General features: G+C 69.0%; 831 protein-coding genes, 8 tRNA genes, 6 rRNA genes, 12 pseudogenes, 3 riboswitches and 1 other annotated feature (2 of these 861 running past the window's edge). Of the genes and pseudogenes, 429 read left to right on the top strand and 428 right to left on the bottom strand.

All coding sequences use genetic code 11. The annotated features are described in order from the left end of the window. Positions 1-447 carry the end of a GuaB1 family IMP dehydrogenase-related protein gene (locus FNH13_RS12055; protein WP_143783642.1) on the top strand. Its footprint begins 1011 nt before the window's first position, so the window shows 447 of its 1458 coding nt (coding positions 1012-1458); the start codon falls outside the window, past its left edge; its stop codon occupies positions 445-447. Between the two features lie 146 nt (positions 448-593). Here FNH13_RS12055 and ppgK read toward each other — a convergent pair whose 3' ends face one another. Both ppgK and map read right to left on the bottom strand, forming a co-directional pair. Continuing rightward, positions 594-1364 carry a polyphosphate--glucose phosphotransferase gene (gene ppgK, locus FNH13_RS12050; RefSeq protein ID WP_143783641.1) on the bottom strand — a complete coding sequence of 257 codons (771 nt, stop codon included), beginning with the start codon at positions 1362-1364 and terminating at the stop codon, positions 594-596. A 51-nt stretch (positions 1365-1415) separates the two neighbouring features. Further along, positions 1416-2279 (bottom strand): type I methionyl aminopeptidase, encoded by an 864-nt coding sequence (map, locus tag FNH13_RS12045; RefSeq protein WP_143783640.1) that lies wholly within the window; start codon positions 2277-2279, stop codon positions 1416-1418. Between the two features lie 45 nt (positions 2280-2324). On the opposite strand from map, the gene FNH13_RS12040 reads away from it, so the two are divergent. From FNH13_RS12040 to FNH13_RS12015, 6 genes and pseudogenes are all read left to right on the top strand, one after another. Continuing rightward, positions 2325-2558, top strand: a complete 234-nt coding sequence (locus FNH13_RS12040; protein WP_143783639.1) for a methionine aminopeptidase — start codon at positions 2325-2327, stop codon at positions 2556-2558. 13 nt (positions 2559-2571) lie between these two features. Then, positions 2572-2859: a DUF1905 domain-containing protein gene (locus FNH13_RS12035; RefSeq protein WP_143783638.1), complete on the top strand. Its 288-nt coding sequence runs from the start codon at positions 2572-2574 to the stop codon at positions 2857-2859. A gap of 40 nt (positions 2860-2899) precedes the next feature. Then, positions 2900-3052: pseudogene (locus FNH13_RS19585) on the top strand (F420-dependent glucose-6-phosphate dehydrogenase); the annotation flags it as partial. A gap of 230 nt (positions 3053-3282) precedes the next feature. Then, positions 3283-3834 (top strand): hypothetical protein, encoded by a 552-nt coding sequence (locus FNH13_RS12025; protein ID WP_143783636.1) that lies wholly within the window; start codon positions 3283-3285, stop codon positions 3832-3834. A gap of 104 nt (positions 3835-3938) precedes the next feature. Beyond that, on the top strand, positions 3939-5276 hold the full coding sequence (locus FNH13_RS12020; RefSeq protein ID WP_143783635.1) for a glutamine synthetase family protein: 1338 nt from the start codon (positions 3939-3941) through the stop codon (positions 5274-5276). Next, complete coding sequence (locus FNH13_RS12015) at positions 5273-8350, top strand: bifunctional [glutamine synthetase] adenylyltransferase/[glutamine synthetase]-adenylyl-L-tyrosine phosphorylase (protein ID WP_143783634.1); 3078 nt, start codon at positions 5273-5275, stop codon at positions 8348-8350. The genes FNH13_RS12020 and FNH13_RS12015 overlap by 4 nt, the downstream gene beginning before the upstream one ends. 22 nt (positions 8351-8372) lie before the next feature. On the opposite strand, the gene FNH13_RS12010 is transcribed toward FNH13_RS12015, so the two are convergent. Then, on the bottom strand, positions 8373-8939 hold the full coding sequence (locus FNH13_RS12010) for a hypothetical protein (RefSeq protein ID WP_143783633.1): 567 nt from the start codon (positions 8937-8939) through the stop codon (positions 8373-8375). A gap of 968 nt (positions 8940-9907) precedes the next feature. On the opposite strand from FNH13_RS12010, the gene FNH13_RS12005 reads away from it, so the two are divergent. The 8 genes from FNH13_RS12005 to FNH13_RS11970 all read left to right on the top strand — a co-directional run bounded on the left by FNH13_RS12005 (position 9908) and on the right by FNH13_RS11970 (position 16238). After that, the gene (locus FNH13_RS12005) at positions 9908-10537 is read left to right on the top strand and encodes a hypothetical protein (protein WP_143783632.1); all 630 of its coding nucleotides are present in this window, start codon (positions 9908-9910) and stop codon (positions 10535-10537) included. Then, a complete protein-coding gene (locus FNH13_RS12000; protein WP_143783631.1) occupies positions 10534-11259 on the top strand; it encodes a HisA/HisF-related TIM barrel protein in 726 nt (241 codons plus the stop codon). Before FNH13_RS12005 ends, FNH13_RS12000 begins: the two co-directional genes overlap by 4 nt. Positions 11260-11319: 60 nt before the next feature. After that, positions 11320-12162, top strand: coding sequence for an SseB family protein (locus FNH13_RS11995; RefSeq protein ID WP_143783630.1), 843 nt, complete (start codon positions 11320-11322; stop codon positions 12160-12162). Positions 12163-12442: 280 nt separating this feature from the next. Further along, complete coding sequence (gene infC, locus FNH13_RS11990; RefSeq protein ID WP_143783629.1) at positions 12443-13105, top strand: translation initiation factor IF-3; 663 nt, start codon at positions 12443-12445, stop codon at positions 13103-13105. Between the two features lie 82 nt (positions 13106-13187). Further along, the gene (gene rpmI, locus FNH13_RS11985; RefSeq protein ID WP_143783628.1) at positions 13188-13382 is read left to right on the top strand and encodes a 50S ribosomal protein L35; all 195 of its coding nucleotides are present in this window, start codon (positions 13188-13190) and stop codon (positions 13380-13382) included. 32 nt (positions 13383-13414) lie between these two features. Continuing rightward, positions 13415-13810 (top strand): 50S ribosomal protein L20, encoded by a 396-nt coding sequence (rplT, locus tag FNH13_RS11980; protein WP_143783627.1) that lies wholly within the window; start codon positions 13415-13417, stop codon positions 13808-13810. 46 nt (positions 13811-13856) lie between these two features. Next, positions 13857-14726, top strand: coding sequence for a TrmH family RNA methyltransferase (locus FNH13_RS11975; RefSeq protein ID WP_228266376.1), 870 nt, complete (start codon positions 13857-13859; stop codon positions 14724-14726). A gap of 528 nt (positions 14727-15254) precedes the next feature. Beyond that, the gene (locus tag FNH13_RS11970; RefSeq protein ID WP_143783626.1) at positions 15255-16238 is read left to right on the top strand and encodes a hypothetical protein; all 984 of its coding nucleotides are present in this window, start codon (positions 15255-15257) and stop codon (positions 16236-16238) included. A gap of 220 nt (positions 16239-16458) precedes the next feature. Here the strand turns inward: FNH13_RS11970 and FNH13_RS11965 are convergent, their stop codons facing one another. Next, on the bottom strand, positions 16459-17055 hold the full coding sequence (locus tag FNH13_RS11965) for a hypothetical protein (protein ID WP_143783625.1): 597 nt from the start codon (positions 17053-17055) through the stop codon (positions 16459-16461). 191 nt (positions 17056-17246) lie between these two features. On the opposite strand from FNH13_RS11965, the gene pheS reads away from it, so the two are divergent. From pheS to FNH13_RS11830, 27 genes are all read left to right on the top strand, one after another. After that, positions 17247-18341, top strand: coding sequence for a phenylalanine--tRNA ligase subunit alpha (gene pheS / locus FNH13_RS11960; RefSeq protein WP_143783624.1), 1095 nt, complete (start codon positions 17247-17249; stop codon positions 18339-18341). After that, positions 18341-20890 (top strand): phenylalanine--tRNA ligase subunit beta, encoded by a 2550-nt coding sequence (pheT, locus tag FNH13_RS11955; RefSeq protein WP_143783623.1) that lies wholly within the window; start codon positions 18341-18343, stop codon positions 20888-20890. The genes pheS and pheT overlap by 1 nt, the downstream gene beginning before the upstream one ends. Beyond that, positions 20887-21660 carry an SDR family NAD(P)-dependent oxidoreductase gene (locus FNH13_RS11950; RefSeq protein ID WP_143783622.1) on the top strand — a complete coding sequence of 258 codons (774 nt, stop codon included), beginning with the start codon at positions 20887-20889 and terminating at the stop codon, positions 21658-21660. Before pheT ends, FNH13_RS11950 begins: the two co-directional genes overlap by 4 nt. Positions 21661-21703: 43 nt before the next feature. Beyond that, positions 21704-22228 (top strand): arginine repressor, encoded by a 525-nt coding sequence (locus FNH13_RS11945; RefSeq protein ID WP_228266375.1) that lies wholly within the window; start codon positions 21704-21706, stop codon positions 22226-22228. A gap of 79 nt (positions 22229-22307) precedes the next feature. After that, entirely contained in the window at positions 22308-23729 is a 1422-nt protein-coding gene (gene argH, locus FNH13_RS11940; RefSeq protein ID WP_143783621.1) for an argininosuccinate lyase, read from the top strand. Next, entirely contained in the window at positions 23722-24375 is a 654-nt protein-coding gene (locus FNH13_RS11935) for a DNA-3-methyladenine glycosylase (protein ID WP_143783620.1), read from the top strand. The genes argH and FNH13_RS11935 overlap by 8 nt, the downstream gene beginning before the upstream one ends. Before the next feature lie 81 nt (positions 24376-24456). Beyond that, a complete protein-coding gene (gene tyrS / locus FNH13_RS11930; protein ID WP_143783619.1) occupies positions 24457-25719 on the top strand; it encodes a tyrosine--tRNA ligase in 1263 nt (420 codons plus the stop codon). A 542-nt stretch (positions 25720-26261) separates the two neighbouring features. Continuing rightward, positions 26262-27782: ribosomal RNA gene (locus FNH13_RS11925) — 16S ribosomal RNA — on the top strand. A gap of 392 nt (positions 27783-28174) precedes the next feature. Continuing rightward, positions 28175-31309: ribosomal RNA gene (locus tag FNH13_RS11920) — 23S ribosomal RNA — on the top strand. A gap of 150 nt (positions 31310-31459) precedes the next feature. Then, positions 31460-31576: ribosomal RNA gene (rrf, locus tag FNH13_RS11915) — 5S ribosomal RNA — on the top strand. 220 nt (positions 31577-31796) lie between these two features. Beyond that, positions 31797-32312, top strand: coding sequence for a hypothetical protein (locus FNH13_RS19090; protein WP_165700097.1), 516 nt, complete (start codon positions 31797-31799; stop codon positions 32310-32312). Then, the gene (locus FNH13_RS11905) at positions 32216-33046 is read left to right on the top strand and encodes a tetratricopeptide repeat protein (RefSeq protein ID WP_143783617.1); all 831 of its coding nucleotides are present in this window, start codon (positions 32216-32218) and stop codon (positions 33044-33046) included. The genes FNH13_RS19090 and FNH13_RS11905 overlap by 97 nt, the downstream gene beginning before the upstream one ends. Then, positions 33043-33861, top strand: coding sequence for an HAD-IIA family hydrolase (locus FNH13_RS11900; RefSeq protein WP_143783616.1), 819 nt, complete (start codon positions 33043-33045; stop codon positions 33859-33861). Before FNH13_RS11905 ends, FNH13_RS11900 begins: the two co-directional genes overlap by 4 nt. A 100-nt stretch (positions 33862-33961) precedes the next feature. Beyond that, complete coding sequence (locus tag FNH13_RS11895) at positions 33962-34171, top strand: hypothetical protein (protein ID WP_143783615.1); 210 nt, start codon at positions 33962-33964, stop codon at positions 34169-34171. A gap of 7 nt (positions 34172-34178) precedes the next feature. After that, positions 34179-35000 (top strand): TlyA family RNA methyltransferase, encoded by an 822-nt coding sequence (locus tag FNH13_RS11890; protein ID WP_228266374.1) that lies wholly within the window; start codon positions 34179-34181, stop codon positions 34998-35000. After that, positions 35001-35888: an NAD kinase gene (locus tag FNH13_RS11885; RefSeq protein ID WP_143783614.1), complete on the top strand. Its 888-nt coding sequence runs from the start codon at positions 35001-35003 to the stop codon at positions 35886-35888. Between the two features lie 10 nt (positions 35889-35898). Continuing rightward, positions 35899-37638, top strand: coding sequence for a DNA repair protein RecN (gene recN / locus FNH13_RS11880; RefSeq protein WP_202878771.1), 1740 nt, complete (start codon positions 35899-35901; stop codon positions 37636-37638). An 8-nt stretch (positions 37639-37646) separates the two neighbouring features. Next, on the top strand, positions 37647-38267 hold the full coding sequence (locus tag FNH13_RS11875) for a phosphatase PAP2 family protein (protein WP_143783613.1): 621 nt from the start codon (positions 37647-37649) through the stop codon (positions 38265-38267). Continuing rightward, a complete protein-coding gene (gene steA, locus FNH13_RS11870) occupies positions 38264-39451 on the top strand; it encodes a putative cytokinetic ring protein SteA (RefSeq protein ID WP_143783612.1) in 1188 nt (395 codons plus the stop codon). The genes FNH13_RS11875 and steA overlap by 4 nt, the downstream gene beginning before the upstream one ends. Beyond that, positions 39448-40620: a copper transporter gene (locus FNH13_RS11865; protein WP_143783611.1), complete on the top strand. Its 1173-nt coding sequence runs from the start codon at positions 39448-39450 to the stop codon at positions 40618-40620. The genes steA and FNH13_RS11865 overlap by 4 nt, the downstream gene beginning before the upstream one ends. Further along, on the top strand, positions 40617-41477 hold the full coding sequence (locus FNH13_RS11860) for a hypothetical protein (protein WP_202878770.1): 861 nt from the start codon (positions 40617-40619) through the stop codon (positions 41475-41477). The genes FNH13_RS11865 and FNH13_RS11860 overlap by 4 nt, the downstream gene beginning before the upstream one ends. Before the next feature lie 7 nt (positions 41478-41484). Then, complete coding sequence (gene murJ / locus FNH13_RS11855) at positions 41485-43125, top strand: murein biosynthesis integral membrane protein MurJ (RefSeq protein ID WP_165700096.1); 1641 nt, start codon at positions 41485-41487, stop codon at positions 43123-43125. 4 nt (positions 43126-43129) lie between these two features. Next, positions 43130-44236 (top strand): glycosyltransferase, encoded by a 1107-nt coding sequence (locus FNH13_RS11850; protein WP_202878769.1) that lies wholly within the window; start codon positions 43130-43132, stop codon positions 44234-44236. A gap of 6 nt (positions 44237-44242) precedes the next feature. Continuing rightward, entirely contained in the window at positions 44243-45925 is a 1683-nt protein-coding gene (locus FNH13_RS11845; RefSeq protein WP_143783609.1) for a CTP synthase, read from the top strand. Then, complete coding sequence (locus tag FNH13_RS11840; RefSeq protein ID WP_143783608.1) at positions 45925-46617, top strand: NUDIX domain-containing protein; 693 nt, start codon at positions 45925-45927, stop codon at positions 46615-46617. The genes FNH13_RS11845 and FNH13_RS11840 overlap by 1 nt, the downstream gene beginning before the upstream one ends. Before the next feature lie 208 nt (positions 46618-46825). Next, positions 46826-47902 (top strand): chymotrypsin family serine protease, encoded by a 1077-nt coding sequence (locus tag FNH13_RS11835; RefSeq protein ID WP_143783607.1) that lies wholly within the window; start codon positions 46826-46828, stop codon positions 47900-47902. 151 nt (positions 47903-48053) lie between these two features. After that, positions 48054-48476, top strand: a complete 423-nt coding sequence (locus tag FNH13_RS11830; RefSeq protein WP_143783606.1) for a hypothetical protein — start codon at positions 48054-48056, stop codon at positions 48474-48476. A 66-nt stretch (positions 48477-48542) separates the two neighbouring features. On the opposite strand, the gene FNH13_RS11825 is transcribed toward FNH13_RS11830, so the two are convergent. Continuing rightward, on the bottom strand, positions 48543-49463 hold the full coding sequence (locus FNH13_RS11825; protein WP_143783605.1) for a hypothetical protein: 921 nt from the start codon (positions 49461-49463) through the stop codon (positions 48543-48545). Next, complete coding sequence (locus FNH13_RS11820) at positions 49456-49956, bottom strand: SigE family RNA polymerase sigma factor (protein ID WP_143783604.1); 501 nt, start codon at positions 49954-49956, stop codon at positions 49456-49458. The genes FNH13_RS11825 and FNH13_RS11820 overlap by 8 nt, the downstream gene beginning before the upstream one ends. A 446-nt stretch (positions 49957-50402) precedes the next feature. On the opposite strand from FNH13_RS11820, the gene aspS reads away from it, so the two are divergent. From aspS to FNH13_RS11800, 4 genes are all read left to right on the top strand, one after another. Continuing rightward, positions 50403-52229 (top strand): aspartate--tRNA ligase, encoded by a 1827-nt coding sequence (gene aspS, locus FNH13_RS11815; RefSeq protein WP_143783603.1) that lies wholly within the window; start codon positions 50403-50405, stop codon positions 52227-52229. A gap of 28 nt (positions 52230-52257) precedes the next feature. Beyond that, a complete protein-coding gene (locus FNH13_RS11810) occupies positions 52258-53733 on the top strand; it encodes a phytoene desaturase family protein (RefSeq protein ID WP_143783602.1) in 1476 nt (491 codons plus the stop codon). An 805-nt stretch (positions 53734-54538) separates the two neighbouring features. Continuing rightward, positions 54539-56026 (top strand): chymotrypsin family serine protease, encoded by a 1488-nt coding sequence (locus FNH13_RS11805; RefSeq protein ID WP_143783601.1) that lies wholly within the window; start codon positions 54539-54541, stop codon positions 56024-56026. Positions 56027-56136: 110 nt separating this feature from the next. After that, positions 56137-56502: a hypothetical protein gene (locus FNH13_RS11800; protein WP_143783600.1), complete on the top strand. Its 366-nt coding sequence runs from the start codon at positions 56137-56139 to the stop codon at positions 56500-56502. Between the two features lie 379 nt (positions 56503-56881). Here FNH13_RS11800 and FNH13_RS11795 read toward each other — a convergent pair. The 3 genes and pseudogenes from FNH13_RS11795 to FNH13_RS11785 form a co-directional block, all read right to left on the bottom strand. After that, positions 56882-58248, bottom strand: a pseudogene (locus FNH13_RS11795) (IS1380 family transposase). Positions 58249-58449: 201 nt separating this feature from the next. Further along, positions 58450-59343, bottom strand: coding sequence for a hypothetical protein (locus FNH13_RS11790; protein WP_143783599.1), 894 nt, complete (start codon positions 59341-59343; stop codon positions 58450-58452). Then, a complete protein-coding gene (locus tag FNH13_RS11785) occupies positions 59340-59801 on the bottom strand; it encodes a hypothetical protein (RefSeq protein WP_143783598.1) in 462 nt (153 codons plus the stop codon). The genes FNH13_RS11790 and FNH13_RS11785 overlap by 4 nt, the downstream gene beginning before the upstream one ends. 554 nt (positions 59802-60355) lie before the next feature. Here FNH13_RS11785 and FNH13_RS11780 point away from each other — a divergent pair. Genes FNH13_RS11780 through pepN form a run of 4 tightly spaced genes read left to right on the top strand, consistent with a single transcriptional unit; the run spans position 60356 to position 65714 of the window. After that, on the top strand, positions 60356-61297 hold the full coding sequence (locus FNH13_RS11780) for a MetQ/NlpA family ABC transporter substrate-binding protein (protein WP_143783597.1): 942 nt from the start codon (positions 60356-60358) through the stop codon (positions 61295-61297). A gap of 2 nt (positions 61298-61299) precedes the next feature. Then, positions 61300-62319 carry a methionine ABC transporter ATP-binding protein gene (locus FNH13_RS11775; protein ID WP_143783596.1) on the top strand — a complete coding sequence of 340 codons (1020 nt, stop codon included), beginning with the start codon at positions 61300-61302 and terminating at the stop codon, positions 62317-62319. Beyond that, a complete protein-coding gene (locus tag FNH13_RS11770) occupies positions 62319-62990 on the top strand; it encodes a methionine ABC transporter permease (RefSeq protein ID WP_143783595.1) in 672 nt (223 codons plus the stop codon). The genes FNH13_RS11775 and FNH13_RS11770 overlap by 1 nt, the downstream gene beginning before the upstream one ends. A 30-nt stretch (positions 62991-63020) precedes the next feature. After that, on the top strand, positions 63021-65714 hold the full coding sequence (pepN, locus tag FNH13_RS11765; protein WP_143783594.1) for an aminopeptidase N: 2694 nt from the start codon (positions 63021-63023) through the stop codon (positions 65712-65714). Positions 65715-65819: 105 nt separating this feature from the next. On the opposite strand, the gene FNH13_RS11760 is transcribed toward pepN, so the two are convergent. The 5 genes from FNH13_RS11760 to FNH13_RS11735 form a co-directional block, all read right to left on the bottom strand. Further along, positions 65820-66155 carry a hypothetical protein gene (locus tag FNH13_RS11760; protein ID WP_202878768.1) on the bottom strand — a complete coding sequence of 112 codons (336 nt, stop codon included), beginning with the start codon at positions 66153-66155 and terminating at the stop codon, positions 65820-65822. Continuing rightward, positions 66152-67036 carry an SPFH domain-containing protein gene (locus tag FNH13_RS11755; protein ID WP_143783593.1) on the bottom strand — a complete coding sequence of 295 codons (885 nt, stop codon included), beginning with the start codon at positions 67034-67036 and terminating at the stop codon, positions 66152-66154. Before FNH13_RS11755 ends, FNH13_RS11760 begins: the two co-directional genes overlap by 4 nt. Beyond that, the gene (locus FNH13_RS11745) at positions 67033-67842 is read right to left on the bottom strand and encodes a hypothetical protein (protein ID WP_202878767.1); all 810 of its coding nucleotides are present in this window, start codon (positions 67840-67842) and stop codon (positions 67033-67035) included. Before FNH13_RS11745 ends, FNH13_RS11755 begins: the two co-directional genes overlap by 4 nt. Next, positions 67835-70204 (bottom strand): nitric-oxide reductase large subunit, encoded by a 2370-nt coding sequence (locus FNH13_RS11740; RefSeq protein WP_143783592.1) that lies wholly within the window; start codon positions 70202-70204, stop codon positions 67835-67837. The genes FNH13_RS11745 and FNH13_RS11740 overlap by 8 nt, the downstream gene beginning before the upstream one ends. A gap of 277 nt (positions 70205-70481) precedes the next feature. Further along, positions 70482-71312 (bottom strand): GNAT family N-acetyltransferase, encoded by an 831-nt coding sequence (locus FNH13_RS11735; RefSeq protein WP_143783591.1) that lies wholly within the window; start codon positions 71310-71312, stop codon positions 70482-70484. A gap of 83 nt (positions 71313-71395) precedes the next feature. On the opposite strand from FNH13_RS11735, the gene FNH13_RS11730 reads away from it, so the two are divergent. The 9 genes from FNH13_RS11730 (at position 71396) to aroB (ending at position 82164) form a co-directional block, all read left to right on the top strand. After that, positions 71396-72784: a replication-associated recombination protein A gene (locus FNH13_RS11730; protein ID WP_407669894.1), complete on the top strand. Its 1389-nt coding sequence runs from the start codon at positions 71396-71398 to the stop codon at positions 72782-72784. A 189-nt stretch (positions 72785-72973) separates the two neighbouring features. Further along, positions 72974-75667: an alanine--tRNA ligase gene (gene alaS, locus FNH13_RS11725; protein WP_143783590.1), complete on the top strand. Its 2694-nt coding sequence runs from the start codon at positions 72974-72976 to the stop codon at positions 75665-75667. An 82-nt stretch (positions 75668-75749) separates the two neighbouring features. Then, on the top strand, positions 75750-76262 hold the full coding sequence (gene ruvX, locus FNH13_RS11720) for a Holliday junction resolvase RuvX (RefSeq protein ID WP_143783589.1): 513 nt from the start codon (positions 75750-75752) through the stop codon (positions 76260-76262). Continuing rightward, on the top strand, positions 76259-77632 hold the full coding sequence (gene mltG, locus FNH13_RS11715; RefSeq protein WP_143783588.1) for an endolytic transglycosylase MltG: 1374 nt from the start codon (positions 76259-76261) through the stop codon (positions 77630-77632). The genes ruvX and mltG overlap by 4 nt, the downstream gene beginning before the upstream one ends. A 3-nt stretch (positions 77633-77635) precedes the next feature. Further along, positions 77636-78454, top strand: coding sequence for a shikimate dehydrogenase (locus FNH13_RS11710; protein WP_228266373.1), 819 nt, complete (start codon positions 77636-77638; stop codon positions 78452-78454). After that, on the top strand, positions 78451-79200 hold the full coding sequence (locus tag FNH13_RS11705) for a prepilin peptidase (protein ID WP_143783586.1): 750 nt from the start codon (positions 78451-78453) through the stop codon (positions 79198-79200). Before FNH13_RS11710 ends, FNH13_RS11705 begins: the two co-directional genes overlap by 4 nt. A gap of 20 nt (positions 79201-79220) precedes the next feature. Continuing rightward, positions 79221-80471 (top strand): chorismate synthase, encoded by a 1251-nt coding sequence (gene aroC, locus FNH13_RS11700; protein ID WP_143783585.1) that lies wholly within the window; start codon positions 79221-79223, stop codon positions 80469-80471. Then, complete coding sequence (locus FNH13_RS11695) at positions 80468-80983, top strand: shikimate kinase (protein WP_202878766.1); 516 nt, start codon at positions 80468-80470, stop codon at positions 80981-80983. Before aroC ends, FNH13_RS11695 begins: the two co-directional genes overlap by 4 nt. Continuing rightward, a complete protein-coding gene (gene aroB / locus FNH13_RS11690) occupies positions 80980-82164 on the top strand; it encodes a 3-dehydroquinate synthase (RefSeq protein WP_407669893.1) in 1185 nt (394 codons plus the stop codon). The genes FNH13_RS11695 and aroB overlap by 4 nt, the downstream gene beginning before the upstream one ends. A gap of 113 nt (positions 82165-82277) precedes the next feature. Here the strand turns inward: aroB and FNH13_RS11685 are convergent, their stop codons facing one another. Together FNH13_RS11685 and FNH13_RS11680 are read right to left on the bottom strand one after the other, a co-directional pair. Then, the gene (locus tag FNH13_RS11685; protein WP_143783583.1) at positions 82278-83531 is read right to left on the bottom strand and encodes a phosphotransferase; all 1254 of its coding nucleotides are present in this window, start codon (positions 83529-83531) and stop codon (positions 82278-82280) included. Then, a complete protein-coding gene (locus tag FNH13_RS11680; RefSeq protein WP_143783582.1) occupies positions 83528-85093 on the bottom strand; it encodes an FMN-binding glutamate synthase family protein in 1566 nt (521 codons plus the stop codon). The genes FNH13_RS11685 and FNH13_RS11680 overlap by 4 nt, the downstream gene beginning before the upstream one ends. An 83-nt stretch (positions 85094-85176) precedes the next feature. Between FNH13_RS11680 and FNH13_RS11675 the strand changes: the two genes are divergently transcribed. The 39 genes from FNH13_RS11675 (at position 85177) to FNH13_RS11480 (ending at position 128604) form a co-directional block, all read left to right on the top strand. Then, positions 85177-85623 (top strand): type II 3-dehydroquinate dehydratase, encoded by a 447-nt coding sequence (locus FNH13_RS11675; protein WP_143783581.1) that lies wholly within the window; start codon positions 85177-85179, stop codon positions 85621-85623. 131 nt (positions 85624-85754) lie between these two features. Further along, positions 85755-86315, top strand: coding sequence for an elongation factor P (gene efp, locus FNH13_RS11670; protein WP_143783580.1), 561 nt, complete (start codon positions 85755-85757; stop codon positions 86313-86315). Positions 86316-86321: 6 nt separating this feature from the next. Next, on the top strand, positions 86322-86735 hold the full coding sequence (gene nusB, locus FNH13_RS11665) for a transcription antitermination factor NusB (protein ID WP_143783579.1): 414 nt from the start codon (positions 86322-86324) through the stop codon (positions 86733-86735). Between the two features lie 391 nt (positions 86736-87126). Then, positions 87127-87852: a MerR family transcriptional regulator gene (locus FNH13_RS11660; RefSeq protein ID WP_143783578.1), complete on the top strand. Its 726-nt coding sequence runs from the start codon at positions 87127-87129 to the stop codon at positions 87850-87852. Between the two features lie 182 nt (positions 87853-88034). Continuing rightward, positions 88035-88667, top strand: coding sequence for a bifunctional pyr operon transcriptional regulator/uracil phosphoribosyltransferase PyrR (gene pyrR / locus FNH13_RS11655; RefSeq protein WP_143783577.1), 633 nt, complete (start codon positions 88035-88037; stop codon positions 88665-88667). Further along, positions 88664-89620: an aspartate carbamoyltransferase catalytic subunit gene (locus tag FNH13_RS11650; protein ID WP_143783576.1), complete on the top strand. Its 957-nt coding sequence runs from the start codon at positions 88664-88666 to the stop codon at positions 89618-89620. Before pyrR ends, FNH13_RS11650 begins: the two co-directional genes overlap by 4 nt. 71 nt (positions 89621-89691) lie before the next feature. Continuing rightward, the gene (locus tag FNH13_RS11645; RefSeq protein WP_143783575.1) at positions 89692-91035 is read left to right on the top strand and encodes a dihydroorotase; all 1344 of its coding nucleotides are present in this window, start codon (positions 89692-89694) and stop codon (positions 91033-91035) included. After that, complete coding sequence (carA, locus tag FNH13_RS11640; RefSeq protein ID WP_143783574.1) at positions 91032-92207, top strand: glutamine-hydrolyzing carbamoyl-phosphate synthase small subunit; 1176 nt, start codon at positions 91032-91034, stop codon at positions 92205-92207. The genes FNH13_RS11645 and carA overlap by 4 nt, the downstream gene beginning before the upstream one ends. After that, the gene (gene carB, locus FNH13_RS11635) at positions 92200-95541 is read left to right on the top strand and encodes a carbamoyl-phosphate synthase large subunit (protein ID WP_143783573.1); all 3342 of its coding nucleotides are present in this window, start codon (positions 92200-92202) and stop codon (positions 95539-95541) included. The genes carA and carB overlap by 8 nt, the downstream gene beginning before the upstream one ends. Then, a complete protein-coding gene (locus tag FNH13_RS11630; RefSeq protein ID WP_143783572.1) occupies positions 95538-96392 on the top strand; it encodes an iron-sulfur cluster-binding protein in 855 nt (284 codons plus the stop codon). The genes carB and FNH13_RS11630 overlap by 4 nt, the downstream gene beginning before the upstream one ends. Positions 96393-96409: 17 nt before the next feature. Next, positions 96410-97603, top strand: coding sequence for a beta/alpha barrel domain-containing protein (locus FNH13_RS11625; RefSeq protein ID WP_143783571.1), 1194 nt, complete (start codon positions 96410-96412; stop codon positions 97601-97603). Beyond that, a complete protein-coding gene (pyrF, locus tag FNH13_RS11620) occupies positions 97593-98465 on the top strand; it encodes an orotidine-5'-phosphate decarboxylase (protein ID WP_143783570.1) in 873 nt (290 codons plus the stop codon). The genes FNH13_RS11625 and pyrF overlap by 11 nt, the downstream gene beginning before the upstream one ends. 175 nt (positions 98466-98640) lie before the next feature. Then, positions 98641-98958, top strand: a complete 318-nt coding sequence (mihF, locus tag FNH13_RS11615; protein ID WP_143783569.1) for an integration host factor, actinobacterial type — start codon at positions 98641-98643, stop codon at positions 98956-98958. 50 nt (positions 98959-99008) lie between these two features. Next, positions 99009-99665: a guanylate kinase gene (gmk, locus tag FNH13_RS11610; RefSeq protein ID WP_143785104.1), complete on the top strand. Its 657-nt coding sequence runs from the start codon at positions 99009-99011 to the stop codon at positions 99663-99665. Continuing rightward, complete coding sequence (rpoZ, locus tag FNH13_RS11605) at positions 99662-99925, top strand: DNA-directed RNA polymerase subunit omega (RefSeq protein WP_143783568.1); 264 nt, start codon at positions 99662-99664, stop codon at positions 99923-99925. The genes gmk and rpoZ overlap by 4 nt, the downstream gene beginning before the upstream one ends. A gap of 73 nt (positions 99926-99998) precedes the next feature. Continuing rightward, entirely contained in the window at positions 99999-101276 is a 1278-nt protein-coding gene (coaBC, locus tag FNH13_RS11600) for a bifunctional phosphopantothenoylcysteine decarboxylase/phosphopantothenate--cysteine ligase CoaBC (protein WP_143783567.1), read from the top strand. A 50-nt stretch (positions 101277-101326) separates the two neighbouring features. Next, the gene (metK, locus tag FNH13_RS11595) at positions 101327-102541 is read left to right on the top strand and encodes a methionine adenosyltransferase (protein WP_143783566.1); all 1215 of its coding nucleotides are present in this window, start codon (positions 101327-101329) and stop codon (positions 102539-102541) included. Between the two features lie 11 nt (positions 102542-102552). Then, positions 102553-104946: a primosomal protein N' family DNA-binding protein gene (locus tag FNH13_RS19580; protein WP_228266372.1), complete on the top strand. Its 2394-nt coding sequence runs from the start codon at positions 102553-102555 to the stop codon at positions 104944-104946. 216 nt (positions 104947-105162) lie between these two features. Then, positions 105163-107061, top strand: a complete 1899-nt coding sequence (locus FNH13_RS11580; RefSeq protein ID WP_143783565.1) for an ABC transporter substrate-binding protein — start codon at positions 105163-105165, stop codon at positions 107059-107061. A 249-nt stretch (positions 107062-107310) separates the two neighbouring features. Beyond that, positions 107311-108828, top strand: coding sequence for an ABC transporter permease (locus FNH13_RS11575; protein WP_143783564.1), 1518 nt, complete (start codon positions 107311-107313; stop codon positions 108826-108828). A 54-nt stretch (positions 108829-108882) separates the two neighbouring features. After that, positions 108883-109923: an ABC transporter permease gene (locus FNH13_RS11570; RefSeq protein WP_143783563.1), complete on the top strand. Its 1041-nt coding sequence runs from the start codon at positions 108883-108885 to the stop codon at positions 109921-109923. Then, on the top strand, positions 109923-111656 hold the full coding sequence (locus FNH13_RS11565) for an ABC transporter ATP-binding protein (protein ID WP_143783562.1): 1734 nt from the start codon (positions 109923-109925) through the stop codon (positions 111654-111656). Before FNH13_RS11570 ends, FNH13_RS11565 begins: the two co-directional genes overlap by 1 nt. Positions 111657-111800: 144 nt before the next feature. Continuing rightward, positions 111801-112745, top strand: coding sequence for a methionyl-tRNA formyltransferase (gene fmt, locus FNH13_RS11560; RefSeq protein ID WP_143783561.1), 945 nt, complete (start codon positions 111801-111803; stop codon positions 112743-112745). After that, complete coding sequence (locus FNH13_RS11555) at positions 112738-114288, top strand: RsmB/NOP family class I SAM-dependent RNA methyltransferase (protein ID WP_143783560.1); 1551 nt, start codon at positions 112738-112740, stop codon at positions 114286-114288. The genes fmt and FNH13_RS11555 overlap by 8 nt, the downstream gene beginning before the upstream one ends. Before the next feature lie 21 nt (positions 114289-114309). Then, positions 114310-114972: a ribulose-phosphate 3-epimerase gene (gene rpe, locus FNH13_RS11550; RefSeq protein ID WP_143783559.1), complete on the top strand. Its 663-nt coding sequence runs from the start codon at positions 114310-114312 to the stop codon at positions 114970-114972. Positions 114973-115035: 63 nt separating this feature from the next. Continuing rightward, positions 115036-115164: riboswitch (FMN riboswitch) on the top strand. A gap of 160 nt (positions 115165-115324) precedes the next feature. Next, the gene (pnuC, locus tag FNH13_RS11545; protein WP_407669891.1) at positions 115325-116029 is read left to right on the top strand and encodes a nicotinamide riboside transporter PnuC; all 705 of its coding nucleotides are present in this window, start codon (positions 115325-115327) and stop codon (positions 116027-116029) included. Positions 116030-116077: 48 nt separating this feature from the next. Beyond that, positions 116078-116509, top strand: coding sequence for a PH domain-containing protein (locus tag FNH13_RS11540; RefSeq protein WP_143783557.1), 432 nt, complete (start codon positions 116078-116080; stop codon positions 116507-116509). 173 nt (positions 116510-116682) lie between these two features. Continuing rightward, entirely contained in the window at positions 116683-118575 is a 1893-nt protein-coding gene (locus FNH13_RS11535) for an ABC transporter ATP-binding protein (protein WP_228266371.1), read from the top strand. Beyond that, positions 118575-120407, top strand: coding sequence for an ABC transporter ATP-binding protein (locus FNH13_RS11530; RefSeq protein ID WP_143783556.1), 1833 nt, complete (start codon positions 118575-118577; stop codon positions 120405-120407). Before FNH13_RS11535 ends, FNH13_RS11530 begins: the two co-directional genes overlap by 1 nt. Positions 120408-120564: 157 nt before the next feature. Continuing rightward, complete coding sequence (locus FNH13_RS11525; protein WP_165700095.1) at positions 120565-121155, top strand: Trp biosynthesis-associated membrane protein; 591 nt, start codon at positions 120565-120567, stop codon at positions 121153-121155. Between the two features lie 125 nt (positions 121156-121280). Continuing rightward, the gene (locus FNH13_RS11520) at positions 121281-121493 is read left to right on the top strand and encodes an HGxxPAAW family protein (protein ID WP_143783554.1); all 213 of its coding nucleotides are present in this window, start codon (positions 121281-121283) and stop codon (positions 121491-121493) included. Positions 121494-121709: 216 nt separating this feature from the next. Then, positions 121710-122525, top strand: a complete 816-nt coding sequence (trpC, locus tag FNH13_RS11515) for an indole-3-glycerol phosphate synthase TrpC (RefSeq protein WP_143783553.1) — start codon at positions 121710-121712, stop codon at positions 122523-122525. Continuing rightward, positions 122522-123772 (top strand): tryptophan synthase subunit beta, encoded by a 1251-nt coding sequence (gene trpB, locus FNH13_RS11510; protein ID WP_143783552.1) that lies wholly within the window; start codon positions 122522-122524, stop codon positions 123770-123772. The genes trpC and trpB overlap by 4 nt, the downstream gene beginning before the upstream one ends. Further along, positions 123769-124575 carry a tryptophan synthase subunit alpha gene (gene trpA, locus FNH13_RS11505; protein ID WP_143783551.1) on the top strand — a complete coding sequence of 269 codons (807 nt, stop codon included), beginning with the start codon at positions 123769-123771 and terminating at the stop codon, positions 124573-124575. Before trpB ends, trpA begins: the two co-directional genes overlap by 4 nt. 40 nt (positions 124576-124615) lie before the next feature. Next, the gene (locus tag FNH13_RS11500) at positions 124616-125182 is read left to right on the top strand and encodes a MauE/DoxX family redox-associated membrane protein (RefSeq protein ID WP_143783550.1); all 567 of its coding nucleotides are present in this window, start codon (positions 124616-124618) and stop codon (positions 125180-125182) included. Then, a complete protein-coding gene (locus FNH13_RS11495; protein ID WP_143783549.1) occupies positions 125182-125931 on the top strand; it encodes a DsbA family protein in 750 nt (249 codons plus the stop codon). Before FNH13_RS11500 ends, FNH13_RS11495 begins: the two co-directional genes overlap by 1 nt. Positions 125932-126108: 177 nt before the next feature. After that, entirely contained in the window at positions 126109-127566 is a 1458-nt protein-coding gene (gene pyk, locus FNH13_RS11490) for a pyruvate kinase (protein ID WP_143783548.1), read from the top strand. 173 nt (positions 127567-127739) lie between these two features. After that, positions 127740-127825 (top strand) — tRNA-Leu (locus tag FNH13_RS11485). Positions 127826-127926: 101 nt separating this feature from the next. Next, positions 127927-128604: an ANTAR domain-containing response regulator gene (locus tag FNH13_RS11480; RefSeq protein WP_143783547.1), complete on the top strand. Its 678-nt coding sequence runs from the start codon at positions 127927-127929 to the stop codon at positions 128602-128604. Positions 128605-128660: 56 nt separating this feature from the next. Here FNH13_RS11480 and FNH13_RS11475 read toward each other — a convergent pair whose 3' ends face one another. Continuing rightward, the gene (locus FNH13_RS11475) at positions 128661-129485 is read right to left on the bottom strand and encodes a DUF554 domain-containing protein (RefSeq protein WP_143783546.1); all 825 of its coding nucleotides are present in this window, start codon (positions 129483-129485) and stop codon (positions 128661-128663) included. 28 nt (positions 129486-129513) lie between these two features. Then, positions 129514-129933: a PaaI family thioesterase gene (locus FNH13_RS11470; protein WP_143783545.1), complete on the bottom strand. Its 420-nt coding sequence runs from the start codon at positions 129931-129933 to the stop codon at positions 129514-129516. A 19-nt stretch (positions 129934-129952) separates the two neighbouring features. Here FNH13_RS11470 and polA point away from each other — a divergent pair, with 19 nt between their 5' ends. The 3 genes from polA to FNH13_RS11455 all read left to right on the top strand — a co-directional run bounded on the left by polA (position 129953) and on the right by FNH13_RS11455 (position 137522). Beyond that, complete coding sequence (gene polA / locus FNH13_RS11465) at positions 129953-132625, top strand: DNA polymerase I (RefSeq protein WP_143783544.1); 2673 nt, start codon at positions 129953-129955, stop codon at positions 132623-132625. 211 nt (positions 132626-132836) lie between these two features. Then, positions 132837-134198, top strand: a complete 1362-nt coding sequence (locus FNH13_RS11460; RefSeq protein WP_143783543.1) for an ABC transporter substrate-binding protein — start codon at positions 132837-132839, stop codon at positions 134196-134198. Positions 134199-134780: 582 nt separating this feature from the next. Further along, entirely contained in the window at positions 134781-137522 is a 2742-nt protein-coding gene (locus tag FNH13_RS11455) for an HNH endonuclease signature motif containing protein (protein ID WP_143783542.1), read from the top strand. On the opposite strand, the gene FNH13_RS11450 is transcribed toward FNH13_RS11455, so the two are convergent. From FNH13_RS11450 to FNH13_RS11430, 5 genes are all read right to left on the bottom strand, one after another. After that, complete coding sequence (locus tag FNH13_RS11450) at positions 137519-138322, bottom strand: ABC transporter ATP-binding protein (RefSeq protein WP_143783541.1); 804 nt, start codon at positions 138320-138322, stop codon at positions 137519-137521. The genes FNH13_RS11455 and FNH13_RS11450 overlap by 4 nt on opposite strands. After that, positions 138319-139224, bottom strand: a complete 906-nt coding sequence (locus FNH13_RS11445; protein WP_143785102.1) for an ABC transporter ATP-binding protein — start codon at positions 139222-139224, stop codon at positions 138319-138321. The genes FNH13_RS11450 and FNH13_RS11445 overlap by 4 nt, the downstream gene beginning before the upstream one ends. Before the next feature lie 109 nt (positions 139225-139333). Further along, the gene (locus FNH13_RS11440; RefSeq protein WP_143783540.1) at positions 139334-140311 is read right to left on the bottom strand and encodes a branched-chain amino acid ABC transporter permease; all 978 of its coding nucleotides are present in this window, start codon (positions 140309-140311) and stop codon (positions 139334-139336) included. Between the two features lie 12 nt (positions 140312-140323). Further along, entirely contained in the window at positions 140324-141613 is a 1290-nt protein-coding gene (locus FNH13_RS11435; RefSeq protein WP_228266370.1) for a branched-chain amino acid ABC transporter permease, read from the bottom strand. Between the two features lie 187 nt (positions 141614-141800). Continuing rightward, complete coding sequence (locus FNH13_RS11430; protein WP_143783539.1) at positions 141801-142694, bottom strand: class I SAM-dependent methyltransferase; 894 nt, start codon at positions 142692-142694, stop codon at positions 141801-141803. Between the two features lie 167 nt (positions 142695-142861). On the opposite strand from FNH13_RS11430, the gene rpsA reads away from it, so the two are divergent. Then, on the top strand, positions 142862-144352 hold the full coding sequence (gene rpsA / locus FNH13_RS11425) for a 30S ribosomal protein S1 (protein WP_143783538.1): 1491 nt from the start codon (positions 142862-142864) through the stop codon (positions 144350-144352). Between the two features lie 300 nt (positions 144353-144652). On the opposite strand, the gene FNH13_RS11420 is transcribed toward rpsA, so the two are convergent. Beyond that, entirely contained in the window at positions 144653-144940 is a 288-nt protein-coding gene (locus FNH13_RS11420) for a hypothetical protein (protein ID WP_143783537.1), read from the bottom strand. Positions 144941-144977: 37 nt separating this feature from the next. After that, the gene (locus FNH13_RS11415; protein WP_143783536.1) at positions 144978-145733 is read right to left on the bottom strand and encodes an SDR family NAD(P)-dependent oxidoreductase; all 756 of its coding nucleotides are present in this window, start codon (positions 145731-145733) and stop codon (positions 144978-144980) included. Positions 145734-145769: 36 nt separating this feature from the next. On the opposite strand from FNH13_RS11415, the gene coaE reads away from it, so the two are divergent. The 3 genes from coaE (at position 145770) to FNH13_RS11400 (ending at position 150126) form a co-directional block, all read left to right on the top strand. Beyond that, positions 145770-146693, top strand: coding sequence for a dephospho-CoA kinase (gene coaE / locus FNH13_RS11410; RefSeq protein ID WP_143783535.1), 924 nt, complete (start codon positions 145770-145772; stop codon positions 146691-146693). Positions 146694-146702: 9 nt separating this feature from the next. Then, positions 146703-148811 carry an excinuclease ABC subunit UvrB gene (gene uvrB / locus FNH13_RS11405; protein WP_143783534.1) on the top strand — a complete coding sequence of 703 codons (2109 nt, stop codon included), beginning with the start codon at positions 146703-146705 and terminating at the stop codon, positions 148809-148811. Positions 148812-149010: 199 nt separating this feature from the next. Next, positions 149011-150126, top strand: a complete 1116-nt coding sequence (locus FNH13_RS11400; protein WP_228266369.1) for a TerC family protein — start codon at positions 149011-149013, stop codon at positions 150124-150126. A gap of 89 nt (positions 150127-150215) precedes the next feature. Here FNH13_RS11400 and FNH13_RS11395 read toward each other — a convergent pair whose 3' ends face one another. The 5 genes from FNH13_RS11395 to gltB all read right to left on the bottom strand — a co-directional run bounded on the left by FNH13_RS11395 (position 150216) and on the right by gltB (position 159729). Then, entirely contained in the window at positions 150216-151103 is an 888-nt protein-coding gene (locus tag FNH13_RS11395) for an EamA family transporter (protein WP_407669890.1), read from the bottom strand. Next, entirely contained in the window at positions 151097-151858 is a 762-nt protein-coding gene (locus FNH13_RS11390) for an MBL fold metallo-hydrolase (RefSeq protein ID WP_143783531.1), read from the bottom strand. Before FNH13_RS11390 ends, FNH13_RS11395 begins: the two co-directional genes overlap by 7 nt. Continuing rightward, on the bottom strand, positions 151851-153461 hold the full coding sequence (locus tag FNH13_RS11385) for a long-chain-fatty-acid--CoA ligase (protein WP_143783530.1): 1611 nt from the start codon (positions 153459-153461) through the stop codon (positions 151851-151853). Before FNH13_RS11385 ends, FNH13_RS11390 begins: the two co-directional genes overlap by 8 nt. A gap of 195 nt (positions 153462-153656) precedes the next feature. Next, positions 153657-155114 (bottom strand): glutamate synthase subunit beta, encoded by a 1458-nt coding sequence (locus FNH13_RS11380; protein WP_143783529.1) that lies wholly within the window; start codon positions 155112-155114, stop codon positions 153657-153659. Beyond that, complete coding sequence (gene gltB, locus FNH13_RS11375) at positions 155107-159729, bottom strand: glutamate synthase large subunit (RefSeq protein WP_143783528.1); 4623 nt, start codon at positions 159727-159729, stop codon at positions 155107-155109. Before gltB ends, FNH13_RS11380 begins: the two co-directional genes overlap by 8 nt. A gap of 289 nt (positions 159730-160018) precedes the next feature. Between gltB and uvrA the strand changes: the two genes are divergently transcribed. The 11 genes from uvrA to FNH13_RS11320 all read left to right on the top strand — a co-directional run bounded on the left by uvrA (position 160019) and on the right by FNH13_RS11320 (position 171942). Then, positions 160019-162958, top strand: coding sequence for an excinuclease ABC subunit UvrA (gene uvrA / locus FNH13_RS11370; RefSeq protein ID WP_143783527.1), 2940 nt, complete (start codon positions 160019-160021; stop codon positions 162956-162958). A 5-nt stretch (positions 162959-162963) separates the two neighbouring features. Continuing rightward, positions 162964-164895, top strand: coding sequence for an excinuclease ABC subunit UvrC (gene uvrC, locus FNH13_RS11365; RefSeq protein ID WP_143783526.1), 1932 nt, complete (start codon positions 162964-162966; stop codon positions 164893-164895). Positions 164896-164906: 11 nt separating this feature from the next. Continuing rightward, a complete protein-coding gene (gene rapZ / locus FNH13_RS11360) occupies positions 164907-165860 on the top strand; it encodes an RNase adapter RapZ (protein WP_143783525.1) in 954 nt (317 codons plus the stop codon). Between the two features lie 14 nt (positions 165861-165874). After that, positions 165875-166804: a gluconeogenesis factor YvcK family protein gene (locus FNH13_RS11355; RefSeq protein ID WP_229576515.1), complete on the top strand. Its 930-nt coding sequence runs from the start codon at positions 165875-165877 to the stop codon at positions 166802-166804. A 40-nt stretch (positions 166805-166844) separates the two neighbouring features. Next, the gene (gene whiA / locus FNH13_RS11350) at positions 166845-167825 is read left to right on the top strand and encodes a DNA-binding protein WhiA (RefSeq protein WP_143783523.1); all 981 of its coding nucleotides are present in this window, start codon (positions 166845-166847) and stop codon (positions 167823-167825) included. Between the two features lie 11 nt (positions 167826-167836). Then, positions 167837-168049 (top strand): alpha/beta hydrolase family protein, encoded by a 213-nt coding sequence (locus FNH13_RS11345; RefSeq protein ID WP_143783522.1) that lies wholly within the window; start codon positions 167837-167839, stop codon positions 168047-168049. Positions 168050-168160: 111 nt separating this feature from the next. Beyond that, on the top strand, positions 168161-169165 hold the full coding sequence (gap, locus tag FNH13_RS11340) for a type I glyceraldehyde-3-phosphate dehydrogenase (RefSeq protein ID WP_143783521.1): 1005 nt from the start codon (positions 168161-168163) through the stop codon (positions 169163-169165). Between the two features lie 8 nt (positions 169166-169173). Beyond that, the gene (locus FNH13_RS11335) at positions 169174-170382 is read left to right on the top strand and encodes a phosphoglycerate kinase (RefSeq protein ID WP_143783520.1); all 1209 of its coding nucleotides are present in this window, start codon (positions 169174-169176) and stop codon (positions 170380-170382) included. Beyond that, positions 170379-171170, top strand: a complete 792-nt coding sequence (gene tpiA / locus FNH13_RS11330) for a triose-phosphate isomerase (RefSeq protein WP_143783519.1) — start codon at positions 170379-170381, stop codon at positions 171168-171170. Before FNH13_RS11335 ends, tpiA begins: the two co-directional genes overlap by 4 nt. Positions 171171-171253: 83 nt before the next feature. Further along, positions 171254-171496 (top strand): preprotein translocase subunit SecG, encoded by a 243-nt coding sequence (secG, locus tag FNH13_RS11325; protein ID WP_143783518.1) that lies wholly within the window; start codon positions 171254-171256, stop codon positions 171494-171496. An 86-nt stretch (positions 171497-171582) separates the two neighbouring features. After that, entirely contained in the window at positions 171583-171942 is a 360-nt protein-coding gene (locus FNH13_RS11320; protein ID WP_143783517.1) for an RNA polymerase-binding protein RbpA, read from the top strand. A gap of 52 nt (positions 171943-171994) precedes the next feature. Here the strand turns inward: FNH13_RS11320 and pgl are convergent. The 6 genes and pseudogenes from pgl to tkt form a co-directional block, all read right to left on the bottom strand. After that, positions 171995-172666 (bottom strand): annotated as a pseudogene (gene pgl, locus FNH13_RS11315) (6-phosphogluconolactonase); the annotation flags it as partial. A gap of 15 nt (positions 172667-172681) precedes the next feature. Beyond that, complete coding sequence (locus FNH13_RS11310) at positions 172682-173827, bottom strand: glucose-6-phosphate dehydrogenase assembly protein OpcA (protein ID WP_143785100.1); 1146 nt, start codon at positions 173825-173827, stop codon at positions 172682-172684. Then, entirely contained in the window at positions 173824-175353 is a 1530-nt protein-coding gene (zwf, locus tag FNH13_RS11305; protein WP_407669889.1) for a glucose-6-phosphate dehydrogenase, read from the bottom strand. The genes FNH13_RS11310 and zwf overlap by 4 nt, the downstream gene beginning before the upstream one ends. An 11-nt stretch (positions 175354-175364) precedes the next feature. Further along, a complete protein-coding gene (locus FNH13_RS11300; RefSeq protein WP_143783514.1) occupies positions 175365-176996 on the bottom strand; it encodes a glucose-6-phosphate isomerase in 1632 nt (543 codons plus the stop codon). Next, the gene (tal, locus tag FNH13_RS11295) at positions 176993-178132 is read right to left on the bottom strand and encodes a transaldolase (RefSeq protein WP_143783513.1); all 1140 of its coding nucleotides are present in this window, start codon (positions 178130-178132) and stop codon (positions 176993-176995) included. Before tal ends, FNH13_RS11300 begins: the two co-directional genes overlap by 4 nt. Positions 178133-178138: 6 nt before the next feature. Then, positions 178139-180361, bottom strand: a complete 2223-nt coding sequence (gene tkt, locus FNH13_RS11290) for a transketolase (RefSeq protein ID WP_143783512.1) — start codon at positions 180359-180361, stop codon at positions 178139-178141. A 242-nt stretch (positions 180362-180603) separates the two neighbouring features. On the opposite strand from tkt, the gene FNH13_RS11285 reads away from it, so the two are divergent. Continuing rightward, positions 180604-181554, top strand: a complete 951-nt coding sequence (locus FNH13_RS11285) for a heme o synthase (protein ID WP_143783511.1) — start codon at positions 180604-180606, stop codon at positions 181552-181554. Between the two features lie 160 nt (positions 181555-181714). Here FNH13_RS11285 and FNH13_RS11280 read toward each other — a convergent pair whose 3' ends face one another. The 3 genes from FNH13_RS11280 to FNH13_RS11270 all read right to left on the bottom strand — a co-directional run bounded on the left by FNH13_RS11280 (position 181715) and on the right by FNH13_RS11270 (position 184211). Next, on the bottom strand, positions 181715-182656 hold the full coding sequence (locus FNH13_RS11280) for a COX15/CtaA family protein (protein WP_143783510.1): 942 nt from the start codon (positions 182654-182656) through the stop codon (positions 181715-181717). Positions 182657-182724: 68 nt separating this feature from the next. Then, positions 182725-183510 carry an ABC transporter permease gene (locus tag FNH13_RS11275; protein ID WP_143783509.1) on the bottom strand — a complete coding sequence of 262 codons (786 nt, stop codon included), beginning with the start codon at positions 183508-183510 and terminating at the stop codon, positions 182725-182727. Next, positions 183507-184211 carry an ABC transporter ATP-binding protein gene (locus FNH13_RS11270; RefSeq protein ID WP_407669888.1) on the bottom strand — a complete coding sequence of 235 codons (705 nt, stop codon included), beginning with the start codon at positions 184209-184211 and terminating at the stop codon, positions 183507-183509. Before FNH13_RS11270 ends, FNH13_RS11275 begins: the two co-directional genes overlap by 4 nt. A 262-nt stretch (positions 184212-184473) precedes the next feature. Here FNH13_RS11270 and FNH13_RS11265 point away from each other — a divergent pair, with 262 nt between their 5' ends. Genes FNH13_RS11265 through FNH13_RS11225 form a run of 9 tightly spaced genes read left to right on the top strand, consistent with a single transcriptional unit; the run spans position 184474 to position 191714 of the window. Next, entirely contained in the window at positions 184474-185187 is a 714-nt protein-coding gene (locus tag FNH13_RS11265; RefSeq protein WP_228266368.1) for a helix-turn-helix transcriptional regulator, read from the top strand. Further along, the gene (gene sufB, locus FNH13_RS11260) at positions 185184-186605 is read left to right on the top strand and encodes a Fe-S cluster assembly protein SufB (RefSeq protein WP_143783506.1); all 1422 of its coding nucleotides are present in this window, start codon (positions 185184-185186) and stop codon (positions 186603-186605) included. The genes FNH13_RS11265 and sufB overlap by 4 nt, the downstream gene beginning before the upstream one ends. Continuing rightward, a complete protein-coding gene (sufD, locus tag FNH13_RS11255) occupies positions 186605-187807 on the top strand; it encodes a Fe-S cluster assembly protein SufD (RefSeq protein ID WP_143783505.1) in 1203 nt (400 codons plus the stop codon). The genes sufB and sufD overlap by 1 nt, the downstream gene beginning before the upstream one ends. Then, the gene (locus tag FNH13_RS11250; RefSeq protein WP_228266367.1) at positions 187804-188154 is read left to right on the top strand and encodes a non-heme iron oxygenase ferredoxin subunit; all 351 of its coding nucleotides are present in this window, start codon (positions 187804-187806) and stop codon (positions 188152-188154) included. The genes sufD and FNH13_RS11250 overlap by 4 nt, the downstream gene beginning before the upstream one ends. A gap of 30 nt (positions 188155-188184) precedes the next feature. Continuing rightward, entirely contained in the window at positions 188185-188946 is a 762-nt protein-coding gene (sufC, locus tag FNH13_RS11245; RefSeq protein ID WP_143783504.1) for a Fe-S cluster assembly ATPase SufC, read from the top strand. Continuing rightward, complete coding sequence (locus FNH13_RS11240) at positions 188946-190259, top strand: aminotransferase class V-fold PLP-dependent enzyme (protein ID WP_143783503.1); 1314 nt, start codon at positions 188946-188948, stop codon at positions 190257-190259. Before sufC ends, FNH13_RS11240 begins: the two co-directional genes overlap by 1 nt. A gap of 8 nt (positions 190260-190267) precedes the next feature. Further along, positions 190268-190732 carry a Fe-S cluster assembly sulfur transfer protein SufU gene (sufU, locus tag FNH13_RS11235; RefSeq protein ID WP_143783502.1) on the top strand — a complete coding sequence of 155 codons (465 nt, stop codon included), beginning with the start codon at positions 190268-190270 and terminating at the stop codon, positions 190730-190732. A gap of 30 nt (positions 190733-190762) precedes the next feature. After that, on the top strand, positions 190763-191089 hold the full coding sequence (locus tag FNH13_RS11230; protein ID WP_143783501.1) for a metal-sulfur cluster assembly factor: 327 nt from the start codon (positions 190763-190765) through the stop codon (positions 191087-191089). Between the two features lie 28 nt (positions 191090-191117). After that, positions 191118-191714 carry an acVLRF1 family peptidyl-tRNA hydrolase gene (locus FNH13_RS11225; protein ID WP_228266366.1) on the top strand — a complete coding sequence of 199 codons (597 nt, stop codon included), beginning with the start codon at positions 191118-191120 and terminating at the stop codon, positions 191712-191714. A gap of 37 nt (positions 191715-191751) precedes the next feature. Here FNH13_RS11225 and ypfJ read toward each other — a convergent pair whose 3' ends face one another. Then, on the bottom strand, positions 191752-192675 hold the full coding sequence (gene ypfJ, locus FNH13_RS11220) for a KPN_02809 family neutral zinc metallopeptidase (protein ID WP_143783499.1): 924 nt from the start codon (positions 192673-192675) through the stop codon (positions 191752-191754). A 158-nt stretch (positions 192676-192833) separates the two neighbouring features. On the opposite strand from ypfJ, the gene FNH13_RS11215 reads away from it, so the two are divergent. Together FNH13_RS11215 and FNH13_RS11210 are read left to right on the top strand one after the other, a co-directional pair. Continuing rightward, positions 192834-194384, top strand: coding sequence for an ABC-F family ATP-binding cassette domain-containing protein (locus FNH13_RS11215; RefSeq protein WP_407669978.1), 1551 nt, complete (start codon positions 192834-192836; stop codon positions 194382-194384). Between the two features lie 57 nt (positions 194385-194441). After that, entirely contained in the window at positions 194442-196313 is a 1872-nt protein-coding gene (locus FNH13_RS11210) for an ABC transporter ATP-binding protein (RefSeq protein ID WP_143783498.1), read from the top strand. 107 nt (positions 196314-196420) lie between these two features. Here the strand turns inward: FNH13_RS11210 and FNH13_RS11205 are convergent, their stop codons facing one another. The 6 genes from FNH13_RS11205 to FNH13_RS11180 all read right to left on the bottom strand — a co-directional run bounded on the left by FNH13_RS11205 (position 196421) and on the right by FNH13_RS11180 (position 199670). Next, the gene (locus tag FNH13_RS11205) at positions 196421-196840 is read right to left on the bottom strand and encodes a universal stress protein (protein WP_143783497.1); all 420 of its coding nucleotides are present in this window, start codon (positions 196838-196840) and stop codon (positions 196421-196423) included. Positions 196841-196916: 76 nt separating this feature from the next. Further along, complete coding sequence (locus FNH13_RS11200) at positions 196917-197684, bottom strand: SDR family oxidoreductase (protein ID WP_143783496.1); 768 nt, start codon at positions 197682-197684, stop codon at positions 196917-196919. A gap of 60 nt (positions 197685-197744) precedes the next feature. Next, positions 197745-198557 (bottom strand): SURF1 family cytochrome oxidase biogenesis protein, encoded by an 813-nt coding sequence (locus FNH13_RS11195; RefSeq protein WP_143783495.1) that lies wholly within the window; start codon positions 198555-198557, stop codon positions 197745-197747. 1 nt (position 198558) lies between these two features. After that, positions 198559-198762 carry a hypothetical protein gene (locus FNH13_RS11190; RefSeq protein WP_143783494.1) on the bottom strand — a complete coding sequence of 68 codons (204 nt, stop codon included), beginning with the start codon at positions 198760-198762 and terminating at the stop codon, positions 198559-198561. Further along, positions 198749-199204, bottom strand: a complete 456-nt coding sequence (locus FNH13_RS11185; protein ID WP_143783493.1) for a DUF3099 domain-containing protein — start codon at positions 199202-199204, stop codon at positions 198749-198751. Before FNH13_RS11185 ends, FNH13_RS11190 begins: the two co-directional genes overlap by 14 nt. Before the next feature lie 49 nt (positions 199205-199253). After that, the gene (locus tag FNH13_RS11180) at positions 199254-199670 is read right to left on the bottom strand and encodes a universal stress protein (RefSeq protein ID WP_143783492.1); all 417 of its coding nucleotides are present in this window, start codon (positions 199668-199670) and stop codon (positions 199254-199256) included. Between the two features lie 216 nt (positions 199671-199886). Between FNH13_RS11180 and FNH13_RS11175 the strand changes: the two genes are divergently transcribed. The 6 genes from FNH13_RS11175 (at position 199887) to FNH13_RS11150 (ending at position 206827) form a co-directional block, all read left to right on the top strand. Further along, positions 199887-200888 (top strand): Bug family tripartite tricarboxylate transporter substrate binding protein, encoded by a 1002-nt coding sequence (locus FNH13_RS11175; RefSeq protein WP_143783491.1) that lies wholly within the window; start codon positions 199887-199889, stop codon positions 200886-200888. Continuing rightward, a complete protein-coding gene (locus FNH13_RS11170; RefSeq protein ID WP_202878763.1) occupies positions 200885-201436 on the top strand; it encodes a tripartite tricarboxylate transporter TctB family protein in 552 nt (183 codons plus the stop codon). Before FNH13_RS11175 ends, FNH13_RS11170 begins: the two co-directional genes overlap by 4 nt. Position 201437: 1 nt before the next feature. Next, positions 201438-202943 carry a tripartite tricarboxylate transporter permease gene (locus tag FNH13_RS11165; RefSeq protein ID WP_143783490.1) on the top strand — a complete coding sequence of 502 codons (1506 nt, stop codon included), beginning with the start codon at positions 201438-201440 and terminating at the stop codon, positions 202941-202943. A 136-nt stretch (positions 202944-203079) separates the two neighbouring features. Then, positions 203080-203823 (top strand): beta-ketoacyl-ACP reductase, encoded by a 744-nt coding sequence (gene fabG / locus FNH13_RS11160; RefSeq protein WP_165700094.1) that lies wholly within the window; start codon positions 203080-203082, stop codon positions 203821-203823. Between the two features lie 41 nt (positions 203824-203864). Further along, entirely contained in the window at positions 203865-204620 is a 756-nt protein-coding gene (gene fabI / locus FNH13_RS11155) for an enoyl-ACP reductase FabI (protein WP_143783489.1), read from the top strand. Positions 204621-204625: 5 nt separating this feature from the next. Next, the gene (locus FNH13_RS11150; RefSeq protein ID WP_143783488.1) at positions 204626-206827 is read left to right on the top strand and encodes a tetratricopeptide repeat protein; all 2202 of its coding nucleotides are present in this window, start codon (positions 204626-204628) and stop codon (positions 206825-206827) included. A gap of 108 nt (positions 206828-206935) precedes the next feature. Here the strand turns inward: FNH13_RS11150 and cphA are convergent, their stop codons facing one another. The 3 genes from cphA to glgC all read right to left on the bottom strand — a co-directional run bounded on the left by cphA (position 206936) and on the right by glgC (position 212092). After that, the gene (gene cphA / locus FNH13_RS11145) at positions 206936-209824 is read right to left on the bottom strand and encodes a cyanophycin synthetase (protein WP_143783487.1); all 2889 of its coding nucleotides are present in this window, start codon (positions 209822-209824) and stop codon (positions 206936-206938) included. Between the two features lie 20 nt (positions 209825-209844). Then, on the bottom strand, positions 209845-210777 hold the full coding sequence (locus tag FNH13_RS11140; protein WP_228266365.1) for a cyanophycinase: 933 nt from the start codon (positions 210775-210777) through the stop codon (positions 209845-209847). A 61-nt stretch (positions 210778-210838) separates the two neighbouring features. Then, the gene (gene glgC / locus FNH13_RS11135; RefSeq protein ID WP_143783486.1) at positions 210839-212092 is read right to left on the bottom strand and encodes a glucose-1-phosphate adenylyltransferase; all 1254 of its coding nucleotides are present in this window, start codon (positions 212090-212092) and stop codon (positions 210839-210841) included. 55 nt (positions 212093-212147) lie between these two features. On the opposite strand from glgC, the gene glgA reads away from it, so the two are divergent. Beyond that, the gene (glgA, locus tag FNH13_RS11130) at positions 212148-213365 is read left to right on the top strand and encodes a glycogen synthase (RefSeq protein ID WP_143783485.1); all 1218 of its coding nucleotides are present in this window, start codon (positions 212148-212150) and stop codon (positions 213363-213365) included. Positions 213366-213661: 296 nt separating this feature from the next. On the opposite strand, the gene FNH13_RS11125 is transcribed toward glgA, so the two are convergent. Together FNH13_RS11125 and FNH13_RS19080 are read right to left on the bottom strand one after the other, a co-directional pair. Continuing rightward, complete coding sequence (locus tag FNH13_RS11125) at positions 213662-214594, bottom strand: type IV toxin-antitoxin system AbiEi family antitoxin domain-containing protein (RefSeq protein ID WP_143783484.1); 933 nt, start codon at positions 214592-214594, stop codon at positions 213662-213664. A 386-nt stretch (positions 214595-214980) separates the two neighbouring features. Next, positions 214981-215730, bottom strand: a complete 750-nt coding sequence (locus FNH13_RS19080; RefSeq protein WP_165700093.1) for a hypothetical protein — start codon at positions 215728-215730, stop codon at positions 214981-214983. Between the two features lie 43 nt (positions 215731-215773). Between FNH13_RS19080 and FNH13_RS11115 the strand changes: the two genes are divergently transcribed. Genes FNH13_RS11115 through FNH13_RS11105 form a run of 3 tightly spaced genes read left to right on the top strand, consistent with a single transcriptional unit; the run spans position 215774 to position 218147 of the window. Continuing rightward, positions 215774-216556, top strand: a complete 783-nt coding sequence (locus FNH13_RS11115; RefSeq protein WP_143783482.1) for an ABC transporter ATP-binding protein — start codon at positions 215774-215776, stop codon at positions 216554-216556. Further along, positions 216553-217314, top strand: a complete 762-nt coding sequence (locus FNH13_RS11110; protein WP_143783481.1) for a sulfite exporter TauE/SafE family protein — start codon at positions 216553-216555, stop codon at positions 217312-217314. The genes FNH13_RS11115 and FNH13_RS11110 overlap by 4 nt, the downstream gene beginning before the upstream one ends. Next, complete coding sequence (locus tag FNH13_RS11105; protein WP_143783480.1) at positions 217311-218147, top strand: TrmH family RNA methyltransferase; 837 nt, start codon at positions 217311-217313, stop codon at positions 218145-218147. The genes FNH13_RS11110 and FNH13_RS11105 overlap by 4 nt, the downstream gene beginning before the upstream one ends. Before the next feature lie 61 nt (positions 218148-218208). Here the strand turns inward: FNH13_RS11105 and FNH13_RS11100 are convergent, their stop codons facing one another. Then, complete coding sequence (locus FNH13_RS11100; protein ID WP_143783479.1) at positions 218209-218526, bottom strand: hypothetical protein; 318 nt, start codon at positions 218524-218526, stop codon at positions 218209-218211. 9 nt (positions 218527-218535) lie between these two features. Then, positions 218536-218907 carry a hypothetical protein gene (locus tag FNH13_RS11095; protein ID WP_143783478.1) on the bottom strand — a complete coding sequence of 124 codons (372 nt, stop codon included), beginning with the start codon at positions 218905-218907 and terminating at the stop codon, positions 218536-218538. Between the two features lie 156 nt (positions 218908-219063). Between FNH13_RS11095 and FNH13_RS11090 the strand changes: the two genes are divergently transcribed. Further along, positions 219064-219768 carry a response regulator gene (locus FNH13_RS11090; RefSeq protein WP_143783477.1) on the top strand — a complete coding sequence of 235 codons (705 nt, stop codon included), beginning with the start codon at positions 219064-219066 and terminating at the stop codon, positions 219766-219768. A gap of 365 nt (positions 219769-220133) precedes the next feature. Continuing rightward, a pseudogene (locus FNH13_RS19830) lies at positions 220134-221111 on the top strand (histidine kinase); the annotation flags it as partial. Positions 221112-221525: 414 nt separating this feature from the next. Here FNH13_RS19830 and FNH13_RS11080 read toward each other — a convergent pair. From FNH13_RS11080 to FNH13_RS11070, 3 genes are read right to left on the bottom strand one after another with little or no spacing between them, the layout of a single operon-like run. After that, entirely contained in the window at positions 221526-222056 is a 531-nt protein-coding gene (locus FNH13_RS11080) for a YbaK/EbsC family protein (protein WP_143783475.1), read from the bottom strand. Continuing rightward, complete coding sequence (locus tag FNH13_RS11075) at positions 222053-222433, bottom strand: DUF3037 domain-containing protein (RefSeq protein ID WP_143783474.1); 381 nt, start codon at positions 222431-222433, stop codon at positions 222053-222055. Before FNH13_RS11075 ends, FNH13_RS11080 begins: the two co-directional genes overlap by 4 nt. After that, entirely contained in the window at positions 222430-223197 is a 768-nt protein-coding gene (locus tag FNH13_RS11070) for a HipA family kinase (protein WP_143783473.1), read from the bottom strand. Before FNH13_RS11070 ends, FNH13_RS11075 begins: the two co-directional genes overlap by 4 nt. Before the next feature lie 38 nt (positions 223198-223235). On the opposite strand from FNH13_RS11070, the gene FNH13_RS11065 reads away from it, so the two are divergent. Together FNH13_RS11065 and FNH13_RS11060 are read left to right on the top strand one after the other, a co-directional pair. After that, positions 223236-224621, top strand: coding sequence for a DNA polymerase IV (locus FNH13_RS11065; RefSeq protein ID WP_143783472.1), 1386 nt, complete (start codon positions 223236-223238; stop codon positions 224619-224621). Between the two features lie 96 nt (positions 224622-224717). Then, positions 224718-224804: transfer RNA gene (locus FNH13_RS11060), tRNA-Leu, on the top strand. 178 nt (positions 224805-224982) lie between these two features. Here FNH13_RS11060 and FNH13_RS19985 read toward each other — a convergent pair. From FNH13_RS19985 to FNH13_RS11035, 5 genes are all read right to left on the bottom strand, one after another. Next, complete coding sequence (locus FNH13_RS19985; RefSeq protein ID WP_143783471.1) at positions 224983-225366, bottom strand: SRPBCC family protein; 384 nt, start codon at positions 225364-225366, stop codon at positions 224983-224985. Between the two features lie 83 nt (positions 225367-225449). Then, on the bottom strand, positions 225450-225815 hold the full coding sequence (locus FNH13_RS11050; RefSeq protein ID WP_202878762.1) for a hypothetical protein: 366 nt from the start codon (positions 225813-225815) through the stop codon (positions 225450-225452). Between the two features lie 143 nt (positions 225816-225958). Continuing rightward, positions 225959-226903, bottom strand: a complete 945-nt coding sequence (locus tag FNH13_RS11045) for a CPBP family intramembrane glutamic endopeptidase (protein ID WP_165700092.1) — start codon at positions 226901-226903, stop codon at positions 225959-225961. A gap of 31 nt (positions 226904-226934) precedes the next feature. Further along, complete coding sequence (locus FNH13_RS11040; RefSeq protein ID WP_143783468.1) at positions 226935-227903, bottom strand: NAD-dependent epimerase/dehydratase family protein; 969 nt, start codon at positions 227901-227903, stop codon at positions 226935-226937. A gap of 57 nt (positions 227904-227960) precedes the next feature. Next, the gene (locus tag FNH13_RS11035) at positions 227961-228560 is read right to left on the bottom strand and encodes a TetR/AcrR family transcriptional regulator (RefSeq protein ID WP_143783467.1); all 600 of its coding nucleotides are present in this window, start codon (positions 228558-228560) and stop codon (positions 227961-227963) included. 504 nt (positions 228561-229064) lie between these two features. Here FNH13_RS11035 and FNH13_RS11030 point away from each other — a divergent pair. Then, complete coding sequence (locus tag FNH13_RS11030) at positions 229065-229427, top strand: DsrE family protein (protein ID WP_143783466.1); 363 nt, start codon at positions 229065-229067, stop codon at positions 229425-229427. Between the two features lie 17 nt (positions 229428-229444). On the opposite strand, the gene FNH13_RS11025 is transcribed toward FNH13_RS11030, so the two are convergent. The 3 genes from FNH13_RS11025 to FNH13_RS11015 all read right to left on the bottom strand — a co-directional run bounded on the left by FNH13_RS11025 (position 229445) and on the right by FNH13_RS11015 (position 233839). Further along, positions 229445-231544, bottom strand: coding sequence for a glycoside hydrolase family 3 protein (locus FNH13_RS11025; protein ID WP_143783465.1), 2100 nt, complete (start codon positions 231542-231544; stop codon positions 229445-229447). 118 nt (positions 231545-231662) lie between these two features. Beyond that, positions 231663-233243 (bottom strand): MDR family MFS transporter, encoded by a 1581-nt coding sequence (locus FNH13_RS11020; protein WP_143783464.1) that lies wholly within the window; start codon positions 233241-233243, stop codon positions 231663-231665. Then, on the bottom strand, positions 233240-233839 hold the full coding sequence (locus FNH13_RS11015; protein WP_143783463.1) for a TetR/AcrR family transcriptional regulator: 600 nt from the start codon (positions 233837-233839) through the stop codon (positions 233240-233242). Before FNH13_RS11015 ends, FNH13_RS11020 begins: the two co-directional genes overlap by 4 nt. Positions 233840-234021: 182 nt before the next feature. Here FNH13_RS11015 and FNH13_RS11010 point away from each other — a divergent pair, with 182 nt between their 5' ends. Continuing rightward, entirely contained in the window at positions 234022-235359 is a 1338-nt protein-coding gene (locus FNH13_RS11010; protein ID WP_143783462.1) for a M20/M25/M40 family metallo-hydrolase, read from the top strand. A gap of 58 nt (positions 235360-235417) precedes the next feature. Here the strand turns inward: FNH13_RS11010 and FNH13_RS11005 are convergent, their stop codons facing one another. Next, positions 235418-235603 carry a DUF5703 family protein gene (locus tag FNH13_RS11005; protein ID WP_143783461.1) on the bottom strand — a complete coding sequence of 62 codons (186 nt, stop codon included), beginning with the start codon at positions 235601-235603 and terminating at the stop codon, positions 235418-235420. 110 nt (positions 235604-235713) lie between these two features. Here FNH13_RS11005 and FNH13_RS11000 point away from each other — a divergent pair, with 110 nt between their 5' ends. From FNH13_RS11000 to FNH13_RS10965, 8 genes are all read left to right on the top strand, one after another. After that, positions 235714-236187, top strand: a complete 474-nt coding sequence (locus FNH13_RS11000) for a hypothetical protein (RefSeq protein WP_202878761.1) — start codon at positions 235714-235716, stop codon at positions 236185-236187. Positions 236188-236191: 4 nt separating this feature from the next. Continuing rightward, entirely contained in the window at positions 236192-237241 is a 1050-nt protein-coding gene (locus FNH13_RS10995; RefSeq protein WP_143783460.1) for an LLM class F420-dependent oxidoreductase, read from the top strand. Then, complete coding sequence (locus tag FNH13_RS10990) at positions 237241-237975, top strand: MSMEG_4193 family putative phosphomutase (protein ID WP_143783459.1); 735 nt, start codon at positions 237241-237243, stop codon at positions 237973-237975. The genes FNH13_RS10995 and FNH13_RS10990 overlap by 1 nt, the downstream gene beginning before the upstream one ends. Before the next feature lie 10 nt (positions 237976-237985). Beyond that, positions 237986-238528 carry a DUF3090 family protein gene (locus tag FNH13_RS10985; RefSeq protein ID WP_143783458.1) on the top strand — a complete coding sequence of 181 codons (543 nt, stop codon included), beginning with the start codon at positions 237986-237988 and terminating at the stop codon, positions 238526-238528. Further along, the gene (locus FNH13_RS10980; protein WP_202878760.1) at positions 238525-239319 is read left to right on the top strand and encodes an SCO1664 family protein; all 795 of its coding nucleotides are present in this window, start codon (positions 238525-238527) and stop codon (positions 239317-239319) included. The genes FNH13_RS10985 and FNH13_RS10980 overlap by 4 nt, the downstream gene beginning before the upstream one ends. A gap of 33 nt (positions 239320-239352) precedes the next feature. Beyond that, positions 239353-240594: a cysteine--1-D-myo-inosityl 2-amino-2-deoxy-alpha-D-glucopyranoside ligase gene (mshC, locus tag FNH13_RS10975; protein ID WP_143783457.1), complete on the top strand. Its 1242-nt coding sequence runs from the start codon at positions 239353-239355 to the stop codon at positions 240592-240594. A 3-nt stretch (positions 240595-240597) separates the two neighbouring features. Then, on the top strand, positions 240598-241731 hold the full coding sequence (locus FNH13_RS10970) for a glycosyltransferase family 4 protein (RefSeq protein WP_143783456.1): 1134 nt from the start codon (positions 240598-240600) through the stop codon (positions 241729-241731). A gap of 570 nt (positions 241732-242301) precedes the next feature. After that, positions 242302-244659, top strand: a complete 2358-nt coding sequence (locus tag FNH13_RS10965) for an HNH endonuclease signature motif containing protein (protein WP_143783455.1) — start codon at positions 242302-242304, stop codon at positions 244657-244659. Positions 244660-244691: 32 nt separating this feature from the next. On the opposite strand, the gene FNH13_RS10960 is transcribed toward FNH13_RS10965, so the two are convergent. Then, positions 244692-245543, bottom strand: a complete 852-nt coding sequence (locus FNH13_RS10960; protein ID WP_143783454.1) for a PAC2 family protein — start codon at positions 245541-245543, stop codon at positions 244692-244694. A 185-nt stretch (positions 245544-245728) separates the two neighbouring features. On the opposite strand from FNH13_RS10960, the gene FNH13_RS10955 reads away from it, so the two are divergent. Beyond that, positions 245729-246412: an HAD family hydrolase gene (locus tag FNH13_RS10955; protein ID WP_228266363.1), complete on the top strand. Its 684-nt coding sequence runs from the start codon at positions 245729-245731 to the stop codon at positions 246410-246412. A 64-nt stretch (positions 246413-246476) separates the two neighbouring features. Here the strand turns inward: FNH13_RS10955 and FNH13_RS10950 are convergent, their stop codons facing one another. Then, positions 246477-247415 carry a RecB family exonuclease gene (locus tag FNH13_RS10950; RefSeq protein WP_143783453.1) on the bottom strand — a complete coding sequence of 313 codons (939 nt, stop codon included), beginning with the start codon at positions 247413-247415 and terminating at the stop codon, positions 246477-246479. A 69-nt stretch (positions 247416-247484) separates the two neighbouring features. On the opposite strand from FNH13_RS10950, the gene FNH13_RS10945 reads away from it, so the two are divergent. From FNH13_RS10945 to arc, 3 genes are all read left to right on the top strand, one after another. Continuing rightward, positions 247485-248576, top strand: coding sequence for a site-2 protease family protein (locus FNH13_RS10945; RefSeq protein WP_143783452.1), 1092 nt, complete (start codon positions 247485-247487; stop codon positions 248574-248576). 81 nt (positions 248577-248657) lie between these two features. Then, positions 248658-249722 carry a tRNA (adenine-N1)-methyltransferase gene (locus tag FNH13_RS10940; RefSeq protein WP_228266362.1) on the top strand — a complete coding sequence of 355 codons (1065 nt, stop codon included), beginning with the start codon at positions 248658-248660 and terminating at the stop codon, positions 249720-249722. A 55-nt stretch (positions 249723-249777) separates the two neighbouring features. After that, positions 249778-251472: a proteasome ATPase gene (gene arc, locus FNH13_RS10935; RefSeq protein WP_165700091.1), complete on the top strand. Its 1695-nt coding sequence runs from the start codon at positions 249778-249780 to the stop codon at positions 251470-251472. A gap of 153 nt (positions 251473-251625) precedes the next feature. Here arc and FNH13_RS10930 read toward each other — a convergent pair whose 3' ends face one another. The 8 genes from FNH13_RS10930 to FNH13_RS10895 all read right to left on the bottom strand — a co-directional run bounded on the left by FNH13_RS10930 (position 251626) and on the right by FNH13_RS10895 (position 258839). Further along, positions 251626-252051, bottom strand: coding sequence for a hypothetical protein (locus FNH13_RS10930; protein WP_202878759.1), 426 nt, complete (start codon positions 252049-252051; stop codon positions 251626-251628). Beyond that, positions 252048-253787: a sodium:solute symporter family protein gene (locus FNH13_RS10925; protein ID WP_143783451.1), complete on the bottom strand. Its 1740-nt coding sequence runs from the start codon at positions 253785-253787 to the stop codon at positions 252048-252050. Before FNH13_RS10925 ends, FNH13_RS10930 begins: the two co-directional genes overlap by 4 nt. Next, the gene (locus FNH13_RS10920; protein ID WP_202878758.1) at positions 253784-254062 is read right to left on the bottom strand and encodes a DUF4212 domain-containing protein; all 279 of its coding nucleotides are present in this window, start codon (positions 254060-254062) and stop codon (positions 253784-253786) included. Before FNH13_RS10920 ends, FNH13_RS10925 begins: the two co-directional genes overlap by 4 nt. A 287-nt stretch (positions 254063-254349) precedes the next feature. Next, a complete protein-coding gene (locus FNH13_RS10915; RefSeq protein WP_143783449.1) occupies positions 254350-256107 on the bottom strand; it encodes a sodium/solute symporter in 1758 nt (585 codons plus the stop codon). Next, a complete protein-coding gene (locus FNH13_RS10910; RefSeq protein ID WP_143783448.1) occupies positions 256104-256466 on the bottom strand; it encodes a DUF485 domain-containing protein in 363 nt (120 codons plus the stop codon). Before FNH13_RS10910 ends, FNH13_RS10915 begins: the two co-directional genes overlap by 4 nt. Positions 256467-256482: 16 nt before the next feature. Further along, positions 256483-257208, bottom strand: coding sequence for a LytR/AlgR family response regulator transcription factor (locus FNH13_RS10905; protein WP_143783447.1), 726 nt, complete (start codon positions 257206-257208; stop codon positions 256483-256485). Between the two features lie 65 nt (positions 257209-257273). Further along, entirely contained in the window at positions 257274-258455 is a 1182-nt protein-coding gene (locus FNH13_RS10900) for a sensor histidine kinase (protein ID WP_143783446.1), read from the bottom strand. 6 nt (positions 258456-258461) lie between these two features. Further along, complete coding sequence (locus tag FNH13_RS10895; protein WP_143783445.1) at positions 258462-258839, bottom strand: DUF3054 domain-containing protein; 378 nt, start codon at positions 258837-258839, stop codon at positions 258462-258464. Between the two features lie 189 nt (positions 258840-259028). On the opposite strand from FNH13_RS10895, the gene FNH13_RS10890 reads away from it, so the two are divergent. The 18 genes from FNH13_RS10890 (at position 259029) to FNH13_RS10805 (ending at position 279148) form a co-directional block, all read left to right on the top strand. Then, positions 259029-261074, top strand: coding sequence for an MFS transporter (locus FNH13_RS10890; protein ID WP_143783444.1), 2046 nt, complete (start codon positions 259029-259031; stop codon positions 261072-261074). Continuing rightward, entirely contained in the window at positions 261071-261646 is a 576-nt protein-coding gene (locus FNH13_RS10885; protein ID WP_143783443.1) for a TetR/AcrR family transcriptional regulator, read from the top strand. The genes FNH13_RS10890 and FNH13_RS10885 overlap by 4 nt, the downstream gene beginning before the upstream one ends. 9 nt (positions 261647-261655) lie before the next feature. Then, entirely contained in the window at positions 261656-263170 is a 1515-nt protein-coding gene (dop, locus tag FNH13_RS10880) for a depupylase/deamidase Dop (RefSeq protein WP_143783442.1), read from the top strand. Positions 263171-263209: 39 nt separating this feature from the next. Beyond that, complete coding sequence (locus FNH13_RS10875; RefSeq protein WP_143783441.1) at positions 263210-263404, top strand: ubiquitin-like protein Pup; 195 nt, start codon at positions 263210-263212, stop codon at positions 263402-263404. After that, positions 263401-264228 (top strand): proteasome subunit beta, encoded by an 828-nt coding sequence (gene prcB / locus FNH13_RS10870; protein WP_143783440.1) that lies wholly within the window; start codon positions 263401-263403, stop codon positions 264226-264228. The genes FNH13_RS10875 and prcB overlap by 4 nt, the downstream gene beginning before the upstream one ends. A gap of 46 nt (positions 264229-264274) precedes the next feature. Then, entirely contained in the window at positions 264275-265108 is an 834-nt protein-coding gene (prcA, locus tag FNH13_RS10865) for a proteasome subunit alpha (protein ID WP_143783439.1), read from the top strand. Positions 265109-265117: 9 nt separating this feature from the next. Further along, positions 265118-266494 (top strand): Pup--protein ligase, encoded by a 1377-nt coding sequence (gene pafA, locus FNH13_RS10860; RefSeq protein ID WP_143783438.1) that lies wholly within the window; start codon positions 265118-265120, stop codon positions 266492-266494. 126 nt (positions 266495-266620) lie between these two features. After that, a complete protein-coding gene (locus tag FNH13_RS10855; RefSeq protein ID WP_143783437.1) occupies positions 266621-267637 on the top strand; it encodes an FKBP-type peptidyl-prolyl cis-trans isomerase in 1017 nt (338 codons plus the stop codon). Between the two features lie 74 nt (positions 267638-267711). Further along, the gene (locus tag FNH13_RS10850; protein WP_143783436.1) at positions 267712-268089 is read left to right on the top strand and encodes an FKBP-type peptidyl-prolyl cis-trans isomerase; all 378 of its coding nucleotides are present in this window, start codon (positions 267712-267714) and stop codon (positions 268087-268089) included. A gap of 218 nt (positions 268090-268307) precedes the next feature. Continuing rightward, positions 268308-269483, top strand: a complete 1176-nt coding sequence (locus FNH13_RS10845; protein WP_228266361.1) for a DUF3866 family protein — start codon at positions 268308-268310, stop codon at positions 269481-269483. Between the two features lie 11 nt (positions 269484-269494). Continuing rightward, complete coding sequence (locus FNH13_RS10840; RefSeq protein ID WP_143783435.1) at positions 269495-270544, top strand: helix-turn-helix transcriptional regulator; 1050 nt, start codon at positions 269495-269497, stop codon at positions 270542-270544. After that, entirely contained in the window at positions 270544-271512 is a 969-nt protein-coding gene (locus tag FNH13_RS10835; RefSeq protein ID WP_143783434.1) for a helix-turn-helix transcriptional regulator, read from the top strand. The genes FNH13_RS10840 and FNH13_RS10835 overlap by 1 nt, the downstream gene beginning before the upstream one ends. A gap of 57 nt (positions 271513-271569) precedes the next feature. Further along, entirely contained in the window at positions 271570-271953 is a 384-nt protein-coding gene (gene tatA, locus FNH13_RS10830; protein ID WP_143783433.1) for a Sec-independent protein translocase subunit TatA, read from the top strand. A 59-nt stretch (positions 271954-272012) separates the two neighbouring features. After that, entirely contained in the window at positions 272013-272795 is a 783-nt protein-coding gene (gene tatC / locus FNH13_RS10825; protein WP_143783432.1) for a twin-arginine translocase subunit TatC, read from the top strand. Between the two features lie 28 nt (positions 272796-272823). Beyond that, positions 272824-273705: a diacylglycerol/lipid kinase family protein gene (locus tag FNH13_RS10820; RefSeq protein WP_143783431.1), complete on the top strand. Its 882-nt coding sequence runs from the start codon at positions 272824-272826 to the stop codon at positions 273703-273705. 17 nt (positions 273706-273722) lie between these two features. Beyond that, positions 273723-276668 carry a DEAD/DEAH box helicase gene (locus FNH13_RS10815; RefSeq protein ID WP_143783430.1) on the top strand — a complete coding sequence of 982 codons (2946 nt, stop codon included), beginning with the start codon at positions 273723-273725 and terminating at the stop codon, positions 276666-276668. A 517-nt stretch (positions 276669-277185) separates the two neighbouring features. Next, positions 277186-278523, top strand: a complete 1338-nt coding sequence (locus FNH13_RS10810; RefSeq protein ID WP_143783429.1) for a multidrug effflux MFS transporter — start codon at positions 277186-277188, stop codon at positions 278521-278523. Between the two features lie 76 nt (positions 278524-278599). Next, positions 278600-279148 (top strand): PH domain-containing protein, encoded by a 549-nt coding sequence (locus tag FNH13_RS10805; RefSeq protein WP_143783428.1) that lies wholly within the window; start codon positions 278600-278602, stop codon positions 279146-279148. Between the two features lie 31 nt (positions 279149-279179). On the opposite strand, the gene FNH13_RS10800 is transcribed toward FNH13_RS10805, so the two are convergent. Beyond that, a complete protein-coding gene (locus FNH13_RS10800) occupies positions 279180-280127 on the bottom strand; it encodes a 5'-3' exonuclease (protein WP_143783427.1) in 948 nt (315 codons plus the stop codon). Between the two features lie 20 nt (positions 280128-280147). Here FNH13_RS10800 and FNH13_RS10795 point away from each other — a divergent pair, with 20 nt between their 5' ends. Beyond that, positions 280148-280600: an Lrp/AsnC family transcriptional regulator gene (locus FNH13_RS10795; RefSeq protein WP_143783426.1), complete on the top strand. Its 453-nt coding sequence runs from the start codon at positions 280148-280150 to the stop codon at positions 280598-280600. A 4-nt stretch (positions 280601-280604) separates the two neighbouring features. Next, positions 280605-281492: a hypothetical protein gene (locus FNH13_RS10790; RefSeq protein WP_143783425.1), complete on the top strand. Its 888-nt coding sequence runs from the start codon at positions 280605-280607 to the stop codon at positions 281490-281492. 42 nt (positions 281493-281534) lie between these two features. Here FNH13_RS10790 and ybaK read toward each other — a convergent pair whose 3' ends face one another. Together ybaK and FNH13_RS10780 are read right to left on the bottom strand one after the other, a co-directional pair. Continuing rightward, on the bottom strand, positions 281535-282023 hold the full coding sequence (gene ybaK, locus FNH13_RS10785; RefSeq protein WP_143783424.1) for a Cys-tRNA(Pro) deacylase: 489 nt from the start codon (positions 282021-282023) through the stop codon (positions 281535-281537). A gap of 212 nt (positions 282024-282235) precedes the next feature. Then, positions 282236-283690 carry a KamA family radical SAM protein gene (locus tag FNH13_RS10780; protein WP_143783423.1) on the bottom strand — a complete coding sequence of 485 codons (1455 nt, stop codon included), beginning with the start codon at positions 283688-283690 and terminating at the stop codon, positions 282236-282238. Between the two features lie 152 nt (positions 283691-283842). On the opposite strand from FNH13_RS10780, the gene FNH13_RS10775 reads away from it, so the two are divergent. The 5 genes from FNH13_RS10775 (at position 283843) to FNH13_RS10755 (ending at position 290179) form a co-directional block, all read left to right on the top strand. Next, the gene (locus FNH13_RS10775; RefSeq protein WP_165700090.1) at positions 283843-285441 is read left to right on the top strand and encodes an amidohydrolase; all 1599 of its coding nucleotides are present in this window, start codon (positions 283843-283845) and stop codon (positions 285439-285441) included. 674 nt (positions 285442-286115) lie between these two features. After that, a complete protein-coding gene (locus FNH13_RS10770) occupies positions 286116-287186 on the top strand; it encodes a 3-deoxy-7-phosphoheptulonate synthase (RefSeq protein WP_143783421.1) in 1071 nt (356 codons plus the stop codon). Positions 287187-287201: 15 nt separating this feature from the next. Continuing rightward, positions 287202-288713, top strand: coding sequence for an apolipoprotein N-acyltransferase (lnt, locus tag FNH13_RS10765; RefSeq protein WP_165700089.1), 1512 nt, complete (start codon positions 287202-287204; stop codon positions 288711-288713). A gap of 54 nt (positions 288714-288767) precedes the next feature. Further along, entirely contained in the window at positions 288768-289556 is a 789-nt protein-coding gene (locus FNH13_RS10760; protein ID WP_143783420.1) for a polyprenol monophosphomannose synthase, read from the top strand. Then, complete coding sequence (locus tag FNH13_RS10755; RefSeq protein ID WP_143783419.1) at positions 289535-290179, top strand: FxsA family protein; 645 nt, start codon at positions 289535-289537, stop codon at positions 290177-290179. The genes FNH13_RS10760 and FNH13_RS10755 overlap by 22 nt, the downstream gene beginning before the upstream one ends. Before the next feature lie 138 nt (positions 290180-290317). Here FNH13_RS10755 and FNH13_RS10750 read toward each other — a convergent pair whose 3' ends face one another. Next, on the bottom strand, positions 290318-290677 hold the full coding sequence (locus tag FNH13_RS10750) for an RNA polymerase-binding protein RbpA (RefSeq protein WP_143783418.1): 360 nt from the start codon (positions 290675-290677) through the stop codon (positions 290318-290320). Between the two features lie 378 nt (positions 290678-291055). Here FNH13_RS10750 and FNH13_RS10745 point away from each other — a divergent pair, with 378 nt between their 5' ends. Further along, a complete protein-coding gene (locus FNH13_RS10745; protein WP_143783417.1) occupies positions 291056-291241 on the top strand; it encodes a CsbD family protein in 186 nt (61 codons plus the stop codon). Between the two features lie 194 nt (positions 291242-291435). On the opposite strand, the gene FNH13_RS10740 is transcribed toward FNH13_RS10745, so the two are convergent. The 8 genes from FNH13_RS10740 to FNH13_RS10705 all read right to left on the bottom strand — a co-directional run bounded on the left by FNH13_RS10740 (position 291436) and on the right by FNH13_RS10705 (position 298925). Then, positions 291436-292782: an AI-2E family transporter gene (locus FNH13_RS10740; RefSeq protein ID WP_228266360.1), complete on the bottom strand. Its 1347-nt coding sequence runs from the start codon at positions 292780-292782 to the stop codon at positions 291436-291438. Positions 292783-292818: 36 nt separating this feature from the next. Continuing rightward, positions 292819-293658: a D-hexose-6-phosphate mutarotase gene (locus FNH13_RS10735; RefSeq protein ID WP_143783416.1), complete on the bottom strand. Its 840-nt coding sequence runs from the start codon at positions 293656-293658 to the stop codon at positions 292819-292821. Further along, positions 293655-294170 (bottom strand): hypothetical protein, encoded by a 516-nt coding sequence (locus FNH13_RS10730; RefSeq protein ID WP_143783415.1) that lies wholly within the window; start codon positions 294168-294170, stop codon positions 293655-293657. The genes FNH13_RS10735 and FNH13_RS10730 overlap by 4 nt, the downstream gene beginning before the upstream one ends. Next, positions 294167-294430: a hypothetical protein gene (locus tag FNH13_RS10725; RefSeq protein WP_143783414.1), complete on the bottom strand. Its 264-nt coding sequence runs from the start codon at positions 294428-294430 to the stop codon at positions 294167-294169. Before FNH13_RS10725 ends, FNH13_RS10730 begins: the two co-directional genes overlap by 4 nt. A 134-nt stretch (positions 294431-294564) precedes the next feature. Continuing rightward, a complete protein-coding gene (locus FNH13_RS10720) occupies positions 294565-296160 on the bottom strand; it encodes a radical SAM protein (protein WP_228266359.1) in 1596 nt (531 codons plus the stop codon). Further along, complete coding sequence (locus FNH13_RS10715; RefSeq protein WP_143783412.1) at positions 296157-296972, bottom strand: prolipoprotein diacylglyceryl transferase; 816 nt, start codon at positions 296970-296972, stop codon at positions 296157-296159. The genes FNH13_RS10720 and FNH13_RS10715 overlap by 4 nt, the downstream gene beginning before the upstream one ends. Positions 296973-296998: 26 nt before the next feature. Continuing rightward, the gene (locus tag FNH13_RS10710; protein WP_228266358.1) at positions 296999-297139 is read right to left on the bottom strand and encodes a hypothetical protein; all 141 of its coding nucleotides are present in this window, start codon (positions 297137-297139) and stop codon (positions 296999-297001) included. 220 nt (positions 297140-297359) lie between these two features. Next, the gene (locus FNH13_RS10705; protein WP_143783411.1) at positions 297360-298925 is read right to left on the bottom strand and encodes an aspartate:alanine exchanger family transporter; all 1566 of its coding nucleotides are present in this window, start codon (positions 298923-298925) and stop codon (positions 297360-297362) included. A gap of 89 nt (positions 298926-299014) precedes the next feature. Between FNH13_RS10705 and FNH13_RS10700 the strand changes: the two genes are divergently transcribed. Together FNH13_RS10700 and FNH13_RS10695 are read left to right on the top strand one after the other, a co-directional pair. Next, positions 299015-299764: a hypothetical protein gene (locus tag FNH13_RS10700; RefSeq protein ID WP_143783410.1), complete on the top strand. Its 750-nt coding sequence runs from the start codon at positions 299015-299017 to the stop codon at positions 299762-299764. 3 nt (positions 299765-299767) lie between these two features. Continuing rightward, complete coding sequence (locus FNH13_RS10695; protein ID WP_143783409.1) at positions 299768-300211, top strand: hypothetical protein; 444 nt, start codon at positions 299768-299770, stop codon at positions 300209-300211. Here FNH13_RS10695 and FNH13_RS19075 read toward each other — a convergent pair. From FNH13_RS19075 to FNH13_RS10675, 5 genes are all read right to left on the bottom strand, one after another. Next, on the bottom strand, positions 300174-300347 hold the full coding sequence (locus FNH13_RS19075) for a hypothetical protein (RefSeq protein ID WP_165700088.1): 174 nt from the start codon (positions 300345-300347) through the stop codon (positions 300174-300176). The two genes, FNH13_RS10695 and FNH13_RS19075, sit on opposite strands and share 38 nt — an antisense overlap. Then, entirely contained in the window at positions 300344-301570 is a 1227-nt protein-coding gene (locus tag FNH13_RS10690; RefSeq protein WP_228266357.1) for a multidrug effflux MFS transporter, read from the bottom strand. The genes FNH13_RS19075 and FNH13_RS10690 overlap by 4 nt, the downstream gene beginning before the upstream one ends. Before the next feature lie 58 nt (positions 301571-301628). Next, entirely contained in the window at positions 301629-302519 is an 891-nt protein-coding gene (locus tag FNH13_RS10685) for a patatin-like phospholipase family protein (RefSeq protein WP_143783408.1), read from the bottom strand. A 9-nt stretch (positions 302520-302528) separates the two neighbouring features. Further along, positions 302529-304052, bottom strand: a complete 1524-nt coding sequence (locus FNH13_RS10680; RefSeq protein ID WP_228266356.1) for a DHA2 family efflux MFS transporter permease subunit — start codon at positions 304050-304052, stop codon at positions 302529-302531. A gap of 80 nt (positions 304053-304132) precedes the next feature. Continuing rightward, positions 304133-304726 carry a DUF5701 family protein gene (locus FNH13_RS10675; protein ID WP_143783407.1) on the bottom strand — a complete coding sequence of 198 codons (594 nt, stop codon included), beginning with the start codon at positions 304724-304726 and terminating at the stop codon, positions 304133-304135. An 88-nt stretch (positions 304727-304814) separates the two neighbouring features. Between FNH13_RS10675 and FNH13_RS10670 the strand changes: the two genes are divergently transcribed. Together FNH13_RS10670 and FNH13_RS10665 are read left to right on the top strand one after the other, a co-directional pair. Next, positions 304815-305219, top strand: coding sequence for an MmcQ/YjbR family DNA-binding protein (locus tag FNH13_RS10670; RefSeq protein WP_143783406.1), 405 nt, complete (start codon positions 304815-304817; stop codon positions 305217-305219). After that, on the top strand, positions 305216-305731 hold the full coding sequence (locus tag FNH13_RS10665) for a putative immunity protein (RefSeq protein WP_143783405.1): 516 nt from the start codon (positions 305216-305218) through the stop codon (positions 305729-305731). Before FNH13_RS10670 ends, FNH13_RS10665 begins: the two co-directional genes overlap by 4 nt. A gap of 62 nt (positions 305732-305793) precedes the next feature. On the opposite strand, the gene FNH13_RS10660 is transcribed toward FNH13_RS10665, so the two are convergent. Further along, positions 305794-306441, bottom strand: a complete 648-nt coding sequence (locus FNH13_RS10660) for a hemerythrin domain-containing protein (RefSeq protein ID WP_143783404.1) — start codon at positions 306439-306441, stop codon at positions 305794-305796. A 195-nt stretch (positions 306442-306636) separates the two neighbouring features. Here FNH13_RS10660 and FNH13_RS19070 point away from each other — a divergent pair, with 195 nt between their 5' ends. After that, positions 306637-307107 (top strand): barstar family protein, encoded by a 471-nt coding sequence (locus FNH13_RS19070; RefSeq protein WP_165700087.1) that lies wholly within the window; start codon positions 306637-306639, stop codon positions 307105-307107. Positions 307108-307332: 225 nt separating this feature from the next. On the opposite strand, the gene FNH13_RS10650 is transcribed toward FNH13_RS19070, so the two are convergent. Both FNH13_RS10650 and FNH13_RS10645 read right to left on the bottom strand, forming a co-directional pair. Beyond that, positions 307333-307644, bottom strand: coding sequence for a ribbon-helix-helix domain-containing protein (locus FNH13_RS10650; RefSeq protein ID WP_143783402.1), 312 nt, complete (start codon positions 307642-307644; stop codon positions 307333-307335). A 61-nt stretch (positions 307645-307705) separates the two neighbouring features. Continuing rightward, the gene (locus FNH13_RS10645; protein ID WP_202878757.1) at positions 307706-307921 is read right to left on the bottom strand and encodes a hypothetical protein; all 216 of its coding nucleotides are present in this window, start codon (positions 307919-307921) and stop codon (positions 307706-307708) included. Positions 307922-308384: 463 nt separating this feature from the next. Here FNH13_RS10645 and FNH13_RS10640 point away from each other — a divergent pair, with 463 nt between their 5' ends. Together FNH13_RS10640 and FNH13_RS19825 are read left to right on the top strand one after the other, a co-directional pair. Beyond that, positions 308385-309020 (top strand): aldo/keto reductase, encoded by a 636-nt coding sequence (locus tag FNH13_RS10640; RefSeq protein ID WP_321169192.1) that lies wholly within the window; start codon positions 308385-308387, stop codon positions 309018-309020. Further along, positions 308915-309208, top strand: coding sequence for an aldo/keto reductase (locus tag FNH13_RS19825; RefSeq protein WP_321169191.1), 294 nt, complete (start codon positions 308915-308917; stop codon positions 309206-309208). Before FNH13_RS10640 ends, FNH13_RS19825 begins: the two co-directional genes overlap by 106 nt. Before the next feature lie 51 nt (positions 309209-309259). Here FNH13_RS19825 and FNH13_RS10635 read toward each other — a convergent pair whose 3' ends face one another. Beyond that, positions 309260-309586 (bottom strand): MerR family transcriptional regulator, encoded by a 327-nt coding sequence (locus FNH13_RS10635; protein WP_143783401.1) that lies wholly within the window; start codon positions 309584-309586, stop codon positions 309260-309262. A 138-nt stretch (positions 309587-309724) separates the two neighbouring features. Here FNH13_RS10635 and FNH13_RS10630 point away from each other — a divergent pair, with 138 nt between their 5' ends. The 3 genes from FNH13_RS10630 to FNH13_RS19060 all read left to right on the top strand — a co-directional run bounded on the left by FNH13_RS10630 (position 309725) and on the right by FNH13_RS19060 (position 311637). After that, complete coding sequence (locus tag FNH13_RS10630; RefSeq protein ID WP_143785084.1) at positions 309725-310168, top strand: Hsp20/alpha crystallin family protein; 444 nt, start codon at positions 309725-309727, stop codon at positions 310166-310168. Between the two features lie 22 nt (positions 310169-310190). Further along, on the top strand, positions 310191-310613 hold the full coding sequence (locus tag FNH13_RS19065; RefSeq protein WP_165700086.1) for a hypothetical protein: 423 nt from the start codon (positions 310191-310193) through the stop codon (positions 310611-310613). A 127-nt stretch (positions 310614-310740) separates the two neighbouring features. Continuing rightward, on the top strand, positions 310741-311637 hold the full coding sequence (locus FNH13_RS19060) for an alpha/beta hydrolase (protein WP_165700085.1): 897 nt from the start codon (positions 310741-310743) through the stop codon (positions 311635-311637). A gap of 10 nt (positions 311638-311647) precedes the next feature. Here the strand turns inward: FNH13_RS19060 and FNH13_RS10620 are convergent, their stop codons facing one another. From FNH13_RS10620 to glsA, 3 genes are read right to left on the bottom strand one after another with little or no spacing between them, the layout of a single operon-like run. Continuing rightward, the gene (locus FNH13_RS10620; protein WP_228266354.1) at positions 311648-312382 is read right to left on the bottom strand and encodes an NUDIX hydrolase; all 735 of its coding nucleotides are present in this window, start codon (positions 312380-312382) and stop codon (positions 311648-311650) included. Positions 312383-312387: 5 nt separating this feature from the next. Next, on the bottom strand, positions 312388-312864 hold the full coding sequence (locus FNH13_RS10615; RefSeq protein ID WP_165700084.1) for a nitroreductase family deazaflavin-dependent oxidoreductase: 477 nt from the start codon (positions 312862-312864) through the stop codon (positions 312388-312390). Beyond that, positions 312861-313856, bottom strand: coding sequence for a glutaminase A (gene glsA / locus FNH13_RS10610; RefSeq protein ID WP_143783399.1), 996 nt, complete (start codon positions 313854-313856; stop codon positions 312861-312863). Before glsA ends, FNH13_RS10615 begins: the two co-directional genes overlap by 4 nt. 47 nt (positions 313857-313903) lie before the next feature. On the opposite strand from glsA, the gene FNH13_RS10605 reads away from it, so the two are divergent. The 4 genes from FNH13_RS10605 to FNH13_RS10590 all read left to right on the top strand — a co-directional run bounded on the left by FNH13_RS10605 (position 313904) and on the right by FNH13_RS10590 (position 318160). Beyond that, positions 313904-314809 carry an alpha/beta hydrolase gene (locus FNH13_RS10605; RefSeq protein ID WP_143783398.1) on the top strand — a complete coding sequence of 302 codons (906 nt, stop codon included), beginning with the start codon at positions 313904-313906 and terminating at the stop codon, positions 314807-314809. Beyond that, positions 314806-315804 carry a class I SAM-dependent methyltransferase gene (locus tag FNH13_RS10600; protein WP_143783397.1) on the top strand — a complete coding sequence of 333 codons (999 nt, stop codon included), beginning with the start codon at positions 314806-314808 and terminating at the stop codon, positions 315802-315804. Before FNH13_RS10605 ends, FNH13_RS10600 begins: the two co-directional genes overlap by 4 nt. 29 nt (positions 315805-315833) lie before the next feature. After that, a complete protein-coding gene (locus tag FNH13_RS10595) occupies positions 315834-317651 on the top strand; it encodes an alpha/beta hydrolase (RefSeq protein WP_143783396.1) in 1818 nt (605 codons plus the stop codon). Positions 317652-317758: 107 nt separating this feature from the next. Beyond that, a complete protein-coding gene (locus tag FNH13_RS10590) occupies positions 317759-318160 on the top strand; it encodes a single-stranded DNA-binding protein (protein WP_143783395.1) in 402 nt (133 codons plus the stop codon). Here the strand turns inward: FNH13_RS10590 and FNH13_RS10585 are convergent. Further along, complete coding sequence (locus FNH13_RS10585; RefSeq protein WP_143783394.1) at positions 318128-318943, bottom strand: alpha/beta fold hydrolase; 816 nt, start codon at positions 318941-318943, stop codon at positions 318128-318130. The genes FNH13_RS10590 and FNH13_RS10585 overlap by 33 nt on opposite strands. A 34-nt stretch (positions 318944-318977) precedes the next feature. Here FNH13_RS10585 and FNH13_RS10580 point away from each other — a divergent pair, with 34 nt between their 5' ends. Beyond that, entirely contained in the window at positions 318978-320138 is a 1161-nt protein-coding gene (locus FNH13_RS10580; protein WP_321169190.1) for a methyltransferase domain-containing protein, read from the top strand. A gap of 34 nt (positions 320139-320172) precedes the next feature. Here the strand turns inward: FNH13_RS10580 and FNH13_RS10575 are convergent, their stop codons facing one another. Further along, the gene (locus FNH13_RS10575) at positions 320173-320958 is read right to left on the bottom strand and encodes a DUF5995 family protein (RefSeq protein ID WP_228266353.1); all 786 of its coding nucleotides are present in this window, start codon (positions 320956-320958) and stop codon (positions 320173-320175) included. Between the two features lie 114 nt (positions 320959-321072). On the opposite strand from FNH13_RS10575, the gene FNH13_RS10570 reads away from it, so the two are divergent. Further along, positions 321073-321579: a hypothetical protein gene (locus FNH13_RS10570; RefSeq protein ID WP_143783393.1), complete on the top strand. Its 507-nt coding sequence runs from the start codon at positions 321073-321075 to the stop codon at positions 321577-321579. A gap of 37 nt (positions 321580-321616) precedes the next feature. On the opposite strand, the gene FNH13_RS10565 is transcribed toward FNH13_RS10570, so the two are convergent. The 10 genes from FNH13_RS10565 to FNH13_RS10520 all read right to left on the bottom strand — a co-directional run bounded on the left by FNH13_RS10565 (position 321617) and on the right by FNH13_RS10520 (position 333721). Then, positions 321617-322180 (bottom strand): GNAT family N-acetyltransferase, encoded by a 564-nt coding sequence (locus FNH13_RS10565; RefSeq protein ID WP_165700083.1) that lies wholly within the window; start codon positions 322178-322180, stop codon positions 321617-321619. A 23-nt stretch (positions 322181-322203) separates the two neighbouring features. Beyond that, positions 322204-322443 carry a MoaD/ThiS family protein gene (locus FNH13_RS10560; protein ID WP_143783392.1) on the bottom strand — a complete coding sequence of 80 codons (240 nt, stop codon included), beginning with the start codon at positions 322441-322443 and terminating at the stop codon, positions 322204-322206. Positions 322444-322518: 75 nt separating this feature from the next. After that, entirely contained in the window at positions 322519-323163 is a 645-nt protein-coding gene (gene mobA / locus FNH13_RS10555) for a molybdenum cofactor guanylyltransferase (protein WP_143783391.1), read from the bottom strand. Continuing rightward, entirely contained in the window at positions 323163-324308 is a 1146-nt protein-coding gene (moeB, locus tag FNH13_RS10550) for a molybdopterin-synthase adenylyltransferase MoeB (protein ID WP_228266352.1), read from the bottom strand. Before moeB ends, mobA begins: the two co-directional genes overlap by 1 nt. 85 nt (positions 324309-324393) lie before the next feature. After that, positions 324394-325167 (bottom strand): respiratory nitrate reductase subunit gamma, encoded by a 774-nt coding sequence (gene narI, locus FNH13_RS10545; RefSeq protein WP_143783390.1) that lies wholly within the window; start codon positions 325165-325167, stop codon positions 324394-324396. Next, complete coding sequence (narJ, locus tag FNH13_RS10540; RefSeq protein ID WP_143783389.1) at positions 325164-325952, bottom strand: nitrate reductase molybdenum cofactor assembly chaperone; 789 nt, start codon at positions 325950-325952, stop codon at positions 325164-325166. Before narJ ends, narI begins: the two co-directional genes overlap by 4 nt. Continuing rightward, the gene (narH, locus tag FNH13_RS10535) at positions 325952-327703 is read right to left on the bottom strand and encodes a nitrate reductase subunit beta (RefSeq protein ID WP_143783388.1); all 1752 of its coding nucleotides are present in this window, start codon (positions 327701-327703) and stop codon (positions 325952-325954) included. The genes narJ and narH overlap by 1 nt, the downstream gene beginning before the upstream one ends. A gap of 33 nt (positions 327704-327736) precedes the next feature. Then, the gene (locus tag FNH13_RS10530) at positions 327737-331453 is read right to left on the bottom strand and encodes a nitrate reductase subunit alpha (RefSeq protein ID WP_143783387.1); all 3717 of its coding nucleotides are present in this window, start codon (positions 331451-331453) and stop codon (positions 327737-327739) included. Further along, complete coding sequence (locus FNH13_RS10525; protein ID WP_143783386.1) at positions 331453-332241, bottom strand: helix-turn-helix transcriptional regulator; 789 nt, start codon at positions 332239-332241, stop codon at positions 331453-331455. Before FNH13_RS10525 ends, FNH13_RS10530 begins: the two co-directional genes overlap by 1 nt. A gap of 208 nt (positions 332242-332449) precedes the next feature. Then, positions 332450-333721, bottom strand: coding sequence for an MFS transporter (locus tag FNH13_RS10520; protein WP_143783385.1), 1272 nt, complete (start codon positions 333719-333721; stop codon positions 332450-332452). 74 nt (positions 333722-333795) lie between these two features. On the opposite strand from FNH13_RS10520, the gene FNH13_RS19565 reads away from it, so the two are divergent. After that, the gene (locus FNH13_RS19565; RefSeq protein WP_228266351.1) at positions 333796-335385 is read left to right on the top strand and encodes a helix-turn-helix domain-containing protein; all 1590 of its coding nucleotides are present in this window, start codon (positions 333796-333798) and stop codon (positions 335383-335385) included. Positions 335386-335516: 131 nt separating this feature from the next. Beyond that, positions 335517-336578 carry a class I SAM-dependent methyltransferase gene (locus tag FNH13_RS10510; RefSeq protein WP_143783384.1) on the top strand — a complete coding sequence of 354 codons (1062 nt, stop codon included), beginning with the start codon at positions 335517-335519 and terminating at the stop codon, positions 336576-336578. Positions 336579-336602: 24 nt separating this feature from the next. Here FNH13_RS10510 and FNH13_RS10505 read toward each other — a convergent pair whose 3' ends face one another. Together FNH13_RS10505 and FNH13_RS10500 are read right to left on the bottom strand one after the other, a co-directional pair. After that, positions 336603-337835 carry an MFS transporter gene (locus tag FNH13_RS10505; RefSeq protein WP_228266350.1) on the bottom strand — a complete coding sequence of 411 codons (1233 nt, stop codon included), beginning with the start codon at positions 337833-337835 and terminating at the stop codon, positions 336603-336605. A 129-nt stretch (positions 337836-337964) separates the two neighbouring features. Beyond that, entirely contained in the window at positions 337965-338672 is a 708-nt protein-coding gene (locus tag FNH13_RS10500) for a helix-turn-helix transcriptional regulator (RefSeq protein WP_202878756.1), read from the bottom strand. 53 nt (positions 338673-338725) lie between these two features. Between FNH13_RS10500 and FNH13_RS10495 the strand changes: the two genes are divergently transcribed. From FNH13_RS10495 to FNH13_RS10480, 4 genes are all read left to right on the top strand, one after another. Continuing rightward, a complete protein-coding gene (locus tag FNH13_RS10495) occupies positions 338726-339013 on the top strand; it encodes a DUF2249 domain-containing protein (RefSeq protein WP_143783382.1) in 288 nt (95 codons plus the stop codon). Positions 339014-339162: 149 nt separating this feature from the next. Then, positions 339163-339750 (top strand): hemerythrin domain-containing protein, encoded by a 588-nt coding sequence (locus FNH13_RS10490; RefSeq protein ID WP_143783381.1) that lies wholly within the window; start codon positions 339163-339165, stop codon positions 339748-339750. Continuing rightward, positions 339747-340829 carry a hypothetical protein gene (locus FNH13_RS10485; RefSeq protein WP_228266349.1) on the top strand — a complete coding sequence of 361 codons (1083 nt, stop codon included), beginning with the start codon at positions 339747-339749 and terminating at the stop codon, positions 340827-340829. Before FNH13_RS10490 ends, FNH13_RS10485 begins: the two co-directional genes overlap by 4 nt. Further along, a complete protein-coding gene (locus FNH13_RS10480) occupies positions 340826-343585 on the top strand; it encodes a multicopper oxidase domain-containing protein (protein ID WP_143783380.1) in 2760 nt (919 codons plus the stop codon). Before FNH13_RS10485 ends, FNH13_RS10480 begins: the two co-directional genes overlap by 4 nt. A 33-nt stretch (positions 343586-343618) precedes the next feature. Here the strand turns inward: FNH13_RS10480 and FNH13_RS10475 are convergent, their stop codons facing one another. The 4 genes from FNH13_RS10475 to FNH13_RS10460 are packed head-to-tail and all read right to left on the bottom strand — an operon-like array spanning position 343619 to position 349359. Beyond that, the gene (locus FNH13_RS10475) at positions 343619-345076 is read right to left on the bottom strand and encodes a hypothetical protein (RefSeq protein ID WP_143783379.1); all 1458 of its coding nucleotides are present in this window, start codon (positions 345074-345076) and stop codon (positions 343619-343621) included. Continuing rightward, positions 345073-346689, bottom strand: a complete 1617-nt coding sequence (locus FNH13_RS10470) for a CHAT domain-containing protein (RefSeq protein WP_143783378.1) — start codon at positions 346687-346689, stop codon at positions 345073-345075. The genes FNH13_RS10475 and FNH13_RS10470 overlap by 4 nt, the downstream gene beginning before the upstream one ends. Further along, complete coding sequence (locus FNH13_RS10465) at positions 346686-348035, bottom strand: hypothetical protein (RefSeq protein WP_143783377.1); 1350 nt, start codon at positions 348033-348035, stop codon at positions 346686-346688. Before FNH13_RS10465 ends, FNH13_RS10470 begins: the two co-directional genes overlap by 4 nt. 4 nt (positions 348036-348039) lie before the next feature. Continuing rightward, on the bottom strand, positions 348040-349359 hold the full coding sequence (locus FNH13_RS10460) for an alpha/beta fold hydrolase (RefSeq protein ID WP_143783376.1): 1320 nt from the start codon (positions 349357-349359) through the stop codon (positions 348040-348042). Positions 349360-349559: 200 nt separating this feature from the next. Between FNH13_RS10460 and FNH13_RS10455 the strand changes: the two genes are divergently transcribed. After that, a complete protein-coding gene (locus FNH13_RS10455; RefSeq protein WP_143783375.1) occupies positions 349560-350180 on the top strand; it encodes an L-threonylcarbamoyladenylate synthase in 621 nt (206 codons plus the stop codon). 117 nt (positions 350181-350297) lie between these two features. Here FNH13_RS10455 and FNH13_RS10450 read toward each other — a convergent pair whose 3' ends face one another. From FNH13_RS10450 to FNH13_RS10440, 3 genes are all read right to left on the bottom strand, one after another. Further along, the gene (locus FNH13_RS10450; RefSeq protein ID WP_143783374.1) at positions 350298-351233 is read right to left on the bottom strand and encodes a GNAT family N-acetyltransferase; all 936 of its coding nucleotides are present in this window, start codon (positions 351231-351233) and stop codon (positions 350298-350300) included. A 63-nt stretch (positions 351234-351296) separates the two neighbouring features. Then, the gene (locus FNH13_RS10445) at positions 351297-352547 is read right to left on the bottom strand and encodes an APC family permease (RefSeq protein ID WP_202878755.1); all 1251 of its coding nucleotides are present in this window, start codon (positions 352545-352547) and stop codon (positions 351297-351299) included. 61 nt (positions 352548-352608) lie between these two features. Continuing rightward, a complete protein-coding gene (locus tag FNH13_RS10440; protein ID WP_143783373.1) occupies positions 352609-353031 on the bottom strand; it encodes an OsmC family protein in 423 nt (140 codons plus the stop codon). A gap of 18 nt (positions 353032-353049) precedes the next feature. On the opposite strand from FNH13_RS10440, the gene FNH13_RS10435 reads away from it, so the two are divergent. Next, positions 353050-353631, top strand: a complete 582-nt coding sequence (locus FNH13_RS10435) for a histidine phosphatase family protein (RefSeq protein WP_228266348.1) — start codon at positions 353050-353052, stop codon at positions 353629-353631. 19 nt (positions 353632-353650) lie between these two features. On the opposite strand, the gene FNH13_RS10430 is transcribed toward FNH13_RS10435, so the two are convergent. The 11 genes from FNH13_RS10430 to FNH13_RS10380 all read right to left on the bottom strand — a co-directional run bounded on the left by FNH13_RS10430 (position 353651) and on the right by FNH13_RS10380 (position 364320). After that, positions 353651-355162, bottom strand: a complete 1512-nt coding sequence (locus FNH13_RS10430; protein WP_143783372.1) for a glutamate--cysteine ligase family protein — start codon at positions 355160-355162, stop codon at positions 353651-353653. Between the two features lie 132 nt (positions 355163-355294). Further along, positions 355295-358186, bottom strand: a complete 2892-nt coding sequence (gene gcvP / locus FNH13_RS10425; protein WP_143783371.1) for an aminomethyl-transferring glycine dehydrogenase — start codon at positions 358184-358186, stop codon at positions 355295-355297. Between the two features lie 51 nt (positions 358187-358237). Further along, positions 358238-358327: riboswitch (glycine riboswitch) on the bottom strand. Between the two features lie 119 nt (positions 358328-358446). Beyond that, positions 358447-359019 (bottom strand): MerR family transcriptional regulator, encoded by a 573-nt coding sequence (locus FNH13_RS10420; protein WP_143783370.1) that lies wholly within the window; start codon positions 359017-359019, stop codon positions 358447-358449. 143 nt (positions 359020-359162) lie between these two features. Continuing rightward, positions 359163-359675 (bottom strand): bifunctional nuclease family protein, encoded by a 513-nt coding sequence (locus FNH13_RS10415; RefSeq protein WP_143783369.1) that lies wholly within the window; start codon positions 359673-359675, stop codon positions 359163-359165. 121 nt (positions 359676-359796) lie between these two features. After that, complete coding sequence (gene ftsR / locus FNH13_RS19560; RefSeq protein WP_143783368.1) at positions 359797-360651, bottom strand: transcriptional regulator FtsR; 855 nt, start codon at positions 360649-360651, stop codon at positions 359797-359799. Then, positions 360648-361100, bottom strand: coding sequence for an FHA domain-containing protein (locus tag FNH13_RS10405; RefSeq protein ID WP_165700082.1), 453 nt, complete (start codon positions 361098-361100; stop codon positions 360648-360650). Before FNH13_RS10405 ends, ftsR begins: the two co-directional genes overlap by 4 nt. Positions 361101-361126: 26 nt before the next feature. Beyond that, the gene (gcvH, locus tag FNH13_RS10400; protein ID WP_143783367.1) at positions 361127-361516 is read right to left on the bottom strand and encodes a glycine cleavage system protein GcvH; all 390 of its coding nucleotides are present in this window, start codon (positions 361514-361516) and stop codon (positions 361127-361129) included. A 46-nt stretch (positions 361517-361562) separates the two neighbouring features. Next, positions 361563-362519: a DUF881 domain-containing protein gene (locus tag FNH13_RS10395; RefSeq protein WP_143783366.1), complete on the bottom strand. Its 957-nt coding sequence runs from the start codon at positions 362517-362519 to the stop codon at positions 361563-361565. 3 nt (positions 362520-362522) lie between these two features. Continuing rightward, positions 362523-362855, bottom strand: a complete 333-nt coding sequence (locus FNH13_RS10390; RefSeq protein ID WP_143783365.1) for a small basic family protein — start codon at positions 362853-362855, stop codon at positions 362523-362525. Then, the gene (locus FNH13_RS10385; protein WP_143783364.1) at positions 362852-363715 is read right to left on the bottom strand and encodes a DUF881 domain-containing protein; all 864 of its coding nucleotides are present in this window, start codon (positions 363713-363715) and stop codon (positions 362852-362854) included. The genes FNH13_RS10390 and FNH13_RS10385 overlap by 4 nt, the downstream gene beginning before the upstream one ends. After that, positions 363712-364320, bottom strand: coding sequence for a CDP-alcohol phosphatidyltransferase family protein (locus FNH13_RS10380; RefSeq protein WP_143783363.1), 609 nt, complete (start codon positions 364318-364320; stop codon positions 363712-363714). The genes FNH13_RS10385 and FNH13_RS10380 overlap by 4 nt, the downstream gene beginning before the upstream one ends. A 125-nt stretch (positions 364321-364445) precedes the next feature. Between FNH13_RS10380 and FNH13_RS10375 the strand changes: the two genes are divergently transcribed. Both FNH13_RS10375 and FNH13_RS10370 read left to right on the top strand, forming a co-directional pair. Next, positions 364446-364934 carry a VOC family protein gene (locus FNH13_RS10375; RefSeq protein ID WP_143783362.1) on the top strand — a complete coding sequence of 163 codons (489 nt, stop codon included), beginning with the start codon at positions 364446-364448 and terminating at the stop codon, positions 364932-364934. Positions 364935-365062: 128 nt separating this feature from the next. Then, positions 365063-365139, top strand: a tRNA-Pro gene (locus FNH13_RS10370). Between the two features lie 76 nt (positions 365140-365215). Here the strand turns inward: FNH13_RS10370 and FNH13_RS10365 are convergent. After that, a complete protein-coding gene (locus tag FNH13_RS10365; protein WP_143783361.1) occupies positions 365216-365554 on the bottom strand; it encodes a nuclear transport factor 2 family protein in 339 nt (112 codons plus the stop codon). A 174-nt stretch (positions 365555-365728) separates the two neighbouring features. On the opposite strand from FNH13_RS10365, the gene FNH13_RS10360 reads away from it, so the two are divergent. The 5 genes and pseudogenes from FNH13_RS10360 (at position 365729) to FNH13_RS10340 (ending at position 368013) form a co-directional block, all read left to right on the top strand. After that, on the top strand, positions 365729-365974 hold the full coding sequence (locus tag FNH13_RS10360; RefSeq protein ID WP_143783360.1) for an AbrB/MazE/SpoVT family DNA-binding domain-containing protein: 246 nt from the start codon (positions 365729-365731) through the stop codon (positions 365972-365974). Further along, positions 365971-366351: a type II toxin-antitoxin system VapC family toxin gene (locus FNH13_RS10355; RefSeq protein ID WP_143783359.1), complete on the top strand. Its 381-nt coding sequence runs from the start codon at positions 365971-365973 to the stop codon at positions 366349-366351. Before FNH13_RS10360 ends, FNH13_RS10355 begins: the two co-directional genes overlap by 4 nt. A 139-nt stretch (positions 366352-366490) precedes the next feature. Then, the gene (locus tag FNH13_RS10350; protein WP_143783358.1) at positions 366491-366718 is read left to right on the top strand and encodes a FitA-like ribbon-helix-helix domain-containing protein; all 228 of its coding nucleotides are present in this window, start codon (positions 366491-366493) and stop codon (positions 366716-366718) included. An 8-nt stretch (positions 366719-366726) separates the two neighbouring features. After that, a complete protein-coding gene (locus FNH13_RS10345) occupies positions 366727-367143 on the top strand; it encodes a type II toxin-antitoxin system VapC family toxin (protein WP_229576510.1) in 417 nt (138 codons plus the stop codon). A gap of 185 nt (positions 367144-367328) precedes the next feature. Next, a pseudogene (locus tag FNH13_RS10340) lies at positions 367329-368013 on the top strand (recombinase family protein). A gap of 556 nt (positions 368014-368569) precedes the next feature. On the opposite strand, the gene der reads toward FNH13_RS10340, so the two are convergent. The 9 genes from der to xerD all read right to left on the bottom strand — a co-directional run bounded on the left by der (position 368570) and on the right by xerD (position 377076). Then, positions 368570-369994, bottom strand: a complete 1425-nt coding sequence (der, locus tag FNH13_RS10335) for a ribosome biogenesis GTPase Der (RefSeq protein WP_407669977.1) — start codon at positions 369992-369994, stop codon at positions 368570-368572. A 62-nt stretch (positions 369995-370056) separates the two neighbouring features. Continuing rightward, complete coding sequence (locus tag FNH13_RS10330) at positions 370057-370539, bottom strand: SufE family protein (protein ID WP_143783355.1); 483 nt, start codon at positions 370537-370539, stop codon at positions 370057-370059. Next, positions 370539-371456 (bottom strand): sulfurtransferase, encoded by a 918-nt coding sequence (locus tag FNH13_RS10325; RefSeq protein WP_143783354.1) that lies wholly within the window; start codon positions 371454-371456, stop codon positions 370539-370541. Before FNH13_RS10325 ends, FNH13_RS10330 begins: the two co-directional genes overlap by 1 nt. Continuing rightward, positions 371453-372184, bottom strand: coding sequence for a (d)CMP kinase (cmk, locus tag FNH13_RS10320; protein ID WP_143783353.1), 732 nt, complete (start codon positions 372182-372184; stop codon positions 371453-371455). Before cmk ends, FNH13_RS10325 begins: the two co-directional genes overlap by 4 nt. 182 nt (positions 372185-372366) lie before the next feature. Then, on the bottom strand, positions 372367-373431 hold the full coding sequence (locus FNH13_RS10315; protein ID WP_143783352.1) for a pseudouridine synthase: 1065 nt from the start codon (positions 373429-373431) through the stop codon (positions 372367-372369). Beyond that, positions 373428-374105, bottom strand: coding sequence for an SMC-Scp complex subunit ScpB (gene scpB, locus FNH13_RS10310; protein WP_202878754.1), 678 nt, complete (start codon positions 374103-374105; stop codon positions 373428-373430). The genes FNH13_RS10315 and scpB overlap by 4 nt, the downstream gene beginning before the upstream one ends. Continuing rightward, the gene (locus FNH13_RS10305; protein ID WP_228266347.1) at positions 374098-374982 is read right to left on the bottom strand and encodes a segregation and condensation protein A; all 885 of its coding nucleotides are present in this window, start codon (positions 374980-374982) and stop codon (positions 374098-374100) included. The genes scpB and FNH13_RS10305 overlap by 8 nt, the downstream gene beginning before the upstream one ends. Positions 374983-374999: 17 nt before the next feature. Next, the gene (locus tag FNH13_RS10300; RefSeq protein WP_407669885.1) at positions 375000-375929 is read right to left on the bottom strand and encodes a ParA family protein; all 930 of its coding nucleotides are present in this window, start codon (positions 375927-375929) and stop codon (positions 375000-375002) included. Positions 375930-376050: 121 nt separating this feature from the next. Continuing rightward, on the bottom strand, positions 376051-377076 hold the full coding sequence (gene xerD, locus FNH13_RS10295; RefSeq protein ID WP_143783350.1) for a site-specific tyrosine recombinase XerD: 1026 nt from the start codon (positions 377074-377076) through the stop codon (positions 376051-376053). 12 nt (positions 377077-377088) lie between these two features. Between xerD and FNH13_RS10290 the strand changes: the two genes are divergently transcribed. Continuing rightward, the gene (locus FNH13_RS10290) at positions 377089-377706 is read left to right on the top strand and encodes a hypothetical protein (protein WP_143783349.1); all 618 of its coding nucleotides are present in this window, start codon (positions 377089-377091) and stop codon (positions 377704-377706) included. Between the two features lie 4 nt (positions 377707-377710). Here the strand turns inward: FNH13_RS10290 and lgt are convergent, their stop codons facing one another. Continuing rightward, positions 377711-378664, bottom strand: coding sequence for a prolipoprotein diacylglyceryl transferase (lgt, locus tag FNH13_RS10285; protein ID WP_202878753.1), 954 nt, complete (start codon positions 378662-378664; stop codon positions 377711-377713). Between the two features lie 133 nt (positions 378665-378797). Here lgt and FNH13_RS10280 point away from each other — a divergent pair, with 133 nt between their 5' ends. Further along, a complete protein-coding gene (locus FNH13_RS10280) occupies positions 378798-379178 on the top strand; it encodes a DUF2784 domain-containing protein (protein ID WP_143783347.1) in 381 nt (126 codons plus the stop codon). On the opposite strand, the gene FNH13_RS10275 is transcribed toward FNH13_RS10280, so the two are convergent. From FNH13_RS10275 to FNH13_RS10220, 12 genes are all read right to left on the bottom strand, one after another. After that, positions 379179-379751: a HutD/Ves family protein gene (locus FNH13_RS10275; protein WP_143783346.1), complete on the bottom strand. Its 573-nt coding sequence runs from the start codon at positions 379749-379751 to the stop codon at positions 379179-379181. It lies immediately after the preceding gene. Positions 379752-379756: 5 nt separating this feature from the next. Further along, entirely contained in the window at positions 379757-380530 is a 774-nt protein-coding gene (hisIE, locus tag FNH13_RS10270; protein ID WP_143783345.1) for a bifunctional phosphoribosyl-AMP cyclohydrolase/phosphoribosyl-ATP diphosphatase HisIE, read from the bottom strand. Continuing rightward, entirely contained in the window at positions 380527-381387 is an 861-nt protein-coding gene (hisF, locus tag FNH13_RS10265; protein ID WP_143783344.1) for an imidazole glycerol phosphate synthase subunit HisF, read from the bottom strand. The genes hisIE and hisF overlap by 4 nt, the downstream gene beginning before the upstream one ends. Continuing rightward, positions 381384-382130: a 1-(5-phosphoribosyl)-5-[(5-phosphoribosylamino)methylideneamino]imidazole-4-carboxamide isomerase gene (gene hisA / locus FNH13_RS10260; RefSeq protein WP_143783343.1), complete on the bottom strand. Its 747-nt coding sequence runs from the start codon at positions 382128-382130 to the stop codon at positions 381384-381386. Before hisA ends, hisF begins: the two co-directional genes overlap by 4 nt. Beyond that, positions 382127-382738, bottom strand: coding sequence for an imidazole glycerol phosphate synthase subunit HisH (gene hisH / locus FNH13_RS10255; RefSeq protein WP_143783342.1), 612 nt, complete (start codon positions 382736-382738; stop codon positions 382127-382129). Before hisH ends, hisA begins: the two co-directional genes overlap by 4 nt. Positions 382739-382741: 3 nt before the next feature. Then, positions 382742-383836 carry a bifunctional histidinol-phosphatase/imidazoleglycerol-phosphate dehydratase HisB gene (gene hisB, locus FNH13_RS10250; protein WP_202878752.1) on the bottom strand — a complete coding sequence of 365 codons (1095 nt, stop codon included), beginning with the start codon at positions 383834-383836 and terminating at the stop codon, positions 382742-382744. After that, on the bottom strand, positions 383833-385047 hold the full coding sequence (gene hisC / locus FNH13_RS10245) for a histidinol-phosphate transaminase (protein ID WP_228266346.1): 1215 nt from the start codon (positions 385045-385047) through the stop codon (positions 383833-383835). Before hisC ends, hisB begins: the two co-directional genes overlap by 4 nt. Before the next feature lie 53 nt (positions 385048-385100). After that, positions 385101-386417 carry a histidinol dehydrogenase gene (hisD, locus tag FNH13_RS10240; RefSeq protein ID WP_202878751.1) on the bottom strand — a complete coding sequence of 439 codons (1317 nt, stop codon included), beginning with the start codon at positions 386415-386417 and terminating at the stop codon, positions 385101-385103. Beyond that, positions 386414-387322, bottom strand: a complete 909-nt coding sequence (gene hisG, locus FNH13_RS10235; RefSeq protein WP_143783340.1) for an ATP phosphoribosyltransferase — start codon at positions 387320-387322, stop codon at positions 386414-386416. The genes hisD and hisG overlap by 4 nt, the downstream gene beginning before the upstream one ends. An 82-nt stretch (positions 387323-387404) precedes the next feature. After that, on the bottom strand, positions 387405-387842 hold the full coding sequence (locus FNH13_RS10230) for a YerC/YecD family TrpR-related protein (RefSeq protein WP_143783339.1): 438 nt from the start codon (positions 387840-387842) through the stop codon (positions 387405-387407). A 197-nt stretch (positions 387843-388039) separates the two neighbouring features. Then, positions 388040-389455: a histidine--tRNA ligase gene (hisS, locus tag FNH13_RS10225; RefSeq protein WP_143783338.1), complete on the bottom strand. Its 1416-nt coding sequence runs from the start codon at positions 389453-389455 to the stop codon at positions 388040-388042. Positions 389456-389516: 61 nt separating this feature from the next. Beyond that, positions 389517-390209: an MBL fold metallo-hydrolase gene (locus tag FNH13_RS10220; protein ID WP_143783337.1), complete on the bottom strand. Its 693-nt coding sequence runs from the start codon at positions 390207-390209 to the stop codon at positions 389517-389519. Positions 390210-390326: 117 nt separating this feature from the next. On the opposite strand from FNH13_RS10220, the gene FNH13_RS10215 reads away from it, so the two are divergent. Genes FNH13_RS10215 through FNH13_RS10205 form a run of 3 tightly spaced genes read left to right on the top strand, consistent with a single transcriptional unit; the run spans position 390327 to position 394173 of the window. Continuing rightward, positions 390327-391073 (top strand): peptidylprolyl isomerase, encoded by a 747-nt coding sequence (locus tag FNH13_RS10215; protein ID WP_143783336.1) that lies wholly within the window; start codon positions 390327-390329, stop codon positions 391071-391073. Further along, positions 391070-392875: a DUF349 domain-containing protein gene (locus FNH13_RS10210; RefSeq protein ID WP_228266345.1), complete on the top strand. Its 1806-nt coding sequence runs from the start codon at positions 391070-391072 to the stop codon at positions 392873-392875. The genes FNH13_RS10215 and FNH13_RS10210 overlap by 4 nt, the downstream gene beginning before the upstream one ends. A 2-nt stretch (positions 392876-392877) precedes the next feature. Continuing rightward, a complete protein-coding gene (locus FNH13_RS10205; protein ID WP_202878750.1) occupies positions 392878-394173 on the top strand; it encodes a M18 family aminopeptidase in 1296 nt (431 codons plus the stop codon). Positions 394174-394301: 128 nt separating this feature from the next. Here FNH13_RS10205 and FNH13_RS10200 read toward each other — a convergent pair whose 3' ends face one another. From FNH13_RS10200 to FNH13_RS10120, 17 genes are all read right to left on the bottom strand, one after another. Then, positions 394302-396608 carry a RelA/SpoT family protein gene (locus FNH13_RS10200; protein WP_143783334.1) on the bottom strand — a complete coding sequence of 769 codons (2307 nt, stop codon included), beginning with the start codon at positions 396606-396608 and terminating at the stop codon, positions 394302-394304. A 27-nt stretch (positions 396609-396635) separates the two neighbouring features. Next, positions 396636-397205, bottom strand: coding sequence for an adenine phosphoribosyltransferase (locus FNH13_RS10195; RefSeq protein WP_143783333.1), 570 nt, complete (start codon positions 397203-397205; stop codon positions 396636-396638). Positions 397206-397230: 25 nt separating this feature from the next. After that, the gene (secF, locus tag FNH13_RS10190; protein ID WP_143783332.1) at positions 397231-398499 is read right to left on the bottom strand and encodes a protein translocase subunit SecF; all 1269 of its coding nucleotides are present in this window, start codon (positions 398497-398499) and stop codon (positions 397231-397233) included. Then, on the bottom strand, positions 398499-400469 hold the full coding sequence (gene secD / locus FNH13_RS10185; protein ID WP_143783331.1) for a protein translocase subunit SecD: 1971 nt from the start codon (positions 400467-400469) through the stop codon (positions 398499-398501). Before secD ends, secF begins: the two co-directional genes overlap by 1 nt. Next, positions 400469-400813 (bottom strand): preprotein translocase subunit YajC, encoded by a 345-nt coding sequence (yajC, locus tag FNH13_RS10180; protein ID WP_202878749.1) that lies wholly within the window; start codon positions 400811-400813, stop codon positions 400469-400471. Before yajC ends, secD begins: the two co-directional genes overlap by 1 nt. Positions 400814-401049: 236 nt before the next feature. After that, entirely contained in the window at positions 401050-402135 is a 1086-nt protein-coding gene (gene ruvB, locus FNH13_RS10175; protein ID WP_143783330.1) for a Holliday junction branch migration DNA helicase RuvB, read from the bottom strand. Continuing rightward, positions 402132-402740 carry a Holliday junction branch migration protein RuvA gene (gene ruvA / locus FNH13_RS10170; RefSeq protein ID WP_143783329.1) on the bottom strand — a complete coding sequence of 203 codons (609 nt, stop codon included), beginning with the start codon at positions 402738-402740 and terminating at the stop codon, positions 402132-402134. The genes ruvB and ruvA overlap by 4 nt, the downstream gene beginning before the upstream one ends. Next, positions 402737-403378, bottom strand: a complete 642-nt coding sequence (gene ruvC / locus FNH13_RS10165) for a crossover junction endodeoxyribonuclease RuvC (protein ID WP_143783328.1) — start codon at positions 403376-403378, stop codon at positions 402737-402739. The genes ruvA and ruvC overlap by 4 nt, the downstream gene beginning before the upstream one ends. Positions 403379-403610: 232 nt before the next feature. Beyond that, entirely contained in the window at positions 403611-404381 is a 771-nt protein-coding gene (locus FNH13_RS10160; protein ID WP_143783327.1) for a YebC/PmpR family DNA-binding transcriptional regulator, read from the bottom strand. Then, positions 404381-405085, bottom strand: a complete 705-nt coding sequence (gene pdxT, locus FNH13_RS10155; RefSeq protein WP_321169189.1) for a pyridoxal 5'-phosphate synthase glutaminase subunit PdxT — start codon at positions 405083-405085, stop codon at positions 404381-404383. Before pdxT ends, FNH13_RS10160 begins: the two co-directional genes overlap by 1 nt. Next, positions 405082-406002, bottom strand: coding sequence for a pyridoxal 5'-phosphate synthase lyase subunit PdxS (gene pdxS, locus FNH13_RS10150; RefSeq protein ID WP_143783326.1), 921 nt, complete (start codon positions 406000-406002; stop codon positions 405082-405084). Before pdxS ends, pdxT begins: the two co-directional genes overlap by 4 nt. Before the next feature lie 164 nt (positions 406003-406166). Then, positions 406167-406730, bottom strand: a complete 564-nt coding sequence (locus FNH13_RS10145) for a hypothetical protein (protein ID WP_143783325.1) — start codon at positions 406728-406730, stop codon at positions 406167-406169. Continuing rightward, a complete protein-coding gene (locus tag FNH13_RS10140; RefSeq protein ID WP_143783324.1) occupies positions 406727-408196 on the bottom strand; it encodes a glycosyltransferase family 4 protein in 1470 nt (489 codons plus the stop codon). Before FNH13_RS10140 ends, FNH13_RS10145 begins: the two co-directional genes overlap by 4 nt. Continuing rightward, positions 408196-409164, bottom strand: coding sequence for a phosphatidylinositol mannoside acyltransferase (locus tag FNH13_RS10135; RefSeq protein ID WP_228266344.1), 969 nt, complete (start codon positions 409162-409164; stop codon positions 408196-408198). The genes FNH13_RS10140 and FNH13_RS10135 overlap by 1 nt, the downstream gene beginning before the upstream one ends. Positions 409165-409166: 2 nt before the next feature. After that, entirely contained in the window at positions 409167-409787 is a 621-nt protein-coding gene (gene pgsA, locus FNH13_RS10130) for a phosphatidylinositol phosphate synthase (RefSeq protein ID WP_143783323.1), read from the bottom strand. Between the two features lie 103 nt (positions 409788-409890). After that, positions 409891-410472, bottom strand: a complete 582-nt coding sequence (locus FNH13_RS10125; RefSeq protein WP_143783322.1) for an HIT family protein — start codon at positions 410470-410472, stop codon at positions 409891-409893. A 27-nt stretch (positions 410473-410499) separates the two neighbouring features. Then, complete coding sequence (locus FNH13_RS10120) at positions 410500-412080, bottom strand: HNH endonuclease (protein ID WP_143783321.1); 1581 nt, start codon at positions 412078-412080, stop codon at positions 410500-410502. 150 nt (positions 412081-412230) lie between these two features. Between FNH13_RS10120 and FNH13_RS10115 the strand changes: the two genes are divergently transcribed. Next, positions 412231-412683, top strand: a complete 453-nt coding sequence (locus FNH13_RS10115; RefSeq protein WP_143783320.1) for a nitroreductase family deazaflavin-dependent oxidoreductase — start codon at positions 412231-412233, stop codon at positions 412681-412683. A 75-nt stretch (positions 412684-412758) separates the two neighbouring features. Here FNH13_RS10115 and thrS read toward each other — a convergent pair whose 3' ends face one another. Continuing rightward, on the bottom strand, positions 412759-414744 hold the full coding sequence (thrS, locus tag FNH13_RS10110; RefSeq protein WP_143783319.1) for a threonine--tRNA ligase: 1986 nt from the start codon (positions 414742-414744) through the stop codon (positions 412759-412761). A gap of 77 nt (positions 414745-414821) precedes the next feature. Between thrS and FNH13_RS10105 the strand changes: the two genes are divergently transcribed. The 6 genes from FNH13_RS10105 (at position 414822) to FNH13_RS10080 (ending at position 420759) form a co-directional block, all read left to right on the top strand. Beyond that, the gene (locus FNH13_RS10105) at positions 414822-415637 is read left to right on the top strand and encodes a siderophore-interacting protein (protein WP_143783318.1); all 816 of its coding nucleotides are present in this window, start codon (positions 414822-414824) and stop codon (positions 415635-415637) included. Between the two features lie 78 nt (positions 415638-415715). Continuing rightward, positions 415716-416294 (top strand): thymidine kinase, encoded by a 579-nt coding sequence (locus tag FNH13_RS10100; RefSeq protein ID WP_143783317.1) that lies wholly within the window; start codon positions 415716-415718, stop codon positions 416292-416294. 210 nt (positions 416295-416504) lie between these two features. Then, the gene (helR, locus tag FNH13_RS10095) at positions 416505-418724 is read left to right on the top strand and encodes an RNA polymerase recycling motor ATPase HelR (protein ID WP_143783316.1); all 2220 of its coding nucleotides are present in this window, start codon (positions 416505-416507) and stop codon (positions 418722-418724) included. 166 nt (positions 418725-418890) lie between these two features. Then, complete coding sequence (locus tag FNH13_RS10090; protein ID WP_143783315.1) at positions 418891-419094, top strand: cold-shock protein; 204 nt, start codon at positions 418891-418893, stop codon at positions 419092-419094. Positions 419095-419269: 175 nt separating this feature from the next. Continuing rightward, positions 419270-419674: a CopG family transcriptional regulator gene (locus tag FNH13_RS10085; protein ID WP_143783314.1), complete on the top strand. Its 405-nt coding sequence runs from the start codon at positions 419270-419272 to the stop codon at positions 419672-419674. Between the two features lie 26 nt (positions 419675-419700). Beyond that, a complete protein-coding gene (locus tag FNH13_RS10080) occupies positions 419701-420759 on the top strand; it encodes an extracellular catalytic domain type 1 short-chain-length polyhydroxyalkanoate depolymerase (RefSeq protein WP_202878748.1) in 1059 nt (352 codons plus the stop codon). 266 nt (positions 420760-421025) lie between these two features. On the opposite strand, the gene FNH13_RS10075 is transcribed toward FNH13_RS10080, so the two are convergent. Beyond that, positions 421026-421277, bottom strand: a complete 252-nt coding sequence (locus FNH13_RS10075; protein WP_143783313.1) for an addiction module protein — start codon at positions 421275-421277, stop codon at positions 421026-421028. 276 nt (positions 421278-421553) lie between these two features. On the opposite strand from FNH13_RS10075, the gene FNH13_RS10070 reads away from it, so the two are divergent. The 3 genes from FNH13_RS10070 (at position 421554) to FNH13_RS10060 (ending at position 422947) form a co-directional block, all read left to right on the top strand. Beyond that, positions 421554-421916, top strand: coding sequence for a nucleotidyltransferase family protein (locus FNH13_RS10070; RefSeq protein WP_228266343.1), 363 nt, complete (start codon positions 421554-421556; stop codon positions 421914-421916). After that, entirely contained in the window at positions 421916-422263 is a 348-nt protein-coding gene (locus FNH13_RS10065; RefSeq protein WP_143783311.1) for a HepT-like ribonuclease domain-containing protein, read from the top strand. The genes FNH13_RS10070 and FNH13_RS10065 overlap by 1 nt, the downstream gene beginning before the upstream one ends. A gap of 363 nt (positions 422264-422626) precedes the next feature. Then, positions 422627-422947: a relaxase domain-containing protein gene (locus FNH13_RS10060; RefSeq protein WP_143783310.1), complete on the top strand. Its 321-nt coding sequence runs from the start codon at positions 422627-422629 to the stop codon at positions 422945-422947. 183 nt (positions 422948-423130) lie between these two features. Here FNH13_RS10060 and FNH13_RS10055 read toward each other — a convergent pair whose 3' ends face one another. The 3 genes from FNH13_RS10055 to FNH13_RS10045 all read right to left on the bottom strand — a co-directional run bounded on the left by FNH13_RS10055 (position 423131) and on the right by FNH13_RS10045 (position 426255). Further along, positions 423131-423658 carry a DinB family protein gene (locus FNH13_RS10055; protein ID WP_228266711.1) on the bottom strand — a complete coding sequence of 176 codons (528 nt, stop codon included), beginning with the start codon at positions 423656-423658 and terminating at the stop codon, positions 423131-423133. A gap of 66 nt (positions 423659-423724) precedes the next feature. After that, positions 423725-424816, bottom strand: coding sequence for an IS630 family transposase (locus tag FNH13_RS10050; RefSeq protein ID WP_143781828.1), 1092 nt, complete (start codon positions 424814-424816; stop codon positions 423725-423727). A gap of 152 nt (positions 424817-424968) precedes the next feature. Next, positions 424969-426255 carry an MFS transporter gene (locus tag FNH13_RS10045; RefSeq protein ID WP_143783308.1) on the bottom strand — a complete coding sequence of 429 codons (1287 nt, stop codon included), beginning with the start codon at positions 426253-426255 and terminating at the stop codon, positions 424969-424971. Positions 426256-426619: 364 nt separating this feature from the next. On the opposite strand from FNH13_RS10045, the gene FNH13_RS10040 reads away from it, so the two are divergent. The 3 genes from FNH13_RS10040 to FNH13_RS19980 are packed head-to-tail and all read left to right on the top strand — an operon-like array spanning position 426620 to position 427584. Continuing rightward, a complete protein-coding gene (locus tag FNH13_RS10040; RefSeq protein ID WP_143783307.1) occupies positions 426620-427126 on the top strand; it encodes a hypothetical protein in 507 nt (168 codons plus the stop codon). Next, entirely contained in the window at positions 427123-427332 is a 210-nt protein-coding gene (locus tag FNH13_RS10035) for a hypothetical protein (RefSeq protein ID WP_143783306.1), read from the top strand. Before FNH13_RS10040 ends, FNH13_RS10035 begins: the two co-directional genes overlap by 4 nt. Before the next feature lie 60 nt (positions 427333-427392). Beyond that, positions 427393-427584: a helix-turn-helix domain-containing protein gene (locus FNH13_RS19980; protein ID WP_407669884.1), complete on the top strand. Its 192-nt coding sequence runs from the start codon at positions 427393-427395 to the stop codon at positions 427582-427584. Positions 427585-427754: 170 nt separating this feature from the next. Here the strand turns inward: FNH13_RS19980 and FNH13_RS10025 are convergent, their stop codons facing one another. The 3 genes from FNH13_RS10025 to FNH13_RS10015 form a co-directional block, all read right to left on the bottom strand. Further along, positions 427755-428975, bottom strand: coding sequence for a hypothetical protein (locus FNH13_RS10025; protein ID WP_143783304.1), 1221 nt, complete (start codon positions 428973-428975; stop codon positions 427755-427757). A 553-nt stretch (positions 428976-429528) separates the two neighbouring features. Then, positions 429529-429605 (bottom strand) — tRNA-Val (locus FNH13_RS10020). Between the two features lie 105 nt (positions 429606-429710). Next, the gene (locus FNH13_RS10015) at positions 429711-430613 is read right to left on the bottom strand and encodes an aminotransferase class IV (protein ID WP_143783303.1); all 903 of its coding nucleotides are present in this window, start codon (positions 430611-430613) and stop codon (positions 429711-429713) included. A 60-nt stretch (positions 430614-430673) separates the two neighbouring features. Between FNH13_RS10015 and pta the strand changes: the two genes are divergently transcribed. The 4 genes from pta (at position 430674) to FNH13_RS09995 (ending at position 435793) form a co-directional block, all read left to right on the top strand. After that, complete coding sequence (gene pta / locus FNH13_RS10010; RefSeq protein ID WP_143783302.1) at positions 430674-432740, top strand: phosphate acetyltransferase; 2067 nt, start codon at positions 430674-430676, stop codon at positions 432738-432740. Then, positions 432737-433987, top strand: a complete 1251-nt coding sequence (locus tag FNH13_RS10005; RefSeq protein WP_228266342.1) for an acetate/propionate family kinase — start codon at positions 432737-432739, stop codon at positions 433985-433987. The genes pta and FNH13_RS10005 overlap by 4 nt, the downstream gene beginning before the upstream one ends. 106 nt (positions 433988-434093) lie before the next feature. Beyond that, positions 434094-434915 carry a hypothetical protein gene (locus FNH13_RS19055; RefSeq protein WP_165700080.1) on the top strand — a complete coding sequence of 274 codons (822 nt, stop codon included), beginning with the start codon at positions 434094-434096 and terminating at the stop codon, positions 434913-434915. Continuing rightward, positions 434912-435793 (top strand): hypothetical protein, encoded by an 882-nt coding sequence (locus FNH13_RS09995; protein ID WP_143783301.1) that lies wholly within the window; start codon positions 434912-434914, stop codon positions 435791-435793. The genes FNH13_RS19055 and FNH13_RS09995 overlap by 4 nt, the downstream gene beginning before the upstream one ends. A 349-nt stretch (positions 435794-436142) precedes the next feature. On the opposite strand, the gene FNH13_RS09990 is transcribed toward FNH13_RS09995, so the two are convergent. From FNH13_RS09990 to FNH13_RS09950, 9 genes are all read right to left on the bottom strand, one after another. After that, positions 436143-437198 (bottom strand): tellurite resistance/C4-dicarboxylate transporter family protein, encoded by a 1056-nt coding sequence (locus FNH13_RS09990; protein WP_228266341.1) that lies wholly within the window; start codon positions 437196-437198, stop codon positions 436143-436145. Between the two features lie 55 nt (positions 437199-437253). Further along, positions 437254-439839, bottom strand: a complete 2586-nt coding sequence (locus tag FNH13_RS09985) for an MMPL family transporter (RefSeq protein ID WP_143783300.1) — start codon at positions 439837-439839, stop codon at positions 437254-437256. Between the two features lie 100 nt (positions 439840-439939). Then, positions 439940-440602 carry a TetR/AcrR family transcriptional regulator gene (locus FNH13_RS09980; protein WP_165700079.1) on the bottom strand — a complete coding sequence of 221 codons (663 nt, stop codon included), beginning with the start codon at positions 440600-440602 and terminating at the stop codon, positions 439940-439942. A 109-nt stretch (positions 440603-440711) separates the two neighbouring features. Next, positions 440712-441854: a hypothetical protein gene (locus FNH13_RS09975; protein ID WP_143783298.1), complete on the bottom strand. Its 1143-nt coding sequence runs from the start codon at positions 441852-441854 to the stop codon at positions 440712-440714. Between the two features lie 90 nt (positions 441855-441944). After that, a complete protein-coding gene (locus FNH13_RS09970) occupies positions 441945-443339 on the bottom strand; it encodes a phosphotransferase (protein WP_143783297.1) in 1395 nt (464 codons plus the stop codon). Continuing rightward, a complete protein-coding gene (locus tag FNH13_RS09965) occupies positions 443336-445189 on the bottom strand; it encodes an ABC transporter ATP-binding protein (RefSeq protein WP_143783296.1) in 1854 nt (617 codons plus the stop codon). Before FNH13_RS09965 ends, FNH13_RS09970 begins: the two co-directional genes overlap by 4 nt. Next, positions 445186-446376 carry a glycosyltransferase family 4 protein gene (locus tag FNH13_RS09960; RefSeq protein ID WP_143783295.1) on the bottom strand — a complete coding sequence of 397 codons (1191 nt, stop codon included), beginning with the start codon at positions 446374-446376 and terminating at the stop codon, positions 445186-445188. The genes FNH13_RS09965 and FNH13_RS09960 overlap by 4 nt, the downstream gene beginning before the upstream one ends. 2 nt (positions 446377-446378) lie before the next feature. After that, entirely contained in the window at positions 446379-447668 is a 1290-nt protein-coding gene (locus tag FNH13_RS09955) for a glycosyltransferase family 4 protein (protein ID WP_228266340.1), read from the bottom strand. Then, positions 447655-448854 (bottom strand): glycosyltransferase family protein, encoded by a 1200-nt coding sequence (locus FNH13_RS09950; RefSeq protein WP_143783294.1) that lies wholly within the window; start codon positions 448852-448854, stop codon positions 447655-447657. The genes FNH13_RS09955 and FNH13_RS09950 overlap by 14 nt, the downstream gene beginning before the upstream one ends. A 166-nt stretch (positions 448855-449020) precedes the next feature. Here FNH13_RS09950 and FNH13_RS09945 point away from each other — a divergent pair, with 166 nt between their 5' ends. Then, the gene (locus tag FNH13_RS09945; RefSeq protein WP_202878747.1) at positions 449021-450106 is read left to right on the top strand and encodes a DNA polymerase IV; all 1086 of its coding nucleotides are present in this window, start codon (positions 449021-449023) and stop codon (positions 450104-450106) included. A 96-nt stretch (positions 450107-450202) separates the two neighbouring features. Here the strand turns inward: FNH13_RS09945 and FNH13_RS09940 are convergent, their stop codons facing one another. The 5 genes from FNH13_RS09940 to FNH13_RS09920 form a co-directional block, all read right to left on the bottom strand. Then, positions 450203-451819 (bottom strand): AMP-binding protein, encoded by a 1617-nt coding sequence (locus tag FNH13_RS09940; RefSeq protein ID WP_143785058.1) that lies wholly within the window; start codon positions 451817-451819, stop codon positions 450203-450205. A gap of 193 nt (positions 451820-452012) precedes the next feature. Further along, positions 452013-452654, bottom strand: coding sequence for a 4a-hydroxytetrahydrobiopterin dehydratase (locus tag FNH13_RS09935; protein WP_143783293.1), 642 nt, complete (start codon positions 452652-452654; stop codon positions 452013-452015). A gap of 64 nt (positions 452655-452718) precedes the next feature. Then, positions 452719-453612 (bottom strand): ABC transporter permease, encoded by an 894-nt coding sequence (locus FNH13_RS09930; RefSeq protein WP_143783292.1) that lies wholly within the window; start codon positions 453610-453612, stop codon positions 452719-452721. Further along, positions 453612-454475, bottom strand: a complete 864-nt coding sequence (locus FNH13_RS09925; RefSeq protein ID WP_228266339.1) for an ABC transporter permease — start codon at positions 454473-454475, stop codon at positions 453612-453614. Before FNH13_RS09925 ends, FNH13_RS09930 begins: the two co-directional genes overlap by 1 nt. Further along, the gene (locus tag FNH13_RS09920; RefSeq protein ID WP_407669881.1) at positions 454468-455409 is read right to left on the bottom strand and encodes an ABC transporter ATP-binding protein; all 942 of its coding nucleotides are present in this window, start codon (positions 455407-455409) and stop codon (positions 454468-454470) included. The genes FNH13_RS09925 and FNH13_RS09920 overlap by 8 nt, the downstream gene beginning before the upstream one ends. Before the next feature lie 117 nt (positions 455410-455526). On the opposite strand from FNH13_RS09920, the gene FNH13_RS09915 reads away from it, so the two are divergent. Continuing rightward, positions 455527-456117, top strand: a complete 591-nt coding sequence (locus tag FNH13_RS09915; protein ID WP_143783290.1) for a hypothetical protein — start codon at positions 455527-455529, stop codon at positions 456115-456117. Here FNH13_RS09915 and FNH13_RS09910 read toward each other — a convergent pair. Then, positions 456114-456947: an aminoglycoside phosphotransferase gene (locus FNH13_RS09910; protein WP_143783289.1), complete on the bottom strand. Its 834-nt coding sequence runs from the start codon at positions 456945-456947 to the stop codon at positions 456114-456116. The genes FNH13_RS09915 and FNH13_RS09910 overlap by 4 nt on opposite strands. Positions 456948-457038: 91 nt before the next feature. Beyond that, on the bottom strand, positions 457039-458064 hold the full coding sequence (locus tag FNH13_RS09905) for a C40 family peptidase (protein WP_143783288.1): 1026 nt from the start codon (positions 458062-458064) through the stop codon (positions 457039-457041). Then, positions 458065-458228: riboswitch (cyclic di-AMP (ydaO/yuaA leader) on the bottom strand. A 188-nt stretch (positions 458229-458416) separates the two neighbouring features. Between FNH13_RS09905 and FNH13_RS09900 the strand changes: the two genes are divergently transcribed. Together FNH13_RS09900 and FNH13_RS09895 are read left to right on the top strand one after the other, a co-directional pair. Next, positions 458417-459757, top strand: coding sequence for an MFS transporter (locus tag FNH13_RS09900; protein ID WP_228266338.1), 1341 nt, complete (start codon positions 458417-458419; stop codon positions 459755-459757). A 120-nt stretch (positions 459758-459877) separates the two neighbouring features. Further along, positions 459878-461554, top strand: coding sequence for an LLM class flavin-dependent oxidoreductase (locus tag FNH13_RS09895; protein ID WP_143783286.1), 1677 nt, complete (start codon positions 459878-459880; stop codon positions 461552-461554). 56 nt (positions 461555-461610) lie between these two features. Here FNH13_RS09895 and FNH13_RS09890 read toward each other — a convergent pair whose 3' ends face one another. From FNH13_RS09890 to FNH13_RS09855, 9 genes are all read right to left on the bottom strand, one after another. Beyond that, entirely contained in the window at positions 461611-461970 is a 360-nt protein-coding gene (locus FNH13_RS09890) for a hypothetical protein (protein ID WP_143783285.1), read from the bottom strand. 63 nt (positions 461971-462033) lie between these two features. Then, on the bottom strand, positions 462034-463329 hold the full coding sequence (locus FNH13_RS09885) for a M1 family metallopeptidase (protein WP_228266337.1): 1296 nt from the start codon (positions 463327-463329) through the stop codon (positions 462034-462036). Then, a complete protein-coding gene (locus FNH13_RS09880) occupies positions 463326-467198 on the bottom strand; it encodes a Pls/PosA family non-ribosomal peptide synthetase (RefSeq protein ID WP_228266336.1) in 3873 nt (1290 codons plus the stop codon). The genes FNH13_RS09885 and FNH13_RS09880 overlap by 4 nt, the downstream gene beginning before the upstream one ends. Before the next feature lie 112 nt (positions 467199-467310). Further along, complete coding sequence (gene pntB, locus FNH13_RS09875) at positions 467311-468702, bottom strand: Re/Si-specific NAD(P)(+) transhydrogenase subunit beta (RefSeq protein WP_143783283.1); 1392 nt, start codon at positions 468700-468702, stop codon at positions 467311-467313. After that, complete coding sequence (locus tag FNH13_RS09870) at positions 468699-470249, bottom strand: Re/Si-specific NAD(P)(+) transhydrogenase subunit alpha (RefSeq protein WP_143783282.1); 1551 nt, start codon at positions 470247-470249, stop codon at positions 468699-468701. The genes pntB and FNH13_RS09870 overlap by 4 nt, the downstream gene beginning before the upstream one ends. 71 nt (positions 470250-470320) lie before the next feature. Beyond that, complete coding sequence (locus FNH13_RS09865) at positions 470321-470974, bottom strand: HAD-IA family hydrolase (protein ID WP_143783281.1); 654 nt, start codon at positions 470972-470974, stop codon at positions 470321-470323. A 12-nt stretch (positions 470975-470986) separates the two neighbouring features. Then, positions 470987-472180, bottom strand: a complete 1194-nt coding sequence (locus FNH13_RS09860; protein ID WP_143783280.1) for an AI-2E family transporter — start codon at positions 472178-472180, stop codon at positions 470987-470989. Between the two features lie 69 nt (positions 472181-472249). Next, positions 472250-472402, bottom strand: coding sequence for a hypothetical protein (locus FNH13_RS19050; protein ID WP_165700078.1), 153 nt, complete (start codon positions 472400-472402; stop codon positions 472250-472252). Between the two features lie 172 nt (positions 472403-472574). Further along, positions 472575-473855, bottom strand: a complete 1281-nt coding sequence (locus FNH13_RS09855; RefSeq protein ID WP_143783279.1) for a saccharopine dehydrogenase family protein — start codon at positions 473853-473855, stop codon at positions 472575-472577. A gap of 96 nt (positions 473856-473951) precedes the next feature. On the opposite strand from FNH13_RS09855, the gene FNH13_RS09850 reads away from it, so the two are divergent. Genes FNH13_RS09850 through arsC form a run of 3 tightly spaced genes read left to right on the top strand, consistent with a single transcriptional unit; the run spans position 473952 to position 475816 of the window. Beyond that, entirely contained in the window at positions 473952-474926 is a 975-nt protein-coding gene (locus FNH13_RS09850; RefSeq protein WP_143783278.1) for an SDR family NAD(P)-dependent oxidoreductase, read from the top strand. Continuing rightward, entirely contained in the window at positions 474926-475429 is a 504-nt protein-coding gene (locus FNH13_RS09845) for a hypothetical protein (protein WP_143783277.1), read from the top strand. The genes FNH13_RS09850 and FNH13_RS09845 overlap by 1 nt, the downstream gene beginning before the upstream one ends. A 30-nt stretch (positions 475430-475459) precedes the next feature. Next, on the top strand, positions 475460-475816 hold the full coding sequence (gene arsC, locus FNH13_RS09840; protein WP_143783276.1) for an arsenate reductase (glutaredoxin): 357 nt from the start codon (positions 475460-475462) through the stop codon (positions 475814-475816). A 5-nt stretch (positions 475817-475821) separates the two neighbouring features. Here the strand turns inward: arsC and FNH13_RS09835 are convergent, their stop codons facing one another. Then, positions 475822-476025 carry a hypothetical protein gene (locus FNH13_RS09835; RefSeq protein WP_143783275.1) on the bottom strand — a complete coding sequence of 68 codons (204 nt, stop codon included), beginning with the start codon at positions 476023-476025 and terminating at the stop codon, positions 475822-475824. A 64-nt stretch (positions 476026-476089) separates the two neighbouring features. Between FNH13_RS09835 and FNH13_RS09830 the strand changes: the two genes are divergently transcribed. Genes FNH13_RS09830 through FNH13_RS09820 form a run of 3 tightly spaced genes read left to right on the top strand, consistent with a single transcriptional unit; the run spans position 476090 to position 478372 of the window. Beyond that, positions 476090-476599: a MarR family winged helix-turn-helix transcriptional regulator gene (locus FNH13_RS09830; RefSeq protein ID WP_202878746.1), complete on the top strand. Its 510-nt coding sequence runs from the start codon at positions 476090-476092 to the stop codon at positions 476597-476599. Then, positions 476596-477561, top strand: a complete 966-nt coding sequence (locus tag FNH13_RS09825; RefSeq protein WP_143783274.1) for a carbon-nitrogen hydrolase family protein — start codon at positions 476596-476598, stop codon at positions 477559-477561. Before FNH13_RS09830 ends, FNH13_RS09825 begins: the two co-directional genes overlap by 4 nt. Before the next feature lie 55 nt (positions 477562-477616). After that, the gene (locus FNH13_RS09820; protein ID WP_143783273.1) at positions 477617-478372 is read left to right on the top strand and encodes a thioredoxin domain-containing protein; all 756 of its coding nucleotides are present in this window, start codon (positions 477617-477619) and stop codon (positions 478370-478372) included. A gap of 69 nt (positions 478373-478441) precedes the next feature. On the opposite strand, the gene FNH13_RS09815 is transcribed toward FNH13_RS09820, so the two are convergent. Further along, complete coding sequence (locus FNH13_RS09815; RefSeq protein WP_143783272.1) at positions 478442-479230, bottom strand: ATP-grasp domain-containing protein; 789 nt, start codon at positions 479228-479230, stop codon at positions 478442-478444. Between the two features lie 32 nt (positions 479231-479262). After that, the gene (locus tag FNH13_RS09810) at positions 479263-480120 is read right to left on the bottom strand and encodes an alpha/beta fold hydrolase (RefSeq protein WP_143783271.1); all 858 of its coding nucleotides are present in this window, start codon (positions 480118-480120) and stop codon (positions 479263-479265) included. 144 nt (positions 480121-480264) lie between these two features. Here FNH13_RS09810 and FNH13_RS09805 point away from each other — a divergent pair, with 144 nt between their 5' ends. The 5 genes from FNH13_RS09805 (at position 480265) to FNH13_RS09785 (ending at position 485048) form a co-directional block, all read left to right on the top strand. After that, positions 480265-480903: an RraA family protein gene (locus tag FNH13_RS09805; protein ID WP_143783270.1), complete on the top strand. Its 639-nt coding sequence runs from the start codon at positions 480265-480267 to the stop codon at positions 480901-480903. 140 nt (positions 480904-481043) lie between these two features. Continuing rightward, a complete protein-coding gene (locus FNH13_RS09800; RefSeq protein ID WP_202878745.1) occupies positions 481044-482117 on the top strand; it encodes a glycosyltransferase family protein in 1074 nt (357 codons plus the stop codon). Continuing rightward, entirely contained in the window at positions 482105-483169 is a 1065-nt protein-coding gene (locus FNH13_RS09795) for a glycosyltransferase (RefSeq protein ID WP_143783269.1), read from the top strand. Before FNH13_RS09800 ends, FNH13_RS09795 begins: the two co-directional genes overlap by 13 nt. Then, positions 483166-484179, top strand: coding sequence for a glycosyltransferase (locus FNH13_RS09790; RefSeq protein ID WP_143783268.1), 1014 nt, complete (start codon positions 483166-483168; stop codon positions 484177-484179). Before FNH13_RS09795 ends, FNH13_RS09790 begins: the two co-directional genes overlap by 4 nt. Further along, complete coding sequence (locus FNH13_RS09785; RefSeq protein WP_143783267.1) at positions 484176-485048, top strand: glycosyltransferase family 2 protein; 873 nt, start codon at positions 484176-484178, stop codon at positions 485046-485048. The genes FNH13_RS09790 and FNH13_RS09785 overlap by 4 nt, the downstream gene beginning before the upstream one ends. A 1-nt stretch (position 485049) precedes the next feature. Here the strand turns inward: FNH13_RS09785 and FNH13_RS09780 are convergent, their stop codons facing one another. Both FNH13_RS09780 and FNH13_RS09775 read right to left on the bottom strand, forming a co-directional pair. Beyond that, positions 485050-486084, bottom strand: coding sequence for a lactonase family protein (locus FNH13_RS09780; RefSeq protein ID WP_143783266.1), 1035 nt, complete (start codon positions 486082-486084; stop codon positions 485050-485052). A 383-nt stretch (positions 486085-486467) separates the two neighbouring features. Then, positions 486468-487556 carry a class I SAM-dependent methyltransferase gene (locus tag FNH13_RS09775; RefSeq protein WP_143783265.1) on the bottom strand — a complete coding sequence of 363 codons (1089 nt, stop codon included), beginning with the start codon at positions 487554-487556 and terminating at the stop codon, positions 486468-486470. A 202-nt stretch (positions 487557-487758) separates the two neighbouring features. On the opposite strand from FNH13_RS09775, the gene FNH13_RS09770 reads away from it, so the two are divergent. Together FNH13_RS09770 and FNH13_RS09765 are read left to right on the top strand one after the other, a co-directional pair. Beyond that, positions 487759-488448, top strand: a complete 690-nt coding sequence (locus FNH13_RS09770) for a winged helix-turn-helix transcriptional regulator (RefSeq protein ID WP_143783264.1) — start codon at positions 487759-487761, stop codon at positions 488446-488448. 73 nt (positions 488449-488521) lie between these two features. Beyond that, the gene (locus FNH13_RS09765; RefSeq protein WP_143783263.1) at positions 488522-488785 is read left to right on the top strand and encodes a GlsB/YeaQ/YmgE family stress response membrane protein; all 264 of its coding nucleotides are present in this window, start codon (positions 488522-488524) and stop codon (positions 488783-488785) included. A gap of 1008 nt (positions 488786-489793) precedes the next feature. On the opposite strand, the gene trhA is transcribed toward FNH13_RS09765, so the two are convergent. Beyond that, positions 489794-490435: a PAQR family membrane homeostasis protein TrhA gene (gene trhA, locus FNH13_RS09760; protein WP_228266335.1), complete on the bottom strand. Its 642-nt coding sequence runs from the start codon at positions 490433-490435 to the stop codon at positions 489794-489796. Between the two features lie 162 nt (positions 490436-490597). Here trhA and FNH13_RS19555 point away from each other — a divergent pair, with 162 nt between their 5' ends. Next, on the top strand, positions 490598-491716 hold the full coding sequence (locus FNH13_RS19555) for a helix-turn-helix transcriptional regulator (RefSeq protein WP_143783261.1): 1119 nt from the start codon (positions 490598-490600) through the stop codon (positions 491714-491716). 136 nt (positions 491717-491852) lie between these two features. Here the strand turns inward: FNH13_RS19555 and FNH13_RS09750 are convergent. After that, a pseudogene (locus FNH13_RS09750) lies at positions 491853-492773 on the bottom strand (flavin-containing monooxygenase); the annotation flags it as partial. Positions 492774-493312: 539 nt separating this feature from the next. Between FNH13_RS09750 and FNH13_RS09745 the strand changes: the two are divergent. Together FNH13_RS09745 and FNH13_RS19285 are read left to right on the top strand one after the other, a co-directional pair. Further along, positions 493313-494440, top strand: a complete 1128-nt coding sequence (locus tag FNH13_RS09745) for a tyrosine-type recombinase/integrase (protein WP_228266334.1) — start codon at positions 493313-493315, stop codon at positions 494438-494440. 288 nt (positions 494441-494728) lie between these two features. Further along, positions 494729-494926, top strand: a complete 198-nt coding sequence (locus FNH13_RS19285) for a hypothetical protein (RefSeq protein WP_202878744.1) — start codon at positions 494729-494731, stop codon at positions 494924-494926. Positions 494927-494933: 7 nt separating this feature from the next. On the opposite strand, the gene FNH13_RS09735 is transcribed toward FNH13_RS19285, so the two are convergent. Continuing rightward, positions 494934-495347, bottom strand: coding sequence for a helix-turn-helix domain-containing transcriptional regulator (locus tag FNH13_RS09735; protein ID WP_143783258.1), 414 nt, complete (start codon positions 495345-495347; stop codon positions 494934-494936). Positions 495348-495772: 425 nt separating this feature from the next. On the opposite strand from FNH13_RS09735, the gene FNH13_RS09730 reads away from it, so the two are divergent. Continuing rightward, positions 495773-496543 carry a hypothetical protein gene (locus FNH13_RS09730; RefSeq protein WP_143783257.1) on the top strand — a complete coding sequence of 257 codons (771 nt, stop codon included), beginning with the start codon at positions 495773-495775 and terminating at the stop codon, positions 496541-496543. A gap of 503 nt (positions 496544-497046) precedes the next feature. Here the strand turns inward: FNH13_RS09730 and FNH13_RS09725 are convergent. Beyond that, entirely contained in the window at positions 497047-497586 is a 540-nt protein-coding gene (locus FNH13_RS09725) for a transposase (protein ID WP_143783256.1), read from the bottom strand. 292 nt (positions 497587-497878) lie between these two features. On the opposite strand from FNH13_RS09725, the pseudogene istA reads away from it, so the two are divergent. Both istA and FNH13_RS09715 read left to right on the top strand, forming a co-directional pair. After that, a pseudogene (gene istA / locus FNH13_RS09720) lies at positions 497879-499443 on the top strand (IS21 family transposase). Beyond that, complete coding sequence (locus tag FNH13_RS09715) at positions 499440-499943, top strand: ATP-binding protein (RefSeq protein WP_228266333.1); 504 nt, start codon at positions 499440-499442, stop codon at positions 499941-499943. The pseudogene istA and the gene FNH13_RS09715 overlap by 4 nt, the downstream one beginning before the upstream one ends. On the opposite strand, the gene FNH13_RS09710 is transcribed toward FNH13_RS09715, so the two are convergent. After that, a complete protein-coding gene (locus FNH13_RS09710; RefSeq protein WP_143785053.1) occupies positions 499901-500920 on the bottom strand; it encodes an IS30 family transposase in 1020 nt (339 codons plus the stop codon). The two genes, FNH13_RS09715 and FNH13_RS09710, sit on opposite strands and share 43 nt — an antisense overlap. A gap of 86 nt (positions 500921-501006) precedes the next feature. Between FNH13_RS09710 and FNH13_RS09705 the strand changes: the two genes are divergently transcribed. Then, positions 501007-501360: an ATP-binding protein gene (locus tag FNH13_RS09705; RefSeq protein ID WP_321169233.1), complete on the top strand. Its 354-nt coding sequence runs from the start codon at positions 501007-501009 to the stop codon at positions 501358-501360. A 646-nt stretch (positions 501361-502006) separates the two neighbouring features. On the opposite strand, the gene FNH13_RS09695 is transcribed toward FNH13_RS09705, so the two are convergent. Further along, positions 502007-503320 (bottom strand): hypothetical protein, encoded by a 1314-nt coding sequence (locus FNH13_RS09695; protein WP_143783255.1) that lies wholly within the window; start codon positions 503318-503320, stop codon positions 502007-502009. Positions 503321-503609: 289 nt separating this feature from the next. Between FNH13_RS09695 and FNH13_RS09690 the strand changes: the two genes are divergently transcribed. The 3 genes from FNH13_RS09690 (at position 503610) to FNH13_RS09680 (ending at position 504858) form a co-directional block, all read left to right on the top strand. Next, on the top strand, positions 503610-504071 hold the full coding sequence (locus tag FNH13_RS09690) for a tyrosine-type recombinase/integrase (protein WP_143783254.1): 462 nt from the start codon (positions 503610-503612) through the stop codon (positions 504069-504071). Positions 504072-504091: 20 nt separating this feature from the next. Beyond that, entirely contained in the window at positions 504092-504418 is a 327-nt protein-coding gene (locus FNH13_RS09685) for a transposase (RefSeq protein ID WP_143783253.1), read from the top strand. Continuing rightward, positions 504373-504504 (top strand) — a sequence feature (AL1L pseudoknot). It overlaps the preceding gene by 46 nt. After that, positions 504415-504858: an IS3 family transposase gene (locus tag FNH13_RS09680; protein ID WP_165700077.1), complete on the top strand. Its 444-nt coding sequence runs from the start codon at positions 504415-504417 to the stop codon at positions 504856-504858. (Overlaps the previous feature by 90 nt.) Before FNH13_RS09685 ends, FNH13_RS09680 begins: the two co-directional genes overlap by 4 nt. Positions 504859-505970: 1112 nt before the next feature. On the opposite strand, the gene mobF is transcribed toward FNH13_RS09680, so the two are convergent. Further along, entirely contained in the window at positions 505971-509789 is a 3819-nt protein-coding gene (gene mobF / locus FNH13_RS09675; protein ID WP_165700076.1) for a MobF family relaxase, read from the bottom strand. A 940-nt stretch (positions 509790-510729) separates the two neighbouring features. Continuing rightward, positions 510730-511674 carry a phosphotransferase family protein gene (locus FNH13_RS09670; RefSeq protein ID WP_143783250.1) on the bottom strand — a complete coding sequence of 315 codons (945 nt, stop codon included), beginning with the start codon at positions 511672-511674 and terminating at the stop codon, positions 510730-510732. 429 nt (positions 511675-512103) lie between these two features. Here FNH13_RS09670 and FNH13_RS09660 point away from each other — a divergent pair, with 429 nt between their 5' ends. From FNH13_RS09660 to FNH13_RS09645, 4 genes are all read left to right on the top strand, one after another. Next, entirely contained in the window at positions 512104-512454 is a 351-nt protein-coding gene (locus FNH13_RS09660) for a hypothetical protein (protein ID WP_143783249.1), read from the top strand. 648 nt (positions 512455-513102) lie between these two features. Next, a complete protein-coding gene (locus FNH13_RS09655; RefSeq protein ID WP_143783248.1) occupies positions 513103-513651 on the top strand; it encodes a hypothetical protein in 549 nt (182 codons plus the stop codon). Positions 513652-513714: 63 nt separating this feature from the next. Continuing rightward, complete coding sequence (locus tag FNH13_RS09650) at positions 513715-514422, top strand: hypothetical protein (RefSeq protein WP_143783247.1); 708 nt, start codon at positions 513715-513717, stop codon at positions 514420-514422. A 90-nt stretch (positions 514423-514512) separates the two neighbouring features. After that, a complete protein-coding gene (locus FNH13_RS09645) occupies positions 514513-515124 on the top strand; it encodes a hypothetical protein (protein ID WP_202878741.1) in 612 nt (203 codons plus the stop codon). Between the two features lie 124 nt (positions 515125-515248). Here the strand turns inward: FNH13_RS09645 and FNH13_RS09640 are convergent, their stop codons facing one another. Beyond that, on the bottom strand, positions 515249-515593 hold the full coding sequence (locus FNH13_RS09640) for an SH3 domain-containing protein (RefSeq protein WP_143783246.1): 345 nt from the start codon (positions 515591-515593) through the stop codon (positions 515249-515251). Between the two features lie 598 nt (positions 515594-516191). On the opposite strand from FNH13_RS09640, the gene FNH13_RS09635 reads away from it, so the two are divergent. Together FNH13_RS09635 and FNH13_RS09630 are read left to right on the top strand one after the other, a co-directional pair. Continuing rightward, positions 516192-516878 (top strand): nucleotidyltransferase family protein, encoded by a 687-nt coding sequence (locus tag FNH13_RS09635; protein ID WP_143783245.1) that lies wholly within the window; start codon positions 516192-516194, stop codon positions 516876-516878. Beyond that, positions 516875-517474, top strand: coding sequence for a metallophosphoesterase (locus FNH13_RS09630; protein ID WP_143783244.1), 600 nt, complete (start codon positions 516875-516877; stop codon positions 517472-517474). The genes FNH13_RS09635 and FNH13_RS09630 overlap by 4 nt, the downstream gene beginning before the upstream one ends. On the opposite strand, the gene FNH13_RS09625 is transcribed toward FNH13_RS09630, so the two are convergent. Then, the gene (locus tag FNH13_RS09625) at positions 517462-519066 is read right to left on the bottom strand and encodes a DUF4062 domain-containing protein (RefSeq protein WP_143783243.1); all 1605 of its coding nucleotides are present in this window, start codon (positions 519064-519066) and stop codon (positions 517462-517464) included. The two genes, FNH13_RS09630 and FNH13_RS09625, sit on opposite strands and share 13 nt — an antisense overlap. Positions 519067-519217: 151 nt before the next feature. On the opposite strand from FNH13_RS09625, the gene FNH13_RS09620 reads away from it, so the two are divergent. The 5 genes and pseudogenes from FNH13_RS09620 to FNH13_RS09605 all read left to right on the top strand — a co-directional run bounded on the left by FNH13_RS09620 (position 519218) and on the right by FNH13_RS09605 (position 523636). Continuing rightward, a protein-coding gene (locus FNH13_RS09620; protein WP_143783242.1) for an IS3 family transposase occupies positions 519218-520407 on the top strand; the annotation gives its coding sequence in 2 pieces (ribosomal slippage) (positions 519218-519470 and positions 519470-520407; 1191 coding nt in all). 817 nt (positions 520408-521224) lie between these two features. Then, positions 521225-521716: a hypothetical protein gene (locus tag FNH13_RS09615; protein ID WP_143783241.1), complete on the top strand. Its 492-nt coding sequence runs from the start codon at positions 521225-521227 to the stop codon at positions 521714-521716. Beyond that, positions 521713-522822, top strand: a complete 1110-nt coding sequence (locus FNH13_RS09610; RefSeq protein WP_143783240.1) for a DUF4238 domain-containing protein — start codon at positions 521713-521715, stop codon at positions 522820-522822. The genes FNH13_RS09615 and FNH13_RS09610 overlap by 4 nt, the downstream gene beginning before the upstream one ends. Next, positions 522810-522952: pseudogene (locus tag FNH13_RS19975) on the top strand (IS3 family transposase); the annotation flags it as partial. The gene FNH13_RS09610 and the pseudogene FNH13_RS19975, both read left to right, overlap by 13 nt. Before the next feature lie 474 nt (positions 522953-523426). Next, positions 523427-523636, top strand: a complete 210-nt coding sequence (locus FNH13_RS09605) for a helix-turn-helix domain-containing protein (protein ID WP_143783239.1) — start codon at positions 523427-523429, stop codon at positions 523634-523636. Positions 523637-523734: 98 nt separating this feature from the next. On the opposite strand, the gene FNH13_RS09600 is transcribed toward FNH13_RS09605, so the two are convergent. From FNH13_RS09600 to FNH13_RS09580, 5 genes are all read right to left on the bottom strand, one after another. Continuing rightward, positions 523735-523809 (bottom strand) — tRNA-Val (locus FNH13_RS09600). Positions 523810-523832: 23 nt separating this feature from the next. Next, positions 523833-523903 (bottom strand) — tRNA-Cys (locus FNH13_RS09595). 28 nt (positions 523904-523931) lie between these two features. Continuing rightward, positions 523932-524004 (bottom strand) — tRNA-Gly (locus tag FNH13_RS09590). Between the two features lie 117 nt (positions 524005-524121). Beyond that, on the bottom strand, positions 524122-525120 hold the full coding sequence (locus tag FNH13_RS09585) for a YihY/virulence factor BrkB family protein (RefSeq protein ID WP_143783238.1): 999 nt from the start codon (positions 525118-525120) through the stop codon (positions 524122-524124). A 116-nt stretch (positions 525121-525236) separates the two neighbouring features. Continuing rightward, the gene (locus tag FNH13_RS09580) at positions 525237-526001 is read right to left on the bottom strand and encodes an SDR family oxidoreductase (protein WP_143783237.1); all 765 of its coding nucleotides are present in this window, start codon (positions 525999-526001) and stop codon (positions 525237-525239) included. Positions 526002-526174: 173 nt separating this feature from the next. Here FNH13_RS09580 and glgX point away from each other — a divergent pair, with 173 nt between their 5' ends. After that, positions 526175-528295, top strand: coding sequence for a glycogen debranching protein GlgX (gene glgX / locus FNH13_RS09575; RefSeq protein ID WP_143783236.1), 2121 nt, complete (start codon positions 526175-526177; stop codon positions 528293-528295). Between the two features lie 103 nt (positions 528296-528398). Here the strand turns inward: glgX and FNH13_RS09570 are convergent, their stop codons facing one another. Further along, entirely contained in the window at positions 528399-529268 is an 870-nt protein-coding gene (locus FNH13_RS09570; protein WP_143783235.1) for a polyphosphate kinase 2 family protein, read from the bottom strand. Positions 529269-529306: 38 nt separating this feature from the next. Between FNH13_RS09570 and FNH13_RS09565 the strand changes: the two genes are divergently transcribed. Continuing rightward, entirely contained in the window at positions 529307-530044 is a 738-nt protein-coding gene (locus FNH13_RS09565) for a dihydrofolate reductase family protein (protein WP_165700074.1), read from the top strand. A gap of 114 nt (positions 530045-530158) precedes the next feature. On the opposite strand, the gene FNH13_RS09560 is transcribed toward FNH13_RS09565, so the two are convergent. The 6 genes from FNH13_RS09560 to FNH13_RS09535 form a co-directional block, all read right to left on the bottom strand. Then, entirely contained in the window at positions 530159-530587 is a 429-nt protein-coding gene (locus FNH13_RS09560; protein WP_143783233.1) for a hypothetical protein, read from the bottom strand. Continuing rightward, positions 530574-530768 (bottom strand): helix-turn-helix transcriptional regulator, encoded by a 195-nt coding sequence (locus FNH13_RS09555; protein ID WP_143783232.1) that lies wholly within the window; start codon positions 530766-530768, stop codon positions 530574-530576. The genes FNH13_RS09560 and FNH13_RS09555 overlap by 14 nt, the downstream gene beginning before the upstream one ends. Before the next feature lie 699 nt (positions 530769-531467). Then, positions 531468-532667: an alpha/beta hydrolase family protein gene (locus FNH13_RS09550; RefSeq protein WP_228266331.1), complete on the bottom strand. Its 1200-nt coding sequence runs from the start codon at positions 532665-532667 to the stop codon at positions 531468-531470. Next, positions 532660-533718, bottom strand: a complete 1059-nt coding sequence (locus FNH13_RS09545; RefSeq protein ID WP_143783230.1) for an ATP-dependent DNA ligase — start codon at positions 533716-533718, stop codon at positions 532660-532662. The genes FNH13_RS09550 and FNH13_RS09545 overlap by 8 nt, the downstream gene beginning before the upstream one ends. 46 nt (positions 533719-533764) lie before the next feature. Further along, entirely contained in the window at positions 533765-534826 is a 1062-nt protein-coding gene (gene ligD, locus FNH13_RS09540) for a non-homologous end-joining DNA ligase (RefSeq protein ID WP_143783229.1), read from the bottom strand. Positions 534827-534842: 16 nt separating this feature from the next. Continuing rightward, on the bottom strand, positions 534843-535913 hold the full coding sequence (locus tag FNH13_RS09535; RefSeq protein WP_143783228.1) for a class I SAM-dependent methyltransferase: 1071 nt from the start codon (positions 535911-535913) through the stop codon (positions 534843-534845). 132 nt (positions 535914-536045) lie between these two features. Between FNH13_RS09535 and FNH13_RS09530 the strand changes: the two genes are divergently transcribed. The 3 genes from FNH13_RS09530 (at position 536046) to msrB (ending at position 538738) form a co-directional block, all read left to right on the top strand. Next, positions 536046-537677 carry an alpha/beta fold hydrolase gene (locus FNH13_RS09530; protein WP_143783227.1) on the top strand — a complete coding sequence of 544 codons (1632 nt, stop codon included), beginning with the start codon at positions 536046-536048 and terminating at the stop codon, positions 537675-537677. Between the two features lie 157 nt (positions 537678-537834). Next, entirely contained in the window at positions 537835-538212 is a 378-nt protein-coding gene (locus FNH13_RS09525; RefSeq protein ID WP_143783226.1) for a DUF2500 domain-containing protein, read from the top strand. A 46-nt stretch (positions 538213-538258) separates the two neighbouring features. Continuing rightward, on the top strand, positions 538259-538738 hold the full coding sequence (gene msrB, locus FNH13_RS09520) for a peptide-methionine (R)-S-oxide reductase MsrB (RefSeq protein WP_143783225.1): 480 nt from the start codon (positions 538259-538261) through the stop codon (positions 538736-538738). A 2-nt stretch (positions 538739-538740) separates the two neighbouring features. On the opposite strand, the gene hemQ is transcribed toward msrB, so the two are convergent. Continuing rightward, on the bottom strand, positions 538741-539475 hold the full coding sequence (hemQ, locus tag FNH13_RS09515) for a hydrogen peroxide-dependent heme synthase (RefSeq protein ID WP_143783224.1): 735 nt from the start codon (positions 539473-539475) through the stop codon (positions 538741-538743). Between the two features lie 146 nt (positions 539476-539621). Continuing rightward, positions 539622-541028 (bottom strand): protoporphyrinogen oxidase, encoded by a 1407-nt coding sequence (hemG, locus tag FNH13_RS09510; protein WP_228266330.1) that lies wholly within the window; start codon positions 541026-541028, stop codon positions 539622-539624. 156 nt (positions 541029-541184) lie between these two features. Here hemG and FNH13_RS09505 point away from each other — a divergent pair, with 156 nt between their 5' ends. The 3 genes from FNH13_RS09505 to FNH13_RS09495 all read left to right on the top strand — a co-directional run bounded on the left by FNH13_RS09505 (position 541185) and on the right by FNH13_RS09495 (position 544332). Then, positions 541185-542174: a DUF4349 domain-containing protein gene (locus FNH13_RS09505; RefSeq protein WP_143783222.1), complete on the top strand. Its 990-nt coding sequence runs from the start codon at positions 541185-541187 to the stop codon at positions 542172-542174. Between the two features lie 159 nt (positions 542175-542333). Further along, positions 542334-543650 (top strand): TrkH family potassium uptake protein, encoded by a 1317-nt coding sequence (locus FNH13_RS09500; protein ID WP_143783221.1) that lies wholly within the window; start codon positions 542334-542336, stop codon positions 543648-543650. Continuing rightward, complete coding sequence (locus FNH13_RS09495; RefSeq protein ID WP_143783220.1) at positions 543643-544332, top strand: potassium channel family protein; 690 nt, start codon at positions 543643-543645, stop codon at positions 544330-544332. Before FNH13_RS09500 ends, FNH13_RS09495 begins: the two co-directional genes overlap by 8 nt. Positions 544333-544361: 29 nt before the next feature. Here FNH13_RS09495 and FNH13_RS09490 read toward each other — a convergent pair whose 3' ends face one another. Next, entirely contained in the window at positions 544362-545159 is a 798-nt protein-coding gene (locus tag FNH13_RS09490; RefSeq protein WP_143783219.1) for a deoxyribonuclease IV, read from the bottom strand. A 60-nt stretch (positions 545160-545219) separates the two neighbouring features. Between FNH13_RS09490 and yczE the strand changes: the two genes are divergently transcribed. After that, complete coding sequence (gene yczE / locus FNH13_RS19045; RefSeq protein WP_165700073.1) at positions 545220-545900, top strand: membrane protein YczE; 681 nt, start codon at positions 545220-545222, stop codon at positions 545898-545900. Positions 545901-545908: 8 nt separating this feature from the next. Here the strand turns inward: yczE and hemE are convergent, their stop codons facing one another. Next, entirely contained in the window at positions 545909-547051 is a 1143-nt protein-coding gene (hemE, locus tag FNH13_RS09480) for a uroporphyrinogen decarboxylase (RefSeq protein WP_143783218.1), read from the bottom strand. A gap of 66 nt (positions 547052-547117) precedes the next feature. Here hemE and FNH13_RS09475 point away from each other — a divergent pair, with 66 nt between their 5' ends. From FNH13_RS09475 to FNH13_RS09455, 5 genes are all read left to right on the top strand, one after another. Further along, positions 547118-547729: a DUF3000 domain-containing protein gene (locus FNH13_RS09475; RefSeq protein WP_321169188.1), complete on the top strand. Its 612-nt coding sequence runs from the start codon at positions 547118-547120 to the stop codon at positions 547727-547729. A 12-nt stretch (positions 547730-547741) separates the two neighbouring features. Beyond that, the gene (locus tag FNH13_RS09470; RefSeq protein WP_143783216.1) at positions 547742-549073 is read left to right on the top strand and encodes an HRDC domain-containing protein; all 1332 of its coding nucleotides are present in this window, start codon (positions 547742-547744) and stop codon (positions 549071-549073) included. An 88-nt stretch (positions 549074-549161) separates the two neighbouring features. Then, the gene (locus FNH13_RS09465; RefSeq protein ID WP_143783215.1) at positions 549162-550691 is read left to right on the top strand and encodes a helix-turn-helix domain-containing protein; all 1530 of its coding nucleotides are present in this window, start codon (positions 549162-549164) and stop codon (positions 550689-550691) included. 137 nt (positions 550692-550828) lie between these two features. After that, on the top strand, positions 550829-551026 hold the full coding sequence (locus tag FNH13_RS09460) for a hypothetical protein (RefSeq protein ID WP_143783214.1): 198 nt from the start codon (positions 550829-550831) through the stop codon (positions 551024-551026). Beyond that, a complete protein-coding gene (locus tag FNH13_RS09455) occupies positions 551010-551348 on the top strand; it encodes a type II toxin-antitoxin system PemK/MazF family toxin (RefSeq protein WP_143783213.1) in 339 nt (112 codons plus the stop codon). The genes FNH13_RS09460 and FNH13_RS09455 overlap by 17 nt, the downstream gene beginning before the upstream one ends. A 36-nt stretch (positions 551349-551384) precedes the next feature. Here the strand turns inward: FNH13_RS09455 and FNH13_RS09450 are convergent, their stop codons facing one another. Next, a complete protein-coding gene (locus tag FNH13_RS09450) occupies positions 551385-551516 on the bottom strand; it encodes a type II toxin-antitoxin system PemK/MazF family toxin (protein ID WP_228266328.1) in 132 nt (43 codons plus the stop codon). Beyond that, positions 551513-551743, bottom strand: coding sequence for a ribbon-helix-helix domain-containing protein (locus FNH13_RS09445; protein ID WP_143783212.1), 231 nt, complete (start codon positions 551741-551743; stop codon positions 551513-551515). Before FNH13_RS09445 ends, FNH13_RS09450 begins: the two co-directional genes overlap by 4 nt. 231 nt (positions 551744-551974) lie before the next feature. On the opposite strand from FNH13_RS09445, the pseudogene FNH13_RS09440 reads away from it, so the two are divergent. After that, positions 551975-552367 (top strand): annotated as a pseudogene (locus FNH13_RS09440) (UDP-N-acetylglucosamine 1-carboxyvinyltransferase); the annotation flags it as partial. 54 nt (positions 552368-552421) lie between these two features. On the opposite strand, the gene FNH13_RS09435 reads toward FNH13_RS09440, so the two are convergent. From FNH13_RS09435 to FNH13_RS09425, 3 genes are read right to left on the bottom strand one after another with little or no spacing between them, the layout of a single operon-like run. Continuing rightward, positions 552422-553354, bottom strand: a complete 933-nt coding sequence (locus FNH13_RS09435; protein WP_143783211.1) for a carbohydrate ABC transporter permease — start codon at positions 553352-553354, stop codon at positions 552422-552424. Then, a complete protein-coding gene (locus tag FNH13_RS09430) occupies positions 553351-554703 on the bottom strand; it encodes an ABC transporter permease subunit (RefSeq protein WP_202878739.1) in 1353 nt (450 codons plus the stop codon). Before FNH13_RS09430 ends, FNH13_RS09435 begins: the two co-directional genes overlap by 4 nt. Before the next feature lie 28 nt (positions 554704-554731). After that, positions 554732-556102, bottom strand: coding sequence for an ABC transporter substrate-binding protein (locus tag FNH13_RS09425; protein ID WP_143783210.1), 1371 nt, complete (start codon positions 556100-556102; stop codon positions 554732-554734). Positions 556103-556256: 154 nt separating this feature from the next. On the opposite strand from FNH13_RS09425, the gene FNH13_RS09420 reads away from it, so the two are divergent. Beyond that, complete coding sequence (locus FNH13_RS09420) at positions 556257-557033, top strand: glycerophosphodiester phosphodiesterase (protein ID WP_228266327.1); 777 nt, start codon at positions 556257-556259, stop codon at positions 557031-557033. A gap of 100 nt (positions 557034-557133) precedes the next feature. Here FNH13_RS09420 and FNH13_RS09415 read toward each other — a convergent pair whose 3' ends face one another. Beyond that, positions 557134-559185 (bottom strand): cation:proton antiporter, encoded by a 2052-nt coding sequence (locus FNH13_RS09415; RefSeq protein ID WP_228266326.1) that lies wholly within the window; start codon positions 559183-559185, stop codon positions 557134-557136. A 103-nt stretch (positions 559186-559288) separates the two neighbouring features. Between FNH13_RS09415 and FNH13_RS09410 the strand changes: the two genes are divergently transcribed. Further along, positions 559289-560431, top strand: a complete 1143-nt coding sequence (locus FNH13_RS09410; RefSeq protein ID WP_143783209.1) for a hypothetical protein — start codon at positions 559289-559291, stop codon at positions 560429-560431. On the opposite strand, the gene FNH13_RS09405 is transcribed toward FNH13_RS09410, so the two are convergent. From FNH13_RS09405 to FNH13_RS09390, 4 genes are all read right to left on the bottom strand, one after another. After that, on the bottom strand, positions 560428-562401 hold the full coding sequence (locus tag FNH13_RS09405) for a DUF6541 family protein (RefSeq protein WP_143783208.1): 1974 nt from the start codon (positions 562399-562401) through the stop codon (positions 560428-560430). The genes FNH13_RS09410 and FNH13_RS09405 overlap by 4 nt on opposite strands. Beyond that, entirely contained in the window at positions 562398-563729 is a 1332-nt protein-coding gene (locus FNH13_RS09400; protein WP_143783207.1) for a nucleotide sugar dehydrogenase, read from the bottom strand. The genes FNH13_RS09405 and FNH13_RS09400 overlap by 4 nt, the downstream gene beginning before the upstream one ends. 189 nt (positions 563730-563918) lie before the next feature. Then, entirely contained in the window at positions 563919-565001 is a 1083-nt protein-coding gene (locus FNH13_RS09395; protein WP_143783206.1) for a glycosyltransferase family A protein, read from the bottom strand. Further along, entirely contained in the window at positions 564998-566128 is a 1131-nt protein-coding gene (locus FNH13_RS09390; RefSeq protein WP_143783205.1) for a glycosyltransferase, read from the bottom strand. The genes FNH13_RS09395 and FNH13_RS09390 overlap by 4 nt, the downstream gene beginning before the upstream one ends. Positions 566129-566251: 123 nt before the next feature. Here FNH13_RS09390 and wecB point away from each other — a divergent pair, with 123 nt between their 5' ends. Then, the gene (wecB, locus tag FNH13_RS09385) at positions 566252-567304 is read left to right on the top strand and encodes a non-hydrolyzing UDP-N-acetylglucosamine 2-epimerase (RefSeq protein ID WP_143783204.1); all 1053 of its coding nucleotides are present in this window, start codon (positions 566252-566254) and stop codon (positions 567302-567304) included. A gap of 97 nt (positions 567305-567401) precedes the next feature. On the opposite strand, the gene FNH13_RS09380 is transcribed toward wecB, so the two are convergent. The 4 genes from FNH13_RS09380 to FNH13_RS09365 are packed head-to-tail and all read right to left on the bottom strand — an operon-like array spanning position 567402 to position 573041. Next, positions 567402-568550, bottom strand: coding sequence for a glycosyltransferase family 4 protein (locus FNH13_RS09380; RefSeq protein WP_143783203.1), 1149 nt, complete (start codon positions 568548-568550; stop codon positions 567402-567404). Continuing rightward, positions 568540-570048 carry a glycosyltransferase gene (locus FNH13_RS09375; protein WP_143783202.1) on the bottom strand — a complete coding sequence of 503 codons (1509 nt, stop codon included), beginning with the start codon at positions 570046-570048 and terminating at the stop codon, positions 568540-568542. Before FNH13_RS09375 ends, FNH13_RS09380 begins: the two co-directional genes overlap by 11 nt. Continuing rightward, on the bottom strand, positions 570045-571862 hold the full coding sequence (locus tag FNH13_RS09370) for an ABC transporter ATP-binding protein (RefSeq protein ID WP_143783201.1): 1818 nt from the start codon (positions 571860-571862) through the stop codon (positions 570045-570047). Before FNH13_RS09370 ends, FNH13_RS09375 begins: the two co-directional genes overlap by 4 nt. Positions 571863-571865: 3 nt before the next feature. Next, positions 571866-573041: a glycosyltransferase family 4 protein gene (locus FNH13_RS09365; RefSeq protein WP_143783200.1), complete on the bottom strand. Its 1176-nt coding sequence runs from the start codon at positions 573039-573041 to the stop codon at positions 571866-571868. Positions 573042-573077: 36 nt separating this feature from the next. Between FNH13_RS09365 and FNH13_RS09360 the strand changes: the two genes are divergently transcribed. Further along, entirely contained in the window at positions 573078-574286 is a 1209-nt protein-coding gene (locus tag FNH13_RS09360) for a hypothetical protein (RefSeq protein ID WP_143783199.1), read from the top strand. Between the two features lie 102 nt (positions 574287-574388). On the opposite strand, the gene FNH13_RS09355 is transcribed toward FNH13_RS09360, so the two are convergent. The 11 genes from FNH13_RS09355 to FNH13_RS09305 form a co-directional block, all read right to left on the bottom strand. Further along, positions 574389-574697: a hypothetical protein gene (locus tag FNH13_RS09355; protein ID WP_143783198.1), complete on the bottom strand. Its 309-nt coding sequence runs from the start codon at positions 574695-574697 to the stop codon at positions 574389-574391. A 3-nt stretch (positions 574698-574700) separates the two neighbouring features. Next, entirely contained in the window at positions 574701-575405 is a 705-nt protein-coding gene (locus FNH13_RS09350; RefSeq protein ID WP_143783197.1) for a hypothetical protein, read from the bottom strand. 74 nt (positions 575406-575479) lie between these two features. Beyond that, positions 575480-575920, bottom strand: a complete 441-nt coding sequence (locus FNH13_RS09345; protein WP_165700071.1) for a TA system VapC family ribonuclease toxin — start codon at positions 575918-575920, stop codon at positions 575480-575482. Further along, positions 575913-576143, bottom strand: coding sequence for a hypothetical protein (locus FNH13_RS09340; RefSeq protein WP_143783195.1), 231 nt, complete (start codon positions 576141-576143; stop codon positions 575913-575915). Before FNH13_RS09340 ends, FNH13_RS09345 begins: the two co-directional genes overlap by 8 nt. A gap of 47 nt (positions 576144-576190) precedes the next feature. Further along, entirely contained in the window at positions 576191-576880 is a 690-nt protein-coding gene (locus FNH13_RS09335; protein ID WP_202878738.1) for a DnaJ family domain-containing protein, read from the bottom strand. Between the two features lie 33 nt (positions 576881-576913). Beyond that, complete coding sequence (locus FNH13_RS09330) at positions 576914-577693, bottom strand: methyltransferase domain-containing protein (protein WP_143783194.1); 780 nt, start codon at positions 577691-577693, stop codon at positions 576914-576916. Next, positions 577690-578532 (bottom strand): zinc metalloprotease, encoded by an 843-nt coding sequence (locus FNH13_RS09325; protein WP_143783193.1) that lies wholly within the window; start codon positions 578530-578532, stop codon positions 577690-577692. Before FNH13_RS09325 ends, FNH13_RS09330 begins: the two co-directional genes overlap by 4 nt. 42 nt (positions 578533-578574) lie before the next feature. Next, positions 578575-579765 (bottom strand): glycosyltransferase, encoded by a 1191-nt coding sequence (locus FNH13_RS09320; RefSeq protein WP_143783192.1) that lies wholly within the window; start codon positions 579763-579765, stop codon positions 578575-578577. Continuing rightward, positions 579762-580793, bottom strand: coding sequence for a Gfo/Idh/MocA family protein (locus FNH13_RS09315; RefSeq protein ID WP_202878960.1), 1032 nt, complete (start codon positions 580791-580793; stop codon positions 579762-579764). The genes FNH13_RS09320 and FNH13_RS09315 overlap by 4 nt, the downstream gene beginning before the upstream one ends. Before the next feature lie 20 nt (positions 580794-580813). Then, positions 580814-581929, bottom strand: a complete 1116-nt coding sequence (locus tag FNH13_RS09310; protein WP_143783190.1) for a DegT/DnrJ/EryC1/StrS family aminotransferase — start codon at positions 581927-581929, stop codon at positions 580814-580816. Continuing rightward, positions 581926-582522 carry an acyltransferase gene (locus tag FNH13_RS09305; RefSeq protein ID WP_143783189.1) on the bottom strand — a complete coding sequence of 199 codons (597 nt, stop codon included), beginning with the start codon at positions 582520-582522 and terminating at the stop codon, positions 581926-581928. Before FNH13_RS09305 ends, FNH13_RS09310 begins: the two co-directional genes overlap by 4 nt. Before the next feature lie 115 nt (positions 582523-582637). Here FNH13_RS09305 and FNH13_RS09300 point away from each other — a divergent pair, with 115 nt between their 5' ends. From FNH13_RS09300 to FNH13_RS09290, 3 genes are read left to right on the top strand one after another with little or no spacing between them, the layout of a single operon-like run. Then, positions 582638-583318 carry a glycosyltransferase family 2 protein gene (locus FNH13_RS09300; protein ID WP_228266325.1) on the top strand — a complete coding sequence of 227 codons (681 nt, stop codon included), beginning with the start codon at positions 582638-582640 and terminating at the stop codon, positions 583316-583318. Positions 583319-583328: 10 nt separating this feature from the next. Beyond that, positions 583329-583724, top strand: a complete 396-nt coding sequence (locus FNH13_RS09295) for a DUF2304 domain-containing protein (protein WP_143783187.1) — start codon at positions 583329-583331, stop codon at positions 583722-583724. Further along, complete coding sequence (locus FNH13_RS09290) at positions 583717-584211, top strand: ASCH domain-containing protein (RefSeq protein ID WP_143783186.1); 495 nt, start codon at positions 583717-583719, stop codon at positions 584209-584211. The genes FNH13_RS09295 and FNH13_RS09290 overlap by 8 nt, the downstream gene beginning before the upstream one ends. Before the next feature lie 103 nt (positions 584212-584314). Here the strand turns inward: FNH13_RS09290 and FNH13_RS09285 are convergent, their stop codons facing one another. The 13 genes from FNH13_RS09285 to FNH13_RS09225 all read right to left on the bottom strand — a co-directional run bounded on the left by FNH13_RS09285 (position 584315) and on the right by FNH13_RS09225 (position 598065). Continuing rightward, entirely contained in the window at positions 584315-585976 is a 1662-nt protein-coding gene (locus tag FNH13_RS09285) for a glycoside hydrolase family 15 protein (protein ID WP_143783185.1), read from the bottom strand. A gap of 87 nt (positions 585977-586063) precedes the next feature. After that, on the bottom strand, positions 586064-586996 hold the full coding sequence (locus FNH13_RS09280; protein ID WP_228266683.1) for an alpha/beta hydrolase: 933 nt from the start codon (positions 586994-586996) through the stop codon (positions 586064-586066). Then, on the bottom strand, positions 586993-587727 hold the full coding sequence (locus FNH13_RS09275; protein ID WP_143783184.1) for a 3-hydroxybutyrate dehydrogenase: 735 nt from the start codon (positions 587725-587727) through the stop codon (positions 586993-586995). Before FNH13_RS09275 ends, FNH13_RS09280 begins: the two co-directional genes overlap by 4 nt. Continuing rightward, positions 587724-588509 (bottom strand): TetR/AcrR family transcriptional regulator, encoded by a 786-nt coding sequence (locus FNH13_RS09270; RefSeq protein ID WP_202878912.1) that lies wholly within the window; start codon positions 588507-588509, stop codon positions 587724-587726. Before FNH13_RS09270 ends, FNH13_RS09275 begins: the two co-directional genes overlap by 4 nt. Then, positions 588506-590170 (bottom strand): class I adenylate-forming enzyme family protein, encoded by a 1665-nt coding sequence (locus tag FNH13_RS09265; protein WP_228266682.1) that lies wholly within the window; start codon positions 590168-590170, stop codon positions 588506-588508. The genes FNH13_RS09270 and FNH13_RS09265 overlap by 4 nt, the downstream gene beginning before the upstream one ends. A gap of 8 nt (positions 590171-590178) precedes the next feature. After that, positions 590179-591426 carry a branched-chain amino acid ABC transporter permease gene (locus FNH13_RS09260; protein WP_228266681.1) on the bottom strand — a complete coding sequence of 416 codons (1248 nt, stop codon included), beginning with the start codon at positions 591424-591426 and terminating at the stop codon, positions 590179-590181. Continuing rightward, entirely contained in the window at positions 591423-592298 is an 876-nt protein-coding gene (locus FNH13_RS09255) for a branched-chain amino acid ABC transporter permease (protein ID WP_143783182.1), read from the bottom strand. Before FNH13_RS09255 ends, FNH13_RS09260 begins: the two co-directional genes overlap by 4 nt. Continuing rightward, entirely contained in the window at positions 592295-593062 is a 768-nt protein-coding gene (locus FNH13_RS09250) for an ABC transporter ATP-binding protein (RefSeq protein WP_143783181.1), read from the bottom strand. The genes FNH13_RS09255 and FNH13_RS09250 overlap by 4 nt, the downstream gene beginning before the upstream one ends. Then, positions 593059-593814, bottom strand: a complete 756-nt coding sequence (locus FNH13_RS09245; protein ID WP_143783180.1) for an ABC transporter ATP-binding protein — start codon at positions 593812-593814, stop codon at positions 593059-593061. Before FNH13_RS09245 ends, FNH13_RS09250 begins: the two co-directional genes overlap by 4 nt. Further along, a complete protein-coding gene (locus FNH13_RS09240) occupies positions 593811-595058 on the bottom strand; it encodes a substrate-binding domain-containing protein (protein ID WP_202878911.1) in 1248 nt (415 codons plus the stop codon). The genes FNH13_RS09245 and FNH13_RS09240 overlap by 4 nt, the downstream gene beginning before the upstream one ends. 286 nt (positions 595059-595344) lie before the next feature. Beyond that, positions 595345-596118 carry an inositol monophosphatase family protein gene (locus FNH13_RS09235; RefSeq protein ID WP_143783179.1) on the bottom strand — a complete coding sequence of 258 codons (774 nt, stop codon included), beginning with the start codon at positions 596116-596118 and terminating at the stop codon, positions 595345-595347. A gap of 130 nt (positions 596119-596248) precedes the next feature. Further along, positions 596249-596887, bottom strand: a complete 639-nt coding sequence (locus FNH13_RS09230) for a gamma carbonic anhydrase family protein (protein WP_143783178.1) — start codon at positions 596885-596887, stop codon at positions 596249-596251. Next, a complete protein-coding gene (locus FNH13_RS09225; RefSeq protein WP_143783177.1) occupies positions 596884-598065 on the bottom strand; it encodes an acetyl-CoA acetyltransferase in 1182 nt (393 codons plus the stop codon). The genes FNH13_RS09230 and FNH13_RS09225 overlap by 4 nt, the downstream gene beginning before the upstream one ends. Positions 598066-598202: 137 nt before the next feature. Here FNH13_RS09225 and FNH13_RS09220 point away from each other — a divergent pair, with 137 nt between their 5' ends. Then, complete coding sequence (locus FNH13_RS09220) at positions 598203-598673, top strand: DinB family protein (protein WP_143783176.1); 471 nt, start codon at positions 598203-598205, stop codon at positions 598671-598673. Between the two features lie 45 nt (positions 598674-598718). On the opposite strand, the gene FNH13_RS09215 is transcribed toward FNH13_RS09220, so the two are convergent. Further along, positions 598719-600086 (bottom strand): uracil-xanthine permease family protein, encoded by a 1368-nt coding sequence (locus FNH13_RS09215; RefSeq protein ID WP_165699939.1) that lies wholly within the window; start codon positions 600084-600086, stop codon positions 598719-598721. 70 nt (positions 600087-600156) lie between these two features. Between FNH13_RS09215 and FNH13_RS09210 the strand changes: the two genes are divergently transcribed. The 5 genes from FNH13_RS09210 to FNH13_RS09185 all read left to right on the top strand — a co-directional run bounded on the left by FNH13_RS09210 (position 600157) and on the right by FNH13_RS09185 (position 608430). Further along, on the top strand, positions 600157-601185 hold the full coding sequence (locus FNH13_RS09210; RefSeq protein WP_321169232.1) for a Gfo/Idh/MocA family protein: 1029 nt from the start codon (positions 600157-600159) through the stop codon (positions 601183-601185). Positions 601186-601263: 78 nt separating this feature from the next. Next, positions 601264-604677 carry a formate dehydrogenase gene (gene fdh, locus FNH13_RS09200; protein WP_202878910.1) on the top strand — a complete coding sequence of 1138 codons (3414 nt, stop codon included), beginning with the start codon at positions 601264-601266 and terminating at the stop codon, positions 604675-604677. After that, positions 604677-605870, top strand: coding sequence for a 4Fe-4S dicluster domain-containing protein (locus tag FNH13_RS09195; protein WP_143783171.1), 1194 nt, complete (start codon positions 604677-604679; stop codon positions 605868-605870). The genes fdh and FNH13_RS09195 overlap by 1 nt, the downstream gene beginning before the upstream one ends. Continuing rightward, positions 605867-607042 (top strand): NrfD/PsrC family molybdoenzyme membrane anchor subunit, encoded by a 1176-nt coding sequence (gene nrfD / locus FNH13_RS09190; RefSeq protein ID WP_143783170.1) that lies wholly within the window; start codon positions 605867-605869, stop codon positions 607040-607042. The genes FNH13_RS09195 and nrfD overlap by 4 nt, the downstream gene beginning before the upstream one ends. Before the next feature lie 8 nt (positions 607043-607050). Further along, a complete protein-coding gene (locus tag FNH13_RS09185; protein WP_143783169.1) occupies positions 607051-608430 on the top strand; it encodes an OFA family MFS transporter in 1380 nt (459 codons plus the stop codon). 32 nt (positions 608431-608462) lie between these two features. Here FNH13_RS09185 and selD read toward each other — a convergent pair whose 3' ends face one another. Continuing rightward, positions 608463-609470 (bottom strand): selenide, water dikinase SelD, encoded by a 1008-nt coding sequence (selD, locus tag FNH13_RS09180; RefSeq protein ID WP_143783168.1) that lies wholly within the window; start codon positions 609468-609470, stop codon positions 608463-608465. 60 nt (positions 609471-609530) lie between these two features. Here selD and FNH13_RS09175 point away from each other — a divergent pair. From FNH13_RS09175 to FNH13_RS09155, 5 genes are all read left to right on the top strand, one after another. Further along, positions 609531-609626: transfer RNA gene (locus tag FNH13_RS09175), tRNA-Sec, on the top strand. A gap of 40 nt (positions 609627-609666) precedes the next feature. Continuing rightward, a complete protein-coding gene (locus FNH13_RS09170; RefSeq protein WP_165700070.1) occupies positions 609667-611628 on the top strand; it encodes a SelB domain-containing protein in 1962 nt (653 codons plus the stop codon). Positions 611629-611897: 269 nt separating this feature from the next. Next, positions 611898-612845 (top strand): serine protein kinase RIO, encoded by a 948-nt coding sequence (locus FNH13_RS09165; RefSeq protein WP_228266680.1) that lies wholly within the window; start codon positions 611898-611900, stop codon positions 612843-612845. Positions 612846-612987: 142 nt separating this feature from the next. Further along, the gene (locus FNH13_RS09160; protein ID WP_143783167.1) at positions 612988-614229 is read left to right on the top strand and encodes an MFS transporter; all 1242 of its coding nucleotides are present in this window, start codon (positions 612988-612990) and stop codon (positions 614227-614229) included. Between the two features lie 134 nt (positions 614230-614363). Next, the gene (locus FNH13_RS09155; protein ID WP_143783166.1) at positions 614364-616313 is read left to right on the top strand and encodes a CocE/NonD family hydrolase; all 1950 of its coding nucleotides are present in this window, start codon (positions 614364-614366) and stop codon (positions 616311-616313) included. Between the two features lie 36 nt (positions 616314-616349). Here the strand turns inward: FNH13_RS09155 and FNH13_RS09150 are convergent, their stop codons facing one another. From FNH13_RS09150 to FNH13_RS09140, 3 genes are all read right to left on the bottom strand, one after another. After that, positions 616350-618359 (bottom strand): diacylglycerol kinase family protein, encoded by a 2010-nt coding sequence (locus FNH13_RS09150; protein ID WP_143783165.1) that lies wholly within the window; start codon positions 618357-618359, stop codon positions 616350-616352. A gap of 6 nt (positions 618360-618365) precedes the next feature. After that, positions 618366-620231, bottom strand: a complete 1866-nt coding sequence (dxs, locus tag FNH13_RS09145; RefSeq protein ID WP_143783164.1) for a 1-deoxy-D-xylulose-5-phosphate synthase — start codon at positions 620229-620231, stop codon at positions 618366-618368. Positions 620232-620572: 341 nt separating this feature from the next. After that, on the bottom strand, positions 620573-620932 hold the full coding sequence (locus tag FNH13_RS09140) for a hypothetical protein (RefSeq protein WP_143783163.1): 360 nt from the start codon (positions 620930-620932) through the stop codon (positions 620573-620575). Between the two features lie 334 nt (positions 620933-621266). Here FNH13_RS09140 and FNH13_RS09135 point away from each other — a divergent pair, with 334 nt between their 5' ends. From FNH13_RS09135 to FNH13_RS09120, 4 genes are read left to right on the top strand one after another with little or no spacing between them, the layout of a single operon-like run. Then, positions 621267-622256: a siderophore ABC transporter substrate-binding protein gene (locus FNH13_RS09135; protein WP_143783162.1), complete on the top strand. Its 990-nt coding sequence runs from the start codon at positions 621267-621269 to the stop codon at positions 622254-622256. A 2-nt stretch (positions 622257-622258) separates the two neighbouring features. Beyond that, positions 622259-623281: an ABC transporter permease gene (locus FNH13_RS09130; RefSeq protein WP_143783161.1), complete on the top strand. Its 1023-nt coding sequence runs from the start codon at positions 622259-622261 to the stop codon at positions 623279-623281. Next, positions 623278-624321, top strand: a complete 1044-nt coding sequence (locus FNH13_RS09125) for an iron chelate uptake ABC transporter family permease subunit (protein WP_202878909.1) — start codon at positions 623278-623280, stop codon at positions 624319-624321. Before FNH13_RS09130 ends, FNH13_RS09125 begins: the two co-directional genes overlap by 4 nt. Further along, positions 624318-625271, top strand: a complete 954-nt coding sequence (locus FNH13_RS09120; RefSeq protein WP_143783160.1) for an iron ABC transporter ATP-binding protein — start codon at positions 624318-624320, stop codon at positions 625269-625271. Before FNH13_RS09125 ends, FNH13_RS09120 begins: the two co-directional genes overlap by 4 nt. Before the next feature lie 9 nt (positions 625272-625280). On the opposite strand, the gene FNH13_RS09115 is transcribed toward FNH13_RS09120, so the two are convergent. Continuing rightward, the gene (locus tag FNH13_RS09115; protein WP_143783159.1) at positions 625281-626000 is read right to left on the bottom strand and encodes a helix-turn-helix transcriptional regulator; all 720 of its coding nucleotides are present in this window, start codon (positions 625998-626000) and stop codon (positions 625281-625283) included. Between the two features lie 92 nt (positions 626001-626092). On the opposite strand from FNH13_RS09115, the gene folE reads away from it, so the two are divergent. Both folE and FNH13_RS09105 read left to right on the top strand, forming a co-directional pair. After that, positions 626093-626680 (top strand): GTP cyclohydrolase I FolE, encoded by a 588-nt coding sequence (gene folE, locus FNH13_RS09110; RefSeq protein ID WP_143783158.1) that lies wholly within the window; start codon positions 626093-626095, stop codon positions 626678-626680. Between the two features lie 20 nt (positions 626681-626700). Continuing rightward, entirely contained in the window at positions 626701-627945 is a 1245-nt protein-coding gene (locus tag FNH13_RS09105) for an NAD(P)/FAD-dependent oxidoreductase (protein WP_143783157.1), read from the top strand. Between the two features lie 102 nt (positions 627946-628047). Here FNH13_RS09105 and FNH13_RS09100 read toward each other — a convergent pair whose 3' ends face one another. Then, on the bottom strand, positions 628048-628755 hold the full coding sequence (locus tag FNH13_RS09100; RefSeq protein ID WP_143783156.1) for a hypothetical protein: 708 nt from the start codon (positions 628753-628755) through the stop codon (positions 628048-628050). A gap of 164 nt (positions 628756-628919) precedes the next feature. Between FNH13_RS09100 and FNH13_RS09095 the strand changes: the two genes are divergently transcribed. Further along, positions 628920-629354 carry an arsenate-mycothiol transferase ArsC gene (locus FNH13_RS09095; protein ID WP_143783155.1) on the top strand — a complete coding sequence of 145 codons (435 nt, stop codon included), beginning with the start codon at positions 628920-628922 and terminating at the stop codon, positions 629352-629354. Between the two features lie 23 nt (positions 629355-629377). Here the strand turns inward: FNH13_RS09095 and FNH13_RS09090 are convergent, their stop codons facing one another. The 4 genes from FNH13_RS09090 to FNH13_RS09075 form a co-directional block, all read right to left on the bottom strand. After that, positions 629378-630268 (bottom strand): VOC family protein, encoded by an 891-nt coding sequence (locus FNH13_RS09090; RefSeq protein WP_228266679.1) that lies wholly within the window; start codon positions 630266-630268, stop codon positions 629378-629380. A 132-nt stretch (positions 630269-630400) separates the two neighbouring features. Then, positions 630401-633223, bottom strand: a complete 2823-nt coding sequence (locus tag FNH13_RS09085; RefSeq protein ID WP_143783154.1) for an aconitate hydratase — start codon at positions 633221-633223, stop codon at positions 630401-630403. Between the two features lie 198 nt (positions 633224-633421). After that, positions 633422-634111 (bottom strand): potassium channel family protein, encoded by a 690-nt coding sequence (locus FNH13_RS09080; RefSeq protein ID WP_143783153.1) that lies wholly within the window; start codon positions 634109-634111, stop codon positions 633422-633424. A gap of 13 nt (positions 634112-634124) precedes the next feature. Next, positions 634125-634787: a potassium channel family protein gene (locus FNH13_RS09075; protein WP_143783152.1), complete on the bottom strand. Its 663-nt coding sequence runs from the start codon at positions 634785-634787 to the stop codon at positions 634125-634127. A 94-nt stretch (positions 634788-634881) separates the two neighbouring features. On the opposite strand from FNH13_RS09075, the gene FNH13_RS09070 reads away from it, so the two are divergent. Both FNH13_RS09070 and FNH13_RS09065 read left to right on the top strand, forming a co-directional pair. Continuing rightward, entirely contained in the window at positions 634882-636867 is a 1986-nt protein-coding gene (locus tag FNH13_RS09070) for an APC family permease (RefSeq protein WP_143783151.1), read from the top strand. Then, a complete protein-coding gene (locus FNH13_RS09065; protein ID WP_143783150.1) occupies positions 636864-638114 on the top strand; it encodes a class I SAM-dependent RNA methyltransferase in 1251 nt (416 codons plus the stop codon). Before FNH13_RS09070 ends, FNH13_RS09065 begins: the two co-directional genes overlap by 4 nt. A gap of 69 nt (positions 638115-638183) precedes the next feature. Here FNH13_RS09065 and FNH13_RS09060 read toward each other — a convergent pair whose 3' ends face one another. The 7 genes from FNH13_RS09060 to FNH13_RS09030 form a co-directional block, all read right to left on the bottom strand. Continuing rightward, the gene (locus FNH13_RS09060; RefSeq protein ID WP_143783149.1) at positions 638184-638909 is read right to left on the bottom strand and encodes a DUF3159 domain-containing protein; all 726 of its coding nucleotides are present in this window, start codon (positions 638907-638909) and stop codon (positions 638184-638186) included. After that, positions 638902-639264 (bottom strand): OB-fold nucleic acid binding domain-containing protein, encoded by a 363-nt coding sequence (locus FNH13_RS09055; protein ID WP_143783148.1) that lies wholly within the window; start codon positions 639262-639264, stop codon positions 638902-638904. Before FNH13_RS09055 ends, FNH13_RS09060 begins: the two co-directional genes overlap by 8 nt. Continuing rightward, positions 639264-640136, bottom strand: a complete 873-nt coding sequence (locus FNH13_RS09050; protein ID WP_143783147.1) for a DUF3710 domain-containing protein — start codon at positions 640134-640136, stop codon at positions 639264-639266. Before FNH13_RS09050 ends, FNH13_RS09055 begins: the two co-directional genes overlap by 1 nt. A gap of 6 nt (positions 640137-640142) precedes the next feature. Beyond that, positions 640143-640670, bottom strand: coding sequence for a dUTP diphosphatase (dut, locus tag FNH13_RS09045; RefSeq protein WP_228266678.1), 528 nt, complete (start codon positions 640668-640670; stop codon positions 640143-640145). Positions 640671-640716: 46 nt separating this feature from the next. Next, a complete protein-coding gene (locus tag FNH13_RS09040; RefSeq protein ID WP_143783145.1) occupies positions 640717-641016 on the bottom strand; it encodes a DUF4193 domain-containing protein in 300 nt (99 codons plus the stop codon). 269 nt (positions 641017-641285) lie between these two features. Continuing rightward, positions 641286-642545, bottom strand: coding sequence for a ferrochelatase (locus FNH13_RS09035; RefSeq protein ID WP_143783144.1), 1260 nt, complete (start codon positions 642543-642545; stop codon positions 641286-641288). Next, a complete protein-coding gene (locus FNH13_RS09030; protein WP_143783143.1) occupies positions 642542-643219 on the bottom strand; it encodes a trimeric intracellular cation channel family protein in 678 nt (225 codons plus the stop codon). The genes FNH13_RS09035 and FNH13_RS09030 overlap by 4 nt, the downstream gene beginning before the upstream one ends. Before the next feature lie 96 nt (positions 643220-643315). On the opposite strand from FNH13_RS09030, the gene sepH reads away from it, so the two are divergent. Continuing rightward, positions 643316-644911 (top strand): septation protein SepH, encoded by a 1596-nt coding sequence (sepH, locus tag FNH13_RS09025; RefSeq protein WP_143783142.1) that lies wholly within the window; start codon positions 643316-643318, stop codon positions 644909-644911. Positions 644912-645019: 108 nt separating this feature from the next. Here the strand turns inward: sepH and FNH13_RS09020 are convergent, their stop codons facing one another. After that, complete coding sequence (locus FNH13_RS09020; RefSeq protein ID WP_143783141.1) at positions 645020-646330, bottom strand: IS110 family RNA-guided transposase; 1311 nt, start codon at positions 646328-646330, stop codon at positions 645020-645022. 365 nt (positions 646331-646695) lie between these two features. Between FNH13_RS09020 and FNH13_RS19820 the strand changes: the two are divergent. After that, positions 646696-647028 (top strand): annotated as a pseudogene (locus FNH13_RS19820) (FAD-dependent oxidoreductase); the annotation flags it as partial. Positions 647029-647099: 71 nt separating this feature from the next. Further along, a complete protein-coding gene (locus tag FNH13_RS09015) occupies positions 647100-648059 on the top strand; it encodes an FAD-dependent oxidoreductase (RefSeq protein ID WP_321169231.1) in 960 nt (319 codons plus the stop codon). Positions 648060-648243: 184 nt separating this feature from the next. On the opposite strand, the gene FNH13_RS09010 is transcribed toward FNH13_RS09015, so the two are convergent. Further along, positions 648244-648588, bottom strand: coding sequence for a hypothetical protein (locus FNH13_RS09010; RefSeq protein ID WP_143783140.1), 345 nt, complete (start codon positions 648586-648588; stop codon positions 648244-648246). 352 nt (positions 648589-648940) lie between these two features. On the opposite strand from FNH13_RS09010, the gene FNH13_RS09005 reads away from it, so the two are divergent. The 4 genes and pseudogenes from FNH13_RS09005 to FNH13_RS08990 all read left to right on the top strand — a co-directional run bounded on the left by FNH13_RS09005 (position 648941) and on the right by FNH13_RS08990 (position 651128). After that, positions 648941-649171 (top strand): DUF433 domain-containing protein, encoded by a 231-nt coding sequence (locus FNH13_RS09005; protein WP_143783139.1) that lies wholly within the window; start codon positions 648941-648943, stop codon positions 649169-649171. Then, positions 649168-649545 carry a DUF5615 family PIN-like protein gene (locus FNH13_RS09000; RefSeq protein ID WP_143783138.1) on the top strand — a complete coding sequence of 126 codons (378 nt, stop codon included), beginning with the start codon at positions 649168-649170 and terminating at the stop codon, positions 649543-649545. Before FNH13_RS09005 ends, FNH13_RS09000 begins: the two co-directional genes overlap by 4 nt. A gap of 425 nt (positions 649546-649970) precedes the next feature. Beyond that, a pseudogene (locus tag FNH13_RS20055) lies at positions 649971-650075 on the top strand (IS982 family transposase); the annotation flags it as partial. Positions 650076-650288: 213 nt separating this feature from the next. After that, positions 650289-651128: a CHAP domain-containing protein gene (locus tag FNH13_RS08990; protein ID WP_165700068.1), complete on the top strand. Its 840-nt coding sequence runs from the start codon at positions 650289-650291 to the stop codon at positions 651126-651128. Positions 651129-651364: 236 nt separating this feature from the next. Here the strand turns inward: FNH13_RS08990 and FNH13_RS08985 are convergent, their stop codons facing one another. Further along, positions 651365-651700 carry an AAA family ATPase gene (locus tag FNH13_RS08985; RefSeq protein WP_143783136.1) on the bottom strand — a complete coding sequence of 112 codons (336 nt, stop codon included), beginning with the start codon at positions 651698-651700 and terminating at the stop codon, positions 651365-651367. Between the two features lie 120 nt (positions 651701-651820). On the opposite strand from FNH13_RS08985, the gene FNH13_RS08980 reads away from it, so the two are divergent. Both FNH13_RS08980 and FNH13_RS08975 read left to right on the top strand, forming a co-directional pair. Beyond that, on the top strand, positions 651821-652675 hold the full coding sequence (locus FNH13_RS08980; protein WP_143783135.1) for an MBL fold metallo-hydrolase: 855 nt from the start codon (positions 651821-651823) through the stop codon (positions 652673-652675). A 114-nt stretch (positions 652676-652789) separates the two neighbouring features. Further along, on the top strand, positions 652790-653719 hold the full coding sequence (locus tag FNH13_RS08975; protein WP_202878908.1) for a YihY/virulence factor BrkB family protein: 930 nt from the start codon (positions 652790-652792) through the stop codon (positions 653717-653719). Between the two features lie 79 nt (positions 653720-653798). Here FNH13_RS08975 and FNH13_RS08970 read toward each other — a convergent pair whose 3' ends face one another. Genes FNH13_RS08970 through FNH13_RS08955 form a run of 4 tightly spaced genes read right to left on the bottom strand, consistent with a single transcriptional unit; the run spans position 653799 to position 657781 of the window. Continuing rightward, complete coding sequence (locus FNH13_RS08970; RefSeq protein ID WP_143783133.1) at positions 653799-655340, bottom strand: MFS transporter; 1542 nt, start codon at positions 655338-655340, stop codon at positions 653799-653801. After that, positions 655337-656020 carry a thymidine kinase gene (locus tag FNH13_RS08965; RefSeq protein ID WP_143783132.1) on the bottom strand — a complete coding sequence of 228 codons (684 nt, stop codon included), beginning with the start codon at positions 656018-656020 and terminating at the stop codon, positions 655337-655339. The genes FNH13_RS08970 and FNH13_RS08965 overlap by 4 nt, the downstream gene beginning before the upstream one ends. A 10-nt stretch (positions 656021-656030) precedes the next feature. After that, positions 656031-657191, bottom strand: coding sequence for an alkaline phosphatase family protein (locus FNH13_RS08960; RefSeq protein ID WP_228266677.1), 1161 nt, complete (start codon positions 657189-657191; stop codon positions 656031-656033). 8 nt (positions 657192-657199) lie between these two features. Continuing rightward, entirely contained in the window at positions 657200-657781 is a 582-nt protein-coding gene (locus FNH13_RS08955; protein ID WP_143783131.1) for a DUF5998 family protein, read from the bottom strand. Positions 657782-657876: 95 nt separating this feature from the next. Here FNH13_RS08955 and FNH13_RS08950 point away from each other — a divergent pair, with 95 nt between their 5' ends. Next, on the top strand, positions 657877-658761 hold the full coding sequence (locus FNH13_RS08950) for a hypothetical protein (RefSeq protein WP_143783130.1): 885 nt from the start codon (positions 657877-657879) through the stop codon (positions 658759-658761). Positions 658762-658763: 2 nt separating this feature from the next. Here the strand turns inward: FNH13_RS08950 and FNH13_RS08945 are convergent, their stop codons facing one another. From FNH13_RS08945 to FNH13_RS08935, 3 genes are all read right to left on the bottom strand, one after another. Beyond that, positions 658764-661400, bottom strand: a complete 2637-nt coding sequence (locus FNH13_RS08945; RefSeq protein ID WP_143783129.1) for a bifunctional acetate--CoA ligase family protein/GNAT family N-acetyltransferase — start codon at positions 661398-661400, stop codon at positions 658764-658766. Between the two features lie 146 nt (positions 661401-661546). Then, positions 661547-662938 (bottom strand): beta propeller repeat protein, encoded by a 1392-nt coding sequence (locus FNH13_RS08940; RefSeq protein WP_143783128.1) that lies wholly within the window; start codon positions 662936-662938, stop codon positions 661547-661549. After that, positions 662935-663480 carry an RNA polymerase sigma factor gene (locus FNH13_RS08935; RefSeq protein WP_143783127.1) on the bottom strand — a complete coding sequence of 182 codons (546 nt, stop codon included), beginning with the start codon at positions 663478-663480 and terminating at the stop codon, positions 662935-662937. The genes FNH13_RS08940 and FNH13_RS08935 overlap by 4 nt, the downstream gene beginning before the upstream one ends. A gap of 151 nt (positions 663481-663631) precedes the next feature. On the opposite strand from FNH13_RS08935, the gene FNH13_RS08930 reads away from it, so the two are divergent. Further along, entirely contained in the window at positions 663632-664261 is a 630-nt protein-coding gene (locus FNH13_RS08930) for a nitroreductase family protein (protein WP_143783126.1), read from the top strand. Positions 664262-664316: 55 nt separating this feature from the next. On the opposite strand, the gene FNH13_RS08925 is transcribed toward FNH13_RS08930, so the two are convergent. Continuing rightward, positions 664317-666098, bottom strand: a complete 1782-nt coding sequence (locus FNH13_RS08925; RefSeq protein WP_143783125.1) for a cell wall-binding repeat-containing protein — start codon at positions 666096-666098, stop codon at positions 664317-664319. A gap of 297 nt (positions 666099-666395) precedes the next feature. Here FNH13_RS08925 and FNH13_RS08920 point away from each other — a divergent pair, with 297 nt between their 5' ends. Then, positions 666396-667430 (top strand): RDD family protein, encoded by a 1035-nt coding sequence (locus FNH13_RS08920; protein WP_165700067.1) that lies wholly within the window; start codon positions 666396-666398, stop codon positions 667428-667430. A 6-nt stretch (positions 667431-667436) separates the two neighbouring features. On the opposite strand, the gene FNH13_RS08915 is transcribed toward FNH13_RS08920, so the two are convergent. After that, positions 667437-668348, bottom strand: coding sequence for a PfkB family carbohydrate kinase (locus FNH13_RS08915; RefSeq protein ID WP_228266676.1), 912 nt, complete (start codon positions 668346-668348; stop codon positions 667437-667439). 49 nt (positions 668349-668397) lie between these two features. On the opposite strand from FNH13_RS08915, the gene FNH13_RS08910 reads away from it, so the two are divergent. The 3 genes from FNH13_RS08910 (at position 668398) to FNH13_RS08905 (ending at position 672749) form a co-directional block, all read left to right on the top strand. Next, positions 668398-669771 carry a cation:proton antiporter gene (locus FNH13_RS08910; protein ID WP_228266675.1) on the top strand — a complete coding sequence of 458 codons (1374 nt, stop codon included), beginning with the start codon at positions 668398-668400 and terminating at the stop codon, positions 669769-669771. Beyond that, the gene (locus FNH13_RS19550; protein WP_228266674.1) at positions 669753-670109 is read left to right on the top strand and encodes a hypothetical protein; all 357 of its coding nucleotides are present in this window, start codon (positions 669753-669755) and stop codon (positions 670107-670109) included. Before FNH13_RS08910 ends, FNH13_RS19550 begins: the two co-directional genes overlap by 19 nt. Positions 670110-670295: 186 nt before the next feature. Then, positions 670296-672749, top strand: coding sequence for a DNA gyrase/topoisomerase IV subunit A (locus FNH13_RS08905; protein ID WP_143783122.1), 2454 nt, complete (start codon positions 670296-670298; stop codon positions 672747-672749). On the opposite strand, the gene FNH13_RS08900 is transcribed toward FNH13_RS08905, so the two are convergent. Continuing rightward, complete coding sequence (locus tag FNH13_RS08900) at positions 672746-672982, bottom strand: hypothetical protein (protein ID WP_143783121.1); 237 nt, start codon at positions 672980-672982, stop codon at positions 672746-672748. The genes FNH13_RS08905 and FNH13_RS08900 overlap by 4 nt on opposite strands. Positions 672983-673067: 85 nt before the next feature. Between FNH13_RS08900 and FNH13_RS08895 the strand changes: the two genes are divergently transcribed. Then, positions 673068-673562 carry an SRPBCC domain-containing protein gene (locus FNH13_RS08895; RefSeq protein ID WP_143783120.1) on the top strand — a complete coding sequence of 165 codons (495 nt, stop codon included), beginning with the start codon at positions 673068-673070 and terminating at the stop codon, positions 673560-673562. Between the two features lie 89 nt (positions 673563-673651). Here the strand turns inward: FNH13_RS08895 and FNH13_RS08890 are convergent, their stop codons facing one another. Beyond that, positions 673652-674659 carry a DNA topoisomerase IB gene (locus FNH13_RS08890; RefSeq protein ID WP_143783119.1) on the bottom strand — a complete coding sequence of 336 codons (1008 nt, stop codon included), beginning with the start codon at positions 674657-674659 and terminating at the stop codon, positions 673652-673654. 60 nt (positions 674660-674719) lie between these two features. After that, a complete protein-coding gene (locus FNH13_RS08885; RefSeq protein ID WP_143783118.1) occupies positions 674720-676912 on the bottom strand; it encodes an acyl-CoA dehydrogenase family protein in 2193 nt (730 codons plus the stop codon). A 196-nt stretch (positions 676913-677108) separates the two neighbouring features. Between FNH13_RS08885 and FNH13_RS08880 the strand changes: the two genes are divergently transcribed. The 6 genes from FNH13_RS08880 to FNH13_RS08855 all read left to right on the top strand — a co-directional run bounded on the left by FNH13_RS08880 (position 677109) and on the right by FNH13_RS08855 (position 683072). Next, on the top strand, positions 677109-678086 hold the full coding sequence (locus tag FNH13_RS08880) for an ABC transporter ATP-binding protein (protein ID WP_143783117.1): 978 nt from the start codon (positions 677109-677111) through the stop codon (positions 678084-678086). A gap of 1 nt (position 678087) precedes the next feature. Continuing rightward, a complete protein-coding gene (locus FNH13_RS08875) occupies positions 678088-679251 on the top strand; it encodes an ABC transporter permease (protein ID WP_228266673.1) in 1164 nt (387 codons plus the stop codon). Beyond that, positions 679248-680411, top strand: coding sequence for an ABC transporter permease (locus tag FNH13_RS08870; RefSeq protein ID WP_143783116.1), 1164 nt, complete (start codon positions 679248-679250; stop codon positions 680409-680411). Before FNH13_RS08875 ends, FNH13_RS08870 begins: the two co-directional genes overlap by 4 nt. 95 nt (positions 680412-680506) lie before the next feature. Then, positions 680507-681268: a GTP pyrophosphokinase gene (locus FNH13_RS08865; RefSeq protein ID WP_407669967.1), complete on the top strand. Its 762-nt coding sequence runs from the start codon at positions 680507-680509 to the stop codon at positions 681266-681268. Between the two features lie 251 nt (positions 681269-681519). Next, positions 681520-682164 carry a DUF6318 family protein gene (locus FNH13_RS08860; RefSeq protein ID WP_143783115.1) on the top strand — a complete coding sequence of 215 codons (645 nt, stop codon included), beginning with the start codon at positions 681520-681522 and terminating at the stop codon, positions 682162-682164. 161 nt (positions 682165-682325) lie between these two features. Next, complete coding sequence (locus tag FNH13_RS08855; protein WP_143783114.1) at positions 682326-683072, top strand: hypothetical protein; 747 nt, start codon at positions 682326-682328, stop codon at positions 683070-683072. Between the two features lie 91 nt (positions 683073-683163). Here FNH13_RS08855 and FNH13_RS08850 read toward each other — a convergent pair whose 3' ends face one another. Beyond that, on the bottom strand, positions 683164-685359 hold the full coding sequence (locus FNH13_RS08850) for a DEAD/DEAH box helicase (protein ID WP_143783113.1): 2196 nt from the start codon (positions 685357-685359) through the stop codon (positions 683164-683166). A 265-nt stretch (positions 685360-685624) separates the two neighbouring features. Between FNH13_RS08850 and FNH13_RS08845 the strand changes: the two genes are divergently transcribed. Next, on the top strand, positions 685625-686482 hold the full coding sequence (locus FNH13_RS08845) for an alpha/beta fold hydrolase (RefSeq protein ID WP_228266672.1): 858 nt from the start codon (positions 685625-685627) through the stop codon (positions 686480-686482). Between the two features lie 10 nt (positions 686483-686492). Here FNH13_RS08845 and FNH13_RS08840 read toward each other — a convergent pair whose 3' ends face one another. Next, positions 686493-687944, bottom strand: a complete 1452-nt coding sequence (locus FNH13_RS08840; protein WP_143783111.1) for an APC family permease — start codon at positions 687942-687944, stop codon at positions 686493-686495. A 215-nt stretch (positions 687945-688159) separates the two neighbouring features. On the opposite strand from FNH13_RS08840, the gene FNH13_RS08835 reads away from it, so the two are divergent. Next, the gene (locus tag FNH13_RS08835; protein ID WP_143783110.1) at positions 688160-688771 is read left to right on the top strand and encodes a DedA family protein; all 612 of its coding nucleotides are present in this window, start codon (positions 688160-688162) and stop codon (positions 688769-688771) included. A 7-nt stretch (positions 688772-688778) separates the two neighbouring features. Here the strand turns inward: FNH13_RS08835 and gdhA are convergent, their stop codons facing one another. The 3 genes from gdhA to FNH13_RS08820 form a co-directional block, all read right to left on the bottom strand. Then, positions 688779-690122, bottom strand: a complete 1344-nt coding sequence (gene gdhA / locus FNH13_RS08830) for an NADP-specific glutamate dehydrogenase (protein WP_143783109.1) — start codon at positions 690120-690122, stop codon at positions 688779-688781. Positions 690123-690324: 202 nt separating this feature from the next. Then, positions 690325-691110 (bottom strand): response regulator, encoded by a 786-nt coding sequence (locus FNH13_RS08825; protein ID WP_228266671.1) that lies wholly within the window; start codon positions 691108-691110, stop codon positions 690325-690327. Then, a complete protein-coding gene (locus FNH13_RS08820; protein WP_165700066.1) occupies positions 691107-692462 on the bottom strand; it encodes a sensor histidine kinase in 1356 nt (451 codons plus the stop codon). The genes FNH13_RS08825 and FNH13_RS08820 overlap by 4 nt, the downstream gene beginning before the upstream one ends. A gap of 367 nt (positions 692463-692829) precedes the next feature. Between FNH13_RS08820 and FNH13_RS08815 the strand changes: the two genes are divergently transcribed. Then, positions 692830-693363, top strand: a complete 534-nt coding sequence (locus tag FNH13_RS08815) for an Ltp family lipoprotein (RefSeq protein WP_143783107.1) — start codon at positions 692830-692832, stop codon at positions 693361-693363. 16 nt (positions 693364-693379) lie between these two features. Here the strand turns inward: FNH13_RS08815 and FNH13_RS08810 are convergent, their stop codons facing one another. The 5 genes from FNH13_RS08810 to FNH13_RS08790 form a co-directional block, all read right to left on the bottom strand. Beyond that, positions 693380-694387, bottom strand: a complete 1008-nt coding sequence (locus FNH13_RS08810; protein WP_143783106.1) for a LacI family DNA-binding transcriptional regulator — start codon at positions 694385-694387, stop codon at positions 693380-693382. Positions 694388-694400: 13 nt separating this feature from the next. Continuing rightward, positions 694401-695813: a GH1 family beta-glucosidase gene (locus FNH13_RS08805; protein WP_143783105.1), complete on the bottom strand. Its 1413-nt coding sequence runs from the start codon at positions 695811-695813 to the stop codon at positions 694401-694403. After that, positions 695810-696709 carry a carbohydrate ABC transporter permease gene (locus FNH13_RS08800; protein WP_143783104.1) on the bottom strand — a complete coding sequence of 300 codons (900 nt, stop codon included), beginning with the start codon at positions 696707-696709 and terminating at the stop codon, positions 695810-695812. Before FNH13_RS08800 ends, FNH13_RS08805 begins: the two co-directional genes overlap by 4 nt. Then, positions 696706-697617: a carbohydrate ABC transporter permease gene (locus FNH13_RS08795; RefSeq protein WP_407669975.1), complete on the bottom strand. Its 912-nt coding sequence runs from the start codon at positions 697615-697617 to the stop codon at positions 696706-696708. Before FNH13_RS08795 ends, FNH13_RS08800 begins: the two co-directional genes overlap by 4 nt. A gap of 63 nt (positions 697618-697680) precedes the next feature. Then, positions 697681-698988 (bottom strand): ABC transporter substrate-binding protein, encoded by a 1308-nt coding sequence (locus tag FNH13_RS08790; RefSeq protein WP_228266670.1) that lies wholly within the window; start codon positions 698986-698988, stop codon positions 697681-697683. A gap of 157 nt (positions 698989-699145) precedes the next feature. Here FNH13_RS08790 and FNH13_RS08785 point away from each other — a divergent pair, with 157 nt between their 5' ends. Together FNH13_RS08785 and FNH13_RS08780 are read left to right on the top strand one after the other, a co-directional pair. Further along, a complete protein-coding gene (locus tag FNH13_RS08785) occupies positions 699146-700312 on the top strand; it encodes an MFS transporter (RefSeq protein ID WP_228266669.1) in 1167 nt (388 codons plus the stop codon). Beyond that, entirely contained in the window at positions 700309-700746 is a 438-nt protein-coding gene (locus FNH13_RS08780) for a carboxymuconolactone decarboxylase family protein (protein ID WP_143783102.1), read from the top strand. The genes FNH13_RS08785 and FNH13_RS08780 overlap by 4 nt, the downstream gene beginning before the upstream one ends. A 42-nt stretch (positions 700747-700788) precedes the next feature. Here FNH13_RS08780 and FNH13_RS08775 read toward each other — a convergent pair whose 3' ends face one another. Next, positions 700789-702867, bottom strand: a complete 2079-nt coding sequence (locus tag FNH13_RS08775; RefSeq protein ID WP_143783101.1) for a DNA gyrase/topoisomerase IV subunit B — start codon at positions 702865-702867, stop codon at positions 700789-700791. 224 nt (positions 702868-703091) lie between these two features. On the opposite strand from FNH13_RS08775, the gene FNH13_RS08770 reads away from it, so the two are divergent. Next, positions 703092-703322: a DUF7455 domain-containing protein gene (locus FNH13_RS08770; RefSeq protein ID WP_143783100.1), complete on the top strand. Its 231-nt coding sequence runs from the start codon at positions 703092-703094 to the stop codon at positions 703320-703322. 121 nt (positions 703323-703443) lie between these two features. Next, on the top strand, positions 703444-703926 hold the full coding sequence (locus FNH13_RS08765) for a DUF456 domain-containing protein (RefSeq protein ID WP_143783099.1): 483 nt from the start codon (positions 703444-703446) through the stop codon (positions 703924-703926). A 39-nt stretch (positions 703927-703965) separates the two neighbouring features. On the opposite strand, the gene FNH13_RS08760 is transcribed toward FNH13_RS08765, so the two are convergent. From FNH13_RS08760 to FNH13_RS08730, 7 genes are all read right to left on the bottom strand, one after another. After that, the gene (locus tag FNH13_RS08760) at positions 703966-705408 is read right to left on the bottom strand and encodes an MFS transporter (RefSeq protein ID WP_143783098.1); all 1443 of its coding nucleotides are present in this window, start codon (positions 705406-705408) and stop codon (positions 703966-703968) included. A 114-nt stretch (positions 705409-705522) separates the two neighbouring features. Then, positions 705523-707553, bottom strand: coding sequence for a CocE/NonD family hydrolase (locus FNH13_RS08755; protein ID WP_228266668.1), 2031 nt, complete (start codon positions 707551-707553; stop codon positions 705523-705525). 106 nt (positions 707554-707659) lie between these two features. Further along, positions 707660-708112, bottom strand: a complete 453-nt coding sequence (locus FNH13_RS08750; RefSeq protein WP_143783097.1) for a DUF3040 domain-containing protein — start codon at positions 708110-708112, stop codon at positions 707660-707662. 182 nt (positions 708113-708294) lie between these two features. Beyond that, a complete protein-coding gene (dinB, locus tag FNH13_RS08745) occupies positions 708295-709635 on the bottom strand; it encodes a DNA polymerase IV (protein WP_228266667.1) in 1341 nt (446 codons plus the stop codon). After that, positions 709602-713627, bottom strand: a complete 4026-nt coding sequence (locus FNH13_RS08740; RefSeq protein ID WP_143783096.1) for a DNA polymerase III subunit alpha — start codon at positions 713625-713627, stop codon at positions 709602-709604. Before FNH13_RS08740 ends, dinB begins: the two co-directional genes overlap by 34 nt. 5 nt (positions 713628-713632) lie before the next feature. Next, positions 713633-714055 carry an SAV_6107 family HEPN domain-containing protein gene (locus tag FNH13_RS08735; protein ID WP_143783095.1) on the bottom strand — a complete coding sequence of 141 codons (423 nt, stop codon included), beginning with the start codon at positions 714053-714055 and terminating at the stop codon, positions 713633-713635. 147 nt (positions 714056-714202) lie between these two features. Then, on the bottom strand, positions 714203-714595 hold the full coding sequence (locus FNH13_RS08730) for a DUF6504 family protein (protein WP_143783094.1): 393 nt from the start codon (positions 714593-714595) through the stop codon (positions 714203-714205). A gap of 194 nt (positions 714596-714789) precedes the next feature. Between FNH13_RS08730 and FNH13_RS08725 the strand changes: the two genes are divergently transcribed. Both FNH13_RS08725 and FNH13_RS08720 read left to right on the top strand, forming a co-directional pair. Beyond that, positions 714790-715881 (top strand): polyprenyl synthetase family protein, encoded by a 1092-nt coding sequence (locus FNH13_RS08725; protein ID WP_143783093.1) that lies wholly within the window; start codon positions 714790-714792, stop codon positions 715879-715881. Positions 715882-716009: 128 nt separating this feature from the next. Beyond that, entirely contained in the window at positions 716010-716411 is a 402-nt protein-coding gene (locus tag FNH13_RS08720; RefSeq protein ID WP_143783092.1) for a Rid family detoxifying hydrolase, read from the top strand. Between the two features lie 42 nt (positions 716412-716453). Here FNH13_RS08720 and FNH13_RS08715 read toward each other — a convergent pair whose 3' ends face one another. Then, positions 716454-716846 carry an Rv2175c family DNA-binding protein gene (locus tag FNH13_RS08715; RefSeq protein ID WP_228266666.1) on the bottom strand — a complete coding sequence of 131 codons (393 nt, stop codon included), beginning with the start codon at positions 716844-716846 and terminating at the stop codon, positions 716454-716456. A gap of 107 nt (positions 716847-716953) precedes the next feature. Between FNH13_RS08715 and pknB the strand changes: the two genes are divergently transcribed. Then, positions 716954-718903: a Stk1 family PASTA domain-containing Ser/Thr kinase gene (pknB, locus tag FNH13_RS08710; RefSeq protein WP_165700064.1), complete on the top strand. Its 1950-nt coding sequence runs from the start codon at positions 716954-716956 to the stop codon at positions 718901-718903. Here the strand turns inward: pknB and FNH13_RS08705 are convergent, their stop codons facing one another. Genes FNH13_RS08705 through FNH13_RS19970 form a run of 3 tightly spaced genes read right to left on the bottom strand, consistent with a single transcriptional unit; the run spans position 718904 to position 722560 of the window. Continuing rightward, the gene (locus FNH13_RS08705) at positions 718904-719986 is read right to left on the bottom strand and encodes a threonine aldolase family protein (protein WP_228266665.1); all 1083 of its coding nucleotides are present in this window, start codon (positions 719984-719986) and stop codon (positions 718904-718906) included. 8 nt (positions 719987-719994) lie between these two features. Continuing rightward, positions 719995-721356: a class II 3-deoxy-7-phosphoheptulonate synthase gene (locus tag FNH13_RS08700; RefSeq protein ID WP_143783090.1), complete on the bottom strand. Its 1362-nt coding sequence runs from the start codon at positions 721354-721356 to the stop codon at positions 719995-719997. A 34-nt stretch (positions 721357-721390) separates the two neighbouring features. Next, positions 721391-722560 carry a 1-acyl-sn-glycerol-3-phosphate acyltransferase gene (locus tag FNH13_RS19970; RefSeq protein ID WP_407669966.1) on the bottom strand — a complete coding sequence of 390 codons (1170 nt, stop codon included), beginning with the start codon at positions 722558-722560 and terminating at the stop codon, positions 721391-721393. 73 nt (positions 722561-722633) lie between these two features. Here FNH13_RS19970 and FNH13_RS08690 point away from each other — a divergent pair, with 73 nt between their 5' ends. Both FNH13_RS08690 and FNH13_RS08685 read left to right on the top strand, forming a co-directional pair. After that, the gene (locus FNH13_RS08690) at positions 722634-723401 is read left to right on the top strand and encodes an alpha/beta hydrolase (RefSeq protein ID WP_143783089.1); all 768 of its coding nucleotides are present in this window, start codon (positions 722634-722636) and stop codon (positions 723399-723401) included. Continuing rightward, entirely contained in the window at positions 723394-724107 is a 714-nt protein-coding gene (locus FNH13_RS08685) for a hypothetical protein (protein WP_143783088.1), read from the top strand. The genes FNH13_RS08690 and FNH13_RS08685 overlap by 8 nt, the downstream gene beginning before the upstream one ends. 270 nt (positions 724108-724377) lie before the next feature. On the opposite strand, the gene FNH13_RS08680 is transcribed toward FNH13_RS08685, so the two are convergent. From FNH13_RS08680 to FNH13_RS08660, 5 genes are read right to left on the bottom strand one after another with little or no spacing between them, the layout of a single operon-like run. Beyond that, positions 724378-725289: an endonuclease/exonuclease/phosphatase family protein gene (locus FNH13_RS08680; RefSeq protein WP_143783087.1), complete on the bottom strand. Its 912-nt coding sequence runs from the start codon at positions 725287-725289 to the stop codon at positions 724378-724380. Further along, positions 725286-726287 (bottom strand): ROK family glucokinase, encoded by a 1002-nt coding sequence (locus FNH13_RS08675; protein WP_143783086.1) that lies wholly within the window; start codon positions 726285-726287, stop codon positions 725286-725288. Before FNH13_RS08675 ends, FNH13_RS08680 begins: the two co-directional genes overlap by 4 nt. A gap of 18 nt (positions 726288-726305) precedes the next feature. Continuing rightward, a complete protein-coding gene (locus FNH13_RS08670) occupies positions 726306-727382 on the bottom strand; it encodes an ROK family glucokinase (protein ID WP_321169230.1) in 1077 nt (358 codons plus the stop codon). Further along, entirely contained in the window at positions 727300-727821 is a 522-nt protein-coding gene (locus FNH13_RS08665) for a hypothetical protein (protein ID WP_143783085.1), read from the bottom strand. The genes FNH13_RS08670 and FNH13_RS08665 overlap by 83 nt, the downstream gene beginning before the upstream one ends. Beyond that, positions 727814-728281: an SRPBCC family protein gene (locus tag FNH13_RS08660; RefSeq protein ID WP_143783084.1), complete on the bottom strand. Its 468-nt coding sequence runs from the start codon at positions 728279-728281 to the stop codon at positions 727814-727816. The genes FNH13_RS08665 and FNH13_RS08660 overlap by 8 nt, the downstream gene beginning before the upstream one ends. 65 nt (positions 728282-728346) lie before the next feature. On the opposite strand from FNH13_RS08660, the gene FNH13_RS08655 reads away from it, so the two are divergent. Then, complete coding sequence (locus tag FNH13_RS08655) at positions 728347-730137, top strand: AMP-dependent synthetase/ligase (protein WP_143783083.1); 1791 nt, start codon at positions 728347-728349, stop codon at positions 730135-730137. Between the two features lie 39 nt (positions 730138-730176). Here FNH13_RS08655 and FNH13_RS08650 read toward each other — a convergent pair whose 3' ends face one another. The 3 genes from FNH13_RS08650 to FNH13_RS08640 form a co-directional block, all read right to left on the bottom strand. Then, entirely contained in the window at positions 730177-731352 is a 1176-nt protein-coding gene (locus tag FNH13_RS08650; RefSeq protein WP_143783082.1) for an RtcB family protein, read from the bottom strand. 159 nt (positions 731353-731511) lie between these two features. After that, on the bottom strand, positions 731512-732354 hold the full coding sequence (locus FNH13_RS08645; protein WP_143783081.1) for a hypothetical protein: 843 nt from the start codon (positions 732352-732354) through the stop codon (positions 731512-731514). A 60-nt stretch (positions 732355-732414) separates the two neighbouring features. Further along, on the bottom strand, positions 732415-732678 hold the full coding sequence (locus FNH13_RS08640) for a hypothetical protein (RefSeq protein WP_143783080.1): 264 nt from the start codon (positions 732676-732678) through the stop codon (positions 732415-732417). 244 nt (positions 732679-732922) lie between these two features. On the opposite strand from FNH13_RS08640, the gene FNH13_RS08635 reads away from it, so the two are divergent. Beyond that, positions 732923-734689, top strand: a complete 1767-nt coding sequence (locus tag FNH13_RS08635; RefSeq protein WP_143783079.1) for a DEDD exonuclease domain-containing protein — start codon at positions 732923-732925, stop codon at positions 734687-734689. 9 nt (positions 734690-734698) lie between these two features. Then, a complete protein-coding gene (locus FNH13_RS08630; RefSeq protein ID WP_143783078.1) occupies positions 734699-734980 on the top strand; it encodes an Lrp/AsnC family transcriptional regulator in 282 nt (93 codons plus the stop codon). Between the two features lie 58 nt (positions 734981-735038). Here the strand turns inward: FNH13_RS08630 and FNH13_RS08625 are convergent, their stop codons facing one another. From FNH13_RS08625 to FNH13_RS08615, 3 genes are all read right to left on the bottom strand, one after another. Next, the gene (locus tag FNH13_RS08625) at positions 735039-738767 is read right to left on the bottom strand and encodes a cell wall-binding repeat-containing protein (RefSeq protein ID WP_143783077.1); all 3729 of its coding nucleotides are present in this window, start codon (positions 738765-738767) and stop codon (positions 735039-735041) included. 294 nt (positions 738768-739061) lie between these two features. Beyond that, positions 739062-740105 (bottom strand): anthranilate phosphoribosyltransferase, encoded by a 1044-nt coding sequence (gene trpD / locus FNH13_RS08620; protein ID WP_143783076.1) that lies wholly within the window; start codon positions 740103-740105, stop codon positions 739062-739064. Then, a complete protein-coding gene (locus FNH13_RS08615; protein ID WP_143783075.1) occupies positions 740102-740512 on the bottom strand; it encodes a response regulator transcription factor in 411 nt (136 codons plus the stop codon). Before FNH13_RS08615 ends, trpD begins: the two co-directional genes overlap by 4 nt. A gap of 189 nt (positions 740513-740701) precedes the next feature. Here FNH13_RS08615 and ctaE point away from each other — a divergent pair, with 189 nt between their 5' ends. From ctaE to FNH13_RS08590, 5 genes are all read left to right on the top strand, one after another. Continuing rightward, positions 740702-741355 (top strand): aa3-type cytochrome oxidase subunit III, encoded by a 654-nt coding sequence (gene ctaE, locus FNH13_RS08610; RefSeq protein WP_456093888.1) that lies wholly within the window; start codon positions 740702-740704, stop codon positions 741353-741355. 49 nt (positions 741356-741404) lie between these two features. After that, positions 741405-742217: a cytochrome bc1 complex diheme cytochrome c subunit gene (qcrC, locus tag FNH13_RS08605; RefSeq protein ID WP_143783073.1), complete on the top strand. Its 813-nt coding sequence runs from the start codon at positions 741405-741407 to the stop codon at positions 742215-742217. A gap of 2 nt (positions 742218-742219) precedes the next feature. After that, positions 742220-743293 (top strand): cytochrome bc1 complex Rieske iron-sulfur subunit, encoded by a 1074-nt coding sequence (qcrA, locus tag FNH13_RS08600; protein WP_143783072.1) that lies wholly within the window; start codon positions 742220-742222, stop codon positions 743291-743293. Then, positions 743293-745071 (top strand): cytochrome bc1 complex cytochrome b subunit, encoded by a 1779-nt coding sequence (qcrB, locus tag FNH13_RS08595; protein WP_143783071.1) that lies wholly within the window; start codon positions 743293-743295, stop codon positions 745069-745071. The genes qcrA and qcrB overlap by 1 nt, the downstream gene beginning before the upstream one ends. Before the next feature lie 210 nt (positions 745072-745281). Beyond that, positions 745282-745620, top strand: coding sequence for a metallopeptidase family protein (locus tag FNH13_RS08590; protein ID WP_143785027.1), 339 nt, complete (start codon positions 745282-745284; stop codon positions 745618-745620). Positions 745621-745878: 258 nt separating this feature from the next. On the opposite strand, the gene FNH13_RS08585 is transcribed toward FNH13_RS08590, so the two are convergent. The 8 genes from FNH13_RS08585 to trpS form a co-directional block, all read right to left on the bottom strand. Beyond that, positions 745879-746289 (bottom strand): cytochrome c oxidase subunit 4, encoded by a 411-nt coding sequence (locus FNH13_RS08585; protein ID WP_143783070.1) that lies wholly within the window; start codon positions 746287-746289, stop codon positions 745879-745881. Continuing rightward, complete coding sequence (ctaD, locus tag FNH13_RS08580; protein WP_228266705.1) at positions 746286-748064, bottom strand: aa3-type cytochrome oxidase subunit I; 1779 nt, start codon at positions 748062-748064, stop codon at positions 746286-746288. The genes FNH13_RS08585 and ctaD overlap by 4 nt, the downstream gene beginning before the upstream one ends. 32 nt (positions 748065-748096) lie before the next feature. Then, positions 748097-748951: an aa3-type cytochrome oxidase subunit II gene (gene ctaC, locus FNH13_RS08575; RefSeq protein WP_143783068.1), complete on the bottom strand. Its 855-nt coding sequence runs from the start codon at positions 748949-748951 to the stop codon at positions 748097-748099. A gap of 207 nt (positions 748952-749158) precedes the next feature. Beyond that, positions 749159-749830, bottom strand: coding sequence for a leucyl/phenylalanyl-tRNA--protein transferase (aat, locus tag FNH13_RS08570; RefSeq protein ID WP_143783067.1), 672 nt, complete (start codon positions 749828-749830; stop codon positions 749159-749161). 14 nt (positions 749831-749844) lie between these two features. Further along, positions 749845-750819 (bottom strand): carbohydrate kinase family protein, encoded by a 975-nt coding sequence (locus tag FNH13_RS08565; RefSeq protein ID WP_143783066.1) that lies wholly within the window; start codon positions 750817-750819, stop codon positions 749845-749847. 290 nt (positions 750820-751109) lie between these two features. Beyond that, the gene (locus FNH13_RS08560) at positions 751110-751484 is read right to left on the bottom strand and encodes a HesB/IscA family protein (RefSeq protein ID WP_143783065.1); all 375 of its coding nucleotides are present in this window, start codon (positions 751482-751484) and stop codon (positions 751110-751112) included. Positions 751485-751633: 149 nt separating this feature from the next. Beyond that, a complete protein-coding gene (locus tag FNH13_RS08555) occupies positions 751634-752740 on the bottom strand; it encodes a glycerate kinase (protein WP_143783064.1) in 1107 nt (368 codons plus the stop codon). Between the two features lies 1 nt (position 752741). Continuing rightward, on the bottom strand, positions 752742-753884 hold the full coding sequence (gene trpS / locus FNH13_RS08550; RefSeq protein WP_143783063.1) for a tryptophan--tRNA ligase: 1143 nt from the start codon (positions 753882-753884) through the stop codon (positions 752742-752744). A gap of 365 nt (positions 753885-754249) precedes the next feature. Between trpS and FNH13_RS08545 the strand changes: the two genes are divergently transcribed. Beyond that, entirely contained in the window at positions 754250-754951 is a 702-nt protein-coding gene (locus FNH13_RS08545) for a hypothetical protein (RefSeq protein WP_143783062.1), read from the top strand. A 133-nt stretch (positions 754952-755084) separates the two neighbouring features. Continuing rightward, on the top strand, positions 755085-755873 hold the full coding sequence (locus FNH13_RS08540) for a hypothetical protein (RefSeq protein WP_143783061.1): 789 nt from the start codon (positions 755085-755087) through the stop codon (positions 755871-755873). Positions 755874-755961: 88 nt separating this feature from the next. Here FNH13_RS08540 and FNH13_RS08535 read toward each other — a convergent pair whose 3' ends face one another. Continuing rightward, entirely contained in the window at positions 755962-756753 is a 792-nt protein-coding gene (locus FNH13_RS08535) for a hypothetical protein (protein WP_143783060.1), read from the bottom strand. Between the two features lie 234 nt (positions 756754-756987). Here FNH13_RS08535 and FNH13_RS08530 point away from each other — a divergent pair, with 234 nt between their 5' ends. Next, positions 756988-758322 carry a hypothetical protein gene (locus FNH13_RS08530; protein ID WP_143783059.1) on the top strand — a complete coding sequence of 445 codons (1335 nt, stop codon included), beginning with the start codon at positions 756988-756990 and terminating at the stop codon, positions 758320-758322. Positions 758323-758331: 9 nt separating this feature from the next. On the opposite strand, the gene FNH13_RS08525 is transcribed toward FNH13_RS08530, so the two are convergent. From FNH13_RS08525 to FNH13_RS08515, 3 genes are read right to left on the bottom strand one after another with little or no spacing between them, the layout of a single operon-like run. Continuing rightward, positions 758332-759270, bottom strand: a complete 939-nt coding sequence (locus tag FNH13_RS08525; RefSeq protein WP_228266664.1) for a DMT family transporter — start codon at positions 759268-759270, stop codon at positions 758332-758334. Further along, positions 759263-760276, bottom strand: a complete 1014-nt coding sequence (locus tag FNH13_RS08520; RefSeq protein ID WP_143783058.1) for a glutathione S-transferase family protein — start codon at positions 760274-760276, stop codon at positions 759263-759265. The genes FNH13_RS08525 and FNH13_RS08520 overlap by 8 nt, the downstream gene beginning before the upstream one ends. 2 nt (positions 760277-760278) lie before the next feature. Further along, the gene (locus tag FNH13_RS08515; RefSeq protein ID WP_228266663.1) at positions 760279-761709 is read right to left on the bottom strand and encodes a dipeptidase; all 1431 of its coding nucleotides are present in this window, start codon (positions 761707-761709) and stop codon (positions 760279-760281) included. 39 nt (positions 761710-761748) lie between these two features. Here FNH13_RS08515 and FNH13_RS08510 point away from each other — a divergent pair, with 39 nt between their 5' ends. Beyond that, on the top strand, positions 761749-762336 hold the full coding sequence (locus tag FNH13_RS08510; RefSeq protein ID WP_228266662.1) for a DUF3043 domain-containing protein: 588 nt from the start codon (positions 761749-761751) through the stop codon (positions 762334-762336). Between the two features lie 3 nt (positions 762337-762339). Here the strand turns inward: FNH13_RS08510 and FNH13_RS08505 are convergent, their stop codons facing one another. Beyond that, positions 762340-762561, bottom strand: coding sequence for a hypothetical protein (locus FNH13_RS08505; RefSeq protein WP_143783057.1), 222 nt, complete (start codon positions 762559-762561; stop codon positions 762340-762342). A gap of 91 nt (positions 762562-762652) precedes the next feature. Between FNH13_RS08505 and FNH13_RS08500 the strand changes: the two genes are divergently transcribed. The 6 genes from FNH13_RS08500 (at position 762653) to FNH13_RS08475 (ending at position 768183) form a co-directional block, all read left to right on the top strand. Continuing rightward, the gene (locus FNH13_RS08500) at positions 762653-763276 is read left to right on the top strand and encodes a DUF937 domain-containing protein (RefSeq protein ID WP_143783056.1); all 624 of its coding nucleotides are present in this window, start codon (positions 762653-762655) and stop codon (positions 763274-763276) included. Positions 763277-763353: 77 nt separating this feature from the next. Then, on the top strand, positions 763354-764535 hold the full coding sequence (locus tag FNH13_RS08495) for an SCO2322 family protein (RefSeq protein WP_143783055.1): 1182 nt from the start codon (positions 763354-763356) through the stop codon (positions 764533-764535). A 115-nt stretch (positions 764536-764650) separates the two neighbouring features. Beyond that, positions 764651-765232, top strand: coding sequence for a bifunctional adenosylcobinamide kinase/adenosylcobinamide-phosphate guanylyltransferase (locus FNH13_RS08490; RefSeq protein WP_143783054.1), 582 nt, complete (start codon positions 764651-764653; stop codon positions 765230-765232). A gap of 87 nt (positions 765233-765319) precedes the next feature. Continuing rightward, positions 765320-765934, top strand: a complete 615-nt coding sequence (locus FNH13_RS08485; RefSeq protein WP_202878907.1) for a carboxymuconolactone decarboxylase family protein — start codon at positions 765320-765322, stop codon at positions 765932-765934. Next, entirely contained in the window at positions 765931-766800 is an 870-nt protein-coding gene (locus FNH13_RS08480) for an RNA polymerase sigma-70 factor (RefSeq protein ID WP_228266661.1), read from the top strand. The genes FNH13_RS08485 and FNH13_RS08480 overlap by 4 nt, the downstream gene beginning before the upstream one ends. 39 nt (positions 766801-766839) lie before the next feature. After that, positions 766840-768183 (top strand): glycerate kinase, encoded by a 1344-nt coding sequence (locus FNH13_RS08475; protein ID WP_202878906.1) that lies wholly within the window; start codon positions 766840-766842, stop codon positions 768181-768183. Between the two features lie 71 nt (positions 768184-768254). Here FNH13_RS08475 and gcvT read toward each other — a convergent pair whose 3' ends face one another. Next, positions 768255-769355, bottom strand: coding sequence for a glycine cleavage system aminomethyltransferase GcvT (gene gcvT, locus FNH13_RS08470; protein ID WP_143783052.1), 1101 nt, complete (start codon positions 769353-769355; stop codon positions 768255-768257). A gap of 77 nt (positions 769356-769432) precedes the next feature. Between gcvT and FNH13_RS08465 the strand changes: the two genes are divergently transcribed. Continuing rightward, the gene (locus tag FNH13_RS08465) at positions 769433-770929 is read left to right on the top strand and encodes a leucyl aminopeptidase (protein ID WP_143783051.1); all 1497 of its coding nucleotides are present in this window, start codon (positions 769433-769435) and stop codon (positions 770927-770929) included. Between the two features lie 83 nt (positions 770930-771012). Here the strand turns inward: FNH13_RS08465 and FNH13_RS08460 are convergent, their stop codons facing one another. Together FNH13_RS08460 and FNH13_RS08455 are read right to left on the bottom strand one after the other, a co-directional pair. Then, positions 771013-771222: a DUF5302 domain-containing protein gene (locus FNH13_RS08460; protein ID WP_143783050.1), complete on the bottom strand. Its 210-nt coding sequence runs from the start codon at positions 771220-771222 to the stop codon at positions 771013-771015. Positions 771223-771303: 81 nt separating this feature from the next. Further along, positions 771304-771657, bottom strand: a complete 354-nt coding sequence (locus FNH13_RS08455) for a hypothetical protein (RefSeq protein WP_228266660.1) — start codon at positions 771655-771657, stop codon at positions 771304-771306. 55 nt (positions 771658-771712) lie between these two features. On the opposite strand from FNH13_RS08455, the gene lpdA reads away from it, so the two are divergent. The 4 genes from lpdA (at position 771713) to FNH13_RS08435 (ending at position 777319) form a co-directional block, all read left to right on the top strand. Then, the gene (gene lpdA / locus FNH13_RS08450) at positions 771713-773101 is read left to right on the top strand and encodes a dihydrolipoyl dehydrogenase (protein WP_143783049.1); all 1389 of its coding nucleotides are present in this window, start codon (positions 771713-771715) and stop codon (positions 773099-773101) included. A gap of 83 nt (positions 773102-773184) precedes the next feature. Further along, on the top strand, positions 773185-775068 hold the full coding sequence (sucB, locus tag FNH13_RS08445; RefSeq protein ID WP_143783048.1) for a 2-oxoglutarate dehydrogenase, E2 component, dihydrolipoamide succinyltransferase: 1884 nt from the start codon (positions 773185-773187) through the stop codon (positions 775066-775068). A gap of 15 nt (positions 775069-775083) precedes the next feature. After that, positions 775084-776022 carry a TIGR01777 family oxidoreductase gene (locus FNH13_RS08440; protein WP_143783047.1) on the top strand — a complete coding sequence of 313 codons (939 nt, stop codon included), beginning with the start codon at positions 775084-775086 and terminating at the stop codon, positions 776020-776022. Between the two features lie 259 nt (positions 776023-776281). After that, positions 776282-777319, top strand: coding sequence for a hypothetical protein (locus tag FNH13_RS08435; protein ID WP_143783046.1), 1038 nt, complete (start codon positions 776282-776284; stop codon positions 777317-777319). A gap of 10 nt (positions 777320-777329) precedes the next feature. Here the strand turns inward: FNH13_RS08435 and FNH13_RS08430 are convergent, their stop codons facing one another. Continuing rightward, positions 777330-779102: a serine/threonine-protein kinase gene (locus FNH13_RS08430; protein ID WP_143783045.1), complete on the bottom strand. Its 1773-nt coding sequence runs from the start codon at positions 779100-779102 to the stop codon at positions 777330-777332. A gap of 95 nt (positions 779103-779197) precedes the next feature. Here FNH13_RS08430 and lipB point away from each other — a divergent pair, with 95 nt between their 5' ends. The 3 genes from lipB to FNH13_RS08415 are packed head-to-tail and all read left to right on the top strand — an operon-like array spanning position 779198 to position 781992. After that, positions 779198-779881, top strand: coding sequence for a lipoyl(octanoyl) transferase LipB (gene lipB, locus FNH13_RS08425; protein WP_407669964.1), 684 nt, complete (start codon positions 779198-779200; stop codon positions 779879-779881). A 42-nt stretch (positions 779882-779923) separates the two neighbouring features. Beyond that, a complete protein-coding gene (locus tag FNH13_RS08420) occupies positions 779924-780991 on the top strand; it encodes an ABC transporter ATP-binding protein (RefSeq protein ID WP_143783043.1) in 1068 nt (355 codons plus the stop codon). Then, a complete protein-coding gene (locus tag FNH13_RS08415; protein ID WP_143783042.1) occupies positions 780988-781992 on the top strand; it encodes an ABC transporter permease in 1005 nt (334 codons plus the stop codon). Before FNH13_RS08420 ends, FNH13_RS08415 begins: the two co-directional genes overlap by 4 nt. A gap of 53 nt (positions 781993-782045) precedes the next feature. On the opposite strand, the gene FNH13_RS08410 is transcribed toward FNH13_RS08415, so the two are convergent. From FNH13_RS08410 to FNH13_RS08400, 3 genes are all read right to left on the bottom strand, one after another. After that, positions 782046-782705, bottom strand: a complete 660-nt coding sequence (locus tag FNH13_RS08410; protein WP_143783041.1) for an SDR family oxidoreductase — start codon at positions 782703-782705, stop codon at positions 782046-782048. A 78-nt stretch (positions 782706-782783) separates the two neighbouring features. Next, positions 782784-783767 carry an SdpI family protein gene (locus FNH13_RS08405; RefSeq protein ID WP_143783040.1) on the bottom strand — a complete coding sequence of 328 codons (984 nt, stop codon included), beginning with the start codon at positions 783765-783767 and terminating at the stop codon, positions 782784-782786. Further along, positions 783764-784117, bottom strand: a complete 354-nt coding sequence (locus tag FNH13_RS08400) for a GntR family transcriptional regulator (protein ID WP_143783039.1) — start codon at positions 784115-784117, stop codon at positions 783764-783766. Before FNH13_RS08400 ends, FNH13_RS08405 begins: the two co-directional genes overlap by 4 nt. A gap of 181 nt (positions 784118-784298) precedes the next feature. Between FNH13_RS08400 and lipA the strand changes: the two genes are divergently transcribed. Continuing rightward, a complete protein-coding gene (gene lipA, locus FNH13_RS08395) occupies positions 784299-785351 on the top strand; it encodes a lipoyl synthase (protein ID WP_407669974.1) in 1053 nt (350 codons plus the stop codon). Positions 785352-785356: 5 nt separating this feature from the next. Then, entirely contained in the window at positions 785357-786136 is a 780-nt protein-coding gene (locus FNH13_RS08390; RefSeq protein ID WP_143783037.1) for a DUF4191 family protein, read from the top strand. 72 nt (positions 786137-786208) lie between these two features. Here FNH13_RS08390 and FNH13_RS08385 read toward each other — a convergent pair whose 3' ends face one another. After that, entirely contained in the window at positions 786209-786643 is a 435-nt protein-coding gene (locus FNH13_RS08385; RefSeq protein WP_143783036.1) for an RDD family protein, read from the bottom strand. 120 nt (positions 786644-786763) lie between these two features. On the opposite strand from FNH13_RS08385, the gene glnA reads away from it, so the two are divergent. Then, a complete protein-coding gene (gene glnA, locus FNH13_RS08380) occupies positions 786764-788188 on the top strand; it encodes a type I glutamate--ammonia ligase (RefSeq protein WP_143783035.1) in 1425 nt (474 codons plus the stop codon). A 24-nt stretch (positions 788189-788212) separates the two neighbouring features. On the opposite strand, the gene FNH13_RS08375 is transcribed toward glnA, so the two are convergent. Both FNH13_RS08375 and FNH13_RS19535 read right to left on the bottom strand, forming a co-directional pair. Then, on the bottom strand, positions 788213-789280 hold the full coding sequence (locus FNH13_RS08375; protein WP_228266659.1) for a tyrosine-type recombinase/integrase: 1068 nt from the start codon (positions 789278-789280) through the stop codon (positions 788213-788215). Next, the gene (locus tag FNH13_RS19535; RefSeq protein WP_228266658.1) at positions 789255-789911 is read right to left on the bottom strand and encodes a hypothetical protein; all 657 of its coding nucleotides are present in this window, start codon (positions 789909-789911) and stop codon (positions 789255-789257) included. The genes FNH13_RS08375 and FNH13_RS19535 overlap by 26 nt, the downstream gene beginning before the upstream one ends. Positions 789912-790007: 96 nt before the next feature. On the opposite strand from FNH13_RS19535, the gene FNH13_RS08370 reads away from it, so the two are divergent. The 15 genes from FNH13_RS08370 to FNH13_RS08305 all read left to right on the top strand — a co-directional run bounded on the left by FNH13_RS08370 (position 790008) and on the right by FNH13_RS08305 (position 800036). Beyond that, entirely contained in the window at positions 790008-790199 is a 192-nt protein-coding gene (locus FNH13_RS08370; RefSeq protein ID WP_143783033.1) for a helix-turn-helix transcriptional regulator, read from the top strand. Then, positions 790199-790477 carry a hypothetical protein gene (locus FNH13_RS08365; RefSeq protein WP_143783032.1) on the top strand — a complete coding sequence of 93 codons (279 nt, stop codon included), beginning with the start codon at positions 790199-790201 and terminating at the stop codon, positions 790475-790477. The genes FNH13_RS08370 and FNH13_RS08365 overlap by 1 nt, the downstream gene beginning before the upstream one ends. Further along, positions 790477-791178, top strand: coding sequence for a hypothetical protein (locus tag FNH13_RS08360; RefSeq protein WP_143783031.1), 702 nt, complete (start codon positions 790477-790479; stop codon positions 791176-791178). Before FNH13_RS08365 ends, FNH13_RS08360 begins: the two co-directional genes overlap by 1 nt. 67 nt (positions 791179-791245) lie before the next feature. Beyond that, the gene (locus tag FNH13_RS08355; RefSeq protein ID WP_143783030.1) at positions 791246-791497 is read left to right on the top strand and encodes a hypothetical protein; all 252 of its coding nucleotides are present in this window, start codon (positions 791246-791248) and stop codon (positions 791495-791497) included. Beyond that, positions 791494-791802 (top strand): hypothetical protein, encoded by a 309-nt coding sequence (locus FNH13_RS08350; RefSeq protein WP_143783029.1) that lies wholly within the window; start codon positions 791494-791496, stop codon positions 791800-791802. Before FNH13_RS08355 ends, FNH13_RS08350 begins: the two co-directional genes overlap by 4 nt. Positions 791803-791947: 145 nt before the next feature. Beyond that, positions 791948-793438 (top strand): terminase large subunit domain-containing protein, encoded by a 1491-nt coding sequence (locus tag FNH13_RS08345; RefSeq protein ID WP_202878905.1) that lies wholly within the window; start codon positions 791948-791950, stop codon positions 793436-793438. A 9-nt stretch (positions 793439-793447) separates the two neighbouring features. After that, the gene (locus FNH13_RS08340) at positions 793448-794725 is read left to right on the top strand and encodes a phage portal protein (RefSeq protein ID WP_143783028.1); all 1278 of its coding nucleotides are present in this window, start codon (positions 793448-793450) and stop codon (positions 794723-794725) included. After that, positions 794725-795282 (top strand): hypothetical protein, encoded by a 558-nt coding sequence (locus FNH13_RS08335; protein WP_143783026.1) that lies wholly within the window; start codon positions 794725-794727, stop codon positions 795280-795282. Before FNH13_RS08340 ends, FNH13_RS08335 begins: the two co-directional genes overlap by 1 nt. Before the next feature lie 15 nt (positions 795283-795297). After that, complete coding sequence (locus tag FNH13_RS08330) at positions 795298-795756, top strand: hypothetical protein (RefSeq protein ID WP_143783024.1); 459 nt, start codon at positions 795298-795300, stop codon at positions 795754-795756. Between the two features lie 10 nt (positions 795757-795766). Next, the gene (locus tag FNH13_RS19040) at positions 795767-795943 is read left to right on the top strand and encodes a hypothetical protein (RefSeq protein WP_165700063.1); all 177 of its coding nucleotides are present in this window, start codon (positions 795767-795769) and stop codon (positions 795941-795943) included. Positions 795944-796046: 103 nt separating this feature from the next. Further along, complete coding sequence (locus tag FNH13_RS08325; RefSeq protein ID WP_143783022.1) at positions 796047-796925, top strand: phage major capsid protein; 879 nt, start codon at positions 796047-796049, stop codon at positions 796923-796925. A 2-nt stretch (positions 796926-796927) separates the two neighbouring features. After that, positions 796928-797257, top strand: a complete 330-nt coding sequence (locus FNH13_RS08320; protein WP_143783021.1) for a hypothetical protein — start codon at positions 796928-796930, stop codon at positions 797255-797257. Then, positions 797254-797631, top strand: a complete 378-nt coding sequence (locus FNH13_RS08315) for a DUF6093 family protein (RefSeq protein ID WP_143783020.1) — start codon at positions 797254-797256, stop codon at positions 797629-797631. The genes FNH13_RS08320 and FNH13_RS08315 overlap by 4 nt, the downstream gene beginning before the upstream one ends. Positions 797632-798364: 733 nt before the next feature. Then, on the top strand, positions 798365-798943 hold the full coding sequence (locus tag FNH13_RS08310) for a hypothetical protein (protein ID WP_143783019.1): 579 nt from the start codon (positions 798365-798367) through the stop codon (positions 798941-798943). Positions 798944-799085: 142 nt separating this feature from the next. Next, on the top strand, positions 799086-800036 hold the full coding sequence (locus FNH13_RS08305; protein ID WP_228266657.1) for a 5,10-methylenetetrahydrofolate reductase: 951 nt from the start codon (positions 799086-799088) through the stop codon (positions 800034-800036). 3 nt (positions 800037-800039) lie between these two features. Here FNH13_RS08305 and FNH13_RS08300 read toward each other — a convergent pair whose 3' ends face one another. Both FNH13_RS08300 and FNH13_RS08295 read right to left on the bottom strand, forming a co-directional pair. After that, on the bottom strand, positions 800040-800300 hold the full coding sequence (locus FNH13_RS08300) for a hypothetical protein (RefSeq protein WP_143783018.1): 261 nt from the start codon (positions 800298-800300) through the stop codon (positions 800040-800042). After that, a complete protein-coding gene (locus FNH13_RS08295) occupies positions 800297-800563 on the bottom strand; it encodes a hypothetical protein (protein ID WP_143783017.1) in 267 nt (88 codons plus the stop codon). The genes FNH13_RS08300 and FNH13_RS08295 overlap by 4 nt, the downstream gene beginning before the upstream one ends. Positions 800564-800631: 68 nt before the next feature. On the opposite strand from FNH13_RS08295, the gene FNH13_RS08290 reads away from it, so the two are divergent. Beyond that, positions 800632-802092: a DUF1731 domain-containing protein gene (locus tag FNH13_RS08290; RefSeq protein WP_143783016.1), complete on the top strand. Its 1461-nt coding sequence runs from the start codon at positions 800632-800634 to the stop codon at positions 802090-802092. A gap of 22 nt (positions 802093-802114) precedes the next feature. On the opposite strand, the gene FNH13_RS08285 is transcribed toward FNH13_RS08290, so the two are convergent. Continuing rightward, the gene (locus FNH13_RS08285) at positions 802115-802639 is read right to left on the bottom strand and encodes a YbhB/YbcL family Raf kinase inhibitor-like protein (RefSeq protein WP_143783015.1); all 525 of its coding nucleotides are present in this window, start codon (positions 802637-802639) and stop codon (positions 802115-802117) included. 62 nt (positions 802640-802701) lie between these two features. On the opposite strand from FNH13_RS08285, the gene FNH13_RS08280 reads away from it, so the two are divergent. After that, on the top strand, positions 802702-803436 hold the full coding sequence (locus tag FNH13_RS08280; protein ID WP_143783014.1) for a GNAT family N-acetyltransferase: 735 nt from the start codon (positions 802702-802704) through the stop codon (positions 803434-803436). Between the two features lie 90 nt (positions 803437-803526). Here the strand turns inward: FNH13_RS08280 and FNH13_RS08275 are convergent, their stop codons facing one another. Beyond that, the gene (locus FNH13_RS08275; RefSeq protein WP_228266656.1) at positions 803527-804501 is read right to left on the bottom strand and encodes an endonuclease/exonuclease/phosphatase family protein; all 975 of its coding nucleotides are present in this window, start codon (positions 804499-804501) and stop codon (positions 803527-803529) included. Continuing rightward, complete coding sequence (locus tag FNH13_RS08270) at positions 804494-804955, bottom strand: HIT family protein (RefSeq protein ID WP_143783012.1); 462 nt, start codon at positions 804953-804955, stop codon at positions 804494-804496. Before FNH13_RS08270 ends, FNH13_RS08275 begins: the two co-directional genes overlap by 8 nt. 89 nt (positions 804956-805044) lie before the next feature. Between FNH13_RS08270 and FNH13_RS08265 the strand changes: the two genes are divergently transcribed. Next, a complete protein-coding gene (locus FNH13_RS08265) occupies positions 805045-805377 on the top strand; it encodes a cupin domain-containing protein (RefSeq protein WP_143783011.1) in 333 nt (110 codons plus the stop codon). 19 nt (positions 805378-805396) lie between these two features. Here the strand turns inward: FNH13_RS08265 and FNH13_RS08260 are convergent, their stop codons facing one another. After that, positions 805397-807028: a DUF7937 domain-containing protein gene (locus FNH13_RS08260; protein WP_143783010.1), complete on the bottom strand. Its 1632-nt coding sequence runs from the start codon at positions 807026-807028 to the stop codon at positions 805397-805399. Between the two features lie 192 nt (positions 807029-807220). On the opposite strand from FNH13_RS08260, the gene FNH13_RS08255 reads away from it, so the two are divergent. After that, entirely contained in the window at positions 807221-808927 is a 1707-nt protein-coding gene (locus tag FNH13_RS08255; RefSeq protein WP_143783009.1) for a serine/threonine-protein kinase, read from the top strand. 79 nt (positions 808928-809006) lie between these two features. Here the strand turns inward: FNH13_RS08255 and FNH13_RS08250 are convergent, their stop codons facing one another. Both FNH13_RS08250 and FNH13_RS08245 read right to left on the bottom strand, forming a co-directional pair. After that, entirely contained in the window at positions 809007-811127 is a 2121-nt protein-coding gene (locus FNH13_RS08250) for a S9 family peptidase (protein WP_143783008.1), read from the bottom strand. Between the two features lie 68 nt (positions 811128-811195). Next, complete coding sequence (locus FNH13_RS08245) at positions 811196-812143, bottom strand: DUF808 domain-containing protein (protein ID WP_143783007.1); 948 nt, start codon at positions 812141-812143, stop codon at positions 811196-811198. A gap of 140 nt (positions 812144-812283) precedes the next feature. Here FNH13_RS08245 and FNH13_RS08240 point away from each other — a divergent pair, with 140 nt between their 5' ends. After that, complete coding sequence (locus FNH13_RS08240; protein ID WP_228266655.1) at positions 812284-813036, top strand: alpha/beta fold hydrolase; 753 nt, start codon at positions 812284-812286, stop codon at positions 813034-813036. Positions 813037-813084: 48 nt separating this feature from the next. On the opposite strand, the gene FNH13_RS08235 is transcribed toward FNH13_RS08240, so the two are convergent. From FNH13_RS08235 to FNH13_RS08160, 16 genes are all read right to left on the bottom strand, one after another. Beyond that, positions 813085-813570: a hypothetical protein gene (locus FNH13_RS08235; RefSeq protein WP_143783006.1), complete on the bottom strand. Its 486-nt coding sequence runs from the start codon at positions 813568-813570 to the stop codon at positions 813085-813087. A gap of 102 nt (positions 813571-813672) precedes the next feature. Further along, a complete protein-coding gene (dnaE, locus tag FNH13_RS08230) occupies positions 813673-817242 on the bottom strand; it encodes a DNA polymerase III subunit alpha (RefSeq protein WP_143783005.1) in 3570 nt (1189 codons plus the stop codon). A gap of 304 nt (positions 817243-817546) precedes the next feature. Beyond that, a 5S ribosomal RNA gene (gene rrf, locus FNH13_RS08225) occupies positions 817547-817663 on the bottom strand. Positions 817664-817813: 150 nt separating this feature from the next. After that, positions 817814-820948 (bottom strand): 23S ribosomal RNA (locus tag FNH13_RS08220). Positions 820949-821340: 392 nt separating this feature from the next. Next, positions 821341-822861, bottom strand: a 16S ribosomal RNA gene (locus tag FNH13_RS08215). Positions 822862-823536: 675 nt separating this feature from the next. Beyond that, positions 823537-824442: an META domain-containing protein gene (locus FNH13_RS08210; protein ID WP_143783004.1), complete on the bottom strand. Its 906-nt coding sequence runs from the start codon at positions 824440-824442 to the stop codon at positions 823537-823539. A gap of 15 nt (positions 824443-824457) precedes the next feature. Further along, on the bottom strand, positions 824458-825387 hold the full coding sequence (locus FNH13_RS08205; protein ID WP_143783003.1) for an RluA family pseudouridine synthase: 930 nt from the start codon (positions 825385-825387) through the stop codon (positions 824458-824460). After that, the gene (gene lspA, locus FNH13_RS08200) at positions 825384-826091 is read right to left on the bottom strand and encodes a signal peptidase II (RefSeq protein ID WP_228266654.1); all 708 of its coding nucleotides are present in this window, start codon (positions 826089-826091) and stop codon (positions 825384-825386) included. Before lspA ends, FNH13_RS08205 begins: the two co-directional genes overlap by 4 nt. After that, positions 826064-826639 (bottom strand): TraR/DksA family transcriptional regulator, encoded by a 576-nt coding sequence (locus tag FNH13_RS08195; protein ID WP_143783002.1) that lies wholly within the window; start codon positions 826637-826639, stop codon positions 826064-826066. The genes lspA and FNH13_RS08195 overlap by 28 nt, the downstream gene beginning before the upstream one ends. A 214-nt stretch (positions 826640-826853) precedes the next feature. Then, positions 826854-828023 (bottom strand): DivIVA domain-containing protein, encoded by a 1170-nt coding sequence (locus FNH13_RS08190; protein ID WP_143783001.1) that lies wholly within the window; start codon positions 828021-828023, stop codon positions 826854-826856. Between the two features lie 147 nt (positions 828024-828170). Continuing rightward, positions 828171-828455 carry a YggT family protein gene (locus FNH13_RS08185; protein ID WP_143783000.1) on the bottom strand — a complete coding sequence of 95 codons (285 nt, stop codon included), beginning with the start codon at positions 828453-828455 and terminating at the stop codon, positions 828171-828173. Between the two features lie 153 nt (positions 828456-828608). After that, on the bottom strand, positions 828609-829121 hold the full coding sequence (locus FNH13_RS08180) for a cell division protein SepF (RefSeq protein WP_143782999.1): 513 nt from the start codon (positions 829119-829121) through the stop codon (positions 828609-828611). A 43-nt stretch (positions 829122-829164) separates the two neighbouring features. Continuing rightward, positions 829165-829923 (bottom strand): YggS family pyridoxal phosphate-dependent enzyme, encoded by a 759-nt coding sequence (locus FNH13_RS08175; RefSeq protein ID WP_143782998.1) that lies wholly within the window; start codon positions 829921-829923, stop codon positions 829165-829167. 30 nt (positions 829924-829953) lie between these two features. Further along, a complete protein-coding gene (locus FNH13_RS08170; RefSeq protein ID WP_228266653.1) occupies positions 829954-830616 on the bottom strand; it encodes an isochorismatase family protein in 663 nt (220 codons plus the stop codon). Continuing rightward, positions 830613-832484: a hydantoinase B/oxoprolinase family protein gene (locus FNH13_RS08165; RefSeq protein ID WP_143782997.1), complete on the bottom strand. Its 1872-nt coding sequence runs from the start codon at positions 832482-832484 to the stop codon at positions 830613-830615. Before FNH13_RS08165 ends, FNH13_RS08170 begins: the two co-directional genes overlap by 4 nt. 3 nt (positions 832485-832487) lie before the next feature. Then, a complete protein-coding gene (locus tag FNH13_RS08160) occupies positions 832488-834581 on the bottom strand; it encodes a hydantoinase/oxoprolinase family protein (protein ID WP_143782996.1) in 2094 nt (697 codons plus the stop codon). A gap of 224 nt (positions 834582-834805) precedes the next feature. On the opposite strand from FNH13_RS08160, the gene FNH13_RS08155 reads away from it, so the two are divergent. The 4 genes from FNH13_RS08155 to FNH13_RS08140 all read left to right on the top strand — a co-directional run bounded on the left by FNH13_RS08155 (position 834806) and on the right by FNH13_RS08140 (position 840931). After that, a complete protein-coding gene (locus FNH13_RS08155; protein WP_143782995.1) occupies positions 834806-836107 on the top strand; it encodes a CaiB/BaiF CoA transferase family protein in 1302 nt (433 codons plus the stop codon). A gap of 7 nt (positions 836108-836114) precedes the next feature. Beyond that, positions 836115-837158, top strand: coding sequence for a beta/alpha barrel domain-containing protein (locus FNH13_RS08150; protein ID WP_143782994.1), 1044 nt, complete (start codon positions 836115-836117; stop codon positions 837156-837158). Positions 837159-837190: 32 nt separating this feature from the next. Next, positions 837191-837856 carry a GntR family transcriptional regulator gene (locus tag FNH13_RS08145; protein ID WP_143782993.1) on the top strand — a complete coding sequence of 222 codons (666 nt, stop codon included), beginning with the start codon at positions 837191-837193 and terminating at the stop codon, positions 837854-837856. Positions 837857-838498: 642 nt separating this feature from the next. After that, positions 838499-840931 carry a M14 family metallopeptidase gene (locus tag FNH13_RS08140; protein WP_143782992.1) on the top strand — a complete coding sequence of 811 codons (2433 nt, stop codon included), beginning with the start codon at positions 838499-838501 and terminating at the stop codon, positions 840929-840931. 124 nt (positions 840932-841055) lie between these two features. Here the strand turns inward: FNH13_RS08140 and FNH13_RS08135 are convergent, their stop codons facing one another. From FNH13_RS08135 to mraZ, 17 genes are all read right to left on the bottom strand, one after another. Next, a complete protein-coding gene (locus FNH13_RS08135; protein WP_143782991.1) occupies positions 841056-842360 on the bottom strand; it encodes an ROK family transcriptional regulator in 1305 nt (434 codons plus the stop codon). A 312-nt stretch (positions 842361-842672) separates the two neighbouring features. Continuing rightward, the gene (locus FNH13_RS08130; RefSeq protein ID WP_165700062.1) at positions 842673-844055 is read right to left on the bottom strand and encodes a VOC family protein; all 1383 of its coding nucleotides are present in this window, start codon (positions 844053-844055) and stop codon (positions 842673-842675) included. Positions 844056-844113: 58 nt separating this feature from the next. Then, positions 844114-846621, bottom strand: a complete 2508-nt coding sequence (locus FNH13_RS08125; protein ID WP_143782990.1) for an HNH endonuclease signature motif containing protein — start codon at positions 846619-846621, stop codon at positions 844114-844116. A gap of 152 nt (positions 846622-846773) precedes the next feature. After that, positions 846774-847793 carry a hypothetical protein gene (locus tag FNH13_RS08120; protein ID WP_143782989.1) on the bottom strand — a complete coding sequence of 340 codons (1020 nt, stop codon included), beginning with the start codon at positions 847791-847793 and terminating at the stop codon, positions 846774-846776. A 530-nt stretch (positions 847794-848323) separates the two neighbouring features. Next, positions 848324-849076 (bottom strand): peptidoglycan editing factor PgeF, encoded by a 753-nt coding sequence (pgeF, locus tag FNH13_RS08115; RefSeq protein WP_143782988.1) that lies wholly within the window; start codon positions 849074-849076, stop codon positions 848324-848326. A gap of 180 nt (positions 849077-849256) precedes the next feature. After that, entirely contained in the window at positions 849257-850558 is a 1302-nt protein-coding gene (gene ftsZ, locus FNH13_RS08110) for a cell division protein FtsZ (RefSeq protein WP_143782987.1), read from the bottom strand. 122 nt (positions 850559-850680) lie between these two features. Further along, on the bottom strand, positions 850681-851604 hold the full coding sequence (locus FNH13_RS08105) for a cell division protein FtsQ/DivIB (protein WP_143782986.1): 924 nt from the start codon (positions 851602-851604) through the stop codon (positions 850681-850683). Then, positions 851601-853199 (bottom strand): UDP-N-acetylmuramate--L-alanine ligase, encoded by a 1599-nt coding sequence (locus FNH13_RS08100; protein ID WP_143782985.1) that lies wholly within the window; start codon positions 853197-853199, stop codon positions 851601-851603. Before FNH13_RS08100 ends, FNH13_RS08105 begins: the two co-directional genes overlap by 4 nt. Continuing rightward, a complete protein-coding gene (gene murG / locus FNH13_RS08095; protein ID WP_143782984.1) occupies positions 853196-854386 on the bottom strand; it encodes an undecaprenyldiphospho-muramoylpentapeptide beta-N-acetylglucosaminyltransferase in 1191 nt (396 codons plus the stop codon). The genes FNH13_RS08100 and murG overlap by 4 nt, the downstream gene beginning before the upstream one ends. Before the next feature lie 15 nt (positions 854387-854401). Beyond that, a complete protein-coding gene (gene ftsW, locus FNH13_RS08090; protein ID WP_143782983.1) occupies positions 854402-855655 on the bottom strand; it encodes a putative lipid II flippase FtsW in 1254 nt (417 codons plus the stop codon). Next, the gene (gene murD, locus FNH13_RS08085; protein ID WP_228266652.1) at positions 855652-857175 is read right to left on the bottom strand and encodes a UDP-N-acetylmuramoyl-L-alanine--D-glutamate ligase; all 1524 of its coding nucleotides are present in this window, start codon (positions 857173-857175) and stop codon (positions 855652-855654) included. The genes ftsW and murD overlap by 4 nt, the downstream gene beginning before the upstream one ends. Beyond that, positions 857172-858287 carry a phospho-N-acetylmuramoyl-pentapeptide-transferase gene (mraY, locus tag FNH13_RS08080; RefSeq protein ID WP_143782981.1) on the bottom strand — a complete coding sequence of 372 codons (1116 nt, stop codon included), beginning with the start codon at positions 858285-858287 and terminating at the stop codon, positions 857172-857174. Before mraY ends, murD begins: the two co-directional genes overlap by 4 nt. Then, positions 858287-859684, bottom strand: a complete 1398-nt coding sequence (locus FNH13_RS08075) for a UDP-N-acetylmuramoyl-tripeptide--D-alanyl-D-alanine ligase (RefSeq protein WP_143782980.1) — start codon at positions 859682-859684, stop codon at positions 858287-858289. The genes mraY and FNH13_RS08075 overlap by 1 nt, the downstream gene beginning before the upstream one ends. Beyond that, on the bottom strand, positions 859681-861585 hold the full coding sequence (locus FNH13_RS08070) for a peptidoglycan D,D-transpeptidase FtsI family protein (RefSeq protein ID WP_143782979.1): 1905 nt from the start codon (positions 861583-861585) through the stop codon (positions 859681-859683). The genes FNH13_RS08075 and FNH13_RS08070 overlap by 4 nt, the downstream gene beginning before the upstream one ends. Positions 861586-861590: 5 nt before the next feature. Beyond that, positions 861591-862076 (bottom strand): hypothetical protein, encoded by a 486-nt coding sequence (locus FNH13_RS08065; RefSeq protein WP_143782978.1) that lies wholly within the window; start codon positions 862074-862076, stop codon positions 861591-861593. Further along, on the bottom strand, positions 862073-863155 hold the full coding sequence (rsmH, locus tag FNH13_RS08060) for a 16S rRNA (cytosine(1402)-N(4))-methyltransferase RsmH (RefSeq protein WP_143785015.1): 1083 nt from the start codon (positions 863153-863155) through the stop codon (positions 862073-862075). Before rsmH ends, FNH13_RS08065 begins: the two co-directional genes overlap by 4 nt. Positions 863156-863606: 451 nt before the next feature. Further along, the gene (gene mraZ, locus FNH13_RS08055) at positions 863607-864035 is read right to left on the bottom strand and encodes a division/cell wall cluster transcriptional repressor MraZ (RefSeq protein WP_143785014.1); all 429 of its coding nucleotides are present in this window, start codon (positions 864033-864035) and stop codon (positions 863607-863609) included. 355 nt (positions 864036-864390) lie between these two features. Here mraZ and FNH13_RS08050 point away from each other — a divergent pair, with 355 nt between their 5' ends. From FNH13_RS08050 to FNH13_RS08040, 3 genes are read left to right on the top strand one after another with little or no spacing between them, the layout of a single operon-like run. Then, positions 864391-865365, top strand: coding sequence for an AAA family ATPase (locus FNH13_RS08050; protein WP_143782977.1), 975 nt, complete (start codon positions 864391-864393; stop codon positions 865363-865365). A gap of 23 nt (positions 865366-865388) precedes the next feature. Continuing rightward, positions 865389-866633 carry a DUF58 domain-containing protein gene (locus tag FNH13_RS08045; protein ID WP_143782976.1) on the top strand — a complete coding sequence of 415 codons (1245 nt, stop codon included), beginning with the start codon at positions 865389-865391 and terminating at the stop codon, positions 866631-866633. Continuing rightward, the gene (locus tag FNH13_RS08040) at positions 866630-868948 is read left to right on the top strand and encodes a transglutaminase family protein (RefSeq protein WP_143782975.1); all 2319 of its coding nucleotides are present in this window, start codon (positions 866630-866632) and stop codon (positions 868946-868948) included. The genes FNH13_RS08045 and FNH13_RS08040 overlap by 4 nt, the downstream gene beginning before the upstream one ends. A gap of 234 nt (positions 868949-869182) precedes the next feature. On the opposite strand, the gene FNH13_RS19275 is transcribed toward FNH13_RS08040, so the two are convergent. From FNH13_RS19275 to FNH13_RS08025, 4 genes are all read right to left on the bottom strand, one after another. Next, positions 869183-869974: a transposase gene (locus tag FNH13_RS19275; protein WP_202878904.1), complete on the bottom strand. Its 792-nt coding sequence runs from the start codon at positions 869972-869974 to the stop codon at positions 869183-869185. After that, positions 869880-870842: a transposase gene (locus FNH13_RS19270; protein ID WP_202878903.1), complete on the bottom strand. Its 963-nt coding sequence runs from the start codon at positions 870840-870842 to the stop codon at positions 869880-869882. The genes FNH13_RS19275 and FNH13_RS19270 overlap by 95 nt, the downstream gene beginning before the upstream one ends. A 220-nt stretch (positions 870843-871062) precedes the next feature. Further along, the gene (locus tag FNH13_RS08030) at positions 871063-872652 is read right to left on the bottom strand and encodes a M20/M25/M40 family metallo-hydrolase (RefSeq protein WP_143782974.1); all 1590 of its coding nucleotides are present in this window, start codon (positions 872650-872652) and stop codon (positions 871063-871065) included. A gap of 308 nt (positions 872653-872960) precedes the next feature. Continuing rightward, positions 872961-873311 (bottom strand): ArsR/SmtB family transcription factor, encoded by a 351-nt coding sequence (locus FNH13_RS08025; RefSeq protein ID WP_228266651.1) that lies wholly within the window; start codon positions 873309-873311, stop codon positions 872961-872963. 75 nt (positions 873312-873386) lie between these two features. Between FNH13_RS08025 and FNH13_RS08020 the strand changes: the two genes are divergently transcribed. The 5 genes and pseudogenes from FNH13_RS08020 to FNH13_RS19965 all read left to right on the top strand — a co-directional run. Next, the gene (locus tag FNH13_RS08020; RefSeq protein WP_143782973.1) at positions 873387-874712 is read left to right on the top strand and encodes an FAD-dependent oxidoreductase; all 1326 of its coding nucleotides are present in this window, start codon (positions 873387-873389) and stop codon (positions 874710-874712) included. Then, positions 874709-875809: an ACR3 family arsenite efflux transporter gene (arsB, locus tag FNH13_RS08015; RefSeq protein ID WP_143782972.1), complete on the top strand. Its 1101-nt coding sequence runs from the start codon at positions 874709-874711 to the stop codon at positions 875807-875809. Before FNH13_RS08020 ends, arsB begins: the two co-directional genes overlap by 4 nt. Then, positions 875784-876431: an arsenate reductase/protein-tyrosine-phosphatase family protein gene (locus tag FNH13_RS19035; protein ID WP_165700061.1), complete on the top strand. Its 648-nt coding sequence runs from the start codon at positions 875784-875786 to the stop codon at positions 876429-876431. The genes arsB and FNH13_RS19035 overlap by 26 nt, the downstream gene beginning before the upstream one ends. 33 nt (positions 876432-876464) lie before the next feature. Next, positions 876465-876872, top strand: coding sequence for an arsenate reductase ArsC (locus FNH13_RS19030; RefSeq protein WP_165700060.1), 408 nt, complete (start codon positions 876465-876467; stop codon positions 876870-876872). 26 nt (positions 876873-876898) lie between these two features. Next, a pseudogene (locus tag FNH13_RS19965) lies at positions 876899-877039 on the top strand (arsenate-mycothiol transferase ArsC); the annotation flags it as partial. A 138-nt stretch (positions 877040-877177) separates the two neighbouring features. Here the strand turns inward: FNH13_RS19965 and FNH13_RS19530 are convergent. Then, on the bottom strand, positions 877178-877789 hold the full coding sequence (locus FNH13_RS19530; RefSeq protein ID WP_165700059.1) for a hypothetical protein: 612 nt from the start codon (positions 877787-877789) through the stop codon (positions 877178-877180). Positions 877790-878100: 311 nt separating this feature from the next. Here FNH13_RS19530 and FNH13_RS19020 point away from each other — a divergent pair, with 311 nt between their 5' ends. Further along, on the top strand, positions 878101-878592 hold the full coding sequence (locus FNH13_RS19020) for a cell wall-binding repeat-containing protein (RefSeq protein WP_165700058.1): 492 nt from the start codon (positions 878101-878103) through the stop codon (positions 878590-878592). A gap of 416 nt (positions 878593-879008) precedes the next feature. Beyond that, the gene (locus tag FNH13_RS07995; RefSeq protein WP_143782970.1) at positions 879009-879524 is read left to right on the top strand and encodes a PaaI family thioesterase; all 516 of its coding nucleotides are present in this window, start codon (positions 879009-879011) and stop codon (positions 879522-879524) included. A gap of 21 nt (positions 879525-879545) precedes the next feature. On the opposite strand, the gene FNH13_RS07990 is transcribed toward FNH13_RS07995, so the two are convergent. Then, complete coding sequence (locus FNH13_RS07990) at positions 879546-880304, bottom strand: class I SAM-dependent methyltransferase (RefSeq protein ID WP_228266650.1); 759 nt, start codon at positions 880302-880304, stop codon at positions 879546-879548. Positions 880305-880464: 160 nt separating this feature from the next. Here FNH13_RS07990 and FNH13_RS07985 point away from each other — a divergent pair, with 160 nt between their 5' ends. Together FNH13_RS07985 and FNH13_RS07980 are read left to right on the top strand one after the other, a co-directional pair. Then, positions 880465-881568 (top strand): C1 family peptidase, encoded by a 1104-nt coding sequence (locus FNH13_RS07985; RefSeq protein WP_143782969.1) that lies wholly within the window; start codon positions 880465-880467, stop codon positions 881566-881568. Positions 881569-881579: 11 nt separating this feature from the next. After that, the gene (locus tag FNH13_RS07980) at positions 881580-882005 is read left to right on the top strand and encodes a hypothetical protein (protein ID WP_143782968.1); all 426 of its coding nucleotides are present in this window, start codon (positions 881580-881582) and stop codon (positions 882003-882005) included. 134 nt (positions 882006-882139) lie between these two features. Here the strand turns inward: FNH13_RS07980 and FNH13_RS07975 are convergent, their stop codons facing one another. Then, positions 882140-882472 (bottom strand): protease inhibitor I42 family protein, encoded by a 333-nt coding sequence (locus FNH13_RS07975; protein WP_143782967.1) that lies wholly within the window; start codon positions 882470-882472, stop codon positions 882140-882142. A gap of 155 nt (positions 882473-882627) precedes the next feature. On the opposite strand from FNH13_RS07975, the gene FNH13_RS07970 reads away from it, so the two are divergent. After that, on the top strand, positions 882628-883389 hold the full coding sequence (locus tag FNH13_RS07970) for an AfsR/SARP family transcriptional regulator (protein WP_143782966.1): 762 nt from the start codon (positions 882628-882630) through the stop codon (positions 883387-883389). A 118-nt stretch (positions 883390-883507) separates the two neighbouring features. Here the strand turns inward: FNH13_RS07970 and FNH13_RS07965 are convergent, their stop codons facing one another. Beyond that, positions 883508-885322 carry an RNA polymerase sigma factor gene (locus FNH13_RS07965; protein WP_407669963.1) on the bottom strand — a complete coding sequence of 605 codons (1815 nt, stop codon included), beginning with the start codon at positions 885320-885322 and terminating at the stop codon, positions 883508-883510. Positions 885323-885589: 267 nt separating this feature from the next. Here FNH13_RS07965 and FNH13_RS07960 point away from each other — a divergent pair, with 267 nt between their 5' ends. After that, on the top strand, positions 885590-886294 hold the full coding sequence (locus FNH13_RS07960) for a helix-turn-helix transcriptional regulator (protein ID WP_143782964.1): 705 nt from the start codon (positions 885590-885592) through the stop codon (positions 886292-886294). 12 nt (positions 886295-886306) lie between these two features. Here the strand turns inward: FNH13_RS07960 and fdxA are convergent, their stop codons facing one another. Beyond that, a complete protein-coding gene (gene fdxA / locus FNH13_RS07955; RefSeq protein WP_143782963.1) occupies positions 886307-886648 on the bottom strand; it encodes a ferredoxin in 342 nt (113 codons plus the stop codon). Positions 886649-886752: 104 nt separating this feature from the next. On the opposite strand from fdxA, the gene FNH13_RS07950 reads away from it, so the two are divergent. Beyond that, complete coding sequence (locus FNH13_RS07950) at positions 886753-887352, top strand: hemerythrin domain-containing protein (RefSeq protein ID WP_143782962.1); 600 nt, start codon at positions 886753-886755, stop codon at positions 887350-887352. Positions 887353-887396: 44 nt separating this feature from the next. On the opposite strand, the gene FNH13_RS07945 is transcribed toward FNH13_RS07950, so the two are convergent. The 5 genes from FNH13_RS07945 to FNH13_RS07925 form a co-directional block, all read right to left on the bottom strand. Then, the gene (locus FNH13_RS07945) at positions 887397-888788 is read right to left on the bottom strand and encodes a sensor histidine kinase (protein WP_143782961.1); all 1392 of its coding nucleotides are present in this window, start codon (positions 888786-888788) and stop codon (positions 887397-887399) included. 46 nt (positions 888789-888834) lie between these two features. Next, entirely contained in the window at positions 888835-890490 is a 1656-nt protein-coding gene (locus tag FNH13_RS07940; RefSeq protein ID WP_143782960.1) for an FAD-dependent oxidoreductase, read from the bottom strand. A 142-nt stretch (positions 890491-890632) separates the two neighbouring features. After that, a complete protein-coding gene (locus tag FNH13_RS07935) occupies positions 890633-891043 on the bottom strand; it encodes a universal stress protein (RefSeq protein WP_143782959.1) in 411 nt (136 codons plus the stop codon). An 82-nt stretch (positions 891044-891125) separates the two neighbouring features. Next, the gene (locus tag FNH13_RS07930; RefSeq protein WP_143782958.1) at positions 891126-892259 is read right to left on the bottom strand and encodes a DUF4192 domain-containing protein; all 1134 of its coding nucleotides are present in this window, start codon (positions 892257-892259) and stop codon (positions 891126-891128) included. Between the two features lie 96 nt (positions 892260-892355). Then, the gene (locus FNH13_RS07925) at positions 892356-893057 is read right to left on the bottom strand and encodes an EcsC family protein (protein ID WP_228266649.1); all 702 of its coding nucleotides are present in this window, start codon (positions 893055-893057) and stop codon (positions 892356-892358) included. A gap of 118 nt (positions 893058-893175) precedes the next feature. Between FNH13_RS07925 and FNH13_RS07920 the strand changes: the two genes are divergently transcribed. Next, complete coding sequence (locus FNH13_RS07920; protein WP_143782956.1) at positions 893176-894687, top strand: hypothetical protein; 1512 nt, start codon at positions 893176-893178, stop codon at positions 894685-894687. Positions 894688-894794: 107 nt separating this feature from the next. Here the strand turns inward: FNH13_RS07920 and FNH13_RS07915 are convergent, their stop codons facing one another. Next, positions 894795-895718 (bottom strand): PAC2 family protein, encoded by a 924-nt coding sequence (locus FNH13_RS07915; RefSeq protein ID WP_143782955.1) that lies wholly within the window; start codon positions 895716-895718, stop codon positions 894795-894797. A 164-nt stretch (positions 895719-895882) separates the two neighbouring features. Between FNH13_RS07915 and FNH13_RS07910 the strand changes: the two genes are divergently transcribed. Continuing rightward, entirely contained in the window at positions 895883-898039 is a 2157-nt protein-coding gene (locus FNH13_RS07910; protein WP_143782954.1) for a S9 family peptidase, read from the top strand. Positions 898040-898198: 159 nt separating this feature from the next. Here the strand turns inward: FNH13_RS07910 and FNH13_RS07905 are convergent, their stop codons facing one another. The 3 genes from FNH13_RS07905 to FNH13_RS07895 all read right to left on the bottom strand — a co-directional run bounded on the left by FNH13_RS07905 (position 898199) and on the right by FNH13_RS07895 (position 901373). Then, positions 898199-898969 (bottom strand): RDD family protein, encoded by a 771-nt coding sequence (locus FNH13_RS07905; protein ID WP_165700057.1) that lies wholly within the window; start codon positions 898967-898969, stop codon positions 898199-898201. Between the two features lie 140 nt (positions 898970-899109). Then, the gene (locus FNH13_RS07900) at positions 899110-900639 is read right to left on the bottom strand and encodes an MDR family MFS transporter (RefSeq protein ID WP_143782953.1); all 1530 of its coding nucleotides are present in this window, start codon (positions 900637-900639) and stop codon (positions 899110-899112) included. A gap of 335 nt (positions 900640-900974) precedes the next feature. After that, the gene (locus FNH13_RS07895) at positions 900975-901373 is read right to left on the bottom strand and encodes a YkvA family protein (protein ID WP_228266648.1); all 399 of its coding nucleotides are present in this window, start codon (positions 901371-901373) and stop codon (positions 900975-900977) included. Positions 901374-901498: 125 nt separating this feature from the next. Between FNH13_RS07895 and FNH13_RS07890 the strand changes: the two genes are divergently transcribed. The 4 genes from FNH13_RS07890 to FNH13_RS19015 all read left to right on the top strand — a co-directional run bounded on the left by FNH13_RS07890 (position 901499) and on the right by FNH13_RS19015 (position 904479). Beyond that, positions 901499-902071, top strand: coding sequence for a hypothetical protein (locus tag FNH13_RS07890; protein ID WP_143782952.1), 573 nt, complete (start codon positions 901499-901501; stop codon positions 902069-902071). Between the two features lie 29 nt (positions 902072-902100). Next, entirely contained in the window at positions 902101-902907 is an 807-nt protein-coding gene (locus FNH13_RS07885) for an SDR family NAD(P)-dependent oxidoreductase (RefSeq protein WP_143782951.1), read from the top strand. 125 nt (positions 902908-903032) lie between these two features. Beyond that, the gene (locus FNH13_RS07880) at positions 903033-903563 is read left to right on the top strand and encodes a SigE family RNA polymerase sigma factor (RefSeq protein WP_143782950.1); all 531 of its coding nucleotides are present in this window, start codon (positions 903033-903035) and stop codon (positions 903561-903563) included. Further along, positions 903556-904479, top strand: coding sequence for a hypothetical protein (locus FNH13_RS19015; RefSeq protein ID WP_165700056.1), 924 nt, complete (start codon positions 903556-903558; stop codon positions 904477-904479). The genes FNH13_RS07880 and FNH13_RS19015 overlap by 8 nt, the downstream gene beginning before the upstream one ends. A gap of 114 nt (positions 904480-904593) precedes the next feature. Here FNH13_RS19015 and FNH13_RS07870 read toward each other — a convergent pair whose 3' ends face one another. Together FNH13_RS07870 and FNH13_RS19815 are read right to left on the bottom strand one after the other, a co-directional pair. Then, positions 904594-905823: an acetyl-CoA hydrolase/transferase family protein gene (locus FNH13_RS07870; RefSeq protein ID WP_143782949.1), complete on the bottom strand. Its 1230-nt coding sequence runs from the start codon at positions 905821-905823 to the stop codon at positions 904594-904596. Between the two features lie 46 nt (positions 905824-905869). Next, positions 905870-906652, bottom strand: coding sequence for a VOC family protein (locus tag FNH13_RS19815; protein ID WP_143782948.1), 783 nt, complete (start codon positions 906650-906652; stop codon positions 905870-905872). A 133-nt stretch (positions 906653-906785) separates the two neighbouring features. On the opposite strand from FNH13_RS19815, the gene FNH13_RS07860 reads away from it, so the two are divergent. The 4 genes from FNH13_RS07860 to FNH13_RS07845 all read left to right on the top strand — a co-directional run bounded on the left by FNH13_RS07860 (position 906786) and on the right by FNH13_RS07845 (position 909657). After that, the gene (locus tag FNH13_RS07860) at positions 906786-907397 is read left to right on the top strand and encodes a hypothetical protein (RefSeq protein ID WP_143782947.1); all 612 of its coding nucleotides are present in this window, start codon (positions 906786-906788) and stop codon (positions 907395-907397) included. Positions 907398-907509: 112 nt separating this feature from the next. Then, positions 907510-908214 carry a copper resistance CopC family protein gene (locus tag FNH13_RS07855; RefSeq protein ID WP_143782946.1) on the top strand — a complete coding sequence of 235 codons (705 nt, stop codon included), beginning with the start codon at positions 907510-907512 and terminating at the stop codon, positions 908212-908214. Positions 908215-908251: 37 nt separating this feature from the next. Beyond that, on the top strand, positions 908252-908839 hold the full coding sequence (locus FNH13_RS07850) for a vitamin K epoxide reductase family protein (protein ID WP_143782945.1): 588 nt from the start codon (positions 908252-908254) through the stop codon (positions 908837-908839). 26 nt (positions 908840-908865) lie between these two features. Continuing rightward, positions 908866-909657: a DsbA family protein gene (locus FNH13_RS07845; RefSeq protein WP_228266703.1), complete on the top strand. Its 792-nt coding sequence runs from the start codon at positions 908866-908868 to the stop codon at positions 909655-909657. A 107-nt stretch (positions 909658-909764) separates the two neighbouring features. Here the strand turns inward: FNH13_RS07845 and hrpA are convergent, their stop codons facing one another. Next, entirely contained in the window at positions 909765-913739 is a 3975-nt protein-coding gene (gene hrpA / locus FNH13_RS07840) for an ATP-dependent RNA helicase HrpA (RefSeq protein ID WP_202878900.1), read from the bottom strand. 212 nt (positions 913740-913951) lie between these two features. Continuing rightward, on the bottom strand, positions 913952-916825 hold the full coding sequence (locus tag FNH13_RS07835; protein ID WP_143782942.1) for an AfsR/SARP family transcriptional regulator: 2874 nt from the start codon (positions 916823-916825) through the stop codon (positions 913952-913954). Between the two features lie 86 nt (positions 916826-916911). On the opposite strand from FNH13_RS07835, the gene FNH13_RS07830 reads away from it, so the two are divergent. Next, positions 916912-917991, top strand: a complete 1080-nt coding sequence (locus FNH13_RS07830; protein ID WP_143782941.1) for an SAM-dependent methyltransferase — start codon at positions 916912-916914, stop codon at positions 917989-917991. Here FNH13_RS07830 and FNH13_RS07825 read toward each other — a convergent pair. Beyond that, positions 917966-920038, bottom strand: a complete 2073-nt coding sequence (locus tag FNH13_RS07825) for a heavy metal translocating P-type ATPase (protein WP_143782940.1) — start codon at positions 920036-920038, stop codon at positions 917966-917968. The two genes, FNH13_RS07830 and FNH13_RS07825, sit on opposite strands and share 26 nt — an antisense overlap. A 169-nt stretch (positions 920039-920207) precedes the next feature. Between FNH13_RS07825 and poxB the strand changes: the two genes are divergently transcribed. Further along, positions 920208-921935, top strand: a complete 1728-nt coding sequence (gene poxB / locus FNH13_RS07820) for a ubiquinone-dependent pyruvate dehydrogenase (RefSeq protein WP_267873012.1) — start codon at positions 920208-920210, stop codon at positions 921933-921935. 10 nt (positions 921936-921945) lie between these two features. Here poxB and FNH13_RS07815 read toward each other — a convergent pair whose 3' ends face one another. Together FNH13_RS07815 and sfnG are read right to left on the bottom strand one after the other, a co-directional pair. Next, positions 921946-922473 carry an OsmC family protein gene (locus FNH13_RS07815; protein WP_228266647.1) on the bottom strand — a complete coding sequence of 176 codons (528 nt, stop codon included), beginning with the start codon at positions 922471-922473 and terminating at the stop codon, positions 921946-921948. 5 nt (positions 922474-922478) lie between these two features. Continuing rightward, positions 922479-922746, bottom strand: partial view of a dimethylsulfone monooxygenase SfnG gene (gene sfnG, locus FNH13_RS07810; RefSeq protein ID WP_143782938.1) — the end only. It continues 833 nt past the right edge of the window; only the last 268 of its 1101 coding nucleotides appear in the window; its start codon lies beyond the right edge, outside the window; the stop codon is at positions 922479-922481.

Raw genomic sequence — 922746 nt, 5'->3', positions numbered from 1 at the left:
CAGGTCTGGGCCGACGGCGGGGTGAAGTATCCCCGTGACGTCGCGCTCGCCCTCGCGGCCGGAGCGTCCAGCGTGATGATCGGCTCCTGGTTCGCCGGCACCTATGAGAGCCCGGGCGACCTGCAGCGGGACGGCACGGACCGGCTCTACAAGGAGAGCTTCGGGATGGCCTCGGCGCGTGCGGTCAGCAACCGGACCAAGGACCGCTCGGCCTTCGACCGGGCGCGGCTGGCGCTCTTCGAGGAGGGCATCTCCAGCTCGCGGATGTATCTGGACCCCGACCGTCCCGGCGTCGAGGACGTGCTCGACCAGATCATCTCCGGAGTCCGCTCGGCCTTCACCTATGCCGGTGCCGACACCATCGGGCAGTTCCACTCCCGCGCGGTGGTGGGCATCCAGGGCGCGGCGGGCTACGACGAGGGGCGCCCCCGGCATACGTCCTGGTAGAGCAATTTTGGTAGTGGTTTCGTCGGTGGTTCCCGCATTTTGGTAGTGGTTTCGACGCCGAACGGGCGTGCAGACGCCAGGAAAAATGCGGGCTGCGTGCGAGCTACGAAACCTCTCTCAAAATGCGGGGTCGGAGGACGAAACCACTATGAAAATTGGGAGGCCTGCCACGCCGCGCCGATGATGCCGGCGTCGTTGCGCAGTTGTGCGGGCACGATCTCGGTGCGCAGGTCCAGCAGCGGCAGGAACTTGTCGGCCTTCTTGGAGACACCGCCACCGACGATGATCAGATCGGGCCAGAACAGGTCCTCCACGTGGCGGTAGAAGTCCTGCAGCCGCTCGGCCCACTCCTCCCAGGACAGGTCCTTGTCCTCGCGGACGCTGGAGGCGGCGCGGTCCTCGGCCTCCTTGCCGTCCAGCTCGAGGTGGCCCAACTCGGTGTTCGGCACCAGTTGACCGTTGAGGAAGAGCGCCGAACCGATGCCGGTGCCGAGCGTGGTCATCAGCACGACACCGGCACGGTCCTGGCCGGCCCCGAAGTGCATCTCGGCCTGGCCGGCGGCGTCCGCATCGTTCATCACCAGCACCGGACGGCCCAGCACCTTGGTGAATAGCTTGTCGGCGTCGGTGTCGATCCACGAGTCGTCGATGTTGGCCGCGCTCTTGGTGACCCCGTGATGCACGACGGCCGGGACGGTGACACCGACGGGGGAGTCCTTGCCGAGCTCGTCCGCGAAATCGTCCGCGATCTGGGCGACGATCTCCGCGACGTCCTCGGGCTTGGCCTTCTTGGGGGTGTCGATGCGGACCCGTTCGGCCGCGAACTCACCCTTGGCCAGGTCGACCGGCGCGCCCTTGATGCCGCTGCCGCCGATGTCGATGCCCAGGATCAGACCCTTGCCGGTCGCTGTGCTCATGCGTGTCTCCTCATCGGTTGTGGACAGTGGCACGGTAGTCGCTTGACTGCCTCAGGGCAGGGTCAGGATCTCGTTGCCCGTCTCGGTGATCAGGATCATGTGCTCGAACTGCGCGGACCGGCGCAGGTCGGCGGTGACCACTGTCCAACCGTCCTCCCACTCGGTCCAGTCGGGCGTGCCCAGGTTGAGCATCGGCTCGATGGTGAAGGTCATGCCCGGCTCGATGAGCTGGGAGTACTCCGGGGCCGCGTCGTAGTGCGGGATGACCAGCCCGGAGTGGAAGCTCTCGCCGATCCCGTGACCGGTGTAGTCGCGCACCACGCCGTAGCCGAAGCGCTTGGCATAGGACTCGATGACCCGCCCGATGACGTTGATCGGCCGCCCCGGCAGGGCCGCCTTGATGGCCCGACGCAGCGACTCCTCGGTGCGCTCGACGAGCAGGCGGGACTCCTCGTCGACATCGCCGACCAGGAAGGTCGCGTTGTTGTCACCGTGCACCCCGTGGATGTATGCCGTCACGTCCACATTGACGATGTCACCTTCCTCGAGGGGTCGGGAGTCGGGGATGCCGTGGCAGATCACCTCATTGACCGAGGTGCACAGGGACTTGGGGAAGCCGCGGTAGCCCAGGGTTGAGGGGTAGGCCCCGTGGTCGAGCATGAACTCGTGACCGATCCGGTCGAGCTCGTCGGTGGTCACGCCGGGGGCGACCGCCCTGCCGACCTCCGCCAGGGTCTGGGCTCCGAGTCGGCCCGCCAGACGCATCCGCTCGATGGTCTCGGCGGTCTTGACCTCCGATCCGGTGAACTTCGCCGGGGCCGGGCGGTCGACATACTCCGGTCGGGTGATGGAGGCGGGGACGGCGCGGCGCGGGGAGACCCGTCCGGGGGCAACGGTTGCGGTAGTGCTCGGCATACGGTGGAGTCTAGGCAACAGGTCCCGACGGCAAGGAGTGCAGTGATGTCCTACTGGTTCAACGTCAAGACCGGCAAGGTCGAGGCCCACGACGACCCGGGTCGCGCCCGCGGCGGTGACCTGATGGGCCCCTACGAGACTGAGTCAGAGGCTGCGGGTGCCCTGGAGGCGGCCCGCAAGCGCACCGAGGAGTGGGACGAGGCTGAGCGCCGCGAGCGGGAGTGGGACACCGGCGACGCCGACGCCAACCACACCGACAACAACCCGCTCAACGGCTGACCTCGCGGGCGCCGTGGAGCTCGAGTTCAGCGGTGAGATCTGGTTCTGGCGCGGTCCTACGCCGCACCACTTCGTCACCGTCCCCGAGGACCAGGCGGCCGACCTGGCGGCGATCTCGCGGCAGGTGACCTATGGCTGGGGCATGATCCCCGTCACTGCACGGATCGGGGCGACCACCTGGACGACGTCGCTCTTTCCCAAGGACGGCGGCTACATCGTGCCTATCAAGGCGGTCGTGCAGCGTGCCGAGGAGCTGGACGTCGGCGACGTGGTGTCGATCCGACTCACGGTCGACACCTGACATGGCGCGTCGGCGGGCGCGGTGCGGGCGGACTCGGCCTTTTGTCAGTGACCACTTCCAGCCATGGCGCTACGACGGGGGTCACGCGCCGTTCGCGATCGCGTGGCTGTCGGCGGCGGACGCGCAGACCGAGCGTCTGGTGCTGGGCACGTCGGTGATGACCCCGACGTTCCGTGACAACCCGGCGGTGGTTACGCCATATGAAGCTTGGCAATCCTTCCAATCCCCCTGTGTTCAGCGTCCAGCGTGAAATCTTCCTTGAACGCTTCGTCCACAAAACGTCGGCACGGCCAGTCCGTGTCAGGAATGAGTGGGCTCGTGTGTACGGCCATAATCTTGACTGGATGTTCCCTGGGCCCATCTATTGAAGAGTCACGAACTGCTGGGAGTCCTGTAACTCCTGTCGACGGCCAGGAGACAACAATGGACGCCGTGCTGGAAGATGCGCTCAAGAGCGTGCAGCCATCCAGCGCGACAGGTTTGGAGCAGCGTAAGAGTGATTACTGGCAGACCTTGGGTACTGCGGGCGACCCTCCGGCCGTTAATACCGTGCGCACAGTGTCGATGGACGAAGTGGATCAGGTCACGCGCGAATGCATGGAGTCCAAGGGTTTCCCGTCGACGGTAGACAGATACGGGCAGGTGGCCATCCCGTTTCAGGCTGAGCAGGAAGAAGCGATGAACCTCGCCTCGTACGAGTGCTTCGCGATGTACCCGCTCGACGAGAAGTACTTTGAGCCGTTCACTCTTGAGCAGCTCCGCATGTTGTACGACTGGAACGTTAAAGAAGTCAGCGCATGTCTTCACGAGGAGGGCCTCACCCCGTCGCCCGCTCCGACGTTCGAGTCGTTCGTTGAACGATATGCGCGCACCGGCGTGGAGTACTGGACTGCCTACGAGGGTGTGGACGTGGGCCTCGTGAAGTGTGAATGGGAGCCACCTGACGAGGAACTGTATGGCGGCAACTCGCGATGACTCGCGTGGTCCGGCGTCGATGAGGCCAGACCCGCCGTGCGTGCGCTGAGTAGGGCAGGCGGGTTCCCGGCACCAAGCCCCTCGGCATACGGCAGGATGAGCGCATGGATCGTCAGCAGGAATATGTCCTCCGCACCATCGAGGAACGGGACATCCGGTTTGTCCGGCTCTGGTTCACCGACGTGCTCGGCGCGCTGAAGTCGGTGGCCGTCGCGCCCGCCGAGCTCGAGCAGGCCTTCGCCGAGGGCATCGGCTTCGACGGCAGCGCCATCGCCGGATTCACCCGCGTCTACGAGGCCGACATGATCGTGCAGCCGGACGCGAGCACGTTCACGGTGATCCCGTGGCGCGGCGACAATCCGGGCACGGCGCGGATGTTCTGTGACATCCGGATGCCGGACGGCACCCCGGCCCCCAGCGACTCCCGCAACGTGCTGCGCCGGGCGCTGGACTCGGCGGCCGAGGACGGCTTCACGTTCTACACCCACCCCGAGATCGAGTTCTATCTGTTCAAGGAGCCCTACGACGCCAAGGTCGGGCCGATCCCGATCGACCAGGCCGGCTACTTCGACCATGTCGCCCGCGGGGACGGCCACGACTTTCGCCGCGCCGCGATCACCATGCTGGAGAAGATGGGTATCTCGGTGGAGTACTCCCACCACGAGGGCGGCCCCGGGCAGAACGAGATCGACCTGCGCTATGCCGACGCGCTGTCGATGGCCGACAACATCATGACGATGCGCACCGTGGTCCGCGAGGTTGCGCTGCAGCACGGGGCGCTGGCCTCCTTCATGCCCAAACCCCTTGCGGGGCAGCCGGGCTCGGCGATGCACACCCACGTCTCGCTCTTCGAGGGCGACCGCAACGCCTTCTATGAGCCGACCGCCAACTACGAGCTCAGCCAGACCGGGCGCCGGTTCACCGCCGGGGTGCTCCGCCACGCCCGCGAGATCACCGCGGTCACCAACCAGTGGGTCAACTCCTACAAGCGCATCTGGGGCGGCGGGGAGGCTCCGGCGCACGTCTGCTGGGGCCACAACAACCGCAGCGCCCTGGTCCGCGTGCCGATGTATAGCTTCGGAAAGGGCCACAGCCGCCGCATCGAGATCCGCTCCCTGGACTCCGCCTGCAACCCCTATCTGTCCTTCGCGCTGATCCTGGCCGCGGGGCTCAAGGGCGTCCGGGAGGGCTATGAGCTGCCGCCGGAGGCCGAGGACGACGTGTGGGCGCTGACCGACGGTGAGCGCCGGGCGATGGGCATCGACGAGCTGCCGCAGTCACTGTCCGAGGCGATCCAGGTGATGGAGTCCAGCGAGCTGGTCGCAGAGACGCTCGGCGAGACGGTCTTCGACTTCTTCCTGCGCAACAAGCGCCAGGAGTGGTACGACTACCGCGCCCAGGTCACCCCCTTCGAGCTGGATCGCTATCTGGTCCGGCTGTGAGCACGCCCACCCCGCCGCCGGGGAACCTGGTCCGGGCCGGGTTCACCGACGCCCGTCGCGCTGACCGGCTGCTCACCGAGCTGCTGGAGAGTATGCCGGGCGAGGCGGACCGCGAGGACCTCACCTCAGCCCTGTCGGTCGTCGCAGACCCCGACCAGGCGGTGCTCGCCGCGGTCCGCCTCGTCGAGGCCGACCCGGCGAGGGGCGCGCTGCTGAGCGAGGCGGGCACGGCCCGCGACCGGCTGCTGGCGGTGCTGGGCGGCTCGACCGCCCTGGGTGACCACCTGGTGCGCCACCCAGAGCACGCCGCGGTCGTCGCCGACCCGGAGCCATTCGGTCGGGGTCGGCCCCTGCCGACCGCGGAGGAGCTGGACGCACGGCTGATCGCGGCGGTCGAGGGCCTCGAGGGTCGGGAGGGGATGGACGCACTCCGGGTCGCCTACCGTCGAGAGCTGGTCCAGATCGCCGCGACCGACCTGGTCGCCGAGGACCCGGTCGAGCTGCTGCCGCAGGTGGCGGCGGCGCTGGCGGACCTGGCGTGCGCCGCGCTCGAGGCGGCTGTGGTGCTGGCGCGCGCCGAGACGGAGGACGCCGACCAGGTGAGCTTTTCGGTCATCGGGATGGGCAAGACCGGCGGGCGCGAGCTCAACTACATCTCGGACGTCGACGTGGTCTTCCTCGCGGCGCCGCGCGGCACGGTCGGTGAGGGGGACGCCGCGGGCGAGCACGCGGCATACTCCACGGTCGATGAGGCCATGACGGTCGGGACCAAGCTCGCGACCGCGGTGGTGCGCATCTGCAGCCAGTCCACCTCCGAGGGCTCCCTGTGGCAGGTCGACGCGGCGCTGCGCCCGGAGGGCAAGAACGGCCCGCTGGTGCGCTCGATGGAGTCCCACCGGGAGTATTACCAGCGCTGGGCGAAGACCTGGGAGTTCCAGGCGCTGCTCAAGGCGCGGCACGCGGCCGGTGACGAGGAGCTGTCCCGGCAGTGGCTCGACCTGGTGCGGCCCCTGGTCTGGGAGGCCAGCGCGCGGGACGGCTTCGTCGAGAACGTGCAGGCGATGCGCCGCCGGGTCGAGGAGCACGTCCCTGCGGCGGAGGCCCCGTGGCAGCTCAAGCTCGGGCCGGGCGGCCTGCGGGACATCGAGTTCAGCGTGCAACTGCTCCAACTGGTCCACGGCAGGACCGACGAGGAGCTGCACTCGGGCACCACGCTGGAGGCTCTCGGTGCGCTGCGCGACGGCGGCTATGTCGCGCGCGATGACGCGGCCGCCCTCGATGAGGCCTATCGCTTCCTGCGGGTTCTGGAGCACCGGGTGCAGCTGCGCCGCCTGCGCCGCACCCACCTGATGCCCTCCACCGAGGCTGAGCAGCGGCACCTGGGACGGTCCCTGGGAGAGCGGCGAGATCCTGCCTCCGCGGTCGTGCAGCGCTGGAAGGGTCAGCAGCGCGAGGTCCGCCGACTCCATGAGCGACTTTTCTATCGGCCATTGCTGGCGGCCGTTGCCAAGCTGAGCCCGGACGAGGTGCGTCTGTCGCCCGAGGCCGCGCGGGAGCGACTCTCCGCTCTCGGTTTCCGCGATCCCGCTGGCGCGATGCGTCACCTGGAGTCCCTCACCGACGGCGTCTCCCGCCGGGCCACCATCCAGCGCCACCTCCTGCCGGTCATGCTCGGCTGGTTCGCCGACGGCGCCGACCCCGATGCCGGCCTGCTGGCCTTCCGTCGGATCAGCGACACCCTGGGCACCACCCACTGGTATCTCAAGATGCTCCGCGACGAGGGCAGTGCCGCAGAGCGTCTCGCGCACGTGCTCGCCACCAGCCGGTATGCCGTGGAGCTGCTGATCCGGTCCCCAGGCTCGGTCTCCCTGCTGGGGGACTCGACCGGGCTCCAGCCGCTGAGCCGGGAGACCCTGCGCGCCCGCATGACTGCGGCCGCCGAGCGACACGAGGACCCGGCCGACGGGTTTCAGGCCGTCCGCGCGGTCCGGGCCAAGGAGCTGCTGCGGCTGGTGCTGGCCGACCTGGTGGGCGTGGTGGATCAACCTGCGCTGCGCGCTGCCCTCACTGAGCTCACGGACGAGCTGTTGGCCGCTGCTCTGTCAGTGGCCACGCGTGCCGTGATCGGCGACGGGCAGCCGGCGGTGCGGATGCTCATCGTGGGGATGGGCCGGCTCGGGGGCCGGGAGCTGGGCTACGCGAGCGACGCCGACCTGATGTATGTCTATGAACCGGTCGAGGGTGCTGAGGGCAGCGGCGGGGGAGCGGGCGAGCAGGCGTCGGAGATCATCGCCGCCCTGCGCAAGGGCCTGTCCGGCAACGGGCCGGACCCGGTCCTCGAGCTCGACGCCAGCCTCCGTCCGGAGGGCAAGTCCGGCCCGTTGGTCCGCAGCTTTGAGTCCTACACCGTCTACTACGAGCGGTGGTCGGCCGGGTGGGAGTCCCAAGCACTTCTGCGTGCCCGCACGCTGGCCGGGGACGAGGACCTGGCGCAGCGGTTCGCCGAGCTGATCCAGCCGTTGCGCTGGCCCGACGCGGGAATCGACCAGGGTGCGGTGCGCGACATACGACGGCTCAAGGCGCGGATGGAGGGGGAGCGGCTGCCGCGCGGCGCCGACCCGCGCACGCACTTCAAGCTGGGCCTGGGCGGTCTCAGCGATGTGGAGTGGGTGGTGCAGCTGACTCAGCTGCAGCACGCCCACGAGCACGACGGTCTCCGCACGACAGGCACCCTCGCGGCGCTCAATGCCGCGGTCGAGGCCGGCTTGATCTCGGAGGAGGACGCCTCGGTGCTGCGCCGGTCGTGGACGCTGGCCTCACGCCTGCGCGATGCCGGTGTGCTCTGGCGTGGGCGTGCGGTCGATTCGGTGCCCAGTGACAGCCGCGAGGCCGAGGGGATCTCGCGAATCCTCGGGCGCCCACCCGGGCACGGCAATGAACTGGCAGAGGAGTGGCGGCGGACAGCCCGGCGGTGCCGGCAGGTCGTGGAGCAGTTGTTCTACGGCGGTCCGTTGGGGCACGAGCGTTCGCCTGGCAGCGCGGGTCCTGGCGGTCAGCGCTCACGCCACCGGTGACCCATCGCGGCTGCTGCCGCGCCTACTGTCCGAAGAGGACCTCGTCGGGTGGATACTGGGGGCAGATCTGTTCCATCTCGACGCGCTCGGTCTTGGGGAGCAGTGCGCTCCATTCATTGGGCCACCAGTGGATGCGTTGCGCGGTGTTGAAAGCGTTAACATAGGCCTCTCTGCTGGGTTTGTCGTCGTCCCTGACTTCGTGCCCGTGGGCACGCATGCACGGGATGTAGTACTCAACCCAATAGTCGTACACGACGCCAACATGCTCGTCGGTCCAGCCGTAGCCATAGATCGGGTGCATCATGTATTGGCCGTTGCACACGAATGACGCACGGTTGAGCGCGTCCTGCTGTGCCGCGGGTACGCCCGGCTCAAAATAATAGTCCCGGCCTTCGAGCACAGCCGGAAAACCTGCCTCTTGGAGACAGGTGGCCATGTTGGCGGCGTATTCATTGCTGCCCATGCTCCACCGGATGAGAGAGACCTCGGGGATGGGTGACTGGTTCCTCTCGTCAGCCGTTGCCACGAGGCGTTCTTCATAGTAAGAGGCCAGTTCCTCGTCCGAGTACGTCGGTGCCACAGTCTCCACGCGCGGCTTCCAGGAGTGCGGATCCCAGTATCCCGATGTGGCCTTGGCTGGCTGGTCTGAGGCCGCAGAGGGCGTCTCGGACGCGCCCGGCGCACTCACAGCGGAGTTGCTGGGAGATGTGCTCGATAGTGATCCGCTGCTGCTAGCACAACCGGCCAGAACGGCCACGCAGGCCAGACTCCCCAGTGTTGGCGCCGAAAGTCGACTACCAGTGGGACGTGCCGCCGTCACGATCCGGGAGGGAGGCACAGCCCGTAGGTGCCATCGTAATGAAGTGAGTTCGACGTCCCATACCAAGTCCGATTGCCAGTCAAGGTCGAACTTCGGACGACCGAATAGACATTGTGGTTGTCGTAGACTACTTGTGTGTTGACTTTGAGGACCAACCTGTTGCCGTACAACTGCTGCTGACCGCGCACGGCAGCAACGTTTGCGCCACAACTGACGGGTCCGGAGTCAGTCAGCGCCTGCGCTGCGATCGCTTGAGTCAGCGGATGCTGAAGATTATCGGCGATTCCCATGGGTAATCCTATTCTCATCGGCACCCCTCCCGAGTCATCATAGTGACGTACACCACACCCTATCGGAGCAGGCCCCGCGTGTCCACAGCCTGCGGTGTGGTTCAGCGCGCTGGTCCAGCCGTTGGGCTGGCACGACGAGGGGTTCGACCAGGGTGCGGTGGGCGACATCCGGCGGTTGAAGGCGCGGATGGAGGGGAGCGCCTGCCCTGCGGTGCCGACCCGCGCAGGCACTTCAAGCTCGGGCTGGGTGGGCTGAGTGACGTGAAGTTGCCGGGCTGATCTCGGAGGAGGACGCCTCGGTGCTGCGCGGACGTGGTCGCTGGCCTCACGTCTTCGCGATGCCGGGGTGCTCTGGCGGGGTCGTCCCGTTAACTCGGGGCCCGCTGACAGTCGCGAGGGTTCGGGCGCCTCGCGTCGGATGGCATCACCTGTTCGTAGGATGGTCCGGTGAGCACCAGTCCCCGCCCCGACACCGGGGACGATCCAGCCGGGTTGCTCCTCCTGCGCGGCTCCGTGCCTGAGGTGAGCGCCTGGATCCGCAAGGGTGTGGTCCCCGCGACCGTTGCCCCGATGGACGGTTGGACCGCGGTCTTCCCTGAGGGCGCATCCTTTGCCGATCCGCCGTATGCCGACGGGACGATGGTCACTGCCAGCCGCCCCATCCCGCGCAAACTCGGCCCGGCACTGGGCTTCTGGGTTGTTGACGGTCGGGCCATCATCACCCTGCAGACCAGGGGCCGCGGAGGCATCCGGTGGGTCGTGTGGGAGCCGGAGCGTGGCATCGTCGCGCCACCGGGGCTGCCGCAGGCCGGTCCGGTGAGCCTGCAGCGGGTGGCTGGCGGGGGGTCACGAAGCGAACTAGTCGAGATCCTGCACGAGCTGTATGTCCAGCCGGATCGACTCCTGGCCGCGGTGGTCGCCGTGCTGGAGCTGCCCGGCGCCCGGCTGATGGTGGATGCGAGCGGGGTGGCCGACCTGCCGGGGGCAGTCTCCGTCCTGCCCGCGCCCAAGGAGGTCGGCTACTTCAACGACGCCGTGCGGGACGCGGTGCGGCTGCGCCAGGAGTTGGAGGCGTGAGCAACGGTCTCACGCTGCTGCCCGCTGTCGACATCTCTGGCGGTCGCGCCAGTCAGGTCGTGGGTGACGGTGATGACGACCCTGCACGCGTCGCGGCGCGTTGGGTTGCCGAGGGGGCCCAGTGGCTGCACCTGGTCGACCTGGACCGTGCATTCGGGCGGGGTGAGAACGCGGCCCTGATCGCTGCGCTCACGGCGGCGCACGACGTCCCGGTGCAGGTGTCGGGAGGGATCTTCGATGAGGCATCACTCGCGGTCGCGCTGGGCACGAACGCGGCCCGGATCAACCTGGCCAGTTCTGCTCTGCGGGAACGGGAGTGGGTGCGAGAGGTGGTCCGCGAGCACACTGAGCGCATCGCGGTCGGCATCGACGTGCGTGGCCACGAGGTCGTCTCCCGCGGAAGCGACCTCCGGCTGGGCTCCCTGGATGACGTGCTGCTCGACCTCGATGGGATCGGCTGCCGGACGTATGTCGTGGCCGACGCGAGCCGGGACGGGAGCCTGCACGGGGCGGACGACAACCTGTTCCGTTATGTCGCCGAGCGCGTCGACGGTCAGGTCATCGCCTCCGGTGGGGTGGCCTCGCTCGACGACCTGGCGCGCCTGCGGACCCTGGCGGACGCCGGGGTCAGCGGTGTGGTGCTGGGCGCGGCGCTCTATCACGGGGCGTTCACGCTCGAGGAAGCCCTTGAGGTGGCTGCCGCTGATCGGGGTCGGCCCTGATGGCTTCCGGCGGTGGCCTTGAGGGTGACGTTGACTACGGTGGAGGGGATGGAACCCAGGATGAGTGACGGTGCAGCCGCCGAGGAGCGGATCCGGCGACGGTTCTCCGGGCACGACCCCGAGGCCGGGACCGACACGGGAGGCACCCCGTGGGCGGGCCGTCAGCTGACCAGCACCGGCTTCGACGGTGACACCGGCACGGCCGATGCCCAGCTGCTGGAGCTGCTCACTGCCCGACAGGGCGGACCACACGGGGGCCAGGGAGGACTGGGTGCCAACGACGACGTCGAGGCAGCGTTTGATGCCGACACGGCACTGGTCGAGCTGGTCGCCCGAGCGCGGTTGTTGGTCCCCGTCGTTGCCGTGGCGGGAGAGACCACCGAAGTCAACGGGCTGGTCAGCGACGCCAGCAGCGACATGGCTGCGGTGACGCTGCTGGCCCCGGACGGGCAGAAGGCTCTGCCCGCCTTCACCAGCCTGGCCACCCTCGCGGACTGGGACGCCTCCGCCCGCCCGGTGCCGGTGGCTGCGCAACGGGCTGCCCAGGCGGCGGTCCAGGAGGGCTGCCACGAGATCGTGCTCGACGTCGGTGCCCCCAGCTACGCCATCCTCCGCGGGTCGATGGTCTGGTCCCTGGCGATGGGCCAGGCCTGGGTCCCTCCGCACCGTGACCCACAGGTGCGTTCGGGCGTGGAAGCAGCGGTGGCGGACGAGCCTGACGTGCGCGCGGTGACTCTCGCCGGGGCGCCCGGAGGTGCACTCCGCCTCGATCTGATGCTGCGCCCCGGCCTGACACCTGAGGGCCTGCAGCAGTTGGCCCAGCGTGTGGGGGAGCGGATCGCGCTCGACGGTGAGATCCGTGCCCGCATTGACGCGCTTGCGTTCAACATCTCAGCCGGGTGATTCGGACTGCCGCACCCGATCCTGCTAGCATTGGGCCATCCAGATGTTCTGACGTGCGCTAGCACTCCGGGACATCGTGCAAGTGAGGCTCTGAGCTTCCACCCGCGTCGACCTTCCAGGGTTGCCGGGTCAACTGGACCGCCGCCCGCAAGGGCGAGGTGGCTGCCGAGGCAACTGATCGGCATACCTCCTGATGGCGGCACTCAGGCCTCTCGTGCACCGTGACGAGGGGCCTCTCTTCGTTCCGGGGTGTCCACTGGCATGAACGAAGGAGTAAGCAATCAGCGAGCCTCGAATCAACGACCGCATCCGGGTCCCGGAAGTGCGGTTGGTTGGCCCAAACGGTGAGCAGGTCGGGATCGTGCGCGTCGAAGACGCGCTGCGCCTGGCCGCCGAAGCCGATCTCGACCTGGTCGAGGTGGCTCCGATGGCGCGCCCACCGGTCGCCAAGCTCATGGACTTCGGCAAGTACAAGTACGAAGCCGCCGTGAAGGCCCGTGAGGCGCGGAAGAACCAGGTCAACACGATCATCAAGGAGATCAAGCTCCGCCCCAAGATCGACAGCCACGACTACGAGACCAAGAAGGGTCACGTCGTTCGCTTCCTCAAGGGTGGCGACAAGGTCAAGGTGACGATCATGTTCCGCGGTCGCGAGCAGTCGCGTCCGGAGTTGGGCTTCCGCCTGTTGCAGAAGTTGGCCGAGGACGTGGCCGAGCTCGGCTTTGTCGAGTCCTCGCCCAAGCAGGACGGTCGCAACATGGTCATGGTCCTCGGGCCGGCCAAGAAGAAGACCGCCGTGCGCAATGAGAAGCGTGCGGAGAAGGCCGCCCACGACGCTGAGGCGCAGCAGGACCAGACTCCGGGGGACGCGGCCAGCGAGGTTGAGAGCACCGAGGTTGAGAGCACCGAGGTCGAGAGCACCGAGACCAGCACGGCCAGCTGACTCAGCACACGTTCCACGCAGAGTTTTCAACGCAAGGGAAGCGGCCCGGTCGGGCCGCAACGAGCAACAAGGAGATCGGCACATGCCGAAGATGAAGACGCACAGCGGCGCCAAGAAGCGCTTCCGGGTGACCGGGACGGGCAAGATCATGCACCAGCGCGCCCGCCACGTCCACAAGTTCCAGGAGCGCACCGCCACCGCGGCCCGTCGCCTGGCCAACGACAAGGTCCTGTCCCCCCCGGATGCGAAGACCGCCAAGAAGCTGCTCGGCCGCTGAGCCAGCACCCCACCAACTAAAGGAGTACTCACGTGGCACGCGTGAAGCGGGCGGTCAACGCCCATAAGAAGCGCCGGGTTGTTCTCGAGCGCGCCAGCGGCTACCGGGGCCAGCGGTCGCGCCTCTACCGCAAGGCCAAGGAGCAGGTCACTCACTCGCTGGTCTACAGCTACCGTGACCGTCGCGCCCGCAAGGGTGACTTCCGTCGTCTCTGGATCCAGCGCATCAACGCTGCGGCCCGCGCCAACGGCATGACCTACAACCGCTTCATCCAGGGTCTGAAGATTGCCGAGATCGAGGTCGACCGTCGCATGCTGGCCGAGCTGGCCGTGCACGACGAGGCCGCGTTCACCGCGCTGGTCGAGATCGCTCGTGCCAACGTCCCGGCGCAGGCTGACGCCAAGGCCGACGACACGTCTGCCGCCTGAGCCACCGCATCATCCCGACGGCTCCATCACGACGGCTCAGGGCACTGTGACCACCGATCTGCCGTTGCTGAGCAACCCTCGCAGCGAGCGGGTCCGGTCGGTCCGGTCCCTGGGCCGTCGTGCTGTCCGTCAGCGGCAGGGCCTCTTTGTCGTGGAGGGCCCGCAGGCCGTGCGGGAACTGCTGTCGTATGCCGGGCACGCCGCCTCAGACCTGTACCTCACCTCCTCGTCGGCCGAGCGGCATACCGGCATCGTGGAGCTGGCTGAGGGCCTCAGCGCTCAGTCGGCCGAGACTGTCCGGCGCCCTGAGTCGGCCTCGCGCCAAGACCCCGGCCGACGGCGCCTGCGCATCCACCTCTGCAGCGACGAGGTGCTTGCGGCGATGACCGACACCGCGCACCCGCAGGGAATGATCGCGGTCGCCACTCCCATCGACGTGCCGCTCGCGGAGACGCTGTCCGCTGTTGGTGACGGTTTCGTCGTCGTGCTGACCAACGTGCGTGACCCCGGCAACGCCGGCACGGTCCTGCGTGCGGCCGACGCCTTCGGAGCCGCGGCCGTGCTCGTGAGCGACGCGAGCGTCGATATCTACAACCCCAAGGTGGTGCGTTCCACCGTCGGATCACTCTTCCACCTGCCGGTGAGCGTCGGCACGCCCATCCCAGAACTGCTGGCAGCCTGCCAGCAGGCCGGGCTCCGGGTGCTGGCTGCTGACGGCTCGGGCGAGACGTCCCTCCCGGACGTCGACCTGTCGGTCCCACACGCTTGGGTGATGGGCAACGAGGCTTGGGGCCTGGAGTCCGAAGTCCGTGACCTTTGCGACAACGTGGTGTCGATCCCCATCGTCCGCGCCGAGAGCCTCAACCTGGCGATGGCCGCCACGGTCTGCCTGCACGCTTCCGCTTCGGCGCGCTGACTGGCCTTCACCTGGCACGACTAGCCACCCGCCGTCACACGACCACAGCCACCCCGCCGTCACCGCCCCCGGTCCTTACGCCCCCGGTCCTCACCTGACTTCGTCCTGACCGCCCTCCGGTCTTCACCTGGCTCCGTCCTCAGCACCCCCCCCGGTCCTCACCTGGCTCCGTCCTGACCGCCCTCCAGTCTTCACCTGGCTCCCCGTCCTCAGCACCCCACCCGGTCCTCACCTGGCGTACGGTGCGCGTCGACGAGTGCTGGGGATATTCGCGGAATCGACGACATAACTGCGAACTTCCGCTGCACTCGTCGAGGACTTTGCCTGTTCGACGACGGCACGGATCCCGTTTTGGGCCTTGGGCTGTGGATAAGTGGCGTCGGCCACGCCTACACAGTGCAGGCTGGCCGGATGCCGGAAGCGAGAGGTGGCGCCACGAAGACCGGCCGGATGCCGGAAGCGAAAGGTGGCGCCACGAAGACCGGCCGGATGCCGGAAGCGAGAGGTGGCGCCACGAAGACCGGCCGGATGCCGGAAGCGAAAGGTGGCGCCACGCAGACCGGCACTCGACGCCGCGCAGCAGTTGGTGGCCCGTTCTTTGGATGGCCAGCACTGGTGACCCAGCCCTTCACCCACTCGCGTGGCCGTGAGGCTGGCATCACGACTCGCGCGCTGGAGTCACCCGAGTTCCGCAAACTCCTCCATGGGATCTACGTCCACGCCAAGGTAAATGTCGACGCGGTGATCGAGGCACGAGCGGCTGTTCTCGCGGGGGCACGTGGTGCCTTCGTGTCGCACCACACGGCGGCCCGGCTCTGGGGAGGCATCGTGCCGCACGAATCACGACTGCACGTCAGTGTGCCGAGAGGCGCGGCCCGTTCAACACGTCGGGACATGCTCGTGCACGCTTCGACACGCGATCCGGTCAGCTTCCGAGGCATGCCGGTCACCAGCGCGCTCGACACCTTTCTTGACCTTGCACGTGTCCTCGACCTCGTCGATCTCGTCATCTTGGGGGACAGCCTGGTCAAGAAGGACCGGAACACACCCGAGGACCTTGTCTCCGGCTGCGAGTCTGCCAAAGGTCGGGGGTGCCGACGTGCCAGGGAGGCGGCTGGTCTGGTGCGAAGCGGGGTCGATTCGCCGATGGAGACCCGAGGACGTCTGCTGCGGGTCTTCTCTGGTCTGCCCGAGTTGGAGACGGATATCAGGTTCTATGACGAGTACGGCAGGCTCGTGCGGAGGTTGGACGCCGGTGACCGGGCGAGTCGCACCGCTGTGGAGTATGACGGTCGTCACCACATCGAGCGGGAGAAGAACTGGGAGGCCGACATCGGCCGTCGTGAAGAGTTCGAGGACGCGGAGTGGCGGATTGTGAGCCTCGTCAGCAAGGACATCTATGCCACTCCGGGTGACACCGTCGAACGGCTGCGACGCATCTTTCGGGCCCGCGGCATCTCGGTCGGGCCCAGGGACGACACCTGGCGGCGCTACTTCCCGGGCCGCAACTAACCGTGCAACTCGACGACGAGTGCAGCGGATATTCGCCGCTTTCGACGAGATCCTGCGAATATCCGCTGCACTCGTCGAGGTGGCGACGATGTGGGCCGGGCGGACGGCACGAAGGAGCGCAGGGTGAACGGCACGAAGGGTCGCGGCAGGGTGAGCGGCACGAAGGCGCGGCAGGGTGGGTGGCACGGACGTGCAGGGTGAGCGGCACGAAGGCCCGGACTCAGAGCTCGCCGGGGCGGATCTCGTCGAGTGCAGCCTGCAAGTCGGCCCGCAGTGCATCGGTGAGCTCGATCGACCCGGCCGTCTCGATGTTGAGCAACGCGAACTCGCCATCGGCGCACGCCTGGGCCGACGCGACCTCCAGGCCACCGAGCGGGAAGGTCGTGATGACGACGGACCCGGCGTCGGGGTGGGTGGCCTCGGACAGCGCGGCGAAGAGGGTGCACGCCTCGTCGTCGGAGACACCGGCGCCGGACGCCTTCTCGACGAGGGCGGTAATTTCGGGGTCCGAGGTCGCAGGGTCGAGCAGATCCTGAAACGTCAGGGTCTGGCTCTGCGCCCACGACGAGGCAGGCAACCGCACCGCCGTGACGCGACTGCCGGCCTTGGTGATCAGCGCCTGGCAGGCATCGACGCCACCGACCTCGGTGAGCCGGAACGACCCCTGGGACCCCGTGAGCTCACCCATCGCTGGACCGGACAACAGGTCCTCGCAGCCCCCTTCGTCGAGGGCGTCGGTGTGCAGTTGAGCCCGCTCGTCGTCGCTGATCCCGCCGCACCCTGTCAGCACCAGCACAGATAGCAGGGCTGCGCCCACGCCCCAGTGTATGCCAGCGCCCACACCACCGCGCACGCGAGCGTCTCGACCGCGTCGCCGTGTCATTGCCTGTCCCACGCCCCACCTCCGGACTCATCATGACACGGGACATGCTTCACGATTGGCCTCGGCCGGCCCTTAGCAGGAAACCAACTTCGGGAACCTGGAGACCACTGCCTAGACTCGGGCGCGTGTCCGGACCCAACACCAACTATGACCCTGTCGAGGTGAGCGCCCTCGACCCCGAAGCGATCGAGAGCAACGTCACCGACGCGCTCGCTGCCATCACCGCCGCCAAGGGCCTCGACGAGCTCAAGGCCGCCCGCATCGCGCACGCGGGGGAGAAGAGCCCGCTCGCGCTGGCCAACCGGGAGATCGGGGCCCTGCCGCCGAGCGCGAAGGCCGAAGCCGGCAAGCGCGTGGGCCAGGCCCGCGGGCAGGTCAACAAGGCCCTCGCCAGCCGCCAGGCCGAGCTGGAGGCCGAGCGTGACGAGCGGATCCTAGTCGAAGAGGCGATGGACCTCACGGTGCGACCGGACCGTCGCCCGTTCGGGCACCGGCACCCGCTGACGCTGACCGCCGAGCGGATGGCTGACGTCATGGTCGGCATGGGCTGGGAGATCGCCGAGGGCCCTGGCGTGGAAGCCGAGTGGTTCAACTTCGACGCGCTCAACTTCGACAAGGACCATCCGGCCCGCCAGATGCAGGACACGTTCTTCGTCGACCCCGCGGACGCCGGCATCGTCCTACGCACCCACACCTCACCCGGCCAGGCCCGCTCCCTGCTCGAGCGCGGCGCACCGCTCTATGTCGCCGTGCCGGGCAAGACATTTCGCACCGACGAACTCGACGCCACGCACACCCCGGTCTTCCACCAGATGGAGGGCCTGGCGATCGACGAGGGCCTGACCATGGCCCACCTGAAGGGCACCCTGGACCGCCTGGCCAGCGCGCTGTTCGGTGACGGACTCAAGACCCGGCTGCGCCCGGCATACTTCCCGTTCACCGAGCCCAGCGCCGAGATGGACTTCCAGTGCTTCGTCTGTCGTGGCGAGGACCCCGACTGTCGGACGTGTGGCGGCACCGGCTGGATCGAGTGGGGCGGCTGCGGCATGGTCAACCACAACGTCCTGCGCGCCTGCGGGGTCGACCCGGAGCGCTATCAGGGCTTCGCCTTCGGCATGGGGATCGAGCGGTCGCTGATGTTCCGCAACCACCTGGCCGACATGCGGGAGATCATCGAGGGAGACGTGCGTTTCAACGCGCAGTTCGGGATGGAGATCTGATGCGGGTTCCCCTTGACTGGCTCAGGGAGTATGCCGAGGTGCCAGCAGGCACGAACGGCACCCAGGTGGCCGCTGACCTGGTGCGGGTCGGCCTGGAGGAGGAGGGCCTGCACGGCGGTGACGTGCGGGGGCCCCTCGTCGTCGGGCGCGTCCTGGAGATGACTCCGGAGGAGCAGAAGAACGGCAAGACCATCAACTGGTGCCTGGTCGACGTCGGTGACGCGAACGGCACGGGGGAGCCGCAGGGCATCGTCTGCGGTGCCCACAACTTCGCGGTCGGCGACCTGGTGCCGGTGATCCTGCCCGGCGGGGTGCTGCCCGGCAACTTCGAGATCTCCGCGCGCAAGACCTATGGCCACATCAGCGCGGGCATGATCTGCTCCTCCCTGGAGCTCGGTCTCGGTGACGACCACGACGGCATCATCGTGCTCACCGACTGGCTGGGCGCTGGAGTTGAGGGACTGGAGCCCGGCCAGGACGCCATCCCACTGCTGGGCCTGGACCGGGAGACCGTCGAGGTCAACGTCACGCCCGACCGCGGCTACTGCTTCTCACTGCGCGGCATCGCCAGGGAGTACTCCCACAGCACTGGTGTCGCCTATCGCGACCCCGCGCTGGTGCGGGTCGTCGACGGTCAGGAGCAGCCGCTGACGGCACCCGCTGCGACGGCTGACGGCTTCGGCGTCGAACTGCGCGACGAGTCGCCGCTCGACGGTGCGCCCGGCTGCGACCGGTTCGTCGCTCGCATCGTGCGCGGGCTGGACCCGCAGGCGCCGACACCGGCATGGATGGTCACCCGACTGACTGAGGCGGGGATGCGTCCGATCAGCCTTGCGGTCGACATCTCCAACTACGTCATGCTCGCGCTCGGCCAGCCGACGCACGCCTATGACCTGCACAAGGTCACCGGGCCGATCGTGGTGCGCCGCGCCCGCGCGGGGGAGAAGCTGACCACCCTCGACGATGTCGAGCGCACGCTGGATCCTGAGGACCTGCTGATCACGGACGGCGGGGAGATCGTGCTCGGCATCGCCGGCGTGATGGGTGGGGCCTCCAGCGAGGTCAGCGAGACCACCACCGACGTGCTTATCGAGGCGGCGCACTTCGACCCCAGGACGGTGGCCCGCACCGCGCGCCGGCACCGCCTCTCCAGCGAGGCGTCCAAGCGGTTCGAGCGCGGGGTCGACACCGAGCTCGCCCCACAGGCGGCCCAGCTGATGGTCGAGCTCATGGTCGAGTTCGGCGGAGGCACCGCCGACCCGGCCGTGACCGACGCTGGCCAGGTCGGTGTCCCCGAGTCGATCACCTTCGACGTCACGATGCCGACGCGCTATGTCGGGGTGGACTACACCCCCGAGCGGGTGCGCGAGATCCTCGAGACCATCGGGTGCACGGTCACGGAGGCGAGCGACGGCATACTCACCGTCACCCCGCCCTCGTGGCGTCCCGACCTGACCACCCCGCCCGACCTGGTCGAGGAGGTCGCGCGGATCGATGGCTATGACAAGATCCCGTCCGTCCTGCCGACCGCGCCGGGTGGACGTGGCCTCACGCACGCGCAGCGTGCGCGCCGCACCGTGGCCGCAGCCCTGGCCGGCCAGGGCCTGGACGAGGTGCTGACCTATCCGTTTGTCGGTGAGTCCCGCTTCGAGGACCTGGGTCTGGGCGAGGACGACCAGCGCCGGCACGCGGTGCGGCTGGCCAACCCGCTGTCCGACGAGGCGCCACTGATGCGCACGCAGCTGCTGCAGACACTGCCGGATGCAGTGCGCCGCAACCTGGGGCGCGGGGCCAAGGACGTCGCACTGTTCGAGATCGACACCGTCACTCTGCCGGACCTGGCTCGCAAGGCGCCGGTTCCTGGAGTCGGGGTCAAGCCGGACGACGCGGTGCTGGACGAGATCCGCGCCGCCGTCCCGCATCAGCCGTTGCACGTCGCGATGGTCGCCACCGGCCAGGCCGAGCGCGCCGGCTGGTGGGGCACAGGACGCACCACCGACGTCACCGATGTCGTGGGCTGGGCCCACGCGATCTGCGACGCCCTCGGGGTGAGTGTCGAGCGCCGACAGACCGAGCGCGAGCCCTTCCACCCCGGCCGATGCGTCGAGCTGGCGCTGCCCGACGGCACGACGGTCGGGTGGGCCGGTGAGCTGCATCCCAAGGTCGTCAAGGCGCTCGGCGTCCCCGAGCGCACCGTCGCCGCCGAGTTGGATCTGGACGTGCTGATCGCGGCCAGTGACCGCCGCGCCCAGGGCGCTCCGATGTCCAACCACCCACCCGCCGGCTCCGACATCGCGCTGACCGTCTCCCGCAGCGTCAGCTTCGGTGACCTGCTCGAGTCGGTGCGCGCCGGAGCAGGCGAGCTGCTGGAGTCGGTGCGTCTGTTTGACGTCTATCGCGGCGACCAGATCGGCAGCGACCAGCAGAGCCTGGCCTTCCACCTGACCTTTCGTGCCGATGACCGGACGCTGAAGACCGAGGAGGTCAACGCGGCGCGCGATGCGGCGGTGGCCCGAGCAGCCAAGGACCACCGCGCGGTGCAGCGATGAGTATGCCGAGGGTCGCCCTGGTCACCGGTGCCTCACGGGGCATCGGTGCGCACCTGGCCGGCGCCCTGCGCGGCGCCGGGTGGGAGGTCGTCGGCCTGTCCCGCAGCGGAGCCGACGACCCCACAGGAGCGCCGACCACGGCCTGTGACGTCACTGACGAGGCCGCGGTCGACGAGGTCGTGGCCGACGTGATCGCCCAGCACGGGCGCATCGACCTGCTGGTCAACAACGCCGGACTGGTCGAGCGCGAGGTCCCGCTCTGGGAGGCGGACCCCGAGCAGTGGTGGCAGGTGATGGAGACCAACGTGCGTGGCCCGTTCCTGGTGACCCGCGCCGTCGTGCCGCACATGATCGCCGCCGGTGGCGGACGGATCATCAACCTCAACAGCGGCTCGGGGACGCGGGAGAGCGCGGTCCTGACGGCATACCACGCCAGCAAGTCAGCCCTGGCCCGGCTGACCGGCGGGGTGGCGCTGGCGGGCGCCGAGCACCACGTCTTCGCCTTCGACCTGGCGCCGGGCGTCATCGAGACCGACATGACGCACAGCATGGAGATGCACCGGGACCGGAGCGAGTGGACGGACCCAGCGGATCTGACCGCGTTGGCGCTCGCGCTGGCCGACGGTGAACTCGACGGCTTCTCGGGGCGCATGGTGCGCGCCGGTGCCGACGACCTGGACGTGCTGCGCGCCAAGTCGGCCCGCGGTCTGGGCGACGGTGAGCGCATGCTGCGGTTGCGGCCCTGGGGCGAGGACGACCCCCTGGCCTGAGGGCGGCACGTATGACTATGCGGCAACTTGTATAGTTGTGCGGGTGAGCACAGCAGAGTTGCCGTCCGGGGGGATTCCGACGACCCGTGCCGCACGCCACCAACGAATTGTTGATGTGCTGGACCGGCACGCCGTCGCCTCGCAGTCCGACCTGCTGGACTTCCTGGCCCGCGACGGCATCTCGGTCACCCAGGCGACGCTCTCCCGGGACCTGCTCGAGCTCGGTGCCGTCAAGGTGCGCAAGGGCCGCGGCCAGGTGTATGCCGTGCCCGCCCAGGGCGGTGACCAGACCTTGCGTGCGGCCTCGGCCGAGGACGGCACCCGGCTGGCCCGCCTCTGCGAGGAGCTGCTCGTCTCCGCGCGAGCCACGGGCAACCAGGCCGTGCTGCGCACCCCGCCGGGCGCCGCGCAGTATCTCGCCTCGGCGATCGACCGGAGCGACAACCCCGACGTGCTGGGCTGCATCGCCGGTGACGACACGATCCTGGTCATCACCCTGGACCCGGACGGCGGGGAGCAGGTGGCCCGTCGCTTCCTCGCACTGGCCGGCCAGGACGCCGACCGCTGACCTCACCGGAGGTGCTGGCGCGTTCGCGCGCACCGGCCCCACGGCATACCGCGCACCTCTCACCAGACACAATGGAGCCATGACCCTGAGCCTCTGGGGCGGCCGCTTTGCCGGCGGCCCAGCCGATGCCCTGACCGAGTTGTCCCGCTCGACCCACTTCGACTGGCGTCTGGCGCCCTACGACATCGCCGGGTCACGAGCCCACGCACGGGTGCTGCACCAGGCCCGGCTACTCACCGAAGAGGACCTGGCGACGATGCTCGACGGGCTGCGGCGCCTGCTGGCCGACGTGCAGTCCGGTGACTTTGTGCCCGCTCCCGAGGACGAGGACGTGCACACCGCGCTCGAGCGGGGGCTGATCGAGCGAGTCGGCGCGGACGTCGGCGGTCGGCTGCGCGCCGGGCGCTCGCGCAACGACCAGGTGGCCACGCTCTTCCGGATGTATCTGCGCGAGCAGGCCCGCGTCCTCGGCGCCAAGGTGCTGGCGGTCGCCGAAGCGCTGGTGGCCCAGGCCGCCCGACACCCTGAGGTCGCGATGCCCGGGCGCACCCACCTGCAGCACGCCCAGCCCGTGCTGCTGGCGCACCACCTGCAGGCGCACGCCTGGCCGCTGTTGCGCGACGTGGACCGGCTGCGTGACTGGGACAAGCGCGCGGGGGTCTCGCCCTATGGCTCAGGGGCTCTCGCGGGCTCCTCGCTGGGGCTGGATCCCGAGGCGGTGGCGCACGACCTGGGCATGGCCACCTCGGTGGAGAACTCCATCGACGGCACGGCCAGCCGGGACTTCGCGGCCGAGTTCGCCTTCGTGATGGCGATGATCGCCGTCGACATCTCCCGGCTCTCCGAGGAGGTGATCCTCTGGGCGACCGCCGAGTTCGGGTTCGTGACCCTCGACGACGCCTACTCCACCGGCTCGAGCATCATGCCGCAGAAGAAGAACCCGGACGTGGCCGAGCTGGCACGCGGCAAGGCGGGGCGCTTGATCGGCGACCTCACCGGGCTGCTCGCGACGCTCAAGGGCCTGCCCCTGGCCTACAACCGTGACCTGCAGGAGGACAAGGAGCCGGTCTTCGACCAGATCGACACCCTGGAGGTCCTGCTCCCCGCTGTGAGCGGGATGGTCGAGACCCTCACCTTCCACCCCGAGCGTCTCGAGGAGCTCGCACCGCAGGGCTTCTCCCTGGCCACCGACATCGCCGAGTGGCTGGTCCGCGAGGGAGTGCCCTTCCGCATCGCGCACGAGGTGGCCGGTGAGTGCGTGCGGGTGTGCGAGAAGCGGGGCATAGGACTCGAGGATCTCAGCGATGAGGACCTGGCCGGGATCAGCGAGCACCTCACGCCCGGTGTCCGGTCCGTGCTGTCCGTTGCTGGGTCGATCGCCTCGCGCGATGCCCGGGGCGGCACGGCACCGGCGCGGGTCAGCGCGCAGCGGACCCATCTGATCAAGACGATCGCCCTGTCCCGTCACTGGGTCGAGGACCTGCCGCGCATCCATGACTGACCGGTCGGGCCGGCCGGACCTGGTCGCCGTCGAGTTCCTGGCCAGGCCTGCCCTCGAGGTGGCACCGGACCTGCTCGGTGCGGTGATCGAGCACGATGGCGTGACCGTCCGGCTCACCGAGGTGGAGGCGTATGCCGGGGAGCAGGACCCCGGATCACACTCCTTCCGTGGACCCACCGACCGCAACCGGGTGATGTTTGGCCCGCCTGGCTTCCTCTACGTCTACTTCACCTACGGCATGCACACCTGCGCCAACGTCGTCTGCGGCACCGACGGGGAGTCCCAGGCGGTCCTGCTGCGGGCGGGTGAGGTCCTCACGGGGCTGGATGAGGCACGCAGCCGCAGGACGTCCGCGCGCACCGGGCAGGTGCCCTCGGACCGGGACCTGGCCCGAGGACCCGCCCGGCTGGCCAAGGCGCTCGGGCTCACCATGAATGACTACGGGGCCGATCTCCTCGGCGGCAGTGCGGTCCGGCTGGTGGCGCCGGACGGCCCCCCTGACCCTGGTGCCATCGCGACCGGCCCCAGGGTCGGGGTGCGCGGAGTGGGCGGGGACGGCACGGCATACCCCTGGCGGTTCTGGTTGCGCGACGAGCCCACGGTGTCCCCGTATCGTCCCGCCGCCCCGCTGCGGCAGCGCCAGTGAGTGGGCCGTGTCGTCGCCCGCCTCCCTGACGCGCGACAATGGCCCAGTTCGAGCACAGACCGTACGAGACCCGAGGTAGCAGTGAGCGACATCTTTGACGAACTTCAGTGGCGCGGCCTGGTGGCGCAGACTACCGACGAGACCGCGCTGCGTGAGGCGCTGGCCGACGGACCGATCACCGTCTACTGCGGCTTCGATCCCACAGCTCCCTCACTGCACTTCGGCAACCTCGTGCAGCTGGTGATGCTCCGGCACCTGCAGCGGGCCGGCCACCGGGTCCTCGTGCTGGTCGGAGGATCGACCGGGCAGATCGGTGACCCCAAGCCGACCAGCGAGCGGGTCCTGAAGACGAAGGAGCAGACCGCGGCCAACGTCGCGCGCATCAAGGACCTGGTGCGACCCTTCGTGGACTTTGAAGGGGACAACCCCGCCACGCTGGTGGACAACCTCGACTGGACCGCCCCGATGTCCGCCCTGGACTTCCTGCGCGACATCGGCCAGCACTTCCGGGTCAACCAGATGATCCGCAAGGAGGCCGTTGCGGCCCGGTTGCAGAGCGAGGCGGGCATCAGCTACACCGAGTTCAGCTACCAGATCCTGCAGGCCCTGGACTACCTGCACCTGTTCCGCGAGCACGGGTGCACCCTGCAGACGGGTGGCCAGGACCAGTGGGGCAACCTCACCGCCGGCGTCGACCTGGTGCACCGCGTGGAGGGCGCCAGCGTGCACGCGATGACCACCCCGCTCCTCACGGATGAGAACGGGCAGAAGTACGGCAAGTCCGAGGGCAACGCCGTCTGGCTGTCCGCCGACATGACCAGCCCCTACGCCTTCTACCAGTACTGGATCAACGTCGCCGACTCCGAGGTGGTCAAGCTCCTGAAGGTCTTCACCGTCCGCACGCCGGAGGAGATCGAGGAGCTGGAACGCTCCACGCAGGAGCGGCCCCACCTGCGCGAGGCACACCGCGCCCTGGCCTCGGATGTTACCTCGCTGGTGCACGGGGTTGAGGCCACGACCCAGGTCCAGGCGGCCAGCCAGGTGCTCTTCGGCAAGGGTGAGCCGGCGCAGATCGACGCGCGCACCCTGTCGGATGCCACGGCCGAGCTGCCGGGCGGGCCGGTCTCGGTGGGCGCGACGATTATCGACGCCCTGGTGGCAACCGGTCTGGCGGACAGTCGAGGCGCTGCGCGTCGACTTGTCGGCGAGGGTGGGGTCAGTGTCAACAACGTCAAGGTCGCCGACCTTGAGCAGGTGCTGACCGAGGAGGACTTCCTGCACGGCAGCATCGCCTTGCTGCGTCGTGGCCGCAAGCACCTGGCTGCGGGACGACGCGAGTCCTGACCTGCCAGGGCTGGTCCGGAGTGCCGCCCGGACCAGCCGCAGGCCGCTGACCAGCGGATTTGTAATCACGGCAGACCTCACCTAGTGTTATCCCTCGCCAGCCCAGCAGGGAGGCACGGACACCCGAGTGATCGGTGTGGCCGGTCCCGCAGGAGCATGGCACCCACCAACGCCGACGTCGGCCGCAGTTTGACTGCGAATGCCGATTGCGAAAGCACGCCGGCAAGGTGGTACGGTAGTCAGGTTGCCCCAAACGCCTTGCAGACTGGTTGGTTTGTGTGGTGGGTGGTGTGTGTCCGATTCTTGAGAACTCAACAGCGTGTCAGTAATCGATGCCAATTTTAACCCTGTCCTGGGGCATGGTGTGCGCTCTTTTGTGGGTGTGTGTTGTGTTCTGGTGGCAAGGATTTCTTTGAATTGATGGATTGAGTCAGTTGACTCGTTTCTGTCTGCTAGTGATTGTGCCCTTCTTTGGGTCAAAGTTTGCCTGGCTGTGTTCCTTGTGCCTTTTGGGTGTGGGGGGTGTGGTTGGGTGTTTGATTTTAACGGAGAGTTTGATCCTGGCTCAGGACGAACGCTGGCGGCGTGCTTAACACATGCAAGTCGAACGATGAAGCCCAGCTTGCTGGGTGGATTAGTGGCGAACGGGTGAGTAACACGTGAGTAACCTGCCCTTCACTCTGGGATAACTCCGGGAAACCGGTGCTAATACTGGATATGACCTCCTTCCGCATGGTTGGGGGTGGAAAGTTTTTCGGTGGGGGATGGACTCGCGGCCTATCAGCTTGTTGGTGGGGTAATGGCCTACCAAGGCGACGACGGGTAGCCGGCCTGAGAGGGCGACCGGCCACACTGGGACTGAGACACGGCCCAGACTCCTACGGGAGGCAGCAGTGGGGAATATTGCACAATGGGCGAAAGCCTGATGCAGCGACGCCGCGTGAGGGATGACGGCCTTCGGGTTGTAAACCTCTTTCAGTAGGGACGAAGCTTTTGTGACGGTACCTACAGAAGAAGCACCGGCTAACTACGTGCCAGCAGCCGCGGTAATACGTAGGGTGCGAGCGTTGTCCGGAATTATTGGGCGTAAAGAGCTTGTAGGCGGTTTGTCGCGTCTGCTGTGAAAGCCCGGGGCTTAACTCCGGGTCTGCAGTGGGTACGGGCAGACTAGAGTATGGTAGGGGAGACTGGAATTCCTGGTGTAGCGGTGGAATGCGCAGATATCAGGAGGAACACCGATGGCGAAGGCAGGTCTCTGGGCCATAACTGACGCTGAGAAGCGAAAGCATGGGTAGCGAACAGGATTAGATACCCTGGTAGTCCATGCCGTAAACGTTGGGCGCTAGGTGTGGGGCTCATTCCACGAGTTCCGTGCCGCAGCTAACGCATTAAGCGCCCCGCCTGGGGAGTACGGCCGCAAGGCTAAAACTCAAAGGAATTGACGGGGGCCCGCACAAGCGGCGGAGCATGCGGATTAATTCGATGCAACGCGAAGAACCTTACCAAGGCTTGACATATACCGGAAACATTCAGAGATGGGTGCCCCGCAAGGTCGGTATACAGGTGGTGCATGGTTGTCGTCAGCTCGTGTCGTGAGATGTTGGGTTAAGTCCCGCAACGAGCGCAACCCTCGTTCTATGTTGCCAGCACGTGATGGTGGGGACTCATAGGAGACTGCCGGGGTCAACTCGGAGGAAGGTGGGGATGACGTCAAATCATCATGCCCCTTACGTCTTGGGCTTCACGCATGCTACAATGGCCGGTACAAAGGGCTGCGAAACCGCGAGGTGGAGCGAATCCCAAAAAACCGGTCTCAGTTCGGATTGGGGTCTGCAACTCGACCCCATGAAGTCGGAGTCGCTAGTAATCGCAGATCAGCAACGCTGCGGTGAATACGTTCCCGGGCCTTGTACACACCGCCCGTCAAGTCACGAAAGTCGGTAACACCCGAAGCCGGTGGCCCAACCCCTTGTGGGAGGGAGCCGTCGAAGGTGGGACTGGTGATTGGGACTAAGTCGTAACAAGGTAGCCGTACCGGAAGGTGCGGCTGGATCACCTCCTTTCTAAGGAGCACTTACCCGCTTCCACCTTTTGGGTGGGGTGGGTTGGTCTGGTCTTTGCACGAACGAGTGTTTCGTGGAGGCTAGCTTCGGGTGGAACATCGATTATGGGCCTGTTCGTGGGTTCCTGACTGTTTTTAGTACGACTCCCTTGTGGGGTGTGGAACAGAACTGGTTGGGGTTGCTTGCGGGTGGGTGTGACACGTTGTTGGGTCCTGAGGGATCGGGCCCCAACCCTTGCTGTGATGGTGGGGTTGGGTTCTGGTTGCTCTGGTTGTGCAGGGCCCTGGTCGTTCCCAGACCGCCGCAGGTGACTGTGGGCTGGTGGGGGCAGTGGCTGGGGTTGGCCTGTTTGTATGTTGAGAACTACACAGTGGACGCGAGCATCTTTGTGGCTTTAAGTTTTTAAGTGCACATGGTGGATGCCTTGGTACCAGGAACCGAAGAAGGACGTAGGAATCTGCGATAAGCCTCGGGGAGTCGATAACCAGACATTGATCCGAGGATTTCCGAATGGGGAAACCCGGCTGGCTTCATCGCCAGTCACTGCCACCTGAATATATAGGGTGGTTGGAGGGAACGTGGGGAAGTGAAACATCTCAGTACCCACAGGAAGAGAAAACAACATGTGATTCCGTGAGTAGTGGCGAGCGAAAGCGGATCAGGCTAAACCGGGCGTGTGTGATAGCTGGTAGGCGTTGCACGTTCGGGGTCGTGGGAGCGGCCGTTTCAGGGCTACCATCCTGGACTGGAGTAAGAAATTCTTGTTGTAGGCGAAAGGCTTGGAAGGGCCTGGCATAGTGGGTGAGACCCCCGTAGCCGAAACGATGAGGACTCCAGGTGTTGTTTCCCAAGTAGTACGGGGCCCGAGAAATCCCGTACGAATCTGGCAGGACCACCTGCTAAGCCTAAATATTCCCTGGTGACCGATAGCGGACAAGTACCGTGAGGGAAAGGTGAAAAGTACCCCGGGAGGGGAGTGAAATAGATCCTGAAACCGTGTGCATACAATCCGTCGGAGCCTCTTTGTGGGGTGACGGCGTGCCTTTTGAAGAATGAGCCTGCGAGTTAGTGCTCAGTGGCGAGGTTAACCCGTGTGGGGAAGCCGTAGCGAAAGCGAGTCCGAATAGGGCGATCATAGTCGCTGGGTCTAGACCCGAAGCGGAGTGATCTACCCATGGCCAGGTTGAAGCGCCGGTAAGACGGCGTGGAGGACCGAACCCACTTAGGTTGAAAACTGAGGGGATGAGCTGTGGGTAGGGGTGAAAGGCCAATCAAACTCCGTGATAGCTGGTTCTCCCCGAAATGCATTTAGGTGCAGCGTCACGTGTTTCTTACCGGAGGTAGAGCTACTGGATGGCTGATGGGCCTCACCAGGTTACTGACGTCAGCCAAACTCCGAATGCCGGTAAGTGAGAGCGTGGCAGTGAGACTGCGGGGGATAAGCTTCGTAGTCGAGAGGGAAACAGCCCAGATCACCAGCTAAGGTCCCAAAGCGTGTGCTAAGTGGGAAAGGATGTGGAGTTGCTGTGACAACCAGGAGGTTGGCTTAGAAGCAGCCACCCTTTAAAGAGTGCGTAATAGCTCACTGGTCAAGTGATTCCGCGCCGACAATGTAGCGGGGCTCAAGCACACCACCGAAGCTGTGGCATTAACATTTTGCTCGGCATCATCCCTTTGGGGGTGGTGTCCAGGCGTGTTGATGGGTAGGGGAGCGTCGTGTGGCGAGTGAAGCGGCGGAGTGATCCAGCCGTGGATGCCACACGAGTGAGAATGCAGGCATGAGTAGCGAAAGAGGAGTGAGAAACTCCTCCGCCGAATAACCAAGGGTTCCAGGGTCAAGCTAATCTGCCCTGGGTAAGTCGGGACCTAAGGCGAGGCCGACAGGCGTAGTCGATGGACATCCGGTTAATATTCCGGAACCGGCGAAGAACCGCCCAATACCGAATCAGTTGATGCTAACTGCCTGAAGCGCACCAATCGCTTTGATCACCTTCGGGTGTGATGAGTGGGTGTGTGGAACGCGGGACCCAAGACTGTAGTAGGTAAGCGATGGAAGGACGCAGGAAGGTAGCCTCCGCGTGGCGATGGTTGTCCACGTCTAAGAGTGTAAGGCGGGGTGTAGGTAAATCCGCACCCTGATGCCCCAGGCTTGATAGTGACCGCGTATGCGGGAAGAGGGTGATCCTATGCTGCCTAGAAAAGTTCCTAGCGAGGTTCGAGCCGCCCGTACCCCAAACCGACTCAGGTGGTTAGGTAGAGAATACCAAGGCGATCGAGTGAATCATGGTTAAGGAACTCGGCAAAATGCCCCCGTAACTTCGGGAGAAGGGGGGCCCGACCGGTCACACACCCTCGCGGTGTGGAAGCCGGGACGGCCGCAGAGACCAGCGAGAAGCGACTGTTTACTAAAAACACAGGTCCGTGCGAAGTCGCAAGACGATGTATACGGACTGACGCCTGCCCGGTGCTGGAAGGTTAAGGGGACGGGTTAGCCGTAAGGCGAAGCTCTGAACTTAAGCCCCAGTAAACGGCGGTGGTAACTATAACCATCCTAAGGTAGCGAAATTCCTTGTCGGGTAAGTTCCGACCTGCACGAATGGCGTAACGACTTCTCGACTGTCTCAACCATGAACTCGGCGAAATTGCATTACGAGTAAAGATGCTCGTTACGCGCAGCAGGACGGAAAGACCCCGGGACCTTTACTATAGCTTGGTATTGGTGTTCGGTACGGCTTGTGTAGGATAGGTGGGAGACTGTGAAGCGGGCACGCCAGTGTTCGTGGAGTCAACGTTGAAATACCACTCTGGTCGTTCTGGATATCTAACCTCGGTCCGTGATCCGGATCAGGGACATTGCCTGGTGGGTAGTTTAACTGGGGCGGTTGCCTCCTAAAGAGTAACGGAGGCGCCCAAAGGTTCCCTCAGCCTGGTTGGCAATCAGGTTTCGAGTGTAAGTGCACAAGGGAGCTTGACTGTGAGACAGACATGTCGAGCAGAGACGAAAGTCGGGACTAGTGACCCGACGGTGGCTTGTGGAAGCGCCGTCGCTCAACGGATAAAAGGTACCCCGGGGATAACAGGCTGATCCTGCCCAAGAGCTCATATCGACGGCATGGTTTGGCACCTCGATGTCGGCTCGTCGCATCCTGGGGCTGGAGTCGGTCCCAAGGGTTGGGCTGTTCGCCCATTAAAGCGGTACGCGAGCTGGGTTTAGAACGTCGTGAGACAGTTCGGTCCCTATCCGCTGCGCGCGTAGGAAACTTGAGGAGAGCTGTCCCTAGTACGAGAGGACCGGGATGGACGAACCACTGGTGTGTCAGTTGTCCTGCCAAGGGCACCGCTGATTAGCTACGTTCGGACGTGATAACCGCTGAAAGCATCTAAGCGGGAAGCACACTCCAAGATGAGGTTTCCACGCGACTTAGTCGCGAGAGGCTCCCAGCTAGACTACTGGGTTGATAGGCCGGACGTGGAAGCACAGCAATGTGCGGAGCTGACCGGTACTAATAAGCCGATAACTTAAACAACAAAGATGTTACGCGTCCACTGTGTAGCTCCCGAGATACAAACACCCCGGGACACCACCACACCACACACACCACGTGTGGAACGGCGAAGACCCCGAAGGGAAACCAACACGCACAACTACGTTGGGATAACTGATATCTCCATAGAGTTACGGCGGCCATAGCGAGAGGGAAACGCCCGGAAACATACCGAACCCGGAAGCTAAGCCTCTCAGCGCCGATGGTACTGCACTGGTGACGGTGTGGGAGAGTAGGACACCGCCGGACAAACATTCACCAGTAGCCCCCATCCGAGCCACCAGGCTCGGATGGGGGCTACTGGCATTTGTGGCTGATGTCCCTAGCCCCGACGGAGTTCCGTGATGGCCACGGGGCGTCAGGGCCTAGACTGCAGAAGAACTGAAACGAGGAGGCCGCATGGCTGAGGAGACGCCGGAGAACACTGGTTCTGAGGGCACGGGAGCCAGAGACCCCAGGAACTCATCACGTGACGGTCGAGAAGATCGTTCCGGCCAGGGGCAGCGCAAGGACAGCTGGCGCGACCGTGAGCAGGGCTACCGTGGCGGGGGCCGCGGCGCCGGCGGTGGGGACCGTCGTGAGGGCGGTAGTGAACGGCGCGGTGGTCGCAGCGAGTGGAAGCCTCGAGAAGATCGTGGACCGCGTCGTGATGATGACCGTCGTGGGGGTTACCGCGGTTCGGATGATCGTGGGCCGCGTCGTGATGATGACCGTCGTGGGGGTTACCGCGGTTCGGATGATCGTGGGCCGCGTCGTGATGATGACCGTCGTGGGGGTTACCGCGGTTCGGATGATCGTGGGCCGCGTCGTGATGATGACCGCGGTGGACCTCGCGCGCACGCCTCACGTGGTGGTGCAGGCCGTCCGTTCCGGGAGGATGAGAACCGCGTGTTCCGTCCCCGGCCCGACCGGAAGCCTGAGCCGGAGATTCCGGAGCACATCGAGGCCGGCCAGCTGGACAAGAGCGCCCGTCGTGAGCTGTTGACCCTCAGCAAGGAGAACGCCGACGGCGTGGCTCGACACCTCGTGGCCGCCACGGAGGCGTTGGCCGAGGGTGAGCTGGACGCCGCCCTGGCGCACGCCGAGAACGCGTCGCGACGTGCTGGCCGGGTCGCCGTCGTCCGTGAGGTCCTTGGCTTTGTCTACTATCGCCGCGGCGAGTGGGCAGAGGCACTGCGTGAGTTCCGCACCGCACGTCGACTCAGCGGCTCGCCCCACCTGCTGCCCCAGATCGCGGACGTCGAGCGGGGGCTCGGACGCCCGGGGCGGGCGATCGAGTTAGCTCAGGAGCCGGCCGCCGACTCGCTGGCCGCGGCGGACCGGGTGGAGCTGGCCATCGTGGTCAGCGGCGCGCGGCGCGACCTTGGCCAGGGAGACGCGGCGGTGCAGACCCTGCGCGAGATCGTCCAGGTCAGCCCGCCGCAGCGGTCCTGGTCGCCGCGCCTCTACTACGCCTACGCCGATGCGCTGCTGGGCACCGGCGCCCTGGAAGCGGCCCGGGAGTGGTTTGCCCGCGCCGTCGACGCTGATCGTGAGGGCGTCACTGACGCGGCGGACCGTCTGGCAGACCTCGACGGAGTCGACATCACTGACCTCAGCGATGGTGCTGACGACCAGGACGACACGCAGAGTGACCAGCGTGATGACCAGCGTGATGACCAGCAGGTCATGCCGGACCCACAGAGTGATCGTCAGTCGGAGGGTGAGCAGCCGTCATGACCTACCGGGCTCTGCTGTGTGACCTCGACGGCGTCGTCTACCGCGGCGCCACCGCCTGCGAGGGGGCCGTGGAAGGACTCGCGGCGGCCCGCCGCGCGGGGCTGCCCATCCTCTTCCTGACCAACAACGCCGCTCGGCTGCCTGGGGAGGTGGCTGAGCACCTCACCTCGCTCGGCGTGGAGGCGCACAGCGACGAGGTGCTCAATAGTTCGCAGATCGCCGCGAGCTATCTGCGTCAGCACCACACTGTCGCCGAGGGCACCTTCGTGCTGCCGGTCGGTGGACCGGGTGTCACTGCGGCCCTCGACGAGCAGGGGATCCCCGTCGTCGAGCCCAGCGAGGTGCTGCGTCACGGTGGCAGCAGCGTCATCAGCGCCGTGGTCCAGGGATACGGCGCAGCCGTCGGGTGGTCAGAACTGGCTGAGGCCGCATATGCCGTCGCAGGGGGCGCCTACTGGGTCGCGACCAACACGGACGCCACCCTGCCCACCGAGCGGGGACAGGCTCCCGGCAACGGCTCGCTCGTTGCTGCGGTGGCGCACGCGACCGGGCGCCAGCCAGACCTGGTCACCGGCAAGCCGCACGCACCCGCCTTTGAGATCGCGCTGCAGCGGCTCAACCTGCCCGCGCAGGACGTGCTCATGATTGGCGACCGCCTCGACACCGACATCGAGGGGGCCAACCGTGCCGGACTCGGCACGGCGCTGGTGCTCACTGGCGTCCACGGTCGCTCCGACGTCGAGGCGGGCACCCCGGACCAGCAGCCCGACCTCATTGCGGACACGATCCCGGACCTGCAGACGCATTGGGCCTGAGGCGCGCGAGCCAGACCCACGACCTCGGCGTCCAAGACACCAGCCCATCCACTGTGGACGGATCTGCCGTCGTGTCGGACCGCCGCGATAGCCTGATCGCATGACGCAGCCTCCTCAGACCGGTGACTCGCACGTGGACGAGACCCTCGCAGGTTTCCACGCCACGCGCGACCAGCCGCTCCAGGAGCGGGCCGAGGCTGCGCTCCAGGCGCAACGACGCCTGCAGGAGCGGTTGACCGAGTCCTCGCCGGGACAGGGACCGTCGGCCCCCATGGCGCGGGTGGCTGGCGCAGGGCGGCCCACCGCGTGACGGCCGCGTGAGCACCGAGCGTCTCGACCAGCACATGGTGCGGACGGGTCTCGCGCGCTCTCGCACTCTGGCTCAGCGCCTGATCAGGGCGGGCAGCGTGCATGTCGGGCAGGACACCGTCACCAAGGCGTCGTATGCCGTCGCTCCTGGTCAGCACGTCCGCCTCACCGTCGACGAGTCGCATCAGTGGGTCGGGCGAGGAGCCCTCAAGTTGCTCCACGCCCTGGCCGTCTGGGGGGAGGGGGCTGACCCGGGCCGGCTGCAGGTCACCGGACGTCGCTGTCTGGACGTCGGTGCCTCCACCGGCGGCTTCACCGAGGTCCTGCTGGAGCACGGTGCGGTGGCGGTGACGGCCCTGGACGTCGGACACGACCAGCTGGTCCCCGAGCTGGCCAACGACCCGAGGGTCACCGACCTGCCGGGCACCAACATCCGGGAGGTGACCCCCGAGCAGGTCGGCACCTTCGACCTGGTCGTCGGAGATGTCTCGTTCATCTCCCTGACCCTGGTGCTGCCGGCGGTGGCGCGGGTCGTCCGGCCCGGTGCTGATCTGATCTTTCTGGTCAAACCCCAGTTCGAGGTGGGACGCGAGCAGGTGGGGCGTGGTGGGATCGTCACGGCGCAGTCCGCCCGGGGTGGGGCGCTGGAGCGCGTGAGCGACGCCGCGCTGACCCTGGGCTGGCAGGTGCGCGGCATCGAGCGCTCGCCCGTGCGAGGCACCCACGGCAACACCGAGTACCTGCTGTGGCTGGCAACAGACAAGGCAGGCATGATGAGTGCGGACGGGATCACCGCCCGCATCCGTGAACTGCTCCGGGAGGACGACTAGATGACCCGTCGCATCCTGGTGGTCACGCACGCCAACCGCCCCGACCTGCCCGAGCTCGCGGCAGAGGTCTCGAGCAGGCTCCGCGAGCACGACATCGAGGTCCACCAGCTCGCTCAGGGCTGGGACAGCCTGGAGGACGACCCCGAGGTCAACGCGCTGGCTGCCGGGGCCGAGCTCGTCGTCATCCTCGGCGGCGACGGGACCATCCTGCGCGGCGCTGAGGTGTCCCGCAGGGCCGGGATCCCGCTGCTGGGCATCAACCACGGCCGGGTCGGCTTCCTCGCCGAGGCCGAGCGTGAGGAGACCTCAGAGGTCGTTCAGCGGATCGTGGCACGGGACTACACGGTCGAGCAGCGGATGACCCTGGAGGTCGCCGTCTTTCAGGCCGGCCGGCGGGTGGCCCACACCTGGGCACTCAACGAGGCGTCCGTGGAAAAATCCGCCCGCGAGCGGATGCTCGAGCTCACCGTCGAGGTCGACGGACGTCCACTGTCGACCTGGGGGTGTGACGGCGTGGTCATCGCCACACCCACGGGGTCCACCGCCTATGCCTTCTCCGGCGGCGGCCCGATCGTCTGGCCCGAGGTGCAGGCACTCCTGGTGGTCCCGATCTCCGCGCACGCGCTCTTTGCCCGGCCCATCGTGCTGGGACCGGACACGCGGGTGGCCGTGGAGGTCGTGGCGCACGCGACCACCCATGGCGTCATGTGGTGCGATGGGCGGCGCAGCGTCGACCTCCCACCCGGCGCCCGCATCGAGGTGCGCCGCAGCGAGACCCCCGTGCTGCTGGCCCGGCTGTCCTCCGACCCGTTCACCGACCGGCTCGTCGCCAAGTTCGAGCTGCCGGTCACCGGGTGGCGCGGCAAGCCGGACGGGACTTCCGCCTAGGGTGCAGGGCGTGCTGACACGCATGCGGATCCAACGACTCGGCGTCATCGATGACGCCGAGCTTGACCTGTCCCCGGGCCTGAACGTCATCACCGGTGAGACCGGTGCGGGCAAGACCATGGTCGTCTCGGGCCTGGGTCTGCTCTTTGGCGCACGGGCCGACTCCGCGATGGTGCGCAGCGGTGCCGCCTCGGCCGTGGTCGAGGGGGAGGTGGCGGTGCCGCCGGACCACCCGGCTGCCCGCCGGGTCGCGGCGGCCGGCGGTGAGACCGAAGAGGGGCTCATCCTGGTCCGCACCGTCAGCGCTGAGGGACGGTCCCGGGCCCACGTCGGCGGCCGGTCCGCCCCAGTGGGCGTGCTCAGCGAGGTGGGGGAGCACCTCGTCGCCGTGCACGGCCAGGCCGACCAGTGGCGCCTGCGTGCCCCCGAGCAGCACCGGGTCCTGCTGGATGCTTTCGGTGGACCTGAGATCGCCACGAGCCTGCAGCGGTATGCCGTGGCGCACCGCCAGTGGAATGCCACGCGGGAAGAGCTGGCGCGGCTGAGCACCGCCGGTGCCGAGCGGACGCTGCGGATGGAAATGCTCCGCGGTGCACTCGAGGAGATCGAGGCCGTGGATCCGCAGGAGGGGGAGGAGGACGACCTGCGCACCGAGGAGCTGCGGCTGGCGCACGCCGACGGTCTGCGCCAGGCCGCGGACACCGCCCACGCGGCCCTGTCCGGCGGCGACGACGCCGCCGAGGAGGTCCGTCCCGTCACGGAGCTGCTCGCCGGCGCCAGCCAGGCACTGGCCCCGGTCGCCGAGCACGACCCTGCCCTGCTCGAGCTGCGCAAGCGCCTGGACGAGCTGAGCTATCTGGCCGCTGACCTGGGCGGTGACCTCGCCTCCTATGGCACCGGCATCGACGTCGACCCCGCCCGCCTGGCCTGGGTGCAGCAGCGCCGCTCGGTGCTCTCCGCGCTGCTGCGCAAGTATGGCGAGAGCACGTCCGTGGTCTTGGCCTGGTCCGCCCAGGCCGCGCTCGAGGTCGCCGAGCTGGACGGGTCCGACGAACGGATCGCGGCCCTGAGCCAGGACGAGGCACGACAACGCGCCGAGGTGATCGCTGCCGGCGCCGCCCTCAGCAGCGCCCGGAGCGAGGCCGCCGCACGTCTGGGCACCCAGGTGGGCGCCGAGCTCGCGCACCTGGCGATGGCCGGGGCAGAGGTCGAGGTGACGGTGCGCCACCGCCCCGACGCAGACGGTCTCGACCTGGGCGACGGTGAGCGCGTGCGCGTCGCCGCGCACGGCCTGGACGAGGTGGAGATCCTGCTGGCCGCCAACGCCGGCACGGCCCCGCGCACCGTGACCAAGGCGGCCTCCGGCGGAGAGCTGTCGCGGGTGATGCTGGCGCTGGAGGTGGTCTCCGCCCAGGGCGACGTGCCGACCTATGTCTTCGACGAGGTGGACGCTGGTGTCGGCGGAGCCGCTGCCCTCGACCTCGGTGCACGCCTCGCCCAGCTGGCGCAGCACGCGCAGGTGATCGTCGTCACCCACCTCGGTCAGGTCGCGGCCTTCGCCGACAGCCACCATGTCGTGCACAAGAGCTCGGACGGCGCGATCACCGCCAGCGACGTGCGCTCCGTCGACGGACCCGAACGGGTGGCGGAGATCGCCCGGATGCTGGGCGGGGTCACCGACTCCCCGGCTGCGCTGGAGCACGCACGTGAGCTGCTGGAGGAGCACGCCCCCCGCCGGCTGAGCGGCTGAGGCGCGCCGTGTCCTCGGTCCAGCGTGCCCAGTGGCTCGCCGTGGGGCTGATGGCCTTCCTCACGCTGGTGTTCTTCTCCATCCTGTGGCGGCACACGTCGCTGGGGGGACGGTGGGACCCGTTGCTGGCCTCTCCGCTCATCCACGACCTGCCCTGGACGCTGCGCCGCCTGCTGAGCAGCCTGGGTCGCACGTGGCTCCCCCTGCTCCTCGCAGTGCTGGTCGCAGTCCTGTGGATCAGCGCCGTGGCGCAGCGACACCTCGGCGCGGCCCTGACGGCGCTGCTGGTGCCGAGCGCCAGCCTGCTCATGCTGGTGCAGATCCGGGACGGGTGGTTGGGTCTGGGCGTTGAGGACTTCCCCTCCGGGCACACGACCGCGGCCTGCTCGCTGCTCGTCTCGGTGGTGGTGCTGTGGCCGCGCCCGGCGTCGTGGGCGACGCTGCTGTGGACACTGACCCTCATCGTGGTCGCGGTGGGAAATGTCACCCTGCACGCGCACCTGCCGGGGGAGGTGATTGCGGCAGTACTGCTGGTGAGCAGCGTGACCGGCCTGCTCCTCGGCATACTTGCTCCTCGGCCGGTCACGGCCGTGTGGTCCCCGAACCGTGGCACGATGGGGCCACCATGAGCCTGTCCAACTCCCCGGTGCCTGCGGCAGCGTCCGAGGGTCCCTCCGTGAAGGGACCGGTCCGGGTCGACGCGCGCACCAAGAACCTCACCAAGCGACTCGCCCCCGGCGACATCGCGGTGATCAACCATGAGGATCTGGACCAGGTCAGCGCCTACGCCCTGGTGGCGTGCAAGCCGGCGGCCGTGATCAACGCAGCAGCCTCGATCAGCGGTGCCTATCCCAACCTGGGACCCAAGATCCTGGTCGACGCGGGAGTCCCGCTCATCGACCGGGCGGGTGAGGCACTGCTCACCCAGGTCACCGAGGGGGCCACCGGGCGGGTCACCGGCAGTCAGCTGTTCGTGGACGATGCCATGGTGGCCGAGGGGACCAAGCTGGACCTGGCGTTGATCGAGGCGGCGATGGAGGAGGCGCGGGGCAATATCTCCGAGCAGATCGAGGCCTTCTCGCGCAACACCATGCAATACGTGCGCGAGGAGCGCGACCTGCTCCTCGACGGCATCCCGCTCCCACCGATCCGCACCGACCTCGAGGGACGCTATGTCCTGGTCGTGGTGCGCGGTTACCACTACAAGGAGGACCTGCAGACCCTGCGGCCCTTCATCCGCGAGGCCCGGCCGGTGCTCATCGGCGTCGACGGGGGAGCGGACGCCCTGCTGGAGCTGGGTTATCGACCGGACATCATCGTCGGTGACATGGATTCGGTCGGCGACGCAGCTCTCAAGAGCGGCGCCGAGATCATCGTGCACGCCTACCGCGACGGGCGGGCCCCGGGGATGGAGCGCGTCACGGCACTGGGTGTCCAGGACGCCATCGTGCTGCCGGCGATCGGCACCAGCGAGGATGTGGCGATGCTGCTGGCCGACGGCAAGGGCGCTGAACTGATCGTCGCGGTCGGCACCCACGCCACCCTGATCGAGTTCCTGGACAAGGGACGTCAGGGCATGGCCTCCACCTTCCTGACCCGGCTGCGGGTGGGCAGCAAGTTGGTGGACGCCAAGGGCGTGAGCCTGCTCTATCGCAGCCGGATCTCCTCGGGAGCGCTGACCTGGCTGGTGCTGGCCGGCATGCTGGCGGTTCTGGCCGCACTCGCGGCGACACCGGGGGGCCGGACCGCCATGGGCGTCCTGGCGGTGCGCTGGGACGACCTCCTCGCCTGGATCGGAGGACTCTTCGGGTGATCGACTTTCGATACCACCTGGTCTCCCTGGTGGCCGTCTTCATGGCGCTCGCCGTCGGCATCGTGCTCGGCGCCGGACCCCTGGGACAGGAGATCTCCTCGACGCTGGAGGCCCAGGTCCGGGAGTTACGTGAGGAACGCAACGGACTGCGGGCCCAGCTCGACCAGGCCGAGGCGAGGGATGACCTGAAGAACCAGGTCGTCCAGATCCTCACGCCCACCGTCACGCAGGACCAGCTCAGCGGTCGCCGCGTGGCCGTGGTCACCCTGCCCGGGGCGGACCGCAATATCGTCGGTCAGCTGCAGGAACGGATCGGCACCGCCGGGGGACAGGTCGTGCTGACCGCACGGCTCGACGACTCCTGGGCGGACCCCGACACGGCGGCGACCCGCCACGAGGTAGCTGCGGAACTGGCCCCCACCGTGGCCGACCCGGAACCGCGTGAGGGTGGCGAGCCCACCGCTGAGACCGTCCTGGCCGCCGCGCTCAGCGGCCAGGACGAGGTGGCAGGCAGCAACGCCTGGCGCGCGGCCACCGACCGGCTGGAAGAGGTCGGCTTCCTGGACACGAACTGGGCCGACAACCAGGAGGAGGGAGCGCTGGCTCCGGACTCCTTCGTCATCGTCACCGGGACGCTGACGACCGAGCAGGTCGAGGAGGACACCGCCGGCGATCCGCAGCTGCAGCAGTCGCTGGACCTGATCACGGCGTTCGGTGTTCTCGGGACCCCGACCCTGGTCGCCGGCTACGGCACCGAGAGCTATTCCGACCCGGTGCAGTCCGCCGAGTCCCCGGTCGTGCGGGGGGTGCGAGCCGAGGCCGCGATGGCCGAGAACGTCAGCAGCGTGGACAACGTCGAGCGGGCGGCCGGCCAGCTGTCGGTGGTGCTCGGTCTGCGGTGGTCCATCGAGGGAGAGCCGGGTCACTGGGGACTGGGGACGGACGCTGTCGCTCCGGCGCCGCCTGTGCCTGAGCCACTGCCGCCGGAGAGCGAGCCCCTGGTGCCCGCCCCGACGCTGCCGCCCGATCCCACCGACGATGCGGACAGCACCGAGGAGCCGACCGGACCGTTGCCCCCGACCCCACCCCCGGGGGATGGGGCCGGTGATGGGGCCGGGGGCCAGCCGCCCACCGACACGGCACCCACGACCGGCACGCCGACCCCGTGAGGCCGCTGCGGGACGGGTTGCTCACCGCCGCCGGAGCGGCCGGCACTGCGCTGGTGTGGCACCACCTGCGCCAGCGCCGCGCAGAGCCCTGGTCGGCACGCTGGGAGCGGACCAATCACGCCGGATCGTCCGTGACCCTGCTCGAGGGCGTGGCCCTCGTCGCCGGCACGACCGGTACGGCGGTGCTCACTAGTGCGGGCTGGGGTGGCGGGGCGCTGCCCTATGCCGTGGCCTCCCTCGGTGCTGGCTCGCTCGGCGTCCTGGACGACCTGCGGCAGGACACGGACCGCAAGGGACTGGCCGGCCACCTCTCCGCGCTGGCCCACGGCCGGGTCACCACCGGCGCCGTCAAGGTGCTTGGCCTGGTCGCCACGGGGCTCGTGGCCGCCGCGGTGGAGAGTGGGCCTCCCCACACCATCGCCGGGCACGGGGTCGGCGCCCTGCGCGCTGCGGGCTCGGTGCTGGTCGGCGGCGCGGTCATCGCGGGCTCGGCAAACCTGGCCAACCTCTTTGACCTGCGGCCCGGGCGTGCCCTCAAGGTGGGCACCGTGGTGGCGGTGCCCCTGATGCTCTCCGGAGGTGGCTCGGCTCCCGCGGCGGTCACCCTGGGTGCCTGCCTCGCACTGCTCCCGCAGGACCTCGCGGGCACCAGCATGCTGGGAGACACCGGCGCCAACCCGCTGGGGGCGGTGCTGGGCGTCGCGCTCATCCAACGACAGTCCCTGGCCGCGCGGGTGGTCACCCTCGGCGTGATCACAAGCCTCACCCTGGCCTCGGAGAAGGTGAGCTTCACCCGGGTCATCGAGTCGACGCCGGTCCTGCGCGAGCTGGATGCGCTCGGCAGGCCACCTCGGTGAGGGTGGGATGAGCGGAGACAGTCCCACCGTCCGGACCGGTCCGAGCCCACGGCTGCTGGCCGGCAGCATCGCCGGTGCAGCCGGTCTCATTGCCGTCGTCACCCTGGTGGGACGGGCCGTGGGACTGGGCCGCTGGCTGGCGTTCAGCAACGGGGTCGGTGCCACCTGTGTCGGGGAGATCTACGCCACCGCCAACCAGGTCCCCAACGCCTTCTATGAGATCGCTGCCGGGGGAGCGCTCGCGGCGGTGGTGGTGCCCCTTGTCTCGGGGCACCTGCACCGCGGACGGGAAGACCTCGCCGACCGGACCGCCTCGGCCCTGCTGACCTGGTGCCTGACGGTCCTGCTGCCGCTCTCCATCCTGGTGGCCGTCCTGGCCCGACCCATTGCCCGCCTCCTGCTCGGCCCCGACGAGGGGTGCGGCACGGCAGCGATCGACACGGCCGTCACGATGCTCACCGTCTTTGCCCCGCAGGTGGTCCTCTATGGCATCGGCATCGTCCTGTCCGGCGTCCTGCAGGCCCACCAGCGCTTCCTGGCCGCCGCCGTGGCGCCACTGCTGTCCAGCCTCGTGGTGATCGGGGTCTACCTGGCCTACGGCGCCTGGGTGGCCCCGGACGCCGGGCTGGCCGGCGCCCCTCGCAATGCCCTGCTCCTGCTGGCCTGGGGCACCACGGCCGGGGTGGTCGCCCTGAGCCTGCCGCTGCTCGTGCCGACCTGGCGGGCCGGGGTGCGGTTGCGCCCGACCTGGACCTTTCCGGCCGGCACCGCCCGACGTGCCGGCACCCTGGCGACAGCGGGCATCCTCGCCGTGGCCGCCCAGCAGGCGTGCGTGCTCGTCACGGTCTGGTTGACCAACTCCGCAGAGGGCGTCGGCACCCTCAACGTCTACACCTACGCCCAGACCGCCTACCTCCTGCCGTATGCCGTGCTGGCCGTCCCGCTGGCCACCGCGGCCTTCCCCCGACTCACCGCCGAGGATGCCGAGCCGGTGCTGCGGCGCACCCTGCTGGCCGTCGTCGTGGCCGGCGTCGTCGGCGCCGTGGCACTGGTCGCGGTCCGCCGAGAGGTGGGTGCCCTGTTCGTCACAATCGACGCCGGCAGCGGCGGTTCCGGAGCGACGGCCCTGCAGGCGCTGCCCACCGCGTTGGCCTGGTATGCCCCGGGGCTCGTCGGCCTCGCCGTGGCCGCGCTGCTGTCCCGGGCGCTCTATGCCCGCGGAGCCGCCCTGCTCGCCGGTGGAGCGGTGGCGCTCGGCTGGATTGTCGCTGCCCTGGTGCCCGTGGTGCACCTGACGCAGACGCAGGCCACGCCGAGTCAGTCCCTGGTGACCCTCGGTCTGGGGAGCTCGATCGGGATGTCCCTGACCGGCATACTCCTCATCGTCCTGGTGCGTCGCTCCTGGGGCTCGGCTGTGACACACCGGATCTGGGCACCGGCGCTGGTGGCCCTCGGTGGTGCCTTGCTCGTGCTCCTCGGGCGCGAGCTCGCTGCCGCGGTGGATGTGTCGCACTGGGCCGTGGCCCTGGTGAGCGGACTGGTCACCGGGTGCGCGGTCCTCGCGACCGCGCTGCTCGCGCTGCGCGTCGGTGCGCCAGCTGCGTTCGGAGACATGGTGGGAGGAATCCGGCGCCGTGGGGTTAGATAACGGGGTGAGCAGGATCCTGATGGTGACCGGGGTGGTCGCCGGGGGCGTGGGCCGGCACGTGGAGCAGTTGACCCGCAGTCTCGTCGACCTCGGGCACACGGTGCTGGTGGCCTCGCCGCCGGTCGTGGCCGCGCGCTTCGCCCTGGCCGACGCGGGCGCCGAACTGGTGCCGATCGAGATCGGCTCCCGGCCTCTGCCACAACGGGATCGGCGCGCCGTGGCCGCCCTGCGCACCGCGATGCAGGGCGTGGACGTGGTGCACGCCCACGGGGTGCGCGCCGGGGCGCTGTGCGTCCTGGCCCGGACCGGGAACCACCCGCCGCTCGTCGTCACCACCCACAACGCGCCACCCGAGGGACGCCTGGCAGCCGTCGTCCACCGCAACCTGGAGCGGGTGGTCTGCCGGGGCGCCAACCTGGTCCTGGGGGTGTCCCAGGACCTGCTGCAGAGCGCGCGTGAGCGTGGCGCGGCTGAGGTGGGCGCGGCAGTCGTCCCTGCGGCGCGCGCCGAGGCGACCGTGGACCGTCAGGCGGTGCGGGCGGAGCTGGGCCTGGCTGACGGCACGCAACTGGTGGTCGGCGTGGGCCGGTTGGCCCCGCAGAAAGGCTTTGACCGGCTGCTCGACGCGCTCGAGGTGGCAGGGACCAGCTCCGCTGACGCGCTGGTGGCGATCGCGGGGGAGGGTCCGCAGGCCGAGGCCCTGCAGCGGCGCATCGACCGAGCGGACCTGCCGGTGCGGCTGCTGGGCCATCGCACCGACGTGCCGGACCTGCTGGCCGCGGCGGACATCGCCGTGTCGTCGGCCCGCTGGGAGGGCCAACCGGTCTGGCTGCAGGAGGCCCTCAGCGTGGGCGCACCGATCGTGGCCACGGACGTCGGCGGCACCGAGGAGGTGCTCGACGGTGCGGGACTGCTGGTCCCCGGCGACGATGCCGAGGCCCTCGGAGCCGCGCTGACCGCTCTGCTGAGTGACGACATACTGCGCGCTGACCTCAGCGTCCGCGCACTGGCCCGGGCAGCAGACCTGCCCACTGCCGAGGACGCCGCGCGGGCGGCGCTGGAGGCCTACCGGCGTGCCTCGTCAGCCGCCGCGACACGTGACGTAGACTGACAGCCCGTGGCGGAGCAGACGAAACATATCTTTGTGACCGGAGGAGTTGCCTCCTCACTCGGCAAGGGCCTGACCGCCTCGAGTCTGGGACTCCTGTTGAGGGCGCGCGGCCTGCGGGTGACTATGCAAAAGCTCGATCCCTACATCAACGTCGACCCGGGCACGATGAACCCGTTCCAGCACGGTGAGGTCTTCGTCACCGAGGACGGGGCCGAGACCGACCTCGACATCGGGCACTACGAGCGCTTCCTCGACATCAACCTGCGGGGACGCGGCAACGTGACCACCGGGCAGGTCTACAACGACGTCATCGCCAAGGAGCGGCGGGGTGAGTACCTCGGCGACACCGTCCAAGTCATCCCGCACATCACCAACGAGATCAAGGCGCGGATGCGCGCCGACGCGCACGAGCTGTCCCCGGAGGACACCCCGGACGTCATCATCACCGAGATCGGCGGCACCGTCGGCGACATCGAGTCGCTGCCCTTCCTGGAGGCCGCGCGCCAGGTCCGTCACGACCTGGGCCGGGCCAACTGCTTCTTCGTGCACGTCTCGCTCGTGCCCTACCTCGCACCCAGCGGCGAGCTGAAGACCAAGCCCACCCAGCACTCCGTGGCCCAGCTCCGTCAGGTCGGCATCAGCCCCGACGCCCTCGTGCTGCGGGCGGACCGCGAGATCCCGATGTCGATCAAGCGCAAGATCTCGATGATGTGCGACGTGGAGGTCGACGGGGTCGCCAACTGCGTGGACGCCCCCTCCATCTACGACATCCCCAAGGTGCTGCACGCGGAGGGCCTCGACGCCTACGTCGTGCGCACTCTCGGGCTCCCCTTCCGCGACGTGGACTGGACCGACTGGGACGCGCTGCTGCGCCGGGTGCACGAGCCCGAGCACGAGGTGGAAGTCGCCCTGGTCGGCAAGTACATCGACCTGCCGGACGCCTACCTGTCGATCACCGAGGCGCTGCGGGCCGGCGGCTTCGCCAACGACGCCCGGGTGTCGATCCGGTGGGTGGCCTCTGACGACTGCCGCACCGAGGCTGGCGCCACCAGGGAGCTGGCCGGCGCCGACGCGATCCTGGTGCCGGGCGGGTTCGGCATCCGTGGCATCGAGGGCAAGATTGGAGCCCTGCGCTGGGCGCGGGAGCGCCAGGTGCCGACCCTCGGCATCTGCCTGGGTCTGCAGGCCATGGTCATCGAGTACGCCCGCAACGTGGCCGGCATCGACGGTGCCAGCTCCACCGAGTTCGACCCGGACACGCCGGCTCCGGTGATCGCCACCATGGAGGAGCAGCGCGCATTCGTGGAGGGCGCCGGCGACCTCGGCGGCACCATGCGCCTGGGCTCCTACCCGGCGACGCTGTCCGAGGGCTCGGTCGCCGCCGGCGTCTACGGCACCACCTCCGTCGAGGAGCGCCACCGCCACCGCTACGAGGTCGGCAACGCCTACCGCGAGCAGCTCTCCGACGCCGGCCTGGTCATCTCGGGCACCTCGCCCGACGGGGAGCTGGTCGAGTTCGTCGAGCTGTCCGCTGACACGCACCCCTACTACATCGCGACCCAGGCCCACCCGGAGTTCAAGTCACGACCGCACCGGGCGCACCCGCTTTTTGCCGGCCTCGTGTCCGCCGCCCTCGACGTGCAGCGCAGCCAGCGCCTGGTCGAGGTCGAGCGCGCCCCCGCCGGCTGATGGCGCTCGACGCCCCCCGGCTGCCCGCGCACGACCTCGAGGACCAGATCGCCCCACGGCCGGTCAGCCACTCCGAGCTGGTCCTGCGCGGCCGGGTCTGGGACGTGCGCCGCGACACCGTCGACCTGGGGGAGGCCGGCACCGTCGTCCGGGAGTATGTCGACCACCCGGGCGCCGTCGCAGTCCTGGCCCTGCGCGAGGACAGGGGAGCGCCGGAGGTGCTGCTGATCAAGCAGTACCGTCACCCGGTCGGTGCGCTCGAGTGGGAGCTGCCGGCCGGCCTGCTCGACGTGGAGGGGGAGCCACCGTGGCGGGCCGCAGCGCGGGAGCTTGCCGAGGAGGCGGATCTGCGAGCGGAGCGATGGGATCTGCTTGCCGACTACGTCTCGTCGCCGGGTGGTCTCAGTGAGGCCTTGCGGGTCTACCTGGCGCGCGACCTGTCCGACGTGCCCGACCATGAGCTCTTCGAGCGCGAGCACGAGGAGCTGGGTATGCCGACCGCCTGGGTCGAGCTGGACGACGCGGTTGAGGCCGTGCTGACCGGCAGGATCCGCAACGCCACTGTGGCGATCGGGCTGTTGAGTGCCCAAGCGGGCCGGTCCCGCGACTGGGAATGTTTGCGCGCGGCCGACGCGCCCTGGCCTGCGCACCGATCACCCGGGATCGTGGCTTCGTCACCGGAGACCTGTTGACGCACATGCCGCCCACTGGTAGTACAGGTGGATGCGGAAAACTTGGGCTGCGGTCGTGGCCGTTCTGAGTGCGTGCCTGCTGATCACGCCCGCCATTGGTGCTGACGGCATGATCGCGACGCACGTGGACACGGCATCCTTGACGGACGTCGCACATTCGTCCACTGCGAGGGTTGGGCTAACGCGTGCTGCAGCGGATGGGCCCGTCATGGCGAACGATGGGCTATCCGACGCAGAACTGTCTGATATCACCAATTTGTCTCGCGTTCAGGATATTTCAGTCGACGAAGGCATAAGACGCTATGCTGGGTTCGACGCTTTCCGCACTCTTCGGGAAGACGTAGCGAGTCAGTTCCCCAATCTCTATGTCGCCGGGACGTGGGAAGAGGGAGAGGGAACGGTCAGTATCACGGGCGAAGAGATCCCTATAGAGTTGGAGCAACTGCTCGCGGACTCTCCTATCACTGTCACCTTGTCGCGGGGTCACGAGTTAACGCTGGTTGAATTAGAGTCGCTTGTTGCGTCTCTCAATGAGGGCTTTAAGGAGTTCGATTCGGGAGTGCAATATGAGATAGACGCACCAAGCCCGGCGGTCGATGTCTTGTTCACTGGAGGAGTGCCGACCGGGCTTGGGACAATAAGTGAGGTCGTTCCTGAAGCGGTGGAAGTAAACCTCATACCGTTTGGCGTGGGTCCTGTGACTCTAAAAGACACAAAATTACGCGGAGGCGCTTTGTTGAATGGAAGTGGTTGCCTCACGTCCTACACGCTCCGAAGTGCCACTGGTAACACTATTCGAATGGGAACTGCGGCGCATTGTGTGACCTTGGGTGGCACTGCACACTACGCACTGCACAGTGGTGATGGTTCGACGTCGGTGAATCTCAACGTCCTTTCTTCTGGTGGCACGACGACAGACATTGCCCTGTTGTCGCATGCTGGTTGGACACCACTCTCTACCTTCTACGCTACATGGAATGACAAGAGGACTGCGACCGCCCGCGCGGGAATCCCAGAGGTTGGAGATCCTGTCTGTCATTTCCGTAGAGTTGGGACGGATCGATGTAGCACAGTAAAAAGGATGCGACTTGCCAATGGCTACTACACCGCAATCATGTGGGATAATGTCAGTGGGGGCGGGGATAGTGGCGGACCCTGGTATTATAGCCATACTGCCGTAGGTGTTCACACAGGTACGATCTTAGAAGATGGCGTGAACCGCTCCTTTTTCACGCCGGTTCATAATTACGTGCAGAGATTTGGGTACTATGTCCGCATCGGGTGATCGAGGTGCGTCTGGCGCGTGGTTGCTTGGGATCGTCTGTCCTCTGTCCTTGTGGGTGAGCGCCGTGTCAGGTTGTTCAGATGAATCATCACCGCCCTCACCCACGGGTGATGCCGCTTCGCACAGTGGCTCTGTCGTTAGCGAGACAGGTTTGCGCACGGATGATATCGATGACGTCACGGACGAGATCCCAGTCGACTTCTTTGACGCCCCACTGATGGAGATTCAGGGCACCACTGGGCTCGTCCTCATCGTTCGGGAGCAGGAACCGCTTGCATGGCCGGAAGCTCTGGTCTCGGGGACGCTCGAACCGACAGACGACACGCGATGCCTGAGTCTGGTGACCGACGAGGCCGAACGTGCTGGTGTGGTGTGGCCCGTGGGCACCGTCGTGGAGGGGACAACGGTGGTGTTGGCGGATGGCACGGTCCTGGAGGCAGGAACCCACCTCACGGCTGTGGGTGGCCTTCTCCCAGATGGTGTGGAGGACAAGCTTGGTGAAGCGCCGACCTGCTCCGTGGAACTCTATATAACCGTGGCAGACATCGCCGTCGTGCCGGGCGGCCAGAAGTGACAAGCAGTCAAGAAGCCACCGCACCTCCGGCCGCCCAAGCGGTGCGGGGCAGGCAGTTCGCTTGGACTACTGGTCTACCACCAGGTCGGCCAAACGCTGCAGCTCGCTCGCGGCACCGGCATCCGTGACCTCGCCTGACCAGTCAGTCACCTGGATGGTCGAAACCGCCTCGGGGGTGCCCTGGTGCTGCACGACGTAGACGAACTCGACGATCGGGTCGTTGCCGTCCCCGAACTCCGTGGTGACCCGGTAGGCCCCCGACAGTTCCAGCGGCGTGACGTCCAGGCTGATGTTGTCGGCCTCGGCCGGTGCCTGGCAGGTGGCCAGGGCCGCGTCGAGGTCGTTGACATAGCTCGCGGCAGCGTCGGGGGAGTCGAGCACCCGCACCCGCTGGGTCCCAAAGGCCGAGCCGTCGGACCAGATGGTCATGATGCCGAAGGTTCCCTCGTCGGTGCTGCCCCACGTCACGTTGTCGGGGTCGCAGTCGAACAGCTGGGTCGACTCGAAGTCCCCGACCCCGGCGCTGGTGGTGGCGCCGCTGGTGAAGGTGTCGGAGGCCCACAGGGTCGGCGGGACGAACAGGCTCAGCTCCGGCCCGCCCGACTGGGCAAGCACGAGTTCGTCGGGGGTGACCAGCAGTGCTGTGTCAGAGCTCTCGGGATCCGTCGACGTGGAATCATCGGTCGTGTCCTGGGTGACCTCGTCCTGGTCCCGCTCCGTGGTCACGCTCGTCCCGTCCCCGGCGGGCGCGGTGCTGGGCGTGCTGTCCATCGCCTGGTAGCCGAACCACGACAGTCCGAGCACGGCCGCCGCCCCGGCTGCGACGCCCGCCACAGCGCGCTGACGCTGGCGTCCGGCCCGCCGCATGACGAAGCGCACGTCGGGCAGGCCCGCGGCGTCCACATCGTGGCGCAGCGCACCGAGTGAGGCGCGCAGGCGCTCGTCCTGCTCCGCGGTCCAGTCCTGGAAGTCCTGCTCCTCACGCATGGTCGTTCTCCTTGATCTCGAGGGCCTCGGCGAGCTGGCGCCGGCCCCGGTGAAGGTGGGACTTGACGGTGCCGACGGCGGCCCCGGTCTCCTGGGCGATCTGCTCGATCGACAGGTCGGCGATGTAGTAGAGCGCGACCGACTCACGGATCGGGTCGCTCAGCGTCTGGAGAGCCTCGAGGACGGCGACCCGGTCCACGCCCGGGCCGTCCACACTGGCTGCCGCACCGTGTCGGACATAGGCCCGGTCCTGCGCCCCCTTCTTGCGCCACGCAGAGATCGCGATGCGGCGGGCGACCGTGCGCACCCAGGCCAGCGGTTCGTCATACGTGCTGATCTGGGACCAGCGCTGCCAGGCGCGGGCGAAGGCCTCCTGGGCGCTGTCCTGGGCGATGGTCATGTCGCCGGTCGTGGCATAGACCAGGTGGACCACCCTGGGTGCCGTCGCGCGATAGAACTCCTCGAAGTCCTGCTCGCCGTGCTGTCGGCTCATCGGTCCCTCCTGCCTGTCATTGTCTCCCCTGCACTCCCTGGTCGGTGGATGTGGCAGCGTCCCCGGCTGGCCGGTTCGTCTGTTCACCTCTCCACACGCGCTGACCTGCCCAAAGGTTGCAGAGCAGGGTCAGTGGTGCGGCTCACCCCCGGTGTCGCGATTCTTGGTATGCCGCACGGCTCGCGGACCGTAGACTGGCACCCGTGCGCGGGGCGGAGTGACGCCCCGCCGACGTCGACCAGCAGGGCACTTCCCTGCCGATCGGCTTACCCGCGCACCGCGCGTCCGGCGGACCGACTCGGCGACTGCCGAGCCCGTCTCCGACGAGAGGCCGGGATCTCCTCGGCGAAGGTGTGGTGGCACCGCGATCTGGCCCCCGCCCACACCTCCAGGGCTGCCCTCCCGGAGGCAGCCGTCCTCCGGGAACTGACCCGAGAGGAGACCTCATGCTTCGCACCCACGAGGCCGGCACGCTGCGATCCGAGCACGTCGGCACCACCATCACCCTCACCGGCTGGGTGGCCCGACGCCGCGACCACGGCGGCGTGGCCTTCATCGACCTGCGCGACGCCAGCGGCATCGTCCAGGTCGTCGCCCGCGACGAGGTGCTGACCGGCACCGCCCACGACCTGCGCAGCGAGTACTGCGTCAAGGTCGTCGGGGACGTCACCGCCCGCGAGGGCAAGGACGTCAACCCCGACCTGCCCACCGGTGCCGTCGACGTGGTCGCCACCTCCATCGAGGTGCTGTCCGCCGCCGAGGCGCTGCCCTTCCAGATCGACGAGCGGGTGACCGTCGGCGAGGAGGCGCGTCTGCGCCACCGCTATCTCGACCTGCGCCGCCCGGGCGCCAACTCCGCAGGGCAGAACCTGCGCCTGCGCAGCAAGGTCAACGCTGCAGCCCGCACGGTGCTCAACGACCTGGACTTCGTCGAGATCGAGACCCCGACACTGACCCGGTCCACCCCCGAGGGCGCCCGTGACTTCCTGGTCCCGGCACGTCTGCAGCCCGGCAGTTGGTATGCCCTGCCCCAGTCCCCGCAGCTATTCAAGCAGCTGCTGATGGTGGCTGGCATGGAGCGTTACTACCAGATCGCCCGCTGCTACCGCGACGAGGACTTCCGCGCCGACCGGCAGCCGGAGTTCACCCAGCTCGACATCGAGATGAGCTTCGTCGAGCAGGACGACGTCATCGAGCTCGGCGAGGCGATCGCCAAGGCCGTCTGGGCCGTCAAGGGCATCGAGCTGACCACGCCGTTCCCGCGGATGACCTACGCCGAGGCGATGCGGCGCTACGGCAGCGACAAGCCTGACCTGCGCTTCGAGATCGAGCTGGTCGAATGCACCGACTTCTTCGCCGACACCCCCTTCCGGGTCTTCCAGTCGGAGTATGTCGGCGCGGTCGTCATGCCTGGTGGGGCCAGTCAGCCGCGGCGCCAGTTCGACGCCTGGCAGGAGTGGGCCAAGCAGCGCGGTGCCAAGGGTCTGGCCTATGTCACCGTGACCGAGGACGGCACCCTCGGCGGACCAGTGGCCAAGAACCTGTCCGACGCCGAGCGGGAGGGCCTGGCCGCCCACGTCGGTGCGAAGCCCGGTGACTGCGTGTTCTTCGCCGCCGGTGCGACCAAGGCGTCCCGCGCCCTGCTGGGCGCGGCACGTCTGGAGATCGCGCGGCGCGCTGAGCTGATCGACGAGTCCGCCTGGTCCTTCCTGTGGGTGGTCGACGCTCCGCTGTTCGAGCCGGCCAGCGACGCGGTCGCCTCCGGTGACGTGGCCGTTGGTGGTGGCGCCTGGACTGCGGTGCACCACGCCTTCACCTCGCCCCAGGAGCAGTTCGTGGACAGCCTGGAGTACGACCCGGGGTCCGTGCTGGCCTATGCCTATGACCTGGTCTGCAACGGCAACGAGATCGGCGGCGGGTCCATCCGTATCCACCGCCGCGACATCCAGGAGCGGGTCTTCGGCATCATGGGGCTGTCCGAGGAGGAGGCCCAGGAGAAGTTCGGCTTCCTGCTCGAGGCGTTCAAGTTCGGTGCCCCGCCGCACGGTGGGATCGCGTTCGGCTGGGACCGGATCGTGGCCCTGCTGGCTGGGACGGAGTCGATCCGCGACGTCATCGCCTTCCCGAAGTCCGGCGGCGGCTTCGACCCGCTGACCGAGGCGCCTGCGCCGATCACGGCCCAACAGCGCAAGGAGGCCGGCGTCGACGCCAAGCCCGAGCCGACGGCGCCCGCCCCGCAGGGTGCCGAGGAGGTCAACCCGCGCCAGAGCTAACCCAAAAAGTGGGCGGTAGGCTGCGCGGGTGAGTGATGTCGTGGTGGTCGGATCGGGGCCCAACGGTCTGGCCGCCGCCGTCACTCTGGCTCGGGCAGGTCTTTCGGTCACCGTCCTGGAGGGGCAGTCGACGGTCGGCGGGGGAGTGCGCACGCTGCCTCTGGTCAGCGACCGGGTCGCCGAGGCCGAGGGATTGCTGCGCGATGTGTGCGCGGCCGTGCCTGCCGCGGCGCCGACGTCGCCGTTCTTCGCGGAGTTTGACCTGGCAGCTCGCGGGGTGGAGCTCATCGTCCCGGAGATCTCCTACGCCCAACCGCTGGATGACGGTCGGGCCGGCCTTGCCTACCGCGACCTGGCGCGGACGGCTGAGCGTCTGGGCGTGGACGGGCAGCGGTGGCGCCGGCTGCTGGGGCCGCTGGCGGCCCACCCGCACGAGGTCGCGGCGATCGCCCTGTCGGACAAGCGATCCGTGCCGGCGGGCAACCCGCTGCAACTGGCTAGGGCCGGGGCTGCCTTTGGCGCGAGCACCGCGCTGATGGGCGGGTCGTGGGGCGACGGCTACTGGCGCACCGAGGAGGCGCGCAGCCTGATCGCCGGGGTGTCCGCGCACACCATCTCGGCACTGCCCTCGCTCGCCGCCGCGGGCACCGCCAGCTATCTCGGAGCCCTCGCGCACGGACCCTCGGGCTGGCCGCTCGTCCGGGGCGGCATCGGTGCCATCACTCGGGCGCTGGTGGCCGACCTGGAAGCACACGGCGGGCAGGTCATCACCGACCACCCGGTGCGCACCCCGAGCGACCTCCCGCCTGCCCGGGTCCACCTGCTCAACACCCACGCCCGCGTGGCTGCGGACCTGCTGGCCGAGCCCTACCGCTCCCGGCTCAGCGCGCTGCCCCTGGGGGGCGGGGTCTGCAAGCTCGACTACGTGCTCAGCGGCCCCGTGCCCTGGGCCGACCCGGAGGTCCGCCGGGCGGGCACCGTGCACGTCGGCGGCACGGTCGCGCAGATGCGCGCGGCTGAGAATGAGGTGGTGGCGGGACGTCACGCAGACAGACCGATGGTGCTGGTGAGCGATCCGGCGCAGTTCGACGACTCCCGTCTCGGGGCCAGCGGTTTGCGCCCGGTGTGGGCCTACGCCCACGTCCCGAACGGCTCGACCCGGGACGTGCGGCCGGCTGTTGACGCCCAGCTCGAGCGCTTCGCCCCAGGTTTCCGGGATCTGGTTGTCGACTGCGTGGTCACTCCCGCATCCGCGATGTCGGAGCACAATGCCGCCTATCCCGGTGGGGACATCGCCGGAGGACTGATCTCGATGTGGCGGATGGTCGCCCGTCCCGGACCGGCCATCGATCCGTATGCCGTGGCGCCGGGTGTGTATCTGTGCTCCCAGTCCGCCCCGCCTGGCCCGGGTGTGCATGGGATGGCCGGGCTGCACGCTGCCCGTCGGGTGCTGCGCCAGGAGTTCGGAATCAGGACGTTGCCCTCGCTGGCACCGCGGACCTGAGGCGGCGGCGCTCACCCAGCCAGGCGGCATACCGCTGCCGGCCGAACCTGAGGAGTGCTCCTTCTGATCTGAGGAGCGATGCAATTCGCGAGCAACCACATTTCCCCCGTCGGGGGCATCCTCACCTGTCACACGCAGCTCGGCACCACCCCCGGACGCTACCGTCCCCCTACTCGCCTTCCTGGAGTCCCTGTGATTATGCCGACCTGGCCAGTACCGACCTCCTGTTCGGCAAGGCCCACGGAGCGAGGTCTGCATAACTTGTAGGTAGGCGTTATCGAAATCGACGCCGCTGATCGGGAACGGGATAACCTTGGTGCCTGCTGACAGCGTGCTCAGGATGTGGGTGTGAGCGTTGTTACGCACCGCGGTGGTGAATGTCGACGACAGTGAACACCCATCGCTGTGCTCGTGCACCTGGTGCGACGTCATCTCCGGGCCGGTGTGCATGCAGGTTAGGTTCACGGTGCGCGCGAACTCGCCTTTCAGCGTCGGTCCGCGGTGCGCGAAGGTGTCGCCCTCAAAGAGCCCTGGTAATGCCCGCCCGAGGAAGCTCCAGACCCGTTGCAGGATCTTCCTCCGCAGCCTTCACATACGCCCTGGCGTACCTGGTTGTGACCTCGGCACGAGACCTCATCGACAGGCCACCGTCCAAGTCCCAGGACTCACCTCACCAGCCTCCGGTTCGCGGCCATTCCTACGTGAGGCACAAGGCGGCACGAGGCCTTCTTCGCCGGCGCTTTAGGAGAGTCTCGTCACGCCATTGACGTGATCAGTGGCTTGGGTTAAACTTTTGAATTGCTCAGTGGATCGGAGGCCAAGCAGTGCGATCAATGAGAACGTCGACGTCGGTTCCTCGCTCGTGATTACCTCGGTACTCCTGGCCGCAACGGAGATGAGTTACGCGCAGTTCGCCTCACTTGCCGATGAGAGTTTCCGATATGACATGGCTGTGAGCAAGGAAGCTCCACCCCGTCTACGGGCGACCGAGCCAGTGGTGTCGGCGGAAGTCTGGCTAGTTGGGGCTGTGACTGGTGAAGAACGCCAGAATCTACCCGATTGGGTTCCAAAGGGTCATGTTTCGGCGACCGAACTCAAGCACTTCAATGAAGAGCTAGCGTCAAGGGCACCAGCACACCAGGGGGAGGTGACGTACGATCCAGACATCACATTCGGAGGGTTAACCGCTGCCGAATTGGATGATCTAGTCTTTCTTGCGTACGATCTAAAGTTGACGGTTGAAGAAGCTGCCAACCGAGGAACATACGCAGGCAGCATCGCAAGGTTAGCTGCGGAGTGGGAGTTTAGGCCTGGTTATACTGGATGGGGATTCCAAGGGGAAACACCGTATCTTACATGGAAGAGTCCCATTCCTGACGACGTGTTGACTGATCTCGAGTATCTGCCGTATCCCGAGGTGCGCATCCATGAGTCAAACTTTGGCCTCACGCAACTTGAAGCGGCGTCTAATAAGCTACTCGCGGACCTTACTGGGGTCGTGCCACGTGGTACCACCATATTCACTGATATGGACCCGTCATCTGGCACTATAGCCGTAACGACAAGTAGCCCGTTCGTGAACGGGAAGGTGGCGCGTACCCATACGTCCCCTTCATTCGAAGTCACGTATAGCGTCAGTTCCGACATTAAATACGACGGTGCCGGGGTGGCACACGAGAGGCAGAAAAGTCTCGGATCCGATCCCAGTGCTTCAGTGGCCCTGCGCGGTGGTGCCAACTTCTCTGGTTGCACATCGGGGTTTATCCTCATCAGCACGACGACCAGTATGAAGCGAGTCGGGACCGCAGGGCACTGTGCGACTCACGGCACGTCACGCATCTACCGAAATCATCCAGCAGACGGAACGCAGGCAGCGACGCTGCCGTCGCCCATAACGTACTGGTGGGATGGGTGGGATTGGGGACACTTTGCTAGCGGGGGCAACGGTACACTGCAGACTTTCTACTACGACTACGAGGATAAGAGGTATGTCGAGGGGGTTGGGTCGCCAGGGTACGGGCAGCTCCTAAGTGTCTTTGGGTACACCACCAAGGCGAGGAAATCTGCCATCGTGTCTGTCTTCTCGCGTTCGTGCGCCCGCGATGGTGGACGGACACATGCCCTGACTGTGATGGACCGTCGAAAAACAACCGGCGGCGACAGTGGAGGCCCCTGGTTCTCGGGCAATGATGCGTACGGGGTTCATTCGGGAGTCTGCTTGGACACGAATACCAACAGTTTCACAAGGGTATCCATCTTTCCGGTACAGGGGTGGAAGGTGTGGATCCGGTGATGCGGGCTAGTCAACCTGCTCGCGATGAAAGCAGCGGTCAAGTGTGGGTCCTTGTCTGGGTTGGGTTGATGGTTCTGGCTGGTTGTTCTACGGAGTCATCCGATGACACGATGAGTGACATGACATCATTGCCAACACACTCCGGATCCAAGGCCGAAGGCGACGCCGAAATCGAACTCGTGATTGCGACTGCCAAGCAGGCACCTTCTGGGTTGGAAGGGGGGATCAGAGCTTCGGTGGAAGATGTCGACGGCTGCCTCGGAGTCGAGTCTAACGGTCAGCGCGGAGTGTTGTACCTACCGTTTGGGACGGAGTCCATAGCTGGTGGAGCGCGACTTTCTGATGGCACTGAGTTCGTTCTCGAAGCGACCGACGTGTTTGTCGGAGGCATGTGGGTCGGCGCCACAGATCCGGAGTTTCCGGATCTGGAACAGCCGTGCATCGGAGAGGCCGTGGTGTACGTGTTCACCCCTTGAGATTGCCGTGCCTCTCGTCGGCCAGGTCCGTGTGATGAGAGCCTCCATCAGACCCGGGGCGACAGTTCGGGTCATCGAAATCGGCGGAGATGTTGTGGGAGACTCGCACTATCGGGTGCTCTTGTATCTGGATGATCGGAACTGTTGCAAGTCCCATCATCCCAGGTCACAGGGGTATTCGTGTCTCACAACCCGCTAAACGCCCCCACTACTCCGGCGGATCCAGGCTCAGCCTGGATCCGCCGAGCGGTTTCGTGAGAGGCGTTGGGAGTCGCTGAGAGTGCTTGTAGAAGGGGGTCGGGGCTCGGGGCAGGGGGAATTCGCCGGTCAGCCCGGCTCTTCCACTTGGGGTCGTTCCTCGCAGGGTCAGGGAGCAGGGTCAGGCGGGTGCGTAGGCGGCGTCGAAGAGGCCTTCCCAGGCGTCCTGCCAGGGCCAGCTGGTGGGTAGGTGCAGGTGGAGTCGTCGGGCACGGTTGGCGATGCGGGCGGGGATGTTGATCAGCTGGTTCCGGATGGTGGCGGGTCGGGCGCGGGTGTGGACGACGGAGGCCAGGACGCCGGCGGCGCGGGTCAGGTTGAACGCGATCGCGGCCAGCACGGTCCACGCGCCGTTCGCCGAGAAGGACCCTGAGGGGGCGTGGGCGAGCGGACCGGACTTCAGGTCGGCGATGACCTGCTCGACGATGGCGTGTTCGCGGTGGCAGGCCTCGGCGGCCAGCATCGACAGGGCTGAGTCGGTGAACACGGCGTGGTGGCGCCAGGTGGTGAACAGTTCGTCCTGCCCGGTCTTGACCGCCGTGGGATTGAGGCGCTTGACGCGGCGCACGATGAGCCGGGCGGTAACGTGGTCGGCCTTCTTGCGGGAGGTGAACGCGGTGTAGGTGGTCTGCGCGATCTGGGCGTCGGAGACCCACCGTTGCTCCTGCTCGTCCCAGGTCGCCTCGGGGTACCTGATGCCTACCCAGGCTTCCTCGGGGATGCGGGAGATCGCCGCGGTCACGGCCGGGTCCATGCGGGCGGTCAGGGAGAACCGGGCCCCGGCCCGGCGGGTCGCGGCGACGACGTCGTGGTTGTAATACGCCGAGTCCGCCCGCACGGTCAGCGTGCCGCTCGCGCCGGCCCGTCGGGCGGTGGCCACGGCGTCACTGATGAGCCGGGGTGCGCCGTGGTGCGAGCGGCGTTGCCCTTGCGCAGCCGGGTGGCCGCGAGCACCGGTGCGGCGGTCGGGGTGGACAGGGTCGCGACCTGCACGTTCAGGCCCTTGACGCCGGTGTAGCCATACCCGGTGCCATGTTTGGCGTACCCGTGGGTGGCGCGGATCGTGTCGTCGACATCGAGGTAGGTGACCTGGGCGGCGCCACCCAGCAGGCCCGGGACGAGCCCGGCCAGGTTCACCAGCACCCGTGAGGCCTCGGCGTCGAGCTGGCGGACGTGCCCGAAGGTGTAGGCACGCAGGTGGGTGCCCAGCGTGGTCGGCGCGCGGTGCCCGGCGAAGACCCGGCCCATCCCGCCGTGGCGGACCAGGTCCATGGCCTCGATGCTGTCCGCGCCGGCGACCATGCCCGCGACCAAGGAGCCGATCTTCAGGTCGGCGTTGGCGCCGGCCGAGCCGGCCACGCTGACGTGCTCGGCGACCAGATCCGGCAGGCCGGCCTTCTCGGCCAGCGCCATCACCGGGACAAGACCCGCGGCACCGATCAGGTTCGGGTCATCGAAAACGGCCGAGATGTTGTGGCAGACTCGCACTATCGGGTGCTCCTGTTATCTGGTCGATCGGAACTGTCGCAAGTCCCATCGTCCCAGGTCACGGGAGCATTCGTGTGTTACGACCCGGCCAGATCACCAATCACCTCGGCGGATCGAGGCTCAGTCGCCCGACCGGCCCGGGGGTGCATGGGATGGCCGGGCTGCCCGCTGCCCGGCGGGTGCTGCGGAGGGAGTTCGGAATCAGGAAGCGGCCCTCGCTGGCACCGCGGACCTGAGGCGGCGGCGCTCGGCCAGCCAGGCGGCATACCGCTCCCAGGGCAGGAAGGCCGACCAGCAGGCGACGGTGGGCAGGAAGTGGATGCCGAGCAGGACGAGGGTGCTGGCGTGGAAGCCGAGGAAGAACAGCACCACGAGCCAGCGCCAGCGCTCGCGGACGAAGAAGACGAGGGGCGCGAGCAGCTCCATGGCCAGGGCGCCCCACTGGAAGATCCGCAGCAGGGTGGCCTGCTCGATGAGCAGCTCGTTGACTGGGCTGGGGCGGCGCAGGAAGGCCCAGACGAGCGTGCCGGAGTTGCCCCAGCGGGCCAGGTCCCAGTCGTTGAGGACGGCCTTGGCCAGCACCGAGCCGGTGTAGGTGGCCACGGTGAAGATCTGCACGACGCGCAGGGCCCACCCGGCGGCCTCGGTCGGGGTGCGGTCGCGGTAGCGGCAGATGCCGGCGGTGGGCAGCAGGAGGGTCGCCAGGACGATGGCCATGTGGTCGTGAGCGACATAGCCGAAGCTCATGCCATAGAGGCACCAGGTGGTGTAGCAGGCGCCGAGGAGCAGGCCCCCGGTGACCTGGACGCTGGCCGGTGGGCGATCGCGGGCGCCGAGGATGAGCAGGACCAGGCCGGTGGCGATGCCGACCAGCAGGCTCAGGGCGATGACGGTGGTGGGGGCGGGCAGGCCGAGGGCCGCAGCGACCGGGATCGGGTCGTAGAACTCCGGGGTGCTGCCACGGTCCCGCGGTGAGCGGAGCAGGAAGAGGGCGTCAATCAGGGCGACGGTGCCGATGATGACGCGCACCCAGGCCACCCTGGCACGGGGGACCGGCGCCACCAGCCACCCGATGACGGCTCGGAGCGCGTTCACTGCTCCCACCTCAGGACAGTCCGGTCGGCCGCGGGGCCGGAGCGGGCGCCGCCGCTGAGGGTGTGCACGTGCTGGCGGACCTCCAGGGCGACGATGTCGACGCCGGGATGTCCTGCCTCGTAGGTCTGCGCCACCACCTCGAGGCGCCCGGGGTCCTGCAGCATGTCCGGGAGGGCGATCTCCAGCTCGACGCGGGTGATGCCGGTGACCTCGGCGCGCAGCGTGAGTTCCTCGACGTGCCCGTCAGCGGTCTCCCCGAGCAGATAGGTGTCGATGACCTCGCCGTCCGGGCTGCGGGCCACGCCGTACTGGCCGAGCATGCCGAGCGGGAACCAGTTGTCGTGCCGGCCGAGCTGGCTGGTGACCAGGATGCCCAGCGCAGCCACGATCACCAGGGTGCGCAGGAGGCGGCCGACGGGGGAGAGCCGGATGGGCTCGGCCTGCAGATCCCCGGACACCACGTGATCATAATCTCGTCGCTGTCGGCGCGGGGGTACCTATCGCTGCGGGGCGTGTTGAGTGGACTAATCTGCGGTCAAAATCTGTATGAACGAGGATTCTACGGAGTGAGTGTCTCTAGCGTGGTTCTAGACGACGGATCTGCGATGTCGCGTCTTGACATGGGTGCCCTCCATCGTTTCTACTGGAGGTGCCGGTCAACCGACCGGCTCCTCTGTGAGTGATGTGGGAGTGTCATGCGCCGTCACGCAGTCCGCACGGTTCCGGTTCGTCCCCAGGGACGCCGCGACATGTGCCGCGTGATGCCCCGCTCACTGATGTGCCACTCGCTGATGTGCCGCTGCCGCTGAGCGCAGCACCTCACGTCGGCCCCAGGCCACCCACCGCCGGTCCTCACCGGCACCTCGCCGCCGGAGCTCTCCGGCCGCACCCCTCACCTCTGACTGACCCGCCCGACACCGTCGCCGGGCGGATGCTCCGCGGTGTCCAGCCGCGTCCGCACCACCTCCGCAGCGTGACGTCCGTCCGTCTGCCCTGCCCGAAAGGCCCTCCCATGTCTGAGAACACCACTACCCCCGGCCCGTCCCCGGTCCTGCCCGACAAGCCCCGCCGCAGCAGGACACCCCTCATCGCGGGAGGCGCTGTGCTGGTCGCGGCGCTGATCGCCGGCGGCTGGGCACTGCTGGACGGCGACGACGACGGCGACGTGATCCGGATTGGCACCACCGAGGGCTCCCAGCCGCACTGGCAGATCCTCAAGGAGAAGGCCGCCGAGGAGGGCATCGAGATCGAGATCGTCAACTTCAGCGAGTACACCCTGCCCAACCCGGCCCTCGCCGAGGGGGAGATCGACCTCAACTCCTTCCAGCACCTGCTCTACCTGGCCGACCACAACGTCAACACCGGCGATGACCTGCAGCCCATCGGCTCGACGATGATCGTGCCGTTGCCGCTGTACTCCGAGAAGTACGAGAGCGTCGAGGAGTTCGTCACGGGCGACCAGGTCGCCATCCCCAACGACTCCACCAACCAGGCCCGGGCACTGTTCGTGCTCGAGGGCGCCGGGCTGATCACCTTCACCGGTGACCCCGCGTCGCCGACACCGGACGACGTCGACGAGGACGCCTCCACGGTCGTGGTCCGTCCGGTCGAGGCCAGCCAGACCGCAGGCCTCATCCACGACGACGACGTCGCCGGGGTGATCACCAACAACAACTTCGCCACCGACGCCGGCTTCGACCTGCAGGGCTATGTCGTCGCCGACGACCCCGAGTCGCCGGGCGCCCAGCCCTACATCAACGTCTTCGCCGCCCGCCCCGGTGACCTGGAGAACGAGACCTACCTCACGATCGTGGAGCTCTATCACGACCCGGAGGTGCTCGAGTCGGTCGTCGAGTCCTCCGGTGGCACCGCGGTGATCGTCGAGGGCTATGACATCGCCCGCCTCCAGGAGGTCCTGCAGGACACCGAGGCCACCCTGCAGGCGAGCAACTGAGCGTGTCTCCGATCATCGAGTTCCGCGACGTCTCCAAGGTCTTCACCGGCCACGCCGCAGATGTCACCGCCGTCGACCACGTCGACCTGAGTGTCGAGCAGGGCGAGATCTTCGCCGTCATCGGCTACTCCGGAGCCGGCAAGAGCACCCTGGTCCGGCTCATCAACGGCCTGGAGCGGGTCACCTCCGGTGAACTGATCGTCGACGGTCAGGACGTGGTGACCATGACGGAGTCGCAGCTGGAGCGCAAGCGTCGCGACATCGGCATGATCTTTCAGCAGTTCAACCTCTTTGGCTCCCGCACCATCGCCGGCAACGTCGCCTTCCCGCTCAAGGTCGCCGGCTGGCCCAAGGACAAGCGCGACGCACGGGTCGCCGAGCTGCTCGACTTCGTCGGGCTGCTGGACCGGGCGCACTCCTATCCCGACCAGCTCTCCGGTGGGCAGAAGCAACGGGTCGGGATCGCCCGAGCACTGGCGGCCGGCCCGAAGATCCTGCTGGCCGACGAGTCGACCAGCGCCCTCGACCCCGAGACGACGCAGGACGTCCTGCGGCTGCTCAAGAAGGTCAACCGCGAGCTGGGGGTGACCGTCGTGGTCATCACCCACGAGCTGGAGATCGTCCGGGCCATCGCCGACCGGGTCGCGATCCTGGAGCGTGGACGGGTCGCCGAGGTCGGGACGGTCTTCGAGACGTTCACCGCACCCCGCTCCGAGGTTGGCCGCAGGTTTGTCTCGACCGTCATCCACGACCGGCCGCACGGAGACGACCTGGCCAGGATCCGGCAGGCCCACCCGGGTCGGATCGTGACCGCGACGATCCACGACGGTTCCCGGCTGGGCGCCGTCCTGGCCGGGGCAGGGGCCCTGGGTGTCACCTTCGAGATCGTCTACGGCGGCATCGGCACGCTGCAGGCCCGGTCCTTCGGGTCGCTCACCCTCGAACTCACCGGCCCCCAGGCGGCCGTGGACCAGGTGGTCGCCCAGCTCGGCGGCGTCACCGAGGTCGAGGAGGTGGCCTGATGAACGACGGATTCGAGTGGGACACGCACGGTGCCAACCTGATCGAGGCCACCGGCCAGACCCTCTACATGGTCTCGGCCACCCTGGTCATCGGCGGACTGCTCGGTCTCGCCCTGGGCATCGGCCTCTACACCACCCGCCGCGGAGGACTGCTGGCCAACCGGTGGGTCTTCGGCATCCTCAACCTGGTCGTCAACATCTTCCGGCCGATCCCGTTCCTGATCCTGCTCTTTGCCGTGGCACCGCTGACCGTGGGCATCGTCGGCACCCGCCTGGGCAGCACCGCGATGATCGTGCCGATGTCGGTCGCGGCCACCTTCGGGGTCTCCCGCATCGTGGAGCAGAACCTCGTGGCGATCAACCCCGGGGTCATCGAGGCGGCCCGGGCCACCGGCGCGACCCGCTGGCGGATCATCACCACCCTGCTCGTTCCCGAGGCGCTCGGACCGCTGATCCTGGGTTACACCTTCATCTGCATCGCGGTCGTCGACATGTCCGCCCTGGCCGGCACCCTGGACGGCGGCGGACTGGGAGCCTTCGCGCTCGACTACGGCTACAAGCGCTGGAACTTCGGCGTGGTCTGGGTGACGGTGATCGTGATCATCATCCTGGTCCAGCTGGCGCAGGCTCTGGGCAACCGACTCTCACGGAAGGCCCTGCACCACACCTGATCGCGGCGGCGTCTGCTTGACTAGGGCAGCGTGACAGCCACCACGAACCTCACCCATGCCGAGTGTGCCGAGCGCGCCCGGACCATCACCGTGCGCGACCAGCGGGTCGAGCTCGACCTGAGATCCGCCACTGATCCCGGAGCGGACACCTTCTCGGTGGTCAGCCAGATCCGGTTCGCCGCATCCGGCCCGGAGACCTGGGTTGACCTGATCGCCGAGCGGGTCGTCTCCGTCACCCTCAACGGGGAGCCGGTGCCGACGGGGGAGTATGACGGAGCGCGGGTCCTCCTGACCGGCCTGTCCGCGGACAACGAGGTGCGCATCGAGGCCGACTGCTCCTACAGCCGCTCGGGTGAGGGGCTCCACCGGTTCACCGACCCGCAGGACGGCAACACCTACCTCTACAGCCACTGTGAGCCGACGGACGCCCGCCGCTACTACCCGGTGTTTGAGCAGCCCGACCTCAAGGCGGAGACGACCTTCGTGGTCACCGCACCGCGGGACTGGGTAATCCTCTCCGGGCAGGCCGAGGTCGCCCGCACCGAGGATGATGGCCACGAGCGGGACGAGCAAAGTGCCTCTGCAACAGTGACCTTCGCTCCCACGCCGCCGCTATCGAGCTATCTCACGGCGATCGCCGCCGGGCCCTACCACCGGGTCGACGGCACCTGGTCGGTGCAGCGTGCGGACGGCTCCTCCCAGGAGGTTGCCCTGGGCGTGCTGTGCCGCGCCTCGATGGTGCCCCACCTGGACGCCGAGGAGGTGCTCACCCTGACCCGTCAGGGGCTGGACTTTTTCGACGCGCACTTCGACTACCCCTACCCCTGGGGCAAGTACGACCAGATCTTCGTGCCGGAGTACAACATCGGCGCGATGGAGAACCCCGGCCTGGTCACCTTCACCGAGCAGTACCTGCACCGCGGCCGCGCCACCCGTGGGCAGCGCCAGGCGCTCGCCAACACGCTGATGCACGAGATGGCCCACATGTGGTTCGGCGACCTGGTCACCATGCGCTGGTGGGACGGGCTGTGGCTCAAGGAGAGCTTCGCCGACCTGATGGGTTACCACGTGTCTGCTGCCGCAACGGAATACACCGACTCGTGGACCCGCTTCGCGATGGATCGCAAGCAGTTCGCCTACCGCCAGGACCAGCTGCCGACGACGCACCCGATCGTGGCCGTCATTGACGACATGGAGGCGGCCCGGCAGAACTTTGACGGCATCACCTATGCCAAGGGCGCCGCGGTGCTCAAGCAGTTGATGGCGTATGTCGGCGAGGAGGCCTTCTTTGCTGGGTCCCGTGACTACTTCGCCCGCCACGCCTTCGGCAACACCGAGGTCAGGGACCTGACGGACTGCCTGGAGGCAGCCTCGGGGCGGGACCTGACGTCGTGGTCGCGCGTCTGGCTGGAGATGGCCGGCATCTCGCTGCTGACGCCGGAGGTGGACCGGGCCGACGACGGCACGATCAGCCGTCTGGTGATCCGGCAGGACGCCCGGGACCCGCTCGCACCCCGCCTCCCGCAGGCTTCTGGGGTGCAGGGGCGGTCACCGGTGCCCGATCCTGCACCCCAATCCCGACCGGTCGCGGGTGGGGACGCCACCGTCGACCGCCCGCACCGTCTGGTGGTCGGGTGCTACCGGCTGGAGGGGGAGCGGCTGACCCGTGCTGCGGCATACGAGCTGGACGTGACGGGTGCCGAGACCGAGGTGAGCGAGGCGATCGGTCAGCCGGCCGACCTGGTCCTGGTCAACGACGACGACCTGACCTATGCCAGCGTCCGGCTGGATGAGAGGTCCACGCGGGTGGCACTGGCCCATGTCAGCTCGATCGTGGAACCCCTGAGCCGGGGGCTGGTGTGGTCCACCCTCTGGAACGCGCTGCGGGACGCAGTGTTGCCCGTCGGTGACTACGTGGCCGGCGCCCTCGGGCAGCTGCCGCTTGAGCCCGATGCGGCGCTGCTGGCCTCGGGGCTGACCAACCTGCACGCGGCGATCGAGACCTTTGCGCCGGTCGCGAGCCGCGCGACGTGGCAGGCGGAGCAGGTGAGGGTGCTGCGGACGGCCCTGGACGCGGCGGAGGCTGGGTCGGACCGGCAGATCGTCTGGGCCAGGGCCCTGGTGCAGGCCACGGCCAGCTGCGCCGACGGTGTCGAGCCGGTGCGTGACCTGTTGCGGGACTGCGGCCCGGAGGGGCTGGAGGTCCACCAGGACCTGCGCTGGGCTGCCCTGGCAGCACTGGCCGCCCAGGATGCCCTGGCCGACGAGGAGCTGGTCGATGAGCTGCGCCGCGATGACACTATGCGCGGCCGGACCGCAGGGCTGCGGGTGCGGGCAGCGCGTCCGAGCGCTGCTGCCAAGGCCGTGGCGTGGGAGGCGATGACGACCGACACCAGCCTGACCAACGACCACCTGCGTGCCCTGGTGGCCGGCTTTGTCGAGCCGTCCGGTGGTGCCGTGACCAGGGAGTATGCCGAGCGCTACTACGACTCGATCACCCGGTGGTGGTCGGACCGGACGATGGTCATGGCCAGCATCCTGGCCACCGGACTGTTCCCGCGGGGAGACCTGGCGGACGGTCAGGATGCCGCATCCCATCCCGCGCTCGCGGCCGCCCAGGGGTGGTTGGCCGACTACGAGGACGCTCCGCGGGCGCTGCGGCGCATCGTGATCGAGCAGGCCGACCACCTGGCGCGGGCGCTGCGGGTGCAGGCGGCCAGCTGACCGCAGTCCGCACGGACGATCGGGCGTCGACCCGGCTCGCTGACCGGAGTCCGCACGGACGGTCAGGGGTCGACCCCGCTCGCTGACCGGAGTCCGCACGGACGGTCAGGCGTCGACCCCGCTCGTCGCCTCCTGCGCGGCGTCGGCGTCAGCAGCGGAGGCAGCACGACGGTCGCGATAGATGCGCCGACCGCCGAGCAGTGCGATGACCACGCCGATCCCGCCGATGACCACCCCGATGAAGAGGGCGAGATAGATCGGGGAGAAGTTGGCGTCGGCGTCACCCGCGCCCATCGCTGAGCCCACCAGGAACCCGAACAACGGCGCGAGCACCGCGATCGAGAAGCCGAGGATCAGGGTCCACAGACCCGGCGGGGTCGGCTCCAGGACCACCCGGCGACCGGGTGCGGGGATGCTGTCCTCGTCGGTGTGAGACGTCATCCGGCTTCCTCCTTGTCATGCTCAGGGTCCTGACCGGACGGCCCGCGCCAGGTCAGTGTGCGGTGGGGGGTGTCCCCGGTGGCAGGCTCGTCGGACCGGCTCTCCGTGCCGCTGGCCGAGCCTCGGGCTCTCCCACCGGCAGCCTCCAGAAAGGGTGTGACGATGTCGAGGGGGATCGGGAAGACGACCGTCGAGTTCTGGTCGGCCCCCAGCTCGAGCAGGGTCTGCAGATAGCGCAGCTGCAGCGAGGCGGGACTCTCGCTCAGGGTGATGGCGGCGTCACGCAACTCGGTCGAGGCCTGCAGCTCACCCCGGGCGCTGATCACCTTGGCGCGCCGCTCGCGCTCAGCCTCGGCCTCCCGGGCCATCGCCCGCTGCATGATCTCGGGGATCTCGACGTCCTTGATCTCCACCACCTGAGCCTCCACGCCCCACGGCTCGGTCGCCTGGGCCAGCGTGTGGGTCAGGTCCTCGTTGAGGTCGGCGCGGTGGGCCAGCAGCGTGTCGAGTTCTGCGCGTCCGACCACCGACCGCAGGCTGGTCTGCGCGATCTGGGAGGTCGCTACGGCATGGTTCTCCACGGCCATCACGGACCGGACCGGGTCCACGACCCGGAACAGCACGACGGCGTTGACACGTGCGGTGACGTTGTCCTTGGTGATCACCTCCTGCGGGGGGATGGTCAGGGTCACTACGCGCAGGTCCACCCGGACCATCTTGTCCAGGAAGGGCAGGACGAACAGCACACCGGGACCCAGCGGACCGCGCAGGCGCCCGAGGCGGAAGACGATGGCACGCTCATACTCCCGGATGATGCGCAGACACAGCACCACCAACCCGAGCAGGAGCAGGATGCTGGCGATGACGAGGGCGGGGATCATCGGGACCTCTTTCCGGTGGGCTCGGCGTTCGCGGTGGTCCCGGTGTTGCCGGTGGTCCCGGTGGTCCCGGTGTTCCCGGCGTTCCCGGCTGACGCGCGGCTGTCGGACCAGTAGGTCGCGGGCAGCCGCACCGGTGCTGGCAGGTCGACCGGCCCCCGACTCCGCGCGGGCGGGCTCGTCCTGGTGTCGGACCAGTAGCTGCTGCGCCGTGCCTGGTCGCGGGCCGCGGCGGCGGTGCGTTCCTCGACATTGTCATCAGAGCTGCGGAACAGGACGCCCTCCGGGTCGACGGTGCTGCGCCGCAGGTGGGACCACAGGGGCCAGGAGGCGGCTGCGACGAGCGTGGCGCCGCCCACCAGGACCCAGGTCTCCGTTGCCGACGAGGCCATGAGTGCGGCAGCAGCAGGCCACAGCACGGCCAGAACCACGACGGTGCAGGCGAGTGCCCGGTGGAACCTGGCCGACTCCGAGGCCGGCCACGGGTCCACCATCCGTTGCACCTCGCGCCCACTCTTGGAGGTCGTGCACGTGTCGCGCACCGGGCAGGCGTTGCAGACGGCGGGACTACCGCGATAGCGCATGACCCGGTTGCCGGGGTCGAAGGACTGCGGCCAGAGCCATTGGTCCTTAGGGCAGACCCAGGCGTCGTGCTCCTCGTGATAGACGAAGCCGCTGGTGCGGTGCCCCTCCACGCTGCTGGCCGCCCGGTGGGACATCAGGTCGATCCCGTAGGCGACGAGCAGCAGAATCACCCCATAGCCCAGGGCGAACCAGGTGGCGGGTGCGAAGACCGCGAGGTCAGGCACGGGTCCCGTCCCGGGTCAGGCCGGTGCGGTCCTCGTGGGCGCGGCCGGTCTCCTCGACATACAGCGTCTCCGGCTCCAGGGTGTGGGTGGTCGCCTTGATGCCGTGGCGCACGCCGAGCCAGGTGATCCAGAGGAAGGGCAGGATGCCACCGATCAGGAAGACCACGTCCCCCGGCATGCGCATCCACTCCAGGATCGCGTTGCCCGGCTCGGTGATATAGCCCAGGGCGCGTGCCTCGTAATAGCCCTCGTTGACCGAGTGCCACAGCTGCAGCACGCCGAGGGGGAGGAGCGTGGCGAAGACCATCCAGGCCAGGCCGATGTTGAGCGACCAGAAGGACCACTTCGCCATCCGGTCGGGCCACCTCTCCGGCGGGATGATGTAGCGCAGTGCGAACAGGGCTAGGCCGACGGCGAGCATGCCGTAGACGCCCATCATCGCGCCGTGTGCATGGTTGGCCGTCAGCGCCGTGCCGATCTGGTAATAGGACACGATCGGCAGGTTGATCAGGAAACCGAAGATGCCCGCCCCGACGAAGTTCCAGAAGCCCACCGCGACCAGGAACATGACCGCCCAGCGGTGCGGGAAGGGGGCACTGCTGCGCGACTCCTGCCGGGCGCCGAGCTGCAGGAAGGTCCAGGCCTCGACGGTCAGGAATGTCAGCGGGATCACTTCGAGTGCCGAGAAGAACGCTCCCAGTGCCATGTGCTCGACCGGGGTACCGGAGAAGTACAGGTGGTGCATCGTGCCGAGCACACCACCGACGGAGTAGAGGATCACGTCCAGGAAGATGATCGTGATCGCGATCTTGCGGCGCACCACGCCCAGCATCACGAAGATATAGGCGACCATCACCGTGGTGAACAGCTCCAGGAAGTCCTCCACCCACAGGTGCACCACCCAGAACCGCCAGAACTCGGCGACCGTGATGTGGGTCTCGGTGCCCGCGAGCAGCCCCACGGCGTAGAACGCGGGGATGGCCAGTCCGGCGAAGAAGAACAGCCACGGCATGTTGAACTTGCTCTCGGTGCGCAGCCGTGAGCGGATCGCCCGATAGATGATCGCGATCCAGAGGAAGAGTCCGATCACCAGCAGGATCTGCCAGAACCGCGGCAGGTCGAGATACTCCCACTGCTGGTCGAAGAAGATCGACCCCTTGGCCCAGTCCGGTCCGAAGGTGCTGATCGCGGTGCCGGTGAGGGTGCCGGCGACCACGAGGGCCAGGGCGACGAGCAGACCGGTCGCCAGCCAGCTCTGTCGCCGGGGCTCGCGTCCGGAGATGATGGGCGCCAGGAAGATTCCGGCCGCTAGGAAGGACGCCGCGGTCCACAGCAGGGACAGCTGGACGTGCCAGGTGCGTGCGAGGTTGAACGGCAGCCACTGCGCCAGGTCGATGCCGAAGAAGGTGGACAGGTCGGCCCGGTAGTGCTCGATCGCGGCACCCAGGGTCGCTTGCAGCAGGAACAGGATCGCCACGACCAGGAAGAACCAGGCGGTCACCTTTTGGGACGGAGTGATCTTGACCTGGCCCGGTTGGAGGAAGGCCAGGGTCGGCACGTCGTTGCCGTGCCAGCCGATCGAGCGGCTCCACCGCCCGTAGAGCGCGAAGAGCGCCCCCAGGCCGGCCAGCAGCGCCACGAGCGACATGCCGGACCAGACCAGGATGTCGGCGGTGGGGCTGTTGGCAACCCGCTCCTCCGGCGGCCAGTTGTTGGTGTAGGAGTAGTCGTGCCCGGGTCGGTCGGCTGCGGCGGCCCAGGCCGTCCAGTTGAAGAAGGCCGTCAGCTCGTGGATCTCCTGCGGGTCGGTGATCACCTCGGGGATCAGGCCGTATTTGGTGGAGGCCTCACCGAAGATCGTGGCGTAGTGCTCCTTGAGGTGCTCGAAGGCAGCGACCTGCTCGGGGGTGAACACCAGGGTCCCGGTCTGCTCGTCATAGCGATTGGTGCGTTGGATCTCGATCACCGTGCTGGTCGGATCCTGCGCACCCTGCGCTCTCAGCGACTCGGTGATGTGCTCGGTGCCCAGGCGCAGGGACTCCGCGGTGTAGTCCGGGCCGAGGTAGGCGCCATGGCCCATCACCGAGCCGTACTGCTGGAGCCCGCGGCGCAGGAAGGTGGACTGACCGTTGGTGATGTCCTCACTGGTGTAGATGACCGTGCCGGACTGATCGACCACCTGGCGGGGCTGGGCCATGCCGTCGGTGTAGGTGCGGTAGGCCAGGATCCCCATGACCAGGAAGCCGAACACCATGACCAGGGCGACCCCCTGGACCCACCCCTTGGAGACGGTGATGTCGAGCTTGCTGGGCGCGTCCTGCTGGGCCGTGCCCGTGAGGGAGGAGTTGTCGCGCTCTGCCATGATCCGCCTGCCTTTGCTCGCACCCTGACCCGATGAACGCCACTACAGCACGCGGAAAGGCCGCGCTGCGTTCGTGATCCAGATGCTAGTGCGAGCGGCAGGAGATAAACAAGAGGCATTCTTGTTGAGGCGACTTTCCCTGTGTGCCAGGTCACGCCTGCGCATGATCCCAGACCGCTTGCCTGCGTAAACCCCATGTGTGCACAGAATTGGTAAGGAAAGAGTCAAGAGTCGGAAAGACATCCTCAATGAAAGGAGTATTGAGGAAATTGAGGAATTACTGTGACAAAGTTTCCTGTTCGGAACCGGTCAGGATCCTGCGGGAGTGCCAGGCATGGGCCGTGCGATAACCCAGCCCGGTGTAGACCGCCCGGGCCGATGGGTTGTCCGAATACATCCCGAGGGTGCAGACGCCGTGACTGGTGAGGGCTGACCGGGTGAGCCCGGCGGTGATAGCGCGGGCGAGTCCCCGACCACGGTGGCTGCCGTGCGTGACGATCCCGGCCAGGTGCGGGACGCCGGACTCCAGCGACTGCATGGCGCCCACCGCGACCAGCTCGCCGCTCGCTGCGAGCCGCCGGTCCGCGCCGGTGCCCGTCGAGCGCAGCCCGAGCCACAGGCGGGTGCGACCGGTGCCGGGGCCACCCTCCCCGGACGGGCTGTGCGCGGTGGACAGAGCGGCGATCTCGGCTGCGTCGTCGGTGTCGTCCAGGACGATGAGGTCCGACTCGCCCGGTATGCCGCGTGGCGGGGTCCGGGTGGTCCACATCCAGTCCCACTCCCCGCCGGTGCCGAGCGGGAAGGCCTCGGCCAGCTGCGCGGCATACTCCTGCGGGATGGAGATGGCGGCGGTCTGCAGCTCGGCCATCGGTCCGCCCAGCCCGCCCAGCAGCGCGCGGATCGCCTCGGTGCCCCCGCCGGAGTGCGGGAAGACCCACAGACCCCGGCCCCGACGACCGAAGCGCTCGACCGCGACGGCGCCATCGGTGGCCAGCACCACCCCGGGGAGCGGGTCCGGGATGCCCCAACGCACGAAGGGGTCGCCCTGGGTGAGTTCGAGCAGCTCGGCGTGCGAGGCGAGCGAGCGCAGGCGCGTGTCCGTTGGCACGGCGGCATGCTAGTCGCTTGGCTTCGGCCTCCGCAGGACCGCCGGGCAATGGTCGTGACGGTGGCGCCGGATAGCCTGCTGCGGTGACTGGATCCGCGGGTGATGACCTGTTTGCACAGCAGTCCCCCGACGAGTCCGTGACGGGGGAGTTGCAGCCACCCCTAGCGGTGCGGATGCGACCCCGCAGCATCGAGGAGGTCCGCGGTCAGGGCGACGTGCTGCGCCCCGGCAGCCCGCTGCGCCGCCTCATCGAGGGGCACGCAGGAGCGGCGGGGCCGCTGTCCGCGATCCTGTGGGGACCGCCGGGCACCGGCAAGACCACCCTGGCCCACCTGGTGGCCCAGGCCGCGGGGCGCAGCTTCGTCGAGCTGTCCGCCGTGACGGCGGGGGTCAAGGACGTGCGGGCGGTGATGGAGCAGGCGACCCGGGAGCGCAGCCTCTATGGCCGCCAGACGGTGCTCTTCCTGGACGAGATCCACCGGTTCAGCAAGGCGCAACAGGACGCGCTACTGCCCGCGGTGGAGAACCGCCTGGTCATCCTCGTCGCGGCCACCACGGAGAACCCCTCGTTCAGCGTCATCGCGCCGCTCCTGTCCCGCTCCATGCTGATCCGGCTCACCTCGCTGGACGACGCGCAGGTCGGTGAGGTGCTCGACCAGGCCCTCACCGACGAGCGGGGACTGGACGGCGTCTTCGTTCTGGAGTCGGAGGCCCGCGATCACGTCATCCGTCTCGCCGGCGGCGACGCCCGGCGCGCCCTGACCACCCTCGAGGCCGCGGCAGGGGTGGCCCTCGACGCGGTCCCGGCCGGACGTGAGGGGGAGCAGGTCACCATCACCCTGGCCGTGGCCGAGCAGGCGGTCGACCAGGCGGCGGTGCGCTACGACCGGGCGGGCGACCAGCACTACGACGTGGCTAGTGCCTTCATCAAGTCCATGCGCGGCAGTGACGTCGACGCCGCCCTGCACTACCTGGCCCGGCAGCTCGAGGCGGGGGAGGACCCGCGGTTCATCGCCCGCCGCATCGTGATCGCGGCCAGCGAGGACGTCGGGATGGGTGATCCGACAGCCCTGCAGACCGCCGTCGCCGCGCTGCACGCCGTCGCCCAGATCGGCATGCCGGAGGCCCGCATCATCCTGGCGCAGGCCGTCGTGCACAACGCGCTCGCGCCCAAGTCCAATGCCGCCTACAACGGCATCAACGCGGCGATCGCCGATGTCAGGGCCGGTCGCGGGGGAGCGGTGCCTCCGCATCTGCGCGGCTCGGGCTATGCCGGCGCGGAGCGTCTCGGCCACGGCAAGGGCTACCGCTACAGCCACGACGAGCCCAATGGTGTCGGCCCCCAGCAGTTCCTGCCCGACGACCTCGTGGACGCCGACTACTACCACCCGACCGGCCGCGGCTGGGAGGAACGGCTCGGACCCCGGTGGCGTGAGCTGCGGGCCATCATCCGCGGCGACAGCCCCCGATGACCGATTCCGCTCCGGGTGACCGATTGCGGTCCGGGTGACCGTTTGCGGTCCGGGTGACCGATTGCGGTCCGGTGACCGTTTCCGCTCCCGATGACCGTTTCCGGTCCGGGTGACAGATTGCGGTCCGGTGACCGTTTCCGGTCCGGGTGCCAGATAGAGTGAAACGTCCCCCGAGTCGACGAGGAGCCCATGCAGACCGCCGAGATCCGCCGCCGCTGGCTTGCCTATTTTGAAGGCACCGGCCACACCGTGGTGCCCAGTGCCCCCCTGGTGCACGACGACCCCAACCTGTTGTTCGTCAACGCCGGCATGGTCCCGTTCAAGCCCTACTTCCTGGGCCAGCAGACGCCACCGTGGGAGCGCGCGACGTCGGTCCAGAAGTGCGTGCGCACGCTGGACATCGAGGAGGTCGGCAAGACCACCCGGCACGGCACGTTCTTCCAGATGAACGGCAACTTCTCCTTCGGCGACTACTTCAAGGCGGGGGCGATCGAGCACGCCTGGAAGCTGGTCACCGGGTCCCAGTCCGAAGGCGGTCTGGGCTTCGACCCTGACAAGATCTGGGTCACGGTGCTCGGCCCGGGGCTGCTGCCCCACCTGCCGAACGGCGACGAGGAGGCCGCCGCGCTCTGGCGCGAGATCGCCGGCCTGCCCGACGAGCGCATCCAGCGACGGGGCGTGGAGGACAACTACTGGCACATGGGTGTGCCCGGCCCCGCCGGACCGTGCAGCGAGATCTATGTCGACCGCGGAGCCGAGTTCGGCCCGGAGGGCGGACCCCTGGTGGACGAGGAGCGGTTCCTGGAGATCTGGAACCTGGTCTTCATGCAGGAGGAGCTCGCTGCGGTCCGCGCCAAGGCTGACTTCGACGTGGTCCGTGAGCTGCCGAGCAAGAACATCGACACCGGGATGGGGCTGGAGCGAGCCGCCTACCTGCTCCAGGGGGTGGACAACCTCTACGAGATCGACGAGGTCTACCCGGTGATCGAGCGTGCCGAGGAGATGTCCGGACGCGGCTACGGCGCGGACCACGGGGACGATGTCCGCTTCCGGGTCGTGGCCGACCACGTCCGCTCCGGGCTGATGCTGATGTCCGACGGGGTCACCCCGGGCAACGAGGGCCGCGGTTATGTGCTGCGCCGGCTGTTGCGGCGTGCGGTGCGCTCGATGCGCCTGCTCGGGGTCCAGGACCCCGCCCTGCCGCACCTGCTGCCGGTCAGCAACGACGTGATGAAGGCGTCCTATCCCGAGCTGGAGGGGGACTTCGCCCGGATCAGTCAGATCGCGTATGCCGAGGAGGAGGCTTTCCGACGCACCCTCGCCTCCGGCACCACGATCCTGGACCTGGCGGTGACCCGCGCGAAGGAGAGCGGCAGCACCGTGCTGGCCGGCGACCAGGCGTTCGCCCTGCACGACACCTATGGCTTCCCCATCGACCTGACCCTGGAGATGGCGGCCGAGCAGGGCGTGGAGGTCGATCGCGACGGCTTCGTGCGGCTGATGACCGAGCAGCGTGAGCGTGCCAAGGCCGATGCCAAGGCCAAGAAGTCGGGGCACGCCTCGACCGAGGTCTGGCGCGAGCTGCGCGACCAGGGAGCGACCGAGTTCCTGGCCTACGAGACGCTGACGGCCGAGGGCTCGGTCCGGGGCCTGGTGGTGGATGGTGCGCGCGTGCCGTCGCTGAGCCAGGGCCAGCGGGGGATGGTCGTGCTCGACCGCACTCCCTTCTATGCCGAGTCTGGTGGTCAGATCGCCGACGAGGGCGTCATCGAGACCGCCTCCGGCGCGGTGCTGCGCGTCCGTGACGTGCAGCGTCCGGTCAAGGGGCTCATCGCGCACACCGTCGAGGTGGAGTCCGGCGAGCTCACCGAGGGCCTCGACGTCAACGCCACGGTGGATCAGGACTGGCGGGTGCAGGCCTGTCAGGCGCACTCCGGCACCCACGTCGTGCACGCGGCGCTGCGGCAGGTGCTCGGCCCGACCGCCCTGCAGAGCGGCTCCTACAACAAGCCCGGCTATCTGCGGCTCGACTTCGCGTGGGGCTCGGCGCTCTCGCCGGAGACCCGGTCTGAGATCGAAGAGGCCGCCAATCTTGCTCTGCGACAGGACCTTCCCGTATCAGCGGCCTACATGACCCTGCCAGAGGCGCGTGAGGCGGGAGCGCTGGCGCTGTTCGGTGAGACCTATGACGAGCAGGTCCGCGTCGTGGAGATCGGCGGCCGGTGGTCGCGGGAGTTGTGTGGTGGCACGCACGTGCGCCACTCCAGCCAGATCGGTGCACTGACGCTGACTGGTGAGTCCTCCGTCGGATCGGGATCCCGACGCCTCGAGGCGCTCGTCGGCCTGGACGCACTGCACTACCTGGGGCGTGAGCGCGCCCTGGTCAGTGAGCTCTCCGGCCTCGTCGGGGTGCGACCTGAGCACCTGGCCGACCGCGTCGGACAACTGCTGACCCGGCTCAAGGACGCGGAGAAGCAGATCGCCAGCATGCGTCAGGCTGCCGTGATGTCGGACGCCGGTGCCCTCGTGGCCTCGGCCCGGGACGTCAACGGTGTCACCTGGCTCGGGCACGACGCCGGGGCGGGCGTCGGCGGGGACGACCTGCGCCGCCTGGTGACGGATCTGCGGGCCCGACTGGGTGAGGACCGTCCGGCCGTGGTGGCGGGGGTCTCCGCGGTCGACGACCGACCCGTGGTCGTGGTGGCCACGAATGGCGCGGCACGAGACCGCGGGTTCAAGGCAGGTCAGCTGGTCAAGGTCGCGGCGCAGGCGCTCGGCGGCAATGGCGGTGGCAAGGATGACCTTGCCCAGGGTGGGGGAAAAGACGCTTCGCAGACCGCGGAGGCCCTCACCCAGATCGAGCAGGCCCTTGGGAGCGTCTGAGCCACGGGTGGGAGCGTCTGAGCCACGGGCTCCCGGGGATCGCGGTGCCACCGGACCCTCGGGTCCCGATGGCAACTCGGTCATGCGCCGCGGCGTGCGGCTGGGCATCGACGTCGGTGAGGCGCGCGTGGGGCTGGCGGCCTCCGACCCCTCGGGCGTGCTGGCGACGCCGGTCGCCACACTGCAGCGGGACCATCAGGGGCTGACCGACCTCGACGAGATCGTGACCCAGGCGCGTGAGCGCGCCGCGCTGGAGGTCATCGTCGGCCTGCCGCGCACGCTGTCAGGGGACGAGGGAGTGGCCGCCCGCGCCATCCGCGACTACGCTGCTGCGTTGCATCACCGTCTCGCTGGCACGCCGGTGCGACTGGTGGACGAACGCCTGTCGACGGTGGACGCGCACCGAGCCCTGCACTCCAGCGGGGTGCCCGGACGTCGCCACCGTGCGCGTGTCGACCAGGCGGCGGCGGTCGTCATACTGCAGGCTGCACTAGAGATGGAACGAAGCACCGGGCGCCCCCCCGGTGAAGCCCTTGGTGGCCGCAAGCCCAGGGCTCGCCGGCCCGCGACGAAGAGCGAAGGAACCCAACCATGAGCCGACCCCCGGCAGACGATTGGGCTGGACCTGGCCGTGACCCCGACCCCGCGCGTGGTCACGACGACCAGGTGGAGATGCACCGTGACGTGCACCCGGACGACCTGCGCCACGACGTGCACCCGGACGACCTGCGCCACGACGTCCACCCGGACGACCTGCATCCGGACGACCTGCACCACGACGTGCACCCGGACGACCTGCACCACTATCCCGCGGAGCACGACGACTCCCTGGCCGACGACGTGCTGGCCGAGGCCGTGCCCGAGGACGAGGCCATGTTCCGGCCGCGACGGCGCAAGAAGCGCAGTCCGGTGCTGCGCATCGGTGCCATCGTCGCGGCCCTGGCCATCGTGATCGTCGGCGGCTGGATGGGCTTCAACGCGGTCCGCGGGATGATCCCGGACGTGGAATTCGGCCAGGGCACCCCGGAGGACTTTGAGGGCGCCGGGAGCGGCGAGGTGACCATCGAGATCCCCCAGGGCGCCGGCGGCGGCCAGATCGGTGTCATCCTCTACGAGAACGGCGTCGTCGCCTCGGCCGAGGCCTTCTCCAACACCGCTGCCGCAGACCAGCGCTCCACCAGCATCCAGCCGGGCACCTACGTGATGGCCGAGCAGATGAGCGCGGCGGCCGCCCTCGACCGGCTGGTCGACCCTGACGCCCGACAGAGCACGGGAGTGACGGTGCGCGAGGGCCTCTGGACCTCCGAGGTGTTCGCGATCCTCGCCGACGCCACGGGCCACGAGGTCGCTGACTACGAGGCCGTCGACCCGGCCTCGCTCGACCTGCCCGAGGCCGCCAACGGTGAACTGGAGGGCTACCTGTTCCCCGACACCTACGAGTTCAGCCCGACCTCGACCCCCGAGGAGCAGTTGCAGGCGATGATCGACCTCGGAGCTCGCCGTTATGAGGACCTCGGCCTCGCGGACGCCGACATGCACGACGTCATCATCAAGGCCAGCATCATCCAGGGCGAGGGCATGTTTGCCGAGGACCTGCCCAAGATCGCCCGGGTCATGGAGAACCGCCTCGCCGGTGACTCCGAGACCAACGGTCGGCTCCAGATGGACTCCACCATCCACTTCATTGCCCAGGAGCGTGGGCGCGCGGGGACCACCGAGGCGCAGCGGGCCGTGGACGACCCCTACAACACCTACGTGCACCAAGGGCTGCCCCCCGGTCCGATCAACAGCCCTGGCGCCGTGGCCATCGACGCAGCGATGCACCCTGCCGAGGGCGATTGGCTCTACTTCGTGACCGTCAACCCCACCACCGGCGAGACGGTGTTCAGCAACACCTTGGACGACCACAACGTGGCGGTCCAGGAGTTCGAGCAGTGGTGCGCCGACAACCCGGACAGCTGCTGACTGGTGACGCGGCACGCAGGCGTGATCGGGTCTCCGATCGCGCACTCTCTCTCGCCGGTCCTGCACGAGGCGGCCTACCACGCGCTCGGGCTGCAGGGGTGGTCCTTCCACCGGGACCACGTCGCGGCTGGTGACCTCGCGGCATACGTCATGGGGTTGCCGGAGGACTGGGTGGGCCTGGCCGTCACGATGCCCCTGAAGGAGGAGGCTCTCGCGCTCGCGACGGAGGCGGACGAGGTGGCGACCCTGACCGGTGGCGCCAACACGCTGACCCGGATCGCGAGCGGCTGGCGCGCCGACAACACCGACGTCTACGGACTCCAGCAGGCGCTACGGGACGGCGGCCTGACCACGACGGACTCCGCGGTCGTCGTCGGATCGGGGGCCACCGCCCGCTCGGCCCTGGTCGCGCTGTCCCACCTGGGGGTTCACGAGGTGCGCCTCCTGGTGCGTGAGGAGGTGCGGCCTGCTGCCCTGGAGCTTGCCGCGCGTCTGGGCCTGCACGCCACCACCAGCCGGTATGCCGACGGACCCACCTCCTGGGGCCACCCGGGCGTAGTGGTCAACACCGTGCCCAGCGGGGCGACGCCCCCTGTGGACGGCTGGGAGCTGCCGGAGGGTGCGGTGGTGTTTGATGTCGTGTATGCCGGGTGGCCGACTCCGTGGGCGGCAGCCTGGGCGGCGCACGGTCAGACGGTGACGAGGGGAGACGGGATGCTGCTGCACCAGGCGGTGCGACAGGTGCGCCTGATGACGGGGCACGCGGCCCCCACGGACGCCATGGCCACCGCCCTGGCCGTGGCGCTGGAGGCTGGCCGGTGAGCCTGTCCCTGGTGCCCTGGCTGCTCGCCGTCGCCGGCGTGCTGGTCGGCGTGCCGGTCGCCCGGTGGCTGCGGTGGGTCACCTATCGCAAGCCGGATGAGGTCGATCTGCCGCTGCCGGGGACCCGGTGGTGGGTCGTCCCCGTGCTGGCCGTGAGCTGGCTGATCCTCGGAGCCCGCGTGCTTCTGGCTGACGACGCGCAGCCCGGGGGCAACGGCCCGGGCGCCGACTCGCCACACGTCTGGGCGGTGCGCACCATCGTCCTCGGGGTCATGCTGGTCATCGCCCTGTCGTGCGTCTGCCTGGCCGCCATGGACTTTGACGTGCACCGCCTGCCCGACCGGCTGATGTGGCCGTCCATGGGCGTGCTGCTGGGAGGCCTGCTGGTGGCCGGGATCGTGGCGGCCGCCTGGGGCGACATGGGGCGGGTGGTGCTGGCTGCGCTGGCCTGCAGCGGGGGCTATCTGGCGATGGCGCTGCTCTCCCTCGCCCGCGGCTCCCTGGCGGTCGGACTCGGCGACGTCAAGCTGGCGGGGCTGCTGGGCATGGGGCTGGGCTGGTTCGGGTGGTCGACGGTGCTCAATGGCATGCTCGGTGGGGTCCTGGTCGGTGGGGTCTTCGCCGCGTTCCTGCTGGTGACCCACAAGGTGCAGCGGGACGGACACCTCGCCTACGGTCCACCGATGATGGTCGGTGCGCTCCTGGCGCTGCTGTTGTCCCCGGGCACTGTGACCTCACTGTTCTGACGCGTGACAGGATGCGAGCCATGCTGCGCTGGTTGACTGCCGGTGAGTCGCACGGTCCCGCACTCACCGCACTGCTTGAGGGACTGCCCGCCGGGGTCCGGGTCGACAGGTCCGCCGTCGAGGGTGCCCTCGCGCGCCGCCGGCTCGGTTATGGCCGCGGCGCACGGATGAAGTTTGAGGCCGACCAGCTCGCCTTCCTCGGCGGGATGCGCCACGGCCTGACGCTGGGCAGCCCGATCGCCGTGCAGATCGCCAACTCCGAGTGGGCCAAGTGGACGGCCGTGATGAACCCCGAGCCGGTGGAGACCCAGGACCTGGAGCGCTCCGACGACATCGGTGCCCCACAGGAGATCGCCCGCAACAAGGCCCTCACCCGTCCGCGCCCCGGCCACGCCGACCTGGTCGGCATGCAGAAGTACGGCTTCGACGAGGCCCGTCCCGTGCTCGAGCGGGCCAGCGCCCGCGAGACCGCGGCACGGGTGGCGCTGGGAGCCGTTGCGGCCGCCTTCCTCGAGCAGGCCGCCGGCATCCGACTGGTGAGTCACACCGTGGCGATCGGGACGGTCCCCGGGGCGCACCTGGACCAGGACGCGCCGGACGAGGCGAGCCTGCCGCGCCCCGAGGACGTCGACCGGATCGACGCCGACCCGGTGCGCACCCTGGACGCCGACCTGTCCGCCGCGATGGTCGCCGAGATCGACGCGGCCAAGAAGGACGGCGACACCCTCGGCGGCGTGGTCGAGGTGCTGGCCTGGGGCCTGCCGCCCGGACTGGGATCACACACCCACTGGGACCGGCGCCTGGACTCCCGGCTCGCCGGTGCCCTGATGGGCATCCAGGCCATCAAGGGCGTTGAGCTCGGCGAGGGGTTCCGCACGGCCGCGCGACGCGGCAGCCAGGCGCACGACGAGATCGCGCGGGACGCGTCGGGCCGGATCCAGCGGCAGACCCTTCGCTCCGGCGGGACCGAGGGCGGCATGAGCACCGGGGAGGTGCTGCGGGTCCGGGCGGCGATGAAACCGATCAGCACGGTGCCACGTGCCCTGCAGACGGTCGACGTGGCCTCCGGTGAGCCCGCGACGGCCATCCACCAGCGGTCCGATGTCTGTGCCGTGCCCGCGGCCGGGGTGGTCGCCGAGGCGATGGTCGCCCTGGTGCTGGCCGACGCGGTCCTGGAGAAGTTTGGTGGCGACTCGGTCCCCGAGGTGCGCCGCAACCTCGAGAGCTATCTTGCCGCCATACCGGAGCTGATGGGCGGGTCCGGCGGATGAGCGCGCAGCGACCCCTGGCGGTTCTGATCGGTCCGCCCGGCGCCGGGAAGTCGACCGTCGGCGCGCTGCTCGCGCAGCGCTGGGACACCACTTTCCGCGACACCGATGCCCTGATCGAGGCGGCCCAGGGCCGCGCGATCCCGGAGATCTTCTTCGACGACGGGGAGGCGACCTTCAGGGTCATCGAGCGGGAGACGGTCCTGGCCGCCCTCGCCGACGGGGGCGGCGTGCTGGCCCTCGGCGGCGGAGCAGTCCTGGACCCTGCCGTGCAGGAGGCTCTGGTGGGGCACCGGGTGATCTTCCTCGACGTCGGGATCGCGCACGCGTCCAAACGGGTCGGGTTTGACGGGAACCGGCCGCTCCTGGCGGTCAACCCGCGGGCCTCGTGGAGCCGTCTGATGCAGGCGCGCCGCCCGACCTACGAGTCGGTCAGCACCGAGCGGGTCGACACGGCAGGACGGACCCCGGACGAGGTCGTCGACGCCCTGCTCACACCGGTGGGGGAGCCGTGACCGGGCCGGCAGCAGCGGATGACGCTGCGACGGCGGGCGAGGCTGCTGCGGCGGGCGACGCTCCTGCGGCGGGCGACGCTGCGACGGGCGACGCTGCGACGCAGCACAGCCCCCTGCAGCACATCTCCGTTGGAGGGCGCTATGACGTGCACATCGGACCAGGGGCACTGACCTGTCTGACCGGTCACCTCAGCCCCGGGCGACGCGTCATGGTCCTGCACCAACCGGGCCGCGCTGCCCTGGTCGGCGAGGTCGTGGACCTGGTCGCGTCCGCGGGCGGGCAGGGGCTCACCCACGAGATCCCGGACGCTGAGGCGGCCAAGGAGGTGACCGTCCTGGCCGGTGCCTGGGCCGCACTGGGCAGGGCCGGCTTCACCCGCGACGACCTGGTCGTGGGCGTCGGCGGGGGAGCCGCGACCGACCTGGCCGGTTTCGTCGCCGCCTCCTGGTTGCGTGGGGTGGACTTCATTAACCTGCCCACCTCGCTGCTGGGCATCGTCGACGCCGCGGTCGGGGGCAAGACCGGCATCAACACCGCCGAGGGCAAGAACCTCGTGGGAGCCTTCCACGAGCCGCGGGCGGTGCTGTGTGACCCGGCCTGGATGGCCTCGATGTCACGGCCCGACCTCGTCTCTGGGCTCGGTGAGGTGATCAAGTGCGGGTTCATCGCCGACCCGACGATCCTGGAGCTGATCGAGGCGGACCCGCAGGCGGTCTGTGACCCGGCGGCGCCCGTGATGACCGAGCTCATCGCCCGGTCCGTCCGGATCAAGGCGGAGGTCGTCGAGAACGATCTCACCGAGGCCGGGATCCGCGAGATCCTCAACTATGGCCACACCTTCGCGCACGCGATCGAGCAGGTGGAGCACTACAGCTGGCGGCACGGGGATGCTGTGGCCGTCGGCATGGTCTTTGCCGCTGAGCTGGCCGTCCGGGTCGGGGTGATGGACCCGGAGCTCCTGGCGCGGCACCGCTCGGTCCTGGACTCGGTGGGACTGCCGACGAGCTATGCCGGTGCGGACTGGGAGCAGCTGCGCGCGGCGATGGCCCGGGACAAGAAGGCCCGGGGTGCCACTCTGCGGTTCATCGTGGTCTCCGAGGCCGGCGTGACCCAGCGGCTCGTGGGACCGGACGAGGCGCTGCTGCGGGAGGCTTTCGACGCGGTCAGCGCGTCCCACTAGGTGCCGGTGCGCGCATCGTTCACGCCGAAGCCGGGCGGGGTCCGGATCCGGCGTGAAGGATGCGTGCAGGTGAACCGCGGGATGTGCCACTCACGGACGGGTGAGCGTCGGGTTCACGCGGACAGGGCCGACTCCACCCAGTGCTGGGCCAGCGTGAGACGCCGCGAGGCCTCCACGGGCCAACCGACCTGTTGGACCCGGAACGGGCCCGCGGCCAGGCCGAGGATCCGCGCTGCGGCGCGGCGGCGGATGTCCCGTGGGTCGATGTCGGTCTCCCAACGCTGCTGCAGCTCGGTGGCATAGGCGGCGACGCGATCCGGCTGGCTCGACATGGTGTGCCACACCGCCAAGTGCCCGAGCATCGTGCCCGGGTCGTCCCCGGGCCGGGCCACCCCGAGCGTGTCGACGTCCAGGATCCCGCTGACCCGGCCGTCCTCGACGAGCAGCTGCGCCTCGTGATAGTCCCCGTGGGCCGGCACCCGCTCGATGACGTCATCGGTGCCGATGTGCTCGACCAGCCAGTCGATGCGGTCCGCCACCATCGGCAGCAGCCGGCGCAGCAGGTCGGCGACCCGGGGCAGCGCCTCGATCGAGGAGTGGACGGTCGCCGACTGCTCCAGCGCGGGCAGGGTCCCGGGCAGTCCGGCGATCACCTCCGGGTGCGGAAGGCGACCGAAGGGATCCTCGAGGACCTCACGCAGGGTGAATCCCGACATACTGCGCATCGCCAGCAGCCCGAGATCGGAATTGATGCCGAGCGGCTCGGGGACGGGGAGCAGACCGTCCAGGTCGAGGTGCCTCTGGTGCAGGGCCTGCAGCCGGCGCGGCTTGACCAGCTTGAGATAGATCCGGTGGCCCTCGCCACTGACCTCGATGACCGCCCGCCGGGTCGGCCGGTAGGCCCGCAGCCGGGTGTGCGGCTCCGCGATCTGCCCGCCCAGGCTGGCGATGATCGAGGCGGCGGTCGTCGGCTCCAGCACGGTGGCCAGCGACGGCAGGAACGGGTCGTGCGGGACCCGCCACACGGCCACCTGCTCGCCCTCGGACCCCACCACGACCGCGCCCTCGGGCGCCTCCAGGGTGGTGCCGACGTAGGTCGCACGCCCAGCGAGCGGCCCACCCTCGACGATGGTGTCCCACGAGACCGTCGCGCTCCGCCCCGGCCACCAGGTCACCTGACTGACCGCGACAGCCGTCACGCTCCCGCCCTGCGAGGCGACAACCGCAGCCAGCGGGCCGGGCACCTGGTCGGTGAGCAGGTCGGGCAGCACCGGCAGCGCCTCATCGGTCAGCGAGGCGGTCCACTGACGATCCGTCAGCGGCACGGGGGTGGCGGCCAGCCCTCCGGAGACCTCCGGTGTGCTCATGCCGTGGTCTCCGACCTCGGTGCGCTGCCACCGCGCGAGGCCGTGGTCATCAACCGTTCGGCGTCGGCACGCTGATCTGCCGACGGCAGACCCCACCCCGGCTCATAGCCCGCCACCTCCCGCAAGGAGGTGGCCGACCGGTTGCCGAGCAGGATCTCGATGTCGTCTGGTCCGAGCAGGCCGGGGTGGGCCACCCCGCAGGCCTCGGCCAGCTTGAGCATCTCCCGGCGCCAGGCCCGCAGGTAGTTCGCTGACCGGTCCGCCTTCGAGGGCACGTCCAGGCCACGGGTCAGCCAGGGGTTCTGCGTGGCCACGCCGGTGGGGCACCGGTCGTCGTGGCAGCGCTGGGCCTGGATGCACCCGATGGCCATCATCGCCTCGCGGGCGACATAAACCATGTCGGCGCCGAGCGCGAAGGCGACCGCGGCGTTGTCCGGGAGGCCGAGCTTGCCCGCGCCGATGAAGACGACCTGATCAGTCAGCCCGCGCCGGGCGAACTCCCGATAGACCCGGGGAAAGCCGATCCGGAAGGGCAGCGCCACCGAGTCGGCAAAGCTCAACGGTGCCGCTCCGGTGCCTCCCTCGCCGCCGTCGATCGTGATGAAGTCGACGCCCCGGTCGGTGGTGGCCATCTGCTCGGCCAGCTCCTCCCAGAACTCCAGGTCTCCCACCGCCGACTTGATGCCGACCGGAAGCCCGGTCTCCGTGGCGATCATCTCGATCCAGTCGAGCATGGTGTCGACGCTGTCGAACTCCGCGTGCCGGGAGGGGCTGGCGCAGTCCTGGTCCGTGCGGATCCCACGGATCTCGGCGATCTCCTCGGTGATCTTGGCCTGGGGCAGCAGCCCGCCCAGACCCGGCTTGGCGCCCTGGCTCAACTTCACCTCCAGGGCCCGCACCGGTGCCGACTGCACCAGCGCCTTGAGCTTGTCCAGGCTGAAGGCCCCGTCCTCGTCGCGGCACCCGAAATAGGCTGTGCCGATCTGGAAGATCAGGTCCGCCCCGTGGCGGTGGTGGACCGAGATGCCACCCTCGCCGGTGTTCTGCAGGACCCCGGCGGCGGCGCAGCCCCGGTTGAGCGCCTCGACGGCCGGGCCGGACAGGGAGCCGAAGCTCATCGCGGAGACGTTGATCACGGACCTGGGGCGGAAGGCGTGGCGCCGACCCCGCGCTTGGCCCATCACCTTGGCGCACGGCATCAGGTCGTGCTCGCCGCTGTGCTGCAGGGTGCTGGGGGCGACCGGGGCGAAGGTGCGGTGCTTGACGACGGCGTAGCCCTCGTCGTGCTCCACGTCGTTGTCCGTGCCGAACCCGAAGTAGGGGTTCTCCAACTTGGCGCTGGCATAGATGAACCGGCGCTGGTCCCGGCTGAACGGCCGTTCCTCGTCGTTGTCGGTCACGATGTACTGCCGCAGCTCCGGGCCGACCTTCTCCAACAGGTAGCGGGCATGGCCCACCACCGGGAAGTTGCGCAGGATGGCGTGCTTGCGTTGCAGCAGATCGTGGGTGGCCAGGGCCGCAAGACCCGCGACGTGGATGCCGATCGCCTTCGTCCAACTCATGCCCGCCACCCTAGGTGGCACCACGGGCCCCTCGCAGGCCAGCGTCGACCCGTCTGCCACGCGCCGCCACGTAGCATGAGGCCGTGTCCACCACGGTCCTCGTCCTCAGCGGTCCCAACCTGGCAACCCTCGGCAGCCGTGAGCCGGAGATCTATGGCAGCACCACGCTGGCCGAGCTGCAGGGGCAGGTGATCGCCGAGGGGGAGCGCCTCGGCCTGGACGTCGAGTGCCGGCAGACCGACGATGAGGCCGAGCTGGTCCGGTGGGTGCACGAGGCGGCCGCCGCGGGCTGGGACGTCGTCCTCAACCCCGCCGCATTCACCCACTACTCGTATGCCGTGGGGGACGCCTGCGCACACCTGGTCGGGATGGGCTCGCGCCTGGTCGAGGTGCACCTGTCGAACCCGGCCGCCCGCGAGAGCTTCCGGCATACCTCTGTCGTCGGGCGGTCCGCGAGCGGCACGATCGCCGGTTTCGGGGTGGGTTCCTACCTGCTGGCGCTGCGCGCGCTGGCCAACCCGCAGGTCTAATTCGCCCCGTGAGTTACCGTCCCTGCGCCGCGTGACGTTAAACTGACTGACGCTTCCCAGACTTCCCGTAGTGCCCCTGTCTGGCTGGACCTGTGCGCCGGGGCGGCACACGACATACGAAAGAGACACCTGTGGCAACCACGAACGACCTCAAGAACGGCATGGTCCTGTCGATGGACCAGGGACTGTGGCAGGTGCTGGAGTTCCAGCACGTCAAGCCCGGCAAGGGCCCGGCCTTCGTGCGGACCAAGCTCAAGAACGTCACCTCGGGCAAGATCATCGACAAGACCTTCAACGCCGGCACCAAGGTCGAGACGGCCACCGTGGACCGCTCCGACATGGAGTACCTCTACAACGACGGCACCGACTTCATCTTCATGGACAGCAAGACCTATGAGCAGATCCCGGTCTCCGCGGAGATCATGGGCAGCGCCAAGGACTACCTGCTCGAGAACGGCCAGGCGATGATCGCCCAGCACGAGGGCTCTGTGCTGTATGTCGAGTTGCCGCCGAGCGTGGTCATGGAGATCACGCACACCGAGCCGGGCCTGCAGGGCGACCGCTCCACGGGCGGCACCAAGCCGGCCACGCTGGAGACCGGCGCGGAGATCCAGGTGCCGCTGTTCCTGGAGACCGGCACCAAGGTCAAGGTGGACACCCGTGACGGGTCCTACCTCGGCCGCGTGAACTGACCCTCGGTGGGAGCACGCACCAAGGCGCGCAAGCGGGCGCTGGAACTGCTCTACGAGGCCGAGGCCCGGGGTCTCAATGTTGGCCAGTTGCTGGCCGACCGGGTGGCGGCGCCGACGACGCAGCACCCGCTCCCGGACTACACCGTGACCCTCGTGGAGGGCGTCCTCGCCCACTGGGGCGAGATCAACGAGGTCCTGGAGACCTATAGCCAGGGCTGGCAGCTGGACCGGATGCCCTCGGTCGACCGCGCGGTCCTGCGCGTGGCGACCTGGGAGATCGTCTGGAACGACGAGGTCCCTGACCCCGTCGCGATCGCCGAGGCCGTCGAGCTGGTCCAGGGCATGTCCACCAACGAGTCGCCCACGTTCGTCAACGGGCTGCTGGCCCGCGTCTCGGACGTCAAGGCCACCCTGGCCTGAAGCCCCCACCACCTGCTCGGGGGGGCGCTGGATCTCGTGAGTAGTCCCTGCACCCCGACCAGGCCGAGGGACACGAGCCGCTGGTGCCGCTCCTCCTGCCGTGCCAGGAGTTGAGCGAGAAGCTACGGGTCGACGAGTGCTGCGGATATTCGCGGTTCGCGCTCCCAGAGCGCACAAAACAGCAGCACTCGGCGATCGTGGCTCTGAAGCGGCCGGCCTCTGCGCGCTGCGCGACGGCGTCGGCCCTTGCGCGCTGCGCGACGGCGTCGGATAACCCACGCTCGGCCTGAGCCGCTCCCTCGTGAGCCGTGATGATCCGGCTTGACATTGACGCATGCGTCAACCGCCACACTGGTCCCAGACGTCGTCGAGACCAAAGGAGGTGGGCGGCATGGAGTGGTCCATCCAGGAACTGTCGACGGCTGCCGGCACGACCAGCCGCACGTTGCGCTACTACGGCGAGCGTGGCCTGGTGATGCCGAGCCGACTGGGCAGCAACGGCATGCGGTTCTACGACGAGTCCGCGCTCGGCACGCTGCTGCGCATCCGCATCCTGCGGGACTACGGCGTCGGGCTGGAGGCCATCGAAGAGGTCCTCCGCCGGGACGTCGACACCGTGTCGGCGCTCAAGGAACATGCCGCGTCCATGCGGCATCACAGACGTGAGCTCTCTCGGCGCATCGCGTCGTTGGAGCGCACGATCAACAAGATGGAAGGAGGTGAACAACTCATGGCAGACGAAGTTTTTGACGAGTTCGACCACACCCAGCACCGCGAGGAGGTCGAGCAGCGCTGGGGCAAGCAGGCGTATGCCGACAGCGACCGCTGGTGGCGCTCGCTCTCCGACGAGGAGAAGCAGGGCTTTCAGCACGAGCAGAAGGCGATCGCCACGGCCTTCGGCGAGGTGGCTGCCTCCGGGGCTGACCCCAGCTCCGAGCAGGCACAGGCGGTCGTGGCGCGTCATGTCCAGTGGCTGTCAGGACCCACCACGGTGACGCCGGGGTACCTGAAGGGACTGGGCGAGATGTATGTCGCAGACCCGCGTTTCGGAGCGAACTACCCCGGCTACGCCGAGTTCGTCCGGGACGCGATGAGCGTCTACGCCGACCGGTTGTGAGGCATGCGGGGTGCCGGGGCTGCAGACCCGGCCCTCCGTCATACGCCACGCGTCCGGTCGAGGTCGAGGGGCGCCATACCGCGCGCTCGGTCGGGTGGGGGTAGGCGTAGAGTACGAGGCACCACACCAGATACAACGACGTCCTTTAACCACCGTCCTGTGAGGCGGGGAAGGAGTGGGCCATGAGCCCTGCCCGTGACCGAGGCCCCGAGGGGTCGACCGACGAGACCGGTGGACGGGTGGTGCTGGCCCAGGCGGAGATCGCCCGCGCGCTGCGCCGGATCGCCCACGAGATCCTCGAGGGCAACAAGGGGAGTCAGGATCTGGTCCTGATGGGCATCCCTACTCGCGGAGTCCCCCTCGCCCACAGGCTCGCCGAGGCCCTGCGTGACGTCGAGGGGGTGGACATTCCGGTCGGCACCCTCGACATCACGATGTATCGCGACGACCTGCGCTCCCAGCCCACCCGCGCTATGGAGCGCAGTCAGGTCCCCGCAGACGGCGTGGACGGCAAGGTGGTGGTGCTCGTCGACGACGTGCTCTACTCCGGCCGCACGGTGCGCGCGGCGCTGGACAGCCTGGCTGACCTCGGCCGACCCCGGGCAGTGCGCCTGGCCGTGCTGGTGGACCGCGGTCATCGGGAGCTGCCGATCCGCGCCGACTATGTGGGCAAGAACCTGCCCACCGCCCAGGCCGAGCGGGTCTCGGTGCGCCTGGCCGACACCGACGGCACCGACGAGGTCGTCATCTCTGGACCGGCGTCCCGATCGGCATCCGGACCGGCGTCCGCATCAGCAGGGGAGGGCGGCAAGTGAAGCACCTGCTCTCCATGGCCGATCTCTCGCGCGAGGAGATCCTGGAGATCCTCGACACCGCGGTCAGCATGCACGAGGTCCAGCACCGCGACGTCAAGAAGCTCCCGACGCTGCGCGGACGCACCATCATCAACTTCTTCTTCGAGGACTCCACCCGCACGCGCAGCTCGTTTGAGATCGCCGGCAAGTGGCTCTCGGCCGACACCATCAACCTCACCGGCAAGGGCACCTCGGTGTCCAAGGGCGAGTCGCTGCGGGACACGGTCAAGACCATCGACGCCATGGGCGTGGACATGATGATCGTGCGCCACATGGCCTCCGGTGCCCCCGCCCAGATCGCCCAGTGGACCAAGTGCTCGATCGTCAACGCCGGTGACGGGATGCACGAGCACCCCAGCCAGGCCCTTCTCGACGCCTACACCATGCGGCAGCGCCTCGGTGACCTCGAGGGCAAGCACATCGCGCTGGTCGGGGACCTCACCCACTCGCGCGTCTTCCGCTCCAACGTCCTGTGCCTGACCACGCTCGGCGCCAAGGTCACCCTGGTCGCCCCCGCAACCCTGATGCCCGCGGGCATGGGTGCCTGGGCCCAGGCGGACGGCATCGAGCTCTCCCACGACCTGGACGCCGTCCTGCCCACGGTCGATGCCGTGATGATGTTGCGGGTCCAGCGCGAGCGGATGTCCGGTGGCTTCTTCCCCACCGCCCGGGAGTATGCCGTCACGTACGGCCTCACCAAGGACCGCCTCCGACTCCTCCCGGACCACGCGGTGATCTGTCACCCCGGTCCGATGAACCGCGGCCTGGAGATCTCCGGCGACGCCGCCGACGCTGCCCAGTCCCTGGTCCTGGACCAGGTCTCCGCAGGTGTCGCGGTCCGCATGTCGATCCTCTATCACCTGCTCGCGGGCGAGACGTCCGGCGCGCAGTCCGGCGAAGGGAGCGCAGCGTGAGTGACAGGACCAGCGAGGACACGAGCTTGCGAGGCCCGGAGCGGTCCGCGGAACTCACGAATGGAGCACGCATGAGCGCCAGTCACGAAGACCGTCCCACCACCACCGCACCCCTCCTGATCACCGGGGCGGACCTGGCCGGCACGGGCGCCGGGGACCTGCTGGTGGTCGACGGTCGGATCGCCGCCGTGGGCGCCGACGCGGCCGACGAGGCCCCCAGTGGGGCCCAGCGCTACCACGCCGAGGGCCTGGTCGCCCTGCCCGGCCTGGTCGATCTGCACACCCACCTGCGCGAGCCGGGTCGGGAGGACGCCGAGACGATCGAGACCGGCTCCCAGGCGGCGGCCGCCGGTGGCTACACCGCGGTCCTGGCGATGGCCAACACCACCCCGGTCACCGACACCGCCGAGGCGGCCGAGCGGATCTGGGACCTGGGCCAGCGCGCCGGCTATGTCGACGTCCACCCGGTCGGGGCCGTGACCAAGGCGCTGGCCGGCGAGGAGTTGGCCGAGCTCGGGCTGATGGCCCGCTCCCGGGCCCGGGTCCGGGTCTTCTCCGACGACGGCAGGTGCGTCCACGACGCCCGGGTGATGCGTCGGGCGCTCGAATACATCACCTCCTTCGGTGGCGTCATCTCCCAGCACTCCCAGGACCCGACCCTGGCCGGGGCCACCGCCTGCTGCCACGAGGGCGAGCTGTCCGGCCGTCTCGGCCTGCCCGGCTGGCCGGGGGTCGCCGAGGAGTCGATCGTTGCCCGCGACGTGATGCTGGCGCGCCACACCCGCAGCCGGGTGCACGTCGCCCACGTCTCCACCGCAGGCAGCGTCGAGGTGCTGCGCTGGGCCAAGAGCCAGGGCATCGACGTCACCGCCGAGGTGACACCGCACCACCTGCTGCTGACCACGGACCTGCTCAGCACCTATGACCCGGTCTTCAAGGTCAACCCGCCGCTGCGACCCCAGGAGGACGTGGAGGCGCTGCGCGAGGCACTGGCCGACGGCACGATCGACATCGTCGCGACCGACCACGCTCCGCACGTGCGGCAGGACAAGGAACACGCCTTCATCGATGCCGCCTTCGGCATGCTGGGCCTAGAGACGGCGCTGTCCGTGGTCAGCACGGTGATGGTCACGGAGGGCCGGATGACCTGGGCCGACGTGGCCCGCACCATGTCGACCGACCCGGCTCGCATCGCCGGACTCACTGATCAGGGACAAGGACTCACCGTGGGCGCACCCGCCAACATCACCCTCGTCGACCCGACCCGCGCGGTCGTGGTCGACGCCGCCCACTCCAAGTCGCTCTCGCGCAACAACCCGTGGCACGGCCGGGAGCTCACCGGCGGTGTGCACCTGACGATGCTGCGCGGCCGGGTCACGGCCCGTGAGGGTCTCGTGTGGGGGGCGGGCGCATGAGCACGCAGTCACCCGCGGTCCTCGTCCTGGAGGACGGCCGGGTCTTCGAGGGGGAGGCCTATGGCGCGATCGGCGAGACCGTCGGCGAGGCGGTCTTCTGCACGGGGATGACCGGTTACCAGGAGACGCTCACCGACCCCAGCTACCACCGTCAGGTCGTGGTGATGACCGCCCCGCACATCGGCAACACCGGCGTCAATGCCCACGACATGGAGAGCCAGCGCATCTGGGCGGCCGGCTTCGTCGTCCGCGACCCCGCCATCCGGCCCTCCAACTGGCGCTCGCAGGGTGACCTGCAGACCTCGTTGACCGAGCACGGCGTCGTCGGGATCTCCGGCGTCGACACCCGTGCCCTGACCATCCACATCCGCGACCGTGGCGCGATGCGCGCCGGCATCTTCTCCGGGCCGGTTGCCCTGGAGTCCATCCAGTCCCTCCTGGCCCGGGTGCACGCCGCCCCGCAGATGAGTGGCGCCGCCCTCGCCAGCGAGGTCAGCACCAAGCAGGAGTATGTCGTCGAGCCCAGTGGCGAACCCCTGTTCACCGTCGCGGCACTGGACCTGGGCATCAAGGGGTCCACGCCCGCCCTGATGGCCGAGCGGGGCATCAAGGTCCACGTTCTGCCCGCGGACACCAGCTTCGAGCGGGTCCGCGAGCTGGCCCCCGACGGACTGTTCTTCTCCAACGGTCCCGGCGACCCGGCGACCGCGGACAGCGAGATCGAGCTGCTGCGCCGGGCGCTGGACGCCCGGCTGCCGTTCTTTGGCATCTGCTTCGGCAACCAGCTACTCGGCCGGGCCCTGGGCCTGGACACCTACAAGCTGCCCTTCGGCCACCGCGGCATGAACCAGCCCGTCCTGGACCGCGCCACCGGCAAGGTCGCGGTGACCAGCCACAACCACGGCTTTGCCATCGCCTGGCCCGGCGGGGACACCACCCAGGCCGTCGACACGGCATACGGCCCGGTCCGGGTCTCGCACGTGGCCCTCAACGACGACGTGGTCGAGGGCATCGCCTGCACCGACATCCCCGCCTTCTCGGTGCAGTACCACCCGGAGGCCGCGGCCGGACCGCACGACGCGAGCGACCTGTTTGACCGGTTCGTGGACCTGATGCGAGCCGCCGGTGAGGACCCAGCACGCCACGAGGGGGAGGAGAGCCACGATGCCTAGGAACGAGTCCATCACGAGCGTCCTGGTGATCGGCTCCGGCCCGATCGTCATCGGGCAGGCGGCCGAGTTCGACTACTCGGGCACGCAGGCGTGCCGGGTGCTGCGCGAGGAGGGCGTGCGCGTCATCCTGGTCAACTCCAACCCGGCCACGATCATGACCGACCCTGATGTGGCCGACGCGACCTATGTCGAGCCGATCACCCCGGAGGTCGTCGAGACGATCATCGCCAAGGAACGCCCCGATGCGGTGCTGGCGACCCTGGGCGGGCAGACCGCCCTCAACACCGCGATCGCGCTCCACGAGTCCGGCGTGCTGGAGAAGTACAACTGCCCGTTGATCGGGGCGAACGTCGAAGCCATCCAGCTGGGGGAGGACCGGCAGGCCTTCAAGGGTGTGGTCGAGCGGTGCGGCGCGGAGAGCGCGCGCTCGATCATCGCGCACACCATGGATGAGTGCCTGGCCGCGGCCGAGGAGCTCGGCTACCCGATGGTGGTGCGCCCGTCGTTCACCATGGGTGGGCTGGGCTCGGGTTTTGCCTATGACGAGGAGACGCTGCGCCAGATCGCCGGTGCCGGCCTGCAGGACAGCCCGACCACCGAGGTCCTCCTCGAGGAGTCGATCATGGGGTGGAAGGAGTATGAGCTGGAGGTGATGCGCGACCACGCCGACAACGTGGTGGTCGTCTGCTCCATCGAGAACCTCGACCCGATGGGCGTGCACACCGGCGACTCCATCACCGTCGCCCCGGCGATGACGCTCACCGACCGGGAGTATCAGCGGCTGCGCGACATCGGCATCGCCGTCATCCGCGAGGTCGGCGTTGACACCGGTGGCTGCAACATCCAGTTCGCCGTCAACCCCGAGGACGGCCGGGTCATCGTCATCGAGATGAACCCGCGCGTCTCCCGCTCCTCGGCGCTGGCGTCCAAGGCCACCGGTTTCCCGATCGCCAAGATCGCTGCCCGGATGGCGCTGGGCTACACCCTGGACGAGGTGCCCAACGACATCACCAAGAAGACGCCGGCCTCCTTCGAGCCGAGCCTGGACTACGTGGTGGTCAAGGTGCCGCGCTTTGCCTTCGAGAAGTTCCCGGCGGCGGACCCGACGCTGACGACGACCATGAAGTCGGTCGGCGAGGCGATGTCGATCGGGCGCAACTTCACCGAGGCACTGCAGAAGGCGCTGCGCTCCATCGAGCGCAAGGACTCCTCCTTCCACTGGCGACGGGGTGAGCGCCCCACCCGCGAGATGGCCCTGGCCCTGCTGGAGGAGGCGGCCATCCCCACGGACGGGCGCCTCGTGCTGGTGCAGCAGGCGCTGCGCGGGGGAGCCACCGTCGAGGAGACGCACGCTGCCACCGGCATCGACCCGTGGTTCCTGGACCAGATCGCCCTGATCAACGAGCTCGCCGAGGAACTCGCCGACTCCGGCGCAGGGCCGGGCGCCCGGACCACGCCCCAGCTGCTGCGCCGGGTCAAGCGGCACGGATTCTCCGACGCCCAGATCGCCGAGATCGTGGGTCAGCCGGAGGCCGTCGTGCGGGGTGTGCGACAGGCCCTGGGGGTGCGACCGGTCTACAAGACGGTCGACACCTGCGCCGGAGAGTTCGCGGCCACCACGCCCTATCACTACTCCAGCTATGACTCCGAGACCGAGGTCGCGCCACGGGAGAACCCGGCGGTGATCATCCTCGGCTCCGGCCCCAACCGGATCGGGCAGGGCATCGAGTTCGACTACTCCTGCGTGCACGCCTCCCTGGCACTGCGCGAGCGCGGGTTCGACACCGTGATGGTCAACTGCAACCCCGAGACCGTCTCGACCGACTATGACACCTCCAGCCGGCTCTACTTCGAGCCGCTGACTCTGGAGGACGTCCTGGAGGTGGTGCACGCCGAGCAGGAGGCCGGTCCGGTGGCCGGCGTCATCGTCCAGCTGGGCGGTCAGACCCCGCTGGGCCTGGCGGCCGCCCTGAAGGCCGAGGGGGTCCCGATCGTGGGCACCTCGCCGGAGGCGATCCACCTGGCCGAGGACCGGGGAGCCTTCGGGCGGGTCCTGGCGGAGACGGGCCTGACCGCGCCCCGGCACGGCACGGCATACTCCGCTGCTGAGGCGGTGGAGGTGGCCCGGGAGATCGGCTATCCCGTCCTGGTCCGTCCCTCCTACGTGCTTGGTGGGCGCGGCATGGAGATCGTCTATGACGACGCGTCCCTGTCCACCTATGTCACCCGCGCCACGACCGCCGCACCGGAGCATCCGGTGCTGGTCGACCGGTTCCTTGACGAGGCGATCGAGATCGACGTCGACGCGCTGTATGACGGTCGCGACCTCTATCTCGGCGGCATCATGGAGCACATCGAGGAGGCCGGGATCCACTCCGGTGACTCGGCCTGCGTCCTGCCGCCGATCACGTTGGGTCGTGAGGAGATGGGACGCGTCCGGGAGGCCACACTCAAGCTGGCCGAGGCGATCGGGGTGCGCGGCCTGATCAATGTGCAGTTCGCCCTGGCCCAGGACGTCCTCTATGTCCTGGAGGCCAACCCGCGGGCCAGCCGCACCGTCCCGTTCGTGGCCAAGGCCACCGGGGTGCAGCTCGCCCGGGCCGCCGCGCTGGTGATGATGGGCTCGACCATCGACGAGCTGCGTGAGGCCGGCGTGCTGCCCCGGCACCGCGACGGTGGCAACCTGCCCGAGCACGCCCCGGTCTCGGTCAAGGAGGCGATCCTGCCCTTCCGCCGCTTCCGCACCCAGACCGGCCAGGCCGTCGACTCGATCCTGGGCCCGGAGATGCGCTCGACCGGTGAGGTGATGGGGATCGCTGCGGACTATGGCACGGCCTTCGCCAAGAGCCAGCTGCGGGCGGGCTCGGCGCTGCCGCAGTCCGGCACGATCTTTGTCTCGGTGTCCAACCGGGACAAGCGCTCGATGATCTTCCCGGTCAAGCGGCTCACCGACCTCGGGTTCACCGTCGTCGCCACGTCAGGCACCGCTGATGTCTTGCGGCGCAACGGGATCCCTGCAACTGTGGTGCGCAAGCACAGCCAGGGACGGGGGCCCGACGGGGAGCCGACGATCGTGGAGCGGATCGGCAGCGGAGAGATCGACATGGTGATCAACACACCGTCCGGTCAGGACGCGCGCGTCGACGGCTATGCCATCCGGGCGGCCACCACCAGCCTGGACCGTCCCATCATCACCACCGTCCAGCAGCTCGGAGCGGCGGTGCTCGGCATCGAGGCCGCCCGGTCGGGGCCGATCGAGGTCGCCTCGCTGCAGGAGCACGCCGCCCGGCTGGACCTGTTTGGCCAGCCCCCCGTGGAGGCGCCGCAGGGATGAACGCTCGCCTGCTGCGGCGCCGGGCCGGAGAGGTCGTGGCCAATCGACCGCTGGGTGCCTACCGGCAGGTTTCGGTGGTCCTGCCTGCGCTGCCCGGTCCGGCGCGCCCGGGACAGTTCGTCATCGTCCCCCCGGGCCGTCCGGACCGGGTGCTGCCCCGGACCTGGTGGTTGGCCGGGGAGCGGACCGAGGCCGGCTTCGGCAGCACCCTGGAGCTGGTGGTGCCCGACGGCGAGCCCGGCGAGCCGGCGCTGCCCGAGGCCGGTGACCAGCTCGAGCTGACCGGGCCTCTGGGGCGCGGTTTCGGGCTGCCCACTACGGCCGTCACCGCGATCGTGGCGACCGAGGGCGCTGCCGGGGCGGTCGGCCGCTGGCTGGCTGAGCGGCTGCGCGACAGCGGCTCCGAGGTGCACCTGCTCTCGTGCGCAGCGGACCCGGAGCAGCACGTCGACCTCGTGCAGGCCAGACGGGTGGCTGACGGGGTCGTGCTGTCCCACCCGGACCAAGCTGGCTCCGCCCTGGTCCAGCTCGCCCAGCGCACCGCCGCCAGCGTGCTGTATGCCGCCGGCCCCCTCGCGCTGTCGGCCACCGTGGCGCGGGTAGCCGCGCAGACGGGGGTCGTCAGTCAGGTCACCGGGGTCGACATCGGCGGTCCTGGAGTCTGTGGTCACGGGCTCTGCGGGGGGTGTGAGCTGCCGCTGATCTCGGGCCGCCGCGTCGGCGCCCGGGTGCGGCCGTGCTCCGAGGGCCCGGTGCTGCGCGGTGACCTGGTGGACTGGAGTGCCACCGGTGCGGCCGTGTCGGCGGAGTCGGCTGCTTCGGCATCGACAGTGTGGGCGGGGGGACGTTGATGACGCGGGTTCCGTTGGTGACCGCCGCAGCCGGATGCGGCGGGAGCGGCCGCGAGCTGGCGCGCTGTGGCGACCTAGCGCAGCTGGACGCCGTCCACCTGGGGCCGGTGGGTGAGCAGACCGCGCCGGTCCTGACAGCTGGCGCGGCGGACCTGGCAGCTGGCGCGGCGGACCTGACAGCTGGCGCGGCGGACGTGCAGGGTGTCGCGCTGGACCCGGGAGAGGGCGCCCCTCCGGGCCGCGGGGCCACCCTGCTGCCGACGCCGTCCGGACTGGTGCACAGACCCGCCCGGGTCCTGCCCACCGACCTCGTCGTCCAGGACCTGCTGCCGTGGTTTCGGGCGCGCGGCCTGGCCGTCACGGTCGCGGTGCGGGGCGGCACGCTCGGCGAGGTGGTCTCGGTCCTGCAGGCGCTGCGCCGCTCCCTGGACTTCACCACCATCACCGCGGTCGAGATCGACCTGGCCACCACCCGTGAGGAGACCCTCCCGACCCTGGGTGGGCTGAGCAGCATCTCGCCGAGCGCCAGCTGGTCGGCGGACCCGCAGGCCAGCCTGAAACTCCTGGCCGCGGTGCGGGAGCAGCTGCCACGGGATCTGCTCCTGCTTGCCAAGTTCGGGGGCGAGTGCCCCGACCCGGTGGCTACGGCTCGTGGCGCGGTCGGCGGGGGAGCGCGTGCCCTGGTCCTCAGCGGCAGCGTTCCTGCCCTGTCCGAGGGACACCATCTGGTCGGCCCCGCCACCGGGGTCATCACCCTCGGGCTAGTCAGGCGAATCCACGCGGCTATCGCGGCGGCTCGGGTGCCGCAGGTGCCCCTCGTGGCCGTGGGAGGCATCCACAACGTGGAGACGGCTCGGGCCGCGATCGCGGCCGGCGCCACGGGCGTGCAGCTGGGGTCGGCACTCTTCGCCGACCCCGCGCTCCTGTGGGAGGTCCATGCCGCACTGCTGGCTGGCGGACCGGAGCACGACGGCCCCATGGCCACCGAGCCCAGCGCCAACGACCCCAACACCCATCCTCGCAGCACCCACGATCCCAGCATCCACGACCCCAGCATCCACGACCCCAGCATCCACGACCCCAGCATCCACGACCCCAGCATCCACGACCCCAGCATCCACGACCCCAGCATCCACGACCCAAGCACCCACGATCCCAGCACCCACGATCCCAGCACCCACACAGATCCAGGAGGACCCCATGCCCGATGAGCGACCTGCCGGTGTGCCCCACGACCACGCTCCCTTCGGACCCCGCCTCCTCGCGGCGATGAGCCAGCACGGCCCCCTGTGTGTCGGCGTGGACCCGCACCCGCAGCTGCTCAGCCAGTGGGGTCTGCCCGACTCGGTCGAGGGCGTCGCCCGGTTCTGTGACGGCGTGCTGGAGGCCATGGGCGGGCGGGTGGCGGCGGTCAAGCCGCAGTCAGCCTTCTTCGAACGGCACGGCTCCGGCGGCGTCGCGGTGCTCGAGCGTCTCCTGGCAGATCTGCGTTCCGTCGGCACGCTGAGCGTGCTCGACATCAAACGCGGCGACATCGGGTCGACGATGGGCGCCTACGCCCAGGCCTACCTCGAGGAGGGAGCACCCCTGGCCGCCGATGCCATCACCGTCACCCCCTATCTCGGCACCGGCGCGCTGGCGCCGGCCGTCACGCTCGCCAAGGCCAACGGTCGCGGCCTGTTCGTGCTGGTGCTGACCTCCAACCCTGAGGCAGCGAGCGTGCAGCACGCGGGCGATCCCTCGGTGGCCGCAGCAGTCGCCGCCGACGTGGCCGAGCTCAATGCCGGAGGAGACCCGGTGGGCGACATCGGCATGGTTGTCGGGGCCACCGTCGGCGAGGCGCCCGCGCGGCTCGGCATCGACCTGGCTGGCGCCAACGGGATCGTGCTCGCTCCGGGTGTCGGAGCGCAGGGAGCTACCGCTCACGATCTGGCCATCACCTTCGCCGGGCTGGAGCAGCGTGTCCTCGTGCCGGTGAGCCGGGGTATCCTCTCGGCGGGCCCCACCCCGGAGCGACTCCGAGCCACCAGCGAGGCGTTGTCCGCCGAGCTGACCTCGAAGTTGTGGAGCTGACCTCGTGTTGGCAGGGTGGGCCCCATGTCGCTAGGTTCCCTGGGGGCAGTGCCGGCGAAGGTGACCAGTGGTCGCGCTCCGCAGGCACACAGGGCAGGATGAGGACAGGCAGAGACGGGCGCAGTGCGGCGCCCGGCTCTGAGGACATTTGAGATGACTCACAGAAGGAGCAACCGTGGCACTTCCCGAGCTGACACCTGAACAGCGAGCTGAGGCACTGGCCAAGGCAGCGGTGGCGCGTCGTGAGCGCGCCGCGGTCAAGAACCGGCTGAAGAACGCACAGGGGTCCCTGGCCGAGGTCCTGGCCGAGGGCAAGGAAAACGACATCGTGGGCAAGATGAAGGTGTCGGCACTGCTGGAGTCCATGCCCGGTGTCGGTCGCGTGCGCTCCAAGCAGATCATGGAGACGGTGGGGATCTCCGAGAGCCGCCGGGTCCGTGGTCTGGGTGCCAATCAGAGCCGCGACCTGCTCGCCTACTTCAACGAAGGCTGACCGCCCCCGTGACACCTGCCCCGGAGGGCGCGGGGCACCCGGGCGACACGATGGACGAGGAACGTGACGGGGGCCCACAGGCCGCTGCCCGCCTCGTCGTCCTGGCGGGACCCACTGCCGTCGGCAAGGGGACCGTCGCGGCATACATCCGCCGCCATCACCCCAACGTGTGGCTGTCGGTCTCGATGACCACGCGACAACCCCGCGCGGGTGAGGTCGACGGTGTCCACTACCACTTCGTCGACGATGAGGAGTTCGACCGGCTGCAAGAGGCCGGCGAGTTCCTGGAGTGGGCCGTGGTGCACGGTCGAGCCCGCTACGGCACCCCGCGGGGTCCGGTCGAGCGCGCACTCGCGCAGGGGCGGCCCGCGCTGCTGGAGATTGATCTGGCCGGCGCCCGTCAGGTCCGCGAGGCCATGTCTGAGGCGTTCTTCGTCTTTCTCACCCCGCCTTCATGGGAGGACCTGGTCGATCGCCTCATCGGTCGTGGCACCGAGACCGAGGAGGAACAGCAGGTCCGACTGGCCACCGCACGCACCGAACTGGCCGCCGCCACCGAGTTCGACGCACAGATCATCAACGACGAGGTTTCCCGTGCGGGTGAGGAACTCGTATCATTGATGTTTGACCCCCGCAGCCCCAGCCCGAGGACCAGTCCCGGGCAGGCCGGGCCGCGCACCGAGACGACGAGGACACAACTGACGTGATTGGCACAATCGCCACACCGGAGGGCATCACCAACCCCCCGATCGATGACCTGCTCCAGCGAGCCGACTCCAAGTACGCCCTGGTGATCTACGCCGCCAAGCGCGCCCGGCAGATCAACGCCTACTACTCCCAGCTCTCCGAGGGCCTGCTGGAGTATGTCGGACCCCTGGTGGAGTCCGAGATGACCGACAAGCCGCTGTCCATCGCACTGCATGAGATCAACCAGGGCAAGCTGCACACCTCCAGCCCGCAGAACTGACCCGACCCAGGCACACTGTCGCGGCGTCCGTCCCGGTCAGCCCGCGCTCGCCAGCAGGGAGAACCGTTCCGTCATGAGAGTCGTGCTGGGCGTGAGCGGCGGGATCGCCGCCTACAAGGCAGCGCTCCTGCTGCGTCTGTTCGTCGAGGCCGGCCACGAGGTGAGCGTGATTCCGACCGCCGCCGCGCTGCGCTTCGTGGGCGAGCCGACCTGGGCGGCCCTGTCCGGGCGGCCGGTCGCCAGCGACGTGTGGACGTCCGTGCACGAGGTGCCGCACGTCCGCCTCGGTCAGGAGGCCGACCTGCTCGTCGTCGCGCCAGCGACGGCCGACCTGCTCGCGCGCGCCGCCCACGGGCAGGCGGACGACCTGCTGACCAACACCCTGCTCACGGCGCGGTGCCCGGTGCTGATGGCGCCGGCGATGCACACGGAGATGTGGCAGCACCCAGCCACCGTGGCCAACGTCGCGCTGCTGCGCGAGCGGGGCGTTGAGGTCATGGACCCGGCTGCCGGACGTCTCACCGGGGCCGACACGGGCCCGGGTCGGCTGCCCGAGCCCGACGAGATCTTTGCCGCAGCGCTCGAGCTCTGCTCACGCACACCCCTGACGGAGACGGCGACGACGGCACCGACCGCGGGCGCGTTGGCCGGGTGCCATGTGGTGGTCAGCGCCGGTGGCACCCGCGAGCCCCTGGACCCGGTCCGCTTCCTCGGCAACCGTTCGTCGGGCAAGCAGGGGTTTGCCCTGGCCCAGGTCGCCGCGAGCCGCGGAGCCCGGGTCACCCTGGTCGCGGCCAACGCCGAGCTCCCGGTTCCTGACGGCGTCGACGTCGTGCCGGTGGAGACCGCCCTGGAACTGCAGGAGGCCGTGCGCACGGCCACCGCGGACGCCGACGTGGTGGTCATGGCCGCCGCGGTCGCAGACTTCCGTCCGCGCGAGTATCAGGACGCCAAGATCAAGAAGACGCACGCCCCGGGGCAGGAGGACTCGGCCCCGACCATCGAGCTGGTGCGCAATCCCGACATCCTGGCCGGGTTGGTCGCCGACCGGGGCCAGGGGCGGTCCCCGGTGATCGTCGGCTTCGCCGCAGAGACCGGTGACGCCAGCGGCGACGTGCTGTCCCTGGCGCGAGCCAAGTTGGTCCGCAAGAGGTGTGACCTGCTGGTCGCCAACCAGGTCGGGCGCGACCTGACCTTCGGCAAGGATGACTCCCTGGTGCACCTGCTCCGACCGGAGAGCGAGGAGGTCCGCACCGTCGGACCCGCCAGCAAGACGGTCGTCGCCGAGGCGGTCTGGGACGAGGTCGGCGAGCTGCTGGCCACGGGCGGCCCTGTCGGTCCCGGCCAGTAGACTGCGCCGAGTCCCACCAGCAGCCGCTGCAGTCCCCGAGGAGCCTCTTCGTGCCACGCCTGTTCACCTCCGAGTCCGTCACCGAGGGTCACCCCGACAAGATCTGTGACCAGATCAGCGACGGCATCCTCGACGAGCTCCTGCGCCAGGACCCCGAGTCGCGGGTCGCCGTGGAGACCCTGGTGACCACCGGCCTCGTGCACGTGGCGGGCGAGGTCCGCACGACCGGCTATGCCGACATCCCCACCATCGTGCGGGACACCATCCTCGAGATCGGCTATGACAACTCGCACAAGGGCTTCGACGGGCGCACCTGCGGTGTCCAGGTGTCGATCGGCGGGCAGTCGGCGGACATCGCGGCGGGTGTCGACAACGCCTACGAGCAGCGCGACAACCCCTCCGAGGACCGGTTCGACCTGCTCGGTGCCGGCGACCAGGGCCTGATGTTCGGCTATGCCTGCACCGACACCCCCGAGCTGATGCCGGTGCCGATCTGGCTGGCGCACCGCCTCGCGGAGGAGCTCACCGCGGTCCGCAAGAGCAACGAGCTGGACTACTTGCGCCCAGACGGCAAGACGCAGGTCACCATCGAGTATGACGGGGACCGGGCAGTCCGCCTCGATACGGTCGTGCTCTCCACCCAGCACGCCGAGGGGATCAGCCTGCGCGACCAGCTCGACCCAGACATCCGCGCCCGGGTCATCGCGCCGGTCCTGGAGCGGGCCCGCGACAACGGCCTCAAGCTCGAGACCGAGGGGCACCGGGTGCTGGTCAACCCGACCGGCAACTTCGTCATCGGCGGCCCGATGGGCGACGCCGGTCTGACCGGCCGCAAGATCATCGTCGACACCTACGGCGGCATGGCCCGTCACGGTGGCGGGGCGTTCTCCGGCAAGGACCCGTCCAAGGTTGACCGGTCCGCCGCCTACGCCATGCGGTGGGTCGCCAAGAACGTCGTCGCCGCCGGCCTGGCCGACCGGTGCGAGATCCAGGTGGCCTACGCCATCGGTGCAGCCACTCCGGTCGGACTCTATGTCGAGACCTTTGGCACCGAGACCCGGCCGGTAGAGCGCATCCAGGACGCCATCACCAAGGTCTTCGACCTGCGTCCGGCCGCCATCGTCGAGGAGCTCGACCTGAGGCGTCCGATCTACCAGCCCACCGCTGCCTATGGCCACTTTGGCCGGACCGGGGCCGTCGGAGTCGAGGGCGCCTTCACCTGGGAGGCGACCAACCGCGTCGAGGACCTGCAGGCTGCAGTCTGAGACGGCCGGTCGTGGTGGCCGCGCAGGAGCAGCCGACCGGGGAGCAACCGACCCTGGTCGGCCTCGCTGTGCCCGCACCGGGGACGCGTGACACCGACTCCGGCGAGGAGAGCCGCCTGACTGACCCCGTCGCCGAGGTGCTCGTCGACAGTCACCTGGCGCACCTGGACCGCCCCTTTGAGTATGCCGTTCCCACCGACCTCGACGACCTCGCCCGTCCAGGCGTCCGGGTGCGCGTCCGGTTCGCGGGGAGGGTCGTCGACGGCTACGTCCTGCGGCGCAGCGCAGAGGCGGAGCATCCTGGGAGACTGGCCCCGCTGCTCAAGGTCGTCTCTGCCGAGGTGGTGCTGACCCCGCACCTTGCGCGCCTTTGTCGCGAGCTGGCCGACCACTACGCCGGCACTCTGGCGGACGTTCTGCGCCTGGCCATCCCCCCACGGCACGCGCGCGCGGAGAAGTCGCTGCCGGTCGAGCAGCCCATGACGGAGCCGCCCACGACGGAGCCGCCCACGACGGAGCCGCCCACGACGGAGCCGCCCACGACGGAGCCGCCCACCTCGGAGCCGCCCACCTCGGAGCCGCCCACCTCGGAGCCGCCCACCTCGGAGCCGCCCACCTCGGAGCCGCCCACCTCGGAGCCGCCCACCTCGGAGTCGTCGACACGGCAGGCCGCTGGGAGGTCCGACGTGATCGAGCCGGACGGGTGGCAGTCCTATCCGGCCGGGGCCGCGCTCGTGCGTCGCCTCGCGGCCGGGGAGTCACCGGCCGCCGCCTGGACGGCGCTGCCTGATGCAGGCTCGGCGCAAGGATGGCCGACGGCACTGTCCACGGCCGTTGCCGCAGTGCACGCCTCCGGCAGAGGCAGTCTCGTGGTGCTGCCCGATTACCGTGACGTTGACCGGTTGGCCGCCGTGCTCGACGGTGCCGTGGGGCAGGACGCCTACGTGCGGTTGACTGCCGACCTGGGTCCTGAGCAGCGTTACCGCGCCTGGCTGAAGGTGCTGCGCGGGCACGTGCGGATCGTCATCGGCTCCCGCTCGGCAGCCTTCGCGCCGGTGCGTGATCTGGGACTGGTCGCCTGGTGGGACGACGGTGACGACAACCTGCAGGAGCCGCGCGCGCCCTACCCCCACGTGCGAGAGGTGCTGCGCCGCCGGGCAGCCATCAGCGGTGCCGGTCTGCTGGTTGGGGGTTATACGACGACACCACAGATCCAGCACTGGGTCAGCCGTGGTGACCTGCGCCTCGTGCGCGGCTCGGCCGCTGCCGTGGCCCAACGTGCCCCCAGGGTCACCGTTGCCGGTGAGGGCCACCAGGGAGCGCGCGACGCCGCCGCTGCCAGCGCCCGGATGCCCAGCATCGCCTGGCGTGCGGTCAAGGACGGGCTGTTGTCCGGGCCCGTCCTCGTCCAGGTCCCGCGTCGGGGATATCTCGTCGCGCTCAGCTGCGAGCAGTGCCGCACACCGGTGCGCTGCACCACCTGTGCCGGACCGTTGCAACGCAGCGGTGCGGGGGTGGTGCCCGCCTGTGCGTGGTGCGGGCGGGCGGACTCGGGACAGCCGTGCCGGGAGTGTGGCGACCGGTCCCGCCGCTCGAGCATCGTGGGTGAGGAGCGCACGGCGGAAGAAGTCGGCCGGGCCTTTCCGGGTGCCAGGATCGTGGTCTCTCGTGCCGGGCAGGTGCTCGCCACGGTCCCCGACCGCCCGGCGGTGGTGGTGGCCACCCCGGGGGCCGAGCCCGTTGCTGACTCGGGCTATGCCGCCATCCTGCTCCTGGACGGATGGGCGCTGCTGGACCGCGGCGGTCTGGACTCCGGTGTCGAGGCACTGCGCCGCTGGACCGCCGCGGCGGCGCTGAGCAGGCCGGGCACACCGGTCGTGCTCGCGGGGGTCCCCCCACACGCGCGGCTGCGCCCGGTCGAGGCACTGGTGCGGTGGGACCCGGTCTGGCTCGCCGCGCGTGAGCTCGACGAGCGCGCGGCCCTCGGACTGCCGCCGGTGCGCCGCACCGCGACGGTCACCGGCGACCCCGACGCCGTCTCGGCCGCCCAGCAGCGACTGGCCGGAGAGGTCACCGGTGGTCCGGGGCAGGGCGGTGGTCCACCTGGCACACACTTCGAGATCTTTGGCCCGCTGCCAGCACGCGGGGGGACAGACGAGTCGGCCCAGCTGCTCCGGCTCGTGGTCCGGGAGCGCACAGTCGCCGACGGACAGACTGGCGGGCCGGACAGTGAAAGGCGGGTCAGTGGCGGGCCGGACAGTGAAAGGCCGGACAGTGAAAGGCGGGTCAGTGGCGGTGGCAAAGCCCTGCCGGCTGCGTTGCAAGCCCTGCGCGCTGCGCGCAGTCTGCGCAAGGCCGGTGGTGAGCTGCACATCCGTCTCGACCCCGTGGATCTGGATCTGTGACCGATCCGCCACGGGGCACGGGGTTGCGTCTCAACTCGGTAACGATCGGGTCACCTTGCGGCGACTTGTGTTGGTAAACCCCTGCGAAGTTGCATAACTTTGCTCTCGCATACCCCCCGGCGCGTTGCAGGCTGCCGGGTCCCGGCCAAGGGGGCCGGCGCCCGCCTGCGGAGTGTCCGCTCAATAGGAGGAACATTGAAGATCAGGCGCACAACCATGGCGATTGTGGCCGCGGGAGCCCTGGTGCTGTCCGCGTGCACCTCAGGCACCGAGGACCCCGACGACACCACCACTGACGACACCCAGAGCTCCGAGGACGACTCTGCGGACGGCGACGACGCGTCTGCTGCTCCCGGAGACGACGGCTCGGAGACCAGCGGCCCCGACGGTGGCGAGGACGCGGCCCCGGCCGACACCGCCAAGCCCGACCTCGGTGACATCACCACCAAGGAAGACAACATCTACTTCTCGGTGGGTGCTGACGAGTGGGCCGGCCTCAACGCCAACACGGCTGAGACCAACTCCGTCTACAACGCGGTGGTCTCCTCGCGCCTTGGCTCCAGCTTCTGGTACTACGGCACTGACGGCACGATCTACCCGGACGAGGACTTCGGCACCTACGAGGTCACCAGCGAGGACCCGCTGACCGTCGAGTACACCATCTCGGACCAGGCTGTCTGGGAGGACGGCACTCCGATCACCTACAACGACTTCCTGCTCGAGTGGGTCGCCCAGAACCCGCCGTCGGTCTTCGGTGAGGCGCCGGAGGGCGACGAGGACTACGTCCCGACGTTCAACAACGTCGGGACCGACTGGGGCCTGTACGTCCCGGACGGCCCGGAGGGTGAGCTGGATGGCAAGACCTTCACGCTGACCTACCCGGACCCCTACCCGGACTACCAGCTGATGGTGGGCGGCCCGACCGGCCCGGCACACGTTGCCGCCGCAGAGTCCGGCATGACGCCGGAGGAGCTGGTCACCGCCATCAAGGACGGCGACGCAGAGGCCCTCGCGCCGGTCGGCGAGTTCTGGAACACCGGTTGGCTGTCCCCGGACAAGACCCTGCCGGACCCCGCCATCGCGCAGTCCAGTGGTCCCTACACCATTGACGGCTCCAAGGGCGCCGAGTGGAGCGTCGGTGAGTACGTCACCCTCGGACCCAACGACGTCTACTGGGGCCCGCCGCCGGCCACCTCCAACCTGACCTTCCGCTTCGCTGCGCCGGAGACTCACGTCCAGGCCCTGAGCAACGGTGACCTCAACATCATCGAGCCGCAGGCCACCGTGGACACCGTCCAGCAGCTGGAGGCCCTGGGTGACACGATCACCATCGACACCGGCGACACCATGACGTTCGAGCACCTCGACTACAACTTCGCCGAGGGCAGCCCGTTCGCCGAGGACGCTGGTGGCCTGGCCGCTCGCGAGGCCTTCGCCTACTGCGTGCCGCGTCAGCAGATCGTCGACAACCTGCTCAAGCCGATCACCGACGAGGCAGTCGTCATGAACTCCCGGGAGGTCTTCCCCTTCCAGGAGGGCTACGAGGAGCACGTCGGCAAGATCTACGACGGCCGCTACGACCAGATCGACCTGGAGACCGCCAAGACCAAGTTCGAGGAGTCCGGCCTCGAGGAGGGCACGCAGATCCGCATCGGTTACGGCGCGGGCAACCAGCGTCGTGTCGACCAGGTCGCGCTCATCAAGGCCTCCTGTGACCAGGTCGGCTTCGAGATCGTCGACGCGAGCGCCCCGGGTCTGGGCGACGTTCTCGCCTCCGGTGACTGGGAGATCGCGCTGTTCGCCTGGGCCGGTTCCGGCACGGTGACCGGCTCGGCCTTCTGGTACCAGATCGGCAACGAGGGCGGCAACTTCGGTCAGTGGGTGAACGAGCCGGCGGACACCGCCTGGAGCGTCATCTCCACCACCCTGGACGAGACGGTCCGGGAGGAGCAGCTGGTCATCATCGAGTCCGAGGCCTGGAACGACCTGCACAGCATCCCGGTGTTCGCGCACCCGGGTGTCGTGGCCTACGACAGCACGCTCCAGAACGTGATCCTCAACGCCAGCCAGACCGGCGTGCCGTGGAACGCGGAGCAGTGGGTGCGCAGCGAGTGATCATCTGATCACTGGCCGGTGAGTTCGTCACCGGCCGCACCAGCCGGACGTATGCAGTAACCGGTGGGGCGGGACCTCGGTCCCGCCCCACCGGTCCGTCCGGCACCAGACCGGCCCGAGAGCGGGCCACGGCCCTCCCGGAGGATGAGTCTTGCGGCACTCCGTCCCAGAGGATGACAGGGCACGTGCCGAGCGTTACGCTCGGGCGACCCAGGCCACGGCAGCCTCACGTACCCGAAGGGAAACCCCGTGCTCAGATTCATCTTGCGCAGGCTCGGCGTCTCAGCCCTGATCCTGTTCCTGGGATCCGTCTTCCTGTTCTTCATCACCGTCTTCTCCGGTGACCCGCTGGAGGACCTCCGAGAGAGTCGCGAACGCACTGCCCAGCAGCAGATGGAAGCCCGCACCCGGAACATGAACCTGAACGAACCCTGGTTCGTGCGGTACTGGATGTGGTTGACCGGTGTAGCAAAGTGCGTGACGCTCAACTGCGACCTGGGTAATGACTCGACGGGTGCCAGCATCAGCACCTCCCTCGTCAACGCCGCCGGCAGCACCCTGCGGCTGGTGACCCTGGCAACGGCCCTGGCCATCATCATCGGTGTGACGATGGGCATCCTGGCCGCCATCCGCCAGTACTCCGGATTTGACTACGCAGTCACCTTCGCCGCCTTCCTCTTCTACTCCCTGCCCGTCTTCTGGGTGGCGGTCCTGCTCAAGGAGTACGGCGCGATCCGGTTCAACAACTGGATGGCTGATCCATCGGTCTCCTTGACAACCGCACTCATAGTCGGCCTGCTGTTCGGGCTGACCATCGCCTCGGTCCTGGGTGGGGACCTGCGACGCAAGTTGGTGACCGGGGGAGTCGCTGCTCTGGTGGGCTTCGGTGCGATGACCTACTTCGACCAGGTCGGCTGGTGGCGTCAGCCCGCGCTCGGACTCCCGCTGATCATCCTGATCGCGGCCGGTGCTGGCGTGCTGCTGACCTACCTGACGGTGGGCACCACCAACCGCAAGATCCTGTATTCCTCCCTGACCACCATCGCGGCCGGGGTCGTGGGCTGGTTCATCTTCAACGGCTGGATCGTCGCGCCGACCTACCCGCTGCTCCTGCTGATGCTCGCGATCGCCATCGTGTCCGGCATCGTGATCGGCTGGTTCTGGGGCGGCTGGGACCGCAACATCGCGATCTGGGTGTCCATCGGCACCGCTGTCGCCTTCGCGGGCGCCACGGCGCTGGACCAGCTGCTGCGCAACTGGGGTCCGTTCCTGGACCGCAAGCCGCGACCCATCTCGACGATCGGCTCAGGGTCTGTCAACTTCGAGGGTCCGTTCTGGACCGAGATGTGGGACTGGGGGGTCCAGTTGATCCTGCCCACCATCGTGCTGACCGTCATCTCGCTGGCCAGCTACAGCCGCTACACCCGCGCGTCGATGCTGGAGACCATCCGGCAGGACTACGTCCGCACGGCACGCTCCAAGGGGTTGTCTGAGCGGGTAGTCATCACCAAGCACGCCCTGCGCAACGCGCTGATCCCCATCACCACGATCGTGGCCTTCGACTTCGCCGGCCTGATCGGTGGCGCGGTGGTCACCGAAACGGTCTTCGGTTGGAAGGGCATGGGTGCGCTCTTCCAGGAAGGTCTCCAGCGGGTCGATCCTGCCCCGGTGATGGCCTTCTATCTGGTGACCGGCACGGCAGCCGTTCTGATGAATATGGTCGCCGATATCGCCTACGCCTTCCTTGACCCGCGGATCCGGACGTGAGCAGGTGGCCCACCATGACCTGCCAGCCCGACTCCACTCCGCACGGAGGACGCCATGACTGACAACGACAAGCCCGAGACACCCGGCAGCGGCGAGGAGAGACTTTCGCCGATCCCCGAGATGCACGACCCCGGCTCCGCGCAGAGTGCCGGCACCACGACGGACGCGCTCTCGGTCGAGAAGCAGATCGACCTGACGCAGAAGTCCTACTCTCAGGGCGAGCTGATCCGCCGACGGTTCTTCCGGCACAAGGGCGCGATGTTCTCCCTCGCCTTCCTCGTCTTCGTCGTGGTGATGGCGATCTCCTCCATCGGCTACTTCTTCATCCCGGGCTGGTGGGACAAGGACTACTGGTCCGCGGCCACCATCGTCGACGGGGGACGTCCGACGCTGAGCTTGTTCCCCCCGGCCTGGGGCGAGCAGCCGTTCGGCCAGGAGAACGCCGGCAAGGACTACTTTGCCCTGACGATGCGCGGCACCCAGCGATCCCTGACGATCGCCTTCACCGTGGGCATCCTGACGACCATGCTCGGGACCCTCATCGGCGCCATCGCGGGCTACTTCCGCGGCTGGGTCGAGGCCATCCTGATGCGTGTCACCGACCTGTTCATCGTCATCCCGCTGCTCGTCCTGGCCGCCGTGCTGGGTCAGCGCAGTGGTGGTGGCATCTGGCCGCTGGCGATCATGCTGAGCCTGGTCTCCTGGACCGGCCTGGCCCGACTCGTCCGCGGAGAGGTGCTGTCCCTGCGCGAGCGGGAGTTCGTCACCGCGGCCGAGGCGATCGGCACCTCTCCGTGGCGCATCATCTTCAAGCACATCCTGCCCAACACGATGGGCACCATCATCGTCAGCGCGACCCTGACGATCTCGGCGGTGATCCTGCTGGAGAGCGCGCTGAGCTTCCTGGGCTTCGGTGTCCGTCCGCCGGACACCTCCCTCGGACTACTGATCTCCACCTACCAGAACAGCTTCACGGTCCGCCCGTGGCTCTTCTGGTGGCCCGGCATGGTCATCCTGGGCATCGCACTGTCGGTGAACTTCCTCGGTGACGGCCTGCGCGACGCCTTCGACCCCCGCCAGAGCAGGAGCGACTGATGACTGCCACCACCACAGACAGCACCACCGGAGCCGTCCTGGACTTCAACGAGGTTGACGTCCGGTTCAGCACCGAGTTCGGCTCGGTCCACGCGGTCAAGGGTGTGTCCCTACACGTCAACCCCGGCGAGGTGGTCGCCCTGGTCGGTGAGTCCGGCTCGGGCAAGTCAGTCACCTCGATGACCGCGATGCGGTTGCTCCCGAGCAACGCGCGCATCGGCGGTGAGATCACCGTCAACGGGCACGGCATCCGCAAACTGTCCGAGAACGCCATGCGGCGCCTGCGCGGCAACGACATCGCGATGGTCTTCCAGGAGCCGATGACAGCGCTGAACCCGGTGCTGACCATCGGCACCCAGATGACCGAGGCCCTCGAGCTCCACGGCATCGCCTCGGGCAAGGCTGCCCTGCAGCGCGCCATCGAGCTGCTCGACATGGTCGGCATCCCCGAGCCCGAGCGGCGGGTCAAGCAGTACCCGCACGAGCTGTCCGGTGGCCAGCGTCAGCGCGTGGTGATCGCCATCGCGATCAGCTGTGACCCCAAGATCATCATCGCCGACGAACCGACGACAGCCCTTGACGTGACCGTGCAGGCCGACATTCTCGACCTGCTGCGCTCACTCAAGGAAAAGCTCAACACCGGCATCCTGCTGATCACGCACAACATGGGCGTGGTGGCCGACATGGCCGACCGCGTCTGCGTGATGTTCAAGGGTGAGCTGGTGGAGAAGGGCACGGTCGACGAGGTCCTGCTCAACCCGCAGCACGAATACACCAAGATGCTGCTCGGATCCGTCCCGCGTCTGGGCGCGGGCCGCGACCAGATGGGCATCAGCATCGCCGAGGTCGAGGCCGTTGAGGGCGCCGAGCTCGCCATCGACCTGGAGAACCTGGTCATCGAGTACCACCGGATGGGCAAGCCACCCTTCCGGGCCGTGGATGACGTGAGCTTCCAGGTGCGTCAGGGCGAGATCGTGGGTCTGGTCGGTGAGTCCGGCTCGGGCAAGTCCACGATCGGACGGTGCGCGCTCGGTCTGATCCCCGCTGCGGGTGGCTCGTTCCGCCTGCTGGGCCAGGACATCACGGGGATGAAACGGCACCAGCTCAAGGCCATCCGCCGTCGCATCGGCGTCATCTTTCAGGACCCGGCGGCGTCCCTGAACCCGCGCCTGCCGATCGGTGAGTGCATCAGCGAGCCGATGGTGGTGCACAAGGTCGGCAACCGCAAGGCTCAGGAGCAGAAGGTCTATGAGCTCCTGGACGCCGTCGAGCTTCCGCGGGAGGTCTACAACCGCTATCCGCACGAGGTGTCCGGAGGCCAGCGCCAGCGCATCTCCGTGGCCCGGGCGCTGACGCTGGACCCTGAGCTCCTCGTCGCTGACGAGCCGACCTCTGCGCTCGACGTCTCGGTCCAGGCCAAGGTGCTGAAGATCTTCAGCGACCTCCAGGCACGCTACAAGTTTGCCTGCCTGTTCATCAGCCACGACCTGGCTGTCATCGACCTGCTGGCCCACCAGGTTGTGGTGCTGCAGAACGGTCGGGTGGTGGAGGCCGGGCCGCGCGAGCAGGTCCTGATGAATCCCCAGGAGGAGTACACCCAGCGGCTGCTCGCCGCCGCTCCGGTCCCGGACCCCCACGAGCAGCGGGAGCGTCGCGAGGAGCGCCACACCCTCCTGCGTGCCCTGGGAGAAGAGGTCGCCGAGATCCGGGACACCGGGGTGGAGTTGTCGTGAACCCGAGACCCCGGCCCCGGTCGCGGCCGGGGTTGGTGCTGCCTGGCTGATCCGCCGGACCCCACTGGTCCGGTCCATGACGGGCTGGGCCCGGTGCCCCACGTGGGTGCCGGGCCCGGTGCCTGCTGACTAAGAAGGAGTCCTGTGCGACTGGTCTTTGCCGGAACGCCCGCTCCGGCTGTCGTCGCACTGCGGGCACTGCTGGACTCGCGACACGAGGTCGCGGCGGTGGTGACCCGCCCCGAGGCACGCGCCGGACGAGGACGCAGCCTGACGCGCTCCGATGTCCACCAGGTCGCGGACGAGGCGGGGATCGAGGCCCTGACCCCCACGTCGGCGCGGGATCCCGAGTTCGCCACCCGGTTGGCTCAGATCGCTCCCGACGCGGCTCCGGTCGTCGCCTACGGTGGGCTGATTCCCCGGGGCGTGCTCGAGATTCCGGCTCAGGGGTGGATCAACCTGCACTTCTCGCTGCTGCCAGCCTGGCGCGGCGCCGCCCCCGTGCAACGTGCCCTGATGGCCGGTGACGAGGTCACCGGGGCGAGCACCTTCCTGCTGGAGGAAGGACTCGACACCGGCCCGGTGCTGGGCACGCTGACCGAGACGATCCGTCCCACTGACACCGCCGGGACGCTGCTGGAGCGGCTGGCCGGGGCAGGGGCGCAACTGCTGGTCGCCACGCTTGATGGACTTGAGGAGGGCCGGATCACCCCGGTCCCGCAGCCGACCGAGGGTATCTCGCACGCCCCCAAGCTGAGCGTTGACGAGGCGCAGGTCGACTGGGCCCGCCCCGACTATGCGGTGGACCGGCACATCCGAGGGTGCACGCCCGCACCCGGGGCGTGGACGACCTTTCGCCAGCCTCGCCTCAAGGTGCACCCCCTGGAAGGACCATTGGGGGCCACCGACCCGGAGGGGATGCGACTGGCGCCGGGAGAGCTCCTGGTGCAGCGGCAGGCGGTGCTGGTGGGCACCGGGACCCACCCCGTGCGCCTCGGGGTCGTGCAGCCCCACGGCAAGAGGGCCATGCCCGCGAGCGACTGGGCACGAGGAGTCCGGATCGAGGCGGGGGAGGTGCTCGGTGGCTGAGGGTGACGGTCGGGGACAGGGTCGGCGGCAGGGCCGGCGGCAACGGTCGGCGCAGGCACCGTCGCAGCGGGCCCGCCACGGCGATCCAGCCCGCGGCGCGGCCTACTCGGTCCTGCGTGCCGTCGCCGACGGCGGCTACGCCAACCTCGTGCTTCCCACGGTGCTCCGCAACTCCCGGCTCCAGGGTCGTCACGCCGCGTTCGCCACGGAGCTGACCTACGGCACCCTGCGGATGCAGGGACTGTATGACGCCGTGGTCGACGCCGCAGTCGACCCGCCGGGACGATCCATCGACCCCGCAGTGCGGGACATCCTCCGGCTGGGCACCCACCAGCTGCTCGGGATGCGCGTGCCAGATCACGCCGCCGTCAGCGCGACGGTGGCGCTGGCCAGGCAGCACGTGGGAGCAGGCGCGGGTGGCTTCGTCAACGCCGTGCTGCGCCGTGTGTCAGAGCGCAGCCGTGACGAGTGGCTCGAACGCGTGCTCGAGCCGGTCACGGACCCGGTCGAACGACTCGCCCTCCAGCACTCGCACCCCGCCTGGATCGTCCGGGCGCTGCGCGCGGGACTCATCGGGCACGGGTCCAGCACAGCCGAGAGTGTTGACGCTGACCTGAGCGCGCTGCTCGAGGCCCACAACACCGCTGCGCTGCCCACCCTGGTCGTCCGACCGGGACTCGGTGCCGAGGAGGAGTTGGAGGCCGCAGGAGCGGTGCCGGACCCGATCGCCCCCACGGCCTGGACGATGCCCGGAGGGGACCCCGGCCAGCTGGCCAGCGTGCGTGATGGGCGGGCTGCCGTGCAGGACGGTGGTTCCCAGCTGCTCGCCCTGGCCCTCGCCGGCGCCACGACGGATGGACAGACGGAGCACGCCGGGGACGAGACGGAGCACGCCGCGGGCGAGACGCACGACAAGACGGCGCGTGGCGGCGACGGCGAGGAGTGGCTCGATCTGTGTGCCGGCCCCGGTGGCAAGGCCGGTCTGCTCGCTGCCCTCGCCGTCCACCGAGGAGCCCGTCTGCTGGCCAACGAGGTCCAGCCGCACCGCGCCGCTCTGGTGCGCAACACGCTGCGCGCCGTGCGTGAGCGCCACCCCGAGAGTGTGTCTGTGGTCGTCGGGGACGGCCGTGAGATCGGTGAGACCGACCCCGGCCGGTTCGACCGGGTGCTCGTCGACGCGCCCTGCACGGGTCTGGGGGCACTGCGGCGGCGTCCGGAGGCTCGCTGGCGACGGACCCCACGGGACCTCGCCGAGCTCGGCCCGTTGCAGCGTGATCTGCTGGCCTCGGCCATCGAGGCCACCCGTGCGGGCGGTCTCGTGCTCTATGCCACCTGCTCACCGCACCTGGCCGAGACCGAGTTCGTCGTCAAGGACGTGCTCAAGGCCTTCCCCGGCCGGGTCGTCGCCGAGGACGTCCGACCGTTGCTGCTGGACCGGGCCGGGGAGCCGCTGCCGGACACCGGACCCGGCCCGTGGGCCCAGCTCTGGCCCCACAAGCACGGCACAGACGGGATGTTCCTGGCGCTCCTGCGCGTTCGCTGAGCCTGCGGCTAGGCTGCAGTCGTGCTTCAGATCAGCCCCAGCATCCTGTCCGCCGACTTCGCCAACCTCGAGTCCGAGCTGGCCCGGATCGCCACCGCTGACTGGGCCCATGTGGACGTGATGGATGGACACTTCGTGCCCAACCTGACCCTCGGGCTGCCGGTGGTCGAGGCGTTGAAGCGGGTCAGTCCCATCCCGCTGGACTGCCACCTGATGATCGAGGACCCAGACCGCTGGGCACCGCAGTATGCCGAGGCGGGCGGGTCGTCAGTGACCTTCCACATCGAGGCCGCGAAGGACCCGGTGGCGACCGCCCGCGCCATCCGGGCGGCCGGCGCCCGGGCGGCCTTCGCGGTGAAGCCCGGGACCCCCTTCGCCCCCTACGCCGATCTGCTCCGGGAGGTCGACATGGTCCTGGTCATGACGGTCGAGCCGGGCTTTGGCGGACAGTCCTTCATGGCCGATCAGATGGCCAAGGTCAGCGAGGTCCGCGAGGCCGTGCGCCGGCACGGGGGAGAGATCTGGATCCAGGTCGACGGGGGAGTCTCCCAGGACACCATCGGCCAGTGCGTCGAGGCCGGGGCGGACGTCTTCGTGGCGGGATCAGCCGTCTACGGGGCCGACGACGTGCCCACGCGCATCGACCAGCTGCGGGCCCTCGCGGCAGAGCACGCCCACCACTGACGCCGGCAGTCGACCCGCCCCGACCGTGGAACGCGCTCCGGACGCGGTAGGATGGCCGGGCAATACGTGCTCCGGGGTCGGTGAAATTCCGAGCCGGCGGTGAGAGTCCGCGACCCGGCCGCAGCCAGCGGCCGGCTGACCTGGTGAAATTCCGGGACCGACGGTTAAAGTCCGGATGGGAGGCAGCACGCGCGTCGCCGCGGCGACGGACCGCACCGAGGTGCCGGCAACGGCACCCCTGGGACGGGCCCGCACGACGACGCGTATCGCTTCACGCAACCCCCGGCGCCCACACCGTTCGTGGCCGGGGTTTTGTCGTTCTCGGCCACCTGATCCGCAAAGGATGCACGTCGTGGACGTCTGGAACGACCTTTTCACCGCCGAGCTTCAGCTCGGCCAGCACACCATTCTCTGGCGCGAAGTCGTGGGCAACCTCTTTGGCATCGCCTCGGCGATCCTCGGGATGCGCCGACTGGTCTGGGCCTGGCCGGTGGGCATCATCGGCAATGTCTTTCTCTTCACCGTCTTCATGGGGGTGTGGTTCGCCACGCCCCAGGAGCACAGCCTGTTCGGACAGGCGGCTCGCCAGGTCTTCTTCATCATCACCAGCGTCTACGGCTGGTGGGCCTGGAACAAATCCCTGCGGACGCGGGCCAAGGGTGAGCCGGCGATCACCCCGCGATGGGCCTCGGCCCGGGAGCGCACGGCATACCTCCTCGCTGCGGCGGGGCTGGTGGTCCTGTGCCAGTGGATCTTCCAGCAGGTCGGCGTGGGATGGCCGGCGCCGGACTGGTACTACTGGACCGACGCCTGGATCTTCGTCGGGTCGATCCTGGCGACCTACGCCATGGCCCGAGGCTGGGTCGACTTCTGGCTCGTCTGGATCGCGGTCGACCTAGTGGGGGTGCCGCTGCTGTGGCACTCCGGCTACTACCCCTCGGCGATCATGTATGCGGCGTACGGCGCCTTCGTCGCCTGGGGCTTCTTCGTGTGGCGCCGTGCCGCGCGGGATGAGGCGCCGCAGGCAGCCCCGGCCCTGGCGGACAGCACCACCTGACCAGGCCGTGCGGGTCGAGCCTGGCCGGGCCTGGTTAGTGTGGGCTAGGTGAGCACCAGGGACCCCTATGCCGTCTTCCGACCTCGTCGTGGTGCCCTCGTGGCCCGTGCCTCGGCGCTGGCGGTGCTGGTGAGCTTTGCGGTGCTGGTCGTCCTGGCGCCCGGGCACGGCTGGAACCCGGCTGACCGGGTCCTGGTGGTGCTGCTCGCCATTCTCCTCGCGGCCGGGCTGTGGCGTTTTGGGATGGTGCGTGCCGTGCCCACGACGGCCGGGCTGCGCGTGGTCAACCTGGTCCACAGCCGGGACGTGGAGTGGGCCGAGATCGTGCGCGTCACCTTCGCCGGCGGCACGCCGTGGGCAGTCCTGGAGCTCAGCGACACGGAGGAGCTGGCGGTGATGGGGATCCAGCGCGCCGACGGCGAGTTCGGTCGTGCCGAGGCCTCCCGACTGGCGGCACTGGTCACCCACCACAGCAGGTGAGCTCCGCGGCCCCTGGGGAGCCAGGGGACCAGGTGAAATTGATTCGGACTTGCCAACCGGTCGTGCGAAGATAGTGGGTGCGCCACCGGGTGGGTCCGGATGGCTGCGTTCCCTGATGCAGACCACGGACCGGTCAGCACGGGACTCCGCCCAGTGTGAAGGAGCCTTCTGACGTGACGTCTGCCACCAGACCGGTCGAGCGACCACGCCCGACCCCGGCGATCCTGCGCCAGGGGCTGCGGGTGATCTGGACCGGCATCCGGCAGCAGAAGAAGATCTTTGCGGTCGCCGTCGTCGGGTCCGCGCTGTGGGCGCTGGCCACCGTGGGCACCGCTTGGGCGATCGGCTACGTCACCGAGACCGAGGTGACCCCGGCGGTGGAGAGCGGTCAGGTCACCTCCAGCGGTCTGTGGACCATCTTCTGGGTGCTGCTGGCCGTCCTGGTGGTCAATATGACCGGTGTGGTGCTGCGGCGGGTGGCCGCCTCCATCGCGGGCTTCAACCTGCAGGCCCTCTACCGTCAGCGCGTCACCCGGCAGTACCTGCGACTCCCGCTGAGCTGGCACCACGCCCACCCCTCGGGCCAACTGCTGTCCAACGCCCACGCGGACATCGAGGCGGCCTGGCAGATCTTCAACCCGCTGCCGATGGCCATCGGGGTCATCGTGATGCTGCTCATCGCCGGCACCCAGATGGTGGTCGTGGACCCGTTCCTGGCGCTGATCGGCTTCCTGGTGTTCCCGGGCCTGTTTGCGGCCAACCTCGTCTTCCAGCGGTTCATGTCCCCGCGCATCACCCGCGCCCAGCAGTTGCGCGCCGAGGTCGCCGAGGTTGCGCACGAGTCCTTCGAGGCCGGGATGCTGGTCAAGGCCATGGGCCGCGAGCAGGAGGAGACCGACCGGTTTGGTCGGGTCACCAACGACCTGCGCGACTCGCTGATCACGGTGGGCCGCACCCGGGGCATGTTCGAGCCGGTGATCGAGGCCATCCCCGTGCTCGGCACGCTGGCCGTTCTGGCGGTCGGCACGGCGCGCGTCGCCTCCGGTGACCTGACCGCCGCCGACGTCGTGGAGATCGCCTACCTTTTCTCGATCCTCGCCTTCCCGGTCCGCGCCCTGGGCTGGGTGCTGGCCGAGATCCCCCGCTCGGTCGTCGGCTATCGCCGCGTGGACTCCGTCCTGCGAGCCAGTGGCTCCATGGCGTATGGCGAGGAGCGCCTGCCGCGCGAGGGCGCGGCTCACGCGCGCACCGAGGGGGTCTCCTATGCCTATGCCGAGCCGGCCGAGCGTGCTGTCCTGGGGGCGGAGGAGGCCCCCGAGCCGGTGGTCGAGCAGCTGGGTCAGCAGCGCAGCATGGCCATCCGGGACGTCACGTTGGACGTGCCGGCCGGACGGACCGTGGCGATGGTCGGTCCCACCGGGTCGGGCAAGTCGACGCTGGCCAACCTGGTGCTGCGGCTCATGGACCCCGACACTGGCGCGGTCACCCTGGACGGCATCGACCTGCGCAGCGTCCGCAAGGGTGAGGTGCCGGACGTGGGCACCCTGGTCGCCCAGCAGACCTTCATGTTTGACGACCCGGTCCGCGACAACGTCACCCTCGGTGAGGACCTGTCCGACGAGGTGGTCTGGGATGCGCTGCGCACTGCCCGGGCCGACGGCTTCGTCAGCAGCATGCCCGGTGCCCTCGACGCGATGATCGGCGAGCGGGGCGGCAACCTGTCCGGCGGTCAGCGCCAGCGGATCGCCCTCGCCCGCGCCATCGTGCGCAGGCCGCGGCTGCTCGTGCTGGACGACGCGACCAGCGCCGTCGACCCGGCCATCGAGCAGGCGATTCTCGGCGGGTTGCGGGAGACCAGCGATGGGATGACCGTCCTGGTCGTCGCCTACCGGATGGCCACCATCGCGCTGGCCGATCACATCGTCTATCTCGAGCAGGGCCAGGTGCTCGACCAGGGCACGCACGCGGAGCTGATCGAGCGTTGCCAGGGCTATGGCGACCTGGTCAACGCCTATGCGCGGGAGGCAGCCGAACGTGCTGCCGTGGCAGCGGATGAGGAGCACTGATGACGACGACAACCCGCGCAGCCCGCGATGACGAGCACGACGCCACCGGCGAGAGCAGCGAGATCGGTGGCAGCCACGACCTGAGCACGTGGGCCACTCTGAAGCGTGGCCTGGAGCTGTCCCCGGAGCTGGTGAAGGGACTCTGGGTCACCGTGGCGCTGGCCATCTTCGCCACCCTGGGCAAGGTGCTGATCCCCTTCGTCGTGCAGCAGGCCACCGACCACGGCATCCTCGCCGAGGGTGGAGCTGACGTCGACTTTGTGCTCCGCGCTGTCCTCCTGGCCGCCGGCGCGATCATCTTCACCGGTCTGGCGCAGTATGTCGTCAACGTGCGCCTGTTCAAGGCCGCCGAGTCCGGCCTGGCCACCCTGCGCCTGACCGCCTTTCGGCACATCCACGACCTGTCCGTCCTGACGCAGAGCACCGAGCGCCGCGGCTCCCTGGTGGCCCGCGTCACCAATGATGTCGACACGATCTCGATGTTCGTCCAGTTCGGCGGCATCATGCTGCTCGTCTCCAGCGCGCAGATCCTGGTGGCGACGATCCTCATGGTGTTCTACAGCCCGATCCTGGCGGGCGTGGTCTATCTGTGCGTGATTCCCCTTGTCGTGCTCATCACCAAGTTCCAGCCGATGCTGGGCCGGGCCTACGGCGCCGTGCGGGTGCGCGTCGGCGAGCTGCTGGGGGCCGTCTCCGAGTCGATCGTCGGCGCGGTCACCATCCGTGCCTACGGCGTCGAGAACCGCACCGAGCAGCGCATCGACGGAGCCATCGAGAACCACCGGGCCGCGGCCATCAAGGCGCAGATCCGCTCGGTGATCGCCTTTGTCTCCGGTCAGGCCTTCGGTGGCATCACGACGGCCATCGTGCTGGTCGTGGGCACCGTGCTGGCCGCCAACGACCAGATGAGCCTCGGCCAGCTGCTGGCCTTCCTCTTCCTGGTCAACCTGTTCACCCAACCGGTCCAGCAGGCCACGGAGATCTTCAACGAGCTGCAGAACGCCGTTGCGGGCTGGCGCCGTGTCATCGGCGTGATCGACACCCCGGCCGATGTCTCCGACCCGGGGGAGGCCGGTGTCCAGCTGCCGCGGGGGCCGATCACCGTCCAGTTCGAGGACGTCGCCTACTCCTACCCCGGCGGCGACCGCGTGCTGCAGGACGTCACCCTGACCCTGGAGCCCCAGACCCGGGTGGCAGTGGTGGGCGAGACCGGCTCGGGCAAGACCACGCTGGCCAAGCTGCTCACCCGGCTCATGGATCCCAGCGAGGGGCGCGTCCTGATCGACGGTGTCGACCTGCGCGAGATTGCCTTCTCCTCCCTGCGGCGGCGCATCGTGATGGTGCCCCAGGAGGGATTCCTGTTTGACCAGTCCCTGATGGAGAACATCCGCTTCGGACGTCCCGAGGCCGAGAACGAGGACATCGAGCTGGCGATGACCGAGCTGGGGCTGGACCCCTGGCTGTCCGGTCTGCCAATGGGCCTGGCCACGCAGGTTGGACAGCGTGGTGAGTCGCTGTCAGCGGGTGAGCGCCAGCTGGTGGCGATCGCCCGGGCTTATCTGGCCGACCCCGACCTGTTGGTGCTCGACGAGGCGACCAGTGCCGTCGACCCCGCGACCGAGGTCCGGATCCAACGGGCCCTGGAAGGGCTGACCCGGGGGCGCACCTCGGTGGCCATTGCGCACCGGCTCTCCACCGCTGAGGCGGCCGACGTCGTCGTCGTGGTCGACAAGGGTCGGATCGTGGCGGTCGGCCCGCACCATGAGCTGGTCAACGCCGGCGGCGTCTACACCCGGATGCACGCGTCCTGGGCCGTCCAGCAGCAGGGCTAGCCGTGCCGGGAGGAGCGGACAGCCGGTCCGACGGAACCGGGCTAGCCGTGCCGGGAGGACCGGACAGCCGGTCCGACGGAACCGGATCGCGGCGCCAGCGGTGCGCGCGAGCGGTGCCGGCCGTGCTCCCCGGGGCCAGAACCGTCAGGATGGGGTCATGAAACGGTGGTGGCTGTGGGCAGCGCTGGGGACAGCGCTGCTCCTGATCAGCTCGGGCCAGGCCTGGGTGAGCGGCACCTGGAACGACCCGGTGATCGGCGCGACGCGCATCACGGTCACCGGCACCCAGGCCGGTGCCACGCTGACCGCCGGTGCCCTGCTGGCCGGGGCTGCGGTCCTGGCGGGCCTGGTCGGCTCCCGACCTGTGCGTCTGGCTGCCGCCTGGTGCCTGGCCGGTGGCAGCGGCCTGGCCGCGTTGCCCGCGCTGCGGTCCCTTCTCAGGCCGCAAGGAGCCGTCGAGGCCGTCGCCGCTGACCGCCCCGGCGCGACCGGCCTGACCGTGCAGGCCACGGACACCACGATCACCGCGTGGCCGTGGGTTGCCCTCCTCGGGGCCCTGCTGGTCCTGCTCGGCGCGCTGCTCTGCGGACTGCACTGGTGGCACACCCCGCGCCGCGGCGCCACCGGTGCACGAGGCGGGGAGCGAGACGGGCAGGACGGCGCGCAGAGCAGCAGCACCCGCGAGCCGCGACCCACCGACGCCTGGGACGACCTGTCGCACGGACGGGACCCCACAGTCGACGACTAGGGCGTGCTCCCGGTCCCGAGGCCGGAACCCACAGTTGACGATGAGGGCGCGGCCCCGGTCCCAAGACTGGGATCCACCTGGCACAATGGCACTCAGCACACCCCGCCGGACACAGGAGCAAGAGCATGGATGACCACGGACACGGCAACTCTGTCGCGGCATGGACCGGGACCATCCTGTTGCTGCTGGCCAGTCTGCTGGTCTGCCTCGGTGTCTTCTTCGGGTGGGACTGGGCGACGTGGAGCGGGGTGGCCGTCGCGGTGATCGCGGTCGGCGCCTGGTGGGGTCTCAACGCCGCGGGCTATGACGAGACGCACTGGAACCAGCGCGACGCCTGAGCGCACACCGCCCCGGGCCTGCCCTGGTCAGCCGCCTCGACCGCCCCTGATCACGCGCGTCAGCAGCCCGTGATGAGCCGCCGCCGACGTCCCTGAGCAGGCGCGTCAGCTGCCCGTGATCAGCCGCCCTCCATGGCTGATCAGCCGCGGACCCCCGAGCCGCACCACGCGTGACCCGCGCACCGGTGCCCTGCTCAGCACGGATACGCTGGGACCGTGCCTACCGTCCTTGACCAGATCCTTCACGGAGTCCGCGAAGACCTGTCCACCCGCCGCGCCGACCTCCCCCTGGAGCGCCTGCGCGAGGTGGTCGAGACGGCCCCACCTGCGCGCGACGCGCTCGCGGCACTGTCCGCTCCTGGCGGGGTCCACCTGATTGCTGAGGTCAAGCGCGCCAGCCCCTCCAAGGGGGCGCTGGCCGACATCCCCGACCCCGCCGAGCTGGCCGCCGAGTATGCCGCCGGGGGAGCCAGCGTGATCAGTGTCCTGACCGAGCAGCGCCGCTTCGGAGGCAGCCTGGCCGACCTGGACGCCGTGCGCGCAGCGGTCGACATCCCGGTGCTGCGCAAGGACTTCGTGGTCGACCCCTACCAGGTCTGGGAAGCCCGGGCCCACGGCGCGGATCTCGTGCTGCTGATGGCCTCCGCCCTGGACCAGGAAGACCTCGTCGAGCTGCTCGCCCTGGTGGAGGAGCTCGGGATGCACGGTCTCCTGGAGGCCCACGACGAGGAGGAGCTGGCCCGGTGCGTGCAGGCGGGTGGCCGGATCATCGGCGTCAACGCCCGCAACCTCAAGACCCTCGAGGTGGACCCGGCCACCGTCACCCGGCTGCTGCCACTGGTGCCCCAGGGCGCGATCGGCGTGGCCGAGTCTGGGGTCACCGGGCCGGCGAGTGTCCGGGACTACGTCGCGGCCGGAGCCCGGGCGGTTCTGGTCGGTGAGGCCCTGGTCACCGGGACCGAGCCACGTCGTGCGGCCCGGGAACTCCTGGCTGCAGGTGGTCGTCAAGTGGATGTGGAGGAGACAGCGTGAGCGAGCAGATCGGTCGTTTCGGCGACTTCGGCGGCCGGTTCGTCCCGGAGGCCCTGATCGCGGCCCTGGAGGAGCTGGACGCCGCCCGCCTCGAGGCGATGGCTGATCCTGTCTTCACCGAGGAGCTGGCCCGGCTGCACCGTGACTACACCGGTCGGCCGACGCCGTTGACCGAGGCTGCCCGGTTTGCCGAGCACATCGGTGACGTGCGGGTCTTCCTCAAGCGGGAGGACCTGACCCACACCGGGTCCCACAAGATCAACAACGTCCTGGGCCAGGCGCTGCTGACCGTCCGCATGGGCAAGAAGCGGGTCATCGCCGAGACCGGCGCCGGCCAGCACGGCGTGGCCACGGCCACCGCCGCCGCCCTGCTCGGCCTGGAGTGCACCGTCTATATGGGGGAGAAGGACACCCGGCGCCAGGCTCTCAACGTGGCCCGGATGCGGCTGCTCGGGGCCGAGGTCGTCCCTGTCAAGCACGGCAACTCCACCCTGAAGGACGCGATCAACGAGGCGCTGCGCGACTGGGTCACCCACGTCGAGGACACGCACTACCTGCTGGGCACCGTCACCGGGCCACACCCCTTCCCGACCATGGTGCGTGACTTCCACCGGATCATCGGTGACGAGGCCCACGACCAGCTGCAGGCGGTCACCGGCGGCCTGCCGGACATCGTCTGTGCCTGCGTGGGTGGCGGCTCCAACGCCATGGGCATCTTCCAGCGTTTCCGGGACGAGCCCTCCGTCCGGCTGGTCGGTTTCGAGGCCGGTGGCGAGGGTGTCGAGACCGGCCGCCACGCGGCCCGGTTCAGCGCCGGCGAGCCGGGCGTGCTGCACGGTGCCGCCACCTACGTCCTCCAGGACGAGGACGGTCAGACCCTGGAGTCCCACTCGGTGTCGGCCGGGCTTGACTATCCCTCCGTCGGTCCGGAGCACGCCTACCTGCGCGACAGCGGCCGGGCGGAGTACCAGCCGATCAGTGACACGGAGGCGATGGACGCCTTCGCGCTGCTCTGCCGGACCGAGGGGATCCTGCCAGCCATCGAGTCCGCCCACGCCCTGGCCGGTGCGCTCAAGGTGGGTCGGGAGGCCGCCCCGGGCACCGTCATACTCATCAACCTGTCAGGACGGGGCGACAAGGACGTGGAGACCGCAGCGGCCTGGTTCGGGCTGACCGGCGACCACCCCGCCGACGATGAGAGTGCCGGCGATGAGAGTCACGCACCAGCCGAGGGAGTCGAGGCATGAGCTCGTTGCACGCCCTGGACAGCGTCTTCGCCACCTGCCGTGCGGAGAACCGCGCGGCGTTGATGACCTACCTTCCCGCCGGCTTCCCCGACAACGGCTCCTCCCGCGCGGCGATGGTCGCCCTGGTCGAGGCCGGCGCGGACATCGTCGAGGTCGGGGTGCCCTACACCGACCCGCTGATGGACGGGCCGGTCATCCAGGACGCGGCAGACCAGGCCCTGGCCGGTGGCTTCCGGGTGGCCGACCTGCTCGGCAACGTCGAGGCCGTCGCCGCTGCCGGTGGCGTCGCCGTGGTGATGAGCTACTGGAACCCGGTCCTGCGCTACGGGCCCGAGTCCTTCGCCCGAGACCTGGCGGCCGCCGGTGGAGCCGGACTGATCACCCCGGATCTCATCCCTGACGAGGCCGGCGAGTGGACGACCGCTGCCACCGCGCACGAACTGGCCCCGATCTTTCTCGTCGCGCCCAGCTCGACCGATGCGCGCTTGGCGATGACGACCGCTGCGTGCCGGGGATTCGTCTATGCCGCCTCGACGATGGGGGTCACCGGCACGCGCACCAGCGTCGGTGGCGGCGCCCGGGAGCTTGTGGCGCGCACCCGGAAGGTCACCGACCTGCCCGTGTGCGTCGGCCTGGGCGTGTCCACCGGGGATCAGGCGGCCGAGGTCGCCTCCTTCGCTGACGGTGTCATCGTCGGCTCGGCCCTCGTGCGTGTCCTGGGGGAGGGCCACACGTCGGGTGCCGGCCTGGAGCCGCTGCGCACCCTGACCGCCGAGCTGGCGGACGGGGTTCGTCGGCGATGACGCGGGGCCAGGTGGCGGCGCTGGCGCTGCGGGAGACGCCATGAGCCGGCAGCGGTGGGCCGACCTGATCGGACTCCTGTGCCGTCTCGCCCTCGGCGGCGTGCTGCTGGCCGCCGGCCTGCTCAAGGTCGGTGACACCACCGGCTCGATCCAGTCGGTGGTGGCCTACCGGCTCTTTGACTACCAGTTGGCCGAGATGATCGGGCTGATGCTGCCGGTCGTGGAGATCGCGCTGGGGCTGCTCCTGGTGCTGGGCCTGCTGACCCGCTGGAGCGCGGCCCTCGGCGCGCTGCTGATGGTGGTCTTCATCGCAGGCATCGCCTCGGCCTGGGCCCGGGGCCTGGCCATCGACTGTGGGTGCTTCGGCACCGGTGGGCCGGTCGACCCGTCCGAAACCGCCTATCTGAGCGAGATCGTGCGCGACGCCGCGCTCTTCGGCGCCGGCCTCTGGCTCGTCGTGCGGCCCCGTTCGCTCCTCGCGCTCGACACGCTGATCTTCCGGCGCGCGCGCCCGGCCCGCTCGGCCGGGGAGCCACCCGACGGGACGGGGTCCACCCGTCTCTCGGCCCGGCATACTGCACCCTCCACCACGAAAGGCGCCACCTGATGGCTCGTCCGCCCGCCCACATCCCGCCACCTCCCAAGAACGGACCCTCTCCCGGGCTGATCGGCGCGGTGGTGGCTCTGGTGGTCGTCCTCATCGCGGTGATCGTCTATATCGCGTTCCGGCCCGACCCGGTGGACGACACCCGCGACGACGGCGCCTCCGTCACCGGTGGGGGCAGCTCGCCCAGCGCGCTGCCCAACGCCGGCGGCATCCGGGTGGGTGACGCCGGCAGTGACGCGCCCGACGTCCGGGTCTATGTGGACTATCAGTGCCCCTGGTGCGGGCTGCTGGAGGAGGTCTCCGGACCGGCGATGCTCGAGGCCGCAGACGACGGAGACATCCAGCTCACCTTCACGTTGATGTCCTTCCTGGACAGCAACCTGGGCACCGACTCCTCCCTGCGGGGCGCTAACGCGGCCCTGTGCGCCGACGACCAGGGTGCCTTCCCCGAGTTCCACCAGAGGCTCTTTGCCGGGCAGCCGGAGGATGAGGGCACCGGCTGGACGGACGAGCAACTGGTCGGCTTCGCCGAGGACTCCGGGGTGGGCGATCTCGACACGTTCACCGCCTGCCTGGCCGACGGCACGCACAACGACTACGTCAAGGACATGCAGACCCGGTCCAACCAGGACGGCGTCTCCGGCAGCCCCCGCGTCTTCATCAACGGCGAGGAGCTGGGCAACGAGCAGATGAACACCCTGATGCGTGACCCGAACTCCTTCCCGGCCATCCTCGAGGGTGCCCTCTGATGGCTGAGCAGGCTCCTGCGGCAATCCTCGAGGGTGCCCTCTGACGGGCTGAGCAGGATCCTGCCGCGCCGGGACGGGGCCCGTTGCCGTCCCGGCGACCCCAGCACCGGGTTGCCGGGCCGACCAGCCGGTTGGGGTAGTGAGCTGATCGCCCCCGCTACCTCTAGGCTGGGACTCATGCGTCGAGCAAAGATCGTGTGCACCCTTGGGCCAGCCACCGACAGCTATGAGGAGATCCGGGCCCTCGTGGGCGCCGGGATGGATGTCGCCCGGATGAACATGTCCCACGGCACCCACGAGGACCATGACCGTCGGTATCACCTGGTCCGCCAGGCCGGCGACGAGCTGGAGCGGGCGGTCGCGGTCCTGGCCGACCTGCAGGGGCCGAAGATCCGAACCGGCACCTTCGCGGCCGGTCCGGTGCAGCTGGTGCCCGGTCAGAGCTTCACGATCACCACCCGTGACGTCCCCGGTGACGAGCACGAGGTCGGCACCACCTTCGCGGGGCTGCCCGGTGACGTCAAGGTCGGCGACGAGCTGCTGATCGACGACGGCAAGATCCAGCTCACCTGCACGGACGTGACCGACACCGACGTGGTGACCACCGTCGTCATCGGCGGAGAGGTGTCCGACCACAAGGGCATCAACCTGCCGGGCACCGCCGTGTCCGTGCCGGCGCTGAGTGAGAAGGACGCCGAGGACCTGCGGTGGGCGCTGCGGACCAGGGTCGACGTCATCGCCCTGTCCTTCGTGCGCAGCGGCAAGGACATCGAGGACGTGCACCGGATCATGGACGAGGAGGGGCTCCGGCTGCCGGTCATCGCCAAGATCGAGAAGCCACAGGCCGTGGACAACCTCGTGGACATCGTGGCCGCCTTCGACGGGATCATGGTGGCGCGCGGCGACCTGGGTGTCGAGCTGCCACTGGAGGCCGTCCCGCTGGTGCAGAAGCGTGCCGTGGAGATCGCGCGGCGCAACGCCAAGCCGGTGATCGTGGCCACGCAGGTGCTCGAGTCGATGATCACCAACCCGCGACCGACGCGGGCCGAGGCCAGTGACTGCGCCAACGCGGTGCTCGACGGTGCCGACGCCATCATGCTCTCCGGGGAGACCAGCGTCGGTGCCTGGCCGATCAAGGCGGTGGAGACGATGGCCACCATCATCGCCAACACCGAGGAGCACGGCATGGACCGCATCGTGCCGTTGGGCACGAAGCCGCACACCACCGGCGGTGCGGTCACCAAGGCGGCGGCAGAGATCGCCGAGTTCCTTGATGTCGCGTTCATGGTGACCTTCACCCAGACCGGGGACTCGGCCCGGCGGATGGCGCGCCTGCGCAGCGTGACCCCTGTGCTGGCGTTCACCCCGTTGCCCTCCACCCGTTCGCAGCTGGCCATGACCTGGGGCGTGGAGACCTTCCTCACCGACATGGTCGAGCACACCGACGAGATGGTGATGCAGGTCGACGAGGTGCTGATCCAACAGAACCGGTGCGCCGAGGGCGAGCTCATCGTGATCGTGGCAGGGTCGCCGCCCGGCACTCCGGGGGCGACCAACGCGCTGCGGCTGCACCGGGTCGGCGACGCGGTCCACGGTCGTGCGCCGGCCTACGCCAAGCTGCTCGGCCAACGCTAGGCCCTCGCCGACCTGCGGGGGGACCTCCGGAACACCGCCCCGGGCCCGCCCGCCGGCATACCGCACCTCCGGACCACCGCTTCGAGCTCGCCCGGCGCCATACCGCACCTGCGTCAGGTGCGTTGCCGCGTTCGGCCTGCGCCGTGCTGCCGGTATGCTGTCCCGGTCCCCCTGCCGGGGTGGTGGAATGGCAGACACGGAGCACTCAAAATGCTCTGCTCGAAAGGGCGTGCGGGTTCGAGTCCCGCTCCCGGCACCAGCGACGTCCTCGGGCGTCCTGACGTCCGGTGCCGATCCGCGCTCCGGGCCACACGCGCGCCCGACAGGGAGCCAGCCAGTCCGAAGGGTTAGTCTGCACCAGTGACCACGTCAGAGCGCCCAGTGCCGCGCCCGCCCAAGGCGACGGAGCCCGAGACCGCCAGCACCGAGACGGAGCAGACCAGCGAGAGTGCCGAGCCGGCTGCCGTGCGCGTCCTGGTCGCCGAGGACGAGGCCCTGATCCGGCTCGACCTGGCCGAGATGCTCGGCGAGGCCGGTTATGACGTCGTGGGGCAGGCCGCCGACGGCGAGCAGGCCGTCACGATGGCCCGTGAGCTGACCCCTGATCTGGTCATCATGGACGTGAAGATGCCCGGGATGGACGGCATCAGCGCGGCCGAGGTGCTGGGCAAGGAGGGCGTCGCCCCGGTCGTGATGCTCACGGCCTTCAGCGACCGCGCGCTGGTCGAGCGGGCCCGGGACGCTGGCGTGATGGCCTATGTCGTCAAGCCGTTCACCGCCAACGACGTGCTGCCCGCCATCGACATCGCCCGTTCGCGCTGGCAGGAGCGGCAGGCGCTGGAGTCCGAGGTGGCCGACCTGGCCGAGCGCTTCGAGACCCGCAAGCGGCTCGACCGCGCCAAGGGGCTGCTGCAGCAGCAGCTCAAGCTGAGCGAGGCGGAGTCCTTCCGCTGGATCCAGAAGGCCGCCATGGACCGGCGCCTGTCGATGCGTGAGGTCGCCGACGCGGTCATCTCGGGCATGCCCGCCAAGAAGTAGGCCCAGACCTCCCGCCACAACGTCACCTCGAGCGGCCCCGTCGGGAAGCAGCTCCGCTAGGTCAGGCTGCCCACGATCCACACCAGCACGGGGGCGACAGCCAACGCTGGCAGCAGGTCACCCACGGGCAGGTCACGGATCCGCAGCAACCGCAGGGAGATGCCGATCAGGAGCAGCCCGCCCACGGCGGTCAGCGCCGCGATGTGCGCCTCTGGGACCAGCGAGCCCAGCAGCACTCCCACGAGGGTCAGACCACCCTGCACCACGGCCACGGAGACCGCCGAGAATATCACGCCGAGGCCGAACGACGCGGCGAAGGCCAGGGCCGCGAAGCCGTCCAGCACCGACTTCAGGGCAAGCTCGTCGATGCCGCGCCCCAAGCCGTCGTTCAGGGATCCCAGGATGGCCAGCGGGCCGACGCAGAAGAGCAGCGAGGCCGTCAACCAGCCCTCGATGAACCGTTCGCGAGCCGACGCGGAGGCCGCCTCCGAACCGTCCTGCCACCCGGGCGTCTCGTCCGCGGCGGTGTCCAGATTGGCCACCGCCGGTGTCCGGCGGGCGACGAAGGCCTGGATCACCCCGGCCAGTGACTCGACGCGCTGCTCGATGCGCAATAGCGACCCCGTGATGCCGCCGATGAGCAGTGCGCCGAGCACGATGAGCACCGGCACCCCCGACCCGACGTGCTCCACGAGGGCCGGTGAGGTGACGTCCAGCAGGGAGAGGATGGCCACCAGGAAGGTCACCAGCCCGAGACAGTCGGTGACCACGGACCGGGTGTGCTCGGACAGCCGGTGGCCGAAGACCATGCCCAAGAGGGATCCGACCAGCACGGTCAGGACGTTGAGTGCGGTGCCGGCGCCCGGGAACAGTTGGTCCACGGAAGGCAGGGTATGCCGGGCCCTCCGGTCAGGCGCCGGGAGGTCGGTCCCGCAGCTGGCAGGTGAGCCGGGCGGTGGCCACCCGGTGGTCCTCGTCGTCGGTGATGACGATCTCGTAGGCGGCGACGGAGCGGCCCAGGCTCAGCGGTGTGGCGACTCCTGTGACATGGCCCTCGCGCACCGCCCGGTGGTGGGTGATGTTGAGGTCGACCCCCACGGCGATCCGGTCGGCCCCGGCGTGCATCGCCGAGGCGATCGACCCCAGCGACTCTGCCAGGACGGCAGAGGCACCCCCGTGCAACAGGCCGTAGGGCTGGGTGTTGCCAGCCACCGGCATACGACCCACGGTGCGCTGGGCGTCCAGGTGCGTGATCTCGATCTCCATCCGCTCCAGGAGGGGGCCTCTGGGGTCGGGTAGGACGGGTGGCGCTGCGGCGATGTCAGTCATGGGACCTAGGGTGGCATGCGTGAGTCGACTGCTGCTGCTGGACGGACATTCCCTGGCCTACCGCGCGTTCTTCGCCCTGCCGGTGGAGAACTTCTCCACAACCACGGGACAGAGCACCAACGCGGTCTTCGGGTTCACCTCGATGCTCATCAATGTGATGCGCGACGAGGCGCCCACGCATGTCGCGGTGGCCTTCGACGTCTCACGCCAGACCTTCCGGGCGCAGGAGTATGCCGAGTACAAGGCCGGCCGCTCCGCCACCCCCTCGGAGTTCAAGGGTCAGATCCCGATCATCCGGGAGGTGCTCGACGCCCTGCGCATCCCCTTCCTGGAGATGGACGGCTACGAGGCCGACGACATCCTGGCCACCCTGACCGCCCGCGGCCGCGAGGAGGGCATGGAGGTGCTCATCTGCTCCGGTGACCGGGACGCCTACCAGCTGGTGGGGGACAAGGTGACGGTCCTCTACCCGCGCAAGGGGGTCTCGGACCTCGCGCGGATGACCCCCGCTGCGGTCACCGAGAAGTACGGCGTGGGTCCTGAGCGCTACTCCGACCTCGCGGCACTGGTGGGCGAGTCCTCCGACAACCTCCCCGGGGTCCCCGGGGTGGGACCCAAGACTGCTGCCAAGTGGATCACGCAGTATGACGACCTCGCGGGCATCGTGGACAACGCCGACCAGATCAAGGGCAAGGCGGGAGAGTCCCTGCGGGCGCACCTGGACGGCGTCCTGCGCAACCGACGCCTCAACCAGCTGGTCGGCGACCTGGAGCTGCCCCTGACCCTGGCGGACCTGGAGCGACGGGTGTGGGACCGCGAGGAGATCCACACCGTCTTCGACCGGTTGGAGTTCCGCGTCCTGCGGGACCGCCTCTTCGACTATCTCGACCCGGTGGAGGACGAGGCCGACGAGGGCATCGAGGTGGCCGGCGGCCGGCTCAGCGCCGCCGAGCTGCCGGACTGGCTCGCCGAGCACGCTCCGGCGGGCAGCCGCACCGGGGTCCATGTCAGTGGTTCCTGGGCACGCGGCACCGGCGACGCCACCAGCATCACTCTCGCGACGCCAGAGGGTGCGGGGTTTATCGCGCTGGACGACCTTGACGACACTGCGGAGACGGCCCTGGCGTCCTGGCTCGCTGACGAGCAGGTGCCCAAGGTGCTGCATGACGCCAAGGGCCCGTTGCACGCGCTGCAGGCCCGTGGGCTGCCCCTGGCGGGCCTGGTCAGCGACACTGCCCTGGCGGCATACCTCGTCCGTCCGGACCAACGGTCCTATGACCTGGCCGACCTGGTGCTGCGCTATCTCAAGCGTGAGCTCCGTGCCGAGGAGGACCGGCCGGACCAGGGGCTGCTCGACCTGGACCTCGGGGAGGGGGACGCCGCCGTGCAGTCAGCCCTGGTGCACGCGCAGGCCGTCCTGGACCTCGCCGGCGCCCTCGAGGCTGAGATCGCCGACGTGCAGGGGGCTGAGCTGCTCAGTGACATCGAGTTGCCGCTCGTCGGTGTCCTCGGGAGGATGGAGCGGGTGGGCATCGCCGTTGACCTGGACGCGCTGGAGCGGCTGGAGGGTGAGTTCGGTGACGCCATGGCGCAGGCACAGCAGGACGCCTGGCAGGCCATCGATGACGACTCCGTCAACCTCGGCTCTCCCAAACAGCTGCAGACGGTGCTCTTCGAGAAGCTGGGGCTGCCCAAGACCCGGCGGACCAAGACCGGCTACACCACCGACGCCGATGCGCTCGCCGGTCTCTATGCCCAGACCGAGCACCCCTTCCTGGAGGCACTGCTGCGGCACCGGGACAAGGCCCGCCTGCGGGTGACGGCGGAGGGGCTGATCAAGTCGGTGGCGGACGACGGACGCATCCACACGACATACCAGCAGACCATCGCGGCCACCGGACGGCTCAGCTCCACGGATCCCAACCTGCAGAACATCCCGATCCGCACCGAGGAGGGGCGCCGCATCCGCGAGGCCTTTGTGGTGGGAGCAGGCTATGACGAGCTGCTGTCAGCCGACTACAGCCAGATCGAGATGCGGATCATGGCCCACCTGTCGGGGGACGAGGGGCTGATCGAGGCCTTCCGGACGGGGGAGGACCTGCACCGCTTCGTCGGGTCCCGGGTCTTTGGCGTGGAGCCCAGTGAGGTCACGGCCGAGATGCGTTCCAAGGTCAAGGCGATGAGCTACGGCCTGGCCTATGGGCTCTCGGCGTTCGGCCTGTCCAAGCAGTTGGGCATCTCCACCAGCGAGGCCAACGGGCTGATGGAGGAGTACTTCGCGCGCTTCGGGGGTGTCCGCGACTACCTGCGGGACGTGGTGGCGGAGGCCCGGGGCACGGGGTTCACCGAGACGATGCTGGGCCGGCGCCGCTATCTGCCGGATCTCACCTCCGACAACCGGCAACGGCGTGAGATGGCTGAGCGGATGGCGCTGAATGCGCCGATCCAGGGGTCGGCCGCCGACATCATCAAGGTCGCGATGCTGCGGGTCGAGGAGGCGCTGCGTGCGGGCGACCTCAGCAGCCGTCTGCTGCTGCAGGTTCACGACGAGTTGGTCCTGGAGGTGCCCGCGGACGAGAAGGCCACCGTTGAGGAGTTGGTGCGACGTGAGATGGGGGCGGCGATCGACCTCGCGGTGCCCTTGGACGTGAGTGTCGGGTGGGGTCGCACCTGGCACGACGCCGCCCATTAACCAGTCCTTCCAGACACGGGCCTACCTGGGGTCATCTACCGATTGGGAGGTCCAAATCGGGTCTTACGTCACTCTCAGATAACGATTTGGGACCGTTCCAGACACGACTGCCATGAGTTGCTTGTGCACGGCGACACGGCGACCTACCTTGCAGATACGTGAGGTGCCCCGCCCTGGACGCATCGACAGATCACGACGAGCAAGGAGCAACATGAGTTCATCTACTCTCCGCAAGCGGACGTCCGTGACCGCCCGCGGAATCGCCGTGTTGGCTGCCTCGTCCCTCATCCTCGCTGCCTGCGGGGGCGACGGTGACGATGGGGACGACGAGACCACTGACGGTGCGAGCGAGACGACAGACGACACGGGTGACGCGACCGGCGGCGCCACCGACGCGCCTGTCGCTGGCGGCGGCGAGGACCCGGGCGCTCCGGAGGCGGGCGACCGTGACCTGACGCTGAAGGTCGGCACGGTGCTGCCGCAGACCGGTGCGCTGGCCTTCCTGGGCCCGCCCGAGGAGGCCGGTGTCCTGCTGGCCGAGAAGCACATCAACGAGGCGGACCTCGGCATCACCGTCGAGGTGACCCTGGGCGACTCCGGCGACCCGGACAACCGCGCCTACGCGACCACCGTGCCCCAGCTGCTCAACGCTGACAACAAGGTGATTGTCGGTGCGGCGTCCTCTGGTGTCTCCAAGCTCTTCATCGACGAGGTCGTGGCGGCCGAGACGCTGATGATCTCCCCGGCCAACACGGCCCCGGAGTTCACCACGTGGCCGGACAACAACCTCTACTGGCGCACGGCTCCCTCGGACCTGCTCCAGGGTGAGGTGCTGGGCAACCTGGTCGCCTCCGACGGCGTGGTCAACCTGGGCATCCTCTACCTGAACGACGCTTACGGCACCGGCCTGGAGGCTCAGCTCACGGAGACCTTCACCGCGGCCAACGGCACCGTGGTCGCCACCGAGTCCTACAACGCGGGTGACACGACGTTCGACGCACAGATCAGCACCATCCTGGCGGCGGACCCGGACGCGATCGCTTTGATCACCTTCGAGGAGATCAAGACGATCATCCCGGCGCTGGAGTCCGCTGGCGTCGACATGAGCAGCCTGTACTTCGTTGATGGCAACATCGCCGACTACAGCGCGGACTTCGACCCCGGCACGCTCGAGGGCTCCAAGGGCACCCAGCCCGGCCCCGACCTGGGCGACGACTTCCGCAACGAGCTCATCGACCTCTGGCAGGATCACTCCGGTGAGGAGCTGAAGGACTTCAACTACGCGGCGGAGTCCTACGACGCGGTGATCCTCGCAGCGCTGGCCGCACTTGCGGGCAACTCCGTCGATGGCCCGGACATGGCCACCTGGATGGGTCAGGTCTCCGGCGGCACCGGCGGCGGCGAGAAGGTCACCACCTTCGAGGACGCAGCCAACGCCATCATCGCCGGTGAGATCACCGACTACGACGGTCCGTCCGGCCCGATCACCTTCGACGAGAACGGTGACCCGACCGAGGCAACCATCGGTATCTTCCAGTACGACGAGAACAACAGCCTGGTTCGCCAGAACTGATCTGCGTTCCTGACTGACGCACGGTAGGGCCCCCGGGATATCGCCCGGGGGTCCTTCCTTGTCTGCGGGACGTCACGCGTGGGCGCAGTTCGGCGCCGACATGGATGGGGGACTCACCTGTGGTTCGGACGCGGTTCGCGCCGATGAACCTCTAGGGGCAGCGACCCGGTGCTTCGTCCAGCCAGCTGTCCGCTCACGTTGCCGTCACCGCTCAAGTTTCAACCGCCGTCAACACACGTCAGGGTCTACACCGCTGGGCCACCCACCTACTCAGCCACCCACCTACTCAGCCACCCACCTACTCAGCCACCCGCCCACCCGACTCGGCTCGGTTCGGCCGGCCCGGTTCGGCTGGACCTCGGCTCGGTTCGGCTGGACCTCGGCCCGGCCCGGCTCGGCTCGGCCTGTGTGGACCCCGCCACGCTGGTGGACAACCTCGACTGGACCGCCCCTCGGGCCGCGCACCAATGGTTGTCCACCGGTGATCGAGTCGCCCTTCCCACACTTCGAACACGTGTGCTATTCTGAGGCGTAGATGGTCGCCAGGTTAATCAGGGCGAGATGTTTGGGGAGGTGGGGTTGGTGGCACGGTACGCGGAGTTCTTCGAGGCGCGTGGTGGGGGCGTCTCGGTGGCGGAGGGGCGTGTGCGGACCCTGTTGGCTGACCCCCCGCCTCGTCGTGTGACGTGGGAGATCGTCACGGCTCCAACGGTGCCGGTGGTGGTCTTTGAGCCGGAGCCGTTGGAGGTGAGCGTGGCACGGGAGGCACTGGCGGCGCTGGGCGCGGGCCCGGGAGAGTGTGAAGCTCTCACGGACGTGGCGCTGGCGTGTGCATCGGTCTCTCGTCGTGGCGCACCGCCGGCTTCGGCTGAGACGTCCCCTGCTGGGTCTGCTGACGGTGCGATGGTGAAGGACGCGTCGGTGGTGGTGGGCCGAGTCTCGGCATTGGTGGATGCGGCGGCGGTCTTGACCAGAGCTACGGGCCGGCTGGACGCGGTGTTGGTGCGGGCGGTGCGGGAAGTCACGGCCGCGCAGGGCAAGCTCCTCCTCGCGCAACAGGATGCGGTGATGGAGGAGTTGACGCCTTCGCAGACGGAGGCGTGGCGGGACAAGGCGAAGTCCCGTGCGAAGGTGGAGCTGGAGTTGGCGACGGGGTGGGGCGTGGGTGAGGTCCGGGATCTGATCGCGTTGGGCGCCATGCCGGTGATGGTGGCGGTGCCGGTGGGCGCGGCGTTGCGCAGTGGAGAGGCATCGTGGCGGTTGGTGCGCAGTTATCTGCGGGCGTGTGCGCACCTGCCGCACGAGCTGGGAGCGTCGGTGGCGAATGCGCTGTTTGGTGACGACCCGGTCGTGGCGGCTACGGAACGCTTGGACTCGGATCGTCAGTTCACGGGCGCGGTGTGGGTGCACAAGGAGTTCCACCGGGCTCTCGCGCGTGAGGTTGCCAAGGCCGAGGCAGGGCTGCCACCGGAGCAGCGGAGGAAGAAGTCGCGGGAGAAGAGCACTGCCGAGGCGGATGTGTGGGGGAAGTTGGATGAGGACGGGATGGGGATCTTCGGGTTGGCGTGTACGGGGGCGCAGTTGGGGGCGATCCTGGAACGTCTTGAGGGTGCGGCTCGTCGGGCCAGGGGGTTGGGGGACAAGCGCACATTGGGGCAGCTGCGGTCCGCGATCGCAGCCACGTTGCTGCTTCATGGCACGGTGACAGTCGCTGACCTGAGTGAAGACCCGGATCTCATCACCCCGGAGCAAACGGAGGAGTTGGCCAAGATCCTGGCCGGGCTACCCGCGGCGGTGTTGAACGTGATCGTCCCCGCGAACTTCCTGCACCCCAACACCGACACCGACGAGGGTGACGACGATGACGCCCACGGGGACAGTGGCGACGTCCGTGACCACGACAGTGGCACCGTCCCTGATAGTGGCGACGTCCGTGACCACGACAGTGGCACCGTCCCTGATAGTGGCGACGTCCGTGACCACGACAGTGGCACCGTCCCTGATAGTGGCGACGTCGGTGACCGCGACAGTGGCACCGTCCCTGATAGTGGCGACGTCCGTGACCGCGACAGGGGCACCGTCACTGACGGTGACTGCGGCCCCGGAGGCACCCGGACTGGGACGGCGGAGGACTGGTGTGCCGAGCACGGCCACCCACCCGGCGCCAGCGCATCGCGGTCCCATGGCACGCCCGGATCAGAGGATCACGGGGAGGACTCTGTCTCCACCCGGATTGGGACGGCGGAGGACCCTGTCTCCACCCAGACGGTGGGACGCGAGCAGCATTCTGGCTCCGCCGAGCCGGAGGAGGCTGTGGTGGGGCCAGTGCAGGGCCGGTTTGGTCGTGGCGCTTTTGGCATCGGTGAGGTGCAGGGGCGGGGGTCCTTGTTCTTGTCGCCGCAGGAGGTGGCGGAGTTGGCGTTGACGCCGGGGTCGGTGTGGCACAGGTTGCTCACAGACCCGGTCAGTGGGCGGTGTCTGGAGCGCTCCAGCAAGGGATACCCGTTCACGGCGGCGATGAAGGCGCAGATCCGGTTCGCGGACGGCACATGTCGCGCGCCGGGATGTGTGGTCCCGGCGGCGTTGTGTCAGATCGATCATGTCACCGAGTTCGGGACGGACGGCGGTTCGACACGGGAGGCTAACGGTGCCTCGGAGCATGCGGGGCACCATGATCAGAAGACGAAGAAGTATCTGGATGTGGTGATCAACGAGCGTCGGGACATGACGTGGACGACGTTGATCGGCAAGATCTACCAAACGAAGGCCAAGGACTACACGCAGTACTCCACCCTGTTGCGCGAAGCAGTGGCCCAGGTCGCCGCCGCATCTGCGGAAGAACGTGGTGAGGTGGTCGATCGGGAGATTTACCAGGCCCTGGCCTACCGCCCCGGCGGGTCACGACTCCTGGCCGAGGATGACGTGACCTCTGATGACCACGTGTTCATGGCCTGGGACCGGATCCGGTTGACCCGCCGGGACCCGGTCACCTGTGAGAGCCTTAACGGACCCGCCTCCGAAGTCGTGACGGCAGAACGCGCACGTTACGCCCGCGCCGAACGCGCGCAACGGGCCAGCGGCACCCAGGGCAATATCGAGGTCTCGGGTAGCACCAGGGACGCGGGCGCCACGCGAGACGCGGGCGCCACCCGAGACGCGGGCGCCACGCGAGACGCGGGCGCCACGCGAGACGCGGGCGCCACCCGAGACGCGGGCGCCACCCGAGACGCAGGTGGGGAGGGCCAGAAGCCAGACCACGCCCCTGGGCCCACCCCGACGACACGCCCCCGCCTTTCTGAGGTGATGAGGGCCGTGCCGCTCTAGGCGGACTCTTCCTGACCCAGCGTGCCGAGGTAGAGCCCGATGACCTTCTCGTCGTTGAGCAACTCGCGTCCGGTGCCCGTGTGGGCGTCGTGGCCTTGGTCCAGCACATAGGCACGGTCACAGATCTGCAGACAACGTCGGGCGTTCTGCTCGACCATGATGGTGGTCACGCCCGCCTGGTTGATCTGCGAGACACGCATGAAGGCATCGTCCTGCCGCACCGGGGAGAGGCCGGCGGACGGCTCATCCAGAAGGAGCACCTCCGGTCGCATCATGAGAGCGCGAGACATCGCCACCATCTGTCGCTCGCCGCCGCTCAGAGAGCCTGCGACCTGATTCATGCGGTCGCCCAGAGCGGGGAAGATGTCAACGACGAACGCGAGGCTGTCCTTAATCATGGACGGCTTCTGAAAGGCACCCATCTCGAGGTTCTCGCGGATGGTCAGAGTCGGGAAGACGTTCTCGGTCTGGGGGACCAGGCCGACACCCTTTTCCACGAGCTCGTTGGCCTTGAGGTTGGCGATCTCCTCGCCCCGCAGAGTGATGGAACCTTCTCGGACCTGCACCAGGCCGAAGATCGCCTTCAGGAGCGTCGACTTGCCAGCACCGTTGGGGCCGATGATGCCGATGAGTTCGCCGTCATAGGCCCGCAGGTTGGTGTCCGTGAGGATGTTGATCCCTGGGAGGTATCCCGCGGTCACCTTCTTGACGTCGACAACGATCTCGCGTGACTCCGCGCCCGGGGGCGTCCCTGGCTCGGCGGCTGTCGTGGAGCTGGTGGCGCTCGTGGAATCGCTCATGGGAGTCGGTTTCCCTTCTCGTCGTACCGTCCGGTGATGATCCCGAGGTCCTCATCCAGGTGGCTTCCGAGATAGGCATCGATCACTGCTGGTTCCTTCATGACGTCCTGAGGCGGACCCTCGGCAACGATGCGGCCCTCGGCCATCACCACGACCCAGTCCGCGATGTGCCGCACCATGTGCATGTCGTGCTCAACGAACAGCACGGTCATGCCCTCGGACTTGAGGTCAAGGACGTGGTCGAGCAGCGACTGGACCAGGGCCGGGTTCACGCCTGCCATGGGCTCGTCCAGGAGGACGAACTCGGGTTGGGTCATGAGCGCCCGGGCCATCTCGAGCAGCTTGCGCTGGCCGCCGGAAAGACTGGCGGAGTAGTCGTCCTTCTTCTCGTGCAGCTTGAACTTCTTCAGAAGTGCGAGCGCACGCTCTTCGATCTCACGCTCCTGAGCGCGCCACAGCGGCGGGAACACGGCGGCCAGCATGGACTCCCCGCGCTGGCCCGTGGCGCCGAGTTTCATGCTCTCTAGCACCGTAAGCCGGGCGAGCACCTTGGTGAGCTGGAAGGTGCGCACCTGGCCCAAGCGGGCGGACTTGAAGGCGGGGATGCCCGCCAGAGCCCGTCCGTTGAAGGACCACTCGCCGGTGTCCGGCTTGTCAAACCCGCTCAACAGGTTGAACAGCGTGGTCTTGCCAGCTCCGTTGGGGCCGATCAGCGCGGTGATCGCGTGGCGGGGGATCTCGATGTGCTCGACATCGACAGCCTTGTTGCCACCGAAAGATCGGGTGATGTTGTCGGCGACCATAATGGGGTCGATCTTCGACACCCCGGGGGCTCCCGGGCCGGTCGCCAGGTCCGTGGTCTTGGCGACCGTGCGGGTCGGCTCGACCTCGAGCGTCTCCATGATGGTGTCCTCGTCGAGGCCTTTGACCTCTGCCGGGTCGTAGGTGTCTTCATCGACGACCTCGACGTCGGCCGCGTCGGTGGCGTCCGGGACTGTGGGGTCTGGGCTGCTATTTGACAAAGGTCATCTCCTTCTTGTTTCCGAGGAGTCCCTGTGGCCGGAAGGCGACGAGCAGCATCAGCGCGATGCCGACGAGGACGAACCGGAAGTTGCCAGCCGCTGCAGACGACAGGGGCAGCCAGCCCTCGCTGGCCATCGCTGGGAGGACGCCGGCCAGGAAGGCCATGACGCCCCAATAGAGAAGGGCGCCGAGGATGGGGCCGAAGAGGGTCGCAGCACCACCCAGCAACAGCGCGGTCCACACGAAGAACGTGAGGCTCGGCAGGTAGTACTGCGGGATCACAGCGGACGGGAGGGCGATCACCACTCCGCCCAGGGAGCCGAGAACGCCGCCGACGATCAGCGCCTGCATCTTGTAAAGGTAGACGTTCTTGCCCAGCGAGCGGACTGCGTCCTCATCCTCTCGGATGCCCTTGAGGACCCGGCCCCAGGGGCTGCGCATGATCAACCACACCACCAGGAGACCGATGACGACGAGGCACAGGCCGAACAGTCGGCTCCACCACTGGTCAGAGGTGAACTCCCAGGGGCCGAAGCCGAAGGTGCCGGCCGGTAGGGGGTTGGCCTCACGGAAACTCGTGTGATAGCCGCCGAGTCCGTCTGCGGAGTTGGTCCACTCGTCGAAGACTCGGGACTGGAAGAGCAGGCGGACGATCTCGGCCGCCGCGATGGTGACGATCGCCAGGTAGTCGCCCCTGAGTTTCAGGGTCGGGATGCCCAGGATGATCGCGAAGATGACGGCCGCCACGATGCTGACCAGGATGCCTCCCCACCAGGGGAAGCCGAAGCTCAGGATCGAGATTGCATAGCTGTAGGCGCCGATGGCCATGAAGCCAGCCATGCCGAAGTTCAGGAGGCCCGCGTAGCCGAAGTGGACCGCCAGACCGAGTGCGGCCAACATGAACCCGATGGTCTCGGGGGAGAGCATGAAGCTCGCCGTGTTGTTGAGGATGGAACCCCAGTTCATAGTGTGCCTCCCTTATCCGACGCGTTCACGTCGGCCCAGGAGTCCCTGGGGTCTGAAGAGCAGGACGATGACGAGCACGCCAAGCGCCCCGACGTACTTGATGTCGGACGGAATCCACAGGGTCGACACCTCGACCAGGATGCCGATGACCAGCGAGCCGATCAGCGCGCCGAAGGCCGTGCCCAGTCCGCCGAGGACAACGGCAGCGAAGATGAGGAGCAGGATCTGCACGCCCATGTCCCACTTGATGCCGGGACGGAAGTAGGCCCACAGCACACCGGACAGGCCGGCGAGCGCGCCGCCGATGACCCAGACGATCCGAGTCACCCTCTCGACGTCGATGCCACTGCTGGCAGCCAGCTGCCTGTTGTCGGCGACAGCACGGGTGGCCTTACCGATCCGGGTGCGCAACAGCCAGTAGGAGACACCGAGCAGGACGACCAGGCTCAGCGCCATGCTGACCATGTCGATCGTGGACAACTTGATCGGGCCGAGGATCTGGTGCTTGACGCCTCCGGTGCCCGGGAGCTGACTGGTGCCTCCGCCGATGAGGATCAGGAAGATGTAACGCCCAGCCAGCGAGGCACCGATGGTCAGGATCATCAGCTGCACCAGCCCGATGCCTCGTCTGCGCAGCGGTCTCCACATCGCCGCGTCGAAGAACCAGCCGAAGAGGCCGCTGGCGATCACCGCGAGGAGGATCGCCACGAGGATGGGGAGTCCGAGACTCCATGTCCAGAACGCCATGATGGCGCCGAAGGTGACCATCTCCGCGTGCGCGAAGTTGGTCAGGCCGGTCGTGCCGAAGATCAGGGACAGTCCGATCGAGGCCAGCGCCAGCATCAACCCGAAGTTGACACCGTTCATGAGCCGCTCGAAGAACTGTGACAGGAAGCTGGCCGTCTCGCGGACGTCTTCACCGAGGAAGAAGTTTGCCGGGGCGAAGAACTGCGACCCGTAGGCCACGGAGATCGGGTTGTCACCCTCGACCGTGACCCCCTCGGGCAGAGTCTCCTCATCCAGGAGAACGTCGTAGGGATCGGTGGTGGGCACCCCGATCCTGACCTGTCCTCGCTCGTTGGTGACCGCCTCCGCCTCGTAGTCGCCGCCCGAGACCACGATCCGCACGTCAGGGACGGGCTCGTTGCTGTTGCGGACGTTGGCGGTGATGACGTTGTCGTGCTCATCGACATTGACCTGGGAACCATCGCCCTGGGCGTGTGCCGGGATGGCTGCCTGCAGGACCACCATCAAGAAGGTGGCGATGATGAGCCAGAGCCCGCGCCACGGGCTAGAGCGCAAGTGCGCACGATGAACATGGGGGTTCGTGGTCACGGGACCTCACTTCGCGGGCGGGGGACACACGACACCGTTGAGGTGTGCCGCATCCGGTATTAAACGGCACCACGGCCGATCCGGCCAGTATCTAGGCCCGATTAGGTCACATGGTGACCGTTCTGTGACCTAACGCCGGGGCCCGACCTGCCTGTCACAGACAGGTTCTCGGGCGAACGCACACGAAAATGGCGGTGCCAGGAACCAACTCGCCACGCAGGCGACTCCATCCGCCCCATTCGTGGTCGGCCCCCGGTGGCCACTCCGGCTCCACCAGGTCCACCAGCGTCAAGCCTGCGTCGTTGATCTCCCGCACCCGGTCCCCGAGGGTCCGGTGGTGCTCGACATAGGTGGCTCGGCCGGCGGCGTCCTGCTCGACATACGGACTGCGGTCGAAGTACGAGTGGTGCACGGTCAGGCCAGCCTCGCCGGGGACGTCCGGCAGCGCCCACCGCAGAGGATGGGTGACGGAGAAGGCGAGCAGCCCCCCGGGTCGCAGCACCCGGGCGACCTCGCGCAGCAGGCCCGCGGAGTCGGCGACGAAGGGCACGGCGCCATAGGCAGAGAAGGCCACGTCAAAGGAGGCGTCGGCGAAGGGCAGGAACCGCGCGTCGCACTGCACGTAGGACGGTGCGCAGCGAGCGGAGGCGAGCCGGCTACCTTCGTCCAGGGTGCGACCCTGACGGAGCATGGCGGCGGAGATGTCCGTGGCCACAGTCCTGGCACCATGAGCCTGACACCACCGGCTGCCCTGCGCGCCCCCGGCGCCAAACTCCAGAACCTGTCGACCAGCCAGGTCACCGAGCAGTCCCAGGTCGGACTCGTAGACACCCTCCGGGCCCCACATGAGCTCAGCATCACCCAGGACCAGGTGGTGCTCCGCGTAGTAGTCGGCGGCCTCGGCGTCCCACCAGTGACGGCTGGCCGACGCGCTCTCGGAGTGGTCCACCCGCCGGCGGCTGACCGCAGCAGCCGGCCCCACGGCATACGGTGTGGGGCGCTGGCCGGGGGAGCCTGCGGGGGGCTCAGGGGGTGGCGTTGCGCTCATCCGGGCAGTCTGCCGGATTGACCTGCGTCAGCGTGCGCAGGTAGGGTAGGTCTGCGCGGCGCGTGCACTCACGCGTGCCCGTCACAACAACTGTCCATCGTGGGCGGTCTCACCCATGACTGTGACACCGTCCTTACTGTTTGTCCACACATCGGAGTCCCTACTACATGACTGCAACTGCGCCTGAGAAGGCCATCTCCCAGATCGCGATCAACGACATCGGGTCTGAGGAAGAGCTCCTCGCAGCGATCGACGCCACGATCAAGAACTTCAACGACGGAGACATCGTCGAGGGTGTCATCGTCAAGGTTGACCGGGACGAGGTCCTGCTCGACATTGGCTACAAGACCGAGGGTGTCATCCCCTCCCGTGAGTTGGCGATCAAGCACGACGTCGACCCCTCCGAGGTCGTCAAGGTCGGCGACGAGGTCGAGGCCCTGGTCCTCCAGAAGGAGGACAAGGAAGGCCGTCTGATCCTGTCCAAGAAGCGCGCCCAGTATGAGCGTGCCTGGGGCTCGATCGAGAAGGTCAAGGAGGAGGACGGCGTCGTCACCGGCACCGTCATCGAGGTCGTCAAGGGCGGCCTCATCATGGACATCGGCCTGCGTGGCTTCCTCCCTGCCTCCCTGGTGGAGATGCGCCGTGTGCGCGACCTGCAGCCCTATGTCGGTCAGCAGATCGAGGCCAAGATCATCGAGCTGGACAAGAACCGCAACAACGTGGTCCTGTCCCGCCGCGCCTGGCTCGAGCAGACCCAGTCCGAGGTCCGCAGCACCTTCCTCAAGGAACTGCAGAAGGGCCAGGTCCGCTCCGGTGTCGTCAGCAGCATCGTCAACTTCGGTGCGTTCGTCGACCTGGGTGGCGGCGTTGACGGTCTGGTGCACGTCTCCGAGCTGTCCTGGAAGCACATCGACAACCCGGGCGAGGTCGTCGAGGTCGGCGACGAGGTCACCGTCGAGGTGCTCGACGTGGACATGGACCGCGAGCGTGTCTCCCTGTCGCTGAAGGCGACCCAGGAGGACCCGTGGCAGCACTTCGCGCGCACCCACGCCATCGGCCAGGTCGTGCCCGGCAAGGTCACCAAGCTGGTGCCCTTCGGTGCGTTCGTCCGTGTCGAGGACGGCATCGAGGGTCTGGTCCACATCTCCGAGCTGGCCGAGCGCCACGTGGAGCTGCCGGAGCAGGTCGTCACCGTCGGCACCGACATCTTCGTCAAGGTCATCGACATCGACCTGGAGCGTCGTCGCATCTCGCTGTCGCTGAAGCAGGCCAACGAGGCTGTCGCGGCCGAGTTCGACCCGACTCTCTACGGCATGGCTGCCGAGTACGACGAGGAGGGGAACTACAAGTACCCCGAGGGCTTCGACGCCGAGGCGCAGGAGTGGATGGAGGGCTTCGAGGCCCAGCGCGAGAAGTGGGAGAAGGAGTACGCCGACGCCCACGAGCGCTACGAGGCCCACAAGGCTCAGGTCGAGGCGGCCTCCGAGGCCGAGGCGACCGCGGAGGAGGCTGGCGACACCGCCACCACCTACTCCTCCGGCAGCACCTCGAGCAGCAGCAGCGAGTCCGCGGCGCCGTCCGCGCCGGTCGAGGCCCAGGGCACCCTGGCCTCCGACGAGGCTCTCGCCGCCCTGCGCGAGAAGCTCACCGGCAACTGAGCACCGCTCTGAGCGGCTGCTGACGCAGCTGACGGAGTATGCCGAATGGCCCGGTTCCCCTGGTGGGGAGCCGGGCCGTTGGCGTTGCCAGGGTTGTGTGCGTCGACACGGTCGTTCGCGTTGCCAGGGCCGTTCGCGGTTCCGGCGTCGTGCGCGTTGCCAGGGCCGTTCGCCACTGTCGGTGCGAGCACAACCGCGTCGATGCGAGCGCTGGGTCATGACATCGACGGCGATTCCCTCGCACCGACCAAGGGTCGCGTGGTCGATCACATCCTGGCGCGCGCCGCAGACCGTGGTCGATCAGCCGAGACCGAGCTGCTGAGACCAGCGATCTGCCGCCCGTGCCGCCCCGGCGTCGATGAGCGCGTGCAACCCGGACGAGTCCGGCACCGCGAACGAGGTGTAGCCACCTCGCCCGCCGGCCGTCGGGCGTCCGTACGCCTTCGCGGCGAGGTGCCCGTCCGGCAGCATCCGGACGGTGATCGAGGTGAGGGTGAACTCCACGTCGCGGCGGACGTCCGTCCACTGCAGGTGCTCGGGGACGCGGATGTTGATCGCCAGGGCGGAGACCTCTACCTCGTCGTTCATGACCAGCATCGTGGCACGACGGGCCGTGCGGTGCGGACTATCCGCGACCCAACAGCGTGCCGCCGTTGACCTGGATGATCTGGCCGGTCGTCCAGGCGGCGCCGGGGCTGGCGAGATAGGCCACCGCCCCAGCAACCTCGGCAGGCGTCCCGGGTCGCCCCATCGGGATGGTCGCCATCCGCCTGGTGCGCACCGACGGGTCCGCCGCGATGCGGTCCTCCCAGAACGGCGTGTCCGGCACGAAGCCCGGCGCCACCGCATTGACGGTGACCCCGTCGGCCGCGAGCTCCTGCGCCAGTGAGAGCACCCAGGCGTTGATGGCGGCCTTCGCCGCGCCATACGAGCCGGAGCCGCGCAGCGCTGCGATCGAGCTCATCGCGATGATCCGCCCACCGGGCCGTCGGAGGTGGTCGCGCAGCGCATGGGTGAGCAGGACAGCTGACAGCACGTTGGCGTCGAAGTCCGCCCGCCAGCCCGCGGCGACCGAGGCCAGGCCGTCACCCGCTCCCACGCCGAGATTGCCGCCGGCGTTGCAGACCAGCACGTCGATGCCGGGGCCACGGTGCAGGATCTCCGCGAGTCGCTCCACCTCGTCCGGCACGGTCAGGTCGCACGCCAGCGGGCTGAGCTGCACCCCGGGAGGGGCCTGCGCAGCCAGCTCGCGCGCGGTCCGGCGCAGGACGTCCTCGCGGCGCCCGACCAGCACCACCTGGCTTGCCTGGGGGAGCAGGGCTGCGGCGATGGCCCGGCCGATGCCGGTCCCGCCTCCGGTGATGACGATGCGTTGACCCATGGGGCGAGTCTGCCGCACCCTCGTTACGCTGGCCAGATGCCCCTCGCCGACGGACCTGGACACCTCCTGCGGATCGGACTGAGCGGAGGCATCGGGTCCGGCAAGTCGACCGTCTCGCGGACCCTGTCCGGTCAGGGGGCGATCATCATCGATGCCGACCAGCTGGCACGCCAGGTCGTCGAGCCGGGCACCCCCGGGCTGGAGGCGATCGCGCAACGGTTCGGGTCCGGCATACTCACCGGGGACGGGACCCTGGACCGGCCCGCGCTGGGTCGCATCGTCTTCGGTGACACGGCCGCCCGCCGCGACCTGGAGGCAATCACCCACCCGCTGATCGCACAGCGGACCCGGGAGGAGATCGAGGCGGCGCCGCCGGGCAGCATCGTGGTGCACGACGTGCCGCTGCTGGTCGAGGCCGGCTATGCCCCGCGCTACCACCTCGTGATCATTGTCGGCGCCTCCTGGCAGACTCGTCTCGCACGGTTGGTGAGCCACCGTGGGATGGATCGTGCGGAGGCTCGGGCGCGCATCGAGGCCCAGGCCGGCGACGAGGAGCGTCGGGCGGTGGCCGACGTCTGGCTGGACAACGAGGGCACCGTCACCCAGCTTCAGCGAGCCACTCGGGTGCTGTATGCCGAGCGCCTGGTTCCGTTCCTGGCCAACCTGGAGCGGGGGGTGGGCCTGCAGACCCAGGAGGTGCCCGGGCCCCAGGAGGTCCAGCGGCTCACCGCCCGTCTGCAGCACCTGCTCGGTGACCACCTCGACGGGGACCTGCTGCTCGACCCGGGCACCGCCAGCCTGCTCGTGCCACTCGCTCCCGGTGTGACGGCAGGGGCGGTGCGGGAGCGGCTTGCCCGTGGAGGATTCCCGGGGGTGGGCCAGGCCCGGCACGCCTCGGCAGACCCGGGTCGTCCGGTGGTCCTGACGCTGCGGGAACACACTGTCGGTGCTGACGGTTAACGTCTAGGTATGCGCCCCACGACTGACCTCCAACGGACCGTCGCGCCCATCCGTGTCGAGTCCGACTTCCAGCCCAGCGGTGACCAGCCCGCGGCGATCAAGGACCTCGCCGAGCGGATCAACCGCGGCGAGCAGAACGTCGTGCTCCTGGGGGCGACCGGCACCGGCAAGTCGGCGACCACCGCCTGGCTCCTCGAGCAGGTCCAGCGTCCCACACTGGTGATGGCACCCAACAAGACCCTGGCCGCCCAGCTGGCCAACGAGTTCCGGGAGCTGTTGCCGCACACCGCGGTGGAGTACTTCGTCAGCTACTACGACTACTTCCAGCCCGAGGCCTACGTCCCGCAGACCGACACCTACATCGAGAAGGACTCCTCGATCAACGACGAGGTCGAGCGGTTGCGCCACTCGGCGACCAACTCCCTGCTCACCCGTCGTGACGTCGTCGTCGTGGCCTCCGTGTCCTGCATCTACGGCCTGGGCACCCCGCAGGAGTATGTCGACCGCATGGTGCAGCTGCGGGTCGGTGACGAGATCGAGCGGGACGACCTGCTGCGCAAGTTCGTCACGATGCAGTACAGCCGCAACGACATGGCCTTCACCCGCGGCACCTTCCGGGTCCGCGGAGACACCGTCGAGATCATCCCGCAGTACGAAGAGCTTGCCGTGCGTATCGAGTTCTTCGGCGACGAGATCGACAAGATCTATACCCTGAACCCGCTGACTGGGGAGGTGGTGCGCGAGGAGCAGGAGATGTATGTCTTTCCCGCCTCGCACTACGTCGCCGGCCCGGAGCGGATGGAGCGAGCCGTCGCCGGCATCGAGGCCGAATTGGCCGAGCAGTTGGCGGTCTTCGAGCGCGAGGGCAAGCTGCTGGAGGCACAGCGCCTGCGGATGCGCACGACCTACGACATCGAGATGATGCGACAGATCGGCTCGTGCTCAGGCATCGAGAACTACTCGCTGCACATCGACGGACGGCAGCGCGGCACCGCACCCAACTGCCTGCTGGACTACTTCCCCGAGGACTTCCTGCTGGTCATCGACGAGTCGCACGTGACCGTGCCGCAGATCGGCGCGATGTATGAGGGCGACATGTCCCGCAAGCGCACCCTGGTCGACCACGGTTTCCGGCTGCCCAGCGCGATGGACAACCGTCCCCTGAAGTGGGAGGAGTTCCTCGAGCGGATCGGTCAGACCGTCTACCTCTCCGCGACCCCGGGGGACTATGAGATGGCCAAGGCCGACGGTGTGGTGGAGCAGATCATCCGCCCGACCGGTCTGGTTGACCCCCAGGTGGTGCTCAAGCCGACCAAGGGTCAGATCGATGACCTGATGCACGAGATCGGGGAACGGACAGCCAAGAACGAGCGCGTCCTGGTCACCACGCTGACCAAGAAGATGGCGGAGGACCTCACCGACTACCTGCTGGACAAGGGCGTGCGGGTGCGTTATCTGCACTCCGACATTGACACCCTGCGGCGGGTGGAGCTGCTGCGTGAGCTGCGCCTGGGCGAGTATGACGTGCTGGTCGGCATCAACCTGTTGCGTGAGGGTCTGGACCTGCCTGAGGTGTCGTTGGTGAGCATCCTCGACGCGGACAAGGAAGGCTTCCTGCGCTCGGCGCGGTCACTGATCCAGACGATCGGCCGTGCGGCCCGCAACGTGTCGGGCCAGGTGCACATGTATGCCGACAAGATGACTCCCTCCATGGAGCAGGCCATCGACGAGACCAACCGGCGCCGTGAGAAGCAGTTGGCCTACAACGCCGAGCACGGGATCGACCCCACGCCACTGCGCAAGAAGATCGCCGACATCACCGACCTGCTCGAGCGTGAGGACGCCGACACCGAGGCGCTGATGGGCAGCGGCCGGTCACAGTCCCGCGGCAAGCGGGGACGGCCGAACGCCGGGGCCGTGGCGGCAGATGCCGGTGTCGCGCTCGGCTCGCGTCGGGAGAACCTCGCGGCCAGCGAGCTGGGCCAGCTGATCCAGGAGCTCACCACGCAGATGCACCAGGCGGCGACCGACCTGCACTTTGAGCTGGCGGCCCGGCTGCGCGATGAGATCGGGGACCTGAAGAAGGAGCTGCGCCAGATGCGGGAGCACGCGGGCTGAGAGCCCCGCCGTTCACTGAGCGCCCCGATCCTCGGACTGTGAGAGAATCAGCCGGTGCGGAGGGGAGTATCCCCATCTCGTCGGCCGTCCGTCATCACGGCATCACCACGGTGGTGCCCGGGCAGCCGGCCGGTCTCTCATGGCCGGTGGGAGAGACCTCCGGTCAGTCGTGATCCCCTCACCGGAAGGCCACCGCGTCTTGTTTGACAATGCGTTCGTTCCCGCGAGCACCGCCACGATCTTCGTCGGCGCCATGGTCGTGGTGCTGTTGTTCGATGTGATCATCCTCGGCCGTCGTCCCCACGTGCCGAGCAACCGGGAGACAGGCACCGCGCTCGGCTTCTATGTGGGTCTGGCGATCGCCTTCGGCATCTACGTCTGGGTGGTCGGCGGTCACCAGCTCGGCGGTGAGTTCTTCGCCGGGTGGCTCACCGAGTACTCCCTGTCGGTCGACAACCTCTTCATCTTCATCATCATCATGGCCAACCTGAAGGTGCCGCGGATGTATCAGCAGTACGCCCTGCTGATCGGCATCGTCATCGCCCTGATCCTGCGAGCCATCTTCATCATGCTTGGAGCGCAGGCCATCGAGGCCTGGTCCTGGGTGTTCTACATCTTTGGTGCCTTCCTCATCTACACGGCGTTCAAGCTGGCCAAGGAAAACCTTGCCGGCGATGACGAGGACGAGGACGACGAGAGCAAGCTCATCAAGTTCGTGCAGCGGATCCTGCCGTTCACCGATTCCTGGGAGCACGGCAAGAAGCTCAGCGTCGTCGAGAAGGGCAAGCGCGTCTTCACCCCGATGCTTCTGGTCATCCTGGCGCTGGGCATGACCGACCTGCTCTTCGCCCTGGACTCCATCCCCGCGATCTTCGGGCTGACCCAGGATCCGTTCCTGGTGCTGATGGCCAACATCTTCGCCCTGATGGGTCTGCGCCAGCTCTACTTCCTCATCGGCAACCTGCTGCAGAAGCTGGTGTATCTCGGCATCGGCCTGGCGATCCTGCTGGCGTTCATCGGCATCAAGCTGATCTTCCACGCGATGCACGTCAACGAGCTGCCCTTCCTCAACAATGGTGAGCCCTTCCTGTGGGCACCGGAGATTCCGATCTGGCTGTCCCTGACGATGATCGTGGGCATCCTGGCCGTCACCACGGTGGCCAGCCTGATCAAGAGCAGTCGCGACGCCCGCAGGCTCGAGCAGGACCAGCGCGGCCTGGACGAGGTCTCGACGACCGGTTTCTATGGCGAGCAGCAGGACGACGGTGACCAGGCAGCGCGCGATCCGCAGGACCCCTCCGACCGGCGAGACTAGTCCCGCGGCTGCGTCCGGCTGGTGAGTTGAAGTTCCGTGGCACTGTCCGACGGGTGAGTGAGGTTCCGCGGCTGCGTCCGACGGGTGATCTAGGTCCCGCGGCCGCGCCGGCCGAGGACGACGATGCTCGCGGACACCACGAGCGCCATCCCCAGGACCTGCAGAGGCGCCAGGGTCTGCGAGAGCACCAGGAGACCCGCCAGGGCAGCGGCAGCCGGCTCCAGGCTCAGCAGCACCCCAAAGACGCCAGCAGACAGGCGGCGCAGCGCCAGCAGCTCAAGGGAGTAGGGGATGGCTGAGGAGAGCAGTGCGATGCCCAGACCCCGCAGGAGCACGTCGCCGTCCAGCAGTGCCGAACCGGCCCCCAGCACCCCCAGTGGCAGCATGGCGACCGCGCCGATCACGAGGGCGATCGCCATGCCGTCCAGTCCCTCGAAGCGGGTGCCGGTCCGTCCGCTCAGGACGATGTATGCCGCCCAGAAGCCGCCGGCGGCGGCAGCCAGTCCGATGCCGACGAAGTCCATCCGCGCCCAGGGCACCGAGAGGACCTCGGAGATCAGCAGCACGCCCAGCAGGGCCAGCAGGACGGCGAGGGCGTCGCGGCCACGACGCGAGGTCACTGCTGCCAGCAGGAGTGGCCCGAGGAACTCGATGGTGACCGCGACACCGATCGGCAGCCGCTCCAGCGAGGCATAGAAGCAGATGTTCATCGCGGTCAGGGTGAGGGCAAAACCGGTGACCGTGACCCAGTCCTGCCGGCTTCGGCCGCGCCACCGGGGCCGCACGAGAACCACCAGCAGCACGGCCGCCAGCAGGATCCGCAGCAGGACCGAGCCGAACACCCCGACCAGCGGCAGGAGCGTCGCGGCGAGGGCGCCGCCGAACTGCACCGACAGGACGGCCGCCAGGACCAGCAGGACCGGATGCTCCTGTGCCGCCGCGGTGAGCCCCGTGTCACCGGTGCGGCGGCTCACCAACCGCGCGCCCGCCAGGAGGCGAGCTGAGGACGCTCTGCGCCGATCGTGGTGCTGTCGCCGTGCCCGGGGTGCACCACGGTGTTGTCGGGATAGGTGGCGAAGACCCGGTCCTCGAGGTCGTCCATCAGTGAGGTGAAGGCCTCGGCGTCTGGGGTCTTGCCCGGTCCGCCCGGGAAGAGGCTGTCACCGGTGAACAGATGGACCTGCCCTGCTCCGTCCGTCAGCGCCAGGGCGATGGATCCGGGGGTGTGACCGCGCAGGGCGATCACGTCCAGGAGGAGCTCACCGACGCTGATCCGGTCACCGTGGGTGAGCCTGACGTCCGGCGGGACGGGCAGTGCGTCCGCGTCGGCTGCGCCGGCCGCGGTGCGGGGGGCGAACTCCGCGACGACGGCGGCGAGCGCTCGGTGGTGGTCCCAGTGCTGGTGGGTGGTGACCACGGCCGTGAGCCGACCTGAGCCCGCAGCGACCAGCTCGGCCAGCCGGGGGGCGTCGTCCGCGGCGTCGATGAGGAGCTGCTCTCCGCTGCGTCGGCAGGTGATCAGATAACAGTTGTTGTCCATCTCCGAGACGCTGGCCTTGCGCACCAGGGCATGACCCAGGTGGCCCAGCCAAAAGGGTCCGCCCGGCTCCACATGTGCTCGCGCGTGCTCCGGGCCTGTCGCGCCGTCATCGGCGGAGGGACCGCTGCCCTGGCCATCGGCGGAGGGACCGCTGCCCGGGTGCTCGGCGGGGTGCTCGTGGCCATCACCCATGCTGGCCACCGCGGCGCAGCTCGTACTTAAGGATCTTGCCGGTGGAGGTCTTCGGCAGTTCCGGAACGACCACGACCTCCCGCGGCACCTTGTAGCCCGCGAGCAGGGCGCGGGTGTGCGCCACGACGTCCTCGGGGCTGATGTCGGTGCCGTCGCGCACCGTCACATACGCCACCGGGCGCTCGCCCCACTTCTCGTCAGGGACCCCCACGACTGCGCACTCCAGGATCTGCGGGTGGCTGACGATGGCCTGCTCCACCTCGACGGACGAGATGTTCTCGCCCCCGGAGATGATGATGTCCTTGGCCCGGTCCCGCAGTTGGATATAACCGTCCGGGTGCATGACCCCGAGGTCACCGGTGTGGAACCAGCCGCCCTCGAAGGCCTTCGCGGTCGCCTCCGGGTCCTTGAAGTAGCCGAGCATCACGTTGTTGCCGCGCAGCACGATCTCACCCATGCTGTTGCCGTCGGCAGGCACGTCCTGCAGCTGCGAGTCCACCACGCGGGCGGTCTCGGCCTGCACCATGCCGACCCCCTGCCGGGCGAGCAGCCGGAAGCGCTCCTCGGCGGGCTCCTGGTCCCACGCCTCCTGCACCTCGGCGATGGTGAACGGGCCATAGACCTCGGTCAGGCCGTAGACGTGCACGACATTGATCCCCAGCGACGAGAGCTCGCTGATGATCGTCGGCGACGGAGGAGCGCCCGCCACCATGAGGCGCAGCTCCCGGTCCTGCACGGCGTGCGCCTCCGGCGCGTTGACCATCACCGTGCAGACGGTGGGCGCGCCGCACAGGTGCGTGACGCCGAGGCGGTCGATCGCGTCCCAGACGGCCTCCCCGCGGACCGCGCGGAGGCAGAGGTGGGCGCCCGCGGCCGCGGTCACCGCCCAGGGCATGGTCCAGCCGTTGCAGTGGAACATCGGCAGGGTCCACAGGTACTTGGTGTTGCCGTTCAAGCCGTTGTGGACCACCTCGCCCATGGCAGCCAGGTAGGCGCCGCGGTGCGTATACATGACGCCCTTGGGCTTACCCGTCGTGCCGGACGTGTAGTTGATGGTGATGACCGTGTGCTCATCGTCCACTGCCCACGGGAGGGGGGTGGGGTCCAGGTCCTCGGCGCGGGCGAGGAACTGCTGGTATGTCGTGGTGGTCACCCCCGTGGGGACCTCCGACGGGTCCACTGTGGGGTCGGGAACCTCCACGACCTCGATCAGACCCGTCAGGCTCTGCGTGGCCGGCGCCACCGACGGCACGAGCTCGGAGTCGACGAGGAGCACCGTGGACTCCGAGTGCTCCAGGATGTAGGTGATCTCCGGGGGCGCGAGCCGGGAGTTCATCGCGACCAGGACCCCGCCGGCCAGCGGCACCGCGAAGTGGGCCATGAGCAGCTCCGGCACGTTGGGCGCCAGGAAGGCCACCTTGTCACCCGGGGAGATCGTGGCCCGCAGCACCCTGGCCAGGCGCTGCACCTCGTCAGCGAACTCCGCATAGCTCGATCTGCGGTCCCCGTAGACGATGGCGGTCCGGTCCGGGAAGACCGTCGAGGACCGCTCGAGGAAGCGCAGCGGGCTCAGGGGAGTGTGGTTGGCGGACACGACGGTCATGTGGACCTCCGGGAGGCTGGTCGACGGTGGCGGCCGCGCGCCCAGGCACTGGGCGGCGGAGCCTTGGACTGAGTCTATGCGGGAGGCTCGGACGGTGGTCGGGACGTCGTCCCTGCCGGTCCAGATGCTGACCCGGTCGGGGCGTCGTCCCCTGCCGGTCCAGATGCCGATCCGGTCGACCTCGTCCCTGCCGGTTCAGATGCTGATCGGGACATCCGTGGGTCGCACGGGGGAGGGCAGCGTGGTCGCGCCCGTCAGATGGCGGTCGACGGCCGCCGCACAGGCCCGCCCCTCGGCGATGGCCCACACGATCAGCGACTGTCCGCGGCCGGCGTCGCCGGCGACGAAGACCCCGGGCAGCTCCGTGGCGTAGTCCTGGTCCCGCGCGAAGGTGCCGCGCGGCGTCCTCGCCAGCTCGGTGCCCGTGCCGACGACCGGGTCGGGTCCGGTGAACCCCAGCGCGATGAGGACCAGGTCCGCCGGGATGGTCCGCTCCGTGCCGGCATACGCGTCGAAACGCCCGTCGACGCGCTCGCCGTCGACGATGTGCACGCCGGTGACGGCCCCGTCCTCGGCGACCACCTCCAGGGTGCTCACCCCGAACACCCGCTCGCCGCCCTCCTCGTGGGACTCGCCGACCCGGTGGATCAGCGGATACATCGGCCACGGGTGGCGCTCCGGACGCTCGGTCGGTGGCTGGGCCCGGATGTCGAGCTGGGTGACGCTGGCCGCGCCCTGCCGCAGCGCCGTGCCATAACAGTCCGCCCCGGTGTCGCCACCACCGACGATCACCACGTGCTTGCCCTCCGCGTCGATCCCGCGACCGGCACCCAGGGCCTCCCGGTTGGCCGGCACCAGGTAGTCCATCGCCGGATGGACCCCGGCGACGTCCTGGCCGCTGACGCCCAGCGGCCGGGGCACCGTGGAGCCGACGGCCAGCACGACGGCGTCGAAACGCTCCCGCAGCTCGGCGAGGCTGAGGTCGTCGGGGCCGTCGCCGCCGACGGTGACCCCGGTGGTGAACCGGATGCCCTCGGCCCGCAGCTGGACCAGGCGCCGGTCCAGCACCGACTTCTCCATCTTGAACTCCGGGATGCCATAGCGCAGCAGTCCACCGACGGCGTCGTCGCGCTCCAGCACCACGACCGTGTGGCCGGCCCGACCGAGCTGCTGGGCGGCGGCCAGACCGGCCGGGCCGGAGCCCACGACGGCAATGGTGCGCCCGCTGAGCCACTCCGGCTCGTGCGGAGTCACCAGGCCGTTGTCGAAGGCCCGGTCCACGATCGAGACCTCGACCTGCTTGATGGTGACCGCCGGTTGGCTGATCCCCAGCACGCAGGCGGTCTCGCACGGCGCCGGGCACAGCCGCCCGGTGAACTCCGGGAAGTTGTTGGTCGCGTGCAGACGCTCGATGCCCTCGCGGAAGTTGCCGCGCCGGGTCAGGTCGTTCCACTCCGGGATCAGGTTGCCCAGCGGGCAGCCCTGGTGACAGAACGGGATGCCGCAGTCCATGCACCGACCGGCCTGGCGGCGCAGCACCCCGTCCTCCTGGGCAGTGTGCACCTCCTTCCAGTCCATGATGCGGACCGGAACCGGGCGGCTGGGTTGCGGCTCGCGGTCGCGGTGGGCCAGGAAGCCGTGCGGGTCAGCCACGGGAGTCCTCCAGGATCAGTTGCCAGGCGTGGGGACCGTCGGGGTCGTCTCCGCGGGAGGCGACTTCCTCGCGGATCCGCAACACCCCGGCATACTGCCGCGGGGTGATCCGGGTGAACCTGGTCGGCCAGTCGGGGTCGCCCAGCAGCTCCTGCGCGAGCGTGGAGCCGGTGAGCTGGACGTGCTCGGTGAGCAGCTCGAGCAGCACGCCGGCGGTCGGGCCGCCGGTGGTGACCTGCTCGAGGAGGAGGTCACCGGAGGTGCGGGCCGCCACGTTCACCCGGGCGGGGAGCAGATCCAGGACGTATGCCGTGCCACCAGACATCCCCGCCCCCAGGTTGCGACCGGTGGGGCCGAGGATCAGCACTGTTCCGCCGGTCATGTACTCCAGGGCATGGTCGCCGACGCCCTCCACGACGGCGATGGCGCCGGAGTTGCGCACGCAGAAGCGCTCGCCGACCCGGCCCCGCAGGTTGAGCTGCCCGGACGTCGCGCCATAGGCGATGACATTGCCGGCGATCACCTGGTCCGCGGCGGTGAAGCGGGCGCCCTCGGACGGCCGGATGACGATCTGGCCGCCGGAGAGGCCCTTGCCGACGTAGTCATTGGCGTCTCCGACCAGGCGCAGCGTGACGCCGCGGGGCAGGAAGGCACCCAGCGACTGCCCGGCGGAGCCGGTGAGGGTCAGGTCGATGGTGCCGTCGGGCAGACCGTCCGGGCCGTGCCGGCGGGTCACCTCGTGTCCGAGCAGGGTCCCCAGGGTCCGGTTGACGTTGCGGATCGCGAAGTCGGCCCGGACCGGCTGCCGGTGCTCCAGCGCCGGGGCCGCGGCCGCGATGAACTGGTGGTCCAGCGCCCGCTCCAGGCCGTGGTCCTGCCCCCGGGTCCGGTGGCGGGGCGCACCCTCCGGCAGCGGCTCGGCATACAGGAGAGGAGTCAGGTCGAGTCCGTGCGCCTTCCCGTGGACGGTGGCGGCCTCCGTGTCGAGCAGGTCGACCCGCCCGATCACCTCCTCCAGGCTGCGGTAACCCAGTGCTGCCAGGTGCTCGCGCACCTGCTCGGCGATGAAGGTGAAGAAGGTGATCACGTGCTCGGCCTTGCCGGTGAAGCGCGCCCGCAGCTCGGGATTCTGCGTGGCCACGCCCACCGGACAGGTGTCCAGGTGACAGACCCGCATCATCACGCAGCCGGAGACCACCAGCGGTGCGGTGGCGAAGCCGAACTCTTCCGCACCGAGCAGCGCCGCGATCACCACGTCCCGCCCGGTCTTGAGCTGGCCGTCGATCTGGACGGTGATCCGGTCGCGCAGCCCGTTGCGCAGCAGGGTCTGCTGGGTCTCGGCCAGGCCCAGCTCCCACGGGGTGCCGGCGTGCTTGAGGGAGGTCAGCGGGCTCGCGCCGGTGCCGCCGTCGGCACCGGAGACCAGCACCACGTCGGCGTGCGCCTTGGCGACGCCTGCGGCCACCGTGCCGACGCCGACCTGGCTGACCAGCTTGACGTGCACCCGGGCGCGAGGGTTGGCGTTCTTGAGGTCGTGGATGAGCTGGGCGAGGTCCTCGATGGAGTAGATGTCGTGGTGCGGAGGCGGCGAGATCAGGCCCACGCCCGGCGTCGAGTGCCGGGTGGCGGCGATCCACGGATAGACCTTGCCGGGCGGCAGCTGGCCGCCCTCGCCGGGCTTGGCACCCTGGGCGACCTTGATCTGGATGTCGTCGGCGCTGACCAGGTAGGCGCTGGTGACCCCGAATCGGCCGGACGCGACCTGCTTGATGGCCGAGCGCCGCTCCGGGTCGGCGAGCCGATCCGGCTCCTCGCCGCCCTCCCCACTGTTGGACTTGCCGCCGAGCCGGTTCATCGCGATGGCGAGCGTCTCGTGCGCCTCGCGGGAGATGGAGCCGTAGCTCATCGCGCCGGTGGCGAACCGCTTCACGATCGAGGCGACCGGCTCGACCTCCTCCAGCGGCACCGGGTCACGGTCCCCGGTGAGGCGCAGCAGGCCGCGCAGCGTCATGAGCTGCTCCGCCTGGTCGTCCACCAGGTCGGTGTACTGCCGGAAGATGTCGTAGCGCCCCGAGCGCGTGGCGTGCTGGAGGCGGAAGACCGTCTCCGGGTTGAACAGGTGCGGGGGACCCTCCCGGCGCCACTGGTACTCCCCGCCGACCTCGAGGTCACGGTGGTAGGGCGGGATGCCGCTGAGCGGGTAGGCCACGCTGTGCCGGGCGGCCACCTCCTGGGCGATCACCTCGAGGCCGACGCCGTCCAGCTGGCTGGTGGTGCCGGTGAACCAGCGCTCCACCAGCTGCGTGGAAAGCCCCACAGCCTCGAAGGTCTGGGCACCGCGGTAGGAGGAGACCGTGGAGATGCCCATCTTGCTCATCACCTTGAGCACCCCCTTGCCGAGGGCCCGGATCAGGTTGGCGATGGCGACGTCGGGGTCGAGTCCGTCCAGCTGGCGGCCGGCGCGGCAGAGGTCCTCGACGGACTCCATCGCCAGATAGGGATTGACGGCCCCGGCGCCATAGGCGATCAGCAGCGCCACGTGGTGCACCTCGCGGACGTCACCGGCCTCCACGAGCAGACCGACCCGGGTGCGGGTGTGCTCCCGCACCAGGTGGTGGTGCACGGCGCTGGTCAGCAGCAGTGACGGGATCGGGGCGTGCTCCCGGTCGGCGTGCCGGTCGGACAGGACGACGAAGAAGGCGCCGCGTGCCACGGCCTCGGACACCTGCTCGCAGATCTCTGCCAGCCGTTCGGCGAGCGCCTGCGCGCCGCCGTCGACCCGATAGAGACCGCGCACCACGACCGGTGCGAAGTCCGGGTGCTGCCCCTCGAGGTTGATGTGCCGCAGGGCGGCGAGCTGGTCGTTGTCGATCACCGGGAAGTCGAGCTCCACCTGGCGGGCGTGCTCCGGCCCCTCGGTCAGCAGGTTGGCCTCCGGCCCGGTGGTGGTCATCAGGGAGGTCACCACCTCCTCCCGGATGGCGTCCAACGGCGGGTTCGTGACCTGGGCGAAGGCTTCGACAAAGTAGTCGAACAACAGCCGGGGCCGCTCGGACAGCGCCGCGATCGGCGTGTCCGAGCCCATCGCGCCCAGCGGCTCGGTGCCGGACTGCGCCATGGGGGAGAGGATGATGCGCAGCTCCTCCTCGGTGTAGCCGAAGATCTGCTGGCGGCGGGTGACCGAGGCGTGGGTGTGGCGGACGTGGACCCGCTCGGGCAGGTCCTCCAACCGCACCACGTTGTCGTCGACCCAGCGTCGATAGGGCTGGGCGGTCGCGAGGTCGCGGATGAGCGCCTGGTCGTCGACGATCTGGCCCGCCTCCGTGTCGACCAGGAACATCCGACCCGGCTCGACCCGTCCCTTGGTCACGATGCGCTCCTCCGGGATCGGCAGGACGCCGGACTCGCTGCCAAGGACGACCAGTCCCTCGTCGGTGACCCAGTAGCGCGAGGGCCGCAGACCGTTGCGGTCCAGGATGCCGCCCACCTGGGAGCCGTCGGTGAAGACCAGGCTCATCGGGCCGTCCCAGGGCTCCATGATCATCGAGTGGAAGTCGTAGAAGGCCCGCAGCTCGTCGTCCAGCTCGGGGTTGTTCTCCCAGGCGGGCGGGACCATCATCAGCACGGCGTGGGGCAGCGAGCGCCCGCCCAGGTGGAGCAGCTCGACGACCTCGTCGAAGGTCGCGCTGTCGCTGGCGCCGGGCGTGCAGACCGGCAGGGCGCGGGAGAGGTCGCCGGGGAAGACCGACGTCGTCAGGTTGCTCTCCCGGGCGTGCATCCAGTTGCGGTTGCCGCGCACGGTGTTGATTTCGCCGTTGTGCGCGATCACCCGGTAGGGGTGGGCCAGCGGCCACGCCGGGAAGGTGTTGGTGGAGAAGCGCGAGTGCACGACCGCCAGCCGGGACTCGTAACGCTCGTCACGCAGGTCCGGGAAGAACTCGTCGAGCTGGCCGGTGGTCAGCATGCCCTTGTAGGTCAGGGTGCGTCCGGACAGCGAGACGGGATAGACCTCCGTCTCGCGCTCGATCACCTTGCGCGCCAGCCAGACCCGACGCTCCAGGTCGAGCCCGGAGTCACCGGTGCGGGAGGCCACCACGACCTGCCGTATGCCGGGCATCGCCTTCCGGGCTAGCGGCCCCAGGATCTCGGGCCGGGTCGGGACCGTGCGCCAGGCCAGCACGTCCAGTCCGCTGTCGTGAAGGATCTGCTCCACGGCGGCTCGGGCCCTGGCCTCGTCCCGCGGCGGGAGGAAGAGCAGCCCCACGGCATACGAGCCGGGCGCGGGCAGCTCGACGTCCAGGACGGAGCGCAGGAAACGGTCCGGCACCTGGGTGAGCATCCCGGCCCCGTCCCCGGAGTCGGGCTCGGCGCCGACCGCTCCCCGGTGGTCGAGGTTGTGCAGGGCGGTGAGGGCGTGCTCGACGATGTCGTGCCCGGGGGAGCCGCGCAGCGTCGCGACGAAGGCGACGCCACACGCATCGTGCTCGTGCGCTCCGTCATAGAGCCCGGCGGGGCGAGCGGCGCTCGCGGGGGAGCTCGGGCCCACAGGAGTGTCCGGCTGGGCGTTCGGGTCCGGCTGGGCGTTCGGGGTCCGAAAAGTGGGGCTCTGGTTCATGGCACCGTCCAAGGGCGGGCAGCCTGTAGCCGCGTGAGGGGGATCCCGGGACGACGTCGGCCCGGTGGGCGCACCACTTCGCCGTCTGCCGACCGAAAAGTGCTGCGGTGACTGTAAATGCCAGGACCCGATGACCGGAAGGAATCGTGCCGAGCGTCACATAAGTATGCAGGAGCGAGCATAATTTGTCACTGGTGTGGCGGTGGCCGATGGTGTGGCCGATGGTGCCGCGGATCTCGCCAGATAGGGACTGTCGGTGGCACGATCTACCATCGAGAGCGTGCCATCCATGACTGCCCCCGCCTCCCTCCCGCCCCGTCGCGACCGCTTGGTCGTGCGCGGTGCGCGCGAGCACAACCTCAAGGATGTCTCCGTGGACATCCCGCGCGATGCCCTGGTGGTGTTCACCGGGCTGAGCGGATCCGGCAAGTCCTCGCTGGCGTTCGACACGATCTTCGCGGAGGGGCAGCGGCGCTATGTCGAGTCGCTGTCCGCCTATGCCCGCCAGTTCCTCGGTCAGATGGACAAGCCGGACGTGGACTTCATCGAGGGCCTGTCTCCGGCGGTGTCGATCGACCAGAAGTCGACCAACCGCAACCCCCGGTCGACGGTGGGGACGATCACCGAGGTCTATGACTACCTGCGTCTGCTCTATGCCCGGGTCGGTCGTCCGCACTGCCCGGTGTGTGGCGAGCCCGTGGCGCGCCAGACCCCGCAGCAGATCGTCGACCGGCTCCTCGAGCTGCCCGAGGGCACGCGCTTCCAGGTCCTGGCACCGGTCGTCCGGGCCCGCAAGGGGGAATATGTCGAGCTGTTCGGCGAGCTGCAGGGCAAGGGCTTCTCGCGGGCCCGGGTCGATGGTGAGGTCGTCTCCCTGAGCGAGCCGCCGACCCTGGAGAAGCAGAAGAAGCACACCATCGACGTGGTCGTCGACCGCCTCGTGGCCAAGGGCGGGGATCGCAAGGCCAAGCAGCGGCTCACCGACTCCGTCGAGACCGCTCTGGGACTGGCCGGTGGCCTGGTGGTCATCGAGTTCGTCGACATCGCCGACGACGACCCGGAGGGCCGCCCCCGCGAGCGGCGCTACTCCGAGCGGATGGCCTGCCCCAACGACCACCCGCTGTCGATGGATGAGCTGGAGCCGCGCTCCTTCTCGTTCAACTCCCCGTTCGGTGCCTGCCCGTCCTGCACCGGGCTCGGCATGGAGCTCGAGGTCGACCCCGAGCTGGTGATCCGGGACGAGGACGCCAGCATCATGGAGGGTGCGATCACGCCCTGGTCCACGGCGCACGGGATCAGCGACTACTTCGTCCGGGTGCTCGGCGGCCTGGGTGAGGACCTGAAGTTCGACCTGGATACCCCGTGGCGGGCGCTGCCCGGGCGGGCGCGTGACGCGATCCTGTTCGGTTACAAGCACAAGGTGCACGTGCGTTACCGCAACCGGTTCGGGCGCGAGCGTGCCTACAGCACCGGCTTCGAGGGGGTCATCCCCTATGTCAAGCGCAAGCATGCCGAGACCGAGTCCGACACCAGCCGGGAGCGCTACGAGGCCTACATGCGGGAGATCCCGTGCCCGGTCTGTCAGGGCAGCCGGCTCAAGCCGGAGACCCTCGCGGTGACCATCGGCGGACAGAACATCTCCCAGGTGTGCGCTCTCCCGATCGACCAGAGCGCCGAGTTCCTGCGCACCCTCGAGTTCACCGAGCGGGAGGCGCAGATCGCCGACCGCGTCCTGGTGGAGGTCCAGTCCCGCCTCGGCTTCCTGCTCGACGTCGGGCTGGACTACATCTCGCTGGACCGTCCGGCCGGCACGCTGTCCGGTGGCGAGGCACAGCGCATCCGGCTGGCCACGCAGATCGGCTCCGGCCTGGTCGGGGTGCTCTATGTCCTGGACGAGCCGTCCATCGGCCTGCACCAGCGGGACAACCACCGGCTCATCGAGACCCTCACCCGGCTGCGGGACCTGGGCAACACCCTCATCGTCGTCGAGCACGACGAGGACACCATCCAGGCGGCTGACTGGGTGGTCGACATCGGCCCCGGTGCCGGGGAGCACGGAGGCCAGGTGGTGCACTCGGGGTCCGTTGCGGCGCTGCTGGCCCACGACACCTCGATCACCGGCGCCTACCTGTCCGGACGCCGGGAGATCGCGGTGCCGGCCACCCGCCGCCCGCAGGACGGGCGCCGCCTCACCGTCCGTGGGGCACGCGAGCACAACCTGCAGGGCGTCGACGTCTCCTTCCCCCTGGCCAACCTGGTGGCAGTCACTGGGGTGTCCGGCTCGGGCAAGTCCACGCTGGTCAACGACATCCTCTACAAGGTCCTGGCCAACAAGCTCAACGGTGCCCGTCAGGTGCCGGGGCGGCACAAGCGCGTCGAGGGCCTGGAGGTGCTCGACAAGGTGGTCCACGTGGACCAGGGACCGATCGGGCGCACTCCCCGCAGCAACCCGGCGACCTACACCGGCGTCTTCGACAACATCCGCAAGCTGTTCGCGGAGACCACCGAGGCCAAGGTGCGTGGTTATCTGCCCGGGCGCTTCTCCTTCAACGTCAAGGGCGGGCGCTGCGAGGCGTGCTCTGGTGACGGCACGCTCAAGATCGAGATGAACTTCCTGCCGGACGTCTATGTGCCGTGCGAGGTCTGTCACGGTGCTCGCTACAACCGCGAGACGCTCGAGGTGCACTTCAAGGGGCGGACGATCTCTCAGGTGCTGGACATGCCGATCGAGGAGGCCGCCGAGTTCTTCTCGGCCGTCCCGGCGATCGCCCGTCACCTCACCACCCTGGTGGAGGTGGGCCTGGGCTATGTCCGGCTGGGCCAGCCCGCGCCAACCCTCTCCGGTGGTGAGGCCCAACGGGTCAAGCTCGCCGCCGAGCTGCAGAAGCGATCCACCGGCCGCACGGTCTACGTCCTCGACGAGCCGACCACGGGTCTGCACTTCGAGGACATCCGCAAGCTGCTCAAGGTGCTGCAGGGCCTGGTCGACAAGGGCAACACGGTCCTGGTGATCGAGCACAATCTCGACGTGATCAAGAGCGCTGACTGGGTGGTCGACCTGGGGCCCGAGGGTGGCCGGGGCGGCGGCATGGTGGTGGCGCAGGGCACGCCGGAGCAGGTGGCCGCCCACCCCGACAGCTACACCGGCCAGTTCCTCGCGCCCCTGCTGGAACGGGGGCGTGGCGCCGCGTCGGCACCGCGATCCCGAGCCCGTGGGCGGTCTGCCTGAGACCGATGGCTGATCCCTCCACCTATCGACCCCGACCCGGGGAGATCCCGACCGAGCCGGGTGTCTACCGCTTCCGCGACCAGCACGGCCGGGTCATCTATGTCGGCAAGGCCGTCTCGCTACGGTCCCGCCTGAGCTCCTACTTCCAGGACATCTCGGCGCTGCACCCGCGCACCCGCACGATGGTGCAGACCGGGGCCTCGGTGGAGTGGACGGTGGTGCGCAACGAGGTCGAGGCGCTCCAGCTGGAGTACGCCTGGATCAAGGAGTACGACCCGCGCTTCAACGTCAAGTACCGCGACGACAAGTCCTACCCCTATCTCGCGGTGACGATGGGTGAGGAGTTCCCGCGGGCCCAGGTGCTGCGCGGAGCCAAGCGCAAGGGCACCCGCTACTTCGGTCCCTACGCCCACGCCTGGGCGATCCGCGAGACGCTCGACCAGCTGCTGCGGGTCTTCCCCGTGCGCACCTGCAGCAAGGGTGTCTTCAACCGTGCCAGCCAGGTCGGACGGCCCTGCCTGCTCGGCTACATCGACAAGTGCTCGGCGCCCTGCGTCGGCCGGGTCAGCCCCGAGGAGCACCGGGAGATCGCCGAGGACTTCTGCGACTTCATGGCCGGCAACACGGGCCGCTTCGTCAAGGACCTGGAGCAGCGCATGCGGACGGCCAGCAATGAGTTGGACTTCGAGACGGCTGCCCGGCTGCGGGACGACATCGCCGCCCTGCAGCGGGCGCTGGAGAAGTCCGCGGTCGTCCTGCCGGACGCCACGGACGCCGACGTCTTCGCGCTCGCCGACGACGAGCTCGAAGTGGCCTTCCAGGTCTTCCACGTGCGTGGTGGCCGGGTCCGTGGGCAGCGTGGGTGGGTCAGTGAGAAGGGCGCCGAGGATCTCGCGGAGATCGTCGAGCACCTGCTGCAGCAGGTCTATGGCGGGGAGTCCGCCGAGGCGGTCCCGCGGGAGGTGCTGGTGCCGGTTGCCCCGACCGGACGCGGCAACCTGGAGGAGTGGCTCAGCGAGTTGCGGGGCTCCCGCGTCCAGATCAGGGTGCCCCAGCGCGGGGACAAGAAGTCGCTGCTGGAGACGGTCGCGCGCAACGCCCACCAGTCGCTGGCCCGGCACAAGGTGGCCCGGTCGGGGGACCTCACCGCGCGCAGCCAGGCGTTGCAGGAGCTGCAGGACCTCCTGGAGTTGGACGATGCGCCGTTGCGCATCGAGTCCTTCGACATCAGCCACGTGCAGGGCACCGACGTGGTGGGCTCCATGGTGGTCTTCGAGGACGGACTGGCGCGCAAGAGTGAATACCGCCGCTTCATCGTCCGGGAGGGGACCGCCGACGACACGGCGGCGATGCACGAGGTGCTCACCCGACGCTTTCGCCATCTGCTCAACGCGCCCACGCCGGTGGACGGGCAGCCGGTCACACCGGACGGCAAGGCTGCCCGCTTCGCCTACCCACCCAACCTGGTCGTGGTCGACGGTGGGCTGCCGCAGGTCAACGCCGCAGCGGCCGCGCTCAGCGAGGTCGGGGTCAACGACGTGGCGGTGATCGGGCTGGCCAAACGTCTCGAGGAGGTCTGGGTGCCGGGGCAGGAGTTCCCGGTGATCCTGGCCCGCACCAGCGAGGGTCTCTACCTCCTGCAGCGGGTCCGGGACGAGGCGCACCGCTTCGCCAACACCTTCCACCGGGAGCGGCGCTCGAAGTCGATGACCACGAGCCGGTTGGACGGCATACCAGGGCTCGGTCCGGCCCGGCAGAAGGCGCTGCTCAAAGCCTTCGGGTCCGTCCGCAAGCTCGAGCGGGCCTCCGTCGAGGAGCTCACTCAGGTGCCGGGGATCGGCCCCTCGGTGGCCGCCCTCGTGCACGAGAGGCTGACCGGGGAGGCGGCCCGCGACACGCCGGGAGTTAACCTGGCCACTGGCGAAGTTCTGGACTGAGGGAGAGCCATATGACTGACGTCGATGCGGACGCGACCGCGTCCCCGGACCCGGCCGTTGATCCGGGGGGCGCAGACACTGCGGCAGGTTCGGAGGTGTCGGCCGATCACCGCGAGTTCGTGCTGCTCACCGGGATGAGCGGGGCGGGCCGCTCCACCGCAGCCAATGTGCTGGAGGACCGCGGGTGGTATGTCGTGGACAACATCCCGGCCAGAATGCTCGCCGACCTGGTCGACGTCGTCTCCGGCGGGGTGCGCCCGCAAAAGGTGGCGGCGGTCGTCGACGTGCGCAGCCGGGACTTCACCACCGAGCTGTCAGCAGGGATCAGGACCCTCGAGGCCAAGGGCTACACCCCCCGGACGATCTTTGTGGACTCCACGGACGAGGCCCTGGTGCGCCGGTTCGAGAGCGTGCGCCGGCCGCACCCGCTGCAGGGGGACGGTCTGCTGCTCGACGGCATCCACAAGGAGCGCCGCATGCTCGGCGACATCCGGTCCGGGGCCGACGTGGTGATCGACACCACGGGCTACAACGTGCACCAACTGGGCCTGGCGGTCGACGAACTGCTCGACACCGACGTGACCGTGCGCCTGCGCATGGCGGTGCTCTCCTTCGGCTTCAAGTACGGCATCCCTCTCGACGCCGACGTGGTGCTGGACCTGCGCTTCCTGGTCAACCCCTACTGGCAGCCCGAGCTGCGCAAGTTCACCGGACGCGACGAGCGGGTGCGCGACTATGTGCTGGGCCAGTCCGGGGTGGACGCCTACCTCGACGCGGTCGCCCAGATGCTCAACATCGCGATGGACGGCTACCTCGCGGAGGGACGACGCTATGTCACCGTGGCCATCGGCTGCACCGGCGGCAAGCACCGTTCCGTCGCCGTGACCGAGGAGCTGGTCAAGCGCCTCGAGGGGCGTCCCGGAGTGGCACTCACCACCTTCCACCGTGACCTGGGGCGCGAGTGAGATCGCCTCGGGTCGTGGCCCTGGGCGGTGGCCACGGGCTGGCCGCCTCGCTGCAGTCCCTGCGCCACCTGACGGAGGAGATCACCGCGATCGTGACCGTGGCGGACGACGGCGGCTCCAGCGGACGCCTGCGCCACGAGTTCGGCATCCTGCCCCCCGGCGACCTACGGATGGCCCTGGCGGCCCTGTGCGAGGACACCGCGTGGGGCCACCAGTGGAGTGCCGTGCTGCAGCACCGGCTCGGTGGCGACGGCGAGCTGGCTGGTCACGCCCTGGGCAACCTGCTGATCATGGGTCTGTGGGAGCTGCTGGACAGCCCGGTCAAGGGCCTGGACCTGGTGGGCCGGCTGCTCAACACCCGTGGCCGGGTGCTGCCCATGTGCGATGTGCCCCTGGACATCGAGGCCACGGTGCTGGGCGCTGACCCTGCGGCCCCCGAGGAGATGACGGTCGTCAAGGGGCAGTCGCGGGTCGCGGCCACCCCAGGACGGGTGATGAGTGTGCGCATCGTCCCCGACGAGCCACCGGCCTCCACCCAGGCGCTGGAAGCGATCAAGCTGGCCGACTACGTCATCCTGGGCCCGGGCTCCTGGTTCACCTCCGTGATGCCGCACCTGCTGGTCCCGGAGCTGCAGGACGCGCTCGTGCACACGCCGGCCCGGCGGATCCTGACCCTCAACGTGGGCCTGGACGATGACGAGACCCAGGGCTTCACCCCGGCCGAGCACGTCGAGGTGCTCTCGGCCCACGCGCCGGACCTGACCGTCGACTTCGTGATCGCCGACCCGGCCGTCGTCCGCAACGACGAGCACGCCCTCCGCGAGGTCGCCGCCGGCATCGGGGCCGAGCTCGTTGTCACTCCCGTGCGTAAGATGCGGAGACCGCGCGAGCACGACACCCTGCGGCTGGCCGCGGCCTACCGGGACGTGATCCTCGGTGGCTGAGACGGCACGACGCACGACCAGGACCTCTAAGGGGGGCACGATGGCCATGACAGCCCGCGTCAAGGACGAGTTGAGCAGGCTGCCCGTCACCAAGACCTGCTGCAAGAAGGCTGAGGTCTCCACGATGCTGCGCTTTGCTGGTGGCCTGCACATCATCGGTGGGCGCATCGTCATCGAGGCAGAGGTGGATACCGCGCAGGTCGCCCGGCGGCTGCGCGCCTTCATGGCCGACGTCTACGGCTCCAGCAGCGAGATGGTGGTGATGGGACCCGGTGGTCTGCGCAAGGGCACCCGCTATGTCGTGCGCGCCACCTCCGACGGTGAGTCGCTGGCGCGACAGACCGGACTGATCGACCACCGTGGCCGCCCCGTGCGAGGGCTGCCCCCGCGGATCGTGGGCGCCGCGGTCTGTGACGCCGAGGCCGCCTGGCGTGGAGCCTTCCTGGCCCACGGCTCGATCACCGAGCCCGGCCGGTCCTCCGCCATGGAGATCACCTGCCCCGGTCCGGAGGCTGCGCTGGCCCTGATCGGGGCCGGGCGGCGGATGAGCATCCAGGCCAAGGCCCGCGAGGTGCGCGGGGTGGACCGGGTCGTGCTGCGCGACGGTGACGCGATCGGCGCCATGCTCACCCGGCTGGGCGCCCACGAGGCGGTCCTGGCCTGGGAGGAGCGCCGCATGCGCCGTGAGGTGCGGGCGACGGCCAACCGGCTCGCCAACTTCGACGACGCCAACCTGCGCCGGTCGGCCCGGGCCGCCGTGGCCGCCGGCGCGCGCGTCCAACGTGCCCTGGAGATCCTCGGCGAGGACGCCCCCGAGCACCTACGGGTGGCCGGACTGCTCCGGGTGGAGCACAAGCAGGCGTCCCTGGAGGAGCTCGGTCAGCTCGCGGACCCCCCGATGACCAAGGACGCCGTGGCCGGACGCATCCGCCGACTCCTGGCGATGGCCGACAAGCGGGCCGAGGACCTGGGCATCGACGGCACCGACGCCGGCCTGACCGCCGAGATGCTCGACGACTGAGTGCGTCGGTCGTGCCGCCGTCGCAGGCGGACGAGCTAGCGCAGGCGCTGCGGGCCAAGAACCGGCCGGTCGCGCTGGTCCTCTTCGAGGGCGAGGGACACGGGTTCCGGGCGCTGGACAACCAGGTGCGGGCCCTGGAGGCAGAGCTGTCCTTATATGCCCAAGTCCTCAGTCTGGAGCTGGACGAGGGCATCGAGCCGGTCGTGGTGGACAACCTCACCTGAACCACCCGGCCCGGTTGCCCACCATCCGCCTCTATCCCATAGGTTGGGGGGAGACGTTTCACCGTTCACAAGCCCGGCCCAGGCGCCGGATGAGATTGGGAGGCTGGTCACGTGACCGTTCGCGTAGGCATCAATGGCTTTGGCCGCATCGGCCGCAACTTCACCCGCGCCGTCCTCGCGTCGGGCGCCGACATCGAGATCGTCGGAGTCAACGATCTGACCGACAACGAGACGCTGGCGCACCTGCTGAAGTACGACTCGATCCTGGGCCGTCTCGACGCCGAGGTGACCTCCACCGAGGACGACATCACGGTGGGTGGCCAGACCATCAAGGCGTTCGCCGAGAAGGACCCGGCTGCCCTGCCCTGGGGTGACCTGGGTGCGGACGTGGTCATCGAGTCCACCGGCATCTTCACCGACGCCACCAAGGCCAAGGCGCACATCGACGGTGGGGCCAAGAAGGTCATCATCTCCGCGCCGGCGAAGAACGAGGACTTCACGGTCGTCCTGGGCGTCAACGAGGGTGACTACGACCCCGCCAACCACCACATCATCTCCAACGCCTCCTGCACCACCAACTGCCTGGGCCCGATGGCCAAGGTGCTGCACGAGGAGTTCGGCATCGTCAAGGGTCTGATGACCACGATCCACGCCTACACCGCCGACCAGAACCTGCAGGACGGCCCCCACAAGGACCTGCGCCGCGCCCGCGCCGCTGCGCTCAACATCGTGCCGACGTCGACGGGTGCGGCCAAGGCCATCGGCCTGGTGCTCCCCGAGCTCAAGGGCAAGCTCGACGGCTTTGCTTTGCGCGTCCCGGTCCCCACCGGCTCGGCCACCGACCTGACCTTCGAGGCCAGCCGTGAGGTCACCGTCGAGGAGGTCAACGCCGCCGTCAAGAAGGCCGCCGAGGGCCCCCTGCAGGGCATCCTGCGCTACACCGATGAGCCCATCGTCTCCAAGGACATCGAGACCGACCCGGCCTCCTGCATCTTCGACTCCGGCCTCACCCGGGTGATCGGCAACCAGGTCAAGGTCGTCGGCTGGTACGACAACGAGTGGGGCTACTCCAGCCGTTTGGTCGACCTGACCGTGCTGGTTGGCAGCAAGCTCTGAGCGGCGCCATGAAGACGATCGCCGACCTCGGCGACCTCTCGGGTCGCCGGGTCCTGGTCCGCAGCGACCTCAATGTCCCGCTCGATGACTCCGGCGCGATCACCGACGACGGCCGGGTGCGCGCCTCGGTGCCCACCATCAAGGGCCTCGCCAAGGCGGGCGCCCGGGTCATCGTGTGTGCCCACCTGGGCCGGCCCAAGGGTGCGCCGGAGGAGAAGTACTCCCTGCGTCCCGTGGCCACCCGACTCGAGGAGTTGCTGGAGCAGCCGGTCGCCTTCGCCACAGACACGGTGGGAGAGTCGGCCCGCTCGGCGGTGGACGCCCTCGAGGACGGCCAGGTGCTCCTGCTGGAGAACCTGCGGTTCAACCCGGGCGAGACCGCCAAGACTGCGCCGGAGCGCCAGGAGTTCGCCGAGCAGCTCGCGGCCCTGGCCGACGCCTATGTCAGTGACGGCTTCGGCGTGGTCCACCGCGAGCAGGCGAGCGTCTTCGACATCGCCGCCCTGTTGCCGTCGGCAGCAGGCGGGCTGGTCCAGTCCGAGGTGGAGGTGCTGCGCCGGCTCACCGAGGACCCGCGGCGCCCGTATGCCGTGGTGCTGGGTGGGGCGAAGGTGTCCGACAAGCTCGGTGTCATCGACAACCTGCTCGGCAAGGCCGACCGGTTGCTCATCGGCGGTGGCATGGTCTTCACCTTCCTGGCGGCCCAGGGCCACGAGGTGGGTAACAGCCTGCTCGAGGAGGACCAGTTGGAGGTCGTCCGCGGCTATCTGAAGACCGCGGAGGACACCGGGGTGGAGATCGTGCTGCCGACGGACATCGTCGCGGCGACCGAGTTCTCCGCCGACGCCGAGCACGAGGTGGTGGCGGCCGACGAGATCCCCGCCGACCGCATGGGCCTGGACATCGGTCCGGACTCGGCACGGCTGTTCGCCGACAAGTTGGCGGACGCCAGGACCGTCTTCTGGAACGGCCCGATGGGGGCCTTCGAGATGGAGCCCTATGCGGCCGGGACGGAGGCGGTGGCCAGAGCCCTGGTGGACATCACTGCCAGTCACGATGCCCTGACGGTCGTCGGCGGCGGAGACAGCGCTGCCGCCGTGCGCCAGTTCGGCCACTCCGACGACGAGTTCGGTCACATCTCCACCGGTGGCGGGGCCTCGTTGGAGTTTTTGGAAGGCAAAACCCTGCCCGGCCTCGAGGTACTGGAGAACTCATGACGGACCGCACCCCGCTGATGGCGGGCAACTGGAAGATGAACCTGGACCACCTCCAGGCCACCCACCTGGTGCAGAAGCTTGACTGGAGCCTGCGGGACGCCCGCCACGACTTCGCCGCCGTCGAGGTCGTCGTGCTCCCGCCCTACACCGACCTGCGGTCCGTCCAGACCCTGGTCCAGGGGGACAAGCTGGAGCTGGGCTATGGCGCCCAGGACCTGTCCCAGCACGACTCGGGCGCCTACACCGGAGAGATCTCTGGTGCCTTCCTGGCCAAGCTCGGCTGCAGTTATGTCGCCGTCGGGCACAGCGAGCGCCGCCAGCTCCACGGCGAGACCGACGAGCTGGTCGCCGCCAAGACCCGGGCCGCGCTCAAGCATGAGCTGGTCCCGATCGTCTGCGTGGGCGAGCCCCTGGAGGTGCGCCAGGCAGGCGAGCACGTCGCGCACGTGCTCGCCCAGGTCGACGCCGTCCTGACCGGCTTGGACGCGAGCACGGTCAGCGGTCTGGTCATCGCCTACGAGCCGGTGTGGGCCATCGGCACCGGCGAGGTGGCCACCCCGGCCGACGCCCAGGAGGTGTGCTCTGCCATCCGCACCCGGGTCGCTGAGTTGTCCACCGGAGACAGCGCGGACGCGGTCCGGCTCCTGTATGGCGGATCCGTCAAGCCTGGAAACGTCGCCTCCATCATGGCTGAGGAGGATGTCGACGGTGCGCTGGTCGGTGGTGCCTCGATCAGCGTCGAGGACTTCGCCGCCATCTGCCGCTACCAGCAGCACGTCGGAGGCTGATCGCCACCCCGACGTGGGTTACCCTGTTATCTGCTCTTGAACCCCGGGCCGCCCTGGCCCGACCCGACGTGAGGTGTGCGCCCGTGGACTTGGTCCGGATCTTCCTTGACGTGCTGCTCGTGCTGAGCAGTGCGTTCCTGGTGCTGCTGATCCTGATGCACAAGGGCCGCGGTGGCGGCCTCTCCGACATGTTCGGTGGCGGCATGACGAGCAGCCTGGGTGGGTCGACGGTCGCCGAGCGCAACCTGACCAGGATCACCATCGCCGTGTCAATCATCTGGGCCGCTGCCGTCGTCGGAATCGGCCTGCTGATCCGCTTCGCCTGACCGAATCGCGGCCCCCCTCCCGGGATGCGCAGTGACACGGGTTACATTTTGTGCTCAGGCGTTGCTCGAGTTCCAGGAGGTTAGCTGTGGTCGGGACGAATTCCATCAGGGGTAGCAGGGTGGGCTCCGGCCCCACGGGTGAGGCCGAACGCGGCCAGGTTGCCCCGCGCATCGAGCGCTCCTACTGGTGCAGCAACGGGCACGAGAGCCGCCCCAGTTTTGCTGTGGAAGGCGTTGCCGACGCCCCGGAGTTCTGGGACTGTCCCCGCTGCGGCATGCCAGCGGGCCAGGACAAGGACAACCCGCCAGCGGCGCCCAAGAACGAGCCGTACAAGACCCACCTGGCCTATGTGAAGGAGCGTCGCTCCGACAAGGCCGGCGCCGACCTGCTCGACGAGGCGCTGAGCGCGCTGCGGGAGCGCCGCGGCACGACCGACGCCCCCTGACGAGACGGGACCCTGAGCCCGCATCACCCTGCGTGAGGAGTCAGGTCACACCTCAGGTCACACCCTGAGCAGCGGCCTCGTCGAGCCACCAGATCGTCTGGCGGGTGCCGTGGACCCAGGACGCGGGCAGAGCCGGGTCGTCCTGCGCGGCTCGGGCTGCCACGACGGCCTCGGCCTTATCCTCGCCGGCGACGACCAGCCAGACACGCTCGGCGGCGCACAGGGCCGACACTGTGAGCGAGAGGCGCAGGGCCGGCGGTTTGGGCGAGTCGGTCACCGCCACGGTGCTCTGGTCGGTGACCGTCAGCTCCGCCCGGTCGGGGAAGAGCGAGGCGACGTGCGCATCAGGACCCATCCCCAGGAGCACGACGTCGAAGCGAGGTGTCTGCTCACCCTCCGGGGCGTGCATCGCGAGCTCGCGCGCCCAGGTGGCCGCAGCCGCGGGCAGCTCCTCCTCGGTGCTGCCGGCCGGAGCGGGGTGGATGTTGGCACCTGGCACCGGCAGCGCGTCCAGGCCAGCATCACGGGCATGCTGGTCGTTGCGGTCCGGGTGGCTCTCGGGGACGAAGCGTTCGTCGCCCCACCAGACATGCACCTTGCTCCAGGTGCTCGTGGACAGTTCAGCCGCGGCCAGTGCTGCGACGGTGCGCGTTCCCATGGAGCCACCGGTGAGGACGAGGTGAGCGACATCGCGTAGGGCCACCGCCTCCTGGAGGGCGGTCGCGGCGGCCGCGGCTACCTACTCGGTCGGCGCCTCGGGGTCCGCGCCCGTCCGGACCTCCCCGGCGGTCCTGTCCCCGAGCTCCTCCGCCACCCGGGTGCGCAACCGCTCCTCGTCTGGGGCGTCCTCCTGGGGGTGCCGCTTGCCCAACGCACGCGAGGACATCGAGGGGGTGGCGGTGGCCGGCACCTGCGCCGGCCCGGCCGGGACGTCACCGGCGCGGGCGGCGTGGGCCGCTCCCTTGCGCTTGCGGGTGACCAGGGGCAGGCCCCTGGTCAGGGCGGCGGCGTAGATCTCATCGGCATCGAGCCGGCGCAGCTCCTGGGCCAGGCACTCGGCCGCGCTGGGAGTGATGAGCGGCACCTCGCGCACTGGCTGGCCCGGTTGACTGAGGGTCGACAGACCCTCGTCGGAGCGGGCCAGATCGATCGGTCCGTGCGCACGATCCATCCGCACACTGACGATGCCGGTGCCGGCCGCGCTGTTGACGCGCTGCACCGGCACGTCGAGCGCATCGGCGAGCCAGCCGGCAATCAGGTCAGCGCTGGGCTCCCCGGGCTCGGCCACCACCGCAGCAGACTGCACGGGCTCGAACGGTGCCTCGTCCAGGGCGGCTGCCAGCAGGCCGCGCCAGCGGGTGATCCGCGTCCAGGACAGGTCGGTGTCACCCGGCGCATAGTGCTTGGCGCGGCGCTTGAGCTGGGCCGCGGGGCTGCTGCAGCCACCGGCGTCGGTGATGCGTCGGCGGGCGATCTCCCCGAGGGCGCTGGTGGCCACGTCGGGTGGTGGCTCCCCCGGCCACCACGCCACGATGGGGGAGTCCGGCAGAAGCAGCGGGGTCACCACGGAGGCGCCGTGGTCCGCCATCTCACCAAACATCCGCAGGACGACGATCTCGCTCGCCCCGGCGTCACCGCCGACCCGGATCTGCGCGTCCAGGCGACTGGACCCACGTCGGTTGGCACGCACGACCGCCAGGATGCGGGCCGGGTGCTGACGCGTGGCGTCGTTGGCGATCTCCAGGGCCGCGTCCGCCTCCTCCTCGTCGGTCACCAGGAGCAGGGTGAGGACCCGGCCCATGGCCATCGCGCCGACGGAGTGCCGCAGGGCGACCAGACGTTTGGCGATCTCGGTGGTGGTGGTGCTGGGCAGGTCGACGATCACGGCAGTCTCCACTCGCGCCCATCCCGGCGCATCAACTCATCGGCCGACTCCGGCCCCCACGTGCCAGCCGGGTAGGCACCCGGCTTCACCGCGTTGCGGGCCCAGTAGTCGATCACGGGGTCGAGGATCCGCCAGGAGAGCTCGACCTCCTCGTGACGTGGGAACAGCGGGGGGTCGCCGAGCAGCACATCCAGGATGAGCCGCTCGTAGGCCTCGGGGCTGGACTCGGTGAACGACGCGCCATAACCGAAGTCCATCGTCACGTCGCGGACCTCCATCTGGGTGCCGGGCACCTTGGAGCCGAAGCGCATCGTGATGCCCTCATCCGGCTGGATCCGGATGACGATGGCGTTCTGCCCCAGCTCCTCGGTCGCCGTGCTGCTGAACGGCAGATGCGGCGCCCGCTTGAAGACCACGGCGATCTCGGTGACCCGCTTGCCCAGCCGTTTGCCGGCGCGCAGATAGAACGGGACCCCCGCCCAGCGTCGGGTGTCCACCTCCACCTTCAGCGCGGCATACGTCTCGGTGAGGGAGTCGGGGGCGACCCCGGCCTCCTCGAGGTAGCCCTGGGTGAGTTCACTGCCCTGCCAGCCCGCGGCATACTGACCCCGCGACGTCGCACTGCCCAGGTCCTCGGGCAGTCGGGCGGAGGCGAGCACCTTGAGCTTCTCGATGCGCACGGACGGGGCGGTGAAGTCGATCGGCTCCTCCATCGCGGTCAGCGCCAGGAGCTGCAGCAGATGGTTCTGGATGACGTCCTTGGCCGCGCCGACCGTGTCGTAGTATCCGGCCCGGCCACCGATCCCGATGTCCTCGGCCATCGTGATCTGCACGTGATCGACGTAGTTGCTGTTCCAGATCGGCTCAAACATCTGGTTGGCGAAACGCAGGGCCAGGATGTTCTGCACCGTCTCCTTGCCCAGGTAGTGGTCGATCCGGAAGACCGAGTCGGGCGGGAAAACCCCCTCGACGATCTCGTTGAGCTCCTGGGCACTGGCCAGGTCGTGACCGAACGGTTTCTCGATCACCACCCGACGCCAGCTGCCCGGGATCGGGTCGCTGAGGCCGGAAGCGCGCAACTGCTCGCAGACGGTCGCGAAGTAGTCCGGCGGGATCGAGAGGTAGAACGCGTGGTTGCCCCCGGTGCCGCGCTCGGAGTCCAGCTCGCGCACCGTGTCGGCCAGCACCCGGTAGGCATCCGCGTCGTCGAAGTTGCCCGGCACGAACCGGAAGCCCTCCGCCAGGCTGCGCCACACGTCCTCCCGGAAGGGGGTGCGGGCGTGGGCGCGCACCGAGTCGTGCACGACCTTGCCGAAGTCCTGCTGCTTCCAGTCCCGCCGGGCGAACCCGACCAGGGAGAACCCGGCCGGGAGCAGGCCGCGGTTGGCGAGGTCGTAGATCGCCGGCATGAGCTTCTTGCGGGCCAGGTCGCCGGTGACGCCGAACATCACCATGCTGCACGGGCCCGCGATGCGGGGCAGGCGCTTGTCGTCCGGGTGCCGCAGCGGGTTATGCTGCGCGGACACGTCCGTCGGACTCACGAGCGACCCAGCACCTCGCGGAGCTGGGCCAGCCCTGCCTCCTGCTCGGTCAGGTGCAGCCGCAGGACCGGTCGGCCCTTGTCGGCGAGCACCTGGGCGTCACCGGCCGCCTGGGCGGCGATGAAGGTGCCGAGGGTGAACTCCTTGCCCGGCACCGGAACGTCCTGGACGGGTGCCCCGGTCACCTGCAGATAGATCCCGGTCTCCGGTCCGCCCTTGTGGAACTGGCCGGTGGAGTGCAGGAAGCGCGGTCCCCAGCCGAAGGTGACCGGGCGGCCCAGACGGGTCTCCAGGGTGCCGCGCACCGACTCCAGGTCGGCGTGCGCGAGACGGTCCAGATAGACCATGACGGCCAGGTAGCCGCGGTCGGGGTCCAGCTGCGCCAGGAGCGCGTCGACCGAGCCCTCGAGCGAGGTGCTGGCCTCCCCGAGCTCCAGGGCCGTGCCGGCGGTCCGGATCTCGACGGCACCGTCCGTGCCGAGCGCGTCCTCGGTCCCACCTGAGGGGTTGTCCATCAGGTCGCGGGCGGCGGACTTGGCGCTCTCGACGTCGGGCTGGTCGAACGGGTTGATCCCCAGGAGCCGCCCGGCGACCGCCGTGGCGACCTCCCAGAGCAGCAGCTGGGCACCCAGTGTGCCGGCGACGTTGATCTGCGAGGGCACCTGCTCGCTGGCAGTCTCCTCGTCGTCCTCGGCGGTCAGCGCGACCACCGTGGCGTCCGGGGCGCCGGCCACGGCCGGTGCTGCCCCGGCACGGCCCACGACGACCGGCAGCACGCCGGTGCCCTCCTTGCCGGTGCTCTCGGCGATGAGCTGCTCGGCCCAGTCGGCGAAACCCACGATGGGGGTGCCGCGGTCGGTGAGGATCAACTTGTCGCGCAGGGGCTCGGTGCCGGCCATGGCAGCGCCGAGCCGCAGGCCGGGGTTGGCCGGGTCGTCCTCGGCGAGGAGGTCGGCGACCACCTCGGCCTCGTCCAGCAGTGCCCCGACGTCGATGCCGGCCAGCCCCGATGGCACGAGACCGAACGCGGTCAGGGCCGAGTAGCGCCCACCGACATTGGGGTCGGCGTTGATGACGCGGTAACCGTCGGCCCGGGACTGCGTGTCCATCGCGCTGCCGGGGTCGGTGACGATGATGATCCGCTCGGTCGGGTCGATTCCGGCGTCCTGGAAGGCCTGGATGAAGATCCGGCGCTGGGAGTCGGTCTCGACGGTCGATCCGGACTTGGAGGAGACCACCACCGCGGTCCCGGCCAGGTCATCGTGCACGCACGCGCGCACCATGTCCGGATCGGAGGAGTCGACGACCACGAGGTCGACCCCTGCCGTTGCGCAGATCACCTCGGGGGCCAGGGAGGAGCCGCCCATGCCGCACAGGGCGATCCGGTGCACCCCGCGGGAGGTGAGCTCCTCGCGCAGCGCAGAGATCTCCCCGACCAGGGGACGGGAGGTGCGGTGCAGGCCCGTCCAGGAGAGCCGGATCGCGGACTCGGACTCGGCCTCAGGACCCCACAGGGTGGGATCCTGCGCGAACAGGCGGGAGGCGACCTTGTCCTCCACCAGCGTGGGCAGGTGCGCCTCGACGGCGTCAGCCGCCGCGCCCAGCGCCTCGACGGACAGTGAGCTCACCTGGCTTCGCCACCCAGCCGGTCGAGCTCGCCCTGGACAGAGTCGAGCAGCCCGGCCCAGGACTTCACGAACTTGTCCAGACCCTCGGTCTCCAGGGTGTCCACCACCTGGGCATAGCTGACGCCGACCCGCTCCAGGTCGTCGAGGACCTGCTGGGACTCGGCATAGGTGCCGGTCACCGAGTCGGCCGGGATCACCCCGTGGTCGGCCGTGGCCTCCATGGTGGCGTGCGGCATGGTGTTGACGGTGTTCGGGGCGACCAGCCCGTCGACATACAGCGTGTCCGGGTAGTCCGGGTTCTTCACCCCGGTGGAGGCCCACAGCGGCCGCTGGGCGTTGGCCCCGTCGTCGGCGAGGTTCTGCCAGCGCGGGGTGGAGAAGACCTCCTCGTAGGCCTGGTAGGCCAGGCGGGCGTTGGCCAGCCCTGCCTTGCCCTTCAGCGCGGTGGCCTCGGGGGTGCCGATGGCGTCGAGCTGGTTGTCGATCTCGCTGTCGACACGGGAGACGAAGAACGAGGCGACCGAGTGGATCGTGGACAGGTCCTTGCCACCCTCACGAGCCTGCTCGAGGCCGGTGAGGAAGGCGTTCATCACCCCGCGGTAGCGGTCCAGGGAGAAGATCAGGGTCACGTTGACGCTGATCCCCTCGGCTAGCACCTGGCTGATCGCGGGCAGCCCCTCGACCGTGGCCGGGATCTTGATGAACAGGTTCTCGCGGTCGACCTCGGCCCAGAGCTTCTTGGCCATCTCGACCGTGCCCTCGGTGTCGGCCTCCAACCGCGGGTCCACCTCGATGGAGACGCGACCGTCGACCCCGCCCGAGGCGTCGAAGACGGGCTTGAGCACGTCGCAGGCGTTGCGGACGTCCTCGGTGGTCAGCGCGAAGACCGTGGTGTCGACGTCCGACCCGGCGGCAGCCAACTGCTGCACCTGCTCGGTGTAGGCCTCGCCGTCAGAGAGGGCGTTGGCGAAGATCGTCGGGTTGGTGGTGACGCCGACGACATGGCGGGTGTCGATGAGCTGCTGGAGTTCACCGGAACTGATCATGGTGCGGCTGAGGTCGTCCAGCCAGATGGAGACACCGGCGGCGGACAGATCTGCCAGGGGGGTGCTCGAGGACGTGGTGTTCTCAGTCATGGGTGCTCACTTCTCCTGAGTTGAGGTGGGGACGTCGCCGATGGTGGGCTCGCCGGAGGACGGTTCGGTCGGGGTGTTGTGGGCCGGGGCCTCGTCGCCCCGGGCCGCGGCGATGGACTCGGTGGCCGCCGCGGCGACGGCCTCGGCGGTGATGCCGAACTCGCGGAAGAGGGTCTCGTAGTCGGCGGAGGCGCCGAAGTGGTCGAGGCTGATGATCCGTCCGGCGTCGCCTACCAGCTCGCGCCAGCCCTGGGCCACGCCGGCCTCGACGCTGACCCGGGCCCGCACGGTCGGCGGGAGGACGTCGTCCCGGTAGGACTGGTCCTGCGCGTCGAACCACTCGCGACACGGCATGCTCACCACGCGGGCGCGCACACCCTGCTCGGCGAGCTGCTGGCGCGCGTGCACGGCCAGCTGGACCTCCGAGCCGGTGCCGATCAGGATCACGTCGGGCTCCCCGCCCTCCGCGTCAACCAGGACGTAGCCGCCCTTTTCCGTCAGGTCCGCGGAGGCGAACTCGGTGCGGTCCCAGGTCGGCACGTTCTGGCGGGTCAGCGCCAGCGCCATCGGGTGGTCGTGGATCTGCAGGGCGGTGCGCCAGGCCACGGCGGTCTCGTTGGCGTCGGCCGGGCGGATCACGTCGAGGCCGGGGATCGCGCGCAGTGCGGCGAGGTGCTCGACGGGCTGGTGGGTCGGGCCGTCCTCACCCAGACCGATGGAGTCGTGGGTCCAGACATAGACGACCGGGAGCTGTTGGATCGAGGCCAGCCGGACGGCCGGGCGCATGTAGTCCGAGAACACCAGGAAGGTGCCGCCGTAGGGTCGCGTCAGGCCCTCCAGTGCGATGCCCGACAGGATCATGCCCATGCCGTTCTCGCGGATGCCGAAGTGCAGGGTGCGTCCAAACTCGTTGCCGGCGAACATGTCCGTGGACTTGCTCGCCGGGACGAAGCTCGGCTCACCCTTCATGGTGGTGTTGTTGGAGCCGGCCAGGTCGGCCGAGCCGCCCCACAGCTCGGGCATCACATCGGCGAGGGCGTTGAGCACCTCACCGGAGGCGGCGCGGGTGGCCTTGCCCTTGGCGTCGGCGTCGAAGACGGGGAAGGCGTCTGCGAAGCCGTCCGGCAGCTCCTTGGCCAGGAGGCGGTCCAGGAGGGTCGCCCGGTCCGCGTTGGCGTCCCGCCAGGTGTTGTATGCCGTGTCCCACTCCGCGTGCGCGGCCTGTCCGCGGTCCATCACCAGGCGGGCGTGTGCCAGGACCTCGGGGTCGTCCGGGAAGTTCACGTCCGGATCGAACCCGAGGAGCTTCTTGGTCGCGGCGACCTCGTCGGCACCCAGGGCCGAGCCGTGCGAGGCGCCGGTGTCCTGCGCGGTGGGGGCGGGCCAGGCGATGATCGTCCGGAGCAGCACCAGCGTCGGCTTGTCGGAGGTCTTGCTGTCCTCGAGGGCGGTGAACAGGGCGTCGATGTTCTCGACATACGACTCCTGCTCGCGCCAGTCGACGGTCACGGCGTTCCAGCCGTAGGCCTCGTAGCGCTTGGCGACGTCCTCGGAGAAGGAGATGTCGGTGTCGTCTTCGATGGAGATGTAGTTCTGGTCGTAGATCAGCGTCAGGTTACCCAGCTCCTGGTGCCCAGCCAGGGAGGAGGCCTCAGAGGCCACGCCCTCCATGATGTCGCCGTCAGAGGCAAGGACCCAGATGTGGTGGTCGAAGGGTGAGGTGCCGGGAGCCGCGTCCGGGTCGAGCAGGCCACGCTGACGGCGCTGCGCCATCGCCATGCCGACCGCAGTCGCCAGACCGCTGCCCAGCGGGCCGGTGGTCAGTTCCACACCGGTCGTGTGATGGACCTCGGGGTGCCCCGGGGTCAGGCTGCCCCAGGTGCGCAGCGCCGCCAGGTCGCTCAGCTCCAGGCCGTAACCGTTGAGATAGAGCTGGATGTACTGGGTCAGGCTCGAGTGCCCACAGGAGAGGACGAACCGGTCGCGTCCCAGCCAGTCGGGGTCGCTCGGGTCGTGCTTCATCACGTTCTGATAGAGCAGGTAGGCGACCGGGGCCAGGCTCATCGCCGTCCCGGGGTGGCCGTTACCGACCTTCTGGACTGCGTCAGCGGCCAGGATCCGGGCGGTGTCGACGGCGCGCACGTCGAGATCGGTCCAGCCGACCTCGGTGGCCACCGGGGCGGCGAGGCTCGCGTCTCGATTCGGGGTGTCCTGGGTCGTCTCGGTCACGAGTCACTCCTCCGTAGTCGGCGGCGTGGTGCGTGGCAGCACCACGGTCACTGCCGACCTTAGTCCGCCGGAGTGAAGTGCGCACCGTCCGGTCCACTCTTCCTCGGGTTCGCCGTCAGGTCGGCGCGGCCCGGCGTCCCGGTGAGTGTGTCGGCGCCCTGGGCGGCTACCATGAGAGGTGCAAGCGGGCCCCCCAACCCGGGCGCCCGGCATACTGTCTGCTGCTCTGTGACAAGGACGACGTGACCACTCTGGACCGCGCGACAGGGACGACCAACCCTGTCGCTGACCGTGGCTGGCGCCAGGTCGTCGGCGACTATGTCGCGCTGACCAAGCCCCGCATCATCGAGCTGCTGCTGGTCACCACCTTCCCGGTGATGTTTCTCGCCGAGGGCGGCATCCCCTCGCTCTGGCTGATGGTTGCCACCCTGGTCGGCGGCACGCTCGCCGCGGCCTCGGCCAACACGCTGAACTGTTATCTCGACCGGGACATCGATGCCCAGATGCATCGCACGGAGAACCGTCCGCTGGTCACCGGGGTGATCACGCCACGGGCCGCGATGATCTTCGGCGTCGTGCTCGGGGTCATCGCGACCCTGTGGCTGGGCCTGTTCGTCAACTGGCTCTCGGCCTGGCTGGGGCTGGGCGCGATCGTGCTCTACGTCGGCTTCTACACGATCCTGCTCAAGCGGCGCACCTCGCAGAACATCGTCTGGGGCGGCGTCGCGGGCTGTATGCCGGTGCTGATCGGTTGGTCCGCGGTGACCAACTCGCTGGCCTGGCCGGCGCTCGTGCTGTTCATGGTCATCTTCTTCTGGACGCCGCCGCACTACTGGCCGCTGTCGATGCGCTTCAAGGACGACTATGCCGCGGCCGGGGTGCCGATGCTGCCGGTCGTGGCGGAGGACGTGGCGGTAGCGCGCAAGGTCGTGGCCTACTCGTGGGCCACCATCGCCACCTCGCTGCTGCTCATCCCGGTCGCGCCGATGGGCTGGATCTACACCGGTGTCGCGCTGCTCTCCGGTGCGGTCTTCCTCGTCGAGGCCCACCGGCTGCTGAGCCGCGCCAAGGCGGGGGAGACCGGCAACAAGCTCGGCGCGATGCGCCTCTTCCACTTCTCGATCAGCTATCTGACGCTGCTCTTCCTGGGCGTCGCGGTCGACCCCCTGGTCTTCGTCGCGCTCCCGTTCTGACCCTTTTTGGAGGGGTTTCGTAGGCGTCTGACCCATTCTCGGAGTGGTTTCGTAGGCGTCAGGCGTCTTTTTGGAGGGGTTTCGTAGGTCTCAGGGCTAGGGAGATCTTCGGACGTCCGGCGGCCCACGGAGCAGCGGTCTGGTAGCCCGCCGGTTCGACTCAACGCTGACGCGCAGTGAGCTCCGGAGCTCCCGTGACGTCGGTGTCTCCGACCGCAGCAGGCTCCCGGTCCCAGAGTGTGAGCACCCCACCGGTGACGGTCGCCGTCAGCGCCGCGGCGCCCAGCATGTGGACGAGCACCAGCAGTTCGGGGAGTCCGGTGAGGTACTGCGTGTAGCCGATGACGCCCTGGGCCAGGGAGATCAGCAGCACCCACCCCCACCACTCGCGGGAGCGGACTGCACGTGAGACCAGACGCGTGGCGACCACCATCGCCACGACGAGCCCGACAAAGAGCATCACCGCGTCGGCGTGCAGCCAGGAGATCGTGCGGGCGTCGAGGCCGAACCGGGCCGGGTGCTCGGCATCGCCGGAGTGGGGACCCGAGCCGGTCACGATGGTGCCCAGGACCAGGACCGCCACCAGCGCCAGCGAGGTGGCCGCGGCCAGCTGTCGGACGATGAGCGGTGCCACCGGACGGGCCCGGTGGTCGGGCTGCCGCTCCCGCAGCACCAGCCAGGTGCTCAGCATCACCAGCGACATGGACACCAGGAAGTGCCCCATGACCGTGATCGGGTGGAGCCGGGTCAGCACGGTGATCCCACCGAGCGCCCCCTGGCCGATGGTGAGGCCGAGGATCGCCCATGCCAGCGGCATCATCGGGGTGCGGGACCGGGCCCACCGCCATACGGCCCAGACCGTCAGCAGGGCGCCGACGCCGACGAGGACACTCAACATCCTGTTGCCGTACTCCACGAACGGGTGGAAGGTCATCGCGTCGTGGATCACCGGGGTGAACGAGTCACCCTCGCAGCGGGGCCACGTCGGGCAGCCCAGGCCACTGCCGGTCAGCCGGACCAGGCCGCCAGTGATGACGATGAGCACCTGCAGGACGAGGTTGAAGGCGAGGATCCGGCGCAGCCAGGCAGAGTTCACGGGCACCCATTCATGGTAGGTCGTGGGCGACGTGTTCCCTCAGCCACCCACCTGACGGCCGGCCTCGGATCGGGTCAGTCGGACCAGCGCAGCAGACGGGTGGCGAGGGCCGCGGTGAGCCCGGCCCACGCGAGTAGGATGAGGATCTGCGTGGCGGGGAACGCGCCGTGCACCAGGGCCTCGCGCATGCCGTCGCCGAGGGCCGCGGAGGGCAGGGCGCTGACCACGGTGTCCCACGGCGCGGGATAGCGGTCCGCCGAGATCAGGACCCCACCGAGCGCGGCCAGCAGGATCCACAGCAGGTTGGCCAGCGCGAGGACACCCTCGGCGCGCAGCGTGCCGCCGATCAGGGCAGCGAGGGAGGCGAAGGCGAGCACTCCCGCGATCGTCACCGCCAGGGCACCGGGCAGTCCGCTGAGCTCCGGACGCCACCCGAGGAAAGCAGCGACGGCACCGAGCACGACGAACTGGACGGCGACGACAGCCAGCACCGAGAGCGCCTTGGCGGGAAGGAGTCCGCCGCGCCCCAGGGGCGTGGTGCCCAGCATCCGCAGCACCCCCCAGCGCCGCTCGAACCCGAGGAGGATGGCCTGCCCGGTGAACGCCGTGGAGATGATCGCCAGGGCGAAGACGCCAGCGGTCGCGAGGTCGATCCGCTCGCCCTCGCCCAGGGACGGGACGTCGGTCACCGCGAGTCCGGTCAGCGCCATGAGCGGCAGGACCACACTGACCAGGAGTTGCTCGCCGTGGCTCAGCAGCCCCTTGGTCTCAAAGACCGCCTGGGTCAGGATGCGGCGCGCGGTGGGGGCGGGGCGCCCTGGGGTGGCCGTATGCCGATTGGCCGGGGGAGCGGTGCTCATCGGCTCTCCCTCCCATCGGTGAGCGCGAAGTATGCCGACTCGAGGCTGCGGTCAGCCGCCACCTCCGCGGGGGTTCCCTCCGCGACGGTGCGGCCGCGGGCCATGATCACCAGGTGGTCCGCCAGACGCTCGGCCTCCTCGAAGGAGTGCGTGGTCACCACCACCGTGGCGCCCCCCTCGGCGCTGCGGGTGATCAGGTCCCACACGGTGCGGCGCACGTGCGGGTCCAGTCCCGCCGTCGGCTCGTCTAGGAAGAGTGCGGACGGCTGCCCGACCAGGGCTGCCGCCAGAGCCACCCGCTGACGCTGACCACCGGACAGGCGACGGATCGTGGTGCCGGCAAACTCATCGATGCCCAGCTCGGCACTCAGCGCACCGATGTCGGCCGGGGCCGCATAGAACCGGGCAAGATGCTGCAGCAGAACCAGCGGTTTGACGGACTGGGGGAGTCCACCGTCCTGCAACATGACCCCGACCCGGGCGCGGTGCTCAGCACTGGCCCGCCAGGGGTTGGTGCCCAACACCTCCACGGTGCCGGAGTCGGCATACTGCAGGCCCTCGGCGATCTCGACAGTGGTGGTCTTGCCCGCGCCATTGGGCCCGAGCAGGCAGGTCACCTGCGCCGGCTGGGCGCTCCAACTGACGCCGTCGAGGGCGGTTACCCGACCGAAGGCGCGCGAGAGCTGGTGGACGCGGATCACGAGGGCAGAGCCTATGCGACGACACTGGGGCCGAAGACGCGTGGTCGGCCCCCCCAGAAGGGCGCGAGACGCAGACCAGACCTCCCCAAGAATGGGTGGGGCGCCGACGAAACCTCTCGGAAAATGGATGAGGCGCCGACGAAACCTCTCGGAAAATGGATGAGGCGCCGACGAAACCCCTCTGAAAATGGGTGGGGGGCGGGAGGTTAGGGACTCCTTCCTTGGTCCTCGCGCGGATATAAGACACACTGGCATGGTGTTTATGGCTGATGGCTCCGTCGAGTCCCGCACCCGGGACCGTGTGCGGCGCACTGTCGGCGAGCAGGGTCCGATCTCGGCCCGTGAGCTCGCCGGTCAGCTCGGCCTGACCCCGGCGGCCGTCCGCCGTCACCTCGACGCGCTCGAGGAGGCCCAGTTCATCATTGAGCACGAGCCGCCCCCGGGTCCGCGTGGGCGCGGTCGCCCGGCGCGCAGTTTCGTCCTGACCGACCTGGGTCAGGAGCAGTTCACCAACAGCTATGACGAGATCGCCACCGCGGCGCTGCGCTTCCTCGAGGAACGCTCGGGGGAGCCGGCCGTAGACCAGTTCGCCGAGGCCCAGGTCCAGGAGCTGGAAGCACGTCTGCGGCCGATCGTCGAGGCGGCGGGTGATGACCTCACAGACCGGATCGAGGCGCTGGCCACGGCCCTGTCGGGTGAAGGATTTGCCGCGTCGACACGCGCGGTCGCCGAGGGCACTGGCCTCGCTGGCATCCAGCTGTGCCAAGGTCATTGTCCGGTGCGCAACGTCGCCACCGAGTTCCGTCAGTTCTGTGACGCCGAGACCGAGGCCATCTCGCGCCTCCTCGGTGTCCACGTGCAGCGGTTGGCCACCCTGGCCGGCGGCGAGCACGTCTGCACCACGTACATTCCCACCGCGGCCCTGAGCGAGGGTCCGGTTGTTGTCGAGTCCACCGAAGGAAGGTCTATGCGATGAGCACCAACATCGAAGAGCTCAACCCAGGTCTGAAGGACCTGGGCAAGTACGAGTACGGATGGTCCGACAGCGACGCGGCCGGGTCGGTCGCCCAGCGTGGCCTCAACGAGGACGTCGTGCGCGGCATCTCCGGCCTCAAGAACGAGCCGGCCTGGATGCTCGAGCAGCGGGTCAAGGCCCTGAAGCTGTTCGACAAGAAGCCGATGCCCACCTGGGGCAGCGATCTGACCGACATCGACTTCGACAACATCAAGTACTTCGTGCGGTCCACCGAGAAGCAGGCCACCTCCTGGGAGGACCTGCCCGAGGACATCAAGAACACCTACGACCGCCTGGGCATCCCCGAGGCCGAGAAGCAGCGCCTGGTCGCCGGCGTCGCGGCGCAGTACGAGTCCGAGGTCGTCTACCACCAGATCCGCGAGGACCTGGAGGAGAAGGGCGTGCTGTTCCTGGACACGGACACTGCGCTGCGTGAGCACGAGGACCTGTTCCGCGAGTACTTCGGCTCGGTGATCCCCGCCGGTGACAACAAGTTCTCCGCGCTGAACACCTCCGTGTGGTCCGGTGGCTCCTTCGTGTACGTCCCCCCGGGCGTCCACGTCGACATCCCGTTGCAGGCCTACTTCCGGATCAACACCGAGAACATGGGTCAGTTCGAGCGGACCCTGATCATCGCTGACGAGGGCTCCTCGGTGCACTACGTCGAGGGCTGCACCGCCCCGATCTATCAGTCCGACAGCCTGCACAGCGCCGTCGTCGAGATCATCGTCAAGAAGAACGCCCGCGTGCGCTACACGACGATCCAGAACTGGTCCAACAACGTCTACAACCTGGTCACCAAGCGCGCTACCTGCGCCGAGGGCGCGACCATGGAGTGGATCGACGGCAACATCGGCTCCAAGGTGACGATGAAGTACCCCGCCGTCTTCCTCCTGGGTGAGCACTCCCGGGGCGAGACCCTGTCCGTGGCTTTCGCGGGTGAGGGTCAGCACCAGGACGCCGGCTCCAAGATGGTGCACGCCGCGCCGTACACCTCCTCGACCATCGTCTCCAAGTCGGTGGCCCGCGGCGGTGGCCGCACGTCCTACCGCGGTCTGGTCCAGGTGCTTGAGGGTGCCCACCACAGCCGCTCCAGCGTGGTGTGCGATGCCCTGCTGGTCGACCAGATCTCGCGCTCCGACACCTACCCCTACAACGACATCCGCGAGGACGACGTGCAGATGGCCCACGAGGCCACGGTCTCGAAGGTCTCGGAGAACCAGTTGTTCTACCTGATGTCCCGCGGCCTGAGCGAGACGGAGGCCATGGCGATGATCGTCCGTGGCTTCGTCGAGCCGATCGCCCGCGAGCTGCCCATGGAGTACGCCCTCGAACTCAACCGCCTTATCGAGCTGCAGATGGAAGGAGCCGTCGGCTGATGACCCTGCTCACCGACAAGCCCAGAGACCACGTCGACCCGCAGAGCACGGTGGCCACGCCCCCGGCGGAGTCCCGGGCCGCGCGCCTGACCTCCTTCGCGGTCAGCGACTTCCCGGTGCCCAACGGTCGCGAGGAGGAGTGGCGCTTCACCCCCGTCGACCGTCTCGGTGGCGTCTTCGCCGACGAGGCGGACGACGACCGCGAGGGCGACTATGCCGCTGACTACGACGTCTCCGGCGTCCTTGACCTGATGGGCGACTCGCTGGCCCCCGGCCAGGCACCGCGCGGCACCGTGCTGGTGCCCGGTGACCGCGGCGCGGTCGTCGCCTCGGCCCACTGCGCCGAGGCGCTCCACCTGGTCCTCGAGGCCGAGAAGGAGTATGCCGAGCCGCTGCGGGTCAACGTCCACGGCAACGGTGCGGGCCGCCTGAGCAGCGCGCACTACGTGGTCGAGGCCAAGCACCACAGCAAGGGGCTGCTGATCCTGGACCACACCGGCGCCGCCGACCACCGGGGCAACCTGGAGGTCATCGTGGGCGAGGGTGCCGACCTGACCGTCGTCACCCTGCAGCGCTGGGACGACGACGCGATCCACCTGGGTCAGCACGACGCCTCGGTCGGCCGCGACGGCAAGTACAAGCACATCGCGGTCAGCCTCGGTGGCTCGATCGTGCGGGTCAACTCCAACGTGCGCTATGACGGCCCCGGCGGCGAGGCCACCCTGCTGGGTGTCTACTTCGCCGACGCCGGACAGCACCTGGAGCACCGCTCCTTCGTGGACCACAACGCCCCGCACACCAACTCTCTGGTGACCTACAAGGGTGCGCTTCAGGGCGATGGTGCCCACACGGTCTGGGTCGGCGACGTGCTGATCCGCAAGGAGGCCGAGGGCATCGACACCTACGAGCTCAACCGCAACCTGGTGCTCACCGAGGGTGCCCGCGCCGACTCGATCCCCAACCTGGAGATCGAGACCGGTGAGATCGCCGGGGCCGGCCACGCCAGCTCCACGGGCCGCTTCGACGACGAGCAGCTCTTCTATCTGATGTCCCGGGGCATCGACGAGCTGAACGCCCGTCGCCTGGTGGTCCGCGGCTTCTTCGCCGACATCATCGCCAAGATCGGTGTTCCCGAGGTCGTGGACACCCTGATGGCGGCCATCGAGGAGGAGCTCGCTGCCGACATGGAGGCGGCTGCATGAGCGAGACCGTCCGGACCGACGACGTGGGGCAGCTGTCCTTCGTCAAGGTCTGCACGTTGGCCGACCTGCCCACGGTGGGCGCGGTGCAGGCCAGCTTTGACGGACGCCTCGTCGCGATCGCCCGGGACTCCAGCGGCGAGGTGCATGCGTTTGACGACACCTGCACCCACGCCAACGTCTCCCTCTCCGAGGGTGACCTGGACAGCGGCACCATCGAGTGCTGGCTGCACGGCTCGCGCTTCGACATGACCAGTGGAGAGCCCACCGGGCTGCCCGCAACCCAGCCCATCGCCATACACACCGTGAAGATCGAGGGCGAGGACGTGCTCGTCGCCCTGACCGACTGAGCCTGAGCCCAAGAACTGCAAGGAGAACTCATGACCACTCTTGAAATCCGCGACCTGCAGGTCAGCGTTGAGACCGACACCGAGCACAAGGAGATCCTGCGCGGGGTCGACCTGACCATCAACTCCGGTGAGACCCACGCCATCATGGGGCCCAACGGCTCCGGCAAGTCGACGCTGGCCTACGCCATCGCCGGTCACCCGAAGTACACCGTCACCGGCGGGACCATCACCCTGGACGGTGAGGACGTGCTGGCGATGGGCGTCGACGACCGCGCCCACGCCGGACTGTTCCTGGCCATGCAGTACCCCGTCGAGGTCCCCGGCGTCACCGTGTCCAACTTCCTGCGCACTGCCAAGACCTCGATCGATGGCGAGGCCCCCAAGCTGCGCACCTGGGTCAAGGACATGAAGGGCGCCATGGAGGCGCTGCGCATGGACGCCTCCTTCGCCGAGCGCAACGTCAACGAGGGCTTCTCCGGCGGTGAGAAGAAGCGCCACGAGATCCTGCAGATGGAGCTGCTCCAGCCGAAGATCGCTGTGCTCGACGAGACCGACTCCGGTCTGGACGTCGACGCGCTCAAGATCGTCGCCGAGGGCGTCAACCGGGTCAAGGAGGCGACCGGACTGGGCGTCATGCTGATCACGCACTACACCCGGATCCTGCGCTACATCCAGCCGGACCGCGTGCACGTCTTCATCAACGGTCGCGTCGCCGAGTCCGGTGGTCCGGAGCTGGCTGACCGCCTCGAGGCCGAGGGCTACGACCGCTACCAGACGGCTCCCGCTGTCTGATGAGCGCCTTCACGGAGGATGAGCTGGCCCGGATCCGGGCCGACTTCCCCGTGCTCTCCCGCACGGTGCGCGACGGACGTCCCCTGGTCTATCTGGACAGCGGTGCGACCGCGCAGAAGCCATGGTGCGTCCTGGAGGCCGAGCAGGAGTACTACTCCACCCGCAACGCCGCGGTGCACCGTGGCGCGCACCAGCTCGCCGAGGAGGCCACTGAGGCCTTCGAGGCCGCGCGCGCCACGGTTGCCCGCTTCATCGGGGCCCACCCCGATGAGGTCGTGTTCACCAAGAACGGCACCGAGGCGATCAACCTGGTCGCCTATGCCATCAGCAACGCCGGCGCGCCCGGCGCGCTTGACGGGGCCGACCCGCAGGTCAGCGCCCGCCTCAAGGTGGGACCCGGCGACGAGATCGTGGTCACCGAGATGGAGCACCACGCCAACCTCGTCCCGTGGCAGGAGCTGGCCCGGCGCACCGGGGCGACCCTGCGCTGGATCGGGATCACCGACGACGGGCACCTGCAGGACCCCGGCACGGTGGTGGGGGAGCGCACCAAGGTGCTCGCCTTCACCCACGTCTCAAACGTCCTCGGAACGCTCAACGACGTCGCCCCGCTGGTGGCCGCCGCCCGGGCCGTGGGGGCACTGACGGTGCTCGACGCGTGCCAGTCGGTGCCGCACCTGCCGGTCGACGTGCGGGCCTTCGGTCCGGACGGAGTGGACTGCGGTCCTGATTTCCTGGCCTTCACCGGCCACAAGGTGATCGGACCGTCCGGCATCGGCGTGCTCTGGGGTCGACCCGAGCTGCTCGCCGCGATGCCACCCTTCATCACCGGCGGGTCGATGATCGAGCTGGTCGAGATGGAGCGCTCGACCTACGCCCCGCCGCCGCAGCGGTTCGAGGCCGGGGTGCCGATGGCCGCCCAGGCCGTGGGACTGGCCTCGGCGATCGACTACCTCACCGAGACCGGCATGGCCCGCGTGCACCAGCACGACACCGAGCTGACGGCATACTGCCTGGAGCAGCTGGCCGAGCGGCCCTGGGTGCGGGTCATCGGACCGACCGACCCGACGCAGCGCGTGGGGGCGGTGGCCTTCACCGTCGACGGCATCCACCCGCACGATGTCGGGCAGGTGCTGGACGACCGGGGCATCGCCGTGCGGACGGGCCACCACTGCGCCTGGCCCCTGCACCGACGCCTGGGCATCCCCGCCAGCACCCGGGCGAGCTTCTCCGTCTACACCACCCGGGCGGACATCGACGCCTTCGTCGAAGCGCTGGACACCGTGCCCGGCGTCTTCGGGATGAGTGCCTGAGGAGGGCCATGGACCTGTATCAAGAGCTGATCCTGGATCACTCCAAGCACCCCCAGCACGTCGGGCTGCGCGAGCCGTTCGGCGCCGAGGTGCACCACATCAACCCGACCTGCGGCGACGAGGTGACCCTGCGGGTGCAGGTCGCCGACGGTGTCGTCCGCGACATCTCGTATGACGCCCAGGGCTGCTCGATCTCCATCGCCGCCACCTCGGTGCTGGCGCAGGAGACGATCGGTCATCCGGTGACCGAGGCGCTGGACACCTTCCTGGCGATGCGCCACATGCTGACCAGCAAGGGCACCGACCCCGGTGACCCCGAGGTGATCGGCGACGGTGTCGCCTTCGGAGGCGTGTCCCGCTATCCGTCCCGGGTGAAGTGCGCCCTGCTGGGCTGGACCGCCTTCACCGACGCACTGGCGCGCACCGGGGAGGACATCTCCGTGGTGTCCTCGCCCGCTGTCAGCCGCACGTGAGACCCTGAGAACACCACCGAGGAGGACCCGATGAGCACCACCACCACACCGCCCAACGTCGCGGACGTCGAGGAGGCCCTGCGCGATGTCGTCGACCCCGAGCTGGGGATCAACGTCGTGGACCTGGGCCTGATCTACGGCCTGACCGTCGACGCCCAGTCGCACGTTGTCATCGACATGACCCTGACCAGCGCCGCCTGCCCGCTCACCGATGTGATCGAGGAGCAGATCGGCAGCGTCCTGGAGGGTCTGGTGTCCAGCCACCGCATCAACTGGGTCTGGATGCCGCCGTGGGGCCCGGACAAGATCACTCCGGAGGGCCGCGAGCAGTTGCGCGCCCTCGGCTTCAACGTCTGAGGACGCCCTGAGCACCGGACCCACGCGGGTGGTCGAGGTCGACCCCGCGCGACTGGACCGGTGGATCCACGGTTTCACGCAGCGGCACGGCGTGCCGGAGCGGTCCCCTGGGACCGACCCGGCCGCGGTGCCGCTCGTGCTGTCCGCTCCCGATGGCGCCCTCGCTGAGGTGCTGGCGTGGTCAGCCGAAGTGGTCGAGCTGCCGCCGCGCCTCGGGCTGGTCCTGCTCCGCAGGGGCGGGTATGCCGTGGGGCTGGCCGAGGGGGAGCAACTCACCGACCACTACTGCGGCACCCGCTATGTCCAGTCCCGCACCGCCGCCGGCGGGTGGTCACAGCAGAGGTTCGCCCGGCGTCGGGGCAACCAGGCCGACGCGCTGGCCGAGCGGGTCGTGCAGCAGGGCGCGGACCGGTTGCTGGACCCGCGTGGTCCGCGCGTGGACGGGCTCGTCGTCGGCGGAGACAAGGCGCTGGTGCGGCAGGTGCTGGACGATCCGCTCCTGGCGCGGCTAGCAGAACTCCCGCGCCGCGAGTTCCACGACATCCCGGATCCCCGGCTGAAGGTGCTGCAGGACACGCTGCGCAGGGCGCGTGCCACCCGCATCCGGATCACCGAACCGAGCTGATGGCTCGCACGGGCCTCGGCGGACTGCCGGGTCAGACTCAGCCCAGGTCGCCGCTGAAGGTGTTGCACTGGTTGGGGTCGCCGGACTCGTAGCCGGTCATGAACCACTTCTGACGCTGCTCTGAGGAGCCGTGGGTCCAGTTCTCCGGGGTGACCCGGCCCTGCATCTGCTCCTGGATCCGGTCGTCACCGACGGCCGAGGCAGCGGTGAGGGCGGAGTTGATCTGCTCCTGGGTGACCGGCTCGAGGATCGCCTCGTCCTCGCGTCCCAGCCGGGTGCCGTCAGCGTGGGCGACCCAGACACCGGCATAGCAGTCGGCCTGCAGCTCGACGCGGACCGCGCCGGACTCCGGACCCTGCGGGTCCTGCTGGGCCCGCCCCAGGACGCCGTTGAGGTTCTGGACGTGGTGGCCGTACTCGTGCCCCACGACATACATCTGCGAGAGCGACCCACCGTCGCCGCCCATCTGCTGGAGCTGGTCGAAGAAGCCGACATCGATGTAGACCTGCTGGTCGAGCGGGCAGTAGAACGGCCCGACCTGGCTGTTGGCCGTGCCGCACCCGGTGTTGACGACGCCGGAGAAGATCACGGTCTGGGCCGGCTCATACTGCGACCAGGCGGTGGACCAGAAGTCCTGGACGCTGTTGACGGTGCCGATCACCATGCAGTCGCGGTGCTCGTTGGCGTCCGCGCCGGTCTGGCAGTGTGAGAAGTCACCCGACGAGTCGCCCTCGGCCGAGACCTCACCGGCGCTGAAGTTCCACGGGGAGGCAGCAGCACCCCCGCCGCCGCCGCCACCCCCGCCGCCGAGGTTGCCCCCGAACAGCATGAAGAGCACGAGCAGGATGATGCCGCCGATGCCACCACCGGCCGCCATGCCGCCACCACCGCGACGACCGCCGCCCCCGCCACCGCTTCGGACCTGGCCGGTGTCGAGTCGGGCGTTCTCCTTGAAGGTCATGCTCACTCCGCTCGTGATCGTTTGCTGCGCACTTCACGCGTAGACTAGCGACCTTGCGCCCTCTCGGGCGCATCAAACCGCCGCACACCTGTCCCGAGGAGTACCTGCACGTGATCACCGTCTCGGGGCTGGAGTTGCGCGCGGGGTCCCGATTGCTGATGGACGAGGTCACCTTCCAGGTGGCGCCCGGGGACCGCGTCGGCCTGGTGGGCCGCAACGGTGCCGGGAAGACGACGCTGACCAAGGTGCTCTCCGGCGAGGCCGAGCCGGCCGCCGGGAGCGTGACCCGCCGCGGAGATGTGGGCTACCTGCCCCAGGACCCGCGGACCGGTGACCTGCACGTGCTCGGACGCGACCGGATCCTGTCCGCACGCGGCCTCGACACGGTGATCCGTGACCTGCGGACCGCCGAGACCGCGATGGCCAGCGAGGACGAGGCGGTGCGGGAGAAGGCGATGGCCCGCTATGCCCGTCTCGACGCCGAGTTCAGCGCCCGCGGCGGGTATGCCGCCGAGTCCGAGGCCGCGTCGATCGCCTCCAGCCTGGGTCTGCCGACCCGCGTGCTCGAGCAGGAGCTGGTCACTCTCTCCGGAGGGCAGCGCCGACGCATCGAGCTGGCCCGGATCCTCTTCAGCGGGGCGTCGACCCTGCTGCTGGACGAGCCCACCAACCACCTCGACGCCGACTCCATCGTGTGGCTGCGCGAGTACCTCAAGAACTACCCGGGCGGGCTGCTGGTCATCTCCCACGACGTGGACCTCATCGGTCAGGTCGTCAACCGGGTCTTCCACCTCGACGCCAACCGGGGCGAGATCGACCAGTACAACATGGGCTGGAAGACCTATCTGCAGGCGCGGGAGACCGACGAGCGGCGACGCAAGCGTGAGCGCGCCAACGCCGAGAAGAAGGCCAGCGTGCTGCTGGCCCAGGCGGACAAGATGCGCGCCAAGGCCACCAAGGCCGTGGCGGCGCAGAACATGGCCCGGCGGGCCGAGAAGCTGCTGGCTGGCATCGAGGGGGAGCGGGTGGCCGACAAGGTCGCCAAGCTGCGGTTCCCGAGCCCGGCGCCGTGCGGTAAGACTCCGCTGTCGGCCACGGGGTTGTCGCGCTCCTACGGTTCGCTGGAGATCTTCACCGACGTCGACCTCAACATCGACCGGGGGAGCCGGGTCGTGGTGCTGGGCCTTAACGGTGCCGGCAAGACGACGCTGCTGCGCATCCTGGCCAGCCTGGACGAGCCGGACACCGGGCAGGTCGAGCCCGGCCATGGGCTGCGCCTGGGCTACTACGCCCAGGAGCACGAGACTCTCGACGTGGACCGCTCGGTCCTGGACAACATGCGCTCGGCGGCCCCCCAGCTCGACGACACCGAGACCCGCAAGGTGCTGGGCTCCTTCCTGTTCTCCGGTGACGACGTCGACAAGCCCGCTGGTGTCCTCTCCGGTGGGGAGAAGACCCGACTGGCCCTGGCGATGCTGGTCGTCTCGGCCGCCAACGTCCTGCTGCTCGACGAGCCGACCAATAACCTGGACCCGGCCTCGCGCGAGGAGGTCCTCTCGGCCCTGCGCACCTATGAGGGCGCCGTCGTCCTGGTCAGCCACGACGAGGGCGCCGTCACGGCCCTGGAGCCCGAGCGGGTCCTGCTGCTCCCCGACGGGGTCGAGGACCACTGGAACCAGGACTACCAGGACCTCATCGCGCTCGCGTGACCGTCCGATGACACAGCTGAGGGGCACGCGCGGCGCCATCAACCGCAGGGAGCTCTCATGACGATGGGACTGGGCCACGGGCCCGGTGCGACGATGCGCGGGTTCACCCGCGACCGCACCGTGCGCCAGCACCAGCTGACCAGGGGCACGCGCCGCCGCGTGCTCGGCTACGGTCGACCGTTCCGCAACGACATCATCCTCTACCTGATCCTCACCATCGTGGCGGCCGCCCTCGGGGTGGCCACCCCGTTGTTGCTGGGGCGGATCATCGACCTGGGTGTCATCCCGGGTGACCGGCAGGTGGTGCTGCGCCTCGGCATACTCGTGGCTGTCCTGGCGGTGCTGGAGGCGGGACTCACCGTGGTCACCCGCTTCTATGGTGCCCGGATCGGAGAGGGGCTGATCCTCAACCTGCGGACCGAGGTCTTCTCGCACGTGCTGCGCCAGCCGATCGCGTTCTTCACCCGCGCCCAGACAGGTGCCCTGGTCAACCGGCTCAACACCGACGTCATCGGTGCGCAGACGGCCTTCACCAGCATCCTGTCCGGCCTGGTGAGCAACCTGGTCTCGCTCGCCCTGATCCTGGGTGCCCTCGTCACCATGTCCTGGCAGATCACCCTGCTGGCCCTGCTACTCCTGCCGATCTTCCTCATCCCGGCGCACCGCATGGGCCAACGCCTCTCGCAGCTGACGCGCACCCAGATGACCCTCAACGCCGAGCTGGCCACCCGGATGACCGAGCGCTTCAACGTCGCCGGGGCGCTGCTGGTGCGGCTGTTCGGCAGGCCCGCCCAGGAGGACAGCGAGTATGCCGAGCGCGCCCAGGGAGTGCGTAACGCCGGCGTGCGGATCGCGGTCAACCGGGTGGTCTTCATGGCCGGGCTCGGTCTGGTCGCCGCGCTGGCGACCGCGCTGGTCTACGGCCTGGGCGGGCTGATGGCCGTCGCCGGACAGCTGACGGTCGGCACCCTGGTCGCGATGGCCGCCCTGCTCGGGCGGATGTATGGGCCGCTGACCGCCCTGTCCAACGTCCGGGTCGACATCATGACCGCGCTCGTCTCCTTCGAGCGGATCTTCGAGGTGTTGGACCTCGAGCCGCTGGTGCGCGAGGCGCACGACGCGGTCGACCTGCCTGAAGGTCAGGTTGAGGTCGAGCTCGACGGGGTGTCGTTCAGCTATCCGCGGGCCGAGGACGTGTCCATCGCCTCCCTGGAGAGCAGGTCCGGCGCGGAGTCCGAGACCGGTGGCGACCCGGTGCTGCGGGACGTCTCGGTGCGCATCGGGGCCGGTCAGCTGGTCGCCCTGGTCGGTCCCAGCGGTGCCGGCAAGAGCACCCTGACCACCTTGGTGTCACGGCTCTACGACCCGGCCGACGGCGTGGTGCGGATCGGGGGAGTGGACCTGCGCTCGGCCACCTTTGCCAGCCTGTCGCGCACCGTCGGGGTGGTGACGCAGGAGGCGCACATGTTCAACGACACCATCCGTGCCAACCTGTTGTATGCGGCCCCGCAGGCCACCACCGGCCAGCTCGAGGAGGCGTTGCGGGCCGCCCAGGTCTGGCCCCTGGTCGAACGGCTCCCAGAGGGGCTGGACACGGTGGTCGGGGACCGCGGCCACCGGCTCTCCGGCGGGGAGAAGCAGCGCCTGGCCATCGCGCGGCTGCTGCTGAAGTCACCCGCGGTGGTGCTGCTGGATGAGGCGACCGCGCACCTGGACAGCGAGTCGGAGGTGGCGGTCCAGCGAGCGCTCGACGAGGCGCTGACTGGTCGCACCTCGATCGTCATCGCCCACCGCCTGAGCACCGTGCGCGGTGCCGACCAGATCCTGGTCCTGGATCGCGGACAGATCGTGCAGCGGGGCACCCACGAGGAGCTCCTGGCCGCGGGCGGGCTGTACCGGACCCTGCACGACACCCAGTTCCGCACCTAATGTTAGAGGGGTTTTGCGCACCCCTCACCTATTTTCCGAGAGGTTTTGCGCACCCCTCACCTATTTTCCGAGAGGTTTCGCAGGCGACCCGCACGCCCGCGACGGCCTCACTCGGTCTTGACGACCAGCACCGGCACGGGAGAGTCCAGCAGGACCCGCTGGGCCACCCTGCCGAGGAAGAACTTGCCGATCTCGCTGCGCCGGCGGGACCCGACCACCAGCAACTCGGCCCCACTCTTGGCGGCGAGTTGCAGCAGGATCGAGGCAACATCACCGGCGGCGGTGCTGGAGACCACGGACCACGTCGGAGCGGGCTGGCCCAGGCGACTCGCCGCGATGGTCTCGATCTGCGTCTCCACCGCCCGCACCGCAGCAGGCGTGGCAGCGACACCGGCCGTGCCCGCTCGTCCGGTCTCTTCCACGTGCAACACCACGACGGACGTCTCATGTAGACCGGCCCACTCCAGGGCGGCCTCCACGGCGGCGCGGCCTTCAGGCTTGGCGTCGTAGGCGACGGCGACGGTCATGTTCGACTCCCAGGGTCGGTGGTGGCGCGAGGTGCCAGGCGCGTGCCGGACAGCGTAGTCCCTCGCCGGTGCCGTCTCAGAGAGCCCGCGTCGCGCCGCCGTCGACGGTGACGACGGAGCCGGTCATGAACGAGGCCATCGGTGAGGTGACGAACGCGGCGACGGCACCGAACTCCTCGGGCTGCCCATATCGACCCAGCGGCACCGCGGCGACGTGTCGCGCACGGCGTGCCGCTGGGTCACCGCTAGCCTCGTCGTGGGCCCTGACCCGGTCGGTGTCGAAGCGGCCGGGAAGCAGGCAGTTGAGGCGGTGCCCCTCGGGGCCGTACTCGTCCGCCATCGTCTTCACCGCCATGGCCACGCCCGGCCGCAGCCCGTTGGAGATCGCGAAGTCAGCCAGCGGCGCGCGCACCGAGGTGGACAGCACGAAGGTGATGGCCAGCGGATTGTCAGCCGCCTCGAGCAGCGTGCGCGCCATCCGCAGCGGGCCGAGGTGCACCTGCTCGAAGGCGGCGCGCCACTGCTCGTCCGTGCGCTCCCGGAAACGCCCGGTCGGGGGACCACCCACACTGAGCACAGCCCCATCGAGGCGGTCCAGGTGCTCCTCGGCCGCCTCGAGCACCCGCTCTGCCGCGTCCGGGTCGGCCAGGTCCGCTGCCAGCGCGTATGCCGCGCCCTCACCTTCTGCGGTCAGCTCACGGGCGGTCCGCTCGGCCTGGTCGGCGTCGCGACCCACGAGGAGCACCTGGGCTCCGTCGGCCACCAGGTGCTCGGCGCTGGCGCGGCCCAGCCCCCTCGAGCCTCCGGTGACGACATATCCGCGGCCGGCCAGTCCTAGATCCATGGGGCCATCCTGACACCCGGCCCGCCATACGAACGGCCCGCCGGACGAACGGCTGGGGGACTACTCGTCCTCCTCGTCCCAGATGCGCACCTTCTTGGGTTTGGGCGGTCGGGCGGTGCGCTCGCCAACCGTGGCCCCTTCCGCGAGTGAGTCGTGCCACTCCCGCCGGGCCATCACCAGCACCAGGATCAGCCCGACCGGGGCGGTGAGCCACCACTGGAGGGTGTAGGCGAAGTGAGAGCCCAGTTCGGTGCGTGGCGCTTCCAGCGGGACGGGACGCTCGATCGTCACACCGGGCCGGTCGGCATACTGCTCCGTCTCGAGGATGAGGTAGGCCCCGAGCACCGGACGCTGCCACTGAGCGGCCGCGTCCCCGAGGTTGATCGACGCCAGTTGGCCCTCGGGCAGGTCCCGGCCCAGGTCGGCCTCGCCGGGGCGCAGCCACCCGGTCACCTCCACCGGTCCCTCCGGGGCCGGTGGCACCTGCGGCAGCGTGGCGGCGTTCTCCGCGTTGGGGGCCCAGCCCCGATTGACCACGAGCGTGCCTGAGGCTGTCTCGAGCGGGACCACGATCTCGTAACCGTAGGTCTTGTTGAGCGGGCGGTTGCGGACGAAGAGCTGCTCGGCGGGCACATAACTGCCACGCGCCGACACCCGGGTCCACTCCTGGTCGGGGTCGAGTGGACCGTCCTGCAGCACCGTCTCCAGGGGCACCGGCGTGGCGTCGTAGTGCGCCTCGACCCGGTCCCGCGCCGCGACCTTCTCCTCGTGCCGGGAGTGCTGCCAGTTGCCGAGCAGCACGGCGACGACCGCGAAGAGGACAGCCAGGGCCAGCGCGACGAGCCAGCGGCGGGTCAGCAGGGTCCGCAGCACCTCAGCCGTCCCGCTCGCCGAGAGACTCGACCGGCAGGACCTCAATGAGGAAGCCGCGCAGGCTCAGGAAGTCACTGAGGCTGCCCCGGTGGTCGGGGCAGGCCAGCCAGACCTTGCGTCGCTCAGGAGTGTGCACCTTGGGGTTGTTCCACACCACCCCGTATGCCGCGCGCTCGCGACAGCCCTTCGAACTACAGACCAGCATCGTGCCCCTGACCCTGCTCGTCCTGCGTGTCCTGACCGTCCTGCTGGCCCTGCGTGTCCTGCGTGTCCTGACCGTGCTCAGGCCGCTCGTCGGACTGCTGAGCCTGCCCCTGGGATGGCCCGTGCGGCGTCTCTCCCGGCGGGTGCTGCACACCGGGTCCAGGTGGCAGTGCCTGCGTGGGTGAGGTCACCGTGCCTGTCCCGGTGGTCCGGTTGTCGGCGACATTGGCGATGGTCACCGCGATCTGCGGCAGGAAGGTGGCGGCGGCGGCCAGGATCAGGCCCGGGACGACCCAGCCGCTCAGCAGCGCCCAGACGGCCAGCGGGAAGGACACCGTGCGGACCGCCATCGCGATGAGGTAGGTACGCAACCTGGCCTCACGGTCCTCCTTAGGAGACCGTCGGAGCGTCGTCACCCCTTGGGCGACCCGTTTGCTGCGCACCTGTCCACGATACGTCTCCCACCTGAGGACAGCACCGGTGGCAGTGACGTCAGCTGTCCTTGATCACCAGCACCGGCACCGGGCTGTCCAGCAGGACGCGCTGCACCGTGCTGCCCATCATCAGCTTGCCCACCGCACTGCGCCGGCGCGAGCCGATGACGAGCACGTCTGCGCCGTGCTCGACGACCAGGTCGAGCAGGGCGGAGGCGATGTCGCCCCCGGAGGCCGTGGACACCACAGTCCAGTCGGGGACCGTGCCGGTGAGCTGCTGCGTGATCTCGGTGAGGTCCTGCTCAGCCTCGCGCACTCCGGCCGGGTTGGCCTGGGTGTCGCGCGTGTCACCGCTTCCCGTGCCCTCCACGTGCAGGACGAGCACCGAGGTCTGATGGACGGCCGCCCAGTCCAGGGCGGCTCGCACGGCCGCCTGCCCGGCGGGGGTCGAGTGGTGGGCGACGGCGACGGGCATGGAGAGCTCCTCGGGAACGACGGCCTGCGGATGCCGGTGGGCTCGAGGCTACCGCTCGCACCGCCGCGACGGGAGACTTCCTGCGGTCCGTGGCAGGACACTGCGGGCGGCGCGTGGCAGGAGACTTTCTGCAGGTTGCGTGGCAGACTCGCAGTCAACGGACCGCACGGGCGTGGTTCGTGACGTGGACGCCCTTCGATCGGCCCGGGAGGCACGATGCGGATCCCGACCCCGCTGCAGTGGGTCCTAGGTGTCCTCGCCGTGGCGGCCCTGGTCGTGGCCGCCGGTGTCGATGCGCACAACGCGAGCTCCCGAGCCGACGCGCGCACCAAGCTGATCGTCATCGCCCCTGCTGCTGCCGGTGGCGGATGGGATCTGGTCGCGCGGGAGAGCCAGCAGGCGCTGCGCACCAATGGCATCGTGGGCAACGTCCAGGTCATCAACGTCCCGGGCGCCGCCGGCACCATCGGGCTCAGCCAGCTCTCCCGGATGGATGGTGACTCGTCCACGGTGATGGTCACCGGCACGGTGATGCTCGGTGGGATCGCGCTCAACGACGGGATCGACCTGTCGGAGATGACACCGGTGGCCCGGCTCGCCGAGGACTTTGAGGTCATCGCCGTGCCCGCGGACAGTGACTACGCGACCCTGGACGACTTCATCAACGACTGGGCCGCAGATCCGGCCGCGCTGCCGATCGGGGGCGGGTCGGCCGGCGGCATCGACCACATGGTCGCGGCCATGCTGGCCCGCGAGGCCGGCATCGACCCGGGGCAGATCCAGTACGCCGCCTTCGCCGGTGGTGGCGACCTGACGATCAACCTGCTGTCCACCGCGCCCGGCACCCCCAACGTCGGGATCAGCGGGTTCAACGACTTCCGCGACCTGATCGAGGACGGCCGGTTCCGGGCGCTCGCGGTGATCGCCCCCGCCCGGCTGGAGGGCCTGGACGCCCCCACGATGGAGGAGGCGGGTTATCCCGCGGTCGACCTGGTCAACTGGCGCGGGCTCATCGCGCCCGCCGGGCTGACGCAGGAGGAGCAGCAGGTGCTCATCGAGATCACCGAGGAGATGGTGCAGACCCCTCAGTGGCAGGCTGCCGTCGAGCGCAACCGGTGGGAGGAGTCGCTGCTGACCGGTGACGAGTTCGGCGAGTTCCTCGAGACGGAGCAGGTGCGGATCAGCCAGATCCTCGACGACCTGGGGCTGACCCAGTGACCGGCCCGGCGGCAGACCACACGGCCGAGGTTCCCTCGGGGCGAGATGGCGTGCAGCACGGCTTCTGGACCGGGCGCAGCGGCCTCGTCGTGCCGGCGATCATCATCGCACTCGGCTTCTTCCTCATCTATGGCATCAACCAGATGGAGGTGGGGGACGAGGACACGCTCTTCGGCCCCAAGGCCTTCCCGTGGATCGCTGCGGTGGCCTGCTTCGTGGTCGGTGCTCTCCTGGCGGTCCAGGTCATCCGCTCACCCGAGGTGCCGGAGGCCATGCTCCAGGAGGACGGGTCCATCCGGGCGGGCAGCCACAGCAACTGGCCAGCAGCACTGGGCGCCCTCGGCTCCTTCGTGGGCTTCGCCCTCATCCTCGAGACGGTCGGCTGGATCATCGCCGCGGCGCTGGTGTTCTGGGGCCTGACCGTCTCTCTCGGCAACCGGCGCTATGCGTTGAACCTGCTCATCGGGCTAGCGATGTCCTCCATCATGCAGCTGGTCTTCTCCGGCCTGCTCGGGCTCAACCTGCCCTCCGGCGTGATGGGCGGCTGACATGGAGTCGTTGACGAGTCTGCTGGGCGGCTTCGGCGATGTCCTGACGCTGCAGAACCTCTTCTATGTCTTCCTCGGTGCCCTCATCGGCACCGCGGTCGGCGTGCTGCCGGGCATGGGGTCGGCGATGGCTGTCGCCCTGCTGCTGCCCGTCACCTTCACCCTGGAGCCGCTCTCGGCACTGGTGATGTTTGCCGGCATCTACTTCGGCGGGCTCTTCGGTGACTCGATCGCGGGGATCCTGATGAACACCCCGGGCAACTCCACGGCGATCGCCGGCACCTTCGAGGGCCATCGCATGGCCAAGGACGGCCGGGCGCCGCAGGCCCTGGCGACGTCCGCGATCGGCGCCTTCATCGGTGGTCTGATCGCGACCACCCTGGTGGTCTTCTTCGCCCCCTACCTGGCGGAGTGGGCCACCCGGTTCGGCCCGGCTGAGTACTTCGCGCTGGCCATCTTCGCCTTCGTGGCCATCTCGGCGGTGGTGGCCGACTCGGTCCTGAAGGGCCTTGCCGCACTGCTCATCGGTCTGGTGCTGGCGATGGTCGGCACGGACCAGGTGACCGGCACCCAGCGGTTCACGTTCGGCAACACCGCGATGTTCGACGGGGTGAGCATCGTGGTGATCACGGTGGCGCTCCTCGCGGTCGGCGAGGTCATCTTTGTCGCCTCCAAGATCGGCCGACCCGACGACCAGTCCCTGATGGCGTCCAAGGGCCGTCCCTTCCTGTCGCGCGCCGAGTTCCGCGAGGCACTTCCCGCCTGGCTGCGCGGCACGGGTTTCGGAGTCCCGTTCGGGGTCATCCCCGCCGGCGGGGCTGAGGTGCCGACCTTCCTGTCCTACGGCCTGGAGCGACGGCTGGACCGGCGGCGCAAGAACCCGAAGTTCGGCACGGGCGCGATCCGCGGGGTGGCCGGACCGGAGGCGGCGGGCAATGCCACCTCGGGCACGGCCATGGGCGCCCTGCTGGCGCTCGGCCTGCCCACCTCGGCCACGGCCGCGATGATGATCCTGGCCTTCCGCCAGTACGGCATGCAGCCGGGACCCCTGCTGTTCGACCGCAACGCCGACCTGGTCTGGGCACTGCTGGCCAGCCTGTTCATCGGATTGTTCGTCCTGCTGCTGCTCAACCTGCCGTTCGCCCCGTTGTGGGCCCAGCTGCTCAAACTGCCCAAGGCCTATCTGTATGCCGCGATCGGCATGTTCTCCTGCCTGGGCGTCTATGCCGCCTCGGCTGCCATCGTCGACCTGGTCATGATGATCGGCATCGGAGCACTGGGCTTCGTTATGCGCCGTTATGACATCCCGTTGGCCCCGGTGCTGATCGCCGTCATCCTGGGCCCGCTGGCCGAGGAGTCGTTGCGGCTGGCGATGAACAACTCGCAGAACGACCCGATGATCCTGATCCAGACGCCGATCACGATCGGGCTCTACGCCTTCCTGGTGCTGGGGATCGCCGTCACGGTGATCGGCCGGCTCCGCAACAGGACCAAGGCAGACTTCTAGCCACCCGCCGGCCCCACAGGTCGCGCCGGTGCGGGGCCTCCGAGCCCCGCGGGTCGCGCCGGTGCGGGGGGCCGGGTTCTGCAGGTCCCCTGGGCGCGGTCGTGGCGGGGCGGGGTCACGCACTACGGTGGCCCTTGTGACCGAGACCCAGCAGACCGAAACCCCGTCGGCGCCCCCACCCACCGTCCTGGTGACCGGCGGCAACCGAGGCATCGGCCTGGCCATCGCCAGGTCCTTCGCCGCCGCCGGCGCCGACGTGATCATCACGCACCGCAGCGGCACGCCCCCCGAGGGCCTGCGCGGGGTGCTCTGCGATGTGACCGAAACCGAGAGTGTGGACCGGGCCTTCACCGAGGCGGAGGAGTTGCTGGGCCGGCCCATCGAGGTGCTGGTCGCCAACGCAGGCATCACCAAGGACACCCTGATGATGCGGATGAGCGACGACGACTTCTCCTCCGTGCTGGAGACCAACCTGACCGGAGCTTTCCGGTGCGCGCGCCGGGCCTCCAAGGGCATGATGCGCATGCGCAAGGGACGGATCATCCTGATCTCCTCCGTCGTGGGCCTCTACGGCTCGCCCGGGCAGACCAACTACGCCGCCTCCAAGTCTGCCCTCGTCGGTCTGGCCCGCTCCATCACCCGTGAGCTCGGGGGGCGGGGGATCACCGCCAATGTGGTGGCCCCGGGCTTCATCGAGACCGAGATGACGGCCGAGCTCAGCGACGACCTGAGGAAGCAGTATCTGTCCGGGATCCCCGCCGGGCGCTTTGCCACCCCCGAAGAGGTCGCCGGCGCGGTGCGTTTCCTGGCCGGGCCGGACGGTGGCTATATCAGCGGCGCGGTCATCCCGGTCGACGGCGGTCTCGGCATGGGGCACTGAGGTGGTCACAGTCGGTCTCGCGGGACGCTAGTCTGCTGCCCATGCTGCTCGACGGAAAGAAGCTCCTTGTCACCGGGGTCCTGATGGACTCCTCCATCGCGTTCCATGTTGCTCGCCTGGCCCAGGAGCAGGGTGCCGAGGTGGTCCTGACCTCCTTCGGTCGGACCTTCCGGATCACCCAGTCCATCGCCAAGCGTCTGCCGGTCACCCCTGAGGTGGTCGAGCTGGACGTGTCCAACCAGGAGCACCTGGACACCCTGGCCGAGCGGTTGCGCGAGCACACCGACCACCTGGACGGGGTCCTGCACTCGATCGGGTTCGCACCCAGGGGCGCGTTCGACTTCATGAACGCGCCGTGGGAGGACGTTGCTACGGCGCTCCAGGTCTCGGCATACTCCCTGAAGTCCCTGGCCGTGGCCGCCCTGCCGCTGATGAGTGAGGGTGGCAGCATCGTGGGCCTGACCATGGATGCCCAAGTCGCCTGGCCCGTCTATGACTGGATGGGGGTGGCCAAGGCCGCCTTCGAGGCGACCAACCGCTATCTGGCCCGCGACCTGGGCGCGCAGGGCATCCGGTCCAACCTCGTGGCGGCCGGCCCGATCGCCACCACCGCAGCGCGTTCCATCCCGATGTTCGAGCAGTTCGCGAAGTGGGGCGAGCGTGCCCCACTGGGGTGGGACCTCAAGGACGCCGAGCCTGCCGCCAAGGCCTGCGTCGCCCTGCTGTCCGACTGGTTCCCGGCGACCACCGGTGAGATCGTCCACGTGGACGGCGGCTTCCACGCGATGGGTTTCTGACCACGATGACGGACGACGCGACCACGGTCGAGGTGACCGAGGTGCGCCTGCTCGAGGGCCCGAACCTCTACTTCGCGCGCCCTGCAGTCAAGGTGAGCCTCTCCCTGCCCGGCTACCAGAGCCTCCAGGCCTCCGCCGTGACTGCCATCGCCGAGGCGGTGGGGCTGCGCCGTGCCGTGCCGGGCAAGCCGCACACCGAGCAGCGGCAGCGTTTCCTGAGTCGCCTGGCCGGCACCGTCCTGCGACGCATCGCCGACGCGGTGCCGAGCAGGGTCGGTGCCCGGGTGCGAGTCGGCACGGACCTGGACTCGGTGATCGTTGCCTTCCCGTGGCGCCACCGTGGGCGTGCTCTGGCACTGGGGGAGTCCCTTGGCCCCACCCTGGCAGGTTTGCTGGCAGGGGAGGACGCCGACGAGCTGCTGACCAGCGGCGCGGTGGCGGTGCGTGCCGCCGAGGACGCCTCTCGTCCCATCCAGATCCGGCCCAGGATCCCTGTCGCCTCGATCACCGGCACCAACGGCAAGACCTCCACGACGCGGCTCCTGGCACACATGGGCATGACGGGCGGTCTGCGCTGCGGATGGAGCTCCACCGAGGGCGTCTTCATCCAGGGCGAGATCAAGGTCGCCGGGGACTACTCCGGGCCCTCTGGCGGTCGGAATGTGCTGGAGGACCGGTCCGTCGAGCTCGGGCTGCTGGAGACCGCCCGCGGCGGACTGCTGCTCAAGGGCATGGGCGTCTCGCACAATGACGTCAGCATCGTCACCAATGTGACCGCAGACCACCTCGGCATGCAGGGCATCGACACCGTCGACCAGCTCGCCGAGGTCAAGTCGATCATCACCCGGGTCACCCGCAAGGACGGCTGGGTGGTGCTCAACGGCGACGACCCGCGGGTGCGGGCGATGGCTGCCCAGGCCAGTGGTCGCATCTGGATGTTCAGCCTCGACCCGGACTCCCCGGCGCTGCGCGAGACCGTGGAGCGGGGCGGACGTGGCATGACGATCCTGGAGGGAGACATCGTCATCCTGCGGCGCGGCGCGGACCCGGACCGGCTGATCCGGGTCCTGGACGTGCCGATGACCCTCTCCGGGCTGTCCGAGCACAACATCGCCAACGCCCTCGCGGCGACGGCCGGCGCCCTGGGCCTTGGTCTGCCCCGCGAGGCGGTGATCGAGGGGCTGCGCACCTTTGCCCCGGACCTGGAGCACAACCCGGGCCGGATGAACGTCTGGACCCTGCCGGTGGCCTCTGGCGGCACCGCGACGATGATCATCGACCTGGCGCACAACGAGGCGGGCCTAGAGGCGCTGCTCACCGTGGCCGAGGGCCTGCGCCCGCCCGGGGACCGGGTGCACCTGGGGCTTGGTGGCGTCGGCGACCGCACGGACGACATCCTGATCGGGCTCGGTGAGATCGCGGGGCGTCGGGCCGACCGGGTGCAGATCGTGCACAAGGGCCACTACCTGCGTGGCCGGACCACCGAGGGACTGGAGTCCCAGTTCGTGCAGGGTCTGGCCAACGTCGGGGCCGTCTCCAGCGGCTCCTCCGCCGATGAGGTCGAGGGCCTGGCCGCCCTGGTCGAGCACATGGCAGACGGAGACGTCGGTGCGCTGATGGTGCACCGGGACCGAGAGGGAGTTGTCGCCTGGCTGACCGAGCACGGCGCGCGGCAGGACTCTCCCCGCCAGATCCGGCGCAAGGTCGTCGCGGCTCGGGGAGAGCACGAGCTCGAGGCGGTCCTCTCCGCGATCGAGGACCGACCGCCCCGCGAGCGGGTCGAGGCGGCACGCACCCTGTTGGAGCAGTCGCCCGAGGACCCGCGTCTGATCTTCGAGCTGGCAGCGGCCCTGGACGCAGCAGACCAGGGGACGCAGGCAGTGAGCCGCTATCGCGAGGCCCTGGCTGGCCGTCTGCGCGAGCCGCACCGCTTCCGGGCCCTGGTCGCGATGGCTGCGGACCTGCGGGCGCTGGGCCGGCACGCAGAGGCGGAGGAGGCGCTGAGCGCGGTCGCGGTGCAACGCACCGACAGCGCCACCGTCGTCGCGCTCCAGGCGCTGCTCGATGTGGACGCCGGACGCGGCGAGGCCGGTGTTGCCCGCCTCATCGAGTACCTCATGACGCACGCCACCGCAGCGGATGACGCTGGCCAGCGCGAGAGTGTGCTCGCGATGGCGGATCAGCTCCGGGCGGCAACGGACCACTGAGGGTGGCCACCACCCGACGGAAGACCACCTGACGGAAGGCCGACCGCGCAGGGCCACCGACTGCTCCGACAGTCCGCCCTGCCGGAGCACCTCCGGCAGGGCAGTCGGTCAGTGCTGGGCAGCGCCGCTGTCAGCGCTGGCAGCCGCCTCGGCCGCGTCATACTCCGCGTAGTCGCCGCGAGCCTCCTCCGCCGACGCCTCGGCAGCCTCGCCGAGCTCGACGGGATCGAGGTCGGGGTCTCCGGTGCGCACCTCGTCGGCGCGCGACCCGGCATACGCTGAGCTGCTCATCTCCTCCAGCTCGGCCAGGACGCGGGCGTGCTTGTCGACGGCGGCGAGCACCAGGTCTCCGGGGTTGGCCAGGACCATCGCGTGCCGGACCGCGTCCACCTCGGCCAGCACGGTGTCGATCTTGCGGACGCGGGCCTCGCCGGCAGCAATGCGCTCGTTGATCCCCTGGACCAGGAGCTCGGCGCTCTGGCCACGCGGTCGACCACGGGGGTTGTCGTCCTCGCGGACGACGATGGCATCGAAGTGCGCGGCGGCAACGGCACCCAGCTCGACCAGGTCGGCGTCCCGGCGGTCGCCCGTGCCACCGATGACCCCGATGCGGCTGATCCGGGCGTTGTCGAGCGCGGCCTCCTTCTGCTCGGCGAGGTTGTCGACGAACTCGCCGATGGCCCGCATGCCGGCCGGGTTGTGGCAGTAGTCGACGATCACGCTGACGCCCTTGACGTCCAGCATGTTCAGACGCCCCGGGGACAGGTAGTAGCTCGTGGTGAAGGTGCGTAGGCCCTGCCGGATGTCGTGCAGCGGCACATCGACCGCGAAGGCGGCCCCCGCGGCAGCCATCGCGTTGGCCACGTTGAACCGGGCCGCGCCGCCGAAGGTGCTGGGCAGCAGGTGCGTCCACGCCAGCTGCATGGACCGGCGCCCGTGCCGGATCACGATCATCTCGCCGCGGTCCGTCGGCTCCAGGACCACGGCCCGCCCCCCGCGCCGCAAGCGGGCGTCGATGAAGGTCCGCTCCGGGGATCCCGGCGGCTGCATGGAGAAGTAGATGACGCTGCCGCTGCAGTGACGACGCATGTCTCGCACGTTGGGGTCGTCGGCGTTGAGGACGGCAAAACCGTTGCGCGGCACCGCTTCGACGACAACACGCTTGACCGTGGCGAGCTGCTCGACGGTGTCGATGCCGCGCAACCCCAGGTGGTCGGCCGCGACATTGGTGACGACCGCGACGTCATTGCGGTCATAACCCAGACCCTCGCGCAGGATGCCGCCGCGAGCGACCTCCATGACCGCGAAGTCGACGCGCGGGTTCTGCAGCACCATCCGCGCCGATTTCGGCCCGGAGGCGTCGGCCCGCTTGACGAGCCGCTCGTCGATGACGATGCCGTCCGTGGAGGTCATGCCGACCTGCTTGCCCAGACCCTTCATGATGTGGGCGATCATCCGGGAGGTGGTGGTCTTGCCGTTGGTGCCGGTCACCGCCACGATCGGCACCCGCGCGGGGCTACCGGGCGGGAAGAGCAGGTCGACGACGGGCTTGGCGATGTACTGCGGCTCACCCACGGTCGGGTGCGTGTGCATCCGGAACCCCGGGGCGGCGTTGACCTCACAGATCGCACCACCGGTCTCGCGCACGGGTGCGGAGATGTCGGGGCAGATGAAGTCGATGCCGGCGACGTCCAGCCCGATGAGGCGGGCCGCCTCCTCGGCGATCTCGACGTTCTCCGGATGGGCATCGAAGGTCCGGTCCACGGAGATGCCACCGGTGGACATGTTGCCCGTCAGGGCCAGCTTGATCATGGTGCCCTCCGGCGGGACCTGATCCAGCTCAAACCCCTGGTGGCGCACCAGGGCGACCGCGGCGTCGTTCACCGCGATCCGGGTCAGCACCTTCTCGTGGCCGACACCCCGGCGGGGGTCGGCGTTGGTGATCTCCACCAGCTCGTTGATCGTGTGCGTGCCGTCCCCGACGACGTGGGCCGGGACCCGCTCGGCGATCGCCTGCATCCGGCCGCCCACGATCAGGCAGCGGTAGTCGTTGCCGGTGATGAAGGACTCGACGACCATGATCCCGCGGCGGGACTGTTCTGCGGCCACCGGGAAATGGGCCCGCACCTCGGCCTCGTTGCGCAGGTTGATGCCGACCCCGCGCCCGTGGTTGCCGTCGAGTGGCTTGACGACGACGGGAAAGCCGATCTGCTTGGCCACTGCCACGGCGCCGTCCTCGGTGCGCACCGTGTCGCTGAGGGGCACCGGGAGCCCGGCGGAGGAAAGCAGGGTGTTGGTCAGGGACTTGTCCCCGGCGAGGTCCACGGCCAGGGCGGAGGTCTTGGACGTCATCGTCGCCCGGATCCGCTGCTGGTGGACTCCCTGACCGAGCTGGACCAGTGAGGCGTTGTTGAGACGTATGAACGGGATGTCCCGTGCGGTGGCCTCCTCCAGGATGGCGTTGGTCGAGGGACCGAAGGCGGCCCGCTGGGCCAGCCGCAGGAAGTCGTCGAGCTCGGTGGAGAAGTCAAAGCTCTCGTCGTGCGCGACGGCGGCGTTGACCATGCGGACAGCCAGCTCGCCGGCGGCCAGGCCCACCCGTTCGTCGATGTAGGAGTAGATGACGTTGTAGTGCCCCCGGGTGCCCCGGACGGCGCGCGTCTTGCCGCGGCGCAGGTCGTGACCGGCCTCACCCTGCAGTTGCAGCGCCAGGTGCTCGCTGACGTGACCCACCCAGGTGCCTTCGTGCAGCCGCTCGACAAAGCCGCCGGGCTTGCCGCGCGAGCAGACATGGTTGGTCAACGCCGGCACCCACTCCAGGAGCTGCTCGGTGAATCCAGGCAGCAGGTTGGTCGGATACTCCTCGAGGACCCCGAGGTCGACGACCAGGTGAATCGCCTGCTCGTAGTTCCAGATGTTGGGTCCGCGGTAGACGCGCTGCTCGACGATGCGCAGGTCGGGCGTGGCCGGGGCGGTGGGGGACTGAGCGTGGGACATGAGGGCCCTCCTGGTCCGGATCAGCGGCGCAGCGCTGCGGCTGCGTTGGCGGTGTCGTGCACGTCGGTCGGCGAGGTGACCACGGCCACCTCCGGGTGCATTTCGGTGAAGTCGGTCAGTTGTGCTGCCTCGAGGTTGAAGCAGGAGCCATAGGGGAGAGAGTGCACGACCGCCCCGGAGACCATCAGCGGGGCATCCCGGCGGGCCTCGTGGGCGTCGCTGACAGCGGCACGGGCATCGACGACATACACCGCTCCGGAGCCGACCACGGTCATGGTGCGCTCGTTGACGACCTCGGCGGCCGTGTCCTCGTCGATCCCCACGCCCAGCAGGCTGGGGGAGGCGGCGATCAGGGACAGCAGACGGGCATAGCGGGTGCGTTGACCGAAGTGCTGGTCGAGGATGACTCCTGGCAGCAGACCGAGGCCAGCACTCAGCTGGGAGACACGCTGACGCGGTGCCACACCCTCCTCGCCCATCGAGATCATGAACTGGCTCAGCACAGAGGCCCCGGCCGAGGTGCCCGCCACGACGGCCCCGCGGTGGTAGGCCCGGGTGATGGCCTCGTGCACCGGTGTCCCGACGATCAGCTGGCCCAGCTTGAGCTGGTTTCCGCCGGTGAGGAAGATGCCGGTGGCGTTGTCGATCGCCTCGATCAGGTCCGGCTCGGCGGCTGCCAGGCGAGTCTGCGGGTTGACCAGGCTGATGTCGCTGACGTGCTGCCGGCCGAAAACGGACTGATAGACCTCGAAGGCCTCCTCAGCCAGGGACGAGGCCGTAGGGATCACCACGATCTTGGCGTCCCGGGCCCCGGCGAGCCGGACGAATCGTTTGAGCACCACGACACGGCGCCGCTTGTCCTCGGCACCACCGATCACCAGCAGAGTGCGGTTGACCTGATCGCCAGAGGGCGACTCGCTCGGGTCGGACACGGGGGTCATGTGCGTCGACATGGGGTGCACTCTATTGCGTGACGTGACCGTGTCCGTCACCCCGACGCGCGCGCTGGAGAAGTCACCCCTCGATCGCCATGCCCTTGGGCACCACCACCAGGCCGCTGTCGGTCACGGTGAAACCGCGGGCGCGGTCCTGGTCGTGGTCGACTCCGATGCTGACCCCGGAGGGCACCCGCACCTGCTTGTCGATGATCGCGCGGTGGATCTGGCAGCTGCGCCCGATCTCCACACCGTCCAGGATGACCGAGCTCGACACATTGCTGAAGGAGTGGACCCGCACCTTCGGGGAGATCACGGAGTCGCTCACCGTGGCACCCGAGATCACCGCGCCGGGGGAGACCATCGACCCCAGTGCCTGACCGACCCGGTCCTGGGACCCGTGGACGAACTTGGCTGGCGGGTGGTTGCCGTAGTTGGTGTAGATGGGCCACCGGTCGTTGTAGAGGTTGAAGACCGGGTGCACGGAGACCAGGTCCATGTGCGCGTCGTAGTAGGAGTCCATCGTCCCCACGTCGCGCCAGTAGGCCCGGTCCCGATCGGTGGCGCCGGGGATGTCGTTGTCCTTGAAGTCGTAAACATAGCCCTCACCGCGCCTGACGAAGGCCGGGACGATGTCACCGCCCATGTCGTGCGAGGACTCCTCGTCCGCCGCGTCGTCGCGGACCGCCTGCTCGAGCACGTCGGCGTCGAAGACATAGTTGCCCATCGAGGCGAGGACCTCGTTGGGTGAGTCCGGCAGCCCCTTGGGGCTCTTGGGCTTCTCCAGGAAGTCAGCGATGTGTCGCGGGTCGGACTCGTTGACCTCGATGACGCCGAACTGGTCCGCGAGACCCAGCGGCTGGCGAATCGCAGCCACTGTCACCCCGGCGCCGGTCTCGACGTGCTGGTCGATCATCTGCGAGAAGTCCATGCGATAGACGTGGTCAGCACCCACCACGACGATGATGTCTGGACGTTCGTCATGCACCAGGTTGAGGCTCTGGTAGATCGCGTCAGCGCTGCCGGAGAACCAACTCTTGCCGACCCGCTGCTGCGCGGGCACCGGCGCGACGTAGTTGCCGAGCAGCGTCGACATGCGCCAGGTGCGGGTGACGTGCGTGTCCAGACTGTGGGACTTGTACTGGGTCAGGACGACGATCTTGAGACATCCGGAATTGACGATATTGGACAGTGCGAAGTCGATCAGCCGATAAATGCCGCCAAAAGGCACCGCTGGCTTTGCTCGGTCCGCGGTGAGCGGCATCAGTCGCTTTCCCTCACCTCCCGCGAGAACGATTGCCAGTACTTTCTGCCTACCCGTTCGTGCAGCCATGACCTCAACCTATTGCCCCGAGCGGAGTTCGTCGACAGGGGCTAGCGTGTTGCTTGTGCGAATCGACATTTTGACCCGCGAGTACCCGCCCAACATCTACGGCGGTGCCGGTGTGCACGTTGCCGAATTGACGCGCGCCCTCCGAGCCCTGCCCGACGTCACCGTCTCGGTGCGAGCCTTCGACGAGCCCGTCGACGAACCGGGGACGACCGGCTATCCGCCCCCGGAGAACCTGGTCGACGCCAACGCCGCGCTCAAGACCCTCGGCGTCGACGTCGCGATGGCCTCGGACGTGGTGGCCGAGCAGGCGGACCTGGTCCACTCACACACCTGGTACGCCAACATGGGTGGTCACCTGGCCAGCCTGTTGGGCGGGATGCCGCACGTGATCTCGGCGCACAGCCTGGAGCCCATGCGGCCGTGGAAGGCCGAGCAGCTCGGCGGCGGTTACCGGGTCAGCTCGTGGGCGGAGAAGACCGCTTACGAGGCAGCGGCCGGAGTGATCGCGGTGTCGGCAGGCATGCGCAAGGACATCCTGGCCAGCTATCCGGACATCGACCCGGCCAAGGTCCATGTCGTGCACAACGGCATCGACTCCGAGCTGTGGCAGCGCAACACCTCTGAGGAGGCCAAGGCGATGGTCCGTGAGCTGGGGGTGGATCCAGACCGTCCCAGTGTGGTCTTCGTCGGCCGGATCACCCGCCAGAAGGGTCTGCCCTATCTGCTGCGCGCACTCGCCGAGCTGCCGTCCGAGGTCCAGGTCGTCCTGCTGGCGGGGGCGCCCGACACCGAGGAGATCAAGGCTGAGGTGATCGGCCTGGTCGACACCCTCCGTGAGGGACGCGGCGAGGCGGGAGGTGTGACGTGGATCGGCGACATGCTGCCGCGCGAGAAGGTGATCGCGGTCCTGTCGCACGCCACCGTCTTCCTCTGCCCCTCGGTCTATGAGCCGCTGGGCATCGTCAACCTGGAGGCCATGGCCTGCGGTGCCGCCGTGGTCGCGACGGCGACCGGTGGGATCCCCGAGGTTGTGGTGGACGGGGAGACCGGCTGGCTGGTGCAGATCGATCAGGTCACCGACGGGACCGGAACGCCCACCGACCCGGACAAGTTCGTAGCGGACCTGGCCGCCACCATCAACGACGCCGTCTCGGACCCCGAGCGCGCGGCACGGATGGGTCAGGCGGGCCGCGAGCGGGCAGTCGAGCACTTCAGCTGGACCACCATCGCCGAGCGCACCCTCGAGGTCTATCGCACGGTCCTCGCCGACTAATCAGCACCCGCCGCACCCACTGGCACCCGCGGCACCCCCGCGCCCGACCGACACCCCACGCCCCACCGACACTCCCACGCCCCACCGACAGCTCCCCGCCGCAACCAACACCCCCACGCCGCGCGTGTCCTGCACAACGCCAGGGTCGGTGCGGCGTGTCGGGTGCCCCGGGCCCACACTTATCACCGGAAGCCGCGCGTGTCCTGCACAGTGTCAGGGTCCGTGCGGCGTGTCGGGTGCCCTGGGCCCACTGGTGCAACGCCGTGCGTCGTGGGGCATCGACGCGGTCGAGTTGCCTAGGGTTTGTGCAGTAGGACGTGCGACATGTCCCGTCCGGCGTTGACTGCCACCGCCTGCTTGAGCCGATGTACCACCTGATCCGGGCGACGCTCGATGCTGCGCGGTGTGATGGGCACGACGATGACGCCGTGCTCGACGAGGCGCGCGTCCTTCTCGACAGTCGCTGTCCAGCGATCAAGTCCGTCCGCGTCGAGACCCGAGTGATGGGCCCGTGAGTGAACCTGCACGGCCACCCCGGAGTCCGGGAAGTAGGCGTCTGGGCACCCGATCCGCACCTGATCCACTGTCCACAGTGAGGTGTTGAGCACGAACCGGGGCAGGGTGGGATCGGCTTCGAGCACACGCGCCAGGGCAGCCTCGGGCAGACTCCAGGCTCCCTTTGTGAAGAGGTCAAGACCCGATCTGATCGCGCCGACCTCCCTCCGGCGATGGCTGGACAACTCGTCTGCCAGGAGAGCGGAATGGGTCAGTCGATGTTGCAGAGCCGAGATGGTCACCGCCTCCAACCGCTGCCCGGCCAGTCCCTGGTGGATGGCGGCGTCGCACAGAGCGCGCGCGACGCTCGTCACAGGCACGCCCTCGTGATGTCGGGCAACGGTGATGGGTTGGTCGGTGCGGACCGTCCGGATGCCTGAAATCTGTCTGGACCGTCGGGTGCTGGGGACCAGGAAGACGCAAGTGCCGAGCACGTCGAGGGTCAACCCGTGTCGATCCAGGGCAACACGGCCGGTCAGGACTGCTGACTCTCCGGCCCAGAGGTAGGCAGCCATCAGTCGAGCGTCGATGTCCAACGGTCCGAGATGGGGTGCGTAGACCCCGGGATAGACCCGTTGGATGGTGCGGCCGCGGCGATGGCGGATCGCATCCGCCGTCCAGCCGTGCGCTCGGAGCTGCTCGGTCGTCGCGAGTCCGGACTGATCCTCGATCATGGGAAACTTCCGCAGCCGCGGCACAGGGTGACGATCGCTCAGGAGCGGCTGACCTCGCGTCGTCTCGGGTGAGGAGGACATGGGTCCAGCATTGTCGGATTGTTCCGGTGCCGCAGACCTCCTGTGGACAACACTGCCGGTGCATTAGCCGCGCTGCAGAAAGGGGGCTCAAGCGCCCGACACGCCGCAACGTTCTCCGCACGGTGCAGGACACGCGCGGCGGTGCGCGGCGATGTGCGGAACACGCGCGGCGATGTGCAGGACACGCGCGGCGATGTGCGGAACACGCATGGCGGTGTGCGGAACACGCGCGGCGATGTGCAGGACACGCATGGCGGTGTGCAGGACACGCGCGGCGGTGTGCGGAACACGCGTGGCGGTGCGGCTCAGCGCCAGCCCGCGAGGTGCAGGGCGCCGACGTTGGTGGCGGCGACGAGCGCCTTGGCCGCCACGTCATGGAGCTGGCGCAGAATCCGTTCTCGCTGCAGGGTGGAGCTCGAGTCGGCGCTGTGCAGGCGGTGGTCGAGACCGGCCTCGGCGAGTCCGGTGATGGCGCCGGCGAGTTCGATCACCCGGACCGAGCGGGCGGGCAGCCCGTCCGGCAGGCCCCACTCCTGGTCGAGGCTGCCGCGCACCGCTCCCTCCAACCCGTGGCCGGTCAGCGGCTGGCCGGGAGCGAGATCGAGCTCGGCGGTGAGGGCAGCGACCTCCCGGCGCAGCTGGAGCTCGACGTCGGGCAGCGACAACTGCTGCACCACGTGCTGGGGGACCGGGTCGGCATCGAAGGAGGTCCACAGAGCCTGCCATCCCTGGTCGCCCTCCGGGCCGAAGGTGTGGATGTCGGGCACCAGAGCCCCGCCAAGACCGGTGACATAGACCAGCTCCTCGGCCTCGGTCGCCGCAGCCACCAGGTCTGCGGGACCACGCGGCATACTCGTCAGGTCGCCCGGTCGGGGCAGGGCCAGGAGCACCAGGCGCTCCCCGAGGTCGCGCCACAGCGCCAACTGGGGCACCAGACCGTCGACGTGATCGAGGTCGGGCATCGCCCGGTGCGGCACCTCCTCGAGGTCGACGAGTCCCCCGAGCGCTGTGGTGGCCCACAGTGCGACGCGCACGCTGGCGGGCAGGTCAGCCATGCGGTGATCGTAAGCGTGCCGGAGCAAACTACCCTTGCTCGACATGAGCGATGTCCTGGAATTTGCCGGTGTCGGGGTGCGCCGAGGCGGCAACGTGCTGCTTGACGACATCGACTGGTCCGTCGAGGAGGGCGAGCGGTGGGTGGTGATCGGCCCCAACGGCGCGGGCAAGACCACCCTGCTGCAGATCGCGGCGGCCCGGATCCATCCCACCACCGGTGTCGCTGGCATCCTCGGTGAGGTCCTCGGCACCGTCGACGTCTTCGAGCTACGCCCCCGGATCGGGCTGTCCTCCGCCGCCCTGGCCGAGCGAATCCCGCCGGAGGAGATGGTGCGCGACGTGGTGGTCACGGCGTCGTGGGGCGTGACAGGGCGCTGGCGCGAGGAGTATGACGAGCTGGACACCGGGCGTGCCGAGGGCCTGCTGGCGGCCCTGGGTGTCGAGCACCTGGCCGATCGTCGCTACTCCACGCTCAGCGAGGGGGAGCGCAAACGGGTGCAGATCGCCCGCGCCCTGATGACTGATCCCGAGCTGATGCTGCTGGACGAGCCGGCCGCCGGGCTGGACCTGCGCGGCCGCGAGGACCTCGTGGGACGGCTGTCGGTCCTGGCCGAGGACATCGAGTCCCCCGCGATGGTCCTGGTCACCCACCACGTCGAGGAGATCCCGCCCGGATTCACCGACATCCTCATGCTGCGCGATGGCAAGGTCGTCGCCGCAGGACCACTGGAGACCACCCTGACAGGGGAGAACCTCTCAGCCGCCTTCGACATCCCCCTGGTGGTGGACAGGCGCGGCGCGCGCTGGTCGGCCCGCGCCGAATGAGTTGGCTGGAGGTCTCCGCCATCCTGCTCGCCGGGGTGTGGGCCGGCACGATCAACACCGTGGTGGGCTCGGGGACCCTCGTGACCTTCCCCACGCTGCTCTTCTTCGGCTATCCACCCGTGTCGGCCAACATCTCCAACAGCCTCGGACTCGTCGCCGGCGGACTGTCCGGCACCTGGGGCTATCGCCGCGAGATCCGGCCGTTGCGCGCGCTGCTCGTCCGGCTGGCTCCCGCGTCGTTGCTCGGGGCGATCATCGGCGCCCTGCTCCTGCTGGTGCTCCCGGAGTCGGCCTTCGAGGCGATCGTGCCCGCGCTGATCGTCCTCGCCCTGGTGCTGGTGGTCTTCGGGCCCCGCCTCAACGCGTGGGCGGCGCAGCACCATGCCACCGAGATCACCGGTTCGCGCTTTGTGATCCTCATCGTGGGCATCCTGTTTTCCGGGATGTATGGCGGCTACTTCGGGGCCGCCCAGGGCGTGCTCCTGATCGGTCTGATGAGTGTGCTCCTGCCCAATGGGTTGCAGGAGATCAACGGGGCAAAGAATGTGCTCGGGCTGATCGTCAACTTCACGGCGGCGATGGTCTTTCTGGTGGTCGACCCCTCCCAGGTGAACTGGGTGATTGTCGGCCTCATCGCGATCGGGGCGTTTATCGGTGGGCTGCTCGGGGCCCGGATCGGGCGCAGCATGCCACCGTGGCTGCTGCGGTTGACCATCGTGGTCATCGGAGTGGTCGCGATCGTGGTGCTGCTCGTATGACGCAGCACCAGCTGCCCGCCGGTGTCACCTGGATCGACGATGCCTCAGACGAGCGGGTCCGGGACTATGTCGGTCTGACCGATGTGGCGCTGCGTCGGGTGCTCGAGCCCGTGCAGGGGCTCTATCTGGCGGAGTCGGCCAAGGTCATCCGGCGGGCACTCGGGGCGGGGCACAGGCTGCGCTCCCTGCTGCTGATACCCCGCTGGCTCGAGGACCTGTCGGACCTGGTGCAGACGGCCATCGACGACTCTGCCCCCGTTTATGTCATGGAGCCTGCTGTCGCCGAGGAGATGACCGGCTACCATCTGCACCGTAGTGCCATCGCGTCGATGCACCGCCCGGTGTTGCCGCCGGTGTCGGAGGTGCTGCGCGGGGCACGCCGGGTGGCGGTGCTGGAGGACATCGTCGATCACACCAATGTGGGTGCGGTCTTCCGGTCGGCTGCCGCACTCGGGGTGGACGCGGTCCTGGTGACACCACGGTGCGCGGACCCGCTGTATCGCCGGTCGGTGCGGGTGTCGATGGGCACGGTCTTCCAGGTTCCCTGGACCCGGATCGACCCCTGGCCCGGTGGGATCGGCACACTTCGCGAGGCTGGCTTCACCGTGGCGGCGTTCGCCCTGCGCGAGGACGGCCTCGAGCTTCGACAACTCGCCGCAGCGCAACCGGAACGGTTGGCCCTGGTGCTCGGCACGGAGGGCGACGGGCTGGAGGAGTCGACCATCGCTCAGGCGGATCTGGCCGTGCGGATCCCGATGGCCGGCGGGGTGGACTCCCTCAACGTCGGCGCAGCGAGTGCCGTGGCCTTCTGGGCGCTGCAGCCCCAGACGTGAGACCGCGGTCCCAGACGTGAGACCGCGGCCCAGGCCGAGGCCGCGGCCAGCGACAGTCACGTCATGCCACCTGTGCGGCAGCGGCCCGTCGGCGCGAGTGCTGTCGGCGGGTTCGCACCCAGTGTCCAGCTGCGACGAGAGCGAAGCCGGCGACCGGGACCGTGAGCGTGACCAGGCCGTAGTCCAGTGGGAAGACCTCCGGGTTGAAGGGCGCGGTGCCGGCCGCGCCGTCAGCGCCCAGTGAGGGGAGCAGGAGATAGAGGGTCTGGAAGACGAAACACCACAGGTAGACCACCGCATAGGTGAGGTTCGCGGCGAGCCGGGACGACAGCAACAGGCCCAGCGGGAAAGCCAGCAGGATGGTGACGACGGCGATCATGGCTGATCCTCAGTCCATCACCGGCACGGCCCGGTGAGCCGCTGACAGCATGAGCACCACGGATGCGACCGTGACCAGCACAGAGGCTGCGACGATGACTCGCACGACAGCGGGCACGTCGACGAAGAACGCTGGCACGGCAGCCAGCATCAGCAGGATCACGGCACCTGCGGCGACGCGCAGGGCCGCAGCGTTGCCCCGCCAGGCCAGGACCACCGCGATGACCCCGATCAGACCCAGGGCGGAGGTCAGCACCAGCACGGCAAGGGGCGGACCCACAGTGCCGGCCGGGGTTGGGGTGAATACGTCGGGGACGGACAGGGCGCTCAGCAGCCCGGCCAGGCCGAGCCCGATGTGTTGACGGGTGGAGAGGGGTTGCATCAGATCTCCTCGCAGTGTCGGAACGGATGTCACCAGCGTGTGGCACCGACCTCTCCCAGGGACAGGACCATCGTGCCCGACAAGCGGCCCGTCTGTCCCGGTCGATCGGGAAGATTTTCCTGGGTGCTCAGGGGCCAGATGGGGGCATGATGAACCATGACGATTCGCGTGCTCCTCGCGGACGACCATCCCGTCGTGCGCGAGGGTCTGCGCGCACTGCTGTCCACCATCCGTGGCGTGGAGGTGGTCGGCGAAGCCGTGGATGGCGCCGCTGCCGTGCGCGAGACACTGCTGCTGCGCCCCGACGTCGTCCTCATCGACCTGAGGATGCCGGGCACCGACGGCGTCGAGGCCATCCGCCAGATCACCCAGGCCGCTCCCGCGACCGCAGCGCTGGTGCTGACGATGTATGACGACGACGCCACCGTCCTGACAGCCATGCAGGCCGGGGCCCGCGGCTACCTCCTCAAGGGCGCCGAGCAGGAGGAGATCGTCGGGGCGATCCGTGCAGTGGCCACGGGACAGGCCATCTTCGGTCCCGGCATCGCCACGCGCGTGCTCGACGTCTTTGCCCACGCAACACCCCGCGACCCCGGCGTCGACAACTTTCCCACCCTCACAGCGCGGGAGCGGCAGATCCTCGTCCTGCTCGCCGAAGGCCGACGAACCTCGGAGATCGCTGCCGAACTGTTCCTGTCACCGAAGACGGTCAGCAACAACCTCACGGGCATCTTCGCCAAGCTCGAGGTGTCGGATCGTGCGGCAGCCATGCTCGTGGCGCGACAACGCGGCCTCGGCACCGAGCCGACGTCCCCGCCGACGTCCCCGCCGCCGTCCCCGCCGACATTCCCGCCGACGTGACACCCGCAGCCTCGGGGAGCACCCTGGCAGCACTGGCTGCCATCGCGCTGTCCTGCCTCGTCAGCGGACTCGCCCTGGTGCTCACCCGTCGAGCCCGTGTCTCAGGAGCCTTGCTGGCTGCAGCGGGCGCGACCGGGGTGGTCGGCGCGGTGCTCTGCGGCAGTGGTCTCACCTCGCCCGGCTGGCCGCTGGTGGTGATCTCAGCGGCGCTGCTGCTTCCCCTGGCACTGACGACCTATCCGCGACCGCACTGGCGTGACCCCGTTGACCTGCTGGGCCTGATCCTCATCGCCGCCACCGGCGTCGTGGTGGTCACCGTGTTCACCCGCCCGTCGTCCCTGGCCTCCCTCGGGCTGCTAGTCGTGATGATCCTCGTGGGCCACACCTGGTGGCGGCTCGAGCGGGCCAGTGGCCCGGAGCGCCGGGCACTGCAGTGGATGGCCGTGGTCGTGGGCGGCACCTCGGTCATCGGCTTCCTCGTCTGGTTCGCGACCGAGGGGTCGGCGGTGAGCCAGTGGGCTGTCATCGTGCTCGTGGTCATCGGCCCGGCCCTGTGGGTCGGAGTGGCCGCGCCGGAGATCGTCGATGTCCGGGGCGTCGCGGTCAGCACCGTGGTGTGGGTCATCACCACCCTGACCTACCTGGCGATCTTCGTGGGGCTGGCCTCGATCGTGGAACTGACCGGCGGGATGACGCCGGGTCTGGGGGCCCTTGCCCTCGTGGGGATGTTGGCGGCCACCACGGTGCACCCGCTGCGGCTGCTCCTGCGCGGCGCGGTGGACGCGCTGATCACCGGGACCAGACCCGCTCCCCTGGACGCGGCACAGGAGCTGGTCGGGCAGATCAGGGATGACCCGGGGCAGGCCCTGCACGACATCAGGGCGGCCCTGGCGTTGCCCTGGGTCGCCCTGCGGGTGCGCGGTCGGGACGTGGCCACATCCGGCGTTCCCACCCCGCACACGCACACCGTGGTGGTGGACCCCCAAGCCGAACTGGTCGTGGGCCTGCGGGCCGGCGACCTGAGCATGCCCCGGGACGACCGGTTGGTGCTGGACCTCGTGGCCCCGTTGCTGGCGCAGGTGCTGCGCGCACAGGCTCTGGTGGCCGAGTTGCACGCGGCCCGGGAACGCAGCGTCGTCGCGCTCGCCGAGGAGCGTCGCCGGTTGCGCGCCGACCTGCACGACGGGCTGGGGCCGCGCCTGACCGGCGTCGCGTTCACCGCCGATGCGGCGGTGAACATGTTGCGGGTCGACCCTGACGGCGCCGAGGCGTTGCTGCGGACCCTGCGCGGCGAGGTGGCGGCTGCCATCGCGGACATCCGGGACCTGTCCTACGCACTGCGGCCGCCCGCTCTCGATGAGCTCGGCCTGCTGGGGGCGCTGCGCCAACTGGCCCTCGGTCTGCGCACGGCCCGCGGTGGGCCGCTGACCGTCTCTGTGGAGGGAGGGGGAGACCTGTCCGCGCTGCCGGCAGGGGTGGAGGTCGCGGCCTACCGCATCGTCGCGGAGGCCCTGACCAATATCGGTCGGCACAGCTCGAGCAGCAGGGCCGCGGTGACCCTGCACCGGGACGACGTCGGGCTGCATCTGACGGTCGAGGATGAGGCTGGGACACTCCCTGGTGTCCGCTGGGTCCCCGGGGTCGGTCTGTCGTCGATGAGCGACCGCGCGAACGAGCTGGGTGGCACGCTGACGGCCGGCCCGACACGTTCGGGCGGACGCGTGAGTGCCTTCCTCCCGGCCACCGGGGCGGCCCTCCTAGCGGGCCAGACCCTCGATCACCTGCACCCCGGGCAGGTCCGCGACCAGAGCTCCCGGGAGCCGCAGCTTGGCCCCGCGCACCCCAGCACCGATGACGACCCGCTCGGCGTCGACCACGCGTGAGTCGACCAGCACCGGCCAGTCGCCGGGCAGACCGACGGGGGTGATCCCGCCATACTCCATCCCTGTCTCAGCCACCGCCCGCTCCATCGGCATGAAGCTCGCCTTGCGCACGTCCAGGGACTTGCGGATGGTGCTGTTGACATCGGCTCGCGTGGTGGCGAGCACCAGCCCCGCGGCGACCCGCTCGACCTCGCCCCGGCGTCCGAGGACCACGATGCAGTTGGCCGACTCCTCGAGGGTGATGTCGGTGGCCTCCACGAGCGCCTGCGTGTCGGCCAGGTCCGGGTCGATCTGGGTGACCTCGACCGATCCGGCGAGGGGGGTGCCCTCCAGGGCGGCACGCACGGGTGCGGCCACGAGGTCGGGTCGTTCGGTGAAGGGGTGCCAGGTCAGGTGGGTGCTCATGTCACCAGGATGCGCACCAGGTGATCGAGCGTGGCAGCCGGGTCCTCCGTCGTGCCCCCGTGGACCGGTCCGGGCTGCACGATCGTGCTGCGTGGGGCGCTGAGCCAGCCGAAGCGCGGACCGAGTCGGTCGAGGCGTGGAGTGGCGGGGGAGTGCTCCCCGGCGGCCACCCGGCAGACGGCATCGAGGGAGGCACGCACCGCGTCCACGTCCAGCTCAGGAGCCAGCGCCCGAGCCTTGTCGGGGTCCAGGTGGACGGCACCGCGCAGGAACTCCGCCTCCTGGCTGTAGAGCACGACCCCGACGTTGATGAACTCCTCGCGCTCCACGCGGGGGACGAGGCGCAGGGTGACGTACTGGTAGTCGTAGGTGCTCACGCCCCACCCCCGGGAAGCCAGGCCTGCGGTTGCTGCACCCGGGCCAGGAGGTGCGCCTTGTATGCCGCACGCACTGTCTGCGCGTCCGGCAGGTGGTCCGTGGTCTCCAGCCACTCCACCGGCACGAGGTCCAGGACCTGGTCGACCAGGTCGCCGGTGACCTGCGGGGCCAGGCTCGCGTGGGCCCCGGCCAGGTCGGTCGCGACCCCCGCCAGGACGTGGTCGTCCGCGCGGAACGGCTGGGCGGCAAAGCGCTCGGGGTTGGGCTCCTTGCTGGGCCAGGAGTGGTGGAAGTAGAGCGCCGCGCCGTGGTCGATGAGCCAGGTCTGGCGGTGCCAGGTCAGCAGGTTGGGGTTGGACCAGGTGCGGTCGACGTTGGCGGTGAAGGCGTCCAGCCACAGGATGCGGGCGGCGAGCTCGGGGGTGGGAGGGCGCGACCCGTCATAGCCCAGCGACCCGGGGAGCAGGTCCACCCCGAGATTGGTGCCGGGTGAGGCGTTGAGCAGGTCCTGGACCTCCTCGTCGGCCTCGTAGCGTGCGATCGCCGAGGGCAGGTCGATGGTGACGATCCGGGGAATCGGCAGGCCCAGCGCACGGGCGAGCTCACCGACGATGACCTCCGTGACCAGCACCTTCAGGCCCTGTCCCGCGCCCCGGAACTTCACGACATACGTCCCCAGGTCGTCCCCCTCGACGACGCCGGGCATGGAGCCGCCCTCGCGCAGCGGGGTGACATAGCGGACGGCGGTGACGTGATCGAGCACGTGCCGACACTATCCGGCGGCTGTGTCACAGTGGCGCCATGCCCGCTGTCCGCCGCGAATCCAGCATCATGCACATGGACCTGGACGCCTTCTTCGCTGCCGTGGAGCAGCGGGACAAGCCCTCGCTGCGCGGCAAGCCGGTCGTGGTCGGTGGGACCGGCGTGCGCGGCGTGGTGTCCACGGCGTCCTACGAGGCCCGGAAATTTGGTGCCCGCTCGGCGATGCCGACCGCAGAGGCCAGGCGGCGCTGCCCCGCGGGAACGGCCTTCCTGGGTGGCCGTTTCGACGCCTACCGGCTCAGCTCCACGGTCGTGATGGGCCTGCTGCGGGACCTGTCACCGGTCATCGAGCAGGTCTCCGTCGATGAGGCTTATGTCGACCTGCGCGGCGGGGGGGTGCAGGACTTCTCTCCGGAGGCGCTGCGGGAGCTGGGGAACGCCCTGATGGAGCGGATCCGTGAGGAGACCGGGGGGCTGACGGCGTCCGTCGGGATCGCGACGTCCAAGATGATGGCCAAGATCGCCAGTGAGCTGAACAAGCCCGCGGGGCTGACCCTGGTCGAGGCGGGCACGGAGCAGGAGGTGCTCGCCCCCATGTCGGTGCGTGCCATCGCCGGGGTCGGGCCCGCGACGGCGGCACGGCTGCACGGCTTCGGGGTCGAGACCGTGGCTGACCTGGCGCGGGTCAGCGAGGGGGACCTGGTGGCCATCTTCGGACAGGCTCACGGGTCCAGCCTGGTCCACCTGGCGCGGGCCGAGGACGACCGTGCCGTGCAGACCCAGCGGGAGACCAAGAGCGTCTCGGTCGAGGAGACCTTCGAGGCCGACATCGCCGACCCGGCGGTCCTGGAGCGCGAGCTGGACCTGATGGTCGCCCGGCTCGCGAGTCGCCTGGGGCAGGCCGCCCTCTTCGGCCGCACCACCACCGTCAAGGTCCGCCAGCACGACTTCAGTCTGCAGACCCGCTCGGGCACGCTGCCCTACGCCACGGGCGATCCGGCCGTCATCGGGCGGCAGGCACGCCGGTTGCTCGGCGCGATCGATGTCTCCTCGGGCATCAGGCTCCTGGGGGTCGGCGTCTCCGGGCTGACCACCCACGCCCAGGAGGAACTGGCCCTGGGTGAGGGGCTCTTTGCGATGGCCTCCACCACCTCCACGCCGGCCGAGGTGCCCGACAGCGTCGGTGAGGTGGTGGTCGAACCATCGGCACGGCATACCCCCGAGGTGGTCAGGACGGCGGACTGGCGCCCCGGTGCCGACGTGCACCATGCCGCGTATGGCGCGGGCTGGGTCTGGGGAAGCGGCCTGGGCCGGGTGACGGTGCGCTTCGAGGGCCCCCGGACCGCCCCCGGCCCGGTGCGCACCTTCGCGACCGACGACCCTGACCTGGCAGCGGCCGAACCGCCGGACTGGCGGGCCGAGTGAGCGCAACGGGCCCGGGGGGAGGGCGGAGTTTCGGTCCAGGCGTGCTAATCTTGCCCGTCGTTGCCCACCTTTTCTCAGGTGGTGTAGCGCACCCTTGTCCGGGTGGCGGAATGGCAGACGCGCTAGCTTGAGGTGCTAGTGCCCTTAACGGGCGTGGGGGTTCAAGTCCCCCTCCGGACACCAGATCGGTCTCTGACCTGTGTACATGCGGTCATTCGGCGCGGACCCCTATCTGAACGCCCACGCTGTGGGTGGCGTGGTGGTTGCCCCAGGCGGCCGCGGAAGACCAGCGCTCACGCTGACGGTTCGGCCTCTGCGGCTGTCACCAGCGAGTTGAGGTCGATGTCGATGTAGCGCTGTGTCATCCGTCCGAACAGCGCACGGGCCAGCCAGGCTCCCGGGCCGGTCCAGATGATGGCAAGCTCGATGCGCGTGCCCCGTCCCGGGGGTGCACGTGGTGGGTGGCGGTCGTGCGGATCCCCGGTCGCCGGGACACCCAGGTAAAGGACCGTCCTTCCTCCCACTGCGTGACCACCCAGCTGGCTCTGCCCAACCGGGGTTGCGTCACCGAGAATCTGCTCCCCACGCCGATGCTGCCAGGAGCCCGTGGGTCCTCATCGTCGGTCGCCTCCCTTGTCACAGAGGTGACCGTCGGCGTCCATAGTGGCCAGGTCTCGATTGCCGACAGTAAAGACCACACCACGTGGGGTGCGGCGGTGGACCGTCCGGCGGTGCGCGCGTCCATGGAGTTTCTCCTGTGTCAGCCCGGCCGCCCGGGTGGCGGTCTGGCGGTGTTGGTGGTCGCGGGGTGAGGTGGTTGAGATGCAGTCACTGCGTGTTGGGTCGCGGCGCCTGCTCGGCAAGCTCTTTGAAGTTCAACAACTGACGCCTGGCCATGACGAGGTCTCCGACGGAGAGGGCTGGCGCGAGCACGCGGCTGGGGTTCATGACGACCTTGAGCAACAAGCGTGTGGTCTGGTGCCCGCCGGGCACGAGCAGGTAGGACATGAACGCCCCGAGGATCGTTCCGGTGAGTTGTCGTTGAGGCTCGAGGGAGACGATGCGGCCCATCTCGCGTCGCCCGGCAGTTGTGTATCGCTCACCGACCGTGGGCTCAGGCAGATCGAGGAGCGTGCGAGGTGACCGGCGTCCGAGGTTGTCGATCCAGTCGTAGGAGTATGGGGCGAGTCTCACTTGTGTCAGCCATGGCCAGAGGACTTGAGGTGGCGCATGCACGGTGACCCCTCGCCATACCTGGAGCGTGGGTGCGGGGAGGAACGCGTCGCACTGGTACTCCAAGGCCGTTTCGCTGTCGGTCACTCCCCACCTGGCCCCGATCATGACTCATCCTTGGTCGCGTGCGCAGTTGCCGCGGCCCGTCGCGAGCGCTCAGGCGGTTTCGGGGTGTCGGCCCCAAGAAGCCTGCCGCGGGTGACGATGAGGACAAGCAGTCCGAGCAGGACCATAGCCAACAGGTGCGCCATCGTCACGTTGCTGTTGCCCGGGTACAGATGACGCAGGTAGCCCGCGTTGACCCCGTCACCACCGGTCGTGGCGTTGCCTGCCGCGTGGATGAGCCCGACCAGGAAGAGACTGCCGGTGCGGTTGTAGGCCCAGCCGAGGGCGATCCGGAACGGCACGGCGAGCACGGCCAGCAGGAGCAGCAGGACCGCACCGGGGACCAGGCCCTGTCCGGCGGCCAGGGAGCTGTGCTGCAGCGCGAACAGCGGTGCCACGAGCACGGCGGCGAGCAGCGGCCCGCGCCAGTCCTGCAGCCGAGCTTGGACGAAGCCCATCCAGGTGACCTCTTCCCACCAGTTGATCAGCACGAAGGTGACCAGCAGCGGCAGCAGGAAGTGTGGTCCGAGCGTGCTCAGCAGGAACCTCACGGAGCGGTCCGGTGGCCCGCCGCCGACCAGCACGCCAACGGCAAGGGTCACCGCCGGTACGAGCAGGAAGGCGGCCGCGTACCAGGCCACGCCGACACGCATCTTCACCGCCCGTCGCCACAGGCCGCGCAGCGCCTCGGGTCCGTCGGCAATCCGGGTGATCACTAGGGCTGGCAGCAGCAGGCCGACGAAAGTGCTGACGACCACCGATCCGGACATCAGCCACGCCCGGTCCGCGAGCCCGGCCGCAGTCACTGACCAGGGCAGGACCTGCCCCACGGTGTAGGCCCAGAGGAAGAACGACACCAGGGGCCGTCGACGGATGAATCGCACGACCGCCCCACCGCCCGCGGGGTCCACTGCGGAAGTTTCGCGCATCGCGGATGCGGACACGGTCTGCTCCTTGGTCAAGAGGGGAATCACGTCAGCGTCCGAGGGCGATGATGCGCCGCTTCGGGGTGGTTCGGTACCAGGCCAACGTGCGCTCGATTCCCTGCTCATACGGCGTGAGCTGTCCGGGGCCGAACGCGGCGCGGTACTTGCCGGAGTCGATGGCGTGGGGCTGGCGGAACTGGTAGAGCATCTCGGCACCTTCGCGCGCGACCGGCCATACGACACCCAGGGCGCGGACAGCCGGCTCGCGAATCCTCAGGACGTGCATACGCTGATGCCCCCGGTTGGTGGCCAGATCAAGCAGGTGCCGGGCGGTGGTCGGTTCCGGGGTCGGGAGGTGCCACACCCCGCCGAGCGCCTCCTCGCGCTCGCCCAGCTCCGCCAGTCCGTGGGCGAAGTCGTCGATGAACATCGGGGTGAGCGGCTGGTCCAGCTCGCCGGGCCACAGGGCCAGGCCGCCTCTCGCGGCCGGACTGAAGATGTTGCTGCCCAGGAGCGACTCCACGGCCGGCCCGTAGAGCTCGGTGGCCCGGCCGATGACTGTCCGGACTCGACCGCTCTCGTGAGCGGCAAGCACCCGCTCGGCCAGCCAGGCGCACAGGACTCCCTTGGTGCTGACTGGACGGTACGGCAGGTCCTCGGTCATCAGGCCGGTCGTGCGACCGTACATCCAGGTGTCGTCGGCAAAGACCATGCGGGCCTCGCTGGACTCGGCACCGGCCAGCACCCCGTCCACAGCGGCGGGAAACGCCTCGAGCCACTCCGGGAAGGGCGGATTGACTGAGTTGTAGACCACCACAGCCCCGCGGCACACCTGGCGCATCTGGTTTGCGTCCCGGGCGTCGCCGGCCGCGATCTCGACCCCCGGCGGTACGTCGGCCCGGCCGCTGCGGTTGACCGCGCGCACCCGCCGTCCCCGCGCGTGGAGCTCGCGGACCAGCGCACGACCTGTCCCGCCACTGGCACCGATCACCACGTGAAGTTCTTGGTCCTCGTTCATCGGCCTTCCATTCGCTCAGTCGCCGAACCTCGGTTCGGGCGGACGACCTCGACAGGGTTAGCCATCACCGCGGTGTTCCGTGGTCGCGGACACGAGAACGGTCAGGACACTCTCGATGTAACGCTGGACGGACCGGTCTGCGGGCAAGGCGCCAGGGGCGCTGCGGACGAGCGCGGCGTAGCCGAGGTAGCTGGTGTATGCAAGGGTCGCCCGCCGTGCCGCTTCCTCCGGCGCGATGCCCTGCGCCACCAGTTGTTCCGCGACGAAGCCGATCCTGCGCGCAGTGACGCGCTCCAGCACCACCCGGACCAGCTCGTCGTCGTGGTCGCCGGTCAGCGCCACGCTCGGGTCAGGCCGCCGCGCATCCTGCCGGTGCGCTATCGCCAGCAGCCGTCGCAACCGCTCACGAGGATGGCTCGTCGACTCCACGACCTCGATCACGCGATCGGTCTCCAGCTGCTCCCACCGCTCGAGGGTCGCCTCGATCAGGTCGGCTCGGTCACGGAAGTGCCAGTAGAAGCTGCCCTTGCTCGTCCTCATGGCCTTTGCCAGGGGCTCGACCCGGATCCCGCGCACGCCCCCGTGGGCCATCGCGCTCATCGCCGCGTCGAGCCAGTCGTCTCGGGTCAGACTGCGAGCTGCGCTAGCCGTAGGCATCTAACCGACCCCTTGAAGGTTGTGGCTGCCCGCGAGGTACTGCGTCCAGGTGAGTCCGCCTGACGACTGCCCGCCTGACGACTGCCCGCCTGACGACTGCCCGCCTGACGACTGCCCGCCTGACGACTGCCCTGGGCAGAGGTTCGCACCGTCCTTGAACGCCCGCCCTGCGGCTCCAGGGAACGGCACTGGCAGGAGGGGGCGGCGTCGACGACCAGCGGCTGACAGCCAGGTAGATGCGAGGTCGTGGAGTGTCAGGACCTCCGGTCCTCCGAGGTCGGCTGCCCGACCGGCCGCCGCGGCGATGGTCACCGAGCACTACGTGCAGCCTGACTACCGCTTCGGGGATGAGTTCGACTTCGGGCTCGATGTCATCCTCGACGCCCTCGACGCCTCGCTGTCCGGGCGCTGACTTCGTCTCGTCCTTGGCCCTGTTGACAACTGCGCGGTAGGAGTACCTTCACCGTAGGGCTCGACGCCGAGCCCCGACGACCGGAGGACCTTATGAGCAAGGCAGCCATCTCACTCACCACAGGGCTCGAGGACGCGGAGAAGGTGACCGTGGCGTTCCTGGTCTCGGTCGGCGCCGCGGAAGCGGGCCGGGAGACCCTGATGTTCCTGACCAAGGAGGCGGTGCGCCTTGCGGTTGACGGCTTCGCCCGCGCCGTCGCGTGCGAGGGCTGCCCACCACTGAGCGACCTCATGGCGCGTTACGCCGCTGCCGGCGGGCGGTACATCGCCTGCGGCGTCTGCGTGAAGGCCAAGGCCATTGATCCGACGACGCTCATGAGCAACGCCGAGGTCGCCGGCACGGTCCAGCTGTGGGAGTGGATCGGGGACGAGGCCGTGACGACCTTTAGCTTCTGACCGCCGGACTGTGTGGCTCAGCCGTAACGCAGGCCGTGCCCCAGCGCCCACGTGTTGCCGTCGGCGTCGACGTAGGCGTACGTCATACCCTCCGGCATGTGCGCATCCTTGGCGTAGCCCGGCACGTCGTTGGGTGAGGCGCAGATGCCGTCTTCGTCGACGGCGATGACCGCCTCGCTGGCCGGCAGCGTGATCGGCAGCTTGCCGTGTGCGGGGGTGCGGCCCGTGAGGACGTCGACCTGGGCGTCGTAGAAGGTGGAGAAGCCCGCGACGACGGCGTCAGCCAGCGGCTCGACGTCGTCGAGGATCCACGGCAGCGAGACGTTGACCGACAGGACGACCTTGGCGCCGCGCTCCCGGGCGGCGCCCGCCAGGTCGCGGAAGCGTCGCAGGTCGCTCACCGTCGTCTCGGTGTAGGGCTCGCCCGCGATCGAGCGCAGCGGCTTGTCCTCGCACAGGGTGAGCTCGAGCAGCCCGGGCGTGGCGTTGAAGTAGTCGCCGGACTGCGGATCGAGAAGGAGCAGGACCACATCGGCTGCGTCGGCGTCGTCCACCACCTGGAGCGCGCCCGCGGCCGTGATCTCCTCCCTCGCCTGCTTCGTCTTCAGCTCGGCCTGCTCGCCGCTCTTGTGGAAGACCTCGACATAGGCGCTCGATCCCACGGCCAGGGGCAACGTGCCGCCGGAGTTTTTCAGCACGACAACTGACTTGTGGTGGACCTCGTCGGCCAGGGCCCAGCCCGGAGAGGCCTTGACCTTCTCGTCTGCTGCGGGCGCGTCCACATAGGTCTGACCGTCGAAGATCCCCAGGGCGAACATCTCGACCGCCAGCCGCTGGCAGGCCTCGTCGACCCGGGACATGCTCACCTTGCCCTGGTCGATGGCGGCCTGCAGGTCCTCGATGTTGTTGCTGTCCGCGATCATGTCGGTGCCGGCCATGATCGCCTTGGCGAAGCGAGAGGGCCGGTCGAGGTGCTCGACTCCCCAGCACATGTTGTCGGTGATGCCTGAGTCGGAGTTGACGTAGCCGGTGAAGCCCAGCCGGTCCCGCAGCACGTGCCTCAGGAAGTAGTCGTTGAACGCGTAGCCCACCTCCTCGTAGTAGACCTCCTCCTCCCGGAAGGTCTGGTAGACGCTGCGCTGCACCGACGGCGCGGAGTAGTAGGGCATGAAGGACGCGGCCTTGGCCGCGACCGCCTCGAACGGCGGCAGGTGGTAGGTCTCCAGGCTCCCCGGCGTGGGATAGCAGTTCCACTTCCCCTCCGCGTAGTGCGGGTCGAAGCCGTTTTCGCGTGGCCCACCGCCGGGGAAGTGCTTGATCGTGGTGGACAGCGAGTCCGGCCCCAGCTCCTCACCCTGCAGGCCGTCGACGATGCGGGTGATGATGTCGCTCACCAGCTCGGGGCTCTCGCCGAAGGTGCCGTAGGTGCGCTGCCAGCGTGGGTCGGTGACGACGTCGGCCATGTACATGTAGCCCTTGCGCAGCCCGGTCGCGACCCACTCGTGGCGCACCGCGGCCGCGAAGCCGTCCACGATCGAGGCGTCACCCCCGTCGGCCTGGTCGCCCAGCACTGAGGCCGCGATGCCGAGGGTGGCAGGGAAGGTGCTGAAGATCCCGATGGCGTCGTTCATGCCGAAGACCATCTCGCCGTTCTCGTTGCGGGAGTTGGACGTGATCAGGACGGGTATGCCGAGGCGCGTGCCCTCCGCGACCTCGTTCATCGCGTTGGCCCAGGCCGCCACCCGGCTGGGCGCCTCGTTCTCGCGCAGGATGAAGTGGCGCAGGTGCATGCGCTCGATCGTCTCGGTCGTGCCGAAGACCTTGCGGGTGGCGAAGATGTTGGTCCCGGCCTCGATGATGCGTTCGTCAAGCACCCCGTCGTGGGACTTCGGCTCGTGGTCCTCGGTCTGGTAGCCGGTGAAGCGGGAGTTGATCAGCATGAAGCCGACCTTTTCCTCGATGGTCATCTGCCCGACCAGGTCGGCGGCGCGTTCCTGCGGCGGGAGTCGCCAGTCCTCGTAGGCGTCCAGCTCTCCATTGCCGTTGAGGTCTTTGAACTGCAGGCCGTCCACCTCGACGAGCTGCTTGCTGCGGACCTCCAGCTGGGGCTGCTCCATGACCACTCCTTTGTCGGCGCTTTCCTCAACCTTAGAGGTGACCGTGCCGAGTGGTGCCCCCGGTGCGCCTGGAGAACGCAGCTTCATGGGCACCGGGTCGAGCCCGCGGGACGGCGGCTCAGCGCCGCGAGCTCACCACCAACTGTCCCTCGGCGAGCGACTCTGCGGGGATGTCGTCCTCGACGCTGGTGGACAGCGTCTTCTCGGTGACGAAGAACAGCACGATGGCGGCGAGCACGGCGAGCGGGGTCATGTAGAGGAAGACCGGGATCAGGGCCTCGTTGTAGGACTGGATGATCACCTCACGCAGCGCATCGGGCATCTGGTTGACCAGCTCTGGGGTCAACGAGTGTGCGCCGTCCTGCGGCCCGGTGCCGGTGGGCACCTTGTCGGCCACGAGCGTGACCAGGCGACTGGTGAAGATGCTCCCGACGACGGCCGTGCCCAGGGTCGCCCCGACCTGACGGAAGTAGTTGGTGGACGCCGTGGCGGTGCCGACCTCGCGCAGCGGGAAGGAGTTCTGCACGATCAGGGTGAGGATCTGCATGCTCATGCCCAGGCCGATGCCCATCACGGCCATGTAGACGCACACCAGCCAGATGGGGGAGTCCCATCGCAGGGTGGAGAGCAGGACCAGAGCCAGGGCCAGTAGCAGCGAGCCGATGATCGGATAGCGCTTGTAACGGCCGGTCCGGGTGACCGCCTGGCCGGAGACGGTCGAGCTGATGAGCATCGAGCCCATCATCGGGACCATCAGGAGGCCGACGACGGTCGCCGACAGTCCGGTGGACATCTGCAGGTAGGTCGGCAGGTAACTGATCGCACCGAACATCGCCACGCCGGTGCACAGGGCCGCGATCGTGGTCAGGTTGAAGTTGCGGTCCCGGAACAGGTGCAGCGGGATGATCGGGGCCTGAGCGCGGGACTCCGCCAGGACGAACAGGGCACCGGTCAGGACCGCGACGGCCGCGAGGGTCAGGATCTCGGTGGAGGCCCAGTCATACCGGCTGCCGCCCCAGGTGCCCACCAGCACCAGGGAGGCGGTGGCAATGGCCATCAGCATCATGCCGAGATAGTCCATCCGTGCCCGCTTCTCACCGGTGTCGCGGCGAGCGGGCAGGAAGGCAATGGTCGCGGCGGCGGCGAGTATGCCGAGGGGCAGGCTGATCCAGAAGACCCACCTCCAGCCCGGGCCCTCGGTGAACCACCCGCCCAGCAGGGGGCCGGCGACTGAGGAGAAGGCGAAGACCCCACCCATGATCCCCATGTACTTGCCGCGCTCCCGGGCCGGGATCACATCGGCGATCGCGGCCTGGCTCAGGATCATCAAACCACCGCCACCGACACCCTGGACGACGCGGGCGATGATCAACGCGTTCATGTCGCCGGCGAGGGCACCCATGACCGAGCCGATGACGAAGACGGCGATCGCAAAGAGCAGCAGCGGCTTGCGGCCGAGCATGTCGCTGACCTTGCCGTAGATCGGCATCATGATGGTCGAGGCGAGGATGAATCCGGTGATCACCCAGAGCATCTGGTCGACACCGTGCAGCTCACCCACGATGGTGGGTAGGGCTGTCGACAGGACGGTCTGATTGAGCGAGGCCAGCAGCATGGTGACCATGAGGCCGGCAAAGAGCAGCGTGATGTCGCGCTTTTCGTGCCCCGGGTGGAGGGGCCGGGGTGTTGCAGTTGTCATAGCGCGTTACGTAAGACCTTTCGGAACGTGTCGATGGCCCGGTCCAGCGCCTCGTCGTCGTTGCCGGAGATGGCACCGGGGTTAGTCGTGTAGGTGAAGCGGACGACGGCGCCCGCCAGGTAGGTCAGTGCCCGCGCCGCCTCAGGCGTGTCGGGGAGCAGCTCAGGCTGCTCCTCGATGGCCTGCAGCGCCAGGCGCTCGGTGTCGGCCACCCGCATCAGATAGCGCTGCCGGAGCACGGGATGGTCCGCCACGAGCCGACGTCGCCGCGTGGGGTCGGCCGAAGGCACGATGCTGGAGCGCACGCTGTTGGCAAAGAGCTGGACGGTGCGGGCGAACAGGTCCCCGTCTCCGGCATCGCGAAAGGCCTCGAGTGCGTCGTTGGACAACTGGGGGGCGCGGACGCCGAGCACGGCGTCCTCCTTGGCCGGGAAGTAGTTGAAGAACGTGCGCTGTGAGACCCCCGCACGCTCGGCGATCTCATCGACCGTGACGCTGCTCAGGCCGCGGTCCAGGACCAGTTCGGCGGCAGCATCGTGGAGTGCCTGGAAGGTGTCGGTGCGCTTGCGCTCTCGGAGCGAGACGGAAGTTTGCACTTCTGCACTATATGCAGGACTGCAAGTTTGGGTCAAGTTGCGCGCGCTGCGTTCAGTCGGGTGGAGGGCGCCACGCCGTGCGTTCAGTCGGGGTGGAGGGCTACCCGCCCTTGCGTTCAGTCGGGGCAGAGGGCATCACGCCGGGCGTCCGGTGTGGGTGGGGGTCGCGCTAGCCTCGGAGGATGACCACCGATGCCACGACTGTGCCCTCACCTCAGGACGAGGTCGTCCAGCTCTGCAAGGACCTCATCCGGATCGACACCAGCAACTACGGCGACGGCACCGGCCCGGGCGAGCGGGCCGCCGCCGAGTATGTGATGGAGAAGCTCACCGAGGTCGGCCTGGACCCCCAGCTCACCGAGTCCGAGCCCGGTCGGGCCAGCGTCGTGGTGCGCACACCGGGGCGTGACTCCAGCCGGCCCGGGCTGGTCCTGCACGGCCACCTCGACGTGGTGCCGGCGGCGGCCGAGGACTGGCAGGTCGACCCGTTCGCCGCGGTGGAGCAGGACGGGTGCATCTGGGGCCGCGGCGCGGTCGACATGAAGGACATGGACGCGATGCTCCTGGCCAACGTGCGACACCTGGCACGCACCGGCCAGCAGCCGCCGCGCGACATCGTCTGGGCGTTCTTCGCTGACGAGGAGGCCGGTGGCGTCAAGGGCGCGGGCCACGTTGTGGAGAAGCACCCTGAGTGGTTTGAGGGCTGCACCGAGGCGATCAGCGAGGTCGGCGGCTTCTCCATCACCCTCGAGGGCAAGGCGACCGGCGCCCCAGAGCGGGCCTATCTGCTGCAGACGGCCGAGAAGGGCATCGCCTGGTTGCGCCTGCATGCCCACGGTCGCGCCGGGCACGGCTCGGTCCCCAATGCCGACAACGCCCTGGTGCACCTCGCCGGGGCGATCAACCGGATCAGTGCCCACCCGTGGCCCCGCACCTACATCGCCTCGGTCCGCGAGCTGTTCGACGGCATCGCCGGCATCACCGGCGCCTCGTGGGACGGTGAGGACGTCGAGGGGATCCTGTCCCGGCTGGGCGGGGCGCGCGGCTTCGTCGAGGGGACCCTGCGCGACACCTCCAACTTCACGATGCTGGACTCCGGCTACAAGCACAACGTGATCCCGCAGACCGCCTCCGCGTCGCTGGACTGCCGCTTCCTGCCCGGCCACGAGGCGGATCTCCTGGACACGATCGCCGAGCTGGCCGGTGAGCACGTCGAGGTCGAGATCCTGCACAAGGACGTCGCCCTGGAGTCGGCGACCAGCGGCGAGCTCGTGGAGTCGATGAAGCGCGCCCTGCTCAAGGAGGACCCGGGCGCCCACGTGCTGCCCTACTGCCTCTCCGGGGGCACCGACAACAAGCACCTGTCCCGGCTCGGGATCGAGGGTTATGGCTTCGCTCCGCTGATGCTGCCGCCCGAGCTGGACTTCGTCGGGATGTTCCACGGCATCGACGAGCGGGTCCCGGTCGACGCCCTGACCTTCGGCGCGCGTGTGCTCCAGCGACTCATCGAGGACTGCTGAGCCGACCCCACCGATCCGGACCGGTCAGTATGCCGGGTGGTCCGGCATACCCCCTGGCTCACGCCGTGCGCTGGACCCGGATGATCCGGCGACGCAGCACCGCCTTGCGGGCCCCACCAAGATAGAGACTGACCCGCCACAGCTCCCAGTGACCGTACTCCGCGTGCTCGGTCAGCGCCTGACGGACAGCGGAGCGCGACTCCTCGCGTCCGAACGTCACCATGCGGTACTCGTACTCAACCATTGGGTCAGATACTGCGCAGGTCAGGGTGAGAAATCAACTGCTGCGGCGGCGCGCCCGGGCCTGGGGATTTTCCCAGGGCGCCGCGGAGCGAAGTTCGCTACCGTCATGCCATGACGTCAGACCCGCGCGCCGCGCTGGCCACTTTTGTGGCGGCTCTTGAGACCCACCTCGAACTGTCCGCTGTCCGTCGCGGGGAGAACGACCCCGCTGTTGTCACGGCCTACAACAAGGTCGCCGACGCCTTCGTCGCCTATGACGACGCCCTCCTCGACGCCTATGGGGAGGTGACGCCCCTGGATGTCTACTCCGACGAGGACGACGACTTCGATGAGGCGAGCGCCGTCGACTCCAGCTATGAGGAGGACGACTCCCTGGATGACGACATCGCCGAGGAGAGTCGAGGGCGCACCGGCTATGTGGGCCTGGACGATGATGAGTATGACGTCGATGACGGGGACGATGATGACGACGGGGACGACGATGACGGGGACGACCACGATGATGATGACGGGGACGATGATGACGGGGACGACAATGATGACGACGACGACAATGACGATGACGACGAGCGGGAGCGGAGCTGACTAGGTGCGACTCGGACTGAACTGTGGCTGGTGGGGGACCGGCCAGGACGACGATCATCTGGCACTGGTCCAGCGGGCTGAGGAGCTCGGCGTCCACGTCGTCTGGGCCGCTGAGGCCTATGGCGTCGACGCGGTTAGCGTGCTGTCCTGGATCGGCGCCCGGACCTCGCGCATTCGCCTGGGGGCGGGAGTGCTGCAGATCCCGGCCCGGACGCCAGCGATGACGGCGATGACGGCTGCCGGACTCAACTCGCTGTCGCAGGGACGCTTCGACCTCGGTCTCGGCGTGAGCGGTCCGCAGGTGTCGGAGGGGTGGCACGGGGTCCGGTTCGCCAAGCCTCTGGAGCGCACGAGGGAGTATGTCGAGATCGTCCGGATGGCGCTGGACCGCAAGAAAGTCGAGTACCACGGGGCGCATTTCGAGCTGCCCCTGCCAGGTGGGGTCGGAAAGCCGTTGCGCAGCACGGCCGCGCCGAGCCAGCACCACGTGCCGATCTATCTGGCGGCGGTCGGCCCCAAGAACCTCGAGCTCGCGGGCGAGGTGGCCGACGGCTGGCTGGGGATCTTCCTCAGCCCCGAGTTCACCGGTGAGCAGATTGGCTCGATCAGGGACGGGCTGGCGCGCTCGAGCGACCCGCAGCGGCCGTTTGCCTTTGACGCCACCGTGCCGCTCAGCGTGCACGATAACGTCGACACCGCAGCCGACGCGGTGCGCGGCTATGCCGCGCTCTATGTCGGTGGGATGGGATCTCGCACGCAGAACTTCTACAACGCCCTGGCAGTGCGGATGGGCTATGCCGAGGCGGCCGCGCAGGTGCAGGACCTCTATCTGGCCGGCAACTACCGCGACGCGGGCAGCGCCGTCCCGCTGCAGTTCATCGACGACACCAGCCTGCTCGGGCCCCAGGCGCGCATCGCCGAGCGCCTGACCCGCTACGCCGACGCCGGGATGACGACCGTCACCCTGGCGCCCTACGGCGACACGCTCGAGGAGCGCGTCGCCGCGCTGGAGACCGCCGTCGCCGCCGCCGACCAGGCAGGCATCCTCGACTGATGGCAGTGCTCGTGGTGGTCCGGCACGGCCGCAGCACCGCCAACACCGCCGGGGTGCTGGCCGGCTGGAGTCCGGGAGTCTGCTTGGACGACAAGGGGATCGCCCAGGCGACCAGGGTCGGAGAGCGGCTTGCGCCCACACCGTTGGCCGCGGTGGTCACCAGTCCGCTGGACCGGTGCCAGCAGACCGCCGACCTGATCGCCGCAGGCCAGCAGGGTCCGGGCCCGGCACGGCACACCGACGCCGGCATCGGCGAGTGCCACTACGGAGCCTGGACCGGACGGCCCCTCAAGGAGCTCGCCGCCGAGCCGCTGTGGCAGGACGTCCAGCACCGACCCAGCACCGTGCGCTTCCCGCCCCACGACGACTTTGCCGCCGAGTCGATGGTCGAGATGCGTGATCGCGCCGTGGCCACCATCACTGCCTGGGACCAGCGGATCGAGGAGGAGCACGGCCCCGGGGCGGTGTGGGTGGCCGTCAGTCACGGAGACGTGATCAAGTCGCTGGTCAGCCACGCACTGGGCAGCTCCCTGGACCGGTTCCAGCGCATCATCATCGACCCCGCGTCGGTGACCATCGTGCGCACCGCTCCGCAGCACCCCTTCGTCCTGCGGGTCAATGACACCGGCAGTGACCCTATCGACCTGACCGGTCTCTCCCGGGAGCTGGCCCGCCAGCAACCTGGTGGCCCCGGGGACGACGCGCCAGTCGGCGGTGGCGCCGGCAGCGATTAAGGTCGATTTCATGCCACAGCACGAGTTCGACCCGCCCGAGCGGTTCATCGCCTCCTCGGTCGGGCCACCCGGACAGCGCACCTTCTTCCTCCAGGTCTCCGGGGCGGGGTCGCGGATGACGGTCTCGTTGGAGAAGGAGCAGGTCAAGATCCTCGGCGAGCGCCTCGCCGACCTCCTGGACCAGGTCGCTGCCCTGGAGGGGAGCGAGGAGGCGGCTGCCGGACTGGTGGACAACGCCCCGCTGGACACCCCCATCGAGGATGACTTCCGGGCGCAGAGCCTGAGCCTGGCCTGGGATCCGGCGCGGGGGCGGGTGGTCATCGAGGCTCTGGAGATTCCGGCCCCCGAGCCGGAGGACGAGGAGAGCCTCAGCCCGGTCGAGGAGGCCTTGGCCCAGAGCATCCGGGTGGTCCTGACACCCCCGATGGCGCGTGCCTTCGCCCAGCGGTGCGCCCAGGCCGTCGAGGGCGGCCGCCCCAACTGTCCGTTTTGTGGGCAACCGCTCGACCCTGGCGGTCACATCTGCCCGAGGGCCAACGGCTACCGGCGGTGACGGCCCAGGACGAGATCAAGGAGTTGCTCCTCTCGGCCGACCTCGACATCGAGGGGGTGCTGCCCGACGCGTCCAACCTCACCGCCCGGGTCCTCCTGTCCGGGACCGCCGAGCGCGCGCTCTACAAGCCGATCCAGGGCGAAGCACCCCTGCGTGACTTCCCGGACGGGACGCTGGCAGGACGGGAGGTGGCGGCATACCAGGTCAGCGCCCTCGGTGGCTGGGACCTGATCCCGCAGACGGTGCTGCGCGACGGCCCGCTGGGCCCCGGGTCCGTGCAGCGGTGGATCGACTGGGAGGCCACCGGGTCCGCACCCGGGGACGGGATGCTCGAGGCGTTCGCCGCGACCGGGGTGCCCGAGGGGTGGCTGCCCATCGTCCACGGTGAGGACCAGGACGGACGCCCCGTCGTCGTCGCCCACCGCGACAGCCCCGACCTGGCCTCCCTGGCGGTGCTGGACCTGGTGCTCAACAATGCTGACCGCAAGGGCGCCCACCTGGTCCGGGATGCCTCCGGGCGGCTCTGGGGCGTCGATCACGGACTGACCCTGCACGTGCAGGACAAGCTCCGCACGGTCCTGTGGGGCTGGGCCGGGCAGCCCTTCCCGGACCATGACCGGGAGCGGCTCGCGCAACTGCACGACGCCCTGAGGCCGGCAGACACCCTCGCCGACCTCATCTCGCCCGAGGAGCTCACCGCCCTGATCGCGCGGGTCGAGGCCCTGCGCACGCACCCCGTCTTTCCCGACCTGCCCCCGGACCGCTACCCGCTGCCGTGGCCCCTGTGGTGAAGTTCGGACCGGTCGCAGATTAGGCTCCCAGTCGTGAAGACGTGGACCAACACCCCTGTGCCGCAGCTCCCCGGGCAGGGCGTGCCCGTTCGGGTTCACGACACCGCGACCGGCTCCGTGCAGGTCGTGCACCCCGACAGCGGCACCGCCGGCCTGTATGTCTGCGGCATCACTCCCTATGACGCCACGCACATGGGGCACGCGGCGACCTATGTCACCTTCGACCTGCTGATCCGGGCCTGGCGGGACGCCGGCCTGCAGGTCACCTATGTGCAGAACGTCACCGACGTTGACGAGCCGTTGCTGGAGCGCGCCGAGCGCGACGGCGTGGACTGGCAGGACCTGGCGGCTCGGCAGATCGCTCTCTTTCACGAGGACATGGAGGCGCTCAACGTCCTGGCCCCGGAGCACTACGTCGGGGCTGTTGAAGGCATCCCTGACGATGTCGCGGCGGTGCGGCGCCTGCTCGCGGACGGCACGGCATACGCCCTGCCAGCTGAGGATGGTGCGGGTGAGGACGTCTATCTCGACCTGGCCACCCAACCGACCTTCGGGGCGGTCTCCGGCTGGGGTCGGGACCAGATGTTTGAGGTCTTTGCCGAGCGCGGTGGCGACCCGGACCGTCCCGGCAAGCGCGACCGGCTGGACCCGCTGCTGTGGCGCGCCCACCGGGAGGGTGAGCCGCACTGGCCGGGGGACTCCCTCGGCGACGGACGCCCCGGGTGGCACATCGAGTGCACGACGATCGCCCTGCGCTATCTAGGGGTCACTTTTGACATCCAGGGCGGCGGGAGCGACCTGATCTTCCCGCACCACGAGATGAGCGCGGTGCAGGCCCAGGCCCTGAGTGGTATGCCGTTCGCCCGCACCTATGTGCACCAGGCCATGGTTGGCCTGGACGGCGAGAAGATGAGCAAGTCCAAGGGCAATCTGGTGCTGGTCTCGGCACTGCGCCGCGACGGGGTCGACCCCATGGCGATCCGGCTGGCGCTGCTGGGCCAGCACTATCGCCAGCCCTGGGACTGGACCCCGCAGATCCTTGAGCAGGCCCAGCGTCGCCTCGCAGCGTGGCGTGAGGCGGTCGCGAGGGACGGTGGACTCGGGTCGGCCGACGTGCTGGCACCGGTGGTTGCCGAGATGCGCACCGCCCTGGCCAACGACCTCGACAGCCCCGCGGCCCTGCTCGCGGTGGACGAGTGGGTGCAGGTGGGGGCTCCGGGTGACCGGACCGTGGTCCGGGCTGCCGTCGAGGCCCTGCTCGGGGTGAAGTTGTAGCCCGTGCGCCCCACCCTGCTGGTCACCAACGACTTTCCCCCGCGACACGGGGGAATCCAGAGTTATCTGCACAACTTTGCCGCGACGCTGCCTCCGCAGGATCTGACGGTCTTCACCTCCAGCTATCACAAGGCCGACATGGCCAGTTTTGATGCCGCACAGCCCTATGAGGTCCTGCGGTCCTCGCACACGGTGATGGTCCCCACCCCGGACGTGGTGCGACGGGCAGCAGAGATCGTGCGCAGCCACCAGATCGAGACGGTGTGGTTTGGCGCTGCAGCACCCCTGGCACTGATGGCCCCGGCGCTGCGCCGGGCGGGTGCCCGACGGATCATCTCCTCCACCCACGGCCACGAGGTGGGGTGGTGGATGACACCCGGGGCGCGGCAGGCGCTGCGTCGCATCGGCAACAACACCGACGTGATGACCTATGTGAGCCAGTACACCCGGCGGCGCCTGGCCAAGGCCTTCGCGGGTGCTGGCCAGTTGGCCAACCTCCCCTCTGGCGTGGACGCGGACGCCTTCCGCCCGGATCCTGGCGCGCGGGCGCGGTTGCGGGAGCGCTACGGGCTGGGGGAGCGTCCGGTCATCCTGTGCCTGTCGCGCCTGGTGGCTCGCAAGGGGGCCGACATGCTGATCCGGGCCATGCCCCAGATCCGGCACGAGGTGCCTGGCGCGGTGCTGGTGATCGCGGGGGAGGGCAGCTATGAGAAGACCCTGCGCAAGCTGGTGGCAGAGCACGGGGTCGGTGACGACGTGCTCTTCACCGGTCGGGTGCCCTCGGATGAGATCGCGGCGCACTACGCGATGCCCGACCTGTTCGCGATGCCCTGCCGGACCCGGGGCAAGGGGCTCGACGTCGAGGGCCTGGGCGTGGTCTATCTCGAGGCCGCGGCCGCCGGCGTGCCGGTCATCGCCGGCACCTCCGGCGGGGCACCCGAGACCGTGCTGGACGGACAGACTGGGCTGGTGGTTGACGGTCGCGACGTCGACGGACTCGGCGCGGCCGTCGTCTCGATCCTCGGTGACCCCGAGCGGGCCCAGCAGATGGGCGCAGCGGGCCGTCAGTGGGCCCAGGAGCACTGGGGCTGGGACACCCTGGGCGCGCGCCTGCGGTCGCTGATTGACGGGGCCTGACCACGCACCTGACCCTGATCATCGCCCTGACCGACGGGGCTTGATCGCCACCCTGACCCCGATAGTTGCCTGACCGACAGGGCTTGCTCGCCACCCTGACCCTGATCGGTGTCGACCGACGGGGCTGATCTGCTGTGGTGCCGCAGCCACTGCGCCCTGCAGTTTCCGCAGGTCAACCCACTGTCAGACGTGTGTTCTAAACTGCTGGTAGATGGCAGGAACCGGAAGGCGGACCCTGGGAGGGTCGCGAGTCTTGAAGGGGAGGTGAGGGGTATGGACGTCTTGGAGAGGCAGCTGGAGCAGTGGTTTGCCGCACAGACGGGGCAGTGCGTAGGGCCCGTGTCGCGGGCCGCCGCCAGGCTACGGCGCGCCGGGGTTCATGAGGTTCGCCTCTCGCCTCAGGAGCGGTATTTCGTCGAGTTCACGGGTCCGGTCCACCGCGGCCCCCAGACGGACCCTGGCGTGTTGCGAGACACCGAGATCGGTGAGTTCGTCAAGCGTCTCGGACGCCGGCCTCCTGCACGGCGGCCGATCCGTGCAGGCAGCAGTCCTGCTGCACCCTCGCCCACCTTGTCTCCCGCGGCCCCACCTGAGACGTCCCTTGCTGCCGACGCCCAGGAGCGGTTGCGGGCGGCGCTGGTGGAGGTCGGGGTGGGTGCCGGACTCATCGATGACCTGGTGAAGGCATCGCTGGCGTGTGCCGCGGTCGAGACCGGAGCCCGTGCTGAGGAGTCCTTGAGCACGCTCGAGGAGGGCGTCACGCAGGTCGGTGCGGCGGCGGGGGCGCAGGCACGTGCTCGGCAGATGCTGACCGCGGTGGAGGCAGTCACGCTCCTGTCGACTCGGATGGACGGGGTGCGGTTGGCAGCGACTCGGCAGCTGACTGCCGAGATGGGCAAGGTGTTGCTGGCGGCAAAGGATGTGTCGGGGCCGACGGAGTTGTCGAAGACCGCACGCAAGTCGTGGCGCGCAGAGGCCAAGCGGGTGACACGCCACGAGATCGAGGCCGCGATCGGCTGGGGAAGCGGTGACGTGATCACTCTGGTCGGGCTGGCCAATGCTCCTGCGTCGGTGCGCGGACCTGTGCATCAAGGGCTGGCACGCGGGGAGGTGTCCTGGCCATTGGTCAGTGCCTACTTCCGCGCCACCTCGGCGATGGATCATGAGGACGGTTCCGCCATCGCCAACGGGCTCTTCGGTGATGACCCGGAAGAGTCGGTGACCGAGCGCGTGACCAGGCAGGGGGAGTGGCTGGGTGGGCCGTGGCGGGTCAAGGAGTTTCACCGGGTGCTGAAGCGTGAGGTCCACAAGATCAAGAACCAGGACCCAGACGCGGCCAAAGAGGCTCGCAGGGCGGCCCAGTACGCCTCTGACGTAAGGATCAATGTCGATGCCGAGGGCACCGCTGAAGTTGTGATCGGCACCCGCACTGCCCAGGCTGCCGCCGTCGCCGATCGGATCGAGCGGGCTGCAAAGGCTGCCCGGCAGGGCGGCGACCTGCGCACTCTGCGACAACTGCGTTCGGCGGTGGCGATGTCGCTGTTGCTGCATGGCACCTTGGATTTCACTGGCATCAGCGAGGACCCAAACACCATCACCGTCGAGCAGTCCGACCAGTTGACGAAGCTGCTCTATGGACTGCCGACCGCGGACCTGCAGGTCGTCCTGCCCCTTCAGGCTCTCTTCGGCCAGGACGTGACCGGGGCCGAACTCGCTGCCCTCCTGAACAGCACCGCCGACTTGTCCCGATGTGGTCACTCTTCCGATGCCGACGGGGTCAATGCTCCACCGGATACGCCTGGCAACCGACGCAGCGATCCTGACGCTGGCCGCGATGTCGGCGCTGTCCCTGATCCAGACCCCGGTGCCCACGCCGGCGCTGTCCCTGATCCAGACCCCGGTGCCCACGCCGGCGCTGTCCCTGATCCAGACCCCGGTGCCCACGCCGGCGCTGTCACCGATGCCGACCGCCACGACTACGCCCGCCCACGGGCGGTGGGCGAGATCATCGGGAAGCGCTCGGCGTTCCTGGGCAGCGACGAACTGTGGGAGCTGATGTTGACCCCAGGTTCAACGCTGTACCGGCTGCTGGTCGACCCAGTCAGTGGTCGGTGCATGGAGAAGTCGGCCAAGGGATATCGGTTCACGGCCTCTCAGCGAGCGCAGATCGTCGCCTCAGACGGGTTCTGCCGAGCCCCGGGGTGTCTGGTTCCGGCCTGGCTGTGCCAGGTCGATCACGTTCAGGAGTACGGCACGGTCGGTGGCGACACGGCCGAGGCGAACGGGCAGTCGGTGAGCAACCCCCACCACGATCTGAAGACACGCAAACTGTGGGACGCGGTGATGAACAGCCACCGGGATGTCACCTGGACCACGCTGCTGGGCCGGGTCTATACGACCAAGGCCCACGACTACACCCAGTACACCAAGCTCCTCACGGCTGCGAAACAGTACGTCGACGCGCCCGAGTGTGCCGACACGGCGCAGGGCGTCGCAGATGGTGCCGCTTCAGGCCTTGGCGGCCACGCTGTGGTGCAAGAAGCCACTGACGACTGGGCCGACCGGGTTGATCGGGCGATCTACCAGGCCCTGTCCTACCGTCCACCCGGCGCTGACCTCCTGGCCAGGGACGACTGGGACGAGGACACCTTCCACGGCTGGCCCCTGATCACCCTGACCCACCGCGACGCCAACGGCCGACGCATCTGGAAGCCCGACCCCGCCACGGTCACCGCCGCAAGAGCAGCGCACAAGGCCGCCAGGACGGACGACGCGAGCGACCACTCCGCCGATGCGGAGACCACCGCCGGCCCTCCGCCCGAGGACATCGAGAACTCAACCGACGCCGAGCGTCAGCACGAGGGTCACGGTGCCCCCGAAGGCACCCTGCCCTGGGCCGCCGGTGACGACGACGCACCGCCGTTCTAGCTGTACCCGGGCATCAAGTGGGTGACAGTCGGCTAGCCTGCCTCGTGTCCACCGCGACGTCGTAGGTACTTCTCGAACTCCCGAGCGATGGCGTCGCCGCTTGCCTCCGGAAGGTCCACTGTGTCCTGGGCCTCCTCGAGGGCCTCGACATACTCCTTGACCTCGTCATCGGAGGCAGCCAGCTCGTCGACGCCGCGCTCCCAGGCTCGTGCCTCCTCGGTCAGGTCGCCATCGTCGATGACACAGCCCAACAACTCTTCCAAGCGACCTACGAGGGCCAGTGTGGCCTTGGGAGAAGGAGGCCCGCCGGCATAGTGCGGCACCGCAGCCCAGACTGATAAGCCGGGCAGGTCCTGCTGGTGAGCCTGATCCATAAGCACCCCCACGATGCCACTGGGTCCCTCGTAGTTGCTTCGTTCCACGTCGTGCATCTCGCGCAGGTCGGAGTCCTCGGAGGTCACCGACACCGGGATCGGACGGCTGTGCGGCACGTCGGCCAAGAGCGCACCAAGAGTTACCAGGAGGGTGGCGCCGTGGTCAGTGGCCAGCGTCAGGATCTCGTTGACATAGCTTCGCCAGCGGATCGAGGGCTCGATCCCGAGCAGGAGGATGACGTCGCGGCCCAGTGGCGTGTCGCGGGCCAGCAGCACGCGGGTGGTCGGCCAGGTCATCTGGCGCTGACCGCTGACGATGCTGACCCGGGGTCGGTTCACCTGGAAGTCGTAGTAGTCCTCCGGGTCCATCACGGCGATGACTTCGGCGTCCCACGCCTGGACAAGGTGCTCCACTGCGTGGGTCGCGCTCTCACCGGCGTCGTTCCAGCCCTCGAAGGCCGCGATGACGATCGGGTCGTCGAGGTCGTCCACCTGTCGCACATCAATCATGATCAGCCTCCGGTCTGCCTGGTTCTGCCAGCCTACGAGCCCGGGCCCATATTCCTGCGCACGCGGGGTCGTAGCCGTGGCGGCGGGAGTGCCCGGCGACAACACCCGGTGGGTATCCCACGAGCACCCGCTGCCTCCAGCGACCACCCGCCTGCCGGCCGGCGACCGTCCGTAGGATCGAGCAGGTGACCCGTGAGCCTGACTCGATGCCCGCCGCAGTCCTCTGGGACATGGACGGCACCCTGATCGACACCGAGCCCTACTGGATGGCTGAAGAGGGCGACATGGTCGCCCGTGCTGGGGGCACCTGGAGCGCGGAGGACGCCGTCGAGCTCGTCGGCAACAGTCTGCTGGTCTCCGCCGAGATCATTCTCGCCCGCACCCCCGTGACCGGGACGCCGGAGCAGATCGTGGAGACACTGCTGGCCGGTGTCGTGGCCAGGACGCGGGCCCACCTTCCCTGGCGCCCCGGCGCGCGCGAGCTCCTGGAGGAGTGCGTGACCCTGGGCATCCCGTCAGCACTGGTGACCATGTCGTGGACCCCCCTGGCCGACGTTCTGCTCGAGAATCTGCCCGCGGGCACCTTTGCCGCAGTCGTGACAGGCGACCAGGTCGAGCACGGCAAGCCGGCGCCGGACCCCTACCTGCTCGCCGCAGCCCGGCTGGGTGTGGATCCTGTCGACTGTGTCGCGGTGGAGGACTCGCCCACCGGTGTGCAGTCAGCAACCGCGGCGGGGGTGCCGACGATCGGCGTGCCGCACGTCGTCCCGATCCCGGAGGTGCCCGGCATGGTGACGGTGCCGAGTCTGGCGGGGATGAGCGTGCGGGAGCTCGGGCGACTGGCGGTCGGGGCCGCGAGCCAGCGCTGATCCGGTACTCCCCGTCGGCCCACTCAGCGTCGGCCCACTCAGCGTCGGCCCACTCAGCATCGGCCTACTCCGCGGCGTCGTCCGCCGGTGCCGCGGCTGCTGTCGACGAGGGGTCCAGCGCACGAGTGCCGGCGTCCTCCGGCAACGGCGGGGGAGTTCCGCCGAAGGCGGGGCAGAGCGGCTTGTGGGCGCACCAGTTGCACAGTCGGCTGGTGCTGGGGCGCCAGTCACCGGTCGTCGCCGCGTGCTCGATCGCGCTCCAGAGGGCTTTGACCTTGCGCTCCGTCGCCAGCAGCTCGCGCTCCTCGGGGGCATAGCGCAGGATTTGCCCGTCGCGCAGATAGACCAGCTGTAGCAGAGTGGGGACCACGCCGCGGGTGCGCCACAGCACCAGGGCATAGAACTTCATCTGGAAGAGCGCCTTGCCCTCCCACAGCTCAGAGGGTGAGCGTCCGGTCTTGTAGTCGACCACCCGCAGCCGACCGTCCGGGGCGACATCGAGACGGTCGACATAACCGCGGAGCACCAGCCCGTCCACCTCGGCCTCCACATAGAGCTCGCGCTCGGCCGGCTCCAGTCGGGTGGGGTCCTCGAGGGTGAACCAGGTCCGCACGAACCGTGATGCCTCGGCAAACCAGGCCTTCTCTTGCGCTGTTGGCTGGGCAGCAGCGGTTGGGGTCTCTGTTGACTGGGCAGCGTCGGTTGGGTTTTCTGGTGGCTGGGCACCGTTGGTGGCGTCCTCGGCTGCATCGAGCAGTCCGGCCAGAGCGGGCTCCTCCTGGACCAGACGCGCCCACTCGCTGGGCAGCAGTGCCACTGTTGCCTCGGCCGTGCGCTCGGCCGCCGGCAGGTCAAAGACCCGTTCAAGGGCTGCGTGCACCAGCGTGCCCCGTGCGGCAGCGGCGCTCGGGGGCTCAGGCAGGCGGTCCACCACGCGGAAGCGATAGAGGAGCGGACACTGCATGAAGTCCGAGGCCCGGCTGGGCGACAGGGCTGGGGTCATGGCAGCAGCGTAGGCAGGGACCCTGACAGAGATAGCAGAGGTGTCCGACTCCGCGACTACTGTGAGCCCATGACTGAGCCCCCCAAGGCGCCCGGGTGGCGGATCGGCAGCCTCGCCGGCGCGCCCGTCTACATCGGGCGCAGTTGGTTCCTGGTGGCGGTCGTCATCATCGTGATCTTCGGACCCGTGGTGGCCGACATCCTCCCCGACCTGGGGGGCTGGGCCTACGCCGTGGCCGGCGTCTTCGCGATCCTGCTGCTGGTCTCGGTCCTGGTGCACGAGGCGGCCCACGCCCTGGTCGGCCAGGCCTGCGGCTACGCCGTCAACCGGCTGGTGGCGGACTTCTGGGGCGGGCACACGGCATACGACAGCAGGGACAGCACGCCAGGACGCAGCGCCCTGGTCGCGATCGCCGGCCCCGTGGCCAACGCAGCGCTGGCTGGTCTCGGATATCTGTGGCTGCAGCAGACCGGCTCGGGCATCGGCTATCTGCTCGCCGCCGGGTTCACCTATGCCAACGTCTTCGTCGCCGCCTTCAACCTGCTGCCCGGCCTGCCGCTGGACGGTGGCTATCTGGTCGACTCCGCGGTGTGGAAGCTCACCGGCAGTCGCGGCGCGGGGATGATCGTGGCCGGGTGGAGCGGACGCCTCATGGTCATCGTCCTGGCCTGGTGGCTGATCGGACGTCCCTGGTTGGCCGGTCGGGAGCCCAACTTCACCAGTGTGCTGTGGCTCGTCGTGCTGGGCGGCTTCCTGTGGTTCGGTGCCAGCGAGGCCATCAAGGTGGGCAAGGCACGCAAACTGCTGGAGACGGTGCGCATCGGCGACTATCTCACCGCCACGGTCACCATCGACGCCGCTGCCTGGTTGACGCAGCTCCCACCGCCGACAGGACAGCTGGTCCTAGGGACCGACCCGGCCGGGGTGCCGGTCGGGGTGCTGGATCCGGCGGCGCTACGGGCCGTCCCCCGCGATGCCTGGGCGACCACGCCGGTCAATGCCGTCCTGCAGCACCTGCCGGCGAGCTGGGTGGTGGTGGGCACCCCGCAGGACAACATGACGGACGTGGTGGTCGCGATGCAGACGGACCACCTGCCGATGATTGCGGTGCAGGGCGACGACGGTCAGGTCTACGGAGTGGTCCGCGGCAGCGACCTGTGAGGGCACCCCTCGGGGTCCCTGCTGGAGGGCGTGACCCCGCGAGGCAGGCTCCACCGGTGAAGGCACCTAGACTCTGCGCCTGTGACCGATCCCCACGACGCCCCGCAGCCCGACCAGCCGGCCTCCACGGGCGCCACCCTGCGCCGCGGGCCGTTCCGGGTGGGTGACCGGGTCCAGCTGACCGACTCCCGCGGCAGGATGCACACCATCGCCCTGGAGGCGGGAAAGCAGTTCCACACCCACCGGGGCCACATCAAGCACGACGACCTGATCGGTATGCCGGACGGTACCGTCATCACGCACAGCTCAGGCGCGGAGTACCTCGCTCTGCGGCCACTGCTGTCCGACTATGTCCTGTCCATGCCGCGCGGTGCCCAGGTGGTCTATCCCAAGGACGCCGGTCAGATCGTGACGATGGCCGACATCTTCCCCGGCGCGCGTGTGGTGGAGGCGGGCGTCGGCTCCGGGGCGCTGAGCCTGTCCCTGCTGCGCGCAGTCGGCGACGGGGGTCAGTTGTTCAGCTTTGAGCGGCGCGAGGACTTCGCCGAGATCGCCAGGGCCAACGCCCGGATCTTCTTCGGTGAGGACCACCCCGCGTGGACCGTCACGGTCGGAGACCTGGTGGAGGCCCTGCCGCAGACCGTCCAGCCGGGCAGCATCGACCGGGTGGTCCTGGACATGCTGGCCCCGTGGGAGTGCCTGGATGCCGTCGGCGAGGCGCTCGCCCCCGGTGGCGTGCTCATTTGTTATGTCGCGACCGCGACCCAGCTCTCGCGGGTCGCCGAGACCGCCCGGGACAAGGGCGGGTGGACCGAGCCGCAGGCGTGGGAGTCGATGGTGCGTGACTGGCACCTGGAGGGTCTCTCGGTCCGCCCGGAGCACCGTATGCACGGGCACACCGGCTTCCTGATCACCACCCGCAAGCTGGCCCCCGGCACCACTGCTCCGCTGCGACGCACCCGCCCCGCGCCAGGAGCGTACGGGGAGGACTACACCCCGCCCAATGACGAGGTGTGGACCGCCGAGGACCTGGGGGAGCGGCAGATCTCGGACAAGCGGGTGCGGCGCACCGCCAGAGGCCTGGCGGCCCAGGTCGAGCGTGACGACAGGATCCCGGACGAGGACGGTCCCGGCGCTGCCGACTAACGACGACAGGATGTCGGCCAAGGACGGTCCCGGCGGCGAGGCCCATTAGGCTGGAGTGACCCCACGCAGAGGAGTCACAGTGCCCGAAGAGTCCCAGGACCGCCCGGCCGTCGCGGGGCACGCTCACGTCCGCCTGCTCGAGCAGCGCATCCTGCACCTCGAGACGCGGCTGGGCAATGTCACGCACCAGAACGAGAAGGTCACCGACACGCTGCGCCAGGCCCGCGCCCAGATCGTGCGGCTGCGCGAGGACCTCGAGTCGATGGGCGAGCCGCCACTGAGCTATGCCACCGTGCTGCAGCGTCTCGACGACTCGCGCGTGGAGATCTCTTTCGGCGGACGCAAGCTGCAGGTCAGGGCCGTCTCGGAGGTCCCGGTCGAGGCGCTGGTCCCGGGACGTGAGGTCCTGCTCAACGATGCCCAGACCATCGTGGGGGTGGCCGACTTCGAGCGCACCGGCGAGGTCGTGATGATCAAGGAGTTGCTCGAGGACGGCCGGATCCTGGTCCTGGTCCGTGGCGACGAGGAGCGGGTGTGCCAGGCGGCCGGTTCCCTTGAGCCGCCCTTCCGGGTCGGTGACGGACTGCTGATGGACGGCAAATCCGGGTTTGTCTACGAGCGCATCGCCAAGTCCGAGGTCAGCGACCTGGTCCTAGAGGAGGTGCCGGACATCTCCTACGAGGACATCGGCGGCCTCGCCCGGCAGATCGAGATGATCAAGGACTCGGTGGAGCTGCCCTTCCTGCACACCGAGCTCTATGAGGAGCACCAGCTGCGCCCGCCCAAGGGGGTGCTGCTCTATGGCCCGCCCGGCTGCGGCAAGACCCTGATCGCCAAGGCCGTCGCCGCGTCACTGGCGCGACACTCGGCAGAAAAGAACGGCCGCAAGGACGCCAGCAGCTACTTCCTCAACATCAAGGGACCAGAGCTGCTCAACAAGTATGTCGGCGAGACCGAGCGGCACATCCGCACCATCTTCCAGCGGGCCCGGGAGAAGTCCAGCGACGGGACCCCTGTGGTGGTCTTCTTCGACGAGATGGAGTCGCTCTTCCGCACCCGCGGGTCCGGGGTCTCCAGCGACGTGGAGACCACCATCGTGCCCCAGCTCCTGGCCGAGATCGACGGCGTCGAGCGGCTCGACAATGTCATCGTCATCGGGGCCTCCAACCGGGAGGACATGATCGACCCGGCGATCCTGCGCCCCGGCCGTCTGGACGTCAAGATCAAGATCGAGCGCCCCGATGCCGAGAGCGCCCGCGACATCTTCAGCAAGTACCTGACGCCGGCCATCCCGCTGCATGCCGATGACCTGGCCGAGCACGGCGGGGACCGGCAGACCACGGTCGAGGCGATGATCGCTGCCGTGGTCGAGCGGATGTACTCGCAGATCGACGAGAACAAGTTCCTCGAGGTCACCTACGCCGGGGGCGACAAGGAGATCCTCTACTTCAAGGACTTCAACTCCGGCGCGATGATCCACAACATCGTCGACCGCGCCAAGAAGATGGCGATCAAGGACATGCTCGTTTCCGGTTCCCGAGGCCTGCGGGTCGAGCACCTGCTGCAGTCCTGCGTGGATGAGTTCAAGGAGAACGAGGACCTGCCCAACACCACCAACCCCGACGACTGGGCACGGATCTCGGGCAAGAAGGGGGAGCGGATCGTCTACATCCGCACCCTGATCTCCGGCAAGGACGGCACGTCGCCAGGCCGCAGCCTGGAGCGCGGCAACACCGGTCAGTACCTCTGACCTACGAAACCGCTACCAAAATGCGGGGCTGACCTACGAAACCGCTACGAAGATGCGGGGCTCACCTACGAAACCGCTACCAAAATGCGGGGCAGAGGACGGGGTATGCCGACTGGAGAGTCGGCATACCCCGTCACCTGGAGCATGGGCGGATCAGGCCTCCGCGGCCTCCAGGGTCCAGAGTTGCCAGGCGGCGATGCCGCACAGCAGACCTCCCACGAAGGTCAGCAGCAGGCCGGGACCGGGCATCCAGCCGGCCATGCCGACCTGGCTGAACATGTGCCAGAACTGCCACACCGGGATGACCAGGCACACGCCTGCCGTGATCAGTGCCTGACCGATCGCCAGCATCCGGAGCGGCACGATGGCACCGGCCAGGGCGAGCATGCCCACGGTGGCGGTCCACATGCCCGGGCCGTTCATGCCGGTGAAGTTGCCCAGCGGGGTGTAGAGCCAGGGCAGGAATGCCCCGACGAGGATCATCACACTGGCTGCGAGCATCCGCTTCTGCCCGGGCATCTTGCGCTTGCGCACCCGCTGCCCGGGTGCCGCGGCCTTGCGCTCAGCCACGGCGGTCACGACTCGTCCTTGCGGTCGTCGTCGTGGTGGTCACCGTGCAGGAGCTCGTCGTCCAGGGCACCCGAGGCGTGGGCCACGACCAACTCGCTGCGACCCGGGTAACGGATGTCCTCCACGAGCTGCTGCATCGCCTCGGTCGGCTTGGCGGTGAACTGCGACACGGTGATCGTCACCGCGAAGTTGATCAGCATGCCGATGGTGCCGAAGGCGGTCTCGCTGATGCCGAACAGGCCGTCGCTGCCGCCATAGATGTCGATCGTCCAGATCTGGTAGGCCAGGGTGGTCGACAGACCGGCGACCATGCCGGCGACAGCCCCGGCGGCGGTGCACTTCTTCCAGAAGATCCCCAGCACGAGGATCGGAAAGAAGCTGGCCGCGCCGAGTCCGAAGGCCAGCGCCACGACTTGTGCCACGAACCCGGGAGGGTTGATGCCCAGGTAGCCGGCGACGACGATCGCGCCACCCATCGCGATGCGGCCGACCATCAGCTGCCGGGCCTCGGTGGCCTGCGGGTTGATCTTCTTGTAGTAGACGTCGTTGGCGACGGATGAGGAGATCACCAGCAGCAGACCGGAGGCGGTGGACAGCGCCGCTGCGAGGCCACCTGCGGCGACCAGACCGATGATCGGGGCCGGCAGGCCGGCGATCTCCGGGGTGGCCAGCACCACGATGTCGTTGTTGATCGCGAGCTCGAAGCCCGCTCCGAGGCCACCAGCCACGTCGATCACGCCGTTGCCGTTCAGGTCGTCCACGGTGATCAGGCCGACCTCCTGCCACGACTTGAACCACTCCGGCTCCGAACCGATGGACGTCCCGGGGATCTCGTTGAGGATGTTGTACTTGCTGAAGGCACCGATGGCCGGAGCCGTCAGATACAGCAGCGCGATGAAGAACAGTGCCCACAGGGCGGAGAACCGGGCGGCACGCACGCTCTTGGCGGTGTAGAAACGCACGATCACGTGGGGCAGACCCGCCGTGCCAAACATCAGCGCCGCGGTGATCAGGAACATGTTGAGCATGTTGGTCGAGGTGAACGCCTCCGTGTACTCGGCCAAACCGAACTCACGCTGCAGCGCGTTGAGCTCGTCCATGATCTGCCCGAAGCCGACTTGCGGCACCGGGATGCCGGTGAGCTTCTGCGAGATGGCGAAGGCCGGGATCAGGTAGGCCACGATCAGCACGGAGTACTGCGCCACCTGGGTCCAGGTGATGCCCTTCATGCCGCCGAGCACGGCATACAGGAAGACGATGACCATGCCGATGATGACGCCCACGGTCGTGTTGACACCCAGGAAGCGTCCGAAGACCACGCCGACACCGGACATCTGGCCGGCGACATAGACAAAGGAGACGACGATCGCACAGACCACGGCGATCAGTCGGGCGGACTCGGAGTAGCGGTCACCGACGAAGTCCGGGACGGTGTATTTGCCGAACTTGCGCAGGTAGGGCGCCAGGAGCATGGCCAGCAGCACATAGCCGCCGGTCCAGCCCATCAGATAGACGGAGGCGCCGTAGCCGTTGCCGGAGAGGGCGATGATGCCGGCCATCGAGATGAACGAGGCGGCGCTCATCCAGTCTGCCGCGATCGCGGCACCGTTGGCCGGTGCCGGGATGCCACCGCCGGCGACATAGAACCCGGCGGTGGTGTTCACCCGGCTGGCGTAGGCGATGTAGATGTAGAGACCGAAGGACAGACCGACGAAGATCAGGGTCCACAGTTGCACGCTGCTCATGACCGGCCCACCTCGTCCTCATACTCAGTGATGCCGAACTCCGCGTCCAGCCTGTCCATCCGCCAGACATAGATCGCGATCAGCACCAGGAAGGTGAGGATCGCGCCCTGCTGGGCGAACCAGAAGCCGAGCGGCATCCCCAGGAAGGAGAACTCATTGAGCTGCTCGACGAACAGGATGCCGGCCCCGTAGGAGACCAGGGCCCAGATCGTGAGCAGGACGGCCATCAGGCGCAGATTGCGCTTCCAGTAGGCCTGGCGTTGTTCGGCATCCATCACGGCACCTCCTGGGCGGGGGCGGGGGTGGTGTGGGACATGACAGTTCTCCTCCAGGTTCACGGCGTTGTGACGCTCCCCACGCTAGGGACGCCGACCTGGGCCGGGCAGGATCACCAGCCGGTGGCTCGGCCAGCGGTGGCAGTTGTCGCTGTCCGGTCTGCTGCGCTGCGACGAACGGTCCGCCCGGGAGGACAAACGGTCACGACAAGGTATGCCGTGCGCCCGGCTGGGGTGCACCGCTCGCCACCGGTGGGCGGTGGGCACTCAGCAGTGGAGCAGCAGGCTCAGGAGCGGGACTTCCAGCGGTCCTCAGGATCCCAGTCCCCGCGGTCCAGGTCGACGCTCTCGGGGGTGTGCAGGCGGATCATCGTGCGGTTGACCCCGGGCGCCACCCGCCGCGGGGTGACGAGGGAGACCAGCACCATGACCAGGAAGGCCAACGGCATGGCCCAGGCCGCGGGCTGGGCCAGGGCAGGGGCCCACCAGCCGCTGCTGGGTGCCCAGACGAGGGTAGCCAGCACCGCTGCGGTGGACAGCCCGCCACCGGTGATCAGCCCGGCGATGGCTCCGACGTCGGTGAGGCGGCGCCACCAGATGCCCAGCAGCAACAGGGGGCAGAACGAGGAGGCTGCGACGGCAAAGGCGAGGCCGACGACGTCGGCGATCCCCAGCGACGGGCTGAACAGGGCGATCGTGATGGGCACGACCAGGGCCAGGCTGGCGCTGAGCCGGAAGGCTCGCACCGGATCGCTGACCCGCCGACCGATCAGGTCCTGGGAGAGCACCCCCGCCACCGAGATGGTCAGCCCCGAGGAGGTGGACAGGAAGGCGGCGAAGGCTCCGGCGGTGATCAGGGCCGAGAGCGCGTCGCCGGCCATACCGTCGATCAGCCGGCCGGGCAGCAGGAGCACCACGGCGTCGGTGCGTCCCGTCAGGAGCAGGTCCGGGGTGTAGAGCCGGCCCAGGGCGCCATAGATCGTGGGCAGCAGATAGAAGATGCCGAGCAGCCCCAGGACCGTGACGGTGGTCCGCCGCGCGGCGCGCCCGTCGGGGTTGGTGTAGAAGCGGACGAGGACGTGCGGCAGGCCCATGGTGCCGAAGAACAGGGCGATGATCAGTGAGTAGGTGGTGTAGAGCGGGTAGTCGGTGTTGGAGCGCAGCGGCAGGAGCCAGTCCTCACCAGCCAGGGGGGTCAGGGACTGCGCGTGCGGGATCTCGGCGCCGGCCGGGAAGGTGATCTCGGTGCCCCGGCCGAGGGCGTGGCTCCCCGGTCCGAGGGGCAGCTCCCCGGAGACGCGCTCGCCGTCGACCGTCCCGTCCGCCTCGACGGCGACCCGCTCGGTGACCTCGATCGCGACGCTGGTGGTGATCTCCACAGTGGTGCTCTCGCTGAAGACCGGGGGACCCTCCTGGTGGATGGCGGGGGTGCCCTGGGACTGCCAGACCAAGAGGATGAAGATCGCGGGGATCGCCAGGGCGGTGAGCTTGAGCCAGTACTGGAAGGCCTGCACGAAGGTGATGCTGCGCATCCCGCCGGAGAGCACCCCGATCAGCACGACGACCGCGACCAGGACCGGTCCCACCCACTGGGGGGCGCCGGTGACCGTCCGCACCGTCAGGCCTGCCGCCTGGAACTGGGGGAGCAGATAGAGCCAGCCGATGGTGACGACCAGCACGCTCGCGGTCCCGCGGGCCGCTGCGGACTCCAGTCGGGCCTCCGCGAAGTCCGGGAGGGTGTAGGCGCCGGACCGGCGCAGCGGTGCGGCGACCAGCACCAGCAGGACCAGGTAGCCGGCCGTGTAGCCCACGGGAAACCAGAGCATGTCGGCGCCATAGGCCAGCACCAGGCCGGCGACTCCGAGGAAGGAGGCGGCAGAGAGGTACTCCCCGCCGATGGCCGAGGCGTTCCACCACGGCGTCACGCTCCGGGAGGCGACATAGAAGTCGCTGGTGGTGCGGGCGGCGCGCAGGCCGATCACCCCAACCAGGATGGTCACCACGGCCGTCGCCAGGATCGCGGTCAGGCCGAGGCCTGGGCTCATCGATGGTCCAGCAGGTCCACGAAGTCACGCTCGATGCGCTCGGCGTTGCGCGCATAGAACCACGCCGCACCGAGCAGGGCCGGATAGACCACCGCACCGAGGATCAGCCACGGCAGGGTGATGCCCAGGACCCTGATCTCGGCCACGTGGGGCAAGAGGTGGAACACCAGGGGCAGGGAGGCAAGCACTCCGAGAGAGACGGCCAGCACCACCAGCGACAGGCGCAACTGGGAGCGGATCAACGAGGAGATGTAGACCTCACCCAGTCCGGTCTGTTCGTCGATCTCGCGGGTCAGTGGGGCTGGGCGCACCCGGGGCCGGGCCCGGCTGGGGTGGGTGACGGTGACGCGCTCGCTCACGGCCGCCCTCCGGGACTCACTCCCCGGCACGGCGCACCAGCAGGTCGCGCAGCTCACGTGCGTGCCGGCGGCTGACGGACAGGTCGCGGCCACCGACCACCACCGTGTAGCGGCCACTGTCGACGCGGATCTCCTCCACGTGCTGCAGGGCCACCAGGTGGCTGCGGTGGATGCGGACGAAACCAGCTGGCCCCCAGCGCTCCTCGAGGGTGGCGAGCGGCGCGCGCAGCAGGTGGCTGCCCGAGGCGGTGTGCAGCCGGGCGTAGTCGCCCTGGGCGGTGACGTAGATGATCTCGCTGCGGCGCAGGAAGCGGGTCACCCCGCCCAGCTCCACCGGGATCGACTCGTCCTCGGCAACGGAGGTGGCCGCGTCGTCCCCGGCGACCTGGTCCAGGGCCCGACCCAGCGCCGCTGCCAGCCGCTCCGGGCGGTAGGGCTTCATCACGTAGTCGACAGCCTGGATGTCGAAGGCGTCGACGGCGTGGTCCTCGTAGGCGGTGACGAAGACGACAGCCGGCGGCTCACGGAAGCGGGCGAGCACCCGCGCCAGGTCAAGACCGGACAGGCCAGGCATCCGGATGTCCAGGAAGACGATGTTGACGTCCTCCTGCTCCAGGACACGCAGCGCCTCCGTGGCGTCAGAGGCGGTGAGGACGCGACCGACCCGAGGGTCCCGCGACAGCAGGTGCTCGATCTCGCGCAGCGCTGGCGGTTCGTCATCGACGGTGAGGACGGACGGCATACAGGGCAGGATAGTCGTGTCGTCAAGGCTCCCGGGGCCAGCGCAGGGGGAGCAGGCGGGGCTGCTCAGCTGGCGTGGACGCCGGGGGCGTACTTGGGGATTCGGAGACTGACCTTGGTGCCGGCCCCCGGGGCGGTCTCGATGACCAGGCCGTGCTGGTCGCCGAACACGCTGCGCAGGCGCTCGTCGACATTGCCCAGCCCCACGTGGTCGCCGCCGTCGCTCAGCAGGTTCTCCAGGACCAGCTCGGGCGCCATGCCCACCCCGTCGTCCTCGATGGACAGGCTCGCCTCGTTGCCGGCGTCCTCGGCCACGATGGTGATGCGCCCGGTGCCCTCGCGCCCCTCCAACCCGTGCCGGACGGCGTTCTCCACCAGCGGCTGGAGGCACAGGAAGGGCACGGTCACCGGGAGCACCTCGGGGGAGACGCGCAGCGTCACCTGCAGCCGCCCGCCAAAACGCGCCTGTTCCAGGATGAGATAGCGCTCGATGGAGCGCAGTTCCTCGGCCAGGGTGGTGAACTCGCCGTGCCGCCGGAAGGAGTAGCGCGTGAAGTCGGCAAACTCCAGCAGCAACTCCCGGGCGTGCTCGGGGTCGGTGCGGACGTAGGAGGCGATCGCGCCGAGGCTGTTGTAGATGAAGTGGGGAGAGATCTGCGCCCGCAGTGCCCGGATCTCGGCCTCGGCGAGCTTGGCGCGCGAGTGGTCCAGCTCGGCCAGCTCCAGCTGACCCGAGACAAACCGGGCGACCTCCTCGACGGCGCGCACCAGTCGGGCGGAGGGCCGGTTGCCGGTGTAGGCGGTCAGCGCCCCCACCACGTGCTCCTCGGTGGTCAGGGCCGCGGTGACCGCGTGCCGGATCACACACTCGGGGTCAGGGCACGCGACGGTCGAGGGAGCGAGCACGACCGTCGAGCCGTCCCGGACGACGTCGCGGGCATGACTGACCACGTGCTGGGCGTGCTGCTCCGCCCCGGTGCCGTCCCAGGCGAGCATGGTCGTGCCGTCGGTCAGCGCCAGCGCCGGGGTGCCGAGCAGGTCGCGCAGGTGACGGACGGCCTTCTCAGCACCGGACTCCAGCCCGGCCCGCAGCTCGGGGGTGGCCAGGCTGGTCAGGTGCAGGACGCGATAAGCCGCCTGGTCCTGAGGTGTCCCCAGGACGAGACGCGAGCGCACGAACCAGACCAGCAGCACCGCCCCCGCGGCCACGATGAGCACCCCGATCGTGATCGCCAGCGCCGTCTCCATGGCAGGTCAGCCTAGGGCCCGGCGGTCATCCTGGCGGCGACCCGCCGCACGACCCCTGAGCAGTATGCCGACGAGTCGCCAGCCCAGGAACCCGGCGCCCAGGACCAGGGTCGCCACGATGAGGAATGGCAGGGCGGTGCCCTGACCAGCCAGGGCACGCAGGCCCATGCCGACACAGAGCGCGAGCAACCAGAGCAGGGCACCTGCCCGCAGCCCGGAGAACGGCAGGCGCAAGGACGCGACCGCGGCCCAGCCGACCCCCAGGGCGACGAGGAACGGCCACAGGGCGTGCAGTGTGCCGACGGAGGCCAGACCCTCCTCGTGGGTGAGCCGACCGATCAGCACGAAACCGGTCACGACACAGAGGTCAAGGACAGAGCGCACCGGCCCAGGGTGTCACAGACACCGGTTACACTCGTCCGGTTGGTGAACGCTTGTTCACCGCACGGCTGTTGTCCGTCGAGGCGCCTGCGCCGCACGGCACCCACGTTTATCCCCGGAGGCACCGCCGCGTCCGGCACCCATCGTTCGTCCCGCGTCGCAGAGGTGACGCGTTTCTCGTGCAGGAGCAGCGTGACCAGGTCCGCCACCACCCCGCGCCCCGACGCCGCGCCCGAGACCGCCAAGACCGTCTCGACCGGGCTCATCATCGTCGTGCTCGCCTTCTGCGGCACGCTCGTCTCCTTGCAGCAGACCCTGGTGCTGCCGCTCCTGCCGGACTTTCCGAACATCCTCAACACCAGTTCCGAGAACGCGTCGTGGCTGGTGACGATCACGCTGCTGACCGGCGCGGTGGGCACCCCCATCGTCTCGCGCCTGGCCGACATGTTCGGCAAGCGGCTGATGCTGGTGGTGTGCCTGGTCTCGGTCATCATCGGCTCCGCACTGGGCTCCATCAGCGACTCCCTCATGCTGGTGATCGTGGCGCGCGGCCTCACCGGCATCGGGACCAGCCTCGTCCCCGTCGGCATCAGCATCATGCGCGACCACCTGCCCAGCGACCGGGTGGGCTCGGGTGTCGCCCTGATGAGCGCGACCCTCGGCATCGGCGGGGCCGTCGGCATGCCGCTGGCCGGCGTGATCTATCAGAACTTCGACTGGCAGGCGCTCTTCCTGGTCTCGGGTGGCTTCGCGGTGGTGATGCTTGTCCTCGTGATGCTGGTGGTGCCCGAGTCGACCGTGAAGACCAAGGGCCGGTTCGACTACACCGGCGCCGTGCTGCTCTCGATCGCCCTGACCTGCTTCCTGCTGGCCGTGTCCAAGGCCGGCACCTGGGGCTTCATGGACCGCAAGACCGTCTCGCTGCTGGTCATCGCCGCCCTCGTGCTGTGCGCCTGGGTGCCGCTGCAGCTGCGCCAGGGCCAGCCGCTGGTCGACATCCGGACCTCCCTGCGACGCACGGTGCTCCTCACCAACACCGCCTCGGTGCTGATCGGCCTGGCGATGTTCGCCAACTTCCTGACCAGCGCCCAGCAGGTCCAGATGCCGGCGGAGACCGGCTACGGCTTCGGCCTCAGCGTCATCGAGACCGGACTGGTCATGCTGCCCTCCGGCATCCTCATGGTGGCGATGTCACCCGTGGCGGCGTGGCTCATCCGGGTCCACGGGCCCCGCATCGTCCTGATCGGTGGCGCCGTGGTGATGGCGCTCGGCTTCGTGCTCCGCGCCTTCCTCCACGGATCGGTCCTGGAGGTGATGGTGGCCTCGGGCATCACCTCCTTGGGCACGGCGCTGGCCTTCGCCGCCATGCCCACCCTGATCATGCGCTCGGTGCCGATCACCGAGACCGCCTCCGCCAACGGGCTCAACACCCTCGTGCGTGCCCTGGGCACCTCCAGCGCGAGCGCCATGGTGGCGGCGATCTTCGCCGCCATGTCGATGGACGGCATGCCCGCCGTGCCCCGCTGGGAGGCTTATCAGCTGGTTTTCTGGATCGGCGCGGCGGCGAGCCTGATCGGTGCCCTGATCGCCGCCTTCATCGCCCGGCCGCAAACGATCGCCGAGGCGCTGCGGGTGCCCGGCGAGGTGGTCGCGACCGAGCGGCACGAGGTGAAGCGGCCCGAGGCCGAGAACGAGGTCGTCGTCGGCGGCGTTGTCACCGACGAGCGGGACCGGCCCATCAAGCAGGCCGTCGTCACCGTGCTGCAGACCGACGGGCGGCACGTGGACTGGGGCCGCACGGACAACGCGGGTCGTTACACTTTGGCCCTGCCCAGCGCGGGACGTTATCTGGTGGTGGTCAGCGCCGACGGCTGGGGCCCGATGTCCGGTCTGGAGGACCTCGGTGACGCCGACCTGGACCAGATCCGGATGAACCGCCGGTTGCTGCTGACCGGCCACATCACCGACCACGGCGACCCGCTGCCGCAGGTGATGCTCTCCCTGATCCGCCACTCGGGGGAGTATGTCGCCACCACGCACGCCGACACCGAGGGCGGCTATGAGATCGGCCTGCCGCCGCCGGGACGCTATGTGCTCACCGTCGTCGACCACCCGACCGGACGCACGCGGTCGCGGGCGGTGCAGATCGGGTCGACCTCGGCGACCCTCGATCTTGACATCGTCACCGGCATACCGCGCCCGCGCCGGCAGCCGACCGAGGATGTCCCGGTCCGGTGAGCCAGACCCGTCAGCAGGTGCTGGAGGCCGCCCGCCGGCTCTTCGGTGAGCGGGGTTACGCGGCGGTGACGATCCGCGAGATCGCCGCTGCGGCAGGGGTGTCGCCGGCCATGGTGATGAAGGTCGGCGGGTCCAAGGAGCAGCTCCACGTCGACGCCACCCCGCTCGAGCCGGAGCCGCTGCCCCCGGACGTGCCGCTGGAGGGGCTGGGCGAGCTCCTGGTCTCCCGGATGCTGAGCCGCCGCCAGGAGGGCGGTGCCGAGCCCTGGCTCCGGGCGATCTACCTGATCGCCGACGCGCCCGACCCGGAGGCCGCGCGCGGCGAGTTCCGCGACCGCTTCCTGAGCCGCTTCGCCCTGCCCGAGGGTTCCGCCGCGGCGGAGGCGGAGAACCGACGGCACTGCGACCAGCTCGCCTGTCTCATGGTGGGCCTGGCGGCGGGCACGCGCACCCTCCACCTGCTGGACTACAGCACCGACCGCGCCGCCCTGGTGCAGGAGTATGGCGCGCTCGTCCAGCAGGTGGTGGATCGGATCTCGGCCACCCGCGAGGCGGCTGCTGTCGCCACCTAGGGTGGAAGCATGAGTGTGCGACGGGTGATGGGCACCGAGACCGAGTACGGCGTCACCCGCCCCGGCGATCCGCGTGCCAATCCTGTGGGGCTGTCCGGCCTGGTCGTGCGCAGCTATGCCAGTGCTGCTGGCCCGACCCGGGCCCTGCCGACCGGTTCCGGCTGGGACTATGCCGACGAGAGCCCGCTGCGTGACGCCCGGGGGTTCGAGGTCGCGCGGGCGCTGGCTGACATCAGTCAGCTGACCGACGTCGACGACCCGACGACCGCCAACTCGGTGCTGTCCAACGGCGCCCGGCTCTATGTGGACCATGCCCACCCGGAGTACTCCTCACCCGAGGTGACCACGCCGCTGGACGCGGTCCGGTGGGACCGGGCCGGGGATGAGGTCATGCTCATCTCCCTGGCTTCCCTCGCCGAGCGTGGTGATCCCATCCGGCTCTACAAGAACAACGTCGACGGCAAGGGCGCGTCCTACGGCACCCATGAGAACTATCTGGTCCCCCGGGAGGTGCCCTTCCTCTCGATCGCCGCAGGGCTGCTGCCGTTCTTCGTGGCCCGGCAGGTCCTGGTGGGAGCGGGACGGGTCGGCCAGGGACAGTTCTCCGAGAACCCCGGGTTCCAGATCAGTCAGCGAGCCGACTACATCGAGGCCGAGGTGGGCCTGGAGACCACCCTGAAGCGGCCCATCGTCAACACGCGTGACGAGCCGCACGCGTTCGGGGAGAAGTACCGGCGCCTGCACGTCATCGTCGGCGATGCGACTCTCTGTGACGTCGCCACGCTCCTCAAGGTGGGGACCACCAGCCTGGTGCTGGGCCTCATCGAGGCCGGACGGGCTCCGGCTCTTGAGCTGGAGGACCCGGTGAGCGCGATCCGGGCGATCTCCCACGACCCCGCCCTGCGCCAGACGGTCCGGCTGGTCGACGGGCGGGAGCTGACAGCGCTCGACCTGCTGTCGGCATACCGCGAGGCCGTCGACCAGCACCTCGGTGACGACCTGGACGAGGACACCTCCCAGGTGCTCGAGCACTGGGACGCCGTGGCGGCGGACCTGGCGACCGACCCGATGCGCTGCGCAGGGCGGGTCGACTGGGTCACCAAACTCGCACTGCTGGAGGGATATCGACGCCGCGACGGGCTGGAGTGGGACGACGCGCGACTGTCCGCGATCGACATCCAGTGGTCCGACATCGACCCGGCCCGCGGTCTGGCCGCCCGGATGCGTCAGGCCGGACGGATCCAGACCCTGGTCACGTCCACGGAGGTGGCGACCGCAGTGGTGGAGCCGCCCGAGCAGACCCGCGCGTGGTTCCGGGGCCAGTGCGTGAGCCGCTATCCGGGGCAGGTGCGGGCGGCCTCCTGGGACTCGGTGGTCTTCGAGCCGGCGCAGGGCAGCCGCTCGCTGCGCCGTGTCCAGATGCCTGAGCCGCTGAAGGGGACGCGGGCGGACATCGGCGCCCTGCTCGACTCGGTGTCCGGTGTGGACGACCTGCTGACCCATCTTGTCAGCCCCGGGGACTAGGGTCGTCAGTGTCAGTCGTCGACGGTCTCAGGAGGCACCATGGCCGGCCAGGAGCAGAAGCGCCCCCAGCGCAGTGAGGACGAGGGCACACCGCCGCCCGCTGCGCCAGTTCCCCAGCGGCAGGACGCGGCCCGTGCCGCCGAGGTCGACGATCTGCTGGACGAGATCGACGGTGTCCTCGAGACCAACGCCGAGGAGTTTGTGCACGGCTTCGTGCAGAAGGGCGGCGAGTGATCGGCCAGCACGGGCGGGCGCTGCCGCCTGAGTTCCTGGCCCCGCGGGGCAGCTCGTTCACCGAGTTCCTGGCCCTGCGGGCTCCCGAGCTGCTGCCCGGCGGCAACCTGACGGGCGCCCGCGACGGTGCGCTCGAGGCCCCGCACGGCACCACCATCGTGGCCCTCACCTGTGCCGAGGGCGTGCTGATCGCCGGTGACCGGCGCGCCACGATGGGCACCTTCATCGCCAGTCGTGCCATCGAGAAGGTCTTCGCCGCCGATGACTACTCCGCCCTGGGCATCGCCGGCACGGCAGGCACCGCGCTGGAGATCGTCAAGCTCTTTCAGGTGGAGCTGGAGCACTACGAAAAGATCGAGGGCACCCTGCTGTCGCTGGAGGGCAAGGCCAACCGGCTCGGAGCGATGATCCGTGGCAATCTCGCCAACGCGATGCGGGGTCTGGCCGTGCTGCCGCTGTTCGCGGGCTACGACCTGCACCGCCAGGTCGGCCGGATCTTCTCCTACGACGTGACCGGCGGGTGCTATGAGGAGCAGGGGCACCACAGCGTGGGCTCAGGCTCGTTGTTCGCTCGGGGCGCGCTCAAGAAGTTGTGGCACCCGGACCTGCCCGAGGAGGTCGCCCTGGCCGTCGCGATCGAGGCGCTCTATGACGCCGCCGACGACGACTCGGCCACCGGCGGCCCGGACCTGAGCCGCAACATCTGGCCGACCTGTGCGGTCCTCACCCAGCACGGTGTCCGTCTGGTGGCCGACGAGGAGCTCGAGGCGGTGACCCGTCAGGTCGTGGCTGCCCGGCAGGGCAACCCCGGAGGGGCCCGATGATGCTGTCCCCGCGGTCGCCACGTCACGCACGAGGAGGAGCCCTGGCATGACGATGCCGATGTATGTCTCGCCCGAGCAGCTCATGAAGGACCGGGCCGACTTCGCCCGCAAGGGGATCTCCCGTGGCCGCTCGGTGATCCTGGCCAGCTATGCCACCGGCATCGCCTTCGTCGCAGAGAACCCCTCGCGGACGCTGCACAAGGTCTCCGAGCTCTATGACCGCATCGGTTTCGCCGGGGCGGGCAAGTATAACGAGTTCGAGAACCTGCGCGTCGCCGGCATCCGCTATGCCGACATGCGAGGCTACTCCTACGACCGCAGCGACGTCACGGCCCGGGGGCTGGCCAACGCCTACACCCAGACGCTGGGCACGATCTTCACGCAGGAGTCCAAACCCTACGAGGTCGAGATCGCCGTGGCCCAGGTCGGCCGGAGCCAGGACGAGGACCAGATCTATCGCCTGACCTATGACGGGTCCGTCACCGAGGAGCGCGGCTTCGTGGTGATGGGCGGCGCCAGCGAGCCCATCGCGACCGCCCTCCGCGAGCGCTGGGCCCCGGACCGCTCCCTGGCCGACGTGCTGCACCTGGCGGTGGAGCTGCTGGGACTGCGCGAGGACGAGGGCCACCGTGACCTGGGCCCCGCCGAGCTTGAGGTGGCAGTGCTCGACCGGCGGCGCCCCCGCCGCACCTTCCGCCGTCTGGGTGGTCCGCTGCTCGATGCCCTCCTGCGCGGCGACAGCGGCACCGCCGACGTCCCGACCCGCGACGACTCGCGTCCCGGGTCGCACGACACCCTGACCGAGTACGACACTGACGAGCCGGGCCTCGACCCGGCTGGTCACGACACGTCCAACCCGCAGACACAGCGCGAGGACTGAGGGCGAGCCATGGAGCGGCGGATCTTCGGGATCGAGACCGAGTTCGGGGTGACCTGTGCCTTCCCGGGGGAGCGGCGCCTGGCACCCGACGAGGTCGCCCGCTACCTGTTCCGCAAGGTGGTCAGCTGGGGCCGGTCGAGCAACGTCTTCCTGCGCAACGGCTCGCGGCTCTATCTCGACGTCGGGTCGCACCCGGAGTACGCCACCGCCGAGTGCGACGACCTCCTCGACCTCGTCGCGCACGACAAGGCCGGTGAGGCGATACTGCACGACCTGGCCCTGGACGCCGAGGCGCGGATGGCCGACGAGGGCATCGAGGCTCGGGTTTATGTGCTCAAGAACAACGTGGACTCGCGCGGCAACTCCTACGGCTGCCACGAGAACTATCTGATCGGGCGGCGCGGTGAGCTGAGCCGGGTGACCGACATCCTCATCCCCTTCCTGATCACCCGCCAGGTGATCAGCGGCGCCGGCCGGCTCAACGTCTCCGGTGGGCAGGCGACCTTTCACATCAGCCAGCGGGCCGACCACATCTGGGACGGTCTGAGCTCGGCCACGACGAGGTCCCGACCGATCATCAACACCCGCGACGAGCCGCATGCCGACGCCGAGCGGTTCCGCCGCCTCCACGTGATCGTCGGCGACTCGACGATGAGTCAGTCGACGACGCTGCTCAAGGTCGGGGCGACCGACCTGGTGCTTAAAGCCATCGAGGCGGGCACCGTCTTTCCCGACTTCACGCTGCTGAGCCCGATCAGCGCGATCCGGGAGGTCAGCCGCGACCTGACCGGGCGGCATACCCTGGCCCTGGCCAACGGCCGGCGGATCACGGCGACCCAGATGCAGACCGAGTTCCTCACCCGCGCGAGAGCCCACGCCGAGGCGGCGGGCCTGGCCCAGCGCGAGCCCTACCGCCAGGTGCTGGAGCTGTGGGAGCGGGCCCTCAAGGCCTTCGAGGCGCAGGACCTGTCACTGGTCGAGACAGAGATCGACTGGGTGCTCAAGTGGCGCACCCTGCAGCGCTACGCCGACCGGTCCGGCCTGCCGATGAGTGACCCACGGCTGCAGCAGCTGGACCTGGCCTGGCACGACATCCACCCCACCCGCGGGCTGTTCAACATCGTCTCCCGCCGCGGCGGCGCGACGGAGGTCGTGACGCCCGAGGCGATCGCGACGGCTGGCAGCACCCCGCCGCAGACCACCCGGGCCAAACTGCGCGGTGACTTCGTGGCCGCCGCCCAGGCGCACCACCGTGACTTCAGCGTGGACTGGGTCCACCTCAAGCTCAACGACTCCACCCAGCGCACCGTGCTGTGCAAGGACCCTTTCGTGAGCCAGGACGCCCGGATTGATGAGCTGATCGCGACCATGGAGCACCGGCGCTAGGCAGGGTCGTAGGTCGAGCCACTGCTGCGGGAGCCGCGGGCACAGCGACCATCCTCCCAGCAGACATCCAGGGTCACCGGGTTAGTCTTGCCCAGTCCCACGACCTCTCTCAGACAAGGATGGCGCGTGCGCTCTCCCAAGTTCCGGCTGCTCGGCCTTGCCGTGGCCCCATTGATCTTCCTCTCCGCCTGCGGCGACGACACCTCCACCGACGACGCCAGCCAGTCCAGCGCCCCCGGTGACGACGCGGCCGCCACCTCATTGGCGCCCAATGGCACGGCGGACGACGTGACTCTCACCGAGGCCGACGTCGACGGCACCACCGTCCCGGCGCTGGAGCTGGGCAAGACCCCGCTGGCGGTCGGCGAGACCTCCATCCAGGAGATCGAGGCTGGTGAGGGAGAGCCAGCGACAGCAGAGCAGGACGTCGAGCTGAAGTACCTCGCGGTCAACGGCACCACCGGCGAGGAGATCCTCACCACCTTCCCCACGGATGAGACCGTCAGCATGTCGCTGGCCAACCCCAACCTGCTGCCGGGCTTCCTGAACAGCCTGGAGGGCACCAAGCCGGGGCAGAGCTTCATCATCGCGATGTCCCCGGAGGATGCCTTCGGGACGCAGGGCAACATGCAGCTCGGCATCGGCCCCAACGACACCGTCGTCTTCTATGTCGAGGTGGTCGGCGCCACCACGCCGCTGACCCAGGCCGAGGGCGAGGAGGTGGAGCCCGTCGAGGGCCTGCCGACCGTCGAGGCCGACGGCACCAGCCCGGCGACCGTCACCATCCCCGAGGGGGAGGACCCGCCGACCGAACTCGTCGTCCAGCCCCTGATCAAGGGTGAGGGCGAGGAGATCCAGGCCGGCCAGCAGGTCCGCATGCAGTACACCGGTGTCCAGTGGTCCGACGGCGAGCAGTTCGACACCTCGCTGCAGGAGGGCCGCGACGCCTTCGAGACCGTTATCGGGCAGGGACAGGTCATCCAGGGCTGGGACGAGGGCCTGGTCGGTCAGACCGTCGGCAGCCGCGTGCTGCTCGTCATCCCGCCCGAGTTGGCCTACGGCGACGCTCAGGAGGGCGGACCGGGTGCTGAGCTCAAGGACGAGACCCTCGTCTTTGTCGTCGACATCCTGAAGGCCCAGTAAGTCCGCCCGGACACTGGCCCCACAGCCACGAGAACACCGCAGTCCCACGCACGAGCACCCGAGAGGAATCCCGCATGACTGACAAGACCAAGCCCGAGATCGAGTTCCCCGGCGACAACCCGCCCACCGACTTGGTCCTGGAGGACCTCGAGGTCGGTGACGGCGCCGAGGCCACGGCCGGTTCGACCGTCTCGGCCCACTACGTCGGGGTCGCCTGGTCGACGGGCGAGGAGTTCGACGCCTCCTGGAACCGCGGCACCCCGCTGACCTTCCAGGTCGGCGTGGGTCAGGTGATCCAGGGCTGGGACCAGGGCTTGCTCGGCATGAAGGTCGGCGGCCGCCGCAAGATCACCATCCCGCCGCACCTGGGATACGGCGACCGCGGCGCCGGTGGTGCGATCAAGGGTGGCGAGACCCTGATCTTCGTGGTCGACCTCGAGGACGTGCGCTGACGCGTCGTCGTCGGTGAGTTTCCGGGACCCCGGGTTGGTGCCACGCACCGGCCCGGGGTCCTTCGTCGCTGGGGCAGGTGCCACACCGCGCAGAGCCGCCACACCGTGCAGAGCCGCCACGTCAATACGACAAAATGGGCGCGATGCGACGCCCTGGACTGCACCTGGCGCCCATGTGGTCGCATGGCGGAGGGGCGGGTTCATCTAGGGTCGGTCAGGTGATCCGGTGGCGAGAGGGTGTGGTCGTCGGCGAGCGTGCCCGGTGGGGTGACGCCGTCGAGGTCGAGGTGCGCCTGCACGCACCAGAGCGCGCCGCAAGCACGGCTGCCGGCGCCGCAAGCACGGCTGCCGGCGCCTCACCGGACCGCGTCGTGCGCGCCGTGGCTTATGTCTCCGTGACCGGAGACCCGCTGGTGGGTGACCGGGTGCTGCTCAACACCAACGCCCTCGACAACGATCTCGGCACCGGGGGAGTCGCGATGGTCGTCGCCCTGCCCGACCGGCTGCCTCCCGACACGCGGGACGCGGCCGATCCGGACGGGGCTGGTCATCTGGTGAAGGCGCGCTACACCCCGCTGCAGACGATGGTCTTCGGCGCGGACGAACAGGACAGTCCGCACCACGCCGCGCTGGCCGAGGCCGATGACCTGGGCGGTATGCCGGTCGTCGCCGCAGACCTGCACTCGAGCCTGCCCGCGGTGCTGGCCGGGCTGCGCGCCGAGGCACCCGACGCCCGGGTCGCCTATCTGATGACCGACGGGGGTGCCCTGCCGGCGGCCTTCTCCCGCACCAGCACCACCCTGCGCGATGCCGGCTGGCTCGCGGCGGTGATCAGCTGTGGGCAGGCCTATGGCGGGGACCTCGAGGCGGTCAACACCTTCTCGGGGCTGCTGGCCGCGCGCCATGTCGTCGAGGCGGACGTGGTGATCCTGTCCCAAGGACCCGGCAATCTGGGGACCGGGACCCGGTGGGGCTTCTCCGGGGTGTCGGCAGGGGAGGCTCTCAACGCCGCCGCCGTGCTCGGCGGCCGCGGCGTGGCGGCCCTGCGCGTCTCGGGAGCCGACCCCCGGCCGAGGCACCGCGGGATCTCCCACCACAGCCGGACGGCATACGGCCAGGTCCTGAACCGTCCTGCCGACGTGCCCGTGCCCGCGTTGCGGGACCACCCCGGCATCCCGGCGGAACTGGCCGACCTGGTTGCCCGGCAGGCGGACGACCTGCTGACAGCCCCCCACCTGACCCGGCATGACATCGACCTGACCAGCCTGCTCGACGCGCTCGAGGCCAGCCCGGTCCGGCTCTCGACGATGGGCAGGGGGCTGGACGCGGACCCAGCGGCCTTCCTGGCGGCAGCCGCCGCGGGCCGTCACGCCGCGACCCTTGTGGTCAGGTAGCGTCTCCGATCATGGCCCGCCCCAGTCCCGCCACCGCCAAGACCGAGCGCCTGCTCAACCTGGTGATCGCGCTGCTCTACACCCGGCAGCCGATGAGCAAGAGCCGGATCCGCACGGCCGTGCCGCAGTATGCCGCGAGCACCGACGAGGCCTTTGACCGCATGTTCGAGCGGGACAAGGATGAGTTGCGCGACCTGGGGATCCCGCTGCGCACTGAGGTCATCGACCCGTTCTTCGACGACGAGACCGGCTATCGCATCGACCGCCGCGAGTACGCGCTGCCGGAGATCAACTTCGAGCCGGACGAGCTCGCCGTCATCGGTGTCGCCTCCCGTGCCTGGTCGCACGCGAGCCTGGCCGGCCCGGCGGCCCAGGGGCTGCGCAAACTCGAGGCCTCGGGGATCACCCGCGACCGGACCTCGGTCGCTGGCGTCGAGCCGCTGCTGCACACCAATGAGCCGGCCTTCGAGGCCGCGCGCAACGCGGTGGTGGCCAAGCGGGCGGTGACCTTCGGCTACCGCCGCGGGCCGGCCGGTGAGGTCACCGAGCGGCACCTGCACCCGTGGGCGCTGACCTCCTGGCACGGCCGGTGGTATCTGACCGGCCACGACCTCGACCGGGACGCACCACGGGTCTTCCGGCTCGACCGGATCGACGGTGCCGTGCGGGCCACCGGCAAGGCCGATGCCTACACTGTGCCCGACGGCCATGACGCGCGGGCCATGATCACCACCACGACCGAGACACCCGCAGATCAGACCGCCCGGGTGGCGTTGCGCTCCGGCAGCGGTCACCAGATCCGGCGCCGCGGAGAGCTCCTGGAGCAACGTGCCCCCAACGGCTGGGACCTGATCGAGGTGCAGGTCGGCTCACTGTGGTCGCTCGCGGAGGAGGTCGCTGGCCTCGGTCCGGATGCCATCGCCATCGAGCCCGGCGAGCTGGTCGACCTGGTGCGCACCGCGCTGGGTGGGGTGTCCGCGGCCCACGGTGCGGTGACCGCGGCCCACGGTGCGGGGAGCGCGGCCCCGGGGCGCCCGGCATACGAGGGGAGTGAGGGCTGATGGCGCACGAGACCGCCACCGAGCGGCTGTCCCGGCTGCTCACCATGGTCCCGTGGCTGATGAACCGCCAGGGCGTCGACATCGCCGAGGCGGCCCGCGAGCTGGGGGTCAGCCAGGACCAGATCGTCGATGACCTGCAGCTGCTGTTCGTGTGCGGGACGCCCGGGCACTATCCGGACGACCTGATCGAGGCCAGCTGGGAGGGCGGGCGCGTCCACGTCGGCAACGCCGAGGAGATCGCACGGCCGCTGCGCCTGGGACGCGACGAGGCCCTGGCGCTCATCGTGGCGCTGCGCGCCCTGGCCGCGACGCCCGGTGTCGGAGCCAAGGACGCCATCGACCGCGCGCTCGGCAAGCTGGAGGCCGCCGCCGGTGCCGAGGGGGCGGCTGCCGCCCAGGTCAGCGTCAGCCTGGAGGTCGGGGCCGACGAGCAGACCAGGCTGGAGCAGATCCGCGAGGCACTGGATCGGTCTCGGCGGGTGCACCTGCGGCACTACAACCCGACCCGGGACGAGACGACCGAGCGTGACGTCGACACGATGCGGGTGCTCTCGCTCGAGGGCCGGTGGTATCTCGAGGGCTGGTGCCACCGGGCCCAGGACGTGCGGCTCTTCCGCCTCGACCGCATCGAGGACCTGACGATTCTGGACGAGGACGGGACCCCGCCGGAGAGTGCCCGCCCGCGGGCCACGGACTCCGGGGCCTTTCGTGCCTCACCGGGTGACGTGCTGGTCGAGCTGGAGCTGGCGCCCGCGGCCTCGTGGGTCGCCGAGCACTTCCCGGTCGAGTCCGTGGAGCGTCGTGAGGACGGCTCTCAGCTGGTGCAGCTGCGGGCCGCGGACACCGCCTGGGTGCGGCGGTTGGTGTGGCGCCTGGGTGGTTCGGCCAGGCTCGTGGCCCCGGCCGAACTCGCCGAGGAGATCCGTGCCGGCGCTGAGCAAGCGCTCCAGGCTTACCGCGTACACTGACCACCGTTCCTGGGAGACGCACGAGCGTGCTCCCTGTCCCATCAGAGAGGTTGGCGCATGAGGCCGCAGCCCTGGCACATCATCGTCCTGGTGATCGCGCTCATTGTGTTGTTCGGGTGGAAGAGCCTGCCCAACATGGCTCGCAGCCTGGGCCAGTCGATGCGGATCTTCAAGTCCGAGGTCGACCAGATGAAGGAGCCGAGCGCCGCGAGCCAGGACACCGTCCGTGGCGAGCGGGCCGACGGCGATGAGCGCCGCAGCCGCACCTCCGACCTCGGCGACCGTGCCCGTGGAGCTGCCTCCGACCTGGGCGACCGGGCGAGGGACACGGCCGACGGTGTCAAGGACCACGGTGCGTCGGTGCGCGACGAGTTCCGCGACGGGCTGCACGGTGATGACCGGCCGGCCAGCGACGTGCCTCACGACGACACCCGCGGCTGACCCGCCCCGCACCGGCACCAGTGGCTCTCCGTCGCCGTCCCCGTGATCCCGAGGGACGGATGTCCCTTGCTGATCACTTCCGGGAGCTGCGCAACCGGGTCCTGATCGCCGTCCTCGGCGTCGTGGTGCTCAGCGTGGTCGGTTGGTACTTCTACGAGGACCTGATCAACCTGCTGATCCAGCCCTTGCGGGAGGTCCGCGACTCCGAGGGCCGGGAGATCGTCAACATCAACTTCGGTGCCAGCATCACTCAGCCGTTCTCGGTGCAGCTCAAGGTCGCGGTCTTCGTCGGGATCATGCTCTCCAGCCCGCTGTGGATCTGGCAGATCTGGGCCTTTCTGCTGCCGGGGCTGACCAAGAAGGAGCGCCGGATCGCGCTCGCCTACTTCTTCGCCGGGGTCCCGCTCTTCCTCGCCGGCGCGGCACTGGCCGCCTGGGCGATCCCGCGCACCGTGGCCATCCTGCTGTCGTTCACCCCCGATGACGCGGCGAACCTGCAGGACGCGATGACCTATCTCAACTTCGTCCTCTACTTCATCCTCGCCTTCGGGCTGGCCTTCCTGATGCCGGTCGGTCTGGTCGGGCTCAACCAGCTGCGCATCCTGCCCGTGCGGGTGATGATCAAGGGCTGGCGGGTGGCCCTCATGCTGATCCTGGTCTTCGCGGCGTTCGTCACCCCCGACCCGAGCGCCTGGACGATGCTCGCGCTGGCCACGCCGGTGTTCTTCCTCTATTGGTGCGCGATCGGCGTGGCCGCGCTCATGGAGCGTCGCCGCAGGAAGAACGATCCGACCACGGCCTGGGAGGATCTGTCACCCGACGAGGCCAGCCCGCTGCCCTAACCGCGGCGGCTGGGGCACAATCATCCCCATGACCAGGTATGCCGTGCTGCACGGGCCGCGCTCAGGTCGCCGCGGTGCCGGCGCTGTCGGCGCTGTCGTGGTGGCCCGGCTGCGCGCCGCCGGTCAGCAGGTGACCGAGATCGAGGCCGCCACCCGGGAGGCCGCCCAGACGGTCTGTCGCCGGGCCGTCGAGGAGGGCGTGGAGACGCTGGTCGCCGTCGGTGGCGACGGCGTCGTGCAGATCGCCGCCAACGCGTTGGCCGGCAGCAGCACCGCACTCGGGATCGTGCCGGCCGGCACCGGCAACGACAATGCCCGCTCGCTCGACATCCCCCTGAAGACCGACGCCGCCGTGCAGACCCTGTTGACCGGAGTTCGTCGTCCGGTCGACCTGATCCACGTGTCTCCCTACGACCTGCACGTGGTCGGGTCCGTGCCCTGCGGCCTCGACGCGTTGATCGCCTCGCGGGCCTCGACGCTCCCACGCTGGCTGGGTGCGCAGAGCTACACCGTGGCCACGGTCCCGGAGATCATCCGACTCCGCCCGATGGACTACCGTCTCGAACTCGACGGCCAGGTCCTGGAGACGAGGGCGCTGGTCGTGGCGGTCTGCAACATGCCGATCTATGGCGGCGGCATGCGGATCGCCCCCGAGGCCGACCCTGGTGACGGCCTGCTGGACGTCATCATCATCGAGGCGGTCGGCGCCGCGGCGGCGGTGCAACTGCTCAAGGGGGTCTTCTCCGGGAGGCACGCGGAGCATCCGGCCGTGCGGATCGAGCGCGCCGCCACGGTGAGCGTGGCCGGACCACAGCTGACCGCCTACGGCGACGGCGACCCGATTGGCCCTCTGCCCGTCGACTGCACCGTGGTGCCCGCCGCTCTCGAGGTGATGGTTCCGCTGCGGTGAGCGCGTAGCCTGAGGTCATGTCCAGCCCTGCCGAACGGTATGCCGCTGCCCGCGCGCGCTCCAGGGCGGAGAGCGGGGCCGTGGGACGGTTCACCGCTGCCCAGGATTTCCCGCTCGACGACTTCCAGCTGACCGCGATCGCTGCGGTCGACCAGGGGCAGGGGGTCCTGGTCGCGGCCCCGACTGGAGCGGGCAAGACCATCGTGGGGGAGTTCGCGGTCGCCCTCGCCCTGGAGACCGGGCGCAAGGCGTTCTACACCACCCCCATCAAGGCGCTGAGCAACCAGAAGTACCACGACCTCGTCGCCGAGCACGGCGCAGCCAACGTCGGCCTGCTCACCGGGGACAGCTCGATCAACGGCGAGGCACCGGTCGTGGTGATGACCACCGAGGTGCTCCGCAACATGATGTATGCCGGGTCCCGCACCCTGGAGGGCCTGGGGTTCGTGGTGATGGACGAGGTGCACTATCTCGCCGACCGGTTCCGCGGGGCGGTGTGGGAGGAGGTCATCATCCATCTGCCCGAGTCGGTGCAGGTCATCTCCCTGTCGGCGACGGTGAGCAATGCCGAGGAGTTCGGCGACTGGCTGCGCACCGTGCGGGGCAACACCGCGGTCATCGTCTCCGAGATCCGACCGGTGCCCCTGTGGCAGCACCTGATGGTCGGCAAGGACCTGCTCGACCTCTTCGCCCACGACGGGGACGGCCTGGTCGCCGACCCCGCCACCCAGGGCCAGCAGGCCCGGATCAACCCCGAGCTGCTGGACCGGATCCACTCGGTCGACCGGGACTCCCGGTGGCGGCGTGAGGATGCCGGCGGACCCCGCGGGCGGCGGGGCAGACCGCACGGACGCGATGACCGGGGACGCTCCCGCGGCCGGGACTATGCCCACCGAGGACGGGATAACGACTCCCGCGTCGACGCCCGCGCCGGAGGTGCCGGCAGTCTGCCGGGTGGCACCGCCAGCCGCTCCGAGGTCATCGACCGGCTGGACCGCGAGGGACTGCTGCCAGCGATCACCTTCATCTTCAGCCGAGCCGGGTGCGAGGGGGCGGTCACCCAGTTGCTGGCACGCGGCACCCGGCTGGTGCCCCCGGAGGAGGGGACACGCATCCGGCGCCTGGTCGAGGAGCGTGTCGCCGAGGTCGACGAGCGTGATCTGCCGGTGCTGGGCTACCACGACTTCGTGGAGGGCCTCTCGCGCGGCTTCGCCGCCCACCACGCCGGGATGCTGCCGCTGTTCCGGGAGATCGTGGAGGAGCTGTTCACCGCGGGGCGGATCAAGGCGGTCTTCGCGACCGAGACTCTCGCCCTCGGCATCAACATGCCGGCCCGCACCGTCGTCCTCGAGAAGCTGGTGAAGTTCAACGGTGAGGAGCACGCCCCGGTCACCCCGGCGGAGTACACCCAGTTGACCGGTCGTGCCGGCCGACGGGGGATCGACGTCGAGGGTCACGCCGTCGTCCTGCACCGGCGCGGTCTGGACCCGATCGACGTGGCTGGGCTCGCCTCGACCCGCACCTACCCCCTGAAGTCCTCGTTCCGTCCCACCTACAACATGGCCGTCAACCTGGTCGCGCAGTTCGGCCGGGACGTGGCCCATGAGCTGCTGCAGTCCTCCTTCGCCCAGTTCCAGGCCGATCGGGCCGTGGTCGGGCTGGCCAGCCAGGTGCGGCGCAACGAGGAGGCGCTGGCCGGTTATGCCGAGTCGATGCACTGCGACAAGGGCGACTTCCGCGAGTATGCCGCACTGCGGCGTCAGCTGAGCGACGCGGAGAAGGAGGCGGCCCGTCAGCGCAGCGCCTCCCGCCGAGCCGAGATCGCGGTCAGCCTCGAGGAACTCACCCCCGGTGACGTGATCAGCCTGCCCGAGGGGCGGCGCAAGGGGATGGCCGTGGTGCTGACCGTCCCGCAGGCAGCGGGACGGTCGCCGGAGCCCAGCGTCCTCACGTCCGACGGGCAGCTACGCAGGGTCAGCCCCTCGGACCTGCGTGAGGCGGTCGAGCCGGTTGCCCGGCTGGCGATCCCGCGGAAGTTCAACCCCCGCAACGTGCGCTCCCGCAAGGACCTGGCCGCGACCCTGCGCGCCCAGGTGCCCTTCGAGCCGCCGCCCTCCCGGCGACCCCAGCGCACCCGATCTGGAGGGGACCCGGACCAGACCCCCGACCCGGACCAGACCCCTGACCCGGGCCCCCCGTCAGGTGCGAGGACCAGGCGTCGGGGTGGCCGGCATACCGACCCCGACGACCTGCGCCACCAGCTGCGAGCACATCCCTGCCACCAGTGCCCGGAGCGGGAGGACCATGCCCGCTGGGCCGAGCGCTGGTGGCAGCTGCGCCGCGAGACCGACGACCTGCAACGCCGCGTGAGCGGGCGGACCAACACCGTGGCCAGGACCTTCGACCGGATCTGCACGCTGCTCGGCGAGCTCGGCTACCTGACCGAGGAGGGCACGGAGGTCACCGAGGCGGGGGCGAGCCTGCGGCGGATCTACACCGAGAAGGACCTCGTCGCGGCCCAGGCCATCACCCAGGGCACCTGGCGACGGCTGGATGCCCCAGCCCTGGCCGCGGTCGTGTCGACCCTCATCCATGAGCCGCGCGGCGGGGACGAGACGACCCACCCGCGGTGGCCGACCGTGGAGGTTGAGGAGGCCTTCCACGAGATGGTGGCGATCTGGTCCCAGCTGACCGATCGGGAGGCGAGCCACGGGCTCCCGCTGACCGGTGAACTCGACCCGGGCATCGCCTGGATGGTGCACCGCTGGGCCTCCGGCCGTGCCCTGGATGAGGTGCTGCGCGACAGTGACCTCTCCGCGGGCGACTTCGTGCGGCGCAGCAAGCAGATTGTCGACCTGCTGGGGCAGATCGCCCAGGCTGCCGACGCTCCCGTCGCTGCCACAGCCCGGCGTGCCTCCGATGCGATGCTGCGCGGAGTCGTGGCCGCGGACCGGCTGGACTGACCACCGCCGCAGCGGGCGGGTAACCGCCGGACGGTCGCCGCCGGATAGCCGCTGCACGCAACCGCCACTGGGCCCCGTCCGGCGCTGGGTCACCGCTGCCGTCCCATTCCAGCTGGGCCCTGTCCGGCGCTGGCTCACCGCCGTCGTCCCATTGCAGCTGGGCCCGTCCGCCGCTGGGCGTTGAGATGTGCAGGATCTGCGCAACAAAAGTGGGGCTCTGGCGCCCGACACGCCGCAGCGTTGTCTGCACTGTGCGCAACACGCAGGCGGCGGGCCACCGGCCTGTGCGGAACACGCGGAGGTGGCGCTGTGCTTGTGCGGGACACGCGGAGGTGGCGCTGTGCTTGTGCGGGACACGCGGAGGTGGCGCTGTGCTTGTGCGGGACACGCGGAGGTGGCGCGCTGCGCTTGTGCGGGACACGCCGGCGCGGGCCGGTCGCCCGTGCGGTCGCGGGCGCGGGCGCGGCGGGGGAGTGGCGACGCGGAATACCTGGACGCCGGGCAGCCTTGATCTCTCGTGCCCCTCACCCACGAGCCGTCGCGGCTGACCCGACTGCTGATGTTTGGCGCGCTCGTCGCGATCGGGCCGTTGACGATCGACATCTATCTGGCCGCGTTCCCGACAATCGTGCAGGACCTGCACACCACCGAGGCAGCAGTCCAGCTGACGCTGACCTCCACCCTCATCGGTCTGGCCCTCGGACAGTTGCTGATCGGCGCGGTCGCGGATGTTGTCGGTCGCCGCCGCCCCCTGCTGATCGCCCTCAGCGCCTATGTCGTGGTGTCGGTTGCCATCGCCCTGTCGTCCTCGCTGGAGGCACTGGTGGTGCTGCGTTTCCTGCAGGGCGTGACCGCAGCCGCCGGCATGGTCCTGGCCAACGCGATGGTCCGCGACCTCTACTCGGGCGCGCAGATGGCCACGTTCATCTCCCGGCTGTTCCTCATCGTGGGGGTCGCCCCTATCCTGGCGCCGACGCTCGGCGCGCAGTTCCTGCACTTCGGCACCTGGCGCACGATCTTCTGGGGGCTGGCCGTCTTCGGCCTGGTCCTGGTGTCGCTGGCCCTGTTTCTCGCACCGGAGACTCTGCCGACCCACCGGCGCCGCACGGGCGGGGTCGGTCCCGCGATGCGTTCGTATGCCGTGCTGCTCACCGACCGCCGGTTCCTGGGACTGATGCTGACCGCGGGCGCCGCGATGGGAGCGCTTTTCGCCTACATCAGCTCGGCCACCTTCATCTTCCAGGATCTCTACGGCATGAGCACCCAGGAGTATGCCCTGGTCTTCGCCGCCGGCGCCGGTTCCCTGACCGTCGCCAGCCAGGTCAACGGCTTCCTGGTCCAGCGCATCCACCCCGTCCGCATCCTGCGGGTCGTCCTGCCGTCGGCCGTGCTCATCTCCAGCCTGTTGCTGGTGGCCGCCCTGCTGGACCTGGGCGTGGTGGCCATCGTCATCGGGGTGGTGCTCGTGCTGGCCGGTGCAGGCTTCGTGATGCCCAACGCTCCGGTCCTGGCCCTGCACGACCACGGCGAACGGGCCGGGGCAGCAGCCGCGCTCCTGGGCGCCGGGAACTTCACCTTTGGGGCCCTCATCGCGCCGATCACCGGTGCCTTCGACGTCTCCTCCGCCGTCCCGATGGCCGGGGTCATGGTCGGCTGCGGGCTCCTGGCGATCCTGGTGTTCTGGACGCTGGCCCGGCCCGGTCACATCCTGGCGACCATGCCGTGGGACACCGACCGCGGGGGCGGCGACCGGGGGAGTGGCGACGCCGGACGCGGCGATGCCCCGGAGGACGGGACACCTGAGTCAGGTCCCGCCGTTCAGCCGCAGGTGGCGACGCTGACCGCCAACTCCTGACCTGCCAGACGGTGATCGCGTCGACGCACCAGTCTGACGTCGCCACAAAGCGCAGCCCAAGTGGCAGGATTCACCCATGGCACTCAAGGACAAGCAACTCGCCGACGGCGAGAAGGTCATACTGAGCATCCGCACTCACTGGAAAGCTCTGGCCGAGCCGGTCGCCCTCGGGATCTTCCTGCTGGCGTTGCTGTGGCTCGCCTGGTGGTTCACCCAGGACCTCTCCTACGGCAACTGGGTCACCCTCGCGGTGGGCGTCCTAGCGCTGGGCATCGCCGCCTGGTTCGTGGCGATCCCGATCCTGCGGTGGCTCACCGAGCGCTATGTCATCACCAACCGCCGGATCAGCCACCGCACAGGCATCCTCACCAAGGTCGGCCGGGACATCCCGCTGCACCGGGTCAACGACATCGCGATCGAGAAGAACCTGATCGACCGGATGCTCGGGTGTGGTTCCCTCGTCGTCTCGGACGCCACCGACAAGGCCGGGATGCTGCTGCACGATGTGCCGGGCGTGGAGTCCGTCCACGTGCAACTTCAGAACCTGCTCTACTCCCGCGACGACGGCTCGGACGACGGTGAGTGGCCGCCCAACGAGCCGCCGCGTGCTCGCGGACGGGCCTGAGCCCCAGCCACTGACCGGGGCAGGCCGCTCGTCAGCCCAGCCCCAGCGCCCTCATCAGGCGCCCGACCGGCCCGGAGATGCCGTAGGCCTCGACGAACTGCTGCAGGGTCCCCGGGTCGGCAATCTCCCGGGGGAGGGTCAGCGGCCGGTCCGTGAGGGCAGCGTCCCGGGCCACCAGCACCACGCCCGGGGCGACGTCGAGATAGTCGGACGCCGCCTCGAGGTTCCTGCGGCGCGCGCCCTTGATCGCTGGATCACCGTCGGCCACCGCCTGACGCACGCGGGCTAGAGAGCCATAGGTCGCGATCAGCTGGGCGGCGGTCTTCTCGCCGATCCCCACCACACCGGGCAGGCCGTCGCTGGTGTCCCCGCGCATGATCGACATGTCGGCATATGCCGCACCCGACCCCACGGCATACCGCTCCTGCAGCGCTGCCTGGTCGATCACCTCCGCGTCGCGCACCCCGGCCCGGGCCGTGTAGGCCACGGTGATGTCGTGGGCGTCGTCGACCAGCTGAAACAGGTCCCGGTCCCCGGTCACGACGGTCACTGCCATGACACCGGTGTGCCGGTGGGCGAGCGTGCCGATCACATCGTCCGCCTCGTAGCCGGGGGAACCCAGGACCGGGAAACCGAACGCCTCCAGGGCGGTGCGGATCAGAGGCACCTGCACCTGCAGCTCAGCCGGCACCTCCTCGGTGTTGTCGGTCGCGCCCTCCACCAGTCGGTGCGCCTTGTATGAGGGGATGGCCGCGGTGCGGAACTCCGGACGCCAGTCGTCGTCCCAGCAGGCGACCAGGTGGGTGGGGGCAAACCGGGTGATCAGGGTGGCCGTCATATCGAGCATCCCCCGCAGTGCATTGGTCGGGGTTCCGTCGGGGGCCGGGGCGGTGTCCTTGACGCCGAAGTATGCGCGAAAGTACAGGCTTGCCGTGTCCAGCAGCAGAAGTCGCTGGTCGGTGCTCGGGTCGGGGCTCATGGATCACTAGGCTATGCGCTATGGAAGATGTGGACCGCCGGATCGTGGAACTGCTGGCCGCGGACGGCCGGATGAGCTTCGCCGACCTGGGGCGGGCCGTCGGATTGTCGACGTCCGCGGTGCACCAGCGGGTCAAGCGGCTGGAGGAGCGGGGAGTCATCACCGGCTACCGGGCGGAGATCAACTTCGAGAAGGTGGGGCTGCCGCTGACCGCGCTCATCGCACTGTCGCCCTTCGACCCGGCGGCACCGGACGACATACCGGAGCGTCTGGAGCACCTGCCCCAGATCGACTCCTGCTGGTCCGTGGCGGGGCGGGAGAACTATGTGATTCAGGTGCGGCTCCGCAAGCCTTCCGACCTGGAGCAGACGATCGCCGACATCCGGGCTGCAGCGAACTGCGCGAGCAGCACGACGGTCGTGCTGTCGACTCCGTGGGAAGGCAGACCGGTCGAGTTGCCCGCGGAGGCATAGTCGTATGAGTGGCGTGGTGCGGATCTTCCTGTGGAGTCTGCTGGCGGTGGGTCTCCTCGTGCTGGTCGTCGTCGGTTTTGGCATCTTCCAGCTCAGTCGGATCTTTCCGGACGTTGACCAGGGCCGGGCCATGGCTGACGAGATGAGCTCCGAGCTGGTCGCGGCGCATCCCGCTTTCACCGTCGAGACGTCGGTGGACTCCTCCTTTGCCGAGATCGGTCTGACGGTGCGACCGAAGAGCGGCGACCTGACCGAGCCGGAGGTCACTGAACTGGTGGAGTCCCTCCAGGCGGTGGTGAGCGAGCAGGACGGCTCGCGCTGGACCGTCAAGAGCAGCATCAGCGGACGGTGGGACGGGACCGAGGTGGAGATCACCGGCAGCGACGCGGACCGCTGGCCCGAGCTGGCGCCCATGCTTGACCTCATCGACGGGTCCGTGAGGGGCGTGACCTTGGCACTCGACCCGGGGCGGGGACTCATCACCCGGGACCTGGGCGGCGAGCTCTACTGCGGTCCGGACGCCGACCCGCAGGAGTTCTTCGCTCGCTCCGTCGAGAACGCGGCTGAGATCGCCACCGACCTGGGGTGGCTGGAGCCCGAGGCTCCGGTGCTGCTCTATTTCTCCGACGGGTGCGACGGCTCGCTGCGGACTTCGCTGGACTTTGCCGGTGACGACCGGTCCGGCAGGGTGACGGAGCTGCAGGCGATCCTCGACGCACTCCCCGAGGAGGCGGCACCGGTCGGGATCACGGTGCAGGACACCGGCGGGCTGCAGTTGGCGTTCGACGAGGAGATCCCGGAGTCCGTGATCGCGGACCTGGTCGAGACCTGGTCACACGGCGAGGTGTGGGTCAACCGGAGCCGGGTGGGGGAGCCCACCGCTACCGGCTGACCGCCACCCCGGGGTGCCCGGAGCGTGGCGCGGGCTCGTCCCTCACCGGGCGATGGGCGCCAGGGTGGCTCCGGTGAGGGCCACCAGATCGGCCGGGGCGAGCTCGAGATCGAAGCCGCGCTTGCCACCGGAGACCAGGACCGTCTCAAAGTTCGTGGCGCTGGCGTCCAGCACCGTCGGCAGGGCCTTCTTCTGTCCCAGTGGGCTGATCCCGCCCACCACATAGCCCGTCGTCCGCTCGGCGACCTTGGGGTCAGCCATCACGGCTCGTTTGACGCCCAGCGCGGACGCGACGGCCTTGAGGTCGAGCTGGTGGTCCACGGGCACGATGCCGACCCCGAGGCCGGGGTCGAGGGCCACCAGCAGAGTCTTGAAGACGCGTGCCGGGTCGACCCCGAGCGCCTGGGCGGCCTCCAGACCGAAGGACTCTGCCCCAGGGTCGTGGTCGTAGGCACGGATGGTGAAGGCCACCCCGGCCCGTTCCAGGGCCACCGTCGCCGGCGTCCCACCCTGTGATTTCGCCCTCGCCATGACCTCAGACCCTACCCGCCCGTGTGTGGGGAGGGTCTGTCCGGGTGATGCCCAATGTGAGGGAAGTTCGGGAAGTTCGCCCGGGCACTGCGGCGACCTACGAAACCTCTCGCAAAAGGGTCGGGCGACCTACGAAACCTCTCGCAAAAGGGTCGGGCGACCTACGAAACCTCTCTCAAAAGGGTCGGGCGACCTACGAAACCTCTCTCAAATTAGTCGAGCTGGGCGACCGAGGCGGCGCGGGAGGACTGGGCGGCGGCGCTGGCGGCCTCGTGTGTCGCGTCGGCGTCGCCGTGCTCGCGCCACCAGGCCTGGCCCTCGGGGGAGAGGGTGTAGATCGGGTCGTAGTAGACGTACTCCGCGCTGGTCACGTCGACGTCCTCGGTCTCGATCGAGGTCCGGTAGTTCTTGCGCCAGTAGGAGATGCCGCGCTCGGTGTCGTAGGAGTCAACCTGGTGCACCCAGCGCTTGCCGACGAAGGGCACGTCGCACACGATGCGCGGCGTGGCGAAGCCCGGCAGGTAGCCCATGATCGAGTGCTGCAGGTCCTGCGCCTCGGCCAGGGAGGTCCGCCAGTGCTCGGCGAACGGGATCATGTCGCACATGTAGAAGTAGTAGGGCGTGATCGAGGCACCATCGGCGAGCGCGAAGCACAGGTCGAGCAGGTCCTCGCTGGTGGCGTTGACACCCCGCATCAGCACACCTTGGTTGCGGACGTCCCGGATGCCCGCGTCGAGCATGGCGCGGGTGGCCTCGGCCACCAGGGGCGTGACGGACTGGGCGGCGTTGACGTGGGTGTGGATCGCCAGGCCGACGCCGCGGCTGCGGGCCTTCGCGGAGACGCGGGCGACGCCCTCGACGGTGTCACCGGCCAGCCAGTGCTGCGGCAGGCCCATCAGCGCCTTGGTGGCCAACCGGATGTCGCGGATGTTCTCCACGTCCAGCACCCGGTCGATAAATGACTCCAGGTTCTTCCACGGCATGTTGGCCACGTCGCCACCGGAGACGACGACGTCGCGGACCGTGGGGGTGCGCTTGAGATAGTCCAGGATCGCCTCGTGCCGGTCCATCGGCTTGCCCGCGAGCTTGAGCTTGGTGACCTGCGGCGTGGAGTTGCCCACCAGGTCCATGCGGGTGCAGTGGCCGCAGTACTGCGGGCAGGTCGGCAGCAGCTCGGCGAGCACCTTCGTGGGATAACGGTGTGTGAGGCCCTCAGCGACCCACATGTCGTGCTCGTGGAGGGAGTCGCGGGAGGAGTAGGGGTGGGAGGGCCAGTCCGTGCGACGGTCGGAGAAGACGGGCAGCATGTAGTTGCGGACCGGGTCGGCGTAGAACGCGGCCGTGAACTCCTCGCCGGCGCTCGGCATCCGTCCCTCGGCCCAGGTGACCTCGGAGACCATCGTGTTCATCATCTGCGGCGGCACCAGCATGGACATGGTGGCCCGCTCAGCCTGGTCGCGCTCCAGGTCGGCATAGAAGTCCTCGGTGAGCAGGTCACCCATCAGCTTGCGGAGCTGCTTGAGGTTCTTGACGCAGTGGGCACGCTGCCACTGCACGTCGGCCCACTCCTGGGCGGTGACCTCGCGCCACCCGGGGAACCGGGTCCAGTCCGGCTCGATGAGGTCACGCTGCTGATAACGGTAGGGCTGCTCGATGAAACTGCTCATACGGGCAGGATACGGACATCATGCGGCAAAAGCGATGATTGACAGGAGATCTTCTCGCGGTGTCCGTCATAGACAGGAAGATCGCCTGTTGGGCTGGATGCAGGAGTGGCCTGGCGTGACGGTGCTTCCCAGAGGGAGCAGACTGGGTCATCGTGACGACCTCTGCGACCGGCCCCACCCCACCCGCCCCCACCGTTCTGCTGCGTGGGGGCCGCATCCACGGGCACCCCGAGGCCGGCGCGCTGCTCTCCCGCGAGGGGCGCATCGTCTGGATCGGGGGTGACGACGCGGCCGAGTCACACGTGGACGCGGCAGACCGGGTGATCGACCTGGACGGTGCCCTGGTGACCGCGACCTTCAGTGACGCGCACGTCCACCTCACGATGACGGGCCAGGGCCTGGACGGGATCGACCTGTCCGGCACCCGATCCGTGGGGGAGGCGTTGCGCCTGGTCGAGTCCGCGGCCCGACACCTGCGTGGACGGCCCCTCTATGCCCATTCCTGGGACGAGACCAAGTGGGTCGAGGGGCGTCCCGTCACCGCCCAGGAGCTCGATCGGGCCAGCTACGGCGGGGTCGTCTACATGCCGCGTGTGGACGCTCACTCCGCCAGCGTCTCCTCCGCGATGGCGGCCGTGGCCCGGGTCCACGGCCTGCAGGGGTGGGACGGGGCCGGGGTGGTCACGCGTGCGGCCTTTGCCGCTGTCACCAACGCGTTCACCTCGGGTATGACGGACGCGGACCGGGAGCACTACCTGGACCTGGCGCTGCGATCGGCCGCCGAGCGGGGGATCGGGCTGGTCCATGAGACCGGCGCGGACCATCTGACCTCCTTCGCGGATGTGCACCACGTCCTCGAGGCGGGTCGACGGCCTGCCCGCACGGCGACCGTGGCCTATTGGGGCCAGTTGGTCAGCGAGCGCGCGGAGGCCGAGGAACTGGCGCACTACCTCGGGGTGATCGGTCTGGCGGGGGACCTGTGTGCCGACGGCTCGTTCGGGTCGCACACCGCGCATGTGCTGGAGCCGTATGTCGATGAACCCGGCCACGGCTTCGGCTACCTCAGTGCCCAGGAGATCGCCGACCACGTGATCGCCTGCACGCGTGCTGGCCTGCAGGCTGGTGGCCACGTCATCGGGGACGCCGCGCTGCTGACCATGGCCGAGGGATTCCGCCTGGCCGCCGACGTCGTGGGGGTCGAGGCCATGTTTGCTGCGCGCCACCGGTGGGAGCACGTCCAGCTGCCCAGCGCGGAGGTGCTCGCCACCATGTCCGAGCTGGGTGTGTGGGCGAGCGTGCAACCCGCCTTCGACGGCCTCTGGGGCGGGCCCGAGGGGATGTATGCCGCACGGCTGGGTGCCGAACGTGCCCTGGCCAACGTGCCCCTGCGCAGCATGGTGGAGGCCGGGGTGCCGGTCGCCCTCGGCTCCGACAGTCCGGTGACCACCATCGATCCCTGGCGTGCCGTGCAGTATGCCGTGTGGCACCACAACGAGGACGAGCGCCTGAGCGTGGCCCAGGCGGTCCGGGCGCACACCCGAGGCGGCTACGAGCTGGCCGGGCTGCCGGGCGGTGTCCTTGAGGTCGGCGCCGTGGCGTCCTATGCCGTCTGGGACGCCGTCGAGGACGGTCTGCCGAGCACGGCCGACGGGCTGCCCGACCTGACGCTCGATGAGCAGATGCCGCTGCCGGTGGCCCGGCTGACCCTGGTCGACGGGCACCTCACCTTCGATCGTCACGGCCAGGTGTGAGCGGCCGGCGGGTGGACGACGAGCCAACCCGCAACGGCGTCGAGGTGACGGCCAGGCCGCTATCAGGTCAGGGCGCGGCGTGTCGTGCACGACACGCCGATGATCTGGTGCCATTTATCGATAGATCCCCGGTGTGGGCGTCGCGTTGACCTGCACAAACGGGCAAAGCCGCAGGTCACGACGGGTTTGACAAGACTGTCCAGGCGACTAGGTTTGCCTGCAGGTCTGCTACACGGTTTCGGGTTTCTCAGGCTCGCTGAGTTTCCTCGTGACCAGTCAGTGTTCCCGCAGCGCAGTTGGAGTCAGCTCTTGTGAGAGCCCCGTGCCAACTTCTCAACTGCGCTGGCGGGGCGCTGCACGCACCATGGTGGACAAGTCAGGGCCCGAGCGCTTAGTAGACAACGGGACCATCGACGGCACCCGGCCGTCGGGGGCTCGGCACCAACGGCGCACGGGCCCTGGCTCATGTCCGCCAGCGGTGGGGTAATCTGTCGTTATGACTTCAGCCCGTCAGTATTGGTTCTTTGGGTCGGCTCCGGCCGGCGCGAAGTTCTGCTGACGCGCGCACACCGGAGCCGACCAGGGCGTGGACCACACGGTCCGCGCCCTTCGCCATGAACTGGCGGGCGCTCCGGTCGCGGGGGTGACCGCCACCCGACCAGGAGGCACCCCTGATGAGCACCCCGACGCAAGACACCCGGACCACCGACCTGCGCGTGCGGCGCATGGAGCCGTTGCCCACACCCACCCAGATGCTGACCGAGCTGCCGCTGCCGGACGACCTGGCCGCCCTGGTGTCCCGATCGCGAGCTGAGGTACAGGAGATCCTGCACGGCACGGACGACCGGCTGCTCGTGGTGGTCGGCCCCTGCTCCGTCCACGACCCGGTCGCCGTCATCGAGTATGCCGAGCGGCTCGCGGCGGTGGCCGAGGAACTGCGCGACAGCCTCGTCGTGGTGATGCGCGTCTACTTCGAGAAGCCCCGCACGACCACAGGCTGGAAGGGTCTGATCAACGACCCGGACCTGGACGGCAGCTACGACATCCCCCGGGGCCTGCGGCTGGCGCGCACGGTGCTCCTGGATGTCCTGCGGGCCGGGCTCCCCGCCGGCTGCGAGTACCTGGAGACCACCACTCCCCAGTACATCGCCGACACCGTCACCTACGGCGCGATCGGAGCGCGGACCGTGGAGTCGCAGGTGCACCGGCAGCTGGTTTCGGGACTGTCCATGCCGGTCGGACTCAAGAACGGCTCGGACGGCAGCATCCAGGTGGCGGTGGACGCCTGTGTGGCAGCTGGCGCACCCCAGACCTTCCTCGGCGTCGACGAGGACGGGCGCGCGGCCCTGGTCGAGACCGAGGGCAACCCGGACGGGCACGTCATCCTGCGCGGTGGTCGCGCAGCGCCCAATCATGACGCCCAGTCCGTCGCGGCGGCCCGGGAGCTGCTCGAGCGCGCCGGTCTGCAGCCTCGGTTGGTCATCGACGCCAGCCACGGCAACAGCCGCAAGGACCACGTGCGCCAGGCCGAGGTGGCCCGGGAGATCGGTGCGCAGGTCGCGGGCGGGGACACGTCCGTGGTGGGTGTGATGCTGGAGAGCTTCCTGGTCGAGGGACGTCAGGAGCCGGCGCCCTCCGGTCTGACGTACGGCCAGTCCGTCACCGATGCCTGCATGTCGTGGGAGTCGACCGCCGGGGTGCTCGCGGACCTGGCTGCCGCGGCCCGGGTCCGGCGCGGAGTCTGACCTAGGCTGACCTGCGTGCCCCTCCGCCTGGTCCTGTCCGTCGCCGCAGGGCTCTGCCTCTGGCTCGCCTTTCCCGGTCATGACCTCTGGTGGATGGCCTACGTCGGCGTCGGTGCCCTCGCGCTGGCCACGACCGGCGTCGGCGCAGGACGAGGCTTCCTGCTGGGCTGGGTCGCCGGACTCGCCTACTTCGTCCCCCTGCTGTCCTGGTCCGGGATCTTCGTCGGCGCCCTGCCCTGGCTGGCCCTGGCGGTCCTGCAGGCGCTGTATGTCGGAGGCATCGGTGCCGTCTGCGGCTACCTGCAGCGCGACGGGGTGCGTCCGCTGGTGGTCGCCCTGGCATGGGTGGTGGGGGAGTTCGCCCGCTCCACGACGCCCTTTGGTGGTTTCCCGTGGGGGCGGATCGCGTTCAGTCAGGCAGACGCCCCTCTCCTGGCGGTCGCCTCCTGGCTCGGCACCCCCGGTGTCACCTTCGTGGCCGCTCTGGTCGGTGCGCTCGGCGCGCTCGCCGTTGAACGGCTCCTGCGGGTGCGGTCAGCGACGGCTAGCCCCCGGCGCTGGGTCGCTCCGGTCGCAGCGTCGGGGGCGCTGATCCTGCTGTTCGGTCCGCTGGCGATCCCGCGCCCGACCGACGGAGAGCCCCTGCAGGTGCTCGGGGTGCAGGGCAACGTGCCCGAGATGAGCCTGGAGTTCAACGCCCAGCGCCGCGCGGTGCTGGACAAGCACGTCTCCACCACCCTGCAGGCGGCCGAACTGGTGGACGGCGGCCAGCTCCCCGCCCCCGACGTCGTCTTCTGGCCCGAGAATGCCTCTGACATCGATCCGCTGCGCAATGCGGACGCGGCCGAGCTGATCGCCCGGTCGGTCGACGCGGTGGACGCCCCGTTGCTGGTGGGGGCGGTGCTGCGCGAGCCCGAGGACCACGTCAGCAATGTGAGTCTGCTGTACCTCCCGGGGGAGGGGGCGGTGGATCGTTATGTCAAGCAGCGACCCGTCCCGTTCGCTGAGTACATTCCCTACCGGGACTTCTTCCGGTTCTTCAGCGACAAGGTGGACCTGGTGGCGCGGGACTTCGTCGGCGGGGAGGAACCGGGGGTGATGACGGTGCCGATCAGCGACGGGCAGGTGGTGCTGGGCATCGCCATCTGCTTCGAGGTGGTCGTCGATGAGTTGATGCGCGAAAACGTGCAGCAGGGGGCGGAGGTGCTGTTCGTGCCCACCAACAACGCCACCTTCGGGTTCACGGACGAGTCGGTCCAGCAACTGGCCGCGTCCCGCGTCAAGGCGGTCGAGCTCGGTCGCCCTGTGGTGCACGTGAGCACCGTGGGCATCAGCGGGCTGGTGCTGCCGGACGGCAGCGTGCACGAACGCACCGAGCTGTTCACCCAGGACATCATCTCCGGCTCGGTCCCGCGTCGGACCGAACTGACCCTGGCCACCCGCCTGGCGGGTTGGCCGGAGCGGGTGGCTGTCGCGGGTCTGGCCGTGGCCGTGCTCGGCACGGTCGTGGCCCGCCGCCGGGGTTAGGCTTGCAGTTCAGCGACCAGCGTCGACCACCACGGCCGTCAGGACCCTTCACGCATGACCACGACCTTTGAGCGGGTGCTCGTCCTCATCCCCACCTACAACGAGCGGGAGTCACTGCCCGGTGTCGTTGGACGGGTGCGGTCAGCGGTTCCGAGCGTCGACATCCTGGTGCTCGACGACAACAGCCCGGATGGGACGGGTGCGATCGCCGAGGCGCTGGCGGCCGAGGACGATCACGTCACCGTGCTGCATCGAGCGGGCAAGCAGGGGCTTGGCCCGGCCTACCTGGCAGGCTTCTCGTGGGCCATGCAGGAGGGCTATGACGCGGTCGTGGAGATGGATGCCGACGGCTCACACCTGCCGGAGCAACTTAGCTCGCTCCTGGAGGCCGCGGCCGACGCAGACCTGGTGGTCGGGTCCCGGTGGGTGCCCGGGGGAGCGACCCACAACTGGCCGGTGTCGCGCACGATGCTGAGCCGGGGGGCCAACCTGTATGCACGGGCCGCGCTGGGCATCCCGGTGCGGGACGCCACGGCCGGGTATCGGGTCTACCGCACCTCTGCGCTGCGGGCCATGGACCTTGACGGCGTGGCGTCGCAGGGCTACTGCTTCCAGGTCGACCTGACACTGCGGGCCATTGATCGTGGACTGCGGGTCGTGGAGGTGCCCATCGACTTTGTTGAGCGGGAGATCGGCTCGTCCAAGATGGACGGCAGCATCGTGCGCGAGGCGCTGGGCAGGGTCACCCTCTGGGGTGCCCAGCGACGCGGGTCCCAGGTGACCTCTCGCCTGCGGACCCTGGGCCGGAGCACGGGTGGAACATGGCACGAGCTGACGGACTGAGCGGGCCGCTCCCACCCCGGGGCAGGCCCGGGGGAGGGAGCGGGCAGGGCGCCGGCGGGCAGGGCGGACGAGGGTCCGCGACAGGTCGGCGCCGGCCACCGCGCAGACTGAGACTGATCTTCGCCGGCTTCCTGCTGCTGGTGCTGGTCGAGATCCTGATCCTGATCGCGGCCTTCCGCACGATCGGTCCGTGGTGGACGATCGGGCTGCTGATCCTCTTCTCTGTGGCCGGAGCCTTCTTGGTGCGACGCGAGAGCGGACGCACCTGGCGTGCCCTGCGACAGGCCGTGGACTCGGGCCTGATGCCCGCCCGTGAGCTCGCCGACGCCAGCCTGGTGCTCGTCGGCGGCCTGTTCCTGTTGCTCCCCGGTTTTCTCAGCGACCTCGTCGGGATCTTCCTGATCCTGCCCATGACCCGGTCGCTGAGTCGGCGCCTGTTCGCCCTGGTCATCGGCAGCCGGGTCGTCACGGTGATGCCGGAGGGAATGATGGGCGGCGGGACCGGTGCGGCAGGCAGCGGGCCCGGCGCGACAGGGGCACCGGGCCACGGCCCGCGACGGGGTCCCACCGGGGGCGACATCATTGAGGGGGAGATCATCTCCGAGGATCCGCCGGAGCGCTGAGCGCTGAGCGTCCGCGCAGGTGCCTCACACCGCGCCAAGGCACGACACCGCCCCCAGGCACGACACCGCCCCCAGACACGACTCAGGCCCACCCGGTTGACCGGGTGGGCCTGAGTCACGAACGCTGTGGGTTGCCCGTCAGGCGGTGCGCTGACGGCGCGGCTTCTCGCCACGCTTCTCGCGCAGCAGCGCCAGACGCTCCTCCAGGAGCTCCTCGAGCTCGGGGATGGAGCGGCGCTCCAGGAGCATGTCCCAGTGGGTGCGCGGTGCCTTGGTCGGCTTGAGCTCCGGCTCGGGACCGTCGTTGAGCTTGGCGTTGAGCCCGCAGCGGCACTCCCAGGTCGCCGGGATCTCTGCCTCCACCGAGAACGGCAACTCGGTCACGTGCCCGTCGTCGCAGGTGTAGGCCACCATCTGACGCTCGGAGAAGGTGACCCCCTCATCGCTCTCGAAGGACAACCAGGAAAGGTTGGTGCCTCGAAGGGACCTCTCGGCCATGTTGAACTCCCATCGTGTTTGCGAACACGGTTAAACGTCCAGGTGGACTGTTGGTGTCAACGCTCATCTCGAGCGTGATGTTCCCACAGGCGGGGTCCTGAGACGCACGTCAGCGCGCTGCGCACACCGAAGAACTCGGTCTCGCAGAGACACCTTCTGGGGGATAGCCCTACATGCTAGCGAACCCGCGAGTCACTTAGCCAATCGGCAGGTCAGCGGCCCGAACGCTGTCCTTGGGGCGACTCAGGGACGGTGCTGGGACAGTGCTGGGGACCACACACTGCTCGGGTCCGTTCAAGTTGCGGGACCGCTCGTCGCGGGTCACGGTGGAGTCACTGCACCATCGATCACTGCACCATCGATCAAGGAGGATTCCCCATGGGTATCGGTGACAAGATCAAGAACGCGGCTGAGGAAGCCAAGGGCAAGACCAAGGAGGGTGTCGGCGACGCGACCGACAACACCTCGCTGGAGGCCGAGGGTCAGATGGACCAGGCCAAGGCCAAGACCAAGCAGGCCGGCGAGGACGTCAAGGACGCGTGGAAGGACGCCACTGACGGCTGACCGTCACAAAGACAGCACCACCTGCCACGTGCGCTGAGCACGGCAGGACCAGACAGGGCCGACCCGGCATTCGGGTCGGCCCTGTTGTCGTCACGTGGCGTGGCCTCATGAGGTCGCGTGGCTTCGTCACGTCGCGTGGTCTCATCCAGGCTGCGGCACCAGTGCGTGCAGCTCAGGCTCGTCCAGCGGACAGCTCAGCGCTTCTTGCGGCGCCGCAGTCGAGCCAACAGGGGCGACCCGGTCGTGGCCGCCGCCGCCCGTGGATGGGGGTCCTGCCCCACGATGCTGTCGTCCACACCGGCCTCCTCGAGTTGCTCGCGGGTGCGTTCGCCCGCCTCCTGCCCGGCCCGGGCGGTGAGAGCTCCCTCGGGCGTGGCGAAGGTGAGATCGGCGGCCTGCAGGTCGCCGGTGCGCAGGTCGATCTGCTCGGACAGATAGCGGATCGAGACCACGACCGAGGCCGCAACGGGAACGGCCAGGAATGCTCCGGGGATGCCGAACAGGGTGCCACCGGCGGCGACTGCCAGCAGGATCAGGACAGGGTGCATCTTCATGCTGCGGCTCTGCAGGAGAGGCTGCAGGACATTGCCCTCCAGCTGCTGGACCAGCAGCACGATGCCCAGGACCCACAGGGCCGTGACCCACCCATTGGACACCAGCGCCACCAGGACGGCGAGGGCGCCGGCAACGAAGGCACCCACGATCGGGATGAAGCCGGCCATGAACGTCAGGATCGCCAGCGCGGGTGCCAGGGGCACACCCAGGATGACCAGGCCCAGGCCGATAAAGAAGGCATCGACGGCACTGACGATCGCCTGGGTGCGGATAAAGCCGCCCAGCGTGAGCCAGACCCGGGTGAGCATTTCGGTCAGGTGCTCGCCGGCGGCGCGGCCGGCGTTGCGGCGCAGCCACGGCAGGAAGTCCGGACCGTCCTTGATGAAGAAGAAGGTCAGCACCAGGACGAGACCGAGGGTCACCAGGGCCGAGGTGGCGGCCGAGACGCCGGTGAAGACGCCTGAGGCGATGTCACTGGCGCGTTCCTGCAACCAGCCGGTGGCCTCCTGGATTGCGCTATCCAGCTGCTCGTTGTCCAGGTTGACCGGGGGACCGCCCAACCACTGGCGCACCGTGGTGATGCCCTCGCTGGCCCGATCGACCACGTCACCGGTCTGGGCGATGATCGAGGGAGCGATCGCCGCGAGCGTGCCCAGCACCACCAGCAGCGACACCAGGAGCGTCAGGGCTGCCGCCAGGCCCGATGGGACGCCTCGGCGGCGCATCCAGCTCACCGGACCCGACAGCACGGTCGCGACGATGAGGGCCAGCATCACGGGGAGGATCCCGACCCACACCTTGGCGAGCAGCCACAGCAGGATGGCGGCCGCGACGACGACGATGATGAACCGCAGCGACCACTTGGCGGTCACGGCCATCGCGTCGCCGACGATCTTGCCGCGGTCGATCCCGATGTTGCCCCCAGCCGGGGTCACCCCGAAGCGAGCCGTCTGCTCGTCCTCTGAGGTGGACTGGTCATTGCTCACAGGAGTCTCCCGGGTGCGTCGTGCTGTGGGCAGCCATCATGACTGATCCAGCGGGCGAATCTGGACCGTGGTGGACAGGGTGTGCTCGGCGCCGGGCTCCAGGCGCACCGCGTCGTCGCCGACGCTGGCGGCCTCCACGCACACCATGACCGGCCACTCCCCGTCCTGGAAGTCGCTCATTGCCGCGGCCTTGTCGACCCACGGGTTCCACACCACGGTGTTGGCTGAACCTGCCTTCTCGATGACCAGCGTGCGGTCGAATACCGGGTCGTGCACCTGCACCGCGCCCTCAGCGCGATAGACCCGGTCGGTCTCACCACTGAAGCTCAGCTGCCCCTCCTGGCTCCCCTCCGACTGCAGCACCTTGTCGAAGTAGCGGGTGCCCTCGAGCCCAGTGAGCCGGACCCGGCGGATGTCCCCGACGTGCAGGTAGGTGTGCAGCGCCGCCTCGAAGTCCCACGGCTCGGTGTCGTCATTGCGGACCGTGAGGCTGATCGTGGCCGACTCGGAGACAGTCACCTCCACCCGGGCGGTGAAGGCGTGCGGGAAGTGCTGCGCCCCGTCGGTGGCGGCGACGTCGGCGGGGGTCAGCTCCCAGAGCAGCCGCACGGTGCCATCCTCGGTGCTCTCCTCCAGGAGGCGCCACGGCGCGATGCGTGCGAATCCGTGGGCGGGGGTCAGGTCGCCGCCCCGGCCCGGCCCGAACCAGGGCCAGCACACCGGCACGCCGCCGCGGATCGGTGTCCCCACGGCATACTCCGAGGCCTGGCTCACCCAGATCACCGGGACCTCACCCACCCGCCACTCGGTGAGGTGGGCGCCCTGGTCATGGACCGTGACGGTCCCGGTGGCGGTGTCGTGGGTGCGGCCGGTCATGGGTTGCCTCCGGAGTAGCCGGTGATGAGGACGATGCAGACGCCAGCGAGCACGATCATGCCTACCGGCAGGCTGAGGGCGGCACCGATGAGGATGCCCAGGCCCCAGCGTCGGGTGGCGGGTGCGATCAGCATGATGATGACGGCCAGGGCCGCGCCCAGGGCGAGCCACGGATAGAGGTCGGGCTGGGCGACCCCGACGAAGAACGTGCCGCCGACCAGCACCAGCCCGGCCAGGGCCCCGAGCCACAGGGGACGGGAGGACTGCTTCTCCGGCGCGGGGTATGCCGAGGGGTAGCCGTGCTGGTGGCCGTACCCCTGCACGGCGCCGGGAGGCGGCGGGGGACCGGCGCCGTAGGACGGTGGACCCTGGGGTGGTTGCCCGTAGTAGGGCTGTTGGCCGGGGGGTGGCTGTCCGTAGTAGGGCTGCTGGCCGGCGGGCGGTTGGCCAGGCGGTGGGGGTTTGAACGGGTCGAACGGCTCGTCCTCGGGTGGCCTGGGCTGGTCGCTCACGGGCTCACCACCCACCAGATCCCGACGCCTCCGGCCACCACGAGCAGCCCGAGGTAGGCCAGCACCAGTCGGGTGTCGCGCAGCAGGCACCGGGAGCGGGTCAGACCGGCGCGTCGCGCCTTCCAGTAGCCCACGAAGCCCAGCCCGGCGAAGAAGACCAGGGCGAAGGGCCCCGCCAGCCACCCCAGCAGCGCCACGGTGGCGAAGATGCACAGCCGGAGCGGGTCGAAGGGTGCCGCCGGTGACTGGTCCGGCGTCACGGAGGTGCCTGGCGTGCCGGGCTCAACCGAGGGTCGCTGCGTCCCAGGCTCGACCGCGGGCCCGTCGGCCCGTGGTGGACCGCCCCGTGGTGGACCTGATCGCGGACCGGATCGGGTGGGACCGATGCTCGCCGTCATGGCGTCACCTCCAGCAGATTTGCTCGACCTCCGGTCGAGGTTGAGATCCGGGTGCGAGACAACGGCGCCCAGGCCTGCACGGCACAGAACGGGGCGCACTGGTGGGAAGCGTCCTGCTCGTTGACCGTCGCGACGTGCACACAGCACTGGGTCAGCCGCTCCTCGATCATGGTGTTGATGTCCATGAACGGCTTGACCGTCACGCGCAGCACCCGCTCGCCAAGCATGGCCCGCAGCCGTGCCTGACCCCCGGGCAGCTGCGCCGAGGCGAGCCGGGTCAGGGTGCCGATGCCGATGTCACAGTTGGTGCAAATGTCGCGCCACAGCGAGCCGATGTCCGGGTGGGAGAGCGAGGACTGCTCGCTGAGCAGGTCCAGCAGACTGTCCTTGACGACCCTGCGCAGATGGGCCGGCAGCTCCTGGTCGGCGATGCGGTTGGCCAGCACGTCGGGCTCGAGGTCGAGGAACTCCTTGAGCCGGTCGGGCCCGATCAGTTGCACGAGTGACTTCCACTCGCCGGAGTCGTCGCGCAGCAGGTAGCCGACCGAGCAGCAGTGCGGGTGGGAGCAGGGCAGGGCCGTCAGGTCCCGCCAGGTCACCCGCCCGTCGGTCTGCGGGCCCAGGCGGGAGAGCACCCCGGTGTGGGTGAGGCGGTCCATCGCGTCGATCCCGGCGGAGCGTCCGGAGCCGAAGACCGGCTGGATGGTCACCCCGCCGACATAGGGGGTGGCCAGGCCCAGGTCGAGGACGGCACCGATCTCGTCGTCGTTGACCCCGAGCGCGGCGGTCATGGTCAGGGTGGTGAAGATGCCGTTCTCGGAGAGCCGTCGGATGGCCGTCTCCTTGAACCGGCGCAGGTCGGCGCCCCGGTGGTGCCGCGAGGCCTGCGCGGTCAGCCCGTCGAACTGCAGATAGACCTCGACGCGTTCGCGGTGCCGCTTGAGCAGGGCGAGCAGGGCGTCGTCCCGGGCAATGCGCAGGCCGTTGGTGTTAACCAGGATCCGCACGATGGGCCGGGCGACGGCAGCCTCGAGGAGCTCCTCGAACTGCGGGTGCAGCGTTGGCTCGCCACCGGAGATCATCAGCACGTCGAGGCGGTTGTTCTCTCGCGACAGCCGGGTGTCGATCGAGGCCAGTACCTGCTCCAGCGGTGCGGTCGCCGCCAGTTGTGGGGCGGACTCGGCAAAGCAGGTGGGGCAGCGCAGGTTGCAGTGGTCGGTGATGTCCTCGAGCAGGATGCAGGTGTGCTGGGTCTGCATCTGGGGCAGCCCGTCGGCGTATGCCGAGGGGACGGGTTTGAAGTTGCCGGTGACGTCCGCGGTGTGTTCCTTGGTCGGTGCCGTCCACTCCTCGAGGTACCGCAGGATCTCGGCCGACTCGTCATACAGAGTGCGCACGAAACCGTGGTCGGGGCAGCCGCGCTCCAGGTAGATCTTGCCGCCGCGGTCGGCGAGCCAGCCGGAGAGCCGGCGCACCTCCTCCAGCGGCCGGTCCGGAGCCTCCTGGTCGCAGTGAGGGCAGAAGGCGTTGACATAGCGGTGCACCCGGAAGTCCCGCAGTGCTGCCCCCTCGCCGACGCGCACGCCGCTCACCGGACCTGCTCCTCGATCGCCTGCGCCACGTGCCACTCCTGTCGTTGATAGACCCCACGGTGAGCCTGCCATGCAATCCGGGCCAGGACGAGGGGAATCGCCACGGCCAGAAAGAGTTGTGGTCGGGTCAGACCCCACCACACCACCTCGTTGCCGCGCACGAACTCGACGAGGAAACGGAAGATGGCATAGCTGGCGATGTAGAGGACGAAGGTCTCGCCCTGGGGGAGGCGGTGCCGCGCCAGGCTCCAGACGATGACCCCGAAGGCGATCGTGTGGAAGGCGACCTCATAGAGCAGGCTCGGGTGCAGCGCGACCCCGGCCACCGCGCCGAGCCGCTCAGCGGTCGGGACATCCAGCACCGGTCCGACGCCGAGCGAGCTGACCGTGCCGGGCAGCTCGGTGAGGTGACAGCCCACCCGGCCCACCGCCATACCGAGGGCGACAGCAGGGACGAAGAGGTCACCGGTGCGGGTGCGGTAACCGGTGAGCCGCTTGGCCAGGTGCACTCCGAGCCACGCGCCGACCAGTCCGCCGAGGATGCTGCGGTTGCCATAGAGCCACTGCTCGGCGAGCGAGGCATTTGCCCGCAGGTCCACGTCCTGCAGCCAGGTCCCCAGGCGCATGAAGACGGCCCCGCCGATCAGGGCACCGGCGATGATGGCCAGCATCCGCTCATCCCGCCCAGCACCGGTGCGGACCAGCTGGAAGCCCAGGACCACCAGGGCGACCACCACGCCCAGGGCCACGAAGAACTCGTGCGTGCCGATCGGCAGGGAGGTGCCGGTCAGGTCGCCGAGCGTGGGATACATGCCGTCAACTTAGTGCCGGTGGACCCTCAGACCGGTGAGGTGGCCGGTGAGAGGGACCCGTCAACCATCTCCACCACCCGGTCGCAGTGCTCCAGGACGTCGTGGTCGTGGGTCACCATGACCACCGCGAGCTCCTTCTCGTGGCACTGGGCGGCGAGGAGGGACACGATGTCGTGGCTGCGCCTCGAGCAGGTCCCGCTCGCGCGCGGCACGGTGCTCCGGGACCGTGGGCTGGCTGATGCGGGGCATGGAGGTGACCCTACGTGGGTCGGCCCCAGCGAGTCAGGACACTGAGGGAGCAGCGAGTCAGGGCGCAGAGGGAGCAGCGAGTCAGGGCGCAGAGGCAGCAGCGAGTCAGGACACTCAGGGAGCTGCGGGTCAGGGCACCTAGGCAGCGATGAACTGCACCAGGAGGATCTTGACGATGATGCCGAGGGCGAAGAGCGCGGCATAGCCGGCCTCCACGCGCTCGTCCGTGACGCGGCTGTTGGCATGGGCCAGGATCGCCGGCTGTCCCACAAACCCGGCGAGCCCGCCTGCGGCACGGGCGGTGCTCACCCCCACGAGCCTGGCCACCAGCAGGAAGAGCACGCCGGCCAGCACGGTGAGGAGGACCGCGGTCAGCACGACGCGCAGGCCCGCGGCCGTGAAGGCCTGGTCGGCGAAGGCCTGTCCGGAGGCGAGCCCGGTCGCTCCGAGAAAGACCAGGAGCCCCAGCTGTCTGATGGTGAGGTTGGCCGCAAGAGGCAGGCCCCACACCAGCGGTCCGGTGCGCTCCAGACGCCCCAGCACCATGCCGACCACGAGCGGCCCGGCGGCTGATCCGAGGGCAAAGCTCAGTCCGCCGGGCAGCGGCAGGGTGATCAGCCCGATGGCCAGCCCCAGGGCCAGGCCGACGCCCAGGGAGAGGGCGTCGATCTCGCTGACCTTGCGCTCGGAGTCGCCAAACAGGCCGCGCACCTCGCCCAGTCGCCCCCGGGGCACGATCACCCGCACCCGGTCCCCGAGGTCCAGGACGAAGTCATCGGAGGCGAGCAGGTCCAGGTCACCGCGCCGGACGCGGGTGACGATGCCTTCGTAGCGTCCGGGCACGTCGAGCTCACCGATCGTGCGGCCGGCCACGCGACGGTCGGAGACCACGAAGCGGCGGTAGTCGACCTCCCGCCGGTCGTGGGCGAGGTGCTCATCGACGCGGTGCCCCAGGTGGTCACGCGCGGCGATCACCGCCTCCGTGGGGCCGACCACGACGACGCGGTCGCCGACGCGCAGCTCCTCGTCGGGAGTCACGACCCGGGTGCGTCCCCCGCGTGCCAGATAGGAGAGCCGGACCGTGCCGTCGGAGATGCCCGGCACCTGGCTCAACCGGGTCGGGCGGTCCACCTGCACCGAGATGTCCACCAGCGCGATGCCAGCCGCCGAGTCCGGCTCGGTGCGGGCGACCCACGGCCGCGACAGGGCCACGGAGACCACCAGGATCGTGACGATGACACCCACGGGATAGGCGAGGGAGTAGCCGACGGCCGGCTCGTCCGTGCCCGCGACCGCCGTTGCTGCCGCGAGGGCAGGGGTGGAGGTCAGCGCCCCGGAGAAGGTCCCGGCGGCCAGCGCAGGACTGAGGCCGAGACCCCCGCCGAGGAGCATCGTGGCCACGGCGACGACGACCAGCACGGCGGCGGCACCCACCATCAACGGCAGTTGGCGGCGCAGGTCACGGAAGAAGGCGGCCCCCGCGGCGATGCCGACGGTGTAGACGAACAGGGCCAGCCCCAGACTCTGCAAGAGCTCCAGCCCCTCGCCCAGTCGCGGGTCCAACGCACCCACCGCGAGTCCGACGAAGAGCGCTCCGGCCGGGCCGAAGCGCAGCGGACCGAACGGGATGGCTCCGATCAGGGTGCCGGCAGCCACGACGAGCATCATCGTCAGCAGGGGCGAGGAGGCCAGGACGTCCAGCATGGAACCAGCGTCTCACTCCGCTGCGTCAGTGCAGCAGAGGCCGAGGGTAGGCTCGGGCCGCAGTCGACACATCACCAGAGGGGACAGGCGTGAGCACGCACAACGGACCGGAGCACGGCGAGGGCAATCAGCGGGGGGCAAACCCCCAGCACAGTGGCTCGTATGCCGGCCAGCAGGGGACACCCACCGGCGCACCGGCGCAGGGACAGCAGGGCCCGGCACCCCAGGGGCTGGGACCGCAGGGGCAGGGGCCGCAGGGGCAGGGGCCGCAGGGCGGCTGGGGCCAGAGTGGTCCCGGTCAGGGTCCCCAGGGGCCAGGACCCAGCCAGTACGGCGCACCGCACCAGGGCGGTTACGGGCCGGGTGGACCCGGGCAGGGCGGCTTTGGCCAGCCCGGCACGCCGGGACCGGGGCCAGCACAGGGGGGCGGTCAGTCCGCGCCCCTGACAGCGCCCACCCAGGAGGCACCCACGGCGGGCACCTCCTCGATGAGCACGGGCGACATCGTGCGCATCGTGCTGCACGTGCTCGCGCTGCTGCTCGTGGTGCTCGGCATCTCGATCGACATGGACGACCGCGGCGGACAGCTGTGGGGTGACACCTGGACCTGGGCCGGCTTCGCGACCTTGATGGCCCTCCTCCAGGGCGCGGCGCTGCTGCCGCGCACTGCGATGGGTGGGGTCGGCTGGACGCTCGGGGCCGTCGGCGCTGGTGGACTACTCCTGTTCTGGACCCTGCTGATGCTGCCGATGATCAGCACCAACATGGCCTTCCTGGTCACCCTGGGCACGGCCTGCGCCACCGCTGCGGTGCTGCTGAGCCCCGACCGCAAGCTCTGAGCAGTGCCCGGCACACACCGTCAGCGGACCGCTGTCCTGGCAGCGGGTCTGCTGATCGTGCTCGCCCTCGGACTGCCGTGGACCATGGACACGATGGAGCACGTCCCGGGGTGGATGACCGCGGGCACCTGCCTCATGGACTCGGACGGCATGATGACGTGCACCGGTGGCTTTGTCTCACCCGGCTACTACGTGGGGTCCGGGGCAGCCAGCGGCGCCAACACGGTCGCCCGCGTCTTCCTGGTCGGTGCACTCGCGCTCGTGGTGCTTGCGTGGCGGCAGGGTCAGCGCGCGTGGTTCGTCGTGGCCGGTGTCGGCGTCGGGCTGAGCATCCTGCTGGTCGGCATGAGCGTCCAGGGCGGACAGGTCGCCGCGGCCGGGGCGGCTGCGCTCCTGCTGTATGCCGGGCTCAGCGGCGGTGCCGTCCGCGCCCGATCCACAGCGTGAGGCCGATGCCGACGATCATGCCGAGCCCGAACGCCGGCACGATGTAGGTCATCCGCCACCAGAGCAGTCGCAGTCCCCACCAGGCCAGGAAGAGCACCACCAGCCCGATCAGCAGGCTCCAACCGGTGCGGCTCACGCGTGCCTCGCAGGTGACTGCAGGCGCCGGTGCCACCACCAGAAGGTGGTGCCGATCATGGCGAAGATGGCGCTGGAGACGGCGAGCACCAGCAGCGAACCGGTGACCAGGGGCGAGATGGCCCCCGCCAGCAGGGCGTTGAAGATCAGACTGGCGAAGCTGGCCAGCGATGCTGCCGCCCCGCGGTGGTGCGGGAACAGGTCGAGCATCGACAGTTGCAGGACAGGGAAGGCGATGGACACGGCCAGGGCGATCAGACCCGGTCCCAGCACGGCATACGGCAGCCGCGGCAGGAGCATCATGAGGGCGACGTTAAGGGTTGCGGCAACCAGAGCGAGGGCGACCGCACGGTCGACCAGGAGTGCGGTCTCCACCCGACCAGCCAGGCGTCCGGACAACCACGCGCCGATGACCAACCCGCCGATCAGGGGCACGAACAGGATCCAGAAGTCCTGCTCGCCCTTGCCGAACAGGTCGACCACGATGATCGGCGCGGAGACGATGTAGACGAACTGTCCGGCGAAGAGGAAGGTGGTGGCCAGGGCCAGCCGGGCAAAGCCGGGATGGCGCCCCACCTCCAGCAGGCCGGAGAGGATCGGGCCCACGCGCAAGGGGTGCCGGTCCTCCGGCGGGAGGGTCTCTGGCAGGCCCGTCGCGGTCAGCACGGCGATGAACACGCCATAGCCGGCGATGGCCCAGAAGATGATCGGCCACGGACCCCACGCCAGCAGGAGGCCACCGGCGACGGGAGCGATCGCCGGGGCGATGCTGAAGATCATCATGACCTGGCTCATCAGACGGTGAGCCTCAGGACCGCTGTAGAGGTCACGGATGACGGCTCGGCTGACGATCGTGGCGGCTCCGGCGGAGGCGCCCTGCAGCGCCCGGAAGGCCAGCAGCACCGGCAGGCTGGGGGAGAGGGCACACCCGATCGTGGCCAGCACATAGATCCCCAGGCCGGTGAGCATCACCGGTTTGCGCCCGACTGTGTCCGAGATGGGGCCGTGGAAGATGCTCATCACGGCAAAGGACAGCAGATAGACGCTGGTGACCTGCTGCAGCGCCGCCTCGCTGGCCCCGAAGTCGCGTCCCATCGCCTCGAAGCCGGGGAAGACGGTGTCGATGGTGAAGGGGCCGATCATGGCCAGCGAGGCCAGGATCGTGATGGTGAGCAGGCTGGCCCGCGCCGGCCCCCAGGTGGGGGCCGAGGAAGGGGTGGTCACCCGGGCAGGTTAACTGGCCTGGCACCCTGCCTGGCACCCGGCATACTCGAGGCAGCGGTCAGCCGAGGCCGAGAAACTCCCGGATCGCGGGGATCTCTCGCCGTGCCTGAGCAAGACCCGCCTCGTGGCTGGCCCGCAGCTTGCTGACGTTGCGCTCACCGTTGCTCACCGGCATCTGCTCAGGGACGAAGAGATAGGCCCGTCCCTCGCGCTCCAGCTCGAACAGCTCCTCCCGGGTCTGGTTGTAGCGGCGCGGCCGCGCCATCATCGCCTCGGTGACCGCCGGCAGCTTGCGGAAGTGACGGCGAAAGAACCACTCGCCGCCCTGGGGCGGCTTGCGGTAGTCGCGTGGGCGGGTGAGCACGGCGAGGAACTTGTCGTAGCCGTCGCCGCGAGCCGCGTCCAGCGGAATGCCTCCGGCGGGGCCAAGGGCGCCGTCGACGTAGATGTCCTCATCGATGACGACCGGGGGCATCAGCACCGGCATCGTGGAGGAGGCCTGGACCCGGATCATCAGGGCGTGGATGTCGGCATAGTCCTCCCTGCCCCAGTGCACCTGCTCACCGGTGCGGGCCCGGAACCCACAGATCCGCAGCTGGGCGGGGTCGGCGGCGAAGGTGTCCCAGTCGAACGCCAGCGCCTGACCGGGGAGCCCGGCCTGCTGGTAGATATATCGGGCGTTGAACAGCCCCTCGCCGCGGACGAAGGTGCGCAGGTCGCCGAACTGAGGGTCGGCGGCGAAGTCGGTGAACGAGCGCCGCGCCCGCGAGGGGTCGCGGGACAGGTAGTTGCAGGCGTTGCTCGCACCTGCGGAGACACCGCCGACCCAGTCGAGGTGGAGCTGTGCCTCCAGCAGCGCGACGACCAGTCCGGAGGTGTAGCTTGCACGCATGCCACCGCCTTCGAAGAGCAGGGCGGTGTCGGTGACGTTAGGAGCGACCTCTGGCACGCCCCTACGCTATCGCTGTGCCGGGGTCGCGGTCGGCTCCCGGTGGCTCAGGTGCCGTGGGCGCTCGAAGAAGAGGGCGGCGAGGGTCCCGAGCAGGATGACTCCGATCGGTAGGTAGAGGGACTGGGCCATGGCCCGTGAGATCCCTTCCGCGACGTCGGGAGGCAGCCCGGCAGAGCCACCCCCCGGCATACTCATCGCACCCGCGCCCGGCCCACCGGCTGGCAGGTGCGCGGCGATCCGGGTCTGCATCAGCACGGCGATCGCGGAGCTGCCGAGCACCGCGCCCAGCTGGCGGGTCGTGTTGTAGATGCCGGCACCGGCCCCTGCGCCCGCCATCGGCAGATTGCGGGTCGCGGTGGTCGACAAGGGTCCCCAGATCAGCGGGTTGGCGATCCCGAGCACCGCGGCGGCCGCGAGCGCCTGCCACAGCGGTGCCGTCGGCGTCATGCCCAGACTCAGCAACCACAGACCCACTGCCAGCAGCGCGGTCCCGGACCCGACCAGCACCCTGGGATGGACGCGGTCGGTGAGCAGTCCCGCCTGACGGGCCAGCAGGAAGGAGAGGATCGAGGAGGGAGCCATGACGAGGGCAGCCTGGGTGGGGGACAGGCCGCGCACCGACTGGGCCCAGATATAGAACGGGAAGATCATCGCGGTGATGGTGAACCCCATGGTCGTGATGCCGAGGTTGGCCAGGGAGAAGTTGCGGTCCCGGAACAGGCTCAGCGGCACCAGCGGCTCGCGGGTGTTGAGAGCCTGCCAGGCGACGAAGATCACCATCAGGAGCACCCCCACGCCGATGAGCAGAGGGACGCTGACCCAGCGCCAGATGGTGCCCCAGTCATAGGCCTGCCCCTCCTGGATCCCGAACACGACGGCGAACAGGCCCGCCGCGCTGAGGAGGACCCCGAGCAGGTCCATGGCGTGGGAGTGGGTCTCCAGCCGCGGCACGAGACGCCAGGCGAGCACCCAACCGATCAGGCCGATGGGCAGGTTGACGAAGAAGATCCACTCCCAGCCCAGCGCGTCGATCAGCACCCCGCCAAGCAGCGGGCCCGCCAGTGTCGCGACACCGGCGGTCGCGCCCCACAGTGCCATCGCGGTGCCGCGCCGCTCCGCCGGGAACGTCCGGGTGATGACCGTCATCGTCTGTGGGGTCATCATCGAGGCACCCAGTCCCTGCACGATCCGGGCGGCGATGAGCCCGCCGAGACCCAGTCCCAGCTCGCCGGAGAGTCCGCACCACAGGGAGGCCAGCGTGAAGACGGCCAGCCCGGTCAGATAGACGGGCCGGGGTCCGAAGCGGTCACCCAGGCGTCCGGTGATCAGGAGGGGCACGGCATACGCCAGGAGGTAGGCGGAGGTGACCCACAGCACCCCGTTGACGTCGGTCTCAAACTCCGCCATCAGGGTCGGCGTGGCCACGGAGACGATGGTCGAGTCGACCAGGATCATGAAGAAGCCGATGACCAGCGCCCACAGGGCCGGCCAGGGGCTGCGCGGGGGAGCAGCACCTCGGGGACGAGTCACGGCCAGCCACTGTACGCCCGGATTCCGACCGTTGACGGCGGGCCGTCAGGAGGCCTGCGGCCCGCCCCTGGTGATCAGGGTCAGGGCGCTGACCGGCCGCCCACCGAGGCGATCCCCAGCCACGTGTGCCGGTTGCCGGCCCAGCACCAGCCGACCTTGGGAGCGTTGCGCTGCTCGGCCCCGTCCCGCCCGGTGCCATTGCTGATCCAAAGGGCTGGCACCCGGGCGTCCAGCTGCCCGGACCGCCGTCCCGGCTTGCGGGACCCGGTCGTCATGAAGCAGTGGTTGCGCCCGATGACCTCGGGCGACTGCAGCGCCCAGCTGAGCCCCTCGTGCAGGGTCATCAGGTCACGACCTCGGGCGCGCACCCGAGGGTCGACCTCGTCGGGGGACTGGTTGGCGAACTCATCGCCACGCTGCGGGTCCAGCACCGCATAGAGCTCGGTGTCGGGGACGTGGGTGTCCGGGGCCGGGCCGAACTCGGCGAGGTCGTGCAGGTCCGAGACGACAAACCCCGGCTTGCCATCCAGGCGCAGCACCTGGGTCAGGTCGGCGGCTGCCAGCAGGCGTGGGTGGATGACCAGCAGGTCACCGGCGAGGGACTGGGGGAGGGGTGGCAGGTCGAGACCGAGGGCGACGAGGTGGTGGTGCTGGGCGGCGAGGTCGGGCAGCATGAGGCCTCCAGAGTGAGCGGACTGATCCCAACGTCCGTGGGTGCCGGGGGTATTCCCGGGTGTCGGGGCCGTGGTGCACACTGGCCGCGTGCCCGAACGTCCCGAGGTGCCCGCCGCGATGATCCACCGACTTGACGGGATCTTTGCCGCCCTGCCAGAGACCTACCGCGAGGGTGCCTGGGTGGGGGAGCGGTGGCGGGTCGGCCAGGCCACGGTGGCCCACGTCTTCGGTGGGGAGGACCAGCAGTTCCGCATCGTGTTCCGGGCTCCTGACTCAGAGGTGATGACCTTTGAGCACCTGGGGGTGCCCTACTTCAAGGCCGGCTGGGGGAGCAACGTCGTGGGCGTCGTCATTGACGCCGACACCGACTGGGACGACATTGACGCCGACACCGACTGGGACGACCTGGCAGAGATGCTGACCGACTCCTACTGCATCCAGGCACCTGTTCACCTGGTGTCCCTCCTGGGCGACCTCGCGGCGCCGTCGTGATCCTGCCACCTGTGCGCGACCCCCGGCTGGTGACGATCCGGCGCGGTGGGAGCCTCACCGATGATGATCACCGCCTCCTTGCGCTGTGGTCGGCAGCCTGCGCGGAGCACGTCCTACCCCTGTTCGAACAGGGCGCGCCCGGTGACCTGCGTCCCCGGGCTGCAGTTGAGGCCATCCGAGCCTGGACGCGGGGGGAGACGGGCATGATGGCCGCCCGTGCCACGGGCGGGCACGCCATGGCAGCTGCTCGTGACAAGCACGGTGCGGTCCGGTTCGCCGCCTACGCAGCGGGACAGGCGGCCTGCGTCGCCCAAGTCGCGGAGCATGACCTCGGTGCCGCTGCCTATGCGATCAAGGCGGTCCGGGCCAGTGTCGATGACACAGCATCGGACGAGGCGGGACGTGCGGAGTGCCGCTGGCAGCACGCCCAGTTGCCGGCCCCTGTCCGCAGCCTCGTCCTGGCCGACCAGGCACGGCGCAATCCGTTGTGCTGGTTCGTTTTTGACGTGTGAGTGCGGTCCCGGGGGCAGGCCACGGCGTTGGGGCGTGGCCAACGTTGGGACGTGACGAAGGCTCAGCGCGGGCCGTGGACCAGTTCATTGCGGTGCGCGGTGTACTGACGTTTGCCCACCAACCTCCAGATCAGCCGGACCGGGGCCGGGAGGTGCTTGCGCAGCCACTGGTCCCCACCGTCTGGCTGAGCAGCCAGGATCTGTCCGAGCATCGGAAAGGTCTGCCCGCGGGGCGTTGCCTTGCGCCCGTGCGCGCTGGCCGCGTCGAACTCCTTCTGGGTGAGCACTGCCGCCATGACGGGCACGATGGTCTCCTCCTCGTCAGGCAGGTGCTCGGCGAGTGCGGCGTTGATGCCGGTGAGGGCCTCGCGGATGGCTCTGGCGTCGTCTGACGCTGCGCTCTCAGCCCACCTGGGCAGGGCTGCGTCCAGCACGTTCAGGTGCACGAGCATCTCCGCGTGCTGACGCTTCATCCGGTCCACGTGTAGGACACAGGCCGGCGCGCGTTCGGTCAGCGGATCCCAGAAGCGCCCGTCCTCGAACTCGTGGTGCGCGTGCAGCGATCCTGAGAGGGTGGACAGGTGCCGGGCTACGACAGCTGCATGGGCAGTGTCTCCGTCGGGCACCCCGTCGACCAGCGTGGGGCCCTCACGGAATCCGGTTCGGAACATGCGGTGGATCTCGACCATTCCGCTGGCGTCACATGGCATCTCTGGCTCCCGACACGGGTGAAGAACCTCTGGATCGTCGGCGGATCCGTCGACAGTTCTGAGAGTAGGGCCGAGGTGGTCGCCGCACAACGAAGTTTCTTGGGTGTGGCCCTGTCCGATCGGGTGCTCTTCCTGGAGCGGTCACACCTTCTTGTTCCTGCCGCTGTCACAAACGTCGGGACTAGTGTCGGGGGAGTGAGCACCCGGCCGAATGCCCGACGCGACCTGCCCTTCTTGAGGTCCGGTCCACTCTCCCACGTCCATCTGGATGCCTGGCCCCTGCTTGATGCGCACCTGGAGCGTTGGGGCTATCTGCGTGTGGAACTCGATGGGCGCCAGATGACCTCCCGGCCCGCTGCACACCGGCACATCGGTCAGGCCTTCGGGTTTCCTGACTGGTATGGCGCCGGGTGGGACGCCTTCAACGACTGCATCGGCCAGTTTGTCGTGGATCATGACGGTGCCCGCGTCGCCGCCATCTGGCGTCATCTGGACGTGATGGCGCAGGCTGCGCCGGCCACCATGGCCGAGGTCGGTTGGGGTTTGCTCGAGACGCAGATCGGCGACATGCCGGCCCAGAACCCGGCCAACCGCACTCGGATCGAGTTAGCCGTCTTCGCTCTGGGGGAGGGGCCGGATTTCGATCGTCCACGTGAGGACCGGTGATCAACAGCCGGTGACGCTCTGCCACAGAGGAGATGATTGTCGCCCGCCAAACTAGATGTCAGTCTTCACCTGGACGCTGACATCTGGAGTGGCGCTGAGCCGTCCCCTCTGTGCCACCTCAGTTGTCAGTTTTCCGGCGCCAAGAGGCCGCGTGCCTGCCGCCGCCGTGCCCGAGACGCGCAGTATGTCGTCACTCAGCAGAGCGGTCAGAGAAGCGAGTAGGCCTCAGGCCGGTGAAGGGTGCCGGTCGACGTAGTCCTGGATGGCCTGGCGCATGATGCTGGCTGGGCGGGTCGCAGTGCGGGTGGCCAGCTCGTCGACCTGGTCGCTGAGCTCCTGGGGGAGGCGCACCTGGCGCCGGGGCGAGTGCGCTCCAGGGGTGGCCGTGGGGTCAAGCGCGGGACGGCCACCCGCGCGGCGGAGGACCTCCGCACCGAACTCTGCGGCGGCGTGACCCCGCAGTGCGCTCTTGCTGTCCTTTGGCAGCTCCATGTCGTGCTCGGCCCAGTCGGCCGCGTCGCTGTAGTCCTTGCTCATCACTCTCACTCCTCATCCATCCGTCGTAGGTGTTTGGCTCGGGCGGGCATCACGTGAAAGATCACCACCGTGCTGGGGGCACGATCTCTGCCATGACCTCCAGAAGCGGCTGTGCCGGAATCCGTGACGGGCCGATGAACAGGGTCGGCTTCAATCGTCCCGGGACTCGGGGCTCGTCGAACTCCCGCTCGACGTACCGTGCATGCTCCATCGCCCAGAGAGCATCGGTGTGACTGATCCCGTGCTTGTCGGCGCTTTCGGTGAACTCGATGGCCACACCTGTAGTGTATTACAAAACCCTAGGTTGTGAATTACAAAACCAAACCGTGTGTAGGGTGCGCGCTCGACAGCTGGACCTGGCTCCGGTCGTCTTGCGGCAAACGGTCACATCGGTGCCTGCCCGCGCACCTACCTCGAGTGAGCGCTTGAAAGCGCGCAGGCCCCGGTAGGCGGCCGGCGCCAGCACTTATGTGTCACCAAGCCCTCACATGCGGTGTCAAACCCCGACTTCGCTGCCATCGCTCAGCGAATATTGGGACACTCTTCCACGGTGCGATCCGTTACGCCGATAAGGTACATTATGTCAAGTACCCCTTTCCGAGGTGATCTCCGCGCCCTGCTCCGACCCCACCACTGCCCACCGGGCGACCGGTGCCGCTCATTCCCCAGCGGGCGCATCTGGAGCACCACCGTCATGGCTTGACCATCGCAACGCCGGTGCAGGTCGTAGGGTCGAAGCCATGCACAGCTTCCCTGACGGCACGCACCTGCCACACATCGGCTTCGCCACCTACCCGCTGCGCGGCGAGGACGGCATTCGGGCCATCGTATCGGCGTTGGAGGCCGGCTACCGCTACCTGGACACCGCGGTCAACTACGAGAACGAGGAAGAGGTTGGCGAGGCGCTGCGGCGCAGTGGGATCGGCCGTGAGCAAGTGCTGATTGCCACCAAGATCCCGGGACGTGCCCACGAGCGGGCCAGCGCTATTGCGACGGTGCAGGAGTCGCTCGACCGACTGCAGGTGGACTGCCTGGACGTCGTGCTGGTGCACTGGCCCAACCCCTCACGCGGTCACTACGTGGAGGCCTACGAGGCCCTGCTCGAGTGTCGGGACCGAGGTCTGGTCAGTCACGTCGGCACGAGCAACTACGCGGCGCCGCACCTGGATGAGGTGATCAGCGCCAGCGGCCGGGCGCCGGTCCTCAACCAGATTGAGTGCCATCCCCTCTCCCGCAGGAGGAGCTGGTCCGCACGCACCGTCAACTGGGTGTGCTCACCCAGGCATGGAGCCCTCTCGGCAAGCGACAGGCGCAGTATGCCGCTCCCCCCGTCGCACACGCAGCCGAGCGGGCAGGGGTCACACCCGCCCAGGTGATCCTAAGGTGGCACCTGGAGCGCGGAGTCATGCCGCTGCCGAAGTCGGCAACACCCGAGCGGCAGCTGGCCAACCTTGACGTCGAGGGGTTCTCCCTCACTGATCAGGAGGTCTCAGCGATCACCGCACTCGGCCAGCCGGACGGCCGGCTGTTCGGGGGCGACCCGATGACCCACGAGGAGATGTAGGCGCGGTTCACCGGGGCAGAGCATGGCAGAGCCACCGCCGCCGTCCGATCCTCACCGGCCCCTACGAGCCGTCCGCCCGGCCGGTGTCACGCTCAAGTTGTGGTCGCGCAGTTGCTGGTTCTCGGCCTGCAGCTGGAGCACCCGCTCGACACCCGCGAGGTTGACGCCTGCGTCGAGAAGGCCCCCGATCGCCTGGAGCCGGGCGATGTCGTTCACGCTGTAGCGGCGCGTGCCTCCCGCCGTGCGTTCCGGCTCGATCAGTCCTCGTGTCTCATAGGCGCGCAGTGACGAGGCGGCCATCCCGGAGAGCTCGGCGGCCACGGAGATGCCATAAACACCCAGGTCAGGGTCGTGCGTCCAACCCTCACTGCCAGCCATCGCCGCTCCGTCCATCCGACCTGTCCTCTCCTCTTGCAAACCTATCGTCATTTGTGGTATCTAATCTACATCAGCCACTACAGATTAGTGGCCTCAACGCTGATAGTTATCACGAGGAAGGAGACTATGATGGTGTCGATGCTCATGCGGACCGACCCGTTCCGGGAGATGGACCGGTTGACGCAGCAGCTGTTCAACGGGACGAGCGGGATGACGGGCACCATGGCACGGCCGTCCGTGATGCCGATGGACGCCTGGCGCGACGGCGACACATTCATCGTCGAGTTTGACCTGCCGGGAGTGCGGGCCGAGTCGATTGACATGGATGTCGAGCGCAACGTGGTGACCGTCCGGGCGGAGCGCCCGACGCAGGACCAGGACCGTGAGATGTTGGCCGCCGAGCGAACGCGAGGCGTCTTCAGCCGGCAGCTGGTGCTCGGGGACAACCTGGACACCGAGCACATCCAGGCCAGCTATGACGCCGGCGTGCTCACGCTGCGGATCCCGGTGGCCGAGCGGGCCAAGCCCCGCAAGATCAGCATCTCCGGCCGCGACCAGGAGCAGCAGGCGATCAGCGCCTGACGCATGCTGGCAGGTGACCGTCGTGGGCGATGTCGGAGCGACAGGGAGAGCGTTCGACCTGGCCGACGCCAGGGTTGACGAACTCTTCTGGGACCTGGTCTGCGCCGACGAGGACCTGCTGCGCGCGGAGTTCGACGCGATCGTCGCCGCCGGCTATCCCGCCCGGCCCAGACGGCAGCGCCCGCTGCTCCCGCCCCGGCCAGGTCCCGGCGCCCTCGACGACCCGCCACCGGCGCTCGAGGTGCCGAGACCTGCCGACCCCGGGCGGCGGGTGCCCGCCGCCCGACAGCGCGGTCCCCCCCACGACCTCGACAGGCCGGACTCAGATCACGAAGGAGGTGCACCGAGCCCGGATGACAAGAGACGGGCCACTCCCCGCTCCACCAGGGCAGCTGTGGCTCGCCCCGGCCGCCGCTGGCCCCGCGCGCAACATGTCCACCTGTGACCGCGACCGACCGTCTCCGCACACTTCCGCGGGACGAGGACGCAGCTTTCCCTCCGCGCGCCGGGCCAGCGGCCCGCCCAGCAGCTGCCCCAGGCATCCGCCGGCTGCGGCGTGGCATCCTCAGGTCATGGACATCCGCGACCTGCGCCCACCCACCCACGACCCATGGCCGGCATTCACCCACCACCCCCCGATCAGCTCCCACGGTGTGCGTGGGGCACGGTCGTGGACCGGGCTGACCTTCGGCTTCGTCCCCGGCTATCGCCCGATGACCCTCGACCTGCACGTCCCGACCGATGCGGCCGGGCCGGTGCCGGTGGTGGTGTGGATCCACGGTGGCGGGTGGACCGAGGGCGACCGGCGCTATGTCCCGCTGCAGTGGCCGCAACAGCTGCTCTTCGACAAGATCGTCGCCGCCGGCATGGCCGTCGCGACCGTCGACTACCGCCTGCTGGCCGAGGCGCCCTTCCCGGCGTGTGTGCACGACTGCGTGGCGGCCGTGCGCTATCTGCGCCAGTATGCCGACCAGCTGGGCCTGGACCCTGACCGCGTGGGGATCTGGGGCGAGTCCGCAGGGGCACACCTGGCCTCGCTCGTCGCGTTCGTCGGATCGCAGCGGGACCCCCACGGCCGCCTGCTTGGCCGTGTCGGCGTGGGTGAAGGACGGCTGGATGTCGCGGCGAGCGTCCTGTTCTATGGCCCGGCGCAGCTGGGATGGGTCATCGACCAGGTGGTCGGTGACGACGTGCGTGGCGCTCTGGGCGGCGACCTCACACTGGCAGAGGACCTCTCCCCCATCAACCAGGTGCACCGCGGCATCGCTCCGGTCCTGCTGATGCACGGCCGTGACGACGCGCTGGTGCCAGCCAGCGAGAGCGCGATCCTGCACGACGCACTGCTGGCGGTAGGGGTCGACAGCACCCTGGAGATCACCGACGGAGCCGATCACTGCTTCATCGGCGCGCCGATCGAGCCCCACCTGGACCGAGCCATCGACTTCCTGGGTCGACTCCTGCAGAGCTAGCCGGGCCCGGTCACCGCCACGCAAACACCGGCTGGTCAAAGTCGTTCACGGGGTCGGGCCGCCCGAGCAGGCCCCACCAGTTGAGCTGCACCAGGACGGCCGCCGTCGGTGCGTGGACCTCCATCGATCCCAGCGGCACGGAGACGACTGGTCGGTCACTCTCGGGGATCGACTCAAAACGGGGCGAGTCGGTCCGCTGCAACTGGTGCAGCCCGACCCGGAAAACCGCCATCACCTCGCTCGGGTCCGGACGCACCTCCTGTCCCGAACCCCACACCACGACCGGCGTCATGACAAAGCCTGAGCGCGTCTCATAGTCGTCGAGAAACCCGAGCACCCGCTCGGGACCCAGGTCGATCCCGACCTCCTCGTGGGTCTCTCGCAGGGCGGCTTCGACCACCCCCTCGCCCGGGTCGAGCCGTCCGCCGGGCAGGGCGAACTGTCCCGCATGCCGCCGCATCGTCAGGGGACGCCGACACAGCAGGAAGGCTGCCCCGCCAGCAGCGCTGAGCAGTCCCTCGTGCGGCAGACGTGCGTCACGGGCCGAGCTGCCGTCTTCGTGCCGCGCCCAGACGATCGCTGTGTCGGCAGTGGAGTCCACGAGCACCAGGGCGACCGCGGCGTGCCGGCGCCCCGCCAGGTCCACGACCCTGCGGCGGTGCCCCGCCAGGTTGGCGGTGATCCGCTCACGCAGCCCCGCGTCATACCTGATCGGCGAAGGTATGACGGAGCCGTCCTGCTCCACCGGTCTCACCTGCTCCCGTGCCCGGCGCTCCACTGCAGGCGCACCAGGGGTATCTGCGGGTCGGACTCCCCCGTCGCCTCGACCATGATGGCGGACAGGTGCTCCCAGGACTTCGGGTGTGCCTGTCGGTAGTCGGCCAGCACGGTTTCGCCCTCCTCGACCCCCAGGACGGTGGCCGTGGCGGGACGACGTCGCGCGCGTCCGATGCTCACGTGGCACCGGGGCTCAGCGATCACATTGCGGAGCCACTGTGAGGTGCGACCGAACCCCGAGGCGACCACGACAGCATCGGGCGCCTCGTCGCGCACCACTTCCAGGACGACATACCTGGCCTGCCCGGTGGTGCGACCCACGTGCTCCAGCATCAGCAGGCGCCCACCGAGGAGGAATCCCAAGCCAGCCCGAAACAGCGGGATGGGAGCTCTGACGAAGGCCCGGCTCTGCAGGAGCTTGGCACCCCAGGCGGTCACGCGCTCTCTCATGACGTCACACTCTCCACACTCTCACCAGAACCGTCGTCAAAGTCAGCGGCGGGATGGCCTATCGGGTCGCGGTGCCGCAGCACGTGCAGGTCCCACCGGTCACTGAGCCGCCGGAACAGGTCAAGACCGCGGATCGAGTTGCCGTGGGTGTCCAGCCGCGGCGACCAGCTCGCCAGCCCCAGCGCGCCCGGCACGACCCCCAGCATGGCACCCGAGACACCGCTCTTGGCCGGTATGCCGATCTGGGTCACCCAGCTGCCACTCGCGTCATACATCCCGCAGGTGAGCATCACCGACAGCGTCTGCTGGACCACCCGCTCATCGAAGACCCGCTCCCCCGTGACCGGGTTGCGCCCACCGCGCGCAAAGGTCGCTCCCATCACCGCGAGCTGAGTGGTCGTCACCTCGACCGAGCACTGACGCAGATAGCCCTGGACGACCTCGTGGGGGTCATAGGTGAGCATCCCCGACGAGGCGAGCATGTGGGCCAGGGCAAAGTTGCGGTCGGCGCGCACCTGCTCTGCCGCCAGCACCTCCTCGCCCACCTCCAGCCGGCCACCGGCCAGCGCGCTGTAACGCTCGAGCAGGAGCGCCTCCCGCTCCTCCAGGGTCTCCCCCGGCACCAGGGCCTGAGCCATGAGCGCGCCAGCGTTGATCAGCGGGTTGAACGGCCGGCCGTCAGCATGCTGCGACAACTCGTTGAAGGCCTCCCCCGAGGGCTCCACGCCGATATAGGCCAGCACCCGGTCCAGCCCACACTCCTGGAGGGCAACGGCATAGGTGAACGCCTTGGAGACCGACTGGAGCGCGAGCAGCCGGTCGTGGTCGCCGACGCCCACCACCTCCCCCTCGGTGGTGCACACCGCCGCCGCCAGCGCGTTGTTGTCCCGGCCCTGGACGTCACGCAGATAGTCGGCGGGCTCGCCCCAGCCGATGTCACGGGCCTCCTCGAGCGCCACCGTGAGGTCGTCCTGGAGTCGCTGGTCGATCATGGGCCCACTGTGTCAGGAAGCCGGCCGGTGCGTGACATCCTGACCCGATGGACATCCGCGCGCTGCGTCCGCCCGATCAGGACCCGTGGCCGGTCTTCACCCACCACCCCCCGATCAGTTCCGAAGGGGTCGCCGGCGCACGTTCCTGGACCGGGCTGACCTATGGTTTCGTCCGCAGCTTCCGCCCCATGACCCTGGACCTGCACGTCCCGGCCGACGTGCCGGGGCCGGTGCCGCTGGTGGTGTGGATTCACGGCGGCGGCTGGACTGAGGGAGACCGGCGCTATGTCCCCCTGCAGTGGCCGCAGCAGGTGCTCTTCGAGAAGGTCGTCGCCGCAGAAATGGCGGTGGCGACCCTCGACTACCGACTGTTGGCCGAGGCACCCTTCCCCGCCTGCGTCCACGACTGCGTCGCCGCCATCCGTTATCTGCGTCGGTATGCCGACGAGCTCAGTCTGGACCCCCACCGCGTGGGGATCTGGGGCGAGTCCGCGGGGGCACACCTGGCCTCCCTGGTCGCATTCGTCGGTTCCCAGCAGGACGACGGTCACCGGCTGCTGGGCAGCGTGGGGGTCGGTGAGGGGCCGGTTGATGTCGCGGCGGCGGTGCTGTTCTACGGCCCGGCCGAGATGGGCTGGCTGGCCGACGGGGCAGCCGACGAGGAGGTGCGCGGCGGCCTCGGCGGTGACCTGGCCGTGGTGCGGGACCTTTCCCCCGTCACCCAGGTGCATCCCGGCATACCTCCTGTCCTGCTCATGCACGGACGCGACGACGGGATGGTCCCGGCGACCGAGAGCGAGCTCCTCCACCAGGCGCTGCGGGAGGCTGGTGTCGACAGCACGCTGGAGATCATCGACGGTGCTGACCACTGTTTCATCGGCACACCCATCGAGCCGCACCTGGACCGCGCCGTCGCCTTCCTCGGTCAGCACCTGCAGGGGTCCGTCTCGTGACCCTCGACCCTGTGGATCGGCTGCTGCTTGATGAGCTCGGGGAACTCCCGTCCGGCCGGGTTGCCCTGATCGGTGATGAGCACGGCGCCCTCGCAGACGCCGTCGCCCAGCTCGCCGGTGGGCGGGTGGTCGCCCACCACGACAGCGTGGTCAGCGAACGTGCCCTGGCCCGCACCGGCGTGGAGGTCTCCCCCGAGCTCGCGACTGCTCTCACGGGGGCCGAGCTGGTGGTGTTGCGCCTCCCGAAGTCGTTGGACGCCCTGGACGAGATCGCCCGGACGGCCGCCCAGGTCGCTGCCGCGGATGTCCGCCTGGTCGCCGGGGGTCGCACCAAGCACATGACGCCGTCGATGAACCCGGTGCTCGCCATGAGCTTCGAGACAGTCCGGGCCAGCCTCGGACGGCAGAAGTCCCGCGTGCTGCATGCCTCCGGCCCCAGGACCGTGGAGCAGCCCTGGCCCAAGCACCGCCACCACGACGACCTCGACCTGACCGTCTATGCGCACGGCGCGGCCTTCGCCGGCACCCGCCTGGATGCCGGCACGGCACTCCTGATCGGCCAGCTCCACCGACTGGAGGACACCGAGGGCGCGGTGGTCGACCTCGGGTGCGGCACAGGAATTCTCGCGGCCCTGCTGGCCCGCCGGTTCCCCAACGTGACGGCCGTGGACGTCTCCGCTGCAGCGGTCGCCTCCACGCGGTTGACCACGGCCGGCACGGTCGAGACACGCCGGGCCGATGGGCTGACCGAGTTCGCTGACGACTCGGTGGCCGCCGTCGTCACCAATCCCCCGTTCCACGTCGGCACCACCAAGGACTCCACCCCGACGCTGGCGATGATCGCCGACGCCGGGCGGGTGCTGGTGCCTGATGGTGAGCTCCTCATGGTCTTCAACGCGCACCTGCCCTACCTGCCCAGACTGGCACGTCTGGGGCGCACCGAGATCCTGGCCCGCGACCGGCACTACCTCGTGACCCGCACCGTGCGCGGCTGAGCCGGGCACCCCTCGTTAGGCTCGACCCCGTGATCGTGGAGCGTCCGGCTGGGTCCGGGTCCGGTGGGGCCAGCGCCATCAACAGACCAGCGCTGCCGACCCGGCTCGGCGCCCTGGCGCGCCCCTTGCGCATGCCGGCGGTCAGCGCCGCACCAGCGGTCTATCCCGAGCCGACGACCCGCCCCACCGGTGTCCTGGGCAGGCTCTCCGTGGCTGGCCTGACCGTTGGCCTGTTCACGCTCTGGGTGGCCCTGTCACCCAGTCTGCTGCCCCGCGCCTGGTGGATGACCGCCGCCAACGTCGGAGTGAGCATCGCCTACGGCTATCTCGTGGGCAGCCTCCTCGGGCGGTTCGTGTCGTGGCTGTCTCGCCGCACGCACCTGAGGGTCGAGCTGAGCGCACGCTCGAACTGGGCGTTCCGCACGGGGTGGATCCTGCTGCTGGTGGTGGTGAGCATCATCGTGTGGATCCGCAGCCTGCATCAGCAGGAGGCGATCTCGCTGATGGCCGGGGTGAGTCGCGGCGGGGCGCTGAACCAGTTCCTGGGGGTGCTCGCCGGGATCGTCCTGTTCGCGCTGCTCCTGCTCCTGGGCCGCGGCCTGCGCCAGCTGCGGCGCAGCACCACCCGGCTGGTCGGGCCGATCCTGCCCCCGTCGCTGGCTCCCCTCGCCGCCACCCTCATCGTGGCGGCCCTGGTGATCTTCGTGAGCACCGATGTCCTCTACCAGCGCGGCCTCAACTGGGCGCTGGGCAATGCCACCCAACTGAGCCACACCTCGCCCGAGGGGCGCACCGCCCCGGCGGAGGCCGAGCGCTCGGGCAGCCCCACGTCATACGAGACCTGGGAGTCGCTGGGCCGCCAGGGCCAGATGTTTGTCTCGGACGGTCCGCGCGCAGCCGACATCGCGGCGGCCACCGGAGAGCCGGCCCTCGAGCCGATCAGGGTCTATGCCGGCAAGGCGCAGCACGACGAGATCGACGCGGCTGCCCAGGCGGCCGTGGCCGAGCTGGTCCGGGCCGGCGGTCTGGAGCGTTCGGCGGTGAATGTGGCCACGACGACCGGCACCGGATTTGTGCAGGAGTGGTCGGTGCAGGCGCTGGAGTTCCTCACCGGTGGAGACGTGGCGACCGTCTCGATGCAGTACAGCTTCTTTCCCAGTGGGCTGGCCTACGTCTCGGACCGGGACACGCCCCCGGCCGCGGGTAAGGCGCTGTTCGAAGCCGTGGAGGCGGAGATCAACCGGCTGCCGCAGGAGCAGCGTCCTCTGCTGTTCACCAGCGGCGAGTCGCTGGGCTCCTTCGGCGGCCAGGGTGCCTTCGACGACGCGGACGACATGCTGGCGCGCGTCGACGGGGCGGTGTGGACCGGCACCCCGCGCTTCACCCCGCTGTGGAGCTCGCTGACCGAGGACCGCCGGGAGGGCAGCCCGGAGATCGCACCGGTCATCGACAACGGGCAGCACATCAGGTTCGCCACGACGCCGGTCGAGCTGACCGAGGACTTCTATGGCGCTCCCCTGGTGGACTGGCAGGAGCCGCGCGTCGTCTACGGCCAACACGCGTCTGACCCGGTGGTCTGGTGGTCGTGGGACCTGCTGTGGAAGGAGCCGGACTGGCTGCGCGAGCAGGTCGGGCGCGACGTCTCCCCCTACCTGAGCTGGGACCGGTGGGTGACCTTCTGGCAGATCGCCAGCGACATGCCACTGTCCGTGGACGTGCCCTCGGGCCACGGCCACGAGTACAAGCACGAGATGGTGCCATTCTGGGCGGGGGTCCTGGGGCTGGACCCGATGGCGGACTACTCCCCGATCATCGCGGCCATCGACGACCTCGTGCTCGACCGCTGACGACGCCCCGCAGCTGCCGTCCACAGGCCTGGTATGCCGGGTGCCCGTGTCCACAGGTCGGTCACCGGACCTAGCGGGCGGGACCGGGCGCTCGGCACAGTGGCGTCATGAGCCCACCGACCAGCGCCCCGGTCTCCCCTCCCGTCGAGACGGTCAACAGCGTCCACCTGCTCGGCCGTGTCAGCTGGGGGCCCGAGTCCCGGGTGCTGCCCAGCGGGGACGAGGTCGTCCAGCTGCGGGTCGTCGTGCCGCGCTCACCCCGACGGGGGCGGGGTGCATCGGCCGGGCGCTCGCAGGTCGACGCGATCGAGGTGGCCTGCTGGAGTGCGCGCACCCGCGCTGCGGCCCTGCGTCTCGCCGTTGACGACTATGTCGACCTCGAGGGCAGCCTGCACCGGCGGTTCTATGCCGCGGGCCAGGGGCGCGCCTCGCGCTACGAGGTGGAGGCCCGCAGGCTGCGTCGCGTGCGGCCGACCTCAGGTCGCCGTCAGGAAGGTGCGCAGCGCTGAGGTAAAGGCCTGCGGCTGCTGTGAGTGCACCCAGTGCCCAGCACCCTTGACCCGCACCAGCACGGTGCGTGGGAAGAGCTCCTCCATCGCCGGACGGTGCTCAGGCTGGATGTAGTTCGACCGCTCACCGGCGACCCACAGGACGGGACCGGTGAACGGATCACCCTCGGGGACGTAGCCCCCGACCGTCGGTAGGTCGGCCAGCAGGAGGTCGAGGTTGGCCTGCCAGCGCCACCGCTCGCCCTCTGAGCGCAGGTTCTGCAGGAGGAATCCTCGGGTCGTCCGGTTCGGGATCAGCTCACTGAGCCGGGCATCCGCCTCGGTCCGACTCGGCAGGTCGTCCAGGTCGAGCGTCGCCAGTGCTCCGAGCAGCTGCTCGAACTCGCTCATGTCTGTGCTCGAGGCCGGGGAGATGTCGACGATCACCAGGCGGTCGATCAGGTCGCGGTGGCGCAGCGCCAGGGCCATCGCGACCTTCCCGCCCATCGAGTGACCGACCAGGTGGATCCGTTGGTCGTCACCCACGGTCCGTCGCACCTGGGCCGCGACGGCGTCGGCCATCTGCTCATAGTCCACCGTCTCGGTCCAGTCCGAGCGCCCGTGGTTGGGCAGGTCGACCAGCAGCGAGACGAACTCGGGCTGCAGCGCCTTGGCGATGGTGGTGAAGTTCTTGCCCTGACCGAACAGGCCGTGCAGGAAGACCACCCAGCGCGTCGCCTCTGCGGACGGGGTGCTCTCGCCGACAACGGTGGTGTGGATCGACAGACTCTGGGGATCACTCACACGGCAACCCTACGGTGCCCACTACCCTGTCGGGGTGCCCGTCGTCACCCCCACCCCGCACCGGATGCAGTGCGACTACTTCGACGCCCACCGGTGCCGCTCCTGCTCGCTGATGGGCACGGCCTACGACGACCAGGTGGCGGCCAAGCAGGAGCGGTGCGTGGCGGCGCTGCTGGGGGCAGGTGTCTCGCTGCAGTGGGAGTCGCCCTTCACCAGTCGCCCGGCGGGGTTCCGCAACAAGGCCAAGCTGGTCGTCGCCGGCACCCGGTCGGACCCCACCGTCGGCATCCTGGACGGGTCGGGACAGGGCGTGGACCTGCGCCACTGCGGCCTCTATGAGCCGGGCCTGGCGCAGGCGGTTCAGCAGGTCCCGTCCCTGCTCGCCGACCTGGGGATGGTGCCGTATGACGTGCCCCGGCGCAGCGGTGAGCTCAAGCATGTGCTGCTCACCCACTCCCCCGCCGGTGAGCTGATGATCCGCTTCGTGCTCCGCTCGGAGGGACAGGTGACTCGGATCCGCACCGGGTTGTCCCGGATCTACGAGCTGCTGCCCGGTGTCCGCGTCGTCTCGGTCAACCTCCAACCGATCCACGCCGCGGTCCTGGAAGGGCCGCAGGAGGTGCTCCTCAGTCAGCACAGCGACCTGCCGATGCCCGTCAACGACGTGAGCCTGAGGTTGCGGCCGGGCTCGTTCTTCCAGACCAACACCGAGGTGGCTGCGGGGCTCTATCGCCAGGCCCGGGCCTGGCTCGCTGAGACCGACCCGGCGTCGCTGTGGGACCTCTACTGCGGGGTCGGCGGGTTTGCCCTGCACAACCTGCTGCGCCCGAACGGCAGCGCCCGGGACGTGCTCGGGGTGGAGCTGTCCGCCGAGGCGGTCGAGAGTGCTCGCGCGAGTGCCGCCGAGATGCCCGGCGCACCCCGCTTCGTGACCGGCGACGCCGCTGCCCTCCTGCGCGATCGGCCGGCACCGGAGGTGGTGGTCGTCAACCCCCCGCGGCGCGGCATCGGCGATCTCGCCCCGTGGCTGGAGGCCTCTGGGGTGCAGCAGGCGCTCTACTCCAGCTGCCACGTCGACTCCCTGGCCCGGGACCTCACGCGGATGCCCTCACTGCGCCCGGTGCGGGCCCGGCTGTTCGATATGTTCCCCCAGACGCCCCACCTGGAGGTGCTCACCCTGCTGCAGCGGCGGTGAGAGAGCCGGGGCCGAGGGGCGGACCGGACGCCGGTCAGATCGGCGCGGCCACCCGCACCAACAGGGTGCGTCCGGCAAGGCCGACGGCTCGGCACAGACTGAGTTGGAAGCTGTCCCGGAGCACCGGTGAGTCGCGCAGCTCCCACAGAACCTCGCTGTTGGTCCAAGCGGCCTCGCGGGCCCGGGCGATGCTCCAGGAGCCCATGAGCGTGAGCAGCGGGGACAGCTCGCGGTCCACCGAGAGCACCACACCGTTGAGAAAGCGTTGGCGCACCTGCTCATGCACCTCCGCCAGCAGCCCCGTGACCTTGACGTAGTCCGCGTGCACTCCTGGGCTGGACGGGCTCAGGCCCAACTGCTGGCAGGTGGCCACCACGGCCACCCCGAGGTCGTGGTTGATGTGAGCGTTCATGCCGGCCACCGCGAACTGAATGGGCACCAGCGGTTGGTCACGCTGGTCGAAGACTGGCTCCCAGCACTCGGCGATGTGCCGTCCCTCGGCGTCGGCCTGCACGGTGTCCAGATAGAGGTGGGCAAAAACGATGTCCAGCCGTTCCATGAAGGCGGCGTTGGCAAAGTAGCCTTCCCGGATCCGCTCATCGACCAGTTCGGTGACCTGCAGATACATCCGGTTGAACTGCCAGACACCGTCGTGGTGATCGAGCTCGGTATCGATCGTGCGCAGTGCCGCCACCACGGCGGCCACGGTGGGGAGCTGGCGTGGTGGTGGTGCCTGACGTGCTCTGCTGCGCGGTGGCAGCCGGAGAACCTTGCGCACGCTGTCCAGGGCGTCGAGGAGTCCCATGAGTGATTCGACCACCGGGGGGACCGCCAGGGCAAGAGGCTGGGCCTCCGAACCGGACCGGAGCGCCCGTGGAGGCCTCGGGGACGGTCCCGACATGCGACATCGTCCGACCCGCCCTACCGTGAGCAGATGGTCACGAAAGGATTGCCCACCTCCAACATGCTCCAAGATCTGGTGCAGGAGGTGCTGGTGGATCCCGAGTGGCCGACCGGTCAAGAGGCCGTCGACGCCTTTCTCGAGCGACTGCACCTGGCGCGCGGGGAGGCGGCCCCAGGGCACAGCGGACGGGCCTTCCGGCTGACCGGCGACCGCGAGCTCGCGGCGGACTATCTCATCGTGCACGAGTTCGAGAAGGCGCTGGTCGGTGTCCATGCGCTGGCCAACGGGCCCGCGCAGCAGGTCCAGGACGTCTATGACGAGGCCACCGAGCAGTTGACCACCCAGCACGGCACGCCGGAGAAGGCCTTCGACCGGCGCCGACCACCGAGCGAGGTGTCGCACTGGGTCGTGGGGCCGGCCAGGGTCAGCCTGTTCTGTCACGCGGACCATGAGGCCCCCGGCCGCACTCTGCAACTGGCCATCGAGCACATCGAGCGCAGCGCCCTCGCCGACGCGGAGCCGGACTCACAGACCTGACAGACCTGACAGACCAGATGGTCCTCGGACCTGGCCGTCAGGCGTGCCGGTCCCAGCCCATCAGCGCGGCACCGTAGGCCGTGCCCTCATAGACGAAGTCGGGCACCAGATCGACGAAGCCGAGGCGTCGGTAGAGCACGCGCGCCCGGCCTGCAGGATCCGTGGCCAGCAGCATCCGGCGCTGGTGCATCTCGGCCAGTTGCGCGGTGAGCAGGGCGGTGCCGATCCCCCGTCCCTGCGCCTGCGGGAGGACGTCGAGTTCGACCAGCTCGAAGGCGTCCTCGAGCCAGAACCCGTGCCCGCGCGCTCGCAGGGCGGGCTCGACCTGCTGTGGCCACCAGTGCTGTAGCTGCAGGTCATAGCCGTGCAGGAAGCCCACGATCTCACGAGCAGCCCTACCGGGTGGCCCCACGGCAGGGCCGGACAGCGCGACGCGGACCGTCGCCCCGGCATACTCCTGCACGCTAGTGACCAGGTGGGCCGCCCACCCGCTGGCCGGCTCCGCGGCTGCGCCCTGGGCCGACCCATAGATGTGCGCGAGGTGGTCGGCACGGGCCACGGCCTCGGCGGCGCTCAGGCGCGCCAGATCGACAGTGCCCACGGCGGTCAGGTTCTGGGCGCGGATCAGCCGCCGGCAAAGGGCGGCAGCACGTCGACCACGGCGTCCGCGCTCAACGTGGTGCTGTGGTCCGAGACGTAGCGGCCCTCGTGCAGCAGCGAGCTGCGGCGCAGCACGTCTGCCAGGACGGCGCCGTGCCGCTCCACGAGATCGGTGACCAGCGTGCCGAGGTCGGCAGCGATCACCTGCTCCTGCTCCGTCCCGGCTGCCTCTGCAGCTGCGGCGAAGTAGCGAACGGTTGCCATCTGTGCCTCCTAGTGGTCCTGGTCCCAGTCTCTCAGACCTTGTGCTGGGCGGCACCGGGCCCGGTCAGCCCCGTGTCACACCCGGTGGTCGGGAGGTGTCGAGAGCCGCTCCTGCCAGGCCGCGTGGTCCTCCCAGGTGTCGATGTCGCCCTGGTGGCCCGTGTCGACGTCACCGATGGTCAGCCCGGCCACGAGCCGGCGCACCGAGACACCGTGCCCCGACCCGAACGGAACGAGCGCCCGTCGCAGCGACGCCGTGCGGTATGCCGCCAGGAGCCACTGCGGGTGGCCACTGGCATCGTGGGGGCAGACCAGGTCAATCTGTGGCCAGGCAACGCCCGCGGCGGTCAACAGGTCCGGGGCGGCCTCGGCCGCGGTGGGCTGGTCGACGGCGATCACCAGGGTCCAGGGAGCAGCAGCGGTGGACCGGGCGGCTCCCGTTGCGACTGCGAGGGCTGCCACGCCGGCGGCGATGCCTGCGACCGGGCCCCCGGCCGGTGGATCCTCCAGGGTCTGCAGCACACCCGGGGGTGTGCGGACCGCCCCGACGACGACGGTGCGTCGTGCGGCCTCGGCTGCCTCCAGGACTCGATCCAGCAGGGAGCGGCCACCGACCGTGAGCGCGGCCTTGTCCACTCCGCCGAGGCGCGAGCCCCCTCCCCCGGCCAGCACGATGAGGTCGTGCTCCGGGATGGGGTGGGGCGTGGGACTGCCAGCCATCAGTATCTCGGCAGCGACGGGTCGACCTCGTCGATCCAGCCCAGGATCCCTCCGGTCATCACCCGGACGTCGGGGTGTCCGAGGTGCACCAGGTGGCGGGCGGCGCGGCCCGCGCGGGGGCCGGTCTTGCAGTAGAAGACGACCGGGCCCTCACCGACCGCGGCACGGTCCTCCCAGGCGAGCACCTCACCGACCGGAACCGTGCGGGCCTGCGGCACCGTGCCGAGCGCGTGCTCCCCCGGCTCGCGCACGTCGATGATCTGCAGCTCGTCGTTGTGCTCGTGCACCTGCAGTGGTGTCATCTCCGGGATCGCGACCACGTCGCGGCTCTCCCCCGCCTCCGGCATCCATCCCCGGGTCGTCCCGGGATGGCCGTCACCGGTGGTCTCGAGGGGGCGCAGCGGAATCTCCCGGGTCCGTTGGGTGAGTGCATCCAGCAGCAGGACCCGCCCGGCGAGCGGCTCACCGGTGCCGGTGATCAGCTTCACGGCCTCACCCGCCATGATCGAGCCGACCTGACCGACCATCGCGCCGAGCACCCCGGCCTCGGCGCAGCTGGGCACGTCCTCGGCCCTGGGCGGCACCGGGAACAGGTCACGCAGCTGCACGGCCGCCTCCCCCACCAGCGACGGCGGCAGGAAGGTGGTGATCTGGGCATCGAACCGCAACACCGCGGCCCAGACCAGCGGTATGCCCAGCGCCACCGCGGCGTCGTTGACCACATAGCGGGTGTCGAAGTTGTCCGAGCCGTCCAGGACGAGGTGGTGACCGGCCAGGATGTCCATGGCATTGGTCTCGTCCAGGTGCTCCCGGACACCGGTCACCGACACCAGAGGGTTGAGGTCCCGGACCGCGCGCAGGGCGCTGTCCACCTTGGTGTTGCCCAGGTCCTCGACCCGGTGGATCACCTGACGCTGCAGGTTGGTCAGGTCGACCCGGTCGTCATCGATCACCGTCAGGTGTCCCACCCCCGCGGCCGCCAGATAGAGCAGGGCCGGTGAGCCGAGGCCGCCGGCGCCCACCACGGCCACCCGGGCGTTGACCAGCCTCTTCTGACCGTCCAGCCCGATGCCCGGCAGCAGCAGGTGCCGGGAGTAGCGGCTCAGTTGGTCGGCGGTAAGCTCCTCGACAGGGGCGACCGGCAACAGCCCAGATTGTGTCGGGCCAGCTTGTGTCGGGCCAGGAGTCGTCGAGCCAGGAGTCGTCGCCGGCAGCCCAGAACCCGCGTGCTCAGCCAACCTTCTCCCAGCCTCGCTTGGGAGCCCGGCTCCCGGTCGCCGACCCCGGCCGGCTGTCCCGGCTGCGATAGACGATGTAGGGCCTGGTGAAGTAGCCGATCGGTGCGCTGAAGACGTGCACCAGCCGCGTGAACGGCCACATCGCGATCAGCAGGAAGGCAGCCAAGGCGTGCAGCTGGAAGCCCAACGGTGCCGGGTCCAGTGCCGCACCCCCACTCCGCGGTACGCCGCCGGCCATCAGGGCGGTGTCCGGCTGGAACCAGAAGATCTGCCGGAACCACGGTGAGACCCCATCACGGTAGTTGTACTCGCCACCGATGGTGAAGATGCCGCCGGCGATGGTGTTCCAGATGCCCAGGAACATCACGACGGCCAGCACGGCATACATCGCCTTGTCATTGATGGTGGTGGCGGAGAAGACCGGCCCGACGGTGCGGCGTCGATAGATCAGGATCGCCAGGCCCACGACGGCCGCGATGCCCGCCGGGATGCCGAACGCCATCGCGATGAAGTGGTACATCCCGTGGCTCATGCCGATCCGGTCGGTCAGACTCTGCGGGATGACGAGGCCGAGGAAGTGCCCGCCGGCCACGCCCAGGATCCCGAAGTGGAACAGCGGGCTGCCGATCCGCAGCAGTTTGCTCTCATAGAGCTGAGAGCTGCGCGTGGTCCACCCGAACTTGTCGTAGCGGTAGCGCCAGATGTGTCCGACGACGAAGACCGCTAGGCAGATATAGGGGAAGATCACCCAGAGGAAGGTGCTCATCGGGGGGCTCCTACAGGGATAGTCGGGCCGAGAGTATGCCGTGAGTCGGAGTCGGCGGATCCTCCACCGCAGTCGCTCGTGGGGTGCATCGCCGGACCCCGCGACAGTTCGTCCAGGGCCGGGTCGATCGCATAGGGCGCGTTGAGGGCGGTGTCATCCAGGCCGACCGTCTCCTGCGGCGGCCCCTGGGCGATCAGCTTGGCCAGGGCCTGCGTGTCGTCGCCCTCCAGCTCCGGCAGGGTGCTGCAGACCGCCAGGATGACGTCCGCCCACGGCGACTCGCGGCGCAGCAGAGCCCGGCGCAGCAGCTCGATGCCGACCCGGTGGTCGTTGAGCAGCTTCCACGCCGCCTCGGGCGCCACCGTGGCGCCGAACTCCAACACCACGGTGAGGTGGTCGGGCAGCTCGGCGTCCTCGTCGGAGAGCTCGACCCCGTGCTGGCGATAGAGCTGTTTGAACTGGATGAGCGCGACCCCACGCTTGCGCGTGTCACCGTGCAGGAAGTAGGTCAGGTGCAGTGCGCACTTGCGGGTGATGTCGAAAGTGTCGACGTAGGACTCCTGCAGCTCCCCCAGGTCGGAACGCTCCACGGTGTCGAGGAAACGTCCCAACGGCTCGGCCTGCCGCTGAGGGAGCCCGGCCACGGCGCTGCGCAGGACAGGGAGCTGCTCGACGAGCGTCTGCTCCGGATAGTCCAGCAGCAGGGAGCACACCTGCCAGGTGTCCGCCTGGACCTGTGGCGCCAGGCTGGAGGTGGTCCGCCGGTGGCGGCGCCAGGGCAGCATCACGTCACCTTGCCGTTGGACCCGGCGGTGTTGTCCGGGCGGGAGTGCGCGGAGTCCAACTGGGCCGGCCCGTCGACGGTCTGGACCGAGGCGTCCTTCTCGCTGTCCGGGAACATCCCGGCGGGCACGCCCTTGCCATCCCAGTTGAGCAGGTTGACCCGGCCCATCTTGGTCCCACCAGAGACCAGCGCGTCGGAGGTCTGCCGCTGCTGGAGCATCCGGAAGTTCTCCACCGCGACCGGGGTGGTGTTGCCACGTCCAGAGCCCTCACCGAACGGTCCGGAGATGTCCATGAGCTCGTCGTCGTAGTTGCTGACCGGACAGTCGGTGGCGGTCTCCTCCAGGGCGTGTGCCTCCTCGCCGTGGGCGGAGGGGATGACATAGCGATCGTCATACTTGGCGATCGCCAGGAGACGGAACATCTCATACATCTCCTCCTCGGTCATGCCGACCGCCTCGGGGATGCTGGCCTGTGGGTCGCGACCCAGGTTGATGTCCCGCATGTAGGAGCGCATCGCGGCCAGCTTGCGCAGCACGTCGTTGACCGGTCCCGGGTCGCCCGCGGTGAAGAGGTTGGCGAGGTATTCCACCGGGATGCGCAGGGCGTCGATGGCCGCGAACAGGTTGTCCCTGTCCTCGGCGTCGTGGCCGGTGTCCTTGATGACGTCCACGACCGGGGACAGCGGCGGGATATACCAGACCATCGGCATCGTGCGGTACTCGGGGTGCAGCGGCAGGGCCACCTTGTAGTCGTTGATCAGCCGGAGCACCGGCGACTTCTTGGCCGCCTCGATCCAGTCCCCGGGGATGCCGGCAGCCTCGGCGGCTCGCTCGACTGCAGGGTCACGCGGGTCGAGGAAGACCGAACGCTGGGCCTCATAGAGGTCGTGGTCGTTCTCGACGGCGGCTGCCTCGAGCACCTTGTCGGCGTCATAGAGCATCAGCCCGATATAACGCAGCCGACCCACGCAGGTCTCCGCGCACACCGTCGGGATGCCGACCTCGATGCGCGGATAGCAGAAGGTGCACTTCTCGGCCTTGCCGGTCTTGTGGTTGAAGTAGACCTTCTTGTAGGGGCAGCCGGTGACGCACATGCGCCAGCCGCGGCACTTGTCCTGGTCCACCAGGACGATCCCGTCCTCCTCGCGCTTGTAGATCGCACCCGAGGGGCAGGCCGCGGCACAACTGGGGTTGAGGCAGTGCTCGCAGATCCGCGGCAGATAGAACATGAAGGTCTCGTCGAACTCCATCTTCACCTTGTCCTCGATGCCCTTGAGCATCAGGTCTTTGGCCGCGTGCTGCTTGCTGCCCCCCAGGTCGTCGTCCCAGTTGGCCGACCACTCGATGTTCATCTGCTTGCCCGTGATCAGGGAGTAGGGCTTGGCCACGGGGAAGTCCTCTTGCGCTGGCGCGTTGAGGAGCGTCTCGTAGTCGTAGGTCCAGGGCTCGTAGTAGTCCTGGATCGAGGGCATCTTGGGGTTGGAGAAGATGTTGAGCAACCTGTTCAGCCGCCCACCCGAGCGCAGCTTCAGCCGCCCCGCCGGGGTGCGCACCCAGCCCCCCTGCCACTCCTCCTGGTCCTCGTAGGTGCGTGGGTAGCCCAGACCCGGGCGGGTCTCCACGTTGTTGAACCAGACGTACTCCATGCCGGATCGGTTGGTCCATGCCTGTTTGCAGGTGACCGAGCAGGTGTGGCACCCGATGCACTTGTCCAGGTTCATGACCATGGCCATCTGTGCCATGACTCTCATGTGATCTCTCCTGTAGGTCGACGCTGCGGGGCGTCAGTAGGCGACGGGGGCGGTGCGCTTGCGGATGGTGGTCACTTCGTCCCGGTTGTTGCCGGTCGGGCCGATGTAGTTGAAGAAGTAGGCGAGCTGGGCGTAGCCGCCGATCAGGTGACTGGGCTTCATCAGGATCCTGGTCAGGCTGTTATGGATGCCGCCGCGCTTGTTGTCGGTCTCGGTCAGCGGCACGTCGATCAACCGGTCCTGCGCGTGGTGCATAAAGACCGTGCCCTCGGGCATCCGGTGGCTCACGATCGCCCGTGCGGCCACGACGCCGTTGCGGTTGACTGCCTCGATCCAGTCGTTGTCCAGGACGCCGATCTTGTCGGCGTCGAGGTCGGACATCCAGATCGTCTGGCCACCGCGGGACAGCGAGAGCATGAACAGGTTGTCCTGGTATTCGCTGTGGATCGACCACTTGTTGTGAGGTGTCAGATAGCGCACGGAGACACCGAGCTCGCCCTCGGCGCCGATCTCGGGCTCGCCGAAGAGCAGGGTCATGTTCAGCGGCGGCCTGTAGGTCGGCAGCCCCTCCCCCATGTCGAGCATCCAGTCGTGGTCGACATAGAACTGTTGGCGACCGGTGAGGGTGTGGAACGGCTTGGACCGCTCGATGTTGATGGTGAACGGCGCATAACGCCGCCCGCCGCTCTCGGAGCCGGACCACTCCGGGCTGGTGATGACCGGCACCGGAGCCGCCTGGGTGTCCGCGAAGGTGATGATCTTGCCCTCGTGCTCGGCGGACAGGTCGTGCAGCTGCACGCCGGTGCGCTTCTCCAGATCCCTGAAGCCCTGGGTCGCCAGGTGCCCGTTGGTGGTTCCCGACAGGTGCATGATCGCCTCCGCGACGTGCACGTCGGTCTCCAGCCTCGGCTGACCGTCGGCCACGCCTCCTCGGACCGTGCCGTTGACGACGCGGAGCCGCTCGACGAAGTCGGTCGGATCGTATTTCACGCCCTTGGTGACCATGCCGACCTTCTCGAGCAGCGGCCCGATCGCGGTCATCTTGGCGTAGATCTGCGTGTAGTCCCGCTCCACCTCCACCAGGACCGGCATGGTCTTGCCCGGGACCGGCTCGACCTCACCGGTCTTCCAGTCCTTGACCACGCCGTGGACGGTGGCCATCGCCTCCGGTGTGTCGTGCCACAGCGGTTTGGCCACCACGTCCTTGCGGGTGCCCAGGTGGTCGACGGCCAGCTCGGAGAATCGCTTGGCGACCTCCTTCCAGGCGTCCCAGTCGTTCTTGCTCTGCCACGGCGGGGAGATCGCCGGGTTGAACGAGTTGATGTAGGGGTGCATGTCGGTGGTGTTGATGTCGTGCTTCTCGTACCACGTTGCAGCCGGCAGGACGATGTCGGAGAGCAGCGTCGAGCTGGTCATCCGGAAGTCGATCGTCATCAGCAGGTCGAGTTTGCCCTCGGGCACCTCGTCCGGCCACGCGATGTCGCGGGGACGCTGGTCCGGGCCAGCCTGGCTGGCGCGGACCGCGTTGGTCGTCCCGAGCAGGTGCTTCAGGAAATACTCGTTGCCCTTGGCCGAGGAGCCGAACAGGTTGGCGCGCCACAGGGTGAGCACCCGCGGCCAGTTCTGCTCCGCCTCCGGGTCCTCCACCGCAAAGTTCAGCGAGCCCTCCTTGAGCTGGCTCACGACATAGTCCTTGACGTCTGTGCCAGCCGCCGCGGCCTCGTCTGCCAGCACCAGGCTCGACCGGTCGAACTGCGGGTAGGACGGCGTCCAGCCCAACCGGACCGACTGGGCGAGCAGGTCCATCATGGACCGCCCCTGGAAGGCGCCGGTGCCAGCGCCGACGTCGTCGGTGGTGAAGGTGTCGTAGCGGTACTGGCTGGTGTTGACATACCAGTAGGCCGTCTGGTTCATGTGCCGCGGCGGGCGCACCCAGTCCAGGGCAAAAGCCATGTGCTGGAAGCCCATCAGCGGACGGACCTTCTCCTGCCCGACGTAGTGCGCCCAGCCGCCGCCGTTGCGGCCCTGACACCCGGTGATAGTGGTCAGCACGAGCATGGCGCGATAGATCTGGTCGGAGTGGTACCAGTGGTTGGTGCCGGCTCCCATCAGGATCATGCCGCGACCACCGGTGTCGATGGCGTTCTGGGCGAACTCACGTGCCAGCCGGGCGATCTGGTGCGAGGGCACCGAGCTGATCGCCTCGGCCCAGCCCGGCGTGGCAGGGACAGTCGGGTCCTCCAGGTCCTCCGGCCAGGTGCCGGGCAGCCCCGGACGGCCGACGCCGTAGTGCGCCAGCATCAGGTCGAGGACCGTGGTCACCAGGTGCCCGCCGATGCGCCGGACCGGCACACCGCGCTGTTCATAGACGACCTTGTCGCCGGTGTCGAAGCGGGGCAGCTCCAACGGGACCGAGTCACTGGTGTCGCCGTAGAGGGACAGGATCGGGTCGATGTCGCCGAGGTCGAGGTTCCACTTCCCCTCACCCTCGGGGCCGAAGCGGTGCCCGATCGAACCCTGCGGGACGGCCACGTCGTCGGTGACGCGGTCCAGCACGACCGGCTTCCACATCGAGTTCTCCGACGAGCCCTCGGGGTGGCCCTCGAGGTCGCCCGCGACCACGAACTTGCCTGGACGGTAGGAACCGTCGCCCGCCTCCACCAGCGAGACCAGGAAGGGCAGGTCGGTGAACTTCTTGGTGTAGTCGGCGAAGAACTCGGTCTCCTGGTCGACGAAGAACTCCTTGAGGATGACGTGCCCCATCCCCATCGCCAGCGCGCCGTCGGTGCCCGGCGCCGGGGCGACCCACTCGTCGGCGAACTTGACGTTCTCGGCATAGTCCGGCGCCACCGCGATGACCTTCTGCCCGCGGTAGCGCGCCTCGATCATCCAGTGCGCGTCGGGGGTGCGGGTCATCGGGACGTTCGAACCCCACATGATCAGGTATGCCGCGTCCCACCAGTCCCCGGACTCGGGGACGTCGGTCTGGTCGCCCCACATCTGCGGGGAGGCGTTGGGCAGGTCGGCATACCAGTCGTAGAACGAGAGCATCGGCGCGCCGATGAGCTCGTTGAAGCGGGCGCCGGAGACATAGCTGACCTGGGACATCGCCGGGATCGGGGAGAATCCAGCGATCCGGTCCGGGCCCCAGCGCTTGATGGTGTAGACGTGGGCGGCGGCGATCATCTCGACCGTCTCCTCCCACGTGGAACGGACCAGTCCGCCCTTGCCGCGGCCCGCCTTGTAGGTCCGGGACTTCTCCTCGTCCTGCACGATGCTGGCCCAGGCGACCACAGGGTCACCGAACTCCTGCTTGGCCCGGCGGTACATCTCCAGCAGGGTGCCGCGGACGTAGGGGTAGCGGACCCGGGTCGGGCTGTAGGTGTACCACGAGAAGGCCGCACCACGGGGGCACCCGCGCGGTTCGTACTCGGGTCGGTCCCCGCCGGTCGTCGGGTAGTCGGTCTGCTGCGCCTCCCAGGTGATGATCCCGTCCTTGACGTAGACCTTCCACGAGCAGGAGCCGGTGCAGTTGACACCGTGCGTGGAGCGCACGACCTTGTCGTGGCTCCACCGGTCGCGATAGAAGGCGTCACCCGAGCGCCCGCCCTCGAGCGAGAGGGTGCGTTGGTCGTCGGAGACCTTGCCGCGCGTGAAGAACCTGCGGGTCCCCACGAGTGCGGAGGACAGGGGTCCGTCGAAGCCTGCGGGCTCGGTGTCGGTCTGGGGCCGTGCTGCGGTGTCGGTCATCAGGACTCTCCACGGTCGGGGAACGGGGTGGTGACGGTCAGGTGGGCTCGGCAGGTGCGATGGTCGATGAGAGGTTGCAGGTCCAGCTCGGCGCTCTCCTCGCCCAGGGCATCGAGGGCGCCGCGCAGGAGGCCCCGGTGGACCCCGCAGACCATCTGGGGGCTGTCTCTGGCCAGGGCGATGAAGGGGCAGTCCCGCAGCAGGATGTCGACCTCATGGGCGCCGGACGAGGTCCGGATCTCAGGGGCGTGGCCCCAGCCGACCAGCAGGTCGAGGACGGCTCCGATCTTGCCCAGCCAGGCGCCGGGTGTCGGCGCGGGTGCATGCTGACCGATGCGGACGGCTAGGCGTGAGACGTGGTCGCGTGCCCACTCCCGCCCGGACAGTTCCAGGGCTGCGGGGCTCTGCTCGAGCGGCTCATCCCGGGTGTCGACCGTGGCGACGATCTCGGAGAGCGCGGCATAGGCCTGCAGTGCGTGGGGGTCTGACGGAGGTGTCATCGCGACGCCGGGCACGGCATACAGCTTGCGGGGGCGACCGGCTCCGGAGGGTGGTGCCTGGATCGTCGTCAGCAGGCCGGCCGCGACGAGCTGGTCCAGGTGGAAGCGCACGGTGGTCAGGTGCAGGCCGACCACGTCGGCGAGCTCCTGGGCACTGAGGCCGCTGTGACGCAGAGACTGGCTGCCCTCGACCTCCTGGACAGGCAGGTCGGCAAGGTGGTCATAGAGGTTGCGGCGCACGTCCGAACGCAGCAGGTCAAGGCCGTCACCAGCGTCTGGCCGTCCCATGACCACTCCTCTCAGCGAGGTTTAGCGGAATGCTTATGGCGCTCACAGTACAGGTTTACCGCAGTCCCCGACAGGGCGGTCCGCGCGTGTCGTGACCTGCGGTTTCGTCATCGGTGACAGTTCTTTTAGGGCACGTTGGCATGCGCTAAAACTCGGACAGTCACGATGGATCAGGGCTTTATATCAGGGTTTAGCGGATGAGCCGCGGTCAGGGCTGGGGGTCGCGCGCGTCATACTGCGAGAAGCCGGGTTGCAGCCGTGCCAGGACCAGCATGGCGATCATGCAGGCCACCCCGCCCAGCACCAGGGTGCCCCACTCGGACCAGGCCGCGGCGACCGAGCCAGCGACCAGTTCCCCCAGTCGCGGACCGCCGGCCACGACGACGATGAAGACGCCCTGCAGACGACCTCTGAGGTGATCCGGGGTGGCGGCCTGCAGGATGGTGTTGCGATAGACCGAGGAGACCGAGTCCGCCGCCCCGGCAGCAGCGAGCGCCAGGCAGGCGAGCACAAGGGCTGTCCTCGGGCTGAAGAGCTGGCCGGCCCCGAGAACGGCCAGACCCAGCAGCACCATGCACACACCCCAGGCCACGACCGACCAGACGACCGCGCGTCCCTGGTGGATCACCGAGCCCAGGGGCCCCGAGAAGAGCATCGCGACGAGCGCCCCCACGGCGAGCGCGGCCGCGAGGATGCCGACGGTGGCCTCTCCCCCGGCCAGGGCCACGACGGCGATCGCCGGGAAGAGGGCGCGGGGTTGGGCCAGGATCATCGCGCAGAAGTCGGCCAGGAAGGTCATCCGCACGTTGGGTCTCGTGGCGAGGAAGCGCAACCCGTCGATCACGCTGGACAGGCCGGGCACCCTGGCCCCGGCGCCCCGTTCCGGACGGATGGAGGGCAGCGTGGAGATTCCCCACATCGCGGCGGTGAACAGGATGACGTCCAGGGTGTAGGCGCTCACGTAGCCACCGAACTGGACGATGAAACCGGCGAGCAGCGGCCCGACCGTCATCGAGACGTTCATCGAGGCCACGCTGAGGGCGTTGGCGGCCGGCAGCTGCTCGATCGGCAGAAGCCTGGGATAGATCGAGGACCGCGCCGGGCTCATGATGGCGAAGCCAGCGCTGTGCAGCGCCACGAGGGCATAGAGAACCCCGACATGGGTGTTGCCCAGGACTGCCTGGAGGACGTTGAGACCGCCGGTGACCCAGAGGGCAACGCCACCCACCAGCGCCACGGTCCGGCGGTCGTGCGTGTCCAGGACCGCCCCGCCATACAGTCCGAGCACCACGATGGGCACCAGCGCATAGAGGCCGACCAGACCGACGGCGAAGGAGGATCCGGTCAGCTCATAGATCTGCAGGGCAATCGCCGTGGTGGCCAGTTGGGCGCCGACACCGGAGGTGACCATGCCGACGTAGAGGTGGCGGTAAGGACGCGACTCCCGCAGCGGGGTGATGTCGAGCAGGACGCGGCGCACCGGCACATGCTGTCACCCGTCCAGAGCGTGGCGCGCCGGGGCTCTCTGCGGCACACTGGAGATGGAGGTATGCCGTGACGTCCACGCCGTCGACCACGCCCGACGCGCAGGACTGGGCTGCTGTGCAGACCGCTCTGGCCGCGCGTCGCGACCGGCTGGACCCTGCAGACCTCACCCGCCTGGGTGAGGCGACCTGGTGGCTCGGGAACGCTCCGGGCGCCATGGAGGTCGCTGAGGAAGCCTTCCAACGCCTGGCGGAGGCGGGGCGGGAGAGCGAGGCCGCGGACCATGCCCTGCGTCTCGCCCTCGCCTGGATGCTGCGCGGCGACGTGGCGATCTCGCACGCCTGGCTGAGCCGCGCCAAACGACTGTTGGCAGATCTCCCGCCAGGAGTGCTGCACGGCTACCTGGCCTACATCGAGGGCAGCCAGGACACCGACCTGACGGGGGATCCGATGCCGTGCCGGACCGCCGCCGAGACGTTGGACCAGCTCAACGAGCGATTCGGGGATCCCGCCCTGCAGACCCTCTCCGTGGCACTGCGCGGCATGGCCGGCGTCCTCTCCGGCGACTCGGAGACGGGGTGGGCAGCACTGGACGAGTCGATCCTGCCTCTGCTGAACGGCTGCCTCGAACCCATGTGGACCGGGGACCTGCTGTGCAGCGTGGTGCACCTGTGCGACGAGCTGGGCGATCTGGCCCGAGCACAGCAGTGGACCGGGGTCATGGCCCGCTGGTCCACCCCTTTGTCGCAGACCTTCATGTATGCCGATGTGGTCCGGGTGCACGAGCTCGCACTGGCGGCGGCGGCGGGCGAGTGGGACCTGGTCGAGCACGAGCTCGGGAACCGGGCGGACGATCTCGTGGGGGCGCACGGCTGGCTTGCCGGGGAGGCCTACTACACGCTCGGCGAGGTCCGCCGCCTCCGCGGGGACCGCGAGGGCGCGGACACGGCGTTTGGCCAGGCGCGCGCGCTCCAGCACGACGCCCAGCCCGGCACCGCGCTGCGGCTCAGGTCCGACGGGCACTTCGGTGAGGCGCTGGAGTCCCTGCGCATCGCACTGGCCGACCAGGTCCCGCTGCGCCGTGCCCGGGTGCTGCTGCCGATGATCGAGATGCTGCTGGAGGCCGGCGACCAGGCCTATGCCGCCACCCTGGCTGCTGAGGCCGAGGCCACCGCCGCACACTTCGCCTCACCAGGGTTGCGTGCCGTGGCGTGCCGTGCGCGAGCGGCCGTGCGCCTCGCCACCGGGTTGCCAGGCCTCGCGGTGCCCCTGCTCGAGGAGGCCGGCCAGATCTACCGGGACCAACGGCACCGATACCCTGCCGCCCAGGTGCACGAGCGCCTCGCGGAGGCAAGGGACGCGTCGGGTGACGATGCACGTGCTGCGGCCGAGGTGGCCACGGCGGCCGCGATCTACCGGAGCCTCGGAGCAGCTCCGGACTTGGAGCGACTCTCCCCCGCCGAGCCGCCCGCAGGACTGACCGGGCGCGAGGTCGAGGTGCTCCTGGCTGTTTCGCGCGGGGGCACCAACAAGGACATCGCCGCTGAGCTGTTCATCAGCGAGAAGACGGTGGGTCGACACCTGGCGAACATCTACACCAAGCTGGGCGTCTCCTCGCGGACCGCCGCCGCCAGCTGGGCGCGCGACCAGCGGCTGTGAGCGGCCTGCATCATCCGACCCAGAGTGGGCCCACAGGTTGCACGATCCGCCCGATGTGCTCCTGCCCCTGCGCTTCTAGCGTCGGAGGAGTCGGCAGGGAGCCGGCGCCAACCGTCGACAAGGGAGACATGATGACAACGCAGCAAACCCACCAGAGCGCCGACGAGCGCCTGCTGGAGATCCTGGATCACGGCAGCACCTGTGTGCTGGTCAGCATCGGCCACGAACTGGGCCTGTTCGACACCCTCGCTGACCTGCCACCGGCGACCAGCACCCAGATCGCCGATGCCGCCGGACTGGATGAGCGCTACGTGCGGGAATGGCTCGGTGGCATGACCACGTCCCGGCTCATCGACTTCGAGCCGGCTGACGCCACCTATCGCCTCTGCGCCGACTCAGCACCTTTCCTGGTCGGTGCGGGACCGGACAACCTTGCGCGGATCATGCGCTACGTGACCATGATGGGTGCGGTGGCGCCACTGGTGGTCGAGGCCTTTCGAACGGGAGGAGGACTGGCCTACGAGGACTACCCGCACTTCCACGACGTCCAGGGCGAGGACAGCGCGGCCGTGCACGACGCCACCCTGCTGGAGGTCACGCTGCCACTGACCGGCCTCGTCGACCGGCTCCGCGAGGGCATCCGCGTGGCGGACGTCGGGTGCGGACAGGGCCATGCCATCAATCTGATGGCGCGCGCCTTCCCCGCCAGCCGGTTCACCGGCTGGGATTTCAGCGAGGAGGCCCTCGCCACCGCCCGCGCTGAGGCCTCGGTGTGGGGCCTGAGGAATGCGGACTTCATCACCAGGGACGTGGCCACGCTGCCGGACCAGGACGTCGCCGCGTTCGACCTGGTGACCGCCTTCGACGCCATCCACGACCAGGCTCAGCCCGCCGCAGTGCTGGCAAACGTGCACCGTGCGCTGCGTCCGGACGGTACCTTCCTGATGGTCGACATGTTCGCGCAGAGCAACCTGGAGGACAACCTCGACCTGCCCTGGGCTACCTTCCTGTATGCCGTCTCGACGACACACTGCATGTCCGTCTCGCTCGGCCAGGGCGGCGCGGGTCTGGGGACCGTCTGGGGCGTGCAGACCGCCGAGCGGATGCTCCGTGAGGCCGGGTTCGGACAGGTCGAACGCCACGAGGTGGAGGGCGACCCCTTCAACGCCTACTTCCTGGCTCGTCAGCGCTGAGCCAGGCGCGGTGCCCACCTGACTTCACGCGGGGGCGTCCTGCTTCTTCTTCACGACCGTGACCGTCATGATCAGCGCCACCATGGCGGTGATGGCCAGCAGGAGCAGGCCGAGGGAGTAGGACTCGGTGCGGCCATAGATATAGCCCATCAGCAGGGGCGGCAGGAACCCGCCCAGTCCTCCGGCCGCGCCGACGATGCCGGTCACGCCACCGACCCGGCCCGGTTCGGTGACCTTGGCGATGAGCGCGAAGGTGGCGCCGCTGCCGGCACCCAGGGCGGCAGCCATGCCGAGGAAGGCAAACGTGCCCAGGTGCTCCAGGATCGGTGTGGTGGAGGCGATGGTGGCACCGATCGCGACGATCAGGAAGCACCCGGAGAGCACCTCGATGGCTCCGAGCTTGTCCGCGAGCCAGCCGCCGACCGGTCGGCAGATGACAGCAATCAAGACGAAGCCCGCCATCCGGTTGGCGGCGTCGCCCGGATCGAGCTCGTAGGCGACCTTGAGGTAGGAGGGCAGATAGACCGAGAAGGCGACATAGCCACCGAAAGCGACGGCATAGAGGAAGGCCAGCATCCAGGTGATCGACAGCTTCGAGTTGGCGACCACGCGAGAGACGAGCGACCCGGTCGGTGTCGAACGGCCGGGGGCGTCGCGCATGATCAGCCAGGCGGCGACGGCATAGATGGCCAGTGCGACAGCTGTGATGAGGAACGGCAGGCTGTGGCTGTTCTTGTAGAGCGGCACGGTGGTCAGTGCACTGATGGCCGTGCCGCCCATGCCGGCGCCAAAGATGCCGATCGCCAGGCCGCGCTGGCTCGGGGGGAACCACGCGTTGACGAACGGGACCCCGATGGCGAAGGCGGTGCCACCGATGCCGAGGAAGAACCCGGTGATGAGGATCGCAATCAGGGAGCTCTGTGCGAAGAACCCGATGACCAGCACCGGGACGATCGTGGCCACGGAGACCAGCGGAAACATGACGCGCCCGCCGTGCTTGTCGGTGAGGGCACCGACGATGATGCGGCCGAGCGACCCGACGATGACGGGCACGGCGACCAGGAGGGCGACGTCACCCTCGGTGATGTTGCCCAGGGTGCCGTCTTGAGCCCACAGCGGTCCCAGTGGGCTGAGCAGGGCCCACGCCCAGAAGTTCACGGCGAAACCGATGGTCGCCATGATCAGCATCGTCCAGGCCTTGCCGTTGGCCTTGGCGGGGGCCGCCTGGGTGGTGGTGGTGCCCGGTGAGTCGGACATCGCGCTCCTTTGGTCCTCTGGTTCCGATGTGGGATCAGGTGGGGTGGTTGGGGTCAGGTGGGTGGATCAGAGTCGGGCTGGGGCCCGGTTGGCGCAGCGCCCGTGGTCACTGCGCGGTGCCGACAGAACTCACTGCGGCATAGTCTCGCGCAGATAGAGTCGGCACGCACCCGGCTCGCTGAAAGGGCGCAGATCTGCCTCGGTGCTCACGGCGCCACCGCGGGCCAGGGCGCCCTCGACCAGACCCTGGTGGACCTGGCAGATCACCTCAGGCATCTGCTCGGCCAGCTCCAGGAGCGGGCAGGTGCGCAGCGCGATCCCCTCGTCGGCGGGAGAGGTGTCTGGCGGCACCGGGGTGAAGCCCAGCCTGGCCAGCAGCGGGAGCACCAGCTCCTGCGGGCTCTCGCTGTGCTCGGGCCTCTCGGAGGCCAGTTGTGTGCCCCAGGCCCGGCCGATCTGACGGGCCTCGTCAGCGGGATCCTGTGTGCGGGCCATCAGATAGCTGGCGAAGGCGGTGGTGAGGCCTCGGTACTCGGCAAACGCGGGGTCGTTGACCCTGGGGACGGCGCGTCCCTCATCGGTGATGGTGTATTCGTGGGCGGGCCTGCCCCGGCCGCTCGGCGCGACTGCCCGGACCGTGACCAGGCCGGCTTCCACCAGTTCCTGCAGGTGTGCCCGCACGGTGTTGGCATGGAATCCGACCTCGGCCACCAGATCAGCGGTGGTCACCGGACGGCTCTTCTCCGCGAGCACGGCAAGGACCCGCTCGGCGGGCGCCTGGTCCGGGTCGGCGGACGGCACCCACGGTTTCGGGCCCAGCCGCGTCGTTTTCTTCACATGGGGAGTGTAATAATGCTTCCGTACCGACCGCAAACTGAGGAGAGACCACGATGACCAGTGACATCCCCCTGCAGGACGTCTCCGGCTGCGCCTGCGGCGAGCACGACGTGCAGGTCCCCGAGTTGGACGTGCGCGTTGTGCCGCACGCGATCCGCCACGCGACGGTCTTTGGCGCCCTGTCCGCGATCCCGGTCGGCGGTGCCCTGGACCTGGTGGCCCCCCACGACCCGAAGCCGCTGCTGGCCCAGATCGCGGACCGCGAGTCGGGCGCGATCGACGTCGAGTACCTGGTGCCCGGCCCCGAGGCATGGACCCTGCGCCTCACCCGCGCGCGCTGACGGGCGTCGGTCGCCGCCACCCCGCACGCGCTGCGCCCCACCCGCAGGGCGCTGAGCGCGTGTGCCCGCCACCCGCAGGAGCTGAGCGCGTGTGGCCGCCCAACTCATGACCCGCTCGGCCGACCCGGTCGACGAGGGAGGATGTCTGCATGTGTTCCTACTGCGGCTGCCAGTCCATCACCGTCGTCGGCCGGTTCATGGCCGAGCACGACGAGATCATCAACGCCACGGGACAGATGGTCCGTGCGGCGAGCTCCGGCGATGCTGAGACTGTCCGTGCCACCGCACAGGTGGTGGCCCGGCTGCTGCACCCGCACACGCACGCCGAGGAGGTCGGCCTGTTTGCCGTGATGCGCGAGCAGGAGGAGTTCACCGATCACATCGACGTGCTGTGCGGGGAACACACGAGTCTTGACGAGCTGCTCGAGCTGGTCGCCAACGGTGACTTCGCGCGGGCACCGGAGTTTGAGCTGGCCCTGCGCAACCACATCGACAAGGAGGACAACGGGTTGTTTCCCGCTGCCGCCATGTCACTGGACGGGACGGACTGGGAGCGGGTCGACGAGACCACTCCCGAGGCACAGGAGGCGATCACCGACGGTCGCGGCCACCTGCTGTCCCGCGAGGCCGGGCCGGGTCACGGGCACGCGCACCCCCACGACCCTGCGCATGACCACGACCACTCGCACCCCCACGAACACGACCACTCGCACCCCCACGACCACGATCACCCGTGAAACCTCAGATCCGATGGCTCCTGCTGGCCGGCGGGGGAGTCTGCCTCCTGGCCGGCTTGAACGCCGCCCTGCTGCTGCTCGGGCTGCCGGCCCCGGTCCGGACGGACCGACTGGCTGACATCCACGGCATCCTGATGGTCCTGGGTTTCCTGGGCACGGTCATCGCGCTCGAGCGGGCCCAGGCACTGCGTCAAGGGTGGGGCTTCCTGGCTCCGGCCCTGCTCGGTGCCGGGGGCATTGCCCTCCTCTCCCCCGCGCCCATCGTGCTCGGCCAGCTGTTCCTGGTCCTGGGCAGCGCCTTGCTCGCCGCCGTCTACATCGCGCTCTACAGCAGGTCGCGGGAGGTCACGGTCCTGGTCCAACTACTCGGGGCGGTCCTGGCCACCTGCGCAGCGGCGTTGTGGATGCGCACGGACGTCGCCGTCATACTCCCCTGGCTGGTGGCCTTCATGGTCCTGACGATCGCGGCCGAACGCGCCGAGCTCGCCCGGCTGGCGATGCCCACGGGAGCCGGTGAGCAGCTCCTTGGCCTGGCGCTCCTGCTGACGGTCGCCGTGGTCGTGACCCTGCTCCGACCCGCTGTCGGTGGGCCGCTGTTCGGTCTGACCCTGGTGGCCCTGACAGCCTGGTTGGCCCGGCACGACGTGGCCCGCAACCTCATCCGCTCCACGGGGCTGCCCAGGTTCAGCGCGGCCGCGCTGCTCATCGGCTATGGCTGGCTGGCTCTGGCCGGAACCCTCTGGGCACTCGGTGCTGTTCCTGGTGCCGGAGGCGGACCGCTGGCCAACCACCCGGCGGCCTATGACACCGTCGTGCACGCGACCTTCCTCGGTTTTGCCATCTCCATGGTGATGGCCCACGCCCCGGTCATCCTGCCCGCGGTGTTGTCGGTCCGCCTCCCCTACCGCCCCGTGCTGTGGGTCCCCCTGGCCGTGCTGCACACGGGGATGGTGGTGCGCGTCGGCGGCAACATGCTCGGCGGCGCGGACCCCTTCGCCTATCAGACCGGCTCCGTCCTGACGATCATCGCGGTGCTGCTCCTCGCGCTCACCGCGATCTACCTGGTGAGCACCGCATGACTCTGCCCCGATCCGTCCGCAACACCATCCCCAACACCGACCCCGCACCGCGGCGCGGCGGCAGCCAGGCCCGCGGTGAGTGGGCCCTGCGGGACCGTCCCGCACTGCTCTGGATGGTGCTGGCGGTCCTCGTGGCGCTGGTCCACCAGTGGGTGCCCGATGCGACCTGGCTGATGGTCCACCTCGTGCTGCTCGGCGCGATCACCCACTCGATCTTTGTCTGGAGCACCCACTTCGCGCAGGCGCTGCTGAAGACCCCGGAGGCGCTGGACACCCGCGCCAACCAGAGCCGCCGCCTGGCGTTGCTGCTGCTGGGGACCACTCTCGTGCTGATCGGTGTTCCCACCACCTGGTGGTGGCTCGTCCTCACCGGCGCCATCCTGGTGTCGGTCGCGGTGCTCTGGCACGCGCTCATGCTGCGGCGCCGGTTGCGCAACGCGCTCCCGGGCCGTTTCCGGATCACCATCCGCTACTACCAGGTGGCGGCGATCTGTCTGCCGGTCGGCATCGCCTTCGGTGCCACGCTCGCCCTGGGCCTGAGCCAGAACTGGCACGACCGCCTCCTGGTGGCGCACATGATGACCAACCTGCTCGGCTGGGTGGGCCTGACGGTCACTGGCACCCTGATCACGCTGTGGCCCACCATGCTGCGCACCCCGATGGACACCCGTGCTGAGCACCTGGCCCGCCTGGCACTGCCGATCCTGGGTGTCTCCTTGGTCATCATCACCACCGGGGCATTGTCCGGTCTGCGCCAGGTCACCGTCTCCGGGCTGGTCCTGTATGCCGCCGGGCTGGCCTGGTGGGGCCGCGCCCTCTGGCAACCGGCGAGGCGCCGCCCACCCCGGGAGTTCGCCACCGCCTCGGTCGCCTCTGCGCTGCTGTGGCTGGCGGTCGGCATCGGCACCACGATCGCTCTGGTCGCCCAGGGCTCCGTCAGCGACAGCGTGGGCACCCTCGGGGCCATCTTCGTGGTCGGCTTCGCGGCCCAGCTGCTCACCGGTGCCCTGTCCTACCTGATGCCCACCGCCCTGGGCGGTGGCCCATCGGTCGTGCGTGCCGGGCAGGCCGTCTTCAATAAGATCGCGGCACTGCGCCTGGTCATCATCAACGTGGGCCTGGCCATGTGCCTGCTGCCGGTCCCGTCCCTGGTGCGCGTGACCGTCTCCGTGCTGGTGCTCCTGGCGCTGGCGGCCTTTCTGCCGCTCATGATCGGCGGCATCATCCGCTCAGTGCGGGCCCGGCGTGCCCTGGGCGACGGGCTCCCGCCGCTGGAGCCCGGTGCGCGCGTGGAGCGTCCACCATCGGCGCTGACCCTGGGTCAGACCGTCGCCGGTGTCACCGCCCTGCTGGTGGCCATCACGGTTGGCGTGGGCCTGGACCCGGTGGCCGCCGGTCTCGGTGCGCCCGCCACTGGCGACTCCTCCACCGCGACGGTGCCGGCCACCGGTGAGACGACCCGGGTCGAGGTCTCGGCCAAGGGCATGACCTTCACCCCCGACACGGTGAGCGTCCCCATCGGCAACCGCCTGGTCATCGACCTGGTCAATGACGACGTGTCAACCACCCACGACCTCACCCTCGGTGGTCAGAAGACACCCCGGCTGGCCCACGGCGAGCGCGCTGAGATCGTCATTGACGTCGTGTCCGGACCGATGGAGGGCTGGTGCACGATCGTGGGGCACCGGCAGAGCGGGATGACCTTCACGGTGACCACCGAGGGCACCCCCGCAGCGGTGCCCAGCGGGACCGCTGACGGAGCCACTGACGGGGCCACCGACGGAGCCCCGGCACCCACGCAGAACGGCGGTGACGCCCACGCCGAGCACGGCGGTGCCCCGATCCTCGGCGACGACCCGCCCCCCGTCATACAGCCCGTCGACCCGACTCTCGCTCCGGCTCCCGGGGCGACGACGCACCAGGTGACCCTCACCGCGCAGGAGGTGCCCCTGGAGGTGGCGCCCGGGGTGTGGCAACAGCGCTGGACCTTCAACGGTCAGGCCCCCGGCCCGACGCTGCGCGGCACGGTCGGCGACGTCTTCGAGATCACCCTGGTCAACGACGGCACCCTCGGGCACTCCATCGACTTCCACGCAGGCGCGCTCGCCCCGGACGAGCCGATGCGCACGATCCCCCCGGGTGAGTCCCTGGTCTATCGGTTCACCGCGACCAGGTCGGGCATCTGGATGTATCACTGCTCCACGATGCCCATGTCGTCGCACATCGCGGCCGGGATGACCGGGGCGGTGATCATCGATCCGCCGGGGTTGCCGGAGGTCGACCACGAGTTCGTGCTGGTGCAGTCCGAGGTCTACCTCGACACGGTCGCGCAGTCCGCGGAGGAGGCCACCGAGGTCAACGTCGACAAGATCATGGCCGACGATCCGGACCTCGTGGTGTTCAACGGGATCGCCAACCAGTACGACGAGCACATGCTCCAGGCGAAGGTCGGTGACCGGGTGCGCATCTGGGTGCTCGCCGCCGGACCCAACAGGCTCAGCAGTTTCCACGTCGTCGGCGGCCAGTTCGACACCGTCTATGAGGAGGGCCACTGGGTGCTCGGCGGACCCGGTGCCGAGAACGGGTCAGCCTCGGACGGTGAGGGCACCGGCGGGAGCCAGGTGCTGGGACTGCTGCCGGCCCAGGGTGGCTTCGTCGAGCTTGAGATGCCCGAGGCGGGCCACTATCCACTCGTGTCGCACCTGATGATCGATGCCGAGCGCGGTGCTCATGGGTTCCTGGAGGTCACCGAGTAGGAACTGTCCCGCCGCGGTGGTCCCGAGCAGGGGTCACGCAGGCAACGGTTGTCCGGGCGGCGCTGCTCCGGGCAGGGGGATCGCCACCGTCGGGTCGCCCAGGAGAACGGTGCTGGCCCGGTCGTATGCCGTGGCCTTGCTGTAGGCCGCCAGGTCCAGTGCGGTGGTCGAGCCGACGTTGAACGACTTCAGGGCACGACCATGGTTGACCAGCAGCGACCCGATCACGTCGTAGTAGGCCGCCAGCGCCATCCCGACCGGCTTGCCACCGCAGATGCCTTCGTAGACGGTCCGGCGCAGGCTGGCGGTGAGGTCCGCCTGGTTGGGTGGGAAGGACATCGTCCAGTTGAAGGTCGGCTCGACCTGCCCGATGAAGGCCCGCAGCGGCTTGGCGGCGCCGAGCAGTGCACGCGGGGTCGGTGCCGTCTGTGCGCCGAGGCGGGCCACCTCGGTGAGGACCCGACCCACGGTGCCGGACTCGGCAAACAGCCCCTCGTAGGCCGAGGGTTGGTCCGCTCCGGCCGAGCAGCAGGCCTGGGCAAACCAGACGGCGCCGTCGGGCGACCACGTCGCGGTGAGCGCAGTTGGATCGACCACCTGGTGGGAGGCGTCGACCAGCATCCCGAGGTCACGGCGCATCTGGTCCGGGTCGCTGAGCGGCCCGGTCTTGCCGTGGCTCGTCGTCACGATCACGAGGGGGCGCAGCTCGGTGAGCGCCGCGGTCAGCGCCGCCCCGGTGGCGTCGGTGACCGACCCGTCGACGTATCGCAGCCCGGGCATGTCGGCGTCCGCCGCGAAGGTGTCGTGCAGTCCGGCTCCGATGACCTCCCGCATGAGGGTGGTGATATCTCCCCCACCGTGGTCGACCGACCAGACCAGGGGTGCGGCATACGAAGCGGTCGAGTCCCGCCACCCGTCCATCAGCGCGCTGACATAGTTGGCCAGGCCTGCGTCGTCGAGGTCAAGACGACCGACATAACGCACGGGGTTCAACGCGTACTGGACCTGCCACGGGACGTCAGCGGGAGACGCGGCGATCAGCAGATACAACGGCAGCTCCTGGGCGCCCATACCCTGCGGTGAGGCGGCCGTGAACAGGTCTCCCCCACCGGCATAGTCGCGCAGCGCCCACTGGGCCAGCGCGGTGCCGGGGCGATAGCGCAGGACCTTGCCCTGCCGCTGCACCACCAGCTCACGGATCGGCTCGGGGGCGTCGTCCGCGGTGGCGAGTGCGACCGGATCCAGTCCCTCGCGCTCCGGGAGTATGACGCCCCACCCCACACGCGGATCACGCCAGTGCGCAGGGTCGACGGGACTCGGAACCAGGTGTGGCACCCCAAGATCTGCAGCGCCGACCGTCCATCGGCCCAGGGTGTCAGCGAAGTGTCCGGTCGCGGCCTCCTCACCGGTGAAGGCGTTGGCCTGCACCTCGAGGTCACGCAGCGGTGGCTGATCCTGGCGAGGTTCGTCCGGGGACGCGGGGGCGGTCATCGTTGCTCCAGTTCGTCCAGCACGAGGATGAGGTGGGTGTCGATGGAGTCCAGCAGGGTGGTGTCTCCGGTGCCCTCGACCGTGGTTCGCAACCCGGTGAGTGCCTCGACGGTGAGCACCAGGGAGCGCGTGGTCTGGTCGGTGACCGGCGCCGGGGTGCCTCCGGGTGGCGGTGGCGATGGTGGTGGCGTCGCAGACCGTTGCGCGGCGGCGGCGGGCTCGACGTGCTCGGACTCGACGTGCTCGGACTCGACGTGCTCGGACTCGACGTGCTCAGGCTCGACGTGCTCGGGCTCGACGTGCTCGGGCTCGACGTGCTCGGGCTCGACGTGCTCGGGCTCGACGTCCTCGGGCAGGGCAGGCGGGGACTCAGCCGCACCTGCCACCTGAGGTTCGGGACCCACCTCTGTCCCCACGCTCGGGGCCGCTGACGCCTGGACCCGGAACGTTGCGGGACGGGTGTAGACCACCGGGAGGGTCCATTCCTTCTTGGTGCCCCGCTGGGCATCGAGCGGTTCATACTGGTCAGCCAGTTGTTCACGTGCGTTGACCAGCAGCCGGGCCCAATCCAGCTGCTCCGGGACTCCGGGGGTGCTCAGCAGCGCGTTGAACTCAGGCAGCAGCTGGTCGTAGAAGGCCTTGGTGAACAGCGTGGCGTCATCGGAACGGACCGGTTCGCGCATGCCCACAACGGCGGGGATTCCCTCGGTGTAGATGAGGTTCAGTGCGACGGAGCCAGCCGCCTCGACCCCCGTGGCAGAGGCGGTCTCACAACTGTTGAGCACCACCAGCCAGGGCAGTGCGTCCACCGGCGGGTTGAAGCCTCCGATGTCTCCGGCCTCCACCATCAGGCTGCTGCTCTCCCCCGTGAGCCAGTCGGCCCGGGTCGCCACCTGCAGGTGTGGGCTGGTCTCCGTCGACAGGCCGTGGCAAAACATGTGGAGGACGTGCGGGTTGAACTGTTGGAGACGCACCTGCATCTCCGCCACGGTGGAAGGCACAAACTCCACGTGCACCCACGGCGGCGCGGACTGCGAGATCTCCGCGTGCAGCGTGTCCTCGCTCACCAGGACCAGCAGCTCAAGGGGCAGGGCGGTGGCCTCGACAGCGGCGCGCAGCGCGGTCCACTCATCGATGGCGGGCACGCCCAGACAGGACAGGATCGCGGCCAGTCGCAGGGGCGGCTCGAAGTGCCAGTAACCGTCCACCGGGATGACGGTCTCGACGATGCGCCCCACGGCCCAGCGCTCGTCGAGACCGAGGAAGCGTCCCTCGGCGTTGCACAACGCCTCCCACGGGAAGTTCTCACCGTCGGTGGTGGCCAGCTCGACAAAGACCGGGCGGCGCTCAGGCGGCTGCACCAGCAGCGCCGCCGAGAGTTGCCTGGCCACCGGGGAGTTTTGGGTCAGGGCGTCGAACAGCAGCCGTCCGGCCTCCCGGACAGCACCGTCGGGAGGCACGCCACGTAGTGCCTGAAAGGCGGGGTCGGTGGCTGCCAGCCCCAACGGCTCCGGCTGTGGCCGCGGCAGCTCTGGGGGTTCCTTGAGCTGGATCCCCAGGCACACCCCGTCGGGTCCGGGCATCTCCACGATGCTGAAGACGACCCTGCTCATCGCGGCGCTCCCAGTTCCGTGGCGCGGGTCTCGATCAGGTCCGACACCGTCCGCAGGGCAGTGACCGCATCAGGATCCGGTGCATCGCCTGCCGTGACCCACTTGGCCTGCAGTGACTCCAGGTAGCGGGTGGCGGCGGCCACCGAGACCGGGGTGTGTGCCCCGGCCAGGAGGTCCTGCGTGGCCTGCTGGACCATCACGGAGTGTCCGCTGCTGGTCATCAGGCTCTCTTCGGGATAGGCCACGAACCGCGGGTGCGCCCAGGCAGCGATCGCCGGGTGGGCGGTCTCGACCGTGTCCTGACCAGTGAGGACGAGAGTGAGAACCCGGGCCAACTGCTCCGCGTCCGGGTCCAGTCCGAGGTCGTGGGAGATCGTGATGCCCGGACTGTTGAGCGCCAGCACGTCGGCCACCTCACGCAGGGCCGCGCCGGAGTAGTTGTCCGGTGCCCCAGAGGCGATGAAGGACCAGGCTCCCTGGCCGGCAACGAACTGCGCCAACTTGGGGGCTCCGACAAACTCCCCCACCGGGGTGGCGTCCCCTGCCCAGTCATCCGACTCAGGCTGGTTCTGCAGCCGGGACGGGGTCATGGACATGGCGACGCCGCCCCGCCCGCCGGACAGATAGCCGTGTCCGACCAGGTGCACCACATCCAGGGCCTTCCCCCTGAGCTCTCGGCCCATCCAGCCGAGCCACGAGTTGCCGGTGGCCGAGGGGTGCTGGTCCCCCGCCTGCCACTGGCCGGGGTCGTGGGCGATGACCTGCTCCTCCCCCTCGACCAGTGACCTGAGCCGCTCATAGACCCACCCGTCGCTGAACACGTGGACGGTGGTGGGCCGTCCCGACACGCTGCGCCACACCCGGGCGAGCGCGGCCAGGGATCCGGCGGCGTCAAACTCTCCGGAGACGACCGACCACCCCGCGCACAGGGCCACCTCCAGCGTCTGGCTCTGTGCGCGTGGTCGCACCGTGTAGTTGGGGAGGCGGACCAGGGGTCGACCCAGGGGTGCCAGTAGCTGCTCCCACGGCACCAGGTGCAGATAGCCCCGGGGGCTGGGCAGCTCCAACCACAGTGCGCGAGTCGGCAGTGCTGCGGAGTCACCCAGCGTGGGGACCTGCGTCGCGAGGGCTCGGAGCACGTCAGAGGGCAGACTGAACTGGTCGTCGGTGGCGGGTTCCCCACCCTTGAAGTCCAGGGGGCCCAGCTCACTGCCACGGCACTCGGCGACGAGGTGCGGCTCGTCGCCGCCACGCTGGAGCCAGACGCGCACCGTGACCCGCCCGCCATCTCGATAGGCGATCCGCACGGTCGGCAGATCGTGCTCGGTGCGCACCAGCATCGCCATCGGACTACTCCATGACCTGGCACAGCAGTGCCCACGCCGTGGCGGGGTTCTGCACGTCGCCGTGACCGCTGATGACGGCATCGGCCCGGATCGCGATGATCTGTTCGGTGGTGTGCTGATACCGCTGCGGAGCGGTGCGGGCGTCGACGACGGTGACTGACGAGGTGTCCTGAGGGCCGACGCCGCCCAGCGCCGCAAACTCCGACGGCGCTCCGGCGATGACCACCTCACGCCGGTCGGAGGCCCGGCGTGCGGCGAAGTGGAACAGTTTGGTCAGCGGGGCATCGTGCCTGCTGAACGTGGTCATGATGGGTTGTGCGCAGCGGTCCAGGGCGGGCCGGTAGCCACCGGCTGGCTCAGTGCCGTCCGGGTCGGCAAAGCACTTCGCCGAGGTGGCCGGCTGCAGCAGGAGCACAGACTCCACCGGGCGCGTGGGCGCGCTTCCAGCGGCGAGAGCCGACAGCACCACCTTGGCCCCATAGCTGTGCCCGATGAGATGCACGCGCGAGTCTGGGGAGGCCTTGAGTATGCCGTGCAGCATGGTGCGCACACCGGCTCCCCCGACCCGGCCGGCCCGGTCCTTCATCAGCAGGACGGTTGCGCTGCGGATCGCGTTGCGCGGATTGAGCGTGTCGAGCCAGCCGGCAGCCTGCGGGTCGGTCCCGTTCGTTTCGGGTGTCTCGTCGACAAAACCGCCGCGACTCGTGGGGGCCTGTGGGTCCTCGGAGGGCATGGCGGCCCACAGACGCACCAACTCCTTCGCGTCCGGAGTGTGCTCCGGACCCGAACCGAGCTCGTCGTCCGCACCGGCGAGCGCGGGAGCCAGCAGCGAGGCGAGCTCCAGGGCGTCTGCACCGGTGAGCTGCGCCTCGTCAGCCAGCTCATAGAAGCGGGCTGCCTGGTCGGCATCCAGGTGCTCGCCGAGCAGTCCGAGGTCCACCTCGGCCTCCTCGGCTGCCTCCGGCTCCTCCCCGGCGATATCCGGGCCCCGGTCGTCCCCGCCGACCAGGACGGTGCTGGGCCAGTGCACGCCCACCAGCACGGGACGGAACTCCCGCGCGGGAGGGTCCCACTCCTGCTCGCGCACCTGGGTGAACTGCTCAAGAAACTGCTCGTAGCGTCGGGTGGCGGCGGCCCAGTCGTTGTTCCAGCCGTGGCTGAACAGAAAGACGTCCGTGGCCTCGGCCGATGCCGTCACCAGGTGTGCGAGGCTGGCCGGGCTGGTGCACACCCCACGCTTGTCGAAGCGGATCATGTAGAACGGGGCGGTCTGACCGCCGCTGCTCGGCACGATCTTCCACGGTCCGCGAATTGCCGCTGTCATCGTCATCAGCTCCCAGCGTGAGACCAGTGAGCGGTGACCGTCCACGAAAGACCCGAGACACGGTCCCGCCTCCACGGATCCCGGTGTCCATCACCGGGATCCACACCAGCGCGAATGCATGTTCGAGCCTACTCACGGGCGATGACCCGGTCTACCTTCTCCAGGATGATGTTGTGTCGTGGGCATGGTTACAGTGACGCATGGCCACCTTTCTTGATATTCACCCCGTGGATCCGCAGCCGCGCCTCGTCAACCGGGTCGTTGACACGCTCCGGGAGGGCGGACTCATCGCCTACCCCACGGATGCCTGTTTCGCGTTGGGGGCCCAGCTGGGCAACCAGGCAGCCAAGGAGCGCATCATCGCCATCCGCAGGCTTGACGACAAGCACCACTTCACCCTGGTGTGTGCCGACTTCGCCCAGCTGGGCCAGTTTGTCCAGCTGGACAACGCTGTCTTCCGTGCGGTCAAGGCGGCAACCCCCGGACCGTTCACCTTCATCCTGCCGGCCACCCCGGGTGTCCCGCGCAAGTTGCAGCACCCCAAGAAGAAGACCGTCGGGGTGCGCATCCCGGAGCACCGGATCACCCAAGCGATCCTGGCTGAGCTGGGCGAGCCGATGCTCTCCAGCACACTGCTCTTGCCTGGGGACGAGGAGCCCCTCGCCACGGGCTGGGAGATCAAGGAGCGGCTGGACGACCAGGTCGACCTGGTGATTGACGGCGACGAGACCGGCAACGGGCCCACCACAGTCATCGACTTCTCCAACGGCTACCCCGAGGTCGTGCGCGAGGGAGCGGGAGACTCGTCCCCCTTCGCGTGACGCGCCGAGCCGTGGGGAGCACCGAGACGTGGGACGCGCCGAGCCGTGGGACGCGCCCAGCCGTGGGACGCGCCGAGCCGTGGGACGCGCCGGTGGAGCGCCACCCCCTGCGCTCGGTCAGGGGATAGCGGGCAGGGCGCGGTGGTAGGAGCAGGTCACCTTGGCCTGGGCAAAGCCCGCCTTCTCATAGAGCCTGGTGGCCCCGGTGAGGCTGGCGGAGTCGACGTCCAGGGCCACGTAGTCGTAGCCGTGGGCGAGGCTGACTGTGCGCAGCAGGGCGGCATGAGCCAGACCCCTTCCCCGAGCCGTGGGAACCGTGCCGACCAGATTGATGTAGGCCTCCTCGGGCACCCACTGTCCCACCAGGACATACGCCAGGACGCTGCCGTCGGCACCCAGTGCCAGTGTCGACAGGGGCATCCGGTTGGAGCGCGCGGTCCAGGTGTCGGACCACTCCGCAACGGACCGCGGCCCCGCCCCCCAGTGGTCGCGGAAGGCCTCGTTGTGCGCCAGGCGGGTGGCCTCCTGGTGTTCGTCGGTCGGTGAGATCAGCACCGCGTCGACCTCCGGGACGGTCACCGGCTCGTCCGTGACCCACCGCTTCATCTCGTTCCAGTAGCGCACGATTGCATAGCCGCGCCGCTCGAGCATCGGCCGCACGGAGGCGCCCTCGACCCCACCAGAGACGGCCCAGACCGCCGGCGCTCCCCGATGGCGCTCCTGAGCCACCTCCACCCCGCGGGCCTCCATCTGGTCCATCAGCTGCTGACCCAGTCCCCGGCGCCGGTAGTCCGGATGGATGCCGCCGGCCAGGTAGATCTTGACCTCCCCGTCGTGACTCTCCCGGACCCGCAACTGTCCGTAGCCGACGAGCTGGTCACCCTCCCACAGCGCCCAGGAGTCACGCTCGGCCGTGAAGCCGTGCTCGCTGAGTTCCTCGGCCAGGTCCTCGGCGTCGTAGAACTCTTCGGTCCGGTCCACCCTGGCCAACAGGTTGGTCAGCTCGGTCCAGGCAGGCACGTCCGCAGCGTGCAGATGGCTCCAGATAGTCACAGCCGACAGTGTCGTCCGCTCCGGCGGTCTGCGCGACCGTTTTTTCGTCCCTCCCCGGTCAGGTCAGGTCCGGGCGCGGGCTCGACGGTCCCGGGTCACGGCATACAGCAGGATGCCGATGCCCAGCACCACCACACCCCCCAGCACCGAGGGCCACGGCAGGGTGGATGCCAGCACGAGACACCCCAGCAGGCCGAGGACCGGCACGGTCCGGGCCCACCGCCAGTCACCGCCGAGCGTCCAGGCACTGGCGTTGGCCACGGCGTAGTAGGTCAGCACCCCGAAGCTGGAGAAGCCGATCGCACCACGCAGGTCCACCACGAGCACGAGGAGCAGCACGATGGCACCGACCGCCAGCTCGGCGTGGTGGGGCACCCCGCGGGCACTGACGCGGGCCACTGGCGCCGGCAGGTGTCCGTCCCGGGCCATCGCCAGCGAGGTCCGGGAGACGCCGAGCACCAGGTTGAGCAGGGCACCGAAGGCGGCCAGTGCTGCGGCTGTCCGCACCGCCCAGACCCACGGGGCCGACAGCACGGCGTCGGTGGCGGCGGCGACCGGGTCCGGGAGCTGGGCCAGCTGCTCGGGTCCGAGGACAACCAGGGTGAGGACGGCCACGAAGGCATAGAGCGTCAGGACGGCCGTGACGGTGATCGCCACGGCCAGCGGGATCGTGCGCTCCGGGGCCTCGACCTCCTCGGCGAGGGTGGCGATGCGGGCATATCCGGCGAAGGCGAAGAAGATCAGCCCGGCCCCCTGCAACACCCCGTAGGCGCTGAAGGCATCGGTGAACAGTTCGCCGGAAGCGCCCTGCGCGCCCGTCTCGCCGCCGACCAGCCCAGCCACCATGACGCCCGCCAGGACCGCGATCACGACGGAGCTGATGACGCGGGACACCCGTGCCGAGCGCTGCACGCCGGTGAGGTTCAGCGCGGTCACGACCACCACCGCGACGACGGCGGCGACGCGCTCGCGGCCCGGTGCGACATACGCCGCGATCGCCATGGCCATCGCGGCGCACGAGGCGATCTTGCCGACGACAAAGGACCAGCCCGCCAGATATCCGGCGAAGCTGCCCAACCGCTCCCGGCCGTAGACGTAGGTGCCGCCAGCTGAGGGATAGCGCACGGCGAGGGCGGCCGAGGACCAGGCGTTGCAGACCGCGACGACCGCGGCGACAGCCAGGCTCAGCAGCAGCCAGGAGCCCGCCGCCTGGGCGGCCGGCGCCCAGACCACGAAGACGCCCGCGCCGATCATCGAACCCAGCCCGATGCCGACGGCATCATGGAGGCTGAGCCTGCGGGTCAGGCCGGTCACGTCTGGGCGGTGGTGCCGCGCGGGTGGCGGGTGGTGCCGCGCGGGTGGCGCGAGGCCCTGGTCATGTCGTGACGTAGGTGACCGGGGCGGACAGCTGGACGGTGCGGGAGACGGTGCAGAGCCGGTCCCGAGACCTGGCGACCGCGTCCGGCAGGCGGGTGCGGGCCCGGTCCCCGTCCTCCCCCTCGGGGAACTGGATGTCAAAGGTGACGGTGATCCCCCCCATGTGGTTGCCCTGCTCGTCGCTGAGCTTCTCCCCGGCGCCACTGACCCGGAAGCCCGTCGGCTCCGCGAGGCGGCTGGTCAGGTAGTCGACGTCGATGGCCGAACAGCCAGCCATCGCCACCAGCAGGAGCTCGACGGGGGTGAAGTCGGTGGAGCTGCCATCGCCGAAGGGCAGTCGGCCCCCACGGTCGTTGACGGCCTCGTAGGAGCCCTTCGCGGTGCGGGTCAGCTCGATGGTGCGCAGGTTTTCAGCGGTCATAGGGTCTAGCCTGCCAGAGTGACTTCACGACTCATCCTGGTCCGTCACGGCGCCACCGAGTGGTCCGAGTCGGGCCAGCACACCGGTCTGACCGACCTGCCCCTGCTCCCGGCCGGAGAGGAGGGCGCCCGGGCGCTCGCTCCCCTGCTGGCTCGGTTCAACATCACCCATGTGCGCTCCTCACCGCTGCAACGAGCCCGCCGGACCGCCGAGCTGGCTGGCCTGGAGGTCGACCGTGTGGACCCTGACCTGGTCGAGTGGGACTACGGGGCCTACGAGGGGATCAGCACCGCCACGGTGCGCGAGGAGACCGGGACCGACTGGTCGGTGTGGCGTGACGGTGTGCGGCCGGGCGAGACCCCGGGTGAGACCGTCGAGGAGGTGGCGGCGCGGGCGAGCCGGGTGCTGGCGAAGGTTGCCTCGTATGACGGCGACGTGGCCCTGTGTGGCCACGGCCAGTCTCTGCGCATCCTGACCGCGGTCTTCCTGCGCACCGAGCCCCGATTCGGGGCCCACCTCACCTTCGAGACCGGCGCCGTGGGCATCCTGGGTCACCACCGTGAGGATCCGGTCATCGAGGGATGGAACATCCTGGCCTGAGACGGGCCCTCTGGTCCGCTCAGGAGGGAACGGAGGTGGCGGTCCTCGGCAGCTCCCAGGACGCGACCGGCTGGTTGTCGTCCATGTGCTCGATGTAGAGAGCGAACATCTTCTTCAGCGCCGTCGGGCGGTCATCACCCTGCTCCTCGAAGAACTCGGTGCACGCGACCTGCCAGGAGGAGCCGTTCTGCACGGCGGCACACCGCTGCGCGATGATGTCCAGGTAGTGGGCCCGCACCTCACGGCGTAACCCTAGCCCAGCCAGACCCTCATCAGCCAGCGGCAGCAGGTGCTCGGCAACCAGCTCGGTGACCGGCACCCGGCCGACTCCGGGCCACGCCAGCACCGAGGTGATCCCGTGCCGGGCGGCCTGGTCAAAGTTGTCCTCGGCGTCGCTGAACGGCATCGTCGTCCAGATCGGTCGGCCACTGCTGGTGAGCTTCTCCAGCAGGCCGTAGTAGAAGCAGGCGTTGGCGACCATGTCGATGACCGTCGGCCCGGCGGGCAGCACCCGGTTTTCCACCCGCAGGTGGGGCACCCCGCGCACGTTGTCGTAGATCGGCCGGTTCCACCGGTAGACGGTGCCGTTGTGCAGCCGCAGCTCTCCGAGGGTGGGAACCTCCCCGGCCCGGTAGACCGCGACCGGGTCCTCGTCCGTCTGCTCGGGCAGCAGCGCCGGGAAACACCGGACGTTCTCCTCGAACAGGTCGAAGATCGAGGTGATCCAGCGATCCCCGAAATAGGCTCGCGGGCGCACGCCCTGCGCCTTGAGTTCGATCGAGCGAGTGTCGACCATCTGGGTGAACAGCGGGATCCGGGTCTCGGCCCACAACCGCCGCCCGAACAGGTAGGGCGAGTTGGCGGCCATAGCCACCTGCACCCCGGAGATCGCCGACGCGGCATTCCAGTACATCGGGAAGTCCTGCGGAGTCACCTGCTGGTGCAACTGCACCGACGTGCATCCCGACAGTGGACCGATCGTCTCGAAGTAGCCGGAGACCCGCTCGCCGGACTCACCCTCCACATCCAGCTCGAGACCCTCGCCCCGCTCGGTGAGGATCGCGTTGTTCAGCGCGGTGTAGCGCACACCCAGGCTGAGCCAGTCGCCCTCGAACAACTCCTGCATCAGGGTGGGAAGAAGGCCGATCGCCACCACCTGGGCCCCGTGGCCCCGGGCGGCGTCACCGGCCCGCCGCAGGCTCTCGTTGAGCCAGCGCTCCAGGCGCACGGCCTGGTCACCGGCCATCGGGCGCGGTGGCACGTTCATCTCGATGTTGTAGCGCCCGACCTCGGTCTGGAAGTCGAACTCCGAGCCCTCGAGCTCTGCCAGAACCGTCTCGTTGATCAACGCCGGATCCAGGTTGCTGTCCACCAGGTTAAGCTCGATCTCCAGGCCCATCTGGGGGCGGGTGAAGTCGAACCGGCTCTGCTCGAGCATGTGCTCGAAGATGTCGAGAGACTGCAGGACCTTGTGGCGGTAGGCCTGCCGGTCCTCCCGGCTGAACGCGGCCGAACTGACTTCCTGACCCATAGCGCCTCCTGACGGTTGGACACAGCCTAATCAGACACAACCCGTTCCCGCCCGGCGGACACGACAATCCGAGCTGCGGACTCGAATTCCGGCCGGCCGCGGGCGGAGCCTCCCGGCCCCGCCCGCAGGTGCTCAATCCTCGAACGCCTCCGGCGGCGGGCAGGAGCAGACCAGGTTGCGGTCGCCGAAGGCGCCGTCGATGCGCTTGACCGGCGGCCAGTACTTCGCCTCCGGTCCGCTGGGGAACGCCGCGCTCATCCGGTCATAGGGGTGCTCCCACTCACCGGCCAGCTCGACCGCGGTGTGCGGAGCGTTGCGCAGCATCACGCGGGAGGCCTCGTCATCCATCTCGGCCCGGATCGCGATCATCGCGTCGATGAACCGGTCGACCTCACCCTTGTCCTCGCTCTCGGTGGGCTCGACCATCAGGGTGCCTGCCACCGGGAAACTCATCGTCGGCGCGTGGAAGCCATAGTCGATGAGTCGCTTGGCGACATCGTCGACGGTCACCCCGGTCTCCTTTGTCAGGCCCCGCAGGTCAAGGATGCACTCGTGGGCGACCAGACCGGTCTCGCCGGCATACAGCACCGGGTAGTGCTCCCGCAGGCGCGTCGCGACGTAGTTGGCGTTGAGGACGGCCACCTCTGCCGACCGGGTTAGCCCGGCCCCGCCCATCAGGCGCACATAGGCCCAGGAGATCGGCAGGATACCCGCCGAGCCGTAGGGCGCTGCGGAGATGGGCCCCACCCCGCTCTCCGGTCCGGCCAGGGCATCCAGCGGGTGGTTGGGCAGGTGCGGGGTCAGGTGCTCGCGCACCGCGACCGGTCCGACGCCGGGACCGCCACCACCGTGCGGGATGCAGAACGTCTTGTGGAGGTTGAGGTGTGAGACGTCTCCGCCGAAGTCTCCGGGGCGCGCCAGGCCCATGATCGCGTTGAGGTTTGCTCCGTCGACATAGACCTGACCACCTGCCTCGTGGACCAGCTCGCACAGCTCGCTGATCGTCTCCTCGTAGACGCCGTGGGTGGAGGGGTAGGTGACCATGATCGCGGCGAGCTCGTCGCGGTGCTTGTCGATCTTGGTGCGCAGGTCGTCCATGTCGACGCCACCGTCGGGGGCCGTCTTGACCACGACGACCTTCAGGCCGGCCATCACCGCGCTCGCGGCGTTGGTGCCGTGTGCGCTGGCCGGGATCAGGCAGATCGTGCGGGCGTCGTCGCCGTTGGCCAGGTGGTAGGAGCGGATCGCGAGCAATCCGGCGAACTCACCCTGCGACCCGGCATTGGGTTGCAGGCTGACCGAGTGGTAGCCGGTGATCTCGGCGAGCCACTGCGACAGCTCCTCGACGATCCGGCGTGAGCCCACCGTCTGGTCGTGCGGGGCGAAGGGGTGCAGCGCGGCGAACTCGGGCCAGGTGATGGCCTCCATCTCGGTGGTCGCGTTGAGCTTCATGGTGCACGAGCCCAGCGGGATCATGCCGCGGTCCAGGGCGAAGTCCTTGTCCCCCAGGGACTTGATGTAACGCAGCATCTGGGTCTCACTGCGGTGGGTGTTGAAGACCGGGTGGGTCAGGTAGTCACTGGTGCGCTGGAAGGGCTCCTCCCAGACGCTGCCCTCCGGTGCCTCCACCGGCGAGACCCCGAAGGCGTCCAGGACGACGTCGAGATCGGCGGTGGTGATGCTCTCATCGGTGCTGAGCAGCACGTGCTCGGCGTCGACCGCCCACAGGTTGACCCCGCCCTCCAGGGCCTTGGCCAGGACGGCCGCGGAGTCGGCCCGCACCGTCAGCGTGTCGAAGAAGCGGGTGGTGACGACCTCAACCCCACCGGCGGTCAGGGCAGCGTGCAGGTAGCGGGCCTTGGCGTGCACCTGCTCACCGATCCGGCGCAGCCCCTCGGGGCCGTGCCACACGGCATACATGCTGGCCATCACTGCCAGCAGCACCTGCGAGGTGCAGATGTTGGAGGTCGCCTTCTCCCGGCGGATGTGCTGCTCGCGGGTCTGCAGCGCCAGACGGTATGCCGGGGCACCGGCCTCGTCCTTGCTCACCCCGACCAGGCGGCCGGGCAGGGTGCGCTCCAGTCCCTCGCGCACGCTCATATAACCCGCGTGTGGTCCGCCGAAGGCCATGGGGACACCCAGCCGCTGGGTGGTGCCGACCGCGACATCGGCGCCCCACTCGGCCGGGGAGCGCAGGAGGGTGAGGGCCAGGAGGTCGGCTGCGGCGGTGACCAGGCCCCCGCCGGCGTGGATCGTCTCAGCCAGCTCTGTCCAGTCCCGGATCTGCCCGTCGGCCCCGGGGTACTGCACGACGGCGCCAAAGACGGCGCGGCCACCGGCCAGGGCCTCGGGGTCTGAGAGGTCGCCGGTGACGAGCTCGATGCCCAGCGAGCGCGCGCGGGTCGCCAGGACACTGGCGCTCTGCGGCAGCAGGTGCTCATCGACGATCAGGACCGCATCGGCAGCGGTCTTGGAGGCGCGTCGCATCAGGGTCATCGCCTCGGCGACCGCGGTGCCCTCGTCGAGCAGGGAGGCTCCGGCCGTCGGGAGGCCGGTGAGGTCGGAGACGACCGTCTGGAAGTTCAGCAACGCCTCGAGCCGACCCTGGGAGATCTCGGGCTGGTAGGGCGTGTAGGCGGTGTACCAGGCAGGATTCTCTAGGACGTTGCGGCGGACCACCGGCGGGGTGTGGGTGCCGTAGTAGCCCAGGCCGATCATCGAGGTGACCACGGTGTTCTGGGCCGCGATCTCCCGCAGCTCGGCGATGGCGGCGGGCTCGGAGTCGGCAGCGGGCAGGGTCAGCGCGGTCTGGGTGCGGATCCCCTGCGGCACGGCGGCGTCCACCAGAGCGTCCAGGGAGTCATAGCCGACCGTCTCGAGCATCGCGGCGATGTCGGAGTCGCGCGGTCCGATGTGCCGACCGACAAAGGCGGAAAGCTCGGACCCGGCGGAGTCCGGGGAGGCGGGATGGTCGGGGGTGGGCTGCTCGGCGACCGGCTCGTGCTGTGGCGTGGTCGAGGACACAGTGACTCCTTGCTTCGACCCCCTCTGTCCGGTGTGCCCGTTCAGAGTTGCCTCACCCACACGTTCCTGGCGCCTGAGAGCTTGGCGGGGAGGTTGCCCCTTCGGCGCCTCACGACGTGAGGACTCTCACGCGCGGGGTCAACAGCGCTGCCAGTCTAGCCAGAAGTTGTCGCGAACTCAGCGTGTGCGCAACGGCGTGGCCGACGCGACCGCCTGGGCGGTGGGCGCGGATGCCCGGGTGCGGTGGGCGCGGACGCGCGTCAGCTGGTCTTGCGGGCTCGGCGCCGCTGCGACAACTCGTCGTCACCGGTGCCGGGCGACTCGGCCTTCTCGCTGGGCATCGACGCGAGCGTGCCCTCCACCTCGCGCCAGACGCTGCCGACCGCGATCCCGAACACGCCCTGTCCCCCGCGCACCAGGTCGATGACCTGGTCGTCGGAGGTGCATTCATAGACGCTGGCCCCGTCACTCATGAGGGTGATGTGGGCCAGGTCCTGGACACCGCGCTCACGCAACTGGGTGATGGCGACACGGATCTGCTGCAGCGAGACTCCGGTGTCGAGCAGGCGCTTGATGATCTTGAGGACCAGGATGTCGCGGAAGCTGTAGAGGCGCTGCGTGCCGGATCCGCTGGGGTTGCGGACCGAGGGCTCCAAGAGCCCGGTGCGTGCCCAGTAGTCGAGCTGGCGGTAGGTCACCCCGGCAGCGCCGCAGGCGGTGGGGCCGCGATAACCGACGCCCTCCTCCAGCGCGGGCACGTCGGAGGTAAACAGCAGACCCTGCTCTGGCGTTGCCGCACCCTGCGGCCCGCGCACTTCGGCTCCAGTGCCCACTGGCGGCCCTCCTAGACTACGTTCGTGTGATTCGACGGTAAGCCCTGATGGCGTCCGGGTCAATGACCGCCACGCCCGCGGACCGTGTGACTGTCAGATCGTGACCGCGGGGCCGGCGCTCGGCCCGGTCCTCACGGTGGAGGTCACAGTCCCGCTCCCCCGGGCTCGCTGGGTGGATCGTCCTCGCTCGCCTCGAAGTCCTCGGCGGACACCTGGTCCAGGAACTCTCGGAAGCGCTCGACCTCGTCCTCGGCCTCGTCCTCGACTGCCATGGTCACCCCCGCAGCATCCAGGACGTCCTCGGACGCCAGGATCGGTGTCGCCGACCGCAGGGCCAGGGCGATGGCGTCCGAGGGCCGCGCGGAGATCTCGGTGGTGCCGTCCACGACGAGCACGGCATAGAAGATGTTGTCCTTCATCGCGGTGATCCGCACCTCATCGAGGCGGTGGCCCAGGTCCTGCAGGAGCGTCACCATCAGATCGTGCGTGAGAGGTCGTGGCGGCTGGACTCCCTGTTGCGCATAGGCGATGGCGGTGGCCTCGGGCGCAGCGATCCAGATCGGCAGATAGCGCTGCCCCTCACGCTCGCGCAACAACACGATGGGGTTGTTGGTCGGCATCTCGACGCGCACACCCAGGACGTCCAACTCCTTCACCCTGTCCAGGCTACTGGGTCCGCGCCGGTCCTGCCTGCAGGGCCGACATCACGGCGTGGGTGAGGGGGCTTTTGTGGACGAGGTCGCGGCCTGGTCTGGCGCGGGGAGCTGGCTTCGGGACCTAGGTTGCCTGGCCGAGCCCGGCGCGGACCAGAGCGACGTGGAGGGCAAGGGTGTGCGCGACGATCTCGGCCTCCAGCTCCTCGGGGTCGGCGTTGGCCGCACCGCGGGCCCGGCGTCGCCGCACCGGCTCCAGGATCTGCTGCGCCAACCCGACCTCACGGTCGGCTGCGACCCGGAATAGCCGCAAGTGTCGTGGCTCGAGCCCGAAGGCCGCCAGCGTCGCGCACTCGCGCGCGACGTCGAGGTCATCCGCGGCGTGCCGACCGGCGGAGTCCGTCCGGATCAGGCCGAAGGCCTTGAGCTGGGTGTAGGCGGCCACGTCCAGGCCGGTGTGCTCGCGCAGCTCGGTCGGGGTGAGACGGATCGTCCGGCGCCGCCGCAGCTGGGCAGCAGTCGGCAGGCGAGCCCCTTCTGCGGGTCGAGTCCCCTGGGGAGATGGGGCACCGTCGGCTGCCTCACCTGCACTCCCAGACGCTGGCGAGCCCGCACTGCTTGCCTGGCCCGGCCGGGGGTCGGCAGAGGCAGTTGGCGTGGCGCCCACGGGCGGAGCACCGGATGGCGTGCCGAGCGAGGCGTCCGGGGTCCCGGCCCCACCCGGTGGCGGATCAACACCGAGGTCCATCCGGTCCAGGGCGCTCTTGATCACCTTGAGTGGCCAGAACCGATCCCGTTGGGCCCGCAGCACAAATCGGAGACGCTCGATGTCCTCGCCGGTGAAGGCGCGCTGACCGGACTCCCGGCGCCGGGGAAGCACCAGCCCCTCGGTCTCGAGGAAACGGATCTTGGAGACGGTGAGGTCTGGGAACTCTTCCTGCAACTCCCGCAACACCGCCCCGATGGAGTGCAACCTCACTGCCGCCCGCGGTAGTAGACCAGTCGGAACTTGCCGATCTGCACCTCGTCACCCTGCTCCAGCAGTCGGGCGTCGATGCGTTCCCGATTGACGTAGGTGCCGTTCAGCGAGCCCACGTCACGCACCTCATAACCCTGCTCCGAGCGGGCGAAGACCGCGTGCCGCCGAGAGACTGTCACATCGTCGAGGAAGATGTCGCTGCTGGGGTGTCGCCCCGAGCTCACCTCGTCGGCGTCGAGCAGGAAGCGCGCGCCGGTGTTGGGTCCGCGCAGGACGATCAACAGCGCTGTTCCCGGACGCAGTGCGTCCACGGTGCGCTGGTCGTCCTCCGAGAGCCGGGGTAGGTCCTCGTCGAAGGAGTAGCCCTGGGCCGGAAGGTCAGTCCCTGCGGGCAGGTTCGCCGTCGGGTCCACACCGGATCCGTAGTGCTCGCGCTCGCGCTCGCTCACCTATACCTCCTTGTTCCTCCCGAAGCCTAGTTGGTCTGCTCCCGATAGGCCGCGACATCCAGCAGCGTCTCGACGTCCGCCGGGTTGGCGACCTTGATCTCCATCATCCAACCCTCTCCATAAGGATCTGAGTTGATCAGCTCCGGCGTGGCGTCGAGGGACTCGTTGACTGCGGTGACCTCGCCGGCGAGCGGGGCGTAGAGATCACTGACGGACTTGGTCGACTCGACCTCGCCGCACGTGTCTCCAGCAGTCAGCTCGTCTCCGACCGCGGGGAGGCTGACGTACACGACGTCTCCCAGCGCGTCCTGGGCGTAGGAGGTGATCCCGACACGGACGACACCGTCGCCCTGGTCCTTGATCCACTCGTGGTCGGAGGTGTAGCGCAGGTCGTCGGGGTACTGCAGCTCGCTCATCGGGTCTCCGGTCTCTTCTTCGAAACATGTGCGGGTCCTGCCGACCCTACTCGGACGGCACGGGCCGAGCGTACTGAGACTCGCGCGGCTGGTGCAACGCATCGATGATCAGTTGCTCGCCCTCGACGATCTGGACGTTGCCGGCGATCCCCCGGACGCTGTCGGCGAACCCACCGGGGATGGCCATGGCCCCTGCCAGGGTGTGGGAGTCCCCGATGGCGATGATGCGGAACGGTTCGTCCACGATCTGCCCACTGACGCTCAGTCGGCCGTTGTCGATGCCGATCCAGGTGTCGGCGACCACACGGACCGGACCGATCTGGATCGCCTCGGCTCCCGCATTGCGCAGCTCCTGCATGAGATCGATCATCATCGTCGCGGTGAACCCGCCCTCAGGGGCCGACACCGTCATGGTGATCCCCTGTCCCTCGACTGGCACGGACCCGGCGAGAATCTGGTGACTAGTCAGCCGCGACTCAGCAGCGGCGGCGGCCTCGGCCCCGCTGCCATCCGCCAGGGCCCGCTTGTCCGCCTCCAGCAACCGGATCTCCCCCTCGAGCGTGTCAGCGCGCTCGCTGACGTCATCGAGGAGTGCGATCAGGTCCGACTCGCGGAGCTCCTCGAACGGGACGTCATTAGCAGCCTGGACCTGGGCCACCAGCGCGAAGCCGACCGCCAGGGTCATGAGCGCGGCCAGGACGTTGCCGATACTGGCTCGGGGCTTGGCCAACCGAGCGAGCCGGCGCCAGGCGTGCCGGACCGAGGTCGGCATCCCCGGGACCGGGACGGCCTGCGGCTCGGCGACTGGCTCTGGGTCGGTGGGTTCTGGGTCGGCGACTGGTTCTGGGTCAGTGATCTCTGGCTCTGGGGCCGTGTTGGGGTCGGCGACTGGTTCTGGGTCGGTGATCTCTGCGTGGGTGATGTCTGGCTCGGTGACCGCCGCACTGCCCTGCGGAGCCGCGGGCCGGCGAGCCTGCTTGCGCTTCTTGCGGGGCTTCGCCACGGCTTACGCCCCCATGAGGTGGCGCCGGATCGCGGCGACGTTGGAGAAGATGCGCAGGCCCAGGACGACCACGACTCCGGTCGACAGCTGACTGCCGACACCCAACTGGTTGCCGAGCAGCACGATCAGCGCGGCCACCAGGACGTTGGAGAGCACGGACACCACGAAGACCTTGTCGTTGAAGGCCGCTTCCAGGGCGGCTCGGACGCCGCCGAAGACGGCATCCAGCGCCGCGATGACCGCGATGGGCAGATAGGGCTCCAACCACAGGGGCACCGTGGGGGCCAGGGCCAGTCCGAGGACGATGCCGGCCAGCAGGCCGATAATCGGGATCATGGTGCGTCCTCCGTTGTGGCGTCTGTGTCGGGCACGGTGGCGATCCGCGTGCTGAGGCGAGACCCGGCGGGCACCGTGAGCTCGTCCTCGGGGGTCAGCTGCACGACGATATTGAAGTCCGACTGCAGCTCACCCAGATAATTGCCGGTGGCCCCAGAACGCAGCTCGGCCGCGAGTGCCTCCTGGGGTCCGATGGCCTGCACGACGTAGGGACGTGCCAGACCACGCAGGTCAACCACGATCGCCTCTCCGGCGAACCGGATGGTCGAGGTGGAGGTCAGGCGCTGCTCGTTGATCGCGATCGCCTCGGCGCCGTGGGCCCATAGTCCGTTGACGATCACCTGCAGGTCCCGGGCGAGCACCCGGTCCCCCTCCTCGCTGTCTGCCGAGAGGGGCGGGTCGTTGAGGGTGAGCACGACGCCCTCGCCGACGACGGGCGTGGCACCGGCCTGGAGCGCTGCCTGCTCACCGGCCACCTGCTCGGTCGCCGGCTGCGCCTGGGCCGCCTCGAGAGAGCTGATCTCCTGCCGCAACGTGGCGATGTGCTCGACATACTCATCGCCTCGCTGACTGGTGGCCTCGATCCGGGTGCGCAGCTCGTCCCGGGTCGAGGCCGCTGCCGGGTCCGGCGTGCGCAGGGTCTGGGCGGCCACCGAGATCAGGAATCCCAGCACCAGCATGCTGACGAACAACAGGACAGTCCTGCTCCCGGTGCTCCCCGGCATACCGGCGGCCCGCCGAGATGCTGTCCACGAGGTGTAGCCGGGGTCCAGGGGCGGGTCCATGACCTCTTCCAGCAGTGCCATCGAGGCACCGGGGTCCCGCGGTGTGTTGCTGGCCCGGATGCGCAGAAATCTCACGCTCCCACCGCCTGCCACTGGCGCCGTCGCTGGGCCACCATGACGCTGACTTGCCAGGCATAGAGAAAGGCGCCCAGCCAATAGAGCGTGGTCCCCCACCACACAAACGCCCACCCCACCGGCAGGGCGACTGCGCCCAGCCAGCCGGAGAACTGGCCGAGGAGCAGGAGCGGGAAGGCAAAGAGCAGGTTGAAGGTCGCGGCCTTGCCGATGTAGTGCACGGGGGGCACCGGCACGCGGTAGGCGCGGACGGTGGGGTACATCGCCAGGATGAAGGCGTCGCGGGCCATGAGCGCCACCACCAACCACCAGGGGATGATGTCGCGCCAGGCCAGCCCGAAGAGCGTGGTGGCGATATAGAGCCGGTCGGCGATCGGGTCGAGATACTGACCCAGCTTGGTGACCAGCCCATAGTGCCGGGCGATCTTTCCGTCGAGGTAGTCGGAGATGCCTGAGCCCATCAGCACCAGCAGCGCCAGCACATCCTGGTGGGTCAGTAGTGCCCAGAGGAAGACCGGCACGCCCACCAGGCGCAGCGTGGAGAGGATATTGGGCACATTCCAGTTGGTGCCCTGGCCTCCCCCGAGTTGCTGCGTGCTGCTCACGTGGACAGCCTACGATCCCGCGGGTGCTCAAGGGTCCACCGACAGCGCCGATGAGTATGTCGTGTGCCGCGGGTCGGTATCAGCGACGGCGCAACCCGGCGTCGCGGACGCACCGAAGGATCACCATGCGACCCATCAGCACCTGCCTCTGGTTTGACACCGAGGGCGAGGAGGCGGCCACCTTCTACACCTCCCTCATCCCCGACTCACGCATCGTCAAGGTCACGCGCTACACCGTGGAGACGCCGTCACCCAACCCGGTGGGCAGCGTGCTGACCGTGGACTTCGAGCTCGGCGGCCGGCCCTTTCAGGCCCTCAACGGTGGGCCGCAGTTCAGCTTCGGCGAGGCGATCTCCATCGTCCTGCCGTGCGACTCCCAGGAGGAGTCCGACCACTACTGGCAGGCGCTGGGAGATGGTGGCGAGTTCGGCCCCTGCGGCTGGTTGAAGGACAAGTACGGCCTGTCCTGGCAGATCTATCCCGCCGAACTCGACGACCTCGTCGAAGACCCCGACACCGAGCGCGCCAAGGCCGCCATGGAGACGATGCTCACGCAGTCCCGCATCGACATCGCTCAGATCACAGCGGCGATGGACCAGATCGGCTCGCCGTGACGTGAGATCGGTGCTCGCCGGCGGGGTGTGATCCTCCGATCAGGAGCTGTGCATGCCCGTGAGGGCGCACCGATTCAAAGGTGTGCCCCTGCATGGGGTACATTTCTCGTTGCCCCGCAAGGGGCAAACGGGCTGTGGCGCAGTTTGGTAGCGCACTGCACTGGGGGTGCAGGGGTCGCAGGTTCAAATCCTGTCAGCCCGACCATCGAAGGTCGCGTGGTGCGCGCAGTTCACGGCGCAACCTTTCTCGCGCTTAGTGGGCAGTCCCGCAAGCCGATCGTCTAGCGGACAGTGCTTCCGAGCAGGAACTCCCACTGTCGTCGCACCTGACCATCACGCACGTCGAACACATCGATGGACACATCGCCGTGGTTGTCGATCAGCTCCGTCACGACCATGCCTGCCTCGTTGCGGAGTGAACGACGAACGGAGAATCGTGCACCAGGTGCCGACTCGTAGGCGGCCAAGATGCGGTCCATGTAAGCACTTCTTCCCAGAACGACGGCGGTTGCATCCGGCCCGATGAGCGTCCACTCCACCTCTGAGTGGAGGAGAGCATGGAATGTTGCCCAGTCGCGCGCATTCTCGGCGACGAACAGTTCAGCGAGCACGCTATCCATAGCGCCTAGTCTGCATCCCTTCGGAACTGTGCTCCTCCGTACGTTCCGCAGCAGGAACCAGCCGCGGTCCGGGCCGCTGGGCTCACAGCCTCCTCAGCGCCGCGGCCAGCCACGTTCCGCCAGGGGTTCTCGATCGACCTGGCACAACGATGCGCCACGTGGCATGATAACCCTATGGATGCCACGCTGGTTCTTGGTCAGCAAGGTCGTCTCGTCATTCCCGCTGAGGTCCGCTCCACGCTCGGGCTCGCGCCCGGTGATGAGATGCACCTGCGCGTCGAGGGTCGCCGAGTGATCCTCGAACGGCAGGAGGACGCTGTGGCTGAGCTTCGAGGATTCGCCTCTGAGGTGTCCAAGCAGCGCTCGCTTGTCGATGAGCTACTGGCAGAGCGTCGTCAGGCCGCAAAGAGGTCCGAATGACAGTTCTTGACGGGTCAGCTGTCCTCGCTCTCCTTCAGGATGAGCCCGGTGCGGAGTTAATCATCGCCGAGCTCGGTTCCGCATCCCTAGGGGCGGCGAACCTCGCTGAGGTGATCGGGAAGCTGGTCGACGCTGGAGTGGATGTCCGCCGAGTTCGTGGACTGCTCGCCGCGGCCGGCGTCACCATTGAGCCGGTCCTGGAGGAGGACGCTGAACTGGCGGGAGCGATGCGATCGCTGGAGGGCGGCAAGAGCCTCTCGTTGGGGGATCGGTGTTGCCTCGCATTGACGGTCCGCAGCAACCCCGCTGATGTCTTAACCGCCGATCGTGCCTGGGCAAGCCTCGATCTCCCCATACGTGTACGACTGATCCGATAGCGGATCCGCACACGGGATCAACCAAGGGCCGAGGCAGGTGCTGCCGCCAGTCCGGGTCGCCACTGGCAGGTCGCGCTGCACCTGCGTGACACTCCAACCTAGCGGTGATATCGTTGGGGTGATATCGGAGGTGGTCGTGATGGAACAGATCTTGATCCGCAACCTTCCCGCGGGGACCAAAGCTGCGCTTCGTGCGCGTGCCAAGCAGCGTCACCGATCGGTTGAGGCGGAGGCGCGCGACATACTCACCCGGACGTTGGAGGGCGAGCCCGTCACGATCGTTGACCTCCTGAGCACCGACGAAGGCGCCGACATCGAGTTCGAACCCGAGCGCCTGGGCCTCACGGCTCGCTCGGCGCCACTGTGAGATTCGTCTTGGACACCAACGTGGTGTCCGCACTGCGGGTCCGAGGGCGCAACCGGCCGGTCGAAGTGTGGGCAGCATCGGTTCCCGTCGGTGACCAGTTCGTCTCAGCACTCACCATCGCGGAGATCGAGCGGGGAGTGATTGCGAAGGAGCGATCCGACGCTGAGCAAGGAGCAGTTCTGCGTCGCTGGTTCGAAGAGAACGTCTTGCCCACGTTCGCCGACCGGGTCCTGCCGTTCGACCTGTCGGCGGCCCGAATTCTGGCGGCCTATCGCGTCCCCGAACACGCACCGTTCGACGACGCCCTCATCGCCGCTGTCGCGGAGTCTGCAGAGATGACTATCGCGACGCGGAACACCAAACACTTCGAACCCCTCGGCGTCCCTTGCCTCAATCCCTGGGACACGACCACGCCCAGAGACTGAGCCATCCCCAGTGCGTTGGGTGTCGATGGCGGCCACCAGCGGGGTCCACACCCATGAGGTCGCGTACCTGACCTGACCTTGCGCCAAGACGCGAGGTGGGCGCTGGCTGGTGCAATCGGGCGTTGCCCGCTGTCCGAGCCGGCCGCAGCCCGTGGCCTAGCCGGGCCCACCCTTGGAGGTGCGCCATGAGCGCGCTACTTGTCGGGTACGCCCGATGCTCTACCGACCAGCAAGACCTGACCGCCCAACGCGACGGACTGACCATGCTCGGCGTAGCGGCGGAACGCGTCTATGTCGACCACGGGCTGACCGGCACCAACCGGGAACGACCCGGACTCCGTGAAGCCCTCGCTGCATGCCGAGCCGGTGACACCTTGGTGGTCACCACTCGACCGCTTGGCCAGATCACTGCCCGACGCCCGGGCGATCGCCGACGAGCTCACCGCCCGACAGATCAGTCTCTCGCTCGCCGGCTCGGTCTACGACCCCACGGACGCGGTTGGTCGGCTGCTGTTCAACGTTCTTGCGATGGTCGCTGAGTTCGAGTCCGACCTCATCCGGCTACGCACGGTCGAGGGCATGAAGGTCGCCAAGGCCAAGGGCCGACTACGCGGCAAGCAACCTAAGCTCAACCGGAAGCAGGAAGCTCACCTCGTCTCCCTGGTGCAAAGCGGCGAGTACAGCACCGCCGAAGTCGCCGAGCTCTTCGGCGTCGGCCGCTCCACCGCCTACGGAGCCATCGAACGCCAACGCGTCGCGGCGAAGGCTGGGCTCACTGAGGTGTGTCACGCCGCTGACCACGGCCACGGCGCCGGTTGTCCCGTATCCGACACCCGGGACGTCGGCGTTCCTGGCCTGCCTGCTCGTTGAGCAGCTCGACGCACTGCGGACCCGCCCCGCTGGTGACGTTCGATCGGGCTTCCCGCAAGCGGAACCACAAGCGGTGACGGGTGCGTGGACGTGACCATCAGGCGCTCAGCCGAGGGACGGCACGTCTCGGTAGACCCGTCCTGACCCTTCACCGGGAGAGGGACGTCAAGCGGCACGAGATCAGCGGGGCTCGCGCTCTACTTTGCGTGACCATCGAGCCCGGCCCTGTCTGCGCAACGTTCGATGGTCACCCTCGCGCAACCTTGGCTGGATCTCGACAGGACACGTCGTCAGCCTTGGCTTGGAGGCGGCGCACCTGAGCGAGGTCAGGGCGAAGGTCGGACCCGACCCGCCGACTCCGTCGCTCGCGCACCTTGCATCGGCTGGCTCGCTCTTGGCTGCAGGCTGGTTCGCCCTCTGCGGGTACCGCGTCTCGTGGCCGTTGGAGCCGTGCCGCTATGACCTGCTGACCTTGTCGGTGGGCTCCACGCCATCCAGCTGTCCGCCTACGCCAAGTTCCGACTGGCAGGTGCCCCTGTGCAGTGCCCGTGAGCGGTCAGCGCCGCCGCTTCTCCCGCACCCGGACCGAGATCTCGATGGGAGAGCCCTCGAAGCCGAACTGTTCCCGCAGACGCCGCTCCAGGAACCGCCGGTAGCCGTGCTCGATGAAGCCGCTGGCAAAGATCACGAAGCGCGGCGGGCGGGTGTCGGCCTGGGTGGCGAAGAGGATGCGCGGCTGCTTGCCGCCCCGCACGGGGTGCGGGTGTGCAGCGACGATCTCCCCGAGGAAGGCGTTGAGCTTGGCCGTGGAGATCCGCCGGTCCCAGGAGTCCAGGGCCGTCTCCAGCGCCGGCACGAGCCGGTTGGTATGCCGGCCGGTCAGGGCAGACATGTTGACTCGGGGTGCCCAGGTGATCTGCACGAGGTCGCGCTCGATCTCCCGCTCCAGGTAGTACTGGCGGTCCTCGTCGACCTCGTCCCACTTGTTGTAGGCGATCACCAGGGCACGGCCGGCGTCAATGACCTGCTGGATCACACGGACGTCCTGCTCGGCGATCTTGTCGGAGGCGTCCAGCAGGACGACCGCGACCTCGGCCTTCTCCAGGGCCGTCTGCGTGCGCAGGGAGGCATAGAAGTCGGCACCCTTAGTCTGGTGCACGCGGCGCCGGATGCCGGCGGTGTCGACGAACCGCCACTCCTTGCCGCCCAACTCGATCAGCTCGTCGACCGGGTCGCGGGTGGTGCCGGCGACAGTGTCGACGACGGCCCGGTCCTCCCCCGCCAGCTTGTTGAGCAGCGAGGACTTGCCGACATTGGGGCGTCCGAGCAGCGCGACCCGGCGGGGACCACCGCGGGGGTAGGCCCCCGAGACCGCTGACTTCTCCGGAAGGTGCTCGAGGACCGCGTCGAGCACGTCACCACTGCCGCGGCCGTGAAGTGCCGAGACCGGCCAGGGCTGGCCCAACCCCAGCGACCACAAGGCAGCTGCCTCGAGCTCGCCCTTCTGGTCGTCGACCTTGTTGGCGACCAGCACGACCGGCTTGCCGGAGCGTCGCAGCAGCTTGACGACGCTCTCGTCGGTGTCGGTCGCCCCGACGGTGGCGTCGACCACGAAGAGCACGACGTCGCACAGCTCGACGGCGACCTCGGCCTGCTCGGCGACCCGCAGATGGATTCCCGTGGCATCGACCTCCCACCCGCCGGTGTCGACCAGGGTGAACCGTCGCCCGGACCAGTCGGCGTCATAGGCGACCCGGTCCCGGGTGACTCCCGGCACGTCCTCCACGACCGCCTCGCGGCGGCCGATGATGCGGTTGACCAGCGTCGACTTGCCGACGTTGGGACGGCCCACGACGGCCACGACGGGGCGGGTCTCCGCCTCGAGGTCCTCCGCCGCCTGCCGACGACGTCCCTCGACCAGCGCGAGGTCCTCCTCGCTGAGATCGAAGTCGTCAAGGCCGGCCAGGAGCGCTCGCTCGATCGAGGGGTCGCCCTCGAGCGAGGAATCGACCTCCTGCGGCTCGCCATTGGTGTGCGACACGGTCACTGCCTCTCCTCGAGGGTGGTGTGGGCCCGCACCTGGCGCTTGATGCGCCCGAGCATGCCCACCATGCCGCGCATCCGCAGCGGGGACACGGCCTCGGCGAGGCCGAATCGATAGGGCGCCTCGTCCGGGACAGCCAGCACCTCCTGGGCACCGAGCCCGTCCAGGCTCTCGTGCAGGATTCCCGCGAAGCCGCGAGTGGTGGGCGCCTCGGGCGGGGCGGACAGGAACAGGTGGACGGTGCGGGGCTCCACGCTGTCCACCTCCACGGCGAGGAAGACCGGTGACTGGCACTCGTCGACCTGTTCCATCTGGTCGAGCTTGCCGTCATACCGCTCAGGCAGGTCTGGCAGGTCGTTGGCCAGCTCCAGCAGCAGTTGGAGACGGTCGCGCTGCTCCAACGCATGGAACTCGCCCGCCAGCTCGGCCATGGCCTCGGGCAGGTCGTCGGTGCGGGTGGACGCGGTGAACTGACCCGTCATCAGCGCTCCACCGGCACACCGACGGAGTTGCCCCACTCGGTCCACGAGCCGTCATAGTTGCGGACCTGCTCAAAGCCGAGCAGGTGGGTGAGCACAAACCAGGAGTGGCTCGAGCGCTCCCCGATGCGGCAGTAGGCGACCACGTCGTCGGACGGGCTCAGGCCCTGCTCGTCCTGATACAGCGCCTCCAGCTCCTGCCGGGTCTTGAAGGTGCCGTCCTCGTTGGCGGCCTTGCCCCAGGGCACCGACTTGGCGCCGGGGATGTGCCCGCCGCGCATCGCCCCCTCCTGCGGGTAGTCCGGCATCGAGAGCAGTTCTCCGGAGAACTCCCCCGGCGAGCGCACGTCGACCATCGGCTTGCCCAGGTGCTTGAGCACATCGGCCTTAAAGGCGCGGATGGTGCTGTCGTCGCGCTCGATGATCGGGTAGACCGCCGGGGTGACTTCGCGGACCTCGGTCGTCAGCTCCCGGCCCTCGGCGACCCACTTGGCGCGGCCGCCGTCGAGGATGCGGATGTCCTCGTGGCCGAACAGGCTCATCACCCACAGGGCATAGGTGGCCCACCAATTGCTCTTGTCGCCATAGATGACCACCGTGGTGTCGCGTCCGATGCCGCGCTCGCCCATCAACGTGGCGAACTGCTCGCCGTCGACATAGTCGCGGGAGAGCTGGTCGTTGAGGTCGAGGTGCCAGTCGAGCTTCAGCGCGCCGGGGATGTGGCCCGTGTCATAGAGCAGCACGTCCTCGTTCGACTCCAGGACCACCAGGTCGGGGTCGCCGAGGTGCTCCGCCAGCCATTCCGTCGTCACCAGCCGCTCCGGATGGGCGTATGCCGACAGCTTGCTCTGCGCGTCGGTGGCGGTGGGTGCGGTGTCGGCGGACTCGGTGGTGTCGTTCGTCTCGGTGTGGGTCGTCATCGGTTGCCTCCGTGGTCAGGGATGCGGACTGGCTCGCCGGCCGGTGCGTTCGCCTCGACGGCGTCCAGCACAGCGGCCACTGACTGGTCAAACGTCAGGTCTGAGGTATCGATTCCAACGACCCCCGGTGCCGGCTCGAAGAAGGCCGACACGGTGGAGTCGGCGGCGTCGCGCCGCACGATCTGGTCGTGGGTGGCCGCGAGCGCCGAGTCATCGTCCGTGTCAAAGAGTTCCCGGGCCCGCCGTGCCAGACGTGCCTCCTCGGAGGCGCTCAGCAGGAACCGGTGCTCGGCGTCCGGTGCGATGACCGTGGTGATGTCTCGTCCCTCGACCACGATCCCGGCGCCGGCGTGCCGGGCGTCGGCGATGATTTGTCGTTGCAGGTCACGCATGGTGGCGCGCACCTGCAGGTTGGTGGCGATGTGCGAGACCTGCTCGCTGACCCGGGTCTGACGGATCGCGGCCCCGATGTCGGTCCCGCCCACGTGCACGGTCGCCGCGTCAGGCTCGGTGCCGATGACCAGGGGGAACGTGTCCGCCTGGGCGGCAACTGCCTCCACGTCGGTGGTGTCGAGCCCGCGCTCCAGACACCACCAGGTGAGGGCGCGATACATGGCACCGGTGTCGAGGTAGGCCAGCCCCAACTGACGGGCGACTGCCTTGGACACGCTCGACTTGCCTGATCCACTGGGCCCGTCGATAGCGATGGTGATCGGGTTCTCAGGCACCGGCCAAGCCTAACCGCTGTCGGACACTGCACAGGTCACCGCGTGCCACGCCCCTCGGGGCCTCGCCCCCTACACCACGTCCCCACGACCTCTATGACCGCAGGACCGCCTGACCCCACGACCGCCTGACCCCACGACCGGCAGTTGCCGTGAAGGATGCGCTCACGTGGGCGCGACGCTGGCTAGAGGCCAGCGGCGCGGTAGAGGCCGGCGACCTCTTCCGAGTTCAGTGCCCGGGTGCGCCCGGTGCGCAACTGGCCCAGCAGGATGGGGCCCACCTGGACGCGGGAGAGCGCCTCGACGGGGTGGCCCACCTCGGCCAGCAGGCGACGCACCACGTGCTTCTTGCCCTCGTGCAGGATCAGCTCGATGATGGCCTTGCCCGGGGCGGAGTCGATGAGCTTGAAGGAGTCGACCTTGACGACCCCGTCCTCCAGCTCGACGCCGGCCCGCAAGATCTTGCCAAGCTCGCGAGGCACCGGACCGGGCACCCTGGCGATATAGGTCTTGGGCACCTCGTAGGCCGGGTGCTGGAGACGGTGGGAGAGCTCACCATCGTTGGTGAGCAGCAGCAGACCCTCGGTGTCGGCGTCGAGCCGCCCGACGTGAAACAGTCGCTCGTTGCGCGGTGGGAGGAAGTCGGAGATCGAGGGTCGACCCAGCTCATCGCTCATCGTGGAGACCACGCCGAGCGGCTTGTTGAAGGCCAGATAGACCCGGCTCTCGTCCAGCACTACCCGTGAACCGTCCACGTGGATGGTCTGGGACACCGGGTCCACGCGGACTCCGAGCTCGGTGACGATCTGGCCGTCGACCTCGACGCGGCCCTGGGTGATGAGCAGTTCGCAGGCGCGACGGCTGCCGATCCCGGCGGAGGCCAGCAGCTTCTGCAGACGTATGCCGTCGGGCTTGTGGACGTCCACGTCCGAGCTCTGCACCGGGCCGACGGCGGACGCTCGCTTGGGCTTGAAACTGCGCGCAGGACCGGCATTGGGGCCGACGGGTCTCCCCGTCCCACCCCGGTGCTTGTGGCGACCCCTTCCCGCGGGCCCACCACCGGAACGGCCCGACCCGCCCTGGCCACCGGAACGACCCGAGCCGCCCTGGCCACCGGAACGGCCCGAGCCGCCCTGGCCACCGGAACGGCCTGAGCCGCCCTGGCCACCGGAACGGCCTGAGCCGCCGCGTCCCGCGCCGGATCCTCCTGAGCGGCCGCTGGAGCCACCTCGTTGCTGGGGCGGTGTCATGCGTGTCCTTCCGAGGCGAGTTCGTCGATCACATCTGCAGACGGCAGATACGGGGCAAGTGCTGGCAGGTCGTCGAGGCTGTCCAGGCCCATCCGCTGCAGGAAGAGGTCGGTGGTGCCATAGAGCGCAGCCAGACCTGGCTCGCCGTCGACGATGACCTCCTCGATCAGTCCGCGTGAGACCAGGGTGCGCACCACACCGTCCACATTGACCCCGCGCACGGCGCTGACCCGTGTCCGGGAGATGGGCTGGCGGTAGGCGATCACGGCGAGAGTCTCCAGCGACGCCTGGGTGAGTCGGGCCTGCTGTCCGCCCATCAGGAACTTCTCCACGACAGGGGCATACTCAGGTCGGGTGTAGATCCGCCACCGACCGCCCAGCCTGCGCAGCATGAAGCCGCGCTCGTGCTCGGCGTAGTCGGTGGCCAGGTCCTCAAGAATCGCCGTGACGTCTGCCACCGGCAGCTCCAGGGCAGAGGCAAGCAGCGTCTCCTCGACCGGTTCGTCGATGACCATCAGCACCGCCTCGACAGCCGAGCGGGCACCACCGGGAAAGTCGTTGATGTCGAAGGCCACCTGCTCGACCGCGCCGTCCGGCTCGACCGCATCGTCCGGCTCGACCGCGCCGCCCTCCGGCAGGTCTTGGGACAGGCTGTCGTCGTGCGGCTCACTCATCGTCGGCCTCCTGCATGTCATCACCCTCGTCAAACTCGTCGCTGACCTGGACGTCCCCGCGCGTCGACCCGGTCCAGCGCACGGTCAGTTCACCCAGGGCGTCCTCCTGCTCGAGAGTGAGCAACGACTCCCGAAAGAGCTCCAGCAGGGCGAGGAACCGGGCCACGATCACCAGCGTGGTGTCCGCGTCAGAGACCAGGTCGCGGAAGGTGGACGTGCCGCTCGCGCGCAGCCGGTCGACGACGATGCCCGCCTGCTCACGCACCGACACCTGCGGAGCGTGCAGATGGGTCAGTCCGACCGTCGGCGGCGGCTTCGGGATCATCGCCCGGGCCGCGATCATCGCCAGCTGCTCGGGGGTGATATTCATGACCAGCTCTGGCAGCAGGGCTGTGAACCGGTCCTCCAGGGCGACGTCGCGCGGGAAGATCCGACCCACCGTGGCCATTCGCGCGGAGAAGGCGGCGGCGACCTCCTTGAAGGCGCGATACTGCAGCAGCCGGGCAAAGAGCAGGTCGCGGGCCTCGATGAGCTCCAGGTCCTCCTCCTCGCCCTCGCGACGGTTGGGCAGCAACCGGGCCGCCTTGAGGTCGAGCAGCGTCGCGGCGATCAGCAGGAACTCCGAGGCCTGGGACAGGTCCCAGTCCTCCTCCGCCTGCTGCGCCGCGCGGATGTGTGCCACGAACTCGTCGGTGATCTTGGCCAGGGCGATCTCGGTGACGTCGAGCTTGTGCTTGGCGATGAGTCCGAGCAGCAGCTCGAAGGGTCCCTGGAAGATGTCGAGGTGCACCTGGAAGGGCGTGGGCCCGCGCCGGGTCAGCACCCCTCCGGGGGTGAGCGTCTGGTCTGCCCCCGCTGGCGGTCCGCCGGTCGGCACCAGCGTGGTCTCCAAGGTCAGGGCGCGCCGCCGCGCGAGATCAGCTCGCGCGCCAGCTGCCGGTAGGCCTCGGCGCCGCTGTGGGTGCTGGCGTAGGAGGTGATCGGCTCAGCCGCGAGGGTGGCGTCGGGGAACTTGATGGTGCGGCTGATCACGGTGTGGAAGACGCGGTCCTGGAAGTGGTCGACGACGCTGCGCACGACCTCCTTGGAGTGCAGGGTGCGTCCGTCATACATCGTGGCCAGGATGCCGTCGAGGGTCAGCGCCGGGTTGAGCCGGTCGGTGATCTTGTCGATGGTCTCGATGAGCAGCGCCACCCCGCGCATCGCGAAGAACTCGCACTCCAGCGGCACGATCACGCCGTGGGCGGCCGTGAGGGCGTTGACCGTCAGCAACCCCAGGGAGGGCTGGCAGTCGATGAGGATGATGTCGTAGTCGTCCATCACGGGGCGCAGCACCCGGGACAGGATCTGCTCGCGGGCCACCTCGCCGACCAGCTGGACCTCAGCGGCGGACAGGTCGATATTGGCCGGCAGCACGTCGAGGTTGGTGACCCGGGTCGGCTGGATGACGTCCTTGACGTCGTGCCCACGCTCGACGAGCAGGTTGTAGATCGTGATGTCCAGCTGATGGGTCGGGATGCCCAGACCGACCGACAGTGCGCCCTGGGGGTCGAAATCGACCAGCAGGACGCGCCGGCCGTACTCCGCCAGCGCCGCACCCAGGTTGATGGTGGTGGTGGTCTTGCCGACCCCGCCCTTCTGGTTGCACATCGCGATGACGCGCGCCGGCCCGTGCCGGTCCAGCGGTGGCGGGGTGGCGAAGTCCGGCATCACCCGGCCGGTCGGGCCCAGCTGACCGCTGCCGGCTGTTTCGGTCCCGGGCAGTCGCTCGTGCGTGGCGCCATTGCTGGTCGCCGCGTCCTGCCTCGTCGCCTCGGATGTCACGCTCACTCCGCCCTCTGGTCCGTGGTCGGCCTCCCGCCGATCGCTCTGACCCTAACCGCAGTCACCCCCGGTGGCCAACGGCACCTGCCGTATGCCGTCCGCTCACCTCTCCCCGGCACGCTCACCGGGCCCGGGGATGAGCCTGGGCATAGACCTCGCGGAGGTGACGAGCGGTCACCAGGGTGTAGATCTGGGTGGTGGTCACCGAGGCGTGGCCGAGCAGCTCCTGGACGACCCGCACGTCCGCGCCACCGTCCAACAGGTGGGTGGCGAACGAGTGCCGCAACGTGTGTGGGCTCAGGTGGCCGGACAGACCCGCCCGCTCCGCCGCCTGCTGGATGACATTCCAGGCGCTCTGCCGGGACAGCCGACCGCCGCGCTGGTTCAGGAAGACGGCCGGGGTGCCCTTGCCCTTGATCGAGAAGGCCGGTCGGCCGCGGACCAGCCAGGCCTCCAGTGCGTCGGTCGCATAGCTGCCCAGCGGCACGATCCGCTCCTTGCGTCCCTTGCCGAACAGCCGCACGACCGTGCCCTGCGGTGGTGACTGGCCGCTGCCCACGGCAGCTGGTGCTCCGGTGGCCTCCTCGGCCGCGGCGGCGGCCAGGTCTCGGGTGCCCAGGTCGATGTCGTCCACGTCGAGACCGATCGCCTCACTGACTCGGGCACCCGAGCCGTAGAGCACCTCCAGCAGGGCGCGGTCGCGCAGGCTGGCCGGGGTGTCGCCCACCGCGGCGGCCTCAAGGAGGCGTTCGACCTCCTCGATGCTGATCGCCTTGGGCAGGCGCCGGGCCGGCGTGGGCGGAGTCACGACCTGCGCCGGGTCGTCGCTGACCACTCCCTCGGCGGCCAGGAAGCGGTGGAAGCCGCGCACCGCCACCAGGGCCCGCGCCGCGGAGGAGGCAGCGAGCGGCTGGTGGTCCGGGTCTCCGGTGCGCAGGTGGGCCAGGAAGTCGCTCACCTGCTGCTCGGCGACCGCGCCCGGGTCGGTGACCCCGCGGGTGCGCAGAAAATCCAGGTAGCGTCCGAGGTCGCGGCGGTAGGCCCTCAGGGTGTGCTCGGAGGCGCCGCGCTCCACCCGCAGGTGGTCAAGCCATCCGCGGGCGGCGCGGGCCAGCGCGTCGCGGGATGCTGCGGGTGCTTCGGGCATACCGTCATTGTCATGCAGTGGTATGCCGAAACCCCCGCCCGACGCACCCGCCAGGTCATCGCCGATCTGGTCGTCCTGGCCTGGGTGGTCCTCTGGGTGCTGGTCGGCCGGTGGATCTACTCCCTCGTCAGTGCCCTCAGCGCGCCGGCCGATCCGCTGCGCACCGCCGGTCAGAGAGTGCAGACCCGTGCCGAGGAGATCGCCACCACCATCGGTGACACTCCCCTGGTCGGTGACCGCCTCACCGGGCCGTTCGAAGGGGTCGCCAGCGCGGGTGGCTCGTTGGTCACGGCCGGGGACAGCCTGGAGTCGGCGGTGCACCGGGTGGCCACCCTGGTGGGGACGCTGACCGCCCTGGTGCCGATCGTCCTGGTGGTGGCGGCCTATCTGTTGGTGCGCGTGGTTGCTGCCCGCCGGGCCGGTGCGCTGGCCCGGTTCCGAGACTCTGAGGGGGCACTCGACCTGCTGGCCCTGCGGGCACTGGTGAACCAGAAGCCGACCAGGCTGGCTGCTGTCGGTGCCGACCCACTGTCCGGGTGGCGCTCAGGAGACCAGGAGCAGATCTCCGCCCTGGCCGCGATGGAGCTGCGCCGCGTGGGCCTGCGCCCGACCCCACTCAGCCGGACCTGACCAGTCAGTCGCCCCCGCCGCCGCCGCTGCCACTGTCACTCCCGCCACCGTCGCTCCCGCCACCGTCGCTCCCGTCGCCGTCGGAGGCCACGGCTGCCGTGGCCCCGGCCTCGCCGGCATACTCCGGTCCTCCGACGCCGGCGCGCTCCACCCACGGCTCGCGTCCCTGACGGGTGATGTGCAGGAAGGTGAACAGGATCAGCCCGACGATGATGAACAGCGTGGCGGTGACCTGGTTGCTGCGCAGCGGGCCGACCATATAGCTGAAGTCGGTGCGGATGCCCTCGATCCAGAACCTGCCCGTGCCGTAGACGACCATGTAGAGCGAGAAGAGCTTGCCCCAGCCGAGCGTGAACCGGCGGTCGAGCCAGAGCAGCAGGAAGCCGCCGAGGGCGTTCCAGGTCAGCTCGTAGAGGAAGGTCGGCTGGAAGGTCTCGACGTCGCGATAGTCCGGGGGACGGTGCGAGGGGTCGATCTCAAGCCCCAGCGGTCCGTCGTCGGGGCCGCCAAAGAGCTCCTGGTTGAACCAGTTGCCGAGCCGGCCGACGGCCTGGGCGAAGATCAGGCCCGGGGCCAGGGTGTCCGCGAAGGCCGTGAGCCGTGCGCCGCGCCGCCACGCCACGTAGGCCGCGCCGAGAGCGCCGCCGATGACCGCACCGAAGATCGCGATGCCGCCCTCCCAGATGTAGAGCGCGCTGATCGGATCGCGCCCCTCTGCGAAGTAGTCCTCCCAGTGGGTCGCGACGTGATAGATCCGGGCGCCGACGATGCCGGCGGGGATCGCGACGATCGCCATCGACTCGAAGGTCTCGGCGATGCCGCCGCGTGCCACCCAGCGCTTGCGCCCCAGCCACCAGGCCAGGACCATTCCCGCCATCAGGCACAACGCATAGATGTGGATGGTCAGCGGACCGAGACTGAACTCGGAGATGCCCGGGCTGGGGATCGACAGGATCACGCAGACCATCATGCTGGACCGAGCGCCCCGGACCGAAACCCTCCCCATTTTGAGAGAGGTTTCGCAGGTCGAGCGCGCATTTTTGGAGGGGTTTCGCACCTGAGGGCACCCACCGCCACCGTAGTCTGGGACCGTGACCGGCACCCCGACCCTCCCCCGTGCGACAGCATTGCCGCACCGCGTTCTCGTCGTCGGGACGATGCTCGTCCACGTCGCATTCTCACTGCTGGTCGTCTTCGGCGGTTTCCTGGCCTGGTGGCAGCCGTGGCTGTTGTGGCTGCACGTGCCAGCCGTCCTCTGGGCAGTCGCCGGGCAGGTGCGGGACCTGCCGTGCCCCCTGACCACCTGGGAGAACGCCGCTCGGGAGCGCGGCGGTTGGCCGCGCCTGACCGAGACCGGCTATATCGACCACTACTTCACCGGGGTGCTCTATCCGGTGGCCTGGAAACCGCGGATGCCCTTCTTCGTGCTGGCAGTCATCCTGGTCTCGTGGATCGGTCTGCTGCTGCCCTGATCACCAGATCCGTATGACGGCAACGAGCCCCGCGCGCACCTGCACCGCAGCGCTGAACTCCAGGACGTCCAGCCGGTCCAGCTCCCACGCCTCGTCCGTCCGCTGGCTCGTCCGTTCGTCGGCGACGGCGTCTGACAGAGCCACGAGCAGGTGACGGCGGGAGTTGCCACCCAGTGTGAGGGGGTCCGTGACCTGGTGCACCGACACGTCGCCCGAGCACACTCCACGCCGCGTCATCACGTTGAGGTCGCGGGTCGGTCCCTCGGGCAGGTGGCAGGCGAGCGTGTCATCACCGCTGAAGGCGAACGGCTCCCCCGGCGTGAGCGTGTGCTGACGTCCCTCGTTCTGGAGGTCCAGAACCATCGAGCCACCCTCGATCAGCGTGATGATCCGGTCGACACCGGGGAACGTGGAGAACGGGCCGGGCGCGTCGACATCGGCGATGCTCACCCGCCAGTGGAAGTCGTCAGCTCCGGCGCCGGGTGGCCAGGACGCCACGTCGTGCGTGATGCCGCCACCGTTCTTCCACGGCACCGGCCGTCGGTCCGACCAGCGGTGCAGCACAGTCTGCACATCGCTCACCCATGCCGCCGGCGCAGCTCGGCCTCGACGTCGGCCAGGCCCAGGTCGCGAGAGCGCAGCAGAACCAACAGGTGATAGAGCAGGTCGGCGGACTCGCCGATCAGCTCCGGGTCCTCCTGGGCGACAGCTGCCAGCGCGGTCTCCACGCCCTCCTCGCCGACCTTCTGGGCCACCCGGCGCACCCCGCCCTCCAGCAGTGACGTGGTGTAGGAACCTTCGGGCCGTTCGCGGTCGCGGGTGACCACGACCTGCTCCAGCTCGGCCAGGAACGCGCCGACCTCGGTCTCGGGACGGTTTAGTGGGGCCGCGCCGTCCTCGGGCTCCACAGCCTCGCGACGGTTCAGTGGGGCCGCGCCGTCTCCGGGCTCCACAGCCTCGGCATCGGACTCACCCGGCGCGAGGACAGCTGGACCGGACGCGCTCTGCCCGGCCGGGTCGAAGCAGGACTGCGCGCCCGTGTGACAGGTCGGGCCGTCCGGGATGCACTGCAGCAGGACGGTGTCCCGGTCGCAGTCGACCCGCACCTGCTGGACCCGCAGATAGTTGCCGCTCGTCCCACCCTTGACCCACTGCTCATCCCGGCTGCGGCTGTAGAACGTTGCCATCCCGGTCTGCAGCGTGGTCGTGAGGGCCGCGGCGTCCTGGTAGCCCACCATCAGCACCTGGCCGGTGCCGTGGTGCTGGACCACGACCGGGAGCAGCCCGTCCTGCTTGGCGAAGGCGAGGTCGCTCACGTCCAACCCGTCGGGCAGCTGCAGCAGATCAGTCATGTCGCGGTGCTCTCCGTCAAGGTCGCTGCTGAGGTGGAGGTCCCTGCCGATGTCGAGGCCGCCGCAGCACTGAGCGTCGGATCGTCCAGGCGCACTTCGACCCCCGCCCGGTGCAGGGCCCCCTTGAGGTCCCCGATCGTCAGGTCGCCGGAGTGAAAGACGCCAGCGGCCAGGGCACCGTCGACGTCAGCCTCGGTGAAGACGTCGATGAAGTGCTGGACGGTCCCCGCCCCGCCGGAGGCGATCAGGGGCACACCGCAGACCTGACGGACGGCACGGAGCTGCTCCACGTCATACCCCTGGCGCACCCCGTCCGAGCCCATCGCGTTGAGGACGATCTCACCGGCGCCCAGCTCCTGGACCCGCTCGACCCAGGCGAGGGTGGTGGTGTCCAGGGCACGGGTGGCCTCCGGGTCCCCGGTCAGCTGGCGGATCCGCCACTGGCCGTCCTCGTCCCGCAGGCTGTCCACGCCGACGACGACGCACTGGGTGCCGAACTCGCGCGCCAGCTCGCCGACCAGCTCGGGGCGGCGTGTGGCGGGGGTGTTGACCGAGACCTTGTCGGCCCCGGCCACCAGCACCGCCCGGGCGTCCTGCACCGAGCTGATCCCACCGGCGACACAGAACGGGATGTCGATCTCCCGGGCGACGCGGTCGATCCAGTCCACGTCCACCCGCCGGCCCTGGGGACTGGCGGTGATGTCATAGAAGACCAGCTCGTCCACGCCCTGGGCGCTATAGCGCGCGGCGAGCTCGGTGATGTCGCCCATGTCCTGGTGGTCCCGGAAGCGGGTGCCCTTGACAACCCGACCGTCCTTGACGTCAAGGCAGGCAATAATCCTGCGCGCCAACGTCATACGCGCTCCTCAGTGATGGCCTCATCAATGCTCAGGCGCCCCTCGAGCAGGGCCTTGCCCAGGATGACGCCGGCGCAGCCGACCTTGCGCACACCGCGCACGTCCGCGGCGTGCCGGGTGCCGCCGGAGGCCTGCACCGCCACGTCGGGCACCGCGCGGGTCAGGAAGGTGTAGAGGTTGAGGTTGGGTCCGGACAGGGTCCCGTCGCGACCGATGTCGGTGCACAGAGCGTGGGCGAGACCGGAGCGCGAGTAGTGGCTCAGCAGCGCCGCCAGGTCTGTCTCGGAGTCCGAGGTCCACCCCGCCGTGGGCAGCACCCAGGAGCCGTCCTCGCCGGTGCGCGCGTCCAGGGCGACGGTGATCCGGTCCGCGCCGAACTCGGCGATCCAGGCGGCCACCGTCTCGGGCTCCTGGATCGCCAGCGACCCGATCACCACGCGGGAGGCACCGGCCTCGAGCAGGGTGGCCACGTCCTGCTTGCTGCGCACTCCCCCGCCGGTCTGCACGGACAGGGGGGTCTCGGCGACGATCTCGCGCAGCAGCGGGATCAGCGTGTAGCCGCCGGCCCGTGCGGCGTCCAGGTCGACCAGGTGCAGCCAGCTGGCGCCTCCCTCGGCATAGCCCTGAGCCACCTCCAGCGGCTCGCTGGCATAGCGGGTCTCCTTGTCGTAATCGCCCTTGTGCAACCTGACGACGCGGCCCTCGCGCACGTCGATCGCGGGATAGATGGTGAAGTCGGTCATGGCGACACCTCCAGGATGAAGTTTGTCAGCAAGCGCGCCCCCGCGCGGGCCGACCGCTCGGGGTGGAACTGGGCGCCCCACCGGTTGCCGCTGCGGACCACGGCGCTCCAGGTCCCGGAGTGCTCGGTGGTCTGCAGCGTGTGCGCCGTCACCGGCACCGCGAAACTGTGCACGAAGTAGGCCCGCTCGCCATCGGCGAGTCCCTCGGTCAACGGGTCGGCGTGCAGGTTGGTCAGGGTGTTCCAGCCCATGTGCGGCACCCGCAGTCCCGGGGCGGGCGGGATCGGCACGACGCGTCCGGGCAGCAGCCCGAGACACTCGGTGCCGCCGTCCTCCGCGGAGTGCGCAAAGAGCAGCTGCATCCCCAGGCACACTCCGAGGAGCGGCTGCTCGACCTCGTGCAGCACCTCGACCAGGCCCGCCTCCCGCAGCCGGGCCATGCCGGCTCCGGCCGCCCCCACCCCGGGCAGGATCACCCGGTCAGCAGCGCGTATGTCGGCCGGGTTGTTGGTCAGCCGGGCGTCGGCTCCGATCCGCTCCAGGGCGTAGCTGACCGAGGCGATGTTGGTCCCCCCGGAGTCGACGAGGGCGACGGTGGGCCTAGCCACGGATCACAGCACACCCTTGGTGGACGGCAGTTCGGTGCCCTCGACCCGGAGGGCCTGGCGCAGGGCCCGCGCGACCGCCTTGAAGCCGACCTCGATCTTGTGGTGGGCGTTGTCACCGGTCACGCTCAGGTGCAGGGTGGCCCGCAGCGCCTCGGCGAAGGAGCGCCAGAAGTGCTCCACCATCTCGGTGGGCAGGTCGCCGACCATCTCGCGCTCGAAGCCGCAGTCGAACTTCAGGAACGGGCGCCCCGACAGGTCGAGGGCTGCGCTGGCCTGCGCCTCGTCCATCGGTGCCGTGAAGCCGTAGCGGCCGATGCCGCGGCGGTCGCCCAGGGCCTCGTCCAGGGCCTGGCCGATGGCCAGGGCGGTGTCCTCTGTGGTGTGGTGCTCGTCGATGTGCAGGTCGCCCTGGCAGGTGACCTTCATCGAGAAGCCACCGTGCTTGGCGAGCTGGTCGAGCATGTGGTCCAGGAAGCCCAGTCCGGTCGAGACCTCGATGTCACCGGTGCGGTCGAGGTCGATCTCGACGTGGATCTTGGTCTCGGAGGTGTTGCGGTCCACGACCGCGACCCGCGGACGGTTGGCCAGGACGTGAGCGATGTGCTCCCAGTTGACCGCCTCGTCGCCGCCCTGACCCATCGAGCTCTCCAGCAGGAAGGTCTTGATGCCGAGGTTGTCGCCGAACTCCCGGTCGGAGAGGCGGTCCCCCACCATCATCGAGCGGTCCCAGTCGATGGTGCGGTCCTTGAGCAGGTGACGGACCATCCCGATGCCCGGCTTGCGGGTGTCCGGCTGGTTGGGGCCCGGCGGGTGCGGGTCGACGTGCACCTCCTTGAAGGTGATGCCCTGGCTCTCCAGGATGTGCAGCAGCAGGTCGTGCGGTCCCTGGAAGGTCTCGACCGGGAAGTTCGGACCGCCCAGGTCGTTCTGGTTGGAGACCATCACGAAGTCCCAGCCCGCGTCGCGCAGGCGGGCCAGGGCCGGCATGACGCCCGGGACCAGCCGCAGCTTGTCGTAGGCGTCGATCTGACAGTCCTCGGGTTCTTCGATGATCGTGCCGTCCCGGTCGATGAACAGGACGGGGCGCAGGGTGCTCATGAGTGGATTCCTCGTGCTCGTGCGGTGGTGGTCGTGGTCTGTGTCGGTATGCCGGATGGCTGGGTGTGCTGCGGGCGCGGCCCAGGAACCGGTCCGGCGGGCTGTGTGGTGGGCGGTTCCGTCGGTGCCGAGGTGTCCTGGACTGCACCGGCCAGGGCCTGTTGCACCGCCTGGATCTCCTCGGGTGACCCGACGGTGACCCGCAGGGCGTCGGCGAGCAGGTGCCGCATGTCGCGCACCACGATGCCACTCTCCCGCAGGTCGTTGAGCAACTCGTCGACGACGGGGCTGCGCACGAGCAGGAAGTTTGCCTCGCTGGCATAGACGGTGCGCACCCGCGGGTCCGCACCGAGCGCCTCCGCGAGACGCTCACGGTCGTGACGGGTCTGTGCCACCCGCGCGTCGACCGATCGGGCCACCGAGAAGGCGAGCGCGGCGATGGCGAGGTCGGTGACCGGGCCCGGCAGGGGGTAGGGCGCCTGCACCCTGCGCAGGACGGTGGCCAGGTCCGGGTGGCACAGGGCGCTGCCGACCCGGGCGCCGGCCAGCCCGTGGGCCTTCGACAGGGTGCGCAGCACCACCAGGTTGGGGTGCTCCGACAGCAGCGTCGCGGCGCTCCGCGGACCGGCGAACTCCTGATAGGCCTCGTCCACGACGACGACGGCCTGCTCAGCCAGGGCATCGGCGAGGGTCTCGATGGCGTCGGTCGGCACCACGGCCCCGGTCGGGTTGCCAGGGCTGGTCAGGAAGACGACCTTGGCGCCGTGCTCGACGGCGGCCGCCGCCAGGGCAGCGGTGTCGACCTCCCAGATCGTGCCGAGGTCCCGTTGCGGGACGTCGATCACCGGCACCCCCTGCAGCCGGGCCGACACGGCATACATCCCGAAGGTCGGGGACGCCTGGACGATCGCGTCCTGGCTGCCAGGCGCGGTGAGGGCACGCACCAACAGGTCGATGCACTCGTCACTGCCGCGGCCGACCACGACCTGCTCGGGGCTCACTGCGTAGGTGTTCGCCAGCGCGCTCACCAGCTCGGCGGGTTGCGGGTCGGGATAGCGGCGCTGAGCACCCTCGGGGTCGACGACGCTCCCAGTGGCGGCCTCGTTGGCGTTGAGCCAGATGGTGGCGGGCCTCCCGTCGTCCGCCGTCCGCGCGGAGGAGTAGCCGGTGAAGTCGCGCAGGTCCTCCCGGATCAGGTCTGGTGGAAACAATTTTGAGAGTGGTTTCGTAGGCCCGCCACGCATTTTTGGAGTGGTTTCGTAGGTCACGACGCACCGTCCACAGTGCCGACCCGCGCCAGACGCCGCGTCACAGCGGCCTGGTGTCCGAGCAGTCCCTCGGCCGCGGACAGCTCCACGGCGGTCGGGCCCAGGGCGGACAGACCAGCGGGGGTGACGCGCTGGACGGTCATCGCGATCTGGAAGCTGGCGACGTTGACGCCCCCGGTCCAGCGCGCCGCCCCGGCCGTCGGCAGCACGTGGTTGGTGCCGCTGCAGTAGTCGCCGAGTGTCTCCGGCGCCCAGTCCCCCAGGAAGACCGAGCCCGCCCGCTCGACGTTGTCGAGCCAGCGCTCAGGCTCCCGCAGCGCGAGGATCAGGTGCTCCGGGGCGTAGTCATTGCTGATCGCGAGGGCCTCGGGCAGGTCAGCCGTGATCACGATCGCACTGGAGGCTAGCGACTTGGCGGCGATGTCCGCCCGGGGCAGGACATCGAGCTGGGCCTGCACCTGCTCGGCGACCGCATCGGCCAGGCTCGCGTCGTCGGTGAGCAGCAGCACCTGGGAGTCGGGCCCGTGCTCGGCCTGGGAGAGCAGGTCGGCAGCGACGAACTCCGGGTCTGCCCCCGTGTCGGCGATGACCAGGACCTCCGAGGGGCCGGCGGGCAGGTCGATGCCGGGCCCGCCCTCTGCGGTGCTGACCTGACGCTTGGCCTCGGTGACCCAGGCGTTGCCGGGGCCGAAGATCTTGTCGCAGCGGGGCACCGACTCGGTTCCGTAGGCCATCGCCGCGACAGCCTGGGCTCCCCCGACGACGAAGACCCGGCTCAGGCCGCACTCGCCGGCCGCGGCGAGCACGCTCGGATCGGGCAGACCGTCCTCACCGGGCGGGGTGCACAGCACGATCTCGGGGCAGCCCGCCAGCTGGGCCGGGATCGCGAGCATCAGGGCGGTGGACGGCAGGGGTGCCGACCCGGCCGGGACATAGAGCCCGACCCGCCGGATGGGGCGCACGACGCGGGCGCACCGCACACCGGGAGCGGTCTCCACCTCGTAGTCGCGTGTCATCCCTGCCTCGTGAAAGGCACGGATCGTCCCGGCCGCCTGACTGATCGCGGACCGCAGCGTCGTCGGGACCTGCGCGACGGCGTCGTCGAACTGCTCACCGGTGACCACCAGTGACTGGGCGGGAGCGCGGTCGAAGCGTTCGGCATACTCCTGCAGGGCGGTATCGCCACCCTCGCGGACGCCACTGAGGATGTCGGCGACCCCGGCGGTGACCTGCGGACCGGCCGCGGCGGTGCCACGGGCCAGCAGGTCGGCACGGGCGGCCCCGTCCAGCTCGGACCAGAGGACAGTCCTCACGCCAGCATCCCCTCCACCGGCAGCACCATGATGGTGTGGGCCCCCACGGCCTTGAGCTCCTCCAGGCGCGGCCATGGCACGGCGTTGTGGCACAGCAGCTGGACGGACACCTCGTCCCGGCCATCAACCGCCAGGACCGTCGGCTCGCCACCGGCCGGCAGCCGGGTCAGCACCTCGGGCAGCACGTCGCGGGCGGCCCGCAGCATGAGCAGCCGGGTCTCCTTCAGTCGCAGGGCACCGTCCATGCGGCGCAGCAGCAGGTCGGCGATCTCCTCGCGGCCGTCCTCGAGCGGGGCCGAGGGACCGGCGATGACCGCCTCCGAGTGCAACAGCGTCTCGACCGGCTTGAGCGCATTGGCTGCCAGCGTGCCGCCGGTGGACACCAGGTCGCACACCACGTCTGCCTGGCCCAGCCGCGGGGCGATCTCCACCGAGCCGGACAGGGTGACGACCTCGGCCTGCACGCCCTTGTCGGTCAACCAGCGGCCGAGCGTGTGCGGAAAACTGGTGGCGATCCGCTGGCCGGTGAGCTGCTGCGGGCCGGTCCACTGCTCGTCGTCGTTGATCGCGATGTCGAGGCGGCAGACGCCCCAGCCGAGCTGGCGCCACTCCTTCAGGGCACTCGCCTGGCCGTTGGAGGTCCGGGACAGGTCGTGCTCGACCAGGACGTTGCGACCCACGATCCCCAGGTCGCAGACCCCGTCGGCGATGAGGCCGGGGATGTCGTCGTCGCGCACCAGCAGCAGGTCGACGGGCAGGGACTCGCCATAGCAGAAGAGCTTGTCGCGGCTCTCCCGCCAGGTCAGCCCGCAGGAGGCGAGCAGGTCACGGGCCGGGTCGGAGAGGCGGCCGGACTTCTGGATCGCCACGCGCAGGCGGTCTCGGGTGGTGGCAGGCGGGGTCATGGTGACCTTCCGGGCTGTGGGCTCTGGTGGCCCTGGTGTTCTGGACGGGCGCGTCGTCGCGCGGTGGGGCTGGGTGGCGCGCTCAACCGGTGGCCGGCTGCGCACCCCGGGTATGCCGGAGGGTCGGGTCCCCCGGACCAGGTCCGGCCTCGCTGTGGTCCCGCGCGAGCGCCGCCTCACGGTTCTGTTCGAGCTCACCGCGGCACTGCTCGAGCACCTGCCGGTAGCCACCGGTGCCGTGCTCCAGGCTGCGCGCCACCCGGCCGACCGTGGTCACGCTGACTCCGGTCTGCTCGTGGACCTGGCGGTAGGAGACCCCGTCGGCCAGCAGCGGCACGACGCTCCAACGGTCCGCGAGGGCCTCCAGCTCGGCGGGCGTGCACAGGTCGATGAGGAAGGCCGTCATCTGGTCCGGGTCCGCCACTGCGGCCAGCGCCCGAGCGAGCTCGGTCTGTGCCTCGGCACGCCGCGCCGACTCGTCGGCGGCGGTGGCCGGGCGGCCGGTGTCGCGGCGCTTCATGACGGCTCCAGGGGCGGGACTACCGGGGCTCCGGCGAGGGCGGGTGTGTTAACGCGCTATTACGCTAACACGCCGGAGCGGTGTGGCCGAACCGGGAGCAGTGAGCACCGGAGCAGAGACGCCGCCCCATCGCCGCGTGATGCCGACGGCGCCCCTGCCGCATCGCCAGAGGTTGGCGGACGGGCCGACGACGACTCTCAGTCCTCGTCGGATCCGTCATGCGGCAAGCCCAGCGGCTGGGCGAGCTCGACCCGCAGCGAGCGCACGGCCTCCTCACGGGCCACCGTGAACTGGTCCTGACGGCGCAGGTCCTTGATGGTGACGGTGTCCGCCGCCACCTCCTGCTCCCCCACGATGGCCACGAAACGGATACCGGCCCGGTCGGCATACTTCAGCTGCTTGCCCAGCTTGCCGCCGTCGAGGACGACCTCGGTGTTGATCCCGCCCTGCCGCAGGTCCGTCGCCAGGGCCAGGCACTGCGGGAGATAGGCCTCGTCCAGCTGCGGCACCAGGACCTGCACCGTCGACTCCGCGGTGCCGACCAGCCCGGCCTCGCGCAGCTGCCAGAACAGGCGGGTGAGTCCGATCGACATGCCGACGCCGGGCAGCCTGGACTTGGTGTACTGCCCCGCGAGGTCGTCATAGCGTCCGCCGGAGCAGACCGACCCGATCTCCGGGTGCTCGTCCAGGGTCGTCTCATAGACGGTGCCGGTGTAGTAGTCCAGGCCACGGGCGATCGAGAGGTTGAGGCAATAGTCGCTCTCGGGAACGCCAAGGTCGCGCAGCACGGTGAGCACCTCACGCAGCTCGGCGACACCGGTGGCCAGCACCGGCGAGCCGGCGGACGCGGCCAGCACCCGGTCGAGGATGGCCAGCGCGTCGTCGTGCGAGGTGGAGCGCAGCCCGACTAGGTCCAGGAGCGTCTGCACGACGTCCGCAGCCAGGCCATAGGCCTCCCCGGTGAGCGTGTCCCGCACAGCCTCAGGCCCACGCTTGTCGATCTTGTCGATCTCGCGCAGCACGGTCACCTGCTGCTGCGCCTCGGTGATGCCCAGGTCCTCGAAGAAGCCGCGCATCAGCTTGCGGTTGTTGAGCTGGATGGTGAACGCGCCGATGTCGAGGTCGGTAAAGATGGTGTGGATCACCGCGGGGCACTCGGCGTCGTGGCGGGGGCTGAGCCCGTCCTTGCCGATGATGTCGATGTCGCACTGGTAGAACTCGCGGTAGCGACCCCGCTGCGGCCGCTCCCCGCGGTAGACCCGCTGCATCTGATAGCGCCGGAAGGGGAAGGTGAGCCGGTGCTCGTGCTCGGCGACATAGCGCGCCAGCGGCACCGTCAGGTCGAATCGCAGCGCGAGCTCCGGCAGGCCCGGATCCTCCTGGGCGGCAGCCTTGTCCAGCGACCCGGTGGACTGCACGAAGTAGACCTGCCGCTCGGTCTCGCCGCCGGTCTTGGTGAGCAGCACGTCGGTCAGCTCATAGGCCGGGGTCTCGATCGGCAGGAACCCGAACCGCTCATAGCCTGACCGGATGACATCGAGCATGCGCTGGAACGCGATCTGCTCGGTGGGCAGGAGCTCGAGGGTGCCGGGGGCGGTGCGGGGCTTGATCACGCCGCGAGTCTAACGAGGCGCAGGCGCGGGTCCGACGCCGTGTGGGCGGAGGCTGCCCCGGTCAGGTCAGTGAGGTCAGGAACGGGTTGGTCATCCGCTCCCGGGCCATCGTGGTGGCCGGGCCGTGCCCTGGCAGGACCAGGCTGGAGTCGGGCAGCGGGAGTATGACGTCGCGCAGGGAACGCTGCATCGCCCCGTGGTCTCCCCCGGGCAGGTCGGTGCGTCCGATGGAGCCGGCGAAGAGCACGTCGCCGGTCAGCACTGTGCGGTCCACCTCGTCGGGCATCCCGGTGGGCACACCGGCCAGGCCGAACAGCACCGAGCCCTCGGTGTGCCCGGGTGCGTGCGTGACGTCGAGGGACAGGCCACCGAGCTCCAGGGTCTGACCGCCGGCCAGGTCGATCACGGTCTCCGGCTCGGCCCAGCTCGCCCGCGTCCCGAACTGCTGCTCGAGCATCATCAGCAGCGCAGGACTCGTGCTGGCCAACGGATCGGTCAGGCGGTAGCGGTCGTCCTCGTGGATGTAAGCGGCGGTCGTGCCGGCGCACACCGGCGTGACGGCATACGTGTGATCGAGGTGTCCGTGGGTGAGCAGGACAGCTGCCGGGCGCAACCCGTGCTGTTGCAGGGTGGCGGCGACCTGGTCCTCGACTCCCACCCCGGGATCGACGATCACGCACTCCTCCCCACGCTCGGGCGCGACGAGATAGCAGTTCGTGCCGAAGGCGGCAGCTTCGATGGAGATCACCAGCACGTGACCAAACCTACGTCCGATCGTGTCCAAACCGTCATCGGGCTGTGACCACTGCGCGACAGAGCGCTGCCTAGACTGGCGATTCCACCCGCCCGAGCACTCAGGAGAGCACGAATTATGACGCTGGGTCGTCTCCGGTGGCAGGCACTAGGGCTGCTCGTTGCGAGCACGCTGCTGGTCTCCGCCTGCGGTAGTTCCGATGCCCCCGACGCCGCAGACGCGTCCGTGACCAACCACTCTGGGGCAGCGACCACGCTCTCCCCCGCGGGTGCGGACGCCGGCTGCGAGGAGGCACCTGCCGTGCCGAGCGCGGGGATGACCACCGAGCCGTTGGAGCCGCCGCCCACCGAGGGCGTGGCCGGCACCTGGACCGGGGTGATCGAGACCAACTGTGGCCCCATCGAGGTGGAGTTGTATGCCGACAAGGCACCTGTGACCGTCGCCTCCTTCGAGCACCTCGCGACCGCGGGCTACTGGCAGGACAGCCCCTGCCACCGCTTGACGACGCAGGGGATCTTTGTGCTGCAGTGCGGCGACCCGACGGGCACCGGCCGCGGCGCGCCGGGTTATGGCTTCGGGATCGAGAACGCCCCGGAGGACGGGAAGTACCCGCCCGGGACCCTGGCGATGGCCCGCGCCCAGGACCCCAACAGCAATGGTGGCCAGTTCTTCATCGTCTACCGCGACACAGAACTGCCTGTCGAAGGTGGTGGCTACAGCATCTTCGGTAGGGTCACCGGTGGAATGGACATCGTGGACCGCGTCGCCGAACAAGGCGTCGATGGCGGCGGTGCCGACGGAATCCCGGCGGCGCCGATCAGCATCCTCTCGGTCGAGGTCACACAGGAGAAGGCGTCAGAGTGAGCGAGCAGCCGCAAGGAACCACCCCCACCCCGGACGAGACCCCGGCACCTGCCGAGGAAACGGTCCCCGTGGCGGACGAGCAGAGCCCAGCCACTGAGCCGGTTGCTGTCGAGGCAGCACCAGAGCCGGTGAGCACCGACGCCGTGACGGAATCTTCCGGGGTGCCGGTGCCCGGGGCTCCGCAGCCCTCCCAGGACCCCGTGGTGCCGTCGCCGCAGCCGTCCGAGGTGCCGACGCCCGGTGCTCCCGAGCCTGCCCCGGAGCCGGCCGTTCCCGAGCCTGCCCCGGAGCCGGCCGTTCCCGAGCCTGCCCCGGAGCCAGCCGTTCCCGAGCCTGCCCCGGAGCCGGCCGTTCCCGAGCCTGCCCCCGAGCCGGTCACCCCGACACCGCAACCCTCCGAGACCGCTGCTGACTCGACGGACACCGCCCCGGCCGCGCCGAAGCCATCCGCCCCGAAGCCGGGTGCGATCCCCTCACCGGCCGCGCTGGCCGGACGCAAGCCGGCCGTGAAGCCGGTGGCAGCAGCCGCCCCGACTCCGGTCGCGACGTCCCACTCGCTCTCCTTCGGCCGGGTGGCCGAGGACGGCACGGTCTTCGTCAAGGACGGCGAGGAGGAGCGAGCCGTCGGCTCCTACCCGGAGGCGAGCAACGAGGAGGCCCTGGCCTACTTCGCCCGCAAGTATGACGAGCTGGCCGCCATCGCGACGCTCCTGGAGCAGCGCCTCGGCCAGACCGACCTGTCCGCCCACGAGGCCCGCGAGGCCCTGAAGTCGCTGCGTGACCAGATCGGCGAGGCCAACGTGGTCGGCGACCTGCCGGCCCTGCGCGAGCGGGTCACCCAGATCGAGGCTGCGGTCAAGGAGCGCCAGCGCGCCGAGACCGAGCTTCGTGCCCAGGCCAAGGCCGAGGCCACCACCGTCCGGGAGGCTCTGGTGGTCGAGGCCGAGGAACTGGCCGGCGCCGATGTGCACCAGGTCCAGTGGAAGTCGGCCAGTGCGCGGATGCGCGGGATGCTCGACGAGTGGCGCTCCCTGCAGAAGAAGGGTCCCAAGCTGGACAAGGACGTGGAGAACGCCCTGTGGCAGCGACTCAGCACCGCACGCAGCTCCTTCGACAAGGCCCGCAAGGGATTCTTCAGCGAGCTCGACGTGCAGCACGGCGAGGCCAAGCGCGTCAAGGAAAAGCTCGTCGCCGAGGCAGAGGCACTGTCCACGAGCAAGGACTGGGGCCCCACCGCCGGTGCTTTCAAGCGACTCATGCAGGACTGGCGCCGGGCAGGCAGGGCGCAGCGGGCTGACGATGACGCCCTCTGGGAGCGGTTCAAGAGCGCGCAGGACCAGTTCTTCAACGCTAAGGACGAGGTCGTCGCTGCGGAGAACGAGGTCTTCCGGGAGAACCTCGTGGCCAAGGAGGAGCTGCTCAAGGAGGCAGAGTCCCTCGTCCCGGTCAAGGACCTGGAGTCGGCCAAGACCAAGCTGCGCACCATCCAGGAGAAGTGGGACGAGGCCGGCAAGGTCCCCCGCGAGGACATGTCTCGGGTCGAGGGGCGGCTGCGCAAGGTCGAGCAGGCGGTCCGCGACCTCGAGGACGCCAAGTGGAGCCGCAGCAACCCCGAGCTGAACGCCCGCGCCCAGTCGATGACCGCGCAGCTGGAGCGCGCGGTCCAGGGCCTCGAGCAGGACCTGGAGGCGGCCAGGGCCACCGGCGATGACACCAAGATCGCCGCTGCCCAGTCCGCACTGGATGCTCGACGTCAGCTGCTGGACGCAGCCCGGGGCGGACTGTCCGAGCTCGGAGGCTGAAGGTGACCCACTCCTTCGACCAGGACGACATCGCAACTCGCCTGGCGGCATACCTCGATGCCTCTCCGTCACCATTCCACGCGGTCGAGAGTGCGGCGGTGCTCCTGGAAGCCTGCGGGTTCACCCGGCTCTCGGAGACCGAGGCCACCCCGGCTGAGCCGGGGCGCTATCTGCTGGTCCGGGGCGGGTCGCTGATCGCCTGGTCCACGGAGGCCGACCTGGCCCCTTCCGCGCCCTTCCGGGTGGTGGGAGCGCACACGGACTCGCCCAACCTGCGCATCAAGCCGCAGCCGGAACTGGTCCGCGCCGGGTGGCAGCAGCTGGCCGTCGAGATCTATGGCGGTCCGCTGCTCAACACTTGGCTTGACCGTGACCTCGGTCTGTCGGGGCGGGTCGCCGTCCGTGGCGCAGACGGGGTCGAGGGGCGTCTGCTGCTGCTGGACGAGCCACTGCTGCGCGTCTCCCAACTGGCACCGCACTTGGACCGGACGGTCAACACCGATGGTCTCAAGCTCAACCCCCAGCAGCACCTGGTGCCGCACTGGGGCCTGGGCACCGAGCCAGCCGACTTCACGGGCTTCGTGGCGGAGCGTCTGGAGGTCGAGCGTGGCGACGTCCTCGGCTGGGACCTGATGACGCACGACCTGACGCCGGCGCGGCGGATCGGGCGAGACCGGGACCTGCTGGCCTCGGCACGCCTGGACAACCTGGCGACCTCCTTCGCGGCCGTGGTGGCGCTCATCGCGGCGCTGGAGGACGGCACGGGCGTCGTGCCGGTCGTGGCCCTGTTCGACCACGAGGAGGTCGGCAGCACCACCGAGCGGGGGGCACAGTCCACCTTCCTGCCCGCCGTGCTGGAGCGGATCGTCGCCGCGCGCGGCGGCTCCCGGGAGGACTACCTGCGGGCCCTGGCTGGCACGGTGATCGCGTCCGGCGACATGGCGCATGCCACCAACCCCAACTATGCGGACCGCCACGAGCCCGGGCACCACGTCCGGATGAACGGCGGTCCGGTGCTCAAGATCAACGCCCAGGCCCGCTATGCCACTGATGGGATGGGGGCCGCGCACTTCCGGTTGGCGTGCGAGCAGGCGGGGGTGCCGGTGCAGAACTTCGTGACGCGCACCGATCTGCCGTGCGGCTCCACGGTCGGTCCGATGACCTCGGCGCTGACCGGGGCGACCACGGTCGACTTCGGGGCACCGACCCTGTCGATGCACTCCACCCGGGAGGCCTGCGGCGTGGCAGACCAGGCCATGTATGCCCGAGCGCTGGCAGCGTTCCTATCTCCCGCCTGAGAGGGCCTACCAAGCCTCACCAAAGAGGGTGATTCCGGCCGACGAAACCTCTCGGGAAAAGGTGTTTCCGGCCAACGAAACCCCTCGGAAAAGGTGAGTCCGGTCGACGAAACCTCTCGGAAAATGGGTCAGGCGGTGCGGTGGCGGCGGTGGGGGTCGGTCTGGGAGGTGCCGGTGATTCGGTAGGCGTCCAGGACGGCGCTGACGCGGCGCACGGCGCGGATCACGGACTCGAGGTGGCTGGGGTCTGCCATCTCGAAGGTGAACCGGGACAGGGCCACGCGGTCGCGGCTGGTCTGCACGGAGGCCGACAGGATGTTGACGTGCTGCTCGGTCAGGGCCTTGGTGATCTCGGCCAGCAGACCGGGGCGGTCCAGGGCCTCGACCTGGAGCTGGACGAGGAAGACGCTGGTCTCGGTGGGTGACCACGCGACCTTGATGATCCGCTCCGGGTGCTGCAGCAGCGACTCGGCGTTGGTGCAGTCGGTGCGGTGCACGGAGACGCCCTTGCCGGTGGTGACGAAGCCCATGATCGGGTCGCCGGGCACGGGGGTGCAGCACCTGGCCAGCTTGACCCACACGTCGTCGGTGCCCACGACTGTGACACCGGCATCCAGGGTCCGGGAGCGGCCCTTGGTGGGCAGGGTGGCCTCGGCCAGGTCCTCGGCGGCACCGTCCTCCCCACCCACGGTGGCCACGAGCTGCTTGACCACGTGGGCGGCCGAGACGTGCCCCTCCCCGACCGCGGCATAGAGCCCGTCGACGTTGGTGTAGCGCAGATCATTGGCGACGGCCGTCAGGGTGTCGTGGGACATGAGCCGCTGCAGCGGTTGGTTCTGCTTGCGCAGCACCTTGGCGATCTGGTCCTTGCCGGACTCGATCATCTCCTCGCGGCGCTCCTTGGAGAACCACTGCCGGATCTTGTTGCGGGCGCGGGGACTCTTGACAAAGTTGAGCCAGTCCCGGCTCGGGGCCGCGTCGGCGGCCCTGCTGGTCAGGATCTCGACGACATCACCGTTGTTGAGGGAGCTGTCCAGCGGCACCAGCTTGCCGTTGACCTTGCCGCCGACACAGCGGTGTCCGACCTCGGTGTGGACGGCATAGGCGAAGTCCACCGGCGTCGCCCCCGAGGGCAGGGCCATGACGTCGCCACCGGGCGTGAAGACATAGACCTCGACGCCGCTGATCTCAAAGCGCAGCGACTCCAGGAACTCCCCCGGGTCGGCCGTCTCCTTCTGCCAGTCCAGCAGCTGGCGCAGCCACTCCATCCCCTCCATCTGCCCGGGGCCACCGTCGGCCCCCATCGGCACCTTGGAGCCGTCCTCCTTGTACTTCCAGTGGGCAGCCACGCCGTACTCCGCGCGACGGTGCATCTGGTGGGTGCGGATCTGCACCTCCACGGGCTTGCCGTCCGGGCCCATCACCGTCGTGTGCAACGACTGGTACATGTTGAACTTCGGCATCGCGATGTAGTCCTTGAACCGGCCCGGGACCGGGTTCCACCGCGCGTGCAGCGCACCGAGCACCGCATAGCAGTCCTGCACCGTCTCGACCAGCACCCGGACCGCGACGAGGTCATAGATCTGCTCGAAGTCGCGACCGCGCACGATCATCTTCTGATAGACGGAGTAGTAGTGCTTGGGCCGCCCCGTGACGACGGCCTTGACCTTGGCCTCCTTGAGGTCCCGGCCGATCTCGCGGCGGACCGTGGCGAGGTACTCCTCCCGGGCGGGGGCCCGTTGCGCCACCATGCGCACGATCTCGTCATAGATCTTGGGATAGAGCTGGGCGAAGGACAGGTCCTCCAACTCCCACTTGATGGTGTTCATGCCGAGTCGGTGGGCCAGCGGGGCATAGATCTCGAGGGTCTCGGACGCCTTGCGGGCGGCCGACTCCGCCGAGACATAGCGCCAGGTGCGCGCGTTGTGCAGCCGGTCGGCCAGCTTGATCACCAGCACCCGGATGTCCCGGGCCATGGCGACCACCATCTTGCGGACGGTCTCCGCCTGGGCCGCCTCGCCATATTGCACCTTGTCCAGCTTGGTGACGCCGTCGACCATCATGGCGATCTCCTCGCCAAAGTCCTTGCGGAGCTGGTCGAGGGAGTATGCCGTGTCCTCCACGGTGTCGTGCAGCAGCGCCGCCGCGAGGGTCGAGGGGGTCATGCCCAGCTCGGCCAGGATCGTTGTCACGGCCAGGGGGTGGGTGATGTAGGCGTCGCCACTCTTGCGCACCTGACCGCGGTGGGCCTTCTCGGCGACCTCGTAGGCCCGTTCGATGAGCTCCAGGTCGGCCTTGGGGTGCGTGGCCCGGACAGCACGCAGCAGCGGCTCGAGGACCGGGTTTGAGCCGATCCTGGTGCCTCCCAGACGGGCCAGGCGGGCGCGGACGCCATAACTGGCATGGGAGGACGTCGCGGCGACATCCTCATTCATGGCCTGATTGTAGGCCGCTGTGCGCCCTCAGTCGGTCAACAGGGCGTGGACGGTCGTCCCGGTCAGCCGGGAGCGTCCCTGCAGGAAGCCGATCTCGAGGATCACCTCGAGGGCCACCACCTCGCCCTGCGTGCGTCGGACCAGCTCCACCGCCGCGGCCGCGGTGCCGCCGGTGGCCAGGACGTCATCGACGATGAGCACTCGTGCGCCGGCTGGGATCGCGTCCTGGTGCACCTCGATGGTGGCCTCGCCGTACTCCAGCGAGTAGGAGACCGCGTGCGTCGTCGAGGGCAGCTTGCCGGCCTTGCGCACCGGCACGAAGCCCGTGCCGAGACCGTGCGCGATCACCGAGCCGAGGATGAACCCTCGCGCCTCGATCCCGATGACCAGGTCGACGCCGGAGCCGCGGCGGGCCACCACGTCGGCGACCACCCGGTCGCGCAGCGGCACGTCCAGCAGCAGCGGCGTGAAGTCCTTGAAGACCACGCCCGGCTCCGGGAAGTCCCGGATGGTGCGCAGGGCGCGCGCGACGTCCCGGGCCAGGTCGGGGTCCGGGCCGTCGCTGCGGTGGTCGGCGGCGCGCAGGTCCTCACTCATGCAGTGAGTATGCCGGGAGGCCGGCTCAACGCTTCGACTTGGGTGGACGCTTGGGCTGGTTGCGCGGACCTCGGGCCCGCGGGTGCACCTCGCGCGCGGCGGCGCGGGGGTGCACCGCCCGGTCCCGTGGCTGGATCGTGCTGGTCTCGCCCGGCGTTGCCGGCTCGGCCAGTGGGTCGCCCGGTTCTCCGAGCTCGTCCTCGGTCAGCACCGCCACGCCGCCCTCGGCGCCAACGGTCTCCATGCCGGGAGGGGCGTTGTGGTCGACGGCCTCCATGCCCGGGGGCGCGGAGTAGTCGACCTTGCCGGCCTGACGACCCGCGCGCTTGGCGATCCGGGCCTCCAGTTCCTTGACCTCCGGCTCGCCCTGGCGCAGCTGCACCAGGAGCGGGGTGGCGATGAAGATCGAGGAGTAGGTGCCGACCGCCATACCGATGAACAGGGCGATGGACAGGTCCAGCAGGGTGCCGGGTCCGATGAAGGCGACCCCGAAGACCAGGATCGTGGCGACCGGTAGCAGCGCCACCACCGAGGTGTTGATAGAGCGCACCAGGGTCTGGTTGACGGCCAGGTTCGCGGCGTGCGCGTAGGTGGTCCGTTTCGACTCCAGCGCGTACTCGGTGTTTTCTCGCACCTTGTCGAAGACGACGATGGTGTCGTAGATCGAGTATCCGAGGATGGTGAGGAAGCCGATCATCGAGGCTGGAGAGATCTCCAGACCTAGCAGCGCATAGATGCCCACGGTGAAAGCCACGTCGTGCAGCAGGGCGACGATCGCGGCGAGCGACATCTTCCAGGTGCGGAAGTACAACGCCAGCACGACGCTGATCAGCACCAGGAAGGCGATCAGGGCCTGGACCGCCTTGGTCGTCACCGTCTGCCCCCACGAGGGACCCACGATGGAGCTGGTGACGTCGTTCTCCTGGACCTCGAACTCCTCCGCCAGGGCGGTGACCGCCCCGCGGGACTCGGTCACGGTCAGCTCGCCGGTCTGCACCCGCACCGTGTCGGTGCCGATCTGGGTCACCGAGATCTCGGTGGCGGCGGGGGTGCTCTCCCGCAGGGTGTCGCTCGCGCGGGTCTCGTAGTCCTGCATGTTGCTCACGGCGGGCACGCGCAGCTCGGTGCCGCCGCGGAACTCGATGCCGAAGTTGAGTCCTCGACCGAAGATGCCGATGAGGGAGATCAGGAGCAGGACCGCGGCGATGCCGTACCAGGTCTTGCGGCGGCCGACGATATCGAACGAACGCTTGCCGGTGAACAGGTCGTTACCGAACTGGGCAAAACTGGCCATCAGACGATGCCTCCCTCGAGCTGCTCACGGGTCGGGCCGGTCCGTTTCGGCTCCGGTGGGGCGAACTGCCCACGACCCAGATAGGTGGACCGGCGCGCGCCGAGACGCTCGGGGTCCATGCCCGACCACTTGTGGCCCTCACCAAAGAACTTGGTGTTGGCCAGCAGGCTGACGACCGGGTGGGTGAACATCACGACGACGATGAGGTCGATCACGGTGCTCAGGCCGAGGGCGAAGGCGAAGGCCTTGACCCCGGACTCGGACAGGAAGTAGAGCACTCCGGCAGCGATCAGGTTAACCACGTCGGAGATGACGATGGTGCGTCGGGCACGCCGCCAGCCGGTGTCCACGGCATAGCGCAGCGGCCGGCCGGTGCGGACCTCGTCACGGATGCGTTCGAAGTAGACGATGAAGCTGTCGGCCGTCACACCGATGGCCACGATCAGACCCGTGACGCCGGCCATGGTGAGACGGAAGTTGTTGCTCCAGCCCAGCAACGTGACTGCCCCATAGGCCATGAGGGCCGCGATGATTAGCGAGGCCACGGTGACCAGGCCCAGGGCACGGTACTGGAACAGCGAGTAGATGAAGACCAGGATCATGCCGACGAGGCCGGCGATGATGCCCAGCCGCAGCTGCTCGCCGCCGAGGGTGGGGCTGAGCTGCTCGGAGGTCTGGATGTCAAAGCTCATCGGCAGCGCACCGAACTTCAGCTGGTTGGCCAGCTCCGCAGCGCTGTCGTTGGTGAAGCCACCAGAGATCGTGGCGGTGCCGTCCGGGATGGGCGAGTTGACGCCCGGTGCGGAGATGACCTCACCGTCGAGCACGATGGCAAAACGGTTCTGGGTGCTGTTCTGACCGAAGTTGTAGAGCCGGGTGGTCACCTCACGGAAAGCCTCGGTGCCAGCACTGTCGAACTGCAGGCGCACCTCCACGATCCCGGTGACCTGCCCACCGCCACCCATCTGCAGGCCGGAGCTGGCGTCGGTCAGCTGGGCACCGGTGACCTCGGCCGGGCCCAGGATGTACTTCTCGGTCCCGCCGGCCGAGCAGGCCACGATGGGCTCGCTGGTCGGGGCCTCGGAGGCAGCCCGCTGGGCGTCGATGTCAGTGCAGTCGAACTCCATGAACTCCTGCTGGAGCTCCGGGGTGATCCAGGCCAGGTCACTGGGGCTGGTCGGCTCCGGTCCCGGGGGTGCGTCCGTGACGTCTACTCCGTCGGTTGCGGGCGCCTCGTCGGCGGGGTCGGCGGGTGTCTCGTCGGCGGGGGCGTCATCGCCGGACGGCGCCACGGTGCTCGCGGCATTGTCGGCGGTGTCCGTGGCCGGCAGCGGGTGGGCGGCCTGCAGGACGGGCTGCTCGGCCAGCAGGCCCTCCGGGTAGGCAGCGTTGGTGCTCTCCGCGTCGTCGGTGTTCCCATCGCCGGTCGGGTCGGCGTCGGTGGACTCGCCGGTCGGCTCAGCGTCGGTGGACTCACCAGTCGGCTCAGCATCGGTCGGGTCGGCTGCGGGGTCGAGGCTGGGCCCGACCGGCATCGGCAGCTCGCGCGGCGGCTCGGTGGGTGCCTGCTGGGTGACCGGAGCGGCAACCAGGACCGCGCGGAACTGCAACTGGGAGGAGCGGCTCAGCGCGTCCAGCTGCTGGTCGGTGGGTGTGCCGGGGATCGCGACCTGGATGTTGCCGCCCAATCGGGTGACCTCGGCCTCGGCGACACCCTGACCGTCGACACGACGTCGGATGATGTCGATGGCCTGGTCCAGCTGCGCAGACTGGACGCTCGCACCCTCGACGACGGGCGAGAGGACGACCTGGTGTCCACCGGCCAGGTCCAGACCCAGCAGCGGCGTCCACTGACCCTTCGGGTCGCCCCAGGTGTTGGCGGCTCCGATCGTGCCAAAGAGCACCAGGATCATCGCCAGCAGGGCCAGCATGGTGTTGCGGGCCGTGCGGTTGCGTGACTTGCCAGCCATCAGTGGGTTCCTTCCTCGGTGTCGGAAGGATCGGAAGGCTGTGCGTGCGGCGGCTGTGCGCCGGGGGCGGGCACCACGGCTCGCCGGTCCCACTGCAGGACCACGCCGGGTGCGGCCTCAAGCTGCACCGTGGTCTCGTCCATCCCGGCGATCGTGCCGAAGAGTCCGGTCGTCGTGATGACACGGCTGCCCACCTGCAGCTCCGCCTGCATCTGCTGCATCTTCTTCTGGCGGCGACGCTGCGAGAAGAAGAGGAAGGCGATCAGGAGCAGGGGCAGCAGGAGCAGGATCGAGTTGAACTGCCCATCCGTCCCCGTGGTGGTGGCCGAGGCCAGTGGCGACATGGAAGATTCCTTATAACGTCAGACTGATGGTGTCCCCGGCCCGGCGTCGTCGTGTGGACCCACTGCCGGTGGACACTCGCGGCAGTCTAGGTGACTGAACTGGGTCGCCCAACATCCCACCCCGCGTGGCAGGTAAAGATCCGGTACATCTGCGCGCAGTCACCCGCTCCCGCAGGCCCGGGATGCTGCGACCGGCGGTGCTGATCATCGGTGTGCTGATCATCGGCGGTGGGGCCTCAGTGGTCGAAACGCCGGGGTTGGTCGCCGAGGGGAAGGTGGTCCTGGCCGGCCACCGGCGTGGGTGGCGTCAGGCCGAGGTGCTGCCAGGCGGTCCGTGAGGCGGAGCGTCCCCGCGGGGTGCGAACGATATAACCCTCGCGCACCAGATAGGGCTCGGCCACAGTCTCGACGGTGTCGGGCTCCTCCCCCACCGCCACAGCCAGCGTGCTCAGCCCGACCGGACCCCCACCGAAACGTTTGCAGAGGGCCTCCAGCACGGCGCGGTCGAGCCGGTCCAGGCCCTGCTTGTCCACGTCGAACAACTCCAGAGCCACCAGGGCGGCCTCCTGGTCGACGACGTGCTGTCCGTGGACCTGAGCCCAGTCACGCACCCGGCGCAGCAGCCGGTTGGCGATGCGGGGCGTGCCGCGCGATCGGGAGGCGATCTCGTGGATCCCCTCGCGGGTGCTCTCGATCTCGAGCAGACCAGCGCTGCGGGTGAGGATGAGCTGCAGGTCCTCGGTGGCGTAGTAGTCCAGGTGCCCGGTGAATCCGAACCGGTCGCGCAGTGGTGCGGGCAGCAGCCCGGCGCGGGTGGTGGCTCCGACCACCGTGAAGGGCGGCAGCTCCAGGGGTATGGCTGTGGCGCCGGGACCCTTGCCGACGATGACGTCGACGCGGAAGTCCTCCATCGCCAGATAGAGCATCTCCTCGGCCGGACGCGCCATCCGGTGGATCTCGTCGACGAAGAGCACCTCGCCCTCAGCCAGGGACGACAGGACGGCGGCCAGGTCGCCGGCGTGCTGGATCGCCGGGCCGCTGGTGATCCGCATCGGCTGCTCCAGCTCGGCAGCGATGATCATGGCCAGCGTGGTCTTGCCCAGTCCGGGTGGGCCGGAGAGCAGGACGTGATCAGGAGGTGACTCCCGTCGTCGGGCAGCTTCCAGGACCAGGCCTAGCTGGTCACGAACGCGCCGCTGCCCCGGGAAGTCCGCCAGCCGACGAGGTCGCAGTGCCGCCTCGATGCGACGCTCATCGTCGGTGGTGGCGGGGTCGACGACACGCGCGGTCGCGTCCAGCGACCCGTCATCGTGCTCAGTCACCGGCCCAGCTCCCGCAGCGCAGCACGCAGGAAGTCCGAGACGGAGGAGGGTGTCTCCCCACCCGCGCGGACCCGCTCGAGTGCGTCATCGGCCTGCTTGCTGCTCCAGCCGAGACCGACGAGCGCCTCGTGGACCTGACTGCTGAGCCGGTCACCCGTCGGGCCGCCACTCGCTCCCGCGGCACCCAGGGACGGCTCGACACCCGAGGCGAGGATCTTGTCCTTGAGCTCGAGCACGAGACGCTCCGCACCCTTCTTGCCGATCCCCGGCACCTTGGTCAGCGCGGCGATGTCACCGCCGGCGATCGCCTGGCGGACACCGGCCGGGCTGTGGACGGACAGCATCGCCAGCGCCAGGCGCGGACCGACGCCGGAGACGGTCTGCACCTGCTCAAAGAGAGCTCGGCCCTCTGTGTCGGCGAAGCCATAGAGCGTCAGCGACTCCTCGCGCACCACCAGGGTCGTGGACAGGGTGACCTCCTGCCCTCGTGCGCACGCCGCGGCGGTGGCCGGGGTGGTGTGCACCTGCAGTCCCACCCCGCCGACCTCGACGACGACGTGGTCCAGTCCGACGTGGAGCACCGTGCCCCGGACGGATGCGATCACTGTCCACTCCTTCGTCTCGTGGCGATTTGGGCGCCGGTCTGGGTCGGGCGCCGACCGGAGTGCGCCGCGTGGAGCTCCTCGAGCCGGTTGCGTGGTGCTTGGGCAGCCGCTTCTGCGGCGCGCTGGAGGGCGTTGCCCTGGGCCGCGGCGAACAACCTGGCATCAGCCTGGCCGCGCCAGAGATGACACACGGCCAGCGCGAGGGCGTCCGCCGCGTCGGCGGGTCGGGGCGCCGTCTCCAGGGCGAGGATCCGGGTGATCATCGAGGTGACCTGGGCCTTGTCCGCGCGCCCGTTGCCCGTCACGGCGGCCTTGACCTCGGTGGGAGTGTGCAGGGCCAGGGGCAAACCGAGACGGGCCGCCGCCAGCATCGGCACCGCAGAGGCCTGGGCCGTGCCCATGATGCCCTTGATGTTGGCCTTGGCGAAGACCCGCTCCACGGCCACGGCGTCGGGGCGGTGCTCCGCCAGCCAGCTGTCGATCTCGATCTGGAGGGTCAGCAGCCGCTCCTGCGGCTCGTCACTGGGTGGCGTGCGCACGACACCGACCGCGACCATCCGCACCGACCGGCCGGGACCGGACTCGACGACCCCGAGACCGCAGCGGGTGAGGCCGGGGTCGACACCAAGGACACGCACCTGGGCAGCCCTCCTCGTCAGTCAGCCGTCATCCCGGAGAGGCAGCATCACCTGCGCCTGACTCCGAACACCTGTTCGCCCATCACGCTACGTCACGGCACCGTCAGAGGATGGCAGGACTCGCCGAGGGGGCTCGCGGGCGGGTGCGTGGCCGGCATACGACGACGGCCACCGCGCCCAGGGGACGGGGTGGCCGGACCGGTGATCGGTGTCGGTGCGAGTCGTCGTGTGCTCAGTCGTCCTCTTCGAGCTCGGCCAGGACCTCGTCGGAGACGTCGGCGTTGGAGAAGACGTTCTGGACGTCGTCGCAGTCCTCGAGCGCATCGATGATGCGCATCATCTTGCGTGCACCGTCGGCGTCGAGCTGCACCTCCATGCTCGGCACGAAGGTCACCTCCGCCGAGTCATAGTCGAGTCCGGCCTCCTGCAGGGCGGTGCGGACCGCCACCACGTCGGTCGCCTCGGAGATCACCTCGAAGGACTCTCCCAGGTCCTCCACCTCCTCAGCACCGGCCTCGAGGACGATCTCCAGGAGCGAGTCCTCGTTGGCCTCGCCGGACTCCTGTGCCTTGGGGACCACGACCTGTCCCTTGCGGTTGAACAGATAGGCCACCGAACCGCTGTCGGCCATGCTCCCGCCGTTGCGGGTGAGCGCTGTGCGCACCTCCATGACGGCACGGTTCTTGTTGTCGGTCAGGCACTCGATATAGAGAGCGACCCCGCCGGGGGCGTAGCCCTCGTAGACGAGCGCCTCGTAGCTGGCCCCGCCGGCCTCCACACCGGAGCCACGCTTGACGGCCCGGTCGATGTTGTCGTTGGGGACGGAGGTCTTCTTGGCCTTCTGGATGGCGTCGAAGAGGGTGGGGTTGCCGGCCGGGTCACCCCCACCGGTGCGCGCCGCCACCTCGATATTCTTGATCAACTTCGCGAAGAGCTTGCCTCGCTTGGCGTCGATCACAGCCTTCTTGTGCTTGGTTGTCGCCCACTTGGAGTGCCCAGCCATCAATGTTCCCTGTTCGTTGTGCTCGCGATCCCGTCGGCTCCTGCCCGGGCTTCGATGCTACCGCTCGAGCGCACCATCTCCACGAACAGTGCGTGGACCCGTGCGTCATCGGTGACCTCGGGGTGGAAGGAGGTGGCCAGCACGTTGCCCTGCCGCACGGCCACCACGTGCTCGACCCCGTCCCGCTCGACCGTGGCCAGCACCTCGACTTCCGCACCGACCCGCTCGACCCAGGGCGCCCGGATGAAGACGCCGTGGAAGGGCTCGGCCAGGCCGGCGACAGCCAGCTCGACCTCGAAGGAGTCGACCTGCCGGCCGAAGGCGTTGCGGCGCGTGGAGATGTCCAGCGCCCCCAGGCACTGCTGGTCGCGGTGTCCGTCCAGCACCTCTGACGAGAGCAGGATCATCCCGGCGCACGAGCCGTAGGCCGGCATGCCCTGCGCGAGGCGCTCCCGCAGGGGTGCGGCCAGGTCGAAGATCCGCAACAGCCGGTCGATCGTGGTCGACTCCCCTCCAGGGATCACCAGGGCATCGACCGCCGCGAGCTCGGCAGGCCGCCGCACCGGGACCGCCTCGGCACCGGCGAGAGTCAGCGCACGGACGTGCTCGACGACGTCACCCTGCACGGCGAGGACCCCGATCACCGGTGCGCCTGTATGCCGGGGCGCCAGTGCGTGGTCCGGGTGACCGGGGCGGTCGGTCACCAGCCGCGCTCGGCGAGGCGGTGCGGCTGCGGGATCTCCTCGACATTGATGCCGACCATCGCCTCGCCCAGGCCGCGGGAGACCTTGGCGATCACGTCCGGGTCGTCGTGGAAGGTCGTGGCCTTCACGATGGCCTCGGCACGGGCCTGCGGGTTGCCCGACTTGAAGATGCCCGAGCCGACGAAGACACCCTCGGCACCGAGCTGCATCATCATCGCGGCGTCAGCCGGGGTGGCGATGCCTCCGGCGGTGAACAGCACGACCGGCAGCTTGCCGGTGCGGGCGACCTCGGCGACGAGGTCGTAGGGCGCCTGCAGCTCCTTGGCGGCGACAAACAACTCGTCCTCGGGCATGCTGCCCAGCCGGCGGATCTCCTGGCGGATCTGGCGCATGTGGGTGGTGGCGTTGGAGACGTCACCGGTGCCGGCCTCGCCCTTGGACCGGATCATTGCCGCACCCTCGGTAATGCGGCGCAGCGCCTCACCCAGGTTGGTCGCGCCGCAGACGAAGGGCACGGTGAAGGCCCACTTGTCGATGTGGTTGGCATAGTCGGCCGGGGTCAGCACCTCGGACTCGTCGATGTAGTCGACACCCAGGGACTGCAGCACCTGCGCCTCGACGAAGTGTCCGATGCGGGCCTTGGCCATCACCGGGATCGAGACGGTCGCGACGATGCTGTCGATCATGTCCGGGTCGCTCATCCGGGAGACGCCACCCTGCGCGCGGATGTCAGCCGGCACCCGCTCCAGGGCCATCACGGCCACCGCGCCGGCGTCCTCGGCGATCTTGGCCTGCTCCGCGGTGACGACATCCATGATGACGCCACCCTTGAGCATGTCAGCCATGCCGCGCTTGACACGGGTAGTCCCCGCCTGCTGGACGGGAGTGGTCACGACGGTGGTCTCTGGGGTGCTCATCTGGGGCCTCCGGGGCGGTGCAGGTTCTCGGCATACGGGCAGGTCAGGGGTGACCAGGGTGGTGGGCAGGACCGACAGTCACCTGGCTCATCCAGCTCGACACTCCAGTCTACGTTCACCTTTCGGCAATCCCGACACGGTATGCCGAGGGCTCACCGGCGCCGTTACCCTGCGGCGGGCCAGTCGTCATCGAAGTTGATCGGCAAGGGCACCTTGGCAGAGCCTGCCAGGTGCAGGAAGCGGACCGCGCGCTGACCGCGCACGTCGCGGGCCTCGCGCACCGACTCGTTGTGGAATCTGCGAGCCAGCTGCACCCGCTCCCCCGCGCCGCGCACCCGGTCGAGCAGCTCGGCCACCTCAACGGCCTGTTCCGACGCGGGTGCCTGGGTGGCGCGCAGCACCTCGCTCAGCTCACTCTCGGCGTCTAGGCGTTCCTGGGACCAGGACCCGTCAAAGTCCAGCACCCGACCCGCCGAGGTCGCCAGCAGGGTGGCCGAGGCCGGGTCGATGCCGGCGAGATAGGCCACCTCCAGCGCCGCCTCGGCCCGACGCACCAGTTGCGCGTCGAGGGCCGCGGCCGTGCCGATGACCCGGTGGTGAAGCCGGTCGAGCCGGACGGCGGTGTAGGAGAGATACCAGCCGACCGCCAGCAGCACCGCCAGGACCACGGCGATCACCACGATGGTCTCGCCGTATCCCCATGTGTCCAGGCCCCAGTCGTCCGTCATCGTCGCAACCATTTCCGGACCGTGCGGCCCATCCGGCCACCGCTCATCGACGATGCCGACATGGTGGTTGTCAACGAGGGAGAGGTCCAGGTCGGCCGGGCTGCGCGTCGCCGGTGCCGTCCAGACTCCTCGGGCGAGGTCTCTCCCGTCGACTGGCCCCGCCGGCTCCGGGATGAGGTGGAACCGGTCCGGCCGGACGTGGACCGGCCGGTGCTGTCAGTGCTGCCGGTCTCGTCACGGCCCTCCCCGTCGCGGCTGCCGTCCTCGTGTCCAGCGCCACCGCGACCACCGTCATTGCGACCGCCGTCATTGCGACCGCCGTCATTGCGACCGCCGTGACGCCCACCACGGTCGCGATCCCCACGTGAGACGGCCACCGAGTCATAGACCGCTTCGATGCGGGCGCCCACCCGGGACCAGTCGAACTGGCGGGCGCGTTCGCGGCCCGCAGCGCGCAGCCGGGCCTGCTCGTCGGGGTCCTCGAGCAGCTCGACGATCGCTGCCGCGAGGGAGCGGTGATCCCCCACGGGGAAGACGACACCGGCACCCGACCCGCCGATCACCGCGGAGAACGCGTCCAGCGCGCTCGCCACGACCGGGGCTCCGGCGCTCATCGCCTCCACCAGGATGATGCCAAAGCTCTCACCTCCGGTGTTGGGCGCGATATAGGCGTTGGCGGAGGCCAGCAGGCGGACCTTGTCCTCCTCGCTGATCGTCCCCAGGAAGGTCACCGACCCGGCGACCTGCTCCGAGAGCGTCTCGGCCACTTCGTCGATGCGACCGGGACCGGCGACGAGCACCTCGGCGCTGGGCACCTGGGCCAGGACCAGCGGCAGGGCCGACAGCAGGACCGGCAGTCCCTTGCGCGGCTCGTCGAAGCGGCCCAGGAAGACGATCCGGGGACGCTTGGCGGGGTCGTGCACATAGGGCTCACCCGTGCAGAACCGGTCGACATAGACCCCGTTGGGGATGACGAGCGTGGTGCCACCCACGGAGGAGGCCATGGTCTGGTGGGCGGCCCCGGACACCGCGATCCGGGCGGAGATCTTGTCCAGGCCCGGCTGCAGCAGCGGCTGGGCCGCCCGCAGCGCCCCCAGCCTCGACTGCGAGCTGTGGAAGGTGGCGACCACCGGCACCCGCGCGGCCCACAGGGCCAGCAGCGACAGGCTGGGCGCGGCCGGCTCGTGCAGGTGCAGCACGTCAAAGTCGCCGTCGTCGAGCCAGTCCTGCACCCGGTTGGCCACGATCGGGCCGAACGAGAGCCGTGCGACCGAGCCGTTGAACCGGATCGGCACCGCGCGACCGGCACTGACGACATAGCCGGGCAGCTCGGTGTCCTCATCTGCCGGGGCGAGCACGGAGACCTCGTGCCCGCGGCCGATGAGATAGGCAGCGAGGTCGCGGATGTGCAGCTGCACCCCACCGGGCACATCGAAGGAGTAGGGACAGACCAGCCCGACGCGCATCAGCGGATCCCGTCCGCGACGAAGACCTTCTGCATCATGTGCCAGTCCTCGGTGTGCTCGACCAGGGCCTGCCCCAGATAGTCGGCGCAGGACTGGGTGAGGGACGCGATCTGCTCGGCCCGGGTGCCGCCGTCGGGGACGGGGACGCGCGGACCAAAGGTCAGCACGACCCGGTATGCCGCGGGGTCGGGTCGCTCGGAGGCGTCCCGTGCGGGGTCGGGCTCGTAGGTGACGGTGACGGGATGCAGCGGTGCCCCGGTGGCCAGCGCGAGCGCGGCCGGGCCCGTGGCCATGCGTGCCCGATGTCCGCACAGGGTCACCTCGACGCCGGAGTCGGTGAGGTCTCGGTCGGCGAGTAGCGGGACCAGCCCGCCGTGGTGGACGGTGCGCACCAGGGTCGGGAAGGGGGCCGACCCGCCGGTCAGCGGCAGGATCGTCATGCCCAGCGCCTCCCGATAGGCCACGAACCGGTCGAACAGTTCGGTCGGTTTGAGGCGTTCGGCCACGGTCGTGACCGGAGCCAGGTAGTGGGTGGCCCAGGCGCCGACGGTGTCCCAGTTGCCCAGGTGGCCCAGGAAGCAGATGACGCCCTGACCGTTCTCGAGCGCGGCTCGGGGAGCCTCGTCGCCGACCACGCGGACGGTGGCCGCGAGCTCCTCCGGGGTCCGGTCGGGCAGCCGGAAGGAGTCACACCAGTAGCGCAGGTAGGACCGCAGCCCAGCGAGCACGAGCGCGTCCAGCTCCTCGGGCGAGAGCTCAGGTCGGATCCGGGCATAGTTGGCGCGCATCCGGTCCACGCTCTTGCCGCCACGGCGGTGCATCAGGACCGCGCCCTGGTCAAACAGGCGGTAGGCCGCGGCGGCGGGCAGCTTGCGGGTCGCTGCCCATCCGGTCCGGTAGGCCATCAGGGAGACACGCTCGCCGGCCGCGGCGCGCTGGTCGACAAGGGGAAGCTTCGGCATACGCATGGTCATGACCTGCCCGTCGTGGCCAGGGCCTGCTTGCGGACCGTCCCGATCCGCTGCAGGACCGTGACAAAGCTCGCGACGGCGAGCAGCGCCAGCACCGCGGTGAGGACCCACAGCGGCAGGAACAGGCCGACGAAGCCGGTGGTCACCAAGGTCGCGGCCAGCCGCTCAGCCCGCTCCGCGATGCCGACATTGCAGGTGAAGTTCAGGCTCTCGGCGCGGGCCTTGGCATAGCTGACGACGAACCCGAGGATCAGGCAGGCCAGTGCCAGGGCAGCGGTGAGGCTGTCATCGCCACGGCCGGTGAAGTAGAGGATGAGCCCGCCGAAGACGGCAGCATCCCCGATCCGGTCGAGCGTGGAGTCCAGAAAGGCCCCCCACGAACTGGTGCGTCCCGACATCCGTGCCATGGTGCCGTCGAGCAGGTCGGTGAAGACGAATGCCGTGATGAACAACGTGCCCCACCAGAGCTCACCGCGGGGGTAGAAGTAGAGCGCACCGAAGCAGACTCCCGCCGTGCCGACGACGGTGACAGCGTCAGGACTGACCCCGAGTCGCAGCAGGAGGCGTGCGACCGGAGTGAAGATGGCGGTGAAGAACCCCCGCGCGTACTTGTTGAGCATCGGGGCTAGGGTACTTTCCCGCCGCAGCGACGCGGCCTCGGCCCGCCGTGCGGGGCCACGTTGGCGTGCTCAGAGGGTGCCCGACCTCACGCTGGATGCCGGGTCAGGCGGGCCATTGCGCGAGCAGAGCCTGACGGGTGTCCTCCAGCAGGATGGGCAGCGCCTTGGTCTGACCGATGACCGGCAGGAAGTTCATGTCCCCGCCCCAGCGGGGCACGACGTGCTGGTGCAGGTGGGCTGCGACGCCAGCTCCCGCGACGTGACCCTGGTTCATGCCCAGGTTGAAGCCCTCTGGTGCCGAAGCCCTAGTCAGGGTGCTCATCGCGGTCTGGGTCAGGGTCGCGAACTCGACGGTCTCCTCCGCCGTGAGGTCGGTGTAGAGGGGAACGTGCCGGTAGGGGCAGATCAACAGGTGGCCCGGATTGTAGGGAAAGAGGTTGAGCACGACGTAGCAGGTCTCTCCCCGGTGGACGATCAGTCCGTCCGCGTCGTCCTTGTCCGGTGCGGCGCAGAACGGGCAGCCGCTGCCGGCGTCGCGGGAGGGGCGGTCCCCCGTGATGTAGGCCATCCGGTGGGGTGTCCACAACCGCTGGAACCCGTCGGGCACCCCCACGAAATCCTCGGCTGGCTCCCCCGGGCTGACCGATCCTGCCGTTGGCTCCTCCGGCTTGTCCTCCGCGACCATGGCGGTGATCTTATCCGCGCTGGCCGCTCACGCCGCGGCCAGCAGGTGGGCGAGGTGCGCCTCGAGCGGACTGGTGCCTCCAGCGCGGTCTACGGCGCGGCGCCTCGCCAGGCGGGCAGAGCTCTCTGCGCCGTCCTCGTGCGGGTCCCCTGGCGGGGGTGGGCCCTTGTCGGGCTTGAGTCGAAGGGTGATCACGTCTGCGTCCCCACCGCGAGCGTCGGCAGGCACACTCCTGCCCTGATCGGCGAGCGTCGGCAGGATCGGTGGTGGCTGGGAGTAGTAGCTGTGACCGGTCGGAGTCGTGATCTTCACCCTGTGGGTGCCGTCGGGGAGGTCGACCACCTCGTGGGACCACCCGCTGCACTCCTTCGCGTAGTTGCAGGCTTCGCACATTCCCTCACCCCCGTCGGCGGTGGTCCGTCCACCGCGCGCCCACGGCACCACGTGATCGACATGGCGCACGGGCGCGTCACACCATGGGGTGCGGCACACCTGGTCGCGCGCGATGAGGAACCGTCGCAGGTGTCCGGTGAACGCACGGCGTCGATCGTCCTGGCTCGTGAGCACCCCCGTGGCGGGATCGGCATACAACCGGCGCAACCAGACCTTGGCCTGGCGCGCGAGTCTCTCGCGCACCGTGCCCAGCTCTCCGGTCGTCTGCGCGGTGTCACCCTGCGTGTCGCAGCCGTCATCAAGATCACGCAACAGGTCACGAGCCAGCGGTGCGGGGATCGGGCCATAGCCCTCAAGTCGGGCGGGAGTCTCATCGAGACCCAGGAGGGACAGGTCTGTCATCACGAGGCCGACCTCGACGGACACGTCGTCCGCGGCGGACTGGCCAGTCAGGCGCTGGGTGAAGATGTCCGCACGGATCTGGTCCATGCTCCGCTCGTCTCCGGCAGATTTCGCGGCCTTGGCCGCCTCGTCCAGGGCCTTGTAACAGGCCACGCCCTGAGCCACCGGCACATAACCGGAGACGATCGCCATGACATCCGGAGCCGGTCGCACGCTGACCCGACGGTCCCCGACAGCTTTGCGTCCACGCTTCGTGAACGAATACGGGTCCAGGGCATAAGCCTTGGCCTTGGCGGCGGCCACCAGGGCCCGGTGCGAGTCGTGGCCGAGTCGTCCGGCCAGGTGTGCATCGACCATCTGGCGGTGCTCCAGGGACAGGCACGCCGTCTGTGCGACGATCTGGGTCGCGGTCCACTCGGCGATGAGGCCGGCCGTCAGAGCAGAGTGCAGGGCCGGCATCTCGCGCACGATCACCCGGGCAAACCCGATATGGCGGGACCCGAGGTGGGGAGACTCACGACGCGCCAGCCCAAGCTGCCGGGCCACTGCCTTGTCCGCGGTCGTGGTGGGTGTGCCTGCGTCGACGGCCTCCTCGCGGAGGACATCAGCGGCGAGCAGCGTCACCCGAGCCTGCGCTGCCGACGTCGCATTCTTGAGCAGCTCCAGCTCGCCCAGGAGGTCACACAACTCTGCCGGGGTCGCCTCCCCCAGCGGCCCGAGGTCGCCACCGGTGGCCAGACGCTGGAGCCAGCCCGCCACCTCGTCTGCCGTGGTGTGCCTGTCCACATCGGTGTGCCGTGCTGTGTCTGTCATGTCGCTCGCCTCCCCTCGGCGTCTTCCCGTTCCGACAACATTAGCACACCCGTACTAGTTTCGCAGGTTATCCACCGTCGTGTTTCGCCCTCTGTGCATGTGCAAGGGGCTGGATCGGAACACACTCGGCCGTGTGCTGGTTCACCGTTCATGACACAGACAAGCCAAAGCTCCACGGACTATGTCCAGCCCACCACCAGCTGGGTACGCGACCAACTCGATGCGATTGACGCAGCCGGTGGCGACACCTCGGTCGTCAAGGTCCAGGGGCGCGACGTCGTCGTCGTGACCATGGTCGGCGCCAAGTCCGGTCGGCCCCGTCGCGTGCCCCTCATGCGGGTTGAGCACGAGGGCAGCTACCTCGCCGTCGCCAGCAAGGGCGGTGCCCCCGAGCACCCGCAGTGGGTCGCCAGCATCCGCAAGCACCCGGGCCAGGTCAGCGTGCAGGACGGCACCACGGAAACTCCGATGACCAGCAGGGAGCTCTCTGGTGAGGAGCGGGAGATCTGGTGGCAGCGCGGGGTGGCGGCCTTTCCGTCCTACGCGGACTACCAGGACAAGACCGAGCGCCTCATCCCGGTCTTTGTGCTCGAGCCTCGCTGAGCGGTATGCCGCCACGCCCCCGCCCCGAGCGCCTCGCCCGGGGCGGGGGTCGGCCCTGCGGGTGAGCCAGCAGGGTTAGACCTGCACGCGCTCCCGGACGGCGGCAGCGATCTCCTCGATCGCGTCGGCGATCGGGACGCCATTCTTCTGTGAGCCGTCGCGATAGCGGAAGGACACCGCTCCGGCGTCGCGGTCCTCGCCGCCGGCGATGAGGATGAACGGCACCTTGGACTTGCTCGCGTTGCGGATCTTCTTGGGGAACCGGTCGTCGGACAGGTCCAGCTCCACGCGGATGCCGGCGGCCAGCAGCTGGGCCTCGACCTCCTTGAGATAGCCGTCGAACTCCTCGGCTACCGGGACACCCAGCACCTGCACCGGTGCCAGCCACGGCGGGAACATCCCCGCGTAGTGCTCGACCAGCACGCCGATGAACCGCTCGATCGAGCCGAACTTGGCCGAGTGGATCATCACCGGCTGCTGGCGGGTGCCGTCTGCGGCGGAGAACTCCAGCTCGAAGCGCTCCGGCTGGTTGAAGTCGTACTGGATCGTCGACATCTGCCAGGTGCGCCCGATCGCATCGCGCGCCTGCACGGAGATCTTGGGGCCGTAGTAGGCCGCACCACCGGGGTCGGCCACGAGCTCGAGCCCGGACTCGGTGGCCACCTGCTCCAGGATCGCGGTGGCCTCCTCCCACTGCTCGCTGGACCCGATGAACTTGTCCTTCTTGTCGCCGTCCTCGTCGCGGGTGGACAGCTCGAGGTAATAGTCGTCCAGTCCGAAGTCACTGAGCAGCTTGGTCACGAAGTCCAGCAGGTGCTTGATCTCGCCGGGCGCCTGCTCACGGGTGACATAGGAGTGGCTGTCGTCCTGAGTGATCATCCGCACGCGGGTCAGCCCCTGCAGCACGCCGGACTTCTCGTTGCGATAGACCGTGCCGAACTCGAAGAAGCGCAGCGGGAGCTCGCGGTAGGACCGGCCGCGGCTGCGGAAGATCAGGTTGTGCATCGGGCAGTTCATTGCCTTGAGGCGGTAGGGCTGCCCGTCGTCGTCGATCGGCGGGAACATGCCGTCGGCGTAGTAGGGCAGGTGCCCGGAGGTGTGGAACAGCCCCTCCTTGGAGATGTGCGGCGTCCCGACATACTGGAACCCCGCGTCGATGTGGGCCTGGCGGACGTAGTCCTCCATCACCCGCTTGAGCACGCCGCCCCGCGGGTGGAAGACGGGCAGGCCCGGGCCGATCTCCTCCGGAAAGGAGTAAAGGTCCATCTCGGCACCCAGCTTGCGGTGGTCCCGCCGCTCGGCCTCGGCAAGACGGTCGAGATAGGCCTTCATCTCGTCCTTGGACGGCCAGGCGGTGCCATAGATCCGCTGCAGCTGGGGGTTCTTCTCCGAGCCGCGCCAGTAGGCGGCGGCGCTGCGGGTGATCTTGAAGGCGTTGCCGATCAGCTTGGTGGTCGGCAGGTGCGGGCCGCGGCACAGGTCGCCCCAGACGGTCTCGCCCGTGCGGTCCTTGTTGTCATAGATGGTCAGCTGGGCACCGCCCACCTCCACCGAGGCACCCTCGGCAGCATCCTCCGCGGCGCCGCCCTTGAGGCCGATCAGCTCGAGCTTGTAGGGCTCGCCGGCCAGCTCCTCGCGCGCTGCGTCATCCTCGACGTCGCGCCGGTGGAAGGTCTGGCCGGTGTTGATGATGCGCTGCATCACCTTCTCGAGCTTCTTCAGGTCCTCGGGGGTGAACGGCTCAGCGACGTCGAAGTCGTAGTAGAAACCGTCCCGGATCGGCGGACCGATGCCCAGCTTGGCCTCGGGGTTGACCTCCTGGACAGCCTGGGCCAGCACGTGCGCGCACGAGTGGCGCAGCACGTCCAGCCCATCCGGCTCGCTGATCAGCACCGGCTCGACGACGTCGCCGTCGGCCAGCTCGTGGGCCAGGTCGCGCAGCTCGCCCCCGATGCGCGCGACGACCACGGCACGGTCGTCGGCGAACAGGTCGGCCGCGGTAGTGCCCTGATCCACCGATCGCTCGCTCCCGGCGATGGTGATGTTGATCTGGGCAGACACGCTGGCTCCTCGGTGGTGCGGGGTGGTGGTGCGGGGTCGGATATGGCCGCGGGACGCGGTTATGCAAGCCTAACTGGGTGAGCAACCCGAATCGGCCACCTCGGCCACAAGCCGTCCTGACCGTCAAGTCCACCGAGTGGGTCTCCCCCACCATCGTCCGGCTCGTGGCCGGGGGCGACGGCTTCGCCACGCTAAACCTCAACGACTTCACCGATGCCTACGTCAAGCTCGTCTTCGTCAAGCCCGAGCTGGGCCTGACCCCGCCGTATGACGAGGCAGCCCTGCGCGACCAGCTCGCCCCGGACGACCTGCCGGTCCGGCGGACCTACACCCTGCGCTGGGTCGACCGGGAGCAGGAGCTGCTCGCCATCGACTTCGTGGTGCACGGCGACGAGGGAGTCGCGGCACCCTGGGCGCGCACCGCGCAGCCCGGCGACACCTTCGTCGCCACCGGGGCCGGCGGGGCCTTCGCACCGGACCCCACCGCGGACTGGCACCTGTTCATCGGCGACGAGTCCGCCCTGCCGGCCATCGCGGCAGCCCTCGAGGCGTTGCCAAAGGACGCCCAGGGCTTCGCCTACCTCCACGTGACCGACGAGTCCGGACGGATCGCGCTGACCTCGCCGGACGGCATACAGATCACTTGGTTGACCGGTCCCAACAGCCTGACCTCGCTCCTGGCCGAGGCCGTGGCAGCCGGCCCGTGGCCCGAGGGTCGGGTGCAGGTCTTCTCCCACGGTGAGCGGGAGTCGATGAAGGCTGTGCGCGCTGTCGTGAAGGATCGTGGGGTGCCGCGTGAGGACCTGTCGCTGTCGGGCTACTGGGCCTATGGGCGCACCGAGGACCGCTTCCAGGCGGAGAAGCGAGAGCCGATCGGCAAGATCGGGGACTGACCCGGTCGGACCGTCGCGCACCGGGACGCCCCTCGGGTCCTTCCGCGCTGTCACCGTGGGGGCCTACGCTCAAGCGGTATGAGGGCCAGCCCGGTGCGCGGACATGTCGAGGTGGTCTGCGGACCGATGTTCGCGGGCAAGACCGAGGAGCTGGTGCGCCGCGTGCGTCGGGCCCGCCTGGCCGGTCTCGACGTCGAGGTCGTCAACCACGCCCTGGATGAGCGTCGCGGCCCCGGGCAGGTCGCGTCCCACTCGGGTCTCAGTCTCGAGGCTCGCACGGCCTCAGACGTGGCCGACCTGCGCGCGCTGCTGGCGGGTCGCTCCCCCGACATCGTGGCCATCGACGAGGCGCAGTTCTTCGGTGCCGATGTGGTCGCGCTGGTGGACGAGCTTGCAGCCTCGGGTGTCACCGTGCTGGTCGCCGGACTGTGCGTCACCTTCGACGGCCGCTCGTTCGAGCCGCTGCCCACGCTGATGGCCACGGCGGAGGTCGTCACGAGGCTGACGGCTGTGTGTGCGGTCTGCGGCGGCGAGGCGACCTTCCACCAGCGGGTCGACGCGCGGGACCCCGGTGACCCGCTGGCCCCTGCCGAGGCGCACGTGGGGGGCATTGAGAGTTATCAGGCGCGTTGCAGGCACCACCTGACTGCACGCTGAGCGTGGGCGCAAGCAGGCGCCCGACCTGTCTGCTCCTGATCCCCCTTGCCCTTTCCAATATATAGCGCAAGGGGGGCCTTGCCGCAAGCGGCTTTGAGGGTCCACACTTGGCGTCTCACGAGTGCAAACCAGCAGGTCAAAGGGGGTCGAGAGGTGCCTGCTCGCGTCGTGACACGTGCCCCGCAACCCGCACTGGGAGCTGATGCCTGGATGACCGACCCGACCACCGCCTTCGCCCTCCCCGACCACCTGTCCGCCAAGAACGACCCGGCTCTCATCACCGCCGACGAGGAGCACTTCGCTGCGATCGACACGGCCCAGCGCGAGCAGATCGCCGAACTGACCACACGGTTGGCAGCTGCCCGCCGTACCCCCGGCGGGTCCGGCCAGGCCGCCCTGGACCGCGACCTGGAGATCCACCGACTCACCGGCCAGCTGAGCCTGTTGGGTCGTTTTGGCCTCGACCTGTGCCTGGGCCGGGTCGTCCGCGCCGGGGACCTCGAGCCCATCTATATCGGCCGCACCGGCCTGACCGGCCCAGACGGTGACCGGCTCCTGATCGACTGGCGCGCGCCGGCGGCCGAGGCCTTCTTCGCCGCCACGCACGCCGACCCGATGGGGCTGGTCAGTCGGCGCCGCTACCACTGGACCGGTGGCGGACGGATCAACGACTACTGGGACGAGGTGTTCACCCCGGAGGGACTGGCCGGCCACGCTGCCCTCGATGATCAGTCCGCCTTCATCGCCACCCTGGGCGCCAGTCGCTCACCGCGCATGCGTGACGTGCTGAGCACCATCGCGCGTGACCAGGACGCGATCATCCGGGCCGGTTCCAGGGGTGCCCTGGTCGTCGACGGAGGCCCGGGCACCGGCAAGACGGTCGTGGCCCTGCACCGCACGGCATACCTGCTGTATGCCGATCCCCGCCTTGGCCACAACCGTGGCGGGGTGCTCTTTGTCGGACCGCACCAGCCCTATCTGGACTACGTCAGCGACGTGCTGCCCAGCCTGGGTGAGGAGGGGGTGCAGACCGTGACCCTGCGGCACCTGGTGCCCGAGGGCGCCGCGGCTGGGCCGGAGCCGGACCCGGACGTTTCCCGGCTGAAGGCGTCGATGACGCTGGTCGAGGCGATCGAACCGGCCGTCGCCTTCTTTGAGGAGCCCCCCACCGCTGCCCTTGCTCTCGACGTCGACGGGGTCGGGCTCCGGGTGCGCCCCCGGGACTGGGCCGAGGCCTTCGGCGCCGCCGAGGCGGGAGTGACCCACAACGACGCCCGGGAGCAGGTGTGGGAGTCCCTCGTGCAGATCCTGCTCGACCAGGTCGAGGTGGCCGACGATGAGGACCTGTCCGAGGCGGAGCTGCGCCGCGGCCTGGCCGAGCACGAGCAGCTGACCACCATCTTCAACGGTGCCTGGCCGCTGCTGGAGCCGGAGGACGTCGTGGCTGACCTGTGGTCGGTCCCGGCCTACCTGCGGCTCGCGGCTCCGCGGTTGACGTCCGATGAGGTGCGTCTGCTGCAGCGTCGCGACCCCCGCGCCTGGACACACGCGGACCTGCCGCTGCTCGACGCGGCCCGGCAACGCGTCGGGGACCCCGCAGCGGCCCGGCGCCGGCGACGACAGCGGGCCGCCCACGCGCTCGAGCGCGAGCGGATGAGTGAGGTGATCGACCGCATGATCGAGGCCGACGACGGTGAGGGACTGGCCCAGCAGCTGCGGCACCACGATCTGCAGGAGGCCCTGGTCGACGAGGGTGCCCTCCCCGCGGTGGACCCCGATCGGCTGGCGGGTCCCTTTGCCCACGTCGTCGTGGACGAGGCGCAGGAGCTGACGGACGCCGAGTGGCAGATGCTGCTCAGCCGCTGCCCCTCACGCAGCATGACCATCGTCGGCGACCGTGCCCAGGCTCGGCACGGCTTCACCGAGTCCTGGCCAGAGCGGCTGGGGCGGGTCGGCCTGGACCGCGTCGAGGTGGCATCCCTGAGCCTGAACTACCGCACCCCCTCGGAGGTGATGGCCGCAGCCGAGCCAGTCATCCGAGCAGCCATCCCCGACGCCAATGTGCCCACCTCGGTGCGCGAGTCCGGCCTGCCCGTCCGGCACGGCGTGCTGGCTGAGCTGGAGAACCTCCTGGTCAAGTGGCTCACCGAGCACGACGAGGGCGTGGCGTGTGTCGTCACCACCGCACCAGACCGGGCACGGGCCGCGGCCACGCGCGCGACCGCGAAGGGCCCCGCCAGGACGCCAGGGAACGCATCGGATCCAGCCCGGATCCAGGTCCTCACGCCGGCCCTGGCCAAGGGCCTGGAGTTTGATCTGGTCGTCCTGCTCGATCCCGACGGGTTCGGTCAAGGCACGCAGGGAGCCGTGGACCGCTATGTCGCGATGACCCGTGCCACGCAACAACTCGTCGTCCTCACCGGTGTCTAAGTGTCCCCAGGCCCCCATACCGTGCTAGCGTTCTCAGTGATTGCCGTTGCAGTTCCGCCGGTTTAGGTGCCGCCCGGGTTCCCGGGAGCACCATGCACGTGGGGGTTTCGGCGGTCCGGAGTCGCACACAGCGGCTCGGTCAGCACACAAAGATGAGGCAACACCAGTGGCTACAGGCACAGTGAAGTGGTTCAACTCCGAGAAGGGCTTCGGATTCATCGAGCAGGACGGTGGCGGCGCTGACGTCTTCGTTCACTACTCGGCGATCGACTCCTCGGGTTACAAGGAGCTCCAGGAGGGCCAGAAGGTCGAGTTCGACGTCACGCAGGGCCCCAAGGGTCCGCAGGCAGAGAAGGTTCGCGGCCTCTGAGCTGAACCACCCAGAGTTCAAGCTCTAGGAAGCCCCCGCACGGTTCGTGCGGGGGCTTCCTTGTGTGTCTTGAGCTGTGGCAGGCGCCTACAACGCGTAGGGACCATCCATGTAGATGGCGGGTGGAGTCTCTGTGGAGTACAGTAGCGGCAGTACACCCGGACAGGAGCTCACGATGGCAGCACCTCGCGACGCCGACAAGACCGAGAAGATCACGATCAATCTCGGCCTGATCGACCTCGGTCAGATTGACCTGCTGGTTGCCGAGGGGTTCTTCAGCAATCGCACGGACTTCATCCGCACGGCCATCCGCACCGAGTTGTCCAACCGGGCTCAGACGCTGGACCAGACCGTCACCCGCAAGACGTTGGTGCTCGGCACGCGCCACCTCACCAGGGCTGAACTGGAATCGCTGCAGGAGGCGGGCGAGCAGCTCGAGATCCGCGTCCTGGGTCTGGCAACCATCGCCAGCGACGTCACTCCCGAACTCGCCCTTGCCACCATCAGTCGTGTCGAGGTGCTGGGCGCGTTCCGGGCCAGCGCGAGCGTGAAGGCAGCGCTCAGATCACGCACTGCGTAGCACCCATCCCACCAAAGGACACCACCATGCCCAAGAATCCTGGCTACGCGCTGCGCGCTCTCCACAACTCGACTCCGCTCAACTCAAGGATGATCGACGCCACCAAGCTGGTGAGGACCGGCAGCCTGACCGAGGCCACGGCCCTGATCCAGGGCCGTGACGGCGGGTCGCTCCCCCAGTCAGCGACGTCGGCCTCTCGCAAGGTTCGGCAGGCCCTCCGCTCCCCGGCGGCGACCTCTCGCGCCGAGGACCAGGGGGTCCTGCCCGGCACCGTGCAGACCAGCCTGCACCGCGGCCCCGCTGGCGAGCGCCCCTATCGTCTCTATCTGCCGAGCGTCAGCACTGCTTCCGCCCCTCCGCTGGTCGTGATGCTGCACGGCGGCACGCAGGACGGTGCCACCTTCGCCCGCTCGACAGGGATGGATGCGGTCGCGGAGAGGCACAGGCTGCTCGTGGCCTACCCCGAGCAGGTCACCTCGGCCAACCCCATGCGCTACTGGAACTGGTTCTCAGACCAGGAGCGCACCAGCGGCGAGCCCGCCATCATCGCCAGTCTGATCGCCGAGCTCGTGCGGACGCACGGAGCCGACCCCCGCCGCGTCTACGTGGCGGGCTTCTCGGCGGGTGCCGCGATGGCAGCCGTGTTCGCCAGCACCCACCCGGACGTCGTTGCGGCCGTCGGGATCCACTCTGGGCTGGCGGCTGGCGCGGCCCGCGACGTCTCCTCTGCTTTCACCGCGATGCGCTCCCCCGGTCCGGCCAGGCCGCTGCCTCGGCCTGTCCCGGCGATCACGTTCCACGGCGATGCCGACCCGACGGTCAACATCGCGAACTCAGTCAGGCTGGCCGACCAGTTCGGGCTCGGCACGCGACCACAGACCGAACGCGGTGGGACTGCTGGCGGCCGGAGTTACACGGTGAGCCGTCATCACACGGACCACAACGAGATCGCGCTCGAGCAGTGGGTGATCCACGGCATGGCGCATGGCTGGTCGGGTGGATCAGCAGGCAGTTCCTATACAGACCCCGCTGGGCCAGACGCCTCCGCAGAACTCGTACGTTTCTTCCTCACCCACCAACGCTGATCGCCCGCCCGGTGGTGCCGAAGCAGGGTGGCACTGTGCCGCACACATACCGGTGGTCAGAGATCCGTGAGACGGTCGTGCCAATAGCCTGGGCGTCTGCGCTCCTGCGCGTACGCCAGGATGAAGACTTCCTCGTTCGTCGCGACGTAGATGACGTCATAGGGGAAGCCGTGAACGCTCCGCGAATGCAGTTGAGGGACGGTCACGCGGTCGTCGTAGAAACCCCAGCCGACCGAAGGATCGAGGATGCTCGCGATCGCGGCGACTCACTTGCGACGCGTCGCGGCGAGTTCGGCACGGATCTTCGCGTGCGACTCGCCGACGTCGTGCAGGGTCGGAGTGCCGTCGAGTGCCTCCTGCGCGCGCCTGAGGAGCTCCGCCTCCCACTCCGCGCCGTTGGGCGACTCATCACCCTCGTCCTGCTGCACACTGAGCAGGAGCTGATGGGCAGCCTCAAGGCGCTCATCGCGGGTGAACTGTTTGCCAGCCTCGATGTACTCGGTCAGGTTCGAGGTCATGCCCTGAGTGTACGGCGGGTTCATCGAGGCACGCTTGCCTCGCCAATGACTGGCCTGAAGAGATGGCGGCCGTTTACTGCTAGTGGCTCGTGTTTGAAGTGGAGAGTCGCAAGGCTTGGCAACCAGGAACGGCCACAATGAAAAGGACCCTGATAAGATTGCCTTATGACTCTTGCGGCCAAGTACCGCGACGCTCGACGCGACGAGGACCTAGCGCGGCTCCGGCGCGCACTTGCCCTACGGGCGATGGTGGCAACCGGAATGAGCCAACGGCAGATGGCCGAAGCGCTCGGCATCACCCAGCCGGCCGTCAGCCAGCAACTCAAGCACGCCCCCGAACTCGACGATGTGCACCCAGAGGTCCTGCTGGAAGCGGCTGCGCCGATCCTCAAGTCGCTGGCAGCCGAACATGGCTACGCACGACTCGCAGTCTTCGGCTCCGTCGCCCGCCATACAGCCCATGAGGACTCTGACATCGATCTACTGGTCGAAGCACCTGAGGGCACCTCGTCGTTCGGGTTCATCCGCTTCAAACAGCTCATCGAGCAAGTCCTCGGCCGCGAGATCGACCTCGTGCCCCATGGCGGCTTGAAACCAACACGCGATGACGACATCCGCCGCGAGGCGGTGCTGCTCTGATGGATCGGAAGGCAGCCAAGGAGCTACTCCATGTCCAGGGCTGGCTCGAACGAGTCGACGAGATCATCCAGCGCGGCCAGGACGCCTACCTGGCCGACGACCTCCTTCAAGAGGCCGGTGACTCACTCATGATGAAGCTTGGCGAGGCCGCTAACCGAATCTCTCGACGCGACGTGCTCGCGCCCGAAGGTGTCGAGTGGGCGCTCGCAGTCGCAAACCGAAACTTCATCCACCAGTACGACGAGATCGACCGAGACCTCACCTGGCTCACGCTCTCGCGCGACTTGCCCGCCTGGCGAGCATCGCTAGAACCGCTATTCGCCGAAGCCGCCGCGACGATCCTGTGAGCGGTTGACCTCCGAGAGCCGGACTCCAGGAGTTCCGTGACGACGTGGGCGACCCTGCGCGCGACTGAGCAGCTGACTCGCCCGGACCCAGACAGGGATCGACTCACGTGCAGGTTCATCGACCGCCTGCCGACTGCCCAGCACGCCACCCCGACCCGCCTGCCGTCCCTTGCTCCATCACTGACGGACGTCACGCCTCGACCGTCAGCCGATCTGGCCGATCCGCGCGACGCGACGACCCAACACGACGACCGCCAGGCTGAGTGCCAGAACCACCTGAAAGGACACACCTGGTGCACTCGGTGAAATTGGTGGCAGAAAAGTGACTCCCTGAGGGCTGCTCGTCCGCATTTGGTGGGTGTGATGACGTTGCACAAGCTCGCTGCCGGGAGCGGGTACACGTACCTGACGCAGCAGGTCGCTGCCCACGACGCCACCGAGGGCCGGCAGGCTGGCCTCGCCTCCTACTACGAGGAGAAGGGTGAGTCGCCCGGGCGTTGGCTGGGCACCGGTCTGCCCGGACTGGACCTTGCCGAGGGTGACGTGGTGACCGAGGAGCAGATGAAGCTGCTGTTCGGTCAGGGCCGCCACCCGCGCTCCGACGAGCCGGAGGCGGCAGCGAAGGGGAGGGCGGCCGAACAGCTCCGTCGGTCACGGTCCACCCGCGCTGACGAGAACGAGTAGCGCCTCGGACAAACATCCGGATCTGCCGCAGGTCGTCTCGACTGCCGGATGCTGAATCTCGCCGAATAGGAGTCTTGCCCAACGCGGAGCGGCGGCGCGCGAGTGTCTCTTCTCTGCCCTGCCTCCCGCATGTGAACGCGGCAGCGTCTGCACTCTCACGACCGGACGGCCTCACCGACTGATCTAGATGCCGACAGTGCCGTCGATCGCCTCTCTGATCAGGTCGGCATGGCCCAGGTGACGGCCGTGCTCCTGCACGAGGTGCAACAGGACCCACCGCAGCGAACAGGGTTCTCCGTATGGCATCTCGTGGGACAGTGCCTCCAGGCTCGGTGCCCCACCGACGATACGTTCGGTGAGCCGCTGCGTCTCCGTGAGCGAGTCGAACAGCACCTGCGGCGTCTCCCCGGCAGTGGTCCGAAGGCTCCAGCCGTCCCACCCCTCCTGCCGCTGCGTTTCCCAGGCTGGCGAGTCATCGCCCCCGGCGAACGTCATCTGCACCCACGAGAACTCCACGACCGCCAGGTGCTTGAGCAGGCCCCCGAGCGACAGCGCGCTGGGGACATGCTCGAACGCGAGTTGTTCTGCTATCAGGCCCGAGCATTTCCAGCGAAGCGTGTCCCGCTGGAATGCAAGCATCCCCAGCAGCATGGTCTTCTCATCAGCCACCAACGGCGTCTGAGCGCGGTCCGTAGGATCGAAGATCGTCATCACCGCCCAACCGTAGGTGCGACCGCACTCAACCGCCGCGCTGAGGACGCTAGTCGCGACACGCTACTAGTGTCCCGCGCCGGTAGTTCGTTGTAGAAGTCTGCCGAGGGAGTCGAGGATCTGTTCGGCGGTTTTGGTCCAGATGAATGGCTTGGGGTCTTCGTTCCAGGCCTTGACCCACTTGCGGATATCGCCCTCGAGGGCCTGGACGCTGCGGTGGTCAGAACGCTGGAGCAGGTCGGCAGTGACGTAGGCGAAGAACCGCTCGACCTGGTTCAGCCATGAGGAGTAGGTCGGGGTGAAGTGCATGTGGAAGCGGGGGTGGGCTGCCAGCCACTTCTTGATGCTGGGGTGCTTGTGGGTGCCGTAGTTGTCACAGACCAGGTGCACCTCCAGCTCGGCCGGGACCTGGTCGTCGATCTTGGCCAGGAACTTCTTGAACTCGATCGCGCGGTGCTTGCGGTGCAGGGAGGAGATCACGGTGCCATCGGCGGTGTTGAACGCCGCGAACAGGGACGTGGTGCCATGTCGGACATAGTCGTGAGTGCGCTTCTCGGGCATACCGGGCATCATCGGAAACGCCGGTTGAGACCGGGCCAAGGCCTGCACCTGTGACTTCTCGTCCACGCACAGCACCACCGCGGCCTCGGGCGGGTTCAGGTAGAGGCCGACCACGTCGTAGACCTTCTCCACGAACAGCGGGTCGTTGGACAGTTTGAACCCGTCTTCGCGGTGTGGTTGGAGGTCGAAGGCCCGCCAGATCCGCCCGATGGTGGACTTGGACAGCCCGCTGCGCTGGGCCATCTTCGCCCGCGACCAGTGCGTCGCGTTGAGCGGCGTGGATTCCAGGGTGGCCACCACGACGTCCTCGATCTGCTCAGCGCTGATGGTGGGAGGGCGACCCGGGCGAGCCTCATCCGACAGGCCGTCCAACCGGTGCTCAACGAACCGGGTCCGCCACTTGCCGACCGTCGGTGCCGACACCTTCTCCAGCGCCGCGACCTCCTTGTTCGTCAACCCCTCGGCGCACCCCAACACGATCCGCGAGCGCAACGCCAACGCCTGTGAAGACTTGCGCCTGCGCGCCCAGCGCAGCAGCTGTGCACGCTCCTCCTCGGTCAGCTCCAGCGGGGCCTTGGGGCGTCCGGTACGACTCATACCCCATTCTACGATTTATGTAACGAATTAACGGCGCGACACACTAGTGACGATGGCTATACCGTTGGTGAAGTATCGGCCACAGAGCGAACCGCGAACGGGGATGCACTCGCTGACCTGCACCGTTCCCGTTGGGTTCCCTTGCGGAACGCTTAACCCGCCCGTAAGGCGTGCGTGCGAGTCACCCACACCGTCTCGGCGTCGGCGTCGGCCTCGCGAATCGCAGTTGTGGTGGGGTCGTCAGGGGTCAACTCGCCACGCAGCATGATAGCCGCGACAAGGCAGCAGGCCACGAACACTGCGGCACCCACGGCGACCGGAATCGCCAGGTCGATCACGCCCAGGAGCCCGCCGAGCGCTGACCCGGCGGCAAGCCCCAGTAGGCCGAGCACGCGCGCAGCGCCGCCGACGCGTCCCAGCAGGTTGTCCGGGACGAGCCGCTGCCGCAGCGCTAGTGAGCAGATGTTCCAGATGACTGCGTGCAGGATGTACAACGCCAAGAGCACGCCGGCGATGATCGGATCTGTCGTGAGAGCAAGACCCCCGAGCGTCAGCGCCCCCAGCAGCAGACTGGCCGCGATCGTCCACCGGTACCCGAGGCGCTTACGGAGCCGGGACGCGAGGAACGAGCCGAGCAGCCCGCCGAGGGCCGAGAAGGCCAGCAGCAGCCCGTAGCCGCTGCCGTTCAGCCCGAGACGCTCCTGGGCGTATAGCACGAGGATTGAGAAGGGCAGCATGTAGCCGACACTCGCGAGTGCTCCGATGAGCGCCAGGCTCCCGACGACGCGGTGGCGCGCCAGCCATGCGATGCCCTCGCGCGCCTCGGCGTACACCGAGCGTCGAGCAGCAGGCGCGTCACCGGGCGGCCGCCACGAGCGCCGGATCGGCAACGCGAGGGCAACCAGCCCCGCCACGGCCCACAGCCCGCCCATCGCGAAGACGGGCGCAGCCGCCGCGAACGCGAACAGGAAGCCACCGAGTGGCGGGCCGGCGAACTCGTCGGAGACGAGCTGCGCAGCCGCGACCCGCCCGTTCGCGGAGTCGAGTCGTTCGCGGTCGACCAGGGAAGGCAGGATGGCGACTGCGGCGCTGTCGGCCACGCTCTCCAGCGTCCCGACCACGGCCATCGTCACGTACAGGATGACCAGCGAGGAGACGCCGAATTGAATGGTCAGCGCCAGTCCCAACAAGGCGACACCTCGCAGCAGATTGGCAGCGACGATCAGGGTGCGGCGGTCGAACCGGTCTACCCAGACGCCGATCGGCAGGGCGACCAGCAGACGGACCAGGGCATAGAGCGTGGCCAGTCCCGCGACGAGACGCGGATCGTCGGTCATTGAGGCCGTGAGCAGCGGCATCGACACGAAGGCGAGGCCATCGGCCAGGTTCGACAGGGCGTTCGCGCTCCACAGCACGCCAAATCCGCGACCGAGTGGCATCCGGGCAGTCTATTTGCGACGGCAGTTGGTTGATGACCAGGGCGGGGCTGGTCGGTAGACGATCCAGTTCCGGAGACCACATCGTGAGGCAGACGCGAATCCCGACGTGCTTAGCCAAACCAATGCTCAGTCGAACCGTCGAAGGCGACATATCGACTGAGACCTCCGAGTGTGACTATGCATGCACTGGGAGACCTCTCTAACGTCCGGACATGCCGCGCCGAGGGCGGCTACACGCGGTTTCTCCCAGCACCGCGGCGCCGCTCAGGCTTCGAGCGCAGCGACGGGAACCGGTGTCGCCAGCGGTGTGTCTGGCGGCTTGGCCGTTATGGTTCAGTACGCGTTTCATCGTGGAGGTGAGGGAATGACTGGAGGCGGCGCAGATCCTGGCGACTCTGAGAGCGCGACGACGATGAGGCGGGGTATCGGTCATACTTTCGTGGTCACAGGGGCGCTGGCTCTAGCGCTGGCTTCCTGCGCCCGCGCGGACCTGGATGCCCACGAGAGTGGGAGGTCGGGGGCCACCTCGGCCCCTGTTCAGGACCCTTCGCCGTCGGGGCAGGCTGAGATACCTTCGCCGGAGCAGCAGGCGAAGATCGATGCCTACCTGGTGGAGCTAGCGCAGGTTTACGGAGTGAGCGACCCCACAGAGGTGGCCATGGTCAGGATGGTTTCGGCATTCGAGTGGGAGCAGATCCAGGCCGACTGCATGCGGGAGGCGGGCTTCCCGATGGAGGCCGACGTCCCCGCGGAACAGGTAGAGGCCGTGCGCCTGGCGACGTACACCTGCAACGCTCAGTACCCGTCAATCCCGACCAGAACCTGGGTAACGTCTCCGACGAGCAGAAGAAGAAGGCCTACGACTACTTGACCGGCACCCTCGTCACCTGCCTGACCAGTGAAGGCTACTCGATCAGCGACATCCCCTCCGAGCAGTACTTCATCGAGGACTGGGACAGGTCTGGCCCCTGGACCCCGTACGACCACATCAGCTCGGAGCTGTCCCAGGAAGAGTTCCAGCGGCTCGACCAGAAGTGTCCGATGAACCCCCTGGCCGAGCTCCTCTGGGAAGAGTAGACGCGCCAAACTCAAAGGCCACGCTCAATTCAGGTGTCGACCCCGAGGCACTACACGCTCATGCCGCGGATCGCTAACGTTGGCGTCATGTCTGAAGTCGTGACCCCAAAGCAGTTGGCCGAGGAGCTCGGTGTCTCCGACAGGACCATCCGGCAGTGGCTGAGGAACCAAGGTTGGCAGTCAGTCCCGTACACACGCTGGCAGCTCACGGCTGAGCAGGCTGCGAGGGTGCGGGCCCACTTCCGGCCGTAGTTGCCGCTGACCATCTATCCGACTCTGCCGCTCTGCGGACGCGGTAGCGTCCGACATTGCCGCTGTCGTCGCGTAGCGTCCGCCCATGCCGCGCCGAGCGTGGCCGGGGCTTCTACAGCGACCGGGAGGCGCGGAAGCCCGCGCCCGGTCGGAGGTGGACTCCGAGGGACTTACGGGCAAGTGTTGCCCTCGGGGAGCCGCGCGAGGAGCCAGTCCATGTGCTGCGTGGAGGCGACGATCTGGTCATCCTCCCCGCCGAGCGGGTACAGGGTGAGCTCTTCGCCGTCTTCCACGTCCCAGGGCCCCTCCCGGTCGGCAAGCCGCCAGGTCGAGCCGTCGAGCGGGCCGAGGGTCGGGACTTCGCACCCCGGGTCGTCGCGGTAGACGTAGCGCACCGCCTCGTCGCCGTGGAGCGCGTCGCCGTCCGTGACGAGTGGGGGCTCGGCAGGTATGACCAGCGTCGGGTCCAGGTGCAACTGATCGTCGGTAGCCGTGCTGCCGGGAGTGGACAGGTCGACATCGACGACGGTGCGCTCGTCCGCGGTGCCGGGATAGGGATCGCGGGCTTCAAGTTGCACGTGGAAGGGCCCTTCCGGCAGCTGCTGCCGCTCTACCGCCACGACGAAGGAGTGCGGGTTGGCGTCGGCCGGGCAGCCGTACACCGAGTTCGGGACTACCAGGTCCGCGTGCAGCAGATCTCCCTCGACGACCACGCCGTCCATCCGGACCGGGCACCCGCTCCCGTAGACCGCGCCGAACCACACGGCGATCTCGCTGTCCCAGTCAACGGTCGAGGGCTCGCCCTCGAGGCCGGCCAGCGCCCACAGCCGGTCCAGCTGCGCATCCGTCGTCGCGACCCCCGAGCGGTAGGCCTCGCCTGTCTCGTCCTCTCCGAGGAGACGCCAGCCTTCGCCGGCGAGCGGCTGATCCTTCTCCTTCGGTGCCTCATCGGCGGGGATTCCCTCGACGCAGAGGGGGCGTCCGGCGAACTGGGCCAGGACCTCCTTGGCCTCCGGTGTGATCACCCCGAGGCTGATCTCGGCCACGCCGTGGTGCGGCATCAGCGCGGTGCCGCCGGTGCGCACGCCGGCCTGGTCCAGGGCAGCATTGACCTCGGTGGCGAGCGACTGCAGCTCGCCGACGGTCCAGGGCACATCCACGACCACGATCCCCTCGCCGGGCCAGCGCTGGGCGACCTGCTGAGACATGGCCTCGACGTCGGCGTCCTTGACCCAGACCGTGACCCACCCGTTGCGCTCCCGGTCCAGCCCGAGCTCGACGAAGCCCGGCTGCCCGGCCGCCCACTCGTGGACCTCCTGGACCAGTTCGTCGGCGTTGCCGTAGACCGGTTCGTCCCGGTAGAGCGACTCGTCGGCCCGAAATTGGGGCACGTCGGCGCACGCCGGGAAGCCGGCGATGCCCCCCGTCGTGGTGGTGGGGGTTCCGTCTGGCGCGTCCCCCGGCCCTGCCCCCGTCTGCGTCCCACAGGCGCTCACCAGCAGCAAGCCCGTCAGGAGCGCGCCAGCCCCCACACGACCAGGGGTCCGCAACCCACGTGGTGCTGACCATGTCTGTCTCACCCGCACCTCCTTGTGGAGTCCAGTGTGCTGCGGGGAGCCACCCCGTGGGTCACGACCAGGTCACGGTTTGCGCAAGCGGCCCAAACGGCCTGTCCGTGTCGCGCTGGCTGATGCGAGATGCTCGCCTCACCCAGGGTCCTCAGGCGTCCCCGGCATTGACCCCGGTCGGTGCAACCATGAAGGAGCTGGTCGAGAGGCGAAGAACGACACCATGCGTTGGGATCATCGGCGAGCAGTTGAGCAGGAGTATCTGGTCATACCGCGGCCGACAACAACCAGGTGTCATCCGACACGTATCCGACACGCCGCAGAAAGAAGATTGCGGTCTGACCAACGTTTCCGCTGGTCAGACCGCAATAAATGTTGGTGGACGTGAAGGGACTCGAACCCCTGACCTCTCGCGTGTGAAGCGAGCGCTCTAACCAGCTGAGCTACACGTCCTGATGCGGCCGATACCTTAACCCGGCGCAGCCAGCCCAGCATAATCCGAGCCGGTGGCCGCCTGAGCAGGCACCCCAGCGTGAGAACAGGGCCGGTGCCGGCGGCTCAGGGATCCATCCGCTCCTGCCCGAGCCGGGCGAAGATCTCGGCAGCGCGCGCGGTGACCGGGCCGGGCTCGGTGCCCAGTTCGCGGTCGGCGAGATCCGCTGCGGGGAGCTCCCCGGCGAGGGTCTGCTGGGCGGGCACGATGCGGATCGTCCCGATGGCCTGGACGTCGCGGGTGCTGGAGGTCAGGAAGGCCTCGTCGGCCTCGGCCAGGACCGACAGCGGCAGGGCCTCCTCCCGGACCTCGAGACCCTCCTCACGGCACCACTCGATGGTCAGGGCACGGGTGATGCCGGCCAGGGGCCCAGCCTCCAGCGGGGGGGTCCAGATCACCCCGTCGCGGATGACGAAGACGTTGGAGCCGGTGCCCTCGCACAGCTGCCCCGTGCCATTGGCGAACAGCGCCTCGGTCCCGCCGACTGACTTGGCGGCGGCCAGGGCGACGACGTTCTCGGCATACGAGGTGGTCTTCAGCCCGACGGTGGCGGCGCGCTCGTTGCGGATCCACGGCACGACGGCCACGGTCGTCACGGGGGCCGGACGGGGCATCTCCCCCGCGGTCACGATGTAGGTCATCGGGCTGTCCAGCCGGTCCGAACCGAGCGGCCCCGCCCCGCCGGTGATCGTGTAACGCAGCCGGCCGAACGCGATGGGTCCGTCGGACAGGACGGCTGCGATGCCCTCGTCCACCCGGGCCCGGTCGAGCGTCGACAGACCCAGTCCCGCCAGCGAACGATCCATGCGGTCGTGGTGTCGCGTCCGGGCGAAGACCTGCCCGTCCACGATCTTGGCCGTCTCAAAGACCCCGTCACCGACGGTCACGCCGTGATCCAGCGCAGCGATCGCCGGCCCCTCGTCCACGCGCTGCCCGTCAACCCACACCCTGATCGCATCTGCACTCATGCTGCACAGGATGTCACGCCTCAGTCATCCTCCGGCAGAGCCAGCCGATAGGTTCGTCCTGTGACCACGAGTCTGTATCTGGCCTCAGCCGAGTCCCGCTCCGGCAAGTCCGCCGTAGCCCTGGGGATCCTGGAGCAACTGACCCGGCTGGGTGGTCGGGTCGGCGTCTTCCGTCCGATCGTCCAGGGCGACGTGCCCGACCCCCTGCTGGGCCTGCTCCTCCCCCGGGCGACCTCCCCGCTGGGAGCCGACGAGGCGTTGGGGGTGACCTACGACCGGGTGCACGCCGACCCGGAGGCGGCCATCGGCGAGGTGGTGCAACGCTTCCACCTGTACGCCGAGGAGCACGACAACGTCCTCGTCGTCGGCTCCGACTTCACCGACATCCCCGGGCCGACGGAGTTCTCGGTCAACGCCTCGGTCGCGGCCAACATCGGGGCCCCGATGATGCTCGTGGTCCCAGCGATCAACCGGGCCCCCGAGGACGTGCTGACTGCCGCACAGCTCAACGTCCACGAGGCGCACATCCGCCACGCAGAGGTGCTGGCCGTGATCGCCAACCGGGTCGCCGAGGACCTGGTCGAGCAGACCCGGTCGGTGATGGTGGACGGTCTGCCGGACACCGCGTCATACGTCCTGCCGACCAACGCCATCCTGGCCGCACCCACGGTCCGCGACCTGATGCTGGCCATCGGCGGGGAACTCTTCCTCGGCGACGAGTCACTCCTGGACCAGGAGGCGATGGACCTCATCGTGGCCGGCATGACCATGCCCAACGTCCTGGAGCGACTCACCGATGGGGCGGTGGTGATCTGTCCCGCCGACCGCGAGGAGGTCCTCATCGCCACCCTGCAGGCACACCGGGCCAGCACCTTCCCGGCCCTGTCCGGCATCATCCTCAACGGCGGCTTCCCGCTGAGCCCGCAGGTGCACCGCCTGGTGGAGGGCCTGGACGTCCAGCTGCCCGCGGTGACCACCTCGCACGGGACCTTCACCACCGCCACCCTCAGCCACGGCGCGCGCCCCCGCATCCAACCCGGGTCGCACCGCAAGATCGACGAGGCGATCGGGGCCGTCGCGGCGAGCCTGGACGTCGCCGAGCTCCTCCCCCAGGCGACCACGCGCGCCTCCGGGATCGTCACCCCCCTGATGTTTGAGCACCGGCTGACGGAGTGGGCTCGGGAGGCCGACTCCACCGTGGTGCTGCCCGAGGGCTCGGAGGAGCGCATCCTGCGGGCCGCGGACCAGCTACTGGCCCGTGGGATTGCCCGCCTGACCCTGCTGGGGGTGGAGGAGGAGATCCGGGCCCGGGCCACCGAGCTGGGGTTGCGCCTCGATGCGGCGACCGTCGTCGATCCGCAGACGGACCCGCGCCGTGCAGCCTTCGCCGAGCAGTATGCCGAGCTGCGTGCGCACCGCGGGGTGACCCTGGACCAGGCCAACGACACGGTGGTCGACCCCGCCTACTTCGGCACCCTGATGGTGCTCAACGGCGACGCCGACGGGATGGTCTCGGGCTCGATCACCACGACCGCCCACACCATCCGGCCGGCCCTGGAGGTGATCAAGACCGTCGACGCAGCCTCCGTGGTCTCCTCGGTCTTCTTCATGTGCCTGGCCGATCAGGTCCTGGTCTATGGCGACTGCGCCATCAACCCCGACCCGACCGCGGAGCAACTGGCCGAGATCGCCATCATCTCTGCCCGGACCGCAGCCCAGTTCGGGGTCGAGCCGCGCGTGGCCATGCTGTCCTACTCCACCGGCGGCTCGGGCACGGGCGCCGACGTGGACAAGGTGCGTCGGGCGACCGAGCTGGTGCGTCAGCAGGCGCCCGACCTGTCCGTTGAGGGGCCGATCCAGTATGACGCCGCCGTCGATGCCGCCGTCGCCGCCACCAAGCTCAAGGACTCCACGGTGGCCGGCCGGGCGACCGTGCTGATCTTCCCGGACCTCAACACCGGCAACAACACCTACAAGGCGGTGCAGCGCAGTGCCAGCGCGGTCGCGATCGGGCCGGTCCTGCAGGGACTGCGCATGCCGGTCAACGACCTGTCCCGCGGGGCGACGGTGCGCGACATCATCAACACGGTCGCGATCACCGCGATCCAGGCCAAGGAGACGCGATGAGTATGCCGGGAGCCCAGGACGAGACACCTGTCACCGGTGGTGCGGGAGATGTCAGCGAGGGCCCGGTCCTGGTGATCAACGCCGGTTCCTCCTCGCTGAAGTATCAGCTGGTGCTCGCCGGGTCCGGGGAGTCGTTGGCCACCGGGCTGATCGAACGGATCGGGCTCGACCAAGGACGGGCACGGCATACGGTCGATGGGCGCGAGCACGTCCTGGAGCAGGAGATCACGGACCACGCGGCGGCCTTCGCGGTGCTCACGGCGCAGTTCGCGGAGCACGGTCCGGACCTGGCCCAGGCCTCGCCCGTCGCGGTCGGCCACCGGGTGGTGCACGGGGGCGCGAAGTTCGCCTCCACCGTGCTGATCGACGACGACGTGCTCGAGACGCTGCGCCGTCTGGTCCCCCTGGCTCCGCTGCACAATCCCGGCAATATCGCCGGCATCGAGACGGCATTGCAGACCTTCCCGGACCTGCCGCAGGTCGCCGTCTTCGACACCGCCTTCCACCAGACGATGCCGCCGGCGGCCTACACCTACGCGGTCCCGCTGTCCTGGCGACAGACCTTCAACATCCGCGCCTACGGCTTCCACGGGACCTCCCACGCCTATGTCGCACGACGCACGGCCGGGCTGCTCGGCAAGTCCGTCGAGGACACCAATGTCGTTGTCCTGCACCTGGGCAACGGCGCCAGCGCGTGCGCCGTGCAGGGCGGCCAGAGCGTCGACACCTCGATGGGGCTGAGTCCCCTGGGCGGACTCGTCATGGGCACCCGGCCCGGCGACCTCGACCCCGGGCTGCCGGCGCACATGTCGCGGGTCAGCGGGATGACGCTGCCGGAGTTCGACCACGCGCTCAACAAGGAGTCGGGTCTCAAGGCGCTGGCGGGCGATAGCGACTTCCGCGAGGTCATGCAGCGGCGGGCCGCAGGTGACCCTGGGGCCGAGTTGGCGTTTGACGTGGTGGTCCACCGACTGGTGCGGCACCTGGGTGCCCTGGCGCTGGTGCTCGGCCGGATCGATGCCATCGCGTTCACGGCCGGGATCGGTGAGAACACGCCCGAGCTGCGCGCCGCGGTGCTTGAGCGGGCGGCGCTCCTCGGTGTCGAGGTCGACGTCAGCGCCAACGAGTCTGCGTCCGGCGAGACCCGGATCAGCACGGCAGACAGCGCGGTCGCAGCCTTCGTGGTCCCGACCAACGAGGAGTGGGAGATCGCCCGGGAGGCGACCCAGCTGCTCGCCGGCACCTGATCCCCTGCTCCGAGGCATCCCCCGACCAAACCCATTGACGCCGGTGCCGTGCCGGAGGACATTGGAGTGCAGGAGCCGTGCAGTGACCCCATGAGGGGAGGTCGCGATGACATCGACCGCCGTCCGTGCCGGCCATCGGCTGATCACGGGCGTGTGTGCCCTCCTCCTGGCGGCCTGTGCTGGCACGCCGACGGTCACCGACGGCTCGTCGCCGGGGCCACCGTCCACCGAGCCGGTCACGACCTCGACCGAGTCCTCTGAGGATCCCACCACCGAGACCTTTGACAATCCGGAGACCGAGGACCCCGACGTGACCGAGGACGCGGAGGCCGGCAACGGCGGTGTCAACGTGGAGCTGCCTGGCCTGCCGATCGGCGGCAACGCAGAGGTCGACCCGACAGACCCGACATGGCGGTGCGCCGTGGTCAACTGGACCGGCTCGCCCGAGCAGCCACCGGCCGAGGTGAACGTGACGCTGACGGCCCTGGCTGTGGCGCCGGCCGGGGTCTACGAAATCATCGACGGCGGGTGCTCGGACCTCGGTCCGTGTCTGGACCGACCGGGTGTGCTCACCGGTGGGCAGTGTGCCGTGGCGGTTCGTCAGGTCTCTGCCAGTCCCGGCCACCAGGGGGAACTGCGCGTGACCACCGGGACCATCTCGTGCGCGGCCGAGGCCGTGGCCCTCTGCGAGCAGTTCCAGGTGGACCTCGCGGAGAACGGCGCCACGCTGCCGGGCGTCACCTGGTCCGACGCACTGACCGAGTGGCCCGTGACGAACGACGACGACGGCACCGACGACGATGGCACAGACGACGATGGCACAGACGACGACGGCACCGACGAGAACGGCACCGACGAGAACGGCACCGACGAGAACGGCACTCCCGGGGACGGCTCCGACGGGGGCGCCACGACCGAGGGCCCATGACCGAGCCCGCTCCGGCCTCCCCGTCTGCGTTTGACCAGCTCAGCCGGTGGTTGGGCGTCGGCACGAGCGTGATCGCCCCGGTCACCCTGCTCACCACGCTGCTGTTCTACTTCGGCTATGTCTCCTCCCGCGCCGAGTACCGCTACTTCGGCCTCGACGTCGACACGATCGGTCTGTCCACCAACGACTTCGTGATGCGCAGCCCCCAGGTCCTCCTCGTCCCTCTCCTCGGCGTGTCCCTGACAGCGATAGCCCTGCTCCTGGTGCACGTCCGTCTGCGGCGTCACCCACCCTCCCCCGCAACCGTCGGGAGAGGTATGTCGCTCGCTCTGGTCCTCATCGCCGCGGGCCTGGTCCTGGTGCTGGGCCACGCCTGGTTCGGTCGATGGTCGCTGTATGCGTTGGTCACTCCCCTGCTCATCGGCGTCGGCACCGCGATCCTGGCCTATGCCTTCTGGATGCCGTCCGCCCCGGCGTGGCTGCGCCGCTCCCATGATGACCGGGCACGCTGGGTCCGACCCGGCGTGACCGCCCTGGCCCTGGTGGTCGTAGCCACCAGCATGTTCTGGGCCACCGCAACGCTGGCCGAGTGGTCAGGGCGGGGCATCGCTCTGCAGACTGCCCGCCACCTCGACGAGTTGCCGGCGGTCATCCTGGACTCCAGCGAACGGCTCTACCTCACGGACGGCATCGTCGAGGAGACGGCCCTGCCGGGAGGGGCGTTCCCCTTCCGTTACCGCGGTCTGCGCCTGCTCATCCAGGGCGAGACCCACATGTTCCTGGTCCCTGACCGGTGGTCGCCGAGCAACTCCACCCTGGCCGTCGCGACCGATGGCAGCGTGCGGGTGCAGTTCAGATTCGAGAACCAGCAGCCCTGACCGGTCGCGCACGTTGGCATGGACGCATTGGCATGGAAAGGGCCCGTGAGCTCCGCGCTGGTGCGCGGGGACGCGGTGGACGATACCGCGCCATACTCACAGGCCCCGGTGACTGAGTGGTTTTCGCGTCACCCGTCCGGGTTCTGGCCGCTGCCGAGGCAGGGAGGCCAGGCGAAGGCTGAGCTCAGCGCTCAGTCACCTCACGCGTCCGATAGATATTCACAGGTCGGACCACCTCCCTTCTCGTGTACCGAAACCGTACGTCGACCGCTCGAGCGGCACAAGGGGTTTTGCAGCGTTCAACCATCCTGTGTGCCCGCTCAGGTCTGCTGCCTGCGCGATGGACTACTCAGGCTTCCTGACGCGTGGGCAGGAAGACCGTCAGCAAGAGGTGTCGCAGCATGGCGATCAGGACCAGCAGCAGCACGGCAAACGCCAGCCAGAGCTCCACCGCACCGATCCACCCGACCAGCGGCAGCGCGTCGGCCTGGCCCAGGTAGATGCCGGCCACGGCATACATCCCCAGCGGGAAGACCATGCTCCACAGTGTCGCCTCGTAGCGCAGCGGCACCCGGTGGAACCAGTGGCGCCACACCCCGACGGCAAAGAGCACGGGGATGAGCCAGGTGGCGAAGGCCCAGAACATCACCGACAGGCCAGCCACCAGACCACGGGTCGCATCGACCATCGGAGCAGCTGCCATCTCCACGATGCGCGCCCCGGCGAGGACCGTGATCGCACAGGCCCCCATCGCCACCCAGTAGGGCGGGTTGAGGTCCTCCGGGCGCAGATCGTAGAGCAGCATCCGCAGCGCGACCAGCACGCCGGCCGCGACATAGAGGAAGACCCCGACCGACCAGGCGACAACCGCCAGGACGGACAGGCCCTGGGTGGCCGTCTCGCTGACTGGCTCCAGGGTGGCCGCGGCGACCGCCACGGACTGGCTGGCCACGACCCAGATGAACCACGTGCCATTGGCGTTGGCCACGACTGGGCGGGCGACCTTGCCGAGCACCGCGGTCCACGGGATGACATAGCCCATCACCAGCCACGCGACGGCCGTCAGGGTGAGGAAGACTGCCGTGATGCCGTGGTAGCCCTCCATGAACAGGCGCACGCCCAGGACGTTGGTCCCCGCGACGTAGGTGAAGTAGCCGAAGGCCCGCTTGGGATCGAGGAAGTCCTCCGCCATGGCGTGACGGAAACGGACGAAGCGCAGGATCGTCAGCAGACCCAGGATGACGAACGAGGCGAGACAGAGCCCCAGCAGGATCTGGGACAACATCTCGTAGCCCTCCAGCGCCAGCCCGACCGAGACGATGCCGCTGCCCATCACCAGGGCAAAGTAGCCCGGCGTCAGACCCTCGACGGCAACGTCGAACCGGCGCGCGAGGGAGGTGGTCACACCGTGACGCTAGCGGCCAGCGACCGCTGAGGCCAGCACCTGCGATAAGAACGAATCAGCGGAGCGAGGCCGCAGCTTCGGCGTCGTCCGGCATCACGTCCACGTCCCCGTCGGGGTAGGTGTCGACCCCGAGTTGGCGTTCCAGCTTGGCGCCTTCGACGTCCATCACCGGCAGGATCCGGTCCAGCCAGCGCGGGAGATACCAGGCCTTCTCGCCGAGCAGCGAGAGCACCGCCGGGGTCAGGGTCATCCGCACCAGGAAGGCGTCGACGAGGACACCCACGGCCAGGCCCATCCCGATCGGACGGACCATCGCCAGGTGAGCAAAGATGAAGCCGCCAAAGACCGAGATCATGATGATGGCTGCGGCGGTGACGACGCGAGCACTGTGGTTGAACCCGCTCACCACGGCCTGGCGGGCGTCCTCACCGTGCACGTGCGCCTCGCGCATCGCCGAGACCAGGAAGACCTGGTAGTCCATGGCCAGCCCGAAGAGCACGCCGATCAGCAGGATCGGCAGGAAGCTCAGGATCGGTCCCGGCTCGTGCACGCCGAAGATCGAGCTGCCCACACCCCACTGGTAAGTGGCCACGACGGCACCGAACGCGGCAGCGATGGAGAGCAGGAAGCCGCCCGTGGCCAGCAGCGGCACCAGCAGGGAGCGGAACACCAGCAGCAGGAGCACCAGGGAGAGTCCGACGACGACCAGCAGATAGACCGGCAGGGCCTGTGCCAGCTGCTCGGAGATGTCGATGTTGGCGACGGTCTGCCCGGTGAACCCCAGGGTGGCACCGTGCTCGGCCCCGATCAGCTCAGCCGAGTTGTCGAGGTTGCCGACCAGGTCCACGGTGACCTGCTCCGCGGGTCCGCCCTCAGGGACGATCTGGAAGACCAGGGTGGAGCGGTCGTCGCTGACGCCGATGGGCACCACGGACTGTGCGCCGGGGACGTTGGCGAGGTCCTCACCCAGCTCGACCTGGGCCTGCATGGCCGCCTGCTCGGTGTCCGCCAGCGGATCATCGAGCGAGGCGACCGCGATGATCGGCCCGTTGGCGCCGGCACCGAAGTGCTCCCGGGTCAGGTCATAGGCCGCATAACTGGTGGAGTCCTCGGGGTCCGAGGAGCCGTCCGGCAGGCCGAGTCGCAGGTCCAGCGCCGGGATCGCCATCAGCCCGACGATCACCAGCACCGCCGCGACGGCCGCCCACGGGCGACCCTGCACCCAGGCGGCCCAGCCACGGCCCTTCGGGCCCTCTGCCGTGCCATGACGGCTCAGCCCCTTGCGGCCCAAGACCCGGGTGCCCATGAGGGAGAGCAGCGCCGGGGTGAGGGTGATTGCCAGGAGCACGGCGACCAGCACCGTGCCGGCTGCCACCAAACCCATGACCCCGAGGAACGGGATGCCGGTGACAACCAGCGCGGCCAGCGCGATGAAGACGGTCATCCCGGCGAACACCACGGCGTTGCCCGAGGTGCCCGTGGCCAGGGCGATGGAGGCCTTGAGCTCCATGCCAGCCTGGAGCTGGGTGCGGTGCCGGTTGATCAGGAAGAGGGAGTAGTCGATGCCCACCGCCAGCCCGAGCATCAGCGCCAGGGCGGGGGTGGCGCTGTTCATGTCGACGAACTGGGTCAGGGCCATCGCCCCGCCGACGCCGACGCCCACCCCGACCATCGCCATGAGCAGCGGCAGTCCTGCGGCGAGCACGCCGCCCAGCATGATCAGCAGGACGATCGCGGCGACTGCGATGCCGATGGCCTCGGTGGCCCCGACGACGCTGGAGATGTCCTGGACGATGGACTGGGAGTAGTCGATGGTGACGCCCGTGCCCTCAAGTTGGCCACCCAGCTCCTGCAGCTGAGCGGTGACGTCAGGGTCCAGGGACGGACCGCCACCAAAGTCAAACTGCAGCTGGGACAGCGCGACCGTGCCGTCGTCGGAGACAAACTGCATGCCATTGCTGAGGTTGGCCATCCGCTCCCCCAGCGCCAGCTCCGCCTCACCGGCATCGAGTTCCGCCGCGCCGGCCTCCAGCTCCTGCCTCCCGGAGTCCAGCTCGGCCTGACCGGCCTCGAGCTGCTCCCTCGCCTCCGCGAGCTGCGCCTCGGCATCAGCCACCATCTCGGCCGGGAGGCCGTCCCGGTTCTCCTCGAGGGCAGCCAGCCCGCCCTCATACTGCGCCCAGCCGGCATCGAGCTCGGACTGGCCCGTCCGCAGCTCCTCCCACCCCGCGTTCAGGTCGGTGCGACCCTGCTGCAGCTGCTCGCGGGCCTGGGTGATCTGGTCGGCGGACCCGTCCATCTCGGCCTGCGTCTGGAAGGGGTCGGTGACGGCGGTGACGCCATCCATCTCCCGCCAGTCGGCGATCAGGTCGGCGACCGCCTGCTCCTCGTCATCGGAGAAGCCGCCCTCGCTGGTGAAGACGACGCTGCCCGAGGCTCCGGCCGCCTCCGGGAGTGCTGCCTCCAGATCCTGCAGCACCGCCTCGAAGCGGGACCCGGGGATGCTGAACTCATTGCTCAGCGGCTTCATTAGGGCCGCCGCGGCGGTGCCGGCCGCGACCATGACGAGGACCCAGGCAAGGATCGTGCGCCACGGGTGGTTGGCGCACCAGCGCCCAAGGCGGTGCAGGACGGAAGCCACAGGTGTTCCTCTCGGTGCCGGACCGGGGGGTCCGGATGGTCAATCGGTGTCGTATGTCGGGGGGCCGGGTCCTCATCGACCGCGGCGGGTGGTGCTGTGGTCAGGTGGTGTCGTCGGTGACCCAGCCGGTGGCAGCCAGTCGCAGGCCGCGGCGCAGGATCCGGTTGAACTCCTCGGCCGCCGACTCGTCGACGACCGCGACGGGGGTCTGCATCCAGAGACGTTCGGAGGCCTCGAAGATCGCCATCACAGTGCCCGCGAGGCTGGTGACCGCGAGGTCGTCCGCGCCGGGGGAACGCTGGCGCAGGACGTCCTCGAACCAGGTCTGGTGATAGCCCCAGATGTTGACCGCCACGGCGTGCCGCTCCAGGCCGGAGCACTTCACGGCGGCGATCCAGGAGAGCAGGACACGCGGGATGGGCTGGGATGCCAGGGCACGGTCCATCGCCACCAGGGGGTCCTCGTCGGCGGGCCGCTCCAGAAAGGCCTCGGCCATGCCCTCGATCGGCACCGACATGCCCTCGGCCAGTGCCGCCTCAAGGCTGGGGAAGTAGTTGAAGAAGGTGCGGCGCGAGACTCCGGCCGCTTCCGCGACGTCCTCGACGGTCATCGAGTCCAGGGATCCCTGTGCCAGCTGGCCGCGCAGCGCGTCCAGGAGCCGCTCGCGGGTGCGTGCCTTGTTGAGCTCCCGCCTGCTGGGCGTCGGCTCGTCCGCTGCGGAGGGTGCCCCGGCGGCGGCGGAGTCGGCGAGTGGCGTGGTCACCCCAGAACGGTATGACGTGATTTGCACTCAGTGCAAATCTGCACCCAGTGCAGCGGCGTGGTCTTGGTCACACCCTGGGACTCCGGGTGCTTGCGGCCGACCCGTGCCCCTACCCGGCCGCCCAGGCCAGGGCCAGCCGCCGGTGCCTGGGGCGGAAGGCATAGAGGCAGGCCAGACGCAGACGGGTCGCCTCGGCATAGGTCGCGAAGCGCTCCGGGGTCACCTCGAGCTCGCGGGCCACCGTGCGGACCGCCTGCTGGACAACCTCACCGTGACTGCGCGACCACAACCCCTGGTCCACGCGCAGGAGCGCGTGCACCCAGAGGTTGGCCAGGTCCAGGGCCGGCTCGGCCAGGGCGACGGTGTCGAAGTCGAGCACGCCCAGGCTGTCGCCATCAGCCAGGAGCTGTTTGTCGTGCAGGTCGCGGTGGCTGATGACCAGTTCCTGCGGCTCCTGGGTGACCAGGTTCGAGGTGACCTGCGCGGCGCGCGTCGTCACCAGCTGGCTGAGCTCGGTCGGCAGGGCCTCGAGCCGGGCCACCCGGTCGAGCCAGCGTCGCAGGTTCACCACCTCGTCATGGGCCGTGTGCCGGGGAAGGTCGTCCCGGACCAGGTCATCGGGCAGGTCGTCCGCATGACTGCGCCCGAGCCAGCCCTCGGCACCGGTCCCCCGGGCCAGGGTGACCCACTGGTCGGCCCAGCGCTGCCACCACCGGCTCCACTGCTGATGGGTGACGACGCCTCCGAGCTCGTGCAGGCTGCGCCCTGGGAGCACGCTGAAGCTCGCTGCCCCCCGGCTCGACTCCAGCACCTCGGGGGCGTCGAACCCGGCTCGCGCGGCGATCTGCTGACCCTGACGGGCGGCGGCCGCGATGGCAGGCCCGTCGTCCGGGCGGACCACCTTGACGAACCGGTCGGCCAGCCGCACGACGGCGCGTTTGCCATAGCGGTGCACGATCACGGTGCCGCCGTCGGCGACCGTGGCCAGGTCCGGCAGCTTGGGGTCCATCCCGTAGGGCGCCACCCTCGTGCGGGCGATCCGCCACCCCAGCCCGTCCGCCGGGACCAGGCGCAGCTCGATGGCGCGGGTGCGGCCCTGCTGGTCCGGGCCCTCGGCGAGCACGACCTCGGCGTCGTCACGGCGGGCTCGGGGCCAGGCGCGGGCGACGGTGATGAGGTCGCCGGCGTGGTCGATGGTGGAGGGCACCGGACCTGCGGTGACCGGATCGTCGATCTGGTGGGTGGGTGACATCAGCTCTCCTCCGGCTCGAGTCTGGGTGAACGCGCGGGCCTCATGCGAGGACCTCGCTGGCCTCGTGCAGTCTGTGGTCGATGCCAGGCCTCATGCGAGGACCTCGCTGGCCTGGTCCAGCCTGCGGTGGATGCCGTCCACCCAGTCGTGGTCCCCGGCCCGGAACGGCTCGAGAACCCGGCCGAGAAGGGCTCTGGCGGTCCAGGTCCGCACTCCCCTGCCATCGAGCTGGTGCCGGGCGGGCCCGCCGGTCTCCGCATAACCCTGCAGCAGGGCTGCGGTGAGCGGCAGTGCCTCCACCTGTGCTGTCGTCGACGGGTCCGGCGCCGTGGTGGCGAGCAGCTCGGCCGCCGCGAAGCTGCCCAGGTCGGCCATCAGCGGACCATGAGCAGCCCGGTCGAAGTCGGTCAGCCGCACGAGCTCCTCTCCTGCCCGACCCACCAGGACCTGGTCTGCGGAGAAGTCCCCGTGGATCAGCCCGGTCACCCAGGAGGTGTCCGTCACCAGAGCAGCCACCTCCGAGACCAGGGTGCGCAGGCGCCCGGCTGCGTTCGAGTCCAGTGCGGCGAGGTCCTGGACCAGGGCTGAGAGCGACCCGTGCAGGTCGGGGGTGTCAATCGGTGTGGGCTGCGCACCCTCGGTCAGGCTGACGGACGGCCCGACACCGTGCAGGCTGACGGACGGCCCGACACCGTGCAGGCGTGCCAGAGCGGCACCGGCCGCCCTGGCAGGCGTGTCCGACGCGACTGTTGGTTGTGTCTCTGCCAGATCCCCCTGGCCAAACCAGGGCCACGCACTGACGCGTCTGCTGCGGGCCAACGGGTGGGTCACGAGGGGCTCGACGACCGGGACGCCGGCAGCGGCGAGCGCGCCGAGCGCCGTGGACACATCCCGTTGCTTGCCGGCCGTCACCCGCAGGACCAGCGCGTCCCGCGGACCCTGTTGCCGTCGCAGGACGATGCGGCGCTGCGGGTTGTAGCGCAGGAGCGTCAGTCCACCGGTCTCCACGGCCTCGGTGATGGAGGGGTGGACCGAGCGCAGGGCGTCCATCCCCTTCTGCAGCCGGGGGTCCGTGTCGATGGTCCCGTGGGCGATGAGGAGCCCACCGGCCTCGAGCAGGTGCACCCGCTGCCCCCGCTGCTGGGCCAGCTCGACAGCCTTGCGGAGTTTGTCCAGGTGCGCTGGATGACTCGCCTGGATCCATCCTGGGGCCCCCTGACCGTTGCTCGCATCCAGCAGGACAGCGGTGGTGGACAGGCCCGGCTTGAACCGCAGTCGGGTGGCCCGCACCTGACGTCCGAGGATCTCAGAGAGGCGATCCTGGTCGATCAGGAGGTCGGCGCTGGCACGCTGGGCGGCCAGGTCGGCGCTGGCACGCTGGGCGGCCAGGTCGACGCTGGCACGCTGGACAGCCAGGTCGGCGCTGGCACGCTGGACAGCCAGGTCGGCGCTGGCACGCTGGGCGGCACTCGTGGTCTCAATCATGAACGCACCTGGTGCCCGGTCGATGCTAGGCCAACCGCCTGGTTCACCGGCAGGGGCTGCGTCTCGTCCGGCTCCGGGGTCGACTCGGTGAAGGCCGACCCCTCGGGGAGGATCCCCGAGGCCGGCCCGTCCCAGCGGACGCCGCCGTCCTCGATCCACACGATGCGGTCGCACTCACGCGCGGTCTGCTCATCGTGGGTCACCACGAAGGTGGTGCGGCCCTTGGTCAGCTGGTCGATCGCCTCGCGCACCGCCAGGGCGTTCTCCGCGTCCAGGCCAGCAGTCGCCTCGTCGAGAATGACCACCGGCGCATCGCGCAACATGGCCCGGGCGATCGCGATGCGCTGTCGCTGCCCACCTGACAGGGTCGAGCCGCGCTCACCGACCTGGGTGTCATAGCCCTGGGGCATGGCCAGGATGAACTCCTCGGCGCGGGCCAACCGGGCAGCCCGACGGATCTGCGCGTCCGTCGCGGTCAGGTCACCGTGGCGGATGTTGTCCGCGACAGATCCGGTGAAGAGCACCGACTCCTGCAGCACGACGGAGACCTGGGAGCGCAGTTCGGTCAGGTCCAGTGCCTTCAGGTCGACCCCGTCGAGGCGCACCGCGCCGCCACGCGGATCCATCATCCGGATCAGCAGGCTGGTCAGGGTCGACTTGCCAGCACCGGAGGGACCGACCACCGCCACGCGTTGACCGGGAGGGACGACGAGGTTGAGGTTGCTCAGCACCGGCGGGTTGTCGCCATAGCCGGCGGTGACCTGCTCGAAGCGCAACTCCCCCACGACCTGGCCGAGCCGCACGGGGTCCTGCGGGCTGGTGATCTCGGGCTCGAGGTCCAGCACGTCGGCCACCCGCTCACCCGAGGCCGCGGCACGGGCGATCCGGCCGGTGTACTTGGCCAGGTCACGCAACGGCTTCATCGCGGTCTTCAGATAGGTCAGGAAGAGGACCAGGTCGCCGGGAGTCATGACGCCCTGGGTGACGCGGTAGCCACCGAACAGGAGCACCGAGGCCGTCGCGGTGCCCACGAGCACGTCGGTGCTGCGCTCCAGTGCCGCAGCCAGCCGCCGTGCCTGGACCCCCTCCTTGAGCGACTTGCTGTTGCGGCCGCTGAACTGCTCCTCGAGGGCGCTCTCCAGACCGTAGGTCTGCACGACCCGCATGGCGCCGATGGTCTCCTGCGCGATGTTGGCGAGGTCACCCTCGGCCTTGCGGGTCTTGCGGGACGCCTTGGTGATCTTGGGACCGCTGGAACGGGTCAGCAGCACAAAGACCGAGGCCGCCACGATGAGGACCAGCGCCAGCAGCGGGTCGAGCCAGAACATGACAATGCTCATGGCCACCAGCGTGAAGAGGTTGACCAGCAACGGCATTCCGGCCGTCACCGCCACCTCCTGCAGGCGTCCGACGTCGGCGATCAGTCGCTGGACGAGGTCACCGCTGCGTGAGTTGGAGTGATACTCGGTCGACAGCTTGTTGACGTGCCGGAAGACCCGCTGGCGCAGTTGCACCGCGATGCGGGAGCCACCGAGTGCGAACGCGACCGTGGCCAGATAGTTGAAGATGGCGCGGAAGCCCACCAGCGCCACGGTCGCCAGGGCACAGGCCAGCAGCAGGCGCATGCTGGCCTGCGGACCGGACTGGTTCAGATCCGCCCCCAGGGATCGGGTGACGGCGTCGACGACGAACTTGACCGGCCACGGTTCAAGGACCCGGAAGACCACCTCGAGCATCAGCGCCAGGGCACCGCCGGCCAGCAGCGGAGCCTGCCCGCGCACGTGGGGGCGGACCAGCCCGAGCGTCCGGGACAGGGCGTGGCCATCAACCTTGGGAGACTTGACACTCATGCGGCCTCATGTCCCGCCGCAGCCGTGCCCGCGAGGATCAGGTCCAGGACGCGGTCCCAGGAGTGCCCGGCCACGACCATGTCGCGGCCAGCCACCCCGAGCGCACGGGCGCGCTGCGGATCGGCCACCAGGGCATCGATCGCGCGAGCCAACGACGCTGCGTCCGAGGGCTCGACGAGCAGGCCGTTCTCACCGTCGCGCACGATGGTCGGCACCTGGCCGACGCTCGAGGCGACGACGGGCAGCCCTGCCGCGGCGTATTCATAGATCTTCAACGGTGAGAAGTACTGGTCGGCCCCCTCGTCCATCACGGGGTAGGGCGCCACAGCCACGGCAGCACCCGCGAGGGCCGCGGGGACGTCACCAGGGGCCACAGCACCACGGAAGTCGACGGACAGGCCCAGTCGGGCGGCCTGCTCGGCCAGCGCGGGACCCTGGGGCCCGTCACCGACGATGCGGACCTGCCAGGGCTGTCGAGCCAGTGCTGCCGCGTCGAGCAGGACCTCGACCCCGTGCCAGGGCTTGAGCGTGCCGACGAAGAGGACGACCGGGTCGCCCTCGGTGCTCACGGCAGTCGGGACGATCCGGGTGGTGTTGACCCCGTTGGGGGTGACCCGGATCTTGTCGGCAGCTTCGGGGCAGTGCCCACGGACCCATTGGGCGACCGGCTCGGAGACGCACGCCACGACCGCTGCGGCAGCGACCTGGGTGCGCAGGGCGTGATGGGCAGCCTCGGCGTCGATCAGGTGCCGGTGGGTGGCCTGCTCGTCGATCAGCGGCGCGTTGACCTCCAGGACTCCTGGGATGCCGAGCGTCGTGGTGACCTCGGCCAGGGCTGTGGAGAACAGGGAGTAGCGCTCATAGGCCACGTCGACACCATCGGCGATGGCACGCGCCGCCATCTCGTGGGCCGCGGTGACCTGACGCTGCTCGCGTCGGGCCGTGCGCTCCTCACGGGGCAGCTCCTTGTCGGCCGCGCGGTCGGCTCTGCCGTCGACCGGCACATGGGTCACCGACAGGTCGGTCAGGTCAGCGGGGACGTGCTCGTCGGTGCGCGTGGTGTATAGGCGCACGGTGGCTCCTCGGTTGCGGAAGGCACGGATGATCTCCTGCACGTGGACCGAGGCGCCCTTGGTCCCGAAGGCGGGCACACCGGGATCGGCGGACAGATAGGCGACGCGAGTCATGGTCACATCACCCCCGCTGCGGCGAACAGGGCCTGGCCCTGCTGGTGGCCGGCCAGACGCAGGGCCTGGCGCGCGGTGTCGAACTCGGCCTCGACCAGCTCGCGGGCTGCTCGGGCGATCTGCTCTCGGGGGTAGTCAGGGCCTGCGACGCGCTCCAGTGCGGCGACCAGCTCGTCGACCTCACCCATGCCCAACCGGTCGGCGGAGATGAGCTGTCCGGTGCTCCCGTCGCGGACGGCCTCGGGGATCCCGGTGACGTCGCTGCCGATGACCGGCACGCCCATCGCCATCGCCTCCAGGAGCACGGTCGGCAGGCCATCGGCGTTGCCGTCGGCACCGACGACACACGGCGCGGCCATCACATCGGCCCACCGCAGCAGTTCCCGGATCTCCTCCTGGTGGCGGGGGCCGAGCAGCTCGATGGTGTCGCTGAGTCCCGCTGCGGCCACCTCCTGGGCCAGGCTCGCGGCCTGGTCACCGTCGCCGGCGATGCGCACCTGGACCTGCCGTCCCGACCCGTGGGGGCCAGCCAGCTGGCGCACGGCCTCGATCAGGTGCGTGAAGCCCTTCTTCTCGACCAACCGGCCCACCGCCACCACCTTCAGCGGGCCCGACAGCGGTGCCGGCGCGGCATACTCAAAGCGGGCCAGGTCAAGGCCGTTGCGGATGAGCACCACCTTGTCGGCCAGGTCCGGGTAGCGGCTCACCAGGAACGAGCGGTTGAACTCGCTGATGGCGACCACGTGGTCGGCGTGGGCGAGGATCTCGTGCAGCAGGTCGTGGTCGACGCTCTCGTGGAACAGGTCCTTGGCGTGAGTGGTCACGGAGAAGGGGATGTCAGCGATGGCCCCGGCGACGCGGGCAATCCGGGCGGCCATCGAGCCGAAGTGGGCGTGCAGGTGGGTGATGCCCTGCTGGGTCGCGCGGAGCGCGAGGTGCACCCCCTGCACCGCCTCCGACGGCTCGAGGCGGGTCAGCAGGTCCAGGATGGCGGGCAGGCGCTCGTCCAGCTCAGGGATCACCGTGCGGGCCTCGCGCAGGACGCTCCAGGCCTCGCTCAGCTTGGCCGGCTTGGGCAGGTGCGTCACCGGTGCCTGCACCTTGGCGATCTCGGGGTGGAAGCGGGCGTCGGTGGTCGGGCGCAGGGCGAAGATCGCCAGGTCCTCGCCGGCAGCCTCACGGCTCAGGATCTCGGTGACCACGAAGGTCTCCGAGAAGCGCGGATAGACCTTGAGGACGTAGCCGACGCGGGGCACACGCCCGGACTGCGGTGCGTGCTCAGACAGCTGCACTGGTGAACTCCTTCATGCTGGCGCGCGCGATGTCGGCGACGCGGTGGGCGACTCCGGCCAGACCGGCCAGGTCGAGGTGGGTGCGGTCCTGGGTGCGGTGGACCGCGCCGGCGAACCAGATGCTGAGACGCTCTGCGGTCAGGTTCTCGAGGCGTTCCATGTCGACGGCGCCGGCGGCCTTGAGGCCGAGGGCGCGGATGAGCTGCTCCTGGCGGGGCAGTTCCCGTGGCACCAGCAGGACCGGGGTGTCGGTGCTCATCACCTCGTTGACGGTGTTGTAGCCGGCCATCGAGACGACGGCGCTGGCACGGCGGATCGTGGCCAGGCCGTCCGGCACAGATCCCACGACCCTCGTGCCGGGGGCAGCCTGCGCCTGGAGGGTGGCGAGGTCCTCGGCGGGCATCTGCGGGCCGGCCACCACCAGGTGGCGGTGCCCGGCGGGGATGGTGGCCCGGGCGGCTATGCTGAGCATCCCCTTGCCGTCGCTGCCGCCACCGGACATGCTCACAACGTAAGGGGCCTCCGTGGGGTCCGCCTCAGGAATCCAGCGGCGGCCGTTGGACAGGTAGCCGGTGTAGCGGATCAGGTCGTGCAGCTCGGCGGGGACCTCACCGGTGTGGCGCACGTCGTGGACCTGAGGGTCGCCATAGACCCAGATCTCGTCGAAGATGGTGCGGAAGCGGTCCAGGTCCTCCAGCCGGGCCCACTCTGCGGCGGCCACGTCCGGCTCGTCGAGGACCTCGCGCAGGCCGAGCACGATGGTCGTGCCCGGGCGCTTCTTGCGGGTCTTGGCCAGCGTCTTGCGGAGCTCGCCGTTGACGCCATAGGCGTGCCGGTCGACCACGATCAGGTCGGGGTTGAGTCCTTTGACAACTCCCTTGACCAACTGGGCGCGGATGCCGATCAGGTCGTCCATCGGCACCTGCATGTGGCGCGGCTCATAGCCAGACTCGCCCTTGCAGATGCTCGGCAGCAGGACCACGTCAAAGCCGGTGGGCACATCGAGGTCGGTCCCGTGTCCCACCCCGGTCAGCAGCATGCCGGTCACGGGACGACCGGTCATCGCGGGCACCTCGGTGGCCAGGGTGTGGGCGAGGGCCAGGTTGCGGCGGATGTGGCCCAACCCGACGGAATCGTGCGAGTACAGCAGCACCCGGAACGGGTTGGGGTTCTCCGAACCGTTCATGTGGCCTACCTCCTGGTCGTGCAACGCCGTCCCTCGGCGCCTGAGAGACAGTTCACCCGACGGTCATGAGTCAGACGTGAAAGGTTGGTGAGAGCACTCTCATGTTCACCCTTTTCCGCACAGATCCGGGGCCAAAAAGGTGGATTGGGTCTCGACACGCGAGAGGATGGTGGGCGTGTCCTCCTGGGTGCTGCACGTTGATATGGACCAGTTCCTCGCCGCCATCGAGGTGCTGAGGAGACCAGAGCTGGCCGGACTCCCCGTCGTGGTCGGCGGACGGGGTGACCCGACCGAGCGTGCCGTCGTCTCGACCGCCAGCTATGAGGCCCGTGCGTGGGGGGTCCGTTCCGGGATGCCCCTGCGGACAGCGTTGAAGCGGTGTCCGGAGGCCGTCTTCCTGCCGGTCGACTTCCCCGCCTATGAGGCTGCCTCGGAGCAGGTCATGCAGACCCTGCAGGAGTTCCCCGGCGCCGTGGTCCAGGTGCTCGGCTGGGACGAGGCGTTCGTCGGGCTGGAGACAGCGAACCCCGAGGCGGCAGCCCGAGACCTGCAGGCCCGCGTCCTCGCCGCAACGCAGCTGCACTGCTCGATCGGCATCGGCGACACGCTGGTCCGCGCCAAGACCGCCACGGAGTTCGGCAAGCCACAGGGGGTCTTCCGGCTGACCCAGGACACCTGGCTTGAGGTGATGGGTGACCGACCCACCCGTGCCCTGTGGGGTGTCGGCAGCCGGATCTCGGCGCGGCTGGGTGAGCTGGGCATCGGCACCGTGCGGGAGCTCGCCGCCGCTGACGACGATGACCTGGCGGCCGTCTTCGGTCCGAGCACCGGACCTCACCTGCGTCGCCTGGGGGCCGGGGCGGGCAGCCGCCACGTGGACGACACCCCGTGGGTGGCCCGCGCACACGGCCACGAGACGACCTACCAGCAGGACCTGACCGACGCCGCACAGATCGAGGCCGCCCTGCGGGAACTGGCCGCCCAGGTGGTGGCGGACCTGCGGGCCGAGGGCCGGGCCTGTGCCCGCGTCCACCTGAAGGTCCGCTTCGCGCCCTTCTTCACCGTCACCAGGGTCCGCAAGCTGCCCGAGCCGACCTTCGACCCCGACCTCATCGCCGACACGGCACTGAGGCTCTTGCAGAAGCTGGCGGACGACCGCCCGATCCGACTGCTCGGCATCCGCGGCGAGATGGTGCCTCCCGAGGGCGGCTACGACCCGCCCCGCACCCACGGGCGCCGGGGCGCGCCCTGACCCGCGACGACCGGTGACCCACAGCGACCGCGCGCCCTGACCCACGGCCACCGCGCGCCCTGACCCGGTGGCGGGCGATCGGCATACTGCCGCTCGTCAGTCGGCTAGCCCCAGCTTCCGGCTGGAGACCGCCCGCATCTCCACCTTGCGCACCTTGCCGGTGACCGTGATCGGGAAGTCGTCAACGACCATGACGTAGCGCGGGATCTTGTAGTGCGCCAGCTGACCCGACGCGAACTCGCGCACCGACTCAGCGGTCAGGGCCGTCGCTCCCTGCTTCATTTGGATCCAGGCGCACAGCTCCTCGCCGTACTTCTCATCCGGCACCCCGATCACCTGCACGTCCTGCACGTCGGGATGGGTGTAGAGAAACTCCTCGATCTCGCGGGGGTAGACGTTCTCGCCGCCGCGGATCACCATGTCCTTGCTGCGGCCGACGATCGTGCAGTAGCCGTCCTCGCGCATGACTGCCAGGTCACCGGTGTGCATCCAGCCCTCGGCGTCCAGCACCTCAGCGGTCTTGGCCTCCTCCTGCCAGTAGCCGAGCATCACCGAGTAGCCGCGGGTGCACAGCTCCCCCGTCGCGCCGCGCGGCACGGTCTGCCCGGTCGCGGGGTCGACGATCTTGATCTCCAGGTTGGGGTGGACCCGACCGATGGTCTCCGTGCGCCGTTCCAGGTCGTCGTCGTCGCGGGTCTGGGTGCTGACCGGCGACGTCTCCGTCATGCCATAGGCGATCGAGACCTCGGACATGTGCATCTGCTCCACACACTTCTTCATCACCTCGACCGGGCAGGGCGAGCCGGCCATGATGCCGGTGCGCAGGCTGGACAGGTCGTGCTCGGCGAAGCTCGGGTGGTTCTGCATGGCGATAAACATCGTCGGCACGCCGTAGAGCCCGGTGCACCGCTCCTCGACGACGGTGCGCAGCGTGGTCTCCGCCTCGAAGCCCGGGCCGGGGATGACCATGGTCGCACCGTGGGTGGTGCAGCCGATGTTGGCCATCACCATGCCGAAGCAGTGATAGAAGGGCACCGGGATGCACAGCCGGTCCGCCTCGGTGAGGTTGATCAGCTCGGTGACGAAGTAGCCGTTGTTGAGGATGTTGCGATGGCTGAGGGTGGCGCCCTTGGGGCGCCCGGTCGTGCCGGAGGTGTACTGGATGTTGATGGCGTCGCGGGGACTCAGGGTCGCCATCCGCTCGGCAACGGCCTCCTGGGGCACGTCCGCGCCCTGGGCGAGCAGGGCCGACCAGTCATCGGTGTCCAGCAGGACCACCCGCTCCAGGTCCGGGCAGTCCCCACGGGTCTCCTCCAGCATGCCCCGGTAGTCGCTGGACTTGAAGTTGCTCGCCGCCAACATCAGGCGCAGACCGCTCTGGTTGACCGCGAAGGTCAACTCGTGGGTGCGATAGGAGGGGTTGATGTTGACCAGGATCGCCCCGACCTTGGCGGTGGCATATTGGGTCAGCGTCCACTGCGCACAGTTGGGCGCCCAGATCCCGACCCGGTCCCCTGCCGCGATCCCGGCCCCGATCAGGGCGCGGGCCAGCGCGTTGACATCAGCGTCGAGCTCGGCCCAGGTCCATCGGCGGCCAGTGGCCACCTCGACGAGAGCCTCACGATCCGCGTGCTTGGCCGCCGTCCGCTCGAAGTTGACCCCGATGGTCTCCTCCAGCAGTGGCTGCTCCTCGCCCTTGGCATAGGACTCCATCTCCGACTCCTCCTGACGACTCCGGGTGTTTCTCAGACTGTATGCCGCAGGGTCACCCCGCGCAGGAGGTGCCAGCAGCGGAAAGTCATCCGAGTCCGCCCGCGCCAGGGCGAGCAGGAATGCCCGCTGTCCCGGGTCCGACCAGGCCAGGTCGTCGCTCACACACCGACCCTAAGGGGGTGGCAGAGCGTGATCAGCGCTCTGTGGTGCAGACGCAGGCCCGGTTGCCCTCCGCATCCGCGAGGACCGTGAAGGCCGGTGCCGCCTCGTCATCCACCACCGTGCCGCCCGCAGCGACGGCAGCGGCGATGCGCTCCTGCGCGAGCTCAGCCGGAATCCACACATCCAGGTGGAAGCGCTGCCGGGGTGTCTCGTGGGCGTCGGTCTCCTGGAACCACAGCAGTGGCACGCGGGCGTCGCCCACGACGTCGCCGTCCTGAAACGCCTCGGTGTCGCCCCGCAGCAGCGCGGCCCAGAACGGTCCCAGCCGGGACGGGTCCGCCGTGTCGAGCGCCAACTCGACCTGGGCGAGTGCCTCGGGCTGCGCCGGGATGTCGTGCTCAGTGGCGATGGCGCTGATCTGTCGGGCCAGGTCGATGTCGCGCTCGGTGATGGCGCCGACGTCGTGACTGATCAGAGCGATGTCAACATGGGGATAGGTGAGGGTCACGTCCGGGTGGTGCCCGGCCTCCTCTGCTGCCTGCCCGACGGCCTCGACAAAGCGGAGACCCGCCGCGAAGTCACCGGTGCCGAACCGGGCGTGCAACCCCTGGGCGAGATCCCGCCAGTGGGTCAGACCTGCCGTGAGGACATCTTGATGCGTGAAGGTTGCCATCCCACCACCGTCTCACCATCGCGCGGCTCTCACCTGCCGAGCCCCGTCCGCACAGGGGCATCCGCTAGCGCAGGAAGAGGGCGCGCAGGCGGATGGTGGTGAACCACACGCCGAAGACCGTCATCACCACAAAGTAGAGGGCGTGCCCGATCGTGGCCCCGGAGACGAAGCCGACCGCCAGGTGGCGCATCAGCTCGACGCCGTGCCACAGCGGCATCGCCTTGATGAACCACTGGATCGCCTCGGGGAAGACCTCGATCGGATAGAGCGTGGCGGAGAACAGGAACATCGGCAGCATCACGAAGTTGATGACGTCCATCTGCTGGAACGACTTCAGATAGGACGTGACCGCCATGCCCACGCTGGCGAAACCCACGGCGATGAGCAGCGCCACCGGCACCATGAGGATCGCCCACGGTGAGGTGACCAGGCCCATGACGAGCATGACGCCCATGAAGCCGCAGGCATAGAGGAAGCCACGGAAGAGGGCCATGAAGATCTCGCCGAGCGCCACGTCCATCGGGCCCAGCGACGTCTGGAGCATCGCCTGGTAGACCCGGGCGAAACGCAACTTGAAGAAGACGTTCCAGGTCGAGTCGTAGATCGCACCGTTCATCGCCGAGGTCGCCAGCAACGCCGGCGCGATGTATGCCGTGTAGGCGATCGAGGTGCCGCCCGGTCCGGTGACCTCGCCCACCAGCGCCCCCAGCCCCAGGCCCATGGCCAGCAGGTAGAGGACCGGTTCGAAGAATCCGGAGACCAGGACCGCCCAGTTCTGTCGGGCGATGACCTTGAAGCCGCGCTCGATGACTGCGCGGGCGTTGCGTCCGTAGAGGGACGCCAGCCGCCGGCCCTCGGGAAACTCCGGCACCCGTGCCGCCTCGCGCCCCGTTGCAGCGTGCGCTGCGTGCTGCTCTGTCTGGGACGTGGGCGGGGTCTCCTGGCGCGGCGCGTCCATCAGGCTCCCATCCGACGGGTGTAGCTGCGTCGCAGCCACAGCACGCCTGCCACGGTCATGACCGCCAGGAACACCACGTGCAGCAGGGTCAACCACACGGGCTCGACCGCCCCGTAGGTCACCTGTCGGGCGAGCTGGGTGCCGTGCCACACCGGGGAGATCCAGCCGATCCAGTGCAGATAGACCGGCATGGAGGACAGTGGGAAGAAGGTGCCGGCGAACAGGAACATCGGCATGATGACGAAACGCTGCACGAAGGCAAACTGGTAGCCCTCGTCCGTCAACGTCGAGGCATAGGCCTGCAAGACGGCACCGAAGGCCGCGGCAGACAGCACGCCGATCGGGATCACCAGGGCAGAGACCAGCACGCCTCGTGGCACGGCGCCGAAGGCCACCATGATTACCCAGAAGATCGCGGCCTGGACGACGAACCGGATCAGCACCGCGAGGAAGTGGCCGGTGCCGATCTGGGCGGGAGTGACCGGCGTCGCGTGCGGGCCGTAGTAGAGGCGGTCCCACTTGAAACCGGCCATCACCGGGTAGGTCAGCTCGCCACCGGTCGACATCACGACGGTGGAGATCAGCAGGGCGGGGGCCACGAACACCAGGTAAGGCACACCGTCGACGGTGCCCACACCGTTGTCGACCAACGTGCCCAGACCGACGCCGAGGGCGATCAGGTAGAGCAGCGGCTCGCCGATCATGTAGATCAGGATCGACTGCGCCCACGCCCTGGCGGTGCGCAGCCAGTACTCGATGTAGTACCACCAGCCCCACCGCCGGGCTCGTGCTGCCATCACCTCTGGTGGTGGGACCCGACCGGAGGCGGCGAGGCGTTGCAGGTCCTGTGCCGTGTCAGTCAACGAGGGTCCGTCCTGTCAACCGGAGGAAGACATCCTCGAGGGAGGAGCGTCGCACCAGCGAGGTGATCGGGTTGAGACCGCGCCCGGTGACCTCTTCCAGCGCCGCCTCACCGTCGTCGGTGTAGACGAGGATGCGGTCCGGGAGCACCTCGAGTCGGGTGGCGATGTCAGCGAGCTGGTCGACCACCGCCGCGTTGCGCTGTGCACCGAAGCGGAGCTCGACGACCTCGCGCGTGGAGTAGTCCTTGATCAGGGAGCGGGGGCTGCCCTCAGCCATGATCGAGCCGTGGTCGATGACGATCAGCCGGTCGCACAGCTGCTCGGCCTCGTCCATGAAGTGCGTCGTCACCACGAGCGTGACACCGACCTCCTTGAGCCGGAACAGCCGGTCCCAGAGGACGTGGCGGGCCTGCGGGTCCAGGCCGGTCGTCGGCTCGTCGAGGAGGAGGAGCTTGGGCTCATTGACCAGGGCGCGGGCGATGGTCAGCCGGCGCTTCATGCCACCGGACAGGGCCGTCGTCTTGGACTTGGCCTTGTCCGTGAGCTGGGCAAACTCGATCAGCTCGTCCGCCTTGGTCCGCAGGTAGGAGTGGGACAGCCCGAAGTATCGGCCATAGACGATGAGGTTGTCCCGGACCGTCAGCTCCTCGTCGAGGTTGTCCTGCTGGGGGACGACCCCGAGGTGAGCGCGCACCTCCGGGCCGCGCTCGGCCGGATCGAGCCCGGCGACCAGCATGGACCCGCCGGTGCGGGTCAGGGTCCCACCGATCATCCGCATCGTGGTGGACTTGCCGGCCCCGTTGGGGCCCAGCAGGCCGAAGGACTCACCGGAGCTGATGCTGAACGAGATGCCGTCGACCGCGCGGTTATCGCCATAGATCTTGGTCAGGTCCGTGGCGCGGACGATGGGATCCGCTGCTCCAGGTGCGTTCACATGAGGCATCCTCTCCCCCACCACTGACAGTTACCAACTCCATTTCGGCCACCTCGTGATCCGCCCTCCTTGCGTCGCCGACTGCCCCGGTGCGCAGCAGTCCGTAGGCTGGTCACCATGCGTGACCCCGTGAGCTTTGAGGACCTGGACGATCTCGAGGAGGCCTTGCGCTCCGCCTCCCCGGCCGAGCATGCCAGCGCGGCGGCTGATCTGGCCTCCTGGGCCGAGAGTCCCCACCCCCAGGACATTCCCTTCCCCGGTGACCTCCTGATCGCGGCCGGAGATCTGCTCAGCCGGGCCGCGGACCTCTCAGGCGCCCTCGCCCACTACCAGCGCGCGGCTGAGCTGGGGACCTCCGAAGGACCCGACGCGAACGCCTATGTCGTGGACACCCTCTTCCAGCTCGACCGCCCGCAGGAGGCTCGGACCCTCTCGGAGACGCTGCGCCGCGCACGGCCGGAACGCGTCGACACCTATCTGGCGATGGCCACGGTGTGGGAGCTGAACGGCGATCTGAGGCAGTCGCTGGGTTGGTCCACCCGCGGCATCGCCCTGGCCGAGGAGGTGGATGGGCCGCCCGCCGACCTGGGTCTGCTGTGCGTGGCACGCTGGCGGGTGCGACAGGAGCAGGGCATGGAGCCCGACGAGTATGACGAGCTCGCGATGGGCTTCCTGGATGCCGTGGACGAGGGGGCCGGCGAGGCCTAAGCCGGTGCCAGCACCCGGCGATAGGCCGCGACATCGCAGGGGCGGTCGCTGAGCACCCGAAAGATGCCTGCTCGCAGCATCGCCTGTCGGCGTGGGCCCTCGGCCCACTCGTGCATCACCTGCGGGTCGGCCTGCAGCCAGAGCACCGCGTCGAGCACACAGACCGCCTCGGCCCACAGTGCCGGACGCCAGGAGGGCGCCAGGTCGATGACGAGCGGCAGACCGCTGGAGTCCAGGAGGACATTGCCGGCTAGGTCGCGGTGGACGAGCTGGTCAGGGCCGAGGTCGCTCGGTCCGCTGCCTGCAGCGTCACGCTCGGCGCACAGATCGGACACCAGCTCCTGGACCTCCGCGGCATTCCTGCGTGACGACGTCGCTGACACTCCTGGTGCCTCGCTCACCGGGTCGGCGCCGAACGCGACACGTTCGGCGCGTGACCACCGGTCGTGGCGGGTGCGCAGGCCGGACGGTGGCACGATCAGCGCAGCCTTGAGGTGGGCATGCAGCAGTCGACCGGTGGCTACCAGCACGTCGAGGTCCTGGCAGGCACGGGTGCCCGGCTCGAAGCGGGTCGCGCCCCACCCGTCGACCACCCACCGCAGGTCGCGTGTCGGGATGGGCATGGCCAGACGCAGCGACCTGGTCTGCTCGTGGTCCAACTGCGCAGCGAGACGAGCCAGCACCGGACTGAGCCAGGAGGCCGTGTCTGCGTCGCGCCCTGGGGACAACACCAGGTCACCGGCGAGGACGCTGGTGCCCCTGCCGCCCTGAAGGGCGATGGCATGCCCGGGGACGGCGAAGAGGTCAAAGACCTCGGGGGGTGGCTGCACGGCTCCCACGATGTCACAGCACAACGCCACCGGGCGTGGTCACGAGGTGACCACGCCCGGTGGCGTCAGAGCTGAGGTGGGGCGTGCTGCGTCAGGGGCGACCAGCGGCGAACAGGCCCGGGGAGTAGTTCATCCCGGTGACCTTGGAGCCGCTGAAGCCGCTGCCGTCGCGCAGCGAGTGGATGACCTGACCGTCACCGAGATAGATGGCGACGTGATAGATGCCGCCACCGTTGCTGTAGAAGAGCAGGTCGCCGCGCTGGATGTTGCTCAGCGACACACGGCTGGTGGCGCTGTACTGCGCCGAGCTGCCGTGCGGCAGGCTCTTGCCGGCCGAGGCATAGGCGGCCTTGACGAAGCCGGAGCAGTCGTAGCCACCGCCGCTGTCAGAGCCGTAGATGTAGGGCAGGCCGAGGTGGGCGTAGGCCCAGCCGATGGCTCCCTCGCCACCGCCGGACGGCGGTGCCGGGGCGGGTGCCGGCTCAGGCTTGGGCTCCGGGGCGGGCTCGGGCTTCGGTGCCGGAGCAGGGGCCGAAGCGGCGGGCGCCTCCGTGCGGGCCTCCGAACGGCTGCTCGACGAGGTCTCCGTCCGAGCCTCGGCAGCAGAAGCACCCTCGGTCTGCGGGGCGGACGTCTCGACAGACGTCTCGGCGGGCGCCTCGGGAGCGGCCACCTCGACCGGCTCCTCGACGACAGGGGTCACCCCGACGAAGCCGAGTTCGCCCATAGGCGCGTTGGCGGCGTCGGCCGGAGCGGCCACGGCCACGGCCGGGACATCGGCCGCACTGACGGTGTCAGTGACGGTCGGCAGGGTCAGTGAGGACGCGCTGCCGGTGAGCGCGGCCGCAATGGCCTGGACGCCCTCCGACTGGTCCGAAGCGGTGGCAGCGAGCTGTCCGGTCGAGATGGTCTCGGAGCCGGAGACCGGCGCGAGGGCAGCCATCGCCGACTCGAACTCGGTTGAGGGCTGAGTGGTGGCGACCAGGATGGAGGACGCCAGCAGTCCGCCGGAAGCGGCGACTGAGAATGTTGAGGTGGCTGAGTAGCGGCCCTGGGCAAGGGCACTAGAAATGCGGCTGGGCGCGCGGTGGCGTCCGCCGGGGGCAGTCTGGGTCACGAGGTACCTCTCCATCGCCTACGGAGTTAGCTGTCGGGCGCGGGCTGGAGTGTTGCCCGGGTCCGACCTGTTGCCAGGCCGGGCCTTAGCCCCAAGGGAGTTTCCTCCCGGGGAAGTGGGTTCCCCGTTCTTGTCAGTCGTCACAAAGGAGGCACGCGATCCGGTGACAAGACTCGGCGTCCGGACTGCGGGATTCGTCGTTCGACGAACCTGGACAACGGTACAGGGTCGAGACACCAAAGTCACAAAAGGGTAACGAACGACACGTTCGTGTCGCATGAGTGTGTGCCGAGTTGACCGTCAGCAGCCATCCTCGTGGCCGGCTCTTGACCGTCGGTGCCACACTACGTCGGTGACCGATCCCGGTGGGCCTTCTCCAGTGCTTGAGACTCGCGATGTCGTTGCGCTGCAGACCCGCACGGTGCGGACCCTGATGGGCAGTCAGGTCCTGGGCGGTGTCGGGGTGGCCAGCGGCATCGCCGTGGCGGCACTGATGGCCGCGGACATCAGTGGGCGCGATGACCTCTCGGGGCTGGCCAACACCACGCAGGTCCTCGGTGGGGCCCTGCTGACCATCCCGATCGCGGCACTGATGGCAGCGCGCGGTCGGCGGGTGGGCCTGATGGCGGCCTATCTCATTGGCACCCTCGGTGCTGGCCTGGCCATCCTCGCGGCCGAGCTGGGCAGCTTCCCACTCCTGCTGCTGGGCACCGCGCTGTTCGGCGCCTCGTCGACGGCCAACAGCCAGGCACGCTACGCCGCGGTCGACCTTGCCGTGCCTGCTCGTCGCGGTCGGCAGCTCAGCCTGGTCGTCTGGGCCACCACGCTCGGCTCCGTTCTCGGGCCCAACATGCTCGGTCCTGGCAAGGCGATGGCCGAGTCACTGGGTCTTCCCCCGCTCGCCGGCGCCTGGGTGTTCAGCGCCGCCGGCTTTGTCCTGGCCGCGGTCCTGGTCAACGTCCTGCTGCGGCCCGATCCACTGTTGACGGCTCGAGCACTGGCGCTGCCCCCGCCGGCCAAGGGCGTCGCGGTCGATCCGGCACCGACTGACGCGCCCGCCGACGACGCCCTGGCCCGGACCCCCCGCGTGGGACAACGGGGCTCGGTGGTCCACGGGGCCCGGGCGATCCTCGCCTCCCCCACCGTCCTGCTCGGGACGGTGACGGTCACCATCGGGCATGTCGTGATGGTCGCCGTGATGGTGATGACCCCGATCCACATGGCGCACGGTCATGCCGAGGTGGAGGTCATCGGCTTTGTCATCTCGATGCACATCCTGGGCATGTACGGCCTGGCCCCCGTGGCCGGCTACCTCACCGACCGTCGTGGGTCACGGCCGGTGATCCTGGGCGGTGTCGGGATCCTGGTCCTGGCCTGCCTGCTCGCGGCCACCTCCTCCACGGGGTGGTCCGCTGGGCTGCTGGCCGGTCTGTTCCTCCTCGGGCTGGGGTGGTCCTGCACGATGGTCGCTGGCTCGCACCTGATCGCCGCGGGCGCCCAGGTCGAGGACCGGGCCTCGGTGCAGGGTGCATCCGACCTGATCATGGGGCTGTCGGCGGCCGCCGCAGGTGCTCTGGCCGGGGTGGTCGTGCAGCACCTTGGCTATGACTGGCTCGGCGCGATGGGAGCTCTGACCGCCCTGGCGCTGGGTGGCTACACGGTGGTCACGGGTCGTCGGGTCACCGAGACCTAACGCGGCTCCGAGGGGAACAGTCCCGTGATGATCACCCCGGCCACGCACCGGCTCTCCCCCTGCCGCTTCGCCCCTTCCTGAGCGGGACTAAACCCGACGGAGCCCGGCGTTTAGACGGGCGTGACCACCTCACTGCCGCAGACCGTCTCCGACTATGGCCACGAACTGCTGTTCGGCACGTTCCACACCCCGGTGAACCAGCAACCCCAACAGGCGGTGTCACTGGCCCAGCTCAGCGAGGGGGCCGGACTGGACCTGGTCACCTTCCAGGACCACCCCTACCAGTCGGCCTTCCTGGACACCTGGACCCTGCTGAGCTATGTCGCGGCACGCACCGAGCGGGTGCACCTGGCACCCAACGTCGTCAACCTGCCGCTGCGGCAACCGGCCGTGCTGGCGCGCTCTGCGGCGAGCCTGGACCTGCTCAGCAACGGCCGGGTCGAGCTGGGGCTGGGCACCGGTGCCTTCTGGGACGCGATGGTCGCGATGGGCGCGCAGCGGTTGACCCCCGGTGAGTCCGTGCAGGCGCTGGAGGAGGCGATCGCGGTCATCCGGGGCATCTGGGCGGCGGATGAGCCCTCCGTGCTGCGCGTCGAGGGTGAGTTCCACCGTGCCGTGGGGGCCAAGCGCGGTCCGGCGCCCGCCCACGACATCGGGATATGGCTGGGCGCCTACAAGCCACGGATGCTGCGCCTGACCGGTCGGCTGGCCGACGGCTGGCTGCCCTCCGAGGGCTACCTGAAGTCCGACGACGATCTGCGCGTCGGCAACGAGACCATCGACGAGGCCGCCGACGCGGTGGGACGGGATCCCCGCGATATACGCCGGCTGCTCAACATCAACCCGCCCCGTGGCGGGGTTGATGCCTGGGTGGAGCGTCTGGCCCAGCTGGCCCTCAACCACGGCATCGGCACCTTCATCCTCGCCGCAGACGACCCGCAGAGCATCGAGGCGTTCGGGCAGGAGGTCGCGCCGGCGGTCCGTGAGCTCGTCGCCTCCGAGCGCAGGTATGCCGACACGCAGGTGACCCCCGCTGCTGCCCCGACCGCCGCTCCGGAGAGCAATGCCCGCCGGCGGATTGTGACGCAGGCTCCCGCCGACGCTGACCCGGTGCCCGAGGGTGAGGGGTCCAGGCTCGCGGACCAGGGTGGCTCGGGATCGCACGGCGCCGCCGAGAGTCAGTACGACCGGCTCGGGGTGCACCCCACCCCGGACGACGGGACCCGCCTGGGCGCCACGATGCCGTGGGACGAGGGGTCCCGGCCCATGCGGGAGGAGTCCGGGCCCGAGGTGACCTATACCGCCCGGGGCGCGCAGATGGGCAAGCACCTGATCGACGTGCACGACATGCTGCGCGAGGAGCTCACCCAGGTGCGCTCGATCATCGAGCAGGTCAAGGCCAACACTCTCGACGTGGGCTCGGCGCGGTCCTCGCTCAACGAGATGACGATGAAGCAGAACAACTGGACCCTGGGCGCCTACTGCTCGCGCTACTGCACCACGGTCACCCAGCACCACAGCCTGGAGGACGCCTCGGTCTTCCCGCACCTGCGCAGCGCGGACAGGTCCCTGGCCCCGGTGCTGGACCGCCTCGAGCAGGAGCATGTCGCGATCCACGACGTGATCGAGGCCGTGGACCGGGCGCTGATCGACTTCGTCGCCACCCCTGACGACTTCTCTGCGCTCGACGAGGCGGTCAACGCCCTCAGCGACACGCTCCTGTCACACCTGGCCTATGAGGAGGACCAGCTCGTCGAACCGCTGGCTCGGTTGGGCTTCTATCCCGGCCAGGGCTGAACTCAACCGGACGGTCCCGACCTGTGCCGACCTGGGCGCGGTGCCGAGGCCTGAGCTCAGGACAGCCGCAGCCGGTCGGTGCCCACGGGCGCCCGGAGGTGCGTGCGCTCGCCATAACGGTCCGCGTGCTCGAAGAAGTCGACGAGCTGCACGGTCACACCGGCGGGCGAGGCCTCGACCAGCTGGGCGCTGATCCAGTCCTGACCATCACGCAGTTCCCACTTCTCCGCGAGATAGCTCATCCCCACCGCATGGAGCCGCTCCTCGGCCGCCTCAAGGTCACCGACACCGGAGAGCGGGTGGCCAAAGACCGTCAGCGGCTGCCAGCCGTCCCCGTCAGGTGCCACGAAGCCGATCAGCTCGCCGTCCTCGCGTCGGACGGATTGCCAGGTCTCGGGCGGGCTGGTGCTGCTCATGCAGGCAGGATGGCCGAGAAGTGGGCGCGCCTCAACAGGGTTTCCGGCTCTCACGTCTGACGGTCAGGGCAGCGGCGGCAGGGCGGTCTCGTGCAGCCAGGGGCCGAACCAGGCCGCCAGGTCCCGCCCCGCAACCTCCGAGCAGTGCGCGACGAAGTCTGCCGTGCTGACCGAGCCGCCGCGGTGCGTGGCGACCCAGGAGCGCAGGATGTCGAAGAAGACCTGGTCACCCACCTCGGCGCGCAGGGCGTGCAGGGTCAGCGCCCCGCGCTTGTAGACCCAGTCCTCGAACATCTCCGAGGCGGTGGGGTCGCTGAGCACCGTCTTCTGGGAGGCTCCCGCGAGGATGGCGTGGTGGTGGCGGGCCCAGTCGGCCACAGAGCGCTGACCGCTGGCCTCCGACCAGAGCCACTCGGCATAGCAGGCGAAGCCCTCGTGCAGCCAGATGTCGCGCCACTCCCGCGCTGTCACGGCGTTGCCGAACCACTGGTGGGCGAGCTCGTGCGCCACCAGGCGCACCGAGTCCCAGTCCGCTGCAGCAAAGTTGCGGCCGAAGGTGGACAGCGAGGCCGACTCCAGCGGGATCTCCAGGGGGTCGTCGGTGATCACCGTGGTGTAGCCGGTGAACGGGTAGGGACCGAACCGGTCCACGAACAGCGCCATCATCTCCGGCTGCCGGCCGAAGGACGCCGAGAAGCCGTTGTTCTTGATGCCCGCCGGACCGACCACCCGCAGCGGCACCACGGACTTCTGCGTGATCACCTGATAGCGGCCGATCTGGACGGTGGCCAGGTACGAGGAGATCGGCTGGGTCTGGCGGAACGTCCAGGTGCGCTGTGCACCGCGACGCTGCTGCGTGACCAGCTCACCGCTGAACTCCACCTGATAGTCCGCTGCCGTGGTGAGGGTCAGCTCATAGGTCGCCTTGCTGGAGGGCCGGTCGTTGCACGGGAACCAGGACGGCGCACCGTGCGGCTGCGAGGCGACGATCACCCCGTCATCCAGCTCCTCCCACCCGGCCGCGTCCTGTCCACGTTTGGCGATCGGTGCGGGGTTGCCGGAGAACTTCACCGTCACCGTGAACTCCTCCCCCGCCGCGACCGGCTCCGCCAGGGTGATCGTGAGCTTGCCGGCCAGCACCCTGTGCCGGCTGACCTTGCGCCCGGCGACGGACACCTTCAGCGGTTTGAGTCGCAGGTCCAGGGCCACCTGGGAGAGTTCGCCGACGGCCCGGCAGGTGATCTCCGCCGTGCCGTCGAGCTTGTTGCTGGGCAGCGCGTAGGTGAGGGACAGGGCGTAGTGCGTCACGTCATACCGCAGGTCTCCGTGCCCGGAGATGTAGGGGTCGGCGCCCTTCACTCGTCCTCCTCCTCGTCCCAGGGGCCGATCGGGTTGCCGACCCACCGCGTCTGGGAGGGTACCGACTCCCCGCGCATCACCAGGGACGCAGGGCCGATGGTGGTGTGCCGACCGATCGTCGCCGCCGGCAGGATCACACTGTTGGGTCCGAGCGTGGCGCCCTTGCGCAGGGTGACCTGGTCCATGCTCAGGACACGATCGTGGAACAGGTGTGTCTGCACGACGCAGCCCCCGTTGACCGTGGAGCCGTCGCCCAGGTGCACCAGGTCGGGCTCGGGCAGCCAGTAGCTCTCGCACCACACTCCGCGGCCGATCTCGGCGCCCAGCAGGCGCAGCCACACGTTGAGGGCCACCGTGCCCTGGGTGACCGAGGCAAACCAGGGGGCGGCCAGCACCTCGGTGAAGGTGTCGGCCAGCTCGCTGCGCCACACGAAACCGGACCACAACGGGTGGTCCTGAGTCGTATGCCGTCCCACCAGGGCCCACTTCGCGGCCACTGTGAGCAGCGCCGCTGCCAGCCCGGCCAGCATCAGCACCACCCCACCGAGGGCAACCGCAGCCAGCGGGTGCCACGCCAGCAGGACTAGCAGGGTCGCCCCCACAGCCACGTGCAGGACCACGTGGAGGAGCAGGACCACCAGCCGGCAGGTCTCGACCAGGCCGCGATAGACCTTGAGGCGGGTCGGCGGGTCATAGGTGCGGCTGGAGTCGACCGTGTCTGCGGCCCGGCGCAGCTTGGTCGGCGGGCTGCCCAGCCAGGAGGAGCCCTTGGTCACTCTCGTGCGCTGCGGGGCGGCGGACAGCACCGCGACGAGCGACTCACGCGGGACCTTGCGTCCCGCCGAGACCATGCCGGAGTTGCCGACGAAGGCCCGCTTGCCGATCTTGACGTGCTCGACGCGGATCCACCCGCCGCCGAGCTCATAGCAGCCGACCAGTGTGTCGTCGGCGAGGAAGGCGTGGTCGTTGATGTGGGCGAGCTTGGGGATCAGCAGGACCGTTGAGGCTTCCACCCCCCGGCCGACCCGTGCTCCGAGCAACCGCAACCAGAGCGGGGTGAAGGCCCCGGAGTAGTAGGGGAAGAGCCAGGTGCGTGCCTCGTCCAGGACGCGGAAGGTCAACCAGATCCGCAGCCCCGAGGCCGAGCGCGTCGGATAGAAGCCTGGCCGCAGGCCCAGGGAGCACAGCCGGACCACCAGCAGCACGAGGAGTCCGAGCACGGCATAGCCGACCAGGGCGGCCAGCGGCAGCCAGGGCAGCCCGGCCGTCAGGGCCTGCTGCCACGTCTCCGAGGCTCGCAGCGTGGGCCACACGGTCGCAGCGCCGGCGACCGCGGCCAGGGGGGGCAGCCCGGCGACGACGACGCCGGCCAGGGCATAGCCCAGCCACCAGTGCCGACCCCGCGGGGGACGATCCAGGGACCAGGGACCACGGGCGGTCTCTGAGACCTGCTCTGCCGGGGCACCGGACCAGGTCTGCCCGGCCGGCACGGCTGCGGGGACGAAGGATCCTGGGGCGATGACCGCCCCGGCCCCCACCTGGGCACCGGGACCCAGGGTGCTGCGCGCCCCGATGCGGGCCCGGGCACCGATGGTGATCGGCCCGATGTGCACCCGGTCGCCATCGATCCAGTAGCCGGTGAGGTCCACCTCCGGCTCCAACGAGGCCTCCTTGCCGATCTCCAGCATCCCGGTGACGGGCGGCAGGGCGTGCAGGTCCACCCCCGGGCCGATCCGGGCACCTAGGAGCCGGGCATACCACTGCAGCCACGGGGCCCCGGCGACGGAGACCGCAGCGAGCTCGTCCTGGATGTGCCCGGCGAGCCAGACCCGCAGGTGCACCTTGCCGCCACGCGGCCAGGAGCCGGGGCCGACCCCGTGCAGCACCGTGCGGATCAGCGCGGCCGCCAGGGCCATCCGCACCGGCGGGACCAGGAAGACCAGGGCGGTCAGCGCCACCAGCGACAGCGGCGGCCCGGGCACCCAGGGCAGGTCGAGTATGCCGTGGGCCAGGGAGGCGCCGAGCAGCACCCAGGCGATCCACCGGGCCGCGGCGAGCGTGCGCAGCGGCAGCAGTGCCAGCAGCTGCCCGACCTGGGTCTTGCGCCGGATCGGTGGGATGGTGCGGTCGGTCCTGGCCGGTCCCGGCCCCAGCTTCTCCAGGGCGGTGGCCAGGGAGCCCACCCGTGGGTTGCGATACAGGTCACCGACGGCCACCTCGGGATAGCGCTCCCGCAGCCGCCCCACCGTCTGGGCGGCCGTGAGCGATCCCCCGCCGAAGTCGAAGAAGTCGTCCTTGGGCGAGGTCACCTCCGCGCCGAGGACGTCACCCCAGATCTCGGCGATCCAGGTCTGCAGCGTGGTCAACCCCTGCGGGCCGGCACCGGTCTTGCGCAGCGGCCAGGGCAGCGCATCGCGGTCGACCTTGCCGGAGGTCTTGGTCGGCAGGTCATCGACCACGGCCAGTCGCGGCACCAGCGCAGCAGGCATCCGCTCACGCAACAGGGCCAGGGCGGTCTCTGAGTCATAGCTGTCATCGACCGCGAGATAGCCCACCAGCAGCTGGTTGCCGGACGTGGTCTTGCGCACGGCCGCGGCGGCACCTGCCACGCCGGGCAGGCGCAGCAGTTGCCCGTCGATCTCGCCCAGCTCGATGCGGCGACCGCCGAGCTTGATCTGGTCGTCCGCGCGTCCGGCAAAGAGCAACCCGACCGGGTCGTTGACCACGACATCTCCGGAGCGATAGGCGCGCTCCCACCCCAGGGTGGGCATCGCGGCATACTTCTCCGCATCCTTGGCGGGGTCGAGATAGCGGGCCAGCCCGACACCACCGATGATCAGCTCGCCGGAGGCGCCCTCTGCGACCGGGTGCCCCTCACCGTCGACGACAGCCAGGTCCCAGCCGTCGAGCGGCAGTCCGATGCGGACCGGGTCGCTCCCGTCCAGGATGACACCGCAGGCGACCACGGTGGCCTCGGTCGGGCCGTAGGTGTTCCACACCTCGCGACCTGGAGCCTGCAAGCGCGCCGCCAGCTCCGCGGGGCAGGCCTCTCCACCCATGATGAGCAGGCGCACCCGGTCCAGTGACGAGGGTGGCCACAGCGCGACGAGGGTGGGCACCGTGGAGACAATCGTGATGTCGTTGGCGACCAGCCAGGGACCGACGTCCACCCCGGAGCGGACCAGGGACCGAGGCGCGGGGACCAGGCACGCGCCATAGGCCCACGCCAACCACATCTCCTCACAGCTGGCATCAAATGCGACCGAGAGGCCGGCCATGACCCGGTCCCGGGGACCGATCGGGTGCTCCTGCAGGAACATCCGTGCCTCGGCGTCGACGAAGGCGGCGGCGCTGCGGTGCGTGACGGCCACCCCCTTGGGGGTGCCGGTCGAGCCCGAGGTGAAGATGACCCACGCGTCGTCCTCGGGTCGTGGCCGCTCCCCCGGCGTCCCCGTCGGACCACCGGCGCGGGGGGTGATGCTCAGGTCGTTGCCGAGGACCGCGGCCACATCGGCCTCGGCAAAGACCACCTGAGCCCGCTCGTCGGGGTCGTCCGCGTCGACGGGCACATAGGCGGCGCCGGCCAGCAGGGTCCCGATGATGGCCACATAGAGGTCGGTCGTGCCGGACTTGATCCGCACCCCGACCCGGGCTCCGCGACCGATCCCGGCCTCGGCCAGCCGCCCGGCCAGCTGCTCCGCCGTGTCCAGGAACTCGGCATAGGTCAGGGTCTGGGCGCCACTGTCCAGGGCGAGGGCGTCCGGTGCGTCCTCGACTGTGCGACGGAAGACGTCGAGCAGGGTCCGCGGCGCCGGGGCACGGTCCCCGGCGAGAAAGACTGCGGGGATGCGGGGCGCACGCTCGGTCACCTGCTGAGTCTGCAACGCTGAGGTGAACAGGAGGTGCCGACCCGTCGGCGCGTGACGATCGTGTCGGGACCGCCGTGCGCCGTGCCGGCTGACTCACCCATCACGTCTGCGCTCACAGGAGTTTGAGCACCGACTCGACGGCTTCCTTGGCGTCACCGAAGAGCATCCGCGTGTTGTCGCGGAAGAACAGCGGGTTCTGCACCCCGGCATAGCCGCTGGCCATCGACCTCTTGAGCACCACGACATCCTGGGCCTTCCACACCTCCAGCACCGGCATGCCGGCGATGGGCGAGCCGGGTTCGTCGACCGCGGCCGGGTTGACGGTGTCGTTGGCGCCGATGACCAGGACGACGTCGGTGTCCGGCAGGTCCGCGTTGATCTCGTCCATGCCGAGCACGATGTCGTAGGGCACCTTGGCCTCGGCGAGCAGCACGTTCATGTGGCCGGGCAGCCGCCCAGCCACCGGGTGGATGCCGAAGCGGACCTCGGTGCCCTGCTTGCGCAGACGGGCAGTCAGATCCGCGACGGGATACTGCGCCCGGGCCACCGCCATGCCATAACCAGGAGTGATCACGACGGACTTCGCGGCACGGAGCAGCTCGGCGACCTCCGCCGCGTTGGACTCCCGGTGCTCGCCGTAGTCCTGGTCCCCCTCGAAGGTCGCACCCTCGCCGCCGAAGCCACCGGCGATCACCGAGATGAACGAGCGGTTCATGCCCTGGCACATGAGATAGGACAGGATCGCACCCGAGGAGCCCACGAGCGCGCCGGTGACGATGAGCAGGTCGTTGCCGAGCATGAAGCCGGCCGCTGCGGCGGCCCACCCTGAGTAGCTGTTGAGCATCGAGACGACGATCGGCATGTCTCCACCACCGATCGAGGCGACCAGGTGCCAGCCGAAGGCCAGCGCGATCACCGTCATGAGCACCAGCGGCAGCAGCGCGTGGCTCATCACGAACCAGGCGAGCAGCCCGGCCGAGACCAGCAGGGCCACCAGGTTGAGCAGGTGACGGTGCGGGAGCATCAGCGGGTTGGAGTTGATCCGGGCGCTGAGCTTGAGGGCAGCGACCACGGATCCGGTGAAGGTCACCGCGCCGATGAAGATGCCGAGGAAGACCTCGACGAGGTGGACGGTCTCCTCCGATCCGGTCAGCAGCCCCGGCTCGAGGTAGGCGTTGTAGCCGATGAGCACGGCCGCGATGCCGACGAAGCTGTGCAGCATGGCGATCAGCTGCGGCATCCCGGTCATCTCCACCACGCGGGCACGCCACAGGCCGATGCTGGCTCCGAGGGCCATCGCCGCGATGATGAGCGCGAGGGTCAGCCCGGGGTTGTCGGCGCGCTCGACGGCCAGCCAGATGGTGGCTCCCAGCGCGATCGTCATGCCGACGATGCCCAGGGCGTTGCCGCGCCGGGCGCTCTCGTGCTGGGACAGGCCAGCCAGGGAGAGGACAAAGAGCACCGCGGCGATGATGTATGCCGCTTGCACCAGGTTGAGGCTCATACCGCCTCCTCCCTGCGGAACATGCGCAGCATCCGCCCGGTCACCGCGAACCCGCCGAAGACGTTGATGCTGGCGACCACCGTGGCGCCCAGCGCCAGCACACGGACCAGGAGGTTGTCGTTGCCGACCTGCAGGATCGCCCCGACCAGGATGATGCCGCTGATGGCGTTGGTCTCAGCCAGCAGCGGCGTGTGCAGCGCGTGCGTCACATTGCTGATGACATAGAAGCCGACGATGACGGCCAGGGCGAAGACCGTGAAGTGCCCGAGGAAGGCGGGTGGCGAGACGCTCGCGACGAGAGCGAAGAGCACGGCCGCCAGTCCGCCGGCAAGCATCCTGCGACGGGGGTCTCTGGAGGGTGGTTTCGTGGCGGGCTCAGCGGTGGGCTCCGCGGCTGGTTCCGGTGCGGGAGGGGCCGCTGACACCGTGACCGGGGGTGGCGGCCAGAGCACGTCGCCCTGGTGGGCGACGGTCAGCCCTCGTTGCACCTCGTCGTCGAGGTCGAGGACGAAGGTGCCGTCCTTGCCCGGGGTCAGCAGAGCCACCAGGTTGACGATATTGGTGCCATAGAGCTGCGAGGCCTGGGTGGGCAGTCGCACCGGCAGGTCGGTGTAGCCGACGATCTTGACGCCGTTGTGGGTGCTCACCACCTGACCGGGCTCGGTGAGCTCGCAGTTGCCACCGTTGCGGGCGGCCATGTCGACGATGACGCTGCCCGGGCGCATCGCTGCGACGGTGTCGGCGGTCACGAGCTGGGGAGCGGGCCGGCCGGGGATGAGCGCCGTGGTGATGACGATGTCGGCGGCGGCGCACTCGCGGGCATAGACCTCCATGGCTCGCCGCTGCAGGTCCTCACCCATCTCCTTGGCGTAGCCGTCGGTGCTGGTGTCCTGGTCACTGAGGTCGATCTGGACGAACTCGGCGCCCATGGACTCGACCTGCTCACCGGTCTCGGGACGGATGTCAAAGGCACGCACCACGGCGCCGAGGCTGCTGGCGGTCCCGATGGCGGCCAGGCCGGCGACACCGGCCCCGATCACAAAAACCTTGGCCGGTGGCACGGATCCGGCAGCGGTGTGCTGGCCCGTGAACACCGAGCCATACTCATGCGCGGCCTCGATGACGGCCCGGTAGCCGCCGATATTGGTCATCGACGACAGGACGTCCAGCGACTGGGCCCGTGAGATGCGGGGCACGGCGTCCATGGCCAGGGCAGTGACCCCCTGTGTCGCCAGCAGCTCGAGCAGCTCCGGGCGCTGCGCGGGACTCAGCTGACTGGCCAGCACCGCCCCCTGGCGAAGCCGCCGGACCTCCTCCTCGTCGGGGGCGTCGATCTTGATGACCAGATCGGCATCCCAGACCCCCGGGCCGGGGTCGAGCGTCGCCCCCGCACCGGCATACAGCTCGTCGGGATAGCTGGCGCGCTCCCCGGACCCCTCCTGCACGATGACCTCGTGGCCGAGGGCTCTGAGCCGCCCCACCGTCTCGGGAGTCGCGGCCACGCGGGTCTCGCCCGGGGTGGACTCCGTGGGAACACCGATCAGCACAAAGGCTCCTTTGCCTCGCCGCCGACGGGTTCACTCCCGCCGCAGTCGCACCTTACAAGGCGAGACCGACGTCACCGCAGGACGACGCGGACCCCGTCCTCGGACAAGGCAAAGGACACTGCAGACAGGTCCTCGACGACCAGATCCGCCAACGGCTCGAGCTCCTCGGCGGTCGAGGTGGTGACCACCGCGATCGTCGCGGCGCCAGCGGCGCGGCCGGAACGCAGCCCGGCCGGTGCGTCCTCGACGACGAGACAGCGGGTGGGGTCGACACCCAGTTGCTGTGCGGCGAGGTGATAGGGCTGGGGGTCCGGCTTGCCCCTGGTGATGTCATCGGCCGTGATCATCACCTCGGGCGCGGTGAATCCCGCGGCGGCCAGTCGCAGCTGGAGCAGCTCACGGCTGGCTGAGGTCACGATGGCGCCGCGCCATCCCACTGCGGCGACCGCCTCCGCTGCACCCGGCAGCGCGACGACACCCTCGAGGTCGGCCAGCTCGCGGCGGTCGATGTCGGCGGTGGCGGCCACCGGGTCCAGGTGCGGGGCGACCGCGGCGACGATCCCGCTGCTCGGCACGCCGTGGAAGCCGACCAGGGACTCGGGAGGCACCCCGTGGTCCACCGCCCACGCCACCCACGAGCGCACGACCGGTCCGCGTGAGTCGATCAAGGTGCCGTCATTGTCGAAGAGGACTGCGTCAAAGAGTTCGGTGGTGAGGTCGCGCACCGGGCCATCGTCTCAGGCGGACACATCCTTTCCCGCGGTGTCCCCCTCTGCCGTAGTGTCCCCGTCCTCGACGACCTCATACTTCCGCGTGTAGATCTCCAGCAGTGCGACGCCGAGGGCGGCAGCCGGAACCGCGACAAACGCACCGGCCACCCCGAAGAGAGCAGCTCCCAGCATCACCGAACCGAAGGCGATCGCCGGATGCACCTCCACGGCCCTGGCGCTGATGCGTGGCTCGAGGAGGAGGTTCTCGACCTGCTGATAGACCGTGGCGAAGATGAGGACGAAAAGCCCCTGGGCCGGATTCTCTCCGACCAGGCCGACCAAGACCGGCAGGGCAACGGCGATATAGGTGCCGATCGTGGGGACGAAGGCCGCCACCACCCCGGTCCAGATGCCCAACGGCAGCCAGTAGGGCATGTCGATGACCAACAGGAACAGCGAGGTTGCCACGGCCGAGCAGGCTGCCAGGACGACGCGTGCCGCCACATAGCCCCCCGTCTTGGCGATCGCCAGGTCCCAGACGGTCGTGAAGACCTCCTGCTGACCGGGTGGAAAGAGCCGGGCCAGCCAGCTGCGCAGCCGGGGGCCGTCTGCGGTCAGATAGAAGACGAAGAACGCGAACGTGAAGACGGAGAAGAGGCTGCCGAGCAGCGTGGCGACAACGCTGAACACGCCTCCGGCCACGCTGGTCGCCACCGCCCCGAAGTCCAGCGGCTCCCCCACGCGCTTGAGCAGTGCGTCGGTGTCGAGGTACTCCGAGAGCATGCTGTTGAGGCTGTCGACATAGGAGGGCAGGCTCTCGACGAAGGTCCGCAACTGCTCGGCCAGCATCCCGCCGAAGAGATACAGAAAGAGTGCTGCGGCGCCGGCCAGGGTCACCAGTACGACGAGCGTTGCCCAGCCACGCTTCATGTGCCGGGCCAGGCGACTGACCGCAGGCTCGAGGGCCAGGCTCGCCGCCCACGCCAGGATCACCATGCCCAGGATGCTCCCGCCGTCCCGTTGCACAAAGAGCAGGAGGCGGACGAGCAGAAAGACCGCGACGACCGTCCAGGCGACGCGCCAGACGTTGGCCCGGTCAAGGAGCAGCGTCGTCTGTGGGTTCGTCGTCTCAGCCGTGGTCTGTGGACTCGTCGCCTCAGTTCCGGGCTGGGAGCTAGGACGTCCGGTGGGGCGAGCGGCCTCGCGGGCCCGCTCACCCATATGTCAGTCTCCGGTGCAGCACGGTCCCGACACTAGTCGGGCCGCACCGGTCAGTTCAGGTGGCGCGCGTCAGTTCGCGCGCGACGCCATCTCGAGCAGTTCGTTGCGCACGTTCTCGGGCCGAGTGGCGATGGCCGCGAACAGGGTGCGCTCGGCGCGACGCTGACGACGCGCGGCGTTGCTGACGAAGAAGGTGCGGGCTGACTGGCTGATGCGGCGCATCGTGGCGGTTCCTTGCAGGTGGTGCGGAAATGGATGTGCCCGACTCCGGCGGCAGGTCACAGTTTGGTAACGGCCGACCCCGCCCGGGAATTCCGGAACGTGGCCAAGGCCACACCCTCCCCCGCAGCTGGCGCACACTCGCTGACGGCGTGGAGCGCATCCCTCTGCGGGACTAACTTCGCGAGCCGCCCGCGACGGTCTCGGTCTCAAGGGTGAACCCGTGCGCGCGGAGCCGTAGGACCAGCGCCTCCCCGAGGGCCGTCGCGGGTGTCAGCACGCCTCCGCCGGCTCCCTCGCCCGCGGCCAGCGCGAGAGCCGACTGGCCCAGCATGACTGCCGTGCCGTTATACCCGGGGTCGAGCGGGGCACCGACCATCGTGCGGTAGGTCACCCCCGACTCGCTCTGCGCGGTGATCTCCATCAGGAAGGCGCCACGGGCCCGCTGCTCGGGTGAGGGGCCCTGCCCAGGCGCTGGCAGGAGCCGGTCCAGCACCGCCCGGGTGGGGGCGAGCGACAGTCCCACACCCACCCCAGCGAGTGCCGCCATCGTGCCCGCGCCGCGGACCGCGCCCCGCACTCCTGCCCCGGTGTCCTGCAGCTCGCGATACCGGAAACGGGGGCCATAGCCCGTGGGGGTCAGGGCGTGCGAGCGCCGCACGATCGGCACGTTGAAGGAGCCCATGAAGAAGGGCACCCGCCACCGGTCGCTGCCGGGTTCCTGACGCACCGGGCCCAGGCCGCGACCCCGCCTCTGGGGCGCCTGCCGCTCCGTTCTCCCCTGCGCAGTGGCGCTCTGCTCAACCGTGTCGGGTGATCCGTTGCCGGACAGCGCATCCCGATCGGAGAGGAGCTGCGCCGCGCTGGCGTCGGCACGGACCGCCAACACCTGCTGACGCATCGAGTCGATGGTGCCACCCGACAGGCCTCCACGCAGCCGTCGGACCACCAGCTCGGTGTCGGTGAGTCCTCCTGCCCCGTCGGCGCGGGCCTGGCGCGCCGTGAGCCAGACGCCAAGGTCGGAGGGGACGGAGTCGAACCCGCAGGCATGCACGATCTGCGCGCCTGACGCACGTGCTCGCTCGTGCAGCTCCGACACGGTGCGGTGGACAAACAGGACCTCCCCGGTCAGGTCCGCGTAGTGGGTGCCGGCGTCGGCACAGGCCTGGGCCAGGGGGAAGCCGTAGACGGCATAGGGACCGACCGTCGTGGCGATCGCCATCGCCCGACCGGCGAGGGAGGCGGCGTCCCCAGGATCGGTGACGTCGACCGTCAGCAGCGGCCAGTGCCGAGCCGACTGCGGCAGCTCCTCCCGGAGGCGCTCCAGCCGCTCGGTGGAGCGCCCGGCGAGGGCGATCCGCATCCCGTCCGGGGCCTCGGCGGCGAGGTGGGCAGCGGTCAGTCGTCCGACGAAGCCGGTCGCACCCACCAGGATCAGGTCGAAGTCACGGGTCATGAGACCCATCGTCCCAGGCGAACGCCGCTGTGGCGTGGTCGAGCGGTGCTCACCTCTCAGGGCGCTCCCTAGCTCGGGAACACCTAACGTCGGAGGATGAAGCACCAACCCGTTGCCCTCGTCGCCGGAGGATCACGCGGCCTGGGACTGCTCATCGCCGAGGAGCTCCTGCGCCGCGGGCACCAGGTGGCGATCTGTGCCAGGACACCCGCAGACCTGACCCGCGCCGAGCAGTCTCTGCGCAGGCACGGGAGCGTGCGCAGCTATCCCTGTGACGTCCGCGACCCGGACCAGATCGACGCCCTCGTCGCGCGTGTGCGCTCGGATCTGGGACCTGTCGAGGTGCTGGTCACGGTGGCCGGCATCATCCAGGTCGGACCGGCCGAGGCGCTCTCCGAGCAGCACTTCCAGGACGCGATCGACACCATGCTGTGGGGGCCGGTCCGACTGGCCCGGGCCGTCCTGCCCGAGATGCGCAGCCGGGGCTACGGGAGGATCGGGACCGTCACCTCCATCGGCGGCAAGGTCGCGCCACCACACCTGCTGGCGTATGCCGTGGCCAAGTTTGGTGCCGTGGGGTTCAGTGAGGGCCTCGCGGCGGAGTTGGCCGGCACGGGCGTGACGGCGACGACGATCGTGCCCGGCCTGATGCGCACCGGATCGCACGAGCGCGCCCACTTCGTCGGGGACCAGGGAGCGGAGTATGCGTGGTTCGGACCGGCTGCCTCACTGCCCCTGTTGACGATGTCCGCAGAGCGTGCGGCACGCAAGATCGTCAGCGCCGTGCTGGCCGGGCGGCCGCTGGTCACGCTGACCCCGCTGGCCAAGATCGCCACCCGGGTGCACGGGCTGGCGCCAGCGACCACGGTGCGGCTGCTGGGGCTGACCAACCGGCTCCTCCCGTCCGCACCACCATCCTCGTCACACCGGCAGGGCGACGACGCCGTCCCTGCGACCCTGACCGGGCGTGAGGCACGCACCACCCTCAGTCGCCCCGCCCGGGCTGCGGTCGGGGCCCTGACCGTGCTGGGCAGCCGCGCGGCGAGACGTCACAACGAGAGAGGCCAGTGATGACACCAGCACCGGAGACGATGGACCGCGGTCTGCTCGAGCTCTATCTCAATGACCACCTCTCCGGAGCCACCGCGGGACTTTCCCGCGCGCAGCGCATGGTGAGGGCCAACGCCGACCTGCCCATCCATGCGGGCCTGCGACAACTGGCCCAGGAACTCGCCGAGGAGCACGACCGGCTGCGTCGACTCATCCACGAGCTGGGTCTGACCCAGAAGTCGTATCGCCAGGTCCCCGCCAAGGTCGGCGAGGTGCTCGGCCGACTCAAGCTCAACGGCAGACTCCTGCGCCGCTCGCCGATGACGCCCATCCTCGAGGTCGAGCTGTTGCGCGGGGCGGTCAATGCCAAGGCAGGCCTGTGGGAGTTGCTCGGTGCCAACGCCGGGTCCCTGGGCCTGGATCCGGCGGAATGGGAGGCGCTGGCCCGTCAGGCGGGCGAGCAGTCGGAGCTCTTGGCGCAGATGCACTCGCAGGTAGTTGCCCTGCTCACCCAGGACGGCTGACCAGCAGCGCAAGCGTGTAGCGTCCTGTGCATGGACCAGGTGACACTGCTGCACAACCCCCGGTGCTCGACCTCCCGCTCGGCCCTCGACCAGGTGGAGAGCGCTGGCGTCGAGGCAGAGGTGGTCCGCTATCTGACAGCGCCCCTCGACGAGGCCGCCCTGCGGGACCTCGTCGACAAGCTGGAGGACCCGGTCACCGACCTGGTGCGCCGCGACGCCGCCTTCGCCGCCCTCGGTCTCACCGACGATGACGTCGCGACCACCGATCAGGTGGTCGCGGTCCTGGCCGAGCACCCGCGCCTCATGCAGCGCCCGGTGCTGATCAGGGGTGACCGAGCGATCATTGGTCGCCCCAAGGAGCGGGTCCCGGCCTTCCTGTCCGACTGAGGGCCTCAGGTGGTCTGACCGGCCTCCCGCGCCAGCCGGGCCCCGCGGGCCATCTCCACCTTGGCCGCCCGCTTCAGGCGCATCCGCTGCTGGGGGTCACGCGCACCATCGAGCTGGGCCGGACCAAAGATGTGATAGCCCATATAGCGGAACTTCCACCAGAAGCGATACCAGAGGGACAGCCCCTCGTTCTTGCCCTTGCCTGCCATGGTGACTCCTCAGCCCGTTGAGCGTCCAATACTTAGTGCACTAATTATTGGTAGGCTACCGGTTATGATGCAGACCACCCAACCCAGGATCGACCCGGACGCCGCCCTGGCGTTGGAGGAGCAGGTGTGCTTTGCCCTCTCCGTGGCCGCCCGCAACGTCGTCGCGGTCTACAAGCCCATCCTGGAGCCGCTGGGGCTGACCCATCCGCAGTATCTGGTGATGCTGGCCATGTGGCAGCACGAGCCGGTCTCGGTGCGGGAGCTGAGCACCCTGCTGCACCTCGACCCGGCCACCCTGTCCCCCCTGCTCAAGCGGTTGGAGGCCAGCGGGCTGCTGCGCCGGGAGAGGAATGCCGAGGACGAGCGTGCCCTGGCGGTGACCCTCACCGAGCGGGGGCGCGACCTGCGCTCCGAGGCACTGACCGTGCCGCCGGCTGTCATGTCGCGCCTCGACATGGGACTCGAGGAGCTCGTCGCCCTGCGCGAGAGCCTGCACCAGGTGATCACCGCCACCAGGACCGCGCTGGCTGAGCCGGTCGCGGGGCGGGCCGAGCCAGTGGCGGTGCGGGCATGAGCCGGGTGGCGGTGGTCCAGGCCGGGTCGGTGCCCTTTGACACTCCGGCGACCGTGGCCAAGGCACTCACCCAGATCAGCGAGGCCGCCAGCGGCGGTGCCCAGCTCGTGGTCTTCCCGGAGGCCTATCTCGGCACCTATCCCAAGGGACTCACCTTTGGCAGCCCGGTGGGCACCCGGACCGCGGCCGGCCGCGAGGAGTTCCTGCGCTATGCCCGTGCAGCGGTCACCCTCGACGGGCCGGAGCTGACTGAGATCAGTGGGGCCGCCGCCGAGTCCGGCACCTTCGTCGTGATGGGGCTGATCGAGCGGCTCGGCGGCACGCTCTACTGCACCGTCGCCTTCATCGACCCGGTGGCCGGACTCGTCGGTCACCACCGCAAGCTCATGCCGACGGCGGCCGAGCGCCTCATCTGGGGCCAGGGTGACGGCTCGACCCTGCCGGTGGTTGACTCCCCCGCCGGCCGCGTCGGTGCCGTCATCTGCTGGGAGAACTACATGCCCCTGCTGCGCACTGCCATGTATGCGCAGGGAGTCGACCTCTACTGCGCCCCCACCGTCGATGATCGGGATGTCTGGCAGCACACGATGCGGCACATCGCCCTGGAGGGTCGCTGCTTCGTGCTGGCCGCCTGCCAGTTCATCCGGCTCTCGGACTATCCGTCGGACTATGCCTCCGCCATCCAGCCGGAGGACGACACCCTGATCCGTGGCGGCAGTGTCATCGTCGACCCGCTCGGAGAGGTGCTGGCCGGCCCGGTCTACGGTCAGGAGACCATCCTGTTTGCCGACGTCGACCTGGACCAGCGCACCCGCTCCCACCTCGACCTGGATGTGGTCGGGCACTATGCCCGGCCGGATGTCTTCCACCTGGCGGTGGATGACCGCCCCAGATCGGCGGTGACCTTCACCGGCGACCGCGCACCAGGCCACGCGGGGAGTATGCCGGCCAGCCGACCTTGACCTAGATCAAGGACTCCTGTGGGAGACAGGAGTAGACCGGTGTGCAGGAGGAATCATGAGCACACCGACCCGAATCCGTCACCACACACCCGACCTGCGGACACCGATGCCGCACGTCACGACGCCGCGCTGGGCGAGACCACAGCCCGCGATGCTGCCCCAGCCCTGGGACACCGCCCTGGCGGTGCGGCATACGCGCACCGATGAGGTCTCCCGCACCGCCCCGCGACTCTTCGTCGATCTCACCTCTCCCTGGGCCTATCTCGCGCACCTGCGCCTCGCGGACCTGGACGTGACCGTCGAATGGGCCGCCGTGCAGCGTGAGACGACCATCCCCCGCACGGGGCTGCGGGGCAACGGTCCCGCCCGGGACCACCTCGAACGACAGCTGGAGGCGGTGCGGGCCGAAGTGCGCGGTGACGAGGTGCCGACCCGGGTCCCGGCGGTCCTGCCCCACCCCCGCACGGTCGCTGCTGCCTATGCCGAGGCGGTGGACCTGGGAGTCGGGGCCGAGGCCAGGGCGGTGCTGCTCGAGGCCTACTGGCAGGACGGTCAGGACATCGGGGACCCGGAGGTGCTGCGCCGGCTGATGCCCACGGTCATCGTGGGTGAGCACACGCTGTGCACAGGTGACCCGCGACGAGAGTTCGGCTATCTCGTCTCCCCCGCTCGCGAGCCGCTCACCAACGAGGCCTATCACCAGCTCGCCCGCTGGCAGGAGCAGTGGGATGGCCTCGGACGCCCCGGCCCGCTGGCCCTGGTGGGTGCGAGCGGCACGGTCCGCACCGGAGTCGCAGCCCTGCGCGTGTGAGGCCTGCGCGGGTGAGGCCTGCGCGTGTGAGGCACGGCACCGACAGCTCAGCGCGGGGTCCGGTCACGGTCACCCCTGCTCGTCCAGCCGGGTCAGGACGTGCTGCGCCACCAGTGCGGCCGCGTCCTCGACCCCGCGATATCCCGGGAAGTCGTTGACGTCCACCACGACCGGGCCCGTCTCGGAGACCAGGACATCCACGCCCAGCAGGTCGAGCTGCGTCCGGTCGCGCACCTGACGGGCGAGGTCAATCAGTTCTGGTGCGGGCGTGAATGCGGCACCCTCGGTGGTGTGCCCGACGGCCAGCGGTGAGGGCTTGAGCAGCCCGCGCACCTCATCCCCGATGACATAGAGCTTGTGGTCGACCTCCCCGGCCACGACATAGTCCTGCACCAGATAGGGCGGGGGCAGTCCGCGGTCGATCTGCAGCTCCTGCGCCGTGCCGACCACGATGGACGCACCGCGACCGGGTCCGCTCGCCGACTTGACCACGCAGCGTCGCTCCCCCGCGGCGGCAGCGACCTCTGGCCAGGTGGACACGATCCGGGTGGGCGGGACGGGCAGTCCCTGCAGGGCGCGCATCATCGCGACCCGGTCGCTCAGTTGGAGGACGCCGGGATAGGAGTTGACCAGGACCGTGCCCGACAGGTGCAGCTCCCGCACCAGGTCCAGCCCCGCAGAGTTGAGGCCGCGATGCACCACGAGTCTGGCTGCGTCGAGGGCGGTCTGGTCGACGCGGTCATCGTGCGGGAGGTGCACCGAGGCGTCGACCCCTGCCGTCCCCAGTCGCTCGATGACCTCGGGAAAGATCGTCGATGGCTTGGGCGGCTTGCCGAGCACGAAGGCCACGTGGGACACGCCGCCCACCCTAATAGGCGAGAAATCCCAGGTCAGGCCAGGGTGGCGATCCACTCCCCCAGTGTCTGCGCAACCTCGGCCGGGCACTCCGCAGGAGCCAGGTGTCCGGCGTCCTCGACGATCCGCAGGGTGGCTCCGGGGATCGCCTGGGCCATCGCCTGCTGCGAGTCGGGATCGACCACCGCGTCGTGCCGGCCCCCCATGACCATCACGGGCCTGCCGATGGTGGGCAGCTCGCTGCGCAGGTCCACCTGGGCGAGCGCCTCACACACCCGCGCATAGGAGGCCTGGTCGGCCCGGGCCAGGCTGTCCAGCAGTGCGCGGGCACTGTCCGGGTGGGCCTCGGGGAAGCCGGGCCCAAACCACCGCTGCCGCGATCCCTCGATCATCGTGCTGGTGCCCGACCGACGCACCAGCTCGGCGCGCTCGGTCCACCCCTGTGCCGTGCCGATCTTGGCCCCGGAGCAGATCACCACACTGGCCCGGACCCGCGTGGGCTCGAGACTGCGCTCCCGGAGGGTCCGTCCCACGGCCAGGTCCAGCCCGACGACGCCGGCGACGCTGACTCCCGCGTGCACGAAGTCCGCCCCCGGACGGTGCTCATCGACCAGTGCGACGACGGCGGCTGCCAGGTCCGCGACCGTGAACGGCTGGTCCCGGGGCGGGCCCTCACCGTGCCCGGGCAGCTCCCAGCCCAGCACGTCGAGCTCTCCGCCGAGCTGCTGAGCACACTCCTGCCACAGCGGGACGACCCCGGTGCCCAGCGACGGGCCAACCACCACCAGGGGAAGGCCACGGTCAGGGGTCAACCAGTGGCCCTGCAGGGTGAGGGGGCTCTCGGGAGTCGTGGGCGGGCTGCCGTCATCGGCCCCGATCGGTGGCACGCTCATCTCGTTCCGTCCTCTCCCGCCAACGGCGGAGCTGGCGAGGCCCTAACGTATCGGGCCTCCGGCTCGACCGTCAGGTGCCTCTTGTCAGCAGTGCCCACCGTCCGGTTGACTCAGGAGCTCACTGCCGCAGCCCGGGAGGCCGTCATGACATCCACCGAGCTCGACGAGCACCGCACCCGCGCGCTGGCCGCCGGGTGTGCCCCGCTGGTCGATGCGATGGGACGACACCACCAGCACCAGGCGCACCTGCCGGCCCTGCAGAGTCCCACACCCGACCGGGTCCTTTTCGGAGCGGCGATCACGATCCAGTTCCTCCCCACTCTTGATGACCTGCCCGGGGCCGACCGGGGCTTCGGTGAGCTCTTCGCCGAGGCGGTGCGGGACGCACCCGAGGGTGCCGTCCTGGTCCTGAGCAGCGGCGGCTATCCGCACCTCTCACACGCTGGAGGGGTCAAGCTCGTGCGGGTCGCCAGTCACGGTCTGGCCGGAGTCCTGGCCGACGGCCAGCTGCGTGACTTCGCCGAGCTCGCCCAGCACGGTTTCGCCACCTGGTGCCAGGGCGAGGCGGTGCGCTGGGGCGGGGACAGTGTCATGCCGTATGCCGCGAACGTCCCCGTCGAGGTCGCCGGCGTCACGGTGGTGCCCGGCGACTACGTCTACGTCGACGCTGCCGGAGGGGTCGTCATACCGGCTGGGAGTCTTGCTGACGTGCTGGCCGAGGCGGAGCAGATCGTGGCCGATGACGAGGAGACACTGCGCCGGCTCCGCACCTCGCCGCAGTGACCGCACGGTCCTCACCTCTGGGCTGGCGGGAGTCGCGGACCGTGCTTACGGTGACCTCACGGTTCAGCAACGTGCCGTGACCACCCGAGTGTGAGGCAGTGACACCCTGCGCCCGCACTCCGGCCCCCCTGGAGTTTTCCATGGTGCTTCGCGTCGCGTCGGTGCCGTCCGCGCACGTCTATGTCCGCCACCTGTCGGTCGACCCCGACCACCGCGTCATCCGGCTGCCAGATCCCTCGCCCGGACCAGGGCTGCCCGCCGGCCAGTGGTGGCCACCGCGCATGCTCGACGCGGACTGGGTGCGCGAGCACGCTGACGAGTTTGACGTCATGCACATCCACTTCGGGTTTGACGCCGTCTCGCCCGATGAGCTCACCGCTCTCGTGCGCGAGCTGCGCGCGGCGGGCAAGCCCCTCGTCCTGACCGTCCATGACCTGCGCAACCCGCACCACAGCGAGCCGGGGCTGCACGAAGAGCAGTTGGCCGTCCTCGTGGCCGGTGCCGACGCCCTGATCACCCTGACGCCGGGGGCGGCACAGGAGATCCGGCGCCGCTGGGAGCGGGAGGCACACGTCCTGCCCCATCCCCACGTGGTGGAGGAGCCGAGGCTGCGTCGCCCCCGGCCGCGCCGCAGCGGCTTCGTCATCGGGGTGCACGCCAAGAGCGTGCGCGCCAGTATGGACCCGCTGTTCGACATCGACACCGTCGTGGAGGTGCTGCCCGACCTGCCCGGCGCCCGCCTGCAGGTGAATGCCCACACCGACGTGATGACCCCCGGGTCACCCCGTTATGAGAGGGCGTTGGCCGAGCGGCTGCGTGGGCTCGCCGCAGCCGGCGAGGTGGACCTGCACGTGCACGACTATCTCTCGGACGCCGACCTGTGGGACTACCTGCAGGGGTTGGACGTGTCGGTCCTGCCCTATCGCTTCGGCACCCACTCGGGCTGGCTGGAGGCCTGCTACGACCTGGGCACGGTCGTGGCGGCGCCGGACTGCGGCTTCTACGCCGACCAGCGTCCCTGCCTGAGCTTTCCGGCAGGCCCGGACGACGCGCGTCGGGAGGGTCTCGGACAGGCCCTGCTCACGGCATACGAGCAGCGGCCGGACTGGCGTGCTGACCCGGACCAGCGGGCGAGGGAGCGCGCCTTCCTCACCCAGGCACACCACGAGCTCTACTCCCGGGTCCTGGCAGGGAGCGTGGCGTGCACGTCGTGATCCTCGCGGCGGCCAGCCACCCACTGCGAGAGCCCTTCGCCGGCGGCCTGGAGTCGCTGACCTGGCACCTGGTGCGGGGCCTGCGCGAGCGCGGGGTGGAGGTGACGCTGTTCTCCGGTCCCGGCACTGACCCCGATCTCGGGGCCCACGAGATCCTGGTCGAGCCGCTGGACCTCAGCGACGCGGCGCGGCGTGACGTCGCCATGCCGGCCGAGCGGTGGCTGCGCGAGCACCACTCCTACCTGCAGGCGATGCTCGAGCTGCGGGACCGCACGGACGTGGACCTGATCCACAACAACAGCCTGCACTATCTGCCGATCGCCCTGGCCGCGACCGTGCCGATGTCCATGGTGACGACCCTGCACACCCCGCCCACGCCGTGGCTGGAGCCGGCGATCCGACTGATGGACCAACGTCGTGCCCAGTTCGTCGCCGTCAGCGGGCACACCGCACGGTCCTGGCGGCACGTCACCACACCGGATGTGGTCCTCAACGGGGTCGACGTGGATGCGTGGCGGCCGGGGCCCGGGGGATCCGACCTGGTCTGGTTCGGCCGGCTCGTCCCGGAGAAGGCACCGCACGAGGCCCTGAGCATCGCCCGACGCGCCGGCTACCGGATCCGGCTCGCGGGCCCGGTAGCGGACCGCGACTACTTCGAGGGTGCGGTTCGCCCGCTGCTGGGACCACACGCGGAGTATCTCGGACACCTCGGCACGGCGGACCTGGCCGCTCTGGTCGGTCAGAGTGCGGCGACCCTGGTGACGCCGGTGTGGGACGAGCCCTATGGACTCGTCGCCGCGGAGTCGCTCGCCTGTGGGACACCGGTCCTGGGTTATGAGCGCGGCGGCCTGCCAGAGTTTGTGCCACCGCACTGCGGGGTGCTCGTGCCAGGAGGCGACGTCGCGGAGGCGGCACGTCAGGTGGATGCGGCGACCGGCCTGCACCGCGTGGCCTGCCGCCGCCAGGCGGAGCAGCACTGCTCCATCGACCGGATGATCGATGCCTATCTGGAGGTCTACTCCCGACTGCTCAGCCCGGGACGGGCCGCGTGATCGGCTACTACGCCCACCATCAGGGTGCTGGTCACGTCACCCGGCTGCAGTCCATCGCAGCCCACCTGGAGCAGGAGGTGGTCTGGGGGCTCAGCTCGCTGCCCCGCCCGCCCACGTGGAGCGGACCGTGGACGCACCTGGCGCATGATGACGCACCGGGCGCCGAGATGTCGATGGACGTGACCGCCGGTGGCGTGCTGCACTGGGCGCCGCTGGGACACCCGGGGCTCAGCCACCGGATGAGCCAGCTGGCGGAGTGGGTCCATCGGCACCGCCCCAGGCTGCTGGTGGTCGACGTGTCCGTCGAGGTCGCACTGTTTGCCCGGCTGATGGGCGTGCCGACGGTGGTCGTCGCCCTCCCGGGCCTGCGCACGGACCGGGTGCATCAGCTCGCCTACGACTCCGCCTCGGCGCTGCTCGCGCCGTGGCCGGAGGCGGCGCACGGTCACGACTGGCCGGCCCACTGGTCGCAGAAGGTGTGGTGTGTCGGGGGCATCTCCCGCTTCGACGGGCGAGAACCGCTCCCGCAGCCCGGGCCCCGGACCCGGCGTCGGGTGCTGGTGGTGTGGGGCAGCGGTGGACGCTCGGTCCATGACGCCGCCGTCGCGCAAGCCGCTGCCGCCACGCCGGGCTGGGAGTGGGTGGAGCGGCGCCCTGGCTCGGCACCCTCGGTCGACCTGTGGGCCGACCTGGGGGCGGCGGATGTCGTGGTCTGTCACGGTGGGCAGAACGCCGTCGCGGAGGTCGCGGCAGCGCGTCGGCCCGCGGTGGTCGTTGCCCAGGATCGTCCATTCGGGGAGCAGGAGGCGACGGTGGCGGCCCTGGAGCGGTTGGGTCTGGCCGTGGGGCTGTCCCAGTGGCCCCCGGCGGACCAGTGGGTGGCCCTGGTGGAGCGCGCTGCCCGGCTGGGCGGCGACGGCTGGGGGCGCTGGTCCAGCGGCGAGGGCGCCCGCCAGGCCGCCTCTCACCTGACCCGGTGGGGTCTGAGTCCCAGCGGACTGTCGGCATGACGCAGCGGATCGCGGTGATCACTATCGTGCACGGCCGTCAGGAGCACCTGACAGGGCTGCTGTGGGGACTCGGGCGGCAGGAGCGTCCGCCGGACCTGTGTGTCGTGGTGGCCATGGACGACCCCGAGGTGGCGTCGGTGGTCACCGGCTGGACTCCGGAGGTGACCCAGACACTGGTGCCCAGCATCCCGGGTGCGCACGAGGGGCTGCCTCTGGCGGCTGCCCGCAATGTCGGGGCGCGCACGGCCCTCGAGGCCGGGGCAGACGTACTGATCTTCCTGGACGTGGACTGCATCCCCTCTCCCACGCTGGTGCGCAGGTATGCCGAGACGCTGGCGGCCGTGGCCACGTCTCCACGACCCGGTCCCACCGTTCTCGCGGGTGAGGTGACCTATCTGCCCCCGGTGGCACACCCGCGCGACTACCGCCGCGCCGACCTGGCGGCTCTGGCCCGACCCCATCCGGCCCGGCCGAGCCTTGCCGCCGATGAGGTGCGTCCCGGACAGGATCTGCGGCTGTTCTGGTCGCTGTCCTTCGCCGTCGGGACGGCCGACTGGGTCCGGCTCGGCGGATTTGACGAGGGTTATGTCGGCTACGGGGCCGAAGACACCGACTTCGGGCAGCGGCTGGGCGCAGCAGATGGTCAACTGCTGTGGGTCGGCGGTGCGGCCGCCTTCCACCAGCACCATCCCTCCCCCACGCCGCCCCTGCAGCACCTGGCGTCAATCGTCGCCAATGCCAACCGGTTCCGCCGACGGTGGGGTTGGTTCCCGATGGCCGACTGGCTGGAGCAGTTCCAGAGGCTGGGCCTGGCCGAGCAGGACCCGCACACGCAGGAGTGGCTGGTGCTCACGCACGGGCCCGAGTGACTCACTCCAGGATGCGCACCCAGTTGGGGCCGCGACCGATCTCGGCAGTTCCCAGCGAGGTGAGGACACCATCATCCTCGACGCGGAGGAGCTCGGCGCGGGTGGACCTCTCCCCCACGCTCACCACGAATCGTCCGTCTGCCGTGACGTTGAAGCCGCGCGGCTGCTGCTGAGTCGGTGCGAAGTGGGCTGGCTCGCCGAGCCGCCCGGAGGCGTCGACGGGGATCGAGGCCAGCTCGGAGGAGCTGCGCTCGGAGGTGATCAGCCATGATCCGGCACGGTGCAGGTCTGCGCCCCAGACGAGGTGCTCCTGCACCGGGTCCGCACCGAGCCGGCTGTGCGCCAGTCCGTGCCGTGGGTCGACGATGCTGACCGCCTCACCGGAAGTCAGCGAGCCGTCGGCAGCCCGGTCATAGCGGATCGCCTCGCCGGAGAACTCGGTCACCAGGTAGGCATGGTCGCCGTCCACCACCAGGTGCCGCGGACCCGAGCCCTGCGGCGCCGCCACGGTGGGCGGATCGAGCGGGGTCAGCGTGCCGCTGGCGTCCAGGTTGAACTGTGCGACGAGGTCGTCACCGAGGGAGACGAAGTAGGCGACGGGGCCGCCCTCTGCGGCGGCTGGCACGACGCAGTGCAGGTTGGCAAAGCTGACCTGCGGTGTGGACTCCCCGAGGCGGACCTGCTCCTCGTGCTGCACCGGCCAGGCACGCCCCGACCCGCCGCCGTAGGACGCGCCCAGGAGCACAGTCCCCTCGTGCGCCAGCGACAGATAGGTCATGCTGTGCTCGCTGGCAGTGCGGGACAGCTCCTCGAGCGCCCCCGTGGTGCGGTCCAGGCGCAGGGTGGCGATCCCGGGCTGATCCCCCTTGTATGCCGCGTGCACCAGGTCGCGGTCCGGGTCCACCGCGAAGGTGCTGCACCCGGTGAGCCCCGTGGTGGTCTTCAGCACCTCGAGCCGAGGAGCCTCGCCACGGTGCAGGCGCAGCGCGCTGATGGAGCCGTCGTCGGCATTGGCAATCAGGATGAGTTCGCTCACCTGTCCACCATAGGACGGTGTTCAGAATTGTGGTCGCCAGCGGCACGTCCACCGCCCTCCGGCTGAAGCCGTCCACCTGGCCGCAACACCCGCGCGGCGACCTCCGGGCGCAGCAACGACTGGGGTGGGTCGAGCAGTGCGGTCACCCGCATCAGCGACCTGCCCCGACTCGCCGGTGATCAGCGTCTGGGCGTGGCGCAGCTCCTCGTCACGCCCCACGACGAGGCCGCCCCGGCCCTGCAGCCGGTCCGAGACCGTCGGTCTCACAGCGTCATTGTCCACCCGGCTGGCCCTTCGCGCTCGATGCTGCCCGGAGTGCGGTGGGCCCGGAGCGCCACGGGGTCGCTCCCGTGGACGGCCTCCGGGCCAGCCAGCGGCACCGGCTAGAGCTGGCGCCGTCCCCAGGTGAGGGCGTGCACCGGGGTGAGGTCCGCGGTGCCCAGGTCGGTGAACCCGTGCCGGGTCAGGAGGTCGTCGTAGGCGGACGTCGGCAGCAGCTGGTCGTCGATCTGCGCCTCGAAGAACTGGATCCCGGACATGATCCGGCCCGGGACCGTCCGCAGGCCCTCGTCCGACTGCGGGAACGGGAAGTCTGAGACGACGAACCAGCCGCCCGGCTCAAGCGCGCTCAGGACCCGACGGGTGGTCAGGTCGATGTCCCGGCACTCGTGCATCGAGATGTTGTTGACCACCAGGGCGGCTTCTGCCGGGAGCTCCATCTGCTCCAGCGGCTGGCACAGCACCTCGACCCGGTCGATGAGGCCGGCGTCCACGACCCGCTGCCGGGCACGCGCCGCCGAGTGGGAATCACCGTCGACGCCGATGATCCGGGAGCTCGGGAAGTGCTCGGCAAGACGGAGCAGGCCGGTGCCCGCGCCGCAGGCCGAGTCCACGATGAGGCCGCCGTCTGCGAGTCGCTCTGTCAGGCCCGGGACCAGCGCGAGCCCGCCGGGCACGAGCCTGGTGTAGAACGGTCCGCCGGTCCCGGAGACCGCATCGATCCAGGCATGGCTGGTGTCGCTCCACCACATCCGCTCTCCCGACACGAGCGTCTCGGAAAACCGGCCGAACATCTCCGGTTGCTGGACCAGGGGGAACATGCCGCCGACATAGGCGGGCGAGGTCGGGTCGAGAAGAAGCGTGGCCAGGTGGGGGGCCAGCCGGTAGCCCTCGCCCGCACGCTCCAGGACGCCTGCACCGAACGCTCCCCGGCACCACACGGAGGTGTAGAACTCGTCTGTGTCTCGGCTGTCAGCGAGCTGCCGGACCGTCAGTCCTGGGTGCTCGGCCAGGGCCTCGAGAAAGCCGGCGTTCTGGCCGATCGCGATGATGCGCGTCGCCATGTAGCCGGCGACGTTGCCGACCAGGACGCCAGCCTGCTCGGGCACCGTCGGTCCGTCGGTCAGCGGCGGGGCTGTGGCGGACTCCGCCGAGCCGGTGGTCGTGGCCGGAGCAGGAAGCGTGGTGGACATGCGGAACTCCTCTGTGACGGGTGAACGTGCTCCCTCCACGGTGACCCCCCGGCATACGTCCCGGACAGTGCCAGTTCTGAACCGCTCCGGTTCTCGATCTGTATCATTCCTGACCTCGCTGCGGGTGCGTGAGCCGACAGGCACCGACAACTCTGGTCCGGGCGTCCCCAACGCGCGTAGGCTGCTGGATGGGAGGCGCGAGATGCACGGATACGGTCAGTTCTGTCCCATCGCCAAGACCATGGAGCTGCTCGATGAGCGGTGGACCGTGCTCATCGTCAGGGAGCTGCTCTCCGGCAGCCACCACTTCAACGAGTTGCGTCGCGGTGTCCCACGGATGTCCCCTGCTCTCCTGTCCAAGCGGTTGCGCGACCTGGCCCGTGCGGGGATCCTCCTGCGACAGGAGGACGGCGGCCGGGTGCGCTACGAGCTGACCCCTGGCGGTCGCGCCCTGGCACCGGTCATCGAGGCACTCGGCGCGTGGGGCATCCGCTGGATGACGCAGCTCGGGGACGAGGACCTGGACCCGCACCTGCTCATGTGGGACATCCGACGCAACGTGGCGCTCGAGACGGTTCCCGACGGTCGCACCGTGATGAGCTTCCACTTCACCGACCTCCCTGCGCGCGGCCATGATCGCTGGTGGATGGTCGTCCACCGAGATGACGTCGAACTGTGCGACTTCGACCCCGGCTATCCGACAACCGTGCAGGTGACCGGCCCGCTCCGCACCATGGTCCGCGTGTGGCGCGGCGACGTGAGCTGGGCCCATGCCCAGCGGGATCACGGGCTGCGACTGGAGGGCAGTGCCTCGGCCCAGGCTGCCCTCCCCGCGTGGCTGAGCCTGTCCGCCTTCGCCCGGATCGAACGTCCGTCACTCCCCACTGTGTAGTCGCGGACGAGGCCGGGCTCGCCTACCGCGACCTAGCTTTTTCCCTCGAACAGAGTTGCCCTAAACTCCGCTCATGTTGATCATCGGTCTCATCCTGTTCGGCATGCTCGTAGGAGCCGGTGCCCAGTTGCTGCTTGGTCGAGGAAGCCGGGGAATCGACTGGAGTATGGCCGTCGTGGCCGGACTCGTGGGGTCCTTCGTCGGCGGTCTGCTCAGTAGCACACTGGCGGGTGACGGTTTGGCCCTTCGTCCAAGCGGCATCATCGGCTCTTTGGTGGGTGCCGTCATCGTCACTGCCACCTGGCGGTACGTCACAGATCGTCGTCGCCGGGGCTGAGCAGCTCGGCCGAGACCCTTGACCTCGAGCGAGAGTCCCGGGTGACTCCTTCTTCCCCCGCGGTATCGCTGCGCACTGGGTGCGCCCAGGTTGCTGGGTTGCCACCGACAGGTGACCGCGGCGCTGGAATTCACCATCTGGAATTCGCCATGGAGGACCCTTCGGCCATGATCGTTCCGTTCGTCGCAGAGACCGGGTCACGCGGCTGCGTTGGGGTGGACGTGAAGGGACTGCAACCGTACAAGTGAGGCCTTGGGCGTGTCTCCCTAAGGTCCTGACGGTGGTCCCGACGTTGCGTATGGCGGTGTAGTGCCGTCGGATGATGAGCCGTCGGGGGAAAGGAGACCCATGGTGATGTATGCCAGCGCTCCCAGAATCAGCCCGAAGCCGATCCAGATCGCCCAGAATGCCCATCCGCGCCGCAGGTGTTGCCCGACAAGGCCGGCGACGAGGATCAAGGGGCCAACGCACCAGCCGAAGAACCCGAAGATGGAGAGGCCGAGGCCGACAGGGATGGCGAGCACGGCTACCACCGCTATACCCACAGTGAACTGCGAGTCACGTACGCGCGGCTGGATGGTGCCGGGTCCTGTCATGCCTGACCACCTCCACGGTCTCCGGGGTGCCCGCGTCCCGGTTGCCTCAATGCCATCTACCGTAGCGCGCGGAGCCAGATCGTGATGCGCGGAGGACGACGCCGCCTCGGTAGGTCAGGGCGAGCTTGTCGTAGGGCGTGGCCAGGGCGCGTGCGTCCTGGAAGCTGTGCCAGACCAGCGGGTGTGAGTCCCGTCCCGGTAGGTACCGGAGCGCCGGGTAGCAGGCCCCAGTTCGTCGGAGAGATCTGGCGGGCCGAGCGGGGTGTCGAGAGCCTCTTCGGAGGGAGCAAGTGTGCGGGCCGTAAGGGGAGCCACCCCTCCCCCGGAATGCGGTCCCGGCGAGCCCGGCCGCCTAGGTCCACCAGCCCTCATGAAGGCGAGCGGCACAGTGCATCAGGTCCCTCCGCCCTGGCTAGGCCGGGAGCACGTAGAAGTACATGAGCAACAGATGCAAGGCAGCCGCCACGACGACCAGCGTGTGCCACAACTCGTGGAACCCGAAGACACCAGGACGCAGATTGGGCCGTTCCACCACATAGATCACGAATCCCACGCTGTAGACGATCCCGCCTGCCGCCATCAGTGCTATGGCCCCGGGAGGCAGCGCCGACGGGTCGGCACCCACGAGCAAGACCGTCAACCAACCGAGCGAGATATAGAGCGTATTGGTCACCCACTTGGGCAGTTGGCGCCACACTGACCGCGCCACGATGCCGAGGATCGCGATCGCCCAGACGACTCCGAACACGGTCCACCCGAAGGTGTTGCGGAAGAGCACCAGGACCAGTGGTGTGACCGTTCCGGCGATCAGGAAGAAGACTGACGTGTAGTCAAGGGTGCGCAAGAGCGAATTCACGCCCGGGCTGTGGTCGATGCCGTGGTGCAGAGCACTCGCGACGAACAAGGTGATCAGTGACAAGCCGTAGACACTGAACCCTACGATCTTCCACGGGTCCCCCTGCTCCCCCGCCAAGGCGATCAACAGAGCAGCACCAGCGACTGCCAGAACGGCACCGAACAGGTGCGAGAAAGTGTTGAACCGCTCGTCGGTCACGTGCACGCTGCCATCCCGACTGACCCCACTCACGTTCCCGGCCTCCACCTCACGCGCCTCCTCTCAAGAGCCATCGTCGAACCTGGGCCGATTCTTCTCAAGAGTATGCCGTCGCGATAGGAACTGGACCGTTGACGCTTCCCGAGGCAGAATGGCAGGATCATGCTGCCGCATCGCAGCTCCAGGGACCGCCTCATCGAGCGGGTGGCCGGGATCTGCGCGCGTGCCCAGGACCCGCTGGACCTCTTCGAGCGGGTGGCCGATCTGGTGCGCGAGGAGGTCCCCTACGCCGCCGGTGGCTGGATCCTGATCGACCCCGACACGATGCTGATGACCGGCGTCTACGCCGAGCACGTGGACCACAGCCTGCACCGGGACCTGATCGCCTGCGAGCTCACGGTGGAGGACATCAACAAGTTCTGGGAGCTGGCTCGCGACGGGGTCGCGGCGGTCGCGTTGAGCGCGAGCACCGACGGTGACCTGGCCCGGAGCGCCCGGTGGGCCCAGATCTACGGGCCCAACGGCTATGGCGACGAGTTGCGGGCTGTTTTCGCCACCGGGCGGGTCGCCTGGGGCCACGCCTGCCTCACCCGCGCCGCAGAGGACCCCTTCTTCACCTCGAAGGACGTCGAGCTGATCGCGGCCATTGCGCCGCACCTGGGCAACGGCATCCGCACCTGCTATCTGCTCGGGGACCTGACCGGCGGCGATCCGGTCGATGCCCCCGCCCTCATCGTGCTGGACGACGACGGCGCGGTCGTCTCGCTCACCCCGCAGGCGCAGGAGTGGTTGGGCCCACCGGAGGAGGTGGACGCCACCATCGTGCTCCACGAGGTGGCGCAGCGGGCCCGGTCCCTGGCGGACGGCGCACGCCAGGATGAGCACGGGAGCGACCGTCCCGCGCTTGCCAGGGCGCGGTCGCGCAGCGGCGAGTGGCTCATCATCCGTGGTGCCCGGCTCGCCGCCTCGGACGGCGAGCGCAGTGGCACGACGGCGCTGGTGCTCGAGCCCGCTCAGCGCGCGGACCTGGCACCGCTCCTGCTAAGTCTGCACCAACTCACCGACCGGGAACGCGAGGTCACCCAGCTGCTGCTCGTCGGGATGTCGATCGCGGAGATCGCCGAGCAGCTGTGGATCACCCCCGCGACCCTGCGCGGGCACGTGAAGTCGGTTTTCGCGAAACTCGGGGTGTCGAGCCGCCCCGAGCTCGCCGCCCTGCTCTCTCACGAGCCGCGATCTCGCGTGCGATCCGTCGCGCCTGTCGCCCGACGAAACCCGTGAGTCCGGGCCGATAGACATAACCCACGAAACGGAGCCCCGGCAGTGCCTCGTCGCCCGAGGCGACCGTCGGCATCCCGCGCTCGCCCAGCACGTCGAGGTGACCGACGAGCGGTTCCAGGCCGGTCATGTAGCCGGCCGAGAGGATCACCACCGAGCAGTCCACCTGGCGTCCGTCAACGAGTCGCGCGCCGTGGGTGTCCAGGCCGGTGACCTCGGGCACGATGGTGAAGGCGCCCTCACGGATCGCGTCAACGACCTCCTTGTCGATGACGGCTGTGCCCGCACCGCGCCGCTTGAGCCCGGTGATCGCCCCCTCGGTGGCCGGTGGCAGGCCGTGTGCAGAGAGGTCGCCGACGACCCGCCGCTGCATCGTGGCGAACATCCGGTCCACGAGCCGGGTCGGCAGGTGCAGGAACAGCGGGACGGGCAGGTCCGAGGGTGCACCGCCCATCACCCGGAAGATGATGTTGGGTGGGGTCCGGAAGGACAGGCTCACCCGGCCGGCGCCCCCGCGCGCCAGTTGGTGGGCAATCTCCAGCCCGGTCGACCCCGCGCCGACCACCACGACGTCCTGTCCGGCGAACGGCTCGGGGTTGCGATAGTCGCGGGCGTGCAGCACCTGCCCGGTGAAGGGACTGTCCACCGCCCAGCCCGGCGTGACCGGACTGTGGGCTAGACCGGCCGCCACAATCACGTGCCGGGCACGGACGGGACCCGTGCTGGTCTCCAGGCGCCACCCGTCGTCGTCCCGCTCGACCCGGGTCACCGTGACCCCGGTGCGGACGCAGACCTGGTGCGCCTCGGCATACGCCCTCAGGTAGGTGAGGTACTGGTCGCGGGTCGGGAACTGGCCCCACTCCCGGGGGAACGGGGACCCGGGCAGGGAGGAGTGCAGGCGGCTGGTGTTGAACCGCATGGCGTCGTAGCGGCCAACCCACTCGTTGGCCAGCTCCGACCCGCGCTCCAGCACCGTTGCCGACACGCCGCGGCCGCGCAGCTCAGCCGCACAACTCAGGCCCCCCGGCCCGCTGCCGATGATGAGCACCTCTTCGTCCATGACGCTCCCAATCTGTCGGCCGAATCTCGGCCGTGCAGTCAAGCGTCCTCGCAGGGTGGCGAGCGCACCATCCCTCAGGTGGGGGGTCTTGCCAGCCGGACTTCTCCCGGCCCTGGGTGGCATCACTCTGACAGTGCACGCAGGCGAGGGTTCGAGTCGGACATGTGCGGCTCGTGGGTGCTCGTGCCCAGCCCTGCGCACGTCCTGGGACCCCTGCCCATGCCCGGAAACGAGAACCAAACGGGCACATGGCGGGCATAAGAAAACGGCTGGTCAGCGGAAATACCGTCTGACCAGCCGTTTTGGAAGTGGGCGATACTGGGTTTGAACTTTTGAAAGAGGGGGCTACCACAAACCCCTTCCCGCCGTCCACTTTGGTGATAAACTCGCAGGTCAGAGGGCATATCAGCGCGGGACACAAATGGACGGGTCTGGACAGGTTTGGACGCCGTTGTTCCTCGTTTATTCCTCGAAAGGCGATACTGGGAGGACACAAGTTGACTCGCACCGACCATCGGTCCAGACGTGGGTTCGGGCGCGTGGAGCGGCTCAAATCCGGGCGCTACCGGGCTGCCTACACCGGCCCTGACGGTCGTCTCTACCGGGCGCCGATGACCTTCGACGCCAAGGACGACGCCATCGCCTGGCTGTCCGCGCGCCGAGCCGAGATCGGGATGGAGGTATGGGCCCCTCAGACCGCTGCTCAAGGGGCACGGCGACGGGAGTCCCCGACGTTCCGCGCATACGCCGAGCTGTGGCTGGAGACCCGCCGGACGCGTGGGCGCGAGCTGCGCCCGACGACCGGTCAGCAGTACCGGATGCTGCTGGACCGGTTCATCTACCCGACGTTCGGCGAGGAGCGCATCGACCGGATCACACACGAGGACGTCAACGCCTGGTACGACCAGGTGGCTCCGGGCCGGGACACCGTCAGGGCACAGGCATACAGCCTGCTGCGCACGATCCTCGCCGGAGCCGCGTCCGTGCGACCCACTCCCCTCATCCCGTACAACCCGGCTCACATCCGCGGCGCCGGAAACGCCAAGCGAGCCCACCACGTGGAGCCGGCGACCCTGACGGAGCTGGAGACGATCGTCACGGAGCTGCCCGACCGCTACCAGCTCATGGCGCTGCTCGCCGCCTGGTGTGCGCTGCGATTCGGCGAGCTGGCCGAACTACGCCGTGCTGACGTGGACCTCCGCACCGGGCGGGTCAAGGTCCGTCGTGGCGTCGTGCGGGTCGGCGGCCAGTTCATCGTCGGCCCACCCAAGAGCGATGCGGGCGTGCGTGACGTCGCGATCCCGCCACATCTGCTCGCTACGGTCAAAGAACATCTGTCTGCGCACACCGCGCCCGGCAAGGACGCGCTGCTCTTCCCCGCCGCGGCCGACAGCAACCGGCACATGGCACCATCGACGCTCTACAAGGTCTACTACCCAGCCAGGAGAGCCGCCGGCCGCCCGGACCTGCGCTGGCACGACCTGCGCCATACCGGGGCCGTCCTCGCCGCCCAGACCGGCGCAACCCTTGCCGAGCTCATGGGCCGGCTCGGCCACTCCACCCCCGGTGCGGCGATGCGCTACCAGCACGCCGCCGCCGACCGCGACGCCGAGATCGCGCGGCGGCTGTCAGAGCTGCACGGCAGGACGCTTTCGGATGAGCCCTGATCGTCGTGGTCGTCGCAAGGCGTCCACGCCGATGTCGAAGGCACCTGCGGTGCGCACCGCTCCGTCGTCGGACGATCCGCATGCGATCGTCTTCTTCAAGCGACACAAGGACGATGGCCCGGACCGGCGTGCTCCGGGCCGCGATGCGCTGGACTCCTACCCGGCCGGAGTGCGCGCCAAGATGCGGGCCGGCCCGGTGGCCGTCGCGACCGCGCCACCGAAGCGGTTCGCCGGCGGCGGTTACTGGGAGGCGACGAAGGGCGACATAGCGGATGGTTCGAGCTGCGGATGGACGGGCCGGGACGTCACCACTACTGGCTCTTCTGCCTCCTCGACTACGAGTCCAAGGGCGAGGACAAACCGCTCCTGGTTGTCGTCGACGGGCGAGACAAGCCGTTCCGGACGACGTTGTCGGATGCCGACTACACCGCGGTCCGCAGGCTGGGTGTGGAGTACCGCAAGCGAAACCCGCGGTCCGTGATCTGACGGGCCGTCAGGCCGGCAGCCTCGTCCTGGGCCGACGCAACTCTTCCAGGTGCTCGGCAAGCTTCATAGGGTCAGCTGCCCGACCCTCGAGCAAGGGCTGAGTGATCTGGCCGCGCTCGGCCTCGGGAATGGGCTCGACGGTGATGCGCAACCCGAGGACTGCCGCCACCTCGGCCAGCGTGCCCAGGGTCGGGTTGGCGCTCTCGGAGGAAAGAAGGCGACGGATGGTCGCTGGTTCCTTCTGGATGGCCCGTGCCAACTCGGCCTTGGACAGCCCCGCAGCCTCGCGCGCGTCGTCGATGGCGTTGACGACCGAGTCGATGGTCGAGATGCGCATGGACTCGACGACGTAATCGCGGAGGAACTCCGGGTCCTGGAGGTCGCGGCTCAGGTCCTCCCAGAACGCGGTGTGCTTGCTCATACCCTTCACCTTCCTGATCACCCAGCCAACGTAACATAAAGGCTACGTACGGGCCTGGTCGAGGAGTGCCCTCTTGCCGCTGGCCTCTGGACTGAGCAGCCGTCGTGGGCCTCGACGTGGCCCGCACCACCTCTCCGTCACCAACTTTCTTGGGGACGTGGCCGACTTTCTTGGGGGCGTCGCTCTGACCTGCGGCGATACGTGACGTGGGCGGTTGGGTGGGAAGGTTCGCCCACATCCGGGGGGACGCTCCGGGGAGCGCTGGGGGCGGGCTGTGACCTGCGGAAACGTCGGCCACTGGAGTGACGGACGCGGGCCAGGCGGGTTGCGGGGGACGCCGTTGGGGGCGCTTGGGGGGGACGAATCCGGGAGCGTCCTCACGTCATCGTCTGGTCCACATCGACCCGGTGTGGAAGGAGACGACGATGAGCGTAGCGACCTGTCTTGGGGTGGACACGCACGAACGACCCCCGCTGCGGTGGGCTCGGGATCACTGGGAGGACTGGGGCAAGATCGAACCAGCCCTCTCGGTCGTCGCGGATCTGCTCGACCTGCCGCCCTGGCTGAATCAGGCCTCACCGGAAGCACGGGATGAGGTGCTGGCGGCTCTCGCGCGGACGGCCGCACACCATGTGGAGGCGGTCTCCGTGATCACCTGGCTCCTGGTCCCGGGCGCGGTGAACCTGGCTCGGCAGCTCGCCGACCTCTCCCTCGACATCGACGCTCTCGTCGCCGGACAGCTGTGGCTGACGGTTCGGACCTACCATGGCGACCCGCCGCGGCGCGTCGCAGCCACGCTTCTAGCCCGGACCCGGCGCGACGTGATGGCCGACCTCGGGGTCGGTGACGCAGCGGTGCGTCGCGACCGCGTCTGGGCATCGGCGGTCCCGATGGGGACGGTCCCCGAGATGCCAGGCCTGGATGGCGGGCCAGACCCTGAGCGCGAGCTGGTTGAGTTTCTTGAGGACGCCGCCGCGATGGGCGCGCTGACACGCGAAGACCGCGCCCTGCTCATGGACGTCGCCCACGAGGCGGCCCGGCTCAACGTACCCGGACGACGGGGCCGGGGTGGCCTGATGACCCCTTCGGTGGCTGAGCTGGTCGCCGAGGACTATGACGCGTCGGCACGGACTGTCCGTCGCCGTGCAGCCAAGGCCGTCACCGACCTCGCAGCGTTCCGTCGGTCGACTCTGTGACCGGGCTCGACGTGCGAGTCACACGCGAGAGAGTGCTTCACTTCGCCCACTTTGGGGCAGCGTCGATCCGCCCAGATTGCAGCAGGTCCACGCCGCGGCGGTGCCCAGCGTCGATCCAGAGAATGGGCGGAATGGGCTACCAGCGACTCGGGTGCTCGTCACGCCGACTGTCGTGACATCGCTGTAGCGACGATGACAGGTCCTTGGTCGACGGCCCCGTGCGGCCCGCGAATCTGACAAGCGGGCGTCGCGGCCCTGTTTCTGACCAACACGCTCGGCGCGGACACGTTCTCGGCCTGGGGGTGGCGGATCCCCTTCCTGCTCGGCGGACTGTTCGCCCTGGTCGGCCTGTACATCCAGCTCAGGGTCGATGAAACCCCGGTCTCTAGGGCGGCCCACGCCAAGAAGGAGGTCGTCCGGTTCCCCCTCGCCACCGCCCTGCGGGAGCACCCGAAGGAGATCTTCTACGCGTTCGTCCTCGCCGCACTTTCCAGCCTTGGCTTCTACCTCGATGATTCACGTGGGTGTCGCGAGGCGCTGAGGCGCGTCGTGGAGGGCGCGAAGGCGTCCGGGACGGCGGTCGGGTCGCCGTGGGCAGGCCGGAGGCCCGATCCGCTCGGGTAGGCGCCGGGTTCCACTGCTCCGGTGTGCTGAGGTTGTGGGTGGACGGGGCACACCGGGTCAGGCCGGGTGCAGCGCTCGGAGCCGTTCGAAGGCGTCGGCGAGGTGGGGGCCCAGGCCCATCCGGTGGGGATCTTCAGTACCCGTCTGCGGGCGTGGCGCACGTACCGGGCGGGCGCGGCCAGCAGCCGGAACCGCAGCGTCTTGGGCTCAGCGATCGCCAGGTCGTCGTTGAGAGCCAGCAGGCGCAGCCAGGACAGGACGGTGACGGCGTGGGCGGCCAGCGCCAGCCAGGCGTTGTTACGGGCGTAGGACGTCGAAGGGAGCCGGTTGTCCCCGCAGGCCTTCAACTCCTTGATCCGGTCCTCCACGTGCGCCTGGGTCCGGTCCTCGGCCCAGTCGATGCCACAGAACACGTTCATGGTGCTCTCCTTTCGTCGTTCTTCGTTGCTGTGCGTCGGCCCAAGGCCGCGCCGGGGTCACGCGACTCCCTAATGGAAGGGCTCGGCGGCCCGCCATCCGATCAGCAGTTCGTGACTGCTAGCGGACATGCCAGTCTCCCTGTAGGCGGACACGTACTTCCCTGCTGACGGACAGTTGATCTCCCTGCCCGTGGCTATGGGACCGGGCCGTGTCGGTCCCGACGAAAGCGCCCCTCCGGGGATGTGCTCGAGGTCTTCGACCACCTAACGAGCAGCCCCACCGGAGGGACGCATGAAGAAGTCTGACAGGGAGATCATGGAGATTTTGGAAGCATTCGATTCCACTGAGTGTGCGCACTCGGCTGGGGAGTTGGCCGGGGTGGATCCCAAGACCGTGCGACGGTACGTCGCCGCCCGCGACAGCGGGGCACCGGTGACCGGTCCTGGCCGGCGGCCGCGGATCATTGATGAGCACCTGCCCAAGATCGAGGAATGGGTGGAGCGCTCCAGCGGTAAGGCCCGCGCGGACGTGATCCACGCCCGACTGCTCGGGCTGGGCTTTACCGGGACCGAGCGGACTACCCGCCGCGCGGTCGCGGAGGCCAAGGCGGCTTGGCGGGCGGGGAACCGGCGGACCTACCGGCCGTGGATCAGCGAGCCCGGGTTGTGGTTGCAGTTCGACTGGGGTCAGGGGCCCAGGGTGGCTGGCCCGGACGGGAAGCTGCGGGCCACGCTGCTGTTCTGTGCGTGGGTGGCCTGGTCACGGTTCCGGGTGGTGATCCCGACCTGGGACCAGACGTTGCCGTCGCTGGTGGCGTGCCTGGATGCCACGTTGCGCACGATCGGCGGGGTCCCGGCGTATGTGCTGACCGACAACGCCAAGACCGTCACGATCGATCACGTCGCGGGTGTCCCGGTGTGCCACCCTGAGCTGGTGAAAGTCGCCCGGCACTACGGCACGACCGTCCACACCTGTGTCCCGTTCGACCCGGAGTCCAAGGGCGGGACCGAGGCCACCGTCAAGATCGCCAAGGCCGACCTGGTCCCGACCGAGGCCAACCTGGGCGAGCAGTACGCCTCCTTCAGCGAGCTGGAAGCGGCCTGTGGCGAGTTCATGGCCAAGGTCAACGGGCGCAAGCACCGCGAGTCCGCCCGCATCCCCGAGCAGGCGCTGGCGGTGGAGCGGTCCAGGTTGCACACCCTGCCGTCGGCGCCGCACACGATGGCCCTGGGCCTGGCACGCACCGTCGGCACCGACCAAACCATCCGGTACAACTCGGTGCGCTACTCGACTCCGCCCGGCTGGTCGGTACCCAGGTGTGGGTCCGCGTCGCCGGGACCGAGCTCGTCATCGTCGCTGACCTGGCCGCGTTACCGGTCGCCCCGGCCTGGGCGCACGGGCGGGCCGGGCTGGTCGAGGTCGCCCGGCACACCACCTCCACCCCGGGCAACCCTAGGATCGAGCCTGCTCACTACCCGGACCATCCCCAGGAGCCGGACGGCACACCCCGGGCACCCAAGCCCCGGGCACGCACCGACGCCGAGGCCACGTTCCTGGCCCTGGGCGATGGTGCCCGCGCGTGGCTGGTCGAGGCCTCCGCGGCCGGGACCGTGCGGATCCGGGCCAAGATGGCTGATGCGGTCCAGCTCGCGGCCCTGATCGGCACCGAGCTGACCGACGTCGCCCTCGGCGTGGCCGCGGCGGCTGGCCGGTTCGCCGAAGGTGACCTGGCCAGCATCGCCGACCACCTGGCCACCGGCGGAGCCAGCGCCGACCTGGTCATCGCCGACGAGGAAGCCACCACCCAACCGGGCACCAACGGGTGGTCCGGGTTCACCACCGGGAGCACCCGATGAGCACCGCGACAACGGCGAAGACGACCGCGACAAAGACCAGCGGCCCCGGGGCGGCGCCACCGCTACCGGGCGACTTGGAACAGCTCCTGCGGCGGATGCGGCTGCCCTACCTACGCACCGCCGCCCCCGAGGTGCTGGCCACCGCCAAGGCCCAACGGTGGGACCCCGCCGAGGTGCTCCGGGTCCTGCTGGATGAGGAGGTCCGCGGCCGGGATAAGGCCACCAAGGCCATGCGCCGCAAAGCCGCCGGCCTCCCGGCCGGCAAGACCCTGGCCTCCTGGCGCGAGGCTGATTCCTCCATCCCGGCCCCGACCCAGTCCGCGCTGACCACCCTGGAATGGGTCGGACGAGCCGAGAACCTCGCCATCAGCGGCCCCTCGGGCACCGGCAAGACACACTTCGTCGAGGCCCTGGCACACAAGGTCATCGACGAAGGCATGCGGGTGTCCTGGCGGTGTCAAGGGGTGGAAGCAACAGCACTGGTCAGGAGAGCGTCGTAGGCCTCGCGTGGGGTGCGCCAGTTCAGGCACTTGCGGGGGATCTCGTTGAGCTCTTCGGCGATCGCGGTCAGGTAGGGCTGGTGGTCGGTGATCGGGGTGGACTTGGGCAGGTACCGGCGGATCATCCGGTTCGTGTTCTCGTTGGTTCCCCGTTCCCAGGGCGAGTGCGGGTGGGCGAAGTAGATCGCCATGTCCGTGGCCACGGTGATGTGGGCGTGCCGGGCAAGCTCGGTTCCCTGGTCCCAGGTCAGCGTCTTGGCGAACATCGCCGGCAGCACCGTGGTGTGCTCGATGAGCGCGTCGGCGACCCCGTCAGCGGTCTTGCCCAACGGCAACGCCAGGATCGCGGTGAACCTCGTGGTGCGCTCCACCAAGGTGGCGGCGGCGGTGGCGCCGGCCTTGCCGATGATGAGATCGCCCTCCCAGTGTCCGGGGACCTTACGGTCGGCGACCTCGGCGGGACGGTCATCGATAGAGACCATCCCGATGATGGGTCCAGGGCGTTTACCAGGGGCTTTGCGGGGTTTGCGGCGAACCCGCCCGGAGTCCAGGCGGATGCCGTGGGCGATCAGCTCGGCCCGTGGCAGGGCGTACACGTAGGAGTACACAGCAGGATGACTCACCCTCCTACCCTGCCCCGGCGGAGACCCGGCCACCACAGCCAGGCCCGGGTCGTCGGCCTCGGCAGCCAGCCGTCCGGCGATCGCCCGCGGCGAACGGCCCTTGACCAAGTCAGCCAGCACCCGTGCCCTCAGGACCGGGTCAGAGGCGACTTTCCCGACCTGCGGGCGAGCCCGGGCACGCTCGGCTTTCACGTCCGCGTGCACCAGCCGGTACCCCAGTGTCTTGGTCGCGTTCCGCCTGATCTCCCGAGAGACCACCGACGGAGCCCGGTCGATGTGGGCCGCGATCGCCCGGATCGACCACCCCGCCTTCAACCCCGTAGAGATCTCCACCCGATCAGTCACCGTCAGCATCCGTCGCTGCCCCACGCCATCCTCCTGGCCCGCCCCCGCCAACCAGGGGTGTTGCTACGACGCTATTCCACTGCCCCTGGTTCACCCTGGAATCCCTCACCGCCGCCATCGGGCGGGCCGCGGTCGATGGCTCCATCAGCAAGGTCCTGGCCCGCATCACCCGCGCCGAGCTGATCGTCGTCGACGACATCGGGATGCTGCCCTCCGGGCAAGCCGCTGCCGAAGCGTTCTACCGGCTCGTGGACGCCACCTACGAACGCCGATCCCTTGCCGTCACCAGCAACCTGCACCCCTCCGGGTACGACACGATCATGCCCAAAACCCTGGCCACCGCCGCCGTCGACAGGCTGCTACACCACGCCCACGTCATCATCACCGAGGGCACCTCCCTCCGCCTGGCCGAGGCCACCACCGGACGAGGGGTGATCCCCTTGACCTAAACCCACCGGGAGATCAGCCGACCGCGGACAGGGAGATGAACTGTCCGCCACCACGGAGATCTACTGTCCGCCTACAGGGAAGTCCCACTGTCCCTTGACACGTGACCTCAGCGACCCGTGGGGCCCCGTTCCCGGTGGGAGCCTCGATGGCTCCGGTTAGGGCGAGGGGTCTGATCCCGCAGGTGGCTCGGATCACGAACATCTTTACCGGCGTCATGCCACTCCGCGCTCGGGAGCTGGCTCGGTGGGTCGCCCTTAAGCGTGACGTGCAGTGAGCGGGCCCTCACGTCTTGACGAGGGGCTCAAGGGCCCATGTCGTTCGAAGTGGTGGCCGGCTCACACGCCCATTAGGTCGTTCGTCCGGTGGGGCGCTGCACCTTGACGGCTCCGGCGCGTGGCCCGGGGAGCCGGGCCCGGGATGGCGGTAGTGTCGTGGGTGCGGGCACGGGAAGTGGCTGATCCGAAGTGCCGGTGTGCGGGTGCGAGCCCGGCTGCGCTGGATTGACGTGACGCCCCGCGGTGCCCTCCCGGACCCGCGTCCAACCAACCCCTCGGCGACACCGGCCAACGGAGACCGGTGAAGGATTGAGACTAGATCACGACCGAGTCAAATGTTGCGTCCCAGCCCGACCGGTGGACTTGCTAGCTAACCTCTGAGTGAGGCAAACAGGGAGTCCCACTCCTGCCGGTGATTAAGAGCGTCCCGCAGCACCCTTAGGCCTGTCTCCACATCGTAGGCACCCCCAAATGGTCCGACAATCATTACGGCAAATCGTGGCTCACCTTCAGGACGGTTACACTCCTGAGCCCAATAGCCAGTGGCTCCCCTGTCGCCACCATCAAAGCCTGAGTATCTCAGTCCGTCGATCACACCCTCCTGTGAGCCAACACCATCCGTTTCGAGCGGTCGATCCGTGCAACCAGACGGAAGAGAAATGCCTGCCTTGAATCCGTAATCGATGTGAATGCGCGGCGCGCCGCGGTCGCGTTCCACAAAGAAGTAACATCCAAGCTCTCCGTCCTCCCACTCCGGGTCGCCCCCCTGGCCAAGGATCTCTGTCGGATCGCTTGCGCCAAGGATCGCGGCAAGATTCTCTTTGCCGATAGTGTCGTAGCACAAGGAGTCGTCACTTTGGGTTTTCGCTTGCTCATCCTCTGCCTGTACATCTCCAGCATGCACCCAATGCGTCTGGCTAAAGGAGTCGATGCGCCAGATTCCAGTAGTCCCGTCCGTATCGTTGGGCACAACCATCACGTAGTGACCAGCAGTCACAGTCCCGTCCCCCAAGTCGGAGGCAGTGATGCTTGACAGAGCAGTCTGATCTTCCAGGACTACTTCAGAGGACATGTCGGCGGACGATGAAGACAGGTAGGAAACGTGGACCCATTGAGCCAGCCTGTCGTCGCCAATCTCCCGACGAAGCCAACCAGAAGAGTCATTGATGGACAGCTCTACGGGAATGTGAACGACATGATAACCGTCCGGGGCGAAAAGACCCATGGTCTCGGCTGTTCCCGGACTTGCGACCTTGGGTAAGCCAAGGCGAACATGCAGTCGAGAATCGGTGTACTCCGGGCTGTAACTGTATTCCAACCATTGATTAAAGCTCGCTGGGTGGGTTCGGCTCGTGGCGCCCCGAGGAACCACACCATCACCAGGTCCGTCGCCAACAACTTGCACATCCGCACCCACACCATAATGGGAATTGTCCCCCGCGGCCTGCCCACCGGGACCCAGGCCATAGTGGTCAGGCCCGTAGTCATCGGGGACCTCTTGAACTTCCTGGACAGCCGCAGTCGGCTGGGCATCTCGGTAATCACCTTGAGGCCTGTCTGGCTTCGCGGTTGACGCGCAGCCAGCCAAGACCCCCGTTAACAGGATGGAAGTCGCGGCGTAGGTCCACGCCGCCACTGGTCCGCGCCTTCCCGAGTTCATGCGGGAACCATAGCGGATCATCACAAACGAGAGTGTAGTGGCGGCGCGCTTGGGTCGGCGCGTCGCTGACGGGGTGAGGGCCGAGGCCTTCCGATGATCGGAGTTCTCACACACCGCCCACAAGGTAGACCTCTCCAGAGGTGACCTCGGCGACGCGAAACACGCCCTTGTCTGCGCTGGCCCCTGAGATGCGTCACATCGCCGCGACCGGACGCGGTGTTGAGTCGGCGTAGCGTCGGAGGTTGCAGAGCCTCGTCGCGCTTGCGGCGGGCATCGACTGGGGCCTGTAGCCAGGTCGCCGCAGGAGGCGATCATGTCCACGACAAACAGTTCCACGAAGGTGCTGCCGTTCCAGCCGTCCTCGATGAGCTCCGCGCAGCTCGCGGCGGTCTCGTTCTTGGCTCGCTACTCCGGAGCCACCCACGCCCTGTATCGGACTCAACTGGGGCGCTGGTTCGCCTGGTGCACGGCCAACGGGCTGGACCCACTGGTCGGGATCCAGCGAGCGCACGTTGAGCTCTACATCCGCGAACTCGGAGATGCCGGCCTGATGGACTCCTCGGTGAACACGATGATGCACGCCGTTAGGGGGTACTTCCGGTTCGCGCACATTGACGGCATCATCCCGGCCGATCCGGCCGTGTATGCCCGGCTCCCGAAGGTCCACCGGGACGAGTCCCGGTGGACCTTCGGCTTGGACCGGTTGGAGCTGATTCGTTTCCTCCAAGTCGCTCAGACGATCACTGAATCGCCCCGGGTCTGGTGGACGGTCTGATTCCACGGAAGGGTGGAGTTATGCCAGCACCGAGGAAGTACCCCCAGGAGCTGCGTGATCGGGCGCAGCGGTTGGTCGCGGAGGCGATGAGTGAGGATCCCTCGCTGTCGATGAACGCGGCAGTCAGGCGTATTGGCCCGAAGGTCGGGGTCGTGCCCGACACGTTGCGCGGTTGGATCCGCCGGGCGGAGATCGATGAGGGTCGCCGGCCCGGGACGACGACGCAGGACGCGGCCTCGATCAAGGCGTTGCAGGCCGAGGTTCGCGAGCTCAAGCGCGCCAACGAGATTCTGTTGGCGGCATCGTCTTTCTTCGCGCGGGAGCTCGACCCGCGACTGCCGTGGTGACCGCGTTCATCGACGCCCACCACGAGAGGTTCGGGGTCGTGCCGATCTGCAGGGTGCTCACCGAGCACGGCTGCCCGATCGCCCCGAGCACCTACTACGCCGCCCGGTCTCGTGGCCGCTCGGCACGCGCGGCCCGTGACGAGCTGGTCCTGGACGAGGTGTGCCGGGTCCACAAGGCCTCCCGGGGCGGGTTGTACGGGTCGCGGAAGTTCTACCACCAGTTGCGCCGCGAGGGCGTCACTGTGGCCGGGTCCCCGGTCGCGCGGTGCACCATCGAGCGGTTGATGAGAACCGCTGGGATGCAAGGAGTTCGACGCGATCGACGGGTCCGGACCACAATCCCACCTAGCGACAGCGCTGCGCGCCCAGCTGACCTGGTCAAACGGAACTTCACCGCGACCCGACCGAACGAGCTTTGGGTGGTCGACTTCACCTATTAGATTCAGCCCGCGGTTATGTGCAGTTCGGCTGGGTGAGGTCGACAACGTGCTGCGTGCTGGTGGCCCAACGGGCCAGCAGGGTCGCGATCGCTGCACGTAATCAGAGGTCTTGGAGGAAGGACAGGAGCTGGTCTCCGGGTTCGAAGCGCGCTGGGGCGGTCGCACGGCCTACGCCGCCGCGAATCCAGACGAACACACCGGCCCGAGGCGCCCGAGCCCTGACAGCCGGCCCGGTTGAGCGCGCCTCGAGCCACGTGAACGCACTGTTCTGCGGCGCGTCGGACGTTGCATAGGAGCGTCCTTCCGCCGCGTTCGACCACTACGCACCGCCGGAAGCTCGGCCGATTCTGCCAAGTAGCTCAACGGGCAGACCTTCCCGGAAGACAACAGCTTTCACTACAGGGCAGCACTCGACATCGTCGGCTTGTTCGTTGTCGTCCGATCTTGCTTTAAGACCCGATCAGTGTTCTTCGAGATCCCGTCTCAGAACTGTCTTTCACCGTCTACGACGCGGTAGTTCCCGTCGTTCTGCAGGATGAAAGACATGCCTGAGCGCTCGTCGTAGAGGCGAGGTGGGCGTTGAAGGTTCGGCAAAGGGCGACGGGTGGCAGAATCCCACGCACGTTTCACGACCCATACGCCGCCCTCTGCTGCTAACTCCACTGCGATGGCTCCAGCCACTGCAACAACCACTGCCGGGATGGGCATCAGAACCCGCCTTGCGCACCGAGTCGCGCGGTCCTATCCCGGCTTTCCCAGTCCACGAATCCCGGCACTGGCCCCGCACCACAGGTTGGACAGAACTTGCCCTCGAATCGAACATAGTGCCGCTCGGGGCAGAGCGAGCCACCAATACTGGGCTGCCACGCTGGTCCCGGTGGCTGGGGAGGTTCAGGCCGTTGGGGCTCGGGATTGATCTGCATCTTGACCTCCAGTGGCAGTAGCGAAGGCAACGCTACTCCTGCACCGCGGTCACCGCCATCATCTCGGCCGCGGATTTTCATGGGCCCACATAGGCTTCCTCGTCCTGCACTCCGGCGTTACAGAGGTAGCCCATTCCACCGCGTTCCGCGCAGCAAGTCTTCAATCGTTCCCCACTGACACTGGGGGTCTCAGCGGCTGGGACCGTCGGGGGCGGGGCCAGGCGGAGCAGGGCAGCGACGCTCTGGCCGCATCCGCTTCGGCTCGATCTGGGGCGGAGAGGTCGACGCAGTCCGCTGCTGGGGGTCGATCATGCGCCACCACAGTGACGCGGTCGCCTCGTCGTCCGGAAGCGGACCTTCGGTCGCGGCCTGCTCCAGCCGGTCGGGTACGTCGACGCCGGCCCTGTGCAGTCGGTCGAGACGCTCGGCCATCTGCGTCGTGAACCAGTCGCGGTGTCCGACGTGCTCGACGATTAGGCGCTCCCAGTGCCGGATGGCGTTGGGCATGTGACCACTGACTCGGCAGAGGAGGCCACGTGCGTAACGGCCAGCCACTCCCCCGGCATCCGGCGCCCCCACCGGGCGCAGGTCACTGTGGTCGACCCCTCGAGCGGCCCGCCACACGCTGAGGTCCGCGAGGAGCTCAGGGGCGATGTGGTCGGCGAGGGGCGCGGCCCACGGCTGCTCGATGGTGGCTCCCTGACGCACCTGGGCGGCCAGCGCCCGCACCCGTTCTCCGCGGGCGGTGAGGTAGCCGGCCCAGACGGGATCGGCGGCTAGCCGCTTGGGGATGGCGGGCAGCCACGGGAGGGGACCGCCTGCCGGTGCGCGGTCCAGACGCCAGAGCAGGACGGCGGCAGGGTTGTCCGCGTCGCCGAGCCCCCGGTAGGAGGACGCGTCGGCGAGCGCCTCGACGGCGTCGCGCCCATCGGCCTGGGTGAGGGTCAGGTGGGCACGCAGGCTGGGCCAGGCCGAGGCGTGCGTGAGGCCTGGGACCAGAGCCTCGGCAGCAGCCTCGATGCCATCACCCCAGCCGGGGCCCAGGAGCCTCTCGGCGCCGGCCAGGAGAGCGTCCTCGTACCTGACTGTCGCATCGTGAAGCAGCAGGGTCGGGTCAGCTGCTCGTGCCTTCTCGCTGGTCGCCGAGACCGCCGCACCGTCACGTGCGAGCACGCCCTGCAGGGTCTCGGTCTCGGTCGCGGTGGCCGGGCTGGTCGTCTCGATCAGCGGCAGGGTGTGCCCGTCCGTGTCAGCGGCGGACACGACGTGCACGTGGTTCTCGTGCCGGCCGCGGGTGAGCATGGTGTAGAGCAGCTGCCGGGACTCCTGGCCGGTGACGATGCCGTGGATGGTGTCGGCGGTGACCCCCTGCGCCCCGTGGACGGTCGCGGCATACCCGAGCTCGACGTGCTCGGCGACGTAGCCCGCCGGCAGCGTGGTCCGCAGCCCTGAGGTGAGGTGACGGACGCGCAGGGCTCGTCCTTCGACGGCGGTGACGGTCCACCGGTCACCGTTCTTGACCCAGTCGGTGCTGCCGACGCCCAGCCGTCGGTCGTTGCGCCGGGTGACGACGACGTCCCCGGCGGAGGCGTGAGTGCCGTCGGCGAGGATCACCTCGCGACCAGGGGTGGTGCTACCCAGCCGAGCCGCTCGCGCGCGGGTGTTGAGGCTGGCAACGAGCTCGCGGGTCGGTGCGAGCATGAGGCAGTCCCGCCCACTCGCACGGTCCCGGGACCAGGCGGCGAAGACGGCCTCGACGGAGGTGGCCATGTCCCCGACGTGCACCCGGCCCCGGTCTAGGTAGAAACCGAGTGCCGAGGGGTCCCCGGCCCGCAACGTCAGGGTCGCCTCGGCCTCGGCGGGGTCGGAGAACCGGACCACCTCAGTCAGACGCACGGCACCGTGGGTGGTGGCGATGTCACGCAGCACTCCGCCGGCGCCGACGGCGGCGAGCTGCTGGTCGTCGCCGATGAGACGGATCGAGGCGCCCCGGGCCAGGACGTGCGTGATCACGCGGTCAAGGGTGAGCGTGTCCGCCATACCCGCCTCGTCGACCACGACGAGGGAGTCGGGGCCGATCGCCTCGTCCAGCCAGGACCGGCGTCCGTGGTCGAGGTCGTGGACCAGCTTGGCCAGCGTCTCGGACGGTATGCCGGTCGCTCCGGCGAGCACGGTCGCGGCGGCCGCGGAGGGCGCGAGTCCGATCACCGGACCGACGTGGCCGCGCCACGCGTCAGCGAGGACCCGCACGGCTGTGGTCTTGCCGGAACCTGCCGGTGCCAGGACAAGCTGCACCCGGCGACCGCTGGAGGCCAGCGCCAGGACCAGGTCCGCCTGTCCTCGGTTGAGGTTTCTCCCCTGCAGGGAGGCCTCGAGCACCGCGAGCTGAGCGTCCTCACGGGCGAGTGCAGCACCGTCGGCCCGGGCGGCTGCCGAGGTGATCCGCTGCTCGGCCTCCAGGACCCGGAGGCTGGTGTAGTGGTCGCTGCCGGTATGGCGGTAGACGCTGGTGCCGTCGCTTCGACGCAGGCCTCCCGGCTCGGGGATGGGGTCGAGTTCGGGAGTGAGGTTGACCGAGCGCGCGACCGTCGCCGCGTCGATGACCCGCCCGACGACATCAGCGACCAGGCTTGGGTGCAGGCCCAGGCCGCGGACCTGGCGCTGCGCCTCGGCCTGCAAGTGCCAGACCTGCCAGGTGGCCCGCCGCGCCTCGACCTCGGCGACCACCCGCTGTGCCGCCTCGTGAACCCACTCCTCGGACACGTCATACGCCGGGCGTCCCTCCTGCCGCAGCACTGTCGTCACCATCTGCTGGATCCCCTCCGACCCGAGCACCCCGACCGCCTCGGCCCACCACGTGTCGCGTTGGGCTGCCAGAGATCGCGGCTCGTGCTTGGCCGCTCGGGTCTCGAGGTTGGCCCGCTGAGCCAGGGCGATCTGCTCCACCGGTGTCGGCGGTCGACCGTGCGCCTCCTGGAACTCCCGGGACAGCTCCTCTTGCCGGGCGGTGATGTCACTCCGGCGTCGGGACCAGAGCTCGCACAGCGTGCGGTCAACACCCTCAATCTCACGGACCGGTCGCCTGTCCCCGGTCCCGCCAGGCCGTTCGATGAAGCGGATGCCGAGGGAAGCACGCAGGTGAGACTCGATGGCTGTGTTGTAGGCCTCCGACGCGGCGACGACATGCTGGTGCAGCACCCGCCCGTAGATCGACAGCCACTTGCCTTCGACGGTCTGCACCTTGTTGGCGACCGCGACGTGGGTATGCAGGTCGGGATCGCCGTCCCGGGAGTCGCGGTGGGTGAAGGCTGCCGCGATGAGCCCCCTGGTCTCGACCTGACGTGCCCCACTCTTACCCTCCCGCGTGTACAGCACCTGGCGCTCGAGGAAGGCCAGCGCATCCTGCACCGCGGCATCGTGCGCCTCCGCGACCGCCTGGGCGATCTCTGGCGGGGCGATGGCCCACAGCGTCGACACCGACTTCACGGGGCTGAACGTCAGGTCATACCCGGCCACTGCCGTCCGCTGCGGCCGCGAGTACCGAGCCACCGCGGAGGCCAGCTCCCGAGCATTACGCGGCTCCCTCCCCTGCTCGCGGATGAAGTACTCCCGTGCCACCTCGCTGCGCGTGGCGGCGGCCTCGGTCTGTCGCTTCGCGGGCTCGGTCGAGCCGTCAGCTCGTGCCTCCAGCCGGCGGGCGACCTCCGCGTTGAACCCGCCGACGCCGTCGCTGCCGTATACCCGGTAGGCCGCACCCAGCGCCCCACCCGTCAACGGATGACGGCCCGCGCCGAACAGGTTGCGCATCTGCTCCGAGGTGACGCGGTCACCGGACCGGAGCCCGTCGATCCCGACCAGGCCGGAACCAAGCCAGCGACCGGGCGACTCACCCTTGGCCGCGTAGTAGTCCTCCAGCCCGCGGCGACCGATCTCGGTGTCGTCCCCCGCCGCGACCTGCCGGGTCAGGTACTCGTACCCCGACCCCGCAGACAGCTTGTGCAGCGTCATCGTCATGCCCCCCAAGGCCGAAGCCCGGCGGCGAGTGGCCATGGTTTGGGCCAGAATGAAAAAGGTGTGTGGCATGTGAGCGGGGCGAGAAGGGGTGGGAACGTCGGCGCTGAGGGTGGCACGGCGGCGTGCGCTGCTCACGAGGGTTGAAGTTGCACGTCGGGGCTCGGTCCGTGTTGGCGGGCGAGTTTGCAGGATCTTGGCGTGTCGGCCTTGGGCAGCGTGTGAAACCGAAGTGCGGCGGCGGTCGACTGGCTGAGTCGAGCATGAGCTCGGCGAGGATAGCGCCGGTCATGGTGGCGATGGTGTGCCGCGCGACGGCACGCTCTCCGAAGGCACCGGTGGCCGAGCTCCGCGAAGCGACAGTTGCTGGCGTTGGACCCACGACACACCACGACTCTGCCGAAGTCGCGGACGTCCCGCATCGCTCGTGGAGCTGCCGTACATGCCGAGGAGCCGTTGCGCGCCTAGCGTCGATGCGACCTTGACGGACGGCGTCACACCGGCTCCAGAATGGGCTATCGGGACTTGGGCGCACCGCGACTTGGAAGCTCACTCACGTGCCGAGGGTCGTGACATCGCTGTACCGCCGATGTGGGCGCTCTGGTTGGTCGGCATGATCATGCATTCGTGAGGATGAATATCCACCGTTGGTGGAGCGTCGGGCACCAGACCGAACCGTGGCGACCGACAGAACGCGCACGCGCGCGGCCCACACCTCGCACCCCGTTCGGATCTCGTAGGCCGTGTCCCACTCAGCGCCCCTTCACCGGGCTTTTTCTCGGGCGGGTCTTGTGGGACACCCGAACAAGGATGTGCTCGCTGACCTGCATCGTTCCCGTTCGGGGTGCCGCCTACGGAACCGCACGCGGTCGGGTCACGTGCGGGCTTGTGCGGCATAGCAGAGCCCCGGGGAGGTGACCAGCAGGGAACCCCGCAGTCATCCGAGGCGCCGTAGTGCAGTCTCTATAGCGACCTCGATCCGGGAAGTCATGCCGAGGACATCGACGCGACGGCGTCCAGCGACCTGACCTAGGATCCACTTCGGCTGGCTATCGTCGTGGTGCAGCAGCGCATACAGGTCCCACCACGGATCGAGGGTCACCCCGGCGATCGATTCATACAGCGACCGAAGCTGCTCCGCCCGCTCGGGTGAGTAGAGTGCCGCCACGTATCGCCGACAGTGGCCGAGGTCAACCGCACGTGCGCCCCGGTAAACGCCGTTCCAGTCGGTTAGCCCAGTGATCTTGCCGCGTGACCACAGCATGTTGACCGGCAGGAAGTCGCCGTGCAGAAACACGGCGGTGTGCTTGGGTGGTGGCGACGCCATGGCATCAAACGCTGCCCTCCACACGGCCGGCTTCTGAGCACCGGTCGGCACCTTAAGCGCGGCCAGAGGAGCGATCCAGGAATCCGTCCAGGGTCTGAATGTCTCCGCGGGCAAGTTGAGGGAATGCAGCAATACGGCAAGTTCCGCAATCCTCGTCATCCACGACCGAGGGTCCACCGGGTTGAGGTCAACATGCCCCGGCAACCGCGTCATCAGCAACGATGGCGCGCCTCCCGTCGAAGCACCGGCAGCATCAGTGGCCAGGATGCTCGGGACCGGGAGCCCGCTTTCCGCCACCACGCCAAGGTTGGCGATCTCCGTCTCCAAGCTCTCCTGCAGGCCGAGCCCGCCTGGGTACTGCCGCAGGACGACGAACCTGCGTCGGCCATGTCGCTCGACGGTCACCCGATGCACGGCGGATGAGACGCCACCGGTCATGCGGCGATAGCCAACGACGCGCGTGCCCTGACCCATCGATGCCGCAACCCACCCGAGGGTCTCCGCGCAAGGCCGACGCTGCCTGAAGCCGTCATCCCTCCAGTCGCCGTCGGCCATGAGCCGAGGCTAGTCCGTAGCCGCGCCGCTGCGCGGGCGGTCGGGTAACACCACAGGCTCGTCAACCGCCTCCGTAAGCCGATCGCACGCGGGCAGGTCTGAACCACCTTGCCCTTCGGGGCGAGGGCCGGCAGCAGCTGGACGACCTTCGCGCCCAGTGCCCCGCGCATGGCTGGCGCGAATTGTTCGCTGACCGATACCCCCATGCCGGTGGACCGCAACATGCGGCGCTCTTCATTGAGAACATCGAGGGTTTCGAGGTCGAGGTCGTCACCGACTGAAAGTACGACTCTGCCCGGGAGAGCGGCCGCAGACTACTACTGCCGGATTGCGTTCGTACAGGCTCGCGGCGGTCCGCTCATTGAGATGGATGGGTACCCTCGGCCTGTGTGCCGGCCCGCGCGGCACAGCGGCAGCTACGTTGTTTCCATGCCGATCGTCGACGTCACCCACAGTGCGCAAGTAGCGGAGGAGCAGCTCGCTCGGCTCGCTCAAGCCCTGCCCCACGCGGTCTCGGTCGCAGTCGAGTGCCCAGAGGAGCCGTACGACGAGGTGCTCCGGCCGGGCGACGTCGAGGTCCGCTTTCGACGGAGAGGGCCTTACGACATCAGCGGTCTCGATATCGTGGTCGAGGTGCGCTCAAAGTGGTTCCCGAGCCGGGCAGAGACACGGCAAGAGAGATGCGAACAACTCTGCGACATGGTTACGCAAGCGGCCGGGCTGTCCAGCGTCGGGGTCTACCTCTCCTTACCGGTCGCGGCTTGGGCGCAAGGCGAGTAGCGCCGCGGTATACCCCGACATGCCCGCACAGCGATCCTTCACCGGGACGGAGGCCAGCAGCGGCAGGAGGAGCAAGCGTCGCGTTGGGGTACACCACGCGCAACCGATCTGTGGCGAAAGGCCTTGACCTCAGATCGACCGTCACCGGCCAGCCCGAGCAGCGATTGCTCTACAGCATGCCGATCGGCTCGCGGCAGATGCGGACGTTTGCAGCGTGAGGCTCCGGGGATAGGTTGAGAATCATTCATCGGCCCTCGGGGCGCTCCACAACTCTTTGAAGCTCAGGCCATACATCGACTTTGCGATTCCAGCGGCACATACGGTGACGCCAGCGAGGATAGCCAGTGCAATGACGATCGCTTGGCGCTGCGTAAAGAAGACTAGGACGAGGAACACCAGGCAGATGAGCACCCCGAACCGGAAGACCCATCTAGCCGTAGTCATCCCCGCCTCTCTTTCCATCGGATCAACGTTGTCAGTGTCGCAGCATCACGCTGTCGTGGACAGCAGAGAGTCCCCGGCTGGCCCGACCCTGGACGCGGCAGATCCGGTAATCCGGTGATTACGTACCCAACCAGGAGGGACTCGTCGGCCCTCAGCGGCTAGAATGAGGTCACCCCTCCTGGCGTCTTGCCGGAGGGTTTTTTCATGACCCCAACCATTTCGGGCAACCTCTACCACCGACCGGCCATGACCGTTCGCGGAGACGCGCTCTTGCCCTTGAACATGCTCCGGCAGCGCCACCCGGACCTTTACGAACTCCACCGAGCCAAGTACCAGAGCACGCCCGGCGTGCTCACCCAGAGGGTCGAGCCACTGGGATGCACGTGGAGCGACGTCGTTTTCCTCTCCCCTGTACACCCGGCACCGCTGTTCGAGGCCCTTCGACGCTCCGGAAGGACCGTCCCCGACCGCCAACCCTGGGTCTTGCCAGCTGATCGGCTCGATCCCAGCAGCACCGTTATCCGGCTCATGCGCGCCGGCGCCAACGGACACACCCCTGAGCCCTACGACGGAGACGACTACCTACCGTTGACAACAGCGACCCTCCGAGCGGTCGACCGCGTCACCATCAACGCCGTGCAACGCCTCGAATCCCTCCGCCCCGGCGACCCCTGGCTACCCTGGGTCGACGTGCCCCACGTGCTTCACCGAGGCCACATCCCCTTGACCTGGTTCACCTCCACTCCGCTGTGAACGGTGTGCGGCACGAGCGTGTGTCGCAGCGATCTGTCGGTGGTCCGGCTAGCGTCGTCTCACATGATCACCGTCCCTGCCACGTCCGCTGACCTTGACTGGAGCGTCAGCGTTCTCGCGCGCCGCCGGGAGCCCCTGGTCGAGTACGCGCCCATCTTCTGGCGGGCAGCCCCGGACGCCGGGGCAAGCCATCGTGCCTTCATTGAGTCCTTGTTGACCGAGGGAGGCGCCCGCGCTTATCGTACGACGGCTTCGGTTCTTATCGCCGCACCGCGAGGTGATGGCTGGCTCATCGACGACGCCTTCGTTGAGGGCAAGCATTGGGCCTGCGGGGATGGCCGCGACCTGTGGGCGGCCTTTGCCGCGGAGGGCCACGGCTCCCAAGTGCGGTTCGTGTGCCCGACCTATGAGAAGGACAGGGCCGACTTCGCTCGCGCGGTCGGTCTCGCCGTTGCCGAGTCGTGGTGGCTGATGGAATTGCCCGGCTCTGGTGGTGGCGAGTCAGGCGTCAACGTCCCACTGTCCGGAGCGGACGCGATCACCGTTGGCGCACCACCGGTATACGCACCACCTGGACCCATCCTGTTCCTGCCCGCTGCCGCCGATGCCGACACAGCTCTCCCTGCTGCAGTCGCCAAGGCACCGGAGTTGGGTTGCGCCGCGATCGTGGTCAACCAGAAGGCGGGCGACCGCGACCTGGCCAACTCACTCATCAGCCATGGATTCCGACGGCACTGTGACTACTACACGGGCATCGTCCGCTCGATCTGATCCCCGAGTCACGCCCGTTCACCCGGAACGAGCGACCGGCGGCACTTGCGTGCATTCCTCTACCACGCGGCTTTCGTCTACGGTGCATACGTGCTGGACCACGAGGAAATCGTTCGTCTGTACGGGCCTTGGCTAGCCCGGACTGCGCAAGATGCAGCGGAACTGTTCCAGGGGTACGAGGGCCCCTGGTGGATTGCCGGAGGGTGGGCCATCGAGGCGTTCACCAACGTTCCGCGTCCCCACGACGATGTAGACCCCAGTGTCCTTCGTTCCGACGTCGCTGCGCTGCACCACCACTTGTGTGGGCGGCTCGATGTCTGGCAGGCGGATAGCGGAGCCCTCAGGCCGATGGTCAATCAGACAGACTCGCTATCGGCGACCTGCGAGAACCTCTGGCTGCGGGCCAGCGGGGCGGACCCCTGGGAGTACGACGTCATCCTCATGGACGCGACGTCGACGACCTGGACCTACAAGCGCGATGGCCGCATCACTCTTCCCCTCGAAGAGATCGTCTGGGAACGCGATGGCATCCCCTATCTTCGTCCGGAGGTTCAGCTTCTCCACAAAGCTCCGGGACTCAGGGACAAGGACCAGACCGACTTCGATGTGTGCGAGCCCCTCCTTGGACCCAGCCCTCGAACGTGGCTGCGCGAGGCGCTAAGCACCGCCCACCCAGGCCACCCATGGCTCGCGCACCTCTAGACCCGCCCATCGGCTACTAGGGCAAGAGACCCCGCACAGACCCACACATCCCGGCCTCCGTTGCCGTGGTCCTCAAAACCTCCGGTCCGGTGAGGATCCCTCTGCGGTTTGCCCGCGACGGCTGTCATGTGTCGTCCTCGACGGTTCTGACCGGGACCCAGCCCTGCCGGCCACTGCTGGACCGGCACCAAAGCCAACCGCTGATGACGTCCTCGGTGAGGACGTCGAGCACCTCGCCGACCCGGGTGGCCAGCTCGGTGGTGTCGTACGCCGTCTGCGCGACGACCGGCCCGGAGGACTGGGACAGATGTCGTGCCGGCACCCACCCGGTGCCGTGCGCCGCAGTGACGAACACGAACTCGGGCCACTCGGAGTCGTGCACACCTGCCTGCACCTCGTCCCCGACGGTCAACTGCAGCGGAGCTCGATCAGGGATCTCATGCGCCGTCCGTGCGGTAACTCGCTTCACCAGAGCGAGCCTGCCAGCGCTCACTGACACCCGCTCGACCGGTGCCGCAGCACGTTCGTCCTGCGGGACGGTGCCGCGCGGACGAACCGACGCCCGCTGCATACCGCCCAGAATGGGTCACCGGCGCGTACGGTGGTGCGCGCACCCCCGGTCTCAGCCCACCAGAGGGGGCCGTGACATCGCGACTCCGCCGGGTTGCGGATGTTTCGAGGCTCTACCTTTCCGCCCGCCACGCGGCGTTCAGCGTCAGGTGGATGCCAGTTGCATCGCATCCAGGACGTGGCACAGGCCGGCGCCTGGGCGCAGAGCCCCACCCGCCACGGCGTGCCGGACGGGGTCGTCCGCGTGGCGGAGTCGCAACGGCCGGTTCGCAGGCCCTCACCTCACCAAGCAGCATCACGCCGGCCTGAAAAGACCCTGTTGCAGAACTCGTGGACGAGACTGTAACAATGCCTGGGTGCCACGAGTCGCTCGTTCGCCCATCTGCGGCGATTCCGCGTGGGAGTCAATCGAGCGCGGCTTGACTGCGCGCGGAGTACCTCGACCCTTAAGCCAAGAACTCCGCGGCCTGCTGAATGGAAGTTTCGACGGTCTTCTGTTGTACGGAAGCTGGAGCCGGGGGGACGCAGACGCCGACTCGGACCTCGACGTTATGGTTCTCAACTTCGCGGGCGTCGAAACCGCCCATAGTGGCCGCGTCAATGTAACCCAGCTTGGCCTATCAGAGGTAAAACAACTTTCGGGGACATTGTTCGGCTACCACCTAGTGCGGGATGGGCGGGTTCTGTACGACATCGGCGGTCAACTGGCGGCTGCTCTGGAGTTCGTCAGGGCCCCGGGGGAGGGCCAAGTAATCGGTCGTGTTCGCTCCCTTACGTCCGTCCTCGACATCTCTAGCCAGGACCGCGAGAGATATATCGAAGGGCTCACCAAAGTGGCTCGTTACTTGCTTCGCTCGGCGCTGTACGCGGAAGCCCTCGACCAAGGGGATCCGTGCTTCTCCGTACGGGAAATTGCGGCCCGCAAGCGGGATCCCCAACTGGTGGCCATCCTCTCCTCGCACGTCACCGTCCGTCCGTCGGCCAGCGAAGAAGTGCTGGACGATCTGAAAAGGCGACTCGAAGCGGTGATTGGACCGCTTCAACCCAACCCTCATGGGGACTTACATGGTCTGATCGAACGGACGTGGAGGACGAACCGCGACCTCTCGAACTTCGCCACCCTCGCCCTTTCTGAGGGCACGGACGAGTTGCCGTACGACGAGCTACCCAGAGTCACCCTATGATGGACCGGTACGCGTTCATCGGGGATGTTCACGGCGCCTTGCGTCCGCTGATCGCGGCGGTCGAGCACGCCCAGCACGTCGCGGAGTCCATTGTTCTGCTTGGTGACTACGTGAATCGAGGCGAGCAATCCCGGGAGGTTCTCGATTTCCTCCTCCAGGCGGAGACCAGGCTCGCAGGTCGAATTCACTTCCTGGCCGGTCATCACGACCTAGCGTTTCTGGGCGCGCTCGACCACGGCCGTGAAGATGCGTTCCTTCGGATGGGGGGCGCCGCAACCCTGAGCAGCTATCCCTACTTCGGCGCCAACGGAACTCGGCTCGACCTGCGCGAGCGAGTCCCGCCCCCTCACGTCAAGTTTCTGCGGTGCCTTGAAAGCTCGTTCGTCACCGACGAATGTGTTGCCTTCCATGACCAAGCCGACGCGCCACCGCTTAAGATCGGGCAGTTCGGCGTGTTCGGCCACCGCCCGATCCTTGGCAACCGGCCATACATCGCCAAGGACTTTGCCCTCATTGATACGGGGTGTGGCACGCTGCCGGACGGACGGCTCACATGCTTCCAATGGCCCAGCAGAGATTGGATTCAGACGGGCTGAAGGGCCCCCAAGAGGTCGTCTAGGTCACGCTGGAGCCAAGGTTCCGCTACTTCCTCAAGAAGGGATGCAACATCGTTCGCCAGAACACGCGCGGACGGCAAGTCACCTTGTTGGCGAGCGCTCTCTGCCTCTAGCCAAGTGACCACCACCCGTCCCACGGCGTCGCCAGTCTCGTCGACAAGGGTCGCCGCGGCATCGATGTGAGGACGCGCGTCCTCTGGTCGCTCCCGCTGGAGTAGAGACCGCGCCCAGAGCCCGTGCACGATACTCATGCCCTTCTTATTATGCAGGCGTTCGTTCGCCTGCCGCGCCGCCTCTAGGGCGCCGTCAGCCTCCTCGTCTCGGGCGAGTCGGATCAGGGCCTCCGCCTGGCCTGCATACGCGTTGGCGGGAAGGTGCGGGTCTCCGTCAGCTGGACTTAAGAGTCGAAGGGCTCCGCAGAAGCGTGCGAGCGCCTCCTCGAATTCTCCTCGGCCCAGATGATACCTGCCAATGTTGATCTCCGACTGCGCTCTATCGTCAACACTTCCGAACTCGGCGCGAATCCTCGCGACCTGCTCGAACTGCTCGAGAGCACCGTCTGAAGCACCAGCACGCATCAGCGAAATTCCGTAGTTGTCGAGGGCGTAGCACTTCTCCGAGGGGACCGGATCGCGTGACTGCTCTGCGGTATCAACCGCCTCCTGCAAGGTGGCGACCGATTCCGACAGCTTACCGAGTTGGCGCTGGATCACGCCGATATTAGACATGGCACGGACACGCAGGCCTACTGCCCTTGACCCTCGATTTACCAGAAGTTGAGGATCTTGGACTACCCGGCGGTTAAGGGCCATGGCTTGTTCGAGTCGACCGGTACGACGCATGAACTGACCGAACTCAAGCAAACTCTCAGGCTCCCCGGTCTCAGTTGCGCCGGCAAACGCCGCTTCGGCTTGTACACGCAGGCCGTCTGCTGCAAGCGTTCTCGCCGACTCGAGCAGGTCCGCGTGTTCACGTGTCCTGGCTCCCGCCGTATCAACACTCGCCTGAGGAATCTCGACTTTGCGAGGAACCTTGGCTCCATCGTCATCGAGCCACGCGCGCATCTTGCGCTCTACGATTCTGCGTAGGCTTTCATCCGAGTCGAAAGTTTCGTACATCAGACTCTTCGACGCCTCAAGGCGGGCTCGGAAGTCGAGGACAGCCTTGAGTTGGGGCCCGGCATCGGGAATCCGCTCAGGATCGACTGTCTTGAAAAGCACCAAGACGTCGCGCATCGGGCGGTCGCCGTCTGCGAGTAGGTTGAGCGCGCGGAAAAACTCTTCCTCAGTTCCGGATGAGAATGTGTCGTCATTGTTAGGAGGTGAGCCCCACTTGTCGTACAGCAGCATCAAGAGGTAGTCGCACTCATCGAGGTTGGGGTTGATGAGGTCCTGCGGCCGTCCCACGCCCCCCGGCACGTCCTCCCACGCATGAACGTAGAAGAACAGGCGTTCAGCGACAGCCCGCGACTCGTTGTGCTGGCGGAACACATCTCGGCAACGGCTCCGCTCCGGGCCGAGGCCGCCCGGCGAGGCGAGGAAGATCTGGCGGCATGAAACCTGGATCGGCATGTACGTACTCTATTGCGGAGGAGTCCTAGCCCTGGGTTACTCCCCGTTCCGACGGGCGTACAGCACTCATCCGCACATGCGCGGTGAGGTTGACCCCGTTGGGTGGACATCCTGACCGCCAGGTTTTGGCCTGGCAGGAGAGGATGCCCTCATGGGTGCCAAGAGGAAGAGTTACACCCCGAAGTACCGGCAGGATGCCGCTCACCTGGTGATCGACACCGGACGCACGATCGTCGAGGTCGCTGGTGAGATCGGTGTCGGGCAGCAGTTGCTGGGACGGTGGGTGGCGATCGAGCGGTCCCGGATGGACGACCCGCCCGACGCGATCGATATCAACGAGCGGGCCGAGTTGGAGCGGTTGCGCCGCGAGGTGGCCGAGCTGCGGATGGACCGGGAGTTCCTGAAAAAAGCGGCGGCCTTCTTCGCCACGGAGAACTCGAGCCCGAGCGGGCGTTCGAGGTGATCGAGGCGGAGAAGGCCACCTACGACGTGACGAGGATGGTCGACCTGCTGGAGGTGTCGCGCTCGGGCTACTACGCCTGGGCCGCCCGGCAAGGTGCCGAGCCGGAGCCACGCGCCGCGCGGCGGGCCGACCTGACGGTCAAGATCAAGGTTGCCCACGACGCGTCCGACGGGGTCAACGGTGCTCCACGGATCCTGGCCGACTTGCGCGAGGCTGGTGAGGTCATCTCCCGCAAGACGGTCGCTAAGCTCATGCGCGCCAACGAGATCCGTGGGATCAGCCCGCGGCCTTGGCGTCCGGTGACGACCCTGCCGGATGCCGCCACGCACTCGATCCCGGACCTGGTCGAGCGCCGGTTCGACCGCGGTGAGTTGAATGCCGTGTGGACCTCCGACATCACCTACCTGGCCACCGGAGAAGGCTGGCTCTACCTGTGCGCGGTCCGGGACGGGTGCTCCCGCCGGGTGCTCGGGTACGCCTTTGCTGACAGCCTGCACACCGACGTCGTGGAGACCGCGCTACGCCGCGCGGTGACGTTCCGGGACGGGGACACCACCGGCACGATCTTCCATGCGGATCGGGGCTGTCAGTACACCTCGGCTCAGCTCGCCGAGGCCGCTGTGGACCTGAGCGTGCGCCTGTCCGTGGGAAGGACCGGGGTGTGCTGGGACAACGCCCAGATCGAGAGCTTCTGGTCGACGCTGAAGACCGAGTTCTACGACAGGCATGACTTCGCCACCCACGCTGAGGCGATCACCGCCGTCAGCACCTGGATCGAGACCGTCTACAACCGCCGCCGACGCCACAGCGCCCTCGGCCAGATCAGCCCGGTAGCCTTCGAGCACCGACTCAGCACAGCGGTCGATCAAGCCGCTTAACCGATGTCCACGAAACGGGGTCAACCCCAGCGGGCCGGTTGCCAAGCCTGCCGCGTGTTGAGGTGCTCATACCGCGGGCTCAGCCCAGACTGACGCGCACGAGGCGCGCGCAGCTTGTGGAAGGCCAACCTCGCACGCCCGTGTCACGGTCGACCTGAAGGGCCGGGAGGGCGTGTTGAACCTCTGGCAGGCATCCCGTTCTCGAAGGTGAGAGGGGCCCCGACGCTTGTCGGGGCCCCTCTGCTCGCAACCTCAAGGTAGGGGGCGTGCTGCCAATACACCAGCGCCGTACGCCCACACGGATTCCATCACGTACTGCCAAAACTTGCGTCCTGACCACTGTGACCGCCAGGCGGACACCTTGTTGTACAACTTCCTCAGCATGTGTGCGCCCATAATGGACCTCCCGTCCTCGTTGTCGTTGTCAGATTCATTCTTGGTCCAAGACCAGTCACTAATCAGGCGAACGACGCCAAGCAACAGCAGCACCACCATGACCTCTAGGACGCCCCAGTTTTGAAGTGGGTCCACCCCCAGCTTTCAGGCTGCGAACCCCATGATGGTATCAGTCCCAGCCCGTCGAGTGTGAACAAGTGGACGATCCTGCCGCTGTCGTCGCGTAGCGTCCGGCCGTGCCGCGCGAAGCCTGGCCCCTGCGTTCGGCGTCGCTCAATCTTAAGGCGCCTACCGGTCCTGTCAGCAGCGATGCGCCCGGTAGACCTGGTCGAGGCCTGTACGTGTGTCCGTCGACCAGAGCACCAGGGTGAAGTATCTGACCCCCTTGGTGCGAGGCCCGACTGCCTGTCAGGCTTGGCGGATGAGCAAACAGATTCTGTTGGGGTACTCGCACGCCTTCCTATCGGCGGCGGACGCGCACGCGGCTGCCGCGACGGAGAAGGGCGTTGACGGCGAAGTCGACGGGATGATGTGCGTCATCGCCCTGCAGAACTCGGCAGCTGGAGCGACCAAGGTGCTCGGTAAGGGCACCAAGGCTGTCCAAGCGTTCAACAAGAAGGCGAGCGCCCTAAGCGATGTTCGCGACATGCTGACTCACTTCGACGCATACGCGGTCGGTGAAGGGAGGCTACAGAAGCCGTTGGGCGAGGAGGACGGCCCGTTCGGCTGGATGCCGATGTGGAACTCACCCGAAACCATCCTTATTCTCTGCCGTCGACGCGGCGAGGAGATCCCGACGAGGTACGAGGTCACGATCCAGCCGACGCTGGTCGCCGTTGCTGAGCTGGTCAGCGCTGCCGCGGTAGCGCTGGGTGTCGAGCGGAGCCCCCTGGTCAAGAGGCTGACGCAATGAGCAGGAGACGCGAACGGCATCACACAGTTCCCCGGCTGCACTTACGAGGGTTCGCTGGCCCCTACAGGGGCGACAGCCTACGCCGAAGCGGTCAGGATCCGCTCCTGCTCGTTCAGTACGACGTGAACACGGGCTCTCGAACCGACGTCAGCATCGCGGATGCGGCCGTGGCCAGGAACTTCTACACGATCGTCTTGCCTGATGGCACTAGGTCAGACGCATGGGAGCGCTCGCTCAGCAACGTTGAGAACGACATCGCACCGGCACTTCGGCGTGCGATCGAGTCACCGCGCTTCCGTTTGAACGACGACGACCGGCAACTGCTGGCGTCCTGGATCGCTTTGCAGTACCTGCGCGGTCCGGATAACCGGCAGCTGCAAGCCGCGATCGCGTCTTTCACTGTCCGGGCTCAGGTCGGCATGGGAGGCCTAGCATACCTGAAGCACGTCATGAGCAAGCACCTCGGGCGCCCCGTCCCGCCGGGACGGGCCGAGCGCGTATGGGACGACATCATGAAGGAGGAAGGGCCGACGATCAAGGTCCGCGGCGAGGACCATATGAAACTGCTTCTGCAGACCTTTCCTCAGGCAGCAGAGCAGATCCTCGGGCGCACCTGGGGCCGGATGCGCTTCAGGCAATGTGCGTTGGCGGTTTCTGACGTTCCTGTGGGCCTAGTCCGGGACTCCGTAGAGCTATGGGCAGGGGGCGGCCTTGGTGGCGCTCGGGCGATCACGGTGCCACTGGATCGGCACACTCTGCTGTGGCTTGCGCTGGCGGGCCCCGGCGGTCCTGAGGAGGACATGGACCTGCAGGCAACGAAGGCATTCGCTGCTGCGCACAATGAGTCTGCGATCGGCGCCGCGGAGCGGTTCGTCTATTTTCACCCCGACGACGACCCGATTGCGGAGGGAACGGTCGTGCCTCGCCCGCCACGCGAACGGTTGAACGTCAGCAGTGGATTCAAGCTTGACGGCAACCGGGATCGAGCACTGAACGATGTTCTACAACAAATTGCTGACCGAAACGGACGGAATGACGGGTCACTGATCGCTGATTACACCTGGCCTATCGACGGGTACGAGCCGCCAGCCAACTGGGACGCCTAGACCTCCGCATCGCGATCGTCACCTGATCGAGCGCACCTACCACCGCCGCCGACGCCAGGACGCCCTCGGTCGATTCATTCCCGTCGAATACGAGACCATCATGACCACAGCAGCCGATCAGGCTGCGTGAGCAATCACCCTCACCTGTTGCAAAAGCCCCATCCCATTCAGCGGGCCGACCTGATGTCCGCCCCTACCGGCCCTGCGAAAGCCGGGGGTCGATACGACACTCCCGTGCGAGCGAGTCCGGCGTCACCCCGCACGGATCTGCCGCGCGGCGCGCCTTGGCTTACCCCGTCGCGGTGCGTCATTTCGCCGCCAGTGACGCACGCGTTTGCCGCATCGCGCGGCTGTCGAGGGGATGCCGCTGGCCCGTTCGCCCGGAGGCGTCGCCAGGCCACCGCCGTCGCCTCTTCCCATGAGCAACGCGGAAGCGAATGCCCGGGACACCCTCCGCCTCGCGGGTTGTCCGTGCCGCCCTTCAGGATGGCCGCTCCCCCAGAGAAGTGGTACCGCGGGAGACGCCGGTGGCCACTCATGGTTACTCCGCGGCCTTGGGGGATGAGTGCGCCCACACGGGCCGCCACCGACCCAGGAGAAGACCATGGCTGCCACCATCACCACCCGCAAACTCGTGTCGCTGACCGAGGCGGCCGACATCCTTGCGGTCTCGACGAAGACCGTGCGCCGCTACATCGCCGACGGGCACCTCGACGCCGTACGGCTCGGGCGCAAGACGTTGCGGATCAAGCTCGACTCGATCGAGAGATTCATCGACGCCCGACCAGTCGGCGGGTGCCGGAGGGCTGGGTGAGCGGCCCGGAGGTGCCCAGAAGGACCCGCCCGTTGTTCCTCGTGTGTTCCTCGGAGACAAGTCGAGGCCCTCGAAAGGGCCTCTGACCTGCGGTTATATGGTGGGCGATACTGGGTTTGAACCAGTGACCTCTTCCGTGTCAAGGAAGCGCGCTACCACTGCGCCAATCGCCCTAAATCTGATGGTGCTGCTTGCGAGGTGGCGACGGGATTTGAACCCGTGTACACGGCTTTGCAGGCCGTTGCCTCGCCTCTCGGCCACGCCACCGTAGAGGCATCTGGTGGTTGTGCCTCCGAGCGGACGACCGGGTTCGAACCGGCGACCTCAACCTTGGCAAGGTTGCGCTCTACCAACTGAGCTACGTCCGCATCTTCCCTCGGGTGTTCCCCTCAGGCGTCACGGAACATTATCTGACGGAAGGCCGCGAAACCAAATCCAGACCTCCGCTGGAGGCGCGCGGTCCTGAGACCCATGCGTCACATGCGTCACTGGCGGTGATCAGGTGCCTCCCGGTCCTCGATCGCGGACAGCGGCCGGGGCGGCTCCTCGTTGGTGCGGACCTGGTCCCACCACTCCCCCGCACGCTCGATCGGGCCGCGATAGTCCTGCGTTGGCCACAGCCGCCGGATCGCAGCATTGGTCGCTGCGCCGATCAGGATGGCGAGGGCGACCAGATAGAAGAGCGTCAGCGCGATGATGGGAGCCGTGAGCGGCCCAAAGATCGTGACACCGCCCACCGCGACCGACGCCCAGGCCCGGACACCCAAGGCGCTGAGGATCACGATGATGGCGGCCACCCCGGCCCCCGCGAAGTCGCGATAGAACGGCGTCTTCTCCTTCGGCGCGTAGTGATAGAGCCCGGTCAACCCGATCAGGCACAGCCCCGCGACGACCGGCCAGTAGGCGGTGACCAGCACGTCGAGACTGTCCGGCAGCCAGTCCCGTAGCAGCCGCGGACCGATGATAGCCAGCGGCACCAGTAGGCTGGCGAAGACGATGGAGCCCAGATAGAGCCCCAGCGACATCGCCCGGGCCCCGACGATGCTGCGCTCACCACTTTGGGCATACATGATCTGGATGGCGTCCATAAAGACGTGCAGGGCCCGCGAGCCGGACCACAGGCTCAGCAGGAAGCCGATGGACAGCAGATCCGCGCGGCCCCCGTCCAGCACGTCCTCCACCGTGGGCACGATGATCTGGCTGACCACCTCGGGAGTCAGGAACTGCTCACTGAACCGCTCGATCGCACCGGTGACGTTGGCCACGGCTCCCGGGTCAAAGTGTCCCGCAAAGAAGCCCACGCCGGCGAAGAGTCCCAGGATCAGCGGCGGCAGGCACAGCAGCATGAAGAAGGCTGCCTCTGCTGACAGGCCAGTCACCCGATAGCGGAAGCAGATCCGGAAGACCTCGACGACCAGCCGGGCAAAGGGCAGGGCTCCGGGCACCGGGGCGAGGACCGCCCTGACCCTGCGCCGCACCGTCATCCCCCTACGGTATGGCGCGCGCCCCAGTCAGCGAGCCAGGCGGGCGTCCGCGTCGAGCAGCCAGGCGTCGGCGTCGAGCCCGCCTGCGGCGCAACGGCAGCCGCTGTGGCTCCGTCTCAGATGCCGCCGGTGAGCGTCAGCCCACCGTCGACGACCAGAGTCTGCCCCGTGATCCACGCGGCGTCCTCAGAGGCGAGGAAGGCGACGGCGGCAGCGATGTCGTCGGGTGCTCCGAGGCGGCCCAGCGGGTAGGCCGCAGCGGCCTCCTGCTCCCGGCCCTCGAAGAGCGCGGCCGCGAACCGGGTCTTGACGATCGCCGGCGCGACGGCGTTGACCCGCACCTGCGGGGCCAGCTCGACGGCCAACTGCTGCGTCAGGTGCATCAGGGCGGCCTTGCTCGTGCCATAGAAGCCGATGCCGGCCGCGTGCCGCAGACCGGCGACAGAGGCCAGGTTGACCACCGCACCGCCGCGCTCCCCCAGCGCCGCAGCAGTCGCCTTGCGGGTCCAGGCCAGCGCACCCAGGACGTTGACCTCAAGGATCTTGCGCAGCGCACCGAAGTCGGCCTCGCTCAGGGGCCCGTATGCCGGGTTGATACCGGTGTTGTTGACCAGCACGTCAAGCGCCCCGAACCGCTCCAGCACTGCGGCCACCGTCGCGTCCTGGTGCTTAGGGTCGTCCGCAGACCCGGCGACCCCCAGCGCGACGTCCGCCCCACCAAGCTCGGCCACGGCCTCCATCAGGCCCTCCTGCTTGCGACCTGTCACACAGACCTGACCGCCCTCACGCACGATCCGGTGTGCCACGGCCAGTCCGATGCCTCTGCTGGCGCCGGTGACCAGGGCCACCCGCCCGGCAAATCGTCCCTCGTGCTCGATCATGCGCAACCTCTCCTCGACCGGCGCCGTGTGGTCAGCGTAGTCACTCGTGGACTGCCTTCCTGGACGCGCCACGTCCCGGGTGAGGAGTCGGGAGTCGGTGCCTCCCGGCATACTGGAGCCTGGTGCGCGGACGATGTGGTCCTGGCCGCACCGCCCCCAGCAGAAGGACCTCGATGGACATCTGGCCCGGCAAGCCCTACCCCCTCGGTGCGACCTATGACGGCACCGGGGTCAACTTTGCGATCTTCTCCGAGGTCGCCACGGCGGTGGAGCTGTGCCTGATCGACGATGAGGGTGCCGAGCAGCGGGTCTCGCTGACCGAGGTGGATGCCTATGTCTGGCACGGCTACCTGCCGCATGTCGAGCCCGGTCAGCGCTATGGCTTCCGGGTACACGGCCCCTACGACCTCGACAACGGACACCGTTGCAACCCAGCCAAGTTGCTGCTCGACCCCTATGCGCGGGCCTTTGACGGGCAGGTCTCCGGGGAGCAGCCGGTCTTCTCCTACAACTTCGACGATCCTGACTCGCGCAACGAGGAGGACTCGCTGGGGCACAACCTGCTCTCGGTCGTGGTCAACCCGTTCTTTGACTGGTCGCACGACCGGCCACCGCGTCACGAATACCACGACAGCGTCATCTACGAGACCCACGTCAAGGGTCTGACGATGCTGCACCCGGACGTGCCCGAGGAGATCCGCGGCACCTATGCGGCGCTGGGGCACCCGGCGGTCATCGAGCACCTCACCTCCCTCGGCGTGACCGCGGTCGAGCTGCTGCCGGTGCATCAGTTCGTGCAGGAGCGCACCCTGCTCGACCAGGGGCTGACCAACTACTGGGGTTACAACACGATCGGTTTCCTGGCCCCGCACAACGGCTATGCCGCCAACGGCACGCGAGGCCAGCAGGTCACCGAGTTCAAGACGATGGTCAAGAACCTGCACACCGCCGGCATCGAGGTCATCCTCGATGTGGTCTACAACCACACCGCCGAGGGCAACCACCTGGGTCCGACCCTGGCCTTCCGGGGCATCGACAACAAGAGCTACTACCGGCTCGTCGATGACGAGCAGTCGCACTACTACGACACCACGGGCACCGGCAACAGCCTGCTCATGCGCAGCCCGCACGTGCTGCAGATGATCATGGACTCGCTGCGCTACTGGGTGACCGAGATGCACGTCGACGGTTTCCGGTTCGACCTGGCGGCGACCCTGGCACGGCAGTTCCACGAAGTGGACAAGCTGTCCGCCTTCTTCGACATCATCCAGCAGGACCCGGTGATCTCACAGGTCAAGCTGATCGCCGAGCCCTGGGACCTGGGCGACGGGGGCTATCAGGTCGGCAACTTCCCCCCGCTGTGGACCGAGTGGAACGGCAAGTACCGCGACACGGTGCGCGACTACTGGCGCGGCCTGCCCTCCACGCTCGGCGAGTTCGCCTCACGCATCACCGGCTCCTCGGACCTGTATGCGCACAGCGGACGACGCCCGATCGCCTCGATCAACTTCGTCACGGCGCACGACGGGTTCACCCTGCGAGACCTGGTGTCCTACAACGAGAAGCACAACGAGGCCAACGGCGAAAGCAACCAGGACGGGGAGAGCCACAACCGGTCCTGGAACTGCGGGGCGGAGGGTCCCACCGACGACCCCGAGATCAATGCGCTGCGCCTCAAGCAGCAGAAGAACTTCCTGGCCACCCTCCTGCTGAGCCAGGGCGTGCCGATGATCGCGCACGGGGATGAGCTGGGCCGCACCCAGCTGGGCAACAACAACGTCTATGCCCAGGACAACGAGCTGTCCTGGATCGACTGGAACCTTGATCCGGACGAGACCGACCTGCTGGACTTCACCACCCAGCTCATCGCGCTGCGCAAGAAGCACCCGGTCTTCCGCCGGCGCCGGTTCTTTGCCGGCGACGCCGACCACGGTGGTCAGAGCGAGCTGGGCGACATCGTCTGGTATGCCCCGATGGGCCTGGTCATGGACGAGGGCGCGTGGCGCTCCCACTTCGCCCGCTCGATCATGGTCTTCCTCAACGGCGAGGCGATCGCGGCCCCGGACGAGCGGGGCCGACCGGTGACCGACGACCACTTCCTGCTGCTGTTCAACGCCAGCCACGAGAGCGTGGACTTCACTCTCCCCGACGGGATCGACGCGATGTCCTGGACCGTCGTGGTCGACACCACGGGAGCGGCCCACAACGGTGACTGGGAGACGGGGCAGACCTACCCGGTGCCACCGGCGTCGGTCATCGTGCTGACCGCAACACCGCAGCCTGGCCTCGCCTGACGCCCTCTGGAGTCCGGGGCCGGGTCACCGTCGCACGGGGACCGGGTCACCGTCGCACGGGACCGGATCACCGTCGACCGGGACCGGATCACCGTCGACCGGATCAGCGCGTCTCAGCGAGCCGCTTCTGCTCCTTCTTGATGTCGAAGTCGGCTTCCGGCCACTGCAGGTCGAGGGCGCGCAGTTGCTCCAGGAGGAGCTGCTGGACCGCCAGCCGGGCATACCACTTGCGGTCGGCGGGCACCACGAACCACGGGGCGGCCTCGGTCGAGGTCTTGTCCATGATGGCCTGGTAAGCCTCCATGTAGTCGTCCCAGTGCAGCCGCTCGTCAACGTCACCGGGGTTGTACTTCCAATACTTCTCCGGGTTGTCCAGCCGCTCGGCCAGGCGCTCACCCTGCTCCTCATGGGACAGGTGCAGCATCACCTTGATCACGGTCGTGTCGTCATCGACCAGGCTCTGCTCAAAATCGTTGATGGTGCTGTAGCGGCGGCCCCACACGGCAGGCTCGACCAGGTTGTGCACCCGCACGATCAACACGTCCTCGTAGTGCGAGCGGTCGAAGACGCCGATCATGCCCGGGCCCGGCAGCGCTTTGCGGATGCGCCACAGGAACGGGTGGGACAACTCCTCCTTGGTCGGTGCCTTGAAGGCCGTGATCTCGGTCCCCTGCGGGTCCACCGCTCCGACCACGTGGCGCATGATGCCGCCCTTGCCTGACGTGTCCAATCCCTGGATCACCAACAGCAACTTCTCCGTGCCCCCGGCACTGCCGTCAGCGTAGAGCCGCTCCTGCAGGTCGTCCATCTCGGCGTCCGCAGCGGCCAGGGCCTCCTTGCCGGCGTCCTTGTCCCCGTCGAAGGCGGGGGTCGAGCGGGAGTCGACGTCGCTGAGTTGGAATCCCTCCCCCACCCGCAGCGCATCGGTGAACGGCGTGGTCGAGGCCTTCTTCTTCGACTTCTTCTTGCTCATCGCCGCATCCTTTCACCAATTGGGCCACGATGGGGGGCATGGTCACGATGCTCTCCGGCTCCCACTCCCTGGACCAGCTCCTCGAGGCGTATGCCGTGGGGCCAGGTCCCGTGGTCCGCGCCAACTTCGTCAGCACCCTGGACGGTCACGCCACCGGGGGTGACGGACTCTCCGGCTCGATCAACTCCTCGGCGGACAAGCAGGTCTTTGACGTGCTGCGGGCCTTGGCCGACGTCGTCGTGGTGGGCGCGGGGACGATCCGCGCTGAGGGATACGGCCGACTGCGGACGGAGGATCCGGCCCTGGTGCAGGTGCGCCGTGCGGCCGGCCGGGCTGACCATCCCACGCTCGCCGTGGTCACCGCCTCAGGGGACCTCCCCGAGAAGGTCATGGTCGACGATCCGGACGGGGGCGCCCTGCTGGTGCTGTGCGCCCGCGCGGTCAGCGACGACCTCGCCGAGCGGATCGGCGCGGACGCCGTGGTCCCGGCGGGCGCGGACCTGGTGGAGCCGAGTCTGGCTGTCGAGGCCCTCCACGAACGCGGCCTGGACCACGTCCTGACCGAGGGCGGACCGCACCTTCTCGGCGGCTGGCTGCAGGCCGGGGTGGTGGACGAGCTGTGCCTGACCATCCGGCCGGTGGTCGTCGGCGGCACCGGTCCCCGGATCGTGGAGGCCCCGATCGGGCGCACCGGCGAGCTGGCGCACTTCGACCTGCGTCATGCGTTGGCAATCGAGAGCGACCTCATGCTGCGCTACGTCGCCACCCCGGACTGAGCACCGAGCAAACCGCCTCACTGCCCACGACCACAAAGTCTCCGGCGGGGCCCCTGGGCAGGACGACTCGCAGAGCGTCCTGAATCCGGGGAACTGCTGCTCCACCGCGCTTGGTCAGTGCCGGCGGGATTGCACGGCATACGCCACAGCCCCCACGAGCACCTGACCAATCAGCAACAGCGCGAGCACCATCTCCACCGAGGCCCCCAGACCGATAGCCACCGCGGCGGCGCCGGTCAGCGGGAACGCCAGCAGGCCCAGCACGGCCAGGGCGCGAGTCAGCACGACGTCGTCACGCTCGTCACCCTGTTGGGTGAACGCCCGCTCAAAGCTCGTGGCTCGGTCCGGACTCCGCGTCACGCGCCAGGCGACGATGGCAACGCCGATGACCCCCACGGCGGCACCCTGCAGGAAGCCGGTGCCCATATTGCCCGGCCCGTACTCGCGCAGCAGGAGTCCGACGACGATGATGGCGCCGAGGGCCAGCATCATCACCAGCAGCGCGATGGCCTTCTGGCGTCCGGTGAGCTCAGTCGTCGACATGGAAGATCTCCTCTACGGTGCGGTGGAAGTGCCGGGCGATGCTGATGGCCAGCGGCAGTGACGGGTCATAGCGGCCCGTCTCGATGGAGTTCACGGTTTGGCGCGAGACCTGCAGCGCCTCCCCCAGCTCACGCTGGGACAGGCCCGCTGCGAGCCTGAGCTCACGCACGTCATTGCGCACGATTGCCTCCCGGTGTCTAGCGTCCTTGACATGTCAAAGGTACTTGACGTGACTCCGCCGTGTCAAGGGCGCTTGTCACCACCCCTCGCCCCGGTCAGCACTCCTCTCGCCACCACCTGCAGAACTGCTGGCAGTTCGCCCGTCGTCGCGGGTGGACTTCGGCATATCCGCGGGTCAGCGTCCCTGCCCGACGTGCCGGCCCGATGAACTGCCAGCCGATGTGCAGATGGACCGGTTGCGAACCCTGCATGCCACTCACCTGCAGAACGCTGTGGTCCGGACCGGGCTGTCTCGGCGCTCCTCTCGCCGCCATCTGCAGAATCGCTGGCAGTTCGAGCGCCTCGGCGGGTGGAGTTCGGCATTTCCGCAGGTCAGCGCCCTGCCCGACTGGCCGACCCGGCGAACTGCCAACGGAAGTGCAGATGGAGCGGCTGCGACCCTGCATGCCGCGCACCGGACCGGGCGGTCTCGGCGCTCCTCTCGCCGCTATCTGCAGAACCGGTGGCAGTTCGCGCGCCTCGGCGGGTGGAGTTCGGCATATCCGCAGGTCAGCGCCCTGCCCGAATAGCCGGCCCGATGAACTGCCAGCGGAAGTGCGGAGCGGCTGCGACCCCGTGTCAGGCCCGACGAACTGCCAGCGTGTAGGTCGGCCGAGACAGGGCCGCCAGTGGGGGCCACGGACGTCGTGGCCCGAGCGTGTCAGCTCAAGAACTCACGCACGGTGCGCTCCCAGCGCTCCGCGTCCGTGTTCCACTCCCGGCAGTGCATGGGACCGTCCCACAGGTCGAGCGTGATCAGGTCCGGGCGTTTCTCGGCCAGCTGCTCGGACGGGCCATAGGGCACGACGTCGTCGGTGCGGGAGTGCATGAGCAGGATGGGGTGGGAGAGCTCATCCGCGCGCGCCACCCAGTTGGTGACGGCGATGTCGAGCGGCTCGGCCACTCCGACCAAGTGCCGGGTGGCCTTGCGGCCCATCAGCAGCTTGCCCAGCATGCTGGCCGCGCGCGGGATCTTGTTGAGGTCAGCATTGTGTGTGAGGACCACACCCCAGTCAATCACCGGGCAGTCCAGCACGACCTTGTCGACATAGCGCGCATAGTCCGAGCGGTCGAGGGTCTGCAGCACGATCGCCCCGCCCATCGACCACCCGACCAGGGTGACCGTCTTGGCGCCCTGGCTGACGGCATACGCGATCGCGGCCTCGACGTCACGCCACTCTGAGAGCCCGAGGTTGTAACGCCCGTCCACGCTGCGGGGTGCGCCAATATCGTTGCGGTACATCGGCACCAGGGTGGTGTAGCCGAGGTCGTGCAGCAGGGGCAGGGCGCGGATGGTCTCCTCGCGCTTGGCGGAGCGGCCGTGCACACAGATCGCCCACTGGCCGGGGCGGTCCTGTGCCGAGCGCGGCGGCACCTGCCAGGCCGGCAGGTCGCCGATCTCGGCCGGCACCTCGACGTTGTCGAAGTCCAGCCCAACGGCGCTGTGCGGGTCGCCGCAGTAGTAGTAGGAGTTCCACCGGGCCGGCCCCGGCTCGAGAAGGCCGTCGTCGACACCGATCAGCTCACGCACCACCGTGCGGTCGTGGGCCCTCCGTGGCGCGAGGTCGCTGGAGATCACCTCACCGACCCGGGCGTGGCCAGCGCCGCGCTCGAGCCAGAGCCCGTAGCGGCCGGGAGAGAGCGTGTGCGGCGCAGCGACCAGCGTGATCGTGCGCGGGCCGTCCCCGTCGTCGACGGCCCGGATCTCGGTGTCGTCCTTCTTCTCGTGCTCGGGGGTCACCACGCGCCGGGCGAAGTAGGTCGCCACCCCCAGCGAGGCCAGGGCTGCGCCGACCGCACTGCCCACTCCTCCGACCGCCAGGACCGTGCTGATCTTGGGTCGCACCCGCACCTCAACCACGGAGCACCTCCGAGAGGTCGAAGGAGTCCGGTTGGTCCAGTTGGGCATAGGTGCACGACTCTGGCTCCCGGTCGGGCCGCCACCGCACAAACTGCGCCGTATGCCGGAAGCGCGCGCCCTCCATGTAGTCGTACCTGACCTCGACCACCCGTTCTGGTCGCAGCGGGACGAAGGAGAGGTCCTTGCCGGCATTCCAGCGGCTCGTCTCGTTCTTGCGCGGCGTGCCCTCGAAGGTCGCGGCCCAGTTCCACGGGTGGCTTTCGATGTCGGTCACCAGCGGCCGCAACTCCTCGATGAGCTCGCGGCGACGGGCCATCGGGAAGGCGCCGATGACACCGACGGAGCCAAGCGTGCCGTCCTCGGTATAGAGCCCGAGCAGCAGGGACCCCAGCGCGTCGGGGCCGGACTTGTGGACGCGATAGCCGGCGACGACGCAGTCGGCGGTGCGCACGTGCTTGATCTTGGACTGGACCCGCTTGTCGGGCTGATAGACACCGGCCGGGTCCTTGGCGATCAGCCCGTCGAGCCCGGCCCCCTCGAACTGCTCAAACCACTCCTGGGCCTCGGCGGTGTCGCGGGTTAGTCGGGTCAGATAGATCGGAGGCTGGGCCTGCGCCAGGACCTCCTGCAGGGTTGCCCGCCGCTCCTCCAGTGGGCGCCCCATCAGGTCCTCGTCGCCGAGAGCCAGCAGGTCGAAGGCCACGAAACTCGCCGGCGTCTCGACCGAGAGCTTGCGCACCCGGGAGTCGGCCGGGTGGATGCGCTGCTGCAGCGCCTCGAAGTCCAGCCGGCTGCCGTCGGGCTCGACGCAGATGATCTCCCCGTCGATCACCGCGCGCTCCGGGAAGTTGGCCAGCACCGCCTCGACGACCTCGGGGAAGTAGCGCGTCATCGGCCGCTCGTTGCGCGAGCCGATCTCGACCTCGTCGCCGTCGCGGAAGATGATCGAGCGGAAGCCGTCCCACTTGGGCTCGTAGAACTGCCCCTCGGGGATGCCCTTGACCGGCTTGGCGAGCATCGGCTTGACCGGTGGCATGACGGGCAGATCCATGACGTCAGTCTGCACGATCGCCCGTCCCAGGGTGCGCAGGCTAGGCCTAGTCCTCGATCCGGTTGCCGTCCTCGTCCCAGTGCTCAGCGACCTTCTTGCTCGGCTGCACCCGCGGGGGCTCCCCGGGCATCTTGGGGTGGTCGGGTGGAAAGTTCAGCTCGCCCAGTCCGCGCTCGAGGTCCGCCTCCCACAGCGCATAGGCCCCGTCGATCGACCCCGCCTCGTCGTGCAGGTGCTCCCAGGCATCGCCGTGCTCGGCCAACCACTCCGGCGCCGTCCGCACGGTCAGCTCGTCGGGGCCGATCTCACCGAGCTGCTCCCAGGTCATCGGCACCGACACCGGACCGCCGGGCAGCACCCGTGGCGACCAGGCGGCCGCCAGCGTGCGGTCCCGGGTCGCCTGGTTGAAGTCGACGAAGATCCGCTGCCCCCGCTCCTCCTTCCACCAGGAGGTGGTGACCAGGTCCGGCATGCGGCGCTCGAGCTCCCGCGCGATCCCGATCACGGCGTGCCGCACCTCCAGGAACTCCAGGCGCGGCACGATCGCGGCGAAGACGTGCACCCCACGGCTACCGGTGGTCTTCACGAACGGCGTCAGGCCGACCTCGATCATCACCTCGCGCAGCCCGCGGGCGACCTCGACGATCTCGGCGAACCCGAGGCCCGGCTGCGGGTCCAGGTCGATGCGAATCTCGTCGGGGTGGTCGTTGTCGCCGCTGCGCACCGGCCACGGGTGGAAGGTCACCGTCCCCATCTGCGCCGCCCACACGGCCGCCGCGAGCTCGTCGATGACCAGCTGCGGGTGGCTGCGCCCGGACGGATAGGTCACCATCGTCGTGCGCACCCACTCCGGCACCCCCTTGGGAGGGTTCTTGGAGTAGAAGATCTCCCCCTCGATGCCGTCGCGCACCCGCTGCAGGGTCAACGGACGGTCGGCCAGCGCGCGCAGGAGCGGCTCCCCCACCGCCATCAGGTATGCCGCGAGGTCGGCCTTGGTGATCACCTCACCCGCGTCGGTGGCCGGCCACACGGTCTTGTCCGGGCTGCTCAGCCGCACCTCCCGGTCCCCCTCCGGGCCGGGCACAGTCAGCATCAGGGCGCTCGCCATGGCACGAGCGTAACGGTCAGCCGACCAGCTGGTAGAAGCGGAAGAGGTCGTTCTCGATGTCCAGCACATCGACCCCACCGAAGCCAGCCGCCACGGCATACGCCCGCAGCGTGTCGGGGCGCATCACGGTGCCGGTCCCGACCGAGTCGGGGTGTGACATGCCGTCCGGCAGGCAGATCAGCAGCGACATGCCATACATCAGCTGCTCGACCTCGTCGGCGCGCCCCACGAAGTGCTCTCCCACGCGCTCGTCCATCACCACGACCGGCGCGCCGGGCCGGGCGGCGGCTCTCATGGCTCGCAGCACGGAGATCGGGTCGGGCATGTCGTGGACGCACTCGAAGGCCAGGACCAGGTCATACCCAGCCTCATCCGTGGTCGCAGCGTCGGTGAGGGTGAAGGTGACCCGGTCGCTCACCCCGAGCTCAGCGGCGTGCTGGCGCGCGGCGCCGATCGATGACTCGTCGACGTCGACGCCGACGACCTGCGCGTCCGGATAGCCCATCGCCAAGGCGATGCTCGACCAGCCCTCTCCGCACCCGACGTCCAGCACGTCGCCACCGGCCCGCAACGCCTCACTGGCGCCGGGGATCGTGGGGATCCAGTCGCCGGCCAGGGACTCGAGGAAGAGGGCCCGGTTGGCGTCGCCCTGCCCGGTCCGCATCCGCTCGCCGAACGCGGCCCACGGGACACCCCCGCCGGTGCGGTAGGCCTCCACCAGCCGAGGCAACTGCGCCGCGGCGCTGGCGATGACCCGTGCAAACGGCGTGATGTATGCCGTGCTGTCACTGGCCACCAGCACCTCCGCCCTGTCCTGGGGAAGGGTGAAGAGCCGGCCGGCCTCTGGCTGGGTCGGGTCGGCCACCTCGAGGATCCCGGTCGCGCACTGCTGCTCCAGCCACTCACGGGCGTAGCGCTCGTGGATGCCGGCCCGGGCGGCGAGCTCCGGGCCGGTGAGCCACTGCCCCGCCAGCGGTTCGTAGAGTCCCAGTTCGTCACCGATGGCGATGGCCAGCACCTCGAAGGTGCCGAGCATCGACCCGAACACCCGCTCACCGAAGTCTGCTTCAGGGGTGGTCCCCTCCATGGTGTTTCCTTTCGTTGCGCCGCGCCGTCGTCGTGCTGCGACGACACCAACACTCCAGACCGTCGCTGTCTCGTGACTTTCATCTGGCTGTCAGCCCTGTCAGGCAGGCCCGTGGAGCCCTAGAATCAGGTCATGCTCCGGGTCTTCGGACCGGCACGTCTCGAGGACGGCGACGATGATCACCAGGGGCGGCCTTCCCGCCGTCAACGGCAGTTGCTCGCAGCCCTGGCGGCTCGGCCCGGACAGGTGGTGCCCGTCGGGACCCTCGCTGACTGGATGTGGGGCGATCAGGGACCTGCCGATCCGGGCGCCGCCATCCAGACCCTGGTCCACAGAGCGCGCCGGTCACTGTCACCACCGACCTCGATCGAGACCTCCGGTGCCGGCTACCGCCTGGTGGCGCCCACGGAGGGTCTCGACGTCCTGCTCTTTGAGGAGCAGGTCCGCGCGGCCCGAGATGTCGAGCCCCAGAAGACACTCGTCCTGCTCACGGCGGCGCTGGGACTCTGGCAGGGCGAGCCTTATGCCGACCTGGACCACGTGGACCTGGTCGCCGAGCGCGGGCGTTTGCTCGCCCTCGCCGACGAGGCGCGCACCGGGCTGGTCCAGGCCAACCTGAGGCTGGGGCGGCACCACGAGACGGTGGCCCTGGCCGAGGAGTTCCTCAGCAGACGACCCCACGACGAATCCGTCCTGGCCGCCCTGATGACGGGGCTGTATGCGACCGGGCAGCAGGTTGCTGCGCTGAGTCGGTTCGCGGTGCACCGGGAGCAGCTGGCGGACGAGTTGGGCCTGGACCCTTCCCAGGGCCTGCGTGACCTCGAAGAGTCGATCCTGCGCCACGAGCTCGTCGTGACCGGCAGCACGCAACCACCGGGGAGCACCAGAAACGGTGTCCCACATCCTGACTCACCAGCCACGCAGCGGATCCGCTTCTGCCGCAGCCGGGATGGCACCCGACTGGCCTACGCCACCTCGGGCGACGGCCCGCCGCTGGTGAAGGCCGCGACCTGGCTGACCCACCTCACCCACGACTGGGACAGCCCGGTGTGGCACCACTGGCTGGCTGGACTCAGTGCCACGCACACGCTGCTGCGGTATGACGAGCGCGGTTGCGGTCTGTCGGAGTGGGACGTCGCCGACATCAGTTTCGAGGCCTGGGTCGACGACCTGGAGACCGTGGTCGACGCTGAGGAGTTGGAGACCTTCCCGCTGCTGGGGCTGTCCCAGGGCGCCGCTGTCTCGATCGCCTATGCGGCGCGCCACCCCGAGCGGGTCAGCGTCCTGCTGCTCTACGGCGGCTACGCGCGGGGGCGCACCCTCCGGGCGGTCACGGAGGAGGACCGCCGGGAGGCGAGTCTGCACCTGGAGCTCGCGCGCGTCGGGTGGGGGCGTGACGATCCTGCGTTCCGGCAGGTCTTCACCTCCCAGATCATCCCGGACGGGACGCAGGAGCTCTGGGCCTCGTTCAACGCGCTGCAGGCCCGGACCTGCTCACCGGAGAACGCGGTCCGGTTCATGGAGGCCTTCGGCACCATCGACGTCGTCGATGCCGCCACGCGCGTCTCCTGCCCGACGCTGGTCATGCACTCCCAGGAGGAGGTGCGCCAACCGGTTGAGGTCGGCCTGGAGCTCGCCGCGCTGATCCCGGGGAGCCGCTTCGTCCCCCTCCCCAGCCGCAACCACCTGCTCACTGCGGACGAGCGTGCGTGGGGGCTGTTCCTCGAGCACGCCAGAGCCTTCCTGGCAGAGCATCTCGGCTGACCGAGGGCCTCCGGCCCTGAGGTGGTCCCCTCGGGGGTGACTCTCACCCACGGTGTCCCGAGACGGGGCACGCGGCATACGACACCGATGCGGGGGAACCACGCGCCGATGAGTAGCCTCCAACACCGGACCGCCCACCTAGCCGCCTGGAGGCACGATGGACATGCACGTCTTCTCCTGGATGTTTATCGGGGTGCCCGCCTTCATCGGGCTCATCTGGCTGATCATCCTCGGCACCATCGGGTGGCGTGTCTGGAAGGCATGGGACCAGCGTCGCTCCAACGAGTCAGAGCCGGTGCTGGCCTTCCCTGCGCGGGTGATCGGCAAGCGGGACAGCGTCAGCGGGGGCAACAACTCAACGCGCACGCACTACTACGTCACCTTCGAACGCCTGGATCTGCAGCGTCTCGAGCTCGAGGTGGAGGGACCGGAGTTTGGGATGCTGGCGGTCGGGGACACAGGACGTCTCACCCATCAGGGCAGCTGGTATCAGGGGTTCGTCAGGGACACCCGACCGACCCCGCCTCCCGCCTGAACCGGCATGTTCGGTGATCTGCACGAGCAGGCGTACGGTGAGGTATATGACCGAGAACGACTACCCCGTCAGCAAGACCGACCAGCAGTGGCGCGAGCAGCTCTCCGCTGAGGAGTTCGCGGTGCTCCGCCAGGCCGGCACCGAGCGCCCCTTCGTCGGGGAGTACACCGACACCAAGACCGAGGGCGTCTACTCCTGCCGAGCCTGCGATGCAGAGCTCTTCCGCAGTGAGACCAAGTTTGAGAGCCACTGCGGGTGGCCCTCGTTCTATGCGCCGCTGGCCAAGGACACCGTGGAGTACATCGAGGACAACTCCCTGGGCCGCGCCCGCACCGAGGTGCGCTGCGCCACCTGTGGCTCGCACCTGGGCCACGTCTTCGAGGGGGAGGGCTATGACACCCCGACCGACCAGCGCTACTGCATGAACTCCATCGCGATGACCCTCAAGCCGACGGTCGCCGCGACCAAGCCCGCGGCCGCCGCGGACCTGGGCAAGCAGTCCACCAGCGTGGGCGGCACCTTCTGAGGTCAGGGCAGGCTGGCCACTAGCTGAGCGGCGGTGACGCGCGGACCGGTGAAGAACGGGATCTCCTCCCGGACATGCCGGCGCGCGTCCACCGCCCGCAGCTCCCGCATCAGGTCCACGATCCGGTGCAGCTCCTCGGCCTCGAAAGCCAGCAGCCACTCGTAGTCCCCCAGCGCGAAACTGGCCACCGTGTTGGCCCGCACGTCCTTGTAGTCGCGGGCGGCCATGCCGTGCTCGCGCAGCATGGCACTGCGCTCCTCCTGGGGCAGGACATACCAGTCGTAGGACCGCACGAACGGATAGACGCAGATGTAGGCCCCCGGCTCCTCCCCCGCCAGGAAGGCCGGGATGTGCCCCCGGTTGAACTCGGCGGGACGGTGCAGCCCGACATTGCTCCAGACCGGCTCCATCTGCATCCCGAGCTCGGTGCGGCGCAGCCGCTGGTAGGCCGACTGCAGCAGCTCGACCGACTCCGCGTGCCACCAGACCAGGAAGTCCGCGTCCGCGCGCAGGCCCGACACGTCATACAGCCCACGGACGACGACCCCCTCGCCCTCCAGGGTGGAGAGCAGCACCTCGATCTCGTGCGCCAGGTCGTCGCGGTCGTCACCGATCGGACCGACGGTGCGGAAGACCGAATACATGACATAGCGGATCTCTTCGTTGATGCGCTCGGTGTCCAGACCTGCCTGGGGGTCGGCGGCGGACTGGGCGGGGGCCTGGGGGTGCTCGGTCATGGCCCTCATTGTCCTCTCCGGAGGAGCTGGCCCAGCCACCGGGTATGCCGTCACGCCCGTCTGTGGGGATCAGTCGCCCCGACCTCGCGAGTTCGACCTTGACTCTGCGCGCCCGTCGGCGAGAAAGCATGGTCGCAATCGCAAGGTCAGGTGCTGAGCACCTGACGTGCCGCCGCGCGACCGCTGCCGATGCACGCGGGGATGCCGACGCCGTCATAGGCGGCGCCCGCCACGGCCAGTCCGGGACAGGCAGCGACGCCTGCCTTCACGGTGGCCACCAGGTCGAGGTGGCCCACGGCATACTGCGGCAGTCCGCCGCCCCACCGCCGCACGTGACGGGCCACGGGGGTCGGGAGCGCCGACCCGATGGCCAGGCTGAGATCCGCCAGGGCGCGGTCCAGCAGCACCGGGTCCGGATGCTGCAGGGAGGCCTCCTCACGATGGCGACCGACCGACGCCCGCAGGAGCACGACGTCCTCGCCGTCCAGTCCGGCCCCGACGCCGTGCGCGCGCACCCAGTCCCACTTGGCGGCGCTGAACGTCGCAGCCTTGATGAACCGGCCGTCACGCGGTGGCACGAGGAAGCCCGAACCGTTCAGCGTCGGCAACTCCGAGGCAGCGAACGCGAAGGTCAGCACCGCCATCGACGCCGTCTCGACAATGCTGAGCGCACCCGAGGCCTCTGGTGCCACGTCGCGGAGCAGTCGCGCAGCCGGGGCCGGCGGCAGTGCCAGGACGACCCGGTCCGCCTCGTGCACCTCGGGGCTGGGCACCGGACCGCTGACCACCTGCCAGCCCTGATCGGTCCGGTGCAGCTCCCGGACGATGGTGCCGCTGCGCACCACGACCCCGCGCTCGGTCAACCGCTCCACCAGTGCTGCCGGGAGCTGGTGAAGGCCGCCCTCGAGCCCGGCGAAGACGGGTGGGCGGGGGCTGGCGCTCTCCGTCGGGGGTGCGGGCACGGCGCGGGCAGCCGTCGACACCAGTGACTCCCCCGCCCGGGCGGCCGTCAACAGCGCCGGAGCGGCGGCCGCGGCAGAGATCCGGCGGGCGTGCCCGGCATACACCCCTCCGAGGAGTGGCTCGACCAGGCGGTCCACGACAGCGTCACCGAGCCGGGCGGCCACCAACTCGCCGACCGAGATGTCCTGGGCTGCAACTGGATCGGGCACCTCTGCGCTGATCCTGGCAATCTCTTGCGGGGTCAGCAGACTGCCGAGGTCGGCGGGGTCGGCCGGCACGCCCAGCAGGGTCTGGCGCGGGATGGGGTGGAGCTCGCCGCGGCTCCAGATCGCGGCGCTGGCACCGGTCGGGTGGACGAGTCGTTCGCCGAGCCCCACCTCCGCGATCAGGTCCAGGGCCTCGGTGCGGCGCGCCAGGACCGACTCAGCACCCACGTCGACGCCGACGCCGCTCACGCGCGCTCCACGCAGCTTGCCGCCCGGCCGGTCGGAGGCGTCCAGGACCGTCACCTCGGCTGCCGGGACGTGCTGCACCAGCTCCCACGCCGCTGCCAGACCACTGATGCCGCCGCCGATCACGAGATACCGCACGGTGTTACCCAATCACGTCCGAACAGAGACCCGATCGTGACCCCTGCAGCGGAACTCTGGGCAAGGATCAGGGGTCCCACCAGGGTGCTCAACCACCCGGCGGCACACCCAGCGTCAGTCGCGCCCGCCGGCGCTCAGTGATCAAGGAGATCGAGTATGTCGCTTCCCACCCGACCCCGTGGACGACTGGCGGCCGCCGCGAGTGCCGTCGCCCTGACCCTGCTTCTGGCCACCGGCTGCTCAACGAGCTCCGGTGACGAGGGCGCGGACCTGCAGGAGCCCGCCTCGGAGATGAGCGATAGCGCCATGGACGGTGGTGACGCAGGCGCGGCTGACGACTCCGGTGGGGAGGAGGGCAGGGGTGGTCTCGGCGCGGGCGAGCAGGCCGAGCAGGTGACGCAGGCCCTGCCCGAGGGGCGGATGATCGCGCGCGACGCCACCCTGAGCGTTGCGGTGGAGGACGTCGACCGGGCCGCGGCCGAGGTGCGGGCGGCTGCGGCGGCTGCCGAGGGGTGGGTGGTCAGCGAGGACGTTGCACCGGACACTGACCCAGACACCTATGACGGCTATGCCGTGCTGGTGATCTCGGTGCCGAGCACGAAGCTGGACAGCACGCTGACCGCCATCGGTCCCATCGGTCAGGTCACTGAGAGCACCTTGACCAGCGAGGACGTGACAGCGCAGTTCACCGACACCACCGCGCGGATCGCGACCCTCGAGTCGAGCATCACCCGGCTGCGGGGTCTGATGGAGGACGCGACCGGCATCGACGACATCGTCGCCCTCGAGCGCGAGCTCGCGCAGCGGGAGGCCGACCTGGACGCCCTCAAGGGTCTGGCCGAGGGTCTGGAGAACGACGTCCAACGCTCCAGCATCACGGTCACCCTGCGCGAGGCCGACCCCGCCGCTCCGGTGGAGGAGCCAGACAAGGCCAGCACGGGCTTCGCCGCGGGTCTGGACAGCGGGTGGCAGGCGTTCCTGGGAGCCGTGACCTTCGTGCTCACCGCCATCGGCGCCCTGCTCCCGTTCATCATCGTCGCGGCCATCATCGCGGTCCCCGTGCTCTGGTGGCGCCGGCGGCGTGCGGTGAACGCGGGGAACAGTCGGGACCGGTCTCCCGACCCAGCCCCGACCCACACCGAGTAGGACCGCAGCAACCGCACGCGTCCCCGAAAGTGCGCCGGCTCACCCCTCTCACCAGGGGAATTGACAATCAGGCCAGACGGCGGATGATTGCCAACTGTGCTGCGCTGGATCGTCGCCCTAGGACGGCCACGCACAGCCTCTGTCGGCACACGGGCGCCCGTGTCGCCGGCCCGGCTGATCACGGGGGCCTTCGCTCTCGCGGTGATCGTCGGCACCCTCCTGCTGCTCCTGCCGATCTCTCGGGCACCGGGCACTCCCCCGGATGTGATGGTCGCTGCGTTCACGACCGTGTCGGCGGTCTGCGTCACCGGCCTGACGACGGTGGACACCGCGACCTACTGGACCGGCTTCGGGCAGGTCGTCATCCTCGCCCTCATCCAGGTCGGCGGGCTCGGGGTGATGGCCCTGGCGACCCTGCTGACCCTCGCCGTGCGAGGCAGGCTCGGGCTGCGCACCACCCTGGTCGCGCAGGCAGACACACACTCCACGTCGCTCGGAGACGTCCGGGTCGTGCTGGGCCGCATGGTCATCCTGATGCTGTCCATCGAGACGGTCGTCGCCATCGGGCTCACCCTGCGCTTCCGCGCCGCCTACGACGACGACTGGGGCAGCGCCCTGTGGCACGGCATCTTTCACGCTGGCTCGGCCTTCAACAACGCGGGCTTTGCCCTGTTCAGCACGAATCTCATGGGCATGGTCACCGACATCTGGATCATCGGACCCATCTGCCTCGCCATCGTCCTGGGCGGCCTGGGCTTCCCCGTGCTGCGCGAGCTCTGGCACCGCTGGCGGTCTCCACGACGCTGGAGTCTGCACACCACGCTGACCGTATGGGGCACGGTCGCGCTGCTGGTCCTGGGCATCGCCCTGTTCTGGATCGTCGAGGGCCTTCCCGGTGGCACGTTGGACGGCCTGAGTCCCGGAGGGCAGGCTGTTGGCGCCCTCGGAGGCGGCGTCTTTCCACGCACCGCGGGGTTCAACAGCGTCGACTACGGCCAGGTCCGGGACGAGACCGAGGCGATCACGACCGGGCTGATGTTCATCGGTGGTGGCAGCGCCGGCACCGCCGGTGGCATCAAGATCACGACCTTCCTCATCCTGTTCGCCGTGATCGCTGCGGAGATTCGCGGCCAATCCGACGTGACCATCGGCCGTCGCCGGGTCGGCACCGACGTGCAGCGACAGGCACTGACCGTCGCCCTGCTCGCCGTGGGTCTGGTGGCGGTCGCCACCGTCATCACCCTCGCTGTGACCTCTCTGCCCGTGTTCGATGTCATATTTGAGGTGGTCTCCGCGTTCGCCACGGTGGGCCTGTCGACGGGCATCACGCCGGACCTGCCGGTCGCCGCCCAGCTGGTTCTGATGGCCCTGATGTTTATCGGCCGGGTCGGCAGCATCACGGTCGCCTCAGCCCTGGCTCTCAACACCCGCACCCGCCGTTACCGCTATCCCGAGGAGCGCCCCATTGTTGGCTAGAAACCGGACCGCACGGCCCACCGTCCTCATCATCGGCCTCGGGCGGTTCGGCTCCGCTGTCGCCGAGACCCTCGTGAACCAGGACGTGGAGGTGCTGTGCGTCGACGAGGACGCCGAGCGGGTCCAGCACTTCGCAGGGCAGTTCACCCACACCGTCCAGGCCGACGCCACCGACGGCGATGCCATGCGCCAGCTGGGCGTCGGGCAGTTCGACAGGGCGGTCGTCGCGATCGGCAACGACATCGAGGCCAGCGTGCTGGCGGTCATCACCCTGGTCGAGGCCGGGGTCGAGCAGATCTGGGCCAAGGCGATCACCCGCAAGCACGGCAAGATCCTGGACAGGATCGGCGCGACCCACGTGATCTATCCCGAGCTGATGATGGGCCAGCGCGTCGGCCACATGGTGACCGGCCTGATGAACGACTACATCGAGTTCGAGGGCGGCTATGCCATCGCTCGCACCTATGCACCGCCGGAGACTTGGGCCAAGACCCTGGGCGAGTCCGCGATCCGCACCCGCCACCGCATCACCGTCGTCGGTGTCAAGCGGCCTGGGGACAGCTTCACCTACGCCCTACCGGACACCCCGGTCGCCCGCGGTGACGAGCTGATCGTCGCTGGCACCATCCCCGACGTCGAGCGGTTTAGCAGCCTGCAGGCACGGCGCCACGAACGGCCCTAGGCACGCACCGGCCACGCACCGCTGCCGGCTCAGCCCACCCGCTCACGCAGCCAGGTGATGTCGGCGCCCTGCTCCTGGGCCCCGCCCGGGGTCTCCACGACGGCCGGGGCGTCGGCGGCGCGCACCACCTCAGCCACCGCGTCACCGGCGATCAGGCCAGAGCCGAGGTTGGTGTGCCGGTCGGCACCGGAGTCGAAGGCGTCGCGGGAGTCGTTGGCGTGGACCAGGTCGATCCGCCCGGTGATCGCCCGCACCCTGTCGACGACGTCGCTGAGATCGATGCCGCCAGCGTGGGCGTGACAGGTGTCCAGGCAGAAGCCGACGGTGTCGCCGCCCTCGGCCTGGCCGATCGCCTCCCACAGCCGGTCGAGCGCCTCGAGCCGGCGAGCCATCGCGTTGTCGCCGCCCGCGGTGTTCTCGATGAGCACCGGGATCGGCATGTCGAGGCCGTCGATGCACTTGCGCCAGTTGTCGAAGCCCTTGGCAGCGTCCTCGTCGACCCCGAGGTGCCCGCCGTGCACCACGATCCCCTTGGCACCGATCTGCGCCGCGGCGGTGACGTGCTGCTGGAGCAGCTTGCGCCCGGGGATGCGGATCCGGTTGTTGAGCGAGGCGACATTGATGGGATAGGGGGCGTGGACATACAGATCCACGCCCGCCTGCTCAGCCGCAGCCTTCAGCGCGGCCGGCCCCCCGGCATACTCCACCACGGGTCCCTTGTAACTCTGCGGGTCGCCCAGGAAGAACTGGACCGCGTCCGCGCCACGGGCCTGTGCCTCGGCGATCGGGTCGGTCTGTCCCACGTGTGCGCCAATCGGGTGTGCCATGGCTCTACCGTAGGCGCCCCCACCGACGGATACCGACGGCCCGTGCCTCATGATGGCTCAGTGACACCCCCCATCGACCCCGCTGAGCCGCGCTCCGTCCTCGGCCTGCAGCGCATGACGCCACGCCAGCAACTCCGGGCCGGACGACTCCCCCACCGGCTGATCCAGCTCGCTATCGGCCTGGTCCTCTTCGGGCTGTCCATGGCGATCGTGATCCGGGCCGGCCTGGGGATGATCCCCTGGGACGTCTTCCACTACGGCGTGGCCACGCACGTGCCGCTGAGCTTTGGCACGATCACGATCATCGTCGCCCTCTGCGTGCTGCTGCTGTGGATCCCGCTGCGGGAGATGCCGGGCGTGGGGACGGTGGCCAACGCGATCGTGGTCGGTCTCGCGGCCGACGCCGGGCTCAGGATCTTCAGCGAGCCGGAGCCGCTCGTGCTGCAGATCCTCATGATGGTGGCCGGCATCGTGCTCAACGCCTTCTCCACCGCGATGTATATCGGCGCTCAGCTCGGACCTGGGCCGCGTGACGGCCTGATGACCGGCCTGGCGCACCGCACCCGCTTCAGCGTGCGATCCATCCGCACCGCCATCGAGGTCGCGGTCGTCGCCAGCGGGTGGCTTCTGGGCGGTCTCGTGGGGCTCGGCACAGTCCTCTTCGCGCTGACGATCGGCCCCCTGACGCAGCTCTTCCTCCCGCCGCTGGTCGTCAAGGTCAACCCGCCCGCTCGCGACTGACGGGGCGGTCAGCCGAGCGAGTGCACCAGCTCGACCACCCGGGTCAGCACGCTCGGGTCGGTGTCCGGCAGGACGCCGTGGCCCAGGTTGAAGATGTGTCCCGGGGCGGCACGCCCCTCCTCCACGATCTCGATGACCCGGGCCTCGATGACCGGCCACGGAGCAAACAGCAGCGCAGGATCAAGGTTGCCCTGGACGGCATACGCCCCGCCTGTGCGCTGGACCGCGTCGGTGAGGGATAGGCGATAGTCCACGCCGATCACCTCCGTCCCCGCAGCAGCCATGTCGGCCAGGAGCTCGCCGGTGCCGACACCGAAGTGGATCCGCGGAACCTGGCCCGCGACCGTCTCCAGCACCGCGCGTGAGTGCGGTTCGACGAAACGCAGATAGTCCGTGCGCGGCAGTGCCCCCACCCAGGAGTCGAACACCTGGACCGCGGAGGCCCCGGCGTCGATCTGCACCTGCAGGAAGGTGCCGGCGATCTGCGCCAGACGTGCGCACAGGTCGTGCCACAGCTCGGGGTCCCCGTGCATCAGCGCCTTGGTGCGCTGGTGCGTCTTGGACGGACCACCCTCGACCAGATAGCTCGCCAGCGTGAAGGGGGCACCCGTGAAGCCGATGAGCGGTGTCGGACCCAGCTCCGCGACGAGCGAGCCGACGGCCTCGGTGATGTAAGGCACGTGCTCGGGAGTCAGCGCCGGGAGCCGGTCCAGGTCAGCGCGGGTCGCGAACGGCTCGGCCACCACGGGACCGGTGCCCGCCACGATGTCCAGGTCGACGCCGATGGCCTTGAGCGGGACGACGATGTCGCTGAACAGGATCGCGGCGTCCACCCCGTGCCGGCGCACGGGCTGCAGGGTGATCTCGGTGACCAGGTCGGGCATCGCGCACGACTCGAGCATCGGGATGCCCTCGCGGACCTTCTTGTACTCCGGCAGTGACCGACCCGCCTGCCGCATGAACCAGACGGGGGTATGCCGTGCCCTGCCGCCCCGCGCGGCGGTGACCAGAGCGCTGTGGCGAGGGTCGGCGCTGGCGGTCGTGTCGGCATTCGGCGGGGTGTCAGGGGTGTGGGTGGGGCTCCCGGCGGGGACGGGGTCCGGGGTCGGCTGCGCGATGGGATGGGTGGTCACGATCCCCGATCCTGTCATGCGTCCGCGCGTCGTCGGCGTGGCCTGCCGGGACATGTCGGTGGGCGCCCCTACTCTGAACGAGTGGTGAGCCGCATTCAGTCCCGGCCGCGCAAGGCGTCCGGAGGTGAGATCGTGCGCGACGAATCGACCTTCGCTCAGGCGCTGGCGTCCGTGCACGCTGCTGTGCTGCGCCCGGAGGTCCTCATCGAAGAGGTCCCGGCGCCGACCCGGTTGGCCCCCTCGGCGCTGGCACTCTCCGGCGAGGTGATCCCCAGCCGCAACGCGGACGACGAGCCGATCGCGACCGGACGCTTCGTCCTGCTGCACGACCCGGAGGAGCCGGAGCCGTGGGAGGGCCCCTGGCGGGTCGTCACCTATGCCAAGGCCGCCGTCGAGCCCGAGGTGGGCCACGATCCCTATGTCGGACGCGTCGGCTGGTCCTGGTTGACCGACGCCCTGGACGCCCGTGACCTGCAGTGGGGCGCCGAGGCGGGGGCAGTGACCTGTGTTCTCAGCGAGAGTTTTGGGGCGCTCTCTGATCGGGAGCCGACGGTGGAGATGGAAATCCGCGCGTCCTGGACCCCGCTCGACGGGCGGATCGACCGACATCTCCAGGCGTGGGGTGACCTGTTGTGCACGGTCGCTGGGCTGCCGCCGCTGCCCGAAGGGGTCGTCGCACTCCCCCAGCGACGATAAGGTCGCCTCCCGATGGCAGACTCCCCGGACGTGCATCCCACCTTTATCGAACCCGCCGACGGATCGGCCTCTGACCACCAGGAGCTCACCGATGTTGCCGACGCCGCTCCGGACGTTGAGGAGCTGACCGAGCCCTCCGGCGGTGTCCCCCCGGTGACCAGCGACGCGGGAGCCCTGGACGAGGTCGTCACCGCTCTCGCTGGCGGACAGGGACCGGTCGCGGTGGATGCCGAGCGGGCCTCTGGGTACCGCTATGGCCAGCGGGCTTATCTGGTCCAGCTGCGCCGGCAGGGAGCCGGCAGTGTCCTGATCGACCCCGTCGCCCTGCCCGACCTCGGGGCAGTCAACGACGCGCTGCACGGTGTCGAGTGGGTGCTCCACGCGGCCACCCAGGACATCCCCTGCCTGGCTGAGGTGGGACTGAGGCCCTCGACCCTGTTTGACACAGAGCTCGGTGCCCGGCTGGCCGGGCGACCCAAGGTGGGTCTGGCCGCCGTGTTGGAGCACTATCTCGGCGTCACCCTGGCCAAGGAGCACTCCGCGGTCGACTGGTCGACCCGGCCTCTGCCTGAGCCCTGGTTGCTCTATGCCACGCTCGATGTCGAGCTCCTCATCGAGCTGCGGGACGCCGTGGCGGCCGACCTTGAGCAGCAGGGCAAGACGGAGTGGGCGCTCCAGGAGTTTGCCGCCGAGGTGGAGTTCACCGGTCACCAGCCGCGGCAGGACCCGTGGCGGCGCACGTCGGGGATGCACAAGGTGCGCAATCGCCGGGTCGCTGCCCAGGTGCGTGCACTCTGGCAGGTCCGCGACCAGATCGCCCAGCAGCGGGACACCGCTCCGGGGCGGGTTCTTCCTGATGCGACCCTGGTGGACCTGGCCGTCCGTCAGCCGCGCACTCCTGCTGATCTGACCTCCCAGCGCTCGGTGGAAGCCGGCAGGTCTCGGCAGCGCCGGGCCCACCAGGGGCTTGCTCGCTATCAGCGCCAGTGGCTCGACGCCATCAGCGCCACCGCCAGCCTGCCTGAGGACGAGCTGCCGGAGATTGCCCGGCGCAGTGACGCCCCGCCGCCCGCGCGGGCCTGGGTGGACCGCGATCCGGCGGCTGCTGCGCGGCTGGCCCACGCCCGGGAGTCGATCGCTGCCCTCTCCGAGAAGGTGACCGTCCCGGTCGAGAACCTCCTCACCCCCGACACGCTGCGTCGGGTGCTGTGGAAGCCACCGGAGAGCTTCGACACCGACTCCGTGGACGCGGCCCTCGCTCAGCACGGGGCGCGACAGTGGCAGCGTGAACTCGTCGGTCCCCTCGTGGCGGAGGCCCTGCAGGCCGAGCCCGAGCAGGAGTAGCCGCACGCACAAGGGACCGCTCCGGCAACGGGCACAGGCCGTGGCGCGCCCGCATAGACTTATCTCATATGTGATCTACAGTGGTCGGATGACTGAGAGCTACCTGTCCCGTATCGGCGCCCTGATCCGTGACGCCCGCCGCCACAAGGACCTCACCCAGGCCGAGCTGGCGGCTCTGCTCAACACCAGTCAGTCCGCGGTTGCCCGCATCGAGCAGGGCAAGCAGAACCTTTCCCTGGAGATGCTGGCGCGCATCGGCGAGAGCCTTGACTCCGAGATCGTCTCCGTGGGCAGCTCACTGCCCCAGAACCTGCGGATCAACGGCGGCAAGCGTCTCTCGGGCGAGATCGACGTGCGCACCTCCAAGAATGCCGCCGTCGCGCTGCTGTGCGCCGCGCTGCTCAACAAGGGCCGCACCACCCTGCGCAACCTGGCCCGCATCGAGGAGGTCAACCGCATCGTCGAGGTGCTCACCAGCATCGGTTTCAAGATCCGTTGGCTCCCGGACTCATCCGACCTGGAGATCAACCCCCCGGCCACCATCAACCTGGGCTCGATCGACGAGGCAGCCGCACGCCGCACCCGCACCATCATCATGTTCCTCGGTCCGCTCATGCACGAGCTGGACGAGTTCGAACTCCCCTATGCCGGCGGCTGCGACCTGGGCACCCGCACGGTTGAGCCGCACATGGTCGCCCTGCGGCACTTCGGCATTGACGTGACCGCCACGATGGGCAGCTATCACGTGACCATCGACCGTGAGAAGGCACCACAGCGTCCGATCGTGCTGACCGAGCGCGGCGACACCGTGACTGAGAACGTCCTGCTCGCGGCCGCCCGCCACCCAGGCACCACCGTGATCCGCAACGCCTCCTCCAACTACATGGTCCAGGACCTGTGCGTCTTCCTCCAGCAGTTGGGTGTCACGATCGAGGGGCTCGGCACCACCACGCTCACCGTCACCGGTGTCGAGTCGATCAACCAGGACATCGAGTACTCACCCTCCGAGGACCCCATCGAGGCGATGAGCCTGCTCGCCGCCGGCGTGGTCACCGGAAGCGAGATCACGATCAAGCGAGTCCCGATCGAGTTCATGGAGATCGAGCTGGCTGTCCTCGACACGATGGGTCTGCGCTACGAACTCTCCGAGGAGTACCTCTCCGCCAACGGCCACACCCGTCTCGTCGATCTGCGCACGATTCCGGGCCCGCTCAAGGCCCCCCTCGACAAGATCCACCCACTGCCTTTCCCCGGTCTCAACATCGACAACCTGCCCTTCTTCGCGATCATCGCCGCGATGGCGGAGGGTTCGACGCTGATCCACGACTGGGTCTATGAGAACCGCGCGATCTACCTCACGGAGCTGACCACCCTCGGCGCCAAGGTGCACCTGATGGACCCGCACCGCGTCATGGTCGAGGGCCCGACGAAGTGGCGCGCCGGGGAGATCATGTGCCCGCCGGCCCTGCGCCCCGGCGTCGTGATCCTGCTCGCGATGCTCGCCGCTCCCGGCGAGTCCGTGCTCCGCAACGTCTACGTCATCCACCGCGGCTACGAGGACCTGGCCACCCGCCTCAACAACCTCGGCGCCGACATCCAGACCTTCCGCGACATCTAACCCATGCTCGGGGGGCGTGAGCCGCAGTTCCACCTCGTCGGCCAGGTTCCCCTCGATGGTGATGTTGCTCATGATGGATGTTCTGGGCAGCGCCAGTCGGTGTAGACGAATTCGTCTACACCGACTATGCTGGTGAGATGGGCGAAACGACGACGATCCGTATCAGTCGGGACACACACGCGCGGGTGACTCGACTGGCGGCCCAGCGGCACGAGACGATTGACCAGACCGTGGGCAAAGCGATCCGAGCGTTACGCCAGGACGCCATGGCTCGAGACCTTGCGGCGGCCCTGACCGACGAAGAGGCTGAGTGGCTGGATGCTGACGCCGGGTGATGTCGTCCAGCTTGATCTCGGTATGCCTTCCGGCAGTGAGGCGGGACTTCGGCGACCTGCCATCGTCGTGACTGCGCGTCGGGTCCTGAGGGGGGAACCGAACGTCATTCAAGTCGTGCCCCTGACCCGGACGATCCGTCAGAGCAGCGCCGAGGTAATCATCGACCCCGACGAGGGAAATCAACTGGCGGCACCCTCGTCGGCGCAGTGCCAACATGTGCGCTCCGTCGCCACGGCGCGCATCCACGAGCGCGCAGGAAACGTAGGCCCGGTCGTCCTCGGCGAGGTCCGCGAGACGCTGGCGCTACTCATGGATCTGTAACTCACCAGACGCACTCAATTGCCGAGCGTCGCGCGGTCACAAATGCAGATGGAGGCGCAGCGCTTCGTCGACCGCAGCCATGACGCGAGGCGGAACTCGGCCCACGGCAGAGCCAACTTGCCCAACGGCGACCGAACGCATTTGCTCAGCCTGGGCTTTGGATTTCACCGCGCAGCATCCGTGAGCCCGTCCGAGGAGGCTGCGGCCCACGCGTCTTCATCCCCTGCGACAGCCCACTCCTCCCAGGCGGCGGCATACGCGGCCTCCAGTTGTGGGTCCTGCAAGCGACGGATGGCCTGCCGGATGACAGCTGACCTCGACTCGAGGCCGGCTTGCTCGACATACCGGTCGAGGGCCGCGAGGTCCCCCTCGCTCAGACTCACACTCACCTTCATACACCCCATGCTGCTCGGGCAGGACCGCAATTGCTACCCCAGTAGCATCGTCCGGATGTGCCGCTGGCCGGCCGCGCAGAGCAGGCTCGTCGACTCCTGACCATCGACGGCGCTCACCTGACCCAAGCGCTGCGAAAGCATGCGGGCAGCGCGCACGATGACCGACGCGGTCGCCTTCTGCTTCAGTCGGAGAAGCCCGGCGTCACGGCATACGACATCGGTCGGTAGCGTCTCGAGTTCATGGAGATCGAGCTGGCTGTCCTCGACACGATGGGTCTGCGCTACGAACTCTCCGAGGAGTACCTCTCCGCCAACGGCCACACCCGTCTCGTGGATCTGCGCACGATTCCGGGCCCGCTCAAGGCCCCCCTCGACAAGATCCACCCACTGCCCTTCCCAGGGCTCAACATCGACAACCTGCCCTTCTTTGCGATCATCGCGGCGATGGCGGAGGGTTCGACGCTGATCCACGACTGGGTCTATGAGAACCGCGCGATCTACCTCACGGAGCTGACCACCCTGGGCGCCAAGGTGCACCTGATGGACCCGCACCGCGTCATGGTCGAGGGCCCGACGAAGTGGCGCGCCGGCGAAATCATGTGCCCGCCCGCCCTGCGCCCCGGCGCCGACATCCAGACCTTCCGCGACATCTGACCCATTTTGGGCAGGGGGTTCGAGTTACTTCACCGACCCGGCCAGCACGCCCTGCTCGAAGTAGCGCTGGAACGAGAAGAAGACCACCAACGGCACCACCAGAGACAGGAAGGCACCGGTGGCCAGCACGTCGATGTTGGACCCGAACTGCCTGGTCTGTGACTGCAGCGCCACCGTCAGCGGCGCCGCCGAGCTGTCGGCGAAGACGAGCGCGACGAGCATGTCGTTCCACACCCACAGGAACTGGAAGATCCCCAGCGAGGCGATCGCCGGCAGGCCGAGCGGCAGGGCGACGCTGCGGAAGATGCGCCACTCCCCCGCTCCGTCCAGCCGCGCCGCCTCCATCAGTTCCAGGGGGATGCCGGCAAAGAAGTTGCGCAGCAGGAACACCGCGAACGGCAGACCAAACGCGACGTGGAACAGGATCACCGAGATGCGTGAGCCATAGATGCCCACGTCACCGAAGAGGTTGGCGACCGGGATCAGCGCCACCTGCACCGGCACGACCAGCAACCCGACGATGACGATAAACAGCCAGTCCCGCCCAGGGAACTTCATCCACGCAAACGCGTAGGACGCCAGGGACGCCAGTAGCACCACGAGCAGGGTGGCGGGGACGGTGATCCAGACCGTGTTGAAGAAGGCGTTGACCATGCCGTCGTTGTTGAGCATCTTCTGGTAGTTGTCAACGGTCAGTTGCGCCGGCCGGGTCAGCGCCGTCCACCAGCCCGTGGTGTTGTTGTCCTGCGCCGTGCGCAACGAGGCGACGAACAGCCCGATCGTCGGCATCAGCCAGAAGACCGCGATCAGGGCCAGCACGACCGAGACCACGCCCCGGCCCAGGAACTCGCTGACACGTGATCCGACGCTCGGTTTGCGCACCGCGGGGGTCGACCTCTCCTTGAGGTCGACGTCCTCGGGCAGTGCGGCGGCACCGCCGCCGGTGGCCACACTCATAGTTGCTCCTGCCGGAAGCGACGGATGTTGAAGAGCATTGCCGGCAGGACGAGCAGGAAGAGGAAGACGCCGAGCGCACTGCCCATCCCGAAGTCCTGTGCGCCGCCGAACGACACAGCCCACATCTGCACCGCGATGACGTTGGCCGCCGGGGCCGACGAGCCGGGCGCAATGATGTAGATCAGGTCAAAGATCTTGAGCACGTTGATGATCATCGTCACGAGGACCACCGTGAGCACCGGTGCCAGCAGCGGCACGGTGATCAACCGGAAGACCTGCCACTCGTTGGCCCCGTCGATGCGCGCCGCCTCCAGGGCGTCGCGCGGGATTGACGACAGGCCGGCACCGATGAGGACCATCGCAAAGCCTGCCCACATCCAGACGTATGCCGTGATGATCGAGGGCGTGACCAGTCCGGGGCCGAGCCACGAGACCCCCCGGAACGGTGGGGCGAAGTTCTCCGCCGGCAGCACGATCTGGACAGCGCCGGAGTCGAGTCCCTCCAGGGTGAACTGGCCGCTGTCATCGGTCAGGGTGTCCGCCACCACCTCACCGTCGCGGACCGCCTGGACCACGACGCCAGGCAGCGCCGCCTCTCCGTCGTCGATCTCACCGGGTGTCCCGCCCCCTCCGCGCACGAAGTCGAACCACACCGTGCCGGTGACCGTGTCCGCCGCAGCCTCCCCGGGTGGGGCGGCCACTGTGGGGTCCTCCGGGAGCGTGTCGGCTCCCACGCCGACGAGCGGGATCTGCAGGACGGTGCCCGGCTCCACCTGCGCGGCGGAGGCAAACCCGCCGGCGTCTGCGGCAGGCAGTGCGCCGGCGTCCCGGGGGCGCGCGCCTGGATACTGCGACGAGTCGTTGAAGATGTCATGCACGCTGGTCACGATGGCGTTGGCCAGGCCGCGGTTGGGGTCCTCCTCATAGACCACCCGGAAGATGATGCCGGCGGCCAGGAACGAGATCGCCATCGGCATGAAGACGACCAGCTTGAACGCCGTGCCCCACCGGATCCGCTCGGTCAGCACCGCAAAGATCAGCCCGAGCACGGTCACCAGGATCGGCGCGACGATCACCCAGATCAGGTTGTTCTTCAGCGCGGTGAAAGTGTCCGGGTCGGTGAAGATCCGCTGGTAGTTGCCCAGCCCGATGAACGACTTGCCCGTGCGGTCGAACAGGCTGCGCCACATCGAGTAGACGATGGGCCACAGCACCAGGGCCAGCAGCACGGCCGACGCGGGGGCCAGGAAGACCCAGGCCAGCCAGCGCCCCTCCTGAGATGGCCGAGAGCGCGGTCGGGTGCGGGTTGACCCCGCCCCCGACCGCGTCCCGGTCGTGGTGTCAGTCACGCGTATGCCGTTCGCTCACCTGCGAAGGTCAGCGCCCGTAGGCCTCGCTCGCGTTGGCCTCCAGACTGTCCATCGTGCCCTGGACGTCCGTCGGGTCACTCAGGAAGTCGGTCAGGTCCTGCCACATGCCGGCACCGGGGGTGCCACCGAACGCCGACGGCATCTGGTCGGACATGTCGAAGCGGAACGCGTCGCCCGCCGCGATCAGGCCCTCGGCGATCCCCATCGACAGCTCATCGGGATAGAGCGAGGTGTCCACGCTCTTGTTGGGCGAGGTGAAGCCACCCTCGGCCACCCAGATCTCGGCCGCCTCCGGGGAGGCGAGGTAGGCCATCAGGGCCATCGTGGCCTCGGTGTCGGTGAAGGCCACCGCGACGTCTCCGCCACCGACCACGGCCGGTGCGTCACCCACAGCCGGGAACGGGAAGAAGTTGGCGTCCTCCCCCACGACCGCGTCGGTCTCACCGCTGATCACGCCGGCTACGAAGTCACCCTCGTAGACCATCGCGGCATCACCGCTGCTGAAGACCGTCGTCACCGAGGTGGGGAAGTCGTTCTGGAGGGCGCCGGGGACCACGAACCCGTCCGCGCCCCAGATCTCCGCCAGGGTGTTGAGGGCCTCCTCGACCGAGGGGTCAGTCCAGGGGATCTCGTGGTTGGTCAGCTGGTCATACATCTCTGCGCCCGCCTGGGACAGATAGACGTTCTCGAACCAGTCGGTCAGCGTCCAGCCGTCGGCACCGGCGATCGACCAGGGCGTCAGGCCGGAGTCGGAGATCGTCTGCGAGGCGGTCACCAGGTCGTCCCAGGTCGCCGGCGCGGTGACACCGGCAGCGTCCAGCGCCTCCACGTCATACCAGACCGTCGACTTGTTGGCGGCCTTGAACCACACGCCATAGAGCTCGCCGTCGACGCTGCCGAGGTCCTTCCAGACCGCGTCGTAGTTGGCGTCGATGTTGGCCTCGACGTCGCTGGTCAGCGGCTGCAGGGCGTCCTGGCCAGCGAACTCCGAGAGCAGTCCGGGCTGGGGCAGCATGGCGACGTCCGGCGGGTTGCCACCGGCTACGCGCGGTGTCAGCACCGGGGCGATGTCGTCACCGGTGGAGGTGTACTGGATGGTGGCGCCGGTCTCCTGCTCGAAGGCGTCCAGCACGAGGTTGAACCGCTCCTCCTCCGTGCCGGTCCACACGGCCGCGACCTCGAGCTCCTCGCCCGACAGGTCAGGAAGTGCCAGACCGCCCTCCTCCGGGGCGGTGGTCTCCTGCGCGTCGTCCCCGGTGGCGGTGTCGTCGCCGGTGTCAGCAGGGGGCTCCTCGCTGGTGTCCTCCGCCGCCGTGTCATCCTCGGCCGGGGTGTCGGTGGCCGTGTCGCCTCCGCACGCGGCCAGGGCAAGCACCATGGCGATGGCCTACACGATTCCGATAGATCTCTTCACAATGAACTCCTTCGAAGGGTGATCCTGCGGTACCTCCCAACGTAGCCACCTTTGCCCGACCTGAGGTCACGTTCGCGCAACATTCACCGCGGATGTGCCGTCGGCTAACGTGCCCGGTGTGAGCCACACCGCATATCTCGAGCACGAGGGTCCCATCCCGCTCGCGCACCGGGGTTTCGACCTGCACGGTCTCGAGAACTCGATGAAGGCCTTCCAGTCAGCCATCGACCTGGGCTTTCAGTATCTCGAGACGGACGTCCACGCGACCTCCGACGGTGTGCTGGTGGCCTTTCACGACGCGACTCTGGACCGTACGACCGACCATGCCGGCGAGATAGCCCGGATGCCGTGGTCGCAGGTCTCTGAAGCGAAGATCGGTGGGACCGAGCAGATCCCGCTGTTGGAGCAGATGCTGCACGCTTGGCCCACGGCCCGGTTCAACATTGACATCAAGGCTCCGGCGGCAATCGGCCCCCTCGTCAGGGTCATCGAACGGGCGAGAGCGCATGACCGGGTGTGTGTCACGTCCTTCTCCGACGTTCGACGTCGCGCGGCCCTGAGTCGGCTCACCCGGCCGGTCGTGACATCCGCCGGGCAGACCCGGACGGCACAGTTCCGTCTGGCGACCCTGGCTCGGGGCAGGGGCCAGAGACTGGTCTCGGCAACCCTGCGCGACGCGGATGGCCTACAGGTGCCGGTCAGCCACCAAGGCATCCCCGTGGTGACCGCAGCGACCGTCGCCGCCGCTCACGCGGCGGACAAGTTCGTGCACGTGTGGACGGTCAACGACCCAACGCAGATGCACCAGCTGCTCGATCTCGGAGTCGATGGACTGGTCACGGATCGGGCGGACCTGCTCAAGAAGGTCCTCCAGGAGCGCGGCCTCTGGAGCTGACCCGCACCCAGCACCTGGCAGACCATCAGCAGAACACCTGGCAGACCATCAGCAGAACACCTGGCAGACCATCAGCAGAAGGAGTTCGGGTAGCCATGCGTCACTGGGAGTTCCGGCGGACCTCCCGTGGGGGCGCAAGCGCGATCAGAGTGACTCCGGACTCGGCCACGTCCGTGTCCTCGGTGAGCACCGAGGCACTGGTGCCGTCGTGCGTGAACATCAGCACCGCATCCGGGTTGCGCTCCAGATAGTCCTGGAGGGTGAACGCCTCGGTCAGCGTCGTGCGGCGCACACTCATCCCCGCCGCAACCCGCTCCTCCAACTGCTCGTAGGTCAGAGCCGGGTGGAAGGGCGCCCGAGCGGAGACATGGTCCGCGCTCTGGCTGCGTGCCGTCGTCGTGCTGGCACCCCGCGTCTTCGCCTTGGCGCGCGTGCCGTGCGCGCTGGTGTCAGCACTCCTCGGTCCCCCAGCGGGCGCCTTCCGGTCAGCACCCCCGGCGCCACCACTGCTCTCACTCCCCTCCCCATCCGTCGGCCGCGCGTCCTGCCGACGCAACTGAAAGACGTGGGCGCGTCCGAGCGTGTGCGTGAACTCCCGTGCCGCGGTGCCATTGGTGCCATCGTCGTCCGTCGCTGCCAGGAAACTGCCGATGCCCGCCAGATCGAGATCGTTGATGGCGTAGTCGGACAGGATGTTGGTGCGCTCCGTGCGCACACCCGCCATCCGGGCCTGCTGCAGCTCCCTCGACTCCTGACTCACCAGGATCGTGGGCACGCCGAGCTCTCCCAAGGCACCTGCAGCCTGACGCACCCACGTCTGCGAGCCGGCGAAGACAACGCCCTGCGGATTGGTCGTGGCCAGTCCCAACCGCTCCGCCAGACGCCCCACACCCAGGCCGTAGACAGCGACGCTGACCACGATCGTGACGAAGACCAACGGCACCATCGACTCTGCTCCTTGAGCCAGCCTGGTGAGGGCCTCGGTCCGGCTTCCCTGGGCCGTCTCGGCAGCATGCTCCAGCTCCAGGGCGAAGATGCTGGTCACGGCCGCGGCGACGATGCCTCGTGGGGCCATGCCGGACAGCAGCAGGCGTTCCTTGCGGGTCGTCTCCGTCCCCATCAGGCCGAGCCAGATGCTGACCGGCCGCACCACCAGGATGAGCAGCGCCGCAAAGGGCAGCGCCATCGGCAGCACGTCCCGGACCTGCTCGGGCGAGATCCGCCCGGCCAGGATGACAAAGAGCACCCCGATCAGCAGCACCTGCAGGTGCTCGTAGAACTCCTTGACGTGCTCCAGATGCAGGTGCGGGCGGTTGCCGAGCACGATGCCCAGGACCGTCACGGTGAGCAGGCCACTCTCCGACTGGATCAGGTTGGACCCCACCAGGGCCCCCGCGGCCACCGCCATGAAGAGGGTGCCGTGCAGATAGTCCGGCACGAGGTGGCGGCGCATCACTACCTCGATCAGCACGGCCAGCACGACCGTGAAGCCAAGCGCCACCCCGACCGAGATGAGCAGGGTGAGCAGGGCGGTGCCAAAGGCGTCCTCCCGGTTGCCCACGAGCACCGCCTGATAGACCAGCACCGCCAGGATCGCCCCGATCGGGTCGACGACGATGCCCTCCCAGCGCAACAGCGAGGAGATCCGGCGGGTGGGGCGCAACTGGCGCAGGATCGGGTTGATCACCGTCGGACCGGTGACCACCAGGATCGCGCCCACCAGGAGCGCGAGCTGCAGGTCCAGCCCCACCACCCAGCCGGCCGCGGTGATCATCGCCCAGGCGAGCAGGACCGTGACGGTGCTCAGCCGCACCACCGGCCGGCCGAGATCGCGCACGTGCGCCAGCCGCAGGGACATGCTCCCCTCAAAGAGGATGATGCCGACGGCGAGCGTCACGCCGGCAAAGAGCACGTCGCGTCCCAGCACCTCATCGGGACTCACCACGATGCCACCGAGGAACCCGACCACGAGCAGCACCAGGATCGAGGGCACCCGGACCGCCCAGGCAAACCACTGAGCCAGCGCCCCGACGACCAGGACCACCGCGAGATAGACGACGGGTTCCACTGACTTCCCCTGTATGTCGGACGGTCCGGGCAGCGCGATCGTCACCGCCGCGGGGTGGGCCCGACGGCGTGCGACGGGTGCCATACGCTACGTTCCGGCCGCTCCAGACTCAAGACGAGGGGGCTGGAGGACCGAGACGACCGGTCGGCACGTCCGACCACCAGGACCGACCCACGGCAGGAGGCGCATGCAGTCAGCGAAGGCTTCCTTCGTCCTGCCCCGACCGGTCGCCATCATCGGGTCCGTCGTGGTGCTGACCCCGCTCATGGCGATGCTGGCCGTCGCACTGACGATGCTCACCCGGATGCTCGTGGAGCGCGAGCAGGAGCCTGATCTGCACCTGCCCACCTTCTGGGTGTGGTTTGCCCTCTGTATGGCGGGCATCGCGGTGCCGATCCTGATCCACGAGATCCGCGGGCCGAGACACAAGAAGGGCGACCTTCCGGCCGGCGCCCGGGTCTGGCTGACCTTCCTGCGTGAGGAGGCCGGCCCGGTCACGCAGGTCTCGCTCCAGCTGCCCGAGGCCGCCAGCCCGGATGTCACCCTGGTGCGGGCTCACGAGCTGGAGCCGAGTGATGTCCCGCTGCTCGACGAGCTCACCGATGTCGATCGGAGGCTGGCCATCGGCTCCGACGACAACTACGAGCTGACCGCCCGCGGGATCGCCGCCCTCACCGCCTCGCAGGGCACGCTGCGGTCGATCGTCGACGAACTGTTGGCTCGCCCGTCCCAGGGCGGGGCAGAGGCCGGGCAGCTGGAGCCCGTCGCTGGGGATCCGGACATCGGCGCTGGTGACGCCGATGTGGCAGCCGCGCCAGTGTCGGCCGGCTCCGACCACGGCGAGAGCCAGCCAGGATCGCCGGCGCTCACCGTCCCGCACGGCCCGGCACGCCGGACGCTCGCCCGGGTGGGGTGGGTGCTGATCGCCGTCCTGGTCGGGCTCGTGGTCCTGCTGCTGGTCTGGCGGGGCGTCAGTGACGCCGGCGTCGGGCCGGACATCGATGACCACGAGTGGGCGGTCTCCCTCGGCGCAGGATCGGCCCTCGTCGGCCCCTTCCTGATCTGGGGCTGGTTCGGCCTGCTGCACCTGGTGACCCTGCTCGAGTCCCGGTCCCTGTCACGACCCATCGCCGCCCAGGCCCGCGAGAACTTCTGGTTCTTCGGGCTGTGCAGCGCCTTCGTGATGGTCTTCCTCGGTCTCCTCGTCACGATGGCGGTCTGGATCACCACCGACGGCGCCCTGCCGACGTTGATCTCCGTGGCCGTGACGGGCCTGTTCTGGCTGCTCGGCCAGGTCAGCCTGACGCGGTGGCGGGCGAGCCGGCGCTAGTCGTCACACCCCGTGAAGCGCCACAGCGACGCCTGCCCACCACGGTCGACCAGCTCGAAACCCGGGCGGTCCGTGGAGATGACGTGCAGGCCCTGGGTGGTGTCCTCCCACTTGCCGCCCTCCTCAAAACTGAGGTCGTCGACATAGACGTGGGTCACTCCGAGATCGCGCACCGCCTGGCAGACGTCGGTGTCGAAGTACCAGCGGTTGAACCGTTCGGCCAGCAGGAGCCGCTCGGGCGAGGCCGCGATCGGGGTGAGCTGGGGGAAGACCACCTGCACATCACTGCGGGCCAGCAGGTAGGGCGAGCCGTTGACCGGCTCCCCCAGCACCACAGCATCGTCCGGCAGGGTCTCGGCGGCGCGGTCGATCATCGCCAGCTCGTCCTCCGAGTCGATCATCGTGCCCCAGGCGATCGGCCAGTTGCTGTAGACCGAGGACATCACCTCAACCTGCGACGGCCAGCGCAGCCCGAACGTCGCCAGAGCCACCCCGACGAGGACCACCGCGGTGGTTCCGGTGATCGACAGACGCCACCGGTCGGCGAGCGTGCGACAGGTCCAGGACAGACCGCCGGCGGCCAGCACGATCATCGGGATGACGAACAGCTGGTTGAGGCGCGAGGCCTGGGTATACCAGAAGCCGGCCAGCGGCCGGAAGATGTTCTCCGGCGGGCCGGCCGCCAGCAGGGTCAGGATCGCCGACGCCGCCAGCGCCACGACCAACCAGCGGGCGTGCTTGCGGGTGATCGTCAGATAGACCCCCACGAACGCCATCGCGGTGATCACCAGGTTGACCGAGGTGACGGAGTAGACGTAGATCAGCGGGTGGTCGATCAGCAGGCTGCCGATGCCCGGGAAGTAGCTCTGCTGACCGCCGCGCTCGTAGTCCACGATGGCCTGCACCGGGGGGAAGTTGATCAGCCAGTAGCCGCCCACCAGGATGGCGAGCACCAGCACCGCCAGCGCCAGACCGACCGGGACCTGGTAGCCGCGCCGCCAGTAGCGCCGCCCCTGCCGGAACAGCAGGACGCCCAGCAGCGGCGCCGCGAGGAGCACCAGAGAGAACAGCCCCGAGCCGTGGGCCAGCACGACACCGGCCGCCGAGGCGGCGAAACCCAGGCCGTGGGCCAGGTGGATCTGCCAGGTCTGGTTGCCCCGCAGCGAGGCGATCATCAGCGCCAGTGCACCGGGCAGACAGGCGACGCTCACCGCGAACGGCCACACGCCGAGCATGGACACCGCGACCGCCGGGAAGGCGACATAGGTCGAGGCGATGATCGGGGTCAGCACCACCGGCAGCGCCCGAGCGGGCCAGACCACACGGCTGAGCGCGACCAGCCCGCACATCCAGACGGCGGTGCCGAGCACGATCGAGGAGGCGTTGGAGGCCTGCGTGACATTGTCGAAGCCTGGGGCGATCGCCACGATCGAGTGCCAGACGGTCGGATAGTACGGTGCGGTCGTCTCGGCATACATCGCCGACAGGGCACCCAGACTGGACGCGTTGCCCGAGTCCTGGATGTGCCACAGCGCGTTGAGGTGATAGACGGCATCCCAGACCTGCAGCGGCATGTCGGCCCGCTTCATGCCGGTCATCATCGCCATCGCGAGCACGGTGGCCGCGACGGTGCCGGTCACGACCAACCAGCCCCGCTCGCTGGTCGCCAGACGTCGCTGACCAGCGATGACCTCGCCGGCCGGATGGGTGGTGGTGCCCAGCAGGCGACCGACCAGCAGCGCCACGAGTATGGCGGCCACGCACCCGCCCAGGAAGGTCACCAGACCCCATCGGATGCCGATGATGTCGTAGCCGATCGCCAGCACTCCGGCCAGGCCGGAGGTCACCCCACCTCCCGCGCCCAGCGCGAGGAGTCCGCGCACCCCGAGGGCACGCAGGAACAGATAGCCCGGCACCAGCCAGAGTCCGGCCATCAGCACGATGCCGGGCAGCACCCCCCACCAGCTCATACGCTGACCGGTTCACCCCCGCCGATGGTCAGCCGGGGCACCCCGGTGAACGCGGCAGGGTCGGTGATGCGCCGGCCGTCCAGCAGCAGCTTCAGGCCCGGCAGGTCGGCCGCCGACAGCTCGGCATACTCCGGGTGGTCGGCCTGGACGATGGCGACGTCCACCGGCTCGCCGGCCTGGCCCGGGGTCCAGTGGTAGGGCTCCCACCCGAACGCCGTCAGCTCCTCGTCGGAGAACATCGGGTCGTGCACCAGCACCCGCGCACCGCGCTCCTGCAGGGCCTCGACGGTGCCGAACACCCCGGAGAAGGCGGTCTCCTTGACCTTGCCGCGGTAGGAGGCTCCGAGCACCACGACGCGCATCCCCTGCAGCGAGCCCAGGAGGGACTCGGCGCGCGCGACGGCATACTCCGGCATGGCGGCGTTGGCCTCGCGTGCGTTGCGCACGACGGTCGCGTCGGGGTCGGTGGACAGATAGAGGCGCGGATAGACCGGGATGCAGTGGCCGCCGACGGCGATGCCGGGCTGGTGGATGTGGCTGTAGGGCTGGGAGTTGCAGGCCTCGATGACCCGCTGCACGTCGATGCCCACGGTGTCGGCATAGCGCGCGAACTGGTTGGCCAGGCCGATGTTGACGTCGCGATAGGTCGTCTCGGCGAGCTTGGCCATCTCGGCCGCCTCGGCGGATCCCATGTCCCAGACGCCGTTCGGGCGCGGCAGGTCGTCCCGCTCGTCAAAGCTCAGGACGGACTCATAGAACTCGATCGCCTGCGCGGTGCCGGCCTCGGTGAGGCCACCGACCAGTTTGGGATAGCGGCGCAGGTCGGCAAAGACCCGCCCGGTGAGCACCCGCTCGGGGCTGAAGACCAGGTGGAAGCCCTCGTCGGACCCCTCGGTGAGGCGGGAGAGCTCCTCGATCATCGGCTTCCACCGGCCGCGGGTGGTGCCCACCGGCAGGGTCGTCTCGTAGGAGATCAGGGTGCCGGGGGTCAGGTGCTGCGCCAGGCTCTTGGTCGCGTCGTCCATCCAGCCGAAGTCCGGCTGACCGTCCGTGTCGACAAACAGGGGGACGACGAGGACGACCGCGTCGGCGCCCGGGATCGCGTCGGCATACTCCGTGGTGGCGCGCAGTCGACCGGCCGGGACCAGCTCGGCCAGCTTCTCGGCCAGGTGGGCCTCCCCCGGGAACGGCTCGGTGCCCTGGTTGACGAGGTCGACCACGGTGGCGTTGACGTCGACGCCGACGACCTCGTGGCTCGGATCGGCGTCGGCGAACTGCACCGCCAACGGCAGGCCGATCTTGCCCAGGGCGACAACGGCGATCTTCATGGTTCTCCTGTGCTCGACAGCTCGGTGCGGGTGCCGGGGTCCAACGTGCTGGTCTGTGCTGGTGTTCCGCAGTAGCGAGGGGTGCTCCCCACGCGTCCGAGTTTAGGCGCCATCACGGATCACTTGTGTCAGGCACTGGCGCGGTGCTGACCCTGTGAGTGCCTGACACAACGGTGCGGTGTCGAACTCTCAGCGCGTGAGCAGCGAGGCCGCCATGAATCGTGGCGGCGCCTCCCGGCGCAGGAGATGACGAAGGTCACGTGTCAACACCGTCCCCGGGGTGCCGTGGCGGCGCCTGGCCTGAGCGCGGCGGATGAGTTCGTCGGCGGGCACGGACAGGTCGAGGATGGCATCCACCACGTCGCGGTCAGCACGGGAGAGGACGTGTGCCGCCCCCGGGGCCGACCGGGCTAGCTGCACGGCGACCGCCCGCAAATCCTCGCGCTCCGCGGCGGTCCAGTGGTCCGGTTCGCTCCGATAGAAGACCGCACCAAACAGGTGGACGCGGATCGCCTTGATCACCACCGCCTCACGCACCGACTGCGGATAGTCGAGGAACCACTGCTGCTCGAGCAGGTGCCGCAGAAACATCAGCTCCCTGCTGATGGGTCGCGGGGCCAGCGTCACCCGGTCTGTCGCGTCCTCACCGATGACGTATGCAGGGCCACGCCGCTGGCAGGCGACCCTCGTCTCGGCCCAGAGCCGGGTGACGTAGGGGACGTCATCACCGACCGGCAGCCCCTCGACCAGCTCCGCACCGAGGCGCTCGCGAGCCTGGGTGGAGACCAGCCCGAGCGGGGCACTGCGATAAGCCAGGCGATCAGCCACGGGGTCGGCACGGCCACGCAGCCAGGGCCGGGTGGGCGGGGTGGGCACCGGGCGGTGGCACTCGCCGATGACGAGCCGGGAGATCACGGTCTCGGCCCCGGTGCGGTCGGCCAGGTCGAGCCAGGCGTCGATGGCGCCGGGCTGGAGTGAGTCGTCGCTGCCCATGATCGAGACGAATTCGCTGCGAGCGGCACGCATGCCAGCGTTGAAGGGGCCCGCAGCAGAGCGGATCCCGTCGTGGTGCTCGAGGAAGCGCACCCGGTCCCGGTGCTGAGCGTCGACGCCGGGTGCGATCTCCTCGCCGCTGATGTTGTGGCAGACGACCGTGACGCCGGTGTGTGGTGCGGCTGGATCCGGACCGGTATTGCCGTCCAGCACGCTGGCCACAGCCCGGCCGACCGGACGGCTCGGCGTGTGGACCGCGATGACGACCTCGACCCTCACCGCCGGCCCCGTCCAGCGCGGTCGTAGGCATCCTGATAGCCGGCGGCTACCGCCGAGACCGAGAACCGTTGCCCCACCGTGTCGGAGATCTGCTGGGCGGTCAGGCTGCGCGTGCGGTCGACAACGGACTCAACGGCGTCGGCATAGGCAGTGGCGTTCTGTGTCGCGACCGTCTGACCGACGCGGGGATCGATGTACTCCCCCTGTCCCCCGGTCGAGCCGACCACCACGGGTCGGCCGGCAACCAGCGCCTCCGCGCACGAGACGAAGAAGTTGTCCCCCCGGGTCGGGCCGAGGAACAGGTGCGCCCGGGCCAACTGATCCAGGACCCCGTCCCGGTCAAGGGACCCGGTCAGCCTGACCCGGTCGGTGATGTCCAGCGCCTCGGCATGCACCCGGATGTCGCCCTCCAGCGGGCCCTGCCCGACGAAGGTGAGCCGTGCGTCATGGCCTCTGACGAGGAGCTCGGCGAGGGTGTCGACCGCCAGCAGCGGGTCCTTGCGCTCGATGAGACCACCGATCGAGACCAGGCGAAGCTTCCGGTCGTCCGCCGGCCTGGGCGGCACCGGGTCGGGCACCGGCACGATGCACGGCACCACCGTGGTCAGCTTGGCACCCCGGACGTCCCGGATCGGGGCCGCCAGGTAGTCGCACACGGCCGTCGCGACATCCGGGCGGCCGAGGAGCGGTTTGAGCACCGGGAGAGCCACCTGCCACGAGCGGGGCAGAGTCTGCGGGGCCGTCAGCCCGGACCAGTGCTCGGTGTGTACCCAGGGCGCACTCGGCCGACGGAACCCGAACGGGAGCAGACTGGAGAACGCCATGGTGTGGACCAGGTCGGCGTGCTCGGCCAGGCCTCGCAGCACACGACCCGCCCGAGCAATCTGACCAGGGTTCGAGGTCGCCATCGGGACCCGGGTGACCGGCAGGGCGCCCACTGAGCCGGCGGCTCCCCCGACGGTGTCCCGCTCCGGCAACCCCTCGGCATACTGCGACGGCGGTACGAGATGCACCAGGCGCACGTCATGCCCGAGCCCGGCGATCGCCTGCGCATCCCGGACCACGAACGCACCGGTCGACGGGCTGGCCGGCGTCGGCAGCCAGGTGGTCACGGCGAGGATGCGCATGGTGCCAAACTATCTCGCCCCCACTGGGCACGCCGCCGCGTGCTGTGCGACAGAGATATCGCTCGCACCACGCGAAGAACCGTGCCCAGGTTCCCGAGGGGGGTGCGCCGTAGGCTGGGCGCCGTGAAGATCCTGAGTGTCGTTGGTGCCCGCCCGCAGTTCGTCAAGCTCGCTCCGATCGCTGACGAGTGCCGTCGGCGCGGGGTGGAGCACGTGATCGTGCACACCGGACAGCACTATGACCCGATGCTGTCCGACGTCTTCTTCACCGACCTGGGCATCCCCGACCCCAACGTCCACCTCGGTGTCGGCTCCGGCACGCACGGGGTCCAGACCGGCGCCATCCTCGGAGCGATGGACGCTGTCCTGGACGAGCACCGGCCGGACTGGGTGCTGGTCTATGGCGACACCAACTCCACCCTGGCAGGGACCCTGTCGGCAGTGAAGCAGCACCTGCCGGTGGCGCACCTGGAGGCGGGGCTGCGCTCGTTCAACCGGCGGATGCCCGAGGAGCACAACCGGGTGCTGACCGACCACGCCGCCGACCTGCTGCTCGCGCCGACGCAGGTCGCGATGGACCACCTGGCCGCGGAAGGCCTGGCGGAGCGGTCGGTGCAGGTGGGCGACGTGATGGTGGACGTGCTGATGCTGGTGCGTGAGCGGCTGGCCGACACCGCCGCGGTGCTGGAGCGGCTCGGTCTGAGCAACGGCGGGTTCTCGATCGCCACGATCCACCGCGCGGAGAACACCGACGACCCGGCCCGGCTGTCGGCCATCGTGACGGCGCTGCAGGAGGTCGATCACCCGGTCGTGCTGCTGGCCCACCCACGGCTGCGCGCCAAGGCGGCCGAGCACGGGCTGGACCTCGACGGTGGCTCGCTAACCACCCGAGACCCGCTGGCCTATCCGGACCTGGTGGCCGCGGTCGACGCCGCGCGCGGGGTGATCACCGACTCCGGCGGCCTGCAGAAGGAAGCCTTCGTCCTGCGCACCCCCTGCACCACCGTGCGCACCGAGACCGAGTGGGTCGAAACCGTCGAACTGGGCTGGAACGTGCTGGCCGAGCCGGGCCCCGCCGTGGCAGCCGCCGCCTCACGACCGGCTCCGGAGCCCACGGACGCCGCGCCCTACGGCACCGGCGAGGCCGCGGCGGCGGTGCTGGACGCGCTCAGCTGAACCTGGGCACGCTTATCGACGCTGAGCGCGTGATATATCCGTCGCGCATCCCACATAACCGTGCCCAGGTTGGTGTCGTGGATTTTGGTGTCGTGGATTAGCGCTGAGCGCGTGCGGCCAGCGCGGCCACCGGCTCGGTCCAGCGGTGCACCTGCTCCTCGGCGCAGAGGACCCGCGCCGCCTCGTGGCTCGCCGCCTTGGCAGCCGCCAGAGTCTCCGGCGTCAGCGCATTGATCGCTGCCGCGAAGGCCTCGGGCGTGAAGTCCTGGGCGACAACCCCCAGCTGGTGCTTCTCCACAAGGCCCGCCATCTCCGGGCTCGGGCCGATCACCAGCGCGAGCCGGGCCTGCACGAAGTCGAAGAACTTGTTGGGCATCGCCCATCTGAAGTTGAACGAGATCGGGGGCAGCGAATAGACGCCGGCGTCATAGGAGTTCAGCGTCGAGACGATCTCGGCGGTCGGGACCGGATCGTGGATCCTCACCCGGTCGCTGTCGGCGAATCGCTCCCGCAGCACCGGCACATAGCCGTTGCCCTGGTCGATCAGATAGAGGTCGAGCGTCGCACCGTTGGTCACCTGCGACATCGCCTCGAGCATCACCTCGAGCCGGGCGGCCACACCGTTGCCGGCGTGGACCAGCCGCGGGGGCCAGGAGACCGGCGTCGGTGACAGGTCGTCACGTCGATAGGGCGCATTCATGACGACCCCGCAGGCCAGGCCGAACTCACGCTCGTACTCCCGCGCGATCCCCTGCCCGACCGTCGTCGCCGAATCCGACTGCACTCCATAGGTCCGCACCAGCCACCGGTAGTAGGGCGCGACGAACAGCGCCCAGCGACGCAGCTCCTCGTTCTGCCGCGGGTGATACTCGTGCAGGTCGACGTGGACGCCACCGCGCGGAGCCAGGTCCAGAGCCAGCGGGAGCGTGTCGATGTCGTCGGCCAGCACCACGTCGTAGCGTCCCCGTCGTCCCCCCAGCAAGGCAGTCGCCGCGACCACGACGGGAGAGGTGCGGTATGCCGCCTCGAACCGGCGCAGGATCAGCAACCGGCGGTCCTTATGCCAGCTGATGGCCTCGTCCGGGAGCTGGAGATGCTCGACCACACCATCGGGTGCCGGCCCATAGCCAAGGGTCGTGACCGCATGCCCCTCATGCTGGAAGAGCCGGATCTGCCGCAGCACACGTGCGTCCGAGACGAGCGGGCTGAACGACATGATCAGCAGGCTCGGGCGGTCACCGGCCACGGCGGGCTCCTCGCAGGACTCGGGCATAGAGGTCGGTCAGCTCATGGGCCTCGAAGCGCCAGTCGAGGCGCTCGGCGGCCCGTCGCGATGCCGCCCGGAACGCTGCCGGGTCGGCGAGGACGTCACTGATCGCCTCAGCCAGCTCGGCCGGGGTCCGCGCGTCGAAGACCTCGCCCACCCCGTGCTCGCGCACGACGGCAGCAGTGTCGGGCAGGTCCGCGGCCACGATCGGCAGCCCGGCGTGGATCGACTCGAACAGCTTGTTGGGCAGTGAGTAGAGATAGGACAGCACGATCGGCCGCACGAACACGACAGCCACGTCCGCGTCCGCCAGGGTCTGCGGCACCTGCGGCCCAGGAACTTGTCCCGCGAGGTGCATCCTCTCCCCCACACCTCGCTCCGCGGCGAGCGCGACCAGCCCGTCGACATACTCCGCGCTGCCGAACCCGAGCAGCACCAGGTGCACGTGGTCCGGCAGCAGGGTCAGCGCCTCGACCGTCTCCTCAAGGCCGCGCCCGCTGGTGATGCCACCGACATAGGAGACGATCCGGTCCCCCGGCCTCAGCCCGGTGAGCTCGCGCAGCCGCCCGTCGGCGGGGTCCGGCGGAGCACCCTCGCGCAGCGGGATGTTGCGCACCAGGCTCGGGGCGGCGCGCAGGCGGTAGGTGTCCTGCAGCCAGCGCACGATCGACGGCGAGACGGTGATGATGCCGTCGGACATGGCGACACCGACGCGCTCGGTCAGCGCCTCGACCGCCGGGGCGAACCACCGGTCCTGGCGCACGTTGCGACGCAGCCACAGCTCGTGGGAGTCATAGACGATCCGAGCGCCATCGAGGACCTTGAGCAGCATCGCGGGGGCGAGCGTGTTGCCGTCGTTGGCGTGCACGGCGTCGGGGGCGAAGCGGCGCGTCTCGCGCACCGCACCGAGCCAATAGTAGCTAAGGCGCCCGGCCTGGTAGGTCCGCATGTAGGCATCGACCGCTAAGGTCTTGGCGCGAGTCAGAAAGGACTGCGGGACAACGACATCTGACGTATGCCGGGGGGCCCCTTGGTCCTCGGCTGTCGGTGGGGTGCGGGTCGCCGGGGCAGCAGCCTCCTGCGCACCTGAGTCCTGCTGGTGCGCCTCGGTGAGCACCGCCCCCGTCTTGGGGTCCCGCCCACGCAAGCGGCGCCATACCCTCGCGGCGGCGGAGAAGGACCGGACCAGGTCCAGGTCCGGAGCACGATAGATCGGCAGCCCGTCCGGGCCGGTCGCGTGACCGGGCGGACGCTCCGACCCCCGCGGGGTGGACCCGATGATGAGCACGTCCGCGCCGGCATCGCGCAGTGTTGCAGTGGTCTTGAGGACGCGTGAGTCGGTGTCGGGGTCTCGATAGACCAGGACTGCCACCCGGGGCGGGCGGCCAGAGACGGACGGCAGGTGGACCAACTCGTCCGCGGGCACGTGCAGGACGGTCGGGATCGGCCCCGTGTCGTCGGTGCTCGGTGAGCTCATGAGCTCTTCCCGGTGAGTCCGGCCAGGGCGGCCTGCTGGGCAAAGTCGGGCTCGGCCGCGACGACCTCATCGAAGGTGCCGTTGGCGATCATGCGCCCGTCGCGCATGAAGCAGACCTGCTCGCTGTGTCGGATGGTGGCCAGTCGGTGTGCAACCACGATGACGCTGACCTCGCCGGCCAGTTCACGGATCGCGGACGTGACGGCAGCTTCGGTGGAGGTGTCCAGGGCCGAGGTGGCCTCGTCCATTACCAGCACGAGCGGGTCGGTGTAGAGCGCGCGGGCCACCCCGAGCCGCTGTCGCTGACCGCCGGAGAGGTTGAGGCCCCGCTCCCCCACCTTGCCGTGGATGCCGCCGGGTCGGGACTCGACGACGTCGAGCAGTTGGGCCCGGGCCAGGGCACGACGGACCGCGTCCTCATCAACCTGATCGTCCTTCCAGCTCAGCGCGACGTTGCGGGCGACGGAAGCATCGAAGAGGGAGACGTCCTGGGGGACGTAGCCCACGCGACGACGCCAGCCCTGGAGCACCTGCGGGAGCGGCGTCTCCCCCACCAGCACCTGCCCTTCCTGCGGGATCAGCAGCCCGAGGATGATGTCGACCAGCGTGGTCTTGCCGGACCCCGAGGCGCCGACCAGCGCCAGGGTGTGCCCGAACGGCAGCTCGAGACTGACGTCCCGCACTGCGGGCACCTCGGTGTCGGGATAGGAAAACGTCACATGGTCCAGCCTCAGCGAGTGCACGCCCTCGGGCAGGTTGGTGTCACCGGCGGCCTGCTCCGCTGCAACATAACGCTGGCCGCGCCCGATCTCCTTGATCACGTCCTGAGCGAACGGCAGGTTGGCGCCCGTCTGACCCATGATGGTCTGGAAGCGGGTCAGCGAGGGGACGATGCGGAAGCCCGCGACACCGAACAACGCGACTGCGGCCAGCGCACCATTGACCGGGTTGGCATCCCCGGCTGCAGACGCCTGGAACCATCCGATGGCGCCCCCGATGCCGAGCCCACCGATGAGCCCGGCCTCCAGGACGTATCGCGGGATGGCCCCGAGGAAGCTCTGGTTGGCTCTGGCCTCCGACGCCCGCTTGCGCACTGAGAGGACGACCTCGGCGACCTCGGAGGACTTGTTGCGGAGGGTGACCTCCTTAAGAGAGTGCACCATCTCGCTGAGCAGGCGCACCGCCTTGTTGGAGTAGGTCCGGTTGTCCTGACCCGCCTTGACAGCCTTGCGCAGGACCCAGACGTAGAGCACGGAGGCCACCAGGCCGAAGTAGATGATCGTGGCCGTGGCCAGCAGCGGCTCGGCGACCACGAGCACGATCAGCACCGCCAGGAACGTGAAGAGCTCACCGGACAGCTGGGCAAAGGGGATCAGCACCCCGGCGACCGTGGCGCCCACGCCGACGTCCGTGGCCCGCACCAGATCATTGGAGTTGCGAGTCAGCCGTTCGATCCACGGCGCCTTGAAGGTGGTCTCCAGCAACCGCGCGCCGAGCACCTGCTCGAAGCGCGCAAACCGGCGAGTGGCCCAGTACTGCAGGCCGATGGCCAGAACGCTCTTGAGGATGATCAGAAGTCCGACGAGGATCAGGATGTTGCGGAAGTCGCCTGGCTCGCTCAGCGTCCCCACCACGGGCAGGGTCATCTCGTTGCCCGTGAGCATCGGGGCCAGGGTGACCGCAAGCAGACCGAGCGCTGCCACGTCGAGCACCGCCAGGAGACTCTGCAGCACGGCGAAGACGATGATGAATCGGCGCGTGCCTGCCGGCAGCACGGCCAACAGTTGCCGCACGGTGCGGAACAGGGAGAGCATCCGTCAGCCCTTCTGGTCAGGCGTGTCGTGCGCCACCTGGCCGCGGGTGGCCGCCTGCTCGGCCAGCGCCTTCACCGGAGCGACCCACCCCACGACCTGCTCCTCTGCGCAGAGGAACTGGGCCGCGTGGTCGCTGTGTTCCTTGGCGGTCTGCACAACCTGGGGAGTCAGCGCATCGATCTGCTGGGCCACCGACTCCGGGGTGAAGTCGGAGGTGACGAATCCGATGTCGTGCTCGCGCACGAGGGCAGCCATCTCGGGGCTGGGGCCGGTCAGCACCCCTAGGCGTGCCTGGACAAAGTCAAAGAGCTTGTTGGGCATCGCATAACGGTGGTTGAACGAGATCGGCGGTAGGATGTGGATCCCCACATCAAACGCGTTCAGCGTGGCGACCAGCTCGTTCGTCGGCACGGCCTCATGCACCGAGACTCGCGGGTGTCCCACGTAACGCTGGCGTACCTGCTCGACATACCCACCCCCGGAGTCGACGAGAAAAAGGTCGAGGGTGGTGTCAGTGGTCACGAGATCCATCGCGGCCAGCATCGTGTCCAACCGAGCGGGAGTGGCGCCCCCGGCGTGCACGAGTCTGATCGGGTCCCCGACCTGACCCACCGGAAGGTCCGCCCGGTGCGGTGCGTTCAGCACGACCCCGCACGGGACCCCAAACTCCTCCTCATACTGCTGCGCCAGCTTGGCACCGACCGTGGTGACGGAGTCGGCCTGCCGGACGTAGGTGCGGATCAGGAAGGCCAGGTAGGGAGCGATGAACCACCGGAACCTCCAGAACTCCTCCTGCTGGCGTGTGGCGTACTCGTGGAGATCGGCATGAATCCCGCCGACGGGTTGGAGGCCGACGGCGATGGGAACGGCGTCGACGTCGTTGGCCAGGATCACATCGAACTCACTGCTGCCGAGCATGCCCCGGACCTGGCGGGTGATCGGCAGCCGGTCGTAGGCCTGCTGATAGCGCCGCGCCACCAACAGCTTGCGGTCCAGCTGCCGAGCCGTGAGGTGAGATGGGATCTCGTGGTGCGCCACGACGCCCTCGGGAGCGGGGCCATAACCACAGGTCGTGACGGCAAACTCCGTCGAGAAGAGGTTGATCTGACGGAGCAGCCGCGCGTCCCGATAGAGCTGCGAGAAGGACAGGATGAGCAGTCGGGGGCGGGTGTCAGTCACGGCTCGCATCCTACGTGGGGCAGGTAGTCTCGGTCTGTGGCTGCGCTGCGAGGACCCGCGAGTTGGGCGTATCGCACCTATCAGGCACTCCCGGGTCCCGTGCACGCCGCGGGTGAGGCGGTCCTGCGGCTCAGTGCCGAGCGCCAGGCCAGGAAGCTGAGTGGATTCGGGCCCACCTCGCGTCGCCTGCTGATCGGTCCGCTGAACACGGCCGGACAGGCGCAGCGCTGGGCGCGTGCCGCGGACAAGGTGCCAGGAGTCGAGGCGCGCAGCCTGACCGTGGAGCGACGAGTTCGGGGCTTCACCGGCTATGGCTACGAGACGGACTGGTTCCTGAGCAGGAAGGTCCAGCTGCGGGGCATGCGGCCCTACCAGGAGCGGGTGCTGGCCCTGACGCACGTGCTGGCCGAGTCGGGGCGGGCAGTCCTCGACCAGCCTCTCGACCGGACGATCATCGAGGACCTCCCCCGGCTGCGTGCTGCCGGAGTCGATGTCGGGCTGTTGATCCACGGATCCGAGATGCGCGACCTGCGTCGGCACGCGGAGACCTATCCCCACTCTCCGTTCCATGGCGAGTGGGACGAGCGGTGGGAGCGGATGCAGGCCACGGTGGAGCACACCCGGGCCATCGTGGCGGACTTTGACGGGCCGGTCTTCGTGCCGACACCCGACATGCTGGACTTCGTGCCGGGCGCGACCATGTTGCCGATCGTCGTCGACGTCGACCGGTTCGCCGTCCCGGCCGGCGGGCCCGCTGTCCGGGTCCTCGAGCGGGACCGACCCGTGGTGCTGCACGCGCCCACCAACCCACGGCTGAAGGGCACCGACGCGGTCGAGCAGGTGCTGCACCGACTCGAGGGCGAGGGGTTGGTGACCTATCGCAGGCTCCAGGGGGTGCCCAACGACGAGATGCCGACCTTCCTGCAGGATGCCGACGTCGTGATCGACCAGATCGTGCTCGGCAACCCCGCGACCCTGACCGCCGAGGCGACGGCGGCGGGTCGGCTGGTGATCGCCCACCTGCTGCCCCACGTGCGTGAGCTGATGACCCGTCTCGACGACGAGAGCCTTGCCCCACCCGTGGTCGAGGCCGACCCCGCCACCCTCGAGGAGGTGCTGCGAGAGGTCATCCGCGACCGCACGGCATACTCCTCGCTGGCCGCACAGGGTCCGGCCTGGGCGCGCCGCAACCACGACGGCACCCGCGCAGCCTCGGTGCTCAGCGACTGGCTCACCGCCCCCTAATTTCGTAGTGGTTTCGTCGGTCCAACCCGAATTTTGATAAAGGTTTCGCGGACCGTCACTCCGTCACCAGTGCCGCGTGCTGCCACTGCCGGAGCAACTCGGTCAGCGAGCTGCGGGCTCGGCCCGGTAGTCATACCCGGCAGCGCCGTCGACGACCTCCGAGTGCCATCCGGCGTCTTCCATGCAGGCTGCGACGACGATGACGCTCTCGTCGGGCGAGACCTCGCGGACCACCTCGACCTCCGGCGGGTCGGTGACGCCGAACTCCTCGGCCATCTCCCGCATCTGCTGCTCGTGCGAGACGCCGGTCGCCGAGACCCCGGCGGCCTCATCCGGAGGCTCCGAAGTGCACGCCGCGAGGGCGGCCACCAGGACCGCGTATGCCGCGACCACCGTCCGGTTGGCAACCACGCGTCACCTCTCTCCGGCCGGGAACAACACGTCCAGATCCACGGTGTCCCGGCAGAGGGTGCGGTGGAACTCGTCCACCGAGCCATACCGTCCCGCGTCAACATCGACCTGCACCTGGTCCCACACCTCGGTGACCGGTGTGTGTGGCACCCGGCCGGCCCGGATCCCCTCAAGATAGGACTCGACGGTCGGCACGGGCTGCACGACATAGCCCTGCTCGCGCACACACGGGATGTACTCCTCGGCGAAGTGGTCATAGATGAGCCGCCACTCGCGCTCACCGTTCTCGCCCCGGAACCGCGTCTCGACCGGGTACTGCATTTCGCAGATGTAGGTGTCTAGATTGTGCTGCTCCTCGCTGAAGCCCTGCAGGTCGATGTTGACCGCCTCGCCGCTCGGATCCATGGTGTAGTCGTAGCCCTTATCGGCCATGCACTCGGCCAGCACCCGCAGGCCGGAACCGTCGGGGGCGATGTTGCGGATGGGCTCGACGTCGGGCAGGTCCTCGATGCCCAGGTGTTCGGCCCGCTCCGCGGCCGACTCGGGATCCATCCCGACCGGATCGCCAGAGGCAGCACCTCCGGGAGCCTCACCGACGACAGGAGCGTCCGTGGTGGGGTCCGGATTCCCGGCGCCACCCGGGGCGGAGGTGCATGCTGCCAGCAGCAGCACGCCGAGTGCGATGGTTCCGGTCCACCGTGCGTCCACTCGACCAACCTACATCTCGTCACTGGTGAGCTGCGCCCGCCAGGAAGCGTCGTCGGGGTAGACCAGTGGCCCGCTTAGAGGACGCGGACGTGGCGCTGGTCCTGCCCGGTGAGCTGCTTCGGAAGTCGACCGTCGAAGGTGGTCAGCACGCCACCGTGGGCGGCTGCGAGGTTGACCAGGTGGAAGTCAGTTGTCTGTGTGTGACCCCCGAGTCCCGCGAGGTCGATGACGGCCGAAGCCAGGGTCGAGTCGTCCGGGAGGAAGGTCGTTCGCTGATGGGCACGCAGTCTGTGCAGGAGGTCAACAGCCTGTCGTCCGGTGACTTCCTGCCCGGTCACCGAGCGGTTCAGCAGGAGCCTGACCAGGCCACTCTCAGTGATGGGGGTAGTGGCGAACCGCTCGACCCGTGAGAGCCAGCTGTGGGCGGCGCCGTGGTGCTGGTGGGACGGGTTCGTCAGCGCCACCAGGACGTTGACATCCGGCAGTTCGAACAGCTCGCCCGGCTGGTCAGGCATCGTCCGCCAGTGCCCGCTCGACCATGTCGTCGGTGATGACGTGGCCATCGACCTCAGGAAGCATCGGGAAGTCGTCGCCACCGAGCGCCACTTCGGCCTCCTGCGCCTCGTAACCCTTCAGCGCCAACTCTGAGATGGCCCGGCCCAGGGTGATCCGGTGCGTGCGGGCCCGACTCCGGGCAACTGCCAGGACTCGGTCATCAATGTCAACAGTGGTGCGCATGCCGTCATTCTAACGCATCAGACATCACGCATCAGGTGTTCCGCAGTTCAGAGCAGGACCCACAAGAGCAGCGCCATGAGGAGCAGCACCACGGCGACGCCAGCCATGACACCACCCGGGGACCACCGTGTGCGGGTGTCCTCCGCGGCCCGCTCGGGGTCGACGGCAGGCTCCACCATCTCGGAGATCCGTCGCTCACGATCCGCCCGCAGCTCGCGCCACTGCGCCACCATCTCGTCCACGTCGACCCGTCCGGCGACGGCGGGCGAGTTGGGGCCGACGACTGGCTTGCGCCGATCCTCGAGGACCCGGGCGTTGTAGTCGGCCAGCCGCTCACGCACCGCCACCTCATCGGAGATCCGGGCCAGCGACTCTGGGAAGCTCCGGCGCTCCTGCCGCAGCGCCATGACGGTCGGCAGGGCCGCACTCAGGTCGAGCTTCTCCCGCTCAATGAGTCCCTTGAGCCACCAGTCAGGGTCGTTCTGGTCCAGGTTTTTCAGCGGCTGCCCCGCGCCCGGCAGGTTGTCGAACTCACCGCGCCGCAGCGCCTGCTGGATCTCAAGGTCGACCCACGAGTGGATCTGCTGGACATTCATCCGAGGCCGCGCCTCCCCCGCCTGACCTCGCCGCTCCGCCTCCCGGACACGCTGGACCTGCTCGGTGACCGGACTCTCGTCCGACTCCCGCCCGACATGCCCAGTCTCCCGTTCGGGGCCTGCTCCGGTCGGTGTGCTCATCAGCTCCGCCCTCCCTCCGTGGGAGTGCCTAGTTTACAAACCACTCCTGTGCGCCACCACGAAGATCCGGCGGAAGGGCAGCACGGTCCCGTGGTCCCGTCGCGGATAGGCCGCCCGCAGGGCTGCCTTGTAGTCCCTCTCGAACAGTGACCGCACGTCGGCGGGCAGGGCCTGCAGCACCGGTCGCGCGCCGGTGCCAGAGATCCACTCAAAGACGGGGTCGTCGCCTGCCAGCACGTGCAGATAGGTGGTCTCCCACGCGTCGACGCTCCACCCTGGCCGGCTCAGCAGGCCCAGGTAGTCCGCAGGGTCACGGGTCGCGGCTCTCGGGCCCAGCTCGGCCGTGAAGGACGCGTAGGCCGGCCGCGCAGCGATCTCCCACAGGAGTTGGTGGCTGGGGGCGTCGAAGTTGCCGGGGACCTGGAAGGCGAGGGTGCCGCCAGGAGCGATGTGCTCGGTCCAGGGCTGCAGCAGGTCCGCGTGGTCCGGAATCCACTGGAGCATCGCGTTGGACACCAGCACGTCCACCAGCCCGTCGGGGTGCCAGGTCACGGCGTCCGCCACGGCATACGTCGCACGAGGGTCGCTGTTGTGCTCCTGTGCCTGGGCGATCATCTCCGCCGAGAAGTCCAGTCCGGTGATCTGGGCCTCGGGCCACCGCGCCCGCAGCACAGGGGTGAGTTGCCCGGGCCCGCACCCGAGGTCGACGACCGTGTCGGCGTCACCGGTGATGCGCGAGACGAGGTCAGTGAAGGGTCGGCCCCGCTCGTCGGCATAGCGCAGATAGAGCCCCGGGTCCCAGACAGCACTCATCGACAGTCAATCGCTCCCAACTGGGCCAGTCCGGCAAGGTCCCCATCGCCATACGCGGTGACGAATCCCCCACGCTCATGCATCAGCTGGCGCGGGTCGTCGACATGCCCCAGCCCGACCAGGTGCCCGAACTCGTGGTCCACGATGGCCTGTCGCATCGCCCCGGACCGCATGTCGTCGTAGGCGTCGCGGTCCAGGATGACAAAACCGGTGACATAGCGCTGCTTGCCGCCGCCGAACGGGGACACCCGATAGCTCCCGCCGACACCCGCGATCTCCTCAGCGAGGTCCGGAGCCTCGTCCTCGTCGGACCACATGACCAGCACCGGGTCGTCCATGCCCATGTTTTCGAAGTCGCGGTCCTCGGTGGTGCCGATGAACTCAAACCGCAGACCGGTGGCCTGGCTGGTGTTGTCGATCGCCGTCTCGACGAGGTGCTGCGCGTCCTCCGGAGCGCCCTCGACGTTCAGGGCGACCTCGATGACCTGGCACGGGTCGTAGCCCACCGGATCGTCGCTCTCCGGCTGCGTGGCCATGAAGCTGAACTCGCCGGGCCCGCTCGGGATGTCCCGGGCCGGCAGGAGCCGCTCGGGGGAGGTGCCGAGCAGCTCGTGGACCCGGTCGGGAAAGATGCCCGGCTGCATCGCGAAGACGGCCGACGTGGTCACGCCGGCCACGATGACCAGTGCGATGGCGCCCGCCAGACGGGACGGGTCCTTGCGCGGTGGCGGAGGCGGCACCGGTGGCAGATAACCCAGCCCATAGTTCTGGTCGAGCCAGTCCAGCTCACGCAGGCGACGCTCCATCTCACGCTGCCTGCGACGCCTGGCCCCGAACATGCCTGCAGTATGCCGCTCGCTCCTGACAGCGGTCGGGTCGCCTCAGTCGGCGAGGCGCAGCACCACCTGGGCAGCCTCCGCCCCGGTGCGGGCGAGGGAGCGGTGCTCCACGACCCACCCGGCCAGCCGCTCCCGCTCGGCGCCGGTGGGCTGTGCGAGCAGGGCGCGGACCATGGCGTCCGCGACGGCGGGCACGTCATAGTCGACGGCCTCGCCGAGGTCGTGCTCGCTCAGGTCGGCGCGGGCCGGGCCCGGTCCCGCATAGACCACGGGCGTGCCGCAGGCCAGCGCTGCGAGCACCTTGGTGGGATAGGCGAAGTCATAGCCCAGCCCGGGCTTGATCGACACCAGTGCCCCGGCTGCGGCACGCTGCCACGCCGCGGCCTCCTCCGGTGGCACCAGAGGCCGCAGCTCGATAGTGCCTGGCGGCACCGTGCCAGCGAGCCGCGTCAGCGCCGGCCAGGAGCTGCCCTGGCCGAGCATCACCAGGCGGGCTCCGGGCACCTGGGCGAGCACCAGGCGCATCGCCTCGGCGAAGACCTCGGCGCCCTGCCACTCCGAGGCGGTGCCGGCATACACCAGGAACGGTCCCGTGGGGGCGTCCGCCGGCGACGGCCCGTGCGGGGTGAAGACCTCGGTGTCGATCCCGTTGCGCACCACGGTGACCGGATCGGCCCCCAGCTCACGCACCCGCTCCGCCACCCCCTGGGAGACGGCAACGACGTCGCGGGCTCCGCGCAGCGCAAACTTCTCCAGCGCACGCAGCACAGAGACCACCACACCGGGGGCCCCGACGGACTCCGAGGCGTCCGACCACACGTCCGCGGCGTAGTAGACGTAAGGGATCCGCCCACCGACCAGGGAGCGCAGCCCCGTCACGACCCGCACGACGGCACCGGTCGTCGGGGGCGGCTCCACGACCACCACGTCAGGACGCGGGGTGAGCAGCAGCCGCGCCGCAGCGGGCAGGTCAAAGGACAGGTAGGGCAGGTAGCCGCGCACGTAGCCGGTGGCGTCACGCAGCACCGGCGCGCGGCGCACGCGCACCCCGGGCAGGCGGTCCTCCTCCGGGGTCTGCAGTCCGGCTGGAGCCCTCGCGGTGAGGACCTCGACCTCGGCCCCGCGCGCGACGAGCCCGCGCACCAGCGCGGCCAGTCGGAAGGTCGCGGCGGCAGCCTCGGGGGCGAAGATCCGTGAGACGAGCGCGACGCGAGGCCCCCGGGGGTCGCTCACAGTGCGACGGTGGTGCCTGAGTTCGCGGACTCGAGCATCGCCTCGACGACCCGGAGCGCGTGCACGCCCTCCGACATACTCACCGCCTCAGACTCCCTGCCCCACAGGCGGTCCCGGAAGTTCTCCTGCTCCACGCGCAGCGGCTCGCGCTTGGCGATGGCATAGCGGATCGAGTCGCCCTCGGAGACTCCCCGGAAGACGGTGACCCGATCCCAGTCCGAGCGGACGTCGCCGTTGGCCACGAAGGTCAGGTCGCCCGAGAGCGTGTTGGCGATGAAGGAGCCCTTCTCACCTGTCGCGACGGTCTCGCGCACCTTCAGCGGGGAGAGCCAGTTGACGACGTGGTTGACGATGATGCCGTTGGCCAGGCGCCCGGCGGCCACCACCATGTCCTCGTGCTCACGGCCCGAGCGGTGGGTCACCTGGGCACTGACCGTCGCATAGGGCGACTGGGCGATCCAGGAAGTCAGGTCCACATCGTGGGTGGCCAGGTCCTTGACCACGCCGACGTCGGCGATGCGCGCCGGGAACGGACCCTGCCGCGAGGTGGTGATCTGATAGACCTCGCCCAGCTCCCCCGCCTCGATGCGGCGACGCATCTCCAGCAGGGCCGGGTTGCACCGCTCCACGAAGCCCACACAGCCCACCAGGCTGGCGTCCGCGAAGGCCGCGGCGACGCGCTCCCCCTCCTCGACGGTCGCGGCGATCGGCTTCTCGATCATGGCGTGCACCCCGGCCGCAGCCAGAGCGAGTCCGACCTGCTCGTGCAGATAGGTCGGCACCGCCACCATCGCCGCGTCGATCCCGGCCCCGATGAGGGACTGGACGTCCGGCAGCACCTTCAGCTCGCGGGCCACACCGTGCTTGTCGCCGTTCGCGTCGGCGACGGCGACCAGCTCCATGCCCTCGACCTCACGGATCACCCGGGCATGGTGGCGGCCCATCGCCCCCAGCCCGATCAGACCCATCCGGATCGGCTGGCCCTCCGGGATCGCCGGACCCTGACCCGTCACGTCCGCACCACTCATGGCACCGAGCTCCTCACTCATCAGGCCCCCGCTCCGACGACCGTGTTCACAGCCGTCGCGATCCGCTCCAGGTCCTCCTGGCTCAGCGACGGGTGCACCGGCAGGCTGATCACCTCAGCAGCAGCGCGGGCGGTTTCCGGCAGCTCGTGCGCCGGGGCAAACCGGTGCAGCGAGACCAGCTCGTGGTTGGGGATCGGGTAATAGACCCCGCAGCCCACCTTGTGCTCCTCGCGCAGCGCGGTGACCACCGTGTCCCGCTCGGCACCCGAGGCGCCGGCCAGGCGGATCGTGTACTGGTGATAGACGTGCGTGCAGCCCTCCCGCACCGGCGGCACGACGACACCGGCCAGGTTGGCGTCCAACCAGGCCGCGTTCTCCTGGCGCTGGGCGGTCCACGCGCCGACCTTGGTCAGCTGCACCCGGCCGATGGCGGCGTGGATGTCGGTCATCCGGTTGTTCAGCCCGACGATCTCGTTGGCGTACTGCTGCTCCATTCCCTGGTTGCGCAGCAGCCTGATGCCACGGGCGATGTCCTCGTCCTCACACGCCACCATGCCGCCCTCACCGGAGGTCATGTTCTTGGTCGGATAGAGGCTGAACATCGCGAAGGTGCCGAAACTGCCGACCGGTGCCCCGGCATACTGCGCCCCGTGCGCCTGGGCAGCGTCCTCGAAGATCTGCACGCCGGCGTCGTCAGCGATCTCCTGCAGCGCGGTCATGTCGGCCGGGTGACCGTAGAGGTGCACCGGCATGATCGCGGCGGTGTTGTCGGTGATCGCCGCGCGCACGCTCTCCGGGTCCAGGTTGAAGGTGTCTGGCTCGATGTCGGCAAAGACCGGGGTTGCGCCGGTCAGGGCCACCGAGTTGGCGGTGGCGGCGAAGGTGAAGGACGGCACGATCACCTCATCGCCCGGTCCCACGCCTGCGGCCAGCAGCCCGAGGTGCAGCCCCGAGGTGCCCGAGTTGACCGCGACGCACGTGCGCCCACCCACCATCTGGTCGGCGAACTCCTGCTCAAAGGCCGCGACCTCCGGCCCCTGGGCGACCATGCCCGACCGCATGACACGGTCGACGGCCTCTCGCTCCTCGTCACCGATGATCGGCTTGGCCGCCGGGATCATGGCCAGTTCGCTCATTGCTCCACCTTCCGCAAGGTCTCTTCGATCTGCTCGTATGCCCTGCCAGTCACCGGGCAGGTCCACCGCCCGCCACCGGCGTCCTCCAGCGGGCGTCCCGCCTCACCGACCCAGCCGATGCGACGCGCCGGGACTCCCACGACCAGCGCATAGGCGGGCACGTCCTTGGTGACGACCGCACCGGCTGCCACGGTCGCCCACTCCCCGATCGTCACGGGGGCCACGCAGACGGCTCGCGCGCCGATCGAGGCTCCGCGGCCGATGGTCACCCCGACCGCCTCCCAGTCGTCGGCGCTCTTGAGGCTGCCGTCGGCGTTGATCGCCCGGGGGAAGGTGTCATTGGTCAACACGGCGGCGGGGCCGATGAAGACCCCATCGCCCAGCACCGCGGGCTCATAGACCAGGGCGTAGTTCTGCACCTTGCAGTGGTCGCCCATCCGCACCCCGGTGCCGATGTAGGCACCGCGTCCGACGATGCAGCCGGCGCCGAGCACGGCGTCCTCGCGCACCTGGGCCAGGTGCCAGACAGCACTTCCCTCCCCGATCGTGGCCCCGTCGGCCACGTCGGCACTCTGCGCGATGCGCGTCCCCACCTGTCCTCCTGCTGTGCGTGCGGGTCACTGTTGCCTGCGCAGACACTATCGCCCCCCGCGCCACGCGCCGTCCTGATGGGCGCCCCGGTGGTGCCCACCTGACAGAATGCGCCGTATGTCGCCCGCACCGGTCTCCGATACCTGGCTGGTGATCCCACTGTTCAACGAGGCGACCGTGGTCGCGGACGTGATCGCCGAGGCCCGGGAGACCTTCCCCCACATCGTTTGTGTCGACGACGCCTCCACCGACGACTCCGGGGCGGTGGCCCGCGCGGCGGGGGCCGTGGTGGTGACCCACCCGTTCAACCTGGGCCAGGGCGCCGCGCTGCAGACAGGGGTGGACTATGCGCTCACGGCGACGGACGCGGCATACATCGTCACCTTTGACGCGGACGGGCAGCACCGGGTGGTGGATGCCGAGGCCATGGTGGAGCGAGCCCGCGAGGAGGACCTGGCGATCGTGTTCGGCTCGCGCTTCCTCGACGGTCGCACCAAGCCAGGCTGGCTGCGGCGGATCATCCTCAAGGGCGCGGTGTGGATCACCAACCAGCAGACCGGGCTGCGCCTGTCCGACGCGCACAACGGGCTGCGGGTGATCCGGCGGGACGCGGCCGGGGCGCTGCACCTGGAGCAGAACCGGATGGCGCACGCCACCGAGATCGTCCTGCAGCTCTCACGCACCAAACTGCCCTGGGCCGAGCACCCGGTGCACATCGTCTACACCGACTACTCCCGGGCCAAGGGCCAGTCCCTGATGAACTCGGTCAATATCCTGATCGACACGATCCTGAAGTGAGGAGGCCACGGTGCTGGACCAACCCCTGATCAAGGTCATCCTGCTGGTGGGGATCATCGGCATCACCGTGCTGCTGACCCGGTCCACCGCAGGGGCCCGCCACCAGGCGGTGCGCCGGCTGCTGCTGGTCGGCTTTGTGCTGCTCGCGGCCGTGGCCATCATGTTCCCGCCGCTGCTCACCCAGGTCGCGGGCATCGTGGGCGTCGGTCGTGGAGCCGACCTGCTGCTCTATGTGCTGACCATCACCTTCCTGGGCTATGTCGCGGCCAGCTATCGCCGGATGCGCCAGCTCGAGCAGCAGAACACGGTGCTGGCCCGCCAGCTGGCCCTCAACCATGCTGTCCACGAGTCCCGCGACCATCGACCAACCTCCGATCCGACCGATCCAGGGAGCCACGATGCATGACGACGAGATCCAGTCCTTCTGGGACGACGCCCGGCTGCGCGCCAAGGTCAACCGGGTGCCCGGTTATCTGGGTGTCAACGCCCGTGAGGCGCTGGCCCCACCGGCGTGGTCCTTCGGCGCGGGCCCCGAGGACGCCGACGCGCTGCTGGACCTGGTCCTGGCCGGCACCAAGACCGCGACCTCCTCGGCACTGCGCGACTATGAGGCCGGCGACGAGGACGTGCCCGGCGAGGGCGATCTGTCGATCATCACCGACGGGGCCGGCCGGCCCCGTGCCCTCATCCAGACCACCTCGGTGCGCACGGTGCCCTTCGGTGAGGTGGACGCGGCGCACGCCGCCGCCGAGGGTGAGGGCGACCTGAGCCTGGAGCAGTGGCGCACCGTGCACCGCCGGTTCTTTGAGCAGTCCGGCTCCGGCGCGCCGGTCACGGACGACCTGCCGGTGATCCTCGAGGAGTTCACCGTCCTCCACGCCGCCGACACCTAACACCCGGGCGCACAAAACACCGGGCGCACCTAAAGTACCGAGCGCACAGCAGCGCGCGCACTGTGCTGCGCCCAGAATGGCACCGGGCGCACCGAGGCGTGACCTACAGCCCCAGCTCCGACAGTGTCAGCACCACCAGGGAGCTGGTCCAGCCCAGCGGCGCTGGCCCGCCGGGCGTGCCGTCTGGTCCCACCTTCTCCGGCAGCGATCCCCAGGGCGCGCGGTGCGTCTCCAGCCAGTCCAGCCAGTCCGTGGCGATCCCCTCCTGCCCGTCGGCCGCGGCCGTGTAGGCCACCAGGGCGACCTCCGGCGTCCAGGAGACGCCGTCCTGCCGCCAGTCGGTCCCCGGCGCCAGGCCACCGCCGGGCCGCAGCGCTCCAGCCTGATAGCCCTCCCACGCCTCTCGAACACCCGGCAGCGGCTCCGCAGCAAAAGGTGGCATCAGCATCGCGGTCGCGGCGTCCAGCCCACCGCCGCGCGTGGAGCGGGAGAAGGTCGGTCCAAACTCCTGACCCAGCTCCGCGGTGAACGTGTCCGCGGCCTCCAGCAAGGAGTCCGCACGCTCGACGGACCCGCTGGCCCGATAGTCGGCCGCCGCCGACCGCAGCCCGAGGAGCAGCGGCGCGTTGGCTCCCAACAGCCGCTCAAAGGTGGCGCGCTCCCAGTAGTCCGGGCTGGGTGCCGCCAGATGGGTGCCTCCGCCGGTGGCGCGCAGCAGCTGGTCGGCGCACCGGTCGCGCAGCCCAGCGACCTCGTCCGGCAGGGCGGTGTCCTGGGCCGTCTCATGGATCGCCCACAGGACCCAGCCGCAACCGTCAACCTGGGCTCCGCGAGGGTCACGAACGACCCGCCCACCGTCCAGCAGATAGCGCGCGTCAAAACCATAGAGCGGGTCCAGATAGAGGTCGGCCTGCCGCCGCAGGATCTCGACCGCATCTCCCGTGTGTCCGGTGCGCACCAGCGCCACCGCCACGAAGGCACCGTCCCGCGGCCAGTAGTAGTCCCACTGGGCCGCTGGCCCCGCTGGTGGCAGCGGGTCGCGGGTCAGCAGGTGCAGGTCCCAGAGCGCGACCCGCGCCATGTCCTCGTATGCCGTGCCCTCCCCCGGCAGGTCGCCGGCGGCCAGCCACTCCCGCGCCACCGCGTCGGGATGCTCGCTGCCGTGGAAGTCCGCACCCTGCAACGCACCCTGTGCGCCCACCGGTGGCGCGGCGGCAACGGCCCCGCCGTCGGCGCGGGGCCAGGCCACGGACACTCCCAGCAGCACAATCGCGGTGACTCCGGCAGCCAGGACGATGCGGGAGCGGTGGGCAGACCCTGTCGTGACGGCCGTGGACCGGGCGTTGGGCCACACCGGCCGGACGGCGTGCGCGACGAGACGCCCCAGGGCCCAACCGGTCAGCGCCACCAGGGCACCTGTCGCGAGGCCGATCCAGGCGTGCGCCACGTCCCGCAGGGCCGCGACCTCCCCCACAGCGGGCACGAGGAACTGCCAGGCCTCGACGAGCACCGGCACACCAGCCATCACGGCCAGCCAGGCAGACCGGCGCGCCAGCAGGGCACCAACGACGGCCATCGCCAGGATCGGCAGCAGCCGCGGGTCCTGGGCCCACTGCCAGGGCCACAGCAGGAAGCCGAGGTCGGGATCAAAGGTGCGGGGCAGGCCCGGCACCGGACCACCGCGCGGTGGCAGCACCGTCTGTGCCAGAAACCACCCCAGGGACACCGCGACCGCGACCCGCGCAGCCACGGCACGAAAAGTCACGCTCGCACACTACGTGCCGCCCCGGACGCCACCATCTGGTCGTTATCGGATCGTCACCCGAGGCAACCGGATCGTCACCGGGACCGGTCAGCCAGCGAGTGCCTGACGTACGTGCGGGACGACCTGGTCGACCCCGCCCTGGAGCATGACGATCGTGTAGTGGTTGACGTCCTCGATCTCCGCCATAGAGATCTGCGGGTGCTCACCCAGCCAGTGCTCCCGGGCCGCCTGCGGATAGAGCGGCGGCACCTCGTCCATCAGGCCGCGCGGGGCGAGCAGCCAGGACGTCGGGTGTCGCAACCGCGCCAGCGCGTTGAGCAGTGAGTCACCGTCGACGAGCTCCCGGATGTCCTCGTTCAGAGCATCGACACAGGTTGCCGGGTGGAAGCCCCCAGCCGCGGCCGGGACCAAGTCATAATCGACATAGGCAGTGGTCAGGTCCACCCACTCGGTGAAGGCCGGGTGCTCACGCCAGTGGTCGCGGTAGGCCTCGTGGTCGGGAAAGGTCATCTGCAGGCGCTCGGCTGCCGGACCCAGGATCGCCATCGACATGTCCTCGGGGGCCACGCCAGGGGGTGGCAGCAGCGGCATGCCACCGTCCACCAGGACCAGGGAGCTGACCCGCTCGGGGTGGCGGTCGGCCAGCACCAGGGAGACGAACGCACCCATCGAGTGCCCGACGGCGACGGCCTGCTCGACACCGACCGAGTCCAGCACCGCGGCCACGTCATCAGCATGGCTGGGCATGCCATAGGGCGCGGGCAGGGTGCGCGAGCGTCCACGTCCGCGCAGGTCCGGCGCGATGATCCGCACATCCGGCATCGCCTGAGCCACCAGCGGCCAGGCGATGTGGGAGGAGGTGATCCCGTGGACCGCCAGGACGGTCGGCGCCTGCCGGTCGCCGGAGGCCGGCTCCCAGATGCCGACGCGCATCACCCCACCGCGGACGGGGGCGTCGTGCGTGCGATAGCGGTCTCCGACGACCGCTGCCAGCGAGGGTTGCAGCTGAGTCGTGGTCACTGGGCCGTCCACCCACCGTCCATGACGTAGGAGGTCCCGGTGACCATCCCGGCGTCGTCGCTGGCCAGGAAACCAGCCAGGGCGCCGACGTCCTGCGGTTCGATGAGCTTCTTGATCGCTGAGCGGGTCAGCATGATCTTCTCGACGACCTCGTCCTCGGGGATGCCATGGGTCGCCGCCTGGTCAGCAATCTGCTTCTCCACCAAGGGAGTTCGCACATAACCAGGGTTGATGCAGTTGGACGTCACCCCGTGCTCGGCACCCTCCAGGGCCGTCACCTTCGACAACCCCTCCAGCCCGTGCTTGGCCGACACATACGCCGACTTGAACGCCGACGCCCGCAGCCCGTGCGCCGAGGAGACATTGATGATCCGACCCCACCCCCCGGCATACATGTGCGGCAACGCCGCCCGGATCAACAGGAACGGCGCCTCCAACATCAACCGCTGGATCAACCGGAAATCCTCCGGCACGAACTCGTGGATCGGCGCCACCCGCTGGATCCCCGCATTGTTGACCAGCACGTCACACTCCAGCCGCAGCCCCTCCAGCGCAGCCGTGTCCGACAGGTCGGTGGCCCAGGCCTCGCCACCGACCTCGGCAGCCAGCCGCTCCGCGGCCTCGGCGTCCCGGTCGGCGACGACCACTTGCAGGCCGTCCTTGGCCAGCTGCCGTGCGATCGCGGCACCGATGCCGCTGGCACCCCCGGTGACCACTGCCTTGCGCGTCATTGCTGCATTCCTTCCGTTGACCCCGAATTTTCAGAGGGGTTTCGTAGGTCCACCCCGCCTTTTTGCAGTGGTTTCGCACGTCCCCGGTCCGCTGAGGACTCCGACTGACCCGACTCCGACTCACCCGACTCCGGCTGACCCGACTCCGACTGACCCGACTCCGACTGATCCGGCGCGAGAGCACCGCGGATCACGTCCATCAGTCCCTCATAGATGTGCTCGGGGATCTGGTCGGCCTGCTCCCACAGCACCCACCGCATCCCAATCAGCTCGCCGGCGCCCATCAGTGCCCAGGCGGCCACGACGGGGTCGACGTCGCGGATATCGCCCCGCTCACGGGCTGCCGCCAGTCCGGAGGCATAGCCGTCCACGATGTTGTCGTAGTGGCGGCGCATCGACTCCGGCGAGACGAACTCGGCCTGCCGGATGATGCGATAGAGCGCCGGGTGCTCGGCGGTGAACCGGAAGAACGCCCGGAAACCGGCCCGCTCGGCCTCGATCCGGTCGGTGACACCGCGGGAGGCACCGCTCATGGCGTGCCGGACCCGGTGGGACAGGTCCAGCACGACCTCGTCGAAGATCTCCTTCTTGCCCTCGAAGTGGGTGTAGAAGGTGCCGAGGGCGACCCCGGCCTGCTCGGTGATCTTCACGATAGAAGCCTCGTGGTAGCCCACCGTCGCGAAGACGTGCTCGGCGGCCTCCAGCAGCTTGGCGCGGGTGCGCGCCCCGCGTGGGGTGCGGGCCGTCCGGTCCACCGGCTGCGCTGCTCCCCCGGCGCTCACGGCCGCACCTCGTATGCCGTCTGGCGGGCGGCTCCCTCAGCCTCCAGGGCGAGGTCGAGGGCCCGCTGGCGCGAGATTTTGCCCAGGGACCCGTAGGGCAGTTCGGCGACGAAGTGCACCGCGGTCGGCACCTTGAAGGCGGCCAGTCGCTCGCGGGCATGCTCCATCAGCTCGGGCGCGTCCGTGACGACCCCGTTGCGACGAACCACGAGGGCGACACCCCGCTCTCCCCACCGGTCGTCAGGGACCCCGACGACGCAGACGTCCTGGACCGCACGGTGGGCCCGCAGCGCCGCCTCGACCTCGGCGGGGGCGACGTTCTCGCCGCCGGAGATGTAGATATTGCGCAGCCGGTCCACGATCCGCAGGTAGCCGGCCTCGTCCCGGGTCGCGACGTCGCCGGTCGCCAACCAGCCGTTGCGCCAGATCGCCCGGGTCGCGGACACGTCCCGGAAGTAGCCGGCAAACAGTCCCGGACCGCGCACGAGCAGCTCGCCGGTGCCCGGTCCGTCCAGGTGCTCCCCGGTGGTGGGGTCGGCCAGCTGCACCTCGACGTGCGGATAGGGCACCCCGGCCCAACCGATGCGCTCCATCGCATGGCGCGGTGGGACGCAGAGCACGTTGGGTCCGGCCTCGGTGAGGCCATAACCCTGGGTGAGCGCCACGCCGTGCTCGTGAAAGATCCGCAGCAGCGGTGCGGGCATGGGGGCACCGCCGACGACCGCACTGCGCAGGGCGGTGAGGTCGGTGCGCTCAAAGGTGGGGTGCTCGGCGAGCCGGGCATAGTGCGTGGGCACCCCCATCATCGTGGTGACCTTGTGCTCGGCGATGAGGCAGAGGGCCCGACCGGGGTCGAAGGACCTCTCGAGCACGACGGTCGCGCCGGTCCACCACGCCAGCAGCGGCTGGATGTTCCATCCGCCGACGTGGAACTGGGGCAGCACGCTGAGCACCACATCGGTCTCGTCCAGCTCCAGGGTGCGCGACAGCGACAGGTTGGTCCAGAAGCAGGACGCATGGGTGAGCACGGCGGCCTTGGGTCGGGCGGAGCTGCCCGAGGTGAAGACCATCAGCAGCGGGTCCTCGTCCTGCACCGGTCGCGACCCCAGCGGCAGACCCGGTCGCCCGAGCGCCGCAGCGGGCAGGTGCGCGTCGGCATACGCCGGGGAATCCCCCTGCTCGCCGGCCGACGCCGGGGAGATGCTGTGCCACGGGTCCGGGACCGGCTGTTCCACGCCGACCTGCCCGACGTATGCCGTGGGGACGCGGGCGTGCACCTTGGCCAGTGCGCCCCGGGCCAGGGTCTCGGTCTCGTCCTCGACCAGCAGCACGGCCGGGTCGGCCTGCGTGAGCTGGTCGGCCAGTTCGCCGGCGGTCAGCCGCCAGGACAGCGGCACCAGCACCAGACCCGCTCGGGCACAGGAGAAGAAGGCAATGACGTGCTCCGCGCTGTTGCCGACCAGGGTGGCCACGCGGTCACCGTGCCGGTAGCCGGCCCGCCGCCAGGCCTGGGCGAGTGCCGCGGAGCGCTCGTCCAGGTCGCGGTAGGTCAGCTCGACACCACGGTCGACGATGGCCACCCGGCCCGGGTGCAGCCGGGCCCGGTCGGTGGGCCAGCGACCCAGCGTGTGCGCGCCGCACGTGCTGGGAGCGGAAGTCACGTCAGTCCTCATGACTGCTGATCATCCCCTGCCACGAGCTCGTCCGGGGTCCGCGGCCTCTCGGCCAGCTGTGACCGGGCCCGGCGCGAGAAGAGCGCCCACAGCCGCAGGCCCAGCGCGCTGAGTCCGCCCGGCACAAACATCACGACCAGGATGAAGATGACACCCAGGATGAACATCGGCTCGGACAGCGGGATGCGCAGCACCGCGGGCAGGTCGTGGATGGTGTCGGACTGGGCCAGCACGGCGAGGCGCTGGCTGAGGATGACATAGACGAACGCGCCGACGACGGCGCCCCAGCGTGAGCCGACACCGCCGAGCACGACCATCAGCAGCAGGGAGATCGTCAGCTCGGCGCTCATGACGTGCGGCACCGCGCCGGAGTTGAGCAGCAGGTGCACCATGCCCATGCCGGCGGCAATGACCGAGGCGGCGACAAAGATCGCCAGCTTGACCAGGAACGGGCGCATGCCCAGGACCTGGACCCGCAGCTCGTTCTCCCGGACCGCTGCCGCGACGTGGCCGGCCCGGCTGCGCTGCACCCAGGTCACGACGATGAAGGCCACGACGAGGGCCGCCAGCGCCACCCAGTAGAGGTTGCGGGTGTCCGCCACCCCGACCAGCCAGTCCGGCACGTAATCGGTCGGCAGGCGCATGCCCTCCTCGCCGCCGGTGAGCTTGCCGGGGTTCTTGCGGACCAGCACGAAGCCGGCCTGCGCGAAGGCGAGGGTGACCATGGCAAACGGGATGCCGGTCACCTGCAGCGACACCGCGCCCAGCAGGAGCGACATCACCACTGCGGCCACCAGCACCACCAGCGCCGCGGGCACCAGCCCCAGCTCGAGCTCGGCCATGACGATGCCGAGGCCGTAGGCGCCGATGCCGAAGTAGAGCGCGTGACCGAAGGAGAGCAGGCCGGCCACCCCGAAGAGCAGGTGATAGGACAGGGCCACACCGGCCATCACCATGGCCAGCGCCAGCAGGTGCAGGGTGCCCGGGGTGTAGGTCGCGCCCGGGAGCACGCCCGGGATCGAGAGGTTGAGCAGCGGCAGGCAGGCCAGCAGGACGACGAGGCCGATCGGCACGATCAGGCTCAACAGGCGCGAGCGCAGGTCCGTGCGGCCGGAGGTCTCCGGCGCAGCCGTGGCCCCGTGACGCATCTCCCCCACCTTCTTGTCGATTGCTGTCTCAGCGGCGGACCGCCCCTGCTGGGCGTCGCGGCCCTTGTCGGCGTTGTGCGTGTTCATGGTGGTCATGCCTTCCTCCCCATCAGGCCGGACGGTCGGGTGAGCAGCACCAGGGCGAGCAGCACGACGACAGCGAAGTCTCCGGTGCCGGCCAGATAGAAGTTGGCGAACTGCTGCATGAGGGCGACGAGCACGGAGGCGACGGCGGCGCCGATCAGGGAGCCGAGACCACCGATGACCGTCACGATGAAGGCAAAGATCAGCAGCGTCTGCCCCAGCATCGGGGACACATAACCGAAGTGGTGCGAGGCGAGCACACCGCCGATGCCGGCGGCCGCACCACCGATCGTGAAGACCAGGGTGAAGGCCGTGCGCACGTCGATGCCCAGCGCCGTCACCATCGAGCGGTTCTCCACGCCGGCGCGGATGATCATGCCGTAGCGGGTGTGCTTGAGGAAGAGCACGATGGCGGCCAGCACGGCGACCGCCGAGACGATCGCGACGAAGACGATGTTGGGGATGCTGGCGCCACCGATCTTGGTGGTCTGGTCCAGCCAGGCCGGACCGCGCGGGAAGCGCGGGTCCGTGCCCCAGATGCCGTCGAAGAGCGCGACGGCGGCCAGGCCCAGACCGACGGTGACCAGCACCTGCTCGATGTGCCGGTTATAGAGCTTCTGGACCAGGATGCGCTCGGTCGCGGCCGCGAAGAGCGCACCGGCCAGGGCACCCACGACCAGGGACGCGGCAAAGCCGGTCCAGGTGGAGGCACCCAGTCGCTGTGCGACCTCGAGGCCGAGGAAGGCGCCCAGGGACAGGAAGACACCGTGGGCGAAGTTCAGCACGCCCATCAGGCCATAGATCAGGGACAGTCCGGACGCGACCAGGAAGTAGATCGCACCGAGGCCGAGACCGGTGACCGCGAGCAGGATGACGTCGTTCATACAGCTCCCTCCGCACCTGTGCTGACGCCCAGCAGGCGTTGGGTCAGGTCGGGGTCGTTGAGGAACTCTGCGGCGGGTCCGGCATGGACGCTACGACCGCCGGTGAGGACAACTGCGTGGTTGGCGAGGTCGCGCACCACCTGTAGGTTCTGCTCCACCAGGAGCACCGGGACGACCTCGGCCGCCCGGGCCAGGACCTGCCCGACCTCCTGGACGAGGCGTGGCGCCAGGCCCTTGGTCGGCTCGTCGATGAGGAGCACTCGGTTGGTGTTGAGCAGGGCACGCGCCAGCGACACCATCTGCTGCTGCCCGCCGGACAGCGTGCCGGCCGCCTGGCTCCCGCGCTCCTTGAGCTCGGGGAAGAGGTCATAGACCAGGTCGTACTGGTGGTCGTGCCCCTTGCGCTCGGCGATCCGCAGATTTTCGGTGACGGTCAGCGCGGAGAAGACCTCCCGGTCCTCAGGCACATAGCCCACGCCCAGCTGAGCCACCTTGTGGGTGGGCAGGTCGGCGATGTCGCGCCCCTCAAGAGTGATCTGCCCGGAGCGACCGATCAGGCCCATGACGGCCTTGATGGTCGAGGTCTTGCCGACGCCGTTGCGGCCCAGCAGTGCGGTCACGCCGGTGGCGGCCACGTCCAGGTCGACATGCTCGACAACCTGCTGACCGGCGACGTGCGCCTGCAGGCCCCGGACGGAGAGCACCGCCTCGCTCACCTGCCCGGTGGCGGTGGCGACAGGCTCGGACTGGGTCGCGGGCGTCATACGGACTCTCCCAGGTAGGCGCTCTGAACGGTCGGGTCGGCCATGACGGCGTCCGGGGTGTCGATGGCAAGCAGGTGCCCGAAGTGCAGCACCGCCACGCGCTCGACGAGCCCGAGCAGCACCTCCATGTGGTGCTCGACCATCAGCACGGTGCAGCCATGCTCGGTGTGCAGGCTGCGGATCACCTCGGTCAGCCCGGCGACATCTCCGGAGGCGACCCCGGCCATCGGCTCGTCGAGCAGCACCACCGAGGGGTCGGTGGCCAGCAGCATCGCGATCTCGAGCTTGCGCTTGTCGCCGTGCGGCAGGTCACCGGCGCGGAAGTCCATCCGGTCCCCCAGCCCGACCTCCTGCAGCAGGGAGCGGGCGCGGGCCGAGGCGCGGTCGCCGCGTCGGGGGAAGGTGAACAGCGAGATGGCGTGGCCCTCGGTGACCTGAGCGGCCAGGCGCACGTTCTCCTCCACCGACAGGGCAGGGAAGACCGAGGATGTCTGGAAGGTCCGGCCGAGACCGGCGACCGCCCGCTGGGTCACCGAGCGACCGGTGACGTCACGTCCGTCTAGCCGCACGCTGCCCGTGGAGGGGGTCATCACGCCGGAGATCAGGTTGAACAGCGTCGTCTTGCCGGCCCCGTTGGGGCCGATGACGCCGACGATCTGACCGGTCGGCACGGTGAAGGAGATGTCCTCCAGGATCTGTGCCCCGCCGATGCGCAGCGAGAGGTCCCGGACCTCCAGCGCGGTGGCGGTCACTTGCCGGACGTCTCCGGCGGCGCGACGTCGGCAGCCGGGACGGTGTCGATGAGCTCGGGCATCCAGGAGTCACCGTCAGCAACCAGCCGGGCGGTGTACATGTCCTGCAGGAGAGCGTGGTCGCTCTCGCGGATGGTGTAGTCACCCTTGGGGCCCTGGAACTCCCAGCCCTCGAGCGCGTCGATCATGGCGTTGACGTCCTCGTCACCCTCGGTGAGGGCGTGGACGATCATCTGACCGGCGACGAAGCCGTCCGGGGTGAACAGGTCGGGGGTGCCCCCGCCCTCCTCGACGGCCTCGATCATCGCGGTGTTGACATCGTTGTCGGGAGCGCCGGGGAAGTAGTGGTTCAGGAAGCTGATGTTCTCAGCGACCGGGCCGTAGGCGTCGAAGGTGACCGAGTCGCCCAGCCCTGTGACGACCGGAGCCACGTCAAAGACGTCCTGCTGCTCCAGTGCCTGCCACATGTTGGCCGAGGTCGCACCGGCCCAGGCCACAAAGATCATGTCCGGCTCGTCCGACTTCAACTGCGCGGCAAAGGGGGTGAACTCGGTGGCGTCCTCGGGGACGAGCACGCTGCTCACCTCGGCGCCACCCGCACCGAGCACGGCCTCGACGGCGGCCAGGTTGCCCTGACCGAAGGCGTTGTCCTGGGCGAAGACGACGACCTTGCTGGAGTCGCCCTCGAGGAAGGCGCCGGCGGCGGCGACGTCCTGCAGGCTCTGCCGGCCGGAGCGGAAGGTGTACTCGTTCACACCGGTCAGCGCGTCGACCGCGGCGGGGCCGGAGATGTAGAGGATCTCGTTCTGCTCGGCCTGGTCCGCCATCGCAACCGCGATGCCGGAGACGATCGTGCCGCCCAGGATCTTGTAGTCCTGACCGATCAGGTCCTTGGCAGCGGCCACGGCGGTGTCCTGGTTGCCGGCGTCGTCGCGGTAGGTGATCTCCACCTCGCGGCCGTCGATCTCACCGGTGCCGTCGGTGGCGTAGTCGATGCCCGCCTCCAGTCCGGCCTTGTACTGCTCACCGTAGGCGGCCAGCGGGCCGGTCTCGGAGTAGATGATGCCGACCTTGAACGGCTCGCCGCCGCCAGCGTCTTCGGCGGTAGCTGCGGTGTCGTCGTTCGAACCGTTGTCGTTCGAACCGTTGTCGCCGTTCGAGTCGTCGTTGGAGTCGGACGGCGCGCAGGCGGCCAGCGCCAGGACCGCGGCCATCGACAGGGCCAAGAGGGACGAGCGTGCCATCAAGCACTCCTTTGTGTGTGGGACTGCCAACCTGAAAGGTGATTCAGGTTTCAGGGGAAACGTATCGAGGTCGACGAGGGAAGTCAACGCAGACGCACATCACAATGTGGTCACGACGGCGTTTGTGCAGTTCAGGGCACCTCTCCCCCAAGTCCCCGACGGGGCGCACCGTGTGACGCTCTCCCCTCAGACCGAGGGCGTGGGGTTGCGCTGACTCCAGCGCGCGGGGTTGCCCTCACTCCGTGCGCGTGGGATTGCGCTCCCTTCGAGCGCGGGGTGGAAGCTCCTACGGGATCAGGGGCAGCAGCACGTCATACAACGCGCGGTCGGCAGCGCCGATCAGCCCGTTCTCGGGGATGATGCGCGCGTCATAGGGCACACCTCCGAAGGTGCCGAGGAAGGCGCCGGACTCCGCCAGCAGCAACGAGCCGGGCGCGTGGTCCCACGGCTGACGGCCTCGATAGACGATGTAGTCGGCCGACCCGTTGACCAGCATGGGGTAGTCGACGGCGCAACAGATCCAGGTGAGCTCCATCGGCGGGAACTCCCCCAGGCTCTCCCCGATCCACGGCCGGTGCGAGGTCACCCCGCGCGGCGCGGCCGGATCGGCCACCGACGGACGGGTCAGCCGCTCACCGTTGCGGAAGGCGCCGGCACCGCGCTCGGCCACGAACGCGACCTGGTGCTGCGGCTGCCAGATCCAGCTGCGCACCACCTGCGGCCCCTGCAGTTCGGCCACCATCACGCCGTGGTCCTTGGAGCCGTTGACGAAGTTCTTGGTGCCATCGATGGGGTCGACGGTGAACGCGTGCTCGGCCGCGGCATACTCCTGCAGGACCCCGCGGTCCTGCGCGTAGTGCTCCTCCCCCAGCACGACAGCCTCCGGATAGGCCGCCTGGAGCCGCGCGGTGATCAGCACCTCCGCCTCGCGGTCGGCGACCGTGACCAGGTCCCCCGGGTTCTTCTCCATCACCTGGTGCTCCGAGAGGTCCCGGAACCGAGGGTTGATGACCTCCTCGGCGACCTCCTGGAGCAGGGTCAGTATGCCGTCAGTGTCCACCCCTTCAACCTATCCGGTCGTGGTCCTCACCATGGCCACCCACCCACTGCGCGGGCGATCTGACGACGCCCTGCGGTGACGCTCGGCTTCAGGGCGGTGGGCTGACGGCATGCTGCGCTGGCGGTGTGCCTCAGGACTCCAGGGCGCTGCGGTGCATCGCCGCCAGGCCGGGGTAGTGACCGATCCCGGCCCGCATCCCGGCGCGCTCCTCCTCGGTGAGCTCGCGGCGGATCTTGCCCGGCACGCCAGCGACCAGCGACCCGGGCGGCACCTCGGTGCCCTCGAGCACGACCGCGCCAGCAGCCACCATGCTGCCGGCACCGATCACGGCACCGTTGAGGACGACCGACCCCATCCCGATGATGCAGCCCTCACCCACGGTGCACCCGTGCACCACTGCGGCGTGACCGATCGACACGTTGTCGCCGATGATCGCCGGGTGGCCCGGGTCAGCGTGGATCACCGCGTTGTCCTGCAGGTTGGAGTTGGACCCGATGGTGACATCCGCTGCGTCGCCGCGGGCGGACGAGCCATACCAAAGGCTGGTGCCAGGCCCGATGACGACCCGGCCGGAGACCACGCTGTGGGGCGCCAGCCACGCGTCGGGATGGACCTCCGGGACGCGGTCGCCCAGAGGCAGCACCAGACCTGCGGGTGGCTGAGGCGCTGCGGGTGGCTGAGGCGCTGCGGGTGGCTGAGGCGCTGCGGGCGTCTGTGCGGGGCCGTGCGGCTGCTGGGCGGCGCCCTGCGACTGCTCCGGGGCGCTCATGCCCGACGCTCCAGGACGGAGAAGTAGTTGGCGACGGCCACGCCGCCCATATTGAACACGCCCGCCACCTCGGTGTCTGCGATCTGCATGTCTCCTGCTTCCTCAGTCAGTTGCATGGCCGCCATGATGTGCTGGCTCACTCCTGTTGCTCCGATCGGATGTCCCTTGGACTTCAGCCCACCCGAGGGGTTGACCGGCAGGTCGCCGTCCCGGGCGGTGCGACCGCTCTCGATCGCGGTGGCGCCCTTGCCGGGCTCGGCCAGCCCGAACGCCTCATACTCCAGGAGCTCGGCGACGGTGAAGCAGTCGTGAGTCTCCAGCAGCGAGAGGTCAGCCAGGGTCGTCCCGGCCTCGGCCATCGCCTGGGTGAAGGCACGTTTGGCGCCCGCGAGCTCGAGCACGTCCTGTCGCCGGCTCAGCGGGAGGTGGTCATTGGCCTGGGCACGTCCCCGGAAGCCGACGGCCCGTGGCACGGACGTCACGAGGTCAGCCGCGGTGATGACAAGGGCAGCGGCCCCGTCAGAGACGAGCGAGCAGTCGGTGCGTCGCAGCGGCCCCGCGACCAGCGGGTTCTTGTCCGAGACGGTGTTGCAGAACTCAAAGCCGAAGTCCTTGCGCAGGTGCGCGTAGGGGTTGTGGATCCCGTTGGCGTGGTTCTTGGCCGCGATGCGCGCCAGGGTGTCCGCGTGGTCGCCGTAGCGCTCGAAGTACTGCTCGGTCAGCTGTCCGAAGATCGCCGCGAAACTCCCGGCGTCCTCCTCCTCGGCACGGTAGGACGCGTGCAGCAGAGCGTTGTTGACCACCTCGGGCGAGGAGGCCGACATCTTCTCCGCCCCGGCGACGAGGGCCACCCGGCCACGGCCGGACTGCACAAAGTCGAGCGCGGCATACAGCGCCGCCGAGCCCGTGGCGCAGGCGTTCTCCAGGTGCACGGCCGGCACCTGCCCCAGGGAAGGCTGGCCCGCGCCGACCAGTCCGGCGTCGAAGCCCTGCTGCGAGAAGCCCCCGTTGAAGACCCCGACGAAGATCCCGTCGACGTCGGCAGCCTCCACCTCCGCGTGCTCCAGCGCCCGCGTCGTCACCCCAGCCAGCAGGGTCTCAACATCCGGCTCTGGCGCCTTGCCGAACGCGCTGTGCGCCCACCCGGTGATCACTGGCGAGAGGTGTGCTGAACTCATGGCCCCAGTATGCCCATCCACTCCACCGCGCTCTCTGCCGCGGTGGGCGGGGAGCTCGTGGCCCGACCTGCGCGACGGTGGCTCTCGGTGGGAAGCTACGCCCCGACCTGGCTGAGCTCGTCGACTACCGTGTGACCGTGAGCATCCACACCGCCGACGAGCGGGCTGTCCTGGAGGGCCTGGTCGAGAGGCAGCGTGAGGCCATCGCCGGCCTGCTGGATGGCCTGACCGACGAGCAGGCCCGCCGCCGACTTGTCCCGTCACTGACGACGCCCCTGAGCCTGGTGACGCACGCGACCTTTGTCGAGAAGGTCTGGTTCCATCACCGGGTCGCCGGGGTGCCGCGCGCAGAGCTGGGCATCCCCGAGACCGTCGAGGAGAGTTTCGTGCCTGCCGACGAGGACACCATCGAGTCTGTCCTGGAGGCCTACCGCTCGGCGTGCGAGCGCTCCCGAGTGATCGCCGCCGAGCACGACCTGGAGGACCAGTTCCCCGGGCACCACGGCCCACTGAGCCTGCGCTTCGTCCTCGGGCATCTGATCGCCGAGCTGGCCCGGCACGCAGGACACGGCGACATCCTGGTGGAGCAGATCCGCGCCGCGCGCTGAGGCGCACGGTGTCGGGTCAGCCAGAGTTGTTCTAGTCGGCCCCGGTCACCGGGTCCCGGGATCACCCTGTGCTGGGTCGTCCCAGCTGGGCCGGGCCAGCTCCGGAGCCGGGTTGGTCGAGGCGCCGACCTGCAGGTGGTCGCCCTCGCTGGCCACGGCACCGGTGAGGCGGTTGATGCCGTGCATGCCGTGATAGAGGATCAGCGCAGCCGCGGTGCCCAGGGCGATGCCCTCAAAGACCAGGTCCCCGACGCTCCAGGTGTAGTTGGCGATGCCGACGATGAGCGCCACCGCCCCGGTGGTCAGGTTGATCGGGTTGCCGAAGTCGACCCGGTGCTCCACCCAGATTCGGAAGCCCAGGACGCCGATCATGCCGTAGAGCACGGTCGCCGCCCCACCGAGCACCCCGACCGGCACCGTCTGGATCGCGGCACCGAACTTGGGCAGGAAAGCCAGTCCGATCGCGGTGAAACCGGCCACCCAGTAGGCCGCGGTCGAGTAGACCTTGGTCGCCGCCATGACCCCGATGTTCTCCGCGTAGGTCGTGGTGCCGGACCCGCCGCCGGCTCCGGCGAGCGTGGTGGCCAGTCCGTCGGCCATCAGGGTGCGGCCCAGCAGGGGGTCCAGCGCCTCGGAGGAGCTGTCGGTCATCAGCGCCACGGACTTCACGTGCCCGATGTTCTCGGCCACCAGCACCAGCACCACCGGCAGGAAGAGCCCGACCACGTTCCAGTGGATCTCGGGAGCCATGAATTCAGGAGCTCCGAACCAGCCCGCCTCGCCGATCGCGCTGGCGTCGACCTCACCGCGGAAGGCGGCGACGGCATACCCGACGAGCACACCCACCAGGATCGACAGGCGACCCAGCAGCCCGCGGAAGAGCACGGTGCAGAGCACGATCGCCAGCAGGGTGGCGAATGCCGTGGTCGAGGCCTCCTTGACGTTGTTCCACGCGGCGGGCGCCAGGTTCAGGCCGATCAGGGCAACGATCGCACCAGTGACCATGGGCGGCATGAGACGGCTGATCCACGCATGACCGACCGCCTGGACGATCAGCCCGATGAGGAAGAGGGAGGCGCCCGCCATGATCACGCCACCGAGCGCCCCCGCCGGGCCGTGCTGCGCCTGCGCGGCGGCGATCGGCGCCAGGAAGGCGAACGAGGACCCCAGATAGGACGGGACCCGGTTGGCCGTGATGAGCAGGAAGATCACGGTGCCGACTCCGCTGAACAGCAACGTCGTGCTCGGCGGGAAGCCGGTGATCAACGGCACCAGGAAGGTCGCACCGAACATCGCCACGACGTGCTGCATGCCGATGCCGATCGTGGGTCCCCAGGCCAGTCGCTCCCCCGGTCCGACCACCTGGCCAGGCTCGATCCGGTATCCGTTGCCGTGCACGCGCCATAGGCTCACGTGGCTCTCCTTCAGAAGGGTGGTGGGTCGGCCCGCGGGCGATCCTATCGGTCGGTCTACCCTGGTGCCGGTGACCACCGCCCTTCCGCTCACCCGCGTCCCCGACCCTGCCGCCGCACCCGCCCTGCGTTGGGGAATCCTCGGGCCCGGCACCATCGCGCGGACCTTCGCCTCGACCGTCCTCACACACTCCCGCCAGCACCTCGTGGCCGTCGCCTCCCGGTCCCGGGAGCGCGGCGAGCACTTCGCCGGCGAGTTCGGCATCCCCCGGGTGCACACGGCATACGAAGACCTCGCGGCAGACCCCGAGGTGGACGTCATCTATGTCGCCACCCCGCACTCGCACCACCGCGCCCAGGCACTCCTGGCGATCGGCGGCGGCAAGCACGTGCTGGTGGAGAAGGCCTTCACCCGCAACGCCAGCGAGGCTCGCGAGGTCCTCCAGGCAGCGCAGGAGGCGGGCGTCGTGGCGCTGGAGGCCATGTGGAGCCGGTTCCTGCCCGGCACCGACGTGCTCAGGCAGCTGCTGGCCGACGGTGCGCTCGGCACGATCGTCTCGGTGACCGCCGACCACGGTCAGCTGATCGGTGCCGCGGACGCAGCACGCCTGCACGACCCGGCGCTGGCCGGCGGGGCACTGCTGGACCTGGGCATCTATCCGGTGTCCTTCGCCTCGCTGGTCCTCGGCCAGCCCGACACGATCCGGGCCACCGGCACGCTGACGCCCAGCGGCGTCGACGAGCAGGTCCGGGCAGTCCTGACCAGCGGGGGCGCGGAGGCGGTGCTCACCACGACCCTGGCCGAGCGGACGCACAATACGGCCAGCATCGTCGGCACCACGGCCCGGGTCGACCTGCCCGGTGACTTCTACACCCCCGTGCCGTTGACCGTGCGCAGCACAGACGGCGCCACCTCCACCATCGACCCCGGACCGATCAGCGGTCACGATGGTCTGGTCTATCAGGCGGCTCACCTGGCCCAACTCGTCGCCGACGGGCGCACCCACTCACCGGCGCTGCCCCCGGAGGAGACGATCGGCATACTCACCACCACCGACGAGATCCGGCGTCAGGTCGGCGTGGTCTATCCCGGCGACTGAGGACCGGTCCGGCACGTCCACGTGCCGAAAGCGCGGGCCCGCAGTATGGTCAGGCAAGCACTCAGCGTGGAGGTGGACATGGCACCCAAGGACTCGACCTTCCTGGGCTGGCCCGTTCTGAGGCAACTCGCCACTGGCGACTTCCTGGGGCGTGGGGCGGCGGTGACCTCGCGGCGCACCCGTGAGGTGGAGGCGCGCACCACGACCGCGGACCGCGTCGTGCAGAGCGTCTGTCCCTACTGCGCCGTCGGCTGCGGTCAGAAGGTCTTCGTCAAGGACGAGAAAGTCGTCCAGATCGAGGGCGACCCCGACTCACCGATCAGCCGGGGCCGGTTGTGCCCCAAGGGTGCTGCCAGCGAGCAGCTGGTCAACTCCCCCACCCGCCAGACGCATGTGCTCTATCGCGCGCCCGGGGCGACCGAGTTCCGGCGGATCGAGCTCGACAAGGCCATGGACATGGTCGCCGACCGTTATCTCGAGGCCCGCGAGAACAAGTGGCAGGAGTTCGACGACAAGGGCCACCGCGTGCGCCGCACGATGGGCATCGCCTCGCTCGGGGGAGCCACCCTCGACAACGAGGAAAACTATTTGATGAAGAAGCTCTACACGGCTTCCGGGGCGATCCAGATCGAGAACCAAGCACGCATTTGACACAGTTCCACGGTTCCCAGTCTGGGATCCTCGTTCGGTCGTGGCGGCGCCACCCAGTCCCTGCAGGACATGGCCAATGCCGACTGCGTCATCATCCAGGGCTCCAACATGGCCGAGTGCCATCCGGTGGGGTTCCAGTGGGTCTCGGAGGCCAAGGCCAAGGGCGCGCGGATCATCCACGTCGACCCGCGCTTCACCCGCACCTCGGCGATCGCTGACACGCACGTCCCGCTGCGCGCCGGCACGGATGTCGTGCTGCTGGGCGCCCTGATCAACCACGTGCTGAGCAAGGACCTCTACTTCCATGACTACGTCGTCGCCTACACCAACGCCGCGACCCTGATCAACGAGAAGTTCGTCGACACCGAGGACCTGGGCGGTCTCTTCTCCGGGTTCGACCCCGAGACCGGCACCTACGACACCTCCTCCTGGTCGTATGCCGAGAAGATGGACCCGCAAAACCCCGACAAAAATGCGGGTTCCGCCAGCGAAACCGCTACGGAAATGGGGGACGGTCAGATCCAGGAGCCTGACGGTGACGACGAGTCCGGGGCCAGCCAGCGGGCCCGTGCCGCCGGGGACGAGCTCGGCGCGGCCGGGGCAGCGCTCGAGCACGCCAACGTGGTGCGGGATGAGACCCTGCAGCACCCGCGCTCGGTCTTCCAGATCCTCAAGCGCCACTACTCGCGCTACACCCCCGAGATGGTCCAGGAGGTCTGCGGCATCCCGGTCGAGCTGTTCGACGAGGTGGCCCGAGCGCTGACCGACAACTCCGGCCGGGAGCGGACGACCTGCTTCGCCTACGCCCTCGGCTGGACCCAGCACAGCCTGGGCGCGCAGTTCATCCGCACCGCCGCGATCCTGCAACTGCTGATGGGCAACATGGGCCGCCCCGGTGGCGGGATCATGGCCCTGCGCGGGCACGCCAGCATCCAGGGCTCCACCGATATCCCGACGCTGTTCAACATCCTGCCGGGCTACCTGCCGATGCCGATGGCCGGTGAGCACGACAACCTGCAGGACTACCTGTCCACGATCTCCTCGCCGCTGCAGAAGGGTTTCTGGACCGAGGCCGACGCCTACACCGCCAGCCTGCTCAAGGCCTGGTGGGGCGACGCGGCCACGCCCGAGAACGACTTCTGTTTCGACTACCTGCCCAAGCTGACCGGTGCCCACGGCACCTACCAGACGGCCATGGCCATGCTGGACGACGAGGTCGAGGGCTACTTCGTCCTGGGGCAGAACCCCGCGGTCGGGTCGGCTCACGGCAAGATGCAGCGGATGGCGCTGACCCACCTGAAGTGGGTCGTGGTGCGTGACTTCCAGCTCATCGAGACCGCGACCTTCTGGAAGGACTCCCCCGAGATCGCCACCGGTGAGCTGCGCACCGAAGACATCGACACCGAGGTCTTCTTCTTCCCCGCGGCCAACCACGTGGAGAAGTCGGGGACGTTCACCCAGACCCAGCGGATGCTGCAGTGGCGCCACCAGGCGGTGCAGCCACCGGGCGACGCCCGCAGCGAGCTGGAGTTCTTCTACGACCTGGGCAACCGCATCCGGGAGCGCCTGGCGGGCTCGACCGACGAGCGCGACCGCCCCCTGCTCGACCTGACCTGGGACTACCCGGTCGACGAGCACGGCGAGCCCAGCGGGGAGGCCGTCCTGAAGGAGATCAACGGCTATCACCTGACCGGTGAGCGCGCGGGGCAGCTGCTCGACAAGTTCGCCGACATGAAGGCCGACGGGTCGACCTCCGGCGGGTGCTGGATCTACACCGGCGTCTTCGCCGGCGGGGTCAACCGCTCCGACAACCGGGTCCCCGGCTCGGAGCAGGACGAGACCGCCGCTGAGTGGGGCTGGGCCTGGCCGATGAACCGGCGGATCCTCTACAACCGGGCCTCGGCGGACCCCCAGGGCAAGCCGTGGAGCGAGCGCAAGAAATATGTCTGGTGGGACGAGGACCAGCGCAAGTGGGTCGGCAAGGACGTGCCGGACTTCCCGGTCGACCGGGACCCCTCGTTCCGACCCGACCCCGACATCGGCGGTCCTGCCGCGATCGCGGGCGACGACCCGTTCATCATGCAGGCCGATGGCAAGGGCTGGCTGTTTGCTCCCAAGGGCATGGTCGACGGTCCGCTGCCGACCCACTACGAGGCGCACGAGTCGCCGATCCCCAACCCGCTCTATCCCCAGCAGAGCAACCCGAGCCGGCTGATCTACCCGCGCAAGGACAACCTGTGGGCACCGTCGGGCACCGAGCCCGGGTCTGAGGTCTACCCCTACGTGTTCACGACCTACCGGCTGACCGAGCACCACACGGCCGGTGGGATGAGCCGGTGGCTGCCCTACCTCTCCGAGCTGCAGCCGGAGATGTTCTGTGAGATCTCCCCCGAGCTGGCGGCCGAGCGCGGCCTGACCAACGGCGAGTGGGCCACGATCATCTCCGCACGCAGTGCCATCGAGGCCCGGGTGCTGGTGACCCAGCGGATGACCCCGCTGACGATCAAGGGGCACACCGTCCACCAGATCGGTCTGCCCTACCACTGGGGTGTCGGCGGCGACGCGGTGGTCGAGGGCGACGGCGCCAATGACCTGCTCGGCATCGTGCTGGACCCCAACGTCCAGATCCAGGAGTCCAAGGTGGGCTCGTGCGACATACAGCCTGGTCGTCGCCCCCGCGGCGAGGCCTTGCTGCGGCTGGTGGCCGAGTATCAGTCCCGCGCGGGCTCCACGACCGAGACCGGCAGCCAGCGTCTCTCGGACGTCTCGTCCGAGGCCACCGGGCTCCGGGAGAACGCTGCTGGTGACGCCCCGCCCCCCGACGTGGATGGAGACCAGTGATGGGTTATCTCGCCCGCCAACTCGCCGGACGCACGGACCCCGCCGCGGACGCGGGGTGGGAGGAGCCGCCCAGCCGCAAGGGCTTCTTCACCGACACCTCGATCTGCATCGGCTGCAAGGCCTGTGAGGTGGCGTGCAAGGAGTGGAACGCCCTGCCGATGGACGGGAGCCTGGATCTCACCGGCAACTCCTACGACAACACCGGCGACCTGGGCGCGAGCACCTGGCGCCACGTCGCCTTCGTGGAGCAGAGCAAAAACCGCATCGAGGCCGCCCGCGAGTCCGGGCGCCGCCTGGTCGATCTGGGTATGCCGACCGTCGGCTCTGCCTCCCCCGCACCCGAGGCGCCGGGCGGCGGATCGACAAAACCACTACGAAAAGACGGGCCAGACCCGCAAAACCACTCGCAAATTGGTGGGGCTCCCGCGGGTTACGGGACGCTGCCGGCGCCGCCGGAGCACGGTGGTCCCTCCCTCGGTGACCTGCTCTCGGAGAAGGAGGCTGTCGAGAACGGCGCCGACCCGCTGTCCGCGGGTGGTGGTCTGGGCACCACGGTCGACGGCATCCCGATGGTGGGTCCGCTGCCGGAGTTCCGCTGGTTGATGGCCTCCGACGTCTGCAAGCACTGCACGCACGCCGGGTGTCTGGACGTCTGCCCGACGGGCGCGCTCTTCCGCAGCGAGCACGGCACGGTCGTGGTCCAGGACGACATCTGCAACGGCTGCGGCTACTGCGTCGGGGCCTGTCCCTTCGGGGTCATCGAGCGCCGCACCGACGCCTCGGTGTCGGTGCGCGGTGACGGCCACGTCCCCAATGTCGGTGTCGCCCAGAAGTGCACGCTCTGCTACGACCGTCTCAGCCACGACCAGACGCCCGCCTGCGCCCAGACCTGCCCGACCACCTCGATCCAGTTCGGGGCCCGCGAGGACATGGTGACCGCCGCGAAGCATCGGGTCGTCCAACTCCACGAGCAGGGCTTCACCGAGGCGCGGCTCTATGGCGCCAACGACGACGACGGTGTCGGCGGGACCGGCTCGGTCTTCCTGCTGCTCGACGAGCCGGAGGTCTATGGGCTGCCCCCGGACCCGGTCTGTGCCACCTCCAAGCTGGCCGAGATGTTCCGCGCGGCGGGCTGGGCCGGGACCGGTCTGCTGGCAGCCGGGGCGCTGGCCTTCCTGGGAGGGCGACGGTGACCACCTCCCCCTTCGACAGCTACCGGCCACCTGACGAGGGTGGCCGACGACGCCGCCGCAGCGGCGTCCGCGGTGCCGTGACCGGGGCGGTCTCTGACGCGGCCCGGGGCGTCGCCAAGGGCAGCCGCGGCGCCGCCAGGGGCGGCACCAGCTGGCTCAACCGTGACGGTGGGGGCCGCCGCGAGGCCCCGGCCGTCCCCGACGCGGAGTTCTCCAGCTACTACGGGCGCGCCGTCATCAAGCCTGTGCCGTGGGACTACAAGATCCCGGCCTACCTGTTCGTCGGGGGTATCGCGGCCGGCTCCGGTCTCATCGCCACCGGCGCGGCAGCCACCGGTCGGGAGCTGCTGCGTCGCAACAGCCGCCTCACCGCGATGACGGGGGTGGCGATGAGTGGTGCCTTCCTGGTGGCCGACCTGGGCCGGCCCGAGCGCTTCCTCAACATGATGCGCACGGTCAAGCTCACCTCACCCATGTCGGTCGGCACCTGGATCCTGTCCGGCTATGCGGCCTTCACCGGCGTGACGACCGCCACCGAGGTCGCGCGCCTCCTCCCACTGCCAGAGCGTGGCGTGGTCGGCACCCTGGCCCGGCTGCTCGAAGCGGTCGACGCACCGGCGGCCGCCGGCCAGGCCTTCTTCGCCCCACCCCTGGCGGCCTACACCGCGGTCCTGCTCTCCGACACGGTGACGCCGGTGTGGTTCGAGGCCCGGCGTCAGCTGCCCTTTGTCTTCGTCGGGTCGGCCGCGATGGCGTCCGCCGGCGTGCAGATGGTGCTCACCCCGACCGAGCAGGCCGGCCCGGCCCGCCGGTTCGCACTGCTGGGAGTGGCGGCGGATCTCGTGGCCATGCACCGTCTCGAGGAGCACCTCGAGGACCTGGAGCTCGACGAGCCGACCACCACCGGACCAGCGGGCACGAAGCTGCGGCTGGCCAAGGCACTGACCATCGCTGGCGGTCTGGGCACCCTGCTGGCCGGACGCAGCCGCGTGGTCGCCGTCGCCTCCGGCCTGGCGCTGGCCGGTGCCTCGGCCCTGACCCGATTCGGCGTGGTGGACGCAGGCATGGAGTCCGCCCGTGACCCGAAGTACACCGTCGGCCCACAGAAGCGACGCCTGGAGGAGCGCCGAGCGGCTGGCACCATCCACGACAGCACGGTCACCGTGCGATAGGAGTGCGCATGGCCACGACACCGGACACCAGCCAGTCACCGGCCACCACGGCGGGGGGAAACCGCCTCCTCATTCTCGCGGGGGGCGTGCTCGTGCAGCTTGCCATCGGCGCCGTCTATGCGTGGAGCACCTTCAGCAAGGCGATCCAGGCCGACCCGTCGGCGATCGAGCTCACCCCGGTGCAGGCGACGTTGCCGTTCACCGTCGCCATCGGGATGATCTTTGTCGGCAGCTTCCTCGGTGGCCGCGCGCAGGACAAGCGCGGACCCCGCATCGTTGCCCTCGTCGGCGTCACGATCTACTCGCTGGGCATCATGCTGGCCAGCTTCACCCGCGACGCGTCCGACCTGTGGATGCTCATCCTGGGTTATGGCGTGCTCGGCGGGTTCGGTCTCGGCCTGGCCTACATCGTGCCGATCGCGATGCTCCAGAAGTGGTTCCCCGACAAGCGCGGTCTCATTACCGGCATCGCGGTCGGTGGGTTCGGCTTCGGTGCGGTCATCACCTCTCCCCTGGCTCAGCAGATGATCGCCGGCAGCGCCGACTACCAGCAGTACCCCACGAAGGTCTTCCTCTGGCTCGGCGTCGCCTACCTGATCGCCGGGGTCCTGGGCGCGTCGGTCTTCCGCAACCCGCCTGAGGGCTACACGGTGCCCAGTGCTGCCGCGCCCGCCGCGGCCCTGGCTTCCGACGACAGTGCGGACCCTGCCGCACACACGGTCGGCGCACAGGACACGCGGACCACCTCGGAGCCTGCGCCCGCGGCACGCAACGCCGCCGGACACGACTTCACCCCCAAGGAAGCCCTCAGCACGCCGCAGTGGTATCTGCTCACCCTGATCCTGACCATCTCCGTCAGCGCCGGCATCTCCCTGATCTCCATCGCGGCGGACACGGCCACGGACGTGGCCGGCTTCACCGCTGCGGGCGCGGCGACGTTGGTGGGAGTCATGGGGCTGTTCAACGGTGGTGGCCGCATCCTGTGGGCAGGCATCTCCGACAAGATCGGGCGGATGCCAGCCTTCCTGGGCATCCTCGTGATCCAGGGCGTGGCCCTGCTCGCGATCCCTCACGCCGGCAATGCCGCGCTCTTCTACATCCTCGCCGCCGTCATCTACACCTGCTACGGCGGCGCCTTCGGCACGATGCCGTCCACCGCGGGTGACTTCTTCGGCGTCAAGCACGCCGGTGCGATCTATGGTCTGATGCTGGTCGGCTGGTCCATCGGCGGCATCATCGGGCCGATGCTGATCTCCTGGCTGGTCGGCGCGGACGGAGCCTACGTCCTGGGCTACACCGTGGTCGGCATCATGGCTCTGGCCGGTGCGGTCCTGCCGTTCATCGCCAAGCCGCCGAAGCACCCGGGCACTGCACCCGCCACCACCTGACCGCCGCCGGGTGACCAGCGTGACCGGTGAGATCAGCTGACCTGGATCAGCACACCCTCGCCCAGGCTTCCGGCGGAGACGGTCTCGCCGATCACCGGGGCACCGGGGATCTCACCGACGACCAGGAGACCGCCGGAGGTCTGGGCGTCGGCGAGCAGGATCAACTCGTCCTCGCTGATCCCGGAGACAGCGGCCAGGGAGGGCCGGACCCACTCCAGGTTGCGACGGGACCCGCCCGGCACGTGACCGGCGGCCAGCGCCTCGCGGGCCCCGGCGACATACGGAACGGCGGAGGCGTCGATCCGGGCGGCGATGCTGGAGGCCCGGCACATCTTGTAGAGGTGGCCCAACAGGCCGAAGCCGGTGACATCTGTGGCTGCCCGGATCCCCGCCGCGAGGGCAGCCAGGGAGGCGTCCCGGTTGAGCGCCGTCATGCTCTCCACGGCCTCCTGGCTCACCTCACCGGTGGCCTTGTGCCGGTTGTTGAGCACCCCGACCCCCAGCGGCTTGGTCAACGAGATCGGCAACCCGGCCTGCGCCGCGTCGTTGCGCATCAGCCGGTCGGGGTCGGCTGTGCCGGTGACTGCCATGCCATACATCGGCTCGGGCCCGTCGATGCTGTGGCCTCCCAGAACGGGGCAGCTGGCCAGTGCGGCGACGTCGAGACCGCCGCGCAGCACCTCGCGCAGCAGCTCGGTCGGCAGCGCCTCCCGCGGCCAGGCCACCAGGTTGATGCCCATGACCGGCGTGCCGCCCATGGCATAGATGTCGGAGAGCGCGTTGGCCGCCGCGATCCGGCCCCAGTCATAGGCATCGTCGATCACCGGGGTGAAGAAGTCCGCGGTGGACAGCAGCGCCGTCCCACCCTCGATGCGGACGGCAGCGGCGTCGTCACCGTCGTCCAGTCCGACGAGCACCTCGGCAGCCGGGTCGGGCAGCACGACCTGCAGTCCCCCGATGATCTGCTCGAGCTCCCCGGCCGGGATCTTGCAGGCGCAGCCACCGCCGCGCGCGAACTGGGTCAGTCGCAGGGTGTCCATGGCCCAACTCTGCCACCTGGCACTCCGGTCGCGCCCGGTGGCCCGGGTAGGCTGCCGGGTGGAGGCGTCTGGGTTCCTGGTGGGCCCCCCGGTCTTCAACACCGGCGAGGCCGAGCATCTCGGTCTGGCGGGTTCGATTCCCGTCCGCCTCCGCCACCACGTATGCCGGGTGCTCCCGGCGCGGGAAGGAGCCCGGGTGAAGCGGGTGCTGGCCACGGCGGGGCACGTCGACCACGGCAAGTCGACGCTGGTGCGGGCGCTCACCGGCCGGGACCCCGACCGGCTCGGGGAGGAGAAGTCCCGCGGCCTGAGCATCGAGCTCGGCTTTGCCTGGACGCAACTGCCCGGCGGTGCCGACGTCGCCTTCGTGGACGTGCCCGGACACCAACGCTTCGTGGCAACCACGCTCTCGGGTTTGGGACCGTCCGCCGCCGTGGTGTTCGTGGTCGCTGCCGACCAGGGGTGGCAGGCCCAGAGCTCAGAGCACCTCGCGGCCGTCCGCGCCCTGGGCATCCGCGACGGTCTGCTCGTGCTCACCCGGTGCGACCTCGCGGACCCCGAGCGCGTGGACGCCGTCCGCGTGGAGGCCAGTCGGCACCTCGCCGGGGCAGGCCTGGCCCTGCCGGCGTGCACCGTCTCCGCGGCGACCGGTGAGGGGATCGAGGACCTGCGCGTGGCCTTGGACGATCTCGTGGGGCGGATGCCCGCCCCGGACCCGCAGGCCCCGGCGCGCCTGTGGTGCGACCGCTCGTTCACCATCTCCGGGGCCGGCACCGTGGTAACCGGCACGCTCGGTGCCGGCACCCTGCACACCGGTGACCGTCTGACCCTGCTCTCTGGTGAGCAGTCGCGGGAGGTCGTCGTCCGCGGACTGCAGAGCGAGGACCAGCCCCATGACGTGGTGGGCCCGGTCTCCCGGGTCGCGGTCAACCTGCGCCGCACGGAGACCGACGTCGCCGGCCGCTCCTCCGTGCTGGTCACCCCGGGTGCCTACGCCGAGGCGCAGGTCATCGATGTCTCCCTCGAGCCCGTCGACACCGGCCTTGGGCACTCCCGCCAGGAGCGGGCAACTCCACCCACGGAGGCGATCCTGCACGTCGGGACGGCAGCTCAGCCCGCGCATGTTCGGCCGCTCATGGGTGCTGGTGATGGTGATGCCCCAGTCTCGGGCACGGTGGTCGAGGTCAGCTACGCCCGGATCACCACAGAGGTCTCGCTGCCCTGGCACGTGGGTGACCTGGCGATCCTGCGCGACCCCGGTGACCGCCGCCTGTGGTCGCTGCGCATCCTCGACGTCGATCCCCTGCCGCTGCGGCGCCGGGGCGCCGGCCGCCGACGCGCGGCGGAGCTGGCCGGCGACGGAGGCCGACGCGCCACGGAACTGGCCGGCGACGGGGCCGCGACCACCGAGGCCGACTCCACCCCACATTTCGCCGCCACCATGACGCGCGTGCGGTCCCGATCGGCCGAGCACCCCTCCGTCCTATCCAGGCTGTGCCTGCCCGAGCCGACGGGTGCCGTGCGGGTCGGCCAGTGGTGGGTCGACCCCGACGCGCTCACCCTGTGGAGCGCCCGCCTCAGCCGCTTCGTGCGTGACCACCACGAGCAGCAGCCGCTGAGTCATGGCGTGCCGGTGGCCGAGGCGGGCCGGGAACTCGACCTTCCCGATCACCTGCGGCCGAGCACGGACGGGGGCACTCTGCCCCACGACCTGTCACCGCTGGTCCCCGACCTGGTGCGACACCTCGCACAGGACACCGGCCTGACGATCAGCGGCGGACGCGTGCGGGCACCGGGCTCCGGCGGGCTCGGGGCGGCAGAGGAAGCGGTCGCGAGCCTTGAGGACCGGCTGCGCCAGGAGCCGTTCGCCGCCCCGGAGCGCGATGAGCTGGCCTCGCTCGGACTGGGCACCACCGAGCTGGCCGCTGCCGCCCGGGCCGATCGCCTCCTGCGCCTGCCCGGCGACATCATCCTGCTGCCTGACGGCCCCGCCCGGGCGATGCGCGAGCTCGCGGCCCTGGAGCAACCGTTCACCCTCAGCGCCGCCCGTCAGGCCCTCGACACGACACGGCGGGTGGCCGTGCCCCTGCTGGAGCACCTGGACTCCCGGGGCTGGACCCGCCGCACGGACGGGCAGCTGCGCCAGGTCGTCCGCTGACCCCCCCAATCTATGTAGTGGTTTCGCGGGTCCGCCCCGCCTTTTTGCAGTGGTTTCGCGGGTCCGCCCCGTCTTTTTGCAGTGGTTTCGCTGCCACTCACAAAACCACTTGCCGACCGCGGCACATCTGCGCGACCCTGGCACACGACATACGGCAACACCTGCCGTGCACGCACCGGCCGCGACCCCGGCCCGGAGGAGAGGAGCAGACGTGTTCACGACTGTCCTCGGTGAGCCCACCGCCCACCTTCCTTCTCTCAGGAGTTCACGTGCACGCACAGCACCAGGACCTCGCGTCCACCCGTAACACCCCACGCTCCGCGCAGCGCAGCACCAGCACCACCGGCAGCGGTCACCGCGCCGACGACATCGACCCCCTCTTCGTCTTCGACTACGTCCCGGTCGACGGTCCGGACGACGCCCCGCACGACGGTCCACGCGCACCCGAGACCGACGACGCGGAGCAACGTTTCACCACCTACTGGGACGTCGAAAAGGGCTGTCGCGGACCGGACCCCGTCCCCGAATGGGTGATCACCGACTCCGGCGCCCTGGACACCGAGCTGGGTGTCCTCAAGACCGGCAAGGAGGCCGACGTCTTCCTCGTGGACCGCACCGCTCCCGACGGCACCGGCGTCGTCATGGCCGCCAAACGCTACCGCGACCTCGACCACCGCAGTTTCCGGCGCAGCGCGGCCTACACCGAGGGCCGCACCGCGCGCCGCACTCGTGACCGCCGCGCCCTCTCCCGCAAGTCCGAGTGGGGACGCGCCGTCGCCGCCGGCCAGTGGGCGGTCGCCGAGTGGGATGCGTTGTGCCGCTACTGGTCAGCCGGGCTGCCGGTCCCCTACCCCGTCCAGATCGACGGCACCGAGATCCTCATGGAGCTGATCGAGTATGACGGGACGCCGGCCCCGCGGCTGTCCCAGGTCAGGCCGGACGTCGAGTTGCTCGAGGAGTACTTCTTCCAGATGCGCACCGCCATCTCGGTGATGGCGGCGCAGGGGGTCGCCCACGGTGACCTCTCGGCATACAACATCCTGGCCGCGGGCGAGCGGCTGGTCATCATCGACCTGCCGCAGGTCATCGACCTGATCGCTAACCCCAACGGACCTGAGCTCCTGCTGCGGGACTGCCGCAATGTCTGCTCATGGTTCCAGGCCCGCGGCCTGGACGTGGACGCCCAGGAACTCTTCGAGGAGGTCACGCCGGTCTGAGTCATCAGCCCGAGCCTCCTCACTCTGGGGTGCAGAACCGGTCATCGGTGACCGTTTCTGCACCCCAATAGCGGACGCAAGGGAGGTCCGGAGGCAGCGTGGTGGCCCTGGTCATCATCGCTGACCTGTTTGACTGGCTCCCATGACCACGAGTGGCGAGGTGTTCAGTTATCCCGCCTTCGTCCGGCTCTGGATCTCCGACACCACCAAGTGGCTGGGGCTGTTCACCTCTGGTCTGGCGCTGCAGCTGCTCCTCATCGAGACCCTCGGCGCCGACCAGCAGGACCTGGGTCTGGTGCGCTCCGCCCAGTGGCTGCCGATGCTGCTGTTCGGGATGCTCGCCGGGGTGCTCATCGACCGGGTGCGGCGCCAGCCCGTCCTGGTCGGCGGCGACGCGGTCTGTGCCGTCGCCTTTGCCGCGATCGGCGTGCTGGGCCTGCTCGGGGAGTTGACCGTGCCGCTGGTGGCCGCGCTGATGTTTGTGGTCGGCGCGGCGTCGTTGTGTGCCACGGCAGCACACCAGTCATTCCTGCCCCGACTGGTGCCGACAGTCCGACTGCCGCAGGCCAACGCCCGGCTCGAGCAGTCCATGACCGCGGCCGAGTCCGTCGGCCCCCTGCTGGCCGGTGCCCTCGTGCGGGTCCTGTCAGCCCCCGTGGCCATCCTGTTCAACGCGGCCACCTATGCGATCTCGGCGCTCGTGCTGTCCACCATCCGGGTCCGTGAGCCAGCCCCCGCAGACCGTGCGGACAGGCACCTGCGGCGCGAACTCATGGAGGGCGCCCGCTGGGTCTATCAGCACCGGACTCTGGCGCCCTATGCCCTCGGGTTGCACACCTGGTTCTTCTTCAACTCGGCGGTGATGACCATCCTGGTCTTCTATGCCTCCGAGGAGCTCGGGCTCGGTCCGCTCGCCATCGGGGTGGTGCTGGCAAGCGCCGGCGTGACCGGCGTGCTGGGGGCCGGGCTGTCACCTCGGCTGGCAGACCGGTTCGGGCTGGGTGCCGTGGCGTGCCTGGGTGGCTGGACCGCGCCGCTGGCCTTCGCCCTCACGGCGCTGGCTCCCACCGGGTCCGTCGGCCTGGTGGCACTGGTCGCGGGGCAGCTGGTCAACGGACTGGGCAACGGGCTGCGGGGCCCCCTGGAAATGAGCTACCGCAACGCCATCACCCCGGACCGGTTGCGTGCCCGGATGAACGCCACGATCCGGTCCCTGAACTGGGGCACCATCACCGTCTCGGCACCCTTGGCCGGTTGGTTCGCGGCCACCTACGGCAACCGGCCGACCCTGTGGCTAGGGGTCGCCGGGCTGACCGTGGCTGCCCTCATCCCGACCCTCTCCCCGTTCCGGTCGGCGCAGATGCCCGCCGAGGACGCTGCTTGAGCGGGCCCGAAAACATTCTCTGGACCACAGGGGACGGCTCTGCCAGACTCCCTGACGGAAGACCCACGGGGGTCCGCGTCGTCCGATCCCGCCAGTCCTGGCGTGGACAACGAAGTCCCACACAGAGGATCCCTATGAGAACCCGCTTGACCGCCCTTCTGGGGTCGTTGGCCATCGTCGCGCCGGTCGCGCTGGCCAGCGTCACGATGGCCTCCGCCACCCCCGTCGCGCCGGCACCCGCCGCGTTCACGGCACCCGTGACACAGGCCGCCCCCGCGGCCATGTCCACCAGTGGCTACACCCTCCAGGACGGGGTCACCGCCCCCGTCTACGACTATGGCGACGCGATCCGGGAGTCGGTGTGGGTGACCGCTCCCGACCTGGATGGTGACGGGGTCGCCGACCAGATCGCCGTCGACATCATCCGCCCGGCCGAGCTGGACGGCACCGCGCAGGTGCCGATCATCATGGACGCCAGCCCCTACTACCTGTGCTGCGGGCGGGGCAACGAGTCCGAGCTCAAGGAGTATGACGAGGACGGCGTCATCAGCAAGTTCCCGCTCTACTACGACAACTACTTCGTGCCGCGCGGCTACGCCTTCGTCGCTGTCGACATGGCCGGGACGGGCCGGTCCACCGGCTGCACGGACCAGGGCGGGGTCTCCGACATCGAGTCGGTCCGCGCCACGATCGACTGGCTCAACGGCCGCGCGACCGCCCACGACGCCCAGGGCGACGTGGTCACCGCGTCCTGGAGCAACGGACGCACCGGCATGATCGGCAAGTCGTATGACGGCACGCTGGCCAACGGGGTCGCCGCCACCGGGGTGGAGGGCCTGGAGACGATCGTCCCGGTCTCCGCGATCAGCTCCTGGTACGACTACAACCGTTACCAGGACGTGCCCAAGTCCTACAACTACCCCAGCAGCCTGTCCCGGAGCGTGGCTCAGAACCGCACCGAGGCCGTGGACTGCTCCGAGCGGCTGGCCTGGATGGACGCCAACGACGGCGACGAAAGCGGCCAGTACACCGATTTCTGGGCCGAGCGCGACTACCGCGACGGCTCGCACTACGACGCTTCGCAGATCACCGCGAGCGCCTTGATCATGCACGGCCTGCAGGACACGAACGTCAAGACCCGCAACTTCGCCTCGTGGTGGGAGGTGCTGGGTGAGCAGGGCGTAGACCGCAAGATGTTCCTGACCCGTCTGGGCCACGTCGACGCGTTCGACTCCGACCGTGAGGTCTGGGTCGATCTGCTGCACCGCTGGTTCGACCACGAGCTGATGGGCATCGACAACGGCATCCTGGACGAGCCGCTGGTCAGCGTGGAGGTCGCCCCCAACGAGTGGGAGCACTCAGACCAGTGGCCCATCAGCAAGGCGCGGACCCAGCAACTGAACCTGCACGGTGACGGGACGCTCGTGCTGGGCCGCAAGGGCTCCGGCACCGCCTCATTCATCAACTCACCATCGCTGCGCGAGGCACAGGCGGTCCTGCCGGGCGACAACCCGAACCGCCTGCTGTTCACCAGCGGCACCGTCAAACACGACATCCGGCTCTCCGGCACGGCCACCGTCGACCTGGACATCACCCACACCGCCGAGACCGGCCAGGTCGGGGTTGCCCTCGTCGACTACGGCGAGGCACAGCGGGTGCTGACCACCGGCGACGGCGCGCTCACCCTGGGCACGCAGTCCTGCTGGGGCGAGTCGACCCCGCAGGACGACGCCTGCTACCGGGACGTGGAGCGGCGCATCGGCAGCACCGACCTGCAGGTCCTGGCCCGCGGCTGGGCACGTCTGGACGGCGCCGGTCGTCACCAGCTCACGGTGGAGATGGACCCCAACGACATCCAGATCGAAGCTGGGCACCAGCTCGGAGTCTTGGTCGTCGGAGCCAGCCGTGGGTGGGTGGTCACCCTGGACGGCACCGCCACGGAGTATGAGGTGAACCTGGCCAACTCGCGCCTGAACATCCCGATGGCCGGTCCGATGGCCGGGTTCGGCAAGGGCAAGGGCCTGAGCCCGCAGGTCACCGAGGGCACCCTGGCGGTGCCCAACAGCGCGCTGTTGCCGCGCTGATGCTCGATCCCGTTGACGGGCCTGACTCCGGGCCCGTCAGCGGGACCCAGCCGCCGCTGCCTGGACCCTGGCCAGACCCTCATCACTGATCAGGCCGAGCTGGTGCGCCCGGGCCGCGGCATCGGCATACGTGTCAAACAGGCAGAGCCCCTCGGCCGCGAGCGTCTCGCGCACGTCCTCGCCCTGCTGGGTGACGTTGTGGATGAAGACGGCCCGCACGTGGTCCGGGTCGCGCGCGAGCATCGCCCGGCCCACCTCCACGTCGGCCTGCCCGTTGTCGCCGATGAAGACCACCTGGCACTCGGGAAACAGCAGTCGGGACCGGTCAAAGTTGACCAGCTTGCGCTCGGCGATGCGTCCCTTGGTCGCCAGGTTCAGGATGCTCCCGGTCATCACCGAGTGCGGCGGCAGCCCGAGCCCGGCCAGCCCGTTGCGGGTGTAGCTCTCGACCAGGCCACGCGGATCGCTGGGCCGGGCCGTGATGAAGGTCAGGTCGCCAGGCCGACCCGGGTCCTCGGCCGCACCGCGGTCCAACGCCTGCAGGAACTCGACCACCCCCGGATAGACCGTCCCGCGCGGATACCGCCCGTCGTGCAGCATGCACAGCACCGTGTCGTCGATGTCGCACAGGATGCGCAGGTCGACCGAGGGCTCCCCCGCCTCGGCCGCGATGTGCGCCAGGATCTGCTCGCGCACCTCCTCGTCATCGATGTCCTCAAAGACGAGGTGGTCGAGGTCGTGGTGGCCGCCGGCGGTGTTGGTCAGGGTCTTGAACAGGCCGAGCTGCTCCCCCCGCAGCGAGAGCATGATGTCGCGGATGACGACCTCGTGGCTGTATGGCGTGGGGCCGGTATGCAGGGCCCGCACCAGACGCGTCAGGGTCTCCAACGACAGGTGCTCTCGCTGCTCGCGCGCCAGATAGTCCAGCAGTGCGCTGCGGTGGTCCGGACCGAACCGGCGGTCGTCCACCTTGCGCACCAGTGAGATCAGGTCCAGTTCGCTGAGCAGGTCGTCCAGTTCCGCGGGCGGGGTGTCGGTGATGAGGCGCAGGATCCGCGCCTCGTCCCGGCGCCCGGCGAAGCCACGCATCAGATCGGCGACCTGCCCGGCCCGTGCGGAGCGCGGGGTCCGCACCGTCAGCGCCCGGGGCAGCAGCGAGATGTCCAGCTCCAGGACCTCCGGGTGCGGGTCACCGTCGATCTGGATCGTCACCGGGTCCTCGCTGAAAACCCTCACGCTCTGCCCCTGCTGGTAGGACAGCCCGGGCACGTCTCGGCGGGACCCCACCAACCCCTTCAGAGCGATGGGCGCCCAGTGCAGCACGTTCTTGGGTGCTACCCGCACCAGGTCGAGCAGTCCGTCGTCCGGCCTGGCGTCGGCGGCGACCGTGATGCCTGCGGGGATCAGCCCGCAGTTGCCGATGAGCAGGCTCCACGCCCTGGCGTCCTCGCGCGGGCCACCATCGACCTCAACACGCATCGGCAGCAGCGGCTTGGCCAGTCTCCGCACCCCGGGCTCGAAGTAGGCGAGCCATCGGATCCAGCGCTTCAGCTCCTGCCGCGTGTCGGCGACCGTCGCTGCGTCGTGCCCGATGCCGACCAGCACCAGGAAGTGATGGGGAGAGGACTCGACCGGCCCGGCGGGACCGAGCTGCACATAGCGCACGAGCCCCACGTCCAGCTCGCGCTGCCCGCCCAGCAGCGCGACCCGCACCATCTCCTGCACCCGGTGGCGCGGCAGCCGCAGGTTGCGGGCAAAGAGGTTGGCGGTGCCGAGGGGCAGGATTCCCAGCGGCACTCCGGTGCCCGCCAGGGCCCGGGCCACCTGCCGGACGGTGCCGTCGCCGCCTCCGACGACCACCAGCTCGGCGCCCTCCTGGAGGCACTCGCTCGCCTGGGTGGTGCCCGGCTCCGTGACAGTCGTGTAGCGGATCATCGGGTCCGGCCAGCCCAGCACGTGGCAGACCCGGTGCAGCTCCGCCTGGGCCGCCCAGGCTCGGTCGGCGGTGGGATTGAGCACCGCGGCGACCTGTGTGGTCCCGGTCATGGACGCTCAGTCGCGCAGGCGGTCGATCAGGGACGTGGCGATGGTGTCGGGGGTCAGGCCGATCCGCTCCAGGACCTGGCCGCGGGAGCCGTGGTCGAGGAACTGCTTGGGTATGCCGTAGGTCCAGACCGGGGTCCGCTCGCCTCGGGCGCGCAGCTGGGCGGTGATGGCGGCACCGATGCCGGCCTCCACGAGGTTGTCCTCAATGACTGCGACGGCCGGGACCGCCGAGGTCAGCTCGAGCAGGTCCTCGCTGACCGGCAGGACCCAGCGCGGGTCGACCACCTTGGTCGAAATGCCCTGTGCCCCAAGCTTTTCGGCGACCGCAGTGGCGATGCTAGCCATAGATCCGACAGAGACCAGCAGCAGGTCGGGGCGCTCGGAGTCGCGCAGCAGGTCGACGGAGCCGTGGGCACCGACGGCCTGGATGGGCTCGGCGACGCTGCCCTTGGGGAAGCGGATCACCGTCGGGCCGTCAGTGACGGCGACCGCCTCCCGCAAAGCGGTGCGGATCTGCTGGCCGTCGCGCGGCGCCGCCAGGCGCAACCCGGGGACGATGGTCAGCAGCGCCATGTCCCACATGCCGTTGTGGCTGGCACCGTCGGTGCCGGTGACCCCGGCCCGGTCCAGCACAAAGGTGACTCCCTGCTTGTGCAGGGCGCAGTCCATGAGCAACTGGTCAAAGGCCCGGTTGAGGAAGGTCGCATAGATCGCCACCACCGGGTGCATCCCGGCGAAGGAGAGCCCTGAGGCCATGGTGACCGCGTGCTGCTCGGCGATGCCGACGTCAAAGACCCGTTCGGGATACTTCTGCGCGAGCCCGGCCAGCCCCACCGGGATGAGCATCGAGGCGGTCAGCGCGACGATGTCGTCCCGCTCCTCCGCCAACTCGAGCAGCTCGTCGCTGAACTCGTCGGTCCAGGAGCGTCCGGACAGCTCCAGCGGCAGGCCGGTCTCGGGATTGATCACGCCGACGGCGTGGAAGCGGTCCGCCTCGTCGCGTGTGGCGGGGATATATCCGTGGCCCTTCTCGGTGATGGCGTGCACCAGCACGACCCCACCGAAGTCGTGGGCGCGGCGCAACGCGGTCTCGACGGCTTCCAGGTCGTGCCCGTCGACCGGGCCGAGATATTTCAGTCCCAGGTCCTCAAACATCCCCTGCGGGCTGACGATGTCCTTGATGCCCTTCTTGACACCGTGCAGCGTCTCGTAGGTCCGCCGCCCCACGACCGGCGTCTTGTGCAGCACCCGCTTGCCCCAGGACAGCACGTTCTCGTAGTTGCGGGTCGCCCGCAGCGAGGCGAGGTAGTCCGCCATACCCCCGATGGTCGGCGCATAGGAACGCTCGTTGTCGTTGACGACGATGACCAGCGGCAGGTCGGGGTTGGCGGCGATGTTGTTGAGGGCCTCCCAGGCCATGCCTCCGGTGAGCGCCCCGTCACCGATCACGGCGACCGTGTGCCGGTCGGTCTCGCCGCGCAGCTTGCGTCCGGTGGCGATGCCGATCGCCCAGGACAAGGAGGTGCTGGCGTGGGAGTTCTCGACCACGTCGTGCTCGGACTCGACGCGGCTGGGATAGCCAGAGATGCCGCCCTGCTTGCGCAGCGTGGCGAAGTCGTGACGCCCCGTCAGCAGCTTGTGCACATAGGACTGGTGGCCGGTGTCGAAGACGACCGTGTCGTGCGGGCTGTTGAAGACCCGGTGGATCCCCATGGTCAGCTCGACCACGCCCAGGTTGGGACCAAGGTGACCGCCGGTGCGCGAGACCGAGTCGATCAGGGTGGTCCTGATCTCCTGGGCCAGGTCGACGAGCTGACTGGCTGAGAGCCGCTTCAAGTCGGCTGGTCCGGTGATGCTGCTGAGCAGACCCACGATGCGTCGGCGCCTTTCTCCGGGGACGTGACGACCGAGTCTACGACCACTTGCCGCCCCATACCCTTTTCACAGCGACCGAGGGCGCGTCCCAGCCCACCGAGCGCCCCGGTGAGCCACCACAGCACCGCGCCATGGCCCGTGCGCGCATGTGAACGGATCCTTCACACAGCCCGCACCGAACGCGACAACGCCGCGCACACGTGAACGGATCCTTCACACAGCCCCGCACCGATCACGACAACGTCGCGCGCACGTGAACCGATCCTTCACACAGCCCCGCACCGAACGCGACAACGTCACGCGCACGTGAACGGATCCTTCACACGCTGGGCATCCAGTCACGCCCGGATCGGCGCCCGCACCCGCATCGCCTCCAGCAGCAACTGCGCGCTGCGCAGCGCGGCACGAAGCCGCAGACCCTCCTGGGTCAGCGACCCCAACACGTCACTCAGGGACCCCGGGGGCAGCAGCGGGCCGAGGTCGGCGCGGACGTCCCGCCACGCGCCGCGCATCGCGTCCAGCTCGGCCTGCAGGTGCCGGACGGTGATCCAGGCCAGCGCCACCGGGTGCCGACGCCAGGCCCGGTAGGCGCGGTAGTCGGCCGGGCACTGGTCGAGCAGCCAGGACACCGCAGCCTCCTCCCACCCGGGCACACCGGTGGGCGGCACGCGCTCTGGCCACCCAGGAGGTCCCGACATACGAACAAGTGTACGACACCACAGTGTCGGCCGACCTCACAGAGAGTCGTGGTCGACAGGCGGTCGAGCACCATGAGCTGGCAGTCCGGGACGGGCCACAGTCGGCGCCAACGCCTACCGGCGCCGCGGCCAACGCCCTCCGCCTGCCCGACCAACGGCTACCGATCGACGGCAACGGCACCTACCGCCCAGCGGGGTCGGCGCCCGCCATCCGAGCACACATGGTTACGATGTGACATATACGACAGGGAGTCGTTTGATAATTGCCCGAAGTGATGGTTAGGTAAGCCTTACCAAAGGCTTTCCCCACTGACATATCGGGAGTACGCAGCTCATGACGACTCGGTCCACGTTCCGCACCCTGGCCACCAGCCTCGCCCTCACCGCCGCGCTCGCGCTGACCGCGTGCGGCTCCGACTCGGAGGCCGAGGGCGACAACGCTGGCGACGCGGGCGGCGAGACCGTCTCGATCACCGACGCGCAGGGCCGCACCGTCGAGGTCCCGCTCAACGCCGAGACCGTCGTGGCCACCGACTGGAGCGTCATCCGCACCCTCAACGACCTGGGCATCGAGGTCGACGCGGCACCGACCGCCAACATCACCCTCCCCGACGACATCGCCCACTACGCGGACGGCGACATCCCCGCGATCGGGACCCTGCAGGAGCCGGACTACGAGGCGATCAACGAGCTCGAGCCCGACCTGATCATCATCGCCGGGCGCAGCGGCAACCCGGAGATCCTGGCCGAGATGGAGAAGATCTCCCCCACCGTGATTGACATGTCCGTGCGCTATGACGAGCCCTCCGGCCAGCTCGCGGTGACCGAGGAGCGGGTGGTCCAGCTCGGCTCCCTCTTCGGCAAGGAGGCCGAGGCGCAGGCCCTGATGGACGACGTCAACGACCAGATCGAGGAGGTCGGCGGCCAGGTCAAGGAGGCCGGTGAGACGGCCCTGTTCGTCCAGGTCTCCGGCGGCACCGCCAGCGCCTACGGCCCCGGCTCGCGCTTCGGCATCGTCTATGACGCCTTCGGCTATGCCGACACCGGCGCCCCGGTCGACGAGGAGGGCTCGCACGGCCAGGAGATCAGCCAGGAGTTCTTCACCGAGTACAACCCCGGCGTGCTACTGGTCCTGGACCGCGCCGCCGCGATCGGCTCCGACGAGGCACCGGCCCTGGACGTGCTCAACAACGACCTGGTCAACACCACCGACGCCGCCACCAACGACAACATCCAGCTCGTCGACGGCTTCTCCTGGTACATCGCCGGCAACTCGCCCAGCTCGATCCAGCAGATGATCGACGACGTGAAGGCGACGCTCTGAGCGTGAGTCCCACAGCCACCAGCACACGCCCCGCCTCGGCCCAGAGCCGTGGCGGGGTTCGTGCCGTCCACCTCTGGATCGCCGCGGCCGTCCTGGCAGTGGGCAGCTACTTCTCGCTGGGCATCGGCGCAGCGAGCAGCCTCGGGGTCGCTGACCTGCTCTCCCCCGCGACGGTTGACTGGCACATCCTGACGACCTCGCGACTCCCCCGCCTGCTGTCCATCCTGATGGCCGGCGCGGCCCTGTCGGTCGCCGGCCTGATCATGCAGCGCATTACCGCCAACCGCTTCGTCTCCCCCAGCACCTCGGGGACGGTGGAGGCCGCGGTCCTAGGCATCCTGATCGCCACGATGTTCTTCAACTCCACCTCGCTGGTGGCCAAGATGCTCATCGCGATCGTCACCGCCATTGCCGGCACCCTGATCTTCCTGCAGATGCTGCAGCGCATCCAGCACCGCGAGAGCATCGTGGTCGCCCTGGTCGGCCTGATGTATGGCGGGGTCCTGGCCGCCATCACCACCTTCGTCGCCTACCAGCGCGACATGGTGCAGTTCCTCGACATCTGGACCACCGGCTCCTTCTCCGGCATCCTCGAGGGCCGCTACGAGCCGCTCTACATCGTGCTGGTGGTTGGGGTGATCGGCTATCTCTTCGCCGACCGGTTCACCGTGATCGGGATGGGTGAGTCCTTCGCGACCAACCTCGGCCTGAACTACCAGCGCATCCTCTATATCGGCCTCATCGTGGTCTCGGTGATGGCCGCGGTCGTGGTCGTCGTAGTCGGCGCGATCCCGTTCCTGGGCCTGATCGTGCCCAACGTGGTCACCCTGATGATGGGTGACAACGTGCGGCGCGTCCTGCCCGTCACGGCCCTGGCCGGCGCCGGCTTCGTGCTCGCCTGCGACGTGGTCGGGCGCACCGTCATCCACCCCTACGAGCTGCCCGTCGCCACCATCGCGGGCGCGATCGGCGGGGCAGTCTTCATCTGGCTCATCCTGCGCTCCGCCAAGGGGGCGACGGTATGACGGCCCTCCAGTTCGTCCGCGAGCGCGCCGCCGCGCGAGGACGCTCCGCGCCGATCGGCTCGCACACCAGCGCCGAGGAGGCGCGACGCCGACGCCGGATCCGGATGACCTTGGGCATCCTGGCCGTGGTCTCGGTGCTGGCCGTGATCGGCTACCTGACCTATGACGTGCGCGGCTCCTGGAGCTATGCGATGGACCTGCGCAGCCGCCAGGTCGGGTCACTGATCGTGGTGGGGGCCGCGGTGGGTGCCTCCAGCCTGGTCTTCCAGACCATCGCCGGCAGCCGGATCCTGACGCCGAGCGTGATGGGCTTCGACGCGCTCTACATGCTCGTGCAGACGGTCATCGTGTTCTTCTTCGGCAGCAGCACGTTCATGCTGATGAGCGTCGGCGAGCGCTTCCTGATCAACACCGCGGCACTGGTCGTCTTCGGCATGCTGCTCTTCCGCTGGCTGTTCGGGCGCAACAGCCGCAACCTGCTGGTGCTGGTCCTGGTCGGCATCGTGATCGGCTCGCTCTTCGGCTCGCTGACGTCGCTGGCCTCGCGCGTGCTCAGCCCCAACGACTTCCTGACCCTGCAGGACGTCATGTTCGCCACCTTCAACACCGTGGACGGTGACCTGCTGGTCGTGGCGGCCATCGTCTGCGCGGTCGGCCTGGCGGCCCTGGTGCCCTTGCTGCGCCAGCTCGACGTTGTCGACCTCGGTTATGACAACGCCCTGGCCCTCGGGCTGCCCTATCACCGGGTGGTCACCTTCAGCCTGGCCGTGGTGACCCTGCTGGTGGCCGTCTCGACCGCCCTGGTGGGGCCGATGCTCTTCCTCGGTCTCATCGTGGCTAACCTGGCCCGGCAGATCCTGCCGACTCACCGGCATACCGAGTTGGTCCTGGGATCGGCCCTGGTGGGCGTGCTCTGCACGGTCGGGGGGCAGTTCGTGGTCGGTCACCTGATGGACAACGCCACCACCTTGAGCGTGGTCGTCAACCTGGTCGGTGGCATCTATTTCATCCTGCTTCTCATGAGGACGGTCAAACTGTGATCACCATCCGCAATGTCAGCCACCGCTATGACCGCCAGCTGGTGCTCGACGAGGTCGGGCTCACCCTTCCGGTCGGGCAGCTGACCTCGATCGTCGGGGCAAACGGTGCCGGCAAGTCGACGCTGTTGTCGGTGATCAGTCGGCTGATCAAGCCCGAGAGCGGCACGGTGCTGATCGACGGCCTCGACGTGCAGACCGCCGGTGACGACGCGATCGCCCGCCGGCTGGCCGTGCTGCGCCAGGACAACCGCATCACCGCCCGGCTGACCGTGGTGGACCTGGTGCGCTTCGGGCGCTTCCCCTACTCCAAGGGGCGCCTGAACCCGGAGGACCACCAGCTGGTCGACGAAGCCCTGGACTATCTGGACCTGCAGCCGCTGCGCGACCGCTTCCTGGACCAGCTCTCCGGCGGGCAGCGCCAGCGGGCCTACATCGCGATGATCCTGGCGCAGGACACCGACTACATCCTGCTGGACGAGCCGCTCAATAATCTCGACATGAAGCACGCGTCGTCGATGATGACGCTGCTGCGACGGGCGGCCGACGACCTGGGCAAGACGATCGTCCTGGTGCTGCACGACATCAACTTCGCCTCCTGCTTCTCCGACCACATCGTGGCGATGCGCGACGGACGGGTCGTGCTCCAGGGTGGCCCGCACGAGATCATGCAGCGCGAGGTGCTGCGCGAGGTCTTCGACATGGACATCCACGTGCAGGACCTGCACGGCATGCGGCTCGGCATCTTCTGGACCACCGGTGCGCCCGTGGGCCCGGGGCCGTTGGTTGGCGAGCCGGACACGGACGTCACGGTGACGGCTGAGCCGAGCCCGTCCGAGCCGGACACGGACGTCACGGTGACGGCTGAGCCGAGTCCGTCCGACCCGGCCGACGACACGGACTCGCCGGCCCTGGACGAGAGCTGGCTGACCGCCTCCGGCCGACGCTCCTGACGGACTCTGTCATCGCTGCTGACTGAGGGTCACGCAGCAACGCCCGGGGGCAGGGTCGAGGTGTGCGGCCAGGCACCCCGGGGCCAGCTCACCCGTGAAGCCCTCAAGCATGGCGTGGTTCATGCCGCAGACCAGTTGCGTGTGCCGCTGCGCGAGAGCGTGGAACGGGCAGTTGGTCAACAGCACCCGGTCGCCGTCGCTGCGCGGTTCAAAACCGTGCCGGGCCAGCGCCTCGGAGGCGATCGCCAACACGTCGCTCCCGCCAGGCCCCCCTGGCTGCGCAGCTGAGGCGTCTGGCGCCGAGGCGTCCCGAGCCAGCTCTGCACCGCGCGCCGTGGCCACCTCGGTCAGCACCTCCAGGACCGGCCGCCCGGACATCGCCGCAGCGTCGACGGTAGCGGCCAGCAGCTCTCCGGCCAGGGCATAATCGCGCGCCGGCAGGGAGATGCTGACCTCCTCTTCGACGCGGCGATAGACCTTGGCCGGCCTTCCGGCGCCTGGGCCGGTCCTGTCGCCGAGCCGTTGATAGTCCACCTCCAACAGGCCGTCGGCGGCCAACCGGTCCAGGTGGAACTTCACCGTGTGGTGGGCCAGGCCCGTCGCCTCTGCCGCTTCCTCGCGACCCACCGGGACGTCCCGCTGGCACACATACCGATAGAGCTCTCTCCGCACCGGCTCGGCCAGGGAGGCGATGCTGTCCACCGCCCGCTCGAACGGCTCCCCCGTCATGGATCCTCCTCTTGCGTCGCAGCACCTTCAGGTCTAACGTCAAGAGTACTCTCCGTTAGAAGCTCCGTCCAGCACCACCCAGGAGGACCCGCGTGACGACATACTCCGAGCTGTCCCCCACCCCGGTGCCTCACGTCGCGGACCGGCTCGACCAGGCCACCGAGGCCGCGGCGGCCTTCCTCGCCGCCCTCGGTGTCGACTGCGACAACGAGAGCATGGCCCGCAGCCCGCGCCGGATGGCCCAGGCTTATGCCGCCATGCTCTCCTCACGACCGTTCGAGATGACCACCTTCGACAACGACGAGGGCTATGACGAACTCGTCCTGGTCCGCGCCATCCCCGTGCAGTCGGTCTGCGAGCACCACCTGCTGCCCTTCACCGGCCGCGCGCACATCGGCTATCTGCCCGGCCAGCGCATCCTCGGCCTGTCCAAGTTTGCCCGCGTCGTGCAGATGTTTGCCCGCCGCCCCCAGGTCCAGGAGCGGCTGACCCAGCAGGTCGCCGACTGGATCGACCATGAGCTGACACCGCGCGGCGTCGGCGTGGTCATCGAGGCCGAACACACCTGCATGACCCTGCGCGGGGTGCGGGCCGCCGGCACCACCACCCGCACGTCGGCGCTGCGGGGCGCGCTGCGTGACGGAGCCACCCGCGCCGAGTTCCTCACTCTCCTGCACTGACCCCCACGAAAGGATCCGCCATGTCCACCACCGAGCAGGCAACCCCCGCACCCGAGGCACAGCCCGGCGTGGTGGTGATCGGCGCCGGACTCGCCGGAGCCACGGTCGTCGAGGCGCTGCGCGCACGTGAGTATGCCGGGCCCGTCACCCTGGTGGGCGATGAGCAGGAGCGCCCCTATCAGCGCCCACCCCTGTCCAAGGGCTATCTGCAGGGGGACGAGGACCTCGAGGAGGCCTATGTCCACCCCGCCGACTGGTATGCCGAGCACGATGTCTCGACCCACTTCGGTGACGCCGCCGTCGCCATCGACCGGACCGGGCACGAGGTCGAGCTGGCCAGTGGTGAGCGGCTGGGCTACAGCTCGCTCGTGCTGGCCACCGGTGCCGAGCCGCGCCGCATCCCCCTGCCCGGAGCCGACCTGGCCGGCGTGCTGACGCTGCGCCGGATCAGTGACAGCGACGCCCTGCGCGAGGCCATCGGACACCACGCCCGCATCGTCATCGTCGGCGGGGGCTGGATCGGCCTCGAGGTCGCGGCTGCGGCCCGGGCTGGCGAGTGCGAGGTCACCGTCCTGGAGCGCGCTGAGCTGCCGTTGCTCCCGGTGCTCGGGGCCACCGTCGCCCAGCACTTCGCCCAGTTGCACCGTGACCACGGGGTCGACCTGCGGACCGGTGTGGGCGTGTCCGAGCTGACCGGCAGCGACGGCAAGGTCACCGGCGTCGTCGTGGACGGCGAGACCCTGCCGGCCGATCTCGTGCTGCTCGGGGTCGGTGCCGTTCCCAACACGGGGCTGGCCCAGGCCGCGGGTCTGACCGTGGAGTCCGGTGTCCTGGTGGATGAGCACCTGCGCTCGGTGGACGACCCCGACGTCCTGGCCGTCGGAGACGTGGCTCAGGCACGGCATACGGTCCTGGGTGCGCCGCTGCGGGTTGAGCACTGGGACAACGCCATCCGGCAGGGCAAGCTGGCGGCAGCCACCATCACGGGCGGCTCCGAGACCTATGACTGGGCGCCCTACTTCTACACCGACCAGTTCGACCTCGGCATGGAGTATGTCGGGCACGGCAGCGCCGAGGATGACGTGGTGATCCGCGGCGACCTGGGCTCCGGCGAGTTCATCGCCTTCTGGTTGCACGCCGGAGCGGTGAGCGCGGCCATGAACGTCAACATCTGGGACGTCAACGACGACCTGCGTGCCCTCATCGGGCGACAGATCGCGCCGGAGCAACTCGCCGACAGCGGCATCGCGCTCACCGACCTCTGAGCAACCTTGGGATCTGAACCTGAGCACGCTTATGAGGCCGTGACACGGGATATAGCCGTCGCACGACCACAATCTGCGCGCCCAGGTTCGGGGGCCGAGGCCCTACAGCAGCAGGACGACGATCAGGAAGGCGACGACGCCGGTGATGCGGCGGCGGCCGGGGACCTGACCACGGGCACCGACGAGGAGGAAGGCGGGCACGGCGATCACCATGGCCGGGCTGAACGTGAGCCACACCCAGGCCCAGCGGGTGGCCAGACGGGGCTCGGGTGCGTTGACCAGCACCAGGAGGAAGGTGACGATCAGCACTCCCGGAAGGTAGGCCCCCATGCCGCGCAGCTCCCACCCGCCGACCGTGCTGTAGATCCCGTTCGAGAGTGTTGCCCCCACGACCTCCACGTCGGGGGAGAACTCCCGCAGCGCCCGGTCGACGTCACCGATGATGAATGTCCCCGGGGTGCTGTCGAACCCCTGCGCCTCCAACTCCTCCACCGAGCTGGCGAGCTGAACCTCTGCGGCGCTGCGACGCCATCCGTCCTGCCACACGAGACGCACCATGGTGACCCCCTGGACGCCGTCGGAGTAGTCCGTGGGTGCACCCGCAAACCCCTCGACCCGCACCTGGGACACCGCGCCCCGCGCAAGATCGGACTGCAGGTCCTCGAAGGTGCCCACCCGCGCACCTGTCAGGACCGCCACGATGACCGTGACGGCATACAGCCCGAGAGTCACCCACCGCGCCACCTGCCACGCCGTCCCGCCGCGTGATCTCGCCCCCACGTCCCCTGGGGCAACAGTCGCTGTCGCCATGCAGCCGAGGATAGCGGTGCCTGCACCCGGGCGCTGCTGACAGCAGCGCGGCCTTCCGTCGGGAGCACCTGTCGCCGCACGCTGGTGCTGGGCGAGGCACTGGAGGAGCGCAACAGCAACCGGCTGTGCGCCGCCCTCCTTCCGCCACACGACATACTGGGCGCATGAGTGACGCGCGGCCCTCGGTGCTCTTCGTGTGTGTCAAGAACGGCGGGAAGTCCCAGATGGCGGCCGCCCTCCTGCGCCACCGGGTGGGCGATCAGATCGCGGTGCACTCGGCCGGCACCCGACCCGGCACAGGGTTGAACCCACAGTCGGTCGAGTCTCTGGCCGAGGTGGGTGCACCCACCGACGGGGAGCACCCCAAGGCGGTCGATCCCTCGCTGCTCGGCACGGTCGATCGCGTGGTCATCCTCGGCTCTGAGGCTCAGCTCGAGGCCACGACAGTGCCGGTCGAGCGGTGGGAGACCGATGAGCCCTCACTGCGCGGCATCGAGGGCCTGGAGCGGATGCGGCTCATCCGCGCGGACATCGAGGCCCGGGTCGCCCGCCTGGCTGAGGAGCTGCTCGCCGGGGCGAGGCCTCCCACGAGAGACTGAGCCCGCCCGGCGGATCGACCTGATCAGTCAGCGACACGGACATTGATCAGGTTGGCCCACGGGTCGTCGAAGGACACGGTGCGACCGTCGTCACGCGTCTGCATGCCGTAGTGCTTCATCCGCTCGGTCAGCGCGCCGACCTCGTCAGCGGTCGGGACGATGATGTCGACCTGGCCCAGACCCAGGGTCTGCTGCCGCGGCCCCGCTCCGCGCGAGTTCCACACGTTCATCGCCATGTGGTGGTGATACTTGCCGGCGCTGACGAACAGGGCCTGGTTGCCCAGGGTGGCCGTGGTCTCAAAACCCAGCTTGCCGACATAGAAGTCCCTGGCTGTCGCCACGTCACCCACGGACAGGTGGACGTGACCGACGATGGCACCGCCCAGTGAGGTCGGGTCAGCCAGTCCCTGCTCGCTGAGGTGCTCGCGCAGGAACTCGTTGGGGTCAAGGAAGAGGGTGCTCATCTCGACCTGCCCGTGCGTCCAGCTCCACTGGCTGCGGTCACGGTCCCAGTAGAGCTCGATGCCGTTGCCCTCCGGGTCGTCGAAGTAGAACGCCTGGCTGACCAGGTGGTCGCTGGAGCCGACGAACTTCACGCCCGGATACTGCGCAGCGGTCGCCACGGCGGCTGCCAGCGCCTCCTGGGTCTCAAACAGGATCGCGGTGTGGAACAGGCCGGCCTGACCGGGGCTCGCCGCCTTCAGCGCGGGGCTGTGCCGGAGTATGACGACGGGCTCGGTCCCGCGACCGAGGGTCACCTCCGAGCCCTGGCTGGACAGCACCTGCAACGCGATCGCGTCGCGGTAGTAGGCGGTCATCACGTCGAGATCGGCAACGTCGAGGGTCACCGCGCCCATGGCGGTGTCGGCGGCGAGCAGATCCTTGGGGGTGATCAGGTCAGGCGTGGTGGCCATGCGACATCCTCTACGTTGTTGATGGTTCAAGTATTACAACAGGGATGCCCGTCTGTCCATTCCCACCGACGGCAGCGGCCCCGCCCCGGATGTCTCCGGTGCGGGGCCGCCGTGTGCGGTTGGTGCTCAGACTCAGGCAGAGACCAGCGAACGCAGCACGTACTGCAGGATGCCGTCGTTGCGGTAGTAGTCCGCCTCGCCGGGGGTGTCGATGCGCACCACGGCGTCGAACTCGACCTTCTCGCCGCCCTCCTTCTCGGCGACGACGTGGACCGTCTCCGGGATGCCGTCGTTCAGCGCCGTGATGCCGGTGAACGAGAACGTCTCGGTGCCGTCCAGGCCCAGGGACTCGGCAGTCTGCCCGGAGGGGTACTCCAGCGGCAGGACGCCCATCCCGATCAGGTTGGAGCGGTGGATCCGCTCGTAGGACTCGGCGATGACGACCTTGACGCCCAGCAGACGGGTGCCCTTGGCAGCCCAGTCACGCGAGGAGCCCGAGCCGTACTCCTTGCCGGTCAGGATGACCAGCGGGACGCCGGCCTCGGCATAGGCCTGGGCCGCGTCATAGATCGACACCGGCTCGGTGGAGCCGTCCAGCAGGTTGCGGGTGAAGCCGCCCTCGACACCGTCCAGCAGCTGGTTGCGCAGCCGGATGTTGGCGAAGGTGCCACGGATCATCACCTCGTGGTTGCCACGACGCGAGCCGTAGGAGTTGAAGTTCTTGCGCTCGATGCCGTGCTCGGACAGGTAGCGACCCGCCGGGCTGTCGGCCTTGATCGAGCCGGCCGGGCTGATGTGGTCGGTGGTCACCGAGTCACCCAGCTTGGCCAGCACGCGGGCGCCACTGACGTCCTCGACCGGAGCCGGCTCCGCCTGCATGCCCTCGAAATATGGAGGCTTGCGCACGTAGGTGGAGTCGTCGACCCACTCGAAGGTGTCCCCGTCCGGGGTGGACAGGGCCTGCCAGCGCTCGTCACCGGCGAAGACGTCGGCGTAGTCCTCGGTGAACATCTCGCTGCTGATCGAGCTGGCGATGGTGGCCTCGACCTCGTCCGGGTTGGGCCAGATGTCCTTGAGGAAGACCTCGTTGCCCTCGGTGTCGACACCCAGCGCCTGGGCCTCGAAGTCGAAGTCCATCGTGCCGGCCAACGCGTAGGCGATGACCAGCGGCGGGGAGGCGAGGTAGTTCATCTTGACGTCCGGGTTGATCCGGCCCTCGAAGTTGCGGTTGCCGGAGAGCACGGAGGTCACCGCGAGGTCGTTGGCGTTGACCGCCTCGGAGACCTCCTCGATGATCGGGCCAGAGTTGCCGATGCAGGTGGTGCAGCCGTAGCCCACCAGGTGGAAGCCGAGCTTCTCCAGGTAGGGCCACATGCCGGCCTTCTCGAAGTAGCCGGTGACGACCTTGGACCCCGGTGCCATCGATGTCTTCACCCACGGCGGCACGGTCAGCCCGCGCTCCACGGCGCTCTTGGCCAGCATCGCGGCGGCCATCATCACCGAGGGGTTGGAGGTGTTGGTGCAGCTGGTGATGGAAGCGATCACGACGTGTCCGTGATCGACCTCGACCTCCTGGCCGTTGATGGAGACCGTGGCCGGGTTGGTCGCGCGCTTGTCGCCGTTGGTCACCGCCGGGGAGTGCTCGGGGCGGCCGGCCGTCTCGGAGCTCTCATGCACGTCGTGGGACGGCGCATCCGAGGCCGGGAACGTGTCGCTGAGCTCCTGGTCCACCGAGCTCTTCTCGATGCCGTTGCCGTCGACCACGTAGTTCTGCAGGTCTGCCCAGAACTGCTGCTTCGACCCGGTCAGCGCGATGCGGTCCTGCGGACGCTTCGGGCCGGCGATGGAGGGGACCACGGTCGACAGGTCGAGCTCGAGGCGCTCGCTGTAACGAGCCTCCATCGAGGCGTCGAGCCACATGCCCTGCTCCTTGGCGTAGGCCTCCACCAGGGCGACCTGCTCGTCGGAACGACCGGTCAGGCGCAGATAGTCCAACGTGACGCCATCGATCGGGAAGATCGCACAGGTGGAGCCGAACTCCGGGCTCATGTTGCCGATGGTGGCCCGGTTGGCCAGCGGCACCTGAGCGACACCCTCGCCATAGAACTCCACGAACTTGCCGACGACACCGTGGTCGCGCAGCTGCTCGGTGATCGTGAGCACGACGTCGGTCGCGGTGGCACCGGCCGGGATCGACCCGGACAGTTTGAAGCCCACGACCTTGGGGATCAGCATGGAGACCGGCTGGCCCAGCATGGCTGCCTCGGCCTCGATGCCGCCGACGCCCCAGCCCAGCACGCCCAGGCCGTTGACCATGGTGGTGTGGCTGTCGGTGCCGACGAGGGTGTCGGGGTAGGCCTGCAGCTCACCGTCGACCTCACGGGTCATCGTCACGCGCGCCAGGTGCTCGATGTTGACCTGGTGGACGATGCCGGTGCCCGGGGGCACGACCTTGAAGTCCTCGAAGGCAGTCTGGCCCCAGCGCAGGAACTGGTAACGCTCCTCGTTGCGCTCGTACTCGATCTCCACGTTGCGCTCGAACGCGTCCGCCCGGCCGAACACGTCGATGATCACCGAGTGGTCGATGACCAGCTCGGCGGGGGCCAGCGGGTTGATCTTGGTCGGGTCGCCGCCCAGGTCGACCATCGCCTCACGCATGGTCGCCAGGTCCACCACGCACGGCACACCGGTGAAGTCCTGCATGATCACGCGGGCGGGGGTGAACTGGATCTCGGTGGACGGCTCGGCGTTCTCGTCCCACTGGGCGAGCGCGTTGATGTGCTCAGCCGTGGTGTTCTTGCCGTCCTCGGTGCGCAGCAGGTTCTCGAGCAGCACCTTGAGGCTGTATGGCAGGTTGGCCGCCCCGTCGAGGTCGGTGATGCGATAGATCTCATAACTGGCGTCACCCACCTGGAGGGTGCCCTTGGCCCCGAAACTGTTGGTCGTGTCGCTCACGCCGACTCCTCTCAGATTTATCTTGACGTCAAGATAGTTCTATCACAGAACCGTCCTCAGCAGCCAGTCTCCCGCACCTCGGCGGACACGTCCACGCAAGGCTGGCCTAACCTCGCCTCTTACGGCGATCGCCACCCTCAGTCCTCACGACGATCGCCACCCGCAGTCCTCACGGCGATCGCGCCCCTCAGCCGGCGGTCAGTCGTCCTCCCGCTCCGCGCGGACCCGGCTGTCCGGGTTGAGGGTCAGCTCAAGCTTGCGCTCGGCCTCGGGCGGGCAGATGAAGAGGATCTCGTCGGCGGCCTCGATGACCTCGTCGTGGCTCGGGGAGATCGCCTGGCCGTCGCGCAGGATCGCGATCAGCGAGGTGTCCGGGGGCAGCGGCACGTCCCCGACGCGGGTGCCCACCAGCGGGCTCGACTCGGGCAGGGTCAGCTCGACCATGTGGGCCGCGCCGTGCTGGAACTCAAAGAGCCGCACGACCTCACCGACGGAGACGGCCTCCTCCACGAGCGCCGTCATCAGGCGGGGGGTGGACACCGCGACGTCAACCCCCCAGGAGTCGTTGAAGAGCCACTCGTTGCGCGGGTTGTTGACCCGGGCCACGGTGCGCGGCACCGCGAACTCAGTGCGGGCCAGGAAGGAGACCACCAAGTTGACCTTGTCGTCGCCGGTGGCGCACACGACGTGGTCATAGCTGTCCAGCTCGGCCGTGGTCAGCGTGCTGATCTCGCACGCGTCCCCGATGATCCACTCCGCGGCCGGCACCAGCGAGGTGCGCTCGGTGGTGGCATCCCGGTCGATGATGAGCACGTCGTGACCGTTGTGGATGAGCTCCTTGCAGATGGACACGCCCACGCTGCCGGCGCCGATGACTGCGACTCGCATGCTGCCTCCTCCCCTAGTCCTCCGGCCGGATCGTGTCCAGCCGGTGCTCGAGCTCGGGCAGGGTGCCGCGCCGGGCGATCAGGTGCAGCTCGTCGCCCTCCTGATAGACGGTGTCGGCGGCCGGCACCATCGCGTCACCGAGGCGGGTCACGAAGGCCACCCGGCACCCGAAGGTCCCCTCGATCTCGGTCAGTCGGCGCCCGATCCAGCGTGAGTTCACATGGATCTGGGACATCACCAGGGCACCGCTGGGGTCGAAGTAGTCGGGGGTGCTGCCCTCGGGCAGCAGGTGGTGCAGTGTCTGGTCTGCCGTCCAGCGCACCGTCGCCACCGTCGGGATGCCCAGCCGCTGGAAAATCTCGGCCCGCTTGGGGTCATAGATGCGGGCCACGACCCGCTCCACGCCAAAGGTCTCCCGAGCGACCCGGGCGGCGATAATGTTGGAGTTGTCCCCGCTGCTGACCGCGGCGAAGGCATAGGCCTGGGGCACCCCGGCGTCCTTCATCACGTCGCGGTCGAAGCCGACGCCCTTGATCCGCCGCCCCGGAAAGTCCGGCCCCAGCCGGTGGAAGGCCGCGGCGTCCTGGTCGATGACCGCGACCTCGTGGCCACGCTGCACCAGGCTGTGCGCCAGGGTCGCCCCGACGCGGCCGCAGCCCATGATCACGAAGTGCACGGAGCCGACGCTACCCCCGCCGGGGCCGGATGACGGCAAGGACCCTCCCGCCAGATGTCGTCGCTGACCCGGTTCGCTCCCTAGAGTGGCCAGCATGGAGTCCGGCAACCTGCTCAAGCGGGTTCTTGTGGGTCGCGCGCTGCGCACCGACCGACTCAACGACACCCTGCTCCCCCGCCGCCTGGGTCTGCCGGTCTTCGCCAGCGACGCCATCTCCTCCGTGGCGTATGCCGTGGACGAGATCGTGCTGACCCTCGCCCTGGCCGGTGGTGCCGCGATCTACCTGCACTCCTGGGAGGTGGGGGTCGGTGTCGCCCTGGTGATGCTGGTGATCGTCGCCTCCTACCGGCAGGCGGTCTATGCCTACCCCGGTGGTGGCGGCGACTACGAGGTGACCCGACGCAACCTGGGACCGGCCGCGGGGGTGACGGTCGGCTCCGCCCTGATCGTCGACTACATCCTCACGGTGGCCGTCTCGGTCTCGGCGGGCGTGCAGAACGCCGCGGCCGCCCTGGAGTTCCTGCGCGGCTATGAGTCTGCGGTCGCCGCCGGGCTGGTCGCCCTGATGACCCTGCTCAACCTGCGCGGGGTCCGCGAGTCCGGCCGGGCGCTCGCGGTGCCGGTCTATGCCTTCCTCGGCTCGATCGCGCTGCTCATCGTGGTGGGTGTCGTCCAGCAGGTCACCGGCACCCTGGGGCAGGCCGCCTCCGCCCGCTACGAGCTGCTGCCGGCCGAGGGTTACGGAGAGCTGACCACACTCGGCCTGATCTTCCTGCTGCTGCGCTCCTTCGCCTCCGGGTCGGTGGCCCTCACCGGGGTGCAGGGAGTGGCCAACGGTGTCCCAGCCCTGCGCCGCCCCAAGAGCCGCAATGCGGCCTCGATCCTGGCGGTGATGGCCGCGATCTCGATCACCATCACGGTCTCGGTGCTCTGGCTGACCCGGGCGAGCGGCATACAGATCGCTGCCGACCCGGCCCAGCTGCGGCTGGATGGGCAACCCGTCAGCGAGGACCTGGTGCAGGACACGGTCCTGGGGCAGCTGTCCAAGGTGGTCTTCGGCACCGGCAGCTTCGGCGTCCTGCTCGTCGCGATCACCACCGGCGTGATGCTCTTCGTCGCCGCCAACACCGCCTTCAACGGCTTCCCCGTGCTGGCCTCCCGCCTCGCCCGGGACCGGTTCCTGCCCCGCGGGCTGGTCAGCCGTGGTCAGCGCCTGGCCTACTCCAACGGCATCCTGCTGCTGGCGGGGGCCTCGGTCGCCCTGGTGCTGGTCTATCGCGCCACCGTCACCGAACTGATCCAGATGTATATCGTCGGCGTCTTCATCTCCTTCACCGTCAGCCAGATCGGGCTGGTGCGGCACTGGAACCGCCAGCTGCGCACCGAGCTCAGCGTGCGCCAACGGGTGGGGATGATCCGCTCCCGCACGATCAACCAGGTCGGCGCCACCGTCTCGGCGCTGGTGCTGGCCGTCGTCGTGCTCACACGCTTCACCCACGGGGCGGGGCTCTCCCTCCTCGGCATCGGCCTCATCGGGATGGGGATGACCATGGTTTACCGCTATCACCGCACGATGGACCAGGAGATCTCGCTGGCGGACGAGGGGGTGGACGCCAGCCAGGTCGTGCCCTCGCGGGTGCACGCCCTGGTCTATGTCCCCCGCCTGGACCGGCCGACGATGCGGGCCCTGGCCTATGCCCGGGCCACCCGGCCACCGACCCTCGAGGCGGTCACGGTCGACGTGGTGCCGGAGGCGACCGCCCTGCTGCACGAGCAGTGGACCGAGCGCGAGCTGCCGATCACCCTGCGCACCCTCGACTCCCCCTACCGCGAGTCGGTCCGTCCGGTGCTGGACTACGTCCGCCGGGTCCGCCGGGACCGTCCCCGGGACGTGGTCGTCGTCTATGTCGCCGAGTATGTCGGACGCGAGGGTTGGTGGGTCCGCTTCATCCGCGACCGGACCCTGGAGCGGCTACGCCGTGGGCTCCTGCGACAGCCCGGGGTCATGCTGGTGATCGTCCCCTGGCAGGGTGCCGGGCTGGAGCAGGCCGAGCAGGCGGCCGGGGAGGTCGACGCATGACGGCAGGAGCGGACGAGCTGGTCGTCGGCGCGAGCGTCGAGGTGGAGGTCGGTCCGGTGGCCCACGGCGGGCACTGCGTCGCCCGGCACCACGGGCAGGTCCTCTTTGTGCGGCACACGCTGCCCGGTGAGCGGGTGCGGGCGGTGGTCACCGAGATCGGTCCCCGGGGCCGGTTCCTGCGTGCTGACGCCGTCGAGGTGCTCGAGGCGGCACCGGGGCGGGTCGAGCGTCCCTGCCCGTGGTCCGGTCCGGGACTGTGCGGGGGCTGCGACTGGCAGCACGTGGACCTGACCGCGCAGCGGGCGCTGAAGCGTGCTGTGATCCTCGAGCAGTTCTCCCGCCTCGCCGACCTGGACCTGACCGCGCACCTGGGACGTGAGGTTGAGGTTGAGGCGGTGCCCGGCGACCGGGACGGCCTGGGCTGGCGCACCCGGGTCGAGTTCGCTGTCGACCAGGACGGCCGGCCCGGTCTGCGGCGGCACCGCTCCCACGACATCGTGCCCGTCGACACCTGCCTGATCGCCGACCCCCGGGTGCTGGGCACCGGCGTGCTGGAGACGATCCATCCCGGGTCCACCGCCGTCGACGTCATCGTGCCGTCGGTCGGCGAGCCGGTCGTCGTCGAGGTGCCGGACGGTCCCGTCCCTGTGGTCCGTGAGCGGGTCGCCCTCTCCGCCCTGACCCCGCCCGTGGGCGATCTCGAGCTTGAGGTGTCGGCCCGCGGATTCTGGCAGGTGCACCCCGGAGCCGCCCGCACCTTCGTGAGCACCGTGCTGGACTGGTTGGCACCGCAGCCCGGAGAGCGTGCCCTCGACCTGTATGCCGGCGTGGGTGTCTTCGCCGCCGCCCTCGCCCGGCGCGTCGGGCCGCAGGGGATGGTCACCGCCATCGAGGGAGACCGCGTCGCCACCGAGCACGCCCGGGACAATCTGGCCGCCTCCGGGTGGGTCGAGGTCGTGCGGGACCGGGTCGACCGTGCCACGCGCCGCCTGGTGCGGGCCGGCTCGACCGTCGACCTGGTGGTGCTGGATCCGCCGCGCACCGGCGCCGGACGTCAGGTGTGCCGGGATCTCGCGGCCCTTCGTCCCCGGGCGATCGGCTATGTGGCCTGCGACCCGGCGGCGCTGGCCCGCGATGTTGGCTATCTGGCCGAGCAGGGCTACACGCTGACGGATCTGCGGGCCTTTGACGCCTTCCCGATGACGCACCACATGGAGCTCGTGGCGGTCCTGCACCCGACGCCGTGACCCGTGGACCCGTGACCCGTGACCCGCGGTCAAGAGGTCCGCGGACAGGTGCCGTGATCGGGCGCCGGACTACTGCGGTGGTGCGTCCCGCCCGGCGTGCGCGTCCTCGGTGACCGGTGTGCTGCCGGTGGCGAGCATCAGCCCCATGATCACGATGGCGGCCAGATAGGCGGGCCACCCGAGCGCGATCTTGGCGACGCCGAGCCAGGCGACCTGCTCGGCGAGATAGAGGGGCAGCATGATCGCCACGCGCACGGCAAAGAGGGCGACCATCACCCAGGTCAGCCGCGAGCAGACCCGGACCATGGCGCTGTCCTGGCGCCAGGCGCTGGGACGCTCGGCAAACTGTGGGTCGCCGGCGGCGACGATAAAACCGACCGCGGGCCACTTGGCGATGATCGAGATCAGGGTGCCCACGCCATAGGCCATCGACGTCAGGATGCCCGGCAGGAAGGCGTCCTCCGCATCTCCGGTGCGCAGCGCAAAGAAGGCCGCGATCGCCGTCGCGAACATCGAGGTGACGACAAAGCGCACGGAGCCACCGATGCGCAGCCGGATCCCCAGCAGGATGATCGCCACACCTCCGGCGGCCAGCAGTGCTGGACGGACCTCGTCACGCACCAGCCACATGATGACGAAGGCTACCGTCGGCAAGGCGGTCTCCAGCGAGCCGTACCAGCCGCCCAGCACGTCCGAGACCCGCTGGCGGATCACCTGCTCAACGGTCTGCTCGACCTCCACCTCATGCTCAGGTCCAGGTGTCTGGCCCGCTCCGGGCGCCGGCTGCTCAGACATGGCTGGGCAGCATCTCGTAGCCCGGGTTGAAGATGGTCCGGCGGCCGTCGGCCAGCGTCACCCGTCCGGTCACCGTCAGGTAGGCCCCGGGTCGGATCCCCTCGATCGAGCGGCGGCCCATCCAGATCACGTCGAGGATCCCGGTGCCGTCATACAACTCGACACGCAGCTCGGGGGCCTTCTCCGCGGGGAGCACGGCGATGCTGTGCACCGTCCCGGTGACCGTGGCCTCGGCGCGCACCTGCAGGTCGCTGATGCGGGTGCAGCCGGGTCGGGCGCACTCGATCGTCAGCTCCTTGGCCTCCAGCTCGGACTGGCCCTGTGCCAGGTCGTCGAGCACGCTGCGCAGGCCCATCAGTCCTCCGGGGTCGTCCCGTTGTCCGGTCCCTGGTCCGCGGTCTCGGCCGGGCTACCCGCGGCAGCATCAGCAGCGGGGGCACCGGTCGGGGCGGGACCCGTGGCAGGAGCACCGGCTGCAGGAGCACCGGCCGTCGCAGCACCGGCAGCACCGGCCCCGGTCGCGGCGGCGACGCCCTTGGCCGCGGCAGCAGCCCGCTCAGCAGCACGGCGCTTGGTGGCCTCCTCGATCACACCCTTGGGCGCGGTCAGAGTCAGCACCTCACGCGGGGGGCGCGGGTCATCGCCGCGGTCGACGACCACGGCGCGCAGGAACTTGCGCACCACAGCCAGCTGGGCGGCGTCGGTCGCAGCCGGTCCATTGATCACGGCGCGCAGGAACCAGCGGGGTCCGTCGACACCGATGAACCGGTTGTGCGCGACGGCTGCCCGGCCGTTGGCGTCCTGGGTCCGCATGCGCGCCACGAGCTCCTTGCCCATGACGCCGTCCGGGTCGATCTGGGAGGCGCCACCGGCACCGGTGATGCCCTCGGCCAGGCCCTTGCGGATCTCGTCCCACAGGCCCTCGCGGCGGGGCGCCGCAAACGCCTGCAGCTGCAGCTTGGACCCCTGGATGGTGCAGGTCACGCCGGTGATCGCGGAGGACTTCTTGTCGACGTCGAGACGCATCTCCATGCCGGGGACGGCCGGGACCCGCAGGGCCCCCAGGTCGAGACGACCGCTCAGGCTGTCCCGTTCGGCGACGTCGAAGGGGCCGTCGTGCTCACGCTCCCACGGCCGGTCGACACCGGGCTCGCCCTCCAACTCGACAGGAGTGATCTCCTCCACCGCCTCAGCGGTCTCCTTCTTCTTGCGGCCGAAGATGCCCACGCGGTGTCAGTCCTTCTCAGTCAGGGTGGATGCGCGAGTGGTGAACCCGCTGGTCGTCGTCTCGTCGGTGGCTGGCGCCCCGGCCCCGAAGCCACCAGATCCTCCGTGCCCGCTCGTCCCCCGGTCGCTGCCGGGCAGCGCGGTCACCTCGGTGAAGGCCACCACGGAGACCGGTTGCACGATCAGCTGGGCGATCCGGTCGCCGCGGCGGACGGTGAACGGCTCGGTGCTGTCGGTGTTGAGCAGGTTGATCAGGATCTCCCCGCGATAGCCGGCGTCCACGGTGCCGGGCGCGTTGACGATGGTGATCCCGTGCCGTGCGGCGAGGCCGGAGCGGGGGTGGGTGAACGCGGCGTACCCGTCGGGGAGGGCGATCGCGATCCCAGTGCCGACCAGGGCCCGCTGTCCGGGCTCTAAGGTCACGTCCTGTCGGGCGTGCAGGTCGACACCGGCGTCACCCGGGTGCGCCCTGCCGGGGACCGGCAGGGCGTCGTCGAGCCGGTGCAGCAGCACCGGAACCTCATGGGTGGTCACGTGAGTCGAGGGTACCCGCATTCAGCGGAGACCCGACATCGGTGGATCAGGCCGCGCACTCGGTGCAGACGGGCAGTCCACCGACCTCCTTAGCGAGCTGGCTGCGGTGGTGCACCAGGAAGCAGCGCGAGCAGGTGAACTCGTCTGCCTGGCGCGGGAGCACCCGCACCGACAGCTCTTCACCTGACAGGTCTGCCCCGGGGAGCTCGAAGCCCTCAGCCTGCTCCGTCTCGTCGACGTCGACACTGGATGAGCTCTTGTCCGCCCGCCGCGCCTTCAGCTCCTCTAGAGAGTCCTCATTGATGTCGTCTTCAGACTTGCGAGGGGCGTCGTAGTCAGTTGCCATGACGAACCTCTCCTCTCCCGAGCTGGTGTCACAGGGTCTGGCTGATCCTGCGATGTGCGAATGGTCTGCGTGGAACGTCGGATGACGTTGTTTTGTGCCCGATGTCGAGCACGGACTTGCCTGGCCAGTTCTCAGACCTGGTGCGAGAGGACCCCCAGCCGCGCTGCCGCTGGATCCTACCCCGCCGTGTGTGTGCGTTCGCGGGGATTGTGCCGTATGCCGGGGGGCCCCGTCGACCCGGGGGGTCACCGCGCCCGTTTTCTGGCTGGTCAGTCCGCACCGCACGCCGCAGGTTTGGCGACCCGCAGGTTGGGGCAGCACCCCGGACGGCACACCGACGGCCACGGCTCGGCAGCCGGCCAGACCGGGCGCTGCGGCGTCTCGTCGCGGGCCTCGGCGGCGCGCTCCAACACCAGGTCGGCCAGGCCGGAGACAAACTGCGGGTCGATCCCGACGGTCGGCACGCGCAGCACCTCGATGCCCACCTCGGCGGCGGTCTCCTGCGCCTCGGTGTCCAGGTCGAAGATCACCTCCATGTGGTCGGAGACAAAGCCGATCGGGGCCATGACGACGTGCGTCACGCCCTCCTGGGCCAGCTCGCGGAGACGGTCGTTGACGTCCGGCTCCAGCCACGGCTGGGTGGGCGGTCCGGAGCGGGAGCAGTAGGTCAGTTCACCGGTCAGGCCCTGCCCGAGGGTGGCTCGCGCCTCCTCCGTGATGGCCTGCGACAGCGCCTGGTGCTGGGCGCTGTAGACATTGCCCTCACCGTCACCGGGACCGGAGGTGTCGTCCATCGCGTCAGGGATGGAGTGGGTGACATAGACCAGGTGCGGCAGGGCACCGGTGCGGTCCCGCACCTGCCGGGCTGCCTCGGTGACCAGGCGGGCGTTGGTCGAGGCAAAGCCGGGGTGGTTCCAGTACTGCCGGATCTTGTCGACCCGCACCGGCGTCCCCTCCTCGGTCAGCTCGGCGATCGACTCGGCGATGTCCTCGCGGTACTGCCGGCACGAGCTGTAGGAGGAGTAGGCGCTGGTGGTCACCGCCAGGAAACGGGTCATCCCCTCCCCCGCGGCCCCGCGCAGCGTGTCGGTCAGGAAGGGCTCGGAGTTGCGGTTGCCCCACAGCAGCGGCGTGGAGATCTCGCGTCGGGCGAACTCCTCGCCCAGCGCGGCCAGCAAGGCCCGGTTCTGGTCGTTGATGGGGCTCTTGCCGCCGAACGCCTGATAGTGCTCGGCGACGTCGGCCAGCCGGTCGTCGGGGATGCCCCGTCCCCGGGTCACCCGACGCAGGAAGGGCATCACCTCCTCGGGCGCCTCGGGGCCACCGAAGGAGACCAGCACGACCGCGTCATAGGGCTCGGTCTCCGCCGTGCTGTCCAACTCCACGTCCCGCTCCAGCTCGGCCAGGGACTCGGTCTCGTATGCCGACTCCTGCGCGGGTGCACCGGCACCACTAAGGCGCTGGTCGGCTCCCTCCTGCCCGGAGGTCTCCTGGCCGGGGTCGGCGGGGTCGGCGATCGGGTTGCTCATGATGGCTCTCCTGTCGTGCGCAGTGCGGTTGGTGCGTTGAGATCAAGGAGCACGGCCGTCATCCGGATGACAAAGACCAGTGCGACAGCGGCCCAGACGAGGACCGGGGTGAGGAAACCCTGCCAGTCGGCGAGGACGACGAGAGAGGCACCCACCAGGGCGGGCACGGCATACAGCTCGCGGCGCAGCACCTCGGGGACCTCGCCAGCCAGGACGTCACGCAGCACACCACCGCCCACGGCGGTGATCACCCCGAGGAAGACGGCGGCCATCGCCCCGGTGTTGTGCTCGAGCGCCTTGAGGGAGCCGCTGACGGCAAACAGGCTGAGGCCGCAGGCGTCGAGGATGCGCACGGAGCGGCCCACCAGCCCGCGCAGGCGGGTCTCGGACCAGGAGACGACCAGGCTGCGGAACCGGCTGTACCAGAGGAAGGTGCCCAGGCCGGCGGCGAGGGCGGTCACCAGCAGGCGCCAGTCGCTGATGCCGACCGGCGGCAGATCGCCGATGAAGACGTCGCGGATGATGCCGCCGCCGAGGCCGGCGAGCCAGGCGAGGACGACGATCCCGATGAGATCCAGGCCCTTGCGGACCGCCACGAGGCCGCCGGAAAGGGCAAAGACAAAGACCCCGAGCACGTCGAGCAGCAGTTGGAGGTCAAGGTCCTGGGTCACCATGGTGTGCCTAAGGTAGCTCCCGGCGCGGCGTGGCCTGCTGCCGAGGTGGGGTGAGAAGTGGCACAGTCGGACCACGGGTCCACACGAGGAGGGTTGATGGCACAGCTGCGGTTCACTGCTGTCCACGAGGATGGTCAGCACCTGGTCCTGTCGACGGCGGACGGCACGGAACTGCTGCTCCCTGTCGACGAGCGCCTCCGGGCTGCGGTGCGCACACGCGGCCCCGTGCCCGACACTCCCCCCAGCCAGTTGCGTCCGCGTGACGTGCAGGCGATGATCCGCGCTGGCCAGACGGCTGATGAGGTGGCGACGGTGACCGGCTGGCCGGTCGATCGGATCGCCCGCTTCGAGGCACCGATCGTTGCCGAGCGCAGCCACGTCGCGGGGCTGGCCCGTGCGGCGCACGTGCGGGGTCGCAGCGAGGGTCTGGTCCCGACCCTGGAGTCCCGGGTGCACGGCCGCCTGGCGGCTCGCGGGGTGGACATCGAGGCCACCACCTGGGACGCGACCCGACCCGAGGGTGGCAGCTGGACCGTCTTGGTCAGTTTTGTGGCGGGGCAGCGGCAGCGTGCTGCGTCCTGGCGCTTCGAGCCGGCTGACCGCACCGTTGAGGCACTGGACGACGAGGCGCGCTGGCTGAGCGAGGACGAGCAGTCGCTGCCGGGCAGCGCCGCCGGCAAGGAGCTGCTGGGCAGCCACGGTGTCAGCGAGGAGGTGGACCTGGTCACCAGCCTGCGGGAGCGCAGCCGCACCCGTGGACGCAAGCGCCGCACGCCCGCAGCCCCGCCCCTGCCGGGTGAGGCCGCGGTGGCCGAGCCGGCTGAGGAGGACGTCCTCCCGCTGGAGGACCTCGCCGACCCGCGCGAGGCGGAGCAGGGGGACTCAGCCGCGGAAACCGATAAGGACGCCGCCGCAGAGTCCGGCCCTGAGACGGACGCAGCTGGGCAGAGTGATACCGAGGAGCCTGTCGCCGCCGGCGCCAGCGACGAGCCGGCCGAGTCCGACGCCCAGGGCGAGGCCGACGGCGCCACCCCGCGTCCCGGCGCTCCCAAGCAGACGCAGCCGCGGTCGCGTCGGCGCCGTGCACGGGGCAAGACCACTGGTAGCGGATCGGGAGGCGCCACCGAGGGGAAGGACTCCCCCGCCGCCACAACTGAGCCGTCGGCTCCCCCTGCGGAGGAGGTCACGTATGACGTCGAGCTGGACTTCGACGAAAACTACGAGGTGGACCCGACGCCGCAGGACGCGACCCTGGCGGACCTCTTCGGTCCCGGGGATGACAACAGGTATCCCGAGTTGATCGACGACGACCTCGACACCGACGGCTTCGACGGCGCCGACTCTGACCTGCCTCTCGACGAGACGCCCCTCAACACCGACCGTCCGGCCGACGGAGAGGACACGGAGCCCACCGGCTCCCACGACTCGGCGGATTCCTCGTCCGGCGCTGTGGCCGAGGCGGACACACCGTCTGATGACGCTGCGGAGGCGGCTGCGGCCGACACGGACGACGCCTCCTCCGCCGACGCAGAGGATGATGCTGGGTCAGCGGCTGACGCACCGGAGCGTGGCGAGTCCAACTCTGAGCCCAAGCCTGAGGCGGCCACCGATCGCTCCACACGGCGCAAGGACGGCCGACCCGGAGTTCCCAGCTGGGACGACATCATGTTTGGCGCCAAGGACCGCAAGTAGCCTCTACATCCTTGTTTCCGACATAGTCCTTGGGCGGCAGCGACGATTGCTGACGGCAGCGACACAGATCCAATGCCCAAGTCGCTGCATTCCGGCTCCCTTCTGTTGTCAAGGGGTCGGGATCGGCTCTTTTGAGTGTGCGCCGGCGCTTGTCGCCGTCAAGGTCGTTCGTCCGGTAGGGCGCTCCACCTTGACGGCTCCGGCACGTCGGCGCGGGTGCTGAGGAGCCGGTCCCGGACGGGGCTTTCTAGGAGGCGCGGTGAGCGGTAGCGTCGTGGGTGCGGGTCCGGGAAGTGGCCGATCCGAAGTGCCGGTGTGCGGGTGCAAGCCGGCCGCGCTGGATAGCAAAGACGCCCCGCAGTGCCCTCCCGGACCCGCCTCCAGTCGTGCGTCGTCGGCGCGTTGAGCGTCGGCGACCAACTGCCGATAGATGGCGTCAGAGACCCGGCGTTTGAGGCAGCGCAGTGCTTCCATCGGCTTCTTGCCCTCGGTTCTCTTGCGCCGGTAGTACGCCCGGCCGTCGGTGTCCAGACGCAGCTGGGTGATGGCGGCGATGTGGATCATGTGGTTCATCCGCCGGTTCCCGGCCCGGGAGAGACGGTGCCGGTTCTGCTCCCCGGAGGAGGCATCCAACGGCGCGGTACCGGTCCAGGACGCGAACCGGTTCCGGTTGGCGAAGCGGGCGATGTCACCGACATCGGCCAGGATCCGCGCGGCGACCACGGGTCCGACACCGTGCAGGTCCATCAGAGTCGAGTCCCGTGCTACGACCATGACTTTGAGCTCGGCGGTGGCCTTCTTCATCTTGGCCTCCACCGCGATCAGCTCGGCCAGCTCCTCGGCCGCGATCCGCCGACGGGTCCTGCCCGCGATGTCCCGCGGTCGCACGCTGGCCAGCAGTGCCTTGGCCTGACCTGTGGTGATGTCCTTCTTGGCCTGCCCGGGCAGCAATTCAGCCAACAGCGCCTGCAGCCGGTTCACCACGGCGACTCGTCGCCGGGTGAGTGCCTCGCGCCGATCGGCCAACATTCGGAGCGCCTCCAGTTCACCGTCGACCTTCAGCACCCGCAACCCTTCGGTGCGGACCGCGACCATCGCGATCGAATGCGCATCCAGGGCATCGGTCTTGCGGTTCTGCCCGGTGTCGAACAACCTCGCGCGGGCGGAGAGTTTTGCGGGTACATCCACGACGTGCTCCCCGGCCTCCAGCAACCGTTGCGCCAGCGGACGGCCTGCACCGTTGGCGCCCTCCACCGCCCAGAGATGATCGGGCCACGACTTCACGTAGAGGCGCATCGCCGCGTACCCGGCTTGGTCGGTGCTGAACCGGCCCGCGCCGAGCAACTTCTCCTGCTGGTCGACGACCTCGATGGTTGCCGACAGTTTGTGGGGATCGACCCCGATGATGACCTGTCCCATGATTCTTCTTCCCAACCTGACGCTCGTACCAATGTGGACGGCGAGGTGGGCAGTGCTACTACGAGCAGGGCAGTCCCTTCTTGCCCCACGCCTCGTCAGCGGTACCCGACGGGCTGCAGACCGGAAGTGAGCCACACCCTGAGACCTGCGCGGGGTGGGCAGCGGCCGTATGCACCTGCAAGCCAGCGCGGCGGTCATGCTCGTGCCGAGCCGGTGGACAGGGCACTTGCAATGTCGTCCGTTGGGTCGGACGGGAGACCTGGGGCCTCGCTCCTGAGAGCCTGGGTTGCAAGCCAGGTTCCGCCAGGGGGTCTACGGTTGCTGGAGCGCCTGGTTACCGAAAGGAGTGGGTCGAAGTGCCCGAGATGAACGTGGACCTGTTGGTGCTCGGGTGGGGCAAGGGTGGCAAGACGCTGGCTGGGGTGATGGGACGGGCCGGTCATCGCGTGGCTGTGGTCGAACAAGACCTGAGGATGGCCGGTGGGTCCTGCATCAATGTCGCCTGCGTGCCGACCAAGGCGTTGATCCACGACGCCGACACCCGGCGTCCCGACGACCACCCACAGACCTTCTTCGAAGCGGCGGTAGCCCGCCGCGACAACCTCACCGGTGCCATGCGGGCGAAGAACGTCGAGCTGCTGGAGACCGTGGACTCAGTCAGCCTGGTGACCGGCCGGGCCTCCTTCACGGGACCGCGCCAGGTAGAGGTCATCGCTGGAGACCAGATGTTGCGGATCGCTGCCGGCGCGGTGGTGATAACACCGGTGCCGTGCCAGCGACGCCACCCATTGAGGGAGCCGTGCTGGGTGGACGCGTCCACAACTCCATCACCCTGCAGCACGTACACCCCCTACCTCCTCGGTTGGTCGTGGTGGGCGGCGGCTACGTGGGTCTTGAGTTCGCCTCGATGTTCGCTCACTTCGGATCATCGGTCACGGTCCTGGACCGCGGCACGCGTCCAATGCGCCGCGAGGACGCGGACGTGGCGGGGGTCGCTGCCGCCGCGTTGGAGGACGTGGGCGTCCAGTTCGTGACCGGCGCGTCCGTCACCCAGATCGAAGACGGCCCCACCACCGCCACGGTGACCTACACGGTCGACGGGGCACCACGCACGATCGAGGGCGATGCCGTGCTTCTGGCGCTGGGTCGCACGCCTGCGACCAAGGACCTCAACCTGCAGGCCGCCGGTATCGAGGTCGACGAGGGTGGGGCGGTCGTCGTCGACGAGCACCTGCGCACCACGGCGAAGGGCGTGTACGCGGTAGGCGACGTCAAGGGCGGCCCCCAGTTCACCTACATCTCCCTGGATGACTACCGCATCGTCGCCGACCAGCTCACAGGTGAGGGTGGCCGCTCCACTGCAGACCGGACCGTGGTGCCGTACACGCTGTTCCTCACTCCGCCGTTGGCCCGGGTCGGCTTGAGCGAGACACAGGCCCGGGAAGCCGGGCGCACCGTGAAGGTCGCGGTGAAGAAGGTCAGCGACATCGCCGCCATGCCACGCCCCAAGATCGAGAACGAGCCGCGCGGCATCGTGAAGGTCGTTGTCGAGACCGGCACCGACCTCGTCCTGGGTGCGGCGCTGATGCACGTGGACTCCCATGAGGTCATCAATCTTCTCGCGGTGGCCATGCGCCACGGCATCACCGCAGGCCAACTGCGCGACGCCGTCTACACCCACCCCTCCGCCACCGAGGCACTCAACGAAGTCCTCGGCTCGCTGACCTAAACCCCGCGAAACCCAGTGAATCCTCGGTTGCTGCGCCAGGAAGGACATGAGCGGCTGACGTGACCACCTCGCGCGTCTGCAGGATCAGCGCACGCATCTGCCGCGTCCCGTGCGCGTGCTCCGTGATGGCCGCTCCCTTGTCGGCGTGAGGCGGTTAACAGACCCAGTTGTAGGCACGTTCATCTTAAGTGAGCCATGTGATCAGGTCTCCGCTCTCGGACTCGAAGCGAGCAAGGCCGTCGGCGAAGACGGTCACGTCGCCGACATCGTCGCCTGGCCCAAGTGCAACGACAGCGGGAACGTAGATGCCGTGTGTCAGGGTCATCTTGGACGCTTGAGCCGGGCGCGCGTAGCTACGCCCCGTCGTGAACGTTCCGGGCGAGGCCGGGCCTCTTGAATTCTCATCGTCAGGTTCCTCACGCAGTGCGCGGTGCTCGTCCGGGAGAAGCTGGTACCAGGTGTCGCCGCTCAAGCCGAGCACCTCGTTGCCGCAGGCAGGGTAGAACACGACGTCGTCATAGACCTGCACGACCGTCCCAGGGGCGGCAGAACCACTTGGGGTCGGTCCCGCGACACATCACCGCAGCCGCCGACCAACAGCACCGTCACCAAAGTGGTCGCAGCGACACCTGAACTGCCGCGAGCCAGCCTCCTCTCGGGATGCGTCATAGCGCCGCGACAGGACGTGGGCGTCGGAGCGTTCCAGCAAGATTGTCGTCCCGGTCCCGGTCCCGGTACCTGCACACGCGGTAGCGCACACCGGCACGCTCGAGGGCTGCGGACGTCGGAGCCTCAGCCACGCGGTATCTCGCGCGATGCTGGGAAGTTGCTGCGGTATGCAGGTACGGTCGACCAGTTGACCTCAGCTGTAGGCTGGGTTAGTGACCTTCACGCGAATCACCGTCGACCCGGCCGTCATGGCCGGGATGCCTACCCTGCGCGGATTGCGGATCCCGGTAGCGACCGTGGTGGCGATGGTCGCCGACGGGATGACCACTGAGGAAGTGCTGGCCGACCTTCCTGACCTTGAGGTCGAGGACATCCAGGAGGCATTGCGCTACGCCGCCGAGGGACTGCGGGAACGACACCTGCCGTTGCAGCCGTCGGCATGAGGTTCCTGCTCGACAACAACCTTGCACCGGCACTGGTCGCACTCCTGAGCGCTGCAGGCTACGACACCGAGCACGTTCGGGAGCACGAGATGCAGTCGGCTCCCGATGAAGAGGTCCTGGAACTTGCCAGGCGGACCCACAGGATCCTGATCTCTGCCGACACCGACTTCGGCATGCTGCTGGCACGCACTGGCGCACCCGATCCCTCGGTCATCCTGATCCGCCGGAGCAGAGCACGTCGTGCCAACGAGCTGGCCGCGCTGCTCTTGGCCAACCTCGACCAGGTGAGCGAAGACCTTGCCCGCGGCGCGGTTGTTGTCGTCACAGACACCAACGTGAGAGTCCGGCAACTACCCATCCCGCCAGGGCATTAGATCTCCGAATACTCCTCCTGTCGACGCAGCATGGGGGCGTCGACAAGTGGCCAAGACGCACAACTCTGTACGTCGGCGCCATCGAGCCCTGCGGCATTCCGCCGCCTACGGACGCGTCGTTCCGCTCATCATGGGCCACCGGCGAGTCGCGCATGTCAGGCACTCTTCCGCCGGTCGTGACATCGCGGCTCCGATGAGCGGGATTCGCCTGCGGGCACGCCCCCGTGACTGTGCGGGTTTGCCCGTAAGAGTCCCGTGGTGGGCTTTGGGGAGTAGGTGTGGCTCCACCGGGTTTCCCTTACTTGACGATTGCGGTCATGCGGATCGATACGCGGACGCCGGGAAGCGACGGGCCTAACCGCGGCGTATTGCGCGCTGGAGGGTCCGTCGGGAGGACGGCAAAACCCCTTCCGGCGTCGCAACCCGTGCCCCGTGTCGCCCTACGCGTCCTGGCCATCACCGCCGTCATCTGGCACAACGACCACGCCCGCGCACCCGTCCTACGCTCCCTGACCGCGTACGGCCACTGACCCCCGGGAATCACTCATCTAGAGCCGTCGTGCCGAGGACCCTGTCCCACGTCCACAGCCATCCCTCGGGAACCCTCCAAAACATTTCCCTGTTCTTTAACAAAACTGGGTGTCCGCTTGGGAATCCTTCTGCCACTCTTTGGTCACGCTTCATAGCCAAGGTCCTTGGCAGCGTAGAAGGGTCGTCATCGACCCGATGTCAGAATGAACGGGGTGGCACAAGTGAGGAAAGAACGCCGAACACGATCCTGGTTGGCAGGGGTTGCCGCAATAACTGTGGCCCTCGGAGGTCTAACTGCTCCAGCAGTCGCACAGGATGCATCCCATGCACCGTCGGAATTTGCAGAGTTTGCAGCCGGACATACGGTGAACGAAGCTGGCTACCCTGACGCAGAGATACTTGCGCCGGCCAAGGGCACCGGGACCGTTAAGGCAAACAGTGCCGTCAATATACGGCGCGGCCCCCACAGCGGCTACTACTCCACGAACGGCAGCTACCCCAACGGGACGACGCTCACACTTTTGTGTAAGACTTTCGGCCAAAAGGTCACTGGCCCAGCGGGCACGACAAACCGTTGGTATAAGACCGCAGGGCGCAAGTACGTCAGCGGGGGCTATCTCGTCGTCACGAAAACGCCGGGAAACTGCACGGAGCCGACTGGAGATGACTATCCCTGGTCGGGACAGTGCCCGACTCCCCCTGGTGTGGGTAACGAGCGGGACACCTGGAACTATACGAAGGGCCAGTGCACCTCCTTCGTCTCCTTCCGCGCGCAAGGCAGGTTGGGCAAGAACCTCAGTGGCCTGGGGCAGGCTTCCGAGTGGAATAACAGGGCGCCTGCGAAAGGAATATCGGTCGGCACCATGCCACTTATCGGTGCGGTCGCAGTTTCGGAGAGCGGAACGTACGGTCACGTAGCTTATGTCACAAAGGTTAACTCCGACTTCAGTTTCACAGTCGAGGAGTATAACTACGTGGCGAAGTGCAAGCATGGAGTACGCGCAAACCTCACACTCGCGAACTCGAGCTTCTCGAGCTTCATCTACCCATGATGTAGCCGCGGCTAGCAGTCCGCTTTTTCGGTGCCCCGCTCGGATACTTTCCGAGCGGGGCACCCAGCACGATTTCCTTGAAGGCTTACCGGCTCTGGGGCTTGATGAACCTTGCAGTGGGCCCACGACCCGTCGCTGGTGAACATCTCGTGTCGGTAATGCTCGATGCGGGATCCCCGAGACTAACGCTCAGTCGATTTGGACGTTGCCGTCGATAGCATCAGAGGCACTATTGCTCACGCTGGTGTTGGCATAAAAAGGGTATGACCCATCCGGCAGAGGTGGACAGCCGTGACAGGAATTCTCGACAAGCCCACGGCGATCTTCCCGCCCACAGGCCTATGAGCGCTCTGAAGACAACCGTTTGCAGCACACAGGCAACCGGCGATCGTCCACATCAGCTCGCGCACGTCGCTGGCCTTGTCGCCATACTTGGTCGACTCGAAGTCGAGACCGGGGTGCAGTCGCAGCATCCACTCATCGAGGGTGAACCGGACACCTCGGCCGTCCCTGCTCAGTTCACGGGAGAGGGTGGTCTTGCCCGACCCGGCGAGACCATAGAGGAGGTGCACGTGTCCGACGGTCTTATGGAGAACGCGAGAAGCCCACCCGAGAGGACGACACATGGACGACACGATGACGCCAGGAAAAGCGCGACCGCCCTCCCTACTGCACCGGACACGGTGGCACTGATGCTGCTCCAGATCGCGCCGGGGGTGCTGGTGCATCAGAGCGCACTGCTCCAGAACAACACCCTCGTGGTGCAGGGCGCCACTGGCGTGCTGCTCATCGACGCGGGCATCACGGACTCCGAGATGCGCTGCCTGGCGGCCGACCTGCGTGAGCTGGGGCAGCCCGTCGTCGCGGGTTTCTCGACGCACCCGGACTGGGATCACGTGCTGTGGCATCCCGAGCTCGGCCATGCGCCCCGATACGGCACCGCGCGCTGCGCTGGCATCATGGCCGAGCTCCTTTCACAGCCGGACTGGCGGACGCAGGCCGCCGAGGGATTGCCACCGGAGATCGCCGGCGCCGTGCCCCTGGATCTGTTCGGCCAGCTCACCGGCCTGCCCGCGGGGACCAGGCACCTCCCGTGGGACGGCCCGCCGGTGCGGATCATTGAGCACCCGGCGCACGCCGCCGGGCACGCGGCCCTGCTGGTCGAGACCTGCGGAGTCCTCGCAGCCGGCGACATGCTCTCCGACGTCCTCGTGCCGATGCTCAACGACGCGGCCAGCACCGATGACCCCGTCGGTGACTACCTGGTCGGCCTGACCCGGCTGGAGGAGGTGGCCGACGATGTCGCGGCGATGGTCCCCGGTCACGGTTCCGTCGCGCGCGCCGACCAGGTGCGGGCACGGATCATCCTGGACCGGGCCTACATCCACGCCCTGCGCGACGGCACGACATCCGCGGACCCGCGGATCGGTCCGGCTGCGCAGCCCGGCTGGGAGTGGGTCAGCGACCTCCACGAGGGGCAGGTGCAGTCCTTGGCGCGCAGCAGGCAGGACGATGGCCCCAGCAGCAGTGCGTTGCGTATGCCGTAGCGCACGAGTCATCGACCCGTCCGGATGTGCGACAGCCACCAGGAAGGGTGACACTGAGTCATGGCGCGGGTGGCGGACCACGAATCGCCGTCAGAGGCTTATGGTGCCGGTTCGGTGGAGCCGCGCCAGATTCCGCTGCGGGGGTGGCTGCGGATCCTGCGCCGGGTGATCCGCCGGGTGGTGGACGACAAGTTCTCCCTCTACAGCGCCGCTGTCGCCTTCTTCGCCGTGCTGTCGATAGCGCCGGTCCTGCTGACCGCCCTTTCCGTGTATGGCGCCATCAACACCCCGGCCCAGGCCATGGACCAGCTCTCCGGACTCGTGGAACTCATGCCGCCGACGCTCGCCGAGCTCGTCGCCGACCAGCTCGTGTCGATCACTGCAGCATCCACCCACTTGCTCACGGTCCGCGGTCTGCTTGCCCTGGCGGTCGCCCTCGGCACGGCCACGACAGCCACGACCTTCCTCATCGACGCCCTGACCGTGGCCTATCGCGAGCAGGAGACGCGCGGCATGCTGCGGCGCAGCGTCCTGGCGCTCACCTTTGTGTTCGGCGGCGCACTGGTCATCGGGGCGGTGATCACCGCCAGCACCGTGGTGTCACAGGTCCTGTCCGATGACCCGTCCTGGCTGCGGGTGCCCCTCGCCACCGGGATCTGGATCGGGCTCGCCGCACTGGTGGCGTCCTGCCTGGCGGTCCTCTACCGGTTTGCTCCAGACCGCCAAGGCCGGGCGCGGTGGGGCTGGATCAGCATCGGTGCCACCGCCACGACCGCCCTGTGGCTCGCTGCCTCGGCCGGGCTCTTCCTCTACGTGCGGGGTCTGGGGACCTACGAGCGCACCTACGGCTCCCTGGCAGGGGTGGCGATCAGCATGCTCTGGCTCTGGCTCACCGTCCTGCTGATCATCCTCGGCGCCGCCTTCAACGCCGAGACCGAGCGGCAGACCGCGCGTGACTCGACCGTCGGAGCCGAGCGTCCGCCCGGGCAGCGTGGTGCCGTGGTTGCCGACGATGTCCCACCACATCCGGAGGACGAGAGCTGAGTCGCCACGGCGGCAACGAGTTCCCACGCCCGCCCTCGGCCTGCGCCGGCGTCAGAGTCGGTTGGCTCGACGTCGAACTTCAGGCAGAGCTCGCGTCCCCGGTCGTCAGCCGCGAGCCCTTGCGGCCCGGGAGCAGCACGACCAGCAGCCAGGCGACGAGCACGACGGCGATCACGCTCATCCCGATCGTGGCGTCGGTGGGCAGCGCGACGGCAATGCCACCGCCGATCACCCAGGAGAGTTGGATCAGGGTCTCCGAGCGTCCAAAGACCGAGGTCCGCATGTGCTCGGGCACGGTCTCCTGGATCACCGCGTCCAGGGCGAGCTTGCCGACCTGCTGGCACAGCCCCACGACCAGCGAGAGCATGACGATGGTGACCATGCCGAAGTTGATCGCGGTGATCACCGCGGCGACCACGTCGACGATCAGCGTGATGCGCACCAGCGCCCGCGGCGGCAGCATCTTGGTCAGTGACCCCAGCAGGGTGCCCAGTGCCGACCCGATGCCCGCCGCGGCCACCACGACGCCGAGCAGCAGGGCATAGTTGCCACCCCAGCCCGGCGGTGGTGACTCCCGCAGCAGGAAGGCCAGGAAGATCGTCAGGAAGCCCGAGAGCATCCGCAGACCCACGTTGGCGCGCAGGGCGGTGACCACCGGGGCGGGCACCCACCGGCTGCCCCGGCCGGCGACCTCGGAGATCGGCACCTCGGTCTCGCCCTTGGTCGAGTCGACCCTGGGGGGCAGCAGGATGGCCAGGACCGTGCCCAGGGCAAAGATCAGGAAGGCAAAGCGCAGCGCCCACTCCGCCCCGAAGTAGCCGACCCCGACCGCGATCGGCGCCGCGAGGGTCGCCCCCAGCGTCCCGGCGAGCGACATCCGGCCGTTGGCCTTGACCAGGGTCATCCCCTGCGGCAGCAGCCGTGGCGCCGCCGCGGACCGGGTCACGTTGTAGGCCTTGGACGCCACCAGGATCCCCAGCGCCATCGGGAACTGCCACCACGAGGAGGTGTCCAACGAGCTGGCCAGCACCAGGCACAGCACCGCCCGGATCGCCATCGTCGCCCCGATCGCCCAACGTCGCCCGTGCCGGAAGCGGTCCAGGAAGGGCCCCACCAAGGGGGCGATGATGCTGAAGGGCAGCAGGGTGAGCAGCAAGAACAGCGCGACCTGACCCCGGGCCTCCCCCGTCGGCACCGAGAAGAACAGGGTCCCGGCCAGGGAGATCGCGACGGCGGCGTCGCCGGCGTTGTGCAGGCCGTGCACCTCGATCAGCCGGGACAGCCCGGTCTCACCCGCACCTCCGGCGTGGGTCGCTTTGCGCGTGACGCGGTATGCCGAGTGGCCCACGACGTTGGTGCCGTGCGCCACCGCCTTGGCCCCCTTGGTGATGCCGTGCCCGACGGTGACACCGGCCTGGGCCACCTTGGCGGTCTTGGTGGGCTTGGGCCGGGCCGAGGCCCCGGCGATGGGCCCATAGCTGGCGCCGCCCTCCAGTGGGTGGTCGCGGCGCCACTGCTCCTGCTCGGCTCGCGCGGCCGGGTCCTCCCAGGAGGGCTGCTCGTCCCACTCGTCACTGGCCCCGTGGTGCCCGCCGGGGTGCTCGGCCTCGGTCCCGGTCATCGTTGCGGCACCGGGCAGACGTCAAGGTCAAAGGGCAGCACCTCGGGCGACAGCGACGCGGCCCGGGCCGCGTGCGAGGTCATCCGGCGCATGTAGTGGCGGCGGCAGAGCACCTCGTACTCGACCTGCGCGGCGGGCTCAGCGTCGGCCTCCCCCACGTCGCCGACGACGATCTGGTCCCCCTCGACAACCATCACGCCGTCGACCACGCGCGCGTTGTGCGTGGCGGTGCGCCCACACCAGCACAGCGCCTCGACCTGCAGCACCTCGGTGCGGTCGGCCAGCTCGATCAGCCGGCGCGACCCCGGGAACAGCTCAGCCCGGAAGTCCGCGGTGATGCCGAAGGCAAAGATGTCCAGCCCCATCTCGTCCACGAGTCGGGCGAGCTGCTCGACCTGGTGGGGGGTGTAGAACTGGGCCTCGTCACAGATCAGGTAGTCGATCCGTCGCCCGTTGGTGGCCTGCTCGACGACCAACTCCCAGAAGTCCAGGTTGTCGGTCACCTCGATGGCCTCGCGGGACAGGCCCAGCCGGGAGGACAGCACGGACTCCCCGGCCCGGTCCAGTTTGGAGAAGATCAACCCGGCCCGCCCGCGCGAGGCGTGGTTGTGGTCCATCTGGAGCGCGAGGGTCGACTTGCCGCAGTCCATCGTTCCGGTGAAGAAGACAAGCTCGGCCACGGCGAGCAGTCTACGTAACGGCGGGCAGGTGCAGGAGCGGGATCGCCATCTCCTCGCGTGTCAGCGATCCGTGGTGGCCCTGCAGCACCAGCAGCTCGGGCCGGTGGTCGCGCGAGTCGAGCACCGTGGCGTTGCTGCGCATGGCCACCACCAGGTCGCCGATCCGCTCGCTGACCCGGTCCTCGACCGCGCCGAACCAGCCATGATCGATCGCCTCCTGACGGCTGACCACCAGCGCGGTCTCCCCCAGCAGCTCGGTCCAGGCCGCCAGCACGTCCGGGGCGGCGCCGGGCTCGCAATAGGGCTGCGGTGCCCGGGGGTCACCCCCCAGATGCCGTATGCCGTGAGCCAGGTCCTCCTCCCAGGCCAGGTCGCGTCGGGCCGATTCGGGCGCCGAGACCATGCCGTGGTCGGCGGTGACGGTCAGCGACGTGCCCGGTGGCAGGCGGGCGGCCAGGTCGGAAAGGGCTGCGTCCGTGCGCTCCACCTCCTCACCCCACTGCCAGGAGTCCGGGCCAAAGCTGTGGCCGGTCTTGTCGACCTCGCCCCAGTAGAGGTAGACGAAGGCGCGTGGGCTGGCCGTCAGCGCGGCAACGGCGGCGTCGACCCGGGCAGACAGCTCCCGGGCCCCGCTGAAGACCCCTCCACGCTGCGCGGCCCGGGTCAGCCCCGAGCCGTCGAAGTAGCTCGGCCCGATGCGGGTCACGGCCACCCCGTTCGCCGCCAGCTGCTCAAAGACGGTGTGGTGCGGCTGATAGCGCTCCGGGTCCGGTCCCTCGTCCCAGGACAGGTGGTTGAGCAGCCGGTCGTGCTCGGGCATCAGCGACTGCCAGCCCACGATGCCGTGGGCGCCGGGAGGCAGGCCGGTGCCCAGGCTGCCCATGCTGGTGGCTGTGGTGGCCGGAAACCCACAGGTCAGCGCCGGTGCCGGGCTCTGCAGGGAGCGCAGGAACGGGGCGTGCCCGCTGCGCCGGCGCAACTGCTCCGACCCCAGCCCGTCGACCAGCACCAGGACCGCGGAGCGGGCCGGGGGCAGGGTGAAGAGCGGCTCGATGCCCAGCGCCGCGGCGGGGTCGGCCGCCACGCCCAGGCTGCGCGCGACGGCAGGGAGCACGGTGGCAAGCGACCCGGCATACTCCACCTCGAGGAACTCGGGGGGCAGGCCGGACACGTGGCCCGTCACCTGCCCAGGCGTGCCGAGAGCTGTCGGGCAAAGTCGATGGCCCGGGACAGCGCCTCCGGTCCGTCGGCCTCGGCGGTGATCCGCAGCGAGATGTCGTCGGAGGCGACCGTGCCCTCATAGCCGTGGTCGCCCTCGCAGGTCGGGTCGGCGCAGACGGCGGGCACCAGGTCGAGACGCGAGACGGTGCCCCAGCCCAGGGTCAGGGTCAGGGCCCGTCCGGACAGGCCGCCGGTGTAGGACGCGGGGTCGGGCAGGACGTGGGTCATCATCACCCCGCGCACCGCGCTGAGCGGCACGGTCTCGGTGGTCGCCGTCGCGAAGTGCCCCTGGGGCTCGCCGGTCTCGTGGTCGTCGGCGTGCCCGATCACCAACCGCTGCGGAGTCAGGACCAGCACGGTCACGTGCCGGCGCACGGCCTCCTCGTCCAGCGTGGTCTCCTGGTGGACCAGGTGGCCGACGATCTCATCCCCGGCAACAGCCGTGGCGACGACGTCGGTGACGAGGGCGGGCAGGTAGCCTGCGTGTTCAATGTCCTCGCGCAGTGCCTGCGGGAGGGTCATGCTGTCTGGCTGGGGCATGGGCTCATCCTCCCATCTCCCACACTTCCTGCTCGACCGGCGGTCCACAGGCCTGCTGCCCTGCCCGCTGCCCGATCGTCTGAAAGGTCCACCCGATGTCTGCTGTGGCAAGGTGCCTCGCCGTGCTGGTGGTCTCTGCCGCCGTGCTCACCGGATGCGGTGACGACACCGACAACCCGGCACCGTCCGAGACCGCGCCCACCGCCAGCTCCGACGCGACCTCGACGACGGCCCCGGCCGACACCGACGCGCAGACCGCGACGCAGCGCCCGACCGCAGCCCCCACGACGGCCGCGACGGCGTCCTCCCCGGATCCGTCCTCCGGTGCGACCGGCACCGCGGCGCCGAGCGCCCCGGCCCCGGCTCCCCGGCCGGCCGAGCCGAGCGCACCGCCGCAGCCCTCGGCGCCCACCAGCGCCCCCGCCGGGCCCAGCGACTGCACCGGCGACGCGCTCAGCGAGGACATCCTCGGGTTCCCCGGGGGCGTCAGTGTCTACTTCTGCGACGGCGACTGGGCCTATGCGGCCTATCCGAATGCTCCCGGGGCACCGGAGTTCATCGCCGAGCGGGTGGACGGACGCTGGTTCCACGCCGTCACCATCGGCGACCCCGTCTGCAAGGACGACCTGACCTCCCGTGGTGCTCCCCCGGCGATCGCCAAGCTGCTGCCCGACTGCGAGGAGCCGGCCCCGACCGCTCCCCCGACCACGCCGCCGCCGACCGAGCCGCCGGCCCCCGACTGCATCATCTCGACCAACCTGTATGGCGACACGGTCGCTGATCTGATCGCCGTCACCTGCGGCGACGCGACCGCCGAGTGGGAGCTGGCCGAGGCCAACGCGGACCCGTCCTGGAACGTGCCGTGGATCACCCCCACCGGGTGGGAGTGCTACGTCTCGCCCTACGACCCGGAGTCCAAGGCGGCCGGTGCCTGCTACGCCCCCGAGGGCAATGCGCAGTTCACGCTCTACGTGCAGTAGCCCTAGCGGCTGAGTGCGCGCCGGCCGACGTCAGCGCGGCCCGGGTCGGGCTGGACCAGGGCGGTGGCCCCCAGGACTGCCACGCCGCTGGGGTGCGCAACGACCGGGTTGAGCCGCAGCTGCGCCACCTCGGGCAGGTCGTCGGCCAGGACCGAGACGCGCGCCACCAGGTCGTGCAGCGCCACCTGGTCCACCGGGTCGGTGCCGCGATAGCCCGCGAGCAGCGGGGCCGCACGCACCCCGGCGACCATGTCCGCCACGTCGGTGTCGGTCAGCGGCGGGAAGCGGTGACTGACGTCGCCGAGCAGCTCTGAGGGCACCCCCGCGACACCGAACCCGACGACCGGGCCAAAGAGCGGGTCCTCGGCCGAGGTGACCTCCACGACCACACCGGTGGGGGCCTGGGCCTGCACTGCGATGCCCTCCACTCCGCGCTCGGCGAGCACGACCTGCAGGTCCTCATAGGCCGCTGCGACGGCTGCGGGTGTCCGCAGGCCGGTGCGGATCCAGTAGTGGCCCGCTGCATGCCGCAGTGCTGGGTCGGTTGCCTTGACCACGGCTGGCAGCCCGACGTCCTGGGCCATCCGAGCGGCGTCCTCGGCGTCGTCGACCGGGTGGGCCTGCCACAACGGGATGTCATAGGCGTTGAGCAGCTCGGTGACCTCCTCCACCGTCATCGCCCGGCCCTCTGGGCTGGCTGCCAGGACGCTCTCGATCGCGTCGTGGGCCCGCCGGCGGTTGATGCGCCCCGGACGAACCCGCTCACCCCGGTCCCGCCCGCGCCACTCGGCATAGTCGGTCGCGGCAGCCAGGGCGCTGACCGCGTCCTCCGGCAGCGGATAGGTTGGCAGCGAGCCACCAGGAGCGACCCCTCGCATCCCCAGGAAGGTTGCGACACAGGTCTTCTCGCTGTCGGCGACGACCTCCTCGACGGCGGTGACGATGTCGGTGTCGGGGATGACGATCGGGGGGATGAAGCAGGCGATCAGGCTGTCCACCCCGGGGTCGGCCAGCGCCGTCTGCAGGGCGGCCGTGAACTCCTGGACGGTGGCCGTCACCGGCAGGGCAATCGGCCCGTGACCGATGGTCAGGCCCCGCTCGACAGCAGCATCTGCGGTCAGCGTGCTCAGGGCGTCGGAGTTGGTGACGATCGCCGTGGCCCGGCCCTTCGGCAGCGGCTGGTGCACGACGAGCTGGGCGACGTCAAAGAGCTGGTGGGTGTTGTCCACCCGGATGACCCCGCTCTGGCGCAGCATCTGCGCGAATGCCTCCGGTCGCTCCCGGGTGGCCCGGACCGTGTGCCCGGGCACGCCGTGGTGCCCGGTGCCGCTCTTGACCACGATCACCGGCTTGACGGCCGACAGCTGCCGGGAGATGCGGGTGAACTTGCGCGGGTTGCCCATCGACTCCAGATAGAGCCCGACCGCGGCGGTGGCCTCGTCGTCGATCCAGTACTGCATCAGGTCGTTGCCGGAGATGTCGACCCGGTTGCCCGCCGAGGCAAAGGTCGACAGACCCAGGCCGCGTCGCTCGGCCGAGGCGAGCACGGCGATCGCGAGGGCACCGGACTGGGCAAACAGGCCCAGCGAGCCCATCATCGGCATCCGCGGTGAGATCGAGGCGTTGAGGCTGAACTCCTCGCTGGTGTTGATCAGCCCGAAGGAGTTGGGCCCGAGCACCCGCATGCCGTGCACCCGGGCGGTCTCGAGGAGCTGGCGCTGCAGTGCCGCGCCCTCCTCGCCCGACTCGGCGAAGCCGCTGCTGATCACCACGACCGCGCGCACCCCTGCGAAGGCGCACTCCCGGACCACGTCGGGCACGTCCGCGGCGGGCACCACGATGACGGCGAGATCGATCGAGCGGCCGATGGCCGAGACCGTCGGGTGGACCGACACGCCGGCGATCTCGTCGGCGGCGGGGTTGACGGCATACAGGTCCCCGGTGAAACCGCCCTCGCGGATGTGACGCACCAGGGCACCACCGACCGACCCCTCGCGCCGGCTCGCGCCCACCACGACCACCGAGGAGGGATGGAGGACCATGCGCATGCTCACCGCCTCGGCACGGTGCTCACGGGCCAGCTCGACGGCCCGGGACTTGTCGGTCGGCTCGATCGCAAAGCTGACCGCGATGACACCGTCCTCGAACTCGTGGCTGACCTCAAAGCCCGCGTCCTGGAAGACATTGATCATCTTGCGGTTCTGCGGGAGCACGTCGGCGGTGAACAGCTTGACCCCCGACTCCCGGCCGATGGCGGCCAGGTGCTCGAGGAAGACCGAGCCGATGCCCATGCCCTGGTGCTTGTCCGCGACGTTGAAGGCCACCTCGGCGGCGGCATAGTCGGTCTCCTCGAGCCGGTCGTAGCGGGCGACGCCGGCGATCTCGTCGCCAATGATCATCACCAGCGCCACGCGCTTGTCGTAGTCGACGTGGGTGAAGCGGTGCACGTCACGGTCGGAAAGCCGTCGGATCGGCGCGAAGAAGCGTAGGTAGATGGACTCCTCGGACTGCTGGGAGTGGAAGTGGTGCAGGGCCTCGCCATCCCCGGGCCGGATCGGGCGCACATGCGCCACCGAGCCGTCGGTCAGGACGACGTCGGCCTCCCACTCGCGGGGATAGCCGGGGGGCACGTCAGTCATGGGTCCAGCATGCCTGATCCGACCACGCTGTGTGTGTCGCCGCCCCGCTCATCTGCCGGGCAGCACCGCTCCCAGGCACGACCCCGTGGGCACCCATCCCCCGGACGGCACCCTCTCCCATGCGCGGCCGCCATCCCCGTGGGCACTCATCCCCCGGACAGCACAGTCTCCCAGGTGCGGCCGCCATCGCCGGAGCGCCACAGGGCCAGCTCGGGAGATGCCTGATCTGCCGTGGGATAGGCGATGACCTCACCAAACATCGTCACCTCAAGTCGCTCGGGGCGGGCCTGCGCGCCTGGCAGGAACTCCTCGGTGCTCCAGGTCTGGCCGCCGTCGGTGGTGAGCGCGTAGTTGCCTTCACCCACCAACAGGAGGTGGTCGGCGTGTGTCGAGGCCATCAGCGGGGCACGCTCCCCCAGCACGAAGGAGGGGACGGTGAGGTTGGTCGGCAGCCAGGTCCGGGCTCCGTTGGAGCTCTGCTGCAGCGCCAGGCCACGCTCGTCGTCGCACAACGCCCACAGGTGGGCCGGGTCGTCGGCCGAGGCGGTCACCGCGACCGGGCCACCCCCGCAGGAGCTCACCGCGGCGGTGGACTCCAGCCGGCCGTCCTGCAGGCGCAGCAGCGAGGTCACCAGGGCGCCGTCGCCGTGGGCCAGGACGTAGCGCTCGTTCCCCGCTCCGATGACCGCCGCCCTCCCGACCGGCCCCAGAGCCGTGACCGGGTCGTCGGTCCAGTCACGGTCCGCCGGGTCGGTCAGCACGGCCGCACCACTCACCTGCGGACAGTCTGCCGCGGAGGTGCACGTCCCGGGGTCGTCCACGAGCGTCGTCGCGAGCAGCACGTCCTCCCAGACCGAGATGTCGTCGACCGTGTCGCCTCCCACGTCGACCTGGGTCCAGGACCGGCCCCCGTCGACGGTGGCCCACAGCGGTGCCTTGCCTCCCCACACCCACCCGCGCTCGTGGTCGACAAAGAGCACCCGGTCCACCATTCCCAGCTCCGCCAGGTCGGCCGAGGGCGCCCAGGTCAGACCGCCGTCGTCAGAGGTGGCGAGCACCGAGCACCAGCCGTTCGTGTCGCAGGGTCGGGTCACCACGGCTCGACGCACCCCCGTGTCGACCCCGGGATCGGGGTCAGCGGTCGTCACGTCGGCGAAGCGCCCGTCCGAGGCGAGCGTGCCCTCCGGGATCTCAGTGGTGACTGTCTGCGGCTGCTCAGGGCCGCTCGGGTCTCCGCTGGCCGGCTCCGTCGAGCCGGGCGGGGGTCCCGCGAGGTCGGGCGGTGCGGCATCCGGCAGCAGGCCGGGGCCGAAGACGACGGCCAGGGCTGCGGCGGCCGCGACTATGGCGCCGGCGACGGCACCGCGACGCGGCGAGCTGGCCCGCCGTCGCCCGTCCCGGATCCGCTGCCAGGTGACCTCGTCCGCCGGCTCATCGCGCACCTGCGCGCGGTGAGCGGCGAAGAACTCCTCCACCGGGTCGTGACGCGCCTCGCCCGGCCGGCCATCGTCGCCCGGCCTCTGCTCATCGCTGCTCATCGCGCCTCCTCCAGCGTTGCGGCGAGACTCGACCGCGCGTCATACAGGTCGCGTTTGACGGCACCCTCGGAGCGGCCCACCTGCCGGGCCACCTCTGCCACCGACAGATCGGCGAAGTAGAACAGCAGCACCGGCAGGCGGAGACGGTCGGGCAGCTGCTCGACGGCCTCGCGGACACTGAGCAGCTGTGCCTGGTCGGGTCCCGGCAGCGCTTCCTCGGGCCCGGGCCGTCCCCCCTGAAAGCGCTCGTAGGCCTTGGCCTCCCGCCCGCGCTTGCGCCAGTGGTCCCGCACCAGGTTGGCGGCCGTGGCAAACAGCCAGGGCCGCGGGTCGTCCACCCGCTCCCAGTGCGACAGCAGACGGGTGAACGCCTCGGTCGCCACATCGTGCCCCAGGTCCCGGTCACCCACGAGGTGCGCCGCCCAACCGGCCAGCTGCCCATAGTGCGCCACGAAGACCTCACGGACGGCGTCCTCGACGGGATCCGCGCTCCGCTGCACGTGGCCTCCGATCGCACTGGCGGGGGTCAGGACTGCTGTCATGCTGAGTATGACGCCGGTGCGGGGTGCTCGGTTGGTCCCACAGACGCCACCAGTGACGCTGCGGCGTGTCGGGGGCCAGGGCACCACTTCTGCAGCACGGTGACAGCACATCCTTGCGGCACATCCAGCGTCAGCCAGGCACGATAGAGGCATGGAGTTCTCCCAGGTGGTCCGGTCCCGACGCATGGTCCGCAACTACGACCCGGACCGTCCGGTGCCCGACGACATCCTGGCCCGGGTGCTCGCCAACGCGGTGCGCGCTCCCAGCGCCGGCTTCTCCCAGGGCTGGGACTTCGTGGTGCTGCGCACCGACGAGGAGCGTCAGAGCTTCTGGGCGGCGACCACCGACCCGGGCAAGGAGGCGGACAACTGGCTGCGCGGCATACAGAAGGCGCCGTGCCTGATCGTCTGCTGCTCGAGCCCCGAGGCCTATCTGGACCGTTATGCAGAGCCGGACAAGGGCTGGACCGATCGGGACGCCGCACGGTGGCCAGTTCCCTACTGGGACATCGACACCGGTATGGCGGCCCTGCTCATGCTGCTGACCGCCGTCGATGAGGAGCTGGGCGGGCTGTTCTTCGGGGTCCCCGTCGAAAGCCTGCAGACCGTGGCGGCCGCGCTGGACGTCCCGGCCGGCCGCAACCTGGTGGGAGTCGTCTCCCTGGGCTATCCGGCACCGGACCGCAAGAGTCCGAGTTTGCGCCGGGGCCGACGCGCCGTGCCCCAGGTCGCCCACGCGGGTCGATTCGGGACTCCGCTCGAGCTCGCTGGGCCGCACTGAGGTTCGGCACATCCTCGTGGGGAAGTCCGGGGCGCTGTTCCGCGGCCTGGTGAGGTCAGTCCCGCATGTCGGACAGCGTGGTGAGTGTGTAGCCCTGCGAGCGGAGGGTGTTCACGATCGTCGGCAACGCCTGGGGCGTCGCATAACCCCCGAGGTGAGCCAGCACGATGGTGCCCGCTGGTGGTGCCGGAACCGTTGTGCGACTGACGATCTGGGCAGCCGTGGTGTTCGGGTCCCAGTCGATCGTGTCGCGTGACCAGTAGATCGTCTTGGTGTAGCCCACCTCCGCGACCCAGTTGCGCACGGTGGCGTTGTGCGCGCCGTAGGGCGGACGCCAGTAGGGGCTTGCCGGCATACCGGTCAGGGCCTCAAGGACGGTCTCGGCATCGGTGAGCTCGTGCTGGACGAAGGACCGGGTCATCGGCACCTGGCACGGGGCTCCGCTCGGCGAGCCGCCACCACCGCTGACCAGGTCGCAGTGGTGCACGGTGTGGTTGCCGATCTCAAAGAGCTCCGGGTGGGCGGCGATCTTGGTGATGAGCGCCCGTCCCTCGCTGGAGTTGGCGCTCAGGCTGGTCGGGAAGAAGGTCGTGCACACCTGGTTGTCGATCAGATAGTCGAGGATCTGGTCGGCTCCGTCTAGCCGCCCGCCCATGTCGAGGGTGAAGGCGAGCTGTTTGGTCGCGCCGGGCACGCTGGAGATGACCTGCTGGGAGCCAGCCGCGGGCCGGGTCCCGGACCAGCAGACCCCAAGCCGGCGCTGGACCTCGCGCGGGATCTCGTTGCTCTGTGCCGCGCTCCCGCCCAAGACGTATGCCGTGGTGGGGCTGAGCCGGTCCAGCTCGCTGCGCATCCCGAGAGGCAGGCTCGTCCCGGTCGACAGCAGGATCGGTCCGTGGGTCAGCGCCACGGCCGCCCCGGAGGAGAGCGCATCCGGCCAGCTGCGTCCGGTCGCCACCAGGACTCCGGGTCGGTCGGTGCCAAAGACCCGCTGCGACAGGGCCAGGGCCGTGGCATAGCGATCCGAGCCGGAGATCCGCTCGACCGTGGCGAACTGCGAGACCTCCTGGGCCACGGCGGCAGAGATCGCGCCTGTGCCACCGAGCAGCATCACGCGGTCGGGGTTGAGCCTCAGCAGCTCTGCCCGGGTGGCTGCGTTCAGCCGGGTCCGGGAGGTCAGCAACATCGGCGCACTCTGCACCCCGGCGGCCGGACCGCCGGCGAGGGCGTCGGGGAAGCTGGATCCGGTGGCCAGATAGGCGATGGTGGCGCCGCCTGGGAAGGCATGGGCCGACAGCGCGGCCGCAGTGTCGTAGCGCGACTCTCCGGACACGCGGATCGCCGCACCGGCGGTCAGGGTGTCCAGCTCCGCGCGCACCGCCGAGGAGACGGCCCCGGTGCCGCCCACCACGACGATCCGCTGCGGCTTGAGCCGCACCAGCTCCGCCCGCGTCACCGCCGGGACCACGGTGGGCGTGACAAAGAGCACCGGTCCCCCGAGCTGATCCGCAGCCGGGCCCGCCGCCAGACCGTCCGGGAAGTTGGCGCCGGTTGCGACGACGGCCACCGGCACCCCGGGTGAGAAGAACTCCCGGCTGACTGCGGTGGCGGTCGCATAACGGTTGGCTCCGGCGAGGCGTTCGACCGAGAAGTTGAGGTCTCCGGCCAGCGGGGCCGTCTCGGTGTCCGACCCGTTCGGGCCGGTGTCGACCTGGGTCGCACCGGTGTCGTGGTCGAGGTCTGTCAGGGAGCCTGCGGCCGACCCCTGGGTCAGGCTGCAGGCCAGCACAAGCGCCATCGCGACGGCGCCGGTCGCCAGTGAACGGAAGGTCTTCATGTCTGTGTGACGCCGCAGTGCGGCACGGGGTTGGCACCTCTCCGAACGTCTTTCGTCGGGTCATGGTCGATGGGCCAGCCATGTCAGACTTGCGCAAGGTCTTGCAGGAACCATTGCCTACACCACCAGGCGGGCTCGCAGGACGCCCCGGTGCTCCTGGTGCGACCTTCGCGCATTGAGGTGAACCCCAGCCGCGGTGTCGACCTGAGGTGATCACCGTCTGAGGATCAGCGCCCCGTCGGCCCCCTTTGGCCGGCGGGGCGCTGACCTGCCCCACGGCATACTGGGAGGATCCAGGTGAGTGAGGTGACTGTGGACGTGGACACAACCCGCTTCAGCCGGGACCCGACACGGACCTATCCGCCGCTGCTCGTGCGCCGGCTCACCGCCCGCGTCATCGACTCCGCGATCGCCTTCGCTCTGGCCTGCGTGGTCGTGCTGCCGTTGACCTTCAGCCAGGCGTCCGATGCGCTCCTGCTCGGCGGCTTCGACTCCTTCGGAGACCTCCTCGACGAGTGGGACCTCGGCACCGACCCGGGCGGCTCGATCGGAGCAGCGCTTGAGCGGCTCCAACCGGTGGTCCTGAGCACGGTCTGCCTTCAGGCGCTCGTCATCTGGGCCTACGAGTGGCTCAGTCTCACGCTGACCAGCAGCAGCATCGGCAAGGTGGTCACGCGGGTGCGGGTGACGAGGCACCACCACACCTTCGAGCCGACTATGGCCCCAGCCGTCCGGGCCCACAGGTCCATCCTCAAGCGCGCGCTGCGCATGGGACTGCGGGCCGGTCTCGTGGTCGGCGCCCCGGCGCTGGCCGTCGGGATGCTCCTCGCCGCGGCCTTCGCGGTGCCCGGCGCCGTCGACCTCGCAGAGCTGTTCATCGCACTGTCCATCGTGCTGCTCATCGTGTGGCTCACTGGTGGTGTTGGCCTGCACGGGCTGGCAACCGGCACCCGAGTCGTCGGCTTCGAGTGGCAGGAGCTCAGGCAGGAGGCCGGGTCCCAGATTGAGTATCACCGGGGGAACGCCGACGACTATCTCCGCAAACTGCAGGAGGCTGCCCGGACCCCGGGGAGCCAACGCGTGGCGCGCACTGTCGAGCACGACCCGCGGGTCGGCTCGGCGATGGCGCGCGGCACGACGGTGACCCAGCAGATCGAACAGCGTGGCCCACACGACCGTGAGTGGGTGCCTGAGACCCTTCGCTCTCGGGAGGGCCTCCAGGACGCTGCCACGACAGCCGCGCGCCACCTGCGAGAGGTCTATCGCGAGGAGGGGCTGCGCGGGGTGCTGGACTCGTTCACGCGGCGCCGGTCGGGACCGGGCGGGGCATAACCTGGGTTAGGCCAGGAAAGCGTCGATCTCGGCGCGGGTCGGGGCGGTGGCCGGGCCGCGGCGGGTCACCTTGATCGCCCCCGCCGCGTTGGCGCGCGTGCACGCCGTGCGCGCGTCGGTCCCGGCTGCGAGCTCGGCCACCAGCACACCGGTGTGGGCGTCACCAGCACCGTTGGTGTCAACCGGCTCCTGCGGATAGCCGGGCAGGTGCTCGACGTCGCCACCCGCGTGCAGGTAGCAGCCCTCCGGACCGTCGCGCACGATGACCACGGCGCCCTGCGGGAGCAGCTGACTGATAGCGGGCAACGTGGCCGTCAGTTCCTCGATCCCCGTCAGCTCGTGCGCCTCCTCGGCGTTGCTGGTCCACACGTTGGTGAGACCGAGCATCAACTGGCGGACCGCGGGATCGAGACCGGCAAAGGCCGCACCCGGGTCTAGCACCACGCGCACGCCCTCGTCCAGCGAGTCAAGCCACTCCAGCAATGGGTCACGCGTGGGCTCCAACAGGCTGTAGCCCGTCACGCAGACCAGGTCACCGGCCACCGGCGTCGAGGAGCCCAGGCTCTCCGGGGTAATCCGCCGCTCCGCGCCCAGGGTCGTGACAAAGGTCCGCTCGGCAGTCGGCTCGATCATGACGACACAGACGGCGGTGTCGGCGTCCGCCACCGGCGCCGCCGACAGGGTCACACCCTCGCTGGCGAGCGCCTCACGGATCAGATCGCCATTGGGGCCGCTCCCGTGGGCCCCGGCATGCACGGCCTGGGCACCGGAGCGGGCCGCGGCGGCGAGCACGCTCACCGAGCCCCCGGCATACCGGGTGAAGGACTGTGCCATCACGTTGCCGCCGCGCCGGGGAATGGCGCCGACCTCCACGACGAGGTCGACGAGGGCCTGGCCGGTGTGGATCACCCTGGTCACGAGGGTGACCCTAGGCCACATCGCTGTGACAGGACAGAACGGACGCGCCATGGAGTTTCTCCCCCTGATCCTGCTGGTGTCGGCGTGCGTGGGACTGACCGCCATCGCGCGACGGCTCGGCTGGCCCGCGCCCCTGCTCGTCACCGGGGTGGCCCTCGTCGTCGCCGGGCTCCCTGGCGTCCCCGAGTTCGAGATCGACCCGCACGTCATCCTGACGCTCGTGCTGCCGCCGCTGCTCTACTCGGCGGCGCTGGATGTGTCGCTGATCAACGTCACCCGCAGCCGCAAGCACATCACTCGCCTCGGCATGGGCCTGGTGGCGCTGACGGCCGCGGTGGTGGGGTTGACGGCATACTGGCTGGTGCCCGACATGAGTCTGCCCGCCGCACTCCTGCTGGGCGCGATCGTCGCCCCGCCAGACGCGGTGTCCGCCGCGGCGATCGGTCGGCGGCTGGGCCTGCCCCGGCACGTCATGACGGTGCTGTCCGGGGAGAGCCTGATCAACGACGCCGCGTCGCTCACCCTGTTCAAGGTCTTCCTGCTCGTCGTCGGCGGCACCTCGCTGACGCTGCTGGACGACCTCGGGATCTTCGCCCTGGCCGTGGTCGTGGGGGTCCTCGTGGGCCTGGCGCTCGGCGTCATCTTCCACTGGATCCGGATGCGCGTCACTGACCCCGTGACCGAGACGATGCTGGGTCTGCTGGTGCCCTTCCTGGCCTACATCAGCGCGGAGGAGCTCGGCGGCTCGGGCGTGCTGGCCGTGGTGGCGGCCGGTCTGTGGATCGGGTTCAACTCACCCAAGACGGGGTATGCCGCGCGCCTCACCGAGCGTCCCGTGTGGTCGGCGATCGACCTGCTGCTCGAGGGGGTCGTCTTTGCCCTCATCGGTCTGCAGATGAAGTCGATCGCCGAGTCGCTGGCCGCCAGCGACCGCGACGTCTGGAGCACCGTGCTGGTCGCGGTCGTCATCCTGGTCGTCGTCATCCTGATCCGGCCGGCGTTCATCTTCACGACCTACTACGCCTCCCGCTCCCAGCAGGCTCGGCGGAAGCGGGGCCGGGAGCGGCTCGAGGCACGCTCGCGGACCCGGCGGCGGGGCCGCAGCCGTGCCGGGTCGGCCCTGCCGACCGCCCTTGTGGAGGAGCCCGAAATGACCTGGCGCGAGCTCACGGTGATCTCCTGGACGAGCATGCGCGGGGTCGTCAGCCTGGCGGCCGCCGCCGCGGTGCCGGTCATCACCGACTCCGGCATCCCGGTGCCCGGTCACGACATCATCGTCTTCGTCGCGTTCTTCGTGACCATCGGCACCCTCCTGCTCCAGGGGCTGACGCTGCCGATGGTCATCACCCGCCTGGGGTGCGCGATCTCGGGCAGGAGCCGCGCGACCGTCAGGAGCAGCGTGACGTGCTCGCCATCACGATGACCGAGGGCGTGGACTACCTCGAGGCCAACCAGGAGATGCTGTCTCAGCACTATGACCCCAAGCTCATCACCCTCCTGCTCAGCTCGATGAGTCTGCGTCTGGCACGTCAGGAGGACGACGCCCGGGCGGAGGAGCAGGAGGACCGCGGCCTGGACCGGGCGGCCCAGCAGCAGCGGCTCGAACTGCGCCGCAAGATGATCCGCCACCAGCGCGACATCCTGGTCCGCGAGCGCGACCGGGGCACCATCGATGAGGAGGTGATGCGCGACGTGCAGCGTGGTCTGGATGCCGAGGAGCTCGCGCTGGACACCTCGCTGCTGCACTGGGACCGCGTCTGAATCATCAGCAAAACCACTCTGAAAATGCGTTCGTCGCCGGCAAAACCACTCTGAAAATGCGGGCGCGGGCAACAGAACCCCTCTAAAAAGGGGGGTGAGGCGTGCCCTGCCCTGATCGGCTGCGTTCACGACATACGATCGAAGGCGATCCACCCGCACCCGAGACCCCCACGGAGACTGCAGAGCATGGCGCGCCGCACCCCACCTGGACCGGACCTGTTCGACGTCGAGCAGAAGATCGTCGACATCGATGTCCGGGACGAGATGCAGGGAGCCTTCCTGGAGTACGCCTACTCGGTGATCTACTCCCGGGCCCTGCCCGATGCCCGGGACGGGCTGAAGCCGGTGCAGCGACGGATCCTGTTCGGCATGCACGAGATGGGCCTGCGCCCGGACAAGGGCCACGTCAAGAGCTCGCGCGTCGTGGGTGACGTGATGGGTAAGTACCACCCGCACGGTGACACCGCGATCTATGACGCGCTGGTGCGGATGGCCCAGCCGTTCACGATGCGCCTGCCGCTGGTCGACGGGCACGGCAACTTCGGCTCCCTCGACGACGGCCCGGCCGCCAGCCGCTACACCGAGGCCCGCCCGGCCCCGGCGGCGCTGCTGATGACGGCCAGCCTGGACGAGGAGACCGTCACCTTCGTCCCCAACTATGACGACCAGCTGATGCAGCCCGAGGTGCTGCCGGCGGCCTTCCCCAACCTGCTGGTCAACGGTGCGTCCGGCATCGCCGTCGGCATGGCCACCAACATGGCCCCGCACAACCTGGGTGAGGTCATCGGCGCGGCACGCCACCTCATCTCCCACCCGGACGCGAGCCTGGATGACCTGATGCGTTTCGTGCCGGGACCGGACCTGCCACTCGGCGGACGGATCGTCGGGCTGGACGGGATCCGCGACGCCTACGAAACGGGCCGCGGCTCGTTCCGCACCCGCGCCACCGCCAAGATCGAGAGCATCACGGCCCGCCGCAAGGGCATCGTGGTCACCGAGCTGCCCTATCTCATCGGCGCCGAGAAGGTCATCGACAAGGTCAAGACCCTCGTGCAGTCCAAGAAGCTGCAGGGCATCTCCAATATCACCGACCTGACCGACCGCACCAAGGGCCTGCACCTGGTGATCGAGGTCAAGAACGGCTTCAACCCCGAGGCGGTGCTCGCCCAGCTCTACAAGCTCACCCCGATGGAGGAGAGCTTCGGCATCAACAACGTGGCCCTGGTCGACGGGCAGCCGCGCACGCTGGGCCTGCGTGAGCTCCTCTCGGTGTATGTCGAGTTCCGCACCGACGTGGTGCGCCGCCGCACGGCCTACCGCCTGCGCCGCAAGGAGGAGCGCCTGCACCTGGTCGAGGGGCTGCTCATCGCCATCCTGGACATCGACGAGGTCATCCAGCTCATCCGGGCGGCCGACGACGTGGCCACCGCCCGGGAGCGGCTGATCCAGGTCTTCGACCTCTCCGAGCTGCAGGCCAACTACATCCTGGATCTGCAGCTGCGCCGGCTCACCAAGTTCTCCCGCATCGAGCTGGAGACCGAGCGCGACGAGCTGGTGCGGGAGATCGAGCGCCTGCGCGCACTGCTCGAGGACCACCAGCTGCTGCTCAACCTCGTCTCCGACGAGCTGGCCCAGGTCGCCAAGGAGCACGGCACCCCCCGGCGCACCGTCCTGCTGGAGTCCGACGGGATCTCCGCGACGGCCGCGGCCACCACCCCCCTGGAGGTGGCCGACGACCCGTGCTGGGTGCTGCTGTCCTCCACCGGGCTGCTCGCCCGCACCTCCACCGACGAGCCCCTGGGCACCGGCGGGGCACGCCGCAAGCACGACGTGATCGTCTCCGCGGTCAGGACCACCGCCCGCGGCTCGGTCGGCATCGTCACCTCCGACGGCAGCATCGTGCGGCTCAGCGCCCTCGAGCTGCCCACCCTGCCACCGACCAACGGCGCCCCCACCCTCTCCGGCGGTGCACCGCTGGCGGCGTTCGTGGACCTGCCCGCCGGTGCCCTGCCCCTGGCGCTGTGCTCCCTCTCCGACGCCGGACCGGGCCTGGCCCTGGGCACCAGGGCCGGCGTCGTCAAGCGGGTCAACCCGGACTATCCGGGCAACAAGGACGAGTTCGAGGTCATCTCCCTCAAGGACGGTGACGAGGTCGTCGGCGCCGTCGAGCTGACCACCGGCACCGAGGACCTGGTCTTCGTCACCGACGACGGCCAGCTCCTGCACTTCGGCGCGGACCTGGTGCGCCCGCAGGGCCGCACCGGTGGCGGCGTGGCCGGCATCAAACTCTCCTCCGGCGCGGCCGTGGTCGGCTTCTGGGCGCTGGACCCCGCCGCAGACAACGTGGTGGTCACCGTGTCCGGCTCCTCCGGGTCACTGCCCGGCACCCAGACCGGCGCCGTCAAGGTCACCCCGTATGCCGAGTACCCCGCCAAGGGCCGCGCCACCGGAGGCGTGCGCTGCCACCGCTTCCTGCGCGGTGAGGACACCCTCCTGCTCGGCTGGGCGGGCGCCGCTCCCCCGCTGGCTGCCTCCGGCAACGGGGCCGCCGTCGACCTGCCCGAGGCCACCGGCAAGCGCGACGGCTCCGGCACCCCCGGGACCGTCCCCATCACGCAGGTGGCGAGCGGGTCGGTCTAGCCGTCGGTGGCCGACTCGTCATCCGGCCCCTCGGCCGGGTCGCGCTGGTTCACTCCCTCCTGAGCGGGTGCCTTCTCCTGCGACAGGTTCGCGTCGGTCTCCGGGTCCTGGCGCGGGTCGTAGGGCTGCCCGGAGGCCACGTCCTGGTCCGCGGAGGGGATCTGGCCGCTGTCGTCACGGCCGGACGTTGCCTCGTCCGGCTCCTGGTGCCCGTCTGGTGTCGTGTCACTCATCTCCTCAGCGTCGCACCGACCGGGACGGACTGCGCGCTGGCGACCCCCGGCGGACGGCCGGAGCCGGGTCAGGCAGGATCAGACCATGCCTCTCGTTGCTCGCGTGGACGCACCGGGGGTGGTCTGCCTGACGTGGAGGCTGTCCACCCGCCCTGCTGCTGTATGGCGGCATCTCACCGACGTGGACCGCCTTCCGGAGTGGCTCGGGCGGCGCCAGGACGGCTCGTTCACCGCGGGCGACCACCTGGTCGTCGACCACGGGGACGGCTATCTGTGCCGCAGTGACGTCCTGGTCGCACAGGACGGCCGGTCCCTGGCCATGTCGTGGCAGTTCCCCGACGAGCCCCCGTCACGGGTCACCATCGAGCTGGAGACGGTGCTGCCCGACGACGCGATGCCGGACGGAGCCACGGACCTGCACCTGGAGCACCATGAGCTCGCCGATCTCGCGGGGTCCTACCTGCCCGGGTGGATCACCCACCTCACCTACTTCGAGGCGTCCCTGCACGGCGAGCCCCTCCCGACGGGCTCCTTCTGGCGGCTGTACGAGACGCACGACCGACTGACCACGAGGAGCTAGCGGATGCCTCCGGAGCAGCCCTCGAGCAAGCCCGGCCCGTCGGCGCGGGAGATCACGGCTTTCTTCTCCCGGCGGTGACCCGCGCGCCCTCAGCCCTCCTCGTCCGTGAGCAGGTCGCGCACCGCAGCCTCGACCGCCCGCTGCCGACGCACGGGGGTGCGCCCGGTGGCCCTGGGCACCGAGACCGTCTCGCCCTCCACATAGTGATCGATGACCCGGGGGTCGATATAGGAGCCCTTGGCGATGGTGGGTGTGTTGCCGAGGAACTCGGAGACCTCCTCCACCGCAGCCTTCACCGCCCGGCGCCGCGAGGCCAGCGTGTCGCCCGGCTCCGGTGAGCTCGCCAGGGCCACCGCGGCGTGGACGGTGGCGTGCCAGGTGCGAAAGTCCTTGGCCGTCAGCCGTCCGTCAAACAGCTCGGCCAGATAGGCGTTGACCTCGTCGGCGTCCAGGTCGTGCCACCCGTTGTCCCCGCGGTATGCCAGCACCCGCTGGGAGCCGGTGCGCCGGCGCCGCATCTGGCGCAGCGCGGTCGTGACGTCCTCGTCCTCGATCGCCAGCTCCTGCGTGATCCCGCCCTTGCCGACGAAGCAGAACCGGAGCCCGCCCCGGACCGATCGCACGTGCTGACGCTCCAGCGTGGTCAGCCCGAACGAGCCGTTGAGATCGGTGTAGACGTCGTGCCCGATGCGGAAGTAGCCCAGGTCGAGCATCCGGACCGCCGTCGCGCAGGCGCGTTCGAGCGGCATGCCCTCTCGCCGCAGATCGCGGGTGACCCTGCGCCGCGCGTCCGGCAGCACCTCGGAGGCCTCCACGATCCGCTCGAACTTCAGCTCGTCCTGCTTCTCGCGCCAGTCGGGGTGATAGAGATACTGCCGGCGCCCGGCGTCGTCGGTGCCGACGGCCTGGACGTGGCCGTTGGCATGCGGGCAGATCCACACGTCCTCCCAGGCGGGTGGGATCGCCAGCGCCTTGAGGCGCTGGGCCTCCTCGGCGGGCAACCGTTCACCGTCCTCGTCGAGATAGGTGAAGCCCGTCCCGGCCCGTCGGCGGGTCCACCCGGCGTCGTCGGGTGCGACCTTGCGCAGTCTGACCATGATGAAGTATGCCGTCAGGCAGGCCGGGGTCGGCAACTCGGCGGGGACCGGAGAGGCGCCTCAGTGGCGAGCCAGGATTGCGGCGACGTCTGCGCCTGCCGGCAGCACGCCATACTGGCCGCCGCGGTCCTCCCCAAGCCGGGCGGCGACAAAGGCGTCCGAGGAGTATGCCGGGGCGTGCCGGATCATCAGGCTCGCCTGGAGCGCCAGGGCCAGGGCCTCCGTGAGTCGGCGCGCACCGGCCTGCAGCACCGCCGGGTCCTGGCCGCGCGTGGCGGCGAGCAGGGCACGGACCCGCCCGAGGTGGGCGTCATAGTCGCGGTGGGTCCCCTCGGCGAGCGCCAGCTCGGTCAGCAGCGCCTCCACGGTCTCCGGCTCACGACCCATGGCCCGCAGGACGTCGAGGGCGATGACATTGCCCGACCCCTCCCAGATGGCCATCACCGGCTGCTCCCGATAGCGCATCGCCAGCGGGAAGTCCTCGGTGTAGCCGTTGCCGCCCAGGCACTCCAGCGCCTCGTAGGCGTGGTGCGGGCCGCGCTTGCAGATCCAGTACTTCGCCACGGCCGTGGCCAGTCGGGCGAACAGCACGTCCTGCTCGCTGGCGTCGTCCTCGTGGGCCTGGGCCAGCCGCAGCGAGGTGAGCGTCGCGGCCTCCGACTCCAGCGCCAGGTCCGCGACGACCGCGCTCATCGCGGGCTGGTCGATGAGCTTGGCGCCGAAGGCCGAGCGGTGGCGCACGTGCCAGAGCGCCTCGGCGACCGACTGGCGCATCCCGGCCGTGCTGCCGAGGACACAGTCCAGGCGGGTGCGGGCGACCATCTCGATGATGGTGCGCACCCCGCGTCCGGGCTCGCCCACCAGGTGTCCGACGGTGCCGTCCAGCTCGATCTCGGCGGAGGCGTTGGACCGGTTGCCGAGCTTGTCCTTGAGCCGCTGGATGCGGAAGACGTTGTGGGTGCCGTCCTCGAGCACGCGCGGCACCAGCAGGCAGCTCAGTCCCTCCTCGGCGCCGGCTCGGGAGGTCTGGGCCAGCACCAGGAAGGCGTCCGACATCGGCGCGGAGCAGAACCACTTGTGCCCGGTCAGCAGGTAGTCGTCGCTGCTCGCTCCATCCTCATCCTCGGTGCCCGCCCCTGCCGCTCCTCCCGCAGTTCCTCCGACGTGCACCCCACGGGTGAGGTTGGCGCGCACGTCCGAGCCGCCCTGCTTCTCGGTCATCGCCATGCCGAACAGCGCCCCGGGCTTGTCCGCCGCAGGGCGCAACCGGCCGTCATACGCGGTCCCGTAGGCCCGCGGCAGCCACCGGTCGGCCAGCGCGGGGCTGTGCCGCAGCGCGGGCACGACTGCGTGGGTCATCGAGACCGGGCAGGCGTGACCGGGCTCGATCTGGGCGAAGAGCATGAAAGTCGCCGCCCGGGCCACGTGCCCGCCTGCTCGCGGGTCGGCCCAGGCGCTGGTGTGGGCGCCGTGCGCCACGGCCGCACCGATGATGCGGTGGTATGCCGGGTGGTAGTCGACCTGGTCGATGCGCTGGCCCCAGCGGTCGTGGGTGCGCAGCACCGGCGCGCTGCTGTGGGCTGCCCGCGCATCCGCCTGGAACCCGGCCGAGCCGACCAGCTCGCCGACCGATTCCAACTGCGGCACGGCCCAGCCTGCGCCGAAGGTCGACACCGCCTCGGAGAGCACGGTGTTGCTGCGGAACTCGTTGACGCCGACCCGTGGCGGCACCTGGTTGAGCACCTGATGTGTCACGCGCGGCCGCGGCCCGGTGACCGGCTCCGGGTCCTCGTGCGTGAGGACGGTCAGCGGTCCCTCCGCCGAGGTGGGGGCCTCGAAGTGGTCGTAATGGCGCGCGGAGAGGTCATCGTCCAGCACGAGATCGTCACTGTCGGCGCCGGTGCGGGTGGCCAGACGGTGCATCACGGTGGCGCGGTCCGTCGCGAGATAGATGGTCTCGGGGACCACCCCGGCGGGTGCGAGCAGGGCACGGTAGTCCTCGCGCATCGCGCGGGTCGGGAAGGCGAAGTCCAGCACGACGTCCCGCCCCTGAGCCACTGCCTCGAGCAGCTGGGCTCGCAGGTCGGCCTCGACCTGCGCGTTGAGGTCCTGCGGCGGGGGCACCTGGGTGACCCCGCGGCGCCACAGCTCGGTGTCGAAGGAGAGCCGGAGCATCCCGGAGGCCTCAAGTTCGCGCGCATAGGTGGACTTGCCCGACCCCGAGGGGCCGCACATGAAGATCACACGACTCATCGACCGAGATTATCGGTCCGCACCCGGGGTGCGTGGATGGCGCACGTGACTCGCGATACCTGTGGGCCCACCACGACCACGGGATCGCTTGTGACACATCTGCTATCGGCTTTGTGACAGATATCCCTGTGCGCTGGGGTGGGTGGGCGCCTACGCTGGCCGACGTGGGGATTTCACCGATGAACAGGACTCGGACATGACACAGACAGCAGAGCGGCAGCAGGCCACACAGGACGGGCACGACGTCCTGGTGGTCGACGGTCTCGTCCGCCGTTTCGGCGACCTGACCGCCGTCAACGACGTGTCCTTCCGGGTGGCGCGCGGCGAGACCTACGGACTGCTGGGACCCAACGGTGCCGGCAAGACCACCACCATCTCGATGGTCTGCGGGCTGCTGGAGCCCGACGAGGGCACCGTGATGGTCCTCGGACAGCAGATGGGCCCGACGAAGGTCGCGCCCAAACGGCACCTGGGGCTCGTGCCTCAGGACCTGGCGATCTATCCCGACCTGAGCGCTCGTGAGAATCTCACCTTCTTCGGCAAGCTGCAGGGCCTGGCCGGCAACGACCTGAAGTCCCGGGTGGGTGAGGTCCTTGAGCTCACCGGACTCGCCGACCGCGCCAAGGATCCGACCAAGGAGTTCTCCGGCGGCATGAAGCGTCGGCTCAACATCGGCATCGGGTTGCTGCACAAGCCGACCCTGCTGATCCTGGACGAGCCGACCGTGGGCGTGGACCCGCAATCACGCAACGCCATCCTGGAGTCGGTGGAGAACCTGTCCGGTGAGGGCATGGCCGTGATCTACACGACGCACTACATGGAGGAGGCCGAGCGGTTGTGCGACCGCATCGGCATCATCGACTCCGGCACGCTGCAGGCCGAGGGGACCCGCAGCGAGCTGATCCAGCTCACCGGCGGGGTCGACAACATCCAGCTCACCGGGTCCGGTGACACGACTGCCGCTGCCGAGGCGCTCCGAGGGCTGTCATCGGTCGCCCAGGTCGACGCCGAGCGGGGACGCCTGCAGCTGACGGTGCACGACGCACCGACGGCCGTGGCGCAGATCGTCACGACGGCGACGTCCGCAGGTCTGCAGCTCAGCGACGTGCAGATCAGCCGGCCCAACCTGGAGTCGGTCTTCCTGCATCTCACCGGGAAGGCGTTGCGGGACTGACATGCGACAACTCGGGACACTGCTGCGCACCGATCTGGTCCAACGCCTGCGCGACAAGTCGGTCATCATCTTCGCTGTGATCGTGCCGCTGGCGCTGATGGGGGCCATGCACCTGGTCATGGGCGACGCCATGGACGGTGACCTGGAGACCGCGACTGTCGCGGTCTCGGCACCTGCGGACGACCAGCTCGCCACCGCCCTGGTGCAGAGCCTGCCGGAGATCGGCCTGGACGTCGAGGTCACGGAGACCGACCAGGACGACGTGCACGCCCGGGCGGAGTCCGGCGACGCCAGGCTCGGCCTGATCATCCCCGACGGCTTCTCGGCCGCGTTGATGGCCGGTGAGCCGGTCGAGGTCACCGCGATCAGGGGCGACGGCGCGGGCATCGAGTCCACCGTGGTGCTCTCGGTCGTCCAGGGCTTCCTGGACCGGGCCGGGGCCTCCGCCGTCGCCAGCACCGCTGGCGCGACCCTCGGGCTGGCCTCTGCAGAACTGGGCGGTGTCGCCCAGCAGGTCGCCACCGGCGACTCGGCGATCACTCTGACCGCTGGCGAGGCCTCCGACCAGCAGCTTGATCCCAAGGGAGCGCTCGTGGCCGGGCAGGCCGGACTGTTCCTGATGTTCACCGTCAGCTTCGGCGTCCTCGGCCTGCTGGCCGAGCGCGAGTTCGGCACGCTGGCCAGGCTGCGCTCCATGCCGATGAACCCCAACCTGGTGGTCATCTCCAAGGTGCTGAGCAGTTTTGTCCTCGGTGTGGTGGCCACCAGCCTGCTGCTCACGGTCGGCGGGATGCTCTTTGGCGTGAGCTTCGGCTCACCACTGCCGGTGGCGGTGCTGATCGTGTGCGCGGTCATCGCGACGACGTCGCTGACCTTCATCGTGATCAAGATCGCCAAGACCTCGGAGCAGGCCAGCATCATCCAGACAATCCTGGCGATGGTCCTGGGGATCGCGGGAGGGGCGTTCTTCCCGATGAGTGGCGCGGGCGTCCTCGGCACGATCCTGGACCTCAACCCGGTCGCGGCGATGACCCGTGGCCTGGGCATCACCAGCGGCGGCGGCGGACTGGCCGACATCGCCACTCCGGTGCTCATCTTGCTCGGCTTTGCGGCGGTGGCGATGCTCATCGCCCGGGTCGTCCCGGACCGGGGGGCGATGGCATGAGGGCCGCACTCGCGATCGCCGCCGTCGAGCTGCGTCGCTTTGTCAAGGACAAGGGCAACGTCTTCTTCACCTTCATCTTCCCGCTGATGCTGGTCTTTGTGCTCGGCTCGCAGTTCGGCGGCTCGGGCAGCTCCGGCCGGGTCACCCTGAGCGGTCCCGACAGTGAGCTGCGCACCGCAGTGGCCGAGCAGCTCGAGGGGCAGGAGGTCTCCGTCAGCTATGCCAGCCACGACGACATGCTCGAGCAGGTCGCCCGCGGCCGCACCGACGTCGGACTGGTCGTCAACGAGGACGCCTCCACGGCATACACCGATGGGGGCACCTCCGAGCTGGAGATGATCGCCAGCAGCGCCACCACGAGCATGGCGGCCCAGCAGCAGGTGCGGGTGGCCGTGACCAATCTGGATCTGCGGCAGGTGCAGGTCACAGCGCTGGAGGACGCCGGAGTCTCAGGGCCCGATGCCGCCCAGGCACTCGACGAGGCGGCCGGGCAGGTCAACGAGCCCACCCTCGAGGTGGTCAATGTCGACAGTCTGGCCCAGGAGTTCCAGGGCCTGGGACAGTTCGACCTCGGGGCCTCCTCCCAGCTGCTGCTGTTCTCCTTCCTGACCTCCCTGGCGGGGTCCTCGACCCTGATCAACGCGCGACGGCAAGGGGTGATGGCCCGCAGCCTGGCCGCGCCGGTCAGCACGATGCAGGCCCTCCTGGGACAGGCGCTCGGTCGCTGGGTAATCGCGTTCTTCCAGGGTGGTTACATCATGTTGGCGACCTGGCTGCTCTTTGGCGTCGACTGGGGCAACATCGGCCTGTCCCTGCTGATCCTGGCGATCTTTGCGCTGGTCGCCGCCGGTGCGGCCATGATGCTCGGGTCGATCCTGGACAACGAGGGCGCCGCAGTCGGTGCCGGCGTCGGCCTCGGCCTGGTGCTGGCGGCGATCGGTGGCGGGATGATGCCGCTGGAGATCTTCTCCGACACCATGCGCACGCTCGCCCACGTCACCCCGCATGCCTGGGGCTATGACGCCTTCGCCGAGGTCCAGCGCCACGGCGGCGGCCTGGTGGACATCCTCCCGCAGCTGGGAGTGCTGGCCGCGATGGCAGTTGCTGCCCTGCTGGTGGGCGCGTGGCTGCTGCGACGCAGCATGGCGCGCTCGCTGTGACGACATCACGCCCGCCGGGGCCGTCGCCCCAGGTGGCGTCCACACATTCAGGTGACGGTCAGGGTCGGCCCAGACACTCGGCATACGGTGGGCGGGTGGACCCCGCAACGACGCCTGCCGACCTGAGCCCACTGTCCCGCGACAGCAACCTGTCCCAGATCCGGACCGACTTCACACGCTTCATGATGGAGTACAAGTTCGGCATGGACGAGATCGAGACCAAGATCTCGATCCTGCAGGAAGAGTTCACCCACCTGCACGACTACAACCCGATCGAGCACGTGCTGACCCGGCTCAAGACCCCGGAGTCGATCCTGGAGAAGACCCGGCGCCGGGGGCTCGACCCGTCATTCGAGGCGATCCGCGACAACATCACCGACATCGCCGGGGTGCGCGTGACCTGCAGCTTTGTGCGTGATGTCTATCAGGTCTACGACATGCTGTCCTCGCAGCCGGACATCGAGGTGATGGCGGTCAAGGACTACATCGAGCACCCCAAGCCCAACGGTTATCGCAGCCTGCACGCGCTGGTGCGGGTGCCCGTGCACCTGTCGGACCGGGTCGTGCCGGTGACCGTCGAGATGCAGCTGCGGACGGTCGCGATGGACTTTTGGGCCAGCCTGGAGCACAAGATCTATTACAAGTATCGCGAGGACGTCCCCCAGGACCTGCTCCAGCAGTTGCAGGACGCTGCACAGACCGCGGCCGACCTGGACGCGCGGATGGAGCGCCTGCACGTGCAGATCAACTCGCACAAGGACAGCTTTGGGCAGTCGTCGGGAACCGAGCTGGCGGACCACGTCGTGCAGCAGCTGCACGAGATGCGGGAGTCGCAGGGCGGCAGGCGGTTCGTCTGACGGGTGCTCGGCACCCTTTCCCAGCACCTCCTGGGCGACGCCGGGCAGAACGCGGGACGGACCTCGCGGCGCGGTGACCCGGTGCTCGTGGGTCAATCTGGTGCTCTAGAGCGACACGTACCTCCCCGAGCACGCTGCTTTCTTACGGACTTTTTACCTGTGGACAACGTTCTGCGCACTGATCGCGCGTAACACTGGCTTGCAGACCGGCCCGTGGGCGTTCGGGCGACTCGAACTAGGAGGGGACTTCCGTGCGGACCATTGCTCCTGTGATGCTGATAGGCGCTGTGCTCTTGGCTGGGTGTCAGGGCGACTCGGAGCCAGCTGATCCACCAAGCAGCCAGGACTCGCTGACCACCGCCACACCAACCACCGCCACACCGACCACCTCCGACGCGGCGCCCACGACCGAGGCTCCTGGGGATGATGTCGAGCAGACCACCGCTCCGCCCGACACCGTCGAGACAACCGAGGCGAGTGGCCCTCCCGTGATGCCCGAGGAAGCTCAGGAGGACTCTGAGGCAGGCGCCAAAGCATTCGTCATGCACTACCTAGATACGTTCAATTACGCGACAATGACACCAGAGAGTGGACTACTTGACCCCCTTGGTGATGAGTCGTGCGAGACGTGCAACGCCTTCATTGACATCGTTGCCGAATACACGTCAGCGAACGAGAGAGCCAATGGCCCGATCCTGACTTTTACAGAACCGACCGGCTCACTTACGGGGGATCACGCGGTCTTGTACGTTGAAGCAGTCCAAGCCTTTCCAGCACGCCTGAATGCTGAGGGCCATGTTGTAGGCGAGGAGGGGTCTCCTGAAGCGTTCACCATGGTGGTCCGGCTAAATCCGACCACCGAAGGATGGATCATCTCCGAAATTCAACTCGGATAACTTCCATGCTCCCCAAAATTCAGATACTTTTCCTCACGCTTATGCTCTCGACTACGGCACCCTCCGCTCCAGTTGATAAACCTTGTGAACGCGAAGACCTGATATGCCGAGTGGGGGGCGGTGGCGGCTACGTCGGAATGACCAAGTCTGAGACTCGACAGTTGGCCGACGTCTATCCGAGCGGGTCAAGTCCGGATAACCCCGAACGTTGGTTTGAGTACGTCGCCGTGATCGCGTGCCGGGGGAACGGCCCGGATGCTCCTGATCGGGTGAACTGCCAGTTCGCGATCAGCTACTGCGACACATTCCAGCCCGGGAGTTCTGGCCCCTACTCCTACATCCACCGCCGAGTGGCCGACGACTCCGGCCCGTTGGGCACCTGGGAGCCCCTCGGCCCCACCTGTTTCCGCACTGACGTGCCGGCACGGTCCGGTGAGTCCGCGCCCGAACTCACCGAAGCGATGATCCTGGAGCAGTTCCACCGCACGGATTTCGCGCTGCCGACCATGTCCATCGAGCCACCGGACGGGCGCACGCTGGTGAACCTCCCCGTCTTCTACGAGCTCGTCTGGCCTGACGAGGGCTACGAGCCTGGCGAGATCGACACGACCGACATCATCGGTTTCGAGGTGCGCATCAGACCGACCCTTGACTCCGCGACCTACCACTTCGGTGACGGCACCTCCGCTGGTCCCACGACATCACTGGGAGGGCCGCACCCCAACGGCGACATCACCCACGAGTACGCCAACGCAGCCACAGTCGACCCGCACATCACCGTCGTCTACGGCGGTGAGGTCAGCGTGGACGGTGGAGCGTGGAGCACGATCCCCGGCACCGCAACGATCGACGGGCCGTTGAACCCGCTGGAGGTGCTGACCTCGAGGAACCGGCTCTACGACGACTGACGGGATCACAAGAGACCGGCCCCACGAGCAGTTGCTCGTGAGGCCGGTCTCGTAAGGCAGAGTTAATCACCCGCCTGGCGTGAGCGCCAGATCAGTGGTTGCCCCGGTATCCGCCACCCACGCGGGAAGAACGCTCGCGGTTGAAACCACCGTTGCGACGCTGCGGGCGACCGCGGTAGTTGCCGCGGCCCTGGGGCCGCTTCGGGCGCAGCAGGTCGTCGAGCACCGACTGCGGGATGGCCTCGAACGAGGGCTCACGACCGCCAGCGGTCTCGAGCACCTCAGCATCGCGCGGCGTCACCTTGGTCGGTGCGGCGTCGACACCAGCAGCGTCCAGCATCCGCTGCACCTGCTTCTTCTGGTGCGGCAGCGCCAGGGTCACAACACGACCCTGCTCCCCCGCCCGAGCGGTCCGCCCGGAACGGTGCAGGTAGTCCTTGTGGTCCGCGGGCGGGTCGGCCTGCAGCACGAGGGACACGTCGTCGACGTGGATCCCGCGAGCCGCGACGTCGGTGGCGACCAGGACCGGCAACTCGCCGGACTTGAACGCCTCCAGGACGCGGGTGCGCTGGGCCTGGTTGAGGCCACCGTGCAGGGCAGCAGCGAAGACGCCGCACTCGCGCAGCTGCAGCGCGACACGGTCGGCACCGAGCTTGGTCCGCACGAAGACGACAGTGCGTCCCGGCCGGTTGGCGATGGTCGCGGTGATCGGCTTCTTGTGCTGCGGGTCGATCAGGAAGACGTGGTGCTCCATGGTCGACACGCTCGCGGTGGCGCTGTCCGTCTGGTGGGTCACCGGGTCGGTCAGGTACTTCTTCGCCACCTGGTCGACACCGTGGTCGAGGGTTGCAGAGAAGAGCAGACGCTGGCCATCGGCCGGGGTCAGGTCGAGGATCTCGGAGATCGCCTCGACGAAGCCCATCTCGGCCATGTGGTCGGCCTCGTCCAGCACCGTGATCTTGACCTCGGAGAGGTCGGCGGCACCGCGCTCGAGCAGGTCAGCAAGGCGGCCAGGGGTGGCCACCAGCAGGTCAACTCCCTGCTCCAGGCTGCGCAGCTGCGGCGTGTAGGACATGCCGCCAGCCACCAGCTGGTGACGCAGCCGCATGGTCGACAGCAGCGGACGCAGCGCGTCCAGGATCTGCATCGCCAGCTCGCGGGTCGGGGTCACGATCAGCGCGTGCGGCTTGCGCGGCTTGGCGCGCTCACCCTCCGCGAGACGGTGCAGGGTGGGCAGGCCGAAGGCCAGGGTCTTGCCCGAGCCTGTCTGTCCGCGCCCGAGCAGGTCACGGCCAGCCATCGCGTCCGGGATCGTCGCGGCCTGGATCGGGAACGGCTTGACCAGACCGAGCTCGGTGAGCTTGTCGACCAGCTGCGGGTTCAGGCCCAGGGCGCCGAACTCGTTCGGACCCTCGTGGACCACCGCGGCCTTGGGCACCGGAGCAACGGACGGGGAGTATGGCGTGCGCTCCCGGTCCTCGGAGAACTGCCGGTTGTCGCGACGCTCGCGACGCTCCCAGTCGTGGTTGGTGCGGGCCTGGGTGGCGTCGTCGCGGTGACGGGGACGGTCGTCGTGGTCCCAGTGGCGACGCGGGGCGCTGCGGTCGAAGTCACGAGCCGGACGGTCATCGCGGTTCCACTCACGACGCGGGGCACGGTTGTCGAACTCGCGACGCGGGCCGCGGTTGTCGAAGTCACGACGGGGACCACGGTCGTCACGGGCCGGACGCTCGTCACGGTTCCACTCACGACGCGGGGCACGGTTGTCGAACTCGCGACGCGGGCCCCGGTTGTCGAAGTCACGACGGGGACCACGGTCGTCACGAGCCGGACGCTCGTCACGGTTCCACTCACGACGCGGGCCATGGTCATCGCGGGCCGGACGGTCATCGCGGTTCCACTCACGACGCGGGCCGCGGTTGTCAAACTCGCGACGCGGGCCGCGGTTGTCGAACTCGCGACGCGGGCCGCGGTTGTCGAAGTCACGACGGGGACCACGGTCGTCACGGGCCGGACGCTCGTCACGGTTCCACTCACGACGCGTACCACGGTCGTCACGGGCCGGACGGTCATCGCGGTTCCACTCACGACGGGGACCACGGCTGTCAAAGTCGCGACGGGGCCGGTCCTCACGGGCCGGCTTGTCGGCATACGACCTGCGGTCGTCGCGGCGCGACGAACGGTCAGACAGCTCGCGCGTCTTAGCGGCTGCCTTCTTTTGGGCCGCCGTGTGACGGGGCTTCTTCTTGTGGGAGGGCGCGGAGGCGCGCCCGATGGCCTTGGCCATGGCGAATCGCTCAATTCTGCTACTCGATGAGGTTGGACGCCTCATCGCTACCTTGAGCGTGACCGACCTACCTCCAGGTGCTCGATGGCACCCGATGGGCCGCGAGGAACGGTTTGTCCTCCGGCGAGCCCGTCTCCCGGTGCGTCTGCGCAACCTGCGGGCAAGGATCAACTTTAGCGGACAACTACCCTCGGACGCGAACTGACGGAGTATGGCGCTCGTCACCACCGCCCGCCGACGTCTCCGGAGGTCTACCGTGGGGTGCGTGGACAGTTTCACCCATGAAGGTCTGATCTTCGAGGTCATCGACGGCGGCCCGCGCGACGGCGCGCCCGTGCTGCTCCTGCACGGCTTTCCCCAGGATGCGAGCGCCTGGGCCGAGGTCTCCGAGCGCCTGCACGAGCACGGCCTGCGCACCCTGGCACCCCATCAGCGCGGCTACTCCCCCGGCGCCCGCCCACGGCGCGTGTCGGCATACCGCCTGTCCCATCTGGTCGGAGACGTGCTGGCGCTCCTGGACGCAGCGGGGCTGGAGCGAGCGCACATCGTCGGTCACGACTGGGGTGGCGCGGTGGCCTGGACGTTGGCGCAGCACGCACCGGAGCGGGTGGCCAGCCTCACGGTGCTCTCCACGCCGTTTCCCCGAGCCCTCGCCTGGGCCGCGCGACATGCCGACCAGGCCCGACACAGCTGGTATATGGCGGCCTTCGTGCTCCCGGTCGCCCCCGAGCGGATCCTGGCACGCATGATGACCAATGGCGCCATGGTCCGTCAGGGTGTGCCGAGCGAGCATCAGGACAGGTATGCCGCACGGCTGGGCACTCCCCAGGCGATGCGTGGCCCGTTGAACTGGTATCGCGCCGCTCTGCGGCCCGGTGGTGGACGGCAGCGGTGGCACAGCCTGGATGAGCCGAGCGTGCTGGGTGCCGAGCCGGTGCAGGTGCCGACGACGCTGGTGTGGGGCAACCGTGACCCGTTCCTGGGTCGCGCGGCGATCGAGCGCACGGCGCAGTATGTCGAGTCGGACTACCGCTTCGTCGAACTCGACGCGGGGCACTGGTTGCCCGAGAAGCGTCCCGAGCAGGTCGCGGCAGAGATCGTGTCCCGGGTCGAGGCCCGTTGATCCTCAGCGCCTAGTCGTCGGTGTTGGTCAGGTCCGTGGGGTCCTTGATCCGGGTCGGCTTGGCATAGAGCGCCCGGTTGAGGAACCAGGTGAGGGCCCACAGGCACACGCCGATGACCAGCAGCCACCCGGCGATCTCATAGACCGATCCGTCACGGCCGGTCCACGGGCCGACCATGTAGGCGCAGGCCAGGGCACCGATGACGGGCAAGGCCGTGGGTGCGGTGAAGTGCTGGTGCTCGACCCGGTCCTTGCGCAGGACCAGGCAGGCCACGTTGACGACGCTGAAGACGCCGAGCAGCAGCAGGGCAGTCACGTCACCGAGGTTGGCGACCGACTGGACGAGCAGGATCAGGCCGACGGCCAGCAGCGTGCTGAAGATGATCGCCGCCCACGGGGTCTGCCGTCCCCGGTGCACCATGCCCAGCGGCTTGGGCAGCACCCCCTGCCGGGACATGCCATAGAGCAGTCGGGAGGCCATCATCATGTTGATCAGCGCGGAGTTGGCGACGGCAAACATCGCGATGAACGGATAGAGCGTGTCGATCGGCAGGTTGGGGGCACCGCGTTCCACCACGGTGAGCAACGGCGTGCCTCCCTGGGACAGCTCCCCCACCGGCACGAGCGCCACGGCCGTGATCGAGACCATGAGGTAGATCGCGGCCGTCATCAGCAGGCCGGTGAGCATGACCTTGGGGAAGATCTTGCTCGGCTCCTTGGTCTCCTCGGCCATGTTGACCGAGTCCTCGAAGCCGACCATGGCGAAGAACGCCAGTCCGGTCGCGGCCGTGACTGCCATGAAGGCGTTCTTGCCACTGGGGCTCTCGAAGACCGTGATCCTTGAGAAGTCGACCTCTGCGCCGGAGAACCCGGCCACCGCCCACAGGCCGACAAAGATCACCAGGAGGAGACCGGACAGCTCGATGAGGGTCAGCACCACATTGGCCTTCACCGACTCGGCCACACCGCGGAAGTTGATGGCCGCGACCAGCAGGATGAAGAAGAGTGCGCCGACCGAGATGGCTCCGGCGTTGACCACCGTCTGGCCGTCCGCACCGGTCTCCACGAACCAGTGGAAGCCCTTGAACATATTCTCCGCGAACGCCCGCGAGGCCGTCGAAGCCGAGGTGATGCCGCTGGCCATCACCGTGAAGGTGATCAGGAAGGTGATGAAGTGGATCTCGAAGGCGCGGTGCACGAACGACGCGGCACCGCCGGCCTTGGGATATTTGGTCACCAGCTCCAGATAGCTGAATGCCGTGATGATGGCGATGGTGAAGGCCACCAGGAAGGGCAACCAGACGGCACCGCCCACCTCACCGGCCACCTTGCCGGTCAGGGCATAGATGCCGGTGCCCAGGATGTCGCCGACGATGAAGAGCAGCAGCAGCTTTGGCCCGAGGACCCGTTTGAGCTCGGTCTGCTGCTCACCGGTTGCTTCGTCCACCCTTGCGTCACTCATGTCGCCCTCCTGAGTTCCAGGCCCTGGGACTGCGCCCCATGGCTACGCGTCAGGGTGACTCAGATCACAGCCATCTGGCAAGCACCCACGCGAGTTCTTTGCCGAATCGGGTGACGTGGCTGACCATAGGGCTGCCTTCGGGTGTCCCGTAGTCTTCGCTCCTGGGCCGCTCATCAGGGGGCCGGGCTCACCTCCGCACGACTGACAGGGCAGCGATGTCTGAGTTCTTCGACGCCGTGAACACGGCACTCATCGCTGCCGCCGAACAGCCCTGGCTGCTGGGTGCCACCTACCTGCTGATTGTGCTGGACGGGATCCTGCCCGTGGTCCCCAGCGAGGCCCTCGTCATGGCCCTGGCTGCCCTCGATGGTCCCCCGTCACTGCCCCTGCTGATCGCGGTGGCGGCCCTGGGCGCCATCACGGGTGACAACCTGAGTTTCGCCATCGGGCGGTCACTGGGCCCGGGACGTTTCGACCGACTCCGGGCCGGGCGCGTCGCCCGCGCCCTGGACGCCGGTCGTCGCCAGCTGGAACGACGGCCCGCCACCGTGATCCTCACCGGGCGTTTCGTGCCCGTGGGACGGGTCGCGGTCTACCTCGCCGCCGGCGCCAGCGGCTACCCGCACCGCCGGTTTCTGCCCATCAGCATCATCGGCGGCACCGTATGGGCGTTCTACATGCTCAGCCTCGGCCTGCTGGCGGCCGCCTGGGTCGATGGCAACCCGCTGTTCAGTGCTGCGGTCGGGGTCGGGCTGTCGCTGGTGCTCGGCGCCCTCGCCGATCTCATCCTGCGGTGGCGCCGGTCCCGTCGGATGCGGATGGACTGACGTCCGGTCAGATCACACCCTGGGCGATCATGGCGTCGGCCACCTGCACAAAGGCTGCGGCGTTGGCACCCAGGACATAGTTGCCGGGCACGTCATACTCCTCGGCGGTGGACGCGCACCGCTCGTGGATGCCTCGCATGATCTCGGCGAGACGCCCCTCGGTGTGCTCGAAGGACCAGGAGTCGCGGGAGGCGTTCTGCTGCATCTCCAGGGCACTGGTCGCCACACCACCGGCGTTGGCGGCCTTGCCCGGTGCGAACAGCACCCCGGCATCGCGCAGCACCTTGACCGCCTCGGGCGTGGTGGGCATGTTGGCTCCCTCGCCGACCGCGACGCAGCCGTTCTTGGCCAGGGCCAGGGCACCGTTCTCATCCAGCTCGTTCTGGGTGGCGCACGGCAGTGCCACCTTGCAGGGCACGTCCCAGATGGAGCCGCCGGCGACAAAGCGGGCGCCCCGGTCCTCGGCATACGTGGAGATCCGCTCGCGTCGGTTCTCCTTGACGTCCTTGAGCAGCTCGATGTCGATCCCCCGCTCATCCACCACATAGCCACTGGAGTCCGAGCAGGCGACCACCGTGCCACCGAGCTGGTGCACCTTCTCGATGGCGTAGATCGCCACGTTGCCGGACCCGGAGACGACGACCCGCTGGCCGTCGAACGAGGCGCCCTTGGTGTGCAGCATCTCCTCGACAAAATAGGCCAGACCGTAACCGGTTGCCTCGCGACGCACCTGTGAGCCACCCCAGCCGATGCCCTTGCCGGTGAGCACTGCGGACTCATAGCGGTTGGTGATCCGCTTGTACTGACCGAAGAGGTAGCCGATCTCGCGGCCACCGACTCCGATGTCACCAGCTGGCACGTCGGTGTATTCGCCGATGTGCCGGTAGAGCTCAGTCATGAAGGACTGGCAGAAACGCATGACCTCCATGTCCGAGCGACCCTTGGGGTCGAAGTCGGAGCCACCCTTGGCGCCGCCGATGGGCAGGCCGGTCAGGGCGTTCTTAAAGATCTGCTCAAAGCCGAGGAACTTGACGGTGCCCAGCAGCACGCTGGGGTGGAAACGCAGGCCACCCTTGTAGGGGCCCAGCGCCGAGTTGAACTCGACCCGGAAACCGCGGTGAATCTCGATGCGCCCGTTGTCGTCGACCCACGGCACTCGGAAGATGATCTGTCGCTCCGGCTCGCACACCCTGGCGATGACGCGGGCATCGGCGTAGGCGGGGTGCTTGCGCACCACGGTCCCGAGACTGTCCAGCACCTCGAGCACAGCCTGGTGGAACTCGGTCTCGCCGGGATTGCGCTGAAGGACCAGTTCGTAGAGCGGCTCAAGAGCCGGGTCGAGTCGGTGCATGCGAAGTCTCCCGTTCAAGAAGGCTGGCGGAAGGGTCAGAATATACGGCAAACCGCATACTCATACAGTTTTGAGGCTGTGGAACCGCTCACAGGCCGGACGAGAAACGCTCCCGAGATGGCCTTCTGGACCATTTCACGCCGTCCTGAGGCTCACATATCGCCACCTGCAGACCGCGTATCTGCCTCGGACAGTGACAGTTTCACCGTCCCATTGCTGACCCTGCGTGCCCGACGGCCGAGTCCTCGTGCAACCAGCCCGCTCGCTCTGCCAGGACAGCGACCTCGACCCGGCTCGAGCAACCCAGGGAGCCCATCACTGCTCCTAGGTGGCTCTTGACGGTGGCCTCGCTGACGAAGAGCGCACGAGCCACCTCGGCATTGGACAGGCCCTGCGCGACCCGGATGACGATGTCTCGCTCACGGGTGGTCAGTCCCGTGAGACGCGTGGCCGCGTCCCGTCGCCGGGAGACGACGGGATGGGTGGCAACATGCTGAAAGAGCTCTGGGACGCTCGCGGGTGAGAGGACTCCCTCCCCTGCTGCTACGCGCCGGACCGCGTCAATGATCTCTGCTGGGGCGGCCGTCTTGAGCAGGAATCCGGCGGCGCCCGCCTCAACCGCCCGCATCACCGCCGAGTCCTCGGCAAACGTGGTCAGGACGATCACCCGGGCAGGGTTGGGTTGGGCAAGCGCCTCGCGTGTCGCCGTGATCCCGTCGACCCGAGGCATGCGCACATCCATGAGCACGACGTCGGGATAGTGCTGTTGGACGGCGGGCACCACGAGGTCACCATCACCCACCGAGGCCACGACGGCGATCCCTCCCGCGGAGGACAGCATGAGCTCCAGCCCGGAGCAGACGAGCGGGTCGTCATCCACCAGCAGCACACGCACCGGTCGTGCGTCACCGCTTGTAGTCGCCCGGGTGTCCGCGCCGGGGCCACCGCCGAGGGGCGTGTCACCCATGTGCCGGGACTCACGTCTCACACCTGCACCTCCTGCCGGTCGGCCCGTGAGGCAGCGGCAGCCGCCCACGGAAGGTGCACGGCAACCCGAAAGGCGTGTTGCTCGTCCAGCCCGTGACGCACCGTGCCATTCCACAGGGCTACCCGTTCGCAGATCCCGGTCAGTCCGTTGCCCGGCGGCCTCAGGGGCTGGGTGGTCAGGCGGTTGGCTGTCTCGATGCGGATGCCCTCGGCCGGGCCACCCCTGACCAGCAACCGCACGGGAGCACCCGGTGCGTGGCGACGCGCATTGGTCAGCAACTCCTGCACGATGCGGTAGACCGCGCGGGCCAGGGCCGGGTCGGCGTCCTCGGCCTGGGACAGATAGACAGTCGAGACGACCGGCATGCCGCCATCCACGGTCTCGTCGATCACGGTCGGCAGATCCGCCAGTGACGGCATCGCCGTCCGGTTGTAAGGCGTGGTCTCGGGCTCGCGCAGCACTCGGAGCAGTGACTGCAGATCCTCCATCGTCTGCTGGGCGCTCTGCCGGATCAGCGCAGCGCTGTGTGCCAGCCGGGTGTCACCATCGGCGGCAACCTCCAGCCCGCCGGCGTGCAGGGACAGCAGCGAGAGCCGGTGACCGATGACGTCGTGCACCTCACGCGCGATGAGGTCTCGCTCTGCCTGACGCCCTAGCCGGCTGTGGAGGAGGTCATGACTCTGCTCGGCAGCCCGGGCACGCCCCTGCGTAGCCACCAGCGCTCGACGGTTGCGCATGAACAGGCCGGCACCCACCGACGTGCCCAGCAGCGCCAGAGAGACGATCACGGGAACCCACAGGGACAGGTCCATCTCGACCACCTGGCCCGGTGCATGCGTGGAGGTCATCGACTTCAGCATGGACGAGTCAGTCGTGGCACCAGAGGCATCCCGGAAGAGGGCCGCTGCCGTCGCGAGACCGACCAGTCCGGCGCACGCCCACACCGCACGCTCAGCTCGCACCCGCACGAGCGCCGCCAGTGCGAACAGGGCTGCTGTGGCGTCCAGAGGAACGATGAGCGGCAGCGCGGCGGTCACCAGCGTCACAGCGTAAGGGGCGGTGTGACGCCGTCGCAGTGCCATCACGGCCACGACGGCACCGACCGTGGCCAGCAGGATGGACATGCTCTGAAGGATGCTCAGCTCTCCCGTCGCTGAGGCCTCGACGTAGCGGTTGAGGCTCGTGCCCATGGCGAGCAGGGACCCCAGAAGACAGAGTGCGACCATCGCCAGGAAGCGAGCGCGTGCGCCTAGCCAACTCAAACCGCCGCGGAGACCCGGGAAGCCGCGTGCGGGCACGCGCAGCGGTGCGGCGGACGACAGCCCCTCGGTGCTCGGCGACAACGTTGACATGTCCCGAACGGTAGGGCCGACCACTGACACTGCAGCGCCACCACCTGGAGAGTCCAGCCCCGGCGACGGTAGCCGATCGGCTAGCAGGGACTGTCTGGTCGGCCGATGTGCCCCACGCCTTGACCACGGTCTGCTGGTGGCTCTCACCCACGACCAGCGAGGAGTCATCGTGACCACACCCTCTCCCGGCCAGCAGCCTCCGCACTATGGCGCCACCTGGCAGGATCCACCGCCCGCACCTCCTCATGGACAGCAGGGGGGCCATCAGAGCTGGGGACCAGGTCACGGTCACCCACCTGCGCCCCCTGTGCCACCGCAGCATCACCCTGAAGCACCGAAGAGGTCCTGGTTCCGCCGGCACAAGGTCATGACGGCATTGCTCATCATCGCGGGGCTCATCGTCGTGGGCAGCCTGGTCGGCGGGGAGGACGAGCCCGCCACCGTCGCCGACGCCACCGAGGTCGTGGCGGAGTCACCGTCCACGCCCGAAGCACCGTCCGCCGACGAGGCAGAGCCGGCCGACGAGGCAGAGCCGGCCGACGAGGCAGAGCCGGCCGACGAGGTAGAGCCGGCCGACGAGGAAAGGCCCGCCGCCCAAGCCGAGCCGGAACTGACCAGGTCGCAGGAGAACGCCGTTCGCTCCGCCGAGAGCTACCTGAGCTTCACGGCCTTCTCCCAGTCCGGGCTGGTCGAACAGCTGGAGTTCGAGGACTTCTCCACCGCCGACGCGGAGTTCGCCGTCAACCACCTCGACGTGGACTGGAACGAGCAAGCTGCACAGTCTGCAGAGAACTATCTGGAGTTCTCCGGGTTCTCGCGGCAAGGACTCATCGACCAGCTGATCTTTGAGGGATTCACGCAGTCGCAGGCAACCTTCGGCGTCGACGCCACGGGCCTGTGAGTCTCCGGTCCACCCCTCAGGCCGACTCGCGCACGACGAGGGCGGTGGGCAAGATGGCCGGCTCGACCTCATCACCATCCATGACGCGCAGCAACAGATCCACTGCGCGGGAAGCCATCTCGGCGATGGGGTTCACCACGGTGGTCAGCGCCGGGCGACTCATGGTGGCGGCCGTGGAGTCGTCATAGCCCACGACTGCGACATCCTCGGGGACGCGTCGCCCGGCCACGGCAAGTTCCCCGATCGCAGCAACGGCCATCTGGTCCGAGGCGACAAAGATCCCGTCCAGGTCCGGGCACCGCTCGAGCAGGCGCCGGGTCGCCTGGGCTCCCCCGGCTGCCGCAAAGTCGCCGATCTCCACCAGGTCGGTGCTCAGACCGGCCTCGACGAGCACCCGCTGCCAGCCGTCCAAACGGTCCTGCCCGGCGCTCATGTCCAATGGTCCGGTCACCGTGCCGATGCGGCGGCAGCCTCGCTCCACCAAGTGGCGGGCAGCGAGTGCAGCACCCGCTGCATTGTCGACGTCGACATAGGGCACCCGGGCTTCCTCGGCATACGGCCGCCCCAGGAAGACCGACGGCAGCTGGGTCTCGGCGAGGACCCGCCACAGGTTGTCGTTCTGGTGATGGCTGACCACGATGGCACCGTCGGTGTGACCACCGCGCAGGTAGCGCTCCATCCGGTGGTCGCCGTCATCGGGTTTGCCCATGACGAGCACCACCTGCATGGGGAGGTCACCGACCGCCCGCGTCACGCCGCGCAGCGTGCCGGAGAAGAACGGGTCGCTGAACACCCGCTCGTCCGACTCCGGCACCACGACGGCGATCGAGTCGGCGGCGCGGGTGACCAGCCGCCGGGCGGCCCGGTTCGGCCGGTAGCCGAGCTGGGCGACCGCCGCGTGGACCGCCAGGCGGGCAGCCTCGCGCACCCGGGGGTCGGCGTTGATGACACGCGAGGCCGTCGCCCGGGAGACGCCGGCTCGGGCGGCGACGTCCTCCAGCGTGGGCGCGTTACCGGTGGCCATGGCGGAACTCCTCTCAGTCGATCCGGTTCGATCCTGCCACCGCGGCATACCAGCGGGCGCTCGCCTTCGGCACCCGCGTCAACGTGTCGTAGTCCACGCGCACGACACCGAAGCGCTTGTCGTAGCCGTAGGCCCACTCGAAGTTGTCCAGCAGGGACCACAGGAAGTAGCCCTGGACCTGGGCTCCCTGCTCGATCGCGTCATGGACGGCACCGAGGTGGGTGCGCACATAGTCGAGGCGCTCGTCGTCCTGGACAAAGCCCTGGTCATCCGGCACGTCGTCGTAGGCCGCACCGTTCTCGGTCACATAGAGCTGCACCCCGGCCGGCCCGGTGTAGTCCTGCTGCAGGCGCAGCAGCAGCTCGGTCAGGCCCTGCGGGCGCACCTCCCACCCCATGCCGGTGTGCGGCACATCCTGCGGGACATACTCCACGTGCTCCGAGCCCACGTTGGCGGTCAGCTGCCCCGCAGCGCGGGCCCGGTCGGCGGCGGCGTTGGCCTCCTCCGGCAGGACGCCACGGACCGTGCTGCCGCTGTAGTAGTTGACCCCGAGCACATCCATCGGGGCACTGATCAGGTCCAGGTCCCCGTCGACCACCAGGTCGTCGGGCCACAGGGATCGCTGGTCCTCCAGGATGTCGGGGCTGTAGGCGCCGCGAAAGAGCGGGTCGAGGAAGTAGCGGTTGCTCATCCCGTCGATGCGCCGGGCCGCGTCACGGTCCCCCGCATCCTCCGGGTCGGCGGGGGTGATGTTGGCAAAGTTCAAGGTGATGCCCAGGCTCAGGTCGGCGTCGCGGGCCCGCAGCTCGTGCATCGCCAGGCCGTGCCCCAGCAGCAGGTGGTGGGCGGCGCGCAGGGCAGCGACGGGATCGGTGACTCCCGGTGCATGGCGGCCCTCGGCATACCCCAGGAAGGCGCTGCACCAGGGCTCGTTGAGGGTGGTCCAGAACCGGATCCGGTCCCCCAGCGCGTCGTGGACGGCTCCGGCATACTCGGCAAAGCGGTATGCCGTGTCCCGGCTGGGCCAGCCACCCTCGTCCTGCAGCGCCTGGGGAAGATCCCAGTGGTAGAGCGTCAGCCAGGGCACGACACCGCGAGCGAGCAGCTCGTCGGTGAGCCGGCGATAGAAGTCCAGACCGGCCTGGTTGACGGTCCGCCCGTCCGGCATGACGCGCGCCATGGAGACGGAGAACCGGTAGGCACCCAGGTTGAGCTTCTCCATCAGGGCGACGTCCTCGGCATACCGGTGGTAGTGGTCGCAGGCCACGTCACCGTTGTGTCCCTCGTGCACCATGCCGGGGGTGCGTGCGTAGGTGTCCCAGATGCAGGCACCGCGCCCGTCCTCCCAGGCCGCGCCCTCGACCTGGTAGGCGGCGGTGGCCGATCCCCAGAGGAAGCCGGTGGGGAAGGTCAGTGGTGTGGTCATTGTTTGACGGCTCCTTGCATGATGCCGGAGACCAGTTGGCGCCCGGCAAAGATGAACAGGATCAGCAGCGGCACGGTTGCCAGGAGGGCACCGGCCAGGACGAGTGAGTAGTCCACGAAGTGGGCGGCCTGCAGCTGCTGCAGGGCGACGGGCAGGGTGGGGTTCTGCGGACCGAGGACGATGAACGGCCAGAAGAAGTTGGTCCAGGTGGCCACGAAGGTGAACAGTCCGAGCATCGCTGCGGCAGGCCGCGCGGCGACCAGGCCCACGTGCCAGAAGGTGCGGATCATGTTGCACCCGTCGACGCGCGCAGCCTCGATCAGCTCGTCCGGGACGGCCGAGGAGAGGTACTGCGTCATCCAGAACACGCCGAAGGCGGTCACCAGGCCCGGCACGATCACCGCCACCAGCTCACCGGTCCAGCCCAGCTTGGCCATCACCTGATAGAGCGGGACGACACCGAGCTGCGTGGGCACCGCCATGGTGGCGATGACGAAGACCAGCAACGGTCCGCGCCCGCGGAAACGCAGCTTGGCGAACGCGTAGCCGGCCAGGGTGGCGAAGATGACCACCGAGGCGGACACCACCGTGGAGACCACGATCGAGTTCCAGGTCGCCTTCCAGAAGTCGACCGTGTCGATGACCGTCGCCGCGTTCTTCACGAAGTTGCCGCCGGGCACCAGCGGGAACGGGTCCCGGGCGAGCACCGTGGAGTCGTGGCTGGCGATGAGGAAGGACCACCACAGGGGAAAGAGCCCTCCGAGGACGACAGCAGCCAGCAGCCCGTAGACGAGCTTGCCCGGGCGGTCGCTGTAGGACCGGCCACTGGAGCGTCGGCCGGGTTCGGGCTGCTCGGCAAGCAGCGGCTCCCCTGGGACTGGGGTGATGGTGCTCATCGTTTCACCTCCGCGGTGGAGATCAGTCGGGTGATGAGGTAGTTGATCAGGCCGATGGCGACGATGATCAGGAAGAGCAGCACGGCGATGGCCGAGGCCCGACCGAAGTTGGCGCGGGTCCAGCCCTGCTCGTAGAGCAGGATGGTCAGGGTCTGCCACTGGCCGTCGGCGCCGCCGCGGCCGTACTGGTCATAGAGGCGGACCTCGTCGAAGATCTGCAGTCCACCGATGGTGCTGGTGATGACGATGAAGATGATCGTGGGGCGCAGCATTGGCACGGTGACCGCGAAGAACTGGCGGATCTTGCCCGCCCCGTCGATCGAGGCCTGCTCATAGAGGTCCTTGGGAATGGCCTGCATGGCAGCCAGGAAGATCAGGGCGTTGTAGCCGGTCCAGCGGAAGTTGACCATGGTCGCGATCGCGACGTGACTGGGCAGTCGCTGGGAGTGCCAGCCGATGGGGTCGATCCCGACCAGGCCCAGCATGCTGTTGATCAGACCAAACTTGTCAGCGAAGAGGTTGGAGAAGATCAGGGACACGGCCACGGGGGCCACGACATACGGCAGGAGGACTCCCATCCGCCAGAACGTCTTGGCCCGCAGGTTGGCGTCGAGCAGGGCGGCGATCGTCAGGGCGGCGATGACCTGGGGCACCGAGGAGAGCACAAAGATGCTGAAGGTGTTGACCAGAGCGTTCCAGAAGTCGCGCCCGCCGAGGACATCGGTGAAGTTCTTGGTCCCGACGAACTCGCCCTGGCCCATGATCAGGTCCCAGTCGTGGACCGCGACCCACCCGGTGTAGACCAGCGGGAAGAGGCCGGTGACGAAGAACAGGATGAAGAACGGGGAGATGTAGAGGTAGGGACTGAGCTTCAGGTCCCACCGGCTGAGCCGGCCCCCGAAGCCGATGCGCTTCGGGGGCGGCTCAGCGTGCTCCGTCGGGGGTCGGAGCGTGGATGTGGTGCTCACGGCTCAGCCCAGCGCCTCCACGTCGGCGACGAACTTGTCCCAAGAGCTCTGGGGGTCGTCGGTGCCGTCCACGTCGACGCGGGTGAGCGCGTCCTGCAGGGCGGTGTTGATGGAGAAGTAGTCCGGCCCCTTGAAGGGCTGGAAGGTGACGGCGTTGGCCCGGTCGACGAAGATCTGACCGGTCGGGGCGTCGTTGAAGAAGGCGTTGGTGGACTGCAGCAGCGTCTCAGACTCCAGGGCCTCGACCTGGCTGGGGAAGGTCCCCTTGGCCTCGAAGGCCTTGATCTGCTGCTCCGGCGCAGTGAGCCAGTTGGCCAGCGCCTTGGCCTCCTCGACGTGGTCACCCTGGGCGGGAACGGTCAGGTAGGAACCGCCCCAGTTGCCGCCGCCACCGGGGAAGACATTGGCGACGTCCCAGCCCTCGATGCCCTCGGCGTTGCCCTCGACGATGCCCAGCATCCAGCCCGGGCAGAGCATGGTGGCGAAGGAGGACTGCTGGAAACCGTTGGACCAGTCCGGGCTCCACTGGCCGAGTCCGGCGGACAGTTCGTCGTCCACGGCGGCGGCGAGCACCTGGTCGTAGAGCGCCTTGACCTCAGGGTTGGTGGTGGCGATGATCTCGCCGCTCTCGTCCTGATAGGCGACCTCGACCTGGTTGATCATGCCCTGCCAGGTGGCATTGGCCGAGTCGAACCAGGCCGCGTCGGAGGAGGCGACGAAGTCCTTGCCCACGTCGAAGTAGTGCTGCCAGTCACCCTCGAGGAGGGTGGCCACCTCCTCGCGGTCCGTCGGCAGGCCGGCCTCCTCGAACAGGTCGGCGCGGTAGCAGATGGCCTGCGGGCCGTTGTCGGTGCCGTAGCCGATGAGCTGGCCGTCATCGGTGGTGGCGGCGTCGGCCTTCCAGTCCTGCCAGCGTCCCTCGACGCTGGAGTCAGCCAGGTCCTCGAACTTGTCGGGATACTGCATGAACTCCACGAGCCAGTCGATCTCGATGGCCTCGATGTCGGCTGCCCCGGAGTCGGCTCCCAGGCTGTTGCGCAGGGCGTCGCGCGCGTTGTCGGCGGTGTCCGCCTTGACGTGCTCGACGGTGATGTTGTCGTGGAGGGACTCGTACTCGTCGAGGAGGTCCTCGTAACCGAACTCGTTGAACGTCGCGACGGTGAGCGTGATCTGCTCACCGCCATCGGCGTTGCCCGAGGTGCTGTCGTCGCCGTTGCTGCCCTCGTCGTCTCCTCCGCCGCAGGCGGCGAGAGTGAAGGTCATCGCGGTCATCGCGACCGCCGCGGTGATCGTTCGCCGGGTGGTGTGCACTGTGTAACTCCCTTGTCACATGGCGGGATCTGCCGCCGGTCAGTGGTGTCGGAACACTTGTGAGAGCGCTCTCACAAGAGAGTGACGCACACAGCCACCACTTGTCAAGGGTCCACACCAAACACGCCGCTCGACGCACCGCGTAGGGTCCGCTGATGTGACCACCTCCGTCTGGCAGGTCCCGGGGATGCGGACCCTGCTGACCATGACCCTGCTTGGCTTCGCCGGGTATGCCGCGCTGCTGCCGGTTGCCCCGCTGTGGGCCGTGCACGGGGGGGCCGACGAGGCCGGCGCCGGCCTCGTCAACGGCATCTTCATGCTGGTCACTGTCCTGACCCAGCTCGTCGTGCCGGCGGCGCTGCGACGTTTCGGTTGGGGCGCGGTCATGGCCACCGGCATGCTCGCGCTCGGAGTGCCCAGCCTGCTGCACCTGCTCAGCGACGACCTGGGCATCACCCTTGGGCTGTCCGCGCTGCGGGGCACCGGTTTCGGGGTATTGACCGTGACGGGCAGCGCGGTGGTCGCCGACCTGGTGCCCGCCGCCCAGCGTGGCCGGGCGGTCGGTGTCTACGGCCTCGCGATCGCCTCGACCCAGGTGGGACTCCTGCCCGCGGCTCCGTGGCTCGCCGAGAACATCGGGTTCGGCGTGGTCTTCGCACTGGGTGCCGTCCCGGTCCTCGGCGCGCCCGCGGCGCTCGCCCTCGGCCGGGTGGTGCACTCCCGACCGGCACCGGAGGAGCAGGGCGGTCGGGCACCCTACGGACAACTGATCCGGCCGATGCTGCTCTTGCTGGCGGTGACCCTGGCCGGTGGCGCCCTCATCACGTTCACCGCGCAGATGAGCAGCAGCACCACCCTCACGGTCATCGGCCTGGCGCTGTTCTCCTCGACGGCGGCTCTGGCCCGATGGCGGATGGGAGCCCTGGCGGACCGGTCCGGGCCGGAGCGTTTCGTCTGGCCGCTGGTGGTGCTCAGCGCCGTGGGGATGGTGTTGATCGCCTGGGCCGTGGGCGACCCCTCCGCAACCGTGGCCGCGACCCTCCTAGTCGGTATGGCGGTGGTGGGGGTGTCCTATGGCGGCCTGCAGAACCTGACGATGCTGATCACCTTCGCAGCGGTCACTCGTCGCCACTACAGCCAGGCGAGTGCCGTGTGGAATATCGGCTTCGACGCCGGCACGGGGCTCGGCTCGGTGCTGGTGGGGCTGGTCGCCGCCGGCACCTCGTTCGGCACCGCGATGATGGTCGTGGCCGGGACCTGTCTGGCGACCCTGCCGCTGGCTCTGGTGCGCGGTCGACCACGGGCGGCAGGTGCGCGACGATGACCATCGTGAACCTCAGCAAGCAGCACCCCGAGCTCTATCAGGACGTCGTCGCACTGAACAAGAACGCCGACCAAGCACTCATCCGGGCAGGCCTCGACCCGCTCCTCGGTGAGCTGGTGAAGATCCGCGTCTCTCAACTCAACGGGTGCGCGTTCTGCCTCCGGATGCATGTCCGGGACGCGACCGCCCGGGGTGAGACGGCCGACCGCCTAGCCGTCGTCGCCGCCTGGTGGGAGTCGCAGTACTTCACCGAGCAGGAGCAGGCCGCTCTGGCCCTGGCGGAGGACGTGACCCGTCTGCCGGTCCCCGAGCCGCGCGGGTGGGACAACGGCTCGCTGAACGAGGAGCAGGTCTCCGCGATCAGCTGGTTGGCGATCGTCATGAACACCTGGAACCGCCTGGCGATCCGCAGCCACTATCCCGTGGCACCCTGACGTGGGCGCGCGGCTGGACTCGCCTGGGCGCCGGACCTGGTGTCAGGCGTCGATGCGGTCGCGGTCCAGCTCGTCGGACCTGGAGATGATGAAGTCCTTGCGCGGAGCGACGTCCGAGCCCATCAGCAGGTCAAACACCAGCTCTGCCCCCGCCGCGTCGTCGAGGGTGACCCTGCGCAGGGTGCGGTAGCGCGGGTCCATCGTGGTCTCGGCCAGCTGGTCGGCGTCCATCTCGCCCAGGCCCTTGTAGCGCTGCATCGGCTGCTTGATGGTGCGGCCCTGCTTGGTCAGCGCGGCGACCTTCTTGCGCATTTCCTGCTCGGAGTAGGTGTAGATCATCTCCTTGGGACGGCGCCCTGAGGCACTGACCTCGATGCGGTGCAACGGTGGCATCGCCGCGAAGACCCGGCCCGCCGCGACTAGGGGCCGCATGTAGCGGAAGAACAGCGTCAGCAGCAGGGTGCGGATGTGGGCGCCATCGACATCCGCGTCGGTCATGATGATGACCTTGCCGTAGCGCGCCATGTCCACGTCGAAGGTGCGCCCAGAGCCTGCCCCGATGACCTGGATGATCGCGCCGCACTCGGCGTTGTTGAGCATGTCTGAGACCGAGGCCTTCTGGACGTTGAGGATCTTGCCCCGGATCGGCAGCAGCGCCTGGTAGTCGGAGGTGCGCGCCAGCTTGGCGGTGCCCAGGGCGCTGTCCCCCTCGACGATGAACAGCTCGGTCTTGTCGTGGTCGGTGGAGCGGCAGTCCGCCAGCTTGGCCGGCAGGGTCGAGGACTCGAGCGCGTTCTTGCGCCGCTGCGTCTCCTTGTGCATGCGTGCGGAGATTCGAGACTTCATCTCGGCGACGACCTTTTCCAGCAACTGGCTGGCCTGGGCCTTCTGGTCCCGCTTGGTCGAGGTGAGGATGCCTGTCAGTTCCTTCTCCATGACCCTCGAGACGATCGCCCGGACGGCGCTGGTGCCCAGCACCTCCTTGGTCTGGCCCTCGAACTGTGGCTCGGCGAGACGCACCGTGACCACCGCCGTCAGCCCGGCCAGGATGTCGTCCTTCTCCACCTTGTCGTTGCCGACCTTGAGCCGTCGGGAGTTGCTCTCGAGCTGCTTCTTGAAGACCTTGAGCACGGACTGCTCGAAGCCCGCGACGTGGGTGCCGCCCTTGGGTGTGGCGATGATGTTGACAAAACTGCGGGTGGTCGTCTCGTAGCCGGTCCCCCAGCGGACCGCGACGTCGACCTCGCACTCTCGCTCCACCTCCTTGGGGCTCATGTGCCCCTTGGAGTCCAGGACCGGCACGGTCTCGGTGAACGTGCCGCTGCCCTGCAGGCGCCAGGTGTCGGTGACCGGCGGGTCTGCTGCCAGGAAGTCGACGAACTCGGTGATGCCCCCGTCATACGAGAAGGTCTCCTCGCTGGGCTCCTCCCCCCGCTCGTCCCGGATCACCATCGTCAGGCCCGGCACCAGGAAGGCGGTCTGGCGGGCCCGCGAGACCAGCTCGTCGTAGGAGAACTGGGCGGACTTGAGGAAGATCTGCGGGTCGGACCAGTAGCGGATGCGGGTGCCGCTCACGCCGCGCTTGAGGCGGCCCTTGGTGCGCAGCACCGAGGTCTTCTCGAAGGGCTCGAAGGGCGCATCCGGGCTGGGCTCACCCTTGTCGGTGAAGACGCCAGGCTCCCCGCGTCGAAAACTCATCAGGTGCGTCTTGCCACCCCGGTCCACCTCGACGTCCAGTCGTGACGAGAGCGCGTTGACCACCGAGGCTCCCACTCCGTGCAAGCCTCCTGAGGCGGTGTAGGAGCCGCCCCCGAACTTGCCCCCGGCGTGCAACTTGGTGAAGACCACCTCGACACCGGTCAGACCGGTGCGTGGCTCGACGTCGATGGGGATGCCGCGTCCGTTGTCGCGCACCTCGACGGACCCGTCGGGCAGCAGGATCACCTCGATCCGGTCACCGAAGGTGCCGAGCGCCTCGTCCACGGAGTTGTCGATGATCTCCCACAGACAGTGCATCAGACCGCGGGAGTCGGTCGAGCCGACATACATGCCGGGGCGCTTGCGGACAGCCTCCAGGCCCTCGAGGACCTGCAGGTGCCTGGCCGAGTAGTCCTGCGCCACGGGTGGGTCTCCTTCTGCTGTGGAACGTGCACCAGCAGGCTAACCCCGCACGCCGACACGGCCGACCAGGCGCGGCGGGGCCGCTCCGGACAGGTGCGTCCGTCGTTGTGCCGAGAGCGAAAATGCCGCGGTGGGCGGCGTTTGGCCCTCTGTGGAACAGCAGGACGTGCTTGACTGTTATGCACAGTGAGAGATAGGCGTTGCGACCAGAGAGGGAGATCGACGTGAACACCACCCTTGCACCTGAACTGACGGTGGCGGACCGCTGCGATCGCTGCGGTGCGCAGGCCTACGTCCGTGTCACGCTCGGGGAGGGCCTTGAGCTCCTCTTCTGCGCTCACCACGGGCGCAAGTACGAAGAGAAGCTGAAGGACCTGGACGACGTGAAGATCCAGGACGAGTCCCACCGACTGCACGAGACCGCCGGCACCCCGGAGCCGATGGGCGCGGGATGAACTGACGGCATACCGTCCATGTGCGGGCCGACCCGCACACCTGACACACTGACGACCGGTGGCCCTCGGGCCACCGGTCGTTTGTCATCCCCAGGCGACCCGTCGAGCGTCGAGGACCCGCATGTCAGCTGTTGAGTGGATCGTCATCCCCGTCTTCCTGGTGGGGCTCCTCGGGATCGTGATCCCGGTGCTCCCAGGGCTGCTGCTCATCGTCGCCGCGGTCCTGGTCTGGGCACTGGAGCAGCAGACCCCAGCGGCGTGGTGGGTGCTCGCGCTGACCGGCGCGCTGTTCGCCGCGTGCCTGGTGCTCGAGTTCGCGATCCCCGGCAAGCGGATGAAGGCTGCCGGGGTCAAGACCTCCACCCTGGTCGTCGGTGTCCTGGTGGCGATTCCGTGCGCCTTCCTGATTCCCGTCGTGGGCGCCTTCATCGGGTTCCCGCTGGGCATCTTCCTGGTCGAGCTGTCCCGACGCGGTGGCCGCGCTCAGGCCTGGGGCGCCACCAAGCACGCCCTCAAGGCGGTTGGCATGAACATGCTGATCGAGTTCGTGACGGCCATGCTGATCATCGGCCTGTGGGTGGCCGCCGTGATCTTCTGGACCTGACTTTCCCCCGGGCGTGCGGCCTGGGCCGCGACTGACGAGCTACTCGTCGAGGTCTTCCCCGGCCATCTCGGGCAGGAAGAGTGCCGACACCATCGCCAGCAGGAACGTACCGCCGAGCACCGCAAACACCAGCCCGAGTCCCCCGCTTCGGAACAGCACGGGCACGAGCAGGGGCGCCACGATCGAGGCGATCCGGCCGAACGCCGCCGCCCAGCCCGCGCCTGTCGCGCGGATCTGCGTCGGATAGACCTCGGGAGTCACGGCATACAGAGCCCCCCAGGCACCCAGGTTGAACATCGACAGCGCACACCCGGTGACCAGGATCATCGTGTCGGACTCCGCCTGACCAAACATCACCGCCGAGACAGCCGACCCGGCGAGGAAGGTCGCCAGGGTGGCGCGCCTCCCCCAGGTCTCGATGAGCACCGCCGCCAGGGCGTAGCCGGGCAGCTGGGCGATGGTGATGATGAGGGTGAACTGGAAGGACTTCACCAGCGTGAAGCCACCGTCGTGCAGCAGGGACGGGATCCAGATGAAGGCGCCGTAGTAGGCGAAGTTGACGCCAAACCAGGTCAGCCAGAGGGCAGCGGTGCGCCGGCGCAGGAGAGGGCCGAACAGGTGGCTCAGCCCCGGGGCCGGCAGCTGCTCAGCCGTGGTGCCAGCTGGTGCCGCCTGAGACTCCTGGGACGGCTGAGACGCCTGAGACGCCTGAGACGCCTGGGCGACGGTCGCTCCGGTCGCCGGCTCGGTCTCGAGCACGGATGGTGACGCGACGCCGGCCGAGGCCTCGAAGTCACGGACGATCGCTTCTGCCTCGGCGTCGCGCCCCTTGGTCTCCAGGAACCGGACCGACTCGGGCAGGCCCCGGCGGATGACGATGGCATAGAGGGCCGGGACCAGGCCGAGCGCGAAGGCCCAGCGCCAGCCGTCGTCGGACAGCGGGATGATGAAGTAGGCGATCAGTGCGGCCAGCAGCCACCCGACGGCCCAGAACGCCTCAAGGATGACGACGACCCGGCCGCGGATCTTGGCGGGCGCGAACTCGCTGACCAGTGTGGAGGCCACCGGCAGCTCAGCCCCCAGCCCCAGGCCGACGACGAAGCGCAGCGCCAGCAGGACGGCCAGGCTGCCCGCGAGCGCCGAGGCCCCGGTGGCCACGCCGTAGACCAGCAGGGTGAGCGCGAAGACGGAGCGGCGGCCGATCTTGTCAGCGAGCAGACCACCGAGCGAGGCACCGAGGGCCATGCCGACGAACCCGATGGACCCAAGCCAGCTCTGCTCGGTCTGGGTCAGCTGCCACTGTGCGGCCAGGGCTGCCATGACGAAGGAGATCAGCCCGACGTCCATGGCATCCAGGGCCCAGCCGATGCCGGATCCGGTCAAGAGCCGGCCGTGCTTGCGGGTGAACGGGAGCCGGTCAAGGCGCTCCGGGCGGGTCAACGAGGTCTCGGATTCGGATGCCGACTGCGGCCGTGCGGTCATTCGAGCAGTCAAGCGCAGGTTGAGTCAGATCGTGGAGCATTGGTGCCGAAGTGTGGTGGGACTCACGCCCGAATTGTGGTGGGGCTCACGCCGACCGGTCGGACAGCAGCGCTGTCACGCTGACGTCCTGGGCACCAGATCACGATAGGTGCGCTCGAAGACCATCTCCTCCACGCCCTCTCGTTCGGCCGTCGCGCGCACCGTGTTCTCCACGATGAACGTGTCGGCGTCACAGGTGATCACCGATCGGGTCTCCACTTCGGCGACCCACCCGTCATTCGCCAGTCGCACCTGCCAGTGAGACTCGGTGCGCGGAGAGGTCGGGGCCCCTTCGCGCACCTGACACACCTCCCGGGCGGACTCCAGGACCTGCAGCCCGTCGGGGTAGCCGCGGGTGTCTCCGTATCCGGGGTCCACCTCCACCGTGGTCTCTCCGAGTGCCACGTCGTGGCGGACGACGCGAGGCGGGACGGGGTCCCCCGCGTCATCGGGGGCGGTGATCGTGATGGGTCTGGCATGGACGGCGGGACCGAACTCGACGGAGACAGCGTCGGGCGCCGCCAGCGGCAGCACCGCCGAGCTCGCGGCCAGGTCGACCTCGAGGGTGTCCTCAACGGAGTGCGGCCACACCCAGGGCCAGTAGTGATTACTCAGGGCGATCCTGATCCGGTGGCCCGGTGGGAACCGGTAGCCGACGGCCACGAGGGGCACCTCGACGTCGACGTCCTCCTGCGGCACCAGGGGTGCGACCGAGTCCATTCCATTGCGCTTCAGCAGGTTGAGGACCCCACGGGTCACCAGGGTCGACGAGCCGTCGGGTGCGACGTCGCACAGGCGGACGATCACGTGCCCCCTGTCGTGTGTGGAGTTCAGCCGCAACCTGACGACGGCCCGTCCGAGCAGGTCGAGCGGCTCGTCGTGGACCGGGATGTCGATGCACACTGATCGGCCGTCTTCGGCCCGCTGGTCCGGGGGCAGGTCCGCCGCGTTGCCGAATGGGAAGTAGCGGCCAGCGTCCTGCCCCGTGGCCCAGGGCGAGCACACCTGGACCCGGTCGGTGCCGAGCGACATCTGCCGGGCGGGAGCCGACCCGGGCCATGGCACCCCGACCCACCGCCCAGGCTGCTCCTCGACATACGGAGCGGGCGCCACCGGGTCGTTGACCCAGGCCCGCAGCGCGGGGTCGTCCTCCACCCCTGTGTCGATGTCCTTGAGCCAGCGGTCCCACCAGCGCAACGTCTCCCCCAGGAAGTCGATCCCCGGGCCGGGAGCCAGGCCACGATCGGGGTACTGGTGCGACCAGGGTCCGATGATCCCCTTCACTGGCGACCCGAGGTTCTCCAGCAACCGCAGCACGGCACCTCGATAGGGGTCGGCCCAGCCGCCGACCGCCAGGACGGCCGCCCGGATACCTGCGTAGTTCTCACAGACGCTGCCACGGCGCCAGTAGTCGTCCCGTTCCTGGTGTCCCAGCCACACCGGCGCGAGCGGGCGTTGCCTCTCCAGGCGTTCGTGCCAACGGTCCACCCAACCGGAGCCGACGACCTCCGGCCGCGGCGGTCGGGACGCAAACGCCAACATGGTTCCCGCCCAGGACGCCATGTCGACCGCCAGGACCGCCCCACCCATGTAGTGGACATCGTTGTCATAGCGATCGTCCGTCGAGCAGACGGTGACGATCGCCTTGAGAGCCTCCGGCGCACGCTCGGCAATCTGCAGGGCGTTGAACCCGCCCCAGGAGATGCCGAATATCCCGACGGCGCCGGTGGACCACGGCTGAGCGGCGAGCCACTCGACGACGGCGACCCCGTCGTCGAGCTCGGCCACGGAGTACTCGTCCTCGAACAGTCCGTCAGAACTGCCACTGCCGCGTATGTCGACACGCACCGAGGCGTAACCGTGCGCCGCGTAGTAGGGGTGCCGCTCGGAGTCCCGCACCGACGTCCAGTCATCCAGGCGGTAGGGCAGGTACTCCAGGAGCACCGGCACAGGGTCTCGCCCGGCGCTACTGGGCAGCCAGGCACGGGCTCGCAGCCGCACGCCGTCTGCCATCGGGATCCAGAACTCCCGCACCTCGACCGCAGAGGGGTCGAGATCCACCTGCCTGGTCAGCGTGCCACCTCCGAACTTGTCGTTCTGACGCACGATACGTGTGGCGGTGACCAGCCTGAGGGTCCCCCTCCAGAAAGCACGGCACGCCCCACGACGCGGTGCATCGTGGGGCGTGCCGTAAGCCGAGTGAGGGTTTGGTCTAGAAGGGGCCGTCTTCGCGGCGCTTGTCCCAGCGCTCCTCGAAGCGGTCCATCAGTCCGGTGTTCCGGTGGCCGGTGTTCTTGCCACCGGTGGTCTTGCCGCCGGTGGTCTTGCCGCTCTTGCCCCCGGCCTTGGCGTGAAGGGTGACATTGCCCTTGGCGTCGACGGTGCCAAGGGTGGCGCCCTTGGTCCGCGGAGAGGTCATGGCCCAGACGCCGCCAAAGACCATCGCGGCGAAACCGAGGCCGCCGATCCAGATCTGGTGCAGGGTGACTGCGAGCAGGACCATGGCCAGACCGGCGATCGCGATGAGTAGGCCGAGCGCCGCACGGCGCCGCCTGGCGCGGGCCTCGCTCTTGCCGACCAAGGACGTGGCGAAGCGCGGATCCTCGGCGTAGAGCGCCTGCTCCATCTGCTCGAGAACTCGCTGCTCGTGCTCGGAGAGCGGCACGGTGACCTCCCTGACGGTCGACTTCTGTCCGCCACGGTGGAGTGACGGCGGTGACGTCGGCGCCGTGCTGACGACGACGTCCCTTCTTCTAGGATAGGCCCGGAACCGCTCCAGCGGTAGCCGGGGCTCTACCCTCAAGACGCTCCACGAGTCAAAAAGGTTTCCTGACCGGGCTGTGGCGCTCACCGCACCCCGCTGACCTCGGTGGATCCACCGCGTGGAGACCAGGCCGCCGCGCCCCACCGTCTCGCCGAGTCCCCCGGTGCCCGTTCGGTCCGAGGCGCTCGACCCTCGACGTCGCGGCGTGCCTCGTCCCGGACGACCAGGCTGGCCGGGCGCACGATCCCGCTGCCAAACCGCTGCGCCGCACGGTCCATCGCCCGCTCGGCGTCCCGCCACCCGTGCTCGGGCTCGTCCAGCCGACCCTGCACCGGGGTGTGCTCGGCCTCGGTGAGTCCCTCGAGCCGGACCCCGAGCAACCGAATCCGGGCCCGTTGGAGTCCGAGTGCGGCATACAACGCGGTGGCCGTGGCGAAGATGTCGCGGGTGACGTCGGTGCTCTCTCGCATGGTGCGCGACCGGGTGATGGTGGTGAAGTCGGAGAACCGGACGGTCAGCACCACGGTGCGGGCCAGCAGCCCGGAGTGGCGCATCCGGGTGGCGCTGCGGTCACTGAGCCGCAACAACTGCCGTCTCAGGACGGCGGGGTCGTCGACGTCCTGGTGGAAGGTCTCCGAGGAGCCGACACTGCGCTCGGTCCGGACCGGGGTGACCCGCCCCGCATCACGCCCCCAGGCCAGGTCGCGCAGCTGGACGGCACCGTTGTGCCCCATCGCCCGAGTCAGCGTGGCCATCGGAAGGTGCGCGATGTCAGCCACCGTGCGCAACCCGAGCCGGTGCAGCGCGGCCTCGGTGCTCTGCCCCACTCCCCACAGCGCGCTGACCGGCAGCGGGTGCAGGAAGTCCACCACCTTGTGCGGCGGCACCATGAGCATCCCGTCGGGCTTGGCCGCGCGGGAGGCCATCTTGGCCACCACCTTGGTCGGGGCCCCGCCGACCGAGCAGGTGATCTGCTGCTCGTCGGCGATCGTGTCGCGGATCCACTGCCCGATCTGGGCAGGACCACCCAGACGCCGTCGCGCGGCGGAGACGTCCAGAAAGGCCTCCTCCATCGAGACCGGCTCCACCAGGTGGGTGACCTCGCGGAAGACGGCCATCACCGCGGAGGAGATCGCGCTGTAGCGGTCGTAGTCGGGCCGGACGATCTCGGCCTGCGGGCACAGCCGCCGCGCCCGGGCCATCGGGATGCCGGACCGGATGCCGTAGGCACGGGCCTCGTAGGTCGCCGACAGCACGACGCTGCGCATCCCACCACCGATGACGACCGGCTTGCCGACCAGCTCGGGCCGGTCGATCAGGGACGCTGCGGCATAGAAGGCGTCCATGTCGACGTGCAGGATCGTGCACCCGCGGTCATCCACCACCTCGCTCACCACCCCGCGCTGCCTGGGCTGGAGTGCCACAGCTTGCTGCCCGGGCCGGCCGGCTTGGTGTCGGCATAGGGCGACTGCTTGAACCCGGAGGCGTGCAGCAGCACTCGGCGGCCCTGCTGCTGGTCCGCCCGGCGCGCGTCCTCCTCTGCCTGCTCCGCCCCGGCCACGGCATCGTGCTCGGCAGAGTCCATCAGCTCACGCACTGCCTCGATGCCGCCGGTGTCGAAGGCACGACCCAGCGCGGTCATCTCCCAGGCACCGGTGGCACGCACCGAGATGCCCCGCGGACCGGTCCGCCGGGTGATGCCGCGCACCACCAGCAGGAAGGAGTGGAAGACGGTCTCGGCGAATGGTCCCTGCACGTCTTCGAAGAAGGTGGCGTCACTGGGGCCGGTGCCGTCCTCCAGGGTGAGGAAGACGACCCGTCGCCCCGAGCGGATCGGAGGTGTCTGGGTGGCGACCTTTGCTCCGGCGATCAGCACCTCGCTGCGGCTGCGTTGGGTCAGCAGCTGGTTGGCCGGGACCACCCCGAGCGCCTGCAGCATCGGCTGGAAGGTGGTGGTCACGTGAGAGCTGACGTCCATGCCGAGCACCTCCAGCTCAGCCAGCATCTGCTCCTGGGGTGTCATCTCCGGCAACCCGCTGCCAGAGCGCAGCACCGGCTCATCGCCGAGGTCAAGGGTCAGCTGGGTCGGATCTGCCTGCCGGGGGTGCCAGCTCCGGCGTCCCCTGGCCTGGGCACCGGTGCGGGCCGCGATCTCACCTGCCCCCTCCCCCGGCCTTGATGACCCTGATGACGCCGATGATCCTGATGACGCCGATGACGCCGATGATCCAGGCAGCACAGGCGCGACCTGTCGTGCCCGCGAGCGTCCCCGGGACACCGTGGGGCGGCTCCACCGGTCCAGTTCGGCCACGTGCAGGAGCAGGTCCCGCCGGGTCGGTCCCTGCCGCACAGTGCTGGACCGGGCCGTCCCCACCCGGTGCAGCTCGTCGAACCCTCCGGCCAGCACCAGCCGCTCCACGACCGGACGGCTGGTGCGGGCCCGTTGCCAGAGGTCACCGAGCGAGTGGTAGGGCTGACCGGCGATGATCCGGGCGACCTCGTCGTTGCTGATGCCCTTGACCTCGGCGAGCGAGAGCCGGACGCCATAACGCGAGGCCCGCTGCTCCACCTGTGCCATGTGCGCGTCGACGATGTCTCCGCGTCCAGCCCGAGGCGGTCGCCTTGGCCTCTCGCTGGCAGAGGACCACTCGTCGGTGACCCGTTCGACTCGATAGTTCTCCCCCGAGGCGTTGACGTCCAGCCCGAGGACGTGCACGCCCATGGCGCGGGCCTCCTCCAGGATCAACCGTTTGGGATACATCCCGGGGTCGTGGGTCAGCACCCCGGCCAGGAAGGCCGCGGTGTGGTGCGTCTTGAGCCACGCGGAGTGGAAGGTCGGCACCGCGAAGGCCGCCGCGTGCGCCTTGCAGAACCCGAACGAGGCGAAGGCCGCCAACACGTCCCAGATCGTGTCGATGTCCTGCGCTGAGTAGCCCCGGGCTGCTGCTGCGGGGCGCCACCAGGACTCGACCTCGGCCTGCCCCTGTGGGGTGCCCAGTGCCCGGCGGACCTCGTCGGCCTGCGCGAGGGTGACGCCGGTGGTCTCGGCGACCAGGTGCAGCACCTGCTCGTGGAAGACGACGACCCCGCCGGTCTCCTCCAGATAGGGAATCAGCGAGGGGTGCAGGTAGTGCGGCTCGTCCCACCCCTGCCGTGCGTTGAGGAAGGGCCGCACCATGTCGGACTTCACCGGCCCGGGCCGGAACAGTGAGATGTCGATGATGATGTCGCCGAAGGTCTCGGGGCCGAATTTGCCGATGAGCTCGCGCTGCCCCGGCGACTCGATCTGGAAGCAGCCCAGGGTGCGCGTCGACTGGATCAGCGAGAACGTCTTGATGTCGTCGTAGGGCACCTGCTGCTGGTCATCCAGGTCGATGTGCACCCCGTCGACCCGTTCCACCTCGGCGACCGCGTGAGCCATCGCCGACTGCATGCGGATGCCGAGCACATCGAGCTTGAGCAGCCCCAGGTCCTCGACATCGTCCTTGTCGAACTGGCTCATCGGGAAGCCCAGCCAGCTCGCCTCCACGGGCGTGCGGTCCAGCAGTGCGGTGTTGGACAGGATCACCCCGCACGGGTGCAGCGCGATGTGCCGCGGCAGCCCGTCCAGGCTCTCGACCATCTCGAACATCATCTGCATCCGCGGGGCGTCGAACCCGTGCCTGCGCAGCTCGGGAAGGTCGCGGATGGCAGCGCGGGCGTCCTTGGCCCGGATGTGCGGGAACGCCTTGGCGATCACGTCGATCTCCCCCGGCGGCAGGCCCATCGTGGCGGCGACGTCGCGGATCGCGTGCCGCACCCGGTAGGTCTCCATCATCGACACGCAGGTCACCCGCTCGGAGCCGAACCGCTCGAGGATCTGCTCATAGATCTCGGTGCGGCGGGCGGACTCCACGTCGATGTCGATGTCCGGCAGCTCAGCACGCAACGGGGAGCAGAACCGCTCCATCAGCAGGTCGTGCCGGATCGGGTCAACACCGCTGATGCCGAGCAGATAGTTCACCAGGCTGCCGGCCCCCGACCCGCGCGCGGCCACCCGCACGCCCATCTCGCGGATCAGGTCGCACACCGTGGAGACGGTCAGGAAGTAGGTCGGGTAGCCCAGACCCGCGATGACCCGCAGCTCCTCATCAAGCCGGTCGTGCACCCGCGTGAGGTATGCCGACGGGTGTCCTGCGTAGCGGTCGGTGATCGCCGCGCGGACGCGTTCGGTGAGGACCTGTTGGGCCTCCCCGGTGCCGCTGACCCCGACCACCTCAGGCTCGGGCAGATGGACGTCCCCGATGCCCAGGTCGCTGCGCGGGCTCTGCACGCACTCTCGCGCCAGCGCGTCGGTGGCCGCCAACAGGTCGGCCGCCCGGACCGACGGGCCGACCGCGTCGGCGACCCGCTCTGCGATCGCACGCATCGCTCCCGTGCCGGCCAGGTGGCCGGCGGTGCTGACCCGGTCCAGGTGCCGCTCGTCGAGGGCGACCATGCGGCGGGCCGCGTCGAGGATGTCCACGACCCGCGCCTGCTCCGCGGTGGCGTGCCGCACTGCGGCGGTCAGCACCGCGGGCAGGCCAGCTTCCAGGGCCAGCGACCACAACCGGGCAGCGTGTTGCAGGCTGGCCGGGCTGTCCTCTGGGCCGCCGTGGCACACGACCTCGATCGCCAGTGCCCCGGCCGGCAACGACTGCTGCCACCGGTGCAGCAGCTCACGGGCCAGTCCGACCCTGCGGCGCAGCAGGGCCCGGCCCACGTCGGAGTCGGGTCCGAGCAGCACCACCACCGGGCTGACAGCCTCCTCCCGCTCGCCGACCGGCGCCGCGGCGCGGGCCAGCAGCCCGCGGTGGGTCCGAGGGCTGCCACGCTCCCCTGCCAAGTGGGTGTGGGTGATGAGGCGACAGAGCCGGGACCAACCCAGGCCGGGCTCCAGACCGGCCGCCTGTCCCCGGGCCAGCACGGTCACCCGCGGGTGCTGGTCATCCACCAGGGCACCCCCCTTGACCGGCTGGGCGCGGGTGGGGCGGGTCACGCCCGACCCACCCGACCTGCTGAGTCCGGTGAACCCGTCGGCTCCGGTGGCACGGCCATCGCCAGCCGCCTCCGCTCCGTTCCACCGGATCCCGGCGGTTTGGACTCGGCCATCCAACGGCCGGTCCGGGAAGCGGGCTCCCCGACCGTCGGGCGACCCGGCACCGGGCCCGGCCGCAGGCTCGACGACAGCCAGGTCAACACCCAGGACCGCAGAGATCTCCGCCCGGGCACACGCCTGCACGAACCGGACCGCCCCGTAGGCACCGTCCCGGTCGGTCAGCGCGAGCATCGACTGTCCCTCCTGGACGGCACGCTCCACCAACGCCTCGGGTGTCGAGGCGCCGTAACGCATCGAGTGGCTCGAAGCGACGTGCAGGTGCACAAACTCTTGTGTCATGGAGGTCACCAGGGTGTGGTCGGAGCCAGCTCACCGGGCAGCGGCTCGGCAAACGGCAGGTGCAGCGCGCCGCGGACCAGCTCAAGGAAGGTCTCGCACTGGCGCACCAGGTCATCGGCCTCCCGCGGGCTGACCATGCCGGAGCCACGCTCCAGCGCCAGCCGCCGGCGACCGCTCGAGGCAAAGAACGTCGCCCACTCGCTGAGCTCCGGCGCCAGTCGCGGCAGCACCTCCCACACGCTGCGGGGACGGGATCGGCCCGTGGTGACGGTGCGGGCCGCGATCAGTGCAGCGGCCGCCCGCAGCGCAGCCAGGTGCGCCTCGGTGTAGCGCTGAGCCGTGCTCTGGCTCTGGCAGGCCTGGACCAGCCCCGCCCGGGACCGGTCGAGCAGATCCAGCACGGTGCTCGCTGACGATGCGAGCGGCATCTCGGACACCGCCCCCTGGGACACCGCTTCCTGGGAAACCGCTCCCTGGGACGCCACACCCCGGGCCCTCCCGCCCCGGGACCTCACACTCTGGGACCTCACACTCTGGGACCTCGTGCCTTCGGTCACTGTGGTCATCGCTCCTCCTCAGTCGGCGACGCGCACCAGGCGCCACCGGTCGTCCTTGGTCAGGTCATAGATCCCGGTCTGCATCAGTCGTCCCGCGCTGGCCTCCACCCGCCAGACCTCACGCTCCAACTCCGGAAACCGCTCACGGGCCTCGTCCCGGTGGCCGTCTGCGTCCTCGCCCAGAGCGGCAGAGTCCTCCTGCCCCGACGGGTCCTCTCCCGAGGGCGCGCGCCACCAAGACAACCGCTGGGTCCAGTGATCCAGCACGGATTGCACGACGTGCAACCGCCCACGCCAGATAAACGCGGTGGGCGCAGCGCTCGCGTCGACCCCGGCGGGAAGCACCGGCAACCGTCCGATCTGCAGTCCACCGACCCGCACCTCAACCGGGTCTGCATAACGTCGGCTCATCGCACCTCCAGAAAGCTCGTTGCACTGTCGGACCGGACTGGTTGACTGCTCCTCGATGGCCCTCTCAAGACCACCCAGAGCGACATCTCCACCCGGCATATCGCATCTTTGTTCGATAGAACGAATGTACGACATGCCACCGACAGTCCTCAACCCCTGAGCCCCTCGCGATGCCGACGCCGTAGGCTCATCCCGTGCCCACTCCCCATCCCATCGATGTGCCGCGTCTGCGCGAGCGCGTGCAGGAGGCGCTCGACGCGGACCTCGTCCACCAGCGTCAGATCCTGACTGAGCTGGGCCCCCAGGTCACCCGTCTCATCGACGAGGTGGCCGCGCTGCTCAGCGGCGGCAAGCGGCTGCGCGCGGCCTTCCTCTACTGGGGCTATCGCGCACTGGGTGGCGCCGACTCCCCCGAACTGATCCGCGCCGCGAGCTCGATGGAGCTGTTCCAGGCTGCCGCCCTGCTGCACGACGACGTCATGGACGACTCCGACCTGCGGCGGGGTCGACCCACCGCACACCGCACCTTTGCCGCCGACCACCAACAGCAGTCCTGGTCCGGGGAGTCCGACCGCTTCGGCCACGCCGCCGCGATCCTGGCCGGCAACCTCTGCCTCACCTGGTGCGACAGCGCCTTTGCGACCTCGGGGTTGCCAGCAGGTGAGATCGCTGCTGCCAGAGATGAATTCGACACCATGCGCACCCAGCTGATGGGCGGTCAATATCTCGACGTCCTGGACGCCGCCCAGGGCTGGGAAGACCTGGACTACACCGAGCGTCTCGCCCGTTGCCGCACCGTGATCCGTTACAAGAGTGGGAAATACAGCGTCGAGCAGCCTCTCCTGATCGGTGCACACGCTGCGGGAGCGGGGGCGGACACGCTTGCCGGCCTGTCGGCATACGGTCTGGCTCTCGGCGAGGCGTTCCAGATCCGCGACGACGTCCTGGGGGTCTATGGCGACCCGGAGACCACCGGCAAGCCGGCCGGCGACGACCTGCGCGAGGGCAAGCGGACCGTGCTGATCGCCCACGCTCTCGGACTGGGCAGCGAGCAGGACGGCAACACCCTGCTGGACCTGCTGGGTCGGCCAGATCTGAGCGACGAGCAGGTGGCTGTATGCCGTGACCTCCTCGAGCGCGTCGGTGCCGTCAGCGCGACCGAGACGATGATCGCGCAGGCTGCCGACGCCGCCCGCAACGCCCTGTCCCAGACTCCCGGACTGACCGAGGAGGGCCGCGCTGCCCTGGCCGACCTCGTGGAGATCAGCACCGCCCGCGCGACCTGACGACGCCCTCGGCACGAGGCCGGCTGCGGGTCGGCGGCACTGGGGGTGCTGGGGCGGCGGAGGGCCACGCAGGACCCTAAGGGTGTGCCGTCTACCCTCGGGAGCACCTTCGACGAAAGGTGGACCCCGTGGGCCACACCCCCATCTCAGCGGCCGATGCCCCGCAACCCATCGGACCGTACTCGGTCGCGGCTCGGGACGAGGCGTCCGGCCTGCTCTTCCTGTCCGGGCAGACCCCGATCGATCCGGCGACGGGCGCCCTCGTTGACGGCGACGTGGCTGCCCAGACACGACGGGTCTTCGCCAACCTCGAACGGGTGCTCTCCGCCGCGAACGCCACCTTCGCTGACGTCATCAAGGTGAACGTCTATCTGACGTCGATGGCGGACTTCGCCGACCTCAACGAGGTCTATGCCACGATCTTCACGGCTCCCTACCCGGCACGCACCACGGTGGCCGTGGCGGAGCTGCCGCTGGGTGCGCGGATCGAGATCGAGCTCGTGGCCCGGACCGGTGACTCCTCACGCTGAGCCCGGACAACCGCGCTGCGCTGGGTCCTGACCGGCTGAGGACTAGAGCGCCATCTCCTGCGCGCGGCGGCGCACCTCGGTCTTGCTGCCGGCCCGCAGCGACTCGATGGCGCTGCCACCGGGCAGGGTGTCATCGGCCTCGTGGAGCCAGGCGATGATCTCCTCATCGCGATAGCCGCCGTCGCTCAGCACCGTGACCGTCCCGCGCAGCGCGAAGAGCGGACCCTCCTCGGTGAGGAAGGAGGCGGGCACATAGAGCGCCTTGTTGGGGCCACGGCGGACACCAATGAGCTCGCGCTCCTGCAGCCAGGTCTTCACCTGCGCCAGGGAGGCGCCGGTCAACTCCATGATGTCCGGCACGGCCAGCCAGTTCGTCAGGTCGTCAGGGTTTGTCTCCGGGGTGGAACCGGAGGTTTCACTGCTCACATTCACCACGGCGTCAGTGTGTCACAGCGCGCTCGAGCACCGGCACGACAGTGCCACCGCCCGCCCGCAGCGCCCGCCTCCGCGGTTTTCCTGCTCAGGCTCCGTATCCTCAAGGAGTGAGCACTGCGACCTCCGCCGTGATCGACCGCGTCCTCGACGGTCGATACCGCGTCGAGTCCCTGCTCGCCAAGGGCGGCATGGCCTCGGTCTACAGCGCCACCGACCTGCGCCTGGAACGCAAGGTCGCGCTCAAGATCATGCACGCCCACCTCGCCGGTGACGACGAGTTCGTCACGCGCTTCCGTCAGGAGGCCCGCACCGCCGCACGGCTGTCCCACCCGCACGTGGTGTCCGTCTTCGACCAGGGCGAGGACGACGGCTACGTCTTCCTCGCCATGGAGCTCGTCGAGGGCCACACCCTGCGCGAGGTCATCAAGGAGCACGGTGCCCACAGCGTGCGGGACGCCGCCGCCTATCTCGACCCGGTGCTGCAGGCGCTCGCCGCGGCCCACGAGGCAGGCCTGGCGCACCGCGACGTCAAGCCCGAGAACGTCCTGATCCGCACCGACGGCATGGTCAAGGTCGCCGACTTCGGCCTGGCCAGGGCGGTCACCGCTGCCACCGCGAGCCAGAGCAACGAGCTGGTCTGGGGCACAGCGGCCTACCTGGCACCCGAGCAGGTCCAGCGGGGCCGCACGGACGAGCGCAGCGACATCTACTCCGCGGGCCTGTTGTTCTATGAGCTGCTCACCGGTGTCAAGGCCTTCCCCGGTGACAGCCCGGTGCAGGTGGCCTATGCCCACGTGCACCACGACGTCCCCCGCGCCGCGGACCAGGTCGCCACCGTCCCCGCCGAAATCGACGCCTTCATCCAGTGGGCCTCGGCCACCGATCCCGAGCGCCGGCCCACTGACGGGTCCGCGGCGCTGACCCAGTTGCGTCACTCCGTCGGTCAGCTGTCCGACGGGGAGCTGGACGCCCTGCCGGGGCAGCGGCTGCCGGACGACGGCGACCTGACCCAGGCTTTTGACCACACCCGCCCGCTGCGGGCCGCCGACACCATGGCGGTGCCCCGCGCCGCCCCGGAGCACTACGCGCGCACCCACGGCAACCGGCCCGCGCGCCCCGCCAGGCCGGTGCGCGCCAGCGCTGCCCCCCGGCGCCCCCGCCGACGGTTGAGTGTCGCTGGCTGGCTGCTCGGCATACTCCTGGTCCTCATCGGCGCCGGCGGTGCCGGGGCCGCCTGGTACTTCACCGAGGGTCCCGGGGTGCACTCCCCCGTCCCCACGCTGGTCGGCCTCACCCAGACCGAGGCCACCGAGGCGCTGGACGCCGAGGAGCTGGACACCGTGGTCGAGCTGGCCTACTCCGAGACAATGGCTGCGGACGTGGTGATGGCCGCCTCGCACGAGCCCGGCACCTCGCTGCGGCACGGCACCGACGTCACCCTCACCGTCTCCCAGGGGCCGGAGAGGTATGCCGTCCCGCCCGTCATCGGTCGCACGCTCGAGCAGGCGGAGCCCATGATCGCCGACGCCAACCTCACGATGGCCGAGCCGGACCTGGTCTTTGACGAGTCGATCCCCAAGGGCCAGGTCATCTCGGTCGAGCCGCAGGAGGGTGCCGAGCTCAAGCCGGAGGCCGAGGTCACGCTCACGGTCAGCAAGGGCCGCGAGCCGATCGAGATCAGTGACGTCACCGGCCAGCCGCAGGAGGACGCCGAGGAGACGCTCAACGACGCCGGGTTCACCGTGTCGGTCAGTCCCGACCGGGTCTTCAGCGACTCCGTCGACGAGGGCCACGTGGTCTCCCAGAGTCCCGCGTCGGGCACCGGCTACCGCAACGACCCGGTCACGCTGACGATCTCCAAGGGCCCTGAGCTGGTCGAGGTCCCCAGCGTCGTGGGCGACCAGTTCTCCGAGGCCGAGGAGGTGCTCACCGAGGCCGGGTTCACGGTCACCCGGGAGGACCTGATCGGCGGCTACTTCGGCACGGTCCGGCGCCAGAGCATCGAGCCCGGCGAGATGGTGCCCAAGGGCACCGAGATCGTCCTCGAGGTCGTCTGATCAGTCGCGCGACGACAGCAGTTCGCCGAGGACAGCGGCTGCGTGGTCGGTCTGGGCGTCGTCGACGTCCAGGTGCCACACGAAACGGACGCTGCCCGGCCCTGTGGCATACCCCAGGACGCCCCGCTCCCCCGCGGCCGCGATGAAGTCTGCGCCGGTCCAGCCGGCCGGGGCGACCTGGAGGACCAGGATGTTGGTGTGCACCGCGGTGGGGTCGACTGCGTCGGGACGCACCGCCACCACAGCCTGCGCGACCTGCTGGCACCGTGCGTGGTCCTCGGCGAGCCGCTCCAGCTGGTGCTCCAGCGCATACCGGCCAGCCGCCGCCAGGATCCCCACCTGGCGCATCCCACCACCGAAACGCTTCCGCCAGACCCGGGCCTCCGCCATACGGTCGGCAGATCCGACGAGGAGGGAGCCGACCGGGGCACCCAACCCCTTGCTCAGGCAGACCGACACGGTGTCGGCGCACGCGGCGTAGTCCGCGAGCGGGACGCCCGTGGCGACGTGGGCGTTCCAGAGCCGGGCACCATCCAGGTGGACGGCCATGCCGCGCTCGTGGGCACGCCGGTGCAGCTCCTGCATCGACTCCAGCGGCTGGACGGTGCCACCGCCAAAGTTGTGGGTGTTCTCGACCACCACGCAGGACGTGCCGACCTGATAGGCGCCGCCGTCGGTGACCGCCAGGGTCATCGCGGCGTCCACGTCCAGCAGGCCACCGACCGTCGGATAGCTGCGGGCGGAGATGCCGCTGAGCACGGCAGCAGCCCCCATCTCGGCGCGGAGCACGTGCGCCAGGTCGTCGGTGACCAGTTCCTGGCCGGGCGCCACGTGCAGGCGCACTCCCAGCTGGTTGGCCATCGACCCGGTGGGTGTGAAGAGCGCGTCCTCGTGACCGAGCAGATCGGCCACCTGGCGCTGGAGGGCCAGAACGGTCGGGTCCTCGGCATACACGTCGTCGCCGACCTCGGCCCAGGCCATCGCCTGCCGCATCGCCTCGGTGGGGCGGGTGAGGGTGTCGGAGCGCAGGTCGGCGATCACCCCGGGCCCCGCCGACTCGACCTTGTCGGGCACGGCGCTCACCCCTCCACTCACCGGCCGGCCTCGAGCATCGCAGCGACCTGGAAGGCCATGTCCAGGCTCTGCTGGTGGTTCAGACGAGGGTCGCAGACGGTCTCATAACGCAGTCCCAGGTCCTGCACGTCCAGGGCGCCCGAGCCCCCGACACACTCCGTGACGTCGTTGCCGGTCAGCTCGATGTGGATGCCGCCCGGCCAGGTGCCCAGGGCACGGTGCACCTCGAAGAAGCCGGCGACCTCGTCGATGACATCCTCGAAGCGGCGCGTCTTGTGCCCGCTCGGCGAGGCAAAGGTGTTGCCGTGCATGGGGTCACAGACCCAGGCCACCTTGCCCGCCTCCTCGCCGACGCTCTCCAGCAGCGGGGGCAGCAGGTCACGGATCTTGTCGGCACCCATGCGGGTGATGAAGGTCAGCCGCCCTGGTGTGCGCTCGGGGTCGAGCTTGTCGAGCAGCCCGAGCACGTCGTCGCGCGTCGCCGTCGGGCCGAGCTTGACCCCGATCGGGTTGTGCACCCTGGACAGGAAGTCGATGTGCGCCCCGTCCAGGTCGCGGGTGCGCTCCCCGGCCCAGATGAAGTGCCCCGAGGTGTTGTAGGGCAGCCCGGTGCGTGAGTCCCGGCGGGTCAGGGCCCGCTCGTAGTCCAGCACCAGCGCCTCGTGGCTGGAGTAGAACTCGACGCGGCGCAGCTCCTCGGCGTCGGCCACCCCGGAGGCCTCCAGGAAGCGCACCGCCCGGTCGATCTCGGTGGCCATCTGCTCATAGCGCGCCTGAGCGGGTGAGGACAGGAAACCCTTGTTCCAGGTGTGCACGCTGCGCAGGTCGGCATAGCCACCACTGGTGAAGGCCCGCACGAGGTTCAATGTGGAGGAACTCGCGTGATAGACGTCAACCATGCGGGCGGGGTTGTGCGCACGGGCCTCGGGGGAGAACTCAAAGCCATTGACCATGTCGCCGCGATAAGCCGGCAGCGTCACCCCGTCGCGGGTCTCGGTGTCGGAGGACCGGGGCTTGGCGAACTGACCAGCGAGCCGTCCGACCTTGACCACCGGCATGCCCGCGCCATAGGTAAGCACCACCGCCATCTGCAGGATGGTCTTGATCCGGTTGCGGATGTTGGGCCCGGTCACCCCCTCGAGCGTCTCGGCACAGTCCCCACCCTGGAGCAGAAAGGCCTCGCCGCGCGCCACGGCCCCGAGCTTTTCGCGCAGCACGTCGCACTCACCGGCAAAGACCAGCGGAGGAAATCCCTTGAGCCGGGCCACCGCCTGGTCCAACGCCTCGGCGTCGCTCCAGGTGGGCTGCTGCTTGGCCGGCAGATTGCCCCAGTCGAAGTGGTGCCCGATGGGGGGCTGTTCGGTCACGTCCGTGGTCACCAGGTCATCGTAGGAGCCACGGCGCGCGCCGACCTCACCGGTGCTGCTCGTCGCCGTCCTGCGGTATGCCGGAACCCGCCTGCGCGGGCACGCTCTCCACCGCAGCACTCTGGTCTGCAGGGCTCTCCTCGGCAGGGCTCTCGTTGACGGGGCTCTCGTCGGCAGAGCGCTCGTCGGCAGGGCTCTCGTCGGCAGAGCTCTCCTCGGCAGGGCTCTCGTCGCCGGCTGCCGGGTTGTCGTCCTCGCCCGTGGGCTCGTCGGACTTGGCCTGCCGGGACCGCAGCTGCTCCCCTACCTGCTCGAACTGGGTCTTGGCGGTCTCGATCTGCCCCTCGATCTGGGTCCGAGCCGACTGGACGCCCCCCTCGATCTGGGTCCGTGCGGTCTCCACGCGCCCCTCGACCTGGCTGCGCACCTGCTCGGCCGTCACCTTCGTCTGGTCCACGGCCTTGTCCACGGCGACCCGGGCTCCCTCCACCGCAGCCTTGGCGCGCGCTGCGATGCGGTCCTTGACCGAGGCCGCATACACGTCGACGTACTCCTGGCCCGAGAGCTGCATGAGTTCATACATGATCTCGTCGGTGATCGAGCGCAGGACGGTCCGGTCGTCCTCCATCCCCTCGTAGCGGGAGAAGTCCAGGGGCTTTCCGAACCGGATCCCGACCTGGCCCCGCTTGACGTTGGGGATCACCTGACCGGTGGGCTGCGCCTTGTCCGTGTCGATCATGGCCACCGGAATGACCGGCACCTTCGCCTCCAGCGCCATCCGCGCCACACCGGTCTTGCCCTTGTAGAGCTTGCCGTCCGGGCTGCGGGTGCCCTCGGGGTAGATGCCGAACAACTCCCCACGCTTCAGGACCTTCAGGCCGGAGTTCAGTGCCGCCATACTCGCCTCGCCACCGGAGCGGTCGATCGGGATCTGGCCCATGCCCTTGAAGAAGTTCTTGGTCAACCAGCCCTTGACACCCGTGCCGGTGAAGTACTCCATCTTGGCCGGAAAGGTCATCCGCCGATCGACGACCAGCGGCAGGAAGACCGAGTCCGAAAAGCTGAGGTGGTTGCTGGCGAAGATCGCACCGCCGTGCTCGGGGACGTTCTCCTCACCCTCGACCCACGGCTTGAAGAGGGTCCTGACGAACGGCCCGATCAGGACGTTCTTCATCAGCCAATAGAGCACCAGAGCCTCCTCGCAGGTCCCGGACATGCTAGGGCACTTCCTGGCTGGGGCACGGGAGACAACCAACCAGGCTCGAAGTCTGTCATGACAAGATCGTCCTGTGCAGATCCTTGAGGGCGCCGAGCCGATCCACTCCGCCGGTGTCGGCGAACGCGCCGACACCGCAGTGCTGCTGATGCACGGGATGACGTCCTCCCCGCAGATGGTCCGGCCGGTCGCCGAGCACCTCGCCGAGCAGGGGTTCACGGTGTCCGCTCCGTTGCTCCCCGGCCACGGCACGCGGTGGCAGGACATGGCCCGGACGCGGTATGCCGACTGGCTGGCTGCCACCGTCACCGCCGCCGAGCAGTTGCGCGCCGGGCACCGCACAGTCGTCTGCTTCGGGCTGAGCCTGGGCGGTGCCCTGGTCACGGACGTGGCTGCCCACCGGCCCGATCTCGTCGACGGCCTGGTGCTGGTCAACCCGGCCTTCGCGGCAACCGACTGGCGGCTGCGGGTGATCCCGACCCTCAAGCACGTCGTGCCGGTGGCTCAGGGCCTCGCCGACGACATCCTGCGTGAGGGTCCGCCGCGAGAGCTGGCCTACAAGTGGACCCCGTTGCGAGCCTTCGACTCCTTCACCGAGCAGTGGCCGCGGCTGGTGCGTGAGCTGCCCCAGGTGCGTCAACCGGTGCTCCTGATGCGCTCCCGGCACGACAAGATCGTCCCGCCCTTGTCGGCCGAGACCTTCCTTGCCGAGGTCGGCAGCACCGACGTGACGGTGCAGTGGTTGGAGGAGTCTGCCCACGTGGCCACGCTGGACCATGATGGTGATTCGCTGATTGCTGCGACACTGGACTTTGTGGACAAGGTGGCGCGTGGTGACTGACGGACTGGGTCGCGAGGACCGCCCGGACGACGGGGCCGACATCGACGCACGCTTCGACGAGATCGTCGCCGGCCTGCGCGCGGAGCACGCCGAGTCGCAGCAACGTCGACAGGAGGCGCTTCGTCGCGCCCGGGAGCATCGTCGCGAAGCCACCCGACCTCTCGAGGGCTTTGACGACCCCAACCCGTGGCCACCGACGCCCCGCCGTCCTGAGCCTCCTGCCGCTGGCTCCCCCGGTGGCGACGACGCACGCTCGGGCTCCCACCACGCTGACGCCGACGGCACCAACCCGCCCTGGTCCGAGCCGCCGCCTCGCGTCTCGCCGCCTCCCGTCTCGCCGACGCCGGACCAGCCCGCCCGCCCGCAGGTCCCGTCCAATCGACGGCCTCCTCACGACGAGCCGCCCCATCACGAGTCCCCCCCGCCCACCGATGCGTGGCGCAGCTGGGAGGAGTCGGATGAGGAGGAGCACTTCATCCAGCCCAACCCTCCGCTTCCCGCTGGGGATCTCCACCTGTGGGCGATCGTGGCCGGCCTGCTGGGCGGGCCGCTGCTGGTGATCCTCAGCGAGGTCTTCAACGTCCTGCGTGCCGACTGGTGGACACCGCTGGGCATCCTGATGTCGGTGGCCGGTGTCGTGCTGCTGTTCCTGCGGTTGCCCAAGAGCCGTGACTACACCGACTCATCCGGCGGGGCCCAGGTCTAGACCGGCTGCAGCACAGGCAGCACCCTGCATCAGGTCCGGTCGCGCCTGCCAACTGACGCCATCAACGTTCTGGGGTGCAAGACCGGTCACCGGTGCCCGCTTCTGCACCCCAATCGCTCGCGGAGGCCGGGTGGACGGTCCGTGGCGTGCGGTCCCGCGCGGTCGGTACGGCACCCGTGGCGTGCGGTCCCGCGTGGTCGACGCTGCGTCCGTGGCGTGTGGTCCCGCGTGGTCGACGCTGCGTCCGTCGCGTGCGGTTCCGCCGTCACTTCACTGGGTCGCTGCCGGGTCCCCACCGTTGGGCGCACTGTCGAAGTCCACCCAGACCGGCAGGTGGTCGGTGGCGGCCGACAGCAGCTCCGCCTCCAACTCCACCTCCTCGTGCGGCAGCACCGTGAGCTCGCTGGTGGCAAAGATCGCGTCGATCGGCCGACGCGGGCTCTTGGCAGGGAAGGTCGGCCGGTCCGAACTGACCATGGCCAGGCGGTCGGCTAGCAGCCCCCACGCGCGGCCACTCGAGTCCTCGTTGAGGTCACCGCCCACGATCATCGGCGCGTCGGCACGCCAGCCCCGAAGCCGGTCGTCCGCACGCAAGCCCCGACGCCGGTCGTCAGCACCGCTCTGTCCGAGGATGCCGCGGATCAGCCGGGACACCCGGTGGGGGCCGGTGGCGAGCACCCGCACCAGGCGGCCACCCAGGCGGCCACCCAGACCTATGCCACCCAGGCCTTTGCCACCCAGGCCCGTGCCACCCAATGCCTGCCCGGTCGTCACCTCGTGCAGGATCCGCGTCGCATGGGTGACCCGCTCGTCCTCCAGGAGCGAGAGGTGCAGGGAGACAACGGTGACGGCCCGGCCACCGCGCATCCGCACCTGGGCGGCGGAGTAGCTGCGCGGGTTGCCCCGCGGGGCCACGGGCAGCTTGATGTCGACAGAGTCCGTGGCCGCCACCCGATAGCTGGTCATCATCCCGGTGCCCGACAGGCGTCGCGTCCGCCCGGACCACCTCAACCCGCAACGCCGGGCAAAGAGCCAGATCCGCACCCCGGAGAAGGGATGCCGCGGCACCTCCTGGAGCAGGAGCACGTCGGGGTCGATGCGGCGCACCACCTCGGCAGCCGCCCCCGGGTCGTCCTTCAGCCCCCGCAGGTTGTAGCTGGCCACCCGGATCCGTGACGTCATCCCCGGTGCTCCTCGCGCACCATCTCGGCGGCACCCACCATCCCGGCCGAAGGCCCCAGCTGTGCGGCCAGGATCGGCGGGACCGGCCGGTGCCCACGTCCGGTCAGCCTGCGGGCAAACATCTCGCGGGCCGGCTCCAGCAGCAGGTCTCCGGCCTCGCTGACCCCACCGCCCACCACGATCCGTCCCGGGTCGAAGGCGGCGGCCAGGTTGGCCAGGCCCAGACCGAGCCACCGGCCCACGTCACCCAGCAGCTCCAGGGCCGCGACATCCCCGTCGCGCGCCGCCCGGGTGACGTGGTGACCCTCCACCCGCGCGGGGTCGCCGTCGCAGTATGCCGCCAGCCCAGCTGCATACGGGCTGTCCTGCTCGAGCATCTCCCGGGCCTCGCGCTGCATGGCCCGGCCCGAGGAGTACTGCTCCCAGCAGCCCCGGTTGCCGCACTCGCAACGCTCCCCGTCCGGGACGACCTGCATGTGGCCGTACTCCCCCGCCAACCCGTGCCGGCCCCGCTCGACCCGCCCGTCCAGCACGAGTGCTCCGCCGATGCCGGTCCCCAGGGTCACCAGCAGCAGCCGCGGCTCTGCCTGCCCGGCACCAAAGCGGAACTCCGCCCACGCGGCCGCGTTCGCGTCGTTGTCGAGCACCACAGGTGTCGCGAGCCGCTCGACCAGCCGGTCCCGGATCGGCTCGTCGCGCCAGGCCAGGTGCGGGGCGAAGACGACGGTGCTGCGGTCCGCCGAGACGAACCCGGCGGCTCCCAGACCGACCCCGAGCACGGGACGACTCGGGTGCTCGACGGCCGCCGTGCGTTGGATCTCGGTCACCGTGTCCACGATGACGTCCTCGACGACCGACGCCTCAGTGGTCCGCCCGGGGGTGTCGCGCCGGGCTCGTGCCAGGACGTTGCCGCCGGCGTCAACCAGTCCGGCGATGACCTTGGTCCCGCCGACATCCACACCGATCGCCAGCGCGTCGTCGAGGGCGTCCTGCGTCACGGACACGGCTGTATGCCGTCAGTCACCGACCGGAGCACCGGTCGCGCCAGCCCGACGGGCGGCCAGGTCGGCCGCCCCGATCATCCCGGCGTCATTGCCCAGCACGGCCAGGACGATGTCGGCCTGCCGCCGGTGTCCGCGGCCGGTCAGCTGGCGGGCGAAGGCCACCTCCGTCGGGCCGAGCAGCAGGTCACCGGCCTCACTGACACCGCCGCCGATGACGATGAGCTCGGGGTCGAGGATCGCGACCATGCTGGCGATGCCTTCTCCGAGCCAGCGGCCCAGGTCGGCAAAGAGCTCGGTGGCGGCCGGATCGCCCGCGGTCGCCGCCTGGGTCACCATCTGGCCGGTCAGCGACTGCGGGTCCCCACCGCACAGGTCGCTCAGCGCCCCGGCGTGCGGGCTGCCGCCGCTGACCAGCTCGCGCGCCTCGCGGACCAGGGCGGTGCCGGAGGCGTAGGACTCCAAGCAGCCGCGGTTGCCGCACCCACAGCGGACGCCCTCGGGCATCACCCTCAGGTGTCCGATCTCCGCCGCGACGCCCTCGGAGCCGCGCAGCAGCTCACCGTCGCTGACGATGCCACCGCCGACCCCGGTGCCGATGGTGACCAGCAGCATGTCGTCGGCCTCGCGCGCCCCGCCAAACCGGAACTCCCCCCAGGCTGCGGCGTTGGCGTCGTTTTCCAAGAAGATGGGCCGCCCGACCGAGGCCTCCAGGCGTGCCTTGAGCGGTGCGTCGCGCCAGGCCAGGTTGGGCGCGAAGAGGACCGTGCCACCGGCGGAGTCGATGAAGCCGGCGCAGGCCACCCCGACGGCGTCGACCTGCTGGCCCTCTCGCTCGGCGGCGGAGGCGATCTCGCGGATCAGGTCAGCGATGGCCCCGCTGATGGCGTCGACGTCCTGCGCGGGCGTGACCCGCTCACTGCGGTGGCTCAGGGTGCCGTCCTCGCCGACCGCTGCCCCCTTGATGCCGGTGCCACCGACATCGATCCCGATGTTGACCGCCACGAGCTCAACCCATTTCCGACGCTGCCGCGTCACCGTGATTTTCCGACGCTGCCGCGTCACCGTGATCCGGATGGTCAGCAGACTCATCGTCCTCAGCAGCACGCTCAGCCTCACGTGCCATCTGCTCGGCCGTCTCACGACGCGACTGGGCAAACAGCGCCAGGCTCTCGGCCGCCGACCCCAGCAGGTGCGCCAGGGACTCCAGGGCGTCCGCCCCGATCGGCCCGGCTGCCGCGGCCTTGGCCCGGCACCACGGGCAGCCGCGACACAGGTGCTCTCCTGACGCGCCGGCGGCAGCAGACTCCTCAGCGCCGCCCGGCCCTGCCCCGTCACCGTCGGCGTCGCCCAACCCGGCCGCCGCCTCGGCCTCCGCCTCGCGATCCACCGAGCGGTCGGCATACTCCCGGCTGTCGGGCACCGCGGAGAGCCAGCGCGCCGCGGCCTCGACTAGTTGGCGTGCCTCGTGCTCGACCTGGCCGGACCCCCAGGTGTCGCGGGCGGAGTTAGACCCGGCGGACTCAGCCACGCGCGACCACTCGCTCGGAGAGCGACTTCAGGGCGGTGTCCACGATCATCTTCTCCGCCTTGCGCTTCATCGCGCCCAGCATCGGGATCTTGACGTCGACCTGCAGCTGATAGCGCACCTGCGTGCCCACCCCGTCGGGCGCGGTCGGCATGTCGACCGCGGACAGGGCATAGGAGCCGGTCATCGCCTTCAGCACGCTCGCGCGCACCAGGTGCCAGGAGACCTGTCCCTCTCCGCTCTCGGTGATCTCCCAGTCATAGCCGAGGACATAGGTGTCCTTGATCATGCCGGCCTCGAGGGTGAACTCCACCTCGTCGGCCCAGCCGCCGTCGTCCTCGGACAGGATCTGGGCCGCCTTGAAATCGGCCCACTGCGGATACTCCTCGAAGTCGGAGATCACATCGATCACCGCACTCGGCGGTGCGGGAATGAGGATGGAGGATTCAGTGCGGTCGGCCATGCACGGCAGGGTATACCGCCGCGGCTAAAGTGGGGTCCGTCGACCACCGCTGCGAAGGAGCGCCCGTGCAGGAGTTTGAAGTTCCCCCATTGGTTGCGCCACGCGAGGACGGGAACCTGTCCGACATCCCCCACGACTGGGCGGCCGCCGAGCCGCACCGTCCGCTGCTGGCCCGCCAGGTCGAGGACGTATGGCGCGATGTCACCGCCGCGGACTGGAACCGTGAGGTGCGTGACCTGGCCAAGGGATTCATCGCCGCCGGCATCAACATCGGTGACCGCGTGGCCGTGATGAGCCGCACGCGCTATGAGTGGACGCTGACCGACTTCGCCCTGTGGACGGCCGGGGCGGTGCCCGTGCCGGTCTATGAGACCTCCTCGGCCCAGCAGGCGTCGTGGATCCTGCAGGACTCCGGTGCGGTGGCGATCGTCGTCGAGGCACCGGCGCACCACCAGCTGGTGGCCGGCATCCGTGAGGAGACCCCGGACCTGCACGACGTGTGGCAGATCGACGGTGGTGGCCTGGAGGAGCTGGTGACCGCCGGCAAGGACATCGCCGACGAGGACGTCGAGGCGCGCCGCGCCCAGGTCACCCGCTCCTCGACCGCGACGATCATCTACACGTCCGGCACGACAGGGCGGCCCAAGGGTGCCGAGCTGACCCACGGCAACTTCCTGGCCCTGGGCGAGAACGCCATCGAGCGTCTCGAGCAGGTCCTGCGGGTCGAGGGCGCCAAGACCCTGCTCTTCCTGCCGTTGGCGCACGTCTTTGCCCGGCTCATCCAGGTGCTCGTGCTGCAGGCCGGGGTCCAGCTGGGGCACACCCCGGACGTCAAGAACCTGCTGCCTGACCTCGCCGCCTTCCAGCCGACCTTCATCCTGGCTGTCCCGCGGGTGTTCGAGAAGGTCTACAACTCGGCGGTGCAGAAGGCCATCGACGGCGGTCGTGGGGCGATCTTCCTGCGGGCCGCTGAGGTGGCGGGCAAGCACAGCCGGGCCCAAGACACCCCCAACGGGCCGGGCCTGCTGCTCAAGGCCCAGCATGCTCTCTTCGACCGGTTGGTCTACAAGAAGCTGCGCGAGGCGATGGGCGGCAAGGTGCAGTTCGCGGTCAGCGGCGGGGCGGCGCTCGGCGAGCGGCTGGGCCACTTCTATCGCGGCGTCGGCATCACCATCCTCGAGGGTTATGGCCTGACCGAGACCACGGCACCGGTGTCGGTCAACACGCCCGAGCTGATCAAGATCGGCACGGTCGGCCGCCCCCTGCCGGGCGTGGGTGTCAAGATCCAGGACGGGCAGGTGCTGGTCCGCGGTGTCAACGTCTTCAGCTCCTACCTGAACAACCCCGAGGCCACCGCCGCCGCGATCGACGAGGACGGCTGGTTCCACACCGGTGACCTCGGCGAGCTCGACGAGCAGGGCTTCATCAAGATCACCGGTCGCGCCAAGGAGATCCTGGTGACCGCCGGCGGCAAGAACGTCTCCCCCGGCCCGCTGGAGGACCAGCTGCGCGCGACACCGCTGATCTCCCAGGCGCTGGTCGTGGGCGAGGGCAAGCCGTTCGTCGCCGCCCTGATCACCCTCGACCCCGAGGTGATGCCGGGCTGGCTGGAGCGGCACAACCTCACCGACCTGTCCACCGAGCAGTTGCACGCCAACGAGGAGCTGCGGGCCGCGGTCCAGAAGGCCATCGACGCCGCCAACCAGTCGGTGAGCAAGGCCGAGTCGATCCGCAAGTTCGACTTCCTCGAGGACGACTTCACCGAGGAGAACGGCTATCTGACGCCGTCGATGAAGCTCAAGCGCAACCTGGTGACCAAGGACTTCGCCGCCAACATCGAGGCGCTCTACAGCTGACCCCTCTCCCCCGGCCGAGCGCACGGTGGGGCGAGCGCCTCAGGTCCCCTTGACGTTGACGATCTGCCGGAGCGTGTGCCGGACCCGCACCAGCTCCGACGCGTCCGCCATCACCTGGTCGATGTCCTTGTAGGCCCCGGGGATCTCGTCCAGAAAGGCCGCCGAGTGCTCATACTCGATGCCCTCCATGGCCTGCGCCAACTGCTCGAGGGTGAAGGTCTTGCGGGCCTTCGTCCGCGAGTACACCCGGCCCGCGCCATGGGGTGCTGAGTGCAGGGCAACGGGGTTGCCCAGGCCCTCCACGACATACGACGCGGTGCCCATCGAGCCCGGGATGAGACCGGCCTCACCCTCCCGCGCGGAGATCGCCCCCTTGCGGGACAGCCAGACGTCACGGCCGAAGTGCCGCTCCGGCTCGGTGTAGTTGTGGTGGCAGTTGATCTCCTCGACCCGCTGGACCTCCACGCCGACCCACTCCTGGAGGCAGGCGACCATCCGGTCCATCATCTCCTCGCGGTTGAGCAGCGCATAGGTCTGGGCCCACCGCATCTCGCGGACATAGGCGTCGAACTCTGCCGTGCCCTCGACGAGGTAGGCCAGGTCACGGTCATCGTCCGGCAGGCTGATGAAGTGCCGCCGGCAGTAGTCCTGCGCCACCTGCGTGTGGTGGGTCGCGATCCGGTTGCCGACCCCGCGGCTGCCTGAGTGCAGGAACAGCCACACCATGCCCGACTCATCCAGGGTCACCTCCAGGAAGTGGTTGCCCGAGCCGAGAGTTCCCAGCTGGTGACGCCAGGCCTTGGCGTATGCCGTGGGGTCCAGCTCGATCTCCTGCGCCCCACCGGTCAGTTGGTCGAGTCGGGTGATCGTGTGCTCGCGTCCGATCGTCCGGTTGGCTCCCCCTGCGGACAGCGGCACCTCTGAGGCGATGGCCCTGCGCACACTCGAGCGGTCCTCGGGCAGGTCGCTCTCGTGCAGCTGGGTGCGCACGGCCACCATGCCGCAGCCGATGTCCACGCCCACTGCGGCAGGCATGATGGCGCCGTCGGTGGGGATGACCGATCCAACCGTCGCCCCCTTGCCGAGTTGAGCATCCGGCATGAGCGCCAGGTGCGGGTGGATGAACGGCATGCGCGCGGTGCGCTCCGCCTGCTCGCGGGTGACGGGGTCGATGATCGACGCCCAGCTCACGAGGGTCGGGGAGATCCTTTCCATGGTCCTTGTCTCTTTCTGGGGAGCGCCCTCCCGGACGGAGGGACGCCTGTCGAGGTTAGAGGCCAGCCCGCCTGTGTGCGAGGGGATTTCAGCGGGGTTTCAGCGGGGTCGGTGCACCAGCGTGCTGTGGCGGGCTCCTGGTCACAGGCGGGTTCGTGATCAGCCGGCGATCTCGCGCAGCCACACTCCCCACCCTGCCAGGGCGTTCGTCTCGGTGGTGCCCAGCACCTCGGGCATCGCCTCCTTCACGGTCAACCCGCCGGCGACGGTCGCAGAGAGCTCCAGCAACGCCTCCTCCGACCATGTCTCAGCGATGTAGCGACAGGCCAGCCAGGACAGCGCGTAGTCGCGCCACGCCGGGTCCGTCCCACGTGACCGTGTGGTCGGGTCCGGCCAGGTGGTGGGCACCGGCCCCGCGCGCACGTCCTCCAACGCTGACCCGGCGATCTTGGCGGGTGGGAGGTCGGAGTCGCGGTGGGCGGTGTACTCAGCCAGACCCTCGCCCAGCCAGCTCGGCACCGACCCGTCCCCCTGCTGGCTCAGGTGGGTCACCTCGTGGGTGAGCACGGCCTGTCGCCCCTGGGGTGTGAGCAGGTCCCAGGAGTCGGGGTGCACCACGATGTGGGCCTGCCCCATCGAGCCCACCGTGGTGGCTGGCACCTGCGCCCCCGCTGCGGCTCCGGTCAACTCCTCAAACTCCGCAGCGGTGGCGGGCAGTTCCACCCGCACCGACCAGCGCACCGCACCCTGTCCCCACAGGTCCTCGACCCGCTCCAGCGCCGTGACCGTCATCGCCTGGTAGGCCGCGATCCGCTCCGGTCCCGCGCTCCCGCTGACCTCGACCCGCTCGGTCAGGTCTGCGCTCTGCCCCGCGTCTCCGGCACCGCTGCTGACGCTGGCCTCTGCGGGAGCACGCGGTGTCGCCACCGAGCAGCCACCGACCCCCAGGAGGGGGGTCAGGGCCAGCAGGGCAGCACTGGCCCGGGCACCCGTCATACGCACCCGATCAGGGTAGGCGCAGGTGACCGAACGGCCGGGGCTGGCAGGCGACCAGGCCCTCGGTCAGCCGGCCGCGATCGATGGGGCGGTGCTGTGTGCCCGGACCCGGCTGGCCTCGGCCCGACTGACCAGTCCGGCCCGCACGAAGGACTCCAGGGCCTCGGTCTCCTCAAAGTCCAACGACAGGGTCGCCGCCCGCTCCTGCGGCTGGGTCACCGGCTGGCTCACCGGCTGTGGGTCTGCCAACCAGACCCGCCCGAGCACCGGCACGATGCAGTCACCACAGTGCCGCCCACGGACCGGGCAGCTCTCACAATCAATGGTCACGCTCATTGATCTCACCTCCATCTGAGTCGTCTCCACCTGTTGTCAAAAACGCTAGGGGGAGGGTGTGACAGACCCCTGCCACCGACCTGGCAGCGGACCCTGCCGCCCGCACCGGGTCCACGGGGTCGACGCCGCGACACGCCCGGGATCACCGGTGTCGATCCGGTCTCGGCCGGGGCGGGTGAAACGTCCTGCTCCGGGATGTCTGCGGCCCAGTGTCAGTGCCGCGTCCTACGTTCGTCTCATGCAGATGGTGCAGGAGACATTCGACGACCTGGGGGTCCCCCTGTCGGATGTCACATTCGTGGTCGTCGACCTCGAGACGACTGGCGGCTCCCCCGCTGACTGCGGCATCACCGAGATCGGTGCTGTGAAGGTGCGCGGCGGTGAGGTCCTCGGTGAGTTCCAGACGCTGGTCCGGCCGAGCACCCCGATCCCGGCATTCATCACCGTGCTCACCGGCATCTCCAACGCGATGGTGGCGGACTCCCCGCGCATCGACGCGGCGCTGCCGGCCTTCCTGGAGTTCGCGCGCGGCGCGGTCCTGGTGGCCCACAACGCCGGCTTCGACATCTCCTTCCTCAAGGCGGCCGCGCGGCAGACCGGCCACCCGTGGCCGGGGTTCGCGGTCCTGGACACGGTGCGCCTGGCCCGCCAACTGGTCCACCGTGACGAGGCGCCCAACCACAAGCTGTCCAGCCTGGCCACCCTCTTCGGAGCCAGCACCACCCCGGACCACCGTGCGCTGCACGACGCCCGCGCGACCGTTGACGTGCTGCACGGGCTCATGGAGCGGGTGGGCAACCTCGGGGTCCACACCCTGGAGGAGCTGCAGAGCTACACCAGCCGGGTGACCACTGCCCAGCGCCGCAAGCGCTTCCTGGCGGACGCGATGCCCTCGGCCCCCGGGGTCTATGTCTTCAAGGACAGCAGTGGCGAGCCGCTCTATGTCGGCACGGCCGTCGACATCCGCCGGCGCACCCGCACCTACTTCACCGCCTCGGAGTCGCGGCGCCGCATGGCGGAGATGGTGGGCATCGCTGAGTCGATCACCCCGATCGTCTGCGCGACCCAACTGGAGGCGCAAGTGCGTGAGCTGCGGCTGATCGCTGAGCACAAGCCGCGTTACAACCGCCGCTCGCGCCACCCGGAGAAGGCGCTGTGGGTCAAGCTGACCGTCGAGCCGTTCCCCCGACTGTCGATCGTGCGCCAGGTCCGTGGCGACGGGGCGCACTACGCCGGTCCGTTCGGGTCCCGCAAGAGCGCCGAGGCCGCCGTGTTCGCGGTGCACGAGGTGGTGCCCCTGCGCCAGTGCACCCAGTCCCTCTCGGCGCGCTCGCGCAAGAGCCCGTGTGTCCTCTTCGAGATGGGACGGTGCGGCGCACCCTGCATCGGGGAGCAGACCAGCGAGGAGTATGCCGATGTCGCCAGTCAGGCTGCCACTGCCCTGATCGGAGATGGCCGGGATCTGCTCTCATCGCTGCGGGCCAAGCTGGACACCCTGGCCGAGCAGGAACGGTTTGAGGACGCCACGAGCCTGCGCGACCGGATGCTCGCCCTGGTCCGGGCCACCGCCCGGGCTCAACGCCTGGCACCGCTGTCCTCCGCCCCCGAGATCGTCGCGGCCCGCCGCCGGGATGCTGGGGGCTGGGAGGTGGTGTGCGTGCGCTATGGCCGACTCGCCGGGACCACCGTGACCCCGCGCGGCGCCGACCCGATGCCCTTCATCGAGGCCGTGCGGGCCACCGCCGAGGTGGTGCCGGAGCCGACGGCCCCGGCTCCGGCTGCCCACCCGGAGGAGGCCGAGCTGGTGCTGAAGTGGCTGGAGGCCCCGGGCACCAGGCTGGTCACGATGGACGGAGAGTGGACCTGCCCGGTCGGTGGCGCCGGCGCGGCGCGGGCCCAGTTGGAGCCGATGGCGCGGCGCTGGAGCGACTTCTCCGAGCCCTGGGGCGACGTTGCGCCCTCTCCTCTGGAGCGCCCGCCGGGGGCGCTGCGTGCCGCCCACTAGAGTGGTGCCGTGATTTCCGCCATCGTGTTGATCAAGGCCGACGTAGCCCGCATCCCCGAGGCCGCTCAGGCCATCGCCGAGATCGAGGGGATCTCCGAGGTCTACTCGGTGACCGGCAATGTCGATCTGATCGCGGTGGCCCGTGTCTCCAAGCACGAGGACTTCGCCGACGTCATCGCCGACCGTCTCAACAAGATCGAGGGCGTGCAGGAGACCGAGACGCACATCGCCTTCCGCACCTACTCCAGCCAGGACCTCGCGGCCGCGTTCTCCATCGGCCTGGACGAGTAGTCCCCCGCACGCATTCGCCCCCGCCAAGGTTCGGGCGGGGGCGAATGCGTGGACCGGATCAGTTCAGGTAGGCCTCCAACTCCTCCAGCACCGCATCAGACACGGCTCCGGTGCCGCCAACGACCACGATCCGGTCTGGCTGCAGCCGGTCCGCCGCCGCCGCGGAGACGGCCGGCAGGTTGTCCGCCTGCGCCAGCAGGACTGGTGCGCCCTGCTGTCCGGCCAGTGCCGCCACCGTGAGGGCATCAGGGTAGTTCTCACCCGTGGCGACGTAGAGCACGTCGACACCGGTGTCGAAGCTGTCGGACACCGCGGCAGCCGTGGCATACCGGTCTCCACCGGAGACCCGCACGACCGTGGGGGCATAGTCCTCCAAGGCCTCGAGCACGTCATGGGAGACGGCTCCGGTGCCGCCGACGATGACGATCCGCTCCGGTGCCTGGGCTTCCAACTGGGCCACCGTGGCGTTCGGCAGCCTGTCCGGACGGGTCAACAGCACCGAGCCCTGCTCAGGAGCAGCAAGGGTCGCCGCTGTCAGGGCATCGGGGTAGTCCAGGCCGCTGACCACATAGGCCGTGGCACCTTCATCAACCGTCGCCGCCGCGATGGCCGCGGCCGTGGCATAGCGGTCGATGCCCGAGTGGACCTCGGCCTGGGTGCCGGCCAGAGCGGACAGCGCTGCCACGATGCTCGGGTGGATCACCAGGGACCCGCCTGCCACGCTGAGCGCCTGGGGGCCGCCCTCCGTGACACGCCGCTGGATCTCGGCACGGGTCACTGCTGGCACGGCGTCGGCCTTGGCCAACAGCAACGGTCCAGGAGCTGCTCCGGCGGCCCCGGAGGCTGCCAGGGCGTCCGGGAAGTTCTGCCCGCTGGCGACCAGCACCTCCGCACTACTCGCCGGCGCCTCTTGGGCGATCAAGGCGGCGGTCTCGTAGCGGTCTGCCCCAGCGATGCGCTCGACCTCGCCGCGATATCCCTCGAACTGGTCGGCGGTGAAGTCGGGTGTCTGGTAGGCCTCGCCCGCGACCAGGTTGTGTCCCGCGCCGAAGACCAGGACATCCGTGATGCGGTAGGGGCCGTCCTCACCGCTCTCACCGATGGCCCAGCCATCGAAGACAAAGGTCAGGTCGTTGTTGCCCACGGAGAAGTTCGCGGCACCAGACTCGAAGTCCAGCTCGGTCCCCTCGGGTGAGCGCAGTTGACCAGACCACTCGTAGTAGCCCGCGGCGTCAGCATGCACCTGCACCGTGACGGCCAGCTGGTCGAACAGGCCGTTGCCGTCCAAGTCCACACCCTCGGCGGTCCCGACTCCGGTCAGCCGTAGCCCAGAGTGCTCAAACTCCCCGAAACCGTAGGCACTGGTGGTGTGCACATCCGTCAGGTGGGTCACCGGCATCAGGGCCAGGTCAGACTCCTCGGTGATGCGCAGCTCCGAGAGGGTGTAGGGCCCGTCAACACCGGCGTCATAGATCGTGGCACCGTCGAAGGTGAAGGCCACCGGCGAGCTGCCCGCTGGCAGGTCAACGACCGTGCTGCTGGTCTGGCTGTTCCCGTCGCTGTCGGTCAGTTCACCGAAGACCCGGTAGGTGCCGGCCGCCTCGACGTCCACCTGCAGGGACACCTGGAGCTGGTCATACAGCTCGTTGGCGTTGGTGTCGACACCCTGGTCGGCGAAGTCGCTCACCGTGGCCTCGCCGCTACTCGCGGTCACCAGCGCGAAGGCCTCCCGGCTGAAGGGTGTGCCCTCGTCTGTGTCGCCGGAGGCGTCGATGCCGACGCGGTACATGCCGACGGCCGCCGTGGTGAGCGTGCCTGAGTAGACCCCGTCGCCCGCCGTCTCATCAGCGCCCGTTCCGTCGTCGACGAGGGAGACCTCGACCGAGCTGTCGTCCGGACGCAGCACGTGAGCCGACACCTCGGCGCCAGTCAGCGGGGTGACGCCGTCCACCAGAGTGGCGTGCACCGGCACCGCGGCGCCCGAGGCCACGCTGGGCTCGGGCAGGTCGACGGTGAGGGAGACACTGCTGTCGACAGGCCAGGCGTGGATGGCGTATGCCGTGTCAGCACCACCACCACCGACCTCCACGGTCCAGGCCCCCACCTCGGGGCTGGGGAGGAGGTAGACCGCAAGGCGGGTGCCCTCCACCTCGCGGTCTTCGAACTCCACCCCGGGAGTGCTCGGGGTAACCCGGTCACCCGACGGCGAGAGGAGCTCCACGGTCAGCGGGGTTCCTGCCGTGTAGAGCACCGACACGAAGGTCGGTGAGGAGGCGTCAATCGGCACTTCATGATCGCCGGACCCCCCCGAGGCCAGTCCACCCACCGTCGCCGTGTGCTGCGGCAGTTGGGCCACTGGGCCCTCCGCAGCCGGCGCGGATGAGGCTGACGGTGTCGACGCAACCACCCCGGCGTCGTCGAGTCCCGGCTGCTCCACGGTGGGGCGCATCACCTGCAGGATCGCGGTGGACTTGTGCAGGCCGCTGTGGGTGGCGTCCTTGGTGGTTCCTGAAGAGTTGTGGGTGTAGGGGAGCATGCTGGCAAATCGGTGGGCGGACCAGAGTGGGACAATGGTGTCGCCCTGCCCGGTCACCTGGAGCAGGAACCGGTCGACCAAGCAGGCCAGGACGCATCCGGCGGGGTCGTAGTCACCGGCCATCACTGAGAAGTCCACCTCGGGGCTCAGCGCGTGGGTGTTGTTGTAGAGCCACATGTAGGGCGTGGTCAGTTGGACGCCGGCTGGGGCAGCGAGCCCTCCGATCAGGCTCCCGCCCAAGCCACCGACCTTCAGCAGAATCACCTGGGCCAGGTCAGCCAGTGGACTGCCAGCGTTCGGTGTCCCGAGTTGAACGATGCGGTCAACGCCCTCGTTGTTCTCGACGTAGTGGCGCGAGTCGAGACCCCCCTTGCTATGCACGACCATGTTGACGCTGTCGACGCCATAACGCTCGCGCGTCTCCTCGACCGCACCACCGATCTCGGCGGCGTTGTTGGCGATCGAGTCGAGCCAACCCATGTCCAGAGTGTCATGGGTGTAGATGCCAACCTCCTGCAGTCTGGGTGACCACAGGTCCCTCCAAATCTTCGACTCGGAGATGATGCCGTGCGCAAAGACGGTCGGGCGCGGCATGCTGAACGACAGTTCGGCCCAATCGATGGACGTGCACCACGCCTCAATGGTGTTCGCGGTGTCGATCTCGATGGTGATCGTGTTGATCGCCGGTTCAGGGGTTCCTCCCTTGCCGGGATCCTCGGCGAACTTGACCCACTCGATCGGCACGAGGAACTGGTTCATCTTCCAGACATCGTTCTCGCCGGTCAGCCACTCCTCCTGCACGACCTGTCCGTTGAACAGCACACGGTCACGCTCGGGGTTGTATGGCGGGACGACAGCGTCGAAGTCCACGTCATAGGCGGGCATGCGCAGACTTGCGAACTGCGACAACAGGCCAGCCTCTAACAGTCGGTCGCGCTCGGATGGCTTACCGTCCTCCGCGACGACACCGAGGACCCGGTCCACCTCGATGTCAAAGACGAGCGGGCCACCGTTGCGGAAGGTGCAGCCGGTGTCCAGACCGGGACTCTCATCGACGACGAACAGACTGTCGGTCGCCTCGCGGGGGGTAAACGGGGAGCTGCCGTAGTGGTTGGGTGCGTGCCGCTGCGGCTCGGCCAACAGCGAGGCGCTGTGGGAGTCCGAGCTGCTGTCGGTCGCCGCAGCAGCATTGCTCTCGGGGCCGGACGGTTCGGACGGAGTGGCGTGGGCTGCGGTGAGCCCAGTCGTCATCAAAAGCGCCGCCAGGGTGGCAGCGCCGAGTCGATAGCGGTGGGTTGGATGGTGCGTTCGTGACACGGTGGAACCCCTCAGTGGTGGTCGACCCCTGCGGCTACCCGAGGAAACCGAGTGAGCGGCACGGGCTTGGCGTTAAGCCGGAGGTCAAGAGCAACCTATGGGCTTACCAAGGAACCTAGCCACAGACGCGCGCCTCGTCATACCTCTGGAGGATGAACTCTGACTGACTCAAGGGTGTTGCCTCACTCCCTGTCGTGTTGGGGGACAGGAAATTCCACCGCAGCACGCTCAGGCGGTCGCAGCTGCCCAACGCTCGATGAGGCTGGTGGCCTTGCCAGAGTCAATGGACTCGGCAGCCCGAGCGACCCCGTCGCTGACCGCTGCCACGAACTCTTCCTGCGACGTCGGCTGGTGGGCCGTCAGCGTCAGGGCGGTGCCGGCGTTGAGCAGGACCGCGACGCGCGGCGCTCCCTGCTCACCCGCAAACAGGCGTCGTGCGACGTCAGCATTGTGCTGGGCGTCGGCGCCACGCAGCTCGGAGACCGGGTGGACGGTCAGGCCGACCAGCTCCGGGGACAGGTCGAACTCCTGCACGCGTCCCTCGTGCACCCACCAGACGTGGGAGTTGCCGGAGGTGGTCAGCTCATCGAGCCCGTCGTCCCCGCGAAAGACGACGGCGTCCTTGCCACGTCCGGCGAACACGCCGGCCACCAGCGGCGCCATGCGGGCATCGGCAACCCCGACGGCGGCATACTGCGGCTGGGCGGGGTTGGTGAGCGGACCGAGGAAGTTGAACGCCGTGGCGATCCCCAGATCCCGGCGCACCTCCGCCGAGTGGCGGAAGGAGGGGTGGAAGGTCAGGGCAAAGCAGAAGGTGATGCCGACCTCGCGAAAGATCGAGACGACCTGCTCGGGTGTCGCGTCGAGACGGACACCGAGAGCCTCGAGCACGTCGGCCGAGCCGGAGGATGAGGACGCCGCCCGGTTGCCGTGCTTGACCACCGGCACCCCGGCCCCGGCCGCCACGACCGAGGACATCGTGGAGATATTGACGGTGTGGGCGCGGTCGCCACCGGTGCCGACGATGTCGAGGCTGGGCCCATCGACCGCAAAGCGCAGTGCGTGCGCCAACATCGTGTCGGCCAGACCCTGCATCTCGGCCGCGGTCTCGCCCTTGGTCCGCAGTGCAGTCAGGAAGGCGGCCAGCCGCGCCGGAGAGGCCTCCCCCCGCATGACGCGGTCCATCGCCCACGCCGCTTCCTCGGTCGTCAGGTCACCACCCGTGCACAGGGTGGTCAACAGGTCGGACCAGGTGGTGGGCTCCTGACTCACAGGCGTGCGAGATCAGCGACGCCGCGCGCCAGCGTGGCCGGGTCCAGCGGGTGCGGGACGACGGCGTCGGCCTGTGACCACGCGGCGAGCCAGCCGTCACCGGGTCGACCGATGAGGACCATGATCGGCGGGCAGTCATAGACCTCGTTCTTGATCTGCCGGCAGACACCGAGGCCGCCATAGGGCTGGGACTCCCCGTCGAGGATGATCACGTCGACCGTCTCCTCCTTGAGGGTCAGCATCACCCCGTCGGCGGTCGCGCACTCGTGCCACGCACCGATGGCCACATCCTCGGCCGGGCGTGAGCCCACACCCATGCGCACGGCATCGCGGGTGGCGCGGTCGCTGCTGAAGAGCAGCACCGAGACGCTGGTGACGGAGGACTTGGCTTCGGTCGCGGCGGTCATACCCGAATCGTACCCACGCTCGCCCACGTCCGGTCGCACGGTGCCGTCGAGGGCGCCGTGCGGGTGTCGCCCGACCCCAGGGCTCCCGGCCTCAGCCACAAGCCGTGCTCACCGACGGTCGGGGGCACGCCGGATCGGAGGGGCACTGTCCCTTCGGTTGCTACGTAGGCAATAATAGCGCGCGTGGCGATGACAACAGCAGCAACTTCAGGCGCACCAGGCCGGGCGTTCGAGGCAACGCAGGCTCCGGCGACGCGTCCGAGCATGACCCAGGTCGGCACGATCGTGTGGCTCTCCAGTGAGGTCATGTTCTTCGCGGGCCTCTTCGCGATGTACTTCACGATCCGCGCGGTCTCCACCGAGCTGTGGGACGAGAAGACGGCCATGCTCAACGTGCCGTTCGCACTGGCCAACACCTCGATCCTGGTGATCTCTTCCGTCTGGTGTCAGATCGGGGTGTTCAAGGCTGAGGAGGGCAAGGTCTCCCGGTCGGGACGCCTGTTCGACATCCGCGGCTGGGGCATGCGCGAGTGGTTCGTCCTGACCTATCTGTTCGGCATGACCTTCGTCGCCGGCCAGATCTGGGAGTACGCGACCCTGATCAGCGAGGGCGTGATGCTCAACTCCGATCCTTACGGCTCGGTCTTCTACATCACCACCGGCTTCCACGGCATCCACGTCGCCGGAGGGTTGATCGCCTTCCTGCTGATCATCGGCCGCAGTTTCACCGCCAAGCGTTATACCCACGCCCAGAAGGTCGGCGCGCACGTCGTCTCCTATTACTGGCACTTCGTCGACGTGGTGTGGGTTGCCCTGTTCTTCATCATCTACATCCTCCAATGACCGCCAGACTGCCCCGTCCCCTGATCCACCCCCGACCGAGGAGTGCCGCGTGAGCAAGCTCGCCGCATACCGACGCAGCCCGATCGCCCTGATCGTCCTGCTCTTCCTGGGCCTGACCTTCACCGGCACCGCCTACGCGGCCCTGCAGCCCACCGCCCCCGTTAATGCCTCTGCAGCATCGAACAGCACGGGAGCGGTTGGCGATGCCGAGGAGGGTGAAAAGCTCTTCCTGGCCAACTGCGCCAGCTGCCACGGCAAGAACGCCGAGGGCAACGGCACGGAAGGCCCCTCGCTGGTGGGCGTCGGCTCCGCCGCCGTCGACTTCCAGGTCGGCACCGGGCGTATGCCGCTGGCCTCCCCGGGCGTGCAGGCTCCGGCGAACCCCAACCAGGTCAACTTCTCGGACAAGCAGATCGAGCAGATGGGGGCCTTCATCGACTCCCTGGGCCCGGGTCCCGGCCTGCCGGACGCGGAGTTCCTCGACCTGGTCAACGCCGACATCGCCAACGGCGGCAAGATCTTCCGCACCAACTGCGCCATGTGCCACAACTCCTCAGCCCAGGGTGGTGCGCTGACCCGCGGCAAGTACGCTCCGAGCCTGATGAACGTGGACAACCGCCACATGTACTCGGCGATGCTGACCGGTCCGCAGTCCATGCCGGTCTTCAACGACGCAACGATCACTCCGCAGGAGAAGGAAGACGTCATCGCCTTCATCAACAACATCGAGGAAGGCGGCAACGCGCACGGAGGTCACGACCTCGGGTCGCTTGGACCCGCCGGTGACGCCCTGTTCATCTGGACCCTCGGCATCGGCCTGTTCATCGCCGCTGCCGTCTGGCTGGGACGAAAGGCGGCCTAGTGATGAGTGACGACCAGATCGCTGTGCGCGACACGCACGGCAAGCCCGCGACCTACGTCGAGGCGGGCCCCGCCGACCGGTTCGAGAACCCCGGTCTGCCCCCACACCGGCCGCGTCGTGCCGACCTTGACGAGGGCGCCGCCAAGCGCGCCGAGCACCAGGTCAACGCGCTGTTCACCCTGTCCATCCTGGGCGCACTGGTTTTCCTGGTGGCCTACTTCGTGGTTGACCCCAACCTGCGCGGTGAGCTGATCCTCATCGGGCCGATCAACCTCTACCACCTGATCCTCGGGCTGAGCCTGGCTGCCTCGATGCTGGGCATCGGTCTGGGCGCCGTCCACTGGGCCAAGACGCTCATGTCGGACACCGAGGTGGTTGAGGAGCGTCACCTGCAGGCCTCCGACAAGGCCGCGCGGGACGAGGCCGCCACGATCCTCTCCGACGGTTACCGAGGTGCGCAGTTGCACCGCCGTCCGATGCTGCTGCTCACCGCCGGCGGTGCGCTGGGTCTGTTCGCGCTGCCGCTCGCCCTGCAGGTGGTTGGCGGGCTCGGTCCGCTCCCGGGTGACACGCTGGAGCACACGGCCTGGAAGAAGGGGCTGAGGCTGATGATCGACCCGTCAGGCACGCCCATCACCCCGGAGATGGTGTCGCAGGGATCTGTGATCCACGTGCTCCCGGAGGGCTTCGTCGGGGAGGCAACCCACGGGGAGGACGCCCCCTCGGCCCTGGAGGTCATGGAGGTCAAGGCGCACTCCTCAGTGCTGCTGGTCCGCCTCAACCCCGACCTGATCAAGAGCCAGAAGCAGCGCGACTGGGGCGTCGACGGCATCGTGGCCTACTCCAAGATCTGCACCCACGTCGGCTGCCCGGTGGCCTTGTATGAGCGGCAGACGCACCACCTGCTCTGCCCCTGCCACCAGTCGACCTTCGACATGACAGACGACTGCAGGGTGATCTTCGGTCCGGCCAAGCGGCCGCTGCCGCAGCTCCCCATCACGGTCGAGAATGGTTATCTCGTGGCAGCTGACGGCTTCGCCGAGCCAGTCGGCCCGAGCTTCTGGGAGCGTGGCTGATGACGACAATTCCGCAGGGCGCAGACGCGGTGCGCGAGCAGTCCGGGGTCGAGACCGAGACCGCCACAGACGCTGCCGACCCCAAGCTGCCCCCTCCCCTGGTCTGGGCCGACGAGCGCCTTGGCGTCGCCAAGGGCTTCGGTCTGTTCAAGAAGGTCTTCCCCGACCACTGGTCGTTCCTGCTCGGCGAGATCGCGATGTACTCGATGATCATCTGCCTCATCACGGGAACGTTCCTAACGTTCTGGTTCGTGCCCAGCATGGGACACGTGATCTATGACGGGTCCTTCGTGCCGCTCAAGGGCGTCGGGATGAGTGAGGCCTATGCCTCCACCCTGGACATCTCCTTCGACATCAAGGGTGGTCTGCTGATCCGTCAGCTGCACCACTGGGCGGCCCTGATCTTCATCGTGGGTATCGCACTCCACGTCGCCCGCGTCTTCTTCACCGGCGCGTTCCGCAAGCCGCGTGAGCTCAACTGGGTGATCGGCACGGTCCTGTCCCTGCTGGCCATCGTCGAGGGCTTCGCCGGCTACTCCCTGCCGGACGACCTGCTCTCCGGCACCGGCATCCGGGCCATGAACGGGTTCGTCTCCTCCGCACCGGTCATCGGCACCTACATGACCTTCTTCATCTTCGGCGGACAGTTCCCCGGCGAGCTGATCATCCCGCGCCTCTACATCGCCCACGTGCTGCTGTTGCCAGCCCTCCTGGTCGGCCTGTTCGCCGTCCACATCTTCCTGGTGTTCTGGCACAAGCACACGCAGTACCCCGGCCCGGGACGCACCAACAACAACGTGGTCGGCTTCCCGCTGCTCCCGGTCTACACCGCCAAGGCCGGTGGTTTCTTCTTCATCGTCTTCGGCATCACTGCGCTGATCTCGGCCACGGTCACGATCAACGCCGTGTGGGCCTACGGCCCCTACGATCCGGGTCAGGTCACGGCCGGATCGCAGCCAGACTTCTACATGTGGTTCTCCGACGGAGCGCTACGACTGTTGCCTGGCTGGATGGAGTTCAACCTGTTCGGCTACACCTTCGCCCCGCAGATCTTCCTCGGGTCCCTGGTGCTGCTGCCGCTGGTGTTCGTCATCATGGGCGTCTACCCGTTCGTCGAGCGATGGATCACCGGCGACCAGCGTGAGCACCACGTGCTGGACCGGCCCCGCAACGCCCCGGTCCGTACCGCGGTCGGAGCGGCCGCGATCTCGATGTACCTGGTGCTGGCGATCGCCACCATCAACGACATCATCGCGATCAAGCTCCACCTGTCGATCAACGACATCACGGTCGCGCTGCGGGTCCTGTTCTTCCTCGCACCGGTCGTCACCTTCATGCTGGTCAAGCGACTGTGCCTGTCGCTGCAGCGGGCCGACCGTGACCTGGTGCTGCACGGCACCGAGACCGGCCGGATCATGCGCACCCCGGAGGGACGTTTCTACGAGGTGCACGAGGAGCTCAGCGAGCACGACCGCTGGCACCTGGTCCAGCACGATGCCCAGCGACCGCTGTCCCTCACCGCAGGACCGGATACGGACGAGTACGGCGTGGACAAGCCCTACGGCATGCTCGAGTCGGTGCGCCGCAAGCTGTCGGAGTTCTACTTCAAGGACCGCGTCGAGCCGGTCACTCCCTCGGAGCTGGCCGCCGCCCACCACCACGGTGAGCACGACGCCGTGTCTCAGGAGTCCCTGCCCGGCGGGCAGGCCGAGTCCATCGAGGAGTCGGTGGACCGCGCGGACGTGACTGCTGGCCGACGCTCGGACCAGCAGCGCTGAATCGCTGACGGAGCCGATCCCGGCTCCACACCGCACGGCTGATGGCCGTGGTGCCCACGGGCACCACGGCCATCACTCTTTGGGAGTCGGGCGACGTCGCTGCGGCATACTGGCCAGGTGCCCGATGACGACCCGCTGAGCGCCTCCCCCGACCCCGCCGACCCGCACCGTCACACCCACGAGGGCGACCTCCCAACCGAGCCGGTGGAGATGAGCCGGGAGGAGTTCGAGGAGGCCGTCGGGGACGCCCTGGACGAGGTCCCTGCCCAGCTGATGGACCTGCTGGACAATGTGGTCTTCTTCGTCGAAGACGAGCCTCCTGCCGACGACCCTGAGCTGCTGGGTGTGTATGACGGGATCCCGCTCACCGAGCGCGGCGACTGGGGCGGGGAGATGCCTGACCGCATCACCATCTTCCGCGGACCCACCCTGCGCATGTGCCGTGACCGCGACGAGGTGATCGAGGAGATCGCCGTCACCGTGGTCCACGAGATCGCCCACCACTTTGGCATCGACGACGAGAAACTCCACGCCCTCGGCTGGGGTTGACCTCAGCGCCGGGCTGGGTTCACCTCAGCGTCACGCCGTCCCACACGGTCGCAGCGCGCGAGAGGTCTCCCACAGTGCCTGTGAGCGATCCTGACGGGCGATCAGGGGGTAGGGAGGGCCGAGGGACCAGTACGGCGTCCACAGAGGCGTCCACGGCCAGCACGGCGCGCGCAGCGCCGACCGTAGTGGCCCAGCCAAGATGACAACGGCCGCCGCACCAGTGTTGGTGCGACGGCCGATGGGGAGAGGTCAGGGATCTCAGACGGCGTGCTCTCCGCGGAAGTACTCGAAGACCCAGCCGACGGTGGCGATGGCCAGGAACGGCGCGGCAATGAGCACCATCCACCATCCGATGGCCACGCCCAGGAAGACGGCTGCGGCCGACAGCCCCAGCCACAGCGGCCACCACGAGTGCGGGCTGAAGTGGCCGTAGGGGCCGGCCTGCTGGGCGATCTCGCCCTCGGGGTCGTCGTCCGGACGCGCGTCCAGGCTGCGGCCCGTCTTGTGGAGGTACCACGCGACCAGCGCGCACATGATCGAGGTCAGGGTCAGCCCCACGATGCCGACCCACTCGTCCCGGCCGGTGGAGATGGTCCAGTAGCTGTAGATCGACGCCGCGATGGCGAAGAAGGCGACTAGGTAGAGGAAAAGCTTGTACTCAACCTTCATCGGGTGCCTCCATCAGTCGGACCGTGCTCATCCTCGTCACCGAACCCCTTGGTGCCACCGGTGACCGTGCCGTCGCGTCCCTCCGGGTCCGTGTCCGGACCGCCCAGGAGTGTCTCCAGGACGCCCTTGTCGGGCTCGGCAGACTCGAGCGTGGCCACGTTGGAGTGGTGCAGGTCGAAGGCCGGGCGCTCCGAGCGGATGCGCGGGATGGAGTTGAAGTTGTGCCGCGGCGGCGGGCAGGAGGTGGCCCACTCGAGCGAGGCGCCCCAACCCCAGGGGTCGTCGACGGTGACCTTCTCGGTCTTGAAACTCTTCCACACGGCATACAGGAAGGGCAGCATGGAGGCGCCCAGCAGGAAGGCAGACACCGTCGACACCTGGTTCATCCAGGTGAAGCCGTCCTCCGGCATGTAGTCGGGATAGCGGCGCGGCATACCCATCGCACCCAGCCAGTGCTGGATCAGGAAGGTGCCGTGGAAGCCGAAGAACAACATCCAGAAGTGCAGCTTGCCCAGTCGCTCGTCGAGCATGTGCCCGGTGAACTTCGGCCACCAGAAGTAGAAGCCGGCGAACATCGCGAACACCACGGTGCCGAAGACGACGTAGTGGAAGTGCGCGACGACGAAGTAGGAGTCAGTGACGTGGAAGTCGAGCACCGGGCTGGCCAGGATGACACCGGTCAGACCACCGAACAGGAAGGTGACCAGGAAGCCCAAGGACCACAGCATCGGCGTCTCGAAGGTGAGATGGCCTCCCCACATGGTGCCGACCCAGTTGAAGAACTTCACTCCGGTCGGCACGGCGATCAGCATCGTCATGATCGCGAAGAACTCCAGAAGCACCGCGCCAGTGGCGTACATGTGGTGGGCCCACACGCTGACCGACAGGGCCGCGATGGCGACCGTCGCGAAGATCAGCGTCTTGTAGCCGAAGATCGGCTTGCGGCTGAAGACCGGCAGGATCTCGGAGATGATGCCGAAGAACGGCAGCGCGATGATATAGACCTCGGGGTGGCCGAAGAACCAGAACAGGTGCTGCCACAGCATGGCCCCGCCATGAGCCGGGTCATAGATATGCGCACCGGTGATCCGGTCTGCGGCCATGCCGAACATGGCGGCTGCCAGGACCGGGAAGACCATCAGGATCAGGATCGAGGTCACCAGGACGGTCCAGGTGAAGATCGGCATCCGGAACATCGTCATGCCGGGCGCCCGCAGGCACACGATCGTGGTGATGAAGTTGACCGCACCCAAGATCGTGCCGAAGCCGGCCAGAGCCAGACCCATCACCCAGAGGTCACCGCCGAGCCCAGGACTGTGCGCAGGACCGGCTAGTGGCTGGTAGGCGAACCAACCGAAGGCTGCGGCGCCGCTGGGCGTGATGAACCCGGCAGCAGCGATCAGACCGCCGAACAGGAACAGCCAGAAGGCGAACATGTTCAGCCGCGGGAAGGCGACGTCAGGCGCACCGATCTGCAGCGGCATGAGCGCGTTGGCGAAGCCGGCAAACAGCGGTGTCGCAAACAGCAGCAGCATGATGGTGCCGTGCATGGTGAACATCTGGTTGAACTGCTCGGGGTTGTCCACGACCTGCAGACCGGGGGTCCACAGCTCGGCGCGGATGATCAGCGCCAGCAGTCCGCCGAACATGAACCAGGCGACGGTGGTGATGAAGTAGAGGTTGCCGATGACCTTGTGGTCAGTGGTGGTGATCCAGCTGACGAAAAGTTTGCCAAGACTCCTCTTGGGCGCGCCGGGCTCACGCGCCGGCACCATCTCGTCTGAGGGCCGTGTCGTCGTGATGGCCATCAGTTCTCCTCCTCGGACGTGGCGTTGTAGTCCTCAAGCAGGGCCGGCGGCAGCTTCTCGGGCTCACCCTCGTGCAGACCGTAGAGGTTGTACTCGTTGCCGAGCAGGCCATCGCCGCCGGTCGCCTTGAGGTTCTCGATGAACGCGTCGTACTCCTCCTGGGAGACGACCTGCACCTGGAACAGCATCTGCGAGTGGTAGGCGCCGCACAACTCCGCACACTTGCCCTGGAAGGTGCCCTCGGTCGTGGTCACGGCCTGGAAGGTGTTGACCTGTCCGGGCAGCATGTCCAGCTTGGTCAGGAACTGCGGCACCCAGAAGGAGTGGATGACATCGCGCGAGGTCAGCACGAACTCGATGCGGCTGTCGACCGGCAGGACGAGGGTGGGCAGCGTCTCCATGACACCGGGCTCACCGGTGTGCAGTTCGAACGCCTGCTCGCCGGCGATGTGGGCCTCAGCCTCGACGTAGTTGAAGTCCCAGGACCACTTCTTGCCGATCGCGTTGACCGTGACGTCGGCGGGCTGGGAGGTGTCGACCATCTCGTGCTGCAGCTCGACGGTCTTGCCGAACAGGACCAGCACCATCATCACCGGCACGACGGTGTAGACGATCTCGATCGGGACGTTGTAGCGGATCTGCGGCGGCAGACCCTTCTCGTCCTTCTTGCGGCGATAGGCCACGATGCACCACAGTGTCAGTCCCCAGACGAGGACACCGATCGCCAGTGCCGCGATCCAGGTCCAGTTCCAGAAGGCGACGACCTTGGGGCCGATCTCCGTGACCGGCTCGGGGAGGTAACCACGCCGGAACTCGGCACCACACCCACTGAGCAACAGGACGAGCGCAGCCATGGCCCCGAGGCCACCGACTCTTGTCCTGCGGCGACGGGCGGGGGCAGGGGCAGTCTGCCGTTGCAATGCGCACCTCACTATCGAACCGTGTTTACCGTGCAGAGCCTACCCCCTTGGACGCCCGAGGGGAGGGCAGGGTGGGACACGAAGTTGTGTCTCACCTCCAGGTGGCCCCTGCGCGGCGTGGGGCTGGTGGGATTCGCGTGGTCACGGGCGCCCGAAGGCCGGCGGGAGCGGCTGCCGGCGGGCGTCAGCGAGCAGCTGCGCGTATGCCGTGCGGCTCACCTCGGTGACCCCCAGCGTGGCCAGGTGCTCGGTCCACCACTGGACGTCGATCAGCCCGTCGGTCGCGGAGACCAGGGAAACCAGGTGCACCAGGGCCGCCTTGGAGGCATCAGTGGCCCGGTGGAACATCGACTCGCCCGCAAACAGACCACCGATGGCGACGCCATACAGACCACCGACGAGCTCGCCGTCCTGCCAGGTCTCCACGGAGTGGGCCCACCCCAGGTGGTGCAGCTCGGCATAGGCCCGGGCGATAGAGGGGGTGATCCACCGCCCGGCGCGTCCGGGCGCGGCACACCCGTCCACGACCTCCTCGAAGGCGGTGTCCACCCGGAACTCGAAGCGGGTCATGGATCGGCGCAGCGAGCGGCTGACTCTCAGGTCATTGGGAAAGAGGACCCCGCGCGGGTCCGGGGACCACCACCCGAGCACCCCGCCGCCGCGGGGACCCAGCCCCATCGGGAACAGCCCGGAGCGGTAGGCGCTGAGCAGCGTGCCGGGCGCCAGGTCGGCCCCGACTCCCACGAGGTCCTCCCCCGGCTGGGCCTGCCCGAGGTCCAGGTTCCACGGAGACAGTGGCGGCTCGATCGGCATACGGTCGATCCTGCTCAGGCCATGCGCGCGGCGACCTCGGCCCCGGCCTGGTCACCGTAGGCCTGGGTGAACCGGTCGAGGAAGTGGGCGGTGTCGAAGGTGTACTCCTGGGTGCCGACGGTCTCCAGGACATAGCCGGCCAGGGTCGAGCCGAGCTCGGCACAGCGCCGCAGCGGTAGTTCCCAGGCCAGGCCTGCCAGGAATCCGGCGCGGAAGGCGTCGCCCACCCCGGTGGGGTCGACCCGGTGCACGTCGGTGGCGATCGGCACCTCGATGGGCTCTTGTCCAAGGCGCAGGACGCTCGCCCCGTCCTTCCCACGAGTGATCACCCGGGTGCCGACCCGCTCGAGGATCTCCTGCGCCGACCAGCCGGTCTTCTGCTCGGTCATCGCCGCCTCGTACTCATTGGTGAACAGGTAGGTCGCGCCGTCGATGAGCTGGCGGATCGAGGCCCCGTCCATGACCGCCAGCTGCTGGCTGGGATCGGCCGCGAACGCGATGCCGCGGGTGCGGCACTCGTCGGAGTGGCGCAGCATCGCCTCGGGGTCGTCCGGGCTGACCATCACCAGGTCGATGCCGCCGACGCTGGTCACGATCGGGCCGAGCTCGATCTGGCGGGCCTCGCTCATGGCGCCGGCATAGAACGAGGCGATCTGGGCCATGTCCTCATCGGTGGTGCACACGAACCGGGCGGTGTGACGCATCTCGGAGACGTGGATGTGCTCGCAGTTGACGCCGTGCCGCTCCAGCCAGGACCGATAGGAGGCGAAGTCCTCCCCGACGGCGCCGACCAGCACTGGGTGGTGTCCGAGGCGGGCCATCCCAAAACTGATATTGGCGCCGATGCCGCCGCGGCGGACCTGCAGGTCCTCCACGAGGAAGGAGACCGAGATCTTGGCGAGCTGGTCGGCCACCAGGGAGTCGGCAAATCGTCCCTGGTAAGTCATCAGGTGGTCGGTGGCGATGGACCCGCAGACAGCAATCTTCACGGCCGCAACCTATCGCGGAACCCGACCCCCGACCGAGCGCGCCGTCTTGCGCGCCCGGCTCGGCTCGACGTGCGCGTGCCGCGCACACGTCCCCCGCGCGTTGCGCACCGTGCCACGAGCGCTGCGGCGTGTCGGGTGTCAGGGCGCCGGTTCTGCACATGCAGTTCGAAGAGCCAGACCTGCAGGCCGACGACCCAGAACTACCGGCCCGGCTTCACGCCCCCCACGCGGCGAACGGCCGGTCCCCGCGTGGGGAACCGGCCGTTCGTTGCGCTCGTGCGTGAGTCGGCTCAGCCGAAGGAGTCGCCGCAGGCGCAGGAGCTGCCGGCGTTGGGGTTGTCGATGGTGAAGCCCTGCTTCTCGATGGTGTCGGCGAAGTCGATGCTGGCGCCGTCGAGGTAGGGAGCGCTCATCCGGTCCACCACGACGGAGACACCGTCGAAGTCGGAGGTGAGGTCACCGTCAAGGGTGCGCTCGTCGAAGTAGAGCTGGTAGATCAGGCCGGAACAGCCGCCCGGCTGCACGCCGATGCGCAGGCGCAGGTCGTCACGACCCTCCTGCGCCAGCAGGGACTTGACCTTCTCGGCTGCGACGGCCGTCAGGACGACGCCGTGCTCCGCCGTGGTTGCGGTGGTGGTCTCGGTCTCAGTGTCCTGAACGCTCATGGTGTCCGTCCTGTCTGTCGAAAAAGCCTGCTCGTCGGGCGCAACGCCACCTCCGGCGGTGTTGTTCCCTGCATCCCAGGGTACGACTCATCGCGGAAAGGACAACCACCGGCCGCGGCCAGCCGTCACCGCCATCGTCACCGCCATCGTCACCTTCGTGGTGACCAGGTGCGTGCCACGCGCTCGGCCAGGCCCGCGAGGTCCTCGCCCTGACGCGGGTCATAGGCGCCCGAGATGCCCAGCGACATCCCCTCGCGCCGGCCGACCTCGACCCGTTCGGCCAGCACGATGCTGGGCGCGCCGACCTCGAGCGCCGCCCGGGCGACCTCGGCGATGACGCCGTCGTGCACGCTCTGCCAGTCGTATGCCACCCCGCCGGTCACCACGAGCGCACCGGGGAGCACGTCGGCCAGGCCGATCTCCTCGATCACGAACCGGGCTCCGACGACCGGCTGGGCGCCGAGCAGGATCGCGGCATAGCCCACTCCCCCGCCGACCCCGGCTCCGTCGGTGCGCTCGGGGCGGATCCGCTGGCCGGTCAGCAGGTCCTTGCGCTGCGGCAGGATCCGGTTGACCCGCTCGGTGAGCAGCCCCAGCGTCTCCTCCAGCCGTTGGGTCACCTCCGGGGGCACTCCGTGCTCGGTGCCGAGGGCAGCGCTGGCGCCGTGGAAGCCGGTCAGGGGCAGCTCCGTGGCGGCTGCGAGGACCAGGGTCGTGCCGGCCAGGCGCTGCCGGGCGGCTGGCAGATCGGCCAGGTCCTCGCCGGCGCCGAGGGCCTGCAGCAGGCCGACGCCCCCGTCGTGACTGGCCAGGTCGCCGCAGCCGAGGACGATCCGGGAGGCGCCGGTGTCCAGGGCGGCGTTGATGAGCTCACCGACGCCCCTGCTGGTGAGTGCGCTGAGAGCGGTCACGGCCGCTGCAGCCCCGCCCTCCGGCGGCGCCGCGACCGCTTCGAGCACGTCGGGAGCCAGGTGCCGTCCGGCGGCCTGACCGGCCTCGACATAGGTGGTGTCGTTGTGCAGCAGGAACTGTGCCGGCACTTCCTGGCCCGAGGGGCCAGAAACGACCACGGGGGTCGGCTGGGCGTCGAGGGCGTGCGCCAGCACCTCCACGAAGCCGGACCCGCCGTCCGACACCGGCGCGAGGATCACCTGGTCGTCAGGAGCATGCCGTGCCCAGCCCGCCGCAAGCCTCTCGGAGGCGGCGAGGGGGCCGGGCCACTCGGCATACTGCCCGGCGGCGAGGACGACCCGCACGTCAGTAGGTCATCTGCATCGCGGTGCGGACCTCGTCCAGGGTGGCCTCGGCGACCTCGTTGGCGCGGGCGTTGCCGCGGGCGAGGACCTGCTCGAGATAGCCGGGGTCGGCCGCGAGCTCCGCCCGCCGCTCCCGGATCGGGGCGAAGTGCTCGTTGACGGCCTCGGTGACCACCTTCTTGAGGGTGCCACCGCCGCCGTCCCCGATCTCGGCTGCAACCTCATGCGGGTCTCGGTCGCTGGCCATCGCGGCGAGCATGACCAGGTTGGAGACCTCCGGGCGCCCCACCGGGTCATAGGTGATGGTCCGGTCGGCGTCGGTGACGGCCTTCTTGAGGATTTTGGCGGTGGTGTCGGCGTCCATGCCGAGCTCGATGGTGTTGCCCTTGGACTTCGACATCTTGGTGCCATCGGTGCCGAGCAGGTTGGTGACCTCGGAGAGCAGTGCCTCGGGTGCGGGGAAGACCGGCTGCGCGGCGTCGGCGCGGCCATAGCGCTCGTCGAAGCGGCGGGCGATGACGCGGGCCTGCTCCAGGTGCGGCACCTGGTCCTTGCCGACCGGGACGATGTTGGCCTTGCAGAACAGGATGTCCGCGGCCTGGTGCACCGGATAGGTCAGCAGCAGCCCCGACATCGGACGCCCGCCGGTGGCCTCGAACTCGGCCTTGACCGTGGGGTTGCGGCGCAGCTCGGAGTCGGTGACCAGCGACAGGAAGGGCAGCATCAGCTGGTTGAGCGCCGGGACGGACGAGTGCGTGAAGATCGTGGTGTTGTCGGGATCCAGCCCGGCGGCCAGGTAGTCGGCGAGCACGGAGTAGACGCGCTCGCGGATCGGTCCGACACCGTCCCGGTCGGTGATCACCTGGTAGTCGGCGATCAGGATCCAGGTCTCGACTCCACGCTGCTGCAGGCGAACTCGGCTGCGCAGCGTGCCGAAGTAGTGGCCCAGGTGCAGGTTGCCCGTGGGGCGGTCACCGGTGAGGACCCGGAACCGGCTCGGGTCCTTGTCGATCTCAGTCTGGATCTGGGTGGAGCGCGCGATGGTGCGGGCCAGGGAGGCGTCGGAGGTGGACGCGGCGAGGGCGTCACCGACGCCGGCATCCTCCGTGTTCTCGTATGCCGTGGGGTCGGTCTGCGTGGTCATGGTCGCCTTTCCGCCGCCCGGGAGCTGCCCGGACACAGGTCAAGGCCGCCCATTCGGACGGCCTTGGTGTGCAGGTCTGGGTGCGTGCTCAGGGCCGTCGTGTGGACGGCCACCAGGCAGCGCGCGTTGTCATGGCGTCATCCTAGCGCTGTCGTTCGCTGGCTCTGACGCGGAGGCCGACAGCTGGATGTGGCACACATCACACTGTCAATTCATGAACTTTCCTTGACCAAACCTTTGCCCGTCCGTAAGGCTGTGGTGAATCTCAAACTCTCGGAGGGGAATTCTTGATGCCCGACGCTCAGACCGACGCGGCTCCACGCAGCGCCAGCCGCCGCACCATCGTCAAGGGTGCCGCCTGGGCTGTGCCCGCCGTCACCCTAGCCGCCGCGGCACCCGCAATGGCCGCATCCCCTGAGCCTGGCCTCAACGGGTGGGTCGTGATCTCACGCGGGACAACCGGGTGGCCCTTCTCCACCTGCCGGGTCCGCTACGACGGGTACCACGACGGCGCCGGCTACTACAACGGGACAAGGCTCGGGCTGTGGGTGTGGGACGCGACCAGCTCGCAGATCACGACTGCTCCGAGTCTGACAATTCACCTTCCTTATCAGGTCTCCTGGCAGACAGACACGGGCAACAACGGCTGGTCCACGCCGACCTCTGTCGGCACCGACTCGGAGGGCTTCTACCTGTATCGATCCACCTACAGTGGCTCGTACAGCAATGGCACCGGCTCAGACGGGCTTCCTGAGGTCGTGCTGAACGGACGGCCACACTTCGTAGGAACAAGCAACGGCTCCTGCCCGAACAACCGGCGACAAAAGATCACGCGTTCGGTAGGGATCAACGGCGAGACCATCGCCTTCACCCGTGAGGTGAGCTTCCCCAGCAACGTTGTGTACTACGAGAAGGTTGAGCCGGACGCCGAGGCGAACGCCGAGAGCGCTGCCACGGACACGGACACGGCCGCACAGACTGCATCGCCCGAAGATGCGTCCCCGGAAGTCGCGACCACCCAGCCGGCCGCGGTGGAGAAGGAAGAAGTGCAGTTCACCGTCGGCTGACGCCTCACGCGGTGCCTCTTCCTTTCGTTTGCCTAACCTTGACCAAATGGGGGTGTCAACTTGACGCTTCCACTATCCCGGGTATCCTTGCGCTGAAGCTCCTGCCTGTCCACATTTAGAGGGGAACCACCGCATGGCCACCGAGACCAACACGTCGGGATCGCGCCCAGCTCGCCGCACTATCGTCAAGGGCGCCGCCTGGGCAGTGCCTGCCGTGGTGGTGGCCTCTGCCGCACCGGCGATGGCCGCCTCGTCCGTACCGCCGCCGCCGGTCTTCGACTTCTCCAACGCGTACAAGAATCCGGGCAATAGTTGCACGACCTCGTGTGTTCCCAAGCAGTCCTACGGGGTGCCGGTGACGGTGGCGAACCCATCTGACGAGGACTTCTACATAAAGTTCACGTCGTACACGATCGGGACGACGCCGGTTGGCGTCCACAGCGTTGTAACAAATCCCGCTACCTGTGCGCCAGTAAACACAGGGTGCACCGTTGGCACTTGCGGGACCACCAGCACTAATTCCGTCTGCATCCCTGCGGGGGCTGGTTCAGTGACTTTCTACGTCACGTCGGGAGGCTATGGAAGCAGTCCGAATGAAGGCCAGGCCATCGGCTGGGAGTGGATCCGGAAGAGCGACTGCATGGTGGAGCGTGAAGGCGTTACGACGTCTGCCGTCTCGCCTCCTGGCTGCACAGACTCCATCTCAGAGCCTAGTTCCGTGGCCGAAGAGCCCGCTGTCGAGACTGAGACGCCGATCGAGACCGTCGAGGAGCCAACTGTCGAAGCACCTGCCATTGAGGAGCCCGCAGTGGAGGCACCCGTAGTCGAGGAGACCGAGCCGGTCGAGGAGCAGACGGTGGACACCGCTGAGGTGACTTCCGCTCCCGACGTCAGCACAGACGAGTCGACCGAGAACAACTGACGTCGAGTTCACACGAAGGGCGCTCCCCACGCGGGGAGCGCCCTTTGTTGTGTCCCGCGCGGCGCGAGCCGAAACCCACGCCACGGGCTCACTCCAGCGGCTGTAGCGCGCTGTTGATCACGATCTGGTCCGGAGTCAGCCAGGGCGAGACCAGTTCGTGGATCCGGTCGACGGTCGCCTGGTCCGCGAGAGTCACATAGGCACTCGGCACGCCGGTCACTCCGCCGCTGCCGGCTCCTAGAAGTTGCAGTTCGTCCCACTCAGCGCTGAGCGCCTCCTGCGCAGCCCGCGCATCCTCCTCTGAGGGCAGGTCCCGCTGGACGACGCAGAGCGGCCCCTGGAAGACCTCACGCAAGGCCGCGCGCGCGGTCTCCGGGTCGGAGTTGACCACCACGTTCATCAGTGGGCCACCATCGGAGACCCACGAAGTGACATAGCCGTCGAGGGTGTGAAGCCGTTCCTGGAGCGCCTGTTCCTCGTCGAAACCTCCGCTTCCCTCTGTCCGCGCGGCCTGGTCGACATCGGCGATGTCCGCCGTGGGATCGTCACACAGCTGCGGAAAACCCGTGTCCTCGAACTCTGGCGGGGTGAAACCATCGGGCGGGTCAGCACTGACCGGCCGGGTCAACGCGATCGTGCCCTCATCGGCCTCTCCTGCGGTGTAGTGCCCCACCGCGAAGTAGGACTCGTCGGTCCAGGTGACCCCGCTCTGTGACCGTGCCTCCACTGTGTCCCAGTCGAACTCACCCTCCAGCGTCGGGCCGCTGCACTGGGGCGGGAGCGACTCAGCCACTCCCCCGATGCAGATCTCGACGTCGGCTGACGGCTCCCGCTGCATGAGTATGCCGTGTGCCACCAGCTCCACACCGGGATCGATCACCGGGCTTGAGGAACTGCTCGCTGACCCCGTCGTGGTGAACGCGCCATCACCCGTCGATGTCGACCGATCCCCAGCCGGTGGTGCGGTCTCCGAGCCGCACCCAGCAAGAGCCATCGTCACAGCACCCGCCGCCACCAACGCCGACCATCTCATCGCACCCCTCACTCCGTCGTGGGCATCAGGGCCGTCCGCCAGATGCAACACTACTGCGGTGGCCAACGGGGGAGATTCTTAGTGTCTGAGTCCAAGACTGGCGCCGCGGTGCGGATGGCGACGGACGCTCCATCCGAGAAGGGTGTGTCCTTCACCGACCTCGAGGCCGCGCTGGGCCGCGATGTCCCGTCGGTGCGTGGACGGATCCGCGGAGAGGGCATCGAGCGCGTCGCGCGACTCCTGCTGAGCGCTGCGCCCGTCATCGCTTTCCTGGCTCCCCTGGGATGGCCGGACCAGCTCGGGATCGGGAGACCCGGTCTGGTGCCCTGGCTGATCCTTGGCGAGACCCTCGAGAGGGTCGTGATCGTCTGCTTCTTCCTGGCCCTGAGCGCACAGACGTGGACCCTGCTCTCCTGGTGGCATCTCGGCCGCCGCCGTGAACTGCTGGGCATCATCTCCTCGGTGATCGCCCTTCTGGTCGGCGTCCTGTGGCTTGCGTGGCTGTCGCCCTCACCCGCAATGGGATCAGTGCAACCGGACGTGGTGCGGCCCCCGGTGGTGGCCACCGTCGTCCTCGCAGCGGTGGCCCTCGGAGCGCAACTGTTCGCCTCGCGACCGGGGACCGTGCACTCCGTCCGTGCCCAGGCGCGCGGCGCGCTGATGCGGGTCCTACCCCCGGAGCAACAGGAGTCCCTCATCGCAGAGCGTCGTGAGGTCCTCGACGTGCTGCGCACGCGTCAACTCATCGACCAGGCCACCGCCGACCGTGCCGCGGCCCTGCCCCTCGGTGACTGGTGGACCCTGGATACAGACAAGCCACGAGGGCCCTACCGTCGAAGTCTCGCCGCAGAGGGGTCCGCCGGATCCGAACGGCGGAGCATGCCGAGCAGCTTCACCAACTCGACCATGGCGCTGCGCTGCCTCAAGGCCGTCGCACTGGTCGCCCCGTTCGGGATGATGCTGCTGCCCATCGGCAACCCGGGCATCGACGGGAGCGGGGGCGGCATGCGCTCGGTGATGGAGTCCGACGGGTTCCGGGGCGACACCCTGGTCACCATGGCGCTGTTCTGCGCCACGGCCGGTGTCATCGGTCAGGTGTGGACCATCTTTGACTGGTGGCGCCTGGGTCGGCGAGGTGATGGCCTGTGGTTGGCCTGGTCGTGGACCGCGCTGGGGTCCGCCGTGGTCACGCTCGTCATCTTCCCGTTCTTCCTCACCGGATCCTGGCGCATGCACGTGCTCACCGGGCCCATCCTGGCCGTCGCCATCAGCGCGGCCGTGGCTCTCGTGCTGCTCTATGCCGCATCGGTGCCCGGCACCGTGCACGAGGTGCGCGAGGCAGGGCGGGCCGAGGATCTGGCCAACGGGCACCGCGTGCCCGACCCGACACCCGAGCCGACAGCGGACCAGAACTGACAGGGGACGTCAGTGCGCGGACACAGCCGAGGGCTGTTGGACCACGCCGGTCCGCGACGCACGCGCCTCGTGCAGCGTCAGGCCCGTCACGGAGAGCACCACGATCGCGACCCCGAGCCACCTGCTCCAGGTCAGGGTCGTGTCCATGAGGGTGACGCCGACCAGGACCGAGGTCACCGGGAACATCAGCTCCGCCAGGGTGGCCCGAGACGCCGCCGTGCGGCGCAGTCCGATGTAGTAGAGCCCCAGCGCCAGCGCCCCGGGGATCAACGCCAGCACCAACAACTGCGGCACCCGGTCCATCGGCATCGTCCATCCTGACCCGGACACCGCCACGATCACGGCAGCCGCGGGCAGCCCGAAGCCGAACCGCAGGGCCAGGGTGTCCTTGGGACCGAGGTGTCCGTCGACTAGGCGGCCGAGCACCGTGCCGGCACCCCACAGGGTCGCCGCACCTAGCGCCAGCAGGGCCGCCGTGGCGTCACCGATGCGCACCGAGAACGGCTCGGGGAAGGTCATCAGCCAGGCCCCGGCCAGCGCCGGGACCGCGAACCACCAGAACCGCGGCCGCAACCGCTCCCCCAGGATGACCGCAGCCAGCAGGATCGCGACCAACGGCTGCAGCTTCTGCAGGATCTGCGGGGTGATCGGGTCACCGAGGCGGAAGGCCGCGGTGAACAGGGTCGTGGCCAGCGCAGAGGAGCCCGCACCGATCACCACGGCACCGACGCGCACCCGCGGGGGTGCCGTCGACCAGCGCCGCAGCGCCGGGATCAGCCACGGCAGGAGCAGTAGGACCAGGACCAGGTGCTCATACATCACGATCGTCGCGGCATCCAGCACCATCGCCAGCGGCTCACGCAGCAGCGCCGAGGTGCCCCAGAAGCACGCCGCGAGCGCGACGACCCAGGTCAGGTCGCTGCGGTCACCGGCCCTGGTGTCAGCCACGGTCCTGCTCCAGCGACGGGACCTCTTCACCGGCGGCGACCGAGCCGGGCGGGGCGCCCTGGCCGAACGGCATACCGCCGAGGGCCTCGCGCCCGTGCTCGGTCAGCCACCCGGAGGGGTCCGGCCCCTTGGGCACGATGGCAGTCGGGTTAATGTCGGTGTGCACCTCGTAGTAGTGCGCCTTGATGTGCTCGAAGTTGACGGTGTCGCCAAAGCCGGGGGTCTGGAAGAGGTCGCGCGCATAGGCCCACAGGACCGGCATCTCGGAGAGCTTGGACCGGTTGCACTTGAAGTGTCCGTGATAGACCGCGTCAAAGCGCACGAGCGTGGTGAAGAGCCGGATGTCGGCCTCGGTGATCGTCTCCCCCACCAGATAGCGCTGCGTCGCCAGTCGCTCCTCCAGCCAGTCAAGGCGGGCGAAGAGCCGGTCATAGGCCTTCTCGTAGGACTCCTGCTTTCCCGCGAAACCGCAGCGGTAGACGCCATTGTTGACGTCCTGATAGATCAGCTCGGCGACCTCGTCGATCTCCGCGCGCAGCGCCTCGGGATAGAGATCGGGCGCGTTGTCGCGGTGGAAGGCCGTCCACTCCGTGGAGAAGTCCAGCGTGATCTGCGCGAAGTCGTTGGTCACCACCTGCCCGGTCGTGGTGTCCACGATGGCGGGCACCGTCACGCCGGGCTTGTAACCGTCCGGCCGGGCCTCGTAGGCGTCCTTGAGCTTGGCGATGCCGAGCACCGGGTCCACTCCCCCGGGGTCGAGGTCAAACGTCCAGCTGTCCGAGTCGTGCGTCGGTCCGGCGACCGCCATCGACAGCACCGTCTCCAGCCCGAGCAGGCGGCGCACGATCGTCGTGCGGTGCGCCCACGGACAGGCCCGGCTCACCGCGAGGCGGTAACGGCCCGCCTCGACCGGGAAGCCGTCGCGTCCGTCAGCGGTGATCCGCGTCGGGATGTAGCGGGTGTCCCGCTCGAAGGACTCCTCGACATATGTGCCTTGGCCAGCCATCATCACTCCATGCGTTCGGTGGGGTTGGAAGCGCCACACGGCGCATTCGGTGAGAGGTTTGTGGCGCCCAGCCGTTCGAGCAGCAGCGCCTCGGCGAGGCAGACACGCTCGAACTCGGCCAGGTGCAGGCTCTCGTTGGCGGCGTGCGCGCGGGTGTCGGGGTCCTCCACACCGGTGACCAGGATCGCCGCGTCCGGGAACCGCTCGGCAAACGAAGCGACGAACGGGATCGACCCGCCGACGCCGATGTCGACCGGCTCGGTGCCGTCCCAGGCGTCGCGGAAGGCCGCACGTGCCTGCTCATAGACGGGTCCCTGCGCATCGGCGGCGAAGCCCTGTCCCTGGTCATCGAGGGTGACGGTCACCTGGCAGCCCCAGGGCGCATTGTCCTCCAGGTGCTTCTTGAGCAGCTCGTATGCCGTGTCCGGCACCTCCGCAGGGTGGATGCGCATCGACAGCTTGGCACGCCCGACCGGGGTGAGCAGGTTGGCGGCCTTGGCCACGCTCGGCGCGTCGATGCCGATCACGGTCATCGACGGCCTGGTCCACAGGCGGGACAGGAACGACCCGGACCCGATGGGCTGCACACCCTCGGCCAGACCGGAGTCGGTGCGCAGCACCTCCTCCGGATAGTCCAGGTCGGCGGCCTCAGAGGTCTGCAACCCCGCCACAGCGACATTGCCCTCCTCATCGTGCAGGGTGGCCAGCAGGCGGGCCAGCGCGGTGAGCCCGTCGGGGACCGCACCACCGAACATGCCGGAGTGCACCCCGTGCTCGAGTGCCTTGACCTCGACCACGACACGGACCAGTCCGCGCAGCGTGGTGGTCAGCGCGGGGACGCCGATCTTCCAGTTCTGGCTGTCGGCCAGCACGATCGCATCAGCCTGCAGGCTCTCGCCGTGCTTCTCCAGGATGGCCGGCAGGGACTGGGAGGCGATCTCCTCCTCGCCCTCGACGAAGACGGTCACCGAGACGGGAGGCTTGCCCCCGTGGGCGCGCAGCGCGGCGACGTGCGCCATGACGCCGGCCTTGTCATCGGCGATGCCGCGGGCATAGAGCCGTCCGTCGATCTCGGTCGGCTCGAACATCGGTGTGTTCCAGTCGGACTCGTCACCGGGGGGTTGCACGTCGTGGTGGGCGTAGAGCAGCACCGTGGGGGCGCCCTCGGGTCCGGGCAGGTGCCCGATCACCGCGGGGCGGCCACCCTCGCGCACGATCCGCACCTCCATGCCCTCTGCGGCGAGCAGGTCGGCCACGGCCTGGGCGGAGTCGTCCACGTGCTGCTGGTCGAAGGAGTCCAGGGAGACCGACGGGATGCGGGTCAACGCCTCGAGGTCGGCGCGCACCGCCGGCATCAGGTCCGCCACCCGAGCGGCCAGCTCGGCGGCGCGGGGGTCGGGACTCGTCGCTGCAGTGGGGTTTTGGGAAGTCACGTGGCCGACGATAGCCGCAGCACGACATACAGTGGTGGGGTGTTCCGCAAGAAAGCCGCCCCCGAGCCAGAGCCGACTCCGATGATCCAGGAGCGCCCGGGCGCCAAGAACCGTCCGACGCCCAAGCGCAGGGACCAGGAGGCCGCCAACAAGCGACCCCTCGTCGGCAACGCCAAGGCGGCCAAGGCTGACGTCAAGACCCGTCAGCGGGCCGAGCGTGAGCAGGTCCGGCAGGGCATGCTGCGCGGCGAGGAGAAGTATCTGCCCAAGCGGGACCAGGGCGGGGCCAAGCGGCTGGCGCGCGACATCGTCGACGCCCGCTGGAACATCGGTGAGTTCCTGCTGCCGCTGATGCTGATCGTGCTGGCCCTGATGCTCTTTGCCGGGACCAACCCGCGGATGCAGTTGCTCATCCTGCCGCTGGTCTATGGCGTGATGGCCATTGGCGTCCTGGACGCCTGGTTCCTCACCCGCCGGGTCAAGAAGCGCGTCACCGAGGAGTTCGGCGAGAGCGCCGCCGGCGGGCTCGGGTGGTATGTCGCGCTCCGCTCCCTGCAGATGCGCATGTCGCGCGTGCCGCGACCCCAGATCAAGCGCGGCGAGCCCGTCGTGGCCCACCGCCGCTGAGGATCACTCCAGGTCGGCCGGGCTCAGACTCATCGGCCCGTAGACCTCCTGGTCGCTGCTGAGCAGCGTCACCGACTTCACCCCGGCGTCGGCCAGGGTGTGCCACTCCTCGGACAGCCACGCCTCAGCCTCGGCCTGGCTCGGGAACGCCACCCCCGTCAGCCCCAGGTCAGGGATCGGATTTCCCTGTGCGTCGCCGTACTGCCATGTGAACACATCGCTCATCCGTTCACCCTACGCACATCGCCGTGGTGGCCTAAAGTCGAGCCGGGCCGGTCCAGAAGGGGCCGACGCACGGATGAGAGGACCACACCAGATGAGCCAGTACGACGAGTTGCTGTCCGCGATCCCCGTCTCCCAGCTCGCGCAGCAGGTGGGTGCAGACGAGGCAGAGGTCTCGGCAGCAGTCCAGCAGGTGCTGCCCGCCCTGGTGGGGGGCCTGAGCGCCAACGCCCGTCAGCCAGAGGGTGCCGCAGCACTGACCAACGCGTTGGGCGACCACACAGAGGGCGACCTCAGTGACCTGAGCAATGTCAACACCGACGACGGCGCCAAGATCGTCAACCACATCTTCGGCAGCCAGGGTGACGCCGTGGTCAACCAGCTGGGCGGCCTCGGCGGCGGCGCCGGTGGTGGGCTGATCAAGAAGCTGCTGCCGATCCTCGCGCCGATCGTGCTCTCCTTCCTGGCCAAGAAGCTCAGCGGTAATGGTGGCCTGGGCGGAGCAATGGGTGACATTCTCGGCGGAGCCACCGGTGGCTCACCGGCACCGACCCAGTCGGACGCGGCGCCGCAGGCTCCGGCCGGTCAGGGCGGCGTCGGGGACCTGCTCGGCGACCTGCTCGGCGGCGCGATGGGCCAGAGCCCGCAGGGCCAGGGAGGCCAGGGCGGGTTCGGCCTGGACGACCTGCTGGGCGGGCTGCTCGGCGGCAAGAAGTAACGTCGGGGGCCGCTGCACTGGCAGGGGCCCGGCACAGCATCCAGGCGCGTCATGGGCCACCTGACTAAGGTTGGCCCATGACGCGCTTTCGTCGGCTCGCTGCCGCCCTCGCTCTGGCTCTCGTCGCGGCCCTGATGGCCCCCGGCGCCGCGCACGCGGTGGGTTATCAGTTCTGGGGCTTCTTCCAGCTCACCGACGACGAGTGGGGCTTCGCCTCCGAGGGGGCCGGCACCTTCGTGCCCGACGACGGCACGGTCGAGGGCTATCGGTTCGCGGTGTCCGCAGACGACGACGTGCGGGTGCCGCGCGGGGTCCTGACCTTTGACGAGATCTGCGCGGACACCCCGGCCGAGGACGGCATGAAGCGCATCGGCGTCGTCGTCGACCCCGGTCGCGACGTCGATGCCCCCGAGGGTGAGACCCCGTTCGACCCCGGCGCGCAGTGCGTGGTGGCCGACACGGACGCCACCTCCCAGCAGGTGCTGGAGATCGCCGCCCAGGACCTGCGCACCGATGACGGCGGCTTCATCTGTGGCATCGGCGGTTTCCCCTCCGCCGGCGGCTGTGGCGACGAGATCGCCGAGCCCACCCCGGAGCAACTCGCCGAGGACGACGAGATCGAGATCCCGGTGATTGCTGCCGGCGAGCCGATCATCGCCCTTCCCGGTGAGGGCGGCGGGGAGGCGACCGACGAGCCGACGGCCACGGAGGATCCCACCGACGAGCAGACCGGCGGGGAGACCACCGACCCGGCCGCCACCGACGACGCGACGACCGATGACGCAATGACCGATGACGCGGCGACGGACGAGGGCACCGGGGAGGAGACCGAGGACGCCACCACCGATGAGGAGGCCACGGACGAGGCGACAGATGAGGCGACCGAGGAGGACTCGGCCGCGCCGACCCCCGACGAGGCGAGCGATGTCGAGGACGGATCTGGCGGCATACCGCCCTGGGTCTGGATCGTTGGGGTCGTCGCCATCGTGGGCCTGCTCGCGTGGGTCGCGACCGCGGCCCGCAACCGGCGCGGCGAGGACGCCCTGGGCGAGGACGGCTACGGCGAGGGCGACGTCCGCTATCCCGACGACCAGGGCTACCCCGGCAGCGGGCAACGCCAAGACGACCAGGGCTACCCCGACGACCAGAGTTACCCCGACGACCAGGGTTACCCCGGCGACCAGGGCTACCCCGGCGACGGGCACCACCCCGATGACCAGGGCTACCCCGACGACCAGGGCGGTCCGCCACGCCCCTGACAACCCGCGACCAGCAGTTTTCACAGGACTGCCCAGTCACGGCACCCGCGACCATTCGGGGGAAGATCGCGTCCACTAAGGTGTGCTTCACCCCCGTCATTAGAGGTCTCGCAACATGTCAACAACGCTCGTGCTGGGTGCAGCACGCAATGGCAAGTCCGACTACGCAGCCGCCTTGCTGGCCGCTCACCCTTCGATCACCTACGTCGCCACTGGCCCCAAGGTGGCAGACGCCCCGGACCAGGCCTGGTCGGCGCGGGTGCGCGAGCTGCGCGCCCAGCGTCCGGAGGGCTGGGACACGATCGAGACGACCCAGCTGACGCGAGCCCTGCTGCAGTCCCGCAAACCGGTGCTCATCGACACGCTGTCGCACTGGGTGTGGCAGCTGCTCGACAGTCAGGACTTGTGGCGCTCGGACGAGCAGGCGATTGGGACGCTGGAGCCTGTGATCGACGAGTTGCTGGTGGTCTATCGCTCACTCCCCCAGGAGGTCGTCGCGATCTCCGACGAGGTGGGCTGGGGCGGTGAGGCAATGACCGGACGCGAGTCGACCTACCGACATGCGCTGTCCTACGTCAACAACAGGTTCAGTGCGGTGAGTGAGCGGGTCCACCTCATCGTCGGTGGCCGGGTCGTGGACCTCAGCGACGCCCCGTCCGTGCTCAGCAGCACGCACAGCTCCGCACTGTCCCGCTGACCCCGGGCGCGCCAGGGCGCGCCAGGGCGCGCCAGGTCACAGCTCCGCCGACCGCGGTGTCACAGATCGGGACCGCACGGTGTCTTCATGGTCAGCCGCCCCACCCGGGGGCGTCCGAGCATTGAGGAGCACCGCATATCCAGCACCTTCCGCATCCCCCAGGCCGACCTGAGCACCCTGGTCGGCAGGGCGCTGAGCGCCTACGCCCGGCGCACCTACGGCGCCGTCCCCGACTTCGCCTACGTCCTGCTCCACCACGGCCCCCTCACCCGTGCCCTGCTGGGGTTTGAGCGCCGGGTCGCTAAGCTGTCCGCGTGCGACCCGCACCTGAAGACCTATGCCGTCATGGCCTCCGCGGCCACCATCGGGTGCACCTGGTGCCTGGACTTCGGCTACTTCATGGCCCACACCGACGGGCTGGACGAGGACAAGGCCCGCCAGGTCCCGGTCTGGCGGCAGAGCAGCGTCTTCACCGATCTCGAGCGCGACGTCATGGCCTATGCCGAGGCGATGAGCCGCACCCCGTTGGAGGTGACCGATGAGATGGTCACCTCCCTGCACGAGCGCCTCGGCTCGGCCGCCCTGGTGGAGCTCACCCAGCTGATCGCGGTGGAAAACATGCGGTCCCGCGCCAACTCGGCGATGGGCCTGTCCTCCCAGGGTTTTGCAGACTCCTGCGACCTGGCACCGTTGGCCCAGTGAGCGACCCCTTCCACGATCACCGCAGCCTGCTTTTCACGGTGGCCTACGAGATGCTCTCCTCGGCCGCCGACGCCGAGGACGTCGTGCAGGAGACCTGGCTGCGCTGGGCTGACGTGGATCGCTCCACCGTCCGTGACCCGCGTGCCTATCTCGTGCGGATCGTCACCCGGCAGGCGCTCAACCGGCTGCGCACCCTCCACCGCCGCCGCGAGACCTATGTGGGTCCGTGGCTGCCCGAGCCGCTGCTCACCGGGCCTGACGTGGCCGACGACGTCGAGCTGGCGGACTCGGTGTCCACGGCGATGCTGATGGTCCTAGAGACCCTCTCCCCCACCGAGCGGGCCGTCTTCGTCCTGCGTGAGGTGTTTGGTTTTGAGTATGCCGAGATCGCCGCGGCGGTGGACAAGTCGCCGGCGGCCGTGCGTCAGGTCGCGAGCCGGGCCGGGCGTGCGGTGCGCAGCCGACGCCCCGAGCCGGCCGCGAACTCGCAGGTCGAGCAGGTCATGCGACTCTTCCTCGACGCCGCTGCGGGTGGGGACCTGCAGCCGCTCATGGAGGTCCTCGCCCCGGACGTCGTGCTGTTCTCCGACGGCGGCGGCCTCAAGCAGGCGGCCTTGCGGCCGATCCACGGGGCGGACAAGGCGCTGCGCTGGATGGCCGCGGTCTTCGGCAAGTATCCGGACCTGATGACCTATGACCTCGCCATGGTCAACGGGCAGCCGGCCCTGCGCTTCTTTGGTGACGGGGTGCTTGACGTGGTGGCGACCATCCGGGTCGAGGGCGGTCTGGTCACCGCCCTCTATCTGGTGCGCAACCCCGAGAAGCTGGCCCATGCGCACGGGGACGCGGCGCAGCTGTCCCGCTGACAGCGACTAGGTTTGGCCCTCACAGACGGAGGAGGTCAGGTGCCCCCAGCCGATCGCCGGGTGTCCAGCTCGCAGGTGCCGCGGATCCTCGTCGCGCCGGACTCGCAGACGCCGCGGATCCTCGTCGCGCCGGACAAGTTCAAGGGCACCCTCACCGGCGCCGCGGCGGCCGCCGCCATGACCGCCGGGGTGCTCTCCGTGGCTCCCGGAGCTCACGTGGAGCAGTTCACTCTCGCCGACGGCGGGGAGGGCACGGTCGAGACGGTCCTGGCGACCGGGGCCACCCGGCACACGTGCACCGTGCCCGGCCCCCTGGGTGACCCGGTCGAGGCGACCTTTGCCCTCCTCGGGGACACCGCGGTGCTGGAGTCCGCCCAGGCCTGCGGCCTGCAGCTGCTCGCAGGGGTGACTGCACGAGGTGGCCCTGTCCCGAGACGGGTGGCTGAGTCATCTGGTGACTCAGCCACCCGTGCTTCGACACCCGGACCCGAGACCGCGTTGCGGGCGAGCAGCGCCGGCCTCGGCACCCTGGTCGGACAGGCCTGGGCCACGGGAGCGACCCGCATCATCGTGGGCCTGGGCGGCGTCGCCACCACTGACGGCGGGGTCGGGCTCGCCTCGTCGCTCGGGGTGCGCTTCGTGGATGCCCGCGGCATCGCTGTGGCGCCCGGCGAGCTCGAGCAGGTGGCGGCGATCGACCTGCGCGGCCTGGATCCACGGGTCCATGAGACCACCTTCGTGGCCGCCACCGACGTCACCAATCCGTTGCTCGGGCCCACCGGGGCGGCCGCGGTCTATGCGCCGCAGAAGGGTGCCGGGCCGCACGAGGTGGAGTTGCTGGAGCGGGGTCTGCGCACCGTCGCGGAACGTGTGGAGGCTGCCACCCATCACCACAGCACCCTCCGTGCCCGAGGCAGCACCCTCCGTGCCCGAGACAGCACCCTGCGTGCCCGAGATAGCACCCTCCGTGCCCGAGATCTCCCGGGGGCCGGCGCTGCGGGCGGCCTCGGCTGGGGTCTGGTGACCTTCCTGGGCGCTTCGATCCGGTCCGGCGGGGAGCTGGTGATGGACCTGATCGGTGTCCCCGCAGCGCTGGACCGGGCGGACCTGGTGCTGACCGGAGAGGGCACCCTGGATGCCCAGAGCCGCTTTGGCAAGGGGCCTGTCGCGCTCGCACAGCTCGCTGCCGCCTGTGGCGTGCCCACGATCGCCGTCGCCGGGGCCGTCGATGCCGTCCCGGACACCCATCATCACGAGGCGGGTTTCGCCGCCGTGTGGTCCCTAGTCGACGAACTCGGCGCGGACGCTGCACTGCACGACGCGGCCTCGAGCCTGACAGAGGTCACCGCTCGCGCCGTCCGCGACTGGCTAGCACGCGCCTGATCGCACTGCCCGGCCGGCTGTCGCGATCTCACCCCTCACACCGAGCCCGGCTGCTCAGTCGCAGCGTGGGGTCACTCCCGGACGCCGACGTCCACGAACGGAGGCTTCTTCACCTGCGCCGTCACGTCGCGGCCACGGACGTCGATGACCACATCGTCGCCCTCGACGGCCGAGCGGTCCAGCAGCGCCAGGGCCACGCCCTTGCCGAGCGTGGGCGAGAAGGTGCCCGAGGTGACGGTGCCGATGACGGTCCCGTCGCCGGTCCGCACCTCGCAGCCCGGGCGCGGGATGCCGCGGCCGGTGACGTCCAGGCCCCAGGAGATGCGGGTGTCCTTGGCCTCCTTCTGAGCCTCGAGCGCGTCCTTGCCCCAGAAGGTGTCCTTCTTCCAGCCCACGGCCCACCCGGTGCGGGCCATGACCGGGGTGATCTCGGTGGACAACTCGTTGCCGTGCAGCGCATAACCCATTTCGGTGCGCAGCGTGTCCCGCGCGCCGAGGCCGGCAGGTGCTCCGTCATAGGGCTTCATCGCGACCACCAGGGCGTCCCACAAGTCGCCGGTCGCGGCCCAGGCCGGCAGCAACTCATAGCCGCGCTCGCCGGTGTAACCGGTGCGGCAGACGATGACCGGCAGCCCCTCCCAGGTCGCCTCGACATAGGTCATGTAGTCGTGGCCGACCGGCAGACCGAGGGCGGTGAGCACCTCGTCGCTCTGGGGGCCCTGGACCGCCAGGACGCCGTAGTCGGTGTGCTGGTTGATGACCTCGATGCCCTCGGGGGCCGCCTCGGTCAGCATCCGCACGACCTCGGAGTTGTTGGCGGCGTTGGGGATGAGGAAGATCTCCTCGTCCGAGCGCAGATACTGGATCAGGTCGTCGACCACGCCGCCCTCGGAGTTGCAGCACATCGTGTACTGCGCCTGGCCGACCTCGATCCGACCCAGGTCGTTGGTGAAGCAGTTGTTGACGAAGTCCCGCGCCCCCGGACCCCGCACCAGCGCCTTGCCGAGGTGGCTGACGTCAAACAGGCCCACCCGCTCACGGACGGCGGTGTGCTCAGCCTTCACCCCGGCATACTCAATGGGCATCTGCCACCCGCTGAAGTCGGCCATCTTGGCCCCGAGGGCCAGGTGACGATCATGGACGGGCGAGGTCTTGTGCGAGTCGGCTGCCATGCGTCACACCGTAGTCCCCCGTGCAGTTAGGCTCAATGCACCCTGCGACCTGTCAATGACGACTGAAACGGACACCGATGACCACCATCACACTGACTGACGGCAAGTTCGCGAGCGCCAAGGTTGACGCTCTCGTCCTGGCTTCGACCACCGGGGAGGACGGCGCGGTCCTGGCTGAGGGCACCGATCTGCCCAAGAACACCCAGGCCTACGTGACCGAGCACCTGAGCACGACCGGGGCGAGCGGCAAGGCCGACGAGGTCGTCAAGCTCGCAGGGGTGCCCGGTGTCGGCGCCAAGCTGGTCCTGGTCGTGGGCACCGGCAAGGCCGACGCGAGCGTGCCGGACCCGGCCGAGCGTTATCGCCGCGCTGCCGGGGCCGGGGTGCGTGCCCTGACCGGCAAGGACTCGGCCGTCTTCGCCCTGGGCAGCAGCGAGTATGCCGGGGCCGTCGCCGAGGGCGTCCTGCTCGGCGGCTATGCCTTCCAGACCTTCCTCGGAGAGGGCAAGGCGGCCAAGGCCAAGGCGCCGCTGGCCTCCGCGCAGATCCACGCCAAGGGTCGTCACAAGGGTGACGTCGCCGGGCGCGCAGCCGTCGTCGCCGACGCGGTGCGCTATGCCCGCGACCTGGTCAACACCCCGCCCAACGTGCTCTACCCCGAGACCTTCGCGCAGTCGGTGAGCAACCGGGCCAAGGGCAGCAAGGTCAGCCTCGAGGTCTGGGACGCCGACAAGCTGCAGTCCGAGGGCTGCGGCGGGATCCTGGGCGTCGGGCAGGGCTCTGGTCGCCCGCCGCGGCTGGTCACGATGACCTACAAGCCGCGCGGCGCCAAGGCTCACCTGGCCCTCGTTGGCAAGGGCATCACCTTCGACTCCGGCGGCCTGTGCATCAAGCCCGGCACCGGCATGGTGACCATGAAGTGCGACATGGCCGGTGCTGCCGCCGTGGCCGCCTCGGTGCTGGCCCTGGCCGAGCTCAAGGTGCCGGTCGCGGTGACTGGCTATCTCTGCCTGGCGGAGAACATGACCGGTGACCTGGCCCAGCGCCCCGGCGACATCGTCACGATGCGCGGTGGACGCACCGTCGAGATCATCAACACCGACGCCGAGGGCCGCCTGGTCATGGCCGACGGGATCGCCCTGGCCTCGGAGCAGAAGCCGGACGCCATCGTCGACATCGCCACCCTCACCGGCGCCTGCGTCATCGCGTTGGGCAACCGCACGATGGGTGTCATGGCCAACGACGACGCGCTGCGGGAGCGGGTCACCGAGGCCGCTAACCAGGTCGGCGAGTCCGCCTGGGGCATGCCGCTGCCGGAGGAGATCCGCGGCTCGATGGACTCCCCCGTGGCAGACCTCAAGCACACCGGTGACCGCGCCGGCGGCATGATGGTCGCCGCGAAGTTCCTCGAGGAGTTCGTCGGCAAGAACGACGCCGGCACCGCCATCGACTGGTCGCACATCGACATCGCCGGCCCGGCGTTCAACGAGAAGTCCGCGTGGGGCTACACCCCCACCGGCGGCACAGGCTCAGGTGTCCGGGCCCTCATCGCCCTGGCCGAGTCCTACGCCTGATCGCTGGGAGCGCCCGCTCCTGCGCACAACAAAGCACCCCCGGTCCTGCTGGACCGGGGGTGCTGTGTCACGTGGCTGCGGGCTCAGCCGCCGCTCTTGCGACGGAACATCTGCTGGGCACCGGAGGTCTTGGCACGCGCGGCGTTCTCCACCTTGCCGTGCTCGGAGTGGTCCGAGACGTCCTTGCCGCCGTGCCCCTGCTTGCGGTCCAGCGCCTCGCGGAACTTGCGCTTGACGTCGTCCTCGACATGGTCACTGCCGCTGGTCTGATCTGCTGACTTGTCGTCAGTCATGGGCCACCTCCCGTGGTTGCTGCGTGCCGTCAGCCTGTCATGGACTGGGCGCCCGCACGACTCGTTATCCGCGGACGCGCCTCAGGACTTCTTGTGACGGCGGTTCCACTCGCGCATCCGGGCGGGATAGCCGGTCTGGTTCACGTCATACACCGGGATGCCGAGCAGTCGGCCCAGCTCAAACCCCGCCTTGGGCGTGCCGACGGCCCGGCGCGTCCACTCGCCGTCGGTCGCGATCAGGATCAAGGTGGTGGTGCTGACGTTGGTGGCCGGCTCGACATACGCCTCGACGCCCTTGTGGCTGGCGACCCACCCCTCGGTATAGGCACGCACCGCCTTGTGGTCGATCGCCATGGCCGGACCGTCCTTGCGGCCATCGACCGTCGAGCCGCCCCCGGCAGCACCCTGATTCTTTCGTCGTCTCCACCACGCCATGGGAGGGAGATTACCCTCGGTGGTCCGCTGGCCCAGTGTTTGACAAGATGCTCACATGGCAGACACCCCACCCGATGCAGAGCGCACCTACGACATCGTGATCCTGGGTGGTGGCAGCGGTGGCTATTCGTGCGCGCTGCGCGCTGCGCAGCTGGGCCTGAGCGTGGCCCTGGTCGAGAAGGACAAGCTCGGTGGCACGTGCCTGCACCGCGGCTGCATCCCGACCAAGGCCCTGCTGCACGCCGCCGAGGTCGCCGACTCCGCCCGCACCGGCGCCAAGTTCGGCGTCAACGCCACGCTCGACTCGATCGACCTCGCCACGGTGCACTCCTACAAGGACGGCGTGGTCGGTCGGCTCTACAAGGGCCTGCAGGGCCTGGTCAGCTCGGCCACTATCGAGTATGTCGAGGGGCACGGTCAGCTGACCTCCCCCAGCACCGTGCAGGTCGGCGACCGCACCCTGACCGGCAAGAACGTGGTCCTGGCGACCGGCTCGTACGCCCGCACCATCCCCGGCCTGGAGATCGGCGGCCGGATCATGACCAGTGACCAGGCGATGACGCTGGCCGAGCTGCCAGAGCGTGTCGTGGTGCTCGGTGGTGGCGTGATCGGTGTGGAGTTCGCCTCGGTCTTTGCCTCCTTCGGCGCGCAGGTCACCGTCGTCGAGGCCCTCCCGCGCCTGGTGGCCGCCGAGGACGAGGCCGTGTCCAAGGCGCTGGAGCGGGCTTTCAAGAAGCGCAAGATCACCGCCAAGACCGGCGTGAAGTTCACCGGGGCCACCCAGGACGAGACAAGCGTGCAGGTCACTCTGGAGTCCGGCGACACGATCGAGGCCGACCTGCTGCTGGTGGCCGTCGGTCGCGGCCCGGTCACCGACGGGCTCGGCTTTAAGGAGGCTGGCGTTAGCCTCGACCGCGGTTTCGTCACCACGGACGAGCGGTGCCGCACCGCCGTCGAGGGACTGTATGCCGTGGGAGACATCGTCCCCGGCCTCCAGCTGGCGCACCGCGGGTTCGCCCAGGGTGTCTTCGTGGCCGAGCAGATCGCCGGCCTGGAGCCGACACCGATCGACGAGGCGGGCATCCCACGCGTGACCTACTGCGACCCCGAGATCGCCTCCGTCGGGCTCACCGAGGCCCAGGCCCGCGACAAGCACGGCGAGGTCAGCACCTACGAGTACAACCTCGGCGGCAACGGCAAGTCCCAGATCCTGGGCACCGCTGGCTTCGTAAAGTTGGTGCGTCTGCCCGACGGCCCCGTCGTCGGTGTTCATATGGTGGGTGCCAGGATGGGAGAGCAGGTTGGCGAGGCACAACTGATCTACAACTGGGAGGCACTGCCCGATGAGGTGGCGCAGCTGATCCACGCACACCCCACCCAGAACGAGGCTCTCGGCGAGGCCCACCTGGCTCTCGCTGGCAAGCCGTTGCATGCTCATGCCTGACCGCACCACCGCAACACCGCGCACGTCCTGCCAGATGGCGGGAGAATCCGTAGACTGCAAGGCCCCGGACGAGGAGACGTCGAATGTCTGAACGCGTGACCATGCCGGCCCTGGGTGAGTCCGTCACCGAGGGCACCGTGACCCGCTGGCTGAAGAACGTGGGTGACACCGTCGAGGTCGACGAGCCCCTGCTGGAGGTCTCGACCGACAAGGTCGACACCGAGATCCCATCGCCCATCGCGGGGGTGCTCCAGGAGATCCTCGCCGAGGAGGACGACACCGTCGAGGTCGGCGGCGACCTCGCCGTCATCGGTGACGGCTCCGAGGGTGGTGGCTCCGGTGACGGCGACTCCGAGGCCTCGTCTGAGGCTCCCGCGGAGGAGAGCGCCGAGGAGGCTGAGGCTCCCGCGGAGGAGAGCGCCGAGGAGGCACCCGCCGAGGAGCCGCAGGAGCCCCAGGAGGCCCCGTCCTCCGGTGACGACAGCGGCAGCGATGCTGGCGGTGGCGACAGCGGCGGTGAGACCGTGACCATGCCGGCGCTCGGCGAGTCCGTGACCGAGGGCACCGTCACCCGCTGGCTCAAGGCCGAGGGCGACGACGTCGAGGTCGACGAGCCGCTGCTGGAGGTGTCCACCGACAAGGTCGACACCGAGATCCCCTCCCCCGTCGCGGGCAAGCTCACCAAGATCCTGGCCCAGGAGGACGACACCGTCGAGGTCGGCGGAGACCTCGCGGTCATCGGTGGCTCCGGCGGTGGGTCTGCTCCCGCCGAGGACGAGCCCGCCGCCGAGGAGTCCGCCGCCGAGGAGTCCGCTCCCGAGCCGAGCGAGGACACCGCGGACCTGGCCGAGGACGACAAGCTGCATGAGGAGGCAGCTCAGGAGTCTGCCGAGAAGAGCGGCGCCCCTGCGGAGGAGCCTCCCACCGAGGCACCACCGGCCCCCGAGCCCGCCGAGGCACCCGCGTCCGAGGCACCGGCCGCGTCCAGTTCCGGTGACGACGTCAGCGCCTACGTGACCCCGCTGGTGCGCAAGCTCGCAGCGCAGCACAAGGTGGACCTCAACTCGCTGACCGGCACCGGTGTCGGCGGACGCATCCGCAAGCAGGATGTCCTCGACGCGGCACGCAAGGCCGAGGAGGCTGCCAAGGCCCCAGCGGCTCCGGCCGCCGAGCAGCCGGCGACCGAGCAGCCCGCTGCCCAGGCACCAGCAGCGCCCGCAGCAGGCGGTGGCGCCTCTGGCGCTCCCGCGGCGGCCTCCCCCAAGCGCGGGACCACCGAGAAGATGTCGCGTCTGCGCAAGGTCATCGCCACCCGCATGGTGGAGTCCCTGCAGGTCAGCGCCCAGCTCACGACCGTGGTCGAGGTGGACGTCACCAAGATCGCGCGGCTGCGCAACAAGTCCAAGAACGACTTCCTGGCCAAGGAAGGCGTCAAGCTCTCCTTCATGCCGTTCTTCGTGCTCGCGGCGGTCGAGGCGTTGAAGATCCACCCCAACGTCAACGCCAGCCTCGAGGATGAGTCGATCATCTATCACCCGACCGAGAACGTCGGCATCGCGGTGGACACCGAGAAGGGGCTTATCGTCCCGGTCATCAAGGACGCTGGCGACCTCAACATCGCCGGCATCTCCCGCAAGATCGCGGACCTGGCCGAGCGCACCCGCACCAACAAGGTGCTGCCGGACGAGCTGGGTGGTGGCACCTTCACCATCACCAACACCGGCAGCCGTGGCGCGCTGTTCGACACCCCGATCATCAACCAGCCGCAGGTCGCCATCCTCGGCACCGGATCGGTCGTCAAGCGCCCGGTCGTGGTGATCGACGAGGACGGTGGCGAGACGATCGCCATCCGGTCCATGGTCTACCTGGCCCTGACCTATGACCACCGCATCGTCGACGGTGCGGATGCTGCCCGCTTCCTGACCAGCGTCAAGGAGCGCCTCGAGGAGGGATCCTTCGAGGTCTGAGCAGACAGCAGCACTGTGACAACGGAGCCGAGCAGCCCGGATCATCTCGTCGCCATCACTGGCTCGAGTGGGCTGCTCGGCTCTGCGCTGTCCCAGGCCCTGCGTCAACGGGGCGACGAGGTCATCCACCTCGTGCGTCGCGATCCTGGCAACCAGCTCCCGCAGGGCGTGACCGAGGTCCGCTGGGACCCGAAGACCGGCCTGGCCGACGGCGCGGCGCTCGACCGGGTCACCGCCGTGGTCAACCTGGCTGGTGCCGGACTCGGTGACCGGCGCTGGACCGATCGATACAAGAACGAACTCGTCGAGTCACGGGTCATCAACACCAACACCCTCAGCGCCATCCTGGCCCGCCTGCCGCAACGTCCGCGTCTGGTCTCCGGGTCGGCGATCGGCTTCTACGGCACCCGCGGGGATGTCGAGCTGACCGAGCAGAGCACCGCCGGCACGGGCTTCGTGCCCGGTCTGGTCAGCGACTGGGAGCACTCGACCTGGGCAGCCGAGGAGGCTGGCCTGCCGGTCGCCCACATCCGCTCCGGCATCGTCTTCAGCCGCAAGGGCGGTGCGCTGGCCCGCCTGCTGCCCCTGGTCCGTGCCGGCCTGGCCGGCAAGATGGGCAGCGGCCGCCAGTTCTGGTCGTGGATCACCCTGCCCGATCACATCGCGGCGATGATCTGGCTGATCGACCACCCCGAGGTCACCGGTCCGGTCAACCTGACCGCACCCACGCCTGCTCCACAGACCGAGGTCGTGACGGCCCTGGCCGACATGCTGCACCGGCCCTCCCTGATCCCGGCGCCGACCATCGCGCTGCGGCTGGCCCTCGGCGAGATGGCCAGCGAGGTGCTGGGCAGCCAGCGGGTGCTGCCGACCGTGCTGCAGGAGTACGGCTTCACCTTCACCCACCCGGACCTGCAGAGCGCTGCCGCCTGGGTCACCGCGACCACCGACTAAGGGTGTCGGAGCATCTCCTGCCGCGGCTCGCCCGGACGGTGACCGACTTCGTCGCCGACGGGCTCTCAGCGCGGGATGTGCTGCGCTCCCCCTATTCGGGCCCGTGTGGCGCACGTGACTGGTGTGACTGTTGGGGCTAGGCTTTCGCCATGTGCGCCCATGGCCTCATCACTCACGCTGCAGACCGTGACCCTGCAGCTCCTGCCCGCCTGCTCGATCGCTGCTTTGCGGGATCCCGCGTCCCGGAAGCGGGCTGATCATGGGACCGATCAGGTATGGCCCCCTGCGGGCGAAGGCCTCACCCCGACGGGTCGCCGCGTGGCGCGAGAGCGTGCTGCTGCAGGAGGCTCGCGAGCACCCCGAGACCTCTGCGGCACCCGTGCTGCGCGCCTCGCGCTGGGTTGTCGTGGCCGCCTTGCTCACGGTGCTCTTCGGCGCGCTCACCGGCCTCATCGTGCTGCTCCTGCTGTCGCACCGGATGACCGAGGCCGGCCCCCTGGTGGTCGCCGTCCTGGCGACGTCCGGCTCGGCCGTGCTCTGGGCGCTGATGCAGAAGCAGGTGCGGCAGCAGGCCGAGGGATGGCGTGATCCGTTCCGGCTGATGACCTTCGCCCACGCCAACGGTTTCCATGCGGTGCCGGTGGCAAATCCTGCCGACCTTCCGGGTCGGATCTTCCACCGAGGGCTGGAGGAGCACCGGGTGCGGCTGGACGTGGTCGCGTGGGTGCAGGGTGGCCGTCAATGTCACGTCGGGACCGAGTGCTGGAGCTCTGGCGACGACACCGGACCCCGAGGCACGCCACAGGACGAGGGCAGTTGCCGCTATCTGGCGGTCCGGATCGGCAAGGAGGCTCTCCCCCGCGCCGAGTTCGACGCGTTCGGTGCGGACGAGTCGGCAGTCGCCACCACCCAGGAGGTGGACAGCAGGTCGGCCGGATCGTCTCTGAGCCTGGCGCCCAGCGCCCGCGACCCGCGCATCCGGGTGGAGCCGGGAGCCGAGCAGTGGGTCGAGGCGCTCTTCTCCGAGCGGGTGACCCGGCTGCTGACCAATGTGCACCAGCCGCGCCAGGCTGAGGTGGTGGGCGAGTGGTTCATCACCTATGACCTCAACGACGCCGAGCCACTGTCCATCTCGGGCTGGGAGCGGACCTTCCACCTGGTGGCTGCGCTGCCTGCGTTCCCGGTGCAGCCGCCCAGCAGCGCTCCGGGACACGACGAGATCCCCACCGAGGGCGCTGTCACCTCCTCCTCACGGGGGCGGCTGGGTGTGCTCCTGCGGCGGCGGCGCGAGCACTGACCCGGGTCCGTCAGCCCCACCCCCAGATCCGCCAACCATGCTCGAAGCGGTGCAGTTCCAGTTCAACGACCGCCGTGCTGCCCGGGTGGGTCATCGTCCCCTGCGGCGTGACCACCTGATAGTCCGAGCGCTCCACGTCCAGCTCCATCCGCACCCGGTCGGCCTCGGACTCGAGCACTGAGGCGCGTGTGACGGTGAACTCCAGCCCTCGGTAGGCGACCTCCTGCTCACGCGCACTGTCCAGGGAGTCCACCTCCTGCTCGTAGGCCGGCGAGCCGGACAGGTGTGCCCGCTCCAGATCAGCGGGATCGCCCGAGCTCCAGGCAGTGGCACGGGCGTCAAGCAGCTGTTGCGCCACGCCTCGGGGGTCGTCCACCGGATCGGTCAGACCTTGGCCCACCGTCTGCGCGGACGCCTCGGTGGTGGCCTCAGGTGCACCCGGCCCAGCCGTGCCGGGGACCGGGGCAGCCTCAGTCGTGCCTGGTGCAGCCTCAGCCGTGCCTGGTGCAGCCGTGGCGCTGGTCGCGTCATCGGTGTCCGGGACCGGAGCAGCGGCATCCGCCAGCACCGAGGCCCCGGCGACCTCCAGGGTTCCCGGAGCCTGCGGAGTGCCGCCCTCATCCGGTCCCGCGCCAGGGAGCAGTGACCGGACCGCCGGGACCAGCAGCAGGGCTCCCACCAGGAGCACGACGACGCCGCCCAGCATCCAGCCGGCGCGGGTCCGTGCCGACGCCGCCGACACCGCCGACACCCGGGCACGCAACCCGCGCCCCGTCGGCTCGGTGGCCGCCCGGTGCAGCGCTCGCGGGTGCACCTCACGCGCTCCGGCTCGAGCCAGGATCGCTCCCCGGTCGCGGGTCCGACCCCTGCCGACGGCACCGGTGGTCTCCCTCGCCCGGCCGGCTTCGCCATCGGCGTCTCTCTCCGGATCGGGGCCCGACAGGCTGTCCTCGACGCGGATCCGTTGGGTCAGCCCGGCAGCGGGGTCTGCTCCAGGTGCCAGCTCGACCGGCTCGGGGCGGGCCGCGGCAAACAGCGCCACCGCGACCTCCTCGGCCTCCGGTCGCTCCGAGGGCTCTGCCGCCAGGCACGCGGTGACCAGGGCCACCAGCGGTGCCGGCAGCTCGGGGCGCAGGTCGGCGAGCGCGCTGCGGGTGCCCACCCATCCTGGTGGCTCCCCCACCAGGCAGCGCCACGCCAGCGCTCCCAGCCCATAGACGTCGGACTCCGCCGAGGGTGCAAATCCCTCCAGCACCTCCGGGGCAACCATCCCGTCGGTGCCGTAGGTCTGCGTGCGCACCTCCCCGGCGATGCGTGACACCCCGAGGTCGGCCAGCAGCGGCATCCCGTCTGCCCGGAAGAGCACATTGCCGGGGGCGACGTCGCCATGGACCACACCGGCGCGGTGCAGCTCGGCCAGGGCACCGGCCAGTGGCGAGCACACGGTCACCAGCTCGCCTGGCGTCAGGTGCTCACGTGCTCCGAGCACCTCGGCCAGGGACCCACCATCGGCCAGTTCCATCGCCAGCGCGATCCCACCGGGACGGCCACCCTCTCCGGGAACTGGCAATACGTCATACAGGTGGATGACGTGCTCGTGCCGCACGCGGGCCAGCACCCCAGCCTCCCGCAGCGCTGCCGTGACCTGCTCAGGCTCGGTCGGCAGCACCTTGAGGGCGACGGCGAGGTCATCAGCCCGGCGCCGAGCCCGCCACACCTGGGCGCTGGAGCCAACGCCGATCCGGCCCAGCACGTCATACCCGGGAATCTGCGGAACATCCATGCCCGGCACCCTGCACTTCCCGGCCCCCTTCGCGCAGATGTTGTCCACAGGGGGGCGCTGACCTGCCCCTGAGCCCGTCCACAGCCCCTCCGGCGGTGACGGTCGCGAGGCGTACAGTGGCAGCCATGCGCATCGAGCACGTCGGTTTCGCCCCGGACTACGTCGACTACGAGCAGGCGTGGGCGCACCAGCGCGAGGTGCACGCCCAGGTGGTCAGCGGCGAGCTGCCCGACTCGATCCTGCTGCTGGAGCACGCGGCCGTCTACACCGCCGGCAAGCGCACCGAGGACCACGAGCGTCCCACCGACGGCACCCCGGTCATCGACGTCGACCGGGGCGGCAAGATCACCTGGCACGGCCCTGGTCAGCTGGTGGGCTACCCGATCGTGCACCTGCCCTCCCCGGTCGACGTGGTCGCCCACGTGCGCCGTCTGGAGGACCTGCTCATCGACGTGTGCGCGGACTTCGGGGTGCACACGACCCGGGTCGAGGGCCGCAGTGGCGTCTGGGTGCTGGCCGACGAGCGCGGGCCGGACCGCAAGATCGGCGCGATCGGCATTCGGGTCAGTCAGGATGTGACGATGCACGGCTTCTCGTTCAACGCCGACTGCGACCTGTCCTGGGCCGATGCGATCATCCCCTGCGGCATCGCCGACGCCGGCGTGACGACCCTGTCCCTGGAGCTGGGCCGTCCGGTCACCGTCCAGGACGTGCTCCCCCGCATCGAGTCACGCGTGTCGCACCTGTCTACCACCTCACCCGCCGCCATACTCTCCTGAGTCGGCCCCTCTCGTGCGGCCGCGCGCCGAGGGGAGTATGCCGTGGAGTTGGCTGCCGATGATGGGCTCGCCGTCGCGACCCGGGGGTTGCGCAAGACCTTCGCGGGAGTCCGTGGCCGCCGGGTGGCGATCCACGGCCTGGACCTGGACGTGCCCGCCGGAGGTGTCCACGGCTTCCTGGGGCCCAACGGCTCGGGCAAGACCACGACCATCCGCATGCTCCTGGGGCTGCTGCGGGCGGACAGCGGCACCATGCACATCTTTGGCCAGCCGGTGCCGCAGCGCCTGCCGCACGTCATCGGCCGCGTCGGCGCGATCGTGGAGAGCCCGAAGTTCTATCCGACCTTCACCGGGCGCAAGAGCCTGAGTCTGCTGGCCGACGCCATCGGCACCCCTCAGCAGCGCGTTGGTGAGGTGCTGGAGGAGGTGGGGCTGGCCGACCGTGGGGACGACCGCTTCGCTGCCTACTCCTTGGGCATGAAGCAGCGTCTGGCGATCGCCGCGACACTGCTGAAGTCCCCCGATCTGCTGATCTTCGACGAGCCCACCAACGGCCTGGACCCGGCCGGCATCCGGGAGATCCGCGAGACGATGCGCCGCCTGGGCACGGAGGGCCGCACCGTGCTGGTGAGCAGTCACATCCTCTCCGAGATCGAGCAGATCGCCGACACAGTCTCGATCATCGGGCGCGGCCAGGTGGTGGCCCAGGGCGCGGTCGCCGATCTCATCAACGAGGCCGGCGCCGGCGGTGTCGACGTCGGCATCGACAGCCCCGAGGCCGCGGTCGCCGTCCTGCGTCGGGTCGGGATGACCGCCGACCTGACCGCCGATGGCCTGCGCGTCAGCGGCGTCGACCGTCCCGCCGACATCACCCGCGCCCTGGCGGCCCAAGGTCTGTATGTCGACCGGCTCGTCCCCGCCCGCCGCGACCTGGAGTCCGCCTTCCTGCAGCTGACCCAGGACGACCAGCTCGGCGCCTCCACCCCACCACCGCCGAGCGCACCGGGTGGCGGCCTCCCACCCCCGCCGAGCGCACCGGGTGGCGGCCTTCCACCGCCACCTGACGCACGGCATACCCCTCACTCCGCAGACGAGGAGGGCGGCCGATGACCCAGCTGACCCGCGTCGAGCTGCGGCGCATCCTCTCCCGCAAGATCGTGCACCTGTCGGTGCTGGCCATCCTGGCGGTCTCGGCCCTGGTCTTCTGGGGCTTGTGGCAGAGCGTCCAGCCGCTGTCTGCTTTTGAGGACCGGGCACGCGCGGACTTCGAGATGGCACACGAGGACTGGGAGTCCCAGCAGGAGTTCAACGACGAGGAGTTCATCTCCCAGTGTCTTGAGGACCAGGAGGCTGAGCGCGAGCGGACAGGGGACGCCACCCTCGACTTCGGGTGTGAGTGGCCCGAGCCGACCTTCGAGGAGATGCTGGCAAGTTACGGGCCGCCGTCGATGGTCGACCTCTACACGATGAACCTGCAGCAGACCGGGACCCTGGTGTTCTTCCTCGTCCTCCTCGGTGGCTCGACCGCGACCGCCGCCGAGCTGGCCCACCGGACCCTGGGCACCTGGCTGACCTTTGAGCCGCGCCGTGATCGCGTCTTCGGCAGCAAGGTGCTCGCCTCGGGACTGGTCGCGATCCCGATCACCGCCCTCTTCCTGGCCCTGATCCTCGGCGGCATCCCCCTCATCTTTCGGATGAGGGGCGTGGACGACGCGGTCACCGCGGCCCAGTGGGCCGACCTGGGGTGGATGAGCGCGCGGATCGTGCTGCTGGCGGTCTTCCTCGGCATGGTCGGCGCTGCTGCCGGCCTGCTCCTGAGGCACACGGGGGCGGTGCTGGGCATCGTCATCGGCTACATGCTCGTCGCGGAAAACATGGTGCGCGCGCTGTTCCCGGACTGGGCAAAGTATCTGCTCAGTGAAAACCTCATCGCCTGGGTCAACGACGGCCACGAGATGCACACCTGGGTGTGCGACGAGGGATTCGAGGGCAACTGCCGCGAGGTGATCACGCGCATCTCGCTCGAGCAGGGCGCCCTGGTCATCGGTGTCGTCGGCGCAGTGATAATCCTCGCGTCCTGGCTGGTCTTCCGCCGCCGCGACGTCAACTGACCCCAGACCCAGGCGTCCAGTCACCCGCAGGGGCGCCACACGGCGCCACTCGGTCAGTGGGTGCCGAGCGCCTCGCCGATCGGGGTGCTGCCACCGACGAACTCGTAGGTGCTGCCCACGGTGCGCTCGTCGGTCAGGAGGGCCGCGATCACGCTGGCGACGTCCTCCCGCGAGACGCTGGTGTCGTCGTTGGCCCGGTCATAGTTGCGGTCCAGGTGGATCGTCCCGGCCCCCGGCTCGAGGTCGAGCGCGCCGGGCGCCACGATCGTCCACTGCAGGCCCGTCGCGCGCAGGTGAGCGTCCGCGGCAGCCTTCGCCTCGGCATACGTGCTGAAGGGGTTGTCGGCAGGGATCTCGTCCTTGCCGGCTCCGCGATAGGACACCATGACGTAGCGGTAGACCCCGGCCTTGGCCGCGGCGTCCATCGAGGCGATCGCGGCGTCACGGTCGACGGCCTTGGTGCGCTCGGGGTCGCCCCCGCCGGCACCGGCCGACCAGACCACCGCGTCCTGGCCCTGCAGCGCCTGGGCCAGGGAGTCCACGTCCGCCTTCTCGATGTCCAGCACCAACGGAGTGGCTCCGGTCTGGGTGACGTCAGCCTCATGGTCAGGGTTGCGCACGATCGAGGTCACCTCGTCGCCGCGGTCACTGAGCTGGCGCGCCAGGTGCAGCGCCACCTTGCCGTGGCCACCAATGATTGCGATGCGGGACATGCAAAACCTCCGTCAGGTGAGTCGTTGGGTTCACTGGCGACAACAGGTGCTTGTGGCTCGCTGTTCCACGGCCTGGCATCAGTGCTGGTCAGTGGCGTGTCGGCCGATCTCCAGATAGCCCAGCAACAGGCCCGCGCCGGTCGCCGCATCGTCCACCGTGGCGACGAACCGGCGGCGACCGTGCGTGACCTGCAGGGCGCTGCCACTGCGGGTCACCAGGCCGAGGGCACCGGGCCGCATCCGCAGCCCATACCCGCCGAACTCGGCCGGGGAGGCGTCCACCACACCGGCGTCGGTGATCCGGTCCAGAGCGATATGCCCCCGTGGCAGGCCGACCGCGGACCGCCAGGTCACCCCGGAGCCGTCGACGGTCACGACGAAGCTGGTCACCGCCACCATGAGGAGCGCGACGAGAGCCGTGATGAGCCAGAGCCACCAGATCCCACTGACGAGCGTGGCGATCCCCAGGACCACCACCGCACCCAACATCGCCAGCAGCGGCAGCCGCCCCATCTCCACCCGACCGAACCACGAGGCCCGCTCGGTCGGTGCGAGGACCACCGGTGTCACAGCCTCCGGAGCGGGGCGTGGGAGGCCGCGCGGCACCACCCACGCCACGACCATGCCCACCGCGATGGCGAGCAGGGCCGAGAGCAGCATCAGCCACGGGCTGAGCCGCACCTCGTCCGGGGCGGCGGCACCGCGGTTGGCCAGCACGAGGCCGACAAAGAGTGTGGTCAGCCCGACGGGCAGTCCGGCCAGGAGCCCGCTGAACGCGCGCGCCCCGTCACCCCGCCACCACTGGGTGGTGGCGAAGATGCCGATCAGCAGCGCCGGCAGCCCGATCCCGACCAGTGCGAACATCCCCATGGCCATCGCGCTCGCCATGTCGTCGTCAGGCACTCCCGAGACGTCGAAGTGGGTGGCCAGCCGGTCCGGCAGGTCACCGGCGACCAGCAGCATGATGCTCAGCAGGAGCACGGCGCTCAGGGCAGTGACCAGGATCGTCGCGGTCAGGTGCGCGCGGGCGACACGCCGCTCGTCGGTGGTTGAGATGGTCATGGCTGTGCTCCTTCATCAAGGGCCTGGTGCAGCTGGGACAGGGGTATGCCGTGCCGCCGCGCGGTCTCGATCAGGTCGGCGACCGCTCGGGTCACCTCTGGGGCGGTGGCCTCCTGCGGGAGGACCACGGCACCGCGGCCTCGCCTGAGGTCGATCACGCCGGCCTCGCGCAGCTCGGTGTAGGCCCGCAGCACGGTGTGCATGTTGACCTCGAGCGAGGACGCCAGGTCACGGGCAGCCGGGAGCCGGTCCCCCGCACTGACCTCGCCGGCCGCGATCGCTCGCCGGACCTCGCGCTCGATCTGGACATAGATCGGCTCAGTCGCTCTGGGGTCGATGCGGATGAGCACCACCCGATCATATAGTTCTACTTGCTCTATAACAAATCCGAGACGACCACAATTGTCTCTCCCCCAATGCCGGGCAACTCCCGGCTGCGGGGTGACGACGCTCGACCCGGAGGACTACGAGGCCGACCGTGCCCCCGGTCCTGGCCGGGACTAGGCTGACCGGACCAATCGTCTGCAAGACCTGTTTGCTTGCACAGAAAGGGAACGAGTGACTGTCGCACCCGAAGGTCGCCGCATGCTGCGCGTCGAGGCCCGCAACGCAGAGACTCCCATCGAGCGCAAGCCCGAGTGGATCCGCACCACCGCCAAGATGGGGCCGGAGTACCAGGAACTGCACAGCATGGTGAAGTCCGGTGGGCTGCACACCGTGTGTCAGGAGGCTGGCTGCCCCAACATCTTTGAGTGTTGGGAGGACCGGGAGGCCACCTTCCTCATTGGTGGCGACATCTGCACCCGCCGCTGCGACTTCTGCGACATCGCGACGGGCAAGCCCCGCGCCCTGGACCTCGACGAGCCGCGCCGCGTGGCCGAGTCGGTCCAGCAGATGGGCCTGCGCTACTCCACGGTCACCGGCGTCGCCCGTGACGACCAGCCCGACGGCGCTGCCAGCCTGTATGCCGAGACGATTCGTCAGATCCATCTCCTCAACCCCAACACCGGGGTCGAGATCCTCCCGCCGGACTTCGGTGCCGTCCCCGAGCTGGTCTCCCAAGTCTTCGACGCGCGCCCCGAGGTCTTCGCTCACAACCTGGAGACGGTGCCGCGCATCTTCAAGCGGATCCGTCCGGCCTTCACCTACGACAAGTCGCTGCACGTGCTCACCATGGCCCGTGAGGCCGACCTGGTCACCAAGTCCAACCTGATCCTGGGCATGGGCGAGGAGGACCACGAGGTCGAGGCGGCCCTGCACGACCTGCACGACGCGGGTTGCGACATCCTGACCATCACGCAGTACCTGCGCCCCTCCAAGCTGCACCACCCGATCGACCGGTGGGTCAAGCCCGAGGAGTTCGTGCACTGGTCCGACCTGGCCGAGCAGATCGGATTCAAGGGCGTCATGGCTGGTCCGCTGGTGCGCAGCTCCTACCGAGCGGGGCGCCTGTACGCCCAGGCCATGCACAAGTGGGGCCGCCCGATCCCCGAGCACCTCTCGCACCTGGACCAGGCAGCGAGCGACCCGGCCCGGCAGGAGGCCTCGTCGCTGCTGTCCCGGGCGCAAGCCAACGTATCCTGATCCCTATGTCCGCCAAGAACAGCACCACCGAACCCAAGAAGAGACGGTTCGGCCGCAAGAACAAGAAGCCCCGGGACCCGAACAACCCCGGGAGGTGGGCACAGTTCAAGCAGGTCTGGACCATGACCCGCAAGCAGGACCCCGCCGCGATGTGGTGGATGCTGCTGGCGGGGCTGGCAGTGCTGCTCCTCGCACTGCTGGTCGGCCTGTGGCTCAACATGGTCATCTACTGCATGATCATCGGCCTGCCGCTGGCACTCCTGGCCGCGCTCTTCGTGCTCGCCCGCAAGGCGGAGCAAGCTGCCTTCAGTCAGATCGAGGGCCAGCCCGGAGCCACCTCAGCGGTCATGGGGACGTTGCGCCGTGGCTGGTACTACGACCAGGAGCCGGTCGCCGCCGAGGCCAGCGGCAAGGTGCGCGGCATGCGCGACCTGCACAACGCGGCGATGGTCTTTCGCGCCGTCGGTCGCCCCGGCGTGGTGCTGCTGAGCGAGGGTCCATCAGCGGGCGCCAAGCGCCTCGTAGACAGCGAGCGCCGCAGGGTCACCCGCATCGTCGGAGATGAGGTGCCGGTCCACGTCCTGCGCATCGGTCGCGGCGAGGGTGAGATCCGGCTGTCCAAGATCGTCAAGGCCATGAAGAAGCTCGACAAGAGCATCACCAAGGAGGAGGCGGTCGTCGTGCACAAGCGCCTCAAGGCGATTGGTGCCTCCAAGCCTCCGCTGCCGGCCGGGGTCGACCCGCGCAAGGCACGGATGGACCGGCGGGCGCTGCGCGGCCGCTGAGTTTCTCAACCCCGTGCACAGGGTCGGGGATGACGGCGGCCGAGCAGGAGGCACCAGGGACCGGTCCGGTGGCTACCGGCTCCGCAGGATGACGGTGCCGGCCGCCCGGTCGTGCAGGCCGCGACCGTGGCGGTCGATGATGAAGGCGGGCACCACCAGGCACAGCAGGACGGTGCGGATCAGCGCTGCCTTGGGTCCCGGCATACTCGGTCGTCCGGCACGCAGACCCTCGAGGTGGTGCACCTGCAGCCCGAGGATCCGGTGACCCAGGGTGTAGCCCACGGTGCCGACCAGGAGCAGATTCTCGAGGGCGAAGAGGCCGAGCGGGAGCAGGGACTCGGTGCCGGTCAGCTCGCCCCAGCGCACCCCGAGAGCTGCCAGCGCGATAAAGGTGCAGGCCAGCCAGTCGATCAGGATCGCGACCAGCCGTCGCGGAAAGGTCCCGACCGATCCCGGCCCGTCTTCCGGCAGTCCCAGGGTGTCACCCGGATAGGCTGTGTCGGTCATCCCAGCAGCGTAACCCGCGTAACACGGGCGAAACATCCGGGTGACGGCCAGGAAACCGGTCCGACCTATCGTCAAGCGCATGCGGGATCCCGACACCCCGCGCGGCAACCAGGAGGATGGATGTTTACCAGTGCAGAGGAGGTCCTCGCCTTCATCAAGGACGAGGATGTGAAGTTCATTGACATCAGGTTCTGTGACCTGCCCGGCGTGATGCAGCACTTCAACGTGCCAGCAGTCTCCTTCGACCAGGAGGCCTTCACCGCCGGCCAGATGTTCGACGGCTCCTCCATCCGCGGTTTCAAGTCCATCCACGAGTCGGACATGAAGCTGATCCCGGACCCGAAGACGGCCTACATCGATCCTTACCGGGTCGAGAAGACCCTCATCATGAACTTCGCGATCGTCGACCCCTTCACCGACGAACCCTACGAGCGCGACCCGCGCCAGATCGCGGCGAGGGCCGAGGAGTACCTCGCCTCCACGGGGATCGCCGACACCGCCTACTTCGGCGCCGAGGCCGAGTTCTACGTCTTTGACGACGTGCGCTTCTCCACCGGCCCCTCGGGCGGTTACTACCACATCGACTCCATCGAGGCAGCCTGGAACACCGGCCGTGCCGAGGAGGGTGGCAACCGCGGCTACAAGACCCGTTACAAGGGCGGCTACTTCCCGGTCCCTCCGGTGGACCACTTCGCCGACATCCGCGACCGGATGTGCCTGGAGATGGCACAGGTCGGTCTGGAGGTCGAGCGCTCGCACCACGAGGTGGGCACGGCGGGCCAGCAGGAGATCAACTACCGGTTCAACACGCTGCTCCACGCGGGCGACGACCTGATGAAGTTCAAGTACGTCATCAAGAACAGCGCCTGGGCGCGGGGCAAGACCGCCACCTTCATGCCCAAGCCGCTGTTCGGCGACAACGGCTCGGGCATGCACACGCACCAGTCCTTGTGGAAGGACGGCGAGCCGCTGTTCTATGACGAGAGCGGCTATGGCGGACTGTCGGACATCGCCCGCTGGTATATCGGTGGCCTGCTCTCACACGGTCCCTCGCTGCTGGCCTTCACCAACCCCTCGATGAACTCCTACCACCGGTTGGTCCCCGGCTATGAGGCGCCGATCAACCTGGTCTACTCCGCTCGCAACCGCTCGGCGTGCGTGCGCATCCCGATCACCGGCAACTCCCCCAAGGCCAAGCGGGTCGAGTATCGCGTGCCCGACCCGTCGGCCAACCCCTACCTGTGCTTCGCGGCGCAGCTGATGGCCGGCCTGGACGGCATCCGCAACCGGATCGAGCCGCCGGAGCCGGTGGACAAGGACCTCTACGAGCTGCCCCCGGAGGAGATGGAGAACATCGAGCAGCTGCCCACCTCCCTGCCGGAGGTGCTGATCGCGCTGGAGAACGACCACGACTACCTCACCGAGGGCGACGTCTTCACCGAGGACCTCATCGCGACCTGGATCGATTACAAGCGCAAGAACGAGATCGACCCGATCCGTCTGCGTCCCCACCCGCACGAGTTCGAGATGTACTTCGACATCTAAGCAAACTCGCAGGTCAGAGGCCTGTCAGGCCTCCAGAGTCCGCAACGAGTCCGCACGAGCTGCCAGAACGTCCGCGACGGCAGAGCGTGCGGACTCGTCTGCATCCGGCCACAGATGACCGTAAGTGTTGAGCGTCGTCGTCGCGTTGCCGTGCCGGAGGCGCGTCTGAACGACCTTCACGTCCAACCCCTTGCCGATGAGCAGGCTTGCTAGATAGTGCCGCAGGTCGTGGAACCTGAACCCGTCCGGCAGGCCCTCGACGTCGCCACGGTGGGCACGCATCGCCCGCTCGATCGCCCAAGGTGAGGTCGCCCGTCCAATCTCGTTGGTGACCACCGTCGTGGCACCGAAGGTCTCCACATTCCTGGACAGCAGCAGCGCCAGCTCGTTGGGGATCGGCACCGGCGTCCTGGAGATCTCGGTCTTCAGCGGCTCGCTCGGATACTGGATCTCCGGCGACACGATGCCGCGCATGAAGTCGACGTCGGAGACCCGTAGGGCCGCGGCCTCCGAGACCCGCAGACCGACGAACGCACCGAGGAGCACCGCGGGCCGCAGGTGAGCAGGGAAGGCGTCATAGAGGCCCCAGACCTGATCTGTGGTGGCAACGTAGGGCCGTTGCTGACCCTGGGCCGGCGCGGTCCTCCTGGAGCACGGCGACCGCGGGATGATGCCGTCATGCACGGCGTCACCCATGACCTGGGCCAGCCGCCGATAGATCGCATACGTCGTCGACGGCGCGTAGGTCTGTCGGAGCTGGACCGTCCAGCTCTTGACGTCTGACGGCTTCACCGCCGAGAGCCTGGTCGTGCCGAAGTGCTCCTTGATGACCTTCACGTGAACGGTGGCCTGCCGGACGGTCGATGCCCGCCTGGTGCCGTAGCCGACTAGCCACAGGTCGCACCACTCCCCCACCGTCAGCTTGGCCGTCTTCGGGTCGACGTAGGTCCCGGTGACGACCGACGTCGTGACCTCGTCCAGCCACCGTTGCGCGTCGACCTTGCGCTGGAAGTGCCGTGCGTGCTCCTTGCCCGCGTCGTCCCGGTAGCGGGCGCGCCAGACCCCGTCAGGACGTTTCTGGATGCTCGCCACTGCTGGCCCTTCCTCCCGCTCCGCCCTTCTTGCCGAACCGCCCGGACTTCGCCGCACGATCCCCCACGACCGCCCCCGGCGCGTTGTCAGTTGGCGACTCATCCTCGCCCAACCCCTTCAAGAGGTAATGCGAATCGCCAAATCGCTCCTCCATGTACTCCTCGATCGCGTCCTTGTAGGGCTGACTCGCGATGCGATCCGCCTCCGCGATGGTGACGTGAAATCCGGGGAGCGCTTCTTCCAGCCGCTCCAAACCGAAAGCGCGTGCCCGGTTGAGCCGCATCTTCAGGTTCCCCTTCACCGAGACGAACGCCTCCACGTTGAGTCCGAGATTGTTCCGCACCTTCTGCGCTGAGACGAGTTCCTGGAACAACTGGTCGATCAGTTCGCGCTCCTCCGATGGCGCGAACAGACTGACCACTGATGAGCCGAAGATGTCTGCCAAATCCTTGGCTTCCATGAGCCTGAGCGGCCGCTCCCCCTTCTCCACTGACCACACGGTTGCCTGCGACCACTTGTGACCGCGGTCGCGCATGACCTCGGCCAGCGCCTGCTGACTCATGTTCCCTCGCATAGCAACGACGTTGCGTCCGACCGTCTCCTCGCGGGGGTCTCGTTCCTTGTTCACCATAACCAACACGCTACACGCGTTGGTAGTTGATGTCCACTAGATGTTGTGGTTGACTACGTATCGAAGTTACCCGCGACTAGCAACGAGGATGGAACCATGAACGACCTACTCACCGTGCCGGAGGCTGCCGAGGTCCTGCACATCCCCGAGGCCACACTCAGGTACTGGATCCACCGGGGCGACACCGGACCGCGCAGTTTCAAACTTGGCCCTCGCCGCCGGATGTACAAGCGCGAGGACGTCCTCGCCTGGATGGAGGCGCAATATAACGCCGAGGAGGCCGTCTGATGTGGGCCATCTGGGACCGCAAGGACCGCTTCTTCATCACCGTCCCGATGACCCGACGCGAGGCCGAGGCGTGGCAGACCGAGCACCTTCTCCCTCGCTACGTCATCAAGCGCGTGACGACCGAGGATGCAAAAGGCCCTGACCGGAGCGGGAACTCCAGCCAGGGCAGCGACAACTACTTGGACGCAGGTGTCGACGGCGACGTTACCGCAAGCATACCCCGCGAGGGTATCCAGCACCACGACGGACGCGCACCCGATGACCCCCGGATCGCCTAGTGGACCGCGCCCTCCCCGGTCGGATGATCGACCTGATCCGGGACGGCGTACACCCCGCCACGCTCAAGGCCAAGGGCAACAAGGCGGTGTGGTCCGCGCTGATGAAGACCGCGATCAGCGCCCAGCTCCGCGGCTGGGACTCGATGGAGTGGCAAGCGCTACTCGACGAGCCGAAGTCGCACCTGGGTCGACAGATGCGGCTCCGCGACGGCCACAAGCCCATCGCCAAGAAGACAGTCCAGCGCACGATGGACAACGCCTGGGACAAGGCCTGGGAGTGGCGCACGAGCCGCCCGGACGCCTGGAACAAGGAGGAGGTGGCCGAGGAGGCCAACCGGCGCGCAGACGCGCTCCAGGACGTCATCGCCGACGCGAGCCGCGATCTCACGGACAACGAGCGTGCCGTCGTCTCCTACGCGATCGAGGAGACACGCGCCCGCGGACTGCTCCGGGTGCCGATGCCCTGGAGGTCCGTGCAAGAAGCCCTTGGACTTGGGGAACGAGCGACCAAGAACGCCATCCGCAACGCCGAGCGCAAGGGCTTGATCGTCCTAGAGGTCGCTGGCAAGGCTTCACCCGTCGAGGGCAAGAGACGAGCCAACCTCTATGGCCTACCCCCTGCAACAGCCACCCCCTCTATGTGCCGGGGAACCCGGCCTATGGGACCCCCTGCCCAGACCTATGGGACCCCCGCTGCCTAGCGCTCTATGGGACCCCCCGCCATACCTATGGGACCCCCACGAACTACAAGACCAAGGAGGCATCCTCATGAACGACCCCCGCCCCGACATGACCCTCGACCACTACCGGGACGCCGTGGCCATCTGCCGCGCCACACTCCGCGACGACCAGCCCGGACTCCTCGCCATCGTCGAGAACGCCGACATCGCCATGACCTTCCAAGCACTGGTCCGACTCCACCTGTCAGGACTACTCACCCAGGCCGGCGGACACCGGGACATCGTGGACGGCTTCCTCGCCCGGTTCCTGGCCCAAGCCACCAGCCTGGAGGACGTGTGAGCCTCCGCCCCTGCCTGGACTGCGGCGTCCCCACCGAGGCCGACCGCTGCCCCGAGCACACCACCTACAGGAGCCACGACCTGCCCCCATCTGCCCGAGGCTATGACGCCGCCTGGTCCCGGCTCTCCCGACGAGCACGACGACTCCAACCGTTCTGCTCGGTCCCCGGATGCGCGGACACCGACCTCACCGTCGACCACACCCCGGAGGCCTGGGCACGGCACGACATCGGCCTGGAGGTCCGCCTGGAGGACGTCCAAGTGCTCTGTCGGTCCCACAACTCACAGAAGGGAGCAGCGCGATGACATGCACGGTCGGCCGAGCGAACGAGCGACGCTGGGCGCGACCGGACGACGACACCACCCGGAGGAGACCCGCCCCGGAGGGCCAAGTACCGCCGGCGAAGCCGCACACAGAGTTGAGAATGGCTCTCACATCGGAGGAGATCCGGTGAGTACCGGGATGAAGGTGGGCCGCAAGGGCAACCTGACCAACGGGGACGTGCCGCTCCCGTTCAAGCCGCGGTCAGCGGTCGAGTCCGAACGGTTCTATGCCTTCGCCCGAAAGTTCCTGCTGACCCCGAAGGGCACCGGGGCCAAGATGCCGCTGAAGATCCACGAGTTCCAGCGCGGCATCGTCTCGGACGTCCTGGACTCCGGCGCGAGGACCGTCGGCGTCATGCTGCCCCGAGGCTCGGGGAAGACCACGCTGAACGCCGCTATCGCGCTATACGTCCTGTTCTGCTGGGGAGAGGGTGCCAACGTCGTCGTCGTGGCCGTCGACGAGCGGCAGGCCGGTCTAGCGTTCAACGCCGCTCGCCGGATGGTCGAGCTGAACGACGACCTCTCCAGCCGGGTCCACGTCTACCGGGACCGCCTGGAGCTGCCGCTCACTGACTCCACGTTCCGCACGCTCCCGGCGTCCCCTGCCGCGCTTGAGGGCCTTGACATCGTCATGGGAATCTGCGACGAAAGCGGCGTCATCTCCCGTGACGTCTTCGAGGTCGTCCAGCTCGCACAAGGCAAGCGGGAGCGGTCCGTCGTGGTCGCCATCGGCACGCCCGGACCGGACCCGCACAACAACGTGCTAGCGGATCTCCGGCTGTACGCCGAGCAGAACCCCGACGATGCATCGCTGAGATTCCGAGAGTTCTCCGCGGCCGGCTTCGAGCATCATCCCGTTGATTGCTCGCACTGCTGGGACCTGGCTAACCCCGCGCTCGAGGCCGGATTCCTGCACCGGGACGCGCTGGTCGCTCTGCTGCCGCCGAAGACCCGCGAGGCCACGTTCCGGCGTGCTCGGCTCTGCCAGTTCGTCACGGACACCGACGGCGCGTTCCTCCCCGCTGGCACCTGGGACTCCCTGGAGGTCCGCGAGGGCATCGAGGACGGCACAGACGTCGTGCTCGCCCTCGACGGGTCCTTCTCCGACGACACCACTGCTCTCCTGCTCGGCACGGTCGCCACTGAGCCGCACTTCGACGTGCTGGCCGTCTGGGAGCGGCCACCGGGTGACGACTCCTACCGGGTGCCGGTCTCCGAGGTCGAGCAGGCCATCCGGGACGCCTGCCGACGGTGGAACGTCGTCGAGATCATCGCTGACCCGTTCCGGTGGACCCGGACCCTGCAAGCACTGGAGGCCGAGAGCCTGCCGGTCGTGGAGTTCCCCCACTCACCCGCCCGTCTGACCGCTGCAACGGGTGACCTGTACTCCGCCGCGATCAACCAGCGGATGACCCACTCCGGAGATCCCCGGTTGGCCGCTCACGTCGGCGCTGCGGTCATCACCGAGGACGCCCGCGGCATCCGACTGTCCAAGGCCTCACGGTCCCGCAACGCCCGAAAGATCGATCTAGCGGCCTGCCTAGTCATGGCTCACTCCAGAGCCACCTGGAGGGCCACCCGCAAACCCACCCGGCGACGTGTCGCCAGCTTCAACTAGGAGATCCATATGACCAACCTCGCCCTGATTCCCATGCTCCAGCGCGTCGACGAGAAGGCCGCGACCTACTCGACCTTGACCGCCTACTACGAGGGCCGGCAACCGCTGACCTTCCTATCCCCCGAGGCCCGCGCCGCGCTGAACAACCGACTCTCCGCGGTCAGCGTGAACATTCCCCGCCTGCTGGTCGACTCCATCGCTGAACGGCTCCGCGTGACCGGCCTGTCCCGGCCCGACACCTGGGCCGACTGGACCGCCAACGGCCTGGACACCATGCACCGCATCGCCCACCGGGAAGCCCTGCTGCTCGGTGAGACGTTCGTGATCGTCTGGGCCGCCCCGGACGGCTCCCCGAGGGTCACCGTCGAGTCCGCCACGCAGATGGGCGTGACGACCGACCCCGCGACCCGTCAGGTCACCGGAGCGGTGAAGCGCTGGGAGGACTCCACCGGCACCCACGCGGTCCTGTACGGAGCCGATGAGATCACCCGCTGGACCTCCCCGAGCACCGGCGCGACAACCGGATTCCGGAAGGTCGACACGCTCCCCAATCCGCTGGGCGTGGTCCCGGTCGTGTGGCTGCGCAACGGGGACCGTCTGGTGAACCGCGGGATCTCCGAGATGACCGACGTCCTCTCCCTGACCGACGCGCTGGTCAAGCTCACAACCGACATGCTCACCGCCTCCGAGTACGCCGCCCGCCCACGCCGCTGGGCATCCGGCGTCGAGCTGACCGAGGACGCCGAGGGGAACGTCGTCAACCCGTTCCCCGAGACCGACCGCATGATGATCAGCGAGGAACACGAAACCAAGTTCGGTCAGCTCCCCGGTGCCGACCTGTCCGGATACGAGAACGCGGTCGGCGTCATCATGCGCCAGATCAGCGCGGTCTCCGGCCTGCCCGAGCACCTGCTCGGCATCGGCGGCGACAACCCGACCTCCGCCGACAGCATCCGTGCCTCCGAGGCAGCGCTCACCGCCCGCGCCGAGGCCCGACAGGGCACCTACGGCAAAGCCTGGTCACAGGTCGCCCGACTGATGGCCGGAGTCCGGCACGGCGTCGACCCCGCGAGCGTCGAGGTCTCGGTCTCCTGGGCCGACCCCTCGACCCGCTCGGTCGCCCAAGAGGCCGACGCCATCGTCAAGCTGCACGCTGCTGGTCTGCTGCCCACCACCTACGCGCTCCAGCGGCTCGGCTACGACTCAACCGAGATCAAGGCCATCCGCACCGCCCGCCGCGCCGAGGCCCTGGACACCGCCGGGGTCGACCTGGAGGCCCTGCTCTGATGGCCTACCTGGACACGCTGCACGACCTCGCAACCGACACCGAGGACAAGGTCTGGACCGTCGTCCAGTCCTGGCAGAACCACGAGATCGACCGTGCCGAGGCATCCGCCCTGATCGCCGCCATCATCGCGGTCGCCAACCGACGCGCCACCGCCCTGGGAGACCTATCAGTCGCCGCGACCATCACCGTGGGCACGCGGTCCCCGGTGCCCGCGGTCGGGGTCAGCGCACCCGATGACGTAGCACGGCTCAACAGGGCCGCTGGGACGCTGCTGGACGCTCTGGAGGACACACCGGACCCCGAGGCCAGAGCACGCCGCCTGGGACGCTCCGAGCCGCTACAGAAGGCCTCAGACGCACGCTCCGAGGCGATCTCCCGCTCCCCGCAGGTCGAGGGTTGGACACGCAACCTCAACGGCGACACCTGCCAGCTCTGCACCTGGTGGCACCGCGACGGTCGAGTCTGGCCCAAGACCCACACCATGCCCCGTCACAAAGGCTGTGACTGCACCCAATCCCCCATATTGGTCGACCGGGTCAAGCCGGTCTCCCGCTAAGAGAAGGAGAACATCATGACTGACAAGATCACCGAGCAGAACCCCGAGGTCGAGACCGACGAGGAGATCGTCGAGATCCCCCTCGACACCGAGCAGACCGACCCGCCCGAGGACGAGCAGACTCCCGAGGTCGAGGTCGACGAGGACGACCCCGAGACCTTCCCCCGTGAGTACGTCGTCAAGCTCCGCAAGGAGAGCGCGACCTACCGGGACAAGGCCAAGAAGGCCGAGGACTACGCCCGCGAGCTGCACGCCGCCCGCGTGGCCGCTACAGGCCGTCTGGCCGACCCCAGCGACCTGGACTTCGACGAGGGCCACCTCGACGACCTGGGACGACTGAACGCCGCTATAGACGACCTGCTGAACCGCAAGCCACACCTTGCGAGCCGCACGCCCCGAGGGGACGTGGGACAGGGCATGTCCGGGGCCACCGATACGGTCGACCTGGCCGGAATCCTCCGGTCACGAGCCTAGGAGCAGAAAAATGGCACTCAATGGAAACCCCGTCGCATTCGCCCAAGCAGCGCAAGCCGAGGCTGAAGAGGCGAGGGAACTATTCACTTTGAAGGGTGACGCTGCGCAAGCCAAGTTGGCTGAGGCGGTCGCCAACCTGTCGTGGGCCGTGGCGGTCATGGCTGACCGTCAGGGGATGAACAAGTAGATACCCCCATAGGGTATAATGAAGGGGAGTCGCCTGGCGCGGCTCCCCTTCGTGGCTCCAGACGAGCGCGTGACAACTTCCGCACTCACTCCTGGAGTCCCTGATGGCCGTTTCCACCACCACCGCCCCCGAGCTGACCGCCGAGCAGGTCCAGACTGTTCTGGTCAAGCCCCTGGAGGCCGCTTCCACCTTCCTTGCCTCCGGCGTCCGGATCGTCGACACCGCTGGCCCGCTCCGCCTCCCCAAGCTGGGAGCCGCGACCTCGCCGGCATGGTTCGCCGAGAACGCGCTCATCACCCCGGAGGTCGACCCCACGTTCGACGAGGTCGCTCTTCTGCCCTCGACCATCAAGAGCGTCAAGACCCTCACGCGCTTCTCCAATGAGCTGGCGCGTCAGTCGGTGATCTCCCTGGACGCCGCGCTCAAGGAGCGTCTGGTCAAGGACGTGGCCGACACCATCGACGCGCAGTTCTGGTCCGCTTCCAACGGCGCGACCGCGACCATGCCCAAGGGCATCCTGAACTACGCCGGCCAGTCCATCACGTCCGTGGGCGCGCTGACCCTGGACCATCTGCTCGACGCCGAGGCCCTCGCCCTGGCGGCCAACGTCAACCCGGCCAATCTGAAGTGGGCCATGACGTCCCGCGAGCTGACCGCGCTCCGCAAGGTCAAGCAGGGCACCGGCTCCAACCAGTACGTGCTCCAGCCGGACCCGACCCGCGCCGGTGGCTATGTCATCTTCGGCAAGCCGGTCATCGTGACCAACCGCCTCCCCGACACCACCGGCGCCCCGGACACCGGGAACCTGGTCCTGGCCGACTTCTCGCAGATCGTCGTGGCCCGTGACCAGAACCCCACGGTCAAGCTGCTCGACCAGACCTTTGGTGACTACGACCAGATGGCCCTGCGCGTGACCGCCCGGTACGACGTGGCCCCGCTCAACGACGACGCAATCGTCAAGCTCACGGGGATCACGGTCTGAGCATGCTGGTCCTGCCAGTCGACGTCCTGACCTGGCTCGGCATCACACCTGCCGGGCCGGGTCAGGACCTCGACCAGATCGAGGCGCACCTGGTGACGGCCACGGCAATGGTCAAGGCCTACACCCGCGACGGTGGCTTCGACACCGTCACCGGGGAGCCGGCCGACGACATCGCCGCGGTCATCATCTCCTGCGCTGCTCGGTCCTACCGGAACCCCTCGGTCGACCGCACGCAGACCGTAGGGCCATTCCAGACCACACCTGGGACCTTCGGAGGCTGGACTCTGCCCGAGCTGGCCGTCCTGCACCGCTACCGGGTGAGGGCACAGTGAGACACCGGGAGCTACGTCGGTTCGTCGACTCGGTCATGGCCTGCGAGGGCCGGCTCCGGGAGGTCATGGGCGTGGGCAGCGACGACAACGGCTTCCCCATCACCATCTACGAGACGCGCTACGAGGGCCGCTGCCTGATCTATCCCGCGGACCGGGACGCCCGAGTCGTCGAGGTCGTGGGCAGCTCGGTCCCCATCGCCCGCTACACCGTCGTGTTCCCCGCCGGGACGAGCGTGGAGATCGGCTACGTCTTCGACGTGACCAGCTCCCCGGACGCTCCCGAGGTCGTCGGTCCGGTCTTCCGGATCTCCGACGCTCCGGTCGATGCCTGGTCGGTCGCCCGACAGTGCATCGCTGAACACGCGGGCACCTAGACCGGCGTCAACCTCACCCCTGCCTAGGTTCACCATGATGCTGGGCAGACCAATGGGAAGGATGGCAGGCTAGGTTACCTACCCCGAGACCCTGCCAGCGCCGACGACAGTCCCCTCCAGGGATCACCTGGAGGGGACTGTTCTAGTCCGCAAAAAGTCCGCAAGAGGTCCGCAAGAGGCCAATCAGTGCCAACCTTCCCCGACCGCAAACCCGCAGGTCAACCCACCTTCGCCCATTCCAGCCAATCCCAGCACATCATGCGGCACGTGTCCGAGATGTACTTCGACATCTAAGCCTTGCCCGTCACGCACGTGGCCCCTGACCTGCGAACATCGCAATCAGGGGCCACGTGCGTTTGTCGCTGGTGCGCTCTCGTCGGTCAGTGGGAGGCGGTGAACCACTACCGCGGGTGCGCGTGGTCGGCCTCCTGCGCAGCGGCGTCGCGGCGCACGCGCGGAATGCCGTTGCGGCTAGATCCAGCCGAGCGCCCGAAAGCTCTCCCGGGCGAAGTCGCCCACCGATGCCGACTCCGCCAACTCCTGCCGGGTGAACCAGCGACAGTCGGACTTCCTCACCGTCCGGCGTCGGCAGCGGGGCCACGATGCGCGCGGTGTAGGCAATGGAGACATAGGCCGTCTGTGGATGCCGCCGACCTGGTGACGGAGCGGAACTGGGTCGACGCGCTGAGCCCTGATCTCCGACACTGACGGTGTCATCTGCCAGAGTGCTCCCATGTCTGCGTCCGCCACTGAGTCCGACGAGCCGTCGGCCTCTGTTGAGTCGGCAGAGACCGCCACGATGCCTCCGCCCCCACGGGTGGACCTGCACACCTCCCCGATAGCGCCGGTCATCGTCGATGCCGCCCACGCGGCGATCGCCCGGGCCACCGCCCGCGAGGTGGCGGTCCACGAGGCCTATGAGCGGGCACGCAATATCCTGCGCGCCCGCAACCGCAGGCGGGCCCTGGTGCAACCGACCCGTGAGATGTTCAGCACCCCGGGGAGACTGGACGTGCACGCAGGGCGGTCCCTGCCGTCATACGCCTGGGGAGTCCCGGTGTCTCGACGGGGCCAGCTCATCGCCGTGATCTGTCCCACGGCGAGCGCCATCACAGCTCAGATCCGCACCGCGCTGGCCCGGACCCTCATCGTGGTGGCCTCCCACGACGAGCAGGAGCGGATCCGCCGGACCTGCGAGCCGGGACAACGATTCGTGATGATCTCGGCCCGGGTGCCCGAGCCGGCGCACGAGGAGATCGTGGAGGTTGCCCGGCGCACCCCGGTGAGCGCGGCCACCCCACCGCGGATCTGAGCCCTCCAGTCAGTCGGGGCGCAACAGTCGGTCGCCACACGCAGGTGGCAGACAGCGGTCCTGTGTCGGCGCCGGACCGCTGGCCTCCGTGCTGGGGCGGCCCGGCGACGCAGTAGCGTGGCCCTCCGAAGGAGGCACAGGTATGGCGACGGTGAGGGAGCAGGATCCAGCGCGTGGCTTCGGGGACCGGCTGAGCGAGCGGAGCCGTCCGCTGCGCCTCTTCAGCATCACCCCGCCCCGACGGGCGACCACTCCGGAGGACCTGACCCGCATCGCGGACGTGACCCTGGAGCGGGTGCGCGACCTGGAGCTGGACGCGCTGGTCCTCTATGACATCGAGGACGAGTCGGACCGCAACCCGGCGCTGCGCCCCTTCCCCTTCGTCGCCAGCCTGGACCCGGCACGCTTCCACGCCGACTATCTGCGCCGGTGGGACCGCCCGGTGATCATCTATCGCTCGGTCGGCAAGTACGACCCCACCGAGCTCAAGGGCTGGCTCGCCGGGCAGGACCCCGCGCTGGTGGCCACCGTCCTGGTCGGTGCCTCCTCGCGCGACTCGGCCGTCCGGACGCGGTTGACCGAGGCCCAGTCGTTGTGGCGGGACACCGGCAGCGTCGTGCCGCTGGGCGCCGTGGCGATCCCCGAGAGGCACGCCCACCACAACGATGAGCACGACCGCATGCTGGCCAAGCAGGCCCTGGGCACCTCGTTCTTCGTGACCCAGGTGGTCTATGACCTGACCTGGGCCAAGGACCTGGTCTCCGACTACGCCTATGCCTGCCGCGGGCAGGGTCGCGAGCCGGCCCACGTGGTCTTCACCCTGTCGGTGTGCGGCTCGACCCGGACCCTGGAGTTCCTGCAGTGGCTCGGGGTGCACGTGCCTCGGTGGCTCCAGAACCAGCTGGAGCACGCCGAGGACCCGCTCAGCGACTCCTACGAGCAGTGCACCGGGATGGCACGCGAGCTGGCGCAGTTCTGCCGCAGGCTGGACGTGCCGTTTGGTTTCAACATCGAGAGCGTGTCCAACCGTCGCGTCGAGATCGAGGCCACCGTGCGACTGGCCCAGCACGTCCGCGACCTGCTGGCCGGGTGATCTTCAGCTGTCGTCGGGGCTGCCCAGCCGCGGTTGCGGACGGGTCAACGCCATCACGCCGATGGTCAGGTTGATGATGGCCAGGGCCAGGAGCAGCCAGTCGAGGAAGCCGGCGTCGTCGGCGAGCAGACCGATGACGGCCACGACTCCCAGCGCGACGCCGATGACGATGTAGAGCCAGGCCTGGCGCTTGTTGCGGGCGGTCTGCTGCCGCGTGAGGGTCACCGGCTCCTGCTCGGGCTGCGGATCGGGGGTGTCGGTCACGGGGTCCTCCTGGCCTGGTTGGCAAAGGGGTCAAGGGTCTTGCGGGACTGCCGGATCGCCGACACTCCCATGACTGCGTTGGCGACTCCCAGCGCGATGAAGATCCAGTTGAACAGATCACCACGGGTGTCGCCGACAAAGCCGAGGACACCGAGCAGCACGAACAGCACGCCCAGCCCGACATAGAGCCAGCCGTTGCGCTTGTTGTGGGTCGGTTTCTTCTGCGGAGGCGGCGGTGGGACCTGCCCGTTCTCGAACGTCATGACTCCAGCCTGCCATGCACCCGGCATCGAGTGCATGACTGCACCCCCGGGCGTGGTTGGCTGGGGCCATGACCTGGCAGCGCACCCTCCGCCACTACCTCGCGATCCCGGCCGATGAGTTGTGGGGTGTCGTGGGTGACCCGACACGCTGGCCGGCCTGGAGCCGCGCCATCAGCTCCTTCACCCTCGAGCCCGACGAGCCGCACACGTATGACGGAGCGCCCGTCTCCCACACGGTCGCCGTCGTCGAGACGCAGGCGGCGCGCGTCACCCCGGGACGCCGGGGTCACTACCTGCCTGCCCGCGGCTGGGCGGCGGCCCTGCACGGGCGCACTGCCGGTCCGTTGCGGATCACCGACGTCACGGACGGCAGGTCCTTGGCCTTCGAGCAGCCGGCCCCCCGTGGCGGCACCCGGGTGCGCTGGACGCTGCACCCGCACGAGGAGGGCGGCACCACCCTTGAGCAGCAGGTGACCGTGTCCGGCCCGGCGACTGCCGCCATCGTGGCGAGCATCGGCAAGGACCTGATCGCTGACTGGCCGCAGGCGGTGACCCGGCTGCACCGGCTGTTGCGTCCCCACCCCGACGCGGAGCTGCTCAAAGTCGTGGTCGCCGGCGGGTCCGGCACGCTGGGGCGCAGCCTGTGTGCGGACCTGTCCACCCGCGGCCACGACGTGGTGGTCCTGACCCGGCGGGTCGATCCCGGGTTGCCCCACCGCCAGGTGGAGTGGGACGGGCTGACCCTGGGCCCGTGGGTGCACGAGCTTGCGGACGACCCCGCACGGACCGCGGTGGTCAACCTGGCCGGCCGTCTCGTCGACGTGCGCCCGACCGCGGCCAACATCGCCGACCTGCGGGACTCCCGGGTCCAGGCGACCCGGGCTCTCGTGGTGGCCAGCCAGGAGCTGGCCACTCCCCTGGCCCGGTGGCTGCAGGGGTCCACGACCGCGATCTGGTCCGACGCCGGCGAGGCGCGGCTCACCGAGCGCTCACCGCTGCCGACGGGAGCGGCAGCCCTGCCGCAGATGACCGGCGTCGCCCAGCCGTGGGAGGGGGCCGTGCAGGGCGCCAACGCCGAGCACATGACAGTGCTGCGCACGAGCATCGTCCTGCAGGACGGCTCTCCCGCCCTGGACCGCCTCACCCAGCTGACCCGGGTCGGTCTCGGCGGGCGGGTCGGTTCGGGTCAGCAGTGGTTCAGCTGGATCCACCTGCAGGACTGGCTCGCGCTCGTCCGGGCCAGCCTCGCACTGGAGCCGGAGGTGGACCTGCCTGACGGCATACTCGTCGCGGCAGCCCCACACCCGGTGCGCAACGAGGAACTGATGGCGACCCTGCGCAAACGGTTGCGCCGTCCAACGGCTCCCCCGACACCGGCGCCGCTGGTGCATGTCGGCGGGGTGGTGCTGCGCACCGATCCCGCACTCGGCCTGACGGGTCGGCACGCGACGTCCGCGCTGACGACGGATGCCGGGTTCGAGTTCACCCACCCGACCCTGGACGGGGCGCTGCGGGACCTGACCGGCTGATCTCGCAGGCAGGCCCGTGCCCTCAGTGCTGGTAGGTGCCGGTAATGATCGCCCGGCCGAGGGTCTTGAACGCCAGGTTGAAGGAGACGACCGCGGGTGAGGCGTCGGCGGTGACGCCCAGGGACTCCTCGCCGACGGCGTGCACGACGAAGAAGTAGCGGTGCACCTGGTCACCCTCTGGCGGCGCAGCACCCCCGAAGCCAGCCTCGCCGCCGTCGTTGCGGACGTGGAAGGCGCTGCCCGGCAGCTCGCCCGCGGCAGCTCCGGTCTCCAGCGCGGTCACGTCCGCCGGCAGGTCTACCAGCACCCAGTGCCAGTAGCCCGACGGGGTCGGCGCGTCCGGGTCGAAGCAGGTCACGACGAAGGACTTGGTGCCCTCCGGGATGTCGGACCAGCTCAGCTGCGGTGAGATGTTGTTGCCCAGTGCGGCCACCTGGTCGTCCTTCAGCGGCTGCCCGTCGGTGACGTCGGCGCTGGTCACCGTGAACGAGGGCACTGCCGGCAGCAGGTCGTAGGGATCGGGCGTGACGGGTCGATCGAGGCTCATGCTTGCGAGGCTATCCACTGGTGCCCGGTTCGGCCAGGCGGGGTGCCGATAGCCTCGGGGGTGTGAAAGGGAGCACACAACAGACCATCCGGCGTGCCTGGGCCCAGTTGCTCGGCGTCGCTGAACTGGGCACCGGGCCGGCAGAAGCCGCAGAGTCGGGCGCGGACTCCGCTGTCCCGACGTCCGGCACGTTCCCACGGCTGGTGCGTGAGGTGGCGGAGGCGGAGACCGTCTCCTTCGTGCGAGTCTTCGGTCAGGGCATCCTGAGCGGACCGCGGTGGGCACTTGACCGGGCGAGCACCGTGCCCGACGACCAGCTCGCGCTGCTCCCGGTCCTGATGAGCCTCGCCGCCGACCACGGCGCCCGACCGTTGGGGTCCGCCGAGCTGTCCTACACCGACGACCGGGTCGAGCACGCGGACCTGCCGATCAGCCAGGACGGGGCCGCCGTCGCCGCCCTGGAGGCGGCGTGCTCTGACGAGGACGTCGAGGAGGTCGGGCTGAGCAGCATGCCGCACCGCTGGATCCTGCTGGACGCTCCCGACGGCGAGCCGCTGGCCGGGTCCGGCTATCTGGTGTGGGCCGATGCCCTGGCCCACATGGGCGTGCTGACCAGCTCGAAGGCGCGCGGCCGGGGCTATGGGGTGCTGGCCGCGGCGGCCGGCACCAACGCCGCGCTCGACGCCGGACTGGTCCCGCAGTGGCGGGCCCGGTGGGACAACGAGGCGTCCAAGCGCCTCGCGCAGGTGCTGGGCTATGAGTTCGTCGGGACGCAGACCACGGTCTTCATCGCCTGACCTCTGTGTGGGGAGGTTTGGTCCCTTCACACCTTGGCACTGCAGGACATTGCCGGTCGCCCGCTGAGGCGGAAACTGTCCCGGCACCCGTCACTCGCTGACGAGGAACTCCAGCCACAGCGGGTAGTGGTCACTGATCCGCCAGGACATCTGCTGCTTGTCCAACCCAGACCCGGTGAGGACATGGGGCAGAAAGTCGACATTGCCACCGACCTGGTCGAACTCCAGCCCCTCGAGCCGCGAGACCGTCGTGCCGTCCGCCAGCGTCGGCGTGAACCACGAGATCTGGTCATAGAAGTGCCGATCGAAGTCGTTGTCGAAGATCGTCCGGTGCACGTCGTGCAGCACCGCCGGCGGGGACAGCCCGGTGGCGAAGAACGCCTGCCACAACGGGTCCTCGTAGCGGTCGATGTTGAAGTCTCCGAGCACCATCAGGTTGCGGTTCCAGTCCTTGGGGCGGTCGGCCCAGCTGCGCATCCACTCCGCGAACGCAGTGAGCTCCGGCAGCCGGTCGTCAGGTCGCTTGCCCCACAGCACATGCACGGTCGTGAGGATGAACTCCACCCCATTGCGCACGAACCCCGCGGCATAGGGGGTGCGGGCAAACTGCTTCACCTCGCCCTCAGCGTCCGCGGGCAGCACGATCTCCCCGACCAGACCGGAGGGTTGCACCCGGGTCGCGTCATAGATGTAGGCCAACCGCTCGTCATTGCCCTTGTCGCCCTCGGTCACGTCCGAGGCGATCACCCGGAAGTCGTCCCCCAGCAGGGACAGGATCGCAAACAGCGCGGAGGTGTCCCGCCGGGTCTCCTGGATCGCGGTCACGTCGAAACGCCGGATCACCTCCGCCAGGGCCGCCATGGAGTGCCAGTCCCGCTTCGGTGAGTCGCCGTCCGTCGCGGTCCACTTGTCGGTGTAACCACCCAGGTGGCGGATGTTCCAGGTGCCGATCAACAGGTTGTCGGGGGTGCGGGGCACCAGTTGCGCCTCGAGCGCGCTCCGCAGCCCGGCCAGGTCCGCGGCGACGCCGTCAGGGACCGGGTCCGGCGGGCGCACGTCACTCACGCTGATCTCCTTCTCGTATGCCGTCCGCCCCGGTCTGGTCGGTGAGGGCGGCCCGCAGCCGGTCGGCATACTCGGTCATCTCACCGTCCTCATAGGTCGTCCGCGGCCAGAAGAATCCACGCAACCCGTCGCCCTTGGTGCGGGGCACCACGTGCACGTGCAGGTGCGGGACGGACTGGCTGACCGTGTTGTTCAGCGCCACAAAGGAACCCGTGCAGCCCAGCGCTGTCTTGACAGTCGCGGCCATCAGACGGGCTGCGGAGAAGACCGGCTCGAGCAATGGGTCGGGCAGGTCGGTCAACGTCTCGACGTGGTCCCGCGGCACCACCAGGAGATGGCCCTTGAAGACGGGACGCCGGTCCAGGAAGGCCAGCACCTCAGGGGTGTCCAGCACGATCTCCGCAGGCTCCTGACCGCGGATGATCGCGCAGAACTGGCAGGCACGTTCCGGCACCTGCCCAGCATGGCAGACAGCGACGCGAAGTGGTCTGGGCGGCACTCACGCCGCTCACCCAGCACGAGGACGATTGGTAGGGTGCGACCATGGAGTCCACCTCTGTGGTCAAGCTCATCGACGAGCAGCTCGCGAAAGCACACGCGGCCAGTAGTGGGCGGGCGGCGGTGACACTTCATGGCGGACACGACCACGACCTGCGACAGACGCTGATCGTGCTGGTCGAGGGCAGATCGCTCAATGAGCACGAGACACCAGGCGAGGCGACGTTGCAGGTCCTGCGCGGTCAGGTCCGCCTCGGCGCTGGTGATGACGTCTGGGAGGGCAGCGCCGGCGACTTTCTGGTGATCCCGGCGGCCCGACACGATCTGGCCGCTCTCTCCGACGCAGCGGTCCTGCTCACCGTCGCGACCCGCGCCTGACGTCAGTCGGAGCACCTGGTTAGTCGACGACGCGACCAGAGGTGCTCGTCGGCAGCAGGTTGCCATAGCGCCGGTTCACCGAGCCAGGGACCGCCAGCATCAGGACGATGACGACCGGCACCGTGAGTCCCACCAGGAGGGTGGCCGGTTCGGTGAGGTCAGCGTCGATCGCCGCCAACGAGACGACATAGATCAGCACCGAGACGGCCGCGAAGATCACGGCGATCATGCGGCCCACCGCGGGATCCTCCACGAGCTTGTTGCGGGCGACACCGGCCACGATGGCTGTCGCCGCGCCCCACAGCCCGATCCAGACCAGAGCACCGACGCCGATGCCGGAGCCGCTGAGTTGGATCGCCCCGAACAGCCCGATCACACACATGACCGCACCGCCGACCATCCACAGGACCATGACACCGGCGGCCCACTGCAACCAGCGGTCCGCAGGGTCCGGGGACATCTGCATCAGGCTCGCCAGCCCGGGAGCGGTCGCGACGGTGGCGCCTGCCAGCAGCAGGGTGAGCCCGACGTCGGCACCCCCGGACACCAGGAGCATCGCCGCCAGCAGGGCCGCCCCAAAGACGATCAGCGCCGCCCACTCCGCCGGCTTGTGCTCGCGCAGGCCCATGACGAACCAGGCTGCCAGCAGCGGGATCCACCCGACGGTGATGAACAGGATGACTGCCAGCATCCCGTCCACCCGTCCGAGCTCCACGATCCCGCGCAGCTGCCACAGGGTCAGCACGGCACCGAAGACGAGCAGCACCATCGCGGTCTGACGGGCGGTGCTCGCCTCCGGGAGCGGCGCACCGATCTGGACCGCGAGGATGGCCGCCACCAGCCCGATCGCCACTGATGGCCCCATCACCGACTCCTCGGCGAGCATGCGGATCATGGCGATCACAGCCAGGACTGCCAAGGGTGCGACGAGCACCGCCTGCAGCACGCGGGGCTCGATCGGCAGCTCCAGCGTCCTGACGTTGTCGGCGAAGAAACCGATCGCGGCGGCCACGGCCACGAGCAGCAGCGCCAGCAGCGCCCAGCCGTTGCCAGCCGCGGCGTTGCTCTCGGTGGCCCCCCACAGTCCGAGGGCGGTGAGCTCCCACGGTTTGATCAGCGCGATGATCACCAGCACCAGGACAGCACCGGCCCGCAACGCCGGTCCGGGGTTGGACCGGATCACGTCCCCGAGGTCTCCGGACCCGGCCAGGGAGGTCCTCGGCGTGGCCAGGGAGGTGCTCGGCGTGGCCAGCTGGCCCGTCTCTGCGGAGGAAGCCGGTGTCGTGAGCGAGACCCAGTGCTCGTGCGACTCGTTCCCCGCCACTGCCGGGGCGCTCACCCCAGATGGACTGTCCGGTGCAAGCTGCTGGGAAACCGCAGCCCCCGGGTCCCAGGGCTGGGGGTTCTGCGGCTGCACCGAGTCGTGGTGCGCCCCGCCTGGTGCCTGTCCACCCGGCTGCTGTCCACTCGGCTGCTGGTCGGTCGGCTGCTGGTCGGTCGGCTGCTGGTCGGTCGGCTGCTGGTCGGTCGGCTGCTGGTCGGTCGCGGCCGTCAGCGGCGAGCCGCAGTTGCCACAGAACCGGCCATCACCGGCCGGCGATCCGCAGGAGGTGCAGAAGTTCATGGTGGGCTGGCTCCCCTCGATAGGCACGTGGCGGATGACACCAGATCACTGTCGCGCGAGTGTCGTGCTTGTGTCGCGCGAGCGTCGTGCCTGGACCGCGCGGGGCCGGGTCGCGACACAAGCGCGACTGCAACGCGACACGGATGTGGTGCTCTGTCAGGGCCAGTGTCCACGGACCGTGTCCCTGCGTCTCAACTTCAACCTGCTCGAGGGGTCCCTATGAGTGAACAGTCCATCGTGGCGTTGATGAGTTCCGGTGTGCCTCTGCGGTCACAGGCGACGGTGGCGGTCGGTCGGGCCGTCGCCCATCAGCTGGTCGCGGCGCACGACCAGGGCATTGCGCACGGTGACGTGGGGCCGCACACCGTCTTCGTCACGGTGTCCGAGCACAACGAGGTCGGCGCCGTCACCCTCGCAGGCCCCCATCCCCAAGAACGACCGTCGAACTGGCCAGCAGCACCGGAGCATGGAGTCAGGGCGCCCCAGCCGCCCGAGGACGTCTACAGTCTGGGCCAGCTGATGCGAGCACTGGATGGCTACACGGGCCGGAACACCACCTCTGGACCATCGTCAGCCCTGCCCTTGATCGTGACCTCGATGATCGCCGACGACGCGTCCCGTCGCCCCACCCTGCAGCACGTGCTGGAGGCGCTGGGGGAAGCCCCACCCAGCGACCCCGGGCCACTCACCATGCCGCTGCCCGTTGCCGCCTCGATGGCGCCAGCGTCCGTCCCGCCTGCGGCCGCCAGTGCACACGACACGGCCCCGGTGGCACCTGCCGCAGCGATGACAGCATCGTCCTCGCAGCCACCGCACAGCGGCGCTCGCCGTGCTCCGGTCGTCCTGGGACTCGTCGGTGCCCTGGTGGTCGCCGCCGCTGCCGGCGGCACCTATTGGTGGCTCAACCAGCCAGAGGACACCCCCACGACCTTCCACAGCGCGGGTGGACGCGAGGACCTGCTCGGCTCCGAGGATGGTGCCGTTGCCGACGAGGCTGCCCTGACCGACGAGGAGCCCGCACCCGTCGAGCCAGCCGTGCAGCCGACTCCGACCAACGACAGCGAGCCCCTCGCGGAGGCACCGCTGGCTGACAGCCCCGACACCGGGTCGGGCGCCTCAGGATCCAGCTCAGGCCATCAGGCTTCGGACGGCACCGGCGCCGGCAGCTCAGACACCGGCAGCTCAGACTCTGGCGGTTCGGGCTCCGGCTCCTCAGGCACCACGCCTGGCACCACGCCCGCCCCACCGGGCGGCTCGTCGACCAACCCGGCCCCTGGCACGGACGCGGCCGCTTTTGACTCGGCATACTGTCGCGACCGGGGCTCCTTCGTGGCCCTGGCCGACACCGACTCCTTCCGCGCGATCATCTGCGACAGCTATGGCTCGCTGACCTATCACGGACTCAATCGCGGGGACGGACTGACCATCACCACCCCCGCGGTCGCGACGTCCTACGGCTGGTCGGGCGTGGTCGACGGGGGTGGCTCCTATGACGTCTCCTCCGGGGAGGTGCGGGTCATGCAGGGCAGCACCGTGCTGGCCAGTGAACCCGTCCACACGTTCGTCGACAGCTCAGACTTCGGCAGCTTCCGGCCCGGTGATCTCGACGTGAGCCAGCAGATCTCCTATCCCGACTGTGACGGCGCTGGTGTGGTGGTTATCGACAGCTTTGTGGGTTCTGATGTCGCCGACCAGGTGCAGGCATCCTTGGACGCGCACCCTGGGTCTGCCTACCTGCGCACGGACCTGTCGTGCGACAACTTCAACCGTCCGTCGGCCTCCACGGGCGCAGCCAACATCTACGCGACCTACCACTGGGTCGGCTATGACACGGACTCAGTCTGCGAGGTCGCCGAGTCCGTCGGCGGCTACGGCTACTGGCTCCGGGACGGTGTGGAGTCTGGCAACACCATCGACTGCAGCTGAGCACAGTTGCGTCGTGCCGCACGGCGGCGCGAACTCAGCCCGCGCGAACTCAGGCGGCGCGAGCTCAGGCGGCGCGAGCTCAGGCGGCGCCCAGCTGGTCGATCAAGAAGGCGATCTCAAAAGCGGTCTCCCGCCACGCGTCATACCGGCCCGTCTTGCCACCGTGGCCGGCGACCATCTCCGTCTTGAGCAGGATCGGTCGGTGCGCCGGGTCGGAGGTGACCGTCTCACGCAGTCGCGCCACCCACTTGGCCGGTTCGACATAGAAGACCCGGGTGTCGTTGAGACCGGTGGTCGCCAGGATCGCCGGATAGTCCACCGCCCTGATGTTCTCGTAGGGGGTGTAGGAGCGCATGTACTCGTAGACATCGGCATGCTCCAGGGGGTTGCCCCACTCCTCCCACTCCCCCACCGTCAGCGGCAGTGAGGGGTCCAGGATCGTGGTCAGTGCGTCGACGAAGGGCACCGCAGCGTGCACCGCGCGGAACTTCTCCGGCGCCAGGTTGAGCACGGCACCCATCAGCAGGCCACCTGCCGAGCCACCGGCGGCACCGAGCCGGTCCGGGGCGACCCACCCCGAGGAGACCAGCTCGTCGGCGCAGGCGATGAAGTCGGTGAAGGTGTTCTTCTTGTTCTCCATGCGACCGGCTTCGTACCAGCCCCGACCCATCTCCCCACCGCCGCGGATGTGGGCGATGGCGTAGACGATGCCGCGGTCGAGATAGGACAGCCGCGACACCGAGAAGTAGGGGTCGATGGAGATCTCGTAGGAGCCGTAGCCGTAGAGCACGCCGGCCGCGGTCCCGTCCGCGACCACGTCCTTGTGCGCCACCAGCGAGATCGGCACCTGAGTGCCGTCGGCGGCGGTCGCCCAGAGGCGGTGCTGCACATAGTCGTCCGGGTCGAAATCACCGAGGACAGGCTGCCTCTTGAGCAGCGTCAGCTCACCCGAGCCCAGGTCGAGGTCGAAGACCGAGCGAGGCGTCACCAAAGACTCGATGACCACCTGCAGCGTCCCGGTGTCGTAGGCCGGATTGCTGCCGGTGTCGATGCTGTAGACAACCTCCTCGACCGGCACCTGGTAGCCCGCACCCACACCGGTGTCACTGGTCGCGTCCAGCGGCAGGACCAGCACCTGGGACAGTCCGTCGGTGCGCAGCGAGACGGCCAGGTGGGTGGCGAAGGCCTCGACTGCCGCGATCCGCTGCCCGTCCCTGCCCGGTATGACGGTGCTCCAGTCCTGGGCCGACCTCCCCGACAGCGGTGCCCGGGCCAGCTCGGAGTCGCGGTGGTTGCGGTTGTGCACGATCCACAGGGTGTCGCTGGCGACCTCCACGGCATACTCCACGCCCTCCTCGCGGGGGGCGACCACCTGGAAGTCACCCAGCGGGTCGCTGGTCGGCAGCAGGTGGTACTCGGTGGTGTTCTTGGTGCCCAGACCGATGAGCAGGTGCGTCTCGTCACGGGAGGTGTCCAGGCCCATCCAGAAGCGCTCGTCGTCCTCCTGGAAGACCAGCACATCGGCGGTCGCCGGGTCCTGCGAGCCGATCTCGTGGCGCCACACCTGGTAGGGACGCCAGGCGTCGTCGACCCGGGTGTAGAACAGGTAGCGCCCGTCGGCCGACCAGGCCAGGCCGTAGCCCACCCCGGTGATGCCGGGCTCGGTGACCTGGCCGGTGCTCAGGTCCTTGATCCGCACGTCAAAACGCTCGTCGCCGCTGGTGTCCACGGAGTAGGCCAGCTGCATCGCGTCGTGGCTGACCTCGAAGCCGCCATAGGACAGGAAGGACTCGCCCTGTGCCTCCTGGTTGCCGTCCAGCAGGATCTGCTCCTGCGCGGGGACCCCGTCAGCGGCGACCTCGGGCCGGTCGGGACTGTCGGCCACGGCGATCCGGGAGTGGATGGCGTACTGCTGTCCCTCGACGGTGCGCGAGTAGTACCACCAGTCGCCGTGCCGCACCGGCACTGACAGGTCGGTCTCCTGGGTGCGGGTCTTGATCTCGGTGAAGACTGCCTCCGTGAGGTCACCCAGATGACTGGTCATCGCCTCGGTATAGGTGTTCTCAGCCTCGAGGTGTGCGATCACCTCGGCGTTGGACTTCTCACGCAGCCACTCATAGGGGTCGCTGACGTTGTCACCATGGTGCTCCCGCACATGCTCGATCCTGGCTGCGACGGGAGGGGTCGGGGTTTCAGTCACGGGCCGAGGCTACCTGTCGAGGGTGACGGCACCCAACGCGTGCCGGGCCACGTTCCCGCGCTACCCCCTCAGTGCACGGGATCCTTGCGGCCGATCGGCAGCAGGTGCATGACCGCCACGAGGACTGCACCCCACAGCAGTCCGAGGAGCGCGGAGAAGAAGGTGTTCGTCAACCAGGACAGCGCACCGCTGATCGCCGGCACCCAGCCGCCGACGATGCCTTCGAGGTGGTGGACCCAGTCATAGATCGGGGAGAAGCCCAGATCGTTCATGCCGACCAGGATGATGTGGCCACCGACCCAGAGCATGGCGACGATGCCGACGCTCGACAGCACGCTGAGCACGACCGGCATGGCCTTGACCAGACCCATCCCGAGCTTGGTGGAGAACTCGCTCTCGTTCTCGGCCAGTCGCAGCCCGATGTCGTCCATCTTGATGATCAGGGCGACGGCGCCATAGACCAGGGCAGTGATGCCAAGCGCCACCACGATCAGGATGATCAGGCGGCTCACGAAAGGTTCGTCGGCCACCTCGTTGAGGGCGATGACCATGATCTCCGCAGACAGGATGAAGTCGGTCGTGATGGCGCCGCGCACCATCTTGTCCTCCTGCTCCGGCCCCTGCTCAGCGGCGGGGACGTCGGCCTTGTCCTTGTGGTGTCCGGCGAGCACCTCGTAGACCTTTTCTGCCCCCTCAAAGCACAGGTAGGAGCCACCGAGCATCAGGATCGGGGTCAGTGTCCAGGGCACGAACTGGCTGAGCAGCATGATGGCCGGGAGGATGAACAACAGTTTGTTGCGGATCGAGCCGATCGCGATCTTCTTGATGATCGGCAGTTCGCGCGCGGCCTTCGCCCCGGTCACATAACGCGGCGTGACCGCGGCGTCGTCGACGACCACACCGAGGGACTTGACCCCCGCCCGCCCTGCCGCAGCGGCGACATCGTCGACAGAAGCGGCGGCGATCCGCGCGATCGCGGCGATGTCGTCCAGCAGGGCGACGAGGCCCCCAGCCATCAGTGACCCCCCGCCCGGGTCAGGGCTGTCGGGCTGGCTGCACGCAGGATTGTCGTCGACACAAGCACCAAGGTTAGTGGCATTTCCGTCGTCGGCTTGCACAAGGCGAGGACGAGCCACGGTGCGCCTAAGGTGCAGGGGTGAGTGAGTCCGCGATCGCGCCCCGCCTCGTGCTGGTCCACGGCACCCGCATGGACGCCTCCGAGTGGCAGGCCTATCCAGCGATGCTGCCGGAGGCTGAGATCGTCGCGGTTGACCTGCCAGGTCATGGCTCACGACTCGCGGAGGAGTTCACCGGCGAGGCGGCGGTGCAGACCATCCGGCTGGCCGTTGACGGCGCGCGCCCCGGTCAGCCGGTCATCCTGGCCGGTCACAGCCTGGGCGGCTACCTGGCGATGCTGTATGCCGACCGGCACCCGGGCACCCTCCGCGCTCTGGTCCTCATCGGGGCAAGCGCGGAGCCCGTGGGTGCGCTGGCAGGGGTCTACCGTCGGTTCGCCGACCTGCTCCCCCTCGTGGGTGCCGAACGGATGGCGCGGGCCTCCAACGCGGTGATGCGGCGGTTGGGAGCCGGTGAGCAGTCACTGCCCGGAGCCGAGAGTTATGCGTCTCTGCCCGCCGCCTGGCAGGTCGTCTTTGACGAGTGCCGCGCCAGCCTGCTGGAGCAGGTGGAGTGCCCGGTCTTCCTGGTCAACGGCCAGTTCGACCAGATGCGGATCCACGCACGGCGTTATGCCGAGGCCGGGGAGGACACTCACGTCATCACGGTGCCGCGGGCCACTCACCTGCTGCCTATCACGCACCCGGACCACGTGGCCGAGGTGCTGCGCGAGGCCCTGGCGAGCGGGGCCTCTCGAGGCGCGCCAGGGGCTCGGTTGACGGGACTCACGTGACGAAGCTCACCTGACTGGAGTCACCTGACGGGACTCACGTGACGAGGTTCAGAGCGTGACGCCCACCGCGGTCAGCAGCTCGCGCATCGCAGCACCGAAGTCGCGCTGCTGGCCGATCTCGCGGCCCATCATGGACTGCAGGCCTCCGTGATAGGTGCCGTCAACCTTGCCCGGGGTGCCGATGAACAGGTTGCGGCCGGCCATCAGTGACTGCGTGGTCGCGTCGGCCTCGGTCGCCTGCCGGGACTGCTGCAGCTCCTGGATCTGCTCGGGGCTGAAGGGGCCGCCCTTGGCGCTGCCGACTCCGGCGACGATGTGCTTCGTGCCGTCGGCCTCAAGGGTCACATGGCCCACGGTCGAGTTGGCCTTGGCCGAGACCTGGTCGGCAGGCGCGTCAAAGAAGACGCCGTCCTGCCCCGTCAGCCACACGCGTCCCGGCAGAACGCCGAGGATGGCCGGTTCAGACTTCGAGGTCAGCAGCTTCGGGAAGCGGTAGACACCCATCAGGATGGGCGCGTTCTGTCCGGTAGTCATGCTCCGACGTTAACAACCGGCACCCGCCGACGCCGAACCTTCGGCCGACGCGCAACCTGCTCGACGGCCCCTCACCGAGGACGGGGGGCTGCCCTCAGACGGTCAGCTGCCGACCGCGGCCGGCCCGAGCAGGGCCTTGATGTCGCCGAAGAACTCCGGTGAGGCCGTCACGCGCAGCGTCGGATCGAGGCGCAGCAGCACCTGGCGCCCGGGCTGGGTGAGTTTGACGTGCACCTCGGTCGATCCGGGGTGATCGGCCAGCACCTTGCGCAGGTTGTGGGCCAGCCCGTCGGTGGCGCGGGTCAGCGGGAGGGTGACCAGCACGGGCCCCCGCGGTCCCTCCTTGATCTCCGGCAGGGTGAGCTCCTGGGCCAGGATCTCTGTGGTGTCCTCGCTGCGTTTGAAACGGCCCCGGATCACCGCCACCGTGTCCGGCGCCAGCATCGTCGAGACGGTCATATAGGACTTGGGGAAGAAGACGCACTCGATCGAGCCGACCAGGTCCTCGAGCATCACCCGGGCATAGGGATCGCCGTTCTTGGTGCGTTTGAGCTGCACAGACGTCATCAGGCCGGCGACGGTGACGAACTCCCCGTCCTGCGGGCCGTCCTCACTGACAATGGCACCGATCGTGGCGCTGGCATTGGCGGTCAGGATGTGCTCGATGCCGTTGAGCGGGTGGTCGGAGACATACAGGCCGAGATACTCCCGCTCGAAGGCCAGCTTGATCTGCTTCTCCCACTCGATGTCCGGCACCGGTGGAAGCGTGACGATCTGGACGTCGGCCTCCTCACCGCCGAAGCCACCGAATAGGCTGTCCTGGCCGATCGCCTCCTGCTTCTTCTCCTCTGCGAGTGCGTCGACATAGCGCTCGTGGACGGTGACCAGACCCTGTCGCGGGTGGTTGAGCTCGTCGAAGGCGCCGCCCTTGATCAACGACTCGATGGTGCGCTTGTGGCAGACCACCGCCGGGCACTTGCGCAGGAAGTCCTCGAAGGAGGTGAACTTACCCTTCGCCTCACGGGTGGCGACGATGCCGTCGACGACGTTGGTGCCGACATTGCGGATCGCGGCCAGCCCGAAGCGGATGTCCTTGCCGACGGCGGCGAAGTTGGCGATCGACTCGTTGACATCCGGCGGCAGCACCGCGATGCCCATCCGTCGGCACTCGTTGAGATAGAGGGCTGTCTTGTCCTTGTCGTCGCGGACGCTGGTGAGCAGCGCAGCCATGTACTCGGCCGGGTAGTTGGCCTTGAGGTAGGCGGTCCAGTAGGAGATGACGCCGTAGGCCGCGGTGTGCGCCTTGTTGAAGGCGTAGTCGGAGAACGGCACGAGCACACCCCACAGCGCCGCCACCGATGCCTCGTTGTAGCCGTTGGCCTTCATCCCGTCCGAGAAGGGGATGTACTCGGCGTCGAGGACCTCCTTCTTCTTCTTGCCCATCGCGCGTCGCAGCAAGTCCGCATTGCCCAGCGTGTAGCCCGCAAGCTTCTGGGCGATCTCCATGACCTGCTCCTGGTAGATGCACAGCCCGTAAGTTGTGCCCAGGATCGGCTCCAGGGCCTCCACCATCTCGGGCTGGAGTTTGCCCTTCAACTGCGGGTCGAGTGGGACGACCTCCTGCTTGTTGTTCTTGCGCAGGGCAAAGTTTGTGTGCGCGTTGACGCCCATCGGGCCGGGGCGATAGAGCGCGAGGGCCGCGGAGATGTCCTCGAAGTTGTCGGGCTGCATCAGCCGCAGCAACTGGCGCATGCCGGAGCCGTCCAGCTGGAAGACCCCGAGGGTGTCACCACGACCGAGCAGCTCGTAGGCCTTGGGGTCGGTCATGTCCTTGGACAGGACGTCCAGGTCGAGATCCTCGCCTCGGTTGAGCTTGACGTTGGCAATCGCGTCATCCAGGACCGTCAGGTTGCGCAGACCCAGGAAGTCCATCTTGACCAGCCCGAGGCGCTCACACGTGGGGTAGTCGAACTGGGTGATGACCTGGCCGTCCTGCTCGCGGCGCATGATCGGGATCACGTCGAGGAGCGGCTCGCTGGACATGATGACGCCGGCCGCGTGCACACCCCACTGGCGCTTGAGCCCCTCCAGACCCGAGGCGGTGTCGAAGACCTGCTGAGCCTCCGGGTCGTTCACCAGCAGCTCGCGGAACTCGCCGGCCTCGGCATACCGCGGGTGATCCTTGTCGTGGATGCCGGACAGCGGGATGTCCTTGCCCATCACGGCTGGTGGCATCGCCTTGGTGAGCTTCTCCCCCATCGCGAACGGGAAGCCCATCACGCGGGCCGCGTCCTTGAGCGCTGCCTTGGCCTTGAGCGTGCCGTAGGTGGCAATCATCGCGACCCGGTCGTCGCCGTACTTGTCGGTGACGTACTGGATGACCTCAGAGCGGCGCCGGTCATCGAAGTCGACATCGAAGTCGGGCATCGACATGCGCTCCGGGTTGAGGAAGCGCTCGAAGATCAGGCCGTGAGGAATCGGGTCAAGGTCGGTGATCCCCATCGCGTAGGCGCACATGGACCCCGCACCGGAGCCACGCCCTGGCCCGACCCGGATCTTTTGGCTCTTGGCCCAGTTGATGAAGTCGGCGACCACGAGGAAGTAGCCGGGGTAACCCTTGCCGAGGATGACCTCCGTCTCATACTGCGCCTGCTTGCGGGCGTAGTCCGGCACGCCCTCGGGGAAGCGGCGCAGCAGGCCCGCCTCAACCTCCTTGACGAACCACGACGTCTCGTTCTCGCCCTCCGGGACGGGGAAGCGGGGCATGAAGCGCCCCTCCCCCTCCGTGAAGGAGACCTCGCAGCGCTCGGCGATCAGCAGCGTGTTGTCGCAGGCTTCTGGCAGCTCGCGCCAGACCTCGCGCATCTCCTGGGCGGACTTGAGGTAGTAGCCGTCACCGTCGAACTTGAAACGGGTCGGGTCCTGCAGCGTGGCCGCGGTCTGGATGCACAGGAGCGCGCTGTGGCTCTGGGCGTCCTCCTTGCGGGTGTAGTGCAGGTCATTGGTGGCTACTAGGGGCAGGTCGAGGTCCTTGGCCAGCTTGAGGAGGTCCTGGCGGGTGCGGCGCTCGATGTCGATGCCGTGGTCCATCAACTCCAGGAAATAGTTTTCCTTGCCGAAGATGTCCTGCATGTCGGCGGCGTACTGGCGCGCCTCGGCATACTGACCAAAACGCAACCGCACCTGCACCTCACCCGAGGGGCAGCCCGTGGTGGCGATGATGCCCTGCCCGTAGGTCTCCAGGAGCTCGCGGTCCATGCGCGGCTTGAAGTAGTAGCCCTCCAGGGACGCCAGTGACGCCATCCGAAAGAGGTTGTTGAGACCGTTGTTGTTGCGCGCCCACATCGTCATGTGGGTGTAGGCGCCCGACCCCGAGACGTCATCGCGCCCACCGTCGCCGTACTTGACCCGCGATCGGTCTGTCCGGTGGGTCCCCGGGGTGACATAGGCCTCCAGGCCGATGATCGGCTTCACACCGGCCTTCTGCCCCGCACTCCAGAACTCGTGAGCACCGAAGATGTAGCCATGGTCGGTGGTCGCGATCGCCGGCATCTCCAGCTCAGCGGCACGCTCGAACATGTCCTTGATCCGGGCAGCACCATCGAGCATGGAGTACTCGGTGTGGTTGTGCAGGTGGACGAAGTTGCTGGCGGAGGCGGCTGAGGTGGACATCGAGTTGATTCTAGGTCGCCCCACCGACAGTCCCTACCCGGCTCCCCGACCCCAGCCCACTGCGCGCTGGCCACCAGCACAAACGCTCCCGGAGGTCGTCGCGACGAGCCCGAACGCCACGACGGAACTCCATTGACGAGCGCCCACGAGCCCCTCCCGTCCGCCGCCCTGAGAGAGCTGCGCGTGACCCAGGGACGGTCACGGACGGTCATCTCGACACACGCTTCCCAGGGCATGCCAAAGAGCCCCAGGGCATGCCAAAGGGCCCCTGACCATGGCGGTCAGGGGCCCTTTGTGAATGTTTGTCCGGCGGTGTCCTACTCTCCCACACCGTCACCAGTGCAGTACCATCGGCGCTGAGAGGCTTAGCTTCCGGGTTCGGTATGTTTCCGGGCGTTTCCCTCTCGCTATGGCCGCCGTAACTCTATGGAGATATCAGTTATCCCAACGTGGTTGTGCGTGTTGGTTTCCCTTCGGGGTCTTCGCCGTTCCACACGTGGTGTGTGTGGTGTGGTGGTGTCCCGGGGTGTTTGTATCTCGGGAGCTACACAGTGGACGCGTAACATCTTTGTTGTTTAAGTTATCGGCTTATTAGTACCGGTCAGCTCCGCACATTGCTGTGCTTCCACGTCCGGCCTATCAACCCAGTAGTCTAGCTGGGAGCCTCTCGCGACTAAGTCGCGTGGAGACCTCATCTTGGAGTGTGCTTCCCGCTTAGATGCTTTCAGCGGTTATCACGTCCGAACGTAGCTAATCAGCGGTGCCCTTGGCAGGACAACTGACACACCAGTGGTTCGTCCATCCCGGTCCTCTCGTACTAGGGACAGCTCTCCTCAAGTTTCCTACGCGCGCAGCGGATAGGGACCGAACTGTCTCACGACGTTCTAAACCCAGCTCGCGTACCGCTTTAATGGGCGAACAGCCCAACCCTTGGGACCGACTCCAGCCCCAGGATGCGACGAGCCGACATCGAGGTGCCAAACCATGCCGTCGATATGAGCTCTTGGGCAGGATCAGCCTGTTATCCCCGGGGTACCTTTTATCCGTTGAGCGACGGCGCTTCCACAAGCCACCGTCGGGTCACTAGTCCCGACTTTCGTCTCTGCTCGACATGTCTGTCTCACAGTCAAGCTCCCTTGTGCACTTACACTCGAAACCTGATTGCCAACCAGGCTGAGGGAACCTTTGGGCGCCTCCGTTACTCTTTAGGAGGCAACCGCCCCAGTTAAACTACCCACCAGGCAATGTCCCTGATCCGGATCACGGACCGAGGTTAGATATCCAGAACGACCAGAGTGGTATTTCAACGTTGACTCCACGAACACTGGCGTGCCCGCTTCATAGTCTCCCACCTATCCTACACAAGCCGTACCGAACACCAATACCAAGCTATAGTAAAGGTCCCGGGGTCTTTCCGTCCTGCTGCGCGTAACGAGCATCTTTACTCGTAATGCAATTTCGCCGAGTTCATGGTTGAGACAGTCGAGAAGTCGTTACGCCATTCGTGCAGGTCGGAACTTACCCGACAAGGAATTTCGCTACCTTAGGATGGTTATAGTTACCACCGCCGTTTACTGGGGCTTAAGTTCAGAGCTTCGCCTTACGGCTAACCCGTCCCCTTAACCTTCCAGCACCGGGCAGGCGTCAGTCCGTATACATCGTCTTGCGACTTCGCACGGACCTGTGTTTTTAGTAAACAGTCGCTTCTCGCTGGTCTCTGCGGCCGTCCCGGCTTCCACACCGCGAGGGTGTGTGACCGGTCGGGCCCCCCTTCTCCCGAAGTTACGGGGGCATTTTGCCGAGTTCCTTAACCATGATTCACTCGATCGCCTTGGTATTCTCTACCTAACCACCTGAGTCGGTTTGGGGTACGGGCGGCTCGAACCTCGCTAGGAACTTTTCTAGGCAGCATAGGATCACCCTCTTCCCGCATACGCGGTCACTATCAAGCCTGGGGCATCAGGGTGCGGATTTACCTACACCCCGCCTTACACTCTTAGACGTGGACAACCATCGCCACGCGGAGGCTACCTTCCTGCGTCCTTCCATCGCTTACCTACTACAGTCTTGGGTCCCGCGTTCCACACACCCACTCATCACACCCGAAGGTGATCAAAGCGATTGGTGCGCTTCAGGCAGTTAGCATCAACTGATTCGGTATTGGGCGGTTCTTCGCCGGTTCCGGAATATTAACCGGATGTCCATCGACTACGCCTGTCGGCCTCGCCTTAGGTCCCGACTTACCCAGGGCAGATTAGCTTGACCCTGGAACCCTTGGTTATTCGGCGGAGGAGTTTCTCACTCCTCTTTCGCTACTCATGCCTGCATTCTCACTCGTGTGGCATCCACGGCTGGATCACTCCGCCGCTTCACTCGCCACACGACGCTCCCCTACCCATCAACACGCCTGGACACCACCCCCAAAGGGATGATGCCGAGCAAAATGTTAATGCCACAGCTTCGGTGGTGTGCTTGAGCCCCGCTACATTGTCGGCGCGGAATCACTTGACCAGTGAGCTATTACGCACTCTTTAAAGGGTGGCTGCTTCTAAGCCAACCTCCTGGTTGTCACAGCAACTCCACATCCTTTCCCACTTAGCACACGCTTTGGGACCTTAGCTGGTGATCTGGGCTGTTTCCCTCTCGACTACGAAGCTTATCCCCCGCAGTCTCACTGCCACGCTCTCACTTACCGGCATTCGGAGTTTGGCTGACGTCAGTAACCTGGTGAGGCCCATCAGCCATCCAGTAGCTCTACCTCCGGTAAGAAACACGTGACGCTGCACCTAAATGCATTTCGGGGAGAACCAGCTATCACGGAGTTTGATTGGCCTTTCACCCCTACCCACAGCTCATCCCCTCAGTTTTCAACCTAAGTGGGTTCGGTCCTCCACGCCGTCTTACCGGCGCTTCAACCTGGCCATGGGTAGATCACTCCGCTTCGGGTCTAGACCCAGCGACTATGATCGCCCTATTCGGACTCGCTTTCGCTACGGCTTCCCCACACGGGTTAACCTCGCCACTGAGCACTAACTCGCAGGCTCATTCTTCAAAAGGCACGCCGTCACCCCACAAAGAGGCTCCGACGGATTGTATGCACACGGTTTCAGGATCTATTTCACTCCCCTCCCGGGGTACTTTTCACCTTTCCCTCACGGTACTTGTCCGCTATCGGTCACCAGGGAATATTTAGGCTTAGCAGGTGGTCCTGCCAGATTCGTACGGGATTTCTCGGGCCCCGTACTACTTGGGAAACAACACCTGGAGTCCTCATCGTTTCGGCTACGGGGGTCTCACCCACTATGCCAGGCCCTTCCAAGCCTTTCGCCTACAACAAGAATTTCTTACTCCAGTCCAGGATGGTAGCCCTGAAACGGCCGCTCCCACGACCCCGAACGTGCAACGCCTACCAGCTATCACACACGCCCGGTTTAGCCTGATCCGCTTTCGCTCGCCACTACTCACGGAATCACATGTTGTTTTCTCTTCCTGTGGGTACTGAGATGTTTCACTTCCCCACGTTCCCTCCAACCACCCTATATATTCAGGTGGCAGTGACTGGCGATGAAGCCAGCCGGGTTTCCCCATTCGGAAATCCTCGGATCAATGTCTGGTTATCGACTCCCCGAGGCTTATCGCAGATTCCTACGTCCTTCTTCGGTTCCTGGTACCAAGGCATCCACCATGTGCACTTAAAAACTTAAAGCCACAAAGATGCTCGCGTCCACTGTGTAGTTCTCAACATACAAACAGGCCAACCCCAGCCACTGCCCCCACCAGCCCACAGTCACCTGCGGCGGTCTGGGAACGACCAGGGCCCTGCACAACCAGAGCAACCAGAACCCAACCCCACCATCACAGCAAGGGTTGGGGCCCGATCCCTCAGGACCCAACAACGTGTCACACCCACCCGCAAGCAACCCCAACCAGTTCTGTTCCACACCCCACAAGGGAGTCGTACTAAAAACAGTCAGGAACCCACGAACAGGCCCATAATCGATGTTCCACCCGAAGCTAGCCTCCACGAAACACTCGTTCGTGCAAAGACCAGACCAACCCACCCCACCCAAAAGGTGGAAGCGGGTAAGTGCTCCTTAGAAAGGAGGTGATCCAGCCGCACCTTCCGGTACGGCTACCTTGTTACGACTTAGTCCCAATCACCAGTCCCACCTTCGACGGCTCCCTCCCACAAGGGGTTGGGCCACCGGCTTCGGGTGTTACCGACTTTCGTGACTTGACGGGCGGTGTGTACAAGGCCCGGGAACGTATTCACCGCAGCGTTGCTGATCTGCGATTACTAGCGACTCCGACTTCATGGGGTCGAGTTGCAGACCCCAATCCGAACTGAGACCGGTTTTTTGGGATTCGCTCCACCTCGCGGTTTCGCAGCCCTTTGTACCGGCCATTGTAGCATGCGTGAAGCCCAAGACGTAAGGGGCATGATGATTTGACGTCATCCCCACCTTCCTCCGAGTTGACCCCGGCAGTCTCCTATGAGTCCCCACCATCACGTGCTGGCAACATAGAACGAGGGTTGCGCTCGTTGCGGGACTTAACCCAACATCTCACGACACGAGCTGACGACAACCATGCACCACCTGTATACCGACCTTGCGGGGCACCCATCTCTGAATGTTTCCGGTATATGTCAAGCCTTGGTAAGGTTCTTCGCGTTGCATCGAATTAATCCGCATGCTCCGCCGCTTGTGCGGGCCCCCGTCAATTCCTTTGAGTTTTAGCCTTGCGGCCGTACTCCCCAGGCGGGGCGCTTAATGCGTTAGCTGCGGCACGGAACTCGTGGAATGAGCCCCACACCTAGCGCCCAACGTTTACGGCATGGACTACCAGGGTATCTAATCCTGTTCGCTACCCATGCTTTCGCTTCTCAGCGTCAGTTATGGCCCAGAGACCTGCCTTCGCCATCGGTGTTCCTCCTGATATCTGCGCATTCCACCGCTACACCAGGAATTCCAGTCTCCCCTACCATACTCTAGTCTGCCCGTACCCACTGCAGACCCGGAGTTAAGCCCCGGGCTTTCACAGCAGACGCGACAAACCGCCTACAAGCTCTTTACGCCCAATAATTCCGGACAACGCTCGCACCCTACGTATTACCGCGGCTGCTGGCACGTAGTTAGCCGGTGCTTCTTCTGTAGGTACCGTCACAAAAGCTTCGTCCCTACTGAAAGAGGTTTACAACCCGAAGGCCGTCATCCCTCACGCGGCGTCGCTGCATCAGGCTTTCGCCCATTGTGCAATATTCCCCACTGCTGCCTCCCGTAGGAGTCTGGGCCGTGTCTCAGTCCCAGTGTGGCCGGTCGCCCTCTCAGGCCGGCTACCCGTCGTCGCCTTGGTAGGCCATTACCCCACCAACAAGCTGATAGGCCGCGAGTCCATCCCCCACCGAAAAACTTTCCACCCCCAACCATGCGGAAGGAGGTCATATCCAGTATTAGCACCGGTTTCCCGGAGTTATCCCAGAGTGAAGGGCAGGTTACTCACGTGTTACTCACCCGTTCGCCACTAATCCACCCAGCAAGCTGGGCTTCATCGTTCGACTTGCATGTGTTAAGCACGCCGCCAGCGTTCGTCCTGAGCCAGGATCAAACTCTCCGTTAAAATCAAACACCCAACCACACCCCCCACACCCAAAAGGCACAAGGAACACAGCCAGGCAAACTTTGACCCAAAGAAGGGCACAATCACTAGCAGACAGAAACGAGTCAACTGACTCAATCCATCAATTCAAAGAAATCCTTGCCACCAGAACACAACACACACCCACAAAAGAGCGCACACCATGCCCCAGGACAGGGTTAAAATTGGCATCGATTACTGACACGCTGTTGAGTTCTCAAGAATCGGACACACACCACCCACCACACAAACCAACCAGTCTGCAAGGCGTTTGGGGCAACCTGACTACTGTAACTGAGCCTGTCTCGCTTGTCCAAATCGGCTCTCCCCGTGTGTGGGGGGCCTTGGCCAGGTCCTTCGACTCAGTGTTGCCGCGCAGCTGGGCTGCAGCGGCGAGTTGTTACTCTAGCACCACTCCCGGGCAGTGACCAACTCCGGGTGAACGGTGGCCCAAGTCCAGGTCATCTGTGCAGGTAGGCCGCCTGGGAGCCGGTCTTCGGGAGGCTTCAGCGGACCTCCGCGCCGTGACCCAGTTCGGTTCCGCTCCTCGGCTCAGTTCGCCTCCGCTCCTCGGCTCAGTTCGCCTCCGCTCCTCGGCTCAGTTCGCCTCCGCTCCTCGGCTCAGCTCCTCGGCTCAGTTCACCTCCGCTCCGTGGATCAGTTCGTCTCCGCGCCGGCACCGTTCTCGACGGTGAAGCCCAGGGCCGTGCCGTCGGGGGCGATCAGCTTCAGACTGGCCTCCTCGATCTCCACGGTGAGGTCCTCCTGGTTGAGCACTGCGGTCATGACGCGCTCCACCTCCATCGCCGTGTCCCCGCACGCCATCAGCGTCTGGCTCAGCGGGCCGAGAGCAAGGTGGTCCCCGTCCAGGGTGTAGGAGCCTCCCCCGGTGTTGCACCCGGTGTCCAGCTGCACGTCACCGTCGGCGAACGTCACGGAGGCGTTCTCCATCCCCGCGATGCTGGTGGTGGCGGTGTCGGTGTAGGAAGTGGTCAGCACCCAGGTCGGCCCCTCCAGGCCAAGATCGGGCGATGCCACCTGACGGTCGGTGAGCTCTAGCTCGACGCCATCCGCACTGAGGACGAAGCCGTCTGCACTGTGCGTGAGCTCGGGGCCGGACTGGAGAAACCCGATCAGCCACTCGTCCTGGTCCATCAGCTCGGAGGCGCAGGCCATCTCGGTCTGGGCGAGCTCGGCGGCCTGCAGGGTGCCCTGCTCCACGGCATACGCGCCGAAGAGGGTGTTGCACCCGGCCTGGACGCTCACCTGGCCGGCGTCAAAGGTCATCCGCACCGCCGATCCCTCAACCAGCTCGCGTCCCGTGATGTTGGTGGACACGAACGTCCGAGTGTCCAGCTCGGAGCCCCCAGTCGGGGCTGCGGTGTCGGTCGTCCCGGCGTCATCCGCTCGGTCATCGCTCGGTGGGATCCCGATTCCGGCGGGCCCGTCGGTGACAGAGCAGGCGCTCAGGGCCAGCATCATCAGGACCGCGATGGTGGTCCCCGGCCAGCGCGAGGTGCGGTGCCGCTGGTGCGGCGAGATCAGCCCTGCAGTGACCTTCATGGCACAAGACTCCCGTTAGGAGGCGATTCTGTCCAGAGCCACGCGCAGATCATCGGGGTAGGGGCTGTCGAAGGACACGTAGTCACCGCTGCCGGGATGCTCGAAACCCAGTTTGACCGCGTGCAACCACTGGCGCTGCAGACCCAGCTCCGCAGCCAGTTTGGGATCAGCACCGTAGGTAAGGTCACCGCAGCACGGATGGCGCAGGGCGGAGAAGTGCACCCGGATCTGGTGGGTGCGTCCGGTCTCGAGGTGGACCTGCAGCAGGCTGGCGCGGCGGTGGGCCTCGAGCAGCTCATAGTGCGTCACCGAGTGACGGCCGTCGGTGCGCACCGCAAACCGGTAGTCATGCCCGGGGTGGCGTCCGATCGGAGCCTCGATAGTGCCCTCGTGCGGATCCGGCAGCCCCTGCACCAGCGTGTGGTAGGTCTTGTCGACCACCCGGTCACGGAACGCCTGCTTGAGCACGGTGTAGGCACGCTCCGACTTGGCCACGACCATCAGGCCGCTGGTGCCGACGTCGAGCCGTTGCACGATGCCCTGCCGCTCGGGAGCACCGGAGGTGGAGATTCGATAGCCGGCCGCTGCCAGGCCACCGACCACGGTGGGGCCGTTCCACCCGACACTGGGGTGGGCTGCCACATAGGCCGGCTTGTCGACAACCACGATCTCGGTGTCGTCATGGACGATGCGCATCCCCTCGACGGCCTCCGCACGCACCTGCAGCTCCTCGGGCTCGCGCACCGGCGGCAGGACGACCTCGACCCAGTCGCCGGCCTGGAGCCGGTCAGACTTGCCGACGCTGCGCCCCCCGATGGTCACGTGGCCCTCCCCCGCCAGATCGGCCACCCGGCTGCGTGAGAGGCCGAGCAGCCGCGCCAGACCGGCGTCGACCCGCTCGCCCTCGAGACCGTCGGGCACGTTGATCGTGCGGCTGCCGGTCATCGGCGTTCCTCGTCGGTATGCCGGGCGGCAGCGTCCGTCGTCCCGTCACCGGGCCGATCCGGACCGTTCTCGACGGCCTCGGTGTCGTCGACCTCGACGGCAGTCGCGACGTGGTCCTCGACGGCAGTCGCGCCGTCGTCCACACCGTCCCCGCGCGTGCCGTCCGGGTTGGTGCCGCGCAGCGCGAGCAGTCCGATGAGCACGGCGGCGGAGGTGATGCCGACGTCGGCGATGTTGAAGATCGGGAAGTTCGGCAGCATCAGGAAGTCGACGACGTGTCCCTTGCCAAAGCCTGGCTCACGGGTCAGTCGGTCGATGAGGTTGCCCAGGGCCCCACCCAGCAGCAGGCCGAGACCGATGGCCCAGCCGAGGCTGCCGAGGCGGCGGGCGTTCCAGACGATGACGCTGCAGACGGCCACCGCGAGGATGGTCAGCAGTCCGGTCGAGCCGGTGCCCATGGAGAACGCGGCACCCGGGTTGTAGGTCAGGTGGAACTGCAGGAGCTCGCCGATGAAGGGTCGGGTCGAGCCGTCCGAGAGGACGTCCTCGGCGATGGTCTTGGAGATCTGGTCGGCGCTCACCCAGACGGCGGCGATCGCCAGGACCAGCCAAAAGAGGGATCGTCGGTGAGGCCGGCCTGTGGTGGAGTTGGTGGCGTCGTCCCCGGCCTGGGAGGTCAGCGGCGCTCCTGCTTCTGCTTGCATGACAGGCATAGCGTCGCACGCGGGAAGGCCTGCAGCCGCATCTTGCCGATGGGATTGCCGCACGACTCACAGGTGCCGTAGGTTCCCTCCCCGATCCGTTCGAGGGCGTGCTCGATCTGCTCGAGCAGTTCCTTGGCGTTGTTGGTCAGCGACAACTCGTGCTCGCGCTCCCACGTGGCAGCCCCAGCATCGGCCTGGTCGTCGCCTGAACCCTCGCCGCTGTCGCGCATCAGCTCAGCCAGGTCAGCCTCGGCCTCATCGACCTCCGCCTGCAGGCGATCCCGGTCCTGCTCGAGCTCGGCCTGCACCTCGGCGATCTCGGCCGGGGTCCAAGGGTCCTCCTTCTCCAGGACCGGCAGGCCGGGCGTGCCACCCTGGCGCGTGGCGCGCTTGGTGGGGACCGCTGTCTTCCCGGTCGCCGCAGTAGCCGTCTTCTTCGCTGCGCCGGTGGCGGACGCGGCCTTCTGCGCTGCCGGAGCAGCGGCCTTCTTCGCGGTGTCCGAGGTGGTCGTGTTCGTGCGCGCCCCAGCGTCACCCTTGCCTGCCATGCGACCCCTTGTGTCTGAGTGTTCACAACCTCCCGAACGGGACGTGTGGGCCGAAGGATAGGGGCTGCACGTGGTGAATAACAAGCCTTTTGATGAACTCTCAGGCAACGACTCCCCACCCCGACGACGCGACCCCCGTGACGGTCAGTCCGTCACGGGGGTCGCGGGCGGGTCAGGCGAGAGGATGCTCCCGTGGCTGAGCCCGTTCAGTCAGTCACTGCAGGCGGTCGTCGATCCCGTCGCCATTGCGGTCCAGGAAGTCCATCTGGTCTGCCAGATAACCGCGCAACTTGGTGCGGTAGTCCGACTCGAAGGTCTTCAGCTCCTCGATCTGACCCGAGAGGCTGGACTGCCTGCTCTCCAGGTCGGTGAGGATGTTGGTGCGCTTGGTCTCGGCCTCGCCGATCAGGGAGTCGCGCTGCTGCGAGGCAGCGGCCACCACCCGGTCGTGCTCGCCCTGACCGGTGCTGATCAGCTCGTCGTGACGTGCCTGTCCCTCGTTGACCAACTTGTCGTGCTCGGCCTGGCCGGTGGCGACCAGCTCGTCGTGCTTCTCCTGACCCTCCCGGATCAGGTTCTGGGCCGTGGTGTCGGCCTCGGTGACGACGCGCTCGCGATACTCGTCGCCCTCGCTGATCAGGCGCTCCTTGGTCTCCTGCCCCTCGGCCACGTGCTGGTCGTGCAGACGCTGGGCCAGCTCGATGATCTTGGTGGGGTCCTCGGCCGGCACGCGCGCGACGGTTGCGCCGGCAGCGACGGCGCCCACGGCTGCGGCACCGGAGCCCGACCCGTCGCCCTGCTGGGCCTGGCTGACGTCCTGCTGGGCCTGGGCCTGGCTGACGGCCTGCTCGGCCTCGGAGACCTGCTGACGCAGCTCGGCCAGACGGGCCTCGGCTGCCTCGGCCTCACCGCGGGTGGACTCGACCTTCTGCTGCAGCTCGAGCAACTCGCCCTGCAGCCGGCCCTCCAGCTCCTCGTTGGCCTGGGACTCGGCCTCGCTGGCCTTGAGCCGGGCCGCCTCGACGCGACGCTCGGCGTCACCCTCGAACTCGTCGACCTCGGCGCGACGGCTGTCCAGCTGACCGGAGAGCTGCTCGATCTCGGCGACGAGCTGCTCGCGCTCGCGACGGACCTGCTCGAGCTGCTCCTCGTCCACGCTGGCCCCACCGGCAAAGGCGGCGGCGCTTCCGGCGTAACCCCCGTCATACTGACCAGAGCGGCAGTCATCCAACTGGCCGGTGAGGTCGTCCTGCTCGGCCAGGAGGCGACGCAGTTCGACGACAACCTCGTCCAGGAAGTCATCCACCTGGGTCTCGTCGTAACCCCGCCGCAAGTGGGTCGCACTGAAGCTCTTCTTGATGACGTCCTCGGGGGACAACGCCATGGGTTCACCTCGCTCTGGAGATCCGCGTGGAGCCCTTGCCTTCACGGCGCACGGGACCCACTTGGCACTAGCTCAACTGCAGTATCAGGGCACACCATAGCCCACCAAAGCCCGCTCGCCCCACCGCTGGAGCGAGTCTTACCCGCATCAGAACGGCAGGAGCGAGACGTAGCTGCGGGCGATGCTCACGCCCAGAATCAGCACGAGGAAGGCCAGGTCCAGGGCGACGCCGCCCAGACGCAGCGGCGGGATGAAACGACGCAGGAACCGGATCGGCGGATCGGTCAGGCTGTAGACCGTCTCGGCGACGATCAGCATGACGCCTGAGGGACGCCAGTCACGGGAGAAGACCTGCACCCAGTCCAGGATCAGTCGCACGATCAGGACCAGGAAGTACAGCGACAGCACCCAGGAGAGAATGTCGCCGATCATCGAGTGGCCTTCCTGTTCATCACGGTGCAGATACTACGTGGCGCGGGTGGAATGAACGACGTCGCCGACCCGCTGTGGGTCGGCGACGCCGTCGTGCGTATGTCGTGTGGTCGGCGCCGCGGCACCGGGCCAGCCCGGTGGGGCGCCGGGGCCTCAGCTCTGGTTGAACAGCGTCTGCTTGGGAGCGGCGGGCTCGGAGCCGTCGACCTCGATGTGGGACGGCGAGAGCAGGAACACCTTGTTGGTGACGCGCTCGATCGAGCCGCGCAGACCGAAGGCCAGCCCGGCGGCGAAGTCGACGATGCGCTTGGCGTCGGCGTCGTCCATGTCGGACAGGTTCATGATCACCGGGATGCCGCCACGGAAGGCCTCACCGATGTTCTTGGCCTCGTTGTAGGTGCGCGGGTGAATCGTGGTGATGCGGTTCATCGGCTCAACCTCCGCCTCGCGGACCACCCGGGCGACGGGGGTGCGCTTCTGCTCAGGGGCGACGGTGCGCTGCGGCAGCTGAGTGACCTCCGCCGTGCGGGCGCGCTCGGGCTCGGCGGCACGGGGACTCTCCCGCTCCGGCGTGCCCTCGGGCTCGTCGTAGTCATAGTCCTCATAGCGCTCATCGGTCTCGGCGAGTCCGAGATACTCCATGGTCTTGCGCAGCGCCCCAGCCATGTGTGTGAGCTCCTTGTGCGTCCGTGTGTGGTCGTTCCCGACGCTACCGGGGGTCTGGCCGTGATCCGAGGATTGCGGTGCCGACACGCAGGTGTGTCGCACCGGATCTGATCGCGATCTCCAGATCGCCGCTCATCCCCGCGGAGAGCACGGTCGCGTCGGGGTGGGTGTCGCGGACCCTGGCGCCGAGGTCGGTCAACCGTCCGAAGGCCGCGGTGGTCCCGGCTTCGCCCAGCCCGAACGGTGCCACCGCCATCAGACCTTTGAGGGTGAGGTGCTCGGTGAGCTCCACCTGGTCGGCCAGCGCCATCAGGTCGGCCGGCAGGATGCCCCCACGCCCCGCGTCCTCCCCCTCCCCCAGGTCGACCTGCAGGAGGACCGCCAACTTCTGGGGAGGTTCGGCAACGCCCTCCACCACTTCGTGGGGAGCTTCGGCACGCGCCGCGACGGCACGATCGAGGGCGCCGACCAGCTTGGCGCGGTCCACGGACTGGACGACGTCGGCATACCGCACGACGTGGCGGGCCTTGTTGGTCTGCAGCTGGCCGACGAAGTGGACGGTCAGCGCGGCCCGGGTCGCGGGGTCGAGCTCGGCGATCTTGGCGCCGGCCTCCTGGTCACGGTTCTCGCCGATGTCGGTCACACCGAGGTCGACGAGATGGCCGAGGTCGCTGACCGGGTGGAACTTGGTGACCACGATCAGCGTGACCGCACCAGGGTCGCGGCCCGCGTCGGCGCACGCCCGCGCGATCCGCTCACGCACCGCTGCCAGGTTGGTCTCGATCTCCTCGCGCCGGCTCATGCCTGTGAGGCTACCCGGGAGCAGCCCCACTCAGCTGGGCAGCCCGAGGGACTCCAGGTATGCCGTGGCGTCGGCGAGGGAGACCACCTCGGCATACTTCGCCTGCAGGTCATAGAGGGAGGCGTCGTGCACCGCGGACTCCCGGTCACCGACCCCTTCGCGCACCACCAGCGGGACAAAGCCGTGCTGGAGCGCGTCGACGGCGCTGGCCCGCACGCACCCGCTGGTACTCACCCCGAGGATCACGACCGTGTCGACGCCCAGGAACTGCAGCGTCGAGGCCAGGGTCGTGCCGAAGAAGGCGCTGGCGTACTGCTTGACCAGGACCGGCTCGCTCGGCAACGGAGCCACCTGGGGCATCGGCTCCCCCAGCTCGCTGTCGCCGATGAGCAGCCGCAGCGCCGGCACCTTGCGCAGGAAGACCCCGCCGTCCACCCCGTCCGGTCCGTAGCGGACCACGGTGTGCAGCACCGGGACCCCCGCCGCGCGGGCCACGGTGAGCAGCTCCGCGGCAGCGTGGAGGGAGTCGTCGTCGGGCAGACATAAGGGACTGCCCTCCTCGTAGTAGGCACGCATCATGTCGATCACGAGGAGGGCGGGCCGGGCGCCCGGGGCGAGGGAGCCCGCAAACCCCTGGGCAAAGCCCGGGGCGTCCTGGGCGTCCTCGTATGACGGCGAGGTCTCCTCTGTCACAGCGGCTTCGGGGCCGTGGGTGCGGGCAGCCCGGTCTCCTCGAGCGCGTTGGCCAGGATCGTCTCCAGGTCCGGGCCCTTGTCAAACAGCGGTCGCTCGCCGGATCGTCCGGAGCGGACCTGCTCACGCAGCGCGTCCGTCGCTTCGTGGTCGACGGCCCCTGCCTCGTCACAGACCACGCCGTAGCGACGTGCACCCTCGGCGGAGATCAGACCTCGCTTGACTTCCAGGGTCACCAGGTCGACCTCTCGCTCCAGCGGGTCGCCCCAGCCACCGCCGCCCCACGTGACGAAGTGCAGGACGTCGTCGCGGTGGACGTCCACGTCATGCACCTTGCTGGGCAGGACCTCCGTCGTGCCGTCCGCCCGCTCGATCCACTTGGTGCCGCGCGCACCGGGCTCGCCGCCCAGCACGCCCCACGGATAGGTCAGCCACCGGTCGTCGTGGATCGCGATGGTGCCCGGCTCGAGGAAGCGGTAGGTGACATCGACACCGTTGCCGCCACGGTGCAGGCCCGCACCGCCGGTGTCGGTGACGGTCTCCCAGCGGTCGATCCGCAGCGGATAATAGGACTCGAGGTACTCGCACGGGATGTTGACGAACGAGGGCCACAGCGAGTGACCGTCCGGGCCGTCGCCGACGGGGCGGCCGGGAATGCCTCCGAAGCCGATCGAGTAGAGCTGGAACCACTCCCCCTTGCGTTCACCATCGGAGTAGTTGCCCGAGTACATGAAGTGCGGCGAGGAGGAGAAGCCGGCACCGTTGAGCAGGTCCGGGTTGGACTGGCCGAGCAGGCCGCCGAAGAGGTCGAACAGCCGGCCGATGCCGTGGTTGCGGCCGTTGAGCGCCGCCGGATACTTCGGCTTCCAGAAGGACTCCTCGGGGATGTTGACGTCCACCAACGGGTAGTAGCCGTCGTTCCACAGGATCTGCGGGTCGGCCACCGTGATCATGTAGATGCCGAAGAACATCCGGATGAGGTTCTCGTTGATGTAGTAGTTGATCGGCCCCTCGGCCTGGGGGCTGCTGCCGTCCAGGTCGATGAGCACCTTGTCACCGGTGCGGGTGATCGTCATGACCAGCTCGAACGGGCCGTTGCCCCGCCCGTCGTCATCGATGTAGTCGGTGAACGACAGCGGCTTGCCCTCCTCGAAGACCAGCGCCAGCAGCGTCTTCATCGCCCGGTAGTTGCGGTCCAGCAACGCATCTAAGGCCGAGGTGTAGGTGTCCGCGCCGAACCGGGTGCACATCTCCTGCACCCGCCGCGAGGCGGTGCGGCAGGCGGCGACGATCCCGTTGAGGTCCGCGCGGTTCCAGTCCGGCTTGCGCACCTGGTTGAGGATGATCCGCAGCGCGTCCTCGTCGAGGACGCCCTTCTTGTAGAGCTTGAAGGGCGGGATGACCACACCCTCCTCGAAGATCGTCCGGGCGTCGGTCGGCATCGAGGCGGGCGTCTTGCCGCCGACGTCCGACATGTGCCCGAACTGGGAGGCCCAGCCCACGATCCGACCCTCGAAGTAGATCGGCATGACGACCAGCCAGTCGTTGGCGTGGCTGATCGCGGCGCCGCACGAGTAGGGGTCGGACGTCAAGAGGACGTCACCCTCCTCGATGGTGCCCTCGAAGTTGGCGAGGAAGTCGGGGATGGACAGACCGAACTGGCCCACCACCATCTTGCCCTCGGGGTCACCGATCAGCGGGAACTCGTCGTGCTGCTCGCGGATGCCCGGTGACAGGGCGGTGCGGAACAGCACCTCGTCCATCTCGTAGCGGGCGCTGCGCAGCCCGTTCTCGATGAGGTCGAGCGTGATGACGTCGACCTCGACCGTGCCGAAGTCCTCAGTGTTTGTCTGCAGCAGTTCAGCCATGGGTCAGTCCTTCGAACCAGAGTCGGCGGGGGCGTCGGTGCGGATGTCGGTCGGGCGGATGAGGAGGCTGCCACTGGCGTGCACGGTGGCGGTGTGACCGGGCAGGACGAGCGTCGTGGAGTCCATTTCGGCGACGATGGCCGGTCCGGTCAGGACGTTGCCGGCCAGCAGCTTGTGCCGGTCATAGATGGTGGCCTCGATCTGCTCGCCCTCGAACCACAACGGGTGGGTGCGCCGGATCGCGCCGGAGGGATCCTCGCCACCCTCGGCCAGGACGGTGGCGGCCACCTCGGGGCGGGGCCCGCTGACCGTGGCGCGCACCGTCACCAGCTCGTGCTCGTTGGTGAGCAGGAAGTTGAACAGCCGGTCGTGCTCGGCGTCGAAGGCCGCGCGCAGCGTGTCGAGGGCGGAGCCCTCCAGATCGCTCGCCTCGATGGTGACCGGGATCTCGAAGCCCTGACCGTGATAGCGCAGGTCCACCGAGTAGGTGACGGTCAGGTCGTCCTCGCTCAGGCCGGACTCCAGGAGCGACTCCCGGGCGGTGCTGGCCAGGCCGTGGAGCAGGTCGCGCACCTGCTCGTCGGTGAGCTCGCCGAACCGGCGGATCAGGGTCTGCACCGACTGGTCCCGCATCGTCGTCGTGGCGTCGCCGTAGGCGGCGAGGACACCGGGTGACGGCGGGATGATGACCGGCCAGGCACCGGTGAGGATCCCCAGGGCGTTGGCGTGCAGCGGACCGGCGCCACCGAAGGCCATCAGCGCGAAGTCGCGCGGGTCGAAACCCTGCTGGGTGGAGACCAGCTTCAGCGCCCCGAAGATGTTTTCGTTGACGATGTCGTAGATGCCCTCGGCAGCGGCCTGCACCGACGGCAGCCCGGTCGCGTCGGCGATCGTCTGCACGGCGGTGTGGGCGGCGTCGACATCGAGGGTGATCTCTCCACCGGCGAGCGCGGGGGGCAGATAGCCGAGCACCACGTCGGCGTCCGTCACCGTGGGCTCGGCACCGCCCTGTCCGTATGACGCGGGGCCGGGGACCGCTCCGGCCGACTGGGGGCCGACCCGCAGGGCCTGGGTGAGCTGCGGCACGTGGGCGATGGAGCCCCCGCCGGCGCCGACGGTGCGCACGTCCAGGGAGGTGGCCCGCACCGTGAGGTCGCCGACGGTGGTCTCCCGACCCACCCGCGGCGTCAGCCCCTGCACCAGGGCGACGTCGGTGGAGGTCCCTCCCATGTCAAAGGTCAGGATGTCGGAGAAGCCGGCCTGCTCGGCCACCCAGGCGGCACCGGTCACCCCACCCGCCGGTCCGGAGAGCAGCAGGGAGACGGGGCTGTCGGCGGCGATGCCGGCCGAGACCAGACCGCCGTCGCTGCGCAGGATCGACAGGTCGGCGTCGAGGCCGGAGCCGTGCAGCTGGCGCTCCAGGTTGCCGACATAGCGAAGGACCTGCCCCTGCACATAGGCGTTGGCCACGGTGGTGAGCGTGCGCTCATACTCCCGCAGCTCGGGCAGGACCGCCGAGGAGCGGGAGACCGGGATGTCACCGAGCACCTCCGCGGCGATCTCGGCCACCCGGACCTCGTGCGCGTCATTGGCGTAGGCGTTGATGAAGCTGATGCTCAGCGCCTCGATGCCCTGGTCCCGCAACGTGGCCAGCTGGGCCCGGACGTCGTCCTCGTCCAGCACCGTGACGACCTCGCCGTTGCTGCCGATGCGCTCGGTGACCTCGACGGTGTCCTCCAGCGCGGCCAGCGGCTCGGGCTTGGGCCAGATGATCCAGCCGGCCAGACCGCCGGGGACGAACGAGCGGGCGATCTGCAGGATCTGCCGGAATCCGCGGGTGGTCACCAGACCGACCCGGGCGCCCTTCTTCTCCAGGATCGCGTTGGTCGCCACCGTCGTGCCGTGCAGCACCTCACGGACCTGGTCGGTGCTCACCCCGGCCGAGCGGCATACGGCCTCGATCCCCCGCAGCACCCCGATGGACTGGTCCTCGGGTGTGGAGGAGGTCTTTTCTCGGAACGTCTCCCCCGTCTCCTCGTTGATGAGCAAGATGTCGGTGAAGGTGCCACCGACGTCCACGCCGAGCCGAAAGGTCATGGGTCCTCCTGGAGGGAGCGCCGGGGCGCCACGGATACGTCGTTGTGTCACGGGTTGTCGACTGCTGCTCAACACTGGCATGCCGACAGGGACACGTCAAGAGGTCTGCATGCAATCCATCCACATTGCGTCGTCCAGGGTTGCGAGAGTGCGCTATTTCTGCGAGATTGCATACAACTGGAGTCCTGCGCGACCCTCCCTTTCACCCACCAGGAGTGCTCACTGTGACGACACCAGCGCCACCGCGGTCCGCCGGCCCGTCCACCAGCACCGCCGACACCGACCGCGCGGACGGCACCCCCGGCGCCGACCCGACCACCAGCGCCGAAGGCACCACCGGCGGCCCCCTTCAGGGGCTGCGGGTGGTCGAGGTCGGGCAGCTGCTGGCCGGGCCGTTCTGCGGTCAGCTGCTCGGTGACCTCGGTGCCGACGTGGTCAAGATCGAGGACCCCTCGCGCGGTGACCCGTTGCGCATGTGGGGCCGGCAGCGCCCCAAGGACCAGTCGCTGTGGTGGTCGATCGTGGGGCGCAACAAGCGCTCGGTGACGCTCAACCTGCGCGAGCCCGAGGGCCAGGACCTCGCCCGGGCACTCATCGCCGAGGCCGACATCCTCGTCGAGAACTTCCGTCCCGGGACGATGGAGCGCTGGGGCCTGGGCTACGAGGCGCTGCGCGAGCTCAACCCCGGCCTGGTCATGGTGCGCGTCTCCGGGTTCGGGCAGGACGGTCCGTATGCCGCCCGCCCCGGCTATGGCGCGATCGGCGAGGCCATGGGTGGGTTGCGTTATGTCGTCGGGGACCCCAGCACGCCCCCGTCCCGGATGGGCATCTCGATCGGAGACACCCTGGCCGCCATGTTCGCCACGATCGGCGCGCTGGCTGCCCTGCGCGAGCGCGACGTCAGCGGCCGCGGTCAGATCGTCGACTCCGCCATCTACGAGGCGGTGCTCGGGGTCATGGAGTCGCTGATCCCGGAGTGGCAGCTCACCGGCTATCAGCGCGAGCGCACCGGTGCGGTGCTGCCCAATATCGCACCGAGCAACATCTATCCGACCCGCGATGGGACCTGGATGCTCATCGCCGCCAACCAGGACACCGTCTTCGGCCGACTCGCCGCGGCGATCGGGCAGCCCGAGCTGGCCACCGACGAGCGCTATGCCACCCACGTGGCCCGCGGTGACCGGCAGGTCGAACTGGACAACCTCATCGCCGAGTTCACAGTTACCCAGGGGGTGGAGGAGCTGGAGGCGTTGCTGATCGAGCATGCGGTGCCGCACGGCAAGATCTTCCGGCCGGTCGAGATGCTGGCCGACCCTCACTTCCAGGCCCGCGAGACGATCACGACCGTCCCGCACCCGGTGCTGGGCGACGTGCAGATGCAGAACGTCTTCCCGCGCCTGTCCCGCACCACCGGCACGGTGCGCTGGCCCGGTCCGGAGCTCGGCGCACATACCGCCGAGGTGCTCGCCGAGGTCGGGGTGGACGAGACGCGCCTGGCGCAGCTGCGCGAGCGCGGACTGGCCTGAGGGCGACATGACAGACACTGCAGCCACGACCACGAACGCAGCAACTCCGACCACGGACCCCGCCGCTTCGACCACGGATCCAGCAACCACCACCACCGACTCCGGACGTCAGTCGCTGGGACTACCGGAGGCGGTGAGACTCGTCGAGGTCGGCCTGCGCGACGGCCTGCAGGCGGTGCCCGAGCCACTGCGCACCGAGGACAAGGTCGAGCTGGTCACTCTGCTCATCGCGGCGGGCCTCACGGAGATCGAGGCGGTCTCCTTCGCCCACCCCAAGGTGCTCCCCCAGCTGGCCGACGCCGCTGAGGTGATGGCGACCGTCCCCCGGCCCGCAGGCGTGCGCTATCGGGGTCTGGCACCGAATCTGCGCGGGGCGCAGCGCGCGGCGGAGTGCGGCCTGGACGAAGTGGTCGTCGTGGTCTCGGCCGACGACGAGGTCAGCCGGCGCAACCAGGGCCGGGGCACCGCGGAGCTGGTCGCCGAGCTGCCAGAGGTCGCCCGTGTCGTGCAGTCCTCAGGTGCCCAGTTGGTCGTGGCGGTGGCCTGCTCCTTCTTCGCGCCAGCCCGCGGCCCGGTGCCGCGCGCCGAGCGCGAGCTCGTGGTGGACGCGGCGGTGGACGCCGGCGCCGACGGGATCTATCTGGCCTGCACCTCCGGCCAGGAGCACCCCGGCGAGGTGCACCTCGGGGTCACGCAGACCCTGGCGCGTCACCCGGGGCTGCCGGTCGGGGTCCACCTGCACAACCGCAACGGTCTGGCGCCGGCCAACGCGCTGGCCGCGGTGCAGGCCGGGGCCAGCTGGCTCGAGGGTTCCTTCGCCGGGCTGGGCGGTGACCTGTGGTTCCCCGGCGACCCGACCGTGCTGGGCAACGCCCCCATGGAAGACCTGATCCACCTCTTTGACAGCGTGGGGGTGCGCACCGGCATCGACCTGGCGGCCTACCTGCGCGTGGTGGAGCGCAGTGTCGAACTGACTGGCATAGCATCCACCTCATTCGTCACCCGCGGCGGCAGCCGCGCTGACCTGGCCACGGCCCGCTGGCCGGGCTGACCGACATACTCGACCTTCACGCAGGGGGACCGATGGGGCACCGGAATCCGGCCGAGGCGAGCGAACCAGCCTCCGGGGACGTCTCCGACAGGGTGTATGCCGAGCTGCTCGCCCGGATCTCCGAGGGCGGGTTCTCGGCGGGTGAGCGTCTCTATGAGCAGGCGCTGGCCCAGGACCTGGGTGTCAGCCGCACCCCGGTGCGCGACGCGCTGAAACGGCTGGCCGCCGAGGGGCTGGTCGACATCACCCCCAACAAGGGCGCCCAGCTCGTCTCCTTCACCGCCGAGGACGCCCTCGCGCTCTACGAGTTGCGGGCGCAGTTCGAGCCGGTCGCCTGCCGGCTCGCAGTGCCGCGCCTGGCGGAGGCGGACCTGGCCGAGCTCGAGGAGCTGGACGCCCGGATGCAGGAGATCGTCACCCAAGGGCGTGACCCGGCCGAGCTGACCGGTCTGAACAACGCCTTCCACGCGATCTTCGTCGAGCGGTGCGGCAACCGGCACCTGTCCATCGCCCTCCAGGCGCTGTTCCGCCCCGCGGTGGTGACCCGCACCTTCCGGCAGTACAGCCCCCGCTCGCTGGAGCGGTCGATGCAGGCTCACCAGCAGCTGGTCGAGGCGGCCCGCGCGGGGGACGGTGAATGGGCGGAAGCCGTGATGCGCTCGCACGTGCTGTCCGCCAAGCACGCGACCGTGACGTAACTCCACTGCCCGGACAGGTTGGTCGGTGCTCGACCGACCCAACCCTGGTGGTCTGTGCTCGACCGACCCAACCCTGGTGGTCGGTGCTCGTCAGACCCGACCCGCTGCTCAGTCGGCGAACAGGTCGCTCTCCCGCGCCAGGACCTCAAAACTGTCCAGGCGCTGCTGCACCTAGGCGGGCTCGGCATCGCACATCCTGGACAGCAGGACGCTGCACAGCACCATGGCGGCGCTCAGGGGGTCGCAGACCAGGTGTCTGCCCACGCCATCCGAGAGCACGTGGCCGCTTGGGCTGCGATCTGCTTGAGACGGGAGTCGCTGATCGTCACGATCCCCACCCCGCTGACCAGCGGAGAGTTCCTCTATTGGGAGGGTGGGTCCGTCGATATTCGCGGAATGTATCGATCCGCACATCAACGGTCAAGACGTTTCTTGACATTTACGCAGGGTCTCTCACCTAGGGCGTCACGTGGGGCCTGCGCAAGGGATTGACCGGGGTTCGTTGTGCCGCTATACATATCCCATCGCGGGCATGTCTACCCCGGACACCCCTGCCCCGACGGCCCACCTCCCGGCCCCCGCCGGGATGGGCCGCGACCCCACCACGGGGAGCAGCTCCCCGGCAAGGAGATACACCGAAGTATGTCCAGACTCTTGCGCTCCAAGGCTCTCGGAGGGGTGACCGCCCTGACATGCGGGGCCGCCCTTGTCGTGACTGCCTCCTTCTCCGTGCCGGTAGCTGTCGGCACCGAGAATCTCCCCGACCTCATGCGCGAAGCGGATGAGACCGTCAGCATCGTCGAGGTGGTTGTGGCCGACACCGCCGAACTCGACCGACTGGTGGAAACCGGTGCTGACCTTGACCATGCCGTGCACGTCAATGACGACGGCACCCTGACGGCCCACGTGGTCGCCAGTCCCTCCGAGGAGCTGTCCCTGACCGCCCGGGGTTTCACTCTCGCCTCGACGGTTCACGACGAGGGCGACACCGAGGCAGCCTTGGCCGAGCGCGACGCGACGATCGCCACCGCACGCGCGGAGAACCAGGCCTTTGCCGTTGCGGCCGCCTCGACCTCGGTGTCCGACGTCAAGGTGATCCGGGCCGACTACTACACCTCGTTCGGCCAGGGTTACCTGTCCGTGGAGGCCAAGTTCGCCAACGGTCAGAACGTCAACTCGGCCTTGGTCGTCGAGCGTGACAGCGGCGCCGGCACCGAGATCGGCTCGGGCGGCACGCAGAACATCTCCCGCTTCGTCGACGCGGGCGAGTACCTGTACCACCGCGGATCAGCGACCGTGGCCACGCGACCGGACCAGATCCGGGTCACCAGCCCCACGGGTGACACGGTCATCGCCACGGTCAACGACTGGTTGCCGATCGACGGTGACGACGTCTACGGCCCGAACTACGAGACCGACTTCATCAACTCCTACCTGACGCCCACCGAGCTCTATGAGCGGATCCACTCCCTCGCTGCGGAGTTCCCGGAGATCGCCGAGATCGTCGAGCTGCCCTACCAGACCAACGGCTATCGCCGCGCGGCTCAGGCACTGCTGGGCAACAGCAACGCCAACCGAGTGGGCATCGACTCACACGCCTGGGGCCACGAGGGCGGCAACGACCTGTCGGTCGAGACTGTCAACCCGGGCACGCCGAACTCTCCGCTGAGCGTCGCCGTCAACGGCTCGGTCATCACCGTGTCGTTGGCCACGGACGCGAACGGCACCGCGACGAGCACCGCCCGGCAGGTGGTGGACGCGATCAACGCCTCACCGGCAGCAGGCGAGCTGGTTGTGGCCTACACCTACCGCGGCAATGTGGGCAGCGGTGTCGTGCCGGCCACCTCGGCTGCCCTCACCGACGGACTATCAGCACCGAACTCCGTCTCCCGGGATCCTCACCCGGTCTACGCCATCCGCATCGGCAAGCAGCGCGACGGGTCCCAGACGGGTGTCCTGGCCTACGCCCAGGAGCACGCCCGCGAGTGGGTCCCGCCGCTGGTGAGCATCGAGGCAGCTGAGCGCCTCCTGCGTAACTACCAGCACGACGGACGCACCAAGCAGATGGTCAACAACCTGGACATCTGGATCGTCCCGTCGGTCAACCCCGACGGCGGGCACTACTCGTTCTACGACTTCGCCTCGCAGCGCAAGAACATGACCAACCACTGCGATGTCACCGGCAACGCGGACTTCTCAGCCCGCAACACCTGGGGCGTGGACAACAACCGCAACTACGACGTCTACAGCCTGTTCGACGGCTACAACGGTGCGAGCAGCAGCTGCACCAGTGGCACCTATGCGGGCCCCTCGGAGCTGAGCGAGCCGGAGAACCGCAACATCGACTGGATCGCGGGAACCAACCCCAACATCAAGTTCGCGATGAACCTGCACAGCTCTGGCAACTACTTCATGTGGTCTCCGGGTGCCTACATCACCCCCGGACGCATCTCGGCACCGCGCCCCTCCCTGGAGGACGAGTCCTACTTCTGGGGCGCCTCCTCTCGGATTCTCACCGAGATCAAGCGTCACCGCGGGCTGTCGGTCACCCCGGCGCGCACCGGCCCCATCTCGGATGTGCTGTACTCGGCGGCCGGCAACTCCGGTGACATGCTCTGGTACAAGTACGGGATCTACGCCTGGAACTTCGAGGTCGGAACGACGTTCCAGCCCCCGTTCAGCAACGAGAACCCCACTGGTGCCTCTGCTCACGCGGAGTCGCAGGAGTTCGCCAACGGGCTCGTCGAGCTCTTCCGGGTCGCTTACGACTTCGACAAGGACAAGAAGAAGCCGTCCAGCTCGGTCGTGACCTCGAGCAGCAGCGAGGCGGGCATGGTTGACCTGATGTTCGAGGTCTCCGAGCCGGCATCGGTCTTCTACACCCTCGACGGTTCAGCGCCGACCTACGAGTCTGCGATGTATGCCTCCGCCGGCCTCCGCGAGGACGGTGAGACGCTCACCGTCCCCAAGGGCACGAAGGTCCACTGGTTCTCGGTCGACGCCGCCGGCAATGTCGAGAAGAACTACCGCCCTGACGGCAACGGCAAGAACTACAACAAGACCACCATCAAGTAGCACCACAGCACGTAGCACCACAGCAGATCTGGACCGGCCGCGACGATCCTCCTTCCGTCGCGGCCGGTCCCCTGCTCTCAACCTCGTTCAGCCGTGTGGGACGAGTCGCCGTTCAACAACCGCCTCAGGCGAGTCGCCTCTCGCCGGAGTGACCGGACAGATAGCCCGCAGGGTCATCGATGACGGGCCGCAACATCGAGATCGCCGCACCTGAGACCGCCGGCAGACTGTCCACTGCCGCCTCGACCTGATAGTCGTCGCTGTCACCGGCGACCGCCCGGGCACTGAGCGCCGCCACCAGGGCTGGCCGCAGCGCCGAGGCGACCTGTCCGAGCCTCCCCGCCATGATGATCGTGGAGGCGTCGACCAGATTGACCGCGCCGGACAACACCGTGCCCAGCGCTGTCCCAGCTGTGCTGAGCGCCTCCAGTGCAGAGTCCTGTCCGTCAGCTGCCCGCTCGTGAGCATTCTGTCCGTCAGCATTCTGTCCGTCAGCAGTCTGTCCATTACCGGCCTGACCGTCAGCCGCCCGCTCGGCGAGGTCAGCCAGATCCGTCCCCGGTGGCAGACCGGCGCGTTCCAGGAGAGCTCGCGGTCCGGCATACATCTCCAGGCAGCCGCTCGCGCCGCAGGCACAGGTGGGTCCGTCGGTGCGGTAGGGCACGTGGCCGATCGCGCCGGCGAAGCCGTGGGCGTCACTGCGCACCACCCCGTCGGTCACCAGCGCCGCGCCGAGGCCGACGTCACCATAGAGGCAGATGAAGTCCCGGTGGGGCCCGACGACGCCCGGGCGGGGTTCGAGCACGGAGCGTGCCGCGTAGTGAGCCTCGCTCCCCACATCCCAGGGCACGTCCAGACCCAACTCGCCGGCCAGGACCGCCAGATCAAGCTCCTGCCAGGCGAGGTGCGGTGCATGCAGCAGGCGGTGCGCGTCCGTGTCGACCATGCCCGGCAGCGCCAGGGCCGCGCCGACCAGGTGCAGGCCCTTCGGCGCTTCGTCGAGGACTGCTCCCACTCCCTGCCGCAGCACCACGAGGGACTCCTCGGGCTCACATTGCGGGGGGTGCTCTCCCTCCCACTCGGCGACCACCGCACCGCTGAGATCGACCAGTCGGACCGCCACGCGAGCCGAGTTGATCTGCACCCCGAGCGCGCCGACCGTCCCGCGGGCCGCCTCCAGCGGCACCCCGGGTCGTCCGGGGCCGGAAAGCTGTGGAATGCCCTCGTGCACCAGTCGGCCGGCGATCAACTCATCGACCAACCGGGATGCTGTCGAGCGGGTCATCCCGGTCCTGCTGGCCACCCCTGCCCGCGACAGTGGCTCTGTGGCGCTGAGGATTTCGCGCAGGACGACCCTGAGGTTCGTCGCGCGCAGAGTCGCCTGCGTCGCGGTGCTAAGACCCCCCGACAGGGCCGAAAAGCCTTCCATCCATGACACCCTACTCGCGGGTCACGAGTCTGGCCTGGGAGTGACCAGGACGTTGTCCGTCCGCGGCGCCCCCCGGCAGTGCCCCGTCACCACGCATTCGGTATGCCGCGGGGTGGCCTCCGCACGCCAAGCCGCCTCCGTGACGCCACCCTTGTGGCGCAGGAATGGTGGCAGTGCTAGTCGCAGAAGTCGTGCCGGACCTCGCTTGCAAGGACAGGAGCTCGCCGTGGCTGGAGGTCGGAGGCCAGAGACCGTGGGCCAGAGATCGTGGGCCAGAGATCGGGGGTCAGAGATCGGAGGTCGATGGAGGTCCTACTCGGTCGAGAAGTGCTCCTCCCGTCCGAAGGAGGTCGTGATGTCGATTTCGTTGCCCTCGGGGTCGGCGACGGTCCACCAGATGGGGGCCTGGTCACGCACGACGGTGCCACCGGCAGCACGCACTGCCTCAAGTCGGGCGGCGACCTGGTCGTGGGCCAGGAACAGGTCGACGTGAATCCGGTTGCGCTGGGCGCGTCGGGCCTCGTCCGTGGCATCGAGGCCCTGGAGGAAGAACGGCACGTTGAGCTGGCGCGGGTCCACGATGTCGGTGACGCCGTCGCGGGGGTCCTGCTCATAGCCAAGGGCCACGCGCCAGAACTCTCGGACCGCAGGGATGTCGACGGCATCGATGCCGACCTGGACGAAGCGGGGCGCGCTGACGTCTGCGGTCAGGCCCATCCCCCGCGCTGCCTCCTGCACGCGGGCCGCGAGCGCCTCATATCCCTCGGTCATCTCCCAGCGGTCCTTGCCGCTGTCCACGATGACCAGCGGTTGGCCGGTCCCCGTAATGCGCACGTCAATACTCAGCGGTAGGTCGGCCTCGTCGGCGAGCGCAGCGACCGCCTGGACGAGTTGGCCCGCCTGGTCCGGCGAGGTGACCGGATAACAGGCGATCGCCGAGAACACGAGGCGCCAGTCCTCGGTGTCCGGGCCCTGCCACCGGTCGCTGCCGTCCTGCAGGGGCAGCACGTCGACCTCATTGCCCTCCACGTCGGCGACCGTCGCGTAGTAACCGTGATCGTTGACCGTCCCCCTGCTGTCGCGCAGTGCTTCCACGGTGGCCACCGCAATCTCCTGGGACATCACGGAGTCCAGGTGGATCCGGTTGCGCAGCGGCCGCGGGGCATCCTGATCCTGGAACCAGATCGGGGGGTGGCGGTGCAGCGGGTCGAGCAGATCCTCCTCACCGACCGGGTCATAGCCCAGCGCGGCCTGCCAGAAGGGCAGGACGGCCGCCTGATCTATGGTGTCCATCGCCAGCTGGACGTCCTGGAGGACGGTCGGCTCGGCCACCAGACTCAGTTCCTGCGCCGCCGCCGAGATCATCCGCGCCACGTCGACGTGGGCTGACATCAGCCCGTCGTCGCTGGGGCCGAGCGGCAGACGCACCTGCACACCCTGACCTCGGACACTGATCTCGAGTGGCACTCCCTGGACTGGGGCGCTCACCTCGGGCGCCGGGCTGGCAGTGCCCTGTCCTCCTGCTGACGACGCAACACGTTGAGCACGGGCCGCAAACTCGGCACCTGCGGTGTGCGAGTCCGCCCCGAACCAGGCGCCCGCGCCCAGACCCAGCACTCTCCAGTCCCCCGTGCCTTCGGCCTCCTGGAACTGCTTGGCCGTCAGACGCTGGGCTGCGCTCGTGGTGTCGGTCATTCTGCGATCGTCGCACCCGTTGCGGACGATCCGCATCCGCATGGAGGACCAATTCGGATCAGAATGGCGGGGGCTCATCTTCGGTCTGCGACCACGGCGTCTGTGGTGCGCTGCTCGGACCCCGGCCCCCCTCGGTGCTCTTCTCAGAGCTGCCGCCGGTGTCACCATCAACGGCGTCGCTGCCTGTGCCCCGGCCGGCTTCGCTCTCTCCGCCCCCGTCCACGTCCCCGTCCTCGGAGCGGGTGGCACGGTGGCGGTCCATCTCGGCCTGCCGGACGTCGGGGTGGGGACGGTTGCTCCGGCGCCCGTCCCCTGCGACGTGAGCCAGACTCACCAGGTCCCAGCCAAAGTAGTCGTCGTCAGACTCGTCGGCCTCCAGGATGTCCCCGTCGTCGCGATAGGACATCGCCTGGTAGATGGCTGCATTGATGGTTTCCTCGCGGTCAGCACCGCTGTTGATCGCCTCATGGATCTCGGTCGTGGCCGCCGTCAGGAGCTTGGTGTACTGCCGGAAGTCGTGGGCCTTGGTGCGATAGATCCGCCCGAGCATCGTGGTCCACGTGACGTCGCGGTTGGACTCCAGGACCGCGTCCCAGGCCTTCTTGGTCTTCTGATCGTGGTGGGGATCGCACACTGGTTGCCCGTTGGCCTCGCATGTGTGGCCACCTGGCGTGCCGTGCTCCTGCACGTGATCCATCTGTGCCAGCCGCGCTGGTTTGAGACACCCGGGCGCTCGACAGAAGACATCCGAGGCAATGATCTGTGCCCGCATCGCCGCGTCGAATGGGTAGGCCTTGATCGAACGCTCCACGCATCTCCCGCTCGCTGGGTCGGTCAGCAACCGGTAGAGCGTCGAGCCGGGCATCAGCGCCAGCAATCGGACCTCGTCGGGCCTCAGGAACGTGGGGTGCCGCCCGATAACCGCACCGACACCGCCCTGCACCGTTCTGCCGCCGGTCGCGGAGGCGTCGCTGGAAGCGGACACGCCGTTCGCCGGGGAGGCATCGCTCGCCGGGGAGGCACCGCTCGCCGCGGAGGCACCGGCAGAAGGTGGGCAGGGTTCACCTGTCGGACAGAGCTCACCCGTCGACACTGACGCGGAGGCCCTCTGCCTACTCGTGGCACCGCACGTGCACAGACAGGTGCAGGAGCCAGCGGCTCCCCTCGCATCCGAGTTCTGCAAAGAGTCTGAGCTCCGGAAGGAGTCTGAGTTCAGGAAGGAGGCGGGGATCGGCTCACCGGACTCTGTCGTGGGGGTCGCCCCCTGGCCGACAGTGGCGGCAGCACCCCCGAGGTCGACTCCGAGCAAGGTCTCGAGGGACACGATGACGTTGAGCTCCGCGGCCGGCAGTCCCTCCAGGACCTTCTTGAGCTGCAGGGACTGCTCGACCGTGATCAGGTTGGGGTCGTCAGGCAGGGAGTCCATGTCCAGGGTGCCGTGGAGCAACAGGGCCGTCACAATCGCAGTGCGCAGCTCCCGCAGAGTCTCGGGAGCACCAGCCTTGCGGGCAGAGCGAGCAGCCCGCTCGACACGGTCAGCGATCGCCGCGGCCTGCAGCGGTGAGCAGCCCAGCGTCACCACCGCCGTGCCGATCTCGTCCAGAACGGCGCGCACATCCTTGTTGGCCTTTGCCCGGTCTCGTGCCTCCTGCTTCGCCTGCTCGTCGCGGGAGTTGACCTTGGCTACCTCGCGCTCCAGCGCCCGGTTGAACTTGCTGCCATGCCAGGGACCACCGAGCCACGAGTCTGAGGAGTCCAGGCGTTCGGTCACCGAGGTCTCGGGATCGTTGCCGAAGAGTCCGTTGGCGATCGCGGCCGCGTCTTCGTGGGCCAGCCCGCGGGACTCGCGGTAACACCGACGGACATAACGCCAGGACGACTCGCCGCTCATCATCGAGCTGAGCATGGGCCCAGCGACCGCGACCGGCGTGTTGGCTGCGGCGACCAGGTCAGTGACCTCGCCCGGGACCCAACCGATGGCGGCCTCAATCTCCTTGCGCGTCTGGGACTTGGCACTCTTGCGCAGCGCCTCGCGCTGACTGTTGTTTAGGTCATCGGTGGACTCTGCGCCCTTCTCACGCAGGAGGAGGGCTGCTCGCGAGGCAGTCAGTTGGCGGGTCGCCGAGAACAACACCCCGTCGAGCTTGTTGGAGACCTTGTTGACCGACTCCACGACGCCGAGCAGAGCCTTGGAGCGCGCCAGGTCGCTCGGATCCTGACGCCGCTCCGTCGTCGGCGGCAGCGCGTCAGCCGGGAACTCTGCTCCGCTCGGCACACCCTCTGTCTTGGCGCCCGTCGCCCAGTCACGCTGCTGCACGGTCGCGCAGGCCAGGACGACGTCGACCAGTGAGTCAGCAAGGTCCCCGACGCCCATCCGCTGCATGGCGGTCCGCAGTGCAGCCTTGGCCCGGTCCGCGAAGATCGATGAGGACGGCTCGAAAACCAGCTCCCCCATCGGCCAGTACTTCGCCACCCGCAGATGAGCCTGCTCCGGGTCACGCATGCGGCGGACAGCCTTGGGAGGCAGCCTCGTGTCGAGGTGCATCTCCAACACACTTGTCGTCACGTCGCGCCTCCTCCCGGGCTCCCCATCTACCACAAGATTAGCACATTTGTTCGATTAACGGAAGGTCTGTCCACACCCGCGTGCCGCGACGCCTCACCACCAGACGCAGACAGCACGCCCAGGCCGATGGCCATGGTGGCCGCGTAGCACCACTACGTCTGCTGCGTCGCCGTCGCGCTCACCCGACAGTCAACACACCAGTAGCAGTAGAGGATCCCCTCCGTGAACGCCCCCCAGCCAGGGCCCTCCACAAACGGGGTCGCACCATCAAACTGCGCCAGCAGCGGCATGGTGAGCCCACAGCCGGGGCACTCCGGGTGGCGGGCACCCTGGATCCAGGTGCCCTCCCCACCAAGACGATTCAGATTTTGCATGTCGTTGGCCTGCGCCCAGTCCTGGAACTGCCACCGGGCCGGCGTGCGGTGCACAGCCACCTTCATCACCGGCAGCGCGGAGGGCAAGGGATGCGTCGGCATACTGCTCCAGGGATCACCACTCCCCGCCTCCACCCGAGGCGCCCGCGCCAGCGAGCGCGGCGGCCCAGCATCCCGGTGCTCAAAGAACTGCTCACCCCACAGGCAGTCGAACCGCCCGCAGGTCACCAGCAGCGACGGCAGCTCCACCTCACCCAGTGCAGGCAGTGCGCTGAGTTCGAGCAGCACGTGCAGCGGCCCCCCGCACGTCGCACACTCCCCCGGCGCCTCCCCGCCGATCGCCGCGGTGCCCACCGGCTCGCCCCGTGGCGCCCAGGTGGGGGTGCGGGTCGGGAGGGACACGGCATACAACGCCCGTGCCGTGACCGCCTCCTCGGGCAGGACCAGGTGGTGGGCGGGCAGCAGGACCAGCGAGCGCTCACCGGCGCGGGACTCGCTGCCCAGCTCGAAGTAGGGATCAGCCGCACGCATCGCCTCCGCGTGCTCGCGCATCAGCTCCGGGACCTGCAGCCCCAGCAGGATGCCCAGGTCGGAGGCGAGCTCGGCGGGCAGCCGCGCGATCACCGCCTCGACCAGCTGTGGCAGATCCTCGTCCGGCACGAGGTCAAGTGCGGCGACAGTGATCGAGACCCACAGCTCCGTGCCGTCGCGCAGTGCGTCGAGCAGCACGTCCAGCGCCCGACGCGGGTCCTCGACCAGACGCAACCACGACGCCTGGCCCCAATCGCGCTCGACCATGCGCGCTCCCTCCAGCTGACCCCCCGTCACGGCACGGAGAGTTGCAGGACAGTGTGCACCAGAGCAGGGACTTTTGGGAGCGTTCTTGGCGACTTTCTTTTCGTATGCCGTGGGGCCGGCCATCCGCCCGTGACCAGGCACTGTGTGGGCCAACCCCGAGCGTGGACCCAGCCGGGCAGACAAGGGGCTGGACCGACGGGCACGGCGCTGACAAGATCTGCCCTCAAGGAGGCGCGATGACTGACTGGATCGTGCGGCGGTGGCCTCGTTATGGGCACGAGCGGCACTATGCCGAGACGGCCGGTGGCACACCGCTGGGCTCCCGGCCCGACGACTCCAGAGACACCACCAGCGTTCCTCGATACGTCGGCAGAGCCTTCTTCACCGGGCCATTGGACGAGGGTTCGGGCGTGCTGCTCATCTCGATCCGCCCTGAGTTTCAGCCTGCCCGCGTCGTCCTCACCATGAGCACGCAGTATCGGACGCCACCGTTGCCAGCGCCGCCTTGGTGCCATGGGCGAGCACCGGCGTCAGGCCACGTCCTCCGGCGGCAGCAACCTCACAACCCCACCGAACCGGCCGGTGACCCCGTCCCGCCGGTGGGAGAACAGGTCCTCGTCCTCCCTGGTGCAGCCGGGCAGCCAGGTCACCGAGACACCCGCGGCCTGCAACTGGTCCACCACCCCAGCGGCGACATCGATCGCCGGCGTGCCGGTGCTGGAGACGGAGTATGCCGCCGGGCTGGCCTCCGCAGCCGCCTCCCGTAAGTCGGCCGGGACCTCATAGCATCGAGGACAGACCGATGGGCCAACGACCGCTTCCAGATTCTTCGCCCCGCGTTCTCGGAGGGCACTCACTGCGGTGTCTACGACTCCGGTGGTGAAGCCGACCCTGCCTGCGTGCACAGCGGCCACCAGCCCCTCCGTGCGGTCGAGGAGGAGGACCGGCGTGCAGTCGGCGACGAGGACGACGAGAGCCACGTCGGGGTCGTCGGTGATCACGATGTCGGCGTCGCGCCCGTTGCCGTCTCTCTGGCGGTCCACGGTGGCGATGTCGCACCCGTGCACCTGCCGCATGAAGCGCAGGTCCGCAACGTCCAGGTCAAACGCCTCGGCAACTCGAGAACGGTTGCGGGACACGGCCTCCAGATCGTCACCGACGTGGGCGCCTAGGTTCAGCCTGGAATACGACTCGAGGCTGACGCCTCCCGCTCGATCGGTGATCGCCCAGTCCACGCCATACCGCGGGCCGACTCCTGGCTCCCGCTCACGCCACCTGAACACGCCCGCAGCCTACCGAGACACCGACGTATCCCTCTCCCAAGATCCGCGTGTGGCGTCGACGGGAGGTCCTTGGAGGGATTGTACGCACAGGCGAAGGCCCACAACCGGGCGGTCGTGGGCCTTCGCATGTCGTGCACTAACTCTTGCCGGCGCTCTACGCAAGCTTCATCAGGTTTCGTGTCACTTGAGGAAGTCGGGCACGTCCAGGTCGTCGGAGTCGTCGAACGTCACCGGACGCGGCTGACGGGGCGGCTGCTGCGGCTGACCCTGCGGACGCGGCTGTCCCTGTGCCGGAGCGGAACTGGGCTGACCCTGGGGCGCCTGCGCGGGGCGCTGCTGCGGCTGTCCCTGAGGCTGGCCCCCACCGGGAGCACCCTGCTGCGGCGGACGCGCCGGCTGCCCCTGAGGTGCCTGCGCGGGACGCTGTTGCTGCTGTCCACCCTGCTGCTGCGGCTGAGCCTGCTGGGCCGGCGGACGGTTGGTCCCGCCAGCCTGCACCTGGCCGAGAGCTCGCTCGTCAGAGCGCTGCATCGGCGCTCCTCCATCGAAGCCAGCGGCGATGACCGTGACCCGGACCTCGTCTCCGAGGGAGTCGTCGATGACCGCACCGAAGATGATGTTGGCCTCGGGGTGAGCTGCCTCCTGCACCAAGCGGGCGGCTTCGTTGATCTCAAACAGACCAAGGTCGGAACCACCCTGGATCGAGAGCAGGACACCGTGCGCGCCCTCGATGGAGGCCTCCAGCAGCGGCGAGGAGATTGCGAGCTCGGCGGCCTGGACGGCGCGGTCCTCGCCGCGGGCTGAGCCGATGCCCATGAGGGCCGAGCCAGCGCCCTGCATGACCGACTTGACGTCGGCGAAGTCGAGGTTGATCAGACCCGGTGTGGTGATCAGGTCAGTGATTCCCTGGACACCGGAGAGCAGCACCTGGTCGGCGGAGCGGAAGGCATCCAGCATCGAGACCTGGCGGTCGGAGATCGACAGCAGCCGGTCGTTGGGGATGACGATCAGGGTGTCGACCTCCTCACGGAGGCTGCCGATGCCGGTCTCGGCCTGGTTGGCCCGGCGACGACCCTCGAAGGTGAACGGACGGGTGACCACACCGATGGTCAGCGCGCCGAGGCTCTTGGCGATCTTGGCCACGACCGGTGCGCCACCGGTGCCGGTGCCGCCGCCCTCGCCTGCCGTCACGAAGACCATGTCGGCGCCGCGCAGGGCCTCTTCGATCTCCTCCATGTGGTCCTCGGCGGCGCGACGGCCCACCTCCGGATCCGCACCTGCGCCGAGACCGCGGGTCAGCTCACGACCCACGTCGAGCTTGACGTCGGCATCGCTCATCAGGAGCGCCTGGGCGTCGGTGTTGATGGCGATGAACTCAACGCCCTTGAGACCGACATCGATCATCCGGTTGATGGCGTTGACGCCACCGCCGCCGATGCCCACGACCTTGATGACGGCCAGGTAGTTTTGCGCAGAGGACACAGGTGGACCCTTCCTAAATTGCCCTGCAGGGGGTTGTTACTTCTGTGCGAGCATACGTCCTCACCCCGCACACGCCCAGCCCGTTACACCTCAAGTTGAGGTCAAACGATCTCAGGGTTCCCTCATTCGGTCGGTTCGGCAGTCTGCAGACCGGTCACAACAGGCGTGGACGGTGTGCTCAGGTCGATCACGAGAGGCTCTTCGCCCGCCTCCACAACGTCCTCGTCGTCTTCTGTGCCACTCTCCAGGCCGGTGTCAAAGCCGGGGTCCAGGCCGTCCTGCGCCAGCAGTCCCTCGAGCACGCGCCCCTTGAGCTCGGCGTTGGCGCCGTCGCCCCAGATGACCTCGATGGCGCCCACGGTGAACGTGATCTGGCCACCGTCGCGCAGGCGGAGCCCCTCGGCGTGGTCGGCCACCGTGGCCGGCAGCGCGGCGGGCACGGCCTGCAGCGCCCGGAGGTCCTCGGGGTCCACGTCGCCCTTGGGGCCTCGCGCCACGGGCACCTCCGCGGGGGCCTCGGCGACCGTGTCATAGATGACGCCCTCGGCGTCGACGAGGTACAGGCCCTGCACGCCGCTCTGGTTGAGGACCAGCGCCGGCTCCCGCAACCTCAGGTCGAGGGTGATGGTCGAGGGCCACGAGCGGCCCACGTCGACTGAGGCGATGCGCAGATCCTCGAGCACCTGGCTCTCCAGGTGCTCGGTGCTGACTCGTGCCATCGGTCGACCCGTGTGCTGTGCGGCCAGGTCGTGGGCGCCGTCGGCGATCTCCCCGTTGGCACCGGTGACGGTGACGTCCTCGACGGCAAAGACCGTGGAGAAGCCGAACAGATAGATCACTCCGCCCACCAGTGCGGCGATGAGCGCCAGCACGCCGGCCAGACGCCAGGGACGGCGGCGCACCTCGGCGGCTCGCTGCCGTAGTTTGGGATGGGCCGTGCCCGAGCGTCGGGAGCCGAAGCGGAAGCGGGACGTCTTGGTGCTCGCGGCTTTCTGCTCGGTCGCCCGGGTGGACTTCTTGGGAGCGGTCTTCACGGTCTCCTTCATGTCAACCTCTCCTCGAGGTCGCGGTCTGCGCCGGTGACTGCAGCGAGGCGGGCCAGCAGCGGAGCGCCCAGCTCGGTGATGTCGCCAGCCCCGACGAGCAGCAGCAGGTCCCCCGGCCTGGCCAGGTCTGCCACGTGGGCCACCACCTGATCCCGGTCGGCGACATAGTGCACCTCGGGACCTCGGACGAGGTCGGCGATGGTGGCACCGCTGATGCCCTCCAGCGGGTCCTCCCGGGCGGCATAGACGTCCATCAGCACCACGACGTCGGCGGCCGAGAGCCCCTCGGCGAAGTCGCGGGCAAAGTCGCGGGTGCGGGTGAACAGGTGTGGCTGAAAGACCACGACCAACCTGCGTGCGGGCGCAGCGGGGACGTCCGTGACAGCGGCAGCGATGCCGGTGGGAGCGGTCGAGTCGGTGGCGCCCGCGTCGTCGCCCGCGTCGTCGCCCGCGTCGTCGCTCGCGTCGACGAGCCCGCGCCCGGCGCGGACCACGGCAGCGACCTTGTCGGGGTTGTGGGCATAGTCGTCGACGATCCGGACGCCGCCGGCCTCACCGACCAGCTCGAACCGGCGATGGGTCCCCGGATAGACCGCCAGGCCGGCCAGGACGGCGTCCAGGCCCTGCCCCAGTCCGGCCGTCGCCGCCACCAGTGCGGCCGCGGCGTTGGCCAGGTTGTGCGCCCCCGGCATGGGCACGGTGAGGGTGCGGGTCGTGCCGGCCGAGACGTCGCCGACGTCCCGCTGCCAGGTGAGCTGCGCGGTCGCGGTCATCGCGTCCGGCGCCAGGTCGCCCAGGCGCACGTCGGCGGCCTCGGACGTCCCGAAGGTCACCACCGCTCCCCCGGCAGCCCGGTGCCTGTCCGCCAGTGCCACCGCCCCCGGATCGTCGGCGGCCGCCACCAGCAGCCCGCCCGGGCGGATGGTGGCGGCGAAGGTGGCGAAGGTGGCCTCGATCGTGGCCAGGTCGCCATAGAAGTCGAGATGGTCGGCCTTGATGTTGGTCACCACGGCCACCTGCGGGCGATAGGTCAGGAACGACCCGTCGCTCTCGTCCGCCTCGATGACGAACGGTCCGCTGCCCGGTGCCGCGTTGGTGCCCCGCCCGCTGGGGGTGGTCAGCTCCGAGCCCAGGACGTAGGCCGGATCCGCCCCACTGTGCTGCAGTGCGGTCGTCAGCATGCCACTGGTCGTCGTCTTGCCGTTGGCCCCAGCCACGGCCACAGCCGAGCGGCCCGGCAGCAGCGCGGCGATGCCCTGAGCCCGGTGCAGCACCCGCAGGCCGCGCTCCCGGGCGGCAGCCAGCTCCGGGTTGGTCTCCCGGATCGCCGAGGAGATCACCACGGTCTGCACGTCGGCGCCGAGGTTGTCAGCGCGCTGACCCACGAAGACCGTCGCCCCCTCGGCCTCCAGGGCCCGCAGCGTGGCGCTGTCGCGGGCGTCGGAGCCGGACACGCTCACCCCGGCGGCCAGGAAGAGCCGGGCGACGCCCGACATGCCGGCGCCCCCGATCGCGATGAAGTGGACGGCTCCGAGCTGGTGCACCGGTGGCACCGGGGCGGTGAAGTCGAAGCGGTCGTTGACCCCGGCCGTCATGCCGTGGGGCTCCCCGTCGGCGCGCCCCCGGCGGCGCCTGCGTCATGGCCAGCGGCCGCGAGCACCATCGTGGCCAGCACCTCGGCCGCGTCCCGGTTGCCCATCACCGCGGCCTCATCGGCCATCAGGGCGAGCCGGTCCCGGTCGGCCAGCAGCGGCAGCACGCTCTCGCGCACCCACTGTGGGGTGACATCGCCGTCGTCGACGAGGATCCCGCCGCCCGCAGCCACCACATCCTGGGCGTTGAGGCGCTGCTCCCCGTTGCCGATCGGCAGCGGCACATAGATCGCCGGCACCCCGACGGCCGTCAGTTCACAGACCGTGCCGGCCCCGGCGCGGCCCACGGCCAGTTCGGCCACGGCATACGCCAGGTCCATCCGGTCGGTGTAGTCGCGGGCGACATAGGGGCACTGCTCGTCCGGCTCGACGTGCACGGGCTTGCCGGCACCGGTCAGGTGCAGCACCTGCACCCCGGCGGCCCGCAGGTCCGGCGCCGCGGCCGGGAAGCTGTCGTTGAGCCGCTGCGCCCCGAGCGAGCCGCCAAAGACCAGCAGGGTGGTGCGGTCCCCGCGCAGCCCGAAGTGCTCCAGGGCCTCGCCGCGCAGCGCACCCCGGTCCAGGTCGGTGATCTCCGCGCGCATCGGCAGCCCGATCACCTCCGCACCCCGCAGCGGGGTGCTGGCAAAGGTGGTCGCCACGTGCTCGGTGAACCGCGCACCGAGTCGGTTGGCCAGGCCGGGGCGGGCGTTGCCCTCGTGGATCACCAGGGGGGTCTTGGTGCGCCGTGCGGCGAGGTATGCCGGGGTGGCCACGTAGCCGCCGAAGCCCACCACCACATCGGCACCGACCTCGCGGAGCACGTCGGTTGCGGTGGTGATCGCCGCGCGCATCGAGCCGGGGAACTTCAGCGCAGCCGCGTTGGGGCGGCGCGGGAAGGGCACCTTGGGCAGGAACCTGAGGTCATAGCCGCGCTCGGGCACCAGGCGAGCCTCCAGGCCCTCCTCCGTGCCGAGCACCGTGATCCGCACGTCCGGCACCAGCGCCCGCAGGACGTCGGCGGTGGCCAGCAACGGGTTGACGTGGCCTGCCGAGCCACCACCGGCGAGCACCACGGACAGCGATGCTGGTCCGGTCGCGGTGGGTGGGTGCTGTGCGGACTCGGAGAGAGGGTCGGTCGAGTTGTTCATGAGGAGCAGCTCCGATCAGCGTCGCCGGAGCCGGGGAGCCGGCACCACTGCCAGGGTACGCCGCAGCATCGAGGGCTTGGCTGCCAACGACTCCGAGCAGCCCGGCAGGGAGCGGGCCAGCGACAGCAGGATGCCCACGCCGATCAGGGCCGCCACCAGGGCCGAGCCACCGGAGGAGACCAGCGGCAGCGGCACACCGATGATCGGCAGCATGCCGATGACCGAGCCGATGTTGAGCATCGCCTGGGCGACGAGCCAGACCATGATGCCGCAGGCCGCGATGCGCACGAAGTAGTCGGTGCTGGTCACCACGATGCGGTAGCAGGCGTAGGCGATGACCACGAACAGCGCCATCACGGTCAGGGTGCCGGGCAGGCCGAGCTCCTCGCCGATGATCGCCAGGATGAAGTCGTTGTGCGGCTCGGGCAGCAGGCCCCACTTCTCGCGGCTGCCGCCCAGGCCCAGGCCCCACCAGCCACCGTCGGCCAGCGCATACTCCGCGTGCACCTTCTGGAAGCAGCCCTTGACGTCGGGGTTGACGCAGATGTCACCGATCCAAGCCTGGATGCGCTCCATCCGGTTGGCGCTGCCCGCGGCCAGATAGGCCGCGCCGACTCCGGCCAGAGCCGCGACGCCGACGAACCAGCGGGCCTGCACGCCGGCACCAAAGAGCATGCCGCCGGTGATGGCGACCAGGATCAGCACCGTGCCCAGGTCGTTGCCGAGCAGGACGAGGGCGATCAGGGTGCCCGCGGCGGGGATCACGAACGGGATCAGCACGTGGCTGATCCGGCCGAGCACCTTGCGCTTCTTGGCCAGGATGGTGGCGCCGAAGACGACCAGTGCGACCTTGCCGAACTCCGACGGCTGCACGGACATGCCGGCGATGGCGATCCAGTTGCGGTTGCCCTGGAAGGGCACGCCGAGCGGGGTGAAGACCAGGGACTGCAGGCCGATCGCGGCGAGCATGCCCCAGGGGGCGAGCCACTTCCAGACGCGCACCGGGATGCGGCTGGCGATCAGCAGGAGCACGACGCCGGCCCCGGCAAACATGGCCTGCTGGAGGAAGACCTTGTAGGAGCTGCCGTCCTGCTGGAAGGAGCTGACGCTGCTGGCCGACAGGACCATGACCAGGCCGATCGCGACCAGCAGCCCGGTCGCACCGAGGATCAGATAGTAGGGCGCCACGGGTGAGCGCAGCCGCGCGCCGAACTCGGCGAGCGCCGATTCCTGCCCCTGCTCCTCCCGGCGGATGGGCCAGGTGGTCATGACCGGTCCCCGGTCGACCTCCGCTGCACCGCTTCGGTGAAGGCGTCACCCCGGGCCCCGTAGTTGACGAACATGTCCAGGGAGGCGGCCGCCGGCGCCAGCAGCACCACGTCACCCGGCGCGGCCATGGTCACGGCAGCCTCAAGCGCCTCATCCATCACAGCAGTCACATCTGTAGTGTCTCCGCTGGGCACCTCCACGACGGGGACGTCGGGCGCGTGTCGGGCCAGCGCGGCCGCGATCAGCGCCCGGTCCTGGCCCAACAGCACGGCACCGCGCAGCCGCCCGGCCGCCCCGGCCACGAGGGCATCGACGTCGGCACCCTTGAGCTGACCACCGGCGATCCACACGATGTGCGCATAGGCGCTCAGCGAGGCCGCGGCGGCGTGTGGGTTGGTCGCCTTCGAGTCGTTGACGAAGCGCACCCCGTCCACCGGCTCCAGCTCGGTGATCCGGTGCTCGGCGGGACGAAACTCGCGCAGCCCGCGCTGGACGGCGGCCGAGGTCACGCCATAGGCCCGGGCCAGGGCGGCCGCGGCGAGGGCGTCGGCGACCAGGTGTGGCGGCGGGGCCAGGCTCTCGTCCCCACCGGTCAGGTCGCGCAGGGTGGCCAGCTCGGCCGCCGAGCTCGTGCGCTCGGCGACGAAGGCCCGGTCGGCCAGCACGTCATCGACCACACCGAGCATCGACAGGTTGGGGGTGCCCAGGGTAAACCCGATCGCCCGGCAGCCCTCGATGACGTCGGCCTCCTCGACCATCGCCTCGGTCGCCGGGTCCTCCACGTTGTAGACGCAGGCCACCTGGGTGTGCTCATAGATCTTGGCCTTGGCCGCGGCATAGGCCCCCTCGCCGCCGTGCCAGTCCAGGTGGTCCGGTGCCACGTTGAGCACGCAGGAGGCCATCGCCGAGATCGACTCCGACCAGTGCAGCTGAAAGCTGGACAGCTCCACGGCCAGCACGTCATAGGGCTCAGGGTCGAGCAGTGCCTCGATGATCGGGGTGCCGACATTGCCGACGGCCAGGGCGCGCAGCCCGTCGGCGCGCAGGATCGCCTCCAGCATCTGCACGGTGGTGGTCTTGCCGTTGGTGCCGGTCACCGTCAGCCACGGGGCGGCGCCGGTGGCCGGTCGCATCCGCCAGGCCAGCTCCACCTCCCCCCAGATCGGTATGCCGTCCCGCCCGGCCTCGGTCAGCACCGGGTGGTCGGGGCGCCAGCCGGGCGAGGTGACGACCAGGTCAACTGGCCCGTCGGCATACGTCGGAAGGTCGGTGACGTGCTCGGGGCCAAGGCGCACGTCGGCGTCCAGGATGTCCAGGATGCGGGCCCGCTCCGACTGCTCGGTGGTGCCATTGCCGGCGTCGACTACGATGACCCGGGCCCCGCGCTCGAGCAGCGCGTCGGCCGCGGCGAAACCGCTGATGCCCAGGCCGGTCACCACGACCCGCAGCCCGGACCAGTCGGCGTCCCGGTGGGTGAGGGAGGCGAGCCGGCCCCCGCCTGCGTCGCTCTGACTCGTCACAGCGAGACCACCCACTCTGCATAGAAGATGCCCAGGCCGGCGGCCACGCACAGGCCCTGGATGATCCAGAAGCGGACCACGATGGTCACCTCGTGCCACCCCAGCAGCTCGAAGTGGTGATGCAGCGGCGCCATCCGGAAGACGCGTTTGCCGGTCATCTTGAACGAGGCCACCTGGATGATCACCGACATCGTGACGATCACAAACAGCCCGCCGAGGAAGATCATCAGCAGCTGGGTGTGGGTGGTGATCGCCAGGCCGGCGAGGGCGCCGCCCAGGGCCAGCGAGCCGGTGTCGCCCATGAAGATCTTGGCCGGCGAGGCGTTCCACCACAGGAAGCCGAAGCAGGCGCCGGCGATGCAGGCGGCGACGACGGCCAGATCGTGGGCGTCGCGCACGTCATAACAGTTCGGACCCGGGATGACCTGACAGTTCTGGTTGAACTGCCAGATGCCGATCAGGACATAGCCGCCGAAGGCCATCACCGAGGCACCGGTGGCCAACCCGTCGAGCCCGTCGACCAGGTTCACCCCGTTGGAGGCCCCGGCGATCATGATGTTGGCCCAGATGACGAACGCGATCAGGGCGCCGACCGTGCCGAAGACCGCGAAGTCCAGGGGCAGGTCGCGCACGAAGCTGACGGCGGTGCTGGCCGGGGTGCGGAAGGCGTCGCCGGGGAACTGCAGGGCCATCACCGCGAAGGCGACGGCGACCACCGTCTGCCCGATGAGCTTCTCGTGGGAGCGCAACCCCAGGCTGCGCTCCTTGGAGATCTTGGTGAAGTCGTCGGCGAAGCCGACCAGGCCCATCCCGGTCATCAGGAAGAGCACGAGCAGTCCGCTGATGCTCATCGTGTTGCCGCCGAAGTCCATCAGCCCGGCCGCCGAGATCAGCTGCAGCAGCAGGTGCGCCCCGAAGTAGCCAATCAGCGCTGCACCGATGATCACCGCACCACCCATCGTGGGCGTGCCACGCTTGGTGTGGTGGCTGGTCGGGCCGTCGTCGCGGATGAACTGGCCATACTGCCGGCGCACCAGGAACCTGATGAACAGCGGCGTGCCGACCAGGGCCACGATCATGGCGATGCCGGCGGCCAGGACGAGGGTGACCATCAGGCAGGGTCCTCCCCGACCAGCGCGTCGCCGAGGAAGCGCAGCCCGGAGTCGCGGCTGGACTTCAGCAGGGCGATGTCGCCGGACTCGAGGATGGACTCGAGCAGCTCGCGGGCCTCGTCGGTGTCGGCGCAGGTGTGCGTATGCCGGCCACCCGCCGCCTCGAAGCCGGTCGCCACCGCGGCGGCATCCGGTCCGATGGCCACGACCCGGTCGATGCCCAGGCTGGCCGCGAGCTCACCGACGGCACGGTGCTCACGCTCGGAGTCCTCCCCCAGCTCGCGCATCGCCCCGATGACGGCGACGGTCCGACCGGCTCCGCGCATCACCGCCAGGGAGCGCAGGGCGGCCCGCATCGAGTCCGGATTGGCGTTGTAGGCGTCGTTGACGATCGTCACGCCGTCGGCCCGCTCGTGGACCTCCATCCGCCACCGGCTGACCGCACCGGCCTCGCCCAGGGCGGCGGCGATTTCCTCGACGGACAGGCCCAGCTCGTGGGCGACCGCGGCGACGGCCAGGGCGTTGCCGACGTGGTGCGGGCCGTGCAGTCGCAGCGCGACGGGCACCGGCCGCTCCCCCGGGACCACCAGGGTGAAGCTGGCCTGTCCGCGCACGTTGATCTCGACGTCGTCGGCGCGCACGTCGGCGTCCGGGCTCAGCCCGACGGTCTGGACGCGCGCGGAGCTCTGCTCGGCCATCGCCACGACCACCGGGTCGTCGGCGTTGAGGACGGCCAGGCCGTCGGCGGGCAGCGCCCGGATCAGCTCGGCCTTGGTGTGGGCGATCGCCTCGCGGCTGCCGAACTCACCCAGGTGGGCGGTGCCGACGTTGAGGACCACGCCGATGCGCGGCGGGGCCACCGCGGTGAGGAACTCGATGTGACCGACGCCGGAGGCGCCCATCTCAGCAACCAGATACTGCGTGCTCTCGGTCAGCCGGCACACGGTCAGCGGCACCCCGACCTCGGAGTTGTAGGACGCGATCGGGGCGATCGTCTCCCCCAGGTGGGCGATGACCTGCGCGGCGAGGTCCTTGGTGGAGGTCTTGCCCGAGGAGCCGGTGATGCCCACGATCTGCAGTCCCCCGGCGGCCGTGCAGCGGTCGACGACCTCGCGGCCCAGTGCCGCGAAGCCGTCGGTGGTGTCGGTGACCACGACGCACGGCAGCCCGTCCACGACCCGTTCGGTGAGCGCGGCGACGGCACCGTTGGCGGCAGCCGCCGCGACGTAGGCGTGACCGTCGGCGTGCTCACCGCGGCGTGCGACATACAGGCTCCCGGCCTGCGCCTCGCGAGAGTCGGTCACGACGGTGGCGGTGATGCGGGTGTCGGCGGCCTGCGGTGGGTGCACCTGCCCGTGCGTTGCCTCGGCGATCTCGCCGAGTGACAACTCGATCACTGAGGCGTCCCTTCGTCTCGGATAGCAATGTCGCCCAGTGTGGCACCAGGACCGACATCCCTGGGTGCCGGAGCGTCGGGATCATAGTCCAGCTTGACGTCCGGGGACTCGGTCGTGCTGGGCTGCACGCCCCGTGAGGTCAGGCCGTAGCGCATGATCTCGGAGAAGACGGGGCCGGCCAACTCGCCGCCCCACTTGCCCTGCGTCGGTCGCTGCATGACGACGGCGACCACGAGCTCGGGGTCGTCCGCCGGCGCGAAGCCGATGAATCCTGAGGTCACCCCGGAGTAGCGGCCCTTGTCCTGGTCATAGCGGTCCGCGGTGGAGGTCTTGCCCGCCACCCGGTAACCCTCGACGGCGGCCTTGCGGGCAGTGCCCTCCTCGCTGGGGACGTACTCCATGATCGAGGTCAGCTCGGCGGCAGTCTCCTCGGAGATCACCCGGTCGCTGTCGGCGGAGCCCTCCGCGACATAGCGTCCGCCCTCCTCGGTGGTGCCCTTGATGATCTTGGGGTCGCAGTGCACGCCGCCGCTGGCGACGGTCTGGAAGACGCCGATCTGCTGGATCATCGTGCTGGCCAGGCCCTGCCCGAAGTACATCGTGTACTTGCTGGTCACGCTCCAGTCCTCGACCTTGGGGACCGAGCCGGCGGACTGGCCGGGGAAGCCCAACGTCGCGGCGTTGCCCATGCCGAAGTCGCGCATGTACTGGTAGAAGACCTCGTCCGGGAGGTGCTCGGCATACATGATCGTGCCCATGTTGGAGGAGGTGGCGAGGATCCCGGCGAAGGTGAGGTAGGGGGTGTCCGGGTCGTGGGAGTCCTTGAAGCGGGTGCCGCCGCGGGGCAGCCGGTCGGGGACCACGAACGGGGTCTCGACGTCGACGATCTCCTCCTCCAGCGCCGCGGCAGCGGTGATCACCTTGGACGTCGAGCCCGGCTCGTAGACATCCTCGAAGAGCGGGTTGCGCAGGCTCTCGGAGGTCTGCTGCGCCTCCGCGGGGTCGAAGGCTGGGTAGGTCGCGGCGGCGAGGATCTCGCAGGTGTTGGCGTCCAGGACCATGGCCGATCCGGACAGCGAGCCGTTGCGGCGCACCTCGGTGGCGACCGCGTTGTAGGCCACGAACTGCAGATCGCTGTCGATCGTGAGGTGGACGTCCTCGCCCGGCACGGCCGGGACCTCGCTGCTGGTGCCGGTGGTGATGATCTCGCCGCGGCCCCCGAGCTCGTAGGTCATGGTGCCGGGCTTGCCGTTGAGCCGCTCGTCAAACATCAGCTCGATGCCGTTGGCGGGCAGCCCGCTGGAGCCCACCCAGCCGACCAGCGGGGCCAGGGAGGAGCCGAGGGGGTAGGTGCGCTTGTTGAACGGCTCGGAGTAGATGCCGGGGATGCCCAGCGCCTGGACCTTCTGCCAGGTCAGCGGCGAGACGTCCTTGACCAGCGGGGTCCAGCGGGCACCGTGCTTGTCCGTCAGGATCTGCTCGAGCTCCTCGGCGCTGGCGCCGGTGACCTCGGCGATCTCCTCGGCGGCCCCCGCATAGCCGACCTCGGTGCGCTCGCCGTCGATGCGCTTGGTGTACGTCACCACGGCGGTGGGGTCGGCGACGATGTCGCGCCGCTCGACCGACTCGGCCAGCGCCACGCCCTTGGCGTCATAGATGGTGCCGCGGGAGGCGGGGATGGTGACCTCGTGCAGGCGCCGGTCGATCGCGGCGGCCGAGACGCTCTCGGCCTCCAGTCCCTGCAGCTTGACCAGCTGGGCGGCGAAGAGGCTGAAGACGACCAGGATGCCGAACAGCATGATGCGCATCCGGCGCTGCGGGTGCACCACGCCTCGGGTGCCTCGGGGGGTCAGGGGTCGACGGTCGTTGGGTCGACGGTCGTTGGGTCGGCGAGTGGCCATGCTGCTCAACCTCCCTGGACTGCTCCCTCGATGCTCCGTTCGATGCGCTTGACCTCGGGGTCGGCCTTGGTCACGAACGGTGTGACCACGGTAAAGCTGTCCTGGGCGTCCACCGACGCCGCCACGCCGAGAACCGTGTTGTCGGACAGCCGCAGCACGGCCGTCGACGGCGAGGGGACCAGACCGAGGCGCTCGGCCTCGACGGCCAGCGTCTCCGGGGACCGCTTGGCGCTCAGCTCAGCCTCCAGGGTGACCCGGGTGTCGTGCAGCAGGGTCTGCTCCTTGCGCAGGTCGGCGAGCGTGAACGAGCTCTCCGCACGGGCGGTGTTGAGCAGCAGCGCGCTGAGCAACCCGAGCACGACCAGGGCCATGCAGAGCAGCACGAAGCCGGTGTGGCTCTGGGTCTTGGGGGTGGCGTCGACCACCCGCAGCGCCGCACGGGCGCGCGGGGCCACCTTCGGCGCGGTCCTGGCGAGGGTCATCTGGCTCACGGGTTCTCCCCCATTTTTGTCGTGGTTTCGTCGGTGTTTCCCGCAATTTCAGAGGGGTTTCGTCGGTCCGCCCCGCCTTTTCGGAGGGGTTTCGCAGATTCCTGGCCAGCACCCGCCCCCGTGTCCCGCGTCCGCTCGGCAGCGCGCAGCCGCACCGACGCGGCCCGCGGGTTCAGCGCGGTCTCGGCCTCGCCGGCCTTCTCGGCCCCGCGGGTCAGCAGCTTCAGCCACGGCCGGTGCTCGGGCAGCTCAAAGGGCAGCTCCGGCGGCGCCGAGCTGGTCGACCCCGCCACCAGCGCGCGCTTGGTGATCCGGTCCTCGAGCGAGTGATAGGACAGCACCGCGATCCTCCCGCCCACCGGCAGCAGGCCCAGCGCGGCGGGCAGCGCGTCCGCCCACACGGACAGCTCGGCGTTGACCTCGATGCGCAGCGCCTGGAAGGTCCGCTTGGCCGGGTGCCCGCCGGAGCGCTGCGAGGCCGCCGGCACGACCCGCTGCAGCAGCTCGACGAGGCGGGCAGAGTTAGTGAACGGCTCCTTGTCACGCTCGGCGACCAGGGCCCGAGCGATCTTGCGCGCAAAGCGCTCCTCGCCGAAGTCGCGCAGGATCACCTCGAGATCACGCAGCTCATAGGTGTTGAGCACGTCGGCCGCGGTCTGCCCCTGAGACTGATCCATCCGCATGTCCAGCGGCGCGTCCATCCGGTAGGCGAACCCGCGCTCGCTCTCGTCCAGCTGCAGCGAGGAGACACCCAGGTCAAACAGGATCGCGTGGGCCTCGCGGATGCCGCGCTCGGCCAGCGCCTGCGGGATCTGGTCATAGACCGCGTGCACCGGGACGAAACGGTCACCGAAACCGGCGAGGCGCTCCCCCGCCAGGGTCAGCGCCTCGGTGTCCCGGTCGATGCCGACCGCGATGGCTCCCGGGCAGGCGGCCAGGATCGCCTCCGTGTGGCCGCCCATCCCGAGTGTGCCGTCGACATAGACCGCGCCCTCGTGCTGCAGCGCGGGGGCGAGGAGCTCGACGATGCGCTCGCGCATCACCGGGATGTGCCGCTCGGCGGTCGGTCGTTGCGTCATCTGCTCCTCCTCTCGGGTCTGCGTGTCGTATGCCGTGGGGCTGGCTGCCTCGGGCGACTGTCGGTGGTCGGTGGTTGCCTGTGAACTGCGGGTGTTGGTGGTCCCAGCGCCGCGTGGCGCCATGAGTGGTTCTTTCCTTGGGCCCTGGGACCTGGTCCCCCTCCGCCCCGCCTGAGATGGCCCTGCCCGGCTCCGGGGAAGTGGAGTCGGGATGGTCCTGCTCGTGGTGCGCCCGGCTCCGGGGAAGTGGAGTCGGGTGCGGACGGTGCGGCTGGAGACCAGGCGTCAGGGCCGGGTTCCTACGGTGCTTCTCTGCTGTTGTGGTGGCTGCTGTTGTGGTGGCTGCTGTTGTGGTAGCTGCTGTTGTCTGGGTGTTGCTGTCGTGCTGTCTGGCTGGTTGGTCCGGTGGGGCGACGTGGAGTGTCCGGGTGGAGCGAAGTGGAGGGAGCTGTTAGAGCCCCGGGACCACCTCCTCGCTCTGGTTGGCGAAGCCGTCCTCGTGCTCGGCCACATAGGCCTCCCACGCCGTGGCGTCCCATATCTCGATGCGGTTGCCGGTGCCGATGACGGTGCACTCGTGGGAGAGCCCGGCATACTCCCGCAGGATCGCCGGCACCGTGACCCGGCCCTGCTTGTCGGGGATCTCGTCGGAGGCTCCGGAGAGGAGAAGCCGCTGGTAGGCGCGCACCCCGGCGTTGGTCGTCGGGCCGTTCTGCCACTGCTCGGCGACCTTCTCGAACTCAGCCATCGGATAGACGTAGAGGCACCTCTCCTGCCCCCGCGTCATGACCAGTCCCCCGGCGAGCTTGTCCCGGAACTTGGCCGGCAGAAACATCCGGCCCTTGTCGTCCAGGCGGGGCGAGTAGGTGCCGAGCAACAACACCGTGACCACCCCTTCCCATGCACCTGGCTACTCCCTGGCCATCCAATGTGCCCCACAGTACTCCACTTTGCTCCACTGTCAACGCAAAACGAGGGCGATTTGTGATCCTAGACACACGTTTTCCCAGGTCACTGGGGGTGGGGGGAAAGTGGGGGGGAATTCTCCCCTTCCCGACCGGACGCACCGTGTTGCCTCCCCCACCGCGCTCCTCGGTCGACATAGCGGAGAGACGCCACCATTTCCGCCCCACGCACGTCTGCTCTGCAGCCGAACCATCGTCCGAGCCGCCTCGGCACGTAGGGTTCTGCAGAGAACCCGTGGAATGACGTCGACTTGAGGCAGGATCTTCTCCATGACCGCCAACGCAGGCACCGCACCCGATCTGGACTCCGTGCAGTCCGTGGCGAGCGCGATCCACCACGCGATCAGCACCGTCATCGAGGGCAAGGAGGCGGCGGTGCGCACGGCCGTCACGGTGCTCCTGGCCGAGGGCCACCTGCTGGTCGAGGACGTGCCCGGGGTCGGCAAGACGATGCTCGCCAAGGCGCTGGCCAAGTCCATCGACTGCGACGTCAGCCGTGTGCAGTTCACCCCCGACCTGCTGCCCAGCGACATCACCGGGGTCAACGTCTTCAACCAGAACTCCCACTCCTTCGAGTTCCGCCGGGGCGCGATCTTCGCCAACATCGTGGTGGGCGACGAGATCAACCGCGCCTCCCCCAAGACCCAGTCCGCGCTGCTGGAGTGCATGGCCGAGCGTCAGGTCACCGTTGACGGCACGACCTATCCGCTCGCCGGCCCGTTCCTGGTGATGGCCACCCAGAACCCGATCGAGATGGAGGGCACCTATCCCCTCCCCGAGGCCCAGCGCGACCGCTTCATGGCGCGCATCTCGATGGGTTATCCCTCCGGTGCCGCCGAGCTGGCGATGCTGCAGAGCCACGGCGAGCACGACCCGCTCGGTGCCCTCCAGCCCGTCACCGACGGCGCGACCGTGCAGCGCCAGATCAGCGCCGTGCGTCGCCTGCACACCGCGCCCGCCCTGCGGGAGTATGTCGTGGCGCTGGTCACCGCGTCCCGCAACCACTCCTCGCTGCGGCTGGGTGCCTCCCCCCGCGCCGGGCTGCACCTGCTCGCGGCGGCCCGGGCCAATGCAGCGCTCGCCGGCCGTGACCATGTGCTCCCCGAGGACGTGCAGACACTGGCCCCGGCCGTGCTGACCCACCGTCTGATGCTCACCGGCGAGGCCCAGTTGAGCGGACGCAGCACCGGCGACGTGGTGGCCGACATCCTGCAGCGGACCCCGGTCCCCTCCGGTCGCCGCTGAGGCGCGTCGTGCGTGCTCCGGGGGTGCTCACGAGTCGGGGCCAGATGTTCCTGGGCCTGGGTGCTGTCGTGGCACTCGCCGGCGTGGTCCTGGGCTATCGGGACGTGACCAGGGTCGGTCTGCTGCTGGTGATTCTGCCCCTGCTGGCCCTGCTGCTGGTGCGCCCCAACCCGCCGAGCCTGCGCGTGCAACGGGTCGTCACCCCCGCCCGCCTGCAGCCCGACCAGCAGGGCGCCGTCGAGGTGGCCTTCACCAATGTGGGCCGGCGCCCCACCCCGATGTTCCTGGCGGAGGAGCAGTTCGACTACAGCCTCGGTGACCGGCCGCGCTTCCTGCTCCCCCGCATGGTGCCCGGGGAGGGACGACGCCTGCGCTACACCGTGCGCAGCCGGCACCGTGGGGCGTTCAACGTCGGTCCGATCACGCTGCGCCGCCGCGACCCGTTCGGCCTGACCCACGTGGCCCTGCAGCTGCCGGCGACCGTCGAGCTGCTGGTGCTGCCCTATGTCTGGGACCTGGGCGACCGGCGGGTCGCCGGGCAGGGCCGGGGCACCGAGGGCGAGCTGCCCCAGATGGTGTCGCTGCACGGCGAGGACGACGTCTCCATCCGCCAGTATCGCGACGGCGACGAGCTGCGCCGGGTCCACTGGCCCGCCACCGCCCATCGGGGCGAGATCATGGTGCGCCAGGAGGACCGTCCCGCGCGCCGCCGCGCGGTGCTGCTGCTGGACTGCCGCGCCGGTGCGCACCCCGGCAGTGGCTACCGCCCCTCCTTCGAGTGGGCGGTCAGCGCGATCGCCTCGCTCGCACGGCACCTGGTCAAGGACGGGTTCGTCATCCACCTGCTCACCCACCGCACCGTCGAGGACGGGTCGGCTGGGGTGCAGATCGCTCTCCCCGAGGCGCTGGCCACCCTGGCCCGCGCGCACCCCGACCAGGACACCAGCCTGCAGCCGCTGGCGGCGGCCGCGCACTCCTTCACCTCCGGCGGTGTGCTGCTCATCTCGGTCGTCGTCGCGCACGACAAGGACGAGCTCGCCAACCTAGCTGCCGTGCGCGAGCCCGGCTCTGCGGCGATGGCCATGGTGCTGGACCCCGACGCCTTTGCCTCGCCCGGCTCGGGTGAGACGAAGGGCGCCGCCGCGATCCGACATACGCAGGTGCTGACGCAGTCCGGCTGGCAGACAGTCCTGGTGGGGCCCTCGGACTCGGTCCCCGGTGCCTGGCAGACGCTGCGCGCCAGCCGCAGGGTGGGGTCGCTGACATGAGGTTCAACCTCGAGCGCGGACTGTGGCCGGAGGCCGGGCTGGCGGCGCTGGCGACGCTGGCCGTCGCCTGGCCGCTGACCGGGCTGCTGCGCGAGGCCACCTGGGTTGGCCCCGCGATCCTGTTGGTGCTGCTCGTGGCCCTGGTCGGGTGCCTGCTGCGCTGCCTGGACCTGGATCCCACGCTGATCGTGATCGGACAGGCACTGGCGGTGCTGGTCACCCTGACCTGGCGTTATCTGAGCGAGACCCTGCTGTGGTCGGTGGTGCCGGGCTCGGACACGCTGGAGCAGGCGACCCGTCTGCTGCAGGAGGCGGGACGCACCCTGCAGACGTTTGCCGCACCCGCCCCCACCAACGAGGGCGTCGAGTTCCTCATCGTGTCCGTGCTGGCCCTGACCGCCGTGTCCGTCGACGCGATCGGCGTCACCGGCCGGGCGCCGGCCACGGCGGGCATCCCCCTGGCCGCCGCCTTCCTGGTGTCGGTCTCCAACAGCGGCAAGGCGATGCAGCCGTGGTTCTTCGCCGCAGCCGCGCTCGCCTGGCTGCTCATGGTCGCGGCCCAGGGCAACCGGCTGGTCTCCGGGTGGAGCTCGGCCGACCGGCGCGAGAGCGTCGGCTCCCATGACGTCTCCCACGGCCCCTCCGGGCACCGCACCGTCGCCCGGGTCCTCGCCGTGGTCACCGTGCTCGGCGCGCTGGTGATCGCCTCCCTCGTGCCGCACCTGCCACCAACCTTCTTTGCCGACGGACTGGCCCGCGACCCCGACGGGCGCAGCGTCGGCGGCGACAGCGGGCAGGTCAGCTTCACCGAGACGATGGATGTCACCGCCGACCTGCACAACCAGTCCCAGGAGCCGGTCCTGCGATTCCGCAGCTCCAGTCGACCCCTGCAGCCGTTGCGGGTGACCGCCTCGAATGTGTTCGACGGCGAGCGCTGGCAGCCGCCGGACTATGACCCCGGCCCGCCCCAGGGTCCGGTGCTCACCCCCGGCGCCGGCCAGCCGCAGGCGCTGCGCGAGGACGTGCCCGTCGAGCCCGGTGAGATCTCCGTCCTGAGCAACGGGCTGCGCCCCCCGCACCTGGCGACCCCGGCCCCCGTCCTGGAGGTGCGGACCGACAACTCGACGCTGCGCTGGGACGAGGCGACCGACTCGGTGCGCCTGGAGGACCCTGCACAGACCTATCAGGCCCAGTTCCTGCAGTTGGCGCCGCGCGGTGGCATCCCCGAGGACGTCGGTGCGGCCGAGGCGGATCCCGCGGACTGGGCGGGTTATCTGGAGGTCGACGAGACCGGCGAGCAGGCCGTCGCGGCACTGGCCGAGCAGGTCGTCGGGGATGCCACCAACGACCTCGAGGTCGCCTCGCTGCTGCAGCAGCACTTCCGCAGCGGGCTCTACTCCTACGACCTCGAGCTGGCCCCCGGCGCAGCCTCCAGCGGCGACCCGATCGGCCACTTCGTGGCGACCCGGCAGGGTTATTGCGTGCAGTTCGCCACCGCGATGGTGATGGCCGCCCGCCATGAGGGCATTCCGGCCCGGATGGCGGTCGGCTTCCTGCCCGGTGAGCTGCAGGCCAATGGCTCCTACTCGGTGATCGCGGCCGACGCCCACACCTGGCCCGAGCTGTGGATCGATGGGATGGGGTGGACCCGTTTCGAGCCGACCCCGGGCATCCGCACCGGTCCTCCCCCGGCCTACACCGAGCTCGACACGACCGCGCCCGAGGCCGACCCGACGATGACCAACTCCAGCACCCCAACCGCTGTCCCGACCCAGCAGCCCACCGGTGCGGAAGAGGACGAGAGCTGGTGGTCGAGCCTGCTGGACAGCCTGCGCGAGGCTGGTCCGATCCTGCTCCGGGCGCTGCTGGTGGTGGTGGTCATCGGTCTGCTCATGTCGGTCGTGGCGATCGCGGGCCGTCGTCACCGCGAGGCGCTGCTGCGCCAGGCGGACACCCCGCAGGAGCGGATCGAGGGCCAGTGGGAGCTGCTGAAGCGTTCCTTGGAGGACTACGGCTTCGACCCGCCGCCGGACAAGAGTCCGCGGGAGATGGGTGAGCACTACGCCAGCACGGCCCGCCTGGACCGGCCCACCACCGACGCGATGGGGCGGGCGACCGCGACGCTGGAACGGGCACGTTATGCCCCCACCGAGCGGACCGAGGAGTCCGACGACGCCACGATGCACCACGACGTGCTGCGGGTGCTGGACTCGGTGTCCGCCACGCTGCCCTGGAACATCCGGGCCAGCGCCAAGCTCTTCCCCCGCTCCGGCGTGCACTACATCCGCTCGATCGTGCGCCGTTGGCTGCCCTGAGAACCTGCTTCTCGATCTCGTGGGTCAACCGGGCGCCCTAGGTGGGCGGTGTCGAACAGGTCGTGTGGGGGCTGATTCTGGCCCGTCGGCAGTCGGTGGGCCGATCAAGATTGGTGCTCGCGGTTGACGGGTTGCCGTCGGCTGGGGCGGTCGGGGTCCGTTGTGAGCGTGCTGGGGCCCTTGAGCGCGTCGTGGACCCGATAACTGGACCCGGGGTGCCCCTTCCGGGGGTTCTTAGGCGGTGGCGGCGGCCCAACCGGTCGGGGTCCGGGTGATTCCGAGGACGGCGAGGCGTGCGAGGTTGGCCGCGGCGGCCAGGAGAGAGAAGTCGGCGGCGACTTTGGGGGTGCCGCGGACGCGGGCGCGTCGCCCGCCGTGTTTGCGGCGCATGAGGTGGCCGATCTTGCGTTCGACCTTGGGTCTGGTGGCCCGGTAGTCAGCGCGCCAGGCAGGGTCCCTCTGGGTGGTCCGGGCCCGCAGGAGCTCGGCTTCATATCGGGTGGTCTTGATGGTGCGCCCGGCCTTGGAGCTGGTGCACTGCCCGGCGAGCGGGCAGGTGGCGCAGGTGGTCCCGAACCGGGCGGCGCCCCCGCCGCCCTTGGTCGGGCGGATCACCGCGGTGGCACCGGCCGGGCAGGTCACCGTCGCAGCGGTGGTGTCGATGAGGAAGCGGTCCTTGGCGAACCGGCCCCCGGGAGCGGTCGGCGGGGCGACCTTGACCAGCACCTGCGCGCCCGCGGCCTCCAGGTCGGCGATCAGGGTGCCGGAGCCGTAGGCGGCGTCGCCGTAGACCGCCAGGCTCTCACCGTTCTGCTCCTGGCTGTCCTGGTTCTGGCTGTCCTGGTTCTGGCTGTCCTGGTTCTGGCTGTCCTGGCTCTTGCTCGCACGCTCGCCCTCGTCCTGCTCCCGGGGATCGGGCGGGGCGGGCAGGTCAGCGGCGAGCAGGTCTTTGGCGGGTTCGGCGTCTCCGGTGTTCCCGGCGGTGACGGTGGTGATGGTCGATCCCGACGTGCCCCTTGTAACCATCGAATCCGCGGGCGGAGGTCTTGTGCCCGTGCCGGGCTTGGGGGTCGACCGTGGAGATGACCCGGTCCTTGGCGACTCGCCGGGCGATCTTGAAGACCCCGGCCTGGTCGGTCTCCAGGTCCTGCCCGATCACCGTGGCCAGCAGCTCCCCGGCCTTGGCCACGGCCTCGGTGAGGAGCTGGTCACCCTCGAGCACGGTCAGGGCCGCCATGGCGTCTTTGGCCAGCGCATCGACCAGCAAGGTGCGGGCGGCCTTGTCGTCCCAGTCGCATACCGGCTTGCCCGCGCCGGCGTAGTCATCCTCCCGCGTCAGCACTGCCCGCAGCCGGGCTTCCAGGGCGGTGTCGGCGACCTTCAGCAACCCGCGGATCGCCGAGCGGATCAGGGTCACGGTGTCCATCGTGGCGACCGCGTCGTACAACGGGGTGGAGTCCAGGACCCGCTTACGCCCCACCAGCCCCGCCTGCTTCGCCGCGTCCAGGGTGGCCTCGAAGATCCGGTCCGGGCGCTCCGAACGAGCCAGCCGAGCGCGCATGTCCACCAGCACCGTGTGCACGAACCCCGGGTAGTCGAAGTCCAGGCCACCGGCCGCGTACTTCCACCTGGCGTCGAAGCAGAACCGGTCCACCGCCTCACGGTCGCTGCACCCCTCGATGCGTTGCAGGACCATCACCACCGCCACGATCATCGGCGGCACCGACCGGCGCCCGACATCGGTGAACAGGTCCGCGAACATCTCATCGGGAAACAGGTTGAAGCACTCCCGGTGCAGCACCGCGTAGATCGAGTCCTCCCCGACCCGACCCTCGCAGTAGGTCACCGTGGACCGCAGCAGATCACCCTGCGTAGGCGCCAGCCCCAACGTCATCGATCGCTCCCACATCGCATGCAGCCATCATCTCGGCTCGCCCGCCCAGGCCAGGGCACCGCCACGCGAAAAACACCAGCGACCTAGAGCGACCTCAACCTTCCCCACGACTGCCCTGAGCTCGTAGCACAGTGGGGCGGGTGGACCGCACGGTCCACCCGCCCCTTCGTCAGCGATGATGTGCGCTCGTCAGCGACGCTGTGCGCTCGTCAGCGCCCCGTCACTCAGTCGCCTCATCTCCGTGGTCGTGGTCGTGCTCTCCACCGCCGAGGGGTCCGGCGAAGGTGTGCTCGGGACCGGCCGGCGCCGGGATCGTGAAGTTGCCCGGGATCTTGGCGCCCCGGACCCCGTTGACGCCCTCGGTCGAGGCGGCATAGGTGAAGACTGCGAAGGCCACGGCGTCGGAGTTGACGTCCAGTGCGTGCAGGTCGAGGTTGGCCAGGTCGTCACAGGCCCGGTGGTAGCAGGGATCGAAGGAGGCACCGGCGGTGCCACCCCAGATCTCCTGCTGGGCCGCGTTCTTGCGGACCTCCGCGCCGGTGAACAGGCCGCCGGAGGGGATGCCGTTGTTGATGAAGGCCTGGTAGTCGCTGCGTCCGCTGAACTCCGTGTCGTCGTAGGGCTCGCCCTTGAGGGTGTAGAACGACTCGAAGGTGGACTCGATGTGCTCCGACCCGGCCGGGACCTCTACCGGCGCCGCATAGCTTGACTCGTTGGCGTCATAGACACCGAAGAAGTAGTTCGGTGAGCCGATCATGTCGAAGTTGAGATAGAGGGCGATCTCGTCCAACTCGGCCTGGGTGCGCTGAGCGACCCACTGGGTCGACCCGAGGAGCCCGAGCTCCTCGGCTCCCCACCAGGCGAAGCGCACCGTGTTGTGCGGGCGGGACTTGGTCATCTGCTGCGCGATCTCCAGCAGCGCGGCCGATCCGGTGCCGTTGTCGTTGATCCCGGAGCCGGCTCGGACGGAGTCGAGGTGGGCACCAGCCATGACGACATTGCCGCCTGTCTTGCCCGCGAGCTCACCGATGACGTTGTAGGAGGTGGCGTACTCGTGCTCGACGAACATCGTGGCGGTGGACCCGGGTGCGGACAACGCCTGTCCCGCGGCGAACGAGACCCCGACGACCGGCATGTCGAATTGCCTGTTGAGCGTCACATTGGCCAGCACTCCGGTGTTGCCAGGAGTGCCCGTGTTCATCAGGATCACCGCCTCTGCACCGGCCGCCTCGGCATTGCTGGCCTTGATCTCGAAGGTGCAGCTGCCGCGCTGGATGAGGGCGATGTCCGCCGGTCCGCTGAAATCCAGCCCGGCGAAGTCGGACTCCTCGCACCCGCTGGTGCTGTTCACCCGGTCGTCCAGCCAGAGGTCTACGGGGATGACGGCGCCGGTGACCTGACCCCCACCACTCATCGTGATGCTGCCGGTGCTGTGGGTCGCCTGGGTCGGGGTCAGCTGCTGCACCCCGCGGGTGGTCCGGACGGAATACTCGAACGGGACAACCTCGGCGGACCAGCCGGCTCCCTCAAGCACCTCCACGACATAGTCGACGCTGGCCTGATAGCCGGGCGTCTGGTCCGCACGGTTGCCACCATTGGCCTCCGCGATCGCCTGGAACTCCTCCAGGTGCTCCATGACGCCATCGAGGCGCACGCACTCCAAGAGCTTGTCGTAGGTGTTGTTGGTCCGGTTGTCACAACCATTCTGCGAGGGGGCGGCACCCGAGGGCAGTGCCATGAAGGTGGAGCCGATGAGGGCTCCGGCTGCTGCGGTGCCCAGGATGCGCCGGGCACGCGTCGATGAACTCATGAAGACTTCCTTGTCTCGTCACGTGGTCTGGGCGGGGCTGCGCAGACCATTGATGTCCCGAGCACCGTGGAAATCCCCGAGACCCACGGTGTGACGAAGGTCACCATAGCCACTTTGCGAGCAGTGCGCACGCTTCTCTGCACTTGGCAAGTCAGTTCGCTGGCAGAGTCGGCTATGTCGGCTTCATGGCTGTTGTTCGCCGCCAGGGGCCGCCTGCCGTCGTTCGACAAAGTGCCCCAGCACCGGGTGTTCCATAGGAGCAGTTATGGGTGCGTCCTCCGCGGTGATCGAGCCGCAGCGGGTACGGGCTAGCCGTTCAGCAGTGGCGTGAGGGGTGCTAGAGCCCTGGGGACGACGCTGTAGTAGACCCAGGTCCCGCGGCGTTCGCTGTCGATGAGCCCAGCCTCGCGGAGTTTGCGCAGGTGGTGGGAGACGGTCGGCTGGGAGACCCCGAAGTCGCCCAGGTCGCACACGCAGGTTTCCCCCGTAGTGGCTGCGATCCGTGTGTAGAGCCGGAGGCGAACGGGGTCGGCAAGTGCCTTGAGCAGGGTGGCCAACTGTTCGGCCTGTGCCGTGGGCAGTCCCTCGGCCGGGGCGCAGCCAGCAGCACAGGCAGCGGCTGCGGTCAGGCCGGTGGCGAGGTCAGATGTCGTCGGCACCTCTCTATATTGACAACTATCTAAAGAGGTTGCAAGTATGTCCATCGACAACCATCGAAGCAGAGGAGTTCTCTCGTGGCATCCGCAACCTTGCCCGTGGCCGTCATCGGCGCTGGTCCGATCGGCCTGGCGACAGCCGCCGAGCTGGTCCGTCGAGACCAGGAGGTGGTCGTCCTGGAGCAGGGCGAGACTGCTGCGGCAGCGGTCCGGCAGTGGGGGCACGTGCGGTTGTTCTCGCCGTGGTCCGAGTTGACTTCACCAGCGGCTGTGGCCCTGTTGGAGGGCACAGGATGGGCCCACCCCGACCCGGTGGCCTATCCGACCGGGGCGGAGTGGGTGCGTGACTATCTCGATCCGCTTGCGGCCTTCCTGGGCGAGCGGGTGCTCACGGGCCGCCGGGTGTCCGGCGTGGCCCGTGCGGAGCGGGACCTGCTCGTGGACTCTGGGCGGGCTGACCAGCCTTTGGTGCTGCACGTCCAGGACTCGCAGGGGTCGACCCGGCGTGTGCCGGCACGTGCTGTGGTGGACTGCTCCGGGACGTGGGGCTCGCCCAACCCATTCGGCGCCGAGGGTTACCCCGCGGCAGGGGAGAGCGCGGCGGCCGACCGGATCCTGTACGGCATGCCCGACGCGGACACCGCGCGGACCAGGTTTGCTGGCTCGGCCACTGCGGTGGTCGGTTCCGGCGCTTCCGCGCTCACCGCGTTGATCGCGCTCACCTCGGCCCCGTTGCGCACCTCGGACTCCCGGGTTGTGTGGGTGGTGCGCCGTGGCGCCGTGGGGAACGCTTTTGGCGGGGGCGAGTTGGATGAACTGCCCGCCCGTGGGGCGCTGGGCACCCGGGTCCGTGCTGCCGTTGACGCCGGACTGATCGAGGTGGTCACCGGTTTCCGGGTCGCCGCGGTCCAGGAGCAGGAGCCAGGTCTGACCCTGGTCTCCACCGACGGCCGTCGCGTTGAAGGGCTAGACCAGATCGTGGGGGCCACCGGATTCCGCCCGGACCTGTCCTTCCTGTCCGAGGTCCGTCTCGACCTGGATCACCGGCTGCAGGCACCCACGCTGCTGGCACCTGGGATCGACCCCAACCTGCACTCCTGCGGATCGGTGCAGCCGCACGGGTATGACGTGCTGGCCCAGCCCGAGGGCGATCTCTACCTGGCCGGGATGAAGTCCTACGGCCGGGCCCCTTCTTTCCTGGCGATGACGGGCTATGAGCAGGTCCGATCGATCGCCGCGGCGATCGCTGGAGACCTGGACGCAGCCCGGGCCATCGAGTTGAAACTGCCCGACACGGGCGTGTGTGGTGGCGCTGGCCTGTTCGACGAGGACTCCTCGGCCGGCGGCTGCTGTGGCACCCCTGCGGGCCTGCAGGAGCTCACGCTGACGGTGACTGCCCGGTGACCGACCAGCACGTCAGCCGGGCCGCGACGACCCCGGCGCGACTGTCGACGACAGACAAATACCTGCCGGTGTGGATCGGTGTGGCGATGGTCGCCGGTCTCCTGCTGGGCCGGCTCATCCCGGGGCTAGGCGGCTGGTTGGGAGCGGTCGAGATCGACGGGGTCTCGCTCCCGATCGCACTGGGGCTGCTGGTGATGATGTACCCCGTGCTGGCCAAAGTCCGCTATGACCGACTCGGCACGGTGACCGGTGACCGCCGGTTGCTGGGCAGCTCGCTCGTGCTGAACTGGATCGTCGGCCCGGCGCTGATGTTCGTCCTCGCATGGGTCTTCCTGGCCGACCTTCCCGAATACCGCACCGGCCTGATCATCGTCGGCCTGGCCCGGTGCATCGCGATGGTCATCATCTGGAACGACATGGCCTGCGGCGACCGGGAAGCTGCCGCGGTCCTGGTCGCGATCAACTCGATCTTCCAGGTCATCGCCTTCGCGGCGCTGGGCTGGTTCTATCTCTCGATCCTGCCCGGGTGGCTCGGTCTTGATCAAGCCACCTTGGACGTCAGTCCCTGGCAGATCGCCAAGTCGGTGTTGATCTTCCTTGGCATCCCCCTCCTGGCTGGATACCTGTCCCGGGTCTGGGGAGAGACGGCTAAGGGTCGCACCTGGTATGAGGAGACGTTCCTGCCCCTCGTTGGCCCTTGGGCGCTGCGCGGGCTGCTGTTCACCATCGTGCTGCTGTTTGCCCTGCAGGGTGAGCAGATCACCTCCCGCCACTGGGACGTGGCCCGGATGGCGGTGCCGCTGCTGATCTATTTCGCCCTCATGTGGGGTGTCGGCTTCGCGGTCGGCAAGGGACTGGGCCTGTCCTACGAGCGCACCACCACCTTGGCGTTCACGGCCGCGGGCAACAACTTCGAGCTCGCGATCGCAGTGGCGATCGCCACCTTCGGAGTCACCTCCGGTCAGGCCCTGGCCGGTGTTGTCGGGCCGCTCATCGAGGTGCCCGTCCTCGTCGGACTCGTCTACGTCTCTCTCGCACTGCGTCGCCATTTCCCACACCAGGAGGAATCCCATGACCCAGCCCCAGCCGCAACCTGAACAGGGTCCTGACGACGTCCCGCCGCACATAGCGACGGCCGTTGCGGACCTGGCCTACACGTTCGGGGATGCGTTCAGCCACGACCAGGTGCAGCAGGCCGTCGTCACGGCGCACCGGGAACTGGCTACGGTGTCCACCGTCCAGGACTTCCTGCCGGTCCTGGTGGCCCGAATGGCCCGCGAGCGGCTCACCGCAGCAGCCCAGGCCGACGGTCAGATCGCCAAGGTCGTCCCCGAACTGTTGTTCGTCTGTGTCCACAACGCCGGTCGCTCTCAGCTCGCGGCCGCACTGGCAGGCCACCTGGCACCCGGCAAGGTGCATGTCCGCTCAGCCGGGTCCCAACCCACCGGGGAACTCAACCCCGCTGTCATCGAGGTGCTGGCCGAGCGGGGCATCACCCTCACGGACGCCTACCCCAAGCCACTGTCCGGGGACGTGGTGCGCGCCGCCGACGTCATCGTCACCATGGGGTGCGGCGACGCCTGCCCTGTCCTGCCTGGCAAGCGATACCTCGACTGGGACGTGGCCGATCCAGCCGGCCAGCCGCTTGAAACGGTCCGTGACATCCGCGACGACGTGCAGCAACGAGTCAGCGCCCTCCTGCGAGACCTCGACATCTGACACCCCTCATCAACCTGCGCCAGGAAACTCGTGATGAAGCCAAGCGTCCTGTTCGTCTGTGTCCACAACGCCGGCCGATCCCAGATGGCCGCCGCCTATCTGCACCACCTCAGCAACGGTCGCGTCGAAGTCCGCTCGGCAGGCTCAGCGCCCGGTGCAGCGGTCAACCCCATCGCTGTCGAGGCGATGGCAGAGGAGGGCATCGACATCTCGGCCAACCAGCCCAGGGTCCTGACGGACGAGGCCGTGCAAGCCTCCGATGTGGTCATCACCATGGGCTGCGGGGATGCCTGCCCCATCTACCCCGGCAAACGCTACGAGGACTGGGAGCTGCAGGACCCGGCCGGGCAAGGCATCGACACGGTCCGACCGATTCGCGACGCCATCCGACACCGTGTAGAGACGCTCGTGACCGACCTCCTCACGACTGATAAGTCCTGAGGAAACTGGTAACGGAACCACCCACCGTGCTCTTCGTCTGTGTCAAGAACGCCGGCAAGTCCCAGTTGGCGGCTGCCCTGGCTCGGCAGCACGACGGTGATGCGATGCGCGTCCTGTCCGCGGGCACCAGCCCGGGTCAGCACCTGAATGCGGAGTCCGCAGCAGTCCTCGAGGAAGTCGGTGCCAGCACCGATGGGGAGTCCCCAAGCCGGTCGACCCACAGGCCGTTGCCCACGCAGACCTCGTCGTCATCATCGGCCCGGAAGCCCCACTCGACACCGGCAGCACGCCCGTCCAACGGTGGATCACCGACGGGCCCTCGACTCGTGGCATCGACGGCACCTGCGGGCAGTGAATCTCACTCTCTTGTCGCGGTTCACGATCCCGCGCCGGCTGGCCTGTGCAAGGTGGAGGGCCCCCCCCGCGGTCATGCGCTCGATTGTGGTGCGACGCAGATCGTGCAAAGTCCAGTCCGTGCCCAGCAGGCCGTTGGCCCGCTGCAGCACCCGACAGGCGGCGAAGTAGGCGTAGAACGCCGAGACCACCGACAGGGCATGGTTGATCGTCGCTGGCGCGTAGCCAGGTCGTAGCGCCCGCTTGCCGGTGCGCTGGTTCACCGACCCTGCCGGCGTCGGAATCGCTGAACGGCGCCGCCGCTGCGGATTATCCGCCGACCGCATCCAACCGACAAGCACCTCAACGTCGGCCCGCGTCGTGAGGTCCCACTCTGCCCCGAGAACCTGGAGCAGCCGCCACCAGCGCAGCAGGTCGTTGCCATAGGAACGGGCTGTCAACGGACTCATGTCGGTCAACATCAGATCCCGCAAGAATGTCGAGAACGGCTCGATCTCCTCGCTGTGCTCATCGACCACGACAAAACGGCAACGAAGCCGTCGTTCCGGCGCGAACCGCGCCAATGCGCGGGAGTTGCCTGCACCCGTCGAGCAACGCCTGTCGTACCTCGTCCACCGCATCCACCTCCGTCGCGGCCCTCGGCGAAGAGCCTCCTGCAGTGCAGTCAACAGGTCTTCTCACCAACCCACGGCGAGAACGTCACCGCACCCTCGCTCCGGCCCCCGTGAGCGGCCCCTCAAACTGCCTCTTGACAGCCCGCTCACCAGGGAGGATGCTGCATCCAGCACAAGGGGGAAGTCCGCACCAGCCGAACACCCTCGTGCGGGTCGACGCACTGGTGTCGACCCTCAGCCTCACGAGGGAGAACCAGACCATGAAGCGTGTACTCGCGACCGGCGTACTCACCGCATCGTTGATCGCCGGAGGGGCGGTGGCCGTCGCCACGATCAACACCAAGGACCTCGCCGACACCCCCGGCAAGGGAGCGGCCCGCAGTTTCTCCGCCACCCACCTGCCGCAGGATGTGATCACCGAGGACGGGGTCAGCCGGATCTTTGGCGTCGACCGCTATGGGACGGCAGCCGCCATCAGCCAGGCCTACGGCTGGACCTTCGACAACACCGGGACCGTCTACATCGCCAGCGGCGCCGACTATCCGGATGCGTTGGCGATCGGGCTCAGCCACTTCATGGACGGGCCCCTGCTGCTGGTGTCCAAGACCGGCATCCCAAAAGCCACCCGAGATGAACTGACGCGGCTCGAGCCCTGCTTCATCCACGTCATGGGAGGCACCGGGGCGGTCAACCCCACGATCTTCACCAACCTCAAGACGTATGCCAACCCGAGCCTGTGCGGGGAGCCCTGAGCCGCCGTCGCTGCCCACGCTCGCCCGGCGCCACCGCACCGGGGGCCGGGCGAGCGACATAGGCTGACCACCGGCGACGATCGTTCCCACCCCGACCCGCTGCGGCCGGTCCCAGTGCCGGGCCGGGCAGACCGCCACTGACCCTGCACAGCCCACCTCCCGGGTCGACGAGTGCTGCGGATATTCGCGGTTCGCGCTCCCAGAGCGCGAAAACCCGGTGCACTCGGCGATCGTGGGCTCCGAAACCAGCCGTAGAGGGCTGACGGCCTGGCGGATCGACTCCGCTCCTCATCTTCTCGCTGCATCTCGACAGCCCGGCACCTCAGCGACGCAGAGCGGACAGCCCGGCACCTCAGCGACGCAGAGCGGACAGCCCGGCACCTCAGCGACGTCGAGCGGACGGTAGCGTCCCGCCCATGACAGAACGTGAGACCGTCGTCAGGTGGGACGACCCAGCACCCGGACTGACCGCCCTGCCCACGATGTCCGGCCTGGACTATCTGCGCAAGATCGCCTCCGGCGAGCTGCCAGGGGCACCGATCGCGGCCCACTTCAGGATGGACCTGGTCGAGGTCGAGGAGGGCACGGTCACCTTCACCTGCCAGCCGGACGAGTCGCACTACAACCCGATCGGGACAGTGCATGGCGGACTGGTGTGCACGCTGCTGGACTCCGCCCTGGGGTGCGCGACGCAGACCACTCTGCCGGCCGGCGTCGGCTACACCTCCGTCGAGATCAAGGTCAACTTCCTGCGCGCGGTCAGCAAGGACAGCGGCCCGCTGCGCTGCATCGGGCGGGTCATCAAGCCCGGTCGTCGGATGGCCTTCGCCGAGGGTGAGGTCCGCGACAAGGACGACAAGGTCGTGGCGACCGCGAGCAGTTCGCTGCTCGTCTTCCCGCTGGCTGCCCCGGGCTCAGAGCAGACTGGCTAAGCCGCACTCAGACCGCCCGCATCAGACCGTGGCGATGGCGCACCAGGCGTCCACCCGCAGGTCGAAGGCGCCCTCCGGGAGCAACCTGCGGGCGCGCTCTCGCAGGTCATCGCGAGCCTGCTCAGTCAGACCGAGCACATAGTCCCCCGCGGGTCCGGCGCCGAGCAGGAAGGGCTCCCACCAGTCCTCGAAGGAGGCCATCGCCACCTGGGTGGTCAGGACACTCTCGCGGACCTGACCCAACCCCGCGGACCGGAAGATCCGCCCCAGATCACCCTGCGCACCGCCGGGTTTGAGCTGGCTCGCCACCCACTCCGGCTGGGTCTCGGCGACCGCGGCGTGAAACGCCGAGACCGGGCCGTGCGCTCCGGCCGTCAGGTCCCAGACGGCCGCACCGACCGTGCCGCCGGGCCGGGTCACCCGGGCCAGCTCTGCGATGCCAGCAACCGGGTCGGTCATGAAGTGCACCACCAACTGGGCCAGCGCAACATCGAAGGTGTCGTCTGGGTGCGGCAGGTGCTCAGCCGTCCCGTCCCGGACGACCAGGCCCGGGAAGCGGTGGGTGACGCTCTCGCGGAACTGCGGTGACGGTTCGACAGCCTCGACGCTGTCGATGCCCAGCCGTTCGATGAGGACGCCCGTCAGGGCCCCCGGACCGCACCCGACGTCTAGTGCCCGCTGGCCTGCCCTGACCTCGGCACGGTCCGCAAACGCGTGGGCGAGGGGTTGGGAGAACCGACCCATAAACCTGTCATAGAAGTCCGCTGCGGTGAAGGCCACCCTTCAGCGTAGACCCGTGACACGGTGGCGCACCAGCACCGATCCAGACGCCTGCCCAGCCGTGGATCCGCCCTGGTGTGACGCGGGCGTGACGTTGCACTCCTAGCGTGATCCTTCGCCCCCAGTCACACGGCTGGGGACGACTCGAGGGAGGAAAGTGATGACAGACAAGCCTCAGCGTTCACTGGACCTACAGGTCCTGGACGCAGCTCTGAAGAGCAGCGAGGAGTCGTGGGAGTGGGGATACACCACGATGACGGGGATGGAGGAGGACGAGCGCACCCTGCGCCTCGGCGTCCCACCCCGCCCCGAGCTCGAAGGCACGGAGTCGGCGGCAGCCGCCTCCGCACAGGCGGCGTCGGGGGACGGCGTCGCAGCACCGGCGTCGTTCGATGTCCGCAGCGCGGGCGGCGTGAACTATGACACCGCGGTCAAGGACCAGGGGAGTTGCGGCTCCTGCGTCGCCTTCGGCGTGGCCGGGGCGATGGAGGTGGTCTTCCGCTACTCACGACGCACCACCACAGCGCTCGACCTGTCCGAGGCGCACCTGTTCTACGTCTACGGCAGGTCCGAGGGCCGCACCTGCGGCAACGGCTGGTGGCCCGACCGGGCACTCCCCCACGCCCAGAACACCGGGGTCGCCTTCGAGGACATGTATCCCTACTCGGCCGGCGACCAGGACGGAAACAGCAACCTCAACGCGGGCTGGACCAGCCGTCACGCCAAGGTGACCGGCTGGGCCAACATCACCGGCAACGCCGGGCTGATGAAGGAACGGATCTCGACCTACGGCGCCGTGACCGCCTGCCTGAACATCTACCAGGACTTCTTCAGCTATCGGTCCGGGATCTACCGTCATGTCTCGGGGTCGCTGGCCGGTGGTCACTGCGTGACCCTCATCGGGTATGACGACGCGCAGGGCTGCTGGATCGCCCGGAACAGCTGGGGCGCAGGTTGGGGCGACGGGGGCTACTTCCGGATCGCCTACGGCGAGTGCGGCATCGAGAGTTATCAGACCTGCTCGGTGCACGGCGTCGCGGTGAAGGCCTGGCTGCCCAACCAGACGGTCCTGGGTCTCTGGAGCAACGAGTACGACGCGAACATGTGGGCCTACGGCTCACAGCGCGGGTGGCTCAAACTCGATGGCGGTGTCCCCGCCACGGGCCACGGCATGCTGTCCGAACTGGCTGCGGCCAAGGCGCTCGGCACACCGGTCGGTCTGTTCGAGGACAACGGCAGCGTCAAGCAGATCTACGCATGGTAGGAGAGACGACAATGACACTGGACAACCTGACAGGAAGCCCGGACATGCTGCCCCCCGTGGACGCCCTGGGGGCGAGCACGAGCACCAGCAGCGACAGCGCCCCCAGCACCGAGTTCGACGAGCCCGGCCTCACCGTCGGTGAGGTCGACAGCGGACCGTCCCTGCAGCCGCCCGAGGCGTTGGCGGCGGGTGCGGACGACGACGGGGTGACGGCCGCCACCTGGCACAGCGTCAAGATCGACGCCCTGTGGTCGATCGAGGAGACCCGCAACGCCTGGTTGCGGATCGCCGGAGGGGCCTGGAAGCGGATCTACAACGGACGTGACGGCTCCTTCCAGGCGCTGGTCACGCTGGCGAGCCAGGCACGCCAGACCGGCCGGACAGCACAGATCCGTGAGGAGTCCGACGGGATGATCTACGAGATCTACCTCTGGTGACTTCGCGCCGTTGACGGCATCACCGAGGGCCTGGCCCCCACCGAGTTGCGGTGCGGGACCGGGCCCTTGGTCATGGGCGTGTGCAGCGAGGGGTGCCTGCGTCGGTCAGCGCCTGGTGACGACCCGTGCGCAGCTCAGGTGACGACCACGGTCAGGCGCCGCTCGTCGAGGGCGGTGTCCTCCCACGGGCGCCGGCACACCAGCCGGACGGTCCACGTCCCGGACCGCACGGCCAGCAGTCGCACCTCGTGCCGTCCTGCCCCTCCGGGAACAGCGGCATCGGCACCGTCCTCGCCCCGGGCCACAGCGTCCTGCTCCGTGGCCACCTCGAGCCCTTCACCGTGTTCGACGAGACTCCACACATAGCCGGTGCCGGCGTTCTGTGGGATGACCAGCTCGATGACGTCGGCCGTCGCAACCGCCACCCTGGACCCGTCCGGCGGGTCGGTCAGCACACATTGAGTCACGTTGCCAGGCTACCGCCGGCGCATCCCCACCGCATCGGTCTGCAGGACCAGTTCGCGGCCAGATCCGTGCGTACTTGTGCCTATTTCGCTGCCTCCCGCAGACCCGTATCGTCGAAGGTAGTGCCGCCAGAGGGAGGCGTCACAGGAAGGTCGCCATGACGGCACTGTCCATCATCACGCCCGATCAGGAACCGCGCCCGTGGGCGACATCACGCCCCGACCGCCCTGCAGCTTTGTCGCTGTGCCTGCTGGGCGGCTACACCTGCCGCGACCGGGGCCGAGAGGTCGACCTGCCGCTCGGTGCCCAGCAGCTCATGGCCTTCCTCGCGCTCCACGGCCCCAGCACCCGCAGCGCTGTCGCCGGGTCCTTGTGGCCGGAGGTGACCGAGGTCCGGGCGCTGGCGAACCTGCGCACGAGAGTGTGGCGGATCCGCAAGTGCCTGCCGAGGGCCCTGCGGACCCACGGCCAGATAGTGGCACTCGGGGCGGAGACCTGGGTGGATAGCCAGGCGCTGGATGCCCTCGCGGCAAGTCTGCTGCACCACACGCTGACGGACACCGCGGCCCTGCTGGACGGCCTGGGGCTGCTCCGGGCTGGGGATCTGCTGCCTGGCTGGGATGACGAGTGGGTCACCCTCGAGCGCGAGCGGCTGCGCCAGTTGCGCCTGCAGGCCCTGGAGTCGTCCGTGCAGGTCCTCCTCCGGGCCCAGGAACCTGACGTCGCCCTTGACCTGGCGCTGCAGGCGGTCAAGGCGGAGCCGCTGCGTGAGTCCGCCTACGCTGCCCTGATCCGCGTCCATCTCGCGGAGGGGAATGTCGCGGAGGCGCGACGTCAGTTTGGAGTCTGCAGCGCTCTCCTGCAACGCGAGCTCGGCGTCGCGCCCTCCGACCGACTGACCGCGCTGGACGTGTGGTGAGCCGCGACCGCTCCTGGCTCACACGGCACGGCAGACGACCCCTGAACGCACCTGTGCCCTGTCCCGAGGGTCGGGACAGGGCACAGGAGGGGCGTATGCCGTGCGGCAGGTGTGCCGATCAGTCCAGGTAGTCGCGCAGCACCTGCGAGCGCGACGGGTGTCGCAGCTTGCTCATGGTCTTGCTCTCGATCTGACGGATGCGCTCACGGGTGACGCCGTAGACCTTGCCGATCTCGTCTAAAGTCTTCGGCTGGCCGTCGGAGAGCCCGAAGCGCATGGAGACCACGCCGGCCTCCCGCTCGGACAGGGTGTCGAGCACCGAGTGCAACTGCTCTTGCAGCAGCGTGAAGCTGACCGCGTCGGCCGGCACGACCGCCTCGGAGTCCTCGATCAGGTCACCGAACTCGGAGTCGCCGTCCTCCCCCAGCGGGGTGTGCAGGGAGATCGGCTCGCGGCCGTACTTCTGCACCTCGACGACCTTCTCGGGCGTCATGTCCAGCTCGGCCGCCAGCTCCTCCGGGGTGGGCTCGCGACCCAGGTCCTGAAGCATCTGGCGCTGCACGCGGGCCAGCTTGTTGATGACCTCGACCATGTGCACCGGGATGCGGATGGTGCGGGCCTGGTCGGCCATCGCGCGGGTGATCGCCTGCCGGATCCACCAGGTGGCGTAGGTCGAGAACTTGTAACCCTTGGTGTAGTCGAACTTTTCGACCGCACGGATCAGACCGAGGTTGCCCTCCTGGATCAGGTCCAGGAAGAGCATGCCGCGACCGGTGTAGCGCTTGGCCAGCGACACCACCAGGCGCAGGTTGGCCTCCAACAGGTGGTTCTTGGCGTTCTTGCCGTCGGAGGAGATCCACCACAGCTCACGCTTGAGCTTGGCCTCGATCTTGTCGCCGGAGTTGAGCCGCTCCTCGGCGAACAGGCCGGCCTCGATGCGCTTGGCGAGCTCGACCTCCTGCTCGGCGTTGAGGAGGGCGACCTTGCCGATCTGCTTGAGATAGTCCTTGACCGGGTCGGCGGTGGCGCCGGCGGTGACGACCTGCTGGGCCGGGGCGTCATCGTCATCGCCCTGGCTCAGGACGAAGCCGGTGTCCTCGGAGTCCTTGGCCGAGGCGGGCTTGGGCGTGGCGACGACCTCGCCCTCCTTGCGCTCCTCGTCCTCGTCCTCCTCGTCCTCCACCTCGGCGTCGACATCGGAGATGGGCTCGGCTGCAGCCTTCTTGGCGGCGGCGGTCTTGCGAGCCGTCGCCTTCTTGGCGGCAGCGGTCTCACCCGCGGCGGTCTTGGCCGCGGCGGTCTTGGCCGCGGCGCGCGTGGTGGCCGCCTTCCTGACCGGAGCCTTCTTGGCCGGAGCCTTAGCTGCGGGGGCCTTCTTGGCGGCGGTCTTCTGCGCGGGGGCCTCCTCGGTCGCCTCCGTCTCCGCGGCCTTGGTGGCGGTCGACGCCTTCTGTGCCGCGACCTTCTTGACCGGGGCGTCAGCACCGGCCGCGGCAGCCTTCGCAGTTGCCGTCTTCGCAGCCGTCGTCTTCGCAGCCGTCCCGCTCGTCGTGGCCTTGGCGGCAGTCTTGGCCGTGGTGGTCTTGGCGGTGGCAGTCTTGGCGGTGGCAGTCTTGGCGGTGGTCGTCGTGGCAGCGGTCTTCTTCGCGGCCGTGGACTTGGCGGCGGTCTTGCGCGTGGTGCGCTTGACGGGAGTGGCCTCAGTGCCATCCATCGCGACGTGGATCGCGTTGTCGGACAGGACCTTGAGCACCTTGGTCATGGTCCGCTTGTTGGGCAGCTGGGCAGACTCCAGCGCGTCGCGGACCTCGGAGAGACTGACCTCACCGGACTGCTTGCCACGCTTGAACAGGGTCTCCAACTCTGGCTTGCTGAACTCGGTGGGAAGGTCGACGGTCTCGGCGGCGGACTTTTTTGCTGTCACGGGTTGCACCAGCTACTTTCAAGGGGCGCTCAGGGCTGACTCGGAGGAACTGACGGGCACGACTGAGCACCCGGGACTCTGTGATGGTTGGTGGTCCAGGCGACCCATTCTGTCGAACGGGACGGTTGCCTGCTCACCATTATAGAACCAGCAGGTGCGTAGCGATGTTCCCGGCCGCTGTCAATCCCGCCTGACCTGCGGTTTTGCCGCCATCTGTCGCCGCTGCGGCCTGTCCTGGGCAGCAGCCCTCCGCTTTCCACCGCGTATCCTGTGGAAATGGCTGGTCGAGGATCTCATGAGGCACCGGAGAGTGACGGCCCAGCAGGGTCCTCCCCCGGCACACGTCGACGGTTTGGCGCGCGCCGCCGGGACCTGCTCGAGGTGATCCGGTCCAGCCCGGGGGGCATCGGCATCAAGGGACTGGCCGACCGCACCGGGGTGCACGAGAACACCGTCCGCTTCCACCTCGACCGGCTCGTCGACGACGGTCAGGTGGAGCGGCGAGCGGCTCCCTCCGGCGGGCCTGGTCGCCCGCCGCTGCGGTTCGTGGCCCGACCGGAGACGGGCCGGGAGAACTACGAGCTGATCGCGCGGGTGCTGGCCGGACACCTGGAGTCCCAGCGCGAGGACCCGGGTGAGTTCGCCCGGCAGGCGGGGAGGGCGTGGGGGCGCAGCTGGGCGCGTCCCGGCATACCTGACCCTGGGTGGGAGCCCGCCCTGGAGGGGCTCACCCAGACTCTCGACGGCGCCGGCTTCAGCCCCGAGATCGTCGGGGAGCGCGACGCCGAGCAGGTGGCGGTGCGCGTGCACCACTGCCCGTTCCTGACCCTGGCACGGCAGGACCAGGTCGTGCCCTGCGGCATTCACCTGGGGCTGATGGAGGGAGCGCTGGAGGCTGCCGGCGAGGACGCCACGGTGACCCTGCACCCGTTCGACACCGACACCACCTGCTTGGCCGTGCTCACCCGGTCCGCCTCCTGACCGGCGCGAGACTCAGACCTGGGGCGGGTGGCTGGCGACCAGTGGGGTGTCGGCACCGATGGCCCCGAACTTCGCCGCTCCGCCCGGTGAGTCCAGCGGGTCCTCGCGCCCCGACAACGTCTCGAAGAAGAAGTCGGCATTGTCCTGCAGATAGGGCATGAACTCGGTCGGCAGGTCGTCCTCGTAGTAGATCGCCTCCACCGGGCACACCGGCTCGCACGCGCCGCAGTCCACGCACTCGTCGGGGTGGATATAGAGCGCGCGCTCCCCCTCGTAGATGCAGTCCACCGGGCACTCATCGACGCAGGCGCGGTCCACGACGTCGATGCAGGGCTGGGCGATCACATAGGTCATCGGACGACCTCCTCACGGCGACTCTTCACTCCTCCCACTATTCACGATAAGTTTTGGAGAAACAAGAGTCTGGTGCGTTCGGACACGATCGGAGAGCATGGACCATGGAGAACACCCTGACCGAGGCGCTTGAGCGGGAGCACGACGAGATCGACGCGGGGCTCGAGGCCTTTGGGGAGGGCCTCGATGCCGGCAACTTCCGGGAGGACGAGCTGACGCGGGCCGCCCAGGCGTTGCGGCGGCACATCTATCTCGAGGAGACCTTCCTCTTTCCACCGCTGCGGGCCGCTGGGATGCTCCCGCCGGTGCTGGTGATGCTGCGCGAGCACGGTGAGATCTGGCGCACGCTCGACGCCTTAGAGGACGAGGTGGCCATCCTCAAGGCGAGTTCGGCCGCAAGTTCTGGCACTGAGACGGTCACTAAGACGGGCACTGAGACGGGCACTGAGACGGGCACAGTCGCTGGCAGCAGCACTGGCGAGGGCGTTGGCACTGACACGGGCGCGCATCCACTCCCCGGCTCAGGTGCCGCGGCGGACCACTGCCACGACCTCCTGGAGATCCTGGCCGAGCACAACGCCAAGGAAGAGCCGATCATCTATCCCCAGGGAGACATCGTGCTGGCCCCGGACGTCAAGGCGGATCTGCACGACTGGATCCTGGAGGGCACCATGCCGCAGGGGTGGGTCTGCGAGCAGGCCTGAGCAGCCCGCTGCTCAGGTGGTCGGCTGCTCAGGCGGTCGGGCGCTCAGGTGGTCGGCGGCGCGGCGGGCAGGCTGACGCGGAAGGTCGTGTCCCCCGGCTCGGACTCGATCTCGATGGTGCCGCCATGGCGCTCGACGACGATGCGGCGTGCGATGTCCAGTCCCAGGCCGGTCCCCTGCCCCACCGGCTTGGTCGTGTAGAAGGCCTCGAACGCACGCTCGGCAACGGCGCTGGGCAGGCCTGGCCCGGAGTCACCGATCTCGACGACCACACCACCATCGGCGCCGCCCCGGGTGGTCAGCCGCAGGGTCCCGGTGCCCCCCATCGCGTCGAGGGCGTTGCCGATCAGATTGGTCCAGACCTGGTTGAGTTCACCGGCATAACCCTCGATGCGGGGCACGTCGGCATACTCCTTGATCACCTCGAAGGTGCCCTCCCGCAGGCGGTGCCCCAACACCAGCAGGGTGCTCTCCAGACCCTCGGCGACCGCCAGCGGCTGCAGGGCGGCGCGGTCCACCTGGGAGTAGGACCGCACGGCGGCGACGAGTTCGGAGATCCGCCGGGTCGACTCGGTGATCTCCGCGCGCAGCACCGTGGACTGCAGGCTGGCCACGATCCAGTCCAGGCCGGCCTGTAGCGAGCGCCGGTCGACGGCACTGCCGAGGCGGTCGCACCACTCCTCGTCAGCATTGGCCGAGGCGAGCACTGGGGCCAGCGACCAGGTGCGGTCGACGCCGGCGGACTCCAGCCGCTCGGCGAGGCTGTCCTCGATTTCGGACAGGTCGACATACGCCGGAGCAGGTCGGGCGGCCAGCTCACGACGCAACTCGTCGAGGGCCGTGAACTGTTCCGGGGCGATCCCGTGCGCGGCCAGCTGGCTCAGCGAGGCAAACAGGGTCTCGTCGGCGGCACCGAGGGCTGCGGTGGCTCGCGTCGCGGCCGCGGACGGGTTGTTGATCTCGTGGGCGAGTCCCGCGGCGAGCTTGCCCAGGTTGGCCAGGGAGTCGCGCTGCCGGGCCGTGGACTCGACATACAGCGCCATGCCGTAGACGCCCTTGATGAGGTGACTGCCGAACGGGAACCACTGCGCGGTGAGGTCCCGCAGCGACGTCGCCGGCACCCGCAGCATCCGCCCGGCCTCCAGGCCGCGGGCGCTGGCCAGGAAGCGGCCGGTCTCCACCCAGGCGCGGAATCCGCCGGCCCACCGGCCAGGGGCGTCCATCAGACCGACGACCATGTCCTCGCGCTCGGTGCGCCGCACCAGCTCCACGACCCCGTCGATCAGCACCCACCAGTCGTCGGCGCGGGCACCCTCGGCCCACAGCAGGTCGCCAGGGCCGAAGGCGACCTCCTCCCCCGCGGCGAGCAGCGCGTTCAGCTGCTCGGTGCTCAGGCCGTCAAAGAGCTCGATCGGTTGCAGGTCAGCGGCGTCCACGAGCTGCTCCTCAGGGGGTGAGATGTTTCCGGTGGTGACGGGGTCCTCAGATGGTGGCCAGATAACGGTGGACGAAGTGCACCGCCATGGCACCCTCGCCGACGGCGGAGGCGACGCGTTTCATCGAGTCCAACCGCACATCGCCTGCGGCGAACACGCCCGGCAGGCTGGTCTCCAGGGCGAAGGGGCCGCGCGGCTGGGTCCACGCACCGTCGACCGCGTGGAGCATTTCGGGGCCCGTGAGCACAAAACCCTTGTCGTCTCGGGCGACCAGCTCCCCCAGCCACTCGGTGCGCGGCACCGCACCGATGAAGACGAACAGCCAGCTCGTGGCCACTTCCTCAAACTCCCCGGAGTCCCGGTCACGCAGCGTGAGGGACTCCAGGTGTCCGTCACCGCGCGCGGAGACCACCTCGGTGCGGTGGCGCACGGTGATGTTCTCGGCGGCCAGGATCCGGTCCACGAGGTACTGCGACATGGAACTGCGGATGTCGCTGCCGCGCACCAGGACAGTGACGTGCGCGGCGTGCCGCGACAGGTTGAGCGCCGCCTGGCCTGCCGAGTTGGCGGCCCCGATGAGAAAGACCTCCTCACCGGCGACCTGGATCGCCTCGCTCGCCGTCGCGCCGTAGTAGACACCGCGCCCGGTGAACTCATCCACCTCGGCGGCGCCCAGCCGGCGATAGGACACCCCGGTCGTGACGATCACCGACCGGGCCTCGATCTCACCCTGGCCGTCCAGCAGCACCGCCCGCACCGGTCCGCGCTGCTCCAGGCCGGTCACGTCGCGAGCCACCACCATCTCGGCGCCGAACCGGACCACCTGGGCCACGGCCCGCTGGGTCAGGTCCGAGCCGCTCAGGCCCCGCGGGAAACCCAGGTAGTTCTCGATGGCGGCGCTCTGCCCGGCCTGTCCCCCCGGCGCCTCACGCTCGACGATGACGGTCTGCAGTCCCTCGGAGGCTGCATAGACGGCCGACGCCAGACCGGCCGGTCCTCCACCGACGATGCACACGTCATACAGCGGTTGCTCGGCGCGGGTGCGCAGCCCGAGACCGTCGGCCAACTCCATGCTCGAGGGGCAGCGCAGCGTGGCACCGTCCGGCACGAGCACCAGCGGCAGGTCCTCAACCGAGGCACCGGCAGCCTGACGCAGCCGCTCCCCCTCCTCACCCTCCTCGATGTCGACCCACCGATAGGGCACGTGGTTGCGGGCCAGGAAGGTCTTGGTCGCGTGCGCGCTCTCGGACCACCGGTGGCCCACCACGCGCAGGTCGGACGTCGGGCTCGGGTGGGCCCGTCGCCAGTCCTCGAGCAGGTCGTCCACGACCGGGTAGAGCCGTTCTTCCGGCGGGTCCCAGGGCTTGAGCAGGTAGTGGTCCAGGCCGACGTCGTTGATCGCGCGGATCGCCGCGTCGGTGTCCGCGTAGGCCGTGAGCAGCAGCTGTTTGGCCGTCGGCGCCTGGGGTTGGGCCCGCTCCAGGAACTCGATGCCGGTCATCACCGGCATGCGCTGGTCGGTGACGATCAGGGCGACGGGTTGGTCGCGCAGCGCGAGACGGTCCAGGACGGAGAGCGCCTCCGCACCGGAGGTCGCCCCGAGCACCCGGTAGTCCTTGCCGTAGCGCTCGCGAAGATCACGGGTGATCGCTGCGGAGACCATGGGGTCGTCGTCAACGGTCAGAATGGCGGGTTTGCTCATGCAAGACCACTTCCGTCGTCACAGGAGAGTGCCGCCAGTCTAGGACGGTCGGTGACCGGCGCGATAGGGGCGGCAGACGGGACGGCCCGGGCACACCGCAGTGCACCCGGGCCGTCCCGGTGGTCAGGGAGAGGTCAGCGCCTCACTCGTCGACGTCCTCGGCCTTGACGGCCAGCACCGGGCAGGAGGCGTCGAGCAGGATCCGCTGGGCGTTGGAGCCCAGGATCAGCTTGCCGACCGGGGTGCGGCGGCGCAGCCCGATGACGATGAACTCGGCGCCGGACTCCTCGGCGATGGCGATCAGGTCCTCGCTGGGCTCGTTGCCACGGACCAGTGCCCGTACCTCGTGCTCGATGCCCTCGGCGTCCAACTGTTCCTGGACCCGGCCGAGCTCGGTCTCGAAGCGCTGCGCCTCCTTGGCGTCGAAGTCACGGCCCCCGCGGTGGGAGTTGACCACGATCAGCTTGAGGTGCCGCAGCGACGCCTCCTGAGCCGCGCGGCGCAGCGCGGCCCGTCCTTCCTTGGTGGGCACATATCCAACGATGATCGTCATGTCATCACTCCCTGTCAGTGGTGCGGCCTTCTGCGAGGAGGCTACACGCACCGGGACCAGCTGGTGCAGGCAACCTGCCAGGTCAGGCCCCGCGGACAAACGGTCCCGGCGGCGGTGGGATGGCCGCGCGCAGCAGGTCGTTGGTCAGGACCGCCAGGTGATAGTCCGGATCCACCTCCCGTGCCCGCTCGATCGCGATATTGGCGACCGTGCCCTGGTTGATGGCCCAGGCGACCTGACCCGTCACCGTGAGGATGGGAGCGGCACAGTCGTCCCGCACCAGCCCGCACAGCGTGACGAGCCGGTCCAGCCGCGCCCGGTCCCGCAGTCGGGACACCGGCAGGTGCCGGACAAAGGCAGCCAGCACGTCGGGTGGCAGCAGCCCGGGACCGAGTTGTCCGGGGGCCACCCACGCGATGAGGGCGTCGCGGAATCCCCGGTCCCACAGGAAGACGAGTCCCTGCGCGACCACCGCCGGCGGCAGGTCCGTCACCGCCGGTCCCTCGGGCGTGGGGTCCAGGAGTCGGCGCCAGGCCAGCGCTGCCCGCTCCAGGAAGCGATCAGCGACCTGGGGCTTCCCCGCTGGCCCGGACCGGGGCCCGGTGCCGGCCGAGCCGTCGTCAGGCAGGGCGGCGGCGAAGCGGGTGAGGTAGGCCTCGATCTCCTCCGCGAGGCTCGCCTGTCCGGTCGCATCACCGCCACGGATCACAGCCGTCAGCTCCTCGCGCGAGGGTCCGGTGCAGGCCCCGTGCCAGATCAGCTCGGCCGCAGCCGGGACCCGGTCTGTGGAGGGGAGTTCACGCCATACGCCAGGGTCATCCTGGCCGGGGCACAGGGCGAGCCAACGGGTGGAGCGAACCCGCGCGAGCTGATAGACGCCGGACCCCAGGGACACACAGGTGCTCGCGACGGCCGCCAGGATCGCGGTCGCGTCCTCGTCGGCCTCATAGGAAAGGGCCCCGACGAGGCCGGGCTGGTGCTGCCACACGATCTGGTGGATCGCCTCGAGGGTCTCCTCGAAGGCCCCAGCGTCCTCGGGCAGGTCCATGCGGCAGATGAGCCTGATGCGGCCCGCGGGTCGGGCCGAGGGTGACCCCTCGTCCGGACCTTCCAGGAAGATCAGCACGAGACTGCGCTCCGGGCGGTAGCCCAGCTGCAGAGGCACTGTCGCGATCAGCTCGGCCATGCCGCGGACTCGGATATCAGTGGTCGTCATAGAGCCACCCTTCCGACGGGTCGACCCCGTCGAAAGGGTGGCGAGCAACTCTGTGGACAGGTCCGCAGCCTGGCGGACCCGGTGGATAACCGGTGCTCAGGCCTCGAGCTGGGCGGTGGCCATCTCGGGGAACTCGGTGCGGGCCTGGTCCGCGATCCGGTTCATCAGGAAGGCATCCAGACCGGCGCCGATCCCGCCGCCGACCACCGGCACCGCACGGGTGAACCGGCTCACGGACTTGGCGCCCATCTTGGTCGCCAGACGGAAGCCGACGCCCTTGTTGATCACCATGACGGCCGCCTTGGGCAGGCGCTGCATCGCGACCTGCGCCAGCCGTCCAGTGCCGGCGACCCCGGCCTTGGACAGCAGGTCCTGGCTGTCCGCGCCGACCAGGGTCAGCAGGACGGCGGCACGCACCTCGGGCCGCTCCAGGTCGTAGCCGCGGATCGTGGCGATGCTGCCCACCATGCGGGTGGCCAGCACATAGAACTCGATGATGTTGGCCGGCAGCGAGACGACCAGGGTGAAGATGCCTCCCACGCCGGTGACGAACCCACCGACGGCGCTCATCTTGATGTGGCTGCGCACGATCTTGTTGATCGCCTTCTCAGGATGCCCACCCTTGTCCTGAAGGGCCTCCTCGACGACACGGGCGACGGAGTCCAGCGGCCCGAGTCCGTCGATCCCGACGTCCATCAACTTGCCCACCAGGGCGTTGGCGGTCTTGGCGGTGACGCCGCTCTCCTCCAGCGCCTCCGCTGTCTCCGGCTCGTTCTTGTCGCTCCCGAACAGGCCCACAGGCCCTCCTGTGCGTCTCGGCCGCTGCTTGCCCGCGGCGCTCCGCGACTCATCCTGCCACCCGCGGGGCCAACACGCGGCCTTCGCGCTGACCGTGCCGTGCGCTAGATTTCCCGGCATGGGTAATGGGGAGAAATCGTCTGCCGGTCCGTCCAAGGCATTGGGGGCCCTCGCGGCCCTGCTCGCCGTAGCAGGTCTGGTCCTCGTGGGCCTCGGACTCTACGGGGTGCTCAACACCGCCACGCCGAACATGCAGGGCATCAATTCTGGGCAGACCGTCTCGGTCCCCGCCTCGGGCATGTCGCTGTGGGCCGAGGAGGACATCCGCGATGACATCGTCTGCCAGGCCGGTGACGCCACCATGGAGCGACCGACCTCGACCTACTCGGTGATGGTCGGCGACCGCGAGTTCTTCGAGGTGGCCCGCACCCCGTCCGACCTGGACGCCGACAGCCACGTCGTCACCTGCCAGGGCAGCGACGCGGCGGTGTATGTCGGACCGAACGCCGCGCGCACCACCGCACCCGGGCTGATCGGCCAGCTCGGCCTGCTCATCGGAGCTATCACCCTGGGCGTCGCGGCGCTGCTGGGCCTGGGTGCGCTCCTGACACGCCGCAAGAAGGCCACCCCGGCCGACGCCGGCGCCTACCAGTACAGCTCGCACACCGGCTCCGCGGCCGGCTACCCGGAGCAGAGTCACCAGCAGGCGGGTTACCAGCAGGGCGGCTACGAGCAGGGCGGCTATCAACAGGGCGGCTACGAGCAGGGCGGCTATCAGCAGGGCGGCTACGCCCCTGCGGGCTATGCCCAGCCGGATCACCCGCAGACCTACCCACCCGCCCAGGGCTATGACCAGCAGGGTGGCTACGACCAGCAGCCGTATGCCGGTGGCCAGGACCAGGGCCAGCAGGGTGGCTACGGCCAGCAGCCCTACTCCACCGACCAGACCCAGGGTTACGGCCAGGGCGGCTACGCCCAGCAGCACGACCAGACCCAGGCCTACCCGCCCGCCCAGGGCTACGACCAGCAGGGTGGCTACGGCCAGCAGCCCTACTCCACCGACCAGACCCAGGGTTACGGCCAGGGCGGCTACGCCCAGCAGCACGACCAGACCCAGGCCTACCCGCCCGCCCAGGGCTATGACCAGCAGGGTGGCTACGGCCAGCAGCCGTATGCCGGTGGCCAGGACCAGGGCCAGCAGGGTGGCTACGGCCAGCAGCCCTACAGCACCGAGCAGGGTCAGGCTGGCTACGGGCAGCAGCAGGGCGGCTACGACCCCGGAGCCGGCCAGCCGGCTCCGGCACCGGGGAGCCAGCATGGACCGGGGAGTCAGCAGGGACCGGGAGGGCAGACAGAGGGTCCAGGTGCCCCGAGCACCGAGGGCTCTCCCTCCTCCGGCGCCACTGCCTGGAGCCCGGGTCAGCCGGTGCCCGGTCCTGCGCCGGACGAGGCGGGTCAGGGTCACGAGGCGTCGACCCCGCCGCAGGACACCGGCCAGGAGGGTGACCAGCCACGCGAGGGCCAGTCCGACTCCGACGGAGACGACTCGGGCGGAGACGACCCGGGCGACGCGGATCAGGCTACGCAGCAGTTCCCGCCCCCGCCGCCGCGGTGGGACAACAACGCCTGAGGACCTCCACCGAGGTTCCCCACGGCATACGAGAGGGGCCAGTCGACATCTCGACTGGCCCCTCTCGTGTGCCCGGCTGCCCCGTGTGAGGCACCCGGGTCGCCCGCCTAGACCTCGGGTGAACCCTCGTCGGAGACCTCGCGCAGGAAGTCCTCGAACTGGGCGCCGATCTCGTCGGCGCTGGGCAGCTCGGCGGCCTCGGCCGCGAGGAGGCTGCGCTTGCGCTGCCCCTCCACGAACCGGTCATAGCGCTGCTCGAGGGCGGACACAACCTCCGCGGCCTCGTGGTTCTCGGCCAGCTCCTTGGTGATCTCGGCCCGGTTCAGGCCGGCGGCCGCCACGAGCTCCTCGCGCGGCAGGGCTGCACCGGTGTAGCCCGCCAGGGTGTCGAGCGCAGCGACTGCCGCGTCACCGAAGCGCGCCTCGGCCAGGTAGTGGGGCACGTGCACGGCTGCGCCCATCGTGTCGACACCGGCTTCGCCCAGCCGTAGGTGCAGCAGCGCCTCGGCGCTGCCGGGGACCTGGACCTGCCCGAACAGCGGCTCCACGTCACCGATCAGTTCGCGGTCACTGGCGAAGCGGGTCACGCCGATCGGTCGGGTGTGCGGCACCGCCATCGGCACGCCGTGGGCGGACACCATCCGACGCACTCCGAAGCCCAGGCACACCTGGTGCACGGCCTTGGTGAACGCCTCCCAGTGGAAGTCCGGCTCCATGCCGTCGAGCAGCAGGAACGGCTGTCCCGACCGGTCGATCACGCGGTAGAGGGTCAGCGACGGCTCCTCGAACGAGCTGTAATTGTCCCGGTCGAAGGTCATCAGGGGGCGTCGCGAGCGGTAGTCGATCAGGCTGTCCATGTCGAACGAGGCGACGACGGTGTGCTCGAGGTGCTCCAGCAGGTGCTCGGTCACCTGACTGCGCACATTGCCCGCGTCCATAAATCCCTCGAGTGACACGTGCAGCAAGGGCGCGTGCTGGGGCTGCTGGGCAGCCTCGGCTTCCAGGTGGTAGAGCGAACTTGGCTCGATCACGTCAGTCCTCCTCAGGTCTTCACACCGCACAACGCGGCAGGTCCTCGCGGGATTCCCAGCAGTATGCCGTCCGGTACCGACGCTGACGCCCTCCGGTGTCGGCCCTGTCGAGAACAAGCACCTGACCGCGCGCCCTGTCGGGGTCGGGTGATAGGAAAGATGGCATGACTTCAGCGTCGACGGCGACCGGCACCATCTTCCACGACCTCGACCACTACGTCGCGATGCCGCGGCTGGGTGGGCTGGCGATGAGTCCGGACGGCACCCGACTGGTCACCACCGTCAGCACGATCACCGCGGCGGGCACCGGCTATGCCACGGCACTCTGGGGAGTCGACCCGCAGGGCGAGGGCCCGGCATACCGCATCACGCGCAGCGCCAAGGGCGAGGCAGGGGCGGCCTTCAGCAGCACCGGGTCGCTGCTGTTCACCTCGGCGCGCCCCGACCCGGACGCCGAGGACGACTCCCCCGAGGCCGCGCTGTGGGAGATCCCGGCCGGCGGTGGCGAGGCCCGGGTGGTTCTCTCCCGTCCCGGCGGCGTCGGTCAGGTGCTGTGTGCCCACGACGCCGACGTGACCGTAGTGCTGGCCGGGCAGCTCCCCGGTGCCACCGATGAGGCCACGCACGCCGCGATCCACAAGGCCCGCAAGGACGCCGGCGTCCAGGCGATCCTGCACGACCGCTATCCGGTGCGGCACTGGGACGCGGACCTCGGACCCAGCGCCCCCCAGCTGTTCGTGGCCGAGCCCGCCGAGCAGGAGACGCCCGCGCGGCCGACCACGACCGACCACGTCCCACCACTGCGGCTGCGCTGGGTCAGTGAGGGCGTCGGGGCCACGATGCGCGACCACGCTCCCGCGATCAGCCCGGACGGCACCTTTGCCGTGGTCTCCCTGACGGTGCCCGAGGCACGAGGCAACCAACGAACGCAGCTGGTGCGCATCGACCTGACCAGCGGTGAGCGCAGTGTCCTGGCCGATGAGCCGGGGCACGAGTTCTCTGCCCCGCTGATCAGTCCGGACAGCACGCGGGCAGTGATCGTGGTCGATCCCCAGAGCACCCCGGAGCGCGCGCCGCACCCGCAGCTGCACCTGCTCGACCTGGACACTGGCGAGCGCACCCTGCTGGCCGGGGACTGGGACCGCTGGGCCACTCCCGCCGCGTGGCTGCCGGATGGCAGCGCGGTGCTGGTGATCGCCGACGACAACGGCCGGTCCCCGATCTTCTCGATCGAGGTGGCCACCGGTGCGGTGCGTCAGGTGACCGCGGACGACGCGGCCTACAGCGAGGTGATCGTCTCCCCCGACGGCACCCGGGCCTATGCCGTGCGCTCCAGCTATCTCTTCCCCTCCGAGGTCGTGGCGATCGACCTGTCCACCGGCGCGGTGACCCCGCTGCCCGGACCGGTGGAGCGTCCGGAGATCCCTGGCCGGTTGGAGGAGGTGGAGACCACGACCGAGGACGGCACCCGGGTGCGCGGGTGGCTCGCCCTGCCCGAGGGCGAGGGACCGCACCCGTTGCTGCTGTGGATCCACGGTGGGCCGCTCGGCTCCTGGAATGCCTGGACCTGGCGCTGGAACCCGTGGCTGATGACGGTGCAGGGTTATGCCGTGCTGCTGCCGGACCCGGCGCTGTCCACGGGCTACGGGCAGGACTTCATCCAGCGCGGGTGGGGTTCGTGGGGCGTGGCCCCCTACGAGGACCTGATGGCGATCACCGACGAGGTCGTCGCCCGGGCGGATATCGACGAGTCACGGACCGCCGCGATGGGCGGGTCGTTCGGTGGCTACATGGCCAACTGGGTGGCGGGCCACACAGATCGCTTCTCGGCGATCGTGACGCACGCCTCGCTGTGGGCGCTGGACCAGTTCGGCCCCACGACTGATGCGGCCTTCTACTGGCAGCGCGAGATGACGGCCGAGATGGGCAGGGACAACAGCCCGCACGCCTTCGTGGACAAGATCGTCACCCCGGTGCTGGTGATCCATGGCGACAAGGACTACCGGGTGCCCATCGGCGAGGGGCTGCGGCTGTGGTACGAACTCCTCGCCCACTCCGGTCTGCCGGCCGGGGACGACGGTTCGACCGTGCACCGTTTCCTCTACTTCCCCGACGAGAACCACTGGATCCTCTCCCCCCAGCACGCCAAGGTCTGGTATCAGGTGGTCTCCAACTTCCTGGCCCAGCACGTCCTCGGCGACGAGGCTGGGGAGCTGCCGGTGGAGCTGGGCCGGTCGGCACCGAGCGCCAAGCAGCTGCGGGCGGCGGCCGCCGCCCAGGAGGAGGACGAGAGGCAGGACGGGTCCGCAGCGAGCAGCTGAGTGACCAGCGGCGCTGAGCGAGCAGTGGGGCGAGCAGTGGGGCGGGCAGCACGACTTCGGGCCCACGACTTCGGGCCCACGACTTCGGGCCCACGACTTCGGGCCCCGACGCCTCACGGAGTGAGGCCGAGTCGGGGCCCGAAGGGAGTGTGCTGAGAACTAGCCGATCTTGATGACCTGCGTGCCGGCGAACTGGTCGTGCCAGCCGCGACGTCCCACCGCGTCGCCATTGATGCCGACCGCGATGAGGATCATCGCCGCCAGCTGGGCGAGCCCAGCCACGATGCCGCCCACGAGCGGGATGATGCCCAGCACGCTCAGACCGACCCAGGCGTTGCGCTTGAGCGCCTCCTCCATCGTCGGGTTTCCACCGCCCTGACCCCGGGTCTGCAGCTTCATCGCCATCTTGCCGATGGTCTGTCCGCGGCTGGACTCCATGAAGGCGAAGTAGCCCAGGTAGATCGCGGCGATCAGCACCGAGCTGACCACCCCGACGAGGAAGCTGCCACCGCCCAGTCCATACATGCCCCCGGAGCTGTTCATCAGGACACCGACGATCAGGAACGAGACCAGGATCATGTTGACGACGACGAGGATGACGAAGTCAATGAGCTTGGCCAGGAACCGGTCGGTCAGGTTTCCCGGCTGGCCCACCCCGCTGGCCACGCCCCCATAGGCGCCCGCCGGCGGGTACCCGCCCTGCGGTCCCTGCTGGTATCCGCCCGATTGCTGCTGGTAGCCACCTGCTGGGGGTTGCTGCTGGTAGCCCTCTGCGGGGGGTTGCTGATAGCCGCCTGCGGGCGGTTGCTGCTGGGAGCCCCCCTGCGGAAATCCGCCCGGCTGCTGCTGATCACCCGGTTGCTGCTGGTAGCCACCCGGCGGCGGTGGTGCCCCGTGGGGCTGGTTGGGCGGGGTCACAGGGTCAGACATAGAGCACCTCTGAACTTGACACGGGACGCCCCCGCGTTCCAGGAGGGACGCGTCGATCGCGCCGCCTGGGCGCAACTCCCGCGAAGCCTAGTGGTGATCGCCGCTTAGGGGAAGGGCCTGTGCGGCAGCACATTTCCTGATCAGGTCCCTGAGTTGGCGCTGGTGGGGCTCAATCGATCGCCGACGAGGTCGGACGCGGGTGCGGAATCCTGGACCGGTTCGGCGGGCTCCGTTGGCCCGGTCTCGACCCGCTCCGGCAAACGGTTCGGCATCAGCAGCACGAGGCCCACGACGACCAGTGCCGTGGCCGCACCGAAGACAAAACCCCAGCGCATGCCCTCCACGGTGGCCTCCAGGGGTGCGGTGCCGTCGGCCACAAGACGGCTCGCGCGGGCGGTCATGATGGTGATCACGATGGCCGTGCCCAGCGCACCGGCGACCTGCTGCAGGGTGCCCAGGAGCGAGCTCGCGTGCGAGTAGAGGCGGGCCGGGACATCGCCCAGGCCCAGGGTGAACGTCGGGGTGAAGACGGCCGCCAGGCTGACCATCAGCACCAGGTGGGCGGTCAGGATCTGCCAGTAGGGCGTGCTGGTGCTGATCAGCGTCAGCGATCCCATCGCCAGCGCGACGCCGATCGCCCCGGGGATGATCAGCATCCGGCTGCCGTAGCGGTCGAAGATCTGGCCCACGCGCGGTCCGAGCAGACCCATCGCGATGCCACCGGGCATCACGAGCAGACCGGTCTCCAGTGCCGTGAGCCCCCGCACCTGCTGCAGATACAGCGGCAGCAGCATCATCGCCCCGAGCATCGCCATGAAGCTCACCGACAGCAGGAGTACGGCCCGGGTGAACACCGGGTGCCGGAAGGTGCGCAGGTCCAGCAGCGGGTTGCCGCGCCGCTGCAGCACCAGCTGGCGCACCACGAAGAGGACGATGGCCAGCACGCTCCCGCCGACCATCAGCCACGGCTGGGCACCGAGCCCCTGACCAAACCTGCTCAGGCCAAAGACCAGCCCGCCGAAGCCGACGGCTGCGACCACGACGCTCAGCCAGTCGATGGAAACCTGCTGTGGCTCACCCACATTAGGCAGCTTGCGCAGTGCCAGGACGGTGACGACCACGGCGATCGGGAGCACGGTGAGGAACATCAGGCGCCAGGAACCAAGGCCCAGCAGCAGACCCGACACCGCTGGTCCCAGCGCTGGGGCGACGGACATCACCAGCGTGACATTGCCCATGACCCGGCCCCGGTTCGCCGCTGGCACGACCGTCATCAGCGTCGTCATCAGCAAGGGCATCATGACGGCGGTGCCGGAGGCCTGGACGATGCGGGCCCCGAGCAGGATCGGGTATGTCGGCGCGAGGGCTGCGAGTGTCGTGCCCAGGATGAAGACGGTCATGGCGGTCGCGAACGCGGCTCGGGTGCTCACCCGTTGCAGAAACCACCCCGTCACCGGGATCACCGCAGCCATGGTGAGCAGGAACGCGGTGGACAGCCACTGTGCCGCGGCCTCGTCGATGTCGAGTCCGACCATGAGCTGCGGGATCGCGTTCATCATGATCGTCTCGTTGAGGATCACCACGAAGGCGGCAGCGACCAGCCACAAGACCACGGCCGGGGTGCGCTCCGCCGAGACTGATACGGGTGCGGCAGACCTGCGCGCAGACATAGTGGTTCCTTTGTCATGGATGGGTGGGGTGGTGCTCACAGCAGTGCTGACCACTGCCGGGTGCCGCACTCATCGGCGGTCCCCTCGATGGTGCCCCCCGAGGCCGCCGACAGCAAACGATTATCGCTCGCCGCCCACCCATTTTAAGGGAGGTTTCGTCGGCGGATCACGTCTCTTGGGAGGGGTTTCGTAGGCAGGTCACGTCTTTTAGGAGGGGTTTCGTAGGCGGGTCGCCCGGCGGCCGGTGCCGGACTGCGCCGAGTACCGGCGGTGAGGAGTACCAACAGTCAAGTGTTCTGGCAGTCAAGAGTTCTGGCAGTTAGAGGTACTGGCAGTTACGAGTACTGGCGGTTGGACCAGGTCGTGTCGTAGACCTGGCCGGGGATCGCGTCGCCGTTGCGCTCCCAGTCGAGGAAGTCGTCGGTCGCGTTGACGATCGTCACGGCGAGCCAGCCGACCACGAGGGCGTCGTCACCGAGGCCGCCGAGGAACAGGATCGCCTCGGGCATCAGGTCGATCGGGCTGACGACATAACCGACGGCGGCCAGCATCATCAGCAGCTTAGAGCCGTCGACGCCGGCGTAGCGCTTGGTCATGATGGCGCGAATCATTCGCGGCAGGGCGGCGAGCCGCTCCCCCAGGCCAGGAGCACCGGGGCGGCTGGCAGAACGAATCGCGGTGGCGACGCCCATCAGGGCGCCCCAGCGCAGGGGTCGGCGTGCAGCGTGTGCCAAGGTCGGCTCCGTTTCGTGCGGCGCGAGGACGGCGGTCCTCGCTTCGGGAAGGTTAACGAACGTGGTGCCCGCAGGATTCCCGCACTACATTGAGTTCTGTCGGTCCCCACGGGAAGTGGTGCGCCATGCTGGCGAAGCAGTTTGCCCCGTTGTTCGGTCTCGCCGTGCTCCTGACCGCCTGCGGCTCTGACTCACCCGAGCCGGTGCCCCCGGACGCGACGACCCCGGACAGCCCGAGCCCCGAGGCAGGTGCACCGGTCGACCCCGGCACTGAGACGGAGGGCCCACCCACCGCTGCTGACGGCGCGCAGGGCTCGGGGTGCACGCCCACCTCCGAGACCACGCTGCCCGACGGACGCTGGTTCGGGCTGGTCGCCTCGACGACCGAGTCCTCGATTGAGTTCGATCTGGCGTGCTGGTTCACGGGCGACGCCGCCATCGCCGCCGCAGAAAGTGCCGGCGAGGAGCCTCCGCCCAACGACTACTTCGTGCGCAACAACAACGAGCTCACCCGCGAGCTGCCAGTGGCCCAGGACGCCGAGGTCACCTTCTATCTCTCAGGCGACCCCACGTCCGAGGTGCAGGGCGACGTGCCGGCCTGGCGCGGCATACTCAACGATCGCGGCATCCCGTTCGGGATCTGGGTGCAGACGTCCGGGGGCGAGGTGACCAGCGTCGAGGAGCAGTGGGTGCCCTGAGCCGCTCGCAGCCCGCCTATGGTTGCCCCATGGAAAAGCACGCGGGCAGAGGAGTTCTCGTCACGGGGGCCTCACGGGGTGTGGGGGCGGCGACCGCCCGGGCGTTCGCCGAGCGCGGCGACCGGGTGGTGGTGCACTACCGGGGCGCGGAGGAGCGCGCCAGGGAGGTGCTGGAGTCCCTGCCCGGCGAGGGCCACGGCCTGGTGCGCGCCGACCTCGCGTCACCGGAGGAGACGCAGGCACTGGCGGCGCAGGGCGTCGAGATCCTCGGGCGCATCGACGTGCTCGTCAACAATGCCGCGCTCTTCCTCGACCCTGGCGCAGGCGGCAGCCGTCGTGGGGACCACCGCCTGACGGACACCGACTATGACAGCTGGGTGCGGGCCTGGCGGACCACGCTGGAGACCAACCTGATGGGGCCGGCCAACCTCACCTTCTGCGTGGCCCGGCACATGCTGGAGGTCGCCCCCGCCGAGGGCAGCCCCGCCGGGCGCATCGTCAACGTGGGGTCGCGCGGTGCCTATCGCGGCGAGCCGGACGTCCCTGCCTATGGCGCGAGCAAGGCCGGGCTGCATGCCTTCGGCCAGTCGATGGCCATCGCCCTGGCACCGCACGGGATCGGGGTCGTCTCCATCGCGCCGGGTTTCATCGCCACGGACATGGCCGCCGGCTTGCTGCAGGGCGCCACCGGCGACGCCATCCGCGCGCAGAGCCCATTCGGTCGGGTCGCGACCCCGGAGGAGGTGGCCGAAGCCGTCCGCATGCTGGCCGAGCCCGGTGCCGAGTGGATCTCCGGCGCCGTCGTCGACTTCAACGGGGCCAGTCACCTGCGCTGACCCAGGTGTGGGGAGGTTTTGCCCGCCTGCCGCGCCTTCTTGGGGAGGTTCGGTACGCCCCTGCACCCCAGAAGCAACCGATCCGTGGCCCCAGCCGGTTTGATGGTCAGGAGCAAGGAGGCCACATGCGGGAGCCGGACGGATTCCGGGAGTTCGTGCAGGGACGGTCACCGTCCCTGCTGCGGACCGCCTGGATGCTGACCGGTGACGCAGCGGCCGCCGAGGACCTCCTGCAGACAGCCCTGGCCCGGACCTGGCCGCACTGGTCACGGGTCAGCCAGGGCCACCCCACGGCCTATGTGCGCCAGGTGATGGTGCGCACCAACGCGAGTTGGCGCGCCCGTTTCTGGACCCGCGAGAAGCCGACGGACCTCACCGTGGCTGGTGCCGGCATACCGACCGAGGCGTATGCCGACCCGGACCCGAGCGACTCCGTCACCGACCGTCTGGTCCTGTTGGACGCACTGGCGCAGCTGCCGGTGCGCCAGCGCCAGGCCGTGGTGCTGCGCTATTTCGACGACCTGTCGGTGGAGGCCGTCGCCGAGATCATGACCTGCTCCCCCGGGACGGTGAAGAGCCAGACGTCCAAGGGGCTCACCAGGTTGCGGCAGGTCATCGGCGAGGACGCCCTGGTGAAAGGGACTTGTGATGGATGAGACGGAGCGCGTGCAGGTTGAGCAGATCAGGGACCGGCTGCAGAGCCTCCCCCCTGACCTGATCGACCCCATCGACCGGTTCGAACGGATCGGTGAGCGGGTGCAGCGGCGGAGGGGTCGGCAGACGGCCGTTGCGGTGGGTGGCGTGGTGGCGGCCGTGGCCCTGGCGGTGCCCGTCGCGGCCCAGTTGCTGCCCGAGACCGCCGAGATCATGCCCGGCGGAGGAGTGGTGGAGACCACTGGACCGACGGACACCCACGCACAGGACAGGGGCTACGGCGGGACGGAGGTGACACACCTCAGCATCCCGGTGACGATCACCGGCACCGGGACGGTGACGGTGGAGCTGGGTGATCGACCCGAGGGTGCCAGCGGTGTGGGGATGGTGCTGGACTGCCTGAGCGCCGGTGACTTCACCTATCCTGACGGCGCGGGCATGATCTGCGACAGCGCGGAGGCCGGGACCGAACTCACCGGGGCGGAGGACTTCGAGTCCGCGGCCTACGTCGTCAGCCTCCCCGAGGGTGCCGAGGCGATCAAGATCCGGGCCACCGAGGGTTCGTCCTGGCGGCTGACGGCGTCCTACGTCAGCACTGAGGTGACCGAGTGGGGCGTCAACGCCAAGGGCGAGACCTTCGGCGTGGAGAACGTCAACGGCTCCCCCGACCTCCTCGCTGTCATCGCGACCAACGGCAAGACCGGCTACGCGTATGTGGCGGGGATGAATGCCGCCTGGGGCCCGCAACCGACCTCGCCCGAGCACGCCCTGCAGATGCAGGAGGAGCGCGCGGGACAGACCGTCAGCGTGCCGGTCTATGAGTCCGACGGGGAGACGGTGATCGGCGAGTTCGTGATGGGCGGCACCGACGATCCGGCTCAGCTCGGCGACGAGGCCACAGTCACGACCGGTCCCTGAGGGAGCGCCGCGTCTGCGTGATCTGTGGGGTGCACAAGCGGTCACCGGTGACCGGTTCTGCACCCCACAGGCAGGAGGCCGACCCGCGCACGCCAGGATCGAAAGCCCGCAGGCTCAGGCCAGGCCCAGGTGGTGCGCCTCCTCCCACAGTTCGTCACGCACGCGCGGGTGGGCGGCGGCCTCGATCAGGTTGGCCGCCTGCTCCCGCTCGCTGCGCCCAAACAAGGGGGCCACGCCCTGCTCGGTGACGATGGCCGAGGCCTGGAACGAGGTGACCGGCTCGTCCAGCAACGGCACGATCGTGGACACGTCGGCCTTGGGGTGCCACGACCGCAGCGCCATGATCGCCTGCCCGCCCGGCGAGTGGAGCGCGCCGACGATGAAGTCGGTCTGCCCACCGATGCCGCTGTGGATCCGGGCGTTGATCCGTGAGGCGTTGGCCTGGCCGAACAGGTCCACCTCGAGAGCGGTGTTGATCGAGGTCATCAGCCGCTGCTGGGCGATGAGTCCGGGGTCGTTCGTGCGCTCGGTGCGCTGCAGGTGCACGCGTCGGTTGCCGTCGAGCCAGGCATAGAGCTCGGGCGAGCCGAAGAGGAACGACGTGGTCAGCGGATGCTCTGCGTCCAGGGCCCCGGCAGCGTCCAGGTCGAGCACTCCGTCGGAGAACATCTCGGTCCACAGCCGCAGCCCACGATGCCCGGTGAGGGCGGCGAGCGCCGCGTCGGGCACCGCCCCGATGCCCATCTGCAGGGTGGCGCCGTCCGGCACCATCGCGGCCACCTGCTCACCGATGGCGAGCGCGTCCTCACCCAGGGGTATGCCATCCGGCGGGGAGGGCAGTCGGCTGCCGGCCTCGAGGACCAGGTCGAGGTGGTCTACGGGAACCAGCGCGTCGCCATACGTGAAGGGCATCTGGTCGTTGACCTGCCCGATCACCAACCCGCCACGTGCCCGGCAAGCCTCGATGGCCGCCGGGAGGACGTTGACCTCGATGCCCAGGGAGACCATCCCATCGCGCGGCGGTGCGCAGTGCAGCAGCACCACGTCCACCGGCAGCGCCTCGCGGAACAGCACCGGGACCAGGGAGAGTCGGGAGGGGATGTAGCGCAGGTCGGGGTGTCGGCGCTGCCCGGCCCCCACGAAGCAGGTCTCGGCGACGACACCGTCGCGTTCCGGGATGCCGGGCGGTGCGTTGAGCAGGTGCAGGGTGTAGCTCTCGACCTGCTCGTCGAGCAGACGGACGAGCTCCCACGGCACGCAGTGGTTGCCGGAGACGACCACCCGTGGATGGTCGGGCAGGGCGCGGAGTCTGGCGGCCAGGGTGGCGGTGTCGACGCTGATCACGGGTCCAGTCTGGCGCAGTCACCGGTGCACGGCGGACACCACGGGCTCAGTCCCGCTCGATCACCGACATCACATTCCCGGCCGGGTCGCTGAACCAGGCGATCAGGGGGCCGCCCCCGCGCTGGATGCCCAGCTCGTCCTGCTCCATGCCGTCGTAGCGCAGGAACTCCACACCGCGGTCGGTCAGGTCGCGGACCGCGGCCTCGACGTCCAGCGCCGGCAGGTTCAGCACGGTGTAGGTGGCCGGGACGTGCGCCTCCCCCTTGTCATAGACGAGGGTCTTGTGCCGGCCAGCATCCAGGAAGAGCAGGGGCATCTGCTCGGGACCGTCGACCACCCGCAGGCCGAGGGTGTCGGCATAGAAGGACCGGGCGGTCGCCAGGTCGTCGGCGGAGAAGCCGCCGAACGCCTCGTCGGCCACCACCCCATGTGCGGGCGCGGTGCCGGTCTCGTTGGTCTGCATCTGTGCCAGGTGCTCCGCGCAGAGCTGGATCACCTGGACGTGGTTGCCGTCCGGATCCTGGGCCGTCGCAAAGAGACTGCCCTCACGGTCCTCCAGGGGCGCCACCCAGGTGCTGCCCGCCGCCTCCATCCGTGCGGTGACGGCGCGGGCGTCGTCCACGTCAAAGTTCAGCAGTGTCCTGGCCGGGTCGGGGTGGCTGGCCTGCACGTCGTCGCGACCGTCGAGGAAGAGGTAGAACCCGCCATACCCCAGGATCCGGTAGTCCCCCTGTCGGTCGTCGCTGTCCGGTGGCAGCACCGTGGTGTACCACTGGTGCAACCGGTCCGGGTCGGTCGTGCCGAGCATGATGCTGCCAAGGGTGGTCATGAGTGCTCCTTCGTCGTGGGGGCCGGTCGTCGGCTCCTCATCAGTGCTGACCACGCTGGTGGGGCGAAGTCATCGCCTGGTCTTGCGGGGTGCCGTTGGGCACCCTCGCAGCCGGCGTGCCTAGCATGGAGCCATGGACGAGGCGCGCACCCCCTGGGCAGCAGCCCAGCGTCGGGCGTTCGTGCGCGGTGGGCTGGCGGCCGCCGTCGCCACGACGATCGCGCTGCTCTTCCACCTCATGGCCGGCGGCGCGATGCCTGCCCTGCCGGGCCTTGTCATCCCGCTGCTCCTCGCGATCAGCGTCTGCATCCTGCTCGCCGGGGTGCGCCTGCCGTCGCTGCGGTTGCTGCTGTCGGTCGGCGCGAGCCAGCTGCTCTTCCACAATCTCTTCATGCTCGGCGCCACCGACGCGGACGCGGCGGAAGCGCACGCGCACCATGCCACCGGGGCAGCGGCCACTCAGACCGGCACCTCGGTGTGGATGGTCGTGGCCCACCTGGCAGCGGCACTATTGACTGCGGCGGCTCTGCGGCACGGTGAGCTGATCCTCGCTCGCCTGAGTTCCGCGGTGCGACACCTGGCGTGGCGCTTCCTGCACCCGGTCACGACCCTGCCCGTGCGCCCCACCACACCCGCGGCCCGGCTCGTCGACGAGCAGGCCTGGGTGCCCACCATCCACCTGGCGGTGCACACCTCCCTCGTGCGTCGCGGACCACCGATTCCTCTGGCAGTTCCGACTCCCTAGCGTCGCGGCCGGTGCCTGTTGTTGCCGGGACCGTCGGCGCCCTTCGACGTCTCCGCACCGGAGGTGACGACCAGTTGCCTCCATCGGGCGGAGCCTGCCCAGAGGACAACCCATGCATACCCGTTTCCGGCGCGCTGTGACGTGCCCAGTTCCATCCATCCCGCATCTCATCCTCGGTGCCCTGGCGGCTCTGCTCGTGGGCGCCGTGCTGCTCGGCACCGGCTCAGCGGCATACGCCCACGACACCCTCACCGACAGCAGCCCCGCCGAGGGCGAGACCCTGCAGGAGCCACCGACGCAGGTGCAGCTGACCTTCTCCGCCGAGGTGCTCGACATGGGCGCGGCCGTGGTCGTCACCGACAGCGACGGTGGCTCCTGGGAGGCGGGTGAGCCCACCGTCGACGGCCGGGACGTCACCGTCCCCCTCCGGGAGGGCCTGCCCAACGGCTCCTTCGAGGTCACCTGGCGCGTCACCTCCTCGGACGGGCACCCCATCTCCGGCGTGACCCCGTTCACGGTGGACGCGCCCGAGCCGGAGACCGCGGAGCCGACCACCACCGAGCCGACCACCACGGAGCCGGCACCGACGACCGGTTCGGAGACCACGGAGCCGACAACGGAACCGGCCACCGAGCCGACGACCGACCCGGCGCCCACGACGGCGGACGCGGCGGAGGACACCGACGACGAGGCCGACGAGGCCTCCGGCGGATTCCCGTGGCTGCCGGTCGTGATCGTCGTGGCCCTCGCGACCTTGGCGTATGTCGTGGTGCGGGTCATGCGTCGCGGCGCCCCTGAGCAGGGCGGCGACCGCTGATGCGCACGACACGGCGCCGGTGACGGACGGAGACGTCGTGCAGACACAGTCCGGCGACCGGCGACTGCTCGCACCCTTCGTGGTGGCAGCCGGCCTGGTCGGACTCTGGGCCTCGTTCGAGCTGGTGCTCGCCAAGTTCGTCAGCCTCGACGACCCCGAAGCGGCGTTGGGCTGTGACTTCAGCATCGTCGTGCAGTGCGGCGCCAACCTGACCTCAGACCAGGGCGAGGTGTTCGGGTTCCCCAACCCGTTGCTCGGGCTCGCGGGGTTCGTGGCGCCGGTGGCGGTCGGGGTGGCCCTCCTGGCGGGGGCCACCTTCGCCCGCTGGTTCTGGCTGCTCTTCCAGGCCGGCATCACCGCCGGCCTGGCGTTCGTCCTCTGGCTGATCCACCAGAGCATCTACGTCCTGGGCACGCTGTGCCCCTGGTGCATGGTCGTGTGGGCCGTCATGATCCCGATCTTCCTCACCGCCACCCTGCGCAACGCCGCGGCCGGGATCCTCGGGGACGGCCCACGCCGCGCCGGTGCCTACCTACTGACCTGGCTGGTCCCGCTCACGCTGGGCAGCTACCTCATCATCGCGCTCCTCGCCCAGCTGCGGCTGGACGTCCTGCGCTACCTCTGACCACTCTGCAAGGAGACGTGACCGACATGGCACGGAAGAAGAAGACCGAACCCCAGTCCGCGCGCGAGCGCATCCGAGAGCAACAGCAGCAGGCGGCTGCGCGCAACCAGCGGATGACGATCGTGTTTCGCTCCCTCATCGGCGTGGCCGTCCTCGCTATGGCCGCGGTGGTGACCGCCATCGCGCTCAACCAGGGCGGTGGCGCGTCCGCCACCCCTGCGAACATGACGGACGACGGCATACTGCTGGCCGGGGAGGCCGGCAGCATCTCGGCCGACGACCCGGCCGGGGCGCCCGGTGACGTCCCTGGCGTGAGCCTCTACGTCGACTTCCAGTGCCCGCACTGCCTGACGTTCGAGCACACGAACATGCCGTTCCTGAGCGAGCAGGTCGAGGCCGGGACCATCACGGTGGCGGTGCACCCGGTGGCGCTGATGGACAACGCGAGCCAGGGCACGCAGTTCTCCAGCCGCGCCGCCAACGCCGCCGCGTGCGTCGCCACGCACCAGCCCGGGACCTTCCTGGACGTCACCCAGGGCCTGTTCGACCTGCAGCAGGCCGCGGCGCAGGGCAGCGTCAACGACGACGTGCTGACCCAGGCGGTGAGCGAGGCGGGCGCCGACTCCTCCGACACCCGGGCCTGCATCCTGGACCGGGAGTATGACGGGTGGGTGCGTGACGCGACCGACCGCGCCCTGGCCGACCCGGACCTGGCAGGGCCGTCGGGCCGGTTCGGCACGCCGACGGTGCTCATCGAGGGCGAGCGCTTCGACGGCGAGCAGACGCCGGAGGGCCTCGCCGCGGCCCTCGGTCTGTAGGCCCACCCATTCTTGGGGAGGTTGTGCACGCCCGGTCCGCATTTTTGGGGTGATTCGGTACATACAAAACCCCTCCAAAAATGCGGGAGGGACCTGCAAAACCTCTCTTAAAATGAGAGGTCTTCGGCCCGGTCCATCGCGGCATAGATCCGCTTGGGCGACACCGGCTGCGGGGTGCCGAGGCGCTGGGCGAACAGGCTGACCCGCAGTTCCTGCAGCAGCCAGCCGATGTCCACGACGTCTTCGTCCCGGCGCCGGTGCGGGGGCAGCTTGGCCAGGAACGTGGCGAACTCCTCCTCGACCGTGTGCACCGTCGCCATCCGGTCGCGGTCCTTGGCCAGGTCGAGCGCGCCCTTCTCCAGCCGCTCGGCCATCGCCGCCAGATAGCGGCGCAGGTGCGGCAGCCGCTGATACCCGGTGGCGGCGACAAAGCCGGGCCGGATCAGCAGGTCCAGCTGTCGGCGCAGGTCGGTAGCCATCTCGGCGGCGGCCGGTGCGGTGAGCCGCTGGAGCCCGAGCGTCACCTCCCGGGACGTGTCCAGGATCGGGGCCAGGGACTCCACGATCTGCAGCACCCGCGGCACCGCCTGCTGCTTCACGATCGCCAGCGCCCGGTCAAAGTCCTGCGGGCTGCGCACCCGAGCTCCCGGCATCTCCGCCACCACTGAGTCCACGGCGCAGGCGAGGGCGTCCTGCAGCAGCAACGGCACCGACCCGTGCGGGTTGTGCCCCAGCGACAGCTTCTGCTGGTTCGTCAGCAGCGCCAGCAACCGTTTCCACGGCGGGGTCGTGCCCAGCAGGAGCAGCCGTCGCACCCCCACGCGTGTGGCCCGATCGGCCTCGGAGGCCGTGCCCAGCACCCGCACGTCGACCGCCTTGCCGGTGTCGACCAGGGCCGGATAACCCACCACGGTCTTGCCGCCCACCTGCTGCTCAAAGGTCTCGGGCAGTATGCCGATCGCCTCGGTCCACGAGGTCAGTCCCGTCCGCTCGATGCTGGCTGCCGCACGGGCCATCGTGGTCCGCACCGCGGGGGCCAGCTCGGCCTGCAGGGCCGCGAGGTCCTTGCCCTCCCCCAACAGCTCGACCCGGGGCCGGCTGCGGCCACGCCGCGACCCCAGCCGCGGTGCCCGCTCCACCGCGAACGTCACCCTGAGGTGGTCCGGGACCCGGTCGACGTCGAAGTCCGACGCGCTGACGGGCACGACCCGGCGGGCATCGAGCTCGTCGGCCAGCGCCTCAACGAAGGTCTCCTGCTCATCGCGCGGGGCACCGATCGCGGCCAGGGCCCGCCGGGCGTGATCCGGGGCCGGCACGAAGTTGCGACGCAGGTCCTTGGGCAGCGACTTCACCAGGGCCGTGGCCAGCTCCTCGCGCAGCCCGGGCACGAGCCAGTCGAAGCCGTCGGGGCGCACCTGGTTGAGCACCTCGATGGGCACGTGCACCGTCACCCCGTCCGAGCCGGACCCGGGCTCGAACTGGTAGGTCACGGTGAACTCCAGGTCACCCTGGCGCCAGGTGCCCGGATAGTCGGTGTCGCTGACCAGCGAGGCATCGTCACTGACCAGCAGGTCCTCGGTGAAGGTGAGCAGTTGGGAGTCCTGGCGGCGGGCGCTCTTCCACCAGGTGTCGAAGTGGGCACCGGAGACGACCTCGGGCGGGATCCGTGCCTCATAGAAGTCAACCAGCGTCTCGTCGTCGACGAGGATGTCGCGCCGTCTGGCCCGGGCCTCCAGCTCGCCGAGCTCGCGGATCAGCCGCCGGTTGGCGTGGAAGAAGTCGTGCCGGGTGTCCCAGTCCCCCTCGACCAGCCCGTGCCGGATGAACAGGTCGCGGGCCACCTCGGGGTCGATCCGCCCATAGGGAACGGCCCGATCGGCGATGAGCGGCACGCCATAGAGGGTGACCCGCTCGGTCGCGACAGCCGAGGCGCGACTGCGGGACCAGCGCGGCTCGGAGTAGGAGCGCTTGACCAGGTGCGCGGCGGCCCGCTCCACCCACGCCGGGTCGGTGGGAGCGTTGACCCGCGCCCACAGCCGCGTGGTCTCGACCAGCTCGGCCGTCATCACCCAGTCGGGATTCTTGCGGTGCAGGACCGACCCGGGCTGGATGACGAACCGGGCACCACGCGCCCCGGCATACTCCCGCTTGTCCCGGTCATAGAGCCCGACGTGCGACAACAGGCCGGCCAGCAGCGACTGGTGGATCTGGTCTGCGCTGGGCTCGTTGGAGTTTGCCTGCAGCCCCAGGGACTTGGTCGCCGACGTGAGCTGGGAGTGCAGGTCCTGCCACTCGCGCACCCGCAGATAGTGCAGGTACTCACGCTTGCACATCCGCCGGAAGGCGCTGCCGGACAACGCCTTCTGCTGCTCCTTGAGATAGCGCCACAGGTTGAGCAGCGTCATGAAGTCGGAGTGCTCGTCCTTGAACCGGGCGTGCGACTGGTCGGCCTGGGCCTGCGCGTCGACGGGTCGCTCACGCGGGTCCTGCATGGACAGTGCGGAGACGATGACCGAGACCTCCCGCAGGGCACCGTTGCGCTCGGCCTCGATCACCATGCGCGCCAGGCGCGGGTCCACCGGGAGCGCGACGATCGCCCGGCCGTATGGCGTCAGTCGCTTGCGCGGGACGTGCACCGGGGCGTCGGGGTCGATCGCCTGCAGCTCGTCGAGCAGGCGCACACCGTCGGCGATCTGCCGTGAGTCCGGTGGCTCCAGGAACGGGAAGCCGGCGATGTCTCCCAGACCGAGATTGGTCATCTGCAGGATGACGGAGGCCAGGTTGGTGCGCAGGATCTCCGGCTCGGTGAACTCGGGCCGGGCCTCGAAGTCCTCCTGGCTGTAGAGCCTGACCGCGATGCCGTCGGCGAGTCGCCCGCAGCGACCGGAGCGCTGGTTGGCGCTGGCCTGGCTGATCGGCTCGATCGGCAGGCGCTGCACCTTCAGTCGCTGGGAGTAACGGGAGATGCGGGCTGTGCCGGTGTCGATGACATAGCGGATGCCCGGGACGGTCAGTGACGTTTCAGCGACATTGGTGGACACCACGATCCGGCGGCCCGAGTGCCGGCTGAAGACCCGGTGCTGCTCCGCGGCGGAGAGGCGACCATAGAGCGGCAGCACCTCGGTGCCCGGCAGGTTCATCCCGTCCAGGGCATCGGCGACGTCGCGGATCTCTCGCTCACCGGAGCAGAAGACCAGGATGTCGGCCGGGCCACCGCCGGGATCCTCGGTCCACAGCTCCTCGACCGCCTCGCAGACGCCGGTGACCTGGTCGATCTCGACGTCGCGGGGCACTCCGTCCTTGGTCGGCGGCCCCGGCCGGGTCAACGGGCGGAAGCGGATCTCGACGGGATAGCTGCGCCCGGTGACCTCCACGACCGGCGCCGGCCGCCCGTCGGCGTCGGCGAAGTGCTCGGCGAAGCGGGCCACGTCGATGGTGGCCGAGGTGATGATCACCTTCAGGTCGGGGCGGCGCGGCAGCAGCTGCTTGAGGTAACCGAGGATGAAGTCGATGTTGAGACTGCGCTCGTGGGCCTCGTCGATGATGAGCGTGTCATAACGGCGCAGGTCACGGTCTCGCTGCAGCTCGGCCAGCAGGATGCCGTCGGTCATCACCTTGACCAGCGTGTCCCGGGTGGACTTGTCGGTGAAACGGACCTGATAGCCGACCGTCGTGCCGAGCTCGACACCCAGCTCCTCGCTGATCCGCTCGGCCACCGAGCGGGCTGCGATCCGCCGCGGCTGGGTGTGCCCGATCGTGCCCTGGATGCCCCGGCCGAGCTCGAGGCAGATCTTGGGCAGCTGGGTGGTCTTGCCCGAGCCGGTCTCCCCCGCGACGATCACGACCTGGTGGTCCCGGATGGCGGCGGCGATGTCCGCGCGGCGCTCGACGACCGGCAGGTCGGGCGGATAGTTGATCTTCGCTGGCAGCATGGCCTGGCGAGCGGCGGCACGCGGGGCGCGCTGCTGCGGACCCGGCTCCTGCCGCGGGCCACGTCGGCCCGGGCGGCGCCGCTGATCCCCTTGCTGCTGTCCGCGGGCACGCCGAGGTGGGTTGGCGCGCTCGGTGGGCATGAGAGACATCGTCACAAATCGCGTCCCGGATTGCACGCCAGTTCCTATTTTTGGAGAGGTTTCGCTGGCGCGCCACGCGTTTTTGGAGAGGTTTTGTCGGTGGATCCACAGCACTGCGTGCGACACCAGTGTGCTGGGCGACGTATGACGCCCTCATCGGCACCACTGCGTCGCACCATGTCTGCAGCTGATGAGTCGCGACCGGCGCGCGGGCCAAGCGGCTACGGCTGCTTGCTGAGATCCTCGAGAAGACGCTCGGCCCGGCCGAGCACTTGCGTCCGGGGCGTGACCGCGGCCAGCGACGCGATCTGCTCGGCGACCCGATCACCGAGGTGAGTTGACAGGGCGGCCTGGAGCACGGCATACCGCTCGATGTCGGCACCCACGGGTGGCGGGGCGGAGGGAGCACCCGCCGCCGCCCCCAGGAAGAAGGCGGCGTCCGACCAGCGGTCGAGGAGGGCCAGCAACTCGGCGAACATCCGCAACAGGGTCCAGATCTGGGCCCAGGCGCTCAACCGGCGCAGCTCGACGACCAGGTCCAGCCCCAGTATGACGGCCTGCTCAGACCGCCCGCCGCGCACGAGCAGAGCGAAGATCGCCACCCGGGCGACCCGGCTTACCTGCTCGGCGTCGACCCGGTCGGCCTCCTTCACCGCCTGCCTCAGCAGGGTCACGCCGCGCTCCGGGTCAGTACGCGCCGCCACCTCCCCGGCGGCATACCGGGCAAAGGCGAGCGTGTGGTCGCTCCCGGCCGCTCCCGCGGCCAGCGCGACCTCAGCGTGCTCCCGGGCGGTCGCCAGGTCGTCGGCGTAGCAGGCGAGCAGGGCCAGTGACGTGTGGGCCTCGCCGACGAAGCCCGGTGACTCGGCCAACTGCCGAAACCGGCGGACCGCCTCGGCATGGTCCCCGGAGTACATCGCCGCGACAGCCAGGGCGAGGACGGCGGTCAAGGCCGCCAGCGGGTCCTGCGACATCTCCAGCGACGCGGTGGCGAGCTCGACGGCGCGACCCACTTCGCCGCGCTCCCCCGCGAAGAACGCCCCGGCAGCGACCCCTGCCGCGACGTGCGGGCCAGGGTGACGCACCCCGTCCTCCGCCACCTCGATGATCAGGTCCCGCAGCGTCGGCCCCGGCGTCCAGTGCCAGCACTGGACCACCGCATGGGCAATCTGCGAGGCCAGCACCCTCTCCTGCGCGTCGAGGGACCAGCGCAATGCCACGACGACCTCCGCGCTGGCCGCGGACATCCGCTCACCCAGCTCGAGGCCGTCGGCGCTCGCCCAGTCATCCTGGATCCTCGTGACCACCTCGCGCTGCCACTCGGCGTGGCCCCGGCAGACCTGCTGGGCACGACCCGACTCGGCCAGCCGACGGCCGGCGAAGTCCCGGACCATCTCGAGCAGGTGATACCGCGCCCCGCTGCCCACCAGGTGGTGCGCCACGAGCGACGACTCGACGATCTCCGCCAGCGCCGACGTGGTGTCCGCCTCCCAACCGGGCAGGTGAGCGGTCAGCCCGCGCACGTCCTCCGCGGTGAAGTCGCCACCGAAGACCGACACGAGGTCCAGCAACGCACGCTGCTCGGAGGTGAGCAGCCCGTAGGACCAGGCCACGACGGCACTCAGCCCGACATGCGTTCGCGCCGCCATCTGCGCGAGGACCTCGCCGAGCGAGGAGGTGGCGGTGCGGGAGGCCGCCAGCTCCAGCGCCAGCGGCAGCCCGTCGCAGCGCCGACAGAGCTCGGCCACCTGGGCGGTGTTGTCGGCCGTCACGGCGAAGGACGGCCGCAGCCGGCGCACCCGATCGCCGAAGAGGCGTACCGACGCGGCGGACCCCTGGGTGCTCACCGGCTCCGTGGCGTCGGGCAGCCGCAGCGGCTGGAGCGGCACCTGCAACTCGGTCAAAACCCCGAGCCGCCGGCGGCTGGTGGCCAGCACCCGCACCCGGAAGCAGCGCCGGGCCAGCGTCGTCACCACCGGCACCACCTCCTCGACGAGGTGCTCGCAGTTGTCCAGCACCAGCAGGTGCGGCACCGCGCCGAGGTAGTCCACCAGGTCGCTCAGCACGGTCTCGGGCTCGGTGCGCAGCCCCAGTGAGTCGGCCAGCGCGGTGGCGGCGCGCCCCGCGGAGACGGTGGCCAGCTCGCACACCACGACCGGCAGTCTGAGCCGCTCGTGCAACCCAGGAAGCGACTCGGCCGCCAGCCGCGACTTCCCCACACCACCCGGACCGGTCACGACGGTCACGTGGTTCGCGACGACCGCCCCGGCCAGGTCGGCGAGCTCCTCCTCCCGCCCGATGAAGGGGGTGGAGGTGTCCAGCCACACCCGAAGGCCGGACGACGAGGACCCGGAGGGCCGCCGACGTGGCGCGGCGAGCTCGTGCCCGAGGATGCGCTCCTCGAGCTCGACCAGGTCCGGTGAGGGGTCCAGCCCGAGCTCACCACCCAGCAGCGCCCGGTGTTCTCGCAGCCCCTGCAGCGCCTCGGTCTGCCGTCCGGAGTGATAGAGCGCCGTCGCGAGCAACTCGACCGCCCGCCCCCGGAACGGCTCGTCGGTCACCAGCTGCGCCAGCACCGGGACTGCCGCAGCCGGCTCCCCGGTCTCGATGAGTGCGGCTGCCTGCCCCTCCCGCGCCTCTGCGCGCAACTGCTCGAGGTGCCCGGCGAGGTCGGTGGCGAAGGGCGCGTCGGCATACTCCCCCAGTGCCGGACCCCGCCACAGTGCCAGGGCGCGGCTCAGCAGGTCCCGGGCGACCCCGGGCTCGGCGGAGCGGGAGGAGTCGAGGAGCGTGACGAACTCATCGGCATCCACGACCCCGGCCACGAGGCGGTAGCCCGCTGGGTCCAGTTCGATCGCGGTGTGCCCCAGGCGAGTTCGCAGTCTGGAGAGCACGGTGCGCAGCGCACTCGGCGGGTCGTCCGGCAGGTCACGTGGCCACGCCGCCTCGATGAGCGAGTCCGCTCCCACCGGGTGCCTGCCGTGGGCCAGCAGGCAGGAAAGCACCGCCCGTTGACGCCCCGGCGGGATGTGCCGCAGGTGGCCGTCGACGTGGACCTCCAACGCTCCGAGCACGCCGAATCGCAGTTCTGGCATCACCTCAACTATGCCCGAGGCGGCGGTGAAACTCCCGTGAAATGCGCGCCGGGCACGCTGGGGTTCCCATTCCACCAGGAGGAACCATGTCCACAGCAACCCTCGACCTCGAACGGGTCGGAGTCTTTGCGCAGCAGGTCGGCGCTATGCTCGCCGGCGGCGCGACGGCCGCGATGATGGTGGTCGGTGACCGCACCGGCCTGTATGCCGCCATGGCAGCAGGCGGGCCCCTCACCTCCGCGCAGCTCGCCGAGCAGACCGGCACCGCTGAACGCTATGTGCGCGAATGGCTCGCGCAGCAGGCCGCGGTCGGTTTCGTGACCTACGACCCCGGGGCCGGCACGTTCACGCTGCCGCCCGAGCACGCCGCCGTGCTGGCCTTCGACGAGTCACCCGCCGCGATGATCGGCGCCGCCCCGCTGGTCAGCGGGATGCACCGCCGGACCGACCAGCTGGTCGAGGCTTTTCGCACCGGCGCTGGCATCCCGTGGGCCGACCAGGACCCCGCGACGTTCGAGTCGACCGAACGGTTCTTCGCGGTCGGCTATCGCAATGCCCTGGTCAGCGAGTGGATCCCGGCCCTCGACGGCGTCCACGACAAACTGCAGGCCGGGGCCACGGTCCTCGACGTCGGCTGCGGGCGCGGGGCACCGCTGATCCTGCTGGCGCAGGCCTATCCCGCCTCGCAGTTCATCGGCTATGACATGCACCCCGAGTCGATCGAGATCGCGACCCAACGTGTTGCGGAGTCCGGGGTCGGCGACCGGGTGCGGTTCGAGGTCAACTTCTGCCACGGCTACCAGGACCGCGACGTCGATGTCATCACCTTCTTCGACGCCTTCCACGACCTGGGCGACCCGGTCGGAGCGGCCGCTCACGCCCGCCGGTCACTCGCGCCGGACGGCACGCTGGTGCTGGTCGAGCCCCGGGCCGCCGACGACCTGGCCACCACGCTCGGCACGATACCGATGGCCGCCCTGGGGTTCGCGGCCTCGACCTTCCTGTGCACCCCGAACTCCCTGTCCCAGCCGGTGGGACTCGGCCTCGGCTCCCTGTCCGGGGAGCAGCGGCTGCGCGCGACGCTCGCCGAGGCGGGCTTTGGCACGATCCGGCGGGCCGCCGAGAACGACTTCACCATGGTCATCGAGGCGCGGCCCCAGGGCTGAGGTCCAGGCGGCGCAGGGTCTGGGCGTTGAGGGCCACGATGACGGTCGACAGCGACATCAGGATGGCACCGACGGCCATCGGCATCACGAAGCCCACGGGCGCCAGGACTCCCGCGGCCAGGGGCACCGAAACCAGGTTGTAGCCGGCGGCCCACCACAGGTTCTGGGTCATCTTGCGGTAGGCAGCCCGCGAGAGCCGGATGATGGACAGGACCGAGCGCGGGTCGTCGCTGGCCAGGATCACCCCGGCGGAGGCGATGGCAACATCCGTGCCGGCACCGATGGCGATGCCGACGTCGGCGCGGGCCAGGGCGGGGGCGTCGTTGACACCGTCGCCCACCATGGCCACCGTCCGGCCACGATCCTGCAGCTCGGCGACCTTGTCAGCCTTGTGCTCGGGACGCACCCCGGCGAAGACCTCGTCGATGCCCAGCTCGGCGGCGACGGCGCGGGCCACCGGTTCGGCGTCGCCGGTGATCATCACGATCTGCAGCCCGGCGTGGTGCAGCGCCTCGACGGCTTCACGCGACTCGGGCCGGATCTCGTCAGCGACGGACAGCGCTCCGATGGCCTGCCCGTCACGCACGACATGCAGGACCGTGGCACCCGCACCGGCCCACGGCTCGGTCTGCGGCAGCGGGTCCAGCCGCTCCTCCTCGAGCAGGTAGGGGCCACCGACCCGCACGGTGGCGCCGCCGACGGTCGCACGCACACCGACGGCTGGCGAGGCGCTGAAGTTCGTCGCCGCCGGCACGTCGAGCCCCTGCTCTCGGGCCGCACGGACGATGGCCTTGGCCAGCGGGTGCTCACTGTCGGTCTCCGCAGCCGCAGCCAGGGCGAGCAACTCGCCCTCCGGCATACCGACGCTGTGGACGCCTGTCACAGCAGGCTCGCCGCGGGTCAGGGTGCCGGTCTTGTCGAACAGGACGGTGTCCACCGTGCGCATCTGCTCCAGGGCGAGCCGGTCCTTAACCAGCACGCCACCGCGGGCTGCGCGCTCGGTGGTGATGGAGACGACCAGCGGGATCGCCAGTCCGAGGGCGTGCGGGCAGGCGATGATCAGCACGGTGATGACGCGTTCCAGCGTGGTGGCGGGATCACTGACCAGGAGCCAGACGACCGCAGCGATGATCGCCGCACCGAGGGCATACCAGAACAGCCAGGCGGCTGCCCTGTCAGCAAGACGCTGGGCGCGACTCGAGGACCCCTGCGCCTCAGCAACCAGACGACGTATGCCGGCAAGTGCCGTGTCGTCGCCCACCGCCGACACCCGCACGCGCAAGCCGGAGTCGGTGGCCACGGTGCCAGCCACGACCTGATCACCCACACTGCGGCGCACTGCGGCGGACTCACCAGTGATCATCGACTCGTTCATCGCGGCCGCGCCCTGGGTCACGACGCCGTCCGCAGGGACCCGCCCACCAGGACGGACCACGACCACGTCATCGATCACCAGCTCGGCGGGGTCGACCGCGACGATCTCGTCGCCCTCGACCCGCTCCGCCTCGTCTGGCAGCAGCGCCGCCAGCGAGTCCAGCGCCGAGGACGTCTGCGCCAGGGACCGCATCTCGATCCAGTGACCCAGCAGCATGATCACGATCAGCAGCGCCAGCTCCCACCAGAACTCCAGGGTGTGTGAGATGAGTCCGACGCTGGCCGCGAGCGAGGCCACGAAGGCGACGGTGATCGCCATGCCGATGAGCAGCATCATCCCTGGAGCGCGGGAGCGGATCTCCTCGATCGCCCCGGTGATGAAGGGCCGGCCGCCCCAGACGAACATCACGGTGCCGAGCACCGGTGCGACCCACCCGATGCCGGGCACATCGGGCAGCTGATACCCCAGCAGGTCGGCAAACATCGGGCTGGTCAGCACGGTGGGGACCGCGAGCACCAGCATGATCCAGAACAGACGTCGGAACATGGCCACGTGGTCACCGTGGTCACCGTGGTCGTGCCCACCGCCGCCATGACCTTCGTGCGCCCCGTGACCCTTGTGGTCGCTCTGCTGGTGATCGCCGTGCTCGTGCCCGACGTCGTGCTGTGTCATCACGCCTCCTTGATACCCGTATGGGGTATACGTGCCAACCGGGCCGACACCGGAACCATTCCATCAACCTGCCAGGTGACCCGCAGCCGTGCACGACCGCGGGCGGGCAGGAGCGTCACCGGAGCGCTAGCGTCGAGGAGACACGCACCCACTCACCCGGGAGGTCACCGTGCCCACGTCCATTGCCGAGAACATGGTCGCGCAGCTCGTCGCCAACGGGGTTCGTCGCGTCTATGGCGTGCCCGGTGACTCGCTGAACGGTTTCACCGACGCCCTGCGCGCCGACGGCACCCTGCGGTGGATCCATGTGCGCCACGAGGAGGGCGCCGCCTTTGCCGCCGCTGCCGACGCGGAGCTGACCGGCGATCTCGCTGTCTGCGTGGGCAGCTGCGGGCCGGGCAACCTGCACCTGATCAACGGACTCTTCGACGCCAACCGCACCCGGGTGCCGGTGCTGGCGATCGCGGCGCAGATCCCCAGCAACGAGATCGGCAGCGGCTACTTCCAGGAGACCCATCCCCAGCAGATCTTCTCCGAGTGCAGTGTGTATGCCGAGCTGGTCGCCCATCCCTCCCAGATGCCGCGGGTCATGGAGATCGCGATGCGCACCGCCATCGAGAAGCGCGGCGTCGCGGTCGTGGTCATCCCCGGTGACATCGCCCTCCAGGAGATCGAGGACGAGCGGGTCAGCGTCATCACCCGTGCCCGCCCGCACGTCACCCCCGCCGAGGACGAGCTGCGGGCCGCGGCCGAGCTGCTCAACGGCGGCGACAGGGTCACCATCCTCGCGGGCGCGGGCGTCGAGGACGCCCACGACGAGGTGATCGCTCTCGCTGACACGCTGGGTGCCCCGATCGTCCACGCCCTGCGCGGCAAGCAGTTCATCGAGCACGACAACCCCTTCGACGTGGGCATGACCGGTCTGCTCGGTTTCGCCTCCGGCTATCGGGCGATGATGGACAGCGACGTCCTGCTGATGCTCGGCACCGACTTCCCCTACCAGCAGTTCTATCCGCCACAGGCGCGGATCGTGCAGGTGGACCTGCGGGGTGAGCAGCTGGGCCGACGGGTCCCGCTGGACCTGGGCCTGGTCGGCGACGTGGCCGACACCGTGCGCGCCCTGCACCCGATGCTGCAGCACAAGAAGAAGCGCCGTCACCTGCAGGACTCGCTCAAGCACTACCGCAAGACCCGGGAGAAGCTGGACGACCTGGCGGCCCCCAGCAAGCGGGGCCGGGCCATCCACCCGCAGTATGTCGCGCGCCTGGTGGACGAGCTCGCCGCACCTGACGCGGTCTTCATCCCCGACGTGGGGTCACCGGTCGTCTATGCCGCCCGGTATCTCACTGGTGGGGGCGGCCGCCGGATCATCGGCTCGTTCCTCCACGGGAGCATGGCCAACGCGTTGCCGCAGGCGGTCGGCGCCCAGTCGGCATACCCCGAGCGGCAGATCGTGACGCTCTCGGGAGACGGGGGCCTGACGATGCTGCTCGGAGAGCTGCTCACCCTGACCCAGAACGACCTGCCGGTCAAGGTCGTGGTGCTCAACAACTCCTCGCTGAACTTCGTCGAGCTGGAGATGAAGGCCGCCGGCTATGTCACCTATGCGACGGACCTGGAGAACCCCGACCTGGCCGCCGTGGCCACCGCCCTGGGCCTGAAGGGCATCCGGGTGGAGCGCTCCAAGGACCTGCCCGGCGCGCTGCAGGAGATCCTGGATCACGACGGCCCTGCCCTGCTCGACGTGGTCACCGAGCGGGAGGAGCTGACCATCCCGCCCGCGATCCAGGCCGAGCAGGTCAAGGGCTTCACGCTCTATGCCCTCCGCACCGTCTTCTCCGGGCGCGGTGACGAGCTGCTCGACCTGGCGCGAGCCAATCTGCGACAGCTGTTCTGAGCCGACCCGCTCACCGCCGACGCAGAGTCACCCCCGTGGGCTGGGTGAGGGTCTGGGCCACGACGCAGTAGCGCTCGGTGAGTTCCAGCAACCGGGCGACCTTGTCGTCGTCGGCGTCGGTGTCCAGGTCGAAGACCAGCTCGATGTCGCCCAGGCCGACGGGCGCGTCGCGGTCCACACCGAGGGTGCCGCGCGCGTCCCAGGTGCCGTTGGCGGTCACCGTCGCCGAGCGCAGCTCCACGCCGAGCGCGGTCGCGACCGAGGACAGCGTCACCCCGGCACAGGCGACCAGTGCCTGCAGGATGATGTCACCGGAGCAGGCCTGGGAGCCGTCGCCGCCGGCCGCTGGGTGCAGCCCGGCCACCACGTCTCCGGCCCAGGTGCCGACCGTCGCTGTCAGCCCCGCCTGGTCGACTCGGGCCGTGGCCGTGCTGGGCGTCAGGGCCGTGGCCGGATCCTCACGGTAGCCCGCCTTGATCGACTTCTGCCGGTCTCGCAGGGCGGCGGCCGCAGCGGCCACGTCGAAGTCAGTCTCCACCGTCGTCATGATGCCAGCAGCCCGGCCCGTCGCTCCAGTTCCCGCACCCGTGGGATCACCTCGGTGCCAAACCGCTCGACGTCCTCCCGCACGTGCAGGAAGCCCAGCAGCAGCAGATCAACGCCGACCTTCTTGAACTCCACGATCCGCTCGGCCACCTGGTCGGGCGTGCCGATCAGTCCGGTGCGGAAGCCGTCGTTGTACTGCACGAGGTCCTTGAACTCGCTGTCGGCCCACATGCCCTTCTTGTCCGCCGTCGCCGCACCGGCCTGC

The sequence above is a fragment of the Ornithinimicrobium ciconiae genome (assembly GCF_007197575.1).
In the GTDB taxonomy this organism is placed as follows: Bacteria; Actinomycetota; Actinomycetes; order Actinomycetales; family Dermatophilaceae; genus Ornithinicoccus; species Ornithinicoccus ciconiae.
This window is presented reverse-complemented; position numbering and strand designations above follow the sequence as displayed.

Excerpts from the sequence above, each read along its gene's own strand:
- FNH13_RS09715 (WP_228266333.1), top strand. The coding sequence starts at position 499,440 with ATGAGCACCGCGACAACGGCGAAGACGACCGCGACAAAGACCAGCGGC.
- FNH13_RS11190 (WP_143783494.1), bottom strand. The coding sequence starts at position 198,762 with ATGCTGGTCTGTAGTTCGAAGGGCTGTCGCGAGCGCGCGGCATACGGG.
- pyrR (WP_143783577.1), top strand. The coding sequence starts at position 88,035 with ATGAGCCCTGCCCGTGACCGAGGCCCCGAGGGGTCGACCGACGAGACC.
- FNH13_RS09710 (WP_143785053.1), bottom strand. The coding sequence starts at position 500,920 with ATGCTGACGGTGACTGATCGGGTGGAGATCTCTACGGGGTTGAAGGCG.
- qcrA (WP_143783072.1), top strand. The coding sequence starts at position 742,220 with ATGAGTGACGACCAGATCGCTGTGCGCGACACGCACGGCAAGCCCGCG.
- hisF (WP_143783344.1), bottom strand. The coding sequence starts at position 381,387 with ATGACGTTGGCGCGCAGGATTATTGCCTGCCTTGACGTCAAGGACGGT.
- FNH13_RS10470 (WP_143783378.1), bottom strand. The coding sequence starts at position 346,689 with ATGAGCAGGGTCGTCTTCAGCATCGTGGAGATGCCCGGACCCGACGGG.
- FNH13_RS10455 (WP_143783375.1), top strand. The coding sequence starts at position 349,560 with ATGGCCACCTTTCTTGATATTCACCCCGTGGATCCGCAGCCGCGCCTC.
- FNH13_RS08465 (WP_143783051.1), top strand. The coding sequence starts at position 769,433 with ATGACCACCATCACACTGACTGACGGCAAGTTCGCGAGCGCCAAGGTT.
- FNH13_RS10815 (WP_143783430.1), top strand. The coding sequence starts at position 273,723 with ATGTCCAGCCCTGCCGAACGGTATGCCGCTGCCCGCGCGCGCTCCAGG.
- FNH13_RS09020 (WP_143783141.1), bottom strand. The coding sequence starts at position 646,330 with ATGGGACAGGTCATCATCGGGGTCGATCCCCACAAACTGTCGGCAACC.
- FNH13_RS08190 (WP_143783001.1), bottom strand. The coding sequence starts at position 828,023 with ATGGCGTTGTCCCCCGAGGACGTCATCAAGAAGAGCTTCAGTGCGACC.
- hisB (WP_202878752.1), bottom strand. The coding sequence starts at position 383,836 with ATGAGCACCCTGCGCCCCGTCCTGTTCATCGACCGGGACGGCACGATC.
- FNH13_RS09445 (WP_143783212.1), bottom strand. The coding sequence starts at position 551,743 with ATGAAGGTGAGTGTGAGTCTGAGCGAGGGGGACCTCGCGGCCCTCGAC.
- FNH13_RS11780 (WP_143783597.1), top strand. The coding sequence starts at position 60,356 with ATGTCTGAGAACACCACTACCCCCGGCCCGTCCCCGGTCCTGCCCGAC.
- FNH13_RS11580 (WP_143783565.1), top strand. The coding sequence starts at position 105,163 with ATGGCGATTGTGGCCGCGGGAGCCCTGGTGCTGTCCGCGTGCACCTCA.
- FNH13_RS10390 (WP_143783365.1), bottom strand. The coding sequence starts at position 362,855 with ATGATCCCGATTATCGGCCTGCTGGCCGGCATCGTCCTCGGACTGGCC.
- FNH13_RS10900 (WP_143783446.1), bottom strand. The coding sequence starts at position 258,455 with ATGGAGACGGCGCTGGCGATCACGATCGGGGTGCTCATCGTGGCCGCG.
- FNH13_RS10840 (WP_143783435.1), top strand. The coding sequence starts at position 269,495 with ATGGCCCGCCCCAGTCCCGCCACCGCCAAGACCGAGCGCCTGCTCAAC.
- FNH13_RS11230 (WP_143783501.1), top strand. The coding sequence starts at position 190,763 with ATGAGCACCACCACCACACCGCCCAACGTCGCGGACGTCGAGGAGGCC.
- gmk (WP_143785104.1), top strand. The coding sequence starts at position 99,009 with ATGGACGAGGAACGTGACGGGGGCCCACAGGCCGCTGCCCGCCTCGTC.
- FNH13_RS09470 (WP_143783216.1), top strand. The coding sequence starts at position 547,742 with ATGGCAGACTCCCCGGACGTGCATCCCACCTTTATCGAACCCGCCGAC.
- msrB (WP_143783225.1), top strand. The coding sequence starts at position 538,259 with ATGACCGAGAACGACTACCCCGTCAGCAAGACCGACCAGCAGTGGCGC.
- FNH13_RS19270 (WP_202878903.1), bottom strand. The coding sequence starts at position 870,842 with ATGACGTTGGGGCTGGCGCCTACGCAGGGTGATCTGCTGCGGTCCACG.
- gdhA (WP_143783109.1), bottom strand. The coding sequence starts at position 690,122 with ATGCACCGACTCGACCCGGCTCTTGAGCCGCTCTACGAACTGGTCCTT.
- FNH13_RS09335 (WP_202878738.1), bottom strand. The coding sequence starts at position 576,880 with ATGAGCACACCGACCGGAGCAGGCCCCGAACGGGAGACTGGGCATGTC.
- FNH13_RS09730 (WP_143783257.1), top strand. The coding sequence starts at position 495,773 with ATGAGCGTAGCGACCTGTCTTGGGGTGGACACGCACGAACGACCCCCG.
- FNH13_RS10745 (WP_143783417.1), top strand. The coding sequence starts at position 291,056 with ATGGGTATCGGTGACAAGATCAAGAACGCGGCTGAGGAAGCCAAGGGC.
- FNH13_RS11630 (WP_143783572.1), top strand. The coding sequence starts at position 95,538 with ATGAACGCTCGCCTGCTGCGGCGCCGGGCCGGAGAGGTCGTGGCCAAT.
- FNH13_RS11005 (WP_143783461.1), bottom strand. The coding sequence starts at position 235,603 with ATGGTTGAGTACGAGTACCGCATGGTGACGTTCGGACGCGAGGAGTCG.
- FNH13_RS10015 (WP_143783303.1), bottom strand. The coding sequence starts at position 430,613 with ATGAGTGCAGATGCGATCAGGGTGTGGGTTGACGGGCAGCGCGTGGAC.
- FNH13_RS10915 (WP_143783449.1), bottom strand. The coding sequence starts at position 256,107 with ATGAGCCCAGGCCTCGGCCTGACCGCGATCCTGGCGACGGCCGTGGTG.
- FNH13_RS11525 (WP_165700095.1), top strand. The coding sequence starts at position 120,565 with ATGAAACGGTGGTGGCTGTGGGCAGCGCTGGGGACAGCGCTGCTCCTG.
- FNH13_RS08840 (WP_143783111.1), bottom strand. The coding sequence starts at position 687,944 with ATGAGTGACGCAAGGGTGGACGAAGCAACCGGTGAGCAGCAGACCGAG.
- FNH13_RS10080 (WP_202878748.1), top strand. The coding sequence starts at position 419,701 with ATGCCCAAGAATCCTGGCTACGCGCTGCGCGCTCTCCACAACTCGACT.
- ftsW (WP_143782983.1), bottom strand. The coding sequence starts at position 855,655 with ATGACCACCTGGCCCATCCGCCGGGAGGAGCAGGGGCAGGAATCGGCG.
- FNH13_RS11215 (WP_407669978.1), top strand. The coding sequence starts at position 192,834 with ATGGACGAGGTCACCTTCCAGGTGGCGCCCGGGGACCGCGTCGGCCTG.
- FNH13_RS11885 (WP_143783614.1), top strand. The coding sequence starts at position 35,001 with ATGACCCGTCGCATCCTGGTGGTCACGCACGCCAACCGCCCCGACCTG.
- helR (WP_143783316.1), top strand. The coding sequence starts at position 416,505 with ATGACCGACCCGACCACCGCCTTCGCCCTCCCCGACCACCTGTCCGCC.
- FNH13_RS09310 (WP_143783190.1), bottom strand. The coding sequence starts at position 581,929 with ATGAGCGAACTGGCCATGATCCCGGCGGCCAAGCCGATCATCGGTGAC.
- FNH13_RS10290 (WP_143783349.1), top strand. The coding sequence starts at position 377,089 with ATGCAGTGGTATGCCGAAACCCCCGCCCGACGCACCCGCCAGGTCATC.
- FNH13_RS08160 (WP_143782996.1), bottom strand. The coding sequence starts at position 834,581 with ATGACCTTTCGGCTCGGCGTGGACGTCGGTGGCACCTTCACCGACATC.
- trpA (WP_143783551.1), top strand. The coding sequence starts at position 123,769 with ATGAGCTCGTTGCACGCCCTGGACAGCGTCTTCGCCACCTGCCGTGCG.
- tatC (WP_143783432.1), top strand. The coding sequence starts at position 272,013 with ATGTCCCTTGCTGATCACTTCCGGGAGCTGCGCAACCGGGTCCTGATC.
- FNH13_RS08175 (WP_143782998.1), bottom strand. The coding sequence starts at position 829,923 with ATGAGCCGGCGCGAGGAGATCGAGACCAACCTGGCAGCGGTGCGTGAG.
- ypfJ (WP_143783499.1), bottom strand. The coding sequence starts at position 192,675 with ATGACCTTCAAGGAGAACGCCCGACTCGACACCGGCCAGGTCCGAAGC.
- FNH13_RS07905 (WP_165700057.1), bottom strand. The coding sequence starts at position 898,969 with ATGTCTGACCCTGTGACCCCGCCCAACCAGCCCCACGGGGCACCACCG.
- FNH13_RS08760 (WP_143783098.1), bottom strand. The coding sequence starts at position 705,408 with ATGACCGCACGGCCGCAGTCGGCATCCGAATCCGAGACCTCGTTGACC.
- whiA (WP_143783523.1), top strand. The coding sequence starts at position 166,845 with ATGGCCATGACAGCCCGCGTCAAGGACGAGTTGAGCAGGCTGCCCGTC.
- FNH13_RS08820 (WP_165700066.1), bottom strand. The coding sequence starts at position 692,462 with ATGTCAACGTTGTCGCCGAGCACCGAGGGGCTGTCGTCCGCCGCACCG.
- FNH13_RS10330 (WP_143783355.1), bottom strand. The coding sequence starts at position 370,539 with ATGACGGGTCAGTTCACCGCGTCCACCCGCACCGACGACCTGCCCGAG.
- FNH13_RS10630 (WP_143785084.1), top strand. The coding sequence starts at position 309,725 with ATGCTCATGCGGACCGACCCGTTCCGGGAGATGGACCGGTTGACGCAG.
- FNH13_RS09775 (WP_143783265.1), bottom strand. The coding sequence starts at position 487,556 with ATGTCCACCACGCTTCCTGCTCCGGCCACGACCACCGGCTCGGCGGAG.
- FNH13_RS10440 (WP_143783373.1), bottom strand. The coding sequence starts at position 353,031 with ATGACCGCTGAAAACCTGCGCACCATCGAGCTGACCCGCACCGCGAAG.
- FNH13_RS10750 (WP_143783418.1), bottom strand. The coding sequence starts at position 290,677 with ATGGCCGAGAGGTCCCTTCGAGGCACCAACCTTTCCTGGTTGTCCTTC.
- FNH13_RS10925 (WP_143783451.1), bottom strand. The coding sequence starts at position 253,787 with ATGAGCAGCGTGCAACTGTGGACCCTGATCTTCGTCGGTCTGTCCTTC.
- FNH13_RS08335 (WP_143783026.1), top strand. The coding sequence starts at position 794,725 with ATGGCCTACCTGGACACGCTGCACGACCTCGCAACCGACACCGAGGAC.
- FNH13_RS07950 (WP_143782962.1), top strand. The coding sequence starts at position 886,753 with ATGGAGAACACCCTGACCGAGGCGCTTGAGCGGGAGCACGACGAGATC.
- glgC (WP_143783486.1), bottom strand. The coding sequence starts at position 212,092 with ATGGCTGCACGAACGGGTAGGCAGAAAGTACTGGCAATCGTTCTCGCG.
- FNH13_RS10960 (WP_143783454.1), bottom strand. The coding sequence starts at position 245,543 with ATGATTGATGTGCGACAGGTGGACGACCTCGACGACCCGATCGTCATC.
- FNH13_RS11090 (WP_143783477.1), top strand. The coding sequence starts at position 219,064 with ATGACGATTCGCGTGCTCCTCGCGGACGACCATCCCGTCGTGCGCGAG.
- murG (WP_143782984.1), bottom strand. The coding sequence starts at position 854,386 with ATGAACAACTCGACCGACCCTCTCTCCGAGTCCGCACAGCACCCACCC.
- FNH13_RS10660 (WP_143783404.1), bottom strand. The coding sequence starts at position 306,441 with ATGCCATGTGACGCCAGCGGAATGGTCGAGATCCACCGCATGTTCCGA.
- argH (WP_143783621.1), top strand. The coding sequence starts at position 22,308 with ATGACCCTGAGCCTCTGGGGCGGCCGCTTTGCCGGCGGCCCAGCCGAT.
- FNH13_RS10085 (WP_143783314.1), top strand. The coding sequence starts at position 419,270 with ATGGCAGCACCTCGCGACGCCGACAAGACCGAGAAGATCACGATCAAT.
- hisG (WP_143783340.1), bottom strand. The coding sequence starts at position 387,322 with ATGACCCCGCCTGCCACCACCCGAGACCGCCTGCGCGTGGCGATCCAG.
- FNH13_RS08925 (WP_143783125.1), bottom strand. The coding sequence starts at position 666,098 with ATGAAGACCTTCCGTTCACTGGCGACCGGCGCCGTCGCGATGGCGCTT.
- FNH13_RS09850 (WP_143783278.1), top strand. The coding sequence starts at position 473,952 with ATGAAGCACCAACCCGTTGCCCTCGTCGCCGGAGGATCACGCGGCCTG.
- FNH13_RS11180 (WP_143783492.1), bottom strand. The coding sequence starts at position 199,670 with ATGCCCGTCGCCGTCGCCCACCACTCGACCCCCGCCGGGCAGGCGGCC.
- FNH13_RS10820 (WP_143783431.1), top strand. The coding sequence starts at position 272,824 with ATGACCAGGTATGCCGTGCTGCACGGGCCGCGCTCAGGTCGCCGCGGT.
- FNH13_RS10125 (WP_143783322.1), bottom strand. The coding sequence starts at position 410,472 with ATGGTCGCGGAGGACAAGCCGGAGGAGCCAACGGCAGGATCGGTCAGC.
- FNH13_RS11415 (WP_143783536.1), bottom strand. The coding sequence starts at position 145,733 with ATGGGTCAACGCATCGTCATCACCGGAGGCGGGACCGGCATCGGCCGG.
- ctaE (WP_456093888.1), top strand. The coding sequence starts at position 740,702 with ATGACAACAGCAGCAACTTCAGGCGCACCAGGCCGGGCGTTCGAGGCA.
- FNH13_RS09800 (WP_202878745.1), top strand. The coding sequence starts at position 481,044 with ATGGTGCTTCGCGTCGCGTCGGTGCCGTCCGCGCACGTCTATGTCCGC.
- FNH13_RS09065 (WP_143783150.1), top strand. The coding sequence starts at position 636,864 with ATGACGGCAGGAGCGGACGAGCTGGTCGTCGGCGCGAGCGTCGAGGTG.
- FNH13_RS09820 (WP_143783273.1), top strand. The coding sequence starts at position 477,617 with ATGAGCACACCGACCCGAATCCGTCACCACACACCCGACCTGCGGACA.
- FNH13_RS10755 (WP_143783419.1), top strand. The coding sequence starts at position 289,535 with ATGGCACGAGCTGACGGACTGAGCGGGCCGCTCCCACCCCGGGGCAGG.
- map (WP_143783640.1), bottom strand. The coding sequence starts at position 2,279 with ATGCCGAGCACTACCGCAACCGTTGCCCCCGGACGGGTCTCCCCGCGC.
- FNH13_RS08810 (WP_143783106.1), bottom strand. The coding sequence starts at position 694,387 with ATGGCCACCGGTAACGCGCCCACGCTGGAGGACGTCGCCGCCCGAGCC.
- FNH13_RS11970 (WP_143783626.1), top strand. The coding sequence starts at position 15,255 with ATGCCGGAAGCGAAAGGTGGCGCCACGCAGACCGGCACTCGACGCCGC.
- FNH13_RS19040 (WP_165700063.1), top strand. The coding sequence starts at position 795,767 with ATGGCACTCAATGGAAACCCCGTCGCATTCGCCCAAGCAGCGCAAGCC.
- FNH13_RS19020 (WP_165700058.1), top strand. The coding sequence starts at position 878,101 with ATGAAGCGTGTACTCGCGACCGGCGTACTCACCGCATCGTTGATCGCC.
- FNH13_RS08130 (WP_165700062.1), bottom strand. The coding sequence starts at position 844,055 with ATGACCGACACCACGAGCGCAGCCCAGCGTCTGACGGCCAAGCAGTTC.
- FNH13_RS08505 (WP_143783057.1), bottom strand. The coding sequence starts at position 762,561 with ATGAGCGATGTGTTCACATGGCAGTACGGCGACGCACAGGGAAATCCG.
- FNH13_RS09685 (WP_143783253.1), top strand. The coding sequence starts at position 504,092 with ATGCCAGCACCGAGGAAGTACCCCCAGGAGCTGCGTGATCGGGCGCAG.
- FNH13_RS09150 (WP_143783165.1), bottom strand. The coding sequence starts at position 618,359 with ATGACCGGGACCACACAGGTCGCCGCGGTGCTCAATCCCACCGCCGAC.
- FNH13_RS10055 (WP_228266711.1), bottom strand. The coding sequence starts at position 423,658 with ATGACGATCTTCGATCCTACGGACCGCGCTCAGACGCCGTTGGTGGCT.
- FNH13_RS08390 (WP_143783037.1), top strand. The coding sequence starts at position 785,357 with ATGTCCGCCAAGAACAGCACCACCGAACCCAAGAAGAGACGGTTCGGC.
- FNH13_RS09070 (WP_143783151.1), top strand. The coding sequence starts at position 634,882 with ATGGAGTCCGGCAACCTGCTCAAGCGGGTTCTTGTGGGTCGCGCGCTG.
- FNH13_RS10145 (WP_143783325.1), bottom strand. The coding sequence starts at position 406,730 with ATGACGGACGACTGGGGCCTGGACACATGGGGATACGGCGAGACCATC.
- FNH13_RS19050 (WP_165700078.1), bottom strand. The coding sequence starts at position 472,402 with ATGCGCCGCATCAGCCAGTCAGCCCGCACCTTCTTCGTCAGCAACGCC.
- FNH13_RS09115 (WP_143783159.1), bottom strand. The coding sequence starts at position 626,000 with ATGACGGGGGAGCCGTTCGAGCGGGCGGTGGACAGCATCGCCTCCCTG.
- FNH13_RS10375 (WP_143783362.1), top strand. The coding sequence starts at position 364,446 with ATGCGACCCATCAGCACCTGCCTCTGGTTTGACACCGAGGGCGAGGAG.
- FNH13_RS08815 (WP_143783107.1), top strand. The coding sequence starts at position 692,830 with ATGACGGCATTGCTCATCATCGCGGGGCTCATCGTCGTGGGCAGCCTG.
- FNH13_RS09855 (WP_143783279.1), bottom strand. The coding sequence starts at position 473,855 with ATGACCCGTGACTTCGACCTGATCCTGGTGGGTGCGACCGGCTTCGTC.
- FNH13_RS09945 (WP_202878747.1), top strand. The coding sequence starts at position 449,021 with ATGGTGGGCGTGTCCTCCTGGGTGCTGCACGTTGATATGGACCAGTTC.
- FNH13_RS11820 (WP_143783604.1), bottom strand. The coding sequence starts at position 49,956 with ATGAGCCGACAGCACGGCGAGCAGGACTTCGAGGAGTTCTATCGCGCG.
- FNH13_RS09465 (WP_143783215.1), top strand. The coding sequence starts at position 549,162 with ATGACTGAGAGCTACCTGTCCCGTATCGGCGCCCTGATCCGTGACGCC.
- FNH13_RS07890 (WP_143782952.1), top strand. The coding sequence starts at position 901,499 with ATGCTGGCGAAGCAGTTTGCCCCGTTGTTCGGTCTCGCCGTGCTCCTG.
- FNH13_RS08660 (WP_143783084.1), bottom strand. The coding sequence starts at position 728,281 with ATGGCCGACCGCACTGAATCCTCCATCCTCATTCCCGCACCGCCGAGT.
- pdxS (WP_143783326.1), bottom strand. The coding sequence starts at position 406,002 with ATGAGCACCCCAGAGACCACCGTCGTGACCACTCCCGTCCAGCAGGCG.
- FNH13_RS09625 (WP_143783243.1), bottom strand. The coding sequence starts at position 519,066 with ATGCCGATCCAGGTTTCATGCCGCCAGATCTTCCTCGCCTCGCCGGGC.
- FNH13_RS11835 (WP_143783607.1), top strand. The coding sequence starts at position 46,826 with ATGGCGAACGATGGGCTATCCGACGCAGAACTGTCTGATATCACCAAT.
- FNH13_RS09345 (WP_165700071.1), bottom strand. The coding sequence starts at position 575,920 with ATGCCTGACCAGCCGGGCGAGCTGTTCGAACTGCCGGATGTCAACGTC.
- FNH13_RS19035 (WP_165700061.1), top strand. The coding sequence starts at position 875,784 with ATGACCCAGCCCCAGCCGCAACCTGAACAGGGTCCTGACGACGTCCCG.
- FNH13_RS10430 (WP_143783372.1), bottom strand. The coding sequence starts at position 355,162 with ATGGGTCAGGAAGTCAGTTCGGCCGCGTTCAGCCGGGAGGACCGGCAG.
- FNH13_RS09325 (WP_143783193.1), bottom strand. The coding sequence starts at position 578,532 with ATGTTCGGGGCCAGGCGTCGCAGGCAGCGTGAGATGGAGCGTCGCCTG.
- FNH13_RS08430 (WP_143783045.1), bottom strand. The coding sequence starts at position 779,102 with ATGGATGTTCCGCAGATTCCCGGGTATGACGTGCTGGGCCGGATCGGC.
- rsmH (WP_143785015.1), bottom strand. The coding sequence starts at position 863,155 with ATGACGCAACGACCGACCGCCGAGCGGCACATCCCGGTGATGCGCGAG.
- FNH13_RS09735 (WP_143783258.1), bottom strand. The coding sequence starts at position 495,347 with ATGAGCAAGCACACCGCGTTCTGGGAGGACCTGAGCCGCGACCTCCAG.
- FNH13_RS11035 (WP_143783467.1), bottom strand. The coding sequence starts at position 228,560 with ATGCCTACGGCTAGCGCAGCTCGCAGTCTGACCCGAGACGACTGGCTC.
- FNH13_RS08680 (WP_143783087.1), bottom strand. The coding sequence starts at position 725,289 with ATGACGTCACGGATCCGGGTGGCCAGCTACAACCTGCGGGGGCTGAAG.
- FNH13_RS10040 (WP_143783307.1), top strand. The coding sequence starts at position 426,620 with ATGACTGGAGGCGGCGCAGATCCTGGCGACTCTGAGAGCGCGACGACG.
- pafA (WP_143783438.1), top strand. The coding sequence starts at position 265,118 with ATGGAGCGGCGGATCTTCGGGATCGAGACCGAGTTCGGGGTGACCTGT.
- FNH13_RS09660 (WP_143783249.1), top strand. The coding sequence starts at position 512,104 with ATGCCGATCGTCGACGTCACCCACAGTGCGCAAGTAGCGGAGGAGCAG.
- ruvX (WP_143783589.1), top strand. The coding sequence starts at position 75,750 with ATGCGCCGCGGCGTGCGGCTGGGCATCGACGTCGGTGAGGCGCGCGTG.
- FNH13_RS09860 (WP_143783280.1), bottom strand. The coding sequence starts at position 472,180 with ATGGGTGAGCGGGCCCGCGAGGCCGCTCGCCCCACCGGACGTCCTAGC.
- FNH13_RS08890 (WP_143783119.1), bottom strand. The coding sequence starts at position 674,659 with ATGGTCAGACTGCGCAAGGTCGCACCCGACGACGCCGGGTGGACCCGC.
- FNH13_RS08895 (WP_143783120.1), top strand. The coding sequence starts at position 673,068 with ATGCCTCTCGTTGCTCGCGTGGACGCACCGGGGGTGGTCTGCCTGACG.
- FNH13_RS10060 (WP_143783310.1), top strand. The coding sequence starts at position 422,627 with ATGACGTTGCACAAGCTCGCTGCCGGGAGCGGGTACACGTACCTGACG.
- FNH13_RS10140 (WP_143783324.1), bottom strand. The coding sequence starts at position 408,196 with ATGCGCGTCGGGCTGGTCTGTCCCTACTCCTTCGATGTGCCCGGTGGG.
- FNH13_RS11265 (WP_228266368.1), top strand. The coding sequence starts at position 184,474 with ATGGCTGATGGCTCCGTCGAGTCCCGCACCCGGGACCGTGTGCGGCGC.
- FNH13_RS08235 (WP_143783006.1), bottom strand. The coding sequence starts at position 813,570 with ATGACTACCGGACAGAACGCGCCCATCCTGATGGGTGTCTACCGCTTC.
- FNH13_RS08340 (WP_143783028.1), top strand. The coding sequence starts at position 793,448 with ATGACCAACCTCGCCCTGATTCCCATGCTCCAGCGCGTCGACGAGAAG.
- FNH13_RS08105 (WP_143782986.1), bottom strand. The coding sequence starts at position 851,604 with ATGAAGGAGACCGTGAAGACCGCTCCCAAGAAGTCCACCCGGGCGACC.
- FNH13_RS11390 (WP_143783531.1), bottom strand. The coding sequence starts at position 151,858 with ATGGGTGATGGCCACGAGCACCCCGCCGAGCACCCGGGCAGCGGTCCC.
- FNH13_RS09830 (WP_202878746.1), top strand. The coding sequence starts at position 476,090 with ATGATGCAGACCACCCAACCCAGGATCGACCCGGACGCCGCCCTGGCG.
- FNH13_RS10195 (WP_143783333.1), bottom strand. The coding sequence starts at position 397,205 with ATGAGTGAGGACCTGCGCGCCGCCGACCACCGCAGCGACGGCCCGGAC.
- FNH13_RS07930 (WP_143782958.1), bottom strand. The coding sequence starts at position 892,259 with ATGACGACCACTGATATCCGAGTCCGCGGCATGGCCGAGCTGATCGCG.
- FNH13_RS08195 (WP_143783002.1), bottom strand. The coding sequence starts at position 826,639 with ATGGCAGGCAAGGGTGACGCTGGGGCGCGCACGAACACGACCACCTCG.
- pyrF (WP_143783570.1), top strand. The coding sequence starts at position 97,593 with ATGCCCGATGAGCGACCTGCCGGTGTGCCCCACGACCACGCTCCCTTC.
- FNH13_RS08560 (WP_143783065.1), bottom strand. The coding sequence starts at position 751,484 with ATGAGCGTTCAGGACACTGAGACCGAGACCACCACCGCAACCACGGCG.
- FNH13_RS09610 (WP_143783240.1), top strand. The coding sequence starts at position 521,713 with ATGAGCAGGAGACGCGAACGGCATCACACAGTTCCCCGGCTGCACTTA.
- sucB (WP_143783048.1), top strand. The coding sequence starts at position 773,185 with ATGTCTGAACGCGTGACCATGCCGGCCCTGGGTGAGTCCGTCACCGAG.
- FNH13_RS10780 (WP_143783423.1), bottom strand. The coding sequence starts at position 283,690 with ATGAGCAGTTTCATCGAGCAGCCCTACCGTTATCAGCAGCGTGACCTC.
- FNH13_RS11210 (WP_143783498.1), top strand. The coding sequence starts at position 194,442 with ATGACGATGGGACTGGGCCACGGGCCCGGTGCGACGATGCGCGGGTTC.
- FNH13_RS08310 (WP_143783019.1), top strand. The coding sequence starts at position 798,365 with ATGTCTGCGTCCGCCACTGAGTCCGACGAGCCGTCGGCCTCTGTTGAG.
- FNH13_RS10715 (WP_143783412.1), bottom strand. The coding sequence starts at position 296,972 with ATGTATCCCACGCTCGGCGACCTGACCGGCACCTCCCTGCCGATCGGC.
- FNH13_RS09835 (WP_143783275.1), bottom strand. The coding sequence starts at position 476,025 with ATGGCAGGCAAGGGCAAGAACGAGGGGCTGTCCCTCTGGTATCGCTTC.
- FNH13_RS09460 (WP_143783214.1), top strand. The coding sequence starts at position 550,829 with ATGGGCGAAACGACGACGATCCGTATCAGTCGGGACACACACGCGCGG.
- FNH13_RS08735 (WP_143783095.1), bottom strand. The coding sequence starts at position 714,055 with ATGCCGCTCGCATCGTCAGCGAGCACCGTGCTGGATCTGCTCGACCGG.
- FNH13_RS11030 (WP_143783466.1), top strand. The coding sequence starts at position 229,065 with ATGAGCAAGGCAGCCATCTCACTCACCACAGGGCTCGAGGACGCGGAG.
- sufB (WP_143783506.1), top strand. The coding sequence starts at position 185,184 with ATGAGCACCAACATCGAAGAGCTCAACCCAGGTCTGAAGGACCTGGGC.
- xerD (WP_143783350.1), bottom strand. The coding sequence starts at position 377,076 with ATGCCCGAAGCACCCGCAGCATCCCGCGACGCGCTGGCCCGCGCCGCC.
- mobF (WP_165700076.1), bottom strand. The coding sequence starts at position 509,789 with ATGACGCTGCACAAGCTGTCTGCGGGGTCGGGGTACGAGTACCTGACC.
- FNH13_RS11205 (WP_143783497.1), bottom strand. The coding sequence starts at position 196,840 with ATGACCGTCGCCGTCGCCTACGACGCCAAGCCTGAAGGCCGCGCCGCC.
- FNH13_RS09965 (WP_143783296.1), bottom strand. The coding sequence starts at position 445,189 with ATGAGTGTCAAGTCTCCCAAGGTTGATGGCCACGCCCTGTCCCGGACG.
- FNH13_RS09525 (WP_143783226.1), top strand. The coding sequence starts at position 537,835 with ATGGACATGCACGTCTTCTCCTGGATGTTTATCGGGGTGCCCGCCTTC.
- FNH13_RS10075 (WP_143783313.1), bottom strand. The coding sequence starts at position 421,277 with ATGACCTCGAACCTGACCGAGTACATCGAGGCTGGCAAACAGTTCACC.
- FNH13_RS08030 (WP_143782974.1), bottom strand. The coding sequence starts at position 872,652 with ATGAGTTCATCGACGCGTGCCCGGCGCATCCTGGGCACCGCAGCAGCC.
- FNH13_RS11095 (WP_143783478.1), bottom strand. The coding sequence starts at position 218,907 with ATGCAACCCCTCTCCACCCGTCAACACATCGGGCTCGGCCTGGCCGGG.
- FNH13_RS08835 (WP_143783110.1), top strand. The coding sequence starts at position 688,160 with ATGTCTGAGTTCTTCGACGCCGTGAACACGGCACTCATCGCTGCCGCC.
- FNH13_RS07920 (WP_143782956.1), top strand. The coding sequence starts at position 893,176 with ATGGGTAATGGGGAGAAATCGTCTGCCGGTCCGTCCAAGGCATTGGGG.
- cphA (WP_143783487.1), bottom strand. The coding sequence starts at position 209,824 with ATGTCCCACGCTCAGTCCCCCACCGCCCCGGCCACGCCCGACCTGCGC.
- FNH13_RS11020 (WP_143783464.1), bottom strand. The coding sequence starts at position 233,243 with ATGACAACTGCAACACCCCGGCCCCTCCACCCGGGGCACGAAAAGCGC.
- FNH13_RS09030 (WP_143783143.1), bottom strand. The coding sequence starts at position 643,219 with ATGGTGACCCAGGACCTTGACCTCCAACTGCTGCTCGACGTGCTCGGG.
- FNH13_RS11760 (WP_202878768.1), bottom strand. The coding sequence starts at position 66,155 with ATGACGTCTCACACCGACGAGGACAGCATCCCCGCACCCGGTCGCCGG.
- mltG (WP_143783588.1), top strand. The coding sequence starts at position 76,259 with ATGAGCCGACCCCCGGCAGACGATTGGGCTGGACCTGGCCGTGACCCC.
- FNH13_RS08635 (WP_143783079.1), top strand. The coding sequence starts at position 732,923 with ATGCAGATGGTGCAGGAGACATTCGACGACCTGGGGGTCCCCCTGTCG.
- pyk (WP_143783548.1), top strand. The coding sequence starts at position 126,109 with ATGCGTCGAGCAAAGATCGTGTGCACCCTTGGGCCAGCCACCGACAGC.
- FNH13_RS07845 (WP_228266703.1), top strand. The coding sequence starts at position 908,866 with ATGGCACGGAAGAAGAAGACCGAACCCCAGTCCGCGCGCGAGCGCATC.
- FNH13_RS11460 (WP_143783543.1), top strand. The coding sequence starts at position 132,837 with ATGAGTTCATCTACTCTCCGCAAGCGGACGTCCGTGACCGCCCGCGGA.
- FNH13_RS09845 (WP_143783277.1), top strand. The coding sequence starts at position 474,926 with ATGACACCAGCACCGGAGACGATGGACCGCGGTCTGCTCGAGCTCTAT.
- FNH13_RS08330 (WP_143783024.1), top strand. The coding sequence starts at position 795,298 with ATGACTGACAAGATCACCGAGCAGAACCCCGAGGTCGAGACCGACGAG.
- FNH13_RS08405 (WP_143783040.1), bottom strand. The coding sequence starts at position 783,767 with ATGACCATCTCAACCACCGACGAGCGGCGTGTCGCCCGCGCGCACCTG.
- FNH13_RS11275 (WP_143783509.1), bottom strand. The coding sequence starts at position 183,510 with ATGAGCACCGCTCCCCCGGCCAATCGGCATACGGCCACCCCAGGGCGC.
- FNH13_RS09135 (WP_143783162.1), top strand. The coding sequence starts at position 621,267 with ATGACGACTCGGTCCACGTTCCGCACCCTGGCCACCAGCCTCGCCCTC.
- FNH13_RS09095 (WP_143783155.1), top strand. The coding sequence starts at position 628,920 with ATGAGTGACGCGCGGCCCTCGGTGCTCTTCGTGTGTGTCAAGAACGGC.
- FNH13_RS08070 (WP_143782979.1), bottom strand. The coding sequence starts at position 861,585 with ATGGCCACTCGCCGACCCAACGACCGTCGACCCAACGACCGTCGACCC.
- FNH13_RS11495 (WP_143783549.1), top strand. The coding sequence starts at position 125,182 with ATGGCTCGTCCGCCCGCCCACATCCCGCCACCTCCCAAGAACGGACCC.
- FNH13_RS08165 (WP_143782997.1), bottom strand. The coding sequence starts at position 832,484 with ATGGCTGAACTGCTGCAGACAAACACTGAGGACTTCGGCACGGTCGAG.
- FNH13_RS07970 (WP_143782966.1), top strand. The coding sequence starts at position 882,628 with ATGACGGCACTGTCCATCATCACGCCCGATCAGGAACCGCGCCCGTGG.
- FNH13_RS08805 (WP_143783105.1), bottom strand. The coding sequence starts at position 695,813 with ATGACCACACCACTGACCTTCCCCACCGGCTTCCTCTGGGGATCGGCC.
- FNH13_RS10675 (WP_143783407.1), bottom strand. The coding sequence starts at position 304,726 with ATGCTGCCCGACCTCGCCGCCCAGCACCACCACCTCGTCGCCCTCGGT.
- FNH13_RS10115 (WP_143783320.1), top strand. The coding sequence starts at position 412,231 with ATGACACAGACAAGCCAAAGCTCCACGGACTATGTCCAGCCCACCACC.
- gltB (WP_143783528.1), bottom strand. The coding sequence starts at position 159,729 with ATGAACCAGAGCCCCACTTTTCGGACCCCGAACGCCCAGCCGGACCCG.
- qcrB (WP_143783071.1), top strand. The coding sequence starts at position 743,293 with ATGACGACAATTCCGCAGGGCGCAGACGCGGTGCGCGAGCAGTCCGGG.
- FNH13_RS09435 (WP_143783211.1), bottom strand. The coding sequence starts at position 553,354 with ATGAGTGTGGCCACCGGCGGCGGTGCCGCCGCACTGCCCGAGGACGTC.
- FNH13_RS08955 (WP_143783131.1), bottom strand. The coding sequence starts at position 657,781 with ATGCCCCAGCCAGACAGCATGACCCTCCCGCAGGCACTGCGCGAGGAC.
- FNH13_RS08650 (WP_143783082.1), bottom strand. The coding sequence starts at position 731,352 with ATGGAAAGGATCTCCCCGACCCTCGTGAGCTGGGCGTCGATCATCGAC.
- FNH13_RS08910 (WP_228266675.1), top strand. The coding sequence starts at position 668,398 with ATGGAGTTTCTCCCCCTGATCCTGCTGGTGTCGGCGTGCGTGGGACTG.
- FNH13_RS08585 (WP_143783070.1), bottom strand. The coding sequence starts at position 746,289 with ATGAAGGTTGAGTACAAGCTTTTCCTCTACCTAGTCGCCTTCTTCGCC.
- FNH13_RS08740 (WP_143783096.1), bottom strand. The coding sequence starts at position 713,627 with ATGACACAAGAGTTTGTGCACCTGCACGTCGCTTCGAGCCACTCGATG.
- FNH13_RS10050 (WP_143781828.1), bottom strand. The coding sequence starts at position 424,816 with ATGAGTCGTACCGGACGCCCCAAGGCCCCGCTGGAGCTGACCGAGGAG.
- FNH13_RS10465 (WP_143783377.1), bottom strand. The coding sequence starts at position 348,035 with ATGGCGATGCTGGTGCGCACCGAGCACGATCTGCCGACCGTGCGGATC.
- FNH13_RS07900 (WP_143782953.1), bottom strand. The coding sequence starts at position 900,639 with ATGTCTGCGCGCAGGTCTGCCGCACCCGTATCAGTCTCGGCGGAGCGC.
- FNH13_RS11385 (WP_143783530.1), bottom strand. The coding sequence starts at position 153,461 with ATGACCGTCGTGTCCGCCAACCACACTCCCCTGAGCCCGCTGCGCTTC.
- FNH13_RS11115 (WP_143783482.1), top strand. The coding sequence starts at position 215,774 with ATGAGCGATGTCCTGGAATTTGCCGGTGTCGGGGTGCGCCGAGGCGGC.
- FNH13_RS08435 (WP_143783046.1), top strand. The coding sequence starts at position 776,282 with ATGGGACCGATCAGGTATGGCCCCCTGCGGGCGAAGGCCTCACCCCGA.
- FNH13_RS09400 (WP_143783207.1), bottom strand. The coding sequence starts at position 563,729 with ATGAAGATCGCCGTTGTCGCCCTGGGCAAGATCGGCCTGCCGTTGGCG.
- FNH13_RS11740 (WP_143783592.1), bottom strand. The coding sequence starts at position 70,204 with ATGGCAGAGCGCGACAACTCCTCCCTCACGGGCACGGCCCAGCAGGAC.
- glsA (WP_143783399.1), bottom strand. The coding sequence starts at position 313,856 with ATGATCGACCAGCGACTCCAGGACGACCTCACGGTGGCGCTCGAGGAG.
- FNH13_RS12025 (WP_143783636.1), top strand. The coding sequence starts at position 3,283 with ATGGACGCCGTGCTGGAAGATGCGCTCAAGAGCGTGCAGCCATCCAGC.
- FNH13_RS10475 (WP_143783379.1), bottom strand. The coding sequence starts at position 345,076 with ATGACCGCCCCCGCGTCCCCGGACGAACCTCGCCAGGATCAGCCACCG.
- uvrA (WP_143783527.1), top strand. The coding sequence starts at position 160,019 with ATGACTGCCCCCGCCTCCCTCCCGCCCCGTCGCGACCGCTTGGTCGTG.
- FNH13_RS08670 (WP_321169230.1), bottom strand. The coding sequence starts at position 727,382 with ATGAGTCTGCTGACCATCCGGATCACGGTGACGCGGCAGCGTCGGAAA.
- FNH13_RS08590 (WP_143785027.1), top strand. The coding sequence starts at position 745,282 with ATGAGCCGGGAGGAGTTCGAGGAGGCCGTCGGGGACGCCCTGGACGAG.
- ppgK (WP_143783641.1), bottom strand. The coding sequence starts at position 1,364 with ATGAGCACAGCGACCGGCAAGGGTCTGATCCTGGGCATCGACATCGGC.
- FNH13_RS08615 (WP_143783075.1), bottom strand. The coding sequence starts at position 740,512 with ATGACCGCCGCGACCGAAGCCAAGTCCTCCGTCACCAGCGTCTCGGTG.
- FNH13_RS08245 (WP_143783007.1), bottom strand. The coding sequence starts at position 812,143 with ATGGCTGGGGGCCTCGTCGCCCTGCTGGACGACATCGCCGCGATCGCG.
- FNH13_RS11565 (WP_143783562.1), top strand. The coding sequence starts at position 109,923 with ATGACTGCCACCACCACAGACAGCACCACCGGAGCCGTCCTGGACTTC.
- FNH13_RS19015 (WP_165700056.1), top strand. The coding sequence starts at position 903,556 with ATGGATGAGACGGAGCGCGTGCAGGTTGAGCAGATCAGGGACCGGCTG.
- FNH13_RS08495 (WP_143783055.1), top strand. The coding sequence starts at position 763,354 with ATGACGCGCTTTCGTCGGCTCGCTGCCGCCCTCGCTCTGGCTCTCGTC.
- sufU (WP_143783502.1), top strand. The coding sequence starts at position 190,268 with ATGGACCTGTATCAAGAGCTGATCCTGGATCACTCCAAGCACCCCCAG.
- FNH13_RS10215 (WP_143783336.1), top strand. The coding sequence starts at position 390,327 with ATGACGCTGGGTCGTCTCCGGTGGCAGGCACTAGGGCTGCTCGTTGCG.
- FNH13_RS08500 (WP_143783056.1), top strand. The coding sequence starts at position 762,653 with ATGAGCCAGTACGACGAGTTGCTGTCCGCGATCCCCGTCTCCCAGCTC.
- pgsA (WP_143783323.1), bottom strand. The coding sequence starts at position 409,787 with ATGCTCAACAAGTACGCGCGGGGGTTCTTCACCGCCATCTTCACTCCG.
- FNH13_RS10200 (WP_143783334.1), bottom strand. The coding sequence starts at position 396,608 with ATGAATGAGGATGTCGCCGCGACGTCCTCCCATGCCAGTTATGGCGTC.
- FNH13_RS09195 (WP_143783171.1), top strand. The coding sequence starts at position 604,677 with ATGGGTTATCTCGCCCGCCAACTCGCCGGACGCACGGACCCCGCCGCG.
- FNH13_RS10350 (WP_143783358.1), top strand. The coding sequence starts at position 366,491 with ATGGAACAGATCTTGATCCGCAACCTTCCCGCGGGGACCAAAGCTGCG.
- FNH13_RS19030 (WP_165700060.1), top strand. The coding sequence starts at position 876,465 with ATGAAGCCAAGCGTCCTGTTCGTCTGTGTCCACAACGCCGGCCGATCC.
- FNH13_RS11530 (WP_143783556.1), top strand. The coding sequence starts at position 118,575 with ATGACGACGACAACCCGCGCAGCCCGCGATGACGAGCACGACGCCACC.
- FNH13_RS19555 (WP_143783261.1), top strand. The coding sequence starts at position 490,598 with ATGCTGCCGCATCGCAGCTCCAGGGACCGCCTCATCGAGCGGGTGGCC.
- FNH13_RS08410 (WP_143783041.1), bottom strand. The coding sequence starts at position 782,705 with ATGTCCCGCATCGCAATCATTGGTGGCCACGGCAAGGTGGCGCTGCAC.
- FNH13_RS08135 (WP_143782991.1), bottom strand. The coding sequence starts at position 842,360 with ATGGAAGGCTTTTCGGCCCTGTCGGGGGGTCTTAGCACCGCGACGCAG.
- FNH13_RS09035 (WP_143783144.1), bottom strand. The coding sequence starts at position 642,545 with ATGAGCAACCCGATCGCCGACCCCGCCGACCCCGGCCAGGAGACCTCC.
- FNH13_RS09805 (WP_143783270.1), top strand. The coding sequence starts at position 480,265 with ATGACATCCACCGAGCTCGACGAGCACCGCACCCGCGCGCTGGCCGCC.
- FNH13_RS09630 (WP_143783244.1), top strand. The coding sequence starts at position 516,875 with ATGATGGACCGGTACGCGTTCATCGGGGATGTTCACGGCGCCTTGCGT.
- FNH13_RS09275 (WP_143783184.1), bottom strand. The coding sequence starts at position 587,727 with ATGACGCGCAAGGCAGTGGTCACCGGGGGTGCCAGCGGCATCGGTGCC.
- FNH13_RS11680 (WP_143783582.1), bottom strand. The coding sequence starts at position 85,093 with ATGAGTTGGACGAAGGCGATCGGCATCCACGTCGCGGGTCTTGCGGCC.
- rpsA (WP_143783538.1), top strand. The coding sequence starts at position 142,862 with ATGACTGCAACTGCGCCTGAGAAGGCCATCTCCCAGATCGCGATCAAC.
- FNH13_RS19275 (WP_202878904.1), bottom strand. The coding sequence starts at position 869,974 with ATGGTTACAAGGGGCACGTCGGGATCGACCATCACCACCGTCACCGCC.
- FNH13_RS07825 (WP_143782940.1), bottom strand. The coding sequence starts at position 920,038 with ATGACACAGCACGACGTCGGGCACGAGCACGGCGATCACCAGCAGAGC.
- rpmI (WP_143783628.1), top strand. The coding sequence starts at position 13,188 with ATGCCGAAGATGAAGACGCACAGCGGCGCCAAGAAGCGCTTCCGGGTG.
- tal (WP_143783513.1), bottom strand. The coding sequence starts at position 178,132 with ATGACTGAGAACACCACGTCCTCGAGCACCCCCCTGGCAGATCTGTCC.
- FNH13_RS09090 (WP_228266679.1), bottom strand. The coding sequence starts at position 630,268 with ATGGCCACCACGCCTGACCTGATCACCCCCAAGGATCTGCTCGCCGCC.
- FNH13_RS11755 (WP_143783593.1), bottom strand. The coding sequence starts at position 67,036 with ATGATCCCCGCCCTCGTCATCGCCAGCATCCTGCTCCTGCTCGGGTTG.
- FNH13_RS08365 (WP_143783032.1), top strand. The coding sequence starts at position 790,199 with ATGTGGGCCATCTGGGACCGCAAGGACCGCTTCTTCATCACCGTCCCG.
- pheT (WP_143783623.1), top strand. The coding sequence starts at position 18,341 with ATGCGGGTTCCCCTTGACTGGCTCAGGGAGTATGCCGAGGTGCCAGCA.
- FNH13_RS09370 (WP_143783201.1), bottom strand. The coding sequence starts at position 571,862 with ATGCTCTCCCTGTTCCGCACCGTGCGGCAACTGTTGGCCGTGCTGCCG.
- FNH13_RS11440 (WP_143783540.1), bottom strand. The coding sequence starts at position 140,311 with ATGAACTGGGGTTCCATCCTCAACAACACGGCGAGCTTCATGCTCTCC.
- FNH13_RS10570 (WP_143783393.1), top strand. The coding sequence starts at position 321,073 with ATGGTCACGAAAGGATTGCCCACCTCCAACATGCTCCAAGATCTGGTG.
- FNH13_RS09930 (WP_143783292.1), bottom strand. The coding sequence starts at position 453,612 with ATGGACGCGCCGCGCCAGGAGACCCCGCCCACGTCCCAGACAGAGCAG.
- FNH13_RS10560 (WP_143783392.1), bottom strand. The coding sequence starts at position 322,443 with ATGGCAACCGTTCGCTACTTCGCCGCAGCTGCAGAGGCAGCCGGGACG.
- FNH13_RS08100 (WP_143782985.1), bottom strand. The coding sequence starts at position 853,199 with ATGACGGCCGGGGTCAACGACCGCTTCGACTTCACCGCCCCGGTGCCA.
- FNH13_RS10490 (WP_143783381.1), top strand. The coding sequence starts at position 339,163 with ATGTGTTCCTACTGCGGCTGCCAGTCCATCACCGTCGTCGGCCGGTTC.
- glgX (WP_143783236.1), top strand. The coding sequence starts at position 526,175 with ATGGACATCTGGCCCGGCAAGCCCTACCCCCTCGGTGCGACCTATGAC.
- FNH13_RS08940 (WP_143783128.1), bottom strand. The coding sequence starts at position 662,938 with ATGAGCAGCGATGAGCAGAGGCCGGGCGACGATGGCCGGCCGGGCGAG.
- FNH13_RS12040 (WP_143783639.1), top strand. The coding sequence starts at position 2,325 with ATGTCCTACTGGTTCAACGTCAAGACCGGCAAGGTCGAGGCCCACGAC.
- FNH13_RS09455 (WP_143783213.1), top strand. The coding sequence starts at position 551,010 with ATGCTGACGCCGGGTGATGTCGTCCAGCTTGATCTCGGTATGCCTTCC.
- FNH13_RS10950 (WP_143783453.1), bottom strand. The coding sequence starts at position 247,415 with ATGACCCCAGCCCTGTCGCCCAGCCGGGCCTCGGACTTCATGCAGTGT.
- FNH13_RS10120 (WP_143783321.1), bottom strand. The coding sequence starts at position 412,080 with ATGACAGACACAGCACGGCACACCGATGTGGACAGGCACACCACGGCA.
- coaE (WP_143783535.1), top strand. The coding sequence starts at position 145,770 with ATGCCCCTCGCCGACGGACCTGGACACCTCCTGCGGATCGGACTGAGC.
- FNH13_RS09390 (WP_143783205.1), bottom strand. The coding sequence starts at position 566,128 with ATGCGCATCCTCGCCGTGACCACCTGGCTGCCGACGCCGGCCAGCCCG.
- FNH13_RS09580 (WP_143783237.1), bottom strand. The coding sequence starts at position 526,001 with ATGATCGAGCACGAGGGACGATTTGCCGGGCGGGTGGCCCTGGTCACC.
- FNH13_RS09225 (WP_143783177.1), bottom strand. The coding sequence starts at position 598,065 with ATGAGTTCAGCACACCTCTCGCCAGTGATCACCGGGTGGGCGCACAGC.
- FNH13_RS09055 (WP_143783148.1), bottom strand. The coding sequence starts at position 639,264 with ATGGGCCTGCGCAGCGTGCTCGACGACCTGGCACAGGGCCAGTCCGAG.
- FNH13_RS09765 (WP_143783263.1), top strand. The coding sequence starts at position 488,522 with ATGTTGATCATCGGTCTCATCCTGTTCGGCATGCTCGTAGGAGCCGGT.
- FNH13_RS09535 (WP_143783228.1), bottom strand. The coding sequence starts at position 535,913 with ATGGAGGGGACCACCCCTGAAGCAGACTTCGGTGAGCGGGTGTTCGGG.
- FNH13_RS10835 (WP_143783434.1), top strand. The coding sequence starts at position 270,544 with ATGGCGCACGAGACCGCCACCGAGCGGCTGTCCCGGCTGCTCACCATG.
- FNH13_RS10650 (WP_143783402.1), bottom strand. The coding sequence starts at position 307,644 with ATGAGCAAGGACTACAGCGACGCGGCCGACTGGGCCGAGCACGACATG.
- FNH13_RS09975 (WP_143783298.1), bottom strand. The coding sequence starts at position 441,854 with ATGTCACCCACCCACCAGATCGACGATCCGGTCACCGCAGGTCCGGTG.
- FNH13_RS10525 (WP_143783386.1), bottom strand. The coding sequence starts at position 332,241 with ATGGGACGGCCAGACGCTGGTGACGGCCTTGACCTGCTGCGTTCGGAC.
- FNH13_RS11840 (WP_143783608.1), top strand. The coding sequence starts at position 45,925 with ATGGCGCTCGACGCCCCCCGGCTGCCCGCGCACGACCTCGAGGACCAG.
- FNH13_RS07880 (WP_143782950.1), top strand. The coding sequence starts at position 903,033 with ATGCGGGAGCCGGACGGATTCCGGGAGTTCGTGCAGGGACGGTCACCG.
- FNH13_RS19285 (WP_202878744.1), top strand. The coding sequence starts at position 494,729 with ATGGACGGGCCGGGACGTCACCACTACTGGCTCTTCTGCCTCCTCGAC.
- aspS (WP_143783603.1), top strand. The coding sequence starts at position 50,403 with ATGCTTCGCACCCACGAGGCCGGCACGCTGCGATCCGAGCACGTCGGC.
- FNH13_RS09125 (WP_202878909.1), top strand. The coding sequence starts at position 623,278 with ATGACGGCCCTCCAGTTCGTCCGCGAGCGCGCCGCCGCGCGAGGACGC.
- yajC (WP_202878749.1), bottom strand. The coding sequence starts at position 400,813 with ATGTCGCCACTGGCCTCGGCCACCACCACGGGGACGGATGGGCAGTTC.
- alaS (WP_143783590.1), top strand. The coding sequence starts at position 72,974 with ATGCAGACCGCCGAGATCCGCCGCCGCTGGCTTGCCTATTTTGAAGGC.
- FNH13_RS11110 (WP_143783481.1), top strand. The coding sequence starts at position 216,553 with ATGAGTTGGCTGGAGGTCTCCGCCATCCTGCTCGCCGGGGTGTGGGCC.
- FNH13_RS09315 (WP_202878960.1), bottom strand. The coding sequence starts at position 580,793 with ATGAGTGGTGCGGACGTGACGGGTCAGGGTCCGGCGATCCCGGAGGGC.
- FNH13_RS09940 (WP_143785058.1), bottom strand. The coding sequence starts at position 451,819 with ATGGAGTCCTATGCCAAGGGCGAGGAGCAGCCACTGCTGGAGGAGACC.
- FNH13_RS11010 (WP_143783462.1), top strand. The coding sequence starts at position 234,022 with ATGACCACCGATGCCACGACTGTGCCCTCACCTCAGGACGAGGTCGTC.
- FNH13_RS11450 (WP_143783541.1), bottom strand. The coding sequence starts at position 138,322 with ATGAGCGATTCCACGAGCGCCACCAGCTCCACGACAGCCGCCGAGCCA.
- FNH13_RS08800 (WP_143783104.1), bottom strand. The coding sequence starts at position 696,709 with ATGAGCACCATCACCCCAGTCCCAGGGGAGCCGCTGCTTGCCGAGCAG.
- FNH13_RS08305 (WP_228266657.1), top strand. The coding sequence starts at position 799,086 with ATGGCGACGGTGAGGGAGCAGGATCCAGCGCGTGGCTTCGGGGACCGG.
- FNH13_RS07980 (WP_143782968.1), top strand. The coding sequence starts at position 881,580 with ATGACACTGGACAACCTGACAGGAAGCCCGGACATGCTGCCCCCCGTG.
- FNH13_RS10875 (WP_143783441.1), top strand. The coding sequence starts at position 263,210 with ATGGCCGGCCAGGAGCAGAAGCGCCCCCAGCGCAGTGAGGACGAGGGC.
- FNH13_RS10945 (WP_143783452.1), top strand. The coding sequence starts at position 247,485 with ATGACTGAGCCCCCCAAGGCGCCCGGGTGGCGGATCGGCAGCCTCGCC.
- FNH13_RS10360 (WP_143783360.1), top strand. The coding sequence starts at position 365,729 with ATGGATGCCACGCTGGTTCTTGGTCAGCAAGGTCGTCTCGTCATTCCC.
- FNH13_RS08150 (WP_143782994.1), top strand. The coding sequence starts at position 836,115 with ATGACAGACACTGCAGCCACGACCACGAACGCAGCAACTCCGACCACG.
- FNH13_RS10990 (WP_143783459.1), top strand. The coding sequence starts at position 237,241 with ATGGCAGTGCTCGTGGTGGTCCGGCACGGCCGCAGCACCGCCAACACC.
- FNH13_RS11420 (WP_143783537.1), bottom strand. The coding sequence starts at position 144,940 with ATGAACGACGAGGTAGAGGTCTCCGCCCTGGCGATCAACATCCGCGTC.
- ybaK (WP_143783424.1), bottom strand. The coding sequence starts at position 282,023 with ATGGCGAGGGCGAAATCACAGGGTGGGACGCCGGCGACGGTGGCCCTG.
- prcA (WP_143783439.1), top strand. The coding sequence starts at position 264,275 with ATGACGATGCCGATGTATGTCTCGCCCGAGCAGCTCATGAAGGACCGG.
- FNH13_RS09405 (WP_143783208.1), bottom strand. The coding sequence starts at position 562,401 with ATGAGCTGGTGGGGGGTGCTGCCCGGCATCGTGCTGATGGCCGGACTC.
- FNH13_RS08520 (WP_143783058.1), bottom strand. The coding sequence starts at position 760,276 with ATGGCTGGCCAAGGCACATATGTCGAGGAGTCCTTCGAGCGGGACACC.
- secF (WP_143783332.1), bottom strand. The coding sequence starts at position 398,499 with ATGGCCAGTTTTGCCCAGTTCGGTAACGACCTGTTCACCGGCAAGCGT.
- FNH13_RS19060 (WP_165700085.1), top strand. The coding sequence starts at position 310,741 with ATGGACATCCGCGACCTGCGCCCACCCACCCACGACCCATGGCCGGCA.
- FNH13_RS09255 (WP_143783182.1), bottom strand. The coding sequence starts at position 592,298 with ATGAACGACGTCATCCTGCTCGCGGTCACCGGTCTCGGCCTCGGTGCG.
- FNH13_RS11995 (WP_143783630.1), top strand. The coding sequence starts at position 11,320 with ATGAGTGACGGTGCAGCCGCCGAGGAGCGGATCCGGCGACGGTTCTCC.
- FNH13_RS08765 (WP_143783099.1), top strand. The coding sequence starts at position 703,444 with ATGTCAGCTGTTGAGTGGATCGTCATCCCCGTCTTCCTGGTGGGGCTC.
- FNH13_RS10760 (WP_143783420.1), top strand. The coding sequence starts at position 288,768 with ATGACCACGACCTTTGAGCGGGTGCTCGTCCTCATCCCCACCTACAAC.
- FNH13_RS11150 (WP_143783488.1), top strand. The coding sequence starts at position 204,626 with ATGACGGACGACGCGACCACGGTCGAGGTGACCGAGGTGCGCCTGCTC.
- FNH13_RS10070 (WP_228266343.1), top strand. The coding sequence starts at position 421,554 with ATGGCCGAAGCGCTCGGCATCACCCAGCCGGCCGTCAGCCAGCAACTC.
- FNH13_RS08945 (WP_143783129.1), bottom strand. The coding sequence starts at position 661,400 with ATGACTGACGTGCCCCCCGGCTATCCCCGCGAGTGGGAGGCCGACGTC.
- gcvT (WP_143783052.1), bottom strand. The coding sequence starts at position 769,355 with ATGGCAGCCGACTCGCACAAGACCTCGCCCGTCCATGATCGTCACCTG.
- FNH13_RS11695 (WP_202878766.1), top strand. The coding sequence starts at position 80,468 with ATGAGCGCGCAGCGACCCCTGGCGGTTCTGATCGGTCCGCCCGGCGCC.
- FNH13_RS08950 (WP_143783130.1), top strand. The coding sequence starts at position 657,877 with ATGTCTGCTGTGGCAAGGTGCCTCGCCGTGCTGGTGGTCTCTGCCGCC.
- sepH (WP_143783142.1), top strand. The coding sequence starts at position 643,316 with ATGGCACAGCTGCGGTTCACTGCTGTCCACGAGGATGGTCAGCACCTG.
- FNH13_RS11645 (WP_143783575.1), top strand. The coding sequence starts at position 89,692 with ATGAGCGCCAGTCACGAAGACCGTCCCACCACCACCGCACCCCTCCTG.
- FNH13_RS09160 (WP_143783167.1), top strand. The coding sequence starts at position 612,988 with ATGACCACGAGTGGCGAGGTGTTCAGTTATCCCGCCTTCGTCCGGCTC.
- FNH13_RS10460 (WP_143783376.1), bottom strand. The coding sequence starts at position 349,359 with ATGACAGCGGCAATTCGCGGACCGTGGAAGATCGTGCCGAGCAGCGGC.
- FNH13_RS08205 (WP_143783003.1), bottom strand. The coding sequence starts at position 825,387 with ATGACCGGCAGCCGCACGATCAACGTGCCCGACGGTCTCGAGGGCGAG.
- FNH13_RS10135 (WP_228266344.1), bottom strand. The coding sequence starts at position 409,164 with ATGCGTATGCCGAAGCTTCCCCTTGTCGACCAGCGCGCCGCGGCCGGC.
- FNH13_RS07835 (WP_143782942.1), bottom strand. The coding sequence starts at position 916,825 with ATGCCAGAACTGCGATTCGGCGTGCTCGGAGCGTTGGAGGTCCACGTC.
- FNH13_RS08780 (WP_143783102.1), top strand. The coding sequence starts at position 700,309 with ATGACCATCGTGAACCTCAGCAAGCAGCACCCCGAGCTCTATCAGGAC.
- gcvH (WP_143783367.1), bottom strand. The coding sequence starts at position 361,516 with ATGAGCGAGCTGCAGTACCCCGACGACCTGCGCTACACCTCCGACCAC.
- FNH13_RS10770 (WP_143783421.1), top strand. The coding sequence starts at position 286,116 with ATGAGCACCCCGACGCAAGACACCCGGACCACCGACCTGCGCGTGCGG.
- glnA (WP_143783035.1), top strand. The coding sequence starts at position 786,764 with ATGTTTACCAGTGCAGAGGAGGTCCTCGCCTTCATCAAGGACGAGGAT.
- FNH13_RS11140 (WP_228266365.1), bottom strand. The coding sequence starts at position 210,777 with ATGTCGACGCACATGACCCCCGTGTCCGACCCGAGCGAGTCGCCCTCT.
- secD (WP_143783331.1), bottom strand. The coding sequence starts at position 400,469 with ATGGCTGGCAAGTCACGCAACCGCACGGCCCGCAACACCATGCTGGCC.
- mobA (WP_143783391.1), bottom strand. The coding sequence starts at position 323,163 with ATGGCTGGCAGTCCCACGCCCCACCCCATCCCGGAGCACGACCTCATC.
- aroC (WP_143783585.1), top strand. The coding sequence starts at position 79,221 with ATGCTGCGCTGGTTGACTGCCGGTGAGTCGCACGGTCCCGCACTCACC.
- FNH13_RS10805 (WP_143783428.1), top strand. The coding sequence starts at position 278,600 with ATGGCACTCAAGGACAAGCAACTCGCCGACGGCGAGAAGGTCATACTG.
- tpiA (WP_143783519.1), top strand. The coding sequence starts at position 170,379 with ATGACGGACCGCACCCCGCTGATGGCGGGCAACTGGAAGATGAACCTG.
- FNH13_RS08930 (WP_143783126.1), top strand. The coding sequence starts at position 663,632 with ATGGAGTTCTCCCAGGTGGTCCGGTCCCGACGCATGGTCCGCAACTAC.
- FNH13_RS09105 (WP_143783157.1), top strand. The coding sequence starts at position 626,701 with ATGTCCACCACCGAGCAGGCAACCCCCGCACCCGAGGCACAGCCCGGC.
- FNH13_RS09415 (WP_228266326.1), bottom strand. The coding sequence starts at position 559,185 with ATGGCACCCGTCGCACGCCGTCGGGCCCACCCCGCGGCGGTGACGATC.
- FNH13_RS11500 (WP_143783550.1), top strand. The coding sequence starts at position 124,616 with ATGAGCCGGCAGCGGTGGGCCGACCTGATCGGACTCCTGTGCCGTCTC.
- FNH13_RS11520 (WP_143783554.1), top strand. The coding sequence starts at position 121,281 with ATGGATGACCACGGACACGGCAACTCTGTCGCGGCATGGACCGGGACC.
- FNH13_RS11935 (WP_143783620.1), top strand. The coding sequence starts at position 23,722 with ATGACTGACCGGTCGGGCCGGCCGGACCTGGTCGCCGTCGAGTTCCTG.
- FNH13_RS07860 (WP_143782947.1), top strand. The coding sequence starts at position 906,786 with ATGGACGAGGCGCGCACCCCCTGGGCAGCAGCCCAGCGTCGGGCGTTC.
- FNH13_RS09260 (WP_228266681.1), bottom strand. The coding sequence starts at position 591,426 with ATGACCACCATGAACACGCACAACGCCGACAAGGGCCGCGACGCCCAG.
- FNH13_RS19980 (WP_407669884.1), top strand. The coding sequence starts at position 427,393 with ATGCCGCGGATCGCTAACGTTGGCGTCATGTCTGAAGTCGTGACCCCA.
- FNH13_RS11100 (WP_143783479.1), bottom strand. The coding sequence starts at position 218,526 with ATGATCGCCGTCGTCACCATCCTGCTGGCTTTCCCGCTGGGCCTGTTG.
- murJ (WP_165700096.1), top strand. The coding sequence starts at position 41,485 with ATGAGCGGAGACAGTCCCACCGTCCGGACCGGTCCGAGCCCACGGCTG.
- FNH13_RS11570 (WP_143783563.1), top strand. The coding sequence starts at position 108,883 with ATGACTGACAACGACAAGCCCGAGACACCCGGCAGCGGCGAGGAGAGA.
- FNH13_RS09080 (WP_143783153.1), bottom strand. The coding sequence starts at position 634,111 with ATGCGAGTCGCAGTCATCGGCGCCGGCAGCGTGGGCGTGTCCATCTGC.
- FNH13_RS08875 (WP_228266673.1), top strand. The coding sequence starts at position 678,088 with ATGCGACAACTCGGGACACTGCTGCGCACCGATCTGGTCCAACGCCTG.
- sufD (WP_143783505.1), top strand. The coding sequence starts at position 186,605 with ATGACCCTGCTCACCGACAAGCCCAGAGACCACGTCGACCCGCAGAGC.
- FNH13_RS09300 (WP_228266325.1), top strand. The coding sequence starts at position 582,638 with ATGTCGCCCGCACCGGTCTCCGATACCTGGCTGGTGATCCCACTGTTC.
- FNH13_RS11800 (WP_143783600.1), top strand. The coding sequence starts at position 56,137 with ATGAGTGACATGACATCATTGCCAACACACTCCGGATCCAAGGCCGAA.
- FNH13_RS08145 (WP_143782993.1), top strand. The coding sequence starts at position 837,191 with ATGGGGCACCGGAATCCGGCCGAGGCGAGCGAACCAGCCTCCGGGGAC.
- FNH13_RS10795 (WP_143783426.1), top strand. The coding sequence starts at position 280,148 with ATGGAAGATGTGGACCGCCGGATCGTGGAACTGCTGGCCGCGGACGGC.
- FNH13_RS09250 (WP_143783181.1), bottom strand. The coding sequence starts at position 593,062 with ATGACGCCCGCGACCCAGTCCGAGCCTGTCGCCACCGCCACCGGGCAG.
- steA (WP_143783612.1), top strand. The coding sequence starts at position 38,264 with ATGAGCCTGTCCAACTCCCCGGTGCCTGCGGCAGCGTCCGAGGGTCCC.
- FNH13_RS08970 (WP_143783133.1), bottom strand. The coding sequence starts at position 655,340 with ATGACCGGGACCGAGGCCGAGCACCCCGGCGGGCACCACGGGGCCAGT.
- FNH13_RS10790 (WP_143783425.1), top strand. The coding sequence starts at position 280,605 with ATGAGTGGCGTGGTGCGGATCTTCCTGTGGAGTCTGCTGGCGGTGGGT.
- FNH13_RS09375 (WP_143783202.1), bottom strand. The coding sequence starts at position 570,048 with ATGAGCTCACCGAGCACCGACGACACGGGGCCGATCCCGACCGTCCTG.
- FNH13_RS11000 (WP_202878761.1), top strand. The coding sequence starts at position 235,714 with ATGACGTCAGACCCGCGCGCCGCGCTGGCCACTTTTGTGGCGGCTCTT.
- FNH13_RS08460 (WP_143783050.1), bottom strand. The coding sequence starts at position 771,222 with ATGACTGACGACAAGTCAGCAGATCAGACCAGCGGCAGTGACCATGTC.
- FNH13_RS09825 (WP_143783274.1), top strand. The coding sequence starts at position 476,596 with ATGAGCCGGGTGGCGGTGGTCCAGGCCGGGTCGGTGCCCTTTGACACT.
- FNH13_RS10230 (WP_143783339.1), bottom strand. The coding sequence starts at position 387,842 with ATGAAGCGCCGCGACACCGGCCGCCCGGCCACCGCCGCCGACGAGTCG.
- FNH13_RS10920 (WP_202878758.1), bottom strand. The coding sequence starts at position 254,062 with ATGGATGCCGAACAACGCCAGGCCTACTGGAAGCGCAATCTGCGCCTG.
- FNH13_RS10505 (WP_228266350.1), bottom strand. The coding sequence starts at position 337,835 with ATGTCCGACTCACCGGGCACCACCACCACCCAGGCGGCCCCCGCCAAG.
- FNH13_RS12020 (WP_143783635.1), top strand. The coding sequence starts at position 3,939 with ATGGATCGTCAGCAGGAATATGTCCTCCGCACCATCGAGGAACGGGAC.
- FNH13_RS10355 (WP_143783359.1), top strand. The coding sequence starts at position 365,971 with ATGACAGTTCTTGACGGGTCAGCTGTCCTCGCTCTCCTTCAGGATGAG.
- coaBC (WP_143783567.1), top strand. The coding sequence starts at position 99,999 with ATGAGAGTCGTGCTGGGCGTGAGCGGCGGGATCGCCGCCTACAAGGCA.
- FNH13_RS19985 (WP_143783471.1), bottom strand. The coding sequence starts at position 225,366 with ATGGACGCGCGCACCGCCGGACGGTCCACCGCCGCACCCCACGTGGTG.
- scpB (WP_202878754.1), bottom strand. The coding sequence starts at position 374,105 with ATGAGTGAGCCGCACGACGACAGCCTGTCCCAAGACCTGCCGGAGGGC.
- lpdA (WP_143783049.1), top strand. The coding sequence starts at position 771,713 with ATGGCAGACACCCCACCCGATGCAGAGCGCACCTACGACATCGTGATC.
- FNH13_RS11165 (WP_143783490.1), top strand. The coding sequence starts at position 201,438 with ATGGAGTCGTTGACGAGTCTGCTGGGCGGCTTCGGCGATGTCCTGACG.
- FNH13_RS08885 (WP_143783118.1), bottom strand. The coding sequence starts at position 676,912 with ATGAGTCGTGTGATCTTCATGTGCGGCCCCTCGGGGTCGGGCAAGTCC.
- FNH13_RS09970 (WP_143783297.1), bottom strand. The coding sequence starts at position 443,339 with ATGATTGAGACCACGAGTGCCGCCCAGCGTGCCAGCGCCGACCTGGCT.
- FNH13_RS19815 (WP_143782948.1), bottom strand. The coding sequence starts at position 906,652 with ATGACCACCCTTGGCAGCATCATGCTCGGCACGACCGACCCGGACCGG.
- FNH13_RS09290 (WP_143783186.1), top strand. The coding sequence starts at position 583,717 with ATGCATGACGACGAGATCCAGTCCTTCTGGGACGACGCCCGGCTGCGC.
- hemQ (WP_143783224.1), bottom strand. The coding sequence starts at position 539,475 with ATGACCGAGCACCCCCAGGCCCCCGCCCAGTCCGCCGCCGACCCCCAG.
- FNH13_RS08255 (WP_143783009.1), top strand. The coding sequence starts at position 807,221 with ATGAGTGAACAGTCCATCGTGGCGTTGATGAGTTCCGGTGTGCCTCTG.
- FNH13_RS08935 (WP_143783127.1), bottom strand. The coding sequence starts at position 663,480 with ATGACAGCAGTCCTGACCCCCGCCAGTGCGATCGGAGGCCACGTGCAG.
- FNH13_RS09565 (WP_165700074.1), top strand. The coding sequence starts at position 529,307 with ATGGTCACGATGCTCTCCGGCTCCCACTCCCTGGACCAGCTCCTCGAG.
- FNH13_RS10160 (WP_143783327.1), bottom strand. The coding sequence starts at position 404,381 with ATGGCTGGGCACTCCAAGTGGGCGACAACCAAGCACAAGAAGGCTGTG.
- FNH13_RS11240 (WP_143783503.1), top strand. The coding sequence starts at position 188,946 with ATGAGCGCCTTCACGGAGGATGAGCTGGCCCGGATCCGGGCCGACTTC.
- FNH13_RS11660 (WP_143783578.1), top strand. The coding sequence starts at position 87,127 with ATGGAGTGGTCCATCCAGGAACTGTCGACGGCTGCCGGCACGACCAGC.
- FNH13_RS11040 (WP_143783468.1), bottom strand. The coding sequence starts at position 227,903 with ATGAACGAGGACCAAGAACTTCACGTGGTGATCGGTGCCAGTGGCGGG.
- FNH13_RS08050 (WP_143782977.1), top strand. The coding sequence starts at position 864,391 with ATGACCGCCAACGCAGGCACCGCACCCGATCTGGACTCCGTGCAGTCC.
- FNH13_RS11950 (WP_143783622.1), top strand. The coding sequence starts at position 20,887 with ATGAGTATGCCGAGGGTCGCCCTGGTCACCGGTGCCTCACGGGGCATC.
- carB (WP_143783573.1), top strand. The coding sequence starts at position 92,200 with ATGCCTAGGAACGAGTCCATCACGAGCGTCCTGGTGATCGGCTCCGGC.
- FNH13_RS08320 (WP_143783021.1), top strand. The coding sequence starts at position 796,928 with ATGCTGGTCCTGCCAGTCGACGTCCTGACCTGGCTCGGCATCACACCT.
- trpS (WP_143783063.1), bottom strand. The coding sequence starts at position 753,884 with ATGACCACGCAGACCGACCCCACGGCATACGAGAACACGGAGGATGCC.
- ctaC (WP_143783068.1), bottom strand. The coding sequence starts at position 748,951 with ATGGCTGCGCTCGTCCTGTTGCTCAGTGGGTGTGGTGCCGAGTTCCGG.
- FNH13_RS08185 (WP_143783000.1), bottom strand. The coding sequence starts at position 828,455 with ATGATCGGCGACATTCTCTCCTGGGTGCTGTCGCTGTACTTCCTGGTC.
- FNH13_RS09725 (WP_143783256.1), bottom strand. The coding sequence starts at position 497,586 with ATGAACGTGTTCTGTGGCATCGACTGGGCCGAGGACCGGACCCAGGCG.
- FNH13_RS11825 (WP_143783605.1), bottom strand. The coding sequence starts at position 49,463 with ATGCGTGAGGAGCAGGACTTCCAGGACTGGACCGCGGAGCAGGACGAG.
- fdxA (WP_143782963.1), bottom strand. The coding sequence starts at position 886,648 with ATGACCTATGTGATCGCCCAGCCCTGCATCGACGTCGTGGACCGCGCC.
- FNH13_RS11895 (WP_143783615.1), top strand. The coding sequence starts at position 33,962 with ATGACGCAGCCTCCTCAGACCGGTGACTCGCACGTGGACGAGACCCTC.
- FNH13_RS10850 (WP_143783436.1), top strand. The coding sequence starts at position 267,712 with ATGACTGACAAGACCAAGCCCGAGATCGAGTTCCCCGGCGACAACCCG.
- FNH13_RS10605 (WP_143783398.1), top strand. The coding sequence starts at position 313,904 with ATGGACATCCGCGCGCTGCGTCCGCCCGATCAGGACCCGTGGCCGGTC.
- FNH13_RS08870 (WP_143783116.1), top strand. The coding sequence starts at position 679,248 with ATGAGGGCCGCACTCGCGATCGCCGCCGTCGAGCTGCGTCGCTTTGTC.
- FNH13_RS09690 (WP_143783254.1), top strand. The coding sequence starts at position 503,610 with ATGTCCACGACAAACAGTTCCACGAAGGTGCTGCCGTTCCAGCCGTCC.
- FNH13_RS09995 (WP_143783301.1), top strand. The coding sequence starts at position 434,912 with ATGACCGAGCCCGCTCCGGCCTCCCCGTCTGCGTTTGACCAGCTCAGC.
- FNH13_RS09560 (WP_143783233.1), bottom strand. The coding sequence starts at position 530,587 with ATGTCGACGACTGAGCTCACCGGACGCCAGAAGGCCATCGCGCTGCTG.
- ligD (WP_143783229.1), bottom strand. The coding sequence starts at position 534,826 with ATGGCGAGCGCCCTGATGCTGACTGTGCCCGGCCCGGAGGGGGACCGG.
- mraY (WP_143782981.1), bottom strand. The coding sequence starts at position 858,287 with ATGGTCACCCTCGTCCTGGCCGCCGGCATCGCCATGATCGTGGCCCTG.
- FNH13_RS08540 (WP_143783061.1), top strand. The coding sequence starts at position 755,085 with ATGGCCACCGAGACCAACACGTCGGGATCGCGCCCAGCTCGCCGCACT.
- FNH13_RS08040 (WP_143782975.1), top strand. The coding sequence starts at position 866,630 with ATGAGGTTCAACCTCGAGCGCGGACTGTGGCCGGAGGCCGGGCTGGCG.
- FNH13_RS10635 (WP_143783401.1), bottom strand. The coding sequence starts at position 309,586 with ATGGCTGGCAGTGAGGGTTGGACGCACGACCCTGACCTGGGTGTTTAT.
- FNH13_RS10705 (WP_143783411.1), bottom strand. The coding sequence starts at position 298,925 with ATGCTGGACGTCCTGGCCTCCTCGCCCCTGCTGACGATGATGCTCGTC.
- uvrC (WP_143783526.1), top strand. The coding sequence starts at position 162,964 with ATGGCTGATCCCTCCACCTATCGACCCCGACCCGGGGAGATCCCGACC.
- FNH13_RS10640 (WP_321169192.1), top strand. The coding sequence starts at position 308,385 with ATGCACAGCTTCCCTGACGGCACGCACCTGCCACACATCGGCTTCGCC.
- FNH13_RS07960 (WP_143782964.1), top strand. The coding sequence starts at position 885,590 with ATGGCTGGTCGAGGATCTCATGAGGCACCGGAGAGTGACGGCCCAGCA.
- FNH13_RS09615 (WP_143783241.1), top strand. The coding sequence starts at position 521,225 with ATGAGCAAACAGATTCTGTTGGGGTACTCGCACGCCTTCCTATCGGCG.
- FNH13_RS10365 (WP_143783361.1), bottom strand. The coding sequence starts at position 365,554 with ATGGATAGCGTGCTCGCTGAACTGTTCGTCGCCGAGAATGCGCGCGAC.
- hrpA (WP_202878900.1), bottom strand. The coding sequence starts at position 913,739 with ATGTCTCTCATGCCCACCGAGCGCGCCAACCCACCTCGGCGTGCCCGC.
- FNH13_RS08415 (WP_143783042.1), top strand. The coding sequence starts at position 780,988 with ATGACCCAGCTGACCCGCGTCGAGCTGCGGCGCATCCTCTCCCGCAAG.
- FNH13_RS09140 (WP_143783163.1), bottom strand. The coding sequence starts at position 620,932 with ATGTCGGGACCTCCTGGGTGGCCAGAGCGCGTGCCGCCCACCGGTGTG.
- FNH13_RS08180 (WP_143782999.1), bottom strand. The coding sequence starts at position 829,121 with ATGGCTGGGGCGCTGCGCAAGACCATGGAGTATCTCGGACTCGCCGAG.
- FNH13_RS09570 (WP_143783235.1), bottom strand. The coding sequence starts at position 529,268 with ATGAGCAAGAAGAAGTCGAAGAAGAAGGCCTCGACCACGCCGTTCACC.
- FNH13_RS07995 (WP_143782970.1), top strand. The coding sequence starts at position 879,009 with ATGACAGAACGTGAGACCGTCGTCAGGTGGGACGACCCAGCACCCGGA.
- FNH13_RS11200 (WP_143783496.1), bottom strand. The coding sequence starts at position 197,684 with ATGGATCTAGGACTGGCCGGCCGCGGATATGTCGTCACCGGAGGCTCG.
- FNH13_RS09230 (WP_143783178.1), bottom strand. The coding sequence starts at position 596,887 with ATGAGCGCCCCGGAGCAGTCGCAGGGCGCCGCCCAGCAGCCGCACGGC.
- FNH13_RS10325 (WP_143783354.1), bottom strand. The coding sequence starts at position 371,456 with ATGACGACCCACACCGAGACGAACGACACCACCGAGTCCGCCGACACC.
- uvrB (WP_143783534.1), top strand. The coding sequence starts at position 146,703 with ATGCGCCCCACGACTGACCTCCAACGGACCGTCGCGCCCATCCGTGTC.
- FNH13_RS09000 (WP_143783138.1), top strand. The coding sequence starts at position 649,168 with ATGAGGTTCCTGCTCGACAACAACCTTGCACCGGCACTGGTCGCACTC.
- FNH13_RS11105 (WP_143783480.1), top strand. The coding sequence starts at position 217,311 with ATGACGCAGCACCAGCTGCCCGCCGGTGTCACCTGGATCGACGATGCC.
- FNH13_RS09060 (WP_143783149.1), bottom strand. The coding sequence starts at position 638,909 with ATGTCTGAGCAGCCGGCGCCCGGAGCGGGCCAGACACCTGGACCTGAG.
- FNH13_RS08385 (WP_143783036.1), bottom strand. The coding sequence starts at position 786,643 with ATGACCGACACAGCCTATCCGGGTGACACCCTGGGACTGCCGGAAGAC.
- FNH13_RS08900 (WP_143783121.1), bottom strand. The coding sequence starts at position 672,982 with ATGAGTGACACGACACCAGACGGGCACCAGGAGCCGGACGAGGCAACG.
- dnaE (WP_143783005.1), bottom strand. The coding sequence starts at position 817,242 with ATGTCCACCTCAGCCGCCTCCGCCAGCAACTTCGTCCACCTGCACAAC.
- FNH13_RS08285 (WP_143783015.1), bottom strand. The coding sequence starts at position 802,639 with ATGAGCCTCGATCGACCCGTCACGCCCGATCCCTACGACCTGCTGCCG.
- FNH13_RS07855 (WP_143782946.1), top strand. The coding sequence starts at position 907,510 with ATGCATACCCGTTTCCGGCGCGCTGTGACGTGCCCAGTTCCATCCATC.
- FNH13_RS09425 (WP_143783210.1), bottom strand. The coding sequence starts at position 556,102 with ATGGTGCTTGCCCTGGCCGCGTGCGGAGGCGACACGGCCACCGACACC.
- FNH13_RS10615 (WP_165700084.1), bottom strand. The coding sequence starts at position 312,864 with ATGAGAGAGCGCGTGACCGCCTGGGGTGCCAAGCTCCTGCAGAGCCGG.
- FNH13_RS09155 (WP_143783166.1), top strand. The coding sequence starts at position 614,364 with ATGAGAACCCGCTTGACCGCCCTTCTGGGGTCGTTGGCCATCGTCGCG.
- FNH13_RS09650 (WP_143783247.1), top strand. The coding sequence starts at position 513,715 with ATGATCACCGTCCCTGCCACGTCCGCTGACCTTGACTGGAGCGTCAGC.
- FNH13_RS08485 (WP_202878907.1), top strand. The coding sequence starts at position 765,320 with ATGGTCAGCCGCCCCACCCGGGGGCGTCCGAGCATTGAGGAGCACCGC.
- FNH13_RS10480 (WP_143783380.1), top strand. The coding sequence starts at position 340,826 with ATGACTCTGCCCCGATCCGTCCGCAACACCATCCCCAACACCGACCCC.
- FNH13_RS10985 (WP_143783458.1), top strand. The coding sequence starts at position 237,986 with ATGCCACAGCACGAGTTCGACCCGCCCGAGCGGTTCATCGCCTCCTCG.
- FNH13_RS08905 (WP_143783122.1), top strand. The coding sequence starts at position 670,296 with ATGGCGCGCCGCACCCCACCTGGACCGGACCTGTTCGACGTCGAGCAG.
- FNH13_RS08265 (WP_143783011.1), top strand. The coding sequence starts at position 805,045 with ATGGAGTCCACCTCTGTGGTCAAGCTCATCGACGAGCAGCTCGCGAAA.
- FNH13_RS09340 (WP_143783195.1), bottom strand. The coding sequence starts at position 576,143 with ATGCGCACCACTGTTGACATTGATGACCGAGTCCTGGCAGTTGCCCGG.
- FNH13_RS09490 (WP_143783219.1), bottom strand. The coding sequence starts at position 545,159 with ATGGCACACCCGATTGGCGCACACGTGGGACAGACCGACCCGATCGCC.
- FNH13_RS08880 (WP_143783117.1), top strand. The coding sequence starts at position 677,109 with ATGACACAGACAGCAGAGCGGCAGCAGGCCACACAGGACGGGCACGAC.
- FNH13_RS10495 (WP_143783382.1), top strand. The coding sequence starts at position 338,726 with ATGACCAGTGACATCCCCCTGCAGGACGTCTCCGGCTGCGCCTGCGGC.
- FNH13_RS09670 (WP_143783250.1), bottom strand. The coding sequence starts at position 511,674 with ATGGCCGACGGCGACTGGAGGGATGACGGCTTCAGGCAGCGTCGGCCT.
- FNH13_RS09040 (WP_143783145.1), bottom strand. The coding sequence starts at position 641,016 with ATGGCAACTGACTACGACGCCCCTCGCAAGTCTGAAGACGACATCAAT.
- FNH13_RS09100 (WP_143783156.1), bottom strand. The coding sequence starts at position 628,755 with ATGGCGACAGCGACTGTTGCCCCAGGGGACGTGGGGGCGAGATCACGC.
- FNH13_RS09605 (WP_143783239.1), top strand. The coding sequence starts at position 523,427 with ATGGCTGCCACCATCACCACCCGCAAACTCGTGTCGCTGACCGAGGCG.
- FNH13_RS08370 (WP_143783033.1), top strand. The coding sequence starts at position 790,008 with ATGAACGACCTACTCACCGTGCCGGAGGCTGCCGAGGTCCTGCACATC.
- FNH13_RS11900 (WP_143783616.1), top strand. The coding sequence starts at position 33,043 with ATGACCTACCGGGCTCTGCTGTGTGACCTCGACGGCGTCGTCTACCGC.
- FNH13_RS09505 (WP_143783222.1), top strand. The coding sequence starts at position 541,185 with ATGTCGCTTCCCACCCGACCCCGTGGACGACTGGCGGCCGCCGCGAGT.
- FNH13_RS08980 (WP_143783135.1), top strand. The coding sequence starts at position 651,821 with ATGCTGCTCCAGATCGCGCCGGGGGTGCTGGTGCATCAGAGCGCACTG.
- selD (WP_143783168.1), bottom strand. The coding sequence starts at position 609,470 with ATGGACACCCTGCGACTGACCCAGTTCGCGCGCGGCGGTGGCTGCGCC.
- hisA (WP_143783343.1), bottom strand. The coding sequence starts at position 382,130 with ATGACCGACTTCACCATCTATCCCGCGATCGACGTGCGCGAGGGCCGC.
- hisIE (WP_143783345.1), bottom strand. The coding sequence starts at position 380,530 with ATGACTGATCTGCTGCAGCTGCCCGACGGGTTGGACGTGAGCGACCTC.
- FNH13_RS11125 (WP_143783484.1), bottom strand. The coding sequence starts at position 214,594 with ATGATCGAGGATCAGTCCGGACTCGCGACGACCGAGCAGCTCCGAGCG.
- rapZ (WP_143783525.1), top strand. The coding sequence starts at position 164,907 with ATGACTGACGTCGATGCGGACGCGACCGCGTCCCCGGACCCGGCCGTT.
- FNH13_RS09950 (WP_143783294.1), bottom strand. The coding sequence starts at position 448,854 with ATGAACGGTTCGGAGAACCCCAACCCGTTCCGGGTGCTGCTGTACTCG.
- tatA (WP_143783433.1), top strand. The coding sequence starts at position 271,570 with ATGAGGCCGCAGCCCTGGCACATCATCGTCCTGGTGATCGCGCTCATT.
- FNH13_RS19535 (WP_228266658.1), bottom strand. The coding sequence starts at position 789,911 with ATGGTGAACAAGGAACGAGACCCCCGCGAGGAGACGGTCGGACGCAAC.
- FNH13_RS10590 (WP_143783395.1), top strand. The coding sequence starts at position 317,759 with ATGAGCCCACCGACCAGCGCCCCGGTCTCCCCTCCCGTCGAGACGGTC.
- FNH13_RS08850 (WP_143783113.1), bottom strand. The coding sequence starts at position 685,359 with ATGGCCAAGGCCATCGGGCGCGCCTCCGCGCCCTCCCACAAGAAGAAG.
- FNH13_RS08730 (WP_143783094.1), bottom strand. The coding sequence starts at position 714,595 with ATGAGCCGACGTTATGCAGACCCGGTTGAGGTGCGGGTCGGTGGACTG.
- FNH13_RS09785 (WP_143783267.1), top strand. The coding sequence starts at position 484,176 with ATGACGCAGCGGATCGCGGTGATCACTATCGTGCACGGCCGTCAGGAG.
- FNH13_RS08625 (WP_143783077.1), bottom strand. The coding sequence starts at position 738,767 with ATGACGACTGGGCTCACCGCAGCCCACGCCACTCCGTCCGAACCGTCC.
- FNH13_RS09410 (WP_143783209.1), top strand. The coding sequence starts at position 559,289 with ATGCAGTCAGCGAAGGCTTCCTTCGTCCTGCCCCGACCGGTCGCCATC.
- aat (WP_143783067.1), bottom strand. The coding sequence starts at position 749,830 with ATGCCGATCGAGCCGCCACTGTCTCCGTGGAACCTGGACCTCGGGCAG.
- FNH13_RS10530 (WP_143783387.1), bottom strand. The coding sequence starts at position 331,453 with ATGACCGACACCGCAGCACGGCCCCAGACCGACACCGAGCCCGCAGGC.
- FNH13_RS10315 (WP_143783352.1), bottom strand. The coding sequence starts at position 373,431 with ATGACACCGCCCCAGCAACGAGGTGGCTCCAGCGGCCGCTCAGGAGGA.
- FNH13_RS19970 (WP_407669966.1), bottom strand. The coding sequence starts at position 722,560 with ATGTCCGGGACCTGCGAGGAGGCTCTGGTGCTCTATTGGCTGATGAAG.
- FNH13_RS10100 (WP_143783317.1), top strand. The coding sequence starts at position 415,716 with ATGAGGGCCAGCCCGGTGCGCGGACATGTCGAGGTGGTCTGCGGACCG.
- FNH13_RS11025 (WP_143783465.1), bottom strand. The coding sequence starts at position 231,544 with ATGGAGCAGCCCCAGCTGGAGGTCCGCAGCAAGCAGCTCGTCGAGGTG.
- arsC (WP_143783276.1), top strand. The coding sequence starts at position 475,460 with ATGGACCAGGTGACACTGCTGCACAACCCCCGGTGCTCGACCTCCCGC.
- FNH13_RS11250 (WP_228266367.1), top strand. The coding sequence starts at position 187,804 with ATGAGCGAGACCGTCCGGACCGACGACGTGGGGCAGCTGTCCTTCGTC.
- FNH13_RS11445 (WP_143785102.1), bottom strand. The coding sequence starts at position 139,224 with ATGGAGACGCTCGAGGTCGAGCCGACCCGCACGGTCGCCAAGACCACG.
- fabI (WP_143783489.1), top strand. The coding sequence starts at position 203,865 with ATGCTGCTCGACGGAAAGAAGCTCCTTGTCACCGGGGTCCTGATGGAC.
- FNH13_RS09240 (WP_202878911.1), bottom strand. The coding sequence starts at position 595,058 with ATGGCACGCTCGTCCCTCTTGGCCCTGTCGATGGCCGCGGTCCTGGCG.
- FNH13_RS11080 (WP_143783475.1), bottom strand. The coding sequence starts at position 222,056 with ATGAGCACCCACCTGACCTGGCACCCCTTCACCGAACGACCCGACCTC.
- FNH13_RS08290 (WP_143783016.1), top strand. The coding sequence starts at position 800,632 with ATGACCTGGCAGCGCACCCTCCGCCACTACCTCGCGATCCCGGCCGAT.
- FNH13_RS10005 (WP_228266342.1), top strand. The coding sequence starts at position 432,737 with ATGAGTATGCCGGGAGCCCAGGACGAGACACCTGTCACCGGTGGTGCG.
- FNH13_RS07885 (WP_143782951.1), top strand. The coding sequence starts at position 902,101 with ATGGAAAAGCACGCGGGCAGAGGAGTTCTCGTCACGGGGGCCTCACGG.
- ctaD (WP_228266705.1), bottom strand. The coding sequence starts at position 748,064 with ATGGTGCCGGCGCGTGAGCCCGGCGCGCCCAAGAGGAGTCTTGGCAAA.
- FNH13_RS07830 (WP_143782941.1), top strand. The coding sequence starts at position 916,912 with ATGTCCACAGCAACCCTCGACCTCGAACGGGTCGGAGTCTTTGCGCAG.
- FNH13_RS09330 (WP_143783194.1), bottom strand. The coding sequence starts at position 577,693 with ATGAGTGCTGTCTGGGACCCGGGGCTCTATCTGCGCTATGCCGACGAG.
- FNH13_RS09770 (WP_143783264.1), top strand. The coding sequence starts at position 487,759 with ATGCACGGATACGGTCAGTTCTGTCCCATCGCCAAGACCATGGAGCTG.
- FNH13_RS07985 (WP_143782969.1), top strand. The coding sequence starts at position 880,465 with ATGACAGACAAGCCTCAGCGTTCACTGGACCTACAGGTCCTGGACGCA.
- FNH13_RS10045 (WP_143783308.1), bottom strand. The coding sequence starts at position 426,255 with ATGCCACTCGGTCGCGGATTTGGCGTGCTGTGGAGCGCGAACGCCCTG.
- FNH13_RS11685 (WP_143783583.1), bottom strand. The coding sequence starts at position 83,531 with ATGAGCACACCGGAGGTCTCCGGAGGGCTGGCCGCCACCCCCGTGCCG.
- lspA (WP_228266654.1), bottom strand. The coding sequence starts at position 826,091 with ATGCAAGCAGAAGCAGGAGCGCCGCTGACCTCCCAGGCCGGGGACGAC.
- FNH13_RS09960 (WP_143783295.1), bottom strand. The coding sequence starts at position 446,376 with ATGACTCGCGTCGCCTATCTGTCCGCCGATCCCGGTGTGCCCGCCTTC.
- FNH13_RS11175 (WP_143783491.1), top strand. The coding sequence starts at position 199,887 with ATGCGGATCCCGACCCCGCTGCAGTGGGTCCTAGGTGTCCTCGCCGTG.
- FNH13_RS09810 (WP_143783271.1), bottom strand. The coding sequence starts at position 480,120 with ATGAGCGTGCCACCGATCGGGGCCGATGACGGCAGCCCGCCCACGACT.
- FNH13_RS09185 (WP_143783169.1), top strand. The coding sequence starts at position 607,051 with ATGGCCACGACACCGGACACCAGCCAGTCACCGGCCACCACGGCGGGG.
- FNH13_RS07940 (WP_143782960.1), bottom strand. The coding sequence starts at position 890,490 with ATGAGCAAACCCGCCATTCTGACCGTTGACGACGACCCCATGGTCTCC.
- FNH13_RS09530 (WP_143783227.1), top strand. The coding sequence starts at position 536,046 with ATGCTCCGGGTCTTCGGACCGGCACGTCTCGAGGACGGCGACGATGAT.
- dop (WP_143783442.1), top strand. The coding sequence starts at position 261,656 with ATGAGTGTGCGACGGGTGATGGGCACCGAGACCGAGTACGGCGTCACC.
- FNH13_RS11430 (WP_143783539.1), bottom strand. The coding sequence starts at position 142,694 with ATGAGCGCAACGCCACCCCCTGAGCCCCCCGCAGGCTCCCCCGGCCAG.
- FNH13_RS10800 (WP_143783427.1), bottom strand. The coding sequence starts at position 280,127 with ATGAGCCCCGACCCGAGCACCGACCAGCGACTTCTGCTGCTGGACACG.
- FNH13_RS08295 (WP_143783017.1), bottom strand. The coding sequence starts at position 800,563 with ATGACGTTCGAGAACGGGCAGGTCCCACCGCCGCCTCCGCAGAAGAAA.
- FNH13_RS19080 (WP_165700093.1), bottom strand. The coding sequence starts at position 215,730 with ATGGCTGACCTGCCCGCCAGCGTGCGCGTCGCACTGTGGGCCACCACA.
- FNH13_RS07935 (WP_143782959.1), bottom strand. The coding sequence starts at position 891,043 with ATGACGATCATCGTTGGATATGTGCCCACCAAGGAAGGACGGGCCGCG.
- FNH13_RS09935 (WP_143783293.1), bottom strand. The coding sequence starts at position 452,654 with ATGGCAACCTTCACGCATCAAGATGTCCTCACGGCAGGTCTGACCCAC.
- FNH13_RS11770 (WP_143783595.1), top strand. The coding sequence starts at position 62,319 with ATGAACGACGGATTCGAGTGGGACACGCACGGTGCCAACCTGATCGAG.
- narJ (WP_143783389.1), bottom strand. The coding sequence starts at position 325,952 with ATGCTGCCCTGGCGCCGCCACCGGCGGACCACCTCCAGCCTGGCGCCA.
- narH (WP_143783388.1), bottom strand. The coding sequence starts at position 327,703 with ATGAGAGTCATGGCACAGATGGCCATGGTCATGAACCTGGACAAGTGC.
- narI (WP_143783390.1), bottom strand. The coding sequence starts at position 325,167 with ATGAGCACCTTCCTCTGGGTGATCTTCCCCTATATCTGCCTAGCGGTC.
- FNH13_RS11065 (WP_143783472.1), top strand. The coding sequence starts at position 223,236 with ATGCCCGCTGTCCGCCGCGAATCCAGCATCATGCACATGGACCTGGAC.
- FNH13_RS10065 (WP_143783311.1), top strand. The coding sequence starts at position 421,916 with ATGGATCGGAAGGCAGCCAAGGAGCTACTCCATGTCCAGGGCTGGCTC.
- FNH13_RS10510 (WP_143783384.1), top strand. The coding sequence starts at position 335,517 with ATGACAACGCAGCAAACCCACCAGAGCGCCGACGAGCGCCTGCTGGAG.
- hemE (WP_143783218.1), bottom strand. The coding sequence starts at position 547,051 with ATGACAGGATCGGGGATCGTGACCACCCATCCCATCGCGCAGCCGACC.
- FNH13_RS09890 (WP_143783285.1), bottom strand. The coding sequence starts at position 461,970 with ATGAGCAGCACCAGCCCGCCCGAGACCTGGCAATCCGTCCGACGCGAG.
- carA (WP_143783574.1), top strand. The coding sequence starts at position 91,032 with ATGAGCACGCAGTCACCCGCGGTCCTCGTCCTGGAGGACGGCCGGGTC.
- FNH13_RS09585 (WP_143783238.1), bottom strand. The coding sequence starts at position 525,120 with ATGACGGTGCGGCGCAGGGTCAGGGCGGTCCTCGCCCCGGTGCCCGGA.
- FNH13_RS09915 (WP_143783290.1), top strand. The coding sequence starts at position 455,527 with ATGCGTGACCCCGTGAGCTTTGAGGACCTGGACGATCTCGAGGAGGCC.
- pntB (WP_143783283.1), bottom strand. The coding sequence starts at position 468,702 with ATGAGCCTCAACCTGGTGCAAGCGGCATACATCATCGCCGCGGTGCTC.
- FNH13_RS08210 (WP_143783004.1), bottom strand. The coding sequence starts at position 824,442 with ATGAAGGTCACTGCAGGGCTGATCTCGCCGCACCAGCGGCACCGCACC.
- FNH13_RS08455 (WP_228266660.1), bottom strand. The coding sequence starts at position 771,657 with ATGGCGTGGTGGAGACGACGAAAGAATCAGGGTGCTGCCGGGGGCGGC.
- FNH13_RS07910 (WP_143782954.1), top strand. The coding sequence starts at position 895,883 with ATGACTTCAGCGTCGACGGCGACCGGCACCATCTTCCACGACCTCGAC.
- sufC (WP_143783504.1), top strand. The coding sequence starts at position 188,185 with ATGACCACTCTTGAAATCCGCGACCTGCAGGTCAGCGTTGAGACCGAC.
- FNH13_RS19055 (WP_165700080.1), top strand. The coding sequence starts at position 434,094 with ATGACATCGACCGCCGTCCGTGCCGGCCATCGGCTGATCACGGGCGTG.
- FNH13_RS11470 (WP_143783545.1), bottom strand. The coding sequence starts at position 129,933 with ATGACTGACATCGCCGCAGCGCCACCCGTCCTACCCGACCCCAGAGGC.
- FNH13_RS08490 (WP_143783054.1), top strand. The coding sequence starts at position 764,651 with ATGTCAACAACGCTCGTGCTGGGTGCAGCACGCAATGGCAAGTCCGAC.
- FNH13_RS08325 (WP_143783022.1), top strand. The coding sequence starts at position 796,047 with ATGGCCGTTTCCACCACCACCGCCCCCGAGCTGACCGCCGAGCAGGTC.
- FNH13_RS09545 (WP_143783230.1), bottom strand. The coding sequence starts at position 533,718 with ATGGATCTGCCCGTCATGCCACCGGTCAAGCCGATGCTCGCCAAGCCG.
- FNH13_RS11335 (WP_143783520.1), top strand. The coding sequence starts at position 169,174 with ATGAAGACGATCGCCGACCTCGGCGACCTCTCGGGTCGCCGGGTCCTG.
- FNH13_RS08120 (WP_143782989.1), bottom strand. The coding sequence starts at position 847,793 with ATGGTCGAGCGCGATTGGGGCCAGGCGTCGTGGTTGCGTCTGGTCGAG.
- FNH13_RS08140 (WP_143782992.1), top strand. The coding sequence starts at position 838,499 with ATGTCCAGACTCTTGCGCTCCAAGGCTCTCGGAGGGGTGACCGCCCTG.
- FNH13_RS09655 (WP_143783248.1), top strand. The coding sequence starts at position 513,103 with ATGACCCCAACCATTTCGGGCAACCTCTACCACCGACCGGCCATGACC.
- FNH13_RS10735 (WP_143783416.1), bottom strand. The coding sequence starts at position 293,658 with ATGACCGGCCGCACCCACGACACCGCCACCGGGACCGTCACGGTCCAT.
- FNH13_RS10905 (WP_143783447.1), bottom strand. The coding sequence starts at position 257,208 with ATGCCGTCCGTCCTCACCGTCGATGACGAACCGCCAGCGCTGCGCGAG.
- FNH13_RS08355 (WP_143783030.1), top strand. The coding sequence starts at position 791,246 with ATGAACGACCCCCGCCCCGACATGACCCTCGACCACTACCGGGACGCC.